The organism is Winogradskyella sp. SM1960, assembly GCF_020179375.1.
In the GTDB taxonomy this organism is placed as follows: Bacteria; Bacteroidota; Bacteroidia; order Flavobacteriales; family Flavobacteriaceae; genus Winogradskyella; species Winogradskyella marina.
This window is the reverse complement of the sequence record NZ_JAICBG010000001.1, coordinates 749731-1413994: the sequence shown is the minus strand read 5'-3', so window position 1 is coordinate 1413994 and position 664264 is coordinate 749731. Positions and strand designations below refer to the sequence as shown.

Below are 664264 nucleotides of genomic sequence, written 5' to 3'. Positions count from 1 at the left end.
GAGATATTAGACCCATTAGTGATAGACACAGGCTTATCTGCAGCAGATTATAGTTTTGAGTGGAGTTATAATAACACAATCATATCAGGAGCCACAGCGCCAAGTCTAATGCCAAGTCAAGAAGGAAGTTATAGTGTATTTGTTACAGACCTGAATACATCCACAGTGACCAATTGTACTCGTATAGATACAACAGACGTTATAGAAAGCGAACCTCCAAGTGTAAACGTAGAACTAGTAACACAAGCCTTTGCAGATAACCACACTATCGAAGCTGTAGCAAGCGGAATTGGAGTGTATGAATACAGTTTAGATGGAGGGCCATGGCAAGACGAAGGGACATTTACCAACTTATCTTCAGGAGAACATGAGATCACAGCAAGAGACAAGAATGGCTGTGGATTAGTTACCGTATCAAAATTTATAATCGATTATCCATTATATTTTACACCAAATGGAGATGGAAATAATGAAACTTGGAACATTGAAGGTGTTGGAAGTAATGCAAAAATTTATATATTTGATCGCTACGGAAAGTTGTTAAAGCAAATAAGTCCAGATGGCGACGGATGGAATGGGACTTATAATGGTAAAGCGATGCCAACGAGCGACTATTGGTTTACAGTAGAATACGACGAACCAAGCAATGGTGAGCGTAAAGAGTTTAGAGCGCATTTCTCTTTGAAGCGATAGGGTAATTTAAATTAAACCTGGCAGGTTTCAAAAACCTGTCAGGTCTTACTTCAATTTATCAGTCTTCATATTTCCAATCCTTAGCATCGCACTACGCATCTGCATATTTCCCACGAAAGTGAGAATCTCATTCGTTTAAATTATCCTGTAAGTTCTTAAAAATAAAACATCCCTAAAGTCCCCTCAAGGGGACAATCCTCCCAAGATTATTTTTAGTACTTACCCCTTTAATGATACCAATCGTAGCTCATTTATAATGTAAGCTACAATTAACATTTAGGGATATCAAATTCAATGATTTTTTCTGTGATATTATCTTCAAAATCAGTTAAGATAAGTTTTAAAAACACACGATTTGTTGATACACCAACAGGACGATCTTTTACATTGTCTATAGTCTTAAAGTAATTTAGCCATTCTGCACCACATTGGTCAATGACTTCTGTTTTTAAGGCATCAACAGATGTGTCTATAAACGTCTTCCAATCGTTTTCTGTATAAGCTAAGGTTTCAAAAGTATTGGATGTGATTTGCTTTAGTGGTTTCCATTCCGAATCAAAATGTTTCCAATCCTTAGCATCGCACTGCGCATCTGCGCTCATAAATGAAATACTATTTTCATAACGCTGAAAAATACTCACGTGCTTATAATCATTGTCAAAAAGAACGATTTTTTTTCTTTCAGGTGAAGCTCCTATATCTACATTAATGGTTGTGGAATCTTGGTTTTTTAAACTGTGCGTTCTTTTATAGTCGCTCGTTGCTAGATTTTTGATTTCTACATCCAATTGATCTAAATGTAAACGGATAGGTTTAGAGATTTTTGTCGACGACAAATAACCATTAAACACGTATCCAATATGGTTTCGAGTTTCTACTTTTACCCATTCGCCAGTGACTTTTTTTCCGCCATCTAGAATGACCAATTTTTTGTCCGTGGTTTCAATAACACCTATGGCTTCTGCATAAGCTAGTTTGGTCAACAATTTTCCATTGACATCGGGTTGGTCCCTAAGGGATAAACCGCTTTCTGCTGCTACGTAAGCATTTTGTTGTGCTGTTACTAATGCTACACAAAGTAACATTCCGATCGCTAAAATCTGTTTTAGATTGTTCATAATTTTTAAATTTAAGGTTAAACATTTTAGCGGTTTGTTTTCTAGGATTCTTGTCTGTCGACCGACAAGTATTTAGTTTATGCTGTTCCGATTGTTATCGGAATAGTTTTAGTAGCTTTTATAGTGTTGTCATTTTGAGTGAATTTTAAGCTTTTGTGAGCTTGAAATATATGTCGAGAAACGTTTTAAGTTAAATAGGTTCTCGATACAATTCTGACGAAAAGGTCAGAATCACTCGAACTGACGAGAATTGTTTTATGGACCTGCGAGGTCTTTGTTACTTCTCTAGTATTGATTTTCTTGGTTAGTTAGACCTGACAGGTTTTAAAAACCTGTCAGGTCTCCTCTGGTTACTTCTCAACAGTAATCCATTCGCCTTTATTTCGCACCAAATAATCATTATCATACATGGCTTCGGCTTGTGTGCCTGGTAAATAATAGGTGCCTAAATAGGATGCATTCAATAAAACGGTAAATGTTTTGGTGCCATGTTCGCCTTTCGGATTCATATCAAAATAGAAATTGACGCGGTCATCTCTGATATCTGTATATCTGGCTTGACTCACCGTTGTATCTCCAAAAGCCGTAAATCTGGTGTTTACAATATCCCAACCAGATGGGAAAATTTGCGTCAAGGCCACATCGTGAACATAATCTCGTGTTAAGTTCGAAATACTAACCGTTGCCACAAAATCTTGACCTTGTTTCAGGTTGGACACATTTATTTTATTGCCTTGTAAATCTTTGTAAATGGTGGAAATCGTGAAGCCACGTTGTTCAGCCAATTCTTCACCTAATTTCAGTTTTCCAGAACTTATAACTCTCACGTAAACCAAATTGTCTTTTTTGTTAGTAATTTTAATGTGGTTGCTGCCTTCATTAATAGGAATATCGCGTTGTGCAATGGCATTTTTGGTATCTATAGTTTCAGATTTGCCATTAATACTGTAAGACAATTTTAAATCTTTTCCGCCGTTTTTAATGACCATTTTTCCCATAGCTAATAAACTATACGCTGTGGTTTGTGTGCTCATCCATTGGTCGCTCGACAAATCCTTGGCAATCGATTTTGCTAAATCTCTAGCTTTAGGATTACCAGTGATAATCATGGTTTCTAAAGCCATCGCTCTATTTCTGTCCACCGAACCATAAGTGTAATAATTAGATTTTGGTGGTTGAAAATCGATATTTGCGGTTTTAGAAATGGCATCACTCGCTTCTTGTTGTCCTGCTAAGGCATAGGCTGCTGCCAATCGCCATTTGGCTTCGTTTGAAATTTCTTCAAATTCACGTAAGCGGTTCATGCTTGCTAAATCTGGACTACCCGCTAAAGCCAAGGTATATAAACGATAGGCTTGTGCTAAATCGGAATGATACACACGATAACTTGGTCTCCAATTTCTGGCGGCTTGTTTTTGGTAGGCAATCCAATTGCTTTTAAATGTTAATGGCAATACAAAGCCTTTTTTCTCAGCTTCAATCATAAAGTGACCAGCGTAACTGGTGCTCCAGTCATTAGTCGTGTTTTCTCCCATCCAATAGCTCATGCCTCCGTTTGGTTGTTGGAAATTGCCTAAACGTTTAATACCACTTTCAATATTGCTCTGGATTTCTTTCTTTTTCTTCGCGGTTAAATCAAAGATATCTGCCAAGAATAATTGAGGAAATACACCTGAAGTCGTTTGCTCCAAACAACCATGTGGATAACGAATAAGATATTGTAATCTACCAGTGAAATCCATTGGTGGCAAGGTTGAAAATTCTACCGTTGCCGAATTTGTTCCTGCAACTCCAAACGTTGTTACGTCAACAGTTTGCTGGGCATTTGCTTCAAGTTCATGGTCACTGACTTTAGACGTAAATGGATTTGGATTTTCCACATCAATCTCTACTTTGTAGGTGGATTTTTCTCCGTTTCCTGTAGCAATGACTTCAACCGTATTGATGCCTTTGGCTTTGGTGACGTCCAATTCAAAATAGACCATTTTTTCATCAGGTTTATCGAATTTAAGTGATTGTGACGATTCGCCTTTCACGGTAATGCCATCACTTAGTTTTAAAGCTAAGTTGACGTTCTTCACTTTGTTTTCCATAGCAAAAACCGTTACAGGCAATGTTACTTTTTCACCAGGACTCAATTTACGAGGTAAGGTTGCCAAGACCATTAACGGTTGTTTTACCTGAACCGATTTGTCTGTACTTCCATAAGCTTCCGTAGCATTGTTACCAGCAACGACCATCGCTCTTACTGCTCCAATATAATTTGGCATTTTGAGTTGATGTGTTTTGGTTTGTCCTTTATCTAAAAGGAAAGGCCCTAAATAGGTTACTACAGGTTTAAATCGGTTGGCTTTTTTGTTTTTTCCTGCAGCAGCATTACCATCTCCACCAATCGCAAAAACTTGGTCAATACTACCCGAATAAGCGCCAATAACATCATCAAAAATATCCCAAGTTTTTACACCTAAAGCTTCACGTGCATAGAAACTGTCCCATGCGTTTGGTGTTTTAAATCGGGTTAAATCCAATAAGCCTTCTTCGACAACAGCAATCGTATACGTCATAGCATTGTTGTTCTTTTCAGACACTTTTATGTCGTAAGATTGCTCAGGTCTAATCTTATCTGGCATGTTGATTACTGGTTCTAATTTTGTGGATGGGTCTTCCACCATCATCGGAATTACACCATATAAACGAATCGGTAAATCATTAGATGTAATGGCATGTGGTTGTAATAACGAAATATTAATAAATACGTTTGGTGCCATTTCAGACGTCACAGGAATATCAACCGTGGTTTCTCCTGGATTGGTTTTTACCCATTGGTGTTGCAATACTTCCGAACCATTTTCTATACTTACTAACGCACGACCTTCCGAACCTGAAGGGAAGGTTAATTTTGCGGTATCGCCAACATTATAATTTTCCTTGTCGGTAGAAAAGACTAACATTTTAGCTGCTTCTTTATCACCAGTCGGATTTGTAGACCACCAGTTTTTGTAGAAGTAAGCCGTTCTTCCTGTGGCATGACCACTGACAGGATCTACCACACGAATTAAGTAACGGCCACGTTCGTCTTCTGGAATTTTTAGTTTGAAATTCGCTTTGCCGTTCGTATCAGTATTTACTGAAAACGACTGCACTGGTCTGTGATAATTGCTCGATACGTAACTCGACAGATTGTCGTAAGAGGAATTCCACCACCAACGCCATTCAATTTTATAAACTTTTACTTCTAATTGTTCTCTTTTAATAGGTTTTCCTTCAGCGGTAACGGTTGCTATATCAAACGTGTGGTTTTCATCTGTAAAATAAGATCCGTAATTGTTGCCTTCTGGCGATTGCAGCCCTACAAAACTTTCATAAGGAGCATATGGCATGGTGAAAGCATCGAGTGAAAAATCACCACCATTTTCAAAAGCTCTCACTAGGAATTGAGCCGTTAACATGCCAGGCGCATTTTTACCAATATTCAATTTTGAATTGATGGTCGCATGGCCTTCGGCATCTAAATTCCCTTCAAAAACATTGGTTTCTTCAGAATTAAATGTTCGGGTTGGATCGTTAAAAACGTAATTTTTATAACCTTTAAAACTGGTATGCGATGATGTGAATTTTGCTTTTATTTCAGCCTTTAAATTTTTTGCAGGTGCACCATGTAACCAAGCCACATTTAAGTCTCCTTGAAGTGGTTCGTTATTGGTTAAGATGTCGTTTTCAAAATCGATTTTAATTTTTAATCGGTTTGGTTTTACCGTTTCAATTTTTAGATTTTTTGAAAATGTAGCACCTCCAACAGAAACCTTGGCGTTGTAGTTCCCGGTTTTATAATCTGTTGAAGTTGGTACTATAAAATCATAAAAATGATTTAGATTATCAATAGAGATTTTTCTGTAAACTAGTTTACCCACAGGATCTGTGATTTCTAATTTTACAGGATGACGCTTTGGTAATTTGTTCGCATTGTCATTCAACATAAAGGTTAAAAACAAACTATCTCCTGGTCGCCAAACTCCACGTTCTGCGTAGATGTAACCTTTAAGTCCACGTTGTAATTTGTTTCCTGAAACGTCAAACTTACTTAATGATAATGATAACCCATCTTGTAGTTTTATATAACTGACATTGCTGCCTTTTGTGGCAATCGCAAAGGCTGCTCTGTGTTTAGCATCAATTTTAAGCATACCTTCTTTATTAGTGATGCCATTTGCTAATTCTTGTTGTTGGTAATTGTACAATGTGATTTTTACACCAGTTTCCGGACTAGTATTAAGGATATTAGTCACCGCAAATAAGTAGGTGTTATCAGCTCCTTGCTTGGTAATAACACCGAGATTTGAACTGATTAAGTTTTGTGCCACTATGCGATTACCGTAGTTAAAATACGAATCTGTGCAAGGATTATCTCTATCTCTCCAACGGTAATTGGTGTTGCGGTAGCTATAGGTTAAATTGTCCCAATAGCGTTCTTCGCGCAAGTTTTCTTCTTCTTCAGAAAGGTCTTCAGAAGTGTAGTAATCGTCGCTATAATAATCATCGTAGTAATCGTCTTCATCAATATTCGTCGTTTCGGCGTTTGAATCACAGTCATATAATGAATAATCCTTTTTAAAGCTCAATTCTACGCGATAAATAGCACCAGGATCTGCTTTAAGATATTTAGATAAATCAATGCTGTAGGCTTTCCATTTTCCGGTGTTCTGGTTTTCATCTTGAATTAACGTGATGGTCTCTTTGGCAATGCGGCGTCCCACTTGTTTTATGGCGTGATCATTATTGCTCGATAGCGCATTGCTTTGCAAAAATTGAAGGACATTATCTTCAAATATTTTAATGATACGCACATCGACTTTACTCAAATTAACGGCTTCGAAATTGAATTTTAGGTTTTTTGAATTTGGAAGAATACTGCCATTACTAATGAGTCTAACTTCAGGTTTTAATTCTTCAAATGTGACCAGTTCTGAAAATGGTTTTTTCAGCTTGAAACCATCGGTGTTTTTGATGCCCTGAAACACATCCACTTGAATATCTCCAACTAATTTATGATCTGGATACACACGTAACACATTGCCATCCACAATATATTTTGGGTTTTTAACGCCTTGAAGCGCTACTAATCCTGCGAAATTTTGCTGTTTCACTAAAGGATCCGAAAAGTTAAGGGATAAGAATTGCTCAGGACTCTGAACCACCTCAGTACTTACGATAACAAAGTTATTTTTTCCGGGAATGCTGATGAAATTTTCACCTTCATTATCGGCATTGATGGCAGAACCATCCCATTTTATATCAATTTTGCTATCTTCAACTAATCGATTGATACTATCAATTTTAAACTCGAAGAATTTTGATTGTTCCGTAGCTTCATTCCATACTAAATTTAAATTTTTAGAGTTCTGAGAGGCAGATACTAATTTTTTGGCGTTTTCGAGCGATATTACATCAGCAGAGCGCAATTGTGCATAGAGATATTGCCATTCTTTACTGTAGGATTGAAGGTTTTGGGTGATAATATTAAAACTCGGAGTGATAGTTTTGAATTGAAAGGTAAATTCTTCAAATGCTTTCGGAACAGTCTTGTAAATGTCACTTAGCTTTACGTTTATGGTGTATTCTGTTGCGGATTCTAGATGCTCATCTGGTGTAAATAGTAAAGTATGATTGTTCATAGCTTTTAATTGGCCTTGAACATGAGGTGTAATTTTAATCAATTCGGTTGGCAACGTTTTATCCATTTCCCATCCGCTAACCGTATCTGACAAGCTAATTTTTATGGGATCTGCAACTGACACTAAACCAGAAGTGGTGTAACTAATATAATCGCGATACTTAAAAATGTTATCGGTTTCTACAGGTGTTTTTTTACATGAAAATACAAATGCTAGAGTTAGGAGTAGGATGAGGTGCTTTTTGATGTTCATGTTGCTGATGGATTTAAGTAAAAGTTTCGATTGACAAGCAAAGGTAAGTGCTTTCTTGTTAAATAAATACGGAGGTTTTTAACCGTTTAGACTTTAGGGCTTTGTTAAATTGGTCATAAAGTTAAGAATTATACGCAGATGAGTTAATGTTATTGAGATTGTTTTTGTAGAGAAAGTTTGGTTTTATTTTTTCATTCCTACGAAGGCCGGAATCCACTGTAATGATTATTTTTTTTACTATCTGGAAACGGGCCTATCCTTATGTAAATCACCCAATTAGGGTTTTTCTGTTTTAAGAGATTTATCTTGTATTGACGTTTTTATTTTTTCTCATATATCCCAATGACCAACTCTCCTTTGTCATTCATTGTGGCGCGATACATACCAGCCGTATTGAACTCCATAACCATATTGCCATCTTTATCTACAGCTATAATGCCTCCATTACCACCAAGCTTTGGTACTTTTTCTTGAATAACTATGCGTGCAGCTTCTTGTAATGACAACCCTTTGTACTCCATTAAAGCAGAAATATCATGGGCGACTTGCGCACGAATAAAAAACTCTCCCCAACCTGTACTCGATACTGCGCAGGTTGCATTATTGGCATAAGTGCCAGATCCAATAATTGGTGCATCTCCAATTCTACCATAACGTTTGTTGGTCATGCCTCCTGTTGATGTTCCGGCTGCTAAATTTCCATTTTTATCTAGCGCAACGCAGCCGACTGTTCCAAATTTAGAATCTTTTATTGTTGGATCGTAAAACGCTGTTTGGTCATCGTGATCTAGTTCTATTTTTTCTCGGTCTTTTGCACGTTGTAGTGACTTAAATCGGTTTTCAGTATAAAAATAATTTGGATCTACAATCTCTAAGCCTTGTTCTTTGGCAAAGGTTTCAGCACCTTTCCCAGATAGCATAACATGTTCTGACTTATCCATAATTGTACGTGCTAAATTTATAGGATTTCTTACCGTAGTTGTGCCAGCAGAAGCTCCTGCATTTAGAGTTTTTCCGTCCATTATTGAAGCATCTAATTCGTTGGTTTCTGCATTTGTAAAAACAGCTCCTTTACCTGCATTGAAAAGCGGAGAGTCTTCCATAACATTTATGGTTTTTTCAACCGCATCAAGACTGCTTCCACCTTGTTTTAGAATGTTATAGCCAACTCTTATGGCTTCTTCTAGTTTTGCTTTATAAGCCGCTTCTCGTTCTGAAGTCATGTTCTTTTTTAGGATTGTACCTGCTCCTCCGTGAATGACAATGGCGAATTCTGGTTTTTCAATTTTTGTTTCAACTTCGCTTTCTATTAAAGCGTCAGTGGTTTTGTTTTCATTATTACAGGCAAAACAAAGTAAGAATACAAGTGTAAAAGGAATGAGTGATTTCATGAAATTTAAGATGTAGATTATAAAATAATAAAATAGTATTAATAATGCGTTTGCGATAACCCTTAATTCCTAAAGAGAGCCAGCGCGTAGTTCTTTGTAAATTGTGAACATTACGTTTTCAATATCATCAATGACGTCTTTATTGGTGAACCGAATTTCTTTAATTCTCAATTTATTTATAGATTTTGATGTCGCTAATTCTTGAATCTATAGTCGTTTTAAAGTTACATAATATTGGGAAGTTACACTTCGACTAACTGACATTTTATTAGTAACTTCGCATAAAATTTTAATAATTCATAAAAAATAAGCAAATATGGAAGCAGTTGCTACCGATTTCGGAATAAAAGAAGCCTTAGAACAGTTAGGTGTAAAAGATATAAATGAAGGGACTTCTACAGGTTCAAACCATTTTTCTAATGGCGATATTATTGAATCGTATTCACCAGTAGATGGGAAATTAATAGGTAAAGTAAAATCAACCACAAGAGCAGATTACGACAAAGTGATGGATGCCGCAACAAGCGCATTTAAAACGTGGAGAGATGTGCCAGCACCACAACGTGGCGAAATTGTACGTCAGTTTAGTAATAAGTTAAGAGATTTAAAAGAACCTTTAGGGAAATTGGTATCTTATGAAATGGGTAAATCCTTACAAGAAGGTTACGGAGAGGTTCAAGAAATGATTGATATCTGTGATTTTGCTGTTGGTTTATCACGTCAGTTAAATGGGCAAACCATTCCATCGGAACGTCCTGGTCACGTTATGAGAGAGCAATGGCATCCTATTGGTGTTGTTGGGATTATTTCAGCATTTAACTTCCCAGTAGCCGTTTGGTCTTGGAACACTGCTTTAGCTTGGATTTGTGGTGATGTTTGTGTGTGGAAAGCGTCTGAAAAATCATTGCTATGTTCTGTGGCTTGTCAAAATATCATCGCAGGCATTTTAAAAGAAAATAACTTACCAGAAGGTATTTCTTGTATTATCAACGGAGACTACAAAGTAGGTGAAATGATGACAACAGATCCTAGAATGGCACTTATTTCTGCTACAGGTTCTACAAGAATGGGACGTATTGTTGGAAAAACAGTCGCTGAACGTTTTGGTAAATCATTATTAGAATTAGGAGGAAACAATGCCATTATTATAACACCAACGGCCGACTTAAAAGTGGTTGTTCCTGGTGCTGTATTTGGTGCTGTTGGGACTTGTGGACAACGTTGTACATCGACACGTCGATTAATTATTCACGAATCGGTTTATGATAAAGTACGCGATGCTATTGTTGGTGCATACGGACAGATTAAAATTGGAAATCCATTAGATGAAAATAATCATGTTGGACCATTAATCGATAAGGATTCTGTAAATACGTATTTAGCGGCTATTGAAAAAGCAAAAGCTGAAGGTGGAAACGTTTTAGTTGAAGGTGGCGTTTTAGAAGGTGAAGGTTACGAAAGTGGATGCTACGTAAAACCAGCAATTATTGAGGCCGAAAATCATTATGAAATTGTACAGCACGAAACATTCGCGCCAATTTTATACATCATGAAGTATTCTGGCGATGTTGAAAATGCTATTGAACAACAAAATGGTGTGGCGCAAGGTTTATCATCTGCCATCATGACGAATGAAATGAAAGAAGCAGAGAAGTTCTTGTCTTATGCAGGTTCAGATTGTGGTATTGCTAACGTCAACATTGGAACTTCTGGTGCTGAAATTGGTGGAGCATTCGGTGGTGAAAAAGAAACAGGTGGTGGACGCGAGTCTGGCTCTGATGCTTGGAAAGTGTACATGAGAAGACAAACCAATACGGTTAACTATTCTGATGAATTACCTTTAGCACAAGGCATTAAGTTTGACCTTTAAGCTAAGGTAAATTTTTATAATTATTATGAAGCCATATCGAAAGATGTGGCTTTTTTTTGTCTCAAAATAGTACATTAATATTTGTTTTGTGCGTTTTGTTATTTTTCTGAAAATTAAAGTTTTAACATCCTTTATAAGGAGTTTTTAATTATTTTTTAATAGATTTTAAACTTGAGTTTAATATTAATTATGATGAAAAAATTAACTTTACTATTATTTTTATGTTTATCCATTTCATGCGCTAAAGATGATGAGGGCAAACCTGAAAACCAAGCCTATTTAGATCAATTGTTAGGGCGCTATCAACTCAGAGCAGCCTATCTTGAAAACCCTATTGATTTAAATGGTGATGGTATAGTGGGTACTGATCTTTTTCAAGAAGTAGACTATTGCAACATGTCCAAACATTTAGAGTCTTATGATTGTACTATTATTAAAAGAAACATTCAGTCTATGATTTATGATGTTCCATATTCCGATCATTATAATAATTTTCAAAATCACTCTAATTGTTTAAGAGCTAAAGATATACGTTCGGATTTAAGTATAGACTCACAAAATGAAAGTGTTGTAACGGTTCCAAATGAGTTTCAAGATAATTTTGCGCTAATGGAATACCAAGCCAAGCTCATAGATTTTACATGGGAAGACAGAATAGTGTATTTAACTTTGGAAAAAGAGTTTTATACGCCAAACGGAGAATGGGCAACTGTTACTCTATATATGGAATATGAATGGGCTAGTAGTCAAACATAAATAATAATTACATTATAAAATACTAAATTACTTATGATGAAAAAAATAGCATTACTATTATTTTTATGTTTATCCATTTCATGCGCTAAAGATGATGAGGGCAAACCTGAAAACCAAGCCTATTTAGATCAATTGTTAGGGCGCTATCAACTCAGAGCAGCCTATCTTGAAAACCCTATTGATTTAAATGGTGATGGTATAGCAGGTACTAATCTTTTTCAAGAGGTTGAATATTGTAATATGTCGAAACATTTAGAGTCCTACTGGTGTACTATAATTAAAGTAAATATCCAATATATAGATTTTGAAATTCCTTATTCTGATCATTATAATAATTTTCAAGAGTATTCTAATTGTTTAAGGCATAAGGATGTTCGTAGGGAATTAAACATCAATTCACAAAATGAAAGTGTTGCGTTGGTGCCCAATGAATATGAAGAAGACTTTATGCTAACGTATCAAGCCAAGCTCATAGATTTTACATGGGAAGACAGAATAGTGTATTTAACTTTGGAAAAAGAGTTTTATACACCAAATGGAGAATGGGCAACTGTTATTTTGTACATGGAATATGAATGGGTTAGTAGTGCAACATAAAAACAAATATCAATTTTGTTTATAATAGTGGTATTACCATGAGCCCAAGGGATTAAATTTAATCTTTAAGCAAAGCTTAAATTTATAAATATTATAAAGTCATATCGAAAGATGTGGCTTTATTTTTTAACATTGTAAGACGCAACGTTTTCTTACAAATTGTATCTACTTAAAAACCAATCTATTTCATGTTATGAAACTACTAATTAGATTCTTTTTATTGTGCTGTGTGCTGTTAACAGTAGTGAGTTGCGAGGTTCACCTAGAAGACGATACCAGGATTTTAGTAGAAGGAAACATAATTGATCAAAATAACTTACCTGTTTCAAATGCAAAAATTAGTGTTCAAACTAGAAGGAGTAGTTACAGCGAAGGAGAGAATCAGTATGTTTTAGGAGAAGGCTACAGTAATTCTGATGGTGCTTTCTCTGTTATTTCACTATATGATGGAGATGAAGATTTTGCTATTGAAATTGATGGCGGTGACAAGTATAGTACTTATGTTTATAAAACCAACACTATAAATTATACGCCAACAGATTTAACTTTCAATCTGGAAACAGTAAGCTTAAAAAAAACTGCCACCTTTAATTATAATATGGTTAAAACAAGTGGTGAATCCAATACGCTTAGATATAGTTTTAAATATGTTGAAGGTTTTTGTTTAGAGTATTATGAAGGAACAACACTCAATGAATATCAAAGTTTATGTTATCAAGAGCGTGTGATAGGCCAATTGCTCAATGATAATAACCCTGATAATGAATGGTCATTTAGGCTTCCATTGGGCGAAGTGATTGAGTTTACATACTCTATAAATGACGAACCTGAAATAACGGAATTAATCACTATTAATCAAGATAGCTATGACTTTACGTTTACTTATTAATACGAGCTTAGTTATTAGTTTGCTTTTGTGTGCTTCAGTTGGTTTTGCACAAGACAATCTTAACGAAAGTGAATCACAATCCGAGTCTAGCAGCACGTTTTTCGATTCAGAGGATCGTCAACGCTTTTTTGCTATAACGATAGGAGGTCGTAAACCTTTTACAAGTGGTGACAACTTTATGGGAGAAGGTCTAAGCGGAAAGTCAGGCATAGACTTTAAAGTTCAAATGTATGTGTATAAGCATTTATTTATCGGATTAGCAACAGGAGCCAGTTATTTTGATGTGAAAAACCAAGAGCTTTTAGGAAGTTATAGAAAATCTAGAATTGCTGAAAATTATGTTTATTTAGGTTACGAATTTCTACCAGCTGAAAACTTAAGACTAGGTCTTAATATTGCTGTAGATGGTGATTTGAATTATAAAAATTCAGGATTTAGAACGTCTGATATTGCAGAACAACATGATTCTGCCAGGTTAAATCGCTATGGCTTATATCTTCATTATGAGTTGGCGAAACATTTTATGATCTATTTCGATTATGCGTATAATGTGAGCAAAACAAATATTGATGCACCATCGCAATTAGAAGATTTCTTTAGAAAAGGAAAATATAGCACCCTAGGTATCGGTCTCGTTTTTACTATTGGAAGTCGTGATTTAATATCTCGATTTTTGAATTAATGTATAAGCTAAAAAATGACTTAAAGAATAATAAGTAATAATAACCGTTTCTATTTGAGGCGGTTTTTTTTTGAATTAAACCAATTGCAAATTATTGAGTCTTAAATATATGACACAGCAAGAACTTCAGCATTTATATTGGCGCGCTGGTTTCGGAATTAATCCGAATAGACAGAACTCTATGCCTAAAAACAGAGCACAAGTAGTTGAAGATTTGTTTGTCGATTCTCAAGCTTATACACCAATAGACATTGATTTATCCTATTTGCATGGTATTAAGCCCATTGATTTAAAAACCTTTCCAGAATTAGCAGAAGAAATTCGCAAAAAAGGAGTAAAGAAAATTTTAGAGCTCAATGGTGCTTGGGTAAAACGATTAATGAATCCAAATGAATTACTCCGAGAACGGATGACGTTGTTTTGGGCCAATCATTTTGTATGCAGAGAGCGGAATCCTTTGTACGCCCAACATTTCAATAATACGCTTCGATACTTTGCTTTAGGAGATTTTAAAACTTTTGTAAAAGCCATTTCTAAAGAAGCCGCAATGCTGAGGTATTTAAACGGAAAACAAAACAGGAAAAATAGACCTAACGAAAATTTTGCACGCGAGTTAATGGAGCTGTTTACACTTGGAGAAGGTGAATATTCTGAAAAAGATATTAAAGAAAGTGCTCGGGCTTTTACAGGATATAGTCACGATTTTGAAGGCAATTTTATTTTTAGAAAGTTGCAACATGACTATGAATCAAAATTATTTTTTAACAGGATAGGAAAACATGATGGTGACGATATTATAGATATCATATTAGCAGAAAAGCAATGTGCACAGTTTATTTCAGATAAAATCTACCGCTATTTTGTAAACCCAAAACCAAATAAAAAACATATCGACGCTATGACTGAGGTATTTTTTAAAGATTATAATATTGAAAACTTAATGCGTTTTGTGTTTCTTTCTGATTGGTTTTATGATGAGGAAAATATTGGTGCAAAAATAAAATCGCCTATAGATTATGTGGTTGGCATGGCAAAAACCGTTCCTGTGACATTTGAAAAGGAAAAGGATCTACTTAAAATTCAAAAACTCTTAGGTCAAACCTTATTAGATCCTCCAAATGTAGCTGGTTGGAAGGGTGATAAAGCATGGATTGATGCCAATACCATAATGATTCGCTTAAAATTGCCTTCTGTAGTATTGAATAGTGGGTTTATCGCATTTGATGAAAAGGATGAATTTAGGAAGCAATTCTTCAAGAATACTAAGAGAAAACGACCGTTTAAAACGGTTCCGAAATGGGATGTTTTTGAAGAGCATTTTAAATTGACCAAAACAGAACAACTTCAAGACCATATCATCCAAGGGAAGATTAATAAAGGCACTTTAGATTATTTAAAAATACTTAATAAATCTTCAAAACAAGCGTATTGTATTCAGCTCATGTCAATACCAGAATATCAAATGTGTTAATTATGGACAGACGAAAATTTATTAAAAATTCAGCCTTAGCAAGCAGCTTGTTTTTTGTTCCAAATTTTGTGAAAGCGTTTGAGACTGTAGCATCAGAACGCTTGGGTTATAAACGCTTAGTTATTGTGCAATTGGCTGGTGGAAATGATGGCTTAAATACTATAATTCCACATAACAACGATTTATATTACAATGCAAGACCGCGATTAGCAATTTCGAAAGACCTTATAAAACTGACTGACGATTTGGGTTTTCATCCTAGTTTAAACCCGTTAAGACCATTGTTTGATAATGGCGAATTATCTATCATTAATAACGTTGGTTATCCCAATCCGGTTCGTTCACATTTTAGATCTATGGATATTTGGCAAACTGCAAGTGGATCAGATGAATATTTGCAAAGTGGTTGGATAGGTCGTTATTTAGATCAGTATGGCAAACAACCCTACAATGCTATGGAAATGGATGAGCAACTTAGTTTAGCGATGAAGGGAGAACACCTTAATGGCATTGCAACTAACGATTATAAAGTACTTTACAACACGGCAAAAGATCCTTATTTTAAAAATGTCATTAACCACTATAATGACGCTCATTTAAGTGAGCATAATTTGGGCTATTTGTACCAAACAATGATTGAAGCCAAATCGTCTGCTAATTATATTTTTGAAAACACCAAGGTAAAGCCATCGCATAAAATATATCCTCAAAATAAATTTGCAAAACAACTTAAAAATGTTGCCCAATTCATTAATTCCGGATTAGACACTAAGGTGTTTTATACCTCTTTTAGTGGATTTGATACGCATGCGAACCAAATAAACAAACAAGCGCGATTATTAACGCACTATTCAGAGAGTGTATCGGCTTTTGTGCAAGATTTAAAACAAAACGACACTTTTAAAGATACGCTGATTTTAACCTTTTCGGAATTTGGAAGACGTGTAAAACAAAACGCAGCAAACGGAACAGATCATGGTTCTGCTAATAATGTTTTTGTTATTGGGAAAAACTTGAAGACAGCCGGATTTTATAATAAACTTGCCAGTTTGAGTGATTTAGATGCGAATGGTGATTTAAAGTACAGTATAGATTTTAGATCCGTTTATGCTACAATTCTTTCGCAATGGATGGAGGTGTCTGCTGAAGGTATTATCCCTAACCAACAAAAGCTATTAGATTTTATTTAAAAGCATAAAAAAAACCTTGTTCCAATTTTTAGCACATGGCTTTAGAGAAACAAGGTTTGGTAATTGATTAATAGCACTACAAATATGGTTAATATTTTGCTCGATTTACAATATATATGATGAATGGTCGAAAAAAATGTATAATCAGTAGCAATTATTATGTGTTATCGATAAAGTGTGTTAAAATACGGATGAAAATCTAATATTATCGATTAAATAATAATTTAAAATATAATAATGCTTAATCTGCTTTTTCAATTGGATTCATAGTATACCTGCCTATCTCTTAAAATGCAATATGGCATCTTCACCAGCCAAAACAAGACTATTACTTGTTACAGAAATTATTTCTAATTGCTGTGTGTAGTCGTTGTCATCCACTACTGTCATGTACTGATTGTTTTCATCTATTTCATAGGTTAAATTATGAACATTTGTCAATTGACATTCGTCGTTGTAAAGGTTAAAAGATTTATCTTCTATGGTCCCGTCATCAAAGATATGAAGCGAGTTGTTTTGTTTACAGTCACTAAGTATCACTTCGGCTGGTGGTGTTGCGTTCGGATCCTCCAATTTGTAATAATACCATTTTTGTATTATAAGTTCTGTTACTGTAGGCTCATTAATGCTGTCATCATCACTTGAGCACGCTGCTAACGGCACAATTAAAAGTGCTACTAAAACTAATTTGTAATTTTTGAAGAGTGATTTCATTTTTTTTTGTTTTTAAGTTTATATAATATTATTTGAACAAGTCAACACATGTTCGTTTCTTAAAAAACCAAAAGAATATTAGTGCTAAAAGCGTAATCAAAGCTTACTTAACAAAATGAATAAGTAAGCATTGCCGTTTGGTAGGAAATTAGCATTGATAGTTTTGGTTTCCAAAGTCAAACTTAGTAAATGATTGATACTTAGGAGTGAGATATGTGTGAAGGTGCTATTTTTTTGTATAAATAGCGCTATTTAATTGTATTTGACTTTTCTAAGAATTCGTATAGTTTCTTTGTAAGAGTTATATAAATTAATTCCGTGTTTTTTTATATAAGGTTTTGCTTGCTCCAGTTGCGGTAAGGCATCATCAAATCCATTAAGAAAACAAATAAGGTAACTTGCGGCCAAATTTTTAAGATCCTCAAGTTCAATTTGAGATAATTTACGTTTGTTTTTTAGTTTTTCTAAAATAGCGTTATTAGTGTTGTAAATGTGGTGCAATACTTTTTTGTCGAACTGAGGTGGTTCAAAAATGAGGTTGGCTTCGATAGTGTAATTAGCACTATCGTTAAACCGTATCGTTTTTTCTTCGAGTTTATAGTATTTATAAGAATTATATAATCCAAGTCTTACATACTCAATTATTTTAAAGGAGTCTTCTGTATAGGAAATGGCTACGTCATCTAAAGCGGAATAAAATAAGAGAACCTGTTCGTTTATGAGTTTTATATCTACTCTAGAAAAGAAGACTTTATCTTTAACTTGTTTTTTGGCACCCGACCAGCATAAAACAAAGTATTCTTTAAAAACTTTGTACTGTGGATTAAAGTCTTGTCGTTTATTCATAAAATCGAAAACACCATCTAAAGTCAATTCAATATTATTTTGGGCATGGTTTTCTATGGCAGCAACAATTTTAGAATTGACGTCTTTTATTTCAATATCAAACACTTTAGGCATGCTTATACTGCCATCTCTAAAAAACACGGATCCACCGTAATATTTCCAAATATTTTTCTTGAGTGATGTTATACTATCAATAGGTCTTATGGTAACTAAACCTACAACTTTATGTTCTGGTAAATGCGGAAATGGGATGTTTTCATATTGTATTATTGGAGGGTTTTGAAGGTAGGCATTTATAAGGTTCTGAATTTTACTATCATCAAAAAAATCGACACCTACAATAGTGTTGTCTTTGTCTTCTGCACCAATAACGATGTATGAATTATTTTTAGGGTTGCTATTGGATAGTGCGCAGATATGTTTTAGAAACTTAGCTTTCCCTTCTTTCTGACTAATATTGATTTTTCGTTTTTTGTCATAAAAGCTGTTCTCATCATTGTGAGCAAGTAAATTTTTTATGAGTAGTCTTTTGTTAATCAAGGCCTATTGGCTATTAATTATTGTTATTATTTATTAGGACTTAATCGAACTTAGGCCCTTTTCGATTAGATTTTTTTAAATAATTCATAAATTTTGAAAGTTGCTCAATTAGGTTGTCAGCTTTTGAATTAAGCTCTGTGTATAATTTGACAGAAATATGATTTCTGTTTTTTGCACGCAATAATTGCGATTTGGTTTCTGCACAAGAACCTCGTGAGAAACTTAAAAACATAATAAATTCTTTATTTCCACCTCTACCAAATCCTTCAGCGATATTATCCATAATTGAACCAGAAGAACCATTAATTTGCTCTCTCAATTTATAGTCTTTTTGTAAAGGTGTATTTGTAATGATATCCCAAATATCATCACAAAATACTGTAGCATTTTTGTAAACTTCTAAATCTTCAAATGAACGATAATGTGCCATGGTGTAGCAATAAAAAATAATTAATGAGAATAAATAATATTTAACAGCAGTAAAGAAACTATAAAGATTTCTTTACTGTTGTTGAATTAGCCTGAGCTGTACAAAACATCAATACATCTGCAATATTCACATGAGCAGGTCGAGACACGGCAAAATAAATGACCTCCGCAACATCTTTCGCTTGCAACGCTTTATAACCTTTATAGACATTATCTGCCGCTGCACCTCCTTTAAATCTTACCTCGGAAAATTCAGTTTCTACCAAACCAGGATTAATAGCACCCACTTTAATTCCAAAGGGATTTAAATCAATGCGCATGCCTTCTGTAATGGCTAAAACGGCATGTTTACTGCCGCAATAGACGTTTCCATTGGGGTACACTTCTTTTCCTGCAGAAGAGCCAATATTAATTATTTGTCCTGATTTGCGCTCTGTCATTCCGGGAATAATGGCTTTACTCACATAGAGCAACCCTTTTACATTAATATCCATCATGGCATCCCAATCGTCTAAACTTCCATTTTGAATTGGGTCTAAACCATGTGCATTTCCAGCATTATTAATGAGAATGTCGATGTTCTGAAATTCTTTTGGCAAGGAAGCAATAGCTTTAAATGTTTGATCTCTATCGCGTACATCAAAATTTAAGGTGTAAACGTCAGTCTCTTCAGATAACGCATGTTGTACACTGTCTAAGCGTTCTTGCCTGCGTCCACACAATACTAGGTTAATGCCGTGTTTTGCAAATTCGTGAGCAGTCGCTCTGCCAATGCCACTTGTTGCGCCTGTGATTAGGGCTGTTTTTTTCATACGTCTGTCATTCCTGCGAGGCAGGAATCTAATTTTGGTTGAATGTTATGTTTTTAAAATCATGAGAGTTCTACGTTCGGAAGAATCAGTTAAGGTACCGTACAGCCCTGCGCAGATTCCAAGATCAAAAACCAATCTTCAAGTTCCAAATTAATTTTTGTTGCCTCAACGGCACGTTTTAATCGTTCTTTGGTGGTTGTTCCTACAACCGGATGAATTTGAGATGGATGTTTCATAATCCAAGCCAATAACAATTGGTCTTTTGTAGCATTATATTTATCCGTCAATGCGCCAAGCTGTTTGTGTACGCGTCTAGTTTGTTGATTATCGTCTTTAAATACGGAACCTAAAGGTGACCAAGCCATTGGTTTAATACCGCAAGTTTGCATGTAATCTAAGGTGCCATTGTGCATTGCTGAATGTTCGGTTAGCGAAAATTCTATCTGATTAACATCAATATCCATTCGTAAGCCAATCATTTCCATTTGCGATGGTGTAAAATTAGATACGCCAAAATCTCTAATCTTACCGTCTTTTTTTAGAATCGTAATCGCTTCAGCAATCTCTTCAGCAACCATTAATGGACTCGGTCTATGTAATAACAAGACATCTAAATATTCGGTTTCGAAATGTTTTAGCGATTCTTCAACAGACCAAATAATATAATCTTTATTGTAGTCATAGTGTTTAACGGTATTGTTTCGGCCGCCAAATTGTTCTTGAATACCACATTTTGATATCAATTGAATGTCTTCACGTTTAATATCAGAGTCTTTAAATGCCTTACCAAAGTCGGTTTCCGTGGTGTAAGCGCCGTAAATATCAGCATGGTCAAAAGTGGTAATGTGATTAGAAATGCAGAAGTTTATTAAAGATTGCATTTCTTTTTTTGAGAGTTGTTTTCCCCAGCTTCCCCAGGTCATAGTACCTGCAATTAATCGAGAATATTTCACTTTATTTTCAGTTTATATGGATTTTTTTGCAATTCATGCATAAAAATAGTCAAAACATAACGATTACGGTATCATTGAACTGTATTTATTCAACAACCCAAATCATGAAGCATTTACACATTTTAAAAATAGTTACTTTCGCATGTATTGTCTTACTGTGCACTACTAGCTGTTCAAAAGAAGAGTTAAATAACGATGAACATTTAGCAGGAGTTTCAGTGAGTCTAAAAAGCGCGACAAAGAATCTCAATCCCGTTTTCTTAGATATTGAAGCTATTGAAGTAAGAGTAAAAGAAGATGTAGATGTGCCAAGTGCATGGGTGAGCTTAGATCTTATGGATGCTGGTATTCATAACGTCAGTGGTTTAAATAATGATTCTGAGTTGCTTTTAGTAGATCATTTTGAGATAAAACCAGTGCATATTTTTGAAATTAGACTTGTTCTTGGTGACAATAATTTTATGGATATAAATGAAGTTTTAGTTAGTTTAGATATTAAAGAAAAAGGAAATGCAACTCCTTCTAACTTAGTGACATCAGAATTAGAAAGAAATCACCTTTACGATATAAGTATAAACCTAGATATCGATGAATCTATATGGTTTGATGATAATGAAAGCATGATGATTTTAAACCCAAAAATATATACAGAAATAAGACAATTTGAATATTAGTTATCCTAATCCATGATTAATACATATAAAAAGAGTAATACTTCGGTGTTACTCTTTCTTTTTTTTAACCAATTGTTAACAGCAACTAAGAAAAAATTTTAACACTTTGCATCCTCTAAAAATTACGAAACCATTTGTTGGAGTTATTTCAGAAATGGTATATAAAATAGTTTTGATCTTAAATCCTTAAATAATGGAAGAAACGAGTACAGTTGATATTAAATCAATTAATGAAAAGATAGAAAAAGAAAGTGCATTTGTAGATTTACTAACCTTTGAAATGAATAAGGTAATTGTAGGGCAAAAGCATATGGTAGAGCGGTTACTCATCGGTTTATTAGGTCAAGGTCATATTTTATTGGAAGGTGTTCCCGGTTTAGCAAAAACATTGGCAATTAATACGCTTTCTAAAGCAATTGATGCAACATTTAGTAGAATTCAGTTTACACCAGATTTATTACCTGCAGATGTGGTTGGTACATTAATTTTTAATATGAAGGAGAATGACTTCACTATTAAAAAAGGTCCAATCTTCGCCAATTTTGTTTTAGCAGATGAGATTAACAGAGCACCTGCAAAAGTGCAATCGGCATTACTTGAAGCCATGCAAGAAAAACAAGTTACTATTGGTGACGAAACCTTTGGTTTAGTTAAACCATTCTTAGTAATGGCAACTATGAATCCGGTTGAACAAGAAGGAACATATCCTTTGCCAGAAGCGCAAGTGGATCGTTTTATGCTAAAAACAGTAATAGATTATCCAACCATAGATGATGAGCAACAAATAGTAAGAGCTAACTTAAAAGGCGCTTACGAAAAAGTAAATCCTGTGGTGTCTATCGCTCAGATTCTAAGTGCTCAAAATGCCGTTAGAGAGGTTTATATGGATGAGAAAATTGAAAAATATATCCTCGATATTATTTTCGCTACACGTTATCCTGAAAAATATAAACTAGGAGATTTAAAACCATTAATTTCTTTTGGAGCGTCTCCTCGTGGTAGTATTAATTTAGCGACTGCTGCTAAATGTTATGCCTTTATTAAACGAAGAGGTTATGTTATTCCAGAAGATGTACGTGCAATAGTGCATGATGTTTTACGTCACAGAATTGGAATCACCTATGAAGCTGAAGCAGAAAATATCACTTCTGAGGATATTATCAATAAGATTGTAAACGAGATCGAAGTACCATAAATAGTGGTCAGTAAATCAGTATTCAGTTGGCAGTGGCTAACTCTAATGCTGATTTATACGTAACTGCTAACTGAAGACTGCTCACTGCAAACTGAAAAAATGGATACTAAAGAACTTCTAAAAAAAGTACGAAAAATAGAGATTAAGACACGTCGACTGTCTGATCATATATTTGGAGGAGAATACCATTCTACCTTTAAAGGTCGTGGTATGACGTTTTCTGAAGTGCGCCAATATCAGTTTGGTGATGATGTAAGAAATATAGATTGGAATGTTACGGCAAGAACCAATGAACCTCACATAAAAGTATTTGAAGAAGAACGAGAGCTTACCATGATGCTTATGGTAGATGTGTCTGGTAGTGAGTTGTTTGGAACACAAAATCAGTTTAAAGATGAAATCGTTACAGAAATCGCAGCAACCTTAGCGTTTTCGGCCACTCAGAATAACGATAAAATAGGACTCATTTTATTTTCAGATCAAATAGAACTTTATATTCCGCCTAAGAAAGGGCGCTCGCATGTCCTTAGAATTATTAGAGAGCTGCTAGAGTTTCAACCAAAAAGTAAACAAACAAACGTTGCGGAAGCGTTTAAGTTTTTGTCTAATGTTATGAAAAAGAAAGCGATTGTTTTTGTAATGTCAGATTTTGTGGCAGACGATTACAAGCAAAATCTAAAAATAGCAGCAGGCAGACACGATATTACAGGCATAAGAATTTACGATAAACACGAAGCTGAAATTCCAAACATAGGCATGGTGCAAATGGAAGATGAAGAAACGGGAGAAGTGATGTTAGTAAACACAGCATCTAAAAAAGTAAGACTTAATTATAGCAAATTTTATAACGAAAAAGTAAGCTACTATAAAGACAGTTTTGCAAAATCTGGAGCCGGAACTATAGATTGTAGAGTAGATGAAAGCTATGTAAAGAAGCTCTTAGGCTATTTTAAAAGAAGATGACGATAAGCTCAAAGCTAGAAGTGTGAAGCATGAAGGAGTATAAAGTGAAAAGTATAAAGTAAGAAACGCAAAGTGAAAAGTTTAAAATATATAAGTAACATATTAGTAAAAAATAAGAACGTATCTGTCTTCCATCCTCGGTCTTCAGTCTTCGGTCTATTTTCTATTTTCTTATTTCTTATTTCTTTTTCCGCTTCTGCCCAAGTTTCAACAGAAATAGATACCACTAAAATTAGAGTTGGTGAACAAATCAACTATAAAATTAATGTCGAAGCAGATTCGTTAGCGTTAGTTGTATTTCCAGAAGGTCAAACCTTTATGCCTTTAGAAAATGTTGAAGCCTTAAAAATAGATACAACAAAACTTGAAGCAAATTTCCGATTATCAAGAATTTATAAACTAACACAATTCGATTCTGGAGCATACACTATTCCAAGACAAAAAATTATAATTGGTGAGCAACCGTTTTTTACAGATTCTTTAAGCGTTGAAGTAAGCACTGTTGAGGTTGATACCACAAAACAGAAACTCTACGATATTAAACCTATTATAGAAGTAGAAGAACCCGGAAGTGATTGGTGGAAATGGGTTTTAATAGCCTTATTAGCCATTGCGTTGGTAGCTTTTTTACTGTATTGGTTTATTTGGAGAACTAAACCATTAACAGAGGAAGAGGAAATCGCTTTGTTACCACCTTACGATCGTGCAAAATTGGCATTACAGAAATTAGATGAAAGTCAGTTGTTAATACGTTCAGAAGTCAAAGAGTATTATTCAGAATTGACCTTTATTATTAGAAAATATTTAGATGAAAAAGTCTATGATCGTGCATTAGAAAGTACAACATCAGAACTTGTTTCAAGGTTAAATTTATTGAAAGAAGGCAATCAAATTCCGCTTTCAAAAGAAACAATTCAGCATATTGAATCTATTTTAAAACGTGCCGATTTGGTAAAGTTTGCGAAGTCTGCACCAGATACAGCACTTGCAGAAATGGATAAGTCTACAATAGATAAAGCCATTGATCATGTTAAAGTAAGCTTGCCAGAACCTTCTGAAGAAGAAAAATTATTAGACCAAAAATATAAAGAAGCGCAAGAGCGTAAAAAGAAGCGCAGAAAAATCTGGATTACCGTTGGTATTTCATTATTTCTAATCATCGCAACTTTTGTCGGTTTTGGTATAAAATATGGTTTCGGATACGTAAAAGACACCATAATTGGTCATGAAAGTAAAGAACTCTTAGAAGGCAATTGGGTTAAAAGTGCTTATGGTTTTCCACCCGTTTGGATTGAGACACCTAAAGTTTTAAAACGTGTAGACCCTCAACTTCCGGAAGAAGCACAAGGGAAACTCAATATGACTACTTTTGCCTATGGAACCATGTTCGATGCCTTTAGTGTGGTTATAAATACAACGACAGTAAACGAGCCAAAACAAGGACAACAAGCGCAACAAGGACAGAATGCAGATGAGCCAACTTTTGATTTATTAGAAGTGTCGAAAGAAACCATAAAAAGTTTTGAAGAAGAAGGAGCTTCCAATATTGTCGTTAAGACCGATAAATTTATTACACCTAATAATGCCGAAGGGCTAAAAACATTTGGCACCGCTGATTTTAAAGCGCCAGGAACAGATAATGTTATAAATGCAGAGTATACTTTATTATGTTTTGCTAATGAAAACGTTTTACAACAGATTATAATTACATGGTCTAAAGACGATGATTATGCAGATGAAATGATTGAAAGGATAACAGACTCTATAGAACTGAAAGCTGAAGAGACTGAAGAAGAGAAAGAATAATGTTAGAGAATATAGAATTTTTAAATAAAGAGTTTTTCTGGGTATTGCTGCTTTTACCAATAGCCATAGTTTGGTATGTTTTAAAACATAGCAAGCAGACTGCTGAATTAAAAATGTCGAGTATTAAAGGATTTAAAGGGGCATCGACATTTTGGTCTAAATTTAAACACCTTCTTTTTGCATTGCGATTAATTGCGTTAGCACTTTTAATCACGGCATTAGCAAGACCAAGAACTGTAGATGTATCTACAAAAACAAAAACCACTAGCGGAATTGATATTGTGATGGCCATTGACGTTTCGGCAAGTATGTTGGCAAAAGATTTACGTCCTAATCGATTAGATGCATTAAAAGAAGTCGCTGCAGATTTTATTGATGGTCGCCCAAATGATAGAATCGGTTTAGTAGAGTATGCTGGTGAAGCTTATACTAAAACACCTATAACAAGTGATAAATCTATTGTAAAACGATCGTTGAGAGATATTAATTACAATTCTATTATTGAAGGTGGAACAGCCATTGGTATGGGTTTAGCCACGTCTGTTAATCGATTAAAAGACAGTAGAGCTAAGAGTAAGGTTATTATTTTACTTACAGATGGTGTTAATAATTCAGGATTTATAGACCCAAAAATTGCGAGCGAATTGGCGGTTGAATATGGTATTAAAGTGTACACTATTGGTTTAGGAACAAATGGCATGGCATTGTCGCCAATTGGTTTTAATTCTAATGGAACCTTTAGATATGGAAGAATGCAAGTGGAAATTGATGAAGCCTTATTAAAAGAAATTGCAGAAGAAACAGGAGGAGAGTATTTTAGAGCAACAAATAATGATAAGTTAGCACAAATCTATGACGAAATCAATAAGCTTGAAAAAACGGAAATAGAAGAAACAAAATATTATAATTACGACGAAAAATACAGGCCATTAGTGCTATTGGCAGGATTATTATTATTGATAGAATTAATATTGCGACACACAAAATTTAGAAGCTTTGTTTAGACTCGATGAAAGTATATGGTTTTGGACGTTACTGGTAATTCCGGTAATCATTTTACTGTTTGTAGCGCTGCAACTGTGGAGACGTTCTGCACAGAAAAAATTTGCAGACTCTGCGTTGTTAAAGCGTTTAAGTCCTAATCAATCACTATTTAAAAGTGTATTAAAAGTATTAGTGCTTTGCACAGCTTTTGCGTGTTTGTCGTTGGCATTGGTTAACCCAAAAATTGGTACCAAATTGGAAACCGTTCGTAGTGAAGGCGTAGATGTTGTCTTTGCGGTAGATGTTTCTAAAAGTATGTTAGCCGAAGATATTGCGCCAAACCGATTAGATAAATCGAAACAGTTAGTTACACAAATTGTAAATAGTTTGGTGAGCGACCGTGTTGGGATTATTGCGTATGCTGGTAAAGCATTTCCGCAATTGCCAATTACAACAGATCATGCTTCTGCAAAAATGTTTTTGCAAAATATGAATACGGATATGATGTCTTCGCAAGGCACAGCCATCAGTGAAGCCATTCAGCTGTCTAAAACCTATTTTGATAACGAAGATCAGGCCAATCGTGTGTTAATCATTATTTCAGATGGTGAAGATCATGATGGAGAAGCTTTAAATGTAGCAGAAGAAGCGGCAGAGCAAGGGATAAGAATATTAACCGTTGGTGTAGGTGATGTCAAAGGAGGTCCAATCCCTATAAAACGTAATGGAGTTGTTCTCAACTACAAAAAGGATAACCAAGGTGAAACTGTAATTACACGTTTAGACGAAACTACTTTAAAAGAGATTGCTTCAGAAGCCAACGGAGTTTATATCAATGGAAAAAATACAGCAGATGTTGTAAATACTATAAAAGATGAATTAGATAAAATGGATAAGCAAGAATTTGAATCGAAGCAAATCGCAGATTTTAAAGATCAGTTTCAGTGGTTTTTGGCATTCGGAATTCTACTATTATTCATTGATATCTTCTTTTTAGAACGGAAAACAGCTTGGTTAAAGAAACTTAACCTGTTTAATGAGAATTTTTAAATTTTCTTTAACGCTAAGTCTGATAGGGCTTTAGTAATTTAGAGGTCGTTTTTATAATTAACACACACCTATGAAGTTTTATATTTTACTCATAACATGTTTAGTTGGAAGTTTTGGGTTTTCTCAAGACCTCAGTAAGGAGCAATTAAAGGCCGACAAAAACGCGACAAATTTAGTTTATAAAGCGAATGAATTGGTCAGTGAAGACAATTTTGTTGGGGCTGAAATGGAATATAGAAAAGCCATTTCTGAAGCACCAACCAAAGCTACAGGAGCTTATAATTTAGCACATACTTATTATAAAAAAGGAAGCTTTAATGAAGCTTTATATAGAAGCCAAGAAGCAGCAAATAATGCCACTACAAAAGATGAAAAACATAGAGCATTTCATAATATTGGTAATATCTTAATGCAAAATGAGCAATGTAAAGAAGCCGTTGAAGCTTATAAGAATGCATTGAGAAACAATCCGTTTGATGAAGAATCGCGTTATAATTTTGCCTTAGCAAAAGAATGTGCCGACCAACAACAGCAAGATGGTGGAGGTGAAGACAATAAAGAAGACGAAAACAAAGATAACGAACAGAACAAGGAAGACGAGCAAAAGAAGGACGACGAAAACAAGGACGAAAACGAAAATAAAGACGACCAAGATAAGAAGGACGAAGGCGATCAGGATAAAAAAGATGGTGACCAGGATAAGGATGAAGATGGAAAGCCAAAAGACGACAAAAAGGACGATGGAAAAGGTGAGGAAGATAACAAAGACAACAACCAACAACCTAAACCAAAACCAGGTCAAATGTCGCCTCAACAGATAAAGAATATTTTAGAAGCGATGCAAAATCAGGAACAAAAGGTGCAAGAAAAAATGAATGCTGAGAAACAAAAAGGCGCTAAAGTAAAAACGGATAAGGATTGGTAAACGTTTAAAGTCAATACATATGAATTTATTAAAAAACGGATTAATAATTTTCTTAATGCTTGTAACGAGCATGACTTCTGCGCAAACTAAATCTGATACAAATTCAAGTACGGAGAACGTATTAATTTCTAAGTTCGATCAAGGTGTTCATGTGGTAGCAGAAGCTTCTAATTCTACTATAAAACTCAAAGACAGTTTAAGTATTAATTTTAAGCTTTACGTATCTCATGATATAGGTATTTCTAATTATGAAGAGCAAAACGATTTAACAACAGAAGATTTTGAAGTTGAAAATATTAAGCTTTCTAATTTTAATGTAGAAAATGAGATTTTAAATAAGGAAAAGTACCGACTCGTGGTGTTTAAGACCTCTGTACTAAAGCCAAAACAGAAAGGCACATTTGTTTTAGAGGGCTTAAATTTAAATGTTACTGCTAACATTCCTTCAACAGAAAATGATGAGTTTGGCAGATTTATTATGGAAAAAGTAAATAGAACAATTAAAACAAATAATGTTGTAATTAATGTTATCTAACGTTTAGGTAATAGCCTCAAAAAATGAAATTAATTAAAAACATATCAATATTATTTCTAATACTTGCTACAAGTATTGCTACTGCACAGGTAAAATTTGAAGCAAAAGTGAGCAAGAAGAAGTTAGGAATTAACGAGCGTTTGCGCATCGATTTTGAAATGAACCAAGATGGAGACAATTTTGTGCCACCTAGTTTCTCAGATTTTGATGTTGTTGGCGGACCAAATACTTCCGTAAGTCATCAGTACGTAAACGGTAAACGTTCTTTTAAAAAAACATATAGTTATTTTTTAGCACCAAAAAAACGTGGAAACTTTACTATAAAGCAGGCAACCATTGAGATAGAAGGTGACACATATAAAACATTTCCTATTACGGTTAATGTCACTGCAGCAGTAAGCAAACCTAACGGAAAAGCAGCGGCCTCAGATGTTGCTGCTGAAAATATACACTTAGTCGCAGAGGTGTCTAAGTCTAATCCGTATTTAAATGAAGCTATAACTGTAGTTTATAAATTATATGTTTCAAAACATACAGGTGTAAATAATTGGAGAGAAAAAGATATTCCAAGATATAACGACTTCTGGAGTCAAAATATTGAAATTAAAGGTTTTCCTGTTCACGTTGGAGAGTATAAAGGAGAAGAGTATAGATATGTAATTCTTAGAAAGACGGTACTTTATCCTCAAAAAATCGGAGCTCTAAAATTAGAGCCTTTAGTAATGGATGTTACCGTAGAAGTACCATCAGAACGTACGGATATTTTTGGGAGATCATTATTAACTCGAGTGCCTAGAGTAGTTACAGCGGGTAGTAGAACAATTAATGTTAAGGCATTGCCAGAAGAAGGGAAACCATCAGACTTTAAAGGAGCCGTTGGGAATTATGATTTTAAAGTATCAACGACCAAATCACAGTTGAATGCTACAGAATCGCTTCAAGCAAAAATAGAAGTTTCAGGTAAAGGGAATTTAAAACTGTTTGAATTGCCAAAACTTACCGTTCCAAGTTCATTAGAAGTTTACGAACCAGAACACCAAGAAAATATTCGTACCAATATCACTGGTATGCAAGGTAAAATTTCGGATACGTACACTATTGTACCACAGTATAAAGGGAAGTATCCTGTACCCAATATATCATTTTCTTATTTTGATTTAGCGACCGAAAGCTATAAGCGTATTACTTCAGATGACATTGTTATAGATGTTTTAGAAGGGCCAACGGCAGCTGTAACTAATGAAGAAGCTACGACGGCAGATACTAAACAGACTGTTAATACTAATACCAATACATTTGCATTTATAAAAACCAATTCTAATTGGTTAAGCATAGAGTCGGAGCCCTTTTTTAAGTCTACCGGGTTTTGGTCCTTGTTATTAGTCCCATTTTTAGCGATTCCGTTAGCTATTGTGGTAAGGCGTAAAAAAGATGCACGCGATGCAGATGTACAAGGAAATCGTATTAGAAAAGCCGACAGATTGGCTAAAAAATATTTAAGTGAAGCTAAAAAAGCGATGGGACAAAAAGAATCGTTTTATTTAGCCTTAGAAAAAGCACTTCATAATTATTTAAAAGCAAAATTAAATATTGAAACGAGCGATTTTAATAAAGAAAAAATTGAAAGCTTATTATCAGAACGAAAAGTTGAAAAAGAGGTTGTTTCAGATTTTATTTCAATATTAGAAAATTGTGAATTGGCACGTTACACACCTATTGCGCAAGTTACTATGCAGAATGATTATGATAAAGCAGCAAAGACAATTTCATTAATAGATAAACAACTTAGATAATATGAGAGCGATTACCTTCTTACTGTTCTGTTGTTTTAGCCTTTTTGGTTTTGCGCAAAACGATAAAATATTTAGTGAAGCCAATACCTTATATAACGATGGTAAATTTGCGGAAGCTATTGATAAATATGAATCTATTTTAGGTTCAAAAGAACATTCGGCAGAATTATATTACAACTTAGGAAATGCCAATTATAAACTCAATAATATTGCACCAAGTATATATTATTTTGAAAAAGCTCTGCTATTAGATCCTAACGACGAGGACATTAAAAATAATTTGGCATTTGCACAAAACATGACGATTGATGCCATTGATAAAGTGCCAGATGTTGGTTTTTCAAGAATTATAAATAATGTCGTTAACACTTTTAATACAGATACTTGGGCTAAGATTGCAATAGGAGGTGTGCTATTGTTTGTCATTATATTTTTGGCTTATCACTTTTCATATTCCAGTTCTAAAAAACGAATTGCTTTTGTAACGAGTATTGTAAGTTTATTTGTGGGTTGTATTTCTATAATTATGGCATTTCAAAAAGAGGGTTTAAATAAAAAAGATAATCCTGCTATTATTTTTGCACAAGAAAGTAGAGTGAAATCTGACCCTAATCCTACTAGTGAAGAGGTTTTTAGACTGCATGAAGGCACTAAAGTTCAGGTTATAAAGGCGTATGAGGACTGGAACGAAATTAAACTTTCCGATAATTCTACAGGTTGGATTCCTGCTAAAGACATCAAATTATTGAAAACTTTTTAGAACTTATTTAACAGTTCGCTAACATCAAACGTATTATATTTGCGGCTTATGTTTCAGAAATACATATATCAATCCGCTGTATTTTTTGCCATTGTATTAATGGCACTCATTTCTGCACCTACTATTATTGTGTCGTTTGATGACACAACAGATGTCACTTCATTTTATAGTATTGTAGAAGAGGAAGAAAATCATAATGTAAAATTGGTTTTTAAAAATACTGACCAAGAATCTAATACATTATTTGATGATTGTTCAAATACACATGGTGTAGGATATATGTATAAACAGTATCCAAAACCACATCTCAATTTAATATCTCCACCACCCGATTTTATTTAATATTTTATTCGTTAGGCATTTATTGTCCCCAAAAAAAATATTAAAATAACTATTGAAGTCTATTCAATAGCATAAAATCTTTATATCAAATGTTTAAAACATTAAAAAGCGACTTGCCTGCAAGTATCGTTGTATTTTTCGTTGCATTACCTTTATGTTTAGGTATTGCCTTAGCCAGTGGAGCACCTCTTTTCTCTGGTTTAATTGCTGGAATTATTGGAGGAATTGTAGTTGGAGCCTTAAGTGGTTCTAAAATCGGAGTTAGTGGACCTGCAGCAGGTTTAGCAGCTATAGTTTTAACAGCCATTGGTACTTTAGGTGGCTACGAAAACTTTTTAGTCGCTGTTGTATTAGGTGGAGTTATTCAGTTAATTTTTGGTGTTTTAAAAGCTGGTATTATTGGATATTATTTCCCTTCCTCTGTGATTAAAGGTATGCTTACCGGAATTGGAATTATCATTATTTTAAAGCAAATCCCTAACTTTTTTGGTTATGATGAAAATTCTGCTTGGGATTTAGAATTTTTTGAAATAGATGGTGGTAATACCTTTTCAGAATTAATTGCGATATTTGGTAATATCCAACCTGGTGCAGCCTTAATAGGAATTATTAGTTTGTTGCTCTTAATTCTTTGGGATAAAGTTTTTAGCAAAAAAGGGAAGTTTTTTGAAATTATTCAAGGCCCTTTTGTAGTTGTCGTTTTAGGTATTATATTTTTTACCATAACTCAAAATAACGATGTATTTGCTATAGGTTCTGCTCACATGGTTAGTGTTCCAATTCCTGAAGATTTAGATTCATTTATCGGTCAGTTTAGTTTTCCTAATTTTTCGGCAATTACTAATCCAGAAGTGTGGATTGTTGCCTTTACTATTGCCCTAGTCGCTAGTTTAGAGACTTTGTTATGTGTAGAAGCATCAGATAAAATAGATCCAGATAAAAACGTAACTCCAACAAATAGAGAGTTGTTAGCTCAAGGTACTGGTAATGTTTTATCAGGTTTAGTTGGAGGTTTACCAATTACACAAGTTATTGTAAGAAGTTCTGCCAATATTCAATCTGGTGGTAAAACAAAGTTGTCAACCATATTACACGGGTTTTTACTTTTAATCTCGGTAATTTTAATTCCTACGTTACTTAATAAAATTCCGTTATCAGTGTTAGCAGCAATTTTATTGATAGTAGGATACAAGTTAGCTAAACCATCATTATTTAAGAAAATGTACGGATTAGGATGGAAACAATCTATCCCATTTTTTGTAACCGTAATAGGAATCGTTTTTACAGATTTATTAGTAGGTATCGGGTTAGGTTTACTAGTTGGTATCGTTGTAATACTATTAAAAAGTTATCAAAATTCTCATTTTCTTCATATTGAAGATAAAAGTAACGGAAAATCAAAATTTAAGATGGTGTTAGCTGAAGAAGTAACCTTCTTTAACAAAGGTGCTATCTTAAAAGAATTAGATAAGTTACCAAGAGATTCTTATTTAGAATTTGACGTAACTAAAACAAGATTTCTCGATTATGATATAATTGAAATTCTCGAAGATTTTGCTTTTAAAGCAAAAGAAAAAAATATTGATATCAAGTTAATATCTAAACGTGGAATTGTTGAAAATCCTCCAAGTTTTATTGAGTTTTTTCAATTGAGGCCAAAATCTAAAATCAGTTTAAGTTAATTCATTTAGAAAAGTCAAAACAATTAATTTAACGCAGTAACATTGGTCTCAGTGACCTTTAAGAATAAAAAGAAAAACATGAAAGCACATACAAGAGAAACCCAATCAACAATGACACCAGAAAAGTCATTACAATATTTAAAAGAAGGAAATGTAAGATTTCAAAATAACTTAAAAGCAAATAGAAATTTATTAGAGCAGGTAAATGACACCAGTGAAGGACAATTTCCTTTTGCAACAATTTTGAGTTGTATAGACTCTAGAGTATCAGCCGAATTGGTTTTTGACCAAGGTTTAGGAGATATTTTTAGTGTACGTATTGCAGGGAACTTTGTAAATGAAGATATTTTAGGTAGCATGGAATTTGCATCTAAACTTGCGGGCACAAAGCTTATTGTGGTATTAGGCCACACAAGTTGTGGTGCTATTAAAGGAGCTTGCGACAATGCTAAATTAGGCAATTTAACGAAGCTTATTGAAAAAATCACTCCAGCTGTTGAGGCTGTTAAAGAACCTAAAGATCCAGAGTTAAGAACTTCTAAGAATTTAGAATTTGTAGATAATGTATCTCACATGAATGTCGATTTAACTATCGATAGAATTCATGCAGAAAGTCCAGTACTTTCTGAAATGGAAAAAAACGGTGAGATAAAAATTATCGGAGCTATGTACGATGTTAATTCAGGAGCAGTCACTTTTTTTGAATAACTAAATTCAAAAAAAAAACGATTAGAAAAACAGCATTGACAGTAGCGTTAATGCTGTTTTTTTTTATCGTTGAAATAAAACTATTGTCATATGAATGTTAGAAGTAACCATTAAAGGCTGTATTTTCATTAAATTTGAAGAAAGTATAGTTTCTATTAACGCCCTCATACAATATTATGGACTTGAATAATGTGTTTAAAAACAATGAAAAATGGATTAAGAATAAACTTGCTGTTGATTCAAATTACTTTGAAGAATTAGGTAAAGGACAAAATCCAGATTTATTATTTATAGGCTGTTCAGACAGTCGTGTTACTGCAGAAGATTTAATGGGATTAGGTCCTGGTGAAGTTTTTGTACATAGAAATATTGCTAATATGGTGGTTGGTACAGATGCAAATGGCATGTCTGTTGTTAACTATGCTGTAACGCACTTAGAAGTAAAGCACGTTGTTGTTTGTGGTCATTTTGCCTGTGGAGGTGTAAAGGCAGCCATGCAATCTGCTGATTTGGGTGTGTTAAATGGATGGTTAAGAAACATTAGAGATGTGTATAGAATGCATCGCGAGGAACTCAACGCTATTGAATGTGAAGATAAAAAATACGACCGATTAGTAGAGTTAAATGTACAAGAGCAATGTGTTAATTTAATTAAAACAGCAGCAGTACAAAAGGCATATAGAGATAGAGGATTAAAAGTGCACGGTTGGGTGTTTGATGTTCACACCGGAAAGCTTATCGATTTAAAAATTAATTTTGAAAAATATCTCAAAGATATTATGGAAATCTATCACTTAGATTAATAGGAAAGCCACCCGAAAGCGTGGCTTTTTTTTATGCTTCTTTGTCTACTTCTTCAAGGTTTTCTTCAGACTCACTTTTTATAATTGAAGGAAAAATTATGGGAGCTAAAGCCTTTACAGGGTCGTACAGCATACTATTTTCTAAATCTTCTTGTTCCATAAATGGAAGCGTATTATTCATTTTATGAAAAACACCTAGTAGTACACTCAGAATCATTCCAATTTTAAGGGCACCAAAAACACCACCTGCTAGTTTATTAACAATACCTAAAGCTGCGAAATTAGCGAGTTTGGTTAAGGCTTTACCAGCTAAGCCAATGGCTAAAACAATCACTACAAAAGTGATGGCAAAGGCTACGATATTCATGGTTTTTTCGTTCCAATCAACATTTGGTTCTAAAATGCCAGCAGCAAATCCACTAAAGTGAATGGCTCCCCAAACCCCTAACACTAAAGCTAATAACGACGCGACCTCTACAAACAATCCTTTGAATAAGCCACGTATAAATCCAAACAATAAAAGGGCAGCTAAAATAATGTCAATAATACTCATACAACTAGCGGTTTAAACAAAAGTACATGAATTTTACCATTTTAATATAATAACGGAAATCATAAGGCTTTAGTTTATTAACTTTGATGACTTTAAAGAACTCGAACTCGAACTCGAACTCGAACTCGAATTTGAAACTTTAAACGAATTAAAAGAAGTATAATATTTAAAGAGATTCCCGATAATATGGGAAGTGAGCATGGCAAGAGACGAACAATTAAAAGAACGATGGGACTTGGTAGTAGAAAAACTCTCTAACCAATTTGCAGATGGCGACCAATTAGATCTCGATTCTATAATATACCTTATCGGTGTACAAGAGCTAGGTCAGTTACATCGCGAATATAAAAAAGACCACAAATTAGATTTAATGCATATTGCAATTTGTAAGGTGTTAGAACCTTATGGGTTTTATGAATTTGATTATGTAGATGAAGAGGGTTGGCCACACTACAAAGTACTAGCGCAGTTACCACATCTAAAAGCTGGTGAGCAAAGTGTACTGATGAAAGAGGCGATTGTTAATTATTTTGTTGAATCGGATTACATTACCTAAACTAATTACTTTGAGTTGTATTAAAAATGTTAATTAAAAAAATAGAGTTAACTATGAAAAAAGTATTTTTACTATTAAGTGTTTTTGCACTTGTATTTGCTTCATGTAGCAGTAATAACGATGATGATGCTTCAATAGATCCTATCGTTGGAACATGGAAATATCATAAATATTTCGAAAATGGAGTTGAACAAACTGTTACTGATTGTGAAAAAGAAGAAACTTTAATTTTTAATTCAAATGGAACATTTGAGTATATCTATTTTGATGAAGATATGGATGGTAATTGCTTATTAGATGAATCTATTTCATCAACATGGTCAAATGATGGAGATGGATTTTATACGCAATATATTGAAAATGATGTTGCTACAAAAGAAATAATTTTTGAAAACAATACGTTTTATTTTGAAGATTTTTACGATAATGAAACACCTGATGATACCTCAGATGACATGACGTTTAAAGACGTTTTTATCAAACAATAATCAGTTTTTATAAAATAGATAAAAACGCCTTCATATTGGAGGCGTTTTTTTTGTATAAAATCATTAAATTTGCCCTCTACTTTTAGAAACCATGATAGACAAGATAAAAGAACTTATAGCAGAAGCAGAAGCTTTTAAAGCACAATCAAAAGAAGAGGTTGAAGCCTTTAGAATTAAATATTTAGGTTCAAAAGGGCATTTAAAAGCGTTTTATGGCGAATTAAAAAATGTAGCGAACGATCAGAAAAGAGAATTCGGACAAATAATTAATGAGCTTAAAAACACAGCCGAAACTAAAGTAAATGACTTAAAAGAAGCTTTAGAAAATCAGGAAGAAGAAAAAGGTATCTATGGTGATTTATCGCGTCCAGGCGAACCGATTGCTATTGGTGCGCGTCATCCGATATCTATTGTTAAAAATGAGATTATCGATATCTTTTCACGTATTGGTTTTAACGTTAGCGAAGGTCCAGAAATTGAGGATGATTGGCATAACTTTACAGCGTTGAATTTGCCAGAATACCATCCGGCAAGAGATATGCAGGATACGTTCTTTATTCAAACTGATCCAGATATTTTATTACGTACGCATACCAGTTCTGTACAAGTGCGTTATATGGAGAATAACCAACCACCAATTCGTACAATTTCACCAGGTCGCGTATATAGAAATGAGGCGATTTCTGCTCGTTCACATTGTTTTTTCCACCAAGTAGAAGGCTTGTATATTGATAAAGATGTGAGTTTTGCCGATTTAAAACAAACACTTCAATATTTTACAACCGAAATGTTTGGGAAATCTAAGATTAGATTGCGCCCTTCATACTTTCCGTTTACAGAACCAAGTGCTGAGGTCGATGTATATTGGGGATTAGAAACCGAAACCGATTACAAAATAACCAAAGGAACAGGTTGGTTAGAAATAATGGGTTGCGGAATGGTAGATCCAAATGTATTGGAGAATTGCGGTATCGATTCTAAAGAATATTCAGGTTTTGCTTTTGGTATGGGAATAGACCGTATTGCAATGTTACTAAACCAGATTGGTGATATTAGGTTATTGAGTGAGAATGATGTGAGATTTTTAGAGCAGTTTAAGAGTGCATTGTAATTGTTTTGTCATTTCGAGCTTGCCGAGAAATCTCATAGATTTTAAAAAATATGTCAAAGATAAATGCTGATCATAACTATTTCGTCTATATAATAACCAATAAAAACAAAACCGTACTTTAGCGTTACCAATAATTTAGTTGATAGACTATACTACCACAATAATCCTGAAGCACATTCCAAATCTTTCTCTCATAAATATAAATGCAAATATCTTATCTATTATGAACATTTCACAGATGTAGAAACAGCAATTAATAGAGAAAAACAACTTAAAAAGTGGAATAGAGCGAAAAAAGAATTCTTAATTAACCTTCAAAATCCGAATTGGAATTTTCTTAATGATAAAATTTGAGATTTCTCGGCAAGCTCGAAATGACAATATTAAATGAAGAAAGACATTAATATACCAGAAGTAAAAGACGTACACGTTGCTGTAGTGCAAGAACAACATATAGAATACAAAACTCTAGACTGGAACGCCTATATCATTAACAACAGTGACCAAGATTTAGAAACCGTTCTAATTGTGTCTAGAGGTTATAATGATAAGAAACTTACACCAGTAATGCGACACACTATTGCAAAACTACCAGCAAGAAGTTACGCAAAAATTGAATACTTACAGGAAAAAGTATTAGAACTCAATAACGAGTTTAAAATCACGTTTTTTGAAGGTAACCAAATGTTTGATAAAACATACTTGTTTAGAAAAAACACAATAAACGAAAAAGCTTTGCAAACAGTTCCTTTGATGCAGTTGAAGGGTGTTTTGGTGAAATAGCATTTAGCTGTTAGCTCTCTGCTTTTAGCTAAAAGTAAAAGGCTAACAGCTAAGATCTAAAAAATCAATCCAACTTGTCCGTCAATTTCGTAAACACCTTTTTAGGATTCTTATTCTCATACAAAATTTCGTAAACAGCATTAATTATAGGAAGTTTTGTCTTTTTATTATTCTTTTCGTTTAGTAAATACGCGCTTTTAGTAGCATAATAGCCTTCAGCCACCATATTCATTTCCATCTGTGCAGATTTTACGGTGTAGCCTTTACCAATCATGTTTCCAAACATACGGTTTCGAGAAAAAATGGAATAACCAGTTACTAATAAATCACCCAAATAAGCCGAATTGTTAATGTTTCGCTTCATCTTATGCATCTTTTTGATAAAGCGTTTCATTTCTCTAATCCCATTACTCATTAAGACACTTTGAAAATTATCGCCATAACCTAAACCATGAGCTATTCCGGCAGCAATAGCATAAATGTTTTTCAGCATTACAGCATATTCTACACCAATAATGTCATCGCTAATTTTTGTTTTTATATAATCGCTAGATAAGCTATCTGCAATAGCCTGAGCTTTTTTAGAATCGTCGCATGCAATAGTAAGATACGATAAACGCTCTAAAGCAACTTCTTCTGCATGGCATGGACCAGCAATAGCAGCGATGTTTCCGAATGGAATGTTGTATTCATCGTGAAAATGCTCACCTACTAATTTTCCGGTTTCTGGCATAATACCTTTTACTGCAGACACGATAGTTTTTTCACTAATGTCTGTAGTAAGTTTTTGTAGTTCACCATGAATAAAAGCAGAGGGAATAACAAAAATGAGTACATCTGCCCAATCTGCAATTTCATTAATATCGTTACTGAGTTTTAATTGTTCTGTTTTAAATTCAACCGAACTTAAATAACTCGGATTATGTTGTTCTTTTAAAAGGTGCTCTTTGGTATAAACGCTACGCATGTACCAACCAATTTCATCTAAATTTTCGGATAGCATTTTAACAATGGCAGTGGCCCAACTTCCTGCGCCAAAAACAGCATATTTTGTAGTATTACTCATAGTGATTATGTCTATTTACTAAATCAAAAATAAGGAAACTTTTAATGATAGACTAATGTTAAGTGAAGCTTAAAACCCTTAAGAACCTCGCAAAGGCGAGAAGCCGCAAAGATTAATATGTGCAACTTTACGCCTTTGCATCTTTGCGAGAAAAAAAGTGAAAAATATTTTTGGCACACGTTTTGAAACTATCCATAATATAACCTTAAAACCGTTAGATTATGAAGACTATAAAACTACTATTAGGATTTGCATTTATTGCAACATTATTTACCTCTTGTTATGTAGAGGAAACACATTATATAGAGGAACCAACAATTTCGTTAAATCAGTTGTTGAATTCTTATGATTTATGGTATGTTGATATCAATTCTACCCAAGGTTATGGGGAAACCCCATTTTTGCAGATTGCGTTTACCGTGTCTTTTAATAATGGTCGTTTATATGCGAATAATAACTTGGTTGGCTTTGGAAATCAGGGTAATGGTTATGGCGTTGAAATAGGGTATTACGATGCTTATGATATGATTTTGGATGTCAATCACATTATCGATGGTTTTGATAGTTTTGATGTGTACCAAATAGATAATAATACCATTGAATTATACAATCCGTATAATGACACGTCTTATTTCTTAGATGGTTACCAGAAATCTAACTTTGATTATGATTATATCTTCTATGATAACATTCATTATTTTTTACAAGAATATGAGGCTTGGGGAAAAACATATACCAGTAATTACGGAGCTTTAAACGATTTTGATAATGAAAATTATTTACAATTCTTATCTGGTGGAAATGATGCCACGTTTAGAAGCTCTCAGGATCAAAATGTGTACAATACAAATAACATTTATTGGGATTATACTGGCGATTATGGTATTGGAAATGTCTCTGGAAATAACTACTCAAAAACATTAACATTAGATTATGATTTCTTTGACAATGAATACTTCGAATTAAACGTTATTAATGATAGTACAATAGAGTTGTACCATACGAACTCTGGAACAGTGTATGAATTTACAGGCCATGGATATATACAGTATTACAGAAGTACGAATGAAGAAGGAAAGTCTACTGCCGAAGTTGATAGATCTAAAAAGCGTAAGCAAAAAACTAAGAAAGTAGAAAACACAAGGACGAATACACGAAACATTTAAGTATAACAATAATACAAATGAAACTAAATTTTGGTTGGTTATTTAGTTTCAAAACGCTCAGATAAAACACTTGTTTTACTGAGCGTTTTTCTTTTTAGCGTTAATTATCATCCGACTTATTTTTCCATTTTATAAGTCTATAAATTACGTTATCGTCGGTGCCGTAACGTCGAAAAGAACCCGTTACATCATCGACAAAACCATTAAGAATGCGATCACTGATTTTTTCAATAAATAAGAAGTTGATTACATCTTTAAAAATAGTAAAAGGAGTTAATAGAAACCCTTTGGCAGACCACCAGCCAGCAAAGAAAGTCATTACAATTGCATTTAGTTTTTCTTGTTTTCCACAAGGTTTACAAAGAATCTGTTCATTTCTAGAGGTACTCATTCCAATTAGAAAAGATTTCACAGTATGCGTTTCAAAACCATAAAGTTTACGTTTTTCTGAACATTTTACACACCGCTGATTTTGGATTTTACGAATAAGATTTTGTCGTTCTAAACCAGTAAAGGATTGCGTTTCTGAGTCTACCCAACTAATAAGACTTCGGTTTAATTGTCGTCTTATAATTTCATCTTTTAGGACTGTAAGAATCTCTTTTCGTAGACCTTTAGATTCGTTTCTTGCGATTTTTTCAATTTTCGCATCAGGAAAACGTTTGTAGTTTTTTCTTACTTCTTCAACGCTATACATGCGGAGATTACAAATCCTTCAATAAAACTTCTAACTCTTCAAAACCTTGAGGTTTCGATATAAAGATTTTATCAGAATTCAATAAAAAATACATTGGTGTAGCAGAAATACCGTAGGTTTCCACAATAGGGTTTTCCCATTTTTCTAAGCCTATTTGGTGAATAAAATCAGGATAGTTTTCTTTTTCTTTTTCCCAATTTCTCGTGTTGTCTTCTAAGCCGAAAGCAACAACTTTTAGGTTGGGTTTATTTGCTACCATAGCTTTCACTTTTGGCAATTCACTTAGACAATGACTACAGCTACTACTCCAAAAGATAAGCAAGTAGTTTTCTGCACCTTCTAATTGGTGTAAGCTTGTTTTTTGGTCATCTTTTAAGTTGATTTCAAAATTTGGTGCTTTAGATCCAATTGAGGTGTTTTTAAAAGAAGTCAACATGTTTTCCAATACCTTATTGTTTGAGGCTTTTGCTAACTCTAATAAATGACTGTCAGTAATATAATTGGCTATATTATAATTTTCTACCGTTACAAAACGATGCCATAGTGTTTCTAAGAGACTTGTTTTAATTCGTAAATCGTCATTGCTAATGGCAGCTGCAACATCATCAATATGCTGTTTGTAGGTGTCTTCACTAGGATTGGCAACCATATTAAAAACATACGCAGAAACGCGATCTACTAGGTAAGATGAACTTTGTAACAGATTATCACTAAAATTTACCTGACTTAAATAATGCTGTTTAAGGTTATTTGAATACGTACTAATATCTTCATATTGTGTTGGAATGTAAGGTCTATTGGCTTTAATAAAACTAAAAACTAGCTTGTCCTTAGCTAACTCTTCATAAGCCGTTTGTGTGTCTTTTAAGGTTTTGAAAATAGCTGTAAAACCTTTCTTGTCATTATTTTCTTTAGAGTAATAATTGCTAATGGTTTGGTTCACCATATCAATACTTTTTAGGTAAGATGCCCAAAGTTTGTTTTCTTCAGATTGGGTGAATTTTATGCCTTTTTCAAAGCTAAAATCAAAGACTACTGTTTCTTTTCCGTCGTAAATAAAATCGAAATTATTTTCCTCTGGTGGAGTGGCATATACAATTTTATAGATACCAGGAGTAACGGATTCATCTAACGGAATTTCAAAACTTCCTAAACTATCTAATTGTCCTCGGTTAACATAATGAGCGCTTTCTGGTGTTGCTTTATATAAAAATGCATAAGTAAAATCTTCTGCAGGAGAAAAGGTGCCTTTTACGCTTTGGGCAAAAGAAATTAATGGTAATACGACTATAAGGATTAAGATTTTTTTCATTTGGATGTACTATTAATATCTGTAAATTTAGTTTCAAAAATTAAGCCATATTAACTATTTTGTTACTTTTTAGACCTTACACTTTCAATAATTACGGTTGCTAATACTAAACCACCACCAATAAAAGTATTTGATGAAGGTAGCTCATTTAAAAAAACGAAAGCAATAATAATTCCAAAAATTGGCTGTGTACTACCAATAATACTTGCTGTACTGGCTTTAAAGTACTTTAAACTATTTACAAACATCGTATGACCAATAGCGGTTGTTACGATGGCTAGTAAAAGAACGTATGGGTATTGGGTTGTAATATTAGAGCTGTCCATAACATATAAAACAGGAGCTAAGACAACAGTTAGAATAAGCACTTGGTAAAACATTAGCATAGTGCCATTATATTTATTTATATGACCTTTTAATATTAGAATTCTTAAGGCATAACATATAGCCGAAAGCACACCAAAAAGAACACCTTGTAACTGACTACTTTCTAAACTAAACTCTGGAGCTAAAATATAAATACCAAGAAGTACCATTATACCCAAAACAATATGAATAGGATCTAACTTTGTTTTTGAAAAGAAAGGTTCTAAAAGTGCAATTATAATTGGGAATGTAAATAATGAAATCATTCCAATAGCTACGTTTGAAAGCTTTAAGGCATAGAAATAAGTGATCCAATGGCCTCCCATTAAAAGTGCTGCGATAAAAAAAGTGAGGCGGTCTTTTTTGTTTTTAACCTTTAAATCAATGCCTTTATAAATACAAAAAACGAATAAAAGTACTGCAGCCAAAATTGAGCGCCACCAAATAATTATAGGTGTTGGTAAATCTATAAACTTTCCTAAAGGCCCAGAAGTACTAAGACATATCGTTGCGACTATGAGCAGAAAGAGGTGGTTTAAATGACTTTTTTCATTCATTTATCTTAGATAATGCGGTTAATGCTTGTTTGGTAGATTTAATATTCTCGAAAGATAGCAATAAGCGCAGCCCTTTTCGGGTTTGTTTTTCTTTCATTTTACATTTACCAGCATTCATTTGTACAAATTGTAACACTTTGGTAAATGCATCACTTTGGTAAAATCCACTTTGTTGATCTTGCACAAAATAACCAATCATTTTACCTTGTTTCATAATCAGTTTTTCTATGCCCATTTTAGTCGCAATCCATTTGAGACGCACACTATCTAATAAGTCTGAAACTTGTGTTGGTAATTCACCAAAACGGTCAATAATTTCAGTTTCGAATGTAGCGAGTTCTTCTTCAGTTTTAATGGCGTTTAATTTGGTATAAAGATTTAAACGCTCGGTAATGTTATTGATATAATCGTCTGGAAATAACAATTCGAAATCCGTATCAATGGTCATGTCCTTAACATATTGTTTCGGTTTACCATCATCTTTATATAAATCTGAAAATTCGGTTTCTTTTAATTCGTCAATAGCTTCATTTAAGATTTTCTGATAAGTATCAAACCCAATATCATTAATAAATCCGCTTTGTTCGCCACCCAATAAATCACCAGCACCTCTGATTTCTAAATCCTTCATGGCAATATTAAATCCGCTACCTAATTCTGTAAATTGCTCTAATGCCGAAATCCGTTTTCTGGCATCAGTCGTCATGGCAGAATATTCTGGTGTAATAAAATAACAAAAGGCTTTTTTGTTACTACGACCAACACGTCCACGCATTTGGTGCAAATCACTCAATCCAAAATTATTAGCATTATTAATAAAAATAGTATTGGCATTTGGCACGTCTAAGCCACTTTCTATAATGGTTGTACTGACCAAAACATCAAACTCACCATTCATAAAAGCTAGCATTAAACTTTCGAGTTTTTTACCATCCATCTGTCCATGACCAATTCCGATTTTAGCATCTGGCACTAAACGTTGAATCATACCAGCAACTTCCTTAATGTTTTCAATTCTATTATGAATAAAAAACACTTGGCCACCACGTTGAATTTCATAACTCACGGCATCTCTAATGGTTTCCTCACCAAAACGAATCACATGGCTTTCAATTGGATATCGATTTGGCGGAGCGGTATTAATAACTGATAAATCTCGTGCCGCCATTAGACTAAACTGAAGTGTTCTTGGGATTGGAGTTGCCGTTAACGTTAATACATCAACATTTTCCTTTATGGTCTTTAATTTCTCTTTTACAGCAACACCGAATTTTTGTTCTTCATCAACAATCAGCAAGCCTAAATCTTTGAACTTAACGTTTTTATTAGCCAACTGATGTGTGCCAATTATAATATCTACGCTTCCTTTTTCTAAGCCTTCTAAAGTTTCACGTTTTTCTTTGGCTGTTCTAAAACGATTGACATAATCTACAGTCACGGGAAAATCCTTCAAACGTTCTCTAAATGTTCGGGAGTGTTGATACGCCAAAATGGTGGTTGGTACTAAAACAGCAACTTGTTTTCCATTATCAACAGCTTTAAAAGCGGCTCTTATGGCAACTTCAGTTTTACCAAAACCAACATCTCCACAAATAAGACGATCCATTGGTCGCTGACTTTCCATATCTGCTTTTATGTCTGCAGTGGATGAAATTTGATCTGGTGTATCTTCATAAATAAAAGACGCTTCAAGCTCTAACTGCATGTGACTGTCTGGAGCATACTGAAATCCTTTTTTCAACTTTCGCTTAGCATAAAGTTTTATAAGGTTGAAGGCAATTTCTTTAACCTTAGATTTGGTTTTTTGTTTTAAGGTTTTCCAAGCTTTGCTGCCCAGTTTATAAACTGTTGGTGGCTTACCGTCTTTACCATTAAACTTGGTAATTTTATGCAAAGAGTGAATGCTGAGGTATAAAATATCGCGTTCACCATAAACCAGTTTTATCGCTTCTTGTTTTTTACCCTCGACATCAATTTTTTGAAGCCCTCCAAACTTTCCAATACCATGATCGATGTGCGTGACATAATCTCCAATCTCGAGATTGGTTAATTCTTTTAAGGTGATGGCTTGCTTTTTCGCGTAGCCATTCTTAAGATGGAATTTATGGTAACGATCAAATATTTGATGGTCTGTGTAAACAGCTAAGTTGTGTTCAGTGTCTATAAAACCTTGATATAAAGACAACACAATAGTTTTATAATGTACCGTTTGTTCTGCGTCATCAAAAATATCATGAAACCGTTTTGCTTGTTGCTCACTTACACAAGCAATATAATTTGTTATTCCGTTGCTGTGGTTATCATTTAAGTTTTCAATTAACAGATTAAACTGCTTATTAAAAGCGGGTTGTGGCTTTGTGTAAAATGCAATAAGTTGTTCGGCGAAAAAGGCTTCAGATCCAAATTCTACTAAAGCATAGTCTAAAAACTGTCGTTTTAAGACTTCTGAATTACAGAATAATTCTTTTGGTTCTGCATGCTTTACATCACTAGATAAACTATTAAAAGTGTCTTCAGCTTTATTGAAAAAATCATCAATTCTAGAAAATGTAAGTGATGCATTTTTAGAAAAAATAATCGTTTTATTAGAAATGTATTTTAGAAAACTTTCACGTTGTTCAGCAATTAATTTATTAGCCACATTTGGAATGATGCTAACTTTTTTTATGCGCTCTGTAGACAGTTGTGTTTCTACGTCAAAGGTTCTTATGCTATCAACTTCGTCCCCAAAAAACTCTATTCGGTAAGGCTCATCATGTGAAAATGAAAACACATCTACGATACCTCCTCTAACTGAGAAATCACCTGGTTCTGTAACAAAATCGACACGTTTAAATTTGTATTCAAACAAAACTTCGTTAACAAAATCGATACTTAAATCGTTTCCAACGGAAATTTTTAAAGTGTTCTTTTCAAGTTCCTTTTTAGTAACTACTTTTTCAAAAAGGGCATCAGGATACGTAACAATTATACACGGTTTTTTACGGGAATTAATCCGATTTAAAACTTCGGCACGTAAAAGGACATTAGCATTGTTGGTTTCTTCAATTTGGTAAGGTCTGCGATAACTTCCTGGATAGAATAACACATCTTTAGTATTGATGAGTTGTTCTAAATCGTTAAGGTAAAAAGCAGCTTCTTCTTTATCATCAAAAATCAATAAAAATGGTTGCTCGGCTGTTTTAAAAGCTTCGGAAATTGTGATTGATAACGATGAACCAACAAGACCTTTTAAATGTACTTTTGCTTGGTTTTGGGCAATAGTAGTTTGCAGATTTTGCAGTTGCAAAGTCTGTGCGAATGTTTGGGCAATAGATACTTTACTCAAGTTTCTTTTGTTTGAAGATGTAAAAATACATGATTTTATTTATTTGTTTCTTCAAAAATAAAATCAAATAATATTTATGCACTAACGAAGCGGTTCTTAAAGTGTCTCTAAATTTTGTGTTTTTTATCCCTCAAAAAGAAGAAGCGTCTGAAAACATATAAAATTTTTGAAGTGTTGCGTGCTGATAAATTCTATTAAAGAGTATATATTTGTTAAGAATTAATAATTAGATTTTAAATAAAATAGATATATGTCATTTTCAGATTTATTCGATAGCGGATTTAAAAAACGTAATGAAGATCACTTTGCTTCAATTGTAAGGGTTGCTATGAGTGATGGTGTAATTACAGATAAAGAGAGAGCTTTCTTAGATCGTTTAGCAACACGTTTAAGTATTTCAGATCTCGATTATAAGAAAATTTTAGAAGATTATAATACGCATCCTATAAATGCTCCGCATTCTTACGATCAACGTTTAGAACGTTTGTATGATTTAGCACGAATGGTTTGGGCTGATGATATTGAAGGGCCTAATCAGCATTGGTTATTGGAGAAACTTTGTGTAGGAATAGGGTTTCACTCTAAAAATGTTAAATATATTGCCGATAAAGCATTAGCATTAGCTTACGATAAGGTTGATCTCGATGATTTTAAGGACGGTATAAAATCTATGAACGAATAAAACAGTTCAATTAGAAAGAAAAAAGCGACTATAATTTAACTCTAAGTGGTTAAAGTATAGTCGCTTTTTAGTTTTAAGACGTAAGTTTTTTATTCCGCATTGCGCATAAACTCTTCTGCTTTTTCTACCATATTTTTACTACCACAAATAAATGACACACGTTCATGTAGTGCTGTAGGTTGAATGTCCATTATTCTTGCAAACCCATCACTGGCCTTTCCTTTGGCTTGTTCTGCAATAAATGCCATAGGGTTACACTCATAAAGTAAACGTAGTTTACCATTAGGATTTTTAGAGCTTTTAGGATACATGTAAATACCACCTTTAATCATATTTCTATGAAAGTCAGAAACTAAAGATCCAATATATCTACTTGTGTACGGTCTGTCTTCACCATCTTCTTGGCAGTACTTTATATACTTTTTAATTCCCACAGGGAAATCTGAATAATAACCTTCATTTACAGAATAAATATGACCATCTTCAGGGAATTCCATATCTGGATGTGATAAATAATACGACCCAATGGCAGGATTAAGAGTAAACCCATTAACACCATGTCCTGTAGTATAAACTAACATGGTAGACGTACCATAAACCACATAACCAGCAGCGACTTGTGCACTACCTTTTTGTAAAAAATCGTCTAAAGTTACAGGTGTTCCTAATGGAGTAACGCGTCTATATATAGAAAATATAGTTCCTACAGATACATTTACATCAATATTAGACGATCCATCAAGCGGATCAATTAAAACGACATATTTATTTTGATTATTCTCATCTTGGCTATTAATAGCAATGAAATCATCTTCTTCTTCACTAGCAATACCACAAACTATGTTTCTTTTTGTTAGTGTTTGTATAAATTTTTCATTGGCATAAACATCGAGCTTTTGCTGATCTTCACCTTGAATATTAGTATCACCAGCATTACCAATGATATCTACCAAACCAGCCTTATTAACTTCGTGATTAACCACCTTTGCCGCTAAACGAATAGAGTTAAGAAGCCGAGAAAGCTCCCCAGAAGTGTATTTAAAGGAGGTTTGATTTTCAATTATAAATTCACCTAAGGTTTGTTTTCTTTTTGACATGAAGTAATATATTGTTTAGTAGCACACAAATATCGTACTTTTTAACAAACTATAACGTTTTCGTACTTTAAAAAAATTATTTTGTAATGTGAGTTTAGTTACCTTTGATTTTTTAATTTGTAAAAATGAACCAACCTAGATTAGCACGTATCGAAGATATGCCAAGAGTTTTAGAACTCATTCAAGAACTGGCAACGTTTGAAAAAGAAGAAGACGCGGTAGAAATTTCAAAATCAGATTTAGAAAATGATGGTTTTGGAGACCAACCAAAATTTATTTGTTTTGTATCTGAAATTGAAAATACCATTGAAGGTATTGCTTTGGTTTACCCAAGATACTCGACATGGAAAGGCGAAATACTACATTTAGAAGATCTTATTGTTAGCGAAAAATGTAGAGGCAAAGGTATAGGATCTCTGCTTTTAGATACCGTTGTGAAATATGGTGAAGAGCTAGGAGTAAAACGAATAAGTTGGGAGGTTTTAGATTGGAACGAACCAGCTATAACGTTCTACGAAAGTAAAGGCGCAGATGTGAAACGCGATTGGAATGTTGTACATCTAGACGAAAAAGGAATTAAGAATTATTTAACCCAATTATAATGCGCATATTTAAGTTTGGTGGTGCATCAGTAAAAGATGCAAATGGTGTAAAAAATTTAGCAAAAGTTTTAAAAACTACTGGTTTTGACAACACGTTAGTTGTGGTTTCTGCAATGGGAAAAACGACTAATAGAATGGAGTTAGTTATCAAGAATTATTTTGAAAACAAACCCGAATTACCAAGTTCAATTCACGAGGTTGTTAAATGCCACGATGATATTTTAGTAGATTTATTTGAGAATAAACGTCACCAAGTATTTACAGATGTAAAGACCCTTTTTGACGAATTAAATGCCTTTTTTAAAAGCAATAAATCTCCAAATTATAATTATGTGTACGATCAAGTAATTGGTTATGGTGAATTAATTTCGACCACAATTATTAGTCATTATCTAAATGAAATAGGCCTAAAAAATAATTGGGTGGATGTGAGAGAATTTATAAAAACAGACAGTTATTATAGACGCTCTAATGTAAATTGGGAAAAAACACAAGAGAATATTTCAGCGCACTTAAATCCTAATATTTTAAATATTACTCAAGGATTTTTAGGTAGTGATGCCAATAATTTTACCACGACTTTAGGACGCGAAGGAAGTGATTATACGGCAGCGATTTTTGCTTATTGTTTAAACGCGAATAGTGTAACCATTTGGAAAGATGTTCCTGGTGTTTTAAATGCAGATCCTCGCTATTTTGAAAATGCACAATTATTACATCAAATATCCTATAGAGAAGCTATTGAGTTGGCTTTTTACGGAGCTTCAGTAATTCACCCAAAAACGCTTCAACCTTTACAGAGAAAAGAAATTCCGTTGTATGTAAAATCGTTTTTAAATCCTGAAGGTGATGGCACTTGCGTAAGTAAAGGGAAAGCCTTAGTGCCAGAGATTCCGTGTTTTATTGTAAAGAAAAATCAGACGTTAATTTCTCTGTCGTCCTTAGATTTTTCATACATTATGGAAGAAAATATCAGTGAAATATTTAGTTTATTACACTTGTATAAAATGAAGGTTGATGTAATTCAGAATTCTGCGATTAGCTTTTCTGTTTGTATTGATAATTTATATGATAATTTAGAAAAACTGCTACAACATTTAAAGGCTAAATTTAAGGTTGTTTGTCATAATAATGTAAGTCTTTATACGATTAGACATTATAATGACGTTGTTGTAAAAGAGCTTGAAAAAGATAAAACAGTTTTACTTAAGCAGTTAGCTCAAGGAACCGTACAGGTTGTTACTAAATAAATAGTTGTTACATTTGTTTTATGGGGAAATCATCTGATACCGGTTTAGTTACCGCAAAGGAAGTTGCAAAAGCAATTCATGCTGATAAGTATGGATTTTTGGGAACTTTTTCTGGTTGGGTATTGATGAAAGTACTTAAAATATCGACCTTAAATAAGGTTTATAACCGAAATAAGCACCTCAATAAACTAGAGTTTTTAGATGGTATTTTAGACGAATTTCAAATTAAGTTCGAAATTCCTGAAGCAGACATGAAGCGTCTGCCCAAAGAAGGACCATATATCACCATTTCTAATCATCCGCTTGGTGGTATTGATGGTATTTTGCTGTTAAAATTAATGTTAGAGCAACGAAGCGATTTCAAAATAATCGCTAATTTTCTATTACATAGAATAGAACCTTTAAAACCATATATAATGCCAGTGAATCCTTTTGAAGACCGAAAGGACGCTAAAAGTAGTATTGCAGGTTTTAAAAATGCCATTATGCATTTGCGCGAAGGACATCCATTAGGTGTGTTTCCTGCTGGTGAAGTTTCTACCTATAGAGATGGAAAATTAGTTGTAGATAAACAGTGGGAAGAGGCTGCTATGAAGCTTATTCAAAAGGCAGAAGTTCCTATCGTTCCTATTTATTTTCATGCTAAAAATAGTCGTTTATTTTACAGGCTGTCTAAGTTGAGTGACACACTACGAACGGCAAAATTACCGTCAGAATTATTAACCCAAAAACGTCGAGTAATAAAGGTAAGAGTGGGTAGACCGATTTCTATTAAAGATCAGAAAGAACATCCAAATCTTCCAGAATTTTCAGAATTCTTAAGGAGAAAAACCTATATGTTATCTAAAACTTTTGAAGATAAACCTAAGATTTTAGATAATATTCAATCGCAATTAAAAGTGGCTAAAATGCCCAAACGAATTGAGACCCCTGTTGCACCAAAATTAATGATTGCTGAGGTTGATAAACTTAGAGTTGAAGACGGCAGGCTTTTAATGAGTAAAAATTATGAAGTGTTTTTTGCGTCGCCGAAAGATATTCCAAATATTTTAAAGGAAATAGGCCGACTTAGGGAAATTACATTTAGAGAAGTTGGAGAAGGTACTAATGAATCTACGGATTTAGATAAATTTGACACGTATTATCACCATATGTTTCTGTGGGACAACGAACAAAATGTCATTGCAGGAGCTTACCGAATGGGTTTAGGTTCTAAGATTTTTGAACGTTTCGGTATCGATGGTTTTTATTTGCAAGATTTGTTTCGTTTTGAACCAGAATTGCATAAAATGATGAGTCAATCCATAGAAATGGGAAGGGCTTTTATTATAAAAAACTACCAGCAAAAACCAATGCCTTTATTTTTACTTTGGAAAGGGATTGTACATATTACATTGCGTTATCCTGAACACAAATATTTAATAGGAGGCGTGAGTATAAGTAATCAGTTTTCAAATTTCTCTAAAAGTTTGATGATTGAGTTTATGAAATCGCATTATTATGATCCTTATGTAGCGCAGTATGTACGTCCTAAAAAAGAGTTTAAGGTTAAACTCCAAGATGCAGATAAGGAGTTTGTTTTTGATGAAACAGAAGCCGATTTAAATAAATTTGATAAGATTATAGATGAGGTAGAACCAGGAGCCTTACGTTTACCTGTGTTACTCAAAAAGTACATTAAACAAAACGCTAGACTTGTAGCGTTTAACGTAGATCCTATGTTTAATAATGCCGTGGATGGTTTAATGTATATTAAAATTGCCGACTTACCAGAAAGTACCGTTAGACCTGTGATGGAAGAATTTCAGGCCGAATTAGAACGTAAGTTTACAGATAATAATGAGGATAAGTAAGCTTGGTGTTGCATTCTTTTTATTCCCAATAATTTGTATTTCACAAACTTTAACAGGTCGTGTTATAGATAAAATTACACAACAGCCAATTGAGACCGCTTCTGTATATTTTAATAATACTACAATTGGTACCACTACAAATGCTAATGGCGAGTTTTCAATTGACTACTCAGACGCTGTTCAATCTACTTTAGTGATTTCTTATTTAGGATTTGATAAGGTCTTGATTTCCGATTATAGAAGTCAAAATAATATCAACGTAGAACTTGTTGAAGCAGATAATACTTTAGATGAAGTTCATATAGCATATGACGACGGTTTAACAAGACGACAGAAATTGAGATTGTTTAGAAAAGAATTTCTAGGAACTTCTAAGTTTGGGAAATCGTGTAAAATATTAAATGAAGACGATTTAGTATTAAAATATGACAAACACAATAAGGCGTTATATGCCAGCTCAAAAGTGCCACTTCAAATTTTAAATAAAGCCTTAGAATATGAAATTACCTATGATTTAATGGAATTTGAGACCAACTTTGGATATGCTAATCTTAGCGAAATGCGGTTTTCGGTTAATTCTGTAACGTTCTATGGTACGTCCTTCTACAATGATTTATATACTACAAAAAAGAAAACCTTAAAACATAGAGATAAAGCTTATAAAGGATCTGTTCAGCACTTTTTAAGGTCGCTTTACAATAAAAACTTGAGAGCAGAAGGGTATTGGATATACCATGATAAATTTAGGGTAGAAGAGTGGGAATATTTTTTGGTTGAAGCTTTAGAGAATGAAGATTTTAAGAAAGTAACTCTAAAAGAAAATGTCTCTATCCTATTTGAGAAAAATGATCAATCTAAAATTCAATTAGAAGTGCCCGAATTTTATGTTGATTCTTATGGTAATTTTACACCTGTTGTAGGAGTTTATTTTAGTGGTGTTATGGGAAATCAGAGAATTGGTGATACCTTGCCTTTAGCTTTTGGTTTAACTGGAAAAGAGTAAATAAAAAACCCAGAATTAACATTCTGGGTTTTTAATATTTTATAAACCTTTAAACCATTCTTGATATTGTTTACCAAGTAAAAAGGTCGGTTTCATCTCACCACCTAATGCAGAGATTAAACTCATTATCCAAGCAATTAATAGAACTATCCAGGCTACTAAGTTTACAATAGGAATCCAAGAAGAAACAACACCTAATAAAATTAAACCTAAATTTTGTCTAATGTAAAAAGAGCCAAATTCGGTTTTATTACTACTATTCATAACAATAGCAATAATCCATCCGATAAAAGTAATATGGGCAATAATTGCAACATTTTTACCATCACTGAATACTTCTTTTGCATCGTTGCTAAAATCATCAGCCGCTTTTTTTGCATCATCTGAAAATTCACTAGTTTTCTGGCTTATTTTATCGCCTGCTTTTTTAGCGCCATCTTTAGCATCGTCTAACATATCGTTAAGATCGTTGCCTAAATCTTTATTGTCTTCTGACATATTTTTTTGTTTTAAGTTAAACCATAAAGTTAATGAAATATTATGAATCAACTTAAATAATATATGTTATCAAAGGGTAATCTTTTTTTACCTAAATAACATAATTAGGCCTCCAATAGCGGAAACGATTATAATAAATCGTCTGTAATTTACATTTGAAATGAGTTTTACAATGTTTGCTCCCAATATAAACCCTAAAATAACCGCAGGAATTAACACGGAGTTTAAAACTAATGTGTCTATCGTAACGGTTTCCCAAACAAAGACATGAAAGGGAAGCTTAATCATATTGATAATAAAAAATAACCATGCCGCAGTTCCTATAAATTCATTTTTAGGATAACGCATGGTTAAAAAATAAATATTAGAAACCGGACCAGCTAAATTACCTATCATAGTAGTGAAACCAGTTAATAAACCAATACCAGTTGAAAACAACTTGTTACGTGGTATATACGTAGATTTTCGCTTTTCTAAGTAAATCATAATACCCACTGAAACAAGTATTATAATCGCCATTAATTTTTTAAAAACGATTTCAGAAATATCATTCCCTACCCAAACTCCAATTAAAACACCGACTATAATCCATGGAATTAGTTTTTTGATAATCACCCAATCTGCATGTCTGTTGTAATAAATAACAGCTAATATATCTGCACAAATTAACATAGGAAGAAGAATGCCTGTAGATGCTTTTTCTCCAAAAACAAAGGCAAGTATCACAATAAGAATAATACCTACACCTTTAATTCCTGATTTGGATAAACCCAATAAAAAAACTGCAAATCCAATAGCCATCCATTGAAACGCAGTTAAATTATAAGCGTGTAGAATTTCTAAATAAGACAATGATATGTGTTTAAATGGAATTTATAAAAAGGCCTTATCAACGGGTTCCCAAAGTTCAATTTTGTTACCGTCGTTATCTAGAATCCAGCCGAATTTACCATATTCGTATTCTTCCATATCACCAACAATGGTGACACCTTCGTCTTTTAACGTTGCTAATAATTCTTTTAAATTTTCAACCCTATAATTAAACATAAAGTCTTTTTTAGACGGTTCAAAGTGTTTGGTGTCTTCAGTAAACGGACTCCATTGAGTAGAACAGTCGTTTCCTTCTTTATCTTTCCACCAAAAGGTACAGCCATAATCGTCTGTGTTAAACCCTAAATGTTTTTTATACCAATCTTTAGCAGCTTTTGGATCTTTAGTTTTAAAAAATAAACCTCCAATTCCTGTGACGCGTTTTTTCATTTTATTCTGAATTTATTTTAAGATCTCATTGGTTGAAACCCTAAATGTTATAATTTTTTAATCTACTTTTTCTTTATGGCAGACTCGTATATGTCTATCCACTCGTTACACGTCATCTTTTTAGTCAGTTCGCCAATTAATTCAAACGGAATGTCGTCTATCTTTTTAAATCTAACGCAGCTTTTTCCCATGTCTAATTTTCGTTTGCAATGTTTTGGATACGCGTTAACAAACCAATCGTGTAGTTCTGGTTGCGCATAAATGCCACTATGATATAAGTTTATTGAGTTTTTTTGTGAAGCAAAACTCATAAATGGTAATGGCGTTTTTGGGTCGCAATGATAACCATCTGGATAAACGGAATGTGGCACATAATAACTTATCATATTATATAGAATGCCTTCTTCAAAACCATTTGGTAAATTATCAGTTATAACTTTCCTTAACGTTTTTAAAGCATTTTGGCGTTCTTTAGGTACTTGACTAATATAATCTTCTGGTGATGTAGCGTTGTATGTCATGTTTAAAAAGGTATGGTTAATATTGTAAGTTAACTAAACTTTGTTTTAATCTTATCGACGATTGTTTGCGAGAGTTTAATGTTGCTTTCAATCGTCCAACCTGCCACATGTGGTGAGAGCAACACATTTTTTGATGCTATTAAATATTGAAAAGCTTCTGGCATATCATTAGAAGTGAATAAATTTTCGAAAGACGATTTTTCATACTCTAAAACATCTAATCCTGCTCCCAGAATTTTACCAGATTTTAAGGCGTTAACTAAATCTTGAGTAACTACACTTTTACCGCGAGCTGTATTAATGAGCCAAAAAGGCTTTTTAAAACCTTTTATAAAATCAGAATTTATCATGTTTAAAGTTAGCTCTGTTTGTGGTATATGAAGACTTAGCACATCAGCTTTTGCTTTTAATTCTTCGAGAATAACTTGTTTGGCATTGGCATCTTCAACATTGGTTTTTATATCATAACACAAAACATCTACATCAAAGCCTTTTAGTTTTTTGGCAAATGCTTTTCCCATATTACCATAACCAATGAGGCCAACAGTTTTTCCGTCTAATTCTAATCCTCTGTTATCTTCTCGCAACCATTTTCCGTGTCTCACTTCTTTGTCCGCTTTATTTAGGTTATTAAAAAGTGATAACAACATCCCTAAGGCATGTTCTCCAACAGCATTTCGGTTACCTTCTGGTGCAGAAATAAGATATATGCCTTTATCTTCGGCATAATTGCAGTCTATATTTTCTAATCCAGCACCAACACGTCCTATAAATTTTAGGTTGGTGGCTGCATCTAAAAATTGCTTGTCTATGGTGAATCGGCTTCTAATTATAAGACCATCATAATCTGCGATTTTTGCTTCAACCTCAGATTTTGAAGACGTGTAATCTTCGTGATTGGTAAATCCTAAGGCGTTGAGTTGATTTAAAAGTAATGGATGATTAGAATCTAGGTGTAATATTTTCATGGTAATGCCTGCGAGAGTGGGAATCTATTTAAGCGTTAAATAATAACTTTTTAGTTTTTCAGATCTTCTAGATTTTTTAAAACCTAGTAGGTCTTATAATATGATGAAGTAAAGTTACAAAGATTTACAACGCGATTTACGATAGTTCACTTTTAAAATAGAGTAACATGGTGACTGCGTTAGGGATGGAACGGCATGTTTGAGCTCTTTTGCTTTTTTTGCAAAAAGCGAGTAGTGACAGCCCGACTCTACGTAGCTTTTCTAGTTGATGAAAGTGATTACAATAGCTACATAGCGAAGTAGAGTAACGCCCAAAAACTATTAAATACCTAACATCATTTTCGCGATTAAGAAATAGATTAAAATCCCGAAAACGTCATTGCTTGTGGTGATAAATGGTCCTGTGGCGACTGCAGGATCAATGCCTCTTTTGTCTAAAAAAATAGGAATAAATGTGCCAATAATTGCAGCCATTACAATCACAGCAACTAAAGCGATACTGATGGTTATGGATACAATGTATGGTGTTCCAAAAATAAAATGCGTAATAAGAATGGCAATTAGTGAAATAGCAATACCATTGACTAATCCTAATAAAAACTCTTTGAATAATCGTTTTAGAATTTTACCATCGATTGTGCCATTGGCAATACCTTGAACCACAATAGCAGAGGATTGTACTCCTACATTTCCGGCTGTTGCTTGAATTAAAGGTACAAAACTGAGCAACACTATAAAATTGCCCATATTATCATTAAACTGCTCTATAATACTGGCAGCTCCTAAACCTCCAAACATACCAATAAACAACCAAGGTAAACGTGCTTTGGTGAGTTTAAAAATACTATCATCGGCCTCGACATCTTGCGAAATACCAGCGGCTAATTGGTAATCTTTATCGGCTTCTTCTCGTATAACGTCTACAATATCATCAATGGTAATTCTACCGACTAATGTTTGGCTGTCATTTACAACAGGAATTGCTTCTAAATCGTATTTTGCCATTATTTTTGCGACATCTACCACATCATCGTTAACATGAACCCAATCCACGTTTTCTTTAGCGATAGACGCAATTTTTTGATCGCTTTTGGATGTAATTAAATCTTTTAAAGACAATCTGCCTATCAGTTTATCTTGTTTATCTACAACGTAAACCGAATGTACTCTTGTAACATCTTTAGCTTGCCCTCTAATTCTGCGTAAACAACCTGCAACAGTCCAAGTTTCGTAAACTTTAACGAGCTCTTTTGCCATGAGTCCACCAGCTGTGTCTTCATCGTAAGCTAAAAGTTCTTGAATTTCTTCTCTGTGTTCGTCGTCTGCAATCTGCGAGATAACTTCGGCTCGCCTACCTTCCGGAAGTTCAGCAATCATATCTGCCGCATCATCGGTATCTAATTCTTCAACCTCTTCGGCAATTTCTTTATTGGATAGACTTCTAAGTATTTTTTCTCGGATATCCTCATCGAGTTCCATCAGGATTTCTGAAGTGGTTTCAGAATCGAGAAGTTTTATAACATATACAGCATCATCATTGGTTAATTCATCTAAAATTTCGGCAATATCTGCGTGGTGATACTCATTTAATAAGGCTGTTAAGTCTTTGTCGTTTCCGTCTTCGACAAGGATTTCTACCTTTTCAATAAGCTCATCAGTTAACTGAAATTGTATGTTATCTTGGATGTCTTCCACTTGATTTTTAATACGCTTATTTTAATTCACCTCGACTGCACTCAGTGTGACAGCAAAGATCATTAGTTTTCGTCATTTTCTATTAGCGACGTTAGCTCTATAAACTGCGAAACACTCAGTTGCTCTGGTCGTTGCCCAAATATAGTATTTGCTTTTAAATTATCCGACAGATTGAATGTTTTTAAACTGTTGCGCAATGTTTTTCTACGTTGCTGAAAACCTGTTTTTACGACTTTAAAGAATAATTTTTCGTCGCAAGGCAAGGTGAAATTTTCTTTTCGTTTTAATAAAAGCACACCTGAATCTACTTTTGGTGGTGGATTAAATACGCTTGGTGGTACTGTAAATAAGTATTCTGCATCGTAAAATGCTTGGGTTAGTACAGATAAAATACCGTAAACTTTTGAGCCTTCTTTAGAACAGATTCTTAAGGCGACTTCTTTTTGAAACATACCAGAAAATTCTGGAATTTGATGTCTCATTTCTAGAGTTTTAAAAAGAATTTGTGACGAAATATTATATGGAAAATTACCAATAATAGCGAAAGGTTTATCCTTAAATACAAGATTTAAATCGTATTTTAAGAAGTCTTTTTCTATGATTCTATCTGCAAGATGTAAATAGTTGTTTTTTAGGTAATCTACAGATTCTGTGTCTATTTCTATGACGTGTATTATGGTGTCTTTTTTGAGAAGATATTTGGTAAGCACTCCCATTCCTGGCCCAATTTCTAAGACGTCGTTGTAGCCTTCTAAAGATAAGCTATCTGCAATATCTTGTGCAATAGATTCGTCTTCTAAGAAGTGTTGTCCTAGGTGTTTTTTGGCTTTTACTGTCATTTGTTTTTTTTTCTCGCAAAGGCACAAAGGCGCAACGCAATTATTTTGTAAAGATACGGTTTACTTGGGTTTTTTGTAATGAATGGCGCTGAGTGTTATTATACAATGATTTTCAGAGTTGTAATAAGATTGTTTTTTCTCGCAAAGGCGCAGAGACGCAAAGCGTTTTTACATAAAAAATAATGCTATGTTTAAAGAATCAAAAAAGCTATAAGCTTAATACAACCATGAGATTTCAAATAAAGTTGAGCTTTTTTCTTTGCGACTTGGCGTCTTTGCCCGAAAATATTATTCAAAACTAACCGAATACTCATCAACAACTTCTAACTCTGTTCTAAACGACAAGACTTTATCTCCAAAACGTTGTAAGCCAACTTGTTTTAAACGCTCGGCATGTTCAGCATAATATGAGTTTAGAGCTTCTCTAGAATGCGCTCTGAATTGAATAGAGTAGGTGTCTGCTTCGTCATCTTCTACCAAAACTTTGGTGAGTTTAGCTTCTTTAAACTTACCTGTTGCTAAGACTTGTGGAATGTGCTCTTTTATCCATTCTAACCATTCATTATGGATGCTTTTATCTATATTAAGAGTAACGTTGTATATAATCATATGAGTTCAAAATTCAAGTTTAACGTGTTAAATTCCAAAATGTTGCTGTTGGAATTGAGCGTTTGGGTTTTGTTATTTAGTTAATACTATCTCCTCTAAGCATTCTAAACTTTTTTCGCGCTTCAATAAAATAAATACTGTCTTGGTGATCAAATATTATTTTTTCGTAGAGTAGTTTGGCTTCTTCGGGTTTGGCTAAATAGTTATTGTAAAGTTCTGCTAAATAGTAAAGCGTGTCGTCTATTAGGATGTCTTCACTATAATCTTTAATAATGTCTTGGTAGTTCGCTTCAGCCTTAACATATTGTTTTCTTTTCTCGTAGAGTTTTGCTTGTTGAAACAAAGCCTGATCTGTGATGCTTTCACCTTTATGTTCTTCTAAAATTCGGTCTAATAGTGAAATAGCTTCTTCAGTTTTATTCTGAAACGCGAATAAGTCGGCCTTGGCATAATGCTTTAAAGCTGTTTGCGTGCTGTCTTCATGTTTATTATCCGAAATTAATAATTTTAAGTCTAAAGCATCATTTGCAATTAATTGAGATGTTGATGATTTTAAGATGTTAAGCTGCGATTCTGCCCATTCAAAATCACCTTTGTAATAACTTGTTTTTGCCACTTTAAATCGTGCTTCTTGAGCAATAATGCTATTTTTAAGGTTAGCCTGAATTTGAGAATAGAAAATTAAGGCTTCATTAAATTTTTCTTGAAGTACTAAAATATCAGCTAATAGCAATTTTACATTCGCTTCTTGAAACTTAGAAAGCTGTAAGCTTAAACTTTGCTTTAAGAACGTTGTGGCTGTTTCTGTGTCTTTTTGGTTAAAGGCTAAAAATTTACCATATGCTAATTGTAAGGATAAAGTAAGCTTAGATTTTCCAAACTCATTCAGCAAGCTGTTGTATTTTTCATCAATTTGCTGTAGCGTTTTAGCATCGGCATTTTTAGTGTCTATTTCTAAAATGTATTGGTGTGCCGTTAATGCTGTACTTCGATCTTGTGTAACCTCGAGTATATAATTGAAAATTGATTTTGCTGTGTCATCATCGTCGTCTTGTTGTGCTGTAACAGCTAATTCTATGAGACGATCTAAACTTTCAGGGTTACGCTTGTAAAGTGCTTTTTCTTGAATAAACGATTTGTTGTATGCTTTTTCTTGAACGTATAACCAACTCAACATATCATACCAGTACGTTTCTGGATTTTGTTGAATTTTTTTTAGAAGTAATCGTCGTAAATAGGTGTTGTTTATATTGTCTTTATCTTCGGAAACAAAGTCACTAATGAAACGTTTAATGTTATTGAGATAATTAGGTTTATACGCAATGTAATCTATATAGTTTAAGAACATTTTTTCGATATCACCTTGATCTCCATAAATGCGCGCTAACTGAATACTGAAGTTTTTTTCTGGTGATAAGACTTTACCTTTTTCATATAATCGAATGGCTTGTTCTGAAAGAGAATAATCTTCAAACTTTTTAGCGATAATATAAATAAAGTTGGGCTTATGGTCTACAAAAGCTATCGCTTCATCATAAAGTTTATTGGCAGTAGCAATACTATCTTTAAGTTGAAAGTTATAACCCAAAGCCACTGTAAATTCTGGACTTCTATTTATAGATAAACGTTGTTTCAAAAGAGCTTCAGCATCGTCATATTGTTCTAATTGTTGGTAGATATCTACAAGCTTAAGAATATAGTTGTAACTGTGTGGCTTTTCCCTCAGTAAATTTTTATAGATTAATTCTGCTTTTTTGAATTCTGCTTTTTTGTAATAACTATCCGCTTGTGCTTCACTATTTTGGGCAAAACCAGAATAACTGAAGACTAGAATAATTATTATGAAAAAACGCTGTTGCATGTTTGTATTTTAGTACCGCTAAAAGTCACTGTAAGTGTAAATATAACAAATGCTTCAAGTAGATGTTGTGAAAAAAAGTATAAAAAAATGCCTAAACTTATGTTTAGGCATTTTACTAGTAAAATAAATGTGCTATTAACCATTATTTTTGTAAAATATGATTCAATTATCTTGACTAGGTCCGTTTTATATTTTACTAATTAACAACATCAATTATAATGTTGAAAATTACCAAAAAGTATAGAGTATCTGGTTCGCTAAAACAAAACCTTGCTTACCATAGCAATCAAAGAAACGAGTAATACGATTCGTTTTATATTCTTCATAATTAAGCTCTTTTAATCTGGGAAACCTAAATTTCTAAAAACTTTATAAATAAAGCGAGGAAATACCTTTATAATCGTTAAAATGCATTAAAATTTAACATTTAGAGTAAGGTATATGGTTTTAAGAAATCATATCAAAGCCGGTATACGGCACTAAAACGTCAGGTATTTTTATACCATTTTCGGTTTGATAGTTTTCTAAAATTCCGGCTAAAATCCTTGGTAAGGCTAAAGAACTACCATTTAACGTGTGGCATAATTCGTTTTTACCTTCAGAATTTTTAAAACGTAATTTTAAACGATTGGCTTGGAACGTTTCAAAGTTAGAAACAGACGATACTTCTAACCAACGGTCTTGTGCCGTTGAAAACACTTCAAAATCGTAAGTTAAAGCAGAGGTAAATCCTAAATCGCCTCCACATAATCTTAAAATTCTATATGGTAATTTTAAGTCTTGTAAAATGCCTTTTACATGATTGACCATACTGTCTAATGCGTCATAAGAATTATCTGGATGTTCAACTCTTAGGATTTCAACCTTATCAAACTGATGTAATCTGTTTAATCCTCTAACGTGCGCACCATAACTACCCGCTTCACGTCTAAAACATGGTGTATAACCTGTGATGGTAATAGGAAGATCACTCTCGTTTAAAAGGGTGTCTCTAAATATATTGGTTGCAGGCACTTCTGCGGTTGGAATTAAGTATAAATTATCTCCTGTAACGTGGTACATTTGCCCTTCTTTATCTGGCAATTGTCCAGTTCCAAAACCAGACGCTTCATTCACCAAATGTGGTACTTGGTATTCGGTGTAACCAGCTTCGGTATTTTTGTCTAAGAAATAAGCAATAAGGGCACGTTGTAATCTTGCACCTTTACCTATATAAACAGGAAAACCAGCACCTGTAATTTTGTTTCCTAATTCAAAATCGATGATGTTGTATTTTTTAGCGAGTTCCCAATGTGGTAAGGCACCTTCATATAAACTAGGCACATCTCCATCTCTAAAGGTTTCCTCGTTGTCTTCATCCGTATTTCCTGCAGGAACAATAGGGTTTGGTACATTAGGGATTTTATATAAAAGCTCAGCAAGTGCCTCAATTTTACCATTGAGTTCTTGTTCTAAAGTTTTAGTAACGTCCTTTAATTGTGTTGTTTTCTCCTTTAGAATATTTGCTTTTTGGGTTTCGCCAGACTTGTATAAATTTCCAATCTCTTTAGATAAGCTGTTAGATTCTGCTTTCGTGGTATCTAATTTGGTCTGAATTGCTTTTCGGTCTTCATCGAAAGCAATAGCCTCGTTAATCATCTCTGTAGCATCAATATTTCGTTTTGCTAAACGTGCAATAATGTCTTCTTTGTTCTCTTGTATAAAAGCAACTTGTAACATATCTATTAATTTTGGTTTATGCCAATTGGCATGGGGAAATAAGCCACAAAAGTAACAAGAAAATGACCAGATAAAAATAAAAAGTGTCTATTTTATAGTGTGAAATAAGATTTTCTGATTTAAGGATAGTTATACTTTTGTAATAAGAAATTACTTTTCGTTTTCTTCAGAAGGTAAAATCCAATCGTGATGCTTAAAATGTTGCCATTTTTCATTAGCAATATCAATTTTTGGATCTATAAGTTGTTTGGTGGCTTTTCCATTAACACTTACAAAAGCATTGACATAGACTTTTACAGGAATTCCTTTTTTAGCAAAGTCTTGTTTAAGATGTTGTGCAAACTGCCAAATAATATCGGGTTTAGATCTTGCGCCTCGTTGTTGCTTTTTGGTTAAATAATCATCTAATTTAATAGGAATTATATCTTCAGTTTTTGCATTAACAACTTTGTAAAAGGTGCGTCCGCTTTTAGCTCTCAACATCATTCTCCACGATAAACGATGACCTTCTTCGGTCCATAACACATCATCTGTAAAAAAGTGATGACGTAACGGTAAGGCAATTTGAATTATAAAATAAATTGAAAATAATGAAAGAAGAACAGGTTTGTATTTTGGAACAATAACTTGATTAGCATCATAAAAATCTTTTCGTTTTAAGAATATGTTTTTTATGGTTTTTGGTTCAAAAAAGAACAAGCTAAACGCTAAAGACATATATGGGAAAATTCCAATATGAAAAATAAACGAATTAAACAGATGAAAGAAAATAGAGGCAAAGAAGGCGTACTTCCGAGTTTTTTTGAATAGTAATAATGGAATTATTAAACCGTCAAACAAAATACCACCATAAGCTAAAATATAATGAACTACGTTTTGTTGCAAGAGCTCTCCAACCACATAGAAATCGGCTTTGCTTCGCATTAGTATTTTCATTACAGAACCGTCTAACCAATCCGGATAAAATTTAGCTGCAGAGGCATAGGTGTAAAGAATAAATAACTGAAGCACAAAAAACCACTTACACCAACTTGGCATAGAGTTACTTTTGAGCGAAGGGTTTAGTTTAACATCTAAAGAAGCATACCGATTGGCTGGTAGAAACACCATTAAAAAGCTTAACAACATCAACAAATAATAATGATTGTTATAAGACGATTTTTGCATGAGGTAGGTTGCTGTCCACATTAAAGCAAACATAAGCATGCTTAATCTGTATTTGTAGCCCAACATTATACATAAGCCAAAAATTCCCATTACAGCATAATAAACATACATCCAATCACCAGGAAGTGGTTGTAACCACTCAAAACCAATAAATGAAAAGGTGAATTCTGGTTCTATTAACGTACGTCTAATCCAGCCTGTAAAAATGGCTCCAACAGCTTCTAAAAAACACAACAACCCAAAAATGATTCTGAAAACTATGAGTCCAGAGTTGTCTATATGTTTAAATAGAAACTTATGCATTTAAGGTGTTTATATAGCTTGATGCATTCGCCATATCTTTTTTAAGTTGAATTTTTAAAGCTTCGAGATTCTCATATTTTTGTTCGCTGCGAAGACGCTTAAGAAACTCAATTTTTAGTTCAGCATTATAAATATCTTGGCTAAAGTCGAAAAAATGCACTTCAATAGAACGTGTTTTGCCATCAACCGTTGGATTGCTGCCAATATTCATCATTCCGAAGACGGTTTTGTTTTCAATCTTAGATTTTACCACATAAACACCATCACTAGGAATAAGCTTATAAGTTGCCGTGACATTAATATTTGCGGTTGGAAAATCAATCGTTCTTCCCAATTCTTTGCCCTTAACAACTGTACCAGTTATAAAGAAATTGTAACCTAAATACGAATTTGCTAAATCTACTTCTCCTTGGTTTAAAGCTGTTCTAATTTTAGTAGAACTCACTGTAACATCTTTTAGGTCTTGTGCAGAAATTTCTTCAACATCAAAATCATAACGCTCAGCAAAGGCTTTAAGGTCGTTTATGTTGGCACTTCTGTTTTTGCCAAAATGGTGGTCGTAACCAATAACAATATGTTTGGTGTGTAACTCATCAACTAAAATCTGTTTCACGTAATCATGAGCAGAAAGATTAGCGAAGGCTTTGGTGAATTTTTTTACAACAACCTCCTTTATACCGTGTGATTTTAGTAATTCTATACGCTCGTCAATGGTATTTAACAACCGAATAGAGTCGTCTTTTTGAAGCACCATTCTTGGATGTGGAAACAAGGTTAAAACCACAGGAATATAGCCTTGTTTTTTAGCAAGAGCTACGACCTGTTTCAGGATTTTTTGATGTCCAATATGTACACCGTCGAAGGTGCCAATGGTTGTTACTTTTGCTGATTTTGAATTCAAATTTAAACGGTATTGCTATTTTTAACTTAGAACTATACTGAAAACAAAGCTAAATCTTATTTTCCATTAAATTGGTTCATCGTCGTATTTACTCCGGCTAAAGCGAAAGATTTTACCAATTCTGCCGAAATTTTCAAACGTTCTTTAAGTTGTGTGTTTTCTTCGTCTGTCCATTCGCCTAGAACATAATCGACTTGTCTGCCTTTGCTAAACTCATCACTGATGCCAAATCTAAAGCGGTTATATTTTGAAGTTTGTAATTTGTCTTGCGTGTCTTTTAATCCGTTGTGACCTCCGTCGCTACCTTTTGTTTTTAATCTTAGCGATCCAAACGGAAGGTTTAAATCATCAGTAACCACAAGTAGGTTTTCTATAGGGATTTTTTCTTTCTCTAGCCAGTATTTTATAGATTTTCCGCTGAGGTTCATAAACGTACTTGGCTTTAAAAGGATAAGTGATCTTCCTTTGATTTTCAAGGTAGAAACATCACCAAGTTTTACGGTTTCAAAAGTAATGTCATTCGTTTCAGCTAAATAATCTAGAATTTTAAAGCCAATATTATGTCTAGTGTTAGCATATTTTTCGCCTATGTTTCCTAAGCCAACGATTAAGAATTTTTTCATTTTGTCTTCTTCTGTAAGTTTCGGTTTAGCACTAAAACCGAACCATTTTTTTATAAAACTATACATAATGTATTTCTAGTTTGTGCAAAAGTAAAAAGAAGTTGACTAAAAACTAATTATATCGTTATGGTCTTTGGTTTATGGGTTTAGTTTTTGAAGCTGTTTTGAAGATTTCGAACATACTTACAACTTATAGCTCACCTTAAACATTACAATTCTAGGCAAAATAAATGTTCTACTATCACTAATCACAAAAGCGTTAAAGGAATTTTGTTGTTTAAAACGCGTATCAAAAAGGTTAGTGGCATTTACCTCAAATCCCCAAGGACTATCTTCTTTTTGGTAGAATAACGACGCATTTGCAGTATCAAAAGTGGTTTTAGTATCTAGACTTTTATTATTGTAATTATTATAGGTGTAATCTGCTTTAAAGATAAAATCCTTTAAAAAATCGTATTCCAAAATAACTTCTAATTGGTCATTTTCAAATTTAGAGATGTTATTTAAGGCTTTATAGTTATTAAAATCTTTGGTATAATTAATTTCTAAGTTAGGATGATTTTTAAATGAAGTTTCCACGCCAATCGTTGAAGCGATAGATTTCGAAACATTAAGATTTGTTTCATCATTTAGGATTTGAAAATAATCATTATAGCTAAAACGACTACTCAGATTATAACGGATTTTATTAATTTTTTTTGAAACGCGTCCACTAAGCATCCAATTATGTTCTGGTTGGTCAAACATTATGGCTGTATTAAAAGATTCAATACCATTAAGCTCTGAAACCGTTTTTATACTTTTTACACGCTTGTTAAAACTGGTATTGAAGTTGAGGTTTAAGTTTTTAAACAAACTAAACTTATAATAACTCAAGGTTGCGGAATGGTACAATTGGTTTTCTAACTGATTGTTGCCTTTGTAAACACTATTAAAATTAGAAAGTATAAAGTTGTTTGCCAATTGATTAATGCCAGGAAAACGCGCATTCAGTTTGTATTTAAAATTCAGTTTTTCACTGTTATTAAATTCCACTTTGGTGGTGAATTGCGGTAATAACAAATTTTTAGAAAACGTTTCAGAATCCTCAAACTGTTGTGTCCGCCATAAATAACCATGATAAAATACAGCAGGTTTAAACGTAGCGATACCAATTTGAAATTTATATTCCAAGCCCAAATACGAATCTATATAGCTATAACCAAAATCATTACCAAAACCAGCAGAACTAAAATTATTGATACGACCATCATTAAGCAATTGTAGATCTTCATTATAGAAATCATTAAAAGATGTGTTAATGCCAACACTAGTATAAAGGTGGTTAAAATTATTAATTACCCAATAATCTTTTATAATGGCATTAAAATTATGCGAAGCTGATTTTTTAGTTTGAAGAATATTATACACATCAGCATCTTCCAAAGGAATTAAACCTTGTAAAATTTGCTGATTAGTGAGCCACTCTGTAATCGGTTTATCATTCTGAAAATTATAAGTGGCTTCTAAAGTAGCTGTATGCGCTTTAGATAATTTACGACTGTAAGTAATGTTTTGTTTTAGATTAAGTGCCGTAACATCGGTTAATGTCGTAATGCTATTGTTTTGGTCTGGGTTAATTGTATTTACAAAACCATGACTATCATTATTAGTTACTTTTACAAAAGCATTATAAGCAAAATCTTCTTTGTAGCTTGGGTCGTAGTCCACGGTAACTTTACCTACGGTAAAAAAGTTATTAATAGTATTAGTAACCGTTCTATTTTCCGTAAAAGGGTCTGCAATATTTTGGTAAGCGTTCAACGTATTGCTTGCAGTTTGGGTTTTTGAGTTAGAGCTAATTAAATAGCCACTAATATCTGTATGTTTAGAAACGGATTGCCTAATATTTAAAGCACCAAACTGATTAATATTAGCTGTAAAATCTTGGTTGTTGAGGTATTGGGCAAAATCGCTATTAAACAAACTAAAATAACTACCAACATCATCCAAGAGTTTTCCAAAACCACCTTCAAATTCTAAGTAATCGCTAAAACTAAAACTTTTAATGCCTTGGTTGTTAAGGTCACCAATAAAGTTAACGTTGGTTCTTGGGCTGTAGTAAAATAAATTAGGATGTAACAGGTAACGCTTTTTAATACCTGCACCCACCTCTATATCGCCAAAAACAAACTTCTTTTTATCTTCTTTTAACAAGATATTCATAGCCATATCCTCAGAGTCTTGCAAACCTTTAAGCATAGCAACCTCATTGTAATTATCTAACACTTCAACTTTCTCAACGGCATCTGCTGGTATATTATTTACAGCTAGTTTGCTATTACCTGTAAAAAAGGTTTTGTTTTCTACTAAGACTTTAGTTACTTTTTTACCATTAACCATCACGTTACCTTCTCTATCCACTTCTACTCCAGGTAATTTTTTAAGAGCATCGCGTAGTTTGCGTTCCTCACCTGTTACAAACTTTGTAACATCGTAAGTTATGGTGTCTTCTTTAACGGTAATTGGAGGTGTGTATTTTATGTTTACCTCATCTAATTGGTCTGGGTTTTCTTTGAGGATAAAGTTTTTAGTGAGGTCTTGGTCTGTTGTGGTTATAGTAACTTTTTGTGGCTTGTAACCCAAATAGCTTACCGTGAGTTCGTAGGTTTGGTTTTTTGCAAGGCCTAGTTTGTATGTCCCATCGTTTTCCGTAATGGCGAATTTCACGTCTTGGTCATCTGCTTGAGGTATTGCTAAGATATTTGCGTATGGTAAAGGATTATGCAGAGTGTCTTTAACATTGCCGATAAACGTAACTTGTTGAGAGTAGCTACAGAAAAAAAAACTCCCTATTAATAATATTGATATAAGAGAGTTTTTTTTAATAGATGAAAATTTACTGTTACTAATAATCAATTTAATATTAAAAATACATACAATCAAGGTATGCTATTTGCGAAACAGCAAAGGCGGTTTCTATATCTACCTCACTATTTATTGCGTTGTCATAAATAGTTAGAGCTAGTAAAGAACAAGCTTTTTTTTAAGCTTTCAGGTTTCTTAGGTTCAGAGTATTGCATGCTTGTAAATAAGAAAAATGCAGATAAGACAATTAGTGTTTTTTTTAAGGTTTTCATATTACTCAAATTTAAATTCTTTAATTTTTTGTTTAACATATTTGTTATAATCACTCCTGTTAATTTTGATTCCATTTTTTGGTATTTTAATTTCTGATTTATCGAACTCTAGTTTTTGCAACGAATAGATTAAATTATTCTCTTTTAATTCTAAAATAATACCTGGCAATCCTGAATAACCTTTAGGTCCATGAGAAAGAGGTATTAGATATGTAAACCAAGCAAAAACTTTTTTACCTTTTGGATTAAGGTATGTAGTTTCAATTTCTAATTCTGCTTTATAACATAAATATTCCCCAATTAATTTAGTTTCTTTGGTTATTTTCCAGTCATAGGTTAATGAATCTGTTATGATAAAATCATCTCCTAAAAAGTTTTTTCTTGTTTTTGAGAGTTGAATATTTAAATCAGTAAAAACTTCAACATCTCCAGCTATTTTTAATGCGGCCTTAAAGTAGGTGTCACTTTCTTTATCTGAAATCATTGATTTATCTAAATAATATAAAGATTTAGAATTATTAAAGTCTAAGTTAAAATTAAACTCTCTTAATGCTTCTACTGATTTTTCAAGAAATTTAGATGCAGAAGTTTCTTTTTTGGTTTCAGTATAATTAAATGTAACACTATAAACCAATCTACCTGATTTTATAGAATTTTGCGAATGACAATTCCCTATAAAAAGGGTGAAAACTATTATGTGGATTAATTTCATATTAGTATACAATCAGTTGTTTTAATCATTTAAAATTGCACTGCATTACATTCGTCTAGATATCTTGCTCCAGCTTCAATTGCCATTTCTCTATCGTCGAAAGTTCGTATGTATGCGTGATACAATCTTATTGCGTCACAAAAACATTCACCATTCGATTCATTAGAATCAATGTTGCATGGTTCACAATATTCGGAAGTCTTATTGCTTACTGCCATTACGTTTATTGGACTTCCAATAAACATTACCACAGCCATTAGGCTAAATATTCTTTTCTTCATAATTTAAGATTTTAAACCCATCACATTTTTTAAGATAGGTTGATTAATAACTATTGTCTCCCTAAAACTTAGGGAATAGAAGTCTTATAATTAGAAGTCATTTGTTTTCTCATTAAGGGAATGAGAAGTAGAAGTCACTTGTTTAGAAGTCTTTTTTTTGCGCTATTAGTTTTAATTCTCAGGGATAAAATATAAAAAAGCTTGCACAAGCTATAATGTTAACATTTTTGTCGTCCACATTCTTAAGAGCGACTTCTTACATTACTCTATAAAAATGCTTTCAACATTGTAAATCTAAAAAAAAAAAATGTAAACCACCAAATTAAAAATGTGTTATTTGTTAAAGAAATGTTAACTGCGGAAAAACCGTAATTGAAACTGTAAAATAATTAAAACTTTAACAGTTTTGCGTTTGGATTTTAACACTAAGTTTTTGCATGTGAATGGGTTATTGTTGTGTTTAAAATGAAATCAGTCCTTAAAAATTAGGGTTTTCAATTGCTCATTAACCACATAATCAACAAACCTCGAAATCATCACATCACTACTATTAATGTTATGGGTCAAACCATCTTCTAATGTGCCACAACCTCTAGAATAATTGAAATCATTTTGGTAGTTGTTTTCAAATAGCTTCAAGTTGGAAAATAGTTTTGAATTAGATACCTCAGAATTAAGCTCAAAATCAGTGTCAGATTCCAACATAGAAAACTTAGAATCGTTTTGTTGAAACTCAAAGCGTAATGATGTTGCAATTGTTGTGAATTCAGAAGCAGTCAATTCATCATTTAATACTACAGAAGAATTAAAGTCAGCTGTTTTAATGTCTAACGTTTGTGCAGAACAAAATGAACTTATTAAAAGCATAAAAACTAATGCGATGCGTAATTTCATTTTAAATGAATTTTCTATTCCTTTAAAAATAACAAAAAATTATTGATATTTGTAACATTATGCCCCGAGCGCAAGAGAAAATTTTCTAGTTCAGGGTATGTTCTTAGCGCGAACAGCATGAGACCATAAAAAGCAGTAGTTTTAAATATATGACACCATTCTGGGCCAACATAAAACTTCATCTTCATTTCCTTATTAAAAGGAATCCGGAATGACATCATTGTCATGCTGAACTTGTTTCAGTATCTAGTTTATTCCTGCATAGACAGGAATCTCTACAAATTTTATTACCTTTAAAATTACTAGTTAAGTGTCACCTTGAGCGCAGTCGAAAGGTCTTTGTAATATTTAAAATCATTCAAAACATGCCATTTTATCATAAATTAGGAAAAATTCCACTAAAACGCCACACGCAGTTTAAAAAACCAAATGGCGATTTTTATTACGAGCAATTGTTCGGTACCATTGGTTTTGACGGCATGTCTACCAACAGCTATCATGAGCAACGCCCAACACAAGTAAAAGACATAAAAAAACAATACACTGTTGCACCTAAGATTGCTAAAGAAAATAACATGCAATCGTATCGATTCAGAGGCTTTCAAGTGCCACCAGAAAACGATTATTTAGAGAGTCGTAAAATTGTTTTGACCAATAGCGATTGTAATATCATATTAGCAGCACCAAAGCAATCAACTAAAGACTATTTTTATAAAAATACCGATGCAGATGAGTTAATATTCATCCACAAAGGTACCGGAAAACTAAGGACACATCTCGGAAATTTAGATTTCAAATACGGCGATTATTTGTTAGTACCTAGAGGTGTTATTTATAAACTCGATTTTGATACGGAAGACAATCGTTTATTTATCGTAGAATCCACAAGACCAATCTATACACCAAAACGGTATAGAAACTGGTTTGGGCAATTGTTAGAGCATTCACCATTTTGTGAGCGCGATTTAAGACAACCGCAAGAACTAGAAACCTATAATGAATCAGGTGATTTTCTAATTAAAATAAAAAAGAACGACGACATTTTTGATATGGTTTACGCCTCACATCCTTTTGATGTGGTAGGTTACGACGGTTATAATTATCCGTATGCGTTTTCAATTCACGATTTCGAACCGATAACAGGTCGTGTGCATCAGCCGCCTCCAGTGCATCAAACTTTTGAAACCGATGCTTTTGTGGTTTGTAGTTTTGTGCCTCGTTTGTATGATTATCATCCAATCGCTGTTCCTGCGCCATACAATCACAGTAATATAGATAGTGATGAGGTGTTGTATTACGTCGATGGCGATTTTATGAGTCGCAATGATATTGCAGCTGGTCATATTTCATTGCATCCCGCAGGTATTCCACATGGACCACATCCTGGAACTATGGAAAAAAGTATAGGTAAGACTAAAACCGAAGAATTAGCAGTTATGGTAGATACCTTTAAACCTTTAAAAGTAACCGAAGAGGCTTTGAAAATTGCCGATGAAGATTATTTTAAATCTTGGTTAGAACACTAAATAATAACAAACATTTATAAATGAATCAAAATAAATTACCTGCAGATCCACTATCATTAATTTTAGGAATATTAGCACTAGTTATTGGTGTCGCTGGCTGCTGTTGTTATGGTGTTACCGCTATTGTTCCATTGATTTTGGCAATAATTGGATTGGTGTCGGCAAACAGAAGTTTACGTGAGTATGGTGAAAATCCTGAGGCCTTTAATCCACAAACACGAAGTAATGTTAACACTGCTAAAATTATAAATATTATTGCCATTGTACTAAATAGTCTTGTGTTTTTGGTAGCCCTTGGAGTGTTAGCGTTATACGGTACATTAATGTCAACTGCTATTTTAGATGGTCTTGAAAATGGAAATTTTGAAAGTGATGACTATTATTACGAATCTGAATATGAAACGATCATAGAGCCAGAAAGTAATGAGACTTGGGATGATGATACTTATCGTATTGATGACGTTGAAGAAGAGGTGTTAAATGAGGTGCATGAACTAGAATTAGATAGCTTGGATAACGAGTGAATAGTAAAAACAAATCAGTATTAGATTTGAAATAGTAATTAAATTAAGAAACTTCATTTTTTGGAAGTTGAAGTTCTAAAAATTTTAAATAAACGTTTATTTTATGGCAAAAGAAGTAGAAAATGTAAACTACGGTTTAGAAAAAATATTTGAAGGAGCGCAAGACTTTTTACCGCTTTTAGGAACGGATTACGTGGAATTTTATGTTGGTAATGCCAAACAAGCTGCACACTTTTATAAGACAGCTTTCGGGTTTCAGTCGTATGCGTATAGAGGCTTAGAAACAGGATCTAGAGACGCTGTTAGTTACGTGTTAAAACAAGATAAAATTCGCTTGGTTTTAACAACACCTTTAAATAGTAAATCTGAAATTAATAAGCACATCGTAAAACATGGAGATGGAGTAAAAGTTGTAGCGTTATGGGTAGATGATGCACGTAAATCTTATGAAGAAACAACCAAGCGCGGTGCAAAATCTTATATGGAACCAACCGTTGAAACCGATGAATTTGGAGAAGTGGTTAAAGCTGGAATTTACACCTATGGCGAAACCGTTCACATGTTTGTTGAGCGTAAAAACTATTCAGGTAAATTTATGCCAGGTTTTGTAGAATGGAACAGTGATTATAACCCAGAACCAACAGGCTTAAAATACATAGACCACATGGTTGGTAATGTGGGTTGGGGCGAAATGAATACTTGGGTAAAATGGTACGAAGATGTGATGGGCTTTGTTAACTTCTTATCGTTTGATGATAAGCAAATCCATACTGAATATTCGGCGCTAATGAGTAAAGTAATGAGTAATGGAAATGGTCGCATTAAATTTCCTATTAATGAACCCGCTGAAGCCGCTAAAAAATCGCAAATTGAAGAGTATTTAGATTTTTATGAAGGTGCAGGTGTACAGCATATTGCCGTAGCAACAGACGATATTATTTCAACCGTATCACAACTAAAATCTAGAGGAGTTGAATTTTTATCCACACCACCAGAAGAATATTACAGAGCCGTACCAGGACGACTAGAAGAGCACAGTCACGCCCTAAGAGAAGATATTGAAACGCTTAAAAGCTTAGGGATTATGATTGATGCCGATGAAGAAGGGTATTTACTTCAAATTTTCACAAAACCTGTAGAAGACCGACCAACCTTATTTTTTGAAATCATACAGCGAATGGGAGCAAAAGGTTTTGGAGCAGGAAACTTTAAAGCCTTGTTTGAGTCTATTGAACGAGAACAAGAGAAACGAGGGACACTTTAAAATTTAAAAAAGCGCGTTTGGTTTACTGCAACTAAACGCGCTAATAAAAAAACCAATTCTAATGTCATTCTAACCTTTCAGAAAAGAAGACACACAAAGTATCATAATTTATTCTTCAGATAACTTCTTTTATACGCATTAAAGGGTTGGTAATACGCTGATATCAGTTGTGTTTTAAAATGTGAGTATAATTAATTAAAGTATTCAAATTAGTTATGTTTTTAGATTGTAATTAAAAGATTTTATAGATTTGGAATAGTAATTGTATTTAAGATAATTGTAACACATAAAATGCGTTACATTAATTATATTTACAAATTCGAGATTATGAAATATTTATTTACATCGATATTATTTTTTATAGGACTTCAAACCTCTAATATTGAAAAGGAATCGGCTTTTCAGGAAGGTGAGTGGTTTAAATTTGAAATGAGCTATAGCGGCTTTTTTAAAGCAGGTAATGCAACACTTTCTGTTAACGAAAAGAAACTAGATGGTAAACCAGTATTTCATGTGGTTGGAAAAGGTTGGACCACTGGAGCGATTAAGTGGTTTTTTAAAGTTAAAGACCGTTACGAAAGCTATTTCGATATAGAAACAGGTGCTCCTTATAAATTCATTAGAAAAATAAATGAAGGTGGTCATACAAAGGATGTAGAAATTAATTTTGATCACGAGAATAAGATTGCTGAGGTCATTGATAAAAAACATAAGGAGACCAAAAACTTTACCACAGAGCAAGACGTTCAGGATATGGTGTCTATGTATTATTATTTAAGAAATAATATTAATACAGAGTCTTTAAAAGTTGGAGATGAAATAAAAACCAATATGTTTTTTGACGAGGAAAACTATGGCTTTAAACTTAAGTATTTAGGTGAAGAGACCATAAAAGTGGATGTTAATGGTTCTGACGTAAAAGTAAAGACCATTAAATTTAGACCATACGTTATGGCTGGTCGTGTGTTTAAAGAAGAAGAAAGTTTAACGCTTTGGGTAAGTGCAGATAAAAACAAAATTCCTTTAAAAATTAAAGCAGATTTAGCGGTAGGTTCTCTACGTGCCGATCTTGTTGAATTTAAAGGTTTAAAACACTCCTTTAAAATAGAATTTTAAGATTAATTAAAAAATGTCAGACCAACCTAACTACGACGAAATTGTAAAAGCACTTCAAGAGAAGTATGAAAAAATAGACCAAGATACTGACGACCATTTATATGGCTTACTCTACAGTAAACCTATAACGTATTGGGATTATATTCAAACAGACGCCTTATTAAATCTACAGATTCAGCGCACCACGCTTCCAGATGAAATGGTATTTATTGCCTATCATCAAATTAATGAGTTGCTTTTTAAAATGATACTTTGGGAAATTTCTCAAGTCGCCGAAAAAGAAGATTTAGACGTGACGTTTTTTGAAAGTAAATTAATGCGCATCAGTCGTTATTTCGATATGTTGTCTACCTCCTTCAACATTATGAGAGAAGGTATGGATGTAGAGCAGTATATGAAATTTAGATATACACTTACTCCTGCAAGTGGTTTTCAAAGTGCACAATATAGACTTATTGAATTCGCTTCTACGGAATTAATTAACCTTATCGATTTTAGATTTAGAAAAGATATTGATAGAGATACACCATTTACACATGCTTTTGAGCATTTATATTGGCAAGCCGCAGGAAAAGACCATAAAACAGGAAAAAAATCCACACTTTTAGTTAATTTTGAAAAACGTTACAAAGACGAGTTTTTAAGATTTATGGAAACGTATAACACCAAAAATCTTTGGACGCGTTTTAAAGAGCTTCCAGAAAAAGATCAAAAAAACGAAGAGCTTGTTGCGGCCATGCGTCATTACGATTATACCGTTAATGTGAGTTGGGTAATGGCTCATTATAACGCCGCCAAACACTATATTGATAGCGGTATTGGTGATGGTGAAGCCACAGGAGGAAGTGACTGGAAAAAATATATGCACCCAAAATACCAAAGACGGATTTTCTTTCCGGAATTATGGAGTGCAGAAGAATTAGAAAACTGGGGAAATAATTTATAATTAGCTTAAAATTAATGCGCTTAAGATTAATAACAATTGCTGTAATTGCAGTAAGTATATACGCTTGTAAAGAGGATAAAACAGCAGAAGTTGACTTAGAAAAGAAACAAGCTGAAATTGTTGAAGAGGAGAAAATTTTAGAGTTTGGGTTTGATATCAATGACTATATAGTACAACGCGATACTATTAAGTCTGGAGATAGCTTTGGTGAGATTATGCAGCGTAACAATATTGGGTATCCAAATATTTTTGAAATTGCAGAAGTTACTAAAGATACGTTTGATATTAGAAAACTTCATCCAGGCAGACCCTATACATTATTATACTCAAAAGCCTCCGAAAAGGATAGCTTGCCAAGTCCAGAGACTTTTATTTATCAGCCAAATCAAGAAGAATATGTGGTTATCGGGCTAAAAGATTCTATCCATGCTTATAATGGTAGAAAACCCATAACTTACGTCGAAAAAACAGCGACAGGTGTTATTGAAAGTAGTATTTCAAAAACACTTGAAGAAAAGGGCTTAAGTCAGGTGTTAGCCTATAAAATGGCCGATGATATTTATGCTTGGACTATAGATTTTAGACGCTTACAAAAAGGAGATCGTTTTAAAGTAATTTATACTGATAAATATATTGATGATACTATTTATGCGGGAATCGATAATGTAAAAGCCGCTTATTTTGAGCATAATAGAGATTCTCTTTATGCATTTCAGTTTGAAACCGATTCCATAAAAGGCATCGTTGATTACTTTAATGAAGATGCTAAAAACTTACGACGTGCCTTTCTAAAAGCACCTGTTCAATTTAGTAGAATATCCTCGCGTTACAACCTAAAAAGACGTATTGCAGTTTATGGATATAAGGTACGCGCACACAGAGGAACCGATTTTGCGGCTCCTATTGGCACACCAATTATGGCAACGGCAAACGGAACGGTTGTAGAATCTACAAGACGAGGAGGCAATGGTAAGTTTGTAAAAATTAGGCATAATGATACCTATTCCACGCAGTATCTACACATGAGTAAACGCTTAGTTCAAAAAGGTGATTATGTTAAACAAGGAGATATTATTGGTAGAGTAGGTATGACAGGGAATACAGGTGGTCCACATGTGTGTTATCGTTTCTGGAAAAATGGAGTACAAGTAGATCCATTTAAGCAAAAATTACCAGAAGCTAAGCCGATTTCCGATAGCTTAAAAGTGAAATTCTTAGAACATATTAAACCAATCAAACAGCGTTTAGATAATATCTTTTTCTTAGAAGGAGATCCTATGCAACCTGAGAACACAATAACCGAAGATTTAAATACAGATATACAATAATATAATGGCATTAAAAGCAACCAACCCAACCACCACAAATTCTTGGAAAAAATTACAAGCACATTTTGAAACCATTAAATCTCAGCATTTAAAAGATTTATTTAAAGCTGATGCTGATAGAGCAAATGATTTAACGGTTAAATGGGATGACTTTTATGCCGATTTTTCTAAGAATAGAATTACCACAGAAACCTTAGATCTGTTATTTGAATTAGCAAATGAGCTCGATTTAAAAGATGCCATTTCAAAGTATTTTGAAGGTGACATCATCAATGCAACCGAAGGAAGAGCAGTGTTGCATACAGCACTTAGAGCACCAAAAGATGCTGAAGTACTTGTTGATGGTGAAAATGTCATTCCTGAAGTGCATGAGGTTAAGAAGAAAATAGAAGACTTTACAAACGCGGTAGTTAATGGAGAGCATAAAGGTTATACAGGAAAAGCCATAACCGATGTTGTAAATATTGGTATTGGAGGCTCAGATTTGGGTCCGGCAATGGTTGTGGATTCACTTCAATTTTACAAAAACCATTTAAGCACGCATTTTGTGAGTAATGTAGATGGTGATCACTATCAAGAAGTGATTAGAAATTTAAATCCGGAGACTACACTTTTCGTAATTGTTTCTAAAACGTTTACAACACAAGAAACCTTATCTAATGCAAATTCAATAAGATCATGGTTTTTAGAATCACAACCAAAAGAAGCAGTTTCTAAGCATTTCGTAGCAGTCTCAACAAATATTGAAAGTGTAAAAAACTTTGGAATAGATGAGGAGAATATCTTCCCAATGAAAGATTGGGTTGGTGGTCGTTTTTCATTGTGGAGTGCAGTGGGCTTATCAATTAGTTTGGCTTTAGGTTATAAACATTTTGAAAGCCTTTTAGAAGGGGCGCACAAAATGGATCAACATTTTAAGACAGCGGATTTCAATGAAAATATACCAGTTATTTCAGCCTTATTAACCGTTTGGTATAATAACTTTTTTAATGCTGAAAGTGAAGCTATAATTCCATATACACAATATTTAAATCAATTTGCTACCTACCTTCAACAAGGTATTATGGAAAGTAATGGGAAAAGTGTCGATAGAGACGGAAGCCGTGTCAACTATCAAACAGGGACTTTAATTTGGGGAGAACCAGGAACGAACTCGCAACATGCTTTTTTCCAATTAATACACCAAGGCACTAAATTAATTCCTACAGATTTTATTGGTTATGTGGAGTCGCTTTATGGTAACAAAGATCACCACAATAAATTAATGTCCAATTACTTCGCACAAACAGAGGCCTTAATGAATGGTAAAACAAAAGATGAGGTTTTATCAGAACTAAAAGGCCAATCCCTTTCAGAAGAAGAGGTGTCTCAACTGTTGCCGTTTAAAGTATTTGAAGGTAACAAACCAACCACATCACTTTTAATTCAAAAATTATCTCCAGAAAGTCTAGGTAAACTTATAGCCATGTATGAGCACAAAATATTTGTACAAGGCATTATTTGGAACATCTACAGTTACGACCAGTTTGGAGTTGAATTAGGGAAACAATTGGCAAAATCTATTTTAAATGAGCTTAAAAACGATGATTCTAATGCCATACACGATGCTTCTACACAAAATCTTTTAGCATATTTTAAGAAATGTTGTTAAATATTGTTAAAAAGTTTTCATAAAACACATGTCCTTAATGGAATACTTAAGGATTCTTTAATTAATTTTGGAGTTAGTAATTGTTAACATTGTCATAATGTTTTAAAAAGACTAATGCGTAAATTTGCGCTAATTAAAAAACCAATTAATTTAAATTTTATGAAAAAATTTAACCAATTTTTATTGGCAACTGTATTGACACTGTTCTCTACAGCTGCTTTTGCTCAGGGTGTTACAACGGCAGCCATTAGTGGGCAAGTAACAGAGGCAAATGGAAATCCTTTGCCTGGTGCTAGTATTGTAGCTGTTCATACACCGTCTGGAACAACATATGGTGTTGCTTCAGATTATGATGGCTACTACAGAATATCTAATATGAGAACAGGTGGACCTTACACTATTACAATTTCTTATGTTGGATTTGAAGAGTTTAAGGATGAGACTTATTATTTAAATCTTGGAGAAACAAAAAGAATTAGTATTTCTCTTTCTGAAGATGATAATACCTTAGAAGAAGTTGTTATTACCGGTCAAAGCAACAGTATTTTTGATTCGGGTAAGACAGGTGCTGAAACTAAAGTATCTCAAAGACAAGTTAACACATTGCCTTCTATTTCAAGAAATATTGCAGACTTTGCAAGATTAACTCCTCAAGCAAAAATTTCAGGAGATGATGTCATCTCAATAGCTGGTCAGAACAACAGGTATAATGCTATTTATATTGATGGAGCAGTAAATAATGATGTTTTTGGTCTTGCTGGAAACGGAACCAATGGAGGTCAAACAGGTGTAAGTCCAATTTCTTTGGATGCCATTGAATCTTTTCAGGTTAACGTTGCTCCTTTTGATGTAAGACAATCTGGTTTTGCTGGTGGTAGTATTAATGCGATTACTAAATCTGGTACAAATACATTTACTGGATCTGCATATACCTTTTTAAGAAATCAAGATTTGGCTGGTAAAACGCCAATAGATTTAGCTGGTGATGATAGTAGAGAAAAGTTAGATGAGTTTTCTTCAAATACTTACGGTGTAAGATTAGGAGGGCCAATCATTGAAAATAAATTATTTTTCTTTGTTAATTACGAAAGAGAGGATCAAGAAACTCCACAGCCATTTAATATTTCTAATTATAGAGGTGATGCTACAGCAGCAGATTTAAATACGTTAACAGATTTTTTATCTTCAAATTATGGATATGATGCTGGTGGCTATGCTAACAATACATCTTCGCTTGTTAGTGACAAGTTAATTGCTAAGATAGATTGGAATATTAATGAAAATAATACACTTTCATTAAAACATAGTTATGTAAAGGCTAACCAGTTAAATGCAAGAGCATCTAACTCGGGAAGTATCAACTTTTTTAATAGATCAATTGACTTTGAATCTATCACAAATTCTACAGCTCTTGAGTTAAATACTAAAATAGGAAATAAATTCTCTAATAATTTAGTTGTTGGTTATACATCTGTAAATGACGATAGAGGCTTTCCAGGAAATCCTTTTCCTTCTGTTCAAATTTTTGACGCAGCTGGTTCTTCTATTTACTTTGGAACGGAGCCCTTTTCTACATCAAATTTATTAGAGCAACGTGTATTTACACTAACAGATAATTTCGAAATTTATTCAGGAAGACATACAATTACTATTGGTACAAATAACGAATTTTCATCTGCAATGAATGTCTTTTTTAGACAAAACTTTGGAGATTATAGATTTGATGATTTAGCTTCATTTTATGCTGGCACACCGAACAGATACCGTCATGGTTACTCACTATTAGGCGGAAGCGGTGACGATTCAGAGGGTGCTGCTGAATTTGATTTATTCCAATTCGGACTTTATATTCAAGATGAAGTAAGCTTTACAGATAACTTTAAATTAACAGCAGGTGTAAGAATCGATATTCCATTTTGGGAAGATGGTTTAGAAAATGATGACTTTAATACACGTACCGTAGCTCTTTTAGAAAATGCTGGTAAAGATTTACATGGTGCAAGAGTTGGGCAAGGCATTGATGCTAACGTTCATGTGTCACCAAGAGTTGGATTTAACTGGGATGTAAATGGTGAAAAATCTACACAAATACGTGGTGGTCTTGGTATCTTTACGTCTAGAGTGCCTTTGGTTTGGCCTGGTGGAACTTATAACAATAACGGTTTAACAGCTGGGTATATTCAGTTAACTGGTTCTGATGCACCAGAATTTAATCCAAATCCTAATACACAATTTCAAGACCCTCCTCAAGGTAGTGGTTCTATAGGTGGACAAATTGATTTATTTGCGAAAGACTTTATGTTACCACAAGTGTTTAAGACTAACATTGCAATAGATCAGAAATTACCTGGTGGTTTCACATTCTCTGCAGACTTTATTTGGAATGACAACATTACGGCAGTAACATATGAAAACATCAACATAGCTGGACCTCAGTTTACAACAACTGGTGCAGGTTCTAGACCAAATTATGGTTTTCAAAAAGTAGATAATACTTATAGTGATATTTATTTAGCTACTAATACTGGTGAAGGGAGTTCGTATAACGTAAGTGGAACATTAGCTAAGAATATTATTACTGATAAAATTGATATTAGAACTGCGGCAACATATTCTTACGGTGATGCAGATGGTCTTTTAGATGCAACAAGCTCTCAAAATAGCTCGCAGTGGAGAAACCTAGAAACTGTAAATGGTTCTAACCGACCAGACTTATCTACATCTGATTTCTCTCCAGGGCACCGTGTTTTAGCTAACTCAACTATAGAGTTTAAGTGGACGGATAAAATTAAGACTAGAATTGGTTTGTATTACGAAGGAGCTGAAGGTAGTCCATTAAGTTACGTATATGGCGGAAACGGAAGTGGTTTATTATCAGATACAGGGTCGTTTTCAGCTTTAGCTTATGTACCAGCTAATGCTTCTGAAGCACATTTAATTGATAATGGTGATGCTACTGCAGCACAACAATGGGAAGCTTTAGATGCTTACATTGAAAGTAATGATTACTTAAGTTCAAGAAGAGGTCAGTTTGCGGAAAGAAATGCTGATCGTACAGATTGGACACATATCATTGATTTAAAATTCGCTCAAGAATTTGGAATAACTTTTGGTAAAAAAGTGCACAAATTTGAAATCACTGCGGATATTTTTAACTTCACTAATCTTTTAAATAAAGAATGGGGTGTAAGAACATTTGCAAACTTTGATCAAGTTCAGTTATTGGATTTTGAAGGGTTTGCTTCAGATGGAACAACACCACAGTTTACATTTGACGAAAGAGCAGGTGAGACAAAGAATATCGTTGATGATTCTGGATTACAATCTTCAAGATGGCAAATGCAAGTTGGTTTAAGATATACATTCTAAAAACCATTTAGAGACATTAGTCATTAAAAATAAAAAGCCTTTCTAAGTATTTAGAAAGGCTTTATTTATTTTATCAGTATTTGATTTGAAAACTATTCTTTCCAACGGATCGTTTCCATAATATGTGTAATATCCTTTTTTAAATATTCTGAAGCCGGATAAATAGAATCATAGTTAGGTTTTGCATAAAAATATAGCGAACCACTTAAAAAATGATTAATACTATCCGTAACATAAAATTGGGATTGTGACGCGGCATCTCCTCCAATTTCATATAACATACCATAAACATTTGCCTCTTTGTTCTCATATACCTTATGAGAAATTTCATCAGCTTTTATAGCGTGTTTTTGTGTGAGGTTTTGTGCATCTCTAAGTAAACTATCAATATTACCATTTTTAACTTCTTTGTAAGTGAGATAGATTGTTGCTTTTAGAGGAGTGTATTTGATATCTACTCCGTTAGTATTACCCGAAGATTTAACAGACTTAATAGGATCTGCTAGTTCGTTTTTTTCAAATGAAAACGGTAAAGGTATTTGAGTTTTTTCATACTTGGCATTTGGGTATTCAAGTCTTAAATACCCTTTAGGTTTCGGTAAAGAATCATCTCCGCAACTTAACATTAATACACTTAAAATAGGTAAAACTAGTCGTCTCATGTGTTTTCTCTATGGTTTTATTGTTCTTGGACTTAGCGTGTTTATACGTGTTGCTCTAAAAACGTAAGTTTAATTTGTTTTATGCGTTTTCGCTCTAAAGCTTCTACAGTAAAAACGTAATTTTCGAAATTTATTTTACTTCCTATTCTAGGAAATCCACCCGAAATTTCCAAAACAAATCCAGCGAGTGTTTCTGCATCACCTTTTCGGTCTTCAAAAAGTACAACATCGGCTTCAATACCAACTATTTTGTACACATCTTTTAAAGGTGTTTTGCCTTCAAAACTATAATTGTTATTATCTAGTTTGGTGTAAACTAAATCATCATCATCGTACTCGTCACTTATATCACCAACAATTTCTTCAATAATATCCTCAAGCGACACTAAGCCAGATGTTCCGCCATACTCATCAACCACAACGGCAAGATGCACTTTTTTGGTTTGAAATTCTACCATTAAATCATCTAGTTTCTTGTTTTCTGGCACAAAGAAAGGCGCTCGTAAAATTGTAGTCCAATCAAATGTTTTCTTATTTAGATGTGGTAATAAATCTTTTACATAAAGCACACCTTTAATCGTATCTATACTTTCTTCGTAAACGGGAATTCTAGAATAACCATTTTCAATAATTTCGGTAATAATAGTTTTGTATGGAGTATTTACACTCAAAGCAAACAAATCCATACGTGGTCGCATCACTTGTTTGGTATCTGTGTTTCCAAAAGAAACAATGCCTTTTAATAGTTTTTGTTCTTCTTGTGTGGTGTCGTTATCATCTGTTAACTCTAAGGCTTGCGATAATTGATCGACACTAAGGTTAGAGCGTTGTTTTCCAAATTTATTATGAATTTGAATCGTTACATATCGCATCGGTAAGCTTAAGGGCGAAAACACAACGTCTAATACCTTAAGCGGTTTCGCCATAAATGAAGAAAATTTTACACTATTTCTACTAGCGTAAATCTTAGGGATAATTTCTCCGAATAGTAAAATTAAAAATGTCGCTAAAATAACTTTAACAAAAAAGGCAAGTTTAACGTCGAAAAAATAAAAATTAATGGAGTAATTAATATCGTCAAAAACGGTGTCGCTGATGGATGCAAACAATATAACAATAGCAATATTGATAAAATTATTAGCGACTAAAATAGTGGCCAATAACTTTTTGGGACGTTCTAACAGTGATGCAATTATTTGCATGCCTGGCGATTTGTTTTCTAAACCGTCGTCTAAGTTAGATTTGGTAAGCGAAAACAAGGCTACTTCTGCTCCAGAAATTAAAGCGGAACACAGCAGTAACACTACGAGCACAATGATGCTTGTTATAAAAGAAGTATTAGCAATTAATAAAGAGGATATTAAAACCGTGGGTTCTGGGTCCAAGATAAAGTTATATTAAATGGTTAAAATGGCAAATCATCATCACCTTCTTGTTCTGAAGTAGTCGATGCAGATGGTTGCGATTGAGGATTAGCATTTGGTGAGTTAGACGTTTTTGGTCGTTGTTGATCCGTTTTAGGAGTTAAAAATGTAAATTCATCACATTGTATTTCTGTAGAATAACGCTCCATACCTTTATCGTCCGTCCATTTTCTAGTTTTTATTCTACCCTCAATATAGACCTTGTCACCTTTAGAAAGGTATTTTTCACAAATTTCAGCAGCTTTATTTCTAACAACTATATTATGCCATTCTGTATTAGATATGCGCTCATTAGTCTGTTTACTAATATACGTTTCACTCGTAGCTATTGGAAAGCGGCCAACACAATTTTTATCATCAAAATAGTGCATTTTTACTTCATCTCCTAAGTTTCCAATTAGCATCACTTTATTTAAGGTTCCAGACATAATATTTAATTTTTAATTGATTACAAAGTTACTCAATTGCTTAGTCACTAGTTTAAAAGTAGTAAAAAAATGTGATTTCTTTAAGGTTCTAAAAACTGAAATTGTCAATAAAGTCACTTATAAGCACAGGAGCAGGATATTTTGAAAGCGAATTAACTAAAATTGCTTCTTTAGGAAGTGATTTTACCTCTATAATCCAAAACTTAGTGTAAAGGTGTTGGTGAGATAATTTGTGAACAATATCTGTTTCATTATATAAGGAGTAATCGAAAGATTCAGTTATTAATGCGGCCGCATCAAAATTTAAAAGATGAAATTCATTTGCAGTTAAACTTTTTTCAGATTCTATTAAAGGAAATTGATAGAGCTGTTGCCATATTCCTTTTTTAGTGCGTTTTTCAAAAAGTGTCTTTTTATGTTGATCTATAAACACCAAATAATTAAAGTATTTAACGGTAACTTTCGTTTTCTTTAATTTTATAGGAAGTAGGTCAACCTTTTGCTTTTGTATAGCAACACAACTATCTTGGAAAGGGCAAATGGAACAATCCGGATTTTTAGGCTTGCATTGTAGAGCACCAAATTCCATAATAGCTTGGTTATAGGTTGCTGGCTGATTGTGATCTATTAAAGAAGAAGCCAATGCTTTGAATTCTTTTATACCTTCAGTTGAGTTTATTGGAGTGTCAATTCCGAAATAACGCGATAATACACGATACACATTACCATCTACAACAGCAGCAACTTCGTTGAACGCAATAGAAGCAATGGCACTTGCTGTATAATCACCAACTCCTTTTAGCTTTAATAAGTCTTTATAATTGTCTGGAAATTCACCTTTAAGTTCATTTACAATATATTTAGCTGACGCATGAAGATTTCGAGCTCTAGAATAATATCCTAATCCTTGCCAAAGTTTTAAAATATCCGATTCAGATGCTTCAGCAAGATCAAAAACAGTAGGGTAATTGGCAACAAATGCGTCATAATATGGTAATCCTTGCTTAACTTGTGTTTGTTGTAAAATAATTTCTGATAGCCAAATATGATAGGGATTACGTGTTTTTCTCCATGGTAATTCTCGCTTTTTAACTGAGTACCAATTGATTAGTTTTGTGTTGAAATCCATTTAATTTTTTTAATGAAAAGCAAAATTAAATGTTTATTGTGTTAAATTTTAATTAATTACGTTTGAACTATTGAAATTAAATTACCTATATTTGCATCCCTTATAAAATTATAGTAACCCCTAAAACTAGTAAAAAATGACAAAAGCTGATTTAGTAGCGAAAATATCTGATAAATTAGGTATAGAAAAAGGTGACGTACAAGCCACTGTTGAAACATTCATGGAAGAAGTAAAGACATCTTTAGAAAGCGGAGATAACGTATATTTAAGAGGTTTCGGAAGTTTTATCATTAAAACAAGAGCTGAAAAAACAGGTCGTAATATTTCAAAAAATACTACAATAAAAATTCCAGCACACAACATCCCAGCATTTAAGCCTGCTAAAGTATTTTTAGAAGGAGTAAAGTCTAATGTTGAAGTAAACTAAGAAAGCATTTAAACAAAATATTAATCTAAAAAGCATTATTTATTATGCCAAGTGGGAAAAAAAGAAAAAGACACAAGGTAGCGACGCACAAGCGTAAAAAGCGTAGACGTGCGAATCGTCACAAAAAGAAATAAATTGTTAAAAGTAGTTTTATAACTACTTTTTTCAGTTTAAATGAAACGTTCTTTGATATAGAATTTAATAGCATTTAATAGAGTGCTATTCGATTTGTTGGATATTACATCCTGTGTCAAATAATTTAGTAAAATCCATCTATCTCAATGAAGAGTTAGATATAAATTAACATTATGAACAAGGAATTAATCGTAAGATCGAGTTCAGATATTGTTGATTTTGCCTTATTAAAAGATGGAAAACTTATTGAATTACATAAAGATGAAGAGGATAACAACTTTGCGGTTGGTGATATTTTTATTGCCAAAATCCGTAAAGTTATTCCTGGTTTAAACGCTGCGTTTGTTAACGTTGGCTATGAGAAAGATGGTTTTTTACACTATCATGATCTAGGACCGCAATTGCCTTCACTTTTAAAATTCATTAAACGTGTAAGCACAGGGAAATTAAAGGATTATACCCTTAAAGACTTTCCTATGGAGAAAGATTTAGATAAAAATGGCAGCATAGCAAACGCCATTAAATCTAATCAATCCCTATTAGTACAAGTAGTAAAAGAACCGATCTCTACAAAGGGTCCACGCATTAGCTCTGAATTATCTATTGCCGGAAGATACATTGTCTTGGTCCCGTTTTCTAATCGTATTTCAATTTCACAAAAAATTGATTCGCAAGAAGAAAAAGACCGTCTTAAAAGACTCGTAAAAAGTATCACACCTAAAGGGTTTGGAGTTATTATTCGTACTGTAGCAGAAGGCAAGAAAGTTGCCGAGCTCGACACTGATTTACAAAATTTGCTGGATAGATGGACGGCAATGTGTAAAAAATTGTACAAAGCGCATCACCCAACTAAAGTATTGGGAGAAATGAATAAAGCATCCTCTATTTTGAGAGATATTTTTAACGATTCATTCTCTGGTATCATAGTAGATGATGAAGAAATGTATGTACAAGTAAAAGATTATGTGCAACAAATTGCACCAAAAAAAGAATCTATAGTAAAGTATTACAAAAATGGTGTTCCAATTTTTGAGAAATTTGGCATAGAACGTCAGATTAAAACATCATTTGGTAGAACGGTTTCTATGGCAAAAGGAGCGTACTTGGTAATAGAACATACTGAAGCATTGCATGTTGTTGATGTTAACAGTGGTAACCGTTCTAATAAAGAAAAAAACCAAGAAGATACCGCTCTAGAAGTCAACATGATCTCTGCCCAAGAAATTGCAAGACAATTGCGTTTACGTGATATGGGAGGCATTATCGTTATCGATTTTATTGATATGGGTAAAGCAGAGAACAGAAAAAAGCTTTATAATTATCTTAGAGATGAGATGAAAGATGATAAAGCAAAGCATAAAATATTGCCGCCGAGTAAGTTTGGATTAGTGCAAATTACCAGACAACGCGTTAGGCCAGAACGCAATATTAAAACGAAAGAAGAAAATCCGAACCTAATAGGAGGAGACGAAATCGAAGCGCCAATTAAAGTGGTGGAGCGTATTAATCAAGATCTACAACGAATTTTCAAAAAAGACTATAAAAAGGTAACACTTAATGCACATCCTTTTATAGCAGCCTTTTTAACCAAAGGGTTTCCATCACCACGTTCAAAGTGGTTTATTGAACATAAAAAATGGGTAAAAGTTTTACCTAGAGATGCTTACACATATCTTGAATACCATATTTATGATAAAGATGGTAACAAAATCAAATAATATCTATTAAAAAAGCCCTTCCAAACTTGGAGGGGCTTTTTGCTTTTTTAAGTTTATTTACTCTTATTTGTAACGTCTTCTTGTATTCCAAATTAGTGAACTTGCATTGCTAAATTGTTTTGTCTTTGTACCAATTTTGCTCTCTGCTGTTATTTGCTTATTTAATTTCATAATTTATTTATTATCTCTTTTTTTTCGAGGTGCAAATGTACGACGCTTATACGCTTTAGAATACAATAGATTTGACAGCATTGTGTGTTATATTACCCTTATTTTGATTTTTTTAACACTAATCGGGTCAAAATAAAATATCTATTAAAAAAGCCCAACTAAAAGTTTTAGTTAGGCTTTTCATTTTTTGTATAATTTGAGTTTAATCTCTAGACATAAATATTCTTAAAATATACCAGAATAATAGCATTAAGGATGCAAATAATCCTAAAGCTGCCGGAATATAATCTTCAACTCCATAGGTCTTTACTAAATTAGAGGTTTGATACAAAATAGAACCTCCTGCTAATAAACACATCGCTACAGAGAACCATAGACCTAAATTGAAACCAAAAATTGCTCCTGCTATAATTAGACCTATCGCTATAAAGAAACCTATAGTTAATCCTGTTTTTAAGAATGAGAAATCGGTTTTTGTCATTAACACAGCGGCAGATAAACCTGTGAATAAAGCTAAAGTTACAATCGATGCCTGATAAAGGACCTCAGAACCAGATGGTCCCATAAGCTCTGTCACTATATACAACATAGGTACAAAAATTAAGGCTTCAAAAAATATGTAAATGCCGTAGGCTAGATACTGCTTGTTTTTATCAGTTGTTTTCATAGCCATGCTTTCAGCATAATTTGTAGCTAACATGAACCCTCCTAAGAGTAATAACCATTTATAGCCTTGAGTCATAGAAAGCATAAAGTTGACTACGGTTTCACTTTGTAATAGAAGATATTCGAATAAAATAAATACTAACACACCACCTGCAACGTGTGAGTATGTTTTTTTGTAAAAAGCAGTGCGTTCAACCTCAGAAATATGACCTATTAATATTTTTTCTGAGGAGTGATTTGGGAATTGATTATCCATCGTATAATTTAGTTTAGAAATGTTAAAGTAAGTCTTTTCGTGCTACACAACAAAAAAAGCCCTGAAAATTCAGAGCTTTTAATTTTATATTTTAAGTATTAATCTCTACCCCCAAACACTTGAAGTGCCCAATATAATAGAGATGCCAATGCTCCAATAGCTGCAACTAAATAGGTTCTGGCTGCCCATTTTAATGCATCTTCAGAACCTTTGTACTCATCCGGAGTTAGCATGTTTTTGTTTTTTAACCAAGCTAAAGCTCTGTTACTGGCATCATACTCTACAGGTAAAGTAATAAAGCTAAATAAGGTCGCAAAGCCCATAAATACTAAACCAGCTACAGCAACCCAGTAACCTAAGCCAACACCAGCAGCAGCTCCTAATATAAGACCGCCAATAACTAACCATTGCGACATTCCAGAGGTCACACTTACAATTGGTACTAATGCAGATCGCATTCCTAAAGCACTGTAAGCTTGGGCGTGTTGTACCGCATGCCCACATTCGTGAGCAGCAACTGCAGCTGAAGCTGCGTTACGCTGATTGTAAACGGATTCACTTAAGTTAACGGTTTTATTTTTTGGATTGTAATGATCCGTTAATTGACCTGGTGTAGAAATAACTTCTACATCATAGATACCATTATCTGCCAACATTTTTTCTGCAATTTCTCTTCCAGACAAACCATTGCGCAATTGTACTTTTGAGTACTTCGCAAATTTGCGTTTAAGTTGATTACTTACTAACCAGCTTACTAAAGCAATAGCACCAATTAGTATGTAATATCCGATCATTCCACTCATAATTTGAAATTTTTAATTCATGTAAATTTAATCAATGAATTGCAAATAGTGCGCCAAATTTGAGTTAAGAAATTTTGTCATGGTTTTAAGTAAGAACAACTAAATTACATCGCATCAACAGACCAGTTGAAGGCTTCTGCGATTTCTTCATATACAATCTTACCCTGAACAATGTTTAATCCTTTGGCAAGAGTTTTATCTTTTTTACATGCAGTTTCCCATCCTTCATTTGCTAAACGAAGCACATAAGGTAATGTTACATTGGTTAGCGCTAAAGTAGAGGTGTACGGTACAGCGCCTGGCATATTTGCGACACAATAATGAACAACATCATCTATAATAAATGTTGGATCTTGGTGTGTGGTTGCTTTTGTAGTTTCAATACAACCTCCTTGATCTACTGCTACATCTACTAAAACAGTTCCTGGGCGCATATCTTTAAGCATATCTCTAGTGATTAATTTTGGTGCGATTGCTCCTCTAACTAATACACCACCAATAATTAAATCGTGATCTTTTATGCGTTTTCTAATATTATACTCACTTGAAAACTCAGTAACCACATGGCTTGGCATAACGTCGTTTACGTAACGTAATTGTTTCATGTTAATATCCATAATGGTAACATGAGCTCCTAATCCTGCAGCCATCTTTGCCGCTTGAATGCCTACAACACCAGCTCCTAAAACTAAAACACGACCTGGAGGTACACCTGGCACTCCACCTAATAATACACCACGACCTTTAATAGGTTTTTCTAAATATTTTGCACCTTGTTGAATGGCCATTCTTCCGGCAACTTCAGACATTGGTGTTAATAATGGTAAGGATCCATCAACATCCTCAACCGTTTCATAAGCAATACATACCGAATTACTTTTGAGCATCGCCTTTGTTAATGGTTCACTAGAAGCAAAATGAAAATAAGTAAACACCACATGGTTAGATGTAATTAATGGGTACTCCTCAGCAATAGGTTCTTTTACCTTTACAATCATGTCGCTTGAAGCATACACCTCTTCTATAGTATCTAAAATAATGGCGCCAGCTTTTGTATAGTCCAAGTCCGAAAAACCACTACCAAAACCTGCTGTTTTTTGTATAAAAACGGTATGGTCATTTTTGGTTAATTCGAAAACTCCAGATGGTGTCATACCAACTCGGTTTTCGTTGTTTTTGATTTCCTTTGGAATTCCAATTTTCATGTTTTGTAGATTTTGAGATTGTTTGTAGGAAGAAAGTACTATCAAAAAAATTAGCTATGCAAATTTCTGCATAAGGTTGAATTCATTTTTATGAATTTACTATTTAGAAGCTTTTATTTTGAAAACTATTAAAAAATGTACTGATTTTGAGGTTGATATGGTATTTGACAACCAAACTCCAAAATTAGATGACGCTAAGTGTTTAAACAGAACTACTTAAGTGAAAATCACCGAATCATTTATAAACTCGAAACGGGATTTCTGAAATGACACCAGTATTGCGCTTGAATAGAAAATAAAATTACTAGCTTTACTTAGGTTGGGTGTGGACTTTAATGACGCGATTATCCCTAAAAGTAAGTTTGAGTTGCATCAGTTTAGGGTCCGAAAAACTCTCTTCAACACCTATTTCGTATGTAAAAACTTCAGTATCGTTAAATTCTGACTCGTTAGGCTGTCCTAGTTGCTCAATAACCTCTGTTTTTGTGGCGTTAATAAACAGTTTTTTTTCTAATATATCGTCTACCATTTTATAGCGTAAACTGGGACTTTGTCTCCATGTATCCTGATCAAAACGTTCTTCAAATTGGTAAATTAAAATTGTGCTCGCAACAAAAGCTATAAAGAATATAAATCCTATTTTGTCGTTTTGCTTGAGCCTTATGTTCATACTTATTTAACCTACAATGTTCACAATTTTACCAGGTACTACGATAACCTTTTTAGGTGTTCTACCATCTAATTGAGCAATAGTTTTTTCGTGAGCCATAACCGTTTTTTCAATCTCGTCTTTGCTCATATCCATTGGCAATTCTAGTGTAAAACGCATTTTACCATTAAATGAAATAGGATATTTTTTACTGCTCTCTACTAAATGACTCGCGTCAAATATTGGAAAACTTGCCGTAGATATAGAATTAGCATTTCCTAACTGCGACCATAATTCTTCTGCAATATGTGGCGCGTAAGGTGAAATTAAAACCAATAAAGGTTCTAAAACATCTTTACTTGTACACTTTTGAGACGTTAATTCATTTACAGCAATCATAAAGGTAGATACGGACGTGTTGAACGAGAAGTTCTCAATATCTTCTTCTACTTTCTTTATGGTTTTATGTAGTGTTTTTAAGTTGTCTGCTGTTGGTTGAGCATTATTAACTTTTAAACCATTGTCACCTATATATAATTTCCAAAATTTCTTTAGGAAGTTATGTACACCTGTTATACCTGCTGTATTCCATGGTTTATACTGTTCTAGAGGTCCAAGGAACATTTCGTAAAGTCTTAAACTGTCTGCTCCGTAATCTGCAACAATATCATCTGGATTAACGACATTGTATTTAGATTTAGACATTTTTTCGACATCTCTTCCCACTTTGTAAGCACCATCTTCAAGAATAAATTCAGCATCTTTAAAGTCTTCTCCAAACTCTCCATCAGATTTTAAGCCTTCAATATCTAATTCATCTGAAGCATTTACATATTGTACTTTTACGTGAATAGGTAATACATTTTTATCTCCAACAAGTCCTTTAGAGTAATATGTGTTATTGCTTTCATCTCTATAAACAAAAGCACTAGTTCCCAAAATCATTCCTTGGTTGATCAACTTTTTAAAAGGCTCTTCGACATTAACGAAACCGCGATCTTTTAATAGTTTAACCCAAAAACGTGAGTATAATAAATGACCTGTAGCATGTTCGCTTCCTCCAATATATAAGTCTACGTTTTCCCAATAGTTGAGGGCGTCTTCGCTTGCAAAAACACCATCTCTATTTGCAGCATCCTCCATATAACGGAAGAAATACCAAGAACTTCCTGCCCAACCTGGCATGGTGTTTAATTCTAAAGGAAACACGGTTTTATGGTCTATTAAATCATTACTGACCACTGAATTCTGGTTGACGTCCCAAGCCCAAACGTCAGCTCTTCCTAAAGGTGGTTCGCCTGTTTCGGTTGGCAAATATTTTTCAACTTCTGGAAGTCTAATAGGTAAATGCTCGGCATCTATCATTTGTGGCATGCCGTTGACATAATACACTGGAAACGGTTCTCCCCAATATCGCTGACGAGAAAAGACAGCATCTCGCAATCGGTAATTGGTTTTGCCTTCCCCTTGTCCCAACTGTTCCAAGTCATAAATAGCACGTTTCGATGCTTTTTTATAATTCATGCCATTTAGGAAATCGCTATTAGCAATTTTCACATTGTCTTTTGAGGCGAATGCTTCTTTAGAAATATCAACACCTTCAAATATATTTGGAATTGGAATGTTAAAATGTTTTGCAAAATCGTAATCGCGTTGGTCTCCACATGGAACAGACATTACAGCTCCTGTGCCATAGCCAGCAAGTACGTAATCGCCAATCCAGATAGGAATTGGTTCTTTTGAAAACGGATGCTCTGCATAAGCTCCTGTAAAGGCTCCTGAAATGGTTTTTACATCTGCCATTCTATCGCGTTCACTTCGTTTTGCAGTCGCTTCAATGTAGGCTTCTACTTCTGCTTTTTGTGCTGTGGTTGTTATTTGAGAAACGATTTCGTGCTCTGGCGCTAAGGTCATAAAAGAGACTCCGAAAATGGTATCTGGCCTTGTGGTGAAGACATCGATTTTTAAAGACTCTTCGACTTCGCTCAGAGTGACATTCGGTAAAACATTAAAAGATACAGATGCTCCAACAGATTTTCCTATCCAGTTTTTCTGACTTTCTTTTAAAGAATCTGTCCAATCAATAGTATCTAAACCTTGTAGTAAACGTTCTGCATAAGCCGAAATTCGCATGCTCCACTGCGTCATTTTTTTACGAACGACAGGATGGCTTCCACGTTCGGAAACTCCATTAACAATTTCGTCGTTAGCTAAAACGGTTCCTAATGCAGGACACCAGTTGACTTCCGTTTCTGCTAAATAGGTGAGTCTGTATTTTAAAAGAATGTCTTGTTGTTCTTCTGAGGAGTAATTAGCCCAATCTTCTGCTGAAAAAAGCTCAATATTATCATCGCAAACAGCATTGATATTTTTATTGCCCTCTGAAGTAAAGGCTTCAATTAAGGTGTCAATATGTTCAGCTTTATTTGAATCGTTATTATACCAAGATTCAAATAATTGAATAAAAATCCATTGGGTCCATTTGTAATATTCAGGATTTGAAGTACGTACCTCACGACTCCAATCGAAAGAAAATCCGATTTGATCTAACTGACGACGATAGGTTTTAATATTCGCTTCCGTAGTAACTGCAGGATGCTGACCAGTTTGAATAGCATACTGTTCTGCAGGTAAACCAAAACTATCATAACCTTGCGGGTGCAACACATTAAATCCTTTATGACGCTTGTAACGTGCATAGATATCACTAGCAATATAACCTAAAGGGTGACCAACATGCAAACCTGCTCCAGACGGATAAGGGAACATATCTAATACATAATATTTAGGTTTATCACTTTTATTAGTAGCTTTAAACGTTTGGTTTTTTGCCCAATAGTCTTGCCACTTTTTTTCTATGCTGTTAAAATCGTACTTCATTTAAATTGTTTTTTCGTGCAAAGGCATTGCGTATTCTTATATTCTTTGCGCGAATTTGTCTTTACTTTAGAGCGCAAATTTAATAATAACCTACTTAACTGCCTATTTTAAAATCAATAGGAATTATAAAAGAAAAAGCACCTTGTTTTAGACAAGATGCTTGTAGTAGGTTTATGTTCCGGTAGATTAAAATTTGTAGCCCAAACCAACTTGAAAAACACTATTAGTAATATCTGGATTTTCTACAACCGTTGAAATCCCGAAGTTATAACGTGCTTGCACAAATAGTTTTGAGTTAAGATCATAACCAAGACCTACATTCGCTCCGATATCTACACTAGACGCATCTGTATCGGCATCGGGTAAATCGCTATCTATGTATTCGGCTTTGTCATTTACGAGAAAAGAAAATTGTGGTCCTACCTCTAAGCTAAAACCTTCAGTTAAATAGTATTTTGCCATAACAGGAATAGCTAAATAATCGACTTTTATTTTTACCACATCTTGAGCTTCTGAGCCTTGTGTTGAGTATAAAAGTTCTGGTTGAAGTGAAAATTTTTCACTTAATGGAATTTCAGAAATGAATCCTACATGAAATCCGACGAGGCTATTTCTGTCTGCATCACCTCCTGTAAAGTTAGAAATATTTAGTCCGGCTTTGGCTCCAAATTCAATATCTTGAGCATTAGATTGTTGGGTGAATCCTAAAGTAGCAAGTAATGCTACAAAACATAATTTTTTCATAATAATTGATTTTTATGGTTTTTATTGATTGTTGAAGACTTGACAAAAACTATGCCATGCGAAAATTGAAAAATCATAAAATTTTAAATCTTTCAGTGTTAGTGTGTTATAAAAAAGGATGTCATTTATAATCATTCATATACTTTTTAATGTCATTTACAACACTATTAAAACTTAGCCGTTGTTATAGTAAACATAAGCAAATTCTTTATTATTTTTACAGCATAAATCTACATGTATTCATGGCATCATCTTTTGACAAATATCAAAAACGTAAACTTATATCTTCTTACGTCTCTGTAGTGATTAGTATCGCTTTGGTTTTGTTTCTACTAGGCTGTTTAGGTCTATTGGTTATCAACTCTAAAAAAGTAGCAGATCACTTTAAAGAGCAGGTAGTGATGACTATTTATTTAAATGATACCGCAAAAGAGGTAGAAGTCAACCAGCTAAAAAAGAGTTTAGCAATGGCAGATTATACCAAGGATGCGTTGTATGTCTCAAAAGAAGAAGCAGCGGAGTATATGAAAGCTGAAACAGGTGAAGATTTTATGGATTTTGTGGGTTACAATCCATTAAAGAATTCGATAGATGTTCATTTGAATGCAGAGTTTGTTACCACTGAAAAATTAACTGAAATTACAGAAGGCCTTTCCAATAAAGCGTTTATTGAAGAAATAAGGTATGATAATGATCTTGTAGAACTCATGAATGATAACGTTAAAAAAATTACGTTTTGGGTATTAATTATTAGTGGTTTGTTTACGTTAATTGCTGTGTTATTGATTAATAGTTCTATTCGTTTAGCCGTTTATTCAAAACGATTTATCATAAAAACAATGCAAATGGTTGGTGCAACCAAATCTTTTATCCGACGACCTTTTGTTTGGAAAAGTGTACAACTTGGTATTATTGGTGCACTTGTCGCCTTAGGAGGAATGGCAATTGTATTGTACTATTTAGACCTAACGTTTCCAGAATTGGAATTACTGAAGAACTCAATGCTAATTATTGGATTATTTGTTGGTATTTTCCTTTTAGGCATTCTAATCACTTGGATTAGTACATTTATCGCCACGCAACGTTTCTTAAACCTAAAGACAGATCATTTGTATTACTAGATGTTAGGAAAATACTAATGTGAACTTATATTTATAAATAAATCTGTTACTTTGCAACGTATTAAAGCATAGCTTAAAGATTATGGGAGAACAAAAACGTAAGGAAGACAATACATCTGAATTCATTTTCGGAAAGAAAAATTATAAATTCTTATTTATAGGTTTAGCATTTATTGTTGTTGGGTTTATCCTAATGTCTGGTGGTGGTAGTGACGATCCTAATGTTTTTGATGAATCTATTTATAACTGGAGACGTATCCGTTTAGCACCAACACTTGTATTAATTGGTTTTGGTATTCAAGTTTATGCTATTCTTTTAAATCCTAAAAAGGGCGTAAAAAAATAATTCATTTTTTATATACATTTACAGCGTATCACTCTCTTAATTGATACTTTTACCTCATGGAAATTATAGATGCAATTATTTTAGGGATTATCCAAGGTCTCACTGAGTTTTTACCGGTATCATCAAGTGGTCACTTAGAAATAGGAAAAGCCATTCTTGGAGATAATTCTGTACCTAAAGAAAGTTTGTTATTTACTGTTGTCCTTCATTTTGCCACAGCATTAAGTACTATGGTTATTTTTAGAAAGGATATTCTTCTAATTATAAAAGGAGTTTTAAAATTTGAATGGAATGAAGATCTTCAGTTTATTTCAAAAATCGCCTTATCCATGTTACCAGCAGTTATTGTTGGTGTCTTTTTTGAAGAAGAATTAGAACAACTCTTTAACGGAAATATTTTGCTTGTAGGATGTATGCTTATTGTTACAGCTATTTTACTTTTCTTAGCAGACAAAGCGAAAGACACACAGAAAAAAGTATCTTTTTCTAATGCGTTTGTAATTGGTATTTCTCAAGCTATTGCAATGCTACCAGGTATTTCGAGATCTGGAGCTACAATTTCTACCTCTGTATTATTAGGTAATGATAAAACTAAAGCAGCACGATTCTCTTTCTTAATGGTAGTCCCTCTTATTTTTGGTAAAATTGCGAAAGACCTTTTAGGTGGAGAATTAACTTATGATAGTTCTAATGTTACCGCTTTAGGTGTTGGATTTATTGCTGCATTTGTCGCAGGTTTATTTGCTTGTACTTGGATGATTGCTTTGGTGAAAAAAAGTAAATTATCTTATTTTGCTATCTACTGCGTCGTTGTTGGTCTTATTGCTATAATTTGGTCTCTAGTATAAATGAAAACAGAAGAAGATTATAAAACCGGACAAGTCTTATTAATTGATAAGCCACTAACATGGACGTCTTTTCAGGCCGTTAATAAATTGCGCTGGTCTATACGACAAGCTTTCAGTATTAAAAAAATTAAAGTAGGTCATGCTGGTACTTTAGATCCTTTGGCAACAGGTTTATTAGTGATTTGTACAGGTAAAATGACCAAGCAAATTAATACGTTTCAAGGTCAAGAAAAGGAATATACAGGGACTTTTGCTTTAGGTGGCACAACTCCGTCTTTTGATTTAGAAACTGAGGTCAATGAAACCTTTCCAACAGATCATATTACAGAGGAATTAATTTATTCTACCACCCAACAATTTATTGGTAAAATAGACCAATTTCCACCAGTGTTTTCTGCGATTAAAAAAGATGGAAAACGTTTGTACGAATTTGCAAGAGCAGGTGAGGAGGTTGAAGTAAAATCGCGACAAGTAGAAATTACCGAATTTGAAATCACAAAAATAAGTGGTTTAGAGTTACATTTTAGAGTGGTTTGTAGCAAAGGAACTTACATTAGATCCTTGGCAAACGATTTTGGAAAAGCATTAAATTCTGGAGCACATTTAGCGTCATTACGTCGCACTCGTATAGGTGATTTTAAAGTTGAAGATGCTCTTACTCCCGAAGCTTTTATAGCTAATTTGCCTTCTAAAGGGTGATTTAACACGGGTTTATGATGGGTACTTAAACTTTTTCTTCGTTATATTCGTATCTATTAATAGACTAAAACTATTTTAAACTGAATTTTGTTGATAAACATAAAGCCGCAATAATTACATTTCTTTTAGTAGGAATTGTAGTTTTTGGTATGTTTAGTCTTCAGTTAAAGATCCAAGATGACTTAGTAACTGAGAGTTATTACCTTATGGAACCAGAGCCTGAAATCACAAAAGAAGAGCTTCAGGAGATTGAAGATATCAACGGTGAATCTACCAACAAAGCATTTAACGAAGATCAGGAATACAAAGAAATGATGCGCAACTTTAAAACTGTTGACGCTAATGATTTTGAACGCACTACAAAAGCCATGGCAGAAGCTAAGGCAAGTGAGGTACAGGAGGAAACGAGTATTACTAAAACCTATTCAGGTAGTAATGCATATGCCTTAAATTCTGACGAAACACAATCGTATAAAAAACTACAAGAAGCGTTAAAACAACGTCTTAACAACAAAAAACAAGCAGACGAACACGCCAAAACAAAAAGCACACTTACCTATTCTTTAAAAGGTAGAACTCTAGCGCATTATAAAACACCACGATATTTATGCGAAACTGGTGGGAAAATAGTAGTGAGTATTAGAGTTAATGCGTCAGGAGATGTTATTGATGCTTATATCAATGGATCTTCTAATTCTAACAACCAGTGTTTAATAAATCATGCTATTTCTTATGCCGAAACGGTTCAGTTTGACACCTCAGACAAAAACGAGCAATTAGGCACCATTACGTTTTTGTTTAAAGGGAAATAGTTGAATTTGCGACCTTTTTTAACTTTACCTAGCACTTAGGTTAGCGACCTGATTTTAGTTGTTATTTTAATAAGTTAACCAAGTCTTCAATAGTAGATTGGCCTTTATCTTTATTATACCAACGCTGTAAATCTTCTTTAAATTCTGGCGTTAACATACCATGCTCAGCCTTATAAGCTTGCACCATGTTTGTCGCAACTGTAGGTCGTGGTCCATAGGTGTTTAAAACAGTATTGGTTTCAGAATCTAACATAATTAACTTAGGTATAGATTTCCCTCCATTAGTTAAAAACTGATCCATAAGCGCTTCGTTGTCATCTCTGAGTACAATTTTATAATCTATAGCATCATTGAGTTCTGCCACTTTATTAAGTATCGGCATTACATGTGCAGCATCACCACACCAACTTTCAGAAATAACCAACCATGTTACTTTTTTATCAAAATTCTCAATTGTAGATTTTGTAGCGTCAGCAACTTTTGCAGTTTTATCCCAACGTCTCATACGTCTATCGTTTAGTTGGGTATATGCAACCATAGCTTCCGATTTATCGTTTCCGGTTGCAGATTGCTCTTCTACTAAAGTTGTAACTAAGGCTCTATATTCAGCATAAGTCATACTATTTTTTAGACTTTCTGAAATAATATCGTTTAAAGTAAGTGTCTCTGTATTCATATAACAAAAATAAGAATCTGTTGCTGTTTATTGTGCAACTGTTGTTACATTAGTAGCACTAATTTAATTTCCTTACAGTATGAAAAAACAGAGATGTGGTTGGTGTGTTGGTGATCCGTTATATGAAGCCTATCACGATGAAGAATGGGGAGTTCCGGTATATGATGATGCGACCTTATTTGAGTTTTTAATTTTAGAAACCTTTCAGGCTGGTTTAAGCTGGATTACGGTTCTAAAAAAGCGAGAGAATTTTAGAAAAGCTTTTGATAATTTCGATTATAATACAATTGTAAAGTATGACGCTTCAAAAGTTGAAGACTTATTACAAGATGCAGGTATCATAAGGAATAAGTTGAAAGTAAAAGCAACGATAACTAATGCCGAAGCTTTTGTAAAGATTCAGGAAGAATTTGGGTCGTTTTCAAAATATATATGGGATTTTGTAGATGGGAAACCCATAAAGAATACAATTAAAAACTATAAAGAAGCTCCAGGAAATACACCGTTAAGTGATGCCATAAGTAAGGATTTAAAAAAGCGTGGTTTTAAATTTGTAGGTTCCACTGTGATATATGCACATATGCAAGCCACAGGTATGGTGAATGACCATGAGGTCTCGTGTTTTAGATACCATGAGGTTTAATAAAATCTAGAAACTCAATGCGTGAGATATGTTTTGCTCCTAAACTTTCGAGGTGTTTGGTGTGTAATTGACAATCAATTAATTTGTAATTAGAATTTTGAATATATGTTATAAAACCCGCTTTACTCGCATTACTCACTTTAGCAAACATACTTTCGCCACAGAAAACAGTATCATTAACTTCAATACCATATAATCCACCAACAAGTTCATCGTTTTGCCAGACTTCAATAGATTTCGCATAACCGAGTTCATGTAACTTTAGGTAAGCGTTAATCATATCATCTGTAATCCATGTACCATATTGGTCATTCCGTTTTACATTAGCACAGTTTTCTACAACACTTTCAAAAGCTTTGTTTGTGGTAACCTGAAACGTTGATTTTTTTAAAACCTGTTTCATGCTTTTAGACACCTTTAAATCTTCAGGGAACAAAACAAATCGTGGATCTGGCGACCACCAAAGTATTGGTTCATCATCTTGAAACCACGGAAATATACCTTTTGAATAGGCGTAAAGTAAACGCTCTGGTGACAAATCTCCTCCAATAGCTAGAAGTCCATCAGCAGAAGCTTCAGATACCTCTGGGAATTCAATTTTTTGAGTTAAAAAGTGCATCGTTTTAAATAGAATTCAAATTTAAGTGCTGTAGGTTATGATTGATTTTTTTAATAAGTTGATAAAAAATTAATTATCAAGGCAAAAGCTAAAACCATATTTCAATTTTAACTAAATAACTAAATAACTAAATAACTAAATAACTAAATAACTAAATAACTAAAAAAGAAAAAGACCTGTTTTTAAAATTTAAAAAACAGATCCTTTTACTATATGTGTTTAATCTTTCTGGTTAGAAAGGTAAATCATCGTTATCATCATCTTTTAAATCACTTACTGGTTCAAAAGCTTCTGTTGGTGGTACAGGAGGCATACCTTCACTTGGCGCTTGCGCTTGTAAAGCTTCAATTCTCCAACCTTGAATAGAGTTAAAGTATTTCGTTTCACCTTGTGGGTTTACCCATTCTCTTCCTCTAAGGTTTATGTTAATTTTTACCTGCTGACCTTCTTTATAGTTGTTTAATAACTCTGTTTTATCTTGAACAAATTCCACCATAATATGTTGTGGATATTGCTCTTCTGTAGTTACTACAACTTCTCTTTTTCTAAACCCGTTACTACCAAAAGTTTGAGTCTCTCCTACCATTTTAATTCGTCCTTGTACTTCCATTTTTGCTTAATCTATAATTTATTTTATTCTTAATTTTTTTGAGGCTACGAAAGTAATAACTTCCAAGCACTTTCTACGTCTCCATAGCTCAAATAATTTTGAGCTAACTTGTGTTTTTCTCTGTGAGAAGCTATTTTAATGTCTGGATAGCGCTCACTAATATCTTCAACAAATTTACTCACGTCATCTTTATTTGGCAAAGCTTCTACGTTAGCAAGCATTCCAAGATTGTTTCCTGTTAAGATCATGCTGTTTTTTACATGTTCTGGCATATTGTCTACACCAATTCCCATATTCTTTAACGGTTTAGGAATTTCAAAAAAACCTTTGTTTGCTCTACTGTAATAACTGCCTCCAGCTCTTGCGACCAAATCTAACGCGTTTTGATTTATGGTTTGATCGTCGTTTAGAACTTCTTCTGAAATATGAAGTTTTACCACTTCACAAATCACTAAATTTCCGGCGCCTCCTTCAGTTCCCAATTGAATAATATCGTTTACCTTACATTCTAATTGTATAGGTGATTCTGCTACTCTAAAAGGCTTTACCTTATCTGACGCTAACATGGATAATCCAGATTTTTCAAACTCATTGGTGCCTTCAGGATATTCTGTACTTGCTAAGGATGTTTGATGTACAATATCATAATTTACCACATTAATTACTACTTCTTTAGTGGCTTCTACATTATGCAATGTATGTTTTGTGGTATTATCTCTAACACGCCTTGCAGGTGAAAAAACCAAAATCGGTGGATTAGCGCTAAACACGTTAAAAAAGCTAAATGGCGATAAATTTGGATTTCCGTTGGCATCAACTGTACTAGCAAATGCAATTGGTCTTGGTGCAACAGCACTTAGTAAATAGCCATGTAAAGTGCCAGTTGTAAGATCTTTAGGGTCAAATGAAGCCATGTAGTTTGCTGATTTTCAACAAATATAATTATATTGAATTGGAGACAAAAGTATTTTGGAGATAACTAAGAACAATAATATTAACAATTTTACATTATATTTAAAATGATTTAAACCCAACTAATGACTTTTAGCTACAACCGAAATGTAATCCGTTGGATTATTATAGCATCCTCTTTTATTATTATTTCCCTTATTCTTTGGAATACCTATACGTTTTTTCAAAATTTTAAAGCCGAAGAGCGTTCTAAAATGAAAACTTGGTCCTTAGCTCAAAAAGAGTTGAGCAAGACGTTAGATTTAAATACAGATATTGGAGAATTGCCATTATCTATTTTATCAAGCAATACAACAACACCAATGATTAATGTTTCAAAGGATGGGAGTTTGGGATATAATAATATTGATGAAGAAAAAGCGCAGGATTCACTTTACCTTATTCAATTAATTGAAAAATTTAAAAGTGAAAATGAACCAATACAAATAAGATACAAGGATGAAATTTTTTCTACTGTATATTATGGCAACTCACCTTTATTAAATAAATTAAAATATTATCCTTTAGCTTTATTGCTCATTATTTTGCTCTTTGCAGCTGTTGTTTATTTCTTTTACCGAAGTTCAAAAATTGCAGAACAAAATAAACTCTGGACAGGTATGGCAAAGGAAACAGCGCATCAAATTGGGACTCCTTTATCGTCGCTTGTTGGTTGGACCGAAATTTTAAAAACTGAAAATGTAAATCCAGATTACATTGTAGAAATTGAAAAAGACATTGATAGACTTCAGACCATAACAGAGCGTTTTAGTAAAATAGGATCTGCTCCAACTTTAAAAACAATGGATATTGTTGATGTTACGAAGTCGTCTTATGACTATTTAAAATCGAGATCATCTAAGTTAATTAATTTTGAAATTGTACTTCCCGAAAGAGCAATTCCGGTTAAATTAAACGAACAACTTTTTAGTTGGACCATTGAAAATTTAGTGAAAAATGCCATTGATGCCATGAAAGGTAAAGGCGATTTAAAACTAGAATTAACACAGATAGAAAGTAAAGTATTCATTAATATATCAGATACCGGAAAAGGAATTCCGAAGTCGTTGTTTACTAAAATTTTTGAACCTGGTTATACGACCAAAAAACGTGGTTGGGGACTTGGACTGTCTTTAGCAAAACGAATTGTGGAAGACTACCATAAAGGAAAAATTAAAGTCTTGTCTTCTGAAATTAATAATGGTACTACAATACAAATTTTATTGATACAGGTTTAAATGTCATTCTAAGCGGAGCGAAGAATCTCAATAGGTTTATATAAGGTGTTTTTTAAAAGAGACCATCTAAGAAACTCTTCAATAACAGCGGTTCTTATGTATGACCAATGTCTAAAAACTAGACCTAAAATAATAAAATCAAATTTTTAGCTTAAATTTGAGCATGGATTCGTCGCGATTTTTCACATTAAAGGAAGCTAGGATAGGTAATAACTGTCCTGAATGTTATTCTAACGATAGTTTAGAAATTACCTTTAAACAAAAACTAATTGAGACTAAGCTTTACAAAGCTATAACGGACGAGACCAATTGTCAATTACGATGTTTAAATTGTGAAGTTCAAATATTTCCAATTCGTTGGACAGATGATATTGAACGTGTCGTAGATTATCACAACAGAGGACTTAAAATGAAACAGAAGTCTACCAAACTAAAACCAATGGCTTGGGCTTTGCTTATTTCTAGTGTTGTTGTTTTACTAGTAATCGTATTATTTGCGTTAGGAATCTTATAAAAACGATCCTATTTTTTTAGCTAAGGCTTTAAACTCTTCGGGTGTTACGGTTTGCTTATTGGTAAAACGAGCATCGTCCATAGTGTGCAACGGAATTAAATGCACATGAACATGAGGTACTTCTAGACCAATGACAGACATACCAATACGTTCGCATGGTACCGCTTTTTCTAAAGCCAATGCAACACGACGCGAAAATTTCATCAATGCCATATACGTAGCTTCGTCTAAGTCAAAAATTTTATCCACTTCTTTTTTAGGAATGCAAAGTGTATGGCCTTTAGAATTTGGGTTAATGTCTAAAAACGCAAAGAAATCTTCAGTTTCAGCGACTTTATAGGATGGTAATTCGCCAGAAATTATTTTTGTGAAGAGTGTTGCCATGTTTCTTGATTATATTTAGTGTTTAATTAAGCTATTAGTAAAACCAATGTTTCGTGCTAATTATTAACCATAATGTTGTCACTTTAGGTATGAAGTCTTTATTCTTTGTTCTAAAAGCGCAGCGGTCTTGATTCTAGTTTAAATATAAATATAAAAAGATTCCTTTTAACGAGGAATCTTTTTATTAATAATTGCTGAGATTACAGCTTTGCTAAAACGTGTTCAGCATAAGTCACAGAACGGTCTTATCTCGAAATTTCTAAAACATCAAATTTCATAATACCACTTGGTACTTGTATTTCGGCAACATCTCCAACAGATTTGCCTAATAAACCTTTACCTATAGGCGAATTCACAGAGATTTTTCCCGAAGCTAAATCGGCTTCACTTTCCGCAACCAAAGTGTAGGTCATTTCCATACCATTCACTTGGTTTTTAATTTTAACTTTAGAAAGTGCTAAAGCTTTAGTTAAATCTAATTGCGACTCATCTATAACGCGTGCTCCAGATAAAATTTCTTCCATTTTAGAAATCTTCATTTCTAGCATACCTTGTGCTTCTTTTGCAGCATCATATTCTGCATTTTCACTTAAATCACCTTTGTCTCTAGCTTCTGCAATTGCTTGTGATGCTTTAGGACGTTCCACATCTTTAAGTTGGCTTAATTCGTCTCTTAATTTTTTTAAACCTTCAGCTGTGTAATAAGATACTTTACTCATAATTTAATCGTTTTAAATATAACACGTTCTAAAAAGCAAATTCTTTATCATTTTTGAGCCCGTCCGAAAATCAGACAGGCTCAAAAATAACAGTAGATATTTTGTGCTTCTTAGAAGTTTGTTATAGTGTAATTATAATGTTAGCATAAAAAAAACCTCGCGCTGACGAGATTACTATGCAAATATATAAAATATTTACGGTATTGTTTAATTAATAGTAAATTGCGCTTCAAATTTTGAAGTTAAAATGCATTAAGAATGTTAATAATTTAAAAATTGATTAAGCAAAGCGAGCATTCTCGTGGGTTAAAACGTTTTTTTGTTTTAATCTACTAAATTTCAAAACATTAAAAAAAATAGAGTTGTGAAGAAATTATTTTTAATACTTAGTTGTGTGGTTATTTTTGGTTGTAGTAAAAATGATCCAAAATACAACTGTAACTTCTTGCTAGATGTTGGTGTTAACCTAACGGTAAATCTTAATCTTCCTCAGTATAATCAACTTTTATTTCCTGTAAATGCGGTTAGAGTAGAAGGGTTTGGTAATAGAGGAATTATCTTAGTTAGAACCAATGCAGATTCTATTTTAGCTTGGGATGGTGCAGATCCTAGCCATACGCCTTCGTCTTGTTCTTCTTTAACCATTGTCGGTTTAAATGCCGTTTGTGGTTGCGAAGATGGTAATGAGTATAGTTTAATAACTGGTACACCCTTAAACGATAATCCTCAACCCTGTACATTAAAACCATACAGAGTTGAAGCTATCGGAAATAATACATATTATGTAAGTGATTAAAATTTCATAGTCACTCCAACTAAAAAGTTTGTTGTGGCTTGTGGATAAAATCCAGCACCTTCAATAGTGGTTACACTAGTTGGACTTGACCAAGTATCGTCATAGGTATAATAATAACCATTAGACACATATTCTACATTAAATATATTATTGATTAAACCTGAAAATACAATTTCGTCGAAAATTGAAGCTGTTTTTAAAGTATAATTAATGTTGAAATCATTGATAAAGAAACTATCTAATTTAGACAAGTCAGCTTCCGTATTACTCATATATTGTTCACCAACAAACTTGCTTAACAAGGCCATTTGAAGCTTGTCAATAGGTCGGAAAACAATAGCATTTGAAGCCACTATACTTGGTGAGAATGAGATGTCTGTTTTACCCAAATTTTGTAATTCGTCATCAAATGAAATAACAGTCTCATTGTTTTTATTAGAACTAAGTGTCATGTTAGGTTGTAAAGTCAGTTGAGAGCTCACCGGAATTATTGCTTCCAGTTCTAAACCTAAACGGTAACTTTCTCCGCTATTTGTTCGTATTGGATTTCCAACATCATCTAAACGACCAGACAATACCAATTGCTGATTGTAAAACATGTAATACGCGTTGGCGTTAAATATAAAGTTGCCTTTTTTGTGTCTCCAACCCAATTCAAAATCATTCAGTTGTTCAGGTTTTATGTTTTCATCGGTTTCAAAATCAGTTCGGTTTGGCTCTCTGTTTGCTCTAGCATAAGAGAAATATAGATCATTACCTGTATTTAATGAATAGGTGATTCCGGCTTTTGGATTGAAAAAAGTAAAATCCTTATCTACAGCAAACTCTACAATATCAGATGTTGTTCCAGTCGTTTTATAGGTGACGTTTCTTACTTGTAAATCTCCAAACAGACTTACTTTTTCATTTAATCTATAATTCGCTTTTGAAAATAAAGACAAGTCATTTTTTATACTATTGCCATCATAATAACGATCTCTAATTTCGGTCTGACTTGCGTATTCTGACCAAATCACTTCACCAAAATGATCGCCATCGTAGTGACTAAATGAACCTCCAAAATATAAATCTAAATTATTAGCTTTATAATTCACGTTGGCGTTAATAACATAAAAATCATTATCTAACCAACGTCTTCTAATTAAATCCGTTTCATCTATTATTTCACCATTAAAATCTAGTGGTTCTAGACCGTAATCGCTAAAATCTTCATCGTCTTTATATTGCTCAAAAAAACCTTGACCTTTGGTGTAGTTTAAACCTAATGTGGTAGACCATTGGTTGTCGTAACGCTGATTCCAGTGCAACTGGTAATGATCTTGTTTGTAATCATCAACTTCATTATCATAAAACTGTGTGTCGCCATTATTATCAGTGTATTCACCAGCTGTATTATACGTTCGGTCGTTTTCTAATTTGTCTAAGTCTTCAAGACCATTCCAAGCTTGATATGTGACTTCTTTACCACCAAAAGTAATGGCTTTTATTAAGGTATTATCATCAACATAAGACCCTTGTAAAAAGTAAGATTTTAAATCTGCCGAAGCACGATCTATATAACCATCTGAAGCTATATTAGATAAACGACCAGCAATTTCTATATGATCATTTAGCAATCCTGTGCTAAACTTAACGGTGTGTTTTCTCGTATTATAACTTCCAAAGGAATTAGCAATTTCACCAGAAGCTTCTTTAGAAATGGCATCTGTTAAAACATTAATACTCGCACCAAAAGCACCAGAACCATTGGTTGAAGTTCCCACACCACGTTGCAGTTGTAAGCTTTCCGTAGAGGATGCGAAGTCACCAAGATTCACCCAAAATGTCCCTAAGGATTCGGCATCATTATAAGGAATACCGTTTATAGTAATGTTGGTAGATTGTGAGCTAACTCCACGCACTCTAATACCTGTGTAACCAACTCCTGCACCAGCATCTGTTGTGGTTACTACCGAAGGTAAAAAGTTAAGTAACATCGGAATGTCTTGCCCTAAATTACGTTTTTCCAAGTCTTCTTTAGTTACATTGGAGTGCGTAATTGGCGATTTTGCGTCTACACGGACGGCTTTAACAAGAACTTCGTCTAGTTTTTCAACTTTAGTAGAATCTTGTTGTTTTTCTTGTCCATAAACTGAACAAATTCCTAAAAATGCAATTGAAAGTGATAATCTCTGCCTACTTTTTTTTGAGAGATTGTTGAATAAAAATTTCATACGACTATAGTATTATAATCGAATAAAAAGAGGTCATTATTCTGGGTTAATAAATATGTTTTTGAGCTACAAGCAAGTACTTTAGTTACATGTTATTTTTTATTTTGAATCTATACATGAATATTAAAGTATATCAAGATTCAGAAGTAAAAAAATAAACATTGATAACCTTATCGCACGCGCTAAAAATGTCCTCAGGACACTTTCTTTAAGCTCGTTTCCTAAACAGCATTACCTGTTCTAGGTTCAATGGGTATGATCTCAGCCGATAATAGGCACCCCTTTATTGAGAACGCGGCAAAGATATAATAGATTTTAGATTTTAGAATAATGAATACTAATTTTTTTTTGAATACGACAAAGAAAAAGCAAGGGGTAATCGTACCGATTTGCGGCACTGATACTTAGCGTGAGTACATTGGAAGTTGATTTTTCAATTTTGGGATTTAATCTACTTTTGGTGGTTTCCGATTCGCCTTTTTTTCAGAAGTGATGCGCTTATTTTTTAAACGTTTCTTTTTTGCCTTTCTAGGAATTCTGGTGGGAATTCGTTTTTTGTTTTCCTTTAATCCTTCTTGAATTAATTCTATAAACCGCTGAGTCACCAAAGCTTTATTTCTAAACTGGCTTCGGCTTTCGTCACAAGCGAGAATTAAATTACCGTCTTTAGTCAATCTATTAGTGAAGAATTCTAATAGTTTTTGTTTTTCGTCGTCGTTAAATACGGCTGAGTTTTTAAGGTCAAAGTATAATTCTGCTTTAGAAGAGACCTTATTTACATGTTGGCCTCCACTGCCAGAGCTTCGAACGAATTTATAGTTTAATTCAGATTTAAGTAACTCTGTGTCCACAATTATTTGGTTTGGTGTGGTGTTTTTAATAAATCATTGACGGTTTTTACTGGGTTGAATGTGATAATTGGAACTTCGACAAAAATAGTGGTCCAATCTGCCATACTGCCATTCCAAAGACCAGGTAATTCTAAGGCTTTTAAATCTTTACCATTCTTCGTTTTTTTGGTGATAAATGATGCATTATGATCGACATATTGTTCTAAATCAAATTTTTCTCCTTTGTAATTTTTTACGCCACAGACTAAATCTACGGGGTTAAAATGCGTGGCATTTTTAAGAATGTTTTCTTGTTTTGGGTCGTCTAAATTAATTTGTGCCGACTCCACGATTTGAAGTGATTGATTAGATTTATGGTCTTTTACCCAAAAAGGACCTCCTCCAGGTTCACCTTCATTTTTAACCATTCCACAAATTCTAATTGGCCGATTTAGTTTTTCTTGAAGGTATTCAATTTTATAACGGTTGGCATATTTTTTATATTCATCTGATATTTTGATGCTTAATTCAGATGTTAAAAAGTTTTCGATGGTATTTAAAGTGGCTTCTGAAACGTCTTCTGAGTCTAATTGGTGTAAATATTCGAATGCTTTTGATTGTAATTTTAGAAGAATTCCTGCCAATACTTTTTTATAGGTTGCCACTTCCTCCTTGTACTTATATACTACTACGTTATCTATATTCTTCACAAAAATAATATCAGCATCTAAAGCATTTAAGTTCTTTAGTAAAGCACCATGTCCAGAAGGTCTAAAGAATAATGCACCTTTAGAATCTCTAAAAGGTCTATCCTTTAAAGTTACCGCTATGGTATCTGTTGACTGTTGTTGGTATGAGAACGAAATATCGAATTTTACTCCTGTGTTTTCTTCAATCTGACTCTGAATACTTTTAAACTCTTGAGTAAATTTGTTTTTGTAAACTTCAGAAATTGTAAAATGAAGTTTTGCTACACCATTGCTCGATGCGTATAATGCAGCTTCATATAAATGCTCTTCAAAAGCAGTAGAAATATGATTGTTTTTATAATCGTGAAATGGCAATAATCCTTTAGGTTGATTTCCAAAATTAAGTTGATTTTCATCTAACATGGCTTTAGAAAAATGCCATATTTTTTCTTGATTAGATAAGGTGTCATACGCAACCCCTTTAGACTTGAGTAATTCCAAGACTTGGTGGTAAAACGGAAATTTTTCTAAACCAACCATAAATAGAGAAAGCTCTCTTAAATTGGTTTTATTGATGTATGAATTAAGAGATTGTTCATTTGCATTGTATTCTTCAACAAATCGGAACAAAAACTTAAACATTCTAGTTGCAGCTCCTGAAGCTGGAACAAATTTTAATATCGACTTTTTATCTTTTTCAGCTTCAAAAGTTTCGGTATATTCCTTAATACTAGCATCATTTAAGGGTATAATCCCATGATTCAACGTGGCAGCATCAGAAATATTTGTATGCGGAATTCCCGTTTCAAAAATTTCGATTTGCTTTCTAACGGCAGTTAAAGTTAAGTCGTGAGATTCTATTTGAATAATGTCGTTTTCGGTAAAACTCATGTTTTGCTTATTAATAATTTGTCGATATGCTTAACAGCTAACTCTAAGCGCTCCTTTTTATTTCCTTTTAAAAGTATATAAGGTTTATTATAGGTTTTTAAAGCGGATTCAAAAGCGTTAAACATACGTTTACGTTCATTGGGCTTGTCTCTTAGGTCATCTGCTTCCCAAGGCGTGTCAATATAAGTTAAAAAGTAAAGATCATAAGAATTTTTTAGAGCATATGTTTCTAAAATCGGGTCACATGTACCTTGGTAATAGGCTTCACTATAAACTTTAGTTTCAAGTAGATCTGTATCGCAAATTAAAACAGAGTCGGTTTTTTGTGCCAATTCGTTTTCGAGTTTTATTTGCCCAATGGCAATTGGAAGTAAATCCTTAGGTTCACAAGTTTTACGCTCGTTATTCCACTTATCTTGTAGGTACACGCGTGCATATTCTGGCACCCAAACCGAATGGTAATGTCTCGCTAATTGCCGAGATAAGGTTGTTTTTCCTGTAGATTCAGGCCCAAATAAAACTACTTTTATGCAGTTTGAAGGTTGTTGTTTAAGTGCTTCTTCCATGCTAAATATCCAAATATGGCTATTAGTGTAAATCCTAAATATTGAAAACTGGTGAACGTAAATCCTTTATAAAAATACAAAGGAATAGAGATAAGATCACCAATAATCCAATAGATCCAATTTTCTATTTTACGTTTTGCCATTAACCACATGCCAACAAAAAAGGTTGCCGTTGTAACCGTATCTACATATGCAACCCAACCCGTCCATTTGTCAAATGTTTTATAAACTATAAAAACAAAAAGAAGCGTTGCTATAAAAATAGCGATGCTTGTTTTTGTTTCCTTTTTAGTGGTTCTAGAGATTGGGTTTTCAGGTTGTCCATCTGCTTTTCGAGTCCAGACATACCAACCAAAAACGCTCATTATAAAGTAGTAAGCATTAATCATCATGTCTCCTAAAAGTTGCCATTTTAATAATAAATACACAAAAATACAGGTGCTAATCATACCTGTTGGGAATACTAAAATGTTATTCTTCTTAGAGAACAAAACTGATAGAAACCCAAATATTACAGCTACAATTTCTAAGACAATATCTATGGTTTGATAGTCGGCATACTGTCCGAAAAAGAAATTAAAAATGTGGCTCATAATCACTTCTATTGGTTTTAACCACTTTCATAGTTAAGACAGAAATATCCACATTTTCAAAAGAACGTTTTATTTCTTGTGTTAAAAAGGGCATTAATTCGTCGTAATTTCCAAATATTTGCGTGCTTAATGGGTTTTCTAAAACTTTGAATTTCGAATTGCGTAAGACTTTTATAAAATTGATGACATGCTTTTCATAATCATCTTGTAATGGCGAAAGTGTTAAATCTACTGATATTTCCATACTATTTGCCGCGAAAGCGGTAAGCTTTTTAATTTATTATACCTACAAGATTTTTAAAACCTTGCAGGAACTAGTTAGTTAAGATGCTGAAACGAGTTCAGCATGACAATTTACTTTTGTAAATTGTCAAAAAAAGTGTCATCGTCTTCAAAAGCTGTTCCGATAACAACCAAGTCTGCTCCAGCTTTGTAAGCCGATTCTAATTCGGTTTTAGCTCTAATACCACCTCCTACAATTAATGGTATTTGTAATTGTTGTTTAACTTCTGAAATGATATTAGACTCAATAGCATGTGTGGCTCCACTTCCGGCTTCGAGATAAATTAATTTCATACCCAATAATTCTCCGGCTTTTGCTGTGTCTTTTATGGTTTGAATATCTTTTCGTTGTATTGGGTTTGTTTTACTGACACGCTCAACAGATGTTTCTTTTTCATTCTTTATAAGCAAATAGCCTGTTGGAATGATTTCAAGATTAGTTGTTGCCAATTTAGGAACAGCCTCTACTTGTTTACCAATTAAATAATCTGGATTCCGACCAGAAATTAATGATAAAAACAAAATACCATCAGCTTTATCCGTAATCTGAATCACATCACCTGGAAATAAAACAACAGGTAGCTTTGTGTGTTTTTTTATCTCAATAACCAAAGTTTCAGTTACGCCTTTATCAACCTCGCTACCTCCGACAAAAATATGGGTTGCTATAGATTGATTCACTTTAGAGATAAATCCTGAAACGGCATATAAGGTCATCTTATCAGGATCGATTAATACAGCCAAAAGTTTTTCATTTTTAGCACTTGACGTTATTATATTTTGGTAAATACTATTCATTACGGAACGACATAGGCACAAGTAAATCCTTCAAATTCTAAAAACGCTGTTGTATATCTGTATTTTTTACCTTTATAATCTATCCAAGCTACGGTTTTTCCATCTTCAACCATAAACGGAATCACTAAAAAATGCTCTTTAAATAACATGCCTGGTGTCGCAAAAAGTTTATAAAGTGATTCTTTAATGCCCCAAATCACGGTTAATCTTCTAATGGAATCTTCATCTATGGTGTTTAAATAACTGAACTCATAGTCTACAAACTTATGAGCTATGATTTTTATTTTTTCACGTTGTTTTTCAATATCAATTCCCACTTCTTTATCACTCACTATAATGCCTGAAAATGTAAACGAATGCGTAATTGAAATGTGCTTTCCGTCTTTAAGATGAGGTTTTCCGTTATCGTCATAGAACAAATCTTGATCGGTATAACCAAACTCATGCAGCAAATGTCTTACACTCAAAAAGCCACGTTGGTGTAGTTCACTTTTCATACCTAAAACGCGCTTTAAACTTTGTGGTTTTAAATCTAAAGGCTGAAATAGAGCGTCGTACGATTCTTCAATCTTCCAGATTTTAACAGTAGTTTGTGAATTTACACTAATGGATTTATATAGTGGCATTTAGAATTGTTAATGATAATGATTATCTTTGCATCGCCTAAGGCGAATTTGGCATTTTTGATGTAGCGAATTTAACTATTTAAGTGTTAAACCCAAAGGCGTTTTAAAATATAAAAACAAAGAAAAAGATATGAGTACAAAAACAGTTGCTTACGTACCTAATAAGGTAAAAGATATGTCGCTTGCGGCTTGGGGAAGAAAAGAGATTGAATTGGCTGAAGCAGAAATGCCAGGCTTAATGAGTTTGCGTGAAGAATATAAAAACGAGCAACCTTTAAAAGGTGCACGTATTGCAGGATGTTTGCATATGACGATCCAAACTGCGGTTTTAATAGAAACGTTACAAGCTTTAGGTGCAGAAGTGACTTGGAGTTCTTGTAATATTTTCTCTACGCAAGATCAGGCTGCTGCTGCCATTGCTGCTGCAGGAACTGCAGTTTATGCATGGAAAGGATTATCTGAAGAAGAATTTGATTGGTGTATAGAACAAACCTTATTCTTTGGTGAAGATCGTAAGCCATTAAACATGATTTTAGATGATGGTGGTGATTTAACCAACATGGTTTTAGATAAATACCCAGAGTTATCTGCTGGAATTAAAGGATTGTCTGAAGAAACAACTACTGGAGTTCATAGATTATACGAGCGAGTTAAAAATGGTACTTTAACTATGCCAGCTATTAACGTTAATGATTCTGTAACAAAATCTAAGTTTGATAATAAATATGGTTGTAAAGAATCTGCAGTAGATGCGATTCGTAGAGCAACTGATATTATGTTAGCCGGAAAACGTGTAACGGTTTGTGGTTATGGTGATGTTGGTAAAGGAACTGCTGCTTCTTTTAAAGGTGCTGGTTCTATTGTTACGGTTACAGAAATTGACCCAATTTGTGCTTTACAAGCGGCAATGGACGGTTTTGAAGTGAAGAAATTAGAAACTGTTGTTGGTAACTCTGATATTGTTATTACAACTACTGGAAACAAAGATATCGTTAGAGCTGAGCATTTTGAGGCCATGAAAGACAAAACTATTGTTTGTAACATTGGACACTTTGATAACGAAATCCAAATGGATTGGTTAAACAAAACGCATGGCAATACTAAAGACACCATTAAGCCACAAGTTGATAAATACAATGTGAATGGTAATGATATTATCGTTCTTGCTGAAGGTCGTTTAGTAAACTTAGGTTGTGCAACAGGTCATCCAAGTTTTGTAATGAGTAACTCGTTTACCAACCAAACCTTAGCACAAATTGAACTTTGGAAAAACAGTGACAAGTACGAGAATGACGTGTACATGTTACCAAAGCATTTAGATGAAAAAGTAGCGAAATTACACTTAGAAAAAATTGGTGTTGAGCTAACTGAATTAGCAGAATATCAAGCTGATTATATTGGTGTTAAGGTTGAAGGACCTTATAAGCCTGAGCATTACAGATACTAACAAATTCCTGCGAAAGCAGGAATCTCTTAGTCTAAATTCCAAAAATTAAATCTCAAATCCCAAGCAGCAATGTTTGGGATTTTTTTGTTCTTTACATTTAATGTGAAATCAGAGTGTCACTTCGAGTGATTCCGAAGAATGAGGAATTGTATCGAGAAGCGAAAATGTCAAACACAAAAAAACCTCACCGTTAAAAAACGATGAGGTCTAATAAATTTCGTTTCTAATAATAGCTGTTAACTGCTAACTAACTACGTTTCTTTCGTTTATTCCTCTTCTTTTTCTTTGACTTAGAGCCATCAGCCTTAGGATGCACCAAATCCATCTCATCAATCAAATGTTTTGCGCCAGCATATTTATCAATAATAAAAAGCACATAACGTAAATCGACCATGATGTTACGGCAGATTTCTGGATCGTAATTCATGTCACTCATAGTCCCTTCCCAAACACGGTCAAAGTTTAAACCCACTAAGTTTCCATGTGCATCAATAGCAGGACTTCCAGAGTTTCCACCTGTAGTGTGATTCGTTCCTAAGAAACAAACCGGTACTTTTCCGTTGCTGTCAGCATATTGACCATAATCTTTAGATTCGTATAACTCAATCAGTTTTTGTGGGACGTCAAATTCATAATCGCCAGGAACGTATTTTTCAATGACACCATCTAAGTAACTCACCGGACTGTAATATACAGCATCTCTTGGCGAATAGCCTCTAACTTGTCCGTAAGTAACACGCAGTGTACTGTTAGCATCTGGGAAGTAACGTTCTTCAGGTAATGCTTCCATTAAGGCCGTCATGTATTGTGTTTGTAAGGCTGTAATTGGTGTGTTTTTATCTTCGTATTCTGGATTAATCGATTCAAAAAACTCAGCGATAATAGGTTTAGCATAGGCATAGGCCGTATCATTGTTAAGATTTTTTATCACGGTTTCCGCATCACCTTCTAATAATTGTAAAGCGGAATCTAAATTAGTAAAGGCTGTTTTTTCATAAATAGAAGCATCTACATTATCCGTATAAAGTGGCATGACATTTTTATAGACACCTTTGTCTAAATCTGCATCGTAGTTTTTATGAATACCTCTTAATTGGCCCGTTAAAACTTCTTTTCCTCTTTCAAGTATTGCAGGGTTTTCAATTAAAGCTTGTTCTACTTGGTAAGCTCTAAAAGTCATTTGCATCAACTCATTGGTGGTTAAAAAGACTTCTATAAAGTTTCGGCGCTTAATATTTATAGCGGCAAAATCTTTGTATAACTTATCAAATTCTGGTAGAATATGGCCGTATTTTTCTTCTAATCCTTTTTCTTTTAAAGCTTTAGTGAATGTAGCTTCAAAGGCTCTACGTTGTTCTACAGCATTACTTTTTTCGATACCTAAATTAACGCCAATCCATCGTTTCCAAGAGTTAGCAATTCGGGCTTGTTTAGATGCATACTTAATTCGTACTTCGTCACTTGCTTTCATTTTTTCATCAATGACTTGTAAAGCCGATTCTCTAATAGCAATATTGGTTGGGTTAAATTCTTTAGTAATATGCTCAATCGCAACAGCCGGAAGATATTCTTCTGTAGTCCCTGGAAAACCAAAAACCATAGTAAAATCTCCTTCTTCTACACCATCTAATGATACTGGAAGGTAGTGTTTTGGTGTGTATGGTTTGTTATCCTTACTGTATTTTGCCGGACGGTTATTTTCATCGGCATATATTCTAAATAATGAAAAGTCACCGGTATGTCGTGGAAACACCCAGTTATCAGTGTCACTTCCAAATTTTCCAATACTAGTTGGAGGAGCACCCACCAAACGGATATCTTCAAAACGCTCTGTGACGAAAAGGAAGTATTGATTACCTTCATAAAAGGCTTTTGTTTTTACATCTTGCCACGATTCTCTTGGCCAGGTTTTCATGGCAGCATTACTGTTTTTAGAAATTTGAGATTGCTTCTCTTTTTCAGTCATGCTATCGGTTATACCTTTTAAAACCACATCAGATACATCGTGAATACTTACAATAAATTCAATGAATAAACCTTCGTTAGGTAATTCTTCGTCTTTAGTCATGGCCCAAAAACCATCTTTTAAATAATCGTTTTCTAAAGAGGAATGCGATTGAATTTGACTGTATCCACAATGGTGATTGGTAAGGATTAAACCTTGATCTGAAATCACTTCACTAGTACAACCACCATTAAAATGACCAATAGCATCTTTTAAGCTAGAATTGTTAACATCGTAAATATCTTGAGCCGTTAATTTACTACCCAAACTTTGCATTTCGTCTTCGTTCATGCCTTCTAAAAGTGAAGGAATCCACATACCACCTTGTTGGGCTGAAACTTGAAAAGCAACAAAAAGAAAAAGAATTTTTAATAAGCGCATAGTTAATATTTTATTAGTTTTTGTAAAGATAGAAAAGCTTGTTTTATATCTTTAATGTTTTAGCATATAAAGCATATAATTTCATGAATTTTAAATCTAAATTACCGAATACAAGCACGTCAATTTTTACGGTGATGAGTGCTTTGGCAAAACAACATAATGCTATTAATTTATCACAAGGATTTCCTGATTTTCCCAGTTCGAAAAAGTTGAATGATTTGGTAGCCAATGCTATGAATACAGGTTACAATCAATATGCACCAATGGCTGGTAATTTAGACTTGCGTCTGGCGATTGCTCATAAATATGAGTTACTTTATAAAAGCCATTATCACCCTGAAAAGGAAATTACAGTAACGGCAGGTGCAACCCAAGCGATATATACTATTATTTCGGCATTTGTAAACAAAAATGATGAGGTTATCATTTTTAAACCTGCATATGATAGTTACCAACCCGCTATTGAAATTAATGGAGGAAAAACAATCGCTGTTCAATTAGAAGCACCTAATTATAAAGTGAATTGGGATGAGGTGGCTTCAAAAATATCGTCTAAAACCAAAATGATAATTATTAATTCGCCGCACAATCCTAGTGGAACGATTTGGTCTAAAGAGGATATGCTACAACTTCAAAAATTGACAAATGGTACCAACATTATTGTTTTGAGTGATGAGGTATACGAGCATATCGTTTTTGATGATGCTCAGCACCAAAGTGTTTGTTTATTTCAAGATTTAAAACAACGCAGTTTTATAACGGCTTCCTTCGGAAAAACATTTCATAACACAGGTTGGAAAATTGGCTATTGCTGTGCGCCAGATTACTTAATGTCAGAGTTTAGAAAAGTGCATCAGTTTAATGTCTTTTCGGTACACCATCCGTCGCAAAAAGGGATTGCAGATTATATGCAAGATTCAGAAACATACTTGGGTTTAAATGCTTTTTTTCAACAGAAACGCGATTTGTTTTTAAAATTAATTTCAGAATCGCGCTTTAAGTTTCAACCTTCAAAAGGCACCTATTTTCAAGTTTTAGATTATTCTGAGATTACAGATGAATACGATGTAGATTTTGCAAAACGATTAACCAAAGAGTTTAAGATGGCTTCAATTCCACTATCTGTATTTAATGACAATGGGAAAGATGAAAAGGTGTTGCGTTTTTGTTTTGCAAAAACAGATGAAACACTACTACAAGCGGCAGAAATTATGAATAGGATCTAATGTTAAAACTTTCGTAAAATCGTGACTTTATGTGTTATTGGGTGTCTAAAAAAATAGAACCAATACATACTATAACTATGAAATTTCAAAATATAATAATGTGCTTTTCTTTAGTCTTAATGTTGTCTTGCGGAAGCAGTGAACGTGTCATTACAGATGAAGGTAAAGTGTATGAAGTAAAAGGAAACACCATTAAAAATGACGGAAATAACGTCACTAAAAACTTGAGTGCGGAAGAAAAAGAAGCGATAAATACTGTTCTTGAAAGAAAAGAAAACGCAAAAAAGGCTTTTGACAAGAAGCAAAAGGAATTAGAAGATGCCATTGAAGAACAAGAAAACATCCAGGAAGCAGCAGAAAATAAGCAAAAGGAACTAGAAGAAGAACTAGAAACATTGGAGGACAGTCTTAAAGAATCACAAGATGCACGCGATAATTACGCAACAATTAAAGCGCGTTACAACGACAAAAGGAATAAGTTTAGAAAATTGAAGAAAGAAGGTAAACTTTCACCTAATGATATCGAAGACTGGAAAGAAAAACTCGAAAAAATAAAAGAAGACGTAAATGAAGCAAAAAATAAACTTTAAACGTAATTTTAGATGTTACTTTTTAAGCATTTTTGTGTCTTATAAATGAACAATAAACTCCAAAACAATGAAATATTATATACTCCTATTATTCGTAGCCCTATCTTTAAACTCGTTTGCTCAGGAAGTTGTAAAAGACGGAAAAACTTATGAGGTAAAAAATGAGAAAATCTTTAAAGACGGACAAGATGTAACTGAAACCTTAAGTCTTGAAGAAAAGACCTTAATTTTTAAAGAAGCTGCTGTAATTTCAGAAAAAATTAAACTTGTAGAAAAGGCTAAAGTTGAAGCAGAAAAGTTAAAAAAGGAAGAAGCTAAAGCAATAAAAGAGGCTAAAAAAGCAAAGAAGGAGGAAGAGAAAGCTTTAAAGAAAAAGGAAGACGTTGCCGAAAAACTAGAAAAAGAGAATAAAAAAGCTGAAAAGGCACGGAAAAAGGAAGAAAAAGCACAAAAGAAAGCTGAGAAGGAAATAAAGAAAAAGGAAAAGCTTCAAAAGAAATTTGAAAAAGCCGAAGACAAATTAGAAAAGGCTCAGAAGAAATATGAAAAGTTAAAAAGAAAAGGTAAATTGTCACCTGTAGATGAAGGAAAGTGGCTTGATAAAATTGACAAGCTCACAGAAAAGCTTACAAAAGCAAAACAAAAAATGTAACTATGCCTAACGTATTAAACGTAGCCTTAATACAAACGTCTTTAGCTTGGGAAAACCCAGAAGAGAATAGGCGTTTATTGTATCATAAGATCGATGCCATTTCAACAGGTGTCGATCTTATTGTTTTACCAGAAATGTTTACCTCTGGTTTTACAATGAATCCTGAATCTGTTGCTGAAACAATGGATGGAAAAACAATGGCATGGTTAAAGCAATTAGCTAAGGATAAGGATGCGGTTATTATGGGAAGTCTTGTAATTTCTGAAAATAATAAGTTTTATAATCGAATGGTTTGCGTTGAGCCTTCTGGCGCAATTACAACCTACGATAAGCGTCATACTTTTACTTTGGCTGGTGAGCACAAAGTCTATACGGCCGGAACTGAAAAAGTAATTTTCAATTATAAAGGTTGGAAAATTTGTCCGTTGGTCTGTTACGATTTACGTTTTCCTGTTTGGGCAAGAAATGCTGAAGACTACGATCTTTTAATTTATGTTGCCAATTGGCCTAAAGTAAGAATTGCTGCTTGGGATGCCTTGTTGCAAGCAAGAGCCATTGAAAATATGACCTATTGTATTGGCGTCAATAGAGTAGGATTAGATGGTAATAACCATGAGTATTCAGGGCATTCAGTAGCTTATGATGTTTTAGGAAATAGAATGGATAATTTATCTGAAGACCAAGACGCTACTGCAATCGTGGTTTTAGAAAAAGATGTCATTACTAAATACCGTGAAAAGCTGAATTTTTTAAACGATAGAGACGGGTTTAATCTAAAAGCGTAAACTCTTCAACAAAATCGAAATTAGAGCGCACTTCTTCTATAGGTTCTGAGTAACTAACACGTTCTGGTTGAATACCTAATAAGAAATTACCAGTATCGTATTTTCCATTTTCATTGGTGTCGAAAATGGCCCTTAATTTGTATCGTCTTGGTACTAAATTTCTGAATTCTACAACAGGCGAATCTTTCGCATAGCGTTCGTACATAACTTTGCCTTGTTCATTAACAAGTTGAACAATTAATGGAAATTTAGCGTTTCTAATATTGACTCTAATATTTCCATATTCAGATTTCATTTTGGTTCTAATAGAATAATTTAAAGTGTCTTTATTAGTGCCCTCATAGAAATCGGTAAATGCACCTGGAAGCATAGTGAAATTGTATTTCTCATCTTCTTGCTTGTCAATTGGAAATTTATACGTGTTAAAAATAGAATCATACTCTACTTTTAACGGTACCGCTAAAGAATCTTTGTTTATTATTTTAATCTTAGTAGTGTCAATTTTAGATAACGGAATATTAGATTCCATCGTAAAATCTTCATCAAAATTTAGGATACCTTGTGTAACAGGTTTAAGAGTTAAAGAGTCTCCTTCTATGGTTCTAAAACGATGTTTAAACGTGTCTATCTGTTTGTTATTGGTGACAGTAAAGAACGTCGTGTCAATCTCAAATTTTGGTTTGTACCAATAATATAGGGTATCTGTTGTTGGGTGTTTAACAATGCGAGACTTGTAACCTTCAGGTGTTTCTCCAAGCACTTTAATTCGCATGGATTCATAATCACCTTCATACGGAAAAATAAGTCGTGTTTCACCATCTTGTGATGGCCTAAAGGCTTTATAGTTTACTTCTTCATTAAAAAGTTTAAGCTCATAAGTGTCATCGGTTGGTACTGTTATAAAGTCCTCTTTAAAACCTATTTTATCGTTTTTCTGATTGAACAAATAATTAGAATTTTCATCCTTTAACGCAATCAGTTTATATTTTCCGGCTTTAATATTATCGATACTAAATGTGGTAACACTGTCTAATGTGTTAGTAATATATCGTGGCTTTTCTTTATAAATAATAGAGTCCGTATAAGTAGAATCTACCTCGTACAACATTACAGAAATAAAAGTGTCTGGTTTTTCCTGCAGTGCATCTACAACATAACCTTTTACAGCTAAAGAATCTATAGTGCTTCCAGTAGAAAACACGTAGCGATAATAAGGATAAGGGTTTTCTTCGTTGTTATCTACAATGCTTTCTCCAAAATTAAATGCATAGGTTGTATTGGCTTCTAAAGTATCAATTATTTTAATTGTAATGTATTTACTCGCACCACTCATTGGTGTTACAATAGGATCCGTATCCATAGGCGGAGATACAATAAGTTGTTTTCTAAGATCTCGTATTTTAACGTATTCATTAAAGTAAATTTTAATTTCATCTCCTTTAAAATTGGTCGAAAAATTTTCTGGGACAGCTTGTGTTATTTCTGGTGGTAAAATATCTATTTCTCCTCCTGTTGGAGTACCACGATTAGCACAACTTGCAATGCATATTGCAATTAAAATCAGACTTAAAACTCGCAGTAATGATAAACGCATCTATTCAAAATAATTTAGCACAAAGAAACAATATAATTTATTTAGAAACGAAAAAATTAATCCGCAATTGCCATAGTTGCAAGACTTAACTTAATATTATCAATTTTTAACAAAACGGTAGCACAAGCTTCAACCGTTGCGCCAGTTGTAATGATATCATCAACGAGTAAAATATGTTTTCCTTCCAATGATTTGTTTTCGGAAATATCAAATAATGCTCCATCGTCATTCCAACGTGTTAAACGTCCTTTAAAAACTTGTGTTTTAGTCGATTTTATTTTGATTAAAACCGTGTCGTTATAGTCTGCATGCAGTGCGTTTGCAATTTCTTTTGCAAATTTCGCCACTTGGTTATAGCCACGTTTTCTTAACTTAGATTTATATAGAGGTACAGGGACCACAACATCGATGTGTTTATAAGCCTCTACAGTTGCTAATTCTGCTCCAAGCCATTCGCCAAAAAACCGTCCAATATCTTCATGACCTCTATACTTTAAATTATGAAGTATTTGCTGAACAATTCCTTTTTTCGAAAAATGTAATAAGGCTGTTGCATTTTCTAATTTTACGCGTCCGTAAACTATTTTTTTTACATCTTCAGTATTGTCAAAATGAAAATTAGTGACAGGTAAATGATGTCTGCATGTTGTACATAAAACGACCTCGTTATCGGTTAAAACGTTATTGCAGGCTTCACAAACCTTAGGAAAGAACAAGTTTAACAAGTTTTTCATCATTTTGTCGATTAAAATAAAATCAGACTTCAATTAGCTCTAATTTCGCTATAAATTAATAAAATTAATAATGATAGTTAACCCTCAGCTATTTAATTATAGATTAATTATTAGTTCTTTATTAGTCGTTTTAACCGTTTTAGGAATTTATAGTTTTAATAAAAATCAATCTATTGATGCTTACGAAGAGTTCTTAAAACAAGAAAAAGTTTTGATAGAAACTGAATTAGCAGATTTGCTATCTAGTTATGACGCACTTAGCCAAGACTATAATTTTATGACAACTCAGCTCCAAGCTGCGAAATTAGAGACTAGTAATGCTTTAGATTCGTTACGGTTGTTAAAAAGTGATTTATCTATAATTGCTAAATATAAAGATCAGCTTGTCGTATTAAAATCTAAAAGTAAGGTTTTGCTTCGTACTATAGATTCTTTAAATTCTGCTAATAAGAAATTGCAGAATGAAAAACGCTACGCATTAAAGACTATTAAGAATAACACAGTTACGATTACCGGATTAGAAGAAGTTAACGATTCGCTTTATAAAACCATTGATAATGCTGCTGTATTAAGAGCTAGTAATATTAATGCGCAATCGTACAGGTTAAGGTCGGGTAAAAAGCGATTCACCGAACGTGCAAAACGCGCCAATGCCATTGACGTTTGTGTTACCTTAAATGAAAACCCGTTGTCTATAGAAGGGCAAAAAGATATTTATATACAAGTTGTAAGTCCTCAGGGTAATGTTGTTTCAGATAAAGGTGAAGTGTTTTTCGGAAGCACCTCATTAAATTACAGTCATAAAGAAATTGTAACTTACAAGAAGGAAAATTTAGAAATTTGTATTGCAATAGTTGCCGATAATGACGATCAACCTTTTTTAAAAGGCAGCTACTTTATTAATGTTTTTCATGAAAATGTAAAGCTTGGAAGTACAAGTCTCAATTTTAAATAAATAATTCATACAATTAAACATATAATTTTTGAAAAACCGTTCTGTTAGTCAGAGCGGTTTTTTATTTTTGCAGTATTATGGCAAACGACGATCAATTTAAAAAAGTAATCTCTCACGCAAAGGAGTATGGTTACGTGTTTCAGAGTAGTGAAATCTACGATGGACTAAGCGCAGTGTACGATTATGCTCAAAATGGAGTAGAATTAAAGAAAAATATTAGAGACTATTGGTGGAAATCAATGGTTCAAATGCACGATAATATTGTGGGTTTAGATGCTTCAATATTTATGCACCCAACCACTTGGAAAGCTTCTGGACACGTAGATGCATTCAGTGACCCTTTAATTGATAATAAGGATTCTAAAAAACGTTATAGAGCAGATGTTTTAGTGGAAGATTATTGTGCTAAAATTGAAACTAAAATTGAAAAAGAAGTCAAAAAAGCAGCAAAACGCTTTGGTGATGCTTTTGATAAAGATGAGTTTTTATCAACTAATCCACGTGTAGTAGGTTATCAAGAAAAAATCAATTCAATTTTAAAACGTTTAGGTCAGTCTTTAGAAAAAGAAGATTTAGCTGATGTTAAAGCCTTAATTGAAGAATTGGGGATTGCTTGTCCTGTTGCAGGAAGTAAAAACTGGACAGATGTTAAGCAATTTAACCTAATGTTTGGAACAAAACTTGGTGCTTCTGCCGATACAGCAATTGACTTATATTTAAGACCAGAAACAGCACAAGGTATTTTTGTAAACTTCTTAAACGTTCAGAAAACAGGACGTATGAAGATTCCTTTTGGAATAGCACAAACCGGAAAAGCTTTTAGAAACGAGATTGTTGCAAGACAGTTTATTTTTAGAATGCGTGAGTTTGAGCAAATGGAAATGCAATATTTCATAAAACCAGGTACACAGTTAAAGTGGTTTGAGTATTGGAAAGAAGAACGATTAAAATGGCATAAATCTCTTGGTTTAGGTGAAGAGAACTACCGTTTTCACGATCACGAAAAATTAGCGCATTACGCAGATGCTGCGACAGATATTGAGTTTAGATTTCCTTTTGGGTTTAAAGAGTTAGAAGGTATTCACTCACGTACCGATTTCGATTTAAAACAACATGAAGAATTTTCAGGTAAAAAATTACAGTATTTTGACCATGAAGATAACGCAAGTTATACGCCTTATGTTTTAGAAACGTCTATTGGTTTAGATCGTATGTTCTTGGCTGTTTTTTCAAATGCTTTGGTTGAAGAAGAATTAGACAACAATACTACAAGAACCGTTTTAAAATTACCAGCAGTTTTAGCGCCTAATAAAGCAGCGATTTTACCATTAGTTAAAAAGGATGGTTTGCCAGAAATCGCAAAACAAATTGTTGAAGATTTAAAATGGGATTTTAACGTCACTTACGATGAAAAAGATGCCGTTGGAAGACGTTATAGAAGACAAGATGCTAACGGAACACCATTCTGTATTACCGTAGATCATGATACTTTAGAAGATCAGTCGGTTACCATTCGTCATAGAGATACTATGGAACAAAAACGTGTGAAGATTGAAGATTTAAAAGATATTATAAAAGCTGAGGTTGATGTGAAGCATTGGCTGAAGAAAATGAAATAATAATTTCCTGCGAATCCCGATAATTATTGGGAAGGAATCTCAAATACTAAAAATGTCCAAATTCTAATCATTTGGACATTTTGTTTTTATAAATATATTAACTGTTAAAAACGATAACCAAAGTTAACACCAAATCGTAATTCAACATTACTTAAATAATCGGTATCAAAATTCCCTAAGTTTCTTGCTACATCACCTTTAAGTGTTAAGGTGAATTTATTGCTAAACATCCATTTATGGCCAATCCCAAATCCTGCAGAAATACCTGACACATCATAAGTATATTTATCTTCAACATAAGATTCAGAAAAATCATCATTATAATAATAGTAGCTGTCTTCCACCGAAATTTCCCCTGTTCTTGCTTTAAGTTGTGGAAAAAAGAAAAAACCGGCATGGTCTTTATGCTTTGAGAAATAAACAAGATATGCCGCATTTAAACTCATAGCTGTAGTTTTATCAATATAACCAACATCATAATATGCATAACTATCGAAGAAGTTAGCACCAATATATAGCGATTGATTGTTGTCGTATAAACGCTCATAATTCACATTTAAAGTTCCTGCAATGACCAAATCTAACAGGTTGGTTGAAATTTCTGACTCTTTAGAGGTGTCCTCAATTTGTGTTTGGGCATAAGTGGTTAAGATAGAAAATAGCAGAAATAGAGCAAAAAGTGATGATTTCATAAGTTGATTTTGATAGATTGATGATTTTTGATTTGTTTCAATAATTTATATTTTATAGATACCTAATACAACAAAAGGTTGCGTTTAAAATGCAAATTTAATTTTCTAGTGGCTATGACCTCCTTCGCTTTCATTCAGCAACATACCTTTGCCTTTAATTAATAGTTGTTTGTTTTTTAACTCGTCTGTATTTAAAACTTCAACAGCATCTTCAGTTTGTTTTCCTATTTCCAGTTTTACTTTTTTAAGATGAAATTCACCTTCTTTTTCTTCGTCCAAAATTAAAACATAGGTGCCGTCTTCTAAGGGAATTAAAGCGTCTTTGGGTAAACCCATTTGTTGGTTGCTTTCGGTGATAATTTCTGCTTCTACAAACATGCCTACAATAAAATTGTGCGCTTCATTATGCACATGACCATGCACTTGTACTCGTCTGCTTGTTGGATCAATAGTGGTACCCACCAAATGAATTTCTGCGTCAAAAGTTTCATTTGAGGCTTCTGGAATTTGAAAACGAATGCTTTGACCTTTTTTGATTTTCATAACGTCTTTTTCAAAAACTTCCAATTCTAAATGAATGTGGTCCGTATCCACAATTTCTAAAATTACATCGCTTGGTGCTACATAAGCCCCATTACTTACATTAACCTTACTTACAGCGCCAGATATTGGTGAATACAACGTGATTTGAGATGAAATTCGGCCTGCTTCTACTTGCTTAGGACTAATATTCATCATTTGCAGTTTTTTGCGTAAGCCATTGTAGTGGGCCAAATTGCTCTTGTAAGTACTTTCTGCTTTTAGATAATTTTTCTCTGAGGTTATTTGCTCATCAAACAAGGTTTTTTGTCTATTGAATTCCGATTTTAAGTAATTCAACTGCTCTGCGACTTCAAGATAGTTTTGTTGAATTTCAACATATTCAGGATTTTCAAGTGTGACTAAGGCTTGCCCTTTTGTAACACTATCACCAATTAATAAAGGTGTTTTGGTAATGTAGCCACCTATAAACGTTGAAATGCTAGATTTGCTTTGTGGTGGTACATCTATCATACCGTTGACTTTGATGCTTTGGTTAAAATCGAATTCACTTAAGTTTCCAAACACCATGTTTTCACTTTCAAATTGGGCTTTAGTAACGGTAATATGGTTATGGTCTGCTTTTGTCGGTGCGACTTCGACTTCATTGTTTTTTTCGTTTCCGCAGGCTGTAAATAGCATGGCGAATAAGAGTATATATAAATATTTCATCTTTAAAATTGATTTAAAATAAGGTGATTAATACTAATAACAGTTTGGTTGTACGCATTTAGATTATCGAGATACGTGAGCTCAATGTCTGTAGCGGTTTCTAAACTTTGGATGTATTGAAAAAAGTCAATTTCACCTTCTTTAAAGGTTCTATTGGCTGTTTTAATAATTTCATTTTTTAAGCGTTTGCCTTGGGTATTGTAATAGTGAATAGCTTCTTCAAATTTCTGTAGTGTGGTGAGCAGCGATTTGTATTTTGAATTTAATTGCACTTCATAATCTTGTTTCTGCTCTACAATGATGTCTTTGGCAATTTTAGAGGCTTTGATTTTTGAAGAATTTCCAAAGAATAATAAGGGAATTTTTAGCCCGAATTGATAGCCTCTAATATTATCATTTAATTGGTCGTTGGTTCCTTGGAAATATTCGAAACTAAGGTCGGGTAGAAGACTTTGCTTTTCGGATTTATAAAGAGCATTCTGGTAATTTTCGGCATTTTCGAAATAGCGTAAACCAGAATTATCTTGAAGCGAAGGACTGTTTAATTCTAATTGGTCTAAGTCCTGGTCTATTATAACAATAGTGTCGACTTGCACAATTGCTTTTAATTGCTCTTTTGAATATACAACATCTTGCAGTGCTTGCTTATACAAGGTTTGCAATTGCTTTTGCTTAGATTCGGCCGTGATGGTTTCTAAGTAATTGGTCTCACCAAGTTCAAAACGTCGTGCGGATTTCTGCGCAAAATCATGATACAAACTATCTAAAAATCGATAGGTTTCTGCCTTTTGTTTCGCATAACCTAATTGATAATAACTAGAATAAACTTGTTTTTTAAGTTGTTGTAGTTGAATGTTGTATCTAGAGGTTTCTAAATCTACTCTGGCTTTGTTCGCTTTTTTATCAGCAAAATAAGCCGTTGGAAATTTAAAATCTTGAGCAATTCCAAATACTTTTAAGGGTTCGTTGTTCGCAGCTAAGTTGCTCTCGTCATAATTATAATACAACGCCGTTTTATTAAAATTAAAAGCACTTGCAACCAAAGCATCGCTTTTTTCAATTTCTAAATGAGAGGCTTTTAAATGGGCATTATTCGCTATAGCGACATCTAAAGTTTGTTCTACCGTAAGAGGTGTTTGGGCATTGCCTTGCCACATAAATAGAAAACCAAGGATAGTGACTACTGTTGTTTTATTCATCTTATGGGCTGTTTTATTTTTATACCATGCATAAAGAACGGGTAAGACCACTAAGGTTAAAATAGTGGCAGTAAACAGGCCTCCAATCACCACCGTGGCCAAAGGACGCTGTACTTCTGCACCTGCACTAGTAGAAATGGCCATAGGTAAAAATCCTAAGGCCGCAGCCGAAGCTGTTAATAATACAGGTCTTAAACGTTCCGTTGTTCCACGTTTTACAAGCGTTTCAATATCATTCATGCCTTCCTCATCGTGTAATGCCTTAAAATGTTCTATAAGCACAATACCGTTTAGTACGGCAATACCAAATAGAGCAATAAAACCAACCCCTGCAGAAATACTAAAGGGTAAGTCGCGTAACCATAATAACAACACACCTCCAACAGCAGCTAACGGAATGGCAGAATACACTATTAATGCTTCTTTTACGGAATGAAATGCAAAATATAAGAGTACAAAAATTAGAATCAATGCTATGGGAACTACAACAAGTAAACGGTCTTTAGCACTTTGAAGATTTTCAAATTGGCCACCATATGTGATATTGTAACCCACCGGAAGTTGTAATTGCGTATCGAGAATAGTTCTTACCTCTGTAACTACCGATTCTAAATCTCTATTTCTAACATTTACACCGACAACGATTCTACGTTTGGTATCATCTCTCGAAATTTTTGCAGGACCTTCCGTGTAAGTAATCGTCGCTAATTCACGCAAAGGAATCTTGCTACCATTGGGCACATCGACATATAAGTTCTGAAGACTTTCAAGATTTTTTCTACTGTTTTCATCTAATCTAACTACGAAATCAAATCGTTTTTCACCTTCAAAGACATTCCCAACGGTTTTGCCAGCAAATCCCATAGAAATAAGATTATTAATATCTGAAATGTTAAGGCCATAACGGGCTATTTTATGTCTGTTGTACACCACGCTCATTTGTGGTAGGCCTTCCACTTTTTCTACCACAATATCCGAAGCGCCATCTACATGTTCAATTAAGGTTTTAACCTCATTGGCCTTTTTGGCTAAAACCGATAAGTCTTCACCGAAAATTTTAATTGCAACATCTGCTCTTACACCTGTAATAAGTTCGTTAAATCGCATTTCAATAGGTTGGGTAAATTCTATTTCCATCCCAGGAATTACTGCTAAAGCACCTTTAAATTTCTCGGCTAATTCGTCTTTGCTACTTGCTGAAACCCATTCTTTTTTAGGTTTTAGTTTAATGATGACATCACTCTCTTCCATAGACATGGGGTCGGTAGGGACTTCCGCTGCACCAATTCGGGAAACGACTTGTTCGACTTCGGGAAAATTATCGATTAATATTTGTTCTATTTTTGTAGTGATTTCTATGGTTTTTCCGAGGGAGGTTCCTGTTTTAAGAACGGGCTGAATTACAAAATCACCTTCATCTAGAGTCGGTATAAATTCGCCACCCATTTTGCTAAAAATAAATGCACTTATTACCAATAAAACTCCAGAAAGACTAAGGACTATTTTTTTGTGAGCTAAAGACCAACGGATAATAGGTTCGTACCCTTTTTTGATAAAATTCATTAAGCGTACCGAAACATTCTTTGAAGATGGTTGGCTAGGTTTTAAAAATAAGGATGCTACTACGGGCACATAGGTTAAACACAAAAGCATAGCACCAACGAGCGCGAAGCTAAAGGTGAGTGCCATGGGTTTAAACATTTTGCCTTCCACACCAGTTAGTGTTAAGATAGGAATAAAAACAATGAGGATGATTAATTGCCCAAAAATGGCCGAATTCATCATTTTTGAAGCACTTTTTAGGGTAATATTGTCAATTTCGGTCTGTCTTTCGTGTTTGTTGATTGTTTTTAGTTGGTCACTTTTTGAAATTATTCGAAAGGCAATAAACTCTACAATGATAACAGCGCCATCAATAATAATTCCGAAATCAATAGCGCCAAGACTCATTAAATTGGCATCTACGCCAAATACATTCATCATAGAAATCGCAAACAATAAACTCAAAGGAATAACTGAAGCGACGACCAAGCCAGAACGTAAATTTCCTAACAATAAGACCACTACAAAAATGACAATAAGTGAACCGAGGATTAAATTTTCTGACACCGTAAATGTGGTTTTGTTTATCAATTCGCTTCGTTCTAAAAAACCATTGATATAAACGCCCTCTGGTAAGGTATGCTGAATAGAAGTCACACGTTCTTTTACGGCATCGATTACGGCTTTAGAATTACCATCTTTAATCATCATAATTTGGCCTAAAACCTTTTCGCCTTCTCCATTTCCGGTAATGGCTCCAAAGCGTGTGGCACTGCCAAAATCAACCTTAGCAACATCTTTGATGTAAATTGGTGTGCTGGTGTTTTTAACAACAATATTTTCTATGTCTGTTAGAGATTTTACTAAACCTTCGCCACGTATAAAAAAGGCTTCATCATTTTTTTCAATATAGCCACCACCAGCAACGGAATTATTTTTTTCGAGTGCCTCGTAAATTTCAGAAATTGAAATATCCATGGCATTTAATTGCTTCGGGTTAATAGCCACTTCATATTGTTTTAAAAATCCACCCCAAGTATTCACTTCAACCACACCAGGAATTCCAGAGAGTTGACGCTTTACTATCCAATCTTGAATGGTTCTTAAGTCAGTTGCTGAATATTGGTCTTTATAATCCGGTTTTACATCTAAAATGTATTGGTAAATTTCACCTAAACCTGTGGTAATCGGTCCCATTTCTGGGCTACCAAAACCTTCAGGGATTTTTTCGGAGGCCGACTTTATTTTTTCCGCGATTAATTGTCTGGGTAAGTAGGTTCCCATAGCGTCTTCAAAAACAATGGTGACGACGGATAAACCGAATTTAGATACCGAACGAATTTCTTCTACGCCAGGTAAATTCGCCATTTCTAATTCTACGGGGTAGGTGATAAATTGTTCAACATCTTGGGTTGATAAATTTCGCGAGGTGGTAATAACCTGCACTTGGTTGTTGGTAATATCTGGTACAGCTCCAATAGGAATTTGCGTTATAGAAAGGATTCCGAAACCAACAATAAAAGCTGTAAATAGGAAAATAATTAGCTTATTTTTTAAGCTGAATTTTATAATGTATTCTAACATAATTCATAAAAATTAAGAAATAATGATTGCCTGTTTTGTGAAAAAAAACAGGATTAAATCTAAAATGAATTAGGCGTGTTTAGGCGGTTGAAAAACAGAAGATTTCTCAAAGTTAGTATGAGAGTCTGTATAGTAAAAGTTGAAAGGAATTTTTACAAAATCTTGTTGCGTAAAATCGTAAGTAATAGCCGTGTTTATAAATACCGGACTGATATGCGAACAAATGTGATGTGCATCTTTAAAAGGTAAGTCTTCGTGCTCTTTATGGTCGTTATCGTGGGTGACTTTAGCATCACCATAATGCTCTGTTAAAAATTCAATAAAAGTGTCCCCATACATTTCTTTATGATAGTCCGCATGCTCCAATAAAACACCAAACTTAGAAAAGTCTTCTAAGCTGATATTGAAACTTTGGAACAGTATCAATAGTGAATATGTAAATGCCACCAATTTAGTCATAACATTTACGAAGGTACAAATTTTAGCTAATAATTATGTCATAAATGTTACATGGCTAATAAATAAGTTATTATTTTAAATGATTCTATTGTAGTTGGTTATAGAATTTTGTTGGCTAAATATTTGGCATCTTTTTTAATGCCGCCCAATGTTGCAGAACCGCGTGTGTGTAACCAAGGTAAACCAATAAAGTAAAGGCCTTTTGTAGTGCTTATACCTCTGTGGTGTTTAGGATAACCGTCTTCAGCGAGTTCTAGATTTTCAATCCATTTAAAATTTGGTTTATAACCTGTTGCCCAAATGATATTTTTTATGTCAGTTAGCTCCTTAGTAGCTGTTTTAATGGTGTTTGCTTCAGCATCTAGTGTGTGTCCAACCGTTTCTACATTATTTCGGCTGATGATGCTTTTAACATCTGTGCCAATAATGGGTTGCTTCGATTCGCTTATCTTTTTCCCTATCCATGAAGTTTTACTAAAACTTAAAAACCCAGTAATGGTAAACCACCACCATAAGGTTTTTCCTAAAATTTCTTGTGGCAATGTTCTAATATCTGTACTTCCCGAAAAATAGGTGGTTTCTTTGGTGTTTTTTGAAATTTCATCTAAAATTTGAAAACCACTATCACCTCCACCAACTACCAAAGTTGATCCTTTTTGTAATTGCGCTGGTGTTTTATAATAATTGCTATGAACTTGATAAATACTATCTGATAGGTTTTTGTGAAATTCAGGTGTGTAAGGAATATGAAAGGGTCCTGTTGCAATGATTACATGTTTACAGCTAATGTCTTTTTGGTTGGTGGTTATAATAAAATGGTCGTTCTTTTTTTCAATACGTTCTGCTAAGGTGTTAAGCTGAATGGGGAACTGAAAGGTGTCAACATATTGTTTAAAATATGCTGCCACTTCAAATTTATTTGGGTAATGGCCTTTTGGAGCCGGAAACGGCATGCCTACTAAATGATTAAACTCTGTTGGTGTAAATAATTTTAACGAATCCCAACGGTTAAGCCAAGAGGCGCCAATTTGGTCTTCGCGGTCTATAATTAAAAAATCTTTTTGTTTCTGTTTTAGAAAATAAGCCATAGAAAGCCCGGCTTGTGCGGCACCTATGATTACAAAGTCTTTCATTAATTTGTTTTGTTGGTATCTGGACATAATACCATTTTTAACGGTTTTATACAAATAGATTGTCGTTAAATATCCTTGCCGTTAGATAAAGAACTTAGGCATGCATCTATCTAAAAATACGCCTTCAACTGAATAGTTCCTGTATGAATCATTTTTGAGGTTTCTGATTTTCTTCCGAAATAATTCAAATTTAAATCTAAGTATTTGGTCAGTTTTTTTTGTGCTAATAAACTCCAAGTGAAGTTTTTTCCAGGTTGTAAGCCTTCGAGCATTTGGTACGCAACAGGTGAATTAGCATTCCCTTCAAATTCATTTTCAAAAAAGTTAAACTCTCCTGTTAGTGCTATTTTTTGAGCGTTGTTATAAGTGAAAGATAAACCGTAATTATTTTGCGCCAAGGATTCTAAACTTCCTATGGTGTTTTCCTTAGAGGCGTATTGGTAAAACACATCGAACTGTGCGTTTTCGCTAAATAAATAACTCAGTTTTGGTTTTAATTGGTAATTGTCAATAGTGTAATTTCTATTTGTGAAATTCTCGCTTTTACTGTCGTCATTTCCGATGCTCGCCAAGGTGTTTACCAGCCAATTTACATTAAACTTATGATTGAAATTTAACTGATGACTGTTGGTTTTGTTTTGCTGAAAACCTGTAGATAATAAGTTTCGACTTTTATTGGTTAAAAAGGTGTATGATGTGGTGTAGTGTTGTTTCCCACGGTTGAAAAATAGCACATTTCTAATGCTGTAATTTAAGGACACAAAATCTTCGGTATCTAAATCGTCTTTTAAGGCTTCAAAAGGATTGAGGTTAAAAGAACTTTCATCTTTAAATTTTTTACTATCCACAATAAAAGAGGCTTGGTCGTAGAAATGGGACCAAAATTGTTTCGATTTATTTTCTGAAACACTCCAACTTTGTGGGTTTATAGTAATGGTTTGTCCAAATCGATTTTGATGGGTTTGTACAAAAACTTGGTTGGGCAACAGGACTCTAATATAACTGCCTTGGTCTGCGAATTGGGCAATTTCAAACTCGTCTAATTCTTGAATGCCATTCTCGTTATAGTCAATCCACGTGTAAGCACCTTGGCCTGCTTCAACTTCAACATACGTAAAATCTTGTTGTGCTAAGGTACCCGAATTGGTTTCAAAACTGGTATTTAAGACGATGAGGTTATTGAACAATTTCTGATTAAAATTCAATCTGCTATTCAAACTTTGTTCATCATCTACGCTACTATCTTCCGATTTTAAATCTCTATAATTTAAGAAAACTTGAAGGTTTGTATTCTGATTTTGAATCAATCGCGATTTCAAATAATAAGTGTTAGAGCTGTTAACACGCTTTAAAGAATTGTTTCGTAAACTGTCGTTATACCGTTTTACATAACCCACTTCGGCGTAAACTTTGGTGCTGTCACCAATACCAACAAAAGCTTCGTAGGCCTTGAATTTCTGACTTACAGGCGTTAAGGAATCTGTTGCAAGTACACGTTGTTCGTTGTCTTCTGTTGAAAATTTAGCACCTGCCCATTTATTGTTTTTACCATAAACCACTCGGTTAAACGAGCGTAAAAATGTTGATTGATTAATGCTGCTTTCGTTGTTTAAAAGGCTTGAGTTTGAAAACACCTGAAAATCACCCAAACGTAAATTAGCCGAAACATTATGGCGGTTTCCATTGAAGTTTTCAGAATAGTTTAAATGTTCAAAATTATATGTCGCAATCCCTTTTTTAGCATGCGATAATCGCAGTCCAGAGGTGAATAAGAGTTGGTTGCCATAATCGATAATTTCTTCGGTATTATCTGAGGTATTTAAATTCCAATCCCGATTAAATTCGGCCCTGTATAAACGTTGAATGGTGTTAAAGTTCTTTTGAATAAAATCAGCATCAACAAGTGCGGAAACATTCCAAAGGCTATCTGATTGTATAAGATTTTGCTTTAAGGTGAATTTTCCGGCATAGCCATCATTGTTGTTGTCATCTAGGTCTGAAAATAAATTGTCATCCTTTTTACTGGCTGCCAATTCAAAAAAGACATCCGTGTTTTTACTTGGATTGTATTGGCCGTTTACAGTGGCAATTTGCAAACGTTCTGGAGCTATGAGTTGTGTAATCGGTTCGTAATTTCCTTGAGGAACACCAGCAATTGGCGCGACATATTCATAAATATTGTTGATGGCATTACTATTACTTAAGATGTAATTACCTTCATTTTCGCCGACTAAAGTAAAACGAAGGCTGTACAATTCATCTTCAGCATTATTAGAAAACACATAGATTTCCTCTGTGCCAATGACTTCTTTTCGATATAAAATACGATTTTCAGAATAGGTGGCAGGCGAAGCTGAAGGCGCTGTCATTAAATCTAAATCATCACCTGCATTTGCTAATATTTGCGTTTGCTCGGTTGAAAGATTCTGTTGTAAAGGTTGATTTTTAGCATCACTTTCAGAATAGACGGCGACATTTAGTTTTAAAGTTTCGGTTTCATAATTAGCACCACCAAAAACGGTAAATCTAGAATAATTACGTTCACTAAATTGATAATCGACTGTAATTCGCATTTCGGAAGTTATCGGAAAAGTGGAATTAAAAATAATTTCACCAGCATTATAATCAATAACGTAATCGTTGTTTTCACCACGTTGTAACGGCACACCATTAACGTAAACGGTTTCACTTCCTGAAACCACAAGGACGTACAACTCATTGTTAGAACCACGTAATTTATAAGGCCCTTGATTCCCTTCTTGAGCCGTAAATTGTGTGGTGGTAAATTGGCCACGAACCAAAGCACCAGAAGCAAAAACAGACGTCTTATCGCTTAAATTGGCATTGACCAACAACCCTTGTACACGCTTTGAAAAATTAGCAAAATAGCTTTTCGTGTTTTCTAGGTCAATATCACCAGCGCGTATATTCCAATCGTCACTAAACAACTCGATAAACACTTGGTCAAATTCATCTAGGCGTTGCGAATAACCACTTTCTTGCAACGGAATATTGGCATCTTGAATAGAGGCTCTCAACGATACTTTATCGCTCAGTTTTCCTGAAATCTGTAAATCGAGCTCACTATTTAATACCGAATTTTGGTTGTTTCCTATGGTGACACCTCGTGAAATACTTCCGGAAGTTGTTAAACCATCAAAGGGTGTAAATGTATCTTTATTCGTGGTGTTTTGTAAGGTGTATAATTGCTGGTATTCTGAAGACCGTTCTATCACCACCGCATCATCTAATTGTTTGTAAACTTTGGTTAAGAAATCTGGATAACGCAAGTAGTCTATTTGAATGCTATCGATTTCAGTAGGCATTTTAAAACGCAATAATGCTTTAGGAAAATCGACAGTGTATAATGTAGAATCAATAAGTATATTATCCATGGTTTTCACTGTAAAACGTGAAGGATTAATACTAACAGAATCAATTTGAATAGAATCTTTAACAGCTACTTTCTTTTGTATATAATTACTATTCTGCTCTTGGGAAAACCCCAAAAAAGCGCATAGCATTAGTAGAAAGGAAATAGCAATTTTCATGTAGAATAATAACTGATTTAAGCTAAAAATATTTTATCGTTAAAACAAGCTTAAAATAATGGTGTAAAAGTAGCGTATTATTTAATTTAGCGGTTAATCGAATGTATAACTAAAATGAGGTTCCCGTTTTTTTGGGAAATGTGTATGAAAATAGTGTCTTATAATGTTAATGGTATTAGAGCAGCCTTAAAAAAAGGTTTTATAGAATGGTTAACAGCGACAGATCCAGATGTTATTTGTTTGCAAGAAATTAAAGCAATGGAAGAGCAACTCGATTTAGAGGTGTTTACCGAAGCAGGTTATAAATTTAATTATTGGTTTAGTGCACAGAAAAAAGGCTATAGTGGTGTGGCTATTTTATGTAAAACGGAACCTAAGCATATTGAATTCGGTACTGGAATAGAATCTATGGATTTTGAAGGTCGAAATATCAGAGTAGATTACGATGGTGTTTCTGTAATGAGTATGTATTTACCTTCTGGAACTAATGATGCTCGATTATCGCATAAGTTTGAATACATGAACCTTATTCAAGAATATTTAACCGAACTTCAAACAGAAAAACCAAATTTGGTGGTATGTGGCGATTATAATATTTGTCATGAAGAAATTGATATTCACAATCCAAAAATGAAAGGTGTTTCAGGATTTTTACCTGAAGAACGCGAGTGGTTAGGTGCGTTTATTGATAGTGGGTTTATAGATAGTTTTAGGTATTTAAACCCTGAGCGTCAGGAATATTCATGGTGGAGTTATCGCGCAAACTCTAGAGCGAATAATAAAGGTTGGCGATTAGATTATGCCATGGTGAGCAAACCTTTACAAGAAAAAATAAAACGCAGCGTTATACTAACAGAAGCAGTCCATAGTGACCATTGTCCAATTTTATTGGAACTAGACTTATAATTACTAACAAAGAGATTTTTACCCTTAAAGTTCCTAATTTAGATTGTCCCCTTGAGGGGACTTTAGGGGTGTTAAAACGTATATAAAAATAAATAAAAATGATTAAAAAACTTTCAATCTTAGCCTTATCGATTACATTATTTACCTCTTGTGTGTCGAAGAAAATTTATACAGACCTTGAAGATAAATACGCCAATTTAAAACAAGAAAACCGAGGTTTATCGGATGAATTAGAAACATTATCAAGTGATAATACAAAATTGACTAATGATTTAAATCAATTACAAGCGTCCTACGACCAAGCGGTTGCGGAGCGCGATAAACTTCAGGCAGATTATGCCGCAGCGAAATCTAATTTAGAAACTTTAAAAGCCTCTTACCAAGCTTTAGAAGAAAACAGTTCGGCTGCGATTGCTAAAAACTCACAGAAAAACAGAGAATTATTAGCGCAATTAGAAGCAAAAGAACAAGCCTTAGCAGCAGAAAACGAACGCTTAAATACTTTAAAGCAAGAATTAGAAAGTCGTTCGCAACGAGTTGCTGAATTAGAAAATGTTATTGCCAGTAAAGATGCTGCCATGCATAAATTAAAAGATGCCATTTCTAAGGCCTTAACTAATTTTGAAGGCAAAGGCTTAACTGTTGAACAACGCAATGGTAAAGTATATATTTCTATGGAAAACAAGTTGTTGTTTCAATCTGGAAGCTGGTATGTTGGAGCACAAGGAAAGCAAGCGGTAAAACAATTAGGAAGCGTTTTGGCTGAAAATCCTGAAATCTCAGTATTGATTGAAGGTCATACGGATAATGTACCATATAAAGGTAATGCACAATTGAGTGGTAACTGGGATTTGTCGGCAAAACGTGCCACAGCGATTGTAAATATTCTTAGAGAAAATGCCGCAATTAATCCTGAAAACTTAACCGCAGCAGGTCGTGGTGAATTTGCACCAATAGCAACGAATGATACAGCTGATGGTAAAGCGAAGAACAGAAGAATAGAAGTGATTTTAACACCTAAGTTAGATGAGATTTCTAAGTTGTTAAATGAAATATAAATCAGAACGCCATTGCAAATCAAGCATCAAAGCGTGATTTACAATGACGAATTAACAATTTTTTAGACCTCACATGTTTTTAAAACCTGTGAGGTCTGCTTATATTTACTGTCGGGTTGAGCGCAGACGAAACCTAATTTAGAAACTAAATGTTGAACTAAAACGAGAGTCCTGCTTTCGTAGGAAATGAGATGAAATACACAACACTACCAAATACAAACATAAAAGTTAGCAAAATATGTTTAGGCACCATGACTTGGGGCAACCAAAACACACAAGACGAAGGGTTTGCTCAAATGGATTTTGCTTTAGATAAAGGGGTTAATTTTTTTGATACAGCAGAATTGTATCCTGTTCCGGCAAGAAAAGAAACCTATGCTGAAACCGAACGCATTATTGGTAATTGGTTTGCTAAAACGGGAAACAGAGATAAAGTTGTTTTAGCTTCAAAAATAGCTGGAACGGGAGATTATACAGCGCATATAAGGACCAATGGTTTTAGTAAGGAAGCGCTCAACGATGCTGTAAACCATAGTCTAAAACGTTTAAAAACCGACTATATAGATTTATATCAACTGCATTGGCCAGAACGTAATACAAATACTTTTGGTGTACGTGATTATAAGAATAATCCGAAAGATAAGTGGGAAGATAATTTTAATGAAATTCTTCATCATTTAGATGAGATTATTAAGTCAGGAAAAATAAGACAAGTTGGTATTTCTAATGAAAAAGCTTGGGGAACGATGCGTTATTTAGAAGAATCTAAAAGGCACAGTTTACCTCGAATGGTTACCATACAAAACGCATACTCTTTAATTAATAGAGTTTTTGAAGGTGATTTAGCAGAAGTTGCACAGCGCGAGAATATTGGCTTATTAGCCTATTCTCCAATGGCATTTGGAGTTTTATCTGGTAAATATATAAACGGAACAGCGGCTAAAAATGCAAGATTGAATATGTTTACGCATTTTTCACGATATAGTAGTACAAATGCTACAGAAGCTACAAAGCGCTATTTAAAAATTGCTGAAGATCATAATATGTCTTTGGCACAAATGTCCTTAGCTTTTGTAAATGAAAGACCATTTGTAACGAGTAATATTATTGGAGCCACTAATATTGATCAGCTCACTGAAAATATTAATAGTATTAATATGTCATTGTCAGATGATGTGCTGAAAGCTATTGATAAGGTACATTCTGAAATCCCAAATCCTGCGCCATAAGAGGTTTAATAAATGAGGTTCCTGCTGTTGTTAATCTTGAGCGAAGTTGAAAAGGCAGGAATTGTTTAAATCTTAATCTGACGATTAATTTGTTCTTGTAAAGAAATAAACGTTTCTGTCCTCGAAACCCCTTTTATACTTTGTATTTCAGAATTAAGCACGTGCATTAAATGCTCATTATCTTTTGAAAGAATCTTTATAAAAATAGACCAGTTTCCTGTGGTGTAATGACATTCAATAACCTCAGGAATTTTTTGTAATTGCTTTACTGCTTCAGGATTACTAATGGCTTTATCGAGATAGACACCAACAAAAGCCATGGTGGTATAACCTAAAGCTTTTGGGTTAATCATAAATTTTGAACCGGCTAAAAGGCCTGATTTTTCAAGCTTTTTTATACGTTGATGAATCGCAGCACCAGAAATTCCGACATTACGAGCAATTTCTAGAATAGGTGTTCTCGCATCTTCCATTAATGCGCGTAGTATTTTTTTGTCTATGCCGTCAATATAAATACCGCTATCGCTAATCTTCATAAGTAGTTGTCTAATAAATTGAAAGTGAAAGATAAAAAAAGCGTTTCAATACGAAACGCTTTTAAAGATTATTATATAAAAATATTCAATTTATACATTTAAAGGGTTATAACCTAAATAAGGCATTTCATATTCTTTAAAGATGACATCATGAGATTCCATTGCTTTTAGGATAGGTCCATAGACTTCTTTTGTAATTGGAATTTGTACACCAGGTGTTTTTATTTCACCATTTAATATTGTTAAGGTTGCAATAGCAACGGGTAAGCCTACCGTTTTAGACATCGCTGTATAGGTCTGGTCTTTTCCTAAGGTTACCATAGTAGCATCAATTTGATGCTTTTCACCATCGAGTTCGTATCCAAATTTATGGTACATCACAATCATATCTTTATCATCTTCGCTAAGCGTCCAACTATCCATTAAGATTTTCTGAAGAATTTGAGCAGGTGTTGCTTTATCAAGTGCTACCATTTTTTCAGAACTAAAGATATCAAGCTCTAAAAACTTATCCCAAATCATATCATCTTGGTCTATTTTTAAGGCGTGTCTAAACTTAAGCTCAACCGAATCCGTTGGACTGTATGGTAAAAACGAATTTACAAAATCGCGATAGCTCATATTTATACTGTCGTCAATGGTGTAGCTATCATCCGTCATTCCAAGTTGTACAAAAACATTCCATGCGCGACTAAAACCAACACGTCTCATAGTACCACGGTATAATGTTTTTACATGTTCTAAACCATAAACATCTTGATATTTTAAAGAATCTCTATTGGCATAGCCTTCAAAACGGCCGTAACCTTCTACATCTAAAAATTCGGTACGTCTAAATAAACGGTTGTAGGGAATATATTTGAATTTGTTTTCTTGTAAAAATTTTGCGGCACCACCTTGTCCAGCAACCACCACGTTTCTTGGATTCCAAGTAAATTTATAGTTCCAAAGGTTATTATCACTTTCAGGGGCGACTAAACCACCTGTAAATGATTCGAATAATATAATTTTTCCACCTTTGGCTCTAATGCGGTCAATAACGTGCATAGCACTCATATGGTCAATACCTGGGTCTACACCAATTTCATTCATAAAGATGAGGTTGTTGGCTTTAGCATCTTCGTCTAAGGCTTGCATTTCTGGACTCACATAAGAAGCCGTGACCATATTCTTTTTATAAGTAATACAATCTTTAGCAACTTCGATATGAAACCGTGCAGGAAGCATAGATATCACAATATCTGCGGCTTTAATCGCAGGAATTCTTGAGTCAGCATTAAATACATCTAAATGAATTACCTCTGTATTGGGATGCGAGCCAACGAGCTTTTTAGCATTATCTACATTGAGATCGCCAATGGTGAGATGAAGTTTTTCGGATTCAGAATTATCGAGTAAATATTTTATAAGGTATGAGCAAGATTTTCCTGCTCCAATAATTAATATGTTTCGCATAATGAGTTTATATAACTAATTTTGTATTGCACGAATGTAATAAATACATCATGCATTAGAAACCGAATTAACGTTTTAATTATGAATAGAAAGGTATTAATAACTGGAGCAATTTTAGGTATTTTAGGTATTATTTTGGGAGCTTTCGCTGCACATGGTTTAGAAAAATTAGTTGATTCGGATGCTATTACATCCTTTGAAACTGGTGTGCGTTATCAGTTATACCATGCGTTTTTTCTTCTCATATTAGGAGGGACGTCAATTGTGAGTTTGAACATGAAAAAACCTATTTTTTATTTAGTGCTTATTGGTGTTATTTTCTTTTCGGGCTCTATATATGGATTGGCTACAAACGCGCTTTTAAGTTTTGATTTTAAGACTGTTGCGTTTATAACACCTATTGGAGGATTACTCCTAATTATGGCTTGGGTACTGATGTTAATCGATATAATAAGAAATAAGGTCGATTAATGTTAATCAAAGGTGTGGTTTCCAAATAAAATTTTAATTTTGCAGCATTAAACAACACAAATATTATGGCAAATCATTCCCAATCAACGAAAACGATTTCGTTAGATCAATATGGAATTAAAAATGCGAAAGTAAATTATCAATTATCATCAGATGAACTTCATGCTGAAACCATTTCAAAAGACCAAGGAGTAGAATCTTCTTCTGGCGCTTTAGCGGTTAATACAGGTGAGTTTACAGGTCGTTCTCCATTGGACAGATTTATTGTGAAAGATGATGTCACCAAAGACAAAATTTGGTGGGGAGATATCAATATTGCTTTTGATAGTGATAAATTTCAAAAACTTTACGATAAAGTTATTGACTATTTATCGGACAAAGAGATTTATGTACGTGATAGTTATGCTTGTGCAGATGAAAATTACAAGTTAAATATTAGAGTCATTAATGAGTATCCTTGGAGTAATATGTTTGCTTATAACATGTTTTTACGTCCAACGGAAAAGGAACTAGAGAATTTTTCTCCAGAATGGACTGTAGTCAATGCTCCTGGTTTTATGGCAGATCCTAAAGTCGATGGTACACGTCAACACAATTTTGCGATTTTAGACTTTACACGCAAAATTGCCTTAATTGGAGGAACTGGCTATACAGGTGAAATTAAAAAAGGCATCTTTTCGGCGTTAAACTTTATTCTTCCTGTATTTAAGAATACCTTACCTATGCACTGTAGTGCTAATGTTGGTAAAGAAGGTGATACAGCAATTTTCTTCGGTTTATCGGGAACAGGAAAAACAACCCTTTCCACAGATCCAAATCGTAGTTTAATTGGTGATGACGAACATGGTTGGACAAAAGAAAATACCGTTTTTAATTTTGAAGGAGGTTGCTACGCGAAAGTGATTAACTTATCACAAGAACAAGAACCAGAGATTTTTGCAGCCATTAAAAAAGGAGCCATTCTAGAAAATGTAATTATGGATGATAATGGCAATGTTGATTTTGCTGATACATCTATAACTCAAAATACTAGAGTTAGTTATCCAATTTATCATATTGAAAATATTAGGAAACCATCAATAGGTAAAAATCCAAAAAACATCTTTTTCTTAACAGCAGATGCCTTTGGAGTGTTGCCTCCGATTTCTAAATTGACTCCGAGTCAGGCAGCATATCACTTTATTTCTGGTTACACGGCCAAAGTTGCGGGTACAGAAGCTGGAGTAGTAGAACCTGTTCCAAGTTTTTCAGCGTGTTTTGGAGCACCTTTTATGCCGTTGCACCCAACAGAATATGCAGCTATGTTAAGTAAGAAAATGAAGGACGCAGGAGTTAACGTTTGGTTAGTGAATACAGGTTGGACAGGTGGTCCTTACGGTGTAGGAACGCGTATGAAATTAAAATACACACGTGCTATGATTAATGCGGCTTTAAATGGCGATTTACATGATTATACTTATGAAGATTACCACATTCATTCTGTGTTTGGCGTGGCACAACCAAGAACGTGTCCTGGAGTACCAACAGAAGTGTTGAGTCCTAGAACTACATGGAATGATGATGAAGCGTATTACAACATGGCGTTTAAATTATCTAATGCCTTTAGAGAAAACTTTAAAAAGTTTGAGTCTTATGCTTCTGAAGAAGTGCGACGTGGAGGGCCTCAACGTTATGCGTTTTAATAAGTACTGTTTATAAACTAAAAAAAGCGATTCAAAATTTTGAATCGCTTTTTTTTATATAAAATAGAAACAATAAAGATTTTATTACTTCCCTTTGTTTACAGTGTCAATATACTTTTGTAAGGCCATGGTCATAGAAGGTGTTTCTGGTGTTGGTGCAGAAATATCTACGCGCAAACCTTTTTTCTTTACTGCTTTTACAGTTGTGTTTCCAAACACCGCAATTCGAGTTCCGTTTTGCTTAAAATCTGGGAAATTATGAAATAAAGATTCTATACCAGATGGACTAAAGAATACTAAAATATCATAAGTAACATTTGACAAATCAGATAAATCACTGATGACTGTTTTGTAAAACGTAGCTTGTTTCCAATTGACGCCTAAGTTATCTAATAATTCAGGTATAATAGGTTTAACCTTATCTGTAGTTGGTAATAAAAACGATTCGTCTTTATATTTTTTAATCAATGGCATTAGATCTTCAAACGTACGTTTACCTACATAAATTTTACGTTTTCTGTAAACCACGTATTTCTGTAAATAATATGCCACAGCTTCAGACTGGCAAAAGTACTTCATAGAATCTGGTACTTTAAAGCGCATTTCGTCTGCTACTCTAAAAAAATGATCTACTGAATTTCTACTTGTAAGAATAATAGCTGTGTATTTTGTAAGATCTACTTTTTGCTGTCTCACATCCTTAGAGGATACACCTTCAACATGAATGAAGGGTCTAAAGTCCACTTTTACTTTTTGCTTTTCTTGCAAATCAAAGTATGGAGAATTTTCTATTTTAGGCTCTGGCTGCGATACTAAAATCGTTTTCACTTTCATACGTAAACTAGGTGTTTTTAAGTGTTATACTCCCTAATAACCTTATATAAAACAACATAAGGCCCAATTTCGAGAGCGCAAAGATACAACAAAAAATAGAAAAAATTGGGATTAATTAATTTTAGATGTGTTTTGAGTGAAGATATAAATCCAATTGCATTTATCAGAAAGACAAGTGATAAAGCTGCGATTATAATAATATTGACGGCGATATCTGTGTATAATAGAAACAAATTCGCAATTAGAAAGATAAGGCCAGAAAAATTCTTGAACGTTGTTTTTTGAAACAAGTAGTCGTCTATTAAACTATCCATTTCAAATAGGCTCCCAATTAAACGTTCTAAAAGGGTTTTTATAATTATAATAGTAGAAACTGCAAAAACTAACTTTAGAAACGAAACAAGTTCAAAATCAACAGGTGATACAAAGGTGTTGTAGGTGAAATATATAAAGATACTTAATGATAGCGAGAGGTTTACAAACAGAAAACTATCAAACTGATCTATAAATTTTTGATCTTTAGCATATATTTTTAGGTATTTAGGACTTCCTATCACATACAAAAAGTCATTAAAGCGCAGCGTATTTAAATATTTTGCCACCACAATGGTAAACAATCCTATGATTGTGAAGATGGTAAACCATTCGTGTGTTATATAATTTCGCATGCTGCTAAATTAGTAAGAATTTTAAGTTAACATCCATTTCAATGCTAAATTCCGTTCAATATTACAGTTAAGTAGATCGCCTACTACATAAAATTGCTAATTTTCAATTCATGTAGTTCATTATTTTTAGATTAAAATTGATGCTTAAAACATAATAAATAATAAAGTCATATATCTTTTGTTTTATAATGAAACAGTTTCAAGTCTTAGTTGTTATAATCTATCAAAAACGTTAATTCTCGTATTTAATCATATAAAAACTTTATTTTTGTCCATATCCTAAAAGTCACTCAAAAGAGTGTTTAAAAGTGAATTAATGTCTGACGCAATTGTCATCATCCCTACTTATAATGAGATTGAAAATGCAGAATCAATCATTAGAGCTGTATTTGCACAGCAAAAGGAATATCACGTACTTATTGTTGATGATAACTCACCAGATAAAACAGGAGCTACAGTAAAACGCTTGCAACAAGAATTTCAGAATCGTTTATTTTTGTTAGAGCGAACTGAAAAGAGTGGTTTAGGAACGGCCTATATTGCCGGATTTGAATGGGCTTTAGAAAAATCCTATCAATATATTTTTGAAATGGATGCCGATTTTTCACACAATCCAGACGATCTTACAAGATTATATGAAGCTTGTGCCACTAACGGAGCAGATGTTGCGGTAGGTTCGCGGTATGTTAAAGGTATAACGGTTGTAAATTGGCCAATGTCTCGTATTATGTTGTCTTATGGAGCATCGCGTTACGTAAGGTTAATAACGGGTATGACGGTTAAAGACTCTACAGCAGGATTTATTTGTTATAAAAGAGTGGTTTTAGAAACCATCAATCTTAAGTCCATAAAATTCGTTGGTTATGCCTTTCAAATTGAAATGAAATTTAAAGCCTACAAAAAAGGGTTCAATATTGTAGAAATACCTGTTATTTTTAAGGATAGAACCAAAGGAAAATCTAAAATGAGTGGAAGTATTATTACCGAAGCTATATTTGGAGTGATTAGTTTAAAATTAAAAAGCTTATTTGCTAAGTAAAGATATATGAAGCGAGATACCCTCATAAAAAACGCAAAAATTGTCAACGAAGGAAAAATTGTTGAAGGAGATATTCTTATTGAAGACAATATTATCAAAAAAATTGACAATTCGATAAGTGTTAAATCGGCAGATATAATGGTTATTGATGCAGAAGGAAATTATGTGTTTCCAGGAATGATTGATGACCAAGTACATTTTAGAGAGCCAGGATTAACACACAAAGCTAACATAGAAACAGAGTCTAAAGCAGCTATTGCAGGTGGTATTACATCGTTTATAGAGATGCCAAATACCAATCCGCAAACCACAACTATAGAGAAATTAGACGAGAAATTTGCTATTGCAGCCAACGCATCGTATGCTAATTATTCGTTTATGTTTGGAGGCACTAATGATAATTTAGATGAGATTTTAAAAGTTGATCCCAAAACTGTTGCAGGTTTAAAACTATTTTTAGGATCGTCTACAGGAAATATGCTGGTTGATGATCCAAAAGTGATTGAAAAAATATTTTCGAGCACAGACATGGTCATTTCTGTACATTGCGAAGACGAAGCCACAATAAAAAGAAACTTAGAAACATATAAAGCAGAGTATGGTGATGATATTCCTATGGAATTGCATCCTATAATCCGAAGCGAAGAGGCGTGTTATATTTCCTCTTCAAGAGCTATTGAATTAGCGAAGAAAACAGGAGCGAGATTGCATGTGTTTCATTTATCAACAGGAAAAGAAACGAGTTTATTTTCAAATAAAATTCCACTAAAGGATAAAAAGATTACAGCAGAGGTTTGTGTACATCATTTATGGTTTTCAGATGAAGATTACGCTAAAAAAGGAAGTCATATTAAATGGAATCCTGCAGTGAAAACTTCAAAAGATAGAGACCAATTGTGGAAAGCGTTGTTAGATGATAGAATAGATGTTATTGCAACAGACCATGCACCACATACCTTAGAAGAGAAAAATAATAATTACACCAATGCTCCTTCAGGAGGACCATTGGTACAACATGCCTTAGTAGCTTTAATGGAAGCGCATCATAAAGGTAAAATTTCTGTTGAAAAAATTGTAGAGAAGGCATGCCATAATCCTGCCATACTTTTCAATGTTGAAAAACGTGGTTTTATAAAAGAAGGCTATTTTGCCGATTTGGTAATTGTAAATCCTCAAAGCCCATGGACCGTTAATAAAAGTAATATTCTTTATAAATGTGGATGGTCACCTTTTGAAGGTAATACCTTTAAAAGTAGAATAAGCCATACGTTTGTTAATGGACAATTGGTATATAACAATTTTAATGTTTTAGACGTTAAAGCAGGACAACGATTAACCTTTAATAGATAAGATGTTAAAACGAACCTATATTATACTAGTTTTAGGTATTGTGCTTTTGGCCTGCAATGGTATTAAAAAACCAAAAAAACCAGATAATTTAATATCTAAAGCGCAAATGACGGATTTGCTTTATGACTTATATCTGTTGAATGCCGCTAAAGGAGTTAACAGAGCAACTTTAGAAAAAAATGATCTTGATCCAGAGTTTTATATTTTAAAAAAATATAATATAGACAGTACACGGTTTGCAGAAAGTAACGCTTATTATGCGTTTGATGCCGAAACCTATAAAGCGATTGTTGATGTGGTGAAAGAGCGACTAGAATCTAAAAAACAACACTATGATGAGGTTAAGAAAAAGGAAACAGATTCTATAAATAGACGTAGAGACTCAATTGCAAAATCAAAACGAACTCCTAAGGATTCTATTAAAAAGACAATAGATACCATTAATGTTGAAACGATAAAACCTAAAGATTTTTAAGGAATAGTGTACTGACTTCTTCTATACTTGAATCAATGGGTTTGAATTCAAAATTTAGAGTATTTTTTAGTTTTGAAGCATCGTATTTTGTAACACTAATCGCAGACTTAGTGACTTGTCTGGCTAATTGCCTACGTTGACCAAAAAGTTTATGATTTAGCCAGTCTAATCGCCATGCAATTCCTAATAACCAAGGTTTAGCTTCTTTTGTTGGCGGCTTTACGTTTAAATGATTTGCTATATTTGAAAAAAACGTTTTAAAGCTTAAGTTTTCTGAGACTAAAATAAAACCTTCGTTTTTAATGTTGCCTTCCATGAGTTGTTTCATGGCGTTAACGACGTCCCAAACATCAACATAACCAGTAACACCATTAGTGTAATAAGACATACCATTATAAATGCGTTTAAACAAACCGCCACTATTTCCGCCATGCCAATAACCAGCTCCTAAAATAATTCCGGGATTTACAACCACAGCATCTAAACCTTCTTGTGTACCGCGCCAAACTTCAAGTTCTGCACCATATTTCGTAATGGCATACACGCTATTGTCATCTTCAGGACTCCAATCGGTTTGCTCATCTATTAATATATCGGGATTATTATGATGTCCAATCGCAGCAATAGAACTCATGTAGCATAACTTTTTAACGTTATGACTAATAGATAAGTTAACGATGTTAGCTGTGCCTTCAATATTAATTTTTCTTAAAACTTTAAACTTATCAGGCTCAAACGTGATAAAGGCAGCACAGTGATAAACATGTGTGATATCTTTAAAAGCATCTTGAAGTTGAGGAATATCAGTTAGATCTGCTTTCACCCATTCAATTCTATTAAAAAGTGATTCAGAATCATCTGAAAAGTAAGAGAAGACGTTTTTTGTGCGAGCTAAAGTTTTTTCGCGACGATAAATGGCACGTATAGGTTCATTACTTTTTAAAAGTTGAAAAAGTAAATGCGAACCAACCAAACCTGTACCTCCTGTGACTAGAATCATTGGGTAAAGTTACGTTTTTTTAAGCCTTATTTAAAATGTGTAATTTGAATAATGAGGTTTTGAATTAAATAAATATTTGGAGAGCTAAATTGAGTTAAAATTGTCTTTTGACTTTAAAAGTGGAAACATATCTTTGCGAACATAAACCTGAAACTAAAATAGCAATGGCAAATACGTTTGTAGAAGAATTACGTTGGCGAGGAATGGTACACGATATCATGCCTGGAACAGAAGAGCAATTAGACAAGGAGATGACGACAGCCTATATTGGTTTTGATCCTACATCAGATTCGTTGCATATTGGTAGTTTAGTGCCTATTATTTTATTGGTTCATTTAGAAAAGGCAGGTCATAAACCGGTTGCTTTAGTTGGTGGTGCTACCGGAATGATTGGTGATCCGTCTGGTAAAAGTGACGAACGTAACTTGTTAGATGAAGTTGCTTTAGCACATAATGTAACTGGAATAAAATCAGTATTATCTCGTTTTTTAGATTTTAATTCTACAGCCAAAAACGCACCAGTTTTGGTAAATAATTACGATTGGATGAAAGACTTTAGTTTCATCGATTTTGCACGAGATGTTGGTAAACGTATTACAGTAAATTACATGATGGCTAAAGATTCTGTAAAAAAGCGTTTTTCTGGTGAAGAAGGTAGTATCGGAATGTCGTTTACAGAGTTTACCTACCAATTAATTCAAGGCTACGATTTCCATCATTTATACAAAACCATGGGTTGCAAATTGCAAATGGGAGGTAGCGATCAATGGGGAAATATTACCACAGGAACAGAATTGGTAAGACGTATGCACGATGGTGAAGACCAAGCGAAAGCTTATGCCATGACCTGTCCCTTAATCACAAAAGCAGATGGCTCTAAATTTGGAAAATCTGAAGGTGGAAACATTTGGTTAGATGCAGATAAAACATCGGTTTATAAATTTTACCAATTTTGGTTGAATTCTTCAGATGAAGATGCAGAAAAGTATATCAGAATCTTTACCTTTTTAGATAAAGAAACCATTGAAGCTTTAATTAAAGATCATAAAGAAACACCACACTTAAGATTATTACAAAAACGCTTAGCAGAAGAGATTACTGTATTTGTTCATAGTAAAGATGATTATGATAATGCGGTAAAAGCATCCTCAATTTTGTTTAGTAAAGATTTTAAAAATGAAATAGAACAGTTATCAGAGTCGTTGTTTTTAGATGTTTTTGAAGGTGTGAAACATGCTGAAATTTCGCAAGCAGAATTTAATGAAGGTGTAGACATGATTGGTGCATTGGCCGCGAAAACAGCCTTTTTGAGCTCAAATGGAGATGCAAGACGCGCTTTAAAGGAAAATGCTGTAGCTGTTAATAAAGTAAAAGTAAAGGAAGACTACGTATTGTCTACGGAAGATTTAATTCATGATAAATATATTATTCTAAGCCGAGGAAAGAAAACGAATTTTATTTTAGAAATTGTTTAAGGCTCAGCTTTAAAAAATATAAAAAAGACCTGTTTCGTTATACATATGAGACAGGTCTTTTTATATAAAAAAAGTGCCCAAAACAACTTTTGGGCACCCACTACCAATCAATTAATCAACTATTGAAAATCTTACTTTTTCATAGCATAGGTTAAGTCGAAATAAAATTTAATTCCTTACAAAGCCATTAAATTACAACCTCTAATATCTGAGTTATCAAATCTTCCGATAACTTCAAATTGACCATTGTTATACACTTTACCTAAATCTTGAGTCGCAATAAACGAACACGAATTTATGTTTGCCAAATCAATGACGTTGATGCCTCCGGTTTTATGGAGTGGTTGTATTGTTAAGGCGTCTTCAGTGTCTCGTGTTAGTATTTTCATCCATGGTGGACACTCAAAAACACCATTACCTTTAGAATATGCTTGGCTTAACAATTCTGTCATTCCGTATTCACTATGAATTTGGTTAACGCCAAAACCAGTTTTTAGAATTTTATGCAACTCTTGTCTAATAATTTCCTTTCGTCTACCTTTCATTCCACCAGTTTCCATAATAATGGTATGCTTCAACTGGAGTTGATGTGCTTCAACCAAATCTAATAAGGCAAAGGAAACACCTATGAGTAGTGTTTTTTGTTTTTTAGCCTCGAGTGATTTTAGTGTGTTTACTAATTCGTCTAAATTATTGAGATAGAATCCGCTTTCCGTTTGGTTAGATTTTTCAATTAAATCATTTACCATATAGATAAGAGAAGAACCGTCGCGTTCTAAATAAGATGGTAATAACGCTAAGACTACATAGTCTTCAATGTTTCCATAAAAGTGTTTAAAAGCATTTAGATAACTCTCTTCGTATAGGTTTAAGTCTGAAACGAAATGCTTACTTGTATTATTTCCAGTGGTGCCTGAGCTAGAAAAGGTTTTTTGAATGTCTAAAGACGTGCTTAAAACCGTATGGGATTTAAAAAACTGAATAGGTAAAAAAGGAATATCTGTAACTTGTTTTACATCTGCTGGGTGTTTATTAATTAAGTCACAAAACGAACGATAAACTTTATTGTTTTTAAACTGAAACTTAAAAATATCCAATGCTAAAGCATCACATTCAGCATTAGATTTTATATTGAAAATGGCGTCTTTAGATATCATACAGCAAAAATATGGAAAATAAAAAAAGCGTCCCGATAATTTTCGGAACGCTTTTATATGGTATAAATCTATTAGCTTACTTAATCACTAATTTCTTAGTAGTAGAAGTATTGTTTTGGTTGATTTTTACAATGTAAACACCAGACTTTAAGTTAGACACATTTAATGTGTTGTTTGTTACCGTTTGGTTTTTTACTTGCTTACCTAAGATATCAAATACTTGTACAGAGATAGCATCGCTACTTGTAGAAGAAATTGACACAGAACCTGTATTCGTTGGGTTTGGGTATAAGCTGAATGCGTTTGTGTTAAAATCAGTTACACTTAATGGTGCAGCAATATCAGTAGTGTATCTTGGGAAAATTTGATAATCCTCATCGAATTGTCCACCTAAACCAGTAATGCTTACAGCGGTTGTAGGTATAGCAGTACCAATTAAATCTTCATCACCAAATGCAACTCTACAAATAGTTGTATCCGCTCCGTTTGATATGTCGTAGTTAGTGTTATCAGCGAAAGTACCAGCATCAGCAAAAGTTGCACTATTTACAGTAATTAATCGGCTTTCGTAGTTTTCACCATCGTTTAAAAGATCTGAAACACTCACAATGATTGGAGTTAATGTGTTACCTGTAGAAGACGCACTTGCTACGTTTTGAGTAGGAACAAACTGAAGCGTATTAGCAAATTCAGAAAGCTGTCCTCTTAACCCTGTAATACCATCTCCAATATTAAAAGGAGTACTTAATAAACCAGCAGAATCATCGATTAAGATTCCGGCTCCTCCATCTTGGATGTATTTTTGGTTTCTACTACCATCAGTAACGATATAAGATATAATAGCCTCACCTGTTAATTCGTAAGTACCACCAAGAGTACCAGCTCTCAATTCAGTAATATTAGAGACTTGGTTTATAGATGCGACACTAAATGTAATCATATCAGAATCTACACTTGAACCACCATCTATTAAATCAACTGTAACATCGTAAGTTTCACCATCAGTAGTTGCAATTGTAAAAGGGCTTGTTGCGTTTGTGTTTGGAGTACCATTTACTGTTACAGTAACAGTTTCACTACCAGCTAAATTAGCTGTAATGAATTCAACATCTACAGATGACATGCCTGGAGCAAATGTTGTGTTGTCGCTTGGGCTTGAGATACTAATACTAGGAGGAGCAGTTCCTGCAAAACCTGTCCAAACAATATCATCAACAGCAACTTGTCCTGCGCCATTTTCTGCATTTATAAATTTAATAGTAACATCACCTGGTGTGTTGACCGTGATTGTTCCAGATGCTTTTATAACATCTTGCTCGTCTGAGCTTGTTACATTTCCTACAACTACACCGTTCACTAATACATTTAAATTAACAGCAGTTCCAAAAGCCTGCATATAATTAAAACTAATAGTACCAACACCTCCAGAAATTAAACCTGAACTAAATTCAGCTTGAGGACTTCTGTTTCTTCCAATCATTATCGATTGTCCTGTAATTTCGTAGTCTCCTCTACATTGTGTGTAGTTCCATGTAGAACCATCTTGGCCTGTAAAAGTACCATCAGCATAGCTGTTTCCATCTACAGAAAAGCCATCAAAAGTTTCATTGCCTTGCGCAAACGAAAGCATTGAGGTTAATGTAAATAATAAAAAGTAAATTTTTTTCATAATTATTTGTTATAAAGGTTTAAGTAACAAATATAAGAACAAATGGTCAACTATAATAATCAGAATCGTTAATACTTGCCATTTTACAATATGATAACATCGTAAATTTCAGGTGTTTCTAATAGTCAAGATTTTATAATTTCAATGTTAGGTAATTGTTATCAATTTCAGAATTTTAGAAACATAACATAGATATAATTTATATTTACAATTATTTAAAACTTATTTCAATTGAAAAAAAAAGACATTAAGATATTATTGGTAGATGATGACTTAGATATTTTAGAAATCGTAGGGTTTAATTTATCTGCAGTAGGATATCAAGTTATTACAGGTGAAAATGGAGAAGAAGCTGTTAAATTAGCAAAAAAACATCAACCTCATTTAATTATTATTGATGTAATGATGCCTAAAATGGATGGTGTTGAAGCTTGTGAACGCATTAGAGAAGAACCGAGCTTAAGCGATACTATTATTACGTTTTTAACAGCAAGAGGTGAAGATTACTCTCAAGTAGCCGGCTTTGAGGCAGGAGCAGATGATTATATCGCTAAACCTATAAAACCAAAAGTTTTGATCAGTAAAGTAAAAGCCTTACTGCGACGCCTGAAACATTCTGAAGGTAGCGTTGATGCCGTAATGCAAATCGGTGATTTAACCATTTATAAAGAGGAATATAAAATTACAATTAAAGGTGAAGAAACGGCTTTACCTCGAAAAGAATTTGAATTGTTATCTTTGTTAGCAACCAAACCAGGAAAGGTATTTAAACGAGACGAAATTTTAGATAAAGTCTGGGGAAATGAAGTCGTTGTAGGCGGAAGAACCATTGATGTACACATTAGAAAACTTCGTGAAAAAATTGGAGATAAATCCTTTAAGACCGTAAAAGGTGTTGGTTACAAGTTTGTTGACTAATGCAAAATAATAGCCTTAAGAAATCTTATAAATTCGCGTTGCGAACAGGATTGTATGTTACCTTGTTTACAACGTTTTTAGTTGGTGGTTTTCTACACTTATATGCTAAAGTTAGTTGGCACTTGCTGCTTTATTCTTTGGTCTGTTTCCCAATTTGTTTTGGGATTATTCAATATAGAGTTGAACGTTATATATACAGACGCGTTAAGAAAATATATGATGACTTAACACTTTTAGAATCTACAAGTTTAAGGAGACAACCCATTACTACAGATATGGGAACGCTAACAAAAGAAATTGATAAATACGCCAAAAACAATAAATTTGAAATTGAAACTCTAAAAATTAGAGAAGAGTATCGAAAAGAATTTATTGGTAATGTCTCCCATGAATTAAAAACCCCTTTGTTTACTGTTCAAAGCTATTTGCTAACACTACTAGATGGTGGTGTTGAAGACGAAAAAATAAAGAAAAAATATTTAACTAGAGCAACAAAGGGAGTCGAGCGCTTAACCTATATTATTAAAGATTTAGACATGATTACCAAATTGGAAGTTGGTGATTTAAGATTGGAGAAGGAGAGTTTTGATATGGTTAAAGTGGTTCAAAATGTGTTTGATCTTTTTGAGATGAAATCTGCAAAAAAGAATATTACCTTAACTTTTGATATAGATTATCCCGAACCCATAATGGTTTATGCAGATAAAGAACGCATTCAGCAAGTTTTAACCAATCTCGTTGTGAACTCCATAAAATACGGACGCGAAAAAGGGACTACAGAAGTAAGCATAGAAAATCTTATAAAAAACAAAGCTATTATTAGAGTTACCGATAATGGTGAAGGTATTGCAAAAGCCAATCTTCAGCGTTTATTTGAGCGGTTCTATCGTGTAGATAAGAGTGGGTCACGAAAAGAAGGTGGTTCAGGTCTTGGCTTATCTATAGTAAAGCATATTATTGAAGCACACGAAGAAAAAATATATATCGAAAGCGAGTTAGGAGTTGGAAGTGAGTTTTCTTTTACACTAGAAAAGTCCAAATAGCTTCTTGTAATTTAATTCGTATTCTTTGGCAGTAAAACCGCTAAACTCATCAATTTCAGATAGCATATTAATGTCAAAATCATCTTGATTGCAATACGGAGCTATACTTTCAGTATGTAGTCTTTGAGCCAAATAGTTTTGTTCAAACTGTCCAGGGGTTGGTATAAAAAATGCTTTCTTTTCAAGTTTTTCCAAATCCATTATTGTTGTATAACCCGATCTGCTGAGAATAAGGTCGCTTTTATTGATGGCAATTTCAAGTTGATTACTCGTCATAAAGTTATAAATAACCACATTGTCAATAACCGTTTTGTGTTGCCTTGGTTCTACTTTTCCTTTTACAAAAAGTACACGTCCTTTATAGTGTTTTAATTCATTTAAAAGTTTTTCTTCTAAAAACGTACGTTGTGGTTCAGGTCCTGAAAGTAAAACAAGAAGATTGTATTCGGTTTCGACGTTTAGTTTTTTAAATCGAGATAAAGGTCCTAAGTATTTTACAGATGCCGTAAAGTTTTTAGGATGCCCTAATTCACCACTTAAATTAACAGCTCCCCTTTGATCTGGCACCCAACATTCAGTAAATTTCGAAATTATCTTTTGATGTAACTTACTACTTAACCATGTTGTATTTCCACTTAATACGCGTAATTGGTGCGTAATAAATACTGAAGGAATAGCTTTATGTCTTACTCCAAATCTATTATCTGAAATAATACCAGAAATGCCTTCTGTTTCAACTAAGGCCTTAATAACCTTTTTTTCGCGTTTAATAGTTTTTAATAGATGCGGTGAGTCTTTTAATAATTTAATTTTAAAGTCGTTTGCTTTTTTTGCATACGTAATATTATATGATGGTAATTCAAAGGTGCTTAGTCTTGGGAATTCTTTTTGTAATAACTCTAAGGCAATACCATCACTGGCAATGACAGGTTCAAACCCATTTACGATTAAAGCATTAATAATTGGAATACATCGTGTAGAATGCCCTAATCCCCAATTTAGTGGAGCGACTAATATCCTTTTTTTTGTATTCAACTTATAGCAATATTTCTAATTTGTAGATTAGGTTGTATTTAACAAAGGTAAACCTAAAATGTTTGCTTAATTTTACCGAATTATTAATAAATCTAAAATTTAGTGGGAAGTAAGAACAAACTCAAACGCTTTAAGGAAAATGAAACCTTTCATAATGTGTTTCAACCAACACGAGAAGAATTGGTAGATGCGACGTATAAATTAAAAGGAAAATGGAAGTCAGAAGTTTTTAAAAACAACAATCCATTGGTTTTAGAATTAGGTTGTGGTAAAGGGGAATATACCGTGGGTTTAGCAAAACGTAATGCTGATAAAAATTATGTAGGTATAGATATTAAAGGAGCTCGATTTTGGAGAGGAGCTAAAACAGCGATTGAAGAAGGGATTCCAAACGCAGCGTTTATAAGAACACAGATTGAACTTGTAGATCGTGTTTTTAGCGAAAATGAAGTTGATGAAATATGGATTACATTTCCAGATCCACAAATAAAATACCAGCGCACAAAACACCGAATGACCAATTTGCAGTTTTTAGAGCGTTATAAAAAAGTTTTAAAACCAGGTGGTTTAATGCACTTAAAAACGGATAGTGAATTTATGCATGGTTACACGCTTGGCTTACTACATGGATTAGGTTTAGAAGTGTTATACGCTAACCATAACGTATATAGATTAGAAGGCAGTCCAGAAGAAGTTACTGAAATTCAAACCTTTTACGAAAGTCAGTATTTGGAAAAAGACAAAGCAATTACGTATATTAGATTCAAAATCAACTAAAACTTGAGTATAACAGTCATTTTTTTTCTTGGTCTGATAGTAGCGATGATTGGTGTTATTCCACCAGGATTGTTGAATATGACAGCCGCAAGAATTAGCCTAAAGGAAGGAGCTGCGCGTGGAATTATGTTTTCTACAGGTGTTTGTATTGTAGTTTACATTCAAACGTATTTGGCTGCGATTTTTGCTAGATATTTGTCTAGTCATCCAGATATTGTAGAGATTTTAAGACGTGTAGCTTTCGTCATATTTGTATTAATAACCATATATTTTTTAGTCCTAGCATCTAAGGAAGAAGAAATAAAAAAGGAGACTGAAATAAAGAGTAAACATGGTAGGTTACTGCATGGAATGTTGTTGTCTGCGCTCAATATTTTTCCAATTCCGTATCAGGCTTATATGACCATTACTTTGGTGTCTTTTGGCTGGATGGATTTTCAGAAATTAAGTATCGTTACATACGTTACAGGTGCAGCAACCGGAACATTCGTTATGCTCTATTTTTATATTTTCTTTTTCGACAAGATTAAAGATCGAAGTTTTACGTCTCAAAAAAGTATGAATCTAAGTATTGGTGTTATTACCGGAATTGTTGCATTAATTACCTTTATTAATATCATAAGAGATTTCTAAATGCAACCAGAGACGCTTAGTTTTTTTGAAAAAGTATACGAGGTTGCTAAAAAAATTCCATACGGAAAAGTCACCAGTTATGGTGCTATAGCAAAATACTTAGGTGCAGGTAAAAGTGCCAGAATAGTAGGTTATGCTATGAATGGTTCTCACGGAAAAGATGTACCAGCACACAGAGTTGTGAACAGAAAAGGACTTTTAACAGGCAAGCATCATTTTGAAGGCACTAATCTCATGCAGCAGCTTCTAGAAAGTGAAGGAATTGAGGTTGTTGACCATCAAATTCAGAATTTAGAAGCGGTGTATTGGGACCCTGTAAAGGATCTTTAAAGATCTAAAATAAACTTCAAGCATCGTGCTTCATTCTTCTAGCTTTAATACTTATCTTTGCATTTAGAATTAATCTTAATAAGAATATAAATGTTGTCTGGTTGAGGGTAGTCGAAACCTATTCAGAAAAGACTTAATTGATATAATTAAAACCTTATGAAACTTAACAAACAAGATATCTTAAACGCACTTAAAACCATTACAGCACCTGGTGAAGGAGAAAATATGGTAGATAGTGGAGCCGTAACAAATGTTGTTACTTTTGCTGATGAGGTGATTGTAGATATTACCATAAAAAATCCAACACTTCAAGCACGTAAAAAAACTGAAGTAGAAATTTTGCAAACCATCCACAAAGACGTTTACGAAAAAGCTAAAATAAAAGTCAACGTAAAAGTTGATGCACCTGCAGCAGCACCAAAAAATGAAATAAAAGGAAAAGCAATTCCAGGTATTCAAAATATTGTCGCTGTTGCTTCTGGTAAAGGAGGAGTGGGAAAATCTACGGTAACGGCAAATTTAGCGGTGACGTTATCTAAAATGGGTTTTAAAGTAGGGGTTTTAGATGCCGATATTTACGGACCATCTATTCCTATTATGTTCGATGTGGCTAACGAAAGACCATTATCTGTAACAATTGATGGTAAATCTAAAATGAAGCCTGTAGAAAATTATGGTGTTAAAGTATTATCTATCGGATTTTTTACAAAACCAGATCAAGCTGTTATTTGGAGAGGACCAATGGCATCTAAAGCTCTAAATCAAATGATTTTTGATGCTGCATGGGGAGAATTAGATTTCTTACTAATAGATTTACCTCCAGGAACAGGTGATATTCACTTAAGTATTATGCAAGCGTTGCCAATTACGGGATCTATTGTAGTAAGTACACCACAAAATGTGGCTTTAGCAGATGCTAAAAAAGGTGTGGCTATGTTTCAGCAAGAAAGTATAAATGTGCCAGTTTTAGGTATTATTGAAAATATGGCTTACTTTACACCTGCAGAACTTCCAGAGAACAAGTACTATATATTTGGTAAAGAAGGAGCTAAGCATTTAGCTGAAGATTTAAAGGTCCCATTTTTAGGAGAAGTACCATTAATTCAAAGTATAAGAGAAGCCGGTGATTTGGGGAGACCAGCCGCTATGCAAACAGCAACACCAATTGAAGACGCTTTTGAAGCTATTACACGAGATGTTGTTCAACAAGTAGTGGATAGAAACGATGCATTACCTGCTACCGAAGCCATTAAAATTACAACAATGGCAGGTTGCTCTGCTGTTAAAAAATAATAATACATCCTGTTCCTATATGTTTGAAATAGGAAGGATGTGGAAAACAAGATTGAAAATGAACGCAAAGGATCTTAGATTAAACGTAGAAAAAGCATTGGATGAAATCCGTCCGTTTCTACAAAGCGATGGAGGTGATATTAATTTATTATCTATCGATGATAATAAGTTTGTAAAAGTAGAACTTGTAGGTGCCTGTACGTCTTGTAGTGTTAATCAGATGACCTTAAAATCTGGTGTAGAGATGACTATTAAGAAATATGCACCCCAAATCGAAAAAGTTATTAATGTTGAAAAATAGTATGACATTTATCACATTTCTATTGCAACAACATTAGTAGTTTTGTACTCAATTTTACATTCATGATTACAACAGATATACTTATTATTGGAGCAGGTCCAACCGGACTTTTTACGGTTTTTGAGGCCGGACTTTTAAAATTAAAATGCCATTTAATTGATGCTTTACCACAGCAAGGTGGTCAATGTACTGAGCTTTACCCTAAAAAACCTATTTACGATATTCCTGCTTATCCAGAAATTTTAGCTGGTGACTTAACGGAAAAATTGATGGAGCAATGTAAACAGTTTGAACCAGGTTTTACATTAGGAGAACGCGCAGAAACCATCGAAAAACAAGAGGACGGAAGTTTTATTGTAACCACTAATAAAGGTACAAAACACCAAGCTCCGGTAGTCGCCATTGCTGGTGGATTAGGAAGCTTTGAACCGCGAAAACCTTTAATTCATAATATCACCGATTTTGAAGATTCAGGTGTTGAGTATATGATTAAAGAACCTGAAATGTATCGTGGTAAAAAAGTCGTTATTGCAGGTGGAGGTGATTCTGCATTAGACTGGAGTATATTTTTAAGTGATATTGCAGAAAGTGTAACTTTAATTCACAGAAGAAACGAGTTTAGAGGTCATTTAGATTCTGTTCAAAAAGTTCAAGAATTAAAAAATGAAGGTAAAATAAACTTGATTACTCCTGCTGAAGTTATTGGTATTGTTGGCGATGATAAGGTAAAAGCAGTTGTTGTTAAACAAGCGCAACACATAGAAAAAGAATTTGAATTAGAGTGCGACCATTTTATTCCATTATTTGGCTTATCTCCAAAGCTAGGACCTATTGCAAATTGGGGATTAGAGATAGAGAAAAATGCCATTAAAGTTAACAATGCATTAGATTACCAAACTAATATCCCAGGAATTTTCGCAATTGGTGATGTAAATACCTATCCAGGAAAATTAAAATTAATTTTATGTGGTTTTCATGAAGCGACATTGATGTGTCAGGCTGCATATAAAATAATCAATCCAGGTAAACGCTACGTTTTAAAATATACAACGGTTGCAGGTGTCAATGGGTTTGACGGATCACGAAAAGAAGCCCCAAAGGCAGTTGTAAAAGCATTTGAATAAGCAGGCCATTTTCTGTGCTAACTTAAATGTAAAAAGAAAATTAGATCTCTCAACATCAAAAACTTGTCAGGTTTCAATTAATAACTAATTTTACTTTAAAAATCTCAATACAAATTCGGTGTTATAGTTAACTATGGAACAAGACATAAATATTACAATAATAGACAGAGAAGGAGTAAAGCATAACATTGAAGCCCCAACTGATATGGCTATGAACCTTATGGAAATAGTGCGTTCTTATGAGTTAGCTCCAGAAGGTACTATTGGCGTTTGTGGAGGTATGGCCATGTGTGCTTCTTGTCAATGTTACGTTTTAAGTGATACCGAATTGCCAGAAATGCAAGACGATGAAGAAGCGATGTTGTCTGAAGCGTTTTATGTTAAAGACAATTCGCGCCTAGGATGCCAAATCCAAATGACACCAGATATGGAAGGTTTGGAAGTTGAGTTGGCGCCTGAGTCCTAAATTCCTGCGAACGCAGGAATCTCATAATTATCTCAACACGTATTCTCTTTTACAATAATTAATAATAGAAATAGAAGAATAACAGGTGTCGCTGATATAAAAGAAGTGTACCAACTGTAATAGCTTTCATGTTTTAAATCTCCTTTGTTTTCTTGATAAATTCCGTCAGAGAGTTCTATTTTAGAGCTACCAATAATTTGTCGTTTACTATATATCTGAAATCCTTCTTTTTTGGTGATTTTTTTAGATACTATCATTATAGCTTTGCAGATTAGTAATGTTATAAATGGCGAAAAAGTATAAACTAAACATTGGTAACCACAGAGATAATTCCAGTCAGTCAAAAGCATTACTATTCCAATTAGACCAATAATAAAAGAAATTTTAAGGTATTTCTTATATCTGTTTTTATCTTTCAAATCTTCAGTCAAAATTATTATAGGCATGTTCAAAACACCACAAATAATAATTATCATCCAGAAGTACATTTCTAACAGCTCCATATCGATTATTCCGTCTTATAATCAGCTAACTTTGTAGGTCCTTCCAATAAAAACCGATCAATCTTTAAGTTACCATCTTCTGAGGTTATAATTTGCCATTTAATTAGTGAAATGGCTCCATTTTCAATTTCTAAACCCGTTATACTTCGTGGGTGAACACAACTACCATCATTAAAATAAGCAATGTCACCAGGTTCTGGAAAACGTGGTCGGTGGGTATGGCCTACAACGGTAATTAAGTTGTTTCTTTCAATGATCCATTGTTTGGTTCTCTTTTCTATTTTAATGAGTTCGGTATAATTTTTAGCCGGACTTGTAGGATCTGCAATACCCATAACATTTAAAGGTTTCCACAACACACGTACCATAAATCGGCTCCATTTCCAAAATAAAAAATTCCACCAATCCGCTTGATGACCATGGGTTAAGAATAATTGTTGATTGGTTTCAGTATGTTCTAAAACAATAGCTTCATGATATTTAATATCGCAGAATAAATCTTCATCATTACCGGTTTTAGGGTCAAAAAAAGTATTCAGATGTTTTTCTACATATTTAGGGTCACGATACACCATGTCATGGTTTCCCCAAATCATATGTAAACGCGCTTCATCATGAAACTGTTTCATTAGCATATATACATTTTTGTGTGCACTAAATATGGATTCAAAGGATAGATTTTCCCAAAGTTCATCGCCATCACCAAGTTCGCAATAGCTAAAGCCCTCCAAATAATAATGTCTTAGTGCATGATAATAAATGTTGCGATTATTAGCAAAATCATCGGCAAAACTGTTATCGCCTCTGTGACAATCGCTAAATAATATGATTTTAGAGGTATCGTCAAACTTTAGGTGTTTGGCATTTTTGTAAGCGCGATCTAATCTCGATTTTGAAGACATGTGTATTCTTTGTTCAACTAATTTAAACAAAAAATGCTTCCCAATAATGAGAAGCATTTTTTATGAATTCTAATTTATAACCATTAGGCTTTTAAAAAACATGAAAATATAGGTGTTAAACACTATTTAAAAGCATTTAAGCCTGTAATATCTAATCCTGTAATTAGTAAATGAATATCGTGAGTTCCTTCGTAAGTTATTACACTTTCAAGGTTCATCGAATGACGCATAATACTGTAGTCTCCAGATATTCCCATGCCTCCAAGCATTTGTCTCGCTTCGCGTGCAATGTTAATAGCCATTTCTACATTATTGCGTTTGGCCATAGATATTTGTGCTGAAGTTGCTGTACCATTTTCTCGCATTACCCCAAGTCTCCACGCTAATAATTGTGCTTTGGTGATTTCAGTAATCATTTCGGCGAGTTTCTTTTGTTGTAGCTGAAACTGACCTATTGGTTTTCCAAATTGCATACGTTCTTTACTGTAGCGTAAAGCTGTATCGTAGCAATCCATGGCAGCACCAATAGCTCCCCAAGCAATACCAAAACGCGCTGAATCTAAACATCCTAATGGAGCTCCAAGTCCAGATTTGTTGGGTAATAAATTTTCTTTAGGCACTTTGACGTTATCAAAAATAAGCTCGCCTGTAGCAGAGGCTCTTAATGACCATTTATTATGTGTTTCAGGGGTTGAAAAACCTTCCATACCACGTTCTACAATAAGTCCGTGTATACGTCCTTCTTCATTTTTAGCCCAAACTACGGCAACATCACAAAACGGAGCATTAGAAATCCACATTTTTGCGCCATTTAAAAGATAATGGTCTCCCATATCCTTAAAGTTCGTCACCATACCTCCTGGATTAGAACCATGATCGGGTTCAGTTAGCCCAAAAGATCCTATCCATTCACCAGATGCTAATTTTGGTAGGTATTTATTCCGTTGTTCTTCGTTTCCGTATTTCCAAATAGGATACATCACTAGTGACGATTGTACAGAAGCCGTACTACGAACTCCAGAATCTCCACGTTCAATTTCTTGCATTATTAAACCATACGAAATTTGATCTAAACCTGCTCCTCCATATTCTTCAGGTATGTATGGACCAAAAGCTCCAATCTCTGCTAAACCTTTTACAATTTGAGTTGGAAACTCTGCTTTTTGAGCATACTTTTCAATAATAGGAGAGACGTCGCGTTTTACCCATTCTCTAGCGGCATCACGCACTAATTTGTGCTCTTCAGTCAATAATTCGTCAAGGTTGTAATAATCTGGTGCTTCGAATAAATCTGGTTTCATTCTAATGTTGTTATTTATAGCTTCTAATTTTGAGAATTTGCCAAAATTGAAGCGGTTATTTTATAAGTTTAACAAAAGTAACGAAAACGTTAGCATTGCCCAACAATAGAATTACATTTTCAGATAAAAATCTTTGGTAAGATTAATATAGTTTTCAGTGTATTGATGACGTGATGTTTCTATGACTAATTCAGCGGTTTTAACGTTGGTATCTTCAAATGAAAATTCTAATAAACTTCGCTTAATTTCAGAATCAGGATGGCCTTTAACACGAAGTATACGAATAGGGTTTAAACCTACTGTTGACGCTAAATCAATAAGATTGGCTTCTTCTTTATGTGGAATTACTATTGAAAATATTCCGTTTTCAGATAGTAAATTAACAGCAGCAAAAATGAGATGTTTAAAAGGCATGGCATCGTTAAAACGTGCTAAATCTCTAGACTTATTTTCCGTTTTGTAATCTTCAGAATAAAATGGAGGGTTGCAAATAATGAGGTCGAATTCGTCATTTACGGCTTCTACATATTCTAACAATGAGGCATGAAAACAATACAAACGATCGTTCCAAGGAGAGTCTTCAAAGTTTTCTGCACACTGTTCAAACGCATCGTCGTCTATTTCAATAGCTTCAATAGTTTCTGCGTGACTTCGTTGCGCAATCATTAACGATAAAACACCAGTTCCTGCTCCAATATCTAAAACCGAAAAAGGCTTATGGTCTACAGAAGTCCATGCACCAAGGAGAACACTGTCTGTGCCAATTTTCATAGCGCAACGGTCTTGGTTAATTGAGAATTGTTTGAATTTAAAAGGAACACCGCTCATTATGCTTCAAGATATAGTTCTATCAAACCTTCAGGCGTATCAACTTCTATGGTCTTGTTTTTTCGATCTACTTTAACTATAAATTCGTCATTCATAGGGATCAGTATTTCAATTCCGTCTCGGTCTATTTCAAAAAGTGCTTGGGCAGTGGAGTCATTGATTGCTGTAATAATCCCAACATGTCCAAATTTTTGATCTTTGATTGCATAACCTATAACTTCATGAAAATAAAATTTATCACCCTCAAGTTTTGGTAGCAATTCTAATGGTAAGTATAATTCTGTTTTTATTAAAGCATCAGCATCGGCTTCAGAATCTACATCTTCAAATTTTAAACGCAACAAATCCGATTTATGTAATTGGGACGATTCAATAAAGAATGGTACTAAATTACCTCTAAGATCTAAAAAAACAGCATCTAGATCATCATATAAGTCGGGTTCATCTGTATCTAGTTTTGCAAGAAGCTCTCCTTTAAAGCTATATTTCGATACAATTTTCCCTAAATAAAAACAGTCTTCTTTTTTCATTACAAATCTTTGATTTGTTGTTCCCGTAAAAACGGGAATCTTTTTAATGTTAATTCTAATATATTGGGCAGATTCCCACCTTCGTGAGGATTATTTCATAAACCCCTTTAGCGGCTTTATTAAATAAAAAAACCCAGACTAAAAATAGTCTGGGTTAAAAGTATAAAAAAATAATTTTTTATTCTTCTTCGTTAGCTGCTGTTTCTTCAGTTGCAACATCTTCTGCTACTTCTTCTTCAACAACTGGTGCAGCTGCAGCGATACGTGCTTCGTTTACTGCTTTTTCTGCTTCATGTGCTTTAGCTTTAGCTTCAGCATCTGCTTTAGATAAACCTTCAGTTTTTGCTTCAACCTTAGCTGCTTTTTCTTCTAACCAAGCATTGAATTTTTCTTCTGCTTGCTCTTCAGTAAGTGCTCCTTTTCTAACTCCACCAGCTAAATGATTCTTTAGCATAGCTCCTTTATAAGATAAAATAGCTTTTGCAGTGTCAGTTGGTTGTGCACCGTTTTGCAACCATTGTACAGCTCCGTCAACATCTAATTCGATAGTTGCAGGATTTGTGTTTGGGTTGTAAGCACCTAATTTTTCTAGGTATTTACCATCTCTTTTAGCGCGCGAATCCGCTGCTACGATCCAGTAATAAGGTTTTCCTTTTTTACCGTGTCTTTGTAATCTAATTTTTACAGGCATAATAATTAATTAGTGAGGTTCTCGACCTCTGTTATTAATGAGGGCGCAAAGATACTATTATTTTTTGTAATCTGGTGAAATAAATTACTTTAACTTGTAATAAGTTCAGTTTCTCTAAAAGAAAAATCAGTGTGGCGCTCATTATTAAAAATTATTATACTTTTGACATTCGTGTTTCGTTATATTTGGAGCATAGATAAAAGATATTTTAAATGATGAAAAAACTAATCCTCTTATCTCTTGTTTTTTTAACTATTTTTAGCTGTGGTGATGAAGTAAAGTTTAATACACCTGCTTTTCAAGGAGATCGCGAAAATCAACTTTGGAGAGCTTCGGGCTTTACCGCTAGTATTGGAGCTAATGGCTTTTTAACAATTACAGGTACAAAAAATGCAGAATCCGTTAAGCTTACAGTGCCTTCTGTAATCGAATCCACTTTTATTGTCGGTGACATAGATATTATCGAAGCACAATATATTGATGCCTTAGGAACAACATATTCTACGAATAATAAACCTGATGAAAGTGTTTCAATTTATCCTGAATTAGGTGAGGTTACTATTGAAGAAATAGATGTTGTTAATAACACATTTACAGGTACATTTAGGTTTTTAGCTTTTGATGCTGCTGGATTAAATTCGGTGGGATTTACCAATGGTATCTTTTTTAAAGTGCCTTTGATTTCAGGTGAGTTTCCAACAAACCCAATAACCTGTTTTGATGTAGAAACTGAAGCTGAAATTGCATTATTGGCTTATGAGGCTACTTTTGCTTCAGATTTAGATTTTGTAAATAGCGATGCATATCTGGCTGCTTGTAATGCTTATTCAAATGCATTAATCAATCAGCGCACCTATTGTGGTGATGCAAATGGCGCTTTGCAATCTATTATAGATGATTTGGGTGATTGCCAGATTTCTTGTGAGATTGCTGTGGCTAATGTTGTTGAAGCAAATTCACAATATGCAACGGCAACCATTGGTAATTATATTGATAAATGTGCTCAGTACTTACTTTACCTGCAAGAGCAAATAGATATTTGTGGAGATGTGGATGGTAGTATTCAGGCTGAAATAGAAGGTTTAAATTGTAGTGATACCGATGGTGATAGCATTCCAGATGTTTTTGAAGATTTTAATGGAAATGGTGATCTTGAAGATGACGATATAGATAGTGATGGTGTTCCAAATTATTTAGATGATGACGATGATGGTGATGGCATCTTAACACAATATGAATCGAAAGACGAAAACGGAAATCCAATGGATACAGATGGAGATGGTGACGTTGATTATCTAGATAATGACGATGATGGAGATGGTATTCTAACTATTGACGAAAATGCAGATCCAAATGGAGATGGAAACCCCGATGATGCCTTAGATACGGATGGTGATGGAGTTCCTGATTATTTACAGCCGAACTAGAAACAAATTATTAAAATATATAGAAGCGTTATTCAACTTGAATAGCGCTTTTTTTTGTTCCATAGAATAGTGTTTGAAGAAAAAAGTTGGGACCTCAACGGTATTGAAACTTAGTAGTTCAGAATTTTTTGAAACAACCACACCTAACAAGTCTTAAAAGTGAAAAATTATCAAAAGAAACACCGATTATTTCTATGTAAAACAGATGTTTCATATGAAGTCAGAATCAAGTCTAATTTCTCACATCTAACAGCAAAACCGGACTAATATCATTTACAACCTTCACTATGTTAAAAACCTATAAGCCTTTGTTAAAGGTGTTAATTTCTTCGTTTTCTCGTACTGATTCTTTTATATTATTTATGGTTGTGAAACAATAACCAACCTAAAAGAAATTATTGAGAATTTAAACACATTATAAAATGAATTTTTCAAAAGATATATCAAACAAACTAAACGAATTATTAATTAAAAATTACGATGCTGAAAAAGGCTATTTAAATGCTGTCGATAATATTGAAAGCGATAGACTTAAAATGTTTTTTAAACGAAGAGCCTCTGAGCGTAGCGAATTTGCTAAGGAATTAAGAACTGAAATATTACAATACGGTGAAATTCCAGAAGACTCAGGAAGTTTTAAAGGTACAATGCACCGAAATTGGACAAGCCTAAAAGCTACCTTTTCCTCTAACAACGAAGAAACAGTTTTAGAAGAAGCCATAAAAGGTGAGAAAGCCAGTTTAGAAGAGTACAATGAGTTACTCAAAGAACGAAATTTGCCACCAACTATTGATGCCTTATTGTTAAAGCATAAAAATGCAATACAAGCAGCGATCAATACAGAAAAAGTGCAAGAAGAATTAGTATCGTAATTAACTTACCAAATCGAAAAAAGTCAGTCTTTATAGGTTGGCTTTTTTTATGTTCAAAACTCTTCATAATTTCATTTCAGATAAGTACAAATTCTACGTAATTTTATAAGCTATTTTATTTGAAAATTTGCTGTCATTTCTTGCGAAGTCGAGAAACCTATAAATGGTTTTTGTAAAAGACGCTTCGACTTTACTCAGAGTGACATTTTGAAGCATTTCAGATTTTATAAAAATTTACAATTAGAGTTTTCTCTTTGTGCCTTATGCGCCTCTGCGAGAAACAACTTAACGTCAAACAACGCAACAAAAGCATGTACTTAATATTCGATACCGAAACCACAGGATTACCAAAACGTTGGGATGCACCAATTACAGACACCGATAATTGGCCAAGATGTATCCAGATTGCATGGCAATTGCACGATGGTATGGGGAATTGCATTGCGCATGAGGATTATTTGGTGCAACCAGAAGGCTTCAATATTCCTTATGATGCCGAAAAAATTCACGGTATTTCAACCGAATTGGCTCAAGAACAAGGTGTACCACTTTCTGAAGTTTTAGAGAAATTCAATGCGGCTTTAGCGAAAACCAAATTTGTAGTCGGACAAAATGTAAAGTTCGATTTAAATATTATGGGAGCCGAATTTGTGCGTGAAGACGTCACAAATCCACTTCAAGAATTACCAGTTTTAGATACCTGTACAGAACACACAGCAAGTTTATGTCAGATTCCTGGAGGACGTTATGGGAAATTCAAATTACCAACCTTAACAGAATTACACCAATATTTATTCAACAAACCATTTGCCGAAGCACACAACGCTACAGCCGATGTTGAAGCGACCACGCGTTGTTTTTTAGAATTGATTCGTCGTAAGCAATATACTAAGGAACAGCTCGATGTAGAGCCTGAATATTTTGAGAATTTCACGCAAGAAAATCCTGCTGAAATTCAATTAATTGGCTTAAAACACATTAATCTTAAGAAGGAAAGTGCTAAAATAAACGCACGTCTTCAAAAAGAACAAGCCACACCAATTGTTGTTGATAAGGAAGCGGCTTCACAAATAAAAGATGTTGATTTTGCGCATTTGCATAACCATTCGCAATATTCCATTCTTCAATCCACCATAAGTGTTAAGGATTTGGTGGCTGCAGCGGCAAGGGAAAATATGCCAGCCGTTGCCATGACCGATCACGGAAATATGATGGGAGCGTTCCACTTTGTGAGTGCCGTTTCTGGGCATAATAAAAAAGTAAAAGCCCAACATGAAGAAGCTGAAGAGGCTGGACTAGAAAAGAAAGGCAAAATAATAAAGCCAATTATAGGTTGTGAATTCTTTGTTTGTGAAAATCACGCAGACAAAACTCGAAAGGACAACGGTTACCAAATTGTGTTACTAGCGAAGAATAAAAAAGGCTATCATAATTTGGCGAAATTATCCTCTGCAGCCTTTACTGATGGGTTTTACTACGTACCTAGAATCGATAAAAAACTGATAGAACAATACAAGGAAAATTTAATCTGTCTTACAGGAAACTTGTATGGCGAAGTGCCAAGTAAAGTGTTGAATGTTGGTGAAAATCAAGCTGAAGAAGCCTTGTTGTGGTGGAAAGAGACGTTTCAAGATGATTTATATATCGAGTTAATGCGTCATAATCAGGAGGATGAAAACCGTGTGAATCCTGTGTTGATTCAATTTGCAAAAAAGCACGATGTTAAATTAGTCGCTACCAACAATACCTATTATGTTGACCAAGAAAATGCTAATGCACACGATATTTTATTGTGTGTAAAAGATGGCGAAAAACAAGCCACACCAATTGGTCGTGGTCGTGGTTATCGCTACGGTTTGCCAAATCAGGAATACTATTTTAAGTCTTCGGAGGAAATGAAGGCTTTGTTTAGAGATGTGCCTGAAGCCATTGTGAATATCCAAGAAGTCGTCGATAAAATTGAACCTTATGAGTTGGCTCGAGATGTCTTATTGCCTGCTTTCAATATTCCAGAAGAATTTAAACACAAAGAAGATGAAGCTGATGGTGGTAAACGTGGTGAGAATGCGTTTCTAAAACATTTAACTTACAAAGGTGCAGAAATCCGCTATGGTGAAATCACGCCAGAAATAAAAGAACGTCTCGATTTTGAATTGAGTGTTATTGAAAACACAGGATATCCAGGTTACTTCTTAATTGTTGAGGATTTTATTCGCGAAGCCCGAAACATGGACGTTTCCGTTGGTCCTGGTCGTGGTTCGGCAGCAGGTTCTGTGGTGGCTTATTGCTTGTGGATTACCAATATAGACCCGATTAAGTACGATTTACTTTTTGAGCGTTTCCTTAATCCAGACCGTGTGAGTATGCCCGATATCGATATCGATTTTGATGATGAAGGTCGTGGTCGTGTTATGGATTATGTGATCGAAAAATATGGGGCTAATCAAGTGGCTCAAATTATTACTTACGGAACGATGGCTGCAAAATCTTCGATTAGAGATACGGCCAGAGTTTTAGATTTACCGCTTAATGAAGCCGATCATATTGCGAAATTAATTCCGTTGATGTCCAAACTCGGAAAGATTTTTGGACTTTCGGAAAAAGAATTGGCCAGTAAATTTAGAGCCGAAGATTTAGAGAAAATTAATGAGCTATTAAATATTTCTGATGGAGACGATTTGCAAGCCGAAACCATCAACCAAGCTAGAATCTTGGAAGGATCGGTTCGTAATACAGGAATTCATGCTTGTGGAGTCATTATCACACCAGGTGATATCACCAATTATGTTCCTGTTTCTTTAGCGAAAGATTCCGATTTATATGTCACACAATTTGATAACTCTGTCGTTGAAAGTGCAGGGTTATTGAAAATGGATTTCTTGGGCTTAAAAACCTTGACTTTAATTAAGGATACGGTTAAGATCGTAAAGGCGAAGCACGACATTGATTTAGACCCCGATAGTTTTCCACTCGATGATGTAAAAACGTACGAATTATTCCAACGTGGTGAAACCGTTGGTGTCTTTCAGTATGAATCGCCTGGCATGCAAAAACACATGAAGAATCTTAAGCCTACGGTTTTTGATGATTTAATTGCCATGAATGCCTTGTATCGTCCTGGTCCAATGGAATATATTCCAAGTTTTATTGCGCGAAAACATGGTGATGAAGAGATTGTGTACGATTTACCAGAAATGGAGGAGTACCTTCAAGAAACGTATGGTATTACGGTTTATCAAGAGCAAGTGATGTTGTTGTCTCAAAAATTGGCAGATTTTACAAAAGGTGAAGCCGATGTTTTGAGAAAGGCCATGGGTAAAAAGCAGATTGCGGTTTTGGATAAGATGAAACCAAAATTTATTGAGCAAGCTAGTGCCAAAGGTCTAGACGCTAAAAAACTCGAAAAAATCTGGAAGGATTGGGAAGCCTTCGCCAGTTATGCTTTTAATAAATCGCACTCTACTTGTTATGCATGGATTGCTTACCAAACGGCGTATTTAAAAGCGCATTATCCAGCAGAATATATGGCTGCGGTGTTGTCTAACAATATGAATGATATTAAATCCGTAACCTTCTTTATGGAAGAATGTAAACGGATGAGATTACCAGTGTTAGGACCGAGTGTTAACGAGAGTTTCTATAAGTTTTCGGTAAATAAAGACAATGCGGTTCGGTTTGGAATGGGAGCGATAAAAGGAGTAGGACATGGAGCTGTAAAAACCATCGTTGAAAACCGAAAAGAAGATGGTCATTATAAATCCATTTTCGATTTGGCGAAGCGTATCGATTTACGAGCAGCCAACAAAAAAGCTTTTGAAGGTTTAGCCAATGCAGGCGGTTTTGACTGTTGGCCAGAAACCCATAGAGCACAATATTTTGCACATGATGGTGATGGCATTACCTTTTTAGAAAAAGCCGTTAAATATGGTGCTAAGCATCAAGAAAATGAAAATTCGGCGCAAGTCAGTTTGTTTGGTGAAGCTAGTGATGTTCAGATTGCAGAGCCGATTGTACCACCATGTGAAGATTGGGGAACGATGGAAAAATTATCTCGAGAGCGAGAAGTTGTAGGGATTTATATTTCTGGTCATCCACTCGATGATTTTTCAATTGAAATGAAAACGTTTTGTAACGGAGTGGTTGCACATTTTAATAATTTAGAAGCCATCGTTAATAAAGAAGTTACGTTTGGAGGTGTGGTTACAGATGTACAACATCGCGTGAGTAAACAAGGTAAAGGTTGGGCGATTTTCACAATAGAAGATTATACCGATAGTTTCGAATTTCGAATTTTTGGGGAAGATTATCTTAAGTTTAGACACTTCTTTGTGATTAACTCTTTTGTGTATGTCAGAGCCTTTGTACGCGAAGGTTGGGTAAACAGGGACACTGGAAAAAAAGGGGATCCTAGGATTCAGTTTAATAGTTTCCAGTTGTTGCATGATGTGATGGATACCTATGCTAAAAAGTTGTCCATACAGCTTAATATTAGGGATTTAGAACGAGAAACGGTTTCTGTGTTATATGATTTAATAAAATTCCACGAAGGCAATCAAACCTTAAATTTTGTGGTGTATGATAATGCTGAAAAAATAAAAGTACAGATGCCAAGTCGAAAAAATAAAGTCAAGATTTCGCAACAGCTCTTAAATAGTTTAAAGGAGAATGATATCATGTATAAGTTAAATTAGAAAGTTTCTTTGAGAATTTGAACAATAAAAAGAAGATTGGTAAAACCGATACGATACCTATGTTTCTGATAAATAGCTTGTGTGTTTCTCTTCAGTGTCCGATTTTTTTTTTTTCATTTATTATCTAAAACCAAACCAATAGGTTTTATTTAAATAAATTTATTGACATACATCAAATAGTTTAATTTGAGACGACACTAGTTTTGTGCCCAACTTAATCAGAATTAAATAATGGTACTTACAGAATTAGATAGATTAAAAATTTTTGGTAACAACGCTCAAGAACGCATAGAAAAAGCTATCGAACACCTCGGAAACGGTAATGGCATTATCTTAATGGATGATGAAAACAGAGAAAACGAAGGTGATTTAATATTCTCAGCGCACCACATGACAAACGAGCAAATGGCCCTTATGATTCGTAAATGCAGTGGTATTGTATGTCTGTGCTTAACCAATGAAAAAGCAGATGCGCTTAAGTTACCTTATATGGTAAAAGAAAATACCAGTAGTTTTCAAACGCCTTTTACCATCTCAATCGAGGCTAAGGAAGGGGTTACAACAGGAGTTTCGGCTAAAGATAGATTGCAAACAATCAAAGTAGCTTCTCATGAGGGTGCTACAAGTAGGGATTTGGCAAAACCTGGTCATATCTTTCCGTTAAGAGCGAATAATAATGGGGTTCTTGAAAGAAATGGACATACAGAAGGCAGTGTAGATTTAATGAAATTAGCCGGGTTAAAACCAGAGGCCGTACTGTGTGAATTAATGAACGACGACGGTACAATGGCAAAAATGGATACTATTACCGACTTTGCATTTACACATAACTTGATGGTTCTATCAATTCAGGATATTGTTCATTATCGTAAATTTGTGAGAGATTACAACTAAATGAAAAACGATATTGAACTTACTAATTTTATAAAAAAGAATATAGATATTGAGGACGCCGATTTAAAAATCGTGCTGTCTTATTTTAAAACCATTAAGAAGAATAAAAAAGACATTTTACTAGCTCATGGCAAAAATAGTCAGGTAAGTTATTTTGTTAAAAAAGGCTGTCTAAGGTTGTATTATATTGATGAGCATGGTAAAGACATCACACGGTATATTGCATTCGAAAATCAATTTGCAACCGAACTCGTTAGTTTTATAACAAATGAACCTGCGCAAGAAACGATTCAGGTTATCGAAAATAGTGAACTTTTATACATTTCCCACGATGACTTTAGACATCTGATGACCATCGTACCTAAATGGAAAGATTTTTATAGTGTCTATTTGGAAAAAGCCTATGTAAATAATTCAAAAAGACTATTATCATTTACCACGCTAGATGCTTCAGAGCGCTATAAGCAGTTATTTAAGGTTAATCCTAATATTGTTAAACGGTTACCTAACAAAATAGTAGCATCTTATATTAATATTTCACAAGAAACTTTGAGTAGGATTAAATCTAAACTCTGATGTCCCACTACTTATCATTGAATTTATTCTAGGGCTAAAGGACTTGATTTTCAGGTATTAAATAGATGTCTAAGTCTTTAAAATAAAAAAAATAGACAGACTTGTCTGTTTTTAAAAAATAGTTTATATATTTGCATCATGAAACATGCCGAAGTAAAACATAGAATTACAGAAACGGCCTCATTTTTATTTTATAAGAATGGGTATAATTCTACAGGTATCAATCAAATTATTGCCGAAGCAGGAATTGCTAAGGCAACATTATATAATCATTTTAAATCTAAGGAAGAGATTTGTCTGGCGTATCTTCAGCACAAGAACATCAATTTTCTAGGGGATTTTGAAACGTTTACAACGTCTAAGCCAAAAGGAAAAGATCAGATTTTAGCGATATTCGATTTCCTTCAACTGTTTTATCAAGATAAAGATTTTAATGGCTGTTGGTGTATTAAAACCGTTTCGGAAATTCCAAAAGATAATGAGATGATCCGGAATGAGATTCAATCACAAAAAAATGATTTTATTGCCATCATAGCAAAACTGATTGCTAATAATTTAGAACAAGTGAAAAGTGCGCAAGTAAATTCACTCGCAAGACAGATTTATTTACTCTACGAAAGTGCCGTAGGAGAAAGTCACTTGCATCAAGAGGATTGGCCTATTATGGAGTCTAAAAATTTATGTGAAAAAATAATAGCCTAAAAAAAATTTGAATAAACAAAGACAGACTTGTCTGTCTAATTTTAATACTTAAATAAAAAAATAAAATGAAAGAATTTGAAAACAAAGTAGCCTTAGTCATTGGAGGAACAAGTGGCATAGGTAATGCCACTACAAACGCCTTATTAGAAGGTGGAGCAACCGTACATATTGTAGGTAGAAACACGGATAAAATTGCAGACGCACCAAACTTAGTGAAACACACAGCAAATATCTCTAGTACAACAGACGTGGATGCTTTAATCGCTAAAATTGATGGTTTAGATAACTTAGACTATTTGGTAAACGCTTCAGGGATTTTTGGTCCTAAACCTTTTTTAGATCATACGATGGAAGACTACAATTCGTATTTAGATTTAAACAGAGGCTTCTTTTTTATCACACAAAGTGCTGCTAAAAAAATGAAAGCGACTCAAGGTGGTTCTATTGTAAACGTCGGTTCTATGTGGGCAAAACAAGCTGTAAAAGCAACACCTTCTACAGCCTATTCTATGCAGAAAGCAGGTTTACATTCGCTAACCCAGCATTTAGCAATGGAATTAGCAGAAGATAATATTCGTGTGAATGCCGTGTCTCCTGCCTTAGTCAATACGCCTGTTTATCATGGTGTTTTTGGAGGTGAAGAAGCAGCCAAAGAAGCCTTAGTTGGTTTTAATGGTTTTCATCCAATAGGTCGTTTTGGTGAGTCGGAAGATGTTGCTAATAGTATTATCTTTTTATTGTCAGACAAGGCTGCTTGGGTAACAGGTGCCATTTGGGATACCGATGGAGGTGTTATGGCTGGTAGAAATTAAAAACCTAAAAATAATTATGAAGCCATAATCGTAACTCATTTCGGTTATGGCTTTTCTGTTTTATAAGTCTCAAAATTATTTTGAGATTTAAATTTGAATTCAAACTATGAAAAATTTAGTCCTAATCTTAAGTCTTGTTTTATTGTTTTTTTCTTGTAAAGAGGAGGTAACATCAGAAACCTATCGTGTTTCTAAAGCAAGAACATCTAAGGTAACAAGTGAAAAATCAACATTAAAATATAAAACCCTAGAGGTTAATGGAATTAACATTGCCTATAGAGAAGCTGGTGATCCTAAAAATCCGACTATTGTTTTACTTCATGGCTTTCCTGCATCATCGTATCAATATAGAAAAGTGTTAGCACAACTATCTAACGAGTTTCATTTAATTGCTCCTGATTATCCTGGTTTTGGTAATAGTGATTTTCCAGACGGGGAAACGTTTACTTACACATTTGATAATATTGCGACTACGATGGAGTCCTTTTTAGAGCAAAAAAATATTAATTCTTATGCTATAATGATTCAAGATTATGGAGCTCCTATTGGATTTCGTTTAGCTACTGCGCATCCTGAACGAATTACAGCCATCATTAACCAAAACGGTAATGCTTATGAAGAAGGTTTAGGTGAAGCTTGGGCTGGCATAAAAGCACTTTGGAAACATAGAACTAAAGAAACGGAAGCGGCGCTATTGCCTGCATTTTCTTTAGAAGGTTTAAAATGGCAATACACTCATGGAGTTAGAGATACTGAAACTGTAGATCCGGATACTTATAACTTAGATTTCTTAAGGTTATCTAGACCAAACGCACATGCTGTAAATTTAGATTTGTTTTACGATTATCAGAATAACGTGAAATTATACCCAAAATGGCAGCAATATTTAAGAGATCACCAACCTCCATTATTAATAGTTTGGGGGAAAAATGATGCGTTTTTTCCTGAAAGTGGAGCCGAAGCGTTTAAAAAAGATGTAAAAGACATTGATTATAATATTTATGACACAGGTCATTTTGCATTGGAAGAAGAAGGGGATGCTATTATTGAAAACATGAGAATATTCATGAGAAACCTGAATAAATAGATATAAAGTATGAAACAATTTGCACTAATATTAGTCATTATAGCGTCTTTATTTGGTTGTCAAAATACTTCAGAAGACACCAAAAAACAATTCTTTTTACCGCCAACGACGACATATAATTATGTGGAAATTGATAGTGTAAAACTGTTTTATAGAGAAGCAGGCGATAAAAGCAAACCAACAATTGTATTGCTTCATGGTTACCCGTCGTCTTCACATTCGTATAGGCATCTTATTCCTATGTTGGCAACGTATTATCATGTGATTGCACCAGATAATTTAGGTTCGGGTTATAGCACGCATTTAAATCCAAGTAATACGACGTATACGTTTGATTTATTAGCGGATTATACAGAGAAGCTAATCAATACACTTGAAATTAAGAATTATGTCATGTATATGCAAGATTTTGGTGCTCCCGTGGGTTACCGAATGATGATGAAAAATCCCAAACGGATTGAGGCTTTAATTGTTCAGAATGCGAATGCGTATTTAGATGGTTTAACGCCTAAACGACAAGATTTTTTTAGAACGGCACAAACCGATACCTCACAAGCTAAGTACGATTTCTTATACAGTCTTACAGGTAAAGACGCGATAATTAACAAGCAATACTTATTTGATTTAGACAGTTCAAATATCAATATACAAAGTCCGGATGCATGGACGCATGATCTAGCATTTCTAAGCTCCGAGAAAGACAGGGCAATTCAGGTGCAACTGTTTCAGGATTATAATACCAATTTAATACGTTATCCAAAATGGCAAACCATGTTAAGAGAAAATCAACCTAAAACATTAATTGTTTGGGGCAAAAAGGATTTAAAGTTTACTGCTGATGGAGCAAAGGCTTATTTAAGAGATTTACCTGATGCGGAATTACACTTATTGAATGCTGGGCATTTTGCGGCAGAAGAAAAGACTAAAGACATTGCAAAACTCATTTTAGAATTTTTGTCTAAGAATGGTTTAGAGTAAAGGACTTTATGCGAGACGTACTTAATGTTCGTATTAAAGGAAAAGGCTTGTCTTTATCCTGAATTTGCGCAAAGGATGGAAGTGGCATCCTTTTTTGCCATTAAAAGCAAAAAAGATATAACGGACAGCCTGACCCTTTGGGTTGCGCCCCAAAACCAATACATATAAGTCCTCTATAAAGCTATAACCAAAACATATACAGGCTTTGTAAGGTTTGCCAATTATTTTGACTAATTTTGTAATTCTAACGGAATTATGTTAGAAGAAAAGTGAAGTACAATACATTAAAAAAATAAATATTATGGCATTAGAAATAACAGATGCAAATTTTGAAGAAACAGTATTAAAGAGTGATAAGCCAGTAGTAGTTGATTTTTGGGCTGCTTGGTGTGGACCTTGTCGTATGGTTGGACCAATCATTGACGAAATCAGTACAGAATACGAAGGTAAAGCTATAGTTGGTAAAGTAGATGTTGATGCGAATCAAGAATTTGCTGCTAAATATGGTGTTAGAAACATACCTACTGTTTTGGTTTTTCAAGGTGGAGAAGTTGTTGGTCGCCAAGTTGGAGTAGCACCTAAAAAAGCATACTCAGACGCAATCGACGGACTTTTATAATCACGATTCGAAATAAGTTTCTAAAAGAAATGATAAAAGGTTTGCCAAAATGGTGAACCTTTTTTAGTTTGGACAAAGAAGTAAAAGAGTATTAGGTAATTAGTACAAAGTATAAAGTGTCTTCCGTTTGGGAAGGTTAGGATGGGCTTTTTATGGATTTACAACACGAATTAAATAAAGCAGGTGGATTTAAAAACCTTGAATTGTTAGCAAAACAAGTCGTGGAAGGCTTTATTGCTGGCATGCATAAGAGTCCTTTTCATGGGTTTTCGGCTGAATTTGCTGAACACAAAATTTATAATCCTGGAGAAAGTACCAAGCATATTGATTGGAAATTATATGCCAAAACAGATCGTTTATATACGAAGCGCTATGATGAGGAAACCAATTTACGTTGTCATATTATTTTAGACAATAGTAGTTCTATGCATTATCCAGAAACCGCTGGTACATCTATTGATAATTTGAATAAAGTGGCATTTTCGGCTTTGGCGAGTGCCTCGTTGATGCATATTCTTAAAAAGCAACGCGATGCTGTTGGTTTGAGTATTTACAGCGATAATTACGATTTTTATTCACCTGAAAAGGGTAGTGAGCGTCATCATCAAATGTTATTGCATAAATTGAGTGAGGCTGTGGTGTCTAAACCAGAAACTAAAGCGACAGAAACATATAGGTATTTGCATCAGATTGCAGAGAAAATTCATCGGAGATCATTGATTTTTGTCTTCACAGATATGTTTCAAACATCGGAAGATGATGAAAAACTGTTTGAAGCCTTACGACATTTAAAGCATAATAAGCATGAAGTGGTCTTATTTCATGTGTTTGATAAAGAAAAAGAACAAGCTTTTGATTTTGACAATAGACCAAAGCGTTTTATCGATGTTGAAACTGGAGACCACATTAATTTGTACGCAGATAACATTAAGGAAAATTACGAAAAAGCTGTAAAAGAGTACTTTGCGGACTTAAAAATTAAATGTGGTCAATACAGAATTAAGTACGTTGAGGCTGATATTAATGCTGGATTCAGCAGCATTCTCACCACATATATGATAGAGCGACAAAAATTTATTTAGAATAATATCTTTTTTTTTAGTTTTTTGTTTGTCAAATTAAAAATCCAGTGTATATTTGCACTCGCAATTAAGCAACGGTCTGGTAGTTCAGCTGGTTAGAATGTCGCCCTGTCACGGCGAAGGTCGCGGGTTCGAGTCCCGTCCAGACCGCTAAAATTGCAAAAAAGAAGCTTCAAGAAATTGAGGCTTTTTTTAAGCAATTTAACGACGTTGTGTTGTTCTCAGAGAAATCTGAGAAGTAGTTTACCAAAGTAATTTGGTATTCCAATGAGAAGCTTTCCTTTCTTTCTGAATAAGAAGATTGGGATGCTTTTTTGTTTTTATGCAAAATGTAGTATTTATCACATGTGACTTTATTAAAACTATTGTGTCTTATAAACGCTATTAACCAACAAAAAAAAGGTGCGATAAGAAATTGTTGCCCTTTTTTTTATGCTGTTTAATCAAGTTAATGGCAACTTAAAACGCTGGGTTTTACTCGTGTGGCAAACATTTAGACTCGGCTGTATGCCTGAGTTTTCAACAGGTTATTAACAAAAAACATGTAGTTGGTCGTGTAATATTAGCGCTTAATCGATGTTAAATTTGGATAATACATAAATATGTTTATATTTGTAGTCCTTTTTAAGCTCTCAAATCACTTATTAAGGACAATTTTAATCCATTACTATTAGACATTTATATGTCTAGAAACGTCCCTCGTTTTAATTTTAGTATCGTTTTAGGCCTCGCCTAAAAATTTTTAATTATCCATTCCCTTCCCTCAGTGTATCGCTATAGCGTTACCGATTTTGATAATAGTAAATTTTTAACCCTAAAATAATACATATGAAAACCCTAAAAATTACTTTTGCTTTACTAGCTGTTATGTTATTAACTGTATCTGGTGTACAATCAGATCGTGTTTCTGTAAATGATGAAGACAATACATCTGTTCAAAAACCAACTAATATCGACCTTTTAGCACATAGAAAAGCAAAACTTAAAATCATTACAAAAGGTTAATGATATAAATTTAGTTTTAATTTTAAGCCCTTACACTACGTAAGGGCTTTTTGTATTTTCTATATTCTTGGTAAGTGAAGATATTTTAACTTAAATTTGATTTCATTAATCAACGGTTTAATTAATTGAATTTTAAAAGCTTTACTTCTATCTGCTTGGTATTAATATCGAGTCTTGGTTTTTCACAGTCGCTCAGTGATAAGGTGTTGGTAGACAGTATTCAAAAATTAGTCAATTATTCTTCGGATAGTAACTTAAGTGAAGCCAAACGTTTTGGATATGCTGAAAAAGCAAATGTGTTGGCTAAGTCGTTAGGCAATGACTCTATTAACCTTTTAACTAATAGTAATGTAAAAGATTTTTACGTAAGGCAAGGAGATTTAGAAGCTTATAAAGTAGCTAATAGAAAACTAATTGTTTTAGCTGAAAAATTAGAAGATTCTTTAACATTAGGACATGCGCATTATGGTTTAGCGTATTCACTATCTACACAATATCAAGACAGCGCATATTCTCATTTTAGTAAAGCTGTAAAGATATTTGACAAATTAAATGAAAGAACTTTACTCTCTTATGGTTTGGGTAGTTTGGCTAGCTTACAGTTAGATGGTAAAGATTATTTTGGAGCTGAAGAAAATGCAGTAAGAGCCCTAAAAGTCTTAGATGGAGTTGATGAAACTAATGATATTTTAGACCAAAAATGGATTCTTTACAATCTTCTTGGAAACGTGGCTAATTCTTTGAAAAACTATGACAAATCCTTAGAATATCATTATGAAGCAATAGATGTGGCTAAAGCGATGGACGATGATTTTAATAACGAAATCTATTCTCTTAATAATATCGCTTATGTCAAAGGAGAGCAAGGTTTATATGACGAGGCCGTAAAAATTTATAAAGACATTTCTCAACGAAAAAACTTAAGCATCGAAGACCCTTCTTTTTATGCTTTAATATTAGAGAACTTAGCATATTCCACTTATTTAACAGGAACCTACGATAAAAATACAGTTGAACATCTTTTTGAAAGATCTTATACCATTAGCGATAGTATAGACGACCCTATAACTAAAACCTATGCCACCATTAGCATGGCTAAATATTATAAAGGTATTGGAGAAAGCGCGAAGGCAAAGTCGTTTGCTATAGATGCTTACAATTTAGCCAAGCGTCTTAATTCTAATGAGATTTACTTAGAATCAATGAAATTGTTGTCTGAATTGAATGAAGGTGAAAAAGGTAAGATGTATTTAAATGAATACATAAGGGTTAGTGATAGTCTACTTAACGTTGAGCGAAACGTAAGAAATAAATCTGCTAGAATTGAGCTTGAAACGGATAAGCTTGCGGCAGAAAACAAACAAATATCTAAAGAAAACCTATACTTAGTTATTCTCTCAATTGGTCTGTTACTTACCGCAATATTGACGTACTTGTTCATTGCACAACGTGCTAAAAACAGAAAATTAAAGCTTATACAAGTTCAGCAAAAAGCTAATGAGGACATTTATAATTTAATGTTAGGTCAACAAGATAAAGTAGATGAAGCTAGAGCAAAAGAAAAAACAAGAGTGTCAAAGGAGTTGCACGATGGTGTTTTGGGTGGACTTTTTGGTGTACGTTTAAGTTTAGATAGTATTAATTTTCAAGAAGGAAAAGAGGCGATGATGACTCGGGCAAAATACATTAGTCAGCTTCAAACAATAGAACAAGATATTCGGAAAATATCACACGAGTTAAATACTGATTTTGTATCAGGTTCTGGGTTTATTGACATTATTAGAGAGTTAATAGAAACACAGTGTGATGCCTATGGTTTAGAGCATAAATTTAATTATACTGACGATATTAACTGGGATTTAATATCTAATAAAACAAAAATAAATTGCTTTAGAATCATCCAAGAATCGATGCAAAATATATATAAACATGCCAATGCAAAACACATTGAAATTAGTATTTCATTAGAAAATAACTTAATTTGCTTAGCTATTATTGACGATGGATCTGGTTTTGATACCTCTAAAAGTAGAAAAGGTATTGGTTTAAAAAACATGCATTCTCGAGTCGATGATATCCAAGGCAGTATACTATTTACGTCTAAGCCTGGTACAGGAACAACTGTTAATGTAAAAATTCCCTACACAAATTAAATTCAAATGGACCACATCAAAATATTAATGGTAGATGACCATCCCATAATTATTGAAGGCTATCAAAATGTGTTGATGGCGACTAAAAAAGAGAATCAAACATTATACATTGATACAGCAAATAACTGCGATACTGCAGTAGCTATGATGGAACGCGCATCAAAAAAGTACCCGTATCACGTTTGTTTTTTTGATATTAGCTTACCAGGTTCGGCAGATGGGAAATATGCTTCTGGTGAGGATTTAGCGTTATTGGCAAAGCGTATAATGCCAAGAACAAAGATTGTAATTTTAACGATGTTTAATGAAACGTATAGAATACATAATATTATAAAGGAAATCGATCCAGAAGGATTTCTTATAAAAAGTGATTTAACATCTATGGAATTAGCTGATGGTTTTCAGCAGATTTTAAAATCGCCTCCATACTATAGCAGTACAGTAAGTAATTATACTAAAAAAGCAATTTCGAGTGATATTTATGTCGACGATATTAACCGAAAAATTTTGCACTTATTATCCCAAGGCATAAAAACTAAAAGTCTAAATGAGTATTTTGATATTTCTACGAGTGCCATAGAAAAACGTAAAAAACAGCTTAAAAATTTGTTTTCTGTTGAAGACGGAAATGACGAAACTTTACTAAAAGAAGCGCGAGAAAAAGGATTTTTATAAAAAATATAAAGAAAATTGCCGATTTTAAGATGTTATAAAACGCTTGAAATCACCATAAAACATGAAAACTACGGTTTTACCACAGTAAGTTTACGGTTTTTCCACAGTAAAAAGTTAAATGTGTTTTATATATTTACAATTGTCAACAAGAGTTAATTAATCCCTTATTAAGTATTTGTTGAATTAATAGCAAGAATAAAAACCTAGTTATATGTTATATAGCTAGGTTTTTTCTATTAAAACCAATAGGTATTGTGTTCTGAAATTTTCACAATAAAAAAGCCTAAGTAAATTATAGCGACAATAAATTTTAAAAAAGTTGAAGCAATAAACCCTAGGAACGACCCAAAAGCAGCTTTCAGAGCTTTGTTAAAATCATTTTTATAGATCATCTCGCCAATAAGCGCACCAACAAAAGGGCCAATAATAATACCAAAAGGAATAGGTGAAAACAAACCAACAATTAAGCCTAGAGTTGTGCCAATCACTCCGGCTCTACTACCACCAAAACGTTTGGTACCAATGGCTGGAATGATGTAATCTAAGACATAAATAAAAATAGCAATTATAAGCGTCATGATTAAAAACGTCTGACTCAATGTTACACCTTCTGTAAAATGAAGCACCAAAAGACCTGCCCAACTTGTTAGAGGTCCAGGTATAACTGGTAGAAAGCTACCAAGAATTCCTAAAATCATTAAAAGTAGTGCAATAAGCACTAGAAATAGTTCCATATAAATACATTCAATTCATAAATAAGACGTCATAACAGTATAATTGTTACATTTTTTTAACTAAAAAATTAGTTTGAACTAAAAATTTAGTTATATTAGCGGTGTGATTTGAAAATATCATACAGCGTATCCTGAATTTGTTTCGGGATTTCAAATTAGTATTAAAACTGAATTTCATTATATATTAATGAGATTCTGAAACAAGTTCAGGATAAAATGAAACAATTAACAAAAGCCGAAGAAGAAATTATGCATGCTTTATGGCAACTTAAAAAAGCCAATGTAAAAGCAATTATTGAAACACTGCCAGAACCAAAGCCTGCATATAATACGGTATCTACAATCGTAAGAATTTTAGAGTCTAAAGGTTTTGTAGACTATGAAAAAAAGGGAAAAGGCCATGTGTATTTTCCTATAGTTGCTAAAGAATCTTATAGCAATCAATCTATTAATAAATTAGTAGATAATTATTTTCAAGGCTCTTTTAAAAGTATGGTGTCTTTCTTCGTTCAGAAAAATGATGTGGATGTTAAGGACATTGAAACTTTACTGAACGAAATCAATAAAAAGGACTAATTATGTTGTATTCCATTCTTCAGATTATCGCATTTCAGGCTTTGTTTTTATTGATTTACGATTTGTTTTTAAAACGCGAAACCTTCTTTAATTATAATAGAGCGTATTTAATTGTAACCTCAATTTTAGCGCTTGTATTACCATTTCTAAAGTTTCCGGAGTTAAAAACAATGACCACTAGAGATATGGTCATTCACTTGCCAGAGGTGTTTATCGGAACCAAAACACCAACAGTTTACGATATACAAATTGCCGAACAAGCAGGTATTATTTTAGAACAGCCACAAACACCTATTTGGCAACAAATTGTTGTAATAGGCATTGTCTTTACAGCCTTAATTTTTCTTGTAAAACTCACCAAATTATTTTGGTTAAAATACAAAAATCCAAAACGTTGGAAAGGGAATGTGCTTATTGTTCATTTAATAAAAAGTAGTGCTGCGTTTTCATTTTTCAACACTATATTCTTAGGAGAACGTATTTCAGAAACAGAAAAACCTACGATATATGAGCACGAGTTGGTGCATATTAAAGAATTTCACACGGTAGATTTATTGTTTTTTGAACTGCTCAGAATTGTGTTTTGGTTCAATCCGTTAGTGTATCTGTATCAAAATAGAATAAAGGAGTTACACGAATATATTGCCGATGCTAAAGCCGTAAAACAAAGTGGAAAAAAAGACTACTACACAAGTTTACTCAATCAGGTATTAGACGTTAATCAGGTGTCTTTTACCAATACATTTTTCAATAAATCATTAATCAAAAAACGAATCGCTATGTTACAAAAATCAAAATCAAAACAGCTCAATCTCATCAAATACGCGCTGTTAATTCCTATGGTATTTGGGATGTTAATCTATACATCAACAGAAGTTAGAGCACAGCAAAAATCAACGCAAAAAGAGCAAGTTGCTAATCAAGAATTAACAGATGCTGAGTTAATAAAAAAGTACTATGATAAATATGTTGCCATGGAAAAAAGTGGTTCAACGTTTTTCGAAATTTCAGATTATGCAGGACCTGCAGATAAGAGTATGATGAAATATCTACTCAGTAGAACAGAATTCTTAAAAATGAAAGCATATGGACAATATATTTCTGATGGTATTGCTCAAAGAAAATCTGAAGATGGAACCTTATCTCAGAAAGATGTTTCGACTTTAGGTTTAATGAGAATGGATAAGTTTGAAACTTATGACGATTTTAAAGCCTTTAAAAATACAAAAGCTGAAAAAGAACGATGGGAATCTCATACGCAAGATGGCATTTTAAGACTATATGTAGAAGACGCTGGTAATAAAACAGAAGCAGAAACAAAACGTTTTAATGATTTAGTAAATCAGCTTGAAAACGATGATTATTTTAAGAAACTTGTTATTTCTAGTAATACCACAACGTTGATTCTAGATGCGCCAAATACTCAAAACCGAGAAATTCATGTGCTTAAAGACAAGGTGCAACGTGTAGAAGTTCCATTTTCTGTTGTAGAAGAAAGTCCTACACTACCTGAGTGTAAAGACTTAGAAAGTAATTTCGAACGAAAAAATTGTATGAATAATTTTGTTAATAAACACATTGGTGAAAATTTCAATACAAGTGTCGGAGATAATCTAAGTCCAGGAAGAAAACGCGTTTTTGTGCAATTTAAAATTGATACCCTTGGTGCCGTTAAGGATATTGTTGCCAGAGGGCCAAGCCCAATGTTAGAGGAAGAAGCTAAACGTGTTATCGCAACATTACCTCAATTTATTCCAGGGAAGCAAAAAGGGAAGTTGGTTGTAGTACCTTTTTCTGTGCCAATCGTTTTTCAGGTTAAAGGAGATGAGGTTAGTAGTCCTAAAAAAGATAGTTTACAAATAATTAAAGAGCATAAGCAATTAGCAACTGCATTACGAAAATCCCGTCAAGATAATGCGAAACCATTAGAATTTGTTCCGTTTTCTCGAGTAGAAGTCGCACCTACACTTCCAGATTGTAAATCGGTTTCTAATGATAAAGAACAAAGACAATGCACTAACAATAAAATATTGAGTTCAATCAATAAAAACTATGATACTAGCATTGCCGCGTCAGTAGGTTTATCATCAGGTAGAAAACGTATTTTTGTTCAATTTATAATCGATAAAGAAGGAAACACTAAAAACATAGTCGCTAGAGGTCCACATCCTCAATTAGAAGAAGAAGCCGTTAGAGTCATAAAATTATTGCCTCAGTTTATTCCGGGTGAACAAGAAGGGAAAGCTGTAGATGTGGCATTTTCAATTCCAATTACTTTTCAAGTTGTAGACTAAAACCATATAAATTATGAAATTAAACCTGTGGCTCTTATGTTTTGTTTTTACCATTAATTTATGTTCTCAAAATCTAAAAGAAGAGGCCGATGATTTTTATAATAATGGCAATTTTTCAAAAGCTATAGAAACGTATCAGGCTTTAGATAATTTAGATGCTGTTTACGATGAGATTGCAAAGGCTTATATGGCAATCGGTAATTACGGTGAAGCTTTAGTAAATTACGAAAAAGCGATTACTGCTAATCCAGAAGATCTTTTGGTACAGTATGAATACGCAAAACTTTTATCCAGAACTAAAAAGTACGATAAGGCAAATCAATTGTTTTCAAACTTAATCGCATCAGATAGTTTAAACCCAAATTACTATTACGAATTAGGTGTCGTTTTAGAAAAGCAAAAAGATACAACGTCTTTACAAAAGTTTTTATATACGTTTCGCTTAGATCAAACGCATCAAAAAGCGGTTTTTAAAATTGCCAAACATCATCTCATTAAGCGAAATTTTTTGGAAGCTCATAAGTATATAGATCGCGGTTTAGAAAGTTATAAAAATAATGTAGAGCTTATAAGTCTAAAAGCGCAAACCTATTACCACCAAGAATATTATACACATGCTGTGGTTTGGTTTAATAAACTTTTAGATTTGGGCGAAAAGTCTGAGTTTATTCATGAGAAATTAAGTTTAAGTTATGCTCAAAATTCAGATTACAAAGCTGCTATTTACCATAGACAACAGGCTTTAAAATATAATCCATATGATGCCAATGCTATTTTTGTTATTGGTAACTATTATCAACGTTTAGAGAATTTTGAAGAGGCCGAAAAACATATCACACTAGCTTTAACCATGAAAGATCTTCCCCTTTCAGACGAATATCAACAATTAGGAACCATTTTTAATCGCCAGAAGAAATATGACCAAGCTATTAAAGCGTTTCAAAAATCGTTAAAAGAAGATCCTTCAAATAAGATGTCTGAGTTTTTTTTACTGCGAACAAAAGACGAATATTACGCAGATGTTGATAGTAAAATAAAGTTGTACGAGCAATTTATTGAGAAAAACGAAAAGAACCCATTTGTGAGTTATGCTCAGGGGAGATTAAAAGAATTAAAGGAAGAAAAATTTTTAGCAGGAGAGTAAAAATTGAAACAAAAACTGAAATAAACACATTAATAGGATTCGTAATTCTAAAAGCGAAGTGGTCTACCCACTTTTTGAATAAAAAATTGTACTTTTCGCTATTAGAATACTAGTAATGAATCGAATTGTTTGTCTTTTAATCTTACTTATCGCAACCTCTTGTGATTATTTTGAAAAGAAGAAAGTCTATCCTGAAGAACTTCTTGAGGAAGAACTGCAAACCTTTAATTGGAACGAGGTAGATACATACCCTACATTTATTAATTGCGAATCTTTAACCGAAAAGATAGAACGAAAAGTCTGTTTTCAGAATACCTTAATTAATAACGTTAATCACTATTTAGAAACGCAAAACTTAGTGGTTTCTAATGATGTAAATGATACCATTACTTTAAACATAAAAATTGATAAAACAGGGCAATTAGAAGTAGATTCCATTAAAATTCACCCTGAAACTATACAAGAAATTCCTGAAATTGACAGTTTGCTGCGTCAGAGTTTAAAAGGCATTCCTAAAATATATCCAGCGATTAAAAGAAACCAACAAGTGACTACAGCTTTTGAGCTGCCTGTGATTGTTAGGATTAATTAAAACTATCTAGCTAGCAAAAGAAATAATTAAATTAAGCAACTCTAAGTTATGAAGAATATCAAACTACTTTTACTTGCATTGGGATGCGTCTTTACGTCTCAGATAAGCGCCCAAAATGATTTTAAAATTGGTGTTAATGCAGGTCTCAACTATCCGAGTAATAGAGGCTATGTCTACGCTAAAAACAACAATTTTAAAATCGGACATTTATTTGGAGTTACCTTAGAATATTACCTCAAAGAAAACCTCTCAATAAAAGCAAATGTTAACTACGAGCGAAAGGTTAGAAAAAAGCAATTAACCTATTTTAATAATCAAGCAGAAGAAACAGGAAAGGAAAATTTTGAGGACCTCTATGAATATATCAATATACCAATTGTATTAAAACACGAATTTGGAAACTCTAAATTCTTTGTCAATGGAGGCGTGTTTGTCAATTATTTATTTAATCAAAAATTAGATACAGATTATCCTAATGACAATAGAATTAGTAAAACGGAACAGAAAAAAATTGACTTTGGACTTTCGGTTGGAATAGGAACTATTATTGCACTTAACGAAAAAAACGAATTAACCATTGAGTTAAGAGATGACTTGGGAGTTATAGATACAGGCGGAGTTCCTGAAATTTATGAGGGATCCATAAATACTAATGCTGTTAAATTAATATTAGGTTGGAATTTAGGGATTTAATATCCTGTGAATTTTTGCTTATCCTGCAAGGTTTATAAAACCTTATAGGTGTTAATAGTTTAACTAAAAGTAATCAATCAAAGCTTTTATTTAGCAAAACGTCTGCCTTTCCAGTTGTAAGTTGTAAAGAATGATAAAAAAGCAATACAGACGTTAAAAATTGGGTATAAAAAACTCGAAAACACGTAAGACACTAAAAGTGTTTCCTGCTTAAAAAAGCGTACTGTTTTAAATAACAATAAGAAGTCGATACTAAGTTTAATAACAAATAAAGCTATAGCTGTTTTTAGGGTTATACCATTGAAATAAATGGCAGGAAGTAATCCTAAACACACAAAATTTCCCAAGAAAACGATTAATCCAACGGCCTTTGTAAACCAATAGGTGTTTTGGCTTGTTTTAGAAGCCCAACGCAACCGTTGCTGAATTAAATCGGTCATGGTTTTTGTAGCATTAGTGGTGACAATCGCATGTCTAGATTTTAGATACTGTACTTTTTTAGCGTCTAGTTTTATAAATTTTTCAAGTAGAAACACATCGTCACCACTTGCTATAGTATCGTTGCCTTCAAAACCTTTAACGGATTTAAATTCAGATTTTCGATAGGCAAAATTAGCACCATTGCATAAGAATGGTTTTTTAATACCAAAGCCACCAATAGTTGCACCTTGTAAACTCAAAAAATCCAAGGTTTGAAAACGATTTAAAAATGACGTTTTACTATGATATGTTACAGGAGCTACAATGCAATTTGAATAGTTTAGCTGAATACATTCATCAAAAGTATCGAGCCAGTATTGAGGCAAAATACAATCGGCATCTGTAGTTACAATCCAATCATATTTTGAAACCTTAATAGCAGATGTTATCGCATCTTTTTTTGGGGAATTAGATGTTCTTTTATTTTTAATGACCTGAATGTCACCTTGAGCGCAGTCGAAAGGTCTATCGGAAATCAATTTATTTAGTATAGCAACCGAATTATCTTCAGAATCATCATCAACTAAAATTACTTCAAACATGGATTTTGGGTAATTCAATTTTGAAATGGACTCTAATAGTTTCAGTAGATTTTCAGCTTCATTTCGAAACGGAATAACCACAGAAAATGTTGTCTTTGATGGTAAATTTTGCATTTTAAAATCGTCAACCTTATCAAATCCATAACTCAACCATCCTATAATAAATAGATAGGCCATTATGATAAAAATGAATAAAAACGATATCATTTTGCAACGGGTTTTGGCAGTTTAAAATTAAGCACAAAATAACTTCCAAATAGACTTGGAATCACAAAATTGAGCAACCACATTAGGCTTGTGGTGGATAGAATGATAAACTCATTCACGCCAACATAACTGAATAAAAATACAGCGACACTGCCTTTAATTACTACATCGAAAATTGAAATGGATGGCACAATTGACGCTAATAAATACATACTCGTTATAACGACCATAGCATCATAATAACTAATATTGACACCAAAAATGAGTAATAAATAATACAATTGAAATGAAAATATAAGATAGCGCGTTAATGAAAAAACCAGATTAAATCCATGTGATTTTAAGGGAATAGATGTTATAAAATTGATGATTGAAGCAAATGAAAATCCTTTTATTTTAAAACGGTTTTGTTTACTAGCAAGCCAAACAAATAACCCAATTAATAACATTAGGATTCCAATAATTACAATCTTATAATAACTAACAGCAATAGGATAGCGATTTATAAATATTAAAAACCCAATGCCACCCAAAATTGTAGTTATGGTCATTTGCGCCATGTTTCCTAACAGATTCAGTAATACAATTTTTGTCCGTAATGTTTTGGCATAGTAAATCGCTTTTGCACCATAATCACCGATACGGTTTGGTGTTATTAACGATGCTGTTAAGCCGGCTAAACTTTGTTCTAATGCAGATGTAAAGGAAATGGATGTAATATATTTAACTAAATATCGCCATTTAAAAATTTCAAAAAACCAGTTAAAAAAGCTTAAAATCATTAAAATAATGATGTTTTTAAAAGAAAAAACATCATTTTCTTTCAAAAAAGACAGAAAACTGCTGAATTCTAATTGGTCGTTTTTAATAATTTTAGAATAAATAAAAGAAAATGCAGCAACAACAATACTCAACTTAATAAGTACAAAGAAGAATTGTTTAATTTTGTGAGGTACATTGTAACGCATACTACAAATAAAATCAAAAACTAACAGATGCAATACTATTTTAAACAATACCTTTTCTATTTTGCTATCGTTTTAATAACATGGAGTAGTCAAGCACAATTAAAAGATACAGCACAATGGAAAGCGTTGTTTGCGGTTGGAGTTAATTATGCAACTACAGACGGGTTTGTGAAAGGCTCTTATGCAAAGGCTATGAATTTTCCAACCGTTAATCTAGGCGTTCAGCATATGATAAAACGAGAATATGGTGTAAAATTAGATTATGGTTTTAACCGTTTTAAAAACCATGAAGATACACCAGAATTTAAAATTAACTACTCTCGGATAAATGCTCAGTTTGTTTTTGATCCTTCTAACTATATAGGCTTTCTTCCAAGGCGATTTCGAACGGTTCTTCACGCAGGACCAGGAATGTCTTTTGTAAAGCCATTGGGAACCTTAGGCGATAATAAGCAGTCTTTCGTTAACCTATTAGGTGGTTTAGAGTTGCATTATGCCATTAATGAAAAAGTTTCAGTATACACAGATGTTGCCTACATATACGGATTAACATCCTTAGATAATTACGATCCTGTACAAAATGGCTTAGGTGCTTTTAATGGCAGTGTTTTTAACCTTACCTTTGGCTTAGCGGTTTCGTTAAGCGGTTGTCAGTATTGCGATTAACTAATAAGATATCCATTTACTTGGGTAATAAATATGAGCAAAGAAAAAATTATATTAGGCATAGATCCTGGAACTACCATTATGGGTTTTGGACTCATAAAAATTGTGGGTAAAAACATGGAATTTTTGCAGCTCAATGAGCTGATACTAAAAAAGTACGATGATCATTATCTAAAACTCAAACTTATTTTTGAACGTACGGTAGAACTCATTGATACCTATCATCCAGATGAAATTGCTATTGAAGCACCATTCTTTGGTAAAAATGTACAGAGTATGCTTAAGCTAGGACGCGCACAAGGAGTTGCCATGGCTGCAGGTTTATCTCGTGAAGTGCCAATTACAGAATATGCACCTAAAAAAATTAAAATGGCAATTACCGGAAATGGAAATGCTAGTAAAGAGCAAGTCGCTAAAATGTTGCAAAGCATGTTAGGACTTAAAACTATTCCTAAAAATTTAGATTCAATGGATGGTTTAGCTGCTGCTGTTTGTCATTTTTATAATGAAGGTCGCGTTGAGGTTGGCAAGAGTTATTCAGGTTGGGCTTCTTTTGTGAAACAGAATGAAGATCGCGTTAAAAAGTAACCTCTTTGTCATTTCTACGAAGGCAAACAAACCTTTAAGTTCAGCGAAACTAATCTAATTATTATGAAGCATTTTTTTCCTATTCCACTAAGTTGATATTACAATAAGCCCAAACGAAAAAACTAAATGAGCGGCATCTACATCCACATACCATTCTGCAAGCAAGCGTGTCATTATTGTGACTTTCATTTTTCAACCTCATTAAAGAAGAAAGATGAATTAGTAAATGCATTGTGTCGAGAATTAGAACTTCGTAAAGATGAGTTTAAAAATACGAGTGTAGAAACCATCTATTTTGGAGGTGGCACACCAAGCTTATTGACTAATGAGGAATTACAGGTTTTAATTGACTCCGTTTATCAAAACTATCAAATTTCTGAACATCCTGAAATTACGCTCGAAGCCAATCCGGATGATTTATCTAAAGACAGAATCATAGAACTCGCTAAAAGTCCAATTAACCGCTTATCTATAGGTATTCAATCTTTTTTTGAAGCCGATTTAAAACTGATGAATCGCGCACACAACGCAAACGAAGCTATAGAATGTTTGTCTGTGGCGACGCGCCACTTCGATAATATTTCTTTAGATTTAATTTATGGCATTCCAGGTGCTTCAAACGCACAATGGTTAAAGAATATTGAAATGGCATTAGAGTTTAATGTGCCACATATTTCGAGCTATGCGTTAACGGTTGAGCCAAAAACAGCTTTAGCATCGTTTATAAAAAAAGGTGTGATTGAGGATGTTGATGACGAGCAAGCACACCAACAATTTCATCTGTTGAAAGAAACATTGGAAGCATCAGGATTTGTACATTATGAGTTGTCTAACTTTGGAAAAGAAAGTTATTTCAGTAGAAATAATTCGGCTTATTGGCAAGGGAAGTCCTATTTAGGTATTGGACCTTCGGCACATTCGTTCAATGGCAAGCAACGCGGTTGGAATGTGAGTAACAATTCAAAATATATAAAAGCTATTCAACAAAACGAGTTACCTATAGAAATAGAAACCTTAACACTAACAGATCAATATAACGAATATGTAATGACAGGGTTACGAACCATTTGGGGAGTGTCGTTTTATAAAGTTGAAAACGACTTTGGAACCGTTTTTAAAGATTATTTAATTGAGCAATCCAAAGTTTTTATAAATCAACAATTATTGTATATTGATGATGGACATTTACGTGTCACAAAGCAAGGACAATTTTTAAGTGATGGTATTTCTAGTGAACTATTTATGCTGAATTCGTTTTAATATATGTTTAAATTTGTACACCAAAAAATGGCTTTATGCAAAGTGTCAGTCTGAGCGCAGTCGAAGATATTTGGAATCTAAGTTTTAAAAGCATTTCGACTGCGCTCAATGTGACACATTTTTTGTCATAGTCTTATCAAAATAATGAAAGAATAATAATAAAATTTACTGAAATAAATTCAGCATAAATGATCGCAACAATTCAATACAATTCCCGAAAATTAAAGGTCAACTTATTACAACCTTTAGATATTTCAATTCCTATTACAGGAAAATCAACTAATGTTAATGCATGGTGTTTAGAACCGCCAAAAATAGCACCAGAAGTTATAGATGGAAAAACCATTAGTGTAGCCAAAGGTGCTGTTGTGAATTTTAATACTATAAGTTTTAATCCACATTCACATGGCACACATACGGAAACAGTTGGTCATATTACGGAAAAAGAATACTCTATAAATCAACATTTAAAGCAGTTTTTCTTCTTAGCTGAGGTTGTTACTGTAGCGCCAGAAAAATTAGGTGATGATTATGTAATTTCACGTAAGCAGTTACAATTTGCTTTGGGTAATAAAAAGCGTGAAGCTATTGTCATTAGAACCATGCCAAATACACGAGAAAAGCATACAAGACAGTATTCAAATACAAACCCTACGTATTTACTCGAGGAAGCTGCAAATTATCTCAAGTCAAAAGGCATAAAACACTTATTAATAGACTTGCCAAGTGTAGATAAAGAGCAAGATGGAGGTGAATTGTTAGCGCATAATGCGTTTTGGAATACTAAAGGAAAACTACGATTAGACGCTACAATAACAGAGTTTATTTATGTGTCTAATAAAATTAAAGATGGTAAGTATATGCTCAACCTTCAAATTGCACCTTTTGAGAATGACTCAAGTCCAAGTAAGCCTATTTTATATAAAATTATGGATAAATAAGATGTGACGCTTAACATAAGCTCGTGTCAAATATTTATATACTATGGAAACATTTTTTATAATTATCATCAGTATTTTAGTCACTTTAGGATTAGTGACGATCTATAAACAGTGGAAATCCAAAAAGGTTTCTGATGAGCAATCCATTTTAATATTAGACAAAATAAAACGGGTCTGTAAGTTTGTAACTGTTGAAGGTGATTTTGCTGAAATTTACCACTACGAAGATGTTAAGGAGAAGTTCTTAAAATTAATATCTAGCCGCAAAAAAGCTTTAGTCGTCATTAATGCCAAAGCACATATTGGTTTTGATTTAAGTAAGGTTGAAATGTCTGCAGATGCGCAAACAAAAACAGTAACCTTTGCTCATTTTCCACAGCCGGAGATTCTCTCTATAGAAAGTAATATTAACTACTACGATAAAAAAGATGGTATGTTTAATAGGTTTGAAGCTGCCGATTTAACAGAATTACACACCAAAGCTAAAGCACATATTGCAGATAAGGTTCCGGAAAGTGGCTTGTACAATGTGGCGAAGCAAGAAGCTTTAGAAGCGATTCATCTTATTGAAAATTTGGTGGAAACTATTGGTTGGACCTTGGATTATTCGGCCTTGAAAATTGAAGGTGGAGACGATAAAAAGATGTTGAAGTAGTATTCTGTTTTTGAAAGCTGTCACAATGAGTATCGTCTAATTACTTTAATTAAATTCGCTGTATTATACATTAATAAGATTCCTGCTTTCACAGGAAATACTATGAACATCGAAGACTACAGAAATTATTGCCTCAATAAAAAAGCAGTTACTGAACATTTTCCGTTTAATGATGATGCGTTGGTGTTTAAGGTTTTAGGTAAAATGTTTGCTTTAACATCTTTAAAACGATGGGAAAATGGAGACGCTTTTATAAACCTTAAATGTGACCCAGAATATGCGCAAGAACTCAGAGCGGAGCACGACAGTATACAACCGGGTTACCACATGCACAAACAACAATGGAATAGTGTTTATATCCATAATGGCGACCTCTCACCAAAATTAATACTAGAGTTAATTGATCATTCTTATGAGATGGTAGTAAAAGGCTTACCTAAAAAACTACGTGAAAGTCTGAATTAATTTTACATTTGCAGAATACAATAATTTATTATGTCATTAGAAAGAGAATTACAAAAACGCAGTGGCTCTAAATGTGAGCTTTGTGGTAGTGAAGAAAAATTGTCAGAATACGGAGTATCTGATATTAAAGAAAACGGATTAAAAACAGTTTTGTATGCATGCCAAGTGTGCAAAGAACAAATGAATGATTCAGATGCTATTGACCCCAACCATTGGAGATGTTTAAATGATAGTATGTGGAGCGAGCACGATGCCGTAAAAATAATGGCCTGGAGAATGTTGAACAGGATTAATGCCGATTGGACGCAAGATTTACTAGGAATGATGTACATGGAAGATGAAACTTTAGAATTGGCTAAAGCGTCTGGTGATGGAGAAGATGAAGCTGACAAATTAATTCATAGAGATGTGAATGGTGTGATTTTAGAACACGGAGATTCTGTAGTATTAATTAAGGATTTAAAGGTGAAAGGTTCTAGTATGGTAGCCAAGCAAGGTACAGCGGTTAGAAACATTAGACTAGACCACGAAAATGAAACCTATATTGAAGGTCGTGTTGATGGTCAGCAAATTGTAATTATCACAGAATATGTGAAGAAAACTTAATCAGAATCTTTCTTATTAAAAAAATCGAAACTTATAGGTATTAAAAATACCATAAACAAATATTGGCCTGTTACTAATCCATAAATTGTGATTGCGGCTAATATTACCATTAATATGATCTTATACTTGTATTGCATAATGCAAAAATATAATTTTGAGCTGTAACAAATAAGATCGACATACGAAAGCTACAATAATTCATGGCCTTTTGACGCTGTAGAAGTAATGATTTGCAGCTTTTGAATGCGCAGCGGTTATATAGGTGGAATCGCATTGTAAATAGAAGTTTGTACAAGCTTGTAATGGTAGTTTTTAAAACAACCATTAAGACCATCTTACTTACTTAAAAATTATGCTGTTTTTTAAATTACTTTGCACTAATTTTTGGATATAGGAACATATCTTCAAAAGCCTGATTCTTAGTTGATTCAGGCTTTATTTTTCTTACAATTTATGAGTTTTGAAACGTGTTGTTTGTCGAAAAAACAAACAGTCTATCTCACGTAAACCATTCAAATTAACCCTTTATCGAAAATATCTGAAAGACCGACAGTTAAATGCGATATTGTAGTCATCCCTCTAAATAATAGCACAGAGTATACTGATTAATAGCCTTGAATTAGTATGAACACTTAAACATTATTTATTATGGATTTACACATTTCAAATTACAACAATCGTTTTCAAATTAAAGGTGATTTAAATAAGTTGAATTTAAAAATCTTTAACGATCAATTTTCTAACATTTTTGATAAACGCGATAGTATTCTACTCGATATAGAACATGTAAGTAGTATAGATAGAGCAGGTGTAATGGCATTAGCTAAATTACACAATGAGTCTATAACAAAATCTAAACAATTATCTATTGTTGGTATTGGCTGTAAAGAGTTATATCAGCATTTTAAATCTGAAGAGCCAGTACGTGTTGTAAAGGAACACGTTGATTTTTCAAATGCAATTGTCGCGGCTTAAAAATCTGAATTAAATATGTCATAAAGCGTTTCCAATGTGCCTATGGTGATAAATAGGTGTTTTGGATGCGTTTTATTTTTAAATTGAAATTCTCCACATCGTTATGGGGTTTCAACAAGACATGTCGGCGACAATTTTCCATTTTCCATTTATCTTCTTAAAAATAATAATGAATATGCCATTAGCATCGCCAGCAATACGCTTTAGATGGTATTCTCCCATAACCCAGTAGTTATCACCTTCGATTTTGGAAATATCATTAATCACAAATTTTAGTGTGCCACTTTCTGTTTTTGTTGGATAGCTTTTTTTATAATTCGCTAAGGTTTGATCCCAACCAAGCGTCAATCCGTTACTTCCATAAAATTTAAGCGAATCGCTTTTCCAATAGCCTTGCATAAAACCTTCCAAATCGTGATTGTTCCATGCGTTTTCTTGTTCAGCCATAACCAATCTAATACCAGCTTCAGCATGTTCTATAGAATCAGTTGTTTTAACGGTATCTGTGGTGACGTCTGCCTTGATACTAATACAGCTAAATAATAATAAGGTCATTGTAACGGTAACAATATATTTCATATGATTGAAGGTTTTTATTTTCAATCTAAAAGTATTAACAAATTGTCTAAAGAATACCCTTTTGTTGCTTTAAAAAAGCATCGGCTTGATTTTGCATAAGTATTCTTGCCTGCTTCCGTTTATAATTCAATATGTCTTTTTCATCAGCAACTTCATTATAAACTTTGTTATTTATAGTATTATCTGTTTTTATAAGGAGTTTACGTTCTTCAACCTTTTGCAGTGTCCATGTTTTAATGGCCGTTTCTTGGTCTTGAAGTTTATAATCAAATTCACTTTTAGGTGCCAATAATTTTGCAATGATTGGCGAGGTTTCAATGGCCAAAAACAATAGAAAAATAAAGACCGAAGGCAGCCAAGGTAATGCTCCCAAAGCTGTAATACGTGCCATTAAACCATCAAAATTGTCAATAATAGGTTGCGATGTTTCAACAGTTGTAGTATAATTATCTTGAAGTGTTGCGATTTGTGTTTCAAGAGCTTCAATTTTAGTTGTAGTGACTGTTTTTAATTGTTGAAGTTCGGTCAAGGCAGCATCATGCTTATCACGTTTTTCTTTGTAAACAGGACCTTTTCCTAAAAGGTTAGTGCCTGCTGTGCCTTCTGCTTCTGAGATATAAGTATCGTACAAGGCATTGACTTCTGATTCTTTGGTTTCTATTTGAGATTGTAAACTCGAAATTTCAGTTTCCAACTCCGCAATTTTAGGATTGTACTGTTCCGCAATCTGATGTTGATTAGCTAAGGTTAAATCATTTTTTTGCTCTAATAATACCTGATTGATTTCCTTTTCAAAAATCTTTAATTCTAAAGGTTTAGAAATAACGATTGCAATAATAATAGCCAATATAATTCGTGGAGTGGCTTGAAGGATTTCGCTAATAACATTATCTCGTTTTTTAATTGTGGAAACAATATAACGGTCGAGATTAAAAATAAGTAAGCCCCAAATTAACCCAAAGAAAATGGCGGTGTAAAGATTGTCAAAAACAGTAAAAAGCGCATAACTAGCGGCTATGGTTGCCATTACTGCGGTAAAGAAAACGGTAGCTCCAATACCAGCATATTTGTTTTGTTCGCCATTAGAACAGTCGTTTAAAATGTCGGTGTCAGCGCCAGAGCAAAGGATGAAGAATTGCTTTAACATAAGTGTTTGTTTTTTGATTGACCTATAATTTAGGCTGATTGATTGACTATTAGAACGCTAAAGGATTGGTTTTGTTACACTTTTGAGTAAAAAATATCAGACCTCAAAGATTTTTAAATGCTTTGAGGTCTGAAAAATTTTAGATTTTTACGATAATGTTAGTCTATAACTTCTATAGAAACCGGTGAAACTTCGGTGTCCTTATCATTTTTAATATCAAATAGGACTATAAAATCTCCTGTTTTAAGGGTATTGAGGTTTTTTATGGTGTCACTGTTAGCAATGTTTCCTTTAAATTGCTGAGTTTTTATTCCGGGAATTTTCAATTTAAAAGCAGTGACTTTGCTATTTGGTAATGTGAGTATAATTTTTTTAATTTCAGTTAAGGACATAGATAATTGTCCTGTTTTTAAAACCCTACCATTAACGATAGGCAAAATACTTTCTTGTTTTTGAGGCTGAGGGTCTTCTACAACTTCAATGATTTCACCACTTTCGGTTTTAAATTTATAAGTTTGCTTTTGTTTAGATGATGGAACTGGTGGAGCTGGTGGTGGAGGCAGTCCTTCCGATTTCTTTTGTTGCTCTTCTGTCATTAGGTTATAAATGCCTGTGAAGTATTCATAATGTTCTTTTTTAACCATGAGATGGTTGCCATTTGGGTCTTTTAAACTTTTAACCCATTTATTATACGACTTAAATTGACTGTCACTTATTTTGCCAGTTTTAATAGCTGGTGGAGGTGGAGGAGGTGGTAAATTATCCATTTTTACTTCTTTACCATAAGTGTCATAGTACGTTGTTACACCATTTTGTTGCGAATAATAATAGTTTGTTCCGTTGATTTCTATTGGACCAGATTTTTGCTTAGTTTCTTTGACAGAAGTCACTTTAGTTTCAATAGCCCAAGGAGAATCTTTTGGTAGTGTAAAATCTTTATATTTCTCAAGTCTTTTTTCTTGTTCAATTTTTGCTTGTTCAACAGTTAAACCTGCGTTAGGGCTAACGTGTTTAGCTTTTAAACCTGTTTTTTTTATGCTTTCTAAATAACGAACACTGCTAGACATTATATCTGCTTTATGAAGTTCTAATTGGACTTTTTTAACGAAATCAATGTTATTATTACTTTCTGTAAAAATAGAAGCAGTCACATAATTTCTGCGTTCTTCAATAGTGAGATGTTTGTTGATTTCGGTAGCTGATTGAGCTAAATCGTTAAATTTTATAATCTTTTCATTCAATAGTATACTGTTATCTTTTTTGATTAGTATTTCTACAGGTTGTATTACTTTATTGCTTTGTGTTTTAGTAGGAGTATGCGGAGTTGATGGAACTGGTGGAGCTGGTGGAGGCGGAGGTGCTATTAAAGGTGCATCTGCTTGAATAACTTTAAAGTCATATTTTCTTATCAAGGTTATGACGTTTTTCAATGTCTTTTCTGAAGCATTACTTTTATCGTATCTAACGAAAACTGAGTTAGAATCGTCAAAGGACTTTGATAATGTTTTTAGTTTAGATTCAATGCCCTCCAAAGAAGTATTCTTATTCTTTACTAGTAATTCTCCGTTTCTGTTTATTAGAACTACCATGATTGGTTTTTCTTTCAGATTATAATTATTGTTTTGAATAGGTAAAGGTGGTGGCGGAGGTGGAGGTAGAGTTGCTTTTTCTTCAGTAGTTAACTCACTATGCTTTTTGAAATATGTTTTACCATTGAGTGTGATTTTTGCATAGGGTGAAATGCCAGCAATTGGTCGTTTTACTTTAGCTTTATTTTCTTTAGACATTCTATAATATAGACCTCCTAAATCTGAAAATAAGTCATCTAACTCTTCTTGTTCTTGCTTTGATTTGTAGATGTAATGTGGTTCAGTAGTTCTAAGTGTTTCATAGATATCGTATTTTTTTAAATAGACTTCAACAGCGTTTTGGCCTAAGTAACTAATTTGTAACTCCTCAGCTTTTTTTAATTCATCTTTAATGTGTTCATGATGTTCAATAGTGGATGATTCTTCTTTTTCAACATATTCCTTTTCTGCAAAATTGTAAAAAAGAATAGCAATAATTGGTAGCACTAATAACGTACTTAGCCAAATTCTGGTTTTGGATGTTTGTGTTTTCATAACTGTAAATCGTTTTTTGATGGATGAATAATTGATGGCACTCGCTAATTGATGATTTTGAGTGTTTGATGAAAATTGTAATAAAATAGTTTGATACGTTTTAATATCAGAACCTTGTTGTAAAACGGCTTGGTCTGCTAAAAATTCGTGATTGAGTTTTACATGATGTTTCAGAATGTATATTAAAGGATGAAACCAAAATATAATTTGTAGTAGTTCTAGTAATACAATATCTATGCTATGTAATTGCTTCGCATGAGTTTCTTCGTGTAACACTACCTCTTTAGGAATGTGGTTAGAGTTATACCTCGTTTTATTAAAGAAAATATATCTAAAAAAGGAATGTGGAATGAGATTGTCTTGTAACAACACATAAATGAAAGATCGGTGTTTTACGGTTTCATTCTTAGAAATGCGACGTTGCATTTTAAATAGATTGACAACAAAACGTAAGGTGAATAACAAGACACCAAAGCCGTAAAAGAACCAAAGGGTCGTTTCTAAATCGAAAAAGTAAGGTTCTTCAATTGTTGTATCAATAAGAGCAGGATCAATATTGATGAATGTAGGTGCTGTTTCAATAGTGGTCACTACAGGCTCAACATATTCGGTTATAGTTAATTTTGGAATCAGTAATGCTAAGGCTAATGCACCCAATAAATAAAAACGTTTAAAACGATGCCTATTCTGACGTTCTAAAAAAAGCACATAAACCAACCAAAAGATTCCTAAGCAAACTGAAAATTTAAATAAGTAAGTTTCCATAATCACTTGTTTTTAATTTCTGCATCAATGATTTCTTTTAAGGCTTCTAATTCTTCTTTGCTTAAATCGGTTTTGCGTGTAAAAAAGGAGGCAAACTGCGATGCGCTATCATTAAAAAAATTTTTTATAAGCCCTTTAAACTGTTTTGAGAAATAATCTTCCTTCTTTACTAACGGAAAGTACTCTCTAGATTTACCGAAGGTCTTATAATCAATAAAGCCTTTGCCAATCATGCGTTTTAGTAGTGTGGCAACCGTTGTAGTTGCTGGTTTTGGTTCAGGATAACTTTCTAATAAATCTCTCATAAAAGCTTTATCGAGTTTCCAGAGGTATTGCATTAGTTGTTCTTCGGTTTTTGAAAGTTGCATGCTCTACAGATTTAGAATTAACTCTACAAATGTAGAAATTAATTTTGATTCTACAAGTGTAGAGTTGAAAAAATAGTCAAAAAAAATCCGCTCACGGGGAGCGGATGCTTTCAATTTTTGAAATAATGATGTTAAATTTAATAGGTTTCTATACCATTCAACCTATCATTATTTTATTTCGATAATTCTGTAAAATGCTTGTAAAACCAAGGAATGGTTTCAATGCCTTTAAGGTAATTCCAGACTCCAAAATGTTCGTTTGGTGAGTGAATAGCGTCACTATCCAATCCAAAGCCCATTAAAATAGTTTTACTTTTTAGTTCTTCCTCAAACAGAGATACAATTGGAATACTTCCTCCACTACGTTGCGGAATTGGTGTTTTTCCAAAGGTTGCTTCATAAGCTTTTGAAGCGGCTTGGTAACCAATACTGTCTATTGGAGTTACATAACCTTGTCCGCCATGATGCGGATTTACTTTTACAGTAACACCTTTTGGCGCAATACTTTCAAAATGTGTTTTAAATAATTGGGTAATCTCTTCCCACTCTTGATGAGGTACTAAACGCATAGAAATTTTAGCATAAGCCTTACTAGCAATTACGGTTTTTGCTCCTTCGCCTGTATAACCTCCCCAAATACCATTCACATCTAATGTTGGTCGTATTGAGTTACGTTCGTTAGTAGAATAACCTGCCTCACCATAAACGGCATTAATATCCAATGATTTTTTATAGGCTTCTAATGAGAATGGTGCTTTTGCCATTTCGGCACGTTCAGCATCCGAAAGGTTTTCAACCTTATCATAAAATCCAGGAATAGTGATATGATTGTTTTCATCGTGAAGCGAGGCAATCATTTTGGTTAACACGTTTATAGGATTTGCCACAGCACCTCCGTAAAGTCCAGAGTGTAAATCTCTGTTTGGTCCTGTAACTTCAACTTCAACATAGCTTAAACCTCTTAATCCCGTTGTAATTGACGGTACGTCTGGCGCAATCATTCCTGTATCTGAAATAAGAATGACATCATTTTTTAGCTTTTCATGATTGTTTTTTACGAATGTCGATAAATTAACACTACCAACTTCCTCTTCACCTTCAATCATGAATTTTACATTACATGGCAATTCATTGTTAGCTGTCATGTATTCCATAGCTTTCACGTGCATGTACATTTGGCCTTTGTCATCACAAGCTCCTCTGGCAAAAATGGCACCTTCTGGATGTAAGTCTGTTTTCTGAATGATAGGATCAAATGGAGGTGAATTCCATAAATCTAAGGGATCTGGTGGTTGCACATCGTAATGACCATAAACTAAAACGGTTGGTAAATTTTTGTCTATAATTTTTTCACCATAAACTATTGGATAGCCTTCGGTTTCACAGATTTCTACATGGTCGCAACCTGCTTTTTCAAGACTAGTTTTAACGGCATCTGCTGTTGTTAATACATCTTTTTTGTATGCTGAATCAGCACTGATGGATGGAATTTTTAAGAGCTCAATGAGTTCGTCTAAAAATCGTTGTTTATGTTCTGAAATATAAGAATTAATGCTTTGCATAAGTATTTTTGGTTTGTATCAAAAATAAGAATTATAAGAGTAATAAATTAGCCTGTTGTCAACTTTAAGTTTTTATTTAGAAATAATTATTGTGGAAAACTGCGAAAGTATAGCGGTTAGATCAATTTTATAACAATATTTATAGCTAATAGTGTACGACTAAAGATATTTAGGTTTATTAAATATAGTATAAGTAGTTATATTACAGTTGTTTGTAAATTGGAAATATTCTTTTTGGAAAATTTTATTCAATATAGAATAGAGAAAATTGTAATCTAAAACGACGCTGTAAATCAATTAGTTGTAATTAAGTCAGGGTTCTTATGTCTAACAGCGAAGCGGTCTTATGTCTTTTATCCGACAACAATGATTTGTATATTAAAACTATTGTTTATATTTGCATCCCAATAATTATTGGATAGTTGCAGGCGTGGTGGAATTGGTAGACACGCTAGACTTAGGATCTAGTGCCGCGAGGTGTGAGAGTTCGAGTCTCTCCGCCTGTACTAAGACAAAAGCTTAATTAATTGTTCTTCAATTAGTTAGGCTTTTTTGTTTTGTTAAATTCCCCCAATATGCCCCACGTATTGTAAGACTAGTGTATTTAAAGCTTATTAAAGCTATATTTATTTAGATAAAAAAAGTAATCTAAAAATTCTAAATCTTAGATTAAAGATAGTCATTTAATAACTCTAAAACAATCCTTAGATGTTTAAGTTGACACCTGAGAACTCAAAAAAAACATTCCCTCAAAAAAATTCTTTTAAAATTTAGAAATTAAAACTGCCCCATATATAGTGCTTTTAAAATTAGAGAAAAAGGCGGGGGTAGGAAGCAAAAAGCTCTTTTCTGATAAGTCATTTTCAAAAAGTCATAACCGCCTCGAATACAGACGCTGATTTTATCTAAAATCATAAAACTTTTGTATTTTGCAATTAACTAAAACCTTACTAAACACTTAATGACTAGAGAACAACTTAAGCAGCTAGAGGATAGACTCTGGAAAGCTGCTGATGACCTAAGAGCAAATAGTAAACTTACCGCAACCGAATACAGTTTTCCTGTGCTAGGTCTCATATTTTTAAGACACGCATATAACCGTTTTATAACAGCCAAAGAAGAGATAGAAGAAACTTTACCTTCACACCCCCAACGTGGAAAGAGACCTGTAAACAAAACAGATTTTCTTTCTGCCAATGCTATATTCTTACCCGATAATGCCCAATGGAAAACCATTAACGCGCTTCCTGAAAGTGTAGATATAGGCGAATATCTAAACGAAGCAATGAAAAGTATTGAAGCAGAATATGAAGTCCTTCAAGATGTGTTGCCTAAAGAGTATATGCTTTTTGAAAGCGACTTGCTATTTCGTTTAATACGTATTTTTAACGACCCATTGCTAGATAAGGTTACAGGCGATGTTTTTGGTCGTATTTACGAATACTTCTTAAACAAGTTTGCCATGAGTGGCGCACAAGAGGGTGGCGAGTTCTTTACACCACCAAGTCTTGTAAATACCATTGTAAAAATTATAGAACCTAATCACGGTACGGTTTTCGACCCTGCTTGTGGTAGTGCAGGTATGTTTGTACAAACGGCTCATTTTATTGAAGAAAAACTACAAACAGAAGCTTCTCAAAAAGTAACTTTCTACGGACAAGAAAAAGCAGATACCAACACCAAGTTAGCAAAAATGAATATGGCTGTTCACGGCTTAGATGCTAACATTATGCAAGGGAATAGCTTTTACCAAGACCATCACGATTTAGTAGGCGATTGCGATTTTGTAATGGCTAATCCACCTTTTAATGTAGATGGCGTAGATAAGAAAAAAGACAGTGTAAAAAACGACCCTCGTTTACCTTTTGGTTTACCTAAGAATGATAACGCCAATTACCTGTGGATTCAATATTTTTATTCATACTTAAACCAAAACGGAAGAGCAGGTTTTGTAATGGCAAGTTCTGCAAGTGATGCAGGACATTCTGAAAAAACCATAAGGCAAGAATTAGTAGAAACAGGTGCGGTAGATGTAATGGTGTCTATTGGTACTAAATTTTTCTACACACGTTCTTTACCTTGTTCTATTTGGTTTTTTGACCGTTCAAAAGAATTAGATGCGAAACGTGCCGACCAAACCCTAATGTTAGACCTTAGAGATGTGTATAGAAAAGTCTCGTCTAGCTTACACGATTTTACCGAAGAACACCTACAAAACATACACGCCATTGTAGCCCTTTATAGAGGGGATAATAGCTTGTTTGCAGAAACACTTGCACAGTACAAAGAAAGTGCTGAGCAACACCTAAAAGAAGCCAATACCATACTAAATAGCATACTAAAAGAAAAACTATTAAGTATAAAGGATGATGTACTCAAGGCAGAAAGCGCAAAGGAAGACAAACGAAAATTAAACGTTGCCACCAAAAAGCAAATAGAAGCACTTAAAGCCGAATTAAAAACAGAAGCAGTTAAAAAAGACAAGAAACTTAAGAAGAAAACCCAAGACCACATTAGTAGCCTTGAAACATTTTTAGAAACTATTAATAAACAAATAGATCAACACATCTATTTTACTAAAGAGGTAAATTGGTTAGAAAAACGTTTCCCTGAAGGCGTTTATACCGATGTAGCAGGTTTATGTAAAATAGTTAACCGCGAAGAAATTAAAACCAACGATTATAGCCTTACCGCAGGGCGTTATGTAGGTGTTGCACCTATAGAGGAAGAAGAAGGTTTTGATTTTGACGAACGTATGGCAGAAATTAAACAAGAATTACACTTGTTAAATGAGGAAGCCGTGGGCTTAGCACAACAAATACAAACAGATTTAACGGAGTTGGGGATATGAGTTTAATTGAAGTGAAAATTGAAAATGTATGTGATGTAGGAGATGGTGCACACGCTAGTATTAAAAGGAAAGAGAGCGGTGTTCCTTATCTAACTTCAAAAAACTTTAAAATAGACGGTTTAGATTTGTCTAAACTAGATTTTATAAGTCAGGAGGATTTTGAAAAATTTTTTAAAAGTAAATCTAAAGCTATAACTAAACCTCAAGCCAATGATATACTTTTAAGTATTATAGGTTCAATTGGCTCACCATATCTAGTGAAAAATAATGAGGAATTTGGATTGTCAAGTAGTGTTTCTATTTTACGACCATTTGATGATAAAATACTACCTATCTATCTGTATTATTGGTTAAAATCTGATTTATTTCAGAAATCCATTCAAAAAATTAAAAGTGGTGTAGCTCAAAGTTTTTTAAGTCTTGGAATGATTAGAAGTTTACCTGTAATCTATATTGAATCACTTCCAACCCAAAAAAAGATAGCTTCCATTTTAAGTGTGTATGATGATTTAATTGAAAACAACCTAAAGCGTATTCAATTGTTAGAAGAAACAGCGCAACGCATTTACAAAGAATGGTTTGTAGATTTTAAATTTCCAAACCACGAAAATACACCTATCAACGAAGAAACAGGTTTGCCTGAAGGGTGGGAGAAAATTAGAGCTGATGAAATATTTAAAATAAATATAGGTAAAACACCACCAAGAAAAGAACCTGAATGGTTTTCTCGAAAAGAAGGTGTGAAATGGGTGTCAATTTCTGATATGAATAAAGCCTCAACGTATGTGTTCAAAACGAAGGAAAGAATAACATTTGATGGTGTTAAAAAATTTAATGTTAAAGTAGTTCCTCAAAATACAGTATTACTAAGTTTTAAATTAACGGTTGGAGCTGTTAAAATAACAACAGAAGATATGGTTACTAATGAAGCAATCGCTCATTTTAATATTGATAAGAATACGCCATCCACAGAGTTTACCTATATGTTTTTAAAATCCTTTAATTATCAAAGTTTAGGTAGTACCTCTTCTATTGGAACTGCGTTAAATTCAAAAATTGTTAAGTCAATACCGTTTTTAATAGTTTCTGAAAAAACAGAAGATAAATTTACTAAAAGTATAAAGAACATTTTTGGTCAAATTAATAGTTTACTTCAACAAAACCAAACCCTCAAAGAAGCAAGAGACCTACTTTTACCACGTTTAATGAATAGAACTTTAGAAGTATGAGCAATGATTATTCAGAAGACAGCTTAATAGAAAAAACCACCATCAACCTGTTAAAAGGTTTGGGTTGGGAAACTGCCAATGTATTCCATAACGAGAGTTTTGGAGCTATAGGTACTATTGGTAGAGACAGCCAAGAGCAGGTGGTTTTAAAGCATCATTTTATTACCGCGATAAAAAAACTCAATCCCAATTTGCCTGAGATGGCATATACCCAAGCGTATGAGCAAATAGCAAAAGCAGAAGCTTCTAAAACCTTAGCAGATATTAATCAAGAAAAATACCAACTGCTTAAAAAAGGCATTCCTGTTACCTACAAAAACAAAAAAGGAGAGCTCATTAAAGAAAAAAAAATACAGATTTTTAATTTTAAAAAACCACAAGAGAATCACTTTTTGGCGGTTCAGCAATTGTGGGTAAAAGGCGTTTCGGGCAGAACAAGAAGACCTGATGTTGTTGGTTTTGTAAATGGTTTGCCTTTGGTGTTTATAGAGTTAAAAGCGCATCATATTTCTATAAAATCGGCTTACGAGAAAAACCTAAGCGATTACAAAGATGTGATACCTAAAATATGGCACACCAACGCTTTTATTATTTTAAGTAATGGTATAGAAAGCAAAGTAGGTTCGTTTACTTCAAAATTTGAACATTACCACGAATGGAAACGTATTAAAGAAGATGAAGAAGGTATTATTAGTTTAGATACGGTACTTAGAGGCACGTGTAATAAAGAGAACCTCTTAGATATTTTTGAAAACTTTATTCTTTACGATGATTCTTTAGATAAAGTAGCTAAGTTAGTCGCGAGAAACCATCAGTTTTTAGGAGTAAATAAAGCGGTAAATCACTTAAAAGATTTAAAAGAAAAATACAATAAAGGCGAGATTACTAAAGAAGAATCCCAACGTTTAGGCGTGTTTTGGCATACACAAGGTTCGGGTAAATCGTATTCAATGGTTTTCCTTACTCAAAAAATAGCAAGACAGTTAAGCAGTAATTACACCTTTGTTTTATTAACCGATAGAACCGAATTAGACGACCAAATTTATGCTACTTATGAAGGTGTTGGTGCTTCAAAAAATAAAAAAGCCAAAGCGACTTCAGCAGCACATTTAAAAGAATTACTGCAAACCGATAATAAATATATATTCTCACTCATTCATAAATTTAATTTTGAAGAAGAATTAAGTCAGCGCGACGATATTATTGTTATTTCAGACGAAGCCCACCGTACACAAGGCGGTTCATTTGCTATGAATATGCGTAAAGCTTTACCCAACGCTTCGTTTATGGGCTTTACAGGCACACCACTATTTAAAGATGATGAGTTAACCAAACGTATTTTTGGAGATTATGTTTCTAAATACGACTTTAAACGTTCTATAGAAGATGGTGCAACCGTTCCGTTGTATTATGAAAATAGAGGGGAGAAATTAAAGTTAGATAATCCTGAAATAGATGCACAAATAAAAAGCAAAATAGACGAGTTTGATTTAGATGATAATGAAGAAGAAAAACTAAAAAAGTTATTCGCAAGAGAGTATCCTATTTTAACTGCCAACAAACGTTTAAAAGCCATTGCAAAAGATGTAGTAGAACATTTTAATACCAGAGGTTATAAAGGGAAAGCCTTGTTTGTTGCCTTAGATAAAGTAACAGCTGTAAAAATGTATGATTTCATTACTGAGGAATGGAAGAAATACGTTGCGAAATTAGAAAAAGAGGTTAGAAATATTGCCGATGAACAAGAGCAAATATTGGCATATCGAAATCTAAATTGGGTAAAAGAAACCGAAGTATCTGTTATTATAAGTTCTGAGCAAAACGAGATTAAAAAGTTTAGAGATTGGGGTTTAGATATAGAGCCACATCGCGAAAAAATGAATTCGCGCGATTTAGAAAGCGAGTTTAAAGATGAGAACAATCCGTTTAGAATTGCCATTGTATGTGCAATGTGGATTACAGGTTTTGATGTAAAAAGTTTATCTACTTTATATATAGATAAGCCTTTAAAGTCGCATACTTTAATGCAAGCCATTGCAAGAGCAAACCGTGTACATTCAGGAAAAAACAACGGTTTAATTGTAGATTATATAGAAACCTATAAAGCCCTTTTAGATGCCTTAGCTATTTATGGTGGCGGAACGTCTAAAGGAAAAGGAGGAGAAGACACTGTAGATGAACCACCTGTAAAACCATTAGAAGAATTAGAAGAAGAACTAAAAGAGACTATAGAAGCTACGATATCTTTCCTAAAACACGATTGCGACTTTGATTTAAATGTCATTATAAAAGCTGAAGATACCGTTTACCGTATTAAGTATTTACAAGAAGGGTATAATGCCGTATGTAAAAATCAAGATACCAGAAATAAGTTTAATGTTTTAGGAAGAGAGGTTTTTAAAAAATACAAAGCTTTAATGCCTAACAAAGCGATTTACATCTATAAACCTGAAAGAGATGCTATCAACGGATTGTATAATTTAATAGCAGATAAAGTTGATGAGGCAGATGTTACGTACTTAGTTAAGCAAGTACAAGATGTGGTGAATGAATCTATAGAGACCTACAATACAGCACTTGATAAAGTGGAAGATTACGGTAAACAAGTAGACATCAGCAAACTCGATTTTGATAAAATAAAAGCCGAGTTTGAACAGATAAAAAGTAATAAAAATATAGCCGTTAAATCTTTGCAAGAACGCGTGAAGAAAAAGTTAGATACACTTATAAAAAACAACCCATTACGAATTGATTTCTACGAGCGTTACGAGGAAATTATAGAAGACTATAACTTGGGTAAAGAATATAAATCTATTAAAGAGGTGTTTGATGAGCTTCTTAATCTATTTGGAGAGCTTACGGAAGAGGAAAAACGCTCAGGTAAGGAAATGTTAAGCGAAGAAGAGTTAGCGGTATTTGATATGCTTAATAAAGGTAAAAAGATAACCGATAAGGAGAAGGCTGAAGTAAAAGCAGCTGCGAAAAATTTACTTAAAAAGCTACAAGAAAAAGAGTTTAAAGTAGAAGATTGGACTGAAAAAACACAAACCAAAGCAGCAGTAAGAAAAGCAATTAACGATTACTTGTATAGTAAGCTTCCTTATCCTACTTATGAAGATGGCGACATTGCCGTTAAAACAGAAGTATTGTATAATTTTTTCGAATCTCAGTATCGAGATTATGGGAATTTAGGGGTTTAGTTATGTCAAGAATTAGTGAAATATTGGACGAACTGAATCTGTATGATTTAAATTCTTTAGAGGATTTTATGGTGGGAGAAATCGTTACTGTAAAAACCGAACCTGAAATCATAGATGAAAGAATATATTTTGGAGAAGAATTTAAAATAGTTAAAACTGAATATAAAATTTTAAGTTTATCTAATAAAGAAAGAGAAAATCTTTCTAATGATTACTTTCACCCTTGTTTCCTTGCGGATGTAAACGAAACGAAAATTCAGAAATTAAATTATGAAGATTTTATAAATCGAGAAAATGACTTTATTGAATTGTTTAAAACTAAGTTTAAAGAGAAGAAATTAATTTTACTTAAGGAAATAGATAAATTCATTAATAACAATCTTGAAAAAACAGATTCTATACAGTTTTTGATAAATGAAACTTTATTGCCAAAAATATCGATAGCTAATAGTAGGTTGGGTTCTGGTTTCACTTGTGATGTTAATAGCAAAAATATTTATTTATTTGGACATGAAGGTGTAGGTCGATTTAGTATTGAGGAAATCGATGAGGTAACTAATTATATGTTAGCGTTGTATGAAGAAATGGATAGCCTTTTTTATAAGCTGAAGGAAAAATATGAATACTTTTATGAAAAGAGTGAATTTGAATTTTTTTTGAATGAACAACTGCCTGTTCTGATTTCTAATACATCACAAGTTGTTCAAAATGAAAGTCAGAATCCGTCAGAAACGTTAAAATTACAAAACCCTGATTCTGATATATTTAAAGAAATAGAAACTTTTCTGCAGTTCAAGGAATATTTGGGAAAGCATATTGTGGAGCCTTATATAGATTTATCATACTTAATTCAGAGATTAAAACATGAAGGTTTGATTCATACTAAAAAGCATTTAGAGTATAACGAGTATTTAAAAGAAAGTGAATTTATAACGGAGAAAATTTACAATATGATTTATGAGAAAAATTGTTTCAGATCTTTAGATAAAACTACCACCCCTGAACGAGAGAATAATTTTAATAATATTTTTGAAATTTAATTTCTCTTCCGATTATCGGAAAAAACTTCCATAAATAAAACAGGAAATACTTCGATGTTTGTATTCTAAATTATTAAAAATAATAAAGATGAATGTAAACACAATCAATGGATTTGGTCTATCCGTAGAAGACTTCACAGGACTTATTAAAGAAGCAGTCGCTTCAGAACTTTCTAAAACAAGAGAACTATTTTTAAGTTCTCAAACAGAAGAAAAAGATTTGCTTACCCGAGAGGAAGCGAAAGACTTTTTGAACATTTCCTATACAAGCCTATGGAGCTATGGGAAAAAGAATTTAATTAAGCCTAAAAACTTAGGAGGAAGAGTGTACTACTCAAAAAGCGAATTGTTAAACCTTTTAAACGACGTGGCGTAATGAGAGTAGAAATCAAAACTTACAGTAGAGTAGTAAAGCATTTTAACTACTTAGAAAAGACATTAGAGAAATCTAGATTAAGCAAAGAAATAGCCATTCTGTATTTTCAGATTCTTTTAGATCAGGAAGAAGATGGTTATGTTCAAAGACCTCATTTTACCTTTCAATTAAAGGATTTTGATAAATACTTACTCTTTTTTCAAAAGCATAACTTTATTGGTAGTTCAGATGAAAATACATTTAACTTCTCTAAAGAACATTGGAAAGATAAAAAAGTGAACTTCGTTGTAGAGCAGATGTTTGTTAAAAATGAGATGCTACACCTTACTGAGACTTACGAGGAGCTAAATTCTTGCTTCCACATTTCCGCCTAACTCAGGCAATTTCTAAATAATTTTTTAATCACAATACCGCTAAGCGATGTGTAATGCATCGCAAGGCTTGGTATTGTCTAAACTCAAACAAAAATGACACATTATAATATTATAAAACCAAGTATTTTAAATCTAGAAGAGCGTATAAAGAAATGCCCGCCAAGCTTCAACTTTAATATTGATTATGGCTATTGGCTCATTAGTGAAATTATAAAACAAACTGCCTATAGGTTGGAAAGCGATGAAAAGGAAATTTGGATTCCTATGTGTTCAAGTATAACAAATAACCACCCCTATTATTATCGAAACCATTTACGATATTTATGTGATAACCTTCCTATTATAGGTAATATATTGTTTAGGAACGATTATCAAAAAGGCAGTTGTTATTCCTATCGTTTAGCACCATATTATTTTGGGGAGGAAGTTGAAATAGTTAGTATAACCGATAAAAAAATGCTTAAATTTTTAAATAGTACAGTTGATCTAAAGAGTAATAACTCGTTTAAGAGACGCTATAATTTTTTAGGTAAGTATTTTAACGAAAAACTAACCATTAATATGGAAGGCGCAAACCTGAGGAATAAAAATCTATTTGCTGAAAAATTCGATTATAGAAAACACTTATTAAATGCTATTAGTATTGCACAAATATCGAATCGAGAATTTTCAATAAAATATACTAATAGAACTGATGGAAGGCTGCATCATCAATTAACACGTCTTTCAAAAGAGTTACGACAGTTTTTAAGATATGAGGGTATAAAACTCGCAGGATGTGATGTGTCGGCATCCATACCAACTATATATACCTTCATATTAAGTAATATTAATACTGATAATATTCATCTTAATAATGTTATTAATAGTGATAAATGTTACTACCGTCATTATATGTTTATAAAAACTCTCTTAAGTCCTATGGATAAAGAGATTGAGCTTTGCAAGGAAAAAGTGATTTCAGGACAATTTTATGAATCATTTATTGATGGGATGCATACCATTCATAACTTTGATACATCACTAAAACCCGATGAGTATTATTTAAAAAATGTACAGAGAATTTGTGGTAGAGAATTTGATGGCGATACGGCAGATTTACGTGAAGTTATTAAAACTAATTTCCTGTCGATGTTTAACGCTAAACCTGCTCAATTTTTAAATGAAGAAGCAGAATTTAATATGCATTATCCTAGTATCTTAAAATGGCTTAAAAAGTTCAAGGAAGTTAACCATGAGTATTTTTCCTATTTATTACTACAAATGGAAAGTTATTTTATGTTAGATATTGTAGCAAGACAATTCAATAAAAAGCATAATGGTAGGATGCCTTTATTTACACTTCACGACTGTTTAATAACCACTGAAGACAATATTGAGGTGTTACGTCAGTTTATGGAGGAAGCCCTCTCTGAAGCTCTAAAATTCACACCTGTACTTAAAGTTGAGGTTTGGGATTGAAAAATAGAATTTTAGGGTTTGGGTTTAATAGGGTAAACTCCAAATTAATCTTATAAAATATCATATTTGGTTCCCTTGCCATAGGATTTACACATACAATTTTTGTATTGGATATTTTAATGAAGCTCCAATAGTTTTTAGTACCACCTCCTGAATATTCGATATCATAAGTAGTTTCAGTGATAGTTTCATTTGCTTCAATTGCTCCATTGCTGTTTTCAATTCTTTCTTTGTGGCAATATTCAGTTGTACCATCTAGGTAACAAAAGTCGTCTGGCTTATATCTAAAATCAGTAAAATTTGCATCTGATGTCCAAGTGCCTTGAATCCATGAAGGTGGGTTAAAAGAAATGGTTGTTTCTTGAATTGTCATCAGAAGAAGAACATCCTGTTAAAACAAAAAACGAATAAAAGTAGATAGAAGTTTTTTATGAAATTTAAATTTGTAGCAAAATAAGGGTTAATTTCAAGTTTTCGTTACGGGAAACAGTAATATTATATATAGGATTAATGAGGTATGATATGAGTCGTATTTGCTAGAAAAAATATTATTGTAAAATGAAGTCTCAAATTGGCGGATTGCTTTTGTAAGATCCTTAGATATTAAATTGGAGGGTTGGAATTTCTTTTTTTAGTTATTAATTCAGAAAATTTAACTCTCATTATTTTGCTTTCTATCCAGACTAAGAAATCAAAATATTTTAAAGTTTGTTTTTCGTAGGTGTCTTTCGAAATAAGTTTAAATTTTTCTTCTTTTTTTGTCCAAAGCCTGGATCGCTTTGAGCTTAAATATGGTAAATTATGTTTGTTTACGAACTTAATAATCTCTCTTTCTATTTTATAACTCTTTTTTGCAATTTGTATTTCTCTGTTTAAAGTTCGAGATTCATATTTTATAAAATCAAAATCTTTCAACTCATAAAGTATTAGTAGATTAACTAATCTGATGGTTCTGTATAGGGGGAGTTGACTATAATCTTTACTTGCAAAGATAATTTTATTCAGGATTTTCTGAGCCATTTTGAATTCTCGTAAACCAAAGTAAATCAGGGATATGTGTAGTTTTAGTTCTGCTTTTTGAGATAAGCTAAGCAAATGTTCGTTTTTTAACAAATTATCAGTACTTGATTTCATTAGCTCGAAACTAGATTTAAAGTCGCCATTATCTAGTAATGGGATTAATTCATATAAGAATATGGTGCATTCTATTCTGGAATTAAAATATTGAAAAGATCCTTGAAGTTTCTTTAGTTGTTTAACGAAATACTCCATTCCGTTATAATTTCGTTGGCTTCTCAGTGTGTCTAATATGCCTTCTAATGTAAAAAGATAATATATAGGAGGGTCGGACCAAAGGTGTTTGTTTTTTTCCATTAATTCATTTAACCCATAAAACGAACGTTGAGCTGACTCAAAATCACCAACGTCAATTAAGTAATTCGCCTGGAAGAGTTGATGTATCTTGTCTATTTCTACATTTTCTTTTGCAAACGAATTTATAATACTCATTTCGGTCATGACCAAATCGTTTAGCTGATTTTTTTGTGATTCCGTTTTTGCTTTACCTGAATAAACCATTCTGTGCTTTAGTAGTTCAAGTAATGATGAAAGTTTATTTGTTTTTTGAATAGTTAATAATGCATCATTTAATTTAAATTGTTTTCTAAGTAAAGTTTTTTCATCTATTTCTGGGTAATTTAGGGAAAGGAGATAATCTAGTTCAAGGCGAGATGAGATGAGAAAGGCGTATTGGTTTTCTTGTTCAAGAGCTTTAGTTTTAGTTTTTTTTAATAGTTTAAAACATTCTTTATAAAGTGATTTTTCAAATAATATCCGAGCCTTGGCGATGTTGTCAAATAATAAAAAGCTTACATCTTGATGTTTTCTTAATTCTAAAATTGAGTTTAGTATGTATTTATGAAGGTAAATGACAGAGGTTTCAAAAGATGTTTTTTTGCAAAGGTTGTAATATTTATCGCTAATAATATCTACCGAAGAATTTTTGTTTTTTGCTATGATGAAATAAAGTTTTTCGTAATTAGAGTTAGAATTCATCAAAGCGCTACTGATTGATTTTTTTTCAGCTTTGGTAAGTGAATTTATGAGATATATTAACGATTCTGACTTGGTCATAGTTTAAGGTTTATTTTATGTAAATATATACTGTAGACAAAATAAGATCCATAGATCATTGATTATCAAATACTTTATTTTTTTTATGCAAATTTGAAATTATAAAAATAGTATATTTTTTGATGAATATTAATGTTTATTCCGAATAAATTTGAGAGTAAACATATATTAAGATGAAAAAAAATATAGGTATAATTTTAGGTTTTTTACTTTTTGTTGTTATTCAGTTTTTGCCGACTCCAGATGGTATGAGTTATGAAGCAAAAATTACAGCTGGGGTAGTTGTGCTTATGAGTGTTTGGTGGATTACCGAAGCTGTGCCTGTTTATGTGACAGCATTTGTTCCTTTGGTTTTGTTTCCTGTTTTTGATGTTTTATCTCCGTCTGAAACGGCTTCTAATTATGGTCATAATTATGTACTTATGTTTTTGGCTATCTTTTTTTTGGCTAAAGCTATAGAAATTCAAAATTTACATAAAAGGATAGCCTTAAAAATTCTTACTTTTTTTGGTACTGGTCGTTCTAAGATTATTTTAAGTATGATGGTCGCTACCGCGTTTGTTTCTATGTGGATTGCAAATATTACTACGGCGTTGATGATGCTGCCTATTGGTTTGTCGATAATTGAAAAGGATGAAAATACGACGATAGGAAATAATAATTTTGCAACTGCTTTAATGCTTGCTATAGCATATTCAGCTTCGATTGGTGGATTAGCAACCTTGATAGGTTCACCGACTAATATGATTTTTATAGGGATATTTGAGAAGTTGTTTTCTGAGGCTCCTACTTTGAATTTTTTTAAATGGTTGAAGATAGGGGTTCCTGTGGTAATAGTTTTTATTCCAATATTTTGGATATTTATTGTAAAGTATTTTAAAATAAGTGGAGGTTTAAGTGATAATTTAAACGTTGTAAAAGAGGAGTTGAAAGCTTTGGGGAAAATTGAATCAGGTGAAAGACGTGTTTTATATATCGCTGTATTGACTGTTTTTGCTTGGGTTTTTAAAGATGCGATTTATATTGGGGAGTTTCATATTGTTGGTTGGACTGAAATTTTGGGAATATCAGGCCGTGTTCACGACGGGACTATAGCGATGGCTTCTGCAATCTTGTTGTTTGTTGTTCCTGCAAATAAAAATAGAAAGCTATTAAATTGGGATGAGGCAAAGCAAGTGCCTTGGGGTGTTGTGATTATTGTTGGTGGAGGATATGCTGTTGCTAATGGGTTTGATTCAACCGGTCTAGCTGATTGGTTGGGTGGGCAACTCACATTTGTGAGCGACTTTTCGTTTTTTACTATTCTTATTGTTGTAATTGCATTCGTTTTGGTTTTTACAGAGTTTAATTCAAATACGGCAAGTGCAAATATTCTTTTGCCTGTATTGGCAAGTACTGCTGTTGCGGCAAGCATGAATCCATTGCTTTTTATGGTTCCGGCAACTGTAGTGTGTTCGTGTGCGTTTATGATGCCTGCTGCAACAGGGCCAAATACAGTTGTTTTTGCGAGTAATTGTGTTACTGTTCCAGAAATGATTAAATGTGGATTTTGGCTAAACATAATTGTTATAGTATTACTACCACTAATATTCTATTTTTTTATAATACCATGGCTTGGAATTGAACTAGAGCTGCCGGAGTGGGCAATGGTAGAGTAAATTATAATTTGATAAATTAATTATGGAAACAAAAAGAGTATTTACGATTGGGAATAAAGGAGAAAAGGTTCGTTCGGACTGTTATATTTCTTTAGAATTAAAAGATCAGGGCGGTATTGTGGTAAACTTAAATAGTAAAGTTGCGCCTATTTTCGGTAAGCATATAAAGCAACTATGTTGTGAGATTCTTGATTACTTTAGTGTCAAGCATGCTGTTTTAAATATCGAGGATAGTGGTGCTTTAGATTTTGTTTTGGCGGCAAGGCTGGAGGGGGTGATAAAGAAAGCTAAGCATTCTGATAAACAATTTTTGTTAAAACAAATTCCAGAGAATAGATCGATGTCAAACAAAGGAAGGTCAAGGGTGACGAGGTTGTACTTGCCAGGAAACACTCCGAGTTTAATGATAAATTCAGGAATACATAGGTCGGATAGTATTATTTTGGACTTAGAAGATGCTGTCGCGTTTCATAAGAAACAAGAAGCTCGTTTTCTAGTAAGGAATGCTCTTAGGAGTTTAAATTTTTTAGGTGCTGAAAGAATGGTTAGGATTAACCAGCTACCAGAAGGATTGAATGACTTACCTTTTATTGTGTCTCATGGTGTAAACCTAATATTGATACCTAAATGTGAGAATGAAGAGCAAATAGCATTAGTATCTGAGCGCGTTAATGAAATTAAAGAAGATTTCTCAGTTAAATATCCTATATGGTTGATGCCTATAATTGAAAGTGCGATGGGGGTTATAAACTTAAGGGAAATAGTTGAATCTTCCGAAATGATTGTTGGAATTGCTATCGGATTGGAGGATTATACTGCAGATGTTGGTGTCAAAAGAACTCAATTGGGTATGGAGACTTTTTTTGCCAGGATGGAAATTGTTACAATTTGTAAGGCATTTAATATTCAGCCAATAGATTCGGTTTTTAGTGATGTAGAGAATTTAGAAGCGTTAAAGGATAGTGTGCTTATGTCAAAATCCCTTGGGTATGAGGGTATGGGCTGTATTCATCCAAGGCAAATTGAGGTAATCCGTAAGAACTTTGCGCCTACTGAAGAGGAGTTGCAGGAGGCTAAAGAAATTGTTGATGCCTACGATGAGGCTGTTGAAAATGGGGTTGGTGTGGTTTCGCTCGGGACTAAAATGATTGATATGCCAGTGGTTGAAAAAGCGAAAAGTATAATTGAAAAATCAATTGCATTCCATAGATCGTTCGAAAACTAATAAGACTAATAAATATTAAGGTATGAAAACTGAGAATAATATGCTTGTGAATGCTGTTGGTAGAGAGGTGCCTAACGCTGTAAATGGTGGTAGCTTAATTCCGTATAAAGGGGTTAATAAGCATAGGCCTGAAGGTCGTAAATATGCGCCAAGGATATCTACTTGTATTGACTTTCCGAATGATGGTGATAAATTAATTTCAAATTTAAAGGATGCTCTTGTGAAGTCAGGTTTAAGTGATGGGATGACAATTTCTACTCATCACCATTTTAGAAACGGAGATCTTATTGCAATTAAAATATTTGAAATCGCTTCGGAGTTGGGGGTGAGGAATTTAATTTGGTTTCCCTCGGCTTCCTTTGAGTGTCATGCTGAATTAATTAAATATATGGATAATGGTACAATTCATCATATAGAAGGAAGTCTAAATGGTGCGTTAGGACGATATGTTTCTCAGGGGAAAATGAAAGGTGTTGGTGTGCTTCGTTCTCATGGTGGGAGGTATCAGGCGGTTCAAGATGGTGAAGTGGAGATAGATATTGCTGTAATTGCGGCGCCAACTGCTGATAGTTTTGGGAATGCTAATGGTGTTAACGGATCGTCGGCATGTGGTTTATTGGGGTTTGCATTAGCGGATGCTCAATATGCAAATAAGGTTATTGTTGCAACGGATAATTTAGTGGCTTTTCCGTGTTTGCCATGGCAAATTCAAGGGAATTATGTTGATTATGTTGTGAAGGTGGATCGCATAGGGGTTTCGGAGAGAATATTGTCTGGAACAACTCAGATTACAAAAAGTCCTGATCGTTTATTTTTAGCAAAAATGACAGCTCGTTTTTGTGAACAAGCTGGAATTATAAAAGATGGTTTTTCTTTTCAGGCAGGTGCTGGTGGGACATCATTGGCTGTTGGTTATTATTTTGCTGAGGTGCTTAAGAAAAGAGGAATTAAAGCTCGCTTTGCAAGAGGTGGAAGTAACAAGTTTTTAGTTGATATGTTAAAAAATGATTTATTGGATTTTATTCTAGATGGTCAGACTTTTGACTTAGAAGGGGTTGGTTCGATGAGGGAGAATTCTAATCATGTAGATACAAGTCCTTTTACTAGTTATAATTATCATGGGAAGGGGAATTTTGCTCAATTGGTAGATGTTGTGGTTTTGGGAGCTACAGAAGTTGATGTGGATTTTAATGCAAATGTCGTTACCCATTCTGATGGACTTTTATTGCATGGGCTAGGTGGATGGCAAAACTGTTTGTTTTCAAAGTGCACTATTTTGCCTATTCCTCTTTTTAGGGATAGAATACCTGTAGTTAAAGATCGAGTAACAACTATATGTGGACCAGGGGAATTGATAGATGTTATAATTACGGAAAGAGGGATTGCTATTAATCCTTTAAGGGTTGATTTGATAGAGAAAACTAGAAATTCGGGATTGCCTATTAAGACTATAACGGAGCTTAAGGAGGAGGCTGAAGCCATCTGTGGAGTTCCTCAAAAATTGATTTTTGAAGATGATATAGTGGCTGTTGTGAAATGGGTGGATGGGTCTGTAATAGACGTTGTAAGAAGGGTTGCGCAATAAGAGTCGTAAATTTTTTGGGTATGTGTATAGATTTGTGACAAATATTAGTTTGAGATTATTTTAAAATGCGCTAATAGTTTATTTATTGCATTGATTATAAGGTAATTGTGTTTTAAAATATTATTTTGATCGTATTTTTTGTTTAAAAAATGTGTTATTGTTCGCTTAAATAAAATTATAAATTTATTGATATTAATATAAGATATGGATGTAAAAAAAATATTGGTTGTAGGAAGTTGCAACACAGACATGGTTATTAAAAGTGACCGTTTGCCGACACCTGGAGAAACAGTTATTGGCGGAGTGTTTTTAATGAACCCAGGTGGTAAGGGTGCTAATCAAGCGGTGGCTGCTGCTCGTCAGGGAGGGGATGTGACTTTTATTGCTAAAACAGGTAATGATGTTTTTGGGAAACAATCTTTAGAGTTATATAATTCGGAAGGAATCAATACAGATTTAATATTATCAGATTCCAAAAATCCCTCAGGTGTAGCGCTTATTATGGTTAATTCTGAGGGTGAAAATTGTATATCAGTTGCGTCAGGATCTAATGCGAATTTGACACCAAAAGATATTGAAAAGTTTAAGAGCTATATATGTGAAGCAGACTTAATACTTATGCAGTTAGAAATACCAATTGAAACGGTTGAATATGTTTCAGAGTTAGCATTAAAAAAACAAACACGTGTTATTTTAAACCCAGCGCCAGCACGAATTTTACCAGAGAAACTATTAAGAGGGCTTTTTCTAATTACCCCAAATGAAACAGAAGCTGAGATTTTATCCGGAATAAAAGTTAATGACTATAAAAAAGCTAAGGAAGCGGCAGATGTAATTAGTGAAAAAGGAGTGGCGAATGTTGTAATTACAATGGGGGCTTTAGGTGCATTTGTTAAAGAAGGGGATGACTATTCTATTATTGCGCCAACCAAGGAAATTACGGCTATCGATACTACGGCTGCGGGTGATTGTTTCAATGGAACAATATGTGTTGGGTTGTCAGAAGGAAAATCTATAACAGAATCAGCAAAGATAGCTGTAAAAGCTTCTGGCCTTTGTGTGCAAAAAATGGGTGCTCAGTCATCGATTCCTTATAAAAGGGAATTGATTTCATCTCTATAAACCATTTAACTAAACTAAATAAACTAATTTATGAAATCGAAACATATGATAACTAAACTTATCTTTAAATCGGAAAGTATTATGAAATTAATAGTCATATTAATATTCTGTTTTACTTCGAATAATTTATTCTCTCAAGACATTAATGTTAGTGGTCAGGTTCAAGATGAAAATGGTATGCCACTTACAGGCGTGAATATTTACGTTAAAAATTCACAAATCGGAACGCTTTCTGATTTTGATGGAAACTATAATTTATCAGTGCCTTCACAGGCTACTATTATTTTTTCATATATAGGCTATATCACACAAGAAGTGATAGCGAGTTCTGATAACCCGATTATCAATATTGTTCTTCAAGAATCCCTAGAAGGTTTAGATGAAGTAGTGTTGATAGGCTATGGTCAATCAACAAAAAAGGAGAATACAGGAGCTGTAACTTCTATAAAGTCAGATGATTTTAATCAAGGGCTTTATAGTGATCCAGTAGGGTTAATTCAAGGTAAAGTTGCAGGTTTGTCTATTACTCAGCCTAATGGTGCTGATCCATTGTCGGGTTATCAAATCTTACTAAGAGGTGCAAATACTTTGACATCGGGACAACAGCCACTGATAATAATAGATGGTGTAATAGGGGCAGATCTAAAAAACATTAACTTTCAAGATGTTGAGTCTTTTGATATTTTGAAGGATGGTTCTGCTGCAGCTATATATGGAACAAGAGGTACAAATGGTGTTATTATAATTACAACTAAGCAAGGTGAGCGTGGTAAAGGTACTTTTGGTTTTTCGTCCCAAGTGTCTGTACAAGTTTCTCCACAAATGGTTGAGAATTTATCAGCAGATGAATTTGTAGATGCTATTAACACATACCAGCCTTCAAGAACGGGAAGTTTGTACGGAAGTAAAACGGATTGGTTTGATGAGATTACAAGATCAATGCCTATAAGTTCACAAAATTCATTTTCATTCTCAGGGGGTGATTCAAATTTCTCTCATAATTCATCTATTACACTTAATAAAAGCGAAGGTTTAATGCTACGTAATGAATCTAAGCGATTATTAATAAAGACAAATATTAATCAAAGCTTTTTTGATGATGTAATTAAAGTAAGTTTTAATTTAACAAGGGGTAGTAGAAGTTATAAACCTGTAAGTTATGATATTTTTAGGCAAGCTTTTATTCAAAACCCAACACAGCCTGTATATGATGAAAGTAACACTGAAGCTGGTGGGTATTCATTTGTTTCAGGATTGGATTATTATAACCCAGTAGCGCTTTTAAACGAAAGAACTAGAGAGGGGGTGACTAATGATATAATGGCAAACCTTAGAGTTACAACTAAACTTGCGGAATTTTTAACATGGGATAATTTCATATCTGAGCAAACATCTGAATGGGAGGATAATTCTTATAAGTCTAATTATTACCCGTCAGCTCTTGGTGTGGGTGGTGAGGCTGAAATTTCGAATGGTAGAAGTAGAGATATACAATTTGAAAGTGTTTTGAAATTTGATAAAAAAATTGGTGATCATAATTTGGGTTTTATTGGTGGTTATTCGTTTCAACAGAATGAGTATAATAGTTCGTATTTAGGTAATACGAGGTTTGATTCTGATACCTTTTTATATAATAATATTGGAGCTGGTTTAGGATTGTCTGAAGGCAATGCATATATGGGGTCGTATAAAGGGGAAAGTAGGTTAATTGCGTTTTTTGGTAGAGCAACTTATAATTATAAGGAAAAATATTTATTGTCTGCTTCAATGAGAAGGGAAGGGTCTTCTAAATTTGGAGATAATAATAAATGGGGAATGTTTCCTGCAATCAGCGTAGGTTGGAGAATTAATGAAGAACAATTTCTAAAAGATGTGGAATGGGTAGATAATCTAAAATTTCGTGTAGGATATGGTGTAACTGGAAATCAAGATTTTTCTCCTTATCAATCTCTGATTTTATTAAATAGAGTAGGAAGTTTATTTTACAACCAAGATTGGATTAATTCATATGGTCCTGGGCAAAATCCCAATCCAGATTTAAGATGGGAAAAGAAAAAGGAATATAATGTAGGTATAGATTTCTCTATGTTTAATCAAAGGTTTAGTGGGAGTCTAGAATACTATAAGCGTAAGACTGAAGATCTCTTATGGAATTTTGAAGTACCGGTGCCACCTTATTTGTTTAATCAATTGTTTACTAATGTTGGGACAATTAGTAATACAGGATTTGAGGTTACATTAAATGCATTAATAGTTAATAATTCAGATTTTAAATGGAATACAACATTTACGGCAAGTCATAATAAGAATGTTTTAGATAAAATTTCAAATTCAGAATTTACACAAACTTCATATGAACGTGGCTTTGTAGGTGGTGCTGTAGGAGTTTTTACGCAACGTATTGAAGAAGGAGAAGAACTTGGGTCTTTTTATGGGCCAGTATGGTTAGGTGTTAATGAAGATGGAGTTGATGTATTTAAGAATCAAAATCCTCTAGGTGAAGTTGATAAGAGTGATTGGGAAAAAATTGGAAATGCTAATCCAGATGCAATACTTGGTTGGAGTAACTCTTTTACTTATAAAAGTTGGAACTTAAATCTTGCGATGCGTGCGGGAATTGGTGGTGATGTTTTAAATTCATATCGACTTTATTATGAATCATGGAGTGGTATTGGATTAAGAAATGTCGCTCATTCACAATATGAAAATCCTGAATTTACCGATAACATTAAATATTCTTCAAAGTATATAGAGGATGCATCATTCTTAAAATTAGATAATATTACTTTAAGCCATGACTTTAAAATTAAATCTAAATTAATTTCAGGTTTGAATGCTTTCGGGTCAGTTCAGAATGTTTTTACTATAACAAAGTATAATGGTATTGACCCTGAAGTGAATTTAGGGGGTATAGAACCTGGTATAGATGCACTGTCGTATTATCCAAGAACAACATCCGTGTCTTTTGGATTAAATGTAAAATTTTAATTAAAAAAAAAACTATTATGAAAACGTATTTTTTTAAAACCGCATTACCATTGTTTCTAACGTGTATGATGTTTTCTTGCACGGACTTATCTGAAACAGTGTACTCAGAAATAGAAGCTGATAGTTTCTTTAACAGTGAAAGTGACTTAATAGCTTACACAGGTAGAGCTTATTCTCAATTGCAACTTTATCCTGGCGAACAGCTTTTGTGGTCTTTAGGACAAAATGCTTCTGATGAGTTAGTTATTCCTGCAAAAGATAATGGAGATTGGTATGAAGAAGGTCGATGGGAAGTAATTCAGAAACACACTTTGAATAGTTCTACTGCTAATAATAAAATTTTAACGAGAGCTTGGAATCTTGTATTTGAGGGAGTTAGTGCGTGTAACGAGATTCTGTCTGTTATTGAGCCTATTCAATTTGAAAATAAAGAAAGGATAACTGCAGAGATTAAAATTCTAAGAGCATATTATTATTACTGGGCTATAGATTATTGGGGGAATGTACCATTCTCAGTTGATTTTACAGATACAGAAATTCCTCAACAACAAAACCGTGAGTTTATTTTTGATTTTATTGTAACTGAAATTAATGAAAATGTTAATGCTTTGCAGGAAATGCCAACAGATGAATATTATGGTAGAGTGACTCAAGGTATGGCATATACCCTTTTAGCGAAAATGTATTTGAATGCAGAGGAGTGGATTGGCGAAAATAAATATAATGAAGCTGTATTAGCTTGCGATCAGGTAATAGATCTAGGAGCTTATTCAATAGAGAATAATTATTTTTCTAATTTCTTAGTCCATAACGAAAACTCTTCAGAGAATATTTTTGTTGTTCCGTTTCACCCAAGTCTGACAGGTGATGGGTTTTATTGGGGGTACCTTACTTTAAATCCATCAAGTAAGGCAACTTTTGATATGATTGCTGACCCGTGGGATGGGTTTGTTGTACAACCAGACTTCTTTGCTAAGTATTCTGAAAATGATTTAAGAAGAAACTCATTTTTGTTTGGTCAGCAATATGACACTGGTGGAAACCCGATAGTAGAAGGAGGTGAGCCGTTTATATATACACCTACGATTGCAGATTATAATGCTCGAGGAAAATGGGAGGGTGCAAGAATTGCGAAATATGAATATCAAGAAGATATAACTTATGGTGCTGACATGGAAAATGATTTTGTACTTTTTAGATATGCAGATGTTCTATATATGAAATTAGAAGCGCTCTATAGACTAGGAAGAGCAGGAGAGTTTATTGGAGATCCAGAGCTAAATAAGATTAGAACTAGAGCGGGCTTATTGCCTTATGATATAGGTGATTTATCTGATTCAGAATTGCTTGATGAATTTGGAAGAGAATTCGCGTGGGAAGGAAGAAGAAGGCAAGATTTAATTCGTTTTGGTGTTTATGGTAATGCATGGTGGGAGAAACCACAGTCAGGGCCAAATAAAAAGTTATTTCCTATTCCATTGACCGCTTTAAACACAAACCCTAATCTAACTCAAAATCCAGATTAATTATGAAAAAGCAAATTTTAACATATATGTGTTTTTTCACAGGAATATTATTTATTAGTGCTAGTAATGATTATGAGTCTGATCCGCCTACTGAATATAAAACAATATCAGTTAATGAATTGAGGGATAAAATAGCAGGAGCTTGGATAGGGCAAATGATAGGTAATATTTATGGTTTGCCTCACGAAAATAAATATGTTGATGCACCTGGGAAGGAGGATTGGCCTTATGGTTATTCAAAAAACTTGGATAAACTTAAGAAATATAATGGAGCATTTTCAGATGATGATACAGATGTAGAATATATGTATTTATTAAATATGGAAAAGTATGGAGTAGAACCAACTTATGAACAAATGCGAGAGGCATGGATGTTTCATATACGAGACCGTGTTTGGTTAGCTAATAGAGCGACACTAGGTTTAATGCATTATGGCTACACACCACCATTTACTGGAGATAAAGATATTAATCCCCATTGGTTTCAAATTGACCCTCAGTTAATTAATGAGATTTGGGCATATACAGCTCCTGGTATGATTGATTATGCTGCTCAGAAATCCAATTGGGCAGCTCGAGTGACTAGTGATGAGTGGGGAACAGAGCCAACTATACATTATGGAGCAATGTATTCTGCTGCTTTTTTTGAAAAAGACATTAATAAGTTAATTCAAATAGGATTAGATGCCTTACCAGAAAATGGTCGTTATGCTCAGACTGTACGTGACATGATTGCGCTTCACGAAAAACATCCTGACAGATGGCAAAGTGCATGGGAAGAAATGGCATTAAAATACTATATTAATGAACCAAATTTAACAAAAACGATTTGGAATGCCAATCTTAATGGAGCATGTGGAATTCTAGCTATGCTTTATGGAGAAGGTGACTTTCAAAGGACGCTCGATTTATCTTGTGCAATGGGTTTTGATGCTGATAATCAAGCAGCTACAGTGGCTGGAATATTAGGTGTGATTTCTGGTCTTGAAGGACTGCCGAGTGATTTATATCTTCCAATAGAAGGTTGGGATAAACCTTTTAACGACACTTATATTAATATTACACGCCATGAATTACCGGATGCAAGTATCAATGATATCATTGATAGAACCTTGGAAATTGCACTAAAAGTAATCAAAGATAAAGGTGGTTCGGTTTCTAAAAAAGGTAATTCGAAAATAGTTAGTATTAATACAAATGCAAAGTTTAGTGCTCCATTAGAATTTTATGTTGGGCCTCCTGCAAAAATGGAAGTGAACCAACCAGTAGATTTTACTTTCTATAGTGATGCTAATAAAGATTATAACTGGTCATTGGTTGAAGGAGAGCTTCCTTCAGGTGTGAATTTTAATAAAGGAATGCTCGAGGGTGTACCAACTACTTTTGGGAATTTTCCTATAAAAATAAAGTTAGATAATGGAAAAAAAACATTAACAAAATCGTTTGACTTGATAGTTAAAAATGTAAACTTGGCTAGGAAAGCGGACAGTATTATTTCTAATGTTAATATTCTAAACGAGGCTGTGTTAGATTCATGTTGGACAACTTTTGGTAATTCTATGTACGCTAAAACACCTTCTGTTTTAAATGACGGTGTATTTAACGGGGTTAATTCAGTTTTTTATAGTATTGCTGCTAAATCAAAAATACCTAAAGTTGATTATTATGGTTTTGAGTGGAATGAAACTCAAACTATAGATATGGTTGTTTTCAATACTGGCGGTATGGAAGAATTTGGAGGGTGGTTTACATCTTTGAATGTACAATACAAAAATGATCAGGGTAAATGGGTAGCTGTTCAAAAGCAAAATATACACCCAAAATTACCAGAAACAGATATTATTTTCTTTCAGCCACATTTTGTAGAATACATTTTTACTTTTCAATCTGTAGCTACAGATGCCATTCGAATTATTGGAGATGCGGTTGTACAAGATCACTGGAATGACTATACAGAAAATGTTTCAAGTTTTACCTCAATTAGTGAATTAAGTGTTCATAATTCACAAAACAAATAAATAAAAATAGATATGAATTTAATTAAACAGAACTTTTCAAAAGGATTATTAATTGTTTTAGCTTTAGGTGTTCTATCGTGTAATGATAAAACTTCTGAAGTATCAAATTCAAATGATGATATAAAAGCAACAGCAATAAAGGAATCTCTTGTGATTTCTAAAGAAGAACTACAAAGTAAAATTAAAGGGGGATGGGCAGGTCAAACCATTGGTGTAGTTTATGGAGCACCAGTGGAGTTTAAGTACAATGGCTCTCTGATTGATGATAATCAGATCATACCTTGGCACGAACATTACGTGAAATATTGGTGGGATAAAAAACCAGGGTTGTTTGATGATGTTTATACTGATTTGAATTTTGTAGAAGCTTTTGAAAAGTTTGGTATAAACGCCAATTCAAAAGATATCGCTGGACATTGGGCGAACACAGCTTATCACTTAGCTCATGCTAACCAAGCTTCAAGATATAATATATTAAACGGAATAATGCCACCTGCTTCTGGTCATTGGAAAAATAACCCGCATGCTGACGATATTGATTTTCAAATTGAGGCTGATTTTATTGGTCTAATGGCACCAGGAATGGTAAATCAAGCAACCGAAATTGCAGATCGAGTAGGTCATGTTATGAATAGTGGCGATGGATGGTATGGTGGAGTTTATGTGTCTGCATTGTATTCATCGGCTTTCATTTCCGATAACCCAACTCAGATTGTTAAAAACGCAATTAAAACCATTCCAGAAGGAACCCAATTTCATGAATGTATTAGTGATGTTATCAGGTGGAAAAACGAATATCCTGATGACTGGAAACAAACTTGGTTTGAGCTTCAAAAAAAATGGAACAATGATGTTGGTTGTCCTAAGGGAGTGTTTTTGGGTTTTAATATTGAAGCTAAAATTAACTCTGCTTATGTAACCATAGGGTTGTTATATGGAGATTCTGATTTTTCCAAATCGGTTGATATTGCAGCTCGTTGTGGGCAGGATGCAGATTGTAACCCTGCGACTGTAGGTGGTGTTTTAGGTGTTATGAAAGGTTATGATAATATTCCTGAATTTTGGTTGAAGCCACTTCAAGAAATAGAAAATGATAATTTTGAGAATACTGACATGTCACTTAGCAAAGCATATGAATTGAGTATGAAACATGCTTTACAAGTTATTACAGCAGAAGGTGGTAATATTGATGAAAACCCATTAACAATTCCAGTAAAAGAACCTGTTGCTGTAGCATATGAACAAAATTTTGAAAACTCCTATCCGATTGAAAGAAATAAGATAGATGAATCTTTTACAGATGAAATGAATTTTGAATTCACAGGCAATGGATTTTTATTTTATGGTAATATGGCCAAGCGTTCTATGGTTGATATTAAATATATAGACAGGGTGTCTAAGCGAACCTATGGTTCTGAATCTTTTGGATTAGCAGAGCCAGATGATCCTTATGTCGCTTTGATGGAGGTTTATATTGATGATAAATTAGAGGAAACCGTAAAGTTACCAATGAAAAATTCATCTAGAAGGTTAGAGCCAGCTTGGAAATATAATTTACCAGAGGGTAAACATACGATAAAGCTAAAATGGATAAACCATGAACCAGAATATGAATATAGAATTAATGATTTAATTGTATATTCTGAAAATAAACCGGTAAGTAATTTGCCTAAATAAAATTAGAACATTATGGTAGTTAAAAGTTTAAAATATATTTTATTCATATCCGTTGTTGGTCTTATTGTCAGTAGTTGTAATAGATCTAACTCTCAAGAATCAATGTCGAAAATCCCAAAAGAGGAATATAAAGTCTTTACAAAAAAAGAGTTAAAAGATAAGATTAGAGGTGGATGGGCAGGACAAACAATAGGTGTAACCTTTGGTGGTCCTACAGAGTTTAGGTTTAAAGGGACCATGATTCAAGATTATCAAAAGATAGTTTGGCATGATCATTATATTAAAGAAACTTATGAAGCAGATCCTGGTCTGTATGATGATGTATATCTTGATCTTACTTTTGTGAATATTTTAGAAAAAGTAGGCTTAAATGCTCCTGTTGAAGATTTTGCTTTAGAGTTTGCAAATGAAGATTACAAATTATGGCATGCTAACCAGGCGGCACGATATAATATATTAAACGGTATAATGCCTCCCGAATCTGGTCATTGGATGAATAATCCACACGCAGATGATATAGATTTTCAAATTGAAGCTGATTTTGCAGGTTTGATGGCTCCTGGAATGACGAATACATCAACGAAGTACTGTGATGAAATAGGCCATATCATGAATTATGGTGACGGATGGTATGGTGGAGTTTTTGTTGCTGCTATGTATACACTTGCATATACGTCTGATGATCTTGATTATATAATTAGTGAAGCTTTAAATGTAATTCCCGAACAAAGCCTTTTTCATCAAACAATTGCCGATGTTATAAAATGGCATAAGCAATATCCTGATGATTGGAAACAAACATGGTTTGAGATAGAAAAAAAGCATACCTCAGAAAAAGGGTGCCCAGAAGGAGTTTATAATTCATTTAATATAGACGCTAGAGTAAATGCAGCATATGTGATTGTTGGATTATTATATGGTCAAGGTGATTTTTTTGAAACAATGGATATATCTACTCGATGTGGGCAAGATTCAGACTGTAATCCTGCCACAGCTGCTGGGATTTTAGGAGTAATGTATGGTTATGAAAATATACCTGATTACTGGAAGCCTGCTATTGAAGAAGTTGAAGACATCAATTTTCCCTATATGGATATAACTTTAAATGACGTTTATGATTTAACTATGAAGCATAGTCTTCAGCTAATTGTTGAAAATGGAGGTGAAATTAATGACGAAAGTATAAAAGTAAAAATTCAGGACCCTGAAACAGTTAGATTTGAGGAGTCTTTTACAGGACTTTTTCCTTCTGAAGAACGTTATCTAAGACAGCATTATACTGATGAAAATATTAATATTGATTTTACAGGGAATGGCATAGTAGTGTTAGGAAATGTAAATAGTATTTGTAGCGAACCAACAAGTGATTATGTAGCTCTTTTAGATGTTTATATTGATGGTGAAAAGGTAGAGCAGGTGAAAATGCCATACGATTATATTGTTCGTAAATATGATATTTTTCATAAGTACTTGTTGGAAAATAAGGATCATAATGTAGAAATTAAATGGGTAAATAAAAACCCTGATTTTAGTATTTATATGAAATCAATAGTTATTTACAGTGACAATCCAAGTATTTGAACTTAATTAAACACTAATATTCATTATGTTTACTATAGAATTCAGAAGTTATGGTAATAAAATATTTTATTACTTCATATTGTGTTTGTGTGTTATTAGTTGTTCGAGCGAAACTACGGTTTCCGAACAAAATCCTTTTCCTGAAGAGGAAGACCCACCTTTTTCACGATTATTGACTAATCAAAAATTTTATAGTTCCTTATTAGGCGAAGAGGTTGAATATGCTGTGTTACTCCCAGAAGGATACGAAACATCTACTGAAGAGTATCCTGTTACGTATTTGTTTCATGGTTTTGGAGATAATGAGGATGCATGGTATACAAACGGAATGATACAATATTATTCTGATCAATATAGTGCAGAGATAACTCCTATGATTTTTGTTATGCCTAACGCATATAACACCTATTACGCTAATAGATATAATGGTATGTATCCTTATATGGATATGCTATCTGAGGAGATGGTTTCGGAAATAGATGATTTATTTAGAACTAAAAGTAGTAGTGATTTTAGAGCAGCAATGGGGTATTCTATGGGTGGTTATGGAGCATTAATTCTTCCTGCCTTAAATCCTGATGTGTTTTCAGTAGGTGTTCCTTTAAGTATGTCGTTTAGGACAGATGCTCAATATCTTGCAGAACCTCAAAGCGTCTATGACTATCAGTGGAGTCCAATATTTGGGGGAATAGGTGCAAGTGGTCAAAGTCGAATTACAGATTATTTTAGAAGTTATAGCCCTTTTCATTTTTTTGAGGATCAAGAAGAGAGTAATTTTCATAATTTAAAATTATTTATTGATTGTGGTGATGATGAAGAATCGCTTTCAGTTACCAATGACAAGTTGCATACTGTATTAAGAGATTTGAGTATACCACACGAATATCGTGTGAGAAGTGGAGGTCATTCCTTTAACTATTGGAAACAATCCTACCCTGAAGCTTTAAAGTTTATTAGTGATGCTTTCTTAGGGGTCGAGTATAATCCACAGCCTAGTCAAATATCAATTGGAGAATCAATTAATCATTCTGATTACCAGGTTGAAATGGTAAATGGGGTATCATTTAATGTATTAAAAAATTTGAACTATGACAATTTAGAAACTACTAATTTTCCAGTTTTGTATTTTATTCATGACCACAATGATCAACTTTCAGTTGATGAGTTATCAGCATTATCTTTACTTTACAATGCAATGGCTAATCAAAGTATTCCAGAAGTAATTATTGTAGAAATACCATTTGAAAATGATTTGAATTCTGATAATATACAAGAGATTATTACTTATATGGATGCTAATTTTCGAACATTACCAATAAAAGAAGAAAGGTTGTTAATAGGTAATGTTTTAGGAGGTTTAAAGGCTGCTCAAATCATTAATGATGAACCAGAATTTTTTAACTCGTGTTTTTTATTTGAAGCGCAATTAACGGGTAATGCTATATCACCAGTTTCAGGAGTGTTTTATTATCTTGATATAGCTGACGATAGTGAAGAATATAATGGGTATCATGATTTGTATTCAGCTATCAGGGAGCAAAATATAAACTATGAATATAGAGTGAGGCAAGGCCAAGAAATATATCAGTTTTTTCTTAGTGGATTGGAAAATTCTCTTTCAATTTTGAATGAAAAATTATAACATATAAATATGAAATCATCATTAAGAATTTTTTCAGTAGTCTTTTTGTTTGTCTTACAATCTCAGTTAGGTATAGCTCAAGATATGGTTATAACATATGAAGATAAGTATATAGAAAGTACTGTACTAAATCAATCTGTTAAATACTCAATTATACTCCCTGAAGATTATTTTAAAAGTGAAAAAAAATATCCAGTTGTCTATCTTTTACATGGACTAGGTGGAACTAATAATTCTTGGTTGGAATATGGTAGGCTAAGTCAGTATATTGAAACTGCTATGACACAAAATAAAATTCAGCCAATGATTTATGTGATGCCGGAAGGTTATAGAACATATTATGTAAACGACTATTATGGAGAATTTTTGTATCAAGATATGTTTATAAATGAATTGGTCCCTTTTATCGATTCTAATTATAGAACTATTCCTAATAACAAAAATAGAGCAACGTTAGGATTTTCTATGGGTGGTTTTGGGGCTTTGATACTTCCTTTAAAACATCCTGAGGTGTTTTCAATTTGTGTACCCTTAAGTATTTCTATTCGAACTGATGATCAATATATGACAGAAGACGCTGAAGAATGGGATGAGCAATGGGGAAGACTTTTTGGAGGTATGGGTTTGTATGGGAAAGATCGAATAACTCAATATTATAAGGATAATTCACCTTTTCATTTGTTGAAAAAAGATAACTTGAACGAATACATAGATTTAAAAATATTTATAGATAACGGTGATGATGAACAGACTTTAAGTAAGAGTAATGAAGAGTTGCATATGCTTCTAAGAGATTTAAATTTTAAACACGAATTTAGAGTGAGAAATGGTGGGCATACTTTTGAATATTGGCGAGAGTCGTTGATAAACGGAATGAATTTTATTGATGATGCATTTAATGAAAAGCCTTATAGAGGTGATGAAAAAAATGATAACAATTGCTCTCTTAATGAAATTGAAATAAGTCAAAATTTAGTAAATGAAACTGGTTATGATGTTTTGCTACCAAAAGACTATACAACATCTACCCGAAATTATCCAATAATTTATTTTATAGGGAAATTTAATGATTCAACCAAAGCGTCTATTTTGGACATTTTGAGTAGTCAAATTAAGTCAAATAAATTTCCTCCCAATATTTCTGTTTTTACGGATTTAAAAACTCCTTTTGATTCTATTATATCAACAGTCAAGAGTAAATATCGTGTTAGAGATGGGCGACGATTCCAGTCCGTAATAGGTTACAAGGAAGAGGGGCTAAAAGCATTGGAGAAAGTGCTAGTCAGTACTGAATTCACATCATGTGCTATTTATGATGCTCCTATTGATATTGAAATTTTTAAATCTCTTAATCAAAGGCAGCTTAACTCTTTAGAGCGTACATGGTTGTATATTTTGACAACTGATAAAAGTGAAAATTACAGGTCTAATGGTGAATCACATATATTATTAAAAGAAAGAAAAATATATCATGAATATAGAGTAGGTGAAGGGAAAGGAGGGGCTGATTGGTTCTTAAATGAACTTTCAGAAATCTTGGATTTTAGTCAAAAGAAAATTCATTATTAATTAAAGAAAAACTAACTTTTTAAATTATAAATTATGAAAAAATCAATAGAAAAATTAAATTTAATTGCTGCTTTGTTTGTGGTGGTTTTATTGTCATCTTGTACAAATGATATTGGAGGCGACTCGTTGCTTCCCGTGATTCCAGATTCTCAAATAAAAAGTATAACCTTCGATGGAGGCTATGGGGTTGAGAGTTGGGAATTTGTTTATGATGAAAGTGGTCGGGTTATAAGTATAGCAAACTCATGGGAAGGTGGTGATCCTGAACTGATAACTTATGATTACTCACAGTCAGGAGAATTAGTTATAAATAAAGCAGGAAACATAACCAATTATAGTCTTGATGAGGAAGGGCGTATTAGTAAAGAGTTTTGGAATGAGTCAGGAACAGCGTATGCTCGTTTTGTATATGACAGTGAAGGTTTTCTCAGTGAAGTGATAGAGCATTATGATGGTGCTGATCATTTAAAATACAAAAATGTGATAGAAGATGGTAACATTACTAACAGAGTCAGGTACGAGGATGATGGTGTGACTTTAAGAGAGGATAGAGTTTTTGATTTTACTATTGCATCAAACCCTAGCTCGATACATCAAACATTTACTGTTGATTCTCAATGGAAGACATTAGGTGGGTTGTTTGGGGTTCAAAGTAAAAAATTGGTAAGTAACTATACTAGAATTTTAGCATCTGATCCAGATTCAAATTATGGGGCCACCTTTGATTATACTTTCGATGAAGAAAATAGAGTAGCGACTCAAGTTAAAAACGGAACAAGTAGTGGTGGGGGTTTTACAGAATCTTGGTCATATACTTATTACGAAAATTAATTTTATAATCACTATTCAAATTAATTTAAATAAGAGTTTTATTAATCTTAAAAGATGAGTCATGTTTATTATAGATAATTATTTTTTAGCTGTTTTTCTATGTGTTATTACAATGTTGTGTTGGGGCTCTTGGGCTAACACACAAAAGTTAGCTTCGAAAAAATGGGGTTTTCCACTTTTTTATTGGGACTATACACTTGGAGTTGTGCTGTTGTCATTAGTGTTTGGGTTGACCTTAGGAAGTAATGGGGAAGTCGGACAGTCGTTTCTACCAAATCTAGGTGACGCCTCTATAAATGCAATTTTTTATGCTTTTTTAGGAGGGGTGATATTTAATATAGCAAACTTACTGTTAGTTGCAGCTATTGAGATTGCAGGGATGGCTATTGCATTTCCGATAGGTATTGGGATTGCATTGGTTTTGGGTGTGATAGTTAATTATGTTGCAACACCTTTAGGAGATCCTTTATTGTTATTTATAGGGGTTGGACTCGTTACTTTAGCAATTATTTTGGATGCTTTAATTTATAAGAGAATTTCTAAGGGTGTGGCAACAACAAAGGGTATTGTTATTTCTTTAGCTGCAGGTGTGCTTATGGGGTTCTTCTATAGATTTGTTGCTGCTTCAATGTCAGTTGATTTTTCAAGTCCAACTGCAGGACTTTTAACACCATATACAGCTGTATTTATATTTTCAATAGGGATATTAATTTCTAATTTTGTGTTTAATACATTTTTTATGTATAAACCTATAAGTGGAGACAAGGTCACTTACAAAGATTACTTTAAGTTAGGCACTCCAAAACTTCACTTAATTGGGGTTTTAGGTGGAGCAATTTGGTGTTTAGGATTTATCTTAAATATGATTGCTGCAGGTGAAGCTGGATTTGCAATTTCGTATGGGTTAGGTCAAGGTGCTACAATGGTAGCTGCAATTTGGGGGATTTTTATATGGAAAGAATTTAAAGAAGCGCCTACGGGTACTAATAAATTAATTGGGCTAATGTTTTTGTTATTTATTGTTGGACTTTCGTTAATAATAATGGCGAAAGATACTTAATGCTATGACTTTTAAAAGGTTATAAGTATGTAAGTCGTATTTATAGGTTTGTTAAATTAGAAATAAAGCAGGGAATTTATATATAGTATTTTAAAAGGTTTGATTAATTTTGAGTGTAATTAAACCGCTGTGTTAGTTTTGTTTGAAATATCTTTTTAAAGTTTTCTGCTTTTCCAATATCAACATAATTCTAAATAATAAAAGCTAAGGGGGAAGAGTTTATTTGTCTAATGCTAGCTCAGCATTGTAAACAAGTCTGTTTTGAATATTTAATCAATTCGTGTTCTAAATTACATTAAAATACGAATCCTTTAAAGGATAAGATTATTCCAAATTGTAACCCTGTTTAAACTTATATCTTAAGTTTATTTCAAAATCCTTATCGTTTGTCTACGTTGATTTCCAACTCTATTGGTGCTAGGGAAATAATGTTTCTTAGTGATATATTGTTAAGCTAGAGATCTTGAAGTCTTGAGTATTTCTATTACTCACTTAGTTTTTATGAATTAAATTTAGTGTATATTTTATAATTTTTAGAGGATTGTTTTTATTAAAATTAACAGAACAGTTGATGCGAATTAATCCTATCAAAGAAAAAGGATTATAGTAGGTCAATTTTGGAAAAAAGATTGCATATTGGATTACAATTTAATTTTGTCATCAATTGCACTGTTAACTTCTAACATTATCGTTTTATCCTTAAAGACGATTACAATTCTATTTTGATTTAGATCAAACATGAGTTCTTTAGCGATATAAATGACGCCCTTTTTAAATAATTCGTGCTCTATTGGAAATTTAGGATAATTGATAAAGCCTAATGTAGCCGAAGGTTCATCTTGACCTATAAAAACGATATCACATAGTGTAACCTTAGTGCTTAATAAAATTTGGTCGTTCATTACTTTTAACTTCTGCTGAGCTCTTATTAGCTTAGCCTTAAGTTCGGATACTTTCCAAGCTTCCTCAGAATACCCTTTATTTAAACCTATTGTCAATTCTGCTGTATAACTCGGAACAGTTACTTGATTTATTTTCATGTTGATGTTTTAAATCTTTATATTCTTGACAGTATTAGTTGGGTCACAGAATAATAGTTATAGATTAATTAAAATTTAATTATTGGTTGATCGGTAGGTTGGTTTATAGTCCAACTTTTTAAAACGTTGATATGATACTTCAGCATCATTAAATTACGGTTTTCATATACTGAGACATAATCTTCACTAATATGTTTCACTGTTGTGTCATCATCGTGCTGAGACAGTGCTAAGGCAACACTCTCCATTATTTTCTTATCAATATCCTGCTCAACTTCCTGAATCGATCTTCCTTCAGTTTTAATACCTAAGCCGTTTAAAACCTTATATACAGTATTATAATCAGAATTCTTATCAAGGATATGGTTATTTCTTATAGTAATTCGAGTTGAACTTACATGTTGAGGTTTCTTTCCGAAGATTAAATCTTTTAGCTTAAATTTATATTTGTAATAATGCTTCTCGAATTTTGTAATTTTCTTGTATTGCATAATTTTAATGTTTTAAAATTACACCAATAAAAGATTTGGAAGTTGCACTTTATTTTGACAGACTGTCCACATCTTTTTACCACCGTGGACTCTCGTCTCGGTTGGTATCTTATTAAATAAGATTCTTGATGTATGAATTATTTACGGTAAAGTTAATAAAATATGTAATGGATTGTAGGTTATAACTGTGTTTTCTTCCAATACTGTTTTAGTTTTTCTGCATATTCTTTTGGTGTGATCTTTATATAATCTAAAAATTGTGATTCTGTTTTGTGACCTGTGATTTTCATAATAGTAAGCGTATCTATTTTTCCGTATAGATTAGTGGCAAATGACCTTCTGCAAACGTGTGAGGTGACTAATTGGTATTTAGGGAATTTACCAGATTTTTTACGATGAATTTTTTTCTTCTCACCATTTTCGTCTATTATTTGAATTGGGCAAATTTTAGCACCTTCAACTAGTTCTGTCATACCTATTTCTTTACAAACTATTTTTATATAGTCATTAAATTTCTGATCACTTATTTTTCTAGGGAAAGATCCATTTCTTTTATCTAAAATTGCTTGCACTTGATCATGTAAAGGTGTAATCACAGGGAAATCTGTTTTCTTTGTTGTTTTTTCGATAAATCCACCATCTATATTTTTTTTAGTCAGTTTGAGGAAGTCTGAGATACGGAAACCTGTTCTTACACCAATGATGAACCAATCTTTAGCGTTTTCTAAATAATCTAAATTAAAATTGGTATGATATATTTTATTAATCTCTTCCTCTTTTAAGTAGATGTCTTTTGTCTTGTTAGTTGGGCTGTAAAATTCAGGAAACCTATAGTCGTTTGGGATTTCAATACCTTTTCGAGATGCATTTCTACAGAAAAGTTTTATATCATCAATGTAACCACCTATTGTGTTTGGATTTAAGTGTTGTTTGGTTTCTAAAAAATCTATCATTTTTGAATGAAATTCAATATCTATATCTTTTAATAGAACTCGTTTATTAATATATTTTTCGAGTGCGATTACTTTGTTTAGTGTGGTTGTATAATGTTGAATTGTTTTTTTAGAGATTGGTGTATTGTTTCTTGATTTTTTATTATGAGACTCTTTAATAAAGACCTCAATGAAATTAGTTAAAAAAACTCTACTGTCAGTTTCTTTGTTTTTGGTTTCTCTTTTAAAAAATGAGGATATTCTTTTTTTTAACCACATAGAGTCAATACTTGTGGAATTTATCTTAGAATCTTCGTATTCTTTTCTAACTATTGTATCTAATTCTTGAAGTTTTAAATTAAAATCTTTAAAATTTATTTTTGGGGTATCAAGAATTTTTTGTTTTGATTGACTCCATCTGCCTTTAGGTGTTTGGATTCCCGTAGATAATTCTATATCAAATTGACCTCCTTGTTTGAATCTATAATAAATAGTGTTCCATTCATTGTCAGTCTTGATTCTAAACTTACCGCTTGCCATACTGTTGATTTTTTTTATAAAGATAGTTTTATATTTTATTTGATGTAATGATTCCCCTAATAATTCCCCCAATTATGTTAATTAAATATGATTTGTTTAAATAATAGTAAATTCATTATGTTTATATTGTCAACTATAATAAGGCTTTCGTGTTTTTTAAGTTTTAATTTTGTCTGATTAAATTAAAGGTTGTACTCTCTCCGCCTGTACAAAAGTTGAAAAGTCGAAGAGAAATCTTCGACTTTTTTTATTTAAAATCCATATGTAAAAAAGGACAGGTAAAACTTATTTTCCATGACTTTAATTTAGAATGACGAGTTTTAAATGCATTTGATATTAAAAGACATATGAAAGCTTTTTTTAATGGGTGCAGAACTTTATTTATATCCAAAGCGTACTGTTGCTACTGATGGAAAACTCAGATTACTTTTAGACTGTAATTCCATGGCGTTTTTAACAGAGCAGGCAAATGGTATAGCTACTGTTGGTGAGTAAAGACTATAAGATATTGTGCCTACTCAAATTCTAGAACGTGCTCCGATTTATTATGGAAGTCGTGATATAATAAAAAAATTACTTGAATTTATTAGTCAATAAATTAAAATACGTATATTCTTGTGTCAAACTAAATATATAACATGCGTAGAATTATATGCTTTCTTTGTGTTTTAATAACATTATTGATTCAACAAGCTTATTCTCAAAACTTTGAAAGAATTTCTAATAAAGAAGGGTTTAATCAAAATACGGTTAATGCCATAGCACAAGATAAATATGGGTTTTTATGGTATGCTACTCCCAATGGCTTAATTCGTTATGATGGCTATGAGTTTAAAACATTTAGCACTCAATCTAAAGGTGAGCAAACCATTTCTAGTAATAATATTACCTATTTATTTAACGATAACGATGGTATACTTTGGATAGGTACCAATGTTGGGGTGAATATCTACGTGCCTTGGTTAGAACGCTTTTTTACAGTTCCGATTAACCGTAATATTGATGTAAATAAGATAGACTCTAAAAACGATGGCTATGTTTGGGTGACGTCTTCTAAAGAATTAATACGATGCCAGTTAAAGGATGTGAATAATGGTGTTTTTGAAGTGTCTGAGAATGTACTTGATATAAAAGAAGAAACAGAATTAAAGCTCAATACATTTACGTTTGGTCAAAATGCTTCCATTTTTTTAGGTACAACAGATGGCTTAAAAAAAGTGAAATACCAATCGGAAAGTCCAATATTAAAATCTGAACTGCCAGCTATAGATGATTTTGAATTTTTTAAGGATAAAGAAATCACTGAAATCATAAAAACGGATAACATCTTTTGGATTGGTACAACAAAAGGGTTGTACAGTTCAAATTTGGATTCAAATGCGAATTATTTGATTAAAAAAATAAAGGTTCCCAATGAAGATTCTACATTTTACGTCAATAGTCTTTTTAAAGATAATGATAATGCTATTTGGATTGGAACAATAGGAGATGGACTCTTTAAGTTTAACCCAATTCTAAATTCTTTTAAGTCTTTTAATTACGACCCAAAGAATAAAAACAGCATCAGTAGCCATCAAATTAATGCGGTTTATCAAGATAGTTTTAATGTGCTTTGGATAGGCACTGCTCAAGGTGGAATTAATAAATTAGATCTTTTTCAAAAACCATTTTACTCCTACAGTAACAACCCATATGAGAAGTTCTCTATTGGTGATAATTTAATTACCTCAATTTTAGAAGATGACACGGGTAAAATTTGGGTTTCTGGTTATAATAAAAATTTATTCAGAAGTAAAGATGTCGTTAATGAATCTAATATAGATAAAATTCAATTTGAAGATTTACAAAGTCAACTGCCTATTGAAAATAATGATGTTATCAGGTGCATTTATCAAGATCAACAGAATTATATTTGGTTTGGTACTGACAAAAAAGTCATGGTCTACAACCCAAAAAGGAAAGATTTTAAAGCCGTTCAATTTTTATCAAAAGGAGATAATCTCCCTTTATTCTTAACTCGAAAAATTGAACAAATAAATGATACTGAATTTGTTTTAGCCGGAAATAGAATTATAGTTATTCAAAATCCATGGAACACAATTGATGCTTCAAGTCAGCCAGAGATCCCTATAAAATCGATCTTAGAAATATCCGCAGGTAAAGTACAAAGCTTTTTGCAGGATAGTAATAGCCAGTTATGGTTTGGTACAGACAATGGATTATTACAATCGACGTATGTCAACGGGAAAATTGAGGTGGTTAGAGAATACCGAAAAAATAAAGAAGGGAGTCGTAAACTAAGTTATAATAGTGTTTTTACACTTTATGAAGATGCTAAAAAGAATCTTTGGATTGGTACGTTTGGTGGTGGCTTAAATAAATTGACTTTAGACAAGGACAGCAATCCGTTAAAAATGGAATACTTCCGGAAAAATGATATTCTACCAGATGACGTTATTTATGGAATTTTACCAGAAGCTAATAGCGATAATTTATGGATTAGTACAGACATGGGCTTGGTGCGATTTAATACGGTCTCAAACAAAGTCAATGTTTTTGATGTAAGTGATCGTTTAATTCAAAATAATTTTAGACAATCAGCATATACCTTAGGAGCATCTGGCTATATGTATTTTGGTGGTTTAAATGGTCTAACCATTTTTGACCCTCAGAAAATAGCCTTAAATAGACAGTCGCCAAGAGTATTAATTACATCGTTATTAATTAATAATAAACGCGTAAAAATTGGTGAGAAATTTAATGATATTACAATACTAGAAAAAGCAATTTCAGAAACAGATACCGTAACCATCTCTAAAAGTCAACGTATTATTTCCTTTAATTTAGTTGCAGAACATACCTCTGCTCCTGCTAAAAATAAGATTGCTTATAAATTGGAAGGTTTTAATAAAGACTGGGTAGAAACAGACGAAGGTAAATCTGCTGTAACTTATACCAATTTATCTGATGGGACTTATACACTAAAGATAAAATCGGCTAATGGAGATGGCATTTGGAGTGATTCTACCAAATCCTTAACTTTAGTTGTTTTACCACTCTGGTACCAAACATGGTGGAGTTACACATTATTGGTACTTATATTTTTAGGAATTGGCGTCGGAATTGTGTTCTATTTTGTTCAACATGAAAAATTGAAACAAAAATTAATCTATGAGCAATTAGACAAAGACAGAATGGAAGTCATTAACCAAGGTAAATTTAAATACTTTACCAATTTATCTCATGAGTTTAGAACGCCTTTAACCTTAATTTCAGGACCTTTAGATAGAGTAATTGAAAATAATACCAATCCAGAAAGTGAGCGCTTTTTAACGATTATAAAGCGAAATACACACCGACTTTTAAGTTTAATAGATCAATTAATCACGTTTAGACAAGCAGAGCAAGGATATTTGAATTTAAACTATACAAAGTCTACTTTAGGCGATTTCTTATATCCAACTACAGAAGCTTTTGAAAATTATGCTTTAGAAAAAAATATTAATTTTCATTACAAAATAAGTTCTCCCAATGAAGAGATTGTTATTGATGTAGAAAAATTAGAACGAATACTTTTTAATTTATTATCTAACGCTTTTAAAAACACACCTATACAAGGAACTATCAGTATTGATGCCTCTATTATATTTGATGATGATGTTAAAAAGATAAAAATAGATGTTATTGACACAGGTAAAGGCATACCAAAAGAAAGTTTAAACAATATTTTCGAACGGTTTTACCAATTGGGTAATCAAGATGGTAATGTTAGTGGAGGTGGTATTGGTTTATCCTTTTGTAAGTCTTTAGTAGAATTATTTAATGGTAGTATTTCTGTTAAAAGTAAACCCAATAAGAAAACTCGATTTAGGGTAATTATCCCATCTTCAACTATTGAAGACGTTGATATTGAAGACAGTGATTCTAAAAAATCTTTTATAAAAAATTGGGTGCCCTTGCAAGGCAATACTATTGAAGCTTCTAAGAGCAGAAAAAATGGTGAAAAGCAGCACAATGTTCTAGTTGTTGAAAATGAATTAGATATTCAAGAATTTCTTAATAATGCTTTGTCGGATAAATATAACATCACCATAGCAAATAATGGTGTAGAGGCGTTAGAAGAAATTAAAAAAACAGAGTTTAGTACTGTTATAAGCGATGTTATGATGCCAGAGATGGATGGGTTTGAATTATGTAAACGCATCAAAGCTAATCCTGAAACCTGCCAGCTCCCTGTTTTATTATTAACAGCGTTAGGAGATAATGTAGATTTAATTAAAGGTTTAGAGTTTGGGGCTGATGAATATATTAGTAAACCATTTTCTTTAAAGCATCTTGAGCTTCGACTGAAAAAGCTAATAGAGAATAATGTTAGGATAAAGGACTATTTTTCTAAGAATAGTTTACCTCCAAAAGACAAAAAGGAATTAGGGTTCTCTAAAAGGGATCTCGAATTTTTAGAGAATATTACCGAGATCATAGAGAAGAACTTATCTAATTCAAATTTTGGAGTAGAAGAATTATCTACAGAAGCTGGTTTAAGTTCCTCTCATTTCTATAGAAAGTTGAAGCAACTTACAGGGCAAGTTCCTAATGCCTATATACGTAATTTTAGATTACAAAGGGCTGCGGAATTATTAGATAGTAATAGTGGTTTTAATGTCGCCGAAGTGATGTATCAAATCGGTATAGAATCTAATTCTTACTTCTCTACCTCATTTAAAAAACTTCATGGTATGTCGCCTTCAGAGTACTCAAAAAGGGAGAAATGATAGTTTTGAGCAATGAAATGATGAATCATAGAATACCATTAAAGTAGATATCAATTAGGTTTGTTGTAAAGAATAAATAATTAATCTTAAACAATTTTAAAATTATGAAAAAAACAATAGTATTACTTGTATTAAGTATCGCAATGTGTAGTACAGTATTTGCTCAAAAAAATTTAGAAAAAAGAATAGATAAAAGAGTGGATACATACGTTGAAAGGGTAGAGAGTAACATGACTTTATCAGATAAAGAAAAGAAAACTTTGGTGTCATTAAGGGAAGCACATGCGATAGCTTTTTATGAAATCAAAGAAAAGTATGAAAAAGGTTCCGCAGAGAATAAAGAGAAAAGAAAGGAAAACAACAGGGAATTTGCGAGATCATTAAATGAAGCTTTTGGAAAAGCTAGAGCAAAAGAAATAAAAAATGCTTCGAGGAAGAATTAAAGCAAATAGAAGAAAAAGTTAATGCCTAAAAAAAGGCATAAAATGTAAAGTCCTTTAAAGTATTCAACGTTTGAATACTTTAAAGGACTCTTTTTTTGCAAATAAGTTCACTGTAGTTTTGCAACAAAAACGGCTAATCGTGACTACTAATTCTATTCATAAGGCTTTAAAATAGAGGCTTACAGAATTGTTTAAACACAAATGACATCTATAAAATTTTATCATTAATATATTTTCTCATAACGATAAACCACGTAAAGCTTCTATGTTTACCAAGATGCTAAAGCAGTTCTTACCCATGTGTTAGGCGCAATACAAACGTAAATATGTGTATTGGTTACTCTTATTTCGCCTTCAACTCCAGGATCAGTAGCACTAGTAGGTGCTGTATTTAATGCTGATAGTTTATATTGAGTGGCTTCAGTTGTGCCTTCTACTTCAAGAGCATGTGTCGTTGCTATTTTGGCAATACCCACTCTGTCATTGGTAAAGTCTCCATAAATTAATGGTGTAGCTTCTGTATTATTTTGAATTAATAGGGTTGAAGAAAGTGTACGTAAGTTCGTATGATAACCTGCACCATTACCAATTAAAACGTTAGAATCTCCTGTGGTAAAACGACCTGTGTTTTTTCCGATAAACACGTTGCTATCTCCAACTAATTCGCGACCAGAATGTTGACCGATAAGTACATTCTCATTTCCTGCTAATTCACTACCTGCTCTATTACCAACGATTACATTTGAGTTTCCAGAAGAGCCATCTCCTGCAAATGAACCCAAAGCAGTATTATTGCCAGATGTGTTACCACTAAGCGCAAAATGACCAAATGCGGAATTGTTGTTATTGTTAGTATTACTAAGAAGTGCCTGGTATCCTACAGCTGTATTTCGAACTCCTCCTGCATTTTGATGTAAAGCATGGTAACCAACGGCTGTACTACTAGCTTCAGTACCTGACGCTGTATTATTAGTTAAAGCTTCTGTCCCAACTGCAGTATTGCCATTTCCAGTAGTGTTATCATACAACGCTAAATTACCAATCGCAACATTTTCTTCTCCAAGCGTATTTGTAAACATAGCTCCATTACCAATAGCTGTATTTTGGGCGCCAGTATTTTCTCCTAATGCGTCTGCACCCATTGCTGTATTATGATTGCCAGAAGTGTTTTTTTCTAAAGCTCTTTTACCAAAAGCAGAATTTCCTTGTCCTGAAGCGTTAACGCGCATGGCACTAAATCCAAAAGCCGAGTTATTATTGGCCGTATTATTTGTTAAAGTTGAATAGCCAAAAGCAGCGTTGTTATTGCCTGTTGTGTTTACTTCTAAGGCTTTGTAACCTACACCAACATTTTTACGATTGGCACTATCATCATTTAATCCTGCATCAACCCCAATGAAAATAGAAGAACCATCTTCAGAACCATCCACATCAGATTTTGCATCAGAAAGATCGTTGAGTTTTTCAATACTTGAAAACCGAATCCAACGTGTTGTCGCTTGGTCCCAATGATAAAAACCCTTAGCGTTTAAACCAACTGTTGTAGTTAGGTAAACAAGTATGCCATCTTGCGCGGCAGTAGGGTCAGTACCTGGGAAATTATCAATTCGAGGAATTAAGATGCCATCTTCATTTGATGGTGCTGCTTGGTTAGACGCCGTTATATCTAAAGTGGCTTGTGGGTTTGTGTTTCCAACACCGACTTGTGCGTAGGAAAAAGAAGCCATAATTAACATCACGTAAAACGCGATATATTTATTATACGTGTTACTTTCCGTAAATAATTTAGTTTTCATATCAGTAGAGGGATTTGATAATTGTTGTATAGTTGTAAATGTGGTTATTATTGTTTTATAAATTTAAAAACCTGAATGTCACTAGTTGCAGTATACGCTTTTATAAAATAAACGCCTTCAACTAATTTTGAAACATCAAAAGAAGCTTGATTACTATTAAATTTTAATATTTCCTGTCCATTAGCATTGTAAATAACTGCAGAAGAAATTTCTTTTGATAAGCTAAAGTTTTGCTTAACAGGATTTGGGTATAAAACAAGTTTATTAAAATAATCATCAGAGTCAATACTTAATGTTTCGCCTACTAAGTAAGCTCCCTCTGGTCTTACGTAGGGGATGTAGTCTGGTTTTGGTGTTTGTTCCATTCTACCATTTATGTCTTCCATTATGGCCATTTCATCATCCGTAATGGCACCATCGGTAATGGTTGTGCTATAGGTAATAGTCGCCCCTGCGTCTGTTAAGGTTCTTACAAAACGGTAGGCTTGTTCAACTTCAAAAACTAAGTCTGTACTGGCTACACTCCAACGTTTTCTAATGGGACAAAAATAATGCTTTAAGCCGTCCTTACTGCCATCAAAAGAACCCCAAGGTGCTGCAGCAATTAGAGGAAAAAGAAGCTCTTCATAGGCCCAAGAATTAGGAGGAGCTCCTTGGCCAAGAGGTGTAGGATGGCCAGCTGTAAAATCCATATAAGGATCGTTGATTACGAAGTTTCTAATTCTATAATCTCTTGGGTCTTCATCATCAGTAGCATCTGAATCTACATAAATGAGATCCCCATTGTCGTCCGTTAGATATGATGCATTTCCATTTGTAGCAATGGCTATATTAGGGTCAACGTCTCTAATCATAGCGATAAAATCACTTAGTTCTCCCGGTAGATTCCCTAAATTATCTAACCAATAACCATCTACCAAGCCTTGAAACCGTTCGAGGTAGCCTCTAACTAATGTTCGCCATGCCAAAGCCTCATCACCAGCAAATTCAGTGTTGTAATAAGTTTCCCATGCTGCTGAAATTTCTAATTCTCTGTTGTCAACACTGCCTTGAATATATCCTGGTCCTGCACCATTTAAATAGAGAATTACTTTTTTTCCTGAATTTCTAAAAACATCAATGACATCTAATATAATTTGTTCATTTTCTAGTGTAGGTACCATATCAGGATGAATTTCATTGGCAATATCTACATAAGGATTATCTCTTAAAGTATAATAATAACCATGTGCAGGATGTGTGAAATTTGTAATAACATGACCAACAGCTGGTAAGTTATCTACAATTTCTTGTGCGCCAGCAACCCAATCGTCATTGCTACTGTTATCTAATCGATACCCGCCATTTAGATTAAATCGCACACCCCAAGAACCAGATAAAAATAAGGCATTTCTTAAGGGTTGCTCAAAACTTCCTGAAATGGTATCTATATAGTAAGTAGATGTTAATCCTGAAGTGTCTCCAGAAGCTAGTACAATCATTATTTGATCATAACCTCCTGCTAATAAGACATCAGAAGGAATTGTTTCTTGGTCGAAATCAAAGGAAAAAGACTCCCAAGTTTCGCCTTGAGAAAAGTTTGATTGTAGAAAGAGGTTGCTAGAACTTCCAATACTTGAGTTTTTTAAATACAACCGGATTCTGCTATTTGTGGTATTCAAATCAACAGTAGGTATAGATATATAGGCTTTTAACGAAATTGTTTTTGATGATAAATCCGTTATTGGTACGGATAAATCGAAACTAACTTTAGGGTTTGTTTGTCCATCTCTAACAAATTTAGAGACTGACGCATTAGCGTTGATACTTGTTATTTCTGGATTTGTTTCATCGGTCGTAAATAGGCCTTTTTGTGCGTTGGCAAAATGGATGATGTTGGTGTGACTTGAGTTTTCATACCAAACTTGCTGTGCTGCAATAGGACTGTTAAAGATAAATACCAATAGAGCAATTAAATAAATTTTGTTAATCATACGTTTAGAAGGTGTTAATGAAAATTGTTTATTCTTAAGCTTTTTAAAAATTTAATTTATCATATCGATATTAATTGCTAAAGCCTAGCAAATGGATTATGCTTATACGAGATGAAATAATTATGTTATAAAGTTAATCGGACTGCTATTATTACGTTTTCTCTAATCCACCCATTTCTTACTGTATTCCGTCTAAGGGCTTTTATTGTAGGGGATTAGATGTAGTGGTTTCAAAATAATTTTATAAACCAATTTTTCAGAGGGTTTCGTTAGCGATTACGACATCAAAATTTCAGCAGAGGGTGAATTGATGGATTAAAGCAAAACTAAGAGCAAAATAAGGTATAGAATACCGAAGCTGTTTTGTTATTTAGCAAAAAGTATAACATTTATTAATGTATCCCCTGAATTTAAAAAAACAGAAATGAAGTATAAGAACTATGTAACTTGCCTAATCGTCGCAGTTTTTTGTTTTAGCTGTAATACACAACACCCAAAAGTATCGAGCCAGAAAACTCAAAGTACTGATAGACCAGAACCAAATGTTCTACTTTTACTTACTGATGATTTAGGTTGGCAAGATGTAAAAATCTATGATATTGATGAACCTTCGCCATACGAAACACCTAACATTGATGCCTTAGCGAAAAATGGCGTTCAGTTTTGGCAAGCGTATTCTCCAGCACCTACATGTGCACCAAGTCGGTGTGCTATAATGAGCGGGAATCATCCAGCAAGAGCTCAAAAAACGCATGTTGTAGGTGGTGCTCCTCCTACGGTGTACGCTCGCAAAGAGACACAACGTATCTTAGACCCTTGGTATAGCGGACGTATGCCAGAAAACGAAATGACTTTAGCAAGGGTTTTGCAGCAAAATGGCTACACCACAGGACATGCAGGAAAATGGCATATGGCTATTAATCACCACGCCTTTCCGCAACCAGAAGATCAAGGTTTTGATGTAACAACACATGATCGTGGTGTTACAAGTCCTCAAAAACCGCATCGTTTAACAGATTTTGCAACAACTGATGCTTCTGATCCTTACCGTTTAGATGAAAATGGTTTTCCTTTTCACCAAAACAATCAAGATGCCTTAAACTTCATAAAAGACAATAAACAAGATCCGTTTTTCTTGTACTATGCTACGTTTCTTGTGCACGCACCAATTCATACAAGGAGTAAAGCACTTTTAGAAAAGTATTGTGAAAAGTTAGGGGTGCCTTTTCCAACGGATCCTGATCATTGGGAGTTAGAAGGACAGAATAATCCGTATTACGCAGCCATGGTAGAAATGTTAGATTATTATGTAGGACAAGTTTTTGAGTATTTAGAAACTACTGACGATCCACGCTGGCCAGGCCACAAACTTATTGAAAACACCTATATTATTTTTACTTCAGATAATGGAGGAATGGAAGGTCATCCAGGCGAAGTCTTTACAGATAATTATCCATTAGACAAAGGGAAAATAAACGCTAAAGAAGGGGGAACAAGAGTGCCTTTATTAATCTCTGGGCCAGGTATTAAAAAAGGTGTAGAATCTAATGTTGTTGTAAATGGTCTCGATTTTTACCCTACAGTTCTATCTTTATTAGGTGTTGAAAAGCCTAAAGACAAACATTTAGATGGTGCAGATTTATCGACCTTATTATTAAAAGATCCTACAGATTCTAAATTGGTTTTGGATAAAAATGGCAATGAGCGAACAACGATGATGTGGCATTTTCCACATGCTTCGTACCAAAGCACCTTGCGTGTTGGAGATTATAAATTCATTAGAAATTATGATTATAAAAATAACCCAAGAAAATCACAATTTGAATTATACAAATTATATACGACTGATAAAGGAATCGCAGAGCGTGTAGATATTGAGGAGGCAAATAATTTAGCAACGTCTTATCCTGAAAAAATAAAAGAAATGAATGCGCAATTGACCTCTGTTTTAACAGAAATGAACGCGAGTTATCCGTCTTATAATCCGTATTACAAAGGTGAGATGGAACATAAAGAAACGGTTCCTACGGTATTATCTGCATCAAAAACACATAATAAAGTTGTTTTTAAATACAAAGAAAATGGTGCTGAGGTGGTTAAAGCTGATCTAATTTATACCACCAATGGTGGGCATCGTTACGAGGAGTGGTTTAAAATCGATGCAAAAATAAATACCGATGGTACTATAATAGCGAATTTACCAAAAGGAACCACGCATTATGTTATTAACCTAATTGATACGCATAATTTCTTAGTGAGCTATCCTGAAATGCCCACGATAAAATCACTTAGAAAGACGAAAAAAAAGTATTCAGATTATGCCTTAAGTAGTGAATAATTCATTATTTTATAAGGGCTTAAATAAATGATATTTTATTAAAAAAAATCATAAACCCTTCTGTTTTAGCTTGTATATGACCATTATACAAGAAATAAGAATGTTTTTGGGTGAATTAAGCAAGACGAATTTAAGTCATATGGCTAATTTTGATTAACTAATTTAAAACAATATATTATGAAAAAACAATTACTTTTTACGGCAGCGTTATTTGTTGCTACATGTACCACTTTTGCTCAAGAAGTTTGGTATGATATTGATAATTCAGTTACAGATTTAACATTGTCAAGTACAGTGAGTTGTGATGGTTGTACAGTTACAACAGAAGCCAATCCTGATGCTGCTGATGCTGCTGCTACCAATGTAACGTTATGGAAAGTCCCTGGAAGCGCTACCCCTGTTCTTGAAAACAAAGTGCTTAATTTTAGTTTTCCATCAGGTGAAGGTGTGACGCTTTCTGATTATTCTACATTAACTGTGACGGTACGTATTTATTTTCCTGAATACGATTATTTTAATGCCTTTGATAATGCAGACCGTTTTAGACTTTATTTAATGGATCAAGACGGTAATGGTTCTTATGTACAGAGAAAACTTCAAGAAACAAATGAAGGAGGGTGGCATCAATTGGTGTTTGATTTCAGTTCAGCTAGTGGAGCAGCACCTATTAGTGATATCGTTAAAGGTGAAATAAGAACAATTTATCAACCGACTAGGTTTGATAACCTAGATAACGATCTTGATTATTACATTGATACAATTTCAAGTAATAAAGCGATAGGGTCTATTACCTTATCAGTCGATGATCAGGAATTAAACGATTCTAAATTAAAATTATATCCAACGAGCGTGGTTAATACTTTTGAAACTTCAAGAGATATTGATTCTGCTGAGGTTTATAACTTAACAGGACAAAAAGTTAAAACATTTGGCGCACAAAACGCATTTGATGTTTCTAATTTAGCAGCTGGCATATATTTATTTCGTGCTCAGTTAGATAATGGAGCTACACAAACGTTGCGTTTTATTAAAGAGTAACGTATTATATCCCAATAAAAAAGTTCCTTGGTTAAATTGATCAAGGAACTTTTTTGTTTTTCTACAATAGTATAACATAATAAGGCTCTTAATTGCAAGATTTGAGTACCGATTATTAATCTACCTGTTATACTTCAAAAGAGTTATATGAATTCAGAAAAGTGTGTAAAAGCCTGCTTATTAGTGTTGTTTACTTGTTTTTGCAAGAAATGAGAATACTTCTGGGTGAATGCAGCAAGAAGTGACTTCTCTAAATAGTTAGCTTTGACTAACTAATTTTAAAAGAATAAATATTATGAAAAAACAATTACTTTTTACAGCAGCATTACTTTTTGTTGCATTAACAGCATTTGGTCAAGCAACAGCACTTGACCCATTGGCGACAGATACACAAATTAGAGTAGCAGATACAGATTTTTCTCAAACTGATGGACCTTTTGGTGCAAGTGGAAATGGTGTTCATGTTAATGCAACTGAAGCAGAAGTTATTAATGGAACAATTAGTTTTGATGTGGTTTCCTCTGGAGAAGATTTCGAAACATCAATTATATTTCACGTAAGAAAATTATATGGTAATTCTGGTAGTGTAAATTTAACTATTGATGGCACAACAGAAGCGTTTCCACTGGCTCAAGATGCTGGTGCAGCCAATCTTGATGCTTATGAAACATTTAGCAATTTAACATTTTCGCAAAATGTAATGATAACATCGACTCCTAAAACGATAACATTGGATGTTAATATTTTAAAAGACGCTGCTGCTGAAGCTAAATTTAGATTCTATTGGGTTAGATTTACTAATGAAGCTTTAAGTGTCGATAATTTTGAAATACAAGAGACAACTGTTAGTGTTTTTCCTAATCCTGCAAAAAATAGCTTTCAAATAGATTCTAACAATAGTATTGAGCGTGTAGAACTATATAATATTACGGGGCAATTATTAAAAACATATAGCGAAGAAGCTAATTATGATATTAGTGATTTAGCAACAGGAATTTACATTGCAAATATTAAGACGCAGTTTGGGTCTAAAACCTTGAGAATAGTAAAAGAATAAAGATTTTATTAATAACAAATTCATTCATTAAGAGTTCCGTAGTTACATTAACTATGGAACTTTTTTTTTCTATAGCATCTAAAAGTTGTCACTTAAATTTATTTTTGAAATTTAAGTGGTAGTATTCAATACATGAATCCATCACGGTTTTTTTAATACTAGTCTTCCTTGGCCTGTCTAATAGTCTATTTAGACCGTCTGAGCCGTAAATTACAGGTGTTGGTAGTTTTGTGGGTAACATACAAAGGGTTAAAAGGATTGGTTTCTGTAGCGCTTCTTAAACGTCTTTTTCTATAGAGCAAGAGCTCAATAGAACTTATAGAAAGCAATATTACTAGTCAGCTATAGATTATAATGTTATTGAAAAACTAAGTTTTAATACCCAATTTGATTACAATGTGTTTTCAGATCATCAGTTTGCTACAGACCTGAAACTTCCTAAACAGAATATGGCTATTTCCTATAGTATTGGAAATAGCCATATTAGTCTTAATCTGGTTTTAATAGATTTTCTTGATAACAATGTTGATTTCGAAAAACGAAGTACGACTAACCTTTTTGATGAAACCACCTCAGAAAGTCTACGACGCTACATCATCTTAAGTTATACCTACAGATTAGGGAGCCGAAAGCAACAAAAAGCTGTTTTATTCCTTCAATAATTTTAAAGTCGATTTACTGCCGTCTTCATGTATGACTTCTAAAAAGTATAAGCCTGTTTTAAGCCCTGAGATATCGATGTCTTCATGCTGATTATTAAATTCGTATGCTTTAGCACCATGAATGTTATACAACACGCCAGATGGTACGGCTTTTGAAAGACTAAAAGTCCCCTTTACAGGATTTGGAAATAGCTGAAGTGCTTGATTATTTGAAGCTACCTCATCCACGCCCAAGCTACTTAAGTCTAAATGGAATGTAAGTGAGTAAACTCTAAACCTTGGTGTAGTACCTGCAGTAGCATTTGTAAGGTTAGTTACTAACAATTCCATAGTTTGCGCCGCTTCAGTGATAGTGACAGGCGTATTAAATTCATAATATAAATCATCGGTATCGCTAGTACTAGTGTACTCAAAACTTTGGGTCTCACCGCCAATGGTCACATCAAAGTTTGCCGTATCACCTTCACGCGATCTTACTCTAAATGTGATCTTTTCACACAATACAGATTCGGTAGCCTTTACATTGATATTGAAACCATCGCCTCCGCCTTCTGTTCTCGATTGTATAAATGCTGAGTTTGCAGTTGCATTTCCTATTAATTCTCCATAGACATCTGTACTTTCTGGTTCAAATTGTTGAGCTTCTTCCGTTGTATTAAGTGTGATTTTAACCACAGGAACTGTTGAAACTTCCTCAGATTTAATTAAAAAATTATTTTCATCTATGAGTGTGAAAACGATACCGATTGCCGATTCAGGTACTTCAGCAGTAATCGTATTACCATTAACAGTGGCACCTATTTCAAACCATTCTTGATTATCTTCAGTATAAAGTAAATATGCTTTGTTAATCGCTGCTTCACCTGATTCTGTTGTAACGCTTGTAGTAGCAATTCCCGTATCTTGATTAAAAGAGCTTGCAATAATTGAAGGTACATTATTCTGATTTGCTAACGGTGCATCAGAGCCTGAGTAATCTGGATTCCATTGTGGAAACCTAGCGTCGTTATCGGCTAAAAATGTTTCTAGCTTGTTTGTCAGTTCATTTACAACAGTCGCATCAGCTGTATTGATGATGTTCGTAGTTTCTTCTATATCATAATTACTTCCATCAGTATTGTACAACTGATACAATTCATAAGAATTATCAACGTGATTTTTATAAAATTTATACTCGTTACTTCTAATAGCCGATTGCATTTGTATATCTTTATTATGCGGGAAATGCCAATAAAGATCTGTTCTTTCATTTCCATTCGCATCTGCGATAACAGTAGCTTCATTCTTTAAAAATGGATATAAATCAACACCATCTAATTTATCGGTAACACTTGCAGGAGCATCGGTGTCTGTTATAGATAAAATGGTTGGGTAGAAATCTAAATGCGAAACAACATTGTTATAATCTCCTACTGCTACATCAGGACCTGTAATAACCATAGGGGTACGAATACCACCTTCTTGAATATACTTTTTACCTTTATCTAAAGGGGAATTATCTGTAATGATTTCTGGGCCAGCATTCATTACACCTCCATTATCAGATGTAAATATGATATACGTTGTTTCGAATAATTTTTTACCTGGATGTCTTGGGTCATCTGTTGTTTTCAAATAATTGACCACTTTACCTAAACTCCAATCTAAAGAGGCAACCATAGCGCCATAATATGGATTTGTTTGTCCTCCTGTTGTAATATCTGTATCTGTCGTTGGTACAGGAATCCCTAATTTATCACAATAATAGGTTAGCAAAGCTAAATCTCTAGTTTGTATAGGTGTATGCACTAACCACGTAGCCATATATAGGAAAAAAGGCTCTGAATTATTAACTTCTAAAAATGCTAAAGCTTCTTCTGTTACGGCATCATAAGGTCTTCCGTCCTCATCAATCATATAAGGATCATTGGGATCACTTGTTGCATAACCTGTACTTCTATCAGGCATGCCAGATTGAATACCTCGACCAGTGTATTGAGAATCAAAGCCTTGGTCTACCGCTTCAGGAAATCGATTATGACTAGAGGCCATATGCCATTTACCAACATGACCCGATACATAACCTGAAGGTGCTAAAGCTTCAGCAATGGTCGTTTCTTCAACATGTAACCTTCCTTTGTAAAAAGGAGGAATCATTTTATCATTATTATTGTTAGTATTGACTTCTGGGATTCGTCCACCAGAGACATGTGTCATTCCGGTTTGTGTGGTATGACGACCACTCATCATCGCAGATCGCGATGGTGCGCAAGTAGGAGCAGGCGAGTAGGCCTGTGAAAAATTAGCGCCTTCTGCAGCTAAGCTTAACATGTTTGGAGTTTCCCATGGCACTGGCGTGCCTTCGTCATTCAATTGGGTGTCTTGCCAACCCAAATCATCTACATAGAATATAATCACATTTGGCCTATCAATGGTTTGGCCATAAATCTGTGGTGTTAAAAATAGACTAAATAAAAAAAATAGTGTAGTGTTTCTCATCTTAAAATTATTTTGGGTAAAGTTAGATTTTATAGAGAGTTCACTTATGCTATAATTACCCAAAACCTTTCTGAAATCACCCTTCAAATTTCTGAAATCACCCATTTACATAGGTAAAACGGAATTTCTAGGGTGCTAATAGAGTTGTCTGTTTTAAAATGTTAAATCACTATTTGTCAATAGTATAGTTGGCAATCTAATTGAGCTCAGACACTAGCGTTTTACAGCGTTCTCTGTATTCATTTAAAATCTCTAAATACTCTTTATTTCCAACTAAGTTATTCTGCTCTTTTGGGTCGTTTATGATATCAAATAGTTCTTCGTAAATAGGTTTTTCATCCGTTTCAATAGATTGATTTGGGACATATTTATTTCGGTCACTTTCTTTACTGAAAGAGCGAATGTATTTAAACTGTTTACTACGAACCCCTTCCTGTCTTGGATAGCCTTGGTCTGTAAATAGGTTTTCTAAAAAAATGTCTTCACGCCAATCTGTGTTTTCATCGTCTATTAATGGTAGCATACTTTTTCCTTGATAGGATTGTGGTGTTTGTACACCACACATTTCTAAAATAGTTGCAGGAATATCTTGTCCAACTACCAATTCGTCAATCACTTTTCCTTTTGTTTTATCCTTGAAAAACGGGGAATACACAATCATTGGTACATGAACCGATTCATCATACAAAATGGTTTTGCCGCCTAAGCCGTGTTCGCCTAAAAACAAACCATTGTCGGAACAAAATACAATAATGGTATTGTCGGCTTCTCCTATGTCTTCTAGAAAGTCACGTAGTTTGCCTACCATGAGATCGATAGCATAATTAGCGCGATCCATTTTTAGCTTTTCATTTAATAATTTCCCTTTTTTAGACGTCACATAATATTTCATTAAATCGGATGTGGCATACACTTCTTCCGGCAAACTAATAGCTTGAGGGTAGTTATCTGGTAATTCCATTTTATGCTTTACATCATCGTATTTTGTTTTGTAATATTCTGGATCTGTGTCGCGAGAGCCCATACCGCCAATACTGGACGCATGCGGAAGATTTAAATTAATCCAAGCTGAAAAAGGCTTGTTAGGATCTCTTTTCTTTAATTGATTTTTAATAGAAGGATCCGCATTTTCATAGAAGTAATCGTAATCATCTCCTTGTGACAAATAAGCTTTTGTCGCTTCTAGTAGGCCTTCAACTTGTGTTTCGTTTTTAAGATTGTTGAATTGCTTGTGCTTTTTGGCTGGATAAAATCCTAAATGCCCATTACCATAATAACTGAAATCGGTATTTTCAACTAAAGGTGTATCTTTTCGGTCTCCAATTTTGGTGTGGTGTTTCCCAATAAAAGCCGTGGAATACCCCGCTTTTTTTAGTTGGGCTTGCCAGCTGTTTTGGTAGGTTTCTTCAGAGATCACATGTTTTGAAACATAGGTGAATCCAATTTTATTTTTGCGTTCCCATTGCCCAGTAAAGATATTAGCTCTACTTGGGCCACAAATAGGACTTGTAATATAGGCGTTGTTAAAAAAGACCCCTTCCTTAGCTAACTGATCTATATGTGGTGTTTCAGCTATTGGGTCGCCTGTCATGCTCAGTGAATTAAACCGTTGGTCATCCGAAAAAACAAAAATAACATTCGGTTTCTTTTGTTCTTCTTGTGCTTTGCACGCTATAAAAGAAGCGCATATAAGGATGCTGTATAGAATAGTTTTTTTCATGTGTTTATATGTATGGTTTATTTAAGGTCACACGCTGTTCGCTATTAATCATTATCCTTTCGTGATAAAATGTTGAACATGCTCGTTTCATAATACGTTTAGTAAGAACTGTAATAGTCGTGACCTGGTAGTCGTTTTGTTTTTTCACCATAACCGAATAGATTTTGTTCGGCTTCCGATTTTGGTAATTCTTTAATGCTTAAATCTGTTTTGTTTATTTCTTTGGAAGTAATAATAATAGATTCATTTTGCTTTAAATCAATGTTATAAGAACCATCTTCAGATTGATTGATAACAACCGATTTTCCATCGATATAAAACTGTGGGTTTTCAAAATCAACTTGAATGACACAAGCTTTTCCTTTTAAACTTTTTACAGATACAAACTCTGTGTTTCCATCTATTTTTTTAGCACTGACTAAAAAGGCACCTTCTGTTCTTAAGTTGTGAAACGCAACATCTTTCCATTTTTTCGGGCTTGCAGGAAATACACGTATTTTCCCTCCCCAACTTTGCAACATCATATCGTGTAAGCTCGTGGCAAAGGACAACGGACTTTCAATAACCGGATTTATTTTTCCTTCGGAATACATCGTTGTAGATGAAATGTTTTTATGTTTAATTAAAAAATCAAGATAATAATACGCTTTATCAGCATCACCTAAATTGGCATACATTGAAGACGCTCCAGTCGCTGTATAACCTGTAACTGGCATGGCTTTGATTTTTTTGCCACTATTAAACGTCACATCTAACCAATGGTCTAGAGACGTCCGTAATAATTTTTTATCTGCTTCTTTTTCTGGTGTAATCACCATTAAAGGATAATAGGCGAGTAGATGTGAATAGTGCCTGTGCGGATTTTCAAAAGGTCTGTCTTTTCCTACCATAAGACCGTTTTCATCAATCTGAAACTCCACTAAATTATCCAATAAGTGTTGCCAATCTTTTTTGAGCGGATCGTTTATGTGATGCTGATTATCAATATCAATTAATGTTTGAGCACTCCAACGAATTAAAGCCAACGTAAAATTAATATCTTGACCACGTCCTGGTTTGTATTCGGGAGACCAACTGTATTTAATATGAATTTTGCCATCGTCGGCGTCTACAGGATTGTCTTTAATATAGTTGAGGTAACTATTTACGGTCTTCTTTAAAATCGGAAACAATTTATCGCGCATACGACTATCATCGCCTGCAAATTGGCAATGCAACCAATAATCGTTTAACATCCATGCTAACATATCTGGGACTTTTGCGCCGTTGAAAGCAATAAGGTCTTGCGGCATTAAAGCAGCAACTGCAGCACTGTTTTTCCAATGTTTTGGTGTGTTTCCTTCTAAATTAGCAGTGTATTTATCAATGTTATTGGGTAAAGATTCACCAATAGCCATTCTATTAGCAGTTAAATGCGTCCAATAAATCAATTGTACATTTAAATCGCCCCAAACCATTGGCCAAAATGTTCGGTTATACCAAGGTCCCATTAAATCTAAAATTGGGCCGTTTCCTCTAGAAGCAGAACCTAGTTTATACATTTGTATCCAATAGAAGGACTCTTTTTCAGCATCATTAAGCGTTAAAAAACTTAAGGGATAGTAGTCGTGCCACCATTTTTGGTGGGTAGAAATAAAGTTGTTTTTTTTGATTAGATCCTCAGCCGTTTTTAAATTTTCGGTAACAATGTCTAAAGAATTATGCTCAGGAAAACTGTGATGTACACTCGCTATTAATTGTTGTTTTCCTGAAGTTGGACCTGTTGTTTTCCACCCTGTTGTGGTTTCTCCTCTGTTATCAAATAAGGCTTGATAGCAGAAATTATAACCATTTTTTTTACTGAATTCTGCCTTTGGTGCCATTTCCAAAGTCACCGCTCGCATTTTATCCCAAGTGCCACCTTTTGGACCGCCACCGCTTTTTAGAACTTCATAAACTGGAGGAATAGGGGCTTCGGCATGCCAAGTAATTTCTACATCTTCATTTTTAGCATCGGTTTCAAAATAAATGATATCCGTGGTACTATGGGTAACCCCTTTAATGGTATAGCTTCCTTTAGATGTTGTTATGGTTCCTGTTAATTCTGCATTCCATAAATCTAAACGCATATCTATATCGGTGATTTTTCCTTTAGATTTTAGCTTAAAATGACCTAATGGTAATCTGCTTCGTTTGATCCAAAGCATTTCATCAGCCTTTGTTTCAGCTTCTCTATGATCGTAATAATCATGACGACCTATATGTAATGAGATGACATTGTCTTTTTCCACTGGACTTTGATATAATAGAAATCCAACATTACCATTTCCTGAATAAGGTGCAGTTTGCCATTTATCTGGAACAATATCCCAAAGCATGTCGTGTTTAGACAAAAAGGATTCGTAATCCACTTTAAAATCGACCTGATTATTCTGAGAAAATAAAGGGCTCGAAATAATGATAAAAAGATATAGAATACGTAATTCAAATTTTAATCGAAACATGGACTATGATTAGTTTATACATTGTGTAACAAATATATTTTATTAACTAATGAAAACCGTTCTCTAATCTTGCAATTCGTTTCTTTATTTCAACATTTGGTCAATACACAGTAGCTAAATCTATATTTAAATATGAAATAGGTTGCCCTTAAAAAAAACGAATTGCCCCTAAGAAAGTAGCGGATGATCCGCGATAATTTACTTAAGTATAAATTGAGTAAACAAATGGTCGATAACAGTAAACAGATTTTAGTCTTAATTCATAGGTTTACGATATTAATTCCAATATCCAATCTAAATCAACATGTACAAATCTATAATCGCAATTTTTGTTTTATGTTTTAGTCAAAATATACTAGCACAAAAACAAGCGGATACCAGTCGTCCAAATATCATATTTATTTTTGCTGATGATATGGGAATAGGTGATGTTTCTCATACCACAGGAAAAGCTGCAACACCACACTTAGATCGTTTGGCAGAAGAAGGTATTCGTTTTACGGATGCACATACATCATCGTCTGTTTGTACACCATCTCGTTATTCACTTTTGACGGGTCGTTATAATTGGCGTACAAGTTTATCTAAAGGGGTTATTCATAAACCGACTACCAAACCGTTGCTAAAAAAAGAGGAAACAACGGTCGCTAGCTTATTAAAGCAAGCAGGTTATCATACAGCAATTATTGGCAAATGGCATTTAGGTATCGAATGGGAATTATTACCTGACTTCAAGAAAGAAAAATGGCAAATAGGTGGCGGATGGAATATCGATTACACAAAGCCTGCCGTTACGCCAACAAGTAATGGTTTTGATTACTATTTTGGAATCGCCGCTTCTTTAGATATGCCTCCTTATGTATATATTGAAAATGAAAAAGTGACAGAAATCCCTTCTGTTATGAAGGACCCAAATATTCGTGGTCGAAAAGGACCTGCAGGCCCTAGTTTTAAAGCGGGTCATTGTTTACAAGATTTTGCAGAGAAATCCGTGACCTATATAAATGAGCGAGCTAATGAAAAAGAACCGTTCTTTTTGTATTTGCCATTAAGTTCGCCACACACACCTATTGTTCCTAGTGAAAAATGGCGAGGAAAGTCTGAATTAGGGCCTTATGGTGATTTTTTAATGGAAACAGATTGGGTTGTTGGCGAAGTTTTAAATGCATTGGACAAACAGGGCTTAACCGAAAACACCATTGTTTTATTTTCTACAGATAATGGGTGTTCACCCGCAGCAAAAATTCCAGCTTTACAAAAGAAAGGACATTCACCTAGTGGAAATTTAAGAGGAAACAAAGCCGATATTTACGAGGGAGGCCATCGCGTTCCTCTTATTGTGCGTTGGCCAGAAGTTATCAATGCAGGAACACAAACAGATAGATTAACCTGTTTGACGGATTTTATAGCTACATGTTCTGAGATTACGGATATAAAATTAGAAGGGACATCAGGTGTAGATGCCGTTTCCTTTTTATCCACATTGAAAGATCCAACCATTACAAACAGAGAAGCCATTGTGCACCATAGTATTAATGGCTCTTTTGCTATTAGACAAGGCAATTGGAAACTAGCACTTTGTCCTGGCTCTGGAGGTTGGAGTACGCCAAGAGCAGGACAGACTCCAGCAGGATCACCTAGTGTGCAGCTATTTGATTTAGCCAATGATATCGCAGAAACCACCAATTTACAGGATAAATATCCTGAGAAAGTTGAAGAATTAACCAAATTACTTCAGTCTTATGTAGATAAAGGAAGAAGTACACCTGGCGAAATTCAAAAAAATGATAGAGACGTCAATATCTATTCAGAAGATATAGCAAAATAAATTACAGCTTTAAAAGGAATAAAAAAATAAGGTTCTACCACGAATGATGTGGGACATAAGAAATTAGAAATTAGAAAAAATGGAAAAATAACTATACACTATTAAACTAAAGATTCTCAATTAGATTGTCCCCTTGAGGGGACTTTAGGGGTGTTCTTGGTCATTTTTTCCTATGAAACGCCTAGATAAACACAGTTTCTACCCACACAAATAATGGTAGAATCAAAAATAATGTAAACGAATGAAAAAAATAATCACCTTATTATTAGCACTGTGTATTGTGCCATTATATGCACTAGACATTCATGTCGCCACAAATGGTTCTGATGCTAATGAAGGCACAGCGTCTAAACCTTTGCTAACCATAAAAGCAGCACAAGCTAAGTTAAGAGCTAGTGGACGTTTAGGTAAAGAACCCTGTAAAATCATAATTCATCAAGGCACTTATAGGTTAAAAACGCCTTTACAAATTACAACTGAAGATAGTGGGACGGCACAATTTCCTGTTATATATACCGCAGCTAAAAATGAAGAGGTCGTTATTACTGGAGCACAATTAATTACTTCTAAATGGGAATTATTTAAGGATGGCATCTATAGAACTCTTGTTGGAAATTTAAATGCTATAGATCAACTTTTTGTAGAGCATAAAAGACAGCATATGGCACGATATCCTAATTTTAACGCAGGATTTATACCTACCGATGGAGATCCTTCTGTACGTGGAAAAAAAGCAGGAACCGTTCCTTTTTCAGGAGCAGCTCCAGACGCTTGGGATGCTAAAAAAGCAGCTGAATGGGCAACTCCTGAAGGCGCCATCTTAAATGGTATGCACAGAGGGCTTTGGGGTAGTCAACATTATTTTGTAACTGGTAAAAACGATAAAGGCGAATTGATTTACGAAGGTGGTTGGCAAAACAACCGATCTGCGCAGCCTCACAAAGGCTATCGCATGGTTGAAAACGTTTTTGAAGAATTAGATGTGCCAGGTGAGTGGTATCATAACACCAAGGATGGTTGGTTGTATTATATGCCAGAAGCTAATGTGAACCTTAACAATACAAAGATTGAAGCGGTCCTTCAAATTAAGCACCTTATTGAAATTTATGGGGATCATAAACTACCTGTTGAAGAAATGGTTATTCACAACAGTGGTAATGCACATAAAGAGACCGTTGTTAAAAACTACGAAACGACTAATCCAGTAAAACATATTCAGATTTCTGGTATTCACTTTACAGGAACAAAAAGAACCTTAAAAGAAACGATTGAGCCTTTACTAAGAAGTGATTGGTGCGTATACCGTGGAGGTGCTATTCATATTCGTGGGACAGAGCATATTGTTGTTAAAGATTGTTCCTTCGAAGAACTGGGCGGAAATGCTGTATTTATTGATAGCTATAATCGTAATGTAGAAATTAAAAGCAACTTTTTTCAGAATAATGGTTCTACGGATGTCAACTTGGTAGGTTCATTTGCTGCGGTTCGTGATCCCGCTTTTAATTTTCACCATCTTCCACCTGCCATGGATGACATAGATACTACTGTTGGACCAAAATCTGAAGATTACCCAGCAGATTGCCTCGTGGAAGATAATCTGATGATGCGTTGTGGTCGTTTTGAAAAACAAGCCTCAGGGATTAATATTTCTATGTCATCACGAATTACCCTTCGTCACAATACCATTAGTCACACACCAAGAGCAGCCATAAATATTTGTGATGGCACTTGGGGAGGTCATATTATAGAATGGAACGATTGTTTTGAAACTGTATTAGAAACGCACGATCATGGTGCTTTTAATTCTTGGGGAAGAGATCGTTTTTGGTTTAGAGCTTCCCCATCAGGACCCGATTTAATGGATGAAAAGGGAAAACCCATGATTAGCAATTATATAGAAAAGTATCCGAATATGCCTTTATGGGATGCTTATCAAACCACTGTAATTCGAAATAACCGAATGCAATGCGATCATGGTTGGGATATTGATCTCGATGATGGCTCTACGAATTATGAAATCTATAATAATATAAGTTTATCAGGAGGTATAAAAACTAGGGAAGGCTATCATCGTGTTGTTACCAACAATGTCATCCTTGGGAAAGGATACACCTGTAATGTACCATATCCTAAACCAACACATGATGTTTTTGAAAGAAATATTCTATGGGGTTCACCAACGTATCGTTCTAGCAATCCAACGCTTTGGGGAGGAACTAGAAATTTCAATTTTGTTCATAATCCAGATGCTAAAAATGTGGTACCGGCTTACGGCGTACAGCAGCAAACACTAGATGATGCAGAAAGTCTATATGGAAATGTTCTGTTTTCGGGAGAACCTCAACATGGCGACTTTACAGTTTCAAATAATTCAGAAGCATTACAACTTGGATTTAAAAACTTTCCGATGACTGGTTTTGGTGTGACTTCTGAAAAATTGAAGTATTTGGCAATGCAACCACAAATTCATATACCAAAAGAAATAGCCTCTAATGTATTTGTGAAGTCTAAGTTAAAAGGATTATTTGGAGCTAAGTTTAAAACGCTAGAAACAGAAGCGGAACTTTCTGCAACAGGAATGTTTGACACCTATGGAGTTTTATTGGTTTCTGTTCCTAAGAAAAGTAAATTGGCAAGGATGGGGTTTAAAGTGGATGATGTCGTGATCGAATTAAATTCGGATAAAATAAAAGAAGAACAAACTTTTTTTAAATATATGAGGAGCTTGCCAAAGGGAAAACACACTGTAAAAGTTTGGAGGCACCAAAAACAAGTTACTTTTTCTTTTATAAACTAAATAACAGAGTAACGTCCAGTTTTATCATACTTAAAAAATAAATTGATGAATACAAAGAACAGAATAAAAGTAAATAAAGTCATTTTATCAATACTTACAATTAAATTATTTGCCGCTTGTGGAGTGCAACAAGAACAGCAAACGAGTTCTTTAAAGGCTGATATTTGGACCATTGCGTCTCAAGAAGACTGGCAAGCGAATATAGCTACAAAATCAAACTTGGAAATCACCAATGGAAAAGTGGTTCCTACTGCAAAGGAAGCTGTTTTTAAAAGTTCAATGAAACAATTTTCGAAAAAGAAATCTGCAAAATCCATTACATTTTCACAATCACCAGAATGGTTAAATTGGGAACAAATTGCGCCTGTAGGACCTGCAAACTTAGGTGATGCGCCTGTAGCATTGCAGTTAGGCGATGGAAATTACTGGATGTTTGGTAGATATGATACTAGAAAAGATAACAAACGACCAGCATCTTTTAAAAGTAAGGATACAATTTTAAAAGGTTATGATGTGGTGTTAAAAACAACACATCTTAACAACCAATTTGATGCTCCAGGAGGATTAAAAAAATCAGAAAGGGGTTACCATGCTTGGCAAAGTATTGATATGAAAAATTGGGTGCATCATGGTCCTGTATCAGATGCGTCTTCACGTTGGGTGACTTCCGCAGAGTATGTTGATGGAAAGTTTTATTTTTATTACGATTTTCCAAACGATCAAGATCCACATTTACTTATTGATGAAGATTTAACGGATGGTAGTCTTGGTAAAAAAATGGGCATGGCTTTTAAAGATCCATCAGATGGTTCGGATTGTGCAGTCATCAGAGATTTGGAAGGTAATTTCCATATTATAGCTGAAGATTGGTCGCCTATTGATGCTTCTACGCATGCTTGGGATTCTCCATTAGCAACCCATGCGGTAAGTAAAGATGGTTTTAATGATTTTAAAATTTTGAATCCTCCTGTTGATGAGCGTACCCAACCCACAGGAAAATTTGCAGAATATGCACATCCACATTGGTTTAAAGAAGACCCTGATAACTATCCAGGAAAGGTTTCACAAGTTGATATTCCAAAACAAAGGATTAAAAAAGGTGATGTCGTTGCTTTTGGTACTTACGAAATCCACGAACCAGAACAGAATGCATTCGGAGATTGGGCTTCTATCGCTATCGGAGGACAGTACTATTTGTTTGCTGACTATGATCCTGCAGGTAAGACAGGTGGTAAACATATGAGTGCTGCTTGGTTTACGTCTAATGACATCAATAAACAATTTGAATTTTGTGGAAATATTGGACAAGGCCATCCAGATCCAGATATCATGTTTGCAGAAGATAAATACTACCTACTTACGCAAACAAAAAATGATTATGTAAGTACTGGTCCTTGGGTGGAAACTGTAGAAGTAAGAATGGGCGTTGATACCACTAATGATGGACGTATTAACTCGTGGAGTAACTGGCAGCATGTAAAAGAACAATATGACTATATAGAAGGTTTTTCTAAGCAGGTTGAAAAAACACCAGCACAGTTGAATTTTTCAGACTTACCAAAAGGCTATGGTTTTCAATTTGAAGTTAAAATGACTGATACCACAGAAAATGAATCAAAACCAATTTTAGATGAGGTCGTTGTTTCGTTTGAGGAATAAGATGCTTAAATCACCTTCAAATTTTAGTAGTAGTAACAAAAAAATAAAACACGAAAATGAATAAAGCCTTTACAGTAGCACTTTTATTTTTATTATTTACGGGTTGTGGAGTTCCTAAAAACAAAAGTATTTCAACTGAGAAAGCCATTGCGGAGTATGATGTAAAAAATGTAAGAACTTCCATTGATAAAAAATTTAAAGACTATAAGGTAGAAGAATTTTTATTTGAAGGGCATAATGCAAAGGTTGTGTTTCCAAACACTAAAAATTCAAATAATTACTGGATTTGGAGAGCTCGATTTTGGGGACATGAGCCACAAGTAGATAAGGCTTTGTTAGAAAAAGGTTTTCATGTGGTGTATGTTGATGTAGGCAATTTATTTGGAAATGATGAAGCTGTTAGCCTATGGGACAGCTTTTATAATTATTGTGTAACTAAATACAACCTTAATTCTAAAGTTGTTCTAGAAGGCATGAGCCGTGGAGGTTTAATAATTTATAATTGGGCATCAAAAAACACAGACAAAGTATATGCTATTTATGGGGATGCGCCAGTATGCGATATAAAAAGTTGGCCTGGTGGTCTTTTTAATGGAGAAGGACATACTAAATCTTGGGAGAACTGTTTAAAAGCATACAATTTAGACGCTAATTCTGTAAAAGCATACAAGGACAATCCTGTTGATAATTGTGTACGTATTGCAAAAGCAAAAATACCTGTAATACATGTTTATGGTGATGCTGATACTGTAGTGCCCTATGAAGAAAACACAGCTATCGTTGCAGAGAAAATCAAAAAAGCAGGAGGAATAATTAAAATAATACGAAAAAAAGGTGTCGGACACCACCCGCATTCATTAAAAGATCCCACACCAATTGTAGAATTTATTCTAGAAAGTGTGAAATAGCCGATCTCGTTTTTTTGAGACAAACCAGAATTTAATTTTTAGAGGTCAGTAGAAAGTTACTCAAATTAGAGTTCAAATTTGACCTGAATGTCTGGTTGAGCGCAGTCGAAACCTACTTTTTGTAAACAAATAGTTCTCGACTGCGCTCGAACTGACAACAAAACTAACTATTAAGCCTAAAATATCAAGATATCAATTTTTAATTTGGATAAGTACTTAACTAATGACCTCTATTAACTTTAATTAAATATGATGAATAACAATAGTTTATTAACCGCTCTTGTAGTATTGTTGATGATAGGAAACGTTTTTGCGAAAGATATTTATGTATCGCCCAAAGGAAACGATGCTAATCCCGGAACAAAAAACAGTCCTTATTTAAGTTTTGAAAAAGCCTTACAAGAGGTGAAAAAATATGCAAGCAAAGAGGCCGTTACGGTCTGGTTTGCTTCAGGGGAATATTACCTCAATGAGACCATTGAAATAGATAGTGATTATTCCGGGACGGTAAAAAATCCAGTTATATTTTCTGCTTTACCTGGATCAAAGGTCATTATGAAAGGCTCTCAGCACTTAAAGCATCTGGAATGGAAAGCCTATAAAAACGGTATTTATCAAGCAAAAGTTCCTGAAGGATTAGCTATGGATCAATTATTTGTTAATGGAGAACGCCAAGTTAGAGCACGGTTTCCTAATTACGATTATGAAAATCCACTTCGTGAAGGAAAAGGCTATCATCAAGTCACCGGTGGTACCAATAAACGCTATGACAAATGGTTTTCCTATGATCCTAAAACCTTTTCAGATAAAACATGGGAGCATGCTGAAACAGGAATTGTACATGGTTTCCAAAGTCATAATTGGGGAAACATGCAGTATAAAATTAAATCCATCGATAGAGAACAAAATAAAATATACCTCGATGAAGGTGGTTGGCAACTTCAAAGAACACATGGTATTGGTGGTAAAGGAAAAAAAGCTTCATTTTATTATGTGGAAAACATTTTTGAAGAACTAGATGTTCCTGGGGAATGGTTTTTAAACAAAGAAACCAATACGCTTTACTATTATCCGATGCAAGACGTACACTTAAGTGACGTTAAAATTGAAGTTCCTGTACTAAAAGATATGATTCAGTTGAAGGGCACTAAAGAAGCACCTGTAAAGCATATTCAGTTTAAAGGCTTTCATTTTACACAAACCAATTATACGTTTATGGAGTCTTATGAGCCCCTTGCTCGTGGTGACTGGGCTATTCACAGAGGCGGCACCATTTTTATGGAAGGTACAGAAAACCTGTTGATTGAAGATTGTAATTTTGAATACGTAGGAGGAAATGGTGTGTTTATGAGTGCTTACAATCGTAATAATAAAATAAGCGGTTGTCAATTTGTACACACCGGAGAAAGTGCGGTTTGTTTTGTGGGTTCGCCGGAAGCCGTTCGTTTTTATCAGACTTGGGATGATAGATTAATGGATGGGAAAAATTGGAATAAAATGCGTGAAAACATGGATTTAGAGCCAGGACCTAAAACGCCAGATTATCCAAAGAATTGTGTGGTTGAAAATAGCATCATGCACGATTTTGGTGATGTTGGCAAACAAGTGGCAGGCGTTTACATTTCTATGAGTCATAAAATAACAGCTTCTCATAATACGATATACAATTGTCCGCGCGCAGGTATATGTATTAACGATGGCACTTGGGGAGGACACCTTATTGAATTTAATGATATATGGGAAACTGTTAGAGAAACAGGAGAGCATGGCCCTTTTAATTCTTGGGGACGAGAAAGACAATGGAAAGGTGGTAGAGGAACAGATGAGCATTTCATTAAGGAATTGACGCGACTGGATGCTATTGATAATGTCGTTATTCGAAATAACCGAATCGCTAATTACCGTAAATCTATTAGTGCAGGAAATTGGACCATTGATTTAGATGATGGCTCTAGTTACTATGAGATTTATAATAATTTAAATTTAGGTTCTACCATTAAACTAAGAGATGGTATGGGACGAAAGGTGTTTAACAATATAACCGTAAGTGCAGTTCCTTTGGGTTGGCATGTATGGCCCAAAAATTCAGAAGATGAAGTTTCTATAAATATTTTTGTGATTGCTGGTGCTGTACCTGGAAATAAGGCACCAACAAAAAACTTTATACGTGAGGTTGCTTTACCAACCGATGTTAAATGGAGTACCAATTATGATAAAAACCTATACTGGAATGTTAATTACCCTGAAGGTTTTACTATGACACAAGACATGAACTTGGAGGAATGGCATAGGAGAGGGTATGACCTAGGTTCTATGGTAGCTCATCCTAATTTTGTAGATCCAATAAACGGTAATTACCAAGTGCAAGAGGATTCACCTGCATTAAAATTAGGTTTTAAAAATTTCTCAATGAATAAATTTGGACATCAGATGACACGTATTTTGCCTTTTGGAGGTGATTTTGAAAATGAGACTGAAGTTCGTTTAGAAGCAGATATTAGAGCAGAAAAGGGGGCTAAGGTGTATTTCACCACAGATGGTTCAGAACCCAATAGGAACTCAACAGTATATTCGTTACCATTTAAAATAAAGAATACTACGGTGATAAAAGCAAGAACTTTTAATGCAAACGGCATTGCAATAGGATTTACTGCAGAAGCTGTCTTTAATAAAGTAAAAACGCTTACGCATCCAAGCTGGTTGAGTACTTTAATTGCTGGTGAATATAAGGCAGAAAATAGCGAGCAGGAGAAAATTACAAAATCTAAAAAGGCTCTTGAAAAAGATGTACATGGCGCTTTGTTAATTAATATTGCAGACGATCCAGATTTAATAGATGCCACAGGTGGCTACAATTTTGGCTGTTATATTAAATCCTTAGATCCTAAAAAAGGACAAATGTGGTTAGATGCAGGATTGCACAAAGATTGGGTGATTCAAAAATTAAACAAGCATAAAATTTCAAATATTGCACATTTACAGGAGTTCCTTAAAACCTATTCAGGCAAAACAGTAACCATTACTGCGGTGAGAGATTATGGTTCTAAGGTATTTGAGGTAAGCATTCCATAAGTTCATTTAGAGTAAATATTTCATGACTAAAAACTAAACCTCAATTAGGATTATCTAATTGAGGTTTAATTTTTTTAATAGACTTATTATATCGAAAATCGGTAGCTGTTGTGTTTGAAACAGTTCCTATTCCCATATCATTAATAATATAAATGAATTTTATTGGAGCTGTTTTTATCCGCTTTTATTGGTTCAAAACGGCTAAAAGCAAAATAAATAGTGAATACGAATAGTGTTCTTTTTATAAAAATAGATAGTTATTGATATAATTTTTTAATGCCAAGTTATCTTAGCTTGTCTTGTTTCGGTATCAACCCAAACGGAAGCATGTTCAAACTCGCGGGTAAATTCCCAACCTGTACTTGATGTTCTCTGATATGCACCTTTTGGGGCTCCTAATGGTTTTTGCAATTCTGGATAATCCATTAAAGAACCATGAGCCAATTGCCATCCCCAACCATATTGAAAATAGGAATATGGCTGTGCTCCAATTAAGTAACATGCGTGATAAAACTCTAATTTCTCTTTAGAAAGTTTCGCAAACCGTTCATTTCTAAATTTTCCTTTGTAAAATGTAGGGTCTGAAACAGCTACGCTGTCATACTCTACACCAATTCTAAATATGGACATTTTTCCGGCTTTAGAAATTCTAAGCATATCTTCCCAATCATTCAATAGTTTTTCTTTACTTAAAAAGTCATTCCCATAATGTTCAAACATATTGGCATCTATAGAAGGGAAAACATGTTTCGCTATTCTAGAATTTGCATTATTACCTAGTAATATTTTATCTGAACCTAATTTTTCTTTTAAAGCTTTCATCATAGCTCCCATAGCTTTTTGAACCTCTTGGGCTTTATCTTGGCGTAACCATGAAAAACCATGCATTTGATCTATAAAAGCACCATCGGCACCAGAAAACGCAACGCCTTCAGCTACCGTGTTTACCCACCATTCTCGAAAATCAGGATTTAAAACATCAAAATAAAAAACGTTTTTTCGCTGCTCTAATGCCTTGGTTTCAGGGTTTTCTATTAAAAACGCCTTAAGTTTTGGATGATTATCAATGTTTTCATGCGTAAAATTCTTATTATAAGATGTAAATGGCCATGCATAAGCTGAATTAAAATAGAAAAGCACTTTCATATCTGGCTTTAGCTTTTTAAACGCTGCGACTTCATGTTTTGCTCCTAATTCTGCAGCACCTAATTGTCCTTGTCCATGAGATTTTTCAATACAAATAAAATCTGTTCGTTCTGCAATAAATTCAACTTCTTCTGGATGTAAAACGCGTTTTGGGTCACCAAACATATAATACATTGGGGTTGTTTTCCAATTAAATTTGGGATAAAATGGTTTTGTTTCAAAAGTACTACCATCACTTATTTTGTAAGGGGTTTGAGCTGTTTTACATGAGCAAAACAATAAAACGATTGACATTGCAATAGTAACAGAAAGACTATGTTTCATTAAATAAATATTTTGTTGTTTATATAATTACCTTTTAAAATTGTAGTTCCGATAAAGGATTTTTTTTAATAAAAAAGATGTTTTATAGATGATTCTTAAAACGTATAAATTTTAGAATTAAAAATAAACTTGCCTCAGCCGTTTATTTATAAATGAATTTAAGTTCTTTAAAAAATTCCATCGCTTTTTCCATAGTTGAATTAAAAATAACATCTGTATTTTTCTTTCTGAAAAAAGAACCATTAAAAAAACCATGACCTTCCCCTTCATATGCAATCAATTCACAACTATTCCCTTCCTCATTCATCAAATTTGTAAAGCGTTGTACATTTTCAAACGGAACTGTTTTATCAGCCGTTCCATGAAAAATTAAAGTAGGTACAATTCCTTCACGAACATGGCTGCAAGGAGATATTTCCGTTTTTCTCGCTTCGCCCACTTTTTTCAAGCCATAGCCTTTTTCTGTGGTATCAATTACCGGATTAAAAAGTAGCATTGCATTAGGAACCGAACTTACTTTTAATTCTTCCCCAACTTCTTCATTTCCTTCAATAACTCCTGTACAAGCCGCTAAATGGCCACCAGCAGAACCTCCTGAGGCAATTACTCTATCAGGATCTATGCCCAATTCAGAAGCATGTACTCTCACCCATCTTATGGCAGATTTGGCATCACGCACACAATCAAAAGGCGTTGTATTATGTTTTTTAAAAACTCTATATTCAGCTGAAATAGCTACAATTCCTCTTTCTGAAAAATATCTTGCTTGTTGGTAAAATTGTTTTGGTGAACCACCTGACCAACCTCCACCAAAAAAGAAAACAACTACAGGTCTTTTGTCCTTCTTTTTATGTTTTTCCGGTTTAAAAACATGAAGTTTTAAGGTTGTTTGTGGCGTTGTTTTATAAATCAAAGTTTCATTGGGCTCATAAGAAACCTGTCCTTTTGCAATAAATGAAAAGGAGATTAAGAATAAAATTAGAAATATTTTACTGTTTTTCATAAACCTTTAGGGTTGAAAAGTATCTGTTCGAAATGGGTATACAGGTAAATCTAGTTCATTAACCAAATTTACTTCTGGCTTAGCAGTGAACGCGTATCGAATGTATTTAGGTTTTAACAATTTATTAGAATGCAGTACGACTGTTTTTCCTTTTATTTTGGCAGTTGCAGAAAACCATTTTTTAGAATCATCTGCTAACCAAAAGGCTGTTGGTGCTTTTCCATCTTTTGTTTTAAGCTTTTCAGCATAGTCAAAGTAAGCGACTATAGTATTCCCTTTTATTTTTGTTTTTTTTAATATGGGACCACAAGATTTAGTATCGGATTTTAATATCTCATCCATTGCCAATAAAGCTAAACGTTTACCAATAGGTAATTTATCTTTTGGGTGAATATCCTTAACATCACCTAAATCTATTGTGTTTACTACTGATGTATTAGGCAACTCAAGGGCTTTTAATTGTGACTCTCGCATCCATGCCCATGAATGAGCATTAGGATTTTCAGAATTAATATCTTTTCCTAAATCTAAAATTTTTCCGTAACCTGGTAGCATTACTACCATAAAATGCATACTATCATTATTCCAAGATTTCCGATAGCTTTTTATCCATTCTTTAAGTGTTTCCCCATACTTTAGCATTCCTGAATTTCTGGAAAACCACGGTTTCGTTGCCATACCATGCATAGATCTTGTATTGCGTTCGCCTTGGTACCAAACTAATCCTTTACAAGCATAAGGAACTAATGGATACATCATTGCATTGTAAAGTATATTAGATTGCCTACGTAAAAAAACATCATCTTTTCTTGACCATGGTTTCGGACCATCTAAAATAGTTTTTAGTCTGTTTTTAGTTTCTATATCTGCATCAAACTCATCCATAATCGTTTTAAAATGAGGTACTGTTTTGGTCATTTCTCTTGGCATCCAAGCTTCTATAGACGAGCTTCCCCAAGATGTTAATATAATACCAACGGGAACATTGGCAGATTTTTGAAGAAAATAAGCAAAAGAAAAGGCTACAGCACTATTGGGTTGTTCATTCTTCCATATACCTTCACATGTGTCTTGAGGCTCAAATGCGACAGTGTTTTTTACAGTAAAACTTCGAATATTAGAAGATTTAGGTATTAAAGCCTTAATTTCAGGAATACCTCCAACTTTCATTTGCATATTAGATTGCCCAGAACAAATCCATACATCTCCAACTACAATATCTGAAATCTCTATTTCTTCTTCATTTACTGAAGATGAAATAATCATGGTTTTAGGTTCAAAGCTTGCGCTTAAAGCGTTTAAATCTATACGCCATTTACCATTAGAATCTACAACGATACTTTTTTCTGAATCAGCAAAATTTACGGTAATGGTTGTTCCAACCTCAGCCTTTCCCCATACAGGAATAGGCTGATCACGTTGCAAAACCATATGGTTTTTAAAAAGAGAACCTAATTTAAAGGCGGTTTTAACATCAGCTTTTAAAGCAGACGCTGCTAACGTAGAGCATGAATTCTCGGCAAATAAACAATTACTCAAGATTAAACTAATACATAATATTAAAGTATTTAACCTTTTCATAGAATTTTAATTTTTAGACTTTTTCTTTTTTGAGGTTCACTTCTTATTTTCACTTTTCCATAGAATAATATTATCTACGTCATTTTGAGAAAACTCTCCTTTGGTGCTTCTTCCGGTTTTTATGTCTAATTCTAATTGCTTTAGAAGTTTTTCTACAATATCAGGATGTGTTGTATATAGGTTTGTAGTCTCAGCAGGATCATTTTCCATGTCATATAATTGCGCAATAGGCATAGTATCTAAACTAGGATCATCTTCTTTTGGTACACTCCAACCACCAGATGCCTTTGCTAGTAACAATTTCCATTTTCCTAGTCTGTAAGCAAAATGACCACTAATAGAATGGTGAATAACACCAGCTCTAGTACTGTTAATAGTTTCCCCATGTAATGCTGGTAAAAAACTTACACTATCTTCTCCACTTTTGCTTGGCATAGCAACACCTGTTAGCTCTGAAAACGTAGCGAAAATATCGGTTAAGCAAATTAAATCATGGTTTGTTGTGTTAGGTACTACGGTATTCGGCCATTTTACAATAAAAGGAATGCGATGTCCGCCGTCCCATAAATCGGATTTTGAACCACGATAACCTGCACTTACAATATGCCCTTGTCGTTTTAAGTTAGGTATGTTTGCTGCTTTAGAAGTCCCATTGTCACTACTAAAAATCACCAATGTATTTTCTGATAAGCCGTTATCTTTTAATGCTTTTGTTATAGCGCCTACGGTGCCATCTGTTTGCATCACAAAATCGGCATAATTACCAAGTCCACTTTTGCCTTGCCATTCTTTTGAAGGTACAATTGGTGTATGCGGAGATCCTAAAGGCACATATAAGAAAAATGGTTGTCCGTCTTTGTTTTTTGCTTGATTGTTAATATAATCTACAGACTTAGTCGTTAAGCGAGGTAACATATTAATTTCATCATCATGAATAATGACTTGGTCGTTTTCTATAACTGCTTTCATACTTCCAGCATGGTGAAAACCATGAAAATAATCAAAGCCTCTTTGGTTAGGACCGTCTGGAATACGAGCGCCAATAGGCGGTAATTTTTTTCCTTTTTTTGGAATTAGTGCTTGCGTAGTAGAATCCAAATACTGAAAATTAAGATGCCATTTTCCTATTATAGCCGTGTGGTACCCTTGGTCTTTAAGAAAGTTTCCTATCGTAGGTCGGTCTTCTTTAATTAAATTGGGTTTAAAACCAGATACAACTCCACGTTGTAACTTTGTTCTCCAACTATAACGCCCTGTCATTATACCATAACGCGTTGGGGTACAAACGGAGGAACCGGAATGCGCATCTGTAAAGATCATCCCTTCCTCTGTTAGTTTATCAATATGTGGGGTTTTAATTTTACTTGTTTCAGGTGCTAAACTTTGCACATCACCATAGCCTAAATCATCACACAATATCAATACGATATTGGGTTTTTTAGAATTTACTTGTGCGTTAGAAAACCAAGTAAAGGTGCTTAATAGGATTACAACTAAGCTAGTTGTAGAGACTCCAATTTTATTCATGATAGTTCTAATAGTTATCGTTTTTATCTTGAATTAGTATCAAAATAATAATCCGTTTATTTTAAATGCGAAACAAAAAAATCAATAGTTGATTGTTCAATTTCTCCTCGTGTTGGATTTATGTCTGCACCTACTTTACGCCAATTATGCCCTGAGTTTTTTACAATTAATGTGGTTACAGGCGCGCCAATTTTATTCGCTTTTTCTGCCATGTAATAGGCATGTTTTACGGGGATAGTAGTATCCTTATCGCCCTGAATCATTAATAATGGTGCGCTGTTTTTTTCTAAATAATTAATAGGACTCATTTCTTTGTAAAGCAATAATTTATCTTTAGGTTTGGTATCTGGTTGAGTTATTCTTTCGCCAAATCTATCTTTAAAATTTGGGCTGTCATCATGGTTGAATAAATTGATATCTTCAAAATCACAAGGACCATACCAAGACACGCCAGCGACCATGTTATACGTGTAAGAAGCTAATTCAGGATCTCCTTTTAAAGTTTCTGGTGAACTTAATAATAGCATTTGGGAAATTTGACCGCCAGCAGAGTCTCCAAAAGAGAAAAACTGATTGGCATCAATTCCTAATGTGTCACTATGTTTAGATAAATAACGCATAGCATCTTTACTGTCTATTACGCAGTCTCGCATAGTATTATTTCCGTCTTTTTCCCAAAGTCTATAACTAACGGATACCACACAGAATCCTTTTTCTAAAAGTGCCGTATGTACGGTTTTAAAAGAGGCATTAGCTGCGCCATGTCTACTTCCTTGTGCCCAGCCACCTCCATGTGTGTAAATTACTACGGGTAATTTTTTACCTTCTTTTGCTATTTTAGGATAATAAATATCTAAGTATAAATCCTTTTCTTCGGTAACTTTGTAAAGCACATTTAACTTTCGTTTTCCTTCTGTTTTCAAGTATGGAACGCGCTTATTAGCCGAATATTCTTCAAAGCTAATGAGGTCATCTTCGTTACTGTCTAATATTTTATGTAAATGTTTCCAGAGGCGTTTGTTATCCTTCTCTGTAAATTTACCGTCTTTGTTTTTATCTAATCTTTTCCAAGATGTGTTAATGTAAACATCGCGATACGCTCCGTTAGATTGATCCTCTGATTGCGCCATTCCTTTAAAAAAAGGAAATATGATGCATAAAATTACTAATGAAAAATTAAATTTTATAAGTCTTGTCATAACGCTGCAGTATTTCTTATTAATGTTTGGTTATTCTTTAAACGCAAAATTTGCTTGTGGCCATTCGCCTGTAATAGCATCGTTTTCTTGCACTTTTCCAGGGGTACTTCTACCGTCTCTTATTTGTTGGATTAGAATCTCTTTTAATTCCTTAACTTTTTCCGGAAATTGATCGGCAACGTTATTTTTTTCTTTGACGTCTGTTTTTAAATTGTATAGAATCTCTTCTGCAGTAACACCTTTATGTATTTTTGTCTTCCCAGAGGCCATAATGCCAGAATTAGGCGATACAATTAATTTCCAATCTCCTTTTCTAATAGCAAAAACACCATACTTGTCATGATGAATCGTTGCTTCTCTTAAATAATCACCTTCATTGGTTAATATCGGCATCATGCTAAAACTGTCTTCAGCCTCATTATCCTTAAAATCATAACCGATAATATCGGCGCAAGTGGCCATAAAGTCTGTAGTACATATGGTGGTATCGGAAACCGAATTGGGTTTAATTTTTCCTGGCCATTTTACTAAAAATGGGACTCTGTGACCTCCTTCAAAATAACTCCCTTTATAACCGCTGTATATATAACTCGGACTGTGTTTTTTTTGTCGCAAGGTTTTTAAATCATTGGTGGTGGCATAGCCATTATCACTTGTAAAAACGACTAATGTATTATCTTCTATCCCTTGTTCTTTTAGTGTTTTAAAGATATTGCCCATTAAATCATCAATCATAATTACAAAATCGGCATATGGGCTGCCTATGTCACTTTGCCCTTTCCATGGCGCAATTGGTAAAACGGGATTATGTGGCGAAGGCAAAGGAATATACATAAAAAATGGTTGGTCTTTATTGGCATTCTCCTTAATAAAAGAAATGGATTTGTCAACAACGTTTGGTAGGACCTCTTCATGTTTAAAATCATCAGCAATAGCGCCTTTTATCCAACTACTAAAAGGATATGTTTTTCTGCTTCGTTCTGTTATTTCTGTAGGAATCATAGTAGCCTTATTATTTTCTATATAAACGTAAGGCGGCATGTTTAAGGATGCAGAAATCATATAAGAATAATCGAAGCCCATGTCATTAGGTCCAAATTTTAAAGGCTTGCTATAATCCATATTTTTAAAATTTAAACGCTCAGATGTATTTGAAAAATGATCAAACTCTGGGCTATTATTTTTCATAGACCAATTTAAACCTAAGTGCCATTTTCCTATACTAGCCGTTTTATAGCCATTATCTTTTAGCATTTGCGCTACTGTTAATCTGTTTTTCTGAATTAAACTAGGTGAGTTTCCCCAAGTCACAAATTCTTTTAAAGGGGTTCGCCAATTGTACCTTCCTGTTAAAATACCGTATCGTGTTGGTGTACATACAGAAGATGAGGTATGTGCATCTGTAAACTGCATACCTTCTTTTCCCATTTGATCTAAATGAGGGGTTTGAATTTTACTGTTCTCATTATAGAGGCTAACATCACCAATTCCTAAATCATCAGCTAAAATGTATATGATGTTTGGTTTTTTAGTTTTTTGTTGTTCTGTAATGTCTTCATTATCAAAACTTGATAGCATAAAAAGGGATGCCAATAACAAGCTGCTAATTATAAGTATTTGAGTTGTTTTAGTTTTCATAATTTTATTTAATTGTTTTTTAAAGTCACTTCTATAACGAAACCAAGCGCATCTTTAGGCACTCCGGTTACTGTGGTTTGTAATCCGTTTTTATTTTGAGTATAACTAAGAGTTTTATCGCTTCCTAATAGTTTTACTTTTTCAATATCACCTTTCCCTTTTCTCAGTGATTTTATTAAAATATCACCATCTGTATTGGTTAGTGAAATGGCGTACACCTTATTTCCTTTAGTTGTAAACCAAAAGTCTTTGGATGTAAATTCTCTTTGGAACCCTTTAGAGGCTCTATGACCTGTACCATCTAATAGCGTTTCTTCTTGGCCTTCGTTTGGTGTGTTCCAACGGGTTGTGCCGTAAACAGCATCAGCATTTTTATGGATCCATTTTCCCATTGCTCGTAAGTTTTGTGCACTAGTTTCTGGTACGTGTCCTTTTCCGTCAGGACCAATGTTTAATAGATAGTTGCCACCTTTCGATAAAATATCTACAAAGTAGTAGAGTAGTTCTTTTGGACTTTTCCAATCGTTGTCATAAGATTTATAGCCCCAAGAATTGTTTGTGGTTCCACAGGTTTCCCAATACTTTTCTAGGGTTTCGGATGCTGAAGGAATCTTATTATCTCCTGCGTCTAAATAATCACCAAAAGCATAACCAACTCTTCGGTTAACTAAAACATTTGGATTGATATCATAAACCAATTTGTAAAACTGAAAGGCTTGTGCTTCCGTAGTAAAACCTGTGCCATCAAACCAGATTAAACGTAGTTCTGGTAACATAGTTAGCAATTCCTCTATTTGAGGATAAGCTTTATTTTGAAGGTATTCCTCATGTGTGTTGTCACTTGGATCCCATAAATTTTTACCATTCGGATGCGTATAAATGCCAAGAGAATCGTTTACTTTTTTTACGTTAGCATAATTTCCATCTGTTCCATCCATCCAATCATTACCATGCGAATAATATACCCCAAAATCGATACCTTCGGCCAAACAGGCGTCGTAAAGCTCCTTAATAATATCTGCTTTGTACGGTGTGGCGTCTACCATATTAAAGTCTGAACTTTTAGAATCGAACAACGCAAAACCGTCATGATGTTTTGAAGTGATGACGATGTATTTCATACCAACATCCTTGGCTAATTTTACAACGTTTTGCGCAAAGGATTTATCAGGGTTAAAGGTTTTAGCTAACTCTTTATAGTCTTCTCTAGGAATTTGAAACGCATACATTAACCATTCGGCTACTTTTGGTCCTGGATGTGGTGCATTATTAATTTTAGTGCCTTTCCAAATACCGCCAGCTTGTGAATACAATCCCCAATGTATAAACATGCCAAACTTCGCTTCTTTAAACCGTTTTAGGGCTTCTTGTTTTTCATCAGACTGGTGCATTACTAACCATTCTTGATGATACTTACCAGAACCAATTTGTTTTTTAAAATGCGGAATGAATCTAAGGCTTTTAAAATCGGCTTCAGTCGTTATAGAAAGTGTCTGTTTTTCTGTGTTTTTTAGTGGGATTATGTTTTTGAACTCGGAAACGATTTCATTTTCATTTATAACATAGTTTTTTGATAAGGATTCTTCAAAAACTTGTTCTCCTAGTTTTACTGTTCCTCTTTTATTATCCGTAAAAGAAGCATCTTTAGTCACTACTTGAAGCACATAATCGGAAGGGTTTTTTACCTCAAAAGTCCAAGAAAAAGTAGTTCCTTCTTTAGTTGCATCTGTTTTGTCTAAAACGATCCAATTATTGGTTTGGTCAAATTCTTGATTTTGAAAAGTGTTAGCTTTTTCTTTGGTTGTACAGCTATATTGCGCTATTAAGGTTAATACGAGCGAACATATAAGTATTGTGTTTATTTTTAATCGTTTCATAGTTAAAATGATTTTATAATAGCATCTAAACTAACGCCCAATGTGGTTTCGGAAATTTTACTTAATTCTCGTTCATCTCCTTGTAAATGCATCGTGGTTTGAATATGAACCATGGTTTCATTCGGTTGTAATGCTGCTGCTGGTGATGAGGTTTCTAACTCATAAAAGGGACCCATTGACGGAACGCCTGGTTCTGGTGATCCATCGTTATATGCATTTATAACATCGCCAGCAAAGGGTTCTTCTTGGTGCTCCCATGCTGAATTCACATAGCCATGAGGTGCTTCTTGAGTATTATAAGTCACCAAAGTCAAAACTTTCCCTACGGCATCATAGCTTCCGGCAATTCCTTTTGTACGTTTTGAGTTGATGCCAATTTTACTGCGTTTTGTTCCGTCTCCTTTAAAAAACAAAACATCATTTTTTACTTCTAAATAGTCATTTGGCACCTTACCAAAATAGGTGTCATTTACCTTTTGTCCTAAGACAGTTTCTTCTCCTTCTTTAAAAGGAATAATCATCGTTGTTTCTGGTGATGGGTTATACATTCCTAACATCCAGATAGAAGGTAAGCCCGTTTCAGGTAACCATTGTTGATCACCAATATTTGTGATTTGATTATTGGTTTGGTAGCCAACAAACGCAACATTTGCTGAAAATTTTGTTTTTATAATGGTTTCAATGGTGGCTTTGTTTAAAATAGTAATGGAACGACCAATACCCATTTTAAAAACAGTCCCACTTTTGTTTGTCAGTTCACAACGGTGTTCAAATGTTACCGCATTGTTTGTTTTTGATACCAAAGTAAAAGCTTCTGTATCGATTACTGCAGGAGTTTTCCAGTTTGAAAATTCAAAATCGTCTTCTGGTTTAAAAAAGAGCGAAAACTGACCGCCTTCAGGACCTAACCAAAAACGCTCTTCACCTCCAAATACATAAATCTGATTTTCTAAGCGACCTTTACGCTCTTCCTCGGACAAGAAACCAGCTTCAATCACTTTTTTATTAATCCACCCAAAACCGTCACCTTCATTTACATTTGTAGTGCTCGTCATAACACGTCCTTGAAATTGTGGTGCAATAGCTACAGCGCTTTGTTCTTCTTGCAAAACAATAATATCTGTATGTTTTTTTAGAAAGTTAAGGTCTTTAGCAAAACCGTGGTCTTTTTTCAGTGTATCAATCATAGTTTTAGAATGGTAGTGTACTTATAAATTCAATAGAATCTCAAAATCGTTTTCTGCGAGATTAAAATTTTCAAGGTTACTAATTTGTAATTTCTTTGAGATTAACCTCATATCTAATTCAACCTAAAAGATGTCTCTTTTAAATAAATAGATCATTTTAGATATGCTCGAAATCAAAATAATTCATCTTTTTAGTTTTTTTCGGCAATCCCATTATTAGGACTCCAATAAGGAATTCCTTGTGCTTCTAATTGCTCGTAATATTTGGTGTGAAGCGGTTGTTGTTTTATCCGCTTTCTATTTTCGTTTATCATTAGTGGCATAGAGGCAGACCACCAGTTGTTATAAGGTTGTTGAAATTTGGCAATGACATCAGGGTGTTCTGAAGCCACGTTTTTGCGCTCTCCAGGATCTTTACTAATATCGTATAACTCTTCGTTATTGATAAAGCGCCACTGTTGACTTCTAATCGCCATTTTAGTGTATTTGGCTTCGTTGACCATGCCTGTTTTCCAGCGTCCACAATGTGTAAATAGCAAACGGTCTTCCCAAGTTGTCGTTGTATCTTCTAATAAAGGGATTAATGACAAGCCTTCTAAAGGCTGCATTGTTTCTGGAAGTTTAGCTCCAGTTAATTCCGCAAAGGTTGGGTATAAATCGAGGTGTGCTGTAAGTTGGTGAATGTCTTTTCCTTCCGTTAGCACACCTTTCCAATACATGAACAATGGTACATGATCTCCACCTTCGTAAGGTGAATTTTTTCCGCCTCTTAAGCCTGCATTAAAATGTCTTATTTTTTTCCCATTTAGTGTTCCGCCTAAATGTGTAGCGCCATTATCTGTGGTAAAAATGACTAAAGTATTGTCTAAAGCATCCCATTCTTCAAGTTTGCGCATTAGTCTTCCAAAATTATCATCGATGTTTTCAATCATACCGTATCTACTCGCAGTACCTTCATCATAGCCTAATTCTAAAAAACGTTTTTTGTATGCTTTAGGTGCAACTAGAGGTGCATGAGGTGCGTTAAGAGATAGATAGGTGAAGTATGGTGTTTTAGCATCAATTTGTTTCTTCGTCCAAGCCAATCCTGCATCAAAAAACACATCGGTACAAAAGCCCATGGTTTTTACAACCGTATCATTGTGAAGTAAAACATTATCAAAATACACGTTGTCTTTATTCGGTGGAAAATCGCCTAAGCTTACTTGGCCTATACCACCAGCTCCATGCATCAATACTTCATTAAATCCTCGATTTTGCGGTAAATAGTCCTCGGCATCTCCTAAATGCCATTTGCCAAAAAGTCCGGTTTGGTAGCCTGCAGATTGCAAGGCTTGTGGAAGGGTGTGCACCTCTAAAGCCATGCGTTCGCGTTCTAAAATGGTATGTGTAACACCAACTCTAAATTCATGTTGACCACTCATAATTGCAGCGCGTGTTGGCGCACAAGTGGGACTGACATGGTATTCGGTAAAACGTGTTGATTTTTCATAGAACGCATCAATATTAGGCGTCTTTACAACCTCATTTCCCATACAAGACAAATCGCCCATACCTTGGTCATCTGTCATCACAAAGATGATATTGGGCCTACTGTCTTTTAACGTGCTAGCGTTTTCTTGGGCATAGCCAATTTGAAAAAAAAATAGGAAACACAAACAACAGTATGTAACTGTATTTTTCATGATTCCTATTTTTATCTTAAACATTTTATTACTTAACTTTATGAAATTCGCCTTTTACTATAAATCGATTCTCATCGATTAAAATAATGCCGTATTCTTTTGCTTCCTTAGGAACCGTAAAGGTGTATTCTAATTTATTACTGCCAACTTCAACAGGTACTTTTATGTATGTAGATTTTACTTTTCTTACTTTCTTACTGTCTGAGATTTTTACAAGCGCATAACTTTCAATCACATTAGATTTTCCTTTTTCTAATTGAATAGAAACTTTACGAGATTTTGCATTAAAAGCATCATTCACAATAACAGGAATTGCAGCTGCATCTTCATCATTTTTAAATTTTGAAGGGACTTTATAAGGCAATTTGGCATCATAATCTTTAAGGTACTTTTCTAACTTTGAAGCTAGCTCTTTAGTAATTTCAGGTTCTTTTTTTGAGATATCATACTTTTCTTCTAAATCATAGCGCTTTCCATCTTTATATAAACGATGCAATACATATTTACCTGAATTAAAGTTTTTATACAATTTATAGTCTCCAGATCTTATAGCCGATTGGTTTTTTACATCATCACCATAAGGATAGTGCCACCATAAATCTTCTCGAGGATTTCCATTGTTATCTTTAACCTCATTTTCATTATTAAATAAAACACCTGAAACATCCAAACCATCTAAATTCGAACTGTATTCAGCAGGAATTTTACTATTGGTAAGGTTTAAAATGGTAGGGTAATAATCTAACTGATTGATTAAAACATCTTTCGTTTTTCCTTTAGGAATATTTGGTCCCGATATAAGCATTGGTACTCTAATACCGCCTTCTTCTGAGTATTTTTTTCCTTTGTCTAAAGGTGCATTATCCGACATAACTTCAGCTCTACGAGTTTCCGCTCCACCGTTGTCTGAAGAAAAGATGATATAGGTGGTTTCGTATAATTTTTTACCAGGATTTCTAGGGTCGTCTGTTTTCTTTAGTAAATTGATTACACGACCTAAACTCCAATCTAAGGTCGTTACCATGGCACCAAAATAAGGGTTATTCTGACCTTCTTTAGTCCATTCTGTATCCTCTTCCGGAAGTTCTACGCCTAATTTATCAACATAATAATCTAATAATGCACGGTTTCTTGTGTGAATAGGGTAGTGCACCATCCAATGTGCTAAATATAAGAAGAAAGGTTCCTCTTTATTGTTTTGTATAAATTCTAGTGCATTTTCAGTAACCGCATCTATTGGATATGAAATACCGTTAGGATTTTCTTTTGTAAAAGGAAAATACTTTTCTTCACTTAAACGAAAAGGATCATTTGCATCATTTGTTGCAAACGAATGCAAACGGTCAGATTTTCTAGACCTTTGATGAACTCCTCTCGATTCATGTGCAAAATCAAAACCTTGATTGGTAGATTCTTGAATTTGAAGTGCTCCTGCATGCCATTTTCCAACATGTCCTGTTCTATACCCGTTCATTTTTAAAGCTTCTGCGATGGTAAAATGTTCAGGCATTAATCCTTCTGGATAATAAGGACTCATGTATTTTTCATTTCTGCGAGCCTTAGGAATTCCTCCACCACTCACGTTAGTAATTCCTGTTTTAGCAGGGTGTAATCCACTTAAGAGTGCAGATCGCGAAGGCGCACAAGTTGGTGCTGGTGAATACCCATTGGTGAAATTGATAGCATCTTTTGCTAATGCCGCAATGTTTGGTGTATCCCAAGCACAAGGTGCGTCTAAATCGTTTAATTCTACATCTTGCCAACCTAAATCATCAGCATAAAATATGATAACATTAGGTTTTATTAATTGGTCTTTTTTCTGACTATTACCATAGTTTACAGAAAATAACACTAGTAAAATTAGAGTTATGAATGTGTTGTTGTTTTTCATTATTTAGTTTACGTTTTTAGTTGATTTTATGAAATTCACTTTGTACCATAAATCGATTTTCATCGATTAAAATAACCCCATATTCTATGATGCCTTCAGGAACAGTAAATGTGTATTCTAAATTGTTTTTACTGGAGTCTAAAGGTATTTTTATGAAGGTGGTATCGTGTTTCCCGTATTTTCTTGTCTTTCCGTTCTTTTTCCTTCTAAGTTTTTTTGCTAATTTGACTAAGGCATAAGGTTCAATGACCTTTGTTTTTCCTTTTGCTAAGGTTATAGATGCTTTACGAGAATCCGTGTCAAAGGATTCATTAATAATAACAGGAATCGATGCTACATCTTCTCGATCTTCTTCGCTTTTAAATTTTGAAGGATTTTTATAAGGGAATTGTGCGTTGTTATCGGTTAGATATTTTTCTAATCTTGTAGATAATTCTTTAACGACTTCAGGATTTTGTGAAGCAATATCAAACTTTTCTTCTAAATCTTCTCTTTCACCGTCTTTGTATAAGCGGTATAGTTCATAATTGCCTTTAATATGGTTTTTATACAATTTATAATCTCCATGTCTTATGGCGGATTGCATTTGGTGGTCCTGATTGTGTGGGAAATGCCACCATAACGCTTCTCTAGGTTCTCCTGTATTGTTTTTTACAACATTTTCATTGTTTAATAACACATTAGAGATATCTAATCCGTCTAAATTAGCACTGTATTTAGCAGGAATCTCACTATTTGTAAGATTTAAAATAGTTGGAAAAAAGTCTAATTGATTGATGAGTACATCTTCTGTTTTTCCTTTTGGAATATTTGGGCCAGAAATAACTAATGGTACTCTAATGCCGCCTTCTTGAGCGTATTTTTTACCTTCATCTAAAGGGAAGTTGTCTGTAACGATATCTCCATTGGCTTTTTCTACGCCACCATTATCGGAAGAAAAAATAATATAAGTGGTTTCATATAATTTTTTACCAGGATTTCTTGGGTCGTCTGTAGTTTTTAATAAATCGACTACACGTCCTAAACTCCAATCTAAAGTCGTTACCATAGAACCGTAAAATGGGTTTGTTTGGCCTTCTGTTCTAATAGGAATGTCTTCTTTAGGGAAATCTATACCTAACTTATCGCTGTAATATTGTAATAATTCTTTGTTTTTAGTATGAATTGGGGCGTGCACCAACCAATGCGCTAAATATAGAAAGAAAGGCTCGTCTTTATTAGATGTAATAAACTCTAATGCTTTTTCGGTTACCATATCTTTAGGATACGAAATGCCGTTAGGTGACGCTTTTGTAAAAGGCGGATATTTTTCATCACTTAAACGGTACGCATCGCTTTTATCGTGAGTTGCAAAATCGGTTAAACGATTTTTAGGTTTTTTTGGGCCTTGATGCGCACCTCTAGACTCGTAAGCAAAATCAAAACCTTGTTGTTTTGATTTTTGAATGTTAAGTGTGCCCACGTGCCATTTTCCAACATGGCCCGTTTTATAGCCATTCATTTTTAAAGCTTCAGCAATGGTAAAGTGTTCAGGCATTAAGCCTTTTGGGTAAAAGGGCGCTATATAATTTGAACGTCTAGCTGATGTAGGTATTTTGCCTCCACTAACATGTGTGACGCCTGTTTTAGTTGGATGCAAACCAGAAAGTAGAGCAGCTCTAGAAGGCGCACAAGTCGGAGCTGGCGAATATGCATTGGTGAAATTTAAACCATTATCTGCTAATTGGGATATATTGGGAGTTTCCCATGGACTAGGTTCATCTAAATTGTTTAATTCGGTGTCTTGCCAACCTAAATCATCTACATAAAAAATGATGATATTTGGCTTCGTTAAATCCTTTTTGTTCTGACTCATTCCACAATTGGAAAAGCACAGTAAAATTACAAGCGTTGATAAAAGTGATTTCATTTTTTATAATATAAGTAATAATTTAGGGTTCGTTTATTTCCAGTGTAATTGGGCGGTTTGATGTTCTATATCTAACCATACATCTAAATGCTCAAAAGATCTTGTGTAAATATAGCCTTCACGTTTGGCCTTGCCTTTTGGTGCACCTAGTTTTTTTTCATACTGTGGAAACGTTTTAAGCCAGACCGCAGATTTTTTAATATCATAACCATCATGTGGATAGACATAACTGTGCTTTTCAGCGCAGACTAGAAAAATAGCCAATAAATAATCTAAGCGTTTTGTAAGGTTTTCATTTAGGGTTACTTTTTTTCTAGCATCATCAATACCTGCTTCTGCATTCTCTAATGCTTTACCTATGCCAAGCGACATCGCAATGACCTTGCCTTCTCTTGCTGATTTTTGGACTGCTTCAATACCTTTTGCCAGATAATCTTCATAAGTCATGCCAAAATTCTCATGTTCAAAGCCTTCTATATAAGAGCCATCGAAAAATTTTAAATAGTCTCTACCCGAATCTTTAAATTCTGGACGCACACGAAGGATATTTGCAATGAGTAAGTTGTCTTTTCCTATTTGAGCCTCTAAATCTCCCATCATGGATAAGTAGCCCGTTTTAATAGCGTCTCGTTTTGCTTCTCCAACACGATTGTTAAAAAACATAGGTACTAAAACTTTAATATTAGCATCTAAAAATACACCATCAATATAAGGGCTTTTGGTGACTTTTTTTACATGGTTTAACCAATACGCACGCACATAGTCTTCAGAGATATCAAAGAAACCAGTTCTTCGATTTGGCATCAACGCTTTTTGTCCTTTAGTGTTGACTAATAAAGCTTCGGGATGTTCATTTAAAAATGCTTTATCTTCAGCATAACCTCCCCAGTTTACAATAACATTCTTGTAATATAATATTTTGGTCTCAGGATTTATTTTTTTGACAGCTTTAGCAGCTTTAATAGTGCCTTTTTCTGTGGATCCATATGCTTTACTTCCTGTTGTTTTTTCAAAGGTTATTAGTGGAAATTTTGAAAGATAGGTGAGCTCTTTTTTTGTAAATGCCTCAGATTTACGAAGGTGCATATACAACGGCATTTTGTCCCAAGAAAATTCTGGTAATTTTTGTTTTACCACAGCGGTCTCTTGTTTTTGTACGGAACACGCACTTAAAGAAACGGCTAATAAAACGACTAAAAAGGACGATTTAAAACGCATGGTTACCTCTCATTATTTTAATTTTTTTGTCAACTATTCTGTAATTATTTTAAAACAAATAGCAGATTGGTTTGGGATGTTTTTAAAATCATATGTAATCGCCAAACCATCGTTGTTTCGGTTCCAGCTAATGGTTTCATCGCTGCCCAACAACTGTATCTCTTTTATATTCTTTTGTAAAAGCCCATCTTGCTTTAACACCTTAATCAAAATATCTTCTGTGGGTGGTGCTAAAATAAAAGCATAAAGATGGCCATCCTTTGTGGTAAAACGAATATCTTTTTCTGAGAACGGCTTTAAATTCTCACCAGCGCGTTTTGTCACAATTTCTAAAGGCCCTTCTCCAAAGGTTTTCCATGGTCTGGTATTGTAAATGCCTTCTTGATTTATCTTTACAAAATTTCCGAAATTATTCAACATCTGTTTTTGATTCTCAGGAATCGTACCGTCGCCTTTTAAAGCAATATTTATCATTACAACACCATTTTTACTAATAGCATCAATAGCATTACCAATTAAAACATCTAAAGACATTTTGGTAAACGAATTCTTTCTGTAAAACCAGCTTCCAGATAAATCAGTTGCCCATATCCAAGGGTGCGCTTGCTGTTCGCCAAACATCCCTCTCTCGAGATTGTAGGTAAAAGCCGCTTTGTTCTCTTTGGCGTTTTTAAAAGATAAAACAGTAGTTTGTTTGCCGTTATTCTCTTTTAAATCTCTGTTTAAATAATCTGAAAACAACTTAACACCTAATCCTTTTCCCGATTTTAGAGTTGGATAAGGCGAATCGTTATTAAACATGTCTGGATCGTATTTTTCTATTAAATCCCAAGAACGCTTGTACCAATGTTCATTCCAACTATCTTGGCTAGCAAACCTATAGGTGTCATAATCCATATTGAAGAACTCCCATTCTGGCGTACCTTCTTTTTGAAATTTCCGAGCTGTTCTAAAAAAGCGTGGTGACCAGTATAAATGGGTTGAAACACCAAACTTTAAATCATGTTTGTAGGCGGCGTCTTTCCATTCTCTAAGAATGTCTTTCTTAGGACCCATTTTTACAGCATTCCATGGAAAGAAGGAATCATACATATCAAAATTATCGTGATGTGTGGCTACGGGCATGATAAAACGTGCTCCATTGTCTTTAACAAACTGTACAATTTTATCTGCATCGAAGTTTTCAGCTTTAAAGTCAGCTATAAATTTTTCGTAACCAAATTCTGAAGGCGGTCCATAGCGCTTCGTATGCCATTGTGTTAATCTTTTTGTCCTTAGCCTGTCGGGTTCGTTTCGGGCATCATAATCTTCATCTCCATACATGCGTCTCCCGTAGTGGGAACCATCCTCTATTCTGTTTTCGTCAATTGAAGAAGGAATTCCCCAATGCATCCAAACCCCAATTTTTCCATCTTGAAACCATTCTGGAACCTTATAATTCTCAGCCATGGATTCCCAGTTCGCTTCAATTACTTTTTTGGTTGGAAGAGATTGACCTAAAACAAAACAAGTGCTTAAGGTTAAAAACAGGATAGATGTAAGTTTCACTAAAGACATTTTTATCTATTTATCATGTACATACAAAGTAAACATTTACTAATTTAGTAATGCTTCTCTATTCCGTCATTTTTTTGCTGTAAAAACTCAAACCCATTGATATAGCTTGGTTCTTAAAGGCTTTGGTTGAAATGAGAAAATTTTAAAAAGAACAGAGCAAGTAGATTTATCTTATTTGATTCATATTTGTAGATATACGACGCACTAGTTAATTTATCTAAAAAAAATAGTTGGCATTGCAGCCAATATTATTTTAAACTTTTATAATCTCGAATGCTACCCGTTATAGGTTTAGCGCCAAAAGTAGTAAAGGGTTTAAAAATTTAAATGATAGTGACTTATATGAGTAGTTTGTAAAGAACTCAAATGTCGGTGAATAGGCCTTTGTTAGCTCGTTTATTTGAAAACGAGCAAGGATTTGAACTAATACAGAAAATCTTTTTTGGGTCAATGATATACTTTAGCAGAAACTAATTAAACCATAATTATACATGAAACAAATTCTAACTATTTTTCTTCTTACACTTGGTCTCCAAGTTTTTTCACAAGAGAAAACAATAACAGGGACTGTGAAAGACGATACAGGACAACCGATACTCGGAGCTTCAATATTAGTTAAGGGTCTTGCTAAAGGCACGGTTACTGATTTTGATGGAAATTATTCGTTAAACCTTAATAAGGGTGATGTTTTGCTTTTTTCTTATTTAGGTGCGGAGACTAAGGAAGTGGTTGTCGGAGAACAGAGCGTAATTGATGTAACGTTAGTGATGACAGATACGTCACTAAGTGAAGTGGTTGTAGTGGGTTATGGAACCGTAGAGAAAAGTGATTTAACGGGGTCTGTGTCTTCTATTAAAGGAAAAGAGCTCACGCAAGCGGGTACTACAAGTCTTGATCAAGCCTTGGCTGGAAGAGCAGCAGGGGTTGTTGTTACGCAAAACTCGGGTGAACCAGGTTCGGGCGCTTCCATTCGCGTTAGAGCTATTAGTTCTTTAAATGGTAGTGAGCCATTATATGTTATAGATGGTATTCCAATGGATAACACGAGTGCTGCGGGATTAGGTGATCAAGATGTTGAGAGTTCGGTTTCTAGTCCGTTAGCGATGATTAATCCGGCGGATATAGAATCTGTAGAAATTCTTAAAGATGCATCATCAACTGCCATATATGGATCTCGTGGTGCTAATGGAGTTATATTGATTACCACAAAATCAGGAAAAACAGGTAAAGGTGTTGTTACTGTTGAACATGAATATGGAATAACAGAGGTACCTAATTATATAGATGTACTAGATGCTAATGATTATTATATTTTAAATCGAGAAGCTGCTTTTAACGCCGGTAATGGGAATGACGAAGGTCAATCTGTAAGACTAGATTCTGCTAGAGCCGGTTTGCTCCAAAATAACAATTGGCAAAAAACCATTTTTCGCGCGGGAACTACATCTAACACAAATTTAGGTTTTAGTGGTGGTAATGAGGATCTTCGTTATTTAATTTCGTCGAATTATCTTAACGCTCAAGGTGTTGTAAAAGATACGGATTATAAACGTGTTTCAACTCGAATGAACGTCAATGCTAATATTTCTAAAAAGTTTAAAGTAAATGCAAGAATAAATTATTCTCATGTGACTTCAAATCAAAAAGCCGTTAGTACTGGTCTTAATAATCTTAGAGGTGCAACTAGTGCTATTTCTAGAGCACTTAGAGCTGCGCCAACCACTGGTTTACTCGCTGATGATGAAGATGAAGGTATTGAGCTTTGGACGCCTACAACCGCATTAGCAGCTAACAATTATAATAATTTATTGACTCAAATGGTTGGTAGTTTAAATGCGACCTATGATTTTACTGACGACTTATCATTTAAAACTGCGTTTTCTTATCAAAATAGAAATACGGCGCAACGGTATTACCAATTAAACATTTTGCCTAGGAACGTTGCTGAAGGTGGTAGAGCGAAAACTAGTGATTCTCGAGTTACAAGAACGACGATTACAAATACCCTTAATTTTAGAAAAAGAATAAATAGGAACCATAGAATTAATGCTGTTTTAGGGCAATCATTAGAATCAAAGGAAAGTGAAGGTATTTATGTTTCTAATTATGGATTTGCCAATGATTTATTAACCTATTATGACCCAGGTTCTGCAACCTTTTTCGATCCTGATAGAGTGAGATATAGCGAAGATAAATTAGCATCGTTTTTTGGACGAGTAAACTATACGCTTAATAGAAAATACTTATTTACTTTAACTGGTCGTTTTGATGGATCTTCAAAATTCGCAGCTAATAATAAATGGGCATTTTTTCCGGCAGCAGCATTTGCTTATAAACTTTCGCAAGAGAAATTCCTAAAAAATAGTAATACCATAAATGAACTTAAGCTACGTGTTAGTTATGGTGCTTCAGGTAATCAAGCTATACGTACTTATCAGTCTTTAGATCAGTATGTTAGTGATCTTATTGCGTTTAATGAGTCTCAAACAACTATTTATTATGCGAGTCAATTACCTAATCCTAATTTAACATGGGAAACAACAACACAATTTGATGCTGGTTTAGACTTTGGATTATTTAATAACAAATTAACAGGGGCTTTTGAATATTATAGCAAAATAACTGAAGACCTTTTATTTACAGGTAATAGGATTCCTGTTCAATCAGGATTTGAAACATACACAGAGAATTTTGGGTCTTTAGAAACCAATGGGTTTGAGGTCTCTTTTGATGCACGGATAATCAATAACGAAAAATTTTCATGGAGGTTAAATGGTAATATTGCTACGGGTAAAACCAAGGTTAGAAATTTGGCTTCTGATAATCTATTTAGTGGTTGGGATCCTGGATTTATTGCAGGTGGAACACAGCGTTTGATTATAGGTGAAGAAATAGGAACATTTTTTGGACATAAGAGAGCAGGTATTGCACAATTTGATGACTTCGTAGAATTTCAAGGACTTTCAAATCAAGAACGTATAGATATGTATAACGCTAATCCTGATGCTACTTATACGTTTGTAGATGGTTACAATGGTGGCTATCCTGTATCAGACCAAGATCAAAGGCCTGGTGAACAATTATTTGAGGATGTAACTCCTGATGGTAAAATAGATGCTGATGATAGAACAATTATTGGGCAAGCACAACCTGATGTAACGTTCGGTATAAGTAATGTTTTTAAAATTGGAGGTGTAGATCTTAGTATTTTTATTGATTCTCAAATCGGAAAAGATATAGCCAATATGCAAAACATGAATCTATTAAATTTTAGAGGTAGACAAGGTTTAAACGTTACTCAAAATAGATGGACACCAGAAAACCCAAGTACTATTTGGCCGAGATTAGATATGGGTAACAACAACAACAATCTTTTTAGTGATCGCTATATTGAAGATGGTTCTTTTGTACGATTACAAAATGTGACTCTAGGGTATAACTTTAAAAAGAAACTGACAGACGAATTAAATATAAGTAGTTTAAGGGTTTATGTCTCAGGTACCAATTTACATATATGGACAGACTATACAGGCTATAGTCCTGATGTATCAATAAGAGGGAATTCTACAACAAATTTAGGACATGACAATGCAGGTTATCCATCTGGTCGTGTTATCAGAATGGGTGTCAATTTAAAATTCTAAAAAAAAAATTAACTAAAAATATTATAAGATGAATATAAAAGTAAAAATAGGGTTATTACTACTCGTAGTGATGAATATATCATGCGAATCATATCTTGAAGAAGAGCCACCAACATTTATTTCAGCAAGTAATTTTTTCCAAACACCTGGAGATGCCAGAACAGCAGTAGATGGTGTTTACAAAAGTATGTATGTCGTACACAGTAGGTTTTGGACGGTTGTTGACGCCTATACGGACGATCAGGTGAGTAGAACAAATGGCGGAAATCATGACGCCTTTGGAACCCATACCGTAATGCCAGTCGACCCAATGTTTGAGCAACATGGAGTTTATAGTGATTGGTGGGTAGGTATAGCTAGAGCTAATACTGTATTGGCACACGTACCAGCAATAGATATGGATGAAACAGAAAAAAACATAATTTTAGGTGAAGCACGTGCCTTAAGAGCTTATTTCTATTACCAATTAGTCAGAGCATTTGGTGATCAACCACTAATTGTTGATGCAGTTACGGCTGAATCAGATTTTCAAAAACCAAGAATAAGTGCAGAAGATATTTATGACCAAGTTATTATACCAGATCTTCAGTTTGCAGAAGAGAATTGTAAAGATGCCTTACATGATGGTCGTTTTACAAAATGGACAGCAAAACTACTTTTATCTGAAGTTTATTTAACACGCGCAGGTCATCGAAGAACATCTCAAGGCGATTTTATTCAAGGCGATGCGTCCAATTGGGCATTAGCTAGAGATAAAGCAAAAGAGATTATTGATGATTCACCACATAGTTTAAACCTTGAAGGTTCAGGAAATACGCCAGCATTTGGTGTGGCATGGTTAGACGACAATCCATTTACTAAAGAATCCATGTTAGAACTATCTTATGTGCAAGTTGCAAACCTTGGAAGTTGGTTAAGCCGAGAAAGTAATGGCTCTGGAAATGCTGCTGGATATTGGGGACCAAACGCCAATGCAACACCATTAGTAGATGAAGGTTGGCCAGGTAATTTAAGACAAGAAACTGAAACTAATCCAGATGGGTTATTTTTCCCAGGAAGACCTCCTGGAGTTGGTGTAAATTTACCTACACCTGATCTTTATAGTGCTTTTGAAGATGGTGATGAACGGTTATGGAGTATTATGACAAGATATGATTCCCCTTCAGGAAAACCATACCTCTGTCAGCCAACATTTAGAAAGTTTATTGATATTTCTTTTTATCTCGCTGAAGATGGGACGAGTTTTCAATACACCAACTCAAATATTATACTCTATCGCTATGCCGACGCCTTATTAATTTATGCAGAGGCGCAAAATGAAGCTGATGGTGCACCAAATGCAGAAGCTTACAATGCCATAAACGCATTAAGAAATAGAGCAGGGTTAGGTGATTTAACACCAGGCTTATCTCAAAGTGATTTCAGAGAGGCTGTTTGGCAAGAAAGACGTGTTGAACTTAACGCTGAGTTTAAACGTAAATTCGACCTTATCAGAACGAATAGACTAGTTTCTGAAACTACGGACATTCTACTTGATTGGACTGCAGAACAAGGATCTTTAACAGATTACAGAAATGTTTATACGCCATTTTATAACACGAGACCTGTATGGCCAGATAATGAGTGGCTATTTCCAATTCCCCAATCAGAAATAGAATTGAACATTGAAAATGGGTGGGAACAGAATGATGGCTATTAAAATTAGATAACCCAAAATAATTTTTAAAGCGCATTAAATATTAATTTTTAATGCGCTTGTTTTAAGTAACAGTAATAAAAAATAATAATAATGACTATAAAAAAAATAAATCGCCTTTCCATCCTTTTATGCATAGCGCTTCTTTTTAGCACGAATATTTTCGCTCAAGATAAAAACAAAAAGGGAATGGAAGAAATGTGGGGTGAAACAAGCGTTACTGGTGATGCCTTAAAAAGTGGAAAAGCAAAGTTGTTCGATGAAGGTAACTACGGTATGTTTATTCATTGGGGATTGTTTTCAAACCTTGGAGGAGTATGGGAAGATAAAACGTATTACGGCATTGGTGAATGGTTAATGAGCAAGCGTGTAGCAAATATTTCGCCGAAAGAGTACATGGAAACGGCGAAAACGTTTAATCCAACAGAATTTGATGCTAAGCAGATTGCACAATTGGCCAAAGATGCCGGAATGAAATATATAATCATTACGAGTAAACATCACGAAGGCTTTGCGATGTTCGATTCTGAAGCGAGCGATTTTAATATTGTTGATGCGACGCCATTTGGTAGAGATCCTATGCACGAGTTATCTGCTGCTTGTAAGGAATTAGGATTGGGATTCGGGTTTTATTATTCGCATAATCAAGATTGGACAGCTCCAGGTGGTACGCGAGGTCCTGAAGTTGACGAGCATGGAAACAAAATGGACTTTAAAGATTATTTCTATAATAAGTGTAAACCACAAGTTAGAGAAATCTGTACCAATTATGGTGATATAGATTTCGTATGGTTTGATACTCCTGGCGATATGCCAAAAGAATACGTCGTAGAATTAGCTGATATGGTTAGAGAATTACAACCAAAGGCTATGATGTGTAGTAGAGTTGGTTATGGTATGGGAGATTATGCCAGTATCGGAGATATGGAAGTGCCAACCCGAAATGTTGAAGGCCTATGGGAAACAGCAGATACCAATAACGATTCTTGGTCTTATGCTTGGTATGATAATAACTTTAAAAGTCCTAAGAAAATTCTTGGTCGCGTTATTGAAACCGTTGCTAGAGGAGGTACGTATTTATTTAATGTTGGTCCAGATAGTAATGGCGCTATCCCTAGTATTGGTATAGAATTTTTACAAGAATCTGGTCGTTGGATTCAAAAATATCCACAGATTATTTACGATGCAGGCAGTTCACCATGGGGTTACGCCTTACCTTGGGGAGATGTCACCACAAATGATGAATCGCTTTATTTGTCAGTAAGCGAATGGCCAACGGATGGTAAATTATACTTGCCTGGATTAAAGTCTAAAGTGAAAACTATAGCACTTTTAGATGGAAAAGAAAGCAGTGCGTTAAACTATAAGATGGTCAATGATTGGCTAGTCATCGATGTGCCTTATAAAACACCAGATGAATTGATCTCTGTAATACAAGTTAAACTTGAAGATGAAGAAGCTATCGTAGAAACGAATTTAGGCATCTATCCAAATATTCCTACTAGATTATTAACCGAGTTTGGAGTTGCAAAAGGCGCAGAACAAAAAAACGTGCGTTGGATGGAAAAATTTGGTGAATGGAAGCATGCCAACCAAGTCAGTGATTGGGAAGAAAACGGTACCGTGACTTGGGAAGTGAATGTTCAAAAACCAGGCTATTATTATTTAGATTTAGAATACGCAGGTGAAGAACGACTGGTTTGGAAAACAACTACTGATGAAGGTATTAAAGTTCAAAATCAGCAAGCTGCAACCGATAAGTATGCCTTTCGTAATATGGGTATTATAGAGTTTAAAACAGCAGGAAACCACATCATTAAAACATCTTTAGTTGAAGGTGATCCAACAACATCTAGCTTAAAGTCTATTAAGCTTTCACCTATAAAATAAAAGTGAAATAATGAAGTCTCGTTTTATACATAAAAGTTTATTTTTAATTGGTTTGGTAATTAGCCAAGTTGCCTTTTCGCAAAATGATAAGCACTACCCAAAATTTAGCTGGGATAAGGTTCCAGTGGCTTTTCACTTCGGAAAAAGAGGCGATCTTTTAACTAAGTCTGAAGCCAAATTTGTAGCGTCTCATTCTAACTTTACGGTATTAGAAAAGGCACATGGTTTTCCAAAATATAAATATTCAGAAGAAGCTATTGCTGCGGATGCCAAAGTGTTAAAGGATTTAAATCCAGACATGAAAGTAGTATTCTACTGGAATGCGTTTTTAGATTATAACATGTATGAAGCGCATGAAGATTACCAGACAAAATCAGATTGGTGGCTTAAAACAAAAACCGGTGACTTAGACTTAAAAAACGAAAGGATTAAGCGTTATGATTTATCTAATCCCGAACTTAGAGATTGGTGGTCAGATATTGCGTTAGACAATGTAAAGAATGATAACATTGATGGTGTTTTCTTTGATGCTTTGATTCAGGTTACAAATCCAGGTAATAAACGATTATGGGGAACTGAAAAATATGATGCTATTCAGCAAGGCCTTAAAGATTTAATTGAAGAAACCAGAGCTAAAATTGGAGACGATAAATTAATCGTTTATAATGGTATACGTTCAACACCCGTTAGAAATAGTGGTAATGATTTTCCAGATTTTACAGATGCCGTAATGATAGAGCATTTTGGATATTTTAACAGCAAAACCAAAGAAAGTATGCTTAAGGATATCCAAGAAATGGAAAAAGCAGGTAAGAGTGGTAAAATCGTAGTGTTTAAGACATGGCCAGAAAATGCATGGGTAAACAAAACCTTTATGGCTAAATCTGATAAAGAAAAAGCGGAAATTTCTAAAGAACACCTAACGTTTGCGTTGGCTTCTTTTTTAGCCGGAGCCCAAAAACATTCGTATATTAGTTACAATTGGGGCTATCGCTTAGGTATGGGATCTCTATTGTGGTATCCAGAATTTGATAAGCCTTTAGGGAAGCCTTTAAACGAGATGCAAGTTAAGGATTGGATTTTAACCCGAGACTATGAACATGCCAGTGTTTGGGTCGATTTAGAAAATAAGAAAGCCACTATTGACTGGAAAGAATAAAAACAAAATCATGAAAATAAGCGCTTCATTTTATCTTTTAATCTTGGTGTGCTTGACAGCCTGTCAACAACAACCAGAACAAACAAAACTAACGACTAAGGCTACTAAACCTAACATCATTATTTTTTACGCCGATGATATGGGTTATGGTGATTTGGCGATTCAAAATCCACAATCTAAAATCCCAACACCTAATTTAGATCAATTAGCTAGAGAAGGTTTGCTAATGACAGATGCTCATAGTTCTTCTGGTGTTTGTACGCCAAGTCGATATGCTTTATTATCTGGTCGTTATCATTGGAGAGATTTTAATGATATCGTACATGCTATGGGCGAATCTGTTTTTAAAGAAAATCAGGTGACTTTACCTCGAATTCTTAAGAACAACGGTTATCACACCGCCGCAATTGGTAAATGGCATTTGGGATGGAATTGGGAGTCCATCAGAAACAAAGATTTTACTGAAAAAATAAAAGCAAAACACGGAAAGAAGGACGTCGAAATCTGGCCAGCTCAGGCTTACGATTGGGATAAACCTATTCCTAATGGTCCTTTATCTATCGGATTTGATTCTTATTTTGGCGATGGTACCATTAATTTTCCACCATATACTTGGATTGAAAATGATAAGGTAACCGAAGTACCAACAATAACGCTGGAACACCCAAAGAAAGAATTTGCCTTAGAAGGAAACTGGGAGCTAAGACCTGGCCCAGCCGTTAAAGGTTGGGATTTTTACAAGGTTTTACCTACAGTCACAAGTTCTGCAGTTAGCTTTATTAAAAACCAAGAAAAAGCGGAAAAACCATTCTTTTTATATCTGCCTTTTCCGTCACCTCATGCCCCTATTATTCCGAATGCAGCGTTTAGAGGAAAAAGCGAAGCTGGTCCTTATGGCGATTTTGTATATCAAACAGATGATGCTATCGGTCAGGTTTTAGAAGCTTTAAAATCCATTGATGCAGACGAGAATACGATTGTTATTTTTACTTCAGATAATGGATCGGAGCGTTATGCTTACGATCGTATTAAAAATTATGATCATGATAGTTCTCGTCCCTTCAGAGGCGTAAAAAGAGATATCTACGAAGGTGGACATCATGTGCCTTTTATTGTAAAATGGCCAAACAAAATAAAACCAGGAACTAAGAGTACGCAATTATTTAGTCAGATTGATCTTCTAAAGACTTTAGCATCTATTACAAATAGTGAGTTACCAAAAGGCTTTCAACACGATAGTTATAATTTTTCAGACGCCTGGTTAACGGATGCTAATGAACCCGTAAGAGCGACTATTGTCCATAATACTTGGGCATCTAAGTATGCGATTAGAAAAGGGGATTGGTTGTACATTAATAATAAAGATGGTTACCACACCAGAATTCCAAAGTGGTTTGAAGAAGGGCAGCGTTTTGCCACAGCTAAGGATACGGTTCAGCTCTTCAACCTTAAAGACGATATTGGTCAAACCACAAATTTAGCAAGTCAATTTCCAAAGAAAGTCAAGGAATTAGCCACAGCATTGCACAACGAACAAAAAACAGAAACGTTTAAAAATTAATTCTACAATGAGCATAAATCCAATAAAACACATTGTGTTAGGTGTCGTTCTTATGACAATGTTTTCATGCAACAACACTAAAAAAGAAGTTGTAGCAGAGAAAGAAGCTATAAAAAAAGAAGATTCAAGACCAAACATCATTTTTGTTTTTGCAGATGATTGGGGATATGGTGATTTAGGCGTTTATGGAAACACGGAAGTAGTTACGCCAAACATTGATAAAATGGCAGCTGAAGGAACACGTTATACACAGTTTCACGTGACTAGCGGTGTGTGTTCACCAAGTCGCGCTTCGGTGTTAACAGGACATTTTCCAGCAAGGCATCAAGTTCATGCTCATTTTGCAGGTAACGAAGTGAATGCAAGACGCAATATGCCAAACTATTTAAATGATTCCTTACCTGTGTATTTACCGAAAACCATGCAAAAAGCAGGCTATAAAACGGCACATTTTGGTAAATGGCATTTAGGAGGTGGTGGTAAACCGCATGGAGATCCTTCTGCGCCAGAACCTAAAACATATGGTTATGATGAAACTAGAGTTTGGAATGGAAACGGACCAACGTGGAAAGGCGATAAAAAATGGCCAACCACACGATTTATGGATACAGATACCTTATGGGTACAAAGTTCTAGTAAAATTGCTGTAGATGAAACGATTGATTTTATCAAAGAAAATAAGGGTAAACAACCTATGTTTGTCAATCTTTGGTTAAAAGATCCGCATACCCCTTTATGGCCTTCAGAAGAACAACGTGAAGATTTTAAAGGCTTATCACCAAGTAAGGAAACCTATTATGCGGTTTTAAAAGATGCCGATTTTCATGTGGGACGCTTATTAGAGTCCATTTCAGAAATGGGATTAGATGACAATACTTTAATTATTTTTTCTAGTGATAATGGCCCTGCAGGATGGGGACCTTCTAAAGAGGCCGGTTCTACAGCAGGTCTAAGAGGAAGAAAAGTAGATATTCTTCAAGGTGGTGTTGTGGTGCCTTTTATTGTAAAATGGAAAAATCATGTACAGGAAGGTAAAGTAGATTCTACCAGTGTATTATCTACAGTAGATTTATTGCCAACCTTTGCAGACTTAGCAGAAACAGAATTACCAAAAGACTATAGTATTGATGGAGAAAATATAACATCAATCTTAGAGAACAAAAGTTTTGAACGGACAAAACCGTTGTTTTGGGAATGGCGTTTTCCAAAAGTAAAAACAGATCATTGGGCTGAAGGTGCGGTTAGAGATGGCGATTGGAAACTCTTATTTAATGAAGACATTAATAAAGTAGAACTCTACAATATTTCTAAAGATCCGTTTGAGAAAAATAATGTAGCAGAAAGCAATAAGCAAGTGGTCAGTGAACTTAAAGGCTTATGGAACGATTGGAAAAAAGAATTACCTAAATAGATTAGCATCAATAAATAACATTAAAATGAATAGAAAAATAATTGTATTAATGGCCCTTATGGGACTGACGTTTTCATGTACGTCTCAATCAACAAAGACATCTGAAACTAAAAAAACAGAACAACCTAATGTCATTGTTATTATTACAGATGACCAAGGTTATGGGGATTTAGGTGCTCATGGTAACACCTTAGTTAAAACGCCTGCTTTGGACGAACTTCATGACGAATCTGTACGATTAACAGATTTTCATGTGGGACCAACCTGTGCGCCTTCAAGATCGGGTTTAATGACCGGACGATATGCGAATAGAGTTGGGGTTTGGCATACCATCGGCGGTGTGTCTATTTTAAGGGATGATGAAGTGACTATGGCTGATGTGTTTCAAGAAAACGGCTATGAAACCGCTATGTTTGGTAAATGGCATTTAGGAGATACGTATCCTTCTAGACCACAAGATAAAGGGTTTAAATACACTATTATGCATGGTGGCGGAGGTGTTGGACAAACACCAGATTATTGGGATAATGATTATTTTGATGATACCTATTTTAAAAATGGTGTGCCTACAAAGTTTGAGGGCTATTGTACTGATGTTTGGTTTGATGAAGCTATAAAATATATTGAAGATAAAAAGGATGAGCCGTTTTTCGCTTATATTTCTGCAAACGCACCGCACCTTCCATTCAACGTTCCTGAAGACTATTATAATCAATATAAAGATTTAGACATTCCTGAATTTCAAAAGATATTTTATGGAATGATTACCAATGTAGATGACAACGTTGCAAAACTTCAACAGAAATTGGAAGATTTAAATATTGCAGATAATACCATTGTAATTTTTATGACTGATAACGGAACGGCTTCAGGATATAAGAAAGTAGGAGGTGAACTTTACGGTTTTAATGCAGGAATGAAAGGCACCAAAAATAGTGAATATGAAGGTGGACACCGTGTGCCATTTTTCATTAAGTATCCAGGGAAAAATATTGAAGGTGGTAGAGATGTAACAGATTTAACAGCACATTTAGATATTTTACCAACCTTAGCAACCTTATGTGATTTAGAATTACCGGAAGGACAAAAAGAAATGGATGGTTCAGATATTTCGTCATTGATTTTAGGTGAAGAAGAAACCATTGGTAGAGATTATCTTATTACCGATTCTCAGCGTGTACAAAGTCCTATAAAATGGAGAAAAAGTGCGGTGATGTCAGACAAGATGCGATTGGTTAATGGTAAAGAATTATATGATATTTCTAAAGATCCAGGTCAAGAAAATGACTTAGCTGCTCAGTTCCCTGAAAAAGTAGAACAAATGCGTGGCTATTATAACGAATGGTGGAGTTCGGTCTCTACGGAGTTCAATCAGTTTCCTATTATCGTTTTAGGGTCAGATCAGCAAAACCCAATAGAATTAACCTGTCATGATACACATGTGCACGATTCTAAAATTCCATGGAATCAGAATTTCATTAGAGAAGCAAAAAAGAATCCTGTTGGCGGCGAATTTACCGTAGCCTTTGAACAATCTGGAACGTATACTATTGAATTAAGCAGATGGCCTTTTGAAGCTGATTTAGCCATTAATGCAGCTGTAGAAGGCAAAGAAGGTACCATTTCTACCGAAGCTATTGCTGAAGGTATAACCATGAATTTTAAATCTGGTGGCGTAAAAATTGGAGCTTGGGAACAAACTAAGACTGTAGAAAAAGATGCAAAAGTGATAAGCTTTACAGGTAACTTTACTGAAGGCGAAACCGATATGAGTGCTTGGTTTACGACCAAGGATAATGAAGATTGGGGAGCGTTTTATATTAGAGTAACGAGAGTATCAACAGACTTCTCTTTGATAGACTAAGCGTTATAGAGATGACACTTTACAGACACGTATTGCAAATCAGTTTATGAACTAAAAAAAGGGAACGCTAACGTTCCCTTTTTTTAGTTATATATGTGAAAGATTAGGCTACTCTTTCGAGGCTAACATCTCTGGCGCAGCAACCGTTCTAAAGCCCATATGATCGGATCCAGAATCTACAGAAACGCCCATTTTAGCCGATATTCTAAAACTAGCACAATATGAGGCATGACACAAAAATGAACCACCTTTCATCACGTGTTCTACTTGATACGGATTATTAGGATTAAAATGCTTTTCAGCCCCTTTAGGATTAACAATTGGCTTAGAGGTGTCTAATTCACTGTAATAGTTTACATTAAAAAAATCACTGGTTATTTCCCATACATTTCCAGCCATATCGTAAAGTCCAATACTATTTGGAGGATACGATTTTACAGGAGAAATAAATTCAAACCCATCTTGAGACTCATTTTTAGTAGGAAAAACGCCTTGCCATGTATTGGCATTCGCATCTAATTTTGCCGCATCATTTCCCCAAGTAAAAATGGTGTTTGTGTTTTTACCTTGTGCAGCAGACTCCCATTCAGCTTCGGTAGGTAAACGTCGATTTGCCCATTCACAATACGCTAAAGCATCTGGATAGGCCACATGAACTACAGGATAATCATCTTTACCTTCTATAGTTGATTCAGGGCCATCTGGATGCCTCCAATTCGCTCCTGTTTTCCATGTCCACCATTGTCCATAATTCTGCATGTTTACAACGGCATTAACATCTTTATTAAAAATTAAACTGCCAGGTTGAAGAATAGAGTCGTGAGGCTTCGGTGTGTTTGGAGGTAATTCTTTTTTCATGTCTTCCCAATCAATCTCACGTTCTGCGATAGTTACGTAGTTGGTTGCTTCTACAAAGGCTTTAAACTGTCTATTAGTAACTACAGTAGCATCCATAAAAAAACCATCAACAGTCACCTTATGCGCTGGCTTTTCTCTTGGCATTGCGTATTGATCTGTATCTTTGGCACCTTGTAAAAACGTTTTCTTCTCTACCCAAACCATGCCTTCAGGAGCATCAGGTATTGCAGGTGTTTCTACAGGATTAATTTTATCCGTTTTGGTAGTGTCTTGCTTTACTTCATTTTTACAACTGAAAATTGCTGTAAGTATCAATAGTAAGGCAACATTTTGAGCAAATGGTCTTTTCATAAATTTTAGATACAAATTGATTTTGTTTAAATATAGTGCTTTGTTTGTCTGCATTGTAATAACATATTAAATATAAATAGCATAAGCAAAATAACTGTTATCAATTCTCAATAAAAGAAAAAACCGTAATATGAACAAGATATTGCGGTTTTTCTTTGATGTACTTAGTTTTAAAATTGGAAGTCTATCCTATTTTACTTTATTATAACTTTTTGAGTTCGGTGTTGCGTATTACTCGTTAACTCTACAATGTAAACCCCTGTTTTTAGATTGCCAACATCAATAGTATTTGTAATGTTCGATGTATTTAATACATTTTGTAATACTAATCGACCTTGTATGTCATATAATTTAGCTGTAGTTTTAGAATTTAATTGTCCTTTAACCACTACTGTTTTTGATGATTGGTTTGAATAGATATGTAAACCATTTAACAAATTGTCATCTACGGATAGCACATTTGTTGAGAAATGTACATAGAATCGTCCTGTTCCATTTAATTCCTCAGATGGTGTAAATACATAATCACTATTATTTAATAGTGTCCAAGTGTTTGTAACATTATCCTCAAGGTAAACATTAACACTAGAAGGTAAGGTAACCGTTGTAGCATTTAGGCCTAATGTTAATTGTACACCTGCTTCATTTTTAACACCTAGTGGTACAACCACATCGTTAAAGTTGTTATATGGTAAGGCTTGAATAGCCATTTCAATATTTGTATTGTCTTCAACCAAATGTGTAAAGATACCTTTTGCAGAGCCTGCATAAGCACCAGCATCATAACCGGGATCTAAACCTCTCGTTTGGTTCTCTACAAAGTATATTTTTGTAGTGTAATTAGATGATCCGTTAGATAAGAATAGTTCTGAAAGAACATAATTAGGTGTTGATGATCTGCCAGCAATAAAATCATCTGAATTACCAATAGTTCTCATTTCTGGTTTGAAAGTTACAGTTCCTCCACCAGATTTAGTTCTAACAAAGAAACCTTGTACTGGAGTAATTTTATCAGCATAATTAAGGTTATTCCAAATTGTAAAATTACTACCATTACTATCATCTGCATCGTAACCGTAAATAGCTTGAAAAGCTCCTGTATCAAATTGACTTGAGTTCTCAGTGAAAAAAGCGCCAAAATCTAAATAAGAAGGAAACGGGTTTCCTATTAAGTTCCATTTACCATAAGTAGGGTCATCTCCATCTGAAATGGAAACAGGCACATCTACCGTAGGTGATGCTGGCTGAGCTCTAATTAAAAGCGTAGATCTTTCTCCAGCAACTGTTGCTGTTCTATAACCTATTCCAGGTACTATATTTTCAGATCCATTTGATACTTCATCCCAAGTTAGGTATTCACCAGCGTCATTGTCAAAAGGACCAAATAACTTTTGGGTTGTTAATGCTGGGTTCGCGTATAAATTAACACTGTTATCATTTACAAAATCACTAAAAACTCTCGTTGCTGGAGCAGATATTAAATCGTTGCCAGAAAACGTATTAGTATGTCTATAATATCTAATATCTCCATCTATAGCACCTTTAAAAATTATACTACCAAAACTATCAGAGTCACTCTGAGCGAAAAGTTGACCACTTCTTGTTACAGCATCGCCATTTACAATAAGTGAGTGTCCAGGAGACACTATTACGCGTTCTTTTTCAACATCCGAACCATCAAAATTTACAATGGTAAAGTTGTTTACATTGACGTCCGAATTTATTGTTATAAGGCCATGGATTATGATGTTATCGCTACTCGCATTAGGTACAACACCTCCAACCCAAGTGGATGTGTCTTCCCAATTCATTCTTTGACCAGTTGTTGAGGTGTAAGTTTCGCTTGTTGGTGTAACTTTAGTAATATAACCATCGTTATTTTGTACCAGTGTACCATCTAGTGGTTCTGCACCATCAATAAGCCATGTGTCTAATTCGGATTGCGGTACGGTGCCGCTTGTAGTTCCTATTTTAAGGACTCCAGATGTGTAGTTTTTTAAGTCTACGATACCTGTAGATATTGTAGCTCCTGAAAACTGAACTAGTGTAACTGTTGAATCAAAGTTTAATGCTAGTGTATTTGCATTAAGACTAAGATTATTCATATTGTTTTGGTTGGCATTGAATATTACTTCTGCTGTTGCAGATGCATTATTTAATATAGAACCTCCAATAGTGTTTTCTCCGTTTACAGTTAATAAAGCATCTGAAGAACCTATAAAATCGATACTACCAGAAAAACCTGTTAAATCTGAGTTAGTTCCTAAAATTAATTCATTTCTAATTCGAATACTATTACTTCCTGTGACAGTTCCATTGAATTCTATAGGGTGAACAGTAGATAAGTTAACAAGATTAACAGCCGATGTTCCTAATGCAAGTGTATTTCCATCAGCGAAAATTAATTGACTTGTTTCATCATTTCTAATTCTCTTATTTGTGTTAAAATTTATATTACAGTCAAAGATGGTTGTGGCATTGTTAGCATTATTACCAATAGCATTATTGCTTGTAGCAGCACTACCAATTGTTAAAGTCCCATTGTAAATGGTTACTGAAGTTCCAGAGATTTGTATATCATCTAAAGAAAAAGAGCCACCATTTAAATTGGCTTTAGTTTTCATGATTGCTACATCAGTCGGATATGTGCCTGTTGACCAGTTTGCTGGCGTGGTCCAAAGATCATCTGTCGTTTCTTCAAAAATTGCACCTTGCGCATTTAGTTGATAAGTGCCTAATCCTGTAAGGACTAAAAGCATCATAAAGTGTAGTTGTTTTTTCATAGGTTTGGGGGATTTATAAGTAGGAGTACAAAAATAAGCTATAATACTGACTTAGTTTTGCTTAATTCATCCAAAAACGTACTCATTTCATGTAAAACACTCTAAACAAGGCTCTAAAGACGTATGATACATTTTTAATTATTATATGGACTTATATTAATAGAAAAAGTAATTACAAACGATAATCCCACTAACCTGTAAATTAATTCTAGGTTTAACGATGAGGCACTATATATTAGTAATTCTATTATGTTTTTGAACAAAAAAGAGGCTGCCTTTTTAGACAGTCTCTTTTCTGTTTTAGATAAAAAAATGAATTTAGGACACTGTTCTTTTAAAAATCAAAGCCCATTCCGAAGGAGACTCTAACACCATCGGTAGAATTAAATACACCTAAGTTTGCAGATAATAAATCCACGGCATTTATGAAAAAACCACCACCATAAGCGTTGTGCCATTTTTCAGAAGTATCGTCTTCTAACCATATACGGCCATAATCAAAGCCTCCATAAAGCCCTAATTTAATAGGAATTAATTGTGTTTTTATACGGTTAAAACTATATCTCAAATCTGTATTTTGATAAAAGGCATTCTTTCCGGTAAAACGTTGGTTTCTATAACCTCTTAAACCATCAGTACCTCCAATTGATGCGGCCTGATAGAACTCAAACCCATCACCAAAATTTAAATGGCTCTTAAATTTTGTCGCAAAAACTAATCGTCCGGATGGATTGAGTTGTCTTGCAAAACCTATATCAGTAATTAAATAACCAAAACTACGATCGCTAACTTCTAGATTGTTTTTATAGCCTGTTTCAATGGAAATATTCATACCATTGGTTGGGTAGGCGTTATTATCGTAATTTGAATAGTCATATTTTGCGTTTATACCTCCAAAATGCTCTTCATCAAAGATATTTTCGGGTAATACGTTGTTATCCGAAACAAAACGATTATCGGTGTTTTGAATTTCATTGACTTCATAACTAACACCAAAATGTATAAGGCTTCCACGTTTAGAATTCCAGATAAGTTGTGGACTTACACGAAAAATTCTAGTTTTAACTCTGTTGTAATCTAAACCGAAATCATCATCAAAATTTTCAGTTTCATTGCCGTAGCCAAAGAAGTTGACACTATAATTTGGACTTTGGAAATGCGCTTGGAACCCAAAATTTAAACCACCAAAGACATTGACAAACTCGCCTTTATAACCTAATTCATAGCCATCGGTTGCAAAATAATAGGCAGCGTTAATTTTATGTTGCGATGTAAACGGATTACGTTCAAATCCATAAGTTGTATAGGTGTTAGTAAAACCTAATTTAAGCCCATCATCTGGGTTGGCACCTAGCATAGGAATGATTTGATTAACATTATTCTTTATTTTTCTATAATCATATACATTAGTATTATAATCATCTGTTAATTTAATTCGAGCTTTTTTAGCTTCTTTTAAATCATTTTTCTTTGATTTGTAATCATAGATAACAATGTTTTTACCGTTTTCTACTTCGTAATCATCGTTGTTTTGTCCACCAATAAGACGTACTTTAATTTTAGAAATTTTTCCTTCAATTTTAAAACTATCTTTATCATCTAAACCATAAATCCAGATTTCTTTTGTGCTTTTTGGTTCGTAGATTTTATGATGAAAACGATCTTTAATGGTGTCATCTTTTTTGCGATATAGTGCTACTTCAACCTTACCATGTTCTAAAGCTTTCACACTTATATAGTCATCTTTATTTGTTCCTGTGATAACGGCATATTTGTTAACTAACTTCAAATAGCGATCAGAAATTTTTTGAAGATTAGCACGACGTTCTTTTAGAATTGTTTTTATGGCAGCAATGTTATCGGCATCTACTTCTTTAGGTGTATTACTAAAAGCGCGGTCGATAACATCATCCGTTATTTGAGATTGAATAAATTGTACTTGTTCATCCCAATCTAGCTTATTGGCTTCTGAAATAAAAGCGACATCCAATGCAAACCCCGAAATATTAAAACCCTTAACATCTTTTAAATCTGCTTCGTATTTTCTAAATTTCCTTGCCATAGGAATAAGTGTTACACCAGCACCAAACAAAAGGCCATCAGAGACTTTAGAAAAAGCAAAGTCTCTATCTCTTGGCAAAGGCTTGTAAATTGTGGTTCCGTCGTTCTCAAATACTAACCAACGCCATTGATCTTGATGTCTGTCAGCATCACCTATAAGCATATCGAATAAGCGTGCTTTTATAAATTCTTTTTCATCTATTATTTTAGATTCATCACTTAACACGTCTTGTAGCATATCTACAGTGCTTTCAATTTCTCCTGTAAAATTCCCTGTTCCTAATGCTGTATGACCGTCAGAAGGGTGTTCTTCAAATAGGTAAAGTTCATTTCCATAATCGTCATTATATGAATTTAAAGCTTCTTGTTTAGGGATATAATATAGTTTAGGATTTAAATGTGGAAGATTAATAGCTTCCGAGAGTGCTGCCAAAGTAAAAGGAGCATATGGGTAGGCACCTGCAAAAATATCTTCTAATAAGTCTTCGGTAGCGGTGTCTGTAAATTGCCCTTCTACATATTGATCTTTAAAAATGGCTGCTTGCATAAATTGATCCGCTTGCTTTTTCATAGCACGCATTACATAACGTTTACCATCTGTATCCTTTAAATGTAGTGTTTTTGATTGAGTGCCTCCTCCTTTTCTAAATGGCTTTAGGCCACCCATTAAAGTGTCTAAGTAGGCCACTTTTGCTTTAACTTTAGTACTATAATCGTCGCGATACCGTTCGCCCCAAAGAAATTTATAAAAACCAGATTTTTTAGTGTCTTCTTTAGGATAGATTGAAGCACTTACTGAATCTAAAAGGACCTTAGGATAATTGAGTTCTGAAACTGGCTCAGGTTGTTTTATTTGTTTATAAAATTCAATTTCGCCAGCTTCAGTATTGAAGAACTGAACATCAACCGACTTATCATTTCCTATATTTAAAACGGCATAACCAGGAACGGAATGGCCATAATTATTAGGGTTTCGCATTCTTAATGGCGTACTTTTAGAACCTGAGCCACTAACAATTTGAGTAATATTGTCTGTTTCTAAATATTGCAAATTATGCTCGTGACCAGAAAGAAAAATTACATTATCATTTTGTTGTGCAGCAACCACAAGGTTTTTTCGGAGGTCATTGTAAAATTGATTTGATAAGTCCGCATTTACGATTCCGGTAGAAGTTCTTAAAATATTTTTTATAGTACCAAGAATTGGTAGTGGCTTCATGTTTTCTTTCACACCATAACGTCCATTATGTGGCCCATTACTATACATGGGATGGTGAATAGCTACTAAAGTCGTTTTTCCTCGTGCTTTTTTTATTTCACTTCTAAATTCGTCTAAAAAGTCAGCTCGCGATTTTATTTCGCAATCATCATTGATGGTAGGATGATTATTCCAATTGGTAATATACCAGTGCGAATCTACCATGAGCATAACAATATCGTCACTAAGGTTTATTTTTTCAATGGGACAGCCATTTTCTGGTTGAAAAGTGTTTTTACCTAAGGCGTCTTCAACCATTTTCTCTTGTCGCTTTAAGCCTTTTAAACCGCTGTACCAATCGTGATTTCCAGGCAAGAAATAAACATGGCCAGGGAATGTTTTAGCGGCTTCTAGTTGAAGATTTAAGGCATGTTCAGCATCTTTTATGGCTTTATCATTTTTTAAAGGAATCCCTTTAGGATAAATGTTATCTCCTAGAAATAAAAGCACGTCGTTTTTGTCTGCGTTACCAAATTGACGTTGTAACTTTAGTAAAGATTTTGGTGCTGAGCCATCGGCTTCAGGTTTTCCGACATCACCAATTAAAAAAACATTGGTCGTCTTGTTGTCGATGCCCTTAAGTTCATCATAATTAGAATTGACATTGTAGGGCTTATAAGTGGCGCAACCACTCATAAGAAATCCAGTAATAATAAACCCAAATAGTAGTTTTGCTTTCATAACATCGTCTGTTTTTACACGTTTTGTAAATCTTCTATAGTAAAAATATCTGATACTTTTTGAAGCTTTCTGTTTATATCTACTCTAATAGCTTTTATGCCACTAGCGCCTTGAAGTTCTTCTAACTCTACAATTTCGATAGCATTTCCGATGTAATTTTTGGCTTGCAAAAACTCGAAATAAGCTAAATATTCTTTTTCCATCACATTGCTTGAGTACACAACAGACAGTTTATGTGGTTGTGTTAAACGTTCATTGGTGTTTTTTATGTGCGCTTTATCGATACGCTTTTTTATCATTTCGTAGCGTACATTATAAGCGCCATCTACATCAAATTGCTTCTCATCAATGCGATAACGAATGGTAATCGGTACATCGTAAGCGAGTATTAAAGAGGCTACCTCTAATTGCAATGGAAACTCTTTTTGTTTTTCGTAGTACATGGCTTCCATCTCACAAGCTACTTGTAGTTGCCATAATCGCAAGTTGTATAAAACCGTTGGATGATAATTTAAATGCTTTGTAATGGATTGGCCAATGTAAAGGTTGTGTTCTATACCATCTGTTTTAAATTTTTCAAAATAATGCGGAAATATATCTTGCGCCTTTAGTTGTTGTTGGTCTAAAAATGAAGACAAGGCATTATTACCCATTTCAATAGTAATATCATATGCTTTTCTGGCATCGTATAAACTACTAGTGGTCTTATCGATGGTTCTTAAAAATTCGTCTACATCTTTACTGTTGTTAGAATTAGTTTGAAAATGCTCAAATAAAGGAAACAATTGTTTTTCAAAAAAGATATTAATTTCTTGTTCTGAATTGGTGTGGAAATTTTGCTTTAATTCTATTAAGTACTTATCAATTTGAAAAATTAACTGTTCGTAAAACGGTAAATTTATTTTAATTCTATTTCTAAGTAGTTCCTTACTTTTTTCCAATTGTCGTTCTAAGTCAGCTATGATGGCTTCATTTCTAGCGTTTGAAGACCCAACGACATCAATTTGACCAAAAAGCGGTACTACATCTTTAAAAACAATCTCTTCAAATACAGGATCTTCACCATAGTTTCTCTCCTGAATATATTTGCTAGCTTCTTCCTCAAATCGCCATTGAACAGACGGATGTATTGCCGTACACTCTTGTTGTATAATGGCACTTATTTCGTTCTGATGTTCTGAAAACGTCCGTTTAGAATAGCTTAATATAAAAGGTAATATAGAGTCTAGCTTCACCATGTTAATGGCATTAAGCTGATTAGTTTTAAAGGCAGCTAATTCTATTATAAAACCTAATTCTCCATTGATAGGCACAGGAATAAGCGCCGCACTTTTTAATCCTTTATCTAATAATGTTTGGCTTAGTCTATTGCCTTTGGTCTGTTTGTGATAGGTTTCTACATTTGAAATAATAATAGGTTTAGCGTCTCTAAAAAGCTGGCAGTTAATATGTTCGCATGCATATTCATTAATACTAACATCTTCGTCTTGTACTAAAGTTAACATATTAAAATTTCGATCAAACGGTGAAATAATTTTATTATGTTCTACGCTATAACTTCCGAGTTGTAAATCTGGAATATTAAATATGCGCCTAATATCGTGAATTAAATAATCAAAACTTTCGCTATTAGGTTGAATTAAATGCGTTTTAAAGTCATCGATACGTTCGTCTAATGAGGTGTCTATGAGGTTTACAATTCCGAAACCTTCAATAGTCCAAGAATCTTTTGGGAAGTATTTTTTCCAAATATCTATTGTATTGGCATTGCTTAATAACTCGTCTAAAATATCCTCAGTAATTTCAATGGCGTTTTCATTTGGATAGATGTCTAAAAAATCGGCATTAAAAGCTACACGATAACGCTTCTTTTCTCCGTTTTCATCAGTAATAGAGAGTGTTTTCGGTCGTTCAAAATCGACATTAAATTTATAATAAGCATTTAGTATTATAGCGTAAGTAAGTAAATCGAAAGAGTCTTCGTAATCCTTATACAGGTCATTAAAAACGTTATCACTTTTTTTGTGATTAGTAATGATGTTCTCTAATCTTGAACTACAATAAAATATATCATTAGAGTAGGGAGTAACTGCTGCTTTAATCTCATTTTCTGTAAGCGTTGGCGGAAAGAGTAAAGACATTAACTGATCTATAACAGGTTTGTTGGTTAAAAAATCGTCAATAGAATCGGTTCCCTTCTCTAATACAGGATGATTGTCAAATATTTTTAATGCTTCTTTTGCTTGTGACTGAACAGTGCTGTTTTTTGATTGTAACAAACCTTCAAACTTCTCTTTTAACAAACGCAAAGAGATAATTACTTTAAAAGGGCCTGTAGTTCTGTTATTCATAGTGTTTAAATTAAAATTATAAAGGCATATTTATATAATAACTATATACAAATGCCGCTGCCGATATAATAATTCCGAACATAAAAACGGTATAAGTGATGCGTAGTAATTTATATTTTCTATTAAGCACCAAACCTAAATAATACAAATCTTTAGTCAGTGAATTGTATAATGTTTCTTCGTTGTCCATTAAGTAGTCGACTCCCCATTCAAAATCTTGCAAATTCATCTTATGAAAATTTCCAAAAAAGAGAATATTTGTTTTTTTCTCTTTAATCATTTCTTTCGTAATAGCGACATTAGAAATCTTAGGTCGTGTAGATAATACCGACAGTACCACAGATGCCACACTAAAAAGCATTAAAATTAATGTAGGATACACCAAAAATAAATTCGATGGATTATCGAGCTTAGGAACTAAATTAGATAGCGCAACAGAAATAATAATAGCATTTACAGAGAGTAAAATGTTGGCTTTGGTATCTGCAATGGCGCTTAATTCTATATGATTTTTTAATTGTACACGATACATGGTTTCTACACCTCTTCCAAACTTAGTGTTTTTGTCTTTTTTGTTCTCTTTAGCCGTTAGTTTGTGTAACTTATTTTGTATTTCTAATACATTAAGTTCCTTTTTAGGTTGCCAAATTTGTTTCGCCGAATCAGAAAAAAACGAATGGTTTTTAAGGAAGATTAGATTCTGTTCCATCCATTCAATTTCAGAAAGCTCTTCGTCGTTTTTAGCATTTAATTCTTTTAATAAGTTTTCTGAAATATCTAAATAGTCTTCAGATGCGATATGACCGCAATCGGCATCTTTAATAATGGCTTCGAGGTTATTAGTTGGTTTTGATCCTGTTTTTGTGACCAAAATTAATTGCTCAACTTGGTTTAGAGTCTCTTGAGGTAGATTCTGTTCTTTTAAATAAGAACGTGCAATTTTAACGCTTTCTTCTTCATGACCAGTGTCTAAAAAAATATAGCCTGTATCATGAAACCATGCAGCCAATAGCAATACCAAAGTGTCCTGTTCTGTACAGTTTTCCTTAGCTGCTAATTCTGTAATATCCGCAACAACTCTTCTTGTATGAATGCCATTGTGATAATAGTTTGTTGGACTGAGCTGTTTAGTTAACAGTTCGGCAACGTAGATTTCTACATCGCGTAAAAGCTTTTCTTCCATATTACAAATTTACGTAGTTTTTAAGACATGAAATTATTTAATTAAAATGAAGACCTCATTTATTTAGAATATATAGTCTTAGAGGTACAGCGAATTTTATAATACCGTTTCGTAGAAAATCAATTAATAGGGTTTATTATCGATATGCTGTGATACTGCTAAAGGCTTACTTTTTAGGTTTTTTAAAAACCTTAAATGTTTCTTAATTTATGGTTTTAGCTTCAGTTTTCTTATTTGTACCCATTCTAAATTGTTATATTTGTTTTTTGAAAAACAGAGATAAAATGAAGAAACAATTATTTGCTTTGGCAGCTTTTGCTTTATTAGTTGCCTGTGGAAACGATAATAAGAAGAAGGATAATTCTGAATTAGTAGAAACAGCTAAAGATCAGGTGGTCAATGTTTATACACATCGCCATTATGAGCCAGACCAGAATATTTTCAAAATGTTTGAAGACAAAACGGGTATCGAAGTCAAAGTGATTAATGCGAGTGCAGATGAGTTAATTCAGAAAATGAAAATGGAAGGCAAGCAATCGCCTGCCGATGTATTAATAACGGTTGATGCCGGACGATTAAGTCGGGCAAAAAACCAAGGCTTGTTGCAACCAATTGAATCTGAAATTTTAGAAAAAGCCATTCCGGCGCATTTACAAGATAGCGATAACCAATGGTTTGGTTTAACAAAACGCGCACGAATTATAGCATACGCTAAAGATAGAGTGTCACCTGAAGACTTATCAACTTATGAGAATTTAGTTGAGGACAAATGGAAAGGTAAAATCTTGGTACGATCGTCTTCTAATATTTATAACCAATCCTTAATGGCATCAATCATAGCTAACAATGGTGAAGAAGCTGCTAAGAGTTGGGCTGAAGGCATGGTTGCAAATATGGCACGCTCGCCAAAAGGTTCCGATAGAGATCAAGTAAAAGCTGTAGTGGCTGGAGAAGGTGATTTGGCAATTGTAAATTCATACTATATTGGTAAAATGTTAAATTCACCAGATGCAGAAGAAGTAAAAGTAGCTAAACAAATAGGCTTGTATTTCCCAAATCAAGAAAATAGAGGAACACACATCAATGTAAGTGGTGCTGGTGTAGCCAAATATGCACCAAATAAAGAGAATGCGATTCGGTTTATTGAGTTTTTAATTAGTGAAGAAGCACAGCAAGTATTCACGGAAGCTAATTATGAATATCCAGTTTTAGAGGGTGTTGAACCTGTTCAAGATATTAAGGCTTGGGGTGATTTTAAAGAAGATAATTTAGAGCTGAATGCTTTAGGAGAAAATAATAAAAAAGCCGTTTTGATTTTTGATGAAACAGGATGGAAATAATAGCAACCCTTTTTCCTTAAAAACAAGGCTACAAAGGTTAAAAAGAGATAGTAACAGATGGTCAGTACTTACACTGACCATTGTTATTTTCTTGGCACTGCCTATTATATTTATTGGTGTAGAGCTGTTTTCTGGACCTGGTGAAACTTGGAGTCATATAGTGACGTATTTATTACCAGAGTATATTTGGAATTCATTGTATCTCGTCCTTTTTTGTAGTATACTTGTTTTGCTTTTAGGAGTGTCTTCTGCGTGGTTGGTATCCCGTTTCGATTTCTTATTTCGAAAACAAATGGAGTGGTTATTAATCTTACCACTCGCTATTCCTTCCTATATAGTAGGTTATGCCTATGCTGGGATTTTCGATTATGGAGGAAGCCTAGATTTGCTATTGAGACAGTTAAATCTCGATTTTATACGAATCGATATTATGAATAGAGCAGGACTCGCTTTTGTGTTGAGTATTTCACTATTTCCGTATGTTTATGTAAGCGCAAGAGCTTTTTTTCTTAACCAAGCTAACAATCTTCTAGAGGCGTCAAAAGTGTTGGGTGTTGGAGAACGTAAAACTTTTTTTAGACTAATGTTACCATTGGCAAGACCAGCCATTGTTGCAGGTTTAGTTTTAGTGTTAATGGAAGTGCTCAACGATTATGGTGCAGCAAGTTATTACGGTGTAAATACCTTTACCACCGGAATATTTAGATCTTGGTTTTCCCTGGAAGAGCCAGAGACAGCCGTGTATTTATCCGCATTGTTAATCGTGATTGTTTTTGCTTTAATTCTGTTTGAAAAATGGCAAGTACGAAAACTAAAGTTTACATCGTCAAAAACAAACAGTAAACAAATGCAACGAAAAACGCCGAATCGGTCTATACGATGGTTGCTATTTTCAATTGTATTTTTACCCGTGCTTTTAGGGTTTATTTTACCAGTAGGACAATTACTATATTGGGCCTTTTTAACCGCATCTACGGTTTTTGATATGCAGTTCCTTATGATTTCATTACAAAGTTTTGGCATCGCTATTTCCTCTGCAGTTCTTACTGTTTTCTTTGCGCTTTTATTGATTTATTTTTCAAAATGGAGCAACATTCGTTCTATTAAGAATATCGCTAGAATTGGTGTTTTGGGGTATGCAATTCCTGGTGCTGTAATTGCGATTGGAATTATGATTCCAACCTTAGCTTTAGACAAATGGTTGATTGGTGTTTTGGGTAACTTCGGAATTGATTCTGGACTAATCATCAACGGCACTTTAATGGTATTGCTATATGCTTATGCGGTGCGCTTTTTAGCTGTAGCGTATAATCCTATAGAATCCACAGCCTTGAAAGTTGATAATTCCATTCCGGACTCTTCAAAAGTGTTAGGTGTCGGAAACTTAAAAACGTTTTTTAAAATTGAATTCCCATTAATTAAAACAGGTGTATTTAGTGCTGTAATTTTAGTGTTTATTGATGTGATGAAAGAGCTACCCTTAACCTTAATTTTAAAACCCTATCATATAGATACACTCGCTGTAAAAGCATTTGAATATGCCAGTGATGAAATGGTTATGGAAGCAGCAATACCATCTCTTTTCATTATCTTTACTGCTATGATTCCGGTCATATTTTTAAATAAATTATTAATTAAAAAATAAGAATGCTAACAATAGATGCACTTTCCAAAAGCTTTGATAAAGGTAAAAATTACGCTTTAGATAACGTGACTTTTAATTTAAAAGCGGGAGATGTCTGTGCTATTGTTGGTGAAAGCGGCAGTGGAAAAACAACCTTGGTTCGTTTAATTGCCGGACTCGAACGTCCTGACAATGGGAGTATTTTATTAGATGATAAAGTAATTGCTTCGGTTAATAAATTTGTTCAGCCTGAAAAAAGAAAGATAGGTTTGGTCTTTCAGGAGTATGCTCTTTTTCCGCATTTAACCATTTTAGATAATATCTTATACGGTATTTCAAAACTAAAAAACAAGAAAGTCCGAGCTCAAGACATGTTAGATTTGGTGGGTTTAAGCGGTATGGAAAAACGCTATCCGCATCAACTTTCTGGCGGACAGCAACAACGAGTCGCCTTGGCACGAGCCTTGGCACCAGAGCCTTCATTGTTAATTTTAGATGAACCCTTTAGCAACCTCGATGCTATGTTGCGAACACAATTACGTAACGAAGTATTCGAAATCATTAAAAAAACAGAAGTCACAGTTTTGTTCGTTACACACGACACGCAAGATGCACTTTCTGTAGCCGATGAAATATTGATTTTACAAAAGGGGAAAGTGGTTCAAAAAGATGCTGCGGCAAATTTATATGTGAAGCCAAATAACTTATATGTAGCGTCCTTATTTGGAAGTACAATTCATATCAATAAAAACATTCAGAATGCCTTTCAGTGTCCCTTAAAAGAAACCTGTTGCCATGCCATCCGAAATGAAAAAATTAAAGTAAACCCATCTTCTAATAATTTTGATTGCGAATACATCACCACAGCTGAGGTCATTAAAAAAATTGAACTCGGTGACTCAGTTCAGTTACTTTTAAAACTTGAATCTGGTGAGCAATTAACGGTTATGACACAGGCTACCCATATTGAAGATGTTATTCATATTGGTTTTAACTCTAAAGATATTTTAGAGTTTAATGAGGACGCGGTTTAATAATTTTTTTAAAGCAAAACATCATTATTAATAATTGATGTTTCGCTTTATTATTTAATTAAATGCTTTGGCAAATCTTCAACCCGTTCGCAACATACTTGTTCCATGACTTGTTGAAATTCACGCTTCATTAAAGAAATGGTATGATTACCACCTTCCTTACCTAAAGCACCAACACCATACATAAAACTTCGACCCATAAACGTAAAATCTGCACCACTTGCTATCGATCTTGCAATATCTGGTCCTCCTCGTAAACCTGAGTCCACCATTATTTTTATTTGATCCTTGTATTTTTGAGCCAAATTAGTCATTGGTACAATAGTAGACTGCCCTGCATCTAATTGACGTCCTCCATGATTTGAAACGATTAAACCATCGACACCCAAATCGATTGCTTTTACGGTGTCTTCTTCGCTAACAACTCCTTTTATAACTAATTTTCCTTTCCATTGATCTCTCAATGAAGCGATTCTATCTGTGTTGAGGCGTCCTGTGAAAGTTTCATCCATAAATTCGCCTAGCTTTTTCAGATTTAAACCTTTTGGCATGTATTTTTCCATGGTTTTAAAACTTGGTTGTCCATGGATTAAAGTTTGAATTGCCCAATCTGGTTTCGTAAAAACCTCTAGAATATTTTTAACGCTCATCGTTGGTGGCATTGCTAAACCGTTTCTAACATCTCTAGGTCTGTAACCAAATGTTGGAACATCTGCCAAAATAACTAACACGTCATTACCAGCATTGGCTGCGCGATCTAACAAATCTCTTTTTATTTTTTCATCTGTTGGATGATACAGTTGAAACCAGTTTTTTCCTTCTGTTATTTCTGCAATGCGCTCTATACTAGACGTCGTAACTGTACTTAAAATAAAAGGAATATTATGGTCAAAAGCTGATTTTGCTAAGATTTCTGGAGCATTTGGCCACATTAATCCTTGTAAGCCAACTGGAGCGATACCAAAAGGAGCATCATAAGTATGTCCAAACAACTCTGTTTTTAAATTAGATTTATCAAATTTTGATAAGTATTGAGGCATTAACTCAACTTTCTGTATATCTGTACGGTTTTTATCTAAATTAATATCTTCATTACAGCCTCCATCTAGGTATTCAAATGCAAATTTTGGCATTTTTACCATTGCTCTTTGTCGCAAATCAGTAACCGAAGGGTATTTTGGATTTATCTTTATTTCCATAATTGTATAATTTATTTATAAACTTTTAAAGTTCTATAGCCATAAAAAGCGATAAAACAGAAGCATATAAAAGGTAGAATAAATGAAAAGTTAACACCAGAAAAAGGGCCAATACTTTCCATATCTATCATAAGTCCTTGTAAGATTGGCATTAGTGCTCCACCAACAATCGCCATTACTAAACCAGCAGCTCCTAATGCTGAATCTTCTTCGCTTAATCCATTTAATGCAATTCCGTAAATGGTTGGAAACATTAAGGACATAAACGCTGAGGTAGCTACTAATAAATATAAGCCAATGATGCCATCAATTAAAATAACTCCCGAAATTGTTGCCATAGCACCAAAGGCAAAAATCATGAGTAGTTTTCTTGAGTTGACATACTTCATTAAAAACGTACTGATAAAGCGACTTACCAAAAATATGGACATGGCCACAATATTATAGTTTTGCGCTTCTGCTTTTGGTATGCCTAAATTACCAGCATATTGAATAATAAACGTCCAACACATAATTTGTGCCGCTACATAAAACAATTGTGCTAAGACGCCTTCTTTGTATTTACCATTTTTAAATAGTCTTTTAAATGAAGCTGATGCACTTGTTTTATTTTCATTCTTAAGTCGTTTTGGCATTTTTGTTAATCCTATAACCACTAGCATCGCGATGACTACAAATCCAAGAATGACATAAGGGTTTCTAATAATACCTAAATCATGAGTTCTAATTACAGCTTTTTGAGCTTCATCTAAACTTGTAAAAACAAGTTCGCCCATTTCATTTCTAATATCAGAATCTAAAGCAACAAGAATAAATTTTGATGCTACGAACATCCCTAAAAGAGATCCAATAGGATTGAAAGCTTGTGCTAAGTTTAAACGCTGCGTTGCTGTGCGCTCGTCGCCCATAGATAATATAAACGGATTCGCTGTGGTTTCTAAAAAAGCAAGCCCGAACGTTAGAATATAAAGTGATCCTAAAAAGAAACCAAATACTTCAAATTTAGCAGCTGGATAAAATAATAAAGCTCCAGTAGCATATAGTGCCAAACCAAGCATTATGCCTTTTTTGTAACTATGTTTTCTAACAAATAATGCTGCTGGTATTGCCATTGTGGCATAACCACCATAAAATGCTAATTGAACCAAAGCGGCTTTTGCCGTTGAGATTTCCATAACAGTTCCAAAGGCAGCAACCATAGGATTTGTGATGTCGTTTGCAAATCCCCAAAGCGCAAATAAAGACGTAATGAGTATAAATGGGATAAGAACCTCCTTAGAAACTACTGGTACTTTTGTTGTATTAGTCATTGCGAAATGAATTTTATTTCAATTATAAAAAAAGCACCATTCAAATTGATTTATAAAAATGAATAGTGCTAATCTAACTTGCTATTAATTTCTATCTATATTGCGCGTAAACGACTTTAGTTTGAAGATACTCTTCCATACCATGCTTTCCGTCAGCTCCACCAATTCCAGATTTTTTCCATCCAGCGTGGAAACCTTGAATAGCTTCAAAATGTTCTCTGTTTATATAGGTTTCGCCATATTCTAACTCTTCAGCAGCGTGCATTACTTTGTTAAAGTTTTCTGAGAAAATAGATGATGTTAAACCATACTCAGAATCATTAGCTAAAGCAATAGCTTCATCTAAAGTGCTAAATTTCATTACTGGTAAAACTGGTCCAAAAACTTCTTCTTGGATAATTTGCATATCTTGTTTTACATTGGTTAATAATGTAGGTTGGTAAAAATAGCCTTTGTCAAACTGGCTAGACTTATTTCCACCAAGTAAAACTTCTGCACCTTCTTTTTTAGCAAACTCAACCATTTCTGCTACTTTATCTAACTGATCTTTAGAAACCATAGCGCTCATATCAGGATTGTTAGAAGAAAAAGCGTCTTCTACTTTTAAGGCTTTCATTTTAGCAGTAGTCATTTCTAAAAACTGATCGTGAATAGACTCTTCTACGTAAACACGTTCTGCACAATTACAAACTTGTCCGCTATAAATGATTCTAGAACCAACAACGGCGTTTACAGCTAATTCTAAATTAGCATCAGCACAAACAATAGCAGGAGCTTTTCCTCCCAGTTCTAAAGATACTTTTGTAATGTTCTGAGATGCTGCTTCCATAACTTTTTGACCAGCAAAAACACTACCTGTTAAACTAATAATGCCTGTCGTTGGACTTTTACTAAGTGCATTACCTACAACAGGTCCTGAACCACAAACAAAATTTAATACACCAGCTGGTAAGTCTATTTTTTGAATTAAATCTACCCATTCCATAATGGTATTAGGTGCAACACAACTAGGCTTAATTACACATGTATTTCCTGTAATTAATGAAGCAGCAACTTTTCTTGCCATAACAAAGAATGGGAAATTCCAAGGCAAAATACCTACAGCAACACCTATAGGTGCTTTGTGTAAAAAGATACGTTCTTTCTGACGGTCACTTTGTATAATTTCTCCTTCTATACGTCTTGCAAAACCTGCATAATAATCAAAATAATCTGCAGTAACATCTATTTCTACTTGTGCTAATCCCATTACTTTAGCTTGCTCTGCAGCTAAGGTTTCTGCTAAAAACACGCGGTTCTCACGTATAACACTAGCCATTTTATTCAAATAACCAGCACGTTCAATTGCAGTTAAAGATTTCCAAGCATGCTGTGATTCTTTTGCTGCTTCTAATGCATTATTAGCATCCTCAACAGAACCATGTGGTATCTCTGACAATACTTCTTCTGTACAAGGGTTAAGTACTTTTGTTACTTCTGAAGATGTTGATTTTACAAACTTTCCGTTTATAAATTGATTAAATTGTTTCATGACTGTTTATGTTTAGTTTATGATATTTGTAATAATTTCAAGGTTTTAATAGTAATTGAGTAAAATCTCGAACTGTTTTGTGAAAATGCGGTTAACAAACTTATGTTATAATGTGGTTTTAGTATTTATCCATATTAATCAATAATATGTACAATTTAAACATGGCGGGTTTTTAAAGTTTGTTTTTTTTATCTTAAATGGTAATAAAAAGGGACGCCATATTAAAAATTAAAATTGCTAATAAAAGTTCTAACTAACTTTGGTTAAGCTATTAACTTCAGCAAATAACTAAAAAAATATAGAGTGTAGGTTTCTCAAATCCACCAATTGCTTGCTCAAAATATTCATAAGGGTTTATTTCAGAATTAAACCACTTTTAATAAACCGATATCCTATTAAAAGAGAATTAAAATTAGGTGTATTTTCCAGATTTGTAAGATGCTGGAGTTAATCCAGTAACAGATTTAAACACACGAGAAAAGTGGTAACGATCCGAAAATCCTAAATTAAAAGAGACTTCCTCTATAGATTTGTTGGTGTGCTCAAACAATTCGCACGATTTAGCAATTTTTCTATTCTGAATAAATTGATGTAGCGTCACATTCATTTCTTCTTTAAACAATCTAGCAAAAGAATTTGGTGCCATATTAACGAGCGATGATAGTTCTGCATTACTTAATTTTTTATTGATATGAACTTCAACATACCGAATGACCTTTAAAACGCGTTCATCAATATTAATGGTTTTCCATAATTCTGGACCAATATTAGTTAAAGCTTCTTTTATAAAAGCTTGTAGTTTTAGATTAAAAGTAAGTTTAAAATCTTTGTTTTCAATTTTTAAACGGCTTGTTAAATACTGTAATCGATCTTTTAGATAATCTGTTAATTCAATTTTTAAAATACCAGGATAGACACTATCAAACGGAACACCTAAATTAAAATGAACAAAGAAGTGAATCAAAAACATATTTTCTAAGTCGTCTTCATTGTAATTAGTATTTAGTTGTTTTCCTGCAACATGAACACCGTCGTTATAAATATGATTTTTGGTATAGCGCGAAGAGAACGACGTAAAAGGAGGAATAATATAGAGGTGATTTGTGTCCATTTCAAACACATTATCCTGATGTATTAATTGGCCGCCTGTGTTTTTATTCCAATATAGCCTCCAAAACGGAAAAACCATTTCGTGACAATCCCATAATTCTAATAACCAATATCTGCAGCATAAAAGCTTTAATTTCAGGTCGATAAAATTTTGATGGTTAGATGAAGGATCTCCTAATTCTATGTCTTTTACAAACTTCATGATGTGTCGATGTTTGAATTAGATACAAAAATACGGATTTTGAATATTTAATATTGTTATTAGTGGATGTAAATTTGTTCCAATTAAAATTCAAAGTAGATGAAAACGATAAAACTTCCAAATCAAGTAGAAGCAGAATTAAAAAAGGTATCAGAAGTCGCTGGTTATTTATGGCAACGTGAATGGGCAGAACGAAATGCAGGAAATATTTCGATGAATTTGACCTCGTTCTTTAAAAAAGAAGAAGTTCAAGGTATTGGCGAAGAAGTGCCTTTCGATTTTCCAAAAGGAGCAGCAGGTTTTGTGATTTATATTACAGGAACAGGTTGTTACTTAAGAGATTTAGTAGATAAGTTAGATGAAGTATCATGTATTCTTTACATTAATGAAGATGCAACAGCATATTCTATTGTTTGGGGAGGAAAACGTGACAACTTCGGTCCAACTTGTGAGTTAATTTCGCACTCAAGCATCCACCTTTTTAACTCTATTCACCATCCAGAAAATCTAGCGGTTGTCCACACGCACCCATTAGAATTAATTTGTATGAGTCATCACGAATTGTTTGATAACGAAGAGGAATTAAACAGACAAATTTGGATGATGTGTCCTGAGGTAAAAGTATTTGTACCAAAAGGAATTCACTGTACACCTTATGCATTATCAAGTACTGCTGCGCTTGCAGAAGTCACTATAGAAGCGTTTAAAACAAGAAATGTATCGTTATGGGAAAAGCACGGAGCAACAGCGACAGCGCCAGATGTAATGCAAGCTTGGGATTTCTTAGACGTCGCAAATAAAGGAGCTAAAATGTTAATGATGTGTTGGGCCGCAGGTTTTAAACCAGCAGGATTATCTAACGAGCAGCTAACAGAATTAGAACAATTTACATAGAATAAAAAAGTATTATAAAGATGAGTAGATTAATAGGTAGATTACCAAAAGTAGGCATTCGTCCAGTAATTGATGGACGTGAATTAGGAGTAAGAGAATCTTTAGAAGTTCAAACCATGGATATGGCGAAAGCCGCAGCCAAATTAATAGAAGATACCTTACGATTTCCTAGTGGAGAACAAGTAGAATGCGTTATTGCAGACACAACTATTGGTGGTGTAGCAGATGCAGCGGCATGTGCAGATAAATTTAAAAGAGAAGGTGTTGACGTATCGTTAACAGTAACACCATGTTGGTGCTACGGAACAGAAGTTATGGATACCGATCCATTAACTCCAAAAGCAGTTTGGGGTTTTAATGGAACAGAACGACCTGGAGCGGTTTATTTAGCAGCAGCATTGGCAGGTTATTCTCAAAAAGGATTGCCAGCGTTTGGAATTTATGGAAAAGAAGTTCAGGATGAAGGCGATCAAACCATTCCTCAAGATGTGTCTGAGAAAATTTTACGTTTCGTAAAAGGCGCTTTAGCAGTCGCTCAAATGAAAGGAAAGTCGTATTTATCTATCGGTTACAGTTCTATGGGAATTGCTGGTTCTATGGTCGATGTAAATTTCTTACAAGACTATTTAGGTGTTAGAGCTGAGTTTGTTGAATCTGTTGAGCTTTTAAGACGAATCGATAACGAAATTTACGATAAAGACGAGTACGAAAAAGCACTAGCTTGGACTAAAGAAAACTGTGTAGAAGGTAAAGATTATAACACACCAGAAACGCAAAAATCTGCTGAAGAAAAAGAGAAAGAATGGGAGAAAGTTGTGAAAATGACTTTAATCTGTAAAGATTTAATGAACGGAAACCCAAAGTTGAAGGAGATGGGCTTCGGTGAAGAATCTAAAGGTAGAAATGCCATAATGGGAGGCTTTCAAGGGCAACGTCAATGGACAGACTACCAGCCAAATGCAGATTTTACAGAATCAATTTTGAACTCGTCATTTGACTGGAACGGTATTCGTCAAGCATACACATTTGCAACTGAAAACGATTGTTTAAATGCTATTTCAATGTTATTTGGTCATTTATTAACCAATACAGCACAGTTGTTCTCAGACGTAAGAACGTATTGGAGTCCAGAATCAGTAGAACGTGTAACAGGAAAGAAATTAACAGGAATTGCCGAAAATGGTATTATTCACTTAATAAATTCTGGTTCTACAACCTTAGATGCCACAGCACAACAAACCGATGCTGATGGTAATCCAACGATGAAACCATTCTGGGATATTACAGAAGAAGAAGTTCAAAAATGTTTAGATAACACCAAATGGCCAGCTGCTATTTTCGAATACTTTAGAGGTGGTGGATTTTCTTCACAATTTAAAACTAAAGGGTCGATGCCAATCACTATGTGTCGTTTGAATTTAGTAAAAGGCATAGGGCCAGTTTTACAAATCGCCGAAGGTTGGAGTGTAGAGTTACCAGAAGATGTTCATTACGTTTTAGATGAAAGAACCAACCCAACATGGCCAACAACTTGGTTTGTTCCAAGAACAACTGGTAAAGGTGCTTTTAAAGATGTTTATACGGTAATGGCAAAATGGGGAGCAAACCATGGAGCAATTTCTCATGGACATATTGGTGCCGATTTAATTTCATTAGCTGCCATGTTACGTATTCCAGTAAACATGCATAATGTAGATGAAAATGATGTGTTTAGACCAAGTGCATGGTCTGCTTTTGGCGAAGAGCTAGAAGGAGCAGATTACAGAGCTTGTGAGAATTATGGCCCATTATACGGTTTCAAACATTAATATTTCAATTATAAGGAATAGGGTATATTTAGCTTGCGTTAGTTTTTACCCATCCTTCCACATATGATAATGAAGCTTATCCTTGTCGTAGTTTTTATAACTAGTGTAACAGGAAAGCTTCGTTATCATTATATAGTTCCAAATCAATTCACTAAGCATAAGTCTTTCTGAGTGTATCAGAAAAGGCGACATGTAAACTATCTAAAGTGTTCAAATACTAATTTGGATGCGTACGATTAAATCTAAGACACATGAAAAAAGTTATAGCCGTTATAGATATAGGAAAAACGAATAAGAAGATTTTTTTATTTGACGAATCGTTTAAAGTAGTGTCACAAAATGCCATTCAATTCAAAGAAATAATGGATGAAGATGGATTTGCTTGTGATGATATTGAATCGATAGAAAATTGGATTAAAAGTGAAATAAAAAAAGTCCAAGATTTAGGTCAATTTGAAATAAAAGCTATTAATTTTTCAACTCATGGAGCATCATTAATCTACTTAGATAAAGACGGCAAACGTATGGCGCCATTATATAATTATTTAAAGCCATTAGATATCGAGGATTTTAATGATTTTTATGAATCACAAGGTGGAGTAGAAGAGTTCTCAAGAAAAACGGCATCACCAGCTTATGGCATGTTAAATACAGGTTTACAGATGTTATGGTTTAAAAACTCTAAGCCAGAACAGTGGAAACAAGTCGATGCTATTTTACACTATCCACAATACCTAAGTTATCTATTTACAAATAAAATTACAGCCGATTTTACCTCAGTTGGTGCACATACAGCCACTTGGGATTTTGATAACATGCAATACCATAATTGGCTTAAAGATGAAAACATTCAGTTACCAGAACCTTGTAAAGGTAATGAAGCTGTAATTTCTGAAATTAATGGTGATCAAATTGCAGTTGGCACAGGATTGCACGATAGTTCATCATCTATAATTCCTATTTTAGAAAACGAAAATGATTTTGTTTTACTTTCCACAGGAACATGGATTATTGCCATGAATCCGTTTAGCAAGGAAACACTTACACAGCATCAACTTCAAAATAACTGCTTGTGTTTTATGACACCCGAAAAACAACAGGTAAAATCATCCATGCAGTTTTTAGGTCGCATCCACGAAGTATATATCAAAGCCTTGAGCGACTATTTTAAAGTAGATGTCAACACCCATTTAGATTTAGTTTTAAACACAACACTGTGCAAAGAATTAATAGATCAGGATACTCGTGTGTTTTTATCGGAAGGTATTGATACCGATTTTGAAGCACATCCTGAGTTTTTACAGAAATTCTTGTCCTACGAAACAGCCTATTATCAGTTGATATACGAAATCAGTAAAAAAGTAATTACAGGCATTGATTTAATTTCTGATAAAAATTCAAAAATCACAGATGTGTATATTTCTGGTGGATTTAATAAAAATGAAGTCTTTATTAAGTTTCTAAAATGTTTGAAAGACGATATTGAAATAAAAATTTCAGACTGTAAAAATGAAAGTGCTTTAGGTGCTGCTTTGTTAATGAAATCGTATTTGTAAATAAGGTCTATTGAATAACTAAAAATTAGAACGTTCCTGTTTTAAGATCTGTTAAACAATTACCCATAAAACAGAACCCATCAATTATTGTTTTACAAATAAAGGAGCTCAAGTGAGCTCCTTTATTTATTTAAGTATTTGTGAATTCAGTTGATTACTATAGCTTCACTAACTTAGATGTTAAAGTTTGATTAGTATCATTTTGAACTTTCACCATATAAATTCCAGAATTTAAAGATGAAATATCAAAAGCATCAGTTCTTGTAAAAGCGCCTTTAAAAGACTTAACTAATTTTCCTGTTAAGTCGTAAATTTCAACATTTGAAACATTAACATTTATACTAAATGCCGATTGTGACGGATTAGGATAAATACTAAAACCTAACATGGTTTCGTCTTTAACACTTAGCACCTCTGATGATGTGTTACCTAATATTCTAAACTGACCTGCAGGTATTGTAATTGCTGAGGTTGAATTACTCACTGTTGTGTTTCCTGTAGCATCCATAAGATCATACCATGTCGTTGTAACACCAGCTGGGAAATAGGTATCGATACTTCGTGTAACCACATCAAAATTGGCAAGTATAATCACATTTTTCAATTCTGAAGATGGCATTGAATTATCAAATATATCAATTCGAGGAGTTAAATTTCCTGAAGTGATTGTGTAATCACCTTTAAAAACCGGTTCTTCAATTTTAAGTTTATGAAGTTTAGACCAGTCCTCGTAAATCTGACCTCTGAGGGCATCAGTTAGCCATTCATTGTCCCATTGTGGCTGTGGTTTCGTTGCGAGTTTACAACCATCGTTTTCAATACTTCCATCAGGGCAAGTGAAAATTGAGTTTTCCATACCTAGCTCCCCAAAATGCCAAATCATTTTTGGTCCTGGAACCATTACAGAAACAGCTCCTAAAGCTGACATTCTAGACAATGCCGTATTTAAATCTTGAACATTATGACTTCCATTACTTGTATTTCCGAAAGCTATATTCTTGTACATTAAACGCTCTTCATCATGACTCTCGGCATAACCAACAACTCTTGGCCCATTGAAACCACCATGCGCTTTATGCCCCATTCTGTCAATGTTTTTATTACCATCTTCTCCCATGGTCAATTCTCCATACGGTGAGTTCATTATGCCCCACATCATAATTCCTTTACCTTCATCTAAACGGTAATTTGCCCATTCTTTTTCTTCGTTATCGGATCCTAAATGTTCAAAAATTACATAATGATGTGGGTCTACTGACCATGAGTGGTCGGCATATTCTTTTAAAACATCCACACGATCTTGTTGGTAACCGCCAGTACATCCTTCGTCACCACTAAGTGTTCCATTTCCACAATTTTGTGTAAACCCTTTGGTTAAATCCCAACGAAATCCATCAATTTTATATTCTTCAATCCAATAACTAACCACTTGTTTTACATAATCTCTTGTGTAATCTGAACTGTGATTAAAATCGTTACCAACACTATATGAGTGCATAGGAAATGCATTAAAGTATGGGTTGTCTGAAGAAGGGCCTCCCCAACCATCTCCATCTGGATCGTCCATCCACATTCTCACCATAGGATTTCGTCCGTAGGCATGATTAAAAGCAATATCTAAAATAACAGCAATACCATTTTGATGACAAATGTCTACAAGTTCTTTAAATTTTTCTGGTGTGCCATAAAATTTATCAATTGCCATATGAAATGCGGTATTATAACCCCAACTTTCATTGCCTTCAAACTCCATAATAGGCATTAACTCAATAGCGTTTATATTTAAGTTTTTGAAGTAATCAATTTTATCAATGATATCTTGAAAGTTGCGGTCTGCATCAAAATCTCTAATTAACACTTCATATATAACTAAGTCTTCTTCAACTGGTTTTTCGAAATCATCGACTTGCCAGTCGTATGGAGTTTGACCTGTTTGTAAAACCGTAACCTCACGTTCTTGACCTGCTGGATAAGCTGGCATATTTGGATATGTTGAAGCAGGAATATAAGCGTCATCAAAAGGTGATAAAACTAAGGATGAATAGGGGTCAGCTACTTTAACTATAGACGGTGAATTGGCAACAGGATTGGTGTCAAAAACCCAATATTGGTAAGTTTCAATGGCTCCAGGTGTTAAACCTGATAGCTCTAGCCAATATTTTCCTGTTGAAGGATCACGTTTCATTACGTCAGAAGCAGACGGTGAATAGTTGTTCCAACTACCAGCAACTTGAATAAATTCTTTGCCAGGTGCTGTTAAGACTAAAGTGGCTTTACTTGGATCTGTATGATAGTTAATACCATCTATCATATTTGCTGGTAATGCTTGTTCTACTACTGCTGGCACAACAATAACATCAAAACTTGCTTCTCCAGTCTCCGTAGAGCCAGGAGGTGTACCTACAAATTTTACCGTACCACTTTCTGTAACATTAGTAAGTGTTGCATTACATGCAGGAAATCCACAATTACCTGTAGCTACAGAAACATTATTATAAAATATTTCGAAACTGCCCTGAACCGTTGTAGATCCTTGAAATGTAATTGTTGCACTTAGAGATAAATCATTGCCAGAATTTAAAACTACAATTTCATTCGTTGGTTGCGTGATGTTGATAATCACTTTTCCTACTGGAAAAATAAAATCTTCACAACCATCATCTTTTAATTCTTGGGAGCCATCTTCATTTCTAAAAACCATACCTATCTGTGAAGCGGTATCAGCTTGTGCTTGGGTAATGCCATAATATGTTTGTGGAGTAATAGTAATACTAAACGTGCCATCACCATTATTGGTCATTTCGCCAACTCCATCATCAAATCCCCAATTACCAACAACACCATATCCAAAGGCATCAGAATTGTTCCCAATTCCTGAATGCATATATACTTTTGTCGGGTTATTTAGGCCGTTACAATTACTGTCTGTACTGTTGGCATCAATTGTTATAGTAACTGGTTGGTCAACTTCTATTGCACTAACACTAAGACTAACTTGTGCATAAGCAAAGAATGAAAAGACTATAAAAAGGGTGGATAAAGTTTTTTTCATAGTTATGAGGTTTTAAAAAAAAAGCTATGTTTTAAACATAGCTTTTTAAGATTATTAAAATAATTTAATTCAATGTGATTGTTAAATTAACTGTATCTACAGTAAGTGTATAAGTACCAGGTGTGCCATCAAAAGAGAAATTGAAATCACCATCCATAGCATTACTAAAGTTACTATCAATGGTGTATCCTTGATCTTCATAGGTTGGATAGTTAGAACCTGAGTCCCAATCAGCATTTACGGTAAAAAACCTAAAGGCATCATTAGTAAACTCTACTTCTCCAGAATAGATTCCTACACCTGTACATGTTAAAGCTACTGGGTTTGCCCAGTCCCATCCGGTGCCTACAATACCAGCACCAACCAACCAAAGTTGTTCGTATTCGCATAGTAATTGTTCAGGTTCTAATGTAATGGTCTTGTTGATATCATCTACAGTTAAGAAATACGTTCCAGGAGTACCATCAAAAGAGAAATTGAGATCACCATCCATAGCATTACTAAAGTTACTATCAATGGTGTATCCTTGATCTTCATACGTTGGGTAGTTAGAACCTGAGTCCCAATCTCCATTGACGTTGAAGAATCTAAATGAATCGTTTGTAAATGTTACATTTCCTGAGTAGGTTCCATTTCCAGTACAAGGTAAAGCAACAGGTGTGTCCCATGCCCAACCAGCATCAGGGACACCAGCACCAACTAACCATAATTGATCATAGTTACAGTTTGGTCCAACAACTGCAGGGCCTAATGTTATTGTTTTAGCTGCGGTATCTACTTCTATAAAATATTCGCCTGGTGTGCCTGTAAATTGGAAATTACTATCTCCATCTAATGCGTTTACTAGGTTAGCGTCAATAGTATAACCAACGGCTTCATAATAAGGGTAGTTTAAACCTGAATCCCAATCTGCAGCTACTGTAAAGAATCTAAAGGCATCGTTAGTTAAGTTAATGTTACCAGAGTACGTAGTACCTTGTAAAGGTAATTCTACTGGTGTTGCCCAGTCCCATCCTGCATCTACGGCACCTGCACCAACAACATATAATACTGGTGCTAGTTCTACATTAAATGGAGTAACGCTTATGGTAATAGGCTCAGAAAAACGTTCCATATTTCCACCTGGCATTTCAATTGTAGCTTTAATTCTAATATCTAAACTACCAACTTCTTCAGCTGTAAGACCTGCGCTAAGTGCAGTTTCATTAAAGGCTTCGTGAGTACTTGTATAAGTCATTCCTTCTGTACCTTCAGTTATTGCACTGGTAAAATCAGTTCCAGCTTGCGCAAATTGAATTTCATAATTTACAGATACTGTGGTGTTTTCTCCAAAGTCTGGGTCTTCCCAAGATACTGCAATAGCGTCATCATTTGGTGATGTTTCAAGTAAAACAAGTTCAAAGGTATTATCAGGACTCGTAATTACAGGAATAGCTTCTGAATACGACGACACACTAAAGCTTACACTATTAGTTATGTTAGATCCTGAAGTTACTCTCATAAAAACAGTGAATGGCTCAAAAGCATCTGCTCCAGCATCTAACAGCGTATTGTTAAACTCAGCAACTGTCATTGTAAATCGATCTGTAGAAGACGATCCAATAACCGTTGGGTTTTCAAATAACACATCTGGTGATAATTCAACCATATAACTTTCTCCAGAATTTAATTGGTCATTCCACACAATGGTGAATGCTTCATTATCTGGAAGGTTATAATTTAAATTAATATTAGATATTGCTGGCTCCAAGAGTTTAAATGAAGCATCTGGCGTAGTAATATCAATACTTTCTTCTGTTTCGCACGCCACAAAAACTAAGAATAGACTTAATATAAGCGCACTAATTTTATTGATTTTCATAGTGTTATTTTTTATAAGTTAAGTGGGATTAATATATAATCTCCAGTTAAGTCGTTAAACCAAACCTCATAATCATCTTGAACGATGACAGGAATTGATCCGCCTCCGTCAGTCGCAACACCAGAGAACGATGTGTCTCCTCCCCAAGTAGATCCTGTATTGGTTACAAATTGTAAATCGCCGGTCTGAAGGTTGACGTTAGTTATATTCCAAATATGTGGATCTGCGTTAGATTGTGTCATTTCTACATTTTCTCCAGATAAAGCATCTCCTTCTATAGCTATGCTTGTATAATCTGTTGCACCACTCACGTCAAAGCTTGAAAACGTATAATGAGGTGCGTCAGTTGGTCTAGAGAAATTAATGGTAAACGTATAATAACCATCGGTCTCTACTCCAAATCGTCCCGGATCACCATCTTGTGTCGTTGGGTTTCCTGCAATATTTCCAGACTCTTGTTTAGTGTCGCTACCTTCATTATCCGTAACTCCCCATTGTGGTTGCCACTGTCCTCGCTCTCCTAAAATTTTAAAACGCCCCTGGTCAAAACCTCCACTTCCGGTACCGAAATATCCAGTATAAGTATATAAATTAGTGTTAATCGCATTCCTAAATAGTGGTGGGTTATTACTGTTATTGTTCCAATCTGGATCTTCCCACACACCGTTACCGTCTATATCTAAAGCATTTCCAACGATATAAAAATCTTTTAAGGTATAGTTGTAGAACGGTTGAATTTGAAAACTAATAATATTTGAACTCACAGGAAGTCCATTTTGAGTTCCTATTGAACTTTCTACCTTAGCATACAAAGTATTAAACATAAAAGGTGGTAAACCTGCAGCACTAGCCGAAGAATTTAATTCGTTAACCGATAGGGTTGCCGATGTAGATCCGGTAATAGTCGTAGCGACCACAGGGTTCGTAAATGCATCATCAGTCGCAAAAATGACAGCATAATTTTCTGATGCTTGTTGTCCGTAATCTGCTTCATTCCAATTAAATGTTATTGCAGGATTGCCAGGATTTGTATCATCTAATTCTATCACTGTAATAGGAAGCTCGGCAAGTGTGATGGCTTCCGTTTCTGTAGCTGTAAATACTGAAGTGTCATCTTCACAAGAATTCACAAGGAATCCGAGTGTAAACACCGTTAATAGTACAACTTTAAATTTTAATATGTTTTTCATTGCTTTATTTTTTAGTATCCAGGGTTTTGAGTAAGGTTAGGATTAGAAGACATACTTAAATTTGGTATTGGAAAAAGGTTTAAATGTGACGGTATAGCAATACCATTACTACCGTTTCCTTTCCATGCCCAATTATAATTTCCACCAGTAAATAATCCGAAACGAATTAAATCTTGTCTTCTGTGTGCTTCCCAATGTAATTCTCTAGATCTTTCATCTAATATAAATGGTAGCGTTAATTCTCCTGCAGAAATGGTATTAGGATTATTGGCACGAGCTCTTAAATCGTTAACTAAGTTAACCGCTTCAGAGATTGTTCCGCCGCCACCTCTAAGATGTGCTTCGGCATACATTAAATGTACATCAGCTAATCTAAATAATGGAAAATCGGTATCGACAAATGTTTGGTCTGCACCAGGAACACCATCAGAGCTTAAATTTGAATATTTTTGAATAATGTAACCTTGACTTTGGTCAGATATATCTGTTATACCAATAGGTCTATCAGCAGAAATGATTGTGTTTCTGTCATCATCGATAAAATCTCCACCTTCCCATAGTTGCGCAAATTCTTTTCTAACTCTAATAGCTCCTCCCCAAGCAGCTTCTGATACACCAACTTCGGCACCATTAACTTCAAGGCTTCCAACTGAACCATTAATCATAACAGTTGTAGGACCGTAGTTTTGAATTGTTACACCATCTGAAATAATAGGGAAAATAATTTCTCCGTTTGCAGAATTTAGGTTGTTATCAGCTTGAAAATTATTTTTGTATTCTGAAGCTAAAACATAACCAGAATTTAATAATTGTTGGCAGTAATTTAAACAATCTGAATATCTTGGTGTACCTGTATAAACTTCAGCATTTAGATATATTTTAGCAAGAATCATGTAAGCCACACCTTTATCTGCTCTACCGTATTGGTTCTGACCAGCATCTACTAAATCAGATTCGATATCTAATAATTCACTCTCAATAAATTGAAAAAGCTCAGCGCGTTCTACAACAGGTAAAACTGTGTTTATGGCATCTGCTTCTGTTCCAAAGTTAGCTTTTCCGAAGAGATCCATCATATAATAGTAAGATAATGCTCTTAATAATCTCGCTTCTGCACGGTATTCTACGATATCTGCACGTACACTTTCTGAGACACTTCTAGCGTCTAATTTATCTGCTGTTGTTTCTCTTAAAAAGTTATTGGCAAGTGAAATCGTTAAATGTGTTCTACTGTACATTCCTAAAATCATAGGATTTTGAGCGGTCCAAATATTACGTTGAAGTTCTCTAGTTCCTGGATCATTTTCGTAAGACCAAATCATTTGGTCTGCTGTTAATGTTTGCAGATATAATAATACACGTCCAAACTGACTAGTACCAGCATCAATACCTTCAATGTTAGAAGATTCTGGACCAAAAGTTCCCGTTAAGGCAAGGTTTGCGTATACACCAGCAATTACACGTTCGTAAGCCGCTTCATCTTCGTAAAGATCAGCACCTAATAATGTGTCGTCGTCATTTGGTGTAATATTTAAGTCGTCGGTACAAGACGTCAATGTAAACACCATTAATACAGCAATGACACTAATGTTTTTAATTATTCTTTTCATAGTTGTTAAAATTTAAAATTAGCACCAATTAATATGTTTCTTGGTCTAGGGTAAATTGTATTATCAATTCCGTTAAATACTTCTGGGTCTAAACCACTGTATTCTGTAATAGTAAATACATTTTGAATACCTCCCCAAAGTCTTACTGATTTTATAAATTTTGATAAGTCTTTAAATGTATATCCTAACGTAATGTTATCCATTTTTAAGAATGATGCATTTTCAATATAAACATCAGAAAGGATGACATCAGATGTGGTTTGAAAATTAGTATCTAAAACGGATGTTGGAATATTTCCTAATACAGCATCACTACGTAATAAATCAAATTGTGCACGAGCAGAATTTACATTATTATAAACGTAGTTTCCGATGTTAGCTCTTAAGTTAAATGAAAAATCAAAACCTTTGTATTCTAAATTCGTTTGAAATCCAAAGATAACATCTGCATCTGGGTTTTCTTTAAGGTAACGATCTTCATCATTTATGATGTTATCTCCATTTAAATCTACGTAAGCACCTTCAATATAATTGCCCTGTGTATCTCTTAATTGTTTAAACACGTAGAAAGAGTTTGGTGATTCACCTTCTCTAAATAATTGAATAAAGTTTCCTGTTCCACCTGCAATACCTCCAGTTGTAACATCTTGGCCAAAGGCTAATTCTGTGATTTCTCTATCTAGAAGTGTAGCATTGAAGTTGAAATTTAAGTTAAAATCTTCTTTTCTTATCACATCTGTATTAAGTGTAAATTCCAAACCTTGAATTCTAAGGTTTCCAATATTTTGAACAATACTGTTAGAGAAGTTACTACCATCTGGTACAGGTGCGTTAAATAATAAGTCTTCTGAATCTTTCTGGAAAACGTTTAAACTACCAGTAACATACTCATCGAATAAGCCATAGTCAATACCGACTTCTAAGGTTTTTGTCTCTTCCCACTTTAAATCAGGATTAATTTCTGAAGGAATTAAAGACGATACAACACCATTTCCAAATTGATATTGAGAATTAATTGAACCGGCTTGGTAACGACTTAAAAATAAATCGCGTTCACCAATCTCTTGCTGACCTGTAATACCATAACCAACTCTTAATTTTAAGTTCGATATTGTTTTAGAATCTTTAAGGAAATCCTCATCGCTTAACTTCCATGCAAAAGCACCAGCGTAGAAATCTCCCCATCTGTTGTCTTCACTAAATCGCGATGTTCCATCTCTTCTGTACGTTAGTGTCATTAAGTATTTTTCGGCAACCGTAAGATTAGCTCTTCCAAAAAATCCAATTAACACAATGTCTGGATCTGCAAACGTATCACCAAAACTATTTGGATCTCTTTGGTTTCCTGTGAAATGACCTTCATTAGTAAATCTTTGGTAAGAATAACCTGCAGTTAAATCAGTATTAATAGTACCAAACTTCTTATTATAATTTAAGAAACCATCTAAAGATTGGTTAGTTCTTTCTTGGAAACTAAATGATCTATTGCCTTTAATAGGATCATTTGTTGCATATATAGAGTTATTACGAGAAACACCTTCAGTTTTATCATACCCTAAGTTTAATACAAATTTCATCTCTGGTAAGAAATGGAATTTATAGTCAAAATTAATATTACCATAGAAACGTTCAGAATCTCCAATATTATTAGTTTGTAACAATGCTGCTACAGGGTTTGAACCTCCTAATAAAAGTGTATTACCGTTTCTGTGTTGGTAAAAACCTCCGAAAGGTGATGAAGGATCATAAACCGGTTGTGTTGGGTCGTACCTCAATGCAGCTCCAATTTGTCCGGAATCACCAAATCTATTATCCTCGTAAGATAGGTTTGTGTTTAAGTTCACTTTAAGGTGATTATCAAAAAATGTTGGATTTAATGATAACGACAAGTTTCGTCTATCAAATTCAGACGTTAATATCGCACCTTCTTGCTCTGTAACTCCAAAAGAGAAACGTGCTGGTATAGCATTAAATAAAGAACCTCTTACAGTAACATTGTGATTTACTGAAACTGTTTTTCTGAAAATTTCATCTTGCCAATCCGTGTTGGCATCTCCTAATTGAGAGATGAAATTATTTGGTAAATTTTGAGCGATTACTTGTGCTCTAAATTCATCTGCAGAAAATACTTCAATTTGCTCGTCAATATCTCCTAAGGTGTATTGTACATCATAATCTACACTGAATTCCGATCGACCTTTTTTAGTGACAATAATAATGACACCATTAGAGGCTCTTGAACCGTAAATAGCAGTTGCTGAAGCATCTTTTAAAACGGTAAAAGAATCAATGTCGTTAGGATTAATACTTGCTAAAACACCTCTAGAACCTCCTACGTTATCATTTGTAATAGGCAATCCATCAATTACTATTAACGGATTATTAGATGCATTTATTGAAGAACCACCTCTAATTTTAATTTCTGATCCAGATCCTGGAGCACCACTTGTATTAACGGTTACACCGGCAACACGACCACTTAATAAGTTCTCAGGTGTTACAATGTTTCCACGTGTAAAATCTTTCGATGTTACGGCGTCCACAGAACCTGTCGCATCTTTTTTAGTGGTTGTACCATAACCAATAAGGATAACTTCCTCTAATTGAGAAGCATCTTCCTCTATGGCAACATCTATATTAGATTGACCGGTAAACTCAATTTCTTGTGGTGTATAACCAACATAAGAGTAAACAATAATTTCACCTTGATTTACTTCTAATGAATATTTGCCATCGAAATCTGTAGCGGTTCCTCTGGCAGTCCCTTTAATAATAACATTTACACCAGGTAAAGGCATGGCGTTTGCTTTGTCTGTAACAGTACCAGTAACGGTAGATTGTGCCATCAAGGTCGTTGGCAAAATAATGAGACAGAATAGTAAAGCATTTAAAATTGTTTTCATACAAATTATTTAAGTTAATTGCTTAGTTATTTGATTTATATTTTCACTTCTCGGGTTAAATCTATGTAAAATTAACTTGATTTAACGTTATATTTACATGACGAAAGTCACGCAAACGTTTTCGTGTTAAGAACTTTTTAATTATTGGTAGAATTATCAGTATAATTATGAAAATCTGTGCTTTTTTCAATAAATATGAGAGAAAATTATGAAGTCCTAAATTTTGAATCTAAATATTCACTTATATTCGTTCCATATTTGCATCAATTATGAAGAGAAAAATTACCTTAAAACAAATTGCTAGAGAACTCGATGTATCTATTTCTACAGTATCTAAAGCATTGCGAAATAGTGCTGAAATTAGTGATGATACAAAACAAAAAATCCAAGCTTTTGCAAAACTCTATAACTATAGGCCTAATAATATTGCATTAAGTCTAAAAAACCGACGAACGAATACCATTGGTATTATTATACCAGAAATTGTTCATCACTTTTTCTCAGAAGTGATACGAGGTGCAGAGTTGGTAGCTAATAAAAGAGGGTATAATGTTATTATTGGTCTCTCTAACGAGTCCTTTTCTAAAGAGGTGATTAATATGGAAATGCTTGCTAATGGTAGTATAGATGGATTTATATTATCTATGTCTAAAGAAACACTGCAACAACAAGATTACCATCATTTTAATGAAACGATGAGCCAAGGGATGCCCGTTGTTATGTTTGATAGAGTAGTTTCGGAAATTAAATGCGATAAAGTTATTGTAGATGACTTTAATGGGGCAAAAAATGCCGTTGAAAAATTAATTGAAAATAAATGTAAATCCATTGCTTTAATAAGTACACCAGACTATGTGAGTGTTGGTAAATTAAGAACTCAAGGGTATCTTGATGCACTAAATGAAAATAACATTTTAGCAGAGTCTAAACTAATACTAAAAATAGATGATACCGTAGATTATGAGGTTCATTTAGACGCGTTAGAAGCTGAAATAGAACAGCTTTTTAAAGCGAATAAAAAAATTGATGGTGTATTTGCAGTGAACGAGTTGTACGCCTTAACAGCTATGAAAGTCGCTAGGAAATTAGGGTTAAATGTGCCTAATGATGTACAGGTCATTGGCTTCACAGATGGAGTTTTGTCAAAGCATGCAACACCAAGCCTAACTACGGTTAGCCAGCATGCACAACAAATGGGGGAGAAAGCAGCGCAACTATTAATAGACAAATTAGAGAGCGAAGTTAATTCTGCAGACGAAGAGTTTCATACTGTGGTTATTGCCACCGATTTAGTTGAGCGAGAATCCACTAAATAAAAAAAATATTATTGTCGTTTTAAAATCTTTTATATCTTTACGCCATATTCAAAACTTATATTTTCACTTCTCACATAAGTTTTGATAAGCTAAGCTTGTCAGAATAGTATTAACTCTAATATACTATTTCATGAAAAAGCGCATTCTCGGATTCTGGGAAATTTGGAACATGAGTTTCGGGTTTTTGGGAATTCAATTCGGTTTTGCTTTACAAGGTGGCTTTATGTCACGAATTTTCCAAACACTTGGTGCAGATAAGAGCGATATTCCATTGTTGTGGATTGCCGCACCACTAACTGGTTTACTTGTGCAACCGATTATCGGTTATATGAGTGACAGAACTTGGCATTCACGTTTTGGACGTCGACGACCTTATTTCTTAATTGGAGCTATAATGAGTTCCATTGCTTTATTCTTTGTGCCTTACTCTCCAGCTTTATGGATTGCAGCCGGTTTTCTATGGATTCTCGATGCTTCAATTAATGTATCAATGGAGCCTTTTAGAGCTTTAGTAGCTGATAAATTAGATGAATCTCAAAGAACTTACGGTTTTGTAATGCAAACTTTAATAATAGGAATCGGAACTTGGGTCGCTAGTAATTTGCCTTGGCTCGTTTCACAAATGGGAGTTAGTGATGCTGCTGATTTAGGAGTCGTACCAAACTCAGTTAAAGTTGCTTTTGCTATAGGAGCATTTGTGTTCCTCATAAGTATTCTCTATACGGTTTTTACAACCTCAGAATATCCTCCAGAGGATATGGAAGAGTTTGAAAGAGAAAAAGCACAAAAAAGTAGTTTTGTTTCAGATATTGTAGATAATATAGGAAACATGCCTTCTACGATGAAGAAGTTAGGTGTTATTCAATTTTTTAGTTGGTTTGCCTTTTTTACTATGTGGAGTATGGCAAATCCAGCATTAACAGAGCACGTTTATAAAATGCCTGCACCAATTGAAGCTAATTATGATATGACTACCGTTGAAGGTCAAGAAGCGTTTGCTATTGAAAATACAGCATTTCAAAAATCTTCAAATTTAGTTGGTTCAGCTATGGGAGTATACGGCTTATCTTCTATGGCATTTGCATTGTTATTCGTGTTTTATACATCAAAACGAAATATCAATAGAAAATATGTTCACATGTTGTCCTTATTTATAGGAGGAGCAGGATTTCTTTTAATGATGGTCGTTTCACCTGAACAACTTAAATATTGCTTCATGTTAATCGGTATTGCTTGGGGAAGTATTTTATCTATGCCGTATGCAATGTTGTCCAGTTCAGTAGACCCTAAAAAAATGGGCATGTTTATGGGTATTTTCAACATGTTTATTGTAATTCCTCAAATTATAGCAGCACTTGGAGGTATCAATTTCATTTCTGGTCTTTTAGGCGAAGAAGCTATCCACGCAATGACAATTGCAGGTATAAGTTTAATCATTGCTGGATTTTGTAATTTCTTGATTACGGATAAAGGAGCAATTTCATATCAACCTACAGAATAAAATATTAAAATGAACAAAAAAGGATTCATATTCGATCTCGATGGTGTCATTGTAGATACCGCAAAATATCACTTTTTAGCATGGCAACAGCTTGCTAAAAGTTTAGATATCAATTTTACCGAAGAAGAAAACGAACAACTCAAAGGCGTTAGCCGCGTTCGTTCATTAGAAAAAATATTGGCTTGGGGAAATAAAACCATTAGCCAAGATCTTTTTGATAAACTCATGGGCGATAAAAACGAAGAGTATTTAAGCTATATCGCAGAAATGGATGAGAGTGAAATCTTGCCAGACGTGCCAAGAGTTTTAAAGCTGTTGGAAGCATTAGATCAGCCAATTAGCTTAGGTTCTGCAAGTAAAAATGCGAGAACCATTTTAGAGCGTGTTAATCTAAAATCTAGTTTCAATGCGATTGTAGACGGTAATGATGTCTCAAAAGCAAAACCAGATCCAGAAGTGTTTTTAATAGCGGCTGACCAAATTAACATAAAACCAGAAGACTGTATTGTTTTTGAAGATTCAGTTGCTGGAGTAACTGCAGCTAATACTGCTCATATGATTTCTATAGGAATCGGAAGCAAAGACGTATTAGGACATGCAAACTACGTATTCAATGATTTTACAGAAATCTCAGACGATTTTATAAAATCTTTAATTAATAATTAGAAACAATTTGTCACATTGAGCGCAGTCGAAATGTCTTAGATATTAGACTGTTTGAAATTAAATTATAAAAAATAATAAGATTAATAGAAAGACACTTAGGTCTAACAACGTAGTGATCTTTATTCTATTTTCTAACATCTAAAAATATATGAACCTAGATTACATCATCCCAAACAATTGGTCAATTTTAGAAGAAGGTTTCGACCCCAATCAGGTTAAAGCTTCAGAAAGTTTGTTCAGCATCGGAAATGGTGCCATGGGACAACGTGCAAATTTTGAAGAACAGTATTCAGGGCCAACCTTTCAAGGTAGCTATATCGCTGGAGTATACTATCCAGATAAAACCAGAGTAGGTTGGTGGAAAAATGGCTATCCAGAATATTTTGCGAAAGTATTAAATGCACCGAGTTGGATTGGCATCGATATAAAAATTAACAATGATCCTCTCGATTTATTCGCAAGTAAAAAAGTAGAAAACTTTAGAAGAGAGTTGAACATGAAAGAAGGTTGGTTGTCCAGAAGTTTTAAAATAACACTTCAAAACGATGTGGAATTACAAGTGGAAACCAAACGTTTTTTGAGCTTAGATTTAGATGAAGTTGGGGCCATAGAATATTCGGTTACACCTCTAAATTCTAATGCAGACCTTGTCATTACACCATATATTGATGCTGGTATTACCAATGAAGATTCTAATTGGGATGATGCGTTTTGGAATATTTCAAACGTAACAGTAGAAAACAATCAGGCATTCATAGAGGCACAAACCATGAAAACTAATTTTCATACCTGTACGTTTATGCAATCGGAATGTTTTGTGAATGACAAAAAATTAGAGTTGCAACCAAAAGCTGTTAAAACGGATAGTAAAATCAGTTTTACTTACAAGCAGTCTATCAAACAAAATGAAACATTTACAATACATAAGTTTGGTGGTTATACAGTAGACCGATCTCATGATGAAAATAAATTAGTTGCAGCAGCAAAAACAGCATTACACACAGCAACAACAGCTGGATTCACTCAGCTTTTAGAAGATCAGAAACAGGCTTGGGCTCAAATTTGGGACATGGCAGATATCACTATTGAAGGTGATGTAAAAGCACAACAAGGTATCCGCTTTAATATTTTTCACCTTAATCAAACCTATTTAGGAACCGATGAAACATTAAATATTGGTCCAAAAGGATTTACGGGTGAAAAATACGGAGGAAGTACATATTGGGATACAGAAGCCTATTGTATTCCGTTTTATATGGCCACCAAAGATCAGAGTGTCGCTAGAAAGCTATTAGCTTACAGGCATAATCACTTACAAAAAGCCATTGAAAATGCCGAAAAATTAGGTTTTACAAATGGAGCTGCATTGTATCCTATGGTAACCATGAATGGTGAAGAATGCCATAACGAATGGGAAATTACTTTTGAGGAAATCCATAGAAATGGAGCTATTGCTTTTGCTATTTTTAATTATTACAGATATACAGGCGACTTTAGTTACATTCCAGAAATGGGTCTCGAAGTTTTAATTGGTATTGCACGTTTTTGGCATCAAAGAGCTAATTTTTCAACCCAACAAAATAAGTATGTTATTTTAGGTGTTACAGGGCCAAATGAATACGAAAACAACATCAACAATAATTGGTACACTAACTATATTGCTAAATGGTGTATTAACTACACGTTGGAAACCATAGAAAAAGTAAAAGAAGGGCATAGTGATGATTTTGCAAGAATTTCTGGTAAAACAAAAATTACAGACGATGAATTAGCACTTTGGAAAGAAGTAGCTGATAATATGTATTTCCCATATTCTGAAGCGCATAATGTATATCTTCAACAAGATGGATTTTTAGATAAGGAATTAATTACGGTTGAAGATTTAGACAAGTTGCAACGCCCAATTAATCAAAAATGGTCTTGGGATAGAATCTTACGTTCACCATATATTAAGCAAGCCGATTTATTGCAAGGCATGTATTTCTTCGAAGATCAATTTACAAACGAAGAATTAGAGCGCCATTTCGATTTTTACGAACCTTTTACAGTTCACGAAAGTTCGTTGTCGCCTTGTGTACACAGTATTCAAGCAGCTAAGTTAGACCGAATGGATCAGGCTTATACCTTTTACTTAAGAACATCACGTTTAGATTTAGATGACTATAATCATGAAGTGCACGAAGGTTTACATATTACTTCTATGGCTGGAACTTGGATGAGTATTGTAGAAGGTTTTGGTGGTATGCGTGTTAAAAACGACACCTTATCTTTTGAACCTAAAATTCCTGAACAATGGGAAGGCTATTCATTTAAAGTGAACTTTAGACATCAGATTATTAAAGTGAGTGTCAACCAAAATGAAACGCGATTTGAATTAGAAGGCGATAAAGATTTAGAGATTTTAGTAAATGGTAAATCGGTTATGATTAGTCCTACTGATTTGATTACCGTTTAATTGAATATAGATTTTCCTGTCAGGTTTTTCAAAAAAAAAGACCTAGTAGGTTTCTAAAACCTACTAGGTCTAAAAAAAACTATTAAAAGCACGATGAAAACACTAAAACAAATCTTTTTAATTCTAATGGTTGTCAGTGTGTTTTCATGTAAAGAAACCACTTTAGAAGAGAAAATAGTTCCTGAAACTATTACAGAAATCAGAAATGATATTGAAAAAGTAGAGCCACCAAATTGGTGGATTGGTTTCAAAAATCAAGACGTACAATTACTAGTAAAGCATCCTAATATTGGGAAAGCGACAGCAAAAATTTCATACGCAGGAGTTAGCTTAAAAAAATCACATCAAGCAGACAGTCCTAATTATCTCTTTTTAGATGTCGTGGTTTCTGAAACAGCTAAAGCAGGAAAATTCAATATTAAATTTCAATTTGAAAATGATTCAGAATTACTTCAAACTTACGAGTTAAAGTCAAGAGAGAAATCTGCAGAAGACTATATTGGTTTCGATAGTTCGGATGCTATTTACCTTATTACACCAGACCGTTTCGCAAATGCCAATCCTAATAATGATGAGGTTAACGGATTATTGCAACAAGGCATTGATAGAGCTGATGACTACGCCAGACATGGAGGTGATATACAAGGCATCACGGACCACTTAGATTATATTGAAGATTTGGGATTCACAGCTGTTTGGCCATGTCCTGTTTTAATTAATGATATGCCAAGAGGTTCGTATCATGGTTACGCCATGACTGATTTTTACAGAGTAGATCCACGTTTTGGAACATTAGAAGAGTACCGAAAATTATCAGATAAATTAAGGTCACGCGATATGAAACTTATCATGGATCAAGTGGCTAATCATTGTGGATTATACCATTGGTGGATGGAAGATTTACCGTTTAATGATTGGGTTAACGACCAAGAGAATTATGAAGAAAATATTGACAATTGGGATTGGAAGGTGACTAAAACATCAAACCATAGACGGACTACAAATCAAGATCCTTATGCGTCTAAAATAGACCATAAAGAAATGGCAGATGGCTGGTTTGTGTCTAGTATGCCAGATTTAAATCAGCGTAACCAATTTATGGCGAACTATATTATTCAAAATAGTATTTGGTGGGTAGAAACCTTAGGTTTAGGAGGCATTCGTCAAGATACATATCCATATCCTGATAAAGCATTTATGAGCAATTGGGCAGGTGCGATTATGAATGAATACCCTAATTTTTCTATAGTAGGAGAAGAGTGGAGTTATAACCCGTTGCTCATTGGCTATTGGCAAGACGGTAAAAAAAATAAAGATGGTTACGAGTCTAACTTAAAATCGACTATGGATTTTGCCATGCAAAAGCATATTGTTGATGCACTAAATGAAGAAGAATCTTGGGACCAAGGCCTCGTAAAAATGTACGAAGGTTTAGCCAATGATTTCGCATACACATCGCCAAAAGGTATTATGGCATTTTTAGATAACCATGATAAGAGTCGTGTGTTTACAGAATTTAATGGTGATGTTACAAACACCAAAATGGCTTTAAGTTATTTACTGATGCTACCAAGAATTCCACAAATATATTACGGCACAGAAATCTTGATGGATGATTTTGACAATCCTGGAGATCATGGATTAATAAGAACTGATTTTCCTGGTGGATGGCATGGTGATTCGGTTAATGCTTTTACAGGCGAAGGGTTATCAGTAGAACAAAAAGACATGCAGTCATTTTTGAAGCAAGTTCTAAATTATAGAAAAACAAGTGAGGCGATTCACAATGGTAAAACCAAACATTTCTCACCGGAAAACGGAATATATGTCTTGGCGAGAATTTCAGACAGTGAAACCGTTGTACATATCATCAATAAAAATGAAAGTCCACAAGAATTGGATTTATCACGATTTGAAGAATTAGGACTCAATGGAAAATCTTTGAAAAATATCACTTCAGGAGAGAACAAAATTTGGAATAATAGTTTAAAGTTGAACACTAAAGGGAGCTTAATACTGACCACGAAATTTTAAAAGACCTTGCAGGTTTTTTAAACCTAGCAGGTCTAAATGCCCCAATTAAAAAAATCCTGCAAGTTCCGATAGCTATCGGAATCAAAAACCTTGTAGGTATAAAAACTAAATATGAAAAAAAATATTTTCTTAATCATAAGTCTATTATTTACGGTTTCAATAACGGCTCAAAATTTTGAGCGTGTTTTTAAAAATATTGAAGATAAAAACACCCATTTTGAAATAAACGTAAATGACGGTAAATATATAATTTCACGTTACTCTTCTGAAATCATAGAAACAACCTTTCTTCCAAAAAAGGAAGTTAAAAACTCTAATTCGCACGCCGTAGTTTTAGAATCCAATATTGAATATTCATTGTTAGTTGAAGATGAAAAATCGGCTATGATTATTACCGATGACTTAAAAGTTAAAATCACCAAAAGCCCTTTCCAAATATCCTACTACTACAAAGACAAACTCATCACATCCGAAAAACGAGGCTATTATAAAAGTGAACACCAACCCATGGAAATGGTAAAAGGCAACATTGTAGCTGATTCCACGGAAAAAATAGAATTCAATCTCACTAAAGACGAAATACTGTATGGAGGAGGAGCCAGAGCTTTGGGTATGAATCGAAGAGGAAACCGTCTGCCATTGTATAACAGAGCTCATTACGGTTACGAAACGCATAGTGAATTAATGAATTATACGATGCCAATAGTCTTGTCGTCTCATAAATACATGATTCACTTTGATAATGCACCAGTCGGCTACCTAGATTTAGATAGCAAAGGCGATAATACTTTAACCTACGAAACAGTGTCAGGAAGAAAAACCTATCAAGTGATTGTTGGTGATTCTTGGATGGACATGATGGATAATTATACCGATTTAACTGGAAAACAACCCATGTTACCACGTTGGGCTTTGGGTAATTTTTCGAGTCGTTTTGGGTATCATTCTCAGGAAGAAGTAGAAATGACCATCGATAAATTCAAAGACGAAGACATCCCGGTTGATGCGATTATTCTCGATTTATATTGGTTCGGAAAAGCCCTAAAAGGCACCATGGGAAATTTGGAAGTCTTTAGAGATTCCTTTCCAGATTTTGAAGGCATGGTAAAACGTCTCAATACTAAAGGTGTAAAAACCATCACTATTACCGAACCTTTTGTTTTAACAACGTCTAAAAAATGGGATGAAGCTGTAGAAAAAGACGTATTAGCTAAGGACTCTATTGGAAATCCAGCCAAATACGATTTCTATTTTGGCAACACCGGACTCATAGATATTTACAAACCGGAAGGCGAAAAATGGTTTTGGGACATCTACAAAGGATTAGCTAACATAGGCGTTGCAGGATTTTGGGGAGATTTAGGAGAGCCGGAAGTTCATCCAAATTGGGTACAGCATCACACAGGTTCGGCCAATGAAGTTCATAATACTTACGGTCACGATTGGGCAAGATTAGTCTATGAAGGTTATGAACGCGATTTTCCAAATACAAGACCCTTCATTTTAATGCGAGCAGGTTATTCTGGTTCACAACGTTACGGCATGATTCCGTGGTCTGGTGATGTTAACAGAACTTGGGGAGGCTTACAAAGTCAACCTGAAATTGCCCTACAAATGGGCATGCAAGGTTTGGCATATATGCATTCTGATTTAGGAGGATTCGCAGGGGATAATCTCGATGATGAGTTATATGTACGTTGGTTGCAATATGGTGTTTTCAACCCTATATTTAGACCACACGCGCAAGAAGATGTACCAAGCGAGCCAGTCTTCAGAAGTGAAAAAGCGAAAGCTTTAGCTAAAGAAGCCATTGAATTACGTTACAAATTATTGCCCTATAATTACAATTTGGTTTATGAAAATAACCAATTCGGTAAGCCCTTAATGCGACCATTGTTTTTTGAGGAATCTGATAATCCTGAATTGTTTACGTACTCAAAAACCTATTTATGGGGAAATGATATTTTGGTGTCACCAGTTTTAGAAGCTGGTAAAACAGAACAAGAGGTGTATTTTCCAAAGGATAATGTGTGGTTCGATTTTTATACCAATGAGAAAATTGAAGGTGGACAAACTAAAACGGTTCAATTAAAAGAAAATTCAATTCCAACGTATGTGAGGTCAGGTGCTTTTATTCCAATGGCTAAATCGATGCAAACGACATCAAATTATGATAGTGACAGTTTTGATTTACATTATTATTTTGATAAAAGTGCAACTGAGAATATGAGTGAATTTTATAGTGATAATGGAAACAGCACAAACACTATTCAGAATGGAAATTATCAATTAATGGAATTTGAAGCTGAATATAAAGGCTCTAATTTAAAATTTAAGTTAGACGCAAAAGACGGTCCAAGATTTACTTTACCGGATAAATCAATCGAATTAATAGTCCATAACATTCAGGATACACCTAAGTATATTAAAGTAGACGGTAAAAAAGTTGAAGTAAAATGGAACTCAGAAACCAAAACTTTAAATGTTCCTATCACATGGAAAGCTTCAACCGAAAAAGAAATCAAAATCAAACTAAAAGGATAATGTTGTTGTCATTTCGACAGAGTGAAGCATGAACGACGAGAAATCTCATATTTATAAAAAAATGAAAAACTATAAAATACTCATAATTGCATTGGTGACATTTACTATGTTATCTTGCAAAAACGAATCGAATGAAACGGTCACTGAGCACATTCGAAGTGAAGAAATAAAACAAAACATGAAGAAAAAGGAAGTCGTTTATCAAGTATTTACACGTTTATTCGGAAACACAAATACCACCAACAAATCTTGGGGAACACTTGAAGAAAATGGTGTTGGTAAGTTCAATGATTTTACAGATAAAGCCTTAAACGAAATCAAAGATTTAGGTGTGACGCATATTTGGTACACAGGAGTGCCACATCACGATGTCATTACAGATTATACCGAATTTGGGATTTCAAACGATGATCCAGACATCGTAAAAGGTCGTGCTGGTTCTCCTTACGCAGTAAAGGATTATTATAATGTAAATCCAGATTTAGCCGTTAATGTTGAAAATAGATTACAAGAATTTGAAGAGCTAATTGAGCGTTCACACAAAGCCGGTTTAAAAGTGATTATCGATATCGTTCCCAATCACGTGGCTCGAAATTATCAAAGTTTAACCAATCCTGAAGGGACTTCAGATTTTGGAGCTGAAGATGATAAAACAAAAACCTACGACGTTAATAATAATTTCTATTACAATCCAGGAGAGGGTTTTAAAGTGCCAGAATGGAAACATGGTTACCAGCCTTTAGGAGGCGAACAACACCCAATGGCAGATAGTAAGTTTGAAGAAATTCCAGCAAAATGGACAGGAAACGGATCAAGAGCATCGCAACCCGATATGAATGATTGGTATGAAACTGTTAAAGTGAATTACGGTGTTTCACCAGAGGGTAGAAAAGATTTTGATGAACTTCCAAGCGGATTTGAGAATGAAGATTACAAGAAACATTTTGAGTTTTGGAAAGATAAAACCGTACCAAGTTCTTGGGTGAAATTTAAAGATATCGCTTTGTACTGGACCGAAAAAGGAGTCGATGGATTCCGTTATGATATGGCAGAAATGGTACCAGTAGAATTTTGGAGTTATATGAATTCGCATGTAAAAATGCAGAATCCTGAGGCGTTTTTATTAGCAGAGGTTTATAATCCGAGTTTATACCGCGATTATATCCAAAAAGGAAAAATGGATTACTTGTATGACAAAGTTCAGTTGTACGATACCTTAAAACACGTGATGCAGGGTCATGGAAGTACCAATAATATTCCACCAATTCTAAACGAATTGCGTGATATTGAACACCACATGCTTCATTTTCTCGAAAACCACGATGAGCAACGTATTGCAAGTCCAGATTTTGCAGGAAGTGCAGACAAAGGAAAACCTGCTATGGTCGTTTCAGCAACATCTTCCACCGCACCAACAATGATTTATTTCGGACAGGAATTCGGAGAGCCAGCAACAGAAGATTTAGGGTTTGGCGACCCAACACGTACATCTATTTTCGACTATGGAAGCGTACCTAGTGTAGTGCGTTGGGTTAATGATAAAAAATTCGATGGCGGACAATCTACAACAGAAGAAAAAACGCTTCGTGATTTTTATAAACGCCTTTTAAATTTCACTATTAATAGTCCTGCTTTAATGGAAGATTATCAAGATTTACAAAGGTATAATCAAGAGCATACAGAATGGTATAATGATAAAGTTTTGTCTTTTGCACGTTGGAGCGAAGACGAGAAACTGCTTGTTATTTCAAATTTCAATGCCGATAATACCTATGGATTTGAGTTGCAACTGCCAGAAGATTTGGTAGAAAAACTAAAACTAGAAGAAGGCGAATACACCGTAAAAGACCAGTTGTACAATAAGTACACTTCGACGTTAAAAGTTGAAAATGGTAAAGCCGAAGTGAGAATTGATATCCAACCCTTAGAGTCGTTTATTTTAAAAATTGAAGAAAAATAGTTAATCGCAACAGACCTGTCAGGTTTCTAAAACCTAGCAGGTCTTAAAAGCAATTAATAACCGTCACTTCGAGTGAATTTGTGAAGCATGAACAAATTTGTATCGAGAAGTAATAATAAAAACACATGAAGAAACTAATTTTATTAACCCTAATCCTAATCATTTTGAGCTGCAAAAATAAGGACACGGAAAACAAAATTGCTGCTGTAGAAACAGCGCAGCCTATAGAAACACCTTTTATTTGGGAAGGGGCAAACCTTTACTTCTTATTAACCGATCGTTTTAATAATGCTGACCCTTCAAACGACATCAACTTCGATAGAACTAAAGAAACAGCCAAGTTAAGAGGTTTCAAAGGAGGTGACATAAAAGGCATCACCAAAAAAGTAAAAGAAGGCTATTTTACAGATTTGGGAATCAACGCCATTTGGATGACACCAATTGTTGAGCAAATTCATGGAGGAACCGATGAAGGCACAGGTGTTACGTATGGTTTTCATGGCTATTGGACCAAAGACTGGACAAAGATTGATCCTAATTTTGGAACTAAAGAAGATCTACACGAATTAGTAAAAGAAGCCCATGCTAAAGGGATTAGAATTGTTTTAGATGCGGTTATCAACCATACAGGACCAGTAACAGAAAAAGATCCTGTTTGGCCAGAAGAATGGGTAAGAACAGATAAACAATGTTCTTATGATAATTATGAAAATACGGTTAACTGTACGTTGGTTGCTAATCTTCCAGACATTAGAACAGAAAGTAACGACAATGTAGATTTACCACCACAATTAATAGAAAAATGGAAAGCAGAAGGACGTTATGAAGAAGAAGTTAAAGAGCTCGACGAATTTTTCGAGCGTACGGGTCACCCAAGAGCACCTCGTTTTTACATTATGAAATGGCTCACGGATTACATCACAGAATTTGGTGTGGATGGTTATCGTGTGGATACTGTAAAGCATGTGGAAGAATATGTTTGGACAGAATTTAAAGTAGAATGTGATTTTGCATTTGCCAAATACAAAAAGAATAATCCTGAACTAGTTTTAGATGATAACAATTTTTATCTGCTTGGCGAAGTTTACAATTATGGGGTTAGTACAGGTCAGGAGTTCGATTTCGGAGACAGAAAGGTCAATTATTTTGATCCACCAAGTTTTCAAAGTTTAATCAATTTTGAGTTCAAATACAATTCAAAAGATAACGATTATGAAGATTTATTTACGCATTACGATGCTATTCTACATGATGAATTGAAAGGATTCGGAACCGTGAATTACCTAAGTTCTCATGATGATGGTCAACCTTTTGACGCGCAAAGAAAAAAACCATTTGAAACTGCTAATAAATTATTGTTATCACCAGGAACATCTCAAGTGTATTATGGTGATGAATCTGCAAGATCTTTAGTTGTTGAAGGTACAGAAGGAGATGCCACTTTACGCTCATTTATGAATTGGGATTCTATAGCCAAACGAAAAAGAACAAAGGAAGTCTTGACGCATTGGCAAAAATTAGGTCAATTTAGAGCTAAGCATCCTTCAATTGGTGCAGGAACGCATCAAATGATAACTGAAGAACCGTATTACTTTTATAGAAGCTACGAAAACGAAGATTTTAAAGATAAAGTTGTTATAGGTTTAGATCTTGAAAAAGGTAAAAAAGTAATTGATGTCTCTAAAGTTTTTCAAGAAAGAGTAATGCTTCGTGATGCGTATTCAGGGGAAACAGCAACCGTAGAAAATGGAACTGTAACTATAAATTCCAATTTTGAAGTTGTATTATTAGAGAAAGAATAAATTAATTACAGACCTTTGGTCTCGCAGGTTTTGAAAACCTCGCAGGTATCGAAAGTTGAATGAAGACCCTAATGAACTACGCTCGGTATCATCATGAAAGTATATTCTCATTTTGTTAATCATCAAGTGGACAATGGACTAAGATGAATCGAAAGATTGTCCCCTTGAGGGGACTTTAGGGGTGTAAATTTTAATAGTAAAATAAATGATTATGAAGAAGTCAAAATATATAATACTCGCAATTGCATTGTCATTATTCTCATGCAATTCAGAAAAACAACAAATCACAGAAATTAAATCACCAGATGAAAAAGTGGTGATTGATTTCAACATCAATAATGAAGGACGACCTTTTTATACAGTGAAATTCAACAACAAAACCGTTGTTGATACCTCGTATTTAGGTTTTGATTTTAAAGATGCTGCGGCGTTTAATAAAAACTTTATAATTAAAAACACGAGCACATCAACCTTTAATGAAACTTGGCAAATGCCTTGGGGAGAACAGTTAGATGTGGTCAATAATTATAACGAGTTAAAGATTGAACTTCAGGAAAAAACGAGTCCAGAACGGTTTCTAAATATTGTTTTTAAAGCTTATGATGACGGCATTGGGTTTAGATACGAATTCCCAGAGCAAGACCAATTAAAAGGCGATGTTTTTATAACCGAAGAACACACGGAATTCAACTTAACAGAAGATTATAACACCTTTTGGATTCCTGGAGATTGGGATATTTACGAGCATTTATATAATACCACAAAGCTATCTGAAATTGATGCTTTACAATTCGCTAATCACGAGAATTTAGCCCAAACTTATATTCCAGAAAATGCCGTAAATACGCCAGTCACTATGGTTGGAAGCGATGGAACACATTTAAGTTTTCATGAAGCGGCATTGGTCGATTATTCGGGTATGACGTTGAAAGTAGACAATGAAAATTTAAACTTGGTAAGTAATTTAGTCGGTTCAGAAAACACGGATTACAAAGTGAAACGAACCATGCCGTTTCATACACCATGGAGAACCATTCAAATAACAGATAATGCCCCAGATTTAATTGAATCTAAGTTGATCGTTAATTTAAACGAACCAAATAAACTTGGAGATGTATCTTGGTTTAAACCAATGAAATATACGGGGATTTGGTGGGAAATGCACTTAGGGAAATCCTCTTGGGATTACGGAATGACACAAGATATGAGTACGTGGACTGATGGCGGGCAATCAAACGGTACTCATGGAGCAACCACAGAAAACGTAAAGAATTTTATTGATTTTTCAGCTAAAAACAACATCGGTGGTGTTTTGGTGGAAGGTTGGAATACCGGTTGGGAACATTGGATTGGTTTTGAAGACCGTGAAGGTGTATTTGATTTTGTAACCACCTATCCAGATTATGATATTGATGAAGTAGTCCGTTACGGAAAAGAAAAAGGTGTTGATATTATTATGCATCATGAAACGTCTGCCGCAACAGAAACGTACACCAAACAACAAGATACAGCCTTCGCATTAATGCAGAAATACGGTATGCATACGGTAAAAACAGGCTATGTAGGAAAGATTCTTCCAAAAGGAGAATACCATCATGGTCAATATATGGTAAATCATTACAACAATACGGTTGAAAAAGCCGCCAAATACGAAGTCGCGATTAACGCGCACGAACCTATTAAAGGCACCGGATTAAGACGAACGTATCCAAATACAATTTCTCGTGAAGGCTTAAGAGGACAAGAATTTAATGCTTGGGCTACCGATGGTGGTAATCCTCCAGAGCATTTGCCAATCGTAGCATTTACGAGGATGTTATCTGGGCCAATAGATTTTACGCCAGGTATTTTCAATATTAAATTTGATGAATATAAAAAAGACAATCAAGTCAATACTACAATTGCGCAACAATTGGCCTTGTATGTGGTGATTTATAGTCCGGTACAAATGGCTGCCGATTTGGTAGAACACTACGAAGCGAATCCGGAGCCACTTCAGTTTATAAAAGATGTCGGTGTGGATTGGGAAACCACTAAAGTTTTAAATGGAGTTGTTGGCGATTATGTCACCATTGCCAGAAAAGAGAGAGAAACAGGAAACTGGTTTGTTGGTGGCATCACCGATGAAAACGCTAGAACGGTAGACTTAAATTTTGATTTTTTAGAAGACAATCAAGATTACGAGGTTATAATTTATAAAGATGGCGACAATGCGCATTGGGACGATAATCCTTTAGATATTACTATTGAAAGTATAGCAATTAAAAAGGGTTCTAAGTTAAGTGTCAAATTAGCCGAAGGTGGAGGATTTGCCATGAGTTTTATTAAAAAGTAACTGCAAGCTAGTGATTGAATTTTAAAAAAGTGTGAATTACAGAAGAGCCTCGTAAACGGTTTTAACTAAGGTTCAGAATTTAACCTCAATGTCAGGTTGAGCGCAGTCGAAACCTACTCTTAGTGTATTAATAGTTTAAAATTCACTAAAAAAGAAAAACGCAACCAGTTTAAGAAGTAAGCCAGCCCAATATCATCGGTTTAAGATATAAGGGCTGGCTTATTTTGATTAGTGGCTATTGCTTAAATAATTATAGTCTGCTATCAATTGTCTGGCATATGAGTTAAAATGAAATTGTATATTTATAAACAATTGTAATAATAAATGGTTTATTACAGTGCTAATATGATACCTCGATAATAACGACTCAAATGCCTGATTAAATCAATGCAGCTAAACATAAAAAACACATTTAATACGGAACTACCATCAGATGCTAATACCGAAAATAACAGGCGGCAAGTATCTGAAGCCACGCATTCTTATGTGAATCCCAGAATTCCATCTAGCCCAAAATTAGTTCATGCTTCAAAGGAAATGGTAAATGCCATTGGTTTAGATGACGAGGCTATAAAATCAAACGATTTTTTAGAGATTTTTTCTGGTTCTAAAATTTACCCAAAAACAAAACCATATGCCATGGCTTATGCAGGTCATCAGTTTGGGAATTGGGCCGGACAATTAGGCGACGGAAGAGCGATTAATTTGTTTGAAGTTGAACACGAAAATAAACGTTGGGCCATTCAACTAAAAGGTTCTGGTGAAACACCCTATTCAAGACAAGGCGATGGATTGGCGGTTTTACGCTCTTCCATTCGGGAGTATTTATGTAGTGAAGCTATGTATCATTTGGGTGTACCCACTACAAGAGCGCTGAGTTTAATGTTGTCGGGCGATGACGTGCTACGCGATATGCTTTATAACGGTAATGCCGATTACGAAAAAGGAGCTATCGTTGCTCGAGTTGCACCAAATTTTATTCGTTTTGGAAATTTCGAATTGTTTGCGGCTCGAAATGATATTAAAAATCTTCAAAAGCTAACCGATTATACCATAAAATATTTTTATCCAGAATTGGGTAACCCTTCAAAAGACACCTATATCAAGTTTTTTGAAGCGGTGACACAACGTACGTTAGATATGATTATCCATTGGCAACGCGTTGGTTTTGTGCATGGCGTAATGAATACAGATAATATGTCTATTTTGGGCTTAACCATAGACTATGGTCCTTATGGTTGGCTCGAAGATTTTGATTTTGGGTGGACGCCAAACACTACAGACAAACAGAATAAACGCTACCGTTTTGGTAATCAACCTAACATCGGACTTTGGAATTTGCTGCAGCTCGCCAATGCCCTTTATCCACTGGTTGAAGAAGCCGAGCCTTTTGAAACGATTTTAAATCAGTACCAGACTGATTTTGAAAAGCAATCCCTCGACATGATGCGTTCTAAATTAGGCTTACAAGTTGAACTTGAAGACGATGCGAAACTGATACAAAATTTTGAAGATTGTTTAGTGTTGTCTGAAACCGATATGACGATAGCATTCCGATTATTAGCGAGTTACAAAAAAGATAATCCAGACCATGGTATAGACATTATTGAAAATGCATTTTATAAGCCAGAAGAAATTATAAAAGATAATTTAAAGCAATGGAAAGTTTGGTTCAAAGCTTACGACCAACGCTTGCAGAAGGAAACAATTACAGATTCCGAACGTCAAAAAAACATGAATGCTGTTAACCCTAAATATGTGCTTAGAAATTATATGGCGCAGTTAGCGATCGATAAAGCGGATGAGGGCGATTATGGTTTGATAGATGAATTATTTGAAGTATTAAAAAAACCTTACGATGAGCAACCAAAGCACGAGAAATGGTTTGCCAAACGCCCCGAGTGGGCACGGTACAAAGTCGGTTGCTCAATGCTGAGTTGCAGCTCTTAATTTTTAATTTAAAAAAACAGAACTATGGATTTTTCAAAACTTAAAGTATTATACATCAATTGCACCTTAAAGAAATCACCTGCTGAAAGTCATACAGAAACACTGATGGAAGTCTCTCAGAATATTCTAAAAAAAGAGAAGGTGTCTTTTGAGACCGTTCGATTTATAGATCATGATGTTGCAGTAGGAGTGTATCCAGATATGACAGAACACGGTTGGGAGAAAGACGACTGGCCAAGTATTTATAAAAAAGTGAGTGAAGCCGATGTTTTAATCGTAGGAACACCAATTTGGTTAGGGGAAAAATCGTCTGAAGCACAAAAGCTAATTGAACGTTTGTATGCCATGAGTGGAGAAACGAATGATAAAGGCCAATATGTGTTTTACGGTAAAGTAGGAGGATGTATGGTAACGGGTAATGAAGACGGCGTAAAACATTGTGCCATGGGAATATTGTATTCACTGCAGCATGTCGGGTATTCTATTCCACCACAAGCCGATTGTGGATGGATTGGCGAAGTAGGACCAGGACCAAGTTATGGTGATACCGAATGGAAAGATAAAACTATGAATCCACCAGTAGGTTTTGACTCGGAATTCACCAATAGAAATACCACATTTATGACGTATAATCTATTGCACTTAGCAAAACTATTGAAAGAAAATAAAGGATATAGCAATTACGGTAATTCTCGTGAAGCGTGGGACAGTGGTACTCATTGGTCTTTCGAAAATCCGGAATATAGATAAAAATTAAGTGGCCATAAATAGAGCAAGATTAAAGCCTCTATTTAATATAAAAAACAATAAAGATGAAAGCAATTTGGAATAATAAAGTCATAGCAGAAAGTAATGACACGATAGTCATAGAAAGAAATCATTATTTTCCTCACGAAAGTATAAAAAAGGAATTTTTTAAACCAAGTGACTTAAACTCTGTTTGCCCATGGAAAGGCACAGCGTCGTACTATACGATAGAGGTTGATGGTAAGGAAAATAAAGATGCTGCTTGGTTTTATCCAGAAGTATCAGAATTAGCAAAAGGGATTAAAAACCATGTTGCTTTTTGGAGAGGTGTAACCATTGAAGAATAAAATTAGGGAATGAAAAGCACAAAACTTAAGATAAAAAATAGAAAAGGCATTACCCTCAATGCCAATTTAGAATTACCAGCCAATCAGAAGCCAAATTACTACGCCATTTTTGCACATTGTTTTACATGCAGCAGCAGTCTAAGTGCTGTAAGAAATGTGAGTAGAGCATTAACTCAAAATGGGTTTGCAGTGTTACGTTTCGATTTTACAGGCTTAGGTCGAAGTGAAGGCGAGTTTGCAGATAGTCACTTTTCTGCTAATGTGGATGATTTGTTAGATGTGCATAGCTACATGTCGGATCATTACCAAGCGCCAAGTTTACTTGTCGGTCATTCCTTAGGTGGAGCAGCCGTATTAGTGGCGGCTTCAAAACTTGAAACAGTCAAAGCAGTTGCTACAGTAGGTGCACCATCAACCGTAAATCATGTGAAACATTTATTCTCGCATCAGGTTGAAGAATCTGCAGAAAAAGGCGATGTTGAGGTAAATATTGGTGGTCGACCATTTGTAATTAACCAGGATTTTGTTGAAGAATTTGACAAAACGGACTTGCCAACAATAGTTAAAGATTTACGCAAACCGCTATTGATTATGCATGCGCCATTCGATAAGATTGTAGGTATAAAAAACGCAGAAGAATTATATATAAATGCACATCACCCAAAAAGTTTTATAACCTTGGATAGTGCAGATCATTTACTGTCTAAGGAAGAAGATAGTCAGTATGTAGGTCATATGATTGGGACTTGGGCATCGCGTTATTTTCCTAAAGTTGAAAATGTAATGTTAGATACCGAAGGCGAACAATTGGTTGGGCATCTTAATATTGTAGAAGATAATTTTACCACCTCAATTCAAACTAAAAATCATACTTTAATTGCAGATGAACCCGCAAGTGTTGGAGGAAGTGATTTTGGACCTTCACCTTATGAATATCTCAATGCAGCTTTAGCCGCATGTACGGTAATGACACTTAAGATGTATGCCGAACGTAAAAAGTGGGATTTAAAAGAGGTCTTCGTTTATATTTCACATTCACGGAAACACAGTGATGATTTGAATCTTGGTTTAGAGCAACCGAAGTACCTAGATCACATTAGCAAAAAATTAAAGTTTGTGGGTGATTTAACTGCAGAACAGAAGCAACGTTTAAAAGAAATTTCATCACGTTGTCCTGTGCACAAAACCATAGCAAGTGAAGTTATTTTTCAAACTGAAATACTATAAATTAAGACGTGGAAACCATAACAAAACATAGCATTTCAAAAGAACGATTTCTAGAAATCAGGCATCAAACAGAACTGATTTGTAAATCGCTTCAACCTGAAGATGTATCCATCCAACCCGCAGAATTTGTGTCGCCACCCAAATGGCATTTGGCACATACCACTTGGTTTTTTGAGCAATTTGTACTTTCTGAATATAAAGCAGACTACAAAGTGTTTAACGATGATTTTGCCTATTATTTTAACAGTTATTACAATAACGTAGGTAAACGTGTAATGCGAGCTGAGCGTGGTTTAATGACACGACCAACGTTGCAAGAAGTTCTCGATTATAGAGCTTATGTCAATACGCAACTTTCAGAATTTATTTCCAAGGGAGTTTCTGAAGCCATTTCAGATATTATTGAAATTGGTTTACAGCACGAGCAGCAGCATCAAGAACTATTAATTTACGATATCAAATATATTTTTGGGAATCAACCTTCATTTCCGGTTTTAGATTATAAAATCCAGTTACTAGCCGAAAATGAACCACAAGAATTTCTTCAATTTAAAGAAGGTGTTTACCAAATTGGTCATAAAGGGGAAGGCTTTTGTTTTGATAATGAATTAGGAAGGCATAAAGTGTATCTTCATGATTTTGAAATTTCAAATCAACTCGTTACCAATTCAGAGTTTATTGAATTTATAGATGCAGGTGCTTATAACGATTTTAATCATTGGCATGCTGAGGGTTGGGATTATGTTCAAAATAATAAACTTGAAGCACCATTATATTGGCATAAAGTTGATGGGACATGGATGCACTACACACTCAATGGTTTTGTTGAGGTAGATGGTGATTTACCGGTAACTCATATTACATTTTACGAAGCTTATGCTTTTGCACAATGGAAAGGTATGCGTTTACCCACCGAGTTTGAATGGGAAGTGGCATCACCTCAATTTAATTATGGTCAACTTTGGGAATGGACCAATAGTGCCTATTTACCGTATCCTAATTACACTAAAGTAGACGGTGCGCTTGGTGAGTATAATGGTAAATTTATGGTGAATCAAATGGTGTTGCGAGGTGGCTCAGTGGCGACTTCAAAAAACCATTGTAGGCCGACTTATAGAAATTTTTTTCAGCCAGACATGCGTTGGCTATTTTCAGGAATTAGATTAGCAAAATAAATGACAGATAACTTCGCAAAAGATGTGCTCAAAGGCTTAACTGCCAAAAATAAACACTTGCCATCTAAGTATTTTTACGACGATAATGGCAGTCGCATATTTCAAGAAATAATGAATATGCCAGAATATTATCCAACCAATTCAGAGTTTGAGATTTTATCCATGCAATCCAAACAAATTATTGAAGCCTTAAAGTTTTCAGGCCCTTTTAATATTGTAGAATTGGGTGCTGGTGATGGTTTTAAAACCTTTAAGCTTTTAGAATATTTAGTGAATAACAACGTGGACTTCCATTATATTCCTATTGATATATCTCAAGAAGCTATAGATATTCTCACACAACGCTTAAAAGAGAAATTACCAGCTCTAAAAATTCACCCAAAAGTGGGGGATTATTTTGAAATATTAAAAGATAATAGACATAGTGATTATCCAAGTCTATTATTGTTTTTGGGTGGTAACATCGGAAACTACTTAGAAGAAAAAGCTAAAGAATTATTGCAACTGTTTCACAAAAACATGAAACGTGGTGATAAGCTTTTAATAGGTTTTGATTTAAAGAAAAATCCAATTATTATTCATAATGCCTATTATGATAAGCATGGCATTACAAAGCGTTTTAATCTTAACTTATTGGTGAGAATGAATCGTGAGTTAGATGCCGATTTTAAAATTGATGATTTCGATTTTTATTGCTATTACAATCCAATCACCGGAAATGTAAAAAGTTATATCGTTAGTCTTAGAAAGCAAACGGTACATCTTAAAGCGATAAACGAAGTTATTCATTTTGATTATGATGAATTAATCTGGACCGAATTGTCTAAAAAATATGCCTTAGAAGAGATTAGCGATTTAGCAAATAATGCTGAGTTTACAGTGGAGCACAATTTTTTAGATTGTAAGCATTATTTTACAGACAGTTTGTGGACAAAATGATACCGACTAAAACCTAATGCGTATGGGTTAAGTGATTAGCTTATAAATGTGTTTCTTGAGCTTGAATTGAAAATTTTTCAATATCAATAAGTTTTATAATTCTCAAGCGTGAAGAAGTACATCTACAAAATCCTAAAATCATTAGATAAGTTAGAAAGTAATATTGCCTTTTATCCATCCATAATTAGTCTGTTTGGATTGGTTTTTGCCTTTTTTATGATCTATTTAGAAAGCATTGGCATTTCTAAATACCTCGTGGAAAACGCACCAATTTTAGTTGTTAATAATACAGAAACGGCAAGAAGCTTATTAACCACCTTTATTGCAGGTCTTATTTCAATTATGGTGTTTAGCTTTTCATTGGTGATGATACTACTTAATCAAGCGTCAAGTAATTTTTCACCAAGAGTGCTACCAGGATTGATTTCTAATCGAAGACATCAAATCATTTTAGGAATTTATAATTCCACATTGCTTTACTGCATTTTTACTTTAGTATCTATTACACCTCAAGGTGATAAATACCAAATGCCAGGTTTTTCGGTGTTATTGGGTATTATTTTTATGACCTTCAGTTTAGGAGCTTTTATCTATTTTATTCATTCCATTTCTCAAGAAATTCAAGTCAATACCATAATGGATAAAATTTTTAAAAAATCTAAAGCGCGGCTAGAGAAGTTGGTAGAAGCCGAAAAACATACTGATACTCGTTTTGAGGACACTTCAGACTGGAAACCTATTATGTCTGATAGAACTGGCTATATGCAAGATGTGAGTTTAAAAGCCATGGCAGAATTGGCTGAAGATCATAATTTAATAATAGAAATTGTTCCCATAAAAGGAGCGTATATTTTAGAAGGTATTCCTGTTCTTAGGTACAAAGGCGATGTTAATGATACTAATGATGATATTGAAGACGATAAGGAGTTAGAAGAGGAACTTTTAGCAACCATCACCTTTTCTAATAACGAAATTATAGAAGACAACTACATTCTTGCTTTTAAACAAATTACAGAAATTGCCTTAAAAGCGATGTCGCCAGGAATTAATGATCCTGGAACATGCATTAATGCTATAGATTACCTTACAGAACTATTTGCATTGCGAATGCGTAAGAAAGACCAAAGTTTTTATTTTAATGAAGATGATAAAGCACTTATTCATATAAATACGGTTAGTTATGAAGAATTGCTATACAACGTTATGGCTGCGTTAAGAACCTATAGTAAGCACGATATTATAGTGGTTCAAAAACTATTCATAATGTTTAAGTATTTATTGCAACAGAACAATGTATTAAATGAGAACTACAAAGAAGCCATCATAAAGGAAGTGATCAATCTAAAAAAAGATGCTTTAAACAATCATAATAACGAGCGAGATATTGAGCTGATAAAATCATATATTACTAAACTTAAAAATGTAAATCCATCTGACCATAATTTTGAAGTTTAATTGCCTAATTTGCGCTGTTATGTAACAAACCTTAACATGTTTAAATTCGTTTAATGTTTAATCACAAAGATATCATCATAGTTGGTGGAGGAGCAGCAGGCTTTTTCGCAGCCATTAACATTGCAGAACAACATCCGGAATTATCAGTAGCACTGTTAGAACGTGGGAAAGAAGGCTTGCAAAAAGTGAAAATTTCTGGAGGTGGACGATGCAATGTAACGCATGCCGAATTTATACCGTCGGAATTAGTTTTAAATTACCCAAGAGGCGAAAAAGAACTTTTAGGGCCTTTTCATAGTTTTATGACAGGTGATACTATTGCATGGTTTGAAGAACGGGGAGTTGAATTGAAAATTGAAGAAGACGGAAGAATGTTTCCTGTTTCAAACTCTTCTCAAACTATTATCGATTGTTTTTTACATGAAGCCGAAAAGCATAAGGTTGAGGTCCTGTATAATCACTCTGTAAAATCAATTGAAGCTTTAGAGCATGGCTTTAAAATTGAAACATCTCAAGGAGGTTTTCAATCTAAAAAACTATTAATTACCACAGGAAGCAATCCTAAAATCTGGAATCTATTAGAAGATTTAGGACACACAATTATTCAGCCAGTGCCTTCTCTTTTTACTTTCGATATAAAAGATAAACGTATAAAGGATATTCCAGGTGTCGTTGCACAAAATGTAGAAATTAAAGTGGTTGGAACCGATTTAGAATCTAACGGTCCATTGTTAATCACACATGTTGGTATGAGTGCACCAGCAATTTTAAAACTGTCAGCTTTTGGGGCTGTAGAATTGGCAAAATTGAATTATAATTTTAAAATAGAAATCAATTTTATTCAATTAGATTTTGAGACCTGTTTAAACCAACTTAAAGATTATAAACAGGAATTCGCTAAAAAAACGGTTGTTAAATTAACACAGTTCAATTTACCAAAACGCCTTTGGAAGCAGTTGGTTTTAGCGTCAGATATTGAAGATTTTAAACGTTGGGCTGATTTAAATAAGCAGCAATTAGAGGCTTTGGCAAATCAATTAACCAGTGCTGTTTTTCAGGTGACAGGAAAAAGCACGTTTAAAGATGAGTTTGTAACTGCAGGAGGAGTAGACTTAAAAGAAGTGAATTTTAAAACCTTTGAAAGTAAACGTATCCCTAACTTGTATTTTGCAGGTGAAGTTATTAATGTAGATGCAGTAACAGGTGGATTTAACTTCCAGAATGCATGGACAGGTGCTTATATTGCTTCAGTATCTATAATGTTACACTGATTTTGTTTATTGCCATAAGATGTAATAATGGCTTTAAAATCGTCAAAAATATAGGGCTTTGTTACAATTTGGTCGATACCAGCGGCTTCAGCTTTTGTAGAAATTTCATTAGAGTTTAATGCTGTCAGTGCCAAAATAGGAATATGAGGATTAAACATTCTTATATGTTTAGTAACTTCGTAGCCATCCATATCTGGCATGTTAATATCCATTAAAATTAGATCAAAATCTTTTTCCTTCACAATAGATATGGCTTCCCTACCATTAGATATGGTTTGACACGTGTAACCGTCTATTTTTTCGATGTTCTTTTTTGTGATTAATAGGTTAATTTTGTTGTCGTCAACGATTAAAACATGGATGTCTCTTTTTGGTGATATCGCACTTGAACTTTCATTTTTTGCTGCCAATGAGAGTTGAAATGTTATATCAAAGAAAAAACAAGTCCCTTTGTTTGGTGTCGATGTAAAATCGATATCAGAATTATGACTCTTTAATAAGGTCTTTACAATATACAGTCCTAGTCCAGAACCACTGCTATTTTTATTTAAAAACGTCTTGTTTTCAAAAGCACTGAAAACAACAGAGCGGTGTTCTTCTTTTATACCAATACCAGAGTCTTTAACTTCAAAGCGTAACGTAATATCGTTATCTGTTCGGCTTTTTTCAAAAACATTAATAGAAACATGACCTTTTTTGGTGTATCTAATCGCATTGTATGCCAAGTTGATTAAGATTTGACTAAAAGCTACTTTATCTACGAGTACATATTCATGTTCGTCAGACTCATCTATATAAACATGAAGATCTAAACCTTTATTTTTAGCTGCAACGGCAATTGTACTTACAACATGCCGTACAATTTTTTCTATTTTATCTGGTTTTAATCGTAAGTTCTTGTCTTCAAATTTTAACCTATTTGCTTGTAAAATGTTATCAATTAAAATAGATAAATAGTTGCTTGATGATATTAATGAATCTAAATACGACTGTTTTTTAATGTTATCATTTTCTTGATCTATTAGTGTTGCTAAACCACTTATGCCATAAATTGGTGTACGTAATTCATGACTGAGTATTGAGAAAAATTCTAGCCTGTCTTTATCTATTGAAATAAGTTTAGAGTTTGAAGCTTTTAAGGCTTTATTAATCGTTACAATATTCTTTCTAGCTTTAAAATAAAAGTAAAAAACGGTTAATATTATAGCCAAAGTAACACTCATAATAATGGTACTTTTTAAGAATATTTGTGAGTTTTGTGCTTCTTTTATACGGGTTTCATGTAAGCGCGCTAATTCTTGCTCTGCATTTATAATTTTATAAACGAGTTCCCCATTTCTACGGCTTTGTTGTTCAACATTATCTAATGCTCTGTATTTATAAGTGTCAGATTTTAAAAGGTATTTATTAGCAGAATCTAAATTTTTCTTGCTATTGGTGTAATACAAATATTTGTAATAATTTAAAGATGCCAATTTTCTGTAGGATCTAACATCCTTAGAAATAGAAGCTTCTAATGCTTTTTCATTAATTGCAAAAAGAGGTTCGTAATCAGCGTCTTTAAAATTAGTGACTTTAATACCTGCTATGGCATTGAAGTATTGAAAAGATTGAAATAAATTCTGTTTTAAATTCTTAATTCTATAGTTTTTAGAATAATTTAAGCTGTCAAAATTAGTGTTTTTTAAGGTGTCTAAGCCAAAGGTACTTGAGGCTAACATAGATGCATTATCAAAACTGTAATAGTCTTTTCTTATTTTGTTTTCAAGATTTATAAAGTAGATTTCACTTTTTAGTGTTTTAGATACGGCTTGCGCTATGGGATATAAACTATCGAATTTTGGATAATTTTTGCCCGAAACATATGTGTTTAGTAATCCCGAATATGAAAGATCTATTCCTTTCTGATTTTGTAGAGAATCAAAGATTTTTAATGCTGTGTTATGGTATTTTTCAGCTTTTTTAAAATTAGACATTTTCGTCAAAACTTTGCCTAGCGCATTGCTAGCAATGGCTTCTGTATTTTTGAGATTGTATTTTTTAGAAAAACTTATGGCGTCATTAAGAAGAATCGTGGCTTGATAAAGACTATCGTTTTTAACGAGTAAATCCAGTTTGTAACTGTCAAAAGTACAAGAACTGCTATCAGTGTTTATTAAGGAATCTTGCGCTTTAGCTACAAATCCATTAGTAATTAATACTATAAACAAAATAATAACAGTGTTCGATTTGGGGAAACACATGGTATAGACTATTAATGCGGTAAATCTACGCTTTATTTATAAAACAAGACTCGTTTTGTCGGATTTATTTGTGTTTCGTGGGGTTTTTTGAGGTGATGTGGTTAAATACAAATTGATGTTATATTTGTGTCTTCAACGTTACAATAATAAACTAATGATTGCGTACATAGCACTTTTAAGAGGTATAAATGTTGGAGGCCATAACAAAGTGCCGATGGCAGTTTTGAGAGAATTATTAACGAAATCTGGTTTTGAAAACGTAAAAACATACATTCAAAGTGGAAATGTTATTTTTCAATCTGCAACTAATGGTGCAAAAGTGTTAGAAAATAAAATTCAAAACACAATTTTAGACCGTTTTGAATTTGAAGTGCCAGTTTTGGTAAAAACCCGAGAAGAATTAAGCACTATTTTTAATAACTGTCCATTTGCTGAAAATAAAAAGATTGAAAGCTATTTTATACTGTTGAGTGAAATTCCAGATAAAAAGCGACTACAAGAGGTATCTCAAAAAAGGTACCCAAATGATGACTATGTCATTCTTAACGATTGTATTTATTTGCACTGTGAAAATGGATATGGCCAATCAAAATTTAATTTAAATGTCTTCGAAAAAAAACTTAATGTCAATGCTACGGCCAGAAACTATAAAACAATGGTAAAACTCTTATCTTTGTCAGATATTTAAAAGCAATGACTGAACAAGATTTTATCCTTAAATCATACAACTCCAATATAGAAAATGGTTCCGTAAAATGGGAGTCGCCAAGTAATATTGCATTGGTGAAATATTGGGGAAAAAAGGAACATCAAATTCCAGAAAATCCGTCTATTAGTTTCACACTTTCAGATTGTAAAACCATTACAGAAGTCACGTATACAAAGAAGAATCTTTCGACGCAGCCTGTCTTGAGCGAAGGCGACAGGCTTAAGATGACAACAGGTTTTAGTTTCGATGTTTATTTTGAAGGTAAAAAAAATGAAGCCTTCGAACCAAAAATTCAAACCTTTTTTGAGCGCATTGAAAAATATATGCCATTCTTGAAGGATTATCATTTCAAAATTGAGACTTCAAACACATTTCCTCACAGTTCTGGTATTGCGTCTTCAGCCTCTGGTATGAGTGCTATTGCTTTGTGTTTAATGAGTATTGAATATATACTGACAGACAATGTCGCTTCGAGCGCAGTCGAGAAGTCTCACAAAAAATCCCACTTCAGCCAAAAAGCCTCATTCTTAGCGCGTTTAGGCTCAGGAAGCGCCTGCAGAAGCATAGAAGGTGAGCTTGTTGTTTGGGGACAAAACGAGAGTGTTCCTGAAAGTTCAGATTTGTACGGAGTAAAATTTGAAGGCGAAGTACATTCAAACTTCAATAATTATCAAGACACCATTTTGTTAGTCGATAAAGGTGAAAAACAAGTGAGTAGCACCGTTGGTCATCAATTAATGTATGGTCATCCGTTTGCAACAGAACGTTTTTCGCAAGCACATGATAATTTGGCTAAGCTGAAAACCATTTTGGCTTCAGGTGATTTAAATGAATTTATAAAAATTGTAGAAAGTGAAGCTTTAACCCTTCATGCTATGATGATGACGAGTATGCCTTATTTTATTTTAATGAAGCCGAACACCTTAGAAATCATCAATAAAATTTGGACTTATAGACTTAAAACTGGTTCAAAAGTGTGTTTTACACTCGATGCCGGAGCTAATGTTCATGTATTATATCCTGAAAATGAAAAAGCATCTATTTTACAATTCATTAAGAATGAATTAGCTAACTATTGCCAAAACGGGCATTTTATTTGCGATCAAATTGGAAAAGGAGCTACGCCAATTAAAAATTAAGAAGTAATAATGAAGAATTAAAAACTTATCTTAACTGAGTTTAATTTAATTCATTTATTTTGAAACCAAATATTATAAAAGAAAAAAGCTTCGATTTTGCAGTTGATATTGTTAACGTTTATAAAGAATTAGCTTACAATAAAAAGGAGTATGTCATGTCGAGGCAACTACTAAAATCCGGTACATCCATCGGTGCTAACGTAAGAGAAGCGGAGTTTGCACAAAGTAAACCAGACTTTATAAACAAAATGTCAATTAGCCTAAAAGAAGCCAATGAAACAGATTATTGGATAGATTTACTGTATGCTACAAATTATTTAAATAAAGAAGAATTTGATAAATTTAAACCTAAATCGCAGGAAATGTTACGATTATTAGTTAGTATTGTAAAATCATCTAAAGATTAATTGTTAACTTTGCATTATTAATTATTCATTAATACATGAAGGGACCACTATTTTATTCTAAAATACTTTTGTTTGGCGAATACGGAATCATCAAAGATTCTAAAGGCTTATCTATTCCTTATAATTTTTATAATGGGGCACTTAAAAGAGGTGAAAATCCTTCAAAAGAAGCGCAGAATTCTAACGAAAGTTTAAAGCGTTTTGCAACCTATTTAAACAGTTTGGATAAAGATTTAGTAAGCTTTGATATCGATACATTGCAAAATGATGTTGATAATGGTATGTACTTCGATTCATCGATTCCTCAAGGCTATGGAGTAGGAAGTAGTGGAGCACTAGTTGCTGCTATTTACGATAAATATGCAAGCGATAAAATAACGGTTTTAGAGAATTTAACTCGTGAGAAACTGTTGCGATTAAAACGTATTTTTTCGGCGATGGAATCGTTTTTTCATGGTAAATCTTCAGGATTAGATCCATTGAACAGTTATTTAAGCCTTCCCATTTTAATAAATTCTAAAGATAATATTGAAGCGACTGGTATTCCGTCTCAACAGGCAGATGGAAAAGGAGCGGTCTTTTTATTAGATAGTGGTATTGTTGGAGAAACGGCGCCAATGGTCAGTATTTTTATGGAAAACATGAAAAATGAAGGTTTCCGTAGCATGCTTAAAGATCAGTTTATAAAACATACAGATGCTTGTGTTGATGATTTTTTAAAGGGTGATATGAAATCATTATTTAAAAACACCAAGCAATTATCTAAAGTTGTTTTGAACAATTTTAAACCTATGATCCCAACTCAGTTTCATGAATTATGGAAAAATGGCTTGGACACTAACGATTATTACTTAAAGCTTTGTGGCTCTGGAGGAGGAGGTTACATATTAGGGTTTACTGAAAACATCGATAAAGCACGTGAAGCGCTAAAAGGTCAGAAGTTAGAAGTCGTTTATAATTTTTGATGTATGTCATCCTGAAATTACGTCAGGATCTTTTCTATTTTAGTTATGCTTACAAGACGGCAGAAACATATTCTTCTAAAATTTTTCAGCCTATTTTCTGTAGTAAGAGGTTATAATATTCTAGTTGTTGTAATTGCTCAATATTTAGCGTCAATTTATATTTTTGCTCACGATAAACCAGCTAAGGACGTTCTTTTAGACCTTAATTTATTAATGCTTGTTTTAGCATCTTCAGCAACCATTGCAGGTGGTTATATTATCAATAATTTTTACGATTCCGAAAAAGATTTAATCAACAAACCTAGAAAAACAATGCTAGACCGTTTGGTTAGTCAAAACACAAAACTGTCGTTCTACTTTGTGCTTAATTTTTTAGCCGTTGTATTTGCAAGCTATGTATCTTTTAAAGCCGTCATATTTTTTTCAATGTATATTTTTGCGATTTGGTTTTACTCACATCGCTTAAAAAAGTTGCCTATTGTTGGTAATATGGTATCTGCAATATTAACAGTGACACCATTTTTTGCCATTTTTATTTATTACCAAAATTTTGAAAACGTAATTTTTGCTCATGGTTTGTTTCTGTTTTTACTCATTTCCATGAGAGAACTCACTAAGGATTTAGAGAATTTAAAAGGTGATTTAGCGCTAAATTATAGAACAATTCCTGTGGTTTATGGAGAAAAGGTATCTAAGTTAATGCTTACTATTGTTGGTGTTTCTACTATAATTTCAGCAATTATGCTTAGTCTATTTTTTAAAATTGGCCACATGTACTATTTCTTTTATCTTAGTATTGTATTGTTGCTGCTTTATTTAATTATTCTGCTAAAATCCAATAAAAAAAATCATTATCTTATACTTCATAACATCCTAAAATTTATCATTGTACTAGGTGTATTTTCTATTCTTTTGATTGATGTTTCTATTGTTTTAAACAGAATTTAAAAGCATATAAATCCATTTTCTAACCTCTTGAAAATCTATAGTATTAAACATCTTAAATAATTAAGCACTAGATATAAACTATTGTTTACCTTTGCGAAAATTTGAAACATGAGCAGAAATCAAGATAGCAAAGGAAAAGGAAAGTCTTCAGGAGGAGGAAATGCTAATAGTAAAAGTAAAAATTTTGCTAGAGGGAACGCTCCTTTTAAAAAGAAATCCCAAGGTGTAAAGAAAAAATCAAAAGCACCAAAATCATCTAATCCAGATGAGATGCGTTTAAATAAATATATAGCCAATAGTGGCATATGTTCACGTCGCGAAGCCGATGAGAATATTGCTATCGGTTTAGTTATGGTAAACGGCCAAATAGTTACCGAAATGGGTTACAAAGTAAAACGTTCAGATGATGTGCGTTTTGATGGACAACGCATTGCGCCAGAGCTTCCTGTGTACGTATTGTTAAACAAGCCAAAAGGCTTTGCAACAACTACAGCAGAAGGAAAAGGTAGAACAGTTATGGACCTAGTAGCCAATGCTACTAACGCAAACATAAAACCTATTGGTCGCTTAGGCAGAAACTCTTTAGGTTTATTATTATTTACCAATGATGATATCGTAGTTCAGAAATTTACAAACTCTAAAAATGGAGTTGCACGATTGTTTCAAGTAGAGCTCGATAAGAATTTAAAATATGAAGATTTAAAAAAGATCCAAGAAGGTTTTAAAGTAGATGGTAAATTAGTTTCTGTAGAAGAAGTAAGCTACATACAAGGTGAATCTAAAAACCAAGTAGGTATTAAAATTAAAAATACAGGAAACACCATTTTACGCACAATATTTGATGTTCTAAATTACGATATTGTAAAAATTGACTGCGTTGCCATCGGTCATTTAACCAAAAAGGATATTCCTCGAGGTCATTGGAAGCATTTAACTGAGCAAGAGGTAAATACCTTGAAGATGCTATAATACTTAGCCTCATTAGCAATTTTTACATTTTTCATATTTTACCGTTCATCGAATAAAAGTACTTTTTATCGAGGTTTTATTTGTTTTTTTTATATTGCAGTCCCAAATATTTAAAAACAACCTACTTATGAAAAATGTTAAACTCATTTTTGTGCTTTTACTTATGGTGAATTGTACAACAGATTCTTCTGAAGTACAAGAAACACAAGACGAATTGATTCCACAAACACTTAGCTGTGTAGACAACTTACCTCAAGTTAAAATTACTAACAACAGTGCGCTTAGTTTCGATGTTGCTATTTATGGGCAAGATTATAGCGAATTGCATGCGGAGAATTTAACCACATCTGCAGATACCGATTGGCTAGAGTTGGCTAATAATGACATAATTATCGTGGCAACTAACGACCTTGTTTACGGTCAAAAAATACAATTGAGTATTCTTCCTTGTGAGAGTATTGAGGTTGAAGTTGATGAAAACGATTTGTTAATTGTCTCTGTCGATTAAGTTTATATTACACTACCAATCATTAAGGACTTACTTTAACTGTATAGGTTGAAATTAAGTCGTCATTGATAAAAACATGAACATCGTAAAAACCCGTAGTTTTAAATTGTTGGTTTATAATTAACAACGTGTTGTTAATAGTTGTTTTTTGTGGTTTTGTTTTCCAAGTTCTAAAACCATTGTCAAGTTGAAGGGTGATATCTTTAATTTTGACAGTGGGTTTAACTTGGTAATTAAAAGTAACGGTATCAAAAGGTTTAATAGTTTGATGCAATTGTTGTGGCAAAATGTGTCCGTTGAGATAGGTATATGCTTTGCCGTAAATTATTGGAGAGGCTAAAAAATTCTCAAAGGAAGGAATAGCACTATCTAATAACCACCATTTTTCCTCAACTGGAAAATGATTCACTGCAAAAAGTGTCGGTTCGGTTAAAAAGAAGCCATCATTATACTGAAATGTAAACCGATTGGTTTTAGGATGTGGTATTCCACTTGCCCAAGTAGGATCGCATAAGTACCATTTGTTATTTAGCTTTACGGCATTCCAAGAGTGGTTTGGGAGGTCTAAATTTTCTATGTCTGTTGTACTAACGCGTCCATAACCCTGTACAATTTCGCATTCTATGTTGGCCAATTGAGCTAGCTCTTTAACCAAATAAGCATAGCCTGTACAGATTGTACTTTGGTCTTTAAGTAGTTTGGAAAATAACTTTTTTCTAAAATCGTCGTTCCAAGCTTTAAGCCTAATACGATCTGTTTTAAATCGCTCTCGCTTTCGTTTATTTCTTAAATACAAACCGTAATTGTTGGAAATATTATTACAAACCCAACGGTAAATAGCTCTAAAACGTTCTATGTCTGTGTCTAAATTAGAGGTGAGTTGAAACGCCAGTTGTGGTAAATTAGAAAGCCCTTCATTCTTATAAACCAATGCAATACTATCTGATTTTTTAAAACTAATAGAGTTAAAATCAGAAACTTGAGCAAATGCTTGAGTTGCAAATATGAAGGGCAGTATGAAACGTAATATATTCAAGACAAACTTAGTTTTTACGTTTAGATTTATACGGTTTTGATGTATCTAAAGCTCCAATCATTTCAACCAAATCTTCCGTTAGTTTAAGGGTAATAAATGTTGTACTATCTTTAATTACAACTTTTTGAGTAACATAGCCTAAATAACTAAATAGGAGCACATCACCAGTTTTTAACTTGTTAGGAAAGGTAAATTCGCCCTTTTCGTTAGTTACTGTACCATTTCTTGTTCCTTGTTGAATTACGTTTACTCCAACTAAACCTGCCGTTTCATCACTAACAATACCTTTAATGATTCTGTCGTTGTCAGTAACTTGGGTGGATGTCGTGGTATTGCTTTGCGCGTAAATTGGATTATAAGCGAGTAGTGTTAGCATTACAATTCCAATAAAGCGAATGGCGTTAATAGTTCGATGTTGTTGCATTTTTAATGTTGATTTCATAATATAGATTGTTTTGTTTACCTCAAATCTATCTGTTAAACCTTCCATTTTAAAATTGTTATGAGTAATAACAACCATTCAGTTCGTAAAGTGGTGTTTTGGGTTAGTGATTGGTTTTTGCCACAGTACTTTGTTGTCGTTTATTGTTCTAATGCTATAAGATTAATGTTTAATTCAATATGCGAGTGTACTTTTTTGAGGTGTGTTTCATTAATTAAACTGAAAGAAGAGATGACTATTAAACAAATTAATTTATAACATTTCGGATTCTAAATAAACACCTTTGGATTTTCTATATTCAGATGGTCGTTTATCCATAATTTTTCTAAAAGTATCACTAAAAGTTGGTAAACTATTATAACCAACTTTGTTGGCTATTTCTGAAATGTTATAATCTGAATTCATTAAGTATTCTAAAGATTTGAATATACGTAGTTTAGTGTAGTACTTAATAAACGACATACCAACATCCTTTTTAAATAATCGATATAACGTTTTGTTAGTCATACTAAACTTTGATGCGAGTTGAGGCAATAAATGCTCTTCGTGAATTTGTTTGTTCAGATAATTTATAATGGCAACTAGCCGCCTGTCTTTAGGATGTGGCAGTTCAAAATGTAATGACTTTGATGTGGTTTGCTCTAAAAGGGCCTTAAAAGCAATGCCAATGGCATATTTGTTTTTTTGTGAATTTGTAACATCTCCATTCCAGCTTTTTGTATATAATAATAACTCCAAAAGTAGGTTGTTAATCGGGTAAATAGCTTCATTTTTATAAAAATCAGATGTCATTGCGTCTAAAGGAAAATATAGATTTCTCATAATAACCTTTGGTGAATTAGGATAAATAGCATGTTTTGTTTTTGGCGGAATCCACATATAATGTCGTGCAGGTAAATAGTAAGTTCTACTATCAGTTTTAATATGTACAACACCTCCTTCAGTATATAAAAATTGACCTTTGTTATGGCTATGTGATTGAATGAAATTTTCACCCATTAAATTGTGGTAACAAAAGATGCTTTCTGGAATTTTATCAACCTCTGTTAAGTAATATTTTGTGTCCATAATAGTTGCAATTTTAACTTCAATAGTTGCTATTTTACCATTTATGTCCGAAATTAATAAATTAAAGTCTTTTTTAGATAAAAAGACATTAAATATCTTATATAAATTGCTTTTCGCTTTTATTGGAAAATACGATAGAAACTAAAACAGTAATTTTTTCACTTATAATTTATAAAATAATCAGGACTATGCAGAGAGTTAAGTATTCAGCTTATTTAGATAAAATTCAGAGCCCAGAAAAGGCTGCTTTATTAATTAAAAATCATCACATATTGGGTGTTAGTGGTTTTACCAAAGCAGGTGACAGTAAAGCGGTATTACCACAAGTGGCAAAGCGAGCACTTTTTGAAGATCTAAAGGTTACTGTAATGAGTGGTGCTTCATTAGGGTATAATACGGATGCCGACTTAGCAAAAAATGGAGCGTTATATAAAAGAATGCCGTTTCAAGCCGATCCTACCTTAAGAAAGAGTATCAATAATCATGAGGTACTTTATGTAGATCAGCATTTAGGGCAAACGGCAGACATGTTTCAGAAAATTGATAAATTTAAAATTGATATTGCCATTATTGAAGCAGTATCAATAACAGAAGAAGGTTATATTGTACCAACAACATCTATTGGGAATTCACCAATTTTTGCTGAAAATGCAGATAAAATTATTATTGAAATCAATACAACATTTCCTGAGAGTCTTGAGGGTATTCATGATGTAAAGGTTCTAAAGAAACAGCCTAATCGTGAGGTAATTCCTGTTTTAGAGTCTGATACTAGAATTGGAGATCCTTTTATTAAGATTGATCCAGCCAAAGTTGTTGCTGTTGTTTATACTGAGCTTCCAGATAGTCCTGCTGTGATTGCAGCACCAGACGAAAAAACTAAGGCCATTTCGGAACATATTCTTAAATTCTTAGAGAATGAAGTAGAAGAAGGACGTTTAACAGAATCACTTTTGCCTTTACAAGCTGGTATTGGAAAAACAGCTAATGCTATTTTATCTGGTTTTACTAACAGTAAGTTTAAAAATTTAACCATGTATTCAGAGGTGCTTCAAGATAGTACTTTTGAGCTTTTTGACTCTGGAAAATTATTATTTGCCTCAGCATCGTCAATGACTGTTACGGAAGGCTGTTCTAAAAAAGTGTTTAGTAATTTTGAAGCCTATAAAGATAAACTCCTATTAAGACCTCAGAATATTAGTAATGCGGCAGAAGTCATTAATCGTTTAGGTGTTATTGGAATTAACACCGCAATTGAGGTGGATATCTATGGAAATGTAAACTCTACACATATTGCAGGTACTAAGATGATGAATGGTATTGGCGGTTCTGGTGACTTTGCTAGAAACGGCTACTTGAGTATTTTTGCTTGTCCTTCCATGTCTAAAGAAGGTCGTATTTCTCATGTAGTTCCTATGGTGTCACATACCGATCACAGTGAGCACGATGTTGATATCTTGGTTACAGAACAAGGTTTGGCAGATCTTAGAGGTTTAGCACCTATAGAAAGAGCTAGAGTTGTTATTGAAAATTGTGCACATCCTGAATATAAAGCACAACTTTTAGAATATTTTGAAGACGCTTATAAGTTGGGTGGACACACACCACATAGTCTTGAAAAAGCCTTTGCGTGGCATATGCAACTTAAAACTGAAGGAACAATGAAAGTAAAGGATTATGCTTGTAATGAGATTGAGGTAAAGGCTTAAAATCCCTATTATTCTGATTCAAGCCTATATCTTATTACAGTGCGTGTTGACTTTACTGAACGAGATTGGAAAATGATCTCTTTAGTTTAGATATATAACAGATACGTTTCCGTTAGCTTCAATAGCTATCGCTCAACTGCAACCTGTATAAGTTGAGCCTCAGAAGACTTTGAATAAAGGTTAAAGGTATCTAACCTAAATATTAAATGTGCTTTCTATTTTTTTATGAATTTTAAGACGTGCTTATCTAAATAGATAAAGTATAAGCCATTTGTAAGCGCTTCAATATTGATGTGTTTGTTTTGTGAAATTGTACCTGTCTTTACCTTTTTACCTATTAAATTATAGATGTTATAATTTGAATGACCTGTTAATCCAGTAACTTGAATGTTATGTTTTGCAGGATTAGGAGATATAGCGAATTGAGGTTCATCAAATTCTTCAATAGTTAATCCTTCTCCTTCTACTAATTGAACATCGTCAATATAACCATCGTTGTTACTGCCTTGGTAACGCTCAGAAAGTAGTGTCACTTTAATAGTTCTTGTTCCAATTGGTGCTATACGAGTATCTGTAAAATAAACCCATTCATCAGTTCTCGTATTAACTCCTGTATCATAAGTATCTAAGATATCTCCAACTGAATCCATATAGTCAACTACAACTCTACCTTGGTCGGTTGGTGTTTGAGGCCACGAGTGTAAATAGCAACTAAATGTATAATATTGATTACCTGAGTCAATGTTTGCGCTATTGTCAGAAACATCTACATCTTGAAATAATTCAGCACTACTATTAGCACCAGCAAAGAAATAAGCATTCCCCTCCTGTGGCAGTGGTGATATTGTTCGTTGTTGCCAATCTCCTGAAATTTGTGTCCATCCGTTTTCTATAATTGGACTGACTTCTGCGTTGCCGTTTTCTATTAAATTTTGACTAGCAACAAAAGTTGGTAGTAATAAAAGATATAAGTAAGATGTAATTTTATTCATAGTGTGCAGAATTAATAGTTATTAGGCAAATATAATGGTACTATTTTGTGCTGAAAGTGAAGGTGTATTATTGGAGGATAAATATGTGTGGTTGGTATAAAAACCGATGTGATTATAAAATAATAAACCAGTTTGAAATCTTTTGTTTTATAACCTAATCGATTGTTATTTGTCTAAAAATCAAGACGCTAAAAATAATTAAAAAAAAGGTTTTCATATTAAAAAATAAATTACATTTGCAGCGAAAATTGGAGTCAATCTATTAAATTATAATCCAGTTTTTAGCTGAACAATTGAAACATGTTTATATGTTCGGGCGCTTGAAAATTAGGAAGTCATATTCAAGAGCAGCTTATAGATTAAGTAACCGAATTTTAGAGCTAACTTCCGCTTCTGCGATAGCTGCTAGCCAGCATATTTATGGTTTTGTACCTACTACACAAAGCCAAATTCAGGTATGATTTAGTGTAACCCTAATCTTATTTACACTACTATTTTTATTTACACTTGAATTTATATTTAAACAATGAACAATAAATACATTGATCTCATCGATCAATCCTTTCACTTTCCTCAAGACGAATTTAGACTTGAGGATAAAGCGTTGCATTTTCACGATATCGACTTAATGAAGTTGGTGGAAACCTATGGCGCACCTTTAAAATTCACCTACTTGCCACAAATATCTAATAACATTCAACGCGCAAAGCTGTGGTTTGCTGAGGCTTTTAAAAAGCATGATTATAAAGGCGAATACAACTATTGCTATTGTACTAAAAGTTCTCATTTTAAGCATGTGCTAGATGAAGCCTTAACAAATGATATTCATATTGAAACCTCTTCAGCTTTCGATATTGATATTGTAAGAGCACTAAAAAAAGAAGGCAAAATAACAAATGAAACTTATGTATTAAGTAACGGTTTTAAACGCGAACAATACATTACTAATATTGCAGATCTTGTTAATAATGGTCATAAAAATTGTATTCCTATTATAGATAATTATGAGGAAATCGATTTGTTATCTGAAGAAATCGATGGAAAATTCCAAGTAGGGATTAGAATCGCATCTGAAGAAGAGCCAAAATTTGAATTCTATACCTCACGTTTAGGGATTGGGTACAAAAATATTGTACCATTTTATAAGTCTCAAATTCAGGGAAACAAGAAAGTAGAACTTAAAATGTTACACTTTTTTATCAATACAGGAATCAGAGATAATGCTTATTACTGGAATGAATTACACAAGTGTTTAAAGGTGTATACCGCATTAAAGAAAATTTGTCCAAGCTTAGATAGTTTAAATATTGGCGGTGGATTTCCGATTAAAAACTCTTTAGCCTTCGATTTTGATTATGCTTATATGGTCGATGAAATTGTAAATCAAATTAAGCTCGTTTGTGAGGAAGAAGCGGTAGACACCCCAAACATTTTTACAGAATTCGGAAGTTTTACAGTAGGCGAAAGTGGTGGAGCTATTTATAAGATTCTCTATCAAAAACAACAAAACGATCGTGAAAAATGGAACATGATTAATTCCTCTTTCATTACAACTTTACCAGATACCTGGGCGATTAACAAACGATTTATAATGTTACCAATTAACCGTTGGTACGATAGTTATGAGCGTGTGTTATTAGGTGGTCTTACTTGCGATAGCGACGATTATTACAACAGCGAACAACACACTAATGCTATTTATTTACCTAAATACAATAAGGATAAAGATTTATATATAGGTTTCTTTAATACAGGAGCTTATCAAGAAACCATAGGTGGTTTTGGTGGCTTACAACACTGTTTAATTCCAACACCAAAGCATATTTTAATTCAAAAAGATGCCGATGGAAACCTAAGTACTAAAGTGTTTGCCGAGCAACAGAAAAGTGAAAACTTGTTGGGTATTTTGGGATATGGTTCTTGATTGATGAATTAATAATTAAAAGTTAAAAATGAATGACGATTGTCTGGTTGAGCGCAGTAGAAACCTAGTTAAGTAAAGAAATAAACGTTTTAATTACTTAGCAAGAGATCGTTGGAAATAGTATAGTTTAAAATAAAAAATAACAATTAATAAGATTCCCATTTTAATGGGAAATAACATATAATGACACACACAAAAACTTACGCTGGAATTCCAGAAGATTTAGCAAAATTAGAAACCGCTAAAATCGTATTAATTCCTGTACCTTATGATGGTACAAGCACTTGGCAAAAAGGCGCAGATAAAGGTCCTGAAGCGTTTTTAGACGCTTCAGAAAATATGGAGCTTTATGATATTGAAACCGATTCAGAAGTGTACCAACAAGGTGTATTTTTGGCTGATGCTGTAACCGAAAATGCGTCACCAGAAGCGATGGTGGAAGCGGTGCACCAAGCCACTAAAAAATACATTAAGAAAAACAAATTTGTAACCATTTTTGGTGGTGAACATTCGGTATCAATCGGAACCATTAGAGCGTTCAATGAAATGTTTGAAGATTTAACTGTGCTTCACATTGATGCGCATGCCGATTTACGCGAAAGCTACGAAGGGTCAACGTGCAACCATGCTTGTGCTGTATATGAAGCGAGTCAAACTACCAATCTAATTCAAGTTGGAATTCGTTCCATGGATAGTATTGAAAAATCGGTTATGGACGAAGAAAAAACCTATTTCGCTCACGAAATGGCAATGGATGATAGTTGGATGGATTCGGCAATTGATCAAATGACCGATAACGTATTTATCACATTCGATTTAGATGCCTTTGACCCTTCTATTATGCCAAGCACAGGAACACCAGAGCCAGGAGGCTTACTGTATTATGAAACTTTGGAATTCTTAAAACAAGTATTCGAAGAAAAGAATGTGGTTGGTTTTGATATCGTAGAATTATGTCCTAATGAAAACGATAAATCATCAGATTTCTTAGCAGCCAAATTATATTACAAAATGTTGAGCTACAAATTTCTAAATCAAAATAGTGATGATGATTTTGAAAGTAATTTCAACGACAAGACAAAAGGATTAAATAAATTTTCAAAAAACAACGATGATGAGTACTAGTAAAGGAGAAATTTCAAAATTTATAGAAAAGTATTATTTACACTTTAACGCAGCAGCTTTGGTTGATGCGGCAAAGGGTTATGAAGCGCAACTTAATTCTGGCGCAAAGATGTTAGTGTCTTTGGCTGGTGCGATGAGTACGGCGGAATTAGGTAAAATATTTGCTGAAATGATTCGTAAAGATAAAGTGCAAATCGTGTCTTGTACAGGAGCAAATCTTGAAGAAGATATCATGAATTTGGTCGCACATTCGCATTATAAACGTGTGCCAAACTATAGAGATTTAACCCCTCAAGACGAATGGGATTTGTTAGAGAAAGGCTTAAACCGAGTTACTGATACATGTATACCAGAAGAGGAAGCCTTTAGACGTATTCAAGAGCATATCGTTAAAATATGGAAAGAAGCCGAAGCTAAAGGTGAGCGTTATTTACCGCATGAATACATGTACAAATTATTACTTTCCGGAGTTTTAGAAGAGCATTACGAAATAGATTTGAAAGATTCTTGGATGTATGCAGCTGCTGAAAAAAACCTTCCTATTGTTTGTCCTGGTTGGGAAGATAGTACTATGGGTAACATTTTTGCAAGCTACGTACTTAAGGGCGAGTTAAAAGCAAGTACTATGAAATCGGGTATTGAATACATGACCTTTTTAGCCGATTGGTATACGGATAATTCTGAAAATGGGATTGGATTCTTTCAAATTGGTGGTGGTATTGCTGGTGATTTTCCTATTTGTGTCGTACCAATGTTATATCAAGATATGGAGCGTCCTGAAACACCATTTTGGAGTTATTTCTGCCAAATTAGTGATAGTACCACCAGTTATGGTTCGTATTCTGGTGCCGTTCCAAATGAAAAAATTACTTGGGGAAAGCTTGATATTGACACGCCTAAATTCATCATTGAAAGTGATGCCACTATCGTAGCACCATTAATTTTTGCTTATCTTTTAGATATGTAATGGAAGAACATAAGATTGATAATATAGAATTAAGCTTTTTAACGGTTGGTGATTTTGAAGAATTAAAATCGGCAACCCTAGAAGCTTATGGCGGCGTTTTAAATTCGTATTGGAAAAAAGAGCATATTGCACGTTTAACCTCTATTTTTTCGGAAGGTCAGGTCGTAATTCGTATCGATGGTCAGTTGGCAGGTTGTGCGTTATCTTTAATTGTAGATTACGATAAGATTGATGATAACCACACCTATGCCGATATTATTGAAGGGGATAAGTTTAAAAATCACGATCCAGATGGCGATGTGTTGTATGGTATTGATGTATTCATAAAACCCGAATTTAGAGGCTTACGTTTAGGGCGTCGTTTATATGATTATCGTAAAGAATTATGCGAAAACCTGAATTTAAAAGGGATTGTTTTTGGTGGAAGAATGCCAAATTACCACAAGCATAAAGACCAATATTCGCCAAAAGAATACATTCAAAAAGTAAAGCATAAGGAAATTCATGACCCGGTTTTAAATTTTCAAACCTCTAATGATTTTCATCCGATAAGAATTATTAAGGGCTATCTAGAAGGCGATACAGCCTCTAGCGAATATGCGGTGTTGATGGAGTGGGATAATATCTATTATACCAAACCTAATAAAAAAGCCAGCAGTGTAAAAACTGTGGTACGTTTAGGGTTGATTCAGTGGCAAATGCGTCCTTATAATGGTTTAGATGATTTGATGCAGCAAGTAGAATATTTTGTAGATAGTGTCTCAGCTTACCGCTCCGATTTTGCGGTGTTTCCAGAGTTTTTTAATGCGCCATTAATGGCAAAGTATAATCATTTGCACGAGCCACAAGCGATTAGAGAATTGGCCGGTTATACGCAAACTATTGTTGAGAAAATGCAGCAGCTGTCTATTTCCTATAATATAAATATTATCACCGGAAGCATGCCTGAAGTGGTCGATGATGTCTTGTATAATGTAGGCTATTTGTGCCGAAGAGATGGGAGTTTAGAACGTTATGAGAAAATCCATGTCACGCCAGATGAAGCTAAAGTTTGGGGTATGCAACGCGGTCATCAATTAAAAACTTTTGAAACGGATGCGGGTAAAATAGGCGTTTTAATCTGTTACGATTCTGAGTTTCCTGAATTATCAAGATTGTTAGCCGATGAAGGTATGGACATTTTATTTGTCCCATTTTTAACCGATACGCAGAATGGGTATTCGCGCGTAAGGTTGTGTGCACAAGCGCGTGCCATTGAAAACGAATGTTATGTGGCTATTGCTGGAAGTGTAGGAAATTTGCCTAATGTGAATAATATGGACATCCAATATGCACAGTCAGCGGTCTTTACACCATGTGATTTTGCCTTTCCAAGTAATGGTGTAAAAGCAGAAACTACACCAAATACCGAAATGATATTGGTAGCCGATGTAGATTTAGGCTTGCTAAGAGAGTTACATTCCTTTGGATCCGTAAAAAATTTAAAAGATCGAAGAAAAGATGTTTACGATGTTATTCGAGTAATTAAATAAGTATTATATTTAAAAAAAATTAGCTTTAGAAATAATATTAAAGAATGAAACCAAAAGACGCACATTTAAAACGAGTTATAGTTGATTTCAAAAAATTGACACCAGAAATTTTAGCACTTTTAGTAGAAAAATACCCAGATGGCTATGATGACGGCCAAATTGTATCGTTTAAGAATGCCAAAAGTGAAATTGTCGAAGCTGTAGAGGTGACCACAGAAGACACCAAATATTTGGTGAAAGTGAGCACGAAACTAGAGCAGACGATGGAAAATTATGACGAAGAGGATTATGAAGATTTTGAAGACGATGATCCTAATGCAGTCGTGGATCCAGAATTAGAACCTGGAGCTGAAGATGAAGATTTTTCTTAAAGAACTTACGCCTTGTTTAAGGTATTATATGAGCGCTATTTAGCGATGCTTTGTTGATTACGAGAAAGCTAAGGAATAGTAATTCAATAGAAATTATAAAATTAGAGATAGAGACTGCTAGGACACTGGCAGTCTTTTTTTTAGGATGACTTCCCAAATAAATACAGAAAATACAATAAGGTATTCTAGACCAATAATCCATAGATTTTCTGAGTTAGCCGCGTTAGAATAAGCTAAATAACTCAGAATAATTACCAAGGACCAAATCAGTGGAAATTTGTAATTAGTAAACACGCAAAAAATAACAAGTGTTGCAATATACCAAGGATGAACAGTTGTGCTTAGAAATAAATAACAGGTAAATGCTAATAGCATGGAGCCAATTAATTGAGGTAAGGTGTTGTTGTTTCTGAAAAATGAGAACCCTAGAATGATGAGTACTGAAATTACAGGTAGTATTTTACCAATAATGGCAATTTCATTATAGCCTGTTTGTGCATAGCCAATAGCTCTTGCGAGATAATAGATACTGGCATTAAACTCAAAGTTTCCAAACCAAAGTCCAACAGTTTTAGAATAATTAGTCACAAATTCCATGGAAAAGAACGGGAGGAAGAGTAGAAGTGTCGTCATTCCAATAATGACATAAAAAAGAATTAATTTCCAGAAGTTTAAATTTACAGGTATGTCTCCTTCAGCACTCCCAATATCAGTTGGGATAAAAGGTTTTTTTGGTTTCTCAATATCATTTGAAATGACTGAATTTTTTCTAAACCAACCAAAAAACAAAGGCAACAACATTAACGGAATCAGTTTTACAGAAATAGAACAAGCAAAAACAACCGCAGCCCATTTCCATTTACCAGAATGTAGCAAATATAAAGACCAAATGAGGAAGAATATCATAACACCTTCAAAATGAAGGTTACCTGTTAATTCAATAATGATAAAAGGATTTAATATGTACCAAAAGATTCTTTTTGAAGGTAGATTTAAACGTTCTAAAAGTTTTTTTCCGAAATATAATGTTCCAATATCAGCTACAATTATAATTAGTCGCATTACAATCGCAGAACCTAAAATACTATGTCCTGAAAATAAAGCTGCAACTGTAAATAAAATTTGGTTGATTGGCGGATAATTGGTGTAATGAGAGGCGCTTAACTCACCCATGCCATTATATAGTTCTTGCCCTTGCGCAACAGGAAATTTGCCACTATCCATAAAGGAATCAGGTGTGTATAAATAGGGATTGAAACTTTCTAGAATCATGCGGCCATCCCAAATAAAGCGATAAAAATCTTGCGATAAATTAGGTGTGGCAAAAAGAAATAGCAACCTTAAAACTATAGAGAAGACAACTAAAAGTTTAAACTTTGAGCTATTAAATTCAGATGAACTTATAATTTTATAAGCAAAAGCAAATAATAAAACATAAGCAAAAAGAAGTTGAATAGTGTTGGTCCTTACAATGGCATACGCAAACCATAGATACAATAGACTACTAACAATAAAAAATAGAAATGGAACTTTGTGATATTTCCAAAGCGCTTTCACACCTTAGAACTTAAAGACTTAAAAAATACGTAGCCAAAGCCAATAAAAAGCATTAAGTGAAAAGGAAACAGTCCAAAATCACCACCTTGATCACCAACTATAAAAGCACTATACATTCCGAATGCGAAATACAGCATCAATATACCTTCTATAACCACGTGTGGTGATAATTTTTTTCTGAGGTATTTATTGCCTTTCCAAGAATCTCTAATGGTGCTAATATTAAATTTTGGTGTTCTTACAAACTCACTTCGTTTACCAATATGGCCTTCAATTACTGCAATAGAGTTGTGAAGTGAAAAGCCCATAGCTATTGAGAAAAAGGTAAAGAACATACCTATATAACCAAAGAATTTTTTAAAACCACTACCATAAATGTTGCGATACATAAACCAATAACAGATAAAGAAAATAATGGTACTCATTACAAAGAAACTCATGATGTAAAAGTAGTTTCTTAGGTGGGCGTATTCGTTCTTTATATACAACATCGGAATACTCAAAATAGCGACTGTAAAAATGCTTAAAAACATAGTACTATTAAGCAAATGAAGTAAACCGTGTACTTTAGTTTTAGTTGAAATATTATCAGACTTCACAACACGCCAAAGCATTTTTCTAAAGTTTTCGGCACCACCTTTATTCCAACGGAATTGTTGCGAACGTGCAGCACTAATAACAACTGGTAATTCTGCAGGAGTTTCAACATCCTCTAAGTATTTAAATTCCCAATTTTTTAATTGTGCTCTATAACTTAAATCTAAATCTTCGGTAAGGGTGTCTCCTTCCCAATTTCCGGCATCGAGAATACAGGTTTTTCGCCAAACACCTGCTGTTCCATTAAAATTAATAAAATGTCCTTTGCTGTTTCTGCCTACTTGCTCTAATGTAAAATGGGCATCTAAAGCAAACGCTTGAATTTTAGTTAATAAGGAATAGTTTCTATTGATATGTCCCCAACGTGTTTGAACAACACCTATTTTTTCATTCTTAAAATAAGGAATGGTACGCTTTAGCCAATTAGGTTGCGGTAAAAAGTCGGCATCAAAAATGACAATAAATTCACCTTTAGCAATTTTTAGTCCTTCTTTAAGTGCTCCAGCTTTAAATCCACTTCGGTCAGTTCTAGTAATATGTGTAATATCTAAACCTGTTTTGGCAAGTTTTTCAACATGTGCTTTTGTAGTTTCAATTGTTTCATCTGTAGAATCATCTAAAACCTGAATTTCTAACTTGTCTTTTGGATATTCTAAGCGCGCGATATTATCCAATAAACGTTCCATTACATACATTTCGTTAAAAACAGGAAGTTGTATGGTAACTATTGGGATTTCTTCAGGATTTGAAAAATCAAAAGTTTCACAGTCTTGTCTTTTCTTTTTAGAAGACAAATAGTTGTACAGTAAGTTTAGCTGTGCCAAAGCATACATAAAAATTAGTACAATGGCAATGGTGTATATGACAATAATTATTGATTCGAGAATCATTTCTTAAAACTATATTTAAAAATCCAACCTAAGATTTTTATACCTGCAAAGATAGCACCTTTTATCGTACCTGAAACTTTTGAGACACCTATTCTGTTTCTATAATTAACAGGAATTTCCTTATAACTTAATTTTTGTTTTAAAACCTTTAATTGCATTTCTACAGTCCAGCCATAGGTTTTATCTTCCATATTTAACCCTAAAAGTTTGTCATATTTAATTGCTCTGAAAGGGCCTAAGTCAGTAAATGTAGAACGGAAAAACAAAGTCATTAAGTTAGTTGCTAGCCAATTACCAAAAATTTGAGGAGCAGTCATTGAACCTTCTTCTCGCAATTCTTTAACACGAGCACCAATCACAAAATCAACATTGTTATTAATAATAGGTTGAACAATTTTTGTTAATTCTTCAGGATAATCACTATAATCCCCATCTAAAAAAACTACAATGTCTGTTTTTTTTTCTTGCTTGGCGATATAATCCATGCCTTTTAAACACGCATAACCATACCCTTTTCTGTTTTCAACTAATACTGTAGCTCCAGCATTTTTAGCGTTAGTTTCAGTATTATCTGTAGAATTATTACTAACCACAATAATTTCATCGACAATAGAAGGTATGTCTTTTATGACGAGAGGAATTGATTCTTCTTCGTTATACGCAGGAATAATAACTTTTATGTTAGGCATTTAGTGTATTTGAAAGTGCAAAAGTAATCTTCTTATTTTTGATTTACTAAATCCATTAAATCAACATCGTTTCCTAAAAGGACCTCTGTTGGATTGATACGTCCTTTCATAGAGTCATTTTCTAATTTTAAAACACCTCTTGGGCACACTGCAGAACAAATACCGCAACCAACACAACTAGAACGTACGATGTTTTCTCCTTTTTGTGCATAGTGTCTTACATCAATTCCCATTTCACAACTGTTAGAACAGTTACCACAAGAAATACATTGTCCACCATTTGTGGTAATTCTAAATTTAGAAAATAAACGTTGTTGAAATCCTAAAATCGCTGCCATAGGGCAACCAAAACGACACCATGATCGGTTTCCTAAAATAGGGTAAAAGCCTGTACCAATTACACCTGAGAAAATAGAACCAATATAAATACCATATGCAGATCGTAAAGCTCCGGCTTTAATATAGAATAAGTGGTCTGTTGTACCCGTATAATGCATTCCGATTAAAAGTGCGATTACAATAAAGAAACCAATAGCTCCGTATTTAGCATCTTTGCCTAATTCGTGTCTTTTAAATAGCATTACTAACGCAAAAACAAGGGTCAAAAATCCAATAACTAAACTGATAAAAACACCTCGTGTTAACCAAAAATCATTCTTGTCATAGCCTAAATAAGTGTAAACCACAGCGGTTGTCATCACAATTGAAAAGACCAATACCACATGAATTAACCAACGTTCTATTTTCCATGCGTACATTTTTTTAGACGATAATTGTCTAAAAGAATCACCAGCAGTTTCTGCTAAGCCGCCACAGCCACAAACCCAAGAGCAATACCAACGTTTTCCATATTTATAAGTTAAAATAGGCGTAAAAACAAAAATAGATAGGATGCCAAATAGAAGTAATGCTAATCCAATATTTCCATTAGATAGAAAGCCATTTACAGACCATTCATCAAAAATGTAATAATTAAGCGGCCATATACTTTTAAGGTCATAATATGGTAAATCGTTATTCATAACGTACATAAATTCAGGAATCAAAAAGGCAAAACCTAATTGGAAAAACATCACTGAAACGGTACGTAATTGTTGGTAACGATTATGTCTGTATTTTAATATAAATTTATAACCAAAGGCTAAAATCGCAACGGTATATAGTGTACCGTAAACAAACCATTGGCTCGCATTTCTACCGGATAAGAGTTGACTTAATGGGTCAAAAAGCGCAATTAACCCTGTGTTGGCCTCTCCGTCGGTCCCTAAACCTAAGTATTTTGGAAAGAAGTAAAGTACAATATAAAACGTCGTTAAGACAACACCAATAATCCAGCCCCAAATTCCACGCGAGGAAATAGATTTAAACCAAACTCCATCATTCTTTATGCCTTCTAGTTTTGAAAGGTAAGCTTCTCTAGAATACATGATAATACCACCAATTATAGATCCTAACGACAGTGTAAGAAATAAACCTTTATTTGGAAAGTTAGTGTTAAAAAGCGCTAAGGCTAAAATAAATAAGCCAATAACTCCTATGGCAAGAGCTACTTTTTGTTTGTTATTAATACCTAAAGCATCTGGTTTTGCTAAAGACATACTGTGATTTAATTTATTGCTCATTATTATGCAGTTTGTAATTGGTTATTATAGGCTTGTAAAATTTCGTTTTCAAATCTTGAATAAAACTCAGGATCGAAATTCGCTTCATTTAGATGTTGCATTACATAATCTACATCGCGTTTTTCGGTAAGCCATTGATCAAAGACTTCATGGCGCATTCTAATGCCAAAGGTGTTAATGCCTAAAAATGCATTGGTGTTTTTATCGTAAGCAACAGTTATACATTTGGTGTCGTCATCATGTTTCCAATGAAAATGTTGTTCGTATTCTGGTCGTCCGCCTTTACCAAAGACCCAACCATAGGTTTGATACTCGATATCTAAAAATTTAGCAGAATTAAACCAATGACCTGGTTTGTATTCCATTTTATTACCGCAAATGGTTTGTGCTAAGGTTTCACCCATCATACGACCAGTGTACCAAACGGCTTCAATTGGTCTTCGGTTTCCAATGGCTTCATGCTGTTCGGCACAATCACCAATAGCATAGACATCTGGAATGTTGGTTTCTAAAAAACGATTTACTTTTACTCCTCTTCCTGTTTCAATATCAGAATCTTTAATGAAATCAATATTTGGAGCTACTCCAGCTGTTAAGCCAACCACATTACATTCTAGTTCTTCTCCTGTTTCCTCAATAATTACAGATTTGACTTTTCCGTTTTCATCGGATTTTATTTCTTTCAAGTTGGTAGATAATCGTAAATCGATATGATGATTTTTTATATGCCTGTTAATCATTTCACTTTCTCCTTGAGGCAACACGCCATCCCAAAAGCTATCTTCCCTAACCAAAAATGTTACAGGAACACTTCGGCTATTTAGCATTTCTGCCAATTCAATACCTATTAATCCACCTCCAACAATCACGGCACGTTTGCAGACCTCATTATTGGGTGCATGTTTTTCAAGATTTTCTAAATCTTGCTTGTGATACATCCCCATTACACCGTTTAAATCTTGTCCTGGCCAACCAAATTTATTGGGTTTACTTCCTGTGGCGATAATTAATTTATCGTATTGCAAAGTGTCTCCTTCTGCAAAATGAAGTGTTTTGGTTGCTGTTTCAACTTGTTTTACGTACCCTTTTTTGAGTTCAATTCTGTTTTTTTCCCAGAACCAATTTTCGTATGGTTGGGTGTGTTCAAATTTCATGTGTCCCATGTAAACGTACATTAGTGCGGTACGTGAGAAGAAATAATCGGTTTCGGCAGAGACGATAGTTATTCTTTTATCGGATAGTTTTCTAACGTGTCTTGCAAGGGTAACTCCAGAAATGCCGTTGCCAATAATAACGATGTGTTCCATATAATTGAGGTTGTTAATATAGACTATAGGTCGAAGCTTTTGTTAAAACCTTATCCTAAAAGCCGAATTTCTTTAAATTTAGACATAATTTTACAGTATGCGACAAATATTTTATTTCCTTTTAAGTTTTATTTTTATAAGTTGTGCTGCGGCCAAATACAAACCTCAGAAAATAAATGGAGTTAGTTTTGTGGCCTCTAGAGGTGTTGTGGATTCTACTCATGTGGAGCCGTTAGTAAATATTAATGCGAATGCTGCAGCGGTTATGCCTTTTGGTTTTATAAGAGATGTTAACCGCCCTGAAATACTTCATAATACAGACCGTCAGTGGTTTGGTGAAACGCGATCTGGTGCCGGACAATATATTGAAGCCCTTCACAAGGAGGGAATTAAGGTAATGGTAAAACCACAATTATGGATTTCTCATGGAGAATTCACAGGGTTTTTAAAAGCGTCTTCGGAAGCCGATTGGCAATTGTTAGAAACCTCATATACCGACTTTATCATAGAATATGCTGAATTGGCTGAAGAATTTAATGTGGAAGTATTTTGCATTGGAACCGAACTCCAAGCATTTATAAAAAATAGACCAGAATATTGGCAACAATTAATAAGACAAATCAGAACGATTTATACAGGGAACTTAACCTATGCGGCTAATTGGGATGAATTTTGGACCACACCATTTTGGTCGGAATTAGATTATGTTGGTATTGATGCTTATTTTCCTGTCAGTGATATGCAAACACCAACGATTGAGGATTGTATAAAAGGTTGGGGAAAACATAAAGACGATTTAAAAGGGTTTTCAGAGACACTAAACAGACCAATTTTATTCACCGAATTTGGATATAGAAGTGTAGATTTTACGGCAAAAGAACCATGGAGGTACGACCGTTCTATGACCTCAGTTAATCACGAAGCACAAAAGAATGCCACACAAGCCTTATTCGATGCGGTTTGGAACGAAGATTGGTTCGCAGGCGGTTATCTTTGGAAGTGGTTTGTACAGCATGATAAAGTTGGTGGTATGGATGATAATCAATTTACTCCACAGAATAAACCAGTGGAGGATATTATAAGAGCACATTATAAAGAGTAGTGTTTTTGATCGGAAATTAAATCGGTAATGATGAATACTATATTACTTACTCACGTTCAAGTACCTTAAAATCTTTTATAGCTTTATTAGGTTCAATAATATTATAGCCTTTCCAAAACTCAGGATCATATTGGTTTAATTGTGTTGGTGAAACCTGCGGTTTTTCTTTGAAATTTTTAAAATCAGATTCAGAAATACTATTGGTTTCAAAGACCACAAGTTCTGTTTTTTCAATGTTTCTAACAATAAAATGAATATCACCTTTTAATTCGTTTTGTTTTCGTCTGCCTTTTACATTTTTATTTTTTTCTACAATTTTAAAAGGTCGTTTAATACCAACGCGTTGGCCTAAAGACTCATCTCTGTATTTTAAAGTGTATTTATCATTGTCATTTTTTTGAAAGATGATGGTTCCTTCCTTTAAGTATTTTTTCATGGAAATTCCAAGAAGAGAAAACTTACTTAGTGGCTTCACATTTTTATAATCAACGCGTATAACTGCAAAATCTTCTGTATTCACATACATCGTTCCCGAAAAGTCTTCACTTCGTTTTGGTTTAAATGGAATCACATACACAAACATATTATTGATATACGCATAGTCTGCGATTTCAAATTCATAGCGTCGTGATTTATGAATAAAGTTGAGGTCATTATCGTCATCAATAAAATTATTGTTTTCAAATTTATGTATCATCATTTTTCGCCAATGTAAAAATCCTATTTTACGGATAGAGTCTTTCTTTTGTTGCTCTGCAAGTAAAGCATCAGTAACGGCTTCCTCTTTCTCATTTGTATCTCCAAATAAAGACGAATCCATTTCTTCTTTCACGCTAAACCAACCCGATTTAATTTTAAAATACGAATCGCGTTTTACATACTTTTTAAAGATGTCATTAAACCGTTTTTCATAATTATCTAAGTTGATGTCTTTAGATTTGTCATATAAACGACAAGCTTTTAGAATGTCCATTTTTTGAGATGCTTCTGGTTCAATTTCTCCATAGAGTTCACCTAATACTTCAGTATGATTACTATTACTTTTAGGCATAATTAGAAGTAAGCTATCTATAAATTGCTGATTGAATTCAGGGATGGTTGACTTTTCTAATATAACATCATACTTATCCATGTCTGTGTAGTAAGATGTTCTATAAAACAATTTTCGTTTGTTATAACTAAAATCGTAATTAAGCGTTAAGCCTTCTTTTATCTTATCTAGAATTTCGTCTATGCTGTAGTTTTTATTGGTGACTAAAACCTCAGATAAATCAACAGATTTTGAAGTTAATAAAATGGTAGATTGGTTAAAATTTAAAAGTGGAATACGTTTTTCTTCATAGCCTAAACAACTTATCATTAATGAGTCGGTTGCTTTTATAGCACGATTAATACTGATGTTAAACTCGCCTTGATCGTTGCTAATAACTCCAGTTTTAGAGTTAAATTGAATGCTAGCAAAAGGAATGGGTTTCTCTGTTTTAGAGTCTAGTAATGTTGAAGAAAAGGTTTGCTGTCCGTAAGATTGCGACGTTAAAAATAACGTAAGCGCAATGATGATTTGATTGATTTTCATTTTTTGGTTGGTTGATTAGATTTCAGCCAAAGTAGAAGAATGAAGTCTTTTAGAAAGTCGATTTAAACTTTTGTTAAGTAAGATTTATCTTAAGTTTAACAACTTTAAGAAAAATTAAGAATTCAAATTAAGTGTATCATTATTAAATACTTAATTTTAGCTTTGATAAAAATAGAAGTCATATGAGAACGTTAGCAGTAGGAGATATTCATGGTGGTTTAAGAGGGTTGGTTCAAGTTGTAGAACGCGCAAATGTGAGTTCTGATGATACATTAATTTTCTTAGGAGATTATGTTGATGGCTGGAGTGAAGCTGCACAAGTGATTCAGTATTTAATTGAATTATCTAAAACGAATACCTGTGTTTTCATTAAGGGTAATCATGATATTTGGTGCGAACAATGGTTGGCGTATGGTACCGTGAATGATGTTTGGTTTAAAAATGGCGGTAAGGAAACTATAGAAAGTTACGATGGCTTTTCTAAAGACCAAAAATTAATGCATCTCGATTTTTTTGAAGGCATGCCCTTATATCACATTGATTCTAAAAATCGATTGTTCCTACATGCCGGATTTACCTCTATGCATGGTGTGGAACGCGAATTGCACAAAGAAAATTTCTATTTTGATAGAACATTATGGGAAATGGCGTTAACCTTGGATCAGCGTATAGAGAAGAACTCAAAACTTTATCCTAACCGTTTAAAACATTATGCTGAAATTTATATAGGTCATACCCCAACTATTAATTTTGGTAAAGACCAACCGATGCATGCAGCTAACGTTTGGAATGTTGATACAGGAGCGACGTTTACAGGAAAACTATCGGCTATAGATATTGATACCAAAGAAATTTTTCAGAGTGATAAGGTTATGGATTTGTATCCTGATGAAAAGGGGAGGAATAAGAAATAGACTATGAAACTAATTTTAAACTTTGTTGTTTTATTTTTTGTTTTTAGTTGTGAGCCTAGAATAAAGAAAGATAATTTTAAAATCATTGACTTTGATTCAGCAAATGCTCGAGTAAATTTTGATAACTTAGGTTATGCGCATTATAAACATAATTCAAGAACTTCTTTAAATGAGGAAGAGTTTAGTGTCCTTTTTCAAATTTTAGAAGAAGGAGTAAACCGTTTTAATGTTAAAAACAAAAATCGCCAAATTGATATTAATGATTATCGGTTCTTTATAATTCCAACTTTATTTGAAAACAATGAAGAAATTCTATTAATCTATTCCTATCGTTTTTACCCACATAACGAATGGATTAATTTAAGTGATTGGTTTATGGTATTTGATGGAGGACATAATTATTTTAGAACAAAAGTAAATTTAACTCAAAAAAAAGCTGGAAAAATAATTCCAAATGGTGAGGCTTAATTAACAAACATGCTTCTTATAATAAGCCAATAACTCATCTGCCGAAGCACCAAACCATTTCTTTACATAAATTGTCCAGAAGTGGTATTGTAATTTCCAAACACCATGTTTACGATAAAGTCGTGCTGAGGTTGTCAATTTTTTATTGATGACCGTAAATTCATTCCGAGCATACAATTCATTAATCAGAATATTGTCTTCGTAGATAATATAGTTCTCATTATAACCACCAATATCGTTAAACAGTGTTTTTGTAATAAACTGACTCTGGTCGCCGCCTCTACTAGCACGCCAAGAAAATTGGGTAAGCCAACTGGCTAAACGTAACCACCAATGCTTGCTGTCAAACTGCATTCTAAAACAGCCTGCTTGGTTACCTTTTTGAATTTCATTTATAATAAGTTGATCAAAATCTATAGGTGGAAAAGAATCGGCATGAAGAAAATAGAGAACCTCTCCTTTGGCATGTTTTGCACCTAAGTTCATTTGCTTTGCTCTACCTTTGGAAGATTCAAGCAAAAGTATTTTTGATTGAATATGCCATCCTGAACTTGATTCAGGATCTCCTATTTCGCTACCTAGTTGTACGTCAGTTCGAGTGGAATTCCGTTTTTGGAATTTTGTATCGAGAACATTGGGTGTCATGCTTTCTATAACAGACCTGTCAGGTTTTAAAAACCTGACAGGTCTAAGAATGTCCAAAGTGCCATCTGTACTACCTCCATCAACCACTATAATTTCAGAAATATTCTTAGGCGACGAATTATCAATTAAATGTGTTAACAAACGACTTATAGTATCAGCCTCATTTAAAACCGGAATAATTATACTAATCATACAGTACTTACGATAAATTAATGACTGTAGTTTTAATCATTCAAACCCCAATCATAATCCGTGTAACTTTTCTTAGCAGATTCTGAAATGGTAATGTCTGAATATTGATTTAAGAAATCAATTAAGCTACCATTTTGTTCAAAATCCTTTTTAAACCATCTAAATATTTTTGAAATCTTTATGTTATCTTTAGATAGTTCATTTTTAGATGTATCTGCTAAAAATTCTTTTGTAGCATTCGTTAATTGTGCGTCTAAATTTGAAGCTGTAAATGCTGTGTTCTGAAGTTTTGGGCATGATACAGACGCACAAACAATAGCAAAGTGAATGCGTGGTTCATTCATCTCTCTAAGAATTTTATGCTCAATATCGTTTAGGTTTTGCCAAGTGTTACCCAATTTCCAAAGCCGTTGATCCCAAGGGTCTTTAATGTCTTTTATACTTTTTGTTGGGTAATTTCTAAGAATTAAATCTATAGTTAAAGCGTTGTAAGCATTAATCCAATAGGCGAGTTTGTCATTCTTGGTCCATCCATCAGTAGGTTGTTGTTTTTTTAATAAATCAATATAACGTTGTAAAGTTTTTGATTCAGCTTTAAGACCTTTATAATTTACATTTCCATTTTCTGAAACGTGCTTTTTTAACAATGCATCAAAAATAGCATGATCAAAAGTTTCGGTATAAACAACCTCAGAAGTATTTGTTTCTATAGCTTTATCTTGCGTTGTTTGTTGCAAACTACTAGACGAAGACGTAAGTATTAAAGTGACCATTAAGGCTGATAAATAATTCATGTATGATGTTTTTAAATGTTAGTCGTACTGTTTTGAACTCTTGCTATCCTGTTTTTTTGAAAACGCAGGATACAATTCTTGTTTTAAAAAATCTTTAGGGAAATTTTCGTCATCTTCAAAACCGAGTTCAATATCTCTACCATCATGTGGTATATAATCGGTTTTAAAAATGTAATCCCATAGACTTAATGTTAGTCCAAAGTTAACACCATACCTTACATCTTCAGGTAACTTTTTAACATGATGCCAAATATGCATCTTAGGATTATTAAAAATGTATTTTAAAAATCCATAATCCCAACCCAAATTAGCATGGTTAAGATGACCAATAGCAATGCTAAAGAAATAAACAATAGCCACATCTTGAGCATCAAAACCACCAATGATAGCAATAGGAATATAAAGTATAGATTTATAAACTACAGGTTCCATCCAATGGTAGCGCAAGTGAGCTGCAAATCCCATTTCTTTTACAGAATGGTGGACTTTATGGAAATTCCAAAGCCATTCAAAACGGTGTAAAAGCCGATGCGTATTCCATTGTACAAAATCTGAAACTATAAAAAAGATAAATAAGCCTAACCACTTAGGAAGTTCGTCGACATCAAACAATTGAAAGCTTGAAACAGACAGTCCTACAAGGCCTAAAACATCATTAAATAGTTCTGAAACCGTATTAGATAAGGCAATAAAAACAATTAGATTCAATAAAAAGAAATTGAAAAACATGTAAAAGGTGTCTAGCCAAAAATCTTTTCTGAACAAGGCTTGGTCTTTTCGCCAAGGAAATGCAATTTCAAGTATCCAAACTAAAATAGAAATAAGGATAAGACCATAAAAAAAGTTGTCCCAATGATTGAGGTCAATGAGCTCGTATTTGAGGTAATTCCAGTAATCGGAATATGATTTTGTGAATATGTCTATGTATTTTTCCATACAACTTTCAGAGAAAGCAGGTATCTCTTTTTTTTGTTATCCGGCAAGGTTTCTAAAACCTTGTAGGTTTTGATTATGTTTTATACCTACAAGGTTTTTAGAACCTTACAGGTCTTCAGCGTATAGTTGCGAATCAGTGAGGTTGAAGACTCCAAACTGAGGGCTGCCAACTATTAAAGTGTTTTAATCAATTCCTTAAACAAGGTAATCATATGCGGTTCTGCTTTGTTTGCCATAGCAATGATTTCATTGATATCAACGGGTTTTAAATTCTCTGGATCGCATTCGTCAGTTAATACAGAAACCGCCGCGACTTTTAAATTTAAGTGATTTGCCACAATGATTTCTGGTACGGTACTCATACCAACAGCATCAGATCCTATAATTTTTAGCATTCTGTATTCTGCTCGTGTTTCTAATTGTGGTCCAACCACACTTGCATAAACACCTTTATGTAATGTAATATTGTTTTCTTTGGCGATATTTTCAAATTTAGAATTGATATCTGCATCGTAAGGCGCGCTCATATCTGTAAAACGTTCGCCCAATTCAGAAACGCCTTTAAAAGCTAAAGGCGACCCTCCTTGAAGATTAATATGATCGTCAATAAGCATTAATTCTCCTTTTTTGAAATCGAGATTAATGGCACCAGAAGCATTAGAAACCAATAGGGTTGAAATGCCTAACTTCTCCATTATTCTCACTGGGAATGTTACATCTTGCAATGTGTAGCCTTCATATACATGAAAACGACCTTGCATAACAACCACCTTTTTACCTTCTAAAAGACCATAAATAAGTTTGCCTTTATGAAATTCTACGGTTGCTGTAGGAAAGTTTGGAATGTGATTATAACTGGCTTCAGCTATGATTTCAATCTCATCAATTAATTGTCCTAATCCTGTGCCTAAAATGATACCTATTTCTGGTTTTTCAAAACCTTTGCTTTGTAAATATTCTGTGCTTTCTGAAATTAATTTAATCATTGAGTTGCTGTATTTTTTCTTGTAATTTAATGTTCGATTTGTAAAAGTCTGAAGCAATTAAGTCTTCATAGGTGTCAATATCGTTTAAAGTGTCTAAGATACCAACTGAAATTTGATTACTCTGTAACTCTTGTAACGTTAGTTCTAATAAATTGGGTTGACTCCATGGTTTATTGGTGAAAATTTCGGCATTCAGTTTAGACATGCCAACTAAATAATAACCACCATCTTCTGCTGGACCAAAAACCACTTCATTTGTGGTTAAGGCATCTAATCCATTTTTTAGGTGTGTGGCATTGATATCTGGTAAATCAGAACCAATCAATACAATGTTTTTATAGCCAGCATCAAATCCATCTTTAAAAGCATTCAACATGCGTTCTCCTAAATCAGCTCCATATTGTACCGCTTTAAATTCACCTTTCCATTGGTCGTCTACAATAGCATTAGAAAAATAAATGCGTTTATCGATATCTAATTTCTGAGTTGCTTTTTCTGTAATTTTCACCAACTCGGTGTATACTTCAAAAGCCCCAAAATCTCCAATGGTTTTAGCGAGTCTAGTTTTTACGGTTCCTAATTTTATGTTTTTAACAAACACAATAACGAGTGATTTATTCATAAGTTTTAATACCTTTTAATAACCATTTACTCCAGTCTTTAGAGTAAGCATGTACGTGATCTGTTTCATTTCCTTCCGAATTATATACGGGAAAATTGTTATTCTTCCATTCAAAAATACCACCAAATAAATTGTAAACATTGGTGTAACCTTTGTTTTTCAGTTGTTCTGCGATGTCTTCAGATCTAATACCAACAGAACAATAGATTACAATAGTTTTTGAAGTATCTGGAATTGTTTGTGCAACAGCATCGATATCAAAATTATTGTAGCCCACATGAATGGCATTCTCAAGATGACTTACGTCGTGTTCTTTAGCCTCTCTGGCATCCAATAAAATAACATCTGTTTTTGGCATGGCCAATTCTTGAACAGAAATATATGGTATACGCTCTTTATTATGCGTTTTTAATAACTCTTGAAGCGTTTCTTGGCTATTTCCAAAGCAGCTAAAGAGCAAAAAAGATAAAATAAAGAGGTTTCGCATGTCCAATTAGTATAAATTATTTGATATTCCTTACAACTCTAGTGCTTTTCCTTGTTGCTGTTTTTCGGCTTCAGGTAGTATTTCCATGTTGTCCCAAATTCCTGAAACGATCGTTTTCGCATAAGATTCTGGAAGAAAGTCATTTAGCATTAGTTTATTAGTTAGCGTATAGTTGTATTCTAACTTACGAAAATTCACCTGTAATGGTTTTGTTGAATCATCTAAAACAGTAAACCAAACATTGGGTTTTCCATCATTAGCAGGCATACCAATGACTCCAGGATTTATCCAAAGTTTATCGCTTTTTTTGTTTTCAAAAGGTAAACCGCAATGACCAGCAATAATGATGTCACTGTCTGTTGCTTCAAAATTAGAGTGCTTAGTAGTCCAAGGTGTCGATTTAAAAATAAATTCTGAAACATTAAAATAGGAACCGTGTACAACAGTCGCCTTTTCACTTCCGATTGTAAATTTTATATGGTCCGGAAGCGTTTCAAGATAGTCAAGAGCATCTTTTGAGAGTTTACTTTTTGCATACGGATACCATTGTTGCGAAAACCCATCGCATCGGGACCCTTCTCTGAAATCGCAGCCACAATCGTCTTCATCATCACGGAGTTGAATTTCTACATTACCAACAATACTTCGGGCATTCCAATTTTTAAAGGTTTGTATGGTTTCTTCGGGTTGGGCGCAATAGCCAATAATATCGCCAGTGCAAATACAATTTTCAGGCGGAACACCTTCAGATTCTGCCACAGCAATTAGTGCTTCAAGGGCTTGAAGGTTGCTGTAAACACCACCAAAGAGTAGTACTTTACCTGAAATTTTTCCAATGTCAAGGATGTTTTTATTCATAACAATTTTTACACAAGTGAATCGCTCATTTTTTTAGATTTCAACCATTTTGGTATGAAATATAGAATATTGCAACTGAAAATTCCCCAAATATTAACCCAAAGTAAATCGGCATACTTACCTTCTGTAAAAATTAAGGCTTCTGGGAACACATTAAAAACCAAGGTGAATCCAAATACTAATCCGGTTATAACGCTCAAATAGAAACTCAGTTTAGGAACTTTAGTATTCCAAAACAAAAATACAGGTGTTAATCCAATGACCATCGTTCCTGATATGGTAGTTGCAGATAGAATTTCTGCATTGAGAAAAACAGGTAGCGTGCCTAAGATGGCAATGGCAGCCATAGAGGCTCTACCAAAAGTAATATCGTTAACCATACCTAAATCAATGGCTAATAATTTTGAAAATGATGAAAACGTTGAGTCTAATGTTGATGCTGCTGAGGTTATCATTATAAAGTTAATAACCAATAAAATAACCACGCCAAAGGCTTTTCCAACTTCTACGGCAGCTTGACCTTTAAAACCTTGGGTTTGAGCATAGACACCAATGACGCTGAATAGTACAATACAAATAGCGCCTAATAAACTCGCCCATAAAAAACTTTTTCGGGTCACTTTTGGCGAACTGAGAAAGGCTCTATCCGTTAAAACGGGGTCGTGAAACGGATAACTAAAAGATTGGATAATAGCAGCGAAAAATAAATTTAAACCCAATTCAAAACTCCACGTACCAGAAGTTGCGACATCAGCAACGCTAAAGGTTTCTATAGAAAAGATATTATAAAGAATTACCATAAGTAGAATACTAAATAATACCATTTGAATCACATCGGTAAAAATGGAACTACTTAGTCCGCCTTTTATCGCATACGCTAAAGTTAAAACAGTAAAAACGATAATGGCCCAATAATAGTTAGAACTTCCTGTTTTGCCAAAATAACTACCAATAACCATGGTGTTACTCCAGACTTCATTAAACAACCGGATAGCAATCAGTATAGAAAACAAGGCCATAGCTCCTTTACCAAATTGGGTAGTTAAAAACTGATGAATACTTTCAAATCCACCAATAACGCGCATCTTGTAAATCAGCAAACCTGCAACCGCAAAGGATAGATAATAACCAGCATAAGCCACACCACCAACAATGCCGAAATCTAAACCGAGATTAGCCGCATTGGTAATGCTCTTGGCAAAAATCCAAGAAATAATAAGGCTTCCGGTAAGTACTAAACTATTCGGTGCTTTCTTTTTATGAACCGCCTTAAAAAATTCGTCTGTAGTTTTCGCTAATGGTGATAATAGAAAGAGTAGTACACTCGATGCAATTATCAATGTCCATTGCCAGTTAATTATATCCATATATGTTTATTCGTTCCACCAAACTGGGACGTTTATACTGTTGTTATCGGTTGCGGTTGCTGCAACACTGTAATTTTCAAAATTTAAAGCTTCTTCTTCAGCAGGATAAGGCATTCTTATCGGAATTAAATCATTGTTTAAACTTGCCGAAATGGTTTGCAATTCTGGGAAACCTGTTCTTCTATATTCTATCCAACCTTCGTAACCATTAATCACATTGGCTATCCATTTCTGCGTTATGATTTGTTCCATCGGATTTGTACCAACAGCATCATAAGCAGCAGGACCAGAAAGGTAACCTGTAGGTAACTCTGTGTTCCAATATTCAAAAGCTAAGGTGACTCCTATTTCGTATAAGGTTTGTGCATCTGCGTTGATTAGACCTTTGGTAGCTGCTTCGGCTAAGGCAAAATGCACTTCCCAAGCTGTAATAAAATTAGCATCTAAAGTTGAAGTGTCTTCTCTGAAAGCTGTGCTTGCTAAAGAATAATCCGCCAAAGCAATTGAAGTAGAAGAAGCATCAATACCATTTAATAAACCATTGAATTCATTAGTGGTTGAATTTGAAAACGGACGGAATAAACTTGAAAGTCTCGTGTCATTTAGGCCAACCAAAATGTCTTCCATGGTTTCTGACAATACAAAATTGTTAAAATCTCCAACACGTAATTGTGCTAACCTAAAACTATTTGGGTCTGTATTTGTAAAGTTGAAAATAGCATTCTCACTGTTTGAAGTGATATAATTACCTTCAGAATATAAGATTTGCAATTGACTTGAAACATCTACTTTGTTTGAAACACGAACTAGGTGTTTAATTTTTAATGTGTTCGCGAATTTTATCCAAGCGTCTAAATCGCCATCAAATAAAATATCACCTTCTAACGGAATAACATCAGAATATGCTTCGATAGCCGCAATGCCTTTATCTAAATTATCTAAAATTCCGTTTTCATTCAGGTAGATGTCTTCTTGAGAATCGTAAGCTGGTGTAACGGTTCCGGCAACACCGTTGAACGCTTCAAAATAAGGCACATCACCAAATAAATCGGTTAATCCTGCTGCCATGTAGGCTTTTAGAATTAATGCAGGACCTTCGTAAACAGCAAAGGTTTCAACGGTTTGCGATTGGTTTAAGATAATCTCGTTATCTCTCAAATTCGTGTAAAAAATAGGCCAAGGGTTGCCACCTAATTGTGGTGATTTTAACGCGTGCCTATCAAATAAATTAAAATCTAAAGCAGTTCTGTGTTGGGCTAATAAATCGCCAGCCACAAAACCTTCATAACTCATGTTTTCGCCAAAATCGTAAATCACTTGTCTCAGTAACAAACTTGGCTGTACAGAACTTGGTGAATTGGGATTGGTGTTGATGTCTTCAAAATCTTTAGTACAACTTAGTGTTGTTGCCATAAATAAAACTGAAAGTATATAGGTGAATTTTTTCATTTAAAATTTTATTTTCATTCCCTTGAAAAAGGGAACTTTATTCTTTTATTTTCTCTTCTTGAGATTCTCATTGTCTTGAGAACTAGAAGTTAAATCCGGCTTTAAAACCAATACTTCGTGTGGTGGCGTAACTCATATCTTCAACACCACTTACAAATCCATTGCCTTGAACGGCTAATTGTTCTGGGTCAAAATGTGGATTTTCAGTAATGGCAAATAAGTTATTTCCAACGATAGAGATGCTAATGTCAGCACCTTCTTTTAATCCTAAAAAGCCATCTTTAATGTCAAAAGTATAACCAATAGAAAATTGACGTAGTTTTAAAAAGGATGCATCATAGATATTGTTTTCTTCATGATTTCTATCGTAATATTGTCGGTAATAACTTTCTGCCGTAATCGCAACGGTGTTTGTTTGTCCTGTATTTATATTAACACCTTGAGCAATAATCCCTGCGTCTGGTCTGTAACTGGTCTCGGCAAGTTGGCCGCCAACATTTCCTAAAGCTCGTGTTCTTGAAACCACTTCTCCTCCTTGTCGCCAATCGAATAAAAAGCTCATATTCCAATTTTTATAATTGAAACTATTACTCCATCCTAAAGTGAAATCTGGATTATAATTTCCTAATTTTTTTAAATTATCATCCGCGATGTAGTTACCATTATCATCAATTAAAAATTCGCCATTGTCATTTTTTTGATACCCTGTTCCGTATAAATCACCAACACGTCCACCTTCTTCTACTTGAAACCAAACGGTTTGGTTTGCGCTGTCATAAATTCGGCTGTAAGCCAATGTTAATCTTCCGTCGGATTGTGGTAAATCTTTAATCACAGAGCGATTAGTGGCGAAGTTAAACGTGGTATTCCAGTTAAAATTATCCGTTTGTATAGGTGTTATGCCTAATATAATTTCCACACCTTGCGTATTTACTTTTCCGCCATTAACCACTTGTTGATTATAACCTGAAGAGATGGCAACGGGTAATGAAATAATCTGGTCTTCTGTATTAGCGTTGTAATAGGTTAAATCGAGTCGCAGTCTATTGTCTAAAAATCGCAGATCTGTACCAAACTCATAAGAAGTGGTACGTTCAGGTTTTAAATTGGCATTGGGAATAAAATCTTGGTCGCTAAACGTAGGTTCACTATTGTAAGGTGTTTGCGATACAAAAGCACCAGAAGTTTGATAGGCGCTAGTATCGTTTCCAACTTGCGCCACACTTGCTCTAAGTTTTGCAAATGAAATGATATGAGGTAATTCCGCGACATTAGATAATATAAAACTTGAAGACACAGAAGGGTAGAAGAACGAGGTGCCATCAACAGAAAAAGGTGTAGCTAAAGCACTAGACCAATCATTCCGTCCTGTGATATCTAAAAATAAATAATCTTTATAGCCTAATTTTGTAATGCCGTAAAATGAATTAATTCGCTTTTCGCTTTCAAATTGGAACGTTTCAATAGGTGAAGCTGCATTATTTAAATTAAAGATTCCTGGTTGTGCTAAACTCACTGTTTGTGATTGATTTGTAGTTGCGGTTTGATTCAATCTATTTCCTCCTAAAAACACATCCACAGAAAAGTTATTAAACTGATTTTTATAGTTGATTAAAAAATCGGTATTCACTTCTCTAAACATCACATCGTGTTCTGCGTATGCGCCATTACTAAAACGGTTGCTACTGTAAGCACGACGTAATTGGCGTTTTTCTGTAGAATAATCCATTCCGGTTCTTAAGGAAACACTTAAGTTTTTAGTTAGTTCTTGTGTAATGGAAATGTTCCCAAAAATACGATCGCGATTAAAGGAATTGGTGTTTTCATTTAATATGAAATAAGGATTATCAAAAAAGGTATAGTTAAATGAGTATTGTTGTGTGCCTTCTAATCCAGGTTGCCAATAATCCTTTAAATTTTCAATATTTAATGAACGCGGTCCCCAAGCTACTAAAGAGTAATTCGCATTTTCACTGCCGTAACCGTTTGAAGGTCTGTTGTCACTGTTAGAATGTATATAACTAAACGACGAATTGATTTCAGTATGTTCACTCGGTTGAAAGTTTAACTTAGCAGAAATGGTTTGTCGGTCTAAATTAACACCAGGGATAATTGATTCACTTCTTAAATCGGTAAATGATAATCTATAATTACCAGTATCAAATCCATTAGAAACCGATATGTTATTAATAGTTGTAATACCAGTTTCGTAAAAATCCTTTAAGTTATCTGGATTTGATGTAAAAGGGGTTGCTGTTATTGCTAATCCATCATACAATGCTGTGTCTCCGCCACGAACAAAAGAACCATTAGCCAATTGAACAGGACTATCAAACTGAGGAATTAACAAACCGGTGTCTAAGCGTGGTCCCCAAGAATAGGTGATGTTGTCATTTACGCCACCGCCTAAACCGTCTACATATTCAAACTGACCAGAATTACCTTGACCATAAGAATTTTGAAAATCGGGTAATCGAAAAGCCGATTCAACAAAAAGAGACGAATTAAAACTGATGCCTAAACCTCTTTTGTTTTTTCCGTTTTTGGTTTCAATAACAATAACACCATTAGAAGCTCTGGTGCCATATAGTGCAGCAGCACTTGGCCCTTTTAAAACCGTAACGGAACCAATATCATCTGGATTCACTTCCATACCGCCATTACCAAAATCAATTTCTTGAAATCCGGCTGCAGCTTCATTAGTGAAATTAAAAACGGTTTCGTTGTTAATTGGTACACCATCAACGACAAATAAAGGGTTGTTATTAGAAAAAGAAGCTTCGCCTCTAATCGTGATTTTGGAAGACGAACCAACACCTGTTGCGCCTTGTGTAACGGTTACTCCTGCTAATTTGCCTTGTAAATTATCTAGAAAGTTTACTGTTTTGACCTCCGTTAGTTTTTTAGAAGAAATGGCTTGCACAGCATAACCTAATTCTCTGGTGTCTCGCTCGAGACCTAAAGCGGTAATGACAACCTCATCTAAAGCAGCCGAATCTTCTTGTAATTCAATATTAATAATGGTTTGATTTCCAATATCAATAGTTTGTGATTTAAAGCCTAAAAATGAGAAGGTAAGTTTATCTGTAGTTGAGTTAACCATAATGGAATAGGTGCCGTCATCATTTGACGTTGTTCCATTGCCGTTGTTAGATGAAATGTTTACAAAAGGCAAAGGTGTCCTAGAACTGGCTTCTGTAACCGTACCTGTAATGGTTATTTGAGCATTACTGAAAAAGCAAAAGCATAGCAGTAAGCATAAGTAAATGTGCTTCATATGTAGACCACAAAATGTGTGGCGGTTTTTAAAATGTGAGATTATTTGACTTAAAAATTCTAAGGAATTAATGAAATTAAAACCCAATTTTAAATATGAAGTAAAATAGGTGAGCCTTTATTATAATGGCTTTTAAAAACGGTTCTGCCATGAAAAACAGAAGCGACAATTGCAATTGTTTTTACTTTTTTTAGAATTTTTAAAAGCAGTTTTCTAATCTTGAAATCTAAAGACTTAAAACTTTTTAAGATGAGTTCTATATCTGAAGTGTCATCAATATCTGTTAGTGTTTCTAAATAAGAAATACTTTCGTTTTGCTGTTGCAATTCATGATGTAAACAACGTTGTAATTGAGACGTTTGCCAAGGTAAATTCTGGATGTTTGTTTTATTAAAATGTGCTTTTTTAAAACCCATTAAATAGAAACCTCCATCGGTTGAAGGTCCTAAAACATAATCTGAATTTTCTAATTTATTTTTGGCTTTAACTATAAGATTAGCGGTAAGGTTGGGAATGTCATTACCTAGTGTAATCACATTTTGAAATCCTTTATTAAAAACGGTTTCAATGGCATTAGTAAAACGCTCGCCAAATGAATGTCCTTTTTGCGCTTTCTCAGAAATATGAAAATAAGGTAAACCGGCTTTTTTTACTGTTTTTACAGTGTCAGAATCAAGCAAATTAAAGAAGTCAGAAGAAGCAATTGATTTTGACGTCAATTGTTTTTCTGCAGAATTTGCAAAGATTAATATGGCGGTTTTATTATTCATATTTCATTCCTGCAAAGGCAGAAATTTTAATTGATTTATGCAACAATACCCTGACAACTACTTCCTGCGCCGGCAGTGCAACCATAGCAGTGTTGAGAAATAACGATGTTACGTCCTTCTAATAACTCTTCGTTAAAATCAGAAACATGTCTGGATTTGCTATTTACGGGTAATTCTAGCATCTGGTTAAAATCACAATCAAATAAATAGCCGTCCCAACTAATCGATAAGGTATTGGTACACATGACGTTTTCTACAGCAGACGGATTATAAGCTTCGACCAAAGAATACATGTAGTCTTCGTAGTTTTCTGAAGCGATTAAATAATCTAAAAATCGTGCAATCGGTAAGTTTGTAATGGCAAAAAGATTGTGGAATTCAATGCCAAAATCTTCCATTAAAGCTTTTTTGAAATCCTTTTCCATAGCCTCTTGATCACCTGGTAAAAAGGCTCCAGACGGATTGTAAACTAAATCTAACCTTAGGTCAGAATCAGGCATTCCGTAACCCACAGCATTTAGTTCTTGTAAGGCTTTTATCGATTTATCAAAAACACCATCACCACGTTGTTTGTCTGTTTTTCCTCGCGTCCAGTGTGGCATAGAAGATACGACATGCACATTGTGTTTTTTAAAGAATTCTGGTAAATCGTAGTATTTTTTATTGGCTCTAATGATGGTTAAATTAGAACGTACAATAAAATCTTTAATACCAACTTTAGCCGCTTCTTCTACAAACCATCTAAAATCAGGATTCATTTCTGGGGCTCCACCTGTTAAATCTAAAGTATGTGCACCTGAGTTTTTAATCACCTCAAGACATTGTCTCATGGTGTCTCTGGTCATAATTTCCTTTCGGTCCGGTCCAGCATCCACATGGCAATGGTCGCAAACTTGGTTGCACATGTAGCCAACATTGATTTGTAGAATCTCTAGCTTTTTTGCTTTAATTGGAAATTGACTCGTTTCAGAAATTTTATCTTTAAAGGTTGGTAATTCACCAGTTTTAAAGATACCATTAGAGAGTATTTCTATTTGTTTATTGCTTTGTGCTAAATCGTTTCCGAGTTTTTTTAGGGACTTTGTTGCCATTAATCGTTTCTCTTGTTTGTAATTCTTACGAAATTAATACGGTTGAGGTTTTATGCCTAACCGTCTAATTTGTTTACTTTATTCATCATTTGTACACCATGTACTAAAGTGGCTCCGCTTTTTATAGCTGCACCAACATGTATGGCTTCCATCATTTGTTCTTTAGTAATACCACGTTGCAAAGTGTCTTTTGTATAGGCATCTATACAATATGGGCATTGTTCTGTATGTGCTACAGCTAAGGCAATTAATGATTTTTCGCGGGCTGTTAGAGCGCCTTCTTCAAATACTTTTCCGTAATAGTCAAAGAATTTTGTTCCTAATTCTTCACTCCATTCGGTAATTTTTCCAAACTTGCGTAAATCCGCAGCATCGTAATATGGTTTTGACATAAAATTATTTTTTGATTTAGAAAAATCAATATAATGATTAAGTCGAAGTTAAATCTTAAAGATTACAGAAAATTTTAAAAGATTGATTTCTATTAAAAGGTTTGAGGCTAGTTTTTAAAAATAGAAGATCAATTAAATCAAAAATCCTTATTTTTAAATTCTCTTTTTTTTATTAGAAATGCATAACTGGATTGAATTACTTTCTGAATTTAAACAAAAGCAAATACCTGTCGCTTTTATAACGGTGACTAAGTGTTTAGGGTCAACGCCTTGTGTGGTGGGTTCGCGTATGTTGGTGACTGAGGATAAAGATATTCATGGAACCATAGGAGGAGGTAAGCTTGAATTTAAAGCGATAGATGAAGCGATAATCGCTTTAAAAGAAAATAAAATTATAGAATCCACGTATACTTTAGGTCCAGAATTTGAGCAATGCTGTGGTGGAAAAGTAGAATTTATTATTGAACCTGTGAATCAATCCCCAGAATTATTCTTGTTTGGAGCAGGCCATATTGGCATCGAAATCTGCAAATTATTAGTGGATACACCTTTTAAAGTGAACCTTATTGATTCTCGCGACAATTGGTTTTCTAATCTAGAATTAGATAACAGTGTAACCACGCATCAAGCCACCGAAACTAATTTCAAGACCTTTAAAGATCCTGTGAAATGGGGAAGCAATTGTTACGTTTTAGTATTAACACATAATCATGCTATCGATTTTGATATCATATCTATGGCATTGCAAAACGAAACTAAATTTTTAGGATTAATTGGCAGTAAAACGAAAAAAGTACGTTTCAATACTATGCTAATTAAAGACATGCAGATTCCTGAAGGAATGACCAATGTGGTTTGTCCAATAGGATTAGACATCGGAGGAGATACACCAAAGGAAATAGCCATTAGTGTGGTGGCGCAATTGCTGCAGGTGCATTATAAAGTTACAGAATAAAAGCAATAGTTATACGAGTGAAATTAGGCTTTGAGTTTTTAAATTAAATTTTTGACAATCGCAAATAATGAAAATGAAATTTTACCTAATAGTTGAACGTAAGAATTGTCCCCTTGAGGGGGCTTTAAGGGAGTTTTTGAATGAAATTTAAAACAGATTCCTGCTTTCGCAGGAACTAAAGATGAAAAACAACAAATCCATAATAGATAAACTTACAGCGCTTTGGGCACTAAACGAGTCAGGTTTAGGTGGATTTCTACATGTGTTTAACTCACCATTCACAGGATTAATTGTTGGAGGAGTATCCATTTTACTCATAAGTTTAATCGCCTATTATGCAGAAAATAAATGGCAATCCATCTTTAAAGCGTTGGTGATTGTCTTAATTATAAAAATGGCCGTAAGCCCGTATTCGCCTTTTGGAGCTTATGTGGCGGTTAGTTTTCAAGCTATTGTTGGTGCTTTTTTGTTTTCCAATTTTTCTTGGAAAGGATTAACGCTAATGGTTTTAGGCATGGTGACGTTTTTGGAATCTGCCCTTCAAAAATTAATTATTCTTACCATTGTTTATGGTACAGAATTATGGGAAGCTGTAAATATTTATGGCGCTTGGGTTCAGCAAAAAATGAATTTTATTTCAAATACTTCTACATCAACATTTTTAGTAAGCTTATATCTGTTGGTTTATGGTGTTTGTGGTGTTTTGGCAGGAGTATTTATTAAAAACATCATGACCATTATTGCAAATAAAAAAGAAAAAGATTTTTCTCTTGAATTAGAAACTACATCGGTTAAAAATAAAACTAAAAAAGTAACTTTTAAAACCAAAGTTATTTGGATTTGGTTGATTACAGTAGCGTTAATTGTATTGGGATTATCATTGTTTGGTGGTCCACTTTTTGGTTGGGAAAAGGCAATTTACATCGTGTTGCGAAGTTTCTTGATTTTAATGCTGTGGTATTTGGTCATAGGTCCATTTTTATTGAAAGTCGTTCGGAAATACCTTCATAAAAAAGAATCCAAGTACCAAGAGGAAATTACTAATGCTATGGATTTGTTTCCCTATTTCAGACAAATTATCTCGTACACTTGGAAAGAAACAAAACACTTAAAAGGCTATACCAGATTTCAGTATTTTATGGCCAATAGCATCTCTAATTGTATTCATTTTAAAGTGATTTCAGAATGATTTATATCTTAACAGGAACAATTCGTTCTGGGAAAACGACAGCTTTAGAAAAATGGGTTGGCACCAGACATGATGTTGATGGTTTGTTAAGTCCAGACAATGACAATGGAAAGCGCTATTTTTTGAAAGTAAAATCAAAAAAAGAATTTGAATTTGAAGTTGAAACTGAACTTGAAAACAAAAATGAAGAGATCATTGAAATAGGACCCTTTAAATTTTTGAAATCTGCTTTTGTTGAAGCGAATGAATTTTTAATTTCTAATCCTTTTGAAGCGGTAAATAAATATCTAATTATTGATGAACTAGGAAAACTTGAATTAAAGAATGAAGGTTTACATGTGTCAGCTGAAAGGTTGATTCCTGAATTTGAGAATAATGAAAACAGTCACTTAATTCTTGTGGTTAGAGATTATTTAGTTGATGCTGTTTTGAAGCATTATTCAATAACTGAACATAGTATTATTACAAAAGAAGATTTAGAAGCACTGACTTAGTCCTGTAAGGTTTCAAAAACCTGACAGGTCTGGAAAAGGCGTGTTTCATTAGTTCCTCATCATACAATCACATTGGGGTTGAGGTGTGTGATCATGTTTCAAAAATTAAAATGAATTAGCAAGACCTAGCAGGTTTTTTAAACCTTGTGGGTCTGAAAATTTAACTCAAAATGTCCTTAGTTTTAATCCTGCAAGGTTTCCAAAACCTTGTAGGTATAAAATAATTTTCGAGAAAGTATTTTAGTTATATTTAGTTTCCGTTCAGCTTTTTATACCTGCAAGGTTAAAATAAAACCTTACAGAATAGGTGCGATATTAATTTTGTTCCATTAATGAGATTCCTTTTTACAAAGGAATTTGTCAAGAAAAAAGCGTCTCACTCATCGCATAATAAATCGCCATTGAAGCAGAGAAAACAGCACTTCCCAAAAATCGCCATTTGATCTTAAATCGATTTTGAATAATATAATTCGCGACAAACGAAATAGGAATATTAACTAAAAACGACCAAAAAGCAATTTCCAAAAGACTTAAGTTAATATCAGAATACTGACCCGAAAATAATTGAATAAACAATAAGTGTCTCGCAATCCACAGTGGATTAAAATAGGCAATTGCCAAAATTGTTTTACTCAATGTGGCTTTAATGCCTTTTAGAGCAGCTGTCTTTTTTACTATCCAATCAAAATAATTAGGGATTTCAAATGCGTAGAATGTAGCACCAATGAACATCATTCCTAATAAACGATATATAGAAAATTCATCTAATAAAAGTGCAGCAATAGAGTCGCCTGCACTGTAAATTAGTGCACCTTTTATGACGTTTTGTTTTTTGTAATGTAGTTTGATATGCTTTTTGTTGTTTGCTGAGTCCTGTAAGGTTTCAAGAACCTGACAGTTCTGGTCTATTTATTTTGCAAGATAAGGTAAGTTTTGTTGTGTGGTTTTATTTAAGATACATATTGAAAAAATGTCTTAGTATTAGACTTTTATACCTGTCAGGTTCTAGAAACCTGACAGGATATGTGTGAGAATGATTTTGGTTAAATAGCATTTCGACTGCGCTCTATGTGACATTTGATTTTCAAGTAACATTAGTTATTATATAGTTCTTCAACTACTGTATAGTTTCCATTCACAAAATGTTTTAAATATTTTATAGACTTGTTAAAGCTGTTTGACCAAATTTCATCAACTACCATCTTTTCTTTTTCTCCTAACAACCCAAATAAGATCTTAGTTTTTTGAGGTCGATTATACCACAATGAGAATTCTAGTTGTTCATTTTCATCAAAATTTGCCGTCAGACAAAAACTTTTACCAGTTTCAATGCAGGTAAAGTCTAATGAAGGATTGTAATTAATGTTTTCTCGGATTAATGTATGAAAAACTTTCAACTTATTAATCCATGGATAATTACTAGCGATTTTTAAAACTTCATTTCCTGAAATAGGATTATTCTTATATTCAATATTTTCTTTTTCAGGATGGCAAATGGAATATTTAAATGTCATAATTTGATTATATCAGAACACTATTTAATATTGCGATTTTCATACAATCCCATCAAAACTTTTTCAGCTGTCATTGGAGCATGAAACTTCATATTATATTTTGGGTTGAAGGCTTTTATAGCATTCTGAAGCGCAAAATACGCTCCAATCCCATACATTAAAGGAGGTTCGCCAACGGCCTTAGATTTTAAAATGGCTAAATCATGTCCTTTGGTTTCTAAAGGTACAGTTTCAACAACTTTAGGTACTGAAAATAAATCTGGAACTTTGTAAGTTGATAAGGCATTCGATAATAATTTGCCGTCGTCGTTATAGGCGATTTCTTCCAAAGTCATCCAGCCGATACCTTGTATTAAAGCACCTTCAACCTGTCCTAAATCGATACCTTCACTCATGCTTTTTCCGTAATCGTGAACAATCTTCACAGAATCAAATTCATAGGTGCCACGTGTGCAGTCTACAGTCACCGTTGTAATTGCTGTGCCGTAGACATGGTAGGCAAAAGGGTGTCCTTTTTCTTTGGTTTTATCAAAGTGGATTTCTGGCGTGGCATAATGTGCATTTTCAGTTAAAGCCACACGTTTTAACATGGTTTTGCTAATGAGTTCTGTCCAAGATAATTCTGATTTTTTAGCATTGATATAAACAAATTCATCTTGTAATGAAATCTCGTTTTCTGAAACGTTTAAGTCTTCTGATGCGACTTTCTTCAAACGTTCTAAAAGTGAATTACAAGCCATTAAGGTTGCTTTTCCATTCAAATCTGCAGTAGAACTTGCCGCAGAAGGCGAGGTATTGGCAACTCTTGTAGTATTGGTAGTTTCAATTTTTATTTTTTCAATTGGAATTGAAAATACTTGTGCTGCAATTTGCATCATTTTGGTGTTGACGCCTTGTCCCATTTCAACAGCAGCTGTGCTTATACCAACACTACCATCCAAATAAATATGAACCAAAGCACGTGCATGATTCATTGGTGTATTGGTAAACGAAATACCAAAGGTAATTGGCATAAACGAAAGCCCTTTTTTGAAGGCTGTATTATTCTTATTGAAATCAGCAACTTCTTGTTCTAAAGCATCACTATTAAATATGTTTTTAGCAGAATGCCATGTGTTTTTGGCTTCTACTTTTTTAGCAATTTGTCCATAAGAGAACGTGTCATTTTCATCTAGTAAATTCGCTTCCTGAATTTGTCTAGCTGAAACCCCAATTACAGAAGCTGCTTTGGCAATTGCAGATTCAATCACGAACATACCTTGTGGTCCACCAAAACCTCTAAACGCTGTGTTTGGTGGTAAATTGGTTTTACAACTCAACACTTTTGTGGTGACGTTTGGTACATAATAACTATTGGTGGCATGAAATAAGGTACGCTCAGCAATGGCTGGCGATAAATCGGCTGCAGCACCAGAATTTTGAAGAAATTCCGCTTCATAAGCCAAAATCTTTAAGTCTTTAGACAAGCCAATTTTATATGAACTTTCGTAAGGATGTCGTTTACCGGTCATGCGTAAATCATCATGACGATTCAGTACTAGTTTTACGGATTGATTTAAATGATAAGTCGCCAAAGCAGCCATCACAGCCCAAGGTGTGGCTTGATCCTCTTTACCACCAAATCCACCACCAAGACGCGTCACATCTATTTCAATTTTATGCATCGCTAAGCCTAAAACTCTAGCGGTAGTGGCTTGTACAGCGGTTGGGCCTTGCGTGGATGATGTGATTTTTATATTACCATTTTCTAAAGGTTCTGCATATGCTCCTTGCGCTTCAATGTATAAATGTTCTTGTCCGTTGGAAAAGGTTTCGCCTTCAAAAATATAGTCACATTCTGAAAAAGCTTCTTCTGTATTTCCTAAACTGAATGATCGAGGCGCATTTATAAAACTACCTTTTGCCTTAGCTTCTTTTGCAGTGGTTATAACGGGAAGTTCTTCTATGTCAATTTCAATTAAACCTCGAGCTTTTCGAGCAATAAATTCTGATTCTGCGACGATCAATGCGATAGGCATTCCCCAAAAGTGGACGTCGTGTTCTGCAAATAAAGGTTCGTCTGCAATGATGCCTCCTATTTCATTTTCGCCAGGAATATCTTTATAGGTCAAGATGCGTTCTACACCTTCTAAAGCTTCAGCTTTTGAGTAGTCGATGTTTTTTATTTTACCATGTGCTTTTGGCGAATCAAAAACTACGGCGTGAAACGTCCCTTGTCTAATATTTACATCATCAACGTAAAGCGATTCTCCACGAACATGTGTGTAAGAATCTAAGTTTTTAATGCTCTTCTTTAATGCTTTGGAAACCGCATCCAATTCAGAATTCAACGTGTTATGTGATTTGTTTTTATGCATGCTGAATAAAGTCTTTTAATGTGAATTGCTTAGGGAATACTTCTGTAAAATGCGCGAAGAATAATTGTCGTGCTAATAAGCGTTTATAGTCGCTGGTGCCACGAACATCAGAAATTGGTGCAATCTCATTTTGAAGTATATCGTTGGCTTCCAAAATGGTTTTTGTAGTCAATGATTTTCCTGTTAAAAATTTAGAGGTTTCATGTAGATACTTTGGAATCGCAGCAACTCCTCCAACAGCAATATGTGCTTCTGAAATCATTTCATTTTCAATGGAAATATGTATCGCAGAATTCACACTCGCAATATCTAAATGGGTGCGTTTACAAACTTTTTCAAAATTGAAAAATGTGCTTTTGTTGGGTAGCTTAAAACTGATGTTTTTTAGAAGTTCTCCATCTTTTAAATCGTAAGTTTTATAACCTTGATAGAAATTTTTAAGTGCAACAGTACGTTCTTTTTCGTCTTTATCAGTAATTGTAATATCGCTATTCAACGCTAAAAAGAAAATGGTCATGTCTCCAATTGGGGATGCATTCACAAAGTTACCACCTAAAGATGCCATGTTTCTAATCTGTTCAGAAGACACGAGTTTTAAATGCTTTTTTAAGTTTGGGAAATAGTTGTTCAATTCCGAATGATTCCATAAATCTGAAACGGTTGTATTGGTTCCGATGGTGCAAATATCGTTTTCAATAGTTATGCCCTTTAGGTAATCCTTTTCTGCAATGAGGTGAACAGAATTATCTGTTAAATTATCGGCTTGTTGCACATATAAATCTGTTCCTCCAGAAATGTATTTTCCTTTGGGTTGATTTAAATCTTTAATTTCAATGGCTTTTAAACGTTGCGGAATGGTTTCAAAATATTGAGGAATAAATTCATTTTCAATCAACCAATTTATTGAGTTTGTATTTTTGTTTTCAAGCTTTTCAACGACTTGATGCGCCGCTTTTTCAATAGATTTATAACCTGTGCATCTACAAATATTTCCGCTTATGGCATCTAAAGCAGTACTGTAATTGTTTTCAGAATTAGACAATGCAAAACCGGTTAAAGCCACTACAAAACCAGGTGTGCAAAAGCCACATTGTGTGGCGTAATTGGATTTCATGGCTTCTTGTGCAGTGGTTAATTTGTCGTTTAGATTTGTGCCTTCAACCGTTACAATGTGTTTGCCGTGTGCGTTTCCTAATGGCGAAATACAAGAGGTGATGCTTTGGTATTCTAAAATGCCTTTGGTGCTTAATGTGCCTACCAAAACAGTACAAGCACCACAATCGCCTTCACGACAACCAATTTTGGTACCTGTAAGGCGTTGTTGATAGCGTACAAAATCCAATAAGGTCATACCAGAGTTTTCTGGTGTTTTTATGGTTTTGTTATTTAGGATGAAGGTGATCAATGGTTTTGGTTTTATAGTTTCAGACCTTTTAGGTTTTCAAAACCTGTAAGGTCTTGTTTAATTGTAATTTTTTATTATAGTGTTAAATCATGTTATTTCAAAACAGTTACTTCTATTTACCTTTAATACCTTGATGTCATTTCGACAGAGCAAGGAACGAGCGACGAGAAATCTAATTATAATGAGATTCCTCTTCGTACCTCATTCGGAATGACAAAATAATACTATTGAAAAGCGAACTAAAAATGTAACTCTATCGTCACTTCGAGTGAAATTCCTTTTTCAGGAATTTTGTATCGAGAAGCATTTATTGTAATAATTGTTCTCGATACAATTTGTTCGTGCCTCACAAATCACTCGAACTGACGTTGAAGGTTCTCGAAACTATTTATTCTTAGCTCAAAAATCACATGAACTGACGTAATCCATAATTCAATACTCCGTCTTATCCACCTTCTTACTCCATTCCTGAAAAGGCTCTAAAGCAACTTCTCTTGCTAATTGCTCAAAAGGAATACTTCGTTTCTCGTAAGGTAACGGGATTTCTTTATAAATAAACTCATCATCAAAGCCAATATTTGCCGCATCTACTTGGTTACTTCCATAGTAAACTTTGTCTGGTCGTGCCCAATAAATGGCTCCCAAACACATTGGGCAAGGCTCGCAAGAGGTGTAAATTTCGCAACCTTCTAGCTGAAATGAATCTAAGTTCTTACAAGCATCTCTAATCGCAGATACTTCTGCATGTGCTGTTGGGTCATTGGTTGACGTGACTTTATTATTGCCTCGTCCTACAATTTTTCCGTCTTTTACGATGACGCAACCAAATGGGCCGCCTTCGTTGTTATTCATTCCTTTAAGAGCAGCATTAACTGCTTCTTTCATGAATTGTTCTTTATTGTTCATATATAATTTGTGTCTATTTTTAGTTTTGAATAAAGGTATTAAATTTTTGAGAATAGAATGAAAATGGATTCATTTTAAAAGCCAAGAGCGAAGAGTTAAGAAATTAGAGATGAGAAATTAGAGGTGAGAGAAAATGCGAAAAAAAGAACCAGGCTGTGTATATAGAATACTAAATAAAAAACTTATTTTTCAATAACTAAATAACTAAATAACTAAATAACTAAATAACTAAATAACTCAACAACTCAACAACTCAACAACTCAAAACGAATACCCAATGGCAAAATTAAGTACAGGTTCATCTACTTTAAAGTCCCATCGTTTGCTTTGGTCTTCAGACGGATCGTGAAAAGGTGCTGCCAAATCAAAACGAATTACAAATCCTTGGACATCGATATGTAAGCCGATTCCTGTTCCCATTCCTAATTCATTTATAAAATTTGAGGTAAACTTGTCTTCACCATTAAACGTAGGATTTGCTTTTGAGTTCCACACGTTTCCTGCATCAGCAAAAATGGCTCCTTTAAAGAATGAAAAGAGTGGAAAACGATATTCTACATTGGCCTCTAGTCGTACGTTTCCGGTTTGGTCAAAGTAAGTGCCATCACTACTGTCATCAGCTTCTTCGTTGTAAGTTCCTGGTCCTAATGAACGGATTCTAAAGGCTCTTACGCTGTATGGTCCGCCAGAAAAATACTGTTTCACATAAGGAATCACTTCAGAATTTCCATAAGGCATGCCATAACCTGCAAATAATCGGGTTGCAATAGTTTGTGCTTTGTCTTTTCCGAAATTGAGGTGAAACCTTAAGTCCATATCTGCTTTAGCATACTGAGCATATTGCAAACCTAGAAATGTTTTTGGTTCACCTGAGACTTCTGGATCTTTACCGAAAAGACTAATTGAATTTCCTGCCACATCGAGCGTGGTATTCATATAAAATTGGTGCGGATCGTTAGCATCTACCATTTCGTTATACGTAAATGAAAAGGTCATTCCTGAAATAAATTGCTGATCGAAACTTTGCTTTAAAAAAGGGTTCTCGTCTAAAATATTTTCAAATTCTGTTGAGGTTTTTATAAGTTGCGTATAATTAACAGAAATAGGATTAAACTCGTAGGTGATATACCGATTAGCATTCCATGAATACCCAAAAAGAGCGTTTCCTGATAAAAGGGTGTATAATTTACTACGACGTAAATAATTGACACCAACACTCGTTTTTGTTTTTGGAATGGAATATTCGAAGAAATTTTCGTTAAAGGTATAGGGGAAAATTACGCGTGGAAAAATAATTTCACTTTTTAAGCCTAATTCCAAACTGCTAAGTCCCGAATTGTCACCACTTCTAAATTGCGTTTCGTAACCAACATTTGTGCTGATGTTTAAGGTTTCACCCCCTTTAAAAAGATTTCTGTTACTATAGGTTAAAGCTAAATTTGGACCTGTAAAATTATTAGATTTCGTTACGGCTTGTAACTCGGCTCGGAATGCCCTTTTAGTTAAAGGCGATAAGAAAATATTAGCTTCGAGAACACCCAAACTATCTGTTTGTAAGGTGTCGATTTCTTTATACTGAATGTTTACATATTTGTAAGCTCCAATAGTTGACAAGCGTCTTGCTGTATTTTTTGAAGCTAAAGGATCGTAAAAATCATCTTCTTTTAGTGTAATATATCTATCGAGATGTTTGGGTTTAATAAATAAGGTGTCTTGGTAATAATTTTTATTTTGAAACCGTTCCTTTGTATTGAATGTGGAATCTTGTAGATCGTAATTTGGGAAAACATTAATCGTTTTAACTTGGTATGGAATTGTTGCTTTCTTAGGAACTTCCGCCTTCAGTTTTAAGAATAAATTGAACCGTTTATTATCATATTGATTGGTGTCGGCTTCAAATATGAAAAAATCTGGATTCAGGTTATAATACCCTCTTTTCTTTAATTCTTGATCGATACGTTGACGCTCTAACTTCATGTGAGACAAGTCAAAATACGAACCGTTTTGAAATGGTGATTTTTTAACTTCTTTTTGCACCTCTTCGTACATTTGTGAAGGCATGGAATCCAATTGGTAATTTGCCATTTTATACGGTTGAGCAATTTTTACGTTATACGCAACAGAAGCTTTTGTTTCTTCTTCTTCAAAGGCTGAAGTAGCTGTACTGAAGAAGTAGCCTTTGTTTTCTAATCGATTTATTAAAATGTCTTCAACTTCAAAAGGTTTTATATCAGATTGATAAATGGGTTTTTCACCTAATTTTTTATTTAACCAGCGATTAATAAATCCAGGGTTTTCCTTTTGTCCTTTGTAATGGTAATAAAGTCCCAAATACATACCTAAAAACTTAGAGTTAGGTTCTGGTCTTAGCACTGATTCTAGTTCTGTTTTTAAGTCTTTAACAGTCGTCACTGAAGAATCTGCATCAATTTCAATTTTGGCACCTGTATATAGTTTTTCGTCTTCAGGAATGTATTTTGTTATACTACACGAGTACAACACTATTCCGAAGCACATTAAATAAATACTATGTTTTAAAAATCGTTTCAAGTTTAGTCCTTTTTCTGTTCTATGCTTTTATTTGTCGTTTCTTCTTTGGTGTCAAGTTCGTTTTCAGCGGCTTCTTTTTCGGCTTCACGTTTCGCTTTTCTAGCCATGATAATTGCATCCCAAAGTTCACTAAATTGGTTGAATTCTTGTGTGAAAATTAAACTAATGCCACTGACAATCGTTTGACCATCAATAACATTTTCAAATTCACTTTTTCTAAAGCCTTTTAAACGATATCTTCCGTCTTCTGTAAGGGTATATTCTAAGCTAACATTACCAATTAGTGGCGCTTCCTCACCTGTACTGCTGCTGCCTTGTATGTCTACTTCGCTACCAACTCTAACGGTTAACCTATCATTAAATAGTTTTTTTTGTGCGGCAATATCTAATTGTGTACGGTCTGTTGGAGCGTCTCCTTGATAGTCGGTGTAGCTATTTAAGCCAAAATCGAGTTCAATACCAGAACCACCTAATAATTTATCTGAAAATGCATTTAACTGATCTGAAACCGCATCGTTTAAATTATCTCGTGCAATAGTTGCAAATCCACCAGAACTACCATCACTTCCAGAGTCTGGATAAAAACGGTTTAAGACTAATAGTGAAAATACTTGTCTATTTAACTCACCTTCTTGTTGGTTAACTTGTTGCACTCTGCTATAAACTTGGCCGCTAATTGCACCTTGTTCTTCTTCAGGCATATCTAAGCCAAAAGAAATCTTAGGTTGCAATAATTCACCATCAATATTAAGATAGACATTAAATGGTAAAACTTGTTTATATTTATTTTGAACCGATGGATCAGAACCTGAAATCTGCGATGCCATAAGACCAGTAGCGGAGGTTTCTAAATTGTAAATGGCACGTACATCGAGTTCGGCATCAAAAGGGTCACCAGACCAAGTAACACGACTTCCTGGTGCAATTAAAAATCTTCTATTAACTAAATTATACAAATTAAGTTCGTAATGACCATCTGAAATTTCGTAAGATCCGGTAAGCGAAATACGACCATTTGGTGCCATTGTAAAAATGAGATTCCCTTCGCCCGAAGCTTTAAAATTATCACCAGTTTCTTCATCTAAGACAACTGTGACGGCTGCATTTTTATCAATAATAATTTCAGAAGAAATATCAAAACCTTTAATTGTAGCGGTTTGTTCTCCGGTTTGGGTGAGAATCGCATCAGGATTTTCACGATTTACAAAAACAACAACACCTTCGCGTTCTTCAATACTTGCCATTGACGATGGCATCACATAAGTAATATTAGTGTCTGACCCTAAGGTGAGTTTAGCATCTAGTTTTGGGATCTGTAAATCTCCAGTAAGTTTTGCGTTGGCATTAAAACTCGCTTTACCATAAAAGGTCTCGTTATCTTCTTTTGTGGCATTTAATACTTGAAAATTAGTGGCTTTTACAATTAAATCGAACGTTGGATTAACGAAACTTTCTGTGCCTATTTTTCCAGATAACACTAAATCATTATTGTTTTCATCACTTATGGTGAAATTGGTCATTGAAAGTCCTGCGTTGTTTACGTTTAGCTTTTCATCTGCCATCGTAAATTTTGTGTTGAGTTTAGCAACGTTGAAACTTGCATTATTAAAAGTTAAATAACCATCGTACTGAGGATCAGTTGTGGTTCCTGTGACTTTAAAATTACCAGAAAAACTTCCATCTGTTTCTTTAATTTCTCCCAAAGAAAGCGTGTTGAGTGCTTTCATTTTAAATTCGTTAATATCTAAATCCAAATCTAAATTAGCGATAGTGTTACTTACAGTGTAATCACCAACGAGGTCAAAATCGATGTCTCCTCCTTTTAAGCCTGCGTTAAAAGCATAACTGTTAGTGCCAAGCGAATTTCCATTGATACTTAACGTGCCTAAATCTGTTTGGAGTGTATGAAATTCTTCGATGTTTAAATCGGCAACAATACCTGCGTTTTCAAAGGGATCTTCAACAATAAAATTACCATTTAATTGACCTGTTGCTAATTCTGCTTTAGGGTTTAAATAATTGAAAACTTCATTGATATCAAAATTTTCAAAAGCTATTGCAATATGTTTTTCCGTAATGTTTTCTAACTTATCAGTAAGTTCTATTGATTGGTTGTTTTTTGTGATTTTGAAGGCGTTAAATTCAAGGTTTTTTTCAGTAATAATAACTTCATTGTTGTCAGGAATGGTCCATGTTTCTTTGTTCAGAATTAGACTATCAGGATTAACGGTGAATTTTAATTCATCACGATTACCTGATATTTTAGTACTGACATTCATAAGCTGTTCGTCGTTATGATATCCTAAAAAATCTAGAACGAGCTCATGATCTGATTGTTGGCCTTTTATGATTGTTTTAGGAACATTTAAAGGGCCAGCTGTTATGTTTTGAAATCCTAAATTAAAGTTGAAATTATCCTTGTCTGTATCCATTGAAAACGCCAAACTGTCTAAGGTGTTTCCGCTGTAATTAAAATACGGAGCCGTAATGTTTGCTTTTAATAACCGTTCTTTTTCTTTGAAATCTAAGGCGATATCAATAGTATCTAAATCTCTTACATTTACTAAAAACACATCGTTGAGTAGCGGTGATTCTGAAATTTTCCCTTTAAGCTTTAAGTTTACAAAATCTGTAATGCTATCTGAAACCTTTTCATCTCTATAGAAATAGCTTAAAATATGTCTTTTTATGGCTTTACTAAAGGTCTGTGGATTGGTGTTAGATTCTAAATTAAGATCTATGATTTTGTTGTTTAACGCTACTGATGTAGTGTCTTTATCCACATGAGCCAACGCTTTTATATCACCAATTAAATAGCTTTTATTGTCATAAACTATAATGCCATCATCAATTAGTGCATCTGCGTCAAAGTGCTCTGCGTTGCCTTTAAAATTGGCATTAATATGCATAGCAGTTTTAACGTTGCGCTGCATGATACCAAGTGCTTCTAAATTGGCACCAATAATATCGAGGTTTAATTGTATTTCAGGTTTAATAGAATCTAAAACAACGAAGGTCTCTAAATTGGCATTCAGATTGTCGTCTTTATAATTTGAATTAATCGATCCAGAACCATTAACAATATCTCCATCAATACTGAGATCTGTAATGGCATAATTGTTCAGTTGAAATTCAGATATATTGGCTTCTACGTTGGCATTAAGTGTGTTAATGTTTTTACCGCTTCCTTTCGATTTTATGGTAAGACTCAATCCACCAAATTGCGGATTGTTTAGCAATTCATTTATTTTGTAATCGTCAATAGTAACGTCGGCATCAAAAGCAATGTCTTCTCCATTTTTATAATGGCCATCAACAGTTGCCACACCTTGTGACGTGGTTAGTTTTGCGTTAGCGGAAATGTCTTCAGGATTCCCATTTACTTGCGCAATAAATTTGATGTCATTTGGGAAATGGACTCCTAATTTTGCTTCATCTACAAATTGAATTAAATCTGATCGTTTTGTTACTGCAGAAAATTGTGGAATATCAAATTGAATCAATTCAGGGTTTGTGACGTTTTGAATGGTGCCTTTAGCGGAAACTTGTGTTGAATTTCCCCAATTGAGTTCAGCTTTATTTAATTTGATAGCTGCTAAAGTTCCTGAGGCATTTAAGTGTCCTAAAACGAGTTTTTTGCTTAATTTATTGAGGTATTCGTTGTTTTTTAAATCGGGTTGAAACTTGAAAATTTCTGTCAGTGACAGCTGAAATGCAGGTAAATTTAAGTTAACCTTAGTGGTTTCTGGTGCTTCTATTAATTTTGAAAGCGACGTATAGTTGAGCTCCGCATCACCCGAAATTGAATTGTTATTTAATTTGAAATTTAAACCGTTTAAAAGCATGTCTTGGTCTGTAGCGTTAAAATTTACAGCCAACTGGTTTAGGTTTAATCCTGAAGCTTCATTGAAATTAAACTGTTCTAAATTTAATGTCGCTTTTTTATCCTTCAATAAAATATCTTTAGCCTGAAGCGTTAAGTTTGATAGTGAAATGGCATTGGGATTAAAAATATCATTTGTAGGCTTGGCATTTCCTACACGATAATCGAGCTGGTTATTTTCAAAATCAATTGAAGCCACATTAATTGACAGTTGCGGCCACTCAAAAGTCGTAATGTCTGTTTTTGTCTCTTCTGATACCTCTTCAATTTGTTGTGTTAAGCCATTGATTTCAGCTTCTGTGGTTAAACTAATTCTAGAATTTTTTAAGGTAATATTCTTAAGGTCGAAATCACTATCGCTCAAATTTATAATCGGAACTTCCGTTGAAAACTCCGAAATATCAACATCTGCAATGAGCCTGTCTGGTTGAGATTCGTAATACGCTTTAACATTGTTTAAGGCTAAGTTTTCAAAAGAAAGTTTTGGTAATGGAGCCTCTGAAGTAGTTGTGTCTACTGCAACAGGTTTTTGAATAAATTTGATGTTAGCATCACTGAGTTTAATTTCCGACGCCTCAAAAATCATGTCTTCAATATTGGTGGTTTCCATATGGGCTTGAAGGTTTCCAATCTTAAATCTGGAATCGATTCCTGCAACAGCATCATCGAAAACAATATCGAAATTATTGAAATTTAAGTTGCCAATCACTAAGTTTAGTGGAGTAGAAGTAGTGTCTGTAGCAACGGTTGTGGTGTCGGTTGAAGCAAAAGCATCAATTAAAAACTGAAAATTATATCCGGTAACGCTATCTTTTCTAATTACATTGGCACGCAATCCATCCCAATCTAAGGCATCGACACCAACGGCTTCGCCTTGTATCATTTTCCAAAGTGGAATGTTGGCTTCAAGCGAATTGGAATAGACTAAAGTATCTCCTTTGGTGTCTTCTAGATAAAGACCATCTAGTTGTAAGTCACCATCAAAGGTTATAAAAAGTTTTTCAATAGCTACTTTTGTTCCTGTTTTGTCAGAGACGAAATTAACCGCTTTGTTTACGATAATATCTTGTCCCCAAGGACTTCTCACAAATAGAATCATTAAAAACAAAAACACAAGAATACCTAGCAGTACGCGTAAGGTTCTGCGAAGCCAACGATATTGTCGTTTTTGTGGTGTTTGAGATGCTTTGTTTTCGATTTTATCCAATAGTCAAATATATACGTGTAAAAGTATAACTATTGTCTTTAATGCTAATAATATTAACGCTCTCAAATGAATTTTTAACTAAAATGAGAAGGTGATTAATTGTAGTTTTATTTTAGTAACGCGTTAGCGTATTAGCCCTATTTTGATTTCATTGCGTTTTCAATATAGGTGTTAACACGTCTTTCAAGAATAGACAAGGTCACTGTGCCTTCTTCTAAAATGATGCTATGGAAGTCGCGAATATTGAATGATGTACCTAACTCGGTTTCTGCTTTTTGTCTTAATGCTCTGATTTTAAGTTCACCAATTTTATAAGAAATGGCTTGTCCTGGCCATGAAATGTAACGATCCGTTTCGGTAGTGACTTCGTGAATGGATAGTGCTGTGTTTTCAGACATATAGTCAATCATTTGCTGTCTTGTCCAGCCCTTTGCATGAACACCTGTGTCAACCACAAGTCGGCAGGCTCTCCACATTTCGTATGTTAATTGACCGAATTTCTCATAAGGAGTTGTGTAAATATTCATTTCATCAACTAAATATTCGGAATATAATCCCCAACCTTCACCATAAGCAGATAAATACAGATTCCGTCTGAATTTAGGAATTGTTTCAGGTAATTCATTATTCAGTGAAATTTGTAAATGGTGTCCAGGAACGGCCTCGTGAGCTGTTAATGCAGGTATGGTGTACAAGGTTCTGCTTGGTAAATTATAAGTGTTAACCCAATAAAATCCTGCCGTTGTGCTGCTGCGCGAAGAGGCGTATCGTCCGGCAGTGTAGTTAGGCGCAATCTCTTCAGGTACAGGAATAACACCATAAGGTTTTCTAGGCAATGTTTTAAAATATTTTGGAAGCTCAGCATCGATTCGTTTAGATATATCTCTTGCGAACATCATTAGTTCTTTTGCTGTTTTTGGTTGAAACTGCTCGTCTGTTCTTAGGAATTCTATGAAATCGGCAAAGTTGCCTTCAAACTCTAAATCATCAATAATTTGTTGCATTTCTGCTCTAATTCTTTTGACTTCATTTAGGCCGATTTTGTGAATATCATCTGCTGTGTATGCATTACTGGTTGTAAAAAAGTTAATTCTGTTCTGATAAAATGCTTCACCATCTGGAATACTTGAAACACCTAACTCTTGTCTTGTATTTGGGAAATATTCATCTTCAAAAAATCGCTTAATTTTTTTGTATTGATCAATGGCATTTTTTTGAACACTCGTTTTCGCAACATTAATGATAGAATCTCTTAAAGTGGTCGGCAAAGACTCTGGTAAATTGAGAAATGGCTTATAAAACTCGCTGGTTGTAACATCTGAAACGATGTGTTTATCATAGGTGACTTCATAATTATTAAAAACAGCTCTAGGTTGTGTCATGCCTTCCTTTATTGCAGCTCTCATAAGGCTGATATTGTAATCAACTGTTTGTGGTAGATTATCGAGACGTTTTAAATAATTGTTTATTTGTTCTTTGGTGTTTAAGGTTGTGTTTCCAATTCGATTTAATCGTAAATGAAATGCATACTCGTTTGTTATTGTATTTAAATAGGTTTTATAAGTGTTTGTGTCAATCTTATCTTGTAATACGAAGGCTAATAATTCTTTTGAAATTTTTTCGGATTCAGATAATTCATCGTCTGAAATTTGTTCTAGTTCTTTTTTTAAGTTTTCTGCAAAAAGAGCTTCAGCTTTATAATATTTAATGGTGTTTTCAACAGATTCAAAAGGTTTGAAGTCGTATTCTCTTTCTGTTTCATACGTTTTAATAATCGGATTTAAAGTATCGGAATCGGAACGAGATTGAAAGGATAATAATCCTAAATACATAATGAATACTAATGCTCTGAGATATTTCATATAAGATTTATAAAGGTTGTTTTTTAGAGTCATAAATTGCTAAAATAGAAGGTAGAGAAAGTATACGACGTGTATATTTCCGCTTTTATTAATAATTATGAATCCGTTACCGTTATAAAGATACGAGATAGACTGGGAATTCTGGCAATTTTGAATTTAAGCCACTTGCTGTTCAAGTTTTTTTTGACTTTGCAGTTGGTTCGAAAAAATTGGTTTTAAGAATCGTGCTAATTGATCAAATTCAATCAAAAATGCATCATGACCATGTATGGATTTAATCTCATGGATATTGACGTTTTCTTTCACGCTTTTTAAATCGACAAAGGTGTTCCAGTTTTCATCGGCTTTAAAGAATAAATCAGAATTAATGGTTATGATATGAATATCGCTTTCAATTTTAGAAGCGACCTCTAAAAATTCAGGTCTATCCTTTGTAATATCTATAGTTCGTAATATCTGATTCATCAGTTTATAAGCTGCCACCTGAAAACGACTTTCTAGTGCTTCACCATGATAACTTAACCACGATTCAATATTATAAAGTGCATCGTTTTTCTTAGTACGTCCAAACTTTTGAGTCAAGGATTCTGGTGTGCGATACAAGGTCATAGCGTGCATTCTTGCATCAGCTAAAGCTTGAGATGAATTATTTAACAGCGCGTCTTGAATGTGGCAGTTGGCAATGACCCAATCCGTAGATTTCCAGTCGGTAGCTATAGGAATTAAATGTTGAATTAAGCGTGGTTTTAAAGCGGCTAATTCCCATGCGATGCCACCACCAACAGAACCACCAATAACGGCGAATAATTCTTTTATTTCTAATTGTTCTATCGCTAAAGCAAATAGTTTTGCAATATCTCTTGCTGTAAAATCTTTATAATTTTCAATAATATGTTCAGGAATATTGTCAAAACCATTACCTAAAATATTAAACGATAAAATGGTGTAATCCGCTGTGTTTATACATTTTTCTTTGCCTATCATATCGTTCCACCAACCATTTTCGCCAATCACATTAGAGTTCCCTGTAAGTGCATGGTTTACTAAGATTATTGGTGCAGAATGTAACGATTGACCAAAAGTTTGGTAAGACAATTTTGCATTGATTGTCTTACCACTTTCGGTTGTGTAATTGTTTAATGTTATATAGTGTAAATGTGCCATTACAAATAGTTATATAGCTGTATATTCTTTTTCTACTGAAATTTTTAAAGGTGTTTTATTCTGTAAATTATCTTTTACAGGACAACGTTCTTCTACAATTTGAAGCCACTTTGTTAACACTTCAATACTAGCATCAGTTTCTGGAATTAGATTGAGGTTTATAGTTTTAAAACCAGCGCGCTCTTCAGTAGAAGTACCTAAAAAACGATTTGGATTTATGTCACCCGAAACTTCAATTTTTAAGCTTTTAATTGTGAAGCCTAATTCTTTGGCGACCAAATGTCCTACAACATTGGCACAACCTGCAAATCCTGCTAAAATATATTCTACAGGGTTAGCATCTTCATCGGTGCCTCCTAAAGCTTCTGGTTCGTCTACGACTAAAGTAAATTGTCTTGTTTTTCCTATAAATTGAGTTGCAGAAGCACTATCTCCTACAACTGAGAATTTTAAATCACTCATTGTTTTGTCTGTTTTAATTTTGAAAATTTAAAGTAGACGCCTTTATCACAAAGGCATCTACTTAGCTATTCATTAAAGTTTAATTCTGAAGTGCTTTTTTCTGCTTTACAACAGCAAAAGCGTCTTTTAAATCGTCTTTTAAATCTTCAATGTTTTCAATGCCAACAGATAAACGAATTAAATCTTTTGTAACTCCTGCGGTTTCTTGTGCCTCATCACTTAATTGTTGATGTGTTGTACTTGCAGGATGAATAATAAGTGATTTTGTATCTCCAATATTGGCTAACAGTGAGAATAATTTGGTAGTGTCTGCAATGGTTTTAGCAGCTTCATAGCCTCCGTCAACTCCAAAAGTTACGACGCCACTCTGACCTTCTGGTAAGTATTTTTTAGCTAGCTCATGGTATGGGCTAGATTCTAATCCTGGATAATTGACCCATTTCACTTCTGGCTGTTCTTGTAACCAAGTTGCTAATTCAAGAGCATTTTCACTATGTTTCTTTATACGAAGTTCTAAGGTTTCTAAACCTTGAATAATTTGAAACGCATTAAATGGACTTAAAGCTCCACCATAATCTCGTAAACCTTCTACTCTTATTTTAGCGATAAAAGCAGCTGCTCCAATGGCTTCACTATAGACTAAGCCATGGTAACCAGCAGATGGTTCTGTAAATTCTGGGAATTTTCCGTTAGTCCAGTCAAAGGTGCCTGCATCAATAATAGCACCTCCAAGTGAGGTTCCGTTTCCGGTTATGTATTTTGTTAATGAGTGAATAACAATGTTAGCACCATGTTCAATTGGTTTTAATAAATAAGGTGTAGCAACAGTGTTATCTACGATTAAAGGCACCTTGTGCGTTTTTGCTTCTGTAGAAATGGCTTCGAGATCTAAAACGTCTAACTTCGGATTTCCTAAAGATTCTACAAAGAATGCTCTTGTATTTTCTTGTGCTGCTTTTGCAAATTCTTCGGGATTAGAAGCATCTACAAACGTTGTGGTAATGCCGTGTCTTGGTAAGGTAACGCTTAATAAATTGTAGGTTCCACCATATAAACTGCTCGATGCTACAATATGGTCACCTGCTCTTAAAAGCGTCAGTAATGTTGTAGCAATTGCTGAGGTTCCAGAGGCTGTAGCAACAGCTGCAATACCTCCTTCTAGTGCTGCTAAACGCTGCTCTAGAATGTCGTTTGTTGGATTGTTTAAACGTGTGTAAATAAAACCAGGAACGGAAAGATTAAATCGTCCGGCTGCATCATCTGAATCGTCAAAAACATACGATGATGTTTGGTAAATAGGAACAGCTCTTGTTCCAGATGTTTGATTGGTGTCGTGACCTGCGTGCAACGCTTGTGTTGCGAATTTTTGTGTACTCATTTTTCTAAGTTTTTGAGTTAATAAATGATTAAACCAAAAGCCAAATAAGCCTCTCTTTTTTCCTGAACTTTGTCAAAGGGTTAGAAGCGTACTTAATAGAAAAATATTATAAAGAAAATGCTAATTACAGATGAGTAATTAGTCTTGAGTTATCTATCCAAATGTGCAAAAAATGACTTGCATATTTAAGTAGAATTTAGCACCTTCTTAGTAAATCTAAGGGTTGCTAAGGCTTCATAGGGTCATTCCCTCCACCTTTCTTGATAACATTTCAGTAAGTGTTTGAACTTTGTGAGCACAAATATTGCAATACAAAATTTAGAAATCCAAATATTTTGCTGCTTTTATTTGTTTTTTAACAATTTCATAAAAATTTTAGCTGTTTTTTGATAAATACTTAATACGTATAATTTCGGCTACAGGCTTGTTTTCAATCTTACTTTCTAGCCAAGAAATAATATCGAGATATAAAAAGGCGCGTCGCTCGTATGGATGCTCTTCAAAAGTTTTTAAGGTTTTATGCAATTCAATAAAGGCGTTTTTAAGATCGTGTGGATAAATATATTGAAGTCCTCTAATGAATTTTATCATTTCTTTTTGCACTTCATGAAGGTCATTCATCTTAATTAAAAACTTATAAGTACTTCGTAAAAGGGTGTCTAAATGATAGTCTAAACCAGCTTCATAATGTGCAACGAGATTTAGAACTCTAGAGAAGCAGAGTAAATCTTCGCGCATTGAAAGTGATTTGTTAGAAATAATTTTGTCTAAATATTTTATACATGCTTTATTGTTTCCTGCTCCAAAGTGTAAACTGGCAAACTTGTAATAGAATATCATTTTATGATGCGGATCAATTCTGTTATTAAACGGAATTAAGGCTTTTTCAATTTTAGGAATTAAATCTAAACCTTCTTCAAAACTTCCATCAATAAAGTGTTGATTAATACTGTGAAAGTTGGTGTAAAGAAACACTAAAGAGGCAACGTTTTCATCTTTAGGGAAATTGGCTTTGTTCACAGTTAGCTCAAACTCAGTAAACTTTTCTAAGAATTTTGGTTTGTTTCCAATAAAAAATAAAGCTTCGAGTAAGTAATTATTACCTTTTAAAAAGAAAACGGGGTTTAGGTTAATCATGCTTGGATTCTGATAAAATAAATCCACCCATTTTGAAGCGTATTTGTAACAACTTAAAAAGTCTTGAAGCAAAAAACTTTGCCATAAATTGGCTTTATAAAGCCATAATTTTTCACGAAACCCAAGGTCTTCAATTTTTACCTTAGGTAAGCGTTTGTTAAAATAATTAGTGACCATGTTGGCCTCTTCTTCATTTCTAATATAGCCGGTTTTTAAAATAGTACTATAGAGCTGAAGCGATAAATTAGAAAGTTTACTCGCTATCATGTTCAGTGAACTCAACTCCTTAGCTTGCACTGTCAACTCATCTGCGCGTGTGCTGATGCTTCGTGTAATGTATTGTGATTCTATTACTTTTTCGAGTTCAACAATTTCAAAAGCAGAGTTTTTTTCTTCATTTGCAATCGCTAGTTCTTTAGCTTTATCTAAGATTTTTAAGCTTTGTTTATACAAGCCTTTATGATATAAAATGGAAGCAAAATCTAGTTGTTCTCTAATTTGTAAACGCACATTTTGATGCGAAGGGTTAAGTTTTAAACTTATTAAAACTTGTTTGTATAAATGAGCTTTTACATTTGCAAGTTGTCGTTTTTTAACGATGCCACTTTTTATAATTGCTGCTTCATTATAGGTTTTTGATTTGTCTAAAAGATTAAAAAGTTTCAAAAATTTTGAATCTGAATTTACTCCAAGTCGACCCACATAAAGTTTGAATTGTCGTTTTTCAGACTTTGTCAATGACTTTATGAGTGAGAATAAATTATCTTTTTGGTCTTTAGTTATCAATATAAAATAGATTTAGAAACCTGTTAATCAGTAATTTAAAATACATTTTGGCAACTGAACATCGTAAAGTTATAGGTTTGTCAAAATTTATGGCAATTTCAAAACATATATTCGTTAGACAATACTATAAAATATATTTTGATATATGTCAAATAACAACATACAAATCTTCGATACAACCCTTCGGGATGGAGAACAAGTGCCAGGTTGTAAATTAAATTCTGAACAAAAAGTAATCATTGCTGAAAAGTTAGATCAACTTGGAGTTGATGTGATAGAAGCAGGGTTTCCAGTGTCTAGTCCAGGTGATTTTAAATCGGTAGAAGGCATTTCTAAAATAGTGAAAAATGCTACAGTTTGTGGTTTAACCCGATCTGTAGAAAATGACATCAAAGTAGCTGCAGAGTCGCTTCGATATGCAAAAAAACCAAGAATTCATACAGGTATTGGTACTTCTGATTCGCATATAATTCACAAATTTAAATCAAACAGAGAGGCTATATTAGAGCGTGCTTTTGAAGCTGTAAAATTTGCAAAATCATTTGTAGAAGATGTTGAGTTTTATGCTGAAGATGCAGGAAGAACAGATAATGAGTATTTAGCAAGAGTTTGTGAAGCGGCGATAAAAGCAGGTGCAACAGTGCTAAATATTCCTGATACAACAGGGTATTGTTTGCCAAGCGAGTATGGAGCAAAAATTAAGTACCTAAAAGAAAATGTAAAAGGTATTGAAAAGGCTATTTTGTCTTGTCATTGCCATAATGATTTAGGATTGGCAACAGCAAATTCTATAGAAGGTGTAATTAATGGAGCTCGCCAGATAGAATGTACTATTAATGGTATTGGTGAGCGTGCCGGAAACACAGCTTTAGAAGAGGTTGTTATGGTGCTAAAGCAACATCCTTATCTCAATTTAGATACTAATATAAATACTTCTATGCTTTATGGACTGAGCCAGTTGGTCAGTGACAGTATGGGAATTTATACACAGCCAAATAAAGCAATTGTTGGAGCAAATGCGTTTGCGCATAGCTCTGGAATTCACCAAGATGGTGTGATTAAAAATAGAGAAACGTATGAAATCATTGACCCTAAAGATGTGGGTGTTACTGAGTCTGCGATTGTGTTAACGGCAAGAAGTGGGAGAGCTGCTTTGGCGTATAGAGCAAAAAATGTAGGTTACGAGCTTACAAAACTGCAATTAGATGATGTGTATGCAAATTTCTTAAGTTTTGCAGATAAAAAGAAAGAAATCAATGATAATGATATTCATCAAATTATTGAAACAAGTAAGGTGTATCAACAAATAATTTCAGCATAATAGATGGGTAAAACATTATTCGATAAAGTTTGGGATTCGCATGTGGTCAGTACGATAGAAAACGGACCGCAGATATTATATATTGATAAGCATTTAATCCATGAAGTAACAAGTCCGCAAGCTTTTAATGAACTAGAAGAGCGTGGGATTCCTATTTTTAGGCCCAATCAAATTGTGGCGACAGCAGATCATAACACTCCAACATTACATCAAGATAAGCCTATTAAGGATGCGTTATCTCGAAATCAATTGGAGCAATTGTCTGAAAATTGTAAAAAAAATAATATTACCCTTTATGAGTTAGGGCATAAATATAACGGTATTGTGCATGTAATGGCTCCAGAGTTGGGAGTGACGCAACCAGGCTTAACCATGGTCTGTGGCGATAGTCATACCTCAACACATGGTGCGTTTGGAGCCATTGCTTTTGGTATTGGTACAAGTCAAGTAGCGCAAGTTTTTGCAAGTCAATGTTTGTTGCTTACCAAGCCAAAAAGCTTAAGAGTAACGGTTAATGGTCAATTGAAGAATGGCGTTTTACCAAAAGATGTTATTCTTTATATTATTTCAAAATTAGGAACCAATTCAGGGACAGGTTATTTCTGTGAATATGCTGGAAATGTTTTCGAAGAGATGAGTATGGAAGGTCGTATGACCGTTTGTAACATGAGTATTGAAATGGGAGCACGTGGCGGAATGATTGCGCCAGATGAAACCACTTTTAATTATGTGAAAGGTCGAAAATTTGCACCTCAAGGAGAAGATTTTGAAAAGAAAGTAGCCTATTGGAAAACCTTGCCAACAGATGATGATGCAACGTTTGATAAAGAATACAGCTTTGATGCCGCCGATATAGAACCAATGATCACCTATGGAACTAATCCAGGAATGGGAATTAAAATTTCTGAAAACATTCCTACGGATGAAAATCCATCGTTTAAAAAGTCATTGTCTTATATGAATTTTGAAGCTGGTGAAAGTTTAATTAACAAACCCATCAATTTTGTGTTCATAGGAAGTTGTACCAATTCTAGAATTGAAGATTTTAGAGTCGCAGCAGATTATATTAAAGGAAAGAAAAAAGCAGCTAATGTTACAGCTTGGTTAGTGCCAGGAAGTAAACAGGTTGAAACGCAAATTATAGACGAAGGATTAAAAACTATTTTTGATGATGCTGGTTTTGAATTACGTCAACCAGGTTGTTCGGCATGTTTGGCCATGAATGATGATAAGATTCCACAAGGAGAATACTGCGTGTCTACTTCAAATAGAAATTTTGAAGGACGACAAGGTCAAGGGTCTCGTACTATCTTAGCGAGTCCGTTGGTCGCAGCAGCAACAGCAGTAGAAGGTAAAATTATAGATATTTCAAAGCAATTAAATTAATGGAAAAGTTTACAACATTACAATCTAGAGCCATTCCATTACATATAGAGAATGTAGATACAGATCAAATTATACCAGCACGTTTCTTAAAAGCAACAGACAGAAAAGGCTTTGGTGATAACTTGTTTAGAGATTGGAGATATCATAAAGATGGTTCAGTTAATACAGATTTTGCACTCAATGACTCTAAGTATTCTGGAAAAATATTAGTAGCCGGAGATAATTTTGGCTGTGGATCTAGTAGAGAACATGCGGCATGGTCGTTAACAGATTATGGCTTTAAAGTCGTAGTCTCTAGTTTTTTTGCAGATATTTTTAAAGGCAATGCCTTAAATAATGGCTTGTTACCCATTCAGGTTTCGGAAGGATTTTTAAGTGACTTATTGGACCTTTTAGTGTCTAAACCAGAGACCGAAATTGTAGTGAATCTCGAAAGTCAAACCATTTCTGTAAAAGGTTCAGGTTTACAAGAAGATTTTGAAATTGATGCCTACAAAAAAACATGTATGATTAATGGCTATGATGATATTGATTATCTCGTAAATAACAAAGAACAAATTGAAGCTTTTGAAGCTCAAAAAATATATTAAATAATTAACTTAAAAGTACCGTTGATTCGGAAACGATTTTTCTCTAGATGAAATTAAATATAGCAGTTTTACCAGGTGATGGTATTGGTCCAGAAGTAACAAATCAAGCTATTAAAGCTTTGAAAGCAATTGCTTCAGAATTTAATCATAATTTTAAATTTACAACGGCAGATGTTGGTGCTGTTGCGATAGATAATCATAATGATGCTTTGCCAGACAAAACATTAGATTTATGTAAAAAAAGTGATGCGATTTTATTTGGTGCTATTGGACATCCAAAATACGATAATAACCCTTCGGCAAAAGTACGACCAGAACAAGGTTTGCTTAAACTGCGAAAAGAATTAGGTTTATATGCTAACATTAGGCCTGTAAAAGCTTATAAAACATTATTAGATAAGTCCCCTTTAAAGAAACATATCATTGAAGGTACAGATATTTCAATTTATAGAGAATTGACTGGTGGAATTTATTTTGGTGAAAAGCACTTATCCAAAGATGGTGATTACGCTTCTGATTTATGTTCATATTCTCGCGAAGAAATTGAGCGTATTGCACATTTAGCTTTTGTTGAAGCAGAACATAGAAATCATAAAGTAACTTTAGTCGATAAGGCTAATGTTTTAGAATCGTCTCGACTTTGGAGAAAGGTGGTAAAAGAAGTTGCGGAGCAATATTCAGATGTAACATTAGACTTTTTATTTGTAGATAATGCAGCAATGCAAATGATATTAAACCCGAAACAATTCGATGTTATTTTAACAGAAAATATGTTTGGTGATATTATTAGTGATGAAGCTAGTGTTATTGGTGGTTCAATAGGGCTTTTAGCTTCAGCTTCTGTTGGAGATACATATGCAATGTTCGAGCCAATTCATGGATCATATCCTCAAGCAGCTGATAAAGGAATCGCAAATCCTATTGCTTCAATTCTTTCTGCTGCTATGTTGCTCAGTCACTTTAACTTACATAATGAAGCCGAATTAATTAGGTTAGCTGTAGAAAAATCGTTAAAATTAAACATCTCAACACCTGATATAAATTCGGTGGTAAACACAGTGACGACCTCTAATGTTGGTGACTTTATAGAGGATTTTATCTTTAATCCTAAAGATACAAACCTCAATTTTAAGAATATCCACTTAGGGCAGTCCACAATAATTTAATAAAAAATAATGCCCACACAACCAAAATTAACACGCTTCAATCAAAATGTTTTGTCTAAGTATCAGATATACAATAGTATATTTATGACGCTACCTTTTGATGATGTTACAAAAACAGGAGCGCTCTTACCTTTATTTCACGAAACATGTCAAAAAGGATTCGCAAATCAAGATAATCCTACAGCTATTGTAGAGTCATTTTTTAAAAAATACCAAGCCAGACGGTCGCCAGAAAGTCAGATCAATTTGTTATTTCGATTTATTCAATATATCGAAAGACAAGTAGTGTTATTTGATGCTATTGAAGATGCTGCATTTCCTATTGTTAACAATATGGATGGTATTGGAACATTGCGAAGTTTAAAAGAAACCGTTTCTGCAGAGAATAAGTTAGAAGTGCTTCAGAAATATTTAGAAGAATTTAAAGTTAGAATTGTTCTGACTGCACACCCAACGCAGTTTTATCCTGGTTCTGTTTTAGGAATTATTACTGATTTAACAGAAGCTATTCGTGAAAATGATTTATTACGAATTAATGACTTACTAGCGCAATTAGGAAAAACACCATTTTTTAAGCACGAAAAACCATCACCTTTTGATGAGGCGGTGAGTTTAATATGGTATTTAGAGAATGTATTCTATAAATCCTTCGGAAGCATTTACGATTACATTCAACAAAATATTTTCGACGGTAAACAAATTGAAAACAATGTTATAAATATTGGGTTTTGGCCAGGTGGAGATAGAGATGGAAATCCATTTGTTACTCCAGAAATAACATTAAAAGTGGCAGGCAGATTGCGACTTTCTATCATTAAAAATTATTATAGAAATGTAAGACAATTGAAACGGAAATTAACGTTTCAAGGAGTGGAAGAGCGAATGTCAGTGCTAGAACGTGAGCTGTATAAGATTATTACTAACGAGCCTACTGACTTTACGTTAGACTTTTTTGTTTCAGAATTAAAAGCTGTGAAGGAAGTGATTATTGCTAATCACAATTCGCTTTATGAGAATGAGTTGAACAGTCTTATTAATAAAACACACTTATTCGGATTCCATTTTGCAAATTTAGACATAAGACAAGACAGTCGTAAACACGCGCAATTTTTTAATGACATAGTAAATGCATTAATCGAAAGCGGAAGTGATATTTTTCCAAAAAATTATCATGATTTATCTGAAAGTGAGCAGATTAAAATTCTATCTAAAGTAGAAGGTAGTATTGATTTAGCTTTAATAAAAGATGATGAAACGTTGATGGCTTTAGAAACGATTAAAGCTATAAAAACCATTCAAGAAACTAATGGTGAGCAGGCAGCCAACCGATATATCATTAGTAATAATCAGACCACATTACATGTAATGCAATTATTTGCAATGTTAAAATTGGTGGCATTTCAAGAAGAATTAACTGTAGATATTGGACCATTGTTTGAAACCATTACGGATTTAGAAAATGCTCCAAAAGTGATGGAAGAATTATATACAAACCCGGAGTATGCGGCACACTTAAAATCTAGAGGTAACAACCAAACTATAATGCTTGGTTTTAGCGATGGTACAAAAGATGGTGGTTACTTAATGGCAAACTGGGCAATTTATCAAGCTAAAGAGAATTTAACAAAAGTGTCTCGAGAACATGGTATTAAGGTTGTTTTCTTTGATGGTCGTGGTGGACCTCCAGCTAGAGGTGGTGGAAAAACACATAATTTCTATGCGTCATTAGGGCCAACGATAGAAGACAAAGAAGTGCAGTTAACCATACAAGGGCAAACAATAAGTTCTAATTTCGGAACTTTAGAATCGTCACAGTATAACCTTGAGCAATTAATAAGTTCTGGTGTTAATAATAGTTTAAGCGATACAGATTTAAAAATGCATCCAGACAATAGAGATGTAATGTCAGATCTGTCAAAGCGAAGTTACGAGGCGTATGTGAAGTTTAAGTCACATCCAAAATTCATTTCGTATATAGAGCACATGAGTACGTTGAAGTATTATGCAAAAACTAATATTGGAAGTCGCCCAAGTAAGCGAGGAAAAGCAGAAGGTTTAGTGTTTGAAGATTTAAGAGCTATTCCATTCGTTGGATCATGGAGCCAATTAAAGCAAAATGTTCCAGGTTTTTTCGGAGTTGGTACGGCGTTAAAACATTATGAGGATGCCAATGAATTTGAAAAAGTGCAACACCTCTTTAAAACATCGAGTTTCTTTAAAACATTGATTGAAAATAGTATGATGTCATTGTCTAAATCTTTTTTCGATTTAACACGTTATATGGCTAATGACAAAGAATATGGTGAATTCTGGAACGTTATTTATGAAGAATATGAAACTTCGAAACGTTTAATCTTAAAACTTACTGGTTATAAGGAATTAATGCAAGAAGAACCATCTGGAAAAGCATCTATTGCTGTTAGAGAATCTATTGTTTTGCCGTTGTTAACAATTCAGCAGTATGCCTTAAAGAAAATTCAAGAGCTAGAAAAGGCTGAGGTACGCGATGAAGAACAGATTAAAATCTTTGAGAAAATGGTAACGCGATCTTTGTTTGGAAATATTAATGCTAGTCGTAATTCGGCGTAATTTAGATTACATAAGCGTTTAAAAAAAACCTTAGAAGAATTTCTTCTAAGGTTTTTTTGTGATTGTAAAATAAGCAATAACAAAAAACCCTCGAAGCTTAAGCTTCGAAGGTTTTTATTCTAACAATTAAATTAATTATCAATTAAAACTTATATGAAAGAATATTTATCTTTCTCTTTTTCCTGGGTAAGCAATTTCTCCGTGCTCAGAAAGGTCTAGACCAACAAGTTCTTCTTCTTCGCTAACTCGAAGTCCCATTGTAGATTTTAATATTTTTAGAATAATAAATGATAAAGTAATAGCCCATACGCCATAAGCTAAAGCTCCGATAGCTTGAGTACCTAGCTGACCAAAGCCTCCTCCATTAAATAAGCCTATTCCTGTATCTCCATCAATTCCCCAAAGACCAATAACAAGTGTTCCCCAAACTCCGGCAACACCATGTACTGAGGCTGCTCCGATAGCATCATCAATTTTTAGCTTCTTCTCAATAATTTCAATTGAGAAAACAACGATAATACCTCCAATTAATCCCGCAAATACAGCACCAACCGTAGACATATTTCCACAGCCAGCGGTTATGCTTACCAAACCAGCCAAGGCTCCATTTAAAGTTTGTGGTAGATTTGGTTTTCCGTACCAGATCCAAGTGGTTATTAAAGCACCTAAGCCACCTGCACCTGCGGCTAAATTTGTTATTAATACAACGTTTGAAGCTGCAATTGCATCATCGCCTCCCCAAGCTAATTGAGAACCACCATTAAACCCAAACCATCCTAACCAAAGGATAAAAACACCTAAAGTGGCAAGAATTTGATTGTGTCCTGGGATAGCCTTTACTTTTCCGTCTACAAATTTTCCTATTCGTGGTCCAACCATATATGCAGCTACTAAAGCGGCCCATCCACCAACGGAGTGAACGATTGAAGATCCCGCAAAATCAATAAAACCAAGTTCGGTTAACCAACCAGAACCTTGCCACTGCCAACCACCTGCGATTGGGTAAATTAGTGCGGTCATTACGATTGAAAATATTGCGTAAGTAGAATATTTTGTTCGTCCGGCAATAGCTCCTGATACAATAGTAGCAGCTGTTGCAGCAAACATGGTTTGAAATAATAAATCAGCTCCTTCACCTTGCATTATGCCACTCCAGAAAAACCATCCGTTTGAAGTGTCACCATACATTAAAGAATAGCCTACAAACCAGTAGGTTAATGATCCTACGCAAATATCGAGTAGATTTTTCATTGCGATATTGGCTGCGTTTTTAGAGCGTGTCATTCCTGTTTCAACAAGAGTGAAACCAGCTTGCATAAAGAAAACTAAGAGTGCTGAGATTAGCATCCATAGCATTCCCATGTCACCATTTATGGCTGCAACTGCCGCTTCGACTTCGGTAGGTTCTGCAGCATCTTGTACTGCAATAAGACTTGGGATAATAGTTAAAAAATTAGGTATCATAATATGTGTGTTAGTTAGTGTTGTGGTTTAGAATGAGTAGATAGCTGCTAGAGTAAATACAGCTAAACTACTTGAGTCTTCTCCGTCTGCATCGAAGAAAGCGTCATCGTTATTGCTCCAAGAGTCTAATCTTACTTCTGGCTTAATAATTAAGTTGCTATCTACAATATAGCTACCTGTTGCTGTTAAGCCAATTACACTTGGTAAATCATCTAGATCATCGTCGTGTCTTGAATAATATTCACCTCTTAATCCTAGAGAGAAGTCATCTGATAATGTGTATTGTGGGTATAGTGCAGCGCCATAAAAGCCACTTCCGTCATTGTCGTTATAGGCAGCGTTGATTCCTAAGAAAAAACTATCCGCAAGATCGAATCCACCTGTATAATCTACTTCAAATCCTAACCCTCCATTATTGCCACTGTCGTAGTATAAGTTTAAATATTGACCGGAATATCCTAATTGAGCTCCAAATGAATACTCACCTGTTGTAGATGTGTCGTTAGTATCCCAAGGATTCATAACGGCTAACATTAAGCTAAAATCATCAGATAAAGCAAAATCTGCTTTTAATCCCATATGAGAGAAAGGTCCGCTAGAGAATAAGTAAGATGTACTGTAGTTAAAGTTTGCTGCTGGTGCAATAACTTCATAGCCTAAGAATGTATTAAAACGTCCCATAGTTAAAGTGGTTGTTTCAGAAACATTCCAATAAACATAAGCTTGGTTTACAATACCATCAACAATGTCGGTGTTGAATGTAGCAGCACCACCTCTTGGTCCTGTTACTAAATCTAAAACAGCACCTACTTTGCCGCTTTCGTAGCTAGCAATAATATTACCCATGCCCAATGCAAAACCTGTTTTTCCTGCAAAAGCAGTTCCAAAAGACTGGCCAGAATCGTCAGAAGCGGTTAATAGCGTTTGGTAATAAGCGTCTACACTTCCAGATAATGTGAATTTTTTATCCTTAGCGACTTCACTAGAGTCTTGTGCCGTTAATACTATTGACATAAATAGTACAGTTAAAGTTAAAACTTTTTTCATAATAATGATAGTTTAGTAATGGTTAGTTCGGGTCAAATCTATGTAATAATTATTTATACCCTAGAAAAAGTTAGGTGTAAAATGTAATTTTTGTGAATATTAAGTTTTATACCCTATAAATTTTGGGGTGATAAAAAAATTAAACGATTTTTTTGGTATATCAATAATTTCGTTTTGACTTAAATGAGCTTAAAATGCTGTTTTTGTGAATTAATTTTATTGTTTTTCTGTTTTTGAAAACGTTTTAGCAATAAATTAGGTTTTTCGTTGAATAATACTCATTAGTTAATTATTAGAATTTGTTGTAATTATTGCAATATTTTCAATAAGAATGCACATTACTATCGATATGGGAAAAGTGTTTCAACTATTTTTATAATAAAATTTATGCTTATATATTAGAGGTGAAATAAGGTGTAAAAACCTTTTAATTTTATTGAAATATGATGAAGAAACAAGGGCTTTATTTGCCAGAGTTTGAGCACGAAAATTGTGGTGCTGGTTTTATATGTAACCTTAAGGGAGAAAAAACAAATCAAATTATACATGACGCTCTAGAAATTCTCGAAAAACTGGAGCATCGTGGAGGGGTGAGTTCTGATGGAAAAACAGGAGATGGTGCAGGCTTACTTATCGATATTCCGCATGCTTATTTTAAACGCGTTTGTGGTTTTAAAGTGCCTGTAAAAGGGAAATATGCGGTTGGAATGGTGTTTTTGCCTAAAAATATAAACCAATACAGGTTTTGTAAAGATACCTTCGAAAGAGAGATTATTGCGCAAGGTCTTTCTGTAATCGGGTGGAGAGAAGTGCCTGTAGATTCAACACAACTTGGAGAAATCGCCTTAGCATCAGAACCTAATATTGAGCAACTTTTTGTTGGGAAATCTAATGAGGTTTCAGAAGCGGATTTTAAGGCAAAACTTTATGCTGCTCGAAAAATTACAGAGCATACTGTAAGAGCCTCAAAAATGTCTCAAGCATCTTATTTTTACGTTTCAAGCTTATGTACAAACACGTTAATATATAAGGGTATAATTATGCCTGAAGATATCGGGCCATACTATAAAGATTTACAGGAAACCGATTTAGTGACGCGTTTGGCTTTAGTGCATCAGCGTTTTTCAACCAATACAATGCCTACTTGGGAATTGGCACAACCATTCCGATTTATGTGTCAAAATGGTGAAATAAATACACTTCGTGGAAATGTAAGTCGAATGCGTGTACGTGAAGAAATCATGAAAAGTGACGTCTTTGGTCCTCAAATAGACAAATTATTTCCTATTATTTTACCTGGAAAATCTGACTCTGCGTCAATGGATATGGTTGTTGAATTATTAACGCATACAGGACGATCCTTACCAGAAGTTATGATGATGATGATTCCTGAAGCATGGGAAAAACATAAAACCATGTCACCAGAGCGTAAAGCATTTTACGATTACAATGCCTGTATAATGGAGCCATGGGATGGACCAGCATCTGTACCATTTACAGATGGAAATTATATTGGTGCATTATTAGATAGAAATGGATTGCGTCCTTCACGATATACTGTTACTAAAAGCGGTAAATTAATTATGTCTTCAGAAATTGGTGTGGTAGATATTGCACCAGACGATATTGAAAGTCATGGTCGTTTAGAACCTGGTAAAATGTTTTTAGTAGACATGAATCAAGGTCGAATTATCAATGACGAAGAAATTAAAAGTAAGATCGTTAAAGAAAGACCATACCAAGAATGGTTAGATAAAACTAGATTGCATCTAAAAGACATTCCATATACTGGAGAAACCTGTCCGATAGAAACCACAGATATAAAAACAAGACAACGTTTATTTAACTATACTTTTGAAGATATTCAAGACGTCATTACACCAATGGCTGTAAATTCTAAGGAAAGTTTAGGTTCTATGGGAACGGACACTCCTCTGGCAGTTTTGTCGAATAAACCACAATTAATTTCAAATTATTTTAAGCAGTTATTTGCTCAAGTTACTAATCCACCATTAGATGGTATTAGAGAAGAAATTGTAACGGATATTAGTTTGTCTTTAGGTAAGGATAGAAATATTTTCAGCATTACAGAACGTCAATGTAGAAAGTTAAAAATTCAAAATCCAGTAATATCTAATGACGATTTAGATAAAATTAGAAATCTTTCAATAGAAAGCTTCAAAGCCGAAACTATTGAAATATTATATCAAAAAGATAAAGGTCTAAATGGATTAGAAGATGCTTTAGATGCTATTATAGTTCAAATTGAAAAAGCTATAGACCGCAAAACAAATATTATCATTTTATCAGATAGAGGTGTTAATAAGGAGTTTGCTCCAATACCTTCTTTGTTAGCTTGTTCTTATGTGAATCATCAAATGAATCGTCTACGTAAGCGTTCAAATTTCGATATTATTATTGAATCTGCAGAGCCACGAGAGCCGCATCATTTTGCGACATTATTTGGTTATGGTGCAAGTGCTGTAAATCCGTATATGGTAAACGAAATCATTAGAGCGCAAGTAAAAGAAGGTTTTATTACAGGTATAGATGAGCAAAAAGCGGTTGATAATTTCAATAAGGCGATAGGAAAAGGCATCTTAAAAGTGATGAACAAAATTGGTATTTCAACATTACATTCTTATAGAGGTTCTCAAATATTCGAAATTGTTGGTTTTAACTCTCAATTTGTTGAAAAATATTTTCCATATACAGCCTCTAGAATTGAAGGTATTGGTTTGTATGAAATTGAAAAAGAAATTGCCAAACGCTATAAATATGCTTATCCAGACAATTTAATAGACAAACGTTTAGGTTTAAATATTGGAGGAGATTACCGATGGAGACGTAATGGTGAACGCCATTTGTTTAACCCAACAACCGTTGCTAAATTACAGCAAGCAGTTAGGTTGAGTGATCAGGCGAGCTATGATGTTTATGCAAAAGCGATAAATGAACAGTCCGAAAATTTAATGACCATTCGAGGGTTATTCGAATTTAATAATATAGATCCTATACCACTTGAAGAAGTAGAGCCTTGGACAGAAATCGTTAAACGATTCAAAACAGGTGCGATGTCTTATGGTTCAATTTCTCGTGAAGCACATGAAAATTTAGCCATCGCCATGAATAGAATTGGAGGGAAATCTAATTCTGGAGAAGGTGGAGAAGACCGAAGACGTTTTCAACCAGATGTGAATGGAGATAGCCGAAATTCAGCTATTAAACAAGTGGCTTCTGGCCGTTTTGGAGTCACGTCTCACTATTTAACCAATGCGAAGGAGATTCAAATTAAAATGGCTCAAGGTGCAAAACCAGGAGAAGGAGGACAATTACCAGGTGAAAAGGTTTTACCTTGGATTGCTTCAGCTAGAAACTCAACACCATTTGTGGGTTTAATTTCACCTCCACCACATCACGATATTTACTCAATTGAAGATTTGGCACAATTAATTTATGACTTAAAAAATGCCAATCGTGATGCGAGAGTTAATGTGAAACTTGTTTCAGAAGTTGGTGTTGGTACTATTGCAGCAGGTGTTGCCAAAGCAAAAGCAGATGTTGTGCTTATTGCTGGATATGATGGAGGAACAGGAGCCTCACCTTTAACATCATTAAAACATGCAGGTTTACCATGGGAACTTGGTTTAGCCGAAGCGCAACAAACCTTAGTGCTTAACAAACTAAGAAGCAGAATTGTTGTAGAATGCGATGGACAATTAAAAACAGGTAGAGATGTGGCGATTGCAGCATTATTAGGTGCGGAAGAATTTGGGTTTGCGACAGCACCTTTAGTAGCTTCAGGTTGTATTATGATGCGAAAATGTCATTTAAATACCTGTCCAGTTGGTATCGCAACACAAGATAAAGAGTTACGTAAAAACTTTAAAGGCACACCAGAACATGTTATTAACTTTTTCTATTATATAGCAGAAGAATTGAGAAGTATTATGGCTGAATTAGGGTTTAGGTCAATGAATGAAATGATTGGTCAAACGCATAAAATCAATGCAAGCAAAGCCATTAAACATTATAAAGCTAAAGGTTTAGATTTAACATCTATTTTACACAGACCTGCGGAATACAGACAGATGCCAGTTAAGAATTCTGAAAAGCAAGATCATAATTTAGACAATGTATTAGATTTTACAATTCTTAAAGATTCACATCGTGCTTTATATAGAAAAGAACAGATGACGCTTTCGTATCCAATAAAGAATACAAACCGAACAGTTGGTGCCATTGTAAGTAATGAGATCTCAAAAATTTACGGTCATTTAGGTTTACCTGAAGATACTATAAAAATCAATTTTACCGGTTCTGCTGGTCAAAGTTTTGGCGCTTTTGGTGCTCATGGATTAACATTTAAACTAGAAGGAAATACCAATGACTATTTAGGAAAAGGATTATCTGGAGGAAAACTAATCATTAAAAAACCAGAACAGGCAGATTTCAAAGCAGAAGATAACATCATAGTTGGTAATGTTTGTTTATTTGGAGCTGTAGAAGGGCAAGCCTATATTAATGGCATTGCAGGAGAACGATTTGCGGTGAGAAACTCAGGAGCAACAGCAGTTGTAGAAGGAGTGGGTGATCATTGTTGTGAGTATATGACAGGTGGAAAAGTTGTGGTTCTAGGTAAAACAGGTCGAAATTTTGCCGCTGGAATGAGTGGAGGAATCGCTTATGTTTATGATCCGGAAAACAAATTTAAAACCGGCTTATGTAATACAGAAACGATAGAATTTGAAAAAATTCTAAAAGCAGATGCCAAAGATCTAAAAGGAATAATTCAAAAGCATGTAAAATACACAGATAGTGAATTAGGTAAATCGGTATTGGCCGATTGGGAAACAAGCTTAAAGAATTTTGTACGTGTAATGCCTACGGAATACAAACATGCTTTAAAACGTTTAGAGACAGAAGAGCAAATGGTTGAGGAATTAGAAACGGCATAGTTGTAGGTATAAATTATAAAACGATACCTGCAAGGTTTTTGAAACCTTACAGGATTAACACAAATAAAATAAGAAAGTATGGATAAGATTCCTGCTTTCACAGGAATATATGGGAAAAGTAACAGGTTTTAAAGAGTTCGAAAGAAAAGATGAAGCATACAAGCCAGTAAAGGAAAGGGTAAAGCATTATAATGAATTTACCAAACCTTTAAAGGAAAAGGACATGCAAGAACAGGGATCGCGATGTATGGATTGTGGTATTCCATTTTGTCATAGTGGTTGTCCATTAGGGAATTTAATTCCAGATTTTAACCACATGGTACATCAAGGAGAGTGGAGAAAGGCATCATGGATTTTACATTCAACAAATAATTTTCCTGAATTTACAGGTCGTTTATGTCCTGCACCTTGCGAGCAATCTTGTGTTTTAGGTATTATTGAAGATCCAGTTTCTATAGAAAACATTGAGAAAAATATTGTAGAACGTGCTTTTAAGGAAGGTTGGATAAAGCCACAGCCACCAAAAACTAGAACAGGAAAAACCATTGCTGTTGTTGGTTCTGGTCCGGCTGGTTTAGCAACAGCACAACAACTAAATAGAGCAGGTCACACCGTAACAGTTTTTGAACGTGATGATGCTATTGGTGGATTGCTACGCTATGGCATTCCGAATTTTAAAATGGAAAAAGGTATTATAGATCGTCGTTTGGCCATTTTGGAAGCCGAAGGTATTGTTTTTAAAACCAATGTTAATGTTGGAGTTAATTATAAAGTTGAAGATCTTAAGGCCTTTGATGCTGTGGTACTTTGTGGAGGTGCAACGGAAAGAAGAAGCTTACCTACACCAGGTATCGATGCAGATGGAGTAGTGCAAGCAATGGATTTTTTAACGCAACAAACCAAAGTTGTTTTTGGTCAGAAAATAAAAGACCAAGTTGTAGCAAAAGATAAAAATGTAATAGTTATTGGTGGTGGTGATACAGGTTCTGATTGTGTTGGTACCTCAAATCGTCAAGGAGCAAAGTCTGTAGTGAATTTTGAAATTATGCCAAAACCACCAGGACATCGTTCGCCAGCAACGCCATGGCCATATTGGCCGTTACAGTTAAAAACTTCTACGTCTCATAAAGAAGGTGTGGAGCGTAATTGGTTAATTAATACCAAGGAATTTGTCACAAATGCTAAAGGAAAGCTTACGGCTGTAAAGACGGTAAATGTAGAATGGGAAATGGTGCCAGGTGAACGACCAAAATTAAAAGAAATTGCGGGTACAGAAAAAACATGGCCTTGTGATTTAGCGTTATTAGCGCTTGGGTTTACAGGACCTGAAAGTACTATCGCAGATCAATTAGGATTAGAAAGAGATGTCCGTTCAAACTATAAAGCAGCCTATGGAGATTACCAAACTAATATCCCAAATATCTTTACAGCTGGAGATATGCGTAGAGGACAATCATTAATTGTTTGGGCAATATCTGAAGGACGTGAAGCGGCTCGCCAAGTAGATATTTATTTAATGGGTAAATCAGATTTGGCAACTAAAAATCAAGATGGTGATTTAGTTAGCATTTCATAGCATGACTTTTTCTGCTACTATAAATTTCTAAGGGTATATCTATTTGTTAGGGTAGAATATAAAAGCATCTGGTAACAGATGCTTTTTTTTATTGTTATACAGCAAGGTGAATATGTGTCAAACCTTGTAGAATTTTAAAAATTTAAAATTTGGATTTCTTAGGAAACTTCTCTCTGATTTTATCCAAACACAAATTATGAATACTACCAATATGAGAATGTTCTTTTCCTAAATCGGGTTGGTATGTTCCACTTTGAACTTGACTTCCAATTTTCTGATAAGCTTCTCTAAAACTCATACCATCGACGACCAAATTATTAATACTATCGACCGTAAATAAGTATTGGTATTTCTCGTCGTTGAGGTCAATATCTTTAACGATGATTTGCTGAATTGAATAATTAAAGATGTCTAAAATGTCTTTTACATCTTCAAAGGCATTGATGATATTCTCTTTCAACAGTTGAAAATCTCTATGATAACCACTTGGTAAATTATTGGTGATTAATAACATTTCAGAATGTAAGGCTTGAATTTTATTGCACTTTCCTCTAATCAATTCAAACACATCAGGATTCTTTTTGTGTGGCATAATGCTACTTCCTGTGGTCAATTCATCTGGAAACGAAATAAATCCAAAATTCTGACTCATATACAAACAGATATCCATAGCGAAACGTGCCATCGTATTACATAAGCCACCTAAAGCATTGGCAATAGCGCGTTCACTTTTTCCTCTACTTAATTGCGCAGCAACGACATTGTATTTTAAAGTTGAAAAGCCTAATTCTTCAGTCGTAATATTTCTATCAATAGGAAATGAACTTCCGTAACCAGCAGCCGAACCTAATACATTTTGATCTGTAATTTTAGACACTGCATTTAAAACATAAACATCATCAATTAATAACTCTGCATAGGCAGAAAACCATAAGCCAAAAGATGACGGCATGGCGACTTGCAAATGCGTATAACCTGGTAAAAGCTTGGTTTTATAGGTTTCTGATAATTCTAAAAGTGTATCAAAAAACGTTTTAGTTTTGTCATTAATGATTTGAAGATTTTCTTTATAATACAATTGAAGAGCCACTAAAACTTGGTCATTCCTAGAACGCGCTGTGTGGATTTTCTTTCCAACATCGCCTAAGGTTTTTGTGAGTTCGTGTTCAATTTTAGAATGAACATCTTCAAATGATTCTTCAATGACGAATGTTCCATCGTCAATAGAATCTGCTAAGGTTTTTAAGCCTGATTTCAGTTGTTCTAATTCTTCCGAACTTATAATTCCGATGGATTCTAACATTATGGCATGCGCTCGCGATGCTTCAACATCATATTTTGCAATATGCATGTCAATTTCCCGATCGTTACCAACGGTAAATAATTCTATTTTTTTATCTATTGAATAGCCTTTGTCCCAGAGTTTCATCTCGTTCCTGCGAAAGCAGGAATCTCTGCTTTCTATTTTTAATTAAACTTCTTTTTTTTTAGTCTGAATTGAGACCTGCAAGGTTTTTAAAACCTGCTAGGTCATCAAAATCAAGACTGCTTACTTTTGCGTTAAAGTAGTCGTCTTGGATCTTGTCTCTTGATTCTTATGTTTTTTTTCTTACAATACCTTCTCTAACAATTTAATATATAAATCGACGCCTTCCTCAATTTCAGCCAAATAAATAAATTCATCAGCTGTATGCGAACGCGTACTATCGCCAGGTCCAAGTTTTAAGGATTGGCAAGTTAATGTTGCTTGGTCAGAAAGCGTTGGCGAACCGTACGTTTCTCGTCCTAGTGCGATTCCGGCTTTTACCAAGTCGTGGTCACTAGAAATTGACGATGAATTTAGGCGTAAACTTCTTGGAATAATACTCGTACATGGTGATTCTTTAGCTAAAATATCAGCAATTTCTTGATTCGAATAGTTGTCATTCACACGAACATCGACCACTAAATCCACTTCCGATGGTACAGCATTATGTTGTTTTCCTGCATTAATTTGAGTAACCGTCATTTTTACATCGCCTAAAACTGGCGACGTTTTTTTAAACTTATAATCTTGAAACCATTTTAAAACTTCGATACAGTTGTATATTGAATTATCAGTATTTGGATGTGCTGCATGGCTTGCTGTTCCTTTTACTTTAGCGTCAAAAACAACCAACCCTTTTTCAGCAATGGCTAAGTTCATTAGCGTAGGTTCACCAACAATGGCAACATCGATTTTTGGAATGATGGCCAACATGCTATTCAGTCCATTTGGTCCACTGCTTTCTTCTTCTGCAGATGCGACGATGACCAAATTGTAATTGAGGTCTTCTTTATCGTAAAAATAAGTGAACGTCGCAATTAGAGATACTAAACAACCACCAGCATCATTGCTTCCTAAACCGTATAATTTACCATCTTCAACAATGGCTTTAAATGGATCTTTGGTATAACCATTATTTGGTTTTACAGTGTCGTGATGTGAGTTTAATAACAAGGTTGGTTTGCTCTCATCAAAATGTTTGTTTGTTGACCAAATGTTATGATTATTCCTTTTAAATGGTACATTGTGTGTTGTAAACCAATTTTCAATAAGCAAAGCTGTGTTGTCTTCTTCTGAAGAAAAAGACTGTGTTTCTATTAATTGCTTTAATAAAGCAATAGCTTCTGTGGTTAGTTTTTCAATCATTTTGTAATGGTTGTGTGTTTGTTATTGGCATCAAAAAGCATCTTTGATTTTCCAATGCAAACTTTTTGAACGTTTTTATTTATAGCGTGAAAGCAGTTGTCTAATTTAGGTAACATACCTTCGAATATGATATTGTTTTCTTTTAGTGTTTTATAACTTTCTGTGTTGATGTTTTCTATTAAAGAATCATCGTTTTCAACATTTTCAAGAACACCATTTTTTTCGAAACAATAATATAATTCTGTCTTGAAAATTGAAGTTAACCCAATCGCTAATTCTGAAGCAATCGTATCTGCGTTGGTGTTTAGTAATTGTCCGTTTTCATCGTGAGTTATAGCACAGAAAACTGGTGTAATATTATTATTAAGTAAAACTTCTAATGTTGCTGTATTGACTTTTTTCACATCACCAACAAATCCGTAATCGATAGTTTTTATTGGTCGTTTTTCTGAAATAATGGTATTGCCATCAGCACCAGAAAATCCAATGGCATTGCATTGACGAGCTTGAAGTTGTGCAACTATATTTTTGTTGATTTTTCCAGCATAGACCATAGTGATAATGTCTAGCGTTGCTGCATCAGTGATACGTCTGCCCTCCGTCATTTTTACAGGAACGTTCATTTGGTTGGCTAATTTGGTGGCTAATTTTCCTCCGCCATGAACCAAGACTTTTGGACCTTCTATGGTAGAGAAATCTTTGATGAATGACGATAGTGCCGCTTCATTATCTATGATGTTGCCACCTATTTTTATGACTTTTAGTGTTTTCATGCTTAAATTTATGTCTCCTCGAGCGCAGTCGAGAGGTTAATGAGGTCTCGACTGCGCTCGACCAGACAGAATTACAAATCCTCCAAAATCTCTTTCAATACCACTTGCGCAGCATAAGTTCTATTATTAGCTTGATGAATAACCACAGATTGCTCACTATCCAGAACGGCATCTTCAACAATCACATTTCGTCTTACTGGTAAACAATGCATAAATTTTGCATGGCCTAATTTGGCTTTTGTCATCATCCAATTCTCATCTTGACTCAATACTTTTCCATAATCCTTGTAACTGCTCCAATTTTTTACATAAACAAAATCAGCATCTTTTAAGGCTTCTTCTTGATTGTGATTGACAACTGTATTTTTCGTGATTTCTTCACTTAATTCATAACCTTCAGGATGTGTAATGGTTAAATCTACCTCTAAACCCTGCATCATTTCTACAAACGAATTTGGAACCGCTTGTGGTAAGGCTTTAGGATGTGGTGCCCAAGACAATACGACTTTTGGCTTCGCCTTTTCCGTGAGTTCAGTTACGGTAATGGCATCAGCCAAGGCTTGTAAAGGATGAGCTGTGGCAGATTCCATATTTACAATTGGAACTGTGGCGTATTTTTTAAAGTTATTGAGCACATATTCAGATTCGTCTTTGGCTTTATCTTGCAATGTTGGAAATGCTCTAACCGCAATCACATCGGCATATTGAGAAATCACTTGAGCGGCATCTTTTATGTGTTCCGATTTGTCCATGTTCATTATGGTGCCATCTTCAAATTCTAAATTCCATGCATCATTGACATTTAAAATCATGACATCCATGCCTAAGTTTTTGGCCGCTTTTTCAGTACTCAATCGTGTTCTTAAACTCGAATTGAAAAACAGCATGACTAAGGTTTTATGTTTTCCTAAATCTTGAAATTCAAAAGGATTCATTTTTAATAAAATGGCATCCTTTATGGTTTCTGAAAGGTTGGAAATATCTTTTATTTTGGTGTAATTTTTCATGTTCACTTCCCACGAAAGTGGGAATCTGTTTTAATTAAACTTAGCTCTAAACTTACAAGGTTTTTAAAACCTTGCAGGTTGCATCAAAAAACAAATCAATATGTTTTTCCTGAATCGTTAAAGGCGGAAGAATCCTGAGCAAATTAGGATTCTTTGCACTTCCTGTAAATATGTGATGGTCGAAAATTAATTTTTTTCGTAATTCTGAAATTGGAAATTTAAACTCTAATCCTAGCATTAAACCTCGTCCTTTAATAGATTTTAAATTGGGTAAGGACTTCGCTTTCTCTTGAAAATAATCTGAGATATTTTTAGCATTTTTCATTAATTTTTCCTCTTCCAAAACGTCTAAAACTGAAAGTGTCGCTGCACAAGCCAAATGATTACCACCAAACGTCGTACCTAACAAACCGTAAGAGGCTTTAATTGAAGGATGAATTAAAATCCCTCCAACCGGAAACCCATTGCCCATACCTTTTGCCATGGAAATAATATCTGGCGTAATATTATGTTTTTGGTAGGCAAAAAAGTCACCAGTTCTTCCAAATCCAGATTGTACTTCGTCTGCAATTAAAGCGGTGTTATATTGTTTGCAAAGTTTATCTAATCCTTGGTAGAATTCTGTGGTGCTTTGATCTAAACCACCAACACCTTGTATAAATTCGACAATAACAGCACAGGTTTCGTTCTGTTTCAATACGGTTTCAACAGCATCTAAATCGCCTAATTCTAAGAAATCTACTTCTTGTTGTGCGTTTATTGGTGCAACAATTTTTGGATTGTCAGTAGCGGCAACTGCAGCCGAAGTTCTGCCATGAAACGAGTTTTTAAAAGCTAATACTTTCTTTTTCCCATTATGAAATGACGCTAATTTTAAAGCGTTTTCATTGGCTTCTGCGCCAGAATTACATAAAAACAACTGATAATCTTTACAGCCAGACAATGCTTCCAATTTATCAGCTAATTTTACTTGTAACGGATTTTGAATCGCATTACTGTAAAAACCAAGTTTTTCAACTTGATTAGAAATTGCTGATACATATTTTGGGTGCGAATGGCCTATGGAAATCACAGCATGTCCACCATATAAATCTAAATATTCAACATTATTTTCATCGTAAACGTATAGATCTTTTGCGCTTACAGGTGTAATGTCGAAAAGTGGGTAAACATTGAATAAACTCATATCTGCTCTTTCTTAATATTACTAATCTTATTAAACGATGCTACCATTCCTTGAATTAAAGACGAACTCAATCCTTTGTGTTCCATTTCGTTTAAACCTTCAATCGTACAACCTTTTGGTGTGGTCACGCGATCAATTTCTTCTTCAGGATGATTGCCATTGGTGATCAATAAACTGGCTGCGCCCTCACTTGTATACATGGCTAATTCTTGGGCTTCTTTAGCATCAAATCCTAATTGAATAGCAGCTTGTGTGGTGGCTCTAATCAGACGCATCCAAAAGGCGACTCCACTGGCACAAACTACGGTTGCGGCTTGCATTTGCGATTCCGGAATGGCTAGCGTATGGCCTAATCTATTAAAAATCGCTTCAGCAATTTTAATACGTTTTGTTCCTTTTTCATTACTACACATACAAGTCATGGATTTACCAACAGCAATCGCTGTGTTTGGCATGGCTCTAATAATAAATTGCTCAATGCCAATAATAGATTCAATTCTTGAAATTGAAAATCCTGTTATAGTTGAAATTAAAACATGTTTTTCCGTTAAATACGGCTTAATATTATTTAATATTTGTTCAAAATGTGTCGGCTGAATAGCAAATATTAAAATATCGGATTGCTTAACGGCTTCAATATTGTCTGTAGTTAAAACGACGTTTTTATAACCTTCTAAATCTTGAATATCATTCAGGTTTCGTTTGGTTAAATAGAGCGTGGTTATGGCATTGTTAGTGATAAGTCCTTTGGCTATGGACTTCCCTAAGTTTCCTGTTCCTATGATTGCTATTTTCATCTTTAGTGACCGCGAAAGCGGTTATCTTATTAATTAAACTTTCTTGTTATTAAGACCTTTCGACTGCGCTCAAGGTAACAATTGATTATCCTGCAAGGTTTCAATAACCTTGTAGGTATTGTGATTTGTTTCAGACCTGCTCGAGAGGATTTCTGCCTGTGCAGGAATGACAGCTATTTAAAAATAATTAGCCTTCAATTGCAATCCTTCAGTTTCATCAAATCCAAACATTAAATTCATGTTTTGAATCGCTTGACCTGATGCGCCTTTTAGTAAATTGTCGGTTATACTTGTTATTAATAATTTGTTCTGGTGTTTATGTAAATGTAAGATGCATTTATTAGTGTTTACGACTTGTTTTAAATGAATGTCTTCCTCTGAAATAAAAGTAAAAGCTGCGTCCTTATAAAAGTTGGAATACACTATTTTAGCGTCTTCAAGCGTGCCTTCAAACTTGGTGTAAAGTGTTGCAAAAATTCCTCTTGAAAAATTGCCTCGATTTGGCATAAAATTGATTTCAGAATTAAATTTTTCTTGCAACCGATTAACCGTTTGGTTGATTTCTCCTAAATGCTGATGTGTAAACGCTTTATAATGTGAAAAGTTATTATCTCGCCACGTAAAATGTGTGGTTGCAGATAAAGAGGTGCCAGCTCCAGTTGCTCCAGTAACCGCATTGATATGAATATCGTCGTTTAATAAATTTGCTTTTGCTAATGGTAATAATGCGAGTTGAATTGTAGTTGCAAAACAACCAGGATTAGCGATGTAGTTCGCTGTTTTGATTTCAGATTTATTTAATTCTGGTAAGCCGTAAATGAATGATTTACCTTCAAAATTAGAATCAGCTGTTAACCTGAAATCATTACTCAGATCAATAATTTTGGTTTGGTCTGAAAAGGTGTTGTTTTCTAAAAAAGCTTTTGAATTACCATGGCCTAAGCACAGGAAAAGTACATCTACTTCTGAGTTAATTTCACTTGAAAACTTTAAGTCTGTTGAGCCTAATAAATCTTGATGAACCTTGCTGACTTTGTTTCCAGCGTTTGATGTGCTGAATATAAAATCGATTTCAACTTTAGAGTGATGAATCAATAATCGTATTAATTCGCCTGCTGTGTAGCCTGCACCTCCAATGATTCCTACTTTTAATTTTTTCATATCTATGTCCCACGACAATGGGAATCTTTTTAATTCAAACCTAACTATTTACTTGTTGATAGATCTTATTCTGATTACCAAAAATTTTGATGAATCCTTTAGCTTCATCAGCTGTCCAGCCTTTATTTTCTTCTCCGTAGCTTCCGAATTTAGCACTCATTAAATCATGCTTTGATGAAATACCATCTAGAGAAAAATGATACGGTTTTAAGGTGACAAAAACATCACCTGAAACCTTGTCTTGACTACTTTGTAAAAAGGCTTCCATATCTCGCATTACAGGATCTAAATATTGCCCTTCATGCAAATGCATGCCATAGAAACTAGATAAATAATCTTTATGCTGTAACTGCCATTTGGTTAAGGTATGTTTTTCTAAAAGATGATGTGCTTTGATGATTATTAAAGCTGCTGCAGCTTCAAAACCAACACGTCCTTTGATGCCAACAATGGTGTCACCAACATGAATATCTCTGCCAATAGCATAAGTTGAAGCTAAATTATTTAAGACTTCAATATTAACTTCTGGATTATTTTTTATACCGTTTATAGCCACTAACTCACCTTGCGAAAATGTGAGAACTACTTTTTCAGGATCAGAATGTTTTAATTGCGAAGGGTAAGCCGAATCTGGTAATGGTTTTTCAGAAGTTAAGGTTTCTTCACCACCAACACTTGTTCCCCAAAGGCCTTTATTAACCGAATATTTTGCTTTGTTCCAAGACATGTCAATTCCGTTTTCAACGAGATAATCAATTTCTTGTTGTCTTGTTAATTTGCCGTCTCTAATCGGTGTAATGATTTCAATTTCTGGTGCTAAAGTTTGAAAAATCATATCGAAACGCACTTGGTCATTTCCTGCTCCTGTGCTTCCATGTGCAATATATTTTGCGTCGATACTTTTTGCATATTCAATGATTTCAATAGCTTGAATGATACGTTCTGCACTTACGGATAAAGGATATGTATTGTTTTTAAGCACATTTCCAAAGATTAAATACTTTATCACTTTATCGTAATACGACGCAATAGCATCAATATTTTTATATGTGGAAACGCCCATTTTGTAGGCATTACTTTCAATGGTTTTAATTTCTTCAGTTGTAAAACCTCCTGTGTTCACACTGACAGCATGGATGTCATATCCTGCTTTACTTAAACTTACGGCACAGTACGACGTGTCTAAACCTCCGCTATAAGCTATCACTAATTTTTTACTCATTTTTTATCTTTTTTAAGAAACATGTTCTGTTTAATAAGTTTCAATCTTGTCCATGTTTTATTATCATAGTCATGCTTTTTAGATTTTGTTGGCTTGGCTTTAGCCGGATCGTAAAGCATGCCTGTGCATAAACACATTTTCTGTTCTGTTCTGGTTAAAACATCAAAATTTTTGCATGTTTGGCAACCTTTCCAGAAAGACTGATCATCTGTAAGTTCTGAAAATGTTACGGGTTTATAGCCTAATTCGCTATTCATTTTCATTACGGCTAAACCTGTAGTGATACTAAAAACTTTAGAATCTGGAAACTTAGTTCTAGAATGTTCAAAAATTACTTTTTTAATTCTTTTGGCAAGCCCTAGATTTCTGAAATCGGGATGTACAATTAATCCAGAATTGGCAACAAACTTCCCATGACTCCAAGCTTCAATATAGCAGAAGCCAGCAAATTTATCGTCTTCTAATGCAATCACAGCATTACCGTTTTCCATTTTAGAAATGATGTATTCTGGCTGCCGTTTTGCAATACCAGTTCCTCTAACTTTTGCGGCTTCAGCTATGGTTTCGCAAATGAGTTCTGCGTATATACTATGTGATTTATCTGCAATGACAATTTTCATTGTGATTGATTTATTTAATTATAAAATTTTTTCAATGTTTGGAAAGAAGAACTGGACACACCAAAGTTCCTAAAATAGATCGCACCCTTAAGGGCGACGATTAGAAACACGGCGTAACATATGTCTGTTAGTAAATGAAATTACTAAAAATGAAACTAGAAAAAAATTGGATAAATTGTTCAATGTGAAAAAATTAAAATTGATTAACTAAATGGTTTTAAGTAGGTCCATTAGCGACGTCGCCTGTTTAATAACAAGCGTGTGGGTCTTTCAATTTTATTTCTTTGAATTAACATAGTGTAAATTTATAATTTTTATTTAGAAATTAACTTGTTATACCTTCTTTTTTGAAAGATTTATGAAATTCATAATTCTTCTGTTTAAAACTGTAAATATTTCAATTTGAACGGCTTTATACTCTGCTTTTTTAAAGAATATAATCTGTGCTTACAAAATTTGAAGCTCTAGAATCCATTAAGTCTTTTAAAATAGCATTGTTGTAATCATTGTCTTTTGAAGCCACAAACGTTCTAATTGAAAACGAACGTAAGGCGTCATGAACACTAAGCGTTGCAACAGCTGAATCTTTTCGCCCTGTAAACGGATAAACATCTGGTCCACGTTGACAAGAACTATTTAAATTTACTCTACAAACCAAATTCACTAAGGTGTCAATTAAAGGTGCTAAGGTTTTTACATCTTTACCAAATAAACTTACTTGTTGTCCATAATTAGATTCGGCCATATCATCTAATGGTTCTTCAATATCTGAAAAAGGAACAACAGGAATTACAGGTCCAAATTGTTCTTCTTGAAACACTCGCATATCTTTTGATACAGGATATAAAACGGCTGGGAAAATATAATTATCTGTAGTTTCTCCGCCTTTTGTATTAATCACTTTTGCTCCTTTTTCAGTAGCATCGTCAATTAATTCTTGAATATAAAGTGGTTTATCTGGTTCTGGTAATGGTGTTAATTTTGCACCATCTTCCCATGGATTTGCAAATTTTAGGGCATCTACTTTGGCAGAAAAACGTTTGTTGAATTCTTCCACTATGTCTTCATGAACATATAATACCTTTAAAGCGGTACAACGTTGACCATTAAAAGAAGTTGTACCTGCAATACATTCGTCAATGGCCAAATCTAAATCTGCATCTGGTAACACGATCGCAGGATTTTTAGCTTCCAAACCTAAAACTAGACGTAACCTGTTACTTTTTGGATGTTGATTCTGTAAAGCATTTGCAGATTTGCTATTTCCTATTAAAGCTAAAACATCAACTTTTCCAGATTGCATAATTGGTGCAGCAACAGTTCTTCCACGACCATAGATAATATTTACAACGCCTTTTGGAAAACTACTTCTAAATGCTTCCAACAACGGTGAAATCAATAAAACACCATGTTTTGCGGGTTTAAAAACAGCTGTATTTCCCATCATTAATGCAGGAATTAAAAGCGCAAATGTTTCATTTAATGGGTAATTATAAGGGCCTAAACAAAGTACAACACCTAAAGGTCCTCTTCTAATATGTGCGTTAACACCAGAGTTCTTTTCAAACTTAGCGCTATCGCGATCCATTTGTTTGTAATCTTCAATAGTATCGTAAATATATTCAACGGTTCTATCGAATTCCTTTTCAGAATCGGGAAGATTTTTTCCAATTTCCCACATCAATAATTTTACAACTTCGGCACGCTTGGTTTTCATTTGTTCTACAAACTTTTCCATACACGCTATTCTATCCACAACCTTCATTGTTGGCCATAATCCTTGGCCTTTATTGTAGGCAGAAACGGCAGAATCTAAAGCTCTTAAAGCTTCTTTTTTTCCTAATGTCGGAATGGTTCCGAGTAATGTAGGTTTGTAGTCTTCAGTTGACGAAATGGTGGAATAGACCTTAGAGGTTTCTCCGCGCCACGGAATCAATCCACCTTCTGTTAAATAGGTGTTTTGTTCGACTAATTCTTTAATTTGAAATTGCTCTGGAATATTCTGAGATGTAGAAGTCATAAAATTTAATTTTAATTCAATATTATTTATCTTAAAGATACCAAAATGTATCCTTTAGGACGGTTAAGTTTGTGTTAAGCTATATGAAAGTATATAGTTGTTGTATCAATAGACATTAGAACCAAGACGAAATTCAAACTAATGGATAAGCATTTTTATTTTAAGGTGATTTATCCAAAGCATACTTTTTAAACTTTAAAAAAGCCTTGAGACCATATCCTGAAATTTAGATTAACACTAATAATTCTTATACTAAGAACTGAAATAAGTCTGGCTTGTCATTTAAATAATCACCATAAAAATTATTGCGCTTCATTTTAGCAATTAATGGCTCTAAGTCATCGGGCGACTTTAACTGTAATCCTACAACGGCAACTTCGTTTTCTCGGTTAGCTTTTTTTGTATATTCAAAATGGGTAATATCATCTGTTGGGCCCAATATATCAACTACAAAATCTCGCAATGCTCCGGCACGTTGCGGAAACTTAATGATAAAATAGTGTTTTAGTTGCGCATAGAGTAATGCGCGCTCTGTTATTTCAGCCATTCTAGTGATATCGTTATTGCTTCCGCTGATAACACACACCACATTTTTGCCTTTAATTTCTTCTGAGAACTGATCTAGCGCACATAAACTTAAGGCACCTGCTGGTTCAACAACTATGGCATCTTTATTATATAAGCTTAAAATAGTTTGACAAATTTTGCCTTCATCTACAGTGACAACACGATGTAGTGTTTCCTTACAAATGGAAAAACTTAAATCACCAACACGCTTTACTGCAGCACCATCTACAAAATTATCTATGGTTTGTAATTCTGTATTTTTATTTTCTCGAATAGAGGTTAACATGGCTGGTGCACCTTTGGGCTCTACGCTAATAATTTTTGTTTGCGGCGATAGAATTTTAAAAACAGAGGATAGTCCTGCTGCTAGTCCACCACCACCAACAGGTAAAAACACATAATGAATTGGATGTGCTTTAGCTTGGTCTATAATTTCTAAGCCAACTGTTGCTTGTCCTTCAATAACTTTTTCGTCATTAAAAGGGTGAATAAATGTTGAGTTTAACTCTTCGCATTGTTGCATTGCGGCATGGTAAGCGTCATCAAAAGTGTCACCAACTAAAACAACATCTACATAATCTTCACCGAACATTTTTACCTGTTCAATTTTTTGATTAGGTGTTGGAGAAGGCATAAAAATGGTGCCTTTTAATTTTAATAATTTACATGAAAGTGCTACACCTTGTGCGTGATTTCCGGCACTAGCACATACAATTCCGTTTTCAATTTGTGATGAATCTAAAGATGATATTTTATTGTAAGCTCCACGAATTTTATAAGAACGAACCTCTTGTAAATCTTCTCGTTTTAAAAATATGTTTGCTTCATAGTCCTTAGAATATCTTGCGTTTTTAATTAAAGGGGTTACTGATGCTATACCTTGTAAATTTTCGGCAGCTGCTTCAATTGCTTTTAATGTTGGTCTGTATGTTGTTTTGGTGTCTTTCATGTGCATTTCCCTTGGAGGTGGGAATCTCTTTTCGTTTATAAGACCTATCAGGTTTTAACTTCGGCTATACTTTGCGACCTTAAAACCTGATAGGTTAAAATTGTTTTATGCTAATACTGAATCGGCTTCTTTTACTTCTTCCGTTTTAATAACTTTCATTGCTGTCATAGCCGCACGTAATCGTTGACCAACAGCTTCTATTGGGTGATTTCTAATAGCATCGTTAACTGCAATTAACTCAATATTATCAACTCCTGTTGTTTTTGAAAACGGTTTTCCGATAATATCAGTATTAACAGTTTTCATAAAATCAGTTAATAATGGTTTGCAAGCATGATCAAATAAATAACAACCATATTCCGCCGTATCAGAAATAACGCGGTTCATTTCAAATAATTTCTTTCTAGCGATGGTGTTAGCGATTAATGGTAACTCGTGCAACGATTCGTAATACGCAGAATCTTCAATTATTCCTGCGCTTACCATAGTTTCAAACGCTAATTCCACACCAGATTTTACAAAAGCAACTAATAAAACTCCGTGATCAAAATACTCTTGCTCTGTAATATGATCTGATGTTAATGGTGTTTTTTCAAAAGCAGTTTCTCCTGTTGCAGCTCTCCATTTTAAAAGATTTACATCGTCGTTTGCCCAATCTTCCATCATGGTTTTTGAGAAGTGACCCGAAATAATATCGTCCATATGCTTCTCAAATAGCGGACGCATAATATCTTTTAATTCCTCAGATAATTCGAAAGCTTTGATTTTTGCAGGATTAGATAAACGGTCCATCATGTTGGTAATTCCTCCGTGTTTCAAGGCTTCTGTAATAGTTTCCCAACCAAACTGAATGAGTTTCGCTGCATAACCAGGTTCAATGCCTTCTTCAACCATTTTGTCGAAAGATAAAATGGCTCCCGTTTGTAATAAACCACAAAGAATAGTTTGTTCTCCCATTAGATCACTTTTTACTTCCGCAATAAATGATGACTCTAAAACGCCAGCACGATGACCTCCAGTTGCTGCAGCATAAGCTTTGGCCTGAGCCCAACCTTTTCCTTCTGGATCATTTTCTGGGTGTACAGCTGTTAATGTTGGTACTCCAAATCCTCTCTTATATTCTTCTCTTACTTCTGTTCCTGGACATTTTGGTGCTACCATAATTACCGTTATATCTTCACGGATTTTTGTGCCTTCTTCAACAATATTAAACCCATGAGAATAGCTTAATGTCGCTCCTTTTTTCATTAAAGGCATTACGGCTTTTACAACATTTGTATGTTGCTTGTCTGGTGTTAAGTTTAACACTACATCTGCCGCAGGAATTAGCTCATCATACGTGCCAACATTAAAGTCGTTAGATGTTGCGTTCTTAAAAGAATCACGTTTTTGGTCAATAGCCACTTGCCTTAACGCATAGGAAATATCTAATCCGGAATCTCTCATATTTAACCCTTGGTTAAGCCCTTGCGCACCGCAACCAACGATTACGATTTTCTTTCCTTTTAAAGCGTCTACACCATCTTCAAATTCTGAAGCGTCCATAAAACGACATTTTCCTAATTGCTCTAACTGTTCTCTTAATGGTAATGTGTTGAAATAATTTGACATTTTGTTTGTTTTTATTTGAGAGTAAAAAAATTATAAAAGGTTCAATGTTAAAACGTTTTAATTTCTAGGTCTCTATTCAATTCTTTTTTTTATTAATAATGTAATGCTTTAAGCATTGTTGATATTTTCATTTCGTCTTTAGTAACAGCAATACGTCCTGAGCGCGTAAATTGCATAATGCCGAAAACGGATAATTCTCTGTGTAATAGATCAATTTCTTCTTTTCTTCCTGATTTTTCTATAACGAAGAATTCGCGATTTACAGTGACAATTCTAGCGTTACTTTCTTTAATGATATTCTGAATTTGGCGTTCGTCAAACAATAAATTAGATCTCATTTTAAAGATACACGATTGCTGATAGATGATTTCTTCTTCAGTATGATAGTAGGCTTTTATGACCTCGACTTGTTTTTCAATCTGACCGCGAATCTTTTTCATTTGAGATTCGGTAATATTGACAACAATAGTAAATCTTGAAACACCATCAATTTCAGAAGGTGATGTATTTAAACTCTCAACATTTACATGTCTTCTTTGGAATATTGCTGAAATTCTATTCAACAATCCAATATTGTTTTCCGTATAAATAGAAACGGTATAATGTTTAATTTCTGTACTCATTGTTTTAAGCTTTTCTATTAGCTTTCATTATTATATTTATTCGTCACTTCGAGTGGTTTTATTGAGGAACGAGATAAAATTGTATCGAGAAGCTACTTAAATTGTTCTCGATACAAATTTTCAAATTCGTTGCACTTCTTTGAAATTCACTCGAACAGACGTTACTCTAATCGTATATCTGAAACACTTGCTCCTGTTGGGATCATTGGGAATACATTATCTTCTTTTTCTACTCTCACTTCCAAGAAGTAAGGACCTTCGCAGTCTATCATATCTTTTATAGCCGTTTTTAAGTCTTTTCTTTCTGTTACTTTTTGAGCTTCAATATGATAACCTTTGGCAATGGCTACGAAATCTGGATTCACCATTTCGGTAGAAGCATAGCGTTTATCAAAGAATAATTGTTGCCATTGACGTACCATTCCAAGGAACTCATTATTTAAGACCACAATTTTTACAGGTACTTTTTGTTGAAAAATTGTTCCTAATTCTTGAATGGTCATTTGGTAACCACCATCTCCAGCTATCATAACGACTTCTCTTTCTGGTGCTGCCATTTTTGCACCAATAGCTGCTGGTAAAGCAAATCCCATAGTGCCTAAGCCGCCAGAGGTAATATTACTTTTTGTTTTGTTGAATTCGGCATAACGACAAGCAATCATTTGATGCTGACCAACATCACTTACAATAGCAGCTTCTCCTTCAGTTGCAATGTTGATTTCTTTCAACACTTCAGCCATAGATATACCGTCTTTTGTGGGATGTAAATCGTGTTTTATGACTTTTTCAAACTCAATCTTATATAAGTCTTTAAATTCTTGATGCCAATCTGTATGAGAATTCTTATTTAATAATGGTAATAATTGTTTTAAACTCGCTTTTGCATCTCCAAGAACAGCTACATCTGATTTCACATTTTTATCAACTTCGGCTGGATCAATTTCGAAATGCACAATTTTAGCTTGCTTTGCATAGGTGGCTAAATTTCCTGTAACACGATCGTCAAATCGCATTCCTATGGCAATCAATACATCACATTCGTTAGTTAATACATTTGGTGCATAATTTCCATGCATGCCAACCATACCAACATTTAATGGGTGAGATGTTGGAATTGCAGAAGCCCCTAAAATGGTCCAAGCAGAAGGGATTCCTGCTTTTTCAATGATGGCTTTAAATTCTTCTTCGGCTTTTCCTAAAATAACACCTTGTCCCCAAACTATCAATGGCTTTTTTGCAGAATTAATAAGTTTAGCTGCAGCTTTTAACGAATTTTCATCCGTATCTGGAACTGGCTTATAGCTTCTAATGCCTTTACATTTTTCGTACTTAAAATCGAATTCTTCAAATTGAGCATCTTTAGTAATATCAATGAGTACAGGTCCTGGTCTTCCACTTTTAGCTATATAAAATGCCTTAGCAAAAGCCTCAGGGATTTGAGATGCTTCAGTGACTTGACAATTCCACTTGGTAACCGGAGTTGAAATGCCGACGATATCAGTTTCTTGAAAAGCATCACTACCTAATAAATGCGAACCAACCTGACCAGTGATACAAACCATTGGTGTAGAATCGATTTGAGCATCAGCAATACCAGTAATTAAATTAGTAGCTCCTGGACCAGAAGTTGCCATGCAGACACCAACTTTTCCAGAAATACGTGCATAACCTTGTGCAGAATGCGTTGCACCTTGCTCATGACGCGTTAAGACATGATGAATTTTGTCTTGATACTTATATAATTCATCATAAACTGGCATAATTGCACCACCAGGATAACCGTAAAGGGTATCAATACCTTCGGCTAGTAAACACTTTATAACCGCTTCACTACCAGAAATACGTTCTGTGGTTTCTGATGCTTTAGCTTGTTTTTGTATGGTTTGAGTTTCTTTCATGTTTATTAAAATCTATTTGAGACTCTTCGACTAGGCTTAGAGTGACATTCAAGAACTATATTTAGAATTAAAATTCATCGGTTACACATCCTTTAGATGCTGATGATACTGTTTTAGCGTATTTATATAAAACACCACGTTCAAATTTTAATTCTGGTGTTTTCCATTTTTCTCTTCGTTTTTGTAACTCTTCTTCAGAGACTTCTAGGGATATTGAATTCGTTTCAGCATCAATTGTTATGATGTCTCCATCTTTCACAACTGCGATTGTACCTCCTTCTTGTGCTTCAGGTGTAATGTGCCCAACAACGAAACCGTGGGTTCCTCCAGAAAATCTTCCATCTGTAATTAAAGCGACATCTTTTCCTAAGCCAGCTCCCATTATTGCAGCCGTTGGTTTTAGCATTTCAGGCATTCCAGGACCTCCTTTTGGGCCTTCGTATCTAATGACAACGACATCTCCTTTTTCTACTTTTCCGTCTCTAATTCCGTCGTTTGCTGCGTATTCTCCTTCAAAAACTTTCGCTTTTCCACGGAAACATAGACCTTCTTTTCCAGTGATTTTAGCAACACTTCCTTCTGTTGCTAAGTTGCCATACAACATTCTTAAGTGTCCTGATATTTTAATCGGTTCTTCAATTGGTTTTATAACGTCTTGTCCTTCTGTTAAATCACGAACATCTAATAAGTTTTCTGCTATTGTTTTTCCTGTAACGGTTAAACAATCTCCGTGAATGAGTCCTTTTTTTAATAAATATTTTAAGACTGCCGGAATGCCTCCAACAGCGTGCACATCTTCCATTAAATATTTTCCGCTTGGTTTTAAGTCGGCTAAAAACGGTGTGTTGTCACTTATGTCTTGGAAATCTTTTAACGTAAAATCTATTTGAGCTGCTCTAGCAATTGCTAAAAAGTGTAGTACAGCATTTGTAGAGCCTCCTAAGATGGTTACTAACCGAACGGCGTTTTCTAGAGATTTTCTTGTTATAATGTCTGAAGGTTTAATGTCTTTTTCTAATAATAAACGTAACGCTTCACCAGCTTTTACGGATTCTTCTTTTTTAGCATCACTCAACGCTGGATTTGAAGAGTTAAATGGCAGTGTCATACCTAAAGCTTCGATTGCAGAAGCCATGGTGTTTGCTGTATACATGCCTCCACAGGCACCAGCTCCAGGACATGCTTTTTCAACGATGTTTTGATATTCATTTTCGGTCATGGTTCCTGCAACCTTACTTCCCCAAGCTTCAAAAGCAGAAACAACATCTAATTTTTTTCCTTCGTGGCAGCCAGAATCAATAGTGCCTCCATAGACTAGAATACTAGGTCTGTTTAAGCGAATCATAGCCATTAATGCACCTGGCATGTTTTTGTCGCAACCTACTACAGTTACCAAACCATCGTAGCTCATCGCTTGAACGACAGTTTCCATAGAATCTGCTATGATATCACGAGACGGTAAAGAATAACGCATTCCTGGTGTTCCCATTGAAATACCATCACTTACACCAATGGTGTTAAAAATTAAGCCAACGACGTCTTCATTTTTTGTGCCTTCTTTGACCAATTTTGCTAGGTCGTTAAGATGCATATTACAAGGGTTACCTTCGTAACCTGTGCTTGCAATACCAACAATAGGCTTAAAAAAATCTTCTTTGGTTAATCCAATGGCATGCAACATGGCTTGAGCTGCTGGTTGTGTTGGATCTTGTGTAACTGTTTTACTGTATTTGTTTAATTCGCTCATAGTATTTAGGCAAAATTGATTTGCAGAATCTAAATTAGTTGTTATACGATTTTTATTTACTAGTGTTATGCGTTTTTATTCTAAATTCAATAGTTTCATTATTGATGTAATGTGTTGATTGTGAGTTTTTTGAATAGCGTTTAATATGATGTCCAAGTGTCTTAAATTTTTGCATAAAAAAAGCCTTCCGAAATAGGAAGGCTTAAAAATTAATTATGTTTAATTTGTCATAGCATTCCTTGGCTTCGAGAAATAATCACGATGCTAATAATTGAAATGATATTAATGACTTGTTTTTTCATTTGTTGGTTCAAATATTAGAGTTTTTATTTTGAATTCCTAATTAAATTTTAAAAAGAATCAATTATTGGAAGTAATCTAGGGATCAAAAGGTAAATTTACGTTTAAAACTTTTATAGGTGAAGGTTTTACGGTAATGATGCATAATGATCAGTTTATTTTTGAAGACTCTAGAGCTAAAAAAAATCTCAAGTTGTTCAGGGTGATGTAGATGCATCAAATCGAATTGTTTAAATTGTCAAAGATATTTTGATGGTAAAAAAAATAATTATAGTAGAAACTCTATAGACTCAACTCGGGTTGGATCTTTATTTATAGTAATTTTTTCGATGTTTGAAGTCACTCAGAATGAAATTCTTATTTTTAAGCGTTAAATAATAAAAAATGTATTGTTACAGAATGAAAAAATTATTGCCAATATTATTTTTCTTCTTTGTTTTTTCATCAGAGTGTTATAGCCAATTCTCTCCAAATATTCATAATTACACATTGGCAGAATATAAGGCAGGTAACCAAAATTGGGATATTTCTAGGGCAGACAATGGTAAGGTCTATGTTGCAAACAATAGTGGTTTATTAGAGTATGATGCTTTAGTATGGGAATTTTATCAATTACCTAACGAAACTATAGTTCGGTCTGTTTTGGCAGTGGATGATGTTGTTTATACTGGTTCTTATGAAGAATTTGGATTTTGGAAACGAGATGAATTTGGTACATTAGGATACCACTCATTAAGTGATATGATTCCTGATCTTATTTCTCCAAATGAAGAGATATGGGAAATCGTGAGCTTTAAGGATAAAATTATTTTCAGGTCATTTTTAAATATCTATATCTACGATTTTGAAAATGTTGTTCAGTTACGACCTGGTTCTGCTATTATATCTTGTAGTGTTGTTGAAGATGATTTGTATGTAAGTACGTTAAATGAAGGTGTGTTCTTATTGAAAGGTGAGAGATTAGAATCATTTTATTATAATGATTTACTGATAGATACTAAAATTATTTCTGTTAATAAATTTAACGATAAGTTGCTATTGATGACCTCTTTAAAAGGAAGTTTTTTCTTAGATAAAGGTACTCTAATTGAGACTGATTTCAACATTAATGAGCAAATACGTCTTCAGCAGTTAAATGCATTTTCCATGTTAGATAGTGGTGATATGGTTTTTGGTACCATAAAAGATGGTGTTTATATTACAGATAGTCTTGGAGTATCTAAATTTCATATAAGTAAAGAGAATGGCTTACTCAATAATACCGTTTTAGGTCAGTCTATCGATATAACCGGAAACCTTTGGCTAGGTCTAGATAATGGAATAGCCAGTATAGATCTTAATAGTAGTAATTATCTTTTTAATGATGTGTCTGGGAAATTAGGGGCTGTATATGATGTTGTAGAGTACAAGGACAATATTTATATTGGGACAAATACTGGCCTTTTTAGATTAGATAAAGATGAGAAGCTAAAGTTTATAGAAGGCTCTCAAGGTCAGGTGTGGGATTTAGATATTATTGAAGGTCAACTTTTTTGTGGTCATAATGAAGGTACATTTATCGTCGACAAAGATGAGTTTACTAGTATTTCTACACATAACGGTGGTTGGACTATTAAAAAAGTACCAGAACAAAACCATACGTATATTCAGGGTACATATTCTGGTTTGGTGAAATTTGAAAAGATTTCAGGTGATTGGCATGTAAAACACCTTGGTAAAACTACAGTTCCTTCACGTTTTTTAGTATTTGAGGATCCGCATACGGCTTGGGTGGCTCATGCTACAAAAGGCGTATATAGAGTTCATTTTAATGAGAATTATGAGGCAATTACTGAAGTAGAGAGTTATCTAGATAAAGGAATTAGTTCTAATTATAATGTTCGCATCTATAATATTAGAAATAATATTAGTTTTAAATCTAACGATGGTTGGCAGAAATATGAGCCTATTCTAGATTCTATAGTGCCTTATGATTTGCTTAATGAGTTGTTAGGGAAGGATAGTTATATTATTTCTGAAGATAATACCGACCTTTTTGCACTTAAGTATAAAAATAGTTTTATAAAATTTAAATCATTTGATGATACTCAAGAAGCCTTTTTTTTAAATGATTTATTTTTGAAAAACAGGTATATCGTTGGTTATGAAAACGTTTCTAAAATTAAAGATTCCATCTACGCTTTAAATCTTGATAATGGGTTTATGATGCTAAATTATACGTCTATTCCAGGAGTTAGTCTGCAAAAACCAAAAATTGAGACGATGTCAATAAATGATATTCCGATGCGTATTTCTGCAATAGACGATGAATCTTTGGGGTTTAAGTTTAATGAAAGTATAGCCTTAGAATTGTCTTCACCTAAATCTCTAAACCATTTTTTTGAGTATAGTATTTCAGAAGGAGAGGCAGATAAAGCACATGATACGTGGTATAAAGTTGAAGGGAATAAAGTTGAATTTTCAAACCTAATTTATGGCGATTATACTGTTGCTTTTAGAAGTAGTGATAATGCTGGAAATGTATCGCCGGTTCAATCTCTAAGTCTAAATGTTTATCCACCTTGGTATAAAGATACATTTGGTTATATATTGTATTTGTTTTTAGCAGTTTTAACTACAGTTCTATTTTATACCCTTCACAATAGAAAAATAGCAAAGGAACAGCGCATAATAAAAGTTAAGTATCAAAAAGAACAGCAAAAATTATTGCGTGAAAAAACGTTAGAAAACGAAAAACGCATAGTTCAGCTTAAAAACGAATCCTTACAGAACGAAATCAAATTAAAAAGTAAGCAATTAGCTAATAATGCAATGGCTTTAGTTAAAAAGAATGAAACGCTTCAGGATATCAAAAAGGACCTGATGATTAACAAAGATGGTTTCAGTAATTATTACACATACAAAAAGATTGTAAAAAAATTAGATAATTCAATTGTTTTAAAAGATGAATGGGAAGTTTTTGAGAATAATTTTAGTCAAGTTCACGAGGAATTTTTTGAGGCTTTAAAGCTTAAACATTCTAAACTTACTCCAAAGGATTTAAAGATTTGTGCTTACATCAAAATGAATTTATCTTCAAAAGAGATTGCTCCACTTATGAATATCTCAGTAAGAGGTGTCGAAACCCATAGATATCGATTAAAAAAGAAATTAAATTTAGAAAATGATATTTCTTTGGTGGATTATTTATTGAATTTCAAAAATTGAAGGCATTTTCTTACTTAACTCCTAATTTGTAATACGTCATTTCTACGTCACTTTGTTAATTTTACCTCTACTACAACGTTTTTTTTATAGCTTTATATTACGTCAAAGTGAGTTTTATTTAAAGTTTTTAGCCGTTCTACGTTAAGAGTGGTGTATTTAAAATGTAAATATATTTTAAGTACTTTGAGTAATACGTTATAACTTCGGCATTGAATTAACTAATCTCTATTATTTAAATTAAACAATCTATAAATGAAAACAAAAACTAGTTTATTGTTGATGTTGTTTTTTTCAATCTGTTCTTTTGCGCAACAGTTAGAAATTAATGGAATCGTAACAAGTGAAAGTGATGGAATGCCCTTGCCAGGGGTTAATGTCATTGTGCAAGGTACAAGTAGAGGAACTACAACAGACTTTGATGGTAACTATACTATTAGCGTTGAGCGTGGTGTTCAACTTGAATTCAGTTATGTGGGCTTTATTACCCAGACCGTGACGATAGAAAATCAGACCGTTTTAAATATAACTTTAGAGGATGATGTTGCTTCGTTAAGCGAGGTTGTTGTCGTTGGTTATGGTACGCAGAAAAAAGCAGATTTAACAGGTGCTATAACCACCGTTAAATCTGAGGATATTGAAAAAACACCCAACAGTAATGTGATGCAATCACTTCAGGGTAAGGTAGCAGGTGTGCAAGTAGTCAGTAGTGGTTCGCCTGGTGGTTCGCCAACAGTTCGAATTAGAGGGGTGAATTCACAAGAAGGAGGTAATAATCCTTTATATGTAGTTGATGGCATGTTTTATAATACCATCGATTTTTTAGATAGCAGCCAAATTGAAACCATTTCGGTATTGAAAGATGCCTCCTCGATTTCTATTTTTGGACAAAGAGGGGTTAATGGAGTTATCATCATTGAGACTAAAAATGGAAGGCAAGAACAAAAACCTGTATTTACTTACAATGGTTATTCAGGGTATCAAAATGCCCAGAATGTGGTTAAAATGGCTAATGCAGAACAATTTGTAACAATGGCCTATGAATCGCAATCTCAGGCAGATATAGAATTTGTGGAAAATGCGATTCAACGTTTTGGTAGAAGTAGGGTTAATCCTAATATTCCAAACGTCAATACGGATTGGTACAAAGAAATTTTAAGAGTTGCTCCAATTTCTAGTCATAGTTTTGGTGTCGCTGGTGGTTCAGAGAAAACGACTTATGGCGTCAATACGAGTTATTTTTCACAAGACGGGATTTTAGATATGAAAAACGAATACGAGCGTTTCAATATTCAATCTAACATTGAAATAGAATTGTCAGATCGCTTAACCGTTGGGACAAATGCAATATTTAGTAATTCTACACAATATAATCCGGAAAATGGGGCTTGGTTTCAAGCGTATTTTGCGGTACCAATTTTACCTGTTTTTGATGAATTAAATACAGAAGCGGCTCCAATTCCTTACTCAGATGCTAGTTTGTTAGGTTATCGTGGTGCACAAAACCCATTCCCTGTAATGACTTATAACAATAACCAACTTAAAGTTAGAAAGGTATTAGCAAGTATGTTTGTGGAATACGATTTAATTCCAGATAAATTAAAATTTAAAACCTTATATAGCCACGATTATTCTACAATTTCTGCTCGTAATGTTAGATTTCCTTATTTTACTTCTGGGGTATCGCAAAGAGAAACTTCGAATATTAAGCGTGAAGAAAATAAATTTTCAAATCAAAATTGGGATAATACATTAACTTATAACGATACTTTTGGGGATCATAATCTTACTGTGTTGGCGGGTACAGCATATAGAGATGAACAAATAAATGAATTTGAAGCTACAGGTTTCGATATTCAAGGTATAGGTCTAGAAAGTTCTTGGTACTTGGATTTTGCAGACCCTACTACATTTAGTAACCAAGTAAGTGAATTAGGAGATCGCCAATATTCCTTTGCTGTTTTTGGCAGGTTAGAATATAGTTTTAAGAATAAGTATTTGCTTAACGCTACATTAAGACATGAAGGAGACGGCAGGTTTCCTAGAGAAATATGGGTTACTACTCCAGCTGTTGGTTTAGGTTGGGTCTTATCTGAAGAAAATTTCATGAATGACAGTAACCTTTTTAACTTTTTAAAATTACGGGCTAGTTGGGGGCAATTAGCTAACGGATCGCTAGGTGGTAGTAGCGGGACCAATACAATATCTACTGAGGTAACAAGTATTGGAGATATACCTACTAACGGTATTTTGGCTACAAGTACTTTTCAAAATATAAAAAGAGAGATTTTAGAAGAAACGAATCTTGGTATCAGTGCACGAGCTTTTGACAACAAATTAAGTTTAGAGGTCGATTATTATGTAAGAGATACTAAAGATTTGGTATTACCACGACAAGTTCCTATTATTTCGCAAACGGTTCTAGATAATGTTGGAGAAATGAGAAATCAAGGTTTAGAAGTAGCTGCAAATTGGAACCAAATTATCAATGATAACTGGAGTTTTTCAGTAGGGGGAAATATAGCAACACTTAAAAACGAAGTAACCCAAATAAATACTGAACAAGGGTATTTAGACACGGGAAGTGCTGCTTTTCGTCAAAGACTAATAGTTGGAGAGCCTGTGAATGCGTTTTTTGGGTGGGAAGTTGATGGTGTATATCAAAATGAATCGCAAGTTGCAGCAGATCCTACTGCACAAAATGAGTTATCGGTGAACCAGAATCAGCTTGTTCCTGGAGATTTTATTTATAAAGACCAAAATAACGATGGTGTTATAGATGCTGATGACAGAGTAGTACTAGGATCTTATTTACCGTCATTTTCTTATGGGGGAAATATAAATGTGAATTATAAACAATTCGACCTATCTGTTTCTTTTTCAGGGCAAACTGGTAACAAAATACTCAACCGTAAAAGAGGAGAGGTTATTTTTACAAATGACACTAATATTGATGCCGATTTCGCAATAAATAGATGGCATGGTGAGGGCACAACCAATACTTATCCTTCATCTGAAGGCAGACGAAAAGCATGGAACCAAAGAATGAGTAGCTTTTTTGTAGAGGATGGATCGTATTTCCGCGTACAAAATATCCAATTGGCTTATACCATTCCGCGAAATGCACTCGGAGGAAAGAATATGCCTGAAGTGAGGTTGTATTGTACTGCAGAGCGTCCAATTACCATCTTTAATTATAATGGGTTTAATCCGGAGGTTAACGATGGTGTGGATCGTGAAACGTATCCTGTTCCTGCGGTTTATACTTTTGGAATAAATATTAAAATTTAAAAAAAAATGCTAAACATGAAAAATATTAAACAAATAACAAAACAGCTCGCTTTATTGTTAGCGTTCTGTATGGTCGTTTTTGCCTGTAACGATAAATTGGAAGAAAACGATGGTCAACTCGCAGCAGATGATTTAGATTATACTGCATCGGATGATATGGTTTTGCCATTAATCGGAGCTTATTCTGCCGTGTACTCAAGAGGTTGGGAAGATCCTATTCTAATCGGAGTAAGAGGAGATGATGTAAACGCAGGAGGTCTCGGTGATCAACAGCCATTAGCAGATACAGACCTTTTTATTTATGATAATAACTATTGGATGTATAATCAAATTTGGGAGAATTTTTATGGTGATATTGTAAGAATTTTAAGTTCTCGTGAAACCATTCAACTTTATCAAAATTTTGCAACAGAAGATGAGTATTTGGATAGAGCAGACCAATATATGGCAGAATGTAAAGTTTTAAGCGGATTTACACATTTCCAAATGTCTAGGATGTGGGGAGATATTTTTATTATCGGGTCTACAGATATTGCTTTAGAATTAGAGAATGGTGTTAAAACCAAAGGCGAAGTAATGCAATATATTTCAGACTTAATGGATGAAGCGATGCCGTTTCTTCCAGATCAAAGACCTAATGAACGTCAAGATGTATTCGGCGGCGTTACCAAATACACCGCTTTGGCAATTAAAGCCTTGGCGAATCTAGAACTTGAAAACTATCAAGGTGTTGCAGATGCAACAGGAGCGATCATTGGTTCTAATAAATTTTCGCTGTATCCAGATTTTTATGAACTATTCAAAAAACCTGGTGAACTAAGTGATGAGAGCATCTTTGAGCTACAGTTTTCTGATTATAATACAGAGGATGGTGATGCAAATAATCATTTGTTTGCACCATTTGGACCTTCAAATTGGACGCCAGTTGTAGAAAGTGCAGCAGCAGGTTGGGGTTTTTATGAACCTAGTCTAAAGTATATCAAATTCATGATTGATAGAGGTGATCAAACACGATTAATAACTAGTGTAAATTTTACGCCAAGAGGAATGGATGAATTAATGACAGATCCTGAATATGCATCGTTACCCAATTATATATCTAATACAACACCAGATGGTGATATTTTTAATGATTATCCGAGAGCTATGTTTGCGAGTGGAAAGCATTATTTACCATCGAATCAATTAACTGAAGGTAGAACCGAATATGGATCAAGTAAAAATTTGATTGTTATCCGATATGCTGAAATATTATTAATGCATGCTGAAGCGTTAACACAAGGAGCAAGTAGTTCTGCCATGACCGCTGATGCAGCCGTAAATATGGTGAGGAGTAGAGTCGGTATGCCTACGCTTTCAGGCGTTACTAACGACCAAGTTATGGACGAGAAATTTGCTGAATTAGCAATGGAATGGGGCGTGCGTTATTTCGATATGATACGATTAGACAAATATGACGAATTAAGTTACGATGGCAGAACGTTTACAGCAGATAAGGAGTTTCTACCCTATCCGCAAGCGCAATTGGATTTATTACCACTTGAATAATAATTAAAACTTAAAAAAATGAAAACAATTAATAAATATATAATAGCAATTGCAGCCATGTTAATGATGGTGTCTTGCTATGATGGTATTGATCCAATCACAGAAGTAGATCCAGGGTCAGATTTAGAAGATCCAACGGCTCAAATTGTGAGTCCAAATGGCGATGTTTTAATTCCTTTTACTGATACAGAACTTAATTTAGATATTGAAGTTTTAGTTGAAGATGATATAGAAATTAACAATGTCACCGTAATATTAGATGGTAATACAATTCAAACATTCGATAGTTTTTTAGATTACCGAATCTTTATGGAAGCATTTCAATATGAAAACTTACAGTTAGGTTCTCATACTATAGTTGTTGAAGCAACAGATACAAGTGGTAAAACAGCAACAGACAGTTTAACCTTTAGTTTAGATAATACGTATTTACCAACCATAGAAGGAGAGATTTTTTACATGCCTTTCTTCGAAGGTTTATATACAGAGTTAATCAGTGAATCTGATCCTACGGTTGTTGGGAGTCCAAGTATCGTTTCTGGTGGTTATTCTGGCAGTGCTTATGAAGGCGCGACGGATTCTTACCTAACCTTTCCTTTAGATGATTTGTTTGAAGCAAATACGTTTAGCGCTACATTTTGGTACAAAGTGAATAGTGCGCCTGATCGTGCCGGAATATTAGTTGTAGGAAATGATGTTCCTGAAAATAGAAATCAAGGTTTTAGATTGTTTAGAGAAGGTAGTGATGCCGAACAAACCATTAAAGCAAATATAGGTGTTGGAGATGGTGAAAGCTGGAATGATGGTGGAGCTATAGATGCCACTGCAGGAGATTGGGTACATGTCGCTTTAACAGTTTCTGCTACCGAAAGTAAAATCTACTTAAATGGTGTTTTGCAAAACACTACTGAACTAAGTTCTAGTATTGATTGGACAGGATGTACGGACTTAACTATTGGTTCTGGTGGAGAAACATTTAGTTATTGGGGACACGAATCAGATTCAAGCCTAATAGATGAATTAAAGCTATTCAATACCGCTTTATCTCAAGCAGATATTGACGCGATGCAACCTGAAGATGAAGATGAATAATAATTAAATAAGTTTAGTCTAATATATATAATACCCTTAGTTTTTAGCGGCATTTTTAATTTTTTAAATGCCGCTTATTCTTACCTTATTTTTAGTCTAAAGAAATGATTTATAGAAGATAAAATGAATAACATAAGCGTTTTTAAAATAGTAATAGTCACGTTGTGGTGTTTTAGTTGTGGTTCAGATAATGGGCCTGGCTACCAAGAGCCTTATGATCCAAGTGACGATAATCCTGTTGTTGAAACGTTAACCGATATTGAGTTAATGGATGTAATCCAAGAAGAAACCTTTAAGTATTTCTGGGATTTTGCAGAGTCTAATTCGGGTGCGGCAAGAGAACGCTATCATATAGACGACCCATCAAATAGTGAAAATGTAGTAACTACAGGGGGGAGTGGATTTGGATTAATGGCCATTCTTGTAGGTATAGAACGTGGATACATTTCAAGAACAGAAGGGTTTAATCGTTTGAGTCAGATTTTAGACTTCTTTGAAACTGCAGATCGTTTTCACGGGGCTTGGCCACATTGGATCAATGGCGAAAACGGTAGTGTTATTCCATTTAGCGATCAAGATAATGGTGGCGATTTAGTTGAAACAGCCTTTTTTGCACAAGGTTTAATTTGTGTGAAAGAATATTTTAAATCAGGTACAACAGAAGAAGCTTTGTTGGCGACTAAAGCCGATGCTTTATGGAAAGGTGTGGAATGGGATTGGTACACGCAAAACGAAAATGCCTTATACTGGCATTGGAGCCCTAATAATGGCTTCTCTATGAATCTTGAACTGAAAGGTTATAACGAAACCTTAATTGCTTTTGTTTTAGGCGCAGCCTCACCAGATTTTCCAATTTCAGAAGAAGTGTATCACCAAGGTTGGGCAGATAATGGCAATATTGTGACATCTGCTAGTCAGTATAATATGCCTTTAATTTTAGATCATGCTGGCTCTGGCACAGGACCTTTATTTTGGGCGCACTATTCATTCTTAGGATTAAATCCTACAAATCTTTCAGATCAGTATGCTAATTATTGGGATTTAAATGTAAACCATACCAATATCAATTACCAACATTGTGTTAGTAACCCAAATAATTATGCCGATTACGGTGAAAATTGTTGGGGTTTAACGGCCAGTTATAGTAGAGATTCAGATGGGTCTACCGGTTATTCTGCACACGATCCACAAAATGATTTAGGGATTATTTCTCCTACAGCAGCAATAAGTTCAATTCCATATACACCAGAAAAATCATTAGCAGCAATGCGTTATTTCTATGGTAAAAAGGACATTTTATTAGGACCTGCTGGTTTTTATGATGCGTTTAGTCCTCAGTATAATGATTGGGTAACTGAGCAATATTTGGCTATTGACCAAGGGCCAGAAATAATTATGATCGAAAATTATAGAACGGGTTTATTTTGGAATCTTTTTATGCAAAATGAAGATGTTCAAAATGGTTTAAACACGTTAGGATTTACATATTAATATAAACAATTAAACATGAAACATCAGATTTTAATTTTAATCTTTAGTATTATCATTGCTAGTTCATGTGCCGTAAATGCGCAACAGAAAGGCGAGCCTTCAAAAGAATTATTTTCATTTGAAAATCATATTTTAAATGGAGATACACTTAATTACAGAATGCTGTTGCCTAAGAATTTTGATGAATCTAAAAAATATCCGCTTGTACTAATGCTTCATGGAGCGGGTGAACGTGGGAATGATAATAAAAAACAACTGGCTCATGGGAGTCAATTGTTTTTAAACGAAAAAAATAGAGACTCATTACCAGCAATAGTGATTTTTCCACAATGTCCTAAGAATGATTATTGGTCTAAGTTAGAGGCAGACCGCTCAACAAAACCAATCACTTTTAAGTACAAATACAATGAAGCACCAACTGCAGCAATGGCATTGGTGATAGATTTAATGGATGAGATGGTGGCTAAACCGTATGTAGAGACAGACCAAGTTTATGCCATGGGTTTATCTATGGGAGGCATGGGAACGTTTGAGATTATTTATCGTAAACCCGAACTATTTGCTGCTGCTATTCCAATCTGTGGTGGAGGTGATCCAGCATCAGTGGGCACCTATGCTAAAACTATTCCTTTATGGATATTACACGGAGCAAAAGATGATGTGGTTGATCCTAAATTATCTTTAAATATGGCCTCTGCAATCATTAGTGCAGGTGGATTTCCTAAATTAACATTATACGACTTTGCAAACCATAATAGCTGGGATCCAGCCTTTGCAGAACCAGAACTTTTAAATTGGCTTTTTTCAAAAACAAAATAATACAATGACAAAACGATTTTACTTTAAACTAATAGCATTTTTTTTAATCACTTTCACTATTTCAAGTTGTAATTCAAACTCGAATTCAACAAAGAGAACTTCTGAAAATAACAATCCTTTTGAAGCTCAGGTAGATTCTATTTTGGGTCTAATGACTTTAGACGAAAAAATAGGACAGCTTAATCTTCCTGTTTCTGGAGATATTACCACAGGTCTAGGCAAGAGCTCAGATGTAGGTAAAAAAATCCAAGACGGTTTAGTAGGTGGTATGTTTAATATCAAATCTGTTGAAAAAATTAGAGCAGTCCAAAAGATTGCGGTTGAAGAAAGCCGCTTAAAAATTCCATTACTTTTTGGAATGGATGTTATTCATGGTTACGAAACAACCTTTCCAATTCCATTAGGTTTATCATCGACTTGGGACATGGAACTTATTGAAAAAACGGCACGTATGGCTGCAAATGAAGCTAGTGCAGATGGTATTAACTGGACCTTTTCACCAATGGTAGATATTTCGCGCGATCCGCGTTGGGGACGTGTTTCTGAAGGAAATGGTGAAGATCCTTATTTAGGAAGTAGAATTGCTGAAGCCATGGTAAAAGGATATCAACAAGATGACTTGAGTGAAAATAATACATTAATGGCATGTGTTAAGCACTTTGCATTATATGGTGCGTCTGAAGCTGGTCGTGACTACAACACAGTCGATATGAGTAAAATCAGAATGTATAACGAATACCTAGAGCCGTATAAAGCAGCTGTAGATGCAGGCGTTGGTTCTGTGATGGCTTCATTTAACGAAATAGATGGCATACCTGCAACCGGAAATAAATGGTTGCTTACAGATTTATTACGAGATGATTGGGGTTTTAATGGTTTTGTAGTTACTGATTATACTGGGATTTACGAAATGATGGCGCATGGTGTTGGTAACGAGGAAGAGGTTGTTGCGCAATCTTTAAATGCAGGAATCGATATGGATATGGCAGGTGATTCTCCTTCGGCTTCTGCAGCATTTGTAAAATCTTTAAAAGGTGCTGTGGATAAAGGCATGGTGAAAATTGAAGATATAGACATTGCTGTAAAACGTATGCTGACAGCTAAATATCAGCTAGGTTTGTTTGATGATCCTTATAGATATCTAGATAGTGATAGAGCAAAAAATGAAGTTTTTACAGATGAGAACAGAGCCTTTGCAAGAAAAGTTGGAGCAGAATCTACAGTGTTGCTTAAAAATGAAGATAATCTGTTACCATTGAAAAAAGAAGGGACAATTGCCTTAATTGGACCTCTAGCAAATAATGCTGTAAATATGGCTGGTACTTGGAGTGTGGCAACACAACAAGATAAATCTAATCCTTTTTTAGCAGGTTTAAAAACTGTTGTAGGTGACAAGGCAAATGTGTTATATGCCAAAGGAAGTAATCTCGATTACGACTTAGAATTGGAGCAAAGAGCAACTATGTTTGGTAAAGATATTCCTAGAGATGGAAGAACAGACAAGCAGTTATTAGACGAAGCATTAAGCATTGCGAATAAAGCAGACGTCATTGTTGCCGCTATTGGTGAATCCGCAGAATTTAGTGGTGAAAGTAGCAGTAGAACAGAAATAGGAATTCCTCAAGTTCAAAAGGATTTATTAAATGCTTTGCTTAAAACAGGTAAGCCAGTAGTGTTAGTTTTATTTACAGGAAGACCTTTAGATTTGGTTGAAGAACATAAAAATGTTCCAGCCATACTTAATGTGTGGTTCCCTGGTAGTGAAGCAGGTTTAGCTATTTCAGATGTGTTATTTGGTGATGTAAATCCTTCAGGAAAGTTAACAGCAACGTTCCCAAGAAGTGTAGGTCAAATTCCAATTTTCTATAATCATAAAAATACCGGAAGACCTTTAATGAATGAAGAAGGAAACTTTGAAAAATTCAGAAGTAACTATATCGATGAACGTAATGAACCTTTATATCCTTTTGGATACGGTTTAAGCTATACCAACTTTGATTATTCAAATTTAAAACTGAATACAACCACCATAGGAATGGATGGTACGGTTGAGGTCACTGTAGATGTAACGAATTCTGGTGACTATGATGGTAAGGAAGTGGTGCAATTGTACACAAGAGACGTGGTAGGTTCAGTGACCAGACCTGTTAAAGAATTAAAAGGCTTTCAGAAGGTTGAAATTGAAAAAGGAGCGACTAAAACAGTCACTTTTAAACTAACAGTTGAAGACTTAAAATTCTATAATTCAGATTTAGATTTTGTAGCAGAGCCTGGAGAATTCCAAGTATTTGTTGGTACAGACTCTACAACCAAGATGATGGCTGAATTTGAATTGACAAAATAAAAGCATGATGAAGTTAAGATTTCTATACATAATTCTATTTGGTGCTCTTAGTACTGGTTTTTCTCAAAATTATGAAGCTAAAGTCGATTCGTTAATGAATCTAATGACGCTTCAAGAAAAAATAGGGCAAACTGTAATGTATAGTGGTCATTGGGATCAAACCGGACCTGTGGTTGGGTCAGATAATGGAAAATACATTCGCGAAGGCAACATGGGAGCTATGCTCAATGCCATGTCTGTAAAAGGCACGCGAGATTTACAGACCATTGCTGTCGAAGAATCTCGTTTAGGCATTCCATTATTATTTGGATACGATGTTATTCATGGACATCGCACTATTTTCCCAATAAATTTAGGCTTATCAGCTAGTTGGGACTTAAAAATGGTTGAAGAAAGTTCGCGTATTGCAGCTGAAGAAGCGTCTGCAGAAGGTATTCATTGGACATTTGCACCAATGATAGATGTGTCTAGAGAGCCACGTTGGGGACGAATTTCTGAAGGTGCTGGTGAAGATGTGTATCTGAATAACGAAATGGGTAAAGCTTACATTCATGGATTTCAAGGAGACGATTTATCGCAACCAAATACCATTTTAGCATGCGCTAAACATTATGTGGCTTATGGAGCGGCACAAGCCGGACGTGATTATCACACTACTAATATGGGAGAAGGTGAATTACGAAACGTGTATTTGCCACCTTTTAAAGCAGCAGTTGAAGCAGGAGTAGAAACTTTTATGTCAGCGTTTAATGAACTAAACGGAGTACCAACTTCTGGTAATAAATTCACCTTAAGAGACATTCTTAGAGAGGAATGGAAATTTGACGGCTTCGTTGTTTCAGATTATACCTCTATTAATGAAATGATTCAGCATGGCTTTGCTAAAGATAGTATTGATGCTGCTAGAATAGGAATGAATGCTGGTGTAGATATGGATATGGTAGGTCATGTGTATCGTTTACATCTTAAAAAATTAGTTGAAGAAGGCAAGGTGCCTGAAGCTTATATTAATGAGGCTTGTAAACGAATTTTACTAGCTAAATTTAAATTAGGATTGTTTGATGATCCTTACCGTTATATCGATGAAGACCGTGAAGCCAATACGGCATATAAACCAGAGTTTTTAGCGAAAGCTAGGGAGATTGCTGCGGCTTCTTCAGTGTTATTGCAAAACAATAATGACGTATTACCGCTTTCTAAAAACACTAAAAAGATTGCCTTTATTGGCCCTTTGGTAAAAGATGAAGCCGATATTATTGGTAATTGGGCTGCAAAAGGAGAGCGTGATGGAAAAGCGGTTAGTGTATTTGAAGGTATTTCAGAATATCTAAAATCGAATCAAATTTTATATGCTAAAGGCTGTGAGATTTTAAAGGATGACGAATCTGGTTTTGAAGACGCGATTTCAGTATCAAAACAAGCGGATGAAATTGTTTTAGTAATGGGTGAAGATCATCATATGAGTGGTGAAGCAGCGTCGAGAACTGATTTAAAAATTCCCGGAATTCAACCAAAATTAATTCAAAAAATAAGAGAAGCTAATCCTAATAAAAATATCACTTTAGTCTTAATGAATGGTCGTCCGCTAAACCTATCGGATGAAATTCATTTAGTAGATGCTATTTTAGAAGTGTGGTTTCCTGGTACCATGGGGGGAGCTGCAACTGCAGATTTACTATTTGGAAAGGTAAACCCTTCAGGAAAACTAACGGTTACTTTTCCTAGAAATGTAGGTCAGGTGCCTATTTATTACAATATGAAAAACACAGGGCGTCCAATTCCTGAAAGTAATCCTAAAGAAGATTATAAAAGTAATTATATCGATGTGGCCAACACGCCTTTATTCGCTTTTGGACATGGATTAAGTTATACAAAGTTTGAGTACTCAGATTTAAAATTGTCTTCGGATGAGTTAACATTTAATAATACTATTGAAGCCAGCGTTACGATTTCAAACATAGGAGATGCTGATGGACATGAAATCGCACAACTCTATATTCATGATAAAGTAGGAAGCGTGACAAGACCTGTTAAAGAATTGAAAGGCTTTCAAAAAATATTCCTTAAAAAAGGAGAATCTAAAACGGTCACGTTTACCATTTCGGTTGATGATCTAAAGTTTTATAACAGTGAAATGATTTATGGAGTGGAGACAGGTGAATTTGATATTGCTATTGCACCAAGTTCAGATGTTAAGTTTCAACATGTATTTAATCTAACTCAGTAATAATTTAAGTATGCCACATATAGCTACAAAGACTACATCCCTATACGTTTTGTTATGTGTGGTATTTTTACTGAGGGGTTTCTCGCAATCTAAAACCATCAATTCTGGGTGGCAATTCTCAGAAGATAAAACGACATGGCAAACGGTAAATATTCCACATACTTGGAATCAAGATGATGCGTTCGATGATGAGCCAGGATACAGAAGAGGTTTAGGCTATTATCAAAAACAGGTTTATATATCTTCAGAGGCAAAAGAAAAGGTGTTTTATTTAAAGTTTAATGCCGTAAACCAAGAAGGAACAATCTTTATTAATGGACAAGAAATAGGAAACCATAAAGGAGGTTATACAGCTTTCAATTTCAATATTTCTGAATTTATAAATTATGATGCTTACAATGTAATTGAAGTCACCGTTGATAATTCGCATAATGAAGATATTCCACCGTTAGATGCCGACTTTACATTTTATGGAGGTATTTATCGTGATGTGGAATTGATTGCATTACCAAAGCAACATTTTAGTTTAGATGATTTTGCTTCAGATGGGTTTTATATCAACTATCCAAAAGTTTCAGTAGATGAAGCACGAATAGAAGTCACAGCACTTTTAAACAATACAGCTTCAAGCAAACAAAAAACAGAATTAAAATTTATCCTTACTGATGCGCAAGGTCAGCTTGTAAAAACATTCACTGAAAAACTAACACTTCCATCTCATTCATCGGAAGCATTCAAAATTGAATTACCAAAGGTTCAAAACCCAAAATTATGGTCGCCAGAAAACCCCTATTTATATCAACTTAAACTCGTACTTCAAGATAAGAATGGTGAAATTTTAGATTCAAAAACGACGAATATCGGATTTCGTTGGGTGTCTGTAGATGCTGATAACGGGTTTTATTTAAACGGAAAACCGATTAAACTAATTGGTGTAAACCGTCATCAAGATTATGAAGGTTATGGAAATGCTGTACCCATGGCACTTCAGAAAAAAGATATTGAACTGATAAAAGACATGGGATCAAACGTTATTCGTTTTGCACATTATCCGCATGCGCGCGAGTTATATGATTTATGTGATCAACTTGGTATTTTGGTGTGGACAGAAATACCAATCGTTAATAAGGTTACAAATACTGAGGCATTTTTTGAGACCTCTATAAGCATGCAAAAAGAGCATCTTAAACAGTATTATAATTTTCCTTCTGTTGTGATGTTTGGTTATATGAATGAGATTTTTATTCGATTGGTTTTTAATAATAAACTAACTGATCAAGAACGTCAAGATTTAAAAAAATCATCTGTAAAACTAGCGACACAACTCGAAGATGTAACTCGAGAATTAGCACCAAATCATATCACAGTAATGGCAGGTCATCTTAATGATGTATATAATGAAACTGGGATTGCAGATTTACCAATGATTTTTGGGTGGAACTTATACTTTGGTTGGTATGATAAGGATATTTCAGATTTGGGAATTTTTCTAGATGAGCAACACAAGCGCTATCCAAAGCGTTCTATGTTATTGTCCGAATATGGCCCTGGAGCAGACGTTAGAATATTTACAAGAACACCAAAAAAGTTTGATTTTTCAACCGACTACCAAGCTAAATTACATCAGTCGTATTATAAACAAATTACCGAACGTCCTTACATGACCGGAATGACGGCATGGAATTACGCGGATTTTGGTTCGGAATTTAGAGGAGATGCCATTCCGCATGTTAATCAAAAAGGTTTGGTGCAATACAACAGAACACCAAAGGATATTTATTATTGGTACAAATCAGTTTTAGATACAGATAAACCACTTGTTCATATTGCCACCGATTTTTTAAAAGGGTTAACCTTGTTTAAAGATGAATCGTATGCTATTCAAGTATTCTCGAATCAGGAAAAAGGAATTGTTTATTTGAATGGCAAAAAGCAAGAAAATGTACAGTTTAGAAATGGAGTCGCTACTATCCAAATGCCTTTTAACAATGGTAGAAACCAAATTAAGGTTGTCTCAGAGCATATTTCAGAAGAAAAAACAGTCGAAGTTTTAAAAATAGACACCTTAGATTTTAAAAATTTTAATCGTTTCGGAATTAATATTGGTGCTCATTTTTATTTTAATGATGAAGAAAGAGATGTCACATTTGTACCTGATCAAGCGTATGAAAATGGCTGGTTTGGTTATTTAGATGGCACACCGTATGGCATGACCAAAGATAAAAATCAAGGTTTGCCACATGATATTAAAAACGCGACTTCAGAGCCTTTGTTTCAAACCTTATTAGAGGGGTGTTCGTCCTATAAAGTGGACATTCCTGATGGAAATTATAATGTGGACTTGTTTTTTGTTGAACCCCAAATTAAATCAATAGAGAACATTTATAACCTATCAAAGGTTAAAGACGATTCAACCCGAAAACAACGCGTTTTCGATGTGTTTCTGAATACTAATTTAATAGAAAAGCAATTCAATTTAGCATTAGAATATCCTCAAAAATATGGTGTAACTCTAACATCGGAAGTTCAAATAAATAACGATGAAGGCTTAACTATTTCGTTAAAATCTATTGAAGGGCAACCTGTTATTAGCGGAATTTTAATTGAAAAAATTTAACTAAATGAAAAAAATAACAATTTTACTGGTTTTATTTATCACAGTTGGGCTTTCTGCTCAAAACATGGAAACTTATATCTATTCTATTAAGGGTCAAGACACCTTGCGATTAGATGTGTTTACTCCAGAAAACATTAAAAAATCCGATTCGCTTCCGGTATTACTTTGGATGCATGGTGGTGGATTTTCAGGAAGTCATCGTGCCTATCCAGATGATCAGAATTTGGTAAAGTATGCTGCTAAGGAACAAAATTATATAGGTGTTTCAATTAGCTATCGTTTACTGCGAAAAAATACAGCGACAGGCTTTGGTTGTGATTGCACTAAAGACGAGAAAATGGAAACTTTTAAACAGGCTGCAATCGATTATTTAGATGCCGCAAAATTTTTAGTTGATCGTGCTAAAACGCTTCAAATTGATCCCACTAAAATTATAGCTGGAGGAAGTAGTGCAGGAGCAGAGGGCATACTAAATGCTGTATTTATGAAGGATTATTTTGTAACCGATAAAGATGCTTATAATAATGTAAAATTTGCAGGTCTATTTTCTTGTGCTGGTGCTATGGTTGATGCGCGATATATTACTGAGGAAAATGCAATTCCTGCCGTTTTGTATCACGGAACAGAGGATCAATTAGTGCCTTTTGGTAGTGCATCACATCATTTATGTGATCCAAAGAGAGATGGGTATTTTATATTGGATGGATCGGGAATTATTGCCGAAAAACTAGAGGGTTTTGATACCTCATATTACTTTAATATCGTAAAAGGTGGCCGTCATGAAATTGCTCGAATTCCAATTGAGGAAATGGATACAATCTTTAACTTTTTTGAAAGAGCCGTTATTAATGATGAGGTTATTCAAACTAAAATTATAAAAACTACAGAATAATGAGGCATTTAGTAGTATTTATGTTTAGTCTTTTATTGTTTCAATCTTGTAAAGACGTTTCTAAAAAACCTGAGGAGTTAAAGCCATCAAAGCGACCGAATATCGTTTATATTATGGCAGATGACCATGCGGAACAAGCTATCAGTGCTTATGGTCATCCAATTAGTCAATTAGCACCAACTCCAAATATTGATCGTATTGCAACTGAAGGTGCGCTTTTTAAAAATAACTTCTGTACCAATTCTATTTGTGGACCAAGTCGTGCTGTAGTTCTTACGGGTAAATTCAGCCATATTAATGGTTTTAGAATGAATGGGAATAAGTTTGATGGCAGTCAGCAAACATTTCCTAAATTACTTCAAAAAGCAGGTTATAACACGGCTGTGATTGGGAAATGGCATTTAGATGGCTTGCCAGAAGGGTTTGATTATTGGAAGATCTTAACCGATCAAGGCAATTATTACAATCCAGATTTTATTGCTCTAAATGAAACTTCTAAAGTTGTAGATACAACACGAGTACAAGGCTATGCCACAGATATAATTACGCAAGATGGTATTGCCTATCTCAATTCGGTTAAGGATAGCGACAAACCTTTTATGTTAATGTTGCAGCATAAAGCACCACATAGAAATTGGATGCCAGCATTACGACATGCCAATAAATTTGACGATGTAGAATTCCCGTTGCCAGACACTTATTTCTCGGCTCATGAAGGCTCTTTAGCTTCTCAAAAACAGCTTCAAACGATTTATAAAGATATGTATGAAGGTCACGATTTAAAATTGACAAAATCTAAGGGTGATCCTGAATTCGCATGGAATCCATGGAAGTCTGATTTTGAGCGTATGACTACAGAACAACGCAAAGCTTGGGATAGTGCTTACCAACAAAAAAATGATGCCTTTCATGATGCAAACTTATCTGGAAAAAATTTAGCTAAATACAAAGGACAACGGTATTTGCAAGATTATTTAGCCACCATAGCCTCAATGGATGAAGGCATTGGTGAAGTTTTAGATTATTTAGAAGAAAATGGATTGGCAGACAACACGATTGTAGTGTATACAACGGATCAAGGTTTCTATTTAGGAGAAAAAGGCTGGTTTGATAAACGTTATATGTACGAAGAATCGCTTGCGATGCCATTAGTTATTAAATATCCTGGTGTTATAAAACCCGGAACTGTTATTGAAGACTTAACACAAAATCTCGATTTTGCAGAAACCTTTCTAGATTATGCAAATGCAGAAATACCAGACGATATGCAAGGTAAATCCCTTCGTCCGTTATTAGAAAACACCTTTGATGGTGATGATTTTAGAGATGCGGTATATTATCATTACTATGATTATCCAGCGTTTCATATGGTGAAAAAACACTACGGAATTCGTACGAAGCGCTATAAGTTAATCCATTTTTATGATGATATTGATACTTGGGAATTATACGATTTAGAAGAAGATCCTAAGGAAATTGCAAATCAAATTAAGAATCCGGATTATGACAATATTGAAGCTGTATTAAGAACACGACTTGCAGCACTTCAGGAAGAATACGAAGTTAAAGCAAAAGAATTTGAACAGGCGCCAAAAGAAAATGTAGAACGTTCTTTCAAACAGTTTGAAAGATTACGAGGAAAAACGGGAACATCTTACAACCCACAAACAGATAAAGACACTAAATTATAAATCATGAAAAAATTACTTTTTCTCTTCACTATAGCATTTCTTTTTTCTTGTAACACAGATAAGAATCAGAAATTAGAACATCTTTCGAATGCAAAGGACAAAGCAGAAATTAAAAAAGGATATGACACCTATATTAATCCATTAGATATAGATTATACCTATATGGTTTACAATTCTAGTCAAAATAAATCCTACCGTTCTGGTGCAGATCCTGCGGTTATAGAATTTAAAGGCGAATATTATATGTTTGTGACGCGTTCGTTTGGTTATTGGCATTCTACTGATTTAGTTAACTGGAATTTTATAAAGCCGCAACAATGGTTTTTTGAAGGTAGTAACGCGCCTACAGCATTCAATTACAAGGATTCATTGGTGTACTTTGCGGGAGATCCGGCTGGTTATGGAAGTATTCTTTATACTGATGACCCTAAAAGCGGTAAATGGACACCAAGCGCATCGATATCTACTAACATTCAGGATTCAGAATTATTTATAGATGATGATGGTGAGACCTATTTGTATTGGGGAAGTTCTAATGTGCATCCACTTCGTGTTAAAATGTTAAATAAAGATGATCGCTTTTTAGAAACAGGAGTTAAGAAAGAACTCTTTAATCTTGATGAAGACAAACATGGCTGGGAGCGCTTTGGAGAAAATAACTTTCACCCTACTTTAAAGGAAGGGTATATGGAAGGTGCTTCCATGACCAAACACAACGGAAAATACTATTTGCAATACGCAGCACCAGGCACACAATTTAATGTGTATGCGGATGGAGTTTATATTGGTGACACACCACTTGGTCCTTTTACATATATGAAAAACAATCCTATGAGTTTTAAACCTGGTGGATTTACAAATGGCGCAGGTCATGGGATAACGGTAAAACAAACGAATGGACAATATTGGCATTTCGCCACCATGGCATTGGCCTCTAATGCACAGTGGGAGCGTCGCTTATGTATGTTTCCTACTTATTTTGATGACGACGGTTTAATGTATTCCAATACCGCTTATGGAGATTACCCACGTTATGGAGCAAATCATCCCACCAAAGCAGGATTACACAACGGTTGGATGTTGTTATCTTATAAAGGAAATGTTACCGTGTCTTCGTCGTTAATGCAGGTGATGAAATTTACGTCTAATGATGATGCTGTAGAAGTTACAGAATTACCTACTGAAAAAGATGCTGATGGTAACTTTATATCTATGGTACTTACAGACGAAAACCCTAAAACATTTTGGGTAGCAGAAGCTAATGACGATCAGCAGTGGATAACTATTGAAATGAAAAATGCAGGAACTATTCATGCATTGCAACTCAATTATCACGATCATGAATCAGGAATTTATACGCGTGTTGAAGGTTTAAGACATCAATTTACCATTGAAACTTCAGAAGATGGTAGTACCTGGCAAACGGTTGCGGATAGAAGTGCAAGCACTATTGATGCACCAAATGCATACATCGTTTTAGATGAGCCGGTAAAAGCAAAATATGTGCGTTATAACAATATAGAGGTTCCAGGTGACAACTTCGCCATGTCAGAAATAAGAGTATTTGGTTTAGGGTTCGAAGAAAAGCCTAAAAAAGTTACAGGATTCCATATCGAACGACAAACAGATCGTAGGGATGCCTCATTTACTTGGAATGCTGTAGAGGGAGCTCAAGGTTATAATATTCGTTGGGGAATTGCAGAAGATAAGCTTTATCAGTCGTGGCAAATGTATGATACTAATGAACATGTTATGCGAAATCTAGATCGTGATACGCCTTATTATTTTACGATAGAAGCGTTTAATGAAAATGGAATTTCTGAAACGAGTGACATTATTTATGTCGAATAAATTTTTAAATATGAAGTATTCATTTCTATTGTGTTGTGCTTTTTCTAGTCTTGCATTTGCTCAAGATTTTTTAGTGATGAGCTATAATATTAAGTTAGATCATCCTAAGGAAGGAGAATCAGCTGGACGAACAGACAACCATTTTTTATTGACCAGATCAAGCTTTACGAACCTCATGTTTTAGGTGTTCAAGAAGCTATGCCTTATCAAATGAAAGCGATGGATAGTCTTTTGGTAGAGTATAGTTATGTTGGAGATGGACGTGATGACCAAAAAAATCTCGAGACTATTCAGCACTATTTAATAAAAACAGAATTAAATGATTCAAAAAACATAGCAAAACTTACTTTTGGCCTAGAAGGTACATTTAATGGTTATCATATTGATAAGCCTGTAACAAGGCGAATCTATTTTTGTTAGTAAAACTATAGACGTTAATAAATATGCGTTGTTAAGTGATAAACGGAATTTACATTATCCCTCGGACCATTTACCAATTTTAATTACATTGCAATTTTAAACAATTAAATAAACTAAGACTCTAACTATAATTAAATAAATAAAAAATGAAAAAAGGTGTTTTCTTATTATTAATAGCAGCCGTTTCCGCCTTAGGAGGTTTGCTTTTTGGGTATGATACAGGCGTTATTAATGGCGCACAATTTTACCTTACAGAATATTTTGATTTAAGTGATGCCTTAAAAGGTTGGGTAGTTGGAAGTGCGCTTTTAGGTTGTTTTGTTGGTGCAATAATTGCTGGTCCACTGAGTATTAAAATTGGAAGGAAATGGTCCTTGATCATTTCGGCAATTTTCTTTACAGTATCAGCTTACGGATCGGGCTTACCAGAATTGTTTCCACAAACGGTTAGTATGTTGGTTGTTTTTAGAATTATTGGTGGTTTAGGTATTGGTGTAGCATCCATGAATGCGCCTATGTATATTGCTGAGATTGCTCCTTCAAACATTAGAGGACGAATGGTTACCTATTATCAATTGGCTATTGTAATTGGTTTTTTTGTCGTATTCCTAGCCACTTATTTTATTGGAAATGACCTAAGCGTAGCAGAGAATATAGAATTTGGTTGGCGTCGTATGTTTTGGTCAGAATTAATACCAAGTCTGTTGTTTTTAATTCTGTTATTTATTGTTCCAAAAAGTCCAAGATGGTTGGCTCTAAAAGGAAAAGAAGATGATGCTTTAGCTGTTTTAAAGCGCATAAATGGTGATGAGGCTGCAAAAAAAGAAATGCATCAGATTCAGGAATCTTTAAATGAAACTAACGATGGCGTTAAAGTAAGTTACTTTTCTAAAGCCATATTGGTCATCATTGGAATTGGAACGGTGCTTTCAGTTTTACAACAATTTACAGGCATCAATGCTGTATTATATTATGGTGCAGATATTTTTGAAAAAGCACTTGGTTTTGGTAAAGAAGATGTCCTTGCTCAACAAATTTTATTAGCATTTGTCAATTTAGTGTTTACGTTTGTAGCGATGTTTACGGTAGATAAATTTGGTAGAAAGCCATTGCTTTATATTGGTTCTGTAGGGATGATTGTAGGTTTTTTACTGTTAAGCATTACGTTGCAACAAAATAGTGTCGGTGTATTATCTTTAATAGGAGTATTATTATTTATAGCCTCCTTTGCTTTGTCTATGGGACCAGTGGTGTGGGTTTTATTATCAGAAATGTTTCCAAATAAAATACGCAGTGTTGCGATGTCTGTTGCTGTTGCCGCACAATGGGCCGCCAATTATGTAGTGTCTCAGTCATTCCCTATGGTAATGGGAAGTGAGATGAACAATAGTGAACCTTGGAATGGCTCATTACCGTATTATATATTTATTGTATTTATTTTAATCATCGTATTTATTACCTATAAGTTTATACCCGAAACAAAAGGTAAATCTCTTGAAGAAATTGAAGGGTTTTGGAAATAAATTACTTGACATAGAAATCATAAATAAAACCGATTCACACGAATCGGTTTTATTTATTTTAAGAAAATGAAACAAAATAGTCCCGCTATTACAATCTACTGAAATTCTGGAATTACTAAAAATGGAATTATAGTATGAAATCCGATCTTCTTAATTACAGGTTCATTTAGAAAATTTTCAATAAAACTGTGCTTATAGTTAATCATTGCAAGCATATTAATATCAAACTCTTTAATAAAGTCTAAGATCGTTTGTTCTTTACTTTCAAAATTAGGCCTCCAATCTATAGAACTAGTGTAATCTTCAAGATTGGCTTTTAACATGGCTAAATTATAATTTTGGTTTTCAGTTAAATTGTCTTTTTGGTTAATATGTAGAACTCTTATTTTAGAATTATATAACTTAGTTAGTTGTAGTAATGGCTGTAACTCATCACCATAAAATCGATTAAAATCAGTAGGAAATGCAATTTGTTTTGGTTCTACATATTCATAGGATTCTGGTACAACCAAAATTGCACTGTTTTTTATTTTGTTAATGATATCTACTGTGTTACTGCCAAAAATATATTCTTTGGCTCCAGTGGCCCCTTTAGTGCCCATAACAACAAGGTTTATGTTAAGCTCGTCAATCGCATTCTCAATCGTATTTAACAAGGGTGCTGTGGTATAAACAGTTTCAAATTTATGCTCAGGGTTTGTGTTTTTAGCCTCTATTTCATTTTTTAAGTCAATAAGCTTAATTCTTGCTTCCTCTTTTTTTGTTTCTATAAAGGTTGAAGTGATATATGTTCTAGATGTTTGGTTTGTAAAAGCCCATGTATGTAAAAAGTAAAATGTACAAGGCTCGTTAGCATACAGTTTTAACGTGTATTCAATGGCAGCAAGTGCATTATCTGAAAAATCTGTAGGTAGTAATATGTGTTGTCTCATGCTATATATGTGGTAAATTTTATCTGTGTATTTTTTTAATTTAAATTAGTTGTGTGGTAATACTAAAAAAGGAATGGTTGGATGAAACCCTATTCTTTTAATTATCGGTTCTTTTATGATGTCTTCTATAAAACCGTGTTTATATTTAATCATCACTAAAATATTAATATCAAGTTCTATTGTAAAATCTTGAATGGCTTTTGCTACTCTATCATAGTTTGTCATCCAATGAAAACTGTGGTCGAAATTTTTTAAAGCTATTTTTAGTAATGCTAAATTATGTTTTTGAGCTTCTGAAATTTCATCTTCACCATTAATGTGAACAACTCTAACGGAAGCGTTAGTAACCTTTATTAATTGTTTTAGTGGCAATAATTCGTCTCCATAAGCACGATTAAAACCTGTAGGAAATGCAATTTGTTCTGGCTTAACATATTCATACGAATTTGGAATTACCATAACAGGACATTGATTTACATGTTTAATAACATTTACGGTGTTACTTCCAAAAAGCATTTCTTTAGCATTAGACTCCCCTTTTGTACCTATAATAATTAGGTCTATTTTTGTTTTTTCTAATAAGACTTCAATTGAAGCTTGTAAGTCGTTAGTAGTTAAAATAACTTCGAACGAATGGTTTTTATTAGCATAGTCGGTTTCGATTTTCTCTTTTAATTTAGCTAAATCCTGTCTTGCTTTTTCAGCCATTACATGTGTTAACTTATTAGACATGTTAGACATTCTAGAAGCTTTTAATCTCGAAGCATGTAAAAAGTGAAATGTGCAAGGCTCTTTTTCGTATAACGTCACAGCGTAAATAGCAGCACGCAATGCATTCTCTGAAAAATCTGTTGGTAAAAGAATATTTTTTGACATGGTTACTTTTTATAATTTAGTTTCTAAGTGTGTTCTGAAACGCTAATAACGGAATATCTAAGCCAATACTAACCTTGTCTATCGTAGAAGGAAACAACATGTCTTCTAAAAAGGAATGTTGCGTATTTATCATCGTAATCATTTCTATTGAATTCTTTTTGATGTAGTTGGTTATGGCATCTGCTATCTTTTTATTGTCTTCAATAATAAAATTCACCTTGTTTGGAGATAATGTATCCTTTATAAATGATTGATTATCTTCTTGTCTAATAGATAATTTTGGACTTGTACTAATGTAAACCACATCAATTTCACTTCGGTAAGATTTTGCTAAAACAGACAGCAATTTTAATTCGCGTCGTTTATAAGGAATGAGATAATTAGTTGGAAACAAAATTTTCTGTGGTTGCGTATTGTTATAGTTCTCTGGAATAGCCAAAACAGGACATTTAACATACTTTAAAACTTGAAACGTCTGACTTCCAAACACAATGTTTCTCGCATTAGATTTTCCTTTTGTACCCATGACTATTAAATCTATGTTATGTGCATCTGCAATTGTATTTGCCTCTTCAACAAGCGTATTATAAGCAGAAATGCTATGGTACGTATATCTAGGGTTTGGTGCAATTTGCTTTAAATCAGCTACTAATTTATCGAGATTGTCTTGAGATTCTGTTTTTACTTTATTCAATACACTTTCAAAAACCTCGCGAGATACTAATTCATCATGGTCATAAAATTCATTTCTGTAGGCATGCATAACATAAAAATTAACCTTTTGATATTTAAAAAATTCTAAGGCATACTTTATTGCATTTTTTGAATTTTCTGAAAAATCGGTTGGTAATAGTATGGATAACATGGCTTTAGGTTTTGTTTTGAAGTGTAAAATTATAGATTATATATATATTAAACTATGATATAAATCAGTCGAAGTCTCAACGGTAGTTAAAAAACGAGTCAGATAAATGCATCAATACACTAGTGTAATAATTAAATTTTGAAGCTTTTCTAGAAACTGTTCATCGTCATAGTTGCTAAGAATTAAATAAAAAGTACGTTAAAAAAGTACAGAAAATCACATAATCTATACTAAATTACCATTTTAGTGAACTATTTTACCAATCACAAGCTAAGATTTCTTAATTTACTAATTATCTAATAAATTTAAAAGGCTATATAAAACTCACAAAATGCGTTTGTTAAAAACAAAACTTATAATTCCATTTTTCATATTAATATCAATAGGATGTTATGCCAATGAAATAAAAGAATTAGATCGACTCACGGTAAAAGGCAATAGTTTTGTGAATAGCGAAAATGAAACCTTCGTATTCAGAGGGTTAAATGCAAGTGATCCTAATCATTTAGAAAATTTAGGGCATTGGAATAAATCTTATTTCGAAGAAATTAAAAAATGGGGAGCCAATATTGTTAGACTACCTGTTCATCCTGCAGATTGGAACGAAAGAGGAAAAGAAGCCTATTTAAAACTTTTAAATGATGGCATACAATGGGCAACAACATTAGGGCTTTATGTTATAATCGATTGGCATAGTATCGGCAATTTGCAAACCGAAATGTTTCAATCCGATAGGTATGACACCACATTGAAGGAGACCTATGATTTTTGGAGAACCATAGCTTCAGAGTATGGTAACAATACAACTGTCGCTTTTTATGAAATTTTTAATGAGCCAACAACTTATGGTGGCACACTGGGAAGTGCAAATTGGGACACATGGAAAACTATAAATGAAGAAGTTATTGGAATTATAAGAGCTAATGGTGGCGAAGGCATTCCACTGGTTGCTGGTTTTAATTGGGCTTACGATTTAACACCTGTGTTAAATGAGCCATTAGATGTAGAAGGGATTGGTTATGTAAGTCATCCTTATCCTCAAAAAAGAAAGCAGCCTTGGGATGCGCAATGGACAAAAGATTGGGGTTTTGTAAAAGATAAATATCCCTTAATCCTTACGGAAGTTGGTTTTTGTGGTCCAGATGACCTTGGAGCACATTTACCAGTAATCAGTGACGAATCTTATGGAGAGGCCATAACAAAATACTGTGATGACAACGAAATTTCTTATGTAGTTTGGGTGTTCGATGCGCAATGGGCACCACGATTATTTGAAGATTGGGACAGTTATAAACCGTCTCGTCAAGGTGAATATTTTAAGAAAAAACTGCAAAGTTATAATTATGATTAATTTAAAATAGAGCTGCGATGAGTGAAAATATTAATCGAGAAATCACACAATTAAAATCAGATGATGTGTTTTTAATTATTGATAGAGTGAAACAAAAGTTTGACTTTCCTATTCATTTTCACCCAGAATATGAACTAAATTTTATTCTAAACGGAAAAGGTATACGGCGTGTTGTGGGAACCTCTATGGAAGAAATTGATGATATAGAATTGGTTTTAGTCGGACCCAATTTAGAGCATGGTTGGGAAACGCACAAATGTGAAAGTAAAAGTATTTATGAAATAACCATTCAGTTTCACGAAGATTTGTTTAATAGCAAATTACTCTCTTTAAAAAACTTTAAGCCTATTCAAGATTTATTTACGAAGTCTAAACACGGTGTTCTTTTTGATGGAGATACAGCCATGAAGCTAATGCCTAAAATAAAAGAATTAACTGCAACTGATGGTGTTACAGATTTTATTAAACTTTTAAAATTGCTTGAAGAACTTGCGGATTCTAAAAGCCAAAGATTGTTATCATCAAATGTTGTTAGAGATAGCGAATACGATAACAGCGATAGAATTAAAAAAGTTCAAGAATTTATAAAACAGAACTATTCACGTAAAATTTCATTAAAGGAAATTTCGTCATTAGTAAACATGAGTCAAAGCTCATTTAATAGATTTATTAAAAAGCGAACAGGAAAAACATTCATAGAATACATGAATGATAAAAGAATAGGTCATGCTATAAAATTGCTGATCGAAACTGATATGTCTGTAGGTGAAATTGCTTATAAATGCGGGTTTAATAGTATCGCAAATTTTAATAGATTCTTCAAAAAATCAAAAAATGTTACACCGAGTAAGTTTAAATCAGAATTTAAATCCGTTCAAAGGTTTAACAGAATCTCATAATTTTAGTTAGCAGTTTTAAATAGTAAATAGTATTAAGATTTGAAAAATTACGCTTAGAAAAAAAAAGATGTTTGCACTAACTTTACATGTGTTAACAATTTTGTTTTAATGCTGAAATTGAAATTACTATTTGTTTTTACTTTGATGCTTTTTACATGCGAAGAAGCAAAACAAAAGCTGTCTAATTTTCAGTCTTCTAATGAGTTGTATCATTATCATGGAAGGAGTGTTGTTTTAGAAAATGAAGCTGTAGCACTTATAGGCTCAGCTGCTTCAGTTGAATTTAATGTAAAAGGCGACGCGGTAAATTTATACCTTCAAACGGAATCCCTTAATCGAAATTACTATGTGATTTCGGTAAATGATAAATATAAAAAGCGTTATAAAATTGAAGGGGATTCCATTCAAAAAATCGCATTAAAATTACCGAATTCACAACAGAATAAAATAGGAATTTATAAAGCCACAGAAGCCTATAATGATAGACTAGTTTTTTATGGAGTAGATGCAGAAGCGTTGTTGCCTATGGAACCTAAACCTTTAGAGATTGAATTTATTGGAGATTCAATAACCTGTGGTGCGCTGTCTGATAATTCCGATTTGCCTTGTAATGAAGGCGATTACCAAGATCAACATAATGCTTATTTAGCTTATGGACCACAATTAGCAAATCGCTTACAAGCAGATTTTGTGGTTAGTGCTGTTTCAGGAATAGGCATGTATCGCAATTGGAATACTGAAAATGAAAATGATGCCACAATGCCAGAGGTCTATGATCGTTTGTATTTAAGCGCAGATAATTCCACGCCTTTTCAATCAACTTCAAAACCAGATATTGTGAGTGTTTGTTTAGGAACTAATGACTTGTCTGATGGTGATGGTGTAAAAGAGCGCTTACCATTTAGTAAGGAAAAATTCACCACAAACTATATTCAATTTGTTCAAGGTATTTATAAACGATATCCAGAGACTAAAATAGTTTTATTAAATAGTCCAATGTTATCAGGTGAAAAACAGTACACATTAGTGTCTTGTTTAAAACAGGTTCAGGAGTATTTTAAAACCGAACAAAATAAAGACATAGCGTTATTTGAATTTAAAAACAAATATTTAAGCGGTTGTAATTCTCATCCAAGTACTGAAGACCATAACACAATAGTTACTGTTTTAGAGCCCTATTTTAAAACGCTTTTAAATATTGAAAAATAGTTGCATCGAGCTTTGCAACTAAAAAAAGTATAACAATGAACACTACAAAAAACACTATAATTTTTGCTTTATCTCTAATTGTATTTACAAATTGTAAAGCCCAAAACACTACAATAATGAATAAAAATATAACCATAGACCAAAAAGTAGATTCTCTTCTAGCCCTAATGACGATTGAAGAAAAAGTAGGACAAATGAATCAATATAATGGCTTTTGGGATGTTACAGGTCCAGCTCCAGAAGGCGGTAGTGCCGAACAGAAATATGAACATTTACGTAAAGGTTTAGTTGGGTCTATGCTATCTGTAAGAGGAGTAAAAGAAGTTAGAGCAGTTCAGAAGATTGCCGTAGAAGAAACACGATTGGGAATTCCTTTAATCATAGGTTTCGATGTTATTCATGGATATAAAACGCTTAGCCCTATTCCTCTAGCGGAAGCTGCGAGTTGGGATTTAGAAGCCATAAAAACATCAGCAAGTGTTGCTGCAGCAGAAGCTTCGGCATCTGGAATTAATTGGACGTTTGCTCCAATGGTAGATATCGGTAGAGATCCACGTTGGGGACGCGTTATGGAAGGAGCAGGAGAAGACCCGTTTTTGGGAAGTAAAATTGCGGTGGCTAGAGTGCAAGGGTTTCAAGGTGATGATTTAGCAGCTCCAAATACAATTGCTGCTTGTGCAAAGCACTTTGCAGCGTACGGATTTGCAGAAGCTGGTAAGGAATATAACACGGTTGATATTGGAACATCAACATTGCATAATATCGTTTTACCTCCTTTTAAAGCTGCTGTAGATACAGGAGTGCGTACCTTAATGAATTCGTTTAATGAATTAAATGGAGTGCCAGTGACAGGAAGTTCATACTTACAACGCGATATTTTAAAAGGCAAATGGAATTTTGAAGGTTTTGTATTATCAGATTGGGCTTCAATTTTTGAAATGATAAGTTGGGGACACGCAAAAGACAAAAGAGAAGCTGCTAAACTTGCAGCAACTGCGGGTTCAGATATGGATATGGAAGGTAATGTGTATGTTCAGGAATTAGCTCAGCTTGTTAAAGATGGAGTCGTTGAGGAAGCTATAATAGATGACGCTGTTAAACGCATATTACGCGTAAAATTTGAATTAGGTTTATTTGAAGATCCTTTTAGATATTGTGATGAGGAAAGAGAAAAAGAAACTATTGGGAATCCTGCACATCATGAAGCCGTTTTAGATATGGCAAAAAAATCTATTGTATTGTTAAAGAACGAAAATCAACTTTTACCATTAAAAAAAGAAGGGCAAAAAATTGCTTTAATGGGTGATTTAGCTGATGATAAATCGAGTCCTTTAGGAAGTTGGAGAATCGCTTCAGACGACGAAACAGGTGTATCTGTATTAGAAGGCATGCAAGCATATAAAGGTAACACCTTAACGTATGTTAGAGGTGCTGAGGTCGCTACAGAACAAACAACATTTCTTAAAGAAGTTCCCTTAAATACAACAGATACTAGTGGTTTTGCTGAAGCTGTACGAGTGGCAAAAACAGTTGATGTAGTGGTGATGGTTTTAGGTGAATTTGGATTTCAAAGTGGTGAAGGGAGAAGTAGAACCGATTTACAATTGCCAGGTGTTCAGCAAGAATTATTAGAAGCGGTTTATAAAGCCAATCCAAATATCGTTTTAGTGTTAAATAATGGTCGTCCATTGGCGATTACTTGGGCAGACGAAAATATTCCTTCAATTGTTGAAGCGTGGCAACTAGGAACACAAACCGGAAACGCAGTAGCACAAGTTTTGTATGGTGATTATAATCCTAGTGGAAAATTGCCAATGACTTTTCCTCGAAATGTTGGTCAAGTGCCAATTTATTACAACTATAAAAATACAGGGCGTCCAATAGATAAGGATGATAATGTATTTTGGTCACATTATTCTGATGTAGAAAACACACCTTTATATCCATTCGGACATGGTTTAAGTTATACCAACTTTAGCTATTCAGATTTAGAACTAAACGGCAATACATTTGCTTTAGAAGATGACGTAAACGTTAGTGTTAATGTTACGAATACGGGAACTATAGATGGGAAAGAAGTCGTACAATTATACATTAGAGATTTGGTTGGCAGTATTACGCGGCCTGTAAAAGAACTCAAAGGATTTGAACTGGTAGAAATAAGAGCAGGAGAAACAAAAACAATAAACTTCACCTTAAATAAAGAAACGCTAGGGTTTTACAATAATAATGGTGATTTTATAATTGAGCCAGGTGACTTTAAAGTCTTTGTTGGCGGAAGCTCAATAACGGCATTAGAAACCGATTTTGTACTAGAATAAATAAAGTAATTCTTTATAAAGTTTTTTAGGTATTGATAAATTATTCGGTTAATAATAAATTAAACCGCTTAATTAACTCTAATGTAGAAACATCTGAGGCAAAAACAGAATTTAACCCTTGTGGCTCTTGTGGTGGATCTGCTGTGAAATCATCACCATGTTTCCATTTTCCATTGTTAGGATTTGTTTTCGCATAGCCAGCAAATCCCCAAAAATTTAAACCAGCAACAGCATTTTGATCAGTTTTACTTTTTTGGATGGTTTCAAAAATAGCCTTGTAAAATGTATTTCTGTTTTCTATAGATGCGTCGAGTGATAGGCTTTCTTTTTCTCTTGGAAAACCAAATTCAGACATCACAATAGGTTTGTTCAATTTTTTAGCAATTTTTTCATGTTCATTCATGTAGTTTGTTGCATTTAAAATGGAAACTTGGGTAGATTCTTTTTCGTTATCAATATCATACCAACCCCAATTTTTTGGCCACATATGCATGGTTAAATAATCGATATTTTGGTTGCTATGTAGTCTTTTATACATCTTTATATCTTGTAAAAAACCATGTTTTCCTTCAGTACCCGTTGAGATTAATTGATGAGGTGCGAGTTCTTTTATAATGCTTACAGTTTTATTTAACCATTCGGCAAAAGCATCTTCATGATCAGGTGTCATTAACACGCGAGGTTCATTTGCCACCTGCCAAGACATAATGGTAGGATCGTCTGTATATTTAATTTTAGTGTAAAAATTTGTGCGACCAATAATGTATTTTATATGTGTGTAGAAAGCATTTTTACAAGGCTCGCAACTGTGAAATTGTTTGGTGTAGTTCATGTAATCATCCCAAGAGTACGTTTCTAAAAACGGATTAGGAACGTCACCATAGCCATTCCATTTTAAATATTCAGACATACCTCCAGACCAAATCCAATTGTTATTAAGATATAAAACAGCATACATGTCTCGCTGTCGCATTTCGGCTAATAAAAAATCTAAACCATCCAATAAATCGTCATTATAGACACCTTGTTCGGGTTGTAAAGCTGGATGAACTCTAGAGTCTCCTCCATCACCTTCGGCACCGACTAAAATGCGTAAATTATCTATACCAACAGATTTCATTAGGTCGAGTTCTTTGATAAGACGTTCGCGATCGCCACTTTTTTTAGCTCCTAGTAATGGACCATACCAATAATTGGCTCCAATAAAATAATAGGGTTCATCTCCTTTTTGAAATTGCATACCATTAACCGTTATAAAATCAGATGGCGATGGTGTTTCATTAAATACGTACTTTTTACTTTTACAAGAAAATAATACAGTAATGCAAAGACTTGTTACTATGAGTTTGAAGTTTTTCATTATAAGGGTTATTGAGGTAATGTGTACATCGTAGGTAATTCGTTTTGTAAGATTGATCTCGGTTTGTCTACAAATTCTAAAAAGTCTGCTGTACTTGGTTGTCCTGGTGGTGGTGTGCAGTACGTGTTTGTAGTATTTGACCAAAACATCATATAACCTATTTCTACATTGTTATCCGATAAGGCGTTGTACATATGATTAGCATAAAACCCTGAAATTGGATTGTTTTCACCTGGCGTAACGATATAAGCAGATTCTGTTAATGCCGCAATTTTAACGCGGTCTTTGGCGAGCTCTGTAATAATTTGAAGTTTCTCGTTGGCACTTTCTAAAGCTGCTTGTCCTTGGTTATTAAAATCTGTGTAATTATCCATGCCAAGAATATCAACATAAGCATCGCCTGGATATCTGTTGAGATATTCGGCAGCTGAGAAAAAACTGCTATCTGGAGAAAAGGCAAACAAGATATTATTAACCTGTAATGTGTCTCTTAAATACGTGACTGTAAATTGCCATAATTCCTTGAATTGTTGTGGTGAACAATACGCTTTTCCCCACCAAAACCAGTCACCATCAAACTCATGAAAAGGTCTAAAAATAAAAGGCACTAAATTGCCATCATTACCAACCATGCTATTGGCGACTTCGGCTATTTTTTGAAGTTTTTGTTTGTAGTATTCATGATTTGCTCCATCTGGTAAAATGCTAACGAGTGCATTGTTTCTTTGGAATTCTGTCATTTCACTAGCGTAAAAATAATCACCTTCATAAGGTTCTCTCATATGCCAACAAAAGGTGTTAATCATGCCTTTATTGTAAGCTTCTATTGCATTAGATGTTATAATTTGTTCTTGTTGATGGTACCAGTTGGTTGTAGTGCCATCATTATTGTCGTCGGTGATAAACATAAAATCAGAACCTAGTAACCCTGGATCGCTTCCTGTTGTTTTCATCATATCAGATTCACCGTCAATATCGTTATAAAAACTATGAAAAGCATCGTGCTGGCCCACTATAAAATTGGTCTTAGAAAGCGCTTTTAAATTATAAAACAGCGCAATTGTTTCTGGTGTTGCATTCGGGTTTACCATATATAAATACGCGTCTTCTGGTGATAATATAAATTCTTCAGGTAGTTCAGAAATAGTAACAGTAGCAGAATTTGAGCTGTCTATAGTTGTATTCGGATTACTGGTTGTGTTTAAAGTTATAATTACTGTTTCGTCACCTTCTTGAATGGTGTCATCGATTACGGTTATAGCTATAGTGTTACTAATGCTATTTGCAGGAATGGTAATAGTGTTTGTTATAGTTTGATAATCTACTCCATTAGTTGCGGTTCCGCTAACAGTATAATCAATTGTGGTGTCTGTACGAGGTGGTTCGGATAACGAAATGGTGAATTCGCCATGATTATCTGGTTCCGAAGCAAAACCAATACTTGCAGAAATACTAACAATTATATCAGTTTCAAATTCAGGATCATCTTTGGAACACCCAAAAATGAAGACCCCTATAAAAGCGCTGATTAGTAGTCGTTTTTTCATTTTTAATCTTCATTTAAAATGATAAATGCGCGTGTCGTATGATAAGGTGCTTTCCACATACTTACTTTATCTTCTTTAGTGTATGGTTTTCCATTTTTATCAACTCTAAAATGCCATTCTCCATGGTTATGGTCGATAATATGTTTTTTTGTAAACTCCCATATTTTTATAGCGTTATCATTGTATTTTTCGTCTTCATTAATGCTGTAAGCATACTTTAAGCCAACTAAGGCTTCAACTTGTGGCCACCAATGTCTATCAGTATCTGTATGATTTGTACTGAGGTTTTTTTCGTTTATAACTCCACCCTCAGCATCAATTGCTTCATTTAAAAATGTATTAGCAACTTTAAGAGCAGTGGTTTTTACTTCGTTTAACAACTCATCATTATTAAGTGCTTTTGTTGCTTCTATAACTAACCAAGCGGTTTCAATATCATGACCGTAAGAAATGGTATTGCTTAGTAAGTTCCAGTTTTTATCGAAAAATAAATCGTAATGATTATTGCTGTTTAGAAACTTGTTTTGAAAGATGTTTACTAATGATTTTAAGGATGCCTTCAAATTTTCATTGTCATATATTTTGAGTAAGGATGTATACGCTTCCATTATGTGAAGATGCGTATTCATTGTTTTTTCAGCATTCATATCCTTTTCACTTAGTCGCATATCTTCAATTGGTGTCCAATCGTCATTAAAAGCATCTAAGTAGCCTGTTTGTTCACATTTGGCATGTTTTTCTATGAGGTCGAAGAGTTCAATAGCCCAATTTTTTGCGGCTTCATCTTTAGAAAACGTATAGTATTCTGATAAGGCATAAATAGCAAAAGCTTGTGCATAAACCTGTTTGCGTTTGTTGATAGGATTACCTAAATAATCTAATTCCCAATACACACCTTTTGATGTAAGGTCGTTAAAAAATGCTTTGAGATAATGGTAAGCTCTATCGCAAATAGCTTTGTAGACTTGTGTGTTAAAATGATTTGATGCTGCCGAAAAACTCCAAAGAATTCGTGTGTTTAAAATAATCCCTTTGTTTGCTTTTGGAACCGGTACATTAAAATGATTAATCTGACCTAAAAATCCACCATGATCAGCGTCTACTGTGTTTTTGGACCAATAGTTTACGATGTCGATTAATTCATTTTGACATTCTGTTTTAAGTTGTAGATAGTTTTCAGACATTAATAGAATCCTTGATTGTTATCAATTAATTTAATGATTGTATTTACAGAACTTGCTGATGTATAGCCGTCTTTTGGTGAGTTTGTAACATAATCTATCAATTTTTCTTTTGTTGATACTGCGACATGCATTCTGGTATCTGAAGACGCATAGTAGATATAAATGGTACCGTCGTTATCTTCAATCCATCCATTTGTGAATAAAACATTTGAGACATCACCAACGCGTTCTTTGTGTTGTGGTGCCATAAAATGACCTGCTGGTTGGTACGTAACTTTTGAAATGTCGTTAAGATCGGTCATAAACATGTACAAAGTATAGCGCAAACCTGCGGCTGTGTTTCTCACTCCATGCGCTAAGTGTAGCCACCCTTGTTCTGTTTTTATTGGTGCTGGGCCAAGTCCGTTTTTGAGTTCAAAGACGGTATGATACACTTTGTTGTTGATTATTTTTTCATTTTGAACTTCAGGATTCATCATGTTATCAATGAAGCCTAAACCAATTCCGCCACCATTACCTACACTAATAAATCCATCTTGTGGACGTGTGTAAATAGCATATTTTCCATCAACAAATTCAGGATGTAATACCACATTGCGTTGTTGCCCTGTTGTTGAAATTAAATCAGGAAGGCGTTCCCAGTTTATAAGGTCTTTAGATCTTACAATGCCTGCATTAGCAATAGCAGAACTAGTGTCTTCGGCAGCAGCATTCGGATCTTTGCGCTCTGTGCAAAAGATGCCGTAAATCCAACCGTCTTCATGTTGTGTTAACCTCATATCATACACATTGGTGTCTGGTTCTTCAGTTTGTGGAATAACACATGGTTTGTCCCAAAATTCAAATCCATCAATGCCATTAGTACTTTCAGCAATGGCAAAAAATGATTTTCGGTCGTTACCTTCTACACGAACGCAAATTATGTATTTGCCCTTCCATTTTAAAGCACCTGCATTAAATGTGGCGTTAAACCCAATACGTTCTAAGGCATTAGGATTGGTTTCAAGGTTTAAGTCATACCGCCAATGCACTGGTATGTGGCTTGCTGTAATGATTGGGTGTTTATATCTCGTATAAATTCCATTAGAAAGTGATAGCGGTTTGTTTTTTCTATTCACTGTTTTTGTATAATGCTTTTTTGCTTTATCTATAGTATTGCTACTCATAATTATATTTTGAATATTATCAGGTTAGTCTAGTTTTTGGTTCAAATTATTCCACCAGAATTTCTTCAACAGAATACTGCATATAACTAAAACGACTAACGAAATGTAGATTGGTGTTTCTTGTCTAAAAATAAGGTACATTGGTAAAATTACTAATGCGGTTTGGGAGATGATTCCTATGGCAACATTAAACATGTCTCTTCCGAAATCTGTATTCTTTTTGAAATTTGGGTTTTCAGCTGCAAGTTGATCGTGTATCGGTTTCCAAAATCCCCAAGGCCGTACGTTTTTATAAAAATCTTTCAATACTTTAGCTTCGGTTGGTGGTGCAGAATACGTTCCGATAACACTTCCAATTAATGAAACAATAAGCAATACTGGAAATAAGTATAAAGCATTCACATCTGGAAATAAATGTGGTACAATAGCTGCTGCCACTAGTCCTGCGACCATGCCCCAGAAAAACCCTTCACCATTAAATCTCCACCAATGCCATTTTAAAATGTTGGCGCCAACATAGCTTCCGTATAGAACTGAAACGATTATATTTAATATCGCATTTACGTTTTCGGCAAAAAAGCCAAGTATAATACTGATAACGACCACAGTAATTCCTGTGATATAATTCATGTTTTTAACTTGATTTTGAGACGCATTTGGTTTGGTGTATTTTAAATAAATATCGTTAACCAAATATGCTTGCGCAGCGTTTAATGTGCCAGCAAATGTGGACATAAAAGCGGCAATTAATCCGGCTAGTAATAAGCCTAATAAACCTACCGGAACAAATTCTTTAATTGCTGTTGGTAGAATGAGTTCAAAATCTATATGACCTGCAGCATTTAATAAATCTAATTGGTCATAATAAATTAATGCTAATGCAGCAAAACCAGCAATCATTAAATAGCGAATTGGCATTAAAATCACAGAAACAAATCCACTCATTTTTGAAGCTTCTGCAGGGGTTTTGGTGGATAGGATTTTCTGCATATCGTATGTTGGTGCAGGTCCTGCCACACTAACGAGAACCCCTTTAAAAAGCATCATAAATAGGAAGTAGGTGAATACGCCATAACCATCGCTTTTAATTTTATCAGTGACTTCTGGTATGATGTTGCTCCAGTCTAAATTTAATCCACCTGTAAATGGATTCATCCAATCTTTAGGAACGTTAACTCCAAATTCACCAACGGCTTGCCAGCCTAAATAGCCTATAACTATGGCAGAAATGGTCATAATTGCAAACTGTACAACATCTGCCCAAACAATACCAGACATACCACCTAATAAGGAATAGAATACGGCAAACAATGTGAAAATGGTACCATAAAAATGCGGTACATATTCTGGAGGAATAGCAAAAGGAATGTAGTTACTGGCAAATTCCCATGGGATAAAAATTTCTACGAACTTTCCTAAGCCAATAAAACCATAGGCTAAATAACCTAAACATACCACTAATGCAAAAACAACAACAATGATGTGAGATAATTTGGCTCCATTACCAAAACCGAAACGTGTACCAATCCATTCGGCACCAGTTGTAGCATTAGATCGTCGTAACCATTTGGATAAATAAACCATTAAAAATATCTGGTTGAAAACAGGCCATAACCAAGGTACCCAAGCACTTTTTATACCGTAAACAAACATGAGTGTAACGAGCCAAATAGTACCAGAAATATCAAACATACCAGAAGCATTAGAAAGGCCTAATAAATACCAAGGAATTCTTTTTCCACCCAATAAATAATCATCTTTACTTTGTTGTGCTTTTTTTCGAAGCACTAAACCTATAACAATGATTGTGACTAAGTATAAAGCGATTATTAAAATATCGACTGTATGTAGTAGCTCCATGTAAATTAAGGATTAATCTGGTTAATGTCTTTTAAGAACAATGTTTGTGGTAGTGCTTTAAAGTCCTTGAAATCAGGCTCGTTAACATGTCCTTTAAAGGGCATATAATGGTGTGTTTCGTCATGGTTTCTCCAGAATAAAATCCAACTAATTCCCGAATCTTTTATATTAGGGTAAAGCACCTCAGTAAACCAGTTTTTAGTCGGAATTTTCTCTAATCCAGTTTCTGTAAAGGCAAATAGCTTGTCTTTTTTTGTAGCAATAGATTTTACAATAGCTAAATCGTTTACAACCGAAGTAATATATTCTTCAGCATCGTTGAAATCGTAAATGTCAGACCCTAAAATATCTACATAATCGTCACCAGGGTAATACGTCATATAATTATCATCAGGATTTAATTTATTTGGTGAGTAGGTGTATAATAAGTTGTTGACCTTATGTTTGTCTCGCAGTAGATGAACGGTCTGATGCCACAACTTTTTATAATCTGTAACATTACAATTATCTTTTCCCCACCAAAACCAAGAGCCATTCATTTCATGAAAAGGTCTAAATATTACAGGAATCTGTGTGTTGTTGTGCTCTAATGATTTAAAAAAACTTGCAACCCTTCCGACCCATAGCTCGTATTTTTCTCTGTGCGAACCACCTTCTAAAATATTAGCAACAGAAGGTGTTGTATCCCAAGAGTCGCCTCCAGATGTTGGGTTGTCCAGATGCCAACTAACCGTAATGATTCCGCCTTTTTTATGAGCTTCTATTATAAGATTTCGCATTAAATCAAAAGGAACACCATCGAGATTTACATCAGAGCCATGTTCTATCCAACCAATATCAAAACCGTAAACCGAAGGCTGGTCTTCAATCATATCAAAAACATCGCTTTTTTCAACATCAATATAATCCGATTTGTTCCAACCCATGCCATAAGACGTACAATCTTGATGACCAATTGCAAAGCCTTCTTGTGAAATAAGGAATAACTTTTTCCTCAGTAATTTAGAACTTTTTGATATGTTTTTGTCAACTAAATCCGGTTTTTTATAGTCACTTGTATAAATTGATTTACAAGAAAACATTGTAAACACTAGTAGTACAGGTATAATCCGCTTGAGCATAAAATTTGTGTATTTGAAGTATTCTTAAAAAAGAATATCTGTATTTTAAATTAATTAATATTTTTACGTCTTCAATTATCAAATCTTTAAGATTTGTGTTTTAATTTTAGATATTTCAAATTTAAGGAACACAATTTTACATAGTTGATATTATTTTATCAATTTATTACACTATTATAAATCATTATTATGGATATTCTTAAAAACACACATAGAGAAATCACTCCGTTGTCTCCAGAGGATAGTTTTTTAGTCTTTGATAGGGTGAAAGAAGATTTTGATTTTCCGATTCATTTTCACCCTGAATTTGAATTAAATTTTATTCATAATGGAAAAGGTGTAAAACGAATAGTTGGTGATAATATGGAAGAGATTGATGACATTGAATTGGTTTTGGTTGGTCCAAATTTGCATCATGGTTGGATAACTCATAACTGTAAAAGCAAATCAATTCATGAAATCACCATTCAATTTGATGAAAATTTATTTACGCAAGATTTTTTAAGAAGACGAATCATGAAACCTATAAGAGATATGTTTAAAAGATCTGTTCATGGTATTTTGTTTTCTAAAAAAACCGCTTCAATGTTATATGATAGAATTGCACAAGTATCTCGTTTGGATGGCATGGATTATTTTTTAGAATTAATTTCCATCCTTCATGATTTGGCTAATTCAAGAAATCAACGTTTACTTTCAACATACACAGTTAATAGAGAGAACTTTGAAAATAGCGATAATATAAAAACAGTTTATGAGTATGTGCAGCGTAACTTCAGTGAAAAAATAACACTATCCGAAGTTTCTGAAATTGTGAATATGAGCAACGTGTCGTTTAATAGGTTTATGAAAAAAAGAACCGGTAAAACTTTTGTAGACTACGTTAATGATGTTAGGATTGGTTATGCGTCTATGTGGTTGTTAGAAAAAGACAATACTATTTCTGAAATTGCATTTAATTGTGGGTTTAATAATATTGCAAATTTCAATAGAGTGTTTAAAAAGCTAAAAAAGTGCACACCAACGCAATACAAAAATGAATTTTCAGGTATAAAACGTATCTTATAAACATCACTTCTTAGGTGTTTAAAATAGAGTTGTTATTTTCTAAGTAGGTCACTGAGATTTTATTTAAAAGTTTGAGTGGGTTGTAGTTGTTATCTATACAATTTTATAAAAATCATGTATTATTTTGTCTAGTCGAATATATTTTATTAGTAAATGACAAAATAATATTAACAGTAAGTTAACAATTCCTTTAATTTTGAAATCGTCAATAAATGTCCTATAAAATTATTTATATAATAATTGTAGGGTGAAATAATTAAGAATTAACAATCAACTTCTACTAACATCTCTTAATATGCAAAAATTCGATTTTAAAAATATTTGTTGCAGCACTAAATATTGTTATTCATTCTTACTCCTTTTTTTAGTAGGACAATTTGCTGTTGCGCAAAACCAAGTAAAAGGAACCGTGTCTGACTCTAATGGAGTAACGCTACTTGGAGTTTCTGTAATAGAAAAAGGAACTACAAATGGAGTTGTATCTGACTTTGATGGTAATTATGTTATTAATGTGAGTGAGAGTGCAACGCTGGTGTTTAGTTATGTAGGATTTGCAACTAAAGAAATTGAGGTAAACAATAAAGAACTCATTAATGTAACCTTAGTAGAAAGTGTTGAAGGTTTGAGTGAGGTTGTTGTTATTGGTTATGGCTCACAAAGAAAAGAGCAGCTAAGTGGATCGGTTTCTAGTGTAGATACCGAAGCCTTAGAAACAATACCTCAGGTTGGAATTGATCAAATGATGCAAGGTAGAGCAGCAGGTGTGAGTATTACTCAGAATTCTGGTCAGCCAGGTAGTGCTGTTTCTGTAAGAATTAGAGGTGTAAATACTATTACAGGATCTAGTGAACCTTTATATATTATAGATGGTGTGCCAGTGTCTGGAGATTCTAATAATACTGGTACTAGTGGAAGATCTATTGCAGATAACGGATTAGGTGAGAGCTCTGGGTCAACAGGTGTTAGTCCATTGTCAGCGCTAAACCCTAACGATGTTGAGTCTATTGATATCTTAAAAGATGCTTCTGCGACCGCAATATATGGATCAAGAGGGTCAAATGGTGTTGTGATTATCACAACCAAAAAAGGTAAAAATACTAAAGGAACACTCGCTTATAATACGTTTTTGGCCGTTCAGCGACCTACAAATTTAATTGAAGTTTTAGATTTACCTGGTTATGCAAGATTACAGAACGAAATAGGTGAAATATATGGTTTAAATCCTCGTATATCGTTTTTAAATCCCAGTTTATTAGGGCCAGGAACTAATTGGCAAAAAGAAATTTTTAGTGATGCTATTATGCAAAACCATCAAGTGTCTTTTTCTGGTGGTAACGATGGAATAAATTATTTCTTATCCTCAGGATATGTGGACCAGGAAGGAACAGTGATTGGTTCTTCTTTTGATAGAATTTCCTTAAGAGCTAATGTGAATGCTAAATTAAATAAGTCCATTAATGTTGGGGCCAGTTTTACAATGAGTAGAACAAATGAAAGCCTAACCTTAAATAACTCAACAAATGGTCTTATTGGGCTTTCACTGCGTAATAATCCTGCAACTGCTGTTTATAATCCAGACGGTTCGTTTGCTGGTCCTGTTACCAATGACGAAATTGCTTTTGGTATAAGAAACCCTATTGCTGAAGCATTAAGTATTAGAAACAATTTAACAAGAAACAGGGTTTTAGGAAATATTTTTAGTGAGTTTAAATTATCAGAAAACTTTACATATAGATTAGAAGTAGGTGGTGATTTTGGAAATAATATTAGCAATAGATTTCAGCCGACATTTAGTTATGGTGCTATTGAAAGAGGAACTAATAGTTTAAACATTAGAAATGAAAATACCGATTTTTGGATCGTAAAGAACTTATTAACCTTTAATAAATCCTTTAACGATATCCACAACTTTACGGTATTGTTAGGGCACGAGGTGCAAGAGTCCAGTTGGGAAGGTACAATCGCTCAAGATGGTGATTTTGTAAGTAATGATGTGCCAATTTTAGGTACAGGTGACGCTAATGATTTTACAGATCAATATAAAGGTAGTGCAGCCTTAGAGTCGTACTTTGGTAGATTAATTTACTCATTAGATAATAAGTATAACGTTACAGCTTCCCTTAGGGCAGATGGCTCTTCAAAATTTGCAGAAGGCAATAAATGGGGTTATTTTCCTTCTGTTTCGGCAGCATGGAGATTGTCTAATGAGAGTTTTATGGAAGGCTTCACTGCTATAGAAAATATAAAACTGTACGGAGGTTATGGTGAAGTAGGAAATCAAAACATTCCCAACTTTGCGTATGGAGCACGATTAAATACTATTTCAACAGGAAATGGAACAGGATTCGAATATGCAAATTTTGCAAACGAAGACTTAACTTGGGAATCATCTACACAAACCAATTTAGGGCTAAACTTCACATTATTTAATTCAAGATTAAATACAACCGTTGAGGTTTACAAAAAAGTTTCAAAAGACTTCTTATACCAGCTGGCAGTAACTGATTTTATTACGGGTGGAAATTCTCCAGGTGCAATTACTCCTCCTTGGGTTAACTTAGGAGAAATGCAAAATACAGGTATAGATGTCACGTTAAGCTATAAAACAGATGCAAAAGATTTTAATTGGAGTTCTTCTTTAACGGTTTCGCATTACAAAAACAAAGTAAATGCGCTTTTAGGAGATTTAACAATAAATGGAGATCTTACTTTAGATAATTCTAATCAGAATATAACACTAACACAAGTTGGGCAACCAATAGGATTGTTTTATGGCTATCAAGTTGAAGGGCTTTTTAGAACCTTAGATGATATTAATGGAGCTCCAATACAATTTGGAAGACCGTTTGAAGATGCGCTTTTTGGTTCAACATGGTTGGGAGATGTAAAATATAAAGATGTAAGTGGTCCTAATGGCGTGCCAGATGGTGTTATTGATGGAGATGATAGAACGGTAATAGGAGATCCGCATCCAGATTTCACCTTTGGTTTTCAAAATTCATTCTCTTACAAGAGTTTTGACTTGTCTGTGTTTATGCAAGGATCTTACGGAAATGATATTTTCAATGCCATTGGTCGTTCTTTAACCGCTGGAAATAGAACTTACACCAACCAATTGCCTTCAGTGTTAGATTATTGGTCTATTGACAATCCTAACGCAGGTTCTCCTAGGCTTGCTAGGAATGATACACCAAATATTAATATATCAGATAGGTATATAGAAGATGGTTCTTATTTAAGAATACAAAATGTAACTTTAGGTTATACGTTACCTAGTCGGTTTTCAAATGATATTGGCTTGAGTAAGCTAAAAGTATATGGTAGTATTCAAAACCTACACACATTTACCAACTACTCAGGTTATGATCCAGAAGTAGGTGCTTATAACCAAAATGCACTTTTATTAGGTGTGGATAATGGACGTTACCCATCACCGAGAACATTTACGTTAGGAATCAATGTTGAATTTTAAAAACCAAGATAAAATGAATAATTTATTACGAACTAAGTTTTTACTGACTTTGGCAGTGTTGTTTCTCCTGCCATCATGTACTGCAGAATTTTTGGATAGACCACCAGAAGATTCGTATAACGTAGTAGACTTTTATCAAACGGAAGAACAGGTTAATTCAGGAACAAATCACTTATATTCTAAACCTTGGTTTAATTTCATCTCTAATGTGTCTTGGTGTATTGGTGAGTTAAGTTCTGGTAATGGACGTACTTGGGACCCTAGAAATGCTGATTTTACAAATTTTGCTATTACCGGAGAACACGGAACATTAACACAGGCTTGGGAATCTTTATATGCTGTAGTGGCGCAAGCAAACTCAGTTATTAATACGTTGCCAGAATTTGTGAGTCCAGATGTTTCACAAGATGTCGTTAATAATGCCATTGGAGAAGCGCGTTTTATTCGTGGAACAGCCTATTTTTATCTTGTACGTATTTTTGGCTCTATTCCTATTATTGCAGATAATGACGAATATATATTAGAACCGGTTGTCCCTAGAAACCCAGAATCTGATGTCTATGAATTTATCAAAAGAGATTATCAATTCGCAATAGATCACTGTTATCAAAAAATTAGAGGTGGTAGTTACGATTTAAATGCAAAAGTGTCTAGTGGTTCGGCAAAGGCAATGTTAGCTAAGATTCATTTGTATGAACAAAATTATACAGAAGCATTTCAATTATCTCAAGAAGTAATTAATTCAGGGGAGTTTAAACTGTATGGAGGCGATGCAGGAGATGGTGATCCTTCAGGTAGTTATTACGATTTGTTTTTAACTGCTAATGATAATAATCCAGAATCAATTTTTGCTCTGCAATGGTCAACATCTGGTCAATATGCAGAAGGTAATGGTATACAATCTCTTTTTGCACCAGCTGGTGTTACTGGGTTTTCAGACGGATGGTCTGCTGTAGGACCGTCGTTAGATTTGCAAGATGCTTATGAAGATACAGAGCAAGACGTTCGGTATTATGCCACAATAATGGATCCTGGTTCGTATTACGGAGACTTAAACGGAGGTTATGCGGTTTCTGAGAACATAAATCATCAAGGCACAAATGCTGGAATAAAAAAATATGTAGTTGGTAATGCAGCGACTAATGGTGGTGGAGCTCAACAGAGCTATCCAAATAACACGTATATTCTTAGGTATGGTGAATTGTTATTAATAAATGCAGAAGCAGCACTTATGGGTGGAGGCTCAAGTTCTTTTGGAGCAGAATCTCTTAATAAAGTTCGAAGACGTGCCGGTTTAGAAAATATTGATAATCCTACTGTTGATGACGTTTTTCAAGAAAGACGAATTGAGTTGGCTTTTGAATTTGAATTTTGGTACGATGTTGTAAGACGAGGACCTTCTTTTGCTATGAGCTATTTAAGCACTACAGAACGAGGAACGTTTAACAATGATACAACTCCTCCTACTGTGAACTCTGAGATGTATAGTCCTACAATGGATGATATGCTTTTCCCATATCCTACAAACGAAATTCAAAATAACCCAGCACTTCAACAACCACCAGTGCCTTATAATTTTGGAGAATAAAAATAAAAAAGAAGATTATGAAAAAAAATAGTGTCACATTGAACAACATATCTGCTTTCTTTTTAATGCTGTTAGCCTTAATTCAGTTAACGTCTTGCGAAAATGAATTCCACAAGGATTCAATTCCAGAAGCAACAGCACCGCCAGTTATTCATAGTGTAAGTGAGGCGAGGGAAGATGTGCCTGTAACACAGGGAGTATTGGAAGGAACTTACATTATAAGAGGTGAGAATTTAGCGTCATTAATATCAATTGACTTTAATGGTTTTCCTGCAGGCTTTAATCCGGCACTTTTAACGGATAATATAGCGTTTGTGGAAGTGCCAGAAGATGCGCCATATATCGATCAAGAAAATATTCTGCGATTAGAAAATTTGAAAGGTGCAACCGAGTATGATTTTTCATTACTATCAATTGATGGATTTACTGAAGAAACGGTAGATGGAGTAAAAACAGTTACTCTTCAAGGAGGTGATTTTACAGATACAGCTTCGGTTACTTTCGTTTCAGGATCTGAAGAAAACGGTAATCTAGTAGAGGCACCTGCAACAATTTTATCTATTTCTCAAACAGAAGTTGTTGTAGAAGTACCATCAGGAGTAGAACAAGCGTTTATTTATTTAGCGACGAGCAGAGGTGCTGTGGCACAATCGGATTCTTATGGATTTAGTTATTCTATTTTTATTGATGCTTTACATGCTGATTGGTCAACCAGTGAATGGGGTGGAACTCATGATTTGGCTTCTACCGAAGTTGCATTAGGTGAATTTTCAATAAAAAGTGTCAGAGAAGCATGGTCTGGCCTTACGTTCTTAGCACCAAATATTCCTTTTGATGAATATGATGCCTTAACGGTTTCTGTTTATGGAACAGGTTCAGCGGGAGATAAAGTACAAATTGCTTTAAATGATTTTGATGGAGCCCAAACAGTACAACCTATAGATCTAATACCAGGAGAATGGAATAAAGTGGTTATTCCGTTGTCAGATTTTTACCCTAATGGTGGTGCGCCAGATACAATATTTAGAATGGATTTTCAAGAATCTTCGAATACGGGATTAGCACAATACATTTTCTATATAGATGATTTTGGTTTCCTATAATAGAAGTCGACCAGAAGAAATTTTAAACTAATTATCTAAAATATTTATAATGAAAGTATCTAAAATTTTATATATCACTTTGCTTTTTGGATTTACATGCTTTTTTTCGTGTAAGGATGATGATGATATGTTTCAATCATCAAGCAGCCCAAAAAACATAACCGAAATTATATCGGAGAGTCCTAATTTATCTATACTTTCTGATGCTTTGGCAGATGTGCGCTTAGACTCTACGTTAAGCAGTACAACAACCTATACGGTTTTTGCGCCAAATAATTCGGCATTTGGTAATTCAGACATAAGCTCATTAACAGGAGAGGCATTAGAAAATGTTTTATTAAACCATGTATTAAGTACGGTTACTGCTGATTTTACAGGAGCGATGGAAACAGGTTATTTAAAGACTTTGGCAACTGGTCCAGATGGGAATAATATTAGTTTTTATACAAATACGGAAGATGAAATAGTATTTAATGGTATGGCTTCATTGGTCGATAATTCTTTTGATATAGGAGCAACAAATGGCATTCTTCATACCGTAGATGCTGTTTTAACGCCCCCAACTGTATTAGACCATGTTGTCGCAAATCCGGATTACTCTAGTTTTGCCAGTGCAATTGAGTTAGCTGGATTAGGGGAGATGTTATCTATATCAAACACAGCAAACGAAAATTATCCATATACGTTGTTTGCTCCAAACAATGCTGCATTTGAAGCGTTAATGGCTCAGGTAAATGGAGCGTTTGGTTGGACAAGCTTATCTGATGTTCCGGAGGAGGTTTTACAACAAATCTTACAGTATCATGTGGTAACAGGAGCAAATATACTTGCAGCTGATGCTGATGGCTCAACACAAACATCAATGCAAGGCGATTCATTTGCTATTAGTGGAACTGTTATAGATGATACGTCTTATAATAATGCAAATATTGTTTTAACGGATATTCAGGGGATTAATGGTGTTGTGCATGGTGTAGATAAAGTATTACTACCAGAAGACGTTTTTCAAAGTATTTTAAGTGCAACCCTTAACATTGTTGAAAGATGTAATGATAGAGGTTTTACAACATTTTTAGACGCTGTAGAAAAGGTGAGTTTAACAAATAGCTTATCAACGGATGAGTTAACTGCTTTTGTGCCAAACAACGACGCATTTATTGGGCTTTTTGCAGCTATAAATAATTTTGAAACTTTAGATGATTTTGATACACCTGAAGAATTAGCTGTATTAACCGATTTAATAAATTATCACCTTCATACAGGAAGTTTAATGGCTAGCCAGTTAACAGATGGAGGTGCGATCTCAACACTATATGGTGACGATATTACTGCAGACTTATCAGGAGACGATGCGCGATTATTACCTTCTTTTGGTGACGCCATACCATCTACTATTACCACTGGAAACATTGGTGCCAATAACGGAGTTATTCATGAAATTAACCGCGTTTTAATCCCAGAAGGATTATTAAGTGCTCTTGGAATTGAAACAGGCGCTGGAGGATTATGTCCTGTAGGAGATCCTTCAATGGTATTCTTCGATTGGGATGCCAATGGGCCTTGGTGGGGAAATGTTACCGCAGAAAATACGGCAGCCTTAAGTATTGATGGTAGTTCATATGGTAGAGCAAATTTCCAAACTGGAGGTGTAGGTTGGCAAGATTTATTTTGGAGAAATGATGCGGGAACGTTTAATGGTGCTTCAGCTGTGGGTAGTAACTTGAGTAATTTCTCATTAAAATTCGATATAAATGTCATTGAACCATTAACTGATGGTGCTTTTAGAATTAGATTCAATGATGCAGATGGAGTAGATGCGTTTTACGATTGGGCACCTTGGAATGATACCGGAGAGCCTTTTACGACTGATGGATGGGAAACTGTTGAAATTCCGTTATCTGTTTTAGGAGTTCCAGATTTTAGTTTAGTTGATGCGGAGTTCGGAATGGCATTCGAAGGAGCAGATGTGCTCTTAAACTTTGCAATAGATAATGTACGATTTGATACATCAGGATGTGGAGGGCCAGATCCTATAGATGATACTTCATTAGTGTTCTTTGATTGGGATGCGAACGGACCATGGTGGGGAAATGCTGTGGCGGAAAACGATGTTTCACTAAGTTTAGATGGTAGTGCTTATGGTAGAGCAAACTTCCAAACAGGAGGTGAAGGATGGCAAGATTTATTCTGGAGAAATGATGCCAGTACTTTTCATGGAGCATCTACGGTTGGGTCAAATTTATCTGGTTATGTATTAAAATTTGATATTAATACCATAGAACCACTAACGGCAGGCATGTTTAGAATTAGATTTAATGATTCAGATGGTGTCGATGCTTTTTATGATTGGGCACCATGGAACGATACAGGTGAAGCCTTTGATTCTGAAGGCTGGACCACCGTATCTATACCGTGTTCCGTATTAGGAGTTCCAGATTTTAGTCTCGTGGACGCAGAATTTGGGATGGCATTTGAAGGAGCAGATGTATTATTAAATTTTGCAATAGATAATGTGCGTTTTGAAGCTTTATAACAATTGATTTGTAGCGAGTCGAAATCCCTGTAATTATATTTTTTACAGGGATTTCCCTTTTCTATCAACTTCAAAATAATTAAAATTGATTATAATCTTCTATATTTTTCCTAAACGTTGATGTGAAAAAAAGTAAATTCGTTGAAGGATGTGTAATTACACATGATGTTAGAATATGCTGTGAATGCTAGTGAACTAGCGTTAATTAACGCCGTAAATAAAAAGCTGTAAATTAAAAAACCCTCGAAAACATAGAGTTAACGAGGGTTTTAAGGTGGTGCCTCCAGCACCAACTTAAACCTTTCTTAAACATTGTAAATCTTATTAAAACCTTTTGAAACACCTATTAAATAAGGGTTTTTATGTGTTTTGTATTCTGTATTTATTAAGTAGGTCTTAAACAAATAAACCTTAAAAAGCACACAAAATAGCACACAATTTTGTATCTTTAAGTCAAACAAATCAACGTTATGACTGCTATTTCACGTTCTAAAGGTACAGCTCGTTTCGCATTTAGGGAATCGAATTCAAAATTACAAAATTCAAAACAAAAGCAGAGTTTAATTATTTTAAACTTTGCTTATGGTACTACTCGTTTTAGATACTCAACCGGATATAAAAGTTGTTATGACGATTGGGATTTTAAAAAACAAAGGGTTAAAAACAAAGCATCTATCTCAAACAAAGACGAAGTAAACGACTATTTAAGCGGTTTAGAAAAGTTTATCAACAAAAAGTATTCAGAGCTAACTAAAGAGCAAGGAGAAGTCTCTAAAGATGTCTTAAAGTATCATTTAGACGTGTTTACTAAAAAGATAACCCCTAACATTGAATTTAATAAAAACCTAACATTCTTCGAGGTTATTCAGCAATTTATTGATTTAAAAGATGGTCAAATTTCAAATATTACGCTACGCTCATATAAGCAGACACAAAAACGACTACAAGAGTATGAGAAGCATTATAATACAAGGTTGATATTTCAAGCTATTGATATGAACTTTTATAACAAGTTTGTTAAGTTTATGGAAGCTAATAACTACTCGTTAAATACTATCGGAAAGCATATAAAAACTTTAAAAACGTTTTTAAATTATGCAGTTTCTGAAGGTTATTCTGCCAATCAAAAATTTAAGAGTAATGATTTTAAAGTTAAGAAAGAAATTACAACCGAAATCTACTTAACTGATGATGAAATACAACAAATGTTTGAAAAGGAATTATCGAAATATCCAGAGTTAGAACATGCGAGAGATGTCTTTTTGATGGGATGCTATACAGGTCAGCGTATAAGTGACTATAACGGATTAAAAGAAGAAGATATTATTACAATTGATGGCGTGCAATTCTTTGAAATCAAACAAAAGAAAAACCGTAAATACGGTAGAGTTGTGCATTGTCCTATTACCAAAGAAATGAAATCTATAATGAATGCGAGGTATAACGGAAAACCACCTAAAAAAATACACGAGCAAGATTTAAACGAAAACATCAAACAAGTTGGTCAAATGTTAGAATGGGATGAGTTAATCAAGTGTGAGTACACCAAAGGCGGTAAGCTTAATATAGAAATGATTCCAAAATACGACTTAATCAAATCGCATACGGCAAGAAGAAGTTTCTGCACCAACAAATATAAAGCAGGAATGAGTGTGTTTGATATAATGCTATTTTCAGGCCATACAACTGAAAAAGAATTTTATAAGTATATTAGAATCAAAAATCAAGAAAGAGCATCACATATTGTCAAAGGAGGTTTTTTTAACGTTTAATCATATTTAAAAATTAGTATAAATGGAAGATACTTATTCTTTTGATAAATTTTGTGAGTTACTAAGCGATGAAGATATTTTAAGAACCTCTACAGCTTTTGGTGTTGCTAAAAAATTTCAAACTTTAATATTAGATATAAAGTCTCAGGTCTTAAAAGAATTAATGAACAGAACTGAAAATCAAGATGTTTATTTAGATTTTCTAGTGAATGAAATTGAGAAGCAGGACTATGTAAAAGATGCTGGTATTAATTACATAAATAGTTGGCTTAAAGAATATAGTATTTCCATAGATGCGATTTTAGAAGATGAAGACCATAAAGAACCAATTTTTGCAGTATTGGATAGGCATTATAACGATATGGAACCTTTTTCAGCAGAAAAAGATAAAGCTTTACTCTTACAAACAGACTTCTTAAATTATTTCTGTTGTAAATATGCAAATCAGCTCATAGAATTTTTAAAGTCTAAAATGCCAAAAGCCAAGCCTCAAGAACCTGCACAAATACCAATTGTAAATAACAAACCCTTCAAAGATGAATATTTAACAGTCTTTTGCAAAGAAATAAGTGATGAAAGAGCTGTTAGGGAAACATCATTTATGCAATTATATGATTGTGGGCTTACACATTACACACCTTATTTAGAATCTGAAATTACAGAAAACCTATTAATTCTAGATAAGGATAAAAAGGAGGATTACTTAAGTTATGTATTAGATAAAGTGACTAAAACGCCTTTCGCTAGCATTTCAAACGATTTTATAGATAAATATATTCAAGAGTATGATGTTGATATAAATGATTTTCCAAACTTTAAAAATAAAGAACTAAATGATGCATTAGAAACCTATTATCAAGGAATGCATTATACAACGCATCAAGAACAACATAAACTGCTATGTATACAAATCGATTTCTATTGTTACGCCAGTATGTTAGAGGTTAAAAAAATAATAGAGTTTGTTGAAACCAAGTCAGGAAAACAAAAAGAAGCAAATCTTAAATTGAAAAAGGAAAATTTAAAACAATTAACTGTAAATCAAATTGTATTATTACTTCAGGAAACAGGTTTTTTTAATCATCCAATAATTGAAAACGCATCCAAAGTAAAGCAATCAGAATTAATAAGTATTATCACAGGTTTAAATGACAAGAACATTAAAACAGCAATTCAGAAATTAGACAAAAAACCAAGCGAACTAGGCGAAAATTACCAAAAGGATATTGATAAAATAGAGCGAGAATTAGACAATCTTTCATAGTGTTGGAGTACTTGTTGGAGTTACACCAATAGTAAGAAACAGTTAAGTGCTATATACTTTTATCCCATCAAACAATAAAACCCATAACGATGGAACAAAGTAAAGTAACACATGTATTTGGTATCTCACCAAACGAACTAAAAGAGAACATCCTAAACGATGTCAGAACAGAATTAAAAGCTTTAGTAGAGCATTTTCAACCTGTAAAACCAGCTGAATATATCACCAGAAAAGAAGCTGCCAAAATTTTAAAAGTTTCATTAGTAACCTTATCAGATTGGAATAAAAAAGGAATTCTAAAACCCTATAGATTAGGAAACTTAATCAGGTATAAACGTACCGAATTAGACCAGGCATTAATTAGTATTAACTCTAACAATAACTAATTATGGCAGAATTCAAACACCCAATAAACGACAGTCTTAAAAAGATAAATGAACGTTTAGAGTATTTAATTAAACAACAAAAAATTAATAATATACAGTCACCAGAATATACAATTTTAGATAATGCAGATATATTGCAATTATTTAAGATTACTACTAAAACTGCAAGTACATGGCGTAATGAAGGTATCCTGCCATACTTAAAAATAAAAAATAAAGTATTTTATAAGTTATCTGATATGCACGAAGTAATAGATGCTAATTACAATCCGAGTAAAAAAAAATAGTAAATATTTCAAAAGTTAATATTCCATTACAAATGTGTAATTGGGTAGTGCAAAATAATTCAGAAAACCCTTTTAGGTTGTATGTTTATTTAAAATTAAGCTACCCTTCAGGAAAGATTCATTGGGATAATTACAACATTGATTGTGCAAGTTTAACGCTATGTAAAACAACCAAAACGGTAAAGTCTAATTTCAGTAGGCTTGAAAAGTTAGAGTGGTTACATTACGATGAAGATTATCAGTTCTATAGATTGATGTCTTTAGAAAAAATAAGGCAAAAATACAATTGGGTATCACGTAGAGCATATCCTTTTACGTATAAGGATGTAACACATATTAGGGCAACATTAGGTGCAATTATATACACACAGCCATACAAAACATATTGCAGGAAACATTTTAAACGTAGTAGCAACGTGCTAAAAAGTAGGAGCGCCGATGAGACTATTACGTTTTCCTGTGATACAAAAAAATATGCAGAAGTATCTGTGTTAAGTATCAAGGAATTTTTCGGAATCACAATTAATAAAGCGGTCAGGCTAAAACAAGCAGCTGAAAGATGGGGTTTAATTGAAGTGAAAAAACAATATCTAAAACTTCAAAAAAATCAAGTATATGCAGCTAAAAAAGGAAACGAATATAGAGATGAAAGTCAAAATATAGTGTTTTTAAATGGAAGCTACTATATTCAGCAAATTGATAAGATTTACACCGAATTATACTTTAAAAGAAGGAAAAAAATAGAAACATTATAAGTAGGTATATAATACAACAATAGCATTACTATATCAATAAGAAATATAAAACAAACAACGATAGCGACATGCCTATAGTGTTTTAAATAAAAGATAATTGGGTAATGAGAGTTTCCTCAATGTTAAACCAATTTATATTTATATTTTTAACGATTAGAATATAATTACCATAAAATTTAAATCAAGTTCCATACATTGGAACAAAACAATATAAAATCAATAAATGACAAGCATAGACCAAAGAACACAATTACAAAATCAAATATGGAAAATAGCTAACGAAGTACGTGGCTCTGTTGATGGTTGGGACTTTAAACACTTCGTATTAGGGACATTATTCTATCGTTTTATAAGTGAAAATTTTACGGATTACATTGAAGCAGGTGACGATAGTATTGACTATGCAAGTTTACCAGATACAGTAATAACACCTGAAATAAAAGAAGATGCCATTAAAACCAAAGGCTATTTTATTTATCCAAGTCAGTTATTTGTAAACATAGTTAAAAATGCAGATGATAACGATAATCTAAATACAGATTTAGCTGCAATATTTACAGCAATAGAAAGTTCTGCAAATGGTTATCCATCAGAAGAGGATATAAAAGGCTTATTTGCTGATTTTGATACTACAAGCAACCGATTAGGTAATACCGTTACAAATAAAAACAGCCGATTAGCAGACGTGTTAAAAGGTGTTGCAGGATTAAATTTGGGTAATTTTCAAGACAATAAAATTGATTTATTTGGCGATGCTTACGAGTTTCTCATTCACAAATATGCAGCCAATGCAGGTAAGTCTGGAGGTGAATTTTTTACACCAACAAACGTATCGCAACTCATTGCACAATTGGCAATGCATAAGCAAGATAAAATCAACAAAATATACGACCCTGCTGTGGGTTCTGGTTCATTGCTCTTACAAGCTAAAAAACATTTCGACAATCATATAATAGAAGAAGGTTTCTTTGGTCAAGAAATAAACCATACTACCTACAACTTGGCACGTATGAACATGTTTTTACATAACGTAAATTACGACAAGTTTCATATCGTGTTGGGTAACACCTTAATGAATCCACAATTAGGAGACGACAAACCATTTGATGCCATTGTATCTAATCCGCCATATTCTATAAAATGGAAGGGTAGTGACGACCCTACGCTTATTAACGACGACCGTTTTGCACCTGCAGGAGTATTAGCACCAAAATCGAAGGCAGATTTTGCGTTTGTACTACATTCATTAAGCTATTTATCAAGTAAAGGTAGAGCTGCATTGGTATGTTTCCCTGGTATTTTTTACCGTGGTGGTGCAGAACAAAAAATAAGAAAGTACTTGGTAGATAACAACTATGTAGAAACTGTTATTGCACTAGCACCTAATTTATTTTACGGTACTACCATAGCGGTAAATATTTTAGTGCTTTCTAAAAGTAAGACAGATACAAAAACACAGTTTATAGATGCTACCGGTGAAAATTTCTTTAAAAAAGAAACCAACAATAATGTGTTATATGACAACCATATTGAAAAAATTATGCAACTGTTTGATAGCAAAGCAGAAGTTGCACATGTTACTACAACTATAGACAATACTAAAATAGCCGAAAAGAATTACAATCTTTCTGTAAATTCTTATGTTAAACCAAAGAAAACGGAAAAAGACATTGATATTAATGAGCTGAATGAAAAGGTTTCAGATACTGTGAAAAATATAAATAGGCTTCGTGAAAATATTGAGATATTAGTTAAAGATATTGATTCCAATAATAGTGAGAATTTTATAGAAAAATTAGTTGATGGTGTTGATTTTGAATGGATGCCACTTGGAGATGTTACGAATTACGAGCAACCTGGTAATTATAGAGTTAGTTCAACTGATTATAGTGATAAATATAAGACCCCAGTTTTAACAGCAGGTAAAACTTTTATTCTTGGGTACACAGATGAAACTAATGGTATTTACAAAGGTTCAAAAAATCCAGTAATTATATTTGATGACTTTACTACTGCTAATAAATGGGTTGATTTTGATTTTAAAGTGAAATCATCGGCAATGAAAATGATAACTTCTAAAGATGATACGAAAACCTCTTTAAGGTATATTTACTTTTGGCTCAACACGCTACCAAGTGGTTTAGTAGAAGGTGACCATAAAAGACAGTGGATTAGTAAATATTGCGAAAAAAAAATACCAATACCTTGCCCAAATAAATCAGAAAACTCATTAAATATTCAAAATGAAATAGTTGACGCCTTAAATAAATTTACAGAGCTTTCAGCAGAGCTTTCAGCAGAGCTTTCAGCACGACAAATACAATATAAATATTATAGAAAAAAACTGCTGACTTTCCCTAAAGACACTGTAGAAGAATAAGCATATGAGTCAGTTATTAACAGAAATAGCACAAGCACTTAAAGATAGCCAAAAAAAAGTGCAGTTAATCTACGCCTTTAATGGTGTAGGGAAAACACGCTTATCACGTAAATTTAGGTTGTTAGTAGACCCAAAAGTTTCTGTCGAAGAACAGGAAGAAAAGCAAGAAGCATCAGGTATCAAAGTAATGTATTACAATGCATTTACAGAAGATTTATTTTATTGGGATAATGATTTAGATGCTGATACCAATCGTAAGTTGTTAATTAGACCCAACAATTTTACAGATTTAGCGTTAGGTTTTTTAAAAGACCAAGGTTTAGATGATAATATCGTAAAAAACTTTCAACACTTTACAACAGATTCTATAACACCGCTATTCAATGAAGAATATACAACACAAGATAAAGATGGTAAAAATATTGTTGTAAAAGCATATTCTGAAGTAACATTTTCTGTTACAAGTGGTGACGACCGAAGTGAGAATAATATTAAAATATCAAAAGGAGAAGAAAGTAATTTTATATGGTGTGTATATTATAGTTTAATACAACAGATTGTTGAGCTTTTAAATATACCAGAACCCGAAGATAGGGCAGACAATAAATTTGATGATTTAGAATACATTTTCATTGACGACCCAATAAGTTCTTTAGATGAAAATCACTTAATAGAGCTTGCTGTTAATTTAGCTGAATTGATTAGAAAATCAAATGGTATCAAATTTATAATTTCTACACACAATCCACTTTTTTATAATGTGCTTTATAATGAGCTTGGTTTAGCTAGAAAAAAGGGAGCTTTTATGTTGAGCAAAAATGAAGATGGTACGTTTAATTTAGACCCTAAACATGGTGATTCTAACAAAAGCTTTTCATATCATCTGTATTTAAGAGACGTAATAAAAAATGCAATAGACAATAATGAAGTTTCAAAATTTCATTTTGTGTTGTTGCGTAATTTGTATGAAAAAACAGCTAACTTTCTAGGTTATAGTAAATGGTCTGAATTATTACCAAATGATAATAGAGAAGGATATATAAGTCGTATTATGAATTTTTATAGCCATAGTACGTTATCAAGTGAAGAAGTGAGAGAGCCAACACCACCTGAAAAAGAAATGGTTAATTATTTATTTAAATATTTGTTAGATAATTCCAAATTTTTACAAGAAGAAATAGCAATAGAAGAAGCTTAAAAAATAGTAGTAATCAAATGAGTCAATACAAAACCATAGCAGAATCAAACAATTTCATTGTTTTAGATAACTACAAAAAGTTTTCAGAAGTAAATGAAACACCTTCTGGGTATCAAACAGAAGCAGATTTAGAAAAAGAATTGGTAAAAGATTTAATAAATCAAGGCTATGAGTATGTAAAACACCTAACCACACCAACAGCTATGTTGGCTAATGTACGTGTACAATTGCAAAATCTAAATGATATGCAATTTACAGATAAAGAATGGGCACGTTTTGTAGAAGAATATTTAGACAAACCAAGTGATAACCTAGTTGATAAAACACGTAAACTACACGATAACTATATTTACGATTTTGTGTTTGATGATGGGCATATTCAAAACATCTATTTAGTAGATAAGAAAAAAATTTCACGTAATAAGGTTCAAGTTATTTCACAGTTCGAGCAAAAAGGTACAAATGCCAATCGTTATGATGTTACCATATTAGTAAACGGTTTACCTTTAGTACAAATAGAATTAAAAAAACGTGGTGTAGCTATTCGTGAAGCATTTAATCAGGTGCATCGCTATACGAAAGAAAGTTTTAATACTTCAAACTCACTTTTTAAATACTTGCAAATATTTGTAATATCTAATGGTACAGATAGTCGTTATTTTGCCAATACTGTAAAGCGTAATAAAAATAGCTTCGATTTTACCATGAATTGGGCAGATGTAAAAAACAAGTCAATCAAAGACTTAAAAGATTTTACAGTGACATTTTTTCAAAAACAAACACTTTTAAACGTGTTATTAACGTATTCTGTTTTTGATAGTAATAATACGTTATTAGTAATGCGTCCGTATCAAATTGCAGCAACAGAGCGAATTATATGGAAAATTGAAAGTTCATATAATGCTAAAAAATGGGCGACCACAGAAGGAGGTGGTTATATATGGCATACTACAGGTTCTGGTAAAACATTAACCAGTTTTAAAGCAGCACGTTTAGCAGCGACAAAATTAGAGTTTATAGACAAAGTGTTTTTTGTAGTAGACCGTAAAGATTTGGATTTTCAAACCATGAAAGAATACCAACGCTTTTCGCCAGATAGTGTAAACGGTTCAGACAGTACTGCAGGTTTAAAAAGAAATATAGATAAAATCGATAATAAAATTATTGTAACCACTATTCAAAAGTTAAATAACTTAATGAAGGGTGAAAATGATTTAGCGATTTATAAAAAGCAAGTGGTCTTTATTTTTGATGAAGCACATCGCTCACAATTTGGGGAGGCTCAAAAAAACCTAAAAAAGAAGTTTAAAAAATACTATCAGTTTGGTTTTACAGGAACACCTATTTTTCCTGAAAATGCTTTAGGTTCAGAAACTACTCAAAGCGTATTTGGTACCGAATTACATTCTTATGTAATAACAGATGCTATTAGAGATGAAAAAGTATTAAAATTTAAAGTAGATTATAATGATGTTCGTCCAAAATTTAAAGGGATTGAGTCGGAACAAGATTTAAAAAAACTATCGGCAGCAGAAAATAAAAAAGCCCTATTACATCCTGTTCGTATCAAAGAAATTTCAGAATATATTTTAAACCATTACAGGCAAAAAACACACCGTACAAAAGGTAGTAATAGCGGCTTTAACGCCATGTTTGCAGTAAGTAGTGTAGATGCAGCAAAATGTTATTATGAAGAATTAAACAAGCTTCAAAAAGACAGCGATAAACCTTTAAGGGTAGCAACTATTTTTTCTTTTGCAGCAAATGAAGCACAAGGAGCAATTGGAGAAATTCAAGACGAAACCTTTGAGCCTACAGCTATGAATGTAAGTGCTAAAGAGTTTTTAACTAAAGCTATTGATGATTATAATGCGGCATTTAAAATGAATTATAGTATCGATAGTAAAGGCTTTCAAGACTATTACAGGGATCTTGCCAAACGTGTAAAAAACAAAGAAGTAGATTTATTAATTGTAGTAGGGATGTTCTTAACAGGTTTTGATGCACCTACTTTAAATACCTTATTTGTAGACAAAAATTTACGCTATCATGGTTTAATGCAAGCCTTTTCACGTACCAACCGTATTTACGATGCTACAAAAACCTTTGGTAATATTGTTACGTTTAGAGATTTAGAGCAAGCAACAATAGATGCAATTACTTTATTTGGTGATAGCAGTACTAAAAATGTAGTATTAGAAAAAAGCTATAAAGAATATTTAGAAGGCTTCACAGATATTGCAACAGGTAACGCACGAAGAGGTTATGTTGAAGTGGTAGCAGAATTAAAAGAAAAATTCCCCAATCCTGATGAGATAGAAACAGAAAAGGACAAAAAAGAATTTTCTAAACTCTTTGGTGAATATTTACGCGTAGAAAACATATTGCAAAATTATGATGAGTTTAATCATCTGAAAGAACTACAAAGTATTGTCCATACAGATGAAGAGGCTATAGAAGCATTTAAAGAAGAAAACTTCTTAACAGATGAAGATATTGTAAGTATGCAAGCTATTGAAGTACCTGCAGAAAGAACCATACAAGATTACCGCTCTACCTATAATGACATTCGTGATTGGTTAAGAAGAGAAAAACAAGGTAATGAAGCAGAAGAATCAGATATTGATTGGGATGATGTGGTTTTTGAAGTCGATTTATTAAAATCTCAAGAAATAAACTTAGACTACATTTTAGAATTAATTTTTGATAGTAACAAGAAAACCAAGAATAAAGCAGATTTAGTAGAAGAAATAAGACGTGTAATTCGTGCAAGTGTCGGTAATAGAGCAAAAGAGAGTTTAGTTGTAGATTTTATCAACGAAACAGATTTAGATAATATAAAAGAAAAAGCCAATATTATAGATGCTTTCTTTGGATATGCACAAGCCAAACAGAAAAAAGAAGCCTCAGAATTAATTACCGAAGAAAGTTTGAATGAAGAAGAAGCAAAGCGTTACATCATAGCATCATTAAAACGTGAATATGCTAGTGAGAACGGTACAGAACTTAATTCAATTTTACCTAAAATGAGTCCTTTAAACCCTCAGTACTTAACTAAAAAACAAAGTGTTTTTCAGAAAATTTCCTCTTTTGTAGAGAAGTTTAAGGGTGTTGGTGGGCGTTTATAATAGAAATAAATTTTATGCACTTATATAATTTAAAATCGAAAGAGTCTATTACTATCTTAAAGGAGAAACCTTTTAAGTTAGAAAAGGAAATACAATCACTTTTTGAAAACAATTTAGATGCTTTGATGAATTTACAATTAGTAAAATCAGAGTTTTCTATTAAAAACAAACGTATAGATACTTTAGCTTACGATACACAATCAAATGCATTCATTATTATCGAATATAAGAGAAGTAAAAATATAAGTGTAGTAGATCAAGGCTTTACATATTTAAGTTTAATGCTTGAAAATAAAGCAGATTTTATAGTTGAATATAACGAAACATTAAAACAAAATTTAAAACGCACAGATGTAGATTGGAGTCAAACAAGAGTTGTTTTTGTTTCAACAGGTTTTACAGAAAATCAAAAGACAGCCACAAACTTTAAAGATATTGCTATTGAGTTATGGGAAATAAAACGTTATGAGAACAATTTAATTAGTGTAAATCAAATAAAGAAAAGTAAATCGGCAGAAAGTATTAAACCAATTACATCAAGTAATACGCAGTTGGATAATATCACCAAAGAAATTAAAGTTTATTCAGAAGAAGACCATACATTAAATAAGTCTGATAGTGCAGTAGAATTGTATGAAACTTTTAGAGATTCTATATTAAATTTCAAAGAAGACATAGAAATAATACCTCGTAAGAAAAGAATTGCTTTTAAAGGCAACCGTATCATCTGTGATATTTTAATTCAAAAAAGTGGTATAAAGCTATGGGTAAACTTAAAAAGTGGTGAACTTGACGACCCTAAAAATTTAATGCGTGATGTTTCTAATATTGGTCATTGGGGAAATGGAGATTATGAGTTAGTTATTAAAAACACCGATGATTTAGAATACATTATGAGCTTAATTAAACAAGCGGTATTCTAGCAAATATCTATTTATTTTCTTCGTACAATTCACTAAAAATATAGTCTAAATATTCTTTTGCTTTAAGTGCTTCTGAAGCTTGTAGTTTAAAGGTTTCATATCTTGAGTTTCGTGATCTATCATCTAACCACTTATATCTAGCACCTATCTTAGGTCCTAAATTGTCAAAAACGAGTCTTTCTCTGGCTTCGTGCCGTCCTCTCATGCTATATGCTTTTTTTACTTGAGCAATACAATTGCAATCTTTAGTTCCAATTTTTGTTGGAAGTATATGGTCTTCAACATAATGTATAGTTGAGTAGAAAGCTGTAGTCACAACCCAATCATAATAGATTTTATCACTAAGTAATTGATTACTTAAAGTCTTGTTTCTGTCACCAAATTCCTTCTTTTTAGCCATAAATTAAACAACCTCAGAGTATTCAAATCCATCTTGATCTAGTAATTCAATATCAAGATTTTCGGTTCCTGCAAGACTTATATCTAAAGTGTTATCAAAAATTGAAGTAAAAGTATTTTTCGCTTCAAATATTTTAGAGTAAGCAAATTCTACAAAATCATCATCTAGTAAGTATTTATTATCAACAGCAATGATAACTTTAGGATTGTTATGAAAGATATTTATATAAAAAGAATTTACATCATATCCCTTACTTATTATATAGGATAAAGTGTTTTTTGTCAGTATGTATACTTGGTTGGCTTTTTCTGCAAATTTTTCAGCGGTTGATTTCATAATTTTATCAATGAAATCTTGCTTACCAATATTTTGTCCGTCTTTTAGTCCTTGTCCATAAGCATCAGCAACAACATTAACGTGGTAATATAAATCACTTACTTTAGTCTGTTTTGAGAACTCTTGATGTTTAGACAAATAGCTATTGAACAAATTGATGCCAGTTTGCTTTTCAGTACCTTTAATTTCTGCTGTCATAAGTAGTAAACTAGATTATTTAGCTTATTATTTCACTCAAAAAATATTTTATTGTTACAAACGTATTGTGAACACATAATATTATTAATAAAGAAATTTTGATATAATCTATGAAAGTTTAAATATAAGCAAATATATGAATATATTTGATTATTTTATAATGTTTTAACTATTTGCTTGTTAGTTGCTTATGAGGGTTTTTATGTGTGTGATGTAATTTTAATTGTCAATCAAGTGTAAAAAAAATACAGTTATAGCATACTTGTAGTTATTTGTGAATAGGTATTTATAATAGCCGTTCAGGTTGTATTTTCTATTGCAATGTGATTTCATCCCCACAACCCAAAACCCAGTTTTTTGCGAAAAGGCAAAAATCCTCTGTCTTTTGCGTTGTTCCGCGCGCCACCACATAGTTAGTTTTATGTCATAATAGTTGTAGCCAACGCTATAATAGCACATTGCTTGTTTTATTTAAAAGTATCTATTTTAATAAATAAGTACAACAAAAAAGCAAAGAGCTATTGCCAACGCTTAAAACAACTATTCCGCCACAAAACCAACCCAAAGCTAAGTTACATAATGCGTAGTTATAGGAGCAAAAATCCTTTCAATGGATGCCTACGGCGTTTTATTATATTTTCGTACCTATAACTGTCATTATGTAAAATATCCGCACAGCCAACGCTCACTTCCGAACATATAACCACATTTTGAACAAACATTAAACAAACGAACAATTAAAGGATTAAGATAATTGAAAATAATATTCGTTATCTCATTCAACTGCTCAAAACCATCATTAAGTCCAAGTATTCCTTAACTCAAGTCTTTGTTTGTTTCATTTCACTAACAAATATTAAAGACCACTTTTCCCCACCACCCAAGAAATAGGATATAAAAAAATAGGTTTAAGAAAATTAGTACTACGCCATAGCATATTGCTTTTTCTCGTTCCTCAAAAAAACAAAAAGCTATCGTCTAAAAGTCCTGTATAAGTATTAATTTAAATGCTGTTTTATCAAACAACTATTTAACCCAATACCCATACAAGCGCTTCATCCAACGCTCAAAAACGAACTATAACCTATTTTTTTAAGTGTTATTTCCCCAGAAAAGTTGAATTTATTGTTCCATGTAATATATATAATTAAGTCCAATCCATACATAATTTTTTACTAATAAAACATACATTTTTTAAAATATATTAAAAAATATAAACCAAACAAATTGACATTTTTTTTATAAAAAAGTTTGTTATATTGTTGTAATAACCACCTCAAAAACAATTAATTAGTCATGAAAATAAATAAGCCACCGAAAGTATTTTTAGGTCATTTATATTTAGAATATACAGGTAATAATCTAGTATACATAAATACCAATGACGTAAGTGCTTTTCAAGATATTCATTTTTTGGAGTTTTTTCTAGTTAATTCAGAAATACGTGTTGTTTGCTGTTTTAAAATTGATTTGTTAGGTGTAAAGTGCCTCATTGATTTTGCTACACTATCTATATATAAATATGATAATGCTACAAAAGAGTATAAATATGATGACTACTCGCTCATATCGGAATATTTCCCTCATACAAATAGAGACATCACTATGATAGCAGGTAAATTACAACTATACAATCCTATTAGCGCAACAGATGGTAGAAACGAAACCTTTAATTTTAATCTAGTTTTCGATAAAAAAGAAGAAATAATTAACCTCTTTAAATATTAACTTATGGACTTAAAAATCATTGAAAAAGAAATAAATAAAATTTGGTCTTCGCTAGAAGTGGCCTTAAATCAAAGTGTAATTACGATTTCATCAGAAAAAACGTTAGTCTTTAAATTTGCATGGTCATTAGCTTCTAATCGTGTTTTAAACGTAACAAATATTGATTTTGAGAAAGACCTTTTTAAAGCCAATTTTAAAGATGGTAAGTTTCTTGATTTGTACTTTGAGATTGTCGATAAAAATAAAGTATATCGTATAGGTATTGAGTTTAAATTCCCACACAAAAAGGAAAGTAATTCTGGAGGTAAACAAATAAGAATGAAAATTATAAATGATTTAAAGAAAATAGATAATCTTATACAAAGTAATTCAGTTGATTTAGGTGTTTTTTTATGTGCAACAAATGAAGATTACTATCTGAATTTAGACAAAAAAGTCAGAACAGAAAATGAATTTGCTACTTGTCATGGTAAAACTTATAATACTGAATCTTATTATCCTACAACTGCTGGTTATTCACATATAATTAGACCGAGTAATAATATTGTTTTTAATTGGCGTAATATCCATTTAATATCGCCGACATATTTTTCATTTTTAAATCCTATCTTTATTAAAACACCATAAAATAGATAGTTATTAAAAAAAAAAGGAAGCAAATATATGTGGCTATCTCAGCCAGCCGCACAAGGCTATAAAGTTCAAGCCCTAAAGGGTTTTGAATAAAACTTTTTTCAAGCAATTTTATTTTTCATTTAAACATTATAACTCAAAAAACTTTTATCCAAAAAACTTGACAGCCTTACCCACGCCACAACAACTGTAGCTATCTTTTTTTTCTTTTCAAAAAAATAATGTAGCGAAGCGTAGCGAGCAATTTTAAATTGGATAGCTATGTCAACTTTTGAACTAAAAACACACCGTACAGGAAAAACTTACTCAAACCCTCATTTTTTCATCCTAAATAAAGGTCTAAACAGCGGAAAACCCCTCTCAAATCCTTGTCCTAATTGTTTTGTAGTGCAAACTTCAACCGAAAAAGAAAAAAACACGCTGTTTCATTTATCTATGATGCTACAAATAGGCGGTTTTTACGCTTATTATTTAAAAGGAAGTGTTATTCCGTTTATCTCAATAGATGATTGTAGAAACACGCTTAAAAAAGGTGTTAAATTCAATAAGAGTAGTGGTTTTGAGTTTCAAAAGAGCATTAAAGTTGTGGCTAGTATTAGTAAAAAACAACAAGAACTTAAAGAAACAATAATTAAGCTCGAAAATCTAAAATTATCATTTGCAAACTCTTTAATTCAGCTAGGTTTTAAGTAGTCGATAGTAATTTAGTGTAGATGGTAGTAATCTATTGTATATCGGTATTTTAACTCGTTGTATTTTATTATATGACCGTATATTAGTTAGAGTTTTAAAGTCTATATCATGTCCGTACCAAATCCGAATGTATGTTAATTTTAAATATTTTATAAGTATGGGGAAGATAGCCCAAGGTATTTTAGGAGGTTTCTCTGGTAAAGTAGGAACCGTAGTAGGTGGAAGATGGAAAAACATTGATTACATCAGAGCAAAACCAGTAAGTGTAGCCAATCCACGAACAGAAGGACAGGTAAATCAACGTAATAAGTTTTCAGCTACGTTGGAATACCTTCAGCCAAATTTAAGTTTTATTCGAAAAGGATATAAATCTTATGCTGTAGGTAAAACAGAATTCAATGCAGCGATGTCTTATGTGTTGAATAATGCAATTTCGGGTACTGCACCCAACTTTACGGTTGATTATTCTTTAGCTCTATTAAGTAGGGGTAATTTAGCAGGTGTGGTTAATGGTACAACAGATTTAACTGTAGCAGGACAAGTTGCTTTTGGTTGGGATGATAACTCAACAGGAGGAAATGCTAATGCAACAGATAAAGCGATGTTGTTAGTTTACAATCCAAGTAAAAAAGAATCAATTTCAATACTTGATGGTGCAGATAGAACGGTAGGAACAGAAGTTGTAACTATTCCAAATGCTTATGCAGGTGATACAGTAGAGCTTTTTATGGCGTTTATTACTGATGATGGAGGTCAAGTTTCTAACAGTGTATATTTAGGCTCTGGTACGGCTTCATAGATTTGTTTTTTAAATATACATTGTTTAAAACCGTTACATAAATTGTAGCGGTTTTTTTTATTAGCACACAAATCAGCACACAAAATTCAAAAACCCTTACAAACACACGGTTTATAAGGGTTTTTTGGTGGTGCCTCCAGGAATCGAACCAGGGACACAAGGATTTTCAGTCCTTTGCTCTACCAACTGAGCTAAGGCACCAGTTGCTTAATTAAGCGGGTGCAAATATAGAAGCATTTTTATTATTCACAAAAAGAATTTGCTAAAATTTGATTTTATAAATTTGTAACTTATAATTTACTTATGAATCTTATTGTAGATGTGGGAAATACGTATGTTAAGTTTGCTGTTTTTAATAAGGCAGATTTAATTTATAAATTGAGTTTTAAGCTAAACGAGTTTAAAATTCAATATAAAACTTTGAAAAAAAGCTTTCCAAAGTTAAAAAAAGCCATTATTTCTTCGGTTGGTCACTTATCTGATGAGCACGTAGAATTAATAAAAAATGATTTAATTGTTATTCAATTAACTTCAAACGTAAACTTCCCGTTTAAAAATGATTATCAAACACCAAAAACATTAGGTGTAGATCGTATAGCTTTGGTTTGTGCTTCAGTAAACCAGTTTCCTAATAATAATGTCTTAATTATAGATGCTGGTACTTGTATAACTTACGATTTTGTGACACATGAGAATCACTATTTGGGAGGTGCTATTTCGCCTGGAATACGATTGCGATATATAACATTGAATAATTTAACCGCAAATCTTCCGTTATTAGAGACAAAACAGCCTAATAATATTGTTGGAGACTCTACGGAGGCCTCTATTCATTCGGGTGTAGTTTATGGTGCAATTAAGGAAATAGATGGAGTAATTGACCAATATCGAGAAGATTATTCAGATTTAACAGTTATTTTAACAGGTGGAGATAGCAATTTTTTGTCAAACCAATTAAAAAATACCATATTTGCGAAATCAAATTTTCTTTTGGACGGTTTGAATTTCATTCTAGAATATAATTCAAAATAATGATAAAACGATTCATTGTAATATGTATTACAATTATAGGTTCTGCAGCTTTTGCACAACAAGGTACTAGTTCTCCATATTCTTTTTATGGTATTGGAAGTCTTAAGTTTAAAGGTACTGTAGAGAACCAGAGTATGGGAGGAATTGGTGTGTACTTAGATAGTATACATTTTAATTTAAAAAACCCAGCATCTTACGCAGGAAACCCATTAAAAGGGCCCTATTTTAATGGAGAAAGTAGACCTGTAAAGTTTACGGTTGCCGGTACAATGACCAATACAACATTAAAAAGTAACTCTGGAGATGCAAAAACTAATAATGCTATTTTCGATTATTTGGCTGTATCTGTGCCAATGGGAAAATTTGGAGTTGGCTTTGGTTTACTGCCTTTTACATCAGTAGGATATAAGCTCGACCTTATTAATGACGACAATGTCTTAGAAAATCGTTTCAACGGTGAAGGAGGTTTAAATAGAGTGTTTGCTGGTGTTGGTTATCAGATTACAGAAAAACTGAGCGTTGGTATGGATATTAATTATAACTTCGGAAACATTCAAAATAATGCACTAGAAGTAGAGTATTCTAATGGTCAAGTAGTGCAATACCAAACGGTTGAATTTAATAGGTCTGATTTGAGTGGTTTAAATTTAAACTTTGGTCTAAGCTACAAAACCATGATTACTGATAAGCTAGAGTTGTCAACTACAGCCACATTTGCTCCAGGAAGCAAACTTAATTCAGATAACGTTAGATCGTTTTCTACAGTTACTTTAGATGCGACTACTCTCGAAACATCATCGACATCAAATACTATTGATGTAGATCTTGAGGCTCAAAATCTTAAAAACACAAAATTAACCTTGCCATCAACGTTATCCTTAGGAGTAGGTGTTGGTGATCCAAAATCTTGGTTTGTTGGTACAGAGTATACCTATCAGACCGCAAGTGATTTTTCTAATCCGGTATTTCCAAACTTGCCTTCTAACTATGAAAATTCTTCAAAAATAGCGGTTGGTGGTTTTTATATTCCAGATTATAATGCTTTCTCAGGATACTTTAAAAGAGCGGTTTATAGAGCAGGATTTAATTTTTCAAATACAGGTTTAGTTATAAAAGATGAGTCAATAAAAGAGTTTGGCATGTCTTTTGGACTAGGTTTACCAGTTGGAAACCGAAACTTATTCTCTAATGCCAATTTAGGCTTAGAATTCGGAAAACGAGGAACAACTAATAAAAACTTAATTCAAGAGAATTTTATAAGCTTTAATGTGAGTTTATCATTGAACTCTAGATGGTTTGAACAAAGAAAGTATAACTAACAAATATTAATTATTAATTAAAGATGAAGACGAGAATTACTATTTTATTTTTTGCACTCCTTATGAGTGTTAACTTAGGATTTGCTCAAGAGGACAATCAAGAACTTTGTATGAACAACCTATCAATGTTTGATAGTTATGTAAAGAGTAAAAAATATGATGACGCTTATGGCCCGTGGAAAATTGTAAGAGAAAAGTGTCCTAAATTCAATAGAGCTATTTATGTTCATGGTGAGAAAATCTTAAAACATAAGATAGAAACGTCTACTGGTGCAGAGCAAGTAGCACATATCGAAGACTTAATGTTGTTGCACGATCAGAGTAGAGAGCATTTTGAATCTAGATATTCGCTTGGTGAAGTATTAGTTGATAAAGCTAATTTAGCATACAAATATAGAAAAGTGCTAAATAAATCTGACCAAGAGATTTATAACATGTTTGATGAAGCCTATAAAAAAGATCCTAAAAATTTTAAAAGTGCAGTTGGTCTTTATACTTACTTTTCTTTAGCAGTAGATTTATATGATGCAGGTGCGCAAACTTCAGATGATGCTCAAAAAATGTTTAATAAGTATGATGATGTAAACGAAATTATTGAAAAGCGAATTGCTTCAATGACTACGGAATTGATTAAATATGCTGAAAAAGAAGAAGCTGGTGGAACACTTACTAAAACGGAAGGACGTTATAAGTCAAGTTATGAGTCTAATATAGAGGCTTTTGAAAATCAGATTTTAGGAAGTATGGACAAAAAGCTTGGTGATAGAGCTAACTGTGACGTTTTAGTTCCGCTTTATGAAAGAGATTTTGAAGAAAACAAAACAAATAGCGAGTGGTTACAGCGTGCAATGAATAGAATGTATGCTAAAGAGTGTAAAGAAGATCCGTTATTCTTAAAGTTAGTTCAACAAAAGAATACTATCGAGCCAAGTGCAGACACTGCATATTACCTTTACATACTTACAGGTGAGCAAAAATACATAGACCAAACAATAGAGTTGTCAACAGACCCTTTAAAAAAGGCGAAGTTATACAAAGGTTTAGCTAATGAGCTTAAGTCTAAAAGAAGCTACGGAAAAGCAAGACAATATTATATGGAAGCTTTAAAACTTAATCCTGCAGATGGTTCACCACATTTAGCAATTGCAAATATGTATGCGGCTAGTGCAAACAGTTGTGGAGACACTAACTTTAACAAAAGAGCAGTATTTTGGTTAGCTGCAATTGAGGCAGAAAAGGCAGGTAGAGTTGATGGTCGTTTAAAAAAGACAGCAGCGCAAACAGCCGCTAGTTATAGAGCTAAAGCGCCTAACAAAACAGAAATATTTAACTGTACTTGTGCAGGAGAAGTAATTAAAATTGGTTGCTGGATAGGACGTTCTGTAACTGTACCTAAAGGTTAATTGAAAACAAAAAATTCACATATCATTAAAAACCTAGTCACAGCAATTGTTGTGACTTTGTTTTTTTCATGTAACAATGACTTTAACGAGGTTCAAAAAGTGGGTGTGTTGCAGAATCAACCTATTGGTGAAGCTGAACATATAGACTTAAAATATACCGAGTTAAAAGAAGATACAGTGAGGTTAGTTGCCAATCTGTTAAGTCCAAAAATGTTAGATTATTCTAATCGGAATTTTCCCTTTAATGAGTTTCCGATAGGTATAGAGCTTAAAATATATGACGAAAACAATAATAAGACGACGATAACGTCTAACTACGCTATTGTTTATAAAGAAACTGATATTATTGATTTACGAGACGATGTTAGAATTATTTCATCCGAAAACGATACGTTATTTACCGAGCAATTGTATTACAATCAAAAACTAGAATGGTTGTTTACAAATGAATCCTTTTTGTTTAAGCGTTCTATTGGACCTTTACATGGTGTTTTATTAGATTCGGATAAAGAATTTAAAAACTTTCAGATGTTAGAAATGGGAGGTGATTTCCAAATTGATAATTAACTATCTTTACCAAAATATATTTTACATAACATATAAGACAAGCCTGTTAAGATTATATTGCTCAGCTGAGTGATTACATAGTAAACGGCATGTCATAGTTGAAAAAAATTACACACATGAAATTAACGAGGATCTTTCAATACGCTTACCTTGTTTTTGCAGCTTTATTCTTGTACGATGTTGTGATGACATGGATAGATGAACAAGTCGTTGCTTACATATCTTTAGGGCTTGCTGCATTAGCAATTTTTATGTTTTTCTTTAAAAAACGATTTAATAATAAACTTGAAGACCGAAATAATAAGTAATTTATGACGGCTGACATAGTCATTATTATAAGTACACTTATACTTTCAGCTTTTTTCTCTGGTATGGAAATCGCTTATGTCTCTTCGAATAAAATTCATATCGAATTAGAGAAGAAACAAGGAGATTTTTTAGGAAAGATTTTAGGAAAGCTTACCGCAAAACCATCAAAATATATTGCCACAATGCTTATTGGAAACAATATTGCATTGGTGATCTATGGTTTTAAAATGGGTGAGGTTTTGGTGCGTTGGTTTCAAACCATGTTACCTTCAGACAGTACGGCTTTAACCTATTTGTTTTTAGATTTGCAACTGTTAACACAGACGGTAATTTCAACCTTGGTTATTTTAATTACTGCAGAATTTTTACCTAAAGTATTCTTTCAAATTTATGCCAACACTTTATTAAAGGTATTAGCATTTCCAACCTATATATTCTATGTGTTGTTTTCGTGGGTTTCAGATTTTATTATTTGGATTTCAGATGCCGTTTTAAAATACATTTTTAGAGCTGATGGTGAAGATGTCGTTTTAGCAATGACCAAAGTAGAATTAGGTAATTACATTACGGAACAAATGGAATCCGTGGAAAATCATGATGATGTAGACAGTGAGATTCAAATTTTTCAAAATGCCTTAGAGTTTTCAGAAGTGAAAGCACGTGAGGTTATGGTACCACGAACTGAGATAACTGGTATAGAGATTTCAGATTCTATCGAAAATTTAAGACAGCTTTTTATAGAAACAGGTCGAACTAAAATCATCGTTTACAAAGACAGTATCGATGATATTTTGGGTTATGTGCATTCTTTTGAATTGTTTAAAAAACCAGAAACGATTAAGTCCATTATAATTCGTGTGGCTTTCGTGCCAGAAACAATACTTATTAAAGATGTGTTGAGTATTTTGACTAAAAAGCGTCGAAGTATGGCTGTTGTAATTGACGAATATGGTGGAACTTCTGGAATTATGACGGTTGAAGATATTGTTGAAGAATTATTTGGTGAAATTGAAGATGAACACGATATCATTGAGATGATAGAGGAGCAAATTAATGACAATACCTATAAGTTTTCAGCACGTTTAGAAGTGGATTATATTAACGAAACTTATAAGTTAAATCTTCCTAAGAGCGAAAATTATGAAACCTTAGGTGGATTAATAGTGCATGCTACAGAAGGAATTCCTCAAGAAAACGACGATGTACACATCGAAAATTTCAAATTTACAATTACAGAAGTGTCTTCTACAAAAATTGATGAGGTTTTAGTAAAGGTGCTTGATGTAGATTAGCAATTTTTTAGGGCATCAAAACGTAACATTTGGTCCATATTTCTGCACATTAAAGAGAAGAATTTTATGCGCCTTTCACATAAATTTTGAATAAAGCTTCTATCACTTATAAAAACTACACTTCTCCTTTTATTATTTACAATAAAATACTATTTTCGCAGACTTATTTACACCAAATTAAAGATATTACAAAAAGACTATGGCAGTTTTAAATAAAATTAGACAACGCTCACTGGTATTAATATTAGTAATTGCATTAGCATTATTTTCATTCGTAATTGGAGATTTATTCAAAAATTCTGATGCTCTAACAGGAGGATCTCAAGATGTAATAGCGACCATTAATGGTACAGACATCAACAGACTAGAGTTTCAGCAAAAGGTAAAAAATTACCAAGATAGAGCAGGTGGAGCACAAACGTCTACACAATCTATGAATGCGATTTACAATCAAGAGGTTCGTAAAATCGTATTACAATCAGAAATTGATGAATTAGGATTGTCTGTTGAAAAAGATGAAATGAGAGATTTGTTGAAGACTAGTTTTTCGTCATATCCAGAATTTCAAGATGCAAACGGAAACTTTGATGTTAATCGTTTAAATGCATTTATAGCGAATTTAAAAGATTTAAACGGTGAAACGGCTCCATTAGGAAACTTCCTTGTTAACTATGAAAGCTGGACAAATAACGAACAAACTATTGCAGCAAACGCAATTCAGCAAACCTATTACAACCTCGTTAAAGCAGGTATAGGAACAACTATTGCTGAAGCAGAAGAAGATTATTTAGGAGATTCTAAAACGGTAGATATAAGTTACGTTCAAGTACCATACACAACTATTGCAGATAGTTTAGTTGCGGTTTCTAAAAGTGAAATAACTGCTTATATGAAAGACCATGAGGATACCTATAAAACGGATGCTACTAGAGAAGTTGTATATGTAGAATTTAAGGAAGAGCCTTCTAAAGCAGATGAAGATGAAATAAAAGCAGAGCTGTTAGCATTAAAGTCAGATAGAACAGAATATAACGACAATAGTAAGAATACAGATACAATTTCTGGATTTGATTCTGCTACAGACATTGAAGAGTTTGTAAATACATATTCTGCTATAAAATACAACGATGCTTTCTTAAGAGCCGGACAATTACCAGCTGTAGCTAAAGATACTTTAATGAAATTAGGTGTTGGTAGTTATTACGGACCTTATAAAGATGGTGAATTCTATAAATTATCTAAAGTTGTTGCAACAAAACAATTACCAGACTCAGTAAAAGTGCGTCATATACTAGTGCCTTTTGTAGGTGGACAAAGAGCAGATGCGTCTGTAACAAAAACTCCAGAGCAAGCAAAGGCAACTGCAGATAGTATTTTTGCAAAAATTCAAGGCGGTACTAAATTTATGGATTTATTAGAATTATCTTCTGATAAAGTAAGTAATGAGCAAGATGGTGAAATTGAATTTGACTATTTAGCAGGAATGGCACCAGAATTTAAAGCCTATGCTTTTGATAATAACGAAGGTGATATTGATGTTGTACGTACGTCTTTCGGATACCATATTATTGAAATATTAGAACAAAAGAGTTTTAATAAAGCAGTAAAAGTTGCGACAGTTGCTAATAAACTTGAACCATCTGATAAAACACTTCAAGATGTATTTAATGTAATGTCTAAGTTTGAAATTGCTATAAAAGATGGTGATTTTAATGAAATTGCAAAAGAGCGTAATTTAACTGTAAAGCCAATTACATTTAATGCTTTAGACGAAAACATTCCAGGTCTTGGAAGTCAGAGAGAAGTTGTAAGATGGAGTTTTGATGAAGATACAGAAGCAGGCGATTACAAGAACTTTGCCATATCTAATTTCGGATTTATAGTTGCTAAAGTTGTTGAGGTTAGAGAAGAAGGGTTAATGAGTACTGAAGACGCTTCAATCACAGCTTTACCAGAAATTAGAAAAGAAAAGAAAGCGAAGTTAATTCGTGAAAAAATTACAGGAACTACGGTTGCAGAAATCGCTAAGAATCAAGGTCAGAACGCTAGAACAGCAGCAGCTGTTACCATTAAAAACACGACCTTATCTGGTGCAGGTGTTGAACCTAAAGTTGTTGGAGCAGCATTTGGTTTGGCAGAAGGAGAAACGTCTCAGCCAATTGATGGCGAAAAAGGTGTTTACGTTGTAAATGTTACTAAAGTAAACGAGGCTACTAAGTTAGATAACTACGGAGCTATTGTGAATAGATTAAATGCTGAACGTAGAAATGCTGTACAGACTAAAGTGTATTCAGCTTTAGAAGAGTCTGCAGAAATAGAAGATAATAGAGCTAAAACGGTGTACTAACCAACAAGCAATAAAATTATTTTGAAATGGCTTTACAGAAATGTGAAGCCATTTTTTTATCCTGTAAGGTTTCAAAAACCATGTAGCTATTTAAAGGTAGATAAAGTCAAAGTTTAGTCTTTATATTAAAACCATATCCTCATAAAGTATAACAGTCTCAAAACCCTTGCTATTAAAATACGTTGAAGGATTTTTTTCACTTGCCACTAAAATAAAATCGCCTCCCCAAGCACCTAAACTTTTTATGGCACCATTAAAATCTGAGAATAATCGTGATTGAATAGGGACTTGTTGAATGAGATTGGAGATAATGTTTTCATGGGCTTCAATCAAATTTTGAAATTCTATAAGCGACTTACAAACAAGCATTGCTTCAGTAATAGAATTGATGTCATCAATACTATTAGAATTTATATTTCCAAGCGCTTTATAAGCTGAAATCCCATCACGACTGTTTTGTTTCTCATTGAGATAAACAAAATACAGTTGGTGTTTAAACTCAGGTTGAAACGTTACAGGTTTTACATTTGGATTTTTTTGATGCTTTTGAAGTTGAAATGATATGGCGTAATCATTTTTAGCACAAGCAATATCATAGCCGCTTCCACCAAATGTTTTTTCGAGTAATTTGTAGGCATCAACATGTGCCCATTCTGCAATATTATTTATTAAAGTCGAAGAAGTGCCCAAACCCCAAAGCCGATTAAAATCTTGATGTGTTGTAATATCAAATCCTTGATTAGACTTTAAGAATTCAGGATTCAAGTTTTTGGCCACATTTAAAATTTGGATTAAGCGTTCTTTTACGTCTTGGCCTTTAATCTTTTTTTGAGGGTTTGCTGTTTCATTGAGCGCAGTAGATGTGTCATCATAAGAAATTGTGCACTCAAACCAAACCTCATTCAGCTCATTATAGCTCTTCCAATTAATAACATTAAAATCATTAGACTTAATAACCAAACTCTGTCCATATTTTGTGGGAATAGCCAAAGCTTTCGCACCATCTAAGACAGCATATTCTGCCGTTAGTAATAGTTTTCCGTTGCTTCGGTATGTTGTTGCTTTGTCGTTCAAAAATGATCGAAATTAAGGTGTTGAGTTATTATGGCTTTGCGTCTCTGGGTCGTTGCGCGATACTATTCATCCGAGTGTGCTTTCGAATTTTGTTTTTACAATTTATCTACTCACGTATGTTTTTTAAAGCTTCCACAACAGCACTATGCGTTACCACATTCGTTTTAAAATGTTCAACAAGTGTTACTTTTTCTTTATCTGTAGCTTCAAACTGATTCAAGATGTTCATTAAGTGCATTTTCATGTGTCCTTCTTGAATTCCTGTTGTTGTTAAGGATTTTACAGCTCCAAAATTTTGCGCTAATCCGGCAACAGCAACAATTTTCATTAAGTCTTTCGCTGTTGGTTTTTGTAACATTTCTAAGGATAACTTTACTAAAGGATGTAAGTTGGTTAAACCACCAACAGTTCCTAAGGCTAATGGGATTTCAATCCAAAATTTAAAGATACCATCATCCACCGAACAATGTGTTAAACTAGTGTAGCTACCATCTTTTGCGGCATAAGCATGTACACCAGCTTCAACGGCTCTAAAATCATTTCCTGTCGCCAAAACAACAGCGTCAATACCATTCATTATGCCTTTGTTATGTGTTACCGCTCTGTAAGGTTCTATTTCTGCAATGGTAACGGCTTGTTTAAATTTTTGTGCAAAGTTTTCCGGATTTGGAATGTCTTTACTTTTTAAATCTTCAACTTTACATGAGACTTCAGCTCGCACCAAACATTGTGGTACGTAGTTAGAAAGAATACTCATAATTATATCTAGGTTTCCTTCTAACGATTTTTCAGCTTCACTTTTCAGAGTTTGTGCAAATTGTTCTAAACACGAGTTTATGAAGTTGGCTCCCATTGCATCGAGCGTTTCAAACGTAGCATGCAATTGATAATAGTTTTCAAGCTCTTTTGTTTTGTCTTTTAATTCAATATTTAAAATGCCACCACCGCGATTTTGCATGCTTTTCGTGATTGATTGAGTGTCCTCAAAGAACTTTTGCTTAATCACAGTATCTATATAAAGCTTTAAATCCTCGTTATCTCCATCATAAGTAAAATGAACTTGCCCGATTTTTTCAGTCGAGATGACTTCAGCTTTAAAACCACCACGTTCTAACCAAAACTTAGCCGCTTTACTCGCCGCTGCAATGACTGAACTTTCCTCAATGGCCATTGGAATAGTATAAAACGTATCGTTAATTCGAAAATTTGGTGCAACACCTAATGGTAAATAATAATTTGTTATGGTATTTTCAATAAACTCATCGTGTAACTTTTGAAGTTTTTTATCAGTATTCCAATAGTTTTGAATAAGTTGTCTTGCGTTGTCTTTGTCGGTAAAATAGGTGTCTAAAAGCCACTCAATCTTTTCGGATTTAGATAGCTTAGAAAAGCCAGAAATCGTATTTGGCATCGTAGTATTGATTTTTTGTTTTTGGTCGGAAATACAGCAAAATAAAAAACAGTTTCTATTCGCGATATTTCTCTTTATTTTTTAATCGTCTGATGCTAAGGCTTCACCTCAGAGAAATAAAAATAAATCACATCAAAAATAATTTATTTTGTAAAATTCGTCTATTGCCGACCAAAAACTTTTTAGTAAAAACAAAGATACTAGGATTGGAATAAAATGTTGGTATAATCGGTTGTAAATGCCTATTTAGTGTTAATAATAGTGATTTTTTGCATAATTTTTAGTAAACTTGGCATTGCTTTGTTGAAACATAAAATTTATGAGCTTGAGACACGTTGCGGCTGTATTCGCCTTTTTAATGACTTCCTTAGTTTTTTGTCAGGAAAAACAACTTACACTTCAAGAAATCTGGAGTGGTGAATTTAGAACAGAAGGTATGCAAGCCTTACATTCCATGGCGAATGGGAACCAGTATTCGGTGTTAAATTTTGATAGGCAAAGCCGAACTTCAACCATAGATATTTACGATTATAAGACATTAAAAAAAGTGAAGACCTTAGTCTCTTCTGCAGATATTTCTGAGATTAGAGGTTTCTATGATTATTCATTTAGTGCCGATGAGTCTAAACTAATCTTAACTACAAAATCGGAACCTGTATTTAGACGTTCGACTTTAGGTGAGTATTATATTTATGATATCGCATCAAAAACAGTAACCAAAGTATCTGATAATTTGGTGCAAGAACCAACATTATCACCAGATGGTACTAAAGTAGCGTATGGATTTGAAAATAATTTATATGTAAAAAACTTAACGTCAGGAAAGGTTGATCAAATCACAACAGATGGTGAAAAAAATAAAATAATCAACGGTATTACAGACTGGGTTTACGAAGAAGAGTTCGCTTTTGTAAGAGCTTTTGATTGGAATGCAGATAGCAACCAAATTGCCTATATTAAGTTTGATGAGTCTGAAGTGCCAGAATTTTCAATGGATGTGTATGGTTCAGAATTGTATCAAACGCAGCACGTGTTCAAATACCCAAAAGCAGGTGAAGCAAACTCTAAAGTGTCTTTGCAATTGTATAATGTAGATGACAAAAGCACCATAGAATTAAGCGAAGGTAAACCAGGTGATTTTTATATTCCTAGATTACAGTGGACAAATGACCCTAATATTTTAAGCGTTCAATTTATGAACCGTCATCAAAATGAGTTAGATCTTATACTTTTTGATACTAAAGAAAAGACAATGATTAATGTACTAGCTGAGATAGATAAAGCGTATATAGATGTAACTTTTAATCTTACATTTTTAAAAGATAATAGTTTTATTTGGACGAGTGAAAAAGATGGTTTTAACCATATTTATCATTATTCAAAAGAAGGGAATTTAATTAATCAAGTAACCAAAGGAAATTGGGAAGTCACCAACTACTATGGTTTTAATGAGAAAGCCAACACCATTTATTACCAATCTACAGAGAATGGTTCTATAAATAGAGATGTCTATTCAATTCAGCTAAACGGAAAAAACAAAAAACGTCTGACTCAGAAGAATGGAACAAATAGTGCTTCATTCAGTGCTGATTTTACGTATTTCATAAATACATTTTCAAGCGCAACAACTCCACAAGAATATACATTATACGATTCTAAATCTGGTAAAATAGTAAAGCAGATTAAAGATAATAATGCACTAACTACAAAGTTGGAAGATTATGTGATGTCTGAAAAAGAATTCAGCACTATAACAGTAAATGGCAATGACTTAAACATGTGGACGATAAAGCCTAAGGATTTTGATGCGAACAAAACATATCCATTATTTATGTATCAATATTCTGGTCCAGGATCGCAGCAAGTGGCAAATCGTTGGAATAGTACTAACGATTATTGGTATCAAATGTTAGCACAAGAAGGTTATATCGTTGTTTGTATTGATGGACGAGGAACTGGTTATAAAGGATCTGACTTTAAAAAAGTAACTCAAAACGAACTTGGTAAATACGAAGTTGAAGACCAAATTGAAGCCGCAAAGCAACTCGGAAAATTAGACCACATTGACGAATCGCGAATAGGAATTTGGGGTTGGAGTTATGGTGGTTTTATGAGTAGTAATGCACTTCTTAAAGGAAATGATGTCTTTAAAATGGCGATTGCAGTAGCACCTGTTACAAGTTGGAGATTCTATGATACAATTTATACAGAGCGTTACATGACCACACCTCAAGAAAATCCAAGTGGTTATGATGAAAATTCGCCGATCAATCACGTTGATAAACTTAAAGGTGATTATTTATTAATTCATGGAACAGGTGATGATAATGTGCATGTGCAAAACACCATGTTAATGGTTGAAGCTTTAATACAAGCCGATAAGCAATTTGAATGGATGATTTATCCAGATAAAAACCACGGTATTTATGGTGGCAACACGAGACTGCACTTATATAAAAAGATGACAAATTTTATCCATAAAACATTGGGTGATAAATTGAATTAATATAATTTTTCATTTAAAAACTAAACAGACTAACTAAAAATATAATAAACCTAAAAACTAAATTTATGAGCCAAGAAAATGATCCAGCTTTAAATAAGCATCTCGCAAAACAAGGTGTTGATGACACAATGGTAATGGGACATCCAGCAGGATTGTTCGTGTTATTTTTCACTGAAATGTGGGAGCGTTTCAGTTATTATGGAATGCGTGCATTATTAACAGTATTTTTAATAACAGAGATTGGTAAAGGTGGCTGGGAATGGACTAATGCAGATGCCATGCAACTATATGCTTGGTACACAGGTTTGGTTTATTTAACACCATTATTAGGTGGATTGTTAGCTGATAAATTCACAGGATTTAGAAAAGCGATATTATTAGGTGCTTTAATAATGACATTAGGACATGCTTCAATGGCTTTTGAGGGGATTAGTCCTGGTTTTTTCTATGCAGGACTTGTAATGATGATTTTAGGTAACGGTTTATTTAAGCCGAATATTTCATCAATGGTAGGAAATTTATATCCAGATTCAAGTTCTAAAAAAGATGCTGGTTATACCATTTTTTATATGGGTATTAATGCTGGTGCTTTCTTAGGAATGTTACTTTGTGGATATATTGGAGAAAAAGTAGGATGGCACTATGGATTTGGATTAGCTGGTGTATTTATGCTTTTCGGAATGTTACAATTCTATTTTGGACGTAATATTTTTGGAGTTATAGGTGAAACGCCTAAGAAGCAACTTGAGAAAGATTTAGAGAAAATAGAAGATGAAGATGATGAAATTGAAACTCCTGCAAACATAGTAAGAGATAGATTAGTTGTTGTTGGTGTATTAATGGTAGCGAGTATCTTTTTCTTCTTTGCCTTTGAGCAAGCTGGAGGATCTATGACCGTATTTGCCAAAGATTATACACAGCGTGTTTTAGAAGGGAATTCTGGTGTTATCTTTAAATGGATAGATGCTATTTTAACTATTTTTCCTATTATAATAGTGTCTTGGGTACTTTATGGATTAGGTAAGAGAATATATAAAACGTATCCGTTAACAATTATTTTTACAGCCATTTCGTTTATCATTATTTGGTTCTTAGGAGGTTGGAAAGTATATAGAGAGTTTAGTCTTGAGCAGACAGAAGTAACAGTGTCTTGGTTTCAAATATTAAACTCCTTTTTCATTATTACTTTAGCATCTTCATTTAGTAAAATGTGGGAAAAAGTATGGAATCCTTCTGGTCCAGTGAAATTTGCAATGGGCTTAGCTTTAGTAGGAATTGGGTTCGTAGTTTTATCTATCGGCTCTAACAGTATTCCTCAGGGGGCAGCGACAGCATCTGTTAGCATGATATGGTTAATAATGGCTTACTTCTTCCATACAATGGGAGAATTATGTTTATCACCAGTAGGATTGTCGTATGTTTCCAAACTATCGCCTAAACGTTTAGCCGGTTTGTTATTTGGACTTTGGTTTACCGCTTCGGCAATTGCCAACTTTATAGCAGGAATGACAGGATCATATATCGATCAGATTTCACAGGCTTATTCAATGTCAACGTTTTTCTTAATTATTGCAGCGATTCCAATTTTTGCAGCAGTTATTTTGTTGATTTTAAATCCGAAACTGAAGAAAATGATGCATGGCATTAATTAATTTGATTGTGCATCTATTAGGCTTTACTTCTTACTGCATCAATATTGAGTAAATCCAGAGTAGAACGAGTAATTTATTTAAGAAGTTCTTAAAAACGATATAGGTTTAAACCGGAAATTAAAAACAGTATTAAATTATGGCAACAGCTGATAGAACACAGCATGATGAGCTTTTTAAAAGTCAAGTATTAGGACATCCAGCAGGCTTATTTGTGCTTTTCTTTACTGAAATGTGGGAGCGCTTTTCATTCTACGGAATGCGAGTTTTACTAATTAACTTTTTAACAATGGCCGTCATTGGTAGTAATCCTGGATGGGAATGGACTGCTGAAAATGCTGGTGCTCTTTTTGGAACCTATGCAGGTTTATTGTATTTGACACCAATTTTAGGAGGTGTTATTGCTGACAAATTCACAGGTTACCGTTGGGCTGTTTTGATTGGTTGTGTTATTATGACGCTTGGACATGCATCTATGGCTTTAGAAACAGAGTTTTCTTTATATATGGGGTTAGCGTTATTGGTTATTGGAACTGGTTTTTTTAAGCCTAATATTACATCTATCATTTCAGAAATGTACACCTATCTTCCAGAGAAGAAAGATGGAGCATACACTATATTTTATATGGGAGTAAATGCAGGAGCTTTCTTTGGTATGATGCTTTGTGGTTATTTGGCTGAGCGTGTTGGATGGTCTTGGGGATTTGGGTTAGCTGGTATTTTTATGCTATTTGGTACACTTCAATTTTTGTTAGCTAAACCACTTTTTGGGAAAATTGGTGCTCCTCCTAAGCGTCAAACTAAGGAAGAGAAAGCTGCGGTTGTAAAAGATTATAAGGAGAATAAATTTACAACTTTAGATAAAATTCTAATTGTTGTAACTGCTATTATAGGTTTACTTTACCTTATTAACGATCCAGTTTCCAAAATTGGAGGACTCCACTTGTTGCCAGAAGAGTTTCTTTTAGCTAAGGACACATTATCTGGTCCTCTAGTAATTACTTTAATAGGTATGGCTCTGTTTCTTTTTCTTGTAATTGGACGTATTGTACGCTATGAGAAAATTATAAGAGACCGAATGATTGCTGTTATAATTTTTGCGTTTTTTACAGTGTTATTCTTTATTCCGTTTGAGCAAGCAGCTACGTCTATGGTAATTTTTGCAAGAGATTACACCGATAGAGTTTTAACAGGTAATTCTGCATTGATTTTCAATATTGTAAATACGCTGTTAACAGTAATTCCGTTATTAATTATTACTTGGGTTCTTTATTTATTGAAAAAAAGATCGTTCGCCAAAATACCTGGAAGTAATGTTGTGTTAGCAATTTGTTTTGCTTTGGTTTGGGGAGTTGTTATTTGGATGCTTATTCAAGATTATTCAACAAAGTCTTATGACGTTCAATACGAAGCCGTTGCTGTAGAAAACATTGTTAATGGTAAAAAGAGTATTACCTACGAACCCATTACAGAAGCACGTCCTTTAAAAGCAAATGAAACCAGTGAAAAACAAATTTTAAGTATTTCATCTAATAACGAATTAGAAGTTGGACAGACGGTTGGTGCGCATTTAGAACTGGGTAAATACCGTTATTTGGATGATGTTAAACAAGAACAATTGGCATTAGATTATGCTGATAAAGGACTACAATCCTTAATTGTAACTGGTGAGATAGTGGAAGTAAAAGAGAATGAAGTTGAAATAACAGTGTCTTGGTTTAGTATTCTGAATTCATTTTTTATAATTGCTTTTGCCTCTTTATTTTCTAAATGGTGGGAAAGTAAATATAACCCTTCAGCTGCTCAAAAGTATGGATTAGGACTTGTAATTATGGGTATTGGTTTTGCAGTTTTGGCCTACGGTTCCAGTTATATACCTGCAGGAGCGGAAGCTGGAGTAGTACGTGTAAGTATGATTTGGCTAATACTAGCGTATCTGTTCCATACGATAGGTGAACTTTGTTTATCTCCCGTTGGACTATCTTATGTGAGTAAACTTGTGCCTCCAAGAATGATTGCGCTTATGTTTGGTATGTGGTATTTAGCTATTGCTATTGGAAACAAAATAGCCGCTTCAATGGGTGGAATGGTAGATGAAATTCAGGAAGAACACAGTTTGTCGTTTTTCTTCTTAATTTTTGCAATTATTCCTATTGCAGCCGGATTATTAGTAACTGCTCTTAATCCACTACTCAAAAAATTAATGCATGGAGTTAAATAAGCTAATTCCGTTAAATATATCTAAAATGCTCCTGTTTAGGAGCATTTTTTGTAAGTTCGGAGCATTATTTGCTACAAATCGAATATGATGAAAAAAATAACTTTAGGATTAATTGCTGTTTTTGCTTTTTCAATAGTGGGAATCGCACAAGAGATTAACTGGGTCACTATGGACGAAGCATTGGAGCTTCAGAAAAAAGAACCTAAAAAGATTTTTATGGATGTGTATACCAATTGGTGTGGGCCTTGTAAAATGTTAGATAAAAATACGTTTGGTAATGCAGATGTTGCAGCTTTTGTCAATGAACATTATTATGCTGTAAAGTTTAATGCCGAAGGGAATGAAGAGGTCACATACAAAGACAATACATTTAAGAATCCAAATTACGACGCAACAAAAGCTAACAGACGAAATAGCGCACATGAATTTTCGAGATACTTACAAGTTAGGGCTTATCCAACAATGGTATTTTTTGATGAAGAAGGTGGTGTGATTTCTCCAGTGCAAGGGTATTTAAAACCACAGCAGTTAGAACTGTATTTAAAGATTTTTCAAAGTGATAAGTATAAAGAAATGACCTCCCAAAAGCAGTTCAATGAATACTACAAATCATTTAAACCTACGTTTAAAGAATAAGTTGATGTTGGGTTGAGCCCTTAGACTACGCTCAGGATAAACTAAAGTTGAAACCGATTTATGTCTTCAACTATATTATTTAATAATAAAAGCTCCCTTTTCATTAGTTTGATGGAAAGGGGTTTTTTTATGCTCACAAGTTTCCTTCCAGCGTTTTAAGTACGATTTATAATTACTTGCATCAGCAATAATAAGTTCAGGTTTTAAACTGTCTATAACGCGATTGAGATTCAATCTTGGTGAGTTTCGTAATAAAATATAATGCGGCCGAAACGTAACTTCCTTGTAAACGGCTAAACTATCAATTTCTAAAATAACCTTATTCTTAAACACGTAAACCGATTGTAAACTATCTAAAGTGATCGTGTCTATTGCTTCACCAACCTTGTAATTCGTAATGGTATAATCTGATTTTAGTTTTTCAAAATCGTAGTTGTGATAGAGCATTAATTTTTCATTTTGCTTTTTACCAATGATAGAATAACGACTCTTATTAAAAATTATAAATGCGTCATTTTGAGTCTGATGTTTGTTGTAAAAGTAAACTCCTTGAAGTCCAATAATCGCGATTAAACTAATCGCAATCCATTTAAAGTTTCGGAATTTATAAGCTTGTATTAAAGCCATTATAATTGCATAAGTAGTCACAACCTGAAGTATCGTAAAAGGAATATCTCTGAACAGAAAGTTTTCAAATTGCGCCCCCCAAGCTATAAATCCATTTAAGCAATCAATGATAAAACTATAAGTTATAACTAGGAAATTTGGTATTACATTTAGTAAAGCCAAAACAATAACCAGTATGCCCAAACCTAGTATGAGTCCTAAAAACGGAATGACAACAAGGTTAGAAATAAAAAACAATCCTGGAAATTGATGAAAATAAAATAGGCTAATGGGAACAACTCCAATTTGCGCTGCTAAAGTCACAGTGAAGATTTGCCAAGGTTTATCTATAATCCAATATTTGGGTTTCCAAAGTTTATAAAAAATAGGTTGAATACTAACAATACCTAATACGGCCAAATAACTCATTTGAAATCCGACAGCAAATAAAAACGCAGGTTTAAATAGCAAAATAAGGAATGCAGAAATAATTAAGGTATTATAAATGTTAGTTCTTCGTTTAAGATGCATTGCGATACTAATAACACTAAACATGGTTACGGCTCGTGTTACAGAAGGACGTAATCCGGCTATAACAGCAAAACTCCATAATAAGGCGACTAAAATGATTGGTCTAATAAAATGACCATATTTAAGACGGAGTAATGGTTTAAAAATGACATTTAGAATTATTAAAATAATACCAACATGAAGGCCTGAAACCGCCAAAATATGAATGGTTCCAGAGTTGACATAATTATCATATACGGTTTTATCAATGGTTTGTCGTTGGCCCAATAAAAGCGCATTCATTATACTTAGTGCATCGCCTGTAAAACCAGCTTCTACAAGTTTTAAGTTAATTTTAGTTCTTAAAGCATCAGCATAACCGTAAATGGTTCTTTTTGAATCTGAAAGTAGTAATATGTTTGTGGAATTGAGGTAAAGTTGATGATATACCTGTTGCATTTCTAGATACTTACCATAATCAAACTGATGCGGATTTAGTGGTTTTTGAATCACTTTTAATTCAGATGACGTAAAGAATATATCATCTACATATATAGGCTTCGAAATACTATCACGTTTAATATTAATCAATAAACGACCTATCGCTTCCTTATCGTTAAAGGATGTAATAGCAACTATATATTTGTCATTATAAGCGTCTGGTTTTAGTCGTTCTTCAATTTGAAAAACGATGGAATTATAATTTTCGCTAGCATTGAGATGTGTATAATGGTGAGGTCGCAGTTTTTCGTCTTGTATATTGTAAGACGTCATACCAACACCTATCATACAGCAGCAAGCTAAAATGCCAAAATAGGGTGCACGATTAATTTTTGATCTTAAAATTAACCAATACACTCCTAGAGCAAATACCAGAGCAATAGTTACGCATAAAACGACATGAAAATCTAGCTTTAGGTAATGCGCCAAAAGAATGCCAAGAACCAAACAAATGGTTAGTTTTATTATGGTGAAATTTAGTAACTTCATGATTGTGAGTTACTAAGATAAAGAAAATGTAAATTACAAGACGCGTCTTGCTTGCACAAAAGAGAAATACCAATACTTTTCAGCCAAGGAAGAAATCATAACACCTCTACTACTAGAGGCATGGAGAAACTCAACATTGCCTGGTCGCACACTGGTTACAATACCAACATGGTTCACGTTTCGGCTGTTCTTTTTAGTTGCAAAAAACACCAAATCACCAACGTTAACTTCTTTTAAGTCTATCCAATCACCTGTACTTTTAAGTGTAGATGTAGTTCTAGGTAAATTGACATCATATTTTTTATAACTCGTATGTATCAGGCCAGAACAATCCATGCCTTTTTTAGTGGTACCTCCATATTTGTAACGTGTGCCACTAAAAGTTTTTGCATATTTTACAATGGATTCTGCTTCAGCCGTAGGTTTGGCAGTCGTATTTACTTTTACAGCATGTGTCTGTCTATTTTTACTAGAAGCTGTTTTTTTAGATTTACAGCTCACTATAAATAAGGTCAAAAATAAGAATGGAAGTAAACGTTTCATTTAAGTGTTTAGTAGGAGTAGTTACTTTGAAGTCGAAATTAATAAAAAAAGATGATGAATTTTTATAAATTTATAGAATCATGAAAATTATAACATTTTATTCTGAAGTAGAGTATTTTTATATTGAGGGCATTCCTCTAAATAAACTTATTAATTTTTAATCGCGTTATAAATTAAATTTGCGGTTTTTTCACTAGCTCCACGACCTCCTAATTTCTTCTCTAGTTCATAATATTCCAAAAAGAGTTCTTCTCGTTTTTTGGTGTCTAAAATGGCTGTTAATTCTTTTTTAAGTCGCTTTTTGTTTAGATCGCCTTGGATGAGTTCCGTAACCACTTCACGATCCATAATTAAATTCACTAACGAAATATATTTTAAAGTAATAATTCGTTTAGCTATCTGATAAGAAATGGCATTGGCTTTATAGCAAACCACTTGTGGGACTTTAAACAAAGCTGTTTCTAACGTGGCAGTACCAGAAGTCACTAATGCAGCCGTTGAAATACTCAGTAAATCATACGTTTTATTAGATATAAATTTAATGTTTTTCTTCTTTATAAAACTTTTGTAAAAGTCAAAATCCTGACTTGGTGCTCCAGCAATAACAAACTGATAGTCCTTAAAATCATCAACTAAACTGAGCATTACGCCAAGCATTTTTGTGATTTCTTGCTTTCTGCTTCCAGGCAATAAAGCGATGATAGGTTGGTCGCTAAGCTTGTGTTCTTCTCTAAAAACTTGGTCATTAACTTGTGGTCTGTTTGCAATAGCATCAATCAGTGGATGACCAACAAAATTAACATCGTAGTCATATTTTTTATAAAATGCTTTTTCAAATGGAAGGATGCAGTACATAGCATCAACATCTTGTTTTATTTTTTCAACTCTGCTTGCTCTAGATGCCCAAACTTGAGGTGAAATATAATAATGGGTTTTATAATTGAGTGCTTTTGCCCATTTGGCAATTCTTAAGTTGAAACCAGAATTATCAATAAAAATTATTACATCTGGTTGAAATTTTTCGATATCAGATTTACAGAACTTTATTTGACCTAAAACTTTTCTGAGGTTAAGTATAACTTCAGCAAAACCCATAAATTGACGGTCCTTATAATGCATTACTAATTCGCCACCAACACGCTGCATAAGGTCGCCTCCCCAAAATCTTATGTCGGCTTCCTCGTCTTGTTTAAACAACGCCTTCATGAGGTTAGAACCATGCAAATCGCCTGAAGCTTCACCAGCAATGATATAGTATTTCATGTGTGTTTTATTGCTTTTTATACGTCAAAGGAACAATTTAAATAATCAGTTAAAAAATTTAATAACCATTGTTATAATTAGTATTACCACTGTAGAAATTAAAACTCCTTTTGCTCTGTGGTCTTTATTCTTCTTCAAGAAAATGAAAAATGCTCCTAAGTTGAGTAGGGCACCAATACTCATTAGTTTTGTGAAAAACCCTTCGGTAATGGCTTGTTCAATTACAGTTCCCCAATCATCAGAGTGTCCAAAAATCTGAATAGCAAAAATAAATCCAAAAATTGTAGCGATAACGCCAACTGCAAATCCTATTAAAATCTCTTTTTTCATATGCTATTTGGTCTAAACGCTGTAGTGTTTAGTTGTTTAATTTCCAGGTGTTTAAGTTTTGAATCGTGTGATGTGCGGTTAAATCAAAATGAACAGGTACAACAGAGACATAACCATGTTCTAAAGCCCATTCGTCGGTATCTTGCCCATTGTCCATATTTACAAATTTACCACTGAGCCAGTAATATTCACGACCCATTGGGTTGGTGCGTTTGTCAAACTCTTCTTTCCAATTGGCACGCGCTTGTCGGCAAACCTTAATGCCTTTTATAGCTTTTTTTTCAAGGTTTGGTATATTTACATTTAGAACAACACCGTCTGGTAATCCATGTTCTAAAACTCGTCTTGTAATGGTTTCTACAAAAGATTTACAATGTTCAAAATTTGCATTCCAGTTGTAATCTAATAACGAAAACCCAATGGCAGGAATACTCTCAATACCAGCTTCTAAAGCCGCGCTCATTGTACCCGAATAAATAACGTTTATTGATGAATTAGATCCGTGGTTTATTCCCGAAACACAAATGTCTGGTCGTCTACCTAAAATTTCATTAACAGCGAGTTTTACACAATCTGCAGGAGTGCCAGAACAACTATATTCAGGTTGCTTACCATCTATAGTTACTTTTTCCATATGTAATGTAGAATTGATGGTAATAGCATGTCCCATTGCGCTTTGAGGACTGTCTGGTGCAACCACCACAACATCTCCAATGTCGTTCATTACAGAAATTAAAGTTCTTAATCCTGGAGCAGTGATGCCATCATCATTGGTAACTAAAATTAAAGGGCGTGCTGACATTTCGTACAAAAGTTTAATGAGTTGTAAAAATACTAAAAAAGGTAGCGATTTATGAGTAATCTTAGCTTTAACAAAAAAATAGGCTATCTATTTTTTATGGCACGGTTTTTTCTACTATTTTAGTGAAAAATTGAGAACCTACTTAATTATAATCATTTAAGGAATTAATGGACTAAAACAAAGTATCAGCTTCAATTGAAGAGTTTTGATGATTGTTTAAGTTGTTTTTACCGAATTAATACAATAAAAAAGAATTATGAAAGGGAAATATAAATTTTTGCTACTCGCTTTATTGATAGCATTCGCCTCATGCAGTTTTACAAGTAAGAAATTTGAAGATCCAGATAAGGATAAATTACTGATGCAGCTTATTACGTATCTTTTAGATCAAGGTCATTTTGAGCCAAAGGACATTAATGATGATTTTTCATTTGAAGTATTTGAAGATTATTTGAATAACGTCGATCAATTTAAGCGATTTTTTTACGCATCAGATATCAAAGAATTTAAAGCTTATCAAGATAAAATAGATGATCAAATTAAGGCGTATGATGTGTCATTTTTCAACCTTACACATAAACGCCTATTACAACGTATTGCAGAAGCAAAAACAATCTATACTGAAATTTTAGAAAAACCATTCGATTTTTCTAAAGATGAAGACTATGTTGCAGATTATGAGGACTTAACTTACGCGACAAATAAGCGTGAACTGAAAGAGCGTTGGAGACAACAACTTAAATTTTCAACCATTGCTAATTATGATGAAATAATTTCACAGCAAGAAGCAGATTCAGAAACATCAGAGACTAATGAGAAGAAGTCATTGAAGGAAATTGAAGCTGAAGCACGATTAGCAACAAAAGAATCAATCGATGTATTGTACGATTATATTGAAGACAGAACACGTAACGATTGGTTTTCTGTTTATATCAATGCAATTGTAGAAGGCTTTGATCCGCATACATTTTATTTTGCACCGGAAGATAAGGAGCGTTTTGATAGAGATATTTCTGGAAAGTTTGAAGGAATAGGTGCTCGTTTACAAAAGAAAGTAGATGGTATTCTGGTTGACGAAGTTATTAGTGGTGGACCAGCATGGAGAGGAAACGAATTAGAAGTTGGCGATCAAATTCTTAAAGTAAAACAAGAAGATGAAAACGAGTCAATCAATGTGGTTGGTATGCGCTTAGCTGACGCAATTAAATATATAAAAGGCCCAAAAGGAACAGTTGTTACATTAACCTTGAAAAAAGTAGATGGAACTATTCAAGACATTTCTATAACAAGAGATGTGGTTGAATTAGAAGAAACCTATGCAAAATCTTCGATAGTAGAAAAAGAAGGAAAGACCTTTGGTGTCATTAATTTACCTAAGTTCTATATCAGTTTTGAAGATTATAACGAACGAAATGCGGCTTCAGATATTAAAAAAGAAATTTTAAGGTTAAAAGAAGAAGGTGTTGAAGGCTTGGTTATGGACCTAAGAAATAATGGTGGAGGTTCGTTACAAACCGTTGTAGATATAGCAGGCTTGTTTATAGAAGAAGGGCCAATTGTGCAAGTAAAAACAACAGGTTCTGCAAAAGAGGTACTTGCGGATAAAGATAAGTCTATTGTTTGGGATGGGCCATTAGTGATATTAGTAAATGAATTGTCTGCTTCTGCATCTGAGATTTTAGCGGCTGCGATGCAAGATTATAAGCGAGGTATCGTCATTGGTAGTAAGCAAACCTACGGTAAAGGAACTGTACAAACGGTTATGGATCTCAATCGAATGGTTAAGAATAACACTAAGGGAGATATGGGAGCCTTAAAGTTTACCACTCAAAAGTTTTATAGAATTAATGGAGGGTCAACACAATTAGAAGGTGTAAAGAGTGATGTAATTGTCCCAGACCGTTACAGTTATATTGATATAGGAGAAAAAAATCAAGATAACCCTTTAGCTTGGGATAAAATTGATGCTGCTGATTATGAAGTTTGGGGTAATTATTTCGATTACGATACTACAATTAGTAAGAGTAAAGCCAGAATGGCAGCTAATGAACAGTTGAAACTTATTGATGCAAATGCACAATGGGTAAAGAAAATTAGAGATCGTGAGTCGTATTCTTTAAACTATGAGACGTACAAAAAGGAAATGGATATTAACGAAGAAGAAGCAAAACGTTTTGCTAAGCTATCCGAATACCAAACAGACTTAACTTTTACATCGTTGCCTTATGAAGTTAAACTAATGGATAAGGATTCTGTATTGTTAGAAAAGCGTAATCGCTGGCATGAAGCTTTAGCTAAAGATGTGTATGTTGAGGAAGCTATTAATGTACTTCACGATTTAAAAATGACGTATGCTATAAAAAATAAAGTTGCAGAATCTGTGAAGAATTAAGCGACTAAATCTTTAATGGTTCAATACCTTTGTTTCTGTCCTAAATGTTTTAATTATATGGATTGTCCTCTTGAGGAGACTTTAGGGGTGTTTCACTTACTTAAACATTTAACAATGGTACAATTCTAAAGCTCAATATGTCTAACGAAAATAATTCATTAACAAGCTTAGCGCTTCAAAAGTTTAAAAAAAACTTTTGGGGCGTTTTTAGTTTGGCTATCATTACGTGTATTGGGTTAATTTCTGTCTTTGCTTATGTGTTTGCGCCAGACGCTTCAAAAAATGCGAATCAAATGCATTTGTCTATTCATTCAAAATCACCCGGTTTTGAAGTGCAAATGCTAACCATTCCATCAGGTATTGAATCTGAACAAAACTTTTTTTCAAAATTATTTTTTGGAAAAAATGATACAGATACCGAAATCCCAATTCAGTCTTATGAGGTGAAAAATGATGTTTTACATTATATAGAATACGCTTCAGATGGTTTGCAAGGTCAGGAAAAGCAAATCGCTGTGTCACGATTTCCAAATTCAAATTATGAATCTTATATAGAAAACAGAGGATTTGTTTTTGGTACTGATAAATACGGACGCGATTATTTAAGCCGTATTCTAATTGGTTCACGGATTTCATTCTTCATTGGTTTTGTTGCTGTTTTTATTTCCTTAATCGTTGGACTATTAATGGGAAGTTTAGCAGGCTATTATGGTGGTAAAATAGATGCCTTTATTATGTGGATCATAAATATCACGTGGTCCATTCCTACGTTGTTATTAGTTATTGCTATTACACTGGCCTTAGGAAAAGGCTTTTGGCAAGTTTTTATTGCTGTGGGTTTAACGATGTGGGTGGAAGTGGCAAGAGTGGTGAGAGGGCAAATAATTAGTGCTAAGGAAATGCAATATGTTACAGCGGCAAGAGCTTTAGGGTATAATGATTATAGAATTATCACAAAACACATATTGCCCAATATTTTTGGGCCATTGATCGTCATTTCTGCAGCTAATTTTGCAGCAGCTATTTTAATAGAAAGCGGTTTAAGTTTCTTAGGTATTGGAGCGCAACCACCAATGGCAAGTTGGGGAGCGATGATAAAGGATCATTACAATTATATTATTTTAGGGAAACCGTATTTAGCCTTAATACCAGGACTCTGTATTATGCTTTTGGTAATGGCGTTTATGTTAGTTGGTAATGCTTTACGAGATGCTTTGGATGTGAAGACTTAATTAGATTTTAATTCTTCAATCTCTTCATTTGTAGCGCCAATAAACCCTAAAACTTCGTCTTGTCCAATGCTTTTTGAAGAAGACGTTACAAAATAAGGTGGTAATTCTTCCCAAGTTTTCAGTAGTACTTCGCAATACGCTTCGACGTGTTTTTCAATGGCTTTTGGCTTTAGTTTATCGGCTTTGGTGAAGATGATTCCAAAAGGAATGCCGCTTTCACCCAAGTACTGCATAAATTCTAAATCGATCGGTTGAGGTTTATGTCTAATATCAACAAGGACAAATGCAGAAAGTAATTGTTGTCGTTGTTCAAAATAATTGGTAATAAATTTCTGAAACTTCTTCTTAGATGATTTTGAAACACGCGCATAACCATAACCTGGTAAATCTACTAAATACCAATTTTTATTAATCAAAAAGTGATTGATTAACTGTGTTTTTCCTGGTCGACCAGACGTTTTTGCTAGGCTTTTGCGATCCGTTAGCATGTTAATTAAAGATGATTTGCCCACGTTACTTCGTCCAATAAAAGCATATTCGGGTAAATTATCTTTGGGGCATTTTGCCACTTCAGAATTACTAACTACAAATTCAGCTGATTTTATTTTCATCTTTAGTTCCCATGACAATGGGAATCTTATTTTAATTAAACTTTAAGGTAATTTATTCTTTACAATTAAGAGGCTTTGTGTGAGTTTAAGCTATTTAGAATCCTCTTTTTTTCAACCAAGCACTCAATATGTCATTAAATTCTTCAGGGTGTTCCATCATGGCCGCATGGCCGCATTTATCAATCCAATACAACTCAGAATCTGGTAATAACTCATGAAACTCTTCAGCAACTTCAGGTGGAGTTACAGTGTCATTCTTTCCCCAAATAATACAGATAGGTGTATTCATATTTGGTAAATCCTTTGCCATATTATGTCTAATGGCACTTTTTGCTATGGCCAAGGTTTTTATAAGCTTATTGCGGTCATTAACCGTTTCATAGACTTCGTCCACGATGTCTTTGGTTGCTACAGCAGGATCGTAAAACACCTCTTGTGCTTTCTTTTTCATTACTTCGTAATCGCTTCGTTTGGTGTAACCACCTCCCATGGCGCTTTCGTAAAGTCCAGAGCTTCCTGTGATTATAAGCGCTTTTATTTTTTCAGGATATAATTTTGTATGGTATAAACCTATGTGTCCACCTAAAGAGTTACCTAATAAAATAACATCGTCTAAACCTTTAAATTCGATAAAATCCTTTAGGTAATTAGCAAAGTTTTTAACATTGGTTTTTATTAGAGACATAGTGTAAATAGGGAGTTCAGGTATAATAACCTTGTAACCTATAGAACTAAAATGTTTAGTGACTCCGTCAAAGTTACTGAGTCCACCCATTAAGCCATGCAACACAATAATTGGTGTGCCTTCGCCTACTTCAATATATCTAAAATCCTTTTCTTTCTTTAAAAGGTGTGCCATTTGCAAGTTCGTGCTTATGTGTTAAAAACAAATATAACCAAATCCTTTAGAATATAAATAATATGGAAAAAATATCGAAATTTTTTATCGGAAGAATATGACGTTAGAGGTTGTTAATAATTCCCACTTAAAAATAGTTGCTGAAAAGTTGAATTCATTGGTGTTAATATAAGTTGAAGTGGTTTTAAACCAAAACTTATCAACAAATGTGGTAAAATGTGGTAAAAAGTGGTTAAATTTTCAATATCTTTGATTCTTAATCGTTAGAATAGAAAGAAAAACGGATTGAATTCATTTATAGGAACATACGAATGTAAAGCTGATGCCAAAGGGAGGTTAATGATACCTGCTGTCCTAAAAAAACAGTTGTCAGCGGCTTTGCAAGATGGTTTTGTGTTAAAGCGCGCTGTGTTTCAGCCGTGTTTGGAGTTGTATCCTATGTCTGAATGGAACAAAATGATGGAGAAAATAAATAAGCTCAATCGTTTTAAGAAAAAGAATAATGATTTTATAAGACGATTTACGGCTGGTGTTAAAATTGTTGAAGTAGATAGTACTGGTCGCTTATTAATTCCGAAAAATTTAATCAGTTTTTCAGGTATTACAAAAGAAGTCGTGTTGGCTTCTGCTGTTAATATTCTTGAAATCTGGGATAAAGATAAATACGAACAAGCTATTGATGATGCGGCTTCAGATTTTGCAGATTTGGCCGAAGAAGTCATGGGGCAAGACGATGAAGACAATGGATTATCATAATGCAGTTTTACTAAAAGAAACCGTCGATGGTTTGGCAATTAAGCCAGACGGTGTATACGTCGATGTCACTTTTGGAGGTGGAGGTCATAGTCGTGAAATCTTATCGCGCTTAGGTCCAAACGGAAAATTATTCGCTTTTGATCAAGATAAAGATGCGTTGGTAAATACAATTGATGATGATCGATTTGTGTTAATCAATGAGAATTTCAGATTTATAAAACGTTTTTTAAGGTTTTATGGAGCTAAAGAGGTTGATGGAGTGTTGGCTGACTTCGGAGTGTCATCGCATCAATTTGATGTCGCAGAACGTGGTTTTTCTACACGCTTTGAAGCTGACTTGGATATGCGAATGAATCAAGATAGTAAGCTGTCGGCATTTGAAGTTATTAATAATTATGACGAAGAGCAATTAAGAGCTGTTCTGTTTCAATATGGTGAATTAAGACAAGCGCCTGCAATGGCAAGAGTAATTGTTGGGGCGCGTAAGGATGAAGAAATACAAACAAGCGAACAGTTAAAAGCGGTTTTAAAACAGTTTTTAAATCATCAAAAGGAAAATAAAGTTTTGGCGCAAATCTATCAAGCTATTCGTATTGAAGTGAATCAAGAAATTGAAGTGCTAAAAGAATTATTGCTTCAAACACCAGAGGTTTTAAAAAAGAAAGGTCGCTTGAGTTTTATCTCATACCATTCTTTAGAAGATAGGTTGGTGAAACGCTTTATAAGAAATGGCTTGTTTGAAGGTGAGCCAGAACGCGATGTGTTTGGCAATTTTGAAGTGCCATTAAAAAAGGTTGGGAAATTGATAGTTCCAACAAAGGAAGAAATAAAACAAAACAATAGAGCTAGAAGTGCGAAACTGAGGATTGCCGAAAAAATATGAAAAAAAACATATACAGCATATTAAGAGGTAAGTTTCTAATCAGTGATGATTCGTTTAAAAATTGGCGTATCATCATTTTTATTTCATTTCTAGCAATCATAATGATTGCGAGTTCGCATAGTGCTGATCAGAAAGTTTATGAAATCGCAAAACTAACAAATGAAGTAAAAGAATTGCGTTCGGCATTTGTAGATAAAAGAGGAAAGCTAATGCAGCTTAAAAAGGAATCTTTTGTAGAAGCTGAAATGAAAAAAAAAGGAATTGGGATTTCCTTAAACCCACCAACAAAAATAATAGTTAAATCACAACAGCAACAAGACTAAGCTTTGGCAATAACAGAAAAAAACATATTACACAGATTGTACTTCGTAGCAGGCTGCATGTTTGTATTCGCTTTGGCTGTGGTGTTCAAGTTGGTGAGTATTCAGTTTGTGCATGGTGATAAATATAGAGCGCTTGCGGAAAAAACTACAACTAGGGATTTTCCTATACCTGCAAATCGTGGTAATGTGTATTCTGCAGATGGAAGTTTGCTAGCAACTTCTGTTCCTAAATATGATATTAGAATTGATGCCATCCAGGCAAAAGACGCCACTTTTGAAAAATATATCGGAGCCTTAGCAGATTCACTTCACGTTTATAAAGGGAAACCTAAGTCGTACTACAGAAATATAATTCGCAAAGCCCGAAAAAACAAAAACAGATATTTCCTATTAGCGCGAAATATTAGTTATTCCGATTATATCAGAATGCGCAATTTCCCATTGTTAAATCTCGGCGCGATTAAAGGAGGTTTAATTGTTGAGCAAACCACTAGGCGTGAACATCCAATGGGTGGAATTGCAGAACGAACCATAGGGTATGAGCGTCAAGATGAAGATGGGAACTTTACAAGGCCAGGTATAGATGGTGCTTTTGGTGTTAAATATTTACAGGGCAAAAACGGTAAACGTTTAAAACAAAAAATTGGTAATGGACAATGGAAACCTATTGCAGATTTTGACCAAATAGAACCGCAAGATGGATATGATGTGTATACCACTATTGATGTAAACATTCAAGATATTGCACATCACTCACTATTAAGACAGTTAGAGATCTACGAAGCAGATCATGGTTGTGTTGTGGTTATGGATGTGAAAACTGGTGAAATTAAAGCGATTTCTAATCTAGGGCGAAACAAAAATGGAAACTATTACGAACGTCTAAATTATGCGGTTGGCGAAAGTCATGAGCCTGGTTCTACATTTAAAGTTATGGCTTTGATGGCGGCTTTAGAAGATAAGGTTATAGATACATCAACCGTTGTAGATACTAAGAAAGGAAGAAAATCACTTTATGGTCGTGTGATTACGGATTCTGGTCCTGGTTATGGTGAGATTTCTGCTGCAAGAGCTTTAGAAGTGTCTTCTAATATTGGTTTGGCAACTATTATTGACGAGCATTATTCACAAGAACCAGAAAAGTTTTTGAATAGATTAAGATCGTGGAGGTTAGATAAAACTTTAGGTGTTGCTATTATTGGAGAAGGTGAGCCAGATATTCCAAAGCCTGGAGCTGCTAACTGGAGTAGAAATGCTTTGCCATCTATGGCTTATGGCTATAACTTAGAAATGACTCCGCTTCAAATATTAGCGTTTTATAATGCTATTGCAAATGATGGTGAATTGATTAAGCCTCGTTTTTTAAAATCGGTAAAGTCGTTTGATAAAAACATTGAAGTGTTTAAAAAAGAAGTGCTTGTAGAAAAAATATGCTCTAATAAGACATTGAATGAAATGCAAGACATATTAAAGAATGTTGTGATTCGTGGCACAGGTAGACGAATGTATTCTGAAACATTTTCTATGGCAGGTAAAACAGGTACAGCCAGAACGGATTATGCAAATACCGAAGAGTGGAATAAAGACCGTAAATATATTTCATCATTTGCTGGTTATTTTCCGGCAGATAACCCAAAATATTCATGCATTGTAGTTATTCATAAACCGAGTACAAAAGTAGGTATTTATGGGTCTGATGTTGCTGGTCCAGTTTTTAAAAGAGTTGCTCAAAAGATCTATACGGATACGCCTATTATAGATGAGGTTGAAACCTTAAACTTTGAACACAAGGTGGTTGAGGAAGATTTTGAGAGCTATTATGAAAACGCTCGAAAATATAGAGAATTAATGCCAAGTGTAATAGGAATGCCAGCAATGGATGCTATTGCATTGTTAGAAAATTTGCAAGTAGATGTACGAGTGAAGTTGAATGGGAATGGTATTATAAAAAAGCAGTCCGTTGAAAGACATCAGAAATTACAAACCAATCAAACCGTTGTTTTAGAAGCATCATGATGGTATTAAAAGACATATTATATAAGGTTACAATTAATGCTGTTGTTGGTAGTACCAATATTACAGTGGGTAAAATTGAATTCGATTCACGTCAAATTGAAACCAATGATGTTTTTGTGGCAATTTCTGGAACAGTTACTAATGGTCATCTTTATATTGAAAAAGCAATCAAAGATGGTGCTACAGCGATAGTTTGTGAGCAGCTTCCCGAGACATTAGAAGATGGAATTACTTATATAGAAGTTGTTAATTCTAATCAGGCTATGGCTTATATGGCAGCCAATTTCTATGGTCATCCTTCAGAGAATTTAAAACTTGTTGGTGTTACTGGGACTAATGGAAAAACAACAGTTTCAAGTTTGTTGTATCAGTTGTTTAAAAAGGCAGGCTATAAAGTTGGTTTGTTGTCTACTGTAAAGGTTATGGTAGATAATACAACGTATAAGGCAACGCATACCACGCCAGATTCCTTAACAATTAATAGGTATTTGCAGTTAATGAATGATAAGGGTGTAGAGTTTTGCTTCATGGAAGTGAGTTCGCATGGTATTCATCAAAGTAGAACAGAAGGCTTAAAGTTTGAAGGTGGTATATATACCAACTTATCGCATGATCATTTAGATTATCACGACACCTTTGCAGAATATAGAGATGTTAAGAAGCGGTTTTTTGATCAATTACCAAATGATGCTTTTGCCTTAACCAATATAGATGATAAAAATGGTTTGGTGATGTTTCAAAATACATCAGCCAAAAAATATACATACGCTTTAAAAAATTATGCCGATTACAGAGCGAAAATTTTAGAGAATGAATTTAGTGGATTACTATTAAAGTTGAATGACAGTGAGCTGTGGACGCGATTAATAGGAAGTTTTAATGCTTACAATATTCTTGCTATTTACGGAACAGCTGAATTATTAGGTTTAGATAAAGTTGAAATATTACGCTTAATAAGTGAGCTTGAAAATGTAGCTGGACGCTTTCAGTATTTTATTTCAGAAGAAAAAATTACTGCCATTGTAGATTATGCACACACACCAGATGCGTTGAAAAATGTTTTACAAACCATTAATGATATCAGAACTAAAAATGAAGAACTGATTACAGTCGTTGGATGTGGTGGTAATAGAGATAAAACGAAACGGCCAAAAATGGCGCATATCGCTTCAACCTTAAGTACTAAAGTGATTTTAACTAGCGATAACCCAAGACATGAAGTCCCTGAAACCATAATTGAAGACATGGAAAAAGGTGTTGAGCCTCAGGATTTCAAAAAAACCTTGTCCATTACAGATAGAAAGCAAGCGATTAAAACAGCTTGTCAGATGGCAGGACCAAACGATATTATTTTAATTGCAGGAAAAGGCCATGAGACGTATCAAGAGATAAAAGGAGAACGGTCTGATTTTGATGATTATAAAATCGTTAAAAACTATTTAGAACAATTACAGAAATAAATACTCCTGCAAGGTTTCTAAAACCTTGTAGGTGTTTGGAAGAACGAAGTAAAAAAGAAAATAAATAATTAACAAAATACGATGCTGTATTACTTATTCGAATATCTAGAACAACAGTTCCAATTACCTGGAGCTTCACTTTTTGGGTTTATAACCTTTAGAGCGGCTGTGGCAATTATATTGTCATTGTTAATTTCTACGATTTTTGGTAAGCGGATCATCCGATTTTTACAAAAACAGCAAGTGGGAGAAACCATTCGTGATTTGGGATTAGAAGGTCAGGTTGAAAAAGCTGGAACGCCAACCATGGGTGGAATCATTATTATTTTAGCCACACTTATTCCAGTACTGTTATTAGCAAAACTTGAAAACATTTATATAATTCTTCTAATCGTAACCACACTTTGGATGGGAACCATTGGGTTTATTGATGATTATATAAAGAAGTTCAAAAATGATAAAGAAGGTTTAAAAGGAAAGTTTAAAGTGCTTGGTCAAGTTGGTTTAGGAATTATAGTTGGTGCAACTCTATTTTTTCATCAAGATGTAACCATTAAAGAAAAATTACCAATTGCACAACAGAATGAATTACGTACATCAAATCCAGATGTACAAGCTACAAAACTATTTAAAGAAGAAACAAAATCAACAAAGACCACCATTCCTTTCGCAAAAGACAATGAGTTTAATTATTCAGATTTAATTACTTGGATAAGTCCTGAACTAGAAAAGTATGCGTGGATCGTTTTTATTCTAGTTAGCATTTTCATAATTACAGCAGTGTCTAATGGTGCAAATCTCACAGATGGAATAGATGGTCTCGCAGCAGGAACTTCTGCTATAATTGTATTAACACTTGGGATTTTTGCATGGGTTTCTAGTAACATCGTTTTTTCAGGATACTTAGATATTATGTATATCCCAAGAGCAGAAGAAATAACAATTTACATCGCTGCATTTGTAGGGGCATTAGTTGGTTTCTTGTGGTATAATACGTATCCAGCTCAAGTTTTTATGGGAGATACAGGAAGTTTAACCATTGGAGGTATTATAGCTGTTATTGCGATTGCTGTTAGGAAAGAATGGTTAATTCCAATACTATGTGGAATTTTCTTAGCAGAAAACTTATCGGTTGTTTTGCAGGTTAGCTATTTCAAATACACTAGAAAAAAGTTTGGTGAAGGACGACGCATTTTCAAAATGTCTCCATTACACCATCACTATCAAAAATCAGGTTATCACGAAAGTAAGATTGTAACGCGTTTTTGGATTGTTGGAATCCTGCTTGCCATTATAACTATTGTAACTCTTAAAATTAGATAAACGATTTGTTATTCCTGCAAAAGCAGGGATCCACAATAAAAGTAGAATATAAGTAGGTTCCTGCTTTTGCAGGAATGACATAAAGAAAATAATGAACGAAGCAATTAATAACCAGCAAAGTGAGAAGTCCTTTTCTTTTGGGGAAGGAATTAGGGGTCAGCTTCGGTTAGTAATTCTTGGAGGTGGTGAAAGTGGAGTAGGAACAGCATTGCTCGGAAAAGCAAAAGGATACAAGGTTTTTGTATCTGATAAAGGAAAAGTTAAAGAAAAATATAAAGACGTTCTTTTAAATAATGAGATTGAATTTGAAGATGAGCAGCACACAGAATCAAAAATTCTAAATGCAGACATCATCATGAAAAGTCCAGGTATTCCAGATAAGGTGGCTTTGGTGAAACAAATTCGTGAAGCTAAAATAACAGTGGTGTCTGAAATTGAGTTTGCATCAAAATTTACAGATGCAACTTTGGTGGCTATAACTGGTAGTAACGGTAAAACGACAACAGCAACACTAACACACCATCTCTTAAAACAAGAAATAAATGTTGGTTTAGCAGGAAATATAGGTGATAGTTTCGCGAAACAAATTTTAGATAAAGATCATGATAATTATGTGCTGGAGGTTAGCAGTTTTCAGTTAGATGATATTATAGATTTTAAACCAAAAATTGCTGTGTTAACTAATTTGTCACCAGACCATTTAGATCGCTACGATTATAAGTTTGAAAATTATATCGCTTCAAAATTTAGAGTAATAGAGAATCAAACAGAAGACGATTATTTTATATATGATGGCGATGATGAGGTCATCTTAGATTATATGAAATCACATAAAATTCAATCCAAAAAATTGCCTTTTTCATTAACGAAAGTTGTTGAACAAGGCGCATATTTAGACAACGATAAGATAATAATAACAATAGATAATAATAAAATCATTATGCCAACAAATAACTTAGCATTAGAAGGAAAACACAACGTGAAAAACGCAATGGCAGCTTCTACTGTTGCGCATTTATTAAAAATTAGAAAGCAAACCATTCGCGAAAGTTTAGAGAACTTTCAAGGTGTGGAGCATCGCTTAGAGCACGTGTTAAAAATCAATAAAGTACGCTATATCAATGATTCAAAAGCAACCAATGTTAATGCAACGTATTTTGCTTTAGAAAGTATGGATGCGCCTACAGTATGGATTGTTGGAGGTGTTGATAAAGGTAATGAGTATCGAGAATTATTTCCGTTTGTAAACGAAAAAGTCAAAGCAATTATCTGTTTAGGTGTAGACAATGCGAAGCTTATGGAGTCTTTTGGTAACATGGTAGATGTAGTCGTTGAGACGCAATATATGAGCGAAGCTGTAAAGATTGCTTACAGGTTAGCAGAAGCTGGCGATAATGTATTGTTGTCACCTGCTTGTGCAAGTTTCGATTTATTTGAGAGTTACGAAGACAGAGGACGACAGTTTAAAAATGCTGTGAGAAATTTATAAAACAGTGTCATAAATTATAAGGTTCCTACGGGAAATTATCTCAAACGATAGTACAAGGTTAGTAAGGACAAAACAAAACATGCAAAAGTTATTTAAACAAATAAAAGGGGATAAAGCTATTTGGGCAATAGTCGCGCTACTGGCTATATTTTCGTTTATGCCTGTTTATAGTGCTGCCAGTAATTTAGCAAATAGTGGAAACACCAACACGTTTTCATTCTTTGTAAAGCATTTTATGCATTTGTTTTTGGGTATTGTTATTATGTTTGGCGTTCATAAAGTTCCTTACAAGTATTTCCGTGGCTTATCAATGGTAATGATTCCTATTGTGTTTGTGTTGTTGTTGGTTACAATGCTGCAAGGAACAACTATTGCAGGTGCAAACGCAAGCCGCTGGATTCAGATTCCGATTGTTAATATGTCGTTTCAAACTTCGACCTTAGCATCAGTGGTGTTAATGGTTTATGTGGCGAGGTATTTGTCAAAAATAAAAGATAAAGAGGTTAAGTTTACAGAAACAATTTTACCGCTTTGGACACCTGTTTTTGTGATTTTAATGCTCATTCTTCCAGCTAATTTTTCAACAACAGCTATCATTTTTACAATGATTATGATGTTGGCATTTATAGGTGGTTATCCTCTAAAGTATTTGGTTTTAATGATGTTGAGTGGTTTTGCAGCCTTGGCAATTTTCGTTTTGGTAGCTAAAGCATTTCCTGAGGCGATGCCAAATAGAGTAGATACTTGGATGAGCAGAATTGAGAATTTTGCAAATGGAGAAGATACAGAAGCGGACTATCAGATAGAAAAAGCAAAAATTGCAATTGCGACAGGACTTACGCCTTTAGGACCAGGAAAAAGTGTGCAAAAGAATTTTTTGCCACAGTCGTCATCCGATTTTATTTTTGCCATTATAATTGAAGAATACGGCTTGTTTGGTGGTGTGCTTTTACTGGTGTTATATATGTGGCTATTATTCAGGATAGTAGTTGTAAGTCATAAATCAGATACCATTTTTGGTAAATTACTGGTTTTAGGTGTTGGTTTGCCAATAGTATTTCAGGCCTTAATTAATATGGCAGTAGCGGTTGAGTTATTTCCGGTTACTGGCCAAACGTTACCATTAATAAGTAGTGGTGGAACATCTATTTGGATGACCTGTTTGGCTATAGGGATTATACTAAGCGTAAGTGCAAGACGACAAGAAATAAAGGACAATAAAGATGAGGCGGATAACGATAATCCATTATCAATTTTAAGCGAAACAATTTAATGAGTAATTACAAATTCATATTATCTGGAGGAGGAACAGGAGGACATATTTATCCTGCAGTTGCGATTGCCGACGAATTAAAGTCGCGCTATCCTGATGCCGAATTCTTATTTGTTGGAGCTTCTGACCGTATGGAAATGGATAAAGTGCCGCAAGCTGGTTATAAGATTGAAGGGTTATGGATTTCTGGAATTCAAAGAAAGCTGACTTTGAAAAATTTAGCATTTCCATTTAAGTTAATTAGTAGTTTGTTACGGTCACGAAAAATTGTAAATGCGTTTAAACCAGATGCTGTAATTGGTACAGGTGGTTTTGCAAGTGGACCTTTATTGCAGGTAGCTTCTTCAAAAGGAGTTCCGAGTTTAATTCAAGAACAGAATTCTTTTCCAGGCATAACTAATAAGTTATTGGCTAAAAAAGTGAACACTATTTGTGTGGCTTATGAAGGGTTGGAGAAATTCTTCCCACAAGAAAAAATCAAACTAACAGGCAACCCAATCCGTAAAGATTTATTAGAAGTAAAAAACAAACATTTTGAAGGTAAAGATGCCTTCAATCTAAAACACAATAAACAAACGCTATTGGTGTTAGGTGGTAGTTTGGGAGCAAGACGAATTAATCAATTAATTGAGGATAATATTCCGTTTTTTGAAGCGCAAGATATTCAAGTGGTTTGGCAGTGTGGCAAATTGTACCACGCGCAATACAAAAAGCATAATCAATTAAAAAATATTCAAGTCCATGCCTTTTTAAATCAGATGGATTTGGCTTATGCAGCAGCAGATGCAATAATTTCTCGAGCAGGAGCGATTTCGGTTTCAGAACTATGTATTGTTGGGAAACCAGTGATATTTATCCCGTCACCAAATGTAGCAGAAGATCACCAAACAAAAAATGCAAAAGCGGTTGCAGATAAAAATGCTGCGATTTTAATAAAAGAGCAAGATTTGGACACTGAATTTCAAATGGAATTTTCAGAATTAATGTCCAATGAAACTAAGAAAGAAGAATTAAGTAAAAATATTGAAGCTTTAGCTTTAGTAAATGCCACAAATGATATAGTGGATGAAGTTGAAAAATTATTAAAAAGAAAGTGAATTTTAGTACAGTAAATAACGTCTATTTTATTGGTATCGGTGGCATCGGAATGAGTGCTATTGCGCGCTATTTTGAGGCCAACGGTAAACAAGTCGCTGGTTATGACAGAACATCAACTGACATCACAAATGCATTGGGAGGGTTAGGAATTGATATTCACTTTGAAGATGATGTCAATAAAATTCCTAGCACATTTTTAAATTCTGAAGATACGCTTGTGGTATATACGCCAGCCATTCCTAAAAACCATTCAGAATTCGATTATTTTAAGGATAATAATTTTAATGTTTTAAAGCGTTCTGCCGTATTAGGAGAAATAACAAAACAAACCGTTTGTTTGGCAGTTGCAGGTACGCATGGTAAAACAACGACGACCAGTATTTTAGGGCATTTGTTGAATGCGTGCAATGTGCCAGTAACCGCATTTTTAGGCGGAATAAGTGAAAATTACAATTCTAATTTAATTATAAATGGAACTGAAGTAACCGTTGTAGAGGCAGATGAATTCGATCGTTCATTTTTAACCTTGTCGCCAGATTTGGCATGTATTACGTCTATGGATGCAGACCATCTAGATATTTATGGTAATGCTGAAGCGTTGGTAGAAACATTCAAAGATTTTTCAGAGTGTATAAAACCAAATGGAAAGCTATTTGTAAAGAATGGATTACCGCTAAAAGGGATAACTTACGGTATTGATGATGACTCAGATTATTGTGCGCAAAATATCTCCATAGAAAATGGTTCTTATGTTTTTGATATAAAAACACCAAGCGGAACGTATTGCGATTTCAAATTTGGTTTACCAGGCAGGCATAATCTTTCTAACGCCATTATTGCGATAGCTATGGCTGCAGAATATGGTTGTGAATACAATGAATTGTCGAAAGCTCTTGAAACCTATAAAGGTGTCAAACGACGATTTACCTATCATATTAGAACAGACGATTTTGTGTTTATTGATGATTACGCACATCATCCTGAAGAAATAAATGCTGTACATCAGGCTGTTAGGGAAATGTATCCCGATAAAAAAGTGTTGGCAATTTTTCAACCACATTTATATAGTAGAACAAGAGATTTTGTGGATGGATTTGCTGAAAGTCTTTCAAATTTCGACGAATTATTACTCTTAGATATCTATCCAGCAAGAGAAATACCAATTGATGGAGTGACGTCTAAATGGCTTTTAGATAAGGTTAAAAATCCTAATAAAAAATTAATTGAAAAATCACATTTAATTGATGAAATAGAAAAAACTAATGCTCAAATTGTATTAACTATTGGAGCAGGAGATATTGGAATTGAAGTTAAACACATAAAAGCAGCGTTCCATGTTAAAAAATAATTATAACAATATAAAAATCACAGGGTTAGTGGTTTTGGTGGGCTTTTTATTTGCGTTTTCTAATCAAAGAAATAAAACTAGAAAAGTCAGTGAGCCAAACATCACGTTTTTAGGCGAAAACAAATTGTTTATAACAGATGCGAATGTTAGTAAATTGTTAATAGTAAATCAAGAACCTGTTTCGGAGCAACCCAAAGAAATTATAGATTTGAACAAATTAGAATCTGCCCTGAAATCTAATCCGATGATAAAGCAAGCAGAAGTGTTCATGTCAGTAAACGGTGCACTTTCAGCTGAAATTGAACAAAAAAAACCTATTGCAAGAGTGCACACAACTGCATCGTATTATATCGATGACGAAGGAGGAGTTATGCCTTTGTCTCATAATTATGCTGCAAGAGTACCATTAATTACAGGAAATATTAATAAAAATAAGCTCGAAACAGTTTTTAAATTTGCAAAAACGGTGGATGAAGATGAGTTTTTAAAAAAACATGTCATTGAAATTCGTCAGAATGATGATAACACCATTGATTTCAAAGTTAGAAAAAGTGATTTTATAGTTCATGTTGGAACTTTAAAACAGCTCGATAAAAAGATAAACAATTTTAAGGCGTTTTATCAAAAGGCTTTAAAAGACCAGGTTTTAGAGAACTACAATTTAGTGAATCTGAAATTTGATAAACAAGTTATTTGCACCAAAAAGTAAGCTATGGACAAACAAAATATTTCAGTAGGTCTAGATATAGGAACCACAAAAATTGTGGCCATGATTGGTCGCAAAAATGAATACGATAAAGTTGAAATTTTAGGCTTAGGAAGAGCCAAGAGTTTGGGTGTACATCGTGGTGTGGTTAATAATATAACACAAACCATTCAGTCTATTCAACAGGCAGTTCAAGAAGCAGAAGCTGCTGCATCAGAAAAAATTGAAGATGTAACCGTTGGTATTGCTGGTCAGCATATTCGTAGTTTACAACATAGCGATTACATAACGCGTCCTAATTCAGATATGGTTATTGATGAAGAGGATATTGATCGTTTAATCAATCAAGTTCATAAACTCGTTATGCTTCCTGGTGAAGAAATAATTCATGTGTTACCACAAGAATTTAAAATTGATGGTCAGGCTGAAATTACAGAACCAATTGGGATGTATGGTGGACGTTTGGAAGCCAATTTTCATGTTGTAGTTGGCCAGGTGTCATCGATTAGAAATGTTGGACGTTGTATAAAAAGTGCAGGCTTAAATTTAGAAGGCATCACATTAGAGCCCTTAGCGTCTGCCAATGCGGTTTTAAGTAGAGAAGAGAAAGAAGCTGGTGTGGCTTTGATAGATATAGGAGGTGGAACAACTGATTTAGCAGTTTTTAAAGACGGCATAATTCGTCATACAGCGGTCATTCCATTCGGTGGAGGTGTAATTACCGAAGACATAAAAGAAGGCTGTTCAATAATTGAAAAGCAAGCTGAACTTTTAAAAGTGAAGTTTGGTTCGGCATGGCCAGGAGAAAATAAGGATAACGAAATTGTATCTATTCCAGGATTAAGAGGAAGAGAGCCAAAAGAAATTACCTTAAAGAATTTGTCTAAAATTATCCATGCAAGAGTTGTAGAAATTATAGAACAAGTTTATGTTGAGATAAAAAATTACGGTCACGAAGAACAAAAAAAGAAACTAATTGGAGGTATTGTGTTAACTGGAGGTGGTGCACAATTAAAACATTTAAAGCAGTTAGTAGAATATATCACAGGTATGGATACCAGAATTGGATATCCAAATGAGCATTTAGCAGGTGATAGCGATGAGGATATTGCAAGTCCTTTGTTTGCCACAGCAGTTGGTTTAGTAATGGACGGCTTAAAACGTCAAGAACGTAAAAAGAAAGAAGCCATTGAAGAAGAACTTGTTGTTGAAAATGAAGCCGAAGAAATGCCAGAACAAGAAGCCATAGCGCCAGAACCCATAAAAGAACGCCGTTCGTTTTTAGATAAATTAACAGAACGTGTAAAAGATTTTTTGGATAATGCAGAATAAAGCATGTATGGACAATGCGTGAATTGTCCATATGAATGCAGAATTCAGTATAAATTATCCGATTATAAATAAAATAATAAAGTAGAATAATAGTTAATCCATAATATATGAGTAATAGCAACGAATTTGGAAACATTTCATTTGATTTGCCAAAACATCAATCAAACGTCATCAAAGTAATTGGTGTTGGTGGTGGAGGTAGCAATGCCATAAATCACATGTTTCAACAAGGTATAAAAGGTGTCGATTTTGTAATCTGTAATACAGATTCTCAAGCCCTTCAAAATAGTGGTGTTCCAAACAAAATACAGTTAGGAGTAAATTTAACGGAAGGATTAGGAGCAGGAGCCAATCCAGATATCGGAGAAGAAGCTGCCGTAGAAAGTTTAGAGGACATTCGTAGAATGTTAGACACCAATACTAAAATGGTGTTTATCACTGCAGGAATGGGTGGAGGAACAGGAACAGGAGCTGCACCAATTATTGCTAAGTTGGCAAAAGAACTCGATATCCTTACCGTTGGTATTGTAACCATGCCTTTTCAGTTTGAAGGTAAAATGCGTAATGCACAAGCACAACGCGGTATCGATAAATTACGTTCTCATGTAGATTCATTGGTTGTAATTAATAATAATAAACTTCGTGAAGTTTACGGAAACCTTGGATTTAAAGCTGGTTTCTCTAAAGCAGACGAAGTATTATCTACAGCATCTCGTGGTATTGCAGAAGTTATAACACATCACTATACACAGAATATTGATTTACGCGATGCAAAAACCGTGTTGAGCAATAGTGGAACAGCAATTATGGGATCTGCTACAGCTTCTGGTCAAACCAGAGCACAAGAAGCGATAATGAGCGCTTTAGATTCACCGTTACTTAACGATAATAAAATCACAGGAGCTAAAAACGTATTGTTGCTAATCGTTTCAGGTTCTCAAGAAATTACTATTGATGAAATCGGAGAAATCAATGATCATATTCAAACTGAAGCCGGATTTGGAGCTAATATTATTATGGGTGTTGGTGAAGATGAAGAGTTACAAGAATCAATTTCAGTAACTATTATTGCTACAGGGTTTGACATCGATCAGCAAAATGAAATTTCTAATACGGAAACTAAAAAAGTAATTCATGCTTTAGGTGATACTAATGACGCTAGTACTAAAGAAAAGGAGCCAGCGATTATTACGCCAGATATTGTTTTAGAAAAAGAAAAGGAAGCACCAATAGTTCGTCATACGTTACTTGAAGAAGAGGAAGAGGTTAAAAATGAACCTAAAGTCAAAGACAATGACGATACCGATTTAATTGCAACGTCAGATTTCTTAAAAAACATGAATGTGGTTTATGATGAAGTTTTAGACACAAAACCTGAAGCAACTATTGAGCCAGAAGAATTTGTAATTACACCAATTGAAAATAAAGCTGAAACACGTGAAGAGGTTCATGAAGAACAAATAACATTTTCTTTCGACCTTCCAATTTCTAACAAAGAATCTGAAAAGGAGGATGAAGAGCCAAAAGCTAAAGAAGAAAAGATGCTCTTTAGTTTAGATGAAGAAGTCAATGAGATAGATGTTAATGAACCTGTTGAAATTATCGCAGTTCCTGAGGAAAATGAAAAAGGTGAAAAGCGATATACTTTAGATGATTTTGAAACCTATCCTTCTTCTATAAACACGAAAAAGGAAAAAGCAGAAGTTAAGGAAGATGTTGTTTTTGAAAAGAAAACAATTTCTGTGGATGACACTAAAGGGCAACCAGAAGAGGAAATAGACCCAATGAATAGTCCAATCTCTGAATTGCTCGTTTCTCGTGCAGATGAGCGCAGAAGAAAAATGAAGGATTTCAATTATAAGTTTAATGATGCTAAAATGAATGAAATCGAAAACGTACCAGCGTACAAAAGACGCGGTATTGATTTAGATGAAGCACAGCATTCTTCAGAGACAAAAGCATCTAGACTATCTGTTGGAACAGATGAAAACGACGATATCCAATTACGAAGTAATAATTCATTTTTACACGATAACGTCGATTAGTTATATGTTTAATTTATAGTGTAAAATACACTAAACTCAAGCCCAAAAAGGTCCTCAAACTTTTTGGGCTTTTTGTTTACTAAAAATTTTAATAGGTATCTGTTATTCTTCTGTTAGCTTAGAGGAACTTTTTGTTATCTTCGCAGTCTTAATAAAGTATTAAAACTATGAGTTTACAAGTAGACATAATGACTGCTATGAAAGCAGCAATGAAAGAAAAAGACCAAGTGGCTTTAGCTGCTTTACGAGCTGTAAAATCAGAAATACTATTAGCGCAAACCGCTACAGGTTCTAAAGAAGAGATTTCAGAAGATGTAGAAATAAAAATATTATCTAAAATGGTGAAACAGCGCAAAGATAGTGCTGCAATATTTTTAGAACAAAATCGTAAAGATTTAGCTGAGCCAGAAATAGCACAAGCAGAAATAATTGGTCAGTTTTTGCCAGCACAACTTTCGGAAGAAGAAATAACTGTTGAAGTAATGAAAGCGATTTCTGCAACAGGTGCTGCAGGAATGAAAGATATGGGACGCGTTATGGGAATTGTAAGTGGAAAATTAGCAGGAAAAGCTGATGGTAAAACAATTTCGAAAATTGTTAAGGCTAAATTGTCTTAAATTAAGTATATAAGTATGGTACCTTGAGCATAGTCGAAAGGTCTCATAGTGTATTGGCCTCGTAGTTCAACTGGATAGAATATCAGATTTCGGCTCTGAGGGTTGGAGGTTCGAATCCTCTCGAGGTCACGAATAAAACAAAAAGTTGCACGTCAAATCAAGCTCGCTTGAATTTGTAAGTGCAACTTTTTGTTTTTCAAAACGGAACATTAGAGGATGCGCAGCAATCCTATAAAGCTTCGTTTTGTTTTAATAAATAAGAATAATCAAGCTCGCTTGAATTTGTAAGTGCAACTTTTTGTTTTTCAAAGCGGAGCATTAGAGGATGCGCAGCAATCCTATAAAGCTTCGTTTTGTTTTAATAAATAAGAATAATCCAACTCTCTTGAATTTGTAAGTGCAACTTTTTGTTTTTCAAAGCGGAGCATTAGAGGATGCGCAGCAATCCTATAAAGCTTCGTTTTGTTTTAATAAATAAGAATAATCCAACTCTCTTGAATTTGTAAGTGCAACTTTTTGTTTTTCAAAGCGGAGCATTAGAGGATGCGCAGCAATCCTATAAAGCTTCGTTTTGTTTTAATAAATAAGAATAATCAAGCTCGCTTGAATTTGTAAGTGCAACTTTTTGTTTTTCAAAGCGGAGCTTTAGAGGATGCGCAGCAATCCTGTAAAGCTTCGTTTTGTTTTAATAAATAAGAATAATCCAACTCGCTTGAATTTGTAAGTGCAACTTTTTAAATATTCAAAACTTTAATTTGATTATAGGCATCTAGCTGATATGAAAAATGTAATTCTTAACATTTTAACATTCATTTTGTAGTAGGTTACCATTTTATAAGCTTACTTTGTACTATAATTTGAACTCAAACATGTTTAAAACGCTTTTTAATATAATTATAATTGCTATTGGCTTTGCGACTTCTGCACATGCCAATACCTTTGAGTTATTAAAAAGTACTGTTGAACAGTCTGTTGTAGAATCTTCAAGCCAGGTTAGTGCGTTTGCATCAAATCATCATCCTTATATTGATGTGCAAACAGAGCAATCTAGCGTTGTTACTATTGTTAATGTTGAGCCTTCACCATCAGAAGAAATTTCTGTAAACTATGAAGGTCTTTCTAATCGCAGTAGTCAGCTTTTCGCATTACAGCATGCTCTATTTGTAAGAGCAGAGCGCGATAGTGTAATTCACATTCATTTAAGGGCCATCCTTTTTCCATTTCATTCGTTTTGGTAAAACACGTGTAAATCATTTTTTTATTTCATCAATTTCTATTAAGAAATGGTAAAAAAACATCATAAAAAATGATGTCAACTATGGCAGAAAATGCCGTATCAAATGCTTACACTTTAATTATTATCAAAAAAAACAAAATATCATGGGAACTGGATTATTCATTATCGATGCGATTATTATTGCAATCGTTATATTACCGTTTGTATTATTTATAAATGGACGTAAAAAAAGACAAAAAAAATTACAGAAGGCTCTTCAATCTGAAGCCTCTTTACACAATTGTAAATTAAGTAAAGTCGAAACACATAGCAATTTTGCAATAGGTATAGATTCTACAGAGGAAAAACTATTCTTTTATAAAGAAACAGAGGAAGCAGCTTATGCGCAAACTGTGGATTTAAAATCTATTAACGCTTGTAAATCAATAAAAGAATATAAGCAGGCTAAAGGGAATGCGAAACCGAACAATGTTATAGACAAAATACAATTGTCTTTTATACACCGTAATCAAAAGGACGCTACACACTTAGTGTTATATAACAATAATGATGAAATGACTCTAAATAATGAACTTGTTGTTGCACAAAAATGGCAAGATTATATTACTGAGTTTCTAGAATCAAAAGTTGAGGTGCAGACGTCTGAAACTAGTAAACACGTTGCTACAGCTTAAACGGATTATTTCGTAAAAAAGCCTTCTTTCTAAATTCAATTTAGAAAGAAGGCTTTTTCGTTTAAAAATCACTGTAGAAACTATTCTTCTTTAAATTTAGCGGTTAATTTCAACATTTTTTCACTCAAGCTATATAGCCAATATAATTGCTCCCAAATTAAATGTGCTTCTTTATGTGAACGCACACTATCGGTTCGCGAAATGGCATCATTAGTCATACGATTAATAGGAAAATTGAACGGTTCAGGTGTAAAAGTGGTGTCGTTATGTGTTGATGTTTCAAAATTGATACGTTTTAATTGTTCACAAACTTTATCTAAATTGCTATTAATCTTTTCAGAAATTGCTATAAAATCTTCAGATGCTTCTGAGGTTTCATGGTTTTGAATATAAGTACTTAACGATGCTAAAGACGATAAAAAACTATGGTTGATACCTACAAGTTCATAAATGTCGTCTATATGATTCTGTTTAGATGCTGGCTCTTGTGCCATACGTTGAAATGCCGAACTTAAATTCGACGTCTGTAAAAACGCTTCTTTTCGATTTACTTTTAAGCTTGTTGGTACTTGGCCTTTTTTCTGGTAATACGCACTAATGGATTTAAAAAATGCTGTATTTGCTTTTAAACAATCTGTTATGTTATCGCCAATTTCCATAAACGACCACGCAGGCCATAGCCAACGCATGGCCATATACGAGATTGTAGCTCCAATTAGTGTATCAATAACTCTAAATTGAATCACTGTTAAAACATCGGGTTGTAAAATGGCATAAATAAATATAACACTCAGTGTAATAAAGGTTGCGGATGCTTTATAATTTTTCTGTATCATAGAAAAGGCAACCACTAAAGACAATACACCTAAAGCACCATAAATATAAGGATCGTTAATTGAAAAAACGAGACTACTTGCTATGGCTGCACCAATGAGTGTCCCAATAATTCGGTCTTTAGAACGTGTTTTTGTAAGTCCGTAACTCGGTCGCATAATCACAATAACAGTAAGAATAATCCAATAAGGGTTCTGAAAATCGAAAGTTAAACCAACACCGTAACCCAACATTACCGCAACTGCTAACCGTAACGAATGTTTAAATATGGTAGATCTAAAGCTGAAATTTCTAAGAATTAATTTAGGGTTATAATCTTGCGAATCTATAAAACGTTTTAGCTTATCATTTTTAATATAATCGTCTGAGGCTAATTTAGGACGACCTAAAAGCCATTTTATTTTTTTAATTTTTTCGAATTGTTTTTTCTGGTAATCTAACAGGTTCTGAAGCATTAAGTAACGTTCGTAATCTTCAGTATGATCTTCTTTTTTGAATATTAAGATGTCATTTTCAAGTTCTTTAAAGGCGTCTGAAAGGACTTTATTAGGAGGAAATAATTTTGATTTATTAATGTTTTCTGCAATAGCTCGAAGTTGCTTAGAGAATTCAGAAATTAACTTCTGAAAATCGGTTTTAAACTCAGGATGTTTTTCAAAAAGCTCATCCATTTTATCATAATTTACAGGGTTTGCAACGGCAGTTTCTAGTATTTCTATCAGCAGGATAAATACTAATAGACGTCTGCTTTGGTAATTAGATTTTCCTGAGCTTTTTCGAGATAAAATTAATATCTCTCGTAAGGTTCCATGGTGTTCAGTAAGCTCACTTTGCAAAGTCATTAATTGTGTTTGCAAACTGTCTCTGTCTGGTTGCTCGCCTATAAGTTGTCTTCTTGTATCTAAAAAATCAGCCGTAAGTAAAAAGATTTTGTTCAGTTCTTCTTCGGTTTGCGCTTTTGGATTGAGTTTAAACCACAATGTAGAGAGCAACAAATACCATAAGCCACCAATCCCGATTAATAGTGCGTATTGATAGACTTCTAAGTTTTCGGAGGTGTGTGCAAAACTTAAAATCAATGCTAATAATCCCGAAAAGCTAATTAACGAAGCTCTAAAACCGTAAATGGAAATAAAGGCAATACCAAAGGTTAAAATTCCTAAAATAGGGAAGAGGACATAATTTGAAATATTGAGGTAACCTCCAATGAAACTAATAATAACAACCAATATAGCCGAAAAGAGTATTCCAACTTGTTTATGCATCAATTTGCCGCTAACATCACTTGGGGAGCACCAAAATGCTCCAAAGCAAAGTGCAAGACCTATTTCAAAATGATGCGTTGCAATACCTAAAACTATAGGTATAGTCACTGCAACACCAATTAAAACGGCTTTAGAAAAGCTGGTGCTCTTAAAGAATTCTAATAATTCCTTAGTGTGTTTTGAGATTAAAGTTAAAATGAGATCAGTACTTTTATTATTTAAAACAAAGATACAATTTGAATTGCGAAGCGTATTTTTTTATCCCAACAATCGCAAGTAAATCAAAGACATAATAAAAGCTGTTAACCTTTCATTAAAAATGAAAAATTAACAGCTCAAAAAAATAGTTGTGTATTTCTATTACTTCATGATTCGAGTTAATTGATAGAATTTCTTGTACTCTTCTGGTATGGTATCAATGTTTAACAAACAGCCTTCTTCAATTGGAGGATAAATATCATGATAGGTTTTGACGCTGTATAGTCCAACGCGTTTACTAATATGATCTCGAGTTAATTCCGACGGATTATTAAGTCCTGCAGCAGCAACAAGTTCTAGGAAACTATGAATAGTAGCTTCGTGGTAGCGTTGCGCTCGTGGAGCCTTATCTTCTACAACTAATCCTTTTACTAAAGAAGGGTTTTGGGTTGCAACTCCAACAGGACATGTGTTTGTATTACATTGTAGAGCTTGGATACAACCAATTGATAGCATCATAGCACGAGCGCTATTACAGCCATCTGCACCTAAAGCCAATGCTCTTGCCATGTGGAAACCAGTAATAATTTTTCCTGCAACGATGACTTTAATGTCTTTTCTTAAGTTAAAGCCGACTAAAGTATCGTGTACAAAGATTAACCCTTCACGTAAAGGCATTCCCATTGAATTTGAAAATTCAACAGGTGCGGCACCAGTTCCTCCTTCACCACCATCTACAGAAATAAAGTCTGGTAATATACCTGTGTAAACCATGGCCTCACAAAAATCCATAAATTCTTGTTTTCTCCCTAGACATAATTTAAAACCAATAGGTTTTCCATCAGAAAGCTCTCTAAGTTTTTTTATAAAATGCATAAACTGAATAGGGTCAGCAAACGCAGAGTGCGATGGCGGAGAGTGGACAGCAATTCCAGGTTTTACATGCCTAATACGTGCAATTTCTTCTGTATTTTTTGACGCAGGAAGAATTCCTCCATGCCCAGGTTTTGCACCTTGAGATAATTTAATTTCAATCATCTTAACTTCAGGTCTCAACGCGTTTTCTCTAAATGTATCACTATTAAATGTACCATCGTCATTTCTACATCCAAAATATCCAGTTCCTATTTGCCAAATTAAATCGCCACCATATTTTAAATGGTGATCACTAATAGCACCTTCTCCTGTATTATGTGCAAAATTCCCCATTTTAGCACCTTTATTTAAAGCTAAAACAGCATTGTTACTAAGCGAACCAAAACTCATGGCTGATATATTCAGTAAACTTGATGAGTAAGGTTGTTTACAATCTTTTCCACCAATGATTAAACGTGGGAATTCCCCAATGTTTTTTGGATTCGTTTTAGCATACATCGAATGTTCAAGCCACTCGTAGCCAGAATGATAAATGTCCATCTGAGTCCCAAACGGTTCGGTGTCATTTAGTCCTTTTGCTCTTCTATAAATTAAAGATCGTAGAATACGGTTAAGAGGTCTTCCTTCAGTATCAGTCTCAACAAAATATTGCATTATTTCCGGTCTAATAGATTCTAAAACGTATCTAAAACGACCTAATAAAGGAAAGTTTCTTCGTATTGTATGTGATTTTTGAAATATATCAAAAAGACCCATTAGTACAAGTGGTCCAACAAGCAGAAAAAGCCATAAAATAGGTTGCCATAAAAAAGCTATACCAACGATAGCTAAAACTACAACTGTAGAAATTATAATAAAATACTCACGAACTTTCATAGTGATAACTTTAAAATGAATTGGCAAAGATAGGATTACCTATTCAAATAATAAATTAATATTATAGAGTTTGTTGTTTATTGTATAAAAATTTTAGAAATCAATAAATTTACCGCCCTATATTTTGAATCTGTTAAATATTTCGAATATTAAAACCTTGTTGCATGGTGTTTTACACTCTAGCATTTATAGCAGTTTCTTAATTCCTAATTTTTTAATTTTTTGTGATTAAAAATGTGTTATTTTAAGCTGATTGTTAATGTTTTGTAATATGAATTGGATTTTAATAGGACAAATAGTTTATAGCCTCATCGTTATACTCGTTATTTTTAGAGTGATATATGATACGCGCAGTGGTACAAAATCTTTAGCCTACATTTTGTTTATTGTGTTTGTTCCTTTTGTTGGAATGATATTTTACTTTTCATTCGGAATTAATTATAGAAAACGAAAACTCTACAGTAAGAAAATGGGGTTAGATGAACCATTAAGAGATCGTATTAGAAACAAGTTGAATTCTTATTCTGATGCTATTTGGAATTCAGGTTTAACAAGAGATAATTATAAAAACCTAATACAGTATATACGGCGCTCAGGAAGTAGTCCTCTAACTGCAAACAACGATGTAAAATTATTTATTAACGGAGAGGAAAAATTCCCTGCCCTTCTAGAAGCATTAGAGAAAGCACAGTCTCACATTCATATTGAATACTATATTTATGAAAATGATATTACCGGAAACCAAATTGCCGATCTTTTAATTAATAAAGCTAAAGAAGGCATAGAAGTTCGGTTTATGTATGATGATTTTGGAAGTCGTGGTTTAGGTAAAAAATTTATAAAAAAACTTAACGATGCAGGTGTTCATACAGCTCCTTTTTATAAAATAAAATGGTATGCTTTTGCCAACCGCCTCAATTATAGGAATCACAGAAAAATTGTGATTATAGATGGAACTGTAGGTTTTGTTGGAGGTGTTAATATAAGTGATAAGTATCGCAACGATTTAAAAGGCGAGAACGATTTGTATTGGCGAGATACACATTTAATGATTACTGGTCAGGCCACAGCATACCTTCAGTATTTGTTTTTGTGCGATTGGAATTTTTGCAGCGCTATTAATTTTGAATATTCAGATGTTTATTTTCCAGATAATACAAAACATGCTTCAATTGAAAAGGAGGTGGTTCAGATCGCAGCTTCGGGGCCAGATAGTGTACAACCTGTAATTTTCTATTCGTTGTTAGAAGCTATAAATTCAGCAAAACAAAGAATTTATATTACAAGCCCTTATTTTATTCCAGGCGAAAGTTTAATGGACGCTTTAATTATTGCGATACAAAGTGGTTTGGAGGTGAAAATTATTGTTCCAGGAGTTTCGGATTCCAAAATGGTAAATGCAGCAGCTAGTGCGTACTATACGGAATTGCTTCAGTATGGTGCTAAAATTTATAAGTATAATAAAGGTTTTGTACATGCTAAAACCATGGTTATTGATGATGATTTAGCGGTTGTTGGTTCAGCAAATATGGACTATAGAAGTTTTGAACTTAATTTTGAAGTTAATGCTATGGTTTATAGTAAAGATATCGCAAAACAACTTACAGTTGCTTTTGAAAATGACTTAAAAGTAGCTGCCCAAATAGATGCGCAAATATGGCTCAATAGACCAAAATATATTCAGTTATGGGAAAAAATGGTACGTTTATTATCTCCCTTCCTATAGTTTCACAATCGTGTAAAAAGGTTGTTAAAGTTTAAAATCGGATTTAAGTTAATATTACAAAAATTCTGTTTACTTTGTAAGTATTAAAAACGAAGTAATACATGAGAGCAAATAGTATAACCAACAGCACTTTTACCGATATTGGATTATTAATTTTAAGAGTGTTTCTTGGATTAGGAATGTGTTTAGGTCATGGTCTAGGAAAGTGGACTAAGCTTTTTAGTGGTGAGGAAATTCATTTTGCAGATCCGTTTGGGCTTGGAGCATTCACTTCGTTAGCGGTGGCTGTCTTTGCGGAAGTTGTTTGCAGTATTCTTTTAACTTTAGGGCTGTTAACACGCTGGTCATTAGTACCATTATTAATGACGATGCTAGTCGCTGTATTTGTGGTTCATATTTCAGATGGTTTTGGAGGTATGGAAAAAGCGTTGCTTTACGGTATAGGCTACATCACTATTTTATTTACAGGACCCGGTAAATTTTCCCTTGATGCTTTTTTGAAACGTAAAAGCAAATAATATTGTAAGTAGAGTCTTAAAACTTTATTTCAATATAACGATTAGTGCTTGCTAATTATGTAGTAATTCAGAATTGACGTAAGCAATAGGTTTGCGTTATGGGATAACTATCATTTATTTCTGGTGTAAAAAAGGACATAATCAATGTGGTGTTATGAACTTTAATGTTATAGAATTCAAAAAGGTGAAAGCGTGAATATGAAACTGTTCTGAGGTTATTTTTAAGTTAAATATGGTTTAAATTTAAAATAAATAGTGAGCTTTCTTATCTTTGGGAATCATTTTTTTACAAAAACGACTTATATGATTAAAAAAGTATTTCTCTCACCATTCCAGAAATTTACAAGCTTACAAGGCTCAAGTGGTATTTTACTATTACTAATGACTATCATTGCTCTTATATGGGCAAACTCACCTTATGGGCAAAGTTATTTAGAACTATGGCAATATGATATTGGTATTGTGACAGAAACTTTTGAATTTAAAAAACCTTTAATCCTCTGGATTAACGACGGATTAATGGCCATTTTCTTTTTTCTGATTGGCTTAGAAATAAAACGTGAATTGTTAATAGGAGAGCTTAATTCTCCAATGAAAATAGCATTTCCCTTAGTTGGAGCGCTTGGAGGTATGTTGGTGCCAGTAGTATTATTTCTAGTACTCAATCAAAACCCAGAAACAACAAAAGGTTGGGGAATCCCAATGGCGACTGATATAGCTTTTTCACTTGCGATTTTAAATGCATTGGGTAATCGCGTGCCATTGAGTCTTAAGGTGTTTTTAACCGCTTTTGCTATTGTTGATGATATCGGAGCTGTCTTAGTAATCGCAATTTTTTATAGTGGTACTATTAATTTAACCTTATTGTTAATAGCGGGTCTATTATTAGCCTTTTTATTCTACCTCTCTTATAAAGGCTATTTTTCTAAATTTATATTGTTTACATTAGGTGTAGCTATTTGGTTCTTGTTTTTAAAAGCAGGTATTCACCCAACAGTAGCAGGGATTTTACTCGCTTTTACAGTACCTATAAGACAAAAAATTGATACTTCAACTTTTCTAGATCAATTAAATAAAGTATATAAGGATATTAAGAATTCTACGGAATTACAAAAGCCAATTCTTTCAAATGAACAACTACATCTTATAGGTGATTTAGATGACTGGTCTTCTCGATTTCAATCGCCATTGCAGCACTTAGAGCATAACCTGCATGGTTGGGTTGGGTACTTTATCATTCCAATATTTGCACTTGCTAATGCAGGAGTGGTCATTGGAGATGTTGCCAGTATGGATGTCGCCTTAGTTGTTAATATAATTGTGTGCTTAGTATTAGGAAAAGGTTTTGGAGTTAGTTTAATAGTGCTTCTTGCCAGAAAGATTAAATTAATAGAAGTGCCAAAGGATATAAGTTTTAGACATATTCTAGGTGTTTCTTTTATAGCAGGTATTGGTTTTACAATGGCTATCTTTATTGCAGGTTTAGCATTCGCTACGCATCCTGAATATATAGATTCCGCTAAAATTGGAATTTTAATTGGGTCATTATTATCGGCAATTATTGGTTTTGTAATTTTGCGAACAGCATCGTATCATCCAAAACCAGAACTTCCACAAAGTTAGTATAGATAATGAGTTTACATAGATCATAAAAAATTGATATTAGTTAATTCTCAATAAAAGCCCTTTTTATTATTGAAAGTGTTATTTTTGCAGCATAATTATATGTAATTCTAAAAAAGTAATACTCATATATGGGAAATTCAAAAGAAAACGTAAAGACAAAAAATAAAAAAGCTCCCTTAAAAGGTATGATGGATAATGTGATGGAGCAGTTTAATAGTGCTGCCAATCACATAAACCTTCACCCTAATATTAGGAAGATCTTAAGTATCACTAACAATGAGATTTTAGTGAACTTTCCGGTAAAAATGGATAATGGAGATGTTGAAGTTTTTACAGGTTACCGTGTACAACATAATGGCGCATTAGGTCCTTATAAGGGTGGGTTACGTTATCACCCAACAGTAGATTTAGATGCCGCAAGAGCATTAGCGATGTGGATGACATGGAAATCGTCTTTAGCTGGCTTACCTTATGGAGGAGCCAAGGGCGGAATTAAAATTAATCCAGAACTATATTCGGAGTCTGAAATAGAACGTATTACAAGGCGATTTACGTATGCTTTAGCAGACAATATTGGACCTGAACACGATATTCCTGCTCCAGACGTTAATACCAACAGTCAGACGATGGCTTGGATTGCTGATACTTATATGAGTACGAGGCCTCCAGCGCAACGTACCGCAAATCAACATGTCGTTACCGGAAAACCAGATGGAAGTGGTGGACTAGAAGGTAGAGATAGAGCGACAGGGTTTGGTGTTTATTTAACTATTAAATTCTGGGCAGATAAGAATGATATCGATTTAAACGGTAAGAAATTTATCGTTCAAGGGTTTGGAAATGTTGGTTATTGGGCGTCACATTTTTTAGAAAATGATGGTGCTAAATTAGTTGGTGTTCAAGATGCTCATGGTAACATTATGAACCAGGACGGTATAGATGTTGAAGCACTTCATACATATAATTTAGAGAACAATGGCACCGTTGTTAACTATCCTAATGCCCAACCAATTGATAAGAGTGAGTTCTTCTCTATAGATTGTGATATTTGTATTCCTGCAGCGTTAGGAAACCAAATAACAAAAGAAAATGCACCAAAAATTAAGGCAAAAATAATAGCAGAAGGTGCTAATGGTCCAACAAACGTTGAAGGAGAAAAAATACTGATCGAAAGAGGTATCGTTATTATACCAGATATTTTATGTAATTCTGGTGGTGTAATTGGTAGTTATTATGAATGGTTACAGAACAGAAGTGGTGAAATTTGGCATTTAGAAGAAGTTATGGATAAGTTGACTAAAAAGCTCAAAGTGTCTTTTGATAAAGTGTATAGCTATTCGGAGAATGAGAAAGTAGACATGAGAACCGCAGCCTTTTGCATTGCAATAGCGCGCATAGAAAAAGCCTACGTACAACGAGGTATTTTCCCATAGGCCTTAAAATTAGAACTATAATATTAGAAAAGTAAGTATGTGTCTATTTTCACATGCTTACTTTTTTTTATTGATTAAAAATGGATATCATATATTGTAACCTTCTAATACGTGCTTGTATTGAAACGAAACTTTAAATTCATATTATAAGACTATTCTAATGATGATATCAAAAACGGAACAAGAGCTTTTTGAGTTGGAGGTAATTTCTAACTATATAATACCTATTGGTGTTGTATTAATTGTGCTTTTTATTCTGTATAGACTGATGCGAATTTTTCAGTTATTTTACGCTTCTACATATAATAAACCCTTGTTTGTTTATCGTTTTTTTAAGCTTAGTAACTTACCAACTAAGCAAAAAGAAATATTAGAAAATGAGCATTCCTTTTTTGGTAAGTTGTCTAATAATCACCAACGTCAATTTGAGCATAGAGTTTCTCAATTTATTCAATCGAATACATTTATTGGTAAGCAAGAATTAGAAGTTACGGATCAGATGAAAGTTAAGATTGCGGCTACTGCTTCTATGTTATGCTTCGGATTTAAAAAGCACCAATTAGATATTATCGAAAGAGTTATTATTTATCCGAATGCCTACTACTCTCAAACGAATAAAACCTTTCATAAAGGGGAAGTCAATCCTAAACTAAAAACTATTGTGTTTTCCTGGAAAGATTTTCAATATGGTTATGAAGTAGGAGATGATAACCTTAATCTTGGTATTCATGAATTTGGGCATGCTATTCATTTAAATGCCTCTATGAACAATGATGTTAGTAGCATAATTTTTAATCAAGGATATAATAGATTAGTGACGTATTTACAAGAGCACGAAACGCTAAGGCAACAACTAATTGCCTCAAAGTATTTTAGGGCTTATGCTTATACTAACCAATATGAGTTTTTTGCTGTTTTACTCGAGAACTTTATAGAAACACCGTCAGAATTTAAGTTACAGTTTCCAGAACTTTATAAATGTCTGAAAGAGATGCTCAATTTTAAGTTTGCAGGGTATTAATCACTATTAAATAAAAATATATGTTAATTTTAACCCATAAATAGAATTAATACATGAAAAGAATTTTGGTTACTGGCGGAGCTGGTTTTGTGGGCTCTCACTTATGTGAACGTCTGTTAAATGAAGGCAATGAAATTATTTGTTTAGACAATTACTTTACAGGTTCTAAGCGAAATATTGAACATTTAATGGATCATCACTATTTTGAATTGGTGCGCCATGATATCACAAATCCTTATATGGCTGAAGTCGATGAAATATATAACTTGGCTTGTCCGGCATCACCTGTTCATTACCAACATAACCCTATAAAAACAGTAAAAACGTCTGTGATGGGAGCTATTAACATGCTAGGATTGGCAAAGCGTGTAGGAGCAAAAATATTACAAGCGTCTACAAGTGAAGTGTATGGTGACCCATCTGTACATCCACAACCAGAAAGTTATTGGGGAAATGTCAACCCAATAGGTCTGCGGTCTTGCTACGATGAAGGGAAACGTTGTGCCGAGACTTTATTCATGGATTATCACAACCAGAATGAAGTCGATGTTAAAATCATTCGTATTTTCAATACGTATGGGCCTAAAATGCATCCACGAGATGGTCGTGTTGTTTCAAACTTTATAGTTCAAGCTTTAAAGGGTGACGATATTACCATTTTTGGTGATGGAACACAAACAAGAAGTTTCCAGTATGTGGATGATCTAGTTGAAGGTATGCATAGAATGATGAATAGTAGAGATGGTTTTGTTGGTCCAGTAAACATAGGAAACCCTGTTGAATTTACAATGTTAGAATTAGCCAAGGAAGTTATTGATTTAACGGATTCTAAGTCTAAAATCACGTTCTTACCATTACCACAAGATGATCCTTTACAACGTCAGCCAAATATCAATTTAGCCAAGAAAGAATTAAATGGTTGGGAACCAAAAGTACAATTAAAAGAAGGATTAAATCACACTATTAAATATTTTGATAAATTATTAAAAGAGCGTTAGAGTATTTCTTATAACCTTCAAAAAAAATGCCATCTTATAGATGGCTTTTTTTAATTAATCAATTAAAAAAGGCTCACATTCAATGCGAGCCTTTTTTAGATGTTTATATGATTAGTTACAATAGTTTAAACACGGCTTGTAAGTGATATTGCCAATGGTTGTTATCGAAACCACTCTCAGAATGGTTAAGTGCAAATTTCGCTGTAGTTTGAGCTCTTAAACCAAAGGTTCTATTAGTGTTTAGCCAAAATAAAAAACCACCACCAAGATTGGCAGAAACATTAGTTTCTTCGATATTAAAGAAACCAATTCCAGCATTGGCATGTATTTCGAGCCAGTTAGCATTTGGGAAAATGAGTTGCCCAAAATAATATTTTACATGGGTGTCAAAAGATAGGTAATTGTAATCTTTAGTTAACACAGCACCATCAATGACGTCACCTTCGTTAAAGCCATTAAAGGTTATAGATTGCTCAATAGCAAATTGTTCACTCCAGTTATACTCTGCTGCTGCAGAAATAGGAAACTTAAACATCCAATCCTCTGGATGATAAATTGGAGATTGAGAACCTAAACTGTTTATAGCGTTAACACCAATACTTAGATACCAATCGTTACTAGCTCTGCTATTTCGTTGTGCAAATGCGGATAGACTAAATGCTACTAACAACGCTACTAAAAATAATTTTTTCATTCTAAAATAATTTTGATCAAAGGTAAACTATATCAATTATAAAACAAATAATACATACAAAGTTATCATAATTAAAATAAATTTAATTCTTGCGTAAAATAGACATAAAATGGGTGAATATGCGATTTTTATCAAGAATAATGGCTTTACGATACGCTTTATTCGAAATAAATAACCACGATCTATGTAATAGAATTGGAATGATAGCACCTAATCGCAATAATTTATTCCAAATTCTATAAAACTTAATATGTTTTAACTTAAAGAGATAAAAATAGGAAAAAATGTCGGGTTTTACGTTTTTTGTCTTTCTTATTTCGTTAAAAAACAGACTGGTATATTTAAAATACTTTTTAAAAACCTTTTGATTAGACCAGGTGTTAGGTTCAGTATAGTCCTGCAATAATAATATGGTATCATATGCAGATCTAAAAGTTATGCTATTGTATAAGGCACCTTCATCATTTATTTGATGATTAAGAATGGTGTGCATTAAGAGATGTTTTTGTGATGGTATGTAAATGGATGCTATCTGCCTGGTTTCCTCAAAAATAGACTGTGGCTGTAAGGCGTCATAGTGATAAGAAACAAATAGTTTTCTGTGAACTTCAACTGCGGCAATACGAGTTGCAGTTAGCTTAGTTTCTAATCTTGGTAAATGTTTATGTTCAAAAAAATGATGACCTAAAGTCATAGCTTTAGGTTGGTAGCCATCATCACGTAATAATTCAAAAGCGGTGGTTAACTGCTCTGGGTGCACTAAAATATCAATATCTCCTAGCATTCGTTCCGCAATATCTTTATATGTTCCAGAAGCTAAAAGAGCAGCTCCTTTTAAGAATGTGTGCTCTATGTTATGGGAATTAAGGAGATCCGTGAGCTCATTTATTTGTGCGAGTATGATAGTGTTTCTTTGTCTATTTTCATCAGTAATATAGTCGAGATAACTAATTAAATCTTTTGGTAATACATGTAAAAGTTGTCTCGACCTTAATCGGCAATAAATAGCAGGTATAACATAATGAAGGCTACCTTCTTTTACAATCGCTTCCCAGTTAAATGTAGGATCACTCAGCGTGTGCTCTAGTTTTGAATTTGAACTTTCAAAACTCAATATATCTGCTATATGTTGATATGTAATCGCTAAATTATTCATAGGGTTTTAAACATATCACTAATATACTGTTATTATAAAGTCTTAGGTGCTTGTTTAAAAAGCGTTGAAATTTCTGTAACCACACTTGCTGTGGAACTATAGGTTAATTGATATAAAGTTACCCCATTTAGCCAATTTAAAAATTGATTGGCATGCTTTGGATTTGGTGATAACCATGAATCTTCAATTAGGGTTTCTAGTATGTGTTTAATTGAAACGGTCTCTAGTTTTGTTTCGGAGTCAGGTTGATAATTTACGAGAATAATTGAATGACAAGGGTAGTGTTGCTTTCCAGGTAAACGGCATGGCATATATTTTAACCGTCCTTTAGTTGTATTGAACTCCACGATCGGTAAGGTTTCAAAATTGGTTACTATAGGTTGTAATAGGTTAAAAGCACCTTCTTTTAGTGAGATGGCTAAAGGGTTGTAATATATATGTTGATTTTTGGATAACAAAGGGGAGACGTCATCTGCTAACAAATCAAAACCATTTGCCGCTAATAATGCACATAAAGTACTTTTTCCTTTTCCAGATTTTCCAACAAAAAGCATTGAAGAATTACCATCTGTAATAGTTGACCCGTGAAGTGTTCCTATCCAATCTTGTTCTACTTTATTATGAAGTACACAAAGCAATTGCATTATAAATTTACCTTGAATAAGGTGATAATCGCTTTTAGGAACACAAGAAATTAAGTGTTTGTCCTTAAAGAGGTGTAAGTCATCATTTTGTAAATATATATCGAAAGTTACATCAGCTTTGTGGGTTGATGAATTACAATAGTGTGCTATCGACGGATGAATGGTTTTTAAAACGAGTTCTGAACTGTAGTAAATTTGAACGTTCTTTGTGTCAAAAATGTATTGTTTTGAAATTTTTCGATGCGAACTGTCTAGTTGAGCGAGGTTTGTTGTTGCTGGAGTATAGGGGTTGTTACAACTTTCTAAGTAATTATGTAGCGTATCAGAAATTTGTGCTTTATCTGAATCATTGAGTACATTTGAAATTGTAGAAGAAAATGCTGTTGTTGTTTCTGATGCCAAATAAGTATCTAGTAGTAACTTAAAATCTGAATTAATTATACTATAACTATTAGAGGCGGCATACCACAACACCCAATAATCACCAAATTCTTTTTTATAAGTTGGTGCTAAACTTGTAATCAAAATAAAAACTAAAAATTAATCCCCTTAAAGAAACGGATCTCCTGATGGATCTGGTGGTGATGATGATTGTGCTTTAAGCGGGTTTAAAATCACAAATGTCCCGACTGCAGTTAATGCAGCATATTTACCCATTTTTGAAATGGCTTCCTTACGGGTGATTTTATCTGAGTTGTTGTCTTTTTTCATGGCTTTTGCCCTAAATTTGTGTTCAAAAATAGTAAAATATTTTATTTATTAGAGTAAAATACGAAAAGGTTTATATAATATTCGAATTTACTCTACAAAACAATAAAGTTCTCGGTTAAATTACAATTAGGATATGTTCTTTTTTCGTGTTTCACCTTAAGTATTATATAAGGTTATTGCGTTATAAAATAGGTGTTACAGAGAGATTTTTAACGGAATAACCATTGTGTTTAATTGATAATTATTTTTTGAGTTTTAAGTTGTGTTCCATTATCTAATTGTACCACATACACTCCGGCATTTAAGTTACTCACATCAATACTTTGCATGCTACCCCTTGTGTTATCCAAAATGATATGACTTACGGTTCGGCCTTGCATATCAAAGAGTTTCATAGTTGTAGGTGCTAATAGCTGGCCAGCAATAACAATGGTTTTATCAGCTTTATTAGAGTATATATTTAAGTGGTCAAAATGGTTATCTATTGTAGATAATGTCGTCTCTGTAGTTCTAAGATAAAATCTTCCTGTACCAGATAAATCTGAATTAGGTGTTAAAACGTAATCTTCACTATTTAACAAGGTTGACGTGTTAGCTTCGGTGTCGTCCAAATACACATTAACATTATTTTCTAATGTAGATTCTGCAATACTAAATGTTAATTGCTCTCCTTGGTTGGCATGAACTCCTAAAGGAATTGATACCTCACTTAAATCTGTAGTGTTTAAAGATTGTAAGGCTATTGGCAATCCTGTGTTGTCTTCAACTAAATGTGAGTATAGGGCGAATGAAGGAGCTGTTCCTCCCCATATTTTAGCATCGTAGCCTAAATCTAAACCTGAGCTAGAATTCGTGTTGAAATAAAAATCAGTGTTATAACTTTGATTAGCCGTACTTGCTTTAAGTTTTAAATAGGTCAATTCATTAGTAGCATTACGACCCGAAATAAAATCATCTGAGCTACCCGTAGTTCTCATTTCTGTTGTAAAATACAAGTCCGCGCTAGCTGCATCAGAGGCTACAAAGAAGCCTTGACCTGGTGCAATTAATATTCCAGAGGCATTCGCAAGTGTATAGGTTGTCCAGCCATTGCTAGTACCATCGTAACCGTAAATACCAGAACCAGATTCCATAAGGTCAATGTTTCTTTGCTCAGGAGCAGTTGCATACTCTAAAAAGGCTTCCATATCTAAATAGGACGGATAAGGATTCCCAATAAGATTCCATGATGCATAACTCGAACCTGAATTCTCAATAGCTATAGTGACGTCAGTGTCAGCCGCTGAACCAGTAAACGTTAAGTTAGCTCCAGAATCAGTTGCAACTCTATAGCCTAGACCACTATTTAAAGTAGCAGTTGTTGCATCGGTATAATTAACATAAGCACTAGCTGATTTATCAAAAGGAGCAAAAGCGTAAGTAGTAGGAGCTGTTGCTCCGTTGTCCAATAAATCCGTACTATTAGAGCCTGTGGTTAAAAAGTTTGGCCAAGTTTGCCCTGAAAGTGGAGGTGCTATAAGGTCGTTGCCTCCGCCTGCACCATTGTTATAGGCATTAGCATAACGCTCATAGGTGATAGTGCCAGATATATCACCATCTAAAATTAAACTAGAGAAACTTGAAGACGTTGATTCTAAAACTAAACCATTGCTAACAGTAAGTGTCGCAATGTCATCTACTGTGATTGCGGCTCCTGGGTTAACCGTTACGGAATTTGCAGTGGTATTTGTTGAAATGATAGCATCTCCTGAGGCTATTGTAATGTCATCATTAGCAGTTGCGGTACCGTTAGGATCGCTTGGAGACCATGTGCCGTTGTAGGTGTAGTCGGTTGAATTTGAGATCACTTCTCCTTCAAGTTTGAAATTGTCAAAACCAGAATAGCCGTCAGAACCATTATTTCTAATTTCGATTTCTAAGGATATATTATTTACGGTATCAGGAATTGAAATTGTAACTGTTCCTTCACCATTTTCGTCCGAGTTGTTTCCATCTAAAAGATAAACTGTACCTTGACCAACACCATCAAAGAATACTTCATATCGAGCATCATCATTGTTGGCATTATAACCCACAACATCCCAATCGAAAGTTAATTCTACATTGTTATAAGTTGAAATGTCAATTGTAGCTAATGTAGTAGTAGCAAATCCTGATGTTCCATAATCATCTTCATCATCTAAATCATTTTCCCCTAATATGTTCCCTTGCATATTTTCGTAATCAATTGGTGAAGCGGAAGCAATATTAATTATGCCATAATAGCCATCACCTCCCCACGTATTATCGAAAAAGCTAACCTCATTCGTATAAGTCCATTCAGGTGTGGTGTTATCGAAGTCTTGAATAGCAATAACAACAGGGCCAACAGGTATGGCTTCAATATCAAAAGGCGTACTATTTATAGTAGGGTACAAGCCGTCATCAGCAGTTAATACTAATGCGGTGCCTAATGCAGTATGAGTTACACCTACAAATGTGGCAACACCATTAACCGAAGTTGCTACTAGAGGACTTCCTGACAATGTACCAGTAGAAGTGATTTCTATATCTAAATCGTAATTAACGTCAATGTTTCCATTTGTATCAATAGCAGTTACGATAACGTCTGGTGTCATCATTTCATTTACGAAAGTATTGGAAGGTTGTTCAGAGAAAGCAATTTCAATTGCTTCTACATCGATCGTGATATTTTCACCAATAACAGAGCCCGAAAAAGGATCAGCAAAACCGGAACCGTTATTATTAGCTGCAAAACCATTGGAAGCAGCATCTATTTGAAATTGAATAATACTTTCATCGACAATGTTGGTGGTGTTTAAGTAAAACCCTAAAACAAATTCTAAAGATGTACCATTTGCTATTGTTATAGGCGTATCAAAATCTAATATAATATCTGTATCGGTAATTGTAGCGGAAGGTGTGTAATCCACTAAATTCTCATCATAAAGTGTAATACCTTGTATGTGACCTGACCAGTCTGCAGTGTTATTCGGACCTGGTACAAAACGCATGGTTGTAACATTTGTTGGTAAAATATCTGTAGTGCCTAGGTCTTCAACAATAAAGCTAAATGCCTCCGCAGATGTAGCAACTGTAGTGACGTTTGAAGCAATAATAGTGTTAGCTTCAATTGAACTGTTAGGGTTTTTAACGTGGCTGTCAGTGTCTTTGAGGCTTCCTAACTTGAATTTGCCGACATGGAAATCATAATCTTCTGAGTTGTCAATTGTTCCATCAGAAGCCCAAATTGCAAATTGTACATTACCTGAGTAAGATGATAGATCTTCAATATATTCTGTTCCTGTAACCTCAGGTTCGTTTGCTGCGTTCCAAGTCGTCAAATTACTCCATGTTATGCCGCCATCGGTAGTTATTAATAACTGTACTTCATCATCAGAGCCCATTGAATCATCGGTTGTGGTGGTTCCTGAAAATGAATAATTGGTAACAGCTACATTTATTTCTAATTGAAATGGTCCACCTGAAGTTAAATCGAAAGTTGGGGATAATAACCATTCTCTATCATTATTTTGATATAAATTTATTGCATTAGAAGGTCCAAAAGCATATGATCTGTTACTGCGCCAGTCTGAATTACCAATATCTCCGGGACCAGCACTAATTTCTCCGCTTCCTGCCTCTTTCCAACATGTGTCGGGTACATTTATTTCCATATTAGCAGAATAGGGTGGTGTAATAGCTCCACAAGGAGTAGTGAAGTTTACTGGTCCAGCCCAAGTACTGAAGCCATCCGAAATACAATTAGCTCTTACATAAACTTCGTAAGCTGTATTTTGTGTTAATCCTGTAGCTAAATAAGGACTGTTTGTTGTTGTGGCAGTTTCAGACCCAGAAGGCGTTTCAGTTCCAGCGTCTTGAATCACCACTTCCCAATCTGTTTCGGTATCACCAGCAGTCCAGCTTATGTTTGCTGTGGTGTCTGTAAAGCTATCAATTGATAGTCCTGTAATTGTTGGACAAGCAATCTCTGTTGTAAAACTACCAGTTAAAGCAGGTGTTAAATAGCAGGTGTCAGTAGTATTATATTCATAAATAGCAACATGATAAGTAGTTGCTTCAGATAAACCAGTAATGCTTACTGTTTCTGTGGTAGAACCAGAATATACCGCATAATTGCCAGTTCCTATTGGGTCTCCAGAAGTAAAAGTTGTATTACCTGTGTAAGTAGTTCCAACCTCAGGATCTGTATCAACAGCTGAGCCTTCTTTTACTACAACCAATACTTCTTCACCATCTCCATGCGTCCAGTTTAAGGTTGCAGATGTCGTACCTAAAGCTGTTGTGTTATAAGTAGATGCTTGTGATGTAGGAGCTATGCAAGTTGGTCCCGAAAAATCAGTAATTTCAAAATCATCTATTATAAGTCTTTCACCATTAGTTCTTCTAACACGAATTTTTATGTCATCAGAAGAATCATCCAATGTATGAGTCCATTCGGCATAACTAGTACTACTAGTAGCAATAGAAGAACCTATTTGATTATAAAGGCCATTGTTAATACTTGATTCTACAACATATTCTGCTGTAGGAGAACTATCCCATGATCTATACCAAAATGTAATGGTACCAACACCACCATCTTTTCCGTTTCCATCAGAGCCAACATATTCTAAATTCGCATTCGATTGGTTTTTTAGACGAACAGCTTTTCCGCTTCTAGAATTACTAGATTCGCTAAGACCATTGTTAATGTCAAAATTGTTGTAATTATAATTGCCGTAACCTCCAGAAGTGAATGAATCAAAATTTTCGGATACTTGAGCAAACCCCAAACTTCCAATAAAAAGGGTAATAAATAATAAGTAAATGTGTTTCATGTGTTAATTTGTTTCTGATTTTTAGGGTGAAATGCAAGTTGTAAAGCGAAATTTTTAAGAAAAAACTTACAAATTATAACTGTACAGCTATATAAAACGTAATTAAAGGTTGAAATACCAAAACAAGCCATAAGTACTGTAGATGTGGGGGTTGCAAATATAAGTAAAGATTTTTTTAACGCCGCAAGTTTAAGTATTACGAAACGATTAACCTTACATTAAGGGTTGGGGGTATTTACTTTAAATATTAGTGAATGAGCTACTTATTTGGTTTTGCGTCGGGTTAGCCTTTTTTATCATTAAGTTGACGTGGTTATTGTGAAGATAATTGTTTAAGCGCTTATATGTAAGTTGTTTAAATGTTTGGAAGGGTGGTTGTTTAGAGGTTTGTTTTTAGGTTACACCTTTTTAAAAGCATCTTAAATTTTGATGGTAGTACTGATATTAAAAAAATATAAATTGAGATAGAGAAGTCTTTGGACTAAAACGAGGATAAAATGTTGAGTATATTGAATCTGACATAATTTTGGTGCGATTATAATTTAATTTTTTTTATTCTCATTTCCATTGACATAGTCTTAGATTTTATTTTAGATTTGCAAATTAAAATCATATACTCTATAAAGTCAGTAGAGTAATCGGTTTCAAGGACTGTCTATAAATTAATTGCAATCCAGACTAATGAAATTTAGTAAACGACATGTAGCCAAAACCATTACTTGGCGTATTTTAGGTACCTTAGATACCTTTTTGTTATCATGGTTAATCTCTAATGATATGTCGGTTGGTCTTAAAATGGGAGCGTTTGAGTTGGTCACCAAAATGGTTTTATATTATGTTCACGAAAGAGTTTGGTTTCGGTCCACAATAAAATCATCCAACAAGCGTCATATTTTAAAAACGTTTTCATGGCGTGGTGTTGGTACTTTAGATACTATTATTTTGGGCTGGATAATTACAGGAAGCCCGTTTGTGGGGCTGAAAATTGGAGGTGCTGAAGTCGTAACAAAAATGTTGTTGTACTTTGGTCACGAAAAACTTTGGTACCGCATTGATTATGGCTTAGATAGAAGACGAAAAAGAAAGCAATTAGAAAAATTAAATAATTCTAGAAAATCATGAGTCTAAACACTGTTAGGCACGACTATAAAATCACAAAAGCTAATCGTGAAGAACTCCGTGGTCACAAATCCTTGTTACTGTGGTTTACAGGCTTGTCGGGATCTGGCAAATCTACATTGGCTAATTTGGTGGAAACGGCGCTTTATAAAGAGGGCATTTCAACATTTAGCTTAGATGGAGATAATATTAGACAAGGCATCAATAAAGACCTTAGTTTTTCTCCAGACGACCGTACCGAAAATATAAGACGTATTGCCGAGATCGCTAATTTAATGATGGACGCTGGCGTTGTTACTTTAGCAGCTTTTGTATCCCCTTATATTAAGGATAGAGAGGATATAAAAACAATTGTTGGCGCTGATAATTTTATCGAAATCTATGTCAATACATCACTAGAGGAATGCGAACGAAGAGATGTAAAAGGCTTGTATAAAAAGGCAAGAGCCGGAGAAATTAAAAATATGACAGGCATTTCAGCACCATATGAAGCGCCAATTAATCCTGATTTAGAAATTAAAACAGATGACCAGTCAATCGAAGCATCTGTTCAAACTATTTTAGACTTTATTATTCAAAAATTAAAATAAAAAATATGAGTAATTACGTAATTAATCATTTAAAAGAATTAGAATCGGAAGCGATTTTTGTCATACGAGAAATAGCAGCGCAATTCGAAAACCCTGTGTTGCTATTTTCAGGAGGTAAGGACTCTATATTGTTGACACATTTAGCAAAAAAAGCATTCTTTCCAGCAAAAATACCGTTTCCACTAATCCATATTGATACAGGGCACAATTTTCCGGAAACCATAGCTTTTAGAGATGCCTTGGTTGAAAAACTAGGTGTAAAGCTTATCGTAGGTTCCGTACAAGAGGCGATTGATAAAGGACGTGCTAAAGAAGAAACCGGTGCTGATGCGTCGCGTAATTCACTTCAAATTGTATCGTTATTAGATACTTTAGAAGACCATAAGGTTGATGCTGCTATGGGTGGGGCAAGACGCGACGAAGAAAAAGCAAGAGCTAAGGAACGTTTTTTCTCACACCGAGATGAATTTGGACAATGGGATCCTAAAAATCAAAGACCAGAACTTTGGAATTTATTTAATGGTCGTAAAAATTATGGCGAGCACTTTAGAGTTTTTCCTATTTCTAACTGGACGGAAATGGATGTATGGGAATATATTAAATTAGAAAATATTGATTTACCATCGCTGTACTTTTCTCATAAGAGAGATTGTGTGGTGAGAGATGGGGTGATTTTGGCGAATTCAGAATTCATCAAACTAAAAGAAGGAGAAGAAGTGGTGAATATGACCATTCGATACCGTACTTGTGGTGATATGCCAATTACTGGAGCCGTAGAATCTGAAGCAGATAATTTAGATAAGATTATTGAGGAAATTGCAACAACTAGAACGACAGAGCGTGGTGGGCGTGCAGATGATAAACGAGCAGAGACAGCCATGGAAGATCGAAAAAAACAAGGGTACTTTTAATAGAAAATAGGTTTTAGTTGTGGGTATTGTCCCCTTGAGGATTACTGAGAAACAAAATGTGTTTTTGTTTTGAAAGTAGCGAGCCTAGCTCTTAGGGGTGTTTTAAAAAAGAAAAAACGGACTATAAATATTCACAGCCAGCAGAAAATAATAAAGAGAACAAAAACATGGATTATCAAAATATAGAATTATTACGTTTTACAACAGCAGGAAGTGTAGATGACGGAAAAAGTACACTCATTGGGCGTTTATTGTACGATAGTAAATCAATTTTTCAAGATCAATTAGATGCTGTAGAAGAGTCAAGCAAATCAAAAGGATTTGATTATGTAGATTTGTCTTTACTTACAGATGGCTTAAAATCAGAACGCGAGCAAGGGATTACCATTGATGTGGCGTATCGTTATTTTGCCACTCCAAAACGTAAGTTTATCATTGCAGATACCCCTGGCCATATCCAATACACACGTAATATGGTAACAGGCGCATCTACTGCTAACTTAGCCATTATACTTATAGATGCCAGAAAAGGGATGCTAGAGCAAACGCATCGTCATGCTTTTATTGCGTCGTTGTTACGTATTCCACATGCCATTGTTTGTGTAAATAAAATGGATTTAGTCGATTACAGTGAAGAGGTTTATAACACTATTGTTTCAGATTTTAAAGCATTTTCATCTAAGTTGGGGATTAAGGATATTCAATTTATTCCTATTTCCGCTTTAAACGGAGATAATGTGGTTAACCGATCTGAAAATATGGCTTGGTATCAAGGCAGTACTTTAATGTATCATCTAGAAACAGTGCATATTTCTAGTGATCATAATTTGGTAGATTGTCGTTTTCCTATTCAATCTGTAATTCGTCCACATACCCTAGAAAATCAAGATTACAGAGGTTTTGCAGGGCGTATTGATGGAGGTGTGTTTAAACCAGGAGATAAAGTGAAATCGTTACCATCAGGATTTGTCTCAACTATTAAAACCATTGAATTAAATGGTGAGCAAATAGAAGAGGCTTTTGCACCGATGTCTGTAACCATGACCTTAGAAGACGAAATAGATAACAGTCGTGGAGATATGATTGTGCGCGAAAACAATGTACCTGAAATCAGTCAAGATTTAGAGGTGTTGGTGACATGGATGAGCACAAAACCAATTCAGGCGCGTACCAAAGTGGTGATTAAACACACCACTAATGAATCTATTGGTATGGTTAAGGAATTAAAATATAAAATAGATATTAATACATTACATAGAATAGAAGGTATTGATAAGGTTGAGATGAATGATATAGCAAGGATGTCTATTAGAACCGCTAAGCCTATATTTTATGATGCCTATAAAAGAAATCGTCAAACAGGAAGCGTTATTATTATAGATGAACAAACCAATGAAACTATTGGTGCTGGGATGATTATATAGTGATGATGTGGTGATTAGGTGATGCAGTGATGTCGTGATGTGGTGAAACGATGATGCAGTGGAACGATGATGTGGTGAGTTTTTAGAATAGGAGTTTTAAAATTATAATCACATGACTCATAAAGATTTAGAAGTTTATAAATTAAGTTTAAATCTGGTAGAGGATATTTATAAACTTACGAAGGATTTTCCAGCATCTGAAAACTTTGGATTGACATCTCAACTTAGAAGAGCAGCTGTTTCTGTGCCTTCAAATATAGCAGAGGGTTCAAGTAGAGGTTCAACAAAAGACTTTATTCGATTTTTAAATATGTCATCAGGATCATTATCAGAAATAGAAACACAATTAGTAATAGCAGAACGAATAGGGTATATAACGTTCAATAACAAATTACAAAACAACATTAGTACAATACGAAAAATGTTATACCGTTTAAAACAAGCTTTAAGTAAAAAACTAAGTAAGTAAAATGAATAATAAAAGCCTCACTACCATACCGCCTCACCGCCTCACTGAATTACTGCATCAAAGCATCAAAGCAGCCCTAGAAGCCGGAAAAGCAATTCTAGACATCTACCATTCTGATGATTTTCAAGTAGAGCTTAAAGGAGATGATTCTCCATTAACCAAAGCAGATATCGCTTCCCACAATGTGATTATGTCGCATCTTAGCGCTACAGATATTCCTGTGTTATCCGAAGAGGGTAAATCTATACCTTATGAGGAGCGAAAGGACTGGAGTCAACTTTGGATTGTAGATCCTATAGATGGTACTAAGGAATTTATTAAGCGTAATGGAGAGTTTACAGTTAACATAGCATTAGTTGAAAACCAGAAAACCGTACTGGGTGTTATATATGTTCCTGTTTTAAATGATTTATATTTTTCAACTTCAGAAACGGGAGCTTTTAAAGTCAAAGTAAACCTTAAAGATTATAACGTAGAGACACTACTAGAACAAGGGCGTAAATTACCCTTGGAGCGAGAAGATAAAACCTTCACCATTGTAGCGAGTCGTTCGCATAGGTCTCTAGAAACAGAAGCTTATGTAAGTGATTTGCGTAAAGAGCACGGAGACGTTAATCTAATTTCTAAAGGGAGCTCATTAAAATTGTGTATGGTCGCCGAAGGACAGGCCGATTGCTATCCAAGATTTGCACCTACGATGGAGTGGGACACTGCTGCAGGTCAGGCTATTTGTGAGCATGCTGGTTTTGAGGTAATAGATTGGAGTACGAAAGAACGGATGTTGTATAATAGAGCGGAATTGTTGAATGGATGGTTTTTGGTGAGAAAATAGAAACTAGTGCATCAGATTCCAAGGGACTCTACATTGAAATAATGTTATCTTAATAATAAGTTTATTGATAAATCATTGTACTAGAACTAGATTGTAGTTAGTTTTGCACCCGAATTATAATAGTTAGATTGAAAGATACAAACAACACAATCCAAGCCTTTTGGGTGATTATTGGTAGTTTATCTGCATTTGCATTTACAATAGTTAGTTCAATGATACTGAGTAGGTATTTTGATAAAACTGACTATGGTACGTATAAACAAATAATGTACACATATAATACCTTATTAACTGTGTTTACCTTAGGTTTACCTAGAGCTTATTCATATTTCTTGCCAAGGGTTTCTAACTCTGAAGCCAAAGATATTATTAGTAAAATTAATTATATTTTAATTGGTTCTGGTGTGATAATGAGTCTCACTATTTTTTTAGGGGCCGATTTGATTGCTGTATTTTTAAAGAACGAAGAGCTTGGTTCACCTTTAAGGTGGTTTTCTTTAGTGCCCTTATTCATGTTGCCTACAATGGGGTTAGAAGGTATTCTGGCTACTTATAAGAAAACTAAAATATTGGCTTTTTATAATATTTCAACAAAAGTTTTAATGCTCTTATGCGTTGTAGTACCTATAATTATATTTAATGGTAATGTAAAGGATGCGGTTATTGGGTTTACAATAGCTAGCTTTATAAGCTTTGTGATTGCATTGTATTTAAAAAACTTACCTGTACGAAATGAGGTTAAAAGCAAATCAAGCTATACGTTTAAGGATATATTTAAATATTCTACTCCAATAATGATGGCAGGAATATGGGGTGTGTTAATATTATCATCAGATCAATTTTTTATTAGTAGGTATTTTGGGACAGAAGTGTTTGCCGATTTTGCTAATGGCTCTCTTCAATTACCTTTTGTAGGAATGATTGTCTCTGCGACATCGATAGTACTTGCACCACTGTATTCTAAATTAGCCTTTAATAATACGGCTGAATCAAAAGAGGATATTATAAGAATATGGAAATCGGTCTTTGAGAAAACAATTAAAATGATTTATCCTTTAGTTGTTTTCTTTTTTTGTTTTGCCGATATAATTATGGTTGTTTTATATGGGGGAAAATATGAGAATTCAGGTGATTATTTTAAAATAAAATTAATAGTTAACTTTTTCACGCTTATATCTTATGGCCCATTAGTTTTATCAATTGGTGGACATAAATATTATTATAAAGTTCATATGTATGGAGCTTTCATCTTAATAAGTTTAGAGTTTCTTGCTGTAAAATATATTGATTCGCCATTAGCGATTGTATGGATCTCCGTAATTTGCCAAATTGGACGAATATTTGCAATGCTCTATTTTATTGCTAATTTCTTAGGACTTAAGCTTATTAAGCTGTTTCCATTCAAATTAATTGTTAATTTATTGTTTCCAGCTTTCTTAATATTATATGGGGTTAGATTTGTTCTAATTCAATTACTTAATTTAAATGATGTTTTACTTCTGATATCCTCATCAGTTTTTTATGCAATATTTTTTGGAGCTTGGGTTTACTATAAAAAAATAAGTTACTATTCTATTTTTAAACCGTTAATTAGTAAAATTTCGAAAAAATGAAAACTATTAAGTCGTTCTTATTGTATCTTCTTCCATACAATAGAAAATATAGAGATTTTAGAAAAGCAAAACAACAAGTTGATTATTTAATGTTTTTAAAATATAAGTTAGGTCTTTTAAAGAGTTATTGGCCTATTAATAAGTCTTGCACTGTGGCTAACATAAATAATATTTATATTGGCATTAATTGTTTGATAGGAAGACCTGGAGCATATTTGCAAGGAGCCGGTCAATTATATATCGGTGACTATGTGCAATTGGGGCCCAATGTAGGGTTATTGACATCAAATCATGATTTATATGACCAACGTAAATATAATAACCAAAAAGTGATAATAGGAGGTTATTCCTGGATAGGAATGAATAGTGTGGTTTTACCAGGGGTCAAATTAGGAACACGAACTATTGTAGCGGCTGGCAGTGTTGTAACAAAAAGCTTTCCAGAAGGTTATTGTGTTATTGGTGGCACACCTGCTAAAGTTATAAAAATATTAGATAAAACTAAATTTAAACCTTGGAAGCATGAAGCTGAATATTATGGATTCGTTCCAAGAGAAGAGTTTGAGAAGAAGCACCCAGATATTGTTGAAAAACTTAATACAAACTTAGTTAAAGAGATATAATGAATTCAAAAAAAATCTTAATAGTTACCAGGTTTTTCCATCCAGACATAACACCTAGAGCGTTTAGAGCTTTTGAGCTGGCAAAAGAACTTTCTCGCCAAGGACACAATGTCACAGTCTTAACCACAAAAAGAGACTTTGATTACACAGAAATTGAAAATAAACATAAATTAACAATTAAAGCAACTGTAAAAAATGAGCCTAAGGAGTTGTTAGGAGGTGGTATAAAAAGAGCCATAAGATTTAGCTTAAAACACTTTTTTCTGTTTCCATTTATTTTTCTTTCTAGACATTTTAAAAATAGCTTAAAAAAAGAATCTGATTATGATTTGTTGATTTCAATTGCACATCCATATCCAGTGCATTTCGGTGTGGTATTAGCATTAAATAAAAACAAATTATTGACTAAAACTTGGATAGCAGATTGTGGTGATCCATTTGCGAGTGAACAAGAGGGAAGGTTAAAAAACCCATTTTATTATAAAATAATTGAAAAATGGTTTTGTGAAAAAACCAATTTTATTACGATCCCAATTGCTGAAGCGAAAGTAGCTTATCCAAGTATGTGCCAACATAAACTAAAAGTTATCCCTCAAGGATTTAATTTTAAGGATATAACACCTAATTATGATTTAAGTAAAAACAAAGTACCTACCTTTGCCTACGCAGGAAATTTAAGTCCAGGAATAAGAGACCCAAGAAAATTTCTAGATTTTTTAATTGAAACTGGCAAAGATTTTAAATTAATACTATATACAAGAAATAAAGGATTTCTATTGTCTTATGCAGAGGTGTTGGGACAAAAATTAGAGTTTAGAGAATATGTTCCACGAGATGTGCTGTTAAAAGAATTAGGACAAATGGATTTTTTATTAAATTTAGAGAATAAGAACACTGTACAAAGTCCTAGTAAATTAATTGACTATACCTTACTAGAACGACCAATTTTATCAATAAAACCATTCGATATTAACAAGCAAACTATAATGGAGTTTTTGAACGGGGATTTTACGAATGCTTTAGTGTTAAAAAATGTAGAAGACTATAATATCAAAAATGTTGCTGTTCAGTTCTTAGCATTAAATAAAAAAGAATTATAGTGAAATTATTCAAAGTATTCACCTTAACAAAATATATATTATTTGGCTTTGTTCTGTTGACATTATTTCATTTTGAATCTTTAAGTATTGGTCCCGTGAAAGTATCGCATTTATGGAAAGGTTCTTTGCTAATGTTTTTGGTATTTAGTTTGTTACGTGGTAACGCTAAAACCGTGTTCATATACAAACCTCTTTTTATAATTTCTTTTTTACAAATAATAAATTTAGAATTTATAAATAATACGTTAAATGCAATGATTTCCTTTGGGACGTTATTAATAATTCCCTTAATAGGTGTGTATGTTCTTAAGTACTCTATACCTGAGTTAAAAAACGCACTTTTGTTTTTTGTCTCATTTTTTATTCTAGCTTTTGTACCTTATGAATTAGGTTTGTTAGATAGTATTGAGACTGGTTATAATTTAGAACAGTATGGATCGGATATATCTGGTGCAATCGGGCCTTTTCAAACAGTGCACTCAGCTTCCATGGCTTTAGGAGGTTCATTTTTAGTTGTACTCTATTTTATTTTAGATAAAGCGTTTAATCGTTTGTATTTATCAATGCTTTTAATTTTATGCTTTTATTTTTTGTTTAGTACTTATGTGCGTACAGGAATGGCAATGGCAACGGTTGGGTCAATGCCTATTGTTTATTATTTTGGTAAAAAAGAGTTGTCGACAAGAATTAGACTTATTTTTATTGGAGGATTAGTTACTTTTATGGTTAGTACTTGGGTATTATCAAATGAAATACTGCTAAATAGGATAACTGGTAAAACGCAACGAGGTGAAGAGTTAGATTCTGTTGAAACTATGGGTAGTGGAAGAGGTTCTTTGTGGCAATATGCAATTGAGGTATATTTGGAATCTAACGTCGTAGAACAACTAATAGGTCTTGGGCCGTCTGAAACATTAATTAGGATGTCAGGAAAGGCACATCATAAAGTATTTCCACATAACGGGTTTTTGCAAATTTTATTAGGTAATGGTTTAATAGGTTTAATTAGTTTGGTATATTATATGAGAAAAATATACGGAATAAGAAGAAAAACTCTAAAAGAACATTTTGTGTTAATTAATGGCATGTTATTCGCCTATTTTACAATGACACTCTTTCAAAACCATGAACTATTATATTTTCATATTCTTATGATGATATCAATAGCTATGTTTGTACAGAAATCTTTTATTATTAAAAAATAGACATATTAAAAATGAAGTTTTTAACACAAAAAACACTTAACAGATTTATTTATAGGCCTTTATTAAAACGAAAGTTAAATAAAGTAGGTCGTAATTTTAAATTAGGTTATTTTTCGGAAATAAATAATCCGCAATTTTTTTCATTTGGTGATTATTTTTATTCAGGTCCGTTCGCTAGTTTCAGCACAAATAAAAATAATTTAATTGAAATTGGAGATTGCGTTATTTTTGGTCCAAAGTGTTCCATTTATGGTGGTAATCACGATTTTTCTTTTGAAGGTTTTATTTTTCATAATGTGAATATTGAGCATATGAAAGGGATTATCAAGATTGAGAACGGTGTTTGGGTTGGAGCTAATACCACAATGTTAAGTGGAACTGAAATTGGGGAAGGTAGTGTAATTGGGGCTATGTCACTTGTTAATAAAAAAATACCACCTTTTGTTGTGGCAGGTGGAGTTCCCGTTAAAATTATTAAACCTAGATTTTCTACTGCAGACCAGATTAGTAATACTTTAAAAGTAACAAATAGTAAATATACACTAAAAGAAATATTAGAAATACACAAAAAACATGGTATTGAGTATTCTTAAAATTATAATCATATGTCAATGTTAATTCTTTTACTTGGAAATCCACTTAACCATGAAGGAGGTATGGTAGAATTCAATAAGGGTCTCATTTCAACGCTAAACTCTAAGGCAAAGAATTATAAGTTGCAACATTTTAGTATTGGTTCTAGGATGTCTTTGTTTTATTATCCTATCTTAAAAAGAATAGTTTATCCGTTATTATTGTTTATTGATCTTTTTCGATTGTCTTTTAAACTTTTTAATCGGGATATAAAAGTTTTACAGTTAAACCCTTCACTTATTCCTGTCCCATTAATTAGAGATGGAGTTGTGCAAATTTTGAATCGATGCTTGTTTAAGAAAAAAACTATTGTAGTTCTGCATGGTTGGAAACAGCATGTTTTCGAGAAAATAATGAACAATAAACTGTACTACGTACTTACTAAGCAGTTTTTTAAATCGGCAGATATTATTTTTGTCCTTTCTGAAGAATTCAAAACTAAGTTGATAAGTGTAGGCGTAGAGGGTTCACGAATAAAAGTGACAACAACATTTTTTTATAAAGACGCAATACATGAGTTATCATTAAATAAATCAAATGATAGTAAAGTGAATTTTATATATTTAGGTAGGGTGTCTAAATTAAAAGGAGTTTATGAGCTTATTAAAGCTTTTGAAATCGTTGCATGTAAATATAATAATTTTGTCTGCCAGATTGTAGGTCATGGTGATAAACCAAACACATTAGTTCATTACAGAAGTCTAATTGAAGATCTTCAATTACAAGGAAAAATATTAATTTTAGGTAGAAAAACAGGGATTGAGAAATACAAATTGTTGAGCTTATCAGATGTTTATATTTTACCTTCATACATGGAAGGTTGTCCAACTACTGCCATTGAAGCAATGGCCTCTGGTTTATTCACTATCTCAACCGATGTTGGTGCTTTAGATGATATAATTAATGATTTTAATGGTATTAAAGTTAAACCGAAGCAAATTATTGAATTAGCTGAAGGTATAATGAAAAGTATAGATGAAATTGAAACCTTACGAGCTAGGAAAAAACAAATTGCGCAAAATGCCTTAAATAATTATGAAGTTAATCAGATCGCTAGTCAATTTCATGAAGTTTATAGTTCACTAATTTCATAAATAATGAATATGAGAGTTTTTATTGTAAGCCCTACGGAGTCAGTTATAACTCAAAGAGGAAAAAGACATCCTAATTTAGCAAATTATTTGATTGAGAAAGGATATGAAGTTCACTATATCACGTCTACTATAAATCACGCTTCTAAAGAGTTGTTTACTGCGACAGACCTAAAAAATGGGCAGGAACAAGTGAGTTACCCTATTCATTTTATTGATGTAGGTTTGTATAAGACGAATATTAGTCCTAAACGTTTTTTTTGGAATATTAAATTTGCTTATAAGGTTTATAAGTACCTTAAAAAAATTGTCAGAAAGGAAGATATTGTACTTTTTCCTTCTCGTCCGCCTGAATTACCGTTTGTTGGTAAGCTTTTGAAGAAAAAATACAGTATAAAATTAGTTTTAGATATTGAAGATATTTGGCCAGATGCCTTTTTAATTAATAACAGAATTATTAAGTCAACTTTTTATTCGTATTGTAATGCCTTAAATTCTAGATCTGTACCTGCTTTTGATTCCGTGGTACATGTCTCACCAAGTTTTACAAAATGGTTTCAAAGATATGCGCCAGAGAGAACTTCAATATTTACGCCTTTAGGAATTACATGTCTTGAAGATAATACTGAAGGTAAAAAATTTTATGCTTCCGAACCAAAACAATTTAAGCTGTTTTACGGTGGTACTTTAACGTTACAGTTTGATATTATGCCAGTTCTAAAAGCGATGCAGAAGTCTAAGCTGAATTTTTCAATTACCTTAGCTGGTGATAATGGGAGTGGAGAAAGAGCAAAAATGGTTAAGGAGTTTATAGAATTAAACAATATTGACCACAGGAATCTAGGACTTTTAAATAAAAAGGACTTTATCAAACAATTAGGAAATTCTGATATTGCCATTCTACCGATGATTTCTGGAGGTTTGCCAAAAAAATTCTTTGATGCTTTAGGTAGCTATAAACCTATATTGTGTTTAGGAGAAGGAGGAGCATACCAAGAGGTGAAGAAATATGACTTAGGTTGGACAACAAGTTTTAAAGATGAAGATGTTTTAAATGTTCTAAATATGATAAATATTGATGTTCTCAATTATAAAATTAATAATATTGCAAACCATAGACATAAATATTTAGAGCAGCACTCATTGAAAATAATACGCGATGAGATTTTAAAACTATACAAATGCAACAACTCACACAAAAGCTAGGTTCTGGCGATATGATTATTCAAGAGGTGCCTTATCCACAATTAGGAAAAGGGATGGTGATCGTTAAAAATCACTATTCTATTATTAGTGCTGGTACAGAGGGGTCTACAGTCGTAGCAGCTCGTAAAAGTTTACTTGGTAAGGCCAAAGAGCGTCCGCAACAAGTAAAGCAAGTTATTGATACCTTAAAGAAACAAGGTCCAATTCAGACGTACAGAGCTGTGATGAAAAAACTAGACGCGTATTCTCCATTAGGGTATAGTTGTGCCGGTGAAGTCATTGAGGTTGGTGAAGGCGTTACCGAATTTGAAGTCGGTGATAAAGTGGCTTGCGCAGGCGTGGGTTATGCTAATCATGCAGAGATTGTTTCAGTACCAATTAATCTTTGTGTAAAATTGGAAAACGAAGCTAACCTAAAAGACGCCGCATACAATACCTTAGGTGCTATATCAATGCAAGGCGTGCGTCAGGCAGATATGCGTTTAGGAGAATCTTGTGTGGTTATTGGTTTAGGTTTATTAGGTCAATTAGCCGCTTTAATATTAAAAGCTTCTGGTGTTACAGTGATCGGAATCGATGTCTCTGAAGCAGCAGTAAAAAAAGCAGTAAATAATAATGTGGTCGATTTAGGGTTAACCAGAAATGCAGCTGGAGTAGAAGAACAAATTCAAAACGCCACCAATGGTTATGGCGCAGATGCCGTAATTATTGCAGCAGCTACACCGAGTCTCGATCCAATCAATTTTGCAGGAGCTATTGCACGTAAAAAAGGAAAAGTGATTGTTTTAGGTGCTGTACCAACTGGTTTTGAGCGTGATCCATTTTGGTATCGTAAGGAGTTGGAACTAAAAATGGCCTGTTCTTATGGTCCTGGGCGTTACGATTTAAATTACGAAGAAAAAGGAATCGACTATCCTTTGCCTTATGTACGTTGGACAGAAAAACGAAACATGGAAGCGTTTCAAAATTTAATCGCGACCAAAAAAATAGATATCGATTACTTAACAACGCACGAGTTTGCCTTTGATAATGCGAAGGATGCCTTCGATTTAGTAGTGTCTAAAGCAGAACCATTTACAGGTATCGCCTTAAAATACAATACTGAAAAAACAGCCAATAAAACTAAAATTCCTACTGGTGAAACAGAACAATTAGGAAAAATAAACATCTCATTTATTGGTGCCGGTAGTTACGCACAAGGAAATTTACTACCAAATATTCCAGAAACCAATGATGTGGCTAGAGTAGGCGTTTTGACTAATACAGGAACAACCTCGAAACGTGTGGCTGAAAAATTTAAGTTTCAATTCTGTGCAACAGAAGAAGCAGATGTGTTAGACGATAAAACCAATACGGTTTTTGTAGCGACACGTCACGATTCTCATGGTCCTTACGTTTTAAAAAGTCTAAAGGCAAACAAAAATGTGTTTGTTGAAAAACCAATATGCTTATTAGAGTCCGAATTACAAGACATCATAGAAGCCCAATCAGAATCTAAAAATGCGGTGATGATTGGTTTTAATAGACGTTTTTCGCCTTTAACACAAAAACTTAAAAAGGCGATTGGTAATAACCCTATGACCATGTTATATAGAATTAATGCGGGTGCCATTCCTGGTGACACATGGATTCAAGATTTAGAAATTGGAGGTGGGCGTGTATTAGGTGAAGTATGTCACTTTATTGATTATTTAACCTATCTTAATGGAAGTTTGCCAACTAAAGTATCAGCATCAGCCTTACCAGATGCCAATAAATTGAATGATACTTTAAATATTTTAATTCAATTTGAAAACGGATCTTCTGGAGTTGTAGCCTATTATGCTAACGGATCTAAATCCATGACTAAAGAATATGTTGAGGTGTTTTCTGCCGGGCTTTCAGCAACCTTAAATGACTTTAAAGAACTAAAGATTTACAGTAAAGGCAAACCTAAAAAAGATAAGATTTTCAATCAAAATAAAGGTCAGAAAGAAATGGTTGAAGCTTTTGTTAATGGATTATTAACCGATGGCAAAGCACCAATTCCTTTTGAAGAAATCGTAGCGGTGACCAAAGCATCATTTAAAGTTTTAGAATCTGTAAAACGTGGAGGTGAGCAAGTTGAAATCTAATATCACATCAAGTTTTAAAAAGCTAAAGAGCTATTGTGAAGCTGAAAACTTTAAAGGTTGGGATCCTTACGATGGGATGAACTCAAAGGTGTTTCAAGCCTTACCATTAAAGCATTGGGATTTAGCACGATTAGCTTGGATTCAAGGATTTAAGCGTAGTCCTATTAATTTCAGGAAGCTGCTTTTAGTGCCTAAAGAACATAATACGAAAGGCTTAGCATTATTTCTTTTAGGCTATTGTCGCTTGTATAAGTTAGCAGAAACTGGTAACCAAGATTTCGGAACTAAAGACCAAATTTTAACGCGTATAAATGAACTTTCGGACTTATTGTTAAGTCTTAGGTCTAAAGGCTATTCGGGGTCAGCTTGGGGGTATAATTTCGATTGGCAAGCCAGACGATTGTTTTTGTTTAAAAAATATACACCAACCGTTGTAGCGACTTGTTTTTGTGTAGAAGCGTTGTTAGAAGCTTATGAAATTACTAAAAATGAAACCGTTTTAAAAGAAACGTTAACAGCTGCAGATTTTGTGGTTAACGATTTATCGAGAACAAAACACGGTAACGGAATTATTTTTTCTTACAGTGTACGCGATGGTAATAATACCGTGATTAACGCGTCCTTATTAGGGGCTAAGATTTTAAGCTATTCGTACAAATACACAAAAAATCAAGAACATGCAGGTTTAGCTAAGAAAGCAGTTATTGCGGCTTGCGAATTACAAAGTGAAGATGGTTCCTGGATTTATGGCTTATTGCCTGTACAATCTTGGATCGATTCTTTTCACACAGGATTCAATTTAGATGCTATTAAAACCTATCAGCAAAATACTGGAGATAAAAGTTTCCAATCCAATTTGGATAAAGGTTTAAAATACTATTTAGAAAATTTCTTTGGAGACAATGGGATGCCAAAATATTACCACGATAAAACATTTCCAATAGATATCCATTGTCCAGCGCAAGTCATTGTCACCTTATCTAAGATGAAAGCGTTTCAACCTAATAAAGCTTTACTTTCTAAAGTGTTACATTGGACGATTGATAATATGCAACATAAAAAAGGCTACTTTTATTATCAATATAGGCAAGGCATGAGTTCTAAAATATCCTATATGCGGTGGTCTAATGCCTTTATGTTTAATGCTATGGCGCATTATTTACTAGAAACAAAACCTAAATAATATGGAGGCTAAGTCCTTAAACGGAGTCGTAACGTTTGCTCCAACATCCAGAAAAGAATTAATGCAATATGCCTTTGATAACCATAAAATTATGGTGGCTGTTAATGCTGAGAAAATTTTGCATGCTACAGACGAAAGTAGAGCACTAATCAATAGAAATATGGGCTATCCAGATGGTATTGGTGCAGTTTGGGCTTTACAGAAAAAAGGGGCAGGAAAAGTAGTCAAAATTCCAGGTTGTGAATTGTGGCTAGATGTTGTTCAGAATTATTACAAAACAAAATCGTTCTACTTAGTGGGTGGAAAACAAGCGGTTATTGAAGAGACGGTTTCTAAACTGAAATCCGAATATGAAGACATCAATATTTGCAATTATAGAAATGGCTATATTAAAACCGAAGCTGAGGAATTAGCCTTAATCGAAGATATTAAAAAGCACAATCCAGATGTGATCTTCGTGGCTATGGGTTCGCCAAAGCAAGAGTTATTAATGGAGCGCATCCAAAAAGAACATCAAGCCGTATATCAAGGCCTCGGTGGTAGTTTTGATGTGTTTACAGGCAATGTAAAACGCGCGCCAAAATGGTGGGTGAAAAACAATATGGAATGGACGTACAGATTAATTAGTCAACCATCAAGAATAAAAAGACAGATTCATTTGGTTCGTTTTTTTGTTAATTTGCATTTAAATCGTTATTAAAACAATGCATTTTGGTATATAAAATTCATAATATATATAATCGTCTAAAAAATAAAATTTTAATTGATTAAATTGTCCCCTTGAGGATTGGTGAGAAACGAAATATACTTTGTTTAGAAGCTACTGAGCGAAGCGCATTAGGGGTGTTTTTGGTTTCTTGATTGAAAGAGTCTTTTAAGGGGGAGTTTTGAGAAGTGAGTGATGGACAGTTAACAGTAATCACCTTTGCACCTTAGCATCTTTGCGTGAAAAAAAAGAGAAGTGGTATAAGTGATTAGTTTTTAGAGAGGAGTCATAAAAGCCAAGCCGATAAATAATAACACCTATATAAGAAAACCTATAATGTTAGTTTTAATGTTAGCTTTGTGCTTAGCTAAGAAAAATAAATAAAAGACCTAAAATACGAGGCTATAGATACTCCGTGCTAACTCCGTACTAACTCCGTAGTTACTCCGTAGGTAGTGTAGAGTTCATAAATCAATTTAAAATAAGAGCTTTTAATTGAAGTTAAGTCGAGATTCTAGACTCTAAAAGCAGATCAATCTAGCATTAAAATAAAAAAATAAAAACATAAAAACATGTACAACATCACAATAATAGCCGGTGCCAGACCAAATTTCATGAAGATTGCTCCAATCATTCATGCCATTCAAAAAGCAAAACAAGACCATGGAGATATGGATTATCGTTTAGTGCATACCGGTCAGCATTATGATAAAAATATGTCGGGCAGCTTTTTCGAGCAATTAGAAATTCCTGAGCCACATGTTAATCTAGAGTGCAGTGGTGGTACACAAGCAGAACAAACGGCGGCAATTATGGTTAATTTTGAAAAGGAATTAATGGCAAACCCTGCTGATTTGGTTTTGGTGGTTGGTGATGTAACCTCTACTATGGCGTGTGCGTTAGTCGCTCAAAAATTACACACTAAAGTGGCGCATGTCGAAGGAGGGATTCGTTCAGATGATTGGTCTATGCCTGAAGAAATAAACAGGCTAGTAACCGATAGCATTACGAACTACTTTTTTACAACTTCAGAAACAGCGAATACCAATTTAAAGCAAAGTGGAGTAAAAGACGATCAGATATTTTTCGTAGGAAACACCATGATTGATACCTTGTTAAAACAGCGCCCTAATTTTACACAACCTAAAGTTTGGAATGAATTAGGATTAGACGAAGGGAATTATATCGTAATGACACTTCATAGGCCAGCTAATGTAGATGAGGAATCGCAGTTGAAAGATATGATTGATGAAATTATTGCGAATACCCAAGATTTGCCATTAGTTTTTCCTGTACATCCACGAACTGCTAAAATTTTAGAACGTCTTCATATTAGCCATTCAAGATTACATACGGTTGAGCCTTTAAGCTATTTAGAATTTAATTATTTAGTTGAAAGAGCCAAGGCAGTGATTACAGATTCAGGAGGTATTACAGAGGAAGCTTCCGTAATGCGCGTACCATGTTTAACCTTGCGAGATAACACGGAACGCCCAGAAACCATAACTCTAGGAACTAATGAATTAGTAGGTACAAATCCTGATAATTTAAAACCTTATTTAAACCGATTATTCTCGGGTGATTGGAAAAAAGGACAAGATATCCCGCTTTGGGATGGTAAAACTGCCGAGCGTATCATAGCTGTTCTAAATCAAATAAATCTTTAATGTTAACTTATAACCATTTTTTGTTTGCGCAAGCTGATATAATTATTTGCTCTTGATTATAAATTGTATCTTGCACCCACTTTAATCGATATAAATAGCTTTATATCTATAACCTATGATAAAAACATTAGTAGATAGTTTTAGTCCTGAAGATAATATTGTTCTGTGGTTAATAGCGGCCCTTGTATTGGCTTTTATTATTGCTTATAGGACATTTCCTACAATCTTATATGTTTCAAACGAAAAGCATCTTATGGATGAGCCCGATAGTAGAAGTCTGCACGCTAACAGAACTCCGACCTTGGGAGGTATCGGTATTTTTTTAGGGGTTATCGTTGTGATGACAATTGTCGGTGCCTTTTTAAATACTAAAGTGTTGCTTTTGGTTATGGGCGGCTTAACGGTTCTGTTTTTCTTAGGCTTAAAAGATGATCTTACTGTTTTGTCACCAGGCAAAAAATTAATAGGCCAATTATTTGTAGCAACCTTACTTATCGTGTTTACGGATACACGTATTATTGGTTTTTCAAGTATTTTAGATGTATACACACTTCCGTACTGGGTGTCTGCAGCGTTTACTCTATTTGTGTATATATTAATTATTAATGCTTATAATCTTATCGATGGTGTGGATGGATTAGCCGGAACTATTGCATTAACCGTTAGTGCTATTTTTGTATATCTTTTTGTCAATGGACAAAATTTGAGCTTAGCGACCATTGCTATTGCGCTTTGCGGCTCGTTGTTGGCATTTCTACGGTTCAATTTTTCGAGAAGTAAGAAAATATTTATGGGAGATACAGGGTCTATGATAATCGGCTTTTTATTAGCGTTCTTTACAATTAGTTTTATCAATATGGCACAAATAGATGAAACATCAGAGTACTATAGAGCTTCTCCGGCATTAGCTTTTGCCTTATTGTTTTATCCATTTATAGATACCTTACGTATTTTCTTTATTAGAATAGTAATACATAAAACAAGCCCTTTTAAGGCCGATAAGAATCATATCCATCATTGGTTTATTAGAATTGGCTATAGTCATTTAATGACCACTATCATAATATCTAGCTTTAATTTTATCATTGTATGTATCGCTTTTAATTTGGTACATTTAAACTTAAACACACAGATTATTTGTCTCTTATTCTATGGGATAGTCCTCTATCTTATGCCTTTTGGATTACATAAAATTAAGAATAGCACTAAGAATATTGAAGATGGTGCGGGTTAATTAGACTCAAGGTTTTGTTGGTACCTTAAATGCAGTTATATTTGCCGACTACTAAAATATATTTCAATGAAATTTAAAACATTAGGCCTATTATGTCTTTTCATATTAGCATCTTGTGCGTCTAAAAAAGAAGTTCTTTATTTACAAGATATAGACACGAAAGGTGTAGGTGAGGTTGCGTATCAATCACCAAATATTCAGCCCAATGATATTTTAAAAATAACAATTCAGAGTTTAGAACCAGAAGCAGCATTACCTTATAATAAAAGTGTTGTTCAAGGAGTACAGGCTCAGAACTTAGATATAATGAAGTTAGACGGTTATGTCGTTAATTTAGACCGTACGATTGTATTGCCTGTCTTAGGGCAAATATCGACTCAAAATAAGACTACTCAAGAGCTAGCAGCTTTTATTAGCAGCAAATTAATAACAGAAGGCCATTTATCGGATGCTAGAGTTAATGTGCGTTTGATTAATGCTAAAGTTACAATATTAGGTGAAGTAAATCAACCTGGAACAATTAATTATACCGAGCCCAATATGACACTGTTACAGGCTTTGGGTTATGCAGGTGACTTAACTATTAATGGAAAACGAGATGATATATTGATAACTAGAGAGGTCGATGGAGTGCGTAAAATATCACATGTCGATTTAACATCTGCTGAGTTTATGAATAGTGAATTCTATTTTATTAAACCCAATGACCACATTATTGTTAATCCTAATAATCCTAAAGTGAAAAGTGCGGGTTTTGTAAAAGATATAGGAACGGTATTAACCATTGCCTCTTTAGCATTGAGTATAACTATTTTATTGACGAGATAACTGTATGGATAATTCTTTTAACACTATGAATGCGTTTGATACAGAAGATAGTATAGACTTAAAACAAGAGCTTAGACGCTATTTGCGTTATTGGCCATGGTTTGTATTTACTGTAATGTTGCTATTAATAGGGGCTTATTTATACTTAAGATATGCTCCACGTATTTTTGAAACCTATGCAAAAGTAAAAATATTAGATGAATCGGAAGGTTTAGAGCTGCCAACATCAGCCTTTATATTTAAAAGAAGTAATATAAATTTAGAGAATGAAAAAGAGATTTTAACGTCTTATCTCATCATGAATCGTGTAGTTAGGGAGCTTAATTTAAACACGAGTTTTTATGAGGAAGGAACAATACAAACCTCACAAATTGAAACTTTACCATTTACGTTTAAGCAAATAATAGAGCCTGATAGTATTACAAAAACTATATCTTATAAAATAAATGTTAAAGCTAACGGACTTGAAATTATAGATGTTGATACAGAAGAAGTCTTTTCTTTTTCGGAACACTCTACACTAAATAGTGATACCAATTTACCTTTTGAAATAAGTTTACGTTCCGAGGCTTCGGAAAAGGATATTATTGGAAAAACATTTCTTATAAATTTTAAATCCATTAAAAATGTGGCTCTAGGCTTAAAAGCTAAAATTGGGGTTGAAGCTATTGGAGAGCAGAGTGATTTACTTAAATTAGTCATTACAGGTGAGAGTAAGGAGTTGTCTGAAAAAATATTAAACACCCTAATGGATGAGTTTAATAGAGACGGCATTTATGACAGACAGTTAGTCTCTAAACGCACCTTAGATTTTATAGATGAACGGTTTGTGTTTCTAGAACAAGAATTAGATTCTATTGAAGTGAATCGTCAAGACTTTAAGCAAAGCAATAATATTGTTGATATCATTGCTGATGCGGAACTTGGACTTGAACAACGGGCGCAATCTGATGAGGAATTGTTCCGTATTGAACACCAGTTAACATTGTCTGACCTCTTAGAAAATGCATTAAAAAATAATACTGAATCCGATTTATTACCGGCAAATATTGGTATTGAGAATTCTAGTATTAATGTGCTAATAACGGATTACAATAGTGCCGTAATTAACAGAGATAGATATTTAAGTAGTGGTGGGGCAAATAACCCTATAGTGCAGAAAGCCGTAACCCAAGTAGAGAATTTAAAAGCTAATCTCAATAGATCCTTAGAAACCTATTCCAATCAGCTTGAAGCGTCACGACAACAATTGAGCTCAAGAAACCGAAGATTTAGTGGTACGGTATCGCAAATCCCTGAAAAGGAGAAACTGTTAAGAGCCATTAACAGGCAACAAAAAATTAAAGAAAGTCTCTATCTTTTATTATTACAGAAAAGAGAAGAGGCCGCTATCAATTTGGCAATTACGGAGCCTTCTATAAAAGTTGTAGAATATGCTTTGACAGGGGGGAATCCTATTTCACCAAAATCCAATATCATTTACGCAGGAGCACTTTTAGGAGGACTATTGATCCCTTTTGGAATTCTATATCTTATGTTTATGTTAGATACGAAATTACATGGCAAAGATGATATCACGAAGGTCAGTTCTAAGATCCCTGTAATTGGTGAAATTCCATTTAAGAAAAATAAAGAAGATGTCGTGTTTGATGATCCTGATTCGCGTTCGGCATTAGCAGAGTCCTTTAGAATATTAAGTTCTAATGTAGATTATATTTTACCAGTGAAGGATGATCATAAGGCGAAAGTTATATATTGTACATCAACAATAAAAGGGGAAGGCAAAACCTATGTAAGTATTAATTTGTCTTTAGCTTTATCTAGTATCAATAAAAAAGTGCTTTTAATTGGTGCCGATTTAAGAAACCCACAAATTCATACACATATTAAGCAAGATAAACACAATCCTGGTTTGTCTAATTACCTCCATGATGGCAACTTTAATTGGAGAGACGGTTTAAGAAAAGGTTTCGATAAACATCCGAACCATGACATACTGTTGTCTGGCGACATTCCGCCTAATCCAGCACATTTATTAACGAATGGTCGTTTTACAAAACTCATAGAGGAGGCTAAAGATGAATACGACTATATAATTGTGGATACAGCACCTACAATACTTGTTACTGACACTTTATTGATCTCTCAATTAGCGGATGCAACCATTTACCTAGTTCGTGCTGATTACACGGAAAAAAACCTGTTGAAATATTCGGTAGACTTGTCTGAAACCGGCAAGTTGAAAAATGTGGCTTATGTGGTTAACAGTGTGGGAGCAAGTAAATCTTACGGCTATGGGTATAACTATGGTTATAATTATGGCTACGGCAATAACGTTTAATGCCAAATTAGGTTTTGTTCGTTATGTGATATTTATCATGTTCTTTTTGAGCTTTATAAAGTACTTTTAATAGTGAATTATAAAACATAGAAGTCATGAGAAATACTGAACCAGTTTCTACAATAATGTCAACCAATATCATCGCTCTCAATAGAACAGATGAGCTTGAGACCGCAGAACTTTTATTTAAAAGACATAATATTAGACATATTCCGGTAGTTAAGGAAGGTGTTGTTATCGGTATGTTAAGCTATACGGATTTACTAAGAATTAGCTTTGCAGATGCGGTAGACGAAACCGAAACCGAAATTGAAGCCTTGGTCTACAATATGTTTACCATCGATCAGGTGATGGCTAAAAATGTAGTCACCGTGAACTCTAATGCAACCATAAAAGAGGTAGCTCAAATATTAGCTCAAAAGGAATTTCACGCGTTACCAGTAGTGGATAATGGTAGTATTGTGGGAATTGTAACAACAACAGATTTAATTAACTACTTATTAAAACAATTGTAAAATAAAGTTGTTAAAACCGTCCATTTGAGCGCAGTCTTATCAGTAGTCTATAGATTTTGGTATAGTCTCACGTAATAGATAAGTTTCCTTACTACTGAGTGGTTGCGGTTATTTCTGCTCTTAAGAATTAGCTAAATCCTTTAATGTTTTAATGGTTGTAGTTGGGTTGTTACTCTTAAAAATGTGGCTACCAGCAACAAAAGTATCAGCTCCAGCATCAACTAATGCTTTGATATTTTTATCTGTAACACCACCGTCAATTTCGATACGTGTATCTAGACCTTGTTCGTTTATCATTTTGCGAAGATTTTTCACACGTTTATAAGTGATGTCTTCAAACTGTTGTCCACCAAACCCAGGATTTATAGACATTAATAATATCATATAACACTCCGGAAGAATGTCTTCTAAAACCGTAAGAGGAGTAGTAATATTAAGAACAATACCAGCTTTACAACCGGCATCTTTTATTTGTCTTAATGTTCTATGTAAATGAACCGTAGATTCGTAATGAACCGTAATAATATCTGCACCAACTTTAGCAAATTCTTCAATATACCGTTCAGGTTTTTCAATCATGAGGTGAACGTCTAATGGTTTCGTTGCATGCTTTTTTATCGCTGCAATAACTGGCATTCCATAAGATATATTAGGCACAAAATGTCCGTCCATTACATCAATATGAAACCAATCTGCATCACTGTTATTAACCATTTCGGTATCGCGTTGAAGATTGCCAAAATCGGCAGCTAACATGGAAGGAGCAATTAATTTTGTAGCCATTGTATAAGGTTTATTTAAGGTTTGTGCAAAGGTAATTAAAATGTGAGGTTATTTTGTCATTGAAGTAAAAAACAAAAGGAGATTGTGCTCTTAAGCCCAATTAGTTTAGCTGTTTGGTTTTTAACAAAACCAAAGTTGTACTAAAAAGTGAACCCACGGTAATCAGCCGTGGGTTCTTTCATCAATCAAAAAACGAACAGTTATGTTTGTAACTGTTGTTACTATTATTAGGTTGGTCGTTAAAGATACGTTTTCCTAACCTAAATATGTTTTTAATATTTTACTTCTAGACGTATGTTTTAATCGTCTAATTGCTTTTTCTTTTATTTGTCTTACACGCTCACGTGTTAAATCGAATGTTTCTCCAATTTCTTCAAGAGTCATTGGGTGTTGGCTTGCTAAACCAAAATACAAACGAATAACATCAGCTTCACGAGGTGTTAATGTTTCTAATGCACGTTCAATCTCAGTTCGTAAAGATTCGTGTAATAAATCTTTATCCGGATTTGGTGATTCACCACTTCGTAAGACGTCATATAAGTTAGAATCTTCACCTTCTACTAAAGGTGCATCCATACTAACGTGACGGCCAGAATTTTTCATAGACTCTTTAACATCGTTAATAGTCATGTCTAATTCTTTTGCGATTTCTTCCGCTGATGGCGGGCGCTCATGGCTTTGCTCTAAAAAAGCAAAAGTCTTGTTGATTTTATTAATAGAACCAATTTTGTTTAATGGTAAACGTACAATACGAGACTGTTCAGCTAAGGCTTGAAGTATCGATTGACGAATCCACCAAACAGCATAAGATATAAATTTAAAACCACGTGTTTCATCAAAACGTTGTGCGGCCTTTATTAAACCTAAATTACCTTCATTAATTAAATCTGGTAATGTTAATCCTTGATTTTGATACTGTTTTGCAACAGATACCACAAAACGTAGGTTAGCTTTCGTTAACTTTTCTAAAGCAATTTGATCGCCAGCTTTTATACGTTGAGCTAATTCTACCTCTTCGTCTGCTGTAATAAGATCTACCTTACCAATTTCTTGTAAGTATTTGTCTAACGATGCAGTTTCCCTATTGGTAACCTGCTTGGTAATTTTAAGCTGTCTCATTTATTTTTAAGATTTGTGCAATGTCACAACACCATGTTGCTTTTATTATACGTAATAAAGCATCGAAATGTTACACAATACTAATAAAAAAAATTAAATCTTTAAGAGTTTAACGGTATCTAGGTTTATTGCGTCTACAGTTTCATTGGTAAACTTATAATGGCCTCGCATGGTTATTAACCTAAAGCGGTACGATTTAATTTGGCTTAAGGTGTTTAAAAATAACCATTTGGATTTTAATAGTCTCGGTTTTTCAGATTTCAAGCTTAAATCAAATATGTGCTTGCGGCCTTCCTTTTCTGCAACTATATCTGGAGTAACGTCAATGTCACTCCCTTTTTTACGATATGATTTAGGGGACTCGTAGCCATCAAAATCGGCTTTAATATTAGAGTATCCTAATTTTTCAAGGTAAGATATTGAGTTGCTTAATTCTTCCGCGTATTTAATTTTGTCTTGTGTGATCATAACCTTTATTATAAGGAATTTTCATCTAAAATCCTAATTTATTGATCTGAATTTTAGAATTCACAAGCATCTTGGTCATTTAGATGTCTAAACTCTAATCTGACCGTCACCGTAAACATAATATTTATTGGTTACCAATTGGTTTAAGCCTAAAGGCCCACGATGATGCAATTTGTCTGTACTAATAGCTAACTCTGCGCCAACTCCCATTTGACCTCCATCAGTGAATCTAGTAGATGCATTATGATACACGGCTGCGCTATCTACATTATGCATAAAGGTCATTGCCTCAGATTTATCTTCTGTTATAATTGAAGCCGAATGTTTACCTGAGTGTGTATTGATCATATCAATGGCTTCGTCTAAATTCGCTACTTCTCCTATAAGCACTTTTAATGCTAAAAATTCTTCATCCCAAATCTCTTGATTAGAAATGACTTCTTTTTGAGATAAAATTTTAGAGACCTTATGGTCCACTACAATTTCAACCTTGTGTTGTTCTAATTTTTCTTGAAGCATTTTTAGTTTGGTATCGTACTGTGGTAAATTCTTATTGATAAGAACTTTGTCTAAAGCATTACAACCCGAAATTTTATCTGTTTTAGCATTAATTATCACATTTACTGCTTTGCTCCAATCCGCATGTTCAGATACATATAAAAAGTTGTTTCCACGACCACTAATTAAGACAGCACATGTGGCATGAGTTTTTACAAAGTTAATTAAACGCTCACCGCCACGTGGTACAATTAAGTCTAAGGGTTCCGTAGGATTTCTAAGAAATTCTTGGGTTTCTTCGCGTTTTAAGTGTAGAAGTCTAATCCAATCTTTAGTTAATCCGTTTTCTTCTAAGGCTTCGTGCCAACATTGTTCTAAAATAAGATTACTATTTAAAGCTTCTTTTCCTCCTTTTAATAAAATCTTATTATTGGCTTTAAAGGCTAAAACGGCCGCTTCAATTGTAACATCTGGTCGCGATTCGTATATGATTAAAATAGTACCAAACGGCGCTGTGGTATTAACGATGTTTAATTTATTCTTTAAAGTTTTGTTGGTTATTTCACGTCCAACAGGGTCCTCTTGAAGCATTACATCGTTTACAGCAGCTATCATCTCATCAATCTTTTTGTCATTCACAATAAGGCGATCGTATAAGGCTTGATCTTCTTTTTGAAAGGCATTTAAATCCTTTTTGTTCGCTTCAATAATAGTCTGTCGTTCGCGATCTAAAATCTGAAGCATTGATTTTAAGACTTTATTTTTTATTTCTGTATTTAAAAGTTTCATGTTTTTTATTTTAATTAGAAGTTACTTAGGCACTAATAAATTTAGTTCCTACTTCTTTATTATTTAGAATATCTACAATGACATTTTCTCGTTTACCATTGGCGATATACGTTGGAATATCTTTATTAGCTGTTCCTTTCGCTATTTTTAATTTTGAAGCCATTCCTCCTCGGCCTTCGCCTTCTTTTTTATCTGACTTTTGAACGTATTTCTCTACATTTTCATTCGTCTTAACTTCATTTAATCGAACGGAATTGTCGTCGTCTGGATGACCTGTATAAAGACCATCGGTATCTGATAGGATAATAAGTCTATCTGCATCAATTAATTCGGCAATTAAACTTGCTAACTCATCATTATCTGAAAACATAGACATAGTAAGTGAAACAGCATCATCTTCATTTGCGATTGGAGTTACACCTTCAGCAAGTAAACCTTCATAACAATTAATCATGTTTTCGCGGTGTTTTCCTATGTCAAAATCTCGCTTTGTCGCCAGTACTTGTGCACATCTCATACCATAATCGTGAAATATACTGTAGTAATGTCTCATCATTCTAGGCTGGCCTACAGAAGAATAAACCTGTCGTCTTATAGACTTGTCTTTAATGTTTGTTTCTCCTAAGACTTCCATTCCTGCCATTGCAGAGCCAGATGATACTAGGATAACCATAATATCTTCTTCATACAGAACGGCAATTTGCCTTACCAATTCACGAAGAACTGGACCTAAAATTCTATTATCTTTATTTGTTAATACGTTGGTTCCTACTTTTACGACCACACGTTTTATTTCGTCACTCATAATTATTTGTCTTTACCCAATTCTACAGCACGATCAAAAGCAGCATAAGCGGCATCTTGAATAAGCTGTTTTACATTATTATCTTCCATAGAATCAATGGCGGCTTGGGTTGTGCCTCCTTTTGATGCTACTTTATCTATCCATGATTTTGGTGAAATATTATTTTGGTTGAATAGCTCAATTGCACCTTCAAAAGTGCTACTCACTAATACTTTGGAATCGTAATCTGAAAATCCCATTTCTTGTGCAGCTTCTAGCATAGACTGCATAAAATAGAATACGTACGCTGGACCACTACCAGAAATTCCGGTGGAAGCATCAATAAACTTTTCTGTGTTTACATGTATTGATGTACCTGTGGTATCTAAGAGGTTTCTAATCATTAGAAGCTCTACTCTAGAGACTGCTTTAGATTCTGTATAAGAGGTAACACCTTTACCTACTTGTGCAGGTAAGTTGGGCATCGTCCTAATGACTTTGTTGGCGTCTAATTTTTGTTTTATTGTGTCTATTGTTACACCTGCCATTAAAGATACAAAAACTTGATTGGTGTTTAGCATTGGTTTCATTTCTTCAAATAAACCATCGCTATGATATGGTTTTACCGCAATAAATACGATATCTGCCTTTGGTAGACAATCGTTTAAATCATCATAAACAATAAAGCGAGCATCTTTGCTCAGGCTTTCTATTTTTTTTGGATCGGTATCATAGATTTTTAATTTATGTTTGCTAAGTAGTGGCGATTCTGCCATACCTTCAGCATAAGTTAAGCCCATATTTCCGGCTCCAATTACTAATACTTTCATAATTTTATTTAGTTAATAAGTTAACTGTCAGTTGCCTTTATTACCACAACATCTATGCGACAGTGCCAAAAAGAAATTATGATTTAGAGAATTTTGATATCCTAAAGATTTTGTTATTAAAGTTGAGATATTAGAATTTTATTGCGGAATTAAGTTGAAATATGATAATTTCATAAAATGCGATCTTGCCTAATTGTGACAGTTTGTCGGTGACAAAATGGTAAATATGTAAGAAAAAGCCTATAAAAATAGAATTTTATAGGCTTATAAGTTTTTGTCTGAAGTTGTTATGCGGTTTCAACCAACTCACGAGTCAACCATCCTCTTCTACTTGCCGTTGCAATCGCATAAGGTGTAATCCAAAATAAAGCGAATGTAAACAAGATACTATACGAGTAGGCCCAAAATCCTTGAGTGTTCTTATATTGACTAGTGAAAAATATCACCGAAAAAGTTGAAGCGATCAAAATACTAACCAATGTAGAGCCTAAAAATAATAATGGATGTACTAAGACAAAGAACAACATTGAAATTAATAAAGGGTAACTCATCAATATTTTTAAGAACTGGCTTATAAATAAGATTCTAGTTCCAGATTTGCCTTTGGCTCTAAAATTAGTGAATACATATTTTGCCATTTCTAAATTCTCTCTCACATTGCTTCTTCCCCAACGAATAAACATTTTGTATAATCCCATATATTGTTCGGGTACATTGGTAAAAGCCACAGCATTCTTTTGAAATAATACGTGCTTACCTTGTTTTAAGATCATGTTCGTCATGGCTCTGTCTTCCCCTATATCGGAAGGTTTCCCCATAAAGGTTTGATTAATCCATTCTGGTAAACAATTATGAACAGCCGTACTTCTATAGGCCGCTAATGCTCCAGGTGTACACAATACAGAGTTTAGATTACTTTCGGCAGATCGCACAAACTCAAAACTCAACACAAAGCTTACATCGAGCATTTTAGGAAGCATTTCCTTTTTGTTGTTTAAAACTCTAATGTTTCCGGCAACAGCACCACAATCTTCGTCTTTAATAAATGGACTTACTAAGTTTCTAAGGGTATCTTCAGTGACGATAGAATCACTATCTACTGTAACATAAATATCTCCTGTTCCTAAATTAAACCCACGGTAAAGGGCATGACGTTTTCCTTGGTTTTCTGGCTGTTGATAGATTTCTAATCGATCGCCAAGTATCTTTTTGGCGTCAAGCATCCATTCCCAAGTATCATCCTTACTACCATCATCTATAGATATAATTTGTAATTTTTGTTTTGGATAGTTGCTATTGTCTAAACTTACTAAGGTATCATAAACTTGCTTGCCCTCGTTATAAGCAGGAACAATAACTGTAACTGTTGGTAATTCTTTATCTGAAACAGAAGCTATTGACTTATATTTAAAATAATTGTAAGCTTTATAAAAAAAGAATAACACCTTAAAAGCAAAAAGGGTTGTTGCTAAAACTATAAAGGCATATCCAATAGACGAGCTCGTTTTATAGGCGTTGAATTGTTCAAAATCACCATAAAAAACATACAGGAAATAAATACCCATGCTAAGAAGTAAAAATGTACTTAATAGTACAATTTTATTGTTTGGGTTTTCTGTTTTAGATTTACTATTGAGAAATAAATTGAAGGAGTTTGATAGTTTTTTTGTTTTAGAAATAAGTGTCTTTGATTGTGTTTTTTTTGAGGCCATAGAAGTTGTTTGTGGTTTTTTGTGGTTTAATTAAGTTTAATATATCTACGTGCGATTTTTCTGTTTAGACTGTTTTTAGATTTTATTTAACATTAAGTGACAGGTTTTAGGCTTGATTAAATTTTTGAAATCATATGTAAATTACAGAATGCATATAGATAGATTTCTAGTTTTATAGGAGTTCTATTGCACTATTGGTAATGCTAATCCCCTGAAATTATGGGTGAAATAAAAACGTTAATAAGTTTTGTAAGTCCTAGTATTGTTGAGTTTAATACAATGTTAAAATTGCCGTATCTATAAGAAAGAAAATGTAACTCTTAAAGTTGCAATGCAATAAGGAAAGCATGTGAAACAAACAACTATCTTGGTGAGATATTAAGATCTAAAAAATAATTTTTGATAGTAGTCAATACTATAGTGTTATTTCTGCAATAGACAAAAGGGGTAAGTAGGAGTGGATTTAAATACTATGAAATCTGTACGTCTTCATAATAAAACGTTGTCTATTATATAGGGCTCAGGAATTGGACTTGAAAGTGTTGTAGCTACAGTTGTGACCTATAAGGGTAATTGCTGTTGCTTTTGATATAAGGTTGTGATACAGAAGAAGCCCATCAATTTTGATGGGCTTCTTAATATATTGAGGTGTAAGGATGACTTAATTATCCTTTTTACCTTCTCTAGGTTTACGATCATCACGTCTGTTATCACGTCCGCGATTATCTCTTCCTCTGTTGTTATCACGTCCACCACGACTATTGTTGTCTCTTGGTGGTCTTTCCTTAAAACCTTCTGGTTTTGGTAATAACGCTTTACGAGATACTTTCTCTTTTCGTGTTCTAGAATCAATTCCGAAATATTTTACATCAAAAACATCTCCCATGTTTACCACATCAGATACATTTTCTGTACGTTCCCAAGCTAATTCAGATACGTGTAATAACACTTCGTTTCCTGGTGCATCCATATACTCAACAACAGCACCAAAATCTAACATTTTGATTACTTTTACTTCGTAAACGCTACCAACTTCTGGCTTAAATAAAATAGCATCAATTTTTGCCAATACAGCATTGATTCCTGTTTTACCAACACCCATAATTTCAACAATACCTTCTTCAGTCACTGGATCTTCGTTAATAACGATAGTGGTCTCAGTTTCTTTTTGCATTTCTTGAATCACTTTTCCACCAGGTCCAATTAAGGCTCCGATGAATTCGTTTGGTACACGTCTTGTTACCATTGTAGGCGCATGATCTTTAACATCTACATTTGGCTCAGCAATAGTAGACGTTAATTTTTCTAAGATATGTAAACGACCAGCACGTGCTTGTTGTAAAGCATTCACAAGGATTTCGTATGATAATCCTTTTACTTTAATATCCATCTGGCAAGCGGTGATACCATCTGCAGTACCTGTAACTTTAAAATCCATATCACCTAAGTGATCTTCATCACCTAAAATATCAGATAATACAGCGTATTTTCCAGAATCTGCATCAGAAATTAATCCCATTGCAATACCAGAAACTGGTTTTTTCATTTGAACACCAGCATCCATAAGCGCCATTGTACCAGAACAAACTGTTGCCATAGAAGACGAACCGTTAGATTCTAATACTTCAGATACAACTCTTACGGTGTAAGGACAATCTTCCGGAATCATACCTTTTAAAGCACGTTGTGCTAAGTTACCATGACCAACTTCTCTACGAGATGTTCCACGGATTGGTCTTGCTTCACCTGTACAAAACGGTGGGAAGTTATAGTGTAAATAGAAACGCTCTTCTCCTTCTTGAGATGGCATATCTATTTGGTTAGCATCTCTAGATGTTCCTAAAGTTACTGTTGCTAAAGCTTGCGTTTCTCCACGTGTAAAGATTGAAGAGCCATGTGTTGATGGTAAGTAATCTACTTCACACCAGATTGGTCTAATTTCGTCAGTCTTACGACCATCTAAACGTAAGCCTTCATCTAAGGTTAAATCTCTAATCGCAGCTTTTTCAGCTTTACGGTAATAGTCAGAAACTAAACCTCCGTAATCTGCTAATTCTTCTTCAGAAAACGTCGCTTTAATATCTTCTTTTATTTGTTGAAAAGCAGCACTTCTTTCATGCTTAGAAGATCCAGCTTTTGCAATAGCATACACTTTATCGTAAGCCATGTCATGTACTTTCTTCTCTAAGTCTTCGTCTTTTCTTTCTGGTTGGTATTCACGAGTCGGTTTTTTACCAAATGCTTCTGCTAATCTAAGTTGCGCAGCACATTGTATTTTAATATGCTCGTGAGCAAACTTGATAGCTTCTGCCATTTCTTCTTCAGAAATCTCATCCATTTCACCTTCTACCATCATCACAGAATCCGCAGAAGCACCAATCATCATATCAATGTCAGACGTTTCTAATTGCGCTAATGTTGGGTTGATAATGAATTCACCATTAACACGTCCAACTCTAGCTTCAGAAATTGCACATTCAAAAGGGAAATCTGATAATTGAATCGCTGCTGAAGCAGCTAATCCTGCCATTGCATCTGGCATAACTTCTGGGTCATGAGACATTAACTGAATCATTACCTGAGTTTCAGAATGGTAATCTTTTGGGAATAGTGGACGTAAAACACGGTCTACTAAACGCATTGTTAATACTTCACCATCACTTGGTCTTGCTTCTCTTTTGAAGAAACCACCTGGATAACGACCTGCAGCTGCAAATTTTTCTCTGTAGTCTACAGTTAGTGGAAGGAAGTCCACATCTTTTTGTTCGTAGTTAGAAACAACGGTACATAATAACATACATTTTCCTGACTGAACAACAACAGAACCATGAGCCTGTTTTGCTAATTTTCCGGTTTCGATAGAAATTTCTCTACCATCACCTAGGTCTATGACCTCTTTGAAAGTTTTTGGAATCATAAATTTTTAATTCTAGTAATGCTGAACATTAAGCTTTCCTGTGCTGAGCGCAGTAAAAGCATAGAAATGTGCAGCATAAATGTTAAACAATGGTCTCCGCCTAAACTGGACGGACAGAGTTGTGTTGTTGTGTGTAGTTGTTATGTGACCAATGAAAAACCGCGAATCCTAATATCACTTTAGGATTTTTATGCTATTTTTTTTACGATTGTTTTACTCTTACGTTTGAGCTATATAAAAACAAAAAGCCACGCTAAATGCGTGGCCTTAATATTGAGATTATTTTCTTAATCCTAATTCTTTAACTATCGCACGATATCTTAAGATATCTTTCTTAGTTAAGTAATCTAGTAAAGCACGACGCTTACCTACTAATTTCACTAATGAACGCTCAGTGTTAAAATCTTTACGATTGTTTTTTAAGTGTTCTGTTAAGTGATTAATTCTTACTGTAAATAATGCAATCTGTCCTTCTGCAGAACCAGTGTCTTTTGCGTCTTTACCGTGTTTTTTGAAAAGTTCTTCTTTTCCTTTTTGATCTAAATACATGCTAATATTATTGTAAATGATTTTTATGTACACGAAAGCCTATCTTTCGAGCGGCAAATATACTACTTTTTTGTGATTTGGGATTTTTTTCGTAACTTTTTGATATCCTAAAGAGTATAATTATGTCCTAACTAAGATTTTCCCTAATAGTAAAGTAGCTTTCAGTTGATTAATCCTTATTAAACGATATGTATGAAAGTTTCAAATCATTTGCGGAATTTCTCTAACGCATACGATGTTTTAGAGCGCACATTTAACAATACCTATAATGGTATTGCTATTGTAAATTTAGATGGAAATTGGTTAAAAGTTAACGAGAGTGTCTGCGATATTTTTGGATATACCAGATGGGAACTTTTTAACATGGACATAAATAACATTGTTTATGCTCAAGATCTTGGTATTCACGAAGAAAAATTTGAAAATCTTATTAATGGTAATATTGATAAATACCGTGTAAAGCAGCGTTATTTTCATAAAAATGGTTCCATTATTTGGGTGTTAGTTTCTGTATCATTAGTTTATTTTAAAGGGGGAAGGCCTCATATGATTTGGCAGTTTACAGATGTTACCAACCGTAAGAAAAGTGAAGACAAATTAAAAACGATGCTTAGAGTTGCTAAGGAGCAAAATGAAAGACTAACATCGTTTGCTAATATTGTGACGCATAACTTAAGATCACACTCTGGTAATTTATCATCTTTAACTGGTTTTTTAGAGGAAGATTATACTTATTTGACAGCAAATGAGAATTATCAATTACTAAAAAAAGCAATTGATAACCTTCAAGAAACCGTATCGCATTTAACTGAGGTCGCAAAAATTAGAGAGATTGAAGACTCTAAAATGGAAGCCCTTAATTTATATGATTATTCTCAAAAAGCCACATATAATATTATTGCTTTAGCGCAAAATGCTGAAGCTATAATCTATAATCACATAGATGAAGACGTTTGTGTAAAAGGAATACCAGCCTATTTAGATAGTATAATATTGAATTTTATTACCAATGCCATTAAATATAAATCCCCAAAAAGAAAGCCTATTATTGAATTGAGTTCGCGAGTAGACGACGATTATGTGATACTTAAAATTAAGGATAATGGATTGGGAATTGATTTAGAAAAGTTTGGAGATCAACTATTTCAGATGTACAATACCTTTCATTGTAATGAAGATGCCATTGGTATTGGGTTATTTATCACTAAAAATCACATTGAATCGTTAGGTGGAAAAGTAGAGGTGATTAGTAAAGTGGATGAAGGTTCTGAATTTTCAGTGTTTTTTAAGAAAGCAGAACTATAAGGTATTGTAATTTTTTAGGTTGAAGCAAAAAAAAAGAGGCTTTTTAAACCTCTTTTGTTCTGTTATTATGCTCGTACGGGTTGATTTTTAATTAAATCGATATACAAGTTAACTTTTGATTTTAAGTCTTTACGGTGTGTAATAAAATCTAAGAAGCCGTGCTCTAATAAAAACTCTGAAGTTTGAAAACCTTCAGGCAGTTCTTTACCAGTCGTGTCTCTAACAATTCTAGGACCTGCAAAACCGATTAATGCGCCTGGTTCTGCGATATTAATATCTCCAAGCATTGCAAAAGATGCCGTTGTACCTCCGGTTGTAGGATCGGTACATAAAGAAATATACGGAATACCAGCATCTGCCATTTGCGCTAACTTAACAGAAGTTTTAGCTAATTGCATTAATGATAATGCCGCTTCCATCATTCGTGCACCACCAGATTTACTAATTATCATTAATGGTGTTTTCTTTTTAATGGCATAATCTGCTGCTCGTGCTATTTTTTCACCTACAACAGATCCCATTGAGCCTCCAATAAAACTGAAATCCATACAGGCAATAACCAAATCTTGACCGTTAGATTTGCCAACTGCAGTACGAACTGCATCTTTGAGTTTTGTTTTTGCTTGTGCCGCTTTTAAACGGTCTGGGTATTTTTTAGTGTCTTCAAATTTAAGAGGGTCTTTAGACGTTAAATTAGGGTCTAATTCGGTATATTTATTATCATCAAATAGAATTTGAAAATACTCGTTACTTCCTATTCTTACGTGGTAACCATCTTCTGGACTGACATAAAAATTTTGTTCAAGTTCTTTAGTATCTATAATCTTACCTGTTGGAGATTTGTACCAAAGTCCTTTAGGTGTGTCTTTTTTTTCTTCTGTTGAGGTATGAATACCTTTCTCTTTTCTTTTAAACCAAGCCATGTCGATATACGATTTTATGATTTGCGATTTTGGGTTTTTACAGACCTCAAAACCGTTTTTTTAGTTAGTTGTAGTTTGTAGTTATACTGGGTACAAACTTACTGTTTTATTAAATATAACTCAAAAATAGAGAAAAGTATCTCAATAATTGCGTTTTATTAATCAAATAAAAACCCATTAAAACTCTGATATTTAGTTCTAATGGGTTCAAAAATATTTAAAGAAATAAACTTATAATGTATCTACATTGTTTAAATCTTCGAATGCTTTTTTAAGTCTTTCTACAAATGCATCTTCACCTTTACGCAACCAAACACGAGGATCGTAGTATTTTTTGTTAGGTACATCATCTCCTTCTGGATTACCTATTTGAGTTTGTAGGTAATCTTTATTGTCTTGTACATAATCTCTAACACCACTTAAAAATGCATACTGCATATCTGTATCGATGTTCATTTTAATAACTCCGTAGCTAATGCCTTCTCTGATTTCTTCAACAGTTGAACCAGATCCACCATGGAAAACAAAATCGATATGATTGTGTTCAACACCGTATTTCTCTGAAATATGATCTTGAGAGTTTTTCAAGATTTTTGGGGTTAACTTTACGTTTCCTGGTCTGTAAACACCATGAACATTACCAAATGCCGCAGCAATTGTGAATTGATCACTTACTTTGCTTAACTCTTCATAAGCGTAAGCAACTTCTTCTGGTTGTGTGTATAATTTAGAATCATCGACATCTGTATTGTCTACACCATCTTCTTCACCACCAGTAATACCTAATTCAATCTCTAATGTCATACCAATTTTGCTCATACGCTCAAGGTAGTTTTTACAGATTTCAATATTTTCTTCTATTGGTTCTTCAGATAAATCAATCATGTGAGAACTGTAAAGTGATTTTCCAGTTTCTTTATAATGTTGCTCACTCGCATCTAATAAACCATCGATCCAAGGCAATAATTTTTTTGCACAGTGGTCTGTATGTAAAATTACAGGTACACCATAGGCTTCTGCCATTAAGTGAACATGTTTAGCGCCTGCAATTGAACCTGCTATGGCTGCTTTCTGATTCTCATTACTTAAGCCTTTACCTGCATTAAATTGTGCGCCACCATTAGAAAATTGAATAATAACTGGTGCATTTAATGATTTTGCGGTTTCTAAAACAGCATTAATAGAGTTAGAGCCAATGACATTTACTGCTGGTAATGCATAGCCTTTTTCTTTAGCATGTTTAAAAATATTCTGAACTTCTTTTCCTGTGGCAACGCCAGGTTTAATATTATGACTCATATTTTTTTAGATTGAAAATTTAGTTATCAAAAATACGTAATTTTTGAGTATTTATAACCTCTAATCTGTTATAAAATGCCGAAAACGTTGTAGTTTTTGAAGTGAAATAATATGAACAACTGCAGTTTAGAAGCGTACCAATCGAAAATTTAAAATGGATAGTTGATTCCTATATTATAAACGGCATTTCTAAAATTGTAATCTCTAAACCATCTGTTATTTTCATTCTGCGACGGATCGTAGGTCTTAAATCCAATGTCGAAACGCAGTACAAAGAAATCAAAATCATAACGCAGTCCAAAGCCAGAACCGACAGCAATATCCTTTAAAGAATTAAAGCTGGTTAGTGTTGCTGCGTCTTCGGTGACGTTATCTAGGACATTCCAAATATTACCAGCGTCGACAAATACAGCGCCTTGAAGAGCTCCAAACAAACTAAAACGTTGTTCTGCACTTAAGTGAATTTTAAAGTTAGCTTCATTAAATTCGTTGGTTGTTTTAGAGCTGCCTGGTCCAAGGTTAAACGCAGTCCAAGCTCTATTGTCGTTAGGTCCACCTGCAAAGAAACTTTCTGCAAAAGGAATACTGTTAGAGTTGCCGTACGGAATTGCGATACCAGCATAGCTACGAAAGGCAAATACGTTTTTTCTACCTAGATCAACATATTTTACATAATCAATTTCAGTTTTAAAATATTGCGAGAAAGTCACACCAAAAACGTCATAGTTGCCTGCGTCATTTTTAGGAACACCTGCAATGCTAGAGATACTTGTAAGTAAATTTCCGGCTAGTTCAATTCTCCACTTAAAAACAGAGAAGTCATTGTCAAATATGTTTTTTCTTTTATCCTTTTTGTAATCAAAGCTTGTTGAAAATATAAGGTTATTTTCGGTTAGTCGTTCTTTTCGTTCTTCAATAGTATTAACGGTTGAAAAATCGTTGTCACTAGACGTTAAAGGTGTGTTGCCGGCTAAAACGTCATTGATAAAAACATCGGCAGGAGCATAGGCGTTTGATAAGCTAGAATCAAATAAACTCTCATCATTCCCTATATAACTTATATCTCTTGCAATAGAATTTAAGCTAGAAAAAGAGTTGGTATAAACACCAAAGTAGTTGCTAGTGTTTAAGTTTTTTACAAAATTAATATTAAACAACTCTAAGGTGTTGGTCACTGTATTTGACGGGTACCAATTGTAACTATAGACACCAGAGATAGCTTGTTTGTCTAGCCCTATATTTTGTTGGCTAGTTGCAGACAAGTTCATTATTGTACTAGGTGACATGTATTTGGGAATAATTTTATCGGTATTAAAAGGACTAAATAACCGAGGAATAGTTAAGCGAATATTACCTCCAAACTCGTTGATGTCGAAAAAAGCAGCATCAGGATCATTGCGGTTTTCAGAGGCACCAATAGCTGCAATTCCAGATATTTCTAAAGTTTCTGCACCTCTAAATACATTTCTTATTTTAAGTCCTGTACCAAATGAAAACCCAATAGTTTGTATATTACTTGTGTTAATTTCAGGATCAAAACTTAAGCTGTATTTCTTTTTGGGCTCTAAGAATATATTCGCCGTAAGCGTGGTGTCTTCTTCATTTTCAACAAAGTCGATATTTGGATAACGAAACATTTGTAAATCATTAAGATAGCGCGATGTTCTGCTTCGTGCTAAGTCGCTATAATTATCACCTTTAGCAATAAACACGGCATCTGTAAGTGCTTTTGGTCTATACTTTAGCTTTTCTTTACTGTAAAGATTAATATCCTTATAAGTGGCAGTGTCGGTAATAGCCTTAAATCGATTTTCAAAATTATCGTCCGTATAAATATTAACGTCCTTAATTTTATAGATTTTAAAAGGTGTTGTTGTCGTAGAATCGTCACCTCTAATAGTTCTATTGGCAATAATTAAATCTGTATGTACTTTGTAATTTGTGTCAATTGTATCCATTTCAAAACGGATATAATCTTGTCCAAAATGATAAAAACCAGTATTCCTTAGATAGGTGTTAATGCGCTCGCGTTCGTTTTCATAATTCTGTTCATCAAACTGTTCTCCTTTTTTAAGTAAGGTAGTGCTGATAAATTTCGGATAAAGAGTATCTATAGCTTTACTGCTAATTATAGGTCTTAAGGAGTCTAGAGTATAAGGTTTCTTTTTGGTGACATGGTAGGTTACTTTAGCAAGTTTACTGCTATCTTTTTCTACATGGTATGAGACTTCATTGTTAAACCAACCTTTGCTATAGTAATACTTTCTAAGGTTTTTTGCTGTCTTTATAGATTGGTCTTCATCGAAAATTACAGGTGCTTCTCCAGTACGTTTTAACCATGCGTTAAAATTCCGTCGCGATTCTATTTGCCTATCAAATTGCTTTTTAGATAGTAATGCTATACGTCGTTTTACTTTGGTAGAGTCGCTTAAAACATTAGCATATATAATTGAATCTATATTTGGTCTGGCAAGATTATATATATGGAGTTTTAAAGGTGTGCTAAAATACCTTCGGATACCAGAATTCACCTTTTGCGAGATTATATTATTGATACGCTCATCTGATACATGTACGCTATCTGCAATAATTGAGTTGCTAATTATAAGGTGGTCGCCATTTTTAACACGTTTTGCTACATTACAAGAACCTAACATCACCATGCAAAAGAGAAGCAATATATAGCGATACAAAAGCTTGTAATTAATAAAAGATGTTAAAGTGGTCTGTTGCAAAGTTAAATTTGGTAAATTATTTTATTACGATTAAGAAACAAAAATAATACCATTTCTCCTATAGAAATAGTATAGTCACTTTAATTTCGAAACGTTATTAAATGAAAAAAGGTTTACTTTGTGTCCTTAAGGGTTTCGTCAAACAAATGTAAAGACATTTTAATGTTATCAAAGAATCAAATAAAGTTAATTAAAAGTTTAAGTCAAAAAAAAGCACGGCAACAAAATGGCTGGTTTATAGTTGAAGGTATAAAAGGGATTTCAGAATTTCTTAAGTCAGACTATATCTTAAAAAACCTCTATACCACAAAACCTATATTTGATGCTCCTCAAGATTTAATTTCAGAAATTTCGGAAGTAGAATTAAAAAAAATATCAGGATTAAAAAACCCAAATACAGCATTAGCAATTTTTGAAATTCCGCAGAAAACAGCAGCTCAAAACACAGGTTTAATTGTCGCTTTAGATGATGTAAGAGATCCTGGGAATTTAGGAACTATTATTAGACTTTGCGATTGGTATGGTATTAAAAGCTTAGTCTGCAGTTTAAATACAGTAGATTGCTACAACCCTAAAGTAGTACAAGCAACAATGGGGTCTTTAACACGTGTCAATATTCAATATGTAGATTTAAAACACTATTTAGAGTCTTGTAATACCGAAACATTTGGCACATTGTTAGAAGGCGAAAATATCTATACAGCAACGTTGCCAGAGCAAGGTATTATAATTCTTGGGAATGAAGCAAATGGGATTTCAGACGCCATCGAAGAAATGGTGAATAGAAAAATAACAATTCCTCAATTTGGTACAATTAAAGCAACAGAAAGCTTGAATGTTGCAAATGCAACAGCCATTCTTTTAAGTGAATTTAGCCGTAGAACTATTGAAACGTAAAGTTAATAAAGACACCTCTAGTTTGCATCTTTGAGATGTTACCTGTCCATGGACTATTAGGATCAACATCTTTTATGATTTCGTCACCCATAGCAAAGACGCCACGAATCGATGGTGTAAATTTAAAGTATAGCAAATAGAGATCTATTCCAAAACCAATCTCATAGAAATACGTGTTTTTGGTCATTCTAAACTCACCAGAGCTATTATCATCTGGATTATCTTGATTACTCGATAGGTTTAAAGCGGTAGAAACACCTCCAATAATAAATGGTTTAAAATTATTAATTCGCTTCGTTGAAATTTTTAGTAAAAGCGGAATATGTACATAGGTAGATTTTACCTCTCTAAGCAAGTCGGAATCATTGTGCTCAATGCCTTGAAAATAGCTTTCGTCATATTGAAGATTTCTTGTGGTAAAGAATACGCCAGGCTCAAGTCTTAAATTCATGTAATCATTAATACGCATATCTCCTATAAGACCTAAATGAAACCCAGCCGTTTTATCAACAAGGATATCTTCTAAGTTTTCGTTGTAATCAAAATTAAAGTCATATTGATTAAAACCCAGAAAATAACCCCAAGTCAAAAACTTTTGATCAATATTATCTACAGAGTTGGCTACTCTTTCTTTCGTAAAAAGTTGCGCAGACGAACTTTGAAATGCTATTAAAAATACGAAAAGGATAAAAAATTGCTTCATATTATGCTTTAGATGCTGTATAAATCGTTGCCACTCCCATGGTTTGTGGTAGGTCTTTGACATTAATAAACCCAATTTTTCTTAAAATATTGTTTAAAGCTTCTCCAAAAGGAAAAACCGAAGCTGATTCACTTAAATAACTATAAGCTACTTTATCTTTAGAAAAAAGCTTTCCAATGGTAGGCATAATTAATTTACAATGCACATTGTACCCTGCTTTATAAAACGGATTGGTAGGAACAGAAGTTTCAAGAATAACAAAAATACCGTTTGGTTTAAGTACTCTTAAAATTTCAGCAAGTCCTTTTTCTAAATGTTCAAAATTACGAACACCAAAAGCCACTGTTATAGCATCAAAGGTATTGTCTTCAAAAGGTAAATCTTCAGAATCTCCAATAACCATAGAGATCGTAGAATCTAAATTTTTTGCTTTAATTTTTTGACGTCCAACCTCTAGCATACCATCACTGATATCTAAACCAACGATTTCTTTAGCATTTGTAGACGCTAAATTAATGGCCAAGTCTCCTGTGCCTGTTGCAATGTCTAGGATGTTGTTAGGATGACTTTCAGAAACAAGTTTTACAACCTTTCGTCTCCATTTAACATCTATTCCAAAGGAAATTACCCGGTTTAATCCATCATATTCTTTAGAAATAGTATCGAACATTTTAGTAACCTGATCCTTTTTAGATTGGTCACTATCCTTATATGGGTTTACTTTTTCGGCCATAACAATTTTTAGCAAATATATGGATAAGTTATAAGTACTTAAAGTTCAAAATAGAAATTCACGGTTTTATAAGAAATAAAATAGATGACTCTTAGTGCAAAGCATCTTAAGGCTTTATTTTTCTTAAAAGAACTTTAATGTGATACGCGCTTAATTACTTGTAACTAATAAGTATATTTGTATTTGTATTTCAAAGAATAATAATGAAAATAATTATCGCAGGTGCAGGTGAAGTAGGATTTCATTTGGCGAAACTTTTATCTTACGAATCACAAGAAATCACTTTAATAGATACTAAAAAAGATAGTTTAGGATATGCTGGTGAACACTTGGATATTAGAACTATAAAAGGGGATGCAACCTCAATTTCTATTTTAAGAGATGCGCGCATAGAAACAGCTGCGTTATTTATTGCGGTAACTTCATCTGAAACTACCAATATTACGGCATGTGTTTTAGCAAAACAATTAGGTGCAAAACGTACTATTGCACGTATCTCAAATACCGAATTTATTGATAATAAGGAAACCGTTGGGTTTTCAAAATTTGGGATTGACGAACTGATTTCACCAGAATCTTTAGCGGCTTCTGAAATTGGATTGCTTTTAAATCAGTACGGTTTTAATGATACCTATGAGTTTGAAGGTGGAGCTTTAACCATGTTAGGCTTGCGTTTGTCTAGAACAGCAACCTTTGTAGATAAGACGGTAAAGGAAGCAGCAGAGATATATCCTGAATTAAATTTTATCCCAATTGCAATTCAACGATTAGGAACCCAATATACTATTATTCCTAGGGGTGATACTATTTTTAAAGAAGGAGATAAGGTTGTTTTTATGACTTCTAAACATGGTGATGAAGAATTATTTAAATTATCAGGAAAGGTCAAGGTTGCGATTAAGAATGTAATGGTTCTTGGTGGAAGTCAAATAGGTTTTCAAACGGCTAAAGAGTTGTGTTCAAGTAAATTTAATGTAAAACTTGTAGAAAGTAAAAGAGGTAAAGCTGAAGAATTAGCAGAAGATATTCCAAATGCATTAGTTATTTGTGGAGATGGTAGAAATGTGGATATTTTAGACGAAGAAAATATATCTGATATGGATGCTTTTATTGCCGTAACAGGTAATTCTGAAACCAATATTATGTCTTGTCTTTTGGCGAAATCTAAAGGAGTAAAGAAAACCATAGCCTTGGTTGAAAATATGGATTATTATCAACTGTCACAATCGATTGGAATTGATACGTTAATCAATAAAAAATTATTAGCAGCAAACAATATTTTTAGATACATCAGAAAAGGTGAGGTGGTTGCTATGACCAAATTAACCAATATGAATGCTGAGCTGTTAGAGTTTGTGGTAAAACCAAATTCTAAAATAACGAATAAATTCATCAAGGATTTAAAATTTCCAAAATCTGCTATAATTGGTGGTGCTATAAGAGACGGAAACGGATCTATTCCACTTGGTAGTTTTAAAATTGAAGCTGGAGATCGTGTTGTGGTTTGTTGTTTGCCACGATCTATTTCTGAAGTAGAACGGTTTTTTGCTTAATAATTATGTCTCGAATAAAACTTAATTATAAAATCATCTTCCATTTTTTGGGATTGCTATTATTGTTTAATAGTGGTTTTATGCTCATAGCGACCTTAATCAGTTTTATTTATAAGGATGGTGTAACGCTTGAATTGTTTTTAGCAGGATTAGTAACCTTATTAATAGGAGCTATAGCAATGCTTAGAACAAGAAACCATCGCAAGGAGATGAATAAGCGCGAAGGTTATATTGTAGTTGCTTTTGGTTGGATTGTTATGTCATTAACAGGAACATTGCCTTATATTGCTACAGAAGCTATTCCATCGTTTACCAATGCATTTTTCGAAACCATTTCTGGTTATACAACAACAGGTGCTAGTATTTTAAATGATATTGAAGTGATTCCTGAAGGAGTGTTGTTCTGGAGAAGTACAACACATTGGATTGGTGGTATGGGAATAATAGTTTTGGCTATTGCTATTTTACCCTTATTAGGTGTAGGTGGCATGCAGCTATTTGCTGCTGAAGCTCCAGGACCCAGCGGTGATAAATTGCATCCTAGAATTACAGATACAGCAAAGCGTTTATGGCTAATTTATGTGGGTTATACAGTTGCTGAAACTATTTTGTTACAGGCGGCAGGTATGTCTTTTTTCGATGCCATAAACCACGCATTAAGCACGGTATCTACTGGTGGATTTTCTACAAAAAATGCGAGTGTTGCAGAATGGAATGATAATCCTGCAATACAATACATCATTATATTTTTTATGTTTATGGCTGGTACTAATTTTGTACTTAGTTACTATTTGTTCAAGGGAAAGGTGTCTAAAATATTAAAAGACGAAGAGTTTAAATTGTACTCTAAATTTATCATCACTTTTACATTAATAGCTGCTGTTTTAATCTATTTCAGGGCAGATATATCTCAATCTTCTATTGCGCATCCTATGGTTTTAGGTGAAGCCGAAAGTGCACTAAGACACGGTTTGTTTCAGGTCATTTCGGTAATCACAACAACTGGTTTTATTACTGCAGATTATACTATGTGGACTCCATTTTTAACGGTTTTCTTTTTCGGATTAATGTTTTTAGGTGGTTCTGCAGGTAGTACTTCTGGAGGTGTAAAAGTAATGCGTCAATTGATTTTAATAAAAAATAGCTTTTTAGAATTTAAACGTGCATTGCATCCTAATGCTATTATTCCTGTCCGTTATAATGGGAAATCAGTTTCTAAGGATATTGTATTTAATGTTTTAGGATTCTTTATTCTTTATATGTTATCGTTTATTGTTGGTGCATTAGTGTTTTCTATGTTTCAAATGGATTTTACGTCTGCCATTGGTTTGTCAGCATCTAGCTTAGGGAATGTTGGACCTGCTTTAGGTGATTTTGGACCTGTTAATAATTATGCAGCATTACCACCTTTAGGAAAATGGTGGGCTTCTTTTTTAATGCTTATTGGTCGATTGGAATTGTTTACGGTTCTGATATTATTGACTCCTTTCTTTTGGAGGAATAGATAAAAATTCAACTTTTTTAAAGAATTTTTAAAATTTAGCTAGCCTATATTCTCATTAGTAATTCCTGTAATTTTGAAGGTTTATTTTTGTTATGCCTTGATAATCATGTTGTAACATTTCTAATAATTGTACGTCATATCTATGTAGCCAATAGTATTATTAATAATCTAATTTGTCTATTGTCGAAGGCTTCAAATCAAAGTCAATATCTCTGAACTTTCAACTGACACCCTAATTGTGTCTTTTATAGCTAAAATCACATATTACTAATTGTAAAGATGTGATTTAATTCAACCTAAAACCATATAAATTATGCCTTCTAACTCCATGAATGTAATTAACTTTAATAGAAATCAGCTTTCAAAGCGCGATAGGTTAAAGCATGTGTTAGGTGGTTATAATCCAAATCGTAAAACGGAATACAATTTGCCTAAGGCAACGACTAAGCAGTTAAAGACCATTGCTAAACGCTTAAAAGAAGAGCGGAAGTACAGGATGCTAAAAGTTATATTAGTTACTATTATTTTATCTCTAATACTTGTGGCTGTGTTGTTATATTCACTAGACGGAATAGTTGGGCTAGTATCATTGTAATTAATGTTATAGAGGACAGTAGTTAAGTAAACTATATAAAACATGAATATTAGAGTGTTAAATAGGTTGATGTTGTCCGTTCGAACGCAGACGAGAGCTATGCATTTACTATACGTATGTTTCGACTGCGCTTAACCGGACATTTGGGTTAAAATTAAGAATAGAAAACCCAACACATCCGTTGCGAGTAATTGAGTTACCTGTGGTCGATATAGGTGGCTTGCTTTGGTTGCTATTCTACTTATTTTAGGCAGTAATAAGATGGCGCTTGAGCGGTAATAATTAAACTTTTAACGTTAAAATCAGAAGTTTTATCTTATTTATTTACTTTTTAACTGAATATGTTGTATTTTAAGTAAGTACTAATAGTGTTAACATGAAAAGTAAAATAACTGAGAAAATAGCGGCTAAGGCTAAACGTGTGAATAAGAAGGTTCATTTTACAACACGTGGCTTATTGAATTCAGCCTATAAACGAACGGTAAAACGTAATTTTAAAAAGAGAAGTAAGAAGACTTTATTTGGAATAAGGCAACGTGTAAGATCACCTAAACTGAGTAAAGCGAGCCTTACGGTTTCTATGGTTTTAAAATTATTAGTATTTGCGAGTATTGCGGTTGTAGCTTGTATTTAATGTAAATCGATTCCGTACGTAACAACTACAATCACATATAAAAAAAAGAGGCTATCTATAACATATTAGATAGCCTCTTTTTTTAATATACGACCTTGGTATTTAACTTAATGCCGTCTTAATTCGTTTTATGGCTTCCTTAATCTCGTTTTGAGAAGCTGCGTAAGAAATTCTTATACAATCTTTATTTCCAAAAGCCTCACCAGTTACTGTAGCAACTAGCGCTTCTTCAAGTAAAAACAGAGAAAAATCTGAAGCATTATTTATAGTTTTTCCTTTTATCGTTTTGCCGAAGTATGACGATATATTTGGAAATACATAAAAAGCTCCTTCTGGCTCATTGGTTTTAAAGCCGTCAATGTCTCCTAGTAAATTTAAGATGAGTTGACGTCTTTCTTTAAATTCGTCAACCATATATTTTATACTCGAAGGATCTGCTTCTAAAGCCGTAATTACCGCACGTTGTGCAATACAATTGGCGCCACTTGTAATTTGACCTTGCATTTTGTTACAAGCTCTAGCAATCCAATCAGGTGCTCCTATATAACCAATTCTCCAACCTGTCATAGCAAACGCTTTAGATACACCGTTTACTGTAATAGTTCTATCGTACATATCTTCAAATTCTGCCATACTAAAGTGACCACCTTTAAAGTTAATATGTTCGTAAATTTCATCTGAAACAACATAAATATTTGGATGCTTCTTAAGCACATCAGCCAAAGCTCTTAATTCTGCTTTGCTATACACAGATCCACTTGGGTTACAAGGAGAACTATACCAAATCATTTTTGTTTTAGGAGTAATGGCAGCTTCAAGTTGTTCGGCTGTCATTTTAAAATCGTTATCAATAGAGGTTTGAACTTCAACAGGAACTCCATCACTCAATTTTACAATATCACTGTAACTTACCCAATACGGACAAGGTAAAATAACTTCGTCTCCAGTATTAAGCATAACAGACGCTATATTAGCTAAAGCTTGTTTTGCACCTGTAGAAACTACAATTTGTGGAAGTGCATAGTTGAGGTTGTTATCGCGTTTGAATTTATGAATAATTGCGTTTTTCAATTCTACATAACCATCTACTGGAGTATAACTATTGTAGTTTTGATTAATGGCTTCAATTGCAGCGTCTTTAATAAAATCTGGAGTGTTAAAATCTGGCTCTCCCAAACTTAGTCCGATAATGTCTTTTCCTTCTGCTCTTAGTTCTCTCGCTTTTGCTGCCATAGCAAGCGTAGCTGATGTGGCTAGGTTATTAATTCTATCCGAAAGTTGATTCATTTGATATAAAAATATAGAGTTAGGCTTGCAATGCTGGTCGTGCTCCCATTTGTTTTAAAAATTTGAAATGAGCGATGATTGCTTTTCTAGTAGTTTTGTATTCTTTGTATGGTAAATTAAATTCTTTTGCAGTAGCTTTTACAATTTCTGCAATTCTATCATAATGAATATGAGAGATATGTGGAAATATATGGTGCTCTACTTGGTGGTTTAAACCTCCTGTGTACCAGTTTATAATCCTACTTTTAGCTCCAAAATTAACAGTAGTTTTTAATTGGTGAATAGCCCATGTGTTTTTCATAGTACCATCTTTTTCTGGCAACGGCATTTCTGCTTCATCCATAACATGCGCTAATTGAAATACCACACTTAAAATTAAACCAGCGACGTAATGCATTATTAAAAATCCGATTAATATTTTGTACCAAGCGATGTCTGTAAGTAGAAGCGGTAACAAAATCCACATAGAAATATAAATCAGTTTAGAGATTACTAATTTACTCCAGTTTACTACTGGATTTGGGAATTTTCCATAAGATAACTTACGCTTCATATAGCGACTCATTTGTTGGAAATCTGTCGTAATTGCCCAGTTAATGGTTAATAAGCCATACAATAAAATGGAATAATAATGCTGAAACCTATGGTGTTTACGCCATTTTGTATGTTCTGAAAAACGTAAAATTCGTCCTGCTTCTAAATCTTCATCATGACCGTGAATATTAGTGTAGGTATGATGTAAAACATTGTGTTGCACTTTCCAGTTATAAACATTTCCGGCTAAGATATAAATACTACTTCCCATGAGCCTATTTACCCATTCTTTATTAGAGAATGCACCATGATTACCATCGTGCATCACATTCATACCAACGCCAGCCATGCCAATTCCCATAACTATGGTTAATAATAATTGTGCCCAAGTTGGGATGTTTAATGTAAGTAAGAGAAAGTACGGAGTTAAAAACAGTGTGAACATCACTATGGTTTTTACCCATATTTGCCAGTTTCCTGTACGTTTTATATCGTTTTCTTTGAAATAATTATTTACACGTTTGTTGAGGGTTCTAAAGAACTTGGCTGAGTCTGTTCTCGAGAAAGATAAGGTTTGTTGTGCCATGTATACTATTAATTTTATATTATAACGCTAGGGATTTAAAATCATTATAACAATGCAAAGATAGTTAATAAATAAAAGCGAGCTTAATCGATTAAGGTTAATTTATGAAGATTAAATTTAAGTATTTTTGTAAAAATTTAAAAAATGGAACTCATTCTAAAATATTTCCCGGATTTAACTGAAACTCAAATCCAACAATTTAAAGCCTTAGAAACGTTATATAAAGATTGGAACAGTAAAATTAATGTCATTTCTCGAAAGGATATTGATGAGTTGTATTTAAGACATGTCTTACATTCTTTGGGTATTGCAAAAGTGATCAACTTTGCACCAGAATCTTCTATTTTAGATGTTGGTACAGGAGGTGGATTTCCTGGTGTGCCTTTGGCTATTTTATTTCCAGAATGTCAATTTCATTTGGTAGACAGTATTAATAAAAAGTTGAAAGTAATTAATGCTGTTTGTGAAGCCATAGAACTTCCTAATGTGAAAACTACACATAGTAGAGTAGAAGCTATTGACGATACCTACGATTTTATTGTGAGTAGAGCTGTAACGACGATGCCAGAATTTACCACTTGGGTGAAAGGGAAGATTGCTAAAACTCAAAAAAACGAACTCAAAAACGGTATCCTCTATTTAAAAGGTGGTGATTTAACCGAAGAATTGAAACAGTATAAAACAGTTAAAGCATTCTTACTTTCTGATTATTTTGAAGAATCATTTTTTGAAACTAAAAAAGTCATTCATTTACCATTGAAATTCAAAGTTTAACCTGTGGTTAGATTTCAGTTAGTTTAAAACATTTTCTCAATAGAAAAAATGATGCAATGTTTAGTCTGAGACATCGCATTAGAAATAGTTTAATGTTTTATGACGTTAATCAGGCAAACATTTCTATTCTACACTATTTTAAATACACTTTAGTAATGATATTATTAAATTCTACGAAAACTATTCTACTTTTATTTATAGTAAGTACGGTCTTTATACCTTTAACTTTGGAAGCGCAACAAGACACCATTTATTATGATATATCTTGGAATGGCACCACAAAAGATAATGCTGCTTTTTATAGACCACCAGTTAAAAAAGAGGGTGATTTTTACAGAATTGAAGATTATTACATTTCTGGTCAAAAACAGATGAGTGGTTTGTCTAAGTATGAAGATAAAGATTACTGGGTAGAAAAAGTAAGTTGGTATAATGAAGATGGTCAGCTCTATCAACAAGGTAATTACACAAAAAATAGAATAGACGGTGCATTTATTACCTTTTTAGACGGTAAGAAATTAACTGCTATTTATAAAAAGGGTTTTATTAAATCTGGGGCTCAGAATACCATCCAATCGTCTAATCGTATTTACACAGAAGTTAAAAATGATACCGTAAAAGAGGTGGTATATGATTCTGATATAAACGGCATTCGTTACGAAAGTTTAAGAACGCTTAAGAAAGGTCATTTTCGTACCAAATATTATGATAAAAAAGGTGATAGTATTGGTGAAATTATCACCTTGAAAAATGGATTTCGTAAAGGGATTGAAGTGTTTTATTATTTCTCTCCTATGCGAGTGAAGCAAATTAACTATTATCCGTTTACAGGGTTGTTGGGGCATGAGGATTATTACCCTAATGGTCAGGTTCGGACAAAATTTCAAACTGAACCAGAGTATAAAAACACCTATTTCACTGAGGATGGGACCGAAATAGGGAGTGTAACTTACAAGCTTGAGAATGATTATTTAAAACCTGTAAAAGGTACAAGAATTGTGTTTTCGTACAGTTATAAGGAAGACGTCATGGGGCGAATTTTGTCCTCTAGAACCTACAATTATGGTCTACTTGAAAAAGAAGAGCTATACTATGATAGTGGTAAGATAAAATCACTAACAACATATACAGACAATATTAAAGAGCTTCAAGTTAGTTATGATGAAACAGGCAACGAGCTGTCTAGAATGGTTTATAAAAACTATTATCCATATACTGGTGTAGAAATTAGTGGAAACAAAAGATCAACTTACAAAGAAGGAGAACTTATAGAGGAATTAAAATATTATTCAGATACCAATGTTCTTTTTAGTAAAAAGAATAAAGAAGAAGAGGTTTATTATAGTAAAGACGGAGATGTCTTGGGAATCTTAAAAGTACAGTATAAAAATAGATATGCGAAACCTTTAAATGGTACACGTTACGAAATTGGTTACGATTCTGAAATTTCAAATATTGAAACTTACAAAGATGGTAACGTTATTGAACGGACTAAATTTATAACGAAATTAGTAGGTAAGGATAATTTGGTCGATTTTAAGGTCACCGAATATTATAATGCTAATCAATATAGTAAAAGTAGAGAGGTTAATTATTACAGTAATGGCTCTAAACAAAGCGATATTACATATACGGATTATGATAAAACATTAGGGAAGTTTTACAATGACAAAAATGAGTTAATAGGCACTTACGATTACGATAAAAAACATGGTAAATTATATGAGTTTTTCGATCTCTCAGATGAAATAAAGCTCATTAAAGAGGAAGAAAATGGTGATTTAATAGCGTTAAAACGGTTTGATTATGGTGTGGGGAGGGGTTACGGAGTTATTGATCCTGTATTAATTGAAGACGTTGATGTTAACTGCTGTGCTACGTTTTATGATACGTATGGTGAAGTCTTAGCTGAAATTAACTTTAAAAATAAATTACCTTGGGATGGTGAAATGTACGATAAAACCACAAGAGTTAAGTACACCATAAAAGATGGAAAACGTAACGGAACTTATAAGAAGTTTAATTATAATTTTGAAGTTGTTTTAGAAGAAGGCCATTATGTGAATGATAAAAAGGAAGGGATCTTTAATAGTTACAATCAGTCTGGTGTATTACAATTAACGAGTACGTTTAAGAATGATGTTTTAGAGGGGAAATCCATTAATTATAACGAAGACGGAAAAGAAGTCTCTAGCATCATTTATAGAGACGGAAAACCTTTTGAAGGCACTAAAGTTCTAACAGTAGGTTACAACAGTAAGTCGACTCAAGAAATTTACAAAAATGGTCTCATTACGAAACGCATTTCTTATGATCTTCATGGTAAAAATGTGTCAACCTTTAAAAATGGTGAGGTTGTTGAAACGGTAGCATATCATATAGATTCTAATCATAAGCGATTGCAATACTCCTTAAATAAAAATTATATTGATGGGGAAGTCATTCGTTATGATAAAAACGGAAAAGAACAACATCGTGGCGTAGTAAAAAACCATAAGTTAGAATCGGGTGTTATTTATTTATCTGCCCATGGTTTATATGATAATAGGATGGCCTATATTATCCTAAAACGAAATGCGGATATTGTACAATTGACTTTAGTGGGCGAAAATGAGGAAACGCTCTTTTACGCCGAAGAAAAAGTGGAAGAAGGTTACGGCATGAAATACATTGATAAGTTAAATATTCACCTCGATTATTTACATCCGGAATCATTATACTAAAACTAAAAACAATAATTTGTAATTAAAAAAAGACCGTGTAAATAAGTTTAAACGGTCTTTTTTTTTAAAAAAGGCTATGTAAGCTTTATTTTCGAACTATAAATCGGGTTGTAAATGTGCTAAGGTCATTAGTTATATGTAATAGGTATAGTCCATTGGTTAGGTTTATAGAGATAACGTCTCTGCCTGTTAATTCTTGAGTTGATTGTAGAACAATTTTTCCAGTTAAGTCACTGATTAAAATAGTGGCTCTACTATTTAAATCAGATCGCAATATTAATTCGTTTTTAACAGGGTTCTGCTCTAGTTTTACGGTCTGTAATTCTGTTTCTGAAATGCTTAGTGTCGTATTTAATATTTCATCTAAAGCAAATGCGACATTAGCTTCCGTAAGTTGAACGTGAGGCTCGTTAGCATCAGGACTATGGATGTTTGCAAATGGTGAGACGCTTGTGAAGTCACCATTATAATGCCAATTAATTTCATTTCCTGTAGCAGGTTCAGTAATATCTAATGCAAGTGCACTTACTGTTGGGATATAGCTAAATTTGTCAATTTCTAAAGCGTCAAAAAAAGTGTCGCCGATACCACCCTCGGTTCCGAAAGACTCTGTTAATTCTGAGAGGTCAAATAATCCACCTGGTGCTGCGTCTACACCATCAAAATTTACAGTGCCTGAATTAGCTGTGCTTTCTATATTTGGTATAAATGGCGGGAGAAGTGGGGCGAAAAATCGACTTACTTCTTGCGATGAACCGGCTGCTGGTGTCATATTTATGTCAATTTCAACATCAATTATTCCTAGTGGAGAATCTATTGGTAGTATAGCTTCTACAATCGTAAACCCATTAGTTACAGGTGTAACTCCATCGGCTGCTAAATATGGGCTTCCGTTACCACTTCCGTTGACAATAGCGACGTTACGAACGTCCTCAGGGAATCCACTTGCTGTTAAACTATTTAGATCTGCTTCAAACGTTGTTCTAAATGGATGTGGTTCAGGTAATGTAAGGTTATCATCAAAAGTAAATAGATCCTCACCAGATAAATGCGATTCAAAATGATCTATTAACAATTGCCTTCCTGCGGGAGATTTTAATAAACTATCAATAAAGGGTTGTAATTCTGTAACTGGACTCAAGGGATTATTAGCTAAATAATTTAATTGGTGCTGTAAACCTATAGGCACATTGGCGCCAAGATGAGGAGCATCAAAAGAGATAAAGAGTCTTGTGTCCGCGTCCATGGAGTTGGCCTCCATGTAATTCAGGGCATAACGAGAAATTAAACCTCCCATACTTGGGCCAATAATGACATTTTGATCAGGGCTATTCAATGCTTTATCAGTATTAATAATTGTAATTAATTCTACCAGAAGCATGGCGTTACGTTCAATAAAATCAGTGCCACCATCTATAGTTTCAGAATCTGCAGCACGTGTATACACAGGGAAATTAAGAATAATAACATCAAAATCTAGCGCTCGTAATTGATCGGCTAAATTTTCAGTCCCAGAACTGTCAGCAAAGTCTAAAAGGCTATAAATTCCAATAATGTCCCTTAAGTCGCCGGTATCAAAACCGTCAACAACAATTATGGGCTTGTCTAAAATTCCATCGGGACTTAAAAATATTTGATATTCTCCTTCACCAGGATAGTTTGTAGTTTCTCCATAAGCAGATAGATCTGGAGTAACTCCAGAAGTTATCCAAGTTTGAGCAAAACTTAGAAAAGGTAAGCATAGTAAAATAGTAAAGTAATATTTTTTCATAAGTGCAGAATTTGAATTATTATCTCGAAAAGATACAAAGTTTACCAAAGTAATTGCTCAATTTTAATGTCATTTCTATTAAAAGCAAAAAAAAATCCTTAAAAGTATATAACTTCTAAGGATTTAAATTTCAATTTGTTATCGGTTTTATCCTAAAAAAGGATATCTATAATCTGTAGGAGTTACAAACGTTTCCTTGATTAGTCTTGGAGATACCCAACGCATTAAGTTTTGAGCACTACCAGCTTTATCATTTGTTCCAGAAGCTCTTGCGCCACCAAAAGGTTGTTGACCTACAACAGCACCTGTTGGTTTGTCGTTTATATAGAAATTTCCAGCAGCATTCTGAAGCACTTTTGTAGCTTCTTCAACAGCATATCTGTCTCTAGAAAGAATAGCTCCAGTTAATGCGTATTCGCTTGTTTCGTCTACGAGTTTTAAAGTTTCAGAGTAGGCTTCATCGTCATACACGTATATTGTAATTACAGGGCCAAATAACTCTGTACACATTGTTGTGTATTTAGGATCTGTAGTTACGATGACTGTAGGCTCAATAAAATAACCTTTAGATTTGTCATAGTTACCACCAGCAATGATTTCTGCGTCGCTATCTGCTTTAGCAGCATCTATATATTTAGCTAATTTATCAAAAGAACCTTCATGGATGACTGCAGTAATAAAGTTGTTCATATCTTCTGGAGACCCCATTTTGAAAGATTCCATATCTTCAATTAAATGCGCCTTTACATCGGCCCAAATACCTTTAGGAATATAAGCTCTAGATGCCGCGCTACATTTCTGACCCTGAAATTCAAAAGCGCCACGTGCAATAGCTGTTGCAACTTGTTTTGCATCTGCCGTTTTATGTGCGACGATAAAATCTTTTCCACCTGTTTCTCCAACAATTCTTGGGTACGTTTTATAGTTATGAATGTTGTTTCCAATCTGCTTCCATAACTCTTTAAATACGTGTGTTGACCCTGTAAAGTGTAGTCCAGAAAAATCAGGACTCGCTAATACTGTATTTGTAATCATTACAGGATCTCCGAAGACCACATTGATAACACCATCAGGGACACCAGCTTCTTTAAAAATATCCATAATTACTTTTGCAGAATAGACTTGGCTATCACTTGGTTTCCAAACGACAACATTACCCATTAAAGCCATACATGCAGGTAAATTACCGGCTATTGCTGTAAAGTTAAATGGAGTTACAGCGTATGTAAAACCTTCAAGAGGTCTATATTCTACTCGGTTCCATGCGGCACTTGTGCTTTCTGGTTGTTCCATGTAAATGTCTGACATAAACTGAACATTAAAGCGTAAGAAATCTATAAGTTCACAAGCCGCGTCAATTTCAGCTTGATATATATTCTTCGATTGCGCTATCATCGTGGCTGCGTTGATTTTTGCTCTGTATGGACCCGCAATTAATTCTGCAGCTTTTAAGAAAATACCTGCGCGTTGTTCCCATGGCATTTGTGACCAAGACTTACGTGCTTCTAATGCCGTAGAAATTGCCTCTTCTACATGTTCTTTTTCTGCTAAATGATATTCGCCTACTATATGTTTATGATCGTGTGGAGGAGACATTGTTCTGGTATTTCCAGTTTTTACGTCCTTTCCATTTATGTACATAGGAACTTCAACCTTTGAATTAAATAATGATTTGTACGCTTCTAAAACAGCTTTTCGTTCTGCGGAACCAGGTGCGTAAGACATAACAGGTTCGTTAACTGCGATAGGTACATTAAAGAATCCTTTTCCCATAATATATTTGTTTTTTTAGAGTGAGTTTTTAAAGTGTAAATGTACAATTTTTTAAAAGTAAATATGGATTTCAAACGTTATAGTTGTGTGAAGATTGTAAATACTGTTTTATAGATTATTCTTAGAAATTTTGCTATTGTTTTTGTAAAAATATTCTTAGCATATAATGCTTCTTATAGGTTGTAAGCTAAGTAAATAACGATGTGTTAAACAAGTTTAGTTTGTTGACAATTGTTTTTGAAAAACAATGAATTACGTAAGAGAAATAGAAGGCTTAATTAAGTGCAAAAGGCGCACTTAATTTAAACGATGGAATGTAAACTTTAAATTGATTAGTTTTAGATAGGTTAACCATATTATAATGACCGCGCATAGCCCCAAAAGGTGAGGATAAAAGACATCCTGAATTGTATGTGTGCGATTCGCCAGGTTTTAAAACTGGTTTTTTGCCAATAACACCTTCTCCTTCAATAATCTCTTCATTATTTAATGCGTCAAGTATTTTCCAGTGTCTAGAATTTAGTTGAACTGAATCTTTACTTTGGTTTTCGATAGTTACTTTATAACCAAAAGCAAAATGTACTTTATAGTTTTTATAAAATGTACCTTCAAAATTAGTTTCTACAGTAATTTTTATGCCGCTTGTAACTTGTTGAACCATTGTAATAATATAATTAATCTATGCTAAAATAACATAATTTTTGAATGAAGCGCTATAATTCGGTTAAGAGGTTAGGTTTTTTAACAAAAACATTATAAAATTAGTAATGTGAGAGGTGGGTGTTATTTTTTAGTGTCTTTTTTTATTAATATGGAAATATGTATTTAGATTTTCTAGTTGGTAATATTCTCTGAAGTGGCTTCACCAAAACCAATAAGTCTATCGTAACGCGCCCCTAAATCCTTATAATAAACTAAGACTTTATAGTTGTTTTCCGTTTCCCAGAAATTTCCACTGATGGCTCCTTCGTCTAGCTCTCCGGTTTCTCTATCTACCGTTACATATTTGTAGTTATAAAACCCTTGTTTAAGCAGCATGGTAATTTCGTAACGGTTGCTTTCAGGATTATAAATCATTTGCGTTAACGGTTCAATCGTAAAATAATTGAAATTGCCATATACATGAATATCCTTAGTTTTTAATTCGTCTTGTAATAATGAAAAATGAACCATTACATAATCTGCTTCAATATCTGGATTATCTCTATCGATTATAGTCACTAAAAAATTCCCATTAATATCTGGATTATACGTGTACGGTCTATCTTTTCGGTTAATGTTAGTGTATAAATAGTTGTGGTAAAGATCTCCTAATTCAATATATTGAACACCTACATTCGCGGCTCTAACATCTTTATTTTCAAAATATAAATATTCGTTTCCTCCCCAAAACGCAGATTCCGTATCATAGCGATAGATGAGCTCATTACCTAATGTGTATTGTGGTTTTAAACCGGTAATTGCAGTGTTTAAGTTGTTATTCTGAATAATAACTGTTTTTATGGTTTCTAATGGGTTGTTTAGATTGGTACCATTCGTGGTAATCACCAAATCTACGGATTGTTTTTCTGCAATAACTTTTACGTCTCTAGAACGTTTTACGCTTACACCAACGTTAGCAATGTCTTCATAGACCATAAATTTTCTACTAAACATAAGTTCGTCATAGTCATCATAAATAGAAATCATGTAATTTCCACTTTTTAGGAAACCATGCGTTTGTTGGTTTGGGATTCTTAAATTGTAATGCGAATAAATTTGATAGGTGTTAAATGAATTTTCATAATCTAAAATACGTTGGTTGTCTAAGCCTTTAAGATATTCAGACTTCACTAAGTTGGATGGGGTCCAATCATAATTAAAATGTTCAATAACGTAGTAAAAGTCTTCTTCGTTTCCTGTTAAAGCATCAAACTCTAACATTAAAGGTTCGCCAAGTTTAAGAACGGGTAATTGTCCTTGTGTGGTATTGCTCTTAAACGTAACGGTTTTTATAAAATCTGGTGGATTTAGTTCGTAGGCGACTTGAGAAAATGATGATATTGAAAATAGAAAAAGTGTTAAAAAGTTGAAAAAGGTCTTATTCATTGTTTAAAATATGTGTTGCGTAAAGATAATCAAAATCTATGCCTTAAAACAAGTAGCTTATTTATAATGAATACAAATAAAAAAGTTGCTGTAAATTGAGATATAATTAAGCATTAATTTGTAGATTTGCACCGATTTTTAGATAACTAATCTTTAAAAGATATGTCAAAAGACATCAAAATTAAAAAGGGCTTAGATATAAAGTTGATCGGTGAAGCCGAACAAACTTTAGAGAATGCTGTCATTAGTAATTTCTATTCTATTAGACCCGAAGACTTCCATAGTATTATTCCAAAACTTATAGCAAAAGAAGGGGCACGTGTTAAAGCAGGTGAGACTTTGTTTTACAATAAGGATAATGAAGCAATGAAGTTTGTTTCGCCAGTTTCTGGTGAGGTAACCGAAGTGCAACGTGGACCAAGACGTCGTATAGACGCTATTAAAATAACAGCAGACAAGGAACAAACCTATGTAGATCATGGTAAGTTTGACTTAAATGCAGATGCAGAAAAAACTAGAGCACACTTGTTAGCTTCAGGTTGTTGGGCTTTTATAAAACAACGTCCTTATGATGTTGTTGCAAAAGCAGACAGTACGCCAAAAGCTATTTTTGTGTCTGGTTATGCAAGTGCACCTTTAGCCGCAGATTTAGATTATACGCTAGCTGGTAAAGAAGCAGAGTTACAAGCTGCTGTAGATGCGCTATCTAAATTTACGGATGGTGGTTTCCATATATCAGTAGGCAAAAATTCTAATTCGCCTTTAGCTGGTTTGCAAAATGCAACAATTCATAAGGTTTCTGGGCCACATCCTTCAGGGAATGTTGGAACTTTAATTAGTCAAGTAGATCCTATCAATAAAGGTGAAACGGTTTGGACCATAAATGCTCAAGATCTTGTAATAATAGGTGAGTTGCTTTTAACAGGAAGATTTAATGCAGAGCGCGTTATAGCTTTAGCGGGATCTTCAGTTAAAAAGCCACGTTATTTCAAAACTAAAATTGGTTCTGAAATCGCAACTATGGTTTACGATAACGGAGTTGAAAGAGATGGGAACGATCGTTTTATTTCAGGTAACGTATTGTCTGGAAAACGCGTGCAACCAGATGGATATTTAGATTATTATAGTAATATTATTTCGGTAATTCCAGAAGGTAATGATTACGAATTATTTGGATGGAATAAACCAGTATTTGATAAAGTCTCTAACACAAGAGCTTTAACGTTTTCATGGTTAACACCGAATAAGAAATACGATTTAAGTTCTAATATGAATGGTGAGCATAGAAATTTTGTGCTTACAGGTAATTACGAACAAGTGTTTCCATTAGATATATATCCAATGCAAATTCTAAAATCTTGCTTATATAAAGATCTAGATGAAATGGAAGCTT

Annotated in this window: 516 protein-coding genes, 4 tRNA genes, 1 pseudogene and 2 riboswitches (1 of these 523 cut by a window edge); of the genes and pseudogenes, 296 read left to right on the top strand and 225 right to left on the bottom strand. The window is 33.9% G+C overall.

Translation table 11 applies throughout. The features are described from left to right. A partial coding sequence (locus K1X16_RS06020; protein WP_225035408.1) for a T9SS type B sorting domain-containing protein occupies window positions 1-693 on the top strand: 693 nt, incomplete at its 5' end. Window positions 694-962: 269 nt separating this feature from the next. Here K1X16_RS06020 and K1X16_RS06015 read toward each other — a convergent pair. The 3 genes from K1X16_RS06015 to K1X16_RS06005 form a co-directional block, all read right to left on the bottom strand. Further along, window positions 963-1811: an SH3 domain-containing protein gene (locus tag K1X16_RS06015; protein WP_225035407.1), complete on the bottom strand. Its 849-nt coding sequence runs from the start codon at window positions 1809-1811 to the stop codon at window positions 963-965. A 350-nt stretch (window positions 1812-2161) separates the two neighbouring features. Next, window positions 2162-7735, bottom strand: a complete 5574-nt coding sequence (locus K1X16_RS06010; RefSeq protein WP_225035406.1) for an alpha-2-macroglobulin family protein — start codon at window positions 7733-7735, stop codon at window positions 2162-2164. Between the two features lie 320 nt (window positions 7736-8055). Next, the gene (locus K1X16_RS06005; RefSeq protein WP_225035405.1) at window positions 8056-9126 is read right to left on the bottom strand and encodes an isoaspartyl peptidase/L-asparaginase family protein; all 1071 of its coding nucleotides are present in this window, start codon (window positions 9124-9126) and stop codon (window positions 8056-8058) included. A 316-nt stretch (window positions 9127-9442) separates the two neighbouring features. Between K1X16_RS06005 and K1X16_RS06000 the strand changes: the two genes are divergently transcribed. From K1X16_RS06000 to K1X16_RS05970, 7 genes are all read left to right on the top strand, one after another. Beyond that, window positions 9443-10996: an aldehyde dehydrogenase family protein gene (locus tag K1X16_RS06000; protein ID WP_225035404.1), complete on the top strand. Its 1554-nt coding sequence runs from the start codon at window positions 9443-9445 to the stop codon at window positions 10994-10996. Window positions 10997-11167: 171 nt separating this feature from the next. Next, a complete protein-coding gene (locus tag K1X16_RS05995) occupies window positions 11168-11752 on the top strand; it encodes a hypothetical protein (protein WP_225035403.1) in 585 nt (194 codons plus the stop codon). 33 nt (window positions 11753-11785) lie between these two features. Then, window positions 11786-12349 (top strand): hypothetical protein, encoded by a 564-nt coding sequence (locus tag K1X16_RS05990; protein ID WP_225035402.1) that lies wholly within the window; start codon window positions 11786-11788, stop codon window positions 12347-12349. Between the two features lie 193 nt (window positions 12350-12542). Beyond that, window positions 12543-13238, top strand: coding sequence for a carboxypeptidase-like regulatory domain-containing protein (locus K1X16_RS05985; protein WP_225035401.1), 696 nt, complete (start codon window positions 12543-12545; stop codon window positions 13236-13238). After that, entirely contained in the window at window positions 13216-13920 is a 705-nt protein-coding gene (locus K1X16_RS05980; protein WP_225035400.1) for a hypothetical protein, read from the top strand. Before K1X16_RS05985 ends, K1X16_RS05980 begins: the two co-directional genes overlap by 23 nt. Window positions 13921-14029: 109 nt before the next feature. Continuing rightward, a complete protein-coding gene (locus K1X16_RS05975; RefSeq protein WP_225035399.1) occupies window positions 14030-15391 on the top strand; it encodes a DUF1800 family protein in 1362 nt (453 codons plus the stop codon). 2 nt (window positions 15392-15393) lie between these two features. Further along, on the top strand, window positions 15394-16581 hold the full coding sequence (locus K1X16_RS05970; RefSeq protein ID WP_225035398.1) for a DUF1501 domain-containing protein: 1188 nt from the start codon (window positions 15394-15396) through the stop codon (window positions 16579-16581). 279 nt (window positions 16582-16860) lie between these two features. On the opposite strand, the gene K1X16_RS05965 is transcribed toward K1X16_RS05970, so the two are convergent. The 5 genes from K1X16_RS05965 to K1X16_RS05945 all read right to left on the bottom strand — a co-directional run bounded on the left by K1X16_RS05965 (window position 16861) and on the right by K1X16_RS05945 (window position 20875). Further along, the gene (locus K1X16_RS05965) at window positions 16861-17295 is read right to left on the bottom strand and encodes a lipocalin family protein (protein ID WP_225035397.1); all 435 of its coding nucleotides are present in this window, start codon (window positions 17293-17295) and stop codon (window positions 16861-16863) included. A gap of 252 nt (window positions 17296-17547) precedes the next feature. Beyond that, the gene (locus K1X16_RS05960) at window positions 17548-18681 is read right to left on the bottom strand and encodes an ATP-binding protein (RefSeq protein ID WP_225035396.1); all 1134 of its coding nucleotides are present in this window, start codon (window positions 18679-18681) and stop codon (window positions 17548-17550) included. Window positions 18682-18721: 40 nt separating this feature from the next. Continuing rightward, window positions 18722-19111 (bottom strand): four helix bundle protein, encoded by a 390-nt coding sequence (locus K1X16_RS05955; protein ID WP_195872517.1) that lies wholly within the window; start codon window positions 19109-19111, stop codon window positions 18722-18724. A 58-nt stretch (window positions 19112-19169) separates the two neighbouring features. Next, window positions 19170-19922: an SDR family NAD(P)-dependent oxidoreductase gene (locus K1X16_RS05950; protein WP_225035395.1), complete on the bottom strand. Its 753-nt coding sequence runs from the start codon at window positions 19920-19922 to the stop codon at window positions 19170-19172. 89 nt (window positions 19923-20011) lie between these two features. After that, window positions 20012-20875 carry an aldo/keto reductase family oxidoreductase gene (locus K1X16_RS05945; protein WP_225035394.1) on the bottom strand — a complete coding sequence of 288 codons (864 nt, stop codon included), beginning with the start codon at window positions 20873-20875 and terminating at the stop codon, window positions 20012-20014. Between the two features lie 104 nt (window positions 20876-20979). On the opposite strand from K1X16_RS05945, the gene K1X16_RS05940 reads away from it, so the two are divergent. From K1X16_RS05940 to K1X16_RS05875, 14 genes are all read left to right on the top strand, one after another. Continuing rightward, entirely contained in the window at window positions 20980-21549 is a 570-nt protein-coding gene (locus K1X16_RS05940; RefSeq protein WP_195872515.1) for a DUF4382 domain-containing protein, read from the top strand. A 193-nt stretch (window positions 21550-21742) separates the two neighbouring features. After that, the gene (locus tag K1X16_RS05935; RefSeq protein ID WP_195872514.1) at window positions 21743-22744 is read left to right on the top strand and encodes an AAA family ATPase; all 1002 of its coding nucleotides are present in this window, start codon (window positions 21743-21745) and stop codon (window positions 22742-22744) included. Between the two features lie 99 nt (window positions 22745-22843). Beyond that, the gene (locus K1X16_RS05930) at window positions 22844-23707 is read left to right on the top strand and encodes a DUF58 domain-containing protein (protein ID WP_195872513.1); all 864 of its coding nucleotides are present in this window, start codon (window positions 22844-22846) and stop codon (window positions 23705-23707) included. 165 nt (window positions 23708-23872) lie between these two features. Continuing rightward, complete coding sequence (locus K1X16_RS05925; protein ID WP_410529986.1) at window positions 23873-25513, top strand: hypothetical protein; 1641 nt, start codon at window positions 23873-23875, stop codon at window positions 25511-25513. After that, entirely contained in the window at window positions 25513-26517 is a 1005-nt protein-coding gene (locus tag K1X16_RS05920) for a vWA domain-containing protein (protein WP_195872512.1), read from the top strand. The genes K1X16_RS05925 and K1X16_RS05920 overlap by 1 nt, the downstream gene beginning before the upstream one ends. Further along, window positions 26510-27547: a vWA domain-containing protein gene (locus tag K1X16_RS05915; protein ID WP_195872511.1), complete on the top strand. Its 1038-nt coding sequence runs from the start codon at window positions 26510-26512 to the stop codon at window positions 27545-27547. Before K1X16_RS05920 ends, K1X16_RS05915 begins: the two co-directional genes overlap by 8 nt. A gap of 70 nt (window positions 27548-27617) precedes the next feature. Next, the gene (locus tag K1X16_RS05910; protein WP_225035392.1) at window positions 27618-28472 is read left to right on the top strand and encodes a tetratricopeptide repeat protein; all 855 of its coding nucleotides are present in this window, start codon (window positions 27618-27620) and stop codon (window positions 28470-28472) included. Window positions 28473-28491: 19 nt separating this feature from the next. Then, the gene (locus tag K1X16_RS05905) at window positions 28492-29007 is read left to right on the top strand and encodes a hypothetical protein (RefSeq protein WP_225035391.1); all 516 of its coding nucleotides are present in this window, start codon (window positions 28492-28494) and stop codon (window positions 29005-29007) included. 23 nt (window positions 29008-29030) lie between these two features. Next, window positions 29031-30800, top strand: a complete 1770-nt coding sequence (locus tag K1X16_RS05900; protein ID WP_225035390.1) for a BatD family protein — start codon at window positions 29031-29033, stop codon at window positions 30798-30800. A gap of 1 nt (window position 30801) precedes the next feature. Beyond that, a complete protein-coding gene (locus K1X16_RS05895; RefSeq protein WP_195872507.1) occupies window positions 30802-31560 on the top strand; it encodes a tetratricopeptide repeat protein in 759 nt (252 codons plus the stop codon). A 48-nt stretch (window positions 31561-31608) separates the two neighbouring features. After that, window positions 31609-31902 carry a hypothetical protein gene (locus K1X16_RS05890; protein ID WP_225035389.1) on the top strand — a complete coding sequence of 98 codons (294 nt, stop codon included), beginning with the start codon at window positions 31609-31611 and terminating at the stop codon, window positions 31900-31902. 89 nt (window positions 31903-31991) lie between these two features. Next, window positions 31992-33584 carry a SulP family inorganic anion transporter gene (locus K1X16_RS05885; RefSeq protein ID WP_225035388.1) on the top strand — a complete coding sequence of 531 codons (1593 nt, stop codon included), beginning with the start codon at window positions 31992-31994 and terminating at the stop codon, window positions 33582-33584. A 78-nt stretch (window positions 33585-33662) separates the two neighbouring features. Further along, on the top strand, window positions 33663-34292 hold the full coding sequence (locus K1X16_RS05880) for a carbonic anhydrase family protein (protein WP_225035387.1): 630 nt from the start codon (window positions 33663-33665) through the stop codon (window positions 34290-34292). A gap of 176 nt (window positions 34293-34468) precedes the next feature. Further along, window positions 34469-35095 carry a carbonic anhydrase gene (locus K1X16_RS05875; RefSeq protein ID WP_225035386.1) on the top strand — a complete coding sequence of 209 codons (627 nt, stop codon included), beginning with the start codon at window positions 34469-34471 and terminating at the stop codon, window positions 35093-35095. A 31-nt stretch (window positions 35096-35126) separates the two neighbouring features. On the opposite strand, the gene K1X16_RS05870 is transcribed toward K1X16_RS05875, so the two are convergent. After that, window positions 35127-35648 carry a CvpA family protein gene (locus tag K1X16_RS05870; protein WP_225035385.1) on the bottom strand — a complete coding sequence of 174 codons (522 nt, stop codon included), beginning with the start codon at window positions 35646-35648 and terminating at the stop codon, window positions 35127-35129. Between the two features lie 199 nt (window positions 35649-35847). Between K1X16_RS05870 and K1X16_RS05865 the strand changes: the two genes are divergently transcribed. The 5 genes from K1X16_RS05865 to K1X16_RS05845 all read left to right on the top strand — a co-directional run bounded on the left by K1X16_RS05865 (window position 35848) and on the right by K1X16_RS05845 (window position 38586). Continuing rightward, window positions 35848-36204, top strand: coding sequence for a hypothetical protein (locus tag K1X16_RS05865; RefSeq protein ID WP_195872502.1), 357 nt, complete (start codon window positions 35848-35850; stop codon window positions 36202-36204). Between the two features lie 53 nt (window positions 36205-36257). Next, entirely contained in the window at window positions 36258-36692 is a 435-nt protein-coding gene (locus K1X16_RS05860) for a lipocalin family protein (protein WP_225035384.1), read from the top strand. A gap of 91 nt (window positions 36693-36783) precedes the next feature. Beyond that, the gene (pheS, locus tag K1X16_RS05855) at window positions 36784-37803 is read left to right on the top strand and encodes a phenylalanine--tRNA ligase subunit alpha (protein ID WP_195872500.1); all 1020 of its coding nucleotides are present in this window, start codon (window positions 36784-36786) and stop codon (window positions 37801-37803) included. Between the two features lie 99 nt (window positions 37804-37902). Continuing rightward, the gene (locus K1X16_RS05850; protein WP_317196419.1) at window positions 37903-38157 is read left to right on the top strand and encodes a GIY-YIG nuclease family protein; all 255 of its coding nucleotides are present in this window, start codon (window positions 37903-37905) and stop codon (window positions 38155-38157) included. A 33-nt stretch (window positions 38158-38190) separates the two neighbouring features. Next, window positions 38191-38586: a hypothetical protein gene (locus K1X16_RS05845; RefSeq protein ID WP_225035383.1), complete on the top strand. Its 396-nt coding sequence runs from the start codon at window positions 38191-38193 to the stop codon at window positions 38584-38586. A 64-nt stretch (window positions 38587-38650) separates the two neighbouring features. On the opposite strand, the gene K1X16_RS05840 is transcribed toward K1X16_RS05845, so the two are convergent. Beyond that, window positions 38651-39652: an NAD(P)H-dependent glycerol-3-phosphate dehydrogenase gene (locus K1X16_RS05840; RefSeq protein WP_195872498.1), complete on the bottom strand. Its 1002-nt coding sequence runs from the start codon at window positions 39650-39652 to the stop codon at window positions 38651-38653. A 221-nt stretch (window positions 39653-39873) separates the two neighbouring features. On the opposite strand from K1X16_RS05840, the gene K1X16_RS05835 reads away from it, so the two are divergent. Further along, window positions 39874-40818, top strand: coding sequence for a nicotinic acid mononucleotide adenyltransferase (locus K1X16_RS05835; RefSeq protein WP_225035382.1), 945 nt, complete (start codon window positions 39874-39876; stop codon window positions 40816-40818). 100 nt (window positions 40819-40918) lie between these two features. Here K1X16_RS05835 and K1X16_RS05830 read toward each other — a convergent pair whose 3' ends face one another. From K1X16_RS05830 to mfd, 4 genes are all read right to left on the bottom strand, one after another. Next, window positions 40919-41515 (bottom strand): hypothetical protein, encoded by a 597-nt coding sequence (locus tag K1X16_RS05830; protein WP_225035381.1) that lies wholly within the window; start codon window positions 41513-41515, stop codon window positions 40919-40921. Between the two features lie 7 nt (window positions 41516-41522). After that, on the bottom strand, window positions 41523-42827 hold the full coding sequence (locus tag K1X16_RS05825; protein ID WP_225035380.1) for a TlpA family protein disulfide reductase: 1305 nt from the start codon (window positions 42825-42827) through the stop codon (window positions 41523-41525). 62 nt (window positions 42828-42889) lie between these two features. Further along, window positions 42890-43750 (bottom strand): DMT family transporter, encoded by an 861-nt coding sequence (locus tag K1X16_RS05820; protein WP_225035379.1) that lies wholly within the window; start codon window positions 43748-43750, stop codon window positions 42890-42892. Beyond that, window positions 43743-47078 carry a transcription-repair coupling factor gene (gene mfd, locus K1X16_RS05815; protein ID WP_225035378.1) on the bottom strand — a complete coding sequence of 1112 codons (3336 nt, stop codon included), beginning with the start codon at window positions 47076-47078 and terminating at the stop codon, window positions 43743-43745. The genes K1X16_RS05820 and mfd overlap by 8 nt, the downstream gene beginning before the upstream one ends. Before the next feature lie 250 nt (window positions 47079-47328). Here mfd and K1X16_RS05810 point away from each other — a divergent pair, with 250 nt between their 5' ends. Then, window positions 47329-47760 carry a TerB family tellurite resistance protein gene (locus tag K1X16_RS05810; protein ID WP_195872491.1) on the top strand — a complete coding sequence of 144 codons (432 nt, stop codon included), beginning with the start codon at window positions 47329-47331 and terminating at the stop codon, window positions 47758-47760. Between the two features lie 89 nt (window positions 47761-47849). On the opposite strand, the gene fbp is transcribed toward K1X16_RS05810, so the two are convergent. Next, window positions 47850-48857, bottom strand: coding sequence for a class 1 fructose-bisphosphatase (fbp, locus tag K1X16_RS05805; protein ID WP_225035377.1), 1008 nt, complete (start codon window positions 48855-48857; stop codon window positions 47850-47852). 125 nt (window positions 48858-48982) lie between these two features. Here fbp and K1X16_RS05800 point away from each other — a divergent pair, with 125 nt between their 5' ends. Genes K1X16_RS05800 through K1X16_RS05785 form a run of 4 tightly spaced genes read left to right on the top strand, consistent with a single transcriptional unit; the run spans window position 48983 to window position 53565 of the window. Further along, entirely contained in the window at window positions 48983-49459 is a 477-nt protein-coding gene (locus K1X16_RS05800; RefSeq protein WP_195872489.1) for a GNAT family N-acetyltransferase, read from the top strand. Further along, entirely contained in the window at window positions 49459-50709 is a 1251-nt protein-coding gene (locus tag K1X16_RS05795) for an aspartate kinase (RefSeq protein ID WP_195872488.1), read from the top strand. Before K1X16_RS05800 ends, K1X16_RS05795 begins: the two co-directional genes overlap by 1 nt. Before the next feature lie 20 nt (window positions 50710-50729). After that, window positions 50730-52562: a GNAT family N-acyltransferase gene (locus K1X16_RS05790; RefSeq protein WP_195872487.1), complete on the top strand. Its 1833-nt coding sequence runs from the start codon at window positions 50730-50732 to the stop codon at window positions 52560-52562. After that, on the top strand, window positions 52549-53565 hold the full coding sequence (locus K1X16_RS05785; RefSeq protein ID WP_225035376.1) for a carboxypeptidase-like regulatory domain-containing protein: 1017 nt from the start codon (window positions 52549-52551) through the stop codon (window positions 53563-53565). The genes K1X16_RS05790 and K1X16_RS05785 overlap by 14 nt, the downstream gene beginning before the upstream one ends. Before the next feature lie 39 nt (window positions 53566-53604). Here the strand turns inward: K1X16_RS05785 and K1X16_RS05780 are convergent, their stop codons facing one another. The 17 genes from K1X16_RS05780 to K1X16_RS05700 form a co-directional block, all read right to left on the bottom strand. After that, entirely contained in the window at window positions 53605-54063 is a 459-nt protein-coding gene (locus K1X16_RS05780; protein ID WP_195872485.1) for a YtxH domain-containing protein, read from the bottom strand. Between the two features lie 87 nt (window positions 54064-54150). After that, window positions 54151-54915, bottom strand: a complete 765-nt coding sequence (locus K1X16_RS05775) for a sulfite exporter TauE/SafE family protein (RefSeq protein ID WP_225035375.1) — start codon at window positions 54913-54915, stop codon at window positions 54151-54153. A gap of 21 nt (window positions 54916-54936) precedes the next feature. Beyond that, the gene (locus K1X16_RS05770) at window positions 54937-55323 is read right to left on the bottom strand and encodes a VOC family protein (RefSeq protein ID WP_195872484.1); all 387 of its coding nucleotides are present in this window, start codon (window positions 55321-55323) and stop codon (window positions 54937-54939) included. Between the two features lie 62 nt (window positions 55324-55385). Beyond that, the gene (locus tag K1X16_RS05765; RefSeq protein WP_225035374.1) at window positions 55386-55844 is read right to left on the bottom strand and encodes a DUF1801 domain-containing protein; all 459 of its coding nucleotides are present in this window, start codon (window positions 55842-55844) and stop codon (window positions 55386-55388) included. Between the two features lie 29 nt (window positions 55845-55873). After that, window positions 55874-56812 carry a 2-hydroxyacid dehydrogenase gene (locus K1X16_RS05760; RefSeq protein WP_225035373.1) on the bottom strand — a complete coding sequence of 313 codons (939 nt, stop codon included), beginning with the start codon at window positions 56810-56812 and terminating at the stop codon, window positions 55874-55876. Between the two features lie 321 nt (window positions 56813-57133). Continuing rightward, window positions 57134-58507: a magnesium transporter gene (mgtE, locus tag K1X16_RS05755; RefSeq protein WP_195872481.1), complete on the bottom strand. Its 1374-nt coding sequence runs from the start codon at window positions 58505-58507 to the stop codon at window positions 57134-57136. A 62-nt stretch (window positions 58508-58569) separates the two neighbouring features. Beyond that, the gene (gene rsmA / locus K1X16_RS05750) at window positions 58570-59346 is read right to left on the bottom strand and encodes a 16S rRNA (adenine(1518)-N(6)/adenine(1519)-N(6))-dimethyltransferase RsmA (protein ID WP_225035372.1); all 777 of its coding nucleotides are present in this window, start codon (window positions 59344-59346) and stop codon (window positions 58570-58572) included. 288 nt (window positions 59347-59634) lie between these two features. Further along, window positions 59635-59955, bottom strand: coding sequence for a DUF4286 family protein (locus K1X16_RS05745; protein WP_195872479.1), 321 nt, complete (start codon window positions 59953-59955; stop codon window positions 59635-59637). 76 nt (window positions 59956-60031) lie between these two features. Next, on the bottom strand, window positions 60032-61816 hold the full coding sequence (locus K1X16_RS05740; RefSeq protein ID WP_225035371.1) for a tetratricopeptide repeat protein: 1785 nt from the start codon (window positions 61814-61816) through the stop codon (window positions 60032-60034). 447 nt (window positions 61817-62263) lie between these two features. Then, complete coding sequence (serS, locus tag K1X16_RS05735) at window positions 62264-63535, bottom strand: serine--tRNA ligase (RefSeq protein ID WP_225035370.1); 1272 nt, start codon at window positions 63533-63535, stop codon at window positions 62264-62266. Between the two features lie 150 nt (window positions 63536-63685). Continuing rightward, entirely contained in the window at window positions 63686-65005 is a 1320-nt protein-coding gene (locus tag K1X16_RS05730; RefSeq protein ID WP_225035369.1) for an HTTM domain-containing protein, read from the bottom strand. Continuing rightward, window positions 64998-65906: a bifunctional riboflavin kinase/FAD synthetase gene (locus tag K1X16_RS05725; protein ID WP_195872475.1), complete on the bottom strand. Its 909-nt coding sequence runs from the start codon at window positions 65904-65906 to the stop codon at window positions 64998-65000. The genes K1X16_RS05730 and K1X16_RS05725 overlap by 8 nt, the downstream gene beginning before the upstream one ends. 56 nt (window positions 65907-65962) lie before the next feature. Next, window positions 65963-66595, bottom strand: a complete 633-nt coding sequence (pth, locus tag K1X16_RS05720) for an aminoacyl-tRNA hydrolase (protein ID WP_225035368.1) — start codon at window positions 66593-66595, stop codon at window positions 65963-65965. A gap of 117 nt (window positions 66596-66712) precedes the next feature. Further along, a complete protein-coding gene (locus K1X16_RS05715; protein WP_225035367.1) occupies window positions 66713-69427 on the bottom strand; it encodes a carboxypeptidase-like regulatory domain-containing protein in 2715 nt (904 codons plus the stop codon). Between the two features lie 222 nt (window positions 69428-69649). Beyond that, window positions 69650-70360 carry a GLPGLI family protein gene (locus tag K1X16_RS05710; protein WP_195872472.1) on the bottom strand — a complete coding sequence of 237 codons (711 nt, stop codon included), beginning with the start codon at window positions 70358-70360 and terminating at the stop codon, window positions 69650-69652. Window positions 70361-70389: 29 nt separating this feature from the next. After that, entirely contained in the window at window positions 70390-70641 is a 252-nt protein-coding gene (locus K1X16_RS05705; RefSeq protein WP_225035366.1) for a hypothetical protein, read from the bottom strand. 471 nt (window positions 70642-71112) lie between these two features. After that, a complete protein-coding gene (locus K1X16_RS05700; protein WP_225035365.1) occupies window positions 71113-71535 on the bottom strand; it encodes a hypothetical protein in 423 nt (140 codons plus the stop codon). Between the two features lie 365 nt (window positions 71536-71900). Here K1X16_RS05700 and K1X16_RS05695 point away from each other — a divergent pair, with 365 nt between their 5' ends. From K1X16_RS05695 to K1X16_RS05660, 8 genes are all read left to right on the top strand, one after another. Then, window positions 71901-73061 (top strand): homogentisate 1,2-dioxygenase, encoded by a 1161-nt coding sequence (locus K1X16_RS05695; RefSeq protein ID WP_225035364.1) that lies wholly within the window; start codon window positions 71901-71903, stop codon window positions 73059-73061. A 20-nt stretch (window positions 73062-73081) separates the two neighbouring features. Continuing rightward, on the top strand, window positions 73082-73585 hold the full coding sequence (locus K1X16_RS05690; protein WP_225035363.1) for a CCC motif membrane protein: 504 nt from the start codon (window positions 73082-73084) through the stop codon (window positions 73583-73585). Between the two features lie 103 nt (window positions 73586-73688). Continuing rightward, on the top strand, window positions 73689-74849 hold the full coding sequence (hppD, locus tag K1X16_RS05685) for a 4-hydroxyphenylpyruvate dioxygenase (protein WP_225035362.1): 1161 nt from the start codon (window positions 73689-73691) through the stop codon (window positions 74847-74849). A 327-nt stretch (window positions 74850-75176) separates the two neighbouring features. Continuing rightward, window positions 75177-75965, top strand: coding sequence for a DUF3108 domain-containing protein (locus tag K1X16_RS05680; RefSeq protein WP_195870147.1), 789 nt, complete (start codon window positions 75177-75179; stop codon window positions 75963-75965). 13 nt (window positions 75966-75978) lie between these two features. Then, window positions 75979-76911, top strand: a complete 933-nt coding sequence (locus K1X16_RS05675) for a tryptophan 2,3-dioxygenase family protein (RefSeq protein WP_225035361.1) — start codon at window positions 75979-75981, stop codon at window positions 76909-76911. A 14-nt stretch (window positions 76912-76925) separates the two neighbouring features. After that, complete coding sequence (locus tag K1X16_RS05670) at window positions 76926-78239, top strand: M23 family metallopeptidase (protein WP_195870145.1); 1314 nt, start codon at window positions 76926-76928, stop codon at window positions 78237-78239. Window positions 78240-78243: 4 nt separating this feature from the next. Then, the gene (gene pgi / locus K1X16_RS05665; protein ID WP_225035360.1) at window positions 78244-79890 is read left to right on the top strand and encodes a glucose-6-phosphate isomerase; all 1647 of its coding nucleotides are present in this window, start codon (window positions 78244-78246) and stop codon (window positions 79888-79890) included. A 159-nt stretch (window positions 79891-80049) separates the two neighbouring features. Then, window positions 80050-83259 (top strand): TonB-dependent receptor domain-containing protein, encoded by a 3210-nt coding sequence (locus tag K1X16_RS05660; RefSeq protein WP_225035359.1) that lies wholly within the window; start codon window positions 80050-80052, stop codon window positions 83257-83259. A gap of 92 nt (window positions 83260-83351) precedes the next feature. Here the strand turns inward: K1X16_RS05660 and gldD are convergent, their stop codons facing one another. From gldD to mutY, 4 genes are all read right to left on the bottom strand, one after another. Continuing rightward, window positions 83352-83921 carry a gliding motility lipoprotein GldD gene (gene gldD, locus K1X16_RS05655; protein WP_195870142.1) on the bottom strand — a complete coding sequence of 190 codons (570 nt, stop codon included), beginning with the start codon at window positions 83919-83921 and terminating at the stop codon, window positions 83352-83354. A gap of 41 nt (window positions 83922-83962) precedes the next feature. Continuing rightward, on the bottom strand, window positions 83963-85306 hold the full coding sequence (locus tag K1X16_RS05650; protein ID WP_195870141.1) for a gliding motility-associated protein GldE: 1344 nt from the start codon (window positions 85304-85306) through the stop codon (window positions 83963-83965). A gap of 20 nt (window positions 85307-85326) precedes the next feature. Next, the gene (locus K1X16_RS05645; RefSeq protein WP_225035358.1) at window positions 85327-85773 is read right to left on the bottom strand and encodes a single-stranded DNA-binding protein; all 447 of its coding nucleotides are present in this window, start codon (window positions 85771-85773) and stop codon (window positions 85327-85329) included. An 88-nt stretch (window positions 85774-85861) separates the two neighbouring features. Beyond that, a complete protein-coding gene (gene mutY / locus K1X16_RS05640; protein WP_225035357.1) occupies window positions 85862-86902 on the bottom strand; it encodes an A/G-specific adenine glycosylase in 1041 nt (346 codons plus the stop codon). A 136-nt stretch (window positions 86903-87038) separates the two neighbouring features. Between mutY and K1X16_RS05635 the strand changes: the two genes are divergently transcribed. After that, window positions 87039-87329: an HU family DNA-binding protein gene (locus K1X16_RS05635; protein WP_008270198.1), complete on the top strand. Its 291-nt coding sequence runs from the start codon at window positions 87039-87041 to the stop codon at window positions 87327-87329. A 308-nt stretch (window positions 87330-87637) separates the two neighbouring features. Beyond that, entirely contained in the window at window positions 87638-89182 is a 1545-nt protein-coding gene (locus tag K1X16_RS05630) for a ribonuclease E/G (protein WP_195870138.1), read from the top strand. Between the two features lie 373 nt (window positions 89183-89555). On the opposite strand, the gene K1X16_RS05625 is transcribed toward K1X16_RS05630, so the two are convergent. The 6 genes from K1X16_RS05625 to K1X16_RS05600 all read right to left on the bottom strand — a co-directional run bounded on the left by K1X16_RS05625 (window position 89556) and on the right by K1X16_RS05600 (window position 96556). Further along, complete coding sequence (locus K1X16_RS05625) at window positions 89556-90275, bottom strand: Bax inhibitor-1 family protein (RefSeq protein ID WP_195870137.1); 720 nt, start codon at window positions 90273-90275, stop codon at window positions 89556-89558. Window positions 90276-90373: 98 nt separating this feature from the next. Next, window positions 90374-91069 carry a zinc metallopeptidase gene (locus K1X16_RS05620; protein ID WP_225035423.1) on the bottom strand — a complete coding sequence of 232 codons (696 nt, stop codon included), beginning with the start codon at window positions 91067-91069 and terminating at the stop codon, window positions 90374-90376. Window positions 91070-91182: 113 nt separating this feature from the next. Continuing rightward, on the bottom strand, window positions 91183-92283 hold the full coding sequence (gene ald, locus K1X16_RS05615; protein ID WP_225035356.1) for an alanine dehydrogenase: 1101 nt from the start codon (window positions 92281-92283) through the stop codon (window positions 91183-91185). A 310-nt stretch (window positions 92284-92593) separates the two neighbouring features. After that, window positions 92594-92953, bottom strand: coding sequence for a hypothetical protein (locus K1X16_RS05610; RefSeq protein WP_195870135.1), 360 nt, complete (start codon window positions 92951-92953; stop codon window positions 92594-92596). Window positions 92954-92959: 6 nt separating this feature from the next. Beyond that, window positions 92960-95812, bottom strand: coding sequence for a leucine--tRNA ligase (gene leuS / locus K1X16_RS05605; protein ID WP_225035355.1), 2853 nt, complete (start codon window positions 95810-95812; stop codon window positions 92960-92962). Between the two features lie 186 nt (window positions 95813-95998). After that, window positions 95999-96556 (bottom strand): porin family protein, encoded by a 558-nt coding sequence (locus K1X16_RS05600; RefSeq protein ID WP_225035354.1) that lies wholly within the window; start codon window positions 96554-96556, stop codon window positions 95999-96001. Between the two features lie 242 nt (window positions 96557-96798). On the opposite strand from K1X16_RS05600, the gene K1X16_RS05595 reads away from it, so the two are divergent. The 5 genes from K1X16_RS05595 to K1X16_RS05575 all read left to right on the top strand — a co-directional run bounded on the left by K1X16_RS05595 (window position 96799) and on the right by K1X16_RS05575 (window position 100382). Beyond that, complete coding sequence (locus tag K1X16_RS05595; protein WP_225035353.1) at window positions 96799-97677, top strand: cell division protein FtsX; 879 nt, start codon at window positions 96799-96801, stop codon at window positions 97675-97677. A gap of 82 nt (window positions 97678-97759) precedes the next feature. After that, window positions 97760-98023, top strand: coding sequence for a DUF3098 domain-containing protein (locus tag K1X16_RS05590; protein ID WP_195870131.1), 264 nt, complete (start codon window positions 97760-97762; stop codon window positions 98021-98023). Window positions 98024-98079: 56 nt separating this feature from the next. Then, on the top strand, window positions 98080-98871 hold the full coding sequence (locus K1X16_RS05585; protein ID WP_225035352.1) for an undecaprenyl-diphosphate phosphatase: 792 nt from the start codon (window positions 98080-98082) through the stop codon (window positions 98869-98871). Continuing rightward, window positions 98872-99570, top strand: coding sequence for a tRNA pseudouridine(55) synthase TruB (gene truB, locus K1X16_RS05580; RefSeq protein ID WP_225035351.1), 699 nt, complete (start codon window positions 98872-98874; stop codon window positions 99568-99570). Window positions 99571-99719: 149 nt separating this feature from the next. Further along, window positions 99720-100382, top strand: coding sequence for a hypothetical protein (locus K1X16_RS05575; protein ID WP_195870128.1), 663 nt, complete (start codon window positions 99720-99722; stop codon window positions 100380-100382). Between the two features lie 61 nt (window positions 100383-100443). On the opposite strand, the gene K1X16_RS05570 is transcribed toward K1X16_RS05575, so the two are convergent. After that, window positions 100444-101058: a thioredoxin family protein gene (locus tag K1X16_RS05570; RefSeq protein WP_225035350.1), complete on the bottom strand. Its 615-nt coding sequence runs from the start codon at window positions 101056-101058 to the stop codon at window positions 100444-100446. Window positions 101059-101137: 79 nt separating this feature from the next. Here K1X16_RS05570 and K1X16_RS05565 point away from each other — a divergent pair, with 79 nt between their 5' ends. Then, the gene (locus K1X16_RS05565; protein ID WP_195870126.1) at window positions 101138-101701 is read left to right on the top strand and encodes a DNA-3-methyladenine glycosylase I; all 564 of its coding nucleotides are present in this window, start codon (window positions 101138-101140) and stop codon (window positions 101699-101701) included. Here the strand turns inward: K1X16_RS05565 and aat are convergent. The 3 genes from aat to K1X16_RS05550 all read right to left on the bottom strand — a co-directional run bounded on the left by aat (window position 101682) and on the right by K1X16_RS05550 (window position 103844). Further along, window positions 101682-102320 (bottom strand): leucyl/phenylalanyl-tRNA--protein transferase, encoded by a 639-nt coding sequence (gene aat, locus K1X16_RS05560; RefSeq protein WP_225035349.1) that lies wholly within the window; start codon window positions 102318-102320, stop codon window positions 101682-101684. The genes K1X16_RS05565 and aat overlap by 20 nt on opposite strands. Before the next feature lie 232 nt (window positions 102321-102552). Next, a complete protein-coding gene (locus K1X16_RS05555) occupies window positions 102553-102930 on the bottom strand; it encodes a DUF3127 domain-containing protein (protein ID WP_195870124.1) in 378 nt (125 codons plus the stop codon). Window positions 102931-102974: 44 nt separating this feature from the next. Next, complete coding sequence (locus K1X16_RS05550) at window positions 102975-103844, bottom strand: flavin reductase family protein (protein WP_195870123.1); 870 nt, start codon at window positions 103842-103844, stop codon at window positions 102975-102977. A gap of 123 nt (window positions 103845-103967) precedes the next feature. Here K1X16_RS05550 and K1X16_RS05545 point away from each other — a divergent pair, with 123 nt between their 5' ends. Next, entirely contained in the window at window positions 103968-105119 is a 1152-nt protein-coding gene (locus K1X16_RS05545) for a sensor histidine kinase (RefSeq protein WP_195870122.1), read from the top strand. 163 nt (window positions 105120-105282) lie between these two features. Further along, window positions 105283-105633 carry a hypothetical protein gene (locus K1X16_RS05540; RefSeq protein ID WP_195870121.1) on the top strand — a complete coding sequence of 117 codons (351 nt, stop codon included), beginning with the start codon at window positions 105283-105285 and terminating at the stop codon, window positions 105631-105633. Here the strand turns inward: K1X16_RS05540 and K1X16_RS05535 are convergent. Continuing rightward, entirely contained in the window at window positions 105628-106017 is a 390-nt protein-coding gene (locus K1X16_RS05535) for an HIT family protein (RefSeq protein ID WP_195870120.1), read from the bottom strand. The two genes, K1X16_RS05540 and K1X16_RS05535, sit on opposite strands and share 6 nt — an antisense overlap. A 245-nt stretch (window positions 106018-106262) precedes the next feature. After that, window positions 106263-106736, bottom strand: a complete 474-nt coding sequence (gene greA / locus K1X16_RS05530) for a transcription elongation factor GreA (RefSeq protein WP_195870119.1) — start codon at window positions 106734-106736, stop codon at window positions 106263-106265. 364 nt (window positions 106737-107100) lie between these two features. On the opposite strand from greA, the gene K1X16_RS05525 reads away from it, so the two are divergent. Beyond that, on the top strand, window positions 107101-107532 hold the full coding sequence (locus tag K1X16_RS05525) for a hypothetical protein (protein ID WP_195870118.1): 432 nt from the start codon (window positions 107101-107103) through the stop codon (window positions 107530-107532). Here K1X16_RS05525 and K1X16_RS05520 read toward each other — a convergent pair. The 8 genes from K1X16_RS05520 to K1X16_RS05485 form a co-directional block, all read right to left on the bottom strand. Then, the gene (locus K1X16_RS05520) at window positions 107529-109745 is read right to left on the bottom strand and encodes a TonB-dependent receptor (RefSeq protein ID WP_225035348.1); all 2217 of its coding nucleotides are present in this window, start codon (window positions 109743-109745) and stop codon (window positions 107529-107531) included. The two genes, K1X16_RS05525 and K1X16_RS05520, sit on opposite strands and share 4 nt — an antisense overlap. Before the next feature lie 446 nt (window positions 109746-110191). After that, window positions 110192-110596 (bottom strand): alternative ribosome rescue aminoacyl-tRNA hydrolase ArfB, encoded by a 405-nt coding sequence (arfB, locus tag K1X16_RS05515; RefSeq protein ID WP_225035347.1) that lies wholly within the window; start codon window positions 110594-110596, stop codon window positions 110192-110194. Between the two features lie 2 nt (window positions 110597-110598). Beyond that, on the bottom strand, window positions 110599-112155 hold the full coding sequence (locus tag K1X16_RS05510; protein ID WP_225035346.1) for a DUF4301 family protein: 1557 nt from the start codon (window positions 112153-112155) through the stop codon (window positions 110599-110601). Next, the gene (locus tag K1X16_RS05505) at window positions 112152-112721 is read right to left on the bottom strand and encodes an AAA family ATPase (RefSeq protein WP_195870114.1); all 570 of its coding nucleotides are present in this window, start codon (window positions 112719-112721) and stop codon (window positions 112152-112154) included. Before K1X16_RS05505 ends, K1X16_RS05510 begins: the two co-directional genes overlap by 4 nt. Then, window positions 112682-113314, bottom strand: coding sequence for a nicotinamide riboside transporter PnuC (gene pnuC / locus K1X16_RS05500; RefSeq protein WP_225035345.1), 633 nt, complete (start codon window positions 113312-113314; stop codon window positions 112682-112684). The genes K1X16_RS05505 and pnuC overlap by 40 nt, the downstream gene beginning before the upstream one ends. Further along, window positions 113298-113558, bottom strand: coding sequence for a thiamine-binding protein (locus K1X16_RS05495; protein WP_225035344.1), 261 nt, complete (start codon window positions 113556-113558; stop codon window positions 113298-113300). The genes pnuC and K1X16_RS05495 overlap by 17 nt, the downstream gene beginning before the upstream one ends. Window positions 113559-113668: 110 nt before the next feature. Further along, window positions 113669-114394, bottom strand: coding sequence for a geranylgeranylglyceryl/heptaprenylglyceryl phosphate synthase (locus tag K1X16_RS05490; protein ID WP_225035343.1), 726 nt, complete (start codon window positions 114392-114394; stop codon window positions 113669-113671). After that, on the bottom strand, window positions 114394-115020 hold the full coding sequence (locus K1X16_RS05485) for a 4'-phosphopantetheinyl transferase family protein (protein ID WP_225035342.1): 627 nt from the start codon (window positions 115018-115020) through the stop codon (window positions 114394-114396). Before K1X16_RS05485 ends, K1X16_RS05490 begins: the two co-directional genes overlap by 1 nt. 130 nt (window positions 115021-115150) lie before the next feature. Here K1X16_RS05485 and ahcY point away from each other — a divergent pair, with 130 nt between their 5' ends. Then, on the top strand, window positions 115151-116467 hold the full coding sequence (gene ahcY, locus K1X16_RS05480; RefSeq protein WP_195870110.1) for an adenosylhomocysteinase: 1317 nt from the start codon (window positions 115151-115153) through the stop codon (window positions 116465-116467). A 247-nt stretch (window positions 116468-116714) separates the two neighbouring features. Here the strand turns inward: ahcY and K1X16_RS05475 are convergent, their stop codons facing one another. Next, a complete protein-coding gene (locus K1X16_RS05475) occupies window positions 116715-118853 on the bottom strand; it encodes a S46 family peptidase (RefSeq protein ID WP_225035341.1) in 2139 nt (712 codons plus the stop codon). Window positions 118854-118936: 83 nt separating this feature from the next. On the opposite strand from K1X16_RS05475, the gene K1X16_RS05470 reads away from it, so the two are divergent. From K1X16_RS05470 to K1X16_RS05455, 4 genes are all read left to right on the top strand, one after another. Next, window positions 118937-120079, top strand: a complete 1143-nt coding sequence (locus K1X16_RS05470; RefSeq protein WP_225035340.1) for a methionine aminotransferase — start codon at window positions 118937-118939, stop codon at window positions 120077-120079. A 77-nt stretch (window positions 120080-120156) separates the two neighbouring features. Continuing rightward, complete coding sequence (locus tag K1X16_RS05465) at window positions 120157-120669, top strand: hypothetical protein (protein ID WP_225035339.1); 513 nt, start codon at window positions 120157-120159, stop codon at window positions 120667-120669. Window positions 120670-120736: 67 nt separating this feature from the next. After that, complete coding sequence (locus K1X16_RS05460) at window positions 120737-121321, top strand: hypothetical protein (RefSeq protein ID WP_225035338.1); 585 nt, start codon at window positions 120737-120739, stop codon at window positions 121319-121321. A 2-nt stretch (window positions 121322-121323) separates the two neighbouring features. Next, window positions 121324-122106, top strand: a complete 783-nt coding sequence (locus K1X16_RS05455; RefSeq protein WP_195870105.1) for an amidohydrolase — start codon at window positions 121324-121326, stop codon at window positions 122104-122106. Here K1X16_RS05455 and K1X16_RS05450 read toward each other — a convergent pair. Continuing rightward, on the bottom strand, window positions 122090-123700 hold the full coding sequence (locus K1X16_RS05450; RefSeq protein WP_195870104.1) for an Ig-like domain-containing protein: 1611 nt from the start codon (window positions 123698-123700) through the stop codon (window positions 122090-122092). The two genes, K1X16_RS05455 and K1X16_RS05450, sit on opposite strands and share 17 nt — an antisense overlap. Before the next feature lie 56 nt (window positions 123701-123756). Continuing rightward, a complete protein-coding gene (locus K1X16_RS05445; protein ID WP_317196417.1) occupies window positions 123757-124434 on the bottom strand; it encodes a ComF family protein in 678 nt (225 codons plus the stop codon). 70 nt (window positions 124435-124504) lie between these two features. Here K1X16_RS05445 and K1X16_RS05440 point away from each other — a divergent pair, with 70 nt between their 5' ends. After that, entirely contained in the window at window positions 124505-125389 is an 885-nt protein-coding gene (locus K1X16_RS05440; RefSeq protein WP_225035336.1) for a hypothetical protein, read from the top strand. 77 nt (window positions 125390-125466) lie between these two features. Then, entirely contained in the window at window positions 125467-127008 is a 1542-nt protein-coding gene (locus K1X16_RS05435) for a glycine--tRNA ligase (protein ID WP_225035335.1), read from the top strand. 104 nt (window positions 127009-127112) lie between these two features. Here K1X16_RS05435 and K1X16_RS05430 read toward each other — a convergent pair whose 3' ends face one another. The 6 genes from K1X16_RS05430 to K1X16_RS05405 all read right to left on the bottom strand — a co-directional run bounded on the left by K1X16_RS05430 (window position 127113) and on the right by K1X16_RS05405 (window position 138419). Beyond that, window positions 127113-127700, bottom strand: coding sequence for a DUF3575 domain-containing protein (locus K1X16_RS05430; RefSeq protein ID WP_225035334.1), 588 nt, complete (start codon window positions 127698-127700; stop codon window positions 127113-127115). Window positions 127701-127805: 105 nt separating this feature from the next. Beyond that, window positions 127806-128951 (bottom strand): efflux RND transporter periplasmic adaptor subunit, encoded by a 1146-nt coding sequence (locus tag K1X16_RS05425; protein ID WP_225035333.1) that lies wholly within the window; start codon window positions 128949-128951, stop codon window positions 127806-127808. 2 nt (window positions 128952-128953) lie between these two features. After that, complete coding sequence (locus tag K1X16_RS05420; protein ID WP_225035332.1) at window positions 128954-133276, bottom strand: CusA/CzcA family heavy metal efflux RND transporter; 4323 nt, start codon at window positions 133274-133276, stop codon at window positions 128954-128956. 69 nt (window positions 133277-133345) lie between these two features. After that, a complete protein-coding gene (locus tag K1X16_RS05415; RefSeq protein WP_225035331.1) occupies window positions 133346-133735 on the bottom strand; it encodes a hypothetical protein in 390 nt (129 codons plus the stop codon). 98 nt (window positions 133736-133833) lie between these two features. Then, entirely contained in the window at window positions 133834-134868 is a 1035-nt protein-coding gene (locus tag K1X16_RS05410) for a flavin-containing monooxygenase (protein ID WP_225035330.1), read from the bottom strand. A gap of 110 nt (window positions 134869-134978) precedes the next feature. After that, entirely contained in the window at window positions 134979-138419 is a 3441-nt protein-coding gene (locus tag K1X16_RS05405; protein WP_225035329.1) for a hypothetical protein, read from the bottom strand. 144 nt (window positions 138420-138563) lie between these two features. Here K1X16_RS05405 and K1X16_RS05400 point away from each other — a divergent pair, with 144 nt between their 5' ends. The 3 genes from K1X16_RS05400 to K1X16_RS05390 all read left to right on the top strand — a co-directional run bounded on the left by K1X16_RS05400 (window position 138564) and on the right by K1X16_RS05390 (window position 141612). Then, on the top strand, window positions 138564-139325 hold the full coding sequence (locus K1X16_RS05400; protein ID WP_195870094.1) for an exodeoxyribonuclease III: 762 nt from the start codon (window positions 138564-138566) through the stop codon (window positions 139323-139325). Between the two features lie 98 nt (window positions 139326-139423). Further along, window positions 139424-140383, top strand: a complete 960-nt coding sequence (locus K1X16_RS05395; RefSeq protein ID WP_195870093.1) for a flagellar motor protein MotB — start codon at window positions 139424-139426, stop codon at window positions 140381-140383. A gap of 191 nt (window positions 140384-140574) precedes the next feature. Continuing rightward, entirely contained in the window at window positions 140575-141612 is a 1038-nt protein-coding gene (locus tag K1X16_RS05390) for an aldo/keto reductase (RefSeq protein WP_195870092.1), read from the top strand. A gap of 65 nt (window positions 141613-141677) precedes the next feature. On the opposite strand, the gene K1X16_RS05385 is transcribed toward K1X16_RS05390, so the two are convergent. Both K1X16_RS05385 and K1X16_RS05380 read right to left on the bottom strand, forming a co-directional pair. Beyond that, window positions 141678-142148, bottom strand: coding sequence for an Lrp/AsnC ligand binding domain-containing protein (locus tag K1X16_RS05385; RefSeq protein WP_195870091.1), 471 nt, complete (start codon window positions 142146-142148; stop codon window positions 141678-141680). 90 nt (window positions 142149-142238) lie between these two features. Further along, window positions 142239-143603, bottom strand: coding sequence for a saccharopine dehydrogenase family protein (locus K1X16_RS05380; RefSeq protein ID WP_225035328.1), 1365 nt, complete (start codon window positions 143601-143603; stop codon window positions 142239-142241). 81 nt (window positions 143604-143684) lie between these two features. On the opposite strand from K1X16_RS05380, the gene K1X16_RS05375 reads away from it, so the two are divergent. Continuing rightward, a complete protein-coding gene (locus K1X16_RS05375; RefSeq protein ID WP_225035327.1) occupies window positions 143685-144074 on the top strand; it encodes a DUF423 domain-containing protein in 390 nt (129 codons plus the stop codon). Window positions 144075-144139: 65 nt separating this feature from the next. Further along, entirely contained in the window at window positions 144140-145756 is a 1617-nt protein-coding gene (gene pckA, locus K1X16_RS05370) for a phosphoenolpyruvate carboxykinase (ATP) (protein WP_225035326.1), read from the top strand. A gap of 84 nt (window positions 145757-145840) precedes the next feature. Here the strand turns inward: pckA and K1X16_RS05365 are convergent, their stop codons facing one another. Both K1X16_RS05365 and K1X16_RS05360 read right to left on the bottom strand, forming a co-directional pair. Continuing rightward, window positions 145841-146590, bottom strand: coding sequence for a uroporphyrinogen-III synthase (locus K1X16_RS05365; RefSeq protein ID WP_195870087.1), 750 nt, complete (start codon window positions 146588-146590; stop codon window positions 145841-145843). A gap of 17 nt (window positions 146591-146607) precedes the next feature. Beyond that, on the bottom strand, window positions 146608-147258 hold the full coding sequence (locus K1X16_RS05360) for a DUF4271 domain-containing protein (protein ID WP_195870086.1): 651 nt from the start codon (window positions 147256-147258) through the stop codon (window positions 146608-146610). Between the two features lie 316 nt (window positions 147259-147574). Here K1X16_RS05360 and K1X16_RS05355 point away from each other — a divergent pair, with 316 nt between their 5' ends. The 3 genes from K1X16_RS05355 to K1X16_RS05345 are packed head-to-tail and all read left to right on the top strand — an operon-like array spanning window position 147575 to window position 150122. Then, the gene (locus K1X16_RS05355) at window positions 147575-148297 is read left to right on the top strand and encodes a polyprenol monophosphomannose synthase (RefSeq protein ID WP_225035325.1); all 723 of its coding nucleotides are present in this window, start codon (window positions 147575-147577) and stop codon (window positions 148295-148297) included. A gap of 6 nt (window positions 148298-148303) precedes the next feature. Further along, window positions 148304-149647: a dihydroorotase gene (locus tag K1X16_RS05350; RefSeq protein WP_195870084.1), complete on the top strand. Its 1344-nt coding sequence runs from the start codon at window positions 148304-148306 to the stop codon at window positions 149645-149647. Window position 149648: 1 nt separating this feature from the next. After that, window positions 149649-150122, top strand: a complete 474-nt coding sequence (locus K1X16_RS05345) for a DUF4296 domain-containing protein (protein ID WP_195870083.1) — start codon at window positions 149649-149651, stop codon at window positions 150120-150122. Here the strand turns inward: K1X16_RS05345 and K1X16_RS05340 are convergent. Further along, window positions 150109-151122: an NAD-dependent epimerase/dehydratase family protein gene (locus K1X16_RS05340; protein ID WP_225035324.1), complete on the bottom strand. Its 1014-nt coding sequence runs from the start codon at window positions 151120-151122 to the stop codon at window positions 150109-150111. The genes K1X16_RS05345 and K1X16_RS05340 overlap by 14 nt on opposite strands. Window positions 151123-151286: 164 nt before the next feature. Here K1X16_RS05340 and tyrS point away from each other — a divergent pair, with 164 nt between their 5' ends. Further along, on the top strand, window positions 151287-152597 hold the full coding sequence (tyrS, locus tag K1X16_RS05335) for a tyrosine--tRNA ligase (protein ID WP_225035422.1): 1311 nt from the start codon (window positions 151287-151289) through the stop codon (window positions 152595-152597). 176 nt (window positions 152598-152773) lie between these two features. Here tyrS and K1X16_RS05330 read toward each other — a convergent pair whose 3' ends face one another. Next, window positions 152774-153754 (bottom strand): acyl transferase, encoded by a 981-nt coding sequence (locus K1X16_RS05330; RefSeq protein ID WP_225035323.1) that lies wholly within the window; start codon window positions 153752-153754, stop codon window positions 152774-152776. 76 nt (window positions 153755-153830) lie between these two features. Further along, window positions 153831-155423, bottom strand: a complete 1593-nt coding sequence (locus K1X16_RS05325) for a T9SS type A sorting domain-containing protein (protein WP_225035322.1) — start codon at window positions 155421-155423, stop codon at window positions 153831-153833. A 231-nt stretch (window positions 155424-155654) separates the two neighbouring features. On the opposite strand from K1X16_RS05325, the gene K1X16_RS05320 reads away from it, so the two are divergent. Both K1X16_RS05320 and K1X16_RS05315 read left to right on the top strand, forming a co-directional pair. Then, on the top strand, window positions 155655-156341 hold the full coding sequence (locus K1X16_RS05320) for a response regulator transcription factor (RefSeq protein ID WP_225035321.1): 687 nt from the start codon (window positions 155655-155657) through the stop codon (window positions 156339-156341). Next, on the top strand, window positions 156341-157384 hold the full coding sequence (locus tag K1X16_RS05315; protein WP_195870077.1) for a sensor histidine kinase: 1044 nt from the start codon (window positions 156341-156343) through the stop codon (window positions 157382-157384). Before K1X16_RS05320 ends, K1X16_RS05315 begins: the two co-directional genes overlap by 1 nt. Here the strand turns inward: K1X16_RS05315 and K1X16_RS05310 are convergent. Beyond that, window positions 157367-158419, bottom strand: coding sequence for a glycosyltransferase (locus tag K1X16_RS05310; protein ID WP_225035320.1), 1053 nt, complete (start codon window positions 158417-158419; stop codon window positions 157367-157369). The genes K1X16_RS05315 and K1X16_RS05310 overlap by 18 nt on opposite strands. 102 nt (window positions 158420-158521) lie before the next feature. Between K1X16_RS05310 and trmB the strand changes: the two genes are divergently transcribed. From trmB to K1X16_RS05275, 7 genes are all read left to right on the top strand, one after another. Further along, window positions 158522-159196 (top strand): tRNA (guanosine(46)-N7)-methyltransferase TrmB, encoded by a 675-nt coding sequence (trmB, locus tag K1X16_RS05305; protein ID WP_195870075.1) that lies wholly within the window; start codon window positions 158522-158524, stop codon window positions 159194-159196. A gap of 3 nt (window positions 159197-159199) precedes the next feature. Beyond that, window positions 159200-159829 (top strand): LysE family transporter, encoded by a 630-nt coding sequence (locus tag K1X16_RS05300; RefSeq protein ID WP_195870074.1) that lies wholly within the window; start codon window positions 159200-159202, stop codon window positions 159827-159829. Further along, the gene (locus K1X16_RS05295) at window positions 159830-160159 is read left to right on the top strand and encodes an MGMT family protein (protein ID WP_225035319.1); all 330 of its coding nucleotides are present in this window, start codon (window positions 159830-159832) and stop codon (window positions 160157-160159) included. A gap of 156 nt (window positions 160160-160315) precedes the next feature. Beyond that, window positions 160316-161452, top strand: a complete 1137-nt coding sequence (locus K1X16_RS05290) for an Mrp/NBP35 family ATP-binding protein (protein WP_225035318.1) — start codon at window positions 160316-160318, stop codon at window positions 161450-161452. Window positions 161453-161510: 58 nt separating this feature from the next. Continuing rightward, window positions 161511-161753, top strand: a complete 243-nt coding sequence (locus K1X16_RS05285; protein WP_195870071.1) for a NifU family protein — start codon at window positions 161511-161513, stop codon at window positions 161751-161753. A gap of 62 nt (window positions 161754-161815) precedes the next feature. Then, the gene (locus K1X16_RS05280) at window positions 161816-162877 is read left to right on the top strand and encodes an NAD(P)/FAD-dependent oxidoreductase (protein ID WP_225035317.1); all 1062 of its coding nucleotides are present in this window, start codon (window positions 161816-161818) and stop codon (window positions 162875-162877) included. A 133-nt stretch (window positions 162878-163010) separates the two neighbouring features. After that, window positions 163011-163343, top strand: coding sequence for a 2Fe-2S iron-sulfur cluster-binding protein (locus tag K1X16_RS05275; RefSeq protein WP_225035316.1), 333 nt, complete (start codon window positions 163011-163013; stop codon window positions 163341-163343). A gap of 32 nt (window positions 163344-163375) precedes the next feature. On the opposite strand, the gene K1X16_RS05270 is transcribed toward K1X16_RS05275, so the two are convergent. The 6 genes from K1X16_RS05270 to K1X16_RS05245 form a co-directional block, all read right to left on the bottom strand. Continuing rightward, complete coding sequence (locus tag K1X16_RS05270) at window positions 163376-163789, bottom strand: hypothetical protein (protein ID WP_225035315.1); 414 nt, start codon at window positions 163787-163789, stop codon at window positions 163376-163378. Window positions 163790-163851: 62 nt separating this feature from the next. After that, complete coding sequence (locus tag K1X16_RS05265; protein ID WP_195870174.1) at window positions 163852-164748, bottom strand: metallophosphoesterase family protein; 897 nt, start codon at window positions 164746-164748, stop codon at window positions 163852-163854. Between the two features lie 122 nt (window positions 164749-164870). Then, the gene (locus K1X16_RS05260; protein ID WP_225035314.1) at window positions 164871-166049 is read right to left on the bottom strand and encodes an acyl-CoA dehydrogenase family protein; all 1179 of its coding nucleotides are present in this window, start codon (window positions 166047-166049) and stop codon (window positions 164871-164873) included. Window positions 166050-166160: 111 nt separating this feature from the next. Next, on the bottom strand, window positions 166161-166820 hold the full coding sequence (locus tag K1X16_RS05255; protein ID WP_225035313.1) for a tRNA1(Val) (adenine(37)-N6)-methyltransferase: 660 nt from the start codon (window positions 166818-166820) through the stop codon (window positions 166161-166163). 56 nt (window positions 166821-166876) lie between these two features. Then, window positions 166877-167407, bottom strand: a complete 531-nt coding sequence (gene rimM / locus K1X16_RS05250; RefSeq protein ID WP_225035312.1) for a ribosome maturation factor RimM — start codon at window positions 167405-167407, stop codon at window positions 166877-166879. A 178-nt stretch (window positions 167408-167585) separates the two neighbouring features. Further along, the gene (locus K1X16_RS05245; RefSeq protein ID WP_195870064.1) at window positions 167586-168098 is read right to left on the bottom strand and encodes a 30S ribosomal protein S16; all 513 of its coding nucleotides are present in this window, start codon (window positions 168096-168098) and stop codon (window positions 167586-167588) included. A gap of 212 nt (window positions 168099-168310) precedes the next feature. Between K1X16_RS05245 and K1X16_RS05240 the strand changes: the two genes are divergently transcribed. From K1X16_RS05240 to K1X16_RS05170, 15 genes are all read left to right on the top strand, one after another. Continuing rightward, window positions 168311-169525: a DUF6252 family protein gene (locus tag K1X16_RS05240; protein WP_225035311.1), complete on the top strand. Its 1215-nt coding sequence runs from the start codon at window positions 168311-168313 to the stop codon at window positions 169523-169525. A 422-nt stretch (window positions 169526-169947) separates the two neighbouring features. After that, window positions 169948-170397 carry a ferritin-like domain-containing protein gene (locus K1X16_RS05235; RefSeq protein ID WP_195870062.1) on the top strand — a complete coding sequence of 150 codons (450 nt, stop codon included), beginning with the start codon at window positions 169948-169950 and terminating at the stop codon, window positions 170395-170397. A 311-nt stretch (window positions 170398-170708) separates the two neighbouring features. Beyond that, window positions 170709-175088, top strand: coding sequence for a DNA polymerase III subunit alpha (gene dnaE, locus K1X16_RS05230; protein ID WP_195870061.1), 4380 nt, complete (start codon window positions 170709-170711; stop codon window positions 175086-175088). 231 nt (window positions 175089-175319) lie between these two features. Next, on the top strand, window positions 175320-175982 hold the full coding sequence (ribB, locus tag K1X16_RS05225) for a 3,4-dihydroxy-2-butanone-4-phosphate synthase (RefSeq protein WP_225035310.1): 663 nt from the start codon (window positions 175320-175322) through the stop codon (window positions 175980-175982). Beyond that, entirely contained in the window at window positions 175983-176558 is a 576-nt protein-coding gene (locus K1X16_RS05220; RefSeq protein WP_225035309.1) for a Crp/Fnr family transcriptional regulator, read from the top strand. Between the two features lie 138 nt (window positions 176559-176696). Further along, window positions 176697-177260 carry a TetR/AcrR family transcriptional regulator gene (locus tag K1X16_RS05215; RefSeq protein ID WP_225035308.1) on the top strand — a complete coding sequence of 188 codons (564 nt, stop codon included), beginning with the start codon at window positions 176697-176699 and terminating at the stop codon, window positions 177258-177260. Between the two features lie 65 nt (window positions 177261-177325). Further along, window positions 177326-178072: an SDR family NAD(P)-dependent oxidoreductase gene (locus K1X16_RS05210; RefSeq protein WP_225035307.1), complete on the top strand. Its 747-nt coding sequence runs from the start codon at window positions 177326-177328 to the stop codon at window positions 178070-178072. Window positions 178073-178178: 106 nt separating this feature from the next. Next, window positions 178179-179159, top strand: coding sequence for an alpha/beta fold hydrolase (locus K1X16_RS05205; RefSeq protein WP_225035306.1), 981 nt, complete (start codon window positions 178179-178181; stop codon window positions 179157-179159). Between the two features lie 9 nt (window positions 179160-179168). Beyond that, the gene (locus K1X16_RS05200) at window positions 179169-180137 is read left to right on the top strand and encodes an alpha/beta fold hydrolase (RefSeq protein WP_225035305.1); all 969 of its coding nucleotides are present in this window, start codon (window positions 179169-179171) and stop codon (window positions 180135-180137) included. 301 nt (window positions 180138-180438) lie between these two features. Further along, entirely contained in the window at window positions 180439-180756 is a 318-nt protein-coding gene (gene trxA / locus K1X16_RS05195; RefSeq protein ID WP_195870054.1) for a thioredoxin, read from the top strand. A gap of 152 nt (window positions 180757-180908) precedes the next feature. Continuing rightward, entirely contained in the window at window positions 180909-181838 is a 930-nt protein-coding gene (locus K1X16_RS05190; protein ID WP_195870053.1) for a DUF58 domain-containing protein, read from the top strand. 76 nt (window positions 181839-181914) lie between these two features. Next, window positions 181915-181988 (top strand) — tRNA-Asp (locus K1X16_RS05185). Between the two features lie 678 nt (window positions 181989-182666). Continuing rightward, entirely contained in the window at window positions 182667-182843 is a 177-nt protein-coding gene (locus tag K1X16_RS05180; RefSeq protein ID WP_195870052.1) for a hypothetical protein, read from the top strand. A gap of 155 nt (window positions 182844-182998) precedes the next feature. Next, window positions 182999-184996, top strand: coding sequence for a tetratricopeptide repeat-containing sensor histidine kinase (locus K1X16_RS05175; protein WP_225035304.1), 1998 nt, complete (start codon window positions 182999-183001; stop codon window positions 184994-184996). Between the two features lie 6 nt (window positions 184997-185002). Beyond that, window positions 185003-185671, top strand: coding sequence for a response regulator (locus tag K1X16_RS05170; protein WP_195870050.1), 669 nt, complete (start codon window positions 185003-185005; stop codon window positions 185669-185671). 236 nt (window positions 185672-185907) lie between these two features. Here the strand turns inward: K1X16_RS05170 and K1X16_RS05165 are convergent, their stop codons facing one another. Beyond that, window positions 185908-186405, bottom strand: coding sequence for a DUF456 domain-containing protein (locus tag K1X16_RS05165; protein ID WP_225035303.1), 498 nt, complete (start codon window positions 186403-186405; stop codon window positions 185908-185910). Window positions 186406-186621: 216 nt separating this feature from the next. Between K1X16_RS05165 and K1X16_RS05160 the strand changes: the two genes are divergently transcribed. The 5 genes from K1X16_RS05160 to K1X16_RS05140 all read left to right on the top strand — a co-directional run bounded on the left by K1X16_RS05160 (window position 186622) and on the right by K1X16_RS05140 (window position 191704). Beyond that, a complete protein-coding gene (locus K1X16_RS05160) occupies window positions 186622-186981 on the top strand; it encodes a BlaI/MecI/CopY family transcriptional regulator (protein WP_195870048.1) in 360 nt (119 codons plus the stop codon). Between the two features lie 2 nt (window positions 186982-186983). Continuing rightward, window positions 186984-189275, top strand: a complete 2292-nt coding sequence (locus K1X16_RS05155; RefSeq protein WP_225035302.1) for a M56 family metallopeptidase — start codon at window positions 186984-186986, stop codon at window positions 189273-189275. Between the two features lie 13 nt (window positions 189276-189288). Next, on the top strand, window positions 189289-190419 hold the full coding sequence (locus K1X16_RS05150; RefSeq protein WP_225035301.1) for a tetratricopeptide repeat protein: 1131 nt from the start codon (window positions 189289-189291) through the stop codon (window positions 190417-190419). 115 nt (window positions 190420-190534) lie between these two features. Then, window positions 190535-191011, top strand: a complete 477-nt coding sequence (locus K1X16_RS05145; protein ID WP_225035300.1) for a hypothetical protein — start codon at window positions 190535-190537, stop codon at window positions 191009-191011. A gap of 48 nt (window positions 191012-191059) precedes the next feature. Beyond that, entirely contained in the window at window positions 191060-191704 is a 645-nt protein-coding gene (locus tag K1X16_RS05140; protein ID WP_195870044.1) for a porin family protein, read from the top strand. Between the two features lie 86 nt (window positions 191705-191790). Here the strand turns inward: K1X16_RS05140 and K1X16_RS05135 are convergent, their stop codons facing one another. Beyond that, entirely contained in the window at window positions 191791-192933 is a 1143-nt protein-coding gene (locus tag K1X16_RS05135; RefSeq protein ID WP_225035299.1) for a glycosyltransferase family 2 protein, read from the bottom strand. Beyond that, the gene (locus K1X16_RS05130) at window positions 192930-193949 is read right to left on the bottom strand and encodes a lysylphosphatidylglycerol synthase domain-containing protein (RefSeq protein WP_225035298.1); all 1020 of its coding nucleotides are present in this window, start codon (window positions 193947-193949) and stop codon (window positions 192930-192932) included. Before K1X16_RS05130 ends, K1X16_RS05135 begins: the two co-directional genes overlap by 4 nt. Between K1X16_RS05130 and K1X16_RS05125 the strand changes: the two genes are divergently transcribed. From K1X16_RS05125 to K1X16_RS05090, 8 genes are all read left to right on the top strand, one after another. After that, entirely contained in the window at window positions 193929-194567 is a 639-nt protein-coding gene (locus K1X16_RS05125; RefSeq protein WP_225035297.1) for a cell envelope biogenesis protein OmpA, read from the top strand. The genes K1X16_RS05130 and K1X16_RS05125 overlap by 21 nt on opposite strands. 33 nt (window positions 194568-194600) lie before the next feature. Beyond that, the gene (gene ruvC, locus K1X16_RS05120) at window positions 194601-195155 is read left to right on the top strand and encodes a crossover junction endodeoxyribonuclease RuvC (RefSeq protein WP_195870041.1); all 555 of its coding nucleotides are present in this window, start codon (window positions 194601-194603) and stop codon (window positions 195153-195155) included. Window positions 195156-195281: 126 nt separating this feature from the next. Then, entirely contained in the window at window positions 195282-196415 is a 1134-nt protein-coding gene (gene hemW / locus K1X16_RS05115; RefSeq protein WP_225035296.1) for a radical SAM family heme chaperone HemW, read from the top strand. Between the two features lie 188 nt (window positions 196416-196603). Beyond that, window positions 196604-197356, top strand: coding sequence for a cyclase family protein (locus tag K1X16_RS05110; protein ID WP_225035295.1), 753 nt, complete (start codon window positions 196604-196606; stop codon window positions 197354-197356). 43 nt (window positions 197357-197399) lie between these two features. Beyond that, window positions 197400-198011, top strand: a complete 612-nt coding sequence (locus K1X16_RS05105) for a DUF4230 domain-containing protein (RefSeq protein WP_225035294.1) — start codon at window positions 197400-197402, stop codon at window positions 198009-198011. 102 nt (window positions 198012-198113) lie between these two features. After that, a complete protein-coding gene (locus K1X16_RS05100; protein WP_225035293.1) occupies window positions 198114-198476 on the top strand; it encodes an MmcQ/YjbR family DNA-binding protein in 363 nt (120 codons plus the stop codon). Between the two features lie 30 nt (window positions 198477-198506). Continuing rightward, complete coding sequence (locus K1X16_RS05095; protein ID WP_225035292.1) at window positions 198507-199082, top strand: PhnA domain-containing protein; 576 nt, start codon at window positions 198507-198509, stop codon at window positions 199080-199082. A 648-nt stretch (window positions 199083-199730) separates the two neighbouring features. Continuing rightward, entirely contained in the window at window positions 199731-200057 is a 327-nt protein-coding gene (locus K1X16_RS05090) for an STAS domain-containing protein (protein WP_195870035.1), read from the top strand. A 111-nt stretch (window positions 200058-200168) separates the two neighbouring features. Here K1X16_RS05090 and K1X16_RS05085 read toward each other — a convergent pair whose 3' ends face one another. The 5 genes from K1X16_RS05085 to K1X16_RS05065 form a co-directional block, all read right to left on the bottom strand. Further along, entirely contained in the window at window positions 200169-200636 is a 468-nt protein-coding gene (locus K1X16_RS05085; protein WP_225035291.1) for a YybH family protein, read from the bottom strand. A gap of 46 nt (window positions 200637-200682) precedes the next feature. Further along, on the bottom strand, window positions 200683-201783 hold the full coding sequence (locus tag K1X16_RS05080) for a DUF4407 domain-containing protein (RefSeq protein ID WP_225035290.1): 1101 nt from the start codon (window positions 201781-201783) through the stop codon (window positions 200683-200685). 158 nt (window positions 201784-201941) lie between these two features. Continuing rightward, entirely contained in the window at window positions 201942-204671 is a 2730-nt protein-coding gene (locus K1X16_RS05075; RefSeq protein ID WP_225035289.1) for a M56 family metallopeptidase, read from the bottom strand. Between the two features lie 2 nt (window positions 204672-204673). Continuing rightward, a complete protein-coding gene (locus K1X16_RS05070; protein WP_225035288.1) occupies window positions 204674-205039 on the bottom strand; it encodes a BlaI/MecI/CopY family transcriptional regulator in 366 nt (121 codons plus the stop codon). Between the two features lie 173 nt (window positions 205040-205212). Next, on the bottom strand, window positions 205213-206601 hold the full coding sequence (locus K1X16_RS05065; RefSeq protein WP_225035287.1) for a dipeptidase: 1389 nt from the start codon (window positions 206599-206601) through the stop codon (window positions 205213-205215). A 424-nt stretch (window positions 206602-207025) separates the two neighbouring features. Here K1X16_RS05065 and K1X16_RS05060 point away from each other — a divergent pair. The 8 genes from K1X16_RS05060 (at window position 207026) to K1X16_RS05025 (ending at window position 217132) form a co-directional block, all read left to right on the top strand. Further along, window positions 207026-207107, top strand: a tRNA-Leu gene (locus tag K1X16_RS05060). A 455-nt stretch (window positions 207108-207562) separates the two neighbouring features. After that, window positions 207563-209452, top strand: coding sequence for a class I SAM-dependent DNA methyltransferase (locus tag K1X16_RS05055; RefSeq protein ID WP_225035286.1), 1890 nt, complete (start codon window positions 207563-207565; stop codon window positions 209450-209452). After that, on the top strand, window positions 209449-210681 hold the full coding sequence (locus tag K1X16_RS05050; RefSeq protein ID WP_225035285.1) for a restriction endonuclease subunit S: 1233 nt from the start codon (window positions 209449-209451) through the stop codon (window positions 210679-210681). The genes K1X16_RS05055 and K1X16_RS05050 overlap by 4 nt, the downstream gene beginning before the upstream one ends. Then, window positions 210678-213881, top strand: coding sequence for a type I restriction endonuclease subunit R (locus K1X16_RS05045; protein ID WP_225035284.1), 3204 nt, complete (start codon window positions 210678-210680; stop codon window positions 213879-213881). Before K1X16_RS05050 ends, K1X16_RS05045 begins: the two co-directional genes overlap by 4 nt. 2 nt (window positions 213882-213883) lie before the next feature. After that, window positions 213884-214921: a hypothetical protein gene (locus K1X16_RS05040; protein WP_225035283.1), complete on the top strand. Its 1038-nt coding sequence runs from the start codon at window positions 213884-213886 to the stop codon at window positions 214919-214921. A gap of 88 nt (window positions 214922-215009) precedes the next feature. Continuing rightward, window positions 215010-215297, top strand: a complete 288-nt coding sequence (locus K1X16_RS05035) for a helix-turn-helix domain-containing protein (protein ID WP_225035282.1) — start codon at window positions 215010-215012, stop codon at window positions 215295-215297. After that, complete coding sequence (locus tag K1X16_RS05030) at window positions 215297-215671, top strand: hypothetical protein (RefSeq protein ID WP_225035281.1); 375 nt, start codon at window positions 215297-215299, stop codon at window positions 215669-215671. The genes K1X16_RS05035 and K1X16_RS05030 overlap by 1 nt, the downstream gene beginning before the upstream one ends. Before the next feature lie 93 nt (window positions 215672-215764). Continuing rightward, complete coding sequence (locus K1X16_RS05025; RefSeq protein WP_225035280.1) at window positions 215765-217132, top strand: hypothetical protein; 1368 nt, start codon at window positions 215765-215767, stop codon at window positions 217130-217132. On the opposite strand, the gene K1X16_RS05020 is transcribed toward K1X16_RS05025, so the two are convergent. Further along, window positions 217110-217505, bottom strand: a complete 396-nt coding sequence (locus K1X16_RS05020; protein ID WP_225035279.1) for a hypothetical protein — start codon at window positions 217503-217505, stop codon at window positions 217110-217112. The genes K1X16_RS05025 and K1X16_RS05020 overlap by 23 nt on opposite strands. Before the next feature lie 230 nt (window positions 217506-217735). After that, window positions 217736-219265, bottom strand: coding sequence for a hypothetical protein (locus K1X16_RS05015; RefSeq protein ID WP_225035278.1), 1530 nt, complete (start codon window positions 219263-219265; stop codon window positions 217736-217738). A 173-nt stretch (window positions 219266-219438) separates the two neighbouring features. Here K1X16_RS05015 and K1X16_RS05010 point away from each other — a divergent pair, with 173 nt between their 5' ends. The 13 genes from K1X16_RS05010 (at window position 219439) to K1X16_RS04950 (ending at window position 239747) form a co-directional block, all read left to right on the top strand. Next, the gene (locus K1X16_RS05010) at window positions 219439-220923 is read left to right on the top strand and encodes an SLC13 family permease (RefSeq protein WP_225035277.1); all 1485 of its coding nucleotides are present in this window, start codon (window positions 219439-219441) and stop codon (window positions 220921-220923) included. Window positions 220924-220945: 22 nt separating this feature from the next. After that, window positions 220946-222148, top strand: a complete 1203-nt coding sequence (locus K1X16_RS05005) for an aldolase/citrate lyase family protein (protein WP_225035276.1) — start codon at window positions 220946-220948, stop codon at window positions 222146-222148. A 22-nt stretch (window positions 222149-222170) separates the two neighbouring features. Further along, entirely contained in the window at window positions 222171-223733 is a 1563-nt protein-coding gene (locus tag K1X16_RS05000) for a citrate lyase subunit alpha (RefSeq protein WP_225035275.1), read from the top strand. 204 nt (window positions 223734-223937) lie between these two features. Continuing rightward, complete coding sequence (gene rbsK, locus K1X16_RS04995; protein ID WP_225035274.1) at window positions 223938-224855, top strand: ribokinase; 918 nt, start codon at window positions 223938-223940, stop codon at window positions 224853-224855. Between the two features lie 81 nt (window positions 224856-224936). Next, a complete protein-coding gene (locus tag K1X16_RS04990; protein WP_225035273.1) occupies window positions 224937-227843 on the top strand; it encodes a SusC/RagA family TonB-linked outer membrane protein in 2907 nt (968 codons plus the stop codon). 17 nt (window positions 227844-227860) lie between these two features. Beyond that, on the top strand, window positions 227861-229369 hold the full coding sequence (locus K1X16_RS04985; RefSeq protein ID WP_225035272.1) for a RagB/SusD family nutrient uptake outer membrane protein: 1509 nt from the start codon (window positions 227861-227863) through the stop codon (window positions 229367-229369). A 2-nt stretch (window positions 229370-229371) separates the two neighbouring features. Then, the gene (locus tag K1X16_RS04980; protein ID WP_225035271.1) at window positions 229372-231387 is read left to right on the top strand and encodes an ADP-ribosylglycohydrolase family protein; all 2016 of its coding nucleotides are present in this window, start codon (window positions 229372-229374) and stop codon (window positions 231385-231387) included. A gap of 12 nt (window positions 231388-231399) precedes the next feature. Next, complete coding sequence (locus K1X16_RS04975) at window positions 231400-233064, top strand: ADP-ribosylglycohydrolase family protein (protein WP_225035270.1); 1665 nt, start codon at window positions 231400-231402, stop codon at window positions 233062-233064. Window positions 233065-233076: 12 nt separating this feature from the next. Next, window positions 233077-234645: an ADP-ribosylglycohydrolase family protein gene (locus K1X16_RS04970; RefSeq protein WP_225035269.1), complete on the top strand. Its 1569-nt coding sequence runs from the start codon at window positions 233077-233079 to the stop codon at window positions 234643-234645. Between the two features lie 25 nt (window positions 234646-234670). Then, window positions 234671-236287 carry an alpha/beta hydrolase-fold protein gene (locus tag K1X16_RS04965; RefSeq protein ID WP_225035268.1) on the top strand — a complete coding sequence of 539 codons (1617 nt, stop codon included), beginning with the start codon at window positions 234671-234673 and terminating at the stop codon, window positions 236285-236287. Between the two features lie 9 nt (window positions 236288-236296). Continuing rightward, window positions 236297-237856: an alpha/beta hydrolase gene (locus K1X16_RS04960; protein WP_225035267.1), complete on the top strand. Its 1560-nt coding sequence runs from the start codon at window positions 236297-236299 to the stop codon at window positions 237854-237856. A gap of 33 nt (window positions 237857-237889) precedes the next feature. After that, on the top strand, window positions 237890-238687 hold the full coding sequence (locus K1X16_RS04955) for a hypothetical protein (protein ID WP_225035266.1): 798 nt from the start codon (window positions 237890-237892) through the stop codon (window positions 238685-238687). A gap of 61 nt (window positions 238688-238748) precedes the next feature. Beyond that, window positions 238749-239747 carry a multidrug DMT transporter permease gene (locus K1X16_RS04950; protein WP_225035265.1) on the top strand — a complete coding sequence of 333 codons (999 nt, stop codon included), beginning with the start codon at window positions 238749-238751 and terminating at the stop codon, window positions 239745-239747. A gap of 641 nt (window positions 239748-240388) precedes the next feature. On the opposite strand, the gene K1X16_RS04945 is transcribed toward K1X16_RS04950, so the two are convergent. From K1X16_RS04945 to K1X16_RS04935, 3 genes are all read right to left on the bottom strand, one after another. Continuing rightward, on the bottom strand, window positions 240389-240787 hold the full coding sequence (locus K1X16_RS04945) for a hypothetical protein (RefSeq protein ID WP_225035264.1): 399 nt from the start codon (window positions 240785-240787) through the stop codon (window positions 240389-240391). A gap of 68 nt (window positions 240788-240855) precedes the next feature. Then, the gene (locus K1X16_RS04940; RefSeq protein WP_225035263.1) at window positions 240856-241278 is read right to left on the bottom strand and encodes a hypothetical protein; all 423 of its coding nucleotides are present in this window, start codon (window positions 241276-241278) and stop codon (window positions 240856-240858) included. 40 nt (window positions 241279-241318) lie between these two features. Continuing rightward, a riboswitch (SAM-I-IV-variant riboswitch) is annotated at window positions 241319-241415 on the bottom strand. Between the two features lie 42 nt (window positions 241416-241457). Then, window positions 241458-242750, bottom strand: a complete 1293-nt coding sequence (locus tag K1X16_RS04935; protein WP_225035262.1) for a phage integrase SAM-like domain-containing protein — start codon at window positions 242748-242750, stop codon at window positions 241458-241460. A gap of 363 nt (window positions 242751-243113) precedes the next feature. On the opposite strand from K1X16_RS04935, the gene K1X16_RS04930 reads away from it, so the two are divergent. The 3 genes from K1X16_RS04930 (at window position 243114) to K1X16_RS04920 (ending at window position 247965) form a co-directional block, all read left to right on the top strand. After that, entirely contained in the window at window positions 243114-243245 is a 132-nt protein-coding gene (locus K1X16_RS04930) for a hypothetical protein (RefSeq protein WP_225035261.1), read from the top strand. A gap of 143 nt (window positions 243246-243388) precedes the next feature. Then, a complete protein-coding gene (locus K1X16_RS04925) occupies window positions 243389-247522 on the top strand; it encodes a two-component regulator propeller domain-containing protein (RefSeq protein ID WP_225035260.1) in 4134 nt (1377 codons plus the stop codon). 104 nt (window positions 247523-247626) lie between these two features. Next, entirely contained in the window at window positions 247627-247965 is a 339-nt protein-coding gene (locus K1X16_RS04920) for a hypothetical protein (RefSeq protein ID WP_195870028.1), read from the top strand. A 269-nt stretch (window positions 247966-248234) separates the two neighbouring features. On the opposite strand, the gene K1X16_RS04915 is transcribed toward K1X16_RS04920, so the two are convergent. Next, a complete protein-coding gene (locus K1X16_RS04915; protein ID WP_225035259.1) occupies window positions 248235-249761 on the bottom strand; it encodes a hypothetical protein in 1527 nt (508 codons plus the stop codon). 47 nt (window positions 249762-249808) lie between these two features. Next, a complete protein-coding gene (locus tag K1X16_RS04910; protein WP_225035258.1) occupies window positions 249809-251734 on the bottom strand; it encodes a T9SS type A sorting domain-containing protein in 1926 nt (641 codons plus the stop codon). A gap of 424 nt (window positions 251735-252158) precedes the next feature. Between K1X16_RS04910 and K1X16_RS04905 the strand changes: the two genes are divergently transcribed. The 4 genes from K1X16_RS04905 to K1X16_RS04890 all read left to right on the top strand — a co-directional run bounded on the left by K1X16_RS04905 (window position 252159) and on the right by K1X16_RS04890 (window position 256829). Further along, complete coding sequence (locus K1X16_RS04905) at window positions 252159-254072, top strand: sulfatase (RefSeq protein WP_225035257.1); 1914 nt, start codon at window positions 252159-252161, stop codon at window positions 254070-254072. A 177-nt stretch (window positions 254073-254249) separates the two neighbouring features. After that, the gene (locus K1X16_RS04900) at window positions 254250-255110 is read left to right on the top strand and encodes a T9SS type A sorting domain-containing protein (protein WP_195870024.1); all 861 of its coding nucleotides are present in this window, start codon (window positions 254250-254252) and stop codon (window positions 255108-255110) included. Window positions 255111-255405: 295 nt separating this feature from the next. Continuing rightward, the gene (locus tag K1X16_RS04895; RefSeq protein WP_225035256.1) at window positions 255406-256167 is read left to right on the top strand and encodes a T9SS type A sorting domain-containing protein; all 762 of its coding nucleotides are present in this window, start codon (window positions 255406-255408) and stop codon (window positions 256165-256167) included. Between the two features lie 398 nt (window positions 256168-256565). Continuing rightward, window positions 256566-256829: a hypothetical protein gene (locus tag K1X16_RS04890; protein WP_225035255.1), complete on the top strand. Its 264-nt coding sequence runs from the start codon at window positions 256566-256568 to the stop codon at window positions 256827-256829. On the opposite strand, the gene K1X16_RS04885 is transcribed toward K1X16_RS04890, so the two are convergent. From K1X16_RS04885 to K1X16_RS04875, 3 genes are all read right to left on the bottom strand, one after another. Further along, a complete protein-coding gene (locus tag K1X16_RS04885) occupies window positions 256815-259307 on the bottom strand; it encodes a sulfatase-like hydrolase/transferase (protein WP_225035254.1) in 2493 nt (830 codons plus the stop codon). The two genes, K1X16_RS04890 and K1X16_RS04885, sit on opposite strands and share 15 nt — an antisense overlap. A 196-nt stretch (window positions 259308-259503) precedes the next feature. Next, window positions 259504-261027, bottom strand: coding sequence for a sulfatase-like hydrolase/transferase (locus K1X16_RS04880; protein ID WP_225035253.1), 1524 nt, complete (start codon window positions 261025-261027; stop codon window positions 259504-259506). A gap of 98 nt (window positions 261028-261125) precedes the next feature. Continuing rightward, entirely contained in the window at window positions 261126-263510 is a 2385-nt protein-coding gene (locus tag K1X16_RS04875; RefSeq protein ID WP_225035252.1) for a glycosyl hydrolase family 95 catalytic domain-containing protein, read from the bottom strand. 304 nt (window positions 263511-263814) lie between these two features. Here K1X16_RS04875 and K1X16_RS04870 point away from each other — a divergent pair, with 304 nt between their 5' ends. The 5 genes from K1X16_RS04870 (at window position 263815) to K1X16_RS04850 (ending at window position 273774) form a co-directional block, all read left to right on the top strand. Continuing rightward, window positions 263815-265338 (top strand): sulfatase family protein, encoded by a 1524-nt coding sequence (locus K1X16_RS04870; RefSeq protein WP_225035251.1) that lies wholly within the window; start codon window positions 263815-263817, stop codon window positions 265336-265338. Between the two features lie 241 nt (window positions 265339-265579). After that, complete coding sequence (locus K1X16_RS04865) at window positions 265580-268135, top strand: right-handed parallel beta-helix repeat-containing protein (RefSeq protein ID WP_225035250.1); 2556 nt, start codon at window positions 265580-265582, stop codon at window positions 268133-268135. 45 nt (window positions 268136-268180) lie between these two features. Then, window positions 268181-269794, top strand: a complete 1614-nt coding sequence (locus tag K1X16_RS04860; RefSeq protein WP_225035249.1) for a hypothetical protein — start codon at window positions 268181-268183, stop codon at window positions 269792-269794. 56 nt (window positions 269795-269850) lie between these two features. Beyond that, window positions 269851-270702 (top strand): alpha/beta hydrolase family protein, encoded by an 852-nt coding sequence (locus K1X16_RS04855; RefSeq protein ID WP_225035248.1) that lies wholly within the window; start codon window positions 269851-269853, stop codon window positions 270700-270702. 249 nt (window positions 270703-270951) lie between these two features. Next, window positions 270952-273774: a chitobiase/beta-hexosaminidase C-terminal domain-containing protein gene (locus K1X16_RS04850; protein WP_225035247.1), complete on the top strand. Its 2823-nt coding sequence runs from the start codon at window positions 270952-270954 to the stop codon at window positions 273772-273774. A gap of 273 nt (window positions 273775-274047) precedes the next feature. On the opposite strand, the gene K1X16_RS04845 is transcribed toward K1X16_RS04850, so the two are convergent. The 13 genes from K1X16_RS04845 to K1X16_RS04785 all read right to left on the bottom strand — a co-directional run bounded on the left by K1X16_RS04845 (window position 274048) and on the right by K1X16_RS04785 (window position 293516). Beyond that, window positions 274048-275244 carry a putative glycoside hydrolase gene (locus K1X16_RS04845; RefSeq protein ID WP_225035246.1) on the bottom strand — a complete coding sequence of 399 codons (1197 nt, stop codon included), beginning with the start codon at window positions 275242-275244 and terminating at the stop codon, window positions 274048-274050. A gap of 142 nt (window positions 275245-275386) precedes the next feature. Further along, window positions 275387-276247: an alpha/beta hydrolase gene (locus K1X16_RS04840; protein ID WP_225035245.1), complete on the bottom strand. Its 861-nt coding sequence runs from the start codon at window positions 276245-276247 to the stop codon at window positions 275387-275389. Window positions 276248-276253: 6 nt separating this feature from the next. Continuing rightward, complete coding sequence (locus tag K1X16_RS04835; protein WP_225035244.1) at window positions 276254-277828, bottom strand: sialate O-acetylesterase; 1575 nt, start codon at window positions 277826-277828, stop codon at window positions 276254-276256. Between the two features lie 36 nt (window positions 277829-277864). Continuing rightward, window positions 277865-279355: a sulfatase family protein gene (locus tag K1X16_RS04830; RefSeq protein WP_225035243.1), complete on the bottom strand. Its 1491-nt coding sequence runs from the start codon at window positions 279353-279355 to the stop codon at window positions 277865-277867. 56 nt (window positions 279356-279411) lie between these two features. Then, complete coding sequence (locus tag K1X16_RS04825) at window positions 279412-280554, bottom strand: alpha/beta hydrolase (RefSeq protein ID WP_225035242.1); 1143 nt, start codon at window positions 280552-280554, stop codon at window positions 279412-279414. Between the two features lie 30 nt (window positions 280555-280584). Next, window positions 280585-282192, bottom strand: a complete 1608-nt coding sequence (locus tag K1X16_RS04820) for a sulfatase family protein (RefSeq protein WP_225035241.1) — start codon at window positions 282190-282192, stop codon at window positions 280585-280587. 8 nt (window positions 282193-282200) lie between these two features. After that, window positions 282201-284069, bottom strand: a complete 1869-nt coding sequence (locus tag K1X16_RS04815; protein ID WP_225035240.1) for an alpha-L-fucosidase — start codon at window positions 284067-284069, stop codon at window positions 282201-282203. A gap of 2 nt (window positions 284070-284071) precedes the next feature. Further along, on the bottom strand, window positions 284072-285256 hold the full coding sequence (locus K1X16_RS04810; protein ID WP_225035239.1) for a DUF6786 family protein: 1185 nt from the start codon (window positions 285254-285256) through the stop codon (window positions 284072-284074). Between the two features lie 191 nt (window positions 285257-285447). Beyond that, complete coding sequence (locus tag K1X16_RS04805) at window positions 285448-286941, bottom strand: arylsulfatase (RefSeq protein ID WP_225035238.1); 1494 nt, start codon at window positions 286939-286941, stop codon at window positions 285448-285450. Between the two features lie 28 nt (window positions 286942-286969). Further along, on the bottom strand, window positions 286970-288832 hold the full coding sequence (locus K1X16_RS04800; protein WP_225035237.1) for a sulfatase: 1863 nt from the start codon (window positions 288830-288832) through the stop codon (window positions 286970-286972). 16 nt (window positions 288833-288848) lie between these two features. Continuing rightward, window positions 288849-290741, bottom strand: a complete 1893-nt coding sequence (locus K1X16_RS04795; RefSeq protein WP_225035236.1) for a sulfatase — start codon at window positions 290739-290741, stop codon at window positions 288849-288851. Between the two features lie 33 nt (window positions 290742-290774). Next, window positions 290775-291959 (bottom strand): putative glycoside hydrolase, encoded by a 1185-nt coding sequence (locus tag K1X16_RS04790; protein ID WP_225035235.1) that lies wholly within the window; start codon window positions 291957-291959, stop codon window positions 290775-290777. 33 nt (window positions 291960-291992) lie between these two features. Continuing rightward, on the bottom strand, window positions 291993-293516 hold the full coding sequence (locus K1X16_RS04785) for an alpha-L-fucosidase (protein ID WP_225035234.1): 1524 nt from the start codon (window positions 293514-293516) through the stop codon (window positions 291993-291995). 491 nt (window positions 293517-294007) lie between these two features. Between K1X16_RS04785 and K1X16_RS04780 the strand changes: the two genes are divergently transcribed. From K1X16_RS04780 to K1X16_RS04750, 7 genes are all read left to right on the top strand, one after another. After that, window positions 294008-297160, top strand: a complete 3153-nt coding sequence (locus K1X16_RS04780; RefSeq protein WP_225035233.1) for a SusC/RagA family TonB-linked outer membrane protein — start codon at window positions 294008-294010, stop codon at window positions 297158-297160. Between the two features lie 28 nt (window positions 297161-297188). Continuing rightward, a complete protein-coding gene (locus K1X16_RS04775; RefSeq protein ID WP_225035232.1) occupies window positions 297189-298859 on the top strand; it encodes a RagB/SusD family nutrient uptake outer membrane protein in 1671 nt (556 codons plus the stop codon). Window positions 298860-299045: 186 nt separating this feature from the next. Continuing rightward, window positions 299046-300746, top strand: a complete 1701-nt coding sequence (locus tag K1X16_RS04770) for an alpha-L-fucosidase (RefSeq protein ID WP_195870001.1) — start codon at window positions 299046-299048, stop codon at window positions 300744-300746. Between the two features lie 10 nt (window positions 300747-300756). Then, on the top strand, window positions 300757-301905 hold the full coding sequence (locus tag K1X16_RS04765) for a putative glycoside hydrolase (protein ID WP_225035231.1): 1149 nt from the start codon (window positions 300757-300759) through the stop codon (window positions 301903-301905). Window positions 301906-301951: 46 nt separating this feature from the next. Further along, window positions 301952-303466: a sulfatase family protein gene (locus K1X16_RS04760; protein ID WP_225035421.1), complete on the top strand. Its 1515-nt coding sequence runs from the start codon at window positions 301952-301954 to the stop codon at window positions 303464-303466. Between the two features lie 7 nt (window positions 303467-303473). Next, a complete protein-coding gene (locus K1X16_RS04755; RefSeq protein WP_225035230.1) occupies window positions 303474-304877 on the top strand; it encodes a sulfatase in 1404 nt (467 codons plus the stop codon). Between the two features lie 25 nt (window positions 304878-304902). Beyond that, on the top strand, window positions 304903-306741 hold the full coding sequence (locus K1X16_RS04750) for an arylsulfatase (RefSeq protein WP_225035229.1): 1839 nt from the start codon (window positions 304903-304905) through the stop codon (window positions 306739-306741). Window positions 306742-306849: 108 nt separating this feature from the next. Here K1X16_RS04750 and K1X16_RS04745 read toward each other — a convergent pair whose 3' ends face one another. The 5 genes from K1X16_RS04745 to K1X16_RS04725 all read right to left on the bottom strand — a co-directional run bounded on the left by K1X16_RS04745 (window position 306850) and on the right by K1X16_RS04725 (window position 318267). Then, window positions 306850-307950 (bottom strand): formylglycine-generating enzyme family protein, encoded by a 1101-nt coding sequence (locus tag K1X16_RS04745; protein ID WP_225035228.1) that lies wholly within the window; start codon window positions 307948-307950, stop codon window positions 306850-306852. 194 nt (window positions 307951-308144) lie between these two features. After that, window positions 308145-310733, bottom strand: coding sequence for a T9SS type A sorting domain-containing protein (locus tag K1X16_RS04740; protein ID WP_225035227.1), 2589 nt, complete (start codon window positions 310731-310733; stop codon window positions 308145-308147). Window positions 310734-311067: 334 nt separating this feature from the next. Beyond that, window positions 311068-314733, bottom strand: a complete 3666-nt coding sequence (locus K1X16_RS04735) for a metallophosphoesterase (RefSeq protein ID WP_225035226.1) — start codon at window positions 314731-314733, stop codon at window positions 311068-311070. A gap of 14 nt (window positions 314734-314747) precedes the next feature. Next, entirely contained in the window at window positions 314748-317084 is a 2337-nt protein-coding gene (locus tag K1X16_RS04730) for a hypothetical protein (protein ID WP_225035225.1), read from the bottom strand. Window positions 317085-317100: 16 nt separating this feature from the next. Next, entirely contained in the window at window positions 317101-318267 is a 1167-nt protein-coding gene (locus tag K1X16_RS04725; protein WP_195869993.1) for a Pycsar system effector family protein, read from the bottom strand. A gap of 284 nt (window positions 318268-318551) precedes the next feature. Here K1X16_RS04725 and K1X16_RS04720 point away from each other — a divergent pair, with 284 nt between their 5' ends. The 3 genes from K1X16_RS04720 to K1X16_RS04710 are packed head-to-tail and all read left to right on the top strand — an operon-like array spanning window position 318552 to window position 322265. Then, the gene (locus K1X16_RS04720; RefSeq protein ID WP_225035224.1) at window positions 318552-319607 is read left to right on the top strand and encodes a Fe(3+) ABC transporter substrate-binding protein; all 1056 of its coding nucleotides are present in this window, start codon (window positions 318552-318554) and stop codon (window positions 319605-319607) included. Further along, complete coding sequence (locus K1X16_RS04715; RefSeq protein ID WP_225035223.1) at window positions 319588-321252, top strand: ABC transporter permease; 1665 nt, start codon at window positions 319588-319590, stop codon at window positions 321250-321252. Before K1X16_RS04720 ends, K1X16_RS04715 begins: the two co-directional genes overlap by 20 nt. A 2-nt stretch (window positions 321253-321254) precedes the next feature. Further along, entirely contained in the window at window positions 321255-322265 is a 1011-nt protein-coding gene (locus K1X16_RS04710) for an ABC transporter ATP-binding protein (protein WP_225035222.1), read from the top strand. Between the two features lie 50 nt (window positions 322266-322315). Here the strand turns inward: K1X16_RS04710 and K1X16_RS04705 are convergent, their stop codons facing one another. The 4 genes from K1X16_RS04705 to K1X16_RS04690 form a co-directional block, all read right to left on the bottom strand. Beyond that, complete coding sequence (locus tag K1X16_RS04705) at window positions 322316-323464, bottom strand: alpha-hydroxy acid oxidase (RefSeq protein WP_225035221.1); 1149 nt, start codon at window positions 323462-323464, stop codon at window positions 322316-322318. 11 nt (window positions 323465-323475) lie between these two features. After that, window positions 323476-324774, bottom strand: a complete 1299-nt coding sequence (gene fucP / locus K1X16_RS04700) for an L-fucose:H+ symporter permease (protein ID WP_225035220.1) — start codon at window positions 324772-324774, stop codon at window positions 323476-323478. Window positions 324775-324865: 91 nt separating this feature from the next. Next, window positions 324866-326305, bottom strand: coding sequence for an aldehyde dehydrogenase (aldA, locus tag K1X16_RS04695; protein ID WP_195869987.1), 1440 nt, complete (start codon window positions 326303-326305; stop codon window positions 324866-324868). 412 nt (window positions 326306-326717) lie between these two features. Then, entirely contained in the window at window positions 326718-327617 is a 900-nt protein-coding gene (locus K1X16_RS04690; RefSeq protein WP_195869986.1) for a helix-turn-helix domain-containing protein, read from the bottom strand. Between the two features lie 99 nt (window positions 327618-327716). Between K1X16_RS04690 and rhaD the strand changes: the two genes are divergently transcribed. From rhaD to K1X16_RS04675, 3 genes are all read left to right on the top strand, one after another. Then, window positions 327717-328511 carry a rhamnulose-1-phosphate aldolase gene (rhaD, locus tag K1X16_RS04685; RefSeq protein ID WP_225035219.1) on the top strand — a complete coding sequence of 265 codons (795 nt, stop codon included), beginning with the start codon at window positions 327717-327719 and terminating at the stop codon, window positions 328509-328511. 20 nt (window positions 328512-328531) lie between these two features. Next, window positions 328532-330319 carry an L-fucose isomerase gene (locus K1X16_RS04680; protein WP_225035218.1) on the top strand — a complete coding sequence of 596 codons (1788 nt, stop codon included), beginning with the start codon at window positions 328532-328534 and terminating at the stop codon, window positions 330317-330319. A gap of 251 nt (window positions 330320-330570) precedes the next feature. Then, window positions 330571-331875, top strand: coding sequence for an FGGY family carbohydrate kinase (locus K1X16_RS04675; protein WP_225035217.1), 1305 nt, complete (start codon window positions 330571-330573; stop codon window positions 331873-331875). Between the two features lie 157 nt (window positions 331876-332032). On the opposite strand, the gene K1X16_RS04670 is transcribed toward K1X16_RS04675, so the two are convergent. The 5 genes from K1X16_RS04670 to K1X16_RS04650 form a co-directional block, all read right to left on the bottom strand. Continuing rightward, complete coding sequence (locus K1X16_RS04670) at window positions 332033-334927, bottom strand: alpha-amylase family glycosyl hydrolase (protein WP_225035216.1); 2895 nt, start codon at window positions 334925-334927, stop codon at window positions 332033-332035. 64 nt (window positions 334928-334991) lie between these two features. Beyond that, window positions 334992-336788, bottom strand: a complete 1797-nt coding sequence (locus tag K1X16_RS04665; RefSeq protein WP_195869981.1) for a SusE domain-containing protein — start codon at window positions 336786-336788, stop codon at window positions 334992-334994. An 11-nt stretch (window positions 336789-336799) separates the two neighbouring features. Then, a complete protein-coding gene (locus K1X16_RS04660; RefSeq protein WP_225035215.1) occupies window positions 336800-337978 on the bottom strand; it encodes a SusE domain-containing protein in 1179 nt (392 codons plus the stop codon). Between the two features lie 11 nt (window positions 337979-337989). Continuing rightward, window positions 337990-339588, bottom strand: coding sequence for a RagB/SusD family nutrient uptake outer membrane protein (locus K1X16_RS04655; RefSeq protein WP_195869979.1), 1599 nt, complete (start codon window positions 339586-339588; stop codon window positions 337990-337992). 5 nt (window positions 339589-339593) lie between these two features. Next, window positions 339594-342491 carry a SusC/RagA family TonB-linked outer membrane protein gene (locus tag K1X16_RS04650; RefSeq protein ID WP_225035214.1) on the bottom strand — a complete coding sequence of 966 codons (2898 nt, stop codon included), beginning with the start codon at window positions 342489-342491 and terminating at the stop codon, window positions 339594-339596. A 269-nt stretch (window positions 342492-342760) separates the two neighbouring features. Between K1X16_RS04650 and K1X16_RS04645 the strand changes: the two genes are divergently transcribed. The 17 genes from K1X16_RS04645 (at window position 342761) to K1X16_RS04565 (ending at window position 368215) form a co-directional block, all read left to right on the top strand. After that, complete coding sequence (locus tag K1X16_RS04645; protein ID WP_225035213.1) at window positions 342761-343807, top strand: LacI family DNA-binding transcriptional regulator; 1047 nt, start codon at window positions 342761-342763, stop codon at window positions 343805-343807. Between the two features lie 130 nt (window positions 343808-343937). Continuing rightward, complete coding sequence (locus K1X16_RS04640; protein WP_225035212.1) at window positions 343938-345308, top strand: MFS transporter; 1371 nt, start codon at window positions 343938-343940, stop codon at window positions 345306-345308. A 9-nt stretch (window positions 345309-345317) separates the two neighbouring features. Next, on the top strand, window positions 345318-345974 hold the full coding sequence (gene pgmB / locus K1X16_RS04635; protein WP_225035211.1) for a beta-phosphoglucomutase: 657 nt from the start codon (window positions 345318-345320) through the stop codon (window positions 345972-345974). Window positions 345975-346122: 148 nt separating this feature from the next. Beyond that, window positions 346123-348429 carry a glycoside hydrolase family 65 protein gene (locus K1X16_RS04630; protein ID WP_225035210.1) on the top strand — a complete coding sequence of 769 codons (2307 nt, stop codon included), beginning with the start codon at window positions 346123-346125 and terminating at the stop codon, window positions 348427-348429. A 93-nt stretch (window positions 348430-348522) separates the two neighbouring features. Continuing rightward, a complete protein-coding gene (locus K1X16_RS04625) occupies window positions 348523-350463 on the top strand; it encodes a glycoside hydrolase family 13 protein (protein WP_225035209.1) in 1941 nt (646 codons plus the stop codon). A 111-nt stretch (window positions 350464-350574) separates the two neighbouring features. Further along, window positions 350575-353007 (top strand): TIM-barrel domain-containing protein, encoded by a 2433-nt coding sequence (locus tag K1X16_RS04620; RefSeq protein ID WP_225035208.1) that lies wholly within the window; start codon window positions 350575-350577, stop codon window positions 353005-353007. Window positions 353008-353068: 61 nt separating this feature from the next. Further along, on the top strand, window positions 353069-354967 hold the full coding sequence (locus tag K1X16_RS04615) for an alpha-amylase family glycosyl hydrolase (RefSeq protein ID WP_410529985.1): 1899 nt from the start codon (window positions 353069-353071) through the stop codon (window positions 354965-354967). Window positions 354968-355092: 125 nt separating this feature from the next. Then, the gene (locus K1X16_RS04610) at window positions 355093-356769 is read left to right on the top strand and encodes an alpha-amylase family glycosyl hydrolase (protein WP_225035207.1); all 1677 of its coding nucleotides are present in this window, start codon (window positions 355093-355095) and stop codon (window positions 356767-356769) included. Between the two features lie 211 nt (window positions 356770-356980). After that, the gene (locus K1X16_RS04605) at window positions 356981-359104 is read left to right on the top strand and encodes a glycoside hydrolase family 97 protein (protein ID WP_225035206.1); all 2124 of its coding nucleotides are present in this window, start codon (window positions 356981-356983) and stop codon (window positions 359102-359104) included. 387 nt (window positions 359105-359491) lie between these two features. Further along, entirely contained in the window at window positions 359492-361054 is a 1563-nt protein-coding gene (locus K1X16_RS04600; protein ID WP_225035205.1) for a protein adenylyltransferase SelO, read from the top strand. A 24-nt stretch (window positions 361055-361078) separates the two neighbouring features. After that, a complete protein-coding gene (locus tag K1X16_RS04595; protein ID WP_195869967.1) occupies window positions 361079-361804 on the top strand; it encodes a flavodoxin family protein in 726 nt (241 codons plus the stop codon). Window positions 361805-361866: 62 nt separating this feature from the next. After that, complete coding sequence (locus K1X16_RS04590; protein WP_225035204.1) at window positions 361867-362148, top strand: DUF427 domain-containing protein; 282 nt, start codon at window positions 361867-361869, stop codon at window positions 362146-362148. Between the two features lie 9 nt (window positions 362149-362157). Further along, window positions 362158-363375: a bifunctional alpha/beta hydrolase/OsmC family protein gene (locus K1X16_RS04585; protein ID WP_195869965.1), complete on the top strand. Its 1218-nt coding sequence runs from the start codon at window positions 362158-362160 to the stop codon at window positions 363373-363375. Between the two features lie 8 nt (window positions 363376-363383). Continuing rightward, window positions 363384-364550, top strand: a complete 1167-nt coding sequence (egtB, locus tag K1X16_RS04580) for an ergothioneine biosynthesis protein EgtB (protein WP_410529975.1) — start codon at window positions 363384-363386, stop codon at window positions 364548-364550. Next, the gene (locus tag K1X16_RS04575) at window positions 364551-365489 is read left to right on the top strand and encodes an L-histidine N(alpha)-methyltransferase (RefSeq protein ID WP_195869964.1); all 939 of its coding nucleotides are present in this window, start codon (window positions 364551-364553) and stop codon (window positions 365487-365489) included. Between the two features lie 108 nt (window positions 365490-365597). Beyond that, window positions 365598-366944 carry a DUF2254 domain-containing protein gene (locus K1X16_RS04570; protein WP_225035203.1) on the top strand — a complete coding sequence of 449 codons (1347 nt, stop codon included), beginning with the start codon at window positions 365598-365600 and terminating at the stop codon, window positions 366942-366944. Between the two features lie 53 nt (window positions 366945-366997). Further along, the gene (locus K1X16_RS04565; RefSeq protein ID WP_225035202.1) at window positions 366998-368215 is read left to right on the top strand and encodes an NAD(P)/FAD-dependent oxidoreductase; all 1218 of its coding nucleotides are present in this window, start codon (window positions 366998-367000) and stop codon (window positions 368213-368215) included. On the opposite strand, the gene K1X16_RS04560 is transcribed toward K1X16_RS04565, so the two are convergent. Further along, entirely contained in the window at window positions 368182-370425 is a 2244-nt protein-coding gene (locus K1X16_RS04560) for a response regulator (RefSeq protein WP_225035201.1), read from the bottom strand. The genes K1X16_RS04565 and K1X16_RS04560 overlap by 34 nt on opposite strands. 187 nt (window positions 370426-370612) lie before the next feature. On the opposite strand from K1X16_RS04560, the gene K1X16_RS04555 reads away from it, so the two are divergent. The 7 genes from K1X16_RS04555 to K1X16_RS04525 all read left to right on the top strand — a co-directional run bounded on the left by K1X16_RS04555 (window position 370613) and on the right by K1X16_RS04525 (window position 376103). Next, window positions 370613-371146, top strand: a complete 534-nt coding sequence (locus tag K1X16_RS04555; protein ID WP_225035200.1) for a DUF1697 domain-containing protein — start codon at window positions 370613-370615, stop codon at window positions 371144-371146. A 5-nt stretch (window positions 371147-371151) separates the two neighbouring features. Beyond that, entirely contained in the window at window positions 371152-372306 is a 1155-nt protein-coding gene (locus tag K1X16_RS04550; RefSeq protein WP_225035199.1) for a diphosphomevalonate/mevalonate 3,5-bisphosphate decarboxylase family protein, read from the top strand. Between the two features lie 59 nt (window positions 372307-372365). Then, window positions 372366-372713: a four helix bundle protein gene (locus K1X16_RS04545; RefSeq protein WP_195869958.1), complete on the top strand. Its 348-nt coding sequence runs from the start codon at window positions 372366-372368 to the stop codon at window positions 372711-372713. A 35-nt stretch (window positions 372714-372748) separates the two neighbouring features. Then, complete coding sequence (locus K1X16_RS04540; RefSeq protein WP_225035198.1) at window positions 372749-373678, top strand: mevalonate kinase; 930 nt, start codon at window positions 372749-372751, stop codon at window positions 373676-373678. 45 nt (window positions 373679-373723) lie between these two features. After that, a complete protein-coding gene (locus tag K1X16_RS04535) occupies window positions 373724-374626 on the top strand; it encodes a geranylgeranylglycerol-phosphate geranylgeranyltransferase (protein ID WP_225035197.1) in 903 nt (300 codons plus the stop codon). 108 nt (window positions 374627-374734) lie between these two features. Then, window positions 374735-375595, top strand: a complete 861-nt coding sequence (locus K1X16_RS04530) for a pseudouridine synthase (RefSeq protein ID WP_195869955.1) — start codon at window positions 374735-374737, stop codon at window positions 375593-375595. A 127-nt stretch (window positions 375596-375722) separates the two neighbouring features. After that, window positions 375723-376103 carry a hypothetical protein gene (locus K1X16_RS04525; protein WP_225035196.1) on the top strand — a complete coding sequence of 127 codons (381 nt, stop codon included), beginning with the start codon at window positions 375723-375725 and terminating at the stop codon, window positions 376101-376103. Window positions 376104-376125: 22 nt separating this feature from the next. On the opposite strand, the gene K1X16_RS04520 is transcribed toward K1X16_RS04525, so the two are convergent. The 3 genes from K1X16_RS04520 to K1X16_RS04510 all read right to left on the bottom strand — a co-directional run bounded on the left by K1X16_RS04520 (window position 376126) and on the right by K1X16_RS04510 (window position 378649). Continuing rightward, entirely contained in the window at window positions 376126-377139 is a 1014-nt protein-coding gene (locus K1X16_RS04520; RefSeq protein ID WP_225035195.1) for a transglutaminase domain-containing protein, read from the bottom strand. Between the two features lie 7 nt (window positions 377140-377146). Then, the gene (locus K1X16_RS04515) at window positions 377147-377581 is read right to left on the bottom strand and encodes a carboxypeptidase-like regulatory domain-containing protein (protein ID WP_225035194.1); all 435 of its coding nucleotides are present in this window, start codon (window positions 377579-377581) and stop codon (window positions 377147-377149) included. A 252-nt stretch (window positions 377582-377833) separates the two neighbouring features. Then, window positions 377834-378649, bottom strand: a complete 816-nt coding sequence (locus K1X16_RS04510) for an AraC family transcriptional regulator (RefSeq protein WP_225035193.1) — start codon at window positions 378647-378649, stop codon at window positions 377834-377836. A 188-nt stretch (window positions 378650-378837) separates the two neighbouring features. Here K1X16_RS04510 and K1X16_RS04505 point away from each other — a divergent pair, with 188 nt between their 5' ends. Continuing rightward, window positions 378838-380358: a succinate CoA transferase gene (locus tag K1X16_RS04505; RefSeq protein WP_225035192.1), complete on the top strand. Its 1521-nt coding sequence runs from the start codon at window positions 378838-378840 to the stop codon at window positions 380356-380358. Window positions 380359-380573: 215 nt separating this feature from the next. On the opposite strand, the gene K1X16_RS04500 is transcribed toward K1X16_RS04505, so the two are convergent. Beyond that, window positions 380574-381350, bottom strand: coding sequence for a T9SS type A sorting domain-containing protein (locus K1X16_RS04500; RefSeq protein WP_195869948.1), 777 nt, complete (start codon window positions 381348-381350; stop codon window positions 380574-380576). 526 nt (window positions 381351-381876) lie between these two features. Between K1X16_RS04500 and K1X16_RS04495 the strand changes: the two genes are divergently transcribed. The 5 genes from K1X16_RS04495 to K1X16_RS04475 all read left to right on the top strand — a co-directional run bounded on the left by K1X16_RS04495 (window position 381877) and on the right by K1X16_RS04475 (window position 387269). Continuing rightward, complete coding sequence (locus K1X16_RS04495; protein ID WP_225035191.1) at window positions 381877-383274, top strand: arginine decarboxylase; 1398 nt, start codon at window positions 381877-381879, stop codon at window positions 383272-383274. A gap of 183 nt (window positions 383275-383457) precedes the next feature. Then, the gene (gene speB, locus K1X16_RS04490; protein WP_225035190.1) at window positions 383458-384399 is read left to right on the top strand and encodes an agmatinase; all 942 of its coding nucleotides are present in this window, start codon (window positions 383458-383460) and stop codon (window positions 384397-384399) included. Further along, entirely contained in the window at window positions 384389-385366 is a 978-nt protein-coding gene (locus tag K1X16_RS04485) for a deoxyhypusine synthase family protein (protein ID WP_225035189.1), read from the top strand. The genes speB and K1X16_RS04485 overlap by 11 nt, the downstream gene beginning before the upstream one ends. Continuing rightward, the gene (locus K1X16_RS04480; RefSeq protein ID WP_225035188.1) at window positions 385366-386898 is read left to right on the top strand and encodes a carbon-nitrogen hydrolase family protein; all 1533 of its coding nucleotides are present in this window, start codon (window positions 385366-385368) and stop codon (window positions 386896-386898) included. The genes K1X16_RS04485 and K1X16_RS04480 overlap by 1 nt, the downstream gene beginning before the upstream one ends. A 44-nt stretch (window positions 386899-386942) precedes the next feature. Next, a complete protein-coding gene (locus K1X16_RS04475) occupies window positions 386943-387269 on the top strand; it encodes a hypothetical protein (RefSeq protein ID WP_225035187.1) in 327 nt (108 codons plus the stop codon). 117 nt (window positions 387270-387386) lie between these two features. Here the strand turns inward: K1X16_RS04475 and K1X16_RS04470 are convergent, their stop codons facing one another. Genes K1X16_RS04470 through K1X16_RS04450 form a run of 5 tightly spaced genes read right to left on the bottom strand, consistent with a single transcriptional unit; the run spans window position 387387 to window position 393931 of the window. After that, on the bottom strand, window positions 387387-388826 hold the full coding sequence (locus tag K1X16_RS04470; RefSeq protein WP_225035186.1) for a mannosyltransferase: 1440 nt from the start codon (window positions 388824-388826) through the stop codon (window positions 387387-387389). Further along, window positions 388823-390313: a cellulose synthase family protein gene (locus K1X16_RS04465; protein WP_225035185.1), complete on the bottom strand. Its 1491-nt coding sequence runs from the start codon at window positions 390311-390313 to the stop codon at window positions 388823-388825. The genes K1X16_RS04470 and K1X16_RS04465 overlap by 4 nt, the downstream gene beginning before the upstream one ends. Then, window positions 390310-391002, bottom strand: a complete 693-nt coding sequence (locus K1X16_RS04460) for a glycosyltransferase family 2 protein (RefSeq protein ID WP_195869940.1) — start codon at window positions 391000-391002, stop codon at window positions 390310-390312. The genes K1X16_RS04465 and K1X16_RS04460 overlap by 4 nt, the downstream gene beginning before the upstream one ends. 32 nt (window positions 391003-391034) lie before the next feature. Continuing rightward, window positions 391035-392624, bottom strand: coding sequence for a 4Fe-4S binding protein (locus tag K1X16_RS04455; protein ID WP_225035184.1), 1590 nt, complete (start codon window positions 392622-392624; stop codon window positions 391035-391037). Window positions 392625-392626: 2 nt separating this feature from the next. Further along, window positions 392627-393931, bottom strand: a complete 1305-nt coding sequence (locus tag K1X16_RS04450; protein WP_225035183.1) for an NAD(P)/FAD-dependent oxidoreductase — start codon at window positions 393929-393931, stop codon at window positions 392627-392629. A 97-nt stretch (window positions 393932-394028) separates the two neighbouring features. Between K1X16_RS04450 and K1X16_RS04445 the strand changes: the two genes are divergently transcribed. Next, the gene (locus tag K1X16_RS04445; protein ID WP_225035182.1) at window positions 394029-395033 is read left to right on the top strand and encodes a glycoside hydrolase family 113; all 1005 of its coding nucleotides are present in this window, start codon (window positions 394029-394031) and stop codon (window positions 395031-395033) included. 46 nt (window positions 395034-395079) lie between these two features. On the opposite strand, the gene K1X16_RS04440 is transcribed toward K1X16_RS04445, so the two are convergent. Continuing rightward, on the bottom strand, window positions 395080-396609 hold the full coding sequence (locus K1X16_RS04440; RefSeq protein ID WP_195869936.1) for a carboxypeptidase-like regulatory domain-containing protein: 1530 nt from the start codon (window positions 396607-396609) through the stop codon (window positions 395080-395082). 182 nt (window positions 396610-396791) lie between these two features. Here K1X16_RS04440 and K1X16_RS04435 point away from each other — a divergent pair, with 182 nt between their 5' ends. Together K1X16_RS04435 and K1X16_RS04430 are read left to right on the top strand one after the other, a co-directional pair. Beyond that, window positions 396792-397523, top strand: a complete 732-nt coding sequence (locus K1X16_RS04435) for a metallophosphoesterase family protein (protein ID WP_225035181.1) — start codon at window positions 396792-396794, stop codon at window positions 397521-397523. Window positions 397524-397526: 3 nt separating this feature from the next. Continuing rightward, window positions 397527-397991, top strand: coding sequence for a hypothetical protein (locus tag K1X16_RS04430; RefSeq protein ID WP_225035180.1), 465 nt, complete (start codon window positions 397527-397529; stop codon window positions 397989-397991). Here K1X16_RS04430 and K1X16_RS04425 read toward each other — a convergent pair whose 3' ends face one another. The 13 genes from K1X16_RS04425 to K1X16_RS04365 all read right to left on the bottom strand — a co-directional run bounded on the left by K1X16_RS04425 (window position 397992) and on the right by K1X16_RS04365 (window position 411857). Continuing rightward, the gene (locus tag K1X16_RS04425) at window positions 397992-398828 is read right to left on the bottom strand and encodes a TIGR04283 family arsenosugar biosynthesis glycosyltransferase (RefSeq protein WP_225035179.1); all 837 of its coding nucleotides are present in this window, start codon (window positions 398826-398828) and stop codon (window positions 397992-397994) included. Between the two features lie 32 nt (window positions 398829-398860). After that, a complete protein-coding gene (locus tag K1X16_RS04420) occupies window positions 398861-399622 on the bottom strand; it encodes a DUF547 domain-containing protein (RefSeq protein WP_195869932.1) in 762 nt (253 codons plus the stop codon). A gap of 18 nt (window positions 399623-399640) precedes the next feature. After that, window positions 399641-400558 carry a sterol desaturase family protein gene (locus K1X16_RS04415; RefSeq protein WP_225035178.1) on the bottom strand — a complete coding sequence of 306 codons (918 nt, stop codon included), beginning with the start codon at window positions 400556-400558 and terminating at the stop codon, window positions 399641-399643. Between the two features lie 173 nt (window positions 400559-400731). Next, window positions 400732-401544 carry a purine-nucleoside phosphorylase gene (locus tag K1X16_RS04410; RefSeq protein WP_195869930.1) on the bottom strand — a complete coding sequence of 271 codons (813 nt, stop codon included), beginning with the start codon at window positions 401542-401544 and terminating at the stop codon, window positions 400732-400734. Next, window positions 401537-402166: a TIGR04282 family arsenosugar biosynthesis glycosyltransferase gene (locus K1X16_RS04405; protein WP_195869929.1), complete on the bottom strand. Its 630-nt coding sequence runs from the start codon at window positions 402164-402166 to the stop codon at window positions 401537-401539. The genes K1X16_RS04410 and K1X16_RS04405 overlap by 8 nt, the downstream gene beginning before the upstream one ends. Then, window positions 402159-402653, bottom strand: a complete 495-nt coding sequence (locus K1X16_RS04400; RefSeq protein ID WP_225035177.1) for a rhodanese-like domain-containing protein — start codon at window positions 402651-402653, stop codon at window positions 402159-402161. Before K1X16_RS04400 ends, K1X16_RS04405 begins: the two co-directional genes overlap by 8 nt. A gap of 30 nt (window positions 402654-402683) precedes the next feature. Next, a complete protein-coding gene (locus K1X16_RS04395; protein WP_225035176.1) occupies window positions 402684-403511 on the bottom strand; it encodes a metallophosphoesterase family protein in 828 nt (275 codons plus the stop codon). A gap of 8 nt (window positions 403512-403519) precedes the next feature. Next, window positions 403520-404878: a sodium:solute symporter family transporter gene (locus K1X16_RS04390; RefSeq protein WP_225035175.1), complete on the bottom strand. Its 1359-nt coding sequence runs from the start codon at window positions 404876-404878 to the stop codon at window positions 403520-403522. A 6-nt stretch (window positions 404879-404884) separates the two neighbouring features. Beyond that, window positions 404885-406327, bottom strand: coding sequence for a SusD/RagB family nutrient-binding outer membrane lipoprotein (locus K1X16_RS04385; RefSeq protein WP_225035174.1), 1443 nt, complete (start codon window positions 406325-406327; stop codon window positions 404885-404887). A gap of 82 nt (window positions 406328-406409) precedes the next feature. Next, entirely contained in the window at window positions 406410-409604 is a 3195-nt protein-coding gene (locus tag K1X16_RS04380; protein ID WP_225035173.1) for a SusC/RagA family TonB-linked outer membrane protein, read from the bottom strand. Between the two features lie 89 nt (window positions 409605-409693). After that, window positions 409694-410374 carry a DUF2064 domain-containing protein gene (locus K1X16_RS04375; protein WP_225035172.1) on the bottom strand — a complete coding sequence of 227 codons (681 nt, stop codon included), beginning with the start codon at window positions 410372-410374 and terminating at the stop codon, window positions 409694-409696. A gap of 35 nt (window positions 410375-410409) precedes the next feature. After that, window positions 410410-411465, bottom strand: coding sequence for an arsenosugar biosynthesis radical SAM (seleno)protein ArsS (arsS, locus tag K1X16_RS04370; RefSeq protein ID WP_225035171.1), 1056 nt, complete (start codon window positions 411463-411465; stop codon window positions 410410-410412). Window positions 411466-411521: 56 nt separating this feature from the next. Then, on the bottom strand, window positions 411522-411857 hold the full coding sequence (locus K1X16_RS04365) for an arsenosugar biosynthesis-associated peroxidase-like protein (RefSeq protein WP_020895861.1): 336 nt from the start codon (window positions 411855-411857) through the stop codon (window positions 411522-411524). A 178-nt stretch (window positions 411858-412035) separates the two neighbouring features. On the opposite strand from K1X16_RS04365, the gene xdhC reads away from it, so the two are divergent. The 3 genes from xdhC to K1X16_RS04350 all read left to right on the top strand — a co-directional run bounded on the left by xdhC (window position 412036) and on the right by K1X16_RS04350 (window position 414495). Next, a complete protein-coding gene (gene xdhC, locus K1X16_RS04360) occupies window positions 412036-412812 on the top strand; it encodes a xanthine dehydrogenase accessory protein XdhC (protein WP_225035170.1) in 777 nt (258 codons plus the stop codon). Between the two features lie 181 nt (window positions 412813-412993). Then, window positions 412994-414001, top strand: a complete 1008-nt coding sequence (locus tag K1X16_RS04355) for a hypothetical protein (RefSeq protein WP_225035169.1) — start codon at window positions 412994-412996, stop codon at window positions 413999-414001. After that, complete coding sequence (locus tag K1X16_RS04350) at window positions 413998-414495, top strand: nucleoside-triphosphatase (RefSeq protein ID WP_225035168.1); 498 nt, start codon at window positions 413998-414000, stop codon at window positions 414493-414495. The genes K1X16_RS04355 and K1X16_RS04350 overlap by 4 nt, the downstream gene beginning before the upstream one ends. 360 nt (window positions 414496-414855) lie before the next feature. Here the strand turns inward: K1X16_RS04350 and K1X16_RS04345 are convergent, their stop codons facing one another. The 12 genes from K1X16_RS04345 to K1X16_RS04290 all read right to left on the bottom strand — a co-directional run bounded on the left by K1X16_RS04345 (window position 414856) and on the right by K1X16_RS04290 (window position 435103). Next, entirely contained in the window at window positions 414856-415230 is a 375-nt protein-coding gene (locus K1X16_RS04345) for a hypothetical protein (RefSeq protein WP_225035167.1), read from the bottom strand. Between the two features lie 359 nt (window positions 415231-415589). Beyond that, window positions 415590-416009: a hypothetical protein gene (locus tag K1X16_RS04340; RefSeq protein ID WP_225035166.1), complete on the bottom strand. Its 420-nt coding sequence runs from the start codon at window positions 416007-416009 to the stop codon at window positions 415590-415592. Between the two features lie 20 nt (window positions 416010-416029). Continuing rightward, on the bottom strand, window positions 416030-418366 hold the full coding sequence (locus tag K1X16_RS04335) for a xanthine dehydrogenase molybdopterin binding subunit (RefSeq protein ID WP_225035165.1): 2337 nt from the start codon (window positions 418364-418366) through the stop codon (window positions 416030-416032). After that, window positions 418359-419771, bottom strand: coding sequence for an FAD binding domain-containing protein (locus K1X16_RS04330; RefSeq protein ID WP_225035164.1), 1413 nt, complete (start codon window positions 419769-419771; stop codon window positions 418359-418361). Before K1X16_RS04330 ends, K1X16_RS04335 begins: the two co-directional genes overlap by 8 nt. 432 nt (window positions 419772-420203) lie before the next feature. Then, entirely contained in the window at window positions 420204-420677 is a 474-nt protein-coding gene (locus K1X16_RS04325) for a nucleoside deaminase (protein WP_225035163.1), read from the bottom strand. 261 nt (window positions 420678-420938) lie between these two features. Then, window positions 420939-423194, bottom strand: a complete 2256-nt coding sequence (locus K1X16_RS04320) for a BamA/TamA family outer membrane protein (protein WP_225035418.1) — start codon at window positions 423192-423194, stop codon at window positions 420939-420941. 35 nt (window positions 423195-423229) lie between these two features. Then, window positions 423230-428317, bottom strand: a complete 5088-nt coding sequence (locus K1X16_RS04315; RefSeq protein WP_225035162.1) for a translocation/assembly module TamB — start codon at window positions 428315-428317, stop codon at window positions 423230-423232. A 137-nt stretch (window positions 428318-428454) separates the two neighbouring features. Beyond that, window positions 428455-430179: a DUF885 domain-containing protein gene (locus K1X16_RS04310; RefSeq protein WP_225035161.1), complete on the bottom strand. Its 1725-nt coding sequence runs from the start codon at window positions 430177-430179 to the stop codon at window positions 428455-428457. Window positions 430180-430335: 156 nt separating this feature from the next. Beyond that, window positions 430336-431343 (bottom strand): alpha/beta fold hydrolase, encoded by a 1008-nt coding sequence (locus tag K1X16_RS04305; RefSeq protein WP_225035160.1) that lies wholly within the window; start codon window positions 431341-431343, stop codon window positions 430336-430338. Between the two features lie 9 nt (window positions 431344-431352). Further along, window positions 431353-431805 (bottom strand): OsmC family protein, encoded by a 453-nt coding sequence (locus K1X16_RS04300; RefSeq protein ID WP_195869910.1) that lies wholly within the window; start codon window positions 431803-431805, stop codon window positions 431353-431355. A 79-nt stretch (window positions 431806-431884) separates the two neighbouring features. Next, window positions 431885-433183: an O-acetylhomoserine aminocarboxypropyltransferase/cysteine synthase family protein gene (locus K1X16_RS04295; RefSeq protein ID WP_225035159.1), complete on the bottom strand. Its 1299-nt coding sequence runs from the start codon at window positions 433181-433183 to the stop codon at window positions 431885-431887. 146 nt (window positions 433184-433329) lie between these two features. Continuing rightward, window positions 433330-433453: riboswitch (SAM riboswitch) on the bottom strand. A gap of 105 nt (window positions 433454-433558) precedes the next feature. Continuing rightward, window positions 433559-435103, bottom strand: a complete 1545-nt coding sequence (locus tag K1X16_RS04290; RefSeq protein WP_195870164.1) for a hypothetical protein — start codon at window positions 435101-435103, stop codon at window positions 433559-433561. A gap of 148 nt (window positions 435104-435251) precedes the next feature. Here K1X16_RS04290 and K1X16_RS04285 point away from each other — a divergent pair, with 148 nt between their 5' ends. The 5 genes from K1X16_RS04285 to K1X16_RS04265 are packed head-to-tail and all read left to right on the top strand — an operon-like array spanning window position 435252 to window position 442158. After that, the gene (locus K1X16_RS04285; RefSeq protein ID WP_195869908.1) at window positions 435252-436427 is read left to right on the top strand and encodes a 2-isopropylmalate synthase; all 1176 of its coding nucleotides are present in this window, start codon (window positions 435252-435254) and stop codon (window positions 436425-436427) included. Between the two features lie 3 nt (window positions 436428-436430). Beyond that, on the top strand, window positions 436431-437813 hold the full coding sequence (gene leuC, locus K1X16_RS04280) for a 3-isopropylmalate dehydratase large subunit (protein ID WP_195869907.1): 1383 nt from the start codon (window positions 436431-436433) through the stop codon (window positions 437811-437813). Continuing rightward, complete coding sequence (gene leuD, locus K1X16_RS04275) at window positions 437813-438403, top strand: 3-isopropylmalate dehydratase small subunit (RefSeq protein WP_225035158.1); 591 nt, start codon at window positions 437813-437815, stop codon at window positions 438401-438403. Before leuC ends, leuD begins: the two co-directional genes overlap by 1 nt. Window positions 438404-438450: 47 nt before the next feature. Then, window positions 438451-439569 (top strand): 3-isopropylmalate dehydrogenase, encoded by a 1119-nt coding sequence (gene leuB / locus K1X16_RS04270; RefSeq protein ID WP_225035157.1) that lies wholly within the window; start codon window positions 438451-438453, stop codon window positions 439567-439569. Between the two features lie 9 nt (window positions 439570-439578). After that, the gene (locus tag K1X16_RS04265) at window positions 439579-442158 is read left to right on the top strand and encodes a phosphoenolpyruvate carboxylase (protein ID WP_225035156.1); all 2580 of its coding nucleotides are present in this window, start codon (window positions 439579-439581) and stop codon (window positions 442156-442158) included. Window positions 442159-442323: 165 nt separating this feature from the next. Here the strand turns inward: K1X16_RS04265 and K1X16_RS04260 are convergent, their stop codons facing one another. Then, a complete protein-coding gene (locus K1X16_RS04260; RefSeq protein ID WP_195869903.1) occupies window positions 442324-443622 on the bottom strand; it encodes an ammonium transporter in 1299 nt (432 codons plus the stop codon). A 27-nt stretch (window positions 443623-443649) separates the two neighbouring features. Beyond that, a complete protein-coding gene (locus tag K1X16_RS04255) occupies window positions 443650-444669 on the bottom strand; it encodes an outer membrane beta-barrel protein (protein WP_225035155.1) in 1020 nt (339 codons plus the stop codon). Window positions 444670-445115: 446 nt separating this feature from the next. Between K1X16_RS04255 and gltB the strand changes: the two genes are divergently transcribed. Both gltB and K1X16_RS04245 read left to right on the top strand, forming a co-directional pair. Further along, on the top strand, window positions 445116-449627 hold the full coding sequence (gene gltB, locus K1X16_RS04250) for a glutamate synthase large subunit (RefSeq protein WP_195870163.1): 4512 nt from the start codon (window positions 445116-445118) through the stop codon (window positions 449625-449627). Between the two features lie 109 nt (window positions 449628-449736). Then, window positions 449737-451203, top strand: a complete 1467-nt coding sequence (locus tag K1X16_RS04245) for a glutamate synthase subunit beta (RefSeq protein WP_225035154.1) — start codon at window positions 449737-449739, stop codon at window positions 451201-451203. 142 nt (window positions 451204-451345) lie between these two features. Here K1X16_RS04245 and argH read toward each other — a convergent pair whose 3' ends face one another. The 15 genes from argH to ilvD form a co-directional block, all read right to left on the bottom strand. Continuing rightward, window positions 451346-452632, bottom strand: coding sequence for an argininosuccinate lyase (gene argH / locus K1X16_RS04240; RefSeq protein ID WP_225035153.1), 1287 nt, complete (start codon window positions 452630-452632; stop codon window positions 451346-451348). A 180-nt stretch (window positions 452633-452812) separates the two neighbouring features. Further along, window positions 452813-453874, bottom strand: a complete 1062-nt coding sequence (locus K1X16_RS04235) for a M20 family metallo-hydrolase (RefSeq protein ID WP_225035152.1) — start codon at window positions 453872-453874, stop codon at window positions 452813-452815. Further along, window positions 453871-454647: an acetylglutamate kinase gene (argB, locus tag K1X16_RS04230; RefSeq protein WP_225035151.1), complete on the bottom strand. Its 777-nt coding sequence runs from the start codon at window positions 454645-454647 to the stop codon at window positions 453871-453873. Before argB ends, K1X16_RS04235 begins: the two co-directional genes overlap by 4 nt. Before the next feature lie 71 nt (window positions 454648-454718). Continuing rightward, complete coding sequence (locus K1X16_RS04225) at window positions 454719-455654, bottom strand: acetylornithine carbamoyltransferase (RefSeq protein ID WP_225035150.1); 936 nt, start codon at window positions 455652-455654, stop codon at window positions 454719-454721. A gap of 52 nt (window positions 455655-455706) precedes the next feature. Further along, complete coding sequence (locus K1X16_RS04220) at window positions 455707-456840, bottom strand: aspartate aminotransferase family protein (RefSeq protein ID WP_225035149.1); 1134 nt, start codon at window positions 456838-456840, stop codon at window positions 455707-455709. Next, window positions 456837-457637, bottom strand: a complete 801-nt coding sequence (gene proC, locus K1X16_RS04215) for a pyrroline-5-carboxylate reductase (RefSeq protein ID WP_225035148.1) — start codon at window positions 457635-457637, stop codon at window positions 456837-456839. The genes K1X16_RS04220 and proC (K1X16_RS04215) overlap by 4 nt, the downstream gene beginning before the upstream one ends. Window positions 457638-457814: 177 nt before the next feature. After that, window positions 457815-458798, bottom strand: a complete 984-nt coding sequence (argC, locus tag K1X16_RS04210; protein WP_225035147.1) for an N-acetyl-gamma-glutamyl-phosphate reductase — start codon at window positions 458796-458798, stop codon at window positions 457815-457817. Between the two features lie 40 nt (window positions 458799-458838). After that, entirely contained in the window at window positions 458839-460020 is a 1182-nt protein-coding gene (locus K1X16_RS04205) for an argininosuccinate synthase (RefSeq protein WP_225035146.1), read from the bottom strand. Further along, window positions 460017-460640 carry a GNAT family N-acetyltransferase gene (locus K1X16_RS04200; RefSeq protein WP_195869892.1) on the bottom strand — a complete coding sequence of 208 codons (624 nt, stop codon included), beginning with the start codon at window positions 460638-460640 and terminating at the stop codon, window positions 460017-460019. Before K1X16_RS04200 ends, K1X16_RS04205 begins: the two co-directional genes overlap by 4 nt. A gap of 427 nt (window positions 460641-461067) precedes the next feature. Then, window positions 461068-462660: an NADP-dependent glyceraldehyde-3-phosphate dehydrogenase gene (locus K1X16_RS04195; protein ID WP_225035145.1), complete on the bottom strand. Its 1593-nt coding sequence runs from the start codon at window positions 462658-462660 to the stop codon at window positions 461068-461070. 247 nt (window positions 462661-462907) lie between these two features. Further along, window positions 462908-464176 carry a threonine ammonia-lyase IlvA gene (ilvA, locus tag K1X16_RS04190; RefSeq protein ID WP_195869890.1) on the bottom strand — a complete coding sequence of 423 codons (1269 nt, stop codon included), beginning with the start codon at window positions 464174-464176 and terminating at the stop codon, window positions 462908-462910. 105 nt (window positions 464177-464281) lie between these two features. Further along, window positions 464282-465787 (bottom strand): ketol-acid reductoisomerase, encoded by a 1506-nt coding sequence (gene ilvC, locus K1X16_RS04185; RefSeq protein WP_225035144.1) that lies wholly within the window; start codon window positions 465785-465787, stop codon window positions 464282-464284. 92 nt (window positions 465788-465879) lie between these two features. Beyond that, the gene (gene ilvN, locus K1X16_RS04180; RefSeq protein ID WP_195869888.1) at window positions 465880-466410 is read right to left on the bottom strand and encodes an acetolactate synthase small subunit; all 531 of its coding nucleotides are present in this window, start codon (window positions 466408-466410) and stop codon (window positions 465880-465882) included. Window positions 466411-466571: 161 nt separating this feature from the next. Next, window positions 466572-468308 (bottom strand): biosynthetic-type acetolactate synthase large subunit, encoded by a 1737-nt coding sequence (gene ilvB / locus K1X16_RS04175; protein ID WP_225035143.1) that lies wholly within the window; start codon window positions 468306-468308, stop codon window positions 466572-466574. 67 nt (window positions 468309-468375) lie between these two features. Beyond that, window positions 468376-470055: a dihydroxy-acid dehydratase gene (gene ilvD, locus K1X16_RS04170; protein ID WP_225035142.1), complete on the bottom strand. Its 1680-nt coding sequence runs from the start codon at window positions 470053-470055 to the stop codon at window positions 468376-468378. 699 nt (window positions 470056-470754) lie between these two features. On the opposite strand from ilvD, the gene K1X16_RS04165 reads away from it, so the two are divergent. The 14 genes from K1X16_RS04165 to K1X16_RS04100 all read left to right on the top strand — a co-directional run bounded on the left by K1X16_RS04165 (window position 470755) and on the right by K1X16_RS04100 (window position 495365). After that, on the top strand, window positions 470755-473562 hold the full coding sequence (locus K1X16_RS04165) for a LuxR family transcriptional regulator (protein ID WP_225035141.1): 2808 nt from the start codon (window positions 470755-470757) through the stop codon (window positions 473560-473562). A 252-nt stretch (window positions 473563-473814) separates the two neighbouring features. Next, a complete protein-coding gene (locus tag K1X16_RS04160) occupies window positions 473815-476850 on the top strand; it encodes a SusC/RagA family TonB-linked outer membrane protein (RefSeq protein ID WP_225035140.1) in 3036 nt (1011 codons plus the stop codon). Window positions 476851-476865: 15 nt separating this feature from the next. Next, window positions 476866-478398, top strand: coding sequence for a RagB/SusD family nutrient uptake outer membrane protein (locus K1X16_RS04155; protein ID WP_195869883.1), 1533 nt, complete (start codon window positions 476866-476868; stop codon window positions 478396-478398). 18 nt (window positions 478399-478416) lie between these two features. Beyond that, entirely contained in the window at window positions 478417-479490 is a 1074-nt protein-coding gene (locus K1X16_RS04150; protein ID WP_225035139.1) for a LamG domain-containing protein, read from the top strand. 123 nt (window positions 479491-479613) lie between these two features. Beyond that, window positions 479614-480981 carry a glucoamylase family protein gene (locus tag K1X16_RS04145; protein WP_225035138.1) on the top strand — a complete coding sequence of 456 codons (1368 nt, stop codon included), beginning with the start codon at window positions 479614-479616 and terminating at the stop codon, window positions 480979-480981. 15 nt (window positions 480982-480996) lie between these two features. Continuing rightward, window positions 480997-481800, top strand: coding sequence for a prolyl oligopeptidase family serine peptidase (locus K1X16_RS04140; protein WP_225035137.1), 804 nt, complete (start codon window positions 480997-480999; stop codon window positions 481798-481800). Window positions 481801-481804: 4 nt separating this feature from the next. After that, a complete protein-coding gene (gene bglX / locus K1X16_RS04135) occupies window positions 481805-484144 on the top strand; it encodes a beta-glucosidase BglX (RefSeq protein ID WP_225035136.1) in 2340 nt (779 codons plus the stop codon). Window positions 484145-484148: 4 nt separating this feature from the next. Beyond that, complete coding sequence (gene bglX / locus K1X16_RS04130) at window positions 484149-486371, top strand: beta-glucosidase BglX (protein ID WP_225035135.1); 2223 nt, start codon at window positions 484149-484151, stop codon at window positions 486369-486371. A 10-nt stretch (window positions 486372-486381) separates the two neighbouring features. After that, window positions 486382-488988: a glycoside hydrolase family 2 TIM barrel-domain containing protein gene (locus K1X16_RS04125; RefSeq protein ID WP_225035134.1), complete on the top strand. Its 2607-nt coding sequence runs from the start codon at window positions 486382-486384 to the stop codon at window positions 488986-488988. Window positions 488989-488992: 4 nt separating this feature from the next. Continuing rightward, the gene (locus K1X16_RS04120; RefSeq protein WP_225035133.1) at window positions 488993-489880 is read left to right on the top strand and encodes an alpha/beta hydrolase; all 888 of its coding nucleotides are present in this window, start codon (window positions 488993-488995) and stop codon (window positions 489878-489880) included. Continuing rightward, window positions 489880-491571: a sulfatase gene (locus tag K1X16_RS04115; protein WP_225035132.1), complete on the top strand. Its 1692-nt coding sequence runs from the start codon at window positions 489880-489882 to the stop codon at window positions 491569-491571. The genes K1X16_RS04120 and K1X16_RS04115 overlap by 1 nt, the downstream gene beginning before the upstream one ends. Before the next feature lie 3 nt (window positions 491572-491574). Continuing rightward, window positions 491575-493422 (top strand): family 43 glycosylhydrolase, encoded by a 1848-nt coding sequence (locus K1X16_RS04110; RefSeq protein ID WP_225035131.1) that lies wholly within the window; start codon window positions 491575-491577, stop codon window positions 493420-493422. Between the two features lie 198 nt (window positions 493423-493620). Further along, window positions 493621-493842: a hypothetical protein gene (locus K1X16_RS04105; RefSeq protein ID WP_225035130.1), complete on the top strand. Its 222-nt coding sequence runs from the start codon at window positions 493621-493623 to the stop codon at window positions 493840-493842. 146 nt (window positions 493843-493988) lie between these two features. Then, a complete protein-coding gene (locus K1X16_RS04100; protein ID WP_195869873.1) occupies window positions 493989-495365 on the top strand; it encodes a sugar porter family MFS transporter in 1377 nt (458 codons plus the stop codon). A gap of 95 nt (window positions 495366-495460) precedes the next feature. Here K1X16_RS04100 and K1X16_RS04095 read toward each other — a convergent pair whose 3' ends face one another. The 3 genes from K1X16_RS04095 to K1X16_RS04085 are packed head-to-tail and all read right to left on the bottom strand — an operon-like array spanning window position 495461 to window position 498038. Continuing rightward, complete coding sequence (locus tag K1X16_RS04095) at window positions 495461-496297, bottom strand: universal stress protein (RefSeq protein ID WP_195869867.1); 837 nt, start codon at window positions 496295-496297, stop codon at window positions 495461-495463. A 45-nt stretch (window positions 496298-496342) separates the two neighbouring features. Beyond that, on the bottom strand, window positions 496343-497173 hold the full coding sequence (locus K1X16_RS04090) for a universal stress protein (RefSeq protein ID WP_225035129.1): 831 nt from the start codon (window positions 497171-497173) through the stop codon (window positions 496343-496345). A gap of 16 nt (window positions 497174-497189) precedes the next feature. Further along, entirely contained in the window at window positions 497190-498038 is an 849-nt protein-coding gene (locus K1X16_RS04085) for a universal stress protein (protein ID WP_225035128.1), read from the bottom strand. Between the two features lie 331 nt (window positions 498039-498369). Between K1X16_RS04085 and K1X16_RS04080 the strand changes: the two genes are divergently transcribed. The 4 genes from K1X16_RS04080 to bglX (K1X16_RS04065) all read left to right on the top strand — a co-directional run bounded on the left by K1X16_RS04080 (window position 498370) and on the right by bglX (K1X16_RS04065) (window position 503818). Further along, on the top strand, window positions 498370-499389 hold the full coding sequence (locus K1X16_RS04080) for a glycoside hydrolase family 5 protein (RefSeq protein WP_225035127.1): 1020 nt from the start codon (window positions 498370-498372) through the stop codon (window positions 499387-499389). A gap of 17 nt (window positions 499390-499406) precedes the next feature. Continuing rightward, on the top strand, window positions 499407-500288 hold the full coding sequence (locus K1X16_RS04075) for an AraC family transcriptional regulator (RefSeq protein ID WP_225035126.1): 882 nt from the start codon (window positions 499407-499409) through the stop codon (window positions 500286-500288). 117 nt (window positions 500289-500405) lie between these two features. Continuing rightward, on the top strand, window positions 500406-501497 hold the full coding sequence (locus K1X16_RS04070) for an SGNH/GDSL hydrolase family protein (RefSeq protein ID WP_225035125.1): 1092 nt from the start codon (window positions 500406-500408) through the stop codon (window positions 501495-501497). A 116-nt stretch (window positions 501498-501613) separates the two neighbouring features. Beyond that, window positions 501614-503818, top strand: coding sequence for a beta-glucosidase BglX (gene bglX / locus K1X16_RS04065; RefSeq protein ID WP_225035124.1), 2205 nt, complete (start codon window positions 501614-501616; stop codon window positions 503816-503818). A 40-nt stretch (window positions 503819-503858) separates the two neighbouring features. Here the strand turns inward: bglX (K1X16_RS04065) and K1X16_RS04060 are convergent, their stop codons facing one another. Genes K1X16_RS04060 through K1X16_RS04035 form a run of 6 tightly spaced genes read right to left on the bottom strand, consistent with a single transcriptional unit; the run spans window position 503859 to window position 512056 of the window. Beyond that, window positions 503859-505178, bottom strand: a complete 1320-nt coding sequence (locus K1X16_RS04060; protein ID WP_225035123.1) for a glycoside hydrolase 5 family protein — start codon at window positions 505176-505178, stop codon at window positions 503859-503861. Between the two features lie 8 nt (window positions 505179-505186). Further along, a complete protein-coding gene (locus tag K1X16_RS04055; protein ID WP_225035122.1) occupies window positions 505187-506725 on the bottom strand; it encodes a glycosyl hydrolase in 1539 nt (512 codons plus the stop codon). Between the two features lie 2 nt (window positions 506726-506727). Then, entirely contained in the window at window positions 506728-507909 is a 1182-nt protein-coding gene (locus K1X16_RS04050) for an AGE family epimerase/isomerase (protein WP_225035121.1), read from the bottom strand. Further along, window positions 507909-509075, bottom strand: coding sequence for a glycosidase (locus K1X16_RS04045; RefSeq protein WP_225035120.1), 1167 nt, complete (start codon window positions 509073-509075; stop codon window positions 507909-507911). Before K1X16_RS04045 ends, K1X16_RS04050 begins: the two co-directional genes overlap by 1 nt. A 24-nt stretch (window positions 509076-509099) precedes the next feature. Continuing rightward, window positions 509100-510935 carry a sodium:solute symporter family protein gene (locus K1X16_RS04040; protein WP_225035119.1) on the bottom strand — a complete coding sequence of 612 codons (1836 nt, stop codon included), beginning with the start codon at window positions 510933-510935 and terminating at the stop codon, window positions 509100-509102. A gap of 5 nt (window positions 510936-510940) precedes the next feature. Next, the gene (locus tag K1X16_RS04035; RefSeq protein ID WP_225035118.1) at window positions 510941-512056 is read right to left on the bottom strand and encodes a glycoside hydrolase family 26 protein; all 1116 of its coding nucleotides are present in this window, start codon (window positions 512054-512056) and stop codon (window positions 510941-510943) included. 189 nt (window positions 512057-512245) lie between these two features. Between K1X16_RS04035 and K1X16_RS04030 the strand changes: the two genes are divergently transcribed. From K1X16_RS04030 to K1X16_RS03965, 14 genes and pseudogenes are all read left to right on the top strand, one after another. Then, window positions 512246-513124, top strand: a complete 879-nt coding sequence (locus K1X16_RS04030) for a helix-turn-helix domain-containing protein (RefSeq protein ID WP_225035117.1) — start codon at window positions 512246-512248, stop codon at window positions 513122-513124. 295 nt (window positions 513125-513419) lie between these two features. After that, on the top strand, window positions 513420-516596 hold the full coding sequence (locus K1X16_RS04025) for a SusC/RagA family TonB-linked outer membrane protein (RefSeq protein WP_225035116.1): 3177 nt from the start codon (window positions 513420-513422) through the stop codon (window positions 516594-516596). 13 nt (window positions 516597-516609) lie between these two features. Next, entirely contained in the window at window positions 516610-518184 is a 1575-nt protein-coding gene (locus K1X16_RS04020; protein ID WP_225035115.1) for a RagB/SusD family nutrient uptake outer membrane protein, read from the top strand. Between the two features lie 17 nt (window positions 518185-518201). Beyond that, window positions 518202-519287, top strand: a complete 1086-nt coding sequence (locus K1X16_RS04015) for a hypothetical protein (protein ID WP_195869851.1) — start codon at window positions 518202-518204, stop codon at window positions 519285-519287. Window positions 519288-519336: 49 nt separating this feature from the next. Further along, on the top strand, window positions 519337-521820 hold the full coding sequence (locus K1X16_RS04010; protein ID WP_225035114.1) for a glycan-binding surface protein: 2484 nt from the start codon (window positions 519337-519339) through the stop codon (window positions 521818-521820). Window positions 521821-522290: 470 nt separating this feature from the next. Beyond that, a complete protein-coding gene (locus K1X16_RS04005; RefSeq protein WP_225035113.1) occupies window positions 522291-523592 on the top strand; it encodes a tyrosine-type recombinase/integrase in 1302 nt (433 codons plus the stop codon). Window positions 523593-523614: 22 nt separating this feature from the next. Then, window positions 523615-524856, top strand: coding sequence for a hypothetical protein (locus tag K1X16_RS04000; protein WP_225035112.1), 1242 nt, complete (start codon window positions 523615-523617; stop codon window positions 524854-524856). Between the two features lie 89 nt (window positions 524857-524945). After that, window positions 524946-525242, top strand: a complete 297-nt coding sequence (locus K1X16_RS03995) for a helix-turn-helix domain-containing protein (RefSeq protein WP_225035111.1) — start codon at window positions 524946-524948, stop codon at window positions 525240-525242. Between the two features lie 2 nt (window positions 525243-525244). After that, window positions 525245-525529, top strand: coding sequence for a helix-turn-helix domain-containing protein (locus K1X16_RS03990; protein ID WP_225035110.1), 285 nt, complete (start codon window positions 525245-525247; stop codon window positions 525527-525529). Between the two features lie 32 nt (window positions 525530-525561). After that, entirely contained in the window at window positions 525562-526284 is a 723-nt protein-coding gene (locus K1X16_RS03985) for a hypothetical protein (protein ID WP_225035109.1), read from the top strand. A gap of 223 nt (window positions 526285-526507) precedes the next feature. Next, window positions 526508-528052, top strand: a pseudogene (locus tag K1X16_RS03980) (type I restriction-modification system subunit M); the annotation flags it as partial. A gap of 616 nt (window positions 528053-528668) precedes the next feature. Continuing rightward, a complete protein-coding gene (locus tag K1X16_RS03975; protein ID WP_225035108.1) occupies window positions 528669-529862 on the top strand; it encodes an AAA family ATPase in 1194 nt (397 codons plus the stop codon). 17 nt (window positions 529863-529879) lie between these two features. Further along, window positions 529880-532990, top strand: coding sequence for a type I restriction endonuclease subunit R (locus K1X16_RS03970; RefSeq protein WP_225035107.1), 3111 nt, complete (start codon window positions 529880-529882; stop codon window positions 532988-532990). Window positions 532991-533004: 14 nt separating this feature from the next. Further along, a complete protein-coding gene (locus K1X16_RS03965) occupies window positions 533005-533913 on the top strand; it encodes a DUF5655 domain-containing protein (protein ID WP_225035106.1) in 909 nt (302 codons plus the stop codon). A gap of 7 nt (window positions 533914-533920) precedes the next feature. Here K1X16_RS03965 and K1X16_RS03960 read toward each other — a convergent pair whose 3' ends face one another. Both K1X16_RS03960 and K1X16_RS03955 read right to left on the bottom strand, forming a co-directional pair. Beyond that, window positions 533921-534313, bottom strand: a complete 393-nt coding sequence (locus K1X16_RS03960) for a hypothetical protein (RefSeq protein ID WP_225035105.1) — start codon at window positions 534311-534313, stop codon at window positions 533921-533923. Window positions 534314-534316: 3 nt separating this feature from the next. Further along, window positions 534317-534847: a hypothetical protein gene (locus K1X16_RS03955; protein ID WP_225035104.1), complete on the bottom strand. Its 531-nt coding sequence runs from the start codon at window positions 534845-534847 to the stop codon at window positions 534317-534319. 1296 nt (window positions 534848-536143) lie between these two features. On the opposite strand from K1X16_RS03955, the gene K1X16_RS03950 reads away from it, so the two are divergent. The 4 genes from K1X16_RS03950 to K1X16_RS03935 all read left to right on the top strand — a co-directional run bounded on the left by K1X16_RS03950 (window position 536144) and on the right by K1X16_RS03935 (window position 538700). Beyond that, window positions 536144-536575 carry a hypothetical protein gene (locus K1X16_RS03950; RefSeq protein ID WP_147678858.1) on the top strand — a complete coding sequence of 144 codons (432 nt, stop codon included), beginning with the start codon at window positions 536144-536146 and terminating at the stop codon, window positions 536573-536575. 3 nt (window positions 536576-536578) lie between these two features. Beyond that, window positions 536579-537202 carry a hypothetical protein gene (locus tag K1X16_RS03945; RefSeq protein WP_147678859.1) on the top strand — a complete coding sequence of 208 codons (624 nt, stop codon included), beginning with the start codon at window positions 536579-536581 and terminating at the stop codon, window positions 537200-537202. A gap of 267 nt (window positions 537203-537469) precedes the next feature. After that, entirely contained in the window at window positions 537470-537901 is a 432-nt protein-coding gene (locus tag K1X16_RS03940; RefSeq protein ID WP_147678860.1) for a DUF6943 family protein, read from the top strand. A gap of 157 nt (window positions 537902-538058) precedes the next feature. Then, complete coding sequence (locus tag K1X16_RS03935) at window positions 538059-538700, top strand: DUF6266 family protein (protein WP_147678861.1); 642 nt, start codon at window positions 538059-538061, stop codon at window positions 538698-538700. A gap of 125 nt (window positions 538701-538825) precedes the next feature. Here the strand turns inward: K1X16_RS03935 and K1X16_RS03930 are convergent. After that, window positions 538826-538901 (bottom strand) — tRNA-Phe (locus K1X16_RS03930). Window positions 538902-539003: 102 nt separating this feature from the next. Between K1X16_RS03930 and K1X16_RS03925 the strand changes: the two genes are divergently transcribed. The 7 genes from K1X16_RS03925 (at window position 539004) to K1X16_RS03895 (ending at window position 546969) form a co-directional block, all read left to right on the top strand. Further along, complete coding sequence (locus K1X16_RS03925) at window positions 539004-539732, top strand: type III pantothenate kinase (protein ID WP_225035103.1); 729 nt, start codon at window positions 539004-539006, stop codon at window positions 539730-539732. Continuing rightward, window positions 539732-541051, top strand: coding sequence for a hypothetical protein (locus K1X16_RS03920; RefSeq protein WP_195869848.1), 1320 nt, complete (start codon window positions 539732-539734; stop codon window positions 541049-541051). Before K1X16_RS03925 ends, K1X16_RS03920 begins: the two co-directional genes overlap by 1 nt. Window positions 541052-541074: 23 nt before the next feature. Next, window positions 541075-542454 (top strand): tetratricopeptide repeat protein, encoded by a 1380-nt coding sequence (locus tag K1X16_RS03915; protein ID WP_195869847.1) that lies wholly within the window; start codon window positions 541075-541077, stop codon window positions 542452-542454. Next, window positions 542455-543021 carry an LPS export ABC transporter periplasmic protein LptC gene (gene lptC, locus K1X16_RS03910; protein ID WP_225035102.1) on the top strand — a complete coding sequence of 189 codons (567 nt, stop codon included), beginning with the start codon at window positions 542455-542457 and terminating at the stop codon, window positions 543019-543021. A gap of 116 nt (window positions 543022-543137) precedes the next feature. Continuing rightward, the gene (locus K1X16_RS03905; protein WP_195869845.1) at window positions 543138-543329 is read left to right on the top strand and encodes a hypothetical protein; all 192 of its coding nucleotides are present in this window, start codon (window positions 543138-543140) and stop codon (window positions 543327-543329) included. A 3-nt stretch (window positions 543330-543332) separates the two neighbouring features. Further along, window positions 543333-544622 (top strand): hemolysin family protein, encoded by a 1290-nt coding sequence (locus K1X16_RS03900; protein ID WP_225035101.1) that lies wholly within the window; start codon window positions 543333-543335, stop codon window positions 544620-544622. Window positions 544623-544821: 199 nt separating this feature from the next. Continuing rightward, window positions 544822-546969, top strand: a complete 2148-nt coding sequence (locus tag K1X16_RS03895) for a SurA N-terminal domain-containing protein (protein ID WP_225035100.1) — start codon at window positions 544822-544824, stop codon at window positions 546967-546969. Window positions 546970-547089: 120 nt separating this feature from the next. On the opposite strand, the gene K1X16_RS03890 is transcribed toward K1X16_RS03895, so the two are convergent. After that, window positions 547090-548043 (bottom strand): GYDIA family GHMP kinase, encoded by a 954-nt coding sequence (locus K1X16_RS03890; RefSeq protein ID WP_225035099.1) that lies wholly within the window; start codon window positions 548041-548043, stop codon window positions 547090-547092. 106 nt (window positions 548044-548149) lie between these two features. Continuing rightward, window positions 548150-549466 (bottom strand): hydroxymethylglutaryl-CoA reductase, degradative, encoded by a 1317-nt coding sequence (locus K1X16_RS03885; RefSeq protein WP_225035417.1) that lies wholly within the window; start codon window positions 549464-549466, stop codon window positions 548150-548152. Between the two features lie 307 nt (window positions 549467-549773). Between K1X16_RS03885 and K1X16_RS03880 the strand changes: the two genes are divergently transcribed. From K1X16_RS03880 to K1X16_RS03865, 4 genes are all read left to right on the top strand, one after another. Then, window positions 549774-551960: a S9 family peptidase gene (locus K1X16_RS03880; protein ID WP_225035098.1), complete on the top strand. Its 2187-nt coding sequence runs from the start codon at window positions 549774-549776 to the stop codon at window positions 551958-551960. Window positions 551961-552088: 128 nt separating this feature from the next. After that, entirely contained in the window at window positions 552089-553612 is a 1524-nt protein-coding gene (locus tag K1X16_RS03875; RefSeq protein ID WP_225035416.1) for a peptide MFS transporter, read from the top strand. A gap of 136 nt (window positions 553613-553748) precedes the next feature. Then, window positions 553749-555830 (top strand): peptide MFS transporter, encoded by a 2082-nt coding sequence (locus tag K1X16_RS03870; protein WP_225035097.1) that lies wholly within the window; start codon window positions 553749-553751, stop codon window positions 555828-555830. Window positions 555831-555917: 87 nt separating this feature from the next. After that, window positions 555918-556466, top strand: a complete 549-nt coding sequence (locus tag K1X16_RS03865) for a thioredoxin family protein (RefSeq protein WP_195869837.1) — start codon at window positions 555918-555920, stop codon at window positions 556464-556466. Window positions 556467-556541: 75 nt separating this feature from the next. On the opposite strand, the gene K1X16_RS03860 is transcribed toward K1X16_RS03865, so the two are convergent. The 5 genes from K1X16_RS03860 to surE form a co-directional block, all read right to left on the bottom strand. After that, a complete protein-coding gene (locus tag K1X16_RS03860; protein WP_225035096.1) occupies window positions 556542-558572 on the bottom strand; it encodes a ComEC/Rec2 family competence protein in 2031 nt (676 codons plus the stop codon). 33 nt (window positions 558573-558605) lie between these two features. Next, the gene (locus tag K1X16_RS03855; protein WP_225035095.1) at window positions 558606-559115 is read right to left on the bottom strand and encodes a C40 family peptidase; all 510 of its coding nucleotides are present in this window, start codon (window positions 559113-559115) and stop codon (window positions 558606-558608) included. Between the two features lie 150 nt (window positions 559116-559265). After that, window positions 559266-560378: a lipid-A-disaccharide synthase gene (gene lpxB / locus K1X16_RS03850; protein ID WP_225035094.1), complete on the bottom strand. Its 1113-nt coding sequence runs from the start codon at window positions 560376-560378 to the stop codon at window positions 559266-559268. A gap of 45 nt (window positions 560379-560423) precedes the next feature. Further along, the gene (locus tag K1X16_RS03845) at window positions 560424-560708 is read right to left on the bottom strand and encodes a hypothetical protein (protein ID WP_195869832.1); all 285 of its coding nucleotides are present in this window, start codon (window positions 560706-560708) and stop codon (window positions 560424-560426) included. Window positions 560709-560736: 28 nt separating this feature from the next. Next, entirely contained in the window at window positions 560737-561510 is a 774-nt protein-coding gene (surE, locus tag K1X16_RS03840; RefSeq protein ID WP_225035093.1) for a 5'/3'-nucleotidase SurE, read from the bottom strand. A 256-nt stretch (window positions 561511-561766) separates the two neighbouring features. On the opposite strand from surE, the gene K1X16_RS03835 reads away from it, so the two are divergent. Together K1X16_RS03835 and K1X16_RS03830 are read left to right on the top strand one after the other, a co-directional pair. Next, complete coding sequence (locus K1X16_RS03835; RefSeq protein ID WP_225035092.1) at window positions 561767-563902, top strand: carboxy terminal-processing peptidase; 2136 nt, start codon at window positions 561767-561769, stop codon at window positions 563900-563902. 137 nt (window positions 563903-564039) lie between these two features. Then, complete coding sequence (locus K1X16_RS03830; protein WP_225035091.1) at window positions 564040-565134, top strand: ABC transporter permease; 1095 nt, start codon at window positions 564040-564042, stop codon at window positions 565132-565134. On the opposite strand, the gene yihA is transcribed toward K1X16_RS03830, so the two are convergent. Beyond that, window positions 565131-565745 carry a ribosome biogenesis GTP-binding protein YihA/YsxC gene (yihA, locus tag K1X16_RS03825; protein WP_225035090.1) on the bottom strand — a complete coding sequence of 205 codons (615 nt, stop codon included), beginning with the start codon at window positions 565743-565745 and terminating at the stop codon, window positions 565131-565133. The two genes, K1X16_RS03830 and yihA, sit on opposite strands and share 4 nt — an antisense overlap. 94 nt (window positions 565746-565839) lie before the next feature. Further along, window positions 565840-566604, bottom strand: coding sequence for an alpha/beta fold hydrolase (locus K1X16_RS03820; RefSeq protein ID WP_225035089.1), 765 nt, complete (start codon window positions 566602-566604; stop codon window positions 565840-565842). Between the two features lie 285 nt (window positions 566605-566889). On the opposite strand from K1X16_RS03820, the gene mraZ reads away from it, so the two are divergent. From mraZ to K1X16_RS03735, 17 genes are all read left to right on the top strand, one after another. After that, entirely contained in the window at window positions 566890-567360 is a 471-nt protein-coding gene (mraZ, locus tag K1X16_RS03815; protein ID WP_195869826.1) for a division/cell wall cluster transcriptional repressor MraZ, read from the top strand. Further along, complete coding sequence (gene rsmH, locus K1X16_RS03810; RefSeq protein WP_225035088.1) at window positions 567347-568243, top strand: 16S rRNA (cytosine(1402)-N(4))-methyltransferase RsmH; 897 nt, start codon at window positions 567347-567349, stop codon at window positions 568241-568243. The genes mraZ and rsmH overlap by 14 nt, the downstream gene beginning before the upstream one ends. Further along, window positions 568240-568566, top strand: coding sequence for an FtsL-like putative cell division protein (locus K1X16_RS03805; protein ID WP_195869824.1), 327 nt, complete (start codon window positions 568240-568242; stop codon window positions 568564-568566). Before rsmH ends, K1X16_RS03805 begins: the two co-directional genes overlap by 4 nt. A 57-nt stretch (window positions 568567-568623) precedes the next feature. Further along, window positions 568624-570582 (top strand): penicillin-binding protein, encoded by a 1959-nt coding sequence (locus K1X16_RS03800; protein ID WP_225035415.1) that lies wholly within the window; start codon window positions 568624-568626, stop codon window positions 570580-570582. Further along, entirely contained in the window at window positions 570579-572042 is a 1464-nt protein-coding gene (locus K1X16_RS03795) for a UDP-N-acetylmuramoyl-L-alanyl-D-glutamate--2,6-diaminopimelate ligase (protein ID WP_225035087.1), read from the top strand. Before K1X16_RS03800 ends, K1X16_RS03795 begins: the two co-directional genes overlap by 4 nt. Before the next feature lie 81 nt (window positions 572043-572123). After that, on the top strand, window positions 572124-573365 hold the full coding sequence (mraY, locus tag K1X16_RS03790; protein ID WP_195869822.1) for a phospho-N-acetylmuramoyl-pentapeptide-transferase: 1242 nt from the start codon (window positions 572124-572126) through the stop codon (window positions 573363-573365). A gap of 91 nt (window positions 573366-573456) precedes the next feature. Next, the gene (gene murD, locus K1X16_RS03785; RefSeq protein ID WP_225035086.1) at window positions 573457-574854 is read left to right on the top strand and encodes a UDP-N-acetylmuramoyl-L-alanine--D-glutamate ligase; all 1398 of its coding nucleotides are present in this window, start codon (window positions 573457-573459) and stop codon (window positions 574852-574854) included. Between the two features lie 79 nt (window positions 574855-574933). Continuing rightward, window positions 574934-576127 (top strand): FtsW/RodA/SpoVE family cell cycle protein, encoded by a 1194-nt coding sequence (locus K1X16_RS03780; RefSeq protein ID WP_195869820.1) that lies wholly within the window; start codon window positions 574934-574936, stop codon window positions 576125-576127. After that, the gene (murG, locus tag K1X16_RS03775; RefSeq protein WP_225035085.1) at window positions 576127-577224 is read left to right on the top strand and encodes an undecaprenyldiphospho-muramoylpentapeptide beta-N-acetylglucosaminyltransferase; all 1098 of its coding nucleotides are present in this window, start codon (window positions 576127-576129) and stop codon (window positions 577222-577224) included. Before K1X16_RS03780 ends, murG begins: the two co-directional genes overlap by 1 nt. Continuing rightward, window positions 577221-578573, top strand: coding sequence for a UDP-N-acetylmuramate--L-alanine ligase (gene murC, locus K1X16_RS03770; protein WP_225035084.1), 1353 nt, complete (start codon window positions 577221-577223; stop codon window positions 578571-578573). The genes murG and murC overlap by 4 nt, the downstream gene beginning before the upstream one ends. Beyond that, window positions 578560-579282, top strand: a complete 723-nt coding sequence (locus tag K1X16_RS03765) for a cell division protein FtsQ/DivIB (protein ID WP_225035083.1) — start codon at window positions 578560-578562, stop codon at window positions 579280-579282. Before murC ends, K1X16_RS03765 begins: the two co-directional genes overlap by 14 nt. 3 nt (window positions 579283-579285) lie before the next feature. Further along, complete coding sequence (gene ftsA, locus K1X16_RS03760) at window positions 579286-580611, top strand: cell division protein FtsA (protein ID WP_195869816.1); 1326 nt, start codon at window positions 579286-579288, stop codon at window positions 580609-580611. Window positions 580612-580718: 107 nt separating this feature from the next. Further along, on the top strand, window positions 580719-582656 hold the full coding sequence (gene ftsZ / locus K1X16_RS03755; protein ID WP_225035082.1) for a cell division protein FtsZ: 1938 nt from the start codon (window positions 580719-580721) through the stop codon (window positions 582654-582656). Between the two features lie 167 nt (window positions 582657-582823). Continuing rightward, window positions 582824-583273, top strand: coding sequence for a GatB/YqeY domain-containing protein (locus K1X16_RS03750; protein WP_225035081.1), 450 nt, complete (start codon window positions 582824-582826; stop codon window positions 583271-583273). A gap of 55 nt (window positions 583274-583328) precedes the next feature. Beyond that, window positions 583329-583402, top strand: a tRNA-Arg gene (locus tag K1X16_RS03745). A gap of 740 nt (window positions 583403-584142) precedes the next feature. Further along, a complete protein-coding gene (locus tag K1X16_RS03740; protein WP_225035080.1) occupies window positions 584143-584511 on the top strand; it encodes a hypothetical protein in 369 nt (122 codons plus the stop codon). A gap of 142 nt (window positions 584512-584653) precedes the next feature. Continuing rightward, on the top strand, window positions 584654-585184 hold the full coding sequence (locus K1X16_RS03735) for a hypothetical protein (protein WP_225035079.1): 531 nt from the start codon (window positions 584654-584656) through the stop codon (window positions 585182-585184). Window positions 585185-585264: 80 nt separating this feature from the next. Here K1X16_RS03735 and K1X16_RS03730 read toward each other — a convergent pair whose 3' ends face one another. Together K1X16_RS03730 and K1X16_RS03725 are read right to left on the bottom strand one after the other, a co-directional pair. Continuing rightward, entirely contained in the window at window positions 585265-587391 is a 2127-nt protein-coding gene (locus tag K1X16_RS03730) for an FUSC family protein (RefSeq protein WP_225035078.1), read from the bottom strand. A gap of 252 nt (window positions 587392-587643) precedes the next feature. Beyond that, complete coding sequence (locus tag K1X16_RS03725) at window positions 587644-589233, bottom strand: FMN-binding glutamate synthase family protein (protein WP_195869811.1); 1590 nt, start codon at window positions 589231-589233, stop codon at window positions 587644-587646. A 271-nt stretch (window positions 589234-589504) separates the two neighbouring features. Between K1X16_RS03725 and cls the strand changes: the two genes are divergently transcribed. The 6 genes from cls to K1X16_RS03695 all read left to right on the top strand — a co-directional run bounded on the left by cls (window position 589505) and on the right by K1X16_RS03695 (window position 596555). Next, window positions 589505-590959, top strand: coding sequence for a cardiolipin synthase (gene cls, locus K1X16_RS03720; protein ID WP_225035077.1), 1455 nt, complete (start codon window positions 589505-589507; stop codon window positions 590957-590959). A gap of 101 nt (window positions 590960-591060) precedes the next feature. Beyond that, window positions 591061-591477 (top strand): DoxX family protein, encoded by a 417-nt coding sequence (locus K1X16_RS03715; protein ID WP_195869809.1) that lies wholly within the window; start codon window positions 591061-591063, stop codon window positions 591475-591477. 303 nt (window positions 591478-591780) lie between these two features. Beyond that, window positions 591781-593100 carry a Na+/H+ antiporter NhaA gene (nhaA, locus tag K1X16_RS03710; protein ID WP_195869808.1) on the top strand — a complete coding sequence of 440 codons (1320 nt, stop codon included), beginning with the start codon at window positions 591781-591783 and terminating at the stop codon, window positions 593098-593100. A gap of 131 nt (window positions 593101-593231) precedes the next feature. Continuing rightward, entirely contained in the window at window positions 593232-594536 is a 1305-nt protein-coding gene (locus K1X16_RS03705) for a Glu/Leu/Phe/Val family dehydrogenase (RefSeq protein WP_195869807.1), read from the top strand. A 160-nt stretch (window positions 594537-594696) separates the two neighbouring features. Further along, window positions 594697-595557 (top strand): zinc-dependent peptidase, encoded by an 861-nt coding sequence (locus K1X16_RS03700; protein ID WP_225035076.1) that lies wholly within the window; start codon window positions 594697-594699, stop codon window positions 595555-595557. A 53-nt stretch (window positions 595558-595610) separates the two neighbouring features. Further along, window positions 595611-596555, top strand: a complete 945-nt coding sequence (locus K1X16_RS03695; RefSeq protein WP_225035075.1) for a UDP-glucuronic acid decarboxylase family protein — start codon at window positions 595611-595613, stop codon at window positions 596553-596555. A gap of 115 nt (window positions 596556-596670) precedes the next feature. Here the strand turns inward: K1X16_RS03695 and K1X16_RS03690 are convergent, their stop codons facing one another. From K1X16_RS03690 to K1X16_RS03670, 5 genes are all read right to left on the bottom strand, one after another. Continuing rightward, window positions 596671-597249 carry an outer membrane beta-barrel protein gene (locus K1X16_RS03690; protein ID WP_225035074.1) on the bottom strand — a complete coding sequence of 193 codons (579 nt, stop codon included), beginning with the start codon at window positions 597247-597249 and terminating at the stop codon, window positions 596671-596673. 82 nt (window positions 597250-597331) lie between these two features. After that, window positions 597332-598405, bottom strand: coding sequence for a nucleotidyltransferase family protein (locus K1X16_RS03685; RefSeq protein WP_225035073.1), 1074 nt, complete (start codon window positions 598403-598405; stop codon window positions 597332-597334). 32 nt (window positions 598406-598437) lie between these two features. Then, window positions 598438-599574 carry a hypothetical protein gene (locus tag K1X16_RS03680; RefSeq protein ID WP_225035072.1) on the bottom strand — a complete coding sequence of 379 codons (1137 nt, stop codon included), beginning with the start codon at window positions 599572-599574 and terminating at the stop codon, window positions 598438-598440. 24 nt (window positions 599575-599598) lie between these two features. Next, window positions 599599-599760, bottom strand: coding sequence for a hypothetical protein (locus K1X16_RS03675; protein WP_225035071.1), 162 nt, complete (start codon window positions 599758-599760; stop codon window positions 599599-599601). A 230-nt stretch (window positions 599761-599990) separates the two neighbouring features. Continuing rightward, complete coding sequence (locus K1X16_RS03670) at window positions 599991-604601, bottom strand: T9SS type A sorting domain-containing protein (RefSeq protein WP_225035070.1); 4611 nt, start codon at window positions 604599-604601, stop codon at window positions 599991-599993. A 681-nt stretch (window positions 604602-605282) separates the two neighbouring features. On the opposite strand from K1X16_RS03670, the gene K1X16_RS03665 reads away from it, so the two are divergent. From K1X16_RS03665 to K1X16_RS03565, 21 genes are all read left to right on the top strand, one after another. Beyond that, window positions 605283-605723, top strand: a complete 441-nt coding sequence (locus K1X16_RS03665) for a DUF2061 domain-containing protein (RefSeq protein ID WP_225035069.1) — start codon at window positions 605283-605285, stop codon at window positions 605721-605723. Then, window positions 605720-606310, top strand: coding sequence for an adenylyl-sulfate kinase (gene cysC, locus K1X16_RS03660; protein ID WP_225035068.1), 591 nt, complete (start codon window positions 605720-605722; stop codon window positions 606308-606310). The genes K1X16_RS03665 and cysC overlap by 4 nt, the downstream gene beginning before the upstream one ends. A gap of 5 nt (window positions 606311-606315) precedes the next feature. After that, the gene (gene cysD / locus K1X16_RS03655) at window positions 606316-607221 is read left to right on the top strand and encodes a sulfate adenylyltransferase subunit CysD (protein WP_225035067.1); all 906 of its coding nucleotides are present in this window, start codon (window positions 606316-606318) and stop codon (window positions 607219-607221) included. A gap of 167 nt (window positions 607222-607388) precedes the next feature. Then, the gene (locus K1X16_RS03650) at window positions 607389-608645 is read left to right on the top strand and encodes a sulfate adenylyltransferase subunit 1 (protein ID WP_225035066.1); all 1257 of its coding nucleotides are present in this window, start codon (window positions 607389-607391) and stop codon (window positions 608643-608645) included. A 112-nt stretch (window positions 608646-608757) separates the two neighbouring features. After that, the gene (locus K1X16_RS03645; protein WP_225035065.1) at window positions 608758-609114 is read left to right on the top strand and encodes a four helix bundle protein; all 357 of its coding nucleotides are present in this window, start codon (window positions 608758-608760) and stop codon (window positions 609112-609114) included. A gap of 1 nt (window position 609115) precedes the next feature. Further along, a complete protein-coding gene (cysQ, locus tag K1X16_RS03640) occupies window positions 609116-609946 on the top strand; it encodes a 3'(2'),5'-bisphosphate nucleotidase CysQ (RefSeq protein ID WP_225035064.1) in 831 nt (276 codons plus the stop codon). A 128-nt stretch (window positions 609947-610074) separates the two neighbouring features. Continuing rightward, window positions 610075-611559: an oligosaccharide flippase family protein gene (locus tag K1X16_RS03635; protein WP_225035063.1), complete on the top strand. Its 1485-nt coding sequence runs from the start codon at window positions 610075-610077 to the stop codon at window positions 611557-611559. Then, window positions 611556-612182, top strand: a complete 627-nt coding sequence (locus tag K1X16_RS18045; RefSeq protein WP_317196412.1) for an acyltransferase — start codon at window positions 611556-611558, stop codon at window positions 612180-612182. The genes K1X16_RS03635 and K1X16_RS18045 overlap by 4 nt, the downstream gene beginning before the upstream one ends. After that, entirely contained in the window at window positions 612182-613282 is a 1101-nt protein-coding gene (locus K1X16_RS03625) for a glycosyltransferase (RefSeq protein WP_225035062.1), read from the top strand. The genes K1X16_RS18045 and K1X16_RS03625 overlap by 1 nt, the downstream gene beginning before the upstream one ends. 254 nt (window positions 613283-613536) lie before the next feature. Continuing rightward, window positions 613537-614487 carry an O-antigen ligase family protein gene (locus tag K1X16_RS03620; RefSeq protein ID WP_225035061.1) on the top strand — a complete coding sequence of 317 codons (951 nt, stop codon included), beginning with the start codon at window positions 613537-613539 and terminating at the stop codon, window positions 614485-614487. A gap of 11 nt (window positions 614488-614498) precedes the next feature. Then, entirely contained in the window at window positions 614499-615080 is a 582-nt protein-coding gene (locus K1X16_RS03615; protein ID WP_225035060.1) for an acyltransferase, read from the top strand. Between the two features lie 12 nt (window positions 615081-615092). Further along, a complete protein-coding gene (locus K1X16_RS03610; protein WP_225035059.1) occupies window positions 615093-616214 on the top strand; it encodes a glycosyltransferase in 1122 nt (373 codons plus the stop codon). Window positions 616215-616223: 9 nt separating this feature from the next. Then, the gene (locus K1X16_RS03605; RefSeq protein WP_225035058.1) at window positions 616224-617417 is read left to right on the top strand and encodes a glycosyltransferase; all 1194 of its coding nucleotides are present in this window, start codon (window positions 616224-616226) and stop codon (window positions 617415-617417) included. Beyond that, window positions 617393-619531 carry a Gfo/Idh/MocA family oxidoreductase gene (locus K1X16_RS03600; RefSeq protein WP_225035057.1) on the top strand — a complete coding sequence of 713 codons (2139 nt, stop codon included), beginning with the start codon at window positions 617393-617395 and terminating at the stop codon, window positions 619529-619531. The genes K1X16_RS03605 and K1X16_RS03600 overlap by 25 nt, the downstream gene beginning before the upstream one ends. Next, complete coding sequence (locus K1X16_RS03595) at window positions 619512-620714, top strand: delta-aminolevulinic acid dehydratase (RefSeq protein WP_225035056.1); 1203 nt, start codon at window positions 619512-619514, stop codon at window positions 620712-620714. Before K1X16_RS03600 ends, K1X16_RS03595 begins: the two co-directional genes overlap by 20 nt. 1 nt (window position 620715) lies before the next feature. Next, the gene (locus tag K1X16_RS03590) at window positions 620716-621414 is read left to right on the top strand and encodes a WecB/TagA/CpsF family glycosyltransferase (RefSeq protein ID WP_195869786.1); all 699 of its coding nucleotides are present in this window, start codon (window positions 620716-620718) and stop codon (window positions 621412-621414) included. A 578-nt stretch (window positions 621415-621992) separates the two neighbouring features. Then, complete coding sequence (gene wecB, locus K1X16_RS03585; protein ID WP_225035055.1) at window positions 621993-623087, top strand: non-hydrolyzing UDP-N-acetylglucosamine 2-epimerase; 1095 nt, start codon at window positions 621993-621995, stop codon at window positions 623085-623087. A 115-nt stretch (window positions 623088-623202) separates the two neighbouring features. Next, window positions 623203-624321 (top strand): MraY family glycosyltransferase, encoded by a 1119-nt coding sequence (locus K1X16_RS03580; protein ID WP_225035054.1) that lies wholly within the window; start codon window positions 623203-623205, stop codon window positions 624319-624321. A 66-nt stretch (window positions 624322-624387) separates the two neighbouring features. After that, window positions 624388-625149 (top strand): polysaccharide biosynthesis/export family protein, encoded by a 762-nt coding sequence (locus tag K1X16_RS03575; RefSeq protein WP_225035053.1) that lies wholly within the window; start codon window positions 624388-624390, stop codon window positions 625147-625149. Window positions 625150-625153: 4 nt separating this feature from the next. Continuing rightward, window positions 625154-627490: a GumC family protein gene (locus K1X16_RS03570; protein WP_225035052.1), complete on the top strand. Its 2337-nt coding sequence runs from the start codon at window positions 625154-625156 to the stop codon at window positions 627488-627490. Window positions 627491-627585: 95 nt separating this feature from the next. After that, window positions 627586-628005, top strand: a complete 420-nt coding sequence (locus tag K1X16_RS03565) for a CBS domain-containing protein (RefSeq protein ID WP_195869781.1) — start codon at window positions 627586-627588, stop codon at window positions 628003-628005. A 120-nt stretch (window positions 628006-628125) separates the two neighbouring features. On the opposite strand, the gene rpe is transcribed toward K1X16_RS03565, so the two are convergent. The 9 genes from rpe to rpsO form a co-directional block, all read right to left on the bottom strand. Beyond that, on the bottom strand, window positions 628126-628788 hold the full coding sequence (gene rpe, locus K1X16_RS03560) for a ribulose-phosphate 3-epimerase (protein ID WP_225035051.1): 663 nt from the start codon (window positions 628786-628788) through the stop codon (window positions 628126-628128). A 255-nt stretch (window positions 628789-629043) separates the two neighbouring features. Continuing rightward, entirely contained in the window at window positions 629044-629907 is an 864-nt protein-coding gene (locus K1X16_RS03555) for an RNA polymerase sigma factor RpoD/SigA (protein ID WP_173300852.1), read from the bottom strand. A gap of 93 nt (window positions 629908-630000) precedes the next feature. Beyond that, complete coding sequence (locus K1X16_RS03550; RefSeq protein WP_195869779.1) at window positions 630001-630375, bottom strand: hypothetical protein; 375 nt, start codon at window positions 630373-630375, stop codon at window positions 630001-630003. A gap of 87 nt (window positions 630376-630462) precedes the next feature. Further along, the gene (locus K1X16_RS03545) at window positions 630463-631662 is read right to left on the bottom strand and encodes a glutamate-5-semialdehyde dehydrogenase (protein ID WP_225035050.1); all 1200 of its coding nucleotides are present in this window, start codon (window positions 631660-631662) and stop codon (window positions 630463-630465) included. A 25-nt stretch (window positions 631663-631687) separates the two neighbouring features. Further along, a complete protein-coding gene (gene proB / locus K1X16_RS03540) occupies window positions 631688-632467 on the bottom strand; it encodes a glutamate 5-kinase (RefSeq protein WP_195869777.1) in 780 nt (259 codons plus the stop codon). A 2-nt stretch (window positions 632468-632469) separates the two neighbouring features. After that, on the bottom strand, window positions 632470-633276 hold the full coding sequence (proC, locus tag K1X16_RS03535; RefSeq protein WP_195869776.1) for a pyrroline-5-carboxylate reductase: 807 nt from the start codon (window positions 633274-633276) through the stop codon (window positions 632470-632472). Window positions 633277-633563: 287 nt separating this feature from the next. After that, on the bottom strand, window positions 633564-634988 hold the full coding sequence (locus tag K1X16_RS03530; protein ID WP_225035049.1) for a glycosyltransferase: 1425 nt from the start codon (window positions 634986-634988) through the stop codon (window positions 633564-633566). Between the two features lie 661 nt (window positions 634989-635649). Then, window positions 635650-637905, bottom strand: coding sequence for a polyribonucleotide nucleotidyltransferase (locus tag K1X16_RS03525; RefSeq protein ID WP_225035048.1), 2256 nt, complete (start codon window positions 637903-637905; stop codon window positions 635650-635652). Between the two features lie 279 nt (window positions 637906-638184). Then, entirely contained in the window at window positions 638185-638454 is a 270-nt protein-coding gene (gene rpsO / locus K1X16_RS03520; RefSeq protein ID WP_195869771.1) for a 30S ribosomal protein S15, read from the bottom strand. 192 nt (window positions 638455-638646) lie between these two features. On the opposite strand from rpsO, the gene K1X16_RS03515 reads away from it, so the two are divergent. After that, window positions 638647-639759, top strand: coding sequence for a sensor histidine kinase (locus K1X16_RS03515; RefSeq protein ID WP_195869770.1), 1113 nt, complete (start codon window positions 638647-638649; stop codon window positions 639757-639759). Window positions 639760-639824: 65 nt separating this feature from the next. Here K1X16_RS03515 and accD read toward each other — a convergent pair whose 3' ends face one another. From accD to K1X16_RS03500, 3 genes are all read right to left on the bottom strand, one after another. Further along, window positions 639825-640682, bottom strand: a complete 858-nt coding sequence (gene accD, locus K1X16_RS03510) for an acetyl-CoA carboxylase, carboxyltransferase subunit beta (protein WP_195869769.1) — start codon at window positions 640680-640682, stop codon at window positions 639825-639827. 231 nt (window positions 640683-640913) lie between these two features. After that, a complete protein-coding gene (fbaA, locus tag K1X16_RS03505; protein WP_195869768.1) occupies window positions 640914-641981 on the bottom strand; it encodes a class II fructose-bisphosphate aldolase in 1068 nt (355 codons plus the stop codon). 149 nt (window positions 641982-642130) lie between these two features. Continuing rightward, complete coding sequence (locus K1X16_RS03500; RefSeq protein ID WP_225035047.1) at window positions 642131-644716, bottom strand: BamA/TamA family outer membrane protein; 2586 nt, start codon at window positions 644714-644716, stop codon at window positions 642131-642133. Window positions 644717-644878: 162 nt separating this feature from the next. Here K1X16_RS03500 and K1X16_RS03495 point away from each other — a divergent pair, with 162 nt between their 5' ends. Further along, window positions 644879-645613 carry a TrmH family RNA methyltransferase gene (locus tag K1X16_RS03495; protein WP_225035046.1) on the top strand — a complete coding sequence of 245 codons (735 nt, stop codon included), beginning with the start codon at window positions 644879-644881 and terminating at the stop codon, window positions 645611-645613. Here the strand turns inward: K1X16_RS03495 and K1X16_RS03490 are convergent. Together K1X16_RS03490 and ubiE are read right to left on the bottom strand one after the other, a co-directional pair. Further along, entirely contained in the window at window positions 645600-646316 is a 717-nt protein-coding gene (locus tag K1X16_RS03490) for a porin family protein (RefSeq protein ID WP_225035414.1), read from the bottom strand. The genes K1X16_RS03495 and K1X16_RS03490 overlap by 14 nt on opposite strands. Before the next feature lies 1 nt (window position 646317). Continuing rightward, entirely contained in the window at window positions 646318-647049 is a 732-nt protein-coding gene (ubiE, locus tag K1X16_RS03485) for a bifunctional demethylmenaquinone methyltransferase/2-methoxy-6-polyprenyl-1,4-benzoquinol methylase UbiE (RefSeq protein ID WP_195869766.1), read from the bottom strand. A 203-nt stretch (window positions 647050-647252) separates the two neighbouring features. Here ubiE and trkA point away from each other — a divergent pair, with 203 nt between their 5' ends. The 4 genes from trkA to K1X16_RS03465 all read left to right on the top strand — a co-directional run bounded on the left by trkA (window position 647253) and on the right by K1X16_RS03465 (window position 651335). Next, the gene (gene trkA / locus K1X16_RS03480; protein ID WP_195869765.1) at window positions 647253-648602 is read left to right on the top strand and encodes a Trk system potassium transporter TrkA; all 1350 of its coding nucleotides are present in this window, start codon (window positions 647253-647255) and stop codon (window positions 648600-648602) included. 5 nt (window positions 648603-648607) lie between these two features. Then, entirely contained in the window at window positions 648608-650110 is a 1503-nt protein-coding gene (locus K1X16_RS03475) for a TrkH family potassium uptake protein (RefSeq protein WP_225035045.1), read from the top strand. 309 nt (window positions 650111-650419) lie between these two features. Further along, entirely contained in the window at window positions 650420-650701 is a 282-nt protein-coding gene (locus K1X16_RS03470; RefSeq protein ID WP_225035044.1) for a hypothetical protein, read from the top strand. 376 nt (window positions 650702-651077) lie between these two features. Then, complete coding sequence (locus tag K1X16_RS03465; protein ID WP_195869761.1) at window positions 651078-651335, top strand: hypothetical protein; 258 nt, start codon at window positions 651078-651080, stop codon at window positions 651333-651335. A 102-nt stretch (window positions 651336-651437) separates the two neighbouring features. Here K1X16_RS03465 and K1X16_RS03460 read toward each other — a convergent pair whose 3' ends face one another. Together K1X16_RS03460 and K1X16_RS03455 are read right to left on the bottom strand one after the other, a co-directional pair. After that, window positions 651438-652622 (bottom strand): pyridoxal phosphate-dependent aminotransferase, encoded by a 1185-nt coding sequence (locus tag K1X16_RS03460; RefSeq protein ID WP_225035043.1) that lies wholly within the window; start codon window positions 652620-652622, stop codon window positions 651438-651440. Between the two features lie 19 nt (window positions 652623-652641). Then, window positions 652642-653742 carry a fatty acid desaturase family protein gene (locus K1X16_RS03455; RefSeq protein ID WP_195869759.1) on the bottom strand — a complete coding sequence of 367 codons (1101 nt, stop codon included), beginning with the start codon at window positions 653740-653742 and terminating at the stop codon, window positions 652642-652644. Window positions 653743-653886: 144 nt separating this feature from the next. Here K1X16_RS03455 and rsmG point away from each other — a divergent pair, with 144 nt between their 5' ends. Both rsmG and K1X16_RS03445 read left to right on the top strand, forming a co-directional pair. Continuing rightward, window positions 653887-654516, top strand: a complete 630-nt coding sequence (gene rsmG / locus K1X16_RS03450; protein ID WP_195869758.1) for a 16S rRNA (guanine(527)-N(7))-methyltransferase RsmG — start codon at window positions 653887-653889, stop codon at window positions 654514-654516. Between the two features lie 155 nt (window positions 654517-654671). Then, a complete protein-coding gene (locus K1X16_RS03445; RefSeq protein WP_225035042.1) occupies window positions 654672-657239 on the top strand; it encodes a toxin-antitoxin system YwqK family antitoxin in 2568 nt (855 codons plus the stop codon). Between the two features lie 85 nt (window positions 657240-657324). On the opposite strand, the gene K1X16_RS03440 is transcribed toward K1X16_RS03445, so the two are convergent. The 4 genes from K1X16_RS03440 to K1X16_RS03425 all read right to left on the bottom strand — a co-directional run bounded on the left by K1X16_RS03440 (window position 657325) and on the right by K1X16_RS03425 (window position 662871). Continuing rightward, window positions 657325-659010, bottom strand: coding sequence for a T9SS type A sorting domain-containing protein (locus K1X16_RS03440; protein WP_225035041.1), 1686 nt, complete (start codon window positions 659008-659010; stop codon window positions 657325-657327). A 147-nt stretch (window positions 659011-659157) separates the two neighbouring features. Then, window positions 659158-660783 carry an L-glutamate gamma-semialdehyde dehydrogenase gene (pruA, locus tag K1X16_RS03435; protein ID WP_225035040.1) on the bottom strand — a complete coding sequence of 542 codons (1626 nt, stop codon included), beginning with the start codon at window positions 660781-660783 and terminating at the stop codon, window positions 659158-659160. A gap of 274 nt (window positions 660784-661057) precedes the next feature. Next, a complete protein-coding gene (gene apaG, locus K1X16_RS03430) occupies window positions 661058-661444 on the bottom strand; it encodes a Co2+/Mg2+ efflux protein ApaG (protein ID WP_195869754.1) in 387 nt (128 codons plus the stop codon). Between the two features lie 173 nt (window positions 661445-661617). Next, entirely contained in the window at window positions 661618-662871 is a 1254-nt protein-coding gene (locus K1X16_RS03425; RefSeq protein ID WP_195869753.1) for a DUF5103 domain-containing protein, read from the bottom strand. Between the two features lie 162 nt (window positions 662872-663033). Here K1X16_RS03425 and K1X16_RS03420 point away from each other — a divergent pair, with 162 nt between their 5' ends. Further along, a protein-coding gene (locus K1X16_RS03420) for a Na(+)-translocating NADH-quinone reductase subunit A (protein ID WP_195869752.1) crosses the window boundary here: on the top strand, window positions 663034-664264 show its 5' portion. 122 nt of this gene lie beyond the right edge of the window; the window shows 1231 of its 1353 coding nt (coding positions 1-1231); the start codon lies at window positions 663034-663036; its stop codon lies off the right edge, out of view.

Bases quoted from the DNA above. Each gene is read 5' to 3' on its own strand.
- K1X16_RS04590 (WP_225035204.1), top strand. From the start codon at position 361,867: ATGAAAGCAATTTGGAATAATAAAGTCATAGCAGAAAGTAATGACACG.
- rimM (WP_225035312.1), bottom strand. From the start codon at position 167,407: ATGAAAAAAGAAGACTGTTTTTATTTAGGGAAAATTGTATCGAAATAT.
- K1X16_RS04445 (WP_225035182.1), top strand. From the start codon at position 394,029: ATGCGACAAATATTTTATTTCCTTTTAAGTTTTATTTTTATAAGTTGT.
- K1X16_RS05410 (WP_225035330.1), bottom strand. From the start codon at position 134,868: ATGAAAGACTTTGTAATCATAGGTGCCGCACAAGCCGGGCTTTCTATG.
- K1X16_RS05975 (WP_225035399.1), top strand. From the start codon at position 14,030: ATGACACAGCAAGAACTTCAGCATTTATATTGGCGCGCTGGTTTCGGA.
- K1X16_RS05505 (WP_195870114.1), bottom strand. From the start codon at position 112,721: ATGGAAGAAGCACTTAAACAACAACCTTCAAACTGCATAAAAGTAGTT.
- K1X16_RS05550 (WP_195870123.1), bottom strand. From the start codon at position 103,844: ATGGCTTCATTTGACCCTAAAGATCTTACAACTGGCACTTTACATGGC.
- pheS (WP_195872500.1), top strand. From the start codon at position 36,784: ATGATAGACAAGATAAAAGAACTTATAGCAGAAGCAGAAGCTTTTAAA.
- K1X16_RS04800 (WP_225035237.1), bottom strand. From the start codon at position 288,832: ATGAAAAACAACAACACATTCATAACTCTAATTTTACTAGTGTTATTT.
- K1X16_RS05920 (WP_195872512.1), top strand. From the start codon at position 25,513: ATGTTAGAGAATATAGAATTTTTAAATAAAGAGTTTTTCTGGGTATTG.
- K1X16_RS05240 (WP_225035311.1), top strand. From the start codon at position 168,311: ATGATGAAAAAACTAATCCTCTTATCTCTTGTTTTTTTAACTATTTTT.
- K1X16_RS04615 (WP_410529985.1), top strand. From the start codon at position 353,069: ATGAAAAACTATAAAATACTCATAATTGCATTGGTGACATTTACTATG.
- K1X16_RS05400 (WP_195870094.1), top strand. From the start codon at position 138,564: ATGAAAATAGTGTCTTATAATGTTAATGGTATTAGAGCAGCCTTAAAA.
- K1X16_RS05485 (WP_225035342.1), bottom strand. From the start codon at position 115,020: ATGCCACTATATAAATCCATTAGTGTAAATTCACAAACTACTGTTAAA.
- pth (WP_225035368.1), bottom strand. From the start codon at position 66,595: ATGTATAGTTTTATAAAAAAATGGTTCGGTTTTAGTGCTAAACCGAAA.
- K1X16_RS05420 (WP_225035332.1), bottom strand. From the start codon at position 133,276: ATGTTAGAATACATTATAAAATTCAGCTTAAAAAATAAGCTAATTATT.
- K1X16_RS04245 (WP_225035154.1), top strand. From the start codon at position 449,737: ATGGGAAAAGTAACAGGTTTTAAAGAGTTCGAAAGAAAAGATGAAGCA.
- K1X16_RS05425 (WP_225035333.1), bottom strand. From the start codon at position 128,951: ATGAAATATTTATATATACTCTTATTCGCCATGCTATTTACAGCCTGC.
- K1X16_RS05020 (WP_225035279.1), bottom strand. From the start codon at position 217,505: ATGACAATTCAAGAAACAACCATTTCTTTTAACCCACCTTCATGGATT.
- argC (WP_225035147.1), bottom strand. From the start codon at position 458,798: ATGAAAAAATTAAAAGTAGGAATCATTGGAGGTGCAGGCTACACAGCA.
- K1X16_RS04690 (WP_195869986.1), bottom strand. From the start codon at position 327,617: ATGAAGTTTGTAAAAGACATAGAATTAGGAGATCCTTCATCTAACCAT.
- K1X16_RS03695 (WP_225035075.1), top strand. From the start codon at position 595,611: ATGAAAAGAATTTTGGTTACTGGCGGAGCTGGTTTTGTGGGCTCTCAC.
- K1X16_RS03830 (WP_225035091.1), top strand. From the start codon at position 564,040: ATGTCTAACGAAAATAATTCATTAACAAGCTTAGCGCTTCAAAAGTTT.
- K1X16_RS05625 (WP_195870137.1), bottom strand. From the start codon at position 90,275: ATGGATAATCAATTCCCAAATCACTCCTCAGAAAAAATATTAATAGGT.
- K1X16_RS04665 (WP_195869981.1), bottom strand. From the start codon at position 336,788: ATGAAAATCAATAAAATTAGTGCGCTTATATTAAGTCTATTCTTAGTT.
- K1X16_RS05265 (WP_195870174.1), bottom strand. From the start codon at position 164,748: ATGTCTTCAAAATCGAGATTAGATCGCGCTTACAAAAATGCCAAACAC.
- K1X16_RS03580 (WP_225035054.1), top strand. From the start codon at position 623,203: ATGATAAAAACATTAGTAGATAGTTTTAGTCCTGAAGATAATATTGTT.
- K1X16_RS05235 (WP_195870062.1), top strand. From the start codon at position 169,948: ATGAATTTTTCAAAAGATATATCAAACAAACTAAACGAATTATTAATT.
- K1X16_RS04785 (WP_225035234.1), bottom strand. From the start codon at position 293,516: ATGTCTTTAGTGAAACTTACATCTATCCTGTTTTTAACCTTAAGCACT.
- K1X16_RS05045 (WP_225035284.1), top strand. From the start codon at position 210,678: ATGAGCAATGATTATTCAGAAGACAGCTTAATAGAAAAAACCACCATC.
- K1X16_RS04680 (WP_225035218.1), top strand. From the start codon at position 328,532: ATGAGTAGATTAATAGGTAGATTACCAAAAGTAGGCATTCGTCCAGTA.
- K1X16_RS03845 (WP_195869832.1), bottom strand. From the start codon at position 560,708: ATGAAAAAAGAGATTTTAATAGGATTTGCAGTTGGCGTTATCGCTACA.
- K1X16_RS03515 (WP_195869770.1), top strand. From the start codon at position 638,647: ATGAAAGTTTCAAATCATTTGCGGAATTTCTCTAACGCATACGATGTT.
- K1X16_RS05435 (WP_225035335.1), top strand. From the start codon at position 125,467: ATGGCAAACGACGATCAATTTAAAAAAGTAATCTCTCACGCAAAGGAG.
- K1X16_RS05790 (WP_195872487.1), top strand. From the start codon at position 50,730: ATGGGGAAATCATCTGATACCGGTTTAGTTACCGCAAAGGAAGTTGCA.
- K1X16_RS04725 (WP_195869993.1), bottom strand. From the start codon at position 318,267: ATGGAAGAAAAGCTTTTACGCGATGTAGAAATCTACGTTGCCGAACTG.
- K1X16_RS04120 (WP_225035133.1), top strand. From the start codon at position 488,993: ATGAAAAAAATAACAATTTTACTGGTTTTATTTATCACAGTTGGGCTT.
- rpe (WP_225035051.1), bottom strand. From the start codon at position 628,788: ATGGCTACAAAATTAATTGCTCCTTCCATGTTAGCTGCCGATTTTGGC.
- K1X16_RS05540 (WP_195870121.1), top strand. From the start codon at position 105,283: ATGGATTCGTCGCGATTTTTCACATTAAAGGAAGCTAGGATAGGTAAT.
- K1X16_RS05445 (WP_317196417.1), bottom strand. From the start codon at position 124,434: ATGAAAAACTTGTTAAACTTGTTCTTTCCTAAGGTTTGTGAAGCCTGC.
- trkA (WP_195869765.1), top strand. From the start codon at position 647,253: ATGAAAATAATTATCGCAGGTGCAGGTGAAGTAGGATTTCATTTGGCG.
- mutY (WP_225035357.1), bottom strand. From the start codon at position 86,902: ATGGATTTCAACACAAAACTAATCAATTGGTACTCAGTTAAAAAGCGA.
- K1X16_RS05520 (WP_225035348.1), bottom strand. From the start codon at position 109,745: ATGAAATTTTTATTCAACAATCTCTCAAAAAAAAGTAGGCAGAGATTA.
- K1X16_RS04500 (WP_195869948.1), bottom strand. From the start codon at position 381,350: ATGAATAAAATTACATCTTACTTATATCTTTTATTACTACCAACTTTT.
- K1X16_RS05845 (WP_225035383.1), top strand. From the start codon at position 38,191: ATGAAGAAAGACATTAATATACCAGAAGTAAAAGACGTACACGTTGCT.
- K1X16_RS04600 (WP_225035205.1), top strand. From the start codon at position 359,492: ATGCAGCTAAACATAAAAAACACATTTAATACGGAACTACCATCAGAT.
- K1X16_RS04345 (WP_225035167.1), bottom strand. From the start codon at position 415,230: ATGATGTTCATTGGTGCTACATTCTACGCATTTGAAATCCCTAATTAT.
- K1X16_RS05490 (WP_225035343.1), bottom strand. From the start codon at position 114,394: ATGAATAGTATTTACCAAAATATAATAACGTCAAGTGCTAAAAATGAA.
- K1X16_RS04555 (WP_225035200.1), top strand. From the start codon at position 370,613: ATGATTGCGTACATAGCACTTTTAAGAGGTATAAATGTTGGAGGCCAT.
- K1X16_RS04925 (WP_225035260.1), top strand. From the start codon at position 243,389: ATGCGTAGAATTATATGCTTTCTTTGTGTTTTAATAACATTATTGATT.
- K1X16_RS03490 (WP_225035414.1), bottom strand. From the start codon at position 646,316: ATGAAGCAATTTTTTATCCTTTTCGTATTTTTAATAGCATTTCAAAGT.
- fbaA (WP_195869768.1), bottom strand. From the start codon at position 641,981: ATGAGTCATAATATTAAACCTGGCGTTGCCACAGGAAAAGAAGTTCAG.
- K1X16_RS05450 (WP_195870104.1), bottom strand. From the start codon at position 123,700: ATGCGTTTATCATTACTGCGAGTTTTAAGTCTGATTTTAATTGCAATA.
- K1X16_RS04750 (WP_225035229.1), top strand. From the start codon at position 304,903: ATGAATAGAAAAATAATTGTATTAATGGCCCTTATGGGACTGACGTTT.
- K1X16_RS05015 (WP_225035278.1), bottom strand. From the start codon at position 219,265: ATGACCAAGTCAGAATCGTTAATATATCTCATAAATTCACTTACCAAA.
- K1X16_RS05740 (WP_225035371.1), bottom strand. From the start codon at position 61,816: ATGCAACAGCGTTTTTTCATAATAATTATTCTAGTCTTCAGTTATTCT.
- K1X16_RS04395 (WP_225035176.1), bottom strand. From the start codon at position 403,511: ATGAATAAAAACATCCTTGACATTGGAAAAATTTCAGGTAAAGTACTA.
- hppD (WP_225035362.1), top strand. From the start codon at position 73,689: ATGGCAAAAGAAGTAGAAAATGTAAACTACGGTTTAGAAAAAATATTT.
- K1X16_RS03935 (WP_147678861.1), top strand. From the start codon at position 538,059: ATGGGGAAGATAGCCCAAGGTATTTTAGGAGGTTTCTCTGGTAAAGTA.
- K1X16_RS04825 (WP_225035242.1), bottom strand. From the start codon at position 280,554: ATGACAAGACTTATAAAATTTAATTTTTCATTAGTAATTTTATGCATC.
- K1X16_RS05825 (WP_225035380.1), bottom strand. From the start codon at position 42,827: ATGAAAAAAATCTTAATCCTTATAGTCGTATTACCATTAATTTCTTTT.
- K1X16_RS04670 (WP_225035216.1), bottom strand. From the start codon at position 334,927: ATGAAAAAAACTTTATCCACCCTTTTTATAGTCTTTTCATTCTTTGCT.
- K1X16_RS04295 (WP_225035159.1), bottom strand. From the start codon at position 433,183: ATGAGTACACAAAAATTCGCAACACAAGCGTTGCACGCAGGTCACGAC.
- K1X16_RS04430 (WP_225035180.1), top strand. From the start codon at position 397,527: ATGAAACTAATTTTAAACTTTGTTGTTTTATTTTTTGTTTTTAGTTGT.
- K1X16_RS05780 (WP_195872485.1), bottom strand. From the start codon at position 54,063: ATGTCAGAAGACAATAAAGATTTAGGCAACGATCTTAACGATATGTTA.
- bglX (WP_225035135.1), top strand. From the start codon at position 484,149: ATGATGAAGTTAAGATTTCTATACATAATTCTATTTGGTGCTCTTAGT.
- K1X16_RS05145 (WP_225035300.1), top strand. From the start codon at position 190,535: ATGAATCGAATTGTTTGTCTTTTAATCTTACTTATCGCAACCTCTTGT.
- K1X16_RS05765 (WP_225035374.1), bottom strand. From the start codon at position 55,844: ATGACATACAACGCTACATCACCAGAAGATTATATTAGTCAAGTACCT.
- K1X16_RS05465 (WP_225035339.1), top strand. From the start codon at position 120,157: ATGAAATTTCAAAATATAATAATGTGCTTTTCTTTAGTCTTAATGTTG.
- K1X16_RS04715 (WP_225035223.1), top strand. From the start codon at position 319,588: ATGAAACAGGATGGAAATAATAGCAACCCTTTTTCCTTAAAAACAAGG.
- K1X16_RS04110 (WP_225035131.1), top strand. From the start codon at position 491,575: ATGAAAAAATTACTTTTTCTCTTCACTATAGCATTTCTTTTTTCTTGT.
- K1X16_RS03550 (WP_195869779.1), bottom strand. From the start codon at position 630,375: ATGATCACACAAGACAAAATTAAATACGCGGAAGAATTAAGCAACTCA.
- K1X16_RS03690 (WP_225035074.1), bottom strand. From the start codon at position 597,249: ATGAAAAAATTATTTTTAGTAGCGTTGTTAGTAGCATTTAGTCTATCC.
- arsS (WP_225035171.1), bottom strand. From the start codon at position 411,465: ATGGCAACAAAGTCCCTAAAAAAACTCGGAAACGATTTAGCACAAAGC.
- K1X16_RS03590 (WP_195869786.1), top strand. From the start codon at position 620,716: ATGGAGGCTAAGTCCTTAAACGGAGTCGTAACGTTTGCTCCAACATCC.
- K1X16_RS04085 (WP_225035128.1), bottom strand. From the start codon at position 498,038: ATGTTATCCATACTATTACCAACCGATTTTTCAGAAAATTCAAAAAAT.
- K1X16_RS05210 (WP_225035307.1), top strand. From the start codon at position 177,326: ATGAAAGAATTTGAAAACAAAGTAGCCTTAGTCATTGGAGGAACAAGT.
- K1X16_RS05830 (WP_225035381.1), bottom strand. From the start codon at position 41,515: ATGTATAGCGTTGAAGAAGTAAGAAAAAACTACAAACGTTTTCCTGAT.
- K1X16_RS03575 (WP_225035053.1), top strand. From the start codon at position 624,388: ATGAAATTTAAAACATTAGGCCTATTATGTCTTTTCATATTAGCATCT.
- K1X16_RS05030 (WP_225035281.1), top strand. From the start codon at position 215,297: ATGAGAGTAGAAATCAAAACTTACAGTAGAGTAGTAAAGCATTTTAAC.
- K1X16_RS05840 (WP_195872498.1), bottom strand. From the start codon at position 39,652: ATGAGTAATACTACAAAATATGCTGTTTTTGGCGCAGGAAGTTGGGCC.
- K1X16_RS04830 (WP_225035243.1), bottom strand. From the start codon at position 279,355: ATGAATAAAATTGGAGTCTCTACAACTAGCTTAGTTGTAATCCTATTA.
- K1X16_RS03965 (WP_225035106.1), top strand. From the start codon at position 533,005: ATGCACTTATATAATTTAAAATCGAAAGAGTCTATTACTATCTTAAAG.
- K1X16_RS04575 (WP_195869964.1), top strand. From the start codon at position 364,551: ATGACAGATAACTTCGCAAAAGATGTGCTCAAAGGCTTAACTGCCAAA.
- K1X16_RS05260 (WP_225035314.1), bottom strand. From the start codon at position 166,049: ATGAAACCAGATTTATTCGAAGCACCAGATTATTACAACCTTGACGAA.
- K1X16_RS04735 (WP_225035226.1), bottom strand. From the start codon at position 314,733: ATGAAAGCAAAACTACTATTTGGGTTTATTATTACTGGATTTCTTATG.
- K1X16_RS03440 (WP_225035041.1), bottom strand. From the start codon at position 659,010: ATGAAAAAATATTACTTTACTATTTTACTATGCTTACCTTTTCTAAGT.
- K1X16_RS04905 (WP_225035257.1), top strand. From the start codon at position 252,159: ATGAAGTATAAGAACTATGTAACTTGCCTAATCGTCGCAGTTTTTTGT.
- K1X16_RS04550 (WP_225035199.1), top strand. From the start codon at position 371,152: ATGACTGAACAAGATTTTATCCTTAAATCATACAACTCCAATATAGAA.
- trxA (WP_195870054.1), top strand. From the start codon at position 180,439: ATGGCATTAGAAATAACAGATGCAAATTTTGAAGAAACAGTATTAAAG.
- K1X16_RS04365 (WP_020895861.1), bottom strand. From the start codon at position 411,857: ATGTCAAAACCATATTACGATGCTGCGGATTTACGCAAGTTTGGAAAA.
- K1X16_RS03670 (WP_225035070.1), bottom strand. From the start codon at position 604,601: ATGAAACACATTTACTTATTATTTATTACCCTTTTTATTGGAAGTTTG.
- K1X16_RS05950 (WP_225035395.1), bottom strand. From the start codon at position 19,922: ATGAAAAAAACAGCCCTAATCACAGGCGCAACAAGTGGCATTGGCAGA.
- K1X16_RS05930 (WP_195872513.1), top strand. From the start codon at position 22,844: ATGGATACTAAAGAACTTCTAAAAAAAGTACGAAAAATAGAGATTAAG.
- K1X16_RS04870 (WP_225035251.1), top strand. From the start codon at position 263,815: ATGTACAAATCTATAATCGCAATTTTTGTTTTATGTTTTAGTCAAAAT.
- K1X16_RS05010 (WP_225035277.1), top strand. From the start codon at position 219,439: ATGAAAAAAAATATAGGTATAATTTTAGGTTTTTTACTTTTTGTTGTT.
- K1X16_RS04260 (WP_195869903.1), bottom strand. From the start codon at position 443,622: ATGATACCTAATTTTTTAACTATTATCCCAAGTCTTATTGCAGTACAA.
- K1X16_RS04610 (WP_225035207.1), top strand. From the start codon at position 355,093: ATGAAGAAACTAATTTTATTAACCCTAATCCTAATCATTTTGAGCTGC.
- K1X16_RS03650 (WP_225035066.1), top strand. From the start codon at position 607,389: ATGGATTATCAAAATATAGAATTATTACGTTTTACAACAGCAGGAAGT.
- K1X16_RS04645 (WP_225035213.1), top strand. From the start codon at position 342,761: ATGAAGAGAAAAATTACCTTAAAACAAATTGCTAGAGAACTCGATGTA.
- K1X16_RS03780 (WP_195869820.1), top strand. From the start codon at position 574,934: ATGCAAAAGTTATTTAAACAAATAAAAGGGGATAAAGCTATTTGGGCA.
- K1X16_RS05705 (WP_225035366.1), bottom strand. From the start codon at position 70,641: ATGAAGAAAAGAATATTTAGCCTAATGGCTGTGGTAATGTTTATTGGA.
- K1X16_RS04810 (WP_225035239.1), bottom strand. From the start codon at position 285,256: ATGATTGATACACTGAAAAAAGACCACGGTTTTGCTAAAGACCTTAAC.
- K1X16_RS05575 (WP_195870128.1), top strand. From the start codon at position 99,720: ATGTTTAGTCTTCAGTTAAAGATCCAAGATGACTTAGTAACTGAGAGT.
- accD (WP_195869769.1), bottom strand. From the start codon at position 640,682: ATGGCTTGGTTTAAAAGAAAAGAGAAAGGTATTCATACCTCAACAGAA.
- K1X16_RS05085 (WP_225035291.1), bottom strand. From the start codon at position 200,636: ATGAAATATATTGTTACCGTTACAATGACCTTATTATTATTTAGCTGT.
- K1X16_RS03715 (WP_195869809.1), top strand. From the start codon at position 591,061: ATGAGAGCAAATAGTATAACCAACAGCACTTTTACCGATATTGGATTA.
- cysQ (WP_225035064.1), top strand. From the start codon at position 609,116: ATGAATAATAAAAGCCTCACTACCATACCGCCTCACCGCCTCACTGAA.
- K1X16_RS04915 (WP_225035259.1), bottom strand. From the start codon at position 249,761: ATGAAAACTAAATTATTTACGGAAAGTAACACGTATAATAAATATATC.
- ubiE (WP_195869766.1), bottom strand. From the start codon at position 647,049: ATGGCCGAAAAAGTAAACCCATATAAGGATAGTGACCAATCTAAAAAG.
- K1X16_RS03975 (WP_225035108.1), top strand. From the start codon at position 528,669: ATGAGTCAGTTATTAACAGAAATAGCACAAGCACTTAAAGATAGCCAA.
- K1X16_RS04325 (WP_225035163.1), bottom strand. From the start codon at position 420,677: ATGAACAATAAAGAACAATTCATGAAAGAAGCAGTTAATGCTGCTCTT.
- K1X16_RS04630 (WP_225035210.1), top strand. From the start codon at position 346,123: ATGAACCTAGATTACATCATCCCAAACAATTGGTCAATTTTAGAAGAA.
- pgmB (WP_225035211.1), top strand. From the start codon at position 345,318: ATGAACAAAAAAGGATTCATATTCGATCTCGATGGTGTCATTGTAGAT.
- K1X16_RS04650 (WP_225035214.1), bottom strand. From the start codon at position 342,491: ATGAAAACAATTTTAAATGCTTTACTATTCTGTCTCATTATTTTGCCA.
- K1X16_RS04025 (WP_225035116.1), top strand. From the start codon at position 513,420: ATGCAAAAATTCGATTTTAAAAATATTTGTTGCAGCACTAAATATTGT.
- K1X16_RS18045 (WP_317196412.1), top strand. From the start codon at position 611,556: ATGAAAACTATTAAGTCGTTCTTATTGTATCTTCTTCCATACAATAGA.
- leuC (WP_195869907.1), top strand. From the start codon at position 436,431: ATGGGTAAAACATTATTCGATAAAGTTTGGGATTCGCATGTGGTCAGT.
- K1X16_RS05110 (WP_225035295.1), top strand. From the start codon at position 196,604: ATGATCGCAACAATTCAATACAATTCCCGAAAATTAAAGGTCAACTTA.
- K1X16_RS03600 (WP_225035057.1), top strand. From the start codon at position 617,393: ATGCAACAACTCACACAAAAGCTAGGTTCTGGCGATATGATTATTCAA.
- K1X16_RS04875 (WP_225035252.1), bottom strand. From the start codon at position 263,510: ATGTTTCGATTAAAATTTGAATTACGTATTCTATATCTTTTTATCATT.
- K1X16_RS04425 (WP_225035179.1), bottom strand. From the start codon at position 398,828: ATGATTAGTATAATTATTCCGGTTTTAAATGAGGCTGATACTATAAGT.
- K1X16_RS03615 (WP_225035060.1), top strand. From the start codon at position 614,499: ATGAAGTTTTTAACACAAAAAACACTTAACAGATTTATTTATAGGCCT.
- K1X16_RS05585 (WP_225035352.1), top strand. From the start codon at position 98,080: ATGGAAATTATAGATGCAATTATTTTAGGGATTATCCAAGGTCTCACT.
- K1X16_RS05900 (WP_225035390.1), top strand. From the start codon at position 29,031: ATGAAATTAATTAAAAACATATCAATATTATTTCTAATACTTGCTACA.
- K1X16_RS04225 (WP_225035150.1), bottom strand. From the start codon at position 455,654: ATGAAAAATTACACCAAAATAAAAGATATTTCCAACCTTTCAGAAACC.
- K1X16_RS05865 (WP_195872502.1), top strand. From the start codon at position 35,848: ATGGCAAGAGACGAACAATTAAAAGAACGATGGGACTTGGTAGTAGAA.
- K1X16_RS05785 (WP_225035376.1), top strand. From the start codon at position 52,549: ATGAGGATAAGTAAGCTTGGTGTTGCATTCTTTTTATTCCCAATAATT.
- K1X16_RS05330 (WP_225035323.1), bottom strand. From the start codon at position 153,754: ATGATATCTAAAGACGCCATTTTCAATATAAAATCTAATGCTGAATGT.
- K1X16_RS04115 (WP_225035132.1), top strand. From the start codon at position 489,880: ATGAGGCATTTAGTAGTATTTATGTTTAGTCTTTTATTGTTTCAATCT.
- K1X16_RS04865 (WP_225035250.1), top strand. From the start codon at position 265,580: ATGAAAAAAATAATCACCTTATTATTAGCACTGTGTATTGTGCCATTA.
- K1X16_RS05870 (WP_225035385.1), bottom strand. From the start codon at position 35,648: ATGAGTATTATTGACATTATTTTAGCTGCCCTTTTATTGTTTGGATTT.
- leuS (WP_225035355.1), bottom strand. From the start codon at position 95,812: ATGAAGTACGATTTTAACAGCATAGAAAAAAAGTGGCAAGACTATTGG.
- K1X16_RS03945 (WP_147678859.1), top strand. From the start codon at position 536,579: ATGGACTTAAAAATCATTGAAAAAGAAATAAATAAAATTTGGTCTTCG.
- K1X16_RS04475 (WP_225035187.1), top strand. From the start codon at position 386,943: ATGAAACCAAAAGACGCACATTTAAAACGAGTTATAGTTGATTTCAAA.
- K1X16_RS05935 (WP_195872514.1), top strand. From the start codon at position 21,743: ATGGAAGAAACGAGTACAGTTGATATTAAATCAATTAATGAAAAGATA.
- K1X16_RS03905 (WP_195869845.1), top strand. From the start codon at position 543,138: ATGAAATTAACGAGGATCTTTCAATACGCTTACCTTGTTTTTGCAGCT.
- K1X16_RS04420 (WP_195869932.1), bottom strand. From the start codon at position 399,622: ATGAATTATTTATCAGCCTTAATGGTCACTTTAATACTTACGTCTTCG.
- K1X16_RS05340 (WP_225035324.1), bottom strand. From the start codon at position 151,122: ATGATTCTAGTCACAGGAGGTACAGGTTTGGTTGGTTCGCATTTACTT.
- K1X16_RS04975 (WP_225035270.1), top strand. From the start codon at position 231,400: ATGAATTTAATTAAACAGAACTTTTCAAAAGGATTATTAATTGTTTTA.
- K1X16_RS05190 (WP_195870053.1), top strand. From the start codon at position 180,909: ATGGATTTACAACACGAATTAAATAAAGCAGGTGGATTTAAAAACCTT.
- K1X16_RS03455 (WP_195869759.1), bottom strand. From the start codon at position 653,742: ATGGCACAACAAACCTTATCTTTCTCGAGAACAGACTCAGCCAAGTTC.
- proC (WP_195869776.1), bottom strand. From the start codon at position 633,276: ATGAAAGTATTAGTAATTGGAGCCGGAAATATGGGCTTAACTTATGCT.
- K1X16_RS03900 (WP_225035101.1), top strand. From the start codon at position 543,333: ATGACGGCTGACATAGTCATTATTATAAGTACACTTATACTTTCAGCT.
- K1X16_RS04400 (WP_225035177.1), bottom strand. From the start codon at position 402,653: ATGCGAAACCTCTTTATTTTATCTTTTTTGCTCTTTAGCTGCTTTGGA.
- K1X16_RS05005 (WP_225035276.1), top strand. From the start codon at position 220,946: ATGGAAACAAAAAGAGTATTTACGATTGGGAATAAAGGAGAAAAGGTT.
- K1X16_RS03495 (WP_225035046.1), top strand. From the start codon at position 644,879: ATGTTATCAAAGAATCAAATAAAGTTAATTAAAAGTTTAAGTCAAAAA.
- K1X16_RS06010 (WP_225035406.1), bottom strand. From the start codon at position 7,735: ATGAACATCAAAAAGCACCTCATCCTACTCCTAACTCTAGCATTTGTA.
- rsmH (WP_225035088.1), top strand. From the start codon at position 567,347: ATGGATTATCATAATGCAGTTTTACTAAAAGAAACCGTCGATGGTTTG.
- K1X16_RS05980 (WP_225035400.1), top strand. From the start codon at position 13,216: ATGACTTTACGTTTACTTATTAATACGAGCTTAGTTATTAGTTTGCTT.
- K1X16_RS05365 (WP_195870087.1), bottom strand. From the start codon at position 146,590: ATGAAAGTGAAAACGATTTTAGTATCGCAGCCAGAGCCTAAAATAGAA.
- K1X16_RS05075 (WP_225035289.1), bottom strand. From the start codon at position 204,671: ATGGAAACTTACTTATTTAAATTTTCAGTTTGCTTAGGAATCTTTTGG.
- pnuC (WP_225035345.1), bottom strand. From the start codon at position 113,314: ATGAGCCACATTTTTAATTTCTTTTTCGGACAGTATGCCGACTATCAA.
- K1X16_RS04755 (WP_225035230.1), top strand. From the start codon at position 303,474: ATGAGCATAAATCCAATAAAACACATTGTGTTAGGTGTCGTTCTTATG.
- K1X16_RS04790 (WP_225035235.1), bottom strand. From the start codon at position 291,959: ATGCGTTTTAAATCGTCCTTTTTAGTCGTTTTATTAGCCGTTTCTTTA.
- K1X16_RS04195 (WP_225035145.1), bottom strand. From the start codon at position 462,660: ATGACTTCTACATCTCAGAATATTCCAGAGCAATTTCAAATTAAAGAA.
- K1X16_RS04350 (WP_225035168.1), top strand. From the start codon at position 413,998: ATGATTTATATCTTAACAGGAACAATTCGTTCTGGGAAAACGACAGCT.
- K1X16_RS04055 (WP_225035122.1), bottom strand. From the start codon at position 506,725: ATGAAAAAACGACTACTAATCAGCGCTTTTATAGGGGTCTTCATTTTT.
- K1X16_RS05220 (WP_225035309.1), top strand. From the start codon at position 175,983: ATGAAAAACGATATTGAACTTACTAATTTTATAAAAAAGAATATAGAT.
- K1X16_RS05070 (WP_225035288.1), bottom strand. From the start codon at position 205,039: ATGCAACTTTCAAAAACCGAAGAACAACTAATGCAATACCTCTGGAAA.
- proC (WP_225035148.1), bottom strand. From the start codon at position 457,637: ATGAAAATAGCAATCATAGGAACAGGAAACTTAGGGAAGTCCATAGCC.
- K1X16_RS05065 (WP_225035287.1), bottom strand. From the start codon at position 206,601: ATGCAAAGCATTAATTCTTATATTTCAGAACATAAACAACGATTTTTA.
- K1X16_RS04285 (WP_195869908.1), top strand. From the start codon at position 435,252: ATGTCAAATAACAACATACAAATCTTCGATACAACCCTTCGGGATGGA.
- ribB (WP_225035310.1), top strand. From the start codon at position 175,320: ATGGTACTTACAGAATTAGATAGATTAAAAATTTTTGGTAACAACGCT.
- K1X16_RS03620 (WP_225035061.1), top strand. From the start codon at position 613,537: ATGATTTCCTTTGGGACGTTATTAATAATTCCCTTAATAGGTGTGTAT.
- K1X16_RS05090 (WP_195870035.1), top strand. From the start codon at position 199,731: ATGGATTTACACATTTCAAATTACAACAATCGTTTTCAAATTAAAGGT.
- K1X16_RS03555 (WP_173300852.1), bottom strand. From the start codon at position 629,907: ATGAGACAGCTTAAAATTACCAAGCAGGTTACCAATAGGGAAACTGCA.
- K1X16_RS04930 (WP_225035261.1), top strand. From the start codon at position 243,114: ATGGGTGCAGAACTTTATTTATATCCAAAGCGTACTGTTGCTACTGAT.
- K1X16_RS05970 (WP_225035398.1), top strand. From the start codon at position 15,394: ATGGACAGACGAAAATTTATTAAAAATTCAGCCTTAGCAAGCAGCTTG.
- K1X16_RS03705 (WP_195869807.1), top strand. From the start codon at position 593,232: ATGGGAAATTCAAAAGAAAACGTAAAGACAAAAAATAAAAAAGCTCCC.
- K1X16_RS05680 (WP_195870147.1), top strand. From the start codon at position 75,177: ATGAAATATTTATTTACATCGATATTATTTTTTATAGGACTTCAAACC.
- ahcY (WP_195870110.1), top strand. From the start codon at position 115,151: ATGAGTACAAAAACAGTTGCTTACGTACCTAATAAGGTAAAAGATATG.
- K1X16_RS05415 (WP_225035331.1), bottom strand. From the start codon at position 133,735: ATGACTAAATTGGTGGCATTTACATATTCACTATTGATACTGTTCCAA.
- K1X16_RS05595 (WP_225035353.1), top strand. From the start codon at position 96,799: ATGGCATCATCTTTTGACAAATATCAAAAACGTAAACTTATATCTTCT.
- K1X16_RS05670 (WP_195870145.1), top strand. From the start codon at position 76,926: ATGCGCTTAAGATTAATAACAATTGCTGTAATTGCAGTAAGTATATAC.
- apaG (WP_195869754.1), bottom strand. From the start codon at position 661,444: ATGGTTCAACAAGTTACAAGCGGCATAAAAATTACTGTAGAAACTAAT.
- K1X16_RS05675 (WP_225035361.1), top strand. From the start codon at position 75,979: ATGTCAGACCAACCTAACTACGACGAAATTGTAAAAGCACTTCAAGAG.
- K1X16_RS04440 (WP_195869936.1), bottom strand. From the start codon at position 396,609: ATGAAAATCAATCAAATCATCATTGCGCTTACGTTATTTTTAACGTCG.
- serS (WP_225035370.1), bottom strand. From the start codon at position 63,535: ATGTTACAAGTTGCTTTTATACAAGAGAACAAAGAAGACATTATTGCA.
- cysD (WP_225035067.1), top strand. From the start codon at position 606,316: ATGAGTAATTACGTAATTAATCATTTAAAAGAATTAGAATCGGAAGCG.
- K1X16_RS03545 (WP_225035050.1), bottom strand. From the start codon at position 631,662: ATGAAACTTTTAAATACAGAAATAAAAAATAAAGTCTTAAAATCAATG.
- K1X16_RS05890 (WP_225035389.1), top strand. From the start codon at position 31,609: ATGTTTCAGAAATACATATATCAATCCGCTGTATTTTTTGCCATTGTA.
- K1X16_RS04730 (WP_225035225.1), bottom strand. From the start codon at position 317,084: ATGAATAACAGAACTACAGGCCCTTTTAAAGTAATTATCTCTTTGCGT.
- K1X16_RS04805 (WP_225035238.1), bottom strand. From the start codon at position 286,941: ATGAAAAATACAGTTACATACTGTTGTTTGTGTTTCCTATTTTTTTTT.
- K1X16_RS05295 (WP_225035319.1), top strand. From the start codon at position 159,830: ATGCAACCAGAGACGCTTAGTTTTTTTGAAAAAGTATACGAGGTTGCT.
- K1X16_RS05860 (WP_225035384.1), top strand. From the start codon at position 36,258: ATGAAAAAAGTATTTTTACTATTAAGTGTTTTTGCACTTGTATTTGCT.
- speB (WP_225035190.1), top strand. From the start codon at position 383,458: ATGACACACACAAAAACTTACGCTGGAATTCCAGAAGATTTAGCAAAA.
- K1X16_RS03995 (WP_225035111.1), top strand. From the start codon at position 524,946: ATGGAACAAAGTAAAGTAACACATGTATTTGGTATCTCACCAAACGAA.
- K1X16_RS04595 (WP_195869967.1), top strand. From the start codon at position 361,079: ATGGATTTTTCAAAACTTAAAGTATTATACATCAATTGCACCTTAAAG.
- K1X16_RS05535 (WP_195870120.1), bottom strand. From the start codon at position 106,017: ATGGCAACACTCTTCACAAAAATAATTTCTGGCGAATTACCATCCTAT.
- K1X16_RS04955 (WP_225035266.1), top strand. From the start codon at position 237,890: ATGAAAAAATCAATAGAAAAATTAAATTTAATTGCTGCTTTGTTTGTG.
- K1X16_RS03835 (WP_225035092.1), top strand. From the start codon at position 561,767: ATGAAAGGGAAATATAAATTTTTGCTACTCGCTTTATTGATAGCATTC.
- K1X16_RS05545 (WP_195870122.1), top strand. From the start codon at position 103,968: ATGACTTTTAGCTACAACCGAAATGTAATCCGTTGGATTATTATAGCA.
- ilvA (WP_195869890.1), bottom strand. From the start codon at position 464,176: ATGAAAGACACCAAAACAACATACAGACCAACATTAAAAGCAATTGAA.
- K1X16_RS04845 (WP_225035246.1), bottom strand. From the start codon at position 275,244: ATGAAACATAGTCTTTCTGTTACTATTGCAATGTCAATCGTTTTATTG.
- K1X16_RS04620 (WP_225035208.1), top strand. From the start codon at position 350,575: ATGAAAAAAAATATTTTCTTAATCATAAGTCTATTATTTACGGTTTCA.
- K1X16_RS03700 (WP_225035076.1), top strand. From the start codon at position 594,697: ATGATGATATCAAAAACGGAACAAGAGCTTTTTGAGTTGGAGGTAATT.
- K1X16_RS04710 (WP_225035222.1), top strand. From the start codon at position 321,255: ATGCTAACAATAGATGCACTTTCCAAAAGCTTTGATAAAGGTAAAAAT.
- K1X16_RS04485 (WP_225035189.1), top strand. From the start codon at position 384,389: ATGAGTACTAGTAAAGGAGAAATTTCAAAATTTATAGAAAAGTATTAT.
- K1X16_RS04885 (WP_225035254.1), bottom strand. From the start codon at position 259,307: ATGAGAAACACTACACTATTTTTTTTATTTAGTCTATTTTTAACACCA.
- K1X16_RS03960 (WP_225035105.1), bottom strand. From the start codon at position 534,313: ATGGCTAAAAAGAAGGAATTTGGTGACAGAAACAAGACTTTAAGTAAT.
- K1X16_RS03925 (WP_225035103.1), top strand. From the start codon at position 539,004: ATGAATCTTATTGTAGATGTGGGAAATACGTATGTTAAGTTTGCTGTT.
- K1X16_RS05290 (WP_225035318.1), top strand. From the start codon at position 160,316: ATGAAACTTAACAAACAAGATATCTTAAACGCACTTAAAACCATTACA.
- lpxB (WP_225035094.1), bottom strand. From the start codon at position 560,378: ATGAAATACTATATCATTGCTGGTGAAGCTTCAGGCGATTTGCATGGT.
- truB (WP_225035351.1), top strand. From the start codon at position 98,872: ATGAAAACAGAAGAAGATTATAAAACCGGACAAGTCTTATTAATTGAT.
- K1X16_RS03940 (WP_147678860.1), top strand. From the start codon at position 537,470: ATGTCAACTTTTGAACTAAAAACACACCGTACAGGAAAAACTTACTCA.
- ilvD (WP_225035142.1), bottom strand. From the start codon at position 470,055: ATGAGCGAATTAAACAAATACAGTAAAACAGTTACACAAGATCCAACA.
- K1X16_RS05380 (WP_225035328.1), bottom strand. From the start codon at position 143,603: ATGCGAAACATATTAATTATTGGAGCAGGAAAATCTTGCTCATACCTT.
- K1X16_RS04140 (WP_225035137.1), top strand. From the start codon at position 480,997: ATGAAACATCAGATTTTAATTTTAATCTTTAGTATTATCATTGCTAGT.
- K1X16_RS04530 (WP_195869955.1), top strand. From the start codon at position 374,735: ATGAGCAGAAATCAAGATAGCAAAGGAAAAGGAAAGTCTTCAGGAGGA.
- K1X16_RS05245 (WP_195870064.1), bottom strand. From the start codon at position 168,098: ATGCCTGTAAAAATTAGATTACAAAGACACGGTAAAAAAGGAAAACCT.
- K1X16_RS04935 (WP_225035262.1), bottom strand. From the start codon at position 242,750: ATGGCAAGCGGTAAGTTTAGAATCAAGACTGACAATGAATGGAACACT.
- K1X16_RS05395 (WP_195870093.1), top strand. From the start codon at position 139,424: ATGATTAAAAAACTTTCAATCTTAGCCTTATCGATTACATTATTTACC.
- K1X16_RS04160 (WP_225035140.1), top strand. From the start codon at position 473,815: ATGAAAACAAAAACTAGTTTATTGTTGATGTTGTTTTTTTCAATCTGT.
- K1X16_RS05635 (WP_008270198.1), top strand. From the start codon at position 87,039: ATGACAAAAGCTGATTTAGTAGCGAAAATATCTGATAAATTAGGTATA.
- rbsK (WP_225035274.1), top strand. From the start codon at position 223,938: ATGGATGTAAAAAAAATATTGGTTGTAGGAAGTTGCAACACAGACATG.
- K1X16_RS04605 (WP_225035206.1), top strand. From the start codon at position 356,981: ATGAAGAAGTCAAAATATATAATACTCGCAATTGCATTGTCATTATTC.
- rhaD (WP_225035219.1), top strand. From the start codon at position 327,717: ATGAAAACGATAAAACTTCCAAATCAAGTAGAAGCAGAATTAAAAAAG.
- K1X16_RS04410 (WP_195869930.1), bottom strand. From the start codon at position 401,544: ATGATTAAATTAATTTCAGAAAGCACAGAATATTTACAAAGCAAAGGT.
- K1X16_RS04125 (WP_225035134.1), top strand. From the start codon at position 486,382: ATGCCACATATAGCTACAAAGACTACATCCCTATACGTTTTGTTATGT.
- K1X16_RS06015 (WP_225035407.1), bottom strand. From the start codon at position 1,811: ATGAACAATCTAAAACAGATTTTAGCGATCGGAATGTTACTTTGTGTA.
- K1X16_RS05700 (WP_225035365.1), bottom strand. From the start codon at position 71,535: ATGAAATTACGCATCGCATTAGTTTTTATGCTTTTAATAAGTTCATTT.
- ilvB (WP_225035143.1), bottom strand. From the start codon at position 468,308: ATGAAAGAAACTCAAACCATACAAAAACAAGCTAAAGCATCAGAAACC.
- K1X16_RS03675 (WP_225035071.1), bottom strand. From the start codon at position 599,760: ATGAAAAAAGACAACAACTCAGATAAAATCACCCGTAAGGAAGCCATT.
- K1X16_RS06005 (WP_225035405.1), bottom strand. From the start codon at position 9,126: ATGAAATCACTCATTCCTTTTACACTTGTATTCTTACTTTGTTTTGCC.
- leuD (WP_225035158.1), top strand. From the start codon at position 437,813: ATGGAAAAGTTTACAACATTACAATCTAGAGCCATTCCATTACATATA.
- K1X16_RS05055 (WP_225035286.1), top strand. From the start codon at position 207,563: ATGACTAGAGAACAACTTAAGCAGCTAGAGGATAGACTCTGGAAAGCT.
- rsmG (WP_195869758.1), top strand. From the start codon at position 653,887: ATGGAACTCATTCTAAAATATTTCCCGGATTTAACTGAAACTCAAATC.
- K1X16_RS04505 (WP_225035192.1), top strand. From the start codon at position 378,838: ATGCAGAGAGTTAAGTATTCAGCTTATTTAGATAAAATTCAGAGCCCA.
- K1X16_RS04010 (WP_225035114.1), top strand. From the start codon at position 519,337: ATGAAAGTATCTAAAATTTTATATATCACTTTGCTTTTTGGATTTACA.
- K1X16_RS03425 (WP_195869753.1), bottom strand. From the start codon at position 662,871: ATGAATAAGACCTTTTTCAACTTTTTAACACTTTTTCTATTTTCAATA.
- K1X16_RS05360 (WP_195870086.1), bottom strand. From the start codon at position 147,258: ATGCGAAATTATATAACACACGAATGGTTTACCATCTTCACAATCATA.
- murD (WP_225035086.1), top strand. From the start codon at position 573,457: ATGAACGAAGCAATTAATAACCAGCAAAGTGAGAAGTCCTTTTCTTTT.
- K1X16_RS05985 (WP_225035401.1), top strand. From the start codon at position 12,543: ATGAAACTACTAATTAGATTCTTTTTATTGTGCTGTGTGCTGTTAACA.
- K1X16_RS05730 (WP_225035369.1), bottom strand. From the start codon at position 65,005: ATGCATAAGTTTCTATTTAAACATATAGACAACTCTGGACTCATAGTT.
- wecB (WP_225035055.1), top strand. From the start codon at position 621,993: ATGTACAACATCACAATAATAGCCGGTGCCAGACCAAATTTCATGAAG.
- K1X16_RS04855 (WP_225035248.1), top strand. From the start codon at position 269,851: ATGAATAAAGCCTTTACAGTAGCACTTTTATTTTTATTATTTACGGGT.
- K1X16_RS04000 (WP_225035112.1), top strand. From the start codon at position 523,615: ATGGAAGATACTTATTCTTTTGATAAATTTTGTGAGTTACTAAGCGAT.
- K1X16_RS04480 (WP_225035188.1), top strand. From the start codon at position 385,366: ATGGAAGAACATAAGATTGATAATATAGAATTAAGCTTTTTAACGGTT.
- K1X16_RS05160 (WP_195870048.1), top strand. From the start codon at position 186,622: ATGAAACAATTAACAAAAGCCGAAGAAGAAATTATGCATGCTTTATGG.
- argB (WP_225035151.1), bottom strand. From the start codon at position 454,647: ATGAAAACACTAAAAGTCATAAAAATAGGTGGCAACATCATAGATAAT.
- K1X16_RS04895 (WP_225035256.1), top strand. From the start codon at position 255,406: ATGAAAAAACAATTACTTTTTACAGCAGCATTACTTTTTGTTGCATTA.
- K1X16_RS03460 (WP_225035043.1), bottom strand. From the start codon at position 652,622: ATGAATCAACTTTCGGATAGAATTAATAACCTAGCCACATCAGCTACG.
- K1X16_RS04835 (WP_225035244.1), bottom strand. From the start codon at position 277,828: ATGAAAAGGTTAAATACTTTAATATTATGTATTAGTTTAATCTTGAGT.
- K1X16_RS05795 (WP_195872488.1), top strand. From the start codon at position 49,459: ATGCGCATATTTAAGTTTGGTGGTGCATCAGTAAAAGATGCAAATGGT.
- yihA (WP_225035090.1), bottom strand. From the start codon at position 565,745: ATGAAAATAAAATCAGCTGAATTTGTAGTTAGTAATTCTGAAGTGGCA.
- K1X16_RS05600 (WP_225035354.1), bottom strand. From the start codon at position 96,556: ATGAAAAAATTATGTTTTGTAGCATTACTTGCTACTTTAGGATTCACC.
- pgi (WP_225035360.1), top strand. From the start codon at position 78,244: ATGGCATTAAAAGCAACCAACCCAACCACCACAAATTCTTGGAAAAAA.
- K1X16_RS05475 (WP_225035341.1), bottom strand. From the start codon at position 118,853: ATGCGCTTATTAAAAATTCTTTTTCTTTTTGTTGCTTTTCAAGTTTCA.
- K1X16_RS05385 (WP_195870091.1), bottom strand. From the start codon at position 142,148: ATGAAGATTAGCGATAGCGGTATTTATATTGACGGCATAGACAAAAAA.
- K1X16_RS03570 (WP_225035052.1), top strand. From the start codon at position 625,154: ATGGATAATTCTTTTAACACTATGAATGCGTTTGATACAGAAGATAGT.
- K1X16_RS03920 (WP_195869848.1), top strand. From the start codon at position 539,732: ATGATAAAACGATTCATTGTAATATGTATTACAATTATAGGTTCTGCA.
- K1X16_RS04510 (WP_225035193.1), bottom strand. From the start codon at position 378,649: ATGGACACAAAATATTACTTAACAGAGGTTGATAAAATTCCAGAAAGC.
- K1X16_RS05510 (WP_225035346.1), bottom strand. From the start codon at position 112,155: ATGAGTTTTACCGAAAACGACATTATTCAAATAGAATCTCACGACTTA.
- K1X16_RS05470 (WP_225035340.1), top strand. From the start codon at position 118,937: ATGAATTTTAAATCTAAATTACCGAATACAAGCACGTCAATTTTTACG.
- K1X16_RS05695 (WP_225035364.1), top strand. From the start codon at position 71,901: ATGCCATTTTATCATAAATTAGGAAAAATTCCACTAAAACGCCACACG.
- murG (WP_225035085.1), top strand. From the start codon at position 576,127: ATGAGTAATTACAAATTCATATTATCTGGAGGAGGAACAGGAGGACAT.
- K1X16_RS04850 (WP_225035247.1), top strand. From the start codon at position 270,952: ATGATGAATAACAATAGTTTATTAACCGCTCTTGTAGTATTGTTGATG.
- K1X16_RS05095 (WP_225035292.1), top strand. From the start codon at position 198,507: ATGTCATTAGAAAGAGAATTACAAAAACGCAGTGGCTCTAAATGTGAG.
- ftsA (WP_195869816.1), top strand. From the start codon at position 579,286: ATGGACAAACAAAATATTTCAGTAGGTCTAGATATAGGAACCACAAAA.
- K1X16_RS04990 (WP_225035273.1), top strand. From the start codon at position 224,937: ATGAAATTAATAGTCATATTAATATTCTGTTTTACTTCGAATAATTTA.
- K1X16_RS05955 (WP_195872517.1), bottom strand. From the start codon at position 19,111: ATGGCACATTATCGTTCATTTGAAGATTTAGAAGTTTACAAAAATGCT.
- K1X16_RS04970 (WP_225035269.1), top strand. From the start codon at position 233,077: ATGGTAGTTAAAAGTTTAAAATATATTTTATTCATATCCGTTGTTGGT.
- K1X16_RS05430 (WP_225035334.1), bottom strand. From the start codon at position 127,700: ATGAAATCATCACTTTTTGCTCTATTTCTGCTATTTTCTATCTTAACC.
- K1X16_RS03855 (WP_225035095.1), bottom strand. From the start codon at position 559,115: ATGAAACGTTTACTTCCATTCTTATTTTTGACCTTATTTATAGTGAGC.
- K1X16_RS05905 (WP_225035391.1), top strand. From the start codon at position 28,492: ATGAATTTATTAAAAAACGGATTAATAATTTTCTTAATGCTTGTAACG.
- proB (WP_195869777.1), bottom strand. From the start codon at position 632,467: ATGAGTGACGAAATAAAACGTGTGGTCGTAAAAGTAGGAACCAACGTA.
- mraY (WP_195869822.1), top strand. From the start codon at position 572,124: ATGCTGTATTACTTATTCGAATATCTAGAACAACAGTTCCAATTACCT.
- pckA (WP_225035326.1), top strand. From the start codon at position 144,140: ATGGCAAATCATTCCCAATCAACGAAAACGATTTCGTTAGATCAATAT.
- K1X16_RS04075 (WP_225035126.1), top strand. From the start codon at position 499,407: ATGAGTGAAAATATTAATCGAGAAATCACACAATTAAAATCAGATGAT.
- K1X16_RS04380 (WP_225035173.1), bottom strand. From the start codon at position 409,604: ATGAAGCACATTTACTTATGCTTACTGCTATGCTTTTGCTTTTTCAGT.
- K1X16_RS03740 (WP_225035080.1), top strand. From the start codon at position 584,143: ATGTTTAAAACGCTTTTTAATATAATTATAATTGCTATTGGCTTTGCG.
- K1X16_RS04980 (WP_225035271.1), top strand. From the start codon at position 229,372: ATGAAAAAGCAAATTTTAACATATATGTGTTTTTTCACAGGAATATTA.
- K1X16_RS04795 (WP_225035236.1), bottom strand. From the start codon at position 290,741: ATGAAATCACTTTTATCAACGCTTGTAATTTTACTGTGCTTTTCCAAT.
- K1X16_RS03990 (WP_225035110.1), top strand. From the start codon at position 525,245: ATGGCAGAATTCAAACACCCAATAAACGACAGTCTTAAAAAGATAAAT.
- rsmA (WP_225035372.1), bottom strand. From the start codon at position 59,346: ATGACAGTAAAAGCCAAAAAACACCTAGGACAACACTTCTTAGAAGAC.
- ilvC (WP_225035144.1), bottom strand. From the start codon at position 465,787: ATGTCAAATTATTTCAACACATTACCATTAAGAGAACAGTTAGAGCAA.
- K1X16_RS04060 (WP_225035123.1), bottom strand. From the start codon at position 505,178: ATGAAAAACTTCAAACTCATAGTAACAAGTCTTTGCATTACTGTATTA.
- K1X16_RS05570 (WP_225035350.1), bottom strand. From the start codon at position 101,058: ATGAATACAGAGACACTTACTTTAAACGATATTATTTCAGAAAGTCTA.
- K1X16_RS03685 (WP_225035073.1), bottom strand. From the start codon at position 598,405: ATGAATAATTTAGCGATTACATATCAACATATAGCAGATATATTGAGT.
- K1X16_RS05965 (WP_225035397.1), bottom strand. From the start codon at position 17,295: ATGAAATCACTCTTCAAAAATTACAAATTAGTTTTAGTAGCACTTTTA.
- K1X16_RS05390 (WP_195870092.1), top strand. From the start codon at position 140,575: ATGAAATACACAACACTACCAAATACAAACATAAAAGTTAGCAAAATA.
- K1X16_RS05875 (WP_225035386.1), top strand. From the start codon at position 34,469: ATGGACTTGAATAATGTGTTTAAAAACAATGAAAAATGGATTAAGAAT.
- K1X16_RS04945 (WP_225035264.1), bottom strand. From the start codon at position 240,787: ATGAAAATAAATCAAGTAACTGTTCCGAGTTATACAGCAGAATTGACA.
- K1X16_RS05590 (WP_195870131.1), top strand. From the start codon at position 97,760: ATGGGAGAACAAAAACGTAAGGAAGACAATACATCTGAATTCATTTTC.
- pruA (WP_225035040.1), bottom strand. From the start codon at position 660,783: ATGGGAAAAGGATTCTTTAATGTACCTATCGCAGTTAACGAACCTGTT.
- K1X16_RS04460 (WP_195869940.1), bottom strand. From the start codon at position 391,002: ATGCCTAACATAAAAGTTATTATTCCTGCGTATAACGAAGAAGAATCA.
- K1X16_RS03605 (WP_225035058.1), top strand. From the start codon at position 616,224: ATGAGAGTTTTTATTGTAAGCCCTACGGAGTCAGTTATAACTCAAAGA.
- K1X16_RS04155 (WP_195869883.1), top strand. From the start codon at position 476,866: ATGAAAAATATTAAACAAATAACAAAACAGCTCGCTTTATTGTTAGCG.
- K1X16_RS04035 (WP_225035118.1), bottom strand. From the start codon at position 512,056: ATGCTCAAGCGGATTATACCTGTACTACTAGTGTTTACAATGTTTTCT.
- K1X16_RS05495 (WP_225035344.1), bottom strand. From the start codon at position 113,558: ATGGAAATATCAGTAGATTTAACACTTTCGCCATTACAAGATGATTAT.
- K1X16_RS04150 (WP_225035139.1), top strand. From the start codon at position 478,417: ATGAAAACAATTAATAAATATATAATAGCAATTGCAGCCATGTTAATG.
- K1X16_RS05880 (WP_225035387.1), top strand. From the start codon at position 33,663: ATGAAAGCACATACAAGAGAAACCCAATCAACAATGACACCAGAAAAG.
- gltB (WP_195870163.1), top strand. From the start codon at position 445,116: ATGAAGAAACAAGGGCTTTATTTGCCAGAGTTTGAGCACGAAAATTGT.
- K1X16_RS04660 (WP_225035215.1), bottom strand. From the start codon at position 337,978: ATGAAAAACATATTAAAATTTAAAGTTGTACTATTAACGGTGTTTACA.
- K1X16_RS05150 (WP_225035301.1), top strand. From the start codon at position 189,289: ATGAAATTAAACCTGTGGCTCTTATGTTTTGTTTTTACCATTAATTTA.
- K1X16_RS03470 (WP_225035044.1), top strand. From the start codon at position 650,420: ATGCCTTCTAACTCCATGAATGTAATTAACTTTAATAGAAATCAGCTT.
- K1X16_RS05215 (WP_225035308.1), top strand. From the start codon at position 176,697: ATGAAACATGCCGAAGTAAAACATAGAATTACAGAAACGGCCTCATTT.
- K1X16_RS04030 (WP_225035117.1), top strand. From the start codon at position 512,246: ATGGATATTCTTAAAAACACACATAGAGAAATCACTCCGTTGTCTCCA.
- K1X16_RS04455 (WP_225035184.1), bottom strand. From the start codon at position 392,624: ATGAGCAATAAATTAAATCACAGTATGTCTTTAGCAAAACCAGATGCT.
- K1X16_RS04900 (WP_195870024.1), top strand. From the start codon at position 254,250: ATGAAAAAACAATTACTTTTTACGGCAGCGTTATTTGTTGCTACATGT.
- K1X16_RS03445 (WP_225035042.1), top strand. From the start codon at position 654,672: ATGATATTATTAAATTCTACGAAAACTATTCTACTTTTATTTATAGTA.
- ruvC (WP_195870041.1), top strand. From the start codon at position 194,601: ATGAGCAAAGAAAAAATTATATTAGGCATAGATCCTGGAACTACCATT.
- K1X16_RS03625 (WP_225035062.1), top strand. From the start codon at position 612,182: ATGAATTCAAAAAAAATCTTAATAGTTACCAGGTTTTTCCATCCAGAC.
- fbp (WP_225035377.1), bottom strand. From the start codon at position 48,857: ATGTCAAAAAGAAAACAAACCTTAGGTGAATTTATAATTGAAAATCAA.
- K1X16_RS05255 (WP_225035313.1), bottom strand. From the start codon at position 166,820: ATGAAAATTGGCACAGACAGTGTTCTCCTTGGTGCATGGACTTCTGTA.
- K1X16_RS05440 (WP_225035336.1), top strand. From the start codon at position 124,505: ATGATAGTTAACCCTCAGCTATTTAATTATAGATTAATTATTAGTTCT.
- K1X16_RS03955 (WP_225035104.1), bottom strand. From the start codon at position 534,847: ATGACAGCAGAAATTAAAGGTACTGAAAAGCAAACTGGCATCAATTTG.
- K1X16_RS05895 (WP_195872507.1), top strand. From the start codon at position 30,802: ATGAGAGCGATTACCTTCTTACTGTTCTGTTGTTTTAGCCTTTTTGGT.
- hemW (WP_225035296.1), top strand. From the start codon at position 195,282: ATGAGCGGCATCTACATCCACATACCATTCTGCAAGCAAGCGTGTCAT.
- greA (WP_195870119.1), bottom strand. From the start codon at position 106,736: ATGAGTAAAGTATCTTATTACACAGCTGAAGGTTTAAAAAAATTAAGA.
- K1X16_RS05155 (WP_225035302.1), top strand. From the start codon at position 186,984: ATGTTGTATTCCATTCTTCAGATTATCGCATTTCAGGCTTTGTTTTTA.
- K1X16_RS05275 (WP_225035316.1), top strand. From the start codon at position 163,011: ATGGAACAAGACATAAATATTACAATAATAGACAGAGAAGGAGTAAAG.
- K1X16_RS04765 (WP_225035231.1), top strand. From the start codon at position 300,757: ATGAAGTCTCGTTTTATACATAAAAGTTTATTTTTAATTGGTTTGGTA.
- K1X16_RS04300 (WP_195869910.1), bottom strand. From the start codon at position 431,805: ATGAGTGATTTAAAATTCTCAGTTGTAGGAGATAGTGCTTCTGCAACT.
- aldA (WP_195869987.1), bottom strand. From the start codon at position 326,305: ATGAAACAATTTAATCAATTTATAAACGGAAAGTTTGTAAAATCAACA.
- K1X16_RS05000 (WP_225035275.1), top strand. From the start codon at position 222,171: ATGAAAACTGAGAATAATATGCTTGTGAATGCTGTTGGTAGAGAGGTG.
- K1X16_RS05745 (WP_195872479.1), bottom strand. From the start codon at position 59,955: ATGATTATATACAACGTTACTCTTAATATAGATAAAAGCATCCATAAT.
- K1X16_RS03610 (WP_225035059.1), top strand. From the start codon at position 615,093: ATGTCAATGTTAATTCTTTTACTTGGAAATCCACTTAACCATGAAGGA.
- K1X16_RS03665 (WP_225035069.1), top strand. From the start codon at position 605,283: ATGAAATTTAGTAAACGACATGTAGCCAAAACCATTACTTGGCGTATT.
- K1X16_RS04495 (WP_225035191.1), top strand. From the start codon at position 381,877: ATGAACAATAAATACATTGATCTCATCGATCAATCCTTTCACTTTCCT.
- K1X16_RS03565 (WP_195869781.1), top strand. From the start codon at position 627,586: ATGAGAAATACTGAACCAGTTTCTACAATAATGTCAACCAATATCATC.
- K1X16_RS03880 (WP_225035098.1), top strand. From the start codon at position 549,774: ATGAGCTTGAGACACGTTGCGGCTGTATTCGCCTTTTTAATGACTTCC.
- K1X16_RS03645 (WP_225035065.1), top strand. From the start codon at position 608,758: ATGACTCATAAAGATTTAGAAGTTTATAAATTAAGTTTAAATCTGGTA.
- K1X16_RS04335 (WP_225035165.1), bottom strand. From the start codon at position 418,366: ATGCATAAAAACAAATCACATAACACGTTGAATTCTGAATTGGATGCG.
- K1X16_RS04355 (WP_225035169.1), top strand. From the start codon at position 412,994: ATGAAAAACAACAAATCCATAATAGATAAACTTACAGCGCTTTGGGCA.
- K1X16_RS04770 (WP_195870001.1), top strand. From the start codon at position 299,046: ATGGAAGAAATGTGGGGTGAAACAAGCGTTACTGGTGATGCCTTAAAA.
- K1X16_RS04745 (WP_225035228.1), bottom strand. From the start codon at position 307,950: ATGAAAAGACCATTTGCTCAAAATGTTGCCTTACTATTGATACTTACA.
- K1X16_RS05040 (WP_225035283.1), top strand. From the start codon at position 213,884: ATGTCAAGAATTAGTGAAATATTGGACGAACTGAATCTGTATGATTTA.
- K1X16_RS05165 (WP_225035303.1), bottom strand. From the start codon at position 186,405: ATGGAACTATTTCTAGTGCTTATTGCACTACTTTTAATGATTTTAGGA.
- K1X16_RS05105 (WP_225035294.1), top strand. From the start codon at position 197,400: ATGGAAACATTTTTTATAATTATCATCAGTATTTTAGTCACTTTAGGA.
- K1X16_RS05140 (WP_195870044.1), top strand. From the start codon at position 191,060: ATGAAGAATATCAAACTACTTTTACTTGCATTGGGATGCGTCTTTACG.
- K1X16_RS04020 (WP_225035115.1), top strand. From the start codon at position 516,610: ATGAATAATTTATTACGAACTAAGTTTTTACTGACTTTGGCAGTGTTG.
- K1X16_RS05405 (WP_225035329.1), bottom strand. From the start codon at position 138,419: ATGAAAATTGCTATTTCCTTTCTACTAATGCTATGCGCTTTTTTGGGG.
- K1X16_RS04100 (WP_195869873.1), top strand. From the start codon at position 493,989: ATGAAAAAAGGTGTTTTCTTATTATTAATAGCAGCCGTTTCCGCCTTA.
- K1X16_RS04675 (WP_225035217.1), top strand. From the start codon at position 330,571: ATGAAAAAAGTTATAGCCGTTATAGATATAGGAAAAACGAATAAGAAG.
- K1X16_RS04640 (WP_225035212.1), top strand. From the start codon at position 343,938: ATGAAAAAGCGCATTCTCGGATTCTGGGAAATTTGGAACATGAGTTTC.
- K1X16_RS05180 (WP_195870052.1), top strand. From the start codon at position 182,667: ATGAAAACCCTAAAAATTACTTTTGCTTTACTAGCTGTTATGTTATTA.
- K1X16_RS05170 (WP_195870050.1), top strand. From the start codon at position 185,003: ATGGACCACATCAAAATATTAATGGTAGATGACCATCCCATAATTATT.
- K1X16_RS04165 (WP_225035141.1), top strand. From the start codon at position 470,755: ATGAAAAAATTATTGCCAATATTATTTTTCTTCTTTGTTTTTTCATCA.
- K1X16_RS04450 (WP_225035183.1), bottom strand. From the start codon at position 393,931: ATGGAACACATCGTTATTATTGGCAACGGCATTTCTGGAGTTACCCTT.
- K1X16_RS05345 (WP_195870083.1), top strand. From the start codon at position 149,649: ATGTTAAAACGAACCTATATTATACTAGTTTTAGGTATTGTGCTTTTG.
- K1X16_RS04415 (WP_225035178.1), bottom strand. From the start codon at position 400,558: ATGGAAAAATACATAGACATATTCACAAAATCATATTCCGATTACTGG.
- K1X16_RS04220 (WP_225035149.1), bottom strand. From the start codon at position 456,840: ATGAGTTTATTCAATGTTTACCCACTTTTCGACATTACACCTGTAAGC.
- K1X16_RS05620 (WP_225035423.1), bottom strand. From the start codon at position 91,069: ATGATCGGATATTACATACTAATTGGTGCTATTGCTTTAGTAAGCTGG.
- K1X16_RS04740 (WP_225035227.1), bottom strand. From the start codon at position 310,733: ATGAAAAAACAACTACACTTTATGATGCTTTTAGTCCTTACAGGATTA.
- K1X16_RS05280 (WP_225035317.1), top strand. From the start codon at position 161,816: ATGATTACAACAGATATACTTATTATTGGAGCAGGTCCAACCGGACTT.
- K1X16_RS05645 (WP_225035358.1), bottom strand. From the start codon at position 85,773: ATGTCTGGAACCTTAAATAAAGTGATGCTAATTGGAAACTTAGGAGAT.
- K1X16_RS04050 (WP_225035121.1), bottom strand. From the start codon at position 507,909: ATGTCTGAAAACTATCTACAACTTAAAACAGAATGTCAAAATGAATTA.
- ilvN (WP_195869888.1), bottom strand. From the start codon at position 466,410: ATGAGTACAGAAATTAAACATTATACCGTTTCTATTTATACGGAAAAC.
- K1X16_RS05835 (WP_225035382.1), top strand. From the start codon at position 39,874: ATGAAGACTATAAAACTACTATTAGGATTTGCATTTATTGCAACATTA.
- K1X16_RS03820 (WP_225035089.1), bottom strand. From the start codon at position 566,604: ATGGCACACCTTTTAAAGAAAGAAAAGGATTTTAGATATATTGAAGTA.
- K1X16_RS03805 (WP_195869824.1), top strand. From the start codon at position 568,240: ATGAAAAAAAACATATACAGCATATTAAGAGGTAAGTTTCTAATCAGT.
- surE (WP_225035093.1), bottom strand. From the start codon at position 561,510: ATGTCAGCACGCCCTTTAATTTTAGTTACCAATGATGATGGCATCACT.
- K1X16_RS03895 (WP_225035100.1), top strand. From the start codon at position 544,822: ATGGCAGTTTTAAATAAAATTAGACAACGCTCACTGGTATTAATATTA.
- K1X16_RS04940 (WP_225035263.1), bottom strand. From the start codon at position 241,278: ATGCAATACAAGAAAATTACAAAATTCGAGAAGCATTATTACAAATAT.
- K1X16_RS03795 (WP_225035087.1), top strand. From the start codon at position 570,579: ATGATGGTATTAAAAGACATATTATATAAGGTTACAATTAATGCTGTT.
- K1X16_RS04390 (WP_225035175.1), bottom strand. From the start codon at position 404,878: ATGGATATAATTAACTGGCAATGGACATTGATAATTGCATCGAGTGTA.
- K1X16_RS04820 (WP_225035241.1), bottom strand. From the start codon at position 282,192: ATGAAAACTAAAACAACTCAAATACTTATAATTAGCAGCTTGTTATTG.
- K1X16_RS05820 (WP_225035379.1), bottom strand. From the start codon at position 43,750: ATGAATGAAAAAAGTCATTTAAACCACCTCTTTCTGCTCATAGTCGCA.
- K1X16_RS05660 (WP_225035359.1), top strand. From the start codon at position 80,050: ATGAAAAAATTTAACCAATTTTTATTGGCAACTGTATTGACACTGTTC.
- K1X16_RS05200 (WP_225035305.1), top strand. From the start codon at position 179,169: ATGAAACAATTTGCACTAATATTAGTCATTATAGCGTCTTTATTTGGT.
- K1X16_RS05800 (WP_195872489.1), top strand. From the start codon at position 48,983: ATGAACCAACCTAGATTAGCACGTATCGAAGATATGCCAAGAGTTTTA.
- K1X16_RS04705 (WP_225035221.1), bottom strand. From the start codon at position 323,464: ATGGAAATAAAGATAAATCCAAAATACCCTTCGGTTACTGATTTGCGA.
- K1X16_RS03915 (WP_195869847.1), top strand. From the start codon at position 541,075: ATGAAGACGAGAATTACTATTTTATTTTTTGCACTCCTTATGAGTGTT.
- K1X16_RS04535 (WP_225035197.1), top strand. From the start codon at position 373,724: ATGCTTACAAGACGGCAGAAACATATTCTTCTAAAATTTTTCAGCCTA.
- K1X16_RS05270 (WP_225035315.1), bottom strand. From the start codon at position 163,789: ATGCCTATAATAATTTTGACTGAAGATTTGAAAGATAAAAACAGATAT.
- K1X16_RS04200 (WP_195869892.1), bottom strand. From the start codon at position 460,640: ATGAAAATTGTCATTGCAGATAAATCACATAGTATATACGCAGAACTC.
- K1X16_RS04515 (WP_225035194.1), bottom strand. From the start codon at position 377,581: ATGAAATCAACATTAAAAATGCAACAACATCGAACTATTAACGCCATT.
- aat (WP_225035349.1), bottom strand. From the start codon at position 102,320: ATGCACTTTTTAACTCAAAAAATTGAATTCCCAGAGGTATCTGAAGCT.
- K1X16_RS05025 (WP_225035280.1), top strand. From the start codon at position 215,765: ATGACACATTATAATATTATAAAACCAAGTATTTTAAATCTAGAAGAG.
- K1X16_RS03860 (WP_225035096.1), bottom strand. From the start codon at position 558,572: ATGAAGTTACTAAATTTCACCATAATAAAACTAACCATTTGTTTGGTT.
- K1X16_RS04080 (WP_225035127.1), top strand. From the start codon at position 498,370: ATGCGTTTGTTAAAAACAAAACTTATAATTCCATTTTTCATATTAATA.
- bglX (WP_225035136.1), top strand. From the start codon at position 481,805: ATGACAAAACGATTTTACTTTAAACTAATAGCATTTTTTTTAATCACT.
- K1X16_RS04005 (WP_225035113.1), top strand. From the start codon at position 522,291: ATGACTGCTATTTCACGTTCTAAAGGTACAGCTCGTTTCGCATTTAGG.
- K1X16_RS05555 (WP_195870124.1), bottom strand. From the start codon at position 102,930: ATGGAAGTACAAGGACGAATTAAAATGGTAGGAGAGACTCAAACTTTT.
- K1X16_RS05205 (WP_225035306.1), top strand. From the start codon at position 178,179: ATGAAAAATTTAGTCCTAATCTTAAGTCTTGTTTTATTGTTTTTTTCT.
- fucP (WP_225035220.1), bottom strand. From the start codon at position 324,774: ATGACTAATACAACAAAAGTACCAGTAGTTTCTAAGGAGGTTCTTATC.
- K1X16_RS04435 (WP_225035181.1), top strand. From the start codon at position 396,792: ATGAGAACGTTAGCAGTAGGAGATATTCATGGTGGTTTAAGAGGGTTG.
- K1X16_RS04095 (WP_195869867.1), bottom strand. From the start codon at position 496,297: ATGAGACAACACATATTACTACCTACAGATTTTTCAGATAATGCACTT.
- ftsZ (WP_225035082.1), top strand. From the start codon at position 580,719: ATGAGTAATAGCAACGAATTTGGAAACATTTCATTTGATTTGCCAAAA.
- cls (WP_225035077.1), top strand. From the start codon at position 589,505: ATGAATTGGATTTTAATAGGACAAATAGTTTATAGCCTCATCGTTATA.
- K1X16_RS04720 (WP_225035224.1), top strand. From the start codon at position 318,552: ATGAAGAAACAATTATTTGCTTTGGCAGCTTTTGCTTTATTAGTTGCC.
- K1X16_RS05810 (WP_195872491.1), top strand. From the start codon at position 47,329: ATGTCATTTTCAGATTTATTCGATAGCGGATTTAAAAAACGTAATGAA.
- K1X16_RS04305 (WP_225035160.1), bottom strand. From the start codon at position 431,343: ATGGCACATTTACACTATATAACATTAAACAATTACACAACCGAAAGT.
- K1X16_RS04015 (WP_195869851.1), top strand. From the start codon at position 518,202: ATGAAAAAAAATAGTGTCACATTGAACAACATATCTGCTTTCTTTTTA.
- K1X16_RS05690 (WP_225035363.1), top strand. From the start codon at position 73,082: ATGAATCAAAATAAATTACCTGCAGATCCACTATCATTAATTTTAGGA.
- rpsO (WP_195869771.1), bottom strand. From the start codon at position 638,454: ATGTATTTAGATCAAAAAGGAAAAGAAGAACTTTTCAAAAAACACGGT.
- K1X16_RS04525 (WP_225035196.1), top strand. From the start codon at position 375,723: ATGAAAAATGTTAAACTCATTTTTGTGCTTTTACTTATGGTGAATTGT.
- K1X16_RS04920 (WP_195870028.1), top strand. From the start codon at position 247,627: ATGAAAAAAACAATAGTATTACTTGTATTAAGTATCGCAATGTGTAGT.
- dnaE (WP_195870061.1), top strand. From the start codon at position 170,709: ATGTACTTAATATTCGATACCGAAACCACAGGATTACCAAAACGTTGG.
- K1X16_RS05285 (WP_195870071.1), top strand. From the start codon at position 161,511: ATGAACGCAAAGGATCTTAGATTAAACGTAGAAAAAGCATTGGATGAA.
- K1X16_RS05910 (WP_225035392.1), top strand. From the start codon at position 27,618: ATGAAGTTTTATATTTTACTCATAACATGTTTAGTTGGAAGTTTTGGG.
- K1X16_RS03765 (WP_225035083.1), top strand. From the start codon at position 578,560: ATGTTAAAAAATAATTATAACAATATAAAAATCACAGGGTTAGTGGTT.
- bglX (WP_225035124.1), top strand. From the start codon at position 501,614: ATGAATAAAAATATAACCATAGACCAAAAAGTAGATTCTCTTCTAGCC.
- ald (WP_225035356.1), bottom strand. From the start codon at position 92,283: ATGAAAATTGGAATTCCAAAGGAAATCAAAAACAACGAAAACCGAGTT.
- K1X16_RS04255 (WP_225035155.1), bottom strand. From the start codon at position 444,669: ATGAAAAAAGTTTTAACTTTAACTGTACTATTTATGTCAATAGTATTA.
- K1X16_RS04310 (WP_225035161.1), bottom strand. From the start codon at position 430,179: ATGAAATATCTCAGAGCATTAGTATTCATTATGTATTTAGGATTATTA.
- cysC (WP_225035068.1), top strand. From the start codon at position 605,720: ATGAGTCTAAACACTGTTAGGCACGACTATAAAATCACAAAAGCTAAT.
- K1X16_RS04775 (WP_225035232.1), top strand. From the start codon at position 297,189: ATGAATATAAAAGTAAAAATAGGGTTATTACTACTCGTAGTGATGAAT.
- K1X16_RS03875 (WP_225035416.1), top strand. From the start codon at position 552,089: ATGGTAATGGGACATCCAGCAGGATTGTTCGTGTTATTTTTCACTGAA.
- K1X16_RS04105 (WP_225035130.1), top strand. From the start codon at position 493,621: ATGCCTTATCAAATGAAAGCGATGGATAGTCTTTTGGTAGAGTATAGT.
- K1X16_RS04625 (WP_225035209.1), top strand. From the start codon at position 348,523: ATGAAAACACTAAAACAAATCTTTTTAATTCTAATGGTTGTCAGTGTG.
- K1X16_RS03750 (WP_225035081.1), top strand. From the start codon at position 582,824: ATGAGTTTACAAGTAGACATAATGACTGCTATGAAAGCAGCAATGAAA.
- K1X16_RS04090 (WP_225035129.1), bottom strand. From the start codon at position 497,173: ATGTCAAAAAATATTCTTTTACCAACAGATTTTTCAGAGAATGCATTG.
- K1X16_RS05350 (WP_195870084.1), top strand. From the start codon at position 148,304: ATGAAGCGAGATACCCTCATAAAAAACGCAAAAATTGTCAACGAAGGA.
- K1X16_RS04385 (WP_225035174.1), bottom strand. From the start codon at position 406,327: ATGAAAAAATTCACCTATATACTTTCAGTTTTATTTATGGCAACAACA.
- K1X16_RS05940 (WP_195872515.1), top strand. From the start codon at position 20,980: ATGAAGCATTTACACATTTTAAAAATAGTTACTTTCGCATGTATTGTC.
- K1X16_RS03950 (WP_147678858.1), top strand. From the start codon at position 536,144: ATGAAAATAAATAAGCCACCGAAAGTATTTTTAGGTCATTTATATTTA.
- leuB (WP_225035157.1), top strand. From the start codon at position 438,451: ATGAAATTAAATATAGCAGTTTTACCAGGTGATGGTATTGGTCCAGAA.
- K1X16_RS04815 (WP_225035240.1), bottom strand. From the start codon at position 284,069: ATGAAACGATTAAAAATAAACACAATACTTATATGTTCGCTCGTATTA.
- K1X16_RS05100 (WP_225035293.1), top strand. From the start codon at position 198,114: ATGAACATCGAAGACTACAGAAATTATTGCCTCAATAAAAAAGCAGTT.
- K1X16_RS05035 (WP_225035282.1), top strand. From the start codon at position 215,010: ATGAATGTAAACACAATCAATGGATTTGGTCTATCCGTAGAAGACTTC.
- K1X16_RS05050 (WP_225035285.1), top strand. From the start codon at position 209,449: ATGAGTTTAATTGAAGTGAAAATTGAAAATGTATGTGATGTAGGAGAT.
- K1X16_RS05125 (WP_225035297.1), top strand. From the start codon at position 193,929: ATGCAATACTATTTTAAACAATACCTTTTCTATTTTGCTATCGTTTTA.
- K1X16_RS04320 (WP_225035418.1), bottom strand. From the start codon at position 423,194: ATGTGCTTCGGAATAGTGTTGTACTCGTGTAGTATAACAAAATACATT.
- K1X16_RS03725 (WP_195869811.1), bottom strand. From the start codon at position 589,233: ATGAAAGTTCGTGAGTATTTTATTATAATTTCTACAGTTGTAGTTTTA.
- K1X16_RS04465 (WP_225035185.1), bottom strand. From the start codon at position 390,313: ATGATTCTCGAATCAATAATTATTGTCATATACACCATTGCCATTGTA.
- xdhC (WP_225035170.1), top strand. From the start codon at position 412,036: ATGCATAACTGGATTGAATTACTTTCTGAATTTAAACAAAAGCAAATA.
- K1X16_RS05565 (WP_195870126.1), top strand. From the start codon at position 101,138: ATGAAAAAACAGAGATGTGGTTGGTGTGTTGGTGATCCGTTATATGAA.
- K1X16_RS03870 (WP_225035097.1), top strand. From the start codon at position 553,749: ATGGCAACAGCTGATAGAACACAGCATGATGAGCTTTTTAAAAGTCAA.
- K1X16_RS05375 (WP_225035327.1), top strand. From the start codon at position 143,685: ATGAATAGAAAGGTATTAATAACTGGAGCAATTTTAGGTATTTTAGGT.
- K1X16_RS04540 (WP_225035198.1), top strand. From the start codon at position 372,749: ATGAAGGGACCACTATTTTATTCTAAAATACTTTTGTTTGGCGAATAC.
- K1X16_RS05990 (WP_225035402.1), top strand. From the start codon at position 11,786: ATGATGAAAAAAATAGCATTACTATTATTTTTATGTTTATCCATTTCA.
- K1X16_RS04960 (WP_225035267.1), top strand. From the start codon at position 236,297: ATGAAATCATCATTAAGAATTTTTTCAGTAGTCTTTTTGTTTGTCTTA.
- K1X16_RS04585 (WP_195869965.1), top strand. From the start codon at position 362,158: ATGAAAAGCACAAAACTTAAGATAAAAAATAGAAAAGGCATTACCCTC.
- K1X16_RS05315 (WP_195870077.1), top strand. From the start codon at position 156,341: ATGCAAAATAATAGCCTTAAGAAATCTTATAAATTCGCGTTGCGAACA.
- K1X16_RS04655 (WP_195869979.1), bottom strand. From the start codon at position 339,588: ATGAAAAGAATAATTAAAAACATTAGTGTCATTGCTGTATTAATGGTG.
- K1X16_RS05135 (WP_225035299.1), bottom strand. From the start codon at position 192,933: ATGATATCGTTTTTATTCATTTTTATCATAATGGCCTATCTATTTATT.
- K1X16_RS04780 (WP_225035233.1), top strand. From the start codon at position 294,008: ATGAAACAAATTCTAACTATTTTTCTTCTTACACTTGGTCTCCAAGTT.
- K1X16_RS04405 (WP_195869929.1), bottom strand. From the start codon at position 402,166: ATGAATAAATCACTCGTTATTGTGTTTGTTAAAAACATAAAATTAGGA.
- tyrS (WP_225035422.1), top strand. From the start codon at position 151,287: ATGGCAAATACGTTTGTAGAAGAATTACGTTGGCGAGGAATGGTACAC.
- K1X16_RS03530 (WP_225035049.1), bottom strand. From the start codon at position 634,988: ATGGCCTCAAAAAAAACACAATCAAAGACACTTATTTCTAAAACAAAA.
- K1X16_RS04235 (WP_225035152.1), bottom strand. From the start codon at position 453,874: ATGATTGAAAAACTAACCACAGAAGCTATTGCTTTATTAAAGCAATTA.
- K1X16_RS05080 (WP_225035290.1), bottom strand. From the start codon at position 201,783: ATGTTAAAGCAATTCTTCATCCTTTGCTCTGGCGCTGACACCGACATT.
- K1X16_RS05325 (WP_225035322.1), bottom strand. From the start codon at position 155,423: ATGAAAAAAATTTACTTTTTATTATTTACATTAACCTCAATGCTTTCG.
- K1X16_RS03985 (WP_225035109.1), top strand. From the start codon at position 525,562: ATGTGTAATTGGGTAGTGCAAAATAATTCAGAAAACCCTTTTAGGTTG.
- K1X16_RS03865 (WP_195869837.1), top strand. From the start codon at position 555,918: ATGAAAAAAATAACTTTAGGATTAATTGCTGTTTTTGCTTTTTCAATA.
- K1X16_RS03970 (WP_225035107.1), top strand. From the start codon at position 529,880: ATGAGTCAATACAAAACCATAGCAGAATCAAACAATTTCATTGTTTTA.
- K1X16_RS05355 (WP_225035325.1), top strand. From the start codon at position 147,575: ATGTCTGACGCAATTGTCATCATCCCTACTTATAATGAGATTGAAAAT.
- K1X16_RS04375 (WP_225035172.1), bottom strand. From the start codon at position 410,374: ATGAATAATAAAACCGCCATATTAATCTTTGCAAATTCTGCAGAAAAA.
- K1X16_RS05460 (WP_225035338.1), top strand. From the start codon at position 120,737: ATGAAATATTATATACTCCTATTATTCGTAGCCCTATCTTTAAACTCG.
- argH (WP_225035153.1), bottom strand. From the start codon at position 452,632: ATGAAACTCTGGGACAAAGGCTATTCAATAGATAAAAAAATAGAATTA.
- gldD (WP_195870142.1), bottom strand. From the start codon at position 83,921: ATGAGACGACTAGTTTTACCTATTTTAAGTGTATTAATGTTAAGTTGC.
- K1X16_RS04965 (WP_225035268.1), top strand. From the start codon at position 234,671: ATGTTTACTATAGAATTCAGAAGTTATGGTAATAAAATATTTTATTAC.
- K1X16_RS04910 (WP_225035258.1), bottom strand. From the start codon at position 251,734: ATGATTAACAAAATTTATTTAATTGCTCTATTGGTATTTATCTTTAAC.
- K1X16_RS05760 (WP_225035373.1), bottom strand. From the start codon at position 56,812: ATGAAAATATTACACCTAGATTCTAATCATCCATTACTTTTAAATCAA.
- K1X16_RS04840 (WP_225035245.1), bottom strand. From the start codon at position 276,247: ATGAAAAACAGTAAAATATTTCTAATTTTATTCTTAATCTCCTTTTCA.
- K1X16_RS05630 (WP_195870138.1), top strand. From the start codon at position 87,638: ATGAACAAGGAATTAATCGTAAGATCGAGTTCAGATATTGTTGATTTT.
- K1X16_RS03525 (WP_225035048.1), bottom strand. From the start codon at position 637,905: ATGATTCCAAAAACTTTCAAAGAGGTCATAGACCTAGGTGATGGTAGA.
- K1X16_RS03475 (WP_225035045.1), top strand. From the start codon at position 648,608: ATGTCTCGAATAAAACTTAATTATAAAATCATCTTCCATTTTTTGGGA.
- K1X16_RS06000 (WP_225035404.1), top strand. From the start codon at position 9,443: ATGGAAGCAGTTGCTACCGATTTCGGAATAAAAGAAGCCTTAGAACAG.
- K1X16_RS04040 (WP_225035119.1), bottom strand. From the start codon at position 510,935: ATGGAGCTACTACATACAGTCGATATTTTAATAATCGCTTTATACTTA.
- K1X16_RS04985 (WP_225035272.1), top strand. From the start codon at position 227,861: ATGAAAACGTATTTTTTTAAAACCGCATTACCATTGTTTCTAACGTGT.
- K1X16_RS03800 (WP_225035415.1), top strand. From the start codon at position 568,624: ATGTTTGTATTCGCTTTGGCTGTGGTGTTCAAGTTGGTGAGTATTCAG.
- nhaA (WP_195869808.1), top strand. From the start codon at position 591,781: ATGATTAAAAAAGTATTTCTCTCACCATTCCAGAAATTTACAAGCTTA.
- K1X16_RS05885 (WP_225035388.1), top strand. From the start codon at position 31,992: ATGTTTAAAACATTAAAAAGCGACTTGCCTGCAAGTATCGTTGTATTT.
- K1X16_RS04880 (WP_225035253.1), bottom strand. From the start codon at position 261,027: ATGAAAAAAACTATTCTATACAGCATCCTTATATGCGCTTCTTTTATA.
- K1X16_RS04565 (WP_225035202.1), top strand. From the start codon at position 366,998: ATGTTTAATCACAAAGATATCATCATAGTTGGTGGAGGAGCAGCAGGC.
- K1X16_RS04950 (WP_225035265.1), top strand. From the start codon at position 238,749: ATGTTTATTATAGATAATTATTTTTTAGCTGTTTTTCTATGTGTTATT.
- K1X16_RS03465 (WP_195869761.1), top strand. From the start codon at position 651,078: ATGAAAAGTAAAATAACTGAGAAAATAGCGGCTAAGGCTAAACGTGTG.
- K1X16_RS04860 (WP_225035249.1), top strand. From the start codon at position 268,181: ATGAATACAAAGAACAGAATAAAAGTAAATAAAGTCATTTTATCAATA.
- K1X16_RS05710 (WP_195872472.1), bottom strand. From the start codon at position 70,360: ATGAAATTAATCCACATAATAGTTTTCACCCTTTTTATAGGGAATTGT.
- K1X16_RS05455 (WP_195870105.1), top strand. From the start codon at position 121,324: ATGCCTAACGTATTAAACGTAGCCTTAATACAAACGTCTTTAGCTTGG.
- K1X16_RS03735 (WP_225035079.1), top strand. From the start codon at position 584,654: ATGGGAACTGGATTATTCATTATCGATGCGATTATTATTGCAATCGTT.
- K1X16_RS05610 (WP_195870135.1), bottom strand. From the start codon at position 92,953: ATGAACATAAGGCTCAAGCAAAACGACAAAATAGGATTTATATTCTTT.
- K1X16_RS05770 (WP_195872484.1), bottom strand. From the start codon at position 55,323: ATGAAAAAACGCGTCACAGGAATTGGAGGTTTATTTTTTAAAACTAAA.
- K1X16_RS04145 (WP_225035138.1), top strand. From the start codon at position 479,614: ATGAATAACATAAGCGTTTTTAAAATAGTAATAGTCACGTTGTGGTGT.
- K1X16_RS04205 (WP_225035146.1), bottom strand. From the start codon at position 460,020: ATGAGTAAAAAATTAGTGATAGCTTATAGCGGAGGTTTAGACACGTCG.
- K1X16_RS04340 (WP_225035166.1), bottom strand. From the start codon at position 416,009: ATGACATTTAAATATTCCATTTGCCATCCTGAAAAAGAAAATATTGAA.
- K1X16_RS04045 (WP_225035120.1), bottom strand. From the start codon at position 509,075: ATGAGTAGCAATACTATAGATAAAGCAAAAAAGCATTATACAAAAACA.
- K1X16_RS04265 (WP_225035156.1), top strand. From the start codon at position 439,579: ATGCCCACACAACCAAAATTAACACGCTTCAATCAAAATGTTTTGTCT.